The sequence below is a fragment of the Polyangiaceae bacterium genome (genome assembly GCA_020633235.1).
Classification (GTDB): Bacteria; Myxococcota_A; Polyangia; order Polyangiales; family Polyangiaceae; genus JACKEA01.
Genome location: JACKEA010000001.1, coordinates 512,049 through 1,430,744 on the forward strand (window position 1 = coordinate 512,049; position 918,696 = coordinate 1,430,744).

At 67.5% G+C, this 918,696-nt stretch carries 788 protein-coding genes, 22 tRNA genes, 2 pseudogenes and 2 riboswitches (2 of these 814 running past the window's edge); of the genes and pseudogenes, 385 read left to right on the forward strand and 427 right to left on the reverse strand.

Annotated features, from left to right (window positions below):
- The 3 genes from H6717_02285 to H6717_02295 form a co-directional block, all read left to right on the forward strand.
- A protein-coding gene (locus H6717_02285; protein MCB9575843.1) for a ribbon-helix-helix protein, CopG family crosses the window boundary here: on the forward strand, positions 1-233 show its 3' portion. It extends 31 nt beyond the left edge of the window; the window shows 233 of its 264 coding nt (coding positions 32-264); its start codon lies beyond the left edge, outside the window; the stop codon is at positions 231-233.
- Positions 230-610 carry a PIN domain-containing protein gene (locus H6717_02290; protein ID MCB9575844.1) on the forward strand — a complete coding sequence of 127 codons (381 nt, stop codon included), beginning with the start codon at positions 230-232 and terminating at the stop codon, positions 608-610. Before H6717_02285 ends, H6717_02290 begins: the two co-directional genes overlap by 4 nt.
- 209 nt (positions 611-819) lie before the next feature.
- The gene (locus tag H6717_02295; GenBank protein MCB9575845.1) at positions 820-1,437 is read left to right on the forward strand and encodes a DUF4351 domain-containing protein; all 618 of its coding nucleotides are present in this window, start codon (positions 820-822) and stop codon (positions 1,435-1,437) included.
- 49 nt (positions 1,438-1,486) lie between these two features.
- On the opposite strand, the gene H6717_02300 is transcribed toward H6717_02295, so the two are convergent.
- Positions 1,487-3,076 carry a PAS domain S-box protein gene (locus H6717_02300; GenBank protein ID MCB9575846.1) on the reverse strand — a complete coding sequence of 530 codons (1,590 nt, stop codon included), beginning with the start codon at positions 3,074-3,076 and terminating at the stop codon, positions 1,487-1,489.
- Between the two features lie 97 nt (positions 3,077-3,173).
- On the opposite strand from H6717_02300, the gene H6717_02305 reads away from it, so the two are divergent.
- From H6717_02305 to H6717_02325, 5 genes are all read left to right on the forward strand, one after another.
- Positions 3,174-4,919, forward strand: coding sequence for a lysine--tRNA ligase (locus H6717_02305; GenBank protein ID MCB9575847.1), 1,746 nt, complete (start codon positions 3,174-3,176; stop codon positions 4,917-4,919).
- On the forward strand, positions 4,916-6,634 hold the full coding sequence (locus H6717_02310; protein ID MCB9575848.1) for an ABC transporter permease: 1,719 nt from the start codon (positions 4,916-4,918) through the stop codon (positions 6,632-6,634). Before H6717_02305 ends, H6717_02310 begins: the two co-directional genes overlap by 4 nt.
- Before the next feature lie 5 nt (positions 6,635-6,639).
- The gene (locus tag H6717_02315) at positions 6,640-7,401 is read left to right on the forward strand and encodes an ABC transporter ATP-binding protein (protein ID MCB9575849.1); all 762 of its coding nucleotides are present in this window, start codon (positions 6,640-6,642) and stop codon (positions 7,399-7,401) included.
- 70 nt (positions 7,402-7,471) lie between these two features.
- The gene (locus H6717_02320; protein ID MCB9575850.1) at positions 7,472-9,169 is read left to right on the forward strand and encodes an IgGFc-binding protein; all 1,698 of its coding nucleotides are present in this window, start codon (positions 7,472-7,474) and stop codon (positions 9,167-9,169) included.
- A 300-nt stretch (positions 9,170-9,469) separates the two neighbouring features.
- The gene (locus H6717_02325) at positions 9,470-11,218 is read left to right on the forward strand and encodes a hypothetical protein (GenBank protein ID MCB9575851.1); all 1,749 of its coding nucleotides are present in this window, start codon (positions 9,470-9,472) and stop codon (positions 11,216-11,218) included.
- Positions 11,219-11,496: 278 nt separating this feature from the next.
- Here H6717_02325 and H6717_02330 read toward each other — a convergent pair whose 3' ends face one another.
- Positions 11,497-12,705, reverse strand: coding sequence for an aminotransferase class I/II-fold pyridoxal phosphate-dependent enzyme (locus H6717_02330; GenBank protein ID MCB9575852.1), 1,209 nt, complete (start codon positions 12,703-12,705; stop codon positions 11,497-11,499).
- A gap of 43 nt (positions 12,706-12,748) precedes the next feature.
- Positions 12,749-13,597, reverse strand: a complete 849-nt coding sequence (locus H6717_02335; GenBank protein ID MCB9575853.1) for a MoxR family ATPase — start codon at positions 13,595-13,597, stop codon at positions 12,749-12,751.
- Between the two features lie 69 nt (positions 13,598-13,666).
- Between H6717_02335 and H6717_02340 the strand changes: the two genes are divergently transcribed.
- Positions 13,667-14,701 (forward strand): arginine N-succinyltransferase, encoded by a 1,035-nt coding sequence (locus tag H6717_02340; GenBank protein MCB9575854.1) that lies wholly within the window; start codon positions 13,667-13,669, stop codon positions 14,699-14,701.
- Positions 14,702-14,765: 64 nt separating this feature from the next.
- Here H6717_02340 and H6717_02345 read toward each other — a convergent pair whose 3' ends face one another.
- Both H6717_02345 and H6717_02350 read right to left on the reverse strand, forming a co-directional pair.
- The gene (locus H6717_02345) at positions 14,766-15,611 is read right to left on the reverse strand and encodes an EAL domain-containing protein (GenBank protein MCB9575855.1); all 846 of its coding nucleotides are present in this window, start codon (positions 15,609-15,611) and stop codon (positions 14,766-14,768) included.
- A gap of 38 nt (positions 15,612-15,649) precedes the next feature.
- Complete coding sequence (locus tag H6717_02350; GenBank protein MCB9575856.1) at positions 15,650-19,567, reverse strand: protein kinase; 3,918 nt, start codon at positions 19,565-19,567, stop codon at positions 15,650-15,652.
- Between the two features lie 54 nt (positions 19,568-19,621).
- Between H6717_02350 and H6717_02355 the strand changes: the two genes are divergently transcribed.
- On the forward strand, positions 19,622-20,368 hold the full coding sequence (locus tag H6717_02355; GenBank protein ID MCB9575857.1) for a hypothetical protein: 747 nt from the start codon (positions 19,622-19,624) through the stop codon (positions 20,366-20,368).
- A 39-nt stretch (positions 20,369-20,407) separates the two neighbouring features.
- Here H6717_02355 and H6717_02360 read toward each other — a convergent pair whose 3' ends face one another.
- Genes H6717_02360 through H6717_02370 form a run of 3 tightly spaced genes read right to left on the reverse strand, consistent with a single transcriptional unit; the run spans position 20,408 to position 23,198 of the window.
- A complete protein-coding gene (locus H6717_02360; GenBank protein MCB9575858.1) occupies positions 20,408-21,391 on the reverse strand; it encodes an aromatic ring-hydroxylating dioxygenase subunit alpha in 984 nt (327 codons plus the stop codon).
- The gene (locus tag H6717_02365) at positions 21,388-22,320 is read right to left on the reverse strand and encodes a radical SAM protein (protein ID MCB9575859.1); all 933 of its coding nucleotides are present in this window, start codon (positions 22,318-22,320) and stop codon (positions 21,388-21,390) included. Before H6717_02365 ends, H6717_02360 begins: the two co-directional genes overlap by 4 nt.
- Positions 22,320-23,198 (reverse strand): hypothetical protein, encoded by an 879-nt coding sequence (locus H6717_02370; GenBank protein MCB9575860.1) that lies wholly within the window; start codon positions 23,196-23,198, stop codon positions 22,320-22,322. Before H6717_02370 ends, H6717_02365 begins: the two co-directional genes overlap by 1 nt.
- A gap of 66 nt (positions 23,199-23,264) precedes the next feature.
- On the opposite strand from H6717_02370, the gene H6717_02375 reads away from it, so the two are divergent.
- Positions 23,265-24,047: a hypothetical protein gene (locus tag H6717_02375; GenBank protein MCB9575861.1), complete on the forward strand. Its 783-nt coding sequence runs from the start codon at positions 23,265-23,267 to the stop codon at positions 24,045-24,047.
- Positions 24,048-24,090: 43 nt separating this feature from the next.
- Here H6717_02375 and H6717_02380 read toward each other — a convergent pair whose 3' ends face one another.
- Positions 24,091-24,579 (reverse strand): hypothetical protein, encoded by a 489-nt coding sequence (locus H6717_02380; GenBank protein MCB9575862.1) that lies wholly within the window; start codon positions 24,577-24,579, stop codon positions 24,091-24,093.
- A 117-nt stretch (positions 24,580-24,696) separates the two neighbouring features.
- Here H6717_02380 and H6717_02385 point away from each other — a divergent pair, with 117 nt between their 5' ends.
- On the forward strand, positions 24,697-25,839 hold the full coding sequence (locus tag H6717_02385) for a hypothetical protein (protein MCB9575863.1): 1,143 nt from the start codon (positions 24,697-24,699) through the stop codon (positions 25,837-25,839).
- A 112-nt stretch (positions 25,840-25,951) separates the two neighbouring features.
- Here H6717_02385 and H6717_02390 read toward each other — a convergent pair whose 3' ends face one another.
- Positions 25,952-26,392, reverse strand: coding sequence for a PilZ domain-containing protein (locus tag H6717_02390; protein MCB9575864.1), 441 nt, complete (start codon positions 26,390-26,392; stop codon positions 25,952-25,954).
- A gap of 124 nt (positions 26,393-26,516) precedes the next feature.
- Between H6717_02390 and H6717_02395 the strand changes: the two genes are divergently transcribed.
- Both H6717_02395 and H6717_02400 read left to right on the forward strand, forming a co-directional pair.
- On the forward strand, positions 26,517-27,980 hold the full coding sequence (locus H6717_02395; GenBank protein ID MCB9575865.1) for a hypothetical protein: 1,464 nt from the start codon (positions 26,517-26,519) through the stop codon (positions 27,978-27,980).
- Entirely contained in the window at positions 27,977-28,843 is an 867-nt protein-coding gene (locus tag H6717_02400; protein MCB9575866.1) for a hypothetical protein, read from the forward strand. Before H6717_02395 ends, H6717_02400 begins: the two co-directional genes overlap by 4 nt.
- Here the strand turns inward: H6717_02400 and H6717_02405 are convergent.
- The 5 genes from H6717_02405 to H6717_02425 all read right to left on the reverse strand — a co-directional run bounded on the left by H6717_02405 (position 28,824) and on the right by H6717_02425 (position 37,539).
- On the reverse strand, positions 28,824-29,267 hold the full coding sequence (locus H6717_02405) for a hypothetical protein (protein ID MCB9575867.1): 444 nt from the start codon (positions 29,265-29,267) through the stop codon (positions 28,824-28,826). The two genes, H6717_02400 and H6717_02405, sit on opposite strands and share 20 nt — an antisense overlap.
- Position 29,268: 1 nt before the next feature.
- Positions 29,269-29,937, reverse strand: coding sequence for a hypothetical protein (locus H6717_02410; GenBank protein MCB9575868.1), 669 nt, complete (start codon positions 29,935-29,937; stop codon positions 29,269-29,271).
- On the reverse strand, positions 29,937-32,975 hold the full coding sequence (locus H6717_02415) for a tetratricopeptide repeat protein (protein ID MCB9575869.1): 3,039 nt from the start codon (positions 32,973-32,975) through the stop codon (positions 29,937-29,939). Before H6717_02415 ends, H6717_02410 begins: the two co-directional genes overlap by 1 nt.
- A gap of 1,142 nt (positions 32,976-34,117) precedes the next feature.
- On the reverse strand, positions 34,118-36,478 hold the full coding sequence (locus H6717_02420; protein MCB9575870.1) for a hypothetical protein: 2,361 nt from the start codon (positions 36,476-36,478) through the stop codon (positions 34,118-34,120).
- Between the two features lie 14 nt (positions 36,479-36,492).
- The gene (locus H6717_02425) at positions 36,493-37,539 is read right to left on the reverse strand and encodes a cupin domain-containing protein (GenBank protein MCB9575871.1); all 1,047 of its coding nucleotides are present in this window, start codon (positions 37,537-37,539) and stop codon (positions 36,493-36,495) included.
- A 226-nt stretch (positions 37,540-37,765) separates the two neighbouring features.
- Here H6717_02425 and H6717_02430 point away from each other — a divergent pair, with 226 nt between their 5' ends.
- Both H6717_02430 and H6717_02435 read left to right on the forward strand, forming a co-directional pair.
- Complete coding sequence (locus H6717_02430; protein MCB9575872.1) at positions 37,766-39,079, forward strand: PhoH family protein; 1,314 nt, start codon at positions 37,766-37,768, stop codon at positions 39,077-39,079.
- Complete coding sequence (locus H6717_02435; protein ID MCB9575873.1) at positions 39,076-40,176, forward strand: DUF1704 domain-containing protein; 1,101 nt, start codon at positions 39,076-39,078, stop codon at positions 40,174-40,176. The genes H6717_02430 and H6717_02435 overlap by 4 nt, the downstream gene beginning before the upstream one ends.
- Here H6717_02435 and H6717_02440 read toward each other — a convergent pair whose 3' ends face one another.
- Positions 40,177-40,788: a superoxide dismutase family protein gene (locus tag H6717_02440; protein MCB9575874.1), complete on the reverse strand. Its 612-nt coding sequence runs from the start codon at positions 40,786-40,788 to the stop codon at positions 40,177-40,179.
- 200 nt (positions 40,789-40,988) lie between these two features.
- Between H6717_02440 and H6717_02445 the strand changes: the two genes are divergently transcribed.
- Together H6717_02445 and H6717_02450 are read left to right on the forward strand one after the other, a co-directional pair.
- Positions 40,989-43,703 carry a TonB-dependent receptor gene (locus H6717_02445; protein ID MCB9575875.1) on the forward strand — a complete coding sequence of 905 codons (2,715 nt, stop codon included), beginning with the start codon at positions 40,989-40,991 and terminating at the stop codon, positions 43,701-43,703.
- On the forward strand, positions 43,703-44,749 hold the full coding sequence (locus tag H6717_02450; GenBank protein ID MCB9575876.1) for a hypothetical protein: 1,047 nt from the start codon (positions 43,703-43,705) through the stop codon (positions 44,747-44,749). Before H6717_02445 ends, H6717_02450 begins: the two co-directional genes overlap by 1 nt.
- A gap of 28 nt (positions 44,750-44,777) precedes the next feature.
- Here H6717_02450 and H6717_02455 read toward each other — a convergent pair whose 3' ends face one another.
- From H6717_02455 to H6717_02465, 3 genes are read right to left on the reverse strand one after another with little or no spacing between them, the layout of a single operon-like run.
- On the reverse strand, positions 44,778-46,247 hold the full coding sequence (locus H6717_02455) for a hypothetical protein (GenBank protein MCB9575877.1): 1,470 nt from the start codon (positions 46,245-46,247) through the stop codon (positions 44,778-44,780).
- Positions 46,247-47,197 (reverse strand): hypothetical protein, encoded by a 951-nt coding sequence (locus tag H6717_02460; GenBank protein ID MCB9575878.1) that lies wholly within the window; start codon positions 47,195-47,197, stop codon positions 46,247-46,249. Before H6717_02460 ends, H6717_02455 begins: the two co-directional genes overlap by 1 nt.
- A gap of 43 nt (positions 47,198-47,240) precedes the next feature.
- The gene (locus H6717_02465; protein ID MCB9575879.1) at positions 47,241-49,112 is read right to left on the reverse strand and encodes a protein kinase; all 1,872 of its coding nucleotides are present in this window, start codon (positions 49,110-49,112) and stop codon (positions 47,241-47,243) included.
- Between the two features lie 424 nt (positions 49,113-49,536).
- Here H6717_02465 and H6717_02470 point away from each other — a divergent pair, with 424 nt between their 5' ends.
- Genes H6717_02470 through sppA form a run of 3 tightly spaced genes read left to right on the forward strand, consistent with a single transcriptional unit; the run spans position 49,537 to position 52,830 of the window.
- Complete coding sequence (locus tag H6717_02470; GenBank protein ID MCB9575880.1) at positions 49,537-50,115, forward strand: thermonuclease family protein; 579 nt, start codon at positions 49,537-49,539, stop codon at positions 50,113-50,115.
- Entirely contained in the window at positions 50,112-51,158 is a 1,047-nt protein-coding gene (locus H6717_02475) for a potassium channel protein (GenBank protein MCB9575881.1), read from the forward strand. The genes H6717_02470 and H6717_02475 overlap by 4 nt, the downstream gene beginning before the upstream one ends.
- 10 nt (positions 51,159-51,168) lie before the next feature.
- Positions 51,169-52,830, forward strand: a complete 1,662-nt coding sequence (gene sppA, locus H6717_02480; protein MCB9575882.1) for a signal peptide peptidase SppA — start codon at positions 51,169-51,171, stop codon at positions 52,828-52,830.
- A 2-nt stretch (positions 52,831-52,832) separates the two neighbouring features.
- Here the strand turns inward: sppA and H6717_02485 are convergent, their stop codons facing one another.
- On the reverse strand, positions 52,833-54,128 hold the full coding sequence (locus H6717_02485; GenBank protein ID MCB9575883.1) for a hypothetical protein: 1,296 nt from the start codon (positions 54,126-54,128) through the stop codon (positions 52,833-52,835).
- Positions 54,129-54,271: 143 nt separating this feature from the next.
- Positions 54,272-54,394, reverse strand: a riboswitch (cobalamin riboswitch).
- Between the two features lie 168 nt (positions 54,395-54,562).
- On the opposite strand from H6717_02485, the gene H6717_02490 reads away from it, so the two are divergent.
- From H6717_02490 to H6717_02500, 3 genes are read left to right on the forward strand one after another with little or no spacing between them, the layout of a single operon-like run.
- On the forward strand, positions 54,563-56,257 hold the full coding sequence (locus H6717_02490) for a protein kinase (protein ID MCB9575884.1): 1,695 nt from the start codon (positions 54,563-54,565) through the stop codon (positions 56,255-56,257).
- Positions 56,258-56,297: 40 nt separating this feature from the next.
- Entirely contained in the window at positions 56,298-56,996 is a 699-nt protein-coding gene (locus H6717_02495) for a hypothetical protein (GenBank protein MCB9575885.1), read from the forward strand.
- A 2-nt stretch (positions 56,997-56,998) separates the two neighbouring features.
- Positions 56,999-58,093 (forward strand): alpha/beta fold hydrolase, encoded by a 1,095-nt coding sequence (locus H6717_02500; GenBank protein ID MCB9575886.1) that lies wholly within the window; start codon positions 56,999-57,001, stop codon positions 58,091-58,093.
- 35 nt (positions 58,094-58,128) lie between these two features.
- On the opposite strand, the gene H6717_02505 is transcribed toward H6717_02500, so the two are convergent.
- The 5 genes from H6717_02505 to H6717_02525 all read right to left on the reverse strand — a co-directional run bounded on the left by H6717_02505 (position 58,129) and on the right by H6717_02525 (position 62,401).
- Positions 58,129-58,578, reverse strand: a complete 450-nt coding sequence (locus tag H6717_02505; protein MCB9575887.1) for a hypothetical protein — start codon at positions 58,576-58,578, stop codon at positions 58,129-58,131.
- Positions 58,579-58,656: 78 nt separating this feature from the next.
- Entirely contained in the window at positions 58,657-59,247 is a 591-nt protein-coding gene (locus H6717_02510; GenBank protein MCB9575888.1) for a bifunctional precorrin-2 dehydrogenase/sirohydrochlorin ferrochelatase, read from the reverse strand.
- Positions 59,244-59,924 (reverse strand): hypothetical protein, encoded by a 681-nt coding sequence (locus tag H6717_02515; protein ID MCB9575889.1) that lies wholly within the window; start codon positions 59,922-59,924, stop codon positions 59,244-59,246. The genes H6717_02510 and H6717_02515 overlap by 4 nt, the downstream gene beginning before the upstream one ends.
- On the reverse strand, positions 59,924-61,570 hold the full coding sequence (locus tag H6717_02520) for a BamA/TamA family outer membrane protein (protein ID MCB9575890.1): 1,647 nt from the start codon (positions 61,568-61,570) through the stop codon (positions 59,924-59,926). Before H6717_02520 ends, H6717_02515 begins: the two co-directional genes overlap by 1 nt.
- Before the next feature lie 66 nt (positions 61,571-61,636).
- Positions 61,637-62,401 (reverse strand): SDR family NAD(P)-dependent oxidoreductase, encoded by a 765-nt coding sequence (locus H6717_02525; GenBank protein MCB9575891.1) that lies wholly within the window; start codon positions 62,399-62,401, stop codon positions 61,637-61,639.
- A gap of 119 nt (positions 62,402-62,520) precedes the next feature.
- Here H6717_02525 and H6717_02530 point away from each other — a divergent pair, with 119 nt between their 5' ends.
- Positions 62,521-63,564, forward strand: coding sequence for a serine/threonine protein kinase (locus tag H6717_02530; protein MCB9575892.1), 1,044 nt, complete (start codon positions 62,521-62,523; stop codon positions 63,562-63,564).
- Positions 63,565-64,291: 727 nt separating this feature from the next.
- On the opposite strand, the gene H6717_02535 is transcribed toward H6717_02530, so the two are convergent.
- From H6717_02535 to H6717_02555, 5 genes are all read right to left on the reverse strand, one after another.
- A complete protein-coding gene (locus H6717_02535) occupies positions 64,292-64,687 on the reverse strand; it encodes a hypothetical protein (GenBank protein ID MCB9575893.1) in 396 nt (131 codons plus the stop codon).
- A gap of 76 nt (positions 64,688-64,763) precedes the next feature.
- Positions 64,764-66,596, reverse strand: a complete 1,833-nt coding sequence (gene treZ / locus H6717_02540) for a malto-oligosyltrehalose trehalohydrolase (GenBank protein ID MCB9575894.1) — start codon at positions 66,594-66,596, stop codon at positions 64,764-64,766.
- Positions 66,593-68,140, reverse strand: coding sequence for a 4-alpha-glucanotransferase (gene malQ / locus H6717_02545; protein MCB9575895.1), 1,548 nt, complete (start codon positions 68,138-68,140; stop codon positions 66,593-66,595). Before malQ ends, treZ begins: the two co-directional genes overlap by 4 nt.
- 5 nt (positions 68,141-68,145) lie before the next feature.
- On the reverse strand, positions 68,146-70,755 hold the full coding sequence (treY, locus tag H6717_02550) for a malto-oligosyltrehalose synthase (GenBank protein ID MCB9575896.1): 2,610 nt from the start codon (positions 70,753-70,755) through the stop codon (positions 68,146-68,148).
- A gap of 19 nt (positions 70,756-70,774) precedes the next feature.
- Complete coding sequence (locus H6717_02555; GenBank protein ID MCB9575897.1) at positions 70,775-71,707, reverse strand: TerC family protein; 933 nt, start codon at positions 71,705-71,707, stop codon at positions 70,775-70,777.
- A 125-nt stretch (positions 71,708-71,832) separates the two neighbouring features.
- On the opposite strand from H6717_02555, the gene H6717_02560 reads away from it, so the two are divergent.
- The 3 genes from H6717_02560 to H6717_02570 are packed head-to-tail and all read left to right on the forward strand — an operon-like array spanning position 71,833 to position 76,498.
- Positions 71,833-74,931 (forward strand): AAA family ATPase, encoded by a 3,099-nt coding sequence (locus H6717_02560; GenBank protein ID MCB9575898.1) that lies wholly within the window; start codon positions 71,833-71,835, stop codon positions 74,929-74,931.
- Entirely contained in the window at positions 74,931-75,872 is a 942-nt protein-coding gene (locus tag H6717_02565) for a mechanosensitive ion channel family protein (GenBank protein MCB9575899.1), read from the forward strand. Before H6717_02560 ends, H6717_02565 begins: the two co-directional genes overlap by 1 nt.
- A gap of 41 nt (positions 75,873-75,913) precedes the next feature.
- The gene (locus H6717_02570) at positions 75,914-76,498 is read left to right on the forward strand and encodes a hypothetical protein (GenBank protein MCB9575900.1); all 585 of its coding nucleotides are present in this window, start codon (positions 75,914-75,916) and stop codon (positions 76,496-76,498) included.
- A 32-nt stretch (positions 76,499-76,530) separates the two neighbouring features.
- Here the strand turns inward: H6717_02570 and H6717_02575 are convergent, their stop codons facing one another.
- Positions 76,531-77,160: a lysoplasmalogenase gene (locus H6717_02575; GenBank protein MCB9575901.1), complete on the reverse strand. Its 630-nt coding sequence runs from the start codon at positions 77,158-77,160 to the stop codon at positions 76,531-76,533.
- Between the two features lie 150 nt (positions 77,161-77,310).
- Here H6717_02575 and H6717_02580 point away from each other — a divergent pair, with 150 nt between their 5' ends.
- A complete protein-coding gene (locus H6717_02580; GenBank protein MCB9575902.1) occupies positions 77,311-78,444 on the forward strand; it encodes a hypothetical protein in 1,134 nt (377 codons plus the stop codon).
- 62 nt (positions 78,445-78,506) lie between these two features.
- Positions 78,507-80,336, forward strand: a complete 1,830-nt coding sequence (locus H6717_02585; protein MCB9575903.1) for a PQQ-binding-like beta-propeller repeat protein — start codon at positions 78,507-78,509, stop codon at positions 80,334-80,336.
- A gap of 85 nt (positions 80,337-80,421) precedes the next feature.
- Here H6717_02585 and pgsW read toward each other — a convergent pair whose 3' ends face one another.
- The 3 genes from pgsW to pgsB are packed head-to-tail and all read right to left on the reverse strand — an operon-like array spanning position 80,422 to position 83,215.
- Positions 80,422-81,564 carry a poly-gamma-glutamate system protein gene (pgsW, locus tag H6717_02590; protein ID MCB9575904.1) on the reverse strand — a complete coding sequence of 381 codons (1,143 nt, stop codon included), beginning with the start codon at positions 81,562-81,564 and terminating at the stop codon, positions 80,422-80,424.
- Positions 81,561-82,016 carry a poly-gamma-glutamate biosynthesis protein PgsC gene (gene pgsC / locus H6717_02595; GenBank protein MCB9575905.1) on the reverse strand — a complete coding sequence of 152 codons (456 nt, stop codon included), beginning with the start codon at positions 82,014-82,016 and terminating at the stop codon, positions 81,561-81,563. Before pgsC ends, pgsW begins: the two co-directional genes overlap by 4 nt.
- Positions 82,016-83,215 (reverse strand): poly-gamma-glutamate synthase PgsB, encoded by a 1,200-nt coding sequence (gene pgsB / locus H6717_02600; protein MCB9575906.1) that lies wholly within the window; start codon positions 83,213-83,215, stop codon positions 82,016-82,018. The genes pgsC and pgsB overlap by 1 nt, the downstream gene beginning before the upstream one ends.
- A 168-nt stretch (positions 83,216-83,383) precedes the next feature.
- On the opposite strand from pgsB, the gene H6717_02605 reads away from it, so the two are divergent.
- A complete protein-coding gene (locus H6717_02605; GenBank protein ID MCB9575907.1) occupies positions 83,384-84,487 on the forward strand; it encodes a DUF2332 family protein in 1,104 nt (367 codons plus the stop codon).
- Positions 84,488-84,976: 489 nt separating this feature from the next.
- On the forward strand, positions 84,977-86,230 hold the full coding sequence (locus H6717_02610; protein ID MCB9575908.1) for a right-handed parallel beta-helix repeat-containing protein: 1,254 nt from the start codon (positions 84,977-84,979) through the stop codon (positions 86,228-86,230).
- Between the two features lie 120 nt (positions 86,231-86,350).
- On the opposite strand, the gene H6717_02615 is transcribed toward H6717_02610, so the two are convergent.
- From H6717_02615 to H6717_02625, 3 genes are read right to left on the reverse strand one after another with little or no spacing between them, the layout of a single operon-like run.
- Positions 86,351-87,739 carry a hypothetical protein gene (locus H6717_02615; GenBank protein MCB9575909.1) on the reverse strand — a complete coding sequence of 463 codons (1,389 nt, stop codon included), beginning with the start codon at positions 87,737-87,739 and terminating at the stop codon, positions 86,351-86,353.
- Positions 87,740-87,789: 50 nt separating this feature from the next.
- On the reverse strand, positions 87,790-92,094 hold the full coding sequence (locus tag H6717_02620; GenBank protein MCB9575910.1) for a FecR domain-containing protein: 4,305 nt from the start codon (positions 92,092-92,094) through the stop codon (positions 87,790-87,792).
- A gap of 4 nt (positions 92,095-92,098) precedes the next feature.
- Positions 92,099-92,680: an RNA polymerase sigma factor gene (locus tag H6717_02625; GenBank protein ID MCB9575911.1), complete on the reverse strand. Its 582-nt coding sequence runs from the start codon at positions 92,678-92,680 to the stop codon at positions 92,099-92,101.
- Positions 92,681-92,852: 172 nt separating this feature from the next.
- On the opposite strand from H6717_02625, the gene H6717_02630 reads away from it, so the two are divergent.
- The 4 genes from H6717_02630 to H6717_02645 all read left to right on the forward strand — a co-directional run bounded on the left by H6717_02630 (position 92,853) and on the right by H6717_02645 (position 96,943).
- On the forward strand, positions 92,853-94,055 hold the full coding sequence (locus H6717_02630; protein MCB9575912.1) for an aminoglycoside phosphotransferase family protein: 1,203 nt from the start codon (positions 92,853-92,855) through the stop codon (positions 94,053-94,055).
- The gene (locus H6717_02635) at positions 94,052-94,561 is read left to right on the forward strand and encodes an adenylyl-sulfate kinase (protein ID MCB9575913.1); all 510 of its coding nucleotides are present in this window, start codon (positions 94,052-94,054) and stop codon (positions 94,559-94,561) included. Before H6717_02630 ends, H6717_02635 begins: the two co-directional genes overlap by 4 nt.
- Positions 94,562-94,563: 2 nt before the next feature.
- Positions 94,564-95,478, forward strand: a complete 915-nt coding sequence (locus H6717_02640; protein ID MCB9575914.1) for a formamidopyrimidine-DNA glycosylase — start codon at positions 94,564-94,566, stop codon at positions 95,476-95,478.
- Between the two features lie 151 nt (positions 95,479-95,629).
- Positions 95,630-96,943 carry a hypothetical protein gene (locus tag H6717_02645; protein ID MCB9575915.1) on the forward strand — a complete coding sequence of 438 codons (1,314 nt, stop codon included), beginning with the start codon at positions 95,630-95,632 and terminating at the stop codon, positions 96,941-96,943.
- 58 nt (positions 96,944-97,001) lie between these two features.
- Here the strand turns inward: H6717_02645 and H6717_02650 are convergent, their stop codons facing one another.
- Positions 97,002-97,373, reverse strand: a complete 372-nt coding sequence (locus H6717_02650; protein MCB9575916.1) for a hypothetical protein — start codon at positions 97,371-97,373, stop codon at positions 97,002-97,004.
- A gap of 79 nt (positions 97,374-97,452) precedes the next feature.
- Here H6717_02650 and H6717_02655 point away from each other — a divergent pair, with 79 nt between their 5' ends.
- Both H6717_02655 and H6717_02660 read left to right on the forward strand, forming a co-directional pair.
- Positions 97,453-97,647: a hypothetical protein gene (locus H6717_02655; GenBank protein MCB9575917.1), complete on the forward strand. Its 195-nt coding sequence runs from the start codon at positions 97,453-97,455 to the stop codon at positions 97,645-97,647.
- A 93-nt stretch (positions 97,648-97,740) separates the two neighbouring features.
- Positions 97,741-98,694 (forward strand): hypothetical protein, encoded by a 954-nt coding sequence (locus H6717_02660; protein ID MCB9575918.1) that lies wholly within the window; start codon positions 97,741-97,743, stop codon positions 98,692-98,694.
- A gap of 3 nt (positions 98,695-98,697) precedes the next feature.
- Here the strand turns inward: H6717_02660 and H6717_02665 are convergent, their stop codons facing one another.
- Positions 98,698-98,931 (reverse strand): hypothetical protein, encoded by a 234-nt coding sequence (locus H6717_02665; GenBank protein MCB9575919.1) that lies wholly within the window; start codon positions 98,929-98,931, stop codon positions 98,698-98,700.
- Complete coding sequence (locus tag H6717_02670; GenBank protein MCB9575920.1) at positions 98,928-100,058, reverse strand: hypothetical protein; 1,131 nt, start codon at positions 100,056-100,058, stop codon at positions 98,928-98,930. Before H6717_02670 ends, H6717_02665 begins: the two co-directional genes overlap by 4 nt.
- A gap of 174 nt (positions 100,059-100,232) precedes the next feature.
- Between H6717_02670 and H6717_02675 the strand changes: the two genes are divergently transcribed.
- Entirely contained in the window at positions 100,233-101,297 is a 1,065-nt protein-coding gene (locus H6717_02675; GenBank protein ID MCB9575921.1) for a hypothetical protein, read from the forward strand.
- A gap of 15 nt (positions 101,298-101,312) precedes the next feature.
- Here the strand turns inward: H6717_02675 and H6717_02680 are convergent, their stop codons facing one another.
- Both H6717_02680 and H6717_02685 read right to left on the reverse strand, forming a co-directional pair.
- A complete protein-coding gene (locus H6717_02680) occupies positions 101,313-103,046 on the reverse strand; it encodes a histone deacetylase (protein MCB9575922.1) in 1,734 nt (577 codons plus the stop codon).
- A 5-nt stretch (positions 103,047-103,051) separates the two neighbouring features.
- Positions 103,052-103,513 carry a universal stress protein gene (locus H6717_02685; GenBank protein ID MCB9575923.1) on the reverse strand — a complete coding sequence of 154 codons (462 nt, stop codon included), beginning with the start codon at positions 103,511-103,513 and terminating at the stop codon, positions 103,052-103,054.
- A 156-nt stretch (positions 103,514-103,669) separates the two neighbouring features.
- Here H6717_02685 and H6717_02690 point away from each other — a divergent pair, with 156 nt between their 5' ends.
- Together H6717_02690 and H6717_02695 are read left to right on the forward strand one after the other, a co-directional pair.
- The gene (locus H6717_02690; GenBank protein MCB9575924.1) at positions 103,670-104,053 is read left to right on the forward strand and encodes an FHA domain-containing protein; all 384 of its coding nucleotides are present in this window, start codon (positions 103,670-103,672) and stop codon (positions 104,051-104,053) included.
- Positions 104,050-104,937, forward strand: coding sequence for an MBL fold metallo-hydrolase (locus H6717_02695; GenBank protein MCB9575925.1), 888 nt, complete (start codon positions 104,050-104,052; stop codon positions 104,935-104,937). The genes H6717_02690 and H6717_02695 overlap by 4 nt, the downstream gene beginning before the upstream one ends.
- Before the next feature lie 3 nt (positions 104,938-104,940).
- Here H6717_02695 and H6717_02700 read toward each other — a convergent pair whose 3' ends face one another.
- Complete coding sequence (locus tag H6717_02700; GenBank protein MCB9575926.1) at positions 104,941-105,432, reverse strand: universal stress protein; 492 nt, start codon at positions 105,430-105,432, stop codon at positions 104,941-104,943.
- Between the two features lie 65 nt (positions 105,433-105,497).
- On the opposite strand from H6717_02700, the gene H6717_02705 reads away from it, so the two are divergent.
- On the forward strand, positions 105,498-105,944 hold the full coding sequence (locus tag H6717_02705; protein MCB9575927.1) for an acyl-CoA thioesterase: 447 nt from the start codon (positions 105,498-105,500) through the stop codon (positions 105,942-105,944).
- Positions 105,945-107,375 (forward strand): MFS transporter, encoded by a 1,431-nt coding sequence (locus tag H6717_02710; GenBank protein ID MCB9575928.1) that lies wholly within the window; start codon positions 105,945-105,947, stop codon positions 107,373-107,375.
- A gap of 3 nt (positions 107,376-107,378) precedes the next feature.
- On the opposite strand, the gene H6717_02715 is transcribed toward H6717_02710, so the two are convergent.
- The gene (locus tag H6717_02715) at positions 107,379-108,377 is read right to left on the reverse strand and encodes a retinol dehydrogenase (GenBank protein MCB9575929.1); all 999 of its coding nucleotides are present in this window, start codon (positions 108,375-108,377) and stop codon (positions 107,379-107,381) included.
- A gap of 68 nt (positions 108,378-108,445) precedes the next feature.
- Between H6717_02715 and H6717_02720 the strand changes: the two genes are divergently transcribed.
- Positions 108,446-110,242 carry a hypothetical protein gene (locus H6717_02720; GenBank protein MCB9575930.1) on the forward strand — a complete coding sequence of 599 codons (1,797 nt, stop codon included), beginning with the start codon at positions 108,446-108,448 and terminating at the stop codon, positions 110,240-110,242.
- A gap of 36 nt (positions 110,243-110,278) precedes the next feature.
- Here H6717_02720 and H6717_02725 read toward each other — a convergent pair whose 3' ends face one another.
- Complete coding sequence (locus H6717_02725) at positions 110,279-110,701, reverse strand: SRPBCC domain-containing protein (GenBank protein MCB9575931.1); 423 nt, start codon at positions 110,699-110,701, stop codon at positions 110,279-110,281.
- 27 nt (positions 110,702-110,728) lie between these two features.
- On the opposite strand from H6717_02725, the gene H6717_02730 reads away from it, so the two are divergent.
- On the forward strand, positions 110,729-111,775 hold the full coding sequence (locus tag H6717_02730; protein ID MCB9575932.1) for a hypothetical protein: 1,047 nt from the start codon (positions 110,729-110,731) through the stop codon (positions 111,773-111,775).
- Position 111,776: 1 nt separating this feature from the next.
- Here H6717_02730 and H6717_02735 read toward each other — a convergent pair whose 3' ends face one another.
- The gene (locus H6717_02735) at positions 111,777-112,766 is read right to left on the reverse strand and encodes a lamin tail domain-containing protein (protein MCB9575933.1); all 990 of its coding nucleotides are present in this window, start codon (positions 112,764-112,766) and stop codon (positions 111,777-111,779) included.
- Between the two features lie 104 nt (positions 112,767-112,870).
- Here H6717_02735 and H6717_02740 point away from each other — a divergent pair, with 104 nt between their 5' ends.
- Positions 112,871-113,860, forward strand: coding sequence for a M28 family peptidase (locus H6717_02740; protein ID MCB9575934.1), 990 nt, complete (start codon positions 112,871-112,873; stop codon positions 113,858-113,860).
- Here H6717_02740 and H6717_02745 read toward each other — a convergent pair.
- Positions 113,817-114,794 (reverse strand): hypothetical protein, encoded by a 978-nt coding sequence (locus H6717_02745; GenBank protein ID MCB9575935.1) that lies wholly within the window; start codon positions 114,792-114,794, stop codon positions 113,817-113,819. The genes H6717_02740 and H6717_02745 overlap by 44 nt on opposite strands.
- 79 nt (positions 114,795-114,873) lie before the next feature.
- Between H6717_02745 and H6717_02750 the strand changes: the two genes are divergently transcribed.
- Both H6717_02750 and H6717_02755 read left to right on the forward strand, forming a co-directional pair.
- Positions 114,874-116,412 (forward strand): cobalamin B12-binding domain-containing protein, encoded by a 1,539-nt coding sequence (locus H6717_02750; GenBank protein MCB9575936.1) that lies wholly within the window; start codon positions 114,874-114,876, stop codon positions 116,410-116,412.
- A 49-nt stretch (positions 116,413-116,461) separates the two neighbouring features.
- Positions 116,462-117,523 carry a hypothetical protein gene (locus H6717_02755; protein MCB9575937.1) on the forward strand — a complete coding sequence of 354 codons (1,062 nt, stop codon included), beginning with the start codon at positions 116,462-116,464 and terminating at the stop codon, positions 117,521-117,523.
- On the opposite strand, the gene H6717_02760 is transcribed toward H6717_02755, so the two are convergent.
- Positions 117,517-118,014 (reverse strand): CYTH domain-containing protein, encoded by a 498-nt coding sequence (locus tag H6717_02760; protein ID MCB9575938.1) that lies wholly within the window; start codon positions 118,012-118,014, stop codon positions 117,517-117,519. The genes H6717_02755 and H6717_02760 overlap by 7 nt on opposite strands.
- Positions 118,015-118,113: 99 nt before the next feature.
- On the opposite strand from H6717_02760, the gene H6717_02765 reads away from it, so the two are divergent.
- Positions 118,114-119,955 carry an adenylate/guanylate cyclase domain-containing protein gene (locus H6717_02765; protein ID MCB9575939.1) on the forward strand — a complete coding sequence of 614 codons (1,842 nt, stop codon included), beginning with the start codon at positions 118,114-118,116 and terminating at the stop codon, positions 119,953-119,955.
- Positions 119,952-121,055, forward strand: coding sequence for a DUF4105 domain-containing protein (locus tag H6717_02770; GenBank protein MCB9575940.1), 1,104 nt, complete (start codon positions 119,952-119,954; stop codon positions 121,053-121,055). Before H6717_02765 ends, H6717_02770 begins: the two co-directional genes overlap by 4 nt.
- On the opposite strand, the gene H6717_02775 is transcribed toward H6717_02770, so the two are convergent.
- On the reverse strand, positions 121,013-122,209 hold the full coding sequence (locus H6717_02775; GenBank protein MCB9575941.1) for an SPFH domain-containing protein: 1,197 nt from the start codon (positions 122,207-122,209) through the stop codon (positions 121,013-121,015). The two genes, H6717_02770 and H6717_02775, sit on opposite strands and share 43 nt — an antisense overlap.
- A 162-nt stretch (positions 122,210-122,371) precedes the next feature.
- On the opposite strand from H6717_02775, the gene H6717_02780 reads away from it, so the two are divergent.
- The 3 genes from H6717_02780 to H6717_02790 are packed head-to-tail and all read left to right on the forward strand — an operon-like array spanning position 122,372 to position 125,897.
- Complete coding sequence (locus H6717_02780; GenBank protein MCB9575942.1) at positions 122,372-123,757, forward strand: insulinase family protein; 1,386 nt, start codon at positions 122,372-122,374, stop codon at positions 123,755-123,757.
- On the forward strand, positions 123,754-125,241 hold the full coding sequence (locus tag H6717_02785) for an insulinase family protein (GenBank protein ID MCB9575943.1): 1,488 nt from the start codon (positions 123,754-123,756) through the stop codon (positions 125,239-125,241). Before H6717_02780 ends, H6717_02785 begins: the two co-directional genes overlap by 4 nt.
- Positions 125,238-125,897 carry a hypothetical protein gene (locus H6717_02790; protein MCB9575944.1) on the forward strand — a complete coding sequence of 220 codons (660 nt, stop codon included), beginning with the start codon at positions 125,238-125,240 and terminating at the stop codon, positions 125,895-125,897. Before H6717_02785 ends, H6717_02790 begins: the two co-directional genes overlap by 4 nt.
- A 40-nt stretch (positions 125,898-125,937) precedes the next feature.
- On the opposite strand, the gene H6717_02795 is transcribed toward H6717_02790, so the two are convergent.
- Entirely contained in the window at positions 125,938-127,209 is a 1,272-nt protein-coding gene (locus H6717_02795) for a hypothetical protein (GenBank protein ID MCB9575945.1), read from the reverse strand.
- A gap of 103 nt (positions 127,210-127,312) precedes the next feature.
- Here H6717_02795 and H6717_02800 point away from each other — a divergent pair, with 103 nt between their 5' ends.
- Both H6717_02800 and H6717_02805 read left to right on the forward strand, forming a co-directional pair.
- On the forward strand, positions 127,313-128,401 hold the full coding sequence (locus H6717_02800; protein MCB9575946.1) for a ferritin-like domain-containing protein: 1,089 nt from the start codon (positions 127,313-127,315) through the stop codon (positions 128,399-128,401).
- A gap of 55 nt (positions 128,402-128,456) precedes the next feature.
- Complete coding sequence (locus tag H6717_02805; GenBank protein ID MCB9575947.1) at positions 128,457-130,259, forward strand: VCBS repeat-containing protein; 1,803 nt, start codon at positions 128,457-128,459, stop codon at positions 130,257-130,259.
- Positions 130,260-130,303: 44 nt separating this feature from the next.
- On the opposite strand, the gene H6717_02810 is transcribed toward H6717_02805, so the two are convergent.
- Entirely contained in the window at positions 130,304-131,344 is a 1,041-nt protein-coding gene (locus tag H6717_02810) for a hypothetical protein (GenBank protein ID MCB9575948.1), read from the reverse strand.
- Between the two features lie 73 nt (positions 131,345-131,417).
- Here H6717_02810 and H6717_02815 point away from each other — a divergent pair, with 73 nt between their 5' ends.
- Genes H6717_02815 through H6717_02825 form a run of 3 tightly spaced genes read left to right on the forward strand, consistent with a single transcriptional unit; the run spans position 131,418 to position 136,008 of the window.
- The gene (locus H6717_02815) at positions 131,418-133,544 is read left to right on the forward strand and encodes a hypothetical protein (GenBank protein ID MCB9575949.1); all 2,127 of its coding nucleotides are present in this window, start codon (positions 131,418-131,420) and stop codon (positions 133,542-133,544) included.
- A gap of 17 nt (positions 133,545-133,561) precedes the next feature.
- Complete coding sequence (locus H6717_02820) at positions 133,562-135,130, forward strand: serine/threonine protein kinase (GenBank protein ID MCB9575950.1); 1,569 nt, start codon at positions 133,562-133,564, stop codon at positions 135,128-135,130.
- Positions 135,131-135,132: 2 nt separating this feature from the next.
- Positions 135,133-136,008, forward strand: a complete 876-nt coding sequence (locus tag H6717_02825) for a hypothetical protein (protein MCB9575951.1) — start codon at positions 135,133-135,135, stop codon at positions 136,006-136,008.
- On the opposite strand, the gene H6717_02830 is transcribed toward H6717_02825, so the two are convergent.
- Positions 135,964-137,520, reverse strand: coding sequence for a hypothetical protein (locus tag H6717_02830; protein ID MCB9575952.1), 1,557 nt, complete (start codon positions 137,518-137,520; stop codon positions 135,964-135,966). The genes H6717_02825 and H6717_02830 overlap by 45 nt on opposite strands.
- 92 nt (positions 137,521-137,612) lie before the next feature.
- Here H6717_02830 and H6717_02835 point away from each other — a divergent pair, with 92 nt between their 5' ends.
- The gene (locus H6717_02835; protein MCB9575953.1) at positions 137,613-139,133 is read left to right on the forward strand and encodes a DUF4397 domain-containing protein; all 1,521 of its coding nucleotides are present in this window, start codon (positions 137,613-137,615) and stop codon (positions 139,131-139,133) included.
- A gap of 128 nt (positions 139,134-139,261) precedes the next feature.
- Here the strand turns inward: H6717_02835 and H6717_02840 are convergent, their stop codons facing one another.
- Positions 139,262-140,701 (reverse strand): thioredoxin family protein, encoded by a 1,440-nt coding sequence (locus H6717_02840; GenBank protein ID MCB9575954.1) that lies wholly within the window; start codon positions 140,699-140,701, stop codon positions 139,262-139,264.
- 63 nt (positions 140,702-140,764) lie between these two features.
- On the opposite strand from H6717_02840, the gene H6717_02845 reads away from it, so the two are divergent.
- Positions 140,765-141,211: a hypothetical protein gene (locus tag H6717_02845; GenBank protein ID MCB9575955.1), complete on the forward strand. Its 447-nt coding sequence runs from the start codon at positions 140,765-140,767 to the stop codon at positions 141,209-141,211.
- Here the strand turns inward: H6717_02845 and H6717_02850 are convergent, their stop codons facing one another.
- From H6717_02850 to H6717_02870, 5 genes are all read right to left on the reverse strand, one after another.
- The gene (locus H6717_02850) at positions 141,212-142,213 is read right to left on the reverse strand and encodes a magnesium transporter CorA family protein (GenBank protein ID MCB9575956.1); all 1,002 of its coding nucleotides are present in this window, start codon (positions 142,211-142,213) and stop codon (positions 141,212-141,214) included. It lies immediately after the preceding gene.
- A complete protein-coding gene (locus H6717_02855; protein ID MCB9575957.1) occupies positions 142,210-143,412 on the reverse strand; it encodes a US12 family protein in 1,203 nt (400 codons plus the stop codon). Before H6717_02855 ends, H6717_02850 begins: the two co-directional genes overlap by 4 nt.
- Positions 143,413-143,510: 98 nt before the next feature.
- A complete protein-coding gene (locus H6717_02860) occupies positions 143,511-144,425 on the reverse strand; it encodes a hypothetical protein (GenBank protein ID MCB9575958.1) in 915 nt (304 codons plus the stop codon).
- A 40-nt stretch (positions 144,426-144,465) separates the two neighbouring features.
- Complete coding sequence (locus H6717_02865; protein ID MCB9575959.1) at positions 144,466-145,527, reverse strand: branched-chain amino acid aminotransferase; 1,062 nt, start codon at positions 145,525-145,527, stop codon at positions 144,466-144,468.
- A 56-nt stretch (positions 145,528-145,583) separates the two neighbouring features.
- A complete protein-coding gene (locus tag H6717_02870; protein MCB9575960.1) occupies positions 145,584-146,054 on the reverse strand; it encodes a hypothetical protein in 471 nt (156 codons plus the stop codon).
- Positions 146,055-146,088: 34 nt separating this feature from the next.
- On the opposite strand from H6717_02870, the gene H6717_02875 reads away from it, so the two are divergent.
- The gene (locus H6717_02875) at positions 146,089-147,981 is read left to right on the forward strand and encodes an alpha-galactosidase (GenBank protein ID MCB9575961.1); all 1,893 of its coding nucleotides are present in this window, start codon (positions 146,089-146,091) and stop codon (positions 147,979-147,981) included.
- Here the strand turns inward: H6717_02875 and H6717_02880 are convergent.
- From H6717_02880 to H6717_02900, 5 genes are all read right to left on the reverse strand, one after another.
- Positions 147,973-150,702 (reverse strand): tetratricopeptide repeat protein, encoded by a 2,730-nt coding sequence (locus H6717_02880; protein ID MCB9575962.1) that lies wholly within the window; start codon positions 150,700-150,702, stop codon positions 147,973-147,975. The two genes, H6717_02875 and H6717_02880, sit on opposite strands and share 9 nt — an antisense overlap.
- A gap of 44 nt (positions 150,703-150,746) precedes the next feature.
- The gene (locus H6717_02885; GenBank protein MCB9575963.1) at positions 150,747-153,470 is read right to left on the reverse strand and encodes a tetratricopeptide repeat protein; all 2,724 of its coding nucleotides are present in this window, start codon (positions 153,468-153,470) and stop codon (positions 150,747-150,749) included.
- 73 nt (positions 153,471-153,543) lie between these two features.
- Complete coding sequence (locus tag H6717_02890; GenBank protein MCB9575964.1) at positions 153,544-154,032, reverse strand: DUF4352 domain-containing protein; 489 nt, start codon at positions 154,030-154,032, stop codon at positions 153,544-153,546.
- 63 nt (positions 154,033-154,095) lie between these two features.
- Positions 154,096-154,971, reverse strand: a complete 876-nt coding sequence (locus H6717_02895) for an amidohydrolase family protein (protein ID MCB9575965.1) — start codon at positions 154,969-154,971, stop codon at positions 154,096-154,098.
- Positions 154,972-155,031: 60 nt separating this feature from the next.
- A complete protein-coding gene (locus H6717_02900) occupies positions 155,032-156,186 on the reverse strand; it encodes a M20 family metallopeptidase (protein ID MCB9575966.1) in 1,155 nt (384 codons plus the stop codon).
- A gap of 59 nt (positions 156,187-156,245) precedes the next feature.
- Here H6717_02900 and H6717_02905 point away from each other — a divergent pair, with 59 nt between their 5' ends.
- Positions 156,246-157,067 (forward strand): hypothetical protein, encoded by an 822-nt coding sequence (locus H6717_02905; protein ID MCB9575967.1) that lies wholly within the window; start codon positions 156,246-156,248, stop codon positions 157,065-157,067.
- The gene (locus H6717_02910) at positions 157,064-158,956 is read left to right on the forward strand and encodes a hypothetical protein (protein MCB9575968.1); all 1,893 of its coding nucleotides are present in this window, start codon (positions 157,064-157,066) and stop codon (positions 158,954-158,956) included. Before H6717_02905 ends, H6717_02910 begins: the two co-directional genes overlap by 4 nt.
- A gap of 103 nt (positions 158,957-159,059) precedes the next feature.
- On the opposite strand, the gene H6717_02915 is transcribed toward H6717_02910, so the two are convergent.
- From H6717_02915 to H6717_02925, 3 genes are all read right to left on the reverse strand, one after another.
- The gene (locus H6717_02915; protein ID MCB9575969.1) at positions 159,060-160,277 is read right to left on the reverse strand and encodes an alpha/beta hydrolase; all 1,218 of its coding nucleotides are present in this window, start codon (positions 160,275-160,277) and stop codon (positions 159,060-159,062) included.
- A gap of 44 nt (positions 160,278-160,321) precedes the next feature.
- On the reverse strand, positions 160,322-160,723 hold the full coding sequence (locus tag H6717_02920; protein ID MCB9575970.1) for a hypothetical protein: 402 nt from the start codon (positions 160,721-160,723) through the stop codon (positions 160,322-160,324).
- A 70-nt stretch (positions 160,724-160,793) separates the two neighbouring features.
- On the reverse strand, positions 160,794-161,312 hold the full coding sequence (locus H6717_02925) for a hypothetical protein (protein ID MCB9575971.1): 519 nt from the start codon (positions 161,310-161,312) through the stop codon (positions 160,794-160,796).
- A gap of 218 nt (positions 161,313-161,530) precedes the next feature.
- Between H6717_02925 and H6717_02930 the strand changes: the two genes are divergently transcribed.
- Positions 161,531-161,938 carry a CBS domain-containing protein gene (locus H6717_02930; protein ID MCB9575972.1) on the forward strand — a complete coding sequence of 136 codons (408 nt, stop codon included), beginning with the start codon at positions 161,531-161,533 and terminating at the stop codon, positions 161,936-161,938.
- A gap of 1 nt (position 161,939) precedes the next feature.
- On the opposite strand, the gene H6717_02935 is transcribed toward H6717_02930, so the two are convergent.
- Positions 161,940-162,077, reverse strand: coding sequence for a hypothetical protein (locus tag H6717_02935; protein MCB9575973.1), 138 nt, complete (start codon positions 162,075-162,077; stop codon positions 161,940-161,942).
- A gap of 176 nt (positions 162,078-162,253) precedes the next feature.
- Here H6717_02935 and recN point away from each other — a divergent pair, with 176 nt between their 5' ends.
- Positions 162,254-163,996, forward strand: coding sequence for a DNA repair protein RecN (gene recN / locus H6717_02940; GenBank protein ID MCB9575974.1), 1,743 nt, complete (start codon positions 162,254-162,256; stop codon positions 163,994-163,996).
- 1 nt (position 163,997) lies between these two features.
- On the opposite strand, the gene H6717_02945 is transcribed toward recN, so the two are convergent.
- The 8 genes from H6717_02945 to H6717_02980 form a co-directional block, all read right to left on the reverse strand.
- On the reverse strand, positions 163,998-164,228 hold the full coding sequence (locus H6717_02945) for an RND transporter (protein ID MCB9575975.1): 231 nt from the start codon (positions 164,226-164,228) through the stop codon (positions 163,998-164,000).
- 15 nt (positions 164,229-164,243) lie between these two features.
- The gene (locus tag H6717_02950; GenBank protein MCB9575976.1) at positions 164,244-166,319 is read right to left on the reverse strand and encodes a hypothetical protein; all 2,076 of its coding nucleotides are present in this window, start codon (positions 166,317-166,319) and stop codon (positions 164,244-164,246) included.
- A 77-nt stretch (positions 166,320-166,396) separates the two neighbouring features.
- Complete coding sequence (locus H6717_02955; protein ID MCB9575977.1) at positions 166,397-167,413, reverse strand: sporulation protein; 1,017 nt, start codon at positions 167,411-167,413, stop codon at positions 166,397-166,399.
- Positions 167,400-168,014 (reverse strand): hypothetical protein, encoded by a 615-nt coding sequence (locus H6717_02960; protein MCB9575978.1) that lies wholly within the window; start codon positions 168,012-168,014, stop codon positions 167,400-167,402. The genes H6717_02955 and H6717_02960 overlap by 14 nt, the downstream gene beginning before the upstream one ends.
- 18 nt (positions 168,015-168,032) lie before the next feature.
- Positions 168,033-168,701, reverse strand: a complete 669-nt coding sequence (locus H6717_02965; GenBank protein ID MCB9575979.1) for a ferric reductase-like transmembrane domain-containing protein — start codon at positions 168,699-168,701, stop codon at positions 168,033-168,035.
- Positions 168,698-169,552: an FAD:protein FMN transferase gene (locus H6717_02970; protein MCB9575980.1), complete on the reverse strand. Its 855-nt coding sequence runs from the start codon at positions 169,550-169,552 to the stop codon at positions 168,698-168,700. Before H6717_02970 ends, H6717_02965 begins: the two co-directional genes overlap by 4 nt.
- 3 nt (positions 169,553-169,555) lie before the next feature.
- Positions 169,556-169,735: a hypothetical protein gene (locus H6717_02975; protein MCB9575981.1), complete on the reverse strand. Its 180-nt coding sequence runs from the start codon at positions 169,733-169,735 to the stop codon at positions 169,556-169,558.
- Positions 169,736-170,020 carry a hypothetical protein gene (locus H6717_02980; protein MCB9575982.1) on the reverse strand — a complete coding sequence of 95 codons (285 nt, stop codon included), beginning with the start codon at positions 170,018-170,020 and terminating at the stop codon, positions 169,736-169,738.
- Between the two features lie 150 nt (positions 170,021-170,170).
- On the opposite strand from H6717_02980, the gene H6717_02985 reads away from it, so the two are divergent.
- Positions 170,171-171,499 (forward strand): hypothetical protein, encoded by a 1,329-nt coding sequence (locus H6717_02985; protein MCB9575983.1) that lies wholly within the window; start codon positions 170,171-170,173, stop codon positions 171,497-171,499.
- A gap of 59 nt (positions 171,500-171,558) precedes the next feature.
- Here the strand turns inward: H6717_02985 and H6717_02990 are convergent, their stop codons facing one another.
- Positions 171,559-172,059 carry a TlpA family protein disulfide reductase gene (locus H6717_02990; GenBank protein ID MCB9575984.1) on the reverse strand — a complete coding sequence of 167 codons (501 nt, stop codon included), beginning with the start codon at positions 172,057-172,059 and terminating at the stop codon, positions 171,559-171,561.
- Positions 172,060-172,141: 82 nt separating this feature from the next.
- On the opposite strand from H6717_02990, the gene H6717_02995 reads away from it, so the two are divergent.
- Positions 172,142-173,404 (forward strand): hypothetical protein, encoded by a 1,263-nt coding sequence (locus tag H6717_02995; GenBank protein ID MCB9575985.1) that lies wholly within the window; start codon positions 172,142-172,144, stop codon positions 173,402-173,404.
- Here H6717_02995 and H6717_03000 read toward each other — a convergent pair.
- Both H6717_03000 and H6717_03005 read right to left on the reverse strand, forming a co-directional pair.
- On the reverse strand, positions 173,377-174,714 hold the full coding sequence (locus H6717_03000) for a cytochrome P450 (GenBank protein MCB9575986.1): 1,338 nt from the start codon (positions 174,712-174,714) through the stop codon (positions 173,377-173,379). The two genes, H6717_02995 and H6717_03000, sit on opposite strands and share 28 nt — an antisense overlap.
- Positions 174,715-174,726: 12 nt before the next feature.
- Complete coding sequence (locus H6717_03005; GenBank protein ID MCB9575987.1) at positions 174,727-175,248, reverse strand: hypothetical protein; 522 nt, start codon at positions 175,246-175,248, stop codon at positions 174,727-174,729.
- Positions 175,249-175,670: 422 nt separating this feature from the next.
- Between H6717_03005 and H6717_03010 the strand changes: the two genes are divergently transcribed.
- The gene (locus H6717_03010) at positions 175,671-175,886 is read left to right on the forward strand and encodes a hypothetical protein (GenBank protein ID MCB9575988.1); all 216 of its coding nucleotides are present in this window, start codon (positions 175,671-175,673) and stop codon (positions 175,884-175,886) included.
- 590 nt (positions 175,887-176,476) lie between these two features.
- On the opposite strand, the gene H6717_03015 is transcribed toward H6717_03010, so the two are convergent.
- From H6717_03015 to H6717_03025, 3 genes are read right to left on the reverse strand one after another with little or no spacing between them, the layout of a single operon-like run.
- Positions 176,477-177,697, reverse strand: coding sequence for a radical SAM protein (locus H6717_03015; protein ID MCB9575989.1), 1,221 nt, complete (start codon positions 177,695-177,697; stop codon positions 176,477-176,479).
- Positions 177,694-178,059, reverse strand: a complete 366-nt coding sequence (locus H6717_03020; GenBank protein MCB9575990.1) for a hypothetical protein — start codon at positions 178,057-178,059, stop codon at positions 177,694-177,696. The genes H6717_03015 and H6717_03020 overlap by 4 nt, the downstream gene beginning before the upstream one ends.
- Positions 178,060-178,105: 46 nt before the next feature.
- Positions 178,106-178,891, reverse strand: coding sequence for an SDR family oxidoreductase (locus H6717_03025; GenBank protein MCB9575991.1), 786 nt, complete (start codon positions 178,889-178,891; stop codon positions 178,106-178,108).
- A gap of 37 nt (positions 178,892-178,928) precedes the next feature.
- Between H6717_03025 and H6717_03030 the strand changes: the two genes are divergently transcribed.
- Positions 178,929-179,951 carry a hypothetical protein gene (locus H6717_03030; GenBank protein MCB9575992.1) on the forward strand — a complete coding sequence of 341 codons (1,023 nt, stop codon included), beginning with the start codon at positions 178,929-178,931 and terminating at the stop codon, positions 179,949-179,951.
- A gap of 2 nt (positions 179,952-179,953) precedes the next feature.
- Here H6717_03030 and H6717_03035 read toward each other — a convergent pair whose 3' ends face one another.
- The 10 genes from H6717_03035 to H6717_03080 form a co-directional block, all read right to left on the reverse strand.
- A complete protein-coding gene (locus H6717_03035; GenBank protein MCB9575993.1) occupies positions 179,954-180,559 on the reverse strand; it encodes a hypothetical protein in 606 nt (201 codons plus the stop codon).
- Between the two features lie 372 nt (positions 180,560-180,931).
- Positions 180,932-181,561: a hypothetical protein gene (locus H6717_03040; GenBank protein MCB9575994.1), complete on the reverse strand. Its 630-nt coding sequence runs from the start codon at positions 181,559-181,561 to the stop codon at positions 180,932-180,934.
- The gene (locus H6717_03045; GenBank protein ID MCB9575995.1) at positions 181,558-183,093 is read right to left on the reverse strand and encodes a hypothetical protein; all 1,536 of its coding nucleotides are present in this window, start codon (positions 183,091-183,093) and stop codon (positions 181,558-181,560) included. Before H6717_03045 ends, H6717_03040 begins: the two co-directional genes overlap by 4 nt.
- Before the next feature lie 87 nt (positions 183,094-183,180).
- Positions 183,181-184,353: a hypothetical protein gene (locus tag H6717_03050; GenBank protein ID MCB9575996.1), complete on the reverse strand. Its 1,173-nt coding sequence runs from the start codon at positions 184,351-184,353 to the stop codon at positions 183,181-183,183.
- On the reverse strand, positions 184,350-185,405 hold the full coding sequence (locus H6717_03055) for a hypothetical protein (GenBank protein MCB9575997.1): 1,056 nt from the start codon (positions 185,403-185,405) through the stop codon (positions 184,350-184,352). The genes H6717_03050 and H6717_03055 overlap by 4 nt, the downstream gene beginning before the upstream one ends.
- 81 nt (positions 185,406-185,486) lie before the next feature.
- Complete coding sequence (locus tag H6717_03060; protein MCB9575998.1) at positions 185,487-185,699, reverse strand: hypothetical protein; 213 nt, start codon at positions 185,697-185,699, stop codon at positions 185,487-185,489.
- Between the two features lie 823 nt (positions 185,700-186,522).
- A complete protein-coding gene (locus tag H6717_03065; GenBank protein ID MCB9575999.1) occupies positions 186,523-187,128 on the reverse strand; it encodes a DUF4291 domain-containing protein in 606 nt (201 codons plus the stop codon).
- 38 nt (positions 187,129-187,166) lie between these two features.
- The gene (locus tag H6717_03070; GenBank protein MCB9576000.1) at positions 187,167-187,838 is read right to left on the reverse strand and encodes a hypothetical protein; all 672 of its coding nucleotides are present in this window, start codon (positions 187,836-187,838) and stop codon (positions 187,167-187,169) included.
- A gap of 100 nt (positions 187,839-187,938) precedes the next feature.
- A complete protein-coding gene (locus H6717_03075; GenBank protein ID MCB9576001.1) occupies positions 187,939-188,400 on the reverse strand; it encodes a PIN domain-containing protein in 462 nt (153 codons plus the stop codon).
- Complete coding sequence (locus tag H6717_03080; protein ID MCB9576002.1) at positions 188,397-189,104, reverse strand: hypothetical protein; 708 nt, start codon at positions 189,102-189,104, stop codon at positions 188,397-188,399. The genes H6717_03075 and H6717_03080 overlap by 4 nt, the downstream gene beginning before the upstream one ends.
- 297 nt (positions 189,105-189,401) lie before the next feature.
- On the opposite strand from H6717_03080, the gene H6717_03085 reads away from it, so the two are divergent.
- The 5 genes from H6717_03085 (at position 189,402) to H6717_03105 (ending at position 192,289) form a co-directional block, all read left to right on the forward strand.
- Complete coding sequence (locus H6717_03085; protein MCB9576003.1) at positions 189,402-189,674, forward strand: tyrosine-type recombinase/integrase; 273 nt, start codon at positions 189,402-189,404, stop codon at positions 189,672-189,674.
- 92 nt (positions 189,675-189,766) lie between these two features.
- Entirely contained in the window at positions 189,767-189,904 is a 138-nt protein-coding gene (locus tag H6717_03090) for a hypothetical protein (protein MCB9576004.1), read from the forward strand.
- 366 nt (positions 189,905-190,270) lie between these two features.
- Positions 190,271-191,308 (forward strand): hypothetical protein, encoded by a 1,038-nt coding sequence (locus tag H6717_03095; GenBank protein MCB9576005.1) that lies wholly within the window; start codon positions 190,271-190,273, stop codon positions 191,306-191,308.
- A 16-nt stretch (positions 191,309-191,324) separates the two neighbouring features.
- Positions 191,325-191,483: a hypothetical protein gene (locus H6717_03100; GenBank protein MCB9576006.1), complete on the forward strand. Its 159-nt coding sequence runs from the start codon at positions 191,325-191,327 to the stop codon at positions 191,481-191,483.
- 317 nt (positions 191,484-191,800) lie between these two features.
- Positions 191,801-192,289 (forward strand): hypothetical protein, encoded by a 489-nt coding sequence (locus H6717_03105; GenBank protein MCB9576007.1) that lies wholly within the window; start codon positions 191,801-191,803, stop codon positions 192,287-192,289.
- Here the strand turns inward: H6717_03105 and H6717_03110 are convergent.
- A complete protein-coding gene (locus tag H6717_03110; protein MCB9576008.1) occupies positions 192,282-192,689 on the reverse strand; it encodes a helix-turn-helix domain-containing protein in 408 nt (135 codons plus the stop codon). The two genes, H6717_03105 and H6717_03110, sit on opposite strands and share 8 nt — an antisense overlap.
- Before the next feature lie 229 nt (positions 192,690-192,918).
- Here H6717_03110 and H6717_03115 point away from each other — a divergent pair, with 229 nt between their 5' ends.
- Entirely contained in the window at positions 192,919-193,539 is a 621-nt protein-coding gene (locus H6717_03115; GenBank protein ID MCB9576009.1) for a phage integrase family protein, read from the forward strand.
- Between the two features lie 12 nt (positions 193,540-193,551).
- Here the strand turns inward: H6717_03115 and H6717_03120 are convergent, their stop codons facing one another.
- Complete coding sequence (locus tag H6717_03120) at positions 193,552-194,466, reverse strand: hypothetical protein (protein ID MCB9576010.1); 915 nt, start codon at positions 194,464-194,466, stop codon at positions 193,552-193,554.
- Positions 194,467-194,758: 292 nt separating this feature from the next.
- Between H6717_03120 and H6717_03125 the strand changes: the two genes are divergently transcribed.
- Positions 194,759-195,484: a hypothetical protein gene (locus H6717_03125; GenBank protein MCB9576011.1), complete on the forward strand. Its 726-nt coding sequence runs from the start codon at positions 194,759-194,761 to the stop codon at positions 195,482-195,484.
- Between the two features lie 80 nt (positions 195,485-195,564).
- Positions 195,565-195,777 carry a hypothetical protein gene (locus H6717_03130; protein MCB9576012.1) on the forward strand — a complete coding sequence of 71 codons (213 nt, stop codon included), beginning with the start codon at positions 195,565-195,567 and terminating at the stop codon, positions 195,775-195,777.
- On the opposite strand, the gene H6717_03135 is transcribed toward H6717_03130, so the two are convergent.
- From H6717_03135 to H6717_03170, 8 genes are all read right to left on the reverse strand, one after another.
- Positions 195,778-196,038 (reverse strand): helix-turn-helix transcriptional regulator, encoded by a 261-nt coding sequence (locus H6717_03135; protein ID MCB9576013.1) that lies wholly within the window; start codon positions 196,036-196,038, stop codon positions 195,778-195,780. It abuts the gene before it with no gap.
- A gap of 289 nt (positions 196,039-196,327) precedes the next feature.
- The gene (locus tag H6717_03140) at positions 196,328-196,933 is read right to left on the reverse strand and encodes a hypothetical protein (GenBank protein ID MCB9576014.1); all 606 of its coding nucleotides are present in this window, start codon (positions 196,931-196,933) and stop codon (positions 196,328-196,330) included.
- Positions 196,934-197,053: 120 nt separating this feature from the next.
- On the reverse strand, positions 197,054-199,333 hold the full coding sequence (locus H6717_03145) for an AAA family ATPase (GenBank protein MCB9576015.1): 2,280 nt from the start codon (positions 199,331-199,333) through the stop codon (positions 197,054-197,056).
- An 18-nt stretch (positions 199,334-199,351) separates the two neighbouring features.
- Entirely contained in the window at positions 199,352-200,047 is a 696-nt protein-coding gene (locus H6717_03150; GenBank protein MCB9576016.1) for a M48 family metallopeptidase, read from the reverse strand.
- On the reverse strand, positions 200,047-203,295 hold the full coding sequence (locus H6717_03155; GenBank protein MCB9576017.1) for a type I restriction endonuclease subunit R: 3,249 nt from the start codon (positions 203,293-203,295) through the stop codon (positions 200,047-200,049). The genes H6717_03150 and H6717_03155 overlap by 1 nt, the downstream gene beginning before the upstream one ends.
- Entirely contained in the window at positions 203,292-204,407 is a 1,116-nt protein-coding gene (locus tag H6717_03160; protein MCB9576018.1) for a restriction endonuclease subunit S, read from the reverse strand. Before H6717_03160 ends, H6717_03155 begins: the two co-directional genes overlap by 4 nt.
- Before the next feature lie 187 nt (positions 204,408-204,594).
- A complete protein-coding gene (locus H6717_03165; GenBank protein MCB9576019.1) occupies positions 204,595-207,003 on the reverse strand; it encodes an SAM-dependent DNA methyltransferase in 2,409 nt (802 codons plus the stop codon).
- A gap of 492 nt (positions 207,004-207,495) precedes the next feature.
- Positions 207,496-208,242, reverse strand: a complete 747-nt coding sequence (locus H6717_03170) for a helix-turn-helix domain-containing protein (GenBank protein MCB9576020.1) — start codon at positions 208,240-208,242, stop codon at positions 207,496-207,498.
- Positions 208,243-208,545: 303 nt separating this feature from the next.
- On the opposite strand from H6717_03170, the gene H6717_03175 reads away from it, so the two are divergent.
- From H6717_03175 to H6717_03200, 6 genes are all read left to right on the forward strand, one after another.
- Positions 208,546-208,980, forward strand: a complete 435-nt coding sequence (locus tag H6717_03175) for a hypothetical protein (GenBank protein MCB9576021.1) — start codon at positions 208,546-208,548, stop codon at positions 208,978-208,980.
- Positions 208,981-208,989: 9 nt separating this feature from the next.
- On the forward strand, positions 208,990-210,075 hold the full coding sequence (locus tag H6717_03180; GenBank protein MCB9576022.1) for an XRE family transcriptional regulator: 1,086 nt from the start codon (positions 208,990-208,992) through the stop codon (positions 210,073-210,075).
- Between the two features lie 46 nt (positions 210,076-210,121).
- On the forward strand, positions 210,122-211,084 hold the full coding sequence (locus tag H6717_03185; GenBank protein MCB9576023.1) for a hypothetical protein: 963 nt from the start codon (positions 210,122-210,124) through the stop codon (positions 211,082-211,084).
- A gap of 128 nt (positions 211,085-211,212) precedes the next feature.
- Positions 211,213-212,001: a hypothetical protein gene (locus tag H6717_03190; GenBank protein MCB9576024.1), complete on the forward strand. Its 789-nt coding sequence runs from the start codon at positions 211,213-211,215 to the stop codon at positions 211,999-212,001.
- A gap of 118 nt (positions 212,002-212,119) precedes the next feature.
- The gene (locus H6717_03195; protein ID MCB9576025.1) at positions 212,120-212,629 is read left to right on the forward strand and encodes a DUF2934 domain-containing protein; all 510 of its coding nucleotides are present in this window, start codon (positions 212,120-212,122) and stop codon (positions 212,627-212,629) included.
- A 38-nt stretch (positions 212,630-212,667) separates the two neighbouring features.
- Positions 212,668-213,003, forward strand: a complete 336-nt coding sequence (locus tag H6717_03200) for a hypothetical protein (protein ID MCB9576026.1) — start codon at positions 212,668-212,670, stop codon at positions 213,001-213,003.
- Between the two features lie 144 nt (positions 213,004-213,147).
- Here the strand turns inward: H6717_03200 and H6717_03205 are convergent.
- A tRNA-Arg gene (locus H6717_03205) sits at positions 213,148-213,220 on the reverse strand.
- A 469-nt stretch (positions 213,221-213,689) separates the two neighbouring features.
- Here H6717_03205 and H6717_03210 point away from each other — a divergent pair.
- From H6717_03210 to H6717_03220, 3 genes are all read left to right on the forward strand, one after another.
- Positions 213,690-216,071, forward strand: coding sequence for a hypothetical protein (locus tag H6717_03210; protein MCB9576027.1), 2,382 nt, complete (start codon positions 213,690-213,692; stop codon positions 216,069-216,071).
- Positions 216,064-217,827: a serine/threonine protein kinase gene (locus H6717_03215; GenBank protein MCB9576028.1), complete on the forward strand. Its 1,764-nt coding sequence runs from the start codon at positions 216,064-216,066 to the stop codon at positions 217,825-217,827. Before H6717_03210 ends, H6717_03215 begins: the two co-directional genes overlap by 8 nt.
- Positions 217,828-217,969: 142 nt before the next feature.
- Positions 217,970-218,518, forward strand: coding sequence for a hypothetical protein (locus H6717_03220; protein ID MCB9576029.1), 549 nt, complete (start codon positions 217,970-217,972; stop codon positions 218,516-218,518).
- 157 nt (positions 218,519-218,675) lie between these two features.
- Here H6717_03220 and H6717_03225 read toward each other — a convergent pair whose 3' ends face one another.
- From H6717_03225 to H6717_03245, 5 genes are all read right to left on the reverse strand, one after another.
- A complete protein-coding gene (locus tag H6717_03225; protein MCB9576030.1) occupies positions 218,676-220,820 on the reverse strand; it encodes a cytochrome c3 family protein in 2,145 nt (714 codons plus the stop codon).
- A 15-nt stretch (positions 220,821-220,835) separates the two neighbouring features.
- The gene (locus tag H6717_03230) at positions 220,836-222,485 is read right to left on the reverse strand and encodes a NapC/NirT family cytochrome c (protein MCB9576031.1); all 1,650 of its coding nucleotides are present in this window, start codon (positions 222,483-222,485) and stop codon (positions 220,836-220,838) included.
- A 12-nt stretch (positions 222,486-222,497) separates the two neighbouring features.
- The gene (locus tag H6717_03235) at positions 222,498-224,687 is read right to left on the reverse strand and encodes a cytochrome c3 family protein (GenBank protein MCB9576032.1); all 2,190 of its coding nucleotides are present in this window, start codon (positions 224,685-224,687) and stop codon (positions 222,498-222,500) included.
- Between the two features lie 567 nt (positions 224,688-225,254).
- Positions 225,255-225,722: a hypothetical protein gene (locus tag H6717_03240; protein MCB9576033.1), complete on the reverse strand. Its 468-nt coding sequence runs from the start codon at positions 225,720-225,722 to the stop codon at positions 225,255-225,257.
- Between the two features lie 484 nt (positions 225,723-226,206).
- Complete coding sequence (locus H6717_03245; GenBank protein MCB9576034.1) at positions 226,207-226,575, reverse strand: PilZ domain-containing protein; 369 nt, start codon at positions 226,573-226,575, stop codon at positions 226,207-226,209.
- 453 nt (positions 226,576-227,028) lie between these two features.
- Here H6717_03245 and H6717_03250 point away from each other — a divergent pair, with 453 nt between their 5' ends.
- The 4 genes from H6717_03250 to H6717_03265 all read left to right on the forward strand — a co-directional run bounded on the left by H6717_03250 (position 227,029) and on the right by H6717_03265 (position 230,571).
- Entirely contained in the window at positions 227,029-229,035 is a 2,007-nt protein-coding gene (locus H6717_03250) for a hypothetical protein (GenBank protein MCB9576035.1), read from the forward strand.
- A gap of 20 nt (positions 229,036-229,055) precedes the next feature.
- Entirely contained in the window at positions 229,056-229,412 is a 357-nt protein-coding gene (locus H6717_03255; protein ID MCB9576036.1) for a PilZ domain-containing protein, read from the forward strand.
- The gene (locus tag H6717_03260) at positions 229,409-229,978 is read left to right on the forward strand and encodes a DUF3943 domain-containing protein (protein MCB9576037.1); all 570 of its coding nucleotides are present in this window, start codon (positions 229,409-229,411) and stop codon (positions 229,976-229,978) included. The genes H6717_03255 and H6717_03260 overlap by 4 nt, the downstream gene beginning before the upstream one ends.
- Before the next feature lie 71 nt (positions 229,979-230,049).
- The gene (locus H6717_03265) at positions 230,050-230,571 is read left to right on the forward strand and encodes a hypothetical protein (GenBank protein ID MCB9576038.1); all 522 of its coding nucleotides are present in this window, start codon (positions 230,050-230,052) and stop codon (positions 230,569-230,571) included.
- Between the two features lies 1 nt (position 230,572).
- Here H6717_03265 and H6717_03270 read toward each other — a convergent pair whose 3' ends face one another.
- Positions 230,573-233,185 (reverse strand): PAS domain S-box protein, encoded by a 2,613-nt coding sequence (locus H6717_03270; GenBank protein ID MCB9576039.1) that lies wholly within the window; start codon positions 233,183-233,185, stop codon positions 230,573-230,575.
- A 145-nt stretch (positions 233,186-233,330) separates the two neighbouring features.
- Between H6717_03270 and H6717_03275 the strand changes: the two genes are divergently transcribed.
- From H6717_03275 to H6717_03290, 4 genes are read left to right on the forward strand one after another with little or no spacing between them, the layout of a single operon-like run.
- Positions 233,331-235,265, forward strand: coding sequence for an ATP-dependent metallopeptidase FtsH/Yme1/Tma family protein (locus H6717_03275; GenBank protein ID MCB9576040.1), 1,935 nt, complete (start codon positions 233,331-233,333; stop codon positions 235,263-235,265).
- A 16-nt stretch (positions 235,266-235,281) separates the two neighbouring features.
- Positions 235,282-235,743 (forward strand): universal stress protein, encoded by a 462-nt coding sequence (locus tag H6717_03280; GenBank protein MCB9576041.1) that lies wholly within the window; start codon positions 235,282-235,284, stop codon positions 235,741-235,743.
- Positions 235,740-236,900, forward strand: a complete 1,161-nt coding sequence (locus tag H6717_03285; protein MCB9576042.1) for a hypothetical protein — start codon at positions 235,740-235,742, stop codon at positions 236,898-236,900. Before H6717_03280 ends, H6717_03285 begins: the two co-directional genes overlap by 4 nt.
- Positions 236,901-236,902: 2 nt before the next feature.
- Entirely contained in the window at positions 236,903-238,207 is a 1,305-nt protein-coding gene (locus H6717_03290; GenBank protein MCB9576043.1) for a hypothetical protein, read from the forward strand.
- Here H6717_03290 and H6717_03295 read toward each other — a convergent pair.
- Complete coding sequence (locus H6717_03295) at positions 238,192-239,397, reverse strand: hypothetical protein (protein MCB9576044.1); 1,206 nt, start codon at positions 239,395-239,397, stop codon at positions 238,192-238,194. The two genes, H6717_03290 and H6717_03295, sit on opposite strands and share 16 nt — an antisense overlap.
- Before the next feature lie 88 nt (positions 239,398-239,485).
- Between H6717_03295 and H6717_03300 the strand changes: the two genes are divergently transcribed.
- On the forward strand, positions 239,486-240,415 hold the full coding sequence (locus H6717_03300) for a hypothetical protein (protein MCB9576045.1): 930 nt from the start codon (positions 239,486-239,488) through the stop codon (positions 240,413-240,415).
- A gap of 67 nt (positions 240,416-240,482) precedes the next feature.
- Here the strand turns inward: H6717_03300 and H6717_03305 are convergent, their stop codons facing one another.
- Positions 240,483-242,585, reverse strand: a complete 2,103-nt coding sequence (locus H6717_03305; protein ID MCB9576046.1) for an enoyl-CoA hydratase/isomerase family protein — start codon at positions 242,583-242,585, stop codon at positions 240,483-240,485.
- Positions 242,586-242,614: 29 nt separating this feature from the next.
- On the opposite strand from H6717_03305, the gene H6717_03310 reads away from it, so the two are divergent.
- The 4 genes from H6717_03310 to H6717_03325 all read left to right on the forward strand — a co-directional run bounded on the left by H6717_03310 (position 242,615) and on the right by H6717_03325 (position 247,240).
- Entirely contained in the window at positions 242,615-243,712 is a 1,098-nt protein-coding gene (locus tag H6717_03310; protein MCB9576047.1) for a hypothetical protein, read from the forward strand.
- Positions 243,713-243,747: 35 nt separating this feature from the next.
- Entirely contained in the window at positions 243,748-245,058 is a 1,311-nt protein-coding gene (locus H6717_03315; GenBank protein MCB9576048.1) for a hypothetical protein, read from the forward strand.
- The gene (locus tag H6717_03320; GenBank protein ID MCB9576049.1) at positions 245,058-245,471 is read left to right on the forward strand and encodes an EVE domain-containing protein; all 414 of its coding nucleotides are present in this window, start codon (positions 245,058-245,060) and stop codon (positions 245,469-245,471) included. Before H6717_03315 ends, H6717_03320 begins: the two co-directional genes overlap by 1 nt.
- Positions 245,472-245,545: 74 nt before the next feature.
- Positions 245,546-247,240, forward strand: coding sequence for a mechanosensitive ion channel family protein (locus H6717_03325; protein ID MCB9576050.1), 1,695 nt, complete (start codon positions 245,546-245,548; stop codon positions 247,238-247,240).
- Position 247,241: 1 nt separating this feature from the next.
- Here H6717_03325 and H6717_03330 read toward each other — a convergent pair whose 3' ends face one another.
- From H6717_03330 to H6717_03340, 3 genes are read right to left on the reverse strand one after another with little or no spacing between them, the layout of a single operon-like run.
- Entirely contained in the window at positions 247,242-247,433 is a 192-nt protein-coding gene (locus H6717_03330) for a hypothetical protein (protein MCB9576051.1), read from the reverse strand.
- Between the two features lie 60 nt (positions 247,434-247,493).
- Positions 247,494-248,549 (reverse strand): GGDEF domain-containing protein, encoded by a 1,056-nt coding sequence (locus tag H6717_03335; GenBank protein ID MCB9576052.1) that lies wholly within the window; start codon positions 248,547-248,549, stop codon positions 247,494-247,496.
- A gap of 3 nt (positions 248,550-248,552) precedes the next feature.
- Positions 248,553-249,821 carry an EAL domain-containing response regulator gene (locus tag H6717_03340; GenBank protein ID MCB9576053.1) on the reverse strand — a complete coding sequence of 423 codons (1,269 nt, stop codon included), beginning with the start codon at positions 249,819-249,821 and terminating at the stop codon, positions 248,553-248,555.
- 2,355 nt (positions 249,822-252,176) lie between these two features.
- Between H6717_03340 and H6717_03345 the strand changes: the two genes are divergently transcribed.
- Positions 252,177-253,205, forward strand: coding sequence for a hypothetical protein (locus H6717_03345; GenBank protein MCB9576054.1), 1,029 nt, complete (start codon positions 252,177-252,179; stop codon positions 253,203-253,205).
- Between the two features lie 36 nt (positions 253,206-253,241).
- Here the strand turns inward: H6717_03345 and H6717_03350 are convergent, their stop codons facing one another.
- From H6717_03350 to H6717_03360, 3 genes are read right to left on the reverse strand one after another with little or no spacing between them, the layout of a single operon-like run.
- On the reverse strand, positions 253,242-253,598 hold the full coding sequence (locus H6717_03350; GenBank protein ID MCB9576055.1) for a hypothetical protein: 357 nt from the start codon (positions 253,596-253,598) through the stop codon (positions 253,242-253,244).
- Positions 253,595-254,761: a hypothetical protein gene (locus H6717_03355; GenBank protein MCB9576056.1), complete on the reverse strand. Its 1,167-nt coding sequence runs from the start codon at positions 254,759-254,761 to the stop codon at positions 253,595-253,597. The genes H6717_03350 and H6717_03355 overlap by 4 nt, the downstream gene beginning before the upstream one ends.
- A gap of 46 nt (positions 254,762-254,807) precedes the next feature.
- Entirely contained in the window at positions 254,808-255,266 is a 459-nt protein-coding gene (locus H6717_03360; protein MCB9576057.1) for an NUDIX hydrolase, read from the reverse strand.
- Positions 255,267-255,461: 195 nt separating this feature from the next.
- Here H6717_03360 and H6717_03365 point away from each other — a divergent pair, with 195 nt between their 5' ends.
- On the forward strand, positions 255,462-256,880 hold the full coding sequence (locus tag H6717_03365) for a L,D-transpeptidase (GenBank protein ID MCB9576058.1): 1,419 nt from the start codon (positions 255,462-255,464) through the stop codon (positions 256,878-256,880).
- Between the two features lie 69 nt (positions 256,881-256,949).
- Here H6717_03365 and H6717_03370 read toward each other — a convergent pair whose 3' ends face one another.
- Positions 256,950-258,698 (reverse strand): hypothetical protein, encoded by a 1,749-nt coding sequence (locus H6717_03370; protein ID MCB9576059.1) that lies wholly within the window; start codon positions 258,696-258,698, stop codon positions 256,950-256,952.
- A gap of 78 nt (positions 258,699-258,776) precedes the next feature.
- On the opposite strand from H6717_03370, the gene H6717_03375 reads away from it, so the two are divergent.
- Positions 258,777-259,352, forward strand: a complete 576-nt coding sequence (locus tag H6717_03375) for a hypothetical protein (GenBank protein MCB9576060.1) — start codon at positions 258,777-258,779, stop codon at positions 259,350-259,352.
- Here the strand turns inward: H6717_03375 and H6717_03380 are convergent.
- A complete protein-coding gene (locus tag H6717_03380; GenBank protein ID MCB9576061.1) occupies positions 259,307-261,115 on the reverse strand; it encodes a radical SAM protein in 1,809 nt (602 codons plus the stop codon). The two genes, H6717_03375 and H6717_03380, sit on opposite strands and share 46 nt — an antisense overlap.
- Before the next feature lie 63 nt (positions 261,116-261,178).
- On the opposite strand from H6717_03380, the gene H6717_03385 reads away from it, so the two are divergent.
- Both H6717_03385 and H6717_03390 read left to right on the forward strand, forming a co-directional pair.
- Positions 261,179-261,949 carry a hypothetical protein gene (locus H6717_03385; protein ID MCB9576062.1) on the forward strand — a complete coding sequence of 257 codons (771 nt, stop codon included), beginning with the start codon at positions 261,179-261,181 and terminating at the stop codon, positions 261,947-261,949.
- A 459-nt stretch (positions 261,950-262,408) separates the two neighbouring features.
- Positions 262,409-262,933, forward strand: coding sequence for a hypothetical protein (locus H6717_03390; protein ID MCB9576063.1), 525 nt, complete (start codon positions 262,409-262,411; stop codon positions 262,931-262,933).
- 117 nt (positions 262,934-263,050) lie between these two features.
- Here the strand turns inward: H6717_03390 and H6717_03395 are convergent, their stop codons facing one another.
- Positions 263,051-264,733 carry an acyl-CoA dehydrogenase family protein gene (locus H6717_03395; GenBank protein MCB9576064.1) on the reverse strand — a complete coding sequence of 561 codons (1,683 nt, stop codon included), beginning with the start codon at positions 264,731-264,733 and terminating at the stop codon, positions 263,051-263,053.
- A 140-nt stretch (positions 264,734-264,873) separates the two neighbouring features.
- Here H6717_03395 and H6717_03400 point away from each other — a divergent pair, with 140 nt between their 5' ends.
- Positions 264,874-266,556, forward strand: a complete 1,683-nt coding sequence (locus H6717_03400) for an ABC transporter substrate-binding protein (GenBank protein MCB9576065.1) — start codon at positions 264,874-264,876, stop codon at positions 266,554-266,556.
- A gap of 8 nt (positions 266,557-266,564) precedes the next feature.
- Here H6717_03400 and H6717_03405 read toward each other — a convergent pair whose 3' ends face one another.
- The 4 genes from H6717_03405 to H6717_03420 all read right to left on the reverse strand — a co-directional run bounded on the left by H6717_03405 (position 266,565) and on the right by H6717_03420 (position 271,983).
- Positions 266,565-267,542: a tetratricopeptide repeat protein gene (locus H6717_03405; protein ID MCB9576066.1), complete on the reverse strand. Its 978-nt coding sequence runs from the start codon at positions 267,540-267,542 to the stop codon at positions 266,565-266,567.
- Positions 267,539-269,122, reverse strand: coding sequence for a protein kinase (locus H6717_03410; GenBank protein MCB9576067.1), 1,584 nt, complete (start codon positions 269,120-269,122; stop codon positions 267,539-267,541). Before H6717_03410 ends, H6717_03405 begins: the two co-directional genes overlap by 4 nt.
- 162 nt (positions 269,123-269,284) lie before the next feature.
- Positions 269,285-270,721, reverse strand: a complete 1,437-nt coding sequence (locus tag H6717_03415; GenBank protein ID MCB9576068.1) for an ammonium transporter — start codon at positions 270,719-270,721, stop codon at positions 269,285-269,287.
- A gap of 98 nt (positions 270,722-270,819) precedes the next feature.
- Entirely contained in the window at positions 270,820-271,983 is a 1,164-nt protein-coding gene (locus H6717_03420) for a CAP domain-containing protein (GenBank protein ID MCB9576069.1), read from the reverse strand.
- Between the two features lie 78 nt (positions 271,984-272,061).
- Here H6717_03420 and H6717_03425 point away from each other — a divergent pair, with 78 nt between their 5' ends.
- A complete protein-coding gene (locus tag H6717_03425; GenBank protein MCB9576070.1) occupies positions 272,062-272,856 on the forward strand; it encodes a thioesterase family protein in 795 nt (264 codons plus the stop codon).
- On the opposite strand, the gene ruvB is transcribed toward H6717_03425, so the two are convergent.
- Entirely contained in the window at positions 272,838-273,881 is a 1,044-nt protein-coding gene (gene ruvB, locus H6717_03430; protein MCB9576071.1) for a Holliday junction branch migration DNA helicase RuvB, read from the reverse strand. The two genes, H6717_03425 and ruvB, sit on opposite strands and share 19 nt — an antisense overlap.
- 78 nt (positions 273,882-273,959) lie before the next feature.
- On the opposite strand from ruvB, the gene H6717_03435 reads away from it, so the two are divergent.
- The 4 genes from H6717_03435 to H6717_03450 all read left to right on the forward strand — a co-directional run bounded on the left by H6717_03435 (position 273,960) and on the right by H6717_03450 (position 276,751).
- Entirely contained in the window at positions 273,960-275,195 is a 1,236-nt protein-coding gene (locus H6717_03435; GenBank protein ID MCB9576072.1) for a HAMP domain-containing histidine kinase, read from the forward strand.
- 20 nt (positions 275,196-275,215) lie between these two features.
- Entirely contained in the window at positions 275,216-275,620 is a 405-nt protein-coding gene (locus H6717_03440) for a FixH family protein (protein ID MCB9576073.1), read from the forward strand.
- A gap of 4 nt (positions 275,621-275,624) precedes the next feature.
- A complete protein-coding gene (locus H6717_03445; protein MCB9576074.1) occupies positions 275,625-276,152 on the forward strand; it encodes a response regulator in 528 nt (175 codons plus the stop codon).
- Between the two features lie 95 nt (positions 276,153-276,247).
- Positions 276,248-276,751 (forward strand): FixH family protein, encoded by a 504-nt coding sequence (locus H6717_03450; GenBank protein MCB9576075.1) that lies wholly within the window; start codon positions 276,248-276,250, stop codon positions 276,749-276,751.
- 7 nt (positions 276,752-276,758) lie between these two features.
- On the opposite strand, the gene H6717_03455 is transcribed toward H6717_03450, so the two are convergent.
- Positions 276,759-278,213 carry a hypothetical protein gene (locus H6717_03455; protein MCB9576076.1) on the reverse strand — a complete coding sequence of 485 codons (1,455 nt, stop codon included), beginning with the start codon at positions 278,211-278,213 and terminating at the stop codon, positions 276,759-276,761.
- Entirely contained in the window at positions 278,210-278,635 is a 426-nt protein-coding gene (locus tag H6717_03460) for a hypothetical protein (GenBank protein MCB9576077.1), read from the reverse strand. Before H6717_03460 ends, H6717_03455 begins: the two co-directional genes overlap by 4 nt.
- A gap of 108 nt (positions 278,636-278,743) precedes the next feature.
- On the opposite strand from H6717_03460, the gene H6717_03465 reads away from it, so the two are divergent.
- Positions 278,744-280,183, forward strand: coding sequence for a L,D-transpeptidase (locus H6717_03465; GenBank protein MCB9576078.1), 1,440 nt, complete (start codon positions 278,744-278,746; stop codon positions 280,181-280,183).
- A gap of 99 nt (positions 280,184-280,282) precedes the next feature.
- Here the strand turns inward: H6717_03465 and H6717_03470 are convergent, their stop codons facing one another.
- The 12 genes from H6717_03470 to H6717_03525 form a co-directional block, all read right to left on the reverse strand.
- A complete protein-coding gene (locus H6717_03470) occupies positions 280,283-280,909 on the reverse strand; it encodes a glutathione S-transferase family protein (GenBank protein ID MCB9576079.1) in 627 nt (208 codons plus the stop codon).
- 95 nt (positions 280,910-281,004) lie between these two features.
- Positions 281,005-281,943: an amidohydrolase gene (locus H6717_03475; GenBank protein ID MCB9576080.1), complete on the reverse strand. Its 939-nt coding sequence runs from the start codon at positions 281,941-281,943 to the stop codon at positions 281,005-281,007.
- Positions 281,943-283,418, reverse strand: coding sequence for a hypothetical protein (locus tag H6717_03480; protein ID MCB9576081.1), 1,476 nt, complete (start codon positions 283,416-283,418; stop codon positions 281,943-281,945). Before H6717_03480 ends, H6717_03475 begins: the two co-directional genes overlap by 1 nt.
- 1 nt (position 283,419) lies before the next feature.
- Positions 283,420-284,718 (reverse strand): hypothetical protein, encoded by a 1,299-nt coding sequence (locus H6717_03485; GenBank protein ID MCB9576082.1) that lies wholly within the window; start codon positions 284,716-284,718, stop codon positions 283,420-283,422.
- On the reverse strand, positions 284,712-286,127 hold the full coding sequence (locus tag H6717_03490; GenBank protein MCB9576083.1) for an amidase: 1,416 nt from the start codon (positions 286,125-286,127) through the stop codon (positions 284,712-284,714). Before H6717_03490 ends, H6717_03485 begins: the two co-directional genes overlap by 7 nt.
- Before the next feature lie 39 nt (positions 286,128-286,166).
- Positions 286,167-288,008 (reverse strand): HAMP domain-containing histidine kinase, encoded by a 1,842-nt coding sequence (locus H6717_03495; protein MCB9576084.1) that lies wholly within the window; start codon positions 288,006-288,008, stop codon positions 286,167-286,169.
- Positions 288,005-289,432: a HAMP domain-containing histidine kinase gene (locus H6717_03500; protein MCB9576085.1), complete on the reverse strand. Its 1,428-nt coding sequence runs from the start codon at positions 289,430-289,432 to the stop codon at positions 288,005-288,007. Before H6717_03500 ends, H6717_03495 begins: the two co-directional genes overlap by 4 nt.
- A gap of 7 nt (positions 289,433-289,439) precedes the next feature.
- Positions 289,440-290,012, reverse strand: coding sequence for a GNAT family N-acetyltransferase (locus H6717_03505; GenBank protein ID MCB9576086.1), 573 nt, complete (start codon positions 290,010-290,012; stop codon positions 289,440-289,442).
- A 44-nt stretch (positions 290,013-290,056) separates the two neighbouring features.
- Entirely contained in the window at positions 290,057-292,600 is a 2,544-nt protein-coding gene (locus H6717_03510; GenBank protein ID MCB9576087.1) for a serine/threonine protein kinase, read from the reverse strand.
- Positions 292,601-292,820: 220 nt separating this feature from the next.
- Positions 292,821-293,843: a pyridoxal-phosphate dependent enzyme gene (locus tag H6717_03515; protein ID MCB9576088.1), complete on the reverse strand. Its 1,023-nt coding sequence runs from the start codon at positions 293,841-293,843 to the stop codon at positions 292,821-292,823.
- Positions 293,844-293,988: 145 nt separating this feature from the next.
- Positions 293,989-294,399, reverse strand: coding sequence for a DUF2752 domain-containing protein (locus H6717_03520; protein ID MCB9576089.1), 411 nt, complete (start codon positions 294,397-294,399; stop codon positions 293,989-293,991).
- Entirely contained in the window at positions 294,396-294,944 is a 549-nt protein-coding gene (locus tag H6717_03525) for a hypothetical protein (GenBank protein ID MCB9576090.1), read from the reverse strand. Before H6717_03525 ends, H6717_03520 begins: the two co-directional genes overlap by 4 nt.
- 107 nt (positions 294,945-295,051) lie before the next feature.
- Here H6717_03525 and H6717_03530 point away from each other — a divergent pair, with 107 nt between their 5' ends.
- From H6717_03530 to H6717_03540, 3 genes are all read left to right on the forward strand, one after another.
- Entirely contained in the window at positions 295,052-295,390 is a 339-nt protein-coding gene (locus H6717_03530; protein MCB9576091.1) for a P-II family nitrogen regulator, read from the forward strand.
- A 93-nt stretch (positions 295,391-295,483) separates the two neighbouring features.
- Positions 295,484-296,896: a type I glutamate--ammonia ligase gene (glnA, locus tag H6717_03535; GenBank protein MCB9576092.1), complete on the forward strand. Its 1,413-nt coding sequence runs from the start codon at positions 295,484-295,486 to the stop codon at positions 296,894-296,896.
- A gap of 151 nt (positions 296,897-297,047) precedes the next feature.
- Positions 297,048-297,941 (forward strand): GGDEF domain-containing protein, encoded by an 894-nt coding sequence (locus tag H6717_03540; GenBank protein MCB9576093.1) that lies wholly within the window; start codon positions 297,048-297,050, stop codon positions 297,939-297,941.
- Between the two features lie 59 nt (positions 297,942-298,000).
- Here the strand turns inward: H6717_03540 and H6717_03545 are convergent, their stop codons facing one another.
- From H6717_03545 to H6717_03560, 4 genes are all read right to left on the reverse strand, one after another.
- On the reverse strand, positions 298,001-299,272 hold the full coding sequence (locus H6717_03545; GenBank protein ID MCB9576094.1) for a putative metal-binding motif-containing protein: 1,272 nt from the start codon (positions 299,270-299,272) through the stop codon (positions 298,001-298,003).
- Positions 299,273-299,374: 102 nt separating this feature from the next.
- Positions 299,375-300,625 (reverse strand): choice-of-anchor L domain-containing protein, encoded by a 1,251-nt coding sequence (locus H6717_03550; GenBank protein ID MCB9576095.1) that lies wholly within the window; start codon positions 300,623-300,625, stop codon positions 299,375-299,377.
- A gap of 195 nt (positions 300,626-300,820) precedes the next feature.
- Entirely contained in the window at positions 300,821-302,101 is a 1,281-nt protein-coding gene (locus H6717_03555; protein ID MCB9576096.1) for a methionine adenosyltransferase, read from the reverse strand.
- 121 nt (positions 302,102-302,222) lie between these two features.
- Complete coding sequence (locus H6717_03560; protein ID MCB9576097.1) at positions 302,223-304,775, reverse strand: response regulator; 2,553 nt, start codon at positions 304,773-304,775, stop codon at positions 302,223-302,225.
- Between the two features lie 99 nt (positions 304,776-304,874).
- Between H6717_03560 and H6717_03565 the strand changes: the two genes are divergently transcribed.
- Entirely contained in the window at positions 304,875-305,708 is an 834-nt protein-coding gene (locus H6717_03565; protein ID MCB9576098.1) for an NYN domain-containing protein, read from the forward strand.
- Between the two features lie 10 nt (positions 305,709-305,718).
- The gene (locus tag H6717_03570) at positions 305,719-306,729 is read left to right on the forward strand and encodes an alpha/beta hydrolase family protein (GenBank protein MCB9576099.1); all 1,011 of its coding nucleotides are present in this window, start codon (positions 305,719-305,721) and stop codon (positions 306,727-306,729) included.
- Between the two features lie 57 nt (positions 306,730-306,786).
- Here H6717_03570 and H6717_03575 read toward each other — a convergent pair whose 3' ends face one another.
- The 5 genes from H6717_03575 to H6717_03595 form a co-directional block, all read right to left on the reverse strand.
- A complete protein-coding gene (locus tag H6717_03575; GenBank protein ID MCB9576100.1) occupies positions 306,787-307,095 on the reverse strand; it encodes a PDZ domain-containing protein in 309 nt (102 codons plus the stop codon).
- Positions 307,096-307,115: 20 nt separating this feature from the next.
- On the reverse strand, positions 307,116-308,345 hold the full coding sequence (gene argJ, locus H6717_03580) for a bifunctional glutamate N-acetyltransferase/amino-acid acetyltransferase ArgJ (protein MCB9576101.1): 1,230 nt from the start codon (positions 308,343-308,345) through the stop codon (positions 307,116-307,118).
- 644 nt (positions 308,346-308,989) lie between these two features.
- Positions 308,990-309,061, reverse strand: a tRNA-Thr gene (locus H6717_03585).
- Positions 309,062-309,266: 205 nt separating this feature from the next.
- Positions 309,267-309,983, reverse strand: a complete 717-nt coding sequence (locus H6717_03590; GenBank protein MCB9576102.1) for a transposase — start codon at positions 309,981-309,983, stop codon at positions 309,267-309,269.
- Between the two features lie 264 nt (positions 309,984-310,247).
- Positions 310,248-310,733 carry a hypothetical protein gene (locus H6717_03595; GenBank protein ID MCB9576103.1) on the reverse strand — a complete coding sequence of 162 codons (486 nt, stop codon included), beginning with the start codon at positions 310,731-310,733 and terminating at the stop codon, positions 310,248-310,250.
- A 255-nt stretch (positions 310,734-310,988) separates the two neighbouring features.
- Between H6717_03595 and H6717_03600 the strand changes: the two are divergent.
- Positions 310,989-311,813, forward strand: a pseudogene (locus H6717_03600) (serine/threonine protein kinase).
- A gap of 481 nt (positions 311,814-312,294) precedes the next feature.
- Positions 312,295-313,287: a hypothetical protein gene (locus tag H6717_03605; GenBank protein ID MCB9576104.1), complete on the forward strand. Its 993-nt coding sequence runs from the start codon at positions 312,295-312,297 to the stop codon at positions 313,285-313,287.
- Here the strand turns inward: H6717_03605 and H6717_03610 are convergent.
- The 3 genes from H6717_03610 to H6717_03620 are packed head-to-tail and all read right to left on the reverse strand — an operon-like array spanning position 313,270 to position 316,272.
- Entirely contained in the window at positions 313,270-314,148 is an 879-nt protein-coding gene (locus H6717_03610; protein MCB9576105.1) for a DMT family transporter, read from the reverse strand. The two genes, H6717_03605 and H6717_03610, sit on opposite strands and share 18 nt — an antisense overlap.
- Position 314,149: 1 nt before the next feature.
- Positions 314,150-315,799: a hypothetical protein gene (locus H6717_03615; protein MCB9576106.1), complete on the reverse strand. Its 1,650-nt coding sequence runs from the start codon at positions 315,797-315,799 to the stop codon at positions 314,150-314,152.
- Positions 315,799-316,272 carry a hypothetical protein gene (locus H6717_03620; GenBank protein ID MCB9576107.1) on the reverse strand — a complete coding sequence of 158 codons (474 nt, stop codon included), beginning with the start codon at positions 316,270-316,272 and terminating at the stop codon, positions 315,799-315,801. The genes H6717_03615 and H6717_03620 overlap by 1 nt, the downstream gene beginning before the upstream one ends.
- A gap of 100 nt (positions 316,273-316,372) precedes the next feature.
- Between H6717_03620 and H6717_03625 the strand changes: the two genes are divergently transcribed.
- Both H6717_03625 and H6717_03630 read left to right on the forward strand, forming a co-directional pair.
- Positions 316,373-317,455 (forward strand): hypothetical protein, encoded by a 1,083-nt coding sequence (locus H6717_03625; protein MCB9576108.1) that lies wholly within the window; start codon positions 316,373-316,375, stop codon positions 317,453-317,455.
- Positions 317,456-317,539: 84 nt separating this feature from the next.
- Entirely contained in the window at positions 317,540-318,067 is a 528-nt protein-coding gene (locus tag H6717_03630) for a DUF420 domain-containing protein (GenBank protein ID MCB9576109.1), read from the forward strand.
- A gap of 105 nt (positions 318,068-318,172) precedes the next feature.
- Here the strand turns inward: H6717_03630 and H6717_03635 are convergent, their stop codons facing one another.
- The 3 genes from H6717_03635 to H6717_03645 are packed head-to-tail and all read right to left on the reverse strand — an operon-like array spanning position 318,173 to position 321,457.
- Positions 318,173-320,134, reverse strand: a complete 1,962-nt coding sequence (locus tag H6717_03635; protein ID MCB9576110.1) for a serine/threonine protein kinase — start codon at positions 320,132-320,134, stop codon at positions 318,173-318,175.
- Positions 320,135-320,178: 44 nt separating this feature from the next.
- Positions 320,179-321,078 (reverse strand): alpha/beta fold hydrolase, encoded by a 900-nt coding sequence (locus H6717_03640; GenBank protein ID MCB9576111.1) that lies wholly within the window; start codon positions 321,076-321,078, stop codon positions 320,179-320,181.
- A gap of 10 nt (positions 321,079-321,088) precedes the next feature.
- A complete protein-coding gene (locus H6717_03645) occupies positions 321,089-321,457 on the reverse strand; it encodes a (2Fe-2S)-binding protein (GenBank protein ID MCB9576112.1) in 369 nt (122 codons plus the stop codon).
- On the opposite strand from H6717_03645, the gene H6717_03650 reads away from it, so the two are divergent.
- Positions 321,425-322,372, forward strand: a complete 948-nt coding sequence (locus tag H6717_03650; GenBank protein ID MCB9576113.1) for an alcohol dehydrogenase catalytic domain-containing protein — start codon at positions 321,425-321,427, stop codon at positions 322,370-322,372. The genes H6717_03645 and H6717_03650 overlap by 33 nt on opposite strands.
- Before the next feature lie 2 nt (positions 322,373-322,374).
- On the forward strand, positions 322,375-322,806 hold the full coding sequence (gene arfB / locus H6717_03655; GenBank protein MCB9576114.1) for an aminoacyl-tRNA hydrolase: 432 nt from the start codon (positions 322,375-322,377) through the stop codon (positions 322,804-322,806).
- A gap of 33 nt (positions 322,807-322,839) precedes the next feature.
- Here the strand turns inward: arfB and H6717_03660 are convergent, their stop codons facing one another.
- Positions 322,840-323,580: a penicillin-insensitive murein endopeptidase gene (locus H6717_03660; GenBank protein ID MCB9576115.1), complete on the reverse strand. Its 741-nt coding sequence runs from the start codon at positions 323,578-323,580 to the stop codon at positions 322,840-322,842.
- Between the two features lie 118 nt (positions 323,581-323,698).
- Between H6717_03660 and H6717_03665 the strand changes: the two genes are divergently transcribed.
- The gene (locus H6717_03665) at positions 323,699-325,096 is read left to right on the forward strand and encodes an SLC13/DASS family transporter (GenBank protein MCB9576116.1); all 1,398 of its coding nucleotides are present in this window, start codon (positions 323,699-323,701) and stop codon (positions 325,094-325,096) included.
- An 8-nt stretch (positions 325,097-325,104) separates the two neighbouring features.
- On the opposite strand, the gene H6717_03670 is transcribed toward H6717_03665, so the two are convergent.
- Entirely contained in the window at positions 325,105-327,057 is a 1,953-nt protein-coding gene (locus H6717_03670; protein MCB9576117.1) for a TonB-dependent receptor, read from the reverse strand.
- Complete coding sequence (locus H6717_03675; GenBank protein MCB9576118.1) at positions 327,048-327,626, reverse strand: hypothetical protein; 579 nt, start codon at positions 327,624-327,626, stop codon at positions 327,048-327,050. The genes H6717_03670 and H6717_03675 overlap by 10 nt, the downstream gene beginning before the upstream one ends.
- A gap of 187 nt (positions 327,627-327,813) precedes the next feature.
- Positions 327,814-328,008: riboswitch (cobalamin riboswitch) on the reverse strand.
- Positions 328,009-328,224: 216 nt separating this feature from the next.
- On the opposite strand from H6717_03675, the gene H6717_03680 reads away from it, so the two are divergent.
- From H6717_03680 to H6717_03705, 6 genes are all read left to right on the forward strand, one after another.
- Positions 328,225-329,676, forward strand: coding sequence for a C39 family peptidase (locus H6717_03680; GenBank protein ID MCB9576119.1), 1,452 nt, complete (start codon positions 328,225-328,227; stop codon positions 329,674-329,676).
- Between the two features lie 134 nt (positions 329,677-329,810).
- Positions 329,811-330,644: a hypothetical protein gene (locus tag H6717_03685; GenBank protein MCB9576120.1), complete on the forward strand. Its 834-nt coding sequence runs from the start codon at positions 329,811-329,813 to the stop codon at positions 330,642-330,644.
- A gap of 47 nt (positions 330,645-330,691) precedes the next feature.
- Positions 330,692-331,141: a D-tyrosyl-tRNA(Tyr) deacylase gene (locus H6717_03690; GenBank protein MCB9576121.1), complete on the forward strand. Its 450-nt coding sequence runs from the start codon at positions 330,692-330,694 to the stop codon at positions 331,139-331,141.
- A 15-nt stretch (positions 331,142-331,156) separates the two neighbouring features.
- Positions 331,157-331,510, forward strand: coding sequence for a histidine triad nucleotide-binding protein (locus tag H6717_03695; GenBank protein MCB9576122.1), 354 nt, complete (start codon positions 331,157-331,159; stop codon positions 331,508-331,510).
- 44 nt (positions 331,511-331,554) lie between these two features.
- Positions 331,555-331,974: a GNAT family N-acetyltransferase gene (locus H6717_03700; protein MCB9576123.1), complete on the forward strand. Its 420-nt coding sequence runs from the start codon at positions 331,555-331,557 to the stop codon at positions 331,972-331,974.
- Complete coding sequence (locus H6717_03705) at positions 331,974-333,119, forward strand: dienelactone hydrolase family protein (GenBank protein MCB9576124.1); 1,146 nt, start codon at positions 331,974-331,976, stop codon at positions 333,117-333,119. Before H6717_03700 ends, H6717_03705 begins: the two co-directional genes overlap by 1 nt.
- A 66-nt stretch (positions 333,120-333,185) precedes the next feature.
- Here the strand turns inward: H6717_03705 and H6717_03710 are convergent, their stop codons facing one another.
- Positions 333,186-334,400 (reverse strand): pectinesterase, encoded by a 1,215-nt coding sequence (locus tag H6717_03710; GenBank protein MCB9576125.1) that lies wholly within the window; start codon positions 334,398-334,400, stop codon positions 333,186-333,188.
- A gap of 51 nt (positions 334,401-334,451) precedes the next feature.
- Between H6717_03710 and H6717_03715 the strand changes: the two genes are divergently transcribed.
- Genes H6717_03715 through H6717_03725 form a run of 3 tightly spaced genes read left to right on the forward strand, consistent with a single transcriptional unit; the run spans position 334,452 to position 336,669 of the window.
- Positions 334,452-334,976 (forward strand): TIGR00725 family protein, encoded by a 525-nt coding sequence (locus H6717_03715; protein MCB9576126.1) that lies wholly within the window; start codon positions 334,452-334,454, stop codon positions 334,974-334,976.
- Entirely contained in the window at positions 334,973-335,899 is a 927-nt protein-coding gene (locus H6717_03720) for an ATP-binding cassette domain-containing protein (GenBank protein ID MCB9576127.1), read from the forward strand. The genes H6717_03715 and H6717_03720 overlap by 4 nt, the downstream gene beginning before the upstream one ends.
- Positions 335,896-336,669 carry an ABC transporter permease gene (locus H6717_03725; GenBank protein ID MCB9576128.1) on the forward strand — a complete coding sequence of 258 codons (774 nt, stop codon included), beginning with the start codon at positions 335,896-335,898 and terminating at the stop codon, positions 336,667-336,669. The genes H6717_03720 and H6717_03725 overlap by 4 nt, the downstream gene beginning before the upstream one ends.
- On the opposite strand, the gene H6717_03730 is transcribed toward H6717_03725, so the two are convergent.
- The 3 genes from H6717_03730 to H6717_03740 all read right to left on the reverse strand — a co-directional run bounded on the left by H6717_03730 (position 336,658) and on the right by H6717_03740 (position 341,508).
- Positions 336,658-338,559: a hypothetical protein gene (locus tag H6717_03730; protein MCB9576129.1), complete on the reverse strand. Its 1,902-nt coding sequence runs from the start codon at positions 338,557-338,559 to the stop codon at positions 336,658-336,660. The genes H6717_03725 and H6717_03730 overlap by 12 nt on opposite strands.
- A 6-nt stretch (positions 338,560-338,565) precedes the next feature.
- Entirely contained in the window at positions 338,566-339,546 is a 981-nt protein-coding gene (locus H6717_03735) for an NAD(P)H-quinone oxidoreductase (protein MCB9576130.1), read from the reverse strand.
- 75 nt (positions 339,547-339,621) lie between these two features.
- Positions 339,622-341,508, reverse strand: coding sequence for a hypothetical protein (locus tag H6717_03740; GenBank protein ID MCB9576131.1), 1,887 nt, complete (start codon positions 341,506-341,508; stop codon positions 339,622-339,624).
- A 30-nt stretch (positions 341,509-341,538) separates the two neighbouring features.
- Between H6717_03740 and H6717_03745 the strand changes: the two genes are divergently transcribed.
- The gene (locus H6717_03745) at positions 341,539-343,854 is read left to right on the forward strand and encodes a hypothetical protein (protein ID MCB9576132.1); all 2,316 of its coding nucleotides are present in this window, start codon (positions 341,539-341,541) and stop codon (positions 343,852-343,854) included.
- On the opposite strand, the gene H6717_03750 is transcribed toward H6717_03745, so the two are convergent.
- The 7 genes from H6717_03750 to H6717_03780 all read right to left on the reverse strand — a co-directional run bounded on the left by H6717_03750 (position 343,832) and on the right by H6717_03780 (position 349,625).
- On the reverse strand, positions 343,832-344,248 hold the full coding sequence (locus H6717_03750) for a YjbQ family protein (protein MCB9576133.1): 417 nt from the start codon (positions 344,246-344,248) through the stop codon (positions 343,832-343,834). The genes H6717_03745 and H6717_03750 overlap by 23 nt on opposite strands.
- On the reverse strand, positions 344,245-345,123 hold the full coding sequence (locus H6717_03755) for an ROK family protein (GenBank protein MCB9576134.1): 879 nt from the start codon (positions 345,121-345,123) through the stop codon (positions 344,245-344,247). The genes H6717_03750 and H6717_03755 overlap by 4 nt, the downstream gene beginning before the upstream one ends.
- Before the next feature lie 16 nt (positions 345,124-345,139).
- Positions 345,140-346,747 (reverse strand): Ppx/GppA family phosphatase, encoded by a 1,608-nt coding sequence (locus H6717_03760; GenBank protein ID MCB9576135.1) that lies wholly within the window; start codon positions 346,745-346,747, stop codon positions 345,140-345,142.
- 80 nt (positions 346,748-346,827) lie between these two features.
- Positions 346,828-347,139 carry a hypothetical protein gene (locus tag H6717_03765; GenBank protein MCB9576136.1) on the reverse strand — a complete coding sequence of 104 codons (312 nt, stop codon included), beginning with the start codon at positions 347,137-347,139 and terminating at the stop codon, positions 346,828-346,830.
- Between the two features lie 54 nt (positions 347,140-347,193).
- Positions 347,194-348,330, reverse strand: a complete 1,137-nt coding sequence (locus H6717_03770; GenBank protein ID MCB9576137.1) for an acyl-CoA dehydrogenase family protein — start codon at positions 348,328-348,330, stop codon at positions 347,194-347,196.
- Positions 348,321-348,722, reverse strand: a complete 402-nt coding sequence (locus H6717_03775; protein ID MCB9576138.1) for a hypothetical protein — start codon at positions 348,720-348,722, stop codon at positions 348,321-348,323. The genes H6717_03770 and H6717_03775 overlap by 10 nt, the downstream gene beginning before the upstream one ends.
- Before the next feature lie 39 nt (positions 348,723-348,761).
- The gene (locus tag H6717_03780; GenBank protein ID MCB9576139.1) at positions 348,762-349,625 is read right to left on the reverse strand and encodes an alpha/beta fold hydrolase; all 864 of its coding nucleotides are present in this window, start codon (positions 349,623-349,625) and stop codon (positions 348,762-348,764) included.
- A 65-nt stretch (positions 349,626-349,690) separates the two neighbouring features.
- On the opposite strand from H6717_03780, the gene H6717_03785 reads away from it, so the two are divergent.
- Positions 349,691-350,803, forward strand: a complete 1,113-nt coding sequence (locus tag H6717_03785) for a hypothetical protein (protein ID MCB9576140.1) — start codon at positions 349,691-349,693, stop codon at positions 350,801-350,803.
- Between the two features lie 157 nt (positions 350,804-350,960).
- A complete protein-coding gene (locus H6717_03790) occupies positions 350,961-352,385 on the forward strand; it encodes an SUMF1/EgtB/PvdO family nonheme iron enzyme (GenBank protein ID MCB9576141.1) in 1,425 nt (474 codons plus the stop codon).
- A gap of 76 nt (positions 352,386-352,461) precedes the next feature.
- Here the strand turns inward: H6717_03790 and H6717_03795 are convergent, their stop codons facing one another.
- A complete protein-coding gene (locus H6717_03795; GenBank protein MCB9576142.1) occupies positions 352,462-354,789 on the reverse strand; it encodes a VCBS repeat-containing protein in 2,328 nt (775 codons plus the stop codon).
- Between the two features lie 389 nt (positions 354,790-355,178).
- On the opposite strand from H6717_03795, the gene H6717_03800 reads away from it, so the two are divergent.
- The 5 genes from H6717_03800 (at position 355,179) to H6717_03820 (ending at position 359,028) form a co-directional block, all read left to right on the forward strand.
- Positions 355,179-356,273, forward strand: coding sequence for a hypothetical protein (locus H6717_03800; GenBank protein ID MCB9576143.1), 1,095 nt, complete (start codon positions 355,179-355,181; stop codon positions 356,271-356,273).
- A 66-nt stretch (positions 356,274-356,339) separates the two neighbouring features.
- Positions 356,340-356,903: an HD family hydrolase gene (locus H6717_03805; protein ID MCB9576144.1), complete on the forward strand. Its 564-nt coding sequence runs from the start codon at positions 356,340-356,342 to the stop codon at positions 356,901-356,903.
- Positions 356,900-357,763 (forward strand): endonuclease/exonuclease/phosphatase family protein, encoded by an 864-nt coding sequence (locus H6717_03810; GenBank protein ID MCB9576145.1) that lies wholly within the window; start codon positions 356,900-356,902, stop codon positions 357,761-357,763. The genes H6717_03805 and H6717_03810 overlap by 4 nt, the downstream gene beginning before the upstream one ends.
- A gap of 2 nt (positions 357,764-357,765) precedes the next feature.
- Entirely contained in the window at positions 357,766-358,677 is a 912-nt protein-coding gene (locus tag H6717_03815) for an acyl-CoA dehydrogenase family protein (protein MCB9576146.1), read from the forward strand.
- Positions 358,678-358,716: 39 nt separating this feature from the next.
- Entirely contained in the window at positions 358,717-359,028 is a 312-nt protein-coding gene (locus H6717_03820; GenBank protein MCB9576147.1) for a polyhydroxyalkanoic acid system family protein, read from the forward strand.
- A 55-nt stretch (positions 359,029-359,083) separates the two neighbouring features.
- Here the strand turns inward: H6717_03820 and H6717_03825 are convergent, their stop codons facing one another.
- A complete protein-coding gene (locus H6717_03825) occupies positions 359,084-360,748 on the reverse strand; it encodes an amidase (GenBank protein MCB9576148.1) in 1,665 nt (554 codons plus the stop codon).
- 87 nt (positions 360,749-360,835) lie between these two features.
- Between H6717_03825 and H6717_03830 the strand changes: the two genes are divergently transcribed.
- Both H6717_03830 and H6717_03835 read left to right on the forward strand, forming a co-directional pair.
- Positions 360,836-361,426, forward strand: a complete 591-nt coding sequence (locus H6717_03830; protein ID MCB9576149.1) for a hypothetical protein — start codon at positions 360,836-360,838, stop codon at positions 361,424-361,426.
- Positions 361,427-361,500: 74 nt separating this feature from the next.
- Positions 361,501-363,030, forward strand: coding sequence for a serine/threonine protein kinase (locus tag H6717_03835; GenBank protein MCB9576150.1), 1,530 nt, complete (start codon positions 361,501-361,503; stop codon positions 363,028-363,030).
- A 45-nt stretch (positions 363,031-363,075) separates the two neighbouring features.
- Here the strand turns inward: H6717_03835 and H6717_03840 are convergent, their stop codons facing one another.
- The gene (locus tag H6717_03840; protein MCB9576151.1) at positions 363,076-365,253 is read right to left on the reverse strand and encodes a DUF4388 domain-containing protein; all 2,178 of its coding nucleotides are present in this window, start codon (positions 365,251-365,253) and stop codon (positions 363,076-363,078) included.
- Between the two features lie 289 nt (positions 365,254-365,542).
- On the opposite strand from H6717_03840, the gene H6717_03845 reads away from it, so the two are divergent.
- Positions 365,543-365,860, forward strand: a complete 318-nt coding sequence (locus H6717_03845; protein ID MCB9576152.1) for a hypothetical protein — start codon at positions 365,543-365,545, stop codon at positions 365,858-365,860.
- Between the two features lie 4 nt (positions 365,861-365,864).
- Here H6717_03845 and H6717_03850 read toward each other — a convergent pair whose 3' ends face one another.
- From H6717_03850 to H6717_03875, 6 genes are all read right to left on the reverse strand, one after another.
- Complete coding sequence (locus H6717_03850; GenBank protein MCB9576153.1) at positions 365,865-367,088, reverse strand: hypothetical protein; 1,224 nt, start codon at positions 367,086-367,088, stop codon at positions 365,865-365,867.
- Positions 367,082-368,077, reverse strand: coding sequence for a hypothetical protein (locus H6717_03855; protein ID MCB9576154.1), 996 nt, complete (start codon positions 368,075-368,077; stop codon positions 367,082-367,084). The genes H6717_03850 and H6717_03855 overlap by 7 nt, the downstream gene beginning before the upstream one ends.
- Entirely contained in the window at positions 368,049-369,404 is a 1,356-nt protein-coding gene (locus tag H6717_03860) for a serine/threonine protein kinase (GenBank protein ID MCB9576155.1), read from the reverse strand. The genes H6717_03855 and H6717_03860 overlap by 29 nt, the downstream gene beginning before the upstream one ends.
- A gap of 46 nt (positions 369,405-369,450) precedes the next feature.
- Complete coding sequence (locus H6717_03865; protein ID MCB9576156.1) at positions 369,451-370,662, reverse strand: thioredoxin family protein; 1,212 nt, start codon at positions 370,660-370,662, stop codon at positions 369,451-369,453.
- A gap of 4 nt (positions 370,663-370,666) precedes the next feature.
- Positions 370,667-371,023: a thioredoxin family protein gene (locus H6717_03870; GenBank protein ID MCB9576157.1), complete on the reverse strand. Its 357-nt coding sequence runs from the start codon at positions 371,021-371,023 to the stop codon at positions 370,667-370,669.
- Between the two features lie 105 nt (positions 371,024-371,128).
- Entirely contained in the window at positions 371,129-371,653 is a 525-nt protein-coding gene (locus tag H6717_03875) for a hypothetical protein (GenBank protein ID MCB9576158.1), read from the reverse strand.
- A gap of 439 nt (positions 371,654-372,092) precedes the next feature.
- Between H6717_03875 and H6717_03880 the strand changes: the two genes are divergently transcribed.
- A complete protein-coding gene (locus tag H6717_03880) occupies positions 372,093-374,558 on the forward strand; it encodes a glycogen/starch/alpha-glucan phosphorylase (GenBank protein MCB9576159.1) in 2,466 nt (821 codons plus the stop codon).
- Here H6717_03880 and H6717_03885 read toward each other — a convergent pair whose 3' ends face one another.
- A complete protein-coding gene (locus H6717_03885; GenBank protein ID MCB9576160.1) occupies positions 374,559-375,056 on the reverse strand; it encodes a hypothetical protein in 498 nt (165 codons plus the stop codon).
- On the reverse strand, positions 375,053-375,541 hold the full coding sequence (locus tag H6717_03890; GenBank protein ID MCB9576161.1) for a hypothetical protein: 489 nt from the start codon (positions 375,539-375,541) through the stop codon (positions 375,053-375,055). The genes H6717_03885 and H6717_03890 overlap by 4 nt, the downstream gene beginning before the upstream one ends.
- Before the next feature lie 110 nt (positions 375,542-375,651).
- On the opposite strand from H6717_03890, the gene H6717_03895 reads away from it, so the two are divergent.
- A complete protein-coding gene (locus H6717_03895) occupies positions 375,652-376,479 on the forward strand; it encodes a 1-acyl-sn-glycerol-3-phosphate acyltransferase (GenBank protein ID MCB9576162.1) in 828 nt (275 codons plus the stop codon).
- On the opposite strand, the gene H6717_03900 is transcribed toward H6717_03895, so the two are convergent.
- The 5 genes from H6717_03900 to rplS form a co-directional block, all read right to left on the reverse strand.
- Entirely contained in the window at positions 376,396-379,344 is a 2,949-nt protein-coding gene (locus tag H6717_03900; GenBank protein MCB9576163.1) for an FHA domain-containing protein, read from the reverse strand. The two genes, H6717_03895 and H6717_03900, sit on opposite strands and share 84 nt — an antisense overlap.
- Before the next feature lie 39 nt (positions 379,345-379,383).
- Positions 379,384-380,664 (reverse strand): serine/threonine-protein phosphatase, encoded by a 1,281-nt coding sequence (locus H6717_03905; GenBank protein MCB9576164.1) that lies wholly within the window; start codon positions 380,662-380,664, stop codon positions 379,384-379,386.
- 12 nt (positions 380,665-380,676) lie between these two features.
- Positions 380,677-381,678, reverse strand: coding sequence for an FHA domain-containing protein (locus H6717_03910; GenBank protein ID MCB9576165.1), 1,002 nt, complete (start codon positions 381,676-381,678; stop codon positions 380,677-380,679).
- Between the two features lie 1,426 nt (positions 381,679-383,104).
- Positions 383,105-384,265: an FHA domain-containing protein gene (locus tag H6717_03915; protein ID MCB9576166.1), complete on the reverse strand. Its 1,161-nt coding sequence runs from the start codon at positions 384,263-384,265 to the stop codon at positions 383,105-383,107.
- Between the two features lie 151 nt (positions 384,266-384,416).
- Positions 384,417-384,776, reverse strand: coding sequence for a 50S ribosomal protein L19 (gene rplS / locus H6717_03920; protein MCB9576167.1), 360 nt, complete (start codon positions 384,774-384,776; stop codon positions 384,417-384,419).
- A 171-nt stretch (positions 384,777-384,947) separates the two neighbouring features.
- Here rplS and rplC point away from each other — a divergent pair, with 171 nt between their 5' ends.
- Genes rplC through H6717_03940 form a run of 4 tightly spaced genes read left to right on the forward strand, consistent with a single transcriptional unit; the run spans position 384,948 to position 388,729 of the window.
- The gene (gene rplC / locus H6717_03925; GenBank protein MCB9576168.1) at positions 384,948-385,613 is read left to right on the forward strand and encodes a 50S ribosomal protein L3; all 666 of its coding nucleotides are present in this window, start codon (positions 384,948-384,950) and stop codon (positions 385,611-385,613) included.
- Between the two features lie 4 nt (positions 385,614-385,617).
- Positions 385,618-387,231 (forward strand): class I SAM-dependent methyltransferase, encoded by a 1,614-nt coding sequence (locus H6717_03930; protein ID MCB9576169.1) that lies wholly within the window; start codon positions 385,618-385,620, stop codon positions 387,229-387,231.
- A 19-nt stretch (positions 387,232-387,250) separates the two neighbouring features.
- Entirely contained in the window at positions 387,251-388,129 is an 879-nt protein-coding gene (locus tag H6717_03935) for a hypothetical protein (GenBank protein MCB9576170.1), read from the forward strand.
- Positions 388,130-388,729: an RlmE family RNA methyltransferase gene (locus H6717_03940; protein ID MCB9576171.1), complete on the forward strand. Its 600-nt coding sequence runs from the start codon at positions 388,130-388,132 to the stop codon at positions 388,727-388,729.
- Positions 388,730-388,735: 6 nt separating this feature from the next.
- Here H6717_03940 and H6717_03945 read toward each other — a convergent pair whose 3' ends face one another.
- Entirely contained in the window at positions 388,736-389,242 is a 507-nt protein-coding gene (locus tag H6717_03945) for a hypothetical protein (GenBank protein MCB9576172.1), read from the reverse strand.
- Positions 389,243-389,327: 85 nt separating this feature from the next.
- On the opposite strand from H6717_03945, the gene H6717_03950 reads away from it, so the two are divergent.
- The gene (locus H6717_03950) at positions 389,328-389,765 is read left to right on the forward strand and encodes a GNAT family N-acetyltransferase (GenBank protein MCB9576173.1); all 438 of its coding nucleotides are present in this window, start codon (positions 389,328-389,330) and stop codon (positions 389,763-389,765) included.
- A gap of 1 nt (position 389,766) precedes the next feature.
- Here the strand turns inward: H6717_03950 and H6717_03955 are convergent, their stop codons facing one another.
- From H6717_03955 to H6717_03975, 5 genes are all read right to left on the reverse strand, one after another.
- Positions 389,767-390,621, reverse strand: coding sequence for an EAL domain-containing protein (locus tag H6717_03955; protein ID MCB9576174.1), 855 nt, complete (start codon positions 390,619-390,621; stop codon positions 389,767-389,769).
- A 42-nt stretch (positions 390,622-390,663) separates the two neighbouring features.
- Complete coding sequence (locus H6717_03960) at positions 390,664-391,929, reverse strand: HlyD family secretion protein (protein ID MCB9576175.1); 1,266 nt, start codon at positions 391,927-391,929, stop codon at positions 390,664-390,666.
- Between the two features lie 3 nt (positions 391,930-391,932).
- Positions 391,933-393,510, reverse strand: coding sequence for a DHA2 family efflux MFS transporter permease subunit (locus H6717_03965; GenBank protein ID MCB9576176.1), 1,578 nt, complete (start codon positions 393,508-393,510; stop codon positions 391,933-391,935).
- Positions 393,511-393,542: 32 nt separating this feature from the next.
- The gene (locus H6717_03970; protein ID MCB9576177.1) at positions 393,543-394,193 is read right to left on the reverse strand and encodes a TetR/AcrR family transcriptional regulator; all 651 of its coding nucleotides are present in this window, start codon (positions 394,191-394,193) and stop codon (positions 393,543-393,545) included.
- Positions 394,194-394,394: 201 nt separating this feature from the next.
- Positions 394,395-395,513 carry an acyl-CoA dehydrogenase family protein gene (locus tag H6717_03975; GenBank protein ID MCB9576178.1) on the reverse strand — a complete coding sequence of 373 codons (1,119 nt, stop codon included), beginning with the start codon at positions 395,511-395,513 and terminating at the stop codon, positions 394,395-394,397.
- Positions 395,514-395,667: 154 nt separating this feature from the next.
- Here H6717_03975 and H6717_03980 point away from each other — a divergent pair, with 154 nt between their 5' ends.
- Positions 395,668-397,329 (forward strand): L,D-transpeptidase, encoded by a 1,662-nt coding sequence (locus tag H6717_03980; protein MCB9576179.1) that lies wholly within the window; start codon positions 395,668-395,670, stop codon positions 397,327-397,329.
- Between the two features lie 36 nt (positions 397,330-397,365).
- Here H6717_03980 and H6717_03985 read toward each other — a convergent pair whose 3' ends face one another.
- The 8 genes from H6717_03985 to H6717_04020 form a co-directional block, all read right to left on the reverse strand.
- A complete protein-coding gene (locus H6717_03985) occupies positions 397,366-399,948 on the reverse strand; it encodes a hypothetical protein (protein MCB9576180.1) in 2,583 nt (860 codons plus the stop codon).
- Between the two features lie 63 nt (positions 399,949-400,011).
- Positions 400,012-402,096 carry an SUMF1/EgtB/PvdO family nonheme iron enzyme gene (locus H6717_03990; protein MCB9576181.1) on the reverse strand — a complete coding sequence of 695 codons (2,085 nt, stop codon included), beginning with the start codon at positions 402,094-402,096 and terminating at the stop codon, positions 400,012-400,014.
- 52 nt (positions 402,097-402,148) lie between these two features.
- Positions 402,149-402,937, reverse strand: a complete 789-nt coding sequence (locus H6717_03995) for a putative DNA-binding domain-containing protein (GenBank protein ID MCB9576182.1) — start codon at positions 402,935-402,937, stop codon at positions 402,149-402,151.
- A 7-nt stretch (positions 402,938-402,944) separates the two neighbouring features.
- Complete coding sequence (locus H6717_04000; GenBank protein MCB9576183.1) at positions 402,945-403,817, reverse strand: DUF692 domain-containing protein; 873 nt, start codon at positions 403,815-403,817, stop codon at positions 402,945-402,947.
- 12 nt (positions 403,818-403,829) lie between these two features.
- A complete protein-coding gene (locus tag H6717_04005) occupies positions 403,830-404,270 on the reverse strand; it encodes a hypothetical protein (GenBank protein MCB9576184.1) in 441 nt (146 codons plus the stop codon).
- A gap of 121 nt (positions 404,271-404,391) precedes the next feature.
- Entirely contained in the window at positions 404,392-405,222 is an 831-nt protein-coding gene (locus H6717_04010) for a YceI family protein (protein ID MCB9576185.1), read from the reverse strand.
- A gap of 5 nt (positions 405,223-405,227) precedes the next feature.
- Positions 405,228-406,730 (reverse strand): hypothetical protein, encoded by a 1,503-nt coding sequence (locus H6717_04015; protein ID MCB9576186.1) that lies wholly within the window; start codon positions 406,728-406,730, stop codon positions 405,228-405,230.
- Complete coding sequence (locus tag H6717_04020) at positions 406,727-407,788, reverse strand: CDP-alcohol phosphatidyltransferase family protein (protein ID MCB9576187.1); 1,062 nt, start codon at positions 407,786-407,788, stop codon at positions 406,727-406,729. Before H6717_04020 ends, H6717_04015 begins: the two co-directional genes overlap by 4 nt.
- Positions 407,789-407,810: 22 nt before the next feature.
- Between H6717_04020 and H6717_04025 the strand changes: the two genes are divergently transcribed.
- Positions 407,811-409,832 (forward strand): hypothetical protein, encoded by a 2,022-nt coding sequence (locus tag H6717_04025; GenBank protein MCB9576188.1) that lies wholly within the window; start codon positions 407,811-407,813, stop codon positions 409,830-409,832.
- 1 nt (position 409,833) lies between these two features.
- Here the strand turns inward: H6717_04025 and H6717_04030 are convergent, their stop codons facing one another.
- Positions 409,834-410,976: an extensin family protein gene (locus H6717_04030; GenBank protein ID MCB9576189.1), complete on the reverse strand. Its 1,143-nt coding sequence runs from the start codon at positions 410,974-410,976 to the stop codon at positions 409,834-409,836.
- Positions 410,977-411,087: 111 nt separating this feature from the next.
- On the opposite strand from H6717_04030, the gene thrC reads away from it, so the two are divergent.
- Positions 411,088-412,413 carry a threonine synthase gene (thrC, locus tag H6717_04035; protein MCB9576190.1) on the forward strand — a complete coding sequence of 442 codons (1,326 nt, stop codon included), beginning with the start codon at positions 411,088-411,090 and terminating at the stop codon, positions 412,411-412,413.
- A gap of 149 nt (positions 412,414-412,562) precedes the next feature.
- On the opposite strand, the gene H6717_04040 is transcribed toward thrC, so the two are convergent.
- On the reverse strand, positions 412,563-413,615 hold the full coding sequence (locus H6717_04040; GenBank protein ID MCB9576191.1) for a PEGA domain-containing protein: 1,053 nt from the start codon (positions 413,613-413,615) through the stop codon (positions 412,563-412,565).
- A gap of 282 nt (positions 413,616-413,897) precedes the next feature.
- On the opposite strand from H6717_04040, the gene H6717_04045 reads away from it, so the two are divergent.
- The 6 genes from H6717_04045 (at position 413,898) to H6717_04070 (ending at position 423,969) form a co-directional block, all read left to right on the forward strand.
- Positions 413,898-416,417, forward strand: coding sequence for a hypothetical protein (locus H6717_04045; protein MCB9576192.1), 2,520 nt, complete (start codon positions 413,898-413,900; stop codon positions 416,415-416,417).
- Positions 416,414-420,865 carry a hypothetical protein gene (locus H6717_04050; GenBank protein ID MCB9576193.1) on the forward strand — a complete coding sequence of 1,484 codons (4,452 nt, stop codon included), beginning with the start codon at positions 416,414-416,416 and terminating at the stop codon, positions 420,863-420,865. The genes H6717_04045 and H6717_04050 overlap by 4 nt, the downstream gene beginning before the upstream one ends.
- Positions 420,866-420,962: 97 nt before the next feature.
- Complete coding sequence (locus H6717_04055; protein ID MCB9576194.1) at positions 420,963-421,451, forward strand: hypothetical protein; 489 nt, start codon at positions 420,963-420,965, stop codon at positions 421,449-421,451.
- Entirely contained in the window at positions 421,448-423,238 is a 1,791-nt protein-coding gene (locus H6717_04060) for a carboxypeptidase regulatory-like domain-containing protein (GenBank protein MCB9576195.1), read from the forward strand. The genes H6717_04055 and H6717_04060 overlap by 4 nt, the downstream gene beginning before the upstream one ends.
- An 81-nt stretch (positions 423,239-423,319) precedes the next feature.
- Entirely contained in the window at positions 423,320-423,571 is a 252-nt protein-coding gene (locus H6717_04065; protein MCB9576196.1) for an antitoxin, read from the forward strand.
- Positions 423,568-423,969, forward strand: coding sequence for a type II toxin-antitoxin system VapC family toxin (locus H6717_04070; GenBank protein MCB9576197.1), 402 nt, complete (start codon positions 423,568-423,570; stop codon positions 423,967-423,969). The genes H6717_04065 and H6717_04070 overlap by 4 nt, the downstream gene beginning before the upstream one ends.
- Positions 423,970-423,975: 6 nt before the next feature.
- Here H6717_04070 and H6717_04075 read toward each other — a convergent pair whose 3' ends face one another.
- Positions 423,976-424,983: a hypothetical protein gene (locus H6717_04075; protein MCB9576198.1), complete on the reverse strand. Its 1,008-nt coding sequence runs from the start codon at positions 424,981-424,983 to the stop codon at positions 423,976-423,978.
- A gap of 44 nt (positions 424,984-425,027) precedes the next feature.
- Entirely contained in the window at positions 425,028-425,939 is a 912-nt protein-coding gene (locus H6717_04080; protein ID MCB9576199.1) for an SUMF1/EgtB/PvdO family nonheme iron enzyme, read from the reverse strand.
- A gap of 165 nt (positions 425,940-426,104) precedes the next feature.
- Here H6717_04080 and H6717_04085 point away from each other — a divergent pair, with 165 nt between their 5' ends.
- Entirely contained in the window at positions 426,105-428,216 is a 2,112-nt protein-coding gene (locus tag H6717_04085; GenBank protein MCB9576200.1) for a hypothetical protein, read from the forward strand.
- On the opposite strand, the gene H6717_04090 is transcribed toward H6717_04085, so the two are convergent.
- The 7 genes from H6717_04090 to H6717_04120 form a co-directional block, all read right to left on the reverse strand.
- Complete coding sequence (locus tag H6717_04090; protein MCB9576201.1) at positions 428,217-428,579, reverse strand: cupin domain-containing protein; 363 nt, start codon at positions 428,577-428,579, stop codon at positions 428,217-428,219.
- Positions 428,580-429,617: 1,038 nt separating this feature from the next.
- Complete coding sequence (locus H6717_04095) at positions 429,618-430,784, reverse strand: hypothetical protein (protein ID MCB9576202.1); 1,167 nt, start codon at positions 430,782-430,784, stop codon at positions 429,618-429,620.
- A 396-nt stretch (positions 430,785-431,180) separates the two neighbouring features.
- A complete protein-coding gene (locus H6717_04100; GenBank protein MCB9576203.1) occupies positions 431,181-431,603 on the reverse strand; it encodes a transposase in 423 nt (140 codons plus the stop codon).
- 100 nt (positions 431,604-431,703) lie between these two features.
- Complete coding sequence (locus H6717_04105) at positions 431,704-432,114, reverse strand: hypothetical protein (GenBank protein ID MCB9576204.1); 411 nt, start codon at positions 432,112-432,114, stop codon at positions 431,704-431,706.
- A gap of 613 nt (positions 432,115-432,727) precedes the next feature.
- Positions 432,728-433,321, reverse strand: a complete 594-nt coding sequence (locus H6717_04110) for an IS630 family transposase (protein MCB9576205.1) — start codon at positions 433,319-433,321, stop codon at positions 432,728-432,730.
- Complete coding sequence (locus H6717_04115) at positions 433,249-433,659, reverse strand: hypothetical protein (protein ID MCB9576206.1); 411 nt, start codon at positions 433,657-433,659, stop codon at positions 433,249-433,251. Before H6717_04115 ends, H6717_04110 begins: the two co-directional genes overlap by 73 nt.
- A gap of 537 nt (positions 433,660-434,196) precedes the next feature.
- Positions 434,197-434,280, reverse strand: a tRNA-Leu gene (locus H6717_04120).
- A gap of 308 nt (positions 434,281-434,588) precedes the next feature.
- On the opposite strand from H6717_04120, the gene H6717_04125 reads away from it, so the two are divergent.
- Positions 434,589-435,041 carry a hypothetical protein gene (locus tag H6717_04125; GenBank protein ID MCB9576207.1) on the forward strand — a complete coding sequence of 151 codons (453 nt, stop codon included), beginning with the start codon at positions 434,589-434,591 and terminating at the stop codon, positions 435,039-435,041.
- On the opposite strand, the gene H6717_04130 is transcribed toward H6717_04125, so the two are convergent.
- The 4 genes from H6717_04130 to H6717_04145 all read right to left on the reverse strand — a co-directional run bounded on the left by H6717_04130 (position 435,042) and on the right by H6717_04145 (position 439,142).
- Positions 435,042-436,298, reverse strand: coding sequence for a hypothetical protein (locus H6717_04130; protein ID MCB9576208.1), 1,257 nt, complete (start codon positions 436,296-436,298; stop codon positions 435,042-435,044).
- A complete protein-coding gene (locus H6717_04135) occupies positions 436,295-437,248 on the reverse strand; it encodes a c-type cytochrome (GenBank protein ID MCB9576209.1) in 954 nt (317 codons plus the stop codon). Before H6717_04135 ends, H6717_04130 begins: the two co-directional genes overlap by 4 nt.
- Positions 437,245-437,907 (reverse strand): c-type cytochrome, encoded by a 663-nt coding sequence (locus tag H6717_04140; GenBank protein MCB9576210.1) that lies wholly within the window; start codon positions 437,905-437,907, stop codon positions 437,245-437,247. The genes H6717_04135 and H6717_04140 overlap by 4 nt, the downstream gene beginning before the upstream one ends.
- A 161-nt stretch (positions 437,908-438,068) precedes the next feature.
- Positions 438,069-439,142 (reverse strand): sensor histidine kinase, encoded by a 1,074-nt coding sequence (locus H6717_04145; GenBank protein MCB9576211.1) that lies wholly within the window; start codon positions 439,140-439,142, stop codon positions 438,069-438,071.
- Positions 439,143-439,489: 347 nt separating this feature from the next.
- Between H6717_04145 and H6717_04150 the strand changes: the two genes are divergently transcribed.
- The gene (locus tag H6717_04150; protein ID MCB9576212.1) at positions 439,490-441,016 is read left to right on the forward strand and encodes a response regulator; all 1,527 of its coding nucleotides are present in this window, start codon (positions 439,490-439,492) and stop codon (positions 441,014-441,016) included.
- Here the strand turns inward: H6717_04150 and H6717_04155 are convergent, their stop codons facing one another.
- The gene (locus H6717_04155; protein MCB9576213.1) at positions 441,017-441,883 is read right to left on the reverse strand and encodes a Spy/CpxP family protein refolding chaperone; all 867 of its coding nucleotides are present in this window, start codon (positions 441,881-441,883) and stop codon (positions 441,017-441,019) included. It lies immediately after the preceding gene.
- Positions 441,884-441,922: 39 nt separating this feature from the next.
- On the opposite strand from H6717_04155, the gene H6717_04160 reads away from it, so the two are divergent.
- Positions 441,923-442,861: an ABC transporter permease subunit gene (locus H6717_04160; protein ID MCB9576214.1), complete on the forward strand. Its 939-nt coding sequence runs from the start codon at positions 441,923-441,925 to the stop codon at positions 442,859-442,861.
- Positions 442,858-443,787 (forward strand): ABC transporter ATP-binding protein, encoded by a 930-nt coding sequence (locus tag H6717_04165; GenBank protein ID MCB9576215.1) that lies wholly within the window; start codon positions 442,858-442,860, stop codon positions 443,785-443,787. The genes H6717_04160 and H6717_04165 overlap by 4 nt, the downstream gene beginning before the upstream one ends.
- Before the next feature lies 1 nt (position 443,788).
- On the opposite strand, the gene H6717_04170 is transcribed toward H6717_04165, so the two are convergent.
- Positions 443,789-445,042, reverse strand: coding sequence for a hypothetical protein (locus H6717_04170; protein ID MCB9576216.1), 1,254 nt, complete (start codon positions 445,040-445,042; stop codon positions 443,789-443,791).
- A gap of 58 nt (positions 445,043-445,100) precedes the next feature.
- Here H6717_04170 and H6717_04175 point away from each other — a divergent pair, with 58 nt between their 5' ends.
- Entirely contained in the window at positions 445,101-445,469 is a 369-nt protein-coding gene (locus tag H6717_04175) for a VOC family protein (protein MCB9576217.1), read from the forward strand.
- 40 nt (positions 445,470-445,509) lie between these two features.
- Here H6717_04175 and H6717_04180 read toward each other — a convergent pair whose 3' ends face one another.
- Genes H6717_04180 through H6717_04195 form a run of 4 tightly spaced genes read right to left on the reverse strand, consistent with a single transcriptional unit; the run spans position 445,510 to position 449,515 of the window.
- A complete protein-coding gene (locus H6717_04180) occupies positions 445,510-446,652 on the reverse strand; it encodes a nucleotidyltransferase domain-containing protein (protein ID MCB9576218.1) in 1,143 nt (380 codons plus the stop codon).
- Positions 446,649-447,431: a nucleotidyltransferase domain-containing protein gene (locus H6717_04185; GenBank protein MCB9576219.1), complete on the reverse strand. Its 783-nt coding sequence runs from the start codon at positions 447,429-447,431 to the stop codon at positions 446,649-446,651. The genes H6717_04180 and H6717_04185 overlap by 4 nt, the downstream gene beginning before the upstream one ends.
- A complete protein-coding gene (locus H6717_04190; GenBank protein MCB9576220.1) occupies positions 447,428-448,366 on the reverse strand; it encodes a class I SAM-dependent methyltransferase in 939 nt (312 codons plus the stop codon). The genes H6717_04185 and H6717_04190 overlap by 4 nt, the downstream gene beginning before the upstream one ends.
- Before the next feature lie 42 nt (positions 448,367-448,408).
- A complete protein-coding gene (locus tag H6717_04195) occupies positions 448,409-449,515 on the reverse strand; it encodes a hypothetical protein (protein MCB9576221.1) in 1,107 nt (368 codons plus the stop codon).
- A 112-nt stretch (positions 449,516-449,627) separates the two neighbouring features.
- Between H6717_04195 and H6717_04200 the strand changes: the two genes are divergently transcribed.
- Positions 449,628-450,620 (forward strand): hypothetical protein, encoded by a 993-nt coding sequence (locus H6717_04200; GenBank protein MCB9576222.1) that lies wholly within the window; start codon positions 449,628-449,630, stop codon positions 450,618-450,620.
- A gap of 1 nt (position 450,621) precedes the next feature.
- Positions 450,622-451,434 (forward strand): hypothetical protein, encoded by an 813-nt coding sequence (locus H6717_04205; GenBank protein MCB9576223.1) that lies wholly within the window; start codon positions 450,622-450,624, stop codon positions 451,432-451,434.
- 4 nt (positions 451,435-451,438) lie between these two features.
- Here H6717_04205 and H6717_04210 read toward each other — a convergent pair whose 3' ends face one another.
- From H6717_04210 to H6717_04225, 4 genes are read right to left on the reverse strand one after another with little or no spacing between them, the layout of a single operon-like run.
- Positions 451,439-453,109: a DUF4038 domain-containing protein gene (locus H6717_04210; protein ID MCB9576224.1), complete on the reverse strand. Its 1,671-nt coding sequence runs from the start codon at positions 453,107-453,109 to the stop codon at positions 451,439-451,441.
- A gap of 20 nt (positions 453,110-453,129) precedes the next feature.
- Complete coding sequence (locus H6717_04215) at positions 453,130-453,483, reverse strand: hypothetical protein (protein MCB9576225.1); 354 nt, start codon at positions 453,481-453,483, stop codon at positions 453,130-453,132.
- 44 nt (positions 453,484-453,527) lie between these two features.
- Positions 453,528-454,025, reverse strand: coding sequence for a hypothetical protein (locus H6717_04220; GenBank protein MCB9576226.1), 498 nt, complete (start codon positions 454,023-454,025; stop codon positions 453,528-453,530).
- Between the two features lie 25 nt (positions 454,026-454,050).
- On the reverse strand, positions 454,051-455,115 hold the full coding sequence (locus tag H6717_04225; GenBank protein MCB9576227.1) for a hypothetical protein: 1,065 nt from the start codon (positions 455,113-455,115) through the stop codon (positions 454,051-454,053).
- Between the two features lie 187 nt (positions 455,116-455,302).
- Between H6717_04225 and H6717_04230 the strand changes: the two genes are divergently transcribed.
- The 7 genes from H6717_04230 to H6717_04260 all read left to right on the forward strand — a co-directional run bounded on the left by H6717_04230 (position 455,303) and on the right by H6717_04260 (position 461,513).
- Entirely contained in the window at positions 455,303-455,578 is a 276-nt protein-coding gene (locus H6717_04230) for a hypothetical protein (GenBank protein ID MCB9576228.1), read from the forward strand.
- 37 nt (positions 455,579-455,615) lie between these two features.
- Complete coding sequence (locus H6717_04235; GenBank protein MCB9576229.1) at positions 455,616-456,602, forward strand: hypothetical protein; 987 nt, start codon at positions 455,616-455,618, stop codon at positions 456,600-456,602.
- A 2-nt stretch (positions 456,603-456,604) separates the two neighbouring features.
- Positions 456,605-457,573: a VWA domain-containing protein gene (locus H6717_04240; GenBank protein ID MCB9576230.1), complete on the forward strand. Its 969-nt coding sequence runs from the start codon at positions 456,605-456,607 to the stop codon at positions 457,571-457,573.
- Positions 457,570-458,856, forward strand: coding sequence for an adenylosuccinate synthetase (locus H6717_04245; GenBank protein ID MCB9576231.1), 1,287 nt, complete (start codon positions 457,570-457,572; stop codon positions 458,854-458,856). The genes H6717_04240 and H6717_04245 overlap by 4 nt, the downstream gene beginning before the upstream one ends.
- A 38-nt stretch (positions 458,857-458,894) precedes the next feature.
- Positions 458,895-460,145 (forward strand): hypothetical protein, encoded by a 1,251-nt coding sequence (locus H6717_04250; protein MCB9576232.1) that lies wholly within the window; start codon positions 458,895-458,897, stop codon positions 460,143-460,145.
- An 84-nt stretch (positions 460,146-460,229) separates the two neighbouring features.
- Positions 460,230-460,961, forward strand: a complete 732-nt coding sequence (locus H6717_04255; protein MCB9576233.1) for a hypothetical protein — start codon at positions 460,230-460,232, stop codon at positions 460,959-460,961.
- A 12-nt stretch (positions 460,962-460,973) separates the two neighbouring features.
- Entirely contained in the window at positions 460,974-461,513 is a 540-nt protein-coding gene (locus H6717_04260; protein MCB9576234.1) for a hypothetical protein, read from the forward strand.
- Here the strand turns inward: H6717_04260 and H6717_04265 are convergent.
- Both H6717_04265 and H6717_04270 read right to left on the reverse strand, forming a co-directional pair.
- A complete protein-coding gene (locus H6717_04265) occupies positions 461,507-461,719 on the reverse strand; it encodes a hypothetical protein (GenBank protein MCB9576235.1) in 213 nt (70 codons plus the stop codon). The genes H6717_04260 and H6717_04265 overlap by 7 nt on opposite strands.
- Positions 461,719-465,009 carry a hypothetical protein gene (locus H6717_04270; protein MCB9576236.1) on the reverse strand — a complete coding sequence of 1,097 codons (3,291 nt, stop codon included), beginning with the start codon at positions 465,007-465,009 and terminating at the stop codon, positions 461,719-461,721. Before H6717_04270 ends, H6717_04265 begins: the two co-directional genes overlap by 1 nt.
- 79 nt (positions 465,010-465,088) lie before the next feature.
- Between H6717_04270 and H6717_04275 the strand changes: the two genes are divergently transcribed.
- Complete coding sequence (locus tag H6717_04275) at positions 465,089-465,904, forward strand: hypothetical protein (GenBank protein MCB9576237.1); 816 nt, start codon at positions 465,089-465,091, stop codon at positions 465,902-465,904.
- A 74-nt stretch (positions 465,905-465,978) separates the two neighbouring features.
- Positions 465,979-466,695 carry a hypothetical protein gene (locus H6717_04280; protein ID MCB9576238.1) on the forward strand — a complete coding sequence of 239 codons (717 nt, stop codon included), beginning with the start codon at positions 465,979-465,981 and terminating at the stop codon, positions 466,693-466,695.
- Here the strand turns inward: H6717_04280 and H6717_04285 are convergent.
- Positions 466,692-467,345 carry a CBS domain-containing protein gene (locus tag H6717_04285; protein MCB9576239.1) on the reverse strand — a complete coding sequence of 218 codons (654 nt, stop codon included), beginning with the start codon at positions 467,343-467,345 and terminating at the stop codon, positions 466,692-466,694. The two genes, H6717_04280 and H6717_04285, sit on opposite strands and share 4 nt — an antisense overlap.
- A 198-nt stretch (positions 467,346-467,543) precedes the next feature.
- On the opposite strand from H6717_04285, the gene H6717_04290 reads away from it, so the two are divergent.
- Genes H6717_04290 through H6717_04300 form a run of 3 tightly spaced genes read left to right on the forward strand, consistent with a single transcriptional unit; the run spans position 467,544 to position 471,247 of the window.
- Positions 467,544-469,157: a DUF1592 domain-containing protein gene (locus H6717_04290; GenBank protein MCB9576240.1), complete on the forward strand. Its 1,614-nt coding sequence runs from the start codon at positions 467,544-467,546 to the stop codon at positions 469,155-469,157.
- Positions 469,154-470,473 carry a DUF1552 domain-containing protein gene (locus H6717_04295; protein MCB9576241.1) on the forward strand — a complete coding sequence of 440 codons (1,320 nt, stop codon included), beginning with the start codon at positions 469,154-469,156 and terminating at the stop codon, positions 470,471-470,473. The genes H6717_04290 and H6717_04295 overlap by 4 nt, the downstream gene beginning before the upstream one ends.
- Positions 470,474-470,503: 30 nt before the next feature.
- Positions 470,504-471,247: a hypothetical protein gene (locus H6717_04300; GenBank protein ID MCB9576242.1), complete on the forward strand. Its 744-nt coding sequence runs from the start codon at positions 470,504-470,506 to the stop codon at positions 471,245-471,247.
- 3 nt (positions 471,248-471,250) lie between these two features.
- On the opposite strand, the gene H6717_04305 is transcribed toward H6717_04300, so the two are convergent.
- From H6717_04305 to H6717_04320, 4 genes are read right to left on the reverse strand one after another with little or no spacing between them, the layout of a single operon-like run.
- Complete coding sequence (locus H6717_04305) at positions 471,251-471,757, reverse strand: hypothetical protein (GenBank protein MCB9576243.1); 507 nt, start codon at positions 471,755-471,757, stop codon at positions 471,251-471,253.
- The gene (locus H6717_04310; GenBank protein ID MCB9576244.1) at positions 471,754-472,266 is read right to left on the reverse strand and encodes a hypothetical protein; all 513 of its coding nucleotides are present in this window, start codon (positions 472,264-472,266) and stop codon (positions 471,754-471,756) included. Before H6717_04310 ends, H6717_04305 begins: the two co-directional genes overlap by 4 nt.
- On the reverse strand, positions 472,266-473,444 hold the full coding sequence (locus H6717_04315) for a DUF3570 domain-containing protein (protein MCB9576245.1): 1,179 nt from the start codon (positions 473,442-473,444) through the stop codon (positions 472,266-472,268). Before H6717_04315 ends, H6717_04310 begins: the two co-directional genes overlap by 1 nt.
- Before the next feature lie 9 nt (positions 473,445-473,453).
- A complete protein-coding gene (locus tag H6717_04320; GenBank protein MCB9576246.1) occupies positions 473,454-473,744 on the reverse strand; it encodes a DUF4266 domain-containing protein in 291 nt (96 codons plus the stop codon).
- 4 nt (positions 473,745-473,748) lie between these two features.
- On the opposite strand from H6717_04320, the gene H6717_04325 reads away from it, so the two are divergent.
- The gene (locus tag H6717_04325; GenBank protein ID MCB9576247.1) at positions 473,749-474,459 is read left to right on the forward strand and encodes a DUF2271 domain-containing protein; all 711 of its coding nucleotides are present in this window, start codon (positions 473,749-473,751) and stop codon (positions 474,457-474,459) included.
- Between the two features lies 1 nt (position 474,460).
- Here the strand turns inward: H6717_04325 and H6717_04330 are convergent, their stop codons facing one another.
- Genes H6717_04330 through H6717_04350 form a run of 5 tightly spaced genes read right to left on the reverse strand, consistent with a single transcriptional unit; the run spans position 474,461 to position 479,702 of the window.
- Complete coding sequence (locus H6717_04330; protein ID MCB9576248.1) at positions 474,461-475,156, reverse strand: crotonase/enoyl-CoA hydratase family protein; 696 nt, start codon at positions 475,154-475,156, stop codon at positions 474,461-474,463.
- A complete protein-coding gene (locus tag H6717_04335; protein ID MCB9576249.1) occupies positions 475,149-476,681 on the reverse strand; it encodes a tetratricopeptide repeat protein in 1,533 nt (510 codons plus the stop codon). Before H6717_04335 ends, H6717_04330 begins: the two co-directional genes overlap by 8 nt.
- Before the next feature lie 12 nt (positions 476,682-476,693).
- A complete protein-coding gene (locus H6717_04340; protein MCB9576250.1) occupies positions 476,694-477,866 on the reverse strand; it encodes a metallophosphoesterase in 1,173 nt (390 codons plus the stop codon).
- A gap of 46 nt (positions 477,867-477,912) precedes the next feature.
- Positions 477,913-479,268 (reverse strand): hypothetical protein, encoded by a 1,356-nt coding sequence (locus tag H6717_04345; protein ID MCB9576251.1) that lies wholly within the window; start codon positions 479,266-479,268, stop codon positions 477,913-477,915.
- The gene (locus H6717_04350) at positions 479,265-479,702 is read right to left on the reverse strand and encodes a bacterioferritin (GenBank protein ID MCB9576252.1); all 438 of its coding nucleotides are present in this window, start codon (positions 479,700-479,702) and stop codon (positions 479,265-479,267) included. Before H6717_04350 ends, H6717_04345 begins: the two co-directional genes overlap by 4 nt.
- A 108-nt stretch (positions 479,703-479,810) precedes the next feature.
- On the opposite strand from H6717_04350, the gene H6717_04355 reads away from it, so the two are divergent.
- Both H6717_04355 and H6717_04360 read left to right on the forward strand, forming a co-directional pair.
- Entirely contained in the window at positions 479,811-480,614 is an 804-nt protein-coding gene (locus tag H6717_04355) for an alpha/beta hydrolase (GenBank protein MCB9576253.1), read from the forward strand.
- 83 nt (positions 480,615-480,697) lie between these two features.
- Entirely contained in the window at positions 480,698-482,167 is a 1,470-nt protein-coding gene (locus tag H6717_04360; protein ID MCB9576254.1) for a diguanylate cyclase, read from the forward strand.
- Between the two features lie 3 nt (positions 482,168-482,170).
- On the opposite strand, the gene H6717_04365 is transcribed toward H6717_04360, so the two are convergent.
- A complete protein-coding gene (locus H6717_04365) occupies positions 482,171-483,736 on the reverse strand; it encodes a hypothetical protein (protein ID MCB9576255.1) in 1,566 nt (521 codons plus the stop codon).
- Positions 483,737-483,848: 112 nt separating this feature from the next.
- On the opposite strand from H6717_04365, the gene H6717_04370 reads away from it, so the two are divergent.
- Both H6717_04370 and H6717_04375 read left to right on the forward strand, forming a co-directional pair.
- On the forward strand, positions 483,849-484,541 hold the full coding sequence (locus tag H6717_04370) for an extensin family protein (GenBank protein ID MCB9576256.1): 693 nt from the start codon (positions 483,849-483,851) through the stop codon (positions 484,539-484,541).
- Between the two features lie 41 nt (positions 484,542-484,582).
- Positions 484,583-485,335: a YebC/PmpR family DNA-binding transcriptional regulator gene (locus H6717_04375; GenBank protein ID MCB9576257.1), complete on the forward strand. Its 753-nt coding sequence runs from the start codon at positions 484,583-484,585 to the stop codon at positions 485,333-485,335.
- A 94-nt stretch (positions 485,336-485,429) separates the two neighbouring features.
- Here H6717_04375 and H6717_04380 read toward each other — a convergent pair whose 3' ends face one another.
- Genes H6717_04380 through H6717_04390 form a run of 3 tightly spaced genes read right to left on the reverse strand, consistent with a single transcriptional unit; the run spans position 485,430 to position 488,048 of the window.
- A complete protein-coding gene (locus H6717_04380; protein ID MCB9576258.1) occupies positions 485,430-486,098 on the reverse strand; it encodes a CPBP family intramembrane metalloprotease in 669 nt (222 codons plus the stop codon).
- A 1-nt stretch (position 486,099) separates the two neighbouring features.
- Positions 486,100-487,380 (reverse strand): bifunctional phosphopantothenoylcysteine decarboxylase/phosphopantothenate--cysteine ligase CoaBC, encoded by a 1,281-nt coding sequence (gene coaBC, locus H6717_04385; protein MCB9576259.1) that lies wholly within the window; start codon positions 487,378-487,380, stop codon positions 486,100-486,102.
- Positions 487,377-488,048 (reverse strand): DNA-3-methyladenine glycosylase, encoded by a 672-nt coding sequence (locus tag H6717_04390; protein ID MCB9576260.1) that lies wholly within the window; start codon positions 488,046-488,048, stop codon positions 487,377-487,379. The genes coaBC and H6717_04390 overlap by 4 nt, the downstream gene beginning before the upstream one ends.
- A 20-nt stretch (positions 488,049-488,068) precedes the next feature.
- On the opposite strand from H6717_04390, the gene H6717_04395 reads away from it, so the two are divergent.
- On the forward strand, positions 488,069-489,610 hold the full coding sequence (locus tag H6717_04395) for a protein kinase (protein MCB9576261.1): 1,542 nt from the start codon (positions 488,069-488,071) through the stop codon (positions 489,608-489,610).
- Positions 489,611-489,625: 15 nt separating this feature from the next.
- Complete coding sequence (locus tag H6717_04400; protein ID MCB9576262.1) at positions 489,626-490,471, forward strand: hypothetical protein; 846 nt, start codon at positions 489,626-489,628, stop codon at positions 490,469-490,471.
- On the opposite strand, the gene feoB is transcribed toward H6717_04400, so the two are convergent.
- From feoB to H6717_04425, 5 genes are all read right to left on the reverse strand, one after another.
- Complete coding sequence (gene feoB, locus H6717_04405) at positions 490,472-492,631, reverse strand: ferrous iron transport protein B (GenBank protein MCB9576263.1); 2,160 nt, start codon at positions 492,629-492,631, stop codon at positions 490,472-490,474.
- On the reverse strand, positions 492,628-492,936 hold the full coding sequence (locus H6717_04410) for a ferrous iron transport protein A (protein MCB9576264.1): 309 nt from the start codon (positions 492,934-492,936) through the stop codon (positions 492,628-492,630). The genes feoB and H6717_04410 overlap by 4 nt, the downstream gene beginning before the upstream one ends.
- 148 nt (positions 492,937-493,084) lie before the next feature.
- A complete protein-coding gene (locus H6717_04415; GenBank protein ID MCB9576265.1) occupies positions 493,085-494,053 on the reverse strand; it encodes a serine/threonine protein kinase in 969 nt (322 codons plus the stop codon).
- A 70-nt stretch (positions 494,054-494,123) separates the two neighbouring features.
- On the reverse strand, positions 494,124-494,483 hold the full coding sequence (locus H6717_04420) for a hypothetical protein (GenBank protein ID MCB9576266.1): 360 nt from the start codon (positions 494,481-494,483) through the stop codon (positions 494,124-494,126).
- Positions 494,477-495,403: a hypothetical protein gene (locus H6717_04425; GenBank protein MCB9576267.1), complete on the reverse strand. Its 927-nt coding sequence runs from the start codon at positions 495,401-495,403 to the stop codon at positions 494,477-494,479. The genes H6717_04420 and H6717_04425 overlap by 7 nt, the downstream gene beginning before the upstream one ends.
- 138 nt (positions 495,404-495,541) lie before the next feature.
- On the opposite strand from H6717_04425, the gene H6717_04430 reads away from it, so the two are divergent.
- On the forward strand, positions 495,542-496,084 hold the full coding sequence (locus tag H6717_04430) for a DUF4347 domain-containing protein (GenBank protein ID MCB9576268.1): 543 nt from the start codon (positions 495,542-495,544) through the stop codon (positions 496,082-496,084).
- On the opposite strand, the gene H6717_04435 is transcribed toward H6717_04430, so the two are convergent.
- A complete protein-coding gene (locus H6717_04435) occupies positions 496,072-497,451 on the reverse strand; it encodes a hypothetical protein (GenBank protein MCB9576269.1) in 1,380 nt (459 codons plus the stop codon). The genes H6717_04430 and H6717_04435 overlap by 13 nt on opposite strands.
- A 31-nt stretch (positions 497,452-497,482) precedes the next feature.
- A complete protein-coding gene (locus tag H6717_04440) occupies positions 497,483-498,574 on the reverse strand; it encodes an alkane 1-monooxygenase (protein ID MCB9576270.1) in 1,092 nt (363 codons plus the stop codon).
- 95 nt (positions 498,575-498,669) lie between these two features.
- On the opposite strand from H6717_04440, the gene H6717_04445 reads away from it, so the two are divergent.
- The gene (locus tag H6717_04445) at positions 498,670-499,272 is read left to right on the forward strand and encodes a TetR/AcrR family transcriptional regulator (protein ID MCB9576271.1); all 603 of its coding nucleotides are present in this window, start codon (positions 498,670-498,672) and stop codon (positions 499,270-499,272) included.
- A 3-nt stretch (positions 499,273-499,275) separates the two neighbouring features.
- Here the strand turns inward: H6717_04445 and H6717_04450 are convergent, their stop codons facing one another.
- The 5 genes from H6717_04450 to H6717_04470 form a co-directional block, all read right to left on the reverse strand.
- Entirely contained in the window at positions 499,276-499,911 is a 636-nt protein-coding gene (locus H6717_04450; protein ID MCB9576272.1) for a hypothetical protein, read from the reverse strand.
- A 14-nt stretch (positions 499,912-499,925) separates the two neighbouring features.
- Positions 499,926-501,086: a polysaccharide deacetylase family protein gene (locus H6717_04455; protein MCB9576273.1), complete on the reverse strand. Its 1,161-nt coding sequence runs from the start codon at positions 501,084-501,086 to the stop codon at positions 499,926-499,928.
- Positions 501,087-501,264: 178 nt separating this feature from the next.
- Entirely contained in the window at positions 501,265-502,179 is a 915-nt protein-coding gene (locus tag H6717_04460) for an SUMF1/EgtB/PvdO family nonheme iron enzyme (GenBank protein MCB9576274.1), read from the reverse strand.
- An 86-nt stretch (positions 502,180-502,265) separates the two neighbouring features.
- On the reverse strand, positions 502,266-503,033 hold the full coding sequence (locus H6717_04465; protein MCB9576275.1) for a hypothetical protein: 768 nt from the start codon (positions 503,031-503,033) through the stop codon (positions 502,266-502,268).
- Positions 503,030-503,686, reverse strand: coding sequence for a hypothetical protein (locus H6717_04470; protein ID MCB9576276.1), 657 nt, complete (start codon positions 503,684-503,686; stop codon positions 503,030-503,032). The genes H6717_04465 and H6717_04470 overlap by 4 nt, the downstream gene beginning before the upstream one ends.
- 78 nt (positions 503,687-503,764) lie before the next feature.
- On the opposite strand from H6717_04470, the gene H6717_04475 reads away from it, so the two are divergent.
- The 13 genes from H6717_04475 to H6717_04535 all read left to right on the forward strand — a co-directional run bounded on the left by H6717_04475 (position 503,765) and on the right by H6717_04535 (position 515,853).
- The gene (locus H6717_04475; GenBank protein MCB9576277.1) at positions 503,765-504,637 is read left to right on the forward strand and encodes an SUMF1/EgtB/PvdO family nonheme iron enzyme; all 873 of its coding nucleotides are present in this window, start codon (positions 503,765-503,767) and stop codon (positions 504,635-504,637) included.
- Between the two features lie 80 nt (positions 504,638-504,717).
- On the forward strand, positions 504,718-506,985 hold the full coding sequence (locus tag H6717_04480) for a M36 family metallopeptidase (GenBank protein MCB9576278.1): 2,268 nt from the start codon (positions 504,718-504,720) through the stop codon (positions 506,983-506,985).
- Positions 506,982-507,311: a DUF952 domain-containing protein gene (locus tag H6717_04485; protein MCB9576279.1), complete on the forward strand. Its 330-nt coding sequence runs from the start codon at positions 506,982-506,984 to the stop codon at positions 507,309-507,311. Before H6717_04480 ends, H6717_04485 begins: the two co-directional genes overlap by 4 nt.
- Before the next feature lie 793 nt (positions 507,312-508,104).
- Positions 508,105-508,178: transfer RNA gene (locus H6717_04490), tRNA-Lys, on the forward strand.
- Between the two features lie 188 nt (positions 508,179-508,366).
- Positions 508,367-508,438, forward strand: a tRNA-Asp gene (locus tag H6717_04495).
- 142 nt (positions 508,439-508,580) lie between these two features.
- Positions 508,581-508,663: transfer RNA gene (locus tag H6717_04500), tRNA-Tyr, on the forward strand.
- 90 nt (positions 508,664-508,753) lie between these two features.
- Positions 508,754-509,284: an HNH endonuclease gene (locus tag H6717_04505; GenBank protein MCB9576280.1), complete on the forward strand. Its 531-nt coding sequence runs from the start codon at positions 508,754-508,756 to the stop codon at positions 509,282-509,284.
- A gap of 721 nt (positions 509,285-510,005) precedes the next feature.
- On the forward strand, positions 510,006-511,757 hold the full coding sequence (locus tag H6717_04510; protein MCB9576281.1) for a VWA domain-containing protein: 1,752 nt from the start codon (positions 510,006-510,008) through the stop codon (positions 511,755-511,757).
- 1 nt (position 511,758) lies between these two features.
- A complete protein-coding gene (locus tag H6717_04515) occupies positions 511,759-512,694 on the forward strand; it encodes a hypothetical protein (GenBank protein ID MCB9576282.1) in 936 nt (311 codons plus the stop codon).
- Between the two features lies 1 nt (position 512,695).
- Positions 512,696-513,097, forward strand: coding sequence for a hypothetical protein (locus H6717_04520; GenBank protein ID MCB9576283.1), 402 nt, complete (start codon positions 512,696-512,698; stop codon positions 513,095-513,097).
- A 3-nt stretch (positions 513,098-513,100) separates the two neighbouring features.
- Complete coding sequence (locus tag H6717_04525) at positions 513,101-513,352, forward strand: hypothetical protein (GenBank protein ID MCB9576284.1); 252 nt, start codon at positions 513,101-513,103, stop codon at positions 513,350-513,352.
- Positions 513,353-513,364: 12 nt separating this feature from the next.
- Positions 513,365-513,937 carry a ThiF family adenylyltransferase gene (locus H6717_04530; protein ID MCB9576285.1) on the forward strand — a complete coding sequence of 191 codons (573 nt, stop codon included), beginning with the start codon at positions 513,365-513,367 and terminating at the stop codon, positions 513,935-513,937.
- 743 nt (positions 513,938-514,680) lie between these two features.
- Complete coding sequence (locus H6717_04535) at positions 514,681-515,853, forward strand: hypothetical protein (protein ID MCB9576286.1); 1,173 nt, start codon at positions 514,681-514,683, stop codon at positions 515,851-515,853.
- Between the two features lie 241 nt (positions 515,854-516,094).
- Here the strand turns inward: H6717_04535 and H6717_04540 are convergent, their stop codons facing one another.
- Together H6717_04540 and H6717_04545 are read right to left on the reverse strand one after the other, a co-directional pair.
- A complete protein-coding gene (locus tag H6717_04540) occupies positions 516,095-516,856 on the reverse strand; it encodes an ATP-binding protein (protein MCB9576287.1) in 762 nt (253 codons plus the stop codon).
- Positions 516,853-518,439, reverse strand: a complete 1,587-nt coding sequence (locus H6717_04545) for an IS21 family transposase (protein ID MCB9576288.1) — start codon at positions 518,437-518,439, stop codon at positions 516,853-516,855. The genes H6717_04540 and H6717_04545 overlap by 4 nt, the downstream gene beginning before the upstream one ends.
- A gap of 401 nt (positions 518,440-518,840) precedes the next feature.
- Between H6717_04545 and H6717_04550 the strand changes: the two genes are divergently transcribed.
- Both H6717_04550 and H6717_04555 read left to right on the forward strand, forming a co-directional pair.
- Positions 518,841-518,918, forward strand: a tRNA-Pro gene (locus tag H6717_04550).
- Position 518,919: 1 nt separating this feature from the next.
- Positions 518,920-518,991 (forward strand) — tRNA-Asn (locus H6717_04555).
- A 28-nt stretch (positions 518,992-519,019) separates the two neighbouring features.
- Here the strand turns inward: H6717_04555 and H6717_04560 are convergent.
- Positions 519,020-519,472 carry a hypothetical protein gene (locus H6717_04560; protein ID MCB9576289.1) on the reverse strand — a complete coding sequence of 151 codons (453 nt, stop codon included), beginning with the start codon at positions 519,470-519,472 and terminating at the stop codon, positions 519,020-519,022.
- A gap of 50 nt (positions 519,473-519,522) precedes the next feature.
- On the opposite strand from H6717_04560, the gene H6717_04565 reads away from it, so the two are divergent.
- The 3 genes from H6717_04565 (at position 519,523) to H6717_04575 (ending at position 519,746) form a co-directional block, all read left to right on the forward strand.
- Positions 519,523-519,592 (forward strand) — tRNA-Thr (locus tag H6717_04565).
- 6 nt (positions 519,593-519,598) lie between these two features.
- Positions 519,599-519,671 (forward strand) — tRNA-Phe (locus H6717_04570).
- A 2-nt stretch (positions 519,672-519,673) separates the two neighbouring features.
- A tRNA-His gene (locus tag H6717_04575) sits at positions 519,674-519,746 on the forward strand.
- A 61-nt stretch (positions 519,747-519,807) separates the two neighbouring features.
- On the opposite strand, the gene H6717_04580 is transcribed toward H6717_04575, so the two are convergent.
- Positions 519,808-520,593 (reverse strand): ATP-binding protein, encoded by a 786-nt coding sequence (locus H6717_04580; GenBank protein ID MCB9576290.1) that lies wholly within the window; start codon positions 520,591-520,593, stop codon positions 519,808-519,810.
- 50 nt (positions 520,594-520,643) lie between these two features.
- Entirely contained in the window at positions 520,644-522,170 is a 1,527-nt protein-coding gene (locus tag H6717_04585; GenBank protein ID MCB9576291.1) for an IS21 family transposase, read from the reverse strand.
- Positions 522,171-522,752: 582 nt separating this feature from the next.
- On the opposite strand from H6717_04585, the gene H6717_04590 reads away from it, so the two are divergent.
- The 3 genes from H6717_04590 (at position 522,753) to H6717_04600 (ending at position 523,422) form a co-directional block, all read left to right on the forward strand.
- Positions 522,753-522,826: transfer RNA gene (locus tag H6717_04590), tRNA-Ala, on the forward strand.
- A 10-nt stretch (positions 522,827-522,836) separates the two neighbouring features.
- Positions 522,837-522,908: transfer RNA gene (locus H6717_04595), tRNA-Arg, on the forward strand.
- A gap of 441 nt (positions 522,909-523,349) precedes the next feature.
- Positions 523,350-523,422 (forward strand) — tRNA-Glu (locus tag H6717_04600).
- A 2-nt stretch (positions 523,423-523,424) separates the two neighbouring features.
- Here H6717_04600 and H6717_04605 read toward each other — a convergent pair.
- On the reverse strand, positions 523,425-523,703 hold the full coding sequence (locus H6717_04605) for a hypothetical protein (protein MCB9576292.1): 279 nt from the start codon (positions 523,701-523,703) through the stop codon (positions 523,425-523,427).
- Between the two features lie 577 nt (positions 523,704-524,280).
- On the opposite strand from H6717_04605, the gene H6717_04610 reads away from it, so the two are divergent.
- Both H6717_04610 and H6717_04615 read left to right on the forward strand, forming a co-directional pair.
- Positions 524,281-524,352, forward strand: a tRNA-Glu gene (locus H6717_04610).
- Positions 524,353-524,358: 6 nt separating this feature from the next.
- Positions 524,359-524,430 (forward strand) — tRNA-Arg (locus H6717_04615).
- A gap of 238 nt (positions 524,431-524,668) precedes the next feature.
- Here the strand turns inward: H6717_04615 and H6717_04620 are convergent.
- Positions 524,669-526,699 carry a protein kinase gene (locus H6717_04620; GenBank protein ID MCB9576293.1) on the reverse strand — a complete coding sequence of 677 codons (2,031 nt, stop codon included), beginning with the start codon at positions 526,697-526,699 and terminating at the stop codon, positions 524,669-524,671.
- 16 nt (positions 526,700-526,715) lie between these two features.
- Between H6717_04620 and H6717_04625 the strand changes: the two genes are divergently transcribed.
- The 5 genes from H6717_04625 to H6717_04645 all read left to right on the forward strand — a co-directional run bounded on the left by H6717_04625 (position 526,716) and on the right by H6717_04645 (position 528,812).
- Positions 526,716-526,800, forward strand: a tRNA-Leu gene (locus H6717_04625).
- Between the two features lie 4 nt (positions 526,801-526,804).
- Positions 526,805-526,876, forward strand: a tRNA-Gln gene (locus H6717_04630).
- 213 nt (positions 526,877-527,089) lie between these two features.
- Positions 527,090-527,177 (forward strand) — tRNA-Leu (locus tag H6717_04635).
- Between the two features lies 1 nt (position 527,178).
- Positions 527,179-527,264, forward strand: a tRNA-Leu gene (locus H6717_04640).
- A gap of 207 nt (positions 527,265-527,471) precedes the next feature.
- Positions 527,472-528,812 carry an exo-alpha-sialidase gene (locus H6717_04645; protein ID MCB9576294.1) on the forward strand — a complete coding sequence of 447 codons (1,341 nt, stop codon included), beginning with the start codon at positions 527,472-527,474 and terminating at the stop codon, positions 528,810-528,812.
- A gap of 5 nt (positions 528,813-528,817) precedes the next feature.
- Here H6717_04645 and H6717_04650 read toward each other — a convergent pair whose 3' ends face one another.
- On the reverse strand, positions 528,818-529,276 hold the full coding sequence (locus H6717_04650) for a hypothetical protein (protein MCB9576295.1): 459 nt from the start codon (positions 529,274-529,276) through the stop codon (positions 528,818-528,820).
- A 482-nt stretch (positions 529,277-529,758) separates the two neighbouring features.
- Here H6717_04650 and H6717_04655 point away from each other — a divergent pair, with 482 nt between their 5' ends.
- The 3 genes from H6717_04655 to H6717_04665 all read left to right on the forward strand — a co-directional run bounded on the left by H6717_04655 (position 529,759) and on the right by H6717_04665 (position 532,309).
- Positions 529,759-530,562 (forward strand): helix-turn-helix transcriptional regulator, encoded by an 804-nt coding sequence (locus H6717_04655; protein MCB9576296.1) that lies wholly within the window; start codon positions 529,759-529,761, stop codon positions 530,560-530,562.
- A 13-nt stretch (positions 530,563-530,575) separates the two neighbouring features.
- A tRNA-Gly gene (locus H6717_04660) sits at positions 530,576-530,646 on the forward strand.
- A gap of 553 nt (positions 530,647-531,199) precedes the next feature.
- Entirely contained in the window at positions 531,200-532,309 is a 1,110-nt protein-coding gene (locus H6717_04665) for a slipin family protein (protein ID MCB9576297.1), read from the forward strand.
- Between the two features lie 264 nt (positions 532,310-532,573).
- On the opposite strand, the gene H6717_04670 is transcribed toward H6717_04665, so the two are convergent.
- From H6717_04670 to H6717_04685, 4 genes are all read right to left on the reverse strand, one after another.
- Positions 532,574-533,248 (reverse strand): nucleotidyl transferase AbiEii/AbiGii toxin family protein, encoded by a 675-nt coding sequence (locus tag H6717_04670; GenBank protein MCB9576298.1) that lies wholly within the window; start codon positions 533,246-533,248, stop codon positions 532,574-532,576.
- Positions 533,226-533,510, reverse strand: coding sequence for a hypothetical protein (locus H6717_04675; GenBank protein ID MCB9576299.1), 285 nt, complete (start codon positions 533,508-533,510; stop codon positions 533,226-533,228). Before H6717_04675 ends, H6717_04670 begins: the two co-directional genes overlap by 23 nt.
- A 403-nt stretch (positions 533,511-533,913) precedes the next feature.
- Positions 533,914-535,083 (reverse strand): hypothetical protein, encoded by a 1,170-nt coding sequence (locus H6717_04680; protein ID MCB9576300.1) that lies wholly within the window; start codon positions 535,081-535,083, stop codon positions 533,914-533,916.
- A 359-nt stretch (positions 535,084-535,442) separates the two neighbouring features.
- Complete coding sequence (locus H6717_04685) at positions 535,443-535,838, reverse strand: hypothetical protein (GenBank protein ID MCB9576301.1); 396 nt, start codon at positions 535,836-535,838, stop codon at positions 535,443-535,445.
- Between the two features lie 678 nt (positions 535,839-536,516).
- On the opposite strand from H6717_04685, the gene H6717_04690 reads away from it, so the two are divergent.
- On the forward strand, positions 536,517-536,723 hold the full coding sequence (locus H6717_04690; GenBank protein ID MCB9576302.1) for a hypothetical protein: 207 nt from the start codon (positions 536,517-536,519) through the stop codon (positions 536,721-536,723).
- 13 nt (positions 536,724-536,736) lie between these two features.
- Here the strand turns inward: H6717_04690 and H6717_04695 are convergent, their stop codons facing one another.
- On the reverse strand, positions 536,737-538,236 hold the full coding sequence (locus tag H6717_04695) for a cellulase family glycosylhydrolase (GenBank protein ID MCB9576303.1): 1,500 nt from the start codon (positions 538,234-538,236) through the stop codon (positions 536,737-536,739).
- The gene (locus H6717_04700) at positions 538,233-538,961 is read right to left on the reverse strand and encodes a FadR family transcriptional regulator (protein ID MCB9576304.1); all 729 of its coding nucleotides are present in this window, start codon (positions 538,959-538,961) and stop codon (positions 538,233-538,235) included. The genes H6717_04695 and H6717_04700 overlap by 4 nt, the downstream gene beginning before the upstream one ends.
- Before the next feature lie 29 nt (positions 538,962-538,990).
- Here H6717_04700 and H6717_04705 point away from each other — a divergent pair, with 29 nt between their 5' ends.
- Positions 538,991-539,506 (forward strand): hypothetical protein, encoded by a 516-nt coding sequence (locus H6717_04705; protein ID MCB9576305.1) that lies wholly within the window; start codon positions 538,991-538,993, stop codon positions 539,504-539,506.
- A gap of 204 nt (positions 539,507-539,710) precedes the next feature.
- Complete coding sequence (locus H6717_04710) at positions 539,711-540,292, forward strand: hypothetical protein (GenBank protein MCB9576306.1); 582 nt, start codon at positions 539,711-539,713, stop codon at positions 540,290-540,292.
- A gap of 129 nt (positions 540,293-540,421) precedes the next feature.
- On the opposite strand, the gene H6717_04715 is transcribed toward H6717_04710, so the two are convergent.
- Complete coding sequence (locus tag H6717_04715; protein MCB9576307.1) at positions 540,422-542,581, reverse strand: radical SAM protein; 2,160 nt, start codon at positions 542,579-542,581, stop codon at positions 540,422-540,424.
- A gap of 141 nt (positions 542,582-542,722) precedes the next feature.
- On the opposite strand from H6717_04715, the gene H6717_04720 reads away from it, so the two are divergent.
- Together H6717_04720 and H6717_04725 are read left to right on the forward strand one after the other, a co-directional pair.
- The gene (locus H6717_04720) at positions 542,723-543,484 is read left to right on the forward strand and encodes a hypothetical protein (protein MCB9576308.1); all 762 of its coding nucleotides are present in this window, start codon (positions 542,723-542,725) and stop codon (positions 543,482-543,484) included.
- Positions 543,485-543,649: 165 nt separating this feature from the next.
- Positions 543,650-544,573 (forward strand): hypothetical protein, encoded by a 924-nt coding sequence (locus tag H6717_04725; protein MCB9576309.1) that lies wholly within the window; start codon positions 543,650-543,652, stop codon positions 544,571-544,573.
- Here the strand turns inward: H6717_04725 and H6717_04730 are convergent, their stop codons facing one another.
- Entirely contained in the window at positions 544,574-545,545 is a 972-nt protein-coding gene (locus tag H6717_04730; GenBank protein MCB9576310.1) for a nitronate monooxygenase, read from the reverse strand. It abuts the gene before it with no gap.
- A gap of 40 nt (positions 545,546-545,585) precedes the next feature.
- A complete protein-coding gene (locus H6717_04735) occupies positions 545,586-546,011 on the reverse strand; it encodes a hemerythrin domain-containing protein (protein ID MCB9576311.1) in 426 nt (141 codons plus the stop codon).
- On the opposite strand from H6717_04735, the gene H6717_04740 reads away from it, so the two are divergent.
- The 3 genes from H6717_04740 to H6717_04750 all read left to right on the forward strand — a co-directional run bounded on the left by H6717_04740 (position 546,010) and on the right by H6717_04750 (position 549,374).
- On the forward strand, positions 546,010-547,110 hold the full coding sequence (locus H6717_04740; protein MCB9576312.1) for a DUF2249 domain-containing protein: 1,101 nt from the start codon (positions 546,010-546,012) through the stop codon (positions 547,108-547,110). The two genes, H6717_04735 and H6717_04740, sit on opposite strands and share 2 nt — an antisense overlap.
- Entirely contained in the window at positions 547,107-548,384 is a 1,278-nt protein-coding gene (locus tag H6717_04745) for a hypothetical protein (protein ID MCB9576313.1), read from the forward strand. Before H6717_04740 ends, H6717_04745 begins: the two co-directional genes overlap by 4 nt.
- A gap of 201 nt (positions 548,385-548,585) precedes the next feature.
- Positions 548,586-549,374, forward strand: coding sequence for a hypothetical protein (locus tag H6717_04750; protein MCB9576314.1), 789 nt, complete (start codon positions 548,586-548,588; stop codon positions 549,372-549,374).
- Here the strand turns inward: H6717_04750 and H6717_04755 are convergent.
- From H6717_04755 to H6717_04765, 3 genes are read right to left on the reverse strand one after another with little or no spacing between them, the layout of a single operon-like run.
- Complete coding sequence (locus tag H6717_04755) at positions 549,371-550,012, reverse strand: TetR/AcrR family transcriptional regulator (protein ID MCB9576315.1); 642 nt, start codon at positions 550,010-550,012, stop codon at positions 549,371-549,373. The genes H6717_04750 and H6717_04755 overlap by 4 nt on opposite strands.
- A gap of 10 nt (positions 550,013-550,022) precedes the next feature.
- Entirely contained in the window at positions 550,023-551,342 is a 1,320-nt protein-coding gene (locus tag H6717_04760; GenBank protein ID MCB9576316.1) for an NAD(P)-binding domain-containing protein, read from the reverse strand.
- 22 nt (positions 551,343-551,364) lie between these two features.
- Positions 551,365-552,696, reverse strand: a complete 1,332-nt coding sequence (locus tag H6717_04765) for a hypothetical protein (protein ID MCB9576317.1) — start codon at positions 552,694-552,696, stop codon at positions 551,365-551,367.
- Between the two features lie 85 nt (positions 552,697-552,781).
- Here H6717_04765 and H6717_04770 point away from each other — a divergent pair, with 85 nt between their 5' ends.
- From H6717_04770 to H6717_04790, 5 genes are all read left to right on the forward strand, one after another.
- On the forward strand, positions 552,782-553,666 hold the full coding sequence (locus tag H6717_04770; GenBank protein ID MCB9576318.1) for a hypothetical protein: 885 nt from the start codon (positions 552,782-552,784) through the stop codon (positions 553,664-553,666).
- A 13-nt stretch (positions 553,667-553,679) separates the two neighbouring features.
- Positions 553,680-555,431 (forward strand): hypothetical protein, encoded by a 1,752-nt coding sequence (locus H6717_04775; protein MCB9576319.1) that lies wholly within the window; start codon positions 553,680-553,682, stop codon positions 555,429-555,431.
- Positions 555,428-556,303 carry a hypothetical protein gene (locus H6717_04780; GenBank protein MCB9576320.1) on the forward strand — a complete coding sequence of 292 codons (876 nt, stop codon included), beginning with the start codon at positions 555,428-555,430 and terminating at the stop codon, positions 556,301-556,303. Before H6717_04775 ends, H6717_04780 begins: the two co-directional genes overlap by 4 nt.
- Positions 556,300-557,982 (forward strand): hypothetical protein, encoded by a 1,683-nt coding sequence (locus tag H6717_04785; protein ID MCB9576321.1) that lies wholly within the window; start codon positions 556,300-556,302, stop codon positions 557,980-557,982. The genes H6717_04780 and H6717_04785 overlap by 4 nt, the downstream gene beginning before the upstream one ends.
- A gap of 76 nt (positions 557,983-558,058) precedes the next feature.
- Positions 558,059-558,898 (forward strand): endonuclease/exonuclease/phosphatase family protein, encoded by an 840-nt coding sequence (locus H6717_04790; protein MCB9576322.1) that lies wholly within the window; start codon positions 558,059-558,061, stop codon positions 558,896-558,898.
- Between the two features lies 1 nt (position 558,899).
- Here the strand turns inward: H6717_04790 and H6717_04795 are convergent, their stop codons facing one another.
- The 7 genes from H6717_04795 to H6717_04825 all read right to left on the reverse strand — a co-directional run bounded on the left by H6717_04795 (position 558,900) and on the right by H6717_04825 (position 567,091).
- Positions 558,900-559,307 carry a hypothetical protein gene (locus tag H6717_04795; GenBank protein ID MCB9576323.1) on the reverse strand — a complete coding sequence of 136 codons (408 nt, stop codon included), beginning with the start codon at positions 559,305-559,307 and terminating at the stop codon, positions 558,900-558,902.
- A 3-nt stretch (positions 559,308-559,310) separates the two neighbouring features.
- Positions 559,311-560,612, reverse strand: coding sequence for a Glu/Leu/Phe/Val dehydrogenase (locus H6717_04800; protein MCB9576324.1), 1,302 nt, complete (start codon positions 560,610-560,612; stop codon positions 559,311-559,313).
- Between the two features lie 84 nt (positions 560,613-560,696).
- Positions 560,697-561,440 carry a hypothetical protein gene (locus H6717_04805; GenBank protein ID MCB9576325.1) on the reverse strand — a complete coding sequence of 248 codons (744 nt, stop codon included), beginning with the start codon at positions 561,438-561,440 and terminating at the stop codon, positions 560,697-560,699.
- A 523-nt stretch (positions 561,441-561,963) separates the two neighbouring features.
- Positions 561,964-562,046, reverse strand: a tRNA-Leu gene (locus H6717_04810).
- A gap of 1,404 nt (positions 562,047-563,450) precedes the next feature.
- On the reverse strand, positions 563,451-563,648 hold the full coding sequence (locus tag H6717_04815) for a hypothetical protein (GenBank protein MCB9576326.1): 198 nt from the start codon (positions 563,646-563,648) through the stop codon (positions 563,451-563,453).
- A 161-nt stretch (positions 563,649-563,809) separates the two neighbouring features.
- A complete protein-coding gene (locus H6717_04820; GenBank protein ID MCB9576327.1) occupies positions 563,810-565,759 on the reverse strand; it encodes a cobalamin B12-binding domain-containing protein in 1,950 nt (649 codons plus the stop codon).
- Between the two features lie 66 nt (positions 565,760-565,825).
- Entirely contained in the window at positions 565,826-567,091 is a 1,266-nt protein-coding gene (locus tag H6717_04825; protein MCB9576328.1) for an inner membrane CreD family protein, read from the reverse strand.
- A gap of 140 nt (positions 567,092-567,231) precedes the next feature.
- Here H6717_04825 and H6717_04830 point away from each other — a divergent pair, with 140 nt between their 5' ends.
- Genes H6717_04830 through H6717_04845 form a run of 4 tightly spaced genes read left to right on the forward strand, consistent with a single transcriptional unit; the run spans position 567,232 to position 570,921 of the window.
- The gene (locus H6717_04830; GenBank protein MCB9576329.1) at positions 567,232-567,780 is read left to right on the forward strand and encodes a hypothetical protein; all 549 of its coding nucleotides are present in this window, start codon (positions 567,232-567,234) and stop codon (positions 567,778-567,780) included.
- A 2-nt stretch (positions 567,781-567,782) separates the two neighbouring features.
- Complete coding sequence (locus H6717_04835) at positions 567,783-569,486, forward strand: hypothetical protein (protein MCB9576330.1); 1,704 nt, start codon at positions 567,783-567,785, stop codon at positions 569,484-569,486.
- Entirely contained in the window at positions 569,483-570,448 is a 966-nt protein-coding gene (locus H6717_04840; GenBank protein MCB9576331.1) for a flippase-like domain-containing protein, read from the forward strand. The genes H6717_04835 and H6717_04840 overlap by 4 nt, the downstream gene beginning before the upstream one ends.
- A gap of 2 nt (positions 570,449-570,450) precedes the next feature.
- Positions 570,451-570,921 carry a hypothetical protein gene (locus H6717_04845; GenBank protein ID MCB9576332.1) on the forward strand — a complete coding sequence of 157 codons (471 nt, stop codon included), beginning with the start codon at positions 570,451-570,453 and terminating at the stop codon, positions 570,919-570,921.
- Positions 570,922-571,001: 80 nt separating this feature from the next.
- On the opposite strand, the gene H6717_04850 is transcribed toward H6717_04845, so the two are convergent.
- The 6 genes from H6717_04850 to H6717_04875 form a co-directional block, all read right to left on the reverse strand.
- Entirely contained in the window at positions 571,002-572,093 is a 1,092-nt protein-coding gene (locus H6717_04850; GenBank protein MCB9576333.1) for a lamin tail domain-containing protein, read from the reverse strand.
- 148 nt (positions 572,094-572,241) lie between these two features.
- Positions 572,242-572,625 (reverse strand): hypothetical protein, encoded by a 384-nt coding sequence (locus tag H6717_04855; protein ID MCB9576334.1) that lies wholly within the window; start codon positions 572,623-572,625, stop codon positions 572,242-572,244.
- Between the two features lie 126 nt (positions 572,626-572,751).
- Entirely contained in the window at positions 572,752-573,795 is a 1,044-nt protein-coding gene (locus H6717_04860; GenBank protein MCB9576335.1) for a 3-deoxy-7-phosphoheptulonate synthase, read from the reverse strand.
- A gap of 74 nt (positions 573,796-573,869) precedes the next feature.
- Positions 573,870-574,526, reverse strand: coding sequence for a superoxide dismutase family protein (locus H6717_04865; GenBank protein MCB9576336.1), 657 nt, complete (start codon positions 574,524-574,526; stop codon positions 573,870-573,872).
- 120 nt (positions 574,527-574,646) lie between these two features.
- The gene (gene argS / locus H6717_04870) at positions 574,647-576,365 is read right to left on the reverse strand and encodes an arginine--tRNA ligase (GenBank protein ID MCB9576337.1); all 1,719 of its coding nucleotides are present in this window, start codon (positions 576,363-576,365) and stop codon (positions 574,647-574,649) included.
- A 45-nt stretch (positions 576,366-576,410) separates the two neighbouring features.
- Positions 576,411-577,196 (reverse strand): CBS domain-containing protein, encoded by a 786-nt coding sequence (locus H6717_04875; GenBank protein MCB9576338.1) that lies wholly within the window; start codon positions 577,194-577,196, stop codon positions 576,411-576,413.
- 98 nt (positions 577,197-577,294) lie between these two features.
- Here H6717_04875 and lepB point away from each other — a divergent pair, with 98 nt between their 5' ends.
- The gene (gene lepB / locus H6717_04880; protein ID MCB9576339.1) at positions 577,295-578,167 is read left to right on the forward strand and encodes a signal peptidase I; all 873 of its coding nucleotides are present in this window, start codon (positions 577,295-577,297) and stop codon (positions 578,165-578,167) included.
- Between the two features lie 56 nt (positions 578,168-578,223).
- Positions 578,224-578,844, forward strand: a complete 621-nt coding sequence (locus H6717_04885) for a YbhB/YbcL family Raf kinase inhibitor-like protein (protein ID MCB9576340.1) — start codon at positions 578,224-578,226, stop codon at positions 578,842-578,844.
- A 14-nt stretch (positions 578,845-578,858) separates the two neighbouring features.
- Here the strand turns inward: H6717_04885 and H6717_04890 are convergent, their stop codons facing one another.
- Together H6717_04890 and H6717_04895 are read right to left on the reverse strand one after the other, a co-directional pair.
- Positions 578,859-579,035, reverse strand: a complete 177-nt coding sequence (locus tag H6717_04890; GenBank protein ID MCB9576341.1) for a hypothetical protein — start codon at positions 579,033-579,035, stop codon at positions 578,859-578,861.
- 114 nt (positions 579,036-579,149) lie between these two features.
- A complete protein-coding gene (locus tag H6717_04895; protein ID MCB9576342.1) occupies positions 579,150-580,049 on the reverse strand; it encodes a zinc-dependent peptidase in 900 nt (299 codons plus the stop codon).
- A 127-nt stretch (positions 580,050-580,176) separates the two neighbouring features.
- Between H6717_04895 and H6717_04900 the strand changes: the two genes are divergently transcribed.
- Complete coding sequence (locus H6717_04900) at positions 580,177-581,805, forward strand: hypothetical protein (GenBank protein ID MCB9576343.1); 1,629 nt, start codon at positions 580,177-580,179, stop codon at positions 581,803-581,805.
- On the opposite strand, the gene H6717_04905 is transcribed toward H6717_04900, so the two are convergent.
- Entirely contained in the window at positions 581,795-583,261 is a 1,467-nt protein-coding gene (locus tag H6717_04905) for a serine/threonine-protein kinase (protein ID MCB9576344.1), read from the reverse strand. The genes H6717_04900 and H6717_04905 overlap by 11 nt on opposite strands.
- 60 nt (positions 583,262-583,321) lie before the next feature.
- On the opposite strand from H6717_04905, the gene H6717_04910 reads away from it, so the two are divergent.
- The 12 genes from H6717_04910 to H6717_04965 all read left to right on the forward strand — a co-directional run bounded on the left by H6717_04910 (position 583,322) and on the right by H6717_04965 (position 596,483).
- A complete protein-coding gene (locus H6717_04910; protein MCB9576345.1) occupies positions 583,322-585,028 on the forward strand; it encodes a hypothetical protein in 1,707 nt (568 codons plus the stop codon).
- Positions 585,029-585,072: 44 nt separating this feature from the next.
- Complete coding sequence (locus H6717_04915) at positions 585,073-585,636, forward strand: hypothetical protein (GenBank protein ID MCB9576346.1); 564 nt, start codon at positions 585,073-585,075, stop codon at positions 585,634-585,636.
- A complete protein-coding gene (locus H6717_04920; protein MCB9576347.1) occupies positions 585,636-587,147 on the forward strand; it encodes a serine/threonine protein kinase in 1,512 nt (503 codons plus the stop codon). Before H6717_04915 ends, H6717_04920 begins: the two co-directional genes overlap by 1 nt.
- A gap of 33 nt (positions 587,148-587,180) precedes the next feature.
- The gene (locus tag H6717_04925) at positions 587,181-588,194 is read left to right on the forward strand and encodes a tetratricopeptide repeat protein (protein ID MCB9576348.1); all 1,014 of its coding nucleotides are present in this window, start codon (positions 587,181-587,183) and stop codon (positions 588,192-588,194) included.
- Between the two features lie 8 nt (positions 588,195-588,202).
- On the forward strand, positions 588,203-588,970 hold the full coding sequence (locus H6717_04930; GenBank protein MCB9576349.1) for a hypothetical protein: 768 nt from the start codon (positions 588,203-588,205) through the stop codon (positions 588,968-588,970).
- A 107-nt stretch (positions 588,971-589,077) separates the two neighbouring features.
- Positions 589,078-590,310 carry a VWA domain-containing protein gene (locus H6717_04935; protein MCB9576350.1) on the forward strand — a complete coding sequence of 411 codons (1,233 nt, stop codon included), beginning with the start codon at positions 589,078-589,080 and terminating at the stop codon, positions 590,308-590,310.
- Between the two features lie 40 nt (positions 590,311-590,350).
- Positions 590,351-591,157, forward strand: coding sequence for a bifunctional hydroxymethylpyrimidine kinase/phosphomethylpyrimidine kinase (gene thiD, locus H6717_04940; protein MCB9576351.1), 807 nt, complete (start codon positions 590,351-590,353; stop codon positions 591,155-591,157).
- Positions 591,154-592,062: a hypothetical protein gene (locus tag H6717_04945; protein MCB9576352.1), complete on the forward strand. Its 909-nt coding sequence runs from the start codon at positions 591,154-591,156 to the stop codon at positions 592,060-592,062. Before thiD ends, H6717_04945 begins: the two co-directional genes overlap by 4 nt.
- 4 nt (positions 592,063-592,066) lie before the next feature.
- Positions 592,067-592,447 carry a hypothetical protein gene (locus tag H6717_04950; GenBank protein MCB9576353.1) on the forward strand — a complete coding sequence of 127 codons (381 nt, stop codon included), beginning with the start codon at positions 592,067-592,069 and terminating at the stop codon, positions 592,445-592,447.
- A gap of 33 nt (positions 592,448-592,480) precedes the next feature.
- On the forward strand, positions 592,481-593,410 hold the full coding sequence (locus H6717_04955) for an FKBP-type peptidyl-prolyl cis-trans isomerase (GenBank protein ID MCB9576354.1): 930 nt from the start codon (positions 592,481-592,483) through the stop codon (positions 593,408-593,410).
- A gap of 115 nt (positions 593,411-593,525) precedes the next feature.
- Positions 593,526-594,923, forward strand: coding sequence for an FAD-dependent oxidoreductase (locus tag H6717_04960; GenBank protein ID MCB9576355.1), 1,398 nt, complete (start codon positions 593,526-593,528; stop codon positions 594,921-594,923).
- Positions 594,924-594,932: 9 nt separating this feature from the next.
- On the forward strand, positions 594,933-596,483 hold the full coding sequence (locus tag H6717_04965; protein ID MCB9576356.1) for a 3,4-dehydroadipyl-CoA semialdehyde dehydrogenase: 1,551 nt from the start codon (positions 594,933-594,935) through the stop codon (positions 596,481-596,483).
- Here H6717_04965 and H6717_04970 read toward each other — a convergent pair.
- Both H6717_04970 and H6717_04975 read right to left on the reverse strand, forming a co-directional pair.
- A complete protein-coding gene (locus tag H6717_04970) occupies positions 596,467-597,303 on the reverse strand; it encodes an alpha/beta fold hydrolase (protein ID MCB9576357.1) in 837 nt (278 codons plus the stop codon). The two genes, H6717_04965 and H6717_04970, sit on opposite strands and share 17 nt — an antisense overlap.
- 9 nt (positions 597,304-597,312) lie before the next feature.
- Positions 597,313-598,236, reverse strand: coding sequence for a LysR family transcriptional regulator (locus tag H6717_04975; protein MCB9576358.1), 924 nt, complete (start codon positions 598,234-598,236; stop codon positions 597,313-597,315).
- 56 nt (positions 598,237-598,292) lie between these two features.
- Between H6717_04975 and H6717_04980 the strand changes: the two genes are divergently transcribed.
- On the forward strand, positions 598,293-598,889 hold the full coding sequence (locus H6717_04980) for a glutathione S-transferase C-terminal domain-containing protein (GenBank protein ID MCB9576359.1): 597 nt from the start codon (positions 598,293-598,295) through the stop codon (positions 598,887-598,889).
- 18 nt (positions 598,890-598,907) lie between these two features.
- Positions 598,908-599,849, forward strand: coding sequence for a hypothetical protein (locus tag H6717_04985; protein ID MCB9576360.1), 942 nt, complete (start codon positions 598,908-598,910; stop codon positions 599,847-599,849).
- A 3-nt stretch (positions 599,850-599,852) separates the two neighbouring features.
- On the opposite strand, the gene H6717_04990 is transcribed toward H6717_04985, so the two are convergent.
- On the reverse strand, positions 599,853-600,806 hold the full coding sequence (locus tag H6717_04990; protein ID MCB9576361.1) for a ferritin-like domain-containing protein: 954 nt from the start codon (positions 600,804-600,806) through the stop codon (positions 599,853-599,855).
- A complete protein-coding gene (locus H6717_04995; protein ID MCB9576362.1) occupies positions 600,803-601,486 on the reverse strand; it encodes a TetR/AcrR family transcriptional regulator in 684 nt (227 codons plus the stop codon). The genes H6717_04990 and H6717_04995 overlap by 4 nt, the downstream gene beginning before the upstream one ends.
- Positions 601,487-601,630: 144 nt before the next feature.
- Between H6717_04995 and H6717_05000 the strand changes: the two genes are divergently transcribed.
- Positions 601,631-602,785, forward strand: coding sequence for a hypothetical protein (locus H6717_05000; GenBank protein ID MCB9576363.1), 1,155 nt, complete (start codon positions 601,631-601,633; stop codon positions 602,783-602,785).
- Here the strand turns inward: H6717_05000 and H6717_05005 are convergent.
- Positions 602,779-603,633, reverse strand: coding sequence for a hypothetical protein (locus H6717_05005; protein MCB9576364.1), 855 nt, complete (start codon positions 603,631-603,633; stop codon positions 602,779-602,781). The two genes, H6717_05000 and H6717_05005, sit on opposite strands and share 7 nt — an antisense overlap.
- A 255-nt stretch (positions 603,634-603,888) precedes the next feature.
- Here H6717_05005 and efp point away from each other — a divergent pair, with 255 nt between their 5' ends.
- Positions 603,889-604,452 carry an elongation factor P gene (efp, locus tag H6717_05010; GenBank protein MCB9576365.1) on the forward strand — a complete coding sequence of 188 codons (564 nt, stop codon included), beginning with the start codon at positions 603,889-603,891 and terminating at the stop codon, positions 604,450-604,452.
- 49 nt (positions 604,453-604,501) lie between these two features.
- Here the strand turns inward: efp and H6717_05015 are convergent, their stop codons facing one another.
- Complete coding sequence (locus tag H6717_05015) at positions 604,502-606,298, reverse strand: hypothetical protein (GenBank protein ID MCB9576366.1); 1,797 nt, start codon at positions 606,296-606,298, stop codon at positions 604,502-604,504.
- A gap of 77 nt (positions 606,299-606,375) precedes the next feature.
- On the opposite strand from H6717_05015, the gene H6717_05020 reads away from it, so the two are divergent.
- Positions 606,376-606,987: a DUF2378 family protein gene (locus H6717_05020; GenBank protein ID MCB9576367.1), complete on the forward strand. Its 612-nt coding sequence runs from the start codon at positions 606,376-606,378 to the stop codon at positions 606,985-606,987.
- Between the two features lie 2 nt (positions 606,988-606,989).
- Here H6717_05020 and H6717_05025 read toward each other — a convergent pair whose 3' ends face one another.
- On the reverse strand, positions 606,990-607,766 hold the full coding sequence (locus tag H6717_05025) for an enoyl-CoA hydratase/isomerase family protein (GenBank protein MCB9576368.1): 777 nt from the start codon (positions 607,764-607,766) through the stop codon (positions 606,990-606,992).
- 3 nt (positions 607,767-607,769) lie between these two features.
- Entirely contained in the window at positions 607,770-608,666 is an 897-nt protein-coding gene (locus tag H6717_05030) for a 3-hydroxybutyryl-CoA dehydrogenase (protein ID MCB9576369.1), read from the reverse strand.
- Positions 608,667-608,758: 92 nt separating this feature from the next.
- Between H6717_05030 and H6717_05035 the strand changes: the two genes are divergently transcribed.
- From H6717_05035 to H6717_05055, 5 genes are all read left to right on the forward strand, one after another.
- Complete coding sequence (locus H6717_05035; GenBank protein MCB9576370.1) at positions 608,759-609,601, forward strand: tetratricopeptide repeat protein; 843 nt, start codon at positions 608,759-608,761, stop codon at positions 609,599-609,601.
- A gap of 97 nt (positions 609,602-609,698) precedes the next feature.
- On the forward strand, positions 609,699-621,047 hold the full coding sequence (locus H6717_05040; GenBank protein ID MCB9576371.1) for a tetratricopeptide repeat protein: 11,349 nt from the start codon (positions 609,699-609,701) through the stop codon (positions 621,045-621,047).
- A 21-nt stretch (positions 621,048-621,068) separates the two neighbouring features.
- Complete coding sequence (locus H6717_05045) at positions 621,069-621,701, forward strand: DUF374 domain-containing protein (protein ID MCB9576372.1); 633 nt, start codon at positions 621,069-621,071, stop codon at positions 621,699-621,701.
- Positions 621,689-622,573, forward strand: coding sequence for an aminotransferase class IV (locus tag H6717_05050; GenBank protein MCB9576373.1), 885 nt, complete (start codon positions 621,689-621,691; stop codon positions 622,571-622,573). The genes H6717_05045 and H6717_05050 overlap by 13 nt, the downstream gene beginning before the upstream one ends.
- 156 nt (positions 622,574-622,729) lie before the next feature.
- Complete coding sequence (locus H6717_05055; GenBank protein MCB9576374.1) at positions 622,730-623,695, forward strand: hypothetical protein; 966 nt, start codon at positions 622,730-622,732, stop codon at positions 623,693-623,695.
- A 134-nt stretch (positions 623,696-623,829) separates the two neighbouring features.
- Here H6717_05055 and bioA read toward each other — a convergent pair whose 3' ends face one another.
- Genes bioA through H6717_05070 form a run of 3 tightly spaced genes read right to left on the reverse strand, consistent with a single transcriptional unit; the run spans position 623,830 to position 627,480 of the window.
- Positions 623,830-625,125: an adenosylmethionine--8-amino-7-oxononanoate transaminase gene (gene bioA, locus H6717_05060; GenBank protein MCB9576375.1), complete on the reverse strand. Its 1,296-nt coding sequence runs from the start codon at positions 625,123-625,125 to the stop codon at positions 623,830-623,832.
- Complete coding sequence (locus H6717_05065; protein ID MCB9576376.1) at positions 625,125-626,621, reverse strand: hypothetical protein; 1,497 nt, start codon at positions 626,619-626,621, stop codon at positions 625,125-625,127. Before H6717_05065 ends, bioA begins: the two co-directional genes overlap by 1 nt.
- 4 nt (positions 626,622-626,625) lie before the next feature.
- The gene (locus H6717_05070; protein ID MCB9576377.1) at positions 626,626-627,480 is read right to left on the reverse strand and encodes a hypothetical protein; all 855 of its coding nucleotides are present in this window, start codon (positions 627,478-627,480) and stop codon (positions 626,626-626,628) included.
- Between the two features lie 115 nt (positions 627,481-627,595).
- Here H6717_05070 and dnaX point away from each other — a divergent pair, with 115 nt between their 5' ends.
- The 21 genes from dnaX to gspN all read left to right on the forward strand — a co-directional run bounded on the left by dnaX (position 627,596) and on the right by gspN (position 648,979).
- Positions 627,596-629,398: a DNA polymerase III subunit gamma/tau gene (gene dnaX, locus H6717_05075; protein MCB9576378.1), complete on the forward strand. Its 1,803-nt coding sequence runs from the start codon at positions 627,596-627,598 to the stop codon at positions 629,396-629,398.
- A 4-nt stretch (positions 629,399-629,402) separates the two neighbouring features.
- Complete coding sequence (gene recR / locus H6717_05080) at positions 629,403-630,011, forward strand: recombination protein RecR (GenBank protein ID MCB9576379.1); 609 nt, start codon at positions 629,403-629,405, stop codon at positions 630,009-630,011.
- A 48-nt stretch (positions 630,012-630,059) separates the two neighbouring features.
- A complete protein-coding gene (locus tag H6717_05085; protein ID MCB9576380.1) occupies positions 630,060-630,443 on the forward strand; it encodes a RidA family protein in 384 nt (127 codons plus the stop codon).
- A gap of 15 nt (positions 630,444-630,458) precedes the next feature.
- Positions 630,459-631,619 (forward strand): hypothetical protein, encoded by a 1,161-nt coding sequence (locus H6717_05090; protein ID MCB9576381.1) that lies wholly within the window; start codon positions 630,459-630,461, stop codon positions 631,617-631,619.
- 33 nt (positions 631,620-631,652) lie between these two features.
- Positions 631,653-632,009, forward strand: a complete 357-nt coding sequence (locus tag H6717_05095) for a (2Fe-2S) ferredoxin domain-containing protein (GenBank protein ID MCB9576382.1) — start codon at positions 631,653-631,655, stop codon at positions 632,007-632,009.
- The gene (locus H6717_05100; protein ID MCB9576383.1) at positions 632,006-632,434 is read left to right on the forward strand and encodes a hypothetical protein; all 429 of its coding nucleotides are present in this window, start codon (positions 632,006-632,008) and stop codon (positions 632,432-632,434) included. Before H6717_05095 ends, H6717_05100 begins: the two co-directional genes overlap by 4 nt.
- A gap of 32 nt (positions 632,435-632,466) precedes the next feature.
- Positions 632,467-633,024: an isochorismatase family protein gene (locus tag H6717_05105; GenBank protein ID MCB9576384.1), complete on the forward strand. Its 558-nt coding sequence runs from the start codon at positions 632,467-632,469 to the stop codon at positions 633,022-633,024.
- A gap of 109 nt (positions 633,025-633,133) precedes the next feature.
- Positions 633,134-634,561 carry a sigma-54-dependent Fis family transcriptional regulator gene (locus H6717_05110; GenBank protein ID MCB9576385.1) on the forward strand — a complete coding sequence of 476 codons (1,428 nt, stop codon included), beginning with the start codon at positions 633,134-633,136 and terminating at the stop codon, positions 634,559-634,561.
- Between the two features lie 300 nt (positions 634,562-634,861).
- Positions 634,862-635,854 carry a general secretion pathway protein GspC gene (locus tag H6717_05115; protein ID MCB9576386.1) on the forward strand — a complete coding sequence of 331 codons (993 nt, stop codon included), beginning with the start codon at positions 634,862-634,864 and terminating at the stop codon, positions 635,852-635,854.
- A 5-nt stretch (positions 635,855-635,859) separates the two neighbouring features.
- Positions 635,860-638,424: a type II secretion system secretin GspD gene (gene gspD / locus H6717_05120; protein MCB9576387.1), complete on the forward strand. Its 2,565-nt coding sequence runs from the start codon at positions 635,860-635,862 to the stop codon at positions 638,422-638,424.
- Positions 638,421-640,202, forward strand: a complete 1,782-nt coding sequence (gspE, locus tag H6717_05125) for a type II secretion system ATPase GspE (protein MCB9576388.1) — start codon at positions 638,421-638,423, stop codon at positions 640,200-640,202. Before gspD ends, gspE begins: the two co-directional genes overlap by 4 nt.
- Before the next feature lie 19 nt (positions 640,203-640,221).
- Positions 640,222-641,448 carry a type II secretion system inner membrane protein GspF gene (gene gspF / locus H6717_05130; protein ID MCB9576389.1) on the forward strand — a complete coding sequence of 409 codons (1,227 nt, stop codon included), beginning with the start codon at positions 640,222-640,224 and terminating at the stop codon, positions 641,446-641,448.
- Positions 641,448-641,861, forward strand: a complete 414-nt coding sequence (locus H6717_05135; GenBank protein MCB9576390.1) for a type II secretion system protein GspG — start codon at positions 641,448-641,450, stop codon at positions 641,859-641,861. Before gspF ends, H6717_05135 begins: the two co-directional genes overlap by 1 nt.
- Before the next feature lie 11 nt (positions 641,862-641,872).
- A complete protein-coding gene (locus H6717_05140; protein ID MCB9576391.1) occupies positions 641,873-642,295 on the forward strand; it encodes a type II secretion system protein in 423 nt (140 codons plus the stop codon).
- 1 nt (position 642,296) lies between these two features.
- Complete coding sequence (locus H6717_05145) at positions 642,297-643,022, forward strand: prepilin-type N-terminal cleavage/methylation domain-containing protein (GenBank protein MCB9576392.1); 726 nt, start codon at positions 642,297-642,299, stop codon at positions 643,020-643,022.
- Entirely contained in the window at positions 643,019-643,693 is a 675-nt protein-coding gene (locus tag H6717_05150; GenBank protein MCB9576393.1) for a prepilin-type N-terminal cleavage/methylation domain-containing protein, read from the forward strand. The genes H6717_05145 and H6717_05150 overlap by 4 nt, the downstream gene beginning before the upstream one ends.
- Positions 643,690-644,409 (forward strand): prepilin-type N-terminal cleavage/methylation domain-containing protein, encoded by a 720-nt coding sequence (locus H6717_05155; GenBank protein MCB9576394.1) that lies wholly within the window; start codon positions 643,690-643,692, stop codon positions 644,407-644,409. Before H6717_05150 ends, H6717_05155 begins: the two co-directional genes overlap by 4 nt.
- 56 nt (positions 644,410-644,465) lie before the next feature.
- The gene (locus H6717_05160; GenBank protein MCB9576395.1) at positions 644,466-645,848 is read left to right on the forward strand and encodes a general secretion pathway protein GspK; all 1,383 of its coding nucleotides are present in this window, start codon (positions 644,466-644,468) and stop codon (positions 645,846-645,848) included.
- Positions 645,849-645,850: 2 nt separating this feature from the next.
- A complete protein-coding gene (pilM, locus tag H6717_05165) occupies positions 645,851-647,350 on the forward strand; it encodes a pilus assembly protein PilM (GenBank protein ID MCB9576396.1) in 1,500 nt (499 codons plus the stop codon).
- A gap of 4 nt (positions 647,351-647,354) precedes the next feature.
- Positions 647,355-647,948 carry a hypothetical protein gene (locus H6717_05170; protein ID MCB9576397.1) on the forward strand — a complete coding sequence of 198 codons (594 nt, stop codon included), beginning with the start codon at positions 647,355-647,357 and terminating at the stop codon, positions 647,946-647,948.
- Complete coding sequence (gspN, locus tag H6717_05175; GenBank protein MCB9576398.1) at positions 647,945-648,979, forward strand: type II secretion system protein GspN; 1,035 nt, start codon at positions 647,945-647,947, stop codon at positions 648,977-648,979. The genes H6717_05170 and gspN overlap by 4 nt, the downstream gene beginning before the upstream one ends.
- Before the next feature lie 112 nt (positions 648,980-649,091).
- On the opposite strand, the gene H6717_05180 is transcribed toward gspN, so the two are convergent.
- Positions 649,092-654,416 carry a tetratricopeptide repeat protein gene (locus H6717_05180; protein MCB9576399.1) on the reverse strand — a complete coding sequence of 1,775 codons (5,325 nt, stop codon included), beginning with the start codon at positions 654,414-654,416 and terminating at the stop codon, positions 649,092-649,094.
- Between the two features lie 189 nt (positions 654,417-654,605).
- On the opposite strand from H6717_05180, the gene H6717_05185 reads away from it, so the two are divergent.
- The 4 genes from H6717_05185 to H6717_05200 are packed head-to-tail and all read left to right on the forward strand — an operon-like array spanning position 654,606 to position 660,588.
- Positions 654,606-654,899 carry a septum formation initiator family protein gene (locus H6717_05185; GenBank protein MCB9576400.1) on the forward strand — a complete coding sequence of 98 codons (294 nt, stop codon included), beginning with the start codon at positions 654,606-654,608 and terminating at the stop codon, positions 654,897-654,899.
- A gap of 43 nt (positions 654,900-654,942) precedes the next feature.
- The gene (locus H6717_05190; GenBank protein ID MCB9576401.1) at positions 654,943-656,190 is read left to right on the forward strand and encodes a hypothetical protein; all 1,248 of its coding nucleotides are present in this window, start codon (positions 654,943-654,945) and stop codon (positions 656,188-656,190) included.
- A gap of 49 nt (positions 656,191-656,239) precedes the next feature.
- Positions 656,240-658,687 (forward strand): DNA topoisomerase IV subunit A, encoded by a 2,448-nt coding sequence (locus tag H6717_05195; protein ID MCB9576402.1) that lies wholly within the window; start codon positions 656,240-656,242, stop codon positions 658,685-658,687.
- On the forward strand, positions 658,684-660,588 hold the full coding sequence (locus tag H6717_05200; protein ID MCB9576403.1) for a type IIA DNA topoisomerase subunit B: 1,905 nt from the start codon (positions 658,684-658,686) through the stop codon (positions 660,586-660,588). Before H6717_05195 ends, H6717_05200 begins: the two co-directional genes overlap by 4 nt.
- Before the next feature lie 42 nt (positions 660,589-660,630).
- Here H6717_05200 and H6717_05205 read toward each other — a convergent pair whose 3' ends face one another.
- Positions 660,631-661,167 (reverse strand): AhpC/TSA family protein, encoded by a 537-nt coding sequence (locus H6717_05205; GenBank protein MCB9576404.1) that lies wholly within the window; start codon positions 661,165-661,167, stop codon positions 660,631-660,633.
- A 237-nt stretch (positions 661,168-661,404) separates the two neighbouring features.
- Between H6717_05205 and H6717_05210 the strand changes: the two genes are divergently transcribed.
- Genes H6717_05210 through meaB (H6717_05220) form a run of 3 tightly spaced genes read left to right on the forward strand, consistent with a single transcriptional unit; the run spans position 661,405 to position 665,382 of the window.
- The gene (locus H6717_05210) at positions 661,405-662,226 is read left to right on the forward strand and encodes a BtpA/SgcQ family protein (protein ID MCB9576405.1); all 822 of its coding nucleotides are present in this window, start codon (positions 661,405-661,407) and stop codon (positions 662,224-662,226) included.
- 49 nt (positions 662,227-662,275) lie between these two features.
- Positions 662,276-664,417, forward strand: coding sequence for a methylmalonyl-CoA mutase (gene scpA / locus H6717_05215; GenBank protein MCB9576406.1), 2,142 nt, complete (start codon positions 662,276-662,278; stop codon positions 664,415-664,417).
- On the forward strand, positions 664,414-665,382 hold the full coding sequence (meaB, locus tag H6717_05220) for a methylmalonyl Co-A mutase-associated GTPase MeaB (GenBank protein ID MCB9576407.1): 969 nt from the start codon (positions 664,414-664,416) through the stop codon (positions 665,380-665,382). The genes scpA and meaB (H6717_05220) overlap by 4 nt, the downstream gene beginning before the upstream one ends.
- Here meaB (H6717_05220) and H6717_05225 read toward each other — a convergent pair.
- The gene (locus H6717_05225; protein MCB9576408.1) at positions 665,363-667,777 is read right to left on the reverse strand and encodes an SUMF1/EgtB/PvdO family nonheme iron enzyme; all 2,415 of its coding nucleotides are present in this window, start codon (positions 667,775-667,777) and stop codon (positions 665,363-665,365) included. The two genes, meaB (H6717_05220) and H6717_05225, sit on opposite strands and share 20 nt — an antisense overlap.
- 104 nt (positions 667,778-667,881) lie before the next feature.
- On the opposite strand from H6717_05225, the gene H6717_05230 reads away from it, so the two are divergent.
- Positions 667,882-668,127, forward strand: coding sequence for a hypothetical protein (locus H6717_05230; protein ID MCB9576409.1), 246 nt, complete (start codon positions 667,882-667,884; stop codon positions 668,125-668,127).
- A gap of 39 nt (positions 668,128-668,166) precedes the next feature.
- On the opposite strand, the gene H6717_05235 is transcribed toward H6717_05230, so the two are convergent.
- Genes H6717_05235 through H6717_05245 form a run of 3 tightly spaced genes read right to left on the reverse strand, consistent with a single transcriptional unit; the run spans position 668,167 to position 671,121 of the window.
- Positions 668,167-668,637: a VOC family protein gene (locus H6717_05235; GenBank protein ID MCB9576410.1), complete on the reverse strand. Its 471-nt coding sequence runs from the start codon at positions 668,635-668,637 to the stop codon at positions 668,167-668,169.
- A gap of 6 nt (positions 668,638-668,643) precedes the next feature.
- Positions 668,644-669,294, reverse strand: coding sequence for a hypothetical protein (locus H6717_05240; protein ID MCB9576411.1), 651 nt, complete (start codon positions 669,292-669,294; stop codon positions 668,644-668,646).
- A gap of 36 nt (positions 669,295-669,330) precedes the next feature.
- A complete protein-coding gene (locus tag H6717_05245) occupies positions 669,331-671,121 on the reverse strand; it encodes a 3-isopropylmalate dehydratase (GenBank protein ID MCB9576412.1) in 1,791 nt (596 codons plus the stop codon).
- 365 nt (positions 671,122-671,486) lie between these two features.
- Between H6717_05245 and H6717_05250 the strand changes: the two genes are divergently transcribed.
- The 5 genes from H6717_05250 to meaB (H6717_05270) all read left to right on the forward strand — a co-directional run bounded on the left by H6717_05250 (position 671,487) and on the right by meaB (H6717_05270) (position 675,379).
- Complete coding sequence (locus tag H6717_05250; protein ID MCB9576413.1) at positions 671,487-671,846, forward strand: hypothetical protein; 360 nt, start codon at positions 671,487-671,489, stop codon at positions 671,844-671,846.
- Positions 671,847-671,955: 109 nt separating this feature from the next.
- On the forward strand, positions 671,956-672,408 hold the full coding sequence (aroQ, locus tag H6717_05255; GenBank protein ID MCB9576414.1) for a type II 3-dehydroquinate dehydratase: 453 nt from the start codon (positions 671,956-671,958) through the stop codon (positions 672,406-672,408).
- Between the two features lie 90 nt (positions 672,409-672,498).
- Positions 672,499-672,954: an acetyl-CoA carboxylase biotin carboxyl carrier protein gene (accB, locus tag H6717_05260; protein ID MCB9576415.1), complete on the forward strand. Its 456-nt coding sequence runs from the start codon at positions 672,499-672,501 to the stop codon at positions 672,952-672,954.
- A 12-nt stretch (positions 672,955-672,966) separates the two neighbouring features.
- The gene (gene accC / locus H6717_05265; protein MCB9576416.1) at positions 672,967-674,334 is read left to right on the forward strand and encodes an acetyl-CoA carboxylase biotin carboxylase subunit; all 1,368 of its coding nucleotides are present in this window, start codon (positions 672,967-672,969) and stop codon (positions 674,332-674,334) included.
- 31 nt (positions 674,335-674,365) lie between these two features.
- Positions 674,366-675,379, forward strand: coding sequence for a methylmalonyl Co-A mutase-associated GTPase MeaB (meaB, locus tag H6717_05270; GenBank protein MCB9576417.1), 1,014 nt, complete (start codon positions 674,366-674,368; stop codon positions 675,377-675,379).
- A 3-nt stretch (positions 675,380-675,382) separates the two neighbouring features.
- Here meaB (H6717_05270) and H6717_05275 read toward each other — a convergent pair whose 3' ends face one another.
- The 6 genes from H6717_05275 to bamA all read right to left on the reverse strand — a co-directional run bounded on the left by H6717_05275 (position 675,383) and on the right by bamA (position 683,420).
- Positions 675,383-675,883 (reverse strand): peroxiredoxin, encoded by a 501-nt coding sequence (locus H6717_05275; GenBank protein MCB9576418.1) that lies wholly within the window; start codon positions 675,881-675,883, stop codon positions 675,383-675,385.
- Between the two features lie 54 nt (positions 675,884-675,937).
- Positions 675,938-676,672, reverse strand: coding sequence for an endonuclease III (gene nth / locus H6717_05280; GenBank protein MCB9576419.1), 735 nt, complete (start codon positions 676,670-676,672; stop codon positions 675,938-675,940).
- A gap of 1 nt (position 676,673) precedes the next feature.
- The gene (gyrA, locus tag H6717_05285) at positions 676,674-679,370 is read right to left on the reverse strand and encodes a DNA gyrase subunit A (GenBank protein MCB9576420.1); all 2,697 of its coding nucleotides are present in this window, start codon (positions 679,368-679,370) and stop codon (positions 676,674-676,676) included.
- A gap of 101 nt (positions 679,371-679,471) precedes the next feature.
- A complete protein-coding gene (locus H6717_05290) occupies positions 679,472-679,846 on the reverse strand; it encodes a hypothetical protein (protein MCB9576421.1) in 375 nt (124 codons plus the stop codon).
- Positions 679,843-680,811 carry a diguanylate cyclase gene (locus tag H6717_05295; GenBank protein ID MCB9576422.1) on the reverse strand — a complete coding sequence of 323 codons (969 nt, stop codon included), beginning with the start codon at positions 680,809-680,811 and terminating at the stop codon, positions 679,843-679,845. Before H6717_05295 ends, H6717_05290 begins: the two co-directional genes overlap by 4 nt.
- Positions 680,812-680,870: 59 nt before the next feature.
- Entirely contained in the window at positions 680,871-683,420 is a 2,550-nt protein-coding gene (bamA, locus tag H6717_05300) for an outer membrane protein assembly factor BamA (protein MCB9576423.1), read from the reverse strand.
- A gap of 316 nt (positions 683,421-683,736) precedes the next feature.
- Here bamA and H6717_05305 point away from each other — a divergent pair, with 316 nt between their 5' ends.
- Positions 683,737-684,345 carry a hypothetical protein gene (locus H6717_05305; protein MCB9576424.1) on the forward strand — a complete coding sequence of 203 codons (609 nt, stop codon included), beginning with the start codon at positions 683,737-683,739 and terminating at the stop codon, positions 684,343-684,345.
- On the opposite strand, the gene H6717_05310 is transcribed toward H6717_05305, so the two are convergent.
- Positions 684,333-685,742, reverse strand: coding sequence for a sigma 54-dependent Fis family transcriptional regulator (locus tag H6717_05310; GenBank protein MCB9576425.1), 1,410 nt, complete (start codon positions 685,740-685,742; stop codon positions 684,333-684,335). The genes H6717_05305 and H6717_05310 overlap by 13 nt on opposite strands.
- 128 nt (positions 685,743-685,870) lie before the next feature.
- Here H6717_05310 and H6717_05315 point away from each other — a divergent pair, with 128 nt between their 5' ends.
- Positions 685,871-686,695, forward strand: a complete 825-nt coding sequence (locus tag H6717_05315; GenBank protein MCB9576426.1) for a carbon-nitrogen hydrolase family protein — start codon at positions 685,871-685,873, stop codon at positions 686,693-686,695.
- A 2-nt stretch (positions 686,696-686,697) separates the two neighbouring features.
- Here H6717_05315 and H6717_05320 read toward each other — a convergent pair whose 3' ends face one another.
- Both H6717_05320 and H6717_05325 read right to left on the reverse strand, forming a co-directional pair.
- A complete protein-coding gene (locus H6717_05320) occupies positions 686,698-687,693 on the reverse strand; it encodes a tetratricopeptide repeat protein (protein ID MCB9576427.1) in 996 nt (331 codons plus the stop codon).
- Positions 687,694-687,870: 177 nt separating this feature from the next.
- Positions 687,871-688,323, reverse strand: coding sequence for a hypothetical protein (locus H6717_05325; protein ID MCB9576428.1), 453 nt, complete (start codon positions 688,321-688,323; stop codon positions 687,871-687,873).
- 148 nt (positions 688,324-688,471) lie between these two features.
- Between H6717_05325 and H6717_05330 the strand changes: the two genes are divergently transcribed.
- The 3 genes from H6717_05330 to tadA all read left to right on the forward strand — a co-directional run bounded on the left by H6717_05330 (position 688,472) and on the right by tadA (position 691,275).
- Positions 688,472-688,813: a hypothetical protein gene (locus H6717_05330; GenBank protein ID MCB9576429.1), complete on the forward strand. Its 342-nt coding sequence runs from the start codon at positions 688,472-688,474 to the stop codon at positions 688,811-688,813.
- Positions 688,814-689,039: 226 nt separating this feature from the next.
- A complete protein-coding gene (locus H6717_05335) occupies positions 689,040-689,240 on the forward strand; it encodes a hypothetical protein (protein ID MCB9576430.1) in 201 nt (66 codons plus the stop codon).
- 139 nt (positions 689,241-689,379) lie between these two features.
- On the forward strand, positions 689,380-691,275 hold the full coding sequence (gene tadA / locus H6717_05340; GenBank protein MCB9576431.1) for a Flp pilus assembly complex ATPase component TadA: 1,896 nt from the start codon (positions 689,380-689,382) through the stop codon (positions 691,273-691,275).
- A 323-nt stretch (positions 691,276-691,598) separates the two neighbouring features.
- Here tadA and def read toward each other — a convergent pair whose 3' ends face one another.
- From def to H6717_05390, 10 genes are all read right to left on the reverse strand, one after another.
- A complete protein-coding gene (def, locus tag H6717_05345) occupies positions 691,599-692,108 on the reverse strand; it encodes a peptide deformylase (protein ID MCB9576432.1) in 510 nt (169 codons plus the stop codon).
- 49 nt (positions 692,109-692,157) lie between these two features.
- The gene (ribD, locus tag H6717_05350; protein MCB9576433.1) at positions 692,158-693,261 is read right to left on the reverse strand and encodes a bifunctional diaminohydroxyphosphoribosylaminopyrimidine deaminase/5-amino-6-(5-phosphoribosylamino)uracil reductase RibD; all 1,104 of its coding nucleotides are present in this window, start codon (positions 693,259-693,261) and stop codon (positions 692,158-692,160) included.
- Positions 693,262-693,366: 105 nt separating this feature from the next.
- A complete protein-coding gene (nrdR, locus tag H6717_05355; protein ID MCB9576434.1) occupies positions 693,367-693,852 on the reverse strand; it encodes a transcriptional repressor NrdR in 486 nt (161 codons plus the stop codon).
- Between the two features lie 3 nt (positions 693,853-693,855).
- Positions 693,856-695,103: a beta-ketoacyl-ACP synthase II gene (gene fabF / locus H6717_05360; protein ID MCB9576435.1), complete on the reverse strand. Its 1,248-nt coding sequence runs from the start codon at positions 695,101-695,103 to the stop codon at positions 693,856-693,858.
- A gap of 95 nt (positions 695,104-695,198) precedes the next feature.
- Positions 695,199-695,444 carry an acyl carrier protein gene (gene acpP / locus H6717_05365; GenBank protein MCB9576436.1) on the reverse strand — a complete coding sequence of 82 codons (246 nt, stop codon included), beginning with the start codon at positions 695,442-695,444 and terminating at the stop codon, positions 695,199-695,201.
- Positions 695,445-695,515: 71 nt separating this feature from the next.
- Positions 695,516-696,262: a 3-oxoacyl-ACP reductase FabG gene (fabG, locus tag H6717_05370; protein ID MCB9576437.1), complete on the reverse strand. Its 747-nt coding sequence runs from the start codon at positions 696,260-696,262 to the stop codon at positions 695,516-695,518.
- 115 nt (positions 696,263-696,377) lie between these two features.
- The gene (gene fabD / locus H6717_05375) at positions 696,378-697,316 is read right to left on the reverse strand and encodes an ACP S-malonyltransferase (protein ID MCB9576438.1); all 939 of its coding nucleotides are present in this window, start codon (positions 697,314-697,316) and stop codon (positions 696,378-696,380) included.
- Between the two features lie 38 nt (positions 697,317-697,354).
- Positions 697,355-698,353: a ketoacyl-ACP synthase III gene (locus H6717_05380; protein ID MCB9576439.1), complete on the reverse strand. Its 999-nt coding sequence runs from the start codon at positions 698,351-698,353 to the stop codon at positions 697,355-697,357.
- A gap of 93 nt (positions 698,354-698,446) precedes the next feature.
- On the reverse strand, positions 698,447-698,638 hold the full coding sequence (gene rpmF, locus H6717_05385) for a 50S ribosomal protein L32 (GenBank protein ID MCB9576440.1): 192 nt from the start codon (positions 698,636-698,638) through the stop codon (positions 698,447-698,449).
- An 11-nt stretch (positions 698,639-698,649) separates the two neighbouring features.
- Entirely contained in the window at positions 698,650-699,294 is a 645-nt protein-coding gene (locus H6717_05390; protein MCB9576441.1) for a DUF177 domain-containing protein, read from the reverse strand.
- Between the two features lie 101 nt (positions 699,295-699,395).
- On the opposite strand from H6717_05390, the gene H6717_05395 reads away from it, so the two are divergent.
- Both H6717_05395 and H6717_05400 read left to right on the forward strand, forming a co-directional pair.
- Positions 699,396-700,715, forward strand: a complete 1,320-nt coding sequence (locus H6717_05395) for a hypothetical protein (GenBank protein ID MCB9576442.1) — start codon at positions 699,396-699,398, stop codon at positions 700,713-700,715.
- On the forward strand, positions 700,715-701,086 hold the full coding sequence (locus tag H6717_05400) for a hypothetical protein (GenBank protein MCB9576443.1): 372 nt from the start codon (positions 700,715-700,717) through the stop codon (positions 701,084-701,086). Before H6717_05395 ends, H6717_05400 begins: the two co-directional genes overlap by 1 nt.
- A gap of 1 nt (position 701,087) precedes the next feature.
- Here the strand turns inward: H6717_05400 and H6717_05405 are convergent, their stop codons facing one another.
- Genes H6717_05405 through H6717_05420 form a run of 4 tightly spaced genes read right to left on the reverse strand, consistent with a single transcriptional unit; the run spans position 701,088 to position 704,014 of the window.
- Positions 701,088-701,543 carry a serine/threonine protein kinase gene (locus H6717_05405; GenBank protein ID MCB9576444.1) on the reverse strand — a complete coding sequence of 152 codons (456 nt, stop codon included), beginning with the start codon at positions 701,541-701,543 and terminating at the stop codon, positions 701,088-701,090.
- A complete protein-coding gene (locus tag H6717_05410; GenBank protein ID MCB9576445.1) occupies positions 701,543-702,457 on the reverse strand; it encodes a DUF4349 domain-containing protein in 915 nt (304 codons plus the stop codon). Before H6717_05410 ends, H6717_05405 begins: the two co-directional genes overlap by 1 nt.
- Before the next feature lie 41 nt (positions 702,458-702,498).
- A complete protein-coding gene (locus H6717_05415) occupies positions 702,499-703,335 on the reverse strand; it encodes a peptidylprolyl isomerase (protein MCB9576446.1) in 837 nt (278 codons plus the stop codon).
- A gap of 34 nt (positions 703,336-703,369) precedes the next feature.
- Complete coding sequence (locus H6717_05420) at positions 703,370-704,014, reverse strand: DUF192 domain-containing protein (protein ID MCB9576447.1); 645 nt, start codon at positions 704,012-704,014, stop codon at positions 703,370-703,372.
- A gap of 283 nt (positions 704,015-704,297) precedes the next feature.
- Here H6717_05420 and H6717_05425 point away from each other — a divergent pair, with 283 nt between their 5' ends.
- Both H6717_05425 and H6717_05430 read left to right on the forward strand, forming a co-directional pair.
- On the forward strand, positions 704,298-704,882 hold the full coding sequence (locus H6717_05425) for a hypothetical protein (GenBank protein ID MCB9576448.1): 585 nt from the start codon (positions 704,298-704,300) through the stop codon (positions 704,880-704,882).
- A complete protein-coding gene (locus H6717_05430; GenBank protein MCB9576449.1) occupies positions 704,873-706,468 on the forward strand; it encodes a hypothetical protein in 1,596 nt (531 codons plus the stop codon). Before H6717_05425 ends, H6717_05430 begins: the two co-directional genes overlap by 10 nt.
- 3 nt (positions 706,469-706,471) lie before the next feature.
- Here the strand turns inward: H6717_05430 and H6717_05435 are convergent, their stop codons facing one another.
- Complete coding sequence (locus H6717_05435; GenBank protein ID MCB9576450.1) at positions 706,472-707,386, reverse strand: hydroxymethylglutaryl-CoA lyase; 915 nt, start codon at positions 707,384-707,386, stop codon at positions 706,472-706,474.
- 50 nt (positions 707,387-707,436) lie between these two features.
- The gene (locus tag H6717_05440) at positions 707,437-708,870 is read right to left on the reverse strand and encodes an amidophosphoribosyltransferase (GenBank protein ID MCB9576451.1); all 1,434 of its coding nucleotides are present in this window, start codon (positions 708,868-708,870) and stop codon (positions 707,437-707,439) included.
- 173 nt (positions 708,871-709,043) lie between these two features.
- Between H6717_05440 and H6717_05445 the strand changes: the two genes are divergently transcribed.
- The gene (locus H6717_05445) at positions 709,044-712,076 is read left to right on the forward strand and encodes a hypothetical protein (GenBank protein MCB9576452.1); all 3,033 of its coding nucleotides are present in this window, start codon (positions 709,044-709,046) and stop codon (positions 712,074-712,076) included.
- 84 nt (positions 712,077-712,160) lie between these two features.
- Here the strand turns inward: H6717_05445 and H6717_05450 are convergent, their stop codons facing one another.
- The 3 genes from H6717_05450 to pilB all read right to left on the reverse strand — a co-directional run bounded on the left by H6717_05450 (position 712,161) and on the right by pilB (position 716,380).
- Complete coding sequence (locus H6717_05450; GenBank protein MCB9576453.1) at positions 712,161-713,453, reverse strand: outer membrane beta-barrel protein; 1,293 nt, start codon at positions 713,451-713,453, stop codon at positions 712,161-712,163.
- Positions 713,454-713,538: 85 nt separating this feature from the next.
- Positions 713,539-714,639: a type IV pilus twitching motility protein PilT gene (locus H6717_05455; GenBank protein MCB9576454.1), complete on the reverse strand. Its 1,101-nt coding sequence runs from the start codon at positions 714,637-714,639 to the stop codon at positions 713,539-713,541.
- A 34-nt stretch (positions 714,640-714,673) separates the two neighbouring features.
- On the reverse strand, positions 714,674-716,380 hold the full coding sequence (gene pilB, locus H6717_05460) for a type IV-A pilus assembly ATPase PilB (protein MCB9576455.1): 1,707 nt from the start codon (positions 716,378-716,380) through the stop codon (positions 714,674-714,676).
- A gap of 135 nt (positions 716,381-716,515) precedes the next feature.
- Here pilB and H6717_05465 point away from each other — a divergent pair, with 135 nt between their 5' ends.
- From H6717_05465 to moeB, 3 genes are all read left to right on the forward strand, one after another.
- Positions 716,516-717,673, forward strand: a complete 1,158-nt coding sequence (locus H6717_05465) for an FHA domain-containing protein (GenBank protein ID MCB9576456.1) — start codon at positions 716,516-716,518, stop codon at positions 717,671-717,673.
- The gene (locus H6717_05470) at positions 717,670-718,893 is read left to right on the forward strand and encodes a protein kinase (protein MCB9576457.1); all 1,224 of its coding nucleotides are present in this window, start codon (positions 717,670-717,672) and stop codon (positions 718,891-718,893) included. Before H6717_05465 ends, H6717_05470 begins: the two co-directional genes overlap by 4 nt.
- Before the next feature lie 123 nt (positions 718,894-719,016).
- Positions 719,017-720,192, forward strand: coding sequence for a molybdopterin-synthase adenylyltransferase MoeB (gene moeB, locus H6717_05475; protein ID MCB9576458.1), 1,176 nt, complete (start codon positions 719,017-719,019; stop codon positions 720,190-720,192).
- 84 nt (positions 720,193-720,276) lie between these two features.
- Here moeB and H6717_05480 read toward each other — a convergent pair whose 3' ends face one another.
- On the reverse strand, positions 720,277-720,870 hold the full coding sequence (locus tag H6717_05480; protein MCB9576459.1) for a TetR/AcrR family transcriptional regulator: 594 nt from the start codon (positions 720,868-720,870) through the stop codon (positions 720,277-720,279).
- A gap of 59 nt (positions 720,871-720,929) precedes the next feature.
- Complete coding sequence (locus tag H6717_05485; protein MCB9576460.1) at positions 720,930-721,922, reverse strand: hypothetical protein; 993 nt, start codon at positions 721,920-721,922, stop codon at positions 720,930-720,932.
- A gap of 412 nt (positions 721,923-722,334) precedes the next feature.
- Between H6717_05485 and H6717_05490 the strand changes: the two genes are divergently transcribed.
- The gene (locus H6717_05490) at positions 722,335-722,982 is read left to right on the forward strand and encodes a hypothetical protein (GenBank protein ID MCB9576461.1); all 648 of its coding nucleotides are present in this window, start codon (positions 722,335-722,337) and stop codon (positions 722,980-722,982) included.
- Here H6717_05490 and H6717_05495 read toward each other — a convergent pair whose 3' ends face one another.
- Complete coding sequence (locus H6717_05495) at positions 722,983-724,020, reverse strand: phosphatase PAP2 family protein (GenBank protein ID MCB9576462.1); 1,038 nt, start codon at positions 724,018-724,020, stop codon at positions 722,983-722,985.
- Between the two features lie 176 nt (positions 724,021-724,196).
- A complete protein-coding gene (locus H6717_05500) occupies positions 724,197-724,961 on the reverse strand; it encodes a hypothetical protein (protein ID MCB9576463.1) in 765 nt (254 codons plus the stop codon).
- Between the two features lie 123 nt (positions 724,962-725,084).
- Between H6717_05500 and H6717_05505 the strand changes: the two genes are divergently transcribed.
- Positions 725,085-726,584, forward strand: coding sequence for a hypothetical protein (locus H6717_05505; GenBank protein MCB9576464.1), 1,500 nt, complete (start codon positions 725,085-725,087; stop codon positions 726,582-726,584).
- Here H6717_05505 and H6717_05510 read toward each other — a convergent pair.
- Entirely contained in the window at positions 726,544-727,170 is a 627-nt protein-coding gene (locus tag H6717_05510; GenBank protein ID MCB9576465.1) for a CoA pyrophosphatase, read from the reverse strand. The two genes, H6717_05505 and H6717_05510, sit on opposite strands and share 41 nt — an antisense overlap.
- On the reverse strand, positions 727,167-728,303 hold the full coding sequence (locus H6717_05515) for an acyl-CoA dehydrogenase family protein (protein MCB9576466.1): 1,137 nt from the start codon (positions 728,301-728,303) through the stop codon (positions 727,167-727,169). Before H6717_05515 ends, H6717_05510 begins: the two co-directional genes overlap by 4 nt.
- 81 nt (positions 728,304-728,384) lie before the next feature.
- On the opposite strand from H6717_05515, the gene H6717_05520 reads away from it, so the two are divergent.
- The 3 genes from H6717_05520 (at position 728,385) to H6717_05530 (ending at position 731,922) form a co-directional block, all read left to right on the forward strand.
- Positions 728,385-730,139 (forward strand): DUF2330 domain-containing protein, encoded by a 1,755-nt coding sequence (locus H6717_05520; GenBank protein MCB9576467.1) that lies wholly within the window; start codon positions 728,385-728,387, stop codon positions 730,137-730,139.
- Positions 730,140-730,236: 97 nt separating this feature from the next.
- On the forward strand, positions 730,237-731,274 hold the full coding sequence (locus H6717_05525; protein ID MCB9576468.1) for an MBL fold metallo-hydrolase: 1,038 nt from the start codon (positions 730,237-730,239) through the stop codon (positions 731,272-731,274).
- Between the two features lie 54 nt (positions 731,275-731,328).
- A complete protein-coding gene (locus H6717_05530; GenBank protein MCB9576469.1) occupies positions 731,329-731,922 on the forward strand; it encodes a family 16 glycosylhydrolase in 594 nt (197 codons plus the stop codon).
- Here the strand turns inward: H6717_05530 and H6717_05535 are convergent.
- Positions 731,877-733,061 (reverse strand): penicillin-binding protein, encoded by a 1,185-nt coding sequence (locus H6717_05535; protein ID MCB9576470.1) that lies wholly within the window; start codon positions 733,059-733,061, stop codon positions 731,877-731,879. The two genes, H6717_05530 and H6717_05535, sit on opposite strands and share 46 nt — an antisense overlap.
- A 180-nt stretch (positions 733,062-733,241) precedes the next feature.
- Here H6717_05535 and H6717_05540 point away from each other — a divergent pair, with 180 nt between their 5' ends.
- The gene (locus tag H6717_05540) at positions 733,242-733,574 is read left to right on the forward strand and encodes a hypothetical protein (GenBank protein MCB9576471.1); all 333 of its coding nucleotides are present in this window, start codon (positions 733,242-733,244) and stop codon (positions 733,572-733,574) included.
- A gap of 50 nt (positions 733,575-733,624) precedes the next feature.
- The gene (locus tag H6717_05545) at positions 733,625-734,452 is read left to right on the forward strand and encodes a hypothetical protein (protein ID MCB9576472.1); all 828 of its coding nucleotides are present in this window, start codon (positions 733,625-733,627) and stop codon (positions 734,450-734,452) included.
- Here the strand turns inward: H6717_05545 and H6717_05550 are convergent.
- From H6717_05550 to H6717_05580, 7 genes are read right to left on the reverse strand one after another with little or no spacing between them, the layout of a single operon-like run.
- Complete coding sequence (locus H6717_05550; protein MCB9576473.1) at positions 734,442-734,693, reverse strand: hypothetical protein; 252 nt, start codon at positions 734,691-734,693, stop codon at positions 734,442-734,444. The genes H6717_05545 and H6717_05550 overlap by 11 nt on opposite strands.
- Positions 734,694-734,734: 41 nt before the next feature.
- Positions 734,735-735,439 (reverse strand): SDR family oxidoreductase, encoded by a 705-nt coding sequence (locus H6717_05555; GenBank protein MCB9576474.1) that lies wholly within the window; start codon positions 735,437-735,439, stop codon positions 734,735-734,737.
- Entirely contained in the window at positions 735,430-736,140 is a 711-nt protein-coding gene (locus tag H6717_05560; GenBank protein ID MCB9576475.1) for an AgmX/PglI C-terminal domain-containing protein, read from the reverse strand. Before H6717_05560 ends, H6717_05555 begins: the two co-directional genes overlap by 10 nt.
- 50 nt (positions 736,141-736,190) lie before the next feature.
- Complete coding sequence (locus tag H6717_05565; GenBank protein MCB9576476.1) at positions 736,191-736,949, reverse strand: ABC transporter permease; 759 nt, start codon at positions 736,947-736,949, stop codon at positions 736,191-736,193.
- Positions 736,946-737,896, reverse strand: a complete 951-nt coding sequence (locus H6717_05570) for an ABC transporter substrate-binding protein (GenBank protein ID MCB9576477.1) — start codon at positions 737,894-737,896, stop codon at positions 736,946-736,948. Before H6717_05570 ends, H6717_05565 begins: the two co-directional genes overlap by 4 nt.
- A 51-nt stretch (positions 737,897-737,947) precedes the next feature.
- The gene (locus H6717_05575) at positions 737,948-738,712 is read right to left on the reverse strand and encodes a haloacid dehalogenase-like hydrolase (protein ID MCB9576478.1); all 765 of its coding nucleotides are present in this window, start codon (positions 738,710-738,712) and stop codon (positions 737,948-737,950) included.
- Positions 738,709-739,473: a phosphocholine cytidylyltransferase family protein gene (locus H6717_05580; GenBank protein ID MCB9576479.1), complete on the reverse strand. Its 765-nt coding sequence runs from the start codon at positions 739,471-739,473 to the stop codon at positions 738,709-738,711. Before H6717_05580 ends, H6717_05575 begins: the two co-directional genes overlap by 4 nt.
- 110 nt (positions 739,474-739,583) lie before the next feature.
- Between H6717_05580 and H6717_05585 the strand changes: the two genes are divergently transcribed.
- Positions 739,584-740,834 (forward strand): M20/M25/M40 family metallo-hydrolase, encoded by a 1,251-nt coding sequence (locus H6717_05585; GenBank protein MCB9576480.1) that lies wholly within the window; start codon positions 739,584-739,586, stop codon positions 740,832-740,834.
- A gap of 28 nt (positions 740,835-740,862) precedes the next feature.
- Here H6717_05585 and H6717_05590 read toward each other — a convergent pair whose 3' ends face one another.
- A complete protein-coding gene (locus tag H6717_05590) occupies positions 740,863-741,282 on the reverse strand; it encodes a hypothetical protein (protein MCB9576481.1) in 420 nt (139 codons plus the stop codon).
- A 98-nt stretch (positions 741,283-741,380) separates the two neighbouring features.
- On the opposite strand from H6717_05590, the gene H6717_05595 reads away from it, so the two are divergent.
- From H6717_05595 to H6717_05605, 3 genes are read left to right on the forward strand one after another with little or no spacing between them, the layout of a single operon-like run.
- A complete protein-coding gene (locus tag H6717_05595) occupies positions 741,381-742,178 on the forward strand; it encodes a hypothetical protein (GenBank protein ID MCB9576482.1) in 798 nt (265 codons plus the stop codon).
- Between the two features lie 55 nt (positions 742,179-742,233).
- Positions 742,234-743,094: a hypothetical protein gene (locus H6717_05600; GenBank protein ID MCB9576483.1), complete on the forward strand. Its 861-nt coding sequence runs from the start codon at positions 742,234-742,236 to the stop codon at positions 743,092-743,094.
- A gap of 14 nt (positions 743,095-743,108) precedes the next feature.
- A complete protein-coding gene (locus tag H6717_05605) occupies positions 743,109-743,702 on the forward strand; it encodes a hypothetical protein (protein ID MCB9576484.1) in 594 nt (197 codons plus the stop codon).
- Positions 743,703-743,705: 3 nt separating this feature from the next.
- Here the strand turns inward: H6717_05605 and acs are convergent, their stop codons facing one another.
- The 7 genes from acs to H6717_05640 all read right to left on the reverse strand — a co-directional run bounded on the left by acs (position 743,706) and on the right by H6717_05640 (position 751,267).
- Complete coding sequence (gene acs, locus H6717_05610; protein ID MCB9576485.1) at positions 743,706-745,667, reverse strand: acetate--CoA ligase; 1,962 nt, start codon at positions 745,665-745,667, stop codon at positions 743,706-743,708.
- 164 nt (positions 745,668-745,831) lie between these two features.
- A complete protein-coding gene (locus H6717_05615) occupies positions 745,832-747,367 on the reverse strand; it encodes a hypothetical protein (GenBank protein MCB9576486.1) in 1,536 nt (511 codons plus the stop codon).
- A 219-nt stretch (positions 747,368-747,586) separates the two neighbouring features.
- Positions 747,587-748,954 (reverse strand): protein kinase, encoded by a 1,368-nt coding sequence (locus H6717_05620; protein ID MCB9576487.1) that lies wholly within the window; start codon positions 748,952-748,954, stop codon positions 747,587-747,589.
- A 94-nt stretch (positions 748,955-749,048) separates the two neighbouring features.
- Positions 749,049-749,306 carry a 30S ribosomal protein S20 gene (rpsT, locus tag H6717_05625; protein ID MCB9576488.1) on the reverse strand — a complete coding sequence of 86 codons (258 nt, stop codon included), beginning with the start codon at positions 749,304-749,306 and terminating at the stop codon, positions 749,049-749,051.
- Positions 749,307-749,330: 24 nt separating this feature from the next.
- Positions 749,331-749,489: a hypothetical protein gene (locus H6717_05630; GenBank protein ID MCB9576489.1), complete on the reverse strand. Its 159-nt coding sequence runs from the start codon at positions 749,487-749,489 to the stop codon at positions 749,331-749,333.
- A 72-nt stretch (positions 749,490-749,561) separates the two neighbouring features.
- Positions 749,562-750,677, reverse strand: a complete 1,116-nt coding sequence (locus tag H6717_05635; GenBank protein ID MCB9576490.1) for a hypothetical protein — start codon at positions 750,675-750,677, stop codon at positions 749,562-749,564.
- The gene (locus H6717_05640; GenBank protein MCB9576491.1) at positions 750,674-751,267 is read right to left on the reverse strand and encodes a sigma-70 family RNA polymerase sigma factor; all 594 of its coding nucleotides are present in this window, start codon (positions 751,265-751,267) and stop codon (positions 750,674-750,676) included. Before H6717_05640 ends, H6717_05635 begins: the two co-directional genes overlap by 4 nt.
- Positions 751,268-751,562: 295 nt before the next feature.
- Here H6717_05640 and H6717_05645 point away from each other — a divergent pair, with 295 nt between their 5' ends.
- Genes H6717_05645 through H6717_05660 form a run of 4 tightly spaced genes read left to right on the forward strand, consistent with a single transcriptional unit; the run spans position 751,563 to position 756,046 of the window.
- Positions 751,563-752,858, forward strand: a complete 1,296-nt coding sequence (locus tag H6717_05645) for an efflux RND transporter periplasmic adaptor subunit (protein ID MCB9576492.1) — start codon at positions 751,563-751,565, stop codon at positions 752,856-752,858.
- 11 nt (positions 752,859-752,869) lie between these two features.
- The gene (locus H6717_05650) at positions 752,870-753,598 is read left to right on the forward strand and encodes an ABC transporter ATP-binding protein (protein ID MCB9576493.1); all 729 of its coding nucleotides are present in this window, start codon (positions 752,870-752,872) and stop codon (positions 753,596-753,598) included.
- On the forward strand, positions 753,595-754,818 hold the full coding sequence (locus tag H6717_05655) for an ABC transporter permease (GenBank protein ID MCB9576494.1): 1,224 nt from the start codon (positions 753,595-753,597) through the stop codon (positions 754,816-754,818). Before H6717_05650 ends, H6717_05655 begins: the two co-directional genes overlap by 4 nt.
- Entirely contained in the window at positions 754,811-756,046 is a 1,236-nt protein-coding gene (locus H6717_05660; protein MCB9576495.1) for an ABC transporter permease, read from the forward strand. The genes H6717_05655 and H6717_05660 overlap by 8 nt, the downstream gene beginning before the upstream one ends.
- 182 nt (positions 756,047-756,228) lie before the next feature.
- On the opposite strand, the gene H6717_05665 is transcribed toward H6717_05660, so the two are convergent.
- The 5 genes from H6717_05665 to H6717_05685 all read right to left on the reverse strand — a co-directional run bounded on the left by H6717_05665 (position 756,229) and on the right by H6717_05685 (position 763,534).
- A complete protein-coding gene (locus tag H6717_05665; protein ID MCB9576496.1) occupies positions 756,229-758,016 on the reverse strand; it encodes a 30S ribosomal protein S1 in 1,788 nt (595 codons plus the stop codon).
- A 73-nt stretch (positions 758,017-758,089) separates the two neighbouring features.
- On the reverse strand, positions 758,090-758,965 hold the full coding sequence (locus H6717_05670) for an Mrp/NBP35 family ATP-binding protein (protein ID MCB9576497.1): 876 nt from the start codon (positions 758,963-758,965) through the stop codon (positions 758,090-758,092).
- 37 nt (positions 758,966-759,002) lie between these two features.
- Positions 759,003-760,241 carry a serine/threonine protein kinase gene (locus H6717_05675; GenBank protein MCB9576498.1) on the reverse strand — a complete coding sequence of 413 codons (1,239 nt, stop codon included), beginning with the start codon at positions 760,239-760,241 and terminating at the stop codon, positions 759,003-759,005.
- A 204-nt stretch (positions 760,242-760,445) separates the two neighbouring features.
- Positions 760,446-761,759: a hypothetical protein gene (locus H6717_05680; GenBank protein ID MCB9576499.1), complete on the reverse strand. Its 1,314-nt coding sequence runs from the start codon at positions 761,757-761,759 to the stop codon at positions 760,446-760,448.
- 161 nt (positions 761,760-761,920) lie between these two features.
- Positions 761,921-763,534, reverse strand: coding sequence for a hypothetical protein (locus H6717_05685; protein MCB9576500.1), 1,614 nt, complete (start codon positions 763,532-763,534; stop codon positions 761,921-761,923).
- A gap of 207 nt (positions 763,535-763,741) precedes the next feature.
- On the opposite strand from H6717_05685, the gene H6717_05690 reads away from it, so the two are divergent.
- Together H6717_05690 and H6717_05695 are read left to right on the forward strand one after the other, a co-directional pair.
- The gene (locus H6717_05690) at positions 763,742-764,644 is read left to right on the forward strand and encodes a hypothetical protein (GenBank protein ID MCB9576501.1); all 903 of its coding nucleotides are present in this window, start codon (positions 763,742-763,744) and stop codon (positions 764,642-764,644) included.
- A gap of 79 nt (positions 764,645-764,723) precedes the next feature.
- Complete coding sequence (locus H6717_05695) at positions 764,724-765,302, forward strand: TlpA family protein disulfide reductase (protein ID MCB9576502.1); 579 nt, start codon at positions 764,724-764,726, stop codon at positions 765,300-765,302.
- Positions 765,303-765,311: 9 nt separating this feature from the next.
- Here H6717_05695 and H6717_05700 read toward each other — a convergent pair whose 3' ends face one another.
- The gene (locus H6717_05700) at positions 765,312-766,673 is read right to left on the reverse strand and encodes a hypothetical protein (GenBank protein MCB9576503.1); all 1,362 of its coding nucleotides are present in this window, start codon (positions 766,671-766,673) and stop codon (positions 765,312-765,314) included.
- A gap of 257 nt (positions 766,674-766,930) precedes the next feature.
- Between H6717_05700 and H6717_05705 the strand changes: the two genes are divergently transcribed.
- Both H6717_05705 and H6717_05710 read left to right on the forward strand, forming a co-directional pair.
- Positions 766,931-767,422, forward strand: coding sequence for a fibronectin type III domain-containing protein (locus tag H6717_05705; GenBank protein ID MCB9576504.1), 492 nt, complete (start codon positions 766,931-766,933; stop codon positions 767,420-767,422).
- A gap of 13 nt (positions 767,423-767,435) precedes the next feature.
- The gene (locus tag H6717_05710) at positions 767,436-768,521 is read left to right on the forward strand and encodes a hypothetical protein (GenBank protein ID MCB9576505.1); all 1,086 of its coding nucleotides are present in this window, start codon (positions 767,436-767,438) and stop codon (positions 768,519-768,521) included.
- Positions 768,522-768,524: 3 nt separating this feature from the next.
- On the opposite strand, the gene H6717_05715 is transcribed toward H6717_05710, so the two are convergent.
- The 3 genes from H6717_05715 to H6717_05725 form a co-directional block, all read right to left on the reverse strand.
- Complete coding sequence (locus tag H6717_05715) at positions 768,525-769,868, reverse strand: sigma-54-dependent Fis family transcriptional regulator (GenBank protein ID MCB9576506.1); 1,344 nt, start codon at positions 769,866-769,868, stop codon at positions 768,525-768,527.
- Positions 769,869-769,916: 48 nt separating this feature from the next.
- Positions 769,917-770,735, reverse strand: a complete 819-nt coding sequence (locus H6717_05720; GenBank protein ID MCB9576507.1) for a carboxypeptidase regulatory-like domain-containing protein — start codon at positions 770,733-770,735, stop codon at positions 769,917-769,919.
- Positions 770,736-770,797: 62 nt separating this feature from the next.
- Positions 770,798-772,252 carry a serine/threonine protein kinase gene (locus tag H6717_05725; GenBank protein MCB9576508.1) on the reverse strand — a complete coding sequence of 485 codons (1,455 nt, stop codon included), beginning with the start codon at positions 772,250-772,252 and terminating at the stop codon, positions 770,798-770,800.
- A gap of 96 nt (positions 772,253-772,348) precedes the next feature.
- Between H6717_05725 and H6717_05730 the strand changes: the two genes are divergently transcribed.
- Genes H6717_05730 through H6717_05740 form a run of 3 tightly spaced genes read left to right on the forward strand, consistent with a single transcriptional unit; the run spans position 772,349 to position 775,805 of the window.
- Positions 772,349-773,866 carry a hypothetical protein gene (locus H6717_05730; protein MCB9576509.1) on the forward strand — a complete coding sequence of 506 codons (1,518 nt, stop codon included), beginning with the start codon at positions 772,349-772,351 and terminating at the stop codon, positions 773,864-773,866.
- Between the two features lie 31 nt (positions 773,867-773,897).
- A complete protein-coding gene (locus tag H6717_05735) occupies positions 773,898-774,941 on the forward strand; it encodes a hypothetical protein (protein MCB9576510.1) in 1,044 nt (347 codons plus the stop codon).
- Between the two features lie 42 nt (positions 774,942-774,983).
- On the forward strand, positions 774,984-775,805 hold the full coding sequence (locus tag H6717_05740) for a hypothetical protein (GenBank protein MCB9576511.1): 822 nt from the start codon (positions 774,984-774,986) through the stop codon (positions 775,803-775,805).
- Positions 775,806-775,884: 79 nt separating this feature from the next.
- On the opposite strand, the gene H6717_05745 is transcribed toward H6717_05740, so the two are convergent.
- The 3 genes from H6717_05745 to H6717_05755 are packed head-to-tail and all read right to left on the reverse strand — an operon-like array spanning position 775,885 to position 779,405.
- Entirely contained in the window at positions 775,885-777,765 is a 1,881-nt protein-coding gene (locus H6717_05745) for a hypothetical protein (GenBank protein MCB9576512.1), read from the reverse strand.
- Between the two features lie 3 nt (positions 777,766-777,768).
- A complete protein-coding gene (locus H6717_05750; protein MCB9576513.1) occupies positions 777,769-778,437 on the reverse strand; it encodes a hypothetical protein in 669 nt (222 codons plus the stop codon).
- Positions 778,434-779,405, reverse strand: coding sequence for a hypothetical protein (locus H6717_05755; protein MCB9576514.1), 972 nt, complete (start codon positions 779,403-779,405; stop codon positions 778,434-778,436). The genes H6717_05750 and H6717_05755 overlap by 4 nt, the downstream gene beginning before the upstream one ends.
- 195 nt (positions 779,406-779,600) lie before the next feature.
- Here H6717_05755 and H6717_05760 point away from each other — a divergent pair, with 195 nt between their 5' ends.
- A complete protein-coding gene (locus H6717_05760) occupies positions 779,601-780,131 on the forward strand; it encodes a hypothetical protein (protein ID MCB9576515.1) in 531 nt (176 codons plus the stop codon).
- Between the two features lie 80 nt (positions 780,132-780,211).
- Here the strand turns inward: H6717_05760 and H6717_05765 are convergent, their stop codons facing one another.
- Positions 780,212-781,144: a hypothetical protein gene (locus H6717_05765; protein ID MCB9576516.1), complete on the reverse strand. Its 933-nt coding sequence runs from the start codon at positions 781,142-781,144 to the stop codon at positions 780,212-780,214.
- 296 nt (positions 781,145-781,440) lie between these two features.
- Here H6717_05765 and H6717_05770 point away from each other — a divergent pair, with 296 nt between their 5' ends.
- Positions 781,441-781,878: a helix-turn-helix transcriptional regulator gene (locus tag H6717_05770; protein ID MCB9576517.1), complete on the forward strand. Its 438-nt coding sequence runs from the start codon at positions 781,441-781,443 to the stop codon at positions 781,876-781,878.
- A gap of 3 nt (positions 781,879-781,881) precedes the next feature.
- Here the strand turns inward: H6717_05770 and H6717_05775 are convergent, their stop codons facing one another.
- Complete coding sequence (locus H6717_05775; GenBank protein MCB9576518.1) at positions 781,882-784,122, reverse strand: TIGR04551 family protein; 2,241 nt, start codon at positions 784,120-784,122, stop codon at positions 781,882-781,884.
- A gap of 92 nt (positions 784,123-784,214) precedes the next feature.
- A complete protein-coding gene (locus tag H6717_05780; GenBank protein MCB9576519.1) occupies positions 784,215-785,366 on the reverse strand; it encodes a protein kinase in 1,152 nt (383 codons plus the stop codon).
- A gap of 169 nt (positions 785,367-785,535) precedes the next feature.
- On the opposite strand from H6717_05780, the gene H6717_05785 reads away from it, so the two are divergent.
- The 5 genes from H6717_05785 to H6717_05805 all read left to right on the forward strand — a co-directional run bounded on the left by H6717_05785 (position 785,536) and on the right by H6717_05805 (position 790,379).
- Positions 785,536-787,026 carry a thrombospondin type 3 repeat-containing protein gene (locus H6717_05785; protein MCB9576520.1) on the forward strand — a complete coding sequence of 497 codons (1,491 nt, stop codon included), beginning with the start codon at positions 785,536-785,538 and terminating at the stop codon, positions 787,024-787,026.
- Positions 787,027-787,055: 29 nt separating this feature from the next.
- On the forward strand, positions 787,056-787,586 hold the full coding sequence (locus H6717_05790; GenBank protein MCB9576521.1) for a TlpA family protein disulfide reductase: 531 nt from the start codon (positions 787,056-787,058) through the stop codon (positions 787,584-787,586).
- A 121-nt stretch (positions 787,587-787,707) separates the two neighbouring features.
- Positions 787,708-788,457, forward strand: a complete 750-nt coding sequence (locus tag H6717_05795; GenBank protein MCB9576522.1) for a HEAT repeat domain-containing protein — start codon at positions 787,708-787,710, stop codon at positions 788,455-788,457.
- A 45-nt stretch (positions 788,458-788,502) separates the two neighbouring features.
- Positions 788,503-789,606, forward strand: a complete 1,104-nt coding sequence (locus H6717_05800; protein MCB9576523.1) for a glycosyltransferase family 4 protein — start codon at positions 788,503-788,505, stop codon at positions 789,604-789,606.
- A complete protein-coding gene (locus tag H6717_05805) occupies positions 789,603-790,379 on the forward strand; it encodes a crotonase/enoyl-CoA hydratase family protein (GenBank protein ID MCB9576524.1) in 777 nt (258 codons plus the stop codon). The genes H6717_05800 and H6717_05805 overlap by 4 nt, the downstream gene beginning before the upstream one ends.
- Here H6717_05805 and H6717_05810 read toward each other — a convergent pair.
- Positions 790,331-792,724, reverse strand: coding sequence for a hypothetical protein (locus H6717_05810; GenBank protein ID MCB9576525.1), 2,394 nt, complete (start codon positions 792,722-792,724; stop codon positions 790,331-790,333). The two genes, H6717_05805 and H6717_05810, sit on opposite strands and share 49 nt — an antisense overlap.
- 159 nt (positions 792,725-792,883) lie before the next feature.
- Between H6717_05810 and H6717_05815 the strand changes: the two genes are divergently transcribed.
- A complete protein-coding gene (locus H6717_05815) occupies positions 792,884-794,104 on the forward strand; it encodes a hypothetical protein (protein ID MCB9576526.1) in 1,221 nt (406 codons plus the stop codon).
- Position 794,105: 1 nt separating this feature from the next.
- Here H6717_05815 and H6717_05820 read toward each other — a convergent pair whose 3' ends face one another.
- Positions 794,106-794,900, reverse strand: a complete 795-nt coding sequence (locus tag H6717_05820; protein ID MCB9576527.1) for a mechanosensitive ion channel family protein — start codon at positions 794,898-794,900, stop codon at positions 794,106-794,108.
- A 10-nt stretch (positions 794,901-794,910) separates the two neighbouring features.
- Positions 794,911-795,717 (reverse strand): hypothetical protein, encoded by an 807-nt coding sequence (locus H6717_05825; protein ID MCB9576528.1) that lies wholly within the window; start codon positions 795,715-795,717, stop codon positions 794,911-794,913.
- Positions 795,718-795,795: 78 nt separating this feature from the next.
- On the opposite strand from H6717_05825, the gene alaS reads away from it, so the two are divergent.
- Both alaS and H6717_05835 read left to right on the forward strand, forming a co-directional pair.
- The gene (gene alaS / locus H6717_05830) at positions 795,796-798,456 is read left to right on the forward strand and encodes an alanine--tRNA ligase (protein ID MCB9576529.1); all 2,661 of its coding nucleotides are present in this window, start codon (positions 795,796-795,798) and stop codon (positions 798,454-798,456) included.
- A gap of 1,325 nt (positions 798,457-799,781) precedes the next feature.
- Positions 799,782-800,066 carry a four helix bundle protein gene (locus H6717_05835; protein ID MCB9576530.1) on the forward strand — a complete coding sequence of 95 codons (285 nt, stop codon included), beginning with the start codon at positions 799,782-799,784 and terminating at the stop codon, positions 800,064-800,066.
- A gap of 543 nt (positions 800,067-800,609) precedes the next feature.
- Here the strand turns inward: H6717_05835 and H6717_05840 are convergent.
- The 6 genes from H6717_05840 to H6717_05865 all read right to left on the reverse strand — a co-directional run bounded on the left by H6717_05840 (position 800,610) and on the right by H6717_05865 (position 803,908).
- On the reverse strand, positions 800,610-801,017 hold the full coding sequence (locus H6717_05840) for a helix-turn-helix domain-containing protein (protein MCB9576531.1): 408 nt from the start codon (positions 801,015-801,017) through the stop codon (positions 800,610-800,612).
- A complete protein-coding gene (locus tag H6717_05845; protein ID MCB9576532.1) occupies positions 801,014-801,802 on the reverse strand; it encodes an IS5 family transposase in 789 nt (262 codons plus the stop codon). The genes H6717_05840 and H6717_05845 overlap by 4 nt, the downstream gene beginning before the upstream one ends.
- A 30-nt stretch (positions 801,803-801,832) precedes the next feature.
- Positions 801,833-802,147, reverse strand: a complete 315-nt coding sequence (locus H6717_05850) for a hypothetical protein (GenBank protein MCB9576533.1) — start codon at positions 802,145-802,147, stop codon at positions 801,833-801,835.
- A complete protein-coding gene (locus tag H6717_05855; GenBank protein MCB9576534.1) occupies positions 802,138-802,344 on the reverse strand; it encodes a type II toxin-antitoxin system VapB family antitoxin in 207 nt (68 codons plus the stop codon). Before H6717_05855 ends, H6717_05850 begins: the two co-directional genes overlap by 10 nt.
- Before the next feature lie 85 nt (positions 802,345-802,429).
- A complete protein-coding gene (locus H6717_05860; GenBank protein MCB9576535.1) occupies positions 802,430-803,491 on the reverse strand; it encodes a UDP-N-acetylmuramate dehydrogenase in 1,062 nt (353 codons plus the stop codon).
- A 54-nt stretch (positions 803,492-803,545) separates the two neighbouring features.
- The gene (locus H6717_05865) at positions 803,546-803,908 is read right to left on the reverse strand and encodes a hypothetical protein (GenBank protein ID MCB9576536.1); all 363 of its coding nucleotides are present in this window, start codon (positions 803,906-803,908) and stop codon (positions 803,546-803,548) included.
- Between the two features lie 136 nt (positions 803,909-804,044).
- Here H6717_05865 and H6717_05870 point away from each other — a divergent pair, with 136 nt between their 5' ends.
- The 4 genes from H6717_05870 (at position 804,045) to H6717_05885 (ending at position 808,378) form a co-directional block, all read left to right on the forward strand.
- On the forward strand, positions 804,045-804,605 hold the full coding sequence (locus tag H6717_05870; protein ID MCB9576537.1) for an O-acetyl-ADP-ribose deacetylase: 561 nt from the start codon (positions 804,045-804,047) through the stop codon (positions 804,603-804,605).
- Between the two features lie 205 nt (positions 804,606-804,810).
- Positions 804,811-806,364: a restriction endonuclease gene (locus tag H6717_05875; protein ID MCB9576538.1), complete on the forward strand. Its 1,554-nt coding sequence runs from the start codon at positions 804,811-804,813 to the stop codon at positions 806,362-806,364.
- Positions 806,364-807,236, forward strand: a complete 873-nt coding sequence (locus H6717_05880; protein MCB9576539.1) for a hypothetical protein — start codon at positions 806,364-806,366, stop codon at positions 807,234-807,236. Before H6717_05875 ends, H6717_05880 begins: the two co-directional genes overlap by 1 nt.
- A 62-nt stretch (positions 807,237-807,298) precedes the next feature.
- Positions 807,299-808,378, forward strand: a complete 1,080-nt coding sequence (locus tag H6717_05885; protein ID MCB9576540.1) for an arginase family protein — start codon at positions 807,299-807,301, stop codon at positions 808,376-808,378.
- A 21-nt stretch (positions 808,379-808,399) separates the two neighbouring features.
- Here the strand turns inward: H6717_05885 and H6717_05890 are convergent, their stop codons facing one another.
- Positions 808,400-809,101, reverse strand: a complete 702-nt coding sequence (locus H6717_05890) for a glycerophosphodiester phosphodiesterase (GenBank protein ID MCB9576541.1) — start codon at positions 809,099-809,101, stop codon at positions 808,400-808,402.
- Positions 809,102-809,136: 35 nt separating this feature from the next.
- Positions 809,137-810,093 (reverse strand): hypothetical protein, encoded by a 957-nt coding sequence (locus H6717_05895; GenBank protein MCB9576542.1) that lies wholly within the window; start codon positions 810,091-810,093, stop codon positions 809,137-809,139.
- Positions 810,094-810,185: 92 nt separating this feature from the next.
- Between H6717_05895 and H6717_05900 the strand changes: the two genes are divergently transcribed.
- The 4 genes from H6717_05900 to trmFO all read left to right on the forward strand — a co-directional run bounded on the left by H6717_05900 (position 810,186) and on the right by trmFO (position 815,782).
- On the forward strand, positions 810,186-810,884 hold the full coding sequence (locus H6717_05900; protein MCB9576543.1) for a hypothetical protein: 699 nt from the start codon (positions 810,186-810,188) through the stop codon (positions 810,882-810,884).
- A 66-nt stretch (positions 810,885-810,950) separates the two neighbouring features.
- Positions 810,951-811,889 carry a DNA-processing protein DprA gene (locus tag H6717_05905; GenBank protein ID MCB9576544.1) on the forward strand — a complete coding sequence of 313 codons (939 nt, stop codon included), beginning with the start codon at positions 810,951-810,953 and terminating at the stop codon, positions 811,887-811,889.
- A 96-nt stretch (positions 811,890-811,985) separates the two neighbouring features.
- Positions 811,986-814,469, forward strand: coding sequence for a type I DNA topoisomerase (topA, locus tag H6717_05910; protein MCB9576545.1), 2,484 nt, complete (start codon positions 811,986-811,988; stop codon positions 814,467-814,469).
- Entirely contained in the window at positions 814,466-815,782 is a 1,317-nt protein-coding gene (gene trmFO / locus H6717_05915) for a methylenetetrahydrofolate--tRNA-(uracil(54)-C(5))-methyltransferase (FADH(2)-oxidizing) TrmFO (GenBank protein ID MCB9576546.1), read from the forward strand. The genes topA and trmFO overlap by 4 nt, the downstream gene beginning before the upstream one ends.
- 45 nt (positions 815,783-815,827) lie before the next feature.
- Here the strand turns inward: trmFO and H6717_05920 are convergent, their stop codons facing one another.
- Both H6717_05920 and hemW read right to left on the reverse strand, forming a co-directional pair.
- Positions 815,828-817,720 carry a hypothetical protein gene (locus H6717_05920; protein MCB9576547.1) on the reverse strand — a complete coding sequence of 631 codons (1,893 nt, stop codon included), beginning with the start codon at positions 817,718-817,720 and terminating at the stop codon, positions 815,828-815,830.
- Positions 817,721-819,083: 1,363 nt separating this feature from the next.
- Positions 819,084-820,283, reverse strand: coding sequence for a radical SAM family heme chaperone HemW (gene hemW, locus H6717_05925; GenBank protein ID MCB9576548.1), 1,200 nt, complete (start codon positions 820,281-820,283; stop codon positions 819,084-819,086).
- A 48-nt stretch (positions 820,284-820,331) separates the two neighbouring features.
- Between hemW and H6717_05930 the strand changes: the two genes are divergently transcribed.
- Positions 820,332-822,497, forward strand: coding sequence for a bifunctional (p)ppGpp synthetase/guanosine-3',5'-bis(diphosphate) 3'-pyrophosphohydrolase (locus H6717_05930; GenBank protein ID MCB9576549.1), 2,166 nt, complete (start codon positions 820,332-820,334; stop codon positions 822,495-822,497).
- Here H6717_05930 and H6717_05935 read toward each other — a convergent pair whose 3' ends face one another.
- Positions 822,498-823,022, reverse strand: a complete 525-nt coding sequence (locus tag H6717_05935; GenBank protein MCB9576550.1) for a hypothetical protein — start codon at positions 823,020-823,022, stop codon at positions 822,498-822,500.
- Positions 823,023-823,137: 115 nt separating this feature from the next.
- Between H6717_05935 and H6717_05940 the strand changes: the two genes are divergently transcribed.
- Together H6717_05940 and H6717_05945 are read left to right on the forward strand one after the other, a co-directional pair.
- Positions 823,138-829,191, forward strand: coding sequence for an Ig-like domain-containing protein (locus H6717_05940; protein MCB9576551.1), 6,054 nt, complete (start codon positions 823,138-823,140; stop codon positions 829,189-829,191).
- Between the two features lie 24 nt (positions 829,192-829,215).
- Positions 829,216-830,031, forward strand: coding sequence for a hypothetical protein (locus H6717_05945; GenBank protein MCB9576552.1), 816 nt, complete (start codon positions 829,216-829,218; stop codon positions 830,029-830,031).
- 102 nt (positions 830,032-830,133) lie between these two features.
- Here the strand turns inward: H6717_05945 and H6717_05950 are convergent, their stop codons facing one another.
- From H6717_05950 to H6717_05970, 5 genes are all read right to left on the reverse strand, one after another.
- Complete coding sequence (locus tag H6717_05950; GenBank protein ID MCB9576553.1) at positions 830,134-831,705, reverse strand: protein kinase; 1,572 nt, start codon at positions 831,703-831,705, stop codon at positions 830,134-830,136.
- A 586-nt stretch (positions 831,706-832,291) separates the two neighbouring features.
- Positions 832,292-834,013 carry an IgGFc-binding protein gene (locus tag H6717_05955; GenBank protein ID MCB9576554.1) on the reverse strand — a complete coding sequence of 574 codons (1,722 nt, stop codon included), beginning with the start codon at positions 834,011-834,013 and terminating at the stop codon, positions 832,292-832,294.
- Positions 833,961-835,355, reverse strand: a complete 1,395-nt coding sequence (locus H6717_05960) for a transposase (protein MCB9576555.1) — start codon at positions 835,353-835,355, stop codon at positions 833,961-833,963. The genes H6717_05955 and H6717_05960 overlap by 53 nt, the downstream gene beginning before the upstream one ends.
- Positions 835,352-835,708 carry a transposase gene (locus H6717_05965; protein ID MCB9576556.1) on the reverse strand — a complete coding sequence of 119 codons (357 nt, stop codon included), beginning with the start codon at positions 835,706-835,708 and terminating at the stop codon, positions 835,352-835,354. Before H6717_05965 ends, H6717_05960 begins: the two co-directional genes overlap by 4 nt.
- On the reverse strand, positions 835,669-836,073 hold the full coding sequence (locus H6717_05970) for a transposase (GenBank protein ID MCB9576557.1): 405 nt from the start codon (positions 836,071-836,073) through the stop codon (positions 835,669-835,671). The genes H6717_05965 and H6717_05970 overlap by 40 nt, the downstream gene beginning before the upstream one ends.
- 458 nt (positions 836,074-836,531) lie before the next feature.
- Between H6717_05970 and H6717_05975 the strand changes: the two genes are divergently transcribed.
- Positions 836,532-836,813, forward strand: a complete 282-nt coding sequence (locus tag H6717_05975; GenBank protein ID MCB9576558.1) for a hypothetical protein — start codon at positions 836,532-836,534, stop codon at positions 836,811-836,813.
- Between the two features lie 271 nt (positions 836,814-837,084).
- Here H6717_05975 and H6717_05980 read toward each other — a convergent pair whose 3' ends face one another.
- Positions 837,085-838,116, reverse strand: coding sequence for an ankyrin repeat domain-containing protein (locus H6717_05980; protein MCB9576559.1), 1,032 nt, complete (start codon positions 838,114-838,116; stop codon positions 837,085-837,087).
- 174 nt (positions 838,117-838,290) lie between these two features.
- On the opposite strand from H6717_05980, the gene H6717_05985 reads away from it, so the two are divergent.
- The 3 genes from H6717_05985 to H6717_05995 are packed head-to-tail and all read left to right on the forward strand — an operon-like array spanning position 838,291 to position 840,212.
- A complete protein-coding gene (locus H6717_05985) occupies positions 838,291-838,866 on the forward strand; it encodes a TetR/AcrR family transcriptional regulator (protein ID MCB9576560.1) in 576 nt (191 codons plus the stop codon).
- A gap of 9 nt (positions 838,867-838,875) precedes the next feature.
- A complete protein-coding gene (locus H6717_05990; GenBank protein MCB9576561.1) occupies positions 838,876-839,448 on the forward strand; it encodes a hypothetical protein in 573 nt (190 codons plus the stop codon).
- Positions 839,445-840,212, forward strand: a complete 768-nt coding sequence (locus H6717_05995; GenBank protein ID MCB9576562.1) for an SDR family NAD(P)-dependent oxidoreductase — start codon at positions 839,445-839,447, stop codon at positions 840,210-840,212. Before H6717_05990 ends, H6717_05995 begins: the two co-directional genes overlap by 4 nt.
- Here the strand turns inward: H6717_05995 and H6717_06000 are convergent.
- From H6717_06000 to H6717_06050, 11 genes are all read right to left on the reverse strand, one after another.
- Positions 840,209-841,588, reverse strand: a complete 1,380-nt coding sequence (locus H6717_06000) for a hypothetical protein (protein ID MCB9576563.1) — start codon at positions 841,586-841,588, stop codon at positions 840,209-840,211. The genes H6717_05995 and H6717_06000 overlap by 4 nt on opposite strands.
- The gene (locus H6717_06005) at positions 841,585-842,883 is read right to left on the reverse strand and encodes a hypothetical protein (GenBank protein ID MCB9576564.1); all 1,299 of its coding nucleotides are present in this window, start codon (positions 842,881-842,883) and stop codon (positions 841,585-841,587) included. Before H6717_06005 ends, H6717_06000 begins: the two co-directional genes overlap by 4 nt.
- Positions 842,880-845,567 carry a DUF2309 domain-containing protein gene (locus H6717_06010; protein MCB9576565.1) on the reverse strand — a complete coding sequence of 896 codons (2,688 nt, stop codon included), beginning with the start codon at positions 845,565-845,567 and terminating at the stop codon, positions 842,880-842,882. The genes H6717_06005 and H6717_06010 overlap by 4 nt, the downstream gene beginning before the upstream one ends.
- 238 nt (positions 845,568-845,805) lie before the next feature.
- Positions 845,806-846,447 carry an SUMF1/EgtB/PvdO family nonheme iron enzyme gene (locus tag H6717_06015; protein ID MCB9576566.1) on the reverse strand — a complete coding sequence of 214 codons (642 nt, stop codon included), beginning with the start codon at positions 846,445-846,447 and terminating at the stop codon, positions 845,806-845,808.
- Positions 846,448-847,470: 1,023 nt separating this feature from the next.
- Complete coding sequence (locus tag H6717_06020; GenBank protein MCB9576567.1) at positions 847,471-848,226, reverse strand: hypothetical protein; 756 nt, start codon at positions 848,224-848,226, stop codon at positions 847,471-847,473.
- A gap of 710 nt (positions 848,227-848,936) precedes the next feature.
- On the reverse strand, positions 848,937-849,440 hold the full coding sequence (locus tag H6717_06025) for an SMI1/KNR4 family protein (protein MCB9576568.1): 504 nt from the start codon (positions 849,438-849,440) through the stop codon (positions 848,937-848,939).
- A gap of 542 nt (positions 849,441-849,982) precedes the next feature.
- A complete protein-coding gene (locus H6717_06030; protein MCB9576569.1) occupies positions 849,983-850,456 on the reverse strand; it encodes a hypothetical protein in 474 nt (157 codons plus the stop codon).
- A 155-nt stretch (positions 850,457-850,611) separates the two neighbouring features.
- The gene (locus H6717_06035) at positions 850,612-851,133 is read right to left on the reverse strand and encodes a hypothetical protein (GenBank protein ID MCB9576570.1); all 522 of its coding nucleotides are present in this window, start codon (positions 851,131-851,133) and stop codon (positions 850,612-850,614) included.
- 164 nt (positions 851,134-851,297) lie between these two features.
- Complete coding sequence (locus tag H6717_06040; GenBank protein MCB9576571.1) at positions 851,298-852,656, reverse strand: IS66 family transposase; 1,359 nt, start codon at positions 852,654-852,656, stop codon at positions 851,298-851,300.
- Between the two features lie 96 nt (positions 852,657-852,752).
- Positions 852,753-853,133 (reverse strand): IS66 family insertion sequence element accessory protein TnpB, encoded by a 381-nt coding sequence (gene tnpB / locus H6717_06045; GenBank protein ID MCB9576572.1) that lies wholly within the window; start codon positions 853,131-853,133, stop codon positions 852,753-852,755.
- Positions 853,130-853,483: a hypothetical protein gene (locus tag H6717_06050; GenBank protein MCB9576573.1), complete on the reverse strand. Its 354-nt coding sequence runs from the start codon at positions 853,481-853,483 to the stop codon at positions 853,130-853,132. Before H6717_06050 ends, tnpB (H6717_06045) begins: the two co-directional genes overlap by 4 nt.
- 397 nt (positions 853,484-853,880) lie before the next feature.
- Between H6717_06050 and H6717_06055 the strand changes: the two genes are divergently transcribed.
- Positions 853,881-854,297, forward strand: coding sequence for a hypothetical protein (locus tag H6717_06055; protein MCB9576574.1), 417 nt, complete (start codon positions 853,881-853,883; stop codon positions 854,295-854,297).
- Between the two features lie 2 nt (positions 854,298-854,299).
- Here the strand turns inward: H6717_06055 and H6717_06060 are convergent, their stop codons facing one another.
- The 3 genes from H6717_06060 to H6717_06070 are packed head-to-tail and all read right to left on the reverse strand — an operon-like array spanning position 854,300 to position 856,827.
- Positions 854,300-856,024, reverse strand: coding sequence for an IS66 family transposase (locus H6717_06060; GenBank protein ID MCB9576575.1), 1,725 nt, complete (start codon positions 856,022-856,024; stop codon positions 854,300-854,302).
- A 45-nt stretch (positions 856,025-856,069) separates the two neighbouring features.
- Entirely contained in the window at positions 856,070-856,453 is a 384-nt protein-coding gene (tnpB, locus tag H6717_06065) for an IS66 family insertion sequence element accessory protein TnpB (protein MCB9576576.1), read from the reverse strand.
- Positions 856,450-856,827 (reverse strand): hypothetical protein, encoded by a 378-nt coding sequence (locus H6717_06070; GenBank protein MCB9576577.1) that lies wholly within the window; start codon positions 856,825-856,827, stop codon positions 856,450-856,452. The genes tnpB (H6717_06065) and H6717_06070 overlap by 4 nt, the downstream gene beginning before the upstream one ends.
- A 107-nt stretch (positions 856,828-856,934) precedes the next feature.
- Here H6717_06070 and H6717_06075 point away from each other — a divergent pair, with 107 nt between their 5' ends.
- Positions 856,935-857,330 carry a hypothetical protein gene (locus H6717_06075; GenBank protein ID MCB9576578.1) on the forward strand — a complete coding sequence of 132 codons (396 nt, stop codon included), beginning with the start codon at positions 856,935-856,937 and terminating at the stop codon, positions 857,328-857,330.
- Between the two features lie 9 nt (positions 857,331-857,339).
- On the opposite strand, the gene H6717_06080 is transcribed toward H6717_06075, so the two are convergent.
- The 8 genes from H6717_06080 to H6717_06115 all read right to left on the reverse strand — a co-directional run bounded on the left by H6717_06080 (position 857,340) and on the right by H6717_06115 (position 876,548).
- Entirely contained in the window at positions 857,340-858,767 is a 1,428-nt protein-coding gene (locus H6717_06080; protein MCB9576579.1) for an IS66 family transposase, read from the reverse strand.
- A 790-nt stretch (positions 858,768-859,557) separates the two neighbouring features.
- A complete protein-coding gene (locus H6717_06085; protein ID MCB9576580.1) occupies positions 859,558-859,899 on the reverse strand; it encodes a hypothetical protein in 342 nt (113 codons plus the stop codon).
- Between the two features lie 61 nt (positions 859,900-859,960).
- Positions 859,961-867,379, reverse strand: coding sequence for a DUF2380 domain-containing protein (locus H6717_06090; GenBank protein ID MCB9576581.1), 7,419 nt, complete (start codon positions 867,377-867,379; stop codon positions 859,961-859,963).
- A 233-nt stretch (positions 867,380-867,612) separates the two neighbouring features.
- Positions 867,613-869,262, reverse strand: coding sequence for a hypothetical protein (locus tag H6717_06095; protein ID MCB9576582.1), 1,650 nt, complete (start codon positions 869,260-869,262; stop codon positions 867,613-867,615).
- A gap of 12 nt (positions 869,263-869,274) precedes the next feature.
- Positions 869,275-873,918 (reverse strand): hypothetical protein, encoded by a 4,644-nt coding sequence (locus H6717_06100; GenBank protein MCB9576583.1) that lies wholly within the window; start codon positions 873,916-873,918, stop codon positions 869,275-869,277.
- Positions 873,911-874,561, reverse strand: coding sequence for an SUMF1/EgtB/PvdO family nonheme iron enzyme (locus tag H6717_06105; GenBank protein ID MCB9576584.1), 651 nt, complete (start codon positions 874,559-874,561; stop codon positions 873,911-873,913). Before H6717_06105 ends, H6717_06100 begins: the two co-directional genes overlap by 8 nt.
- Positions 874,562-874,821: 260 nt before the next feature.
- Positions 874,822-875,493, reverse strand: a complete 672-nt coding sequence (locus H6717_06110) for an SUMF1/EgtB/PvdO family nonheme iron enzyme (protein ID MCB9576585.1) — start codon at positions 875,491-875,493, stop codon at positions 874,822-874,824.
- A 371-nt stretch (positions 875,494-875,864) separates the two neighbouring features.
- Positions 875,865-876,548, reverse strand: a complete 684-nt coding sequence (locus tag H6717_06115; protein ID MCB9576586.1) for a response regulator transcription factor — start codon at positions 876,546-876,548, stop codon at positions 875,865-875,867.
- 740 nt (positions 876,549-877,288) lie between these two features.
- On the opposite strand from H6717_06115, the gene H6717_06120 reads away from it, so the two are divergent.
- Positions 877,289-879,298, forward strand: coding sequence for a hypothetical protein (locus tag H6717_06120; GenBank protein MCB9576587.1), 2,010 nt, complete (start codon positions 877,289-877,291; stop codon positions 879,296-879,298).
- 1,410 nt (positions 879,299-880,708) lie between these two features.
- Positions 880,709-881,326 (forward strand): annotated as a pseudogene (locus tag H6717_06125) (recombinase family protein).
- Positions 881,327-881,448: 122 nt separating this feature from the next.
- On the opposite strand, the gene H6717_06130 reads toward H6717_06125, so the two are convergent.
- On the reverse strand, positions 881,449-881,934 hold the full coding sequence (locus H6717_06130; GenBank protein MCB9576588.1) for a transposase: 486 nt from the start codon (positions 881,932-881,934) through the stop codon (positions 881,449-881,451).
- A gap of 27 nt (positions 881,935-881,961) precedes the next feature.
- Here H6717_06130 and H6717_06135 point away from each other — a divergent pair, with 27 nt between their 5' ends.
- The 3 genes from H6717_06135 to H6717_06145 all read left to right on the forward strand — a co-directional run bounded on the left by H6717_06135 (position 881,962) and on the right by H6717_06145 (position 883,304).
- Complete coding sequence (locus tag H6717_06135; GenBank protein ID MCB9576589.1) at positions 881,962-882,324, forward strand: hypothetical protein; 363 nt, start codon at positions 881,962-881,964, stop codon at positions 882,322-882,324.
- The gene (locus H6717_06140) at positions 882,215-882,595 is read left to right on the forward strand and encodes a protein kinase (GenBank protein ID MCB9576590.1); all 381 of its coding nucleotides are present in this window, start codon (positions 882,215-882,217) and stop codon (positions 882,593-882,595) included. Before H6717_06135 ends, H6717_06140 begins: the two co-directional genes overlap by 110 nt.
- Positions 882,596-882,860: 265 nt before the next feature.
- Entirely contained in the window at positions 882,861-883,304 is a 444-nt protein-coding gene (locus H6717_06145) for a hypothetical protein (protein MCB9576591.1), read from the forward strand.
- Positions 883,305-883,342: 38 nt separating this feature from the next.
- Here the strand turns inward: H6717_06145 and H6717_06150 are convergent, their stop codons facing one another.
- Positions 883,343-883,525 (reverse strand): hypothetical protein, encoded by a 183-nt coding sequence (locus H6717_06150; GenBank protein ID MCB9576592.1) that lies wholly within the window; start codon positions 883,523-883,525, stop codon positions 883,343-883,345.
- Between the two features lie 29 nt (positions 883,526-883,554).
- A complete protein-coding gene (locus tag H6717_06155; protein MCB9576593.1) occupies positions 883,555-883,764 on the reverse strand; it encodes a hypothetical protein in 210 nt (69 codons plus the stop codon).
- Between the two features lie 469 nt (positions 883,765-884,233).
- On the opposite strand from H6717_06155, the gene H6717_06160 reads away from it, so the two are divergent.
- The 3 genes from H6717_06160 (at position 884,234) to H6717_06170 (ending at position 887,369) form a co-directional block, all read left to right on the forward strand.
- Positions 884,234-884,740, forward strand: coding sequence for a winged helix-turn-helix transcriptional regulator (locus tag H6717_06160; GenBank protein MCB9576594.1), 507 nt, complete (start codon positions 884,234-884,236; stop codon positions 884,738-884,740).
- 49 nt (positions 884,741-884,789) lie between these two features.
- Positions 884,790-886,589 (forward strand): chloride channel protein, encoded by a 1,800-nt coding sequence (locus tag H6717_06165; protein MCB9576595.1) that lies wholly within the window; start codon positions 884,790-884,792, stop codon positions 886,587-886,589.
- 66 nt (positions 886,590-886,655) lie between these two features.
- Complete coding sequence (locus H6717_06170; protein MCB9576596.1) at positions 886,656-887,369, forward strand: MgtC/SapB family protein; 714 nt, start codon at positions 886,656-886,658, stop codon at positions 887,367-887,369.
- A gap of 99 nt (positions 887,370-887,468) precedes the next feature.
- On the opposite strand, the gene norR is transcribed toward H6717_06170, so the two are convergent.
- The gene (norR, locus tag H6717_06175) at positions 887,469-889,040 is read right to left on the reverse strand and encodes a nitric oxide reductase transcriptional regulator NorR (GenBank protein MCB9576597.1); all 1,572 of its coding nucleotides are present in this window, start codon (positions 889,038-889,040) and stop codon (positions 887,469-887,471) included.
- Between the two features lie 134 nt (positions 889,041-889,174).
- Here norR and ytfE point away from each other — a divergent pair, with 134 nt between their 5' ends.
- The 13 genes from ytfE to H6717_06240 all read left to right on the forward strand — a co-directional run bounded on the left by ytfE (position 889,175) and on the right by H6717_06240 (position 899,447).
- Entirely contained in the window at positions 889,175-889,837 is a 663-nt protein-coding gene (gene ytfE / locus H6717_06180; GenBank protein MCB9576598.1) for an iron-sulfur cluster repair protein YtfE, read from the forward strand.
- 19 nt (positions 889,838-889,856) lie between these two features.
- Positions 889,857-890,204: a hypothetical protein gene (locus H6717_06185; protein ID MCB9576599.1), complete on the forward strand. Its 348-nt coding sequence runs from the start codon at positions 889,857-889,859 to the stop codon at positions 890,202-890,204.
- A 5-nt stretch (positions 890,205-890,209) separates the two neighbouring features.
- The gene (locus H6717_06190; GenBank protein ID MCB9576600.1) at positions 890,210-891,139 is read left to right on the forward strand and encodes a hemerythrin domain-containing protein; all 930 of its coding nucleotides are present in this window, start codon (positions 890,210-890,212) and stop codon (positions 891,137-891,139) included.
- Positions 891,140-891,320: 181 nt separating this feature from the next.
- Positions 891,321-891,956 (forward strand): carboxymuconolactone decarboxylase family protein, encoded by a 636-nt coding sequence (locus tag H6717_06195; protein ID MCB9576601.1) that lies wholly within the window; start codon positions 891,321-891,323, stop codon positions 891,954-891,956.
- Complete coding sequence (locus H6717_06200; GenBank protein MCB9576602.1) at positions 891,940-892,314, forward strand: DUF488 domain-containing protein; 375 nt, start codon at positions 891,940-891,942, stop codon at positions 892,312-892,314. The genes H6717_06195 and H6717_06200 overlap by 17 nt, the downstream gene beginning before the upstream one ends.
- 8 nt (positions 892,315-892,322) lie before the next feature.
- The gene (locus H6717_06205; GenBank protein ID MCB9576603.1) at positions 892,323-892,832 is read left to right on the forward strand and encodes a DUF4149 domain-containing protein; all 510 of its coding nucleotides are present in this window, start codon (positions 892,323-892,325) and stop codon (positions 892,830-892,832) included.
- Positions 892,833-892,983: 151 nt separating this feature from the next.
- Complete coding sequence (locus tag H6717_06210) at positions 892,984-893,505, forward strand: cytochrome P450 (protein MCB9576604.1); 522 nt, start codon at positions 892,984-892,986, stop codon at positions 893,503-893,505.
- 11 nt (positions 893,506-893,516) lie between these two features.
- Positions 893,517-894,650: an MFS transporter gene (locus H6717_06215; GenBank protein ID MCB9576605.1), complete on the forward strand. Its 1,134-nt coding sequence runs from the start codon at positions 893,517-893,519 to the stop codon at positions 894,648-894,650.
- Entirely contained in the window at positions 894,647-896,941 is a 2,295-nt protein-coding gene (locus H6717_06220) for a molybdopterin oxidoreductase family protein (GenBank protein MCB9576606.1), read from the forward strand. The genes H6717_06215 and H6717_06220 overlap by 4 nt, the downstream gene beginning before the upstream one ends.
- Positions 896,942-896,959: 18 nt before the next feature.
- Positions 896,960-897,592 carry a 4Fe-4S ferredoxin gene (locus tag H6717_06225; protein ID MCB9576607.1) on the forward strand — a complete coding sequence of 211 codons (633 nt, stop codon included), beginning with the start codon at positions 896,960-896,962 and terminating at the stop codon, positions 897,590-897,592.
- A complete protein-coding gene (locus H6717_06230; GenBank protein ID MCB9576608.1) occupies positions 897,589-898,152 on the forward strand; it encodes a Rieske (2Fe-2S) protein in 564 nt (187 codons plus the stop codon). The genes H6717_06225 and H6717_06230 overlap by 4 nt, the downstream gene beginning before the upstream one ends.
- Complete coding sequence (locus H6717_06235) at positions 898,149-898,370, forward strand: hypothetical protein (GenBank protein ID MCB9576609.1); 222 nt, start codon at positions 898,149-898,151, stop codon at positions 898,368-898,370. Before H6717_06230 ends, H6717_06235 begins: the two co-directional genes overlap by 4 nt.
- Before the next feature lie 6 nt (positions 898,371-898,376).
- Positions 898,377-899,447, forward strand: a complete 1,071-nt coding sequence (locus H6717_06240) for a tellurite resistance/C4-dicarboxylate transporter family protein (GenBank protein MCB9576610.1) — start codon at positions 898,377-898,379, stop codon at positions 899,445-899,447.
- A 624-nt stretch (positions 899,448-900,071) separates the two neighbouring features.
- Here the strand turns inward: H6717_06240 and H6717_06245 are convergent.
- Positions 900,072-901,343 (reverse strand): sigma-54-dependent Fis family transcriptional regulator, encoded by a 1,272-nt coding sequence (locus H6717_06245; GenBank protein MCB9576611.1) that lies wholly within the window; start codon positions 901,341-901,343, stop codon positions 900,072-900,074.
- Positions 901,344-901,701: 358 nt separating this feature from the next.
- Positions 901,702-902,094 (reverse strand): sigma 54-interacting transcriptional regulator, encoded by a 393-nt coding sequence (locus tag H6717_06250; GenBank protein ID MCB9576612.1) that lies wholly within the window; start codon positions 902,092-902,094, stop codon positions 901,702-901,704.
- A 124-nt stretch (positions 902,095-902,218) separates the two neighbouring features.
- Between H6717_06250 and H6717_06255 the strand changes: the two genes are divergently transcribed.
- The 7 genes from H6717_06255 (at position 902,219) to H6717_06285 (ending at position 909,139) form a co-directional block, all read left to right on the forward strand.
- Positions 902,219-903,046, forward strand: coding sequence for a class I SAM-dependent methyltransferase (locus H6717_06255; GenBank protein ID MCB9576613.1), 828 nt, complete (start codon positions 902,219-902,221; stop codon positions 903,044-903,046).
- Complete coding sequence (locus H6717_06260) at positions 903,043-904,407, forward strand: FAD-binding oxidoreductase (protein ID MCB9576614.1); 1,365 nt, start codon at positions 903,043-903,045, stop codon at positions 904,405-904,407. Before H6717_06255 ends, H6717_06260 begins: the two co-directional genes overlap by 4 nt.
- A 29-nt stretch (positions 904,408-904,436) precedes the next feature.
- Complete coding sequence (locus H6717_06265) at positions 904,437-905,141, forward strand: SDR family NAD(P)-dependent oxidoreductase (GenBank protein MCB9576615.1); 705 nt, start codon at positions 904,437-904,439, stop codon at positions 905,139-905,141.
- A 797-nt stretch (positions 905,142-905,938) separates the two neighbouring features.
- The gene (locus H6717_06270) at positions 905,939-906,601 is read left to right on the forward strand and encodes a hypothetical protein (protein MCB9576616.1); all 663 of its coding nucleotides are present in this window, start codon (positions 905,939-905,941) and stop codon (positions 906,599-906,601) included.
- A 50-nt stretch (positions 906,602-906,651) separates the two neighbouring features.
- A complete protein-coding gene (locus H6717_06275) occupies positions 906,652-908,067 on the forward strand; it encodes a DDE-type integrase/transposase/recombinase (GenBank protein MCB9576617.1) in 1,416 nt (471 codons plus the stop codon).
- On the forward strand, positions 908,067-908,864 hold the full coding sequence (locus tag H6717_06280) for an AAA family ATPase (protein MCB9576618.1): 798 nt from the start codon (positions 908,067-908,069) through the stop codon (positions 908,862-908,864). The genes H6717_06275 and H6717_06280 overlap by 1 nt, the downstream gene beginning before the upstream one ends.
- On the forward strand, positions 908,864-909,139 hold the full coding sequence (locus tag H6717_06285) for a hypothetical protein (GenBank protein MCB9576619.1): 276 nt from the start codon (positions 908,864-908,866) through the stop codon (positions 909,137-909,139). The genes H6717_06280 and H6717_06285 overlap by 1 nt, the downstream gene beginning before the upstream one ends.
- 719 nt (positions 909,140-909,858) lie before the next feature.
- Here H6717_06285 and H6717_06290 read toward each other — a convergent pair.
- The 11 genes from H6717_06290 to H6717_06340 form a co-directional block, all read right to left on the reverse strand.
- Entirely contained in the window at positions 909,859-911,025 is a 1,167-nt protein-coding gene (locus tag H6717_06290) for a hemerythrin domain-containing protein (protein ID MCB9576620.1), read from the reverse strand.
- 290 nt (positions 911,026-911,315) lie between these two features.
- Positions 911,316-911,795, reverse strand: a complete 480-nt coding sequence (locus H6717_06295) for a cytochrome C (GenBank protein ID MCB9576621.1) — start codon at positions 911,793-911,795, stop codon at positions 911,316-911,318.
- A 3-nt stretch (positions 911,796-911,798) separates the two neighbouring features.
- Positions 911,799-912,017: a hypothetical protein gene (locus H6717_06300; protein MCB9576622.1), complete on the reverse strand. Its 219-nt coding sequence runs from the start codon at positions 912,015-912,017 to the stop codon at positions 911,799-911,801.
- On the reverse strand, positions 912,014-912,982 hold the full coding sequence (locus H6717_06305) for a cbb3-type cytochrome c oxidase subunit II (GenBank protein MCB9576623.1): 969 nt from the start codon (positions 912,980-912,982) through the stop codon (positions 912,014-912,016). Before H6717_06305 ends, H6717_06300 begins: the two co-directional genes overlap by 4 nt.
- On the reverse strand, positions 912,972-914,381 hold the full coding sequence (locus tag H6717_06310; GenBank protein MCB9576624.1) for a cbb3-type cytochrome c oxidase subunit I: 1,410 nt from the start codon (positions 914,379-914,381) through the stop codon (positions 912,972-912,974). Before H6717_06310 ends, H6717_06305 begins: the two co-directional genes overlap by 11 nt.
- 194 nt (positions 914,382-914,575) lie before the next feature.
- The gene (locus H6717_06315) at positions 914,576-915,484 is read right to left on the reverse strand and encodes a DUF2249 domain-containing protein (GenBank protein MCB9576625.1); all 909 of its coding nucleotides are present in this window, start codon (positions 915,482-915,484) and stop codon (positions 914,576-914,578) included.
- On the reverse strand, positions 915,481-915,714 hold the full coding sequence (locus tag H6717_06320) for a DUF2249 domain-containing protein (protein MCB9576626.1): 234 nt from the start codon (positions 915,712-915,714) through the stop codon (positions 915,481-915,483). The genes H6717_06315 and H6717_06320 overlap by 4 nt, the downstream gene beginning before the upstream one ends.
- A gap of 20 nt (positions 915,715-915,734) precedes the next feature.
- Positions 915,735-916,526, reverse strand: a complete 792-nt coding sequence (locus H6717_06325; protein ID MCB9576627.1) for a DUF2249 domain-containing protein — start codon at positions 916,524-916,526, stop codon at positions 915,735-915,737.
- Positions 916,523-916,819 (reverse strand): metal-sulfur cluster assembly factor, encoded by a 297-nt coding sequence (locus H6717_06330; GenBank protein MCB9576628.1) that lies wholly within the window; start codon positions 916,817-916,819, stop codon positions 916,523-916,525. The genes H6717_06325 and H6717_06330 overlap by 4 nt, the downstream gene beginning before the upstream one ends.
- On the reverse strand, positions 916,816-917,796 hold the full coding sequence (locus H6717_06335) for a hypothetical protein (protein ID MCB9576629.1): 981 nt from the start codon (positions 917,794-917,796) through the stop codon (positions 916,816-916,818). Before H6717_06335 ends, H6717_06330 begins: the two co-directional genes overlap by 4 nt.
- Positions 917,797-918,310: 514 nt before the next feature.
- A protein-coding gene (locus H6717_06340; protein MCB9576630.1) for a sigma 54-interacting transcriptional regulator crosses the window boundary here: on the reverse strand, positions 918,311-918,696 show its 3' portion. 22 nt of this gene lie beyond the right edge of the window; the window shows 386 of its 408 coding nt (coding positions 23-408); the start codon falls outside the window, past its right edge; the stop codon is at positions 918,311-918,313.

Here is a 918,696-nt window from a genome sequence, read left to right on the forward strand (position 1 = left end):
CGGAACGGCTCGGCCGCGAGCTCCGCGCGCTCGCCAAGGCGCGGGGTGCGAACGTCTCCAGCATCGTCACCCAGGCCATCGAGCGAGAAGTCCGCCTGGCCGCGCTCGATAGTGCACTTTCGGAGGCCGATGATCGTTTCGGGGCCGTCTCGGAAGAGCTCATAGAGCGAGCGCAGGACCAGCTGGGCAAGGCGAAGAAGCGGAGCTCCGTCCGACGACGGACCGGGCGGTGACCCGTTTGATTCTCGACGCGGGCGCCTTCGTTGCGTTCGAGCGTGGCGACAACACGGTTCGTGCGCATCTGGCGGCTGCGCGCAGGCTCAACGTGGACGTGATCACGAGCTCACCGGTCGTCGGGCAGGTGTGGCGCGACGGGCGGCGTCAAGCGCTGCTTGCTCGCCTGGTTTCTGGCGTGGAGATCCATGCACCAGATGCCGCCGCAGCACGTCGGGCGGGCGAGCTGCTGGCGAAGACGAAGAGCGATGACGTGGTCGATGCTTTGGTTGTCGTGCTGGCACGGGATGGGGACACCATCCTCACAAGTGATCCGAAGGACATTGGTGTGCTCGTGGCGGCCAAGAGGGCTCGCGTTTCCGTAACGAAAGTGTGAGTCGGGAGGCGCCACGACACCTCCCAGGCTCGAGGCGCCCATGTGCACGTTCTGGACTCCGGATGCGGAAGGGGCGCCGCGCAAGGGGGTGAGGTGCGCGGAAAATAGGATGTGTACGTCCCATTTTCTCGGCGGGAGAAAGGCGCAATTGGCGAAGGCGCGAGGTCGAGAGTTGTTCGCATCCCGAAGCGACGCGGCTGCCGGCCATCGTGCCGATGGTGGTGCACCACAGTGACACGGGATGGACGGCGCCAACGACATTCGAGGCGCTCATCGACCTGGACGCGGACACGTATCGGGAGGTCCAGCGTCAGATCCCGTCTTTCGAGCTGCTCTTGGACGACGTTTCCGGAGCGCGGGACGACGAGCTGCGCTCGCGAGTGATGTCGGAATTCGCGCAGCTGGCGCTGATGAGCCTGGCTCGCGCGCGGAGCGCGAGCGACATGCTGGCGGAGCTCCGGCGCTGGAGCGACGTGCTGGTACGGGTGGCGGCGCTGCCCAACGGCGTGGCTGCCTTGGCGGCGCTGGTCAGCTATATTCTGGGAGTCACTGGGCTGCCGCCGGACGACTTGAAGGAGTTCTTGAAGGCGCTTGGCCCACAGACACAAGAGGCATTCATGACTGGTGCAGATATTCTTCGCGAAGAAGGTCGCAAGGAAGGCGAAGCGAAGGGAGAGGCCAAGATCATCTTGCGCCTGCTTCGAGCGAAGTTTGGTGAGGTGCCGTCGGAGGCGGAGGAGCGGCTGCGCTCGGCGAGCGTGGAGCAGCTGGACACCTGGGCGGAGCGGCTGCTGACGGCCGAGAGCGTCGAGGAAGCGCTCGCGTAGCGACTTGTCGCCGTTCCGCGAGGTTCCGCGGCGAGGCGACATGAAAATGCTAAGAGCGGGGCTTCGCGATGGGCAGGGTGACCACGAAGGTGGCGCCGCTGCTTGCGCCGCCGCTTGCGCCGCTGCTTGCGCCGTCGCCGTCGCCAGCGCTGTCGGTGGTTGCTTCGGGGGCGAGGGCGACGGATCCGCCGAGGCTCGCGAGGATGCGACGCACGATGGCGAGGCCGAGTCCCGAGCCGGAGGGCAGCGTGGTGACGAAGGGCTCGAAGATGCGGGGGGCGAGCTTGGGATCGATGCGCGGACCTTCGTTGTGGATGGAGAGGCGCACGGTGGCGTCGGCGGGCTCGGCGCCGAGGGTGACGGCGCCCTTGGGCGTCACGTGCTGGAAGGCATTCACGAGCAAGTTCACGAGCACGCGGCGCGCGAGGTGGGTGTCCACTTCCACTTGCGGGAGGTCGGGCGGGAAGGCGACGTGAACGGAGGGGGCGCGCTGCTCGAAGGCGGGATCGTGCTTGGCGGCTTCCAGCGCGCCGGCGACGAGATCCGGCAGCGGCACGGCTTCCAGGCTGGGCGCGGAGGGGTTCGCGAAGTCGAGCAGGTCGTCCACCAGGCGGCGCAGGCGGCCGATCTCTTCGGCCAAGATGTCGAGCAGGGCGCCGGCGTTTTCGTCCTTGGCCACGCGGCGCAGGGTGGTGACGGCGTTGAGCATCACGCTCACGGGGTTGCGCACCTCGTGGGCGAGCACGGCGGACATTTCTCCCACGGCGGCCAGGCGCTCGGTGCGGACCAGCTCGTTCCGGAGCGCGCACAGGCGTTCGGCGGCGCCGAGCTGATCGGCGAACAGCTGGATGGCGACGAAGTCGTGCTCGCTCAAGTCCGGGCTGCTGACGCCCAGGATGTGCGTGACGCGGCCTTCGGATTTGATCGGGCACCACGCGCTGCGGGCGACGCGCGCGGCTTCCATGCTCGCCACCAGCGCCTTGGCGTCCGCCAGGGCGGCGGGGCGGCGCGGGAGATCGTCGAGGAACAGCGCGCTGCCGCTGTGGGCGACCTGGGCCACGATGGGCGTGCGCGCCAGGGGCAGCCGGCGACCGAGGAGGCTCTTGCCATAGTCGGCGAGGGGGTCGCCATCCTTGCCGATCACGCGGACGGTTTCTGTCGTGTCGGCATACACCTCGGTAAACGCGACGGTCCAACCCAAGGCCCGAAACACCGGCTCGGCCACTCCCAGAAGGGCGTCGGCCCCCGCCAAGATTTGACTGTCGCTCGCGAGCTCCGCGAGCTTCGCGATGAGACCTTCCGCGCGGGTCACGTCGGTGATGTCGCGGGCGCACAGCACCTTGCGATTTCCAACGTTGCTCACCCGCATGTCGGCCACGACCTCGCTGCCGTCGGCGCGCACGAAGCGCACGCGGCAGGTCTGGGGCAGCGGCCAGCCCGCGGTCCGGCGCTCCTGCAAGAGCTCGATGCGCTCCGGCTCGCCGGGGGCCATCAGCTCCTTCAGCGTTCGCCCGACGATCGCTGCCGAGCTCTGGCCCAAGAGCGCGCCGCAGGCGAGATTGCAGGATTGGACCGTGTCCCCGTCGAGGACGAGCACCGCGTCCGGCAGACCATCCCACAGCTCGGAATCGACCATCATCCCCGGTCCCACAGTATCCCCCCTGGGGCGTCCGCCGTGAGCCGAAATACCTGCTGTGGACGTCTCCTTCACACCGCGCTAGACCGGCGCGGCCCCCATGAGCGAATCCCGCGGAAACGAAGGCAGTTCAGGGCCGGCCACCGAGGCCGGCGGCGGTGAAGGCGCCCTCATCCAGGTGCGGCGGGAGAAGGCCGAGCACGTTCGCGCCCAAGGCCAAAACCCGTTCAGCAATCAAGTCCCGGCGGCCGAGCGCACCAAGATCGCCAAGCTCCGGGAGCGCTTCGCTCCGGCGCTGATCGATCCCGCGGAGATGCGTTACGACCCAGCCAAGGTCGAGGGCATTGCTGCCGGACAGCCCGCCACTGCGTTTGGGCGTCTGGTGGCGCGCCGCGGTTTCGGCAAGGCCTCCTTCTGGCGCCTGCGGGACGACTCCGGCGAGATCCAGGTGTTCGCCAAGAAGGACGTGATGGGGGACGCCTTCGCCGCGCTGGAGGACATCGACGTGGCGGACCACGTGATGGCCCGGGGCGTGCCGATGGTCACCAAGACCGGCGAGCTCAGCCTGCAGGTGACGGAGCTCCGGCTCTTGACCAAGGCCCTCCGGGCGCTGCCCGACAAGTGGCACGGCCTCACGGACACGGACCAGCGCTACCGGCGCCGCTACGTGGACCTGGTGGCCAATCCCGACGTGGCGCTGGTGCTCCGGGCGCGCAGCATCATCGTGCAGGGCATCCGCGACTTCTTGGACAGCGAGAGCTTCCTGGAGGTGGAGACGCCCACGCTGCACACCTTGATTGGCGGCGCCGCGGCGCGGCCCTTCGTGACGCACCACAACACGTTGGACATGGAGCTGTTCCTGCGCATCGCGCCGGAGCTGTACCTCAAGCGCCTGTTGGTGGGCGGCTACGAGCGCGTGTACGAGATCGGCCGCTGCTACCGCAACGAAGGCATCAGCACTCGGCACAACCCCGAGTTCACGATGCTCGAGTACTACCAGGCGTACGCCACCTACCAGACGCTGATGGACAACACCGAGCGCATGCTGCGCCACGTGGACGGCTACCTGGAGCGGCGCCTCACCAAGCGCGGCCACGGGGAGGTGTTTGCGCGCTGGAAGGCGGAGCGCGCCTTCACCCTGGACGAGCCCTTCGTGCGCATCCCCATGCGCGAGGCCATCGACCGCGGGCTTTCCACCGCGCAGCTCTCGGCGGACGTGATGGCGGAGCTTTCGAGCATTGCGCTGCCGGATCCCGAGGCGGCGGATGCGGCGGCGCTGCGCGCCGCGGGGGATCAGAAGGTGGCCGGCTACCGCGAGGCGAGCGAGCGCGCGCGGGCGGTGGACTGGCACAACCTGCGGCGGGCGCTTTCGGTGTGCGAGACCGAAGGAGACCGCGTGTTCGTGGCCTACGAGTACCTGGTGGAGCCGTTCCTCACGGCGGACTACAAGAACGCCGCCGGGGACAAGAGCCTGCCGGTGTTCATCATCGACTATCCCTTCGAGGTGTCGCCCCTCGCGCGCAAGAAGGACGCGGACCCCATGCTCACGGATCGCTTCGAGCTGTTCGTGGATGGACGGGAGCTGTGCAACGCCTTCAGCGAGCTGAACGATCCCGACGATCAGGCGGCGCGCTTCCGCGATCAGGTGGAGCGCAAGAGCCGCGGCGCGGAAGAGACCATGGACTACGACGAGGACTACATCCGCGCGCTGGAGCATGGCATGCCGCCGGCCGCGGGGTTCGGCCTCGGCGTGGATCGCCTGGTGATGATGCTCGCGGGTCAGGCGAGCATCCGTGACGTGATCGCGTTCCCGCTATTGCGCCCGGAGGCTCTGGGCAGCGAATGAAGCCCAACGCCGAGGCGCCGGTGAGCGCCATCGCTCGCGCTTGGTCCGCCATCGGGCTGCCCGGCCGGCTGGGTCTGATCCTGCTCGCCGCGGTCATCGTCATCTGGGCCGTCGTGTGGGGGCTCCGGCGGCTGGGCCGCCGCGGTCGCCGCAGCTTGCTCGTGGGCGGAACGCTGATTTCCTTCTTGGGCGTTTCCAGCCTGGGGTTTTGGGCGTCGCGGCTGCCGGAGCCGACCGGCAGCGCGTTCATCCTGTGGCATCAGCTGGTGCGCGTCGGTGCCGCGCTGTCGGGCACGTTCTTCATCATCGGCTTCATGTCCTTGGCGCTGCCCTGGACGCTGAACCGCATCGAGCGCCGCGGCTTCATCCCATTCGTGGCGGTGCGCCACGTGCGGGCGGGCAAGAGCGGCTTCCTCACGGTCATCTCCTTCTTGTCCATCGCCGGCGTGGCGGTGAGCGCCTTCGCGCTGTGCGCCGTGGTCAGCATCATGGGTGGCTTCGGCGCCGACTTGAAACGCAAGATCTTGGGCAACAACGCCCACATGAAGATCGAAGCCGCGAGCCACGGCGGCTTCTCCGACTGGCAGCCGCTGTTGGACGAGGTGCGGCTGGTCCCGGGCGTGCGCGCGGCGACACCGGTTGCCAGCGGGGAGGCGATGGCGTCGAGCTCCTCCAACAACGCCGGCACCATCATTCGCGGCGTGGATCCCGAGACCATCGGCACCGTGATCGACTTGCTGCAGAACATCGAGGTCGGCAAGTTCGACTACCTGCTCTCGCCGGAGAAGCTCACCCACCTGCCGCCGGACGAGGTCATCGGCATGGGCCGCGGTGGGGAGAAGTACCTGAAAGGGCCGGACATCCGGCCCTGGAACCGCAAGAACCTGGACCCTGACGTGGCGGACGCCACGGATCCCGTCTACCCCGGCATCATCATCGGCCGGGAGCTGGCCAAGACGCTGCACCTGTACGTGGGGGACGAGGTCACCCTGGTGTCGCCCTTGGGGGATCTGGGGCCCATGGGCGTGATGCCGCGTACGCGGCGCTTCCGGGTGGCCGCCATCTTCTACAGCGGCATGTACGAGTACGACTCCAGCCACGTGTACATGAAGCTCGACAAAGCGCAGGAGTTCCTCGACCTCAAGAGCAACATCACCGGCATCGAGGTCAAGGTGGACCGCCCCGAGCAGGTGGACGAGGTCACGCCGCGGGTGGTCGCGTTGGTGAAAGACCGGCAAGACTTGAAGGTTCGAGATTGGAAGGAGTCCAACAAGAACCTGTTCTCCGCCTTGAAGCTGGAGAAGATCGCCACCTTCATCATTCTCAGCATCGCCATCGCCGTGGCCAGCTTCTGCATCATCTGCACGCTGCTCTTGATGGTGACGGAGAAGAGCAAGGAGATCGCCATCATGAAGGCGGTGGGGGCCAGCGACCACGCCATCCTCCGGGTGTTCATGATGGAGGGCGTGATCATCGGCGCCATCGGGACCATCTTCGGAGTGGTCACCGGCTTGGTCACGGTGCTTGGTCTCTTGTGGTTCGGCGTGCGGCTGGATCCCGACGTGTACTACGTGGACCGCCTCCCCATTTCCGTCGACCCGGTGGACTACACCGTGGTCGCCTTCAGCGCGATGGTAATAACCACGCTGGCGACGGTGTATCCGGCCATCGCCGCGAGCAAGCTCCGCCCCGTGGATGGCATCCGCTACGAGTGAGACCCATGGCAGACGAACAAAACAGAGAGCCCTTGGTGTTGGTGGAAGGTCTGCACAAGAGCTTCCAGCACATGGGTCGCACCCTGAACGTGCTCAAGGGCATCGACTTGAACATCTACCCGGGGCAAATCTTGAGCATCGTGGGGCCCTCCGGCGCCGGCAAGAGCACGCTGCTGCACTGCATTGGCACGTTGGATCTGCCCACCAGCGGGCGCATCCGCCTGGCGGGAGAAGAGCTCACCACCATGAGCCACTCGCGCCTGGCCGCCGTGCGCAACCGCGAGATCGGCTTCGTGTTCCAGTTCCACCACCTGCTGCCGGAGTTCAACGCGCTCGAGAACATCATGCTGCCCGGGCTCATCCAGGGGCGTTCGCGCAAAGAGATGGAGAAGCGCGCCCGCTCCCTGTTGGAGGAGGTGGGGCTCTTGGATCGCGCGACGCACCGCCCCGGCGAGCTTTCCGGTGGTGAGCAGCAGCGCGTGGCCGTGGCCCGCGCCCTGGCCCTCGGACCCAAGCTGGTGCTGGCGGACGAGCCGACGGGCAACCTCGACAGCGCCACGAGCGACGCCATCCACGATCTGTTCTTTCAGATCAACCGCGAGCACGGCACCACCATCGTGGTCGTCACCCACAACCCGAACTTCGCGGAGAGCATGCCTCGCGTGGTGCGGATGATGGACGGCAAGGTGGTGAAGGACGAGCGAGGCTATCGGAGCGCGGAGCGCGAGTCCGGTGCGGCCCTCGCCGCCGAGCCCGTGGCCGGCTGAGCGGGAATTCTTCGGCAAAATTCCCGCGTCGCTGGCGATCCGGCGGGTTCGTCGGTCATACTTCCCGGCCATGGGGACTTTGCTTCGTATCCAGGCTGCGGCCTGGCTCACAGTGGGAACGTTGATCGTTGGCTTCGGTTGCTCCGGCGCGAGCGGTGGCGGAAATAACGGTGGCGCAGGGGGAACCGGCGCCCAGGGCGGCTTCGCCGGCACCGGTGGCGGTGGCGGCATCAACATCGGCGGCACCGGCGGTGGCACCGGTGGCAACGGCGGCTTCGTCGGGGATCCGAAGACCTGTCAGGAAGCCGAACAGGCCAAGACGTACATCGGTTGCGACTTCTGGCCCACGGTGGTCGCCAACAACGTGTGGTCCACCTTCGACTACGCCGTGGTTGTCGCCAACTACGGCGACACCCCCGCGGACGTGCTCATCGAGCGCAACGGCCAAGGCGTGAACGGCGGACAGGTTCCGCCCAACGGCTTGCAGAAGTTCTACCTGCCGTGGGTACCGGAGCTGAAGGGACCGGATGCCGACAACTGCGGCGCAGCCGTTCCGGTGTCCGCCACGGTGCGCGCTCCGGGCGGCGCCTATCACCTCACGAGCAGCGTGCCCGTCACCGTGTATCAGTTCAACGCGCTGGAGTACAAAGGCGCGGGCGGCCCGCAAGGCAAGAGCTGGGCGGGGTGCCCGGGGGACTCGGTTTGCCCCACCTATCTCCAGGCCATCGGCTGCTTCTCGTTCTCCAACGACGCATCGCTGCTGCTGCCGTCCACGGCCCTCACAGGCAACTACCGAGTGACCGGCCAGTCCGGTTGGTACAACACCAACCCACCAATAAGCATGCCGGCATATTTCGCCGTTACCGGCACTCAAGATGGCACGACCGTCACCGTGAAAGTGAGCGGGACTGGTCAGGTGGCCGGTGGCGGTGGGCTCCAGGCCGCAGGGCCCGGTCAGGTCATCTCTTTCCCCATCGCTCGTGGCGAGGTCGTTCAGGTCGTGGGTACCGCGCAAACGGATCTGGCGGGGACCCTCGTGCAATCGGACAAGCCCGTGCAGGTCATCGCCGGGGTGCCTTGCATCAACCAGCCCTTCAGCCAGTCCGCCTGTGATCACATCGAAGAGAGCGTGTTTCCGGCGGAGACCTTCGGTCAGCACTACTTCGTGACCGTACCCACGGGTCCCAACGGCAACGCCGTCGGTCACATCGTGCGCATCTTCGGCAACGTGGATGGCACGCAGCTCAGCTATCCTGGGGGTGCCCCCGCCGGCGCGCCGCCGGTCATCAACGCTGGGCAGGTGTTCGACCTCGGCGTGGTGAACAAGGACTTCGAGGTGTCCGGAGATCACGAGTTCGCCGTCGGCTCCTTCATGCTCGGGGCGAGCGTGGTGGATCCGCAGCCCGTCGCCGGTGGTGAAAAGGGCGACCCGGCGCAGAGCTTGATGACCGCCGTCGAGCAATTCCGCACCAAGTACGTGTTCCTCGCCCCCGACGACTACGACGTCTCCTACGTGGACATCGTGTTGCCCGACGGCGCGCAGGTCACGCTGGACGGCTCGCCGCTCAACGCCGCGGCCGTACCCATCAGCAGCGGCTTCTCCGTCGCCCGCGCCAAGCTCGGACCGGGGACCAGTGGCGCCCACGTGCTCAACTCCGACAAGCCCGTCGGCATCCAGGTGATGGGCTACGGCAGCTACACGAGCTACCAGTATCCGGGCGGCTTGAATTTGACGGCGATCGCGCCGCCCCCGCCGCCCATCCGCTGACGCGACGTTGCTGCGCCGGGCCTTGCGCCCCGCTGTTACCGCGCCGAGCCGACATCCAAATGCAAAGGGTGTTGGCCCGGCGCGATGCGTTTGTCAGCGCGAAGCGTGAGCACACGACGTGCGCTCGGCGTGAGCAGCCGCATCCGAGAGCAGATGATGTTGGCGCGGCGCGAACCCCGTCGCGGTGCGCCTGCCAACCGCGGGGTGCCGGGTGCCAACCCCTGTTTGGCACTTGGCGGCCCTTGAGCGCGCGAAACCACCGCAATTTACGCTGGCTTGGAAGTTGCTGTGCGTCTGGGCATGGCGCAGCGGGTTTCGTTTGGGTGGCTTCGGCTGGCGGCGCTGGCGAGCGTGGCGTTGGGGCTCGGCTCTGCGTGTAGCGCGGACGTCGGCGAAGGGGAGCCCATCGGGCAGGCGAGCGAGCCGGTCACGGCTCCGACGCAGGCGTATTGCTCCATCCCCGTGACCGGCAAAGGCACGAAGAGCATGGAGGACGACTACCTGCCGCACGTGATCCAGTGCGAGAACGGCGGCGCCAACCTGCAAGCGCTCAAGGCGCAGGCGATCGCCGCGCGCTCCGTGGCCTACTACAACATGGCGACGTCGGGCTCCATCTGCGATGGCCAGGGGTGCCAGGTGTACTCCTGCGGTGCGACGCCCAAGGCCATCCACTACCAGGCGGTGAAGGAGACGGCGGGCATCTATCTTTCCTACGCCAACACGCTCACCTACGGCTTCTACGTGGCGGGAGATTCCGGCGCCACGGCGCCGAGCTGCCACGACTACTCCGGCTCCACCAGCAAGTACGTCACGTACAACGAGGGCAAGACCGGCACCAGCGTGACGCAGACGTCCCTGGGTTACATCGGGCCGCCGGGCTTTGGTCAGAACCGCGGTTGCATGAGCCAGTGGGGCGCGCGCTGCCTGGAGAACGGCAAGAGCTACGACTACACGAAGATCCTGCAGTTCTACTACGGCTCCGACATCCAGCTGAAGAAGGCGGCGGGCTCGTGCACCAACACGTGCACGCCCACCACCGAGGTGTGCAACGGCAAGGACGACAACTGCGACGGCAAGGTGGACGAGGGCAACGTGTGCAACACGGCGCCCAAGGGCTACCTGGACGCAGCGGACTGCGACGGCCTGCGCGGTTGGGCGCAAGATCCGGATGCGCCGGACACCGCCATCGACGTGCACCTGTACTTCGACGGGCCAGCGGGCAGCGGCGCCAAGGCCGGCGTGGTGACGGCCAACGTCTCGCGCCAAGATCTGTGCACTGCCATCGGCTCCTGCGAGCACGGTTTCGACGTGCCGCCGCCGCTCTCGCTGTTCGACGGCAAGGCGCACGAGGTGCACGCCTACGGCATCGACACCCAAGGCGGAACGAACCCGGAGCTTTCGAACAGCCCCAAGTCCTTCACCTGCACCGCGACGCTGCCGCAGGGCATTCGCCGTCACGTCGTCAATCCCGACAGCCTGGCCGCGTGGAAGTTCGATCTGTTCTGGCAGCTGCTCCCGCTGTCCGACGCGCAGATTGCCTCGCTGGACGAGGGCGCCGCGCTGCCGGCAGCGCCGGAGTTGGTGAAGGCGGATGACGGCACGCCGGAGGTTTGGCTGGTGGACGGCAGCTGGCGCCGCCACGTGCCGGATCCGACGGTCATGGCGGCGTGGGGCTTTGCCTTCGGTGACGTCGTGGAAAAGCCGGCCGCCGAGGTGTACGCCTTGACGGAAGGGCCGAAGGTCCGGTCCGAGCCCGTGCTCGTGAAGGATTCGAGCGGCAAGGTCGACATCATCGACGACCCGTTCCCCGGAACCGGTGGCAGTGGCACCGGCGGCGCTACCGGCGGCGGCGGCAGCGGCGGAACCGGCGGCACCGGCGGCGGCGCCAGCGGCGGCAAGAGTGGGACTCAACAGCACTCCAGCGTCGTCGCCGACGACGAGGGCAGCGGCTGCGGCTGTCGCCAGGCCGGCGGCTCCGGCGGCCAGCACGGCGCGCTCATGCTGCTCTTGGCAGTGCCCTGGATCCTCCGCCGTCGACGCAACGCCTGATGCCCTCGGACTCCCTTCGAACGACTGCGATGCAATCTCCTCCCAGCGTGCCCTGAGCCTCGGCGCTTCCCGACGGGCATCGCGCCGCATCAACATGAGAAAAACGCGGGCGATCAAGGGGGGAGGGCGCCCGGAAATCGGTTGCTATGCAAAGCAGCTTCCGCGGCGAGAGGGCGGTCTCGAGTCGTTGCGTCGTGGCGAATGGTGAGACCGGCGCGGCTGCTCTGAAGCTCGCGCCAGCCATGAGCACTTTGGCGGTGCGGTCAGGAGCGCGTGCGTCAGGCTTTGAGCATCTTGCCGATGCGAGCGCATGCTTCGGCGATGCGCGGCGGATCCTCGATCAGCGCGAAGCGCACGAAGCCCTCGCCGCCCTCGCCGAAGCCGGTGCCCGGCGCGACGGCCACGTGCGCCTCCTCGATCAAACGATGCGTGGCCTCCACCGAAGTGAGGCCGGTGAGCGCCTTCGGCAGCTTGGTCCAAACGAACATGGTGCCACTGGGCTCCGGCACGTCCCCCCAGCCGCACTCCGACAGGCCCTTCACCAGCGCCGTGGCGCGGCCCTTGTACAGCTCGCGGATCTCCTCCACCAGGCCGTCGCCGTTGTCGAGCGCCCACGCCGCGGCGTGCTGCAGCGGCATGAAGGTGCCGTAGTCCATGTACGTCTTGAGGTGCGCGAGAGCGCCGATCATGCGCTCGTTGCCCACCATGAAGGCGATGCGCCAGCCGGGCATGTTGTAGCTCTTCGACATCGAGAACACCTCGACGGCGAATTTCCGGACCTCGCTCGCGTCGATGCCACAGTCGAAGATGCTGGGCGCGTAGCGCGACGAAAAGTCCAAGTCCGCGTACGCCAGATCATGGAGCAACAGCGCGCCGGAATCCCGCACCACCTCCACCAGGGCGCGGAGCTGCTCCTTCGTGACGACCTGGCCGGTGGGGTTTTGCGGGTAGTTCGCGATCACGAGCTTGGTGCTGCCGCCGGCGGCGTTCACCCGGGCCAGCGCGTCCGCCACGGCCTTGGCGGGCTCGAGATCCGCGCGCACCTCGAAGGGGGCCACGGTGGCGCCGGCGATCATCGGGGCGCCCTTGTGGATCGGGTAGCAGGGGTCGGGAACCACCGCGGTGTCCCCGCGATCCAAGATCGCCATGCACAGGTGGCTGATGCCTTCCTTGGCGCCCATGGTGACGACGACCTCGCGATCGACGTCGAAGCTCACGTGGTGCCGCCGGTGATACCAGCTGACGATCGCCTTGCGCAGCGCCGGCAATCCGCGACCCGGGTGGTAGCGGTGGTTCTTGCCCACGTCCGCCGCGGCATGGAGCTGATCCACGATGACCTGTGGCGTCGGACGATCCGGATTGCCGAGGCCCAGGTCGATGAGCTGGGCGCCCGCGGCAATGGCGCGGTTCTTCACCGCGTCCGTGGCCACGAAGGCGTAGGTAGGGAGGGCTTCGGCGCGGGGGAAAGACCAGTGTTTCGTCGTCACATCCGTTCGCTACCACCGTCGCCCGCTCGACGGAAGGGCGGGGTTACCAGCGGCGCGAGCGGCCGGAGCGCGCCTCCGCCACGGTGGTCTGATCCTGCTCCTTCTTGATCAACACACCGCCGAAGGGCAGCTCGCTCTTGATGCGATCCGAGCCGATGCCGGCTTTGGCCAGCACCGCGATCCAGTCGATGAGCTCCGAGGTGCTCGGCTTCTTGCGCAGCCGCGGCACTCCGCGCACGTCATAAAACGCGGAAATCGCCTGATCCACGAGCTCGTCGTCGATCTCCGGGTGGTGCACTCGCACGATGCGCTTCATCAGCTCCGGCTCCGGGAAGTCGATGAAGTGAAACACGCAGCGGCGCAAGAACGCGTCTGGCAGCTCTTTCTCGTTGTTGCTGGTGATGATCACCACGGGGCGATGCTTGGCGACGATTTCCTCGTTCGTCTCCGTGATGAAGAAGCGCATGCGATCGAGCTCGTGGAGCAGGTCGTTCGGGAACTCGAGGTCGGCCTTGTCGACCTCGTCGATGAGCAGCACCACGCGCTCGTCGGAGCCCAGGGCTCGCCCTAGCGGCCCGCGCTTGATGTAGCGCCGGATGTCCTTCACGCCGTCCGGGCCTGCGTCCCCGAAGCGCGCGTCGTACAGCCGCTGCACGGTGTCGTACACGTACAGGCCGTCTTGCGCGCGCGTGGTGGATTTGACCGGCCAATGGATCAGCGGGTGGCCCATGGCCTCCGCCACGGCGGCCGCGAGTAGGGTCTTTCCGGTACCGGGCTCGCCCTTCACCAAGAGCGGCCGTTCCAGCGCCACGGCGGCGTTGACGGCAGCTTCCAAAGCCGGATCGGTGATGTAGCTCTTGGTCCCGACGAAGGCGCGAAAAGACTCGGTCACGGGCCCGATCTAGCACGGCTTTCGCTTCGCCGCTCGCGCTCCCTGGGGGCGTGGTAAGACCGACGGTCCATGGTTCGCTACGAGATCCGCGGCGCTTCGCCGGATGACGAAGAACAGCTGCTTCGGCTCGCGGAGCACCTGGACTCGGTGAACCTGCCCCACGATCGCGACCACGTGCGGAGGCTCCTGGATCACACGGATCGCAGCTACAGCGGCAAGCTCAAGAGCCTGCCGCACCGGAAGTACGTGTTCGTGCTGTGGGACCTGGAGAAGGACGTTGCGGTGGGCACGTCCATGCTGGTGGCGCAGCTCGGCCGGCGGGATGCGCCGTACATCTACTTCGACGTCATCGAAGAAGAGAAGTACTCGAGCTTGCTCGACAAGCACTTCCACCACACGGCGCTCAAGATCGGATTTTCCTACAAGGGGCCGACGGAAATCGGCGGGTTGGTGGTGGCGCCGGAGTACCGCGCGGCGCGGGAGAAGCTCGGGCTGCAGATCTCGTACGTGCGCTTCTTGTACGTCGCCACCCATCGCGAGCTGTTCCAGAACGAGCTGCTCGCGGAGCTCCTGCCGCCGCTCGAGAGCGATGGCACCAGCCACCTGTGGGAGGCCCTCGGACGGCAGTTCACGGACATGAGCTACGCCGAGGCGGATCTGCTCTCCAGCGAGAACAAGGAGTTCATCCGGGATCTGTTCCCGGCGGGGCTCATCTACGCCAGCCTGCTCAGCAAGGACGCCCAAGACGTCATCGGCAAGGTGGGGGCGCAGACCAAGGGCGTGGAGCGCATGCTGCGGCGCATCGGGTTCCGCTACGCGGAACGGGTGGATCCCTTCGACGGCGGCCCGCATTTCACCGCACCCCTGGAAGAGATCACGCTCGTGCAAGAGTCGCGGCGGAGCCGCGTCGTCGGCTTCGTCGAGGGTGACACCAAGACGAAGAAGTCCGGGCTCATCGGTCGGGACTTGGCGGAGCGGCCGTACTTCCGCGCGGTGTACTCCGCCCTCGACATCGTGAGGGATGGGGAAGTGCGCATCGGCAGGGAAGCCGGAGAGCACCTGGGCCTCGCCGAAGGCGACGAGGTTCTGTGCCTGCCGATCTGAGTCGCGACGCGACGCCGCAGTGGCGTGACGTTGCCCGTATCGACGCGTTCGGCTCGGAGGGGCGTCAGGGCGGCGTGGTCGGGTGTGCCCGCGGCGGACCGACAAAAGAATCGACGGGATCTTCGCGGTCGGGACGGCTGTCTCGCGGGCGTATGGAATCGTCCTTGGCCGGCCAACCCACGTCCGGGATGGGAAAGGCGGGACGCGCGAGGACGTAGCCTTGGCCGTAGTGAGCGCCGGTGTCCTGGATGGCGCGGAGCTCGTCGCGGGTTTCGATGCCTTCGGCGACGACCTCGGCGCCCATCTGAACGCACAGATCCACGACGGCGCGCACCAGCCCGAGCTTGCGCGGGAAGCGATGGAGATCGGTGATCAACGCGCGATCGAGCTTCACGATCGCGGGCTCGAGCTCCACGATGCGCAGGATGTTGGAGTAGCCCGCGCCAAAGTCGTCGATCACCAGGCGCGCACCGGTGCGGCCGCGGACCTCCGCCAATATGCTGAGGCACAGCTCGTGGTGCTCGAAGGCGGCGGCTTCGGTGATCTCGAGGAACACGTCGTGGTCGTGGAAGCCGATGGGATCGTCCGGGCGCACCAGCCAGCGCGCCTCGAGCTCGGCCGGGTGGAGATTCAAGAACAGGCGACGAGTCGGGCAGTTCTCGACGGCGATCTCGCGGATCATGCGACCGAGACGCCCGGCGGCCTGTTCCTTCACGGCCTGGTCGAACAGGCGCGACGGGTTCTCGAACACGTCGTTCTTGCAGCGAACCAGCGCCTCTTCTGCGAAGACGGTGCCGCGGTTGAGATCCACGATGGGCTGGTAGACGACGTGGATGTCGTCGCGCCTCAGGGCCCGGACGGACGGGCCGCTCAGAGCCTGCAGTCCGGAGATGGTCCAGTGTTTCTCCACGCCCTCGGAAAACGGTCGGAACGGCAGCCGCTTGAGGACTATGTGCTGCTTTCGAGCAGGCGATGGATGCGGTCTGGAACCACGCCGTATTCCTCGGCGCGCGCCAGGAGCTGCGCGTTGTTCGGCAGCTCCGTGAGGTATAGCCGGGCATAGGCGGTGCCCATGAGGCCATCGATGCGGTGCTGCAGCGGGAACAGGCCGCGGGTGATGGCTTCTTTGGCTTCTTCTTCTTGGCCCTGATCCATGTAGGCGTCATGTAGGGCGAGGTAGACGGCGGACTCGTTCAGCAAGCTGGGGGCGCCGCTCTCCAGGAGCTCGGCGGCTTCCTTCGCGAGCTCCACGGCGCGCTCGAGGCTGCCGCAGCGGCGCTCTGCTTCGGCCCAGGTGCCCAGCGCCACCGGCAGCACGTCGCGATTGCCGGTGGAGCGATACCCCTCGGCGGAGATGCCGAGCAGGGAGCGGGCGCGCTGGCAGGTGGTCTCGGACTTGGCGCGCAAGAGCTCCATGCCGCGATAGAACAGCACGCCGAGGTTCGCGCGATCCGGCGAGGCCCAGAAGCCCGTGGCCGCGGCGTCGGCATCCGCGCGGGTCTCCGCCAGGTTCGCTTCCAGCTGCTTGTCGTTGCCGAAGGTGGCGGCCCATCCGAGCAGGTTCATCTGCGCGTGGCGCACGGCGCCGGAGCTGCCGATGGCGTCCGCCAGGGACAGGCCCGTCTCCAAGGCGCCGCGCGCTTCTTGGCGCGCGCCGATGGTGGTGAGGGCGAAGCCGAGGTTCGTCATCAGCATGGCCTCGCGCTCCTTGAGGCCGGCCTTGCGAGCGGCGCCGACGGCGGCGCGGCGGGCGTCCAGCGCCGCGGTGAGCTCGCCGCGGGTCTGCCGCACGATGGCCAGCGTTTGCCAGCCGTCCACGGCCGCGGCGGCGATGCCGCGATCTTCCGCCAGCATCAGGAGCCGGGCGGCTTCCGTCTCGGCCTCGGCGAAGCGCCCGGCGAAAGCGAGGCGCGCCGCCAGGGCCGCGGAGCAGCGCGCTTCTTCGTCGTGGATGCCGAGACCTGCGGCTTCCGTGCGCGTCTCCGTGAGGCGCGCCGTGATGTCCACGCCGGTGCCGCGGGCGTCGTCGTAGCGGGCGCGAGCGCCACGGGCGCGGACGGCGCTGGCTTCGTCGAACACGTTCTCTTCCAGCGCCGAGACCGCGGTCTCGCGATCCGCCGCACGGGGATCCAATCGGCTCCAGGCTTCGTCCAGGTACAGGGCGCGCTGAAAGCCGGTGGGCTTGTCACCGGCGAAGGACAGCGAGCGCTCCGCCATCTTCAGCGCGTCGGTGAGCGCGTTGGCGGCCAGGGCGCGCTGCGCGGCACGCGCCCAGTGCTCCGCGGCGGCTTCGTGCTGGCCGCCCAGGTCGTAGTGGCCGGCGACGGTGGCCGAGTCTTCCCCCATGGACGCGAGCCAGGCGGCGGCCAGGGCGTGGAGCTCGCGCCGCTCGCGCTCGCCCAAGGAGCTGTACGCCACCTCGCGCACCAGGGCGTGCTTGAACATCCACTCCCGGGTGCCCGGAAAGCGCGAGACGTTCTGCTCCATCAGCACCTCGCCCGCGGCCAGCGCTTTCATCACGCTTTCGGCTTCGTGCATGCCGAGGGCTTCCAAGCCGCCGTCCCAGGCGGTGAGGCCGAACACGCTCAGGCGCCCGATGGCGTCGCGACACTCTTCGTCCAAGGAGTCCAGGCTGGCCTGGATCACCGACTCGATGGTGGGGGCGTGGATGGTGGTGCGGCCCGACGCCGTGAGGCGGGCCAGCTCTTCCGCGAACAGCGGCAAGCCGGCTGCTTGGCTCGCGATGCGATCCAGCATCTCGTCGGAGAACTCTTCGCCCAGGAGCGCGCGGGCGATGGCGCGGGTGGCGCGCTTGGAGATGGGCCGGAGCTCGAGGCGCACGTGATCGCGCCCGGCGAAGCGCTCCGGGTGCTCCTGCCAAAAGCCGGGGCGCACCAGCGCCATCACCATCAGCGGGCGGCTCTGGGTGCGTCCCAACATGTGATCGAGCCAACCGATGCTCTCGGCGTCCGCCCACTGCAGGTCTTCCGCCACGATCACGGTGGGCTGCCCGGCGGTGACCTGGATCACCAGGTCTGTCATCGCCAACCAGAGCACGTCGCGGGAGCCGCGGGGGTCGAGGCCTTCCGGCAGCGGCTCGTTGGCGAGCAAGCGTGCGAGGATTTCTCGGCTGGCGCTGGTGAGCTCGCTGCGGGTGGCGGGACCCAGGCGCGCCACGATGGCGCTCTCCGCCTCGGCGGCGGTGGCGCCCTTGGGCAAGCCGATGATCGCGCGCAACACGTCGGCGGCGGCACCGAGAGCATGGCCGCGGCCGTAGGCTTCACTGCGCTGGAGTATGACGAAGGGGTTGTCGGCCTGCGCCGTGATGCGCGCGAGCACCTCGCGCCGGAGGCGGCTCTTGCCGATGCCCGGCGGCCCCGTGATGCTGACCAAGATCGGAGTGGTGTCCGCGCAGGCGCGCTCGAAGGCGCTCACCACCTGCGCCAGCTCCGGCTCGCGCCCCACGAAGGGTGCGCCGCCGGCGCGCTCGCCCCGGGCGCCGCGCACTTGCTCGCCGACCACCGAGGAGCCGTCGTCCCGCGCGCGGAACTCGTAGCGGCCGCGTCCGAGCTCGCTGGTGGTGGCGTCCGCCAAGACCACGCCGGCGTCCGCGTCCCGGGCCAGCGCCGACGCGCGATCGACGACCTCGCCGACGGGTTGTACCTCGCCGGCGGGGGAGGTGAGGTTCACTCGCGCCCGCCCGCTGGCGATGCCCACGCGAGCGCCGGCGCGCGCCAAGCGGCGACCGAGATCCAGCGCCGCCGTGGCTTCCGTGCCCACGGCGCGCCGCGCGCCGAGGTGCGCGACGATGGCATCTTGACCGAGGGGCACCGCGTCCGCCCCGCGCTGCCGCAGGTGCTCGAGGGCGCGCTCCCGCGCCGAGCCCTTGGCGAAGCGAATGGCCACGATGCTCGTCACCAGCCGTGAAGCGCTGGAGCCGAGCCGCGACGAAAGCACCGGCTCGCTGGGCGTGCCCCCGGACGGCCAGGTCATGCGCCCCGCCTCCTGCAGCACGTCGCGCAGCACCTGCGTCACTTCACGCATGTCGTGGGGGCGGTACTCCGGCTCCGTACTCAGCATGCGGTGCACCAGGTTGTCGAGCAGCACCGGCGTGTCCCGCCGGAGCTCCGAAAGGCGCGGCGCTGGCGTCGTCACCAAGCGCGCGAGGGTGGCGATGGCCGTCGGCCCCACGTGCGGCGGCCGCCCGCTCACCAGCTCGAACAGCGTGGCGCCCAGGGAGTACACGTCCGAGCGCGCGTCGATGGGCGCATCTCCGCGGGCTTGCTCCGGCGCCATGTACGCCGGTGTCCCCACCACGTCCCCCGTGCGCGTGATGCGAATGTCTTCGTTGGCCGCCACACCGAAGTCCACCAGCTTGGGCGTGACGTCGATCTCTTCGGCGTCGCCCGGCCGCCCGTTGCAGAGGAAGATGTTGCCCGGCTTGATGTCGCGGTGGATGACGCCCACGTCGTGCGCGGCGCACAGCGCCTCGCTCACCAGCGCCGCCATCTCCACTGCGGCCCGCAAGGACAGCGGCTCGCGCCGCTGGCGGTGGGCGACGTCCTCGCCGTCCAGCCACTCCATGGCGATGAACGGCTGCCCGGTGTCGTCCAACGTGCCGTAGGCCACCGTCTTCACGATTCCGGGATGGTGCAAGTGACTCAGGAGCTCGCCTTCCCGAGCGAAGCGCACTTCTTCCTCGGGGGCCACGCCCGCCTCCGCTGCCAGCACCTTGAGCGCCACGGTCTGCTGCGTGACGCGATCGAAGCAGCGGTAGACCACGCCCGCGCCGCCGCGCCCCACCTCTTGCTCGATGGCGAAGCGACCGTCCACCAGGCGGCCCTGCTCGAAGCCAATGGTCACGATGCCAACCTACCGTGGATCCGTCAGCGCGTCATTCGCGTGCGCTATCATGGGCGCGTGCTCGAGTCGTTTCTGCAGGGCGCAGTGGCGCTGCTTACTGAAGTCTCCGGTACCGAGCCCGCACCCGGCGCGTTCGATCCCTGGATCGAGCTTGCCGCGCTGGCCGGTCCCGTGCCGCGCCGGGGACCCCTCAGCCACGACATCTTGTTGGCTCGCCGCGGAACCAAGAGCTTCGGCCTGAACGTCTTTGCCCACGACCCGGGGCTGCCCTTCGCCCGCGTGGCGCACAGCTGGGCTCGCGATTTCCTCGGCGCGTCCCCGGATCCGGTGCTCGACGTCCCGGGCGTACGCGTTCACGGTGGCGTCGCGGTGCGCGCCTCGGAGCTGGTGCTCAAGCTGTACGCCACGGACGGCCTGCCGGAGCTTGCAGGCCGGCTCGGCGTGGAGCTCGCGGATGCCGTCGCCATCGGCGTGGACGTCACTCGTCGCGGTCTCGAGCGCGCGCGCACGTACCATCCCGCGCCGCCCGGCGCGTTGCCTGCGAGTGGCAGTCACCGCCTCGTCACGCTGCTCCGCGGAACCGGCGCGAAGCGCACGGACAACGTCATCTTCCGTCCCGAAGCGCCCGTCGCGGATCTCCTCGCCCTGGGCGACCCGGCAGTGGACGTCGAGCTCGTCGCCGCGCTGACGGACCTCGCGCGCGGCCACGGCTTGTCGCTGCGCGCCGTGGCGCACGAGACGGATCACTTCGACGACGGCCGCGTGGAGACCGACGCCCTGGTCGCCGCCGGCGCGCCGGGCTGATTCCGCGGCGGACCGACATCTTCAGGCAAGGAAGAGCGATCAGCGCTGTGCCAGGGCTTCGTCCAGCGCCTCACGGAACCAGGCGATGGGGCTCTCCGCCGCGGTGAGGGTGCGCGCCGGCAAGAGGCCGGTGCCGAGACCCCGCTGCAGTCGTTCCGCCATGCGCAGATCCGCCGTGGTGACGGCGCCGATGGCGGGATCTTCGTGCGCCACGGTGCGCGGCTCTGCGCCGCTGCCCTTGGGCGACAGCGCGATCTGATCGAACCACGCCCGCGTTGGGTCCGTGGTGTGCGGCCGATGGCGGAACACCAGCGCCTGCTTCGGGTGCAGGTTCAGCTGCACGTTGGGGAACACCGAGAGGAGCACGTTGTGCCCCACTTCGTCGATGCGCGGCCGAACGTCGATGCGCGCGTGGCGACCGAGGCGCGTGAGCTCTGCGCCCTGCCAGTCCACGGCGTGGGAGATGTCCGAGTGCAGCACCGGGACGTGCAGCGCCTCGATGTGTACCTCGCTCGAGAGCTTCCAGTTGCAGGCGACGTCGACCCGGACTTCGCTCTCGATGCCCCAATCGCCGAGCTGTCGCGCGGAGAGCTCGCCTGCCAGAGGGGCCAGGAAGTGGTCGATGGGCTCGGCGTCGGGGGAGAACGCGATCCACACGAAGCCGAAGCGTGCGCTGGCGGACAGCGGCACCAGGGAAAGCTCCGGCGGCTCCTGCACGTTGGGCGCGCCGAGCAGCTTGCCGTCGAGGCCGAAGCGGAACGCGTGGTAGGGGCAGGTGACCGAGCGCGCGGAGCCCGTGCCGTCGCACAGCCGCGCGCCGCGGTGCGGGCACACGTTGGCGAAGGCGCGCACGCCGCCGGCGGCGTCCCGCAGCACCAGCGCCGAGAGCGGCCCCACGTCGAGCGCGGCGAAGTCCCCGGGGTCTTGCAGGCGGCTTTCGTGACAGGCGAGCAGCCAGCACTTCTTCCACACGCGTGCGAGCTCGAGCTCCAGAGTCTTCGGATCGTAGAAGGAGCGGGTCATGGGCCTTCGAAGGGGGTGAGCAGCTCGCGCTCGTCGCCGCACAGCTCCACGTGGCGCTCGTGCAGACCAATGCACGTCTTGCCGAAGTGGGTGCAGCGCTCCTGGTGCGGGCAAGAGAAGCCGCCGTGGTTCTTGGCCCGGCTCGAGAACTCGTCGTGGATCAGCGTGTCGTCGCGGTGGTCCACGAGGCGGTCGCGCACGTCTCCCAGCGCGCACTCGGGGAACCAGCTGAGCACCACCTCGTGGCCGGCGGCGAGCAGGCGGCGGGCGGCGGCTTGCACGTGGGGGATCGCTTCGGCGTGGGGCACGTGTTGGTCGCTCTGGCCGATGTCCCCGAACTCGATGAAGGCCCAGAAGTGGCTCTCCGGCACGCCGACCTCGAGCAAGAAGTCCGAAAGCTCCCCCAGGTGCTCGTAGTTGTCGCGGGAGACGCAGGTGTTGCTGATGGTGCGCGCGCCGGAGCGCACCAGGTTCTCGAGCCCCGCGCGCATCTCGCGAAAGCTCAGCGGATTGCGGGTGAGGTGCGCGTCCAGCTCCGCCGTGCCCGCGTGCACGGACACGAAGTACTCCTGGACGCCGGCGTCGATCAGCTGCGCCAAGTAGCTCGCCTTGGCCAGCCGGCGACCGTTGGTCTGCAGCCGGATCACCTCGAAGCCGCCTTCCTCCAGGGCGCGGCGCGCAATGTCCGGCAGGTCCGCCCGTAAGGTGGCCTCTGCCCCCGCCAGGATCAGCCGCCGGTAGCGTTTGCGCTCTCGGTTCTCCCGGAACACGCGCTCGAGGTACTCGTCCGAGGTGTCCGGCAGCTTCATGTCCAGCTCTCGCTCGATGAAGCAGAAGCGGCAGCGGCTGTTGCACAGGTAGTTGAGGGCGATGGTCACCGTGGTGATGTTCGGATCGTCCTTCAGGATGGGCAGGTGGGTTTCGTTCATCACACCACCTGATGCACCGCGAGCTTGTCGATGGACAGCTCCGGGGCCCCCGGCGCGGCGTTGAAGTCGAAGCCGAGATCCCAGGACACGTGCGCAAAGTCGCTGTCGTGCTCCGTGAGCAGCTCCGCCAGCCGCGGGTGCTCGTGGCGTGCGAGGAAGGGCGCCAGCTGCACGCTCGAGATGCGCGAGTAGTACAGGCCGTCGGCGTGCGGCTTGACGGCGTAGCAAACCGTGAAGCAATCCCGAAGTCCCGGGGGCACCAGCACGCTCCAACACTTCTTGCCGCCGCTCCGGGGCGAGGAGCGCACGCGGCGCACGGCGTCCTCCAGCTCTTCGGGCTTCTTGGCGAAGTAGAACCAGTAGTGATTCTCGAGCACCAAGTGGTCGCGCGCTTCGGCGCGGTAGGAAAAGCCGCACTCCCGCCGATGCCGGTCTCCGCTGCGCAGGTACAGGCGGAAGGGCTCGCAGGTCTTTTGGGCAAGGCTCTTGGCCGAGATCTCGAAGCTGCACATGAAGTAGGGCAGAGACTCGTCCACCGCGCCGGCGACCGTGACCCAGGGGGCCACCACCCGCGCCAGATCCGTGGCCCGGGCGCGGTTGCCTTCGGCGTTCTCCGTGAAGTTGTAGAAGTAGAGCTCCAGACTGAAACCCTTTGGACCCCACTTGGCGCCCCACACCGTTTCGTCCGGACCCAGATGAGCGCGGAGGGCCTCGATCAACGGCCAGGCGTCGAGCTCTTCCACGCGCAGCAGGTGCTTGAGCAGGGAGCCCGCGTGCAGCCGCCCTTTGGGATCGCAACGTGGCTCGTAGGCCGTGAGGATGTAGTCCCGGTGCTGGGTGTCGGGCAGCTCGGGCAGGCGATCCTCGGCGGCGATCATCGGCCGAGCCAGTGTAGCCCGAATGCGAGCTGCACGCGCCCTTCGCGCGGGCTATCGTGGCGGAGGATGCAGCGGCTCATCGAGATCTCGGCGAGCGAAGTGGCGGCCCACGGCCGCCTGGTGGACGACATCTACGAAGAGCGCGCGCTGGGGGCGATCGTGCGCGGCGTGCTCGCGCCGGAGCTCTTGCGCCGCGCCGTCGAGCGCGTCGCAGCGATGGAACCCGACGCGCCCCGAGTGGACACCGCCGAGGGCGGCTACGCCCTGGGCGTGATGCTGGCGCCCACGGCCAGCGCTCCCCGCGGGCCGAGCTTTGACGACTACCTGGCGGCGACCGAGCGCTGGTCTGCGGCGGAGCTCCTGGACGCGGACGCGCGGGCCGCGGTGGACGCGGCGCGCTCGGCCCTCGCCGGTGGCCGCGCAGTGCGCACGCCCGTGGCGCCGGATGGGCGGAGCTACGCCGCGGCGACGCTGCACGTGTTCCCCGACGGCAGCGGCGCGCCGCTCCATTGCGACAGCTACGACGCGCTGCCCTGCCACGAGCAGCTGAACCAGCTGGTGGATCGTCGCACTCAGCTGTCGTGGTACGTACCGCTGTCCCTGCCGGAGCGCGGCGGAGCGCTCAGCGTGTTCCAGCTCCGCCACGGCGATGCCGCGGCGGCTGCCGCGCCGCACCAACAAGACCTGCCCCATGACAGCTACCGAGTGGGCCCCGGGGATCTGATCGTGTTCGACGGCGGACGCTGGTTTCATCGCGTGGATACCTGCTACGGAGCCACGCCACGCCGCACTTGGGCCGGCTTCGGTGGCCTCGCGGCAGACGGCCAGAGCGTCTTTTTCTGGGGCTGAGGGCGGCGGCGAGACGCGCGAGGCCTCGCCGCCGCATCCGTGCTCAGTTTCCGGTGCAAGTCGCGAAGGCGGTGCCCTCGGTGTCGCACACGCCGGCCTTGAGATCCGGGCCGTCGGCGGTGCACTCCCAATCGGTGTTGGCCTTGGTTGCGGCGCAGCCGAGGAACGTCTCGAACTCCGTCACGCAAGTGTTGGTGGCGTAGAGCTGTTCGCACATCGCTTGGATGTTCGTCGACGTGTCGGTGCAGCTCAGGGCGTCTGCCAGACTCTTGACCTTCGCTGCGGCGTCCGTGCAGGTCTGATGCGTCCCGGTGCTGCCGGCCGCGCCCGCCATGCCACCCGTGCCCGTGCCCGCCATACCACCGGTACCCGAGCCGGAAGCGCCACCCGTGCCGGAGCCGGAAGCGCCGCCGGTGTTCGCGCCGCCGGTGCCCGAGCCGCCGGAGCCGCTGCTGTCGTCGCTGCCACACGCCGGTGCCGTGAGAAGTAGCGCGGCGGAGCCAAGTACCATGAGCCAAGAAATGTTCTTCATCGATGTACTCCTGATGTCCCCTCGCGGCGGAGGATGCCACGAGGTTGGACGCATGGGGTGCCATCAGGCAAGCTTTGCCGGCGGGAACGAGGGGCTTGCTTTCGGGAGCGTGGAGCGATGCGGACGATTGTGCTGGGCGGAATTCTGGGTGCGTTGGCGGTGTTCGGCTGCTCGGCCGCCAATAGCGAGGACGGCAGCGGCGGTGGCGCGGGCTCGGGCAGCGGCGGTGCTTCTGCGAGCGGCGGTACCGGCGGGAGCATCATTGGTACCGGGGGCGCTGCGGCCAGCGGCGGCGGTGGCTTCGGTGGCGAGTGCGCCGCGGTGAAGCAGACCGCGAGCGCGGTGGCGCTGCCCGCCGACATCGTGTGGGCCATCGACACCTCGTGCAGCATGGATCAGGAGTCCACCTGGGTTCACGACAACATGAACCAGTTCTCGCAGCAGATTGCGGCGTCCGGTGTGGACACGCACATCATCCTGATCGCGGACTATCCCATCGAGATCTGCTTGCCGGGCTTTCCCTGCATCAAGACCGGCGTGTGCATCGATCCACCCTTGGGCAGTGGCTTGTGCCCGCAGCAAGACACCAACCCCGCGGCCAACTACTGGCACATGAATCAGGGTGTGGCGAGCAACGACGCCCTGGACGTGCTCATCAACACCTACTCCACGTACAGCTACTTGCTGCGCCCCGACGCCAGCAAGACCTTCGTGGTCATCACCGACGACAACGCCACCGAGCCGCCAATGAATTCCGCGGACGCCTTCATCAACGCGGTGAACAACCTCGACCCGGTGCTGTTCAAGGAGTGGTCGTTCTTCAGCATCCACTGCTACAGCCAGTGCGCTTCGGCCGCCGCCACCGGCAGCGTGTACACGGACCTGGTGCAGAAGAAGGCCGGCGTCAGCGGAGATCTGTGCTTGCAGGACTTCAAGCCCGTGTTCGACAAGCTGGCGCAGGGCGTGATTGGCAAATCGAAGCTCGAATGCACCTGGAGCATTCCCGATCCCGGCAACGGCGAGACCATCAACCCGAAGAAGGTGAACGTGCGCTTCACGCCCTCCGCCGGTGCGCCCGTCGACATCTATCACGTGAACAGCGCTACGGACTGCACTCCCGCGGGCGGCTGGTACTACGACAACGACCAGAACCCGACGCAAGTGATCGCGTGCCCCGCCACCTGCAGCACCATCCAAGCCGACGACCAGGGTTCCATCGACGTGCTCTTCGGCTGCGACACGGTTCAAGTTCCGAGATAGCCTCGGCGATTCGCGTCGGGATCCGCGCCGGACCAACAAAATCAGGCAATGCCCGAGGAGCCGTGGCGTGAAGCCTGTAGCGCAGGCTCGGATGGAATGGTCGCGGGGCCTATCAGGTTGGAGCGGTGCTGAGGAAATCTCCGAGATTCAGCGAGGTGAAGCTCAGTATGCGCTCGCTCTTGGGACGGAAGGTGGGCGGCGCGGGGGGCAGGCGACGCACGTAGGCGTCGAGCAGGCGGCGCGATGCGCTGTCCACGTGGGTGAGGGCGAGGCCCAGGGAGCGACGGCATTCGCCGGGGCGGCGGCCGTGGATCACGCGGGCGACGACGGCCTCGGCGTCGAACCAGTCCGAGAAGCCCGGGAGCTGGAAGGAGACGACGACCTCCTCGCCGGTGAGCACTGGATCTGCGGGGCCGACCAAGAGGCCGCCGTGAGAGATGTTTTCCACGCGATCCGCCACCAGCGTGAAGTCGCGGAGGCGAACCACCTGGCACTCGATGCGGGCGGTGCGTCGCATCGTACGGGGGCCGAAGAGCAGCGAAGAGAAGTCCATGATGCTGGGGTCCTTGCGGGGAAGCGCGCCGCAGCGAAATGGTAACGGGGCGGGCTTCGGCTGGGCCAAATTGCCGGCAGGAAAAGCGTCCCCGGCGCTCCCTCGGGTCGCTTATGATGCCGCCGTGCTCGAGCGCATTGCGGTACACCAGACCCGACTCCGGGTTCCGGGGGTGGGACTCGACGCCCGCGGAGTGGCCCTTGGCTCCCGCGGGTTGGTGCTGCTGCCGTCGCTGGATCGGTTGATCGCGTTCTTGGCGGTGTACACCGAGCAGCAGACCCTGGGCGGGCTCGCGGAGTCCCTGCGCATCGAGATCGTTCGCTCCAAGCTGGGCACTCGCGAGGTGGCGCTGTCCTTCGATGCCGGGGGTAGCGATCGCATGGATCGCATCGGAGAGGTGGCGCGGCTCACCGGCGGGTTCACCTTCACCGGCACCAGTCGGCACTTCGTGCAGTATCGCGATGCGGGCGCACCCTTTGGCTACGATGCCACGGAGATCACCGCCACGGATCAGCCCTTGGCGCTGTACCACACCACCTTCTCGCAGGTGTACGACGTGGAGCGCACGGTGGAGCTCGAGAGCTTGCTCCTGCGCCTGATGCCGCACGCGGATCCCGGCGCGGAGCTCGGCTCGGAGCCGGTGTGGATCCTGGCGGAATCCGGCCTCGGCCCCAGCGTGCTGTCGTACTTCGCGCGCTCGAACGTCGACGCCGAGGTGGGCGTCGCAGAGTGGCCCCCGGAAACGAGCTTCGACGACCAACCCGTGCGGCGCTTCTTGTTTCGCGTGGAGCAGCTCCCGCCCCGCATGCGTCCGCTACTGAAGGGCACGCCGGGTCTCACGGCCTTCGTGCCGGTGACACCGGGGGCCGCGGTGGAGCACGGCTACCATCACCCGATCGCGCTGGAAGCGTGCCCGGTGTTCGATGCCGAGGGGCTGGTGATGTTCCGCGGACGGGGCGAGCCGGCGCTGCGCCTCGGCCAGCTGCCGGTGCTGGCCGACATCCGGAGCTTGCAGCGCGCCGACGTGGTGGCCGACGAAGCCGCGCTCACCGGCAAGAACGAGGCATCGCCTACGGTGCGCATCCCGGTGCGGCTGCTGCCCGATCCGGCGTCGCCCAGCAGCGTGACGGCGGTGCTGGTCCCGCCCGACGAGCTGCAGCTGCTACGGCGCTTGGCCTACGCGCTGAGCACCGAGACCATCCGCGACACGCGCATCGCCATCACCAACGCGGGGGCTTTCGTGATGGGTACGGCCGGCGTGGCCACGGTGCCCCTCGGCTTTTTGTATTGGAGCTTGCACTCTCGGGTGCTGGTGCCCTGCGGCGCGCGGCTGGTTCCCGCCGTCGGCGCGGAGGTGCTGTTCGAGGCTCTGGGCGCCCCCGGAGATCGCATCATCTTCTTCCGCACGGACGGCAGCGCCGTGGCGGTGCCGGACAAGGCCTTCGTACCGCTGGAGAGCGCGTTGCTCGAAGCGCAGAAGTGGGCACCCATCCAGGTGACGGAGCTCGAGGAAGTATTCGAGACGGACTTGCCCACGGTGTGGCTGGACGAGCTCGGGCTGTCGGCGCTTCGAGGGGTGAACGGTTGATCGACTACGCCGGGGCGGTGGCGGAGCACGTGCTGTTGCCGCTCCTGGCCGGCGGTGAGGTTCGTCCGGTGGGGCCCGTGGGCTCCGAGCGCGCGCTCGCCCTGGCCGGGGAGCAGGGCGTGGTGGTGACCGGCGGCGCCCTGGACGAGATCCGCGCACGGCGCCTGCGGGTGGCCCGCGGCGTGCTGCCGGCGGACGCGCTGGGTGACCTGGGCGCGGGGGACTGGCTTCTGACCTTCGCTCTCAACGATCTGCTGCAGGTGACGAACCCGACCATCACGGACTGGTTCGGCTCGGATCGCCCCAAGCACCTGCTCGACATGATTCGCGACGTCGTGCGGCAAGTGGGGCCGCCGCGGCGGCTGCGCGAGGTCGTGGCGCGGCACGCGAGCTTCAGCCGCGTGCTCGAGCTGCGGCGTATCGACACGCGCGTCTCCTGGTGGGTGGGCAGCGCCACGTTCCACGGCGCCAAGCCGCCGCCGCGCCTCTTGATGTGGAAGAGCGTGCGTCGCGTCCACGAGGTGGAGGAGGAAGTGCGCGTGGCGGACATGGCACCGGACACGGCACCCTGGGCGCCCGCGTGGCAGGCGGCCTTTGCCGAGTGGCTGTCGGCCACGCCGCTCACGGACATCGCCAACGCCGGCCGCAGTGCGCCGGCGTTTCGCTGGACCGGCGCGACGCTGGCGCTGATCGAGAGCCCCATGGGGCGGAACCTCGCCCGCCGCGCGCTGTCCCGGGTGGCGGATCGTCAACGTGCGTTCCAGGCGCTGGCGCAGGCCACCGCGCACATTGGCGGCACGCCGGCGGAAGAGCTCGCGAACGCCTTTCTCGCGGAGCTTCAGATCACAAGCGCTGGCCAGTGACGGACGCCGGGACGGTGCAGCCGTTGTCCAAGCAGCGAATGGTGGTGGTGCCGCTGAAGCTCTGTCCCGCGCCATCGAGGGTCACGCTGTAGCTGCCGGTCATGCTGGAACATCCCAGAACCGGGTAGCGCTCGCCCGAGTAGCTGATGGTGTGACCGCTCACGGTGCCCGTGACGGCGCTCGAGGCGCCGCTGCGCTCGTCGTAGAAGGTGATCGAGTTGCCGGACTGGGAGACGACGTACAAGGTCCAGTCGTCGGACGTGCCCGCGGCCACGCCGCAGCTGTTGCTGCCGGACGCGCTTTCGTGGACCGACCAGCTGCTGCCTGCCAGATCGGTGAATGCCGGCGCTTCCAGCGAGCCGCCGCCGCTGCTGCCGCTGCTGCTGCAGCCAACGAGAAGGAGGGAGATGAGTAGCGCGCGCATGTCAGTTCGTGCAGGTGACGGTCGCGGGACCAAAGCTGTCGCTCACGACGCTGCCGGCGTCGTCGTCCAGCGTCCATTGCACCACCAAGGTGCCGGTGCCGCCGCAGAACTGACACGGGTCTCCAGTGCCCGCGCCGCTGCCGGCGGAGTTGATGTGCTGAACCGTTTGCGTACCGCCGGCCGCGATGGGGCCGGAGGCGCCGGGAGACGGCTTGAAGGTCCAGGACATGTTGGTGGCGGCCTGGGTCATGTCGATCTGAGCGGAGCTCAGGGTGCCGTTCACCGGAGCGCTGCCGGGATTGTCGTACTTCACGCCGAACTTCGTGTTCACCTGATCCGGGCCGCCGTCGATGGTGCAGTCCACGGTGATCGTCAGATCCTGGATCTGGGCAAAGCTCGGCCCCGCGTCGGCTCCCGCAGCGCCGGCCGAGCCAGAAGCGCCGGCCGAGCCAGAAGCGCCGGCCGAGCCCGCGCTGCCGCCGCCGGTGCCACCACTGCCACTCACGCCTCCGCCGGATCCACCGCTGCCACCGGTGCTGGCGTCGGCCGCGCCGCCGCTGCCGGAACCCCCGCCGCTGCCGTCGTCGACCTCGTCGTCGCTACACGCGGCAGCGCCGAGAAAGCTCACCGTGAAGAAAATGCTCAGCCCAATTCGTAGCCACCCTCGCATCAGCCCAGGGTACCACGAACGCGCGAGGCCTCCTGCAGGAGCTCCGCGTGGCGATCGTGGGCGCCGAGGCGTGCTTCGTGGGCGGCCCAGGCCTCATAGGTGGCGATCTGCTCGGCCTTCCGGCCGAGGCGCACGAACAGGCTGAGGGCGCGGGCGAAGCAGGCCTCCGCCTCCGGGTGCTCGCCGAGGGCGCCTGCGAGGGCGCGCAAGGCGAGGGCGCGATCGGCGTCGTCCCCGCCGGCGTGCTCGAGGGCGCGCCGCGCGCGCGTGACGGCGCCCTCGCGATCTCCCAGAGCCAGGGCGGCTTCGCTCGACGTGCGCCAGGACTCCGACAGTGAAAATCCGTCCGCCATGTTCAGGGCCTCGTCGGCGGTGGCCAACGCGCCGGCGGCGTCCCCCTGGGCCAGCCGCACTCGCGCGAGATTTCCGAGCAGCACCACTTCTTGTCCGCGATGGCCGATCTGACGAATCTCGTCCAAGCCCGCTTGGAGCAACGTGAGGGCTGCGCTCGGGTTGCCGCGCTCGAGCTCCAGATCGCCGAGGTTATTGAGCTGGCAAGCGATGCCCCAGCGATCGCCGATGCGGCGATACAGCGCGAGGGCGGCTTCCTGATGTCGCGCGCCTTCGTCGAAGCGCCCGAGGAGATGGTAGTGCGCGACGCCGATGAGATTCAGCGCCAGCGCGCGAGCGCGCGGTGTTGCGCCGCCCTCGGCCACCGCCAGGGCTTCGCGGCCGAGGGTGAGGGCACCGTCGCCGTCGCCCAGCAGGGTGCGCGCCCAGCCACGGTTGTGCAGCGCTTCGGCGAGCTGGGTGGTGAGCGCGGCGGCGTCCTCCGGGCTGGGGCCGGCGAGCGCCGAGCGCGCGATGGCTTCGGCGCGGCTCGCGATGCTCTCGGCGCGCGTGTGATCGCCCCGTTGGCTCGCGACCCAGGCCGCGGCGTTCTCGGTCTTGGCCTGCGCCAGGGCGTCCCCCGCGAGCCGCGCGGCCGCCAGGGCTTGCTCCAGCTTGTCGGCGGCCTCGTCGTAGCGCGCCTTTCCTTCGAGCATCTGCCCCAGGCCGAGGAGGCAGCGGTTTCGAAGCGCGTGGCCGCGTTGGGGCGACGCTGGGGGCGCTTCTTCGAGCAGCGTCAGGGCGCGGGAAAAGGCCGTTTCCGCCTCCTCGAAGGCGTCCGCCCGGCGCGCCCGCTCGGCGGCGACCAGGTACCAGTCCGTAGCTTCACTGCTGGCGCCGGCGCGATCGAAATGCCGTGCCACCGTCGCCGGATCGCTGCCATCGGTCACCGCGAGGCGCCGCGCCAGGCGCTCGTGCCACACCTTGCGCTCGCGCAGCAGCGAGAACTCGTACGCCACGGTGGAGAGCAGCTCACTCGTGAGGCTCAGACCCTCGCCGCGGTCGAGCAGACCTTGCAGCGCCAAGAGCTCGAGATCCGCTTCGCTCGGTGCGGCGTCGAGACAGGTGGCCACCGCGCTCGGCTCCGCCCTGGGACCGGTCACGGAAAGCACGCCGAGCACGGCGCGCGCCGAAGGCGGGAGTCGAGCAATGCGCTCGTGCAGGAGCTGCTCGATGCGCGGCGGCACCAGCGTCTCGAGCTCGTCCAAGGGACGCTCCGCGGCGAAGCGCGCGAGCTCCCGCAAGAACGCCGGGTTGCCGTCGCTCCTGCGGATCAGGAAGCGCAGGTGCTCCGGCGTCGGCGCGCCCAGCTTGTGCGCCAGCCGTGAAAGGCTCTCGGTGTCGAGAGGGCCGAGCTCGACGGCCTGGGCGCTGCTGCGCCGCTCCGACGGCCGCTCCGTGGTGAGCAGCAAGCAACGCGGAAGGCCGACCTGGGCGAGCCGCGTGAGAAAGCCGAAAGAGCCGCTGTCCGCCCAGTGCAGGTCGTCGATGGACAGCACCAACATGCGATCCGCCGACAGCGACGCGAGGTACTCCGTGAGCAACACCTCGGCACGACCACGGATCTGCTCCGGCCGGTGCGACAGCGGTTCGAGCTCGTTGGAGATGCCCACGAGCTGCCCCAGGTACGCGGCCGCTTCCTTGCCGCGGCTCTCGCCCAGGGCGGCGACGAGGGCTGGCGCAAACGGCGAGCCCGCGAGCTCCCGCAGCAGATCCGCGATCAGGCCGAAGGCCGCCATTTCGCGGGTAGCGGCCAGCATCACGATGCGCGGGCGGCCGCCGCCGCGAGCGATGTCGAGCAGCGCCTGATCCACGAGGCGGCTCTTGCCCATGCCCGGCGCGCCGCGCACCGTGAGCCACGCGAGACCGCCGCCGGCGGCCCGCCGATAGGCTTCGCCGATCGCCAAAAGCTCCGCGGCGCGCCCCAGGAGCGGCAGCGTGATGCCGGTGAGCGCGGTCTCGCCGCGGACGATCTCGCGCTCCACCACCGACGCGCTCACCGGCTCGCGTTTGCCCTTCACCGCGAAGGGCGGCACGTCCAACAGCCGAAAGCGTCCGCGCACGTGCTCGCGCGTGGTGCTGCCGATGAGCACGCTGCCCACTTCCGCCGCGTGCTCGAGGCGCGACGCCAGGTTCACGGTGTCGCCGATCACGTTCCACTCGCCGGTGGACTCCACGCGCGACACCGAGCACAGCCCGGTATTGATGCCCACGCGCATGGACAGATCGACGTTCTCCGCGCTACGGAAGGCGATCAGCTCGCGCTGCATGGACAGCGCCGCTCGCACCGCCAGCGTCGCGTCTTCCGCGCTGCTCCCGGAAAGTCCCCACACGCACATCACGGCATCGCCGATGTGTTTGTCGATGTGACCGCGGTGCGCCACCAGCACGCGGTCCAGCCGGCGCCAGAGGCGCGTGAGCAGCGCCTGCACCTCTTCGGGATCCAGTCGTTCGCTCAGTGCCGTGAAGCCGGACACGTCGGCGAACAGCACCGTGACCAGCTGGCGGTGGTCGCTGGTGAGCGTGCGCAGCTCGGCGAGCTTCTCGCGAAGCTCCGCGGTGGCGGTGTCCACCACGGAATCACCGAGGGCGGAGCGTTGCGCTTCGAGAGCGCGGATGGCGCGCTCCAACTTGTCGTCACCAGCCATCCCAACGTCAGTTTGCCCCAACGCCCACACCCTTGGCTGCCCTTGTTTGTCGGCCCGCCGCGGAACCTCGCGTTTCGCCGCCACGACCGGCAATCCCCCGGCACTTCACGCCCGCGATGGACGTCGCGAGCCCGCGATGGACGTCGCGAGCCCGCGATGGACGTCGCGAGCCCGCGATGGACGTCGCGAGCCCGCGATGGACGTCGCGAGCCCGCGATGGACGTCGCGAGCCCGCGATGGACGTCGCGAGCCCGCACACGGACACGCGCCGCGCGGGGGGCGCGGGCACGGAGACGAACATCGCGGCGCACGGGCAGGTGCACGGACGGTCACAGGCAGGCGCACGGCGCATTGGCACGGGCAGGCAGAACCGCGTGGGCGTGGGCAGGCAGAAGTGCACGGGCACACGCGCGGAAGTGCGGGGGGTGTCGGGCGCGGCGAGAACCGTTCGGATCCGAACGAATTTCGCGGGGCGCGCCCCCCCCTCGAACCAGCCGAAAGACGACGACAGCGCGGGACAGGCACGCGGAAGAGCACGCGGAAGAGCACAAGAACGGGCAGGCAGAGGTGCATCGGCACGGCCAGGCAGAAGTGCATGGGCACGGGCACGAACGACGCACGCGCACCCACACGCGCGGAAGTTCGCGGGGTCTGGGCGCGACAAGAACCGTTCGGATCCGAACGAATTTCGCGGGGTGCGCCCCCCCTCGAACCAGCCGAACGACGACGACAGCGCGGGACGGGCAGGATCGACGCACACGCGCGGAAGTTCGCGGGGTCTGGGCGCGACGTGAACCGTTCGGATTCGAACGAAATTCGCGAGGCGCGCCCCCCCTCGAACCGCTGGACAACGAGTTTGGAGGCGTGGCGGGTCGAGCAAGGAGTCGGAGGCGAAGCTCAGGGCGACGGTCCGCGTGGGGACGGGCAGAGGCGGAACGCGACGGGGATCGCGCCGCACCAACAAACCCTCGAAGCGGATGGGTTGGGCGGTCCCCAGTGGGCGACGGTTATTGTCGCTGAGGGGAGCGGCAGGGGCGGATGCCGGGCGGTCGGTCCCCTGGTGGGCGACGGTTATTGTCGTCGGTGGGAGCGAGCGGGAGCGGGCTGGGACGGAGGTCGGGTGGTCCCGAGGTGGGCGACGGTTATTGTCGTCGAGGGGAGCGGCGGGGGCGGATACGACGGCGGGTGGCGACGGGTACGGGTGTCGCGGTCGCGCTGGCGGAGGGCTCGGGGGCGGGCACGAAGCCGGCGCGAGCGAGGTGCGCGGCGCTGACCACGTTCGCGTCGGTGACGACGGCGGCGGCGCGGTCGAGCACGTCGCGGAGCTCGAGCTCGTTGCCCGGCCACACGTGCTCCGTCAGCACGCGGAGCGCCGATACGTCCACGCCGAGGGGCTCGCCCCGCAGACGGAGCCCCGCGCGGGCGAGCTGGTCGAGCACCAAGCTGCGGATGTCTTCGGCGCGATCGCAGAGCGGCGGGATGGAGACCTCCGCACCACCCAGCCAGCGGGCGAGGGACGCGCTCAGGCGGCCGCTGCCCACGACCTCGTTGACCGGCTGTCGCACGGTGGCCACCAGGCCCGGCGGCAGCACGCTGGAGCGCGCCGGCGTGGACGCCTGGCGCGACAGCACGCGGGCGATGTGGCTCTGAATCGCCTCCGGCAGAGCGGCGACGTCGAGCAGCACCAAGGTGCCGCCGTCGGCCAGGGCCAGCGGTGACGATTCGGGATCGTCCCAACGCGACATCTCGTGCTCGGCACCGCTGGAGCCATCCACCACCACGAAGGGACCGCCGCGCCGTGAGCTCGCGAGGTGCGCGATGGCGGCCCAACCCGTCGCGTCGCTGCCCGGCGGCACCACCAGGGTGAGGGGAGCGTCGAGGCGACCGAGGCGATCGATTGCGTCGATGGCGAGACGCGCCGCGGGGCTGAAGGCGGCGCTGCGGATTTCCCGCGCCAGGCGCCCGGCGGCGGCTTCGTTCCTACCGGCACCGAGCTCGAGGATGTGCTCGAGGCGATGCACTTCGTCGTCGGCGCGGTCGGCGCGATCCGTGGCCGATAGCTCTCTCGCGCGCGAGCGCGCCAGCGCGGAAGAAACGCTGATCAGCGCGCTGATGCGATCGCACAGCACGCGCACGGCGCGCGCCTCTTCCAGCGTCATCACGCTGGAGCGCCCGACACCGGGCAAGAGCACGAAGCCCAAGGGGCCGTCGTCGTCGAGGATCACCGTGGCGCTGAAGGCGTGGCGGCTCTGAAACCAGCCGAGCAGTGGTCGCACTTCCGGGCGTCGCACCTCGAGGGCGGCGAGCACCTCTGCGCGCAGCGTGCGCTCCGGCTCTTGTAGGGCCAGCTCGAACAGACGCTCCGGCGCTTCGCCCTTCTGCACGTGGAGGTAGCCGGCGATGTCCACGGACAGCACTTCGTCGGGGGAAAGGCGCCACAGCTCGGGCTTTTCCCCGGGGCTGCCGGTGGCTTGCGTCAGCGCCATGAGCGCCGCGCGGATGGCGGCATCAGGCTCCGGCTGCAGCGCGCCACGGCTGGCGGCTTCGATGGCGTCGAGCCAGCGCGATTGCTCCGGTCCGAGAGGGCGCGCCACGCTGCGGGCCAAGAGCCCGACGACGACCGAAGCCACGCAGGCACCGAGCACGATGGCGCCGGCGTGGTCGCTGGCGTGGCGCGCGAAGAAGCCGGTGACGAGCGCCACCGGCGTGCCCAAGATCAGGAGCGCCAAGATGCCGCGCAGCGCGCTCGACACGGTGGTGGGCTCGCGGGTGGTGGCGGCCCAGGTGCACGCGGCCGCCGCGATCAACACCGCGACCGGCAGCACGCGATCCGGCGGCGCCACGTCCAAGAGCGAAGCCGGCACCGCCACGGCGATGGCGGTGATGGCCAGCGACAGCGCACCGGCGGCGCGATCGCTCGCGCCCAGCTCCAGCTTACGCAACACCCGCAGTCGCCAGCTGGCGGCGAGCAGCACCAGCAAGCTGCCGGCGCCCGCAGTGGTCGTCGCGTAGTCGATGGCCAGCGGATCGAGGCGCACGGACTCCGGCGGCAAGAGCGCCCGAGTGGCGGGCAGGGCGGTGGCGATGCCCCACAAGAATCCGGCGAAGCCCGCGGCGTCGAGCGAGGTCGCGGCGCGCGGCACCGCGAGCAGCCCGCCCCGGGAGGAAATTCGGCTCAGCGCCACCAGCGCGGCCACGATGGCCACGCCCGTTCCCAGGTTCGCCACGGCGTCCAGGCCCGGCCGTCCGGGGTTGCCGGTGCGTGCCGCCAGCCACAACGCGGCGCCGAAGGCCACGGCGCGGATCGAGAGCCGCGCGCTCTTCTCCGTGCGGTCCTCGCCCTCTCGCGGCTCTTCCGTGCGGCGCCAGATCAACGCCAGCGCGATGGGCAACCCGAGCAGCGCGAGCCAGGGCCAGGGGCCGCGATGGTCGCTCAACGCTGCAAAGCAGACGTAGACGACGGCCGCCGCCGGCGGCACGAAGGAGCGGAACCTGGAGGCCACCGCGGGAGGCTAGATCACTTTTTGTCTGCCGGCACTTTGCCGGCTTCCGCCAGCTTCACGAAACGGCGTTCGGCACCACTCGGCGTGTACAGCTGCACCGCCAGGAGCCGGCTCTTCCCCGACGGCGTGAAGGAGTGCTTCACGCCCTTGGGCATGTCGAACACCGCGCCGGCGGTCACCGGATGGTTCTTGCCGGCCACCTTCATGGTGCCGGCGCCTTCCAGGATCGCGATGTGCTCCCAGTCGTCGTGGGCATGCTCCGGAATCGCCGCGTCGGCCGAGGTGAGCAGGCTCTCGAGGCTCGCCGGTAGCTTTTGCTCCGTGCCGCCGAAGGCGAAGCGCACGTGGAAGGCGTCGCCGCCCCACGCATGGTCCTTGGCCTCCTTGATGCTGGTGGATGCGATCGCGCTCGAGCGCTTCTTCCAGCGCACTTCCCAGGGCTTTGCCTTGGCGTGCTCCAGCGCCTGAGCCAAGCTGTCCTTGCTGGTCACCACCGCCATCAAGACCGTGGCCGCTTCGCCCTGAGCGCGCAGGCTCACGCCGGCTCCCGGCGCGCGCATCGCGCCCCACACGCCGAGCTCCTTGGGCGCGCCGCCGTCGTCACCAGTGACCAGCAGCTTGCCGCCGAGCACCACCGCGAGCACTTCCAGCTCGTGGTTGCGAGGCAGCACCACGCTGCTGTTCACCGCGATCTGCTCGCCCCACAACGCAGCGTTGGAGTCCTCGCCGCCGGGCGCCGCCTTGGCGAACGTCGGATCCGGAAGCCAGCTCTTCAACACGCACTGCTTGTCCTTGCACTCGGCCTTGCGGCTCAGCGCCGTGGGCGGCGCGTCCGGCAGCGCCGCGTCGATGGCGCTCGCTCCCTGCTTCGCGGGAGCCGCGCTCGGTTCCTCCGCCTCCTCCTCCAGACCGAAGATGTCCTCGTCCTTCGAAGGCAGCGGAATGTACGGCAAGCCCGCCTTGGGGCCCGGGGGAGGCCACTGGGATTCGGGGGCCGTTCGCGAGCACGCGACGCTGGCGAGCACCAACGCCCCGGCGAGCACAGGGGTTTTGCGAAGCATCGGCCCGAAGACAAGCCCGAGCCACGCCCTCGGGTCAAGCCACGCCGCCCCGTGCATACCGCAGAGTGTCGGTATTTCTTGATGTTTTTTGGTCCGCCGCGGACACGCCGCGAGACGGACGTCACGGCCCCTCGTTCTGCCGTTGCGGCAAGGCCCACCCGAGGGCCACACTCCGCCGGCTGGCGCAGGCCGCACCCCGCGCCGAGGGGGAAACCCAAGGAATCTCATGAAGAAGAGCTACGTCCTCGACACGAACGTCCTGCTGCACGATCCGCACGCCATCTTCAAGTTCGAGGACAACGACCTCATCCTCCCGATCTACGTCATCGAGGAGATCGACCAGTTCAAGCGCGACAACACCGAGCGTGGTCGCAATGCCCGCACCGTGTCGCGTGTGCTCGACGCTGTTCGAGAGCAAGGCGGCTCCCTGTCCGCCGGTGTGAAGATCGGCGACGGAGGCTCGCTGCGCGTGTACGTGCCGGAACGGCGTCCGGAGCTCAGCATCGCGCTGCAGCCCACCTCGGGGGACCACGCGATCATGCAATGCGCGATCGATCTGCGCGACGCCGAGCCGGAGAAGCCGACCATCTTCGTCACCATGGACGTGAACCTCCGCATTCGCGCCGATGCGCTCGGTCTGCGTACGGAGGCGTACGAGAACCAGGCCGTGGACGTCGACCACCTGGACACCGGCGTGGTGGAGCTTCCGGTGACGGCGGCGGAGCTCGACGGGTTTTTCGAGGCCGGCTTCGTGGCGCGCAAGGATCCGCACCTGTACGCCAACGTGTGCATCGTGCTCCGGGACGACAGCCCCCGGGCCCGCACCGCCCTCGGCCGCTATCACGCGGAAAAGGGCGAGATCCGCGCGCTGCGCACCCCGCGGGAAGGGCTGGCGGGCATTCGCCCCCGGAACAAGGAGCAGAGCTTCGCCCTGGACCTGTTGTTGGACGACTCCGTGCGCCTGGTCACGATGGTGGGCAAGGCGGGCACTGGCAAGACGCTCTTGGCGCTGGCAGCGGGGCTTCACCGCACGGTGGACAACGGCAATTACGCCCGACTCTTGGTGAGCCGCCCGGTGATGCCCATGGGCCGAGATCTCGGCTTCCTCCCAGGAGACGTGGAAGAGAAGCTGAACCCTTGGATGCAGCCCATCTTCGACAACCTCGAGTTCCTGCTGGTGGCGGGCGGCAAGCGTCGTGGCATTCGCGGGTTCGACGAGCTGTTCGAGAGCGGACAGCTGCAGGTGGAGCCGCTGACCTACATCCGTGGCCGGAGCCTGCCCCAGCAGTACGTGATCGTGGACGAGGCGCAGAACCTCACGCCCCACGAAGTGAAGACCGTGATTACCCGCTGCGGCGAAGGCACCAAGATCGTGCTCACCGGCGATCCTTTCCAGATCGACAACCCCTACGTGGACAGCGCCACGAACGGACTTTCGGTGGCGGTGGACCGCTTGCGGGGCGAGCCGCTCATCGGACACATGCTGCTCTCCAAGGGCGAGCGCAGCGAGCTGGCGAACATCGCCGCCAACAAACTATGAAGGACCAGGGCGTCCCGCGGCGCGACCTGGAACGGGTGCTGGGGCAAGCGGAGAACGCCATCGCCCTGCTCGCACGCTGCCGCCCGGTCAACGCTGTGGCGGAGCGAGAACGACTGCTGGCGACCTTTCGTCGGGGCGCGCCCACCAACCCGAACTGGCGCTACGGCTTTGCGGACGGCGTGGCCACGCTGCGTTCCGCTTTGATGTCGGTTGCGGAACAGGGCGAGGCGGCGGAGGGCTGGGACCGGCTCTTCGCCGACCGCGCCCGCGAGCTCGCGCGGGAGGCGGCCATCGTGGAAGCGCTCGGCACGCCGCGAGCGCATGTCGCGGCCCAAGCGCGCTTCCCGGTGGACCCGGGCGAGCACGGCCGGGTTGCCCAGCAGTGGGCGGAGCGCTGGGTCCGGGAAGCTTCGGAGGCGCCCGCCGCCGAGACCTTCGTCAGCGACGACGAGGCGGACCCGGAGAGCTTGGTCTGCCAAATGCGCCGCGCCGTGGGTGAAGCGCGTCTGCCGTTCCGCGTGGTCACCAACCCGCGCTTGCCCTGCGCGGCCGCAACGGGGGACGGCGTGATCGTGGTGCGGGCCGGTGCCCGCTACGATCGCGGCGAGGTCCGCCGCGTGGTCCTGCACGAGATCGAAGGCCACGCCTTGCCGCGGCTCGCGGCGCGGAACGAAGAGCACGGGCTGTTTCGCGTGGGCACCGCCCAGGGCCCGGACGACGAAGAAGGCCGGGCCTTGCTGCTGGAGGAGCGGGCGGGGCTCTTGGACGCGCGTCGCAAGGCACAGCTCGGCCGCCGTCACCTGGCGGCGCTGTCCGTGCGGCAGGGCGCGACCTGGGTGGATACCGCGCGCTACCTGCGAGAGCTCGGGGCGGAGCTCGAAGAGGCGGTGGACATCGCGTCTCGGGTCCACCGCGGTGGAGGTCTGGGCCGCGAGCTCGTGTACCTGGTCGCGCTCTGCCGCGTGCGTCAGGCCTTCGAAGCGGATCCTTCGCTGGAGCGCTGGCTCGAGCGCGGCCGCATCGCCGTCGGGGCAGTGGCCGAGCTGCGCGAGCTCGGCCCTGCACCCGACGTCGTGTTTCGTCTGCGCGCCGCCTGATCAGCCGCCGATCACGCCGCAGCCGATGCGACCGCCGGCGTTGCCCGTGGGCTGGCCGCCGTCGTCCTTCTTCTCGTGGATGATGATGGCGCGGCCGAGGTAAGAGTGCGGATCGTCCTTCTTGAGGTTGGCACCCGGGATCGTGATCTCCGTGTGCCCCTTGCCATCCTTGCCCACCTCGAGGTTGCCGAGGTCACCGAGGTGCCGCGCGTCGGCAGTGGGCAAGCCGTGGTCGTGCTTGTCTGGGTTGAAGTGACCGCCCGCGCTCTTGCCGTCCGGCGCGCTGCAGTCCCCGTTCTCGTGTACGTGCCACGCGTGCATGCCGGGCTTGGCGTTCTCCACGTCGATGGTGATCTTCACGCCGTCGGCGGTCTGCTCCAGCGTGGCGGTGCCCTTCAGCTTGGACTTGCTCTTGGGCTCGATGGTCACGGTGACGGGCGCCGGGGGCGGCTCGGCTTCCGGCTCCGCGGTGGCTTCCGGCTCGGGCGGAGGCTCGGGGGCCGCGGTCTCGGCCGGCGGCGGTGGCGGGGTCTCCGGCGGGGGGGCCGCTGGGGCCGAGCCGCCACAAGCACTGAGGACGAGGGACAATCCGATCAGACCGACGTATTTCATGGCCAGGCCATAGCGACCCCCAGCCAGCGTCGCAAGGGGGCTCCAGCGCTGCATGTTACAGGGTGCTTTGTCCGAACTCCCGTCGAAGGTGTTGTCACGGCCGACGCTTCGCACTAGTTCTCGGGACGCTTCAACGGTCAGCCGATCCCATGAGTATCCCCTGCCGTCCTGTTGCTGGTCTCCTCGCAGTCGGCCTTCTGTTGGGCTCGGCATCCGCCGCCGCGCAAGAGGAGCCGGAGGACCGTGGAGCGGGGGCGGTGCCGCGGGGTGGCGCGGGCGCGGTCGCCCGACCCGGCAAGCCCGACCCGGCGAAGAAGCCGGTCGTGGTGATGCCCAAGCTGGTGAAGTTCGTCGACGCGCCCTACCCCACGGCTGCCGAGGCGCAGGGCGTGGAGGGCAACGTCGTCCTCGAGCTCACCATCGATGCGACGGGCAAGGTGACCGACGCCAAGGTCGCCGAGCCCGCGGGTCACGGCTTCGATGAAGCCGCGCAGCAGGCGGCGCTCCAGTTCGAGTTCGCGCCGGCCACGCGCGACGGCAAGCCGGTCGCCGCGCGGATCCTGTACCGCTACTCCTTCACCCTGAAGGCACCGCCACCGTCCAAGGAGCCACCGCCACCACCGCCCACCACGGGCAACCTGGGAGGCGCGCTGCAAATTGCGGGCACGACCGTGCCGCTGGCGGGGGCAGAGGTGGTCGTGACGGGACCAGACGGCCAAGAGCGCCGATTGGTAACGGACGGTCAGGGGCGCTGGTCTCTCGAGAAGCTCCCCCCAGGGGTGTACCGCGTGCGCGTCGCTGCGGAGGGGTTCCAGAGCACCGAAGCGAAGGAAGAGGTCGCCGTGGGGGAAGCCACGGACGTCACCTATCGCCTTGCGCCCAAGGCGGAAGAAGGCGTGCTCGAGGTCACGGTTCAGGGCGAGCGCCCGCCGCGGGAGGTTACCCGCCGCACGCTGGAACGCCGGGAAATCAACCGAATCCCCGGCACCAGCGGCGATGCCCTGCGATCTCTGCAGAGCTTGCCCGGCGTCGCGCGGCCGCCTGGCTTGGCCGGCCTCCTGATCGTCCGCGGCTCCGCCCCGGAGGACACCGAGACCTTCGTGGACGGCACCGGCGTGCCGCTCATCTATCACTTCGGCGGCCTGTCCAGCGTGGTGCCGACGGAGCTCTTGGATCGCATCGATTTTTATCCGGGCAACTTCAGCGCGCGCTACGGCCGGGTGATGGGCGGCATCGTGGATGTCGGCCTGCGCGAGCCGGACACCAGTTGCACGGGCCCCTACGGCAAACCTTCGGAAGAGAAGGGCTGCTATCACGGCATGGGGCAGGTGGATCTGATCGACGCCCGCGTGCTGGTGCAGGGCCCCATCGCCGGCTCCAAGGATTGGTCCTTCGCGGTAGCGGGTCGCCGCAGCTGGATTGACGCTTGGATCACACCAGTGCTGGAGGAGGCCGGCGCCGGCGTCACCAGTGCGCCGGTCTACTACGACTACCAGGTCATCGCCGACAACAAGCCGACGCCCGACTCGCGGCTCTCGCTGCGCGCCTTCGGCTCCGATGATCGCCTCGAGATCCTGATCAACGATCCGTCGGCGAGCGATCCCGCCTTTGGCGGCAACCTGCGGTTTCGCACTGCCTCTCATCGCGCTCAGGTGGTGTACACGGGTCAGCTCAACAAGAGCGTGGACCTCACCGCGATGGCATCCGCGGGCCGGGATCAGATCCAGTTCTCGCTCGGCAACTTCCTGTTCGACCTCGACATCTATCCCATCACCACCCGCAGCGAGCTCGGGTTCAAGGTCACCAAGGGCTTCAAGCTCAACGCGGGCATGGATTTCCAGCTGGCGCCCGTGAAGTTCACCGTGCGCGCACCCCAGCCGCCCCGGCCGGGTGAGCCGGATCCAGGGCCTTTTGCCACCCGTCCGCCGTTGGAGCAGTCCGGAACCATCACGGCGTTTCGCCCTGCCTGGTACATGGAAGGGGAGGTCACGCCCACTCGCCGCTTGCGCTTGGTGCCGGGCGTTCGCCTCGACTACGCGCGGGACTCCGGGCACGCCGACTTCTCGCCTCGCTTCAACGCTCGCTACGACCTGGTGTCCCCCACGGAGGGGCAGGACGAAGCGTCTTTCGCCGGCAAGCGGAAGCTCCGCACCACCCTCAAGGGCGGCGTGGGCGTGTTCCACCAACCGCCTCAGTTCCAGGAGACGGACGAGATCTTCGGCACGCCCGGCATCGAGTCCAACCGGGCGATCCACTACTCGCTCGGCGTGGAGCAGGAGCTGACGCGGCAGATCGAGGTGAGCGTGGAGGGCTTCTACAAGGATCTCTCCAACCTGGTGGCGCGCGCACCTTCCGCTTCCGGCGGCTTCGACTACAACAACCAGGGGCAGGGCTACGTGGTCGGCATGGAGACGCTGATCAAATACAAGCCCGACAAGCGCTTCTTCGGCTGGCTCGCGTACACGCTCTCCCGAAGCGTACGGCAGGAATCGCCGGACGATCCCGAGTACCTGTTCCAGTACGACCAGACGCACAACCTGATCGTGCTCGGCAGCTATCGCCTGGGCCGCGGCTGGGAGTTCGGCGCGCGCTTCCGCATCGTCTCGGGACCTTTGACCACCCCGCTCATCTCGAAGCCGGCGCTCCCGGCGCTGTACGCGGCGGACGCCGGTGCCTACACGCCGCTGCAGGGCGAGCCCTTCAGCCGCCGCCTGCCGCTGTTCCACCAGCTGGACGTGCGCGTGGACAAGCGCTGGCAGTTCAAGGACTGGCGCTTCTCCGCCTACCTGGACGTGCAAAACGTCTACAACAACCAGGCTGTCGAAGCCCTCGTCTACAACTACAATTTCAGTCAGGAGTCCTACCAAACGGGCCTGCCCATCATTCCGAGCGTCGGCCTGAGAGGTGAGTTCTGATGCGTCGCGAAATCCTGGTCAGCTCGCTCTTCGCCATCGCCCTCGCGGGCTGCGGTGTGGAGTTCGATCCGCCCAGCGAGGTCAAGTCGCTGCGGGTGCTGGGCATCCACAAGACGGCGCCCTACGCGACCCCTGGGGAAGACGTCACCCTCAGCATGCTGTGGCACGACGGCTCGCCGAAGGCGCCGAGGGCCGTGCAGGTCGCGTGGCTGTCGGGGTGCTTCAACCCGCCCGGGGACCTGTACGCGGGCTGTGCGGAGAGCTTCGCCGCCGGCGCGGGCGGCAGCGGCGGATCGAGCGGCGGCATTCCCGGACTGCCCCCCGGCATCACCGTGGGCACCGGGGACACCTTCACGTTCACGATGCCGGCGGACGTCATCAGCAGCCGACCTCCGCCGGACGATCCCAAGGTGCCGCCCTACGGCCTCGCCTACGTCTTCTTCGCGGTGTGTGCGGGAGAGCTCGGCCCCGCAGCCACGGGCGCTCAGGCCGCCACGTTTCCCATCGGCTGCTTCGACGCAGACGGCGATCCCCTCGGCGCGGACGACTTCGTCGCCGGTTACACCGCCGTCTACGGCTACGACTCCATCCGCAACGAGAACCCCATCATCACCGGGTTCAAGTTCAACGGCGTGAGCGTCACGCCGTCCTGTCAGAACGAGGAATGCCTCACGGTCCCGCAGCAAACACCGGACTGCGCCGGGGGCGATCCCTGCATCGACCCCTGCTCCAAGGACGGCGATCCCGACTGCCCCGCCTATGACATCACCGCCATCGTGGATCCGGCGAGCGCCGAGAGCGACGAAGTGTCCAAGCTCGCCTACGACCGTTCGGTGTCGGAGCAGCTGTGGGTCGACTACTACGTGGACCGCGGTGGCGTGAAGAGCCCCGTGAAGCTGGTAAACGACGCCCAAAAAGGCTTCAACGACGACTACTCCACGGAGTTCTACGCGCCCAAGAAGAGCGGCACCCTCAGCATCTGGGCCGTGGTGCACGACAACCGTGGCGGCATGAGCTGGGTGCGTACCGAGGTGGGCGTCCGCTGAGCAGTCGGCACTGCTGCGTGCAGTAGAGTCAGCAGCCCGGCGCGAACACGTGCAGGGCGGCTTTCAGTGTCGGATTCTGACTCGAGGGGGTGAGCACGAAGCCGAAACGCCGGCTCGCGCTGACGCCGATCTGGCTGATGGGGAAGGTGAGCACGCTGGCCTTGCTACCAACGGTGAGGGTGCTGCCGCTACGCGTGACGGAGCGCACCCGCGTCTGGCTGGTATCCGCGGGATAGGCTGCCGTGACGATGGCGGTCGAGCCGTCGATCAGGGCGCTCGGGCCGGCGAGGGCGGCGTTCTGCCCCGTGGGCGTGTAGCCCTCCTCCACCTTCACCTCGATCGAAGTGTCCACCGTGGTGGAGGTGCCGGTGATGGGCCAGCGCAGCATCACGGCGTCGGCCTCCAAGCCGCCGCCATCCGCCGCTACCAGGTTGTTGGTGCTCCACAGCACGGAGCCGTCGTAGGCGCTGGTGAAGTTGTGGGCACTCAGACTGGTGGGAACCGTGAGCGCGGCATCGGCCTGCTCCCCGTTGAACTGAGCGTTGCTGGTGCCGGCGCTGGTCTCCAAGCTGAAGGTGGGCACCTGCGCCGTCGTGGTGTCGGTGCGATAGAACACCAGCGTGGAGCCGCTGGCCGCGACCACGTTGTTGCCCGTGCCCAGGCCGGACGCGGGGTACAGCGTCACGTCCTGGTTGTTCGTCAGCGGTAGGTCCAGGTGCGCCGCCGGGAAGGGTGCGTTGGGATCGTTCAACACCAGGAAGAACGACGACTCGCCGCCCGGGTAAGCGTAGCTGTAGCTGTCGGAAAGGCTCACCTGCGCGGTTTGGATTGGCAGCTGCGTCGCCAGCGGATCCGCGGGCAGGTTGACCCACGCCACCGAGAGCTTGCCGCTGCTCAGCGGGCCGATGAACACGACGGCCTTCTCGGTGGCCACCACGCGGTTGATGGCCACGCCGAAGGCGGGCTGCTGCACCGTGATGGGCTCGGGATTGGCCGGGCTCAGCACGCGCCAGGCGAGGATGCCCGCGTCCGTTCCCACGAACACGTAGTCGTCCATGCCCGCGACGCAGCGGCTGGCTTGCCCCGAGCAGCCCACGTCCGAATCCAGATCGATGGACGTCGCCTTGAAGCCGTAGGACTGCGGCGCGCTGCACACGCCGGTTGCGGTATCGCAGCTACGTGCCTCGCAGCTGTTCTCCACCGGGCAGATCTCGTACACGCAGGTGTTCGACGCGCAGCGGCCCTCGATGCAGCCGCCGTCGATCGTGCACTGCGGGTCTGCGTCGCAGGCGGGTCCGGAGTCGACGATCTTGCCGCCGGTTCCGCCGCTGCCGCCGCTGCCTGCGGCCCCGCCGCTGCCGCTCGCGCCCCCCGTGGAGACGTCCGATCCGGCGTCCGAGCCCGCGATCAGGCTTTCGTCCAGGTCCAGGCTGCAGGCCGCGAACACGAAGCCAATGCCCGCGCCGATACCGCCCAAGAGCAATGCGGTGCGTTTCATCAGAACCGTCCTTTCGCCCACACCGCCTGCGGGCCGAGCTCGAGACTGACCTCGCTGCCGGGCGCCTTCTCTCCGCCCTTGGTGGCCTGCCAGATCAGGACGCCGACGCCCGCCGCGGTGAGCACGCCGCCCGTGATGAACATGATGTTCGTCTTGGATTCCAGGCCCTTGGCGTGGTCGTAGGTTTCGCGAGTGGGGGCTGCCTTGTAGGTGTCTTCCGCGTCCTTTGCCGAGATGCCCAGCAGCGCACCTCCGCCCAACGCCGCGACACCAGCCCCGGTCGCGACCCAGCCGATGGTCTGCCACGGGCCGGCGCTCTTCGTTTCCACCTGCACGGGCTGTTTGCGCGGCTCCGAAAGTGGAACCTCTTTCTTTTTTTGTTGGCTCGGCGCGGGCTCGTCCGTGGTCGCCTCGGAGTCGATCTCCGTCGTGGCGCCGGCAGAGAGCTCCACGGTCCGCTCCTCGGATACGCCACCTTCAGGCGTGATCGTGAGCGTGTGGGATCCCGGTGTGCCGTGCAGGCGCGCTGGCAGCGTGACTTCGATGTGATCGTCGAGTCTCACCTGCGTCGATTCCGGTCCGGTCACGACCACCACGCCGAGGTCCTTCTCCAGCGCGTCCAAGCGCTCGCGGGAGCGCTGCGCTTGGCTGTCGCTGAGCTTCGGCGTTGACAGGGAGCGCGCGTAGGCATCCGCGGCACGCCCCGGTTCGCCCGCGAGCTCCCAGGCCTGCGCCGCCGTGTACAACGCCACCGCGTGCGGATGCAGCTTGCTCGCCGCCTCGAAGCCCAGCGCGGCCTCCTTGTATCGCTTGTCGCCCATGGCCTTCTTGGCCTCGCCGTAGAGCCGGCGTGCCTCGGCGACGTTGTCGTCGTCGGCTAGGGCGGGGGGCGAGGATAGCCAGCATGCGGCGGCCAGCGCCGCTGCCCAGAAGGAAGCTCTTCGGATCATCTCCCTTTGATCTATACCGCCTCGGGGCGGCGACAGCCAAAGCTCAGAAGGGGTTATCCGGGATGTCCGGCTTGGGCGGCTTCTTCGGCTTCGTCTCTTTGGGCGCCTCCACCTTGGTGGGCGCCTCACTGAGCTTGCCCGGGGGAGCTTCGGCGACCTTGGCTTCGGTCTTGGGCTCCGGCTTGGGTTCGTCCGCCTTGGCCAACAGCACGTCGAGCTGGTCGGGGGTGAACTCGTCGAGCCGCAAGACCTCGTCGTGATAGCCCTCGGCGCTTGCCTTGAGCAGCTTCACCTCGCCGCTCTTGGGACGCGGTACCTCGAGGCCCGCCAGCGGCTTGCCATCCAGCAGGAAGGTAATGCCTGCCTTCGGCATCATCGTCACCAGCTTGATGACGGGGCTTTGGTTCTCGACGTTGGCGCCCGTGGCCGTGGGCGGCGGGGCTTCCGGCGACTTGGCGGTCGTCGTGGCCACGGTGGGGACGGTCGGCGCTGGCGCGGCTTCGGCGGCCTGGCCCCGGAGGTAGAAGGAGGCTCCCGTCGCCAACAGCGCGAACACGCCCACGCCGATGCCAATGCCGATCAACGCACCGCGCGCGGTGGTGTCGGGTTGGGGCATCGGGGCCGGTGCGTACAGGCCGCTGGGAGCGCTGGGGTAGGACACGGCGCTCGGCTGGGAAACCTGCGACACGACGCTCGGTTGCGAGGTGACGCTGGGCTGCGAGACACCCGCGCTGCTGATCTGCGAGATGCCCGCGGCGCTGACCTGAGAGATGGAGCCCTCCGACTCCGGCGTCACGCTGCGGATGGCGCTGGCGCTCGGGTTGGAGATCTTGGAGCTGGAGCCTTCCCGTTGGGGCTCGAAGCTCTGCTGCGGCTCGGGGCTGGCGCCGGCGTCCCGCATGCGGTCTCGCAGGACCACGTTGCGTTTGTCCACCAGGGCGCCCAGGCGGTCCCGCAGGGTCTGGGCGACCTGGGTTTCCGTCACGATGGGGCCGGAGCGCGCCAGCCATTCCTCGATGGCCACCCGCATGCGATCCGCGCTCGGATAGCGCTGCATCGGATCCTTGGCCATGGCTCGGAGCACGATGGCTTCCAGGTCCCGGGGATAGCCGGGCACCAAGTCGCTCGGCTTCTCGAACTCGCAGTCGAGCACGGCCTTGAGCACGGCGACCTGACCCTCGCCGGTGAACGGCCGAACGCCCGTCGTGATCTCGTACAGGCAAATGCCCAGCGCGAAGATGTCGCTGCGCCGGTCGATGCGACCACCGGACGCTTGCTCCGGCGACATGTAGGCGGTCTTGCCCTTGATCTGACCCGCCATGGTCGCTTCTTGCGAGCCACCCAGGGCCTTGGCCACGCCGAAGTCCGTTACCTTCACGTTGCCGTTGACGCTGACCAGGATGTTCTGCGGGGAGACGTCGCGGTGCACGACGTTTCGGCGTTCGCCGAATTCGTCCGTCAGCTCGTGCGCGGCGTGCAGGCCCGCGGCGGCGTCGGCGATGATACGGGCAGCGACGCGGGGATTGAGCCGCTCCGGCGTGGGCTTCTGACCGTCGCTGCGTGGTGGCTTGAGCAGGCGCGCGACGCTCTCGCCGTTCACCCACTCCATCGCGAGGTAGAGCACGCCGCTCTCTTCACCCAGGTCGAAGATCTCGCAGACGTTGGGGTGATGGATGCAGGCCGCGAGCCGCGCCTCGTCCAGGAACATCGCTTCGAACGAGTCGTCACTGGCCAGGGCCGGCAAGATGGTCTTGATGGCCACTACTTTGCTGAAGCCGCGCTGACCGTGCTGCTTGGCCGCCCACACGCGTGCCATGCCGCCTTCAGCGACGCCCATCAACACTTCGTAACGACCGAGTCGTGCACCCGGGCGGATGTCTGCCGGGTCCGAAAGGCTGGCGTGAAGTGCGGTCATGAAGCCCCGTGAGTCCCCTCAGTATACCCATACCGGCGCCCGGTACTCGAATGCCGAAACGTCATGCGACAGCCGCCCACATGAGTTTCAGCAGGAGCGGTTTCGGGGGATCAGAGCTTTGGCGACACTGCGGGTCCGGCGGCCATCACCACGCGATTTCCATAGGCTGGAGGGGGTGCGATGAGCTTCGGGGCTTGTTCCGAGCCTCGATCCGGTGCTGCCCGGGTGCTGGGCTGCACCGCCCGAGGCGGCGGTTGGGCAGGCTCCACGACATTCTGATGACTGCATGCAGATGCCGAGAGGACCAGCAGAGCCGCTGCCAGTAGTGTAAAAAAACGGCTCATATCCTCAATATAACACCGGATCCACGAGATGCACGGGCCCCCCTCCCAAGCGGCCACGTCGATGATCTAGGGTGAGCGCGGTGGATCGCGGCACCCAGGTGTTTTGGGCACTCATCATCGCGCTCTTGGGCGCATCGACGTACTTCGGTTTCGGAGTGCAGGAGCAGATGCGCTCCATGCAAACGCCGGAGGCGTCCTTGGAGACGGGGGCTCTGGTTCACTTGGATCGTGTGATCGACGGGGACACGGTCGTGGTGAAGACGAACGCTGGCGACAGCGTCGTGGTTCGTATTCTGGGTATCAAGTCATTCGAGAGCTCACCGCCGAAGGCAGCGAGCGCACGGTTCGGCGCGCAAGCCGTCGACGCTCTGCGTCAGTTGGGCGGGAGCGGTCCGATCCGGGTGTTGCTCGCATCTCCTGCGAAGGACCGCCACGGTCGCACGCTGGCGACGCTGGTCGTGGGCGGTGAGGACTTGGGTCTCTCGCTGGTGAAGCGGGGCTTGTCGTTGGTGTACACGCCCTACCCGTTTCCCGCGATGTCGCTGTACCTCGAAGCCCAAGCGGCTGCGCGGTCCGACAAGCGCGGGCTGTGGGGTGACGCCGGCGTGGCCGAGCGCGCCGAAGCACTCTCCCGGGAGTGGCAAGGGCAAGCGGAATGATGGCGGTCCTTTTCCGTTTCCTCGCCCGGCGCGTGATCAAGAATCCCGCGGCCGCCATACGCGTGGTGGTCGCCCTGGTGGCGGTGCTCGCCTACGGCACCACTGGGTTCTTGTACTTCGAGCTGTCGCAGAACCCGGATCTCTCCTGGGCCGATGGCGTTTGGTACGCGGTGGTGACGGTCACCACCGTGGGCTACGGCGACTACTTTCCAACCACGTTCGGGGGGCGCTTCTTGGTGGCCGTTCCCCTCATGCTCTTCGGCATCGGGCTGCTCGGCTACGTGCTGAGCATCGCGGCCAGCCTGCTGGTCGAAGCCAAGACCAAGGAGTTGCACGGCATGAGCGCGCACAAGCTTTCCGGACATCTGGTCGTCATGAACTTCCCGAGCCTCGGCAAGGTGGAACGTCTGCTGGACGAGCTGGTGGAGGACTCGAGCTTCGGCCAGCGGGACGTGGTCCTCATCGACGAGGACCTGGGGGAGCTCCCGCCGGAGCTGGTGCGGCGCAACGTGCTGTTCGTGCGCGGCAACCCCACCCGAGACGAGACACTGACTCGAGCCAGCCTCGACGACGCGGCCTACGCCGTCGTGCTGGGCAAGAAGCCGGGCGACCCGCACTCCGACGACTTGAACGTGGCCATCACCCTGGCCATCGAAGCGCGCTCCGAGAGCGTGTACTCCGTCGTGGAGTGCAGTGACCCGGGTACTCAGGAGCTGCTGCGAAAGGCCGGTTGCGATCGGATCGTGTGCACATCGCGTTTCGAGTCCCACTTCCTGAGCCACGAGCTGCTCAATCCCGGAGTCCAGGACGTCCTGGAAGAGCTCACGACGAACCTCAAGGGACAGCAGATCTACATCACCCGCTACGAATCCAAGAAGAAGGCACGCTTCGCCGATGTGTCCAAGACGTGTCACGATCGAGGCCACATGCTGATAGGCGTCCGTCGCGGCGAGCAGTCCCATTTGAATCCGGAGCCGGATCTCGCCATCGAGGCAGGAGACGCCGTCATCACCATAGGCGCCAAGCGCCTGGGTGCTCTGTGAGCTGACCTCCGTGCTGCGCCTCTTCTGGGTCCTGGTTGCGAATGCCACGCTGCTGCTGATCCACCCCTGGCGCTGGTGGCGGAGCCGCCACGCCGCGCCAAAGGGAGCGTGGCTGCAGCTGACCATCGACGGCGCCGTGGTGGAGATCGGCCGCAAAGCGCGGCTGTTCGAGCGCCGCTCGCCACCGCTGTCGTTGGTGTCCCTCCGCAACCACTTGGAGCTCGCCTTGGGCGACGCCCGGGTTGCCGGGTTGGTGGTCGTGATCGAGAGCCTCAGCGCGGGCAGCGCGACGGCAGCGTCACTGAGGGACGCCCTCGGCCGGTTTCGTGCGGGCGGCAAACCCCTGGCCGTGCATCTGCCCTATGGCGGCGGCAGCAAGGAGCTGTGGGTCGCGAGCGTCGCCGAGCGCATCTACGTAGGGCCCGACGCCTTGGTCGAGCCACTGGGCTTCGCGGCGGGCATGCCCTACTTCAAGGACGCCCTCGACCAGGTCGGCGTACGGCCGGAGGTGATGGCGCGCGGTCGCTACAAGACGGCCGGCGAGCCCTTCGCGGCAAGTCAGATGAGCGAAGCGCAGCGCGAGCAGCTGGGTGCGTACCTGGACACCCTGTTCGATGCGTTGGTCGACGGCCTCGCCAGCGGGCGAGGCATGGACCGCCCGCGCGTGGAGGCGTTCGTCGACGGCGGTCCCTGGTGTGCGGCGGACGCGGTGGAGCACGGCGTTTGCGACCGGGTCGTGTATCCCGACGAGCTCTCCGACGTGCTGGGAGAGGGGGTCGAGCTACTGTCCCTGGGGGACTACGTTCGCCGTCGCCGTGTGCGCTTCGTGCCGTTGCTCCGCGCGCCCACGCTGGCCGTGGTGGCGGTCCAAGGGCCGATCGTCAGCAAGGCGGGGCCGGCCCTGGCACCGATGGCGGTGGAGGAAGAGCTGGTCGCCGCCCTGCGGCACGTGTGGGACGACCGCCGGGCTGTGGGCGCGCTGGTCGTGATCAACTCCCAGGGCGGAGGTGCCATCGCTTCGGACCGCATTCGGCGGGCGGTGGAGCGCCTGGCGCAGAAGAAGCCAGTGGTCGCCTACATGGCGAACGTCGCGGCCAGCGGAGGCTACATGATTGCCGTGGGGGCTCCCCACATCGTGGCTCAGCCGACCACCCTCACCGGATCCATCGGCGTCATCGCCGCGCGGTTCGGGGCGGAGGAGCTGCTCGACAAGCTCGGGATCCGCGTGCAGGTCGTCAAGCGCGGGGAGCGCGCGGACATCGGCTCGCCGGCGCGGGCCCTCACGGAGGGCGAGCGCGCGCAGCTCGACCGCCATCTGGACGAAACCTATCGCGCGTTCCTCGAGGCCGTGGCGAAGGGACGCCATCGAGGCGTGGACGCCATCGAGCCATTGGCGGGCGGTCGCGTGTGGAGCGGCCGTGACGCTCACGCCAACGGCCTGGTGGACGCCCTCGGCGGATTCGACACGGCCGAGGCGGAGCTCCGAGCTCGCGTCGGAGCTCGCGCCGCGCGGGCACAGGTGCGCTTGGTCACGGCGCGCCGCTTGCGGCTGCCGTCGCTGCTGGGGCGTTTGCCGTCGGCAATGTCGCCCGCGGTGGAGCTCGCGCAGCTCTCCGCGTCCACGCGCGACCGCGCTTGGGCGTGGTGCGAGGTGCGCGAGCTCGATGGCTGAGCTCAGCGCACCAAGGCGGTGCCCGCGGCGCTTCCGAGGCTGGACGTCCAGCTCACCACGGGGGTGGCCGTCTCGGTCGTGAGGTCGTAGCGCACCGCGGTGGGCGTCGTGCCTCCGTCGTCGGTAGTGAAGCCGACGCCCCACAAGCTGCCCTGCTGGTCGGCCACCGGCGTATTCGGCACGTCGGACAGGTCCGTCCCCAGGCTGGTGGAGCCGATGCTCCAGCGCGACCAATGCTCGGCGTAGGTCGCGTCGAAGCGGTCGATCAGGGCGTCGCTGCCGCCCAGATGCAGGAGACGGCTCAAGAAATCGGGATCGCTCGGGGACAGCGCCACCGCGGTCGCGCCCGTCGAGGGCGTCACTTCCTCGATGCCGAACCCCGTCCGCTGGCTGCCCCCGTCCGCTGCGGCGAAGCAGCCCGCGGAAAGCACGAGGAGTTTGTCGCCGTCGAGCACCATGTCGACGGGATTCACGAGAGACAGCTCGATGCCTTCCCCGGAGGCGCTGCCGTTCAGGTCGGCGAGCTGATCGGTGGTGGTGTCGATGGCGAGAAGCAGTGCCTTCTCCGTCGGACAGGCGAGCTCGTAGGCAGGCGCAGCGATCGTCGTGCGATCGACGCGTTCCAGAACGAAGTACACGCGTTGGGTCGCGCTGTCGTAGACGGCGGCGGTGGCGTCCACCGCGCCGTCCCCGTCGCCCGAGCCGAGGTACGACGCGAGGTCGATGTTCGATGCCACCGCCGCCGTCCCGAGGTCCAGCACGGCGACGCGATTGGCGTCGTACAGCGTGACGTAGGCCTTGCTCGCGCTGACGGCCGCCAAGCTCGACGGATTCGTCGGGCTCGTGCCGGCAAGGCCTACGGCCGTCCGGCCCACATCGATGGTGTCGGCAATGGCGCCGTTGGCGCCCAGGGTCAGCACCTGGGAGAGCGTGCGCGCCAGCACGAAGCCGGTGCCCGCTCCGGCGGCAGGCACTGCGTCGCCGTCCGCCACCATGGCGCTGCCGAGCACGGTGTGGGTCGCCAGATCGATGCTCGTGACCTCGGTGTTGGAGGTGAAGTCCGTCAGCGCGGCGAGCAGCACGCCAGGAGCCATCCCGGCGTCGGAGCCGGCGCTTCCGCCGCTCCCCGCAGCGCCTCCCGCGACCCCGCCGCTCCCCGCCTGGCCGCCATCCATCCCGCCGCTGCCACCGCCGCCGCTGCCGCCGGTCGATTGACTGACGTCCACCACCTTTTCGTCACTGCACGCTGCCGTCACCGCCAACGCCAGTGCGCATGCGATCGTCCACTCTGCTTTCATTTTTCGGCTCCCGCTTGCCCTGCGTCCCCGCAGGGTGGGTGGCTTCGTGGGGCGGGAGCGCGTCGGGCGACCGCTCCGAGACCCCGCGGAGCATGTTCAGGGGCTCGCTCCTCCACCAGCGGAGGCGCGAGAGCGCCGAAGTCAGGTCTCCTGGCTCCCGGATCGTCCTTCGGTGCGCCCTTCCCAGGCATTTGCCCAGTGGTTTGCGCACTGTCGTCCCCGGTTACAGTGGCGGGGGCCGCGCCGGCATCTCACCGGCTTCCCTTGGCTGTGGCGCACCGCCGAGCCTGCGCCCGGACGGCGCTGCCTGATACCACGGCCTCGGGGCCCGGATCCATGCCGGCCCGGGGGGCGGTCATCTGGGTGCGACGCCGATTGCAGGATGGCCGCAAATCGACGACGCTAGCCCAGCGAATCCGCCCGCCTGACCCGAGATGGCTCACTCCCCTCGCAACGTTGCTCCCCTCGGCCAGGGATCGGTCGTCAACGACCGCTATGAAATCCGCCAGAGCCTTGGCAAAGGCGGCATGGGTGAAGTGTTTCTGGCCTACGACCGCAGCACACAACAGCCGGTCGCGTTGAAGGTCGTGCGCGAGGAGTCGCGCATGCCCGGGGACGACGAGGCCCTGCGACAGGAACTGCTGCTGGCCCGTTCCGTCAGCCACCCCAACGTGTGTCGCGTTCACGACTTGGCGCCCAGCCCCTGGGGGCCGATCCTGGTGATGGAGCACATCGCCGGGCAGACGCTCCATACCCACATCCGTCGTCGCAAGGCCCAAGGCGGCTACACCGCTGACGAATTTCGCAAGATCGCGAGCGAGACCTGCGCCGGTCTCGCCGCCATTCACGCCCAGGGACTGGTCCACGGTGACTTGAAGCCGGGCAACGTGATGGTCACCAACGATCGCGCCATCATCTTGGACTTCGGCTTCGCGCAGGAGCGTGCGCGCCTGAGCGCTCGCCGCCCGGGCGCACCGCCAGATGGCGGTACCCCGAACTACATGGCGCCGGAGCGACTGCGTTCCGGCGGCGCGAGCCCCGAGGACGACATCTACGCGCTCGGGCTCACGCTGTGGGAGATGTGGACCTGTCGCGTGCCCGAGCCGGGCTACCGGCCGCGGGCCAAGCCCATGCGCTCGCAGATCATGTTCGACGTGCCTGCCGGGCTCAGTGTGGACGAGGTGAAGCAGGTGTTCCGCTGTCTCAGTGAGGACGCCAGCCTGCGCCCCACGGCGCGCCACATGCGCTTTTTCAACCCCACGGCGCTGACCACCAGCCAGGTGCAAATCCCACGGGAAAGGCTGTCTCCCGGCGCCCCCCTCGGGCGTGGCGTGGCGGAGTCCTTCGTGCCCGGCGCCCAGGCCCTGCTCCTCAGCTTTGCCAGCAATGCCCCGGACGCCCCGGGTCGGCTGTTCTCCCTGGACAAGCCCGTGATGACCGTCGGCCGACGCTCGAATCAGGACATCGAGCTGCCCGAGGCCACCGTGAGCGGCGGCCACGCCGTGCTCCGCTGGCAGTCCGGCTCCTGGATCGTCGAGGACGTGGGCAGCACCAACGGCACCTACGCGGATCACTCTTACGAGCGGAAGAAGTCCGTGGCGCTGCTCCACGGCGGCGAGGTCCAGCTGGGTGAATGCCGGGTCAAGCTCGTCAGCTTCCACGACGGCTCCCCGCACCATCAGCGGGCCAAGAGCTACCTGGAAAAGAGGGACGGGCTCACGGGGCTGCTCAGCAAGGAGCATTTCGTGAGAGCCATCAAGGACGATATCGGCTTTGCGGAGTGGGACGGCGTGCCGCTGTCGGTGGCCCGCTACCACGTGCGCGGCCCCAACCGCCACGTGAGCGACCGCCCCACCATCCTGGAGATGCTGGCGCTCCGAAGAGCCGCGCAGCGGGTCATCGAGCTCACGGAAATGCTGCTCCTCAGCATCGTCCCGGTCACCGCCGGCCGCATCGCGCCTTTGAAGTTTGCAGTGGCCATGACCGGCCCCAGCGTTGACGAAGCCCGCCATGTGGTCGAGCAGGTGGTCTCCCAGGTGCAGGGGCTGATGCCGGAATCCTTGGATTTGGCTGCGACGTTGGTAAAAGCAGAGCCGGGCCAGCCTGCAGAGTCGTTGCTCGAGGGTTGACCCGCCTGTCGCGCTCGAGGGCGAGCGCGCGAAGCGAATCATGGCCGGATCTCCCCGACCCTCATTTCCAGCACCCAGTGAGCCGAGCCTCCGAAGGCTCGGCGTGGGCGGTGGTGGGAGCGGAGGGGGCGGCGGCGATCGTCCGCTGCGCGCGCAGCTCGTGGTCGCACTGGTAGTGGGGCTCGTGCTCCTGGCGGTGCCGCTCTACCTGTGGCGCCGCCCCAGCGGAACGGAGAACGCGCCGACGGACGGAGGCAACGGTGACGCCGCGTCCGGGCCGTCGGCGGCGCCGACCATTCAGCGCCTGCCGGTCCCGGATGCGGGTGCGCTGGTGGACGAGCTCGTGCGCCTGGATACGCCGCAGCGCGTGAAGTGCGCCGCCTCGTCCCGCTCCCGCGGTCAGGAGGGCACCCTCTGTGATCGCCTGGAGGTGTTCGAGAAAGCGCTCTCCAAGGCCATCCGCGAGAACGTGGACTGCGCACCGAAGACCGGCAAAGAGGGCAACCTCAACTACGTGCTCAGCGTGGACTTCAACGCCAAGCGGCTGCACGTGTTCCCAGGTGCGAGCGGCATGTGGAAGGGTCCGCAAGCACGCAAAGCGGCGGCCTGCGTCACCAAGTCCCTACCGAAGCCGGAGTGGGACAAGATCAAGCACCAGTATCGCTTCTACATGATCGCGATCTCGGCGACGTACCCGGCTCCCACTTCGACGGGCAATCCGTCGCAGCTCTTCGAGTAGCCATGCGACTCAGGCATCTCGTCGATCGCGCGGTGCTCTCGACGGTGAACGGCGTCGTGTACCTCACGGAGGGCGCCGCGCGCCCGGGCAGGAACGCGGCCCAGGCGGACGTGGTGCTTTCTCGGGGAAAATTGACGGTTTCCCGCGTGCGGCCCCTGTCCGACGTGGAGTTCGAGCTGGGGCCCGACGTGCACCGCGTGCGCTTCGAGCGCTTGCCGGTGCCCATCGTTCTGATCCCGCCGCTGATGGTGCGCCCCTACGTCTACGATCTCCGTCCCGAGCACTCCATGGTGCGCACCTTGCGCAACGCCGGCTTCGACGTGTTCGTCGTCGACTTCGGCGTGCCGGATCGCGATGACGAGAACGTGCGCCTCGACGACTACGTCATCGACTACGTGCCCGCAGCCGTGGACGCCGCGCTCGAGGCCAGCGGCCGCCGGCAAGTCACTCTTGCCGGCTATTGCATGGGCGGCATCTTCGCCTTGCTGCACGCCGGCACCCACCGTGACGATCGCGTGCGTAACATCGTGACCATCGGCGCGCCCATCAACTTCAAGAAGATGCGCGCCGCCTACGTCGCCTCGCGCATCGGCGCCTTCGGTCTCGGTCCGTTGATGGACGTGATCGGCAACGTGCCGGGCAAGATGAGCTCCCTCGGCTTCAAGTTGATGAGCGGGCCCCGGGCCGTCACCAAGTGGGGCGACCTCATAGCGAACTTGGACGACGAGAGCTTCGTCCGGGGCTTCGACGCCGTGAACAGCTGGGTCAACGATCTCATCCCGTACCCGAAGGAAGCCTTCAAGCAGATGGTCCGCGACGTCGTGCGCGGCAATCGCCTGGTGCGCGGTGGGCTCACCTTTGCGGGGCAGCCGTTCGACTTGAACGCCGTGACGCAGCCGCTCTTGGCCTTCGCGGGCAAGACCGACAACATCGCGACGCCGGAAGCCACCCACGCCATCGTGGACCACGTTTCCTCCACGGATCGCGAGCTCTTGGCCGTCCCCGGCGGCCACGTCGGCGTGATCGCCGGCAGCGCCGCGCCGGAAGCGGTGTGGAAGCCGATGATGCACTGGCTTCGCCCCCGGTCCGCCAGCTGACGGGGAATGTTGGCGCGGCGCGATGCCTGGCGCGCTCAGGCCGCCCGGCACGGCGCGACCGCTCGCGGCAGCCGCTCTTCGAGAAGCGCCGCCCAGGCCAGCAGGTACTCCACCACGTGCTCGCGGTCGCGGTACGACAGCTCGATACGTCGTGGAACCGGAATCGTCGCCAGCACCTCCGGGCAGCTCAGCCGCTCCAGGTGGCCGATGTCCTCCTGCGTCAGCCCCACGTCGAGCATGGTGCCGATCACGTGGTCGATGGGGTAGCCGCTGCCCGGGCAGTACTCGAGCGCTTGGTCGGCCCACTCGCCCGCGCGCTCCATCGCCAGCTTGCGGAGCTCCTCCTTGGAGCGGGAGGTGAGGGTCTGCGCCAGGTGGCCACAGTTGCAGGCGCCCAGGTGCGTCCAGGCGTAGGGCGCGCCAGCGCCGATGCGCGCGGCAGTGGTGCGAAGGGCGGTGACGAGCTCACGAGACGGGCGGGCCATACGGCGAAGTATAGCGCGCGGCGTCAGTCGTCGAGGGGCGGAAGCACCTTGGCGTCGAAGTGCGGCTCGCGCGTGGCGTCAGTCGTCGAGGGGCGGAACCACGAGCTTGCCGTCGAAGTGCAGGTCCCGCACGGCGTGGGAGAGCACGGCGCGACGTTCGTCCCGCGGCGTGCGATCGCGGAGGGCGGCCACGCGCGCCGCCCATGCGCCGAAGTCGCTCGCGGCGAGCATGCGTGACAGCTCCTCGGCGAGCTTTCGGATGAGCGCCGGGGCGCGGCCGGAGCTGGAGATCCCGACGCTGATGGGGCCCGAATGCACGACGGCCACGTGGGCGAACGTGTTGTGCTCGGGCTGGTCCACGGCGCAGTAGAAGATGCGCGCCTGCTCGCAGGCCGCGCCCACGCGCCGCGCGAGCTCCGCGTCGCGCTCCGCGAGCACCACGAGCCAACGTCCGTCCGTGTCGCCGTCGTGATAGGGACGGCGCTCGACGTGGACGCTGCCCGACGCGGCGAGGGTGGATAGCTCCGCCCCGGGCGTGGGTGCAAGCACCGTTACCTGGGCGCCCACGTCCGCGAGAGTGCGGGCGCGGCGCGCCGCTTCCGCGCCCGAGCCAACAATCAAGACCGAGCGACCCTGAAGCAAGAGCCCGACAAGAAACGTGGAGCTCACTTCTTGTCTTTCTTGGGTGGCGGTGGAACGGAGGGAACCGCCGTCTTGGTAGTGAACTTGAGCTCGCGCTCGGCGTCGCCGATGCGCTGCAGAAAGAGGCCGGTGAAGGTGCTGAACAGCGCGTCCCCCGGGGCGGCGGTTCCGGTGCCGGTGGGGCGGCTCACCCAGCGCTTGATCTTCTGCAGCACCTCCGGGCTCACGGGGTTCACCTGCACCTTGGCGTGGATGTACACGGCGGAGCCGAAGGGGATCTGATCCCGCGTGCCGATCACCAGGCGCCGGGCTTCGGCGCAGCGGCGGAGCACGCCGTCGACCGTGATGGCGGCGCTGGAGCGACTGCCACCGGGGCGCGTGATCTCCACCAGATACACTTCGTCCCACACGTGCCAGGTGATCTTGCAGGTTTGGGCGGTGGTGCTGACGGGATCCGGCGAGTCTGCCCGGTACACGGTGCCGGTGAACACGATGGTGGTGGGCAGCCCGCGGCTCAGCTTCTTGCGGATGCTGGCGTCCACCACGTCGCGATAGGACACGCTGACGTACACCAGGGAGCGCGCGGGGTTCCAGGTGTAGCGCGCGTCGCGAGGCGGCGGCTCTTTCTTCTCTTGGCCGAAAGCGGAGCCGGCGAGCAAGAGCACGACGAGGGCGGCGACGAAGGCGAGCAGCCGCCGGCGCATCAGGGGCCTCCCTCCCGCCGCACGGGAATGAAGCCCAGCACGTTGGAGAACGCGAAGGTGAAGCCGCCGGCGCTGGTGTCCATGCGGAAGCCGACGTTGGCTGTCAGATCCACCGGGATCAGCTGCAGCTTGGAGTAGCCGCGCGGTGGGTGCTCGATGTCCCGGCGGTTGGCCACGGCGTAGAGGCCGGCGCTGCCGAACAAGTCGATGCCGTACACCGAGCGGTGGCCGCGGTAGAGCGGGATGCGGTACTCGCCGCCGACCTTGCCGGCGTAGTGGCCGTAGCGGACTTCCTGGATGGAGGTGTCGAGGAAGTTCGGGGGCGGGCGGCGATCGAAGTTCAGACCCAGCACGCGGCCCGGCAAGAAGTCGCTGAAGTCGCCGACGTAGTACTGCTCGAAGAAGGGCGCGTCCCCGGTGATGGCGCCGCCGAAGAGCTCCAGCCGCACGACGTGATCCCAGGGCAGCGCCCACCAGCGCGAGGCGTGCACGTCCATGCGCTGAAAGCCGTAGTCGCTGCCGAAGGGCGCCAGCGCGACCTCCCCGGTTACGGACGCGAACCAGCCGCGGGTGGGCAAGAACGGCGAGTCGCGCGTGTCGTGCTGCAGCGTGCCGCGGACGGTGGACAGGATGCTGCGGCCGCCGAGGATGTCGAACAGGATGGGCCCGGTGTCGATGCCCCGCAGGTGATTGGCGGCGCGGGGCAGCTCCGCGTCGATGGACTCCAGGCGGTAGTGGAGCCAGAGCTGCGTGGTGACGCTGAGGTCCTTGCCGACGCCCAGGTTGCCGCCGAAGCGCTTGTAGCTGACGACGGCGTAGTCGGGCACGCTCTTGAGCTGGCTGGGATCCTCGTAGTTGACGTCAGCGTTGCCGAAGTAGTCCTTCGCGTCGTTGAACAGCAGCTGGCCGCTGGTCATCCAGTTGCTGCCCAGGAACGCGGGATCCAAGAAGCGCACCCGGAGCGCCAGCTGGTCTTGGGCTAGCCCCACGGCGGAGCCGAGGGTGATGCCGGTGCCCGCCAGGTTGGTCTCCGCCACGTCCAGGCCCGCGTAGGCGGTGAGCGGGCGCGCGTTGCCTTGCGTGTCGGCGTCCGCCGACAAGCCCATCCAAAGATCGTTGATGACGATGGTGTTGCGCTCGACCACGTCGATCACGAGCACGACCTGTCCGCGGCTCGAGCCCTTGCGCAGGGAGAACTGCACGTCCCGGAAGAAGCCGGTGCCCAGCAAGCGGTAGCGCGTGAGCTCGACCTCGGGGTCGTCCACCTCGATGACGTCGCCGGGCTTGAAGGGCACGTAGCGCAACACCACGCGGGAGCGGGTGCGGCGGTTGCCCCGCACCTCGATGGCTTCCAGCGTGTAGCGGACCACCGGCTCGGTGCGGGACAGCGGCCGGCCGGCGCCGGACACGTCCGCGCTGGCGGCGACCTCGTCCGGAGGCGGTACCCGCGGTGGTGCCGGAGGAGGAGACGTGGGCGCGCCGGTTCCCCAGGTATCCGGCGCGCCGTCCGGCGGAGGCGGCGGCGGTGCGTCGTCGACCGTGTCGTCCGGGGGTGGGGGTGGCGGCTCGGGCGCGGGTTGCGCCCAGGCGGGCGTTGCGTGGAGCGCGAGCACGAGCACGCCGGCCGTGCGCAGCAGGCGCCGCATCACGGGTTCGACGGGGGGCTCAGGGCGACGATTCAACGGGCGGCTCCGGGACCCGAAACTCGGGGACTATCCACGAAAGGGGAGGCGACTGGCGACGGCCTGCCACACGCGATCCGGCAGCGACTCCGCCAGGGTCATCGCAGCCGAGATCTGCCACGGGAACGTGACGACGGCTTCACCCCGCTCGAGCCCCTCCACGGAGCGCTTGGCCGCGGACGCTACGTCCATCATGAACGGCATCTGAAACTTGTTCTTCTGCGTGAGCGGCGTGTCGACGAAGCCCGGACGGATGTCGACGACGGCGATGGAGTGCTTCGCGAGATCCAACCGCAGCGATTCCAGGAACACGCTGACGGCAGCCTTGCTCGCGGAGTACGTGGCGCTGGCCGGCAAGCCGCGCATTCCGGCCAGGCTGGTCACGGCGGCGAGGGTGCCCCGGCTGCGGGCCACCATCGGCTTGATGGCGGGCACCAACGTGGCGAGGGCGCCGGTGACGTTGACGGCCAGCATGCGCTCCACCTTGTCCCAAGAGAGCTTCTCCGCGGGGCCGGTGCCACCCACGCCGGCGTTGGCCAGCACGAGATCCAGGCCGGAAAGCTCGCGATCCCAGTGGCTGATGGCTTCTAGGGCGGCGGTCGGGTCCGCGACGTCGAGCACGCACACCTCCGCACGTCCGCCGTTCGCGGAGATTTCGTCCCTCAGGGTGCACAGCTCCTGCTCTCGGCGAGCCGCCAGCACCACGCGCGTGCCCCGCTCTGCCAGCCGGAGAGCGATGGCGCGACCGATGCCGCTGGATGCTCCCGTAACGAACGCATTTTCGAAGCGTGCCACGCCGCGACTCTACAACAATGGCCGCGCGCTTGCTCGCCTCCCTGGTGCCCGGCAGAAGACTCATCTACATTTCCCCAGGGGGACACCAACGCTGCTTTTCACCGAGGGTTCTTGGGCACGTGACAGGAAGAGTCGGAGCCACCGTCGGCGGGCGCTACCGCCTCACACGACTGCTCGGCGAAGGCGCGGCGGGAACGGTGTGGCGCGCGGAAGGTCAGCTGTTCGGAACCGTGGCGCTCAAGATCCTGCGCGCGGAGCTGGCTCAGGATCCCGTCGTGGTGGAGCGCTTCGTGGCGGAGGCCCGCGCGGCGAGCACCATCGCGCACCCGAACGTGGTGAAGGTGTTCGATCTGGGGCGCGACGCGGGCGTGCCCTTCATGGTGATGGAGCTGTGCGATGGCGAGACGCTGGCCGGGGTCGTGTCTCATCGCGGCGCCGTGGGGGTGGCCTACGCTTGTGAGCTCGTGGGCCAGGTGCTGAGCGCTCTGGAGGTCGCCCACGGTCTGGGCATCGTGCATCGCGACTTGAAGCCGGGCAACGTGATGGTAGTGCACCCAGAGCCGGACCGGCCGCTGATCAAGGTGCTCGATTTCGGCATCGCCAAGAGCGTTCACGAGAGCGAAGAAGAAGACGAGCGCGGCGTGTTCGGCACGCCGAGCTATATGGCGCCGGAGCAGATCGCCGGTGGCGTGGTGGACGCGCGCAGCGATCTCTACTCCGTGGGCGCCTTGTTGTACGAGCTGCTCACCGGGCGCCCGCCGTTCCGCGGCGCCACGCCGGCGGAGGTGATGACGGCGGTGGTGAGCCGCCCGCCGAAGCCGCTCCGCGCCTACGACCGCTCGATGCCCAAGGCATTGGACGCCCTGGTTCGGCGCTGTCTGTCCAAGAACCCGGACCGGCGTCCGGCAACGGCGCGCGCCCTGGCGCAGGAGCTCGCCGCCTTCTCCGACACGCCGCCCGGCAGCGTGCCACCGGATCGCATCAGCCACGCGCCGGTGCCCCTCGTGGGCCGCGCGAGCGCGCTCCCTCCCGAGCCCGTCGTCGAGCCCGAACCCGCGCTGCCGCTGGTTCCCAAATCCAAGAAGCGCCCCGTGGCGCCGTCGCCGGAGCGTCCCCGCCTCGAGCTGGTGGGGGACGAGCTCGACGAGCCCGCCGAGGGCTAACTAACCCCAGTGCTCACCTGAGTCGGTCCTCCCTCGCAAAGCGGCGGCTCAACGACGATCTCTTTATCGGGTGGCTTGTCGATTCGGCGCGGAATCAGCCCGCCTATCGCGGAACAAGCAGCGCCAGGGCGCGCCGAAGCACTCGCGGCCGAAGGTCTTCTTGGCCGCGTTCAAATTGTGGCCTCTGCAATAGATCCGACCATTGGAGGATCCATCGCCACAGATCCTGGGCGTGCTCGAGCTTCGCTTTCAGGCCCTCTCTCCGGCCCAGCTCGAGCTCGCCGATCAGGGGGATCGGTCGCCCCCAAAGCGGTTGCTATGTAAACTGATTTTCCTACGCCAAAGACCCCCGCGCGTCCCCCTTCTGCCCTTCTCGAGCCTGCCGAACCCTGTCGAATGCAACGATCAGGGGCTTCGGACGCGCCTAGATCAGTTGCTATGTAAACCGATTTCCGTGCACCCCAGACCCCATCAATTCCGCGGGTCCACCCCGGCAAAGCCCACGCCCTTGGTCCAGCGCGCAGACGTCACGACAAGCCGCGCGCCATCCGGCACTGAACGAATTCTGTCGTCAGTTCGCGCTCGTCTCGTGTTGTGCTCTTCCGGTCGCTTGGCTCAGAAGGCAGCGCGCGCCCGCCCGCGAAGGACGCGCGGCAACGGCAGCGCGACCGTCAGTCGTTCTCTTCAGAGTGGCGTCTGTTGTGGTCAACCCAGGCGAATAGTGGGTCTAACGCTTCTTGCCGGCGAAGTAGCGCGTCGCGCGCTTCTGGCCCTGAGTGGAGAGCTCGCCGCGCGAGAGCAGCTTCTTGATGGGCAGCGCCAAGTCCTTGGTGGGCACGCCCATCTCTCGCGCGATCTGATCCGCGCGGGCGCCGGGGTGCTTGGCCACGAACGTGGCGATGGCCCCCTCGGAGCGCGCCAGCTCCTCGGCGGAGCGCTTGCCGCCGCTTCGCTTCTTGCCGACCACGCGACCCGTGCGCTTTTGCTTCGCGCGCGGCGGTGGGCTCTCGGCGCTGCCCAGCGCTTCTTTCACGCTCTCGAGCGCCGCCTGGCGGATCAGGTCCGTGAGCTCCTCCACGAAGGCGTCCACGCGGTCCCGGATGCGGCGTTCGAGGTCGTTCATGCCGCGGATAGTAGAGCAAAGCGAGATTCAGCCCAAACCCACGGCCATGAGTTTGTCGGGGCGCCGCGGTAACGCCTCAGAGCCAAATGGCGGCGGAGAGCGGCGGGAGGGTCACGCTTTCCGCGCCCGGTTCGACGACGCCGAGGGGCGGCACCGCCGCGTCGTGGCCAAAGCGCGCGTCGCGGGAATAGAGCTCGAGGCTCAGCGCCTGCGCTCGTTCGGGCAGCGGACACGCGGCGGCTCGCTCCGAAAAGTTCAAGGCGAAAAGCGCCGGAGTGGCGGTCACGTCGCGCCGCAGGATGCCGAGGGTCTTCGCCTCGTCGTCGTGGCGCACCGTGAGCAGATCGCGTCGCGCGTTACCCAGGGCCGGCACCTCGCGGCGCAACGCGAGCAACGCCTGGGTGAGGCGCAGCACGCCGGCGTGGGGCGCGAGCCCGGGCGTTTCTGGATCGAGCACGCAGGCGGCGAAGGTCTCCGGGGCTTGCGGATCGTGATAGCGCTCCGCGGCGCCGAAGGCGCTCACTTCCGCGAGGCGACCGCTTTGCACGGCGCGCACCAGATCCGCGTCGCCGTGACTCGTGAAGTAGAAGAACGGTCGCGTCTCGCCGTACTCCTGTCCCTGGAACAGGAGCAGCGGACAGGGCGCCGCCGCCAGCGCCACCAGGGCGAGCTTCTCCCGCGGTCCGCCCAGCAACGTGGCGTGCCGTTCGCCCAGACACGCGTTGGCGATCTGATCGTGGTTCTGGCCGAACACCACGTGCTCCGCTCCCGGCCGGCCCTGGGAGCTCATGCCGTGGCGCCGCTCGCGGAACGTGCTCGGGCAGCCGTCGATCACGAAGCCGTCGGAGTAGGCCTTGGCCAGTGCCGCGGCGCTGCCGAAGTCCTGGAAGTAGCCTCGGCGGTCGTCGCTGGTCAGGGCGAAAAGGGCGTGGTGGAAGTCGTCGCTCCACTGGGCGTCGAGGCCCCAGCCGCCACGCTCCGGCAGCGCCGTCACCCGCACGTCGTTCAGGTCGCTCTCCGCGACGATCGTCACTTTGCGGCCGAGCGATTTCGCATGGGCGTGCACCTCGCGAGACAGCTGGGCGAGCACGTGGTCCGCGCCGAAGTCGTAGATGGCGTGGACGGCATCCAGCCGCAGGCCGTCCACGTGGAACTCTTCGACCCAGTACTTGGCGTTGTCGACGAAGTGTCGGCGCACCGGATCGGAGCCCGGCCCGTCGAAGTTGAGAGCATCACCCCAGGGCGTGCGGTAGCGATCCGTGAAGTAGGGCCCGAACTCCCCGAGGTAGTTCCCCTCCGGCCCGAGGTGGTTGTAGACGACGTCGAGAAAGACGGCGATGCCGGCGCGGTGGCTAGCGTTCACCAGACGACGGAGGGCTTCCGGGCCGCCGTAGCTGCTTTCCGGTGCGAACAGGTGCACGCCGTCGTAGCCCCAGTTGCGGGTGCCGGGGAACTCCGCCACCGGCATCAGCTCGATGGCGTTGATGCCCACGCTCTCGAGGTACGGCAGGCGCTCGATGACGGCGTCGAAAGTGCCTTTGGGGGTGAAGGTACCGACGTGGAGCTCGTACAGCACGAGACGTTCCCGCGGCGGACCGACAAAATCGGAATCGGACCAGACAAAGGCGTTGGGATCGACGATGCGGGAAGGGCCGTGCACGCCTTCGGGTTGGTGGCGCGATGCGGGATCCGGCCGCTTGCGATCTCCCAGGACGTAGAAGTAGTCGCTGCCCACCGGGGCGCCGTCGACCTCGCCTTCGAACACGCCGTCCACGCGCTTTTCCAGCGGCACGCGCGTCTTGGAAGCCACGAGCTCCACGCTCAGGGAGTCGAGCGCCGGGGCCCACACGCGAAACCGCGCGCGACCTCCTTCGAGCGGCGTGGCGCCGAGGGTGAGCGCGCGGCTCACCGGCGCCGGCTCCTGACGAACGCTTCGGCATCTCCGCGGGCGGGGCCGAAGGCGCGGCCGTAGGTCCGGGTGATGCCATCGAGGGCCTGTGCGACGCGGGGCGTGAGCGCGCTCTCGCGCACGCGCCATTGCCAGTTGCCCTTGGAGGTGCCGGGCACGTTCATGCGTGCCTCGGAGCCGAGGCCGAGCACGTCTTGCAACGGAAACAAGGACAGGTTGGCGACCGACATGGACGCCAGGCGAATCAGATCCCAGTGGATGTGCTTGCCGGGATTGCCCAGATAGGCCTTCACGCGCTGCCTTTCCTTGCCGATGCCGCGATACCAGCCTTGAATGGTGTCGTTGTCGTGGGTGCCGGTGTACACCACGGCCTCGCGCGGGTGGCGGTGGGGCAGGTAGTCGTTGTTGGCGTCGGAGCCGAAGGCGAACTGCAGCACCCGCATGCCGGGGAGCTGGAAGCGATCTCGCAGCGCACACACTTCGTCGGTGACGATGCCGAGATCTTCCGCCACGAAGGGGAGCCCTCCGAGGTGCTTCTCGGCGGCTTCGAAGAAGGCCTCTCCTGGAACGCGGACGAACTTGCCGTCTTGTGCGGTCTTGGCGTCCGCGGGGACTTGCCAGTAGCGGTGAAACCCGATGAAGTGATCGAGGCGGACGGCGTCGAAGCGCGACAGCGTGACCGAGAGCCGGCGCAGCCACCACTCGAAGCCTCGAGCCTGCATGCGCTTCCAGCGAAACAGGGGGTTGCCCCACAGCTGTCCGGTCTTGCTGAACACGTCCGGCGGCACGCCGGCCACGGCGGTCTTCTCGCCATCGCGGTTCAGGAAGAACAGCTCCGGATGACTCCAGACGTCCGCGCCATCGTGGGCCACGAACATGGGTACATCGCCCAAGAGCGCGATGCCCAGGCTCTTGCAGTGCTCGCGCAGCGCTTGCCACTGGCGATCGAAGGCGAGCTGCACGAACTCGAAGAAGCGCACGCGCTCTCGGAGCTCTCTCTCGGCGCGCTCGAGGGCCGCGGCCTCACGGCGGCGAAGGCCGCGCTCCCAGGTGTTCCAGTGCGCCCCGCCGTGGGCCTCCTTGAGGGCGGAGAACAGGCAGTAGTCCCGGAGCCAGCCGGCGTGATCGGCGCGGAAGCGCGCGAGGTCCCGGCGCGCGGTTCCATCCTTCTGTTGCTCGAAACGCGCGTGGGCGCGCTGCAAGCGTTCCCAGCGAAAGCGCGCCGCGGCGTCGTGCTGCGCGTGCTTCGCTCGGGCCAAGGTGCTGGGCGCGGACAGCTCGGTGTCTTCCAGCAGGCCTTCTTTGGCCAGCTCCTCCAAGCTCACGAGCCAGGGGCTGCCGGCGAAGGCGCTCGGGCTGTCGTAGGGTGAGCCGCCCCAGCCGGGGGGACCCACGGGGAGCATCTGCCACCAGGTCTGGCCCGCGGCGGCCAGCCACTCGGCGAAGCAATGGGCGTGCGGCCCGAGGTCACCGCCGCCGTGCGCTCCGGGGAGCGAAGTGGGATGCAGCAGCACGCCGCTCCGGCGCGCCGAGAGGTTGGCGATGGGGCTCACGACAGGCGTTCCAAGAGCGCGACGGGAAGACGCGCGAGCAGCTGCGCGAGGGGCAGCGGGTTTCCGTCGATGGTGTGTTCGGTCCAAGTGAAGACGTCTCGGTAAGTGCCGACGGGCAGGGCTCGGGGTGGGATCAGGTTCGACTTCTCCCACGGAGACGCGGCCGGCGTCGAGCGCAGATGATGCCGGCTGGCGACGGCGATCACGGCTTCGTCACCGAGCACTCGCGCAAAGCTCACGATGCGATCGTGCGCCGGCCCGCGAGCAAGCGCGGGCACGTAGCGACCGTCGCGGAACAAGCCCGACCGCCGGCGCCGGAGCGAGAGCCCGCGCCAGGTGAGGAGCAACTTGATCCGTCCGTCTTCGGCACTCGAAAGGAGCTCTTCGGGCGCGGGTGGCTGGCTGCGGAGCTCGGACAAGAGGCGGCGGCGAAGCTCGAAGTCCACCGGGCGGCGATTGTCGGGATCCACCAGATCCAGCGCCCAGAGCTCGGTTCCCTGGTAGAAGTCGGGCACGCCGGGTATGGCCAGCTTCAGGGTCAGGAGCGAGAGGGAGGAGAGCATTCCGGCCTGCCGGACCGACGCGAACAGCTCCGCGAAGGCGTCCAGGAAGCGCGGGCTTTCGAGCAGCGACCGCAGCATGTGCGTGAGCGCGCTTTCGTACTCCGCGTTGCCGTCGACCCAGGCCGTGTGGCGCTTTGCCTCGCGAGCGCTCTTGATCAGCGCGCCGCCAACGCGTTCGAAGAACGTCACGTCCGGGGCGCCCGCCATGGGCCAGGCGGCGAGCAGCAGTTGATACAGCAGGTACTCGTCGTTGGCGTCGGGCGCCAGCGTGCCGTTTACCAGTGTCTTGTGCTCCCGGGCGAGCTCGCGAAAGGTGCTCACGGCGCTCGCCCAGCGCTCGGGGATCTCGCTCAAGGCGAGCAACCGGGTGCGGGCGTCCTCGCTGCGCTTGGTGTCGTGGGTGCTGGTGGAGGTGAGGGACAGCGGCCAGCTCGCTTGCCGTTCGGCCATCGCGTTGTGGAAACCGCGGAGCGTGGTTCCGACCGTGCCGGGATGGGCGCCCACCTCGCACAGGGCCAGCAGCGGGAACCAGCGGTAGAACGTGGTGTCCTCCACGCCCTTGGCGGCAGCGGGGCCGGTGAGCTGCTGGAAGCGCAGGAGCACGGCCCGGCACGCCGGAAGCTCGTCGGCGCTCACCGAAAGGAGCAACACCCGGCCGATGGCGTCCAGCACGGCGGGGGACGTGTGCTCCTTGGCGCGGCGGAGCGCGTCCTCGATGCGGCGGCGATCCTCGCCGTCCACGACCGTGGCGTCCGGCCGCACGTAGCTCCGGTACACGTCGAAGGCCGCCACCAGCTCGAGCAGGGCCCGGCGCACGGTCTCGCGATCGCCCGCCTCCACCAGGGGCAGCAGCCGGTCCGTCAGTTGTTCCACTTCCGGAGCGAGGGAGCCTTCGAGCACCGTGAGCTTGGCGTCCCGGACGATCGCTTCCACCGGACGCGCTTCCCCCACCAGCTCGCGGTAGCTCGCCGTGACCTGCTCGGCGCCGGGGGTGTACGCCAGTACTCCGTCCAGCCACGCGAGGGCGTCGTAGCCCGTGGTGCCATCTACCGGAAAAGGCCGCAGCCGCTCGCCGGGCGCCAGGATCTTCTCCACCACCACGTAGCGGGGCGGATCCCCAAGGGCGCGACCCAGGCGGCGCAGGTAGGCTTCCGGATCCAGCAGTCCGTCCACGTGGTCGATGCGCAAGCCACTGATGGCGCCGCGGCGCCCGAGCTCGATGATGACGGCGTGTCGGGCGTCGAAGGCTTCGGTGTCCTCCACTCGCACCGCGACCAGCTCGCTGACGTCGAAGAAGCGCCGATAGCTGAGCGACGCGGGATCCTTGAAGTGGCCGAGGCGGTAGTGCTGCGCTGCCAAGACGGCGTTCAGGTCCACGGTCTTGGCCGCGGCGTCGATGGCTTCTCCCACGCCGGGGCGGTAGCGGATCAGATCGCCGAGCTCTTGATGCTGCCGTGCGCGGCGGAGCAAGGCGGCACCCTCGGCGTCGAGGCGTTCCGCCGCGGGCTCCAAGATCAGCGGCCAGCTCTCGACGGCCAGCGGAAAGCGCCGTTCCCAGTAGCGGAGCCACAGGTCCGCGCCGTGGCGTTCCACGGAAAGCTCACCGCGGCCGACGACCGCCTCGAGATCGTCCCCGAGCACCGGAAGCCGCAGCTTGCCCTCGGGAAAATCCACGTCGAAGTAGCGGGCGAAGGGCGAGCCTTCTCCCGCCTCCAGCACGTCCCGCCACCAGGGGTTGGAGGGATAGGCGCCCATGTGATTCGCCACCACGTCGATGAGCAGCCCCATGTCGCGCACGCGCAGCCGCTCCGTGAGCTCGTTCAGCGCATCTCGCGAGCCGAGCTCCGAGTCGATGCGCGAGGGATCGACGATGTCGTAGCCGTGGAGGCTTCCGGCGCGGCTGGTGAGCAGCGGCGAGGTGTACACCCAGTGCACCCCGAGGTCGGCGAGGTAATCCACCAGCGCCGTCGCTGCCGACAGATCTTGCTCCAGATGGAGCTGCAGCCGATAGCTGGACGAGGGCGCCGCGGGCGTCCGCTTCATGACCATTCCCCCGAGCGCGCTACTCGCCCGGCGCTTCTTCCTGTGGCCTGCGCAAGGATGCGACGATGGCGATGGTGAGCACCACGGCGATGAACCCCAGGCTCACCAAGTTCGGCACCTTCACGAAGTCCGTGAGCAGCATCTTGCCGCCGATGAACGCCAAGATGACAGCCAGGCCCACGTCCAAGTAGTGGAAGCGGCTCATCATGCCGGCGAGCATGAAATACAGCGAGCGCAGGCCGAGGATGGCGAAGATGTTCGAGGTGTAGACGATGAACAGGTTCTTGGAGATGGCCAGCACCGCGGGCACGGAATCCACGGCGAACAGCAGATCCGAGAGCTCGATCACCACCAGCACCAGGAGCAGCGGCGTGGCGTACAGCACGCCGTCGATCCGAGTCACGAACCTGTCGCCATCGTGACGGTCCGTGGTGCGCAGGAAGCGCCGCGCAACCCGCAGCGCTAGATTGCTCTCGGGATCGACGGTCTCTTCCTTCTTGAACGCCAGCTTCGCGCCGGTGAACACCAAGAAGCCCCCGAACACGTACATCATCCAATGGAAGCGGTTCAGCAGCGCGGTGCCGGCGAGAATGAAGATGGCGCGCATCACCACCGCACCGCCCACGCCCCAGAACAGCACGCGCTGCTGATGCTTCTCCCGCACTCGGAAGTACGTGAAGATCACCAGGAAGACGAACAGGTTGTCGACGGATAGGGATTTTTCGACCAGGTAGGCGACGACGTAGGTGACGGAGTGCTCCGGCCCCATCCGCGCGTAGATGAAACCGGAGAAGAGCAACGCGACGAAGATCCAGATCGCGCTGCGGATGGTGGCTTCTCGGAAGCTGACGCGATGCGCCTTGCGACCGAAGATGGCGAGGTCCATCGCCATCGTGCCGAGCACGGCACCCGCGAACACCGCCCAATCCAGCGCCGCCGCGCCGCCCAGCATGACCGCTGGTGCTAACACGCGCCGGGGGCTACGGCTACCGGTCTCAGGCCCGCGGGCCGAACGGCTTCGAAATTTCTCGTCGGCTCCTCGGGTGCGCGAGGATTATGGGCTAAGGAACTCCACCGATGCTTTTTTCGCGCGTCCGCCGGCTCCTCGCCCTGGTCGTGACCGCTTGCGCGCTCTGGGCGCGCCTCGCGGTCGCGGATGGGGGTGTGGATGGGGGCGCGGCGGAAGCCGGCATTCCCGCCGACGGCCTGGCCGAGTCGCTTCGCGACAAGGCCGAACAGATTCTTGCGCTCCTCGACGAGAAGCTCGACGTCGCCGTCGAGCCGAAGTCCCTGTTCGACATCGACATCTCGGACGAGGCGGTGGTGGAGGTGGAGCGACGACGACTCCAGGCCGTGCTCGCCTCCGACGACAAGCCCGACGCTTCCGTGGCGGTGAAGAAGCCTCGCAAAGAGAAGGATGCGGGGGTGGCGGACGCCGCCGTGGTCGCGCCACCGCAAACGCTGTGGGAGGCACGCCTCGCGCTCGACCGCGCGCGCCTCGACTTTCTCTCGTTGCCCCCACAGAAGCGGAAGGGGCTCTTGGCGGCCCACGCCGCACGCCAGGCAAAGAGCGTCGTGGGGGAGGACAAGACCAGTCAGGCCCAGAAGAAGGTGGAGGCTGCGGCCGAGGAGCGCAAGAAGGCGCTGGAAGACGCGCGTCGGGCGCGCTCCGAGGCTCAGCGGCTGGTGGCCGAGGAGCGAGTGCGGCTCCTTGGTGTCAAAGAGGAACAGGCCAAGTTCGAGGCGGGCCTCGCGAAAACCCAAGAGCAGATCGCCAAGCGCGCGGAGACCACGCTCGGCTTTCGTCGACGGGTCACCGGTTTGGTGGCGGAGCGCAAGAGCGGCGATGCCAGCGCGGACGAGGCGGATCGCGCCTACGACGAGCTCGTCAAATACCTGCGGCAATCCCGCACGGATCTATCGACCGCGCTGACCAAGATCACGAGCGGCGACAGCGGCGTGCCGCGCGCCGGCCCGGATCGTCTGGACACCGCCGGGGCCAGCGTCGATCGCAGCGAGGTCGACAAGCTGCGGTCGCTGATCGAGACCCAGGCCGAGAAGCTCCAGAAGCAAGAGGACAAGCTCAGCTGGAGCACGGCAAGCGCGCTGCTGGAGCAGGTCGAGGCGCTCAATCGAGATCGTTTGACGCTGTACCCGTACCTGACCGGCGACAAGCGCGCCTCCCTCACCAGCTTCAGCGCTCCCGGCATCGACCAGGCGCGGGCCGAGGGCCGTCAGGTCACCTTGGTGACTCGCTATCACGTGATGACGTCGGCGAGCTGGATCGCCAAACTTCGAGATCCCGGCACCGCGGGCCTGCGGGAGGTGCTCGCGACCTTCAGTCTGCTGAAGATCCTGGTTCTGATCGGCGTCTTCGTGTGGTGGCGGCGTCGGGCGAAGGGTGTGCTGGCGCTGCTCTCGGAGCGCGTTCAGCAGACGGTGGTGGAGTCGCGCTCCGCGCGAGTGCCGGTCTACGCCGAGCGAACCCTCGCGCTTCTCGAACGCGTGGAGCGTCCGGCGAGCTGGCTTCTGTTCGTGTGGCTCGTGATGTGGCTTGCCGGCCCGCCCATCTCGGAGCTGTACGAGACCCGCATCCTGTGGCTGGTGCTGGGCTGGACCCTGGGCGGGGTCATCGTGGTGCACACGATAGACGCCTTCTTTGCCAGCCGTGCCTCGCTGGTGGGACGCCAGAGCACGGACGAGCTCCGGCTCCGTTCGCTGAAGCTCATGGGCCGTGTCATCGTGGCAGTGGGCCTCACGCTGGCGCTCACCAGCGAGCTCGTCGGCCAGGGCACCATCTACAGCTGGGTGCTGTCCACCTGCTGGTTCGCGGCGCTGCCCATTGGTCTCGTGATCGTGCGCTGGTGGAAGCCCGTGGTGTTCGAGCGTGTCGCAGGCACGCGGCGCAAGAACGCATTCGTGGCGTGGGTGGAGCGGAACGAGTCGGGTTGGGTGAGCTTTCCCGCGGCTACCTCCGGCGGCGTGTATCTCATCGCCGTGGGCGTCGGTCGCGTGGTGCGGGCTTACGTGAGCGGTTTCAACCTGACGCGGCGCTTGCTCGCGTATCTGTTCCGCCGCGAGGTCGCCAAGCAAGCTCGGGATCGGGAGTCGGGCGCCACCCATCCGTTGGACGAAGAGCAGATGGCAGCGCTCGACCCGGAAGCCGGCGCGTCGTTCCTGCTGCCCACCGTGGGCGACGAAGAAATCCAGGCGGTGACGCAAGCCATCGATGCGCCCGGGGGCGGGGTGTTCGCCGTGGTGGGCGAGCGCGGCATGGGCAAGAGCATGCTGCTCGGGCGCATGTTGGCGGCCAAGCCCGACTCGCTCTTGGTGGAGTGCCCCGTGGGCGGGATGGGACCGTTCCGCCAAGCGCTGTATGCAACGCTGGACCTGCCGCCCGACGCCAGTGACGAAGACGTGAAGCGGGTGCTCAACGAGAAGCAGCACGACAACGCCTTGCTCGTCGACGACGCCCACCGCCTGGTGCGGCCCACCATCGGCGGTCTGGACGACTTCGACTGGGTGCTGGCCCTGGCGCGGGAATCGAGCGTGACCACGACCTGGGTGTTTTGCATGGGCAGTATCATCTGGCAGTACGTGGAGCGCGCGCGCGGGGCGCGGCCGTTGTTCGACGAGGTGATCGCGATCCGACCCTGGTCCGAGGAGAACATCGCGGAGCTGCTTCGGCGGCGCTCTTCCGGTGCGGGCATCGAGCCCAGCTTCGAAGGACTGATCGCCGAGCCGGAAGAAGACGAGGAGCTGAAGCAGGAGCAGCTGGCTCGCACCCAGGCCAGCTACTACCGCCTCTTGTGGGACTACGCCGGGGGGAACCCCGCGGTTGCGGTGCACTTCTGGAGGGAGTCCCTGTCCGTGTCTCCGGACGGCGACGTGTCCGTACAGCTGTTCTCGGCGCCGGACACCAGCGACCTCGAACGGCTGCCGGATCCGGCGGTGTTCGTGCTGCGTGCCGTGGTGCAGCTCGAGCTCGCTGCCGTGGACGACATCGTGGAGGCCACCATGTTGAGCCGCCGGCAGGTGCTCGACGCGCTACGCTACGCGAGCTTTCGAGGCTACTTGGAGCAAGCGGACGGACGCTACCGCGTGGCTTGGAACTGGTTTCGCGCGATCACGCGATTTTTACAGCGGCGCCACCTGCTGGCGCGAGGGAGCGGTTGATGAATCGCACGCTACGGGTCTCGGGGCCGATTCTGCTCGCGCTGCTCACGGTGACGAGCGTGGCGGCAGCGCAGGATCTCTCCGATCCGCCGGACGTCTCCAAGATCGTCAGCTTCGTTCGTTGGAGCGGGGTGTTCATCTCGGCCTTCGTGGTGGCCGGCGCCGTGATCGCGCTCCGCTTCTTGGGCGGCATCGTCACTCGGCTCTCGGCGCGCTTCGCGCACCGGCGGCTGTTGTTCAGCAAGATCGAGTCGTTCACGCGGTTCTTCGTGTACTTCGCCACGGGCATCGTGGTGGTGGGGCTGTCGTTCCAGATCAACCAGACGGTGCTCACGCTCATCGGCGGCACCTTCGCCGTGGCCGTGGGCTTCGCGATGCGCGATCTGGTTGCTGCGATGATCGCCGGCGTGACCATCATGTTCGATCGCCCGTTCCAAGTTGGAGATCGCGTGCAGTACGCCGGCGAGTATGGCGACATCACCGCCATCGGCCTCCGCTCGGTGCGCATGCAGACGCTGGACGACAACACCGTGACCATCCCCAACAACAAGATCCTCACGGACGTGTCCAGCTGTGGCAACTACGGCGCCCTCGACATGCAGGTGCAGATCGACTTCTTCGTCGGGGTCGATCAGGACATCGAGCTGGCGGAGCGACTCATCACCGAGGGCATCTTGAGCAGCCGCTACGTGTTCTTGGACAAGCCCGTCGTGGTGATCATGAAAGAAGAGATCAAAGAGGATTACGTGGCGCTCCACTTGCGCGGCAAGGCGTACGTCCTCGACACCAAGTACGAAAAGGCCTTCGAGACGGACGTGACCAAGCGCGTGCTGCTTGCATTCCGCAAGAACGGCGTGCACCCGCCCGCGGTGCTGCACCGCACGGTGGATACCGGCCCTCGCCAAGCGGAGCAGCCGAGCGCGCGAGCGTTGCCGAGCTGAGGGGTTGCATCAAGTCCGGGGCTTCGCCACCATCCGGGGCCGTGAAGACGCCCCTCGCTCTGTGCCTGGTACTCGCCACGCTGGTCGGTTGTAGCAAGGAGACCAAACCGTCTCCGGAGCCCGCGGGCCCCGCAGCCGCCGAGCCGTCCGGCGGAGTGGGAACCCAAAAGGCCGACATCACCTGGACCGATGCCAAGGGCTTCGAGCGCTTGCCCTCCGCGAGCGCCATGCGGGTCGCCAGCTACAAGTACGCTGCGGTGAAGGGCGACAAGGAGCCCGCGGAGCTGGCGGTGTTCTACTTCGGCCCCAGCATGGGGGGCAGCGTGGAGAGCAACGTCGAGCGCTGGCTGGGTCAGTTTCCGGACGTGGACAAGAGCACCGTCAAGCGCAGCGACCGCAGCATCCACGGGATGACGCAACACATCGTCGAGATCGACGACGCCACGTATCAGAGCGGCATGCCCGGGGGGGCCAAGACGGCGAAGGAGCACTTCGGCTTCGTGGGCGTGATCGTGGAAGCGCCCACCGGCAATCACTTCTTCAAGCTCACGGGTCCCAAGGCCACGGTGGCGGCGGCGCGAGCCGGCTTCTTCCAGATGATGGATTCCGTCCGAACCAAGAGCTGACGTCTGCTTTTGTTGGGGCGGCGCGATGCCCGTCAGCGGCCCGCCTGGGAGGCGAGCAGCAGCTGAGCAAAGAAGTACAGCGGCAAGCCCCAGACGCGATTGGCGAAGCCCGGAGCCACGAAGCGATCGCGCGCCACGGATAGGTCCGAGAGGTAGAACGCGACGGCACCGACGAGGAGCGCCCAGCTCCGGTGCTCGGAGGCGGCGCCCGCCGCGAGCGCGACCATGGTGGTGATGACCAGCACGTAGGCGACCACGGGAACGCGCATTGGGCGCTCCACGTGGGGCCAGAGCCAGCGCAGCACGAACGTTGCGGCGACAGTCCCGGCCACGGCGGTGATGGCCGCCGCGCTCGCCCGCATGCCGGCGAGGGCGAAGGCGACGGCATAGGCGACGTGCCCCAAGAGGAACGCGACCAGCCCACCCAGGAACGCGGCCTTGCTCTTCGGGATCAAGAGCACGTCCCCCGCGGCCGCGAGCACCAGCCCCAACACGAGGACGCGGCCGAAGGTCGAGGACAGGCCGCCCGCGGCGATGCCGGCAGCGACGAAGGTCAAGGCGGCGGCGGGCTTGAGCAGCCACTCGAGGCGCGGCCGGTTCGCGTGGTGGGCGCCCAAGAGCGCGGCGACGAGGACCGCCATCAGCACCCACAACGGAAGCATTGCCCATCGGATAGCACGAAGGTGTGGCGCCCACGCCTCAGGATCGTCCGTCGCTGCGGCGGTCGCGCCCCGCGCCCCGGGGGCGGCGTCGCGGGATCGAGTTGGCCCGTGGATTGCACTTGGCGGCGCATCCTTGTGAAGGACTCGAACATGTTGCGACGGACTTGGGTGATCTTGGCGGCCTGCGCGCTGCTCGTCGCGTGCGGCAGTGACGACAGCAACGGCATTGGCGGCGCGAGCGGCGCGAGCGGCACTGGCGGCGCGAGCGGCACTGGCGGCGCGGGCGGCGCGCCGACGTGCGCCGGCGCGATCCAGCCGAGTCACATCACGACCGTCACGAAGAGCCCCAACTACGGCCCTCCGCAGCTCTTCCGCGTCGGTTCCACGGTCTACATCACGAACCACGTCTCCAAGACCTGGCTCCACTGGACCGGTTCAGCCTGGAACGAAGCGCCGATCCCGTGGCCCAGCGCGATCGCCGGCGCCGCCGTCGACACGCTCTACGGCAAGGCACCGGTTCCCCTGGCCAGCGGCGGCGAGCTGTTCATCGCCACCCTCTCGAACAAGCGCTACCTGACGGCCTTCGACGGCCAGAGCTTCAGCGCGCCGCTCGAGATGCCGACCCTGAGCAACGTGTACGGCATCACCCGCACGTCCGATGGGCAGTACCACGTGCTGGCCGGCCAGAAGCTCTACTCCGGCGACGCCCAGAGCGGCTGGGGCCCGGGAACACCGGCGCCGCTGCCGTCGCTGCCCACCATTTCCTACGCGGTGATGACGGCGACGGCGAGCGATCGCATCGTGATCGCCTACGCCTCCGGCAGCCCGCGGCACCTGTTCGTGTACAGCAAGGCTCCTGGCGGCGCCTGGACGGCGCCCCAAGATCTCACGCCGCAGTGGGCGGTGACGGCTCAAGATCCGAAGATCGTCGCTCCGGTGGGGGGTGGCGTGGTGGTCGCCGTGAACGGCGCCAGCACCAACTACGTGGTGCCCGCGGTGTGGAACAGCGCGGACGGGCTGAGCTTCACGGACATGGATCCCCAGAGCACGCTGCTCGGCCCGGTGGAGGAGCTGAGCGCGGATTGCTTGGACTCTCCGCTCCTGATCTTGGGCAGTTTGGTCCAACACAACCTGTACGCTCGCAGCGGCAACGGCTTCTTCAAGCTCGACACCAAGAGCTGGAGCTACATCGACGGCTCGAGCGCGCGTCAGCTGCCCGACGGCAAGACGTTCTGGGCCATCGGCTCTAGCGGCGCGCTGCACGAGTACCGCGCCACACCGTGACATCACCAAGGCTCCACGAGGCGTGCACGGTTTCTCCCCGGGACGCCTGACAGCATCAGGGCATGCAAGAGTGGCAGCCGCCCCCATCCTCGCCCTTGCCCGTTGCCCTGGCGCTGATGGGTACCTTCGCGCCGCTCCTGATCCTCGGGTCCGACCCCGCGATCCAGGCCGAACGCTTGGCGTGGGCGCTGGCGGCCTCGCTGCTCGCGGGCCTGGTCTCCGCGAGCGTGGGCGTCGCGCTCAGGTCCTCCAACCTTTGGCTTTCGTTCTGGGTGATGGGGGCGTCGCTGGGCACGGCCTTCGGCACGCTCGTGGCGTGTGCGACCTTCTCCGCGGCGGGCTCGCTGCTCGTCTTGGTCGTGCCCATCGCCTTCGGCTGTGGCGTCGCGCTCACCTTCGCCTCCGCGGGAGTGTTCGCCGCGCACCGCCGAGCGCTGGCGACGCGTGCGGGATCCATGCTCCAGGAGCTGGATCGTTCGTGGGTGCTCACGGCTGCCTTTCTCTCCCTGGTGTTGCTGGCGTTCGTCGTGTCCGTGGTGTTCCATCCGACGCACGTCGTGCTACTCGTCTCGACGGGCGCCAGCGCCGGCGTCGTGCTCGGCGTCTTGCTCCGGCGGCGCCGCTTCGAGGCGCTCTCGGCCGTGGTGCGTCGAGCCGGAGCGATGCTCGACGAGCGAGACGCCGGCGTGGAGCGGGTCGATCTCGGCGTGGGGGACGAGCGCTACCTGCTCCGTGACGCCGGCGATGCCTACCGCAGCCCTGGCGTCCGGCCCGAGGTCGTCCTCGGGTCCCTGGCCCAGGCCCATCGTCGTGCGCGCCGTCTCCGCCGGCTGGACGCCGTCGCCGCCGCTGCCGCGGTCTCCCTGTCGCTGTTCGTCGGTCTCTCCGCTTTCCTCGAGCCGCCGTCGCGCGCGCTCGAGGTCGCGACTCGGCCGCCCGCGGTAGCGCTGCCATCGCCGCCGCTCGCCACGGGCTCCTGGTATCCCGGCCAAGCGCCGCTGCTCATCGACGTGAATCACGACAGTCGGGACGACGTCGTGAGCTTGCGCTGGCAATCGTCGAGACCCGAGAGCGCGCTATCCATCGCCGCCCACGACGGCGCATCGCTCGAGCCGCTGTGGGTCAGCGACCCCGTTCCCAGCCAGTGGATGAGCGCGGACACCCGTCTGGTGCAGAGCGGCAGCGCCTTGTTCCTGACCACCTCCGAGCACCGCGTGTATTTCTACGACGTGCGCACGGGGCATCCGCTCCGGGAGCCCAAGAGCGTCGACTCGGTGGCCTCGCTGTGCGTGCCGCCCAACGATGAGGCTGAGGTGTGGCTCCTGGACGCGGGCGCTTGGTCGAAGAAGCGCCCCGGGCTGCTCCTTGCTGCCCACGGAGGCGACGTCGTCGCGTCGCGTCCCCCAGACTGCCGCCCCGCGGCACGCGCGCTCGGTTCTCTCCGGCAGTGGGATGGCCGCTGCCAGAAGAAGCTACAGTCCAGAGAGGGGCTGTCGGGCAGTGCGTTCTTCAAGCAGGACACGATCGGTCTCGCAGTGGACGGCACCGGCCCGGTTCCCCTCGCGGTCGGCTACGATCCCGCGACGTGCTCTCAGCGGTGGCGCTCCTCGCTGCTGCTCTCGGAGGAGGAGCCGCACCAAAGCCCCCGCTTGTCTTATCGCCTCGACGGCAGCGAGCTCTTCGTGATGTACCAACTGGCCAGCGGTGCATGGACCGTCGGCGCGCGCGACGCGCAAAGCGGACGCATCTCGTGGCAGCAGTCCCTGCCCCAGGCGGAGCGTGGCACCAACGTGGAAGCGCTGTTTCCGGCGGGGGATCGCGTCTACGTCGCTCGCGACTGGCGCCTCGACGTGCTCGACGCCGGCGATGGACGCTACCTCGGCCGCATCTGACGTCCGCAACGGGCCGGGGCTCGCGCCGGACCAACACCCAAATGCCCAAGGGGCAGCAGCATGTCGGTGCGCCGCGGAAACGCCCTCACACCATCTGTTGCGGCTGCTTGCCCTTGTCCTTCCGGCGCACGCGCAAGATGCGCAAGCCCACGTCCAAGCGGATGAACGCGAGCATCACGAACAGCACCAGCAGCACGCCGCCGCCCGCGAGCCAGCGGTTGTACTCCGCCTTGGAGTAGACGGCGCCTTCGCCGATCTTGGGGCTGGCGTCCGAGTCCGCGCGGATGCCGTATTGTTTGGCGATGTGCGCGATGGACGAGAGGTGGATCACCGGCACGCCGCGCTCGGAGTAGCGCAGCATCACGGAATCGACGATGCCCTCGCCGCGGGGCGGTTCCAGGTTGAGGCCGGGGTGGAACTGCTTCTTGCCGACGTGGGTGCCCACGGAGGCGGAGCCGCCGCCCACGTTGATGTAGGCCTTGATCGGGTGGTTGCCCGCCTTGGAATCGTAGATCTGCATGCGCCGCTCGATGGCGTCCACCAGCGACGACGAGTCCACGCGCTCGAGGCCGTTGCGATCGATGGCGGCGTCGATCAAGCCGCGGCCCTCTTTCGACAAGCCGAAGCCGCGGTCGTCGATGCCGCCGCGGGAGGCGGCCACGGAGCGGAACGAGAAGAAGCCCTTGTCGTACAGCAGGTGCTCCATGTCGATCCAGGTGAGCGATGGATCGTTGGCGCCCCACTCGGAGCCCGACACGCTGGCCACCACGATGGGGTGCAGCTCCAACGTCTGCATGGCGGCGAACGCCGAGATGCACAGCGCGGGGAAGGAGCCGCTGACGCCCACGGCCACCGTGTCCCCGCTCTCCACTCCGGCGCGCTTGAGCATGTGCACCAGCACGGCGGCAAAGTTCGGGTTGGTGCTGGCGCGCTTGGCGTCCAGGTAGCCCGTGTTGCTGGTGATGGGCGTGATGGGGAAGCCGAGGAGACCCGTCTGATGAGGGTCGGCCTCGGGATCGATGACGTAGCCGCGCTTGAGCCGCTCCGTCTTGATGGCCTTCATGGCGTCCAGCGACAGCCGCGAAGCCGCGAGCTTCTCTCCGTACCAGCGCTGGCGGCGCACCACCGGAAAGCGCTCCACGGCGAGCAGGGAGATGACCGCGACCAGCGCGATCATCACCAACGCCGGACGCGACACGCCCGGCGGCCGCCAGTAGACGCGCTTCATCCGCGGAGCTCCGGCCCCACGATGATCACCAGGATCAGCCGCACCACCACCGAGGCGGTGACCAGCGCGGCCAGGGTTTCCACGATGCCCTGGCGATCCAGCCAGATGGCGATGAGGCCAGGGATGATGAAGCCGATCACCGTGAGCTCGTTGCCATCCACGTGGCCGATGCTGCCAGCGGAGAAGCGCACCGCCATGCCCACCAGGTAGCCGACCAGGATCATGAGCACCGTGCGGCGGCGGCCGTACACGATGGTGAAGGACGACAGCGTGTGGACGATGGCGAAGGTCGCGAAGCCCGCGCCGATGGTGAGGGCCACGTCTATCGGGCGCGTGAGGTTCAGCGCCAGGTAGCCCGGCACGATCATACCGCCGGCGGCGATGCCGAACATTTCGGTGAAGAACAGGCTGATGGCGAGGCCGATGCCCACGCTCAGCGGCAAGAGCTCGATCATGATCGGAGTTCCGAGGGGTGCGAACGATTGCGGAAGTAGCGCGTCAAAGGCAAGCCTTCCCCGCCGATGTTGCCCATGCCCATGACCAGGGCGGTGCCGTTTACCAGACCGACGATCTGCTCGAACAGCTCTTCCACGCCCAGATCTTCGGCGAACACCAGCCGCCCGGAATCGATTCCCTTCTTCATGGCCGCGCGGGCGAAGAGATAGGTGCCAGTGCCCATCAACACCACGTGATCGGCGGGCTGCCAGCTGGAGTAGTCCTCGCCGAGCTGCATGCTGCGGTCGGGGCGATCCGCGCGGCAGTTGAACACCGCGATGCGAGTGGAGACCTCGGGGTGGCGCGCGAGGGCTTGGTTCCAGAGCTGCTGGGTGCTGACCGGGTCATTGGCGGCGAATCCGTTGACGAAGATGATGTGGCGACCGAAGAAGTCCAGCTTGAACTCCGTGAGGGCGCCGGGATCCGGCGGCGTCTTCCACATGCCGCGCAACGCGGCTTCGCGGTCCAGCCCGAGGTCTTCACACACCTTCAGCGCGACGGCGACGTTGTCCGGGTGCTCGTTGTAGGCGAAGGGCTCGAGCTCCTCCGCGGTGACCTCGGCGACGTCGTCCGGGCCCACCGCCACCAGTGTGGTGTTGCGATCCTCGGCGGCCAGTCGCAAGGGCTCGAGCTCCTTTTGCTCCGCGGTGTACAGCTTGCCGTCCACCGGCGTCATGCCCGCCAGCGCCCGCGCCACGTCCGTGTCCGAAGGGCCCATCACGTCCAGGTGATCCGGGCGCGCGTTGGTGATCACCGCGTGCGTCGCGCGGATCATCTTCATCTCGCACAGGGCCTGGAGCTCCGGCTGCAGCGCCATGCACTCCACGATCAAGGCTTCGGCGTCGTGCGCCGCGGCCGTCGCCACGATGCGCTTCTGCTCGATGACGTTGGCCCCCGCCGGGCGGAAGATGGGCAGCTCGCGGCCGTCCGGCAGGATGAAGCGCGCCAGCGTGCCCGTGGTCTTGGCGCAGGTGCGGATGCCGTTCTCCCGCAGCGCCGACGCGATCAGCCGCGTGACGCTGGACTTGCCCCGCGTCCCGTTCACGTGCACGCGAATGCGGATCTTCGCGAGGTTTCGCTTGTGGAACGTCAGCTCGAGGACGCCGGCGACGATGAGCGCTACCGTAATGAGCACGAGGAGCTGAACGCCGGTCATGTGGGGTCGAGCGCGGAGGCTACCACAGGGCCGGATCGCCGCTAGAGGGAGCAGAAGGGGGTTGGTCCGCCGCGGAACCTCGCGGCCCCGCCGGCGCGGCGGTGGCCCCGAGCGCTTCCGACGAACCCCGTCTGGCCAGGTTTCGGAGAGATCGAGTACGGTCCACATTTGAACGAAGAGATTCGAGGTTCGGAGGGCGTCGAGCGCGATCTCCAGCTGCAGATCAAGCTGCTGGGCACCCGCGTCCCCGCCTACACGCGGCTGTTGCGAGTCGTCTTGCAGCGCATCAGCGGGCCCAAGAGGGACAACGCCTTCCACCAGCGACTGGAGTCCGCCTGGCACAAGCGCAGCTTCGAGGCGTACTACTCGCGCCCGCTCCTTTTGCTGGCGTCCGTGCGTGCCGACGTGTTGACGGACGGCGCCACGCACCCGCTTTGGCCGGCGCTCGGCGAGGGAGCCTCGGACCCCGCTGCAGTCACACCAGAGGCGGTGATGGATGCGCTCAGCCCGCGCCGACTCGGGGTATGGATGTCGCTGCGCACCCGCTTCGTGCAGACCAACGAGGTCAGCCGCGCCATCACCTGGAGACTCCCGGCCGCGCTCGCAGGCGCCGACGGCGGGGCACGGCGCGTGACGCTGCTGGACGTGGGGGCCAGCGCCGGGCTCAACCTCGTGGCGGACCGGCTCGATCTGTCGTGGATCGATCAGCATGGGCGGCCCGTCCCCGCAGCGCGTCGCGTCGACGCCCCCCTGCGGCTCGGCCTCGACCGGTCACCGATCGACGTCGCCGACCCCCGCGAAGCCGCGTGGCTCCGCGCGTGCGTGTGGCCGGGCGAGGACGTGCGGTTGTCCCGACTCCAAGCCGCCATCGAGGCGTTTCGCTCCGCGCCCGAACCCCGCCCCCGGCTCGAACGCGCCAACATCGCCAGCCTCCGTCGCATCCTCGCCGAGGTCGGACCCCCCAAGGACGACGGCCTGATGATCATCTATCAGACCCTGGTTGGGGGCTACCTCTCGCCCGAGGAGCGAAGCGACCACGAGGCCGCAATGCGGCACTTCATGGAGTCGGGACCCCAAGGGCAGATCTTGTGGGCCGAGCTCGAGGTGCACGGTGACCCCGACGGGTCCGCCGAGCCGGCACGACTGCGCGTCTACGCGTCCGCGAACGGCAGCCTTCAGGCGTTCGACCTGGCCACCACCGGCTACCACCCCGAGCGCCTCGTGCTCGATGCCCGCGCCGTGACCGCCTTGTCGTCGGTCGTGGCTACGTGATGGATGCGTGACCGCTGCCGTTGCTGCGGCGCCTTGTCCAACGGAGTGATACGCTCGCGACCGTCGGGTGCTCTGTGGCTTCAACAGCTACTTGTTGGGGTTGGGGTGGCGCGCTCGCGCACTCTGAGAAGGGCGTTACCGATGAAAAATCAAAGAAGAGCGCTTTGGACCGCGTGCATCGGTATCGGCGTGCTGCTCATGTCCGCCGGCTGCGGCGACAGTACGGAAGGTGGCGGGGCCGGTTCCAACTCAGGGGGCGCCGCAGGTGTGACCGGCGGGGTGGGAGGCACGAGCACGAGTGGTGGAAGTAGCGGAGTCGGCGGAGGAGGCGGCGGCGGAACACCCGGCGGAGGAGGCATCGGCGGAGCAGCCGGTGCCACAGGTGGCGCCGGAGGAACCAGGGCTGGAGAGTGCAGCGTCCAATTCGCCGATCCGTTGGGCTACCCCAAGCCGCGCTGCCTGAGCCTACTGCTGCCTGATGCCGCCGGCGTGTCCAACACCTACTACGTCGACATGACGAACGGATCGGGTTCGAGTTGCACGCAAGCAGCGCCCTGCAAGTCGCTGAGCGACGTTACGGGGAAGCCAGGGACGAACGGCGGGCCGGCCATCATCCATTTGAAAGGCGATGGGTATTTGCAGCTGACGAACAGCCAGCTGGCTGGCGCACCCGGCAAGGAAATCGTCGTGCGACCCTGGCCGAACGACACGACACTTGCGACGATGAAGGCCCAGTCCGGCTGCAACGTGTCAGACGCGAATACGATCGCGGGCGCTAGCACCCACCATGTCGTGTTCGACGGCGGACCGGACATGCTGTTCCGCTTCGTGGGAAGTGGCTGCTCCGGCAGTCAAAACGGCTACACCCTCGTGGTCAAGAGCGACGACATCACGCTCTGGCGCGTGCGAATCGACGCCAATCAATCTGCCGGTCCGGCGCTGGGCCCCGGAGCGGGCAGCGGCACCCACATCCACAACTTCCGCTTCATCAATTCGGAAATCTACAACGCCGGCAGCTACTACGGCGTTTATGCAGGCGGGGGTACGGGTTGTTCGGCAAAGGACACGTGGCTTACGGACATGGAGTTTCGCAATAGCGTGTTTCGTGAAATTGACGGGCGCGGAATCCAGATCGAGCCGCGGGCAGACTCGAGCGGTCTGATTGTCGACGGCAACGCGTTTCACCACATCGGCTACGCCAGTTCCGGCAACCAGAGCATTTCGATGGCTGTGCAACCGGCCGGCGCTTGCGGCGGCGTCACCGACAACGTGGAGATCTCGAACAACATCGCCTGGGATCTGGGCGGCGGATTTGCCCTCGTGGACTATGGCCTCGCCGACGCGTCCCACTTCAAGATCATCAACAACACGGTTTGGGACTACGCCAACGCGTCTCCAGTCACGTTGAACAGCCACGCCATCACCGCGAGTGTCGATGGCTACAAGGCCGAAGTGCGAAATAACATCCTGCTGGCTCCCGCCAACGGTGGCGTCAATCCGCTGAACCGCGCGAGTGGCTTCACGTCGAACGACAACCTGTGTGAACAAGGGTCTGCTTGCGGCTCCGGCGGCTTGACTGGTAGCGCGGATGCGATCTACGTCGCCGTCGACCCCAACTCCGCGACCTTTCTCTTCCCGAAGGGCAACGCACTGGGCAACGCCGTGCTTCAGCCGGGGTTCGAGCTCGACTACTTCGGCGTGATGCGCAGCGACGCAATCGACGTGGGAGCGATCGAGCAGTAGGGCCACAGAAGCCTGCGCGCTCGACGCCGTCGCGCTTCGCCGGCTCGCCCCGTATCCAAGCGCAAGGCCCGCTGGCTCGAAACCCAGCGGGCCTTGCGTGTCACAGTCGCTCGGCGAGGCTCACCAAGGAAACCACTCGCGAGGCATGCGCTGCCACTCCGTGGGGCGGCGCGGGTCGCCTTCCGGCAGCACCAGACTGCCCACGAAGTCGGCGTGCTCGTACACGCCACCGATGCTCTTGGCGATGCCGTCCAGGTCCTTCTCGTCCACCACGCCGTTGCTGGTGGCCTTGTAGAACTGCACCGTGATCCGGATCGGGAAGCGATCGTCGCGCTCGAGCCGGAGGCCGCCACCCTCTTCGAAGGGGCCGCGGTTCTTTCCGTGGCCGAGCACGGCCTGCTCCACGTCGCTCTTCTCCATCTTCATCGAGCCGCCAGCAGCCATCTTGGGCGCAGGAGCCGCGGCGGGCGCGGCCATCTCTTCATCAGCCATCGCGGCGCCGTCCGTGGGCAGGCCGCCCAGGTAGCCGCGGTTCTTGTGCTTGAGCGGAACCTGGATCAAGAACAGCGCGTCGGAGCCGCGCGAGAGGGCGCTCTTGTCGTCGGCGGACTTGGGGCCGCCTTGGGCCTGGATGCGCTGCTTGACGTCGCTCCGGCGTTCCGCGGTGAAGGCGGCGCGCATGCCCTCGTTGTTGAAGTACAGCTCCTGGCCCCAGCCGCGAGTGCCGCTCTCCTCCGGACGATTCTCCACGATGCTCATGCTGGTGCCCTGGCGGGTGACCAAGATGGCGAGCACGGCGGGAGAGCCCGGAGCGGACTGGTAGTTGAAGACCACCGGGTTGAACTCCGCCTTGCCCTTCTTGGGGATGGGCAGGAACACGGCCTGGGCGCTGACCAGGAAGTGCGTGTCGCGTTTGGCCAGCAGGTTGCCGCTGCCCTCGATGCTCCAGGGCTTGGAGGCGAACTTCTTGATGTTCTTGAGCACGTCCGTCAGCGGCACGCTCTTCAGGTGACGCTTGTCGCGGTGGTTGCCGACGCGCACGAAGAACTTGTCGGCACGGACGTCCCCGGTACGATCCGAGAAGTTGGGGAAACGAATCACCGGCATCAAAGCAGTGGTGTCGCGCGCGTCTTCCGACTCCCGGTAGCGCACCTGCAGCGTGAGGTCGGAGATGTTGGGGCCCAGAGACGAGCCCTGGGCGCGGCCCGTGTCCTCCCACATCACGTTCAGGACATCGAGACCACGTCGCTGAGCCCCCGCGCGCACGTCGCTGTCGTTGACCATGCCGACGACCTTGGAGACGACGCGTGGGTAGCTCGGATCGCCGATGATGCCCCAATCCCCGTCGTCGTCTCCGCTCTCGGGATCGTCACCAGTGGCGATCACATTGCCGTCGCCCTTGGCGACCTGGTTCTGCCCACCCGTCGCCACCGCCTGGTTCTCGCGGGTGGCGGAGCAGGCCGCCGCCAGCGCCAACAGAGTCATCCCGAGTGCCGTGATTCGCTTCATCTTTCGTCCTTCCTGAGGTGACAACGGGGTGAGGCGCCGGGTCTTACAGGTCACCGGCGCCAGCCGATGAAACCGCCGTTCACAGGCACCAGGCGGGACTGCATGGAGACCTTGGCGATACCCACGGTTTCCCGGTTGCCCTCCAGGTCGAAGGGCAGCGTCCGGCGGGTGCCCGCCACGGTGATGGTCACGTCACCACGGATGGGGCCGTTGCCCGAGGCGCGCACCACCTCCACCACGTACTCACCGGGCTTGGCGCCGCGCAGGGCGAGGCCCTCGTGGCGAGTGCTGGTGACGTCCGTCGCCGAGATCACCGAGCGGGTGGGAGCGCCGAGCCAGGACACGCGGTGTCCGTCCGGGTGCAGCAGCGCCAAGTCCACGTCGCCGCCGCCGTTCCAGTTGGCCTCCACCCGGAGGTCACCCGACAGGTCGTCCTTGCGGGCGTCGACCTTGGTCACCAGCCGCTCCGCGATGGTGCGCTCACTGTCGCTCACCGCCGCCAACATGTCGTCGGCCATGCGGCTCTCACCGGTCTGGCGAGCGCAGCTGACGGCCTCTGCCAGGAGCTTCGGATCCTTCGAGCGGATCTGAGCGATGGCCAAGGAGTGACGACAGCCCATCTCCGGACGGCCGGCCCAGCGGTGCAGCCGTGCCAGTCGCTCCTGCGAGGCCACGTCGTCCGGACGTACGTCCACCACGCTGCCCAGGATGCGGATCGCGAGATCGCGATCGCCGGAGCGCGCCGCCAGATCCGCTCGCGCCGTCAGGGCCTCGGGGTCCAGGGGCTCCTTCTCGCTCCAGCGCTCCGCCGTCGTGAACGCGCGCTCCACGTCGCCGGCCAGGGCATACAGCGTGTACACCTTCTTCACGGCTTCGCGCCGGTTCGGGTTCTGGTCGAGATCGCGCTCCGCCGCGGCGATGGCCGACGGCGTCGCCGCCTTGGGAGTCACGCGCCCGGCCTCGATGGTGCCCTTGCGCTCCCAGATACGGCGCATCGGGATCATGCGCCGCGGCTGGCGCCACATCGGGGGCTCCTCGTCCACGGCGATTTGAGGCGGCGCCTTCGCAGCTTCGCTCGCGGCGAAGTCGCCCGAGGTTGCCGCCGGCTTCGGCGCGGGGCGCGCCATCGGAGCCGAGGCGTGGCCGCGGCTCAGGCCTCCAGCGCCGGACGCGGTAGCGCCGCCAATCGCCATCGGACCGTTCGCGCTCTTGGACTTCTTGTACCCACTGTCGTCCTTGGCCGAAAGGCCGTCGAAGGCGTCGGCTTCTTCGTCGTCCACGTCGATGGCGCCCGCCGCGACGGACGACTCCGCCGCCTCTTCGCCGGTCCACTGATGCGAGGTGCGCGTGTTGTCGAGGCCGAAGGCGCGGAACATGGCTTCGCTCTCCAGCACCAAGAGCGAGGTGAAGCGGCTGGCCACGTCGAAGGCGCTCGACAGGCGGATCGCTTCCTTCTTCGACTCAGCGTCCGTCTCCCGCTCCAGATCCTGGATGCGGGTGGCAGCGAACAGTCGTGGCACGAAGGCGTTGCCCTTGGATTCGCTGGCGGCGAGCTTCAGCGGGTAGCGCTGCTCGAAGCTCTCCTTGCCGAGCTTGCCGCGCACCACCACCGTGCCGTCCAGCTGGCTCTTGTCCATGCGGGCGACGACCAGCTCTTCACTTCCCGCCAAAATGCTACCCACGCGCTTGGGCGCCACCTCCGTGAGGCCCGGCGGCAGCTCCACGACCACGTCGCGCAGCGTGGTGCCGTAGGTCGCCCCCAGCACTGCGTAGGCCGCTTCCGCCGTGGTCTGACCCGGCACGAAGGGCAGCACCACACCACCGCCGCCGCGCGCGACGGCGTCCAGCGTGTCCAAGTCGGAGTCGGCGCCCACCGCCACGGTGGTCACCGTGCCGCTCCCGGGAGGCACCGCACGCTCCACGGCGCGCGTCACGTAGGCCGGACGGATCTCGCCCACGGTGGGCGTCCCATCACCGATGTACACGATGCGGAGCTCACCGTTCGCGCCCGAGACCGCCTTGCGGGCCGCCGCGATGGATTGGGTCACGTCCGAGGCACCCTCCGGCGCGATGCCTTCCAAGAATCGCTTGGCGTCCACCGCCGCTTGAGCGCTCGGCGTCTGCACGCCGCCGGGCAGCACCTGGCACTCCGTGTCGCAAGCGAGCAGCGTGAAGTGGTCGCGCCGATCCAGCTCGCGGATGGTCTTGGAAGCGACGGCCGTCGCGCGCCGGTAGCTCTCGCCGTACATCGAACGACTGGAGTCGACCACCACCGCCACGGTGCGCTCCACGGCTTCGCGGGCGCGGGGCAGCTTGGGCCGCAGCGCCAGCGCCACGTAGGCGTCGTCCTGGTGGGCGTCCGCTTCCTCGCCGGCCTTCTTTGCGATCTTGTCCTTTTCGCTCGCCGGCGGCTGGTAGGCCCAGGCCGTGAGCTCGGCGTCGCGATTCGCCAGCGCATACTCCACGGTGAGGTCGCCGCTCGGCGAAAACCCGTTTTGGTGCATGCTGAGCTCGTCCGCGTCGCCACTCTTGGCCCTGGACAGCTCGTAGCCGCGGCTCTTCACGCCGAAGGTCGGGTCGTTTCCGCGCACCTGGATGTCCACGTCGAACTTGTCGACGCGGGTGGAGCCGCTCGGGTCGTGCGCCAGCGGATAGCTGTAGCGCCGCACGCCGCCGGTCGGGTGGATCACCTGGGTGTAGGCGAGCACCACGCGCCGCGAGCCCTTCTTCGGGATGGGATAGATGCGCAGCTCGAAGCGCCCGCCGCGCTGCCACTCGAGCAGCGCAGGATCGCGCCAGGGCCCCGGCACCCACACGATCTCGTCCTTGATCTCGCGACGGATTTGCGGAGCCGCGTTCACGATGGCGCCGCGCCAGATGGCCGCTGCGCGTTCGCGATCCACGAAGGCGCCCTCTTCCATCTTGCCGTCCACCTCCAGCGCCAAGCGCTCGATCTTGGCGTCCGGCGGGATCGGGAAGCGGTAGATGCCTTCCAGCACGTCGTTCGTGGTGTTGGTGAAGGTCTCGTCCACCTCGGTGCGGGCCATGGCGCCCGCGATGCGTACCTTCACGGAATGCGCCGTGAGGGTGACCGCGCCGGCGCGCTCCTGCTTCTCCCCGGGCTTCTTGGCGGAGAGCTGGCCCAGGCCGCGGGAGGTCGCCTCTTCACTCGGATCTTCCGCCAGGGTGGATTCGCTCCAGGCCAGGGCTTCACCCAAGGCGGGCGCGGAGCTCACGAAGGGCGGAGCCCCGGCCACCACGCGGCCTTCTTCGCCGGCGCGCACCTCCACGGAGCGGTCATTTTCGTCGGTGAGCTTCACCACGCCGCGGCTCACGTCCACGGTGGCGCTGTCGTCCACCACCGAAAGCGCGAGCTTGGTGCCGAGCACCTCCACGTGCCCCTTTGGCAGATCGAAGCGCGCCGTCTGTCCTTCCACGTGCGCCACGTCTGCCACCAACGCGCCGGACTCGAGCTTGGCGCGCCGTGACTCGTCGCCCGTGAGAGACAGCCGCGTGGCGCGGTCCAGCACTACCTGGGTGCCGTCCGCGAGCTCCACGTGCGCGCGGGTGCTGCCATCCGTGACCAGCACGGAGCCCGCGCCGATCTCGCCGTCCTTCGAAAGCGGCGTGCAGCTGGCGCCTTCGGGGTCGCACACCTTGAGGCCCCCCGCCGGTCCGCTCACGGCCTGCACGGCGCCGCGCCAAGCGCTCTTGGACTCGCCCAGCCCCACGCCGCCGCCGGAACGCATCACCACGATCGCCGCCGCCGCCGCCGCCACCAGAGCGCCCGCGCCACCGGCGATCAGCCAGCGTCGACGCTTGGAGAACGACAGCACCCGCGGTCGCGCGTCCACCGGCTCACGCACCGGCGGCGGCGCTTCTTCACGCGCCGGATGGTCCTCCGTGCGGGCCGGGACGTCTTCCGTGCGCGCGGGCACGTCCTCCGTGCGCGCCGGCGTGCTCCCGGTCTGCGCCGGCATCTCTTCCGTGGCCGTCGGCGCGGGGAGCTCCTCACTGCTCGCGGGCTCTTCCGGCGCCGGCACGCTGGGCAGCGTGTCGCCGCTCTTGGCCTCCGCGGCAGGCTCCGGAGCGCGCTCCACCGGCCCCGACTGCGTGTGAGGGAAGCGTCGGTCGAGCTCCGCCAGCACGCGCGTTTCGAGATCCGCCGGGGCTTCGTAGTCCAGCGCCGCGTCCGCCACCATCGCCGGCAGCGCTTCGGCATCGTGCCGCGCATCGCGGCAGCGATCGCAATCGGCCACGTGATCGTAGAGGCGATCCGCCGCCGAGCCGTCGAGGATCTCTGCCATGTGCTCCTCCACCTCGGCGCACAGGACGTCCTGGTTCGTGTCGGTCATCGTCTCACTCCTTGCTTCCCACTGCATCCCTGAGCTTCGCCAGGGCTCGTGACACGCGCTTGCGTGCCGTAGCTTCTTCCACCCCACATGCGATCCCCACCTCTCGGAACGAGAGCTCGCTGGCGTAGCGGAGCACCAGCGCTTCTCGTTCGCTCGGGCGGATCGTCGACAGCGCCGCACGCGCCCGTTCCGCGCGCCGACGCCGTTCGATCATCTCCTCGGCGCCGTCGCCGCGCTCCGAGTCGTGCACCAAACGCAGCCGCGAGGTACGTCGCGCCGTGCGCTCGAGGTGCCGCGCGCATTTGCGCCGCGCGATGGCCAAGAGCCACGCGCGAATCGACCCTTCGCCGCGAAACCCCGCGAAGCCCGCGTGGGCGTCGATCAGTGTCTCTTGCACCAGGTCATCGGCTTCCGAGCTCGAACCCACCATCGCCATGCACAGCCGGCCGATGGCCGTGCCGTGGTGGCGTGCGCACAAGGAAAGTGCCGTACGGTGATCGCCACTCGAAATGGCGTCGCCGATGGCGCGATCCTCCGCTGATGTCTCGAGGTTCGTCTTTGGGACTGTCGCTTCTGTTTCCGCCATGTGCCCGCCCATGCTCCGCTCCTCGCTCGTCTAGGAAGTGGATTCGAGTCGTCGGTTCGTGACCGAAAAAGACAACGGAAGAGCCGGGCCGAGCTTGCACGAGCGGGGCGTTACCGCGTTGGACCAACAAGCGGCCCCGGACCCAAGCAGTGGAATTTGTTGGTTTTTGTTGATGGCGGCGCGATCCCCGGCGGGTCCCGGATCGCCCTTTTGCTACGGTCGTCGGCACGGCGCCGGCGGTTCGGCGTCGAACACCCGTGGAGGACCCGTGGCCGAGAGCATCGAGAAAAGCCTCGAGCCCGCGCTCGCCGCCGCTGTGGCGCGGCTGATGCCGGGGGCGGAGCTGATCTCCGTGCGGCCCTTCGGCGTGGACGAGGGCGAAGAGGATCTTGGGACGCACAAAGGCATCGGCTACGGATCGCCGCTGCGGCTCACGGTCCGCCGCGCGGACGGTCGGCAGGAGACTTTGGTGTTCCACACCGCGAAGGCGGACCAGTTCGGTCACGACCGGCGCGCGGATCGCGCGGCGGAGATGCTCCTCGGCTTCGATCGCTTCGGCGGCATTCCGGCGCACGTCGCGGCGTTGGACGTGGGCGCCGTGTCGAAGGACGGCGAGCGGCTCATCTCCTTGGCGGAGGCGGGCGAGTTCTATCTGCTCACCAGCTACGCGGAGGGTCACCTGTACGCGGACGAGCTCCGGGAGATCGCGCGCCGCGGTTCGCTCACGCCGCGGGATGGTGAGCACGCGGAGGCGCTCGCGCGCTACCTGGTGGCGCTTCATTCCGAGCGCATCGATGACCCACGTCGCTACCAGCGGGCGATCCGAGACCTGGTGGGTAGCGGTGAAGGCGTGTTCGGCCTGGTCGACGCCTACGCGGACGACGTGCCGGCGGCATCGCCGGAACGCATCGCCGCCATCGAGACCCGCTGCGTGGAGCACCGGCGCCGCTTGAAGAAGCAGAGCGAACGCCTGCGACGGACCCACGGCGACTTCCACCCCTTCAACGTCGTGTTCCAGAACGGCGAGCCGGCGGTGCTGGACGCCTCCCGCGGCTGCATGGGAGACGCCGCGGACGACGTCACCTGCATGGCCATCAACTACGTGTTCTTCGCGGTGGAGCACCCTGACACCTGGCGGGGCGTGTTCTCCGAGCTGTGGCACCGTTTTTGGCGCGTGTACCTGCAGGCGAGCGGAGACCGGGAGGTCTTGCGGGTGTGCGCGCCGTTCCTGGCCTGGCGCGGCCTGGTGGTGGCCAACCCGCTCTGGTACCCCCAGGTCAGCGAGGGCGCCCGGGACCGGGTTCTCCGGCTGATCGAGAAAACGCTGGACGCCGAGGCCTTCGATCCCGCATTTGCGGACGAGGTGCTGGCATGAGCGGAGTGGTGGTCTGGCTCACCGGGAAGCCGTCGTCGGGCAAGACGACGATGGCTCAGCACGTTGCGAGCGTTCTGCAACGGCAGGGCACGCCGGTGTGTGTGCTCGACGGCGACGAAGTGCGCACCGCGATGGTGCCCAAGCCCGGCTACGATCCGAAGACGCGGGACGAGTTCTACGCCACGCTGGCGAACGTCGCGGCGTTGCTCGCGCGGCAGGGCCTGGTGGTGCTGGTGAGCGCCACGGCCTACCTGCGCGGCTTTCGCGACCGAGCGCGGAGCGTGGCGCCGTCTTTCGTGGAAGTGTACGTGCACGCCAGCCAGGAAGAGGTCGAGCGGCGCGACTCGAAGGGGCTGTACAAGGCCGTCCACGCCGGACGCATCTCCGGCGTCCCGGGCGCCGACATCGTATTCGAGGAGCCCCTCGCCCCGGAGGTGCGCGCCGACGGCGGTAAGGACGAAGCCGCGGTCGAGAAGCTCTTGGCGGTGATCGCCGAACGGACCTGAGCGTGCCGGAGCTGCCCGACGTCGCGGTGTACCTCGAGCGCATCGACGCGCTGTTTCGTGGCCAGCGGCTCGAACGGGTGCGGGTGGCGTCCCCCTTCTTGGTGCGGAGCTTCGACCCGCCCATGAAAGAGGCGGAGGGTCAGCGGCTGCTGGGCACCCGCCGCATGGGCAAGCGCCTGGTGCTCGAGCTCTCTTCGGATCTGTTCTTGGTGCTGCACCTGATGATCGCCGGGCGCCTGCGCCTGCGCGACGTGGGCGCGGCCGTCCCCAAGAAGCTCGGCCTGGCGGCCTTCGATTTCGAGACCGGCGCGCTGCTCTTGACCGAGGCCAGCAGCAAGAAGCGCGCGAGCCTGCACCTGGTGCGCGGCTCGGCGGCCCTCGAGCCCTTTCGTCGCTCCGGGGTGGAGCCTCTGGAGGCGAGCGCCGATGCGTTCGCGGAGGCCCTACGCCGGGAGAATCGCACGCTGAAGCGCGCGCTCACGGATCCGAACATCGTAAGCGGCGTGGGCAACGCCTACTCCGACGAGATCTTGTTCACCGCGAAGCTGTCACCGGGCAAGCGCACCGGCCAGCTCGGGGACGACGAGATGGAGCGATTGTGGCGCGCCACGGTGGACACCCTCACGCAGTGGACCTGTCGCTTGCGAGAAGAAGTGGGCGACGGGTTTCCGGAAAAGGTGACGGCGTTCCGCGAGGGCATGGCGGTGCACGGTCGCTACAAGCAGCCGTGCCCGGTGTGTGGCACCCTGGTGCAGCGCATCCGCTACGCCGACAACGAGCTCGACTACTGCCCGCGCTGCCAGACGGACGGACGCTTGCTCGCGGATCGCGGGCTGTCACGACTCTTGGGCCAAGACTTCCCGAAGCGGATCGAAGAGCTGGAAGAACGGCAGGCCGAGACGAAGCGCCGGAGCTGAGGCGAGCCGCAGCCGTGCTGTGCACTCGAGTCCGTTTCGGCGGCTCTGGTCGATGTCCCTCTGTGCCAACGTGGCTTGAGACAGCCTCCCTCTGGAAACCTGTGTAGCAAAGGGCGGAGAATGGTCGTGAATCGTGCCCAAGCCAAACCCCATGCGTACGTCGCACTACGAGACCCCGAACAACGGAAGTGGAGTCGCCAACGAAACCGTTCCGCGCAAGAAGCGCCGAAGGTTCACCGCGGCGGAGAAGCTTCGCATCGTTCGTGAGGCTACAGCCTGTGCATTGATGGTCTGCGTCGTTCCTGCTGGTGGGTGTGGCAGCACGAGCGCCGACCCCAGCAAGGACGGAGGTGCCGGCGGTACACACGATGGCGGCGTAGGGGTGCAGTGTGACGACGGCGCGTGGCGCACCATTGCGCCCCCGAGCGACGCGGCTCGGTCGTATCACGCGGCGCGCCGGTTCAATGACGAGGTCATCGTATGGGGCGGGCTGGACGCCCGGCTCGGTGCAGGACCGAAGCAGCGACTGAGCTCCGGCTGGCGCCTGAACGTGCTGACCGGACACGTAAGCCCTTTGGCCCTCGAAGGCGCTCCGACGCAGCGCAAGGAGTACCCGGCTGTCGCGCTGATGGGGCACTCGCTCTATGTCTGGGGTAACAACCTGGAGCTGACTGAAGCTCAAGGACGCCGGTATGATCTGGATACGGACCAGTGGCTGGAAATGAGCTCGCAGGGCGAGCCGTCGCGGCGCGAGTATATGCACGCCCCCCAACCCCGCGGGATGTCCTGGGTGATCTGGGGGGGCGATATCGCAACTGGACCGGTTGCGAACGGAGCACGCTACGACGCGGAGACAGACTCATGGCAGGCCATCCCAGACGCGCCGTTCGTCAACTCATATGCTGGCGACGTGAGCCTGAGCGACGGCCGCACGCTGTCTTGGGGAGGACAGACAGATGGCAACACGATTGCTGCGGGGGTAACGTTGAACGCGGCTGCGACTGAATGGACTACCCTACCCTCCGGGAACGCGCCACCAGTACTGTATTCACCGCTGGTCGAGTACGCCCCGCTGAACAACTCACTGCTGGTCTGGGGCAATGAACCACTCAATGATGGCAGGCGCTTCGACATTCCATCATCTAGCTGGCAGGCTATGTCGACGGACGGATCGCCCTTCGCTCATTCGGGAGCTGCGGCAGTTGCCGGAGTCACGGCGGACCGAGAACGCCTCGTCGTATTCGGCGGCGTTTCCCTCGAAGGGAAGCTGAGCGACGGCGGCATCTACGACGTGACTACTGATTCCTGGTCCGCTCTGCCAAGCGGGGCGTGCGCTCCGCCAGGACTTCAAGGCGCGAGTATGACCGCGGTCGACACCGCCGAGGGGAGCTTCATCGTCATCTGGGGCGGCGTGGACGACGCGAAGGATCCGGAACGTGGCTACATCCTGAAGCTCCCGGAGTGAGCCGGCGTAGCGCGAGGGTTCCGCGCCGGACCAGCCCCCTCTGGTGTCGACCTCGGGCTCAGCAGCCGTGCATCCAGTCGCCCATCCCGTCTTCGAGGGGCTTGCTCGAGCCGTTGTCGAAGCGGACGGCGAGCTGGGCTTCACACGCCTTTGGCAGCTTCTCCTTGGGCAGCCAGATGTCGAAGACCCCGTCCTTGTGGTTGGACGAAGCGACGACGATGGAGCCCTTGTGCTTTTGGGTGAAGGTCGCCTGGTAAGCGATGGCCTTGCCCTCCGGAACCACGCGCCGGCCGTCGGCGTCGAGCAGCACGACGCGCACCAGGGCCTTGGGTCCGCCGAGGTCGATCTCCACGATGTGCACCGCGACGACCGTCCGAAAGCTTTCGGCGGAGCTCTTGGCGAGCTCGCAGCCGGCGCTCTCCGCGTGCACCCAGTGAGTTGGCGAGGACGGCGCGTCCGCCGGCTTCCAGGCGCACTTCGGTGCAGCGAGAGCTGGTTCGGGTGGAGACGTGGAGGGGGTCGGAAGCGTGGAAGGCGCCGGGGCAGTGACGGACGTGGTCGACGGCACGGACGGCGCTGCAGTGCGCGGGGTCGACGACGTATCCGGACAGCCCACCAGCAGGGGGACGCAAACCGTTGGAACCCAGAGCCGAGTCACCGCGCCAGGCTACTGCGCCGAGCACCCGGGTCAACTCCAGGGGTGAGGCTGTTCGCACCGCGAGCTTCCGCGGCGGACCAACCCCCTGCTGGAAACGGTGGCCGAAGCGCCGGAGCCGAGGCCGGGGTATGCTTCGGCCATGGTGCGCGCGTTCGGATTGAGTCTGGTGGTGTTGGCGCTCTCGGTGGGATGCGGCTCGGAGGACGACGGCAGCACCCTCCCGAACGGAGGAAACGGCGGCGGCAGCGCGGCCGGAGGGGGCTCCGGTGCGTCGGGCAGCGGCGGGCTCATCGGCATCGGCGGCGCGAGCGGCAGCGGCGCGGGCGCGGGTACCGGCTCCGGCGGCAGCGGCGGCTCGGCGGAGGTGTGCGACGGCGTCGACAACGACAACAACGGCATCATCGACGACGTGGACGTGGGCAACGACGGCATCTGCGACTGCCTGCTGATCGCCACCCTGGGTCTCAAAGGCGAGTGGGGCGCAGGCAACATCTTCGCCACGTGGCTCTCTCAGCGCAGCGACAACGGCGCCACGGACCTGAACGACGCCGTGCTCACCGACGCCCTGCTCGAGAAGTACCAGGTGATCGTGGTGCAGGACGTGAGCAAGATGAACCGCACGTACTCGGCCTCGGAAGTGGCGGCCCTCGAGAAGTGGGTGAAGGGCGGCGGCGGCGTCATGACCCTCATCGGTTATGCGGATCCGAGCGAGATCGCCAACGTGAACCTGCTGCTCGCGCCCTTTGGGCTGAGCTACGGCTCCCAACAGATCTTGCAGAAGCAGGGGGGCAACACCGTGCCCGTCACCAACTGGGTCACGCACCCCGTCACCGCGGGCGTGCAGAAGGTGGGCGTGGACAACGGCTACCCGGTGCAGGGTGGCACGGTGCTGGCGAGCGAGGGCGGCTTCGACGTGCTCGCAGCCGCCACGCAGAGCGAAGGCCACGTGTTGGTGTGGGGCGACGAATGGATCACCTACGACAGCGAGTGGAGCGGTCACCCGGACTACCAGGTGGAACACTTCTGGCTCAACGCCATCAAGTGGCTGACACCGGCGAAGGAATGTCAGGTGGCGGTGCCGCCGGTGCGCTGACGCTCAGCGACGCCGGCTCCACAACGCGAGCCCCACGCGCCAGAGCAGCCATGGCGGCAGCACGAAGGTGACGAGCAGTCGCAGCGCGAGGAGCGCGCCCAGAGGCGCGAGCCAAGCGAGGCTTCCGCCGTTCAAAATGCTGGCCAAGACGTCGCGGCTCGCCAGTGTGCGCGCGAGGATCCACTCGATGATCACTGCCGCGACGAGCACGCTGGCCGGCAAGCGCAATCGTTTCATCGCGGCCTCGCGGTGAGCATGGCCAGGAGCAGCGCGTCGCCCAGGGCGCCGCCCACGGCGAAGCGCTCGCCATCGCCGGAGCTCGTGGGGATGCCGAACAAAAGCGCCGTGCGCGTGAGGGCGATGTAGCCGTCGCGATCGCCGTGAGCGCGCGCGGCGCCGATGCCAAAACCCGTCGCGCCCACGGACACGCCCAGCAGGATGGGGCCCGCGTTGACGTCGCCCGAGCCCGAAAACCCCGGGGCGTACTCGCGCACGCCGCCAAAGCCCAGGAACGTGGAGCGCTGGCGTTCCACCGCCTGGTACAGGTCGCGCGAGAGGGAGGGCACCGCGAAGCTGATGAAGTAGGCGGCGACGGCGGTGCCCGAGCCTCGGGGCCCGTCCTTCGCTCGGCACGACCCGCTCACCAAGCGTTGTACCAGGTAGCCGTCGCCCTCCTTGCTCACCGCGCAGGTACGGAAGCGCTCTGCCCAGGCAGACAGCTCCTTCGGTGGCGGGCGTCCGGTGGCTTCGGCGTGCAGGCCGATGGAGCCCGCCACTGCGGCGACGTCCGGCGGCCAGGTCTCCCCCGGATAGGTCTCGATCATGCCGGTGGGGGAGGCGAACAGCCGCTGGGCGAGGCGCGCCGTGATGCGATCGTGGAGTGCGGCCAGGTCGGTGCCGGGGTCGTGCTTGCGCAGCATGCCGAGGCCCAGGTTGACGTAGCCGAGGTAGGCGTGCCCCGCGCCGGGGGCCATGGCGATCACGCCGTTCTGCCCGTATACGCTGCGCGCGTAGTCCAGGGTCTTCGGGTCCGCGAGGTGATGCGCGGCGATGCGCATCGCCGGCAGATAACGCTCGGCCAGCGCCGGTTGCTCTTCGACCAGCTGCCCCAGTCCCAGCAGCGTCATCTGGTAGATGGCGACGGCGCTCTGTCCGTCGAAGCGCGATCGCCCGCTGTGATAGAAGAGCAGGCCGCGCTGCTGCTCCACGGTCTCGCGCACGCGCTCCGCCAGGGCCGCCCGCGCCCCCGGAGTGCCGTCGTACCAGCGGGCCGCGCTCAGGCCGAACCAGGCTCGGGGCGCGAGCTCCACCCAGGCCGCGAGGCACAGGAGCGCCACGGCCATGCGTTTCTGCAGCGAGGGCATCCGCGCGGGAGCGTACCCCGAGTCGTTTCCCTGGGGATGTCGCTTCGGCGCGGAACCTCGCGGCCACGCGCCGCGCCGCGGACCACGACGGGGCTCGCGCCGGCCCGACAAAGGAATCCGTCACTTGTCATTCGGGGCCGGCTCTGCTGGGGTGAAGCGCGAAGGAGGATCCGCATGTGGACGATCATCCTCGACCGTCGAACGAGCCTGCTCTGCGTCGCGCTGGCGGTCGGAGCTTGCGACAAGAAAGAGCAGGCGACGCCAGAGCCGGCGCCCAGCACCACCCAGAGCGCGGAGCCGCCGGCGGAACCCGAAGCGGGACCGTGTAGTGCCGGGAGCGACCCGGTGGTGCTCGATACCACGGACGGCTACGTCTACGACCTGGCCCAGGACGCGGGCTACGTCTACTACGGCCGCTGGCAGCTGTACGGCAACCGCGGCGACTTGCGGCGCGCGCGCAAGGACGGCAAAGGCGGCATGAACCTCTCGTCCCTGTCGCTGGAGCCCCGCGGCGTGGTGGTGGACGACAAGAACGTGTACTTCACCGCCGGCATTCGCTTGATGCAGATGCCCAAGGCCGGAGGGGATTCGAAAGTGCTCGCGCCGAAGTTTTCGTCTTTGAGCATCACGGCGCACGACAAGTACATCTACGGTGTGCCCGGAGACTACGGGCCCTACGATCGGCTCATCCGCGCGGACACCACGGACGGAAAGACCTACGAGCTGGACGTGTCCGAGCGACCCGACACCAAGGAACAGCCCCGGGGTTTCAGCGACATCGCTGCGGACGACGAGAGCATTTTCGTCACGGACTCGAGCGGTGATCGCGTGCTGAAGTTCACACACGAACGCGCCAAGCCGAAAGTGCTCGCTAACAAGCAGCCGAAGCCCTTTGCACTGGGTATCGACGCGGACACCGTGTACTTCACCCTGGCGCAGAAGGGCGATCTGATGAAGATCGCCAAGTCCGGCGGCAAGGCGGAGAAGATCGCCTTCGGCCTGGTGCAAAACTCCCCCCTCGCGGTGGACGACAAGGGGCTGGTGATGGTGGCCAAGGGCAAGGACGACGACTCGCCGACCTTCTTGGTGATGATCGACAAGGCCGGGGGCGCACCGAAGCCACTGTCCAAGGTGCCGGACGGAAACTACGTCGAGGTCGTCGGCCTGGACGCGAAGTGCGTGTACTGGGTGCAGCGCGAGGCCGGCGCGAAGACCACGGTGTTTGCGCGCGCGCGTTAGGGCCCGTCCGGGCGCTCAGGGTAGAAGCTCGAACTTGGCGGCGTCCCGCGCTTCGGCGATGGCGCCGGCGTCGGCGTCGTGGGGCGCGAGCCAGTACACCATTTCGTCGGCTTCCCAGGTGTAGGGCTCGCCGTTCAGGCGCACGCGTCCTTCGGCGACGGCGAGCGTCGCTTCCTTCAGAGGGACGCTTGCGAGATCTCGCAGCAGGGCCTCGAAACGCCCTTGGCGTCCGGGGTCCACGAAGCGCATGGCGTAGCGCGCGGCGTAGGCGGTGTGGAGCCACGCCGGCCGGAAGGCGATGCCCGCGAGACCGAGGCGCTCCGCCGTGCGTGCCAAGAGCTGCCCCGCTTCCCGCGCCAGGCCGAGGCCCGGCTCTTCTTGCCCCGGAAGCCGTGGGCGTTGGTCACTGAAGCGACCGCGGGGATGGCGCAAGGTGAGCCAATGCACGTAGAGCACGTCTTCTTCGGCGACCCGTCGCTTTTCCAGCACCACCTCGATGAGCAGGTGCTCCTTGCCCTCGGCCTTGGCGAACACGCGCATGCGATCGCCCTGGTCGCTGCGATCCACCGCCACGCGGAAGGCGCCGTAGCCGAGGCGCCGGAGCTGCTCGAGCACGCCGTAGCGCGACAGCGCGTACTCCAGCCCCTCCGAGGTGTAGAAGTCGAGCAGCCGTGGTGTGAAGTGACCCCGGCGCTCGAGGCTGCTCATGAGATCCGCCTCGGTGATGACCAACGCGCCTTCCAGCTCGTCGCGACGGATTTCCCGCGCGATGGCCGAGAACTCCGTGCTCAGGGGGTCCGCGTCCTCCGGGATCGGTTCCGTGGACTCGAGGCAGATGGCCAGGGCCGTGCCTGCCAGCACGCGCCACGCTTGCGAGCTGTAGCCACCTCCGGGGAGCCACACGCTGGGGACGTCGACGATGGCGCGGTACACGGCCAGGTCGCGGCGGCGGGCGCCCATCAGCGACAGTGACAGCCCGCCCAGGCGATCTCCGGCGAGCACGTCGCCGCCGGCGATCACGAACACCAGTCCCGCGGGCGGCATGCGGCCGAGCAGCGCGGACAGCGCCGCCATGTAGCTGTCGTCGTCGCAGTCTGGGGGCAACGCGGTTTCGTCAACGCTGGGCATCGGTCCCCAGCTGGTGCCCGAGAGCGATCCGACCCACACGCTGGGGTCGCCTTCGAAGCACTCCGCGAGCCCGTCCGGCGGATGCGCGTCCAGGTCCACCACCACCACGCGCTTCTTGAAGCCTTCTGCGCGCAGCGCGGCGACCGCCACGGCGATGTCGTTCAGGGCGCAAAAGCCGCCGCCGCGGGAGGGTCCGGCGTGATGAAAGCCGCCCAGGAGGTTCATGGTGGGACCGCGCCGGCCGAGGCTGGCGCGGGCGGCGTTCAGGGTGCCGCCGCAAGCCAAGCGCACGGTGGACAGCACCTCGTCCACCACCACGTCGGAAGGATCCACCGCGAACACGTTGCCCAAGACCTGTGGATCGTTGAGCTGCTCGAGCCACTCCTGCGTGTGGACCCGCGCGAGATCTTCGTAGCGGACGCGGACCGGCCGCCTCAGATCTCGATCGCTGATGGCGCCAACGGACAAGAGATGGAACGCGACCAGATCCGAACGCCGCGGCTCGAAGCCGGTCTGCGCCTCGATGCTGGCGAAGGGCAGGCGATACGCGGGATCGAGCCAGATGGGCACGGCGTGCCCACTCGCCCAGCGCCGCACGCGGTTGGCGATCCGCTTGAGCATGCGGATCAGGGTTCGGCTTTGGGCGGTACCGTGAGCACTGGAGTGGAGCACATGCGGACGAGCTTCTCCGCGATGCTTCCGAGGAGCAGATAGCGAACGCCGGTGCGCCCGTGCGTTCCGATCACCACCAGGTCCGCCCCCGTGCGCTGGGCCGTGGTGAGGATCGCGCTGGCGGGCTCTCCGGACTCCAGGTGGTGCGTGAGGGTGACGCCCGGCGGCACCTTCACCTTGGCCAGGAAGTCGGTCATCTCCGCCTCGGCGTTGTCTCGGATCATGTCGACCAGGGAGCGGGACGGTGATCCATCTTTGCCCAGCACCGTCATGTCCGGCACGTACTCCGGGCGATCCCAGATGTGGACGATGTCCACGTTGGCCCCCAGCTGTCCGGCCAAGAACAGCGCGTAGTCCAGGGCGGAGCGACAGTGGTCGGAGTAGTCGACCGGGACGAGTATGCGAGAAAAGCTCATGGCGGTTTCTGTCCTCCCGTGAGGGGGCGACGCGGCCGGCTATTTACCAAGAAAGGGGGCGATGGGCTCGCCGTCGAGATTCGAGGGGGAAAACCCCGCCCGAAATGCGTAGGCGCGTGAGTGGGACGAGGGACACATGGTAGATTGGAGCCCATCGTGACGCGACCGGAGGACCGCACCCCCGATCCCGAGGAGACCGTTTCTCTGGAGAGCGCCCCCATCCCGGCGGCGCTCCGCCGGTCGGGCAAGCCGTTCCTGCTCGAGCAGGTCCAGGGGCCGGGTGCGCCCCGGCAGTTCGTGCTGGAGCTGTCGGAGATCGTCATCGGTCGTTCGCTCCAGGCGCACATCTCCGTGGACTCCAGCCTCATTTCCCGCAGGCACGTGGCGCTCCGGCGCTCGGGGCCGGAGTACAGCTGCGTGGATCTCGGGAGCAAGAACGGCTTCTACGTGAACGGCGTGCGCGCGCATTCCGTCGTGCTCCAAGACGGGGACACCGTGCAGCTCGGAGACATCATCATGATCTACCGGGAGGGCGGATGAGCGCCTTCGTGCGCTTCTGGGGCACGCGGGGGTCGATCCCCACGCCGGGGCACAAGACGCGGCGCTATGGCGGCAATACGTCCTGCGTCGCGGTTCGCTTCGACGACTTGCTGTTCGTGTGCGATGGCGGCACGGGGCTCCGGGAGCTGGGTCAGACGCTGATGGAGCAGCACGGCGACGAGCCTCTGGAGGCGCACCTCTTTTTCAGCCACACGCACTGGGATCACATCCAGGGCTTTCCGTTCTTCATGCCGGCGTACTCCGAGAAGAACCGCATGTTCGTGTACGACGCCACCCACGAGGACGATCGCATACACCGACTACTGCTCGGCCAGATGCGCTCGGAGTACTTCCCGGTCACGTTCTCGGACCTCGGCTCGAAGATCATCTCGCGCAATCTGGATAGCGGCGCCACCGTCATCGAAGGCGTCACCGTGCGGCACATGGAGCAGACCCACCCCGGCCGTAGCTTCGCCTACTCTTTCGAGAAAGATGGCGTGAAGGTGGTGTATGCCACGGACAGCGAGCTCGACCTGGACCTGGTGAACAAGGCGGAGGCGGAGCGGAATCGCGACGCCCTGCGGGTGTTGCCCCCGGAGCTGGTTCGCTTCGCCGAGGGAGCGAACCTCCTGATCGCGGACGGTCAGTACACCGACGACGAATACCCGGAGAAGGTGGGCTGGGGACACGCCCGCGCCACCACCGTAGCGGACTTCGCCCACCAGGCCGGCGTGCGGCAGGTCGCTTTGTTTCACCACGACCCGATGCACTCGGACGACGACGTGGAAGCGACGGTGGCCGTGTGCCAGGACCGCGCCCGTCGCGCGCACAGTCCCAGCAAGGTGTTCGCCGCGCGAGAAGGCCTGGAGCTGCGCTTGGACTGAGCCTCAGGGCTTGTCGCGTAGAACCAGCACGGGGCAGTGGGCTCCCTTGAGCACTTCTTCTGCCACGGAACCGACCAATAGCCGCTCCAATCCCCTCTTGCCGTGGGTGCCGACCACGATCAGGTCCGCCTCCACCTCACGGGCCAGCTCCAAGATCGCGTCCGCCGGCTTGCCGAAGTCGACGGCTGCGCCCACGCGCTTGCGATTGATCTTGAAGCCGGATTTTTCGTACTCCGCGATCTGTTCGGAGAGGTAACGCTCGAGGGTGGCCTGAGCCTCTTCCAGGAACTTCTTGTGCAGCTCTTCGCTGAGCTCCTCTGGACGGCTCGGCATGTCGCCCTCTGCGACGGTGATGGCATACACCTGACCATCCCGGTACAGGGCGGTGGACAAAGCCGTGGACAGCGCCAGCTCCGAGGGCTTCTCGTAGTCGATGCCCACCACGATCTTGTAGGTGTCGGGGACGGGCGGCGACGGGGGCGGCTTTTCGACCATCGACCGCTACATGCCCCCTGCGCGGCGCCGCGGCAAGTCCCGAGGAGTGATAGTCTCCGCGCGCCGTGAACGACCCGCTACCCGAACACTGCATGAGCCGCTACTCGGTCCGCGTCCGCTTTGGCGAGACGGACTTGATGGGCATCGTGCACCACGCCACCTACCTCTCCTATTTCGAGGCGGGGCGGGTGGAATATCTGCGGCGCCGCGGCATCGAGTACCTCGAGTGGGCGACGCGCGGCATTCATCTACCGGTGGTGGAGGCCCGGCTGCGCTACAAGAAGACAGCGCGTTTCGACGAGCTCTTGTTGGTGGAGAGTCGGCTCTCGAAGCTCACGCGGGTCACCGTGGAGTTCTCCTATCGCATCTTGCGGGAGGCCGAGCTGGTGACGGAGGGTCACACCCTGCTCGCCTGCGTGGACGACGCCCACGTGCCCAAGCGCATCCCGCCGGACGTAGCCGCCGTGCTGCGCGGCCCCGAGCTCTCTCCGCGCGAAGAAGACCGCGTGTAGATGACCAGCGTTCGCACCACTCGCCGGCCGCTGACGGTGGTCGCGTTGATGCTCTCGGTGTTCATGGCGGCGCTGGAGGTCACCGTGGTGTCCACCGCGATGCCCACGGTGGTCGGGGATCTGGGTGGCGTGGAGCTGTACGCCTGGGTGTTCACCGCCTACGTGCTGTCGTCCACCGTGGGCGTGCCCATCTTCGGCAAGCTCGCGGACGTGTACGGCCGAAAGCGCATCCTGATCGGTGGCATCTTCGTGTTCTTGCTGGCGTCCGTGGCCTGCGGCCGTTCCACCGGCATGGCGTGGCTCATCGGCTTCCGTACGATCCAGGGCATCGGTGGTGGTGCGATGCAGTCGATGGCGCTCACGCTGGTGGGAGACATCTTCACGTTGCACGAGCGCGCGCGAATGCAGGGTGTGATTGGCGGCGTGTGGGGCGTGGCCGGCCTTGTGGGGCCCATCGTGGGCGGCACCATCGTCAACACCATCGGCTGGCAGTGGGTGTTCTACGTCAACGTTCCCTTTGGGCTGGGCGCGGTGCTGCTCCTCTGGCGCAATCTTCACGAGAACGTCGAACGCGTCGAACGACCACTGGATTGGGGCGGAGCCCTGTTGCTGGGCACCGCCGTGACGCTGGTGTTGGTCGGAGCGCGCGGCTCGCGAGCGGTGTGGGCGTTGCCGGCCGCTGTCGTCTTTGCGGGCCTGTTCGTCGTGGTGGAGCGCCGCGCCCCCGACCCGATCTTGCCCCTGACGCTGTTTTCCAAGCGGGTCATCGCCGTGGCCAGCGCTGCCGGAACGCTCATCGGCGGGGCCTTGCTCGCCACGCTCACCTTCGTACCGCTCTTCGTGCAGGGTGTTCTGGGCGGCACGCCCACCCAGGCGGGAGCCACCATCGCGCCCATGGCCGTGGCCTGGCCCATCGCCAGCGCCCTCGGCGGCCGCATGATCCCGCGGCTGGGGTTCCGTCCGCTGGTGCGCGTGGGCCTCGCCGTCAACACCGTCGCGGCGCTGTCGATGGCCTGGGTGTTGGTCCCGGGAGTGGGACTCACCCTGCCGCGCGTCACCACCGCGGCGTTCGGCTTCGGCCTCGGGTTCGCCAACACGGCGCTGCTCATCGCGGTGCAGACCAGCGTGGGCTGGGCGGAGCGCGGCGTTGCCACGGCGAGCACGCTCCTGTTCCGAACGTTGGGCGGAGCTCTCGCGGTGGGCGTGCTCGGCGAGGTGCTCGGCGCGCGGCTCCGCGAGCGCCCGGAGCTGGCACACGAAGCGGCGGCCTTGTTGGCTGGCGCTCCCCACGGTGACGCCACGAACTCGGCGGCGCTTTCGGAGGCGCTCTCCGGCGGGCTCTCGTCCGTGTTCTGGGCGGTCGCGGGGCTCAGCCTCGGCGCCTTCGTCTTGGGCTGGGCGTTTCCCCGCGAGGTCCAGGAAGCGAGCTGAGCGTCAGGCCTCGATGCGCGCGATCCGGATCCGGGGGCCGGGCCGCACGGTGAGCGTGCGCAGGTTCTCGAAGCTCTCGCCATCCAGGATGGGCGCCAAGGGTTCCTCGCCGGTGGCCTCGATGCGCATCTCTTGTCCGGCCTTTTCCACCAGGTAGTCGCTCGGGATCTTGTCGCCGCGGGCCAGGCTGGGCAGCGCGCGGATCATTTCCATCGGCACGATGGCCCCGGCCTGGAAATGGATGACGCCGGCGGCGCTGGCCAGGGGGAACACGCGGAACACGCCCCCCAGGGAAACGTCGAAGGCGCCCGCGTGGATGGCGCCCTGCTCGTCGCTTCGGAGCTCCTCGCCGTCGATCCACACGCGAGCCCGCGTTGGTCGAAACACATCGCGTCCGTAGTCGAGCCAGCGCTGGGGAACCGGAGCACGCACGCGAGCGGCGGCGAAGGACGCCACCGCTCGACTCACCACCGACACGATCGCCGGCGCGCCCAAGCGCGGCTCGGAGTAGTACTTGGAGAAGAAGCGCTGTCCGATGCCGCCGGCGGCCAAGGCGAAGCCCAGGCGATGAAAGGCCTCGCCGCTTCCCAGGGCACCGGTGAGCTCGAGGCTGTCCACGCTGCGGGTCTCGATGCTGCGATCCATGCGCAGGCGCGCCACGACCTCCGACAAGATGCCGATGGCGTCGCCGCGCACGCCGACCTTGCGGGCGACGAAGTCGATGGTGCCGCCGTTGGTCGGTAGGAACGCCGGCAGAGCCTCAGGGTCCTTCACGATGGCGAGGGCCTCGTTCAAGACCCAATTCAACGTTCCATCTCCGCCGCTGATGGCGATGACCTCCACGCCGTCGTCGAGCAGCTCCCGCACCACGCGGTTGAGCTCCGACAGGTTCTCCGTCTCGGCGACGTGCCCGACCGATCCCACCACCTCGCGCACGCGCACAGAATCGACCGGGCGGCGCCCGGCGTTGGGGTTCAGGACCACGGCGAGGCGATGTTTCAAGCCGATGGGCACCTACCACCGGGTATGTCCCTTGTAAATGTCGACAAATGCTAAAGTTCAGGCCGCTCATGAGCGGAAAACAGCCGCCTCGCCGCCCCTCCATCCGGCCCTCGCTGGTGGACTCGGGCTGGGAAGAAGTTCCTTCCGTCGTCCCTGAGGACACGGTGCTCGATCCCACCGTGGACTCGAAGGAGCTGACGGCGCCGCTTCCATCCCAGCGTTTCGACGATCTGAACGTGCCCATCAAACGCAACAAGACCGTCGTCGGATTGGCGCCGCCCGGCGCTGGTGCGCCGGCTCCCGATCCCGCGGCACCGCCGCCGCCGATCCCGCCACCGCCACCGCCGCCGGTGTCGGTGCGCAGCGGCCAGCACCCGCCGCCCCCACCGCCGTCGCGCCCGCCGCCGCCATCGCATCGGCCGCCGCCCCCCTCGCGCCGTCCGCCACCGCGTTCGGTACCGCCGCCGGCGTCGGCGCACGGCTCGCAGCCGCCACCGCCGCCGCCCCCTTCGCGACGGCCACGCTCGGCTCCGCCTCCGGCGCCCAGCAGCGGACCCTTTGCTCCTCCGCCACCGCCGCCGCCCAGCGGTGGAGGTTTCGCGCCGCCGCCGCCCCCGCCGCCCTCGAGTGGTGGCGGCTTTCCTGCGCCGCCGCCGCCGAGCCCCGGCGAGTACGTGCCGCCGCCGCTGGAGGCTTCGCGGAACGTGCCGAGCCTCGGTCCGGCTCGCAAGCCGTACGACAGCCTGGAGTCGATCCACTCGTTGCTCGAGATCAGCTCCACACCGACCACCCTCTCCGACAGCTTGCTGGAGACGTCCGAGATGTCCGGCGAAGCGCCGCCGGCCGAGCCGCCGCCCGACGACAACACCGGTACCCGGCCGTTGGGAGAGGTCGCTTCGCCGCCCATGATGCCGGATCTCTCACCGGCGTCCGATGCCACCGCCAGCGCCGCGCCAGCGCCGCCGCCGTCGTCCAAGGGCCTCGCTCCCGCCGACGACGTACCGCTGCTGCAGCACGTGCTCAAGCAGAAAGCGCGCCTCGGCTCCACGGCCGCGCCGGTGGGTGTGTGGGCGGGCGCCGCCGCGCTGGTGTTCGCCGTGGGCGCGATGTGCGTCGCTGCGCTGTTCACCGCGCTGGTCACACGCAGCTCCGCTCCGCCGGCCGCTTCCGCGAGCGCCACCGCGAGCGCGCCGGAACCCCCGCCGCCGAGCGAGCCCGCCCCGGAAGCTTCCGCGCCGCCGCTACCAAAATCTCAGCTGGAGAAGGCCAGGGCAGGGGACGTCCAGGCCATCGCCGAGATCGAGAAGAAGCCCGCGGCGGAGCGCAGCGTGGAGGAGTCCGTCGCGTTGATGATGGGCAACGTCGCCGCCGAGCGCAAAGAGCTCGCGGAGATGGGCAAGGCCCTCGCCGGCAAGGAGCCCGACAAGGAACAGATCGATCGCCTGCAGAAGGCTTCGCGCGACAGCGCTCTCGCCGCCGACGCCATCCACGTGATGGCGACCATGGCGGGACCGACGGGCCCCGACCTCCTGTACGAAGTGTGGACCGGCACTCCCCGGCGCACTTCGGCGACGGAGCTCGCTGAGGCGCTGTTGTCCAACCCGAAGATCCGCGAGAAAGCCTCCCCGGCGCTGCTCGTGGCCCTCGATCTGCGCGCTGCCGAGACCTGCGAGGACTCGGCCAAGGTGCTGCCCCGAGCGGAAGAGAATGGAGATCGTCGCAGCTTGATGTTGGTGGGCAAGATGCTCCGCAAGAACGGCTGCGGCGACACCAAGCGCGAGGACTGCTACCCCTGCTTGCGCAAGGGCGACGCCATCAAGGACGCCCTCAAGGCCGTGCGGGCCAAAGCAGCTCCCCGCTACTGAATCTTTTGTTGTCGGGGCGGCGCGAGCCCCGTCGCGTCACCCTTCCACGCGCTTCTTGAGCGCCTGGTTCATGCCCACGAAGCCGCGAGCACGCTCGGTGACGGTGCGGCTCATGGCGCCCAGTAGTAGCCCCGTGAAGGTCTCCGCCTGTACCAGCAGGGTGCCGCCGTTCTTCTCGGCCAACGTGAAGTAGTGCTCACCGTCGAACAGGCCGCGGAAGAACATCCGTGTTTGCCAGCGGAGCTCCGCGTTCTGCACCACCCGCAGCAGGCGCGGTCGCACGGTCCATTCGCTGCCGTCCGCAGTGGTGAGCACCACGCGTAGCCGCTCGCCCTCCCCCAGGGCGCCCTCCACGCTGTTCATGAACGGATTCCAGTCGCCGTAGCGCGAAAAATCCGTGAGCACGTCCCACACGCGATCGATGGGCGCGGCGATCTCCACCTCCGTCCGGATCTCCACGCGCCGAGTGTGCCACAATGCCCAGCCATGCGTCTCGTCGCGGCACGATTGATCGGCGTCGGACCCTTCGAAGACGTGGAGCTTCCCTTCGCGGACGAAGCCGGAGCGCCCCGCAGCGTGACGGTGATCCACGGCGGCGGCGGCGTGGGCAAGACGACGATGCTCACGGCCTTGGCGTCCACGCGGCCGGGCTACGCGGTGCTGCCGCAGGTGCCGTCGGGGGACGAGCCGCCGGCGGTGATCTGCGAGTGGATGCTGGGAGCGGACGATCCGTCGCGCCCGCACTCGCTCACGGTGGCCACGCCCACGCCCACGTTCCGCGTGGAGGCCACGGACGCCGTGGAAGCCGTGCGGCGCAAGGAGCAGGCGCTGTTCGATCGGCGCGCGCGCCAAGGCGGCTTCGCGTTCCTGGCCATCGGCGCCACCCGCTGGTTCTCGCGGCAGCCGATGAGCATGAACGCGCCCCTACGATCCATTGCGCGCTACGACGTGCGCACGCCGGCGGCACCGGACGACGCAGCTCGGACGGATCTCGCGCGGGAGACGAAGCAGGCGATCTGCTACGCCGACATCGCCGCGGCGCTCTCCGAGGCGGGCGGAGATCGCGGGCGCCACCTCCACCGCCTGGGCGCTGCGATGCGCGCTGCGCTGAGCGAAGTTTCGGGGCTCGCGGGGTTTCGCTATCGCGGGCTCGACGCCGCGTCCTTCGAGCCGACCTTCGTGGACGCCGACGGACGTTCCCTGAGCTTCGACGAGCTACCCACGCGGGTGCGCCATCTGGTGAGCTTCGCCGCGCTGCCCGTGCGCACGCTGTGGGGCGCCTATCCCGGCGTGGATCCGCGGCAGGCCGAAGGTGTCGTGTGCATCGACGAGGTCGACCTGCACCAGGAGCCGGCGGTGATCTCGCGACTGCTCGCGACCCTGTGTCAGGCCCTGCCCGGCGTGCAGTGGATCGTCACCAGCTCGTCCGCGGAGCTCGCCGCCAGCCGCGACGCGCGCGAGGTGATCGCGCTGCGTCGCGAAAGCGGCGAGCGGGTGGAGCTCTGCACGGGCAGGGCCGCGCTCACCCACTGACTCAGGGCAGGCAGCTGTTCTTGGTGCCGGGCGAGGGCGTGGCAGCGCTCTTGAAGGAAGCGCTCATGTCCTCGCTGGTCTCGTCGTGCCCGGTGATGCCATTGCCGCCGGTGGTCTTCTCGCCGGTTTCCATGGCGCAGCGCTCGATGGCCAGCGGTGCTCCGGCGCTCGCCGGCACGCCCTGATCGGCGGGCTTCTGCTGGTCCGCCTGGGTGTCCGGCTGATAGCCGGTCTTGCCGGTCTTGTCGATGCGAGTGTTGACATCGAAGGTGGTGCCCCAAGTGACGTAGTCCACGTCCTTCACGGTGGACGAGGAGCCGTCCCAGGTGAAGAGCACGATCATCTCGCGGTCGTTGCTGATCAGGAAGCCGGGCGAGCTGCCGACGCTGCCGTTGGCGGGGATCTTCATGGCGGGCACCGAGCCGCCGCCGCAGGAGAGCGCGGTCCCGGTGCTGTTGAGGGTGAAGTCCGGGCACTTGCCGAACAGGGTCTCGAAGCCGTCGTTGCCGGAGGCAGCCTCGCCGGCGATCACCAGCACGGCGCCGGGCTGCAACATGGTGCCGCTGGGGAACTGCGCCAGGAAGTCGCTGCCGGGCGTACCGCTGAAGGTCCACGGACCGCTGGTGAGCGTGTAGTAGCCGGAGTTATCGGACACGTAGTAGTCGCTGAGGTCCACCGCGGCGCTGGTGGGGTTCATGATCTCGATGTACTCGGAGCCGCCGGGCTGGATACCGACCTCCGTGATGAGCAGGTGATCGGGACCGGGGCCGGCGTCCGCTCCACCGCCGGTGCCGCCGCTGCCGGCCTGGCCGCCGCTGCCGGCTTGGCCGCCGGTGGCGCCGCTGCCGCCGGTGGCGCCGAAGCCGCCGAAGTTACCGCCGCCGCCGGAGCCGCCGCCGCCGTTGCTGTCGTCGGATGAGCACGCCGCCATCGAGAGGGCGGAAATGCAGGTGAAAGCCAGGGTCCAAGTGATGAAGCGTTTGCTCGACATGCGGGAACGCTGAACGCGACCGGGCCCGGCGTCAATGCGGGGACTACGCCGAATGCGCTGAGCGTTTCACCCAAGCTGAACATCCCGGAGGTGATCCAACGCAAATGAACGCAAGACGACGGCTCGGGGTGCTGCTGGGCGGCGTGCTCGTGGTGAGCGTCGCTTTCTGGGCGGTGTGTCTGCGCATGCCCGGCGCCAGCCGCGGCGCGGCGGGGGAGGGCGATGCGGAGCTCGAGGGCGAGCTTCGCGCTCACGTGATCGCGTTGGCCGGCACCCGGGCCCAACGCAACGTGGGCAATCCGTCGCGCTATGCCGAGGCCCGCGGCTATGTGGAGGACGCGCTTCAGAAGGCCGGCTACGAGCCCGAGCGCCAGGACTATCGCGTGGGAGAGGTCGGCTGCAGCAACCTGGTGGCCACCTTGCGGGGTGCCACGCACGAGACCGTCGTGATCGGCGCGCACTACGACGCCGCGTCGGGCACGCCGGGAGCCGACGACAACGCCAGCGGCACGGCGGCGCTGCTCGCCCTCGCTCGCCGCCTCGCTTCAGACCGCCCCGAGCGCACGCTGCACTTCGTCGCCTTCGCCAACGAGGAGCCGCCGCACTTCCAGACGGGGGACATGGGCAGCGTGGTGTACGCCCATTCCCTGGCCGAACGCGGGGAGACGGTGGTCGCGATGCTCAGCTTGGAGAGCATCGGCTACTACTCCGACGCCGAGGGCAGTCAGCGCTACCCTCCGCCGCTGTCGGCGTTCTATCCCTCCCGCGGCGATTTCGTCGCCTTCGTGGGCAACGTCCAAAGCCGCGCGCTGGTGCGCGAGGCGCTGTCCGCTTTTAGAGAAGCGGAGGCGTTTCCCTCCCAAGGCGCCGCGCTGCCCGCGCTGCTCCCCGGCGTGGGTTGGTCCGATCAGTGGGCCTTCTGGCAAGCGGGCTACCCGGGGGTGATGGTCACGGACACCGCACCCTTCCGCAACCCGCACTACCACGCGAGCTCGGACACGCCGGAGACCCTGGACTACGATCGCCTGGCGCGGGTGACCCGCGGTCTCGTCAGCGTGGTCCGGCGGTTGGCGCGGTCGTCCCCTGGATCCTGACGCTGCAGTAGGGGCAGGCGTAGTCGGTGCTGCCGGCGGGCACGGAGGAGGGCGCGCCGCAGCCGGGGCACGGGAACTCGTGGGCGCTCACGTCGATCTTTTTACCGCACCGAAAGCAGATCACGCGCCGCGCGCCGGTGACCACGTCCAGCTGGCTGCCGCAGCCGCCGCACCGGCGGAGCTGCAGCGGCGGCGGCTGGATGTCGATGTACTGATCCGTGAGCCCCGCGTCCCGGATCAGGTGCCCGCGCATGTTCTCGGACAGGTACGGCAACCAGCCCTGCACGAAGGCGGAAACGCCGACGCGCTCCACCAAGGTGCGGGTGACCTCGTCGGGATACTTGGCGAGGGAGCCCGCCTCTTCCACGGCGTGCATCTGCGTGGCCAGCTGATTGCGGAACGCCTGGTACACCGCCCAAAAGGGTTGATCCGGAAACTGCAGCGCTTGCGGCTGAGCGCCCAGCGCCACGGCGAAGATCCCGAAGGACATCACGGCCCCCTGCATCATCTGGGTCTGCCGTAGCTCGGCGATCCGCTGATTCATGTACTGGGTCCACGCTGCCACGCGCGGATCCATGTCGTGAATCATCATCGTGTCCGTGTAGTAGTCGAGGTAGCGCACGCGGTAGTCGCCATCCACGATGCGCGGCGAGTAGGACGACGGGCACAGGCGGATGTGCTCGGTGAAGAGCTGCGTGTAGAGCGCCTTCACCGTGGCGCGATCCCCCTGCCACTCGGCCTGCTTGATGGCCGGGGCCAACCGGCGATGCAGCGCTTCGTAGGCCGGTCCGGGCAGGGCGTTGCCCTGCGAGCAGGCCATCGCAAAGTCCCAGTCCGAGAGCGCTCCGCAGAAATCGCAATAGACGTACGCCGTTTGGGACGGCAACTGCTTGTGGCCGCCACATGCATGGCATTTCACGACCCGAACGCGCACGACCCGAGCATAAAGCATGGCCGGGCGCGCTGCACTCGCGCTTGACCGCCGCCCAGCGCCCGCGCACCCTGCCTCGACGATGAGGGTGCTGTTGGTGAATCCCAACCGGGAGCACATGCCCTGGCCGACGATTCCGGTCGGCCTGTGCACCGTGGCCAGCGCGGCGGAAGCCGGCGGGCACGAGGTGCGGGTGCTCGACCTCTCGTTCGCCAAGGATCTGGCCGCCGAGGTCGACCAGGCTCTTTCGTGGGGTCCGGAGGTGGTGGGCATCACGATTCGCAACCTCGACAACTGCAACTTCGAGATGCCGGAATTCTTCCTCACGGAAGTTCGGGATCAGATCGTGAAGACCCTTCGGCGCCGCGCGCCCGAGGCCGTCGTCGTGGTTGGCGGTAGCGCCGTCAACGTGTCGCCGGGGGACGTCTTTTCCTACCTCGAGGCGGACTACGCCCTGGTCGGTGAGGGCGAAGAAGCCTTCGTTGCGTTCCTATCCGCCTTGTCTCGAGGCCAGGACGTCGGCCGCGTCCCGGGCGTGCTGTCCGCCGAGACCAAGAGCCCCGAGCGCTTGCCGGTGCTCGACACCGGGCGGTTGCTTCCGGGAGAGCCCCGCGCCGGACGCGCCGTGGTGAAGGACCTCGAACGCGCGGTTCGGAGCCGCGCTTTCCGCTGGGTGGACATCCCCCGCTACCGCGAGGCGGGCACGCCCTATCCCATCCAGACGAAACGCGGCTGCGCGCTCAAGTGCGTGTACTGCGTGTACAACAACATCGAAGGGCACGCCTACCGCTTGAGGGATCCGGCGGACGTGGTCGACGAGATCGAAGAGGCCGCGGCACACGGTGTCACAAGCTTCGATTTCGTGGATTCCACGTTCAACCTGCCGCTCTCCCACGCGCGGGCGCTGTGCGACGAGCTCGAAAAGCGAAAGCTCGGCGTAGATCTCTCCACCATGGGCCTGAACCCCGCGGGCGTGACGCCGGAGCTCGTCGCCAGCATGAAGCGCGCGGGGTTCTCCTCCGTGATGTGCACGCCGGAGAGCGCGTCGGAGACCACCCTCAGGACCTTGGGCAAGGGCTTCTCCAAGAAGATCGTGGAGCGCGCAGCCCGCGCGTTGCGCCAGGCAGAGCTGCCCACCTATTGGTTCTTCATGCTCGGCGCGCCGGAGGAGACCATCGAGACCGTGCGGGAGACCCTGGCGTTCTGCGAGGAGCACATCCCCGCGGAGCACATGGTGCTGTTCTCCACGGGCATCCGCGTGTACGCGGGCACGCCGCTGGAGCGCCTGTGCAAGGAGACGGGCTGGTTCGACGCGGACGACCCGCTGTTCTTCCCGTCTTGGTACTTTTCGCCGGAGCTCGACATCGACGAGCTGTACGACACCCTGGCTCAGGCCTCGGATCGCCATCCCAATTGGATGACCAACGCGGAAACCGTGCTCTCGCTCCGGGCAGCCACGTTCATGAAGCGGGCCTTCCGTTTCGTGGGCTGGGAAGGGCCGTTCTGGCTGCACCTGCCCAAGGTGTTCCGGGTCAGTGGCCTCTTGGGCGCGCGCTCCAAGGGCCTCAGGCAAATCGCCGAGCGCCTGCGCGCCGTGCCCGACGTCGCCCACCACCAGTGACGCCGCTGCCTGTTCCATCCCCGAGCAATTTGTTCTACGGGGGCGCCCCATGACCAAGCTCGCCTCGATCCTGTGTGGAGCGTTCATCCTCGCGGCCTGTGCCAGCGGCGGCGCTGACAAAGCACCCGGCGGTGGCGGCGGCAGCGGCGGGTTCACCGGCGGCAGCGGCGGGCAGAACTGGGGTGGCAACGGCAACACGGGCACCGGTGCGGTGGGCGCTGGCGGCAGCGGCGGGGCCACCGGCGGCAGCGGTGGTCAGGCGGGCAGCGGCGGCCAAGCGGGCAGCGGCGGTGTGGCCGGTAGCGCGGGTCAAGCGGGCAGCGGTGGCAGCGGCGGCGCCATCGTCGATGCCGGGCCCGATGCCGGCTGGCCGACGTGCGATGCAAAGCCCGCGAGCGCCACGCAGAAGACGATCCCCGAGATCTGGACCGACAACCCCGCGACCGAGACCGAGGTGTGGATCCCGAGCGCGATCGTCACCGGGATTTCGTTCGGTGCCTGTTCTGCGGGCTTCGCGTGTCAGGTGTTCCTGCAGGCGGACGCGACCTACGCGAGCTTCACCGCCGGCGCGAAGCACGCCATCAAGCTCCGCATTTCGTCCAGCGCCGCGAGCTACTTCTCTTCCCTGGCGGTGGGCGATCGCGTGGACGTGCTCGGTTGGGCCTGGCGCTACAACCTCGGAGGCGAGAACGAGCTCGTGGTGCAGGTGAACAACCTGCTACCCGGATGCGCCAAGAAGGTCGGCAGCGCCACGCCTACGCCGATCACCGGCGTCACGCTCTCGGACCTCACCGTTACCGCGTATGAACAAACCCATGGCCCGCTCTTGGTGCAGGTCGCGGGGGTCACCGGCAAGCCCCAAGCGGCCTCGGAGATCTTCGGCATCTGGGAGACCGGCGTGGGCATCGGCGACGCAGGCCCGGGTGAAATCGTGTCCCTGAGCCCGTACCTGTTGAGCGGCGGCAAGTTCAGCGGCCTCACCTCCGGCGCCAACGTCGACTTCCAGACCGTGGCCGGGGTGTTCAGCCTGTACGTGCCCTTCACCGAGGGCGGCGCCACGTCCAAGTACAAGGTGCTCTACCCGCGCACCATGAGCGAGCTGGTTCAGTAGAGCGCGTCTTGCTCTTCCGCGGGCCAGGTCGACAGCGGCCGGTCCGCCAGCGCCGCGTTGGCGAAGCGCCCGTCCGCCGTGACCTCTCGCCCCACCCAGGCGGGTTTGTCGGCGACGGCCCGGTCGAGCTCCTCGGGATCGTCGATCTCGATCTCGGCCACGGTGAGCCCGGTGTTGGCGCCGAAGAACACGTCCACCTCCCACACCGCGCCCGAGTGCCGCACTCGGTAGCGGCGCTTTTCGATCGCCGTTCCCACGCACAGGCCGAGGAGCACATCGGCATCTTCCACCGGGATCGGGTACTCGAGCTCCAGACGAGCGGCTCCTTCGGACTTGCCCTTGATGGTCAGGAACGCTTCCTCGTCCTGGCGGCGCACGCGCACCACCCGCGCCGGGTCCGTGCTCAAGAAGCCCTGACGGATCTCCGAGACGTCATCGCTCTCGGGGAACGTGCCGGGGACCAGGAACTTCCGCTCGCGTTCGATCTTCATGGCCACCGAAGGTAGCTCTCTTCGCCTGCTTTGGCTGGGTTTGCTGGTTCGCCGCGGAACCTCGCGGCAAAGCGTCGGGTGGAGTACATTGCGCCGCCGATGGAGCCGGACACCGCGCTCGCGGAGCTGCTTCAACGGCACCCCTGGCCGGAAGAGCTGCTCGCTCACGGCAAACCCGTGGAGGCCGCTCGCCGCTTCGCCCTCGAAGCGTCCCCCGCGGAGCTGTGGCCGTTCTTGAGCGACACCTCGCGCTTCAACCGCGCTCTTGGCCTTTCGCGCATGCACTTCGAGGAGCGCGATGGCGTGATGTACGGGCGCAGTCGCAACGCCGGCATCCTCCACAGCTGGGTGGAGGTGCCCTGGACCTGGGTGGCGGAACGCACTCTCACGTCCATTCGTCTGTACGATCGGGGCGCGCCGCGGGTGGCTCGGGGCATCTACCAGCTCGACCCGCGGGACGACGGCGGAACCGACTTCACGGTGTACTTCGGCTTCATCCCGCGGGGCTTCTGGCAGCGGTGGCTCTTGCGCATCGCCGTCGGCAGCATCCTGTCGGGGTACGCCAAGGTGATCCCGCAGGTGGACGCGGCCGCCAGGGAAGCCGCGTCGTCGCCCTATCTATTGCCGCCCCCACCGCTGCCGCCGGAGAGCGCCGAGCGCGCCGTCGCCTTGTGTCGTTCGATCGTGGAGCAGGGGGTGGAAAAGTCTGCCGCGGACCGCCTGCTCGAGCTGGTGCAGACGGGCGACCCGATGGACCTCGCGCGCATTCGCGTGCTGCCCCTGGCAAGGCAGTGGGGTCTCCAAGAAGAAGAGGTGCTGTCGGCGTTCTTGCACGCCACCCGGGCCGGTCTCCTGGCGCTGTCCTGGGACGTCGTGTGCCCGCATTGCCGCGGCGTGCGCGCGGAAGTGCACACCCTGGGCGAGGTGCCACGGCGGGGGAGCTGCGAGGTGTGCGCCATCGATTTCGATACCGACAGCGAGAGCGCCATCGAGGTCGCCTTCCACGTGCACCCCTCCATTCGCGAGGTGCCTCAGCTCTTCTTCTGCAGCGCGGAGCCCGCGCGCCGCAGCCACATCAAGCTGCAGCAGAGCCTGAAGGCGGGGGAGAAGCGCAGCGTTCGGACCAGCCTGCACCCAGGGCGCTATCGCCTGCGCCTTGGCGGGAGTGACGCACACCGCGTGCTGGACGTGAGCGAAGGCGCCGCGGCGAGCACTCTCGAGTGGTCTCCGGCGCAGGACACGGACGGGCCCGTGGCCCTGGCCCCCAATCCGGAGCTCGTGCTGGAAGCGCCGGAGGACACCACCTTCGTGGTGGAAGATGCCCACTGGTCGGACGACGCGCTCAGGCCGGCGCGCCTCTTCAGCTTCCAGGAGTTCCGCGATCTGTTCGCGGAGGAGTTCGTGGCCTCCGACGTGCAGCTGTCGGTGGGCAAGCAGACGATCCTGTTCACGGACGTGGTCGGCTCCACGGCGCTGTACGCCGAGCGTGGCGACCCGGCGGCCTTCGTCGACGTGAAGCGGCACTTCACGGAGATCTTCGACGAGGTGAAGAAGCACCACGGCGCGGTGGTGAAGACCATCGGCGACGCGGCAATGGCGGCCTTCGTCGATCCGGTGGACGCCATCCGGGCGGCGGAAGGCATTCAGCGTCGCCTCGGCAAAGAGCGCGAAAGCATCGGCATTCGAGTGCGCGCCAGCCTCAACACCGGACCCTGCATCGCGGTGCGGCTGAACACCAACATCGACTATTTCGGCAGCACGGTGAACGCTGCCGCCAAGCTCCAGGCGTGCGCCGGGGCGGAGGAAGTCGCGTTTCCCGCGGCGCTCTTGCAGCTCCCCGGCGTTGCCGCTTTGCTCGAGGGTGCGGCGCTCGAAGAGACGGAGCTCGACTCTCCGGCCCTCGGCGGAAGTGTGCGCGTGGTGCGCTGGCGGATCGAATGACCCTCGGGCCGGCGCTGCTCGCCGCCGCCCTGGGCTCGGCTCCCACGGTGGACGTCTACACCATGGGGCAGGGCAGCGACCTGTTCGAACGCTTCGGCCACGCCGCCATCTGCGTCACGCGGGCGGAGGGCACGCGCTGCTACAACTACGGCACCACGGATTTCGCCTCGCCGCCGGAGGAGCTCGGCTGGCGCTTCTTGCGGGGCGACGCGAAGTTCTGGGTCAGCGTGTGGCCGCTCCCGCGCATGCTCGAGGTGTACCGCCAGCACGACCGCACCGTGTGGCGCCAGCGCTTGCCGCTCTCCGCCGCAGAGGCGCGCGCCGTGGCGGCGCGTTTGGAGCACGACGCGCTGCCCGCGAATCGCTACTACCGCTACCATCACTTCGACGACAACTGCTCCACCCGCGTGCGGGACGTGATCGACGAGGGCACCGCGGGGCGGCTCTCCGCCGACGGCCGGCGCTCGCTCGCCGCGTCGTTCCGAACGCTCGGCAAGGAGCGCCTCGCCGGGGAACGCGTGCCGCTGTTGTTCGGCGACCTGCTCGTGGGACGCCGCGCCGATCAGGTCGTCGACGTCCACGACGGCATGTTCCTGCCCGACGTGCTGCGCGCGGAGATCACGCGGCGCTTCGGCGTGGCGCCGCGCGTGGTCTACCAACGCCAGGGGCCGGCTTTCCCGAAGGACCTTGGGTCGAACGTGCCCTACTTCGTGGTGCCCGGCCTGGCGCTGGGAGCGCTCGCGGCGGCGCTCGGCCAGCGGCGCTGGGCGCGAGCGCTGGTGGGCATCGCCCTCGGCCTCCTGGCCCTCACCGTGTGGGGCGTTGCGCTGGTGAGCAGCGTTCGGGAGTTGCGCTTCAACGAGCTCGCCCTCGTGCTCTGGCCCACGGACTTCGCCCTCGCCTTCTTGGGGCTCGAGCGCGCTCGGCGCTACGCACGGCTGCGCCTGATCGCCCTTTCGCTGTGTGCGTTGCTGTCCGCCGTTGGCGCGCTCCTGCAACCCGTGTTGCCGATCATCGTCCTCGCCGGCCTTCCGCTCTTCTTCGTGGCCTTCGCCGGCTACCCCTGGCGCGCCAGCTCCAGGACCGACGCGACGGCCTGAGCGATGGACCCGAACGGGCTCTGTCCGTCGCTGCCGATGTGCGTGACCTTCACCTCGCCGAAACGCTGACCCACCGCGGCGGCGAGCTCCGGCAAGCGCTCCGCGGTGCGGAGCTTGGCGCGGGCTTCGGCCTGCTCGCGCTCCACCTTGGCGAGCGCCATCTGCACCTCGCTCCGGGCGCGCCCTTCGAGCAGCGCCACTTCGGCCTCGGCGCGCCGCTGCTCCAGCTCGCCGGTGAGCCGCGCCCGTTCCAGGGCCAGCTTCTGCTCTTGTGCCCGAGCCAAGATGTCGTGCACTTCCAGCTCCGCGCGGGCGACCTCCCGGGAGCGGGCATGCCGTTCGACCGCGGCTCGGGCGGCGATCTCCTCCGCGCGGCGGGCGAGCTCCGCCCGCTCCTGCTCGAGCGCCAGCTGGGCGCGGATGGTGGTCTCTTCCACGGTCTTCTTGCACTCCGCCTCCCGCGTCTGGATGTCCCGCTCGGCGTCCGCCCGCGCCTCGCGGGCGGCGCGCTCCAAGGCGGCGCGATACGGCGCTTGCATCGCGTCGAAGACCGCCGCGCTCTGCACGCGAACCTCCTGGATCTCGATGGTGTCGATCACCACGCCCCAGCCTTGGTCCGTCACGTCCTCCGGGCGTCCCTCACCGCCCACCACGGGAGCGACCTCCCGCAGCAGGTGCTCGGCGAGAGCCTCCTTGCGCTTCTGCAAGCACTCTTCCACCGTGAGGTTTGCCACCAGGCGTCGCGTCGCGCCGACGAACATGGCAGTGAGGGTTTGCTCGAGCTTCTCTTGCGCCCGTTCGGGGTAGCTGAAGTTCAACACCCGATAGGCGACGAGCGGTTCGGCGATGCGATAGACGGCGAGGCCGACCACCTCGACGCCCGCCTTCTCGCGCGTGACCTGGTCCGCGCTGAACGACAGGCGCTGGAAGCTGGTGGGGACCACCGCCACCGCATCCCAGGGCCACTTGAAGCACGTGGCCCCTTGACCGGAGCTGGGCCGTACACGACCGCGACGAACGTGAACGAGATACTCGCTGGGCTTGGCAGCGACGAAGCCCCAGCTCTTGGTTTTTGCAGGATCCTCCACCGGTCTACCTTGCCGCCAGCCGGTGGCTTCCGTGGCGCGTTCGGAAAGCTCCAATTTCGTGCTCATGGCCCCACGCTTCGCACGACGCGTGCCACGCGAATTCTGCGGAGATCCACTGCTGGCCCTGCACCGCTTTGGCGCGCTGCGCGAAGCTGGTGCGTTTCATCGGCTTGACGTCGCCTCACGGAGCCGCCATCCAAGGCACCGCACAATCCTGAAGGAGATCCGATGCGTCGAATCGCAATGAGTCTGGCCCTGGCCCTCACGGCGGGAGCCCTGGCCTTCGCGCCGAAAGCCGCAGACGCGGACGCGGCTCCGGCCAACGGTGGCGCCTCTACCGCCATTTCCCTGCCCGTGGACCAGTATCAGCTCGACAACGGGCTCACCGTGGTGCTCAGCCGCGACACCCGGCTGCCGGTGGTGGCCGTCGAGGTGCGCTACCTGGTGGGCTCCGCCAACGAGCGCCCCGGCCGCAGCGGCTTCGCGCACCTGTTCGAGCACTTGATGTTCCAGGGCTCGCAGCACTTCGACAACGAGTACTTCACGCCCTTCGAGCCCGTCGGTGGCGTCGTGAACGGCACCACCAACCAAGACCGGACGAACTTCTTCGAGCGCGTGCCGTCCAACTACCTGGAGCTGGCGCTGTGGATGGAATCCGATCGGATGTTCCATCTGCTCCCGGCGCTCACGCAGGCCAAGCTCGACAACCAGCGCGACGTGGTGAAGAACGAGCGCCGGCAGCGCTACGAGAACGTGCCCTACGGCATGGCCTGGGTGTACCTGTACCAGACGCTGTATCCGAAGGGGCATCCGTATCACGAGCCCGTGATCGGCTCTCACGCGGATCTGTCGGCGGCAACGCTCAGCGACGTGAAGGCCTTCTTCCACGAGTACTACGTGCCGGCCAACGCGGTCGTGACCGTCGTCGGCGACTTCGAGCCCGAGAGCGCCAAGGCGTTGGTGAAGAAGTACTTCGGCGTGGAGCCGGGCGGAAAGCGCGCGGACGTGCCCAAGGCGGCGCTGCCCAAGCTCGACAAGATCGTGTCCGTCTCGCACACGGACGACGTGAAATTGCCGCGCATCATGCTCGCGTGGCACACGCCGGCGCTGTTCGCGCCGGGGGACGCTGAGCTGGATCTGCTCTCCAGCGTGCTCACGAACGGCAAGACGAGCCGTCTGTACAAGCCGTTGGTGTACGAGCAAAAGGTCGCCAAGGACGTGTCGGCCTTCCAGGTCTCCCAGCGGATGTCGAGCTTCTACGTGGTGCAAGCCACGGCGGCGCCTGGCGTCAGCGTGGACAAGCTCGAGAAGGCGCTGATGGCCGCTCTCGGCACGGCGCTGTCCACGCCTCCATCGGAAGACGAGATGATGCGCGCGAAGAACGGCTACAAGAAAGGGTTCTACGAGCGCATCGAGAGTGTGGTGTCCCGCGCCTCCACGCTCGCAACGTACTACCAGAACACCGGCTCCGCCGATTACATCGGCAAAGATCTAGCTCGCTACACCGGAGCCTCGGCGAAAGACGTGGCAGGCGCTGCTCAGCGCTATCTGGATCTCAAGCGCTACGCACGCATCGAGATCGTCCCGGGCCCCAAGGCAGGAGGTAAGCCGTGAAGCGCTATCTACTCGTGTCCGCCGCCTTCGCCGCTGCGTGCGGTGGAGCCCAATCCGCGGGCCCCGTTCCCCCGGCGACGACGGCAACCGGGCCGGCAGCGAGCGCCCAAGCCCCCGCCGGTCCGGACTACGCGAAGCTCCCGAAGCCGGCCGCCGCGCCGAACTGGACCCTGGAGGCAGCGAAGACCTGGAAGCTCGAAAATGGCATGAAGGTCTACTACCTGCGGCAGGGCTCCACGCCGCTGGTGTCCCTGCTCTTGGTGCTGCCGCGGGGTGCGGCCACGGATCCCAAGGGCAAGGAGGGGCTGACCGCACTGACCACGGACATGCTGGACGAGGGTGCGGGTGGCAAGACGGCGCTCGAGCTGTCGGAAGAGCTGCAGCGTCTGGGCACGGACTACTACGGCAGCACGGACGTCGACGGCGTCACTTTGGGTATGAACCTGTTGGCGGAGAACTTCGGACCTTCCGCCAAGCTTCTGTCGGACATCGTGCGCCGTCCCGCGCTCTCCCCCAAGGAGCTCGTTCGCCGGCGGGATCAGCGAGTGGCGGAGGAGCTCTCGCAGCAGTCGGAGCCCGGTCACGGCCGCGCCATCGTGCTGCGCCACGCGCTGTTTGGCGAAGGCTACGGCAGCTGGCTGCCGACCGGCACGGAGAGCTCGCTCAAGAAGCTCTCCTTGGCGGACGTCAAGCGCCAGTACCTCGCGACCTTCGTGCCGGACGGTGCCGCCCTCGTCGTGGTGGGCGGCATCGAAGAAGCACCCGTGAAGCAGGCCCTTGCCGAGAGCTTCGGCGATTGGAGCGGCAAGGCCACGAGCACCGAGGCCGCGGTGAGCGACGCGCCTGTCAAGAACGGCGTGTACTTCGTCGACTACAAGGGCACCACCCAGTCCGCCATCGCTTTCGCGCACCGCGCGGGGGCGGAGACGTCCCCCGAGTATTTCCCGGCGAAGGTGTTCAGCCGTGCCTTCGGTGAGGCGTTCACGAGTCGGGTGAACCTGAACCTGCGAGAAGACAAGGGCTACACCTACGGTGCTCGGAGCGCGTTCAGCCGTTGGACCAAGACCGGGTTCTTCGCCATCGCAGCCAACGTGAAGCGCGAGACCACGCGCGCGTCCATCGACGAGGTGGTGAAGGAGCTGAACGGGATCTGCGGACCGCGGCCCCTGAGCCAGACGGAACGTGACGACGCCGTGAACGGCTTGCTCCTGGGGTTTCCCGGACGCTTCGAGCAGAACGGCGACGTGGCGGCGCAGCTCTCGATGCTGCCGGTGTACGGACGGCCGAACGATTGGTACTCCCGCTGGCCCGGCAACGTGAGATCCGTCACCGCGGAAGCCGCCAACGCGGTGGCCAAGAGCTACTGTGATGCCAAGGATTACGTGGTGGTGGTCGCCGGCGACCGCTCCGTGGTGGAGCCGACGTTGGCAGGGCTCGAGATGCCGCTGCAGTTCTTCGACGCAAAGGGTAAGCTCGTGAAATGAACCTCCGTGCCGCCGGCGTGGTCGCCATCGCCCTGATCGGCTGCGCCGTCGACTCGGAAGGTAGCTCACCGCCCGGCGGCGGGGCGGATGCGTCGGCGGGGTTCGCGGGCGTGTCCGGCGTGGGCGGCGGGATCATCGAGGGCGGCGGTTTCGCCGGCACGAGCGGCGTCGCCGGCGGAGGCAGCGGCGGCGACAGCGGCGGTCCCAGTGGTGGCGGCGGTCCCAGCGGCGGTGGAACCTCCGGAAGCGGGGGCACCTCCGGCGGGGCCGGCGCGCCGGGAGGCGGGGGCGCGCCCAGCGGCGGCGGAGCTCCGGGCGGCGGCGGAGCTCCCCCCGCGGGGGGATGCAGCTTCCCGTCCTGCGACTGCCCCGCGACTGGGGATTGCGACCTCCAGTGTGCTGCCTTCTGCAGCCTGGTCTGTCACACGCCGTCCACCTGCAAGCTGGGCTGCATCGGCAGCTGCGACACCTATTGTCAGAGCAACTCCAACTGCACCGTTTCGTGCCCGGCGGGCGGCTGCAAGCTGACGTGTGATCCGGGCTCGACCTGCAGCGTGGCGTGCCTCGGCGGCGGCTGTGTCATCGATTGCAAGTCCGGAGCGAACTGCGCCATCCAGCAGTGCTTCGGCGGAAACTGCAGCTGCAACGGGTGCTGAGCGGAAGCCGACGCGAGCGGCCGGCTTCCGCTCGCTCGGTTCAGTTCGCGGGACAGGTCGTGGCGTCCGCAACCTGACACGTGCCGTTGATGCACTCTGCGACGGCGGAGCAGTCGGGACCCGTGTCAGTGTTGCAGGCGCCGCCGACCGGTGCGACGGCCATGCACGTTCCAGCGTTGGAGCCGCTGGGCGTGACGCAGCTGGCGCCTCCGGAGCAGAACAGCACGAACGTGTTTCCGATTAGGCCGCAGGGCTCACCGGGGCCGGGTACCTGATGGGTCACACACTTGTTGGTGGCGTCGTCACAACTGAACCCGAGGTACGAGTTGCAGCTGTAGCTCTCCTTCGGATCGCACGTCGCGCCCGCGGTGCCCAACGCGGCGGCCTTGCACTTGCCGGAGGCGCCGCACACCAGGGGCTGCTTGCACTCGTCGTCGCCCCCGCAGTCGGCGCCCACGTCACCCACGGCCACGCAGGTATCGTTCGCGTCGCAGAAGGCGCCGCTCTCACACTTGGCGAAGCCGGCGCAAGACTCCCCGAGCTTCTTCTCTGCGGCGCAGGTGTCGTTGAAGTCGCAATACAGACCCTTGGCGCAGTCGCTGTCGAAGGTGCAGCTCGCGCCGGCAGCGGCGTCTTCCACGCACTGACCGCAAAGCGCGCCGTCGGGCACGTCGCAGTTGGTGGACGCGCACTGGGAGTCCACGTAGCAGGCCTTGCCCGTGGCGACGGTGCCGTCGACGCCACAGCTCGGGTCTCCGAAATCGAAGCTCTGGATGGCACCGGCGTACAGCTGGTCGCAGGTCGTCTTGCTCAGCGCGTCGCCGATGGCGGCCATGCCCGCCGGCTTGATTCCGGACCCTGGCGCTGCGGAAAACTGGTTGCACAGCGTCTCCCAGGTCGCCTTGCAGTCTGCTTCGTCCTTCACCCGGAACAGGCTGAAGAACGCGGGGGCACACGTCGCGTACAGCTTGCAGTAGCCCTCCGCGTAGCTCTTGCATGCAGCGTCTTGCGTAACCGAAGCGAATTGCGAGCAGTCGCCGCCGCCGCTCCCAGCTACGCCGCCGCTCCCAGCTACGCCGCCGCTCCCAGCTACGCCGCCGCTCCCAGCTACGCCGCCACCGCCGCTCGCGCCACCGCTGCCGCTCACGCCACCGCTGCCAGCAGCGCCACCGCCCGTGCCAGCGCCGCCATCCGTGGCGCCGGCCCCGCCCGTATTCGGGCTTCCTCCTCCGCCATCGTCCCCACCGCACGCCACGGCCAAGATCCCCGTCGCCGCCAGCGCGAGCACAGCGGCAAAGCCCCGATAAGTCATGTCATCTTCCTCCGTTGGTCGCCAACGACACACACCACGATACGTTCACCCACCTCGCGGTCTTCCTGACAGTTTCGGACACGCTGGGCCATACTGAGGCCCCATGGACTATCCCCAGAAGAACCCCGTTCCGCTCCCCGCCTCCGGCGCGTCGCAGGCCATCCAAGCGACCATCGACACGGTGTTCGACTGGCAGTACGCGCTGAAGGAGAAAAAGCTCCTCGCCTTGTACGAGAAGGGCAAGAGCCTGAGCTGGAACGCGACGGACTTGGATTGGTCCACGGACGTGGACGTGGAGCGCTTGGCGCGGGAGGCGCAGATCGACGTGTTCATGAACACGCTGATGGACCCGCCGAAGAAGTTCACGTTGGACACCGCCGTTCAGTTCCGGCTGCACATGAACGCCTTCATGCTCTCGCAGTTCCTGCACGGAGAGCAGGGCGCGCTCATCGCCACGGCAAAGATCGTGCAAACGGCGCCCACGGAGGAAGCCAAGTTCTACGCCGCCAATCAGGTGGCGGACGAGGCGCGGCACGTGGAGGTGTACCACCGCTACCTCACGGAGAAGCTCGGCCTGTCCTACGAGGTGCACCCGAGCTTGGCGGGTCTGCTGAAGGACATCGTCGAAGATAGCCGCTGGGACGTGACCTATCTCGGCATGCAGATCATGGTGGAAGGCTTGGCCCTGGCGGCGTTCGGCATGATGCGCCTGGTGATGCAGAGCGAGCCGCTGATCCAGGACATCACCGGTCGCATCATGCAGGACGAATCGCGCCACGTGGCTTTCGGCGTGCTGTCCCTGGCAGATCTGTACACTGGGCAGCTGTCCGCCACGGAGCTCCGAGAGCGCGAAGACTTCGTGATCGAGTCGACGGCGCTCTTGCGCGAGCGCCTCTTGATGCAGCCGGTGTTCGAGCGCCTGGGCTGGGACTCGAGCATCTGGGTGCCGTGGATGACGAACACGCCCTTCCAGCGTGGTTTCCGCCAGATGATGTTCTCCAAGATCGTGCCCAATTTGCGGCGCCTGGGCTTGCTCACGCCGCGCGTGCGACAAGCCTTCGACAAGCTCGACATCTTGCGCTTCGAAAACGAGAAGGACTCGGTGGAAGAGCCGGAAGTGGCGCCACCCGCGGAGCTGGTGCAGATGCTCATGTCGTACATGGCAGGGCAAGGTACGACACCCGCGGGTTGATCCCTGACGCTTCGCGTTCCGATTGGCTCTGCTACTCTGAGGCTGGAGGCTTGGGATGCGAACGGTTTCGATCTTCTCTTCGCTGGTGTTTCTCGGTGGCGTGCTGCTCGCGGCGTGTGGCGGCGGCGATGACTCCGGCGGCAACACGGGTGGCACTTCCGGCGGCGGCGGCAGTGCCGCGGGGGGTGGCAGCGGCGGCGGTGGCGGCATCAGCGGTGGCAGCACCACCGGCGGCACGCGAAACCCCACCTGCGACAAGGGCACCAGCGGCGGAGAAGTGCAGGCGCCAACCTACTGGAAGCACCTGCAAGGGCAGACCAGCTGGTACGCCTCGCCCGTCATTCAAGACCTGGACGGCGATGGAAAGCGGGAGCTGATCGCCGCCTACTACTCGGTGTTCGTGTTCGATTCCGAGGGCAACCTGCTCGACAAGGCCGAAGACGGCGATGGTCGCGTGTACGCCCCACACGTGGTGGTGGATCTCGAGGGCGACGGCACCACGGAGGTCGTCTTCGGCAACTCCGAGAAGGTGTACACCTACGAGTGGAAGGGCGGGAAGCTCGCGCTCAAGGCCGGGTGGCCCGCGGATACCACCACCGCCGGCAACTCCCCCGAGGTTCGAGGCATGGCGGCCGCGGATCTGGATGGAGACGGCAACATCGAGGTGGTGGTGACCACCACGCAGACGGCGAGCACCGAAGATGGCGGCGCTCAGGTCTTCGTGTACTCACCGAACGGCCAGCTGTTCCAGCCGCCGGGCATCTCCTGGCAGGCGTGGCCGCGGTACAACAACAAGACCGGGCAGGGGAACGACGCAGATCGCAATGGTGCCGGCCACCACGGCTTCGGCTGCTACGGCCTGAACGTGGGCATCGGTAACATCGACGACGACCCCGAGCTCGAGATCCTGGCCACCTACGACAACCATCACATCCAGGCCTTCGACTTCGACGGCGTCGCCATCGATTCGTCGGACTACTTCACGAATCGCGCGAACGAGTTCGACGGGCAACGCCTGACCTGGGGCCAGTTCATTCGCTGGGCGGATCCCCAAGTGGAAGAAGACCACTACCACCTGCACACCGGGGAGTGGCCAAGCCCCACCACCGCGGAGTGGCTGCAGTGGACGGCGTCTCCGCCCAACGTGGTGGACTTGGATCTCGACGGCAAGAACGAGGTTCTCGGGGTTCCCAACGTGGAGAAGAACGAGCCCTACGAGACGCAGGCGTACGCCATCATGGCGCTCGAAGGCGCTTACGGAGACGGCAGCCGTTCGGCCATGCGCAAGGCGGGCTGGGAAACGCTGCCCCGCGGCGGCGCGCCCATCCAGGTGAAGGGCGACTACCCCCCGGGCGGCGTGCCGGCTCCCACCACCGTGAACATCCAAGGCGGCGACGAGCCGGAAGTGGTGGTCAGCCTGAATGACGGCTTCGTGCACGCCTTCGATCACACCGGCAAGGAGCTCTGGAAGTTCAACTACACCTTCGGCAAGAGCATCATGTACTCGTCCGAGGTCACCGTCGCGGATCTGAACCAGGACGGCTCACCGGAGCTCGTGTTCTCCACCTACGGCGATCCCGATAGCAAGGATTGTGGACACCTCGTGATCCTGGGAGCGGACGGCAGCCTGCTGCACGACGTGACGCTTCCCGACGCTGGTCACAACGGCAACGGCAACGGCGCGCCCGCTGCTCCGGCGATCGGCGATCTCGATGGCGACGGCGCCGTCGAGATCTTCGTCCAGACCTTCGATCACGGCATGGATGTGTTCACCGTGCCGGGCTCCGCGGAGAACTGCCTGCTCTGGTCCACCGCCCGCGGCGGGCCGTTGCGCATGGGGCAACCGAACGGCAGCTGACGTTTCCGCGGCGGACCGACAAAAAAGAAATGGCCTGAAAGGGCTCAATCCGGCTGCTTTTGTTGGTCCGGCGCGAGCCCCTGGGGAAGCGCGTTCGAAGGAGGGGAAGCTCGCGCTCCGGAGCGGAGCTCTTCGGCGAGCTTCGACGCGGGACCGTCGAGGCTCGCCGCACGTTCGAGTCCTTGGGGCGAGTGCTTGGACAGCTCTTCGAGGCAGGCTCGCGCGTCGTCCAGCTTGCCCACGCCAGCCAGCGCGTGAGCACGCGCAATGAGGTACGCGCGCTGCACCCTGGGAGTCTGCGGCCTGCCGATGGCATCCAGCCGCGTGAGCGCTTCTTCGCAGTGGCCATCGACGGCGGTCACCAGCGCATCGGTGATGCTCAAGGTACGGATGAGATTCGGATCCTTGGCGTAGGCGAACGCATCCTTGAGCGCCGCCCAAGCGCGGTTCTTGTCGTGCAGGTACAGGGAGACCGTGGCACGGGAGGCAGACAGCGCCGCGCGGCGTACGCCCTTCAGCTGTTGCAGGGGAACGACGTCCAGCACCCGCGCGGCGCGGGACCAGTGCTGAGCGTCGGCGAGCACGCCAACGGCCGCTAGGGCGCGGCCCGCCGCCCGGCGAAGGCCGATGCCGCGGGCGGGAATGCTCTCGGCTTCGAAGCTCCGAGCCAGCTCTTCCGCGGCAAGCGCGGCGCGTTCGGGATCCGCCAGGGCCCGCCGCAGCGCGAAGATCGGGCGCAACGGAAACAGCCACAGCGACGCGGACATGACGAAGGTGAGCAGCGCGACGGCGGCGCCCATGGCCAAGGGCGCCCACCACGGCTCGCCGCGGGTGAAGATCAACCCGATGGTGCCGCACAAGAGCACCAACGCCGCGAACAAGCTCGACCACGGCACCAGGGAACGTATCGGCACGTCCCGGAGATCCGCGCCGGAAGCGTGCGCGGCGCCAAAGGCAGCCAGCGGGACTACGACGAGGGCGGCGAAGAGCACGGCGAGGGGCGCGCGACCGTCGACGGACGAGGGCACGGCCAGCACGAACGCGCCGAACGCCAAGAACACGATCGCGGGGGCGAGGAGCTTCACGCGGCCATGGTGACATCGGTCGCTCGAGTTTCGGAAGGGGGGAGACCCCTGTGCTAGACTCGAAGGCCGTCTCATGGCTTACCGAAAGCAAGGGCTCCAGCGGGGGCTTTGCGGGGTGGCTGCGATGTTGCTCCTCGCCTTCACCACCGCGTGCTCGGTGCTGGGATCTTCCCTCGACGAGTTCACCGAGGGAGGCGACGCGGGCACCAGCGCCGGCTGCGACACGGGCCAGGTGGAGTGCGACGGCCAGTGCGTCGATACCACCAGCAGCCCCGATCACTGCGGCAGCTGCGGCAACTCCTGCGCCGTAGAGCAGGCTTGCCAAGGCGGGAGCTGCACCGCGGACTGCCAAACCGGCCAGACCCAGTGCGGCGATCTGTGCGTGGACACGCAGTCCAACGCGCAGCACTGCGGCGGCTGCGACAAGAGCTGCAACAGCGGGGAGTCCTGCGTCTCCGGTCAGTGCCAGATCACCTGCCCCGGCGGACAGGTGGCGTGCAGCGGCCTCTGCTACGACCTCCAGAACGACGTCAACAACTGCGGTTCTTGCGGCAACAAGTGCTCCACGGGGGAGGTGTGCGGCAATGGTCAGTGCGCCCTCACCTGTCCCGCGGGTCAGACGGCATGCGGCGGAACCTGCGCGGATCTGCAGACGGACTCGCAGCACTGCGGCGCCTGCGGCACCGCTTGCGGTGCGAACGAAGAGTGTTCCGGCGGCAGCTGCGTCATCGCCTGCAAGACGCTCTTGAATCAGCAGATCACCGACCCCTGGGGCGAGGCGTGGGACGGGCTCGAGCGCGCGGCGGCGGACTACACCACCGCCGAGACCACCTGCCAGGGCATTGGCGGACGCTTGCCCACGGCCACGGAGCTGTATCGGGTGAGCGCCACGCAGTCGGCCACCGTGGGGCAGACGATCAACACGAACTGGCTGTGGTCCATGGTGCCGGTGAACGCCACGAGTCGCGCTCGAGTACGCCTGAGCGACGCGAACGTCGCGAACCAGAGCACCAGCTCGGCGCTGAACTATCGCTGCGTGTGCCCGCCGCCGCTGCCCAAGGCCTTCGTCGGCAACAATTGCTACGGACCTCCGGGACAGGCCTGCTTCGGGCTGGATTCCGAGGGCAAACGCTACAACGTGGACACGGCGGATCGCGCTCCGCTGCCGGTGGCCAGCGCCATCTGGGAGTGCACCTTCAATCGCGGCCACCTGCCGACCTTCGTCACCCTGATGGAGGCCGTGCAGCAGGGCCTGGACGGCGGCAGCACCAACAGCTGGCTCCACACCGCGGATGGCGTCCGCTACGACTTGAACGCGATCATTCGTTGGCAAGGCGTGGTGGCCGCTCCGTTGGTGATCGGCAACGGTGGTTACACCACGAACACCAACAACCGCGCGTTCCGCTGCGCTGGATTGAACTACGAGGCAGGTACGCATCCTGCCAGCATCACGGACGAGTTCGTCGGCGCGCTGTCCACGTACAAGGGGGAAGCGGTGGACTCCACCGCCACCCAGACCTGGACCGAAGCGCACGACACCTGCTGGGGGCGTGGCGGGCACGTGCCGCGCGACGACGAGCTGACCGAGCTCATCCAGCAGGGCTTGCCCGCGGGGTCTGGCTCTTGGGTGTGGACGTCGGACCAGGCGGGCTACAACGGCACGGATTTCCTGACGAAGCTCGTGCGTTGGACCGGCACGGCGCCGGAGTTCTCCCTCAGCTACAGCGGGGAGTCGAGCGCGGGCTACAAGACGACGAGCCGCCTCACACGCTGCATCTACTACCCGGTGGATACCGGCTACGCAGGACCGCAGGCCGCGGACTGCGCGGGCGGCTGCACGGAGCTCGCGATGCCCGGCAGCAGCGGCGCCAAGATGTGGCTGGACAGCTTCGACCGCGCGCCGTCGGCGACTTTCGAGGATGCCTTGGACGACTGTCGCAAGGCCGGCGGGCACTTGGCTTCGGAGCGAGACCTCACGGAGGCCATCCGCGCGAGCTTGCCCAACGGAACCAACAATCACCTGTGGACGAGCGACATGTCCAAGGGCAGCAACACGACCAACAGCAACCTATACATACAGATCGTGCGCTGGCAGGGCACGGATCCGGCGTTCACGGATCTCTACAACACGTACTCCACTTGGAGCCAGTCGACCACCACGCGGCCGTATCGCTGCATGTGGACCAACGAGCTCAGGTGACCGCGCGGATGCAGGCCATGCAGCAAGCGGAGAGGGTGCTCGGGCGCTACGCGCTGTTCGACGAGATCGCTGCCGGCGGCATGGCCACGGTGCACCTCGGACGGCTGCTCGGCCCCGTCGGCTTCTCCAAGACCGTGGCGGTCAAGCGGCTGCATCCTCATCTGGCGAGGGATCCCGAGTTCGTGTCCATGTTCTTGGACGAGGCGCGGCTCGCGGCGCGCATCCACCATCCCAACGTTGTGAGCACGCTCGACGTCGTCGCCATCGAGGGCGAGGTGTTCCTCGTGCTCGACTACGTTCAGGGCGAGAGCTTCTCGCGGCTGCTCAAGGCGACCCGGGCCAAGCGCCTGCGGGTGGAGCCGCGCATCGTCGCCGGAGTGATCGTCAACGCGCTGCACGGGCTGCACGCCGCCCACGAGGCGACGGACGAGCACGGGCATCCCCTGGGCATCGTTCACCGCGACGTCTCGCCGCAAAACGTGCTGGTCGGTACGGATGGCGTGGCCCGAGTGCTCGACTTCGGCGTGGCCAAGGCCGCCGGCCGCCTGCAGTCCACGCGGGACGGCCAGCTCAAGGGCAAGCTGGCGTACATGGCGCCGGAGCAGATCCGTGGGGATGCGGTGGACCGCCGAACGGACGTGTACTCCGCGGGCGTGGTGCTCTGGGAAGGCCTGGTCGGGCGTCGTCTGGTGCAGGGGCAGAACGAGGGACAGGTGCTCGGTGCCGTGCTCGCTGGCGGCTTCCCCACGCCCAGCTCCCTGGTGCGGGACGTGCCGGGCGAGGTGGACGCGATCGTGATGCGCGCACTCTCGCCGAGTCCCTCCGATCGCTTCGCTACGGCTCGGGAGATGGCGATCGAGCTCGAGCGAGCCCTGGGCGTTGCCTCGCCGTTTCAGGTGGGGGAGTGGGTGCAGGCCGTCGCAGTGGAGGCGCTGGCCCTGCGAGCCGCCCGCGTGCGCGAGATGGAGAGCACCTCGGCGGTGCACATGGTGCCGGGCAATCCCGGGCGCCCGCCGCCGCTGCCGAACCCGCACGAGTACTCGAGCTCGGGGATCTCGATGGTCACGAGCCCCTCGCATCCGTCGCAGGTGACCTACCCGTCGCAGCCCTCACAGGTGTCCCAGCCTTCGCAGGTCAGCTATCCATCGCAACCTTCGCAGCTCAGCTATCCATCGGCAGTGGCTGCGCCGCCGCCGGCGCAGTCCCGGCTCAAGCTCGTCGTTGCGGTCGTGACGGTCATCGCAGCCCTCGGTTTGATGGCGATCACGGCGCTCTTGCTGTGGCGCCGGGGCGCCAGCGCTCCGGCCGCGCCCACGGCCAGCGCCACGCTCACGGCGCCGCCGCCGCCGGCAACCACGCTCGCGCCCGCTCTTCCGGCTCTCCCCGCGACGGTCGCTGTCAGTGCGGAGCCCGAGCCGAGCGCGGAGCCCGAGCCGAGCGCGGAGCCCAAGGCGGCCGCCAAGCCGACGGCGGCCGCCAAGCCCGTCGAGCACAAGCCCGCCGCGGAGAAGAAGCCGAAGGGTTGCGACACGCCCTTCTTCGTGGATTCCGACGGCATCAAGCACGTCAAGCCGGAGTGCATGTGAACATGAGGTTGGCTCGTATCGGTCTCGTCGTGATGCTCTTCGCGTTCGGCACGCAAGCCGCTCCGAAGAAATCCGAGATCAAGAAGCAGTGCGCGGACGCCTACGTACAGGCCCAGAAGCTCAAGCGTGGGGGCGAGCTCACCAAGGCGCGTGAGCAGCTGATCGTGTGTGCCAAGAGCGAGTGCATGGCCGCGGTGAAGAAGGACTGCCTCACCTGGCTCGACGAAGTGAACGAAGCCATTCCTTCCGTGGTGGTGGTGGCGGAAGACCCTCAGGGCAACGAGACCCTGCAGGTGAAGGTCACGGTGGATGGCGAGGTCGTCGCGGAGTCCCTCGGCACGGAAGGGATCGAGCTCAATCCGGGCACGCATCAGTTCCGCTTCGAGCTCGAAGGGCAGGACCCCGTCGAGCAAGAGGTGATCCTGCGGGCGGGGGAGCGGAACAAGAAGGTCACGGTCCATTTCGGCGAGCCGGAAGCGGACAAGCCGGCGGAAATCGAGACGGAGCCCGCCGTGGCGCCGGAGATCGATCAACCAGCGGAAAAGAAAGGGCCTCCGGTGGCGAGCTACGTCCTCGGCGGTGTCGGCGTCGTGGCCCTCGCTGGAGCAGGTTTTTTTTGGCTCGGCGCGGAATCCAAGAAGAGCGACCTCGAGGACTCCGGTTGCAAGCCCAACTGCGACAGCTCGGACGTCGACTCCATCAAGCAGAAGCGGCTCTTCGGCGATATCGCCCTGGGCGTTGGGGTGGTGTCCCTGGGCGTGGCCACCTATCTGTGGCTCTCGCCCTCCCAGCCGGAGAAGCCGACGGCGGACAGCGCACGCGTGGACGTGCAGCTACTTCCCGGCGGCGCTCTGGGTGGCGTCAGCGGCCGCTTCTGAGCTGAGCGCGTTCGCAGTGTCCGTCGCGGCCTTGGCTGCGGCCGTGGCGTCTTTCGCCTGCGGCAGTTTGGCGGCTTCGAGCTGTTTCGCCGCGCGCTCGTAACGCTTGGCGACGTCGCGCCAGAAGTCGGCGGCGGCGTTCGCCGGGTGGGCGACCTCGAGGATACGGGCCGCGTCATACGTCGCGAACGGCTGCGCCGCGAGCTTGTCCAGCGGCGCGACGTCCAACTTCGGGAGCGTCGGGCCGCGAAGCATCATCGCGGCAGCGTTGTCCGGTCCCTTGGAGAGCACTTGCCCAAGCGCTGCCAGGAGCTTGTCCTTCTTGGCAACGGTCGTCGTCTCCTGGAACGCCTTCGCGAGCCAATAGCGGCGGCCGAGCTCGAACAACCCGCGGGCGAAGAGCCCAGCGGACGCTTTCGGTCCCTGCTCGAGGCGCGTTCGGGCGAAGGGCGGCAGACCCCGGTCGAGCAACGGACGCAGGTTCTCCGGGTCGCGAGGGTCGAGCTCCGAGAGCAGGATCTCCGCGTAGAACGTGGGCAGCTCGTGGGCCAGACGTTGCTCTACCGTCTTTGGTGACGACGGCGGCAAGGGCGGCAGCAGCAGGTTGTCGAGGGCGTCGATGCGTCGCCCGGCGTACAGCTTCGAGAGCAGCGAGCGGGCTCGATTCACGCGAGGATCTTCCAAGACGCCGACGGACGAGAGGGCCCCGAGCCCGACCAACGCGGCGTCGCGCCCGCGGGTCTTGCGCGGTTCCAGGGCCTCGTCCAGCGAGCCGTAGTAGGCCTCCGACAGCTCCTGGTCCTTCGCCATCTCGTCGGGAATCGGCGCACCGCGCGCGACGTCCACGAAGCGGAGATCCGCGAGCCCGGCTTCCACCGCGACGACGCCCTTGCCGTAGCCGGAGAGGGCGGCGCCCTTCACGCCGATGGCGTGGACTGCGTGCGCCTGATCCGTGATCCACTCGAACAGGGTCGTCTTCACGAACTCTTGCACGCGCTCCTTGTCGTGGGGCGGAGCGAGCTGCGGCGGCGTGCGCACCAGGCGATGGGCACGGGCTGCGAGGGACAGTCCCGTGAGAGCATCCCGCACGTCCGCCCGGAGCCCGGTGGGCGGTGCTGCCAGCAGCGGCTCCACCAGGACGTCGCCGCACTCCGGCGGTGCCAGCTCGGCGCGCAGCGCGCGGACCACGCCGCCCGGGAGCCCTGCGCAGGCCTCGAGGGTGACGAGGCTTTGGTCCCGGGCGCTCGCGTCCGCCGTGGTCAGCGCTGCGAGCAGCTTGCTTCGGGCCGCAGCGGGCTCGGCGCACTCCGGTGCGACGCCCGGCTTCCGATCGCCAAAGACGCGACACCGCTCCGGGGCTGGCGGCACGCCGCGCGGCGGCGGCGCCGGCGGCGCCTGCGCGGATGGCGGCGGTGCTGGCGGTGGCGTCAGGGGCGCGGCGGCCGGGGTCTGGGGAGTAGTTGCGCAGCCGACCAGGGCGAGGGCGAGCAATGAGCCGCGAAACGGGAGCATCGCGGCAGCTTGCCTGATCCACCACTGCGACACGACGATCATGCTTGACGTATATGTGTCCTAGACACAAGTGGTACGCCATGGAGGGACCCATGATCCGAGTACACAGTGGAAATCTTTTCAATTTCATTAGGTTGGCTGCGGTAGGCGGCGCGATCGCGTTGGCGACTGCGGCCTGTGGCAGCGATGACGACGGAAGCTCGCCGGCCGCGGGCGGCTCGTCGGGAACTGGAGGCGCGGGAGGTAGTGGCGGCATGGCGGGCAGCGGCGGCGCGGGCAGCGTTGCCAAGCTCCGCGTGGTTCATGCGGCGCCGGGCGCTCCGGCAGTCGACCTGTACGCGGCGGGCACCACGACCACCTTGGCGGAGAACCTCGCGTACGGTTCCTCGACGCCGTACCTGGAGCTGCCTCCCGGGACCTACAAGATCGACGTACGGGCCGCTGGCAGCCCAGCGACGGATGCGCCGGTCTACACCACACCGGATGTGACGGTCGCTGCGGACAAGCAGTACACCGCGATCGCGGCGGGAGACATCGGCTCCACCAGCGCAGACGATCAGTTCCGCGTCATACCTCTGGAAGAGGACTTCGGGACGGCGGGTTCCGGGACCGCGCGTGTGCGCGTCGTTCATGCCGGATTCGACGCGCCGACAGTGGGCATCGACGTTGGCAACGACGATCCTTCGGCGCCCGAAGTGGCCGCCCTCGACCGCTTCGCCGATACGGGTGCGGCTGGCGTGGAGCTTCCGGCCGGAGCCGCACTTCAAGTCGGCGTCGTGGCGGCGGGCGCGTCGGTCACCGCCTTCACGACGCCGACCTTGCCCGATGGCGCCGACCTGTTCGTGGTGGCGACGGGGGAGCTCGGCAAGCTGTCCCGTGAAGATACGGGCTTCGCGCTCCTGGCCGTCCTCCCCGACTCTTCCACGGCTTGGATCCGACAGAATCCCCGCGTGTTCGCCCTTCACGCCTCTCCCGACGCCGGTCCCGTGGACATCTACGCCGGCGATCAGGAGCTCGTGGACAACGCCTCCTTCGGCGACATGGCCGAGGCTCGCGTGCCACCGGGAAGCTACACCCTCGACTTCTTCCCGGGACAAGCGGGCGCTACGCCAAAGCCTTCCGGAGCTCCGGCGGCAACCGCCACGACGCCAGCGCTCGAGGCAGGCAAGGACTACCTGGCCATCGCTGCGGGTGAGCTGACCCAAAGTCCGTCGACGTTTCAGCTGATCGCTCTCGAGGAAGGCTTCGCTCTCGATGACACGAGTAACTCGCGGGTCCGTGTGGTGCACGCTTCCGGCAATGCGCCTGCGGTGGACGTCGGCACCGTGAGCACCGCCGGCACGTTGGACACGCCAGCGCTGCTCAGCAACGTGAAGTTTGGCGACGCCTCGCCAGCGGAGGGTCTGTCGATTCCACCCGGCAGCCTGACGATCGGAGCTGCCGCCACCGGGACCACGACGACGGCTGCGGAGTTCGACGTCACCACGATAGCCGGCCTGCGTGCCTTCGCGGTCGCTGCCGGTGATCTGGGCGGGACGTCGAATCCGTTCCAGCTCTTGATCGTCAACACCACTGCCTCGCAATGGGCAGTGGTTCCCATCGCCGCCAAGTGAAGAAACGCGAGGCGACGCCGCGGCCGGATGCCGCGGCGTCGCCCGCGAGGGCGAGGTCGAGCGCTGGGGAAAGGGGGTTCTGGCTCGACTCGATCGGCGGCGGGAGGCCGCCCTCCATCGGTTCGAGCCTAAGGCTTTGGCTTTGGGTTCGCGGCGCGAGCTTTTTCCAGCCGGGCTTTGACCTCGCTCAACTCCTTCGGAGTGGATTTCAAGCGCCCCGCTTGCTCCTGCCAGCCCGCGAGCTGCTGTTCGAGCACCTCCACCAGCGCGGTCCCATTCCCCTGGGCGCGCAGGATCCGCTCCTTCAGCTCGAGGTAGTCGAGCTTGCGGGGACCATAGGCGTGGGCGAGCGCGCGGTTCACCGCACCCAGGGCCGCGTCCCAACGCTTCATGTGCACCAGCACCGAAGCCAGGCGAGCCGGAGGCTCGTAGGAATCCGGGATCTCGCGCTCGCGTTGCTCGAGCATGGCGATGGCCTTGTCGCCTTGCCCGAGGGCCATGTAGGAGACCGCGCGACCGTAGTCGTAGGTCGCGGCGGCCGCGGGATCCGGAGCCTTGGCTGCCGCCGCTTCGAGAAGCGCGATGCGCTTCTCGTGCGCCTCCCGCGCACCCTTCTTGTCCCCCAGATCGACGCGCGCGTTGGCCAGGATCTGCCACGCGTCGGCGATGTCGTCGGCGGACGCGTCGGCGGGGGGCGACGCGACGATTTCCTCCAGCCGCTCGGTGGCGGCGCGGCGCACGGCTTTCTTTTCGGCTTCCGTGGACAGCCCCTTGGCGCACGAGAGCCACAGCGCGCAGAAGTCCGCCGGCTGCGCCGCGCCCGTCACCTCTCGGGCGTGTTTTTCGCCCACGGCGACGCACTCCTTGGCGCGGCGAGCGCGATGCAGGCTCTGGATCCACCCCACCAGCGCTTCGCTGCGCCGCGGCCAGCTCGCGGGCGCCCCGCGCACCGCTTGCTCGTAGGCCTGGGCCGCCTCCGCGTACTTCTGGTGGGCCTGGGCTCGCTTACCAGCGAGCAATCGAGCCAGCGGCGTGCCGGGCGCAACGCTGCTCTGCTCTTCCGCCACGGCGAGCGCGTCGCTCAGCAGCTTTTCCACCTCGCGGAGCGAGGCGCTGCCGGGCCAATAGCCGAGCACCTCGCCCTTCTTCGCTTCGAGCACGAAGAGCGTGGGCCACACGTCGATGGCGTACTTCTGCACGAAGTCCGCGTTCTCGTCGCGGTCCGTGTCCACGGACGCGAACACCACTTGGTCGGAGAAACGTGACAGCGCGGGATCCGAAAATACGAAGTGCTTCATGCTCAGGCAGGTGTGGCACCACGGTGCCCACGCATCCACGAACACGAGCTTGCCGTCGGCCTTCGCCCGGGTCAGCGCGGCGTTCACGTCGTCTTCGATGAACCCGACGGGCGCCGCGGGCGTTTCCTTGGAGGCCGGTACGCTCGCCACGGGAGCTGCAGCCGAGGTGGTCGCTACCGGCGGCGCCGTCGTCGGCGGCGGCGCTGGCGGCGCAACCGCGGGGCTGCAGCCAGCGAAAAGCATCAGCCCGGCCCAGAGCATCCTCTGCATGCGAGGACGATAGCCGGATTCGGCCGAGACGCACCCCCGCTCGCGTGCCACGATGAGCCCGCCATGAGAGCCGTGCCGCTTTTGCTGTTGTCCTTTCTCGCCGCATGCGTGGTGGACCCCAAGCCCGACGAGAGCGCGGAGAACTGCCAGCGCATCTGCGCCCGCCGGACCGAGTGCCCGGGCCACACCAGCGAGACTGAGTGCCAGGAGTCCTGCGTCGCGGCGCACTATCCTTCCGGCTGCGCCGACGCTTTCGAGGCCGCGACGTGCAGCGAGATCGACGGCACGTCGACCAGCGCCAGCTTCACCGACGCCTGCTACCCGGCGTGCTCTCCGGACGGGCGCATTTGCCAAGGAGACACTCTCGCTGCCTGTACCAACAGTCGCTTGGTCCAGCAGGATTGCGACTACCGCTGCAAGACCCAGGGCTTCAGCTACAGCGGAGTGTGTGCGGCCACCAAGAACGGGCAGTACACGCAGAGCGGGCTGCCCGAATGCTGGTGCGAGTGATCACAAGAGCTTGGCGCGCCGCGAGATGATCGCGATCGTCACCACGATCGCCAACACCACCAGCCAGAACGCTAGGTAGCCGTAGTTCCACTCGAGCTCCGGCAGCACCTTGAAGTTCATACCGTACACGCCGCACAAGAACGTGAGCGGCAAGAAGATCACGCTCACCACGGTGAGCTTCTTCATGACCTCGTTGGTGCGGTGGCCGACGAGCGACATGTACAGGTTCAGGGAGTTGCTCAAGATGTCCCGGTCTACGAGCAGGTCTTGAAGCACGCGTTCGATGGTGCCCACCATGTTGGCCAGATACGGCTGCGTGGCTTCGCTGATGAATCGGGACTTGCGGGTGGAAAGGTCCGTGAGCACCGCCCGGGCGGGCAGCACCACCTTGCGAAAGTGCAAGAGATCCGCCCCCAGCTCGCTCACGCGGCCGAACACGCGATCGTCCACCTCCCCGATCAGGTCCCGCTGCAGCTCCTCCACTCGTTCCTCGAAGCGCTTCTGGACGTCCAGGTAGTTGTCGATCAGGTGCTCCCACAGCTCGTACAGGAGGAAGCTCGGGCTCTGGGCGAACTGCTGGAAGTCGTCCTTGTAGTCCTTCTCCAGCGCCGACAAGAACAGCACGTTGCCCTGATGGATGGTCAACAAGAAGCGCTCCCCGAGCACCGCATCTACCCGGTCCAGATCGAAGTGACGTCCGACCAGGCGGCAGCCCGAGACCACCATGTGCAGGTACTCCGAGTAGCGGGCCTGCTGCGTGGCCGGCTCGCGGGTGAGGGCGTCCTCGATGATCTCGTCGTCCACCAGGCCGAGGCCTTCCAGAGCCTCCCGCGCTCCATCGGCGTTGCCGAGGTCGACGTCCAGCCACACGAACTTGCCGGAGGCCATCGCGTCCCGCGCCTCATTCGCGTCGATCTCGACCTCGTCCTTGGTGGCGAAATCGAGGGCCCGCGCCCGCACGCCGACGCCGCGCGGGCGGATTTCACGACTGCCTTCCTTCAACGGCGCGACATCAAGATGCGGAGGATGAACATGAACAGGTTGCGGAGCTGCACCAGGATCGCCAGGGCATCTCCCACCGGGTCGTCCATGTCGCTGTTACGGAAGATGTAGCTGGTCACGTACAGCAAGAAGCCGATGGACAGCACCGCGCCGCCGCTCGCCACGGCCAGGGCGAAGGGCTCACTGTCCAGGAAGAAGGTGAGCACGCAGCCCGTGAGGATGACGAAGAAGCCCATGCTCAAGATGGAGCCGAGCCAGGAGAAGTCTTTGCGCGCGACGAAGATGTAGGCGGTGATGGCGAAGAACACCGCGAACACCATCATGAAAGTGTCGCGCACCGGGTTGGCGGACATTGTTTCGCCGAACCCGGCGTAGAACTGGGCGACGAACACCATGGGGGCGAGCTCGATGCCCATCAGCGCGGCGACGCCGAACAGCGCCGCCACGTTCACGTAGCGCACCTTGCTCACCCAGCTGGCGACGAAGGTGGCCAGCACCAAGGCGCCAAAGGCTCCATAGAGCAGGGCGCTGTTCCCCAGCATCAAGCCGACCAGGAACGGAACCTCCGCCGGACGTCCCTCGGGTGAGGTCATGGAGATGGTCGGCCCCAAGCTGACCGCCGCCCAGCCGAACAGCACGGCGATGAACGCCGATGCGCCCAGCAGGCCATACACCTTGCGCAGGTATCTGAGGCGGTCCGCGGCGATGGGCGGCGCCACCTGGCCCAGCACGCCGGGCATGGCGACCGCGCCCGCGGCCATGCCGCCTCCCGCCATCGCGTAGGCCGGGTGTCCGCCCGCGCCGTACTGTTGCTGCTGCTGCGGAGCCGCGTACTGCTGCTGCGGAGCTGCGTACTGCTGCTGCGGAGCTGCGTATTGCTGCTGCGGAGCTGCGTATTGCTGCTGCGGAGCCGGGTATTGCTGCTGCGGCGCCTGTTGCTGCGGAGGCGGAGCGCCGTAGCCGGGCACGGGGGCCGGCCCCTGCGGCTCCGGCGCTTGTTGCATCAGCATGGTCCCGCCGCCGGCGAAGCCCGCCGCGGGTGCCGCTGGCCGGACGCGAACCAAGAAGCCACCCGCGGGCATCGGCTCCGCGGAGACGCTCATGCCCTGGGCTCGGTACTGCTGCTCGTACCCCGCGATCGCTTGGCGATCCGCCTCTGGGTTCCCGCTATTGACCTGAAACTCCCATCCGTCGCTCATCGAACGCTCCCTCGCTTCAGCCGCGGCGCATCATACGCCGGCGCCGCGGAAGCGAGATAGCAAGATCGCTGAGTCCTGCAGATGCCAGGACTTGGGGCTCAGGGAGCGTAGATACGACCGGGAGCGCCGCTCTTGCCGTCTTGGGTATGGCAGCTGTTGCAGTCGCCGCTGGGGACGGACTGCTTCATGACGCGCTCCTTGCCTCCGGCGATAACCTTCGCGCTGTAGGGGGCGACGAAGCTGCCCTGGTTGGTCTCGTAGAAGAAGTTGCCCGCCGCGTTGGTGGTGAGCGTGATGGTCTTGTTCTGGGCGTCCGTCACTTCCACGGTGATGTTCGGCGCGCCGTTGCAGTCATCCGGCTCCCGCACGGAGGGGTACACCGTGCCAGCGATGTGGAACGCGGGACCTTCATTGCTGGTCGTGTGACAGTTGATGCACTCCCCGCCGGGATGCATCAGGGGCGACTCGTGATTGCCCTGCGTCCAGTTCGTACCGCTGCTGCATAGCAAGGGCGCCAGGGGCGGCGGGCCTGCGTCTTGTGGCGCGCCGCAGGTACCCTGGGGCATTCCCGCGGAAATCCAGGCCTGAAACGCTGCGATATCCGACGCCGGCAAGAGCCCCGTGGGCGGCATGGGTGACTGCGCATCCTGCATGCGCGCCAGCGACGCTTCCGCGAAGGAGATGCTCGGATTGCTCTTGGAAGGTGCCGTCAGATCCGCGTAGCTGGTGAGCGGCATGGGCACCCCCGCCAGCGGCGGGTTCGAGTGACACGCGGTGCAGCTGTCACCAAGAATGGTCGCGACGTCGCAGGGCAGGTCCCCGGACACGGCCGTGCCCGCGGCGGACCCACCCGATCCCCCAACCCCAGTCTGACCTCCCAGTCCTGGGCCTGCAGCGGCCCCGCTCGAGCCACCAGTGCCGGTGTTGCCGGCATCCACCAGCTGCCCTTGGCAGCCAACCGCAGCGGCGAGACCGGAAACCACGACCAATGGGAGGAACTGAAGCGCTCGCATGCGGGTTCAGTACCCACACCGGAGCCTCGGCAGGCAGCTTCTATCCGACTGGAAACATCCAGCCAAAGCGATCTTCCGCTTGACCGCGCTGAATGGCGACAATCTGGTCGAACAGCGAGCGCGCCAGCGGTCCCACGTCCCCCTTGCCAATGGTCCACACCTCGTCGTCCACGCCAAGGGCAGACACGGGGGAGACCACGGCGGCGGTGCCGGTGCCAAAAATCTCGTGGAGCTGTCCCTTGTCGTGAGCCGCGCGGATCTCGTCCAAGGCGAGCCGTCGCTCCACCACCGGTAGGCCCTTCGCCTTCAGCAGCTGAATCACGCTGTCTCGGGTAACGCCCGCGAGAATCGCGCCATCCAGGGCGGGCGTGACGATCTCGTCGCCCAGATGCACGAACAAGTTCATGGTGCCGACCTCTTCCACGTAGCGATGCTCCGCGGCGTCCGTCCACAGCACCTGGGAGAACCCTTTCTTCTTCGCCGCCTGTGCCGCATGCAGACTGGCGGCGTAGTTCGCCGGAGTCTTGCACGAGCCGAGGCCGCCATGAGCCGCCCGCACCTCACGACGCTCGACCACGATGCGCACGGGAGCGAAGCCTTCGGCGTAGTAGGCGCCGACGGGCGAGGTCATCACCAAGTACGTGTACGACAGCGAGGGGCGTACGCCGAGGAACGGCTCCGTAGCGAACGCCAGCGGACGAATGTAGAGGGCGGCGCCATCCGCCGTCGGCACCCAGTCGCGATCCACTTCCACCAGCTTGCGGCACGTCTCCACGAACACGTCTTCCGGGACCGGCGGAATGCACACGCGCTCGGCGCTCTTGGCAAAGCGCGCGGCATGGCGATCCGGGCGGAACATCCGCACCTGGCCGTCCTTGCCTCGGAACGCCTTCAGCCCTTCGAAGATCGCTTGCGCGTAGTGGAGCACGGCCGCAGTGGGATCCAGCTGTATCGGGGCGTACGGCTCCACGCGGGGACTGTGCCACCCGCGCTCCGGCGCGTAGTCCATGCGAACCATGTGATCGGCGAAGATTCGGCCGAATCCGAGTTCGCTTTCCGGGCGGGGACGGGGCGCGTTGGTGCGCCGAACCTCGATCTGCATGGCCACCTCGCCGGGGAGGTACCAACGAGAAGAGGGGGGGTCAACACGTGCACCGATCATCCGTCAGGTGCGCGGCGTCGGTAGAGCACCGTCAAGCTCCGATCGGGGCTCACGACCACGAAGTTTCGCTCATTTCTGCTGGTGATCGTCCGCTCCAAGGTGGAGCCGATGCTCTCCACCGAGCAGGAGCTGTGCGCCACCTGCAAGTGCAGCGTGTCGCCGTCGACGCTGAAGCGTCCCGATAGCTCGCAGCCCGCCTGCCGTGAGCTGTCCTCGGAGGTGACGCGGTAGTGGCCGTCGGCGCTGACTTCGAGCAGCGTGTCGATGGTGCCGTTCACGCGCCCGGACCAGCTGCCCACGAAGTAGTCGAGGGGATCCACCAGCGGCTCCTGCCGCACGGCGGGGGGTGGCGTTGCCGGATCCACTTCGCCCTTCGCTTCCGGGATCCGAACCGCCGTCGACGGCGGCGGCGAAGTCGTCGATGTGCATCCGGCCATCAGCACGAGGAGGAGCAGCGCTCGGGTCATGGACGCCGTCGAGCTTAGCGCTTACGCTCGCGTCGTGCTCGTCGTCCGTGTCGCACTGTTCGGATTCGTCGCGCTCTCCTTGGCCGGCTGTGGGGGCGACGACGCGCCCGCGCAGAAAAGCTGTCACACATCGCTCCGCGCGAGCGATGTCGGCCTGAGCGCCAGCGATGGCTGCAGCACGACGCTGTCGCTCTTGCCGCGGGTGCGGATGGACGGAACCTGGCATTCCGCCAGCGGCTGCGTGCCCGCCGCCGCGGGGGTCGATTGCGCCGTGGGGCCCGTCGGCTCCGTTCACCTCGAGGTCGACGCCACGCGGGTGTCGCTGCGCTTCGACGCTGCCGCCGGTGGAGCACTGCAGGCCATCTCGCTGGACGGTTCCGCACGCGTGCCCGGCGCCCGCGGCTTCTTGTCGAACGGTTTCCAGTCCTGGTCCCAGAGCGGCGTGGTGGCCCTCGCTCCCGCCCCCAGCGAGAGCGATCTCGAGGCGGCCCTCGCCCTTCGCGGAGACGGCGAGGTCACCCGCGAAGGATCGGAGCTCTCCAACGCCTTCACCTTCGTGGGCGGGTCGGGCAGCGGCCTCGTCCTGGGAGCGCTCGCCGAGCAGCGCTTTCGCGTTTGGATGTCGGTACACCGCGAGCACGACGGTGACGACCTGACGGTGCGCGTCGGCGAAGGCAACACCGGCGAGTCGATCGCCGTCGCCGCCGGGGACGTCGTTGAAGGCGAGCCCTTGCACGTCGAGCTGGGCCCGCTCGAGGCGTCTCTCGAGCACTACGCCGCGGCGCTCCCATCACGCCGGCAGACCACGCCGCGCGACGCGCAGATCGGCTGGAACTCCTGGTACGAGCTGTGGGACACGGTGGACGCCGGCGCCATGGACGAAAATGCCGCGCTCGCCTCCGGCATTCTCGGAAGCTACGCGGACGGACGAAAGCTTCGCATCGTGGTGGACGACGGTTGGCAGCAGGCGTGGGGCGACTGGCAACCGAACGACAAGTTCCCGAACGGACTCTCCGGCCTGGCCACGACGCTCCACGCCCAAGGCTACGAGGTCGGCGTGTGGTTGGCGCCGCTGTTGGTCGCCGAGAGCAGCGCCGTGGCCCAGGCGCACCCGGATTGGCTCGTCGGCGGCGCGAGCTACAATCACCCCAAGCACGGCGCCATGCGTGTGCTCGACGTCACTCAGCCCCAGGCCGCGGCCCACCTGGCGCAGGTGATCTCCAGCATCGTGGGTTGGGGCTACGATCTACTGAAGATCGACTTCCTGTTCGCCGGCACTTGGGAGGGCACGCGGGCGGAGGCCGTGACCGGCATGCAAGCGTACGCGCGGGCGCTCGAGATCATCCGCAAGGCTGCGGGCGAAAGCACGGTGCTGGTGGCGGTGGGGGCGCCCGGCGTGGCCAGTCTGCCGTGGGTGGACGGTTGGCGTCTGGGGGGCGACATCGCGCTGGAGAACACCGGCGTGCGCTGGGCTTATCTGCCGAGCCAAGGTCGAAGCCTCGCCGCCCGCTGGCCGCTGTGCCGCGCCACCCTGTGCGACGCCGACCCGGTGATGCTGCGCGACCTGACCCAGGACGAAGTGGACACCGGCGCGAGCATCGTGGCCTTTGCCGGCGGCGCGCTGTTCTTGTCGGATGACCTCCGGGTGCTTCCGGACGAGCGCAAGGGCTGGGGCTTGAACGCCGAAAGGGCCCAGCTTGCGCTTTCGGCCGCTCCCGCCGTGCCGGAGGATCTGGTGCCGGACGCGCCTCCGGAGATCCTCTCCAACGTGTTCATCGACCTGGTCAGGCAGTCCACGACCCACGTGGTTCCCGAGCGCTGGCGCACGGCGGATGGACGCCGCTACGCCATCAACTGGTCCGAGGAAGCGACGACCATTGCCGGGCACACGGTCTTGCCGCACGCCACGATCGCGCTGTCACCCTGACGGATCGCTGAGCAGCGGAATGCCGTCGTCGAGGTAGTAGCCGTCGTCGCCTCGGAGCAACACGCCCTGCAGCCCCAGGCGCCGCAGGGTTCCGAGACCCACGTACACCCGCGCCGCTGCGCCCTTCGCCGCGAAGGAAGCGTCGGGCCACGCGGCCTCGAACAGCTCGTTCACGCTGGCGCCCCGTCCCGGCGAGCTCACGCGACGCTCCGCCAGCAGCGCCAGCATGCGCCGCAGGGCTCCGCGCCGGGAGATGTCCACCCGGCTGCCGCGCGGCGGGGCGAACCAACGCGCCCCCGGACCGATGGTGAGATGGTCTCGCGCCGGCTCGAGCGTCGGCTGAATCGCGGTCGGCGACGCCCGCAGGCGTGCCGCCACGCGCAGGGCAAAGCGTTCTTCGTCGGGCACGATGCCGTCGCCGCCGGCGGCCGCCATCGTGCGCTCGGTCTTCTCCAGCTCGGCGTACAGCGCGCTTACCTCGGAGGCACCGGCGCCTTCTGCGCGGGCCAAGAGCCACGCCACCGTTGCGCCGAAGATGGCGAGGGCCGCGCGGTCCCCCGGCGTCCCCACGCTTTCGAGGATTTCCGCGGCCTCGGCCACGGCGGTGCGCGCGTCCGCTCCGTGGCCGAGCTGCGCCTCCGCCACTGCCAGCGCCGCCCAACCGAGGCCGGCGTTGCGGCGATAGCTGCTGCCGCTCAGGGTGGCGACGCTCTTCTGGTAGCGCGCCACGGCCGCGCTCGCGTTGCCCAGCTCGAGCTCCAGGTTGCCGAGCAAGGAGAGCACGATGCCCTCCCACGCGCGGTCGCCCACCTCGCGCTGCGTGGCCAGGGCTTCCTCGAGCTTCTGGCGCCCCGCGGCGTGATCCCCGAGCTCCACGTCCGCTTGCCCCAGGTGCGCGAGGAGCACCGCCGCCGAGCGGCGATCCCCCACTTCCTGCAACACGGCGCGGCCGCGGTCGTAGCAATCCCGCGCTTCTTCGAGCAGCCCTCGTTCGAAGTAGCGACCGCCGATGTTGCCCAGGGCCACGCCTTCGTCCCGGCGATTGCCCGTCCGCTGGTGGAGCTCCAGGGCCTTTTCCAGGTTTGTTTGTGCGTCGCGAGTCCGTCCCTGCTGGGTGAGCACGAGCCCCAGGTCGTTGTAGTACGTGCGCTGCACGCGCAGGCTGCTGTGGTCCAAGTGCTCGCCGGCGCGCGCGAGCCACTCCTCGCTCTCTCGAGCGTGACCCGCGAGACCCCGACACAGGCCGATCTTCACCTTACAGGTCGTGGACAGCTCGCCGTCGTCCGCGCGCTCCGCCGCGGCCAGCGCCCGCACGTAGTCGTCCGCGGCGTCGTCGAGCCGTCCGGACAAGATGGCGAGCAGTCCCCGGGACGAACAAGCCCTCGATTCCAAAGCGGGGGGAATGCCGCCGGGGGCCTGCGCTGCCCGCGCCAGGGCGGCGTCGAGCAGCTCCGCATAGCGACCGAACGGTCCCCGCGTGGCGAACACGCCTTCCAACGACAACACCGCTTCCAACGCCCGACCCGCATGGCTCGGCGAAGGGTGCGACAGCTCGCGATCGTAGATCGACAGCAGATTGTCGGCTTCTCGAGCCAAGCGTCGACGAAGCTCGACGCCGCCCGGGCCGTCGATGCGATCCGCCCAGGAGCGCGAGGCTTCCAGATAGTAACGCGTGTGACGATCCGTGGTTTGAGCCGCGGCGCCGCTCGAAAGCAGCTGTTCTTCCGCGAACTGGCGCACGCTGTCGAACAGCCGGTAGCGCATCTCGCCGCCGCCGGCCGCAGCCGCCGAGCGCACCAGGCAAGCCTGCTCCAGCGCGCTCAGTACGTCGTGCGCCCACAGACCCCCACGCGGGGCGTCGGAGTGGCGGCTCAAGTCCACGATGTTCTCTACGGCCTCCAGCGAGAAGCCGCCGTGAAAGACGGAGCATTGGGCAAGCGCGGAGCTCTGCCACGGCTTGAGCAGATCCACGGAGCGGGCGATGGCGGTGCGTAGCGCCGAGTGCTTCTCGGGGTGGCCCGTCGCGGACACCAGGACGTCGAGCTGTTGCTCGAGCAGATCCAGGATCTGACGCTCGCCGAGCAGTCCCATGCGCGCCGCACACAGCTCGATGCCGAGCGGTACGCCCTCCAGCTTTCGCACGATGGCCGCGACCAGCGGCGCGTTGGCTCGAGTGAGCTGGTAGTCCGCGCGGGTGGCGCGGGCGCGAAGCACGAACAGCTCCACTGCGGGGCTCTGCTCCAGCGTCGCCACGTCTTCGTTCGCGGGCGGCGGGAGCGGCAGAATCTCCACGACCTGTTCGTCGGCGAGCGATAGCGCACGCTGGGTCGTCACCAGGAACATGGCCTGCGGCGCGTCGGACAGCCATTTCTCCACGACCCCGCGGGCGGCTTCCTCGAGCTGCTCGAAGTTGTCGAGGACCAACAGCAGCGGGCCGCGCCGTTCCAAGGCGTAGCCCACCCGCTCCACGGCGTCGTCGGGGTCGCCGCTGAGCAGGGGGACCGAGAGCAACGCGGCGACGGCGGCGCACAGCCCGCCGGCGCTGCGCGCTTCGGTCAGATCGCAGAACCACACGCCTCCTGACAGGGCGTCCCTTTCCGCTCCGGCGTAGCGCAGCGCCAGTCGTGTCTTTCCCACCCCTGCCGGGCCCACCAAGCTGACCAGGGGCGCGCCGTCCTCGAAGGCCGCGTCGATGGCGGCCAGCTCCTCTTTCCGTCCCACGAAGGCCCCCCGCTCCCGGGGCACCATGCCGTGTCGGTGCGGGCTCAAGATGCCAAGACCACCGGGATGGCGGGGTCGAGCAAATAGCCGTCGTCCTGTCGCAGCAACATGGTCGCCAGTCCCAGCTTGCGCAGGGTTCCGATGGCCACGTACACCCGTGCCGCCTGGGAGTCGGGACGGATCGCGACGCCGGGCCAGGCGGCGTCGAACAGACCTTCCAGCGACACGCCGGCACCGGGTCGGTTCTGCTGCGCGTCCACCAGCTTCGCCAGCAGCCGCCGGGGCGCGTTGCGGCGTGAAAGGTCCACTCGCTCGCCATCGCTGGTGGCGAACCACTCCGCGTCCGGTCCCACCTTCAGGGTTTCGCGGAAGGGGCTGGACGGGACACGGGAGTCTCCCACGGACAGCGCGCTCGCGAGCAGACGGAGCGGAAACCGAACTTCGTCGGTGAGCGGCTCACGCCGAGCTTGGCGGTCGAGCTCGCCCATCAGACTCTCGGCGGCGGTGTGCGCCTGAATCGAGGCCTCGGGATCGGGATTGCGCCGCGCTCGGGCCAGCGTCACCAGTCGCTCGTGCACCTCCCAGGTGACGAGATCGCTCGGGGCGCCCACGGCTTCCAGCGTCTGTCGGGCCACCGCCAGGTGCGTCTTGGCGGCTTCCAGCTCGCCCACCTCGGCCTCGGCGGTGGCTTGCGCCGCGGCGAACAGCCCCGCCCAGCGGCGGTAGTTGCCCGGGAGCCGAGCGGCGGCCTCGCGATAGGCGCTGGCGGCTTCGCGGAAGCGCCGGCGGCGGAGCCGAACGTTTCCGAGCAGTCCGTACACGATGCCTTCCCAGGCGACGTCGCCGATTTCATGGTGCACCGTCAGCGCGCGTTCGAGACGCTGTTCGGCGCCGGAGAGGTCGCCCGCCTCCTCGTCCATGTTCGCGAGGTGGGCCTCGAACACGGCGGCTGCGCGGCGGTCGCCGACCTCGTTCAAGATCTCCAGCGCCTCCTGGTAACGCGTGCGCGCCTCGGAGATGCGTCCCAGCTCGTTCAGGCGAGCGCCGATGTTACCGAGGGTCGCGCCCTCTTCTCGGCGATTGCCGAGCCGCCGTGCCAGCGCGAGCGCCTTTTCGGACAGCTCCAACGCCTCCCGCGTGCGGCCCTGCTGCGCCCGTACCAGCGAGACGTCGGCGAAGAATTGACGCTCGAGGCGCGGGCTGTCGAGCGTTTGCAGCACGGCGCGAGCGCGCTCGAAGCGGACCTCGGCCTGCTTGCTCCGGCCTTCCATGGCCAGCGCCTGCCCGGCCTTGAGGGCGCTCAGCACCGTCAGCTCGCGGTCGTCGCTGCGTTCGGCGTAGGTGAGGGCGCGCTCGAAGTCGTTGATGCCGTCGCCAAAGCGCCCTTGAACCACCCGCACCCGACCCCGGGCCAGCTCTGCCTGGGCGATCGTTCGCGGAGCGAGTGAGCCTTCCGGCGCCAGCACCAGCGCGGAGTCCAGCAGATCCACGAATCGAGCGATGGGCCCGTGGGTGGAGAACTCGACCTCCAGCGACACGATCGCAGAGACCGCGGCGGGCACGTTGCCGTCACGCAGCGCGCGGTCGTAAACGGCCAAGAGGTTCTCCCGCTCGAGCTCGAGGCGGCGGCGCATCTGGGCGCCGAGGGGTCCGTCCAGCTCCGCCAACCACACGCTGGCGGCATCGATGTAATGCTCCGCGTGGCGTTCTTCGGTCTGTTCCCGCAGCGAGAGCTGTTCCAGCTTCTCGCGGGCGTACACGCGAATGCTCTCGAACAGGCCGAAGCGACTCTCCCCCACGATGCCGGGGGTGGGAGAGGCCACCACGAAGGATTTGTCGTGCAGGGTCTGCAGCACTCGCAACGCCGAGAGCTCATCGGGGTCGTCGCCTTCCCGTGTGACCTCCGCGAAGGCGGCCAGCGTGAACCCGCCTCGAAACACCGAGCTCCGCGACAGCGCGCGCTGCGCCTCGCTGGAGAGCATGGCCCAAGACCAGTCGATGGCGCTGCGCAGGGTGCGATGACGCTCTACCGCGCCCGGCTCGGCCAACACGTCCAGACGTTGCCCCAGGGCCGAGCGCAATCCGTCGAGACCCAGCTCGTTCACGCGCGCCGCTGCCAGCTCGATGGCGAGGGGGAGTCCGTCCAGCTCACGGACGATGGCCGCCACCTGCAGCGCTTCCTGCGCGCTCAGGGAGCCTCGCCCTGCGCGATCGAGAAACAGGCGCACGGCGTCGAAGCGCGCGATCTCTTCCGCCTGCCGCTCGTCTTCCGGGGGCAGCGGCAGCGGCGCCAGGGCGACGCAATGCTCCTCCGGCAGACGCAGTCTTTGCTGCGAGGTGATGAGCAGCTCCACCTCGGGGGCCTCGTCGGCGAGCTGAGCCACCAGCGGGCCGCCCTCTTCCACCAGCTGCTCGAAGTTGTCCAACACGAGGAGCGCGGGGCTCCGGCGGGCGAGAGCGCCTCCGATGGTCTCGACGGCATCTGCGGGGTCACTGGGCCCCACCCTGAGGCCGATGGCTGCGGCCAGGGCCGCGCACAACTCCGTGGAGCTCTCCACCTGGCTCAGATCACAGAACCAAACCGGACCCAGCGTTGCCCGGCGTGCCGCGAACTCCCGCGCGACGCGCGTCTTGCCGGTCCCGGAGGAGCCGGTGACGGTGACGACGTGAGCGCCCGCGTCGAAGGCACGCTCGATGTGCTCGAGCTCTGCCTTTCGGCCGACGAAGCTCCGCGGCGAGAGTTCGATGCGGTGCGCGGTTTGAGTCACGGGGCCGACGCACAGTGTTTTCCAATCCCTACACCGCGGCAACCCCCGGTAACTCTGGCCGAATAATGCAGCGTCAGATGCCGAGCGCGACCTTTTGCTTCTTGCCGAAGGCGGCCAGCTCCCGCGCCTCGAAGCGCAGGCCCTTGGCGTCGGCGGGAAGCTCGTAGATCGCCGAGAATCGCTTCATGATCGAGGGCGGGAGGCTCTCCAGAGTCAGCGTTTGTTCGGGCTGAGGGATGTACAACGATTGGTCATCCATCGGTCGGAACTCCCGGTCTTGGTCGTCGATCACCTTGGGATGGTCGAGGATGCTCTCGTCCTTTTTTCCAGTGTTGGTGATCTTGAACTCGACCTTGACGAACTTCCCAGCGGTCTTCTTGTTGCCGGTGATTCCGGTCAGCTCGCCGCCGATGTTGGTGGCGCTCACCACCACCCAGGTGCTGTCGTCGAAAGTGACCGTCTCGCCGATCTTCGCCTCCTTGGGCGGAGCCGCCTTGCAGGCGAGCAGGGCGAGAACGACGGTGACCAGCGCGACCACCAGGGAACGACGGGTATTGTTCATGGAAAACGAACCTCCACGGCGGGGTGCTCCTGTTACGCACCCCCGCGCCGTGGCCTTCCCTGCTCAGTCCACTGGGGCCGGCGGCCGCAGGGCCAAGCGCAGCTCTCGGCCCTTCCGCAGCGTGGTCTCGTCCACCTTGAACAGGCGCGATGCGGTCCGCCAGCACACGCTTTCCAGCTTCTCTTCGCTGATCTCCAGGTCGTCGAGAAACGCGAGGTACGGCTTCATCTTCACCAGCGGCCAATCCGTGCCGTACAGGAGCTGGCGGCCGGGGTCGCCCATGTAGGTGATCATCTCTTTCACCCTCAAGCTGACGTACCGCTCGAACTGATACGAGAACTCTCCGAGGGTGAGGCCGGAGATGTCGGCGAAGACGTTGTCGTTCTTGTACAGCACCTCCGCCGCGTCCTGAAACCAGGGATTGCCGAGGTGGCACATCACGAACTTGGTGTCCGGGAAGTCCACCGCCACGTCGTCCACGAGCAGCGGGTGGGCTTGGCGCACCTTGGCTTCTTTCGAGTAGGTGTCTCCGGTGTGGATCAGGATCGGGACGTCGTGCTTCGCGGCGATACGAAACACCTGCTCCAAGCTCGGGTCGTTGATCGCATACTTGTCGTAGCCTGGGTACAGCTTGATGCCCTTCACCCTCCCGTCGCGGATGCGCTCTTCCATCGTGAACAGGTCGGTGCGGGCGTCTCCGCGCCAGCGCAAGCCCTCCACCACGGTGGTTCGCGGATCACTGGCCAAGACGTCGAGCAGCTCCTCCACGCTCGGGCGATCGAGATCGACGCGGTAGGACGTGATCACCACGGAGTGGTCCACGCCGCACTCCGCCATCTTGTCGAACAAGTCGTGGACGTTCTCCACCGTGGGGCGCCGAGTGGCCTCGTGATAGTTGTTCAGGTGTACGTGGGCGTCGACGAGATACTCGGTCGGCATGAGCGCGAGGTAGCATGGCTTTTTCCGCGGCGGTCCGACATGAGGAAATCTGCCTCGCTGTCAGGCACCGAGCTCTGCCAGCAAGAAGCGGGTGAGGGCCTGGGCCTTGAGGGGCAGCGTGGACGCCTCGATGACCTCGTCGTGGGTGTGGAAGCCTTTGCCCCGAGGTCCGAGGCCGTCGATGGCGGGCACGCCCAGCGCGGCGATGTTGTTCGCGTCGGAGCCGCCGCCCAGCAGCGGATGCTCACCGTGGCCGAGGCCCGCTGCCCGCGCCTGCTCCGCGTAGCGCTGGCACAGCGCCGCGGACGCTTCCGTGCGCTCCAGCGGTGGCCGCCGCACGCCACCGTCGAGCTCGAAGCGCACGCCGCTGTCCGCGCCCAGCTCCTCGGCGATGGTCTGCAAGCGCGCGAGCACGCGCGGACCGTCGTCCACGCGTTCGAAGCGGAAGTCCACGGCGCACTCGGCGCGCTCCGGCACCGTGTTCTTGCTGGTGCCTCCGGAGATGGTCCCCACGTTCAACGTCACGCCCGCTGCGTAGTCCGTGAGCCCTTGGGCCTGGTCCACGAAGCGCGCGAGCGCCCAGATCGCGTTGACGCCATCGGCGTGGTGGTTGCCCGCGTGCGCCGCCTTGCCGTGGGCCACGACCTTCACCGCGGCGGTGCCCTTGCGCTGCGTGATGATGGCGTCGGCTGCGCGCCCGGCTTCGAACACCAACGCGGCGTGGCAGCCGCGCGCGTGCTCGGCGGTGAAGCTCCGAGAGTCCGGCGAGCCGATCTCCTCGTCGCCCACGCAAACCAGGGCGACCGGTAGCTCGGCCAGGCGGCCCGCATCGGACAAAGCCGCCAAGCTGGCCCACACCACCGCCAGCCCACCTTTCATGTCGAGCACCCCGGGGCCCCTGCGCAGATCGCCGTCCGCGCGAAAACCCTCGAAGGTGCCCGGCGGGAACACGGTGTCGTGGTGGCCGACGAGCAGCACCCCGCGCTCGCGATGGGCCTGCCAAGCCGGCGTGGAAAACAGGAGATGGTCTCCGACGCCCTTGCCCGGCTGCACCGAGAGCTCGAGCCCTGGCAGCCGAAACGCCGCCTTCAGCAGCTCGCCCATGGCGTTGACGTTGTCCACCGCGCCGGTGAAGGAATTCTGCTCGACCCAGCGCTCCAGCATGGGCCATACGCTCTGTGCCCGGCCGGCGAGCGCTTCCAGTACGTCCGACATCCCGGGCACTCTACCAGTCCGGGAACAGGAGCCCGCGCCGCCGGCGTTTTCCATCGCAGATGTCCTGGTCGTCGCGCTTTTCCTGGCTGCTCTTGCCGCTCCTGCTCTCGGGAGAGCCGGCGCCCGTGGCGGCGCCGGGCGCTGGAGCGCGGGTGGTGGGGGAGTGGATCTGGACGCGCGCCGACGCCCGGGGGTTCGTCGAGCTGTCGCGCGGGACACCATCGCTCGTGCCCGCGGTTCACGTGGCGACCGTGCAGCGGGACCTGGTGGCGCACCGCGCGCTGTCGCCCGCGCTGGTCGGCGAGCGGCCGGTAGCGCTCGTGGTGCGCTTCGACGACTCCTTCCACGGTGCGTGGGACGACGGCACTGCGCTCGACGTCGCGCCCAAGCTCCAGACCGAGCTCCGCCGCGTGGTCGACGAAGCGCGGGCCACCGGCGTGACGCCCACCGAGCTGCAGCTCGACTACGACGCTCCGGTCCGTCGCCTGTCCGAGTGGTCCGAGGTCGTTCAGCGCGTCGCGCCGGCGCTCGACGTCCCGGTGTGGGTGACGAGCATTCCCGCGCACCTCAGCGACCCGCGCTATGGAGAGCGGCTGCGCGGCGCCGTCGCCGGCCACATCCTGCAGCTGTTCGACACCGGATGGCCGTGCAGCGCGACCAACGTCGCGCGCCTCGCAAGTCGCCTCGGCCGGGCCGGCCTGCCGTATCGCATCGGCGTGGGCGCCTTCGAGCGTCGCCGCCAGGGTCGAGTGACCACGGACCACGGCTGCTGGGCCCGCGCTGCTGACCGCTTCGACGGCGCGTCCCGCGGTCGCTTCGTGTTTCCCGCGTCGGTCGCGCCCGCGGCCGTCGCTCGTTTGTTGAAAGAGGACGATTCGTGAAACGTTGGCTCTTGCTCCTGCCTGTGCTGCTGTTCGCGGCGCTCGACACCCCCCGGGACGCCACGGCGTGTGGCGGTCCCGACTACGGCGACTTCGGCGCCTTGGCGCCGCTGAATGCGACGCTCTCGGAGCTGGTGATGCCCGAGGCGGAGTGGGCGAGCTGGGGCAACGCTCGCATGCCGGAGCTGCGCTTCTTGTACCCGTTCGAGAAAGCCGAGCCGAAGAAGGCGGAGCTGGCCTGGAAGCTCGCCCACGAAGATCTGACGAAGGCGGCGCCGCCGGCCATGGCGCCGCTGGACGACGCCATGACGCGGGACGACCTTCCCGCCATCGACCGCGAAGCGCGCCGCATCGTCAGCGAGCTGCTCGACATGCCCGCCGCTCTCGCGTCCGAGCACGCCACGCTGTTCTGGCGCGCGGTGGAGCTCGCGGAGCTCCGGCCGGTGCTCGCCAAGGTGAGCCCGACGGCGCGCCGCGACTACCTGCGCGGCGCCACGGGCGCGCCGCTGCCGCCCATCTTGGACAAGGCGCTCGACGCCCGGCGAGCGGAGCCCGGCAAGAATAGTCAGCCCGTGCCCATTACCAAGGGCCACCCGCGGGCGGCGTCCCTCGAGCTGTGGGCGGTGTTTCGCGAGCTGCGCGACAAGGTCCCGAACGGCTATCGCGAGAGCATCAAGAAGCACGTCGCGCCGTCGACGTTCCAGCACATCCGCCAGGGCTTCGAGAAGTGGCGCAAGGCCCACCCGACGCATCCCCTCGTCGACTACGCGCGGCTCGCGGAGCTGCGCGTCGCCTATCTGTCCGGGGACGACGCCGCGGCGTGGCAGATCCTGCTCGACATGTATCCGCGCCACTATGGCCGCGTGATCTCGGAAATGCGGTTTCTGCGCGTGCAAGGGGTCGAGCCCACGGCGGCCCAGGTGGATGCCCTCGCCGACCCGGTGCTGATTGCGGCGGTCGCCAATGACGACACCGTCACGCCGCCGCGGTTCAGCCGTTGGTGGCGCCTGGCCGGTACCGCGCCGAACCAACAAAATCTGAAGGAACGGCTCCTGGCCTGGGTGGCAACCCAGAAGGGCCCGCTGCCCAAGGAGTTTCCGAAACAGCCGGCCAGCATCAGTCCCCTGGCGGGGAAGCTCGGGGCCATCGCCCTGCTCGCTGCCGGGCGGCCGCGGCAAGCCGAGAAGACGCTGGCGAAGACCGCCGCGGATCCGCTGCAGGCGCGGCTCCTGGTCAAGACGCGCCTCGACCTGGGACAGGCCGAGCAGGCGGCGAAGACGCCGGGTCTGTCGCCGGACGTGCGGCGCTACATCGTGAGCGTGCTGCTCCCGACGGTGGCGCTGGTCCGTCTCCAGAAGTCCAAGAACCTGGAGCTCGCGTCGGACGCGCGGCTGGAGCATGCGGCACGCTTGGCTCGCAGCGGGCGCTGGAAGGACGCCGCGAAGCTGATGGATCGCGTGGACCCCGGGCGCGCGGCCCTGTACCGCCACGCCGCCGAGCTGACGAGGCAGGGCGCGTGGCTCGAGCTCGCGCGCTTCTTCGAAGATCAGCGTGGGCGCCTGTTCTTCGGTGACAATACCGCGTTCTATCGTGGCGTCTCCAGCCGCTGGGAGTCGCTCTCGGGATCCAAAGAAGCGAAGCAGATCCAGGGCGCGCTGGTGCGCAGCACGGAGCGCTGGCTCGCTCTCGAGGCCTACACCCGCTGGCTCGTGGCCCATCCGAACGATCCGGACGCGCGCGACGTGCTGGGGGAAGCGGATGGCGTGTACTCGCGGCTCACGAACTTTGGCGGGGGCGAGTGGTTCTTCTGGAGTAAGTACCAGAAGCAGAGCCCCACCATCGCGCGGCTCCGCAAGGTGGGCAAGGCGATCCGCGCCCACTCGCTGTGAGCCTGAATTTCACGGCTCCTCGTCCCGAGCGCTCGATTCCTTGCGTCTTCGAAGGCATCTCCAACTTTGTCCACTCGGTCCGTCGTCGGCGCGAAATTCAGGCTCAAAACTCGATCGCGTCCAGGAACAAGCGCATCTGTCGAAAGTACGAGCCGCGATCCAGGTGGATCAGATGGCTGCCCGGGAACCAGTGGATGCGACAGCGGTTCCAGTGATCCCAGAGCAAGCGAGCGTGCGTGGGCGGCGCCAAGCGATCTCCCACTCCGCCGATGATCATCAGCCGCTCCTTGGGCAGCCGCGGGCGATAACTGAGGGGACAGCTCACGGCCAGCAAGTGGCGAGCGTCGCGCACGTCGCGATGGCTGAGCTTGAGCGCCGCGCGCAACAGCGTGCCGATGGGCTCCCACTCCAGCACCAGATCCGCAATGCTGGTGACGGGCACGTTGGGGATCGCGAACGAGAGCCGCGGCTCCACCGCGGCCAGCAGCGCGGAGGTGAAGCCGCCGAGGCTCACGCCGGTGATGCCCACCCGCGGCACGCCCAGGTCTTCGAGCAGGTGATCCATGAAGATACGCAGGTCGAACACCGCCTGGGCCAGCGCTTCGTTGATGCGCGAGGCGCCGCCCGCGAAGAAGCCATGACCGGAAAACGGCGAGAGCCGCGTCTGCCGCTTGCCGTGAAAGGGCAGCGTGACGAGCATCACGTCGTACCCCTCGCGGTACAGCCAGGGGATCGCGAAGAACCACTCGTTCAAATGGTAGAGATCCGCGCTGAAGCCATGCACCGCGATCACCGTCGGTCGCGCGGGGCCGTCGTGGCGCCAGTGCCGCGCGAAGGCGTAGCGGTTGCCCCGATGCGCGCGGTAGCGACGGCGCTCTCGGGGATTGACGGGAATGAACGGGCTCTCGAAGCGCACGTCCTCGCAGGCGCCGCTGCCGGGGCGAAACAGCGGCAGCCGGGCGCGCCGCCGCGACACCAGCACGCGCCGCGGCGGCCGCTCGAAGAAGCGATCGGGATCGCCGCTCTCGGCAATACGGCCGTACAGCTCTTCGTCCACCAGGGCGCGGCGCAGGGCCAGCGGGTGATAGCCGACGGGCAGCGCCAGGGATGCCACCAAAGACGCGCCCAGCGTGCGTAGCACCACGTCCGATGCCGCCGTCGCATGAACCTTGATGCGATCCGCGGCGCCGAGCTCGAAGCGCTCGCTGCTGCTCGCGAAGCCGGTGGGCAGCTCCTGCCACCAGGCGTGCCCATCGGAGACGGCGGGCTCGCGCGGACCCGCTTCATGGGTGATGCGCGAGACGACGGAGGCGTGGCTCACCCTGCTAGTCTGGACGAAATCGACAGCGGGCGCGACTTTCGCGCTCAGCGCACCGGCAGCATCACGATATCCGGCGCGCGGTTGTCGTTGCCGGAGAAGAGCCCGCGGTCCCGCGCCACGAAGGGCGCCGGGCCCATGTCGCCGACGAAGTCCCCCGGGTCGCGCTTGCCGTTGCCGTTGTCGTCGTACCAAGCGCGCAGCCGCACGTGCTGCTCGGGTCCAATGGCGGTGCCCAGGTGCAGGTCGAAACCGTCGCTCGTCTTCTTGCCCTGATAGGAAATCGCATCCCAGCGCGGCGTGCTGCCGCCCATGAGGTCCATCTCGAGGGACAGCTTCTTGTCGTCGAGCGCAGTGCCGGCGGGGAGCTTCAAGCGCACGTCCAGGTACGGATAGGCCTCGCCGCAGGCGAGCAGCGCCAGGAACACGACGATGACCGGACCACGCATATCCGTAGGTTACCGGATCTTCCGCATCCGCTGGTTGGTTCGGCGCGATGCCCGGCGCGGACGCTGTCCGTCACTTCCACGCGTTGCCGCCGAGATCGTTCACGCGGGCGGCTCCGTGCTTCTCCACGCGGCCGGACCAACTGCTGCCCTTGGTGTCGATGATACTGCTGCCGTGGGCCTCCAGGGCTGCGACGCTGCCGGAGATGGTGCTGCCATCGAGCACGACGCGGCTCGCGCCGTGGGCCTGCACGGCCACGCCGCCGGCGCTCACGTTGCAGTGGACGAGCGTGATGGTGCACGCGCCGTGGGCGGCAATGGCGTCTCCCGGTGTGTGGATGGTGCGATCCCGAAGCGTGACGTTCTGCGTACCGTGGCACTCCACCGCGCCGTCGGAGGACGTGACGCCCGAGCCGCCCGCGTTGACGACGCCGACGTTCGCGCCGGCGGACGCCTCCACGGTGGCGTCGGCGCTACCCGTCGTCGAGACCTGGTTGCGCGCTGGAGTGCGGGAGGGCGCGGGGCCGGTGCGCACCACGCAGCCGCTGACGAGAACCGAAGCAAGAGCCGTGAGACGAAAGAGGGTGTTCATGCGAGGAGGGATCAGCAACTGACGTGCCACGCAAGAAACCACGCTGCGGTCGGGCTTGTCGGATCTCCGCTGGAGGGGGCCAGCCCACCGGCTGGTGGGGGCCGGCCGACCCGGCAAACTGCGGCGTTTTGTCCCCGGATCGGGAGCGCCGGGAGATCGGGTCGATGGAGGTACTCCCGCGGGACCATCCGTGCCACATTTCCGGGCGAGGCAGTTCCATGCGCGTCGAAACCGTCATGACCGAGGACCCCATTTGGGTCGATGTCTCCGCCAGCATCGGCGAGGTGATCGAGAAGCTGCTCGAAGCCGACGTGCGGCACTTGCCGGTTCTCGAGAGCGGCGTGCTGGTCGGCATCGTGAGCGATCGCGATCTGCGCAGCATCGCCGCGTCGGTGTTGACGAATCCCGAAGGCGCCGGTTCGGGCCTCGCGGATCCGATCAGCACCATCATGACCATGGACGTGCTGACCACCACGCCGGACTCGGATCTGAAAGACGTGGCGGACATGTTGATCGAGCATCGCATCGGAGCCGTGCCCGTCGTGGATCCCGAGAGCATGAAGCTTGCCGGGATCGTGAGCTACATCGACGTGCTGCGCGCAGCGCGCGCGTCGCTGTGGGGCTGAGTCAGCTGCTCAGCACGAAGGCGATCACCAGCGTCGCGAGCACCGCGAGGCTGAAGGCGAGACCGATCAAGGCCTTGCCGGTTTCAGTGATGCGCAGCTCGGAATCCGGACCGGACTCGTCGAAATGAAGGCGGGACATGGGACGACCTCCTGGGCGCGCCGCGCTCGGTGGGGAGACGCGACGCTCTCAGGGACGAAACCCGCGACCGCGGCCGGTTGTGCCCGCGGCGGACCAACAAAAATACATTAGTAATCTCAGCTATTTATAAAATTTAGCTCGACGGATGAGCAGTGCCTCTCTAGAGTACTGAACAGATGCTCTCCTACCTCCGAATCCGTGGCTTGGCGCTGCTCGACGACGTGGCTCTGGAGCTCGGCGGCGGGCTCAATGTGCTCACCGGCGAAACTGGAGCGGGCAAGTCGATCATCATCGACGCGCTCACGTTGTTGCGCGGCGTCAGGTCACGGGCGGAGCTCGTGCGCGCGGGGGAGAGCGCGGCCACGGTAGATGCGGCGTTCGAGCTTCAGGGTTCCACGCTCCATCACGTGCGCGGTGTGCTCTCCGGGCACGGCCTGCCGGCGGAAGAAGCGGCAGGCCTCGTGCTCAGCCGCGTGGCGCCCCGCAGTGGGCGTGGGCGCGTGATGGTGCAGGGAGAGCTCACCACGCAAAGCGTGCTCGGCGAGATCGGGGAAGAGCTCTTGGATGTGTGCAGTCAGCACGAGCATCATTCCCTCACGCGGCCGGCGCGGCACCTGGAGCTGCTCGACGCCTACGGCCGGCTGGAAGCGGACGTCGCGGAGTACGGCGAGGCGTACCGCGCTTGGCGGGAGGCCGTGGACGAGCTGTCGGCACTGCGAGAGCGCGCGCGGGATGGCGGACAGCGAGCGGACTTTCTGCGCTTCCAGATCGAGGAGCTCACGCGCGTGGCGCCGGAATCCGGGGAATACGCCGAGCTTTCGTCGCGCCTCGAGCTGGTGCGGGACGCGCACCAGTGGGCGGCCTTCGCGGCGTCCGCGCTGGATGTACTGAACGAGGCGGACGACAGCGTGGTGGCGCGGCTTTCGGTGCTTGCGGAGCAAGCGCGGCGCGGCGCTCAGGCCTCGGCACGTCTGTCGGAAATGGCCGGTCAGCTCGAGGCCGCGCGCATCGCCTGCGGTGAGGCCGTGCACCTGGCGGAGCGGCTGGCGGACTCGGTGGAGATCGAGCCCGGGGAGCTGGATCGCATCGAGGCGCGGATGAGCGAGCTGGAATCGCTGCGGCGCAAGCACGGCGTGGAGGTGGACCAGCTCGGGGAGCGCCTGGATGAAATGCGCGCGGAGCTCGCGGGCATCGACGGCGCGGAGGACGCCATCGCGGCGCTCGAAGAGCAGGTGTCGAAGCGGCACGCTGCCGCTCGCAAGCTCGCGCTGATGCTCTCGGAGCGCCGCCGTGCTTCTGCCAAGCGCTTGGCCAAGGCGCTGTGCGTGGAGCTCTCGGAGCTGAGCCTCCCCGGCGCCCGTCTCGAGGCGGTCGTGGAAACGCTGTCGGAGCTGTCGCCCCGCGGGTTGGATGCAGTGGAGCTGTCGTTCTCGGCCAACGTCGGGGAGCCGCTGGCACCGCTCACGCGCGTGGCGTCCGGCGGCGAGCTCAGTCGCGTGCTCTTGGCCATCAAGGGCGTGCTCTCCACGGGGGACAGCGTGGCGACCTACGTGTTCGACGAAGTGGACGCTGGCGTGGGCGGCGCCGTCGCGGAAGCGATTGGGCGGCGCCTCACCAAGGCGGCAGATGGCCACCAGGTGCTGTGCATCACGCACCTCCCGCAGATCGCCGCCTTCGCGGATCGGCATTTCCGCGTGGAAAAGACCACGGAGAACGGCCGCACGCTCACGCGCGTTCGGCGCCTGAGCGAAGAAGAGTCGGTGGAGGAGATCGCGCGCATGCTCGGCGGCGCCACCATCACGGATAGCGCGCGGCGCCACGCGCGGGCGCTCCGGGAGCAGGCGCGCGGTCGCGCCCCGGCGAAGGTCGTGCCGCTGCGGCGCCGCGCGGCAGCGCCGCGCCGGCGTATGAGCGTCTGATTCAGCTGGCGAGGGCCATGCGCACGAGCTTGATGCCCAGCAGCACCAGGCCGGCGGAGTGCATGATCAAATCGAAGATGTCGATGGGGCGCTTCAGTGTGCCCGCCGCCAGCATCTTCAATTTCTCCCACAGGTGGGGCTCCGGGAAGAACGGCGCGAGCCCGAGCACGATGGCACCAAAGATCAGCGCGCCCAGCGGCATGCCGTCGATCCAACGCCAGAAACCGGCCATGCCGGCTATGTAGAGCTACTTGGCGACGAGCACCATGCTGGATCGTGCGGGAACGCTCACCGATGGGCCGCTCACCGCGCCGCCGCCCAAGAGATCCGTGAAACTGCCCGCGGGCAGGTTGCCCACGTTGGCAGGTCCGTCCCCGCGGTTGATGACGACGATCAGGTCGTCCCCGTTGTACTGCATGCGGTACGCGATGGTGTCCGTGCCGGAGGACAGCGGCGTGCGCGTGCCGCGGCGCAGGGCCGGGTGGTCCGCGCGGATCTTGGTCAGCGCCTTGATGTGGGAAAGCACCAAGTTCTGTCCGGCGGATAGGCCGCTCCACTGCATTTGCCGGCGGTTGTCCGGATCCCCGGCGCCGGCCATGGCGATCTCGTCCCCGTAGTAGAGCAGCGGCACGCCCTTCAACGTGAAGATGAGGGTGTAGGCGTCGTTCAGCCGCTCGAAGGGCGCGAGGTTCCCCGGCAGGGCGGGCTGGTTCTGCCACGCGCGGTCCTTGCCGTCGGCCCATTCGTTGCCCCACATCGGGGAGTCCTCGGCAAAGTGAATGGAGCGCGGTACGTCGTGGTTGCCCACGAAGGTGCTCATCACGCCGGCGCCGTAGAAGTTGTCGTTGGTGGCGAGGAACTTCTCGAGCTCCGTCAGCGGTGAGCTGCGGATCAACAGAGTCGCTACGATCTGCGCCCTCAGCGGGAAGTCGAACTGCCCGTCGAGCTTGTTCACCGGATCGACGTAGTACTTGATGTCATCCCGGTTGCCGGTGAACGTCTCACCCACCATGTAGAAGTGCTCACCGCTGGTGGGCTCGATTTCCGCTTTCACGCGAGCCCGCAGATCCGTGACCCAGGCGTCTTCGATGTGCTTCACGGCGTCCAGGCGGAAGCCGTCGATGCCGGTGTCCTTGATCCACTGCACCGCGTTGTTCACGGAGAAGTCGCGCGCCTCCTTGATCGTGAAGTTGAAGTCCGGCAGGTAGTCGCGGAACCAGCAGCGCTTGCCGTCGGCGCCTTCCCAGCCGCAGCCTTCGCCGCACACGCAGTGCTTGCCGTTCTCGTCCAACAGCCAGAACCAGCCCTTGTGGTTCTGGTACACCGGCGAGCTGATGTAGACGTGGTTCATAGCGTAATCGAGGATCACGCGCAGGCCTGCCGCGTGCGCTTCGGTGACCAACGCCTGAAGCTCTGCCAACGTGCCGAAGCGGCTCTCGGGCTGGTCCAGGTTCTCGGGCCAATACCCGTGGTAGGCGCTGTAGTACTTGCCGTCCGTGCCGATGCCGGCAGCGTCGGGGTTGTCCATCGGCGCCGTGAGCCACAGCGTGTTCACGCCCAGATCGGTGAAGTAGCCTTCCGAGATCTTCTGGCGCACGCCGGCCCAGTCCCCGCCCTTGTAGGCCGCGGCGGCCTCCACCTGGGAGATGGGAGCGCCGTCGTTCTTGGTGTCGCCGTTCAAGAAGCGATCCACGAACACGAAGTACAAGATGCTGTCGCGCCAGTCGAAGTTGCCCGTCACCGGCGGCACGCAGCTCCAGCTGGCGCAGCTCACGGGGGCGAGCACGGAGTTCAGCCCGCCCTGGCCGTCGTTGACGGTGTTGGGATTCTGCGGATCCGTGACCCAGCTCGCGCCGTCGAGCACGAACTTGTACTGGATCTCCTGGGCGTACGGGATCTCCACCGTGGCGCTCCAGGTGGAGCCGTTCTTGGTCAGCGGCACGCCCACGTCCCAGCCGTTCGCCGCGAAGGAGCCGCGGAGCTCGACGCTCGTCTCGCCGCTGTCCGGGTAGCTGAACTCCTGCTGACAGCGCTTGAGGCTGTCGTCGCACTGGGGCGGGCCGGCGTCCGCTTCTCCGCCGCTGCCGCCGCTGCCCGTGGCGCCGCAGCCGCTGCTGGCACCGGAGCCGCTGCTCGCGCCGGAGCCGCTGCTCGCACCCGAGCCCGGATCACAACCGCCGCCGCCTTCCGGCAAGCCGCCACCGTCGGTGGCCGCCACGCCGCCCGTGCCGTTCAGGTTCGGCCGATTCGCGGGATCTTCCGTGCTGGCGCACGCCATCGCCACCGCCGCCGCCGCCGGTACCCACCACCAGACCCTCTTCATGCGCCGCAGATAGCGCCGGACCGGAGCCGCCGCAACGCGCTCCGTGCCGTTCATCAGGGTGTTGGTCCGCCGCGGAATCAGCTCGGAAAGACCGTCAGCACTTGCTCGTCCTCGAGATCCGGCCAGCCCTCGATGTCGAGCTCCGTCGTCACGGTCCAGCGCACCTTGTTGTCGGGCGCTTCGAAGGAGGGCGGCGCGTCCTCCGGCACCGTGATGCTCCCTTCCAGGGCCACGGTTTCGCCCGCGGACACCCGCCGCCGCTTCGACAGCTCCAGGACTTGGCTGCTCACCGTGTGGCTGTGGGTCGTCTTCCGAGTCCCGCTGCCACTGACCGCGATCTCCTGGCACAGGAGCCGGGCGCGCACCGCGTTCAGCGTCAGCGCTCGCGGAGGGCGCAGCCGCACCTCCACCTGGAGGCGGCCTCCGGCGCGGGTTTCGTTCGGGTGGACGCCGATCTCGACCTCGCCCGTTCTCGCCCTCGCCACCTTGGGCTTCAGCGCGCGCCAGCCGAACACCAATGCGACCGTCAGGGCGAACAGCACGCCCAGGGTGGAACCGCCCCCCTGCAGGCTGCTCACCAGGAAGATCGCGCACACCATGAACATGAAGCCGGCGATGGCCACGTTCTGTTGGCCAGACTTCTGCGGAACGCCAGTGCCGAGCACGTGGCGTTGGGCGCGGAGGGTGGGCGGCGTGCGATAGCCGTCGCCGGGCACTTCCTCCAGGGGCGCGGGCAAGAGCACGAGCTCGGTCGCCGTCTTGGGATCGAGGGCCCAGGGAACGTCGGCCCGTGCCGTGAGGTACCAATCCACGTTCACCAGCGTGCCGCGATAGCTCACCGGCCCGTTGGGCGCCGACAGACGAATTGGCGTCCGGTGCTCGGTGCCCGCCGTCAGCTCCACGGGGCCGAGCTCCACCGTTTCCGCGCTGTCGCTGTCGCGGTTGCCCTTGCCGTGGGTGCGCCAGCCCAACACCACGCTCACGGCGTCGGCTCGTACGTCGCGGTCGGCGCGCATCACCAGCGTGGCGTCGATCGCCTCGCCCGGGCGGAGCTCGCGCCGCTTCACCTCCAGGCTGAGGTTACAGGCGGACATCGCCGGGCCCTTCGAGGCGTTGGAAGACGTCGTACAGGTGGCTCTCGGCGCTGCGCAGGTCGTCGCCGAAGCGCGCGACGATGGCGCGCAAGGTCTCCACCGGGAAGCGTGGCACCGGGCCGGTGCTCCGGCGTGCCGCCTCCACTCGCCGCGTGAGAATGCGACCCAGGCGCTCCTCGCTCATGCCGGTGAGCATCCGCGTGCGCACCGGCCGCCGCGTGAAGCCGGACAGGTCCGCGTGGCTCGCGAGCACCAAGCGCGCCGCGTCGGAGAACAGCCGTCGAAGCTCGACGCGGCTGAGGCGCTGGGCCTCGTCCACGAAGCAAAGCTCGGGCAACGCCCGCGCCCGGAGCGTGCACGCGCCTTCGGGAACGTACTCGTACAGCGAGCCCGGGTTTCGGGCGTGCCACGCCCACAGGTGGGTGCTCTTGCCGCGCCCGGCGTCGCCCAACAGCTGGACCACGCTGCCGCGCGGGCAGCTGAGCTCCCCCACCTCGGCGACGCGCGCGCGTTCGTCGGTGGGCAGCTCCCCGAAGGGATTGTGGCGCAGATTCAGGTGCGCAAAGGGGAGATCGCGGGGTTGCCACGCGGGCCGTGTCATCGAGCCCTGAGCGGTAGCTCAGTGGGCGGCACGCGTCGATGTGGAGGGGGCCGCCACGCGCAGCACGGTCAGGAAGGTCACGCTGCCGGCTGCCGCCAGGTACAGGCCCAAGAGGGCGTCGCTGCCCGCCAAGAGGCCATGGGCGAGGGCGACCGCGAACACCAAGAAGGTCGCGCGGTGGATCAGCTTCCAGGCGCGCTGACCGATGTCGCGCTTGAGCCAGAAGGAGACGGAAATCACGATGAACGCGTAGAACGCCAGCTGCCCTAGCCCCACGGCGACGTCGGGGGAGGCGAAGGGCAGGGCGATGTCTACGAGGCCAAAGAGCACGGTGCGGTCGCCCAAGAGCAGCAACGCGTGCACCGCGGAGAACGCCAAGCCAACCAGGGAAAAGTGTTGGTGCAGATCGAAGGCGCGGCGAGCCCCCGGCCACTCCCGGGCCAGCCGCGTGCTCATGCCCAGGCCCGCGAGCATGCTGGCCCAGAGCAGCACGAAGGCCACCACGCCGCTCGCCCGCGACAGGTACCAAAACGCCTTGGGCTCGGGACCGCTCAACGTCGCGCGCAAGCTCGGTACCCAAGAGGGAATGACGGCGGCCGCCAGCAAAACCCCGAGCCCAGTGCCAAGGGCGATGGACACCGCGGTTTCGGCGGACATGCGCGTTGCTTCTTCTCGCGTGGGGGTCATGCTGAGCTCCTCGGGAAATGTGAGCTTTTGGACGTGCCCTGCTCGCCGACGACCAGGGCGGCGAGCTCGGGCCGGCTCTCGATCCAAGAGAGCCCCGCGCGGGTACCGAGCAGCAGCACGCGCTTGGCGGCGTGCTCGGCGTCCCAGGCGCTCGGCGCGATCACCGTGGCGCTCAGCACGTCCGTGTCCGCCGGCAGTCCGCGGCGTGGATCGATCAGGTGATGGGCCGCGCCGCCGCGCCAGGTGCGGTGGTCGCGTCCCGACGTGGCAATGCCTCCCGCCGCCAGCTCGAGCTCGCTGATCGTGCTGCCGTCGGGGTGGTCCACGGCGATGCGAAACGGCGCGCCGCTGACGGCGATGTCGCCGCCCACGTCCACCAGCACTGGGCCGGAGCGGCCGAGAACGCGAGCCGCGCGGTCCGCCGCCCAGCCCTTGACGAAGCCCGAGAGATCCACCGCCGCGCCGAGCTTCACGACGCGGCGCTCGACGTCGAGCTCCACGCTGGACACGTCGGCGACGGCCACGCGCCGCTCTTCGCCCTCGTCGCTCAGTAGCTCGAAGCTCTTGGTGTAGCCAGCCGCGAGCAGCGCCGGGAGCACCATGGGCGTGACCAGCCCGTCGCTCTCTCGGGCGACGGCAACGGCGCGGGACAGCACCTCGAACAGCTCTTCACTCACCCGCGCCGTACCGCGGGCGTTCAGGCGGCTGAGCTCACTGTCCGGTCGAAAGCGGCTGAAGATCTGCTCCCACCGCTCGAACCATCGGACCACCCGCGAAAGCACGCCGAGCGGGTCGGACTCCAAGAGCACGCGCACCGTGCTGCCCATGGCGTGGGTCTCGAGCTCCAACATGGCTCAGCGCGACGAGCGCGTGCGGGCGTGTACGCGGGGGGACACGGTTCGGACGGACGCCCGTCCGGCTGTCGGTACCAGCACCGGCAGCGGGCGAGGCGGTGGCGGTTGGCGCGCCAGCAGCGCCCAGCCGACCAGCGTGGCCGCGACGGAGGTAGCGACCACCAGGAGCTTCTCGGTCATCTAGTCGTCGTCCTCGTCGTGCTCGCGGTGGCGCCGCCGCTCGTGGTGCTCGTCGTCGTCTCCTTGCTCGAAGAACGCCGGCTGGGTCGGCGGCGGGTCGGCCGCCGTCGTTGGCGGTTCGGCCAGGCGGCGGTTCGCTTCTTCGAGGAGCTTTTGGTACTCGGCCTCGCGCGCTTGCCAGTCTGCGGGGGGCTCTGCGGAGCCGCGCGCGACGAGGCCGCCGAGCAGCATCAACACGAACGCGGAGGCGGTGGCAGATAGGATGAGGGCACCTTTGCGGGTCATGGCAGTTCCTTTCGTCTCCCCACGTTGTGCTCCCGCAGGGCCCGAAAGCTCCATCCAACATCCGTGACACGCGCCGAAATCGTTGGGTTTTGTGCGAGCCAATGCGTCGCATGGCGGATACAGCCGTGATAGCCTGAGGGTAAGGTCTTGATGCGGATCACTTCCGGTTGGCTTCTGATCGCCTGCGCGCCGTGGGCCGTGGGCTGTGGGGGACTGCTCGGCAACAGCGAACCGCCCACTCCGGCGCCCATCGCCGGCGGCGCGGATCCGACGCCGCTGTCCAAGTGCAAGATCGCCGCCAGCTCCGACAGCCCACTGGTCACGGAATGGCCCGCGTCCGAGAAAGCGCACCTGCAGAGCCTGGCCTCGAGCCGCACGGTGGCCGTCGAGTTCACCGGTTGCGAGCTGCGCATCATCGATGGCTGCCGGCTTCCGGGCCAGTACACCTGGCAGCACACCACGCTCGCGACGGACACCGTCGAGATCACCAATGCCGACGAGCTCTACGCCAAGCTGCCCATCGGCGCCGTGGGGCTCGAGGGCGAGCTCCAACGCTCCGGACAGCTGGCGGTGCGCACCACGGTGGCCGGTCAGCTCCGCGCCGACGGCCTGCCCGAGCCGCTGCCGGCGGCCGGTGGCGCGTGCGCTCGTGCCACGCACTATGTGAGCGCGATCTCCGTCGGCGCGTTCAAGCTACTCTCGGGCGCCTCGGCCCGCGCCGGCGGCGGCGCCACGGTCGTGGGTTTGGGCGCCGGCGCCAGCCACCAGTCGTCCCAGGGCGTGCTGCGGGAAGCGGGCACGGCCGAGAGCTGCGGCGAGTCCACGGACGACGCTCCGAGCAGCCAGTGCGCATCACCCATCCAGGTGTTCCTCTCCCCGTTGCAGCCGGAGGGCGCCCCCGCGGCGCGCTCTCCGTCCCAAGAGCTCGACGCCGCCGCCATCGCCATTCAGTTTCCGAAAGAGGACGACGAAGCCTGGACGCTCCGCAATCACCGCTCGGAGATCTTGTGCACGCTGCCCTGCGAGAAGATGGTGCCGCCCGTCAGCGGCTTCTATCTCCAGCGCGAGAGTGACTCCGCGCGCCTGCGCTTGCCGGAGTCCTTTCCCCATCGGCCCGGGAGTCACGTCACCGCGGAGTACCAAGTTGGGCGCGGCAGTCCGTTCCTGTCCAAGCTCACGTTCTACGGCGCCGGCATCCCGATGGCGGCGTTGGGCGTGGGCATGACGACCTGGGGCATCGTGCAAGCCACCAGCGACTGCGACAACAGCGATCCCCAGAACGACTGCTTCCCCTCGGCGGGCTTCCTGTTCCTCAGCGGCGGCATGTTCCTGGCGTTTGCCGGGGCCAGCACCTGGTGGTTCCTCTGGAGCCAAGAAGAGAAGGTCGTCACCCATGAGCAGCTGCCCGCTGCCGGCGCCCGCAAGGACCCGGGCGTGCAAGTGATGTTCGGCCCCAGCGGCCTCGCCGGGACGTTCTGAACGCGACGGGGCTCGCGCCGGACCAACATCATTCGATTTCTTGTCGGTCCGCCGCGGAATCAGCGCGCTGAGCTGACGGCACCGACGGCTTGCTCGAAGTCCGCCTCGGTCTGATCCGCGCTGCCCACCCAGCGCACGAAGCCGCGGCGATCCACCACGAAGGTGACGGGCATCTCGCTCACCCGGAAGCGGCCGGCGAGCACGTTGCCGCGATCGAGCACGACGGGGAACGTGAGCCCATGCTTTTGCACCACACCGCGCGCGGTGCTCTCGCGTTCGTCCTCGGAGACGCCGATGAACGCCACGTCGGGGTGCTCTCGATGCAGACGCTCGGCGGCCGGCAATGTGCGCTGACACGGCTTGCAGTACTCGGCGAAGAACTTCACCACCACGGGTCGGCCGGCGTAGCTCTGGGTGGCGACGCGCTCACCACCGAGGGTAGGGCGCTCGAAGGCCGGCAGCGGCTTCTCGAGCAGCGGGCTCGGCGCCGTCGGCGGCAGCTTGGGCGGGGCGGAGCTGCATGCTGCAAGGAGCGGGAGCAAAGCGAAGAGGCGACGCATCTCGCTGTGGGTATTCCGACGCTCCCGCGGTTGCAACCATGCGCGTGCGCTCCGGAGTAGACCGTGGGATAAGCAGCGCGCCATGGCGGAAGAAGCTCCCCAAAGCACCGGCGCCATCGCGCGCATCGTGCTGCTGTTCATGTTGCTGCCGGCGACCTTCGCCTTCGAGCGCATGGCCTACTACGGCATGCGGGCCATGCTGTTCTTGCACATGAGCAGCGAGCTGGGCATGCCCACTGCGGACGCGGGCCGCGTGTATACCGTCACCGCCGGCGTGGGCATCGTCACGGTGCTGGTGGGCGGCGCCTTGTGCATCGTCCTTCGACCCAGCCTGGTGATGGCCGCGGGCGCGCTGCTCGGCATCGTCGCCTACGTGCTCTTGGCCGCGAGCGGCAGCACCGCGAGCTTGTGGTTCGCGCTCTTGATCCTGAGCCTGGGCCAGGGCCTGTTCAAGCCTGCCGTGCTGGCCCACGCCGCTCGGGAGCTCCCGCATCCGCGCTTCCACCTGCGCGCGGCGCTGTTCGTCTCGCTCTACTCGGCCATCAACTCGGCCGCGCTGATGGGCTCGTCGTCCAGCGGCGCTCTCGCCGCCGTGCGCGGCACCGGCGTGAGCTTCGTGCTCTCCATCGTGCTCGCCAGCATCGGCCTGGTGGTCGCGTTGGGCGCTGGCGGCGTGGATCTGTTCGTGAAGCCGAACACGCCGCCAAGCTCACCGCTCCGAGCCGGCAAGGTCGCCATCGGTGCGGCGGTGTTGGTGGTGGCGCTGCTTCCGTATCACATGGCCATGAGCGCTGAGAGCGCGATGGAGTTCAGCGTGCTGCGCACGGCCGGCGCATCCAGCTATGGAATGCTCCAGACGCTGAACCCTGTCGTCGTCATGGGAACTTGCTTCCTGCTGTTCGCCACCTTCTTGGCGCTGCACTTTACCAAGGTGCGAGACCTCACGCTGTACGGCGTGGGCATCGGCGTGACCATCCTCGCCCTGGCCGCGGCGCCGACGATGATCGCAGCCGTGAGCGGTAGTTCGTTGGGCGACCTCAGCTGGCTGGTGGGCCTCAGCATCGTGGGCATGGCGGTCGGAGAAGCCATCGCCGGTCCGCTGGCCATGAGTCGCGTGGTGGGCGATTTGCCGCCGCGCTTCACCGGCCTCGCCGCGGGCGTGTGGCTGGCGACGTCCGCGGGAGCAGGCTGGCTGAGCTCCCTGGTCGGCAGCGTCGCTCCCGCCGCCAACAAGATCGTGCTCGCTCTGAGCGTGGTGGCCTGCTTGGTGGTCGGCATCGCGCTGGTGGCGCTCACCGGCTACCTGAAACGGAACCTCTACGAGCCGGCGAGCGGCGCCGAGTAGACCCGGAGCGGGATGCCGCCGCGGGGCCGCAGCGTGACCGACGGCATGAAGCGCAGCGTGCGCGTGACGGCCGGAGCTACCTCGAAGTGCGAGAGCAACGTGGCGAGCACGAGTACGGCTTCCGTCATCGCGAAGTGATTGCCGATGCACACTCGCGGGCCGCCGCCGAAGGGAAAGAACGCAAAGCGCGGGCGCTCCGTCTCCGAAAGCCAGCGCTCCGGCACGAAGGCCTCCGGTCGCTCGAACCAACGCGGGTCCCGGTGCGCCGACCACTGACACAGCGCCACTTCTGCGCCCTTCGGCACGCGGTAGTTGCCGATCTGGGTATCTACGGTGGCCTCCCGCCCAATCGCCCATGCCGGTGGGTAGAGCCGCATGGACTCCTTCACCACCGCGTCCGTGAAGCGGAGCGCCGCGAGATCCGCATAGCGCGCGCTGCGGCCGCCCAGAACCTCCCGAAGCTCCTGCCGCAGCCGTTTCATGTGCTGCGGGTGCTCCGCCAGCAAGAGCAGCGAGTAGGAAAGCGCCAGCGCGGTAGTCTCGTGGCCGGCGACGAACAGCGTCACGCACTCGTCGCGGAGCTGCTGATCGCTCATGCCCTTGCCGTCTTCGTCGTGGGCGGAGAGCAGGAGCGAGAGCAGATCGAAGGTGGGCTCTTCACTCCGGCGTCGCTGCTCGATGAACGAGCGCACCAGGTCGTCCAGCCGCGAAAGCGCGCGGCGAAAGCGCAAGTTGGTGGGCGTCGGAATGCCGGCGGGTAGTGGAATGCCGGTGCCGAACAGCCCGAGGTAGCGGCGCATCACGTGTTCCACGCCCTGGGACAGCTCCGCCCCGGCGTCTCCCATGTGGGCGCCGAACATGGTGATGGCCGCGATCTCGCTGGTGGTGTGCATCATGTCCACGTGCACGTCTCGCTGCTCGCCGTCTCTCCAACTCGCGAGCGTACGCTCCGCCTCCGCCACCATGGTGTCGGCGTAGGCCTCGATGCGCTGCTTGTGAAACGCCGGCTGCATCAAGCGCCGCTGGCGCTTCCACAGATCTCCCTCGCTGAGCAACAGGCCGTTGCCCAGGGAATCGGAGAGCGCGCGCGTGAACTTGTCCTTGATGAAATCGTGATGCCGCTTGATGAGCACCTCTTCCATCAGCTCTGGGTCGTGAACCACGAACAGATCTCGGCCGGGAAACGGCAGCCACACGACCTTTCCCAGAGTGCGGGACTCCGACAAGAACGTGAGCGGATCCTTCGCGAAGCGAATCGTCGTCAGCAGGCTGTTGCCGGGCATCTTGGTGGGCAGCACCGGTGCGTTCACGTCACCCTCCGTTCAATCGAGCGTGCGCGGCGCCGGCCGGTGCCGCTCGACGATGAAGAATGTGGGAGCGATCTGGGCGCCCGCAAGGGCGGAGTAGGCCTTTCCGAGATAAAGATCGTCGTTGTTTGCGTCCACCTGCCGCAGGTAGTCCCGCAAGAAGCTGCCCTCCCACAGGCGGTTATGCCCTTCACTGTAGTCGAGCAACAGCGCGCCCGGCTCCTTGTCGCCGCTCTCGGCCCGCCGCACACGATAGAAACCGAAGCGCTTCGGCGCGTCGTCTTCGGGCAAGCACTTCCAGGGCTCGGTCACTTTGCCCTGCACCACCGGGATGTTGTAGCCCCACACCTCGCCGCTCTTCAGGTAGAAGCCCTTCTTGAACTTCTGAAAGCCGCCGAGCTTGGTCACGAAGGGCTTGTTGAAGCCGCGCAGCTCCCAACCCACGAGCTTGTCCGTGTCCGGCGTGGTCCCCGCATCGAACAACCTCGAAAGCTCCTTGTTCGACAGCTTCGCCAGGTCCTCCAGGGTGCGCTTCATGACACCGGGACTACCACGTCTATTCATTCTTGTCGGGCCGCCGCGGAAACAGCGCGCAGAGAGGGCGCGGCGTTCGGCGCCGTTTCCGCGGCGCACCAACAAAATTCACGACTTCTCGCGCGACCGCAGAGCGCCTGGCCGAAGAGGATTGTCGAGCTCCGCAAGGTTGGGTGTGCTGCGAGTGGTTCGTTTCCAGGTTTCGGCCATCGGGAAGGAGGCCAAGAGCGGCGTCCGGTAGCGGACTGCCGAGCTTGCCATCGAGCAAGGGTCGAGTCGCGGCTAGGCGATGGGAAGTTGGAGCGAGGGCGTCGCGATTTGGCTGCGCGACCTCGTCATCGCGCGACTTCTGGTGCATCTCGCGCTCATCGAGAAACGACGGCTGCAGCTGGTGCGCGGGCTACTCGTCGCTCTACGATCTGTGCGTGCGCTGCCTCGGGATGAGCGAGGGCCAAGCGCATCACAGCGTTTCCAAAGCGCACCCGGCGAAGAGCATCCCGTCGCGCTGGAGATGGTCGCCGATGGCCGGCAAGTCCGACATCTTGATCGTACTCGCGCGCTGGTTTCCGAAGCCGGATGTTCCGGACCAGGTGAAGCCGCTGCGCACTGGCGGAAAGGGTCCGGCGCCCGGCTCGTCGTGACGTCATCGCGCTGGACCAAGGGCGTGGGCCTTGCCGGGGTGGACCCGCGGAATTGATGGGGTCTGGGGTGCACGGAAATCGGTTTACATAGCAACTGATCTAGGCGCGTCCGAAGCCCCTGATCGTTGCATTCGACAGGGTTCGGCAGGCTCGAGAAGGGCAGAAGGGGGACGCGCGGGGGTCTTTGGCGTAGGAAAATCAGTTTACATAGCAACCGATTTGGGGGCGACCGATCCCCCCTGATCGGCGAGCTCGAGCTGGGCCGGAGAGAGAGCCTGAAAGCGAAGCTCGAGCACGCCCAGGATCTGATGCGCCACGTGAGCCGGGAGCTGGAGGTCGTGGTCGAGCGGGCGCTCGACGCGCTGATCCGCGAGCTTTCGAAGAAGCGCTGGAGCGTTACGGACAAGCCGCGCCGCTCCCGCGGAACGAAGCCGGGCGAGCCCGGCCGTGCAGTCCGGCGCGAGGTGTACGAGCGCGACGGTGCCCAGTGCTGCTTCGTGTCGGAGTCCGGGGTGCGCTGCGTCGTGCGCTGGCGCTGCTCGTCCCGCGATAGGCGGGCTGCGCGGCTGATTCCGCGCCGAACCGACAAGCTACTTGCGCGTGACGCGCACGAGATCGTCGCCGCGGGGCGGCTCTGGCGCGGAGAGCGGCTCTTCCACCAGCTCGAAGCGGCCGTTGTCGAAGGGCTCGCCGGGGGCGGCGTCGCGGGGCACCAGGCGCTCGCGCAGGCCGCGCTTGGCCAGGGTGCGCGCCCGGTAGTGGCAGTAGGGGTTGTTGCCCGGGCGGCCGAGCAGCGCGTGGGCGGTGAAGGTGCAGCCACCACGGCAAGGCTCGGCGAAGGCGCAGCTCCGGCAAAAGCCCCACAGGTCGTCCAGCGTGCGGCGGCGGGTGAAGGCGAGGGCAGGGGCCTCGTCCCAGATCTGTCGGAGGGGCGCGCGACGGATATTGTCGCCCACGTAGTGGGCGCTCTGGAGCGACGGGCAGCCCTTCACGTCTCCGTGGCTCTCGATGCCCATCACGAAGCGCCCGGCCTGGCAGCCCCCGAAGTGATCGGCGCCGCCCGGCTCGAGGGACCGCAGCAGCGCTTCCTCCGGGCCGAAGTAGCCGAGGTTATTGCCGGGCATCAGGCTGATGCCGTCTTCGAAGGCGCGCTCTTTGAGGCGCGCGATGCGCGGCACCAGGTCCAGCAGCTCCCAGGGCTGCAGCAATAGATCCGTGCGGTCCGCGGCGCGGCCCAAGGGCGCGGTGAGCTGGATCTGCCAGGCGGAGATGCCGACCGCGCGAAGCCGTTCGTACAGCGCTTCGAGGTCGCCGCGGTTCAGTCGGTTCAGGTTGATGTTGGAGCCGATGCGTACCCCGGCGTCGCGCAGGGACCGGAGCGCCGCCATCGCCGAACGGAAGCTGCCGTTCGCGTTGCGCATGCGGTCGTGCGTTTGCTCCAGGCCGTCGATGCTCACGGACGCGCTCTCGAGCCCCGCTGCGGCCATTGCGCCCGAAAGCTCCGGCGTCACTCCGCGGCCGCCGGTAGTGAGCTGGCGATGGATGCCGCGCTCCCGAAGGGCGCGGAGCACGTCGAGGAATCCGGGGTGCAGGTACGCCTCGCCGCCGATGAGCACGACCTCGCGGGCGCCCAGCTCGGCGAGCTGCTCCACCACGGAAAGGGCCTCCGCGGTGGACAGCTCGCTTTCGCGTTTCACCCCGGCGCGAGATCCGCAGTGGTGGCAGGCGTGGTCGCACGCCAGGGTGAGCTCCCACACCACGTACGCGGGATGCGGCGCGTCGCTCGTCACGCGCAGGCGGCGATGGCTCACGACCCGGGGGGCGGCGCGGGTGTTTCGTCGGGGCTGCCGGTGGCGATGGTGTTCACCGGCGCTTGTCCCTCGGAACAGTTGCGGTCGGGATCGGTGGGTGAGCTCGGCTCGCTGCCCTGGCCGGGCTCGCTCTTCTGGCAAGGACCGCTGGGCCGCGGCTCGATGGGACCATAGGCGTGGGGCGGGCCGCCGTAGCAAGCCATCAGCGTCATGGCTACGGCGCCGCCCAGGGCGACCTTGGCGCTCGCCCGCGCAGCGCGCGCCAGACGCGAGCGCTTGTGCGGTGCATCACAGTGGGGACAGGCGCGGGCGCCCGCAGGTACGAAACCCTCGCAGCTCGAACAAACGGAAAGCGTGCTCATCGATTCCTCCCAACGCCCGCGGCGCGCCCCATCTTACACGCCAGGCTCAGGGCTTGGGCACCGCGAAGTTGAAGGGCGGCAGTTGCTCCGCCTGGCCCATGTCCTCGTGAGCGAAGTAGCTCGCTACCATCTGCTGAGCGCCGGGCCGCGTGTACACGTCGGCGCGGCGAGTCTCGATGGTGTCGGCGATCACCGCCGCCACTTCTTCGGCGCTCTGGGCGCCCGGCAGCGTCCGGGAGTCGAAGCCACCGTGGCGGGCGGAGAGGCCGAACTCCGTGGCTACCACGCCGGGGTGCACCGACGACACCTGGATTTCCGGAAACTCCGCTCGGAGCTCCATGCGCAAGTTCGCCGTGAGCGCATTGAGCGCATGCTTGGCGGCGGCGTAGGCAGAGCGAATGGGCGCGAAGGGCACGCGCCCGAGCATGGATGAGACGTTGATGATGTGGCCGCGGCCGCGCTCTTTGAAGTGTGGCAGCACGGCTTGCATGCCGTACACGGCGCTCTTCACGTTCACCAGGTACATCTCGTCCAGATCCTCATCCGTGAGCTCGGAAACGGCACGCGAGATGCCGCGGCCGGCGTTGTTCACCCACACGTCGATGCGACCGAAGCGATCGAGAGCGCTCGCTACCGTGCGCTGCACGTCCGCGCGGCGCGTGACGTCCCCCACGACGACGAGACTTTCGCCCAGACGGGAAGCGACTTCCGTCAGCTCCTTTTCGCGGCGAGCCAACAATACTGGCTTCATGCCCTTGTCGGAAACCAGCTTGGCGAGGGCTGCGCCAATGCCGGCACTGGCGCCGGTGATGACGATCACTTGGTCTTGCATGGCGCGGAGCTTAGGGCGTTTCTGCTACGGTGCGAGGGTGATTCGCCGTCTCGGGGTGATGGCAGTGCTCGCGGGAACCGGTTGCGCGGTTCCGGTGATGCACCCGTATCGCACCCACGAAGGGCCGGGTGCGCGAGCGGCGATGGTAGTGCACGTCGGCGCCGAAAAGCGTGGCAGCTGCGACAACGAGACCGGGTGCAAACCGGGGAGCGCCGGCGGCTTCTCGCCGCTGAACTTGGACGGACGCTGGGGGCATCGCTTCTCCGAGCACGTCGGGCTGATGGGCGGCGTGACCTTCCCTGGATTCCGCAACTCGAAGACGAGCAAGGTGGATGCGGCCCTGGTGAGCTACGGCGTGCTCACCTTGGAGACGCCCATCGTGTCTGTGGGGCTCGGGCCGGAGCTCGGTACCCGCGTGGCCGGCGGCTCGGTGGGGCTGGATCTACAGCCGCTCGGCAACGAGCTTTCTCTCCCGCACCTCTTGGGGCTGTCGCCCTACTTTCGCTACCTCACGCCGTACCGCATTCACGAAGCGGACGAGAATGGTCAGGTGCCGAGCTGGGACACGGGGGTGCGCCTGCGCGTCGGCCCCGCGGTGCTGGGTTACACGTTCTACCGCCAGACCCAGGGTGTGATCGACTACGTGATCTACGAGAGCTCCGTGCGCGCGCAGAGCTGGCACATGCTCACCTTCGGCGTGGAGCTCAATCGAGACAGCTTGGACTTTGGCGGCTCCTTCCATCGAGAGCTGGAGCCGCCGCGCTGCCAGGGTGCGGAGTGCTTCGCCCCGCACGGCGTGCCGCACCGGAGCGTGTGGCGGGGGTGCGCAGCGTTGTGCGGGGCACAAGCGGAGCTCTCGTGCGGCCTAACGGAAAGCGAGTGTGAGTCCGCCTGCGAGAAGCGGACCGTCGCCGAAGAATGCTGGGCCGCGGACGACGCGCTCTTGACGTGCCAGGCGAGGGGCGTCGCCTGCAAAGGCGACAGGGTCTGGTTCCCGAGCTGTACGCCAGAGCAAGACGCCTTCGACCGTTGCGTGGTGCGCGCCACCCTCGCGCGCTGAGCTCAGAACGTGATGCCCAGCACCGGGCTGATGCTCAGCACCGTGGCGGTTTGGCCGGCGCGGAACAGGCCCTTTTCCCAACGGCCTTCCGCGCGCAAGTTCACGCGGCCGAAGTCCACGCCGACGCCAGCCAGCGCGCCGAACAGGTATCCGCCTTCGCTGGCAAAGTCGCCGATGGGCAGCGCGGCCCCGAAGGTGCCGCCGGCGTAGCCCATGAAGGCCGGCGTGCGAAAGCCGTAGGCAAAGCTCGCGGCCATGGTGCCCAGCGTTCCGCCCTCCACCGGGTACGCCTCGAAGCCGGCGTTCAAAAGCCACATTGGGCTCACGCCATCCTGAAGCGGAATGAAGAAGTCGAAGAACACGCCGCCGCCCCAGCTCGGCTCGTCCGTGCGCGGGAGCTTCACGCTCGCGCGCCGGAGCGCGAGCGACAGGCCCAGCTTGTTGCGCCGGTAGTTCGCCTCCAGCTCTCGCCGGTACGCCTCGCGATCGTCGCGCTCTTGCTCCGCCTCGCGAAACCACGCCGAGTCCGCGGCGGGCTCGGACGCGGGCTCCGGCTGAGCCGCGGCAGGCGCGCTCGCGAGCAGCACAGCCACGGCCACGGTTCGCATGCCTCCGAGCGTAGTGGCTGCCCGCGGGTCTCGCCAGCGATGGCGATCAGCTCGTCAGTGCGCCAGGGCGCTGGCTTCGCTCAGCGCAGCGTCTTCAGCTTGTTGGTCCGCCGCGGAACCACGCGGACGTCGGCCCCGACAGTATCCCCGCGCTTGGAGCCGCCGGCAGGTGTCCTACGTGGGGGCGGTAGTGCGGCACATTCACGAGGGGATCCCTTCGTCATCGAGCCTCGGACCGCCACCCCAAGGAGATCAAGGGGGGCGCCCGCCCCAAAACCAGTTTACATATCAACCGTTTTCCGCGCCCCCAACCCCCCTTGCGAAGGAGCAGCCCGCACCCGGTTCGAGCTGCGACCGCCGAAGGCCCGCGACTCAGTCGAAGCTCGCATCCCACTCGAACGACAGCTCCTCCGCCAGCGACTGCACGGCGCGCGCGTTACCGCCCGCCACGAAGATCCGCGGCCCGTCGTCCCAGGGGACGAAGCACAGCGCCACGTGGTCTCGCGAGTACGCCGTGAGCTCGTTGATGGCGCCCGCGCGCCGGAAGCCTTGAAGGCGCGCCGGAAACTCCGCGTCCACCAGCGCCGAGCGCATGAACTCCGCGCCACCCATTACGGCCTGCCAGTGGAGCATCACTTCCAGGAACTCCGAGCAGTGGTCGTGCTCCAAAAACCACTCGCCGCCCGCGCGCTGGTGCACCGGAGGGTCGTCCGCGCCGGTCACGGCGACGCCCCACTGGACGACGCTCTGGTTCTCGTCGAGGAACACCAAATGCCCGTCGTCCACGGACCAATCCCGGGGCGAGAGCAGCCGGTTGTGCGCGCCGTTCAGGATCGCTTCGCGCCCGGCGAGCAGGGTGTACTGCCTCAGCGCTTCCGGCACCCGGACGTCCAGACGATGCTCGGCGATGGTCAGCTCCATCTCGAGCACGGCGTCGCCGCTTTGGAGCGAGACGCCCAGCGCTTCGTACGCCGCGCGGTAGCGTGCCGCGAAGTCCGTCAACGCCGGCGCCGGCGCAGCGCGGACAGCGCCGCTCCCGCGGCCAAGAGCAACCCGGCGAGCGAGGTCGCGGGGGAAGGCGCCGTGCGGCAGCCGCAGCCGCCGTCGTCGCTGCTGTCGGCGGCGCCATTGCTCATGCCGCCGCTGCTCGTGCCGCCGGAGCTAGCGCCTCCCGACGCGCTGCCGCCCGCGCCGGTGCCGGCACCGCCCCCGGAGCTGGCCCCCGCGCCGCCGCCGCTGCCCCCGGCGCCGCACACGGTGCTCGCCGGCGAGCCCGGCGGCAGGTCGTTGCGGTACTGCGTCCACATGCCCTCGATGAAGGCGCTCGATGCACTGCCGCCGCCGTCCACGTCACCGGTCATCCAGCGATCGACGTAGTCGAAATACGGCTGGTGATTCCAGATCGTCTCCGCATGGAGCATCAGCGTGGAGAGCATCTGGCCGACCCAGTAACCGCTGGTGCAGCAGTTGCGGTAGTCCGGGCAGCCATCCACCATGCCGGCGGGATCCCGGCAGTCCTTCGCGCCGCCGCCGGAGCAGCCGCTCTCGAAGTAGCTCCCCTGGCCGCCGCCGCAATCCCAGCCGAAGAGCGCCTTGCCGCTGTTCCCCGCGTAGGTTTGGCCGTCTTCGCCGAAGTGACTGTCGTCGAACTTCTCGCCCACTTTCAACAGATCGCAGTCGTCGAGCAGGCGGCCCGCGAACACGATGGGCCACTTGCGTCCGCTGTGGTGCCCGCCGTTGGGCGACCATCCGCCCCCCGCTTCCAGCACGCCGTAGTTGTCGATGCCCAGCTGGATCATCGACACCACCAGCTCGTCCCGATCCGGTTCGTCGAGCATGGTGTACATCGCGGCGTTGCTGATGAACGTGGAGTACTCCCGTCCGTAGCAGTTGTGGGCGCCGGCGCCGTTGTACCAGTTGTCTTCGGCGCAGCTATTCTGGATCGTCCAGGAGTTCATGTGGTCGATGCGCGGGCGCTCGGCCATCTTGCGCAGGTCCGCGCCATCCGGCGCATTGCTGGGAGGCGGTAGCTTGGGCAGCAGGTCCCAGTGGATGTTGCCCGTATCCAGATACTGCTTGAACGTCCCCGCGTAAGAAGGCCGCAGCGCCGTGGCCGGCAACGCCGCCGACACCGCAGTCAGCACCGCTTGCGACTGCAAGCACCCCACGTTCTTGATCTCGGCGCCCTCCGTCTTGCTCACGCTCGACACCAGAGATTCGTCCACCTTCAGCGTGTACGGAAAGCTCACGTTCTCGGCGGTGTCGAACTCACCGCCGCGGTCGTCGTAGCCCTGGTGCCCGCCCTTCGGGTTCACCGCGGAGCCATTGCGCGTGCCCGTGGGCGCCGGCGACACGGACGTGATCTCGCACGGCCCCACCACCCAGTAGTCGCCGCTCGCGAACTGCCCCGACTCGCACGGCTGTGCGAAGGTCCACGTCACACCGTACTGGCTGACGCTGGAGACCGGATCCGCAAATGCAGGCGCCGCGAGAAGCCACACGCCCGCGCCCAGAGCCACGATGGAGGCGCGCATGCACCCAGGGTACCGCGCCCCTTGTCACCGCGAAATGCCCCTCTTCCCCGCAAGCTTGTTGGTTCGGCGCGATACCCGTCCCGGACGCTACGGCGCGAGCATCGCGTAACCCTCGACCACGTAGATCCGAACGTCGGGGTGCACCGTCACGACAAAGCCACGCCCGCCGTGAAAGAACGCCGCCACCGGCAGATCGCGCCGGCTCGGCTTGGGGCTCTCTGGATTGAAGAAGCCCGTCTCGAGCTTCACGGTCTGGCCAAACGGACCGCTGGGTCCCGGCGCCAGCATTCCGTCAGATGTGAGCACGGCGTCACTCTCCGGATCGATCGCTAGTCGGGACCACTCGTGCGGTTCCGGAATCTGCGGCAAGCGTCGGCGAGGTCGGAGGCCGGGATCGAGCTCGAGGGCATCGTTCTCCAGGGTCACGATGACGCCATCGTGCGCTGGCAGCAGAGTGGCAGCCGCAAACTGGGGAGGAATGTCGTCAAGATTGCGAGTGAAGAGGTGCTCCTTGTACGCGGCAACCGGGCGTAGGGTGCGCGGCTCGAGAGAAGCCATATGCAGCTCCTCGCCGGGCGTTGCCATGTAGAGACGATCCAAGTGGAACAAGATCTGGGCTTGGCCCTGATACTGGTTGAGCAGGTTTCCTTCGATGGTGTGGTGAGCGAGCACGGTGGCGGTGTCCGGATCGATGGCCATTGCCGTGGTGGTCTCCCGGCCCCAGTCCACAAAGGCCACGAAGGCCAGCCCCGCACCCGTGGTGACGCTCGGGAAGTACCCCTCGCGCAGCGGAAGCTCCTGAGTCATCCGCAAGCGCGCGTCGAACACGCGAAGGAGGACGGTCCGCATGAGGCCGCCGGTGGCCAGCAACACGTGCGTGCCGTCGAAGGCGACGCTCCTCTGGTAGTTCTCGTCGGCCGGCGGCGTGACTCGCTGCAGAACGGCTCCGCTCTTCAGATCGATCTCCACCAGCTCTCGCTCGGTGTGCGCGAACATCGTTCCGAACGGATGAACCGCGTCGGGAGCCCGCCCGGCGCATACGGTCTGCACGTAATCGGGATCTTGGATCTGGATGCGGCGCACTGACAGCGTCCGGCGCGGAGGAGCTTTCGCCACCTTGCCGGTCGCCGCCCTGTCCACGACGGCCACGCGGACGCTGGGCGCGGTGCGCAACACCGGCGACGGTCCCGACGACGCACTACAGGCGGACACGACGAGCGCTAGAGCGAACGTGATGAGCCGAGAAAGTTGCGAAATCATGGCTCGCTCTTGGGGCGGAAGATCCCGTCGAGGGGATGGGCGTAGGGGCCGGCGCCGGCGCGAAAGCTCCCTCCTTCATCCCAGTCCGCCCACTGCTGGGTCTTCTCGTTGTAGAGCCAGGTGCGCCGTTCCACGCCACCGATGTCGCCTGTTCGGCCACCGCCCCAGGAGGAGTCGACCTGAAAGACGCGGACGCTGGGTGTTGCCCCAGCGGGCCAGCCGGCGCGAACGAAGCTTGCCGGAACTCGTCGTCCGCCAACGGTGAATTGGCTTGGGTCCGAAACTCTGACGGCGGTGTTGGAGCGAAGGATCAAGTTGTGGTCACGCGTCTCGCCGCGGGGTGGCATCAGGTGGATGACATCCCCGGGTCTTGCTTGCGCGACGGGCACACGTGCCAGGGCATCGTTGGGAAACACGGCGTCTGCCACCCGTCGGATCCCGTAGCGCGCCCCCGCCGCCTCGCGATTTCCCTGCCCCCGCGAGTACAAGAGCGCCCGCGCCACGTAGCCCCGACAGTCGAAGCCGAGCTTCATGTCCCACATCAAGCGGCGGATGGCCTTGTCCGGTGCAACGCCGGGATACTTGTCGAGGGCACCCGCGTCGATCAGCGCTTGTGTGACCACCTGCACGTCCTCGGGTTGGCCGCGGGAGCTCACGGCGCGTGCAGCGTTCATGGCAATGGGTCGAAAGGCATCCGGACCCACGGCGCGCTGGATGCTCAGCAGGTACTTCTGCTGAGCCTTGCCCGCCTGGTCATCGAAGTAGCGCGAGCGAAAATGCGGCGTGACGCGCACCGTCTGGCCCCCAACGCGGTAGCTGGCGTTCATCCGCGCCATGAACTGGTCGAGCCGGCGTCCGATGCGGTCCGGCGGCGTGCGCTGGGTCAGCGCCTGAACGGCCTGAGCACTGGCGCCGCGCGGCAACCGCGCCGTGGCCTGAGTCGCGGCGCGTCGGGCCGCGGGAGCCGCGCGCTGGAGCTCGGGGGTGTCGGTGTCGGTCGGATCGGCAGGGGCGGAGCGAAATCGACGAAGCGCGGACGCAGGTTCAGTCATTGCGCGCCCCATCGGCAAGCCGCCAGCCAGGTTGCCCGGAAACTACGCCCGGATCCGTGTGCTCAGCGTTGCGTTGGGAGACTACGCCGCAACCCGAACGTCCGCGGCAGGCAGCTCGAACTCCAGGGGCTCGCTACCGTCCCGCAGATCGAGGCGCACCCTCACGAGGCGTCGGCCTTGGTGCCCCACTGGGCCGCGGTCTTCGATCACGGTGGCGAGAACCTCGATGCCACCGAAGGTCAGCCGCACCTTCGAGCCGACTGCGGGAACGCCGCTTTTGGGAGCGCGCTTCATCACTGGAAACCTATCACCAAGGCGTCCTGCCCACCACAGACAGAAGGTAGGCATGAACAGCCCGGTCAAATGTGCGCGCCAACGCGCTGCACGTGCTTCGCCACCGACGAACGGTTGCGATCCTCAGGGAGGGGTTTCCGCCGACCTTGTCCCAGTCTTGGTGCGCGATGGCGTTTCTCCAGTCGTTCAGTTCCTCGAGGCGCCTCTGTCTGGCTTCTGCGCGCTTGTCGCCTCGTCGGATGTGCTCCCAAAACGGCATGCCGATTCGAGAGAAGTCAGCTCCAAGATTGCCAGGATTCGGGTTCCCGTAGTCGAGCTTCCGTCCACGAGTCATGAGAACTCGGAGCATCCCACCTGGCCACGCCTCTGCTGGGGCGGTTGCTAGAAAGTCGACGGCTTCCGAGTGCAGGCTTCGACTGAAAGCCTGAAACTGGGACGAAAGCAAGACGGCGTATGCATGGTTTACCTGCAATGTTGCGAATTGGCGACCACGCCCTCGCCCGACAATCGCCCGGTGCGCTACTTCGATTTCGTTCAGCGCCGTACCGGCCGTCTTTTCCCACTGTTGCAGTGCGCGTGAGGACAAGGTTCGATCCCTGGAGCTGGCGGACCAGAACCTCAACGGTCCGCACAGCCTGCGCCCCATCGGCGAGCTGTCAGCGAGGTTGCGCGGAGACTACCGTCGCGTGCGGCTCTCCGGCCCCATCGCGCCTGCGCGAGAAGTACTTGATATGATAGCCGGTTTCGGCGCGCCACCACCCCCTGGATCACGCGGGTGCACCCCCGGAGCTCGAGAGGTTTCGGCGCGCCGCCACCCCCGGGATCACGCGGGCGCCGGATACACGTCCTCCCGCGGCGTGACGAGCTCGGCGTAGCGCGACGGCGTGGCGTGCGCGCGTTCGCGCGCCACGAGCTCCGTCACGTCTTCGATGCCCAGCACCCACTCGCGGGCAAAGCGCCGCGCGCTGTCCCCGCGCAGGCCCAGCTGGATCGCGCGCCGCTCCACCTTGGCGCCGGTGGGATCGTGATCCGGGTCCCACTGCAGTCGCACCGAAGAGCCATGCACGGCCGTTTGCCACGCCTCGCGACTCTCGTACATGGACGGATCGAAGGTCGACACCACCGCGCGCCGAAGGATCTCGTCGAACGCCTCCCGCCGCAGCCAGATAGCGAGCACCACCTCTTGCCCTTCCTTCTGCGCCCAGCCAGAGCGGAACATCATCCACAGGAAATTGGGCTTGATCCACGTCATGCGGCTCTCGCTCCACTCGCCCCCGAAGTAGCCGTGCTCCGCCGCAAAGCGACCGATGCTCGGCTTGTACGCCTGGTACACGACCACGGCGTCGTCCGAGTACTGCGCGAGGATGTGCCGACCCGACTGTGGCCAGCGCGCGCGTTGCTCCAGGTAGGGCTCGAGAATCAGAGGCACGACGGAAGGCTAGCGCCCAACTGCGCCGCGCGTCGACCTCAGTTGCTCAGCGCTTCCAGGTACGAGCCGGCCAGCGGCTGGAGCGGCTGGCCGTTCATGAATACTCGCGGCCGAATGCGCTCCGCGGTTCCATCCACGAACACCTGGCTGCCCGGAGGCAACGCCAAGAACTGGGTCACGAAGGGCAGCCGCTCCACCAGTTGGATGAGCGCGGGAGCCAGCAGCGCCTCGGGTCGTTCGTGGTTGTGCGCGGGCTCCTTGAAGCAGCCGATGAACCAGCCGGAGTCTCCGTCGTCCTGCGGCTGATCCCGCGTCAAGAGCCAGCGGTCCGCGAGGTGCGCCTCGTCGCAGGCGATGGCCATCTGATCTTGCCGCGGAAACGACATCTCTTCGGCGAGCCCGAGGCTCTGACACACTTCCTTCTGCACCCAGGTCTGCATCAGTGAGCGGTCGCAGCTCTCGACCCAGTCCGCGCCCTCGCGTTCTTCCACCCCGATGGTCCCGTCCGACCGCTCGCACAGCCGCAGCGTCGCCCAGCCCAGCTGCACGGTCTGCCCCGGCAGGAATCGTCGCCCCGCCGCCACGCCGTTCTCGAAATAGCCCAGCAGCATGCGTTCCACCGGCACGGGCTGCTGGTCGCGGAACTGGAGCGTGATCTCCGGATGGTTCGCCGCACCGCAGCGCGTCGTCACGAACTGAAGCGTCGTCATGTTGGCCGGCATTATATGCCGCTGCCTCCCCCCATCTTCCCCCCTTCCAGATTTTGTCGTTCCGCCGCGGAACCTCGCGAACGCACCCGTATTCGAAGCGCTAGGTGACCCGGAGCAGATCGATTGCCGGTCCCTGACCGACCGCCTCCAGATTCTCAGCTAGTCGCGCATCGGACGTCACGAGAGTGCGACCGTAGTGCTTGGCTGTGGCGGCGATGAGCAGATCGGCGTCATCGATCACGATGCTCGGCCTCTTGACGCTAGCCTGAGCGAACAACTCCGCTGCAACCATCCAGGCACCGAATGCGGGCACGTCGAGCCCGAGCACATCCGCCGTTCGAATGAGCCGTTCGATCCGAACTTCCTTGCGACGGCCCCTGTCACGTAGCCGAAGCACTCGCACGCCACGGCGCAGCTCATAAGCCGTCACGACGGAGATCACCAGACCGCCCTGCTGCCGGACACGGGCCTCGACCTCGGCGACCATCTGCGGGGACCGCTTCGCCACGCGAGGGTCGATGAGCGCCTGCGCGACGTTGGTGTCGAACAGAAAGTCGGTCATCGCAGGGTTCGAAGCCGCCCAGCGTCCAGTGTTTCGGCGTCGTCCTCGGACAGCGCTTCTCGTGCCTGACGCGCATACCGAAGGGTACGCTCGGCTCGCTCATCTGGAGACTCACCCACGAAGGGATTCAACCACAATCCATCCTGACGCAAACGGTCTTGTAGCTCGCATAGGAACATGAATGCCGCCTCGAGGAGCTCAGCAGCGCGGCCCGGGTCGCCGTGATTACGCGCGACTTGAAGCGCACCGAGCAGAGCGGCTTGTCCCTTCATCAGGAGCACGAACTGAGGCTGTTGAACAACAGAAGCCAGCTCCTCTTCGTGCAAGCGTTCCAGCACGTCCATGTTCACGATGCTGGTCAACCCGACCAGACTGCGCACAATCCCCAGACACCACGCCAATGTCTCACGTGCGTCGGTGTCCGCCAGGAATTGGTTCATGAGCGCCGTATCCTGACGAAGAGCAGACTCCAACTCCGACTGCCAGGCGTCGCGGCTTGCGAGTGCTTTCCAGAGCGCGCTGGTCACGGCGACGAGCGGCCTACCGAGCGCCATGCCAACGTCTTCGAGCAAGTGATCCGTGAGCGGTTCGCTTTCCAGGCGGGCGAGCGCTGCCAGCGCCGGGGCTTTCGTCCAGGCGACCGTGGCGCGCAATTCTGCCGGAAGGCGCCGAAGGGCGGCTTCAAAGTCCCAGAGCGGAAGCACGCTAGGCCGAACAGTTGGCGGAAAAGCGGTTTGGGCCACGAATGCCAATCTCCAGGGCTGAACGTAGCACTGGGTTGGCGCCTGCGACAGCGCGACAGCGCAACCCTCTGCACCGGCGGAGCACATTGTCGCTTGGAGCACAGGGGGCAGCATCCTCGCGCCCGCTTTTCGCGGGGGACCTGCAACGCTTGGGCGCGCTGGATAGAAGCGTTCCGTCGTGCTGATGGTCACTCCGGACAAATTCCTCAGCGGCAAGCAGGTCGCTGGTCTCCGGAACACCTCGAACGCAAGCGGTAGGTGGGGCTCGACACCGAGGACAAGAAGGCTGTCAGGAACGCGGTCGTCGTCGAGACCCTTCTCGGGACCGACCTCCGGGTTTCCGAGGTCTGCGATCTCGTCGTTGGCGACGTCTTCCTCGATGCGGCAAACGTCCTTGTGAGGCGCGGGAAGGGGAACAAGGCCGGGCTCGTCGCGATCTCGAAGAAGCTCGCCCGGCATAGTGCCGGGTTCATCGCCTGGAAAGTGTGCTCGTCGAGGAAGAGACCGGCACCAGCGCCCCGCTCTTTGTGAGTCAACACGGCTATCACCCTCTCGCTCAGGCATTCACCGCATTTGGAAGGCGGCTCTCGAAGCCGCTGGACTGCCAACTACCTGGGAAGTGCATGCCGCGAGGCATTGCTACGCTACCGACTCAGCGGCAGCTCGGGCACAGCACGCCGGTGGTGACACAGGTGTATGCGAGCCTGGTCGACGAGGACGTGAGGCGGGGTGTCGAGATGGTGTGGTCGGCGCCCGGATGACGAGGCCGGGAGGTCTCGATCGTCATCGAGGTGGTTCCAAGCGGTGTCCAGGAAGCCCGCTGACGATCGAAGTCGCCGATCCCGCAGGCGCCGGCCTCACGGCCATCTCGCTGCGGCGGCTCTCCCCAGCGCGGAAGCGAGCGGCGACACGAGGCGGTTCTGGATCGGCACGGTCAGCGTGGCCCGCATCCGCGACGAGCAGGCTACACCGTCGCCGCCGTTCCAGCGAGCGTATCGATGCACTAGACCTCCCGGTGAATGTCCCGCAGGTCCAAGTCGGCGTCCCCCAACATCTACGGCCCTGAGCTTTGGACGACGATCCGCGGCGAGGCCCTGTCCCACTGGGATCTCTGGTTCGTCGTCGTGATGCACGAGCTGCCCCACGGCAAGTGGGAGTTGGTCGATCTGCTGAAGCGCCAAGCAGGCAAGAACCGCGGTTCGAACAAGCGGGATGTAGAGAGCAAGCTCAACCACCTTCTCGATCTGGAAACGCGCCTACTGTCCGCGGGCCTCACGCACGACGACGTGCTTGCCGACGTTACCATCGACTACCGCTTGCGACATCGAGCGGACGAAAAGGTATTAAAACGCCATGTGGGCGCCTACCCCTCGCCCTCGATGATCAATACCCCCAGGAAGATCCTGCGGGAGCGGGCCATGCGAGGGCACTGGGAGAAGTTCGCGAGCAACCCCAAGACCCACGAGGCCGTGTTGGGCCACAAGCTCGTGCATCCCGGCGGCTACTACGACTACCGAGCCACGCCGCTCGTAGCCGAGTTGCTGGAGTCAACCTGGGAGCGCCAGCGGTCGATGGCAGCTTCAAAGGCAGCGAAGATTGCGCTCGACCGTCTGGCGATGACCGTCATTGTCGAGCTGATGGAACATGTCGACGATGACGGCGACATGGGTCCGATCTTCGATGCTGTGGTCGCAAGCTACAGCGCCGACGTGTGGCACGCCGGGATCGACCCCGAGGTCGTGCTTCGAGACGGTATCGAGTTTGGGTGCTGGGAGGACTACGGGCTGTCGAAAGAAATGGAGGCGTTCTTCGAGGCAGTGCCTCGTGAGCACGGTGATCTCGCCGTCCAGATCCTGGCCGAGACCCGAGCTGAGCTGATCATCAACGGCCGCGAGTACGAACACCAGAAGGTGCTCTCCATGTGGGCCACGCTCCTCGTTGCCCACGAGCGGTTCGACGCCTTCGAGCACCTTGCCTTCCGTCTTGGGTCGGATGCGTGGCTCCCCATCGTCATGATGGTCGACAAGGCCGTGGCCGCCGGTCGCGACGAGGTCGCACGCGCTGTCCTTTCCGCAGCGGATCAGCCGGGCCGCCATCGGGACGCGCTACGCCGGAAGGCGGAGCAGCTCTCCCAGAGGGCCCCAGCATCAGCCGCCAGCCGCTAGCCGCGGGTTTGAACGGATGCCCGCAACAGAGGAGACGGTGCGGCCGACGGTAGTCGAGCTGCTGCCAGAATGGCTCAAAGGGCGCCAAAGCGATCCGGACGTGTCCGGCGCCGCTTTCGACGCCAACGAGTCGAACGTGAAGATCCACAGTGGTCGGGGGCGTCGAGTGCCCTAGCGGTGGGACGATCTGCGTTTCCGGCCACGCCCGCCTCCAGAACCATGCGAAGCAGCCCGTCTTGCACAGGTACAGATCCAAGCCTGAATGAGCTTGGCGCCCCCGGGAGGAGTCGAACCTCCGACCAACGGTTTAGGAATTGGCCAACCACCTGTGCAGCTTCGAGCACCAGCGTTCAAACCACCTGGAATTGCAGGCTCCCGCACGTCCTGCCATCGGTAACGAAAGACCTGTGCAGATGGCCGGTCCACCTGTGCAGATTGGGCGTCGTCGAACATCAGATAACTGCCGTCCTCCGGCTCCGATAGAGTCGCGGTGTGGCACATCGGAAGTCGCAGAAGAAGACCACCAAGAGGGCTGAGGCGGCGAAGCCCGAAGAGCCGGAGCCGTGGTTCATCGAGTTCTTCCGCCGGCACGAGGACGACGATGCCGACCAGTCCGTGCCTGGCAAGACCTTCCTTGAAGGCTGCCCCGACAAGGTGCGGCAGACGATGCTCGCGGTACTCAAAGCCGTCGCCGAGGCGCCGCCCCCGAGCTTCTCCGGCGGTGGCTACTGGGAGGCGATGCACGACGAGATGAAGGGCTACTACGAGATCCGCGTGAACGGCCCCAAGCGCGAGCACTTCCGCCTGTTCTGTCTACTCGAACGCGGTGGTGTGGACGTGGGGCTGAAGGGCCCGAGCATCGTGATCATCACGGGGATGTCGAAGAAGTTCCGGACCACGTTCCGCAACCGCGACTACGAGGCCGTCCGGGAGCTAGCCGACGAGTACAAGAAGCGCACGCCCCGCAGCGTGCTCAGCTAGCCACCGCCTCGTCGGCATCGGCCTTGGAAGCGGACCGCCTCTTGCCACCACCTTGCTTGGTCGCCTTCTTCTTTGCGGCGCTCCGCGGTGTGGGTGCCTTCCGCGCCAACTGGACTTCGTACCCCAGGGTATCGGCGAGCTTCGCGAAGGTTGCAAGCGTCGGGTTGGCTCGTTCGGCGGTGAACAGCCGCCGGACCGCCGCGGGCTCGGCAGAAATCTGCCTTGCAAGCGCCGCCTTCGAGACGCCGGCATCGACTCGGGCAGCGTCCAGCGCACGGACCAACGCATCGACCATGTCGATCTCGTTTCGGATCTTCTCGTAGCCCTCGCGGAACTTGGCGTCCCGCATCTGCTCGTCGAAGAACTTGTCGAAGCCGGTCTTCTTGCGTTTGCTGGCCATCAGAAAACTCCACTAATGAGCGTAACACAAATGTTACGACCGGCAAGTGAGTTTTGCCTGGTTGTCCGAGGGCAGGGGCGGGCGTAGGTTCTTCCTACCACCCCCGTTCGCTTCGGCGGCGGGGTCGAGGCCGCCGGCGAGGCGGCTTCTGTCTTTTGTGGTGCTTCGTCGGTGGCCGGCGGGGCACGAGGAGCTGGGCCGAGGCCGTCGGCACCATGATCATCGGTGGATGACACACCGCAAGACGTGGCTCGTGACGCCAGACAAATTCCTCACCGCTGACCACGTGCAACGCCTGCGGGAGCACCTCGAACTACGGCGACGACGCGGGCGGGGCAGTGGCGACAGAAAGGCGGTGCGGGACGCCGCGATCATCGAGGTGCTCTTGAGCACCGGGCTCCGGGTATCTGAGGTCTGCGACCTGGTGGTTGGTGACATCTTCTTGGACACCGGGCATGTCCTGGTCCGACGCGGCAAGGGCAACAGAGCCCGCCTCGTTGCGATCCCCAAGACGCTCGCCGAGTACCTCGACGAGTTCGTCCTGTGGACGAGCAAGGTCAGAAAGGAGGTCGACGCTGACGGTCCGCTATTCGTCAGCCAACGTGGTGCTGGCCTCAGCAGATCCGGCGTCCACCGGATCTGGAAGGCGGCTCTCGAAGCCGCCGGCCTTCCTACGACTTGGGGCGTTCACGCCACGCGGCACAGCTACGCAACGGAGCTGTATCGGCGGACCAGGGATCTGCGGCTCACACAGCGGCAGCTTGGGCACTCGTCGCCAATCGTAACCCAGGTTTACGCGAGCTTGGTGGACGAGGATGTTCGTCGAGGCGTGGAGAAGGTGTGGTCGTAGACGAGCTTTCCGCTATCCCACCTCTGCCGTGAACTCGGCCGTGCCAATGACCCTCGCGGCAATTGGCAGTGAGAGGCCCTTGCTCTTGACGGACCGTTTCAAGGCGTCGATCGACGACACCAGCGCACCACGAGTTCCTTCGTCACCGGTCACCAACGTCCGATTCCCGAACAGGTTGACGTGAAAGGTGATGGCGCCATCCTCGAAGTCGTTCGCGTCGACGCTCATGGCATCCGCCGTCCCCGCGGCAACTAGACTCATCTTGGCCCGCTGGTGCTTGTAGGCCAGGTGGAGGAACGCCGATGCGACCACGTTCCCGAAGAGCATCGGATCGTCGATACCTTCGCCGGCATACCCGGCCGCCAGATTTCGGCAGGGTGCGAGCACTGATTCTACAAGGTCATCGTCGGCGGTCTCGCCCCTCAAGCGGTCCACACCAACGTGTTCCTCCAGCAGGCGACCAATCTGGCGAATGTGCGCCACGTAGCGCGTCTCTTCCACCTGGAGTTCACGGCGAATGTTGGCAGCTACGTCGGTCAGTCGAGCTGGCGTGCCGTCCGGGTACTCTATCGTGGACGAGAAGAAGTCGTCAGCACGTTGTGCGCCTCCGAGAGCGGTCAGAAATTCGTTCGCGACATGGCGATCGTCGAACCGCGTTGGGTTTACGACGCTCCGGGCTCCTACCTCGTCGGCGTGCTCCGCGAAGGGCTCATCCAGCAGCGTGAGCAGCCGACACTTGAGAACCTGCCCACGCTGCCGCATGAAGCTCTCACTGGCGTCGCTTTGCCCAACCGCCTCGTCGAGGTGGCTCGCTAGTTCCCATAGGGACCAAGGCGAGAGCAGCAGGTCGTGGCTCTCCGCTGCTTGTTCCAGTTGCGTACGACCGACAGCACGCACGGCAGACGTATCAAGGAGGTATGTGCTCACGACCGACCATGTTGGAACGGTCAGCGGGTCGCTCGCAACACTTCTGCTGATCTGTTGCGAGTCCATAAGGGCCGGGCTCCTCCGTCAGCCGTGCTGAGGTGAGGATGGCAGAGCTGAAGCTCGCCTCCGTAGAGCACTGGTCGAGCACCCGGCCGTCAGCTAGATCCTTCACACCGCGGCTTCGAGGTGCTTGATGACAACTACGATCATCTCAGGAGACCAACAGAGCGTCGTTCAGGATGGCCCCCTCCGCTACCACGCCGCCGCCGACACCACAGTGTACGCCGTCACCTTGAAGGGTCGCTACAAGCTGTTCCGGATCCTCTTCGGCAAGGATGGCAGCATCTACATTCCGTTCCCGTACTTGGATACGAAGCGCGGCGTCCTTTCCGCAGTCGACCCGGCGATCCAGCCCAACCCGAAGAAGCTCGACCTCAAGCGTGATGGCGTCGTCGTTACCGAGGACGTGAAGTTCTCGCACCACACGTCCGGCATCGTGCAGTTCTCCAAGTCGGGCGGGCAAGACCTGCTTCCGCGGCGAAGGTCGTTTCGCCTCGACGGCCCCATCGGTCGGATATTCGACCTGCACGTCTACTGGATCGACGGCTTCAAGCAGCTCGCTCTGAAGAAGAACAAGAGGACGCTGCTGCTCCCCTTCGATCTACGTGACAAGGAACGTACCAGCCTCCGCATCTCTGGCGAGTGGCGGCGAAAACGGGACATCGTCGACAACCTTGAGCCAGGTGGGCGGTGGCTCGGACCAAGGGTTTCGGCAGTCGAGCGCAAGACGGGCCGCGAGCGGCACTTCCTGCTCCTGGGCCAGCCGTCGAGCCGCCCTTTGATCGATCATGTGCTCATGCTTTCTGCTGAAGACGTGCAGCACGCGGACGGCGCGGTTTCGCCGACGATGATCTTCATGGGGGGCTGGGACCACCACGAGGGCACCCCGCCTGCGACGCCGAAGATGCTCTCCTTTATGTACCCCGTCCGCGCTGAGGCGTCGTCGGACAGCGCCTAGGTTCACTTCCAGATCGGCAGCGGCGTAGAACCCCCATGCCCCGACGCCGCCGCCCCCCAAACCCGTTCCTCGACTCCCCGATGGCAGTCACGACCGACGGCACCATCGTCGCCAACGTCACCCACGTCCTTGGCGAAGTCGGTGACGATCCCAAGGAACTGCTCGCCGAGGCTCTCGCAGCCGGCCGGCAGGTCTTCCTGGGTGTTGCTCTCACCGCGTCCGAGGTCCATCACGCCAAGGGGCGTCTCGACGACGCCGCGGCTGAGATCGTGGCGACGGTGACGCGGTGGTGATCAGTGCCTCGGCTTCTTGGGCTTCCTGCCTCTCGGCGGCGGCTGCGCTTTGCGTGCCGAGAGCGGCGGATCGCTCGGTCGGGCGCCGGGGACGCTGGCGAGATCGGCGACGGTGACCCCGAGGATGTCCGCCAGCTCCAGAAGAAGCCGAAGAGTCGGGTTGCGCTCGCCTCTCTCCATCTCCTGGTAATAGCGGAGCGTCACCCCCTGAGCGGCCACATCCTCCTGCGTCCACCCCTTCAGCCAACGAGCCTTCCGCAGGTTGGCTCCGAGCTTCTTGGCGAAGGAGGTGTGGTCCACCTCGATGGTGTCGCAAAGCTACCCACGTTATTGGAGCCCACTACAGTGGGTATTTGTTCGTTGACCGGAGTGGCCGGGCTCACAAACCTGCGCCAAGCGAAGGTGCCGACGGGCACGCACCACCATGGGGGATGCCATGACGAAGCAAGCTCTACCTGCGACCACCTGGCGACTTGTCCTTGCCCTTGGAACCCTCGTTGTAGGGGCCTGCAACAGCGGGCCCTCCGATGGCGAGATCACCGCCGCGGTTTCAGAGGTCGCCGTCAAGAGCAGGGGCCTCAACCCCCTGACCGGCAAGGACTCTTCGGACTGTGGGGTCATGCACGGCAAGATCACCGAGGTGACCAAGGTCGAGGTGACCGAACGTGGGGCCCACAACGAGAAGGATGGCTACTGGCCGGCGAAGCTCAGGTTGTCCGGAAAGTGCGAGGCCCAGAAGCCCAACTGCGGCAGCAGTAAGAACCAGCCATGCCCGCCCGAGCCGGCGACCTTCGAGGGGGTCGAGCTGGAGGTACGCCTCAAGAAGAGTGACTCCGGGAAGTGGAGCGTTGCAGAGGTCGTTGGCGGAGACGCCGCGCCGGTGGCCCCAAACGCTCGTGTGGCGGCCTCCAGCGTCGAGCCGCCGAGCCTCAGCATCGACCCGAAAGCCGTCACAGAGGTCGTGCTCACGGTGAAGGGTGCCGCGCCTGTGACGCTGAAGAAGGACGGCAGCACCTGGAAGGCCAACGACGCTGAGGCCAACCAGGCGAACGTCGCCACGCTCATCGACCACCTGGGTAAGCTCAAGACAGCCGATGTGATCGCTGGCGAGGCTGGTGACGACGAACTGGCGAAGTACGAACTCGATGACGAGCACGCGGCTCACGTGGTCGTGCGTCCACTATGCGATGGACGAGGCCAAGCTGAGGCTGGGGGATATGCCGTAGGACAGGTAGTGGCGTCGGTCGCCGCCGTGCATGTGATGGCACACGAGCGGTCAGGCGCCTTGTACCAGGTCAATGGCCCGCTTCACGTAGGTCGTCAGCTCGGACTCAGACGGCGGTGCAGGAACCGACCCACCGCCGTGCATGAACCGCCGCCCGAACTCGTTGATGTCTTCAAGGTCCTGGACCCTGGACTTGAACGCTCCGGGCCCATCGCTTCCCGGCGCATCCTTGATCTTCCGAATGCAGTCACCAAGGGTCATCAAGCCCTGGAAGTCGCCGGGGTACTTGTGGCGCACGTAGTCCTCGACATAGGGCCTCACCCTGGAGGCCACGCCGGTGAGGTCGCTCTTGGTCGGCACGCCTTCGGCAAGGAACGACTTGAGCAAGAAGTAGTCGCGGTACGCTTGGGAGGCGCAGTGTTCCTCGATGTCCCATGCCTTCATGTGGTGTGAATCGGCCCGGCCGACAATGTGCAGCGTCTTCGCTCCACGCTCGTCGTCGTACATGCTCTTCAGAAAGAAGGCGTCGTGCGAGAGAACGATGACCTGCGCCGCCTTGCTTGCCGTTCGTCGGATCTCTTGCTGTGTGCAACTTGAGCGGAAGCAATCCAAGCTCGACAACGGGTCGTCGAAGACCACCAGCTTCTTGTCGAGATCGGTGTCTCGGTCGAGTCGTGCGAGGAAGAAGGCGAGGGCGAGCGTGCTCCGGTCACCGCTGCTGAGCGCGGTCCGGAAACACGTGCCCTGCTTGGTGCGAGAGTCGCCCAGATCAACGGCCACGTCGCGGATGGCGATTTGATAGGTGGAAGACGCCTTGCCCCCTGGAAACGATGGTTTCGTGCCCGTCATCCGAAACGATGCCCCAAAGCGTTCGAGGAAGCCGTTGATCGTCGCCTCGTACTGCTGAAGCACGCTCCCGGACTGGGCCTCTAGCTCGTTCTTGGCTTCGTCCTTGTCGGCGGCGAGTCGCACCTTCTTCGCTCGAAGCGCAACGAGTTCATCGCAGAGCCCTTGGACTTTGGGGTCATGCCGGATCTCGATGTTGCGGAGCCGGCGAAGCTCTTGCTCGACCGCCGTGTCGTCAGTAGACGCTGCGTCCCGCTTGAGCTGGGAGATGGTGTCATTGGCCACCTGCACCTTGTCGTTGGCTTTGCGAACGTCGGTCGCCGCATCCTCGTAGTCCCGCAGAGCGGCCTCCACGTCGGTCAGGTCACCCGAACTCTGGGTCGGGTTCGCTAACTTCTCCTTGAGCTTCTCTCCGACGACGGCCACGAGATGCCGCCACGATTTCTCAAGCCGACCGAGTGACAGCTTGGCGGCGCTGAGATCCGACAGGTCAGCCCAGGCTTCCACCGTGGCATCGTTCTCCAACGCGACTTGTTGGACATGTGCCCAAGCCCGATCCCCGAACTCCTGTTCGAGCCGATTCTTGGCCTGCTGGAGCTGGACGACCTTCTCGTTGTACGTGTCCGAGAAGTAGGCTGAGAAGCCCTGGACCAGTTCCACATCACTCGTGTCTTGCCCGCAGAAGGGGCAGTCTCCTTCCCCGCCGTAGCTTAGCCCTTGGCGTATCCAGCCCTCGGCACCGGCGCCGAGACGGTTTTGGAGATGGGCCTTCACCGCCGCGAAGGCTTCGACGGCTACTTGCTGCACCTCCGTCTTCAATAGGTCGAGCACACCCCGTGGTGACTGCGGAACCGACAGCGCGTCGAGCCCCTTGCGGCCGACAATCTTCTTCGAGTTCCTACTCGCGTTGAGCTTCGTCGTGGCGGCGCTGATCTTGTTCGCGACATCCGGATCCTGCTGAAGCTCAAGGAACCGATCTCTGGTGAACGGTCCCTGCATGTAGTCGTCAATCGCCTGCTCCGCGGCACGTATGTCGCGGGCAACGCCTCGCCCCTCCGAGTCGATGTCGTCGATCTTGTTCCTGAGAGCCACTCCCGCGGCTCCGACGACCACTTCGTACAGGTTCCTACGGTGCTCGCTGTCCACCGCGTCACCGGCGAAGACGTTCTCTCTCACGAACGTGGCGTCGAAAATCTCGATGTTCCCGTTGGTCTCACTCCACGCCCCGTCGCGGAACTTCGCAACCGAGCCCGATCCAAGGAGCAGGTCGACGCCTTGCTTGCCAGTGGCACCAAGCGTGGCCCGCTCCGAGAGATAGGCGGCCTCTCCTGTCTTCAGGGAGCGGATGAGTCCCGCGATCGTCGTCTTTCCGTAGCCATTCTCGGCGTAGATGAGGGTGATCTCCTTCAGCTCAACGTCGCCGTCTGGAGACAGCTTGGAGAACCTTCCGACGTTGGCGATCCTGACGAACTTCTTGATGATCAACTTTGCTTCCCCCTCAACCTACACCCCCATCGCCTCCTGGGCGTTCTCTGCGAGCCACTGCTTCCTTGCTGCGAAGTCGGGCATCGCCCGCTCCACTCGAAGCCAGAACTCGGGCGTGTGGTGCGGCTCGTGCAGGTGGGCCAGCTCGTGGACGACGATGTACTCGATGATCCGCGGCGGCAGCAGGATGGTCCGCCAGTGGAAGTTGAGGGTCGCGTCCTTCCCGCACGACCCCCAGCGGAAGCCTAGGTCCTTCACCACGACCTTGCCGGGCTCTACGCCGACACGGCCTGCAAGGCGTCCCACTCGTTGCGGCAGCCAGGCGAGGGCGTGCTCCGCGTACCAGGCGACCATCGCCGCTCGGCCGGTTGCCGCAACCCCCCGACGCATCTTGAATCGCCCTCGGTCGAGCTTCACCGGAACGTCCTGGCGGTCGACGAGGAGGAGTCGGTAGCCGCGGCCTAGGTAGGGAAACCCCTCGCCGCTGACGTACTCCTTCGTGGGGGCGTCCTTGAGCAACGCCTCCTTCTCCGCGAGCTTCGTGTAGATCCAGAACCGCTTCTCCCGGACGAAGCCTTCCATCTTCTTGAGCGGGCACGTCTCGGGCGCGGAGAGGACCAGCTCTCCGCCGCGGTCGACGGTGATCTGGACCGTCTGCCGACGCGGGCTGCGGCGGACCTCAAAGTGCAGGTCATCGACGACCAGGGAGTCCATCACGTCACCAGCTTGTTGTGGTTCGCCTTCGCCAGCTCCAAGAGCCGGTCGGCCACGGTGTCGGCGTTGTCGAAGTCGACGATCTCGTGGTCGGTTAGGAACACGAAGAGCTGGCCGTGCAGCTCCTCCTGGCGGACCGAGTTCTTGAGGAAGCCGACGACGTTGACGCTTTGGCGGATGTTCTCGACCAGCTCCTTGGTCTTGTCGGCGAGCCACTTGATGTCGGCGCCCGATACGGGGGCCTCCTTCTCTCGCTCCTCCTTCAGCACGTCGAAGAACGGGGCTTCGACTTGGGGGTCGAGTCCGAGCCCAACGTCCTTCTTCCTGCCGCCAACGACCTCTTGGACGAACGGCTTGAGGGCAAGGGCTAGCTGCTCCCAGTCCTCGCCGAACTTGGCGATGATCTCATCGAGGCGTTCGGAGAGCTTCGTGTAGTGGACGGGATCTTCGTCGAGCTTCTTCTTGATGTGGTGCCTGGCTGCGTGCTCCATCTCCGACGCCTTGGCCCTGGGGGAGACTTGTTTGTCGACGTGGCCATCAAACGAAGCGTCGGTGATCGCGATCGGCGGGATCTTGGGGTCGATGCCGAGCGAGATGACGTGCTCGTCGATGAGGCGCTGGACCTTGCGGCCGACGGCCTTTCCTAGGGGTGGGAGTCCGTCGCGGTAGAGCTTCTGGGCTCGCGTGTAGATTTCGCCGAAGAGGGCGGCGTCGTTCACGAACGGGAGTGCCTCCGGTCGAGGGAGGACGAGGTCGAGCGTCGCCAGGAACTGCTTCAGCTTCACCGCGAAGACGGCTCGGAGCTTCTCGTCCTTGAGCAGGTGGATGCACTCCTCGATGTCGTCGTGGGGGTCGACATCGCGGCTGGTGAAGATGGCGAGCACCCGTTGGTGTCGGTCGCGGAGCTTGGGGATCTCGTCGTTGAGACTGTGGAGGGCCCCCTCGATGTCCTCGTCGGTGTAGGCACTCAGCGCATCCTTGAGGTGGCGGGCGACCCCAAAGTAGTCGACGACGATGCCAGCGGTCTTGCCATGCCCAGTCCTGTTCACACGGGCGATGGCCTGGAGAAGCTCGGCCTCGCGTATCGAGCGGTCGAGGTACATGACCCCCTCGATGGGGGCGTCGAAACCGGTGAGTAGCATCGACTTCACGATCAAGAACGCGAGCGGGTGGCACTTGGTCGGATCATCGTGGAAGAGGGGTCGCTTGAACTCGCCGTTGGGGCCGGTGCGGAGGGCTATCTTGGTGCCGTCCGTCCACTCCTTCCACTCCGGCGGATCGTTGTTCTCTGGGGAGATGACCGCGGCGAACTCAAGGGTCTTGAGGACATCTAGGTTTCGCCACGCTCGCACGGCCGCTCGGAGCTTCCGCGGCTTGTCGGCTAGCTCCAGATCGTCGAGAGCCCTGGTGGCTTCGTCGAGTTCGAGGGCCACTTGCACCAGCTCGTCGCGGGCTTCCTCGAACGCCCCTTGGTAGAGCACGGCGGCTCGCCGGCTGTAGGCCACGACTTGGGCCTTGAGGCCGTTCGGCAGGATGTGCTCGACGTAGTGCCGGAGCATGTCCCTCGCCTTGGCGTTCACCAACTTCGGTGCTTCGAGGATGGCGGCCTTGGTGGCGTACTTCCGCTTGATCGCTTCTAGCTCTTCTTCGGGCCGGTCATCGAACATGTCCTCGAAGAGCTGGTCGAGATCGCGACCGTCGGACACGGCCCCCTCGGCGGTGCGACCTTCGTAGAGGATCGGCACGGTCGACCCGTCGGCTTCGGCCTCTTTGATGGTGTACCGATCGATGAACTCTCCAAAGATGTCGTGGGTCCGCTTCTTGGCTCCCATGATGATGGGGGTGCCGGTGAAGCCGATGCGGGCGCAGTTGGGCAGAGCCTGCATGAGCTTGGCGTGCAGGGCGCTCGTGTGAGAGCGGTGGGCCTCGTCAACCATCACGAGGATCGCCTCGTCGTCGTTGAGCTGGCCGAGGTCGCCCACGTCGTCGTCGGCCGAGAGCGAGTCGAGATCCCGGTCGAGGTACTTCTGGATCATGGCGAACACGAGGCCCGGTCCCTTGGCGGTTAGGAGCTTCTTGACGTGCCCGATGTTGCGGCCGACCTGCACCGTCTCCCCGGTCAGTGTCGCGGTGTCCGAGAGCTGACTTTGCAGATCCTTACGGTCGGTGATGATCACGACCTTAAAGCGACGCAGTTCGGCGAGCGACCGCATCTTCTTCACCAGGAACACCATCGTGAGGCTCTTGCCCGACCCTTGGGTGTGCCAAACGATCCCGCCGCGGCGATCGTGCTCGCCATCTTGCTTCCTGGTCTTGCCCGATGTGAGCCGCTTGACCGCAGCCTGCACGGCTCGAAACTGCTGATACCGGCACACCACCTTGAAGGTCTTGCCGGTGTCCTGCTTGAAGATCGTGAAGTGTCGGATGATGTCGAGCAGGTGGGCGGGGCGAAGCATCCCCGCGATGAGCCGGTTCTGGCTTGAGAGCTGCTCCTTGTTCAGCTCTGCCTTCACCTGGTCAAGGGGGACGGGCGCGGTGTCCTTCCATTCCAGGTAGTGCTGGGTGTCGGCTCGGATGGTGCCGACGACCGCCTCGTCGTAGCTCGTCGCGACGAGGAACTGGTTGGTGAAGAAGAGCTTCTCGTTGCCCTCGTTGTCCTCGACCTCGCCCGCGGCCTTTCGAGCGTTGTGGTAGCGGCGAAGCTGATCGATGGCGCTCGGGATGGGCTCCGAGACGGTGGGGCTCTTGCACTCGACCACCACCACCGGGATGCCGTTGATGAAGAGCGTGATGTCGGGGCGGATCGATCCCTTGGATTGGCCGCCGGGACAGTCGACCTTGAACTGATTGATGGCGGTGAAGACGTTGTTGTCGGGGTTGTCCCAGTCGATGAAGTGAACCGTCTGCGGTCTGCCTTGATCCCAGTCGTGCAGGCCCTCCACGGACGTACCTTTGAGCAGCAGCTCGGTCGCTTCCTGGTTGGCTTCCATGAGCCGCTTGCTCGTGATGCGTTCAAGGGCGGCGGCGGCTTGGGAGGCTCGGGCGTCGTCGAGCCACGGCTTGCCGTCACGAAGGTTGATGCGCTTGAGGGCCTTCTTGAGGTCGTCGAGGATGAAGACCTCGCGGAAGGTCTCGCGGCCGGTCACGGACGGGTGGTCGAGGCTCCCAGTGATGAGCTTCCAGCCCATCATGGCGAGCTGGTCCATGAAGGGCTGCTCGACCTCCAGGAACTCGGGGCCACCGCTCATTCCGCAGCTTCCTCCAGCAGCGGAGTGACGCGAACTCGGCCAGTGAGCAGATCTTCCATCAGGCCACTCTTGAGCAGGCGGAGTTTAGATGCCTCGGTCTCCTCTCGTCTCTCACGTTCTGCGATCCCAAAAAGGACATTGGAGACGGCCTCCTGCTCCGCTCGCGGCGGCATCGGGATGCGGAACGCTCGGAGGAGATCCGTGTTGAGGTTTGGTTGGTCCACGCCTCTTGCTACTCGTGTCCGGAGATTCAGGATCTGCGAGAACAAGAAGTAGTAGAGGAAGAGTGGAACCACACCGTCGGAGAGATCCAAGAACGCTGCGATGCCATCATTGGCGCAGCCGCTGAGCTGAAGGATCTTGGGCACGCCGCACCCGTAACCACTGTTCGACAACACCACCGTACCGGCGTGGAGATGTCGGCTGAAGCGTGCGCCAAGCTCGGTCAACCTTGTTGCCGTGCTCGTGAGGTACGGCCAGTCATCACGACTCAATTCACCGACCGTGATCCACGGCGTGTGTGTACCGCCGAAGTATCGTGGGTCCTTTGCCGGTCGTGGGGTCGAGCCGCGGACAACGTTCGAGAGTTCACCGAGTGGCAGCACCTCCCACCCCTTCGGAATCCGGCCCAGCGGAGAGTCCTTGAACTGCTCGGGGTGGCGGTCTGGGTCGCGTAGCTCGCCGTTGTCGTCGATGCCTTGGGTGAGCAGATCGTGGAGCAAGCCGTGCTTCACCTGCTTGAGCTTGGCGATGATCTGCTCGGTGCGGCGGACCGCCTCGTCCACCGTGTCGAGCACCTCGGCGATCTGGCGTTGCTCGGGCAGGGGTGGAAGCGGAACCATCGCGTTTGCCAACCGTGTGCGAGACAGCTCCACCTGGTTCGTCGAACCGGAGTAGCACTCCGTTTCGAGGAAGGTCTGGCCCCAAGGAGTGCGAAGAACGGCGTTCAACCAGCGGCCCTCGGTTGTCTCTCGACGAGGGCGCAGGACCGTCACATGGCCGTCGACGACGAAGCCTTCCATGCCTGGAAACACGGATGACCGCCCGATGGTGCCCGTCCCCGTTGAATTGAGCAGTACGTCGTCCGCTTTCGCCACCAACGCGCCGCTCATGGCTCGCTGCGAGTGGGGGCGTGCCACGGAAGGGTCGAAATCGGTCGCCGTTATGCACCGTTGACCGATGGCTTTGATCGGGGAGCTGCTCACGTAGCTGGGCGCCCGCCCTCGCGAGATCAGAGTGCAGACCTCGGCCAAGGGCTCGTGCGACCAGCCAGCTTCGTTTGGAAGCGGAACCAGCGGCTTACGCATACCCAAGCTGCCCCAAGAACCCTCGCAGCTTCTCCGCCGCGTCGTCTCGTTCCTGCTCGATACCGGTAAGCGTGACCCGGTACTTGTCCCACCAGCCCTTGAAGGCGGCGACGACGTGCTGACGATGCTCGGCGACGTAGCGCCCGAGGATGGCGTCGAGGTCGGCTCGCAGGATGCCGAGCACCAGCTCGCATGCCGCTTCTTCATCGAGAGCTGATCGAGCCTCGGTGAGGCGCTTGGTGAAGTTGCCCTCCCTGGTCTTGAGCTGCTTCTTCACTTCGGAGAGCTGCTTCTTGAGCGCCTTCAGCTCGTCCTCGGAGAGCGCTGCCTCGTCGTCCTGCTCACCGTCTTCGTGGTCCTCGTCCCCCGAAGCCATAGCTCCCTTGACGGTCGCGTCCAGCTCGGCCTTCGTGGCCTCCAGCTCAGCGATGGCGTCGAGGTACTCAGGAAGCAGTCGCTTCACGAGCCGGTGGTCGAACGGGTTGTCCTTGGACTTTTTGTCGTCCATCGCGGTGAGAATGCTCGTCTCCCACGCCTCGACGAGGCCGACGAACCCGCGGGCGGTGACCGTCTTGAGGTCGTTCTGGATGTCATGCCACCACGTGGCGACGACGCCAGACACTCGGAAGCGATCGAGGAGGCCCACGGGTCGAAGGGCCTCCTCGAAGCTCGTGAGCATGTCGGCTCGGAGCTTCATCAGTTCCTTGGACTCGGGCAGGTCCGCGATCCCCTGCTGGACGTTGTCCCACCAGCCCGACACTGCATCGGAGAGTGCCTTCTCCTTCTTCGTGACGCCCTTGTCTGCGTCGATACGCTTCTTGAGGTCTGCCTTGTCCGTGAGGTCTTCCTTGAAGTCGAGGTAACGCTCGTCTCGCTCAACAAGGAGGTGCCGCGGATCGAATCCATGGGCCTCGAAAGTCGAGCGCTTCTCCACCACCTCGCTCTTGGGGATGCCGCCGTAGAGATGGGCACGGACATCGTGCGGCTCGGGTGGTGGAGCGTTGTCGGCGTAGCGGCGAATGTTGAGGTTATCGTCGTTGTGGAGAAGCTCCTCGCGGGTGACGACGCGGGCGAACCCCTCGATGTCCTCGAACGCCTTCCACGCCGAGACGACCTTCTCGATGTGCTCTGGGTACAGGTAGTTCTGCGCCCGGCCCTCGTAGAACTCACGGTCGGCGTTGATGAAGAGCACCTTGCCTTGCCGCTCCTTGGGCTTCGCTCCGGGGGCACGCAGCACCAAGATGCAGGCGGGGATGCCCGTGCCGTAGAAGAGGTTCGGGGCGAGGCCGATCACCGCGTCGAGGATGTCCTCGTTGAGGAAGCCCGAGCGGATCTCCCTCTCGGCTCCACCACGGAAGAGCACGCCGTGGGGCATGACCGTCGCCACCATCCCGCCGGGACGCAGCACGCTGACCATGTGCTGCACGAACATCAGGTCGGCCTTCTTGCCGCTCTCGGGGCAGAAGCCGAAGCGGAACCGCTCGGGGAACGGGAGGCCTTCCTTGGTGTAGTTCTGGCTGAACGGCGGATTTGTGATCACCCGATCGAAGCGCATCAGCTCGCCGCCCTCGGTGTGTTGGGGGTCGGCGAGGGTGTCCTCGTGGCGGATGTCGGCGTCGGGGATGCCGTGCAGCAGCATGTTCATCTTCGAGATCGCCCAGACGCCGCCGTTCGACTCCTGACCGTACAGGCCGAGGTTCTTGGAGTTCAGCCGGTGCTCGTCGAGGTACTCCTTCGACAACACCAACATGCCGCCCGAGCCCGAGCACGGGTCGTAGATCCGCATCCCCTCTTGAGGTTCGGCGAGGCGGACCATCATTCTGACGACCGAACGCGGCGTGTAGAACTCCCCGCCCTTCTTTCCGGCCGAGTCGGCGAAGTCGCGGATCAGGTACTCGTAGGCGGCGCCTAGGAGATCGGGGTACTCGAAGTCTTCGTTGCGAAGCCGGTGCTCCGAGAAGTGGACGATCAGGTCACGCAGCTTCTTGTCCGGGAGGAGCCGCTTGTTGCCGACCTGGGCGATGAAGTTGATGTGCGTGACGACGCCGCCGAGGGCGGTGTTCTCCTCCTCCAAGGCGGCGAGGGCCTTGTTCAGCCCGCTGCCCACGTCCTTGTGCAGCTCGTCGCGGAGGTACGCCCAGCGGGCCTGCTCGGGAACGTAGAACGTGTCCGCGTAGAAGCTCGGATGGTTGGCCCGCTTCTCCGCGTCGGCCTGGGACCGCCCCTTCTTGGTTTCCCGCTCGACGATCTCCTCGAACCTGGCGTCGAACACGTCGGAGCACCGCTTCAGGAAGAGGACCCCAAAGATGTACTCCTTGAACTCCGAGGCATCCATCTTGCCACGGAGCAGGTCGGCGGCAGCGAAGAGGTGGCGTTCGAGCTGGGGCAGCGTCAGGGGCATGATCGTCGTTCTCGGGCAACCTGGGGGTCACCCGGCGGAGCCCCCAAGGGACGCCACCGTAAGGGATCTCGCCTGCGTCGGGAACGGTTCCACCGCCGACAGGGTGCGTTCACGTGCCGATAGGTTCAAAAACCGGGTTGTTCGTCTCGGCACAGCAAAGCTGGACGCCAGTGTGGGCCTCGCGCCGTCGGATTCTCGAACGCATCTTGAACGGCCTTCTCATGCGATCTGGTGGTGACACTCCCCGCACACAAGTCGCTGAACTGGATGAGTGAGGCCGCGGACGGCAGCTCCGACCAACAGTCCTACGACCGAACCGATCATCGCTCCGCGTGAGCCATCGTTGGCAGCTCCAATCGCTCCGCCGCCAATCGCACAGGCGATCGGGGCCACCAGCGCACCTCCCGCTTCCTCAACGGCTACGGCAACTACCCGGTTGCAGATCCGACACCACACACTGCTCTTGCTCATGAGAGTTCTCCTTCTGTTCGGTTACTCATCGACCTCGTCGTCGAAGTCGTCGTCGCTCGATCCGAGGTAGCTCGCGACGGACACCACAGCCGCCACACCCGCGAGAATTGCCCCAACCCTTCCCGTGGCCCGGCTTGCCTCGACAGCGGATCCCAGCCTCGAAACCTCGGCCTGTAGCTGGGCGAGATCGGCCACCGCCTTTTCGAGGGCGCTTCGGTAGCGAAATGCGTCGTGCTCGAAGCGTCGAGCCTCTCGCAGGGCTTCGTCGCGAGCTTGCTCCGCTGCGATGAGGTTGCGCTTCGCCTCCCGTTCTCGTTCACGGACGTTGTCGCGTTCTTCGGTGAGGTCCCGGAGCTGCGCCCGCAGGTCGTGAGCCTGGCGCTCGAACTCGATGACGTGCTTCACGGCGGCCTCGTAGTCGGCTCGGGCAACGAGCTGCTCGGCGGCGGTCACACGCTCAGCCGCGTCAGTGCCGGCGACGAGCTGACCAAGCTCGACCCCAAGAACGGGTGCGATCTCTTTCAACGTCTCGGGGGTCGGGTTGCGCTGAGCCTTGAGGATCCGCGAGATGGTGGACCGAGAAACACCAGCGCGGTCCGCAAGCCAAGAAGGGTTCTGGCCGATCTGGTCAAGAAGAGTCCCGATGCGGTCTCCGATCGGTGTGGTAGGGTCCCCTGTGCCTTGCATTTGTTCAGCATGCGGTTCCGGCGGCAACAGCGCAAGCTGATGTGTGTTGCCAGTTGTGTTGCCACGGGCAACGCTCTGCAAGTTCTTGATACCTTGTTCTAGGCGGCAGCGCGTCTTCTTGTTTTTCTCCCTCGAACGAGGTAGAAAATCATGAAGTCACCGCGGCAGCAGCCTGGAGAACACATGAACAGCGAGTCCAAAGTCATCGACGAGCCCCGAACCGTCGCCCTTCGCCTTCGAGAGCTTGGTGTCGAGCCGAAGGTCCTGCGTGACGCCATCCTCGACGGTGAAGCGGCGCGTGAGTCCTGCACAGCCCACGATCCGGTGCAGATGCCTGGCTTTCTCGCTTGGGGCCGCGTTGTTCGAGGGCTCCGAGATCGACTCGTGCCGGACAACTGGAAGGCAAGGGATCATCGAGGGTACGCAACGGTCGTCTCGCCTGACGAGAGCATCGCCATCGCCGTGGCAACCGGAAACGAGGTGACTGGCACAGCGGGGGCCGGAGCAAGCACGAAGTACCCCAAGGGGGCGGCGACGGTGACGGCGGTCGAGTGCAACCAGCTTGAGCTGTTCGCTCCCGACCAGCCGAGCGTCGAGAAGCCAACTACTGTGACGTGGCTCTTGCTGATCCGCCGAGAGGGCGATGGAATTCACGCTGAGCTGTCGCGGCCCGAGCTGCTGGATACCAAGGGGTTCGTCGCTCGCTGGAGCGAGCGCATCCTGCTTGAGCTGATCGACGTGGAGCCCGAGCCGACGGTAGAACCCCACCACGACGTGGACGAAATCGAGATCGAAGTGACCCGGCGAACCACAGCGTAGTCGGTCTCGATGACATTCACTCCATCACGGCTGACCGTCGCGAGGAACCGGCGTGGTCTCTCGAAGACCGCGCTCGCGAAGCTCGTCGGGCTGACGGCTCGAAGCATCAGCGCCTACGAGAGCGGAGATACCGTGCCCACAGCCGACACGCTCGCGAGCTTGGCGGACGCCTTGGCGTTTCCGTCTGCGTTCTTTTCAATGCCCGACATCGACGAGCCGGTCCCCGCAGGGGCGAGCTTCCGAGCGCTCACCCGAATGACTGCTGGGCAGCGTGACTCCGCGCTTGCGGCAGGGGCGATCGCGATACAGTTGTCGGGGTGGATCGACCAGCGCTTCGATCTCCCCGACGTGCGTGTGCCGGATCTACGGGGCTACGAGCCCGAGGCCGCCGCGGAAGCACTACGAGCCCACTGGGACCTAGGGCAGCGGTCGATCCGCAACATGGTTCACGTGCTCGAAGCACATGGCGTCCGTGTGTTCTCACTCGCCGAGGAATGCGCCGAGGTGGACGCCTTCTCCTTTTGGCGTAACGACCGGCCTTTCGTCTTCTTGAACACGATGAAGTCGGCTGAACGCAGTCGGTTCGACGCTGCACATGAGCTTGGTCACCTCACGCTGCATCGACATGGAGGCCCACGCGGGCGAGCGGCTGAGCACGAAGCTGATCAGTTCGCGTCCGGTTTCCTCATGCCGAGAGGCACTGTCCTCGCCACAGCGCCGCGAGTGCCGAGCTTGCGACGCCTCGTGGAGCTGAAGAAGAACTGGAACGTGTCTGTCGCAGCTCTGGCACATCGCCTACATGCCGTCGGTGTGCTCAGCGAATGGCACTACCGCCAGCTCTGCATTGACATGAACCAGCGCGGCTACCGGAAGCGTGAACCGGAGGGGACGCAACGAGAGACCTCGCAGGTGCTCAGCAAGGTACTCAAGGCGCTTAGAGCGGAGGGGATCACCAAGCAGGCGATCGCGAAGGAACTGGGCCTCCCGGCGGAGGAAGTGGAAACGCTGGTGTTTGGGCTCGCGCTCGTTTCCGTCGAAGGTGGGCATGACAACGCAGACGCCAAGACGAGCGCACCCAACTTGAGGCTGGTGTAGCGGTGATGATTCGGAACCTCGACGCGACGGTTCTTGGGCGAACGCTGTGGCTCTCTCGCTGAAGCAGTCTGCCGGCGTTCAGGCGCTGGCGCAGGCAATTCGTGACTTCCTACCCGGCAGCGGTGCTCGGCAGTGGAAGGGGCACGTGACGTTCGGAACGGTGGCCCGTGACTTGGGAGTCGACGACTACTGGGCCCCCAGTGGAAGCAAGGTGCCAAGATTGGTACGGCTCTTCGAGGGGACACTTCAGCACCGACCTCAGCAATTCGAGAAGCTCGTCCTGCGGATCGTCAGGGAGGGCCTGCGGTACCGAAGCGGAAAGGGCGACCCTGTTACCCCCGACGAGATCAAGACGATCAACGGCCACCTCATCGACGTGGGCTTCAAGTTTCCCGACCTGTGGGACGAGAGCTTTCTCAACGCCCTGGCATCGGATGATCGAAGTCGGGCCCAGCAGAACGTGGAGGCAGCCGAGCGGGACCGTGAGTCGAGAGCCTCCACATCCCAACAGCGGCAACATACGCTTCTCGAAATGAGGGGGCAGTTGGAGCAGCTCTTCATCGAGACCAACCGCCAGAAGGCCGGGCTGGATCTGGAGAAGCTCCTCAACGCGCTCTTTTCGACGTTCGACCTCGCGCCGAGAGAGCCGTTCCGCGTCGTGGGCGAGCAGATCGACGGCTCGTTCGAGCTTGACCACGACGTGTACCTGCTTGAAGCCAAGTGGGAGTCTGCTCCGCTCGCCGAGAAGGAGCTGCTGGTTTTCCGCGGCAAGATCGAGGGGAAGTCGTCGTTCACGAGAGGCGTCTTCCTGGCGATGAACGGGATCTCCGCCGACGCAAACACGGCCATCCGGTCGGGGAAGCAGCCGACGTTCTTCGTCATCACCGGGCACGATCTCATGATGGTGCTCCAAGGGGCACTGCCCCTCGATGACTTCATGAGGCGTCGCCGTCGTCTTCTCGCGGAGGAGGGGGCCGTCACGGCGACGTTCGACAGGGTGTCTGGTTGAGCGCCGAACGTGGGGCGAGAGGACGCGCCAGCCCGTTGTGCCGGGAGGTTGCTCTTCCACGCCGCCCGTTGTCGGATTTCTTTCGGTCCCGTGCAAGATCGGCCTTTTGGTCTTGAGAGAGTGGGGACATGAATATCCCTGACCAATTCGCAGCGAAACTCCTGGACGACCTACGGCCCCGCGAACGTGAAGCGCTCGGCTTGCGCTACCTGGACCAGTTCGCGATCCCTGATGTGGCCGAGCTTCTGGCCATCAAGCCCGACTCCGCATCCGGCCACATCACCAAAGGACTGAAAGCGGTGGCGAAGATCATCGGCGCCACGCGGAATGACGCGGAGGCGCTCCTCGACGCGATCGGTGAGACTCATGCCCGCCGCAACGCCAAGCGCACTGTACGACTGGAGCATCGGGGTGATGGGGCTACCGTCGGCATCCTGCCGCACCGGCAGATCATGGGTGGCGCTATTCGAGGGGATCACGAAACCGCCGAAATTTCCGCTTTCTTTCTGATGGACGTAGACGGCCAGTCGTTGTCGGTCGCAGCGGCACGTCGGTGGTATCTCGACGCGCCGTTGGCCCTTGGGCTGGCGCTCCGCAGACAAGTGCTTGCCGCAAAAGGGATCAAGGAGGCATCGGTCTTCGACCAGGAGGCCACAACGTACTTCTTTCCTGTCGGCTACGGCGCCGCGGAGCTGTACTACGAGACCAACTTCCTCCACCAACCGCTGACCTTGCCCCTGCCGCCGGGTCGAACCTTGATGGAGCATCTCCCGCCACGGCCCGAGATCGACCGCGACCAGCGCTCGACCCTCGTTCCCGATACGTGGCCGCTTCGCGTTCTGGATCTTGGTGAGTACCGCCCCAAGTACGACGAAGACCTCGCACTCGACGCCGAGGAGAGCCTTCGCAAGCGATGAACCCATGGAGCGCGAGGGGTGTGGCGCCGGCTCGGACTGGACGGACTGAGGGGGCTGCCTTGGCCCGCGGACGGGCATCCATGAGGACGGTCAGCCAATACAAGGGTACGGTCCTCGTATGAACGACGGTGTGCACGAGAGGCTTGGAACAGTGAAGGCGGTCCTTCACGAGCTGATGACACCGGGGACGGGGTTGGACCTGGTGCTTACGGAGTATCACCGCATCCAGGACGACCCCGAACGTTTGGGGCTCTGCCACGACATCGCCACCGCCATCATCGCCGACTTGTGTGAGCGCGGTCGCGCCCAGGGGTGGACCTGGTGTCAGGCGCTCGTAGACGGTGGCGTCGACCACTCCTGGGTGGAGTTCCAAGGTCTTCGCGTGGATATGGGTGACAATCACAAGCTCCGCGTTTCGTCAGCAGAGAACCCCGTGTTCACGGTCGAGAGTAGAGTTGTGCGACGAGACCCGGATGAGACGCTCTCCTGGATTCGGCAGCAGGACCAACGCAGAACTGCGGAGGCCGCGTACTTTCGTTGGCTGAGTAGGGGCTGTGGCCATGGTGCTGACCTTGAAGATTGGTTCGCCGCGGAGGTTGATCTTGGGCTTCGCCCTCCTGCCGGTTGAGGGTTCAGCTCTTAGGCGGCATCGGCGTACAAGAGCTGATGACCACCCGCTACCAGACCGACATCCGCGATCCCTCTCTCGCCCGATCTGCTCTCGCAGCAGCCGGTGCCGACTTCGCTGACCCCAACCAACTCCGGGCCACGATGAACGGCGTCGAGCTGACGTTCGACTTCACGGCGGGCGTGATCCACACCACGGCGGAAGCGGGGGACGTTGTTGCCCAACTTCGGCAGCTCTACGCGGAAGCGCAGTTCATGGGTGAGCTGACACGACAGCGGGGCGAGGTGTTGGCCCGCGAGGTGCGGCCCAACGGGGACATCGTTCTCACGTGCTCGATGGTGTTCGAGGACGGCGATGCGAAGCGATGTCGCTGATGGCGAGACGGCGCTGGAAACGGATCTGGTTTCCACGTAGTTTCCAGGCCGAACGTGTTTTCGTGTCCTGTCCTGTCCCGTGGTGTCCGATCGGGTGTTCTGCAAGTCACCGGCTTTCATGCTGAAAACCGTGTGATTTCTGGGCGCCCCCGGCACGACTTGAACGTGCGACCTTCGGTTTAGGAAACCGCTGCTCTATCCTCTGAGCTACGGGGGCGGAAAGAGGCGAAAGAGGGCGGAACGCTGGCGCGGTTTGGCGGCCTGGTCAAGTGCGGAGCGCAGGACGGGCGGCGCTGGCTGGGACGCGAGCACTGCCGGAGTCCCGCAGCGCTGGCTGCTGGTGCCGACACCGAGCGCGCGATCGGGAGCTGCAAGGTAACGCCGGCAGGCTCCACGCTGAACCTCCCTGCCCAGGAGGCGCCGCGGTTCAGCGCAGCACGATCGCGGTGCGGGACTCCGCCAGGGCGCAGCGGGACAGCCGGCGTCCCCGGCCGGAGCGACGGCGGCGAGCGCAGAGCGACAGCGGGGACGGCCGGAGCGACAGCGGCGAGCGCAGAGCGACGGCGACGAGCGACGGCGATGACTGCGGGGAGACGGCGGTTGTCACGTGGGAAGCGCCGCGAGCCGCGCGAAGGGCGAGCGAGAGGCGACACGAGGAGCGTGAGGCAAGTAAGCTTCTGCGCGGAATGACGGACACGGGCGGCACACTGCTGGGGCGCGACGCGGAGCGGCGCGAGATCGGCGCGCTGCTCGCGGCGGGCGTGCGCTGGGTGACCCTCGTGGGGCCGGTGGGTGTCGGCAAGTCTGCGCTGGCGCGCGCGGTGGCGGAGGACGTGCGGAGCGCGGGGGTGTTCGACGCGGTCGTGACGGCAGTTCCGGAGAGCGACGGCCGTGAGAGGCCGGGTGCGAGTGCGGCGGCGAGTGCGGGTGCGGGTGCGGGTGCGGGTGCGGGTGCGGGTGCGGGTGCGACGGCGAGGGCGGGTGCGGGTGCGACGCCGAGGGCGGGTGCGGGTGCGGGTGCGACTGCGGGTGCGACTGCGGGGGCGGGGCCGGTGTTGGTGCTGACGGACGAGACGGACGGTGTGGCGGCGTTGCTCGAGGAGCGGCCCGAGGTGTCCGTGCTCGCGACGGCGCGCCAGGCCGCGGGGGCAGGGGAGGAACGCGTGGTGGAGCTCGCGCCGCTGTCGGCGGACGTCGGGCTCGAGCTGTTCCTGGAGCACGCGCGGCGCGCGCGGCCCGGGTATCAGCCGTCGGAGGCCGAGCTGGGGGTGCTGCGGGAGCTCGTGGGAGAGCTCGACGCATTGCCATTGGCGATCGAGCTGTGCGCGCCGCGGCTGTCCGTCATGGGGCCGGCCGCGCTGCTGCATCGCGTGCGGCAGACGCGTGCGGGGCCGGGCGGCGCGAAGGGCGGCTGGGCGGGGGACGGGCCGGGTGGCGTGAAAGGTGGCGGCGGGGGTACGGGGGTGGGGCGCGCGTTGGATCGGGCGCTGGAGAGCGCGTGGCAAGCGCTGTCGTCGGAGGAGCAGAGCACGCTCGCCGCGCTGTCGGTGTTTCCCGCGAGCTTCGATCTGGACGCGGCGGAGGCCGTGCTATTGCCGGCGGAAGACGCCGTGGAGCGCGTGGCGGCGCTGCGCGCGCGGTCGTGGGTGGCGAGCGAAGCGCGGGACGACGGCGAGGTGCGCCTCGCGCTGCTCGCCTGTGTGCGGCGCTTCGTGCGCGATCGCGCGGACGCGGCGGAGCTGTCCGCCGCGGAGCGCGCGCACGCCGCGCACTTCGCGTCCGTCGCGGCCTCCGCCGATGCGCGTCGCATCGCCCTGGAGCGCGCGAACCTGGACGCCGTGATCACCTCCGTGCTCGGAGATCGGCCCGTCACCCGGCGCGAGGCGGAGCCCGCCCTGCGCGTCCTGGTGGCCCTCTATTTCGGCCGCGGCGAGGCGGCACCCATCGGCCATCTCGCGCTGCTCGATCCGGTGTTGGAACGGACGCGCGATTCCGGCGCGGACCCCGTGCTCGTCGCGCAGGCGCTGATCGCCGCGGGCGCGGCCCGCGGGCATGCGGGGGACGCCGCGCGGGCCCTGCGTGATCTCGCGCGGGGTGCGGAGCTCGGGCGCGTGCTCGCGCGGGACGACCTCGTCGCGGCGGCCCAGATCGATCTGGCGGAAGTGCTGCTCGGGGAGCGGGAGCGGGCGGCCGCCGAGGAAGCTGCACGGGCGGCCCTGGCCGTTGCGACGCAAAGAGGGGACGTCCACGCCGAGGCCCGCGCGCTCTTCGCCCTGGGACGTGCGACCCGCGCGCCGGAAGTGCTGGCCCGCGCCGCGGCCCTCCTGGACTCCGTGGGTGGCGACGCCACCCGCGTGCGCCACGCGCTCGCACGCGTTCACATCGACGCAGCCGACCACGCCGCAGCCGAAGAGGTCCTTGCCCGGGCGCCGTCGGCAGTGCTGTCCGCCATGGTGGAGCACGATCGCGGTCACGCGCTGACGGCGGACGAGTGCCGCGCGCTGGGGGGCGATCTCGCGCTGGCCCTCGGGGCCGCATGCGCAGCGGAAGCCGGCCAGCTCGCGGACGCGCACGCGCTCTTGCGCGCGGCGCTCGGCGCTCTACCCGCCGAAGATCGCGCGGAGCTCCGCCCGCTGTCGCAGTGGCTCGACGCGAAAGTGCTCGGAGGCGAGGCGCCGGCCATCGATGCCTCCACGTTCTGGGGCCGTTGCCTCGCGCGGGCCGCTGATCCGGGGCGCCCCCAGCCGCCGGAGGGTGCGCTGGCCGTGGGCGCCGAGGGCCGTTGGTTCCGAGTGCCGGGCGGAGAGATCGTGAGCCTCGAACGGCGGCGGCCGCTGAGCGCCATGCTCCACGCCCTCGCTCGCGCTGACGCCGCGCTGGGTTGGCAGGACTTGCAGCAAGCGGCGTGGCCCGGGGAGAAGCTGGTGCGCGACGCCGGAGCGCACCGCGTGCGGGTGGCGATCTCCACGCTGCGCAAGCTCGGTCTTGGATCGCTGCTGGTGACGCGGGACGATGGCTACGTGCTGTCCAGGGACGTTCCGCTGTTCGTCGAGGGCGCCCATGACTAGCGACGTCGCCTTCGAGCTGCGCTCGCAAGATCTCCTGCAGCTCGCGCGCCGCCGCGGTCGCCGCGGGGCGTGGCTGTTCGGCTTCTCGATCTTCGGGTTGCTGTTCGGAACTTTCTGGATGTTCTGGGGCGTGATCGTGTTCTTGACCGGCGTCGGGCTGGTCAACGGCGTGATCGTGTTCCTGTTCGGCGGTGTGGGGCCAACGCTCGGGGCGTCGCTGGTGGCCTGGGCGGGGGTGCGCCGGCGGCGGGACGCGGAGGAGCTCGAGCAGCTCGCGATCTTGGCGGAAACCCGGGGGGATGTGACCCTGGGGGAAGCCGCGCACCTGCTTTCGGAGAGCGAGGCGCACGCGGCGAAGCTCCTGAACGTGGCCAGCAGCGCCGGTGCCGCTCGCATGGTGCAGAGCTCGGCGCTCCGGGCGCCGCTGCCGCTGGGACCGGAGCGACAAAATCTGTCGGCGTTCCGCAAGGCGCGTCGCCGCCGCGCGCTGCTGCTCGGTGTGGCCGCTCTCGGGGTGCTGGGCTTCGCCACCTTGTGGCTGGTGGTGGGCATCGCCGGCATCGCCACCGGGGAGTGGGTGGTGGGCCTGATCTTGCTGATCCCCGGCGGTCTGTTTCCGTTGGCCGGTTCCTTGGTGTTGGCCCGCCGCGCCCTCGGCAATTGGCGCCGCGCCGCGCGCGCCGGACGGCTGTCCACGTTGGTGACGTCGTCCAGCGTGCGCACCCTGGACGACCTCGCGGCGCGCCTCGCCCTGTCGCCGCGGGACGCCGAGAGCGTCGCCGTGGAGGCCCTCGAGCTGGGCATCGTTCCGCAAGCCGCGCTGGCGCGCATCCTGTCGCCTGCGGCGGCCGCGCCCGCTCCGCCTGCTCTGGCGCAGCCGCTCTCGGTGGAGGGCTTCGTGGGGCAGGTGCTGGGCGGCAGCTACCGCCTGGATGCGCTGGTGGCTCAGGGCGGCATGGGCGCCGTGTTCCGCGCGACGCATCTGCCGAGTGGTAGCGTGTACGCCGTCAAGCTCATGCTGCCGGAGGTCGCGGCCACGGCGGATGGCCTCGCGCGTTTCGAGCGCGAGGCGCTGGCGGCGGGAAAGCTCGGTCATCCGGGCATCGTGCGGGTGCACGAGCTCGGTCGCGTGGACGCGCGCACGGCGTACCTGGTGATGGATCTGCTGGAGGGCGAGACGCTGGAGGCGCGCCTGCAGCGCGTGGGCACTTTGGGTTGGCGTGACGCCCTCGCCATCAGCGCGCAGATTGGCGACGCCCTGTCTGCAGCGCACAGCGCGGGTCTCTTGCATCGCGATCTCAAGCCCGCCAACGTGTTCCTCGCGCGCACGCCGACCGGGGAGCGGGCCATGCTCCTCGACTTCGGTCTCGCCAAGGCCCTGGATGCGACGGAAGCCTCGCGCCGGACCGTGAGCGGCATCGTCGCCGGCACGCCGCTGTACATGTCGCCGGAGCAAGCCCGGGGCGAGCCGCTCGACGTGCGATCGGATCTCTACGGGCTCGCCGTGGTCACCTACGAGATGATCGCCGGAGTGCCGCCCTTCTTCGACAAGACCTTGGCGGAGGTGTACGCGCGCCTCTTGCGTGAAGCCGCGCCCGCCCTCGGTTCCGTGTGTCCCGGCGCTTCGCCCCCCGCTCTCGAGCAGGTGCTCGCCCGCGCGCTGTCGTCCTCCCGCGCGGACCGCCCCGCGGCCGTGTCCGCGTTCCTGGAAGAGCTGTCCCAGGTCGCTCACGCCGCCGCCGCCCAAGCCGGCTGAGCTCCCCCGCCAGGCTTCCCATCACAGGGAATTCCCCGGGGATTTGACCTCCATTTGACGGGATTTGACCTGCCCGGGCCGCGTACGTCGTGGGCATAGGACAGAGCGCACTCAGGCGGCGCTCGGGAAAAGGAGAACGACGATGCGTCATAGGATCTGGTTTCCGGTTTTGGTTTTGGCCACGGCGTGCAACCTCGGCAAGAAGGGAGACAGCGAGCAGAAAGCCGCGGGCAGCGCGAACGAGACGACGGCAGCGGCGGCGCCCGCCGCGGGCGAAGGGCAAGGGGACCTCGCCAAGGTCGACCTCAAACCGCTCCCCCTCGAGATCCAGGTGAAGCCCGGTGGCATGGGCGCGATGGACATGTCCGCTGCGGGCAAGCAGAGCGTGACCGTGGACATCGGCGATGGTGCCTCCCTGAACATCCAGCCCAGCACCGAGAAGTTCGCCGAGGTGAAGAAGGGCTACGAGAAGGACACCATCTTGTTCCCCTTCAAGAAGTGGGAAAAGGACGGCGACAGCCTGGCAGTGATGCAGTTCGATGCCGACGGCAAGAAGGGCTACATCGGCATGACGCTGGTGGACGTGGGCGGCAAATCCTACGTGTGCAAGACCACCGGCATGAACGGCGTGCCCTCCGTGGAGGTCGCCGAGAAGAACCTGGAGGCGTGCAAGCGGCTCTCCGCCAAGTAACGCCCCTCCTCGCTCTTCCGGGCACAGCTCGTACCACTCGCAGGCAGCTTGGGAGCTGCGCTCGAGAGTCTTCTTTTGTTGGTCCGGCGCGGAACCACTTTCACGGAGGTTCCGCGCCGGTCCGACATTCTCTCGGAAATGCCGACGTTCGCGAGGTTCAGAACACCAGGGCGTAGAAGATCGCGGCGGACAGCGTCAGCCCCAGCGCGATAGCCGCTGCACCGAAGATGTTCACGATGAGCTTCCACTGCTTCCACTCGCCGAGCTGGGTGTAGTTCTCGAGCTCGCCGGCTTCCTTCATGCGCTCGTACTGGGCCGGGCGCTCGTGGCGCAGCTCTTCTTCGGTCACCTTGCCGGAGAACATGACCGCGTCGTACGGGAACTTCTCCGGGCGGAAGTGGCTGTTGAAGAAGTGGAACGTGAAGATGAAGCCGGCCGCGAGCAGGGCCTCGTCGCTGTGGATGATGTGGGCAACGTTGATGGACCACCCGGGCATCACGTGGGTGGCGAGCTCCGGGAACCACAGCACCAAGCCCGAGAGGCCGATGACCGTGACGCCCCAGAACACCGCCATGTAGTCGAACTTCTCCCAGTAGGTGAAGCGATCGAACTTGGGCTTGGGGCCGCGGCCCATGAAGTACTTCATGTGACCGAGCACGTCCTTCACGTCCTGCCAGCGCGGCATCGGGGAATCGGGCCCGAACATGGCGCCCAGAAGGCCACGCACGCTGAAGCTGCCGTCCTGCTTGCGGTACAGGTGCCGGTTTCGGCGCAGCAGCACGATCATGCTGCCGATGTGCAGCATGAAGTACGTCATCGTGACGATGGCCGCGAAGCGGTGGACGCTGGCCGCGACGGCGGCGCCGCCGATCAAGTCGAACACCTTGTGCGCCCAGGGCGCGGTGTGGAACTTGATGGGCATGCCGGTCATCACCAGCAGCATGAAGCTCACGATCACCAGCAGGTGGACGAAGCGATCGATGGGCCGGAAGCGGCGGTAGAGCTTGGCGCCTTCTTCTTTGCGGGCTCGGGCCTTGGCTTCCTTGAAGGCCTTCGGATCGCGGAAGCGCTCGACCAAGGTGCGCATCAGCCACAAGAGCGTGTGGATGCCAAAGAACCCGAAGGTACCGACGAGCAAGCCGGTCATGCTCAGGTACGCCCAGTACAGGTTCGGGTAGTTCTTCTTGTCGGCGTGATTGGCGTGCGCCAAAAAGCCAGCGAACTTGGGCGGTGCGTTCACGTGGCACTGCTGGCAGGTGGCCAGACGGTGCTCGCTCGAGAGCGTGGACTTGGGGTTTGACGACGGCCAGATGTCGTGTGCTCCGTGGCAGTCGTGGCACGCGGCCACGTCCGGATCGCCCAGGTCGTGGGCGCGGCCGTGGTACGTCTCCAGGTAGCGCTCGAGGCGATCCTCATGGCACTTGCCGCACACGCGGTCGTTGGCCAGCTGGAAGCGCGGGCCGGGCTCGATGATGGAATGCGCGGAGTGACAGGTGGGGCAGGTGGGCGCTTTCTGATCCGCGGCTTCCTTGCCGGTGTCCGTGAGCAGGATCTTCTCGCCGTTCTTGGCGTGCCCGTTCTTGGCCTTCTCTTCGGCCAAAGCCTTGGCGTGGATGCCCTCCAGGTACTTCTTCTTCTCTCCGGAGTGGCAACGGCCGCAGGTGCTGGCCACGTTGTACTTGTTGACCGTGGAGCGCGGGTCCTCTGCCTTGAAGATGTGATGGGCCTTGCCGTGGCAGTCCGCACAGGAGGGGGCGACCAATAAGCCGTTGATGACCAGCGCCTTGCCGTGGATGCTCTCGATGTAGCGCTGCACCGCGAGGGGCTCTTTGATGCCGAGCTTCTTCGCGACCTCGGGGTTTTCGTGGCACTGGCCGCAGGTGGCCGGAGTGTTGCGCGGAGAGACGCGCGACTCCGGATCGTCCACGGCCTTGGTGTCGTGCATGCCGTGACAGTCCTGGCACGTGGCCGCGCCCTTCTTGCCTTCCTTGATCACCGTCGCGTGAATCGTTTCCGCGTAGGCCTTGGCCTCTTTTTCGTGGCAAGACGTGCACTGCCCCTTGCCCACCTTGTCCGGCTGGCTCTCGTGCGGCGCGTGACAATCCGAGCAGTCGAGCTTGGCGTGCACCGACGTCTTGAGGTTGGCGAGCACCTTTTCGGGCTCGGTGTCGAGCGGTTTCAGTTCCGGCGCGGCCGGGAGCTCGACCCTTTTCGGCGGTTGCCGAGTGCGATCACCCCGGCCGCAACCGGCGAGCGCCAGGACGGTACCGAGGCCTAGGAGGTAGAGGAGCTTGGATGTCATCGCTTCGGCTCCATGTCACTTCTCGTGGCAGTCCTTGCACTCACGGCTCGGGCGCTGCCCCGCTTTGTGGCACTGGTTGCACATGACCATGTCGTGGCCGTCGATATCGAGGTGTTCCTTCGGCATCCGCCAGGGGTGCCAGTCGTCCATGGCTTCCGGATCCACGCCGCCCAGCGCCATCACGCGGCCACGCTCGGGCTTGGAGTGGCAGGTGCCGTTGCAGTCGTGGGGCAACACCTTCCCGCTCTCGGTAACGTGCTTGCCGTCGTGGCAGCGGAAGCACCCCGCCCAGTAGCGGTGGCCGATGTTCATCGGGTAGGTCTCCCAATCCACGTTCATCTTGGGAAACACGCCGCGGTCGAAGATCTCGATCATGACCTTCACGGCGTTGTCGATGTCGGTTTTGCGCTTCTGGAAAATGTCCGGATAGTTCTTCTGGTAGTAGTCGTTGATGTACTTCTTGATCAGATCGTGAGCCATCTCGGAGTCCTTGCGCTCTTTGAACACGGACTCGACGGCGATCTTCTTGATGTACGGCAGGTCGGACGCGATGCGACCACGCAGCAGGGCCTGATCCACCGCGGCGTCCGGCGGTGGGAAGGAGTGCGCCGGCCGGTTGTGGCAGTCCATGCAGTCCATGGTGTGCCGCGGCAGCTTCTCGATCTCCGACGGTGAGAGCTTGGTCTTGGTGGACTTGTAGACGACCTCTGAGCCGTCGGCGTGCTTGACCTTGACCCAGGGAATGATCTGGAGCTTGTGGTCCGCCGCCGCGAAGGTGACGGTGTTGTTGACCACCATGTGCCAGTGGATGCCCTGGCTCTTGCCGTGGGCCGGGCTGCCGCCGCCGGTCTTGAGCGTGAGGGAGATCTGCTCGGCGTCGTTGGTCTCGTTGTACCGGTAGTGCGGGAGCTGGAGCAGCTTGGCGCCGAAGAACTTCTGCGGCCAATGGCACTGCTCGCAGGTTTCCCGGGCCGGGCGCAGGTGCTCGATGGGCGTGGGGATCGGTCGCTGATAGTTGTTGGTGATCACGGCCAGAACCTGGCGCGCACCGGAGAGCTTGGAACGAACGTACCAGCCGGCGCCCTCACCCACGTGGCAGGCGACGCAAGGCACGCGCGCGTGTGCCGAGTCCTGATAGGCCGTGAACTCCGGCTGCATCGGGACGTGGCAAACCTGGCCGCAGAAGTACACGGACTCCGTGAAGTGGAACCCCTGGTAGGACGCCCACACCACGAGGGTGGCCACCACCACGCCACCGACGGTGGAGTACGCGAACACCTTGCGCTGGTGCTTGTCGTTCAGGTCGATGCGCGGATATGGCAAGTCCTGGAGGGACTCGGCCCGCCGGCGCCGCCCGGCCTCCCAGCGCATGCCGAGCAGGAACATGACGATGCCCGCGAACATGAGCGCGGGGAACACCATGAACGTGAAGATGCCCATGTACGGGTTGATGCCCCCGGAGCTCGTCACGTGCGCCAGCAGGGAAATCGCGATCAACACCGCGCCCAGCACGACGACCAAGCCGCCCAGGTGGCTGACGATGTTGTAGTAGAGCGGACGCGCCTTACCCTTGGCTTTTTCGTCGCCCTTTTCCGCCGAGCCCTTGGCTTCCTTCTCTTCGGGCTCGGGGGTGGGTTCGTCTTGGGTTTCGTCCTGCTCCGACATCTCGGGCGCTCCTCACTTGGCCTTGCGGAATAGGTGGCACGCAGCGCAGTTCTGCGCGTTCGGGAAGTGGTTCTGCTTGTCCTGGTGGCAGGTCAGGCACTCCTTGCGCGCCGGCATCTTCTTGGCGTGCGTGTCATGGCAGCTGGTGCAGCGATCGTGTCCCTTCACGTTGTGCGCTGCCTGCAGCGTGGTGTGACACGACGCGCACTTGGGCGGGTCGAAGGCGTGGGGCTTGTGGCACGAGTTACACGTGGAGTGCTTCGGCCCGCGGCCCTTCACCGCGCTCACCTGCTGGGAGTGGCACTTGTTGCATCCACCCCACAGGTTCTTCGGTGGAACGTGCGCGTCATGGCACGACGAGCATTGGTGCCGAGTCGTGGCGACCTGCTTGGCCTCCGACGCATGGCATTGGTTGCACTGCTTCGGCTTCGTCGGGTTGTGTGTCTGGTGACACTGATTGCAGCTGATGTGCGACTTAGCCGGCCATGCCGAGACGTTCTTGGCCTTGTCGTCGTGACACTGGGTGCACGGGTTGGACTTGAGCTGATCTCCGTGTGCGGCCTTGTGGCAGGTCTGGCACTGGGAGTGCTTGCCCCCGGGCTGAGAGATCTCGGTGTGACAGTTGCGGCAAGAGGCGGCCTTGCCCAGGGGCGGTCCATGCTGCTGGTGGCAGGTGCTGCACTTGCCCGTGTGGGGTCCGCTCGTCGGGTTCTTGTGACAGCTGGTGCAGGCGTCGAAGGTGGCGCGGAAGACGTGCGTCTGGTGGCAGCTCGCGCAGCGCTGGTGCTTGTCGATCTTGGCGGCGGAGACCAGCTGGTTTTCCTGCTTGTGGCAGGTAGGGCAGGCCTTGGGCGCCAGGTTGGGGGCGTGGGGCGAGTGGCAGGTGGCGCAGGAGGCTTTTTTGTGCGGGGCAACGGACCGCGCCAGCTGGTTGGCTTGCGGCTTGTGGCAGGTGGCGCACAGCTTGGTGTCCTGCTTGGACTGGTGCGGGTTGTGGCAGGTGGTGCACTCCTTGTGCTTGTGCCCGCCGTTCTTGCGATGGCACGTCAAGCACACCGTCTGCTCGTTGCGTGTGACGTGGGGCTTGTGGCAGTTGACGCAGTCCGAGTGCTTTCCCGACTCCCACGACGCCAGCATGTTTGTCTGGTCCTCGTGGCACTTCTTGCAGCCGTCCATGTTCGCCTTGAACTCGTGCGGCTTGTGGCATTGCGCGCAGCGGTCGTGGGCGACGGCGAGGGTCTTCTTCTGCTCCGCCTGCTTCTCGTGGCACTTGCTGCACACGGTCATCAGCTTCGCGCGCGGGCTGTGCGCGGTGTGGCAAGTGTCGCAGGTGAACTCCTTCGGACGCTGAGAGGCGTGGAACTCACTCGGGATCTTGACGTGGCAGCGCGTGCACTCGGTGCCGGGAGTGCGCCCCGCTTCCGTCTTCTTGTGGGGCGTGTGGCACAGGCTGCAGGTCTTGAGGCTGCCGTGGATCATGGTGGCCGGCACCGCCTCCGCCTTGATCACGGTGGCGAAGCGATTGCTGCGGTCCGCGCTCTTCTCCCCACCGTGGCAACGGCGGCAGTCGTTGGACGGCGTCTGCGCGCCGCCCCCGACCTTGGCCAGGTAGTTGTGGCAAGACAGGCAGCTGATCTTCTGCGGCTTGCCCTCCATCTTGTGCGGGCCGTAGACCGCAATCTCCGTATGGCACTTGGCGCAAGCGTCCGGCTTGGGCTCCGTCTTGTGCGCCTTCCACGTGTGGCACTCGCTGCATTCCAGCGGTTTCTCCGCCTTCAACACGTGGTCTCGGTGGCCGTTCGTGCGGGTGATGTGCCACGCCTCGGTGCTGCCCTTGGTGTGGCAGTTCTTGCAGCTCTTCGGCTCGAACTTTCCGTGGGGCGTGCCCTTGGACGAATACAAGCTGGTGGCCCATTGCCGCACGTTCTGGTCGTAGCGACTCTGGTGGCAGTCCGTGCACGCTTGGTCCTTGTGGGCGCCGCCGTGCATCTCGGTGAGCGCGGGCGTGTGACAGGACTCGCACAGCTTCGGGTCCTTGGCGATCCGGTCCACCTTGTAGGCGCCCACGGCGCCCGCCACGGTGATGACGGCCAACAGCCCAAACAGCCAGTAGGCGAGACGGGTCCACCACGGACGCTTCGTCGCGTCCGTCTTGGTGTCACCCGGTTCGGGTTCGGGAGGATCGGAGGTTCGTTCGCTCAAGGTTCAGCCTTCACCACCGGATGGATCGGCAGGTGTGGGATCCCCCTGGAGGGCTGCGTCGACGAGCTGAGCCACGTGATCGCAAACCGCAGGGCGATGCCCTTGTCGTCGTGGATCGTCGTGGCTACCATTTGCGTCCGTCCTCGGTGTCGCGGCGGCTGCAAGTCGCGTGCCTCGGGCGCGGCTTATGGCATGGAGCCAGCGCTGTCGTCGAGCGCGCATACGAGCGTTCGTGCTCTGCCGAGGCAGGCGCACTGATTGATGTCGGTTGGACTCGCTGATCGAGTGCGCAACGCTTGCACATGGGTCCCTCTGCGCGGCAGAAGCTGCGGCGCGCGTTGACAAAGGAATAGCAAACGCTCCGGGTATCTGAGAATCCCCGCCCGCCTCGTGCTCGCAGGCACTGCTCGATGCCGCGTACACGCGGGCAAGAACCCGGTGCATCCAGGGTGACCGCGCAAGGTCTTCGGATTCTCGAACCTCACGCTTCGTCACGTGTGCGCAAATGCTGCGCTGTTCAGGGCCGTCCGGGCAGGACTTTCGTACCTGCCCGTGGCCCTGACTGGTTCACTTCGCGTGGGGAGAGGCGGCCTGCTGCTGCTGCAGGGTGCCGAAATAGATGCTGTCGAAAGTCCGCTTGAGCGTGGGACTCGTGAAGTTCTTCATCTCCATAGCGCCTACGACCTTGGCTTGGTCTCCGGCCTTCATCTCGGCCGTTGGCACCGCCGCCCAGACCTCGCCGGAATCTGTCTGAATGCGCAGATAGGTGTAGCTGGAGACGTTGATGGCCTCCTTTACCTCACCCGCCAGATCCGCCTTCGCCGAGGGCGCCTGCTGCATGCTTCCCGGGTCGTCCGGGATGGGGGGATGATTCGGCGGCAACGTTTGCTCCGTTCCCGTGAGGGGTGGAGCCTGCGTGGCGTTCGCGGGGGTTGCCGCTTGGGTTTCCGGCGTGACGGAGGGCTGCTGGCGAACGGTGGCGCCGATGACGGCGGCAAGCACGACAGCACCCGCAAGAACGTATCCAACCTTCATGATTCAGACTCCCTTTCGCGCCGGCCCAAATGCACGATTGGTGCCACTGGCCGCCGCGCCTCGGCTCCGGGATCTCTAGCGCCGATTGCCCTCGAGCCAAAACGTGAATTGCACGACGAGCTGCCGTGGGGTCCGCCTGAAGCCTCGATTTCGCCGACTTGCCCTCCAATTTCGTCGTGCTGCCGCCCCAATGCTCCCCCACCGTCTGCTCGCTGCGCGGACCTCTCCGCCGTGAGCCCACGGCCGAAACACGACCTCGCCGGGCTCCTCCACGCGCACGGACTGCGTGGCCAGGCGCCGTGGCTAGCCGAGGCGGCGGGCCGCGACGTAGCTGTCGACCCCCGCAGCTGACGGCGCGCGCAGCGGAGGCGAGCAGCTCGAGGTAGCCCGCGACCTCCAGGTACGATGGACGCTCTCGGCTGCCGAGGGTCAGTGGGCTGCGTCGGACGTCAACGTGCGTCCGCGCGGGAAGAAGCACGACCGGTCAGCGGGACGCTGGCGCCGCGTTCTCGAGCCGATGCAGGCCGCTGATGCGGCAGTAGGAACGCAGGGCCACCACGGCTTCCTTGTCCAGATCCAGAAAGCGCAGCGCGGTGGTGCCGTCCTCCGTACGGATGACCTCGGCGCGTGCCTCCACTGCGAAGCCGATGGGAAGCTCGAAATAGACCTCGACGATGTTGCCGATGGTGAGCGACAGCTCGGAGCTGACCGAGATGCCCCCGCCGGAAACGTCTCGCGCGCGGGCCGGCTGCGACGCGCTGGCGGCGTCGATCAGCACGGGGCGATCCAGCGGCGCGCGCCGGTAGGCGCGCCGTTCGAGACGGGTGCCGGGTTCGCTGCTGGAGGTGGCCATCGTGCAGTTCTCATTCATCGGGCGTACCAAAGGCGCTTCATCAACGATTCCGCGGCGCTGGACATTCCCGAAGCGAATCGAGCTATGAAATCTTTGCGAGGGGCCATGCCTCACCGCGGCGGCTGTCATGTGGGTCGAGGTGCGCCGGAAGCCCGCGCTATTCATGCTCTGGACAACGGCGCGGGGCGCTGGCGCTTACACTCGCGGCCGTGACGCCGAGGCCTACAGAGCAGCGCGGCATCGTCGCGCTGGCGATCGTTGCTTCTGGTGGCGCCATCGCGCAGCTGGTGGCGTCCAAGGCTGCGCGCGATGCGCTGTTCCTGGCGGGCTTCGAGGTCACGCTCCTGCCGCGGATGATGCTGCTCGCGGCAGCCGTCTCTCTGCTCGCAGCGTGGGCTGCGTCTCGACTCTTTGCCGCTGCGTCCCCCGCGCGCGCTCCCGATCACGTTCGTGGTGAGCGGGGTGCTCTACGCTTTGGAGTGGTCGACCTTCGCTTCGTCCCCACGACTCGTCGTCGTGCTGCTCTACCTCCACGTTGCCGCGTTCAGCTCGACATTGATTGCGGGCTTGTGGAGCCTGGTGAACGAATGCTTGGATCCCCACAGCGCGAAGCGGCACTTCGCCCGCATCTCCATGGGCGGGACGGTCGGAGGTGCAGCCGCGGGCCTGGCGGGCTGGCAGCTCGGCGGCCGGCTCGGCGCGACGGCGCTCTTGCCGCTCCTGGCGCTGACGTGCTTTGGCTGCGCCCTGGCCGTGACGCTGCTGGCGCGACGTAGCCGGGGCTCCCGAAAGCGAGCGCGGCGTGCCCGCGCCGACCCGACAAAAGGCACGCTGGTCATGGCCCGCAGCCCCTACCTGCGGCACATCGCGGTGCTGGTGCTGCTCTCCTCCTTGGGCGCCGCGCTGCTCGACTACGTGCTCTCCTCCCGCGCCAAGGGCACGCTGACCGGGGCCGAACAACTGGTGACGTTCTTCGCGCTGTTTCACATGGGCGTCGGCGTCGGATCCTTTCTGCTGCAAGCCGCGGCCAGTCGCGTGGCCCTGGAGCGGGCCGGCATCGCGGGTACCGTGAGCCTGTTGCCGCTGTCGGTGCTGCTGGGCGGCGGTGTGGGGCTTCTGTCCAGCGCGCTGTGGGCGGTGGTGGTGCTTCGAGGACTCGAAGCGCTGGTGGCGAGCTCGCTGTATCGTGCTGCCTACGAGCTGCTCTACACGCCGGTGCCGAAGGCGGAGAAGCGCCAAGCCAAGATGCTGATCGACGTGGGCGTCAATCGCATTGGAGCGGTGCTGGGCAGCGGCGCCGTGATGGCGCTTTTGGTGGTGCTGCCTCGCGGCGTGGAGCCCGCGCTCATCGTGCTGGCCATGCTGGTGGCGGCGGCGTGTGCCGTCACGGCGATCCGGCTTCACGGTGGCTATGTCCGCGCGCTGGAGACGAGCTTGAAGTCCGGTGCCGTTGCCCTGTCTTCGGCCCGTGTCATCGATCCAGCGACGCGGCGTACGCTGGCGGAGACCGCCGCCCTCGATCGCCAGGAGCTGCTGCGCGCGATCGAAGAACGCCGCAGTGTGCGACCGTCCGAGGACCCGTTCGGCAGCGCCCGGAACAGCGAGCCACCGGAGGGTGGCCAGGAGTTTTCGCCGCAGGGTGAGGGGGCCGGATTCGTCGTGGCGCCCTCGGGCGTGGGCTGGGAGCTCGCCGGCGACGAGATCGACGACGTGAGTCGCGCGCTTGCGGATCTGCGTAGCGAGGACGAGGCCCGGGTCCGCTTCGCGCTGGCGCGCTACCAGCCGCTGCCAGCGGCCTTGGTGCCCGCCGCGATCGATCTGCTGGCACGGGACGACGTGTGTCGCGCGGCGCTGGCGAGCCTGCGAGAGGTGGCGCCGAAGTGCCCGGGGCAGCTGGTGGACGCGCTGCTCGATCGGGATCGCGACGAAGTCCTGCGTCACCGCATCCCCCGTACCCTGGAGGCCTGTACCGACGAGCGCACGGTGCACGGTCTGCTGGCAGCGCTGTTCGAGCCCGAGCTCGACGTGCGCTATCAAGCGGCGCTCGCGCTCTTGCGCATCACGGAGAAGAGCCCGGAGCTGCGGCTGCCGCGAGAACGGATCATCGCGGCGGCCGGCCGAGAGATCGAGCTCGGCCAAAAGGCGTGGTCGGATCGAGCTCTGGCCTGGAACGCGGAACGCGCGGACGAGCGCCTCAGGAACAGGACCGACCGCGGCATGGAGTACGCGATCTGCGTGCTGAGCCTGATCCTCGACCGCGAGCCCCTGCAGATTGCCTATCGCGCGCTGTTCAGCGAAGACGAGCTCTTGCGCGGCACCGCCATCGAGTATCTCGACAACGTGTTGCCGGAAGAGATCAAAGAGGCCGGCATGGCTTTCATCGGCATTGCTCGGCCGGTGGGACGACCTCGGAGAAAACTCGGGGATCTGGAGAGAGAGCTGCTCCACAGTCGCGCGTGAGCTTGGTATCGTCCGCGCTGATGACTCGTCGAACGAACGAACGCTATCAGGTTTGGCTGCCCGTCAAGGTGGACTCTCTGCGTGAAGGCATCGCGATCACGCACGATGCAAGCGCGTCGGGCGCGTTGGTGATGACGGCGAGTACGGTGGACGAAGGGGCGACCATCGAGCTTGCGGTGCGCATGCCGGACAGCGAAGTGCCCAAGCGCATCACGGGGCGCGTCGTGCGCGTGGAGTCGAACCCGGACGATCCCAACGGGCTTTGGCCGCACCGCATGGCGATCGCCTTCGACGAGCCCGTCCCCGAGCTGGAGTGGGTGGTGGGGTCCGAACCGGTCGCGGAACGCCGCCAGGATCCGGAGCGCACGGACGAGTGATTGTCCGGGCGGCAGCCGTCGTCGTCACGCTGCTGGTCGCGCGAAGCGCGGCGGCCGAGCCGCCCCGTTGGGACGTGCCCACCACTCACGCAGTGGGGCTGATGACCACGATGCGTACGGCGGAGATCTTCATCTGGCCGGAGCCTTTCGCGCGTTTCGACCCCGGCGGCTACGAACGCGCCTTCTCCCAGCCGCCGAAGTGGGACACCTCCCAGCCCGCCTTCGAGTGGGACGGCGATCCTTGGGCGGTGAACGTGCTGGGCCACGGCTTGTTCGGCAGCGAGCTCTACCTCCGCGTCCGAAGCTGTCGGCACGGCGTGGTGCCGGCCCTGGCGTTCACCACTTTGGGCAGCGCCGTTTGGGAGTATGGGTTCGAGGCCAACGGAGCGCGGCCCAGCGGTTTGGACCTCGTCTACACACCCGCGGCGGGCCTCGTCCTCGGGGAAGCGCGGCTGCTCGGCTGGCGCGCGGCGAAGGGCATCTCCGATCCCACCTGGCGGGGCATCCTCAGTACGCTGTTCGATCCTTTTGGCGAGCTGGAGCGTGGTCTCGGCGCGCGTTGCTGAGGTGTGCTCCGATGTGCGCGAGTGTTCCCTTCGGCGACACGCTGGGCGATTCACGCTAAGCTCCCGCTCGAATGAAGGCTCGACTCAGCGTGCTGCGACTGGCGATGGTGGTGTTTCCCTTCTCCCTGGCCGCGGCCTGCGGACCTGGAGAAATTAGCGGAAATAACCCCGGGCAGGGCGGCGTGGGCACCGGCGGCTTGGGCTTCGGCGGTTACGGAAACGTGGGTGGGGTGGAGAGCTGCCTCAGCCTGCTCTGCAAGAACTGCGACACCGGCGAGGTCGTCGATCCGGTGTGCGCCGGCGGCAAGCTGTGCCCGGATGGCTACGTGCCGGACTGCAACAACCCGAACTACGGCGGCAGCGGCGGCACCGCGGGGACGGGTGGAAGCGGGGGCAACACCGGCGGTACGGGCGGTGGCACGGGCGGGACGGCAGGCGCGGCCGGCAGCGGCGGCGGTTCTGCCGGCATGGATGCGGGCACCGACGCCAGCAGCGGCGGTAGCGGCGGCGGCGCCGGGGCTGGCGGGACCGGCGGTGGCTCGGCGGGCAGCGCGGGCAGCGGCGGCGGATCCACGGACGCGTCCGCGGACTGAATCAGCGCCCGAGCGCCGTCTGCAGCTTGGCGATGAGCTCGGACGTTGTGAACGGCTTCTGCAGGAACGCGTTGGCCAAGCTGCCGCCCGTTCGGTCGCTCACCTCCGCTTCGCTGTAGCCGCTGCAGAGCACCACCGGCAGATCTGGGCGCACGGCGCGCAAGGCGGCCAGCGCTTCCACTCCGTTCATGTCCGGCATGGTCATGTCCAGGATCACGACGTCGACGTCGGCGGGATCCGCCCGCAGGCGCCGGATGGCCTCGGACCCCGACGCTGCGAGCTGGCAGCGGTATCCGAGCTCTACCAGCATCGCGCCGGTCACCTCGCGGACCATCGGTTCGTCGTCGACGACCAGGACCGACGCGTCCCCGACGGTGGTCTCCGCCGCGGGCTCCGCGACGATTTGGCTCAGGCCGTCGCTCGTTGGCAGATGCACCGAGAACCGCGTGCCCTCGCCGACCTTGGAGTGGACTTCCACGGCGCCACGATGCGCGCGGATGATCCCGAGGGTGGCCGCCAGCCCCAGGCCGCGGCCGGTGGACTTGGTGGTGAAGAACGGGTCGAACACCTTGGCCACGGTGTTGGCGTCCATGCCGCGGCCGGTGTCGGACACCTCCAGGGTGAGGTAGTTGCCCGCAGCCAAGCCGTCGTCCAGGTAGCTTTCGGCGAGCTGGCGGCGCTCGAGCTGCGACAAGCGCGTGCGGATCACGATGCGTCCCGGATGGTCGTCGAGCGCGTCCGAGGCGTTCAAGAGCAGGTTCATCGCCACCTGACGCAGTTGGGAGACGTCTCCCAGGACCAGGGCGCCAGGGGCGTCGAAGCGCGTCTCGACGACGGCCTTCTTGGACACCACGCTGGTCAGCAGCTCGATCATCTCCGCGACCATCGCCGACACGTCCACGGGTTCCGACCTGAGACGTCCGCGGCCCGAGTAGGCCAACATCTGCCCCGTGAGGTCCGCCGCCTGCTGGGCGGCCTTCTCGATGGCCGCCACGTGGCGCACGGAGCGGGAGTCGTCAGGCAAGTGGAGCTTTGCCAAGCTCGCGTTGCCCAAGATGGCGGACAGCAGGTTGTTGAAGTCGTGGGCGATACCGCCGGCGAGAATGCCCAGGCTCTCGAGCTTTTGCGTGTGCTGGAACTTCTCCTGGAGGCGCGATAGCTCGTCCTCCGCGCGACGCCGCGCGCGGATGTCTCGCGCCACCACCAGCGTGGCGCGTTTACCCTGGTACACCAGCGGAGCCGCGCTCAGCTCGACGGCCACGCGACCTCCGTCCCGGCGGACCAGATCTGCTTGGACCGTCCCGACGCGCTTGCCCTCGAGAGCAGCATCCACGTACGCGCGCACCTCCGGCACGCGTTCCTTGGGCACGAGGTCCATGGCGCTGGTGCCCACCAGATCTCCCCGAGCCATCAGGTCTACGCCGGCGGCGTTGACGAACAGCAGGCGATCCTGCGACACGATGGCCATCGGATCCGGCGAATGCTCGACCAAGCGCCGGTAGCGTTCTTCGCTCTCGGCGAGCGCTTCTTGCGCGGCACGATGCTCGGTGATGTCCACGAAGGTGACGACGGCGCCCGACGTCTCCCCAGTGTCCGGGTCCTTGACGGGTACGGCGGTGAACACCGCCCAAGAGACGCCTCCGCCCGGCCGCCGCACGCCGATCAGCGTCCGCGGCTGGGGCTCCCCCGTGGCCAACGCGCGACTGACGGGGTAGTCCTCCGCCGAGCACGGAGAGCCGTCCCCCAGAAGCGTTTCGGGCTCGAAGTCCAGGACGTATTTCTGCGTCAGCTCGTCGAGCCGCAGCCCGAGGATGCGTTGGGCCTCGCCGTTGGCGCGGAGCACGGCGCCGTCCTTGCGCACGTGCACCACGCCGCCGGGCATGGCTTCCAGGATCCGCCGCGTGAGCTCCTCGCTCCGCCGCAGTTGCTCCACCACGCGGTGGGTTTCCGAGACGTCGACGGCCAGGCCGTAGACCACGTCGTGGTGCAGCACCGTGGAGAGCATCAAATGTCGAACGCCGCCGTCGCGCGTGCGCAGCCGGACGGGGTAGGAGGTGGCCGAGTGCCGCAGCGCCAAGTGCCCGAGGAGACGGTGGCGCTCACCGGGATCGGCGTACAGCTCCACGACGGGGCGCCCGCAAAGGTCGCTGGCGGATTCGTATCCGGCGAGGCGCGCGAGCGAGTCGCTGCAGTGCAAGATGGTGCCGTCGGCCTCGACCTCGAAGTAGCCCATCGGGGCTTCGTCGAGAGCGTCGAGGTGCTCCGCCAGCGTGGCCATCGGTTCCCGCGTCTTGCGCACCGCGATGCGATGCTCGGCGACGGCCAGCCGCGCCTCGAGGTCCCTGCCGTCCGGGAGCAGGGCATCGTCTGCGCCCAGGGACAGCGCTCGCGCCAGCGCGTCCCCACTGCCTGCGAACAGCACGTAGGGCACACCGTGGCGCCGCGCACCGTCCAGCCGAGAAAGTGGCTCCGCGGGGTCGGCGGCGGACACGATCACGATGTCCGCCTCGGCCAGCGGCGCCGAGTTGGCGTCCTCGAAGTAGCCCAGCGAATGGCCGGAGCCATCCATGCGCGCGCGCAGCGCCGAGTCGATTCCGATGCCGAAAACCCGCATGCTCCTGCTCGCCACGCCTGAGCGGCCGCCCGAACCAAGGCGAATACTCGTGTAATTCCCGAGATTTGTCCATGCGTAACGACCTGGTCAGACGTTCCGTGGCGGCGTCGACATCGAACCTCGCCGTCGTTAAGTTGCCAGCGCCATGCCCGAAGCCGCACCTCCTCCGCGCCCTGGCCTCCGCAGCGGGACGCCCGACGCCCAACGCCCATGGCGAGGCTGGGTGATGCTCGCGGTGCTGTTGGGCTCGCTGATGGCGTGGCAGTACTTCGGTGCTCGGGAGCAGGCGCGTCCGCCCATCGCCTACACCTCCTTCTACGATCTGGTGAAGAAGGACCAGGTCGAGTCCGTCACGCTCCGCGGGCAGCAGGTCAGCGGCAAGCTGAAGAGCAAGCAGAAGATCGAAGATCACGAGATCGAGAACTTCGACACCATGCTGCCGCAGCAGGAGGACAAGGACCTCATGCCCTTGCTGCGCGAGAAGGGCGTGAAGGTCGAGGTCAAGAGCGAAGAGCAACCCGTCGCCATCCAGCTGCTCCTCACCGTCTTGCCGTGGGTGCTCATCATTGGTGTGTGGGTTTGGCTCTCGCGACGTGCTCAGCGCATGATGGGCGGCGCCGGCGGTCCGCTGTCGGGAATGCTCAAAGGCAAGTCCCATCGCTTCGAGCAGGAGTCCCAAGTCGCCGTCAATTTCGAGGACGTGGCCGGGCTCAAGTCCGCCAAGCAGGATCTGGAGGAGATCGTCGAGTTCTTGAAGCACCCGGAGCGCTTCCGGCGCTTGGGCGGCAAGGTCCCCCGCGGGGTGCTCCTGGTGGGCCCGCCCGGTACCGGCAAGACGCTGCTGGCGCGGGCCGTGGCCGGAGAATCCGGGGTGCCCTTCTTCTCCATCAATGGCTCGGAGTTCATCGAGCTTTTCGTGGGTGTTGGTGCGTCGCGGGTCCGCGAGCTGTTCGAAGAAGCGAAGCGCGTCGCGCCGGCCATCATCTTCATCGACGAGATCGACGCCGTGGGTCGTTCGCGTGGTGCCGGTCTGGGCGGCGGCCACGACGAGCGAGAGCAGACGCTGAACCAGCTGCTCTCGGAGATGGACGGCTTCTCGCGCAACGACCTCACCATCGTGCTGGCCGCCACCAATCGTCCGGACGTGCTCGACCCCGCGCTGCTGCGCCCGGGGCGCTTCGACCGTCGCGTGGTCATCGATCGGCCCGAGCTCGCGGCGCGCCAGGCCATCCTCGCGGTCCACACCAAAGACAAGCCCGTCTCCAGCGACGTTCGTCTGGACGACCTCGCCCGCAACACCCCGGGCTTCTCGGGTGCAGATCTGGCAAACCTCGTGAACGAGGCGGCGCTGAACGCCACGCGGCGCGGCGCGGATGCCCTGGAGCCCGCGGACTTCCGCGCCGCCTACGACAAGATCGTGCTGGGCGACCCGCGGGAGACCAAGCTCGATCCGGAGGAGAAGCATCGCGTGGCCGTCCACGAAGCGGGGCACGCGGTGGTGGCACACTTCTCCGCGCACGCGGAGCCGCTGCATCGCGTGTCCATCATTCCCCGCGGCATGGCACTGGGCGTGACGCAACAAACGCCACAAGCGGACCGCCACATCATGACGCAGGCGGAGCTCGAGTCTCGTTTGCGAGTGCTCATGGGCGGCTACGCGGCGGAAAGCGTGATCCTCGACGGCATCTCTTCCGGCGCCGCGAACGACTTGCAGAAAGCGTCGGACATCGCCTTCAAGATGGTGGCGCACTTCGGCATGAGCGACCGCGTGGGGCCCGTGTACCACGAGCACAAGACGGAGCACCCGTTCCTGGGACAGGTGCTGGCCACGGAGGGCGGAACCAGCGACGCCACGGTGCACATCATCGAAGAGGAGACGCGTCGCTTCCTGACCGATGCGGTGGAGGGCGCCAAGCGCGTGGTGGGCGAGCGGCGGGCGGAGCTCGACCGGCTGGTGGCCGTGCTGCTGGAGAAGGAAACCGTGGAGCAGAAGGACTTGGAGCAGCTGCTCGGACCTTCCATCACAGCGGAAGGGGCAGTGCCGGTTCCGCTGCATTTCGACGGTACGAGTAGCGGCTGATGGTAGGATGGCAGCCATGGTTCCGTCCGCGCAGGGAGCTATCGTGGTGGGCTTGGACGAGTCGCCCCACGGTGAGCTCGCCCTGCTCGAGGGCCTGAGGCGGGCGGCGACGCGGGGCTCCGTGTTGCACGTCGTCTCCGTGCTCGACGGCTACGATCCGATGAAGAAGCTCGAGTACGCCAGCGCGCGCATCAACCTGGACGCCGACAAGAAGCAGCTTTCGGAGCGGGTGGCGGAGCTCGTCGCGCGCCACGAGGCGTCCGGCGGCGGGAGCGTGGAGGTGCACCGCCACGTGCTCGTGGGTCCGGCGGCGCACGAGCTGGCTCGGGCGGCCCGCAGCGTTCGGGCGGATTTGTTGATCGTGGGGACCCACGGGCGGAAGGGAATGGGCCGAATGGTGCTGGGTTCCGTGGCCGAGGAGCTCTTGCGTCAGGCTCCGTGCTCCGTGCTGGTGGTCCGCGACAAGAGCTGGCAATGAACCGTACGTGGCTGCTGTTGCCTGTCGTGCTTGCCGGCTGTGGCGTCCTGCGCTCGCTGGCGGGGCGCAACACCGTGGATCTGGAAGGCGCCGACGTGCGCGCCATGAGCGTGGACATCCGCAAGCAAGACAAGACCATTTGTCCGCGGGAACGGGTGCAGATGGCGATATTTGCGGACGTGGTGCTGGCCGGGGACAAGCAGCCGAAGAAGCTCGAGACCTGGTACGGCCCCGGCAGCCGAAATGGGAAGATGGACTTCGACGCCTTCGCGTTCCACAGCGAGCAAGGGCAGTTCGATGCCGAGGGGTGGTTCACTCCGAACTCCGACGTGCTCGCCACCGCCGGCCGGGAGTTCCAGCTCACGACGGTGTACCGCCGGAGGCCGGACAAGTTCAGCTTCGACACGAGCTACAAGCCCGACTACCGCTGCATCGATCACGCGGGCTCTGCCGGCGCGTCGGGAAACCCTGGCTCCGCCGGGGCCGACGGCACGCCAGGGCAAGAAGGGCGCGGCGGTTCGACGGACTCTCCGGGCACGGAGGGTGGGGACGGACGCAGCGGCGGCAGTGGTGGCGATGGCGGTGACGGCGGCGCCGGCCCGAGCTTGGTGGCCTACGCGACCTACGTGAAGACGCCGTTCTACGACCGCTTGATCGCGATCCGCATCGAGGGAAACGACGCCGACTTCGTGCTGGTGCATCCCGAAGCGGGCGTGACCCTGGTGGCCACCGGCGGGGATGGCGGCCCGGGCGGCGCCGGGGGGCGCGGCGGCGACGGCGGCCGCGGAGGGAGCGGCAACCCGGCCGGCAACGGCGGGCGAGGCGCCGCGGGAGGCAACGGCGGCAACGGCGGCCGCGGCGGAGCGGGCGGCACCATCGAGGTGGTGTTGGACGAGCGCTTCTCCGACTTGTCGTCCGCCATCCACACCGACACCAGCGGCGGGCGCGGAGGGTTGCCCGGACCCGCGGGCCCCGCAGGGCGTGCGGGGCGTGGCGGCAGCGGCATGAACAACGCACCGTCCGGGGCAGACGGCGGCGAGGGCAACGAAGGGCAGAGCGGGTCCCGCGGCAGCGACGGCCCGAACGGCAGCGCTCGTGTGAGCTCCGGTTCCGTGGCGGAGCGCTTTCAAGGGCTTTCGGGTATCACACCGCTGTGACCTTGCGTCGTCGTGAGTTCCTCGCTGCGGGCGCCGTGCTCGCCTTCGGCGGCTGTGAGCGGCGTCGCCCCGAGACACCCCTCGCTCACTTGTACGGACAAAAGTGGGTGACCGGTGCCTACACCCACTACGCCCAGGCCTACGCGGAGGTGGAAGACCAGTCTGAACGGGACAGCACCGAGGCCTACAGGGTGTTGGTTCAGCGCGGTGTCACCGCCCTCGAAGGACTCCAGCAGCGGGAAGTGCCGTTCTACGTCCGAGTCGATCCCGGCGGGGCCGCGTTCCACATCGAGCGGGACGTTCCCGAGCGCCTCACCTTCACCGCCGACATGACGCCGGCTCAGCGAGAAGCGGCCACTGTCGCGTGGAAGCGCGCACGCGATCACATCCAGCGGGACTACGACGAGGTTCGGCGCTTGGACTGGGCGCTCACGCGGCTGCTCTCGTCCACGGGTCACGTGCGCCACGCGATCGACGAAGGGCAGCTCGAGCAGTTTCGGCTGTGCCGTCAGCTCGATCAGCTCGAGGCCGGCGGCGCGCTCCCCTTCGAGCTGCCCTATCAGGTGAGCCGCGCGGACTACCAAAATGTGCTCGCGCTCCTGCTCGATCGTCTGGAGACGGATCGCACGCGGCTGTCGCAGGTCGAGTCCTCCATGGTGGCCACGGGTCTCGTCGCCCGGGCCACGGACGCGGGCTCGTCCAGCTTGGCGGTGAACCTGAAGAAAGTGCTGCTCGCGGTGGCGGAAGATGCCGAAGCCTTGGGGCGCGCCCGCTCCACGGACTATCCGTCGGAGGACGACCGCGCGGCGGCCCTGCTCCGGGCCCAAGCGCTCAGGAAGCGCATCACGGCGAGTCCCGAGTATCAGCGCTTCCTGCAGGCGCAGCGGGAGCGGGAGGACGTGATCGGCCAGCTCTTGGTGGTGCTCGATCAAATGACGGGACTGCCGACCTCGGCCATCTATCGCCAGGTGCTCCGCATCTGGCGCGGCGAAGGGGACTACCTGAGCTATCTGCAGATGGCGGTCAGCATGGTGCCGGGGACCGCGGGTCTGAGCTCCACGCTGCGCACCGCCGTGGAACGCACCGAGCAGGCGAGAAAGATCGTTTCCGACGGCGTGCGCGTGGCCGAGCTCCTGCGCGAAGGCGGCGCAGAGCAGATGATCGTGGCCGAGGGTGGCGGCCTCTTGAACGCCGCAACGCCCCGCGCCAAGGAGCAGCTGGCACGCCAGCTCGTGTTCCTGGAGAACGCCGACGAGCTCCGGGCGGTGAGCGAGGCGCTGGCCGGCACGCCCTACGGCGCGCCCTGACCGGGCCCGGCGTCGCCGATTCCGTCGGTCGCCACCTGCCAGAAGCTGCCGTACCCGCGGACGCGCTGGCGCCACTTGAAGTGGTCGAAGCTGGTCATCACCGTGGCGGTGCGGTGCCCGGGCATCTGCAGGGGATGGCGCCGACCCTGGTCCAAGTAGGCGCGGATGAAGAAGCTGTGCTCGTTGCTCGGCAGAGCATCCACGTTCTTCACCCACGCTTTCCACTGCGGCGGCTCCATCACGTACTGCTCCACGTTGGAGACGTAGAAGGCGAGCACCGGCAGGTCCCGCTTGGCGAGCTCCTGGCCGATGGCCTGCAGCGCGTGCTCTCCGGCAAAGTCGCCCACCACCGGGATGATCCGGTTTTCCTTCTGCAGCGTCTGTACGCTGCGAAACGCGCTCTCCGAGGCCAGAAAGCCGAGGGCCTTGCCCGCGGGAGACTTCTCCGAGAGGAGCTCCGCCAACGTCGGATACGTGCGGCCGTTCTTTTCCTTGAGCTCGAAGCGAATGTCCACGCCACCGTCGAAGAACGCACGATGGATGCGCTCCAAGGACTTCTCGTCCTTGCCGCTCAAGGCGACGCCGAAGGTGCGCAGCCGTCGCTTCACGCCGTCGTGGGCGGCGTCGAGATCCTGCGCGTCGTGAGGCATGCCGCGCACCGTCTTCAGGATCTCGTCGAGGGGAGCGCTGGCTCCGGGGTCCGCCTTGGCTTCGTAGCGACGCCCTGTGAGCAGCGCGAGAAACTCCGTGCGGGACGAAGCCATCTCGAACAGCGCCTTGTACAGCAGCTGCTCGATGGCGTTGTCGCGCCGGATGTCCACGATGAACGAAAGCTCGGGCCGGAGCAGCGCAATGTAGGTGAAGTTCTGCTCGGGCCCTACGCCGAGGTAGGCGCCGCGGCGGTGGGGCAGCTTCGCCATCGCGTCCGCCACTTGCAGGTAGCTGGTCTCGTTCGAGATCAGGTTGTCACTGAAGAACTCCCGGTCGGGCTCCGAGAGCTGGCGGAACAGCTGGGACAGCTCGCTGCGCGAGAGCCCCACGGGCGGCGTCGCGCTGGCCTTTGGTGCGGGAGCCGCCGGGGCCGGGCTGGGGGCCGGGGTCGCGCTCGCAGCGGGCCCTTTGGGGGCATCGCGATCGCAGCCGGAGACCAGCAGCAGAGCGCCGAGACTGAAAACGTGGAAGGATTTCACGGTTCTGGGAGACAAACGCCCCCTCAGCCTAGCCGATTCCGGCGCTCGGAACTCCGTCCTCTCGGCTGGTGTCGCAGTCCATGCGCCCATGAATCACCGCAAGTTGCGTCTGGCCCTGGTGGCTTCCTTGCTGCTCCACGCCGCAGCCCTGGGCGCCATGGCCCTGCGCCCCGCCTCCAGCGCTCGGGTGCAGCGAGCGGTGGAGCTGCCGGAGAGCTGGGGCGGGGACACCTTCGAGGTGGACGAGGTGACCCGACGCGGCGCTGCTTCCAAGCGTGTGGAGCCGACCCCACCCGAGCCGGAGCCGAAGGCGGAGCCCCAACCGAAAACCGAGCCCCAACCCAAAGTGGAGCCATCGGTGAAGCCGAAGCTGGCGCCCACGACGAAGCCGAAGCCGCCAGCGGAGCCGGCACCCAACGCGGAGCCGGACGTGAAGCCCAGCACCCGCGCGTCCAAGCCGAAGCCGATGGCGTCCGCCGGAGCCGATGCAGGCAGCACGCAGCCATCCACCGCGGCGACGGGCTCCGGGGATGGCGGCGCGCGCTACGGTGCCGAAGGCTTGCCGCCCGGCGTGCGCCGTCTGGCCAAGGCGTTCACCCGCGCCGTCACTGCGGCCACCAATCGCGATCCGTTCTGGGACGAGCAGCCCATTGGACTCGTGGGCAGCGCGCGGCTCGAGATCGAGCTCGACGCCGACGGACGGATCCGCGCCACCAACACGGGCAAGGACGAGCTCGCGCCGGCGCTCCGGCACCTCGTGGATCGCACCGTGCTCTTGCTGCGCACCGGGCGCTTCGCTCTGGCGTCGGGCCTGTCCGCCGGCAAGGAGGTGTTCCGCATCGAGGTCCGCCTCAGTCGTGGCGCCGAAGCCGAGGACTACGACAATCCGCGAGACACGGTGAGCCTCGGCTTCGATCCGCCGGGGCCGTCCACGCCGGGGCGGGCCTATTTCGTCCACGCCTCCGGCTTGCGTTTCGAGGCCAAGGTCGTGCTCGAGTCCTCTTCCGCCGAGGGCTGAGCGTCCGGGCTTTTTCCGCGGCGGACCGACATCCTGCTGCGGCTGCTTGTTGGTTCGCCGCGGAACCTCAGGACAAGACGCTGCCCGTCTCGGCCCGTCGCGAGAGCCCCTCGCTCGGCGCGAACAGTCCCAGCCCGAAGCGCTGGGCGTAGCTCGCGAGGGACTCGCGCACGTACGCCGCGCCCAGACCCTCGGCCCACTGCATCGGCCCCCCGCGGTACGCCGGAAAACCCATGCCCAAGATGGAAGCGACATCCACGTCTCCGGCGCGGAGCACCACGCCTTCGTCGAGAGCGCGGCACGCTTCGTCCACCACGCCAAACAGCGTCAGCTCCACGATCTCTTCGTCCGTCACGTCGATGGGCTCGGGGTTTCCGGCAGCTTCCCGCGCGCGCTGCACGAAGCTCGCGAGCTCCGGATCCCGTTCGGCCTTGCCGGCGACGTAGCGATAGTGTCCGGCGCCCGTCTTTTCACCGAGGCGGCCGGCCTCGGCCAGGAGCTTGCGGAGGGCGGAGCGGTAGCTGCGATCCGGGTGCGCGGCGTCGAGGATGGCACCGGCCGCGATACCCACGTCGATGCCGGCCAGATCGCTCATGCGGCACGGGCCCATGGGCATGCCGAAGGCGAACAGTGCGTCGTCGATGCGATAGGGATCGACGCCGTGATCCACCAGGAACCCCGCGGCGCGGGAGTAGCGGGAAAACACGCGATTGACCAGGAAACCCGGACCGCTCGTCACCACCACGGGCGTCTTTCGGAGCCTCTTCACCAGGCCCAGGGCGTCGACCACGGCCGCGCTCGAGGTCTCGCTCGTGCGCACCACCTCCACCAATTTCATCACGTGCGCAGGGCTGAAGAAGTGCAAGCCGACGACGCGATCGGCGTGCTGCGTGGCGCCGGCCAACTCGCGGATGTCGATCGTGGACGTGTTGCTGCACAACAGCGCCGTCGGCGAGAGCAGCGGGTCGAGGCGAGAGAAGAGCGTCTTCTTGAGCTCCGGGTCCTCGCTCGCAGCCTCGATGACGATCTGACTAGAAGCCAGCGCCTCGAGCTCCGTATGCGTGGTCAGCTGACTCAGCTGCTTTCGTGCGGCGCTCTCGTCGAGACGCCCGCGTTCGACCTGCCGCTGCAGGTTCTGGGTGACGCGTTCGCGCGCGGCCTCCCCGCGGGCGGCGTCCACCTCCAGCAGGCTCACGGAGACGCCGGCGGCGAGCAGCGCCGTCGCGATGCCGGAGCCCATGGTGCCGCCACCGATCACGCCCACGTGCTCCGCCCGGCGCGGCGACGACGCGCGATCGGTGACGCCAGGGACCTTGGCGACCTGCCGCTCGGCGAAGAACACGTGGATCAGACCGCGCGCGGCTGGGGAGCCGAGGAGCTCTCGGAACAGCTCGCGCTCACGGACGAGGCCCCGTGCGGCGCCCTGCTCGATGCCGACCCGCACGGCTTCGAGACAGGCGTCGGGGTAGCTCACGTTGCGGGTCTTGAGGCCGCTCTTGGCCTTGGCAAGGGCGCTGTGGGCGGCGGCGACGTCGGCCACGAGCTCGGCCCGCTGGAGCGTGCGGCGCCAGGGGGTCCTGCCGCTGGCGATCGCGTGAGCGAGGCTCCGTGCCCGCTGGAGAAGCTCCGTCGCGTTGGCGACTTCGTCGATCAGCCCGGGCGCGCTGCCGCCGGAGAGCTCCTTGCTCGACAGCATCATGGTGAGCGCGCGCTCCACGCCCACCAAGCGCGGCAGCCGCTGAGTACCTCCGGCGCCGGGGATCAAGCCGAGGCGGAGCTCCGGCAGACCCAAGCGCGCGCTGGGCGTGGCGACGCGCGCCGCGCAGGCCATGGCCAGCTCCAGGCCGCCGCCCAGGGCGTAGCCGTCGATGGCGGCGACGACGGGCTTTGGCGATTGCTCGATGGCGTCCAGTACGTCACCCAAGATCGGCGAGGCGGCGATGGGCGCTTCGCCGCGGGCGATGCGCTCGAGGCGAGTGATGTCGGCTCCCGCCACGAACGTGCTCCCGGCGCCGCGCACCACGACCGCGGCGACCGAGGGGTCGGCTTCGGCTTCCTGGAGTCGTGCCAGGAGCTCGGCGACGACGCTCTGAGCGAGGGCGTTCACCGGCGGGTTCTCGATCGTCATCGTGGCGATGCCGTCGGCGTGCGCGAGGTCGACTCCGGTCATGGCCTTGGCTTGCCATTTTCGCTTCGATCGTGACAAGACTCGCCCACGTGCGCTGGCGCCTTCTTCTCCTTTTCGTGGTGTTGGTCGCGGCGGCCTGCCGCGACCGCGCCTCGCGGGCGGCCCCCAGCGAAGACGCGCCGCCGCGAGCGGCACCCAGCCGGGCCCGGTCGCCCTCGGCGCTGGCCGCGGTGGGGTCCGTGTTCGCTTCCCGAGGGGAGTGCTTGCGCCGTGTCGAGGCGGGCGAGCGCCTGCGCCGAGCGCGGCCCGGCACCCGGCTGGCGACCTGGAACGTGGAGTGGTTTCCGGATGGGCGTCCCGGGAAGCGGCCGAAAGGCCCCGGCACGGACGTCGAGTGGCTCGCCTGTGCCATCACGTGGCTCGACGCGGACGCGGTCGCAGTGCAGGAGATCAAGCGCACGAAGCGCGCCCAGGAGGCGAGCGCGGCCCTGCTGCGGGAGCTCTCCCGCCTGAGCGGCGGCGAGTGGAAGCTCGCGCTGGACGAGTGCGAGATCACTTCCGCGCAGCACGTGGGGTTTCTTTGGAACGCGAAGCGGGTCCGGGCGGGGCCGCTGGTGATGCTGCCGTCGATCAATCCGCACGGCGAGCCCTGCAAGGACATGCTCCGGCCGGGCGTCGGCCTCCACCTACGGGTGTCCCCGGACTTCGATTTTCAGTTCGTGTCGTTGCACCTGAAGAGCGGGACGAAGAGCCGGGATCTCGAGCTCCGCAAGAGGTCCTGGGACGGCCTCGGCGCAGCGCTCGCGACGCTGGAGCAAAGCGACCAGGACGTGGTGATTGCCGGGGACTTCAACACCATGGGCTGTCGCCGCTGCTCTCCGTCGGTGTCGTCGCCAGAGGAGCTTTCGGCCCTGGACGCGGCGCTGACGACGCTGACGCGCGTGCCGGCGGATGCTCCGTGCTCGGAAGCCTACGGTTCGCGCGGAACCCTCCTCGACCACTTCCTGCTGAGCCGGAGCCTGCGGTTTTCCGGCGCCAAGAGCCGAGTCAGTGGCTTTTGCGCGGATTCGAGCTGTCGCTTCGAGTCTCGCGAGCGGCCCGCCGCCGAGAACGCGCTGTCCGACCATTGCCCCGTGGTCCTCGACCTGCCCATGAAAGCGGGGGATTGAATCCCACGGCTCGATTTGCGCTATCCTCCTGGACGATGAGCCGACGTGCTTGGGGACTCTTGCTCGCCGCTGCCGCGGGCGTGGTGGTGAGCGCTCACGCCTGCAAGGTGTACGACGAGTCGCTGCTCGAGAAGCAGGCTGCGGGCGACGTTCCCAAGGATCTGTGGGGCAGCGGCGTGGGTTGGTGGTCTTCCAAGAAGGCGAACGGGTGCATCAGCGCGGGCGTTCCCACCGCGGATCAGCGCCCGAAGAACACCGGCAGCGACAAGATCGATCCGCTCTATTTCGCCGTCCGCTCGATGGCCCTTGGCTCCCTGGATCGCAACCAAGAGAAGACCCCGGGCGCGTGGATGGATCTCGGCTTCGATCTGGACGGCCTGTGTACCGGGTCGGAGACCTGTCCGGAGGATCCCGGCCTCAATTTCGCCTGCAAGACCCAGGGTGCGGTGCCTCCCGACGGCCGCTACTGTCGCGACAACAGCTTTGGCAAGCTCGAGGGGGAGGCCGTGGGTCTCGGCGGGGGCAAGGACTTCGGCCTCAGCAATGACGGCTTCAACTGTGCCCTGTGTCGCGGCGACTACAACTTTCTGATCAAGATCTCCGACTACAACGGCCAGGCGAACGACTCGAACGTTCGCATCGACCTGTATCCCTCGCCCGGCATCGAGACCAAGCCGGGCTGGGCCTGCAACCTGAACACCGCCGAGGGCGCCTGGAAGGCCAACGAGTGCTGGACCGCCGACAGCAAGTGGACCATCCAAACGAAGTCCTTCGAAGGCAGCATTCCGGCCACCGGGGACCTCCCCGCGGCGGTCCTGAACGACCCCAGCGCCTACGTGCGTGACGGCTACGTCGTCGGCCAGCTGCCGGCGGACGCGCTGTTCTGGTTCCCGGGAGAGTCGGCCGCGCGCGCGTTCCCACTGAAGATCCAGGCCGGCGTGTTCACGGGTCGTATCGAACAGCAAGACGGTGCCTGGGCGATCGAGGACGGCACCATCGCGGGGCGGTCGAAGGTGACCGACATGGTCGACAGCTTCCAGCAGATCGGCGTTTGCGACGGCCACCCGCTGTTCAGCGGTATCAACCTGTTCCTGACCACCGGCGCGGACGTGCTGGCCAACGGCTCCGTCAGTCCGGAAGCGAACTGCGACGCCCTCAGCATTGGCATCGGCTTTCGCGCGGAGCAAGCGAGCTTCAGCCGCACGCCGGTGGACGTCACCCCGCTGCCGGGTTGCCCGCCGGATGGCGGGACCGGTGGCAGCGCCGGAACCGGTGGCAGCGGTGGCACGGGCGGTACCGGTGGCAGCGCCGGAGATGCCGGACCTGAGGACGCCAGCGCGGAGTGATGGCCCACTTCCTGGTGAAGAGCGAGCCCTACAAGTACGCCTTCGCGGACTTGGTGCGGGACAGGAAGACCGTGTGGGACGGCGTGCGGAACTTCGAGGCCCGCAACAACCTGCGCGCCATGAAAAAGGGCGATCTGGTTCTCTACTACCACTCGAACGAGGGCAAGGAGATCGTGGGCGTGGCAAAGGTGGTGCGCACCGCGTATCCCGATGCCACGGCCACGGACGGGGACTGGAGCGTCGTCGACCTGGCTCCGGTCAAGGCGCTGGCCGAGCCCGTCACCCTGGCGCAGCTCAAGGCGGACCCCGCATTCGCGGAGATGGCCCTCATCAAGCGCTCGCGCATCTCCGTCGTGCCGGTGAGCGCGGTGCACTTCAAGCGCGTCCTGAAGCTCTCCGGCACCAAGCTGTGAGGGTTTCGATCGTCCGAGCTTCCTGTTAACAGGGTCCGCGCCCCTCGCGGGTCCGCGACGACGGGAGGTACGACGTGAACGTCCGCAGACTCTACATGTTCTTGTGCTGGGCCGTGGTGTGGCTCTCGGCGACCAGCGCCTTCGCGGCGCCCCCGGAGGATTGCTCCACGCCCCGGAGGGCGACGGACTCGGTGTTCGCGTGGCAACAGCCCGAGAGCCACGATCTGGCCAAGGCGACGATGTGCCTGGATCCGGCGGGGCGCACGCCGCATGCGCTCAAGGAATCGGCCAAGCACCTGAAGGCGGTTTACGACGGCCGCGCCCTGTACGTGAACATGGAGGACATCAGCGACGAGGCCGGCTACCGCGATCCGGTCAGCGGCAAGGCCGTCGTCGTTCCTCACTCGGGCCTACCGGACGTGGCCCTCGAGCTGCACGGCAAGAAGTGGGTGTGGACTCGCGCTTCGCTGGATCGCATCGACGAGCTGTTCGAGGATTCGTCGTCCCTGCTGGGCGACAGCACCATAGAGAAGCTACCGGACTGGCTGCGCGGCTCGGTGCTGGGGGTGCAGACCTGGCAGTACCTGGCGCTCCTGATGGTGCTGCTCGTGGGATTGGTGCTGCGGCGCACGATCCAGTTCGTGGTGCAGCGCCGCGTGAAGGATCTGGTGGAGAAGCACGGCCAGCTCTGGGCGTCGCGCTTGGTGGACGTGTTCGCGTCTCCCGGCGCCACGCTCTTGATGGCGCTGCTCTTGCGGGTGACCTATCCGGAGCTCAGGCTGCCGCTGACGGCGGCCCTGGCGATGAGCGTGGCCGTGCGCGTGCTGGTGGCGGTGTCCATCGTGTGGGCCGCCTATCGCCTGGTGGACGTGTTCGCGGAGCGCATGGCGCAAAAGGCGGCGGCCACGGAATCCAAGCTGGACGACCAGCTGGTGCCGCTGATCCGCAAGTTCCTGAAGGTCTTCACCGTGGTCGCGGGCGTGTTGTTCGTTCTGCAGAACCTGAACGTCAACGTCGCGTCACTCCTGGCGGGCCTGGGCATCGGCGGCTTGGCCGTAGCCCTGGCCGCCAAGGACACCATCGCGAACTTCTTCGGCAGCGTGATGATCTTCGTCGACCGGCCGTTCCAGATCGGGGATTGGGTGGTGGTCGACGGCGCCGAGGGCATCATCGAGGAAGTCGGCTTCCGCTCGACGCGCATCCGCACCTTCTACAATTCCGTGATCACGCTGCCGAACGCGCGCTTCATGGAGGCCAAGATCGACAACTACGGTGCGCGTCAGTACCGCCGCACCTTCGTCACCCTGAACCTGACCTACGACACCACGCCGGAGCAGATGCAGGCCTTCGTGGAGGGCGTACGCGCCATCATCGTGGCCAATCCGCACACTCGCAAAGACTACTACGAGGTGCACATGTCCGGCTTCGGAGCGCACTCTCTGGACGTGATGCTGTACTTCTTCTTTGCGGTGGACTCGTGGTCCATGGAGCTCCGGGAGCGCCACAACGTGTATCTCGAGATCATGCGCCTGGCGAAGGACCTGGGCGTGGAGTTTGCGTTCCCCACACAGACGTTGTTCGTGGACCAGGTGGCCGCCCCCGGAGCGGCGCGCAAGCTGCCCGAGCCGCAGCCCACGGAGAGCATGGCGCGAGTGGTCGACGGCTACGGTCCGGAGGGGGACCGCGCGCGCCCGAGCGGCCCGCGCATCACGGACGGCTACCTGGCGGCCACGGCGCCGGCCGCGCAGAGCGCCGACGACGCGGGCTGAGTCAGTCCTTCTTGGGAGCGTCGTGGATGTCGATGAGCGTCGACAACGCTTCGATCTCGCGTTTCGTCTGGATCTCGCGTTGACGTAGGAGCTTCAGATCCGCTTCCAGCTTGCGCTGATCGGCTTCCAGCTCCCGGAGCGAGTCCTTCAGCGTGTCCCGTTCCTTCTTCAGCGATTCGATGTCCAGCGCCACGGCAGTCTCCTCGGCGAAACGATGTACCAGAGATCCGGGCCGTGGGACCAGGGCCGTCGTTCAGTCGAAGGCCACGATGCGGTTTCGACCGCCCTCTTTCGCACGATATAGGCGGTCGTCGGCGCGGCCCATCAGCTCTTCTCCGGTCCTCGGGTCGCACTCCGCCAAGGTGGCGCAGCCACCGCTGAGGGTCACGCCGATGGGCTGCCGGCCGTACACCGCCGGGATCACCTGAACGGTCGCCCGGATGCGCTCCGCGGCCCGCGCAGCGCCGGCTCGGTCGATTCCGCGCAGGAGCACCGCGAACTCCTCGCCACCGTAGCGCGCGAACACGTCCTCGGTGCGCAGCTGCCCCATTGCCGTCTTGGCGACGTGGCGCAGCACGGCATCCCCGGCGGGGTGGCCGAAGCTGTCGTTCACCTTCTTGAAGAAGTCGATGTCGAACAGGATCACGCTGACCGCGCTCTGGTGCCGCAGCGCATAGGCGATCTCCGCCTGCAGGCGCTCGTCGAAGTGACGCCGGTTGTAGGCCATGGTGAGGGCGTCTCGAGTGCTCGATCGATAGAGCTGTCGGAGCAGATCTTCGTGCTCCGCCGTCACGACCGCGAAGCGAAAGCCCACCCGAGGCCCCACGTGCACCGTGTCGCCGTCGTGCAGCATGTGACGCTCCACGCGTTTGGCTCGAACGAAGACGCCGTTTCGCGACCCCAGATCCTCGAGCAGGTAGCCAGCTGCCGTGGGCAAAATGCGGGCGTGGTGTCGGCTCACTCCGGCGTCGTGAACGCACACCTCGCTGTCAGCGTGGCGCCCGATGGTGGCGCCGCCGCGGCCGATGCTGAACACCTCCCCCGCGTGGGCGCCATCCGTGCGCACCAGAACCGCGTGATCCTCCGCCGACCCCTCGTCCAGCGGAACACCCAGCGTGGACAGCCGTTGAACGTCGGTGTCTTCGTCCCAGTCGTCCACCACCGGTCGGAGCGACGGCCGGGTGGGCGGCCGCACCGCCGGCATTTCCGGTCGAGTGATGGCGGGCTGTTGGCCACTCGCTTCCCGCTTGGGGAGCGTAGCTACCCGGTAGTAGCCGGGCGGCAGCGAGCGAGTGGGTTCATTGGCCACGGTTCACCAAGCGACGAGCGGGAAGGCGGGGCCGGGTTTGGCGAACAGATAGCCTTGGAACAGGTCGCAGCCGAGCTCCACCAGGGCGTCGCGCTCCTCCCGCGTTTCAACGCCTTCTGCCACCACCAGCATGTCCATGTCGCGGCATAGCGAGGTCATCGAACGAATGACCTTTTGCTTGGTGCTACTGATGTGAACGTCCCGCACCAAGCTCATGTCGAGCTTCACGACCTCGGGCTCGAGCTGCGCGAAGCTGGTCAAGCCGGCGTAGCCGGCACCCAGATCGTCGACGGCGATGCGAAATCCCATCTCTCTGAGGGCCGCGACGCGGCTTCGGACGTCGCGCACCTCTTCCAAGCTGGAGCGCTCGGTGATCTCGAGAATCACACGGCTCGCGAGCTTGGACAGGGGCGCGTCCGGCAAGAACAACGCCGGGTCGAGCAGGTCATGGACGTGGAGGTTCACGAACAGATTGCCGGACTCCGGAGCGCTCGCCACGGTGCTTGCGGCGCGGTCGCGAATGGTCCGCCCGAGCTCCGGCAAGCGCTCCAGGCGCTGTGCCGCATCGATCACGGCGCCGGGGTGCGGCAGGCTGGGCTCCTTGCTGCGCAGCAGGGCCTCGTGTCCGAAGACGCGACGCGAGGACAGCGAGAGGATGGGCTGGAACGCGATCCACAGCGTGGACAGGGCGCGGTCGTAGCTAGCCTCGAGCCCCGCGCGATCCGCGGCCCGAGCGCCATCCAGGCCGAGCAGATCCGCCGCCTGTTGCTTGACGCGCGCCATGCGATGTAGGCGCACCCCGCGTTCCACGATGCGATCCACTTCGTCCGGCGCGGCGGGCTTGGTGAGGTAGTGGAAGGCGCCGTACTGCAGCGCCGCCACCGCGGTAGATACCGCCGGCTCGCCGGTGATGAGCACCACCGGGACCAATAGGTCGTGCTCTCGCACCTCGCGCAGCAGCTGGATGCCGTCCATCCCGGGCATCGCGATGTCGCTGACGATGACGTCGACCGGCTCCTTCGAGATCTGCAGAATGGCGTCGGCGCCATCCGGGGCGGTTGTCACGTCGTAGCCTCGCTGCGCCAGGAGCCGCGCCATGCTGCGACGGACCATGGCGTCGTCATCCACCACCAGCACGGAGCCGCGGGAGCCCTCGGCGAGCCGTTCCGAGCGCGGATCCGGGGGCAAAGTGGCGGGGGCCAAACCCGAGTGGGACGATGTGCTCTGAGGTGCGGGATCCGCAGCAATCAGATTGAGGGCCGAGGGGGTCATGCCTCGATGGACGGTTCTCCCGTCCGGCCCTTGAGGATTTCCGCGCTGTGGCGAGCTGCCTCGGGGAAAAATCAGGGACGTTCGTGTGACAGTCTTCTCAAGCAATAGATATAATCAAACAACATTTATCGGATCTATCAAATGCCATTTTCAAAGATAAATGGTGCGATTCGGAGCCTACGAAAGGTCGCTATGGCGGAGCCCGTCTACAAGAATTAAGTTAATGATATCAAAATGTTAGATATCATGTCGGTTCGCCGCGGAACCTCGCGCCCCGCGCTCCGGAGCCGAACCTGCGAACAACCTGTGGATAAGTAAATCGCATCTGAAAAGCACTTTTGTGTTGCGACGAAGGGGGGAGTGGAGGCATATATGTCCTCGGAAGTTCGCGGCACATCCGCCAGCGAGCACCTGGTTCGTTGACAACCTCAGAGGCGCCGTGGCGCGCTGGTTTTTCGGTCTGGCCGCAAGCCAACCGGACAAACGGCAGCCACCGCCGGACAGAGCTGGGCAGGCTCGAAAACCCGTTTTTCGAGCGGCTCACCAAAGCCACCCAAGCTCACCGTGCGTAAAAAGGCGTGCGGATCGTCCTCCCCACCACAAAAACAGCGCGTGAGCGCGGGTGGGGGCAACAGGACATCCCGACTCCGCGGAGATTGCGCCTCCGTCGGGGTTCTCTGGAGTCGTCAGACACCTCGGCTCTCGTCACTGTCGCTCCTTTCGCGAGGACGGCAGGATCGGGGGCCTTGGCCGGAAATCTGGCTGCTGGGCATCCAATCTTCAGGCTCGGTACAGCAGAATTTCGGCGACAGGGAGGTGTTCGGAGACGGTACGAGTCGGCCTCTGCGTCGCAGCACGCAAGCTGTCTCGGCTTTCTCCGGCCGGTGCGGTCGGCCCTTCGGGGGTCAGCCAGGGGTAACTCTGGTACCGCGCCGCCCACAGCTCACGGGGCTTCGGTCCTGGTGGGCAAGCGGGAAGCGTGAAAGCGCGGTCTCGCGTGGGGAGCAGTTGTTCGTGGTTGTGCCCGCACTTGGTGTTTGGAAGCAAAAGTCGGTAAGCGGTGTCCGGTTCGGACACGATCCTCGGTTGCGGCTGAGGGGAGTGGCAGGACCTAGAAACCGGAGGGCTTCGGCCCACCGGGATCGAAACGGCATCGAGCGCTGAATCGTCCGTGGGATCCCACACGAGATCAGCAAAGGGGCCGAGGAGGTCTCCTTACCGATGGCAGGCGTCTCGGGTCGTGAAATCCCGGAGTCCTTCACGGGGCTTTGGGTGGCAGCGGTCTTGGTCGTCGGTCGACTTTCGAGGGGAGAGCCCTCGGGAGGAGCCGACGATGACGGAGACGTCAGGGGCTGGCTCTCACGCCGCTCATCTCGGTCGAATACACCGAGGTGGGGTTCGGCGGAGTAAACAAAGCCGGCTGAAGCGAGTGCTCGTAGCCGTGAACTCGAGCGCTCCCCAGACGGGTCACCGCCTGGGACCACGCCAAGTGAAGGGTGCTCATCTTTGAAATGTGAGTTGCACAGATCGACCGGACGCATCTTTGGTCGCGGGACGCATGGCGCCGAAAGGCACGTGCAAACGCGGTCTAGCCCGATGGGAGCCGAGGCAGCTTTGGTGAGCTGTCGCGGACCAAGTCGAGCGAACGGGTGTGCGAAGCTCGTCCCTTGCGTGAATCACCAAGTGGCGAGCGTCGACCTACGATGAGAGACTCGTAGGGTTCCGTGAGTACGGTCGAAGGCGTTCTGGATCACGAGCGGCGTTGCTCTTAAACCGTTCAGCGCAAGCGTGGTCCTGGCCAACCGGGTCAACGTGAAGTCCGAAACGAATCGCGCAAGCGGTCACGTCGGGGTTCTCCAGCCGGTGGCGTCGATTGAAGCGGCGTCAACGGTGCCCGAGGGGCGACACAGAACGTCAGAGGCTGGGCGCTTCGACGGTCAAGGCTCCTCCAGTCGAGTAGACGCGGGGGGTCAGAAGCCCGCGGCTGCGGAAACGCAGTCTCGCCAGGGCTCGCCGCCGACGTTCTTCGCCGAAGCTGGCACGAGCTAACGACTCTGCCATCCGAACCGGGTCAAGCCAGCGCGAACTGCGCGGGTCCGGATTTCGGGAGCTCACATTGAGATGACGATGCCACCTCGGGCGTTTGCAAACGTCGAGTGTGGAGGTCGGTGAATAGCAAAGCAGAAATGCTCGGGGCAGACGCCCACCACCGACAACAGTGACCTTCCTCCGGGGCGATTCGGGTGACCGAATCGCCCCGGATTTTTTTTGTCCATCGCCTGGCGCGGTTGCGCGGCCGCGGCCCCTCACGTACCCTCGTTCTGCAAATACAGAATGCAGAGAACGAGAGGGGTCATGTCGAGTCGCACCATCACAATCCTGTTCGCCCTGCTGGTGCTGGCCGGCTGTGGGGAGAGCGCCGCACCAAAGAGCAACGGTGCGGGGGCTGCCGGTGCGGGCGGCAAGCTCCCGGAGCAGAGCGCGCCAGAGAACGCCGTGGGCGGATTTTCGATCCAGCTGCCGGAAACCACGCTGGCGCCCGGGGAGGAGCTCGAGCCCTGTTGGATTTTCCCCCTCGAGGTCCAGGGCCCCAGCCACTTCGTGGCCGCCGCTCAGCTGATCACGGGGGAAGGCCTGCACCACGGCAACATCACCACCCGCAAGAAGACCGGAGAGGGCATTCGCGATTGCACGAACGACCCCAACGGCAGCATCGCCGGGGGCGAGGCGGACGACATCTTGAGCGGCGGCGCGGTCTTGTTCGGCTCCTCCACGCAGCTAGTGGGTAGCGAGTGGCATCGCTTTCCCGACGGCAAGGCGTACCGCGTGAAGGACGGCTACGAGATCGTGGCCCGCATGCACTACCTGAACACCACGAGCCAGCCGGTCACCGTATCTCCCCAGTACCACTGGTACACGATTCCCGAGGCGGACGTGGTGGATGAGCTGGCGCCCTTCGCCTGGGCTCTGACGGATTTCGAGATCCCGCCCAAGAGCGAGCACACCATCAGCACCGAGTGCTGGCTCTACGAGCAGATGAAGATCGTGGACGCCATGCCCCACATGCACGCCCTGGGGGATCGCTTCACCGTGAGCTACGTGGGCGGCAGCCGAGACGGCGAGGCGTTCCTGGACGACCGCGGCTTCGACGAGGCCAGCGACATCTACAGCTTCGATCCGGCCGTGGATCTGGGCCAGGGGGACGGCGTCCGCTTCGGCTGCACCTGGAAGAACACCTACGACAAGTTCATCCACGAGGGCATCGGGGACAACGAGATGTGCATCCTGTTCGGCTACGCCTACCCCGCGACGCAAGCCTTCAGCGCCGTGGCCACCGAGCAGAAATGCATCCCCGTGCTCCCGCCGCCCCCAGACGCACCATAGGGGCCGCGTGGTTCCGCGTTGCCCCGACAAGAATCGTCAGGGGCGGTCGATGCGTTCCAAGCGACCGCGGGCGGTGACGCGATAGCGGGCGCGAGAGACGCGGCGGCCGCTGCCGCGCGTGTCCTTCTCGAGGTAGTCGAGAGCGCTCTGGCGCCGCGGGGGGATGGGACGCGAGACGGTACGCTCGAGCTCCGTTCCGAGCTCGAGGCGCATCTCGATGCGGCGCTCCCACACCGTTCCGGGGCCGGCGTCCAGCGTTTCCACCACGGCGCCGGGCGTGTCGCTGACGGAGATCCAGACCCGCTCCTTCAAGAGCTTCCAGGTGATCTTCTGCGTGCCGCCGGCGACGATGGTCTCGGACTCGAGCACCTCCACCAGGGGGCGCTCGCTCACTTCTTGGGCTCGGAAAGGGGCGCGAAGCCGGGCTTGTCGGGCGGAGGCACGATGGAGTCGTCGTCCTCCTTGGGCTCCGGCTTGGTCGTGCCCGTGTCGGGTTTGTGTTGGTCCGGCGCGGGCTGCGAGGTGTCCGCCGGTGTGGCGGGCTTCGTCTCCGTAGCCGTCTGCTCCACGAAACGGGGCGGCCGCGTCGGGTCACATCCGGGACCGAAGCCCGTCGCGTCGAAGTCGACCTCGGCGCTGCCCTTCTGCTCGTCGCCCTCGAGCGTGGTGCGCTGCACCTCCACGCGCAGGCGGCGCTTGCCGGCGCGCGCCGGCGAGCAATACGACACCAGGTAGTAGCGGCCGTAGAGCGCGTTGACCTTCGCGGCAGCTTCGTCGAGACCGATGCCGGCCATGGCCACGGAGGGCGAATGCGCGACTCCATTGCGTCCGATCACGGCGAGGTTGTCCTGAGTGGTCTCGTCCCCGATGGCCACCGCCACCACCTGGTGATGGGTGTTGTCGAGGGCTTGGGACAGCGCTTCTCCACTGGTCCGGCCGGCGAGATCCGGCCCGGTGGCGAACACCACCAGAGTCCCCACCCGCACCGGCTTCTTCTCGGTCATCAACCGGGCGTCGAGCTCCGAGAGTCCTTTCAAGATGGCGCCGTTGAGGTTCCGCGAAGGGTCCTTGCTCTGGTAGCTCGACAGCGCCGTGAGCTCCTCCGGCGTGGTCGCGTTGCCCTTGGGGTACTCGCCGATGAGCTTCAGCTCCGGGCTGCCGTCGAAGGCGAACACGGTGACGGCTTGATGCTCGCGCACGGCGGCGACGAAACCGGCGGCACCGCGGGCCAGCTGGCGGCGGGAGTTATCGTCCTTGGCGGTGCTGACGTCGACCAAGAGCACCACGCGGTGGAGCACGGCGACGTCGCGATCCAGGAGCGTGAGCTTCACTTCGTCGCCGTCGAGCGGCTGCTCGTTTTCGTACAGGTGAAAGCTCTGCTCCGTGAGGTCCGTCACCGGCTCCTTGCCATCCGAGACGGCGAGATACACCGCTACGTTGCTCGGAGGAGCGGCGGAGCTGGCCACGCTCTCGACGTCCAAGCCTCCGAACAGGATCGAGCAGCCGGAGACGAGCCAAGCGGTCAGCGCCAAGAAGAGATGGAACCTGCGGGTCATCGAACCTCGTTTTGTGCGCCCAAGGCCCCGGGCACAAGGGCCCGCGTCACTCCCAGAAGGGGCGGCCGGCGCGCGCGTTGTCCAGCATGGGCCCCATGCCGTGGGCCAGTCGGGTGGGCAGCTCGGACTCCTCGAAGAGGCGTACCTCTGCAATTTCCACGGGATTTTCCGGGGGCTGGGAGGGCTCGTCCACGGTGGCGAGGATGACCACGGTCACCGCGTGGAAGCGCGCGTCCCGCTCAGGCGCGGAGTAGACCCCGGAGACCTCGCCGAGCTCCGCCGAGAGCACCCCGGCTTCTTCCCGGAGCTCCCGGCGGATGCCATCGCGCAGCGTTTCGCCCCACTCCAGCGTGCCGCCGGGCAGCGCCCACTCGCCCGTGTCGGTGCGGCGGATGAGCAGCCAACGCCCATCCCGGGTGCGCGCCGCGGCTGCAATGCCGACCACCGGCCGCCGCAAGAGATGGCGGGCGACTTCCTTGACGATGGCCCAGGCACCACGCGGGATCCTCACGCCCCGGACCATAGCGGATTTCGCGGTCGGGTTGTGGTAGGCCCGGCCCTTCGAAACGCCATGCGTGTCCGCGTTCTTTGCCTCGCCGTCCTCACCCTCTCTGGGTGTGTGGACCGAAAGGAACCGCCGGGCGCTCGGCCGGAGGCGTCGAGCGAGCCCGCGGTCGTTTCGGCGACGGGCGAGCCGCTGGTGGAGCCGGCGGCGTCCACCACGCCGAAGGGGGCGTCGCCCGTCAAGAGCGTGATCGGCACCGAGCGGGACAACCTGCCGTTCGAGCCGGACGGCACCAAGATCGCGTCCATCGCGTGGCGCAACTGGGTGTACACGGACACCGGGCCCAAACGCACCCGCTACGGCTACCTGCGCGCGGGAGCCATCCTCGACGCTCGCGGTCCCGCGATCGTGAACGACGGCTGCGCCGGCGGTTGGTATCGCATCAACCCCCGCGGCTTCGTGTGCGTCGGGAAGGGCGCGACGCTGGACGTCGACAACCCCGTCGTGGTCGCTTCCAGCGTCCGGCCCGTGCGCGGGCAGGGCTTGCCCTACCTCTATGCGCGCGCCGGGGACGTGCCGCCGCTCCGCTATTTCCGCCTGCCCACCAAGGCCGAGATGAAGATGGTGGAAGGCGAAGGTTGGGACGGTCACGCCCTGGCCTTCAAACAACGGCTCGGCCCCTTGGGGCTCACGGATCTACTGGGAGAGATCGGCCCACCGCCGGACTTCGTGCCGCAGAAGGGCGAGATCGCCAAGCCCTACGGCGTGCCGCAGCACCTGCACTTCTCCGTGCACGCTGGGCGCGCCGCACCGGACAGCGGCTTCGCCATCCAGCGCGTGTTCGAGTGGGAGGGCCGCATCTTCGGGCTCACGACGGAGCTCGACATCATCGCGCTGGATCGCACCCACGTGGTGAAGCCGTCGGAGTTCCACGGCGTGGAGCTGAAGGACGGCGAGAGCCTGCCCCTGGCCTTCGTGATGCAGCACTTCTCGCAGCGCTACGAGATCAGTGAGGCCGGCCCCATGGTGCCCCGAGGGAGCTACCGCTGGCGCGAGGGCGTGCTGCTTACGGGCAAGAGCAACGGCGGCGGCTTCTTGGAGACCACCGACGGTCACCTGCTCGCGGGCGACGGCACCCGCGTGATCAAGGCCCGGGACAGCTTTCCGAGCTTCGCCACCGGTACTCGCAAGTGGATCGACATTTCCATCAACGACCAATCACTGGTCGCCTACGTGGGTACCAAACCGGTGTACGTCACGCTCGTGAGCACCGGCCGTGGCGGCCTCGGGGATCCGGAAAAGACCTTCAGCACCGCCCGCGGCACCTTCATGGTCCACTCCAAGCACGTGTCCGCCACCATGGACGGCAACGAGGACAAGTCCGACTCCTACAATCTCTTGGACGTGCCCTTCGTGCAGTACTTCCACAAGGGCTTCGCCCTGCACGGCACCTACTGGCACGACGAGTTCGGCAAGGTCAGAAGCCACGGCTGCGTGAACCTCTCTCCCATCGACGCCGCTTGGCTCTTCGAGTGGACGGATCCCGTCGTGCCCCCCGGCTGGCACTCGGTGCTGAACAAGGATCGCGGAACCGTCGTGTTCATCCACGCCTGACGCCTCCTTCTGTTGGTCCGCCGCGGAACCGTCGCGCCGAGCGCGAGGCGAGCGGCGAGAAACGTCGAGCTACGGTAGGAGGTCTTCGCGATCGGCGAACACCTCGAACATGGCGGGCTCGCCGATGCTGGCCGGAAGCGAGAGCTTGGCGCGGGTGCGCACGCCGGCCTGAGGCTCGAGCTTGCCCGGGACTTTCCAGGTGGCTTCGGCGATGACCTTGGGCGGTACGGCCGTGGGCTCGCTGTGGCTGACCTTGCCGTCCAAGGCGCGCACTTTGATGCCGAGGTGATCCCGCGGCTCCTTGCCGGCGTTGAACACGCAGGCCTCCACGTCGCGCTGGGGACCGCTGCCGGTGACGCGGAACTCGCAGGCCCGCACGTCGCCCAGGGCGCGGAGCAGGCGATCGAGATAGGGCGCCTCGTCGTCGCGCAGCGCTTCCTTGAGCTTGACCACCGCATCGCGCGCGCGCGGGTCCCCCAGGTACGCGAGCATCATGGCGCCGTGCAGGCGCACCGGGCGGTGGTTCGCGTTCAAGAGATCGGCGATCAGGTTGGTGGGCGCCGCGCCATCTCCCCCCGGCCCGATGTCGCCTTCGATGGGCACATCCACCTCGAAGTCGCTGCCGCGGGCTTCCACGTTCCATTTGATGGCCTGGCCGGGGCTGAGGGGGCCTTCGTAGAACACGGCGCGGTGGGAGACGGCCGTGCGGCGATTGCTGGGCGGCGGATCCTGCTCGATGAAGCTGACCATCATGCTCAGCTCCCGCAGGTCCTTGTCGCCGTTGTTGACGGCAGCGATGTTCAGCTCGAGGCGCTTCTTCTCGGGACCGCTGACGAGCTTCTTGTCGAGCACCAGCACCGAGAGCTTCGGGATCGGATCACGCCACAGCACGGAATCCGCGCGCGGACAGCTGCAGTGTCCGCTGGCGGAGGCCTGAGGTCCGGCGGGCTCCGCAGGTTCTTCCGGCTCGCTCTTCTTGTCTGCGGACGCCGGGGGCGGCGGCGCGGGCGCCGACGCCGGCTCGGTCTCCACCGGCGCCTGCGGCTCGAGCATGGGGCCGTCGTCGCGCACGGGCTCGCTCACCTGAGCCACGCGGCGTCCGTCGCCGCTGGTGGACAAGAGCCAGCGCGCCGTGAGCACCACGCCGAGGAGCCCGGCGGTGAGGGTGATGGCGATGGCCGCGGTGGTGCGCGGCAAGAAGCCGGCGAGATCCGGCAGCGCCAAGGGCTTTGGCTTTGGCTCCGGGGCGCGCGCGAGGCGCACGAGGGTGGGGAGGTAGTGGGAGAGATCCGCGGCCAGCGCTTCGCGGGCTGCGTCTCCTGCCAGCGTGGGCGCGCCCACGCGGCGATCCGCGAGGAAACCCACGGCCAAGATCGCCAGCGCCGACAGGCCGCCGATGGTGAGCGCCGCGCTGGCGCCGGCGTGGGGCGCCACCCGGGGCACGGTGAGGGCGCTCACCAGCGTGGCCACGGAAGCGGCACCCACGGCGCCGATCCAGATCATCAGCCGCTGGCGTGTGTCTTCCTTGGGGTGCGTGCTGTCCCCCGTGGAGAAGTTCACCAGGGTGAGCAGGTGGTGTGGGGTGCGTGCGGGCTCCAAGGAGAGGAACAGCTGGTCGCCCTCCACGCGGGCTTCGTACACCTCGCTCCAGGGCACGGTGACGCGGGTGCCCATGGTGAGCGCGCCGGGAGCGTAGCCTTCGCTGAAGGCGCCGACGCCGAGGTACACGATCACCAGGCCGTGGGGCGTGCACTGAAGCTCCACGGTTCCGATCGCATTGCTGCGATCGGTGGCGATGGCCGTCGCTCGAACCAGCATCGGGGTGCGGATCCTAGCTGGGACTCGGGCTTTTGGCGAAATGCCCAGAACCACTGGAAATTTGGGTAGACTCGCGGCGTGTCGACCAAGAGAAAGCTGAAGCGGACGGAGCAGAAGAAGAAGGGTTCGGGGCCCCAGAGCTCCGCGCAGCGGTTCGCGAAGCCGGGGAGCGAGAAGCTCTGGGTCGCGCTGCTCGGTTGGAGCGGCGAGCGCCTGGTGCGGGCGCAGCTGCTCGACGCCATCTCCGATGCGGTGCTCACCGGAGCGGACGCGCGCTCCGTGTTCGCGGGCAAGCGTCCGGATCTCGCGGAGCGTCTCTCGGCGGAGGATGTGGAGACCGCCGTGGGGCACTGGCGCGATGGCAGCTCGCAGTTCCACTACCTGGCGGCGCTGTGCAGCCGCATGGGGCTCGGAGAGGCGTCCGCGGAGGAGCTCGAGCGCGACTGGGGCATCTGGACCAGTCTTTCTCGCGCGTCCACGCCACACAAGATGCTGCTGGGCTCTCTGGCGCAGACGGAAGCGGCGGCCATGGCGCTCGGCGAGGTGACTCAGAACGAGGACATTGTCGCCATCGCCCAGGCGATGCGCGTGCTCTGGTCGGCCCTCGCCTACGGTGACGAGAGCACCTTGAGGCGCGTGCGATCCTGGTCCTGAGCGCGCCGCGGCGGGGGCTCGGGGGGCGCGGGCCACTCTTGCCAGCCCTCCGGTAGCGGTCCCGGGAGCATCGGCTGCAGGTTCTTCTCGAACAGCCGGAAGCCGTGGCTCGCGTCCAGCGCCAGGGGCACACCGCGCTCGGGGCCCTGGGCGGCGAACCAGGCGCGGGTGCGCTGCACGTTGTCGATCAGCACCCAGTGCTGCGGGTCCGTCTTCGCCGCGGTCATGAAGTGGTCTTTCATCGCTTCCAGGTTGCCGCGGGCGTGGGCGATGCACGCGCGCAGATTGAGGACGAGGCCGGGCAGCGGGTGGCCGAGCTCCTGGGCACGTAGGGCGGTTCGCTCCGCGTCGTCGAGCTGTCCCGCGTCGTACAGCGCCTTGGCCAGATCCAGGAGCGCCGGCGGGTGATCCCCGAGACGGCCGACCACCGCGCGGCAGTCCTCCACGCTCGGGGTGTACATCTCGCGCACGCCGGAGTGCTCCGCGAACCAGTCGTTCATCAGCGCGGCGTCGGCCTCCGGTGCGTCGAAGGGCACCTTGAACTCCTGGAAATCCCCTGAGAAGTACACCTCCCGGGCGAGCCAGCCGGCCTTCTCGGCGTCGTGGAAGTCGGTGGTGCCGGGGTAGATCGACAGGCACGAGAAGATGTACTGGTGGGGCTTGGCCCGCTCGAGAAAATCCAGCGTCTCGCGGAACGTCTCGGCGGTGTCGCCGCGGTTTCCCAGCATCATGTAGAAGCGCACCTGGACGCCGTACTTCTTGGCCATCTCCGTGGCCTCCACGATGTCGTTCACCGTGATCTTCTTCTGGATGGCGTCCAAGATACGCTGCGAGCCGCTCTCCACGCCCAGGGACAGGCGCTCGCAGCCGGCGAGGCGCATCTCCCGCAAGAGCTCCTCGTTCAGCACGTCCACTCGCGTGTCGCAGCTCCAGGCGAAGCGGAGGCCCCGGGCGCGCATGCCGCGGCACAGATCGATGACGCGCTTCTTGTTGGTGGTGAAGGTGTCGTCCTTGATCTGAATCATGCGCACCGGGAGCTTGTCGAGGGCACGCTCCAAGTCGTCGAGCACGTACTCGATGGAGTGCGCGCGAAAGCCGCGGCCCCAGCTGGTCTCGGCGCCGCAGAAGGTGCACTGCCAAGGGCAGCCGCGGGACGTCATCACGATGTGGGTGGGGAAGTAGTCGTGCGGAGAGGCCAGCTCGTCCAAGTTCTGGATCGAGGCGCGCTCCGGGCCTTCCACGATGGAGCCGTCGGCATGACGGGTGAGGGCGCCGGCGAGGCCCGTGACGGGCTGCTCCTGTCCGAGCCGGGAGACGAGCTCGAGGAACGTCGCCTCGCTTTCGCCCTGCGCCACGCTGTCGATCGCCGCGTGGTGCTCGAGCATCTCGCGGGCCAGGGGCGTGGCGTGGGGTCCGCCGACGATCACGTGAGCGCCCGGGTGAAGCTCCTTGATCAGCTCCGCCACGAGCGCGACGCCGCGGCGGTTCGCCGTCCAACACGACATGCCGAACACGTTCGCGTCCAGCGCGGCGATCACCTCGCGCACGCGGCTCCAGGCGAAGCCGGAGAGGTTCATCACCTGCACGCGGTGGCCGGCGCGCATGGACTCGGCGCCGAGGGTCAAGAGGCCGTACGGGATCTGATGAAAGTCGGGGTCCAAGTCCCCGGGCTGATAGTCCCCGGGCGGGCCGTGCTCCGGATCCGGAGCCTCCCCGGGCATCGGGATCTTCCAGGGCGGCGGATACAGGAGCGCGATCTTCACGGCGGTCGATCTTACGCACAATTCTTGGCCCATGCGGCGCCCAGCTGTTTGACCTCGGAAATCATGAAGTGTCCGGCCGTGTTGGCCCTGTGCGCTCTGGCTGTGAGCGCGTGCGATCCGCCCCACAAGGCCCCCGCGCCGCCACGCGAGGAGCCGCACCCCGCTGCGGCGGACCGCGCCGCGAAGGTGGCGGCGGCCCGCAGCAAGACGCGCGCGCACCTCGGGCGCCACGCGACGCGGCCGCGGAAGATCGCCGAAAAGACCTGTGACGACAGTGAGCTCAAGCGCCGCGCGCCGGACAGCGCGGCGCGCGTGCTGACTCTCGCGACGGAAGACGCCCGCTACGAGGCGAAGTCGCTATTGCCGCTCCGCATCACGAATCAGCTCACGGTGCCGCGCTGGACCGACTTCGAAGACGTGCTCGCGGGAGTGGGCGACCGCGGGCAGACCCCCGAGGTCATCGACGAAGCCGTGCGCGGCGTGGAGCGCGAGAGCGCGCGGCGGTTTCTGGGCGTGTATCACGTGCTCTACTACTCCGTGCCCAAGCGCATTCACAAGTTGGGCAAGCGCCATGCCGAGTGGGTGGCGGGCGTGCTCGACGCCTGGTTCGTGATCCACGATGCCCAAAGCCTCACGCCGTTGTGTCAGGCGCACATCACCGTGCGGAACGACGTGAAAGACGCGCCCCTCGCCGTGCGGCTCAAGTCCGACACGCGCGATGCGCTGGTGACCACGCTCGGGGGCGAGCTCCGCTCCGCGTCCAAAGAAGCGCTCTCGCGCATGACCGGCGTGCTCACGATGCCCGACGACGACCAGCGCGTCGCCCACCGCTGACTACAGCCACTCGGACCAAGGCTTCGGCGAAGTTGGCGGGCTGCCTGACGAGTTGGACAACTACTCCTTCCTGCACTACGGCTTCGCTCAGGGGGATCTCGACCGCTTGTAAGGGGGGACTTTGCGGCTCTCGCTGAACGGACGACCTTGGTCGCTGGTGGGATCGGCTGCGATCGCGCTCTCCGCGTCCTTGCCAGGTTCCGGTTGTGGTGGAAGCTTGTCGGAGGATTGCCGGGCGGAGCAGCGGCGTCGGACGTCTCTCGTGTGGTGTAAGAACGGCGACGTCGAGCTCTCGGAGTCCTCCGTCTGCCAGTCCAAGGACCAGGCGCTGGTTGAGTGCTATTGTCGGGCGGGAGTCGTGCAGTGTCTGTAGCTCGCCGGCTTGCGACTGCAGTGGCACCCGCAACTGTCGCAAGTACGCATGTCGCCGCTGCCGATGGGGCATGGATCGCGCCGAGCGTGCGCGCAGGCTCAGCGGCGCTTGGTGCTTCGGGAGACGACGGGCACTACGTTCCTCCCGATCATCTGGCCGTGCTCGGAGGGGGTATGGAGGCAGGATACGCCTGGCAGAGCGTCACGCTGAGCGGCGCTGTCGAATACGAGAACACCATCGACACGGCGCCGGCTCGCTCAGAACCGACAGTTCCGTTGACGGACATCGTCGTGCCCTTTCGGGTGAGGTTCCTCGGTCTGGGCAGCCCCGGCCGTTTCTACGTTCTCGCGGGCGTGGGGTATTCGGTCCTGTGGGACCGTACGCGGCAGGCCGGAGCCACCAGTGATGGATCCGCTCTGCGTAGTGCGGGGAGCGTGCTCGAGCTCGGCGCCTGCTATCGATTCCCCATCGCGGAGCGCCTGTCCTTGGAGCTCGGAATCGCGCCACGAGCAATCGTCACTCGGGCAGCGAACGGCATTGGCTACTTCGCCGAAGCTGGCTTTCAGCACTACTCGTTGCCCATCTACGTATCGGTACCGTACTCCCTCTGATGGCGTGGTGCTCCCGCGGACGCCGACGCTTGTGCAGCATTCGGACTGGGAGGTTGTCGGTCCGGCGCGGAAGCGGATGGTCGCGAGCTTCCGCGCCGTACCAACATCCACCCGAAGCTACGAGAGCAGGGCGGCGGGGATGGCCGCTGGCAGCGGTACCTCGTCGAGCAGGAAGCGCTGGGACACGAGCTCGATGGCGGCGCGCTTGACGGTGTCCTCCGGGGTGGCGGCGAGCTCTTCGAGCATGGCCACGACCTCGAGACAGACGGCGGCTTGGTCGACGAGGGCGCGTCCGAAGCGCTGATCCCCCTGGCCGCCGGCGAGCTTCTCGAAGCCGCGCTCGAGGGCGGACAGGCCGCTGCCGGCGCGCTCGAGGAGCGGAGCGTGCTCGGCCGGCAGCGAGAGCTTCTTCAATGACTCCCGCAGCTCGGCGATGAACGCGGTGTGGGCAGCGTAGCGGGAGGCGTCCTTCAGGACCTGCTGCACGAGCACGTTGTGGGTGCCCTCCCAGCTCTCGAGCACCAGGGCGTCGCGGTACAGCTGCACCAGGGGTGTGAAGGTCTCGATCACGCCGTTGCCGCCCAACACCTCGATGGCGGTGCGCACGCTCTGGGTGTTGCGGATGGCGGTCCAGTACTTGTTGACGTTCACGCCCACGCGCCAGGCGAGCTTCTCTTCTTCCGTGGAACTGTGGGTGGCGAAGCGATCCGCCATCGCCGCGAGGCGCAGGGAGCTGGCCGTCGCCGCGTAGGCCTCCGCCCGCAGCGTGGCGAGGGCGTCTTGTACCAACGGGTAGTTGTCGATGGTCTGGCCGAAGGCGCGACGGTAGCGCGCATAAGAGGCGGCCTCCCGGTAGGCGCCGATCATGCTGCCGGCGCAGCACACCGCGTTGAACACGCGCGAGGTGTTGAGCACGATCTCGACTACGTTCTTGAAGCCGCGATCGAGTGGGCCCACGGCCTCGGCGTGGGCGCCGAGGAAATCCGTTTCGCCGGAGGCCATGGCGCGGGTGCCGAGCTTGCGCTTGAGGCGGCGGACGTTGAACTCGTTCACGCTGCCGTTCACCATCCGCGGGGTCACGAACAGGCCCAGGCCGCGCGTGCCCGCGGGGGCGCCCTCGGGGCGGGCGGTCATCAAGAAGAGCTGCGCGTCGATCACGCTGCAGAACCACTTTTCGCCGGAGAGGCGCCAGTGGTCGCCGTCCTTCCTGGCCACCACGGCGTTGGCGCCCACGTCGGACCCGCCCTGCACCTCGGTGAGGAACTGCGAGGCGTGAATGCGCTTGTCGTAGTCCCGCGTGAGCAGGCCGGGGAGCCACTTCTTCTTCTGTGCTTCCGTGCCCAGGCGCTGCACCACCTTGATCAAGCCGGCGGTGCACGCCAGCGGACACTGGTGGCCGTACTCGCCGTGGGCGCCGAGCATGTACAGGATGCCCATCTGCAGGGTCTCCTTGCCCGGGGTCGCGTAGTCCGCGAGCACGCCGGTGTCCCACACCAGGCGGCCGGCCTCGTGGTAGCTCGGGTGAAACACGATTTCTTCCGTGCGCTCGCCGACGCCGTTGAAGCGCTCGAGTCGCGGCAGATAGTCGTCGTGGTTGGTGTCTTCGGTGAGCGGACGAAGGCGGGTGGCGACCATCGCGCCGGTGCGCTCGAGGCGGGCGCGCTCTTCGCCGAAGCGCTCGGCGCCCAGGCGGAGCGAGAGGATCTTCCCGAGGTTCTCGTCCCAGGTGAAGACGTTGTCGGGTTTGCCGCCTTCCCAGGCGATGAGATCGTTGCGGCCGCGCTCGATGTCGTCAGTCATGAACCGGGCCTAGCACCGCCCCCCGGGAGTGCCTAGGGATCGCGATCAAGCGGCGCATTAGCCGCGATTTGGCTAGCATGATACGTTTGCTCAAACGGTGCTCGGGCGCCGGATTGGGGTATTTGCACATGCTTTCCAGGATGCGGTCGTACGGGGTGGCGCTGGTGCTCGCGGGTGGCGTCCTCATTGCGGCCTGCAATGCGTTGGTCGACACCAGCGCCGACCAATGCGAGACGGACTCGGACTGTCAGAAGCTCGGGGGAGCCCTGGCGAACAGCGTGTGCACGCCCGACAAGGTCTGCTCCCACGGCGGGGACTGCACCACGAACCAGCAGTGCCTCGATCGCTTCGGCGGCAATCCCGCCATCTGTCGTCAACCCGATGGCACTTGCGTGAAGCTTCTGACCGACGACTGTCAGGAGGTCTACCCAACGGACGTGCTTGCGGACGACGACACCATCGTGCTCGGCTTCATGGGCCCGCTGAAGGACGAGTTCGCGAGCAACGGCGTTCCCCAGTGGGAAGGCATTCAGCTGGCAGTCAACGAATTCGAGACCTTCGCCAAGGGTCTGCCGGTGGCGGGCAGCACGGAGCGGCGGCACGTGGCCGTGCTCGCCTGTCACGACATCGACAATCCCATCGGCGTAGCCGAGCACTTGGTGAACACGGTGCGGGTTCCCGCCATCTTTGGCCCGGCCTTCAGCGGCATCACGCTGGACGTGGCCACGCAGGTGACGGTGCCCAAGGGCACGCTGATCATGTCGTCTTCGGCGACCAGCCCGGCGATTACGGATCTGGACGACAATGGTCTGGTGTGGCGCACCTGCCCGTCCGACGCGCTACAAGCGGTTCCATTGAACTTCCTGGTAGCCGATGAAGAGAACACGATCCGCAGCGATCTGGGGCTGACGTCCTCCGATCCCATTCGCTTGGCCATGGCCGTGAAGGGCGACGCGTACGGCAAGGGCCTGGCAGACGCCGTCCTCGCGAACCTGAAGTTCAACGGCAAGAACGCCGCCGCCAACGGCAACGACTTCCTACGCCAGGACTACCCGGATCCCGCCGAGCAGCCCGGCTACGACTTTGCCCCGTTGGTCAACGAGATCGTCAGCCAAAAGCCCCACATCGTGCTGCCCCTCGGCACCACGGAGGCGATCACCAAGGTGATTCAGGGCGTGGAAGCGAATTGGCCCACGTCCAATCCCGTGCCGCCGAAGCCCCACTACATCGTGCCGGATGGCGGCCGCCTGGATGAGCTCCTGGCCATCACCGGCCAGGGTAACGACGACCTTCGAAGTCGCGTCCTGGGGACGATTCCGGGGCGAACCACGGCGCTGTTTTCTTCGTTCAAGATCAACTTCAAAGCGTTCCACCAGAACAAGGACCCCGGCGCCTACGCCGACACGGCCTACGATTCGTTCTACCTGATGAGCTACGCGATCGTGGCGCAGGGCGGAAAGAACCTGTCCGGCGCGGCGATGAACGAGGGGCTGAAGAAGATGGTCGGCGGCACCACCATCACCGCCGGCACCAACGACATCAACGCAGCGTTCAAGGCCCTGAGCGCCGGGCCCATCGACTACGAAGGCGTGTCCGGGCATCTGAACTTCGACGTGAGCACGGGTGAGGCGCCTTCCGACATCGACATCTGGTGCATCGTGCTCGATTCGAAGAACCAGGCCGTCTACACCTCTTCGGGTCAGTACTACGACTCCCAGGGCGGCAAGGTCACCGGGACTCGAACGGCGTGCGGGAGCACGGGCGGGACGGGGGGAACGGGCGGAACCGGTGGCGCCGCCGGCGCGGGCGGCGCTCCGAACTAACGCGCGCTTTAGAACCGGCCGCGGAGCTGGACGTTGCCGGGTCCCACCCCCACGGCGACGCCCTTGTCCTTCTCCGGCGAGCCGTCCAGCGTGAGGTACAGCGAGTAGCCGCCGACGGCCACGGTGCCGACGAGCAGGACGTCCGTCACGATGGCCAGAGTGCGCGTCTTCTTGGAGGCGTCGTCGAGCTCTTGGCGCGAGGTGGGGGAGCTCTTCTCGTCGTCCAGATCGCTCTGCGCACCGAGCGTCAGCACCCCCGCCACGGTGGTACCGGCGGCCAGTGCTCCGGTGACGGCCCACCATCCCCAGGGCACCGAAGACGAGCTCTCCGCCGTGGTGTCGCTCTTCCGCGTGTCTTTCTTGGGCTCGGTCTTGGGCGTGCTGGGCGTGGAGGGGCTCGAGTGTCCAGCGCTCTGGGAGCCGAGCTCCAGAGTGAGGTCGCGTTCCTCTCCGCCTCCGATCGAGATCACGCGCGCCACCGGTGGCATGCCCTGCTTGGAGACACTGATCTTGCGCTTGCCGGAGTTCACCAGGAGGGGCCCGGAAAGCGGCGTGTGGGCCACCAGCGCGTCGTCCACGAACACGTCGGCGCCTTCCACGTTGACGGTGAGATTGACGCGCGCGATGCGACCTTCCAGTTTCTTCAGCTCGCGCTCCACCTCCGCGCGACGTTTCGCGTCGAGCTTCTTGCCGCCGTCCTCCAGATACTTGCTGAAGGCGCGGCTCGCCCCCGCGTAGTCGTTCAGCTGCAGCTGAACCAGCGCAATGTTGTAGAGGATCTTGTAGCTGGGAGCCGTGTCGTAGGCCTTCTGCAGCTCGACCAAGGCCGCGTCGAAGGCGCCGTCCTGGTAGAGGTCCATCCCGCGCTTGTAGCGCGCGCGAGCGTCGGCGATGTCGTCGGCGCTCGGCCCTTCGGCGAGAGCGAGGCTTGGGAAGGCACTGAGCGCACAGCAGAACGAGAGGGACGCGAGCCAGCGACGTTTCATTGGTTCCAGGGATCCGCGGTATCCAGCGGAGCGGCGGAGGTCTTCTTTTTGGTGGGGGGCGCGAGATCGGGGAAGTCTTCCGGCTTTTCCGGCTCTTCCTTCTTGGTGTTCGGCTTGGCGCGTACGACGGCGGCCGTTTTCGGGGCGCGACGCAGCTGGATCTCCAAGTTCTGATTCTCGTCGAAGCGAAGTGAGCGCTTTTCCGTCTCGTAGCCGTCCGCTTCGATGGTGAGCAGGTGGTCCTCGGGGCCGGCGGGCATTTCCGTGACCCAGGGGTTGTCCGAAAGGGGCTTGCCGTCGAGGCTGAGCGTCGCGCTCTTGGGGCTGACCGCGACGCGCACCCGCACCCGCGACGCAGCAGGCTGCGGCGAGGTGGGCGCGGGCGTGGTGACGGTTTCGACCGCCGGTGCGGCTTCCACGGTCGGGGTCGGAGTGACGGTGCGCGAGCGAGCGAGCACCACGACGATGGCAATCACCAGGAAGGCGACCACGGCCAAGAGCGCCCCGATGACCGCGGCGAGGGTCCGGTTACGGCGCGGGGGCGGCGCCTTGACCTCGACCGACGGAATGGTGAGGGACGGCGGCTGGGTCGCGGGTGGGCGCTGGACGGAGCGCGAAGGGCTCGAATCCCCCATTGGCACGCGCGGGGGATCGAGTGCCGGCGGGCTGCTGTTGGAACCCGCGAGCTGGTCCTGCACCACGGCCTGGAGGTTCGCGCGCTCCTTCTGGAACAGACCAGACACCCATTCCCCGATGGCTCGGGGCTTGATGCGAGCAGTGCGTCCGAACAGGAACGCCTCGAGCGCTTGGCGGAACTCCGACGCCGTCCCAAAGCGGTCTTCCGGGCGCGGTGCCAGGGCGCGGTCGATCACCGCCGCGAGCTCGGGGTCGATGCTTGGATTCGCTTCCACTGCGGCGGGAACGTGGCCCTGGCTCAGGGTCTGCATGATCTGCAGATCCGACTGGTCTTTCCACATTCGGACGCCAGTGGCGGCCTCCCAGAGCATCACGCCCACGGCGAACAGATCGGCGCGGCGGTCGATCTGAGAGCTGAGCACTTGCTCCGGCGCCATGTAGCTGACCTTGCCCTTGAGCACGCCTGCGCGCGTCTCGACGGACGAGCTCATGGTCTTGGCGATGCCGAAGTCGCAGAGCTTCACTTGCCCGGTGTAGGTGACGAACACGTTGTGCGGGGTGACGTCGCGATGAACCATCCTGAGCGGCGTGCCGTCGTAGTCCTCCACCGCGTGGGCGTACTCGAGGGCGTGCAGTACCTCTGCCAAGATGTAGAGGTGCCAGTTGAGGGGCATCCCGTCGCTCTTGCGGGCGCGCCGCAAGATGCGATGGAGCGGCTGACCGTCGAGGAACTCCATCGCGATGAAGTGCGACTCACCCTCGATGCCGACCTCGTTGGTCTGAACGATGTTCGGATGGTTGAGGCGCGCTGCGAGGCGCCCCTCATCCAGGAACATGGCGCGACTGTCGGGCTCTTCCAGCAGCTCCGACTTCATCACCTTCACGACGAAGAGCTTGGAGAAGCCGCCGGGACCGGCCACGACGGACAGGAACACTTCCGCCATCCCGCCTTGTCCAAGGCGCGCGAGGAGCCGGTACTTTCCCAGCGTTCGTCCAGTGTTGCTCGGGTTCGAGGTGCCCTCTCTTCGCGCCGGGGCGCGGGACAAAAGGTACCCTGGTCAGAAAACCCGGTGCAAGCAACCGTCCGGCCCCAGGGCCGAGCGAAGTCAGCCCGCTTCGTGGGCCTCTTTCAGCTTGCTGGCGGTCGAGGGGGGCGCTTCTTCGGCCCCTTCGAGGCGGAAGCCCCGGACCATTTCGTCCGGATAGGCCTCCATGCCCATCTCCGTGATGTCGAGGCCGACGTGCTCGTCCTCCTCGCTCACGCGGATCCCCATCGTCGCCTTGAGCGCGCCCCACACCACGACGGATGACACCAGGGTGAAGAGCGCGACGGCGCCCACCCCTTCGAGCTGAGCGACGAGCTGTGCGGCGCCGCCGCCCAGCAGGAGGCCGGCGGACTGCAGGTCGGCACCGGCGATCTCCTTGGCGATCTTGGGATCCGCGAAGAGGCCCAAGGCGATGGTTCCGAACACGCCACACAAGAGGTGCACGCTGGTGGCACCGACGGGATCGTCGAGCTTGACGCGATCGAAGAACATCACGCCTTCCACCACCAGCACGCTCGCCAGCGCACCGATGGCGATCGACGCCGGGCCACCGACGAAGGCACACGGCGCCGTAATCGCGACCAGGCCCGCCAGCGCGCCGTTCAGTGTCAGGCCGAGATCCGGCTTACCCGTCCGCAGCCAGGTGTAGCCGGTGGTGACCAGCGCACCGGTCGCCGCCGCGAGGTTCGTGGTGAGCACGATGTGTCCGATGGCTTGCGGATTGGCGGCCATGGTGGAGCCGGGATTGAAGCCGAACCAGCCCAGCCACAGGATGAAGGTGCCGAGCGCGGCGCTGGTCATGTTGTGCCCGGGAATGGGCTTGATGTGGCCGTGCTTGTCGTACTTGCCGCGGCGCGGCCCCAGCATCCAGACACCCACCAGTGCGGCCCAGCCGCCTACGGAGTGCACCACCGTGGAGCCGGCGAAATCCAAGAATCCCGCCTTGGCCAGGAAGCCGCCACCCCACACCCAATGCCCGGCGATGGGATAGATGACGGCGCCCATGACGAGGGAGAAGATGATGAACGCGACGTAGTGAATGCGCTCAGCGACCGCACCGGACACGATGGTGGCCGCCGTCGCGGCGAACACCATCTGGAAGAAGAACTTCACGGTGACGGGGACGTTGGTCCAACTCAGCGCGTCGAACAGGCTGGCGTCGTTGGGCACGAAGAACCCCGTCGTACCCACGATTGAGCCGCCGTTGCCGAACATGAACGCGAAGCCGACGGCGTAGAAGACGAGGGACGACGCGGCGACGACGATGAAGTTCTTCGCCAGCACGTTCACCACGTTCTTCTTGCGGACCAGACCGCTCTCCAACAGCGAGAAACCGGCGTGCATGAAGAACACCAGGAAGGCGCAGAACAGCACCCACACGGTGTCCGTCGTGATCGCGAGATCCTTCGTGCTCGGTCCTTCGCCTTCGGCTGCGAAGGCCAACGCGGGCTGAGCCAGCGTCAACAGGGCCAGGGACCAGGCGGCGAGTTTTTTCATGCGGGGGGTTCCTCCGCCCGAGACCCTCGCCGAGGCCATGTTTCAGACAGATTTCGTCCGTCTTTCGATTAGATGTGGGTGGGTGGATGTAGGTGCGGTCAGTTGCAGGCCACGACGTGTACGTCGTAGCTGATGGGCTGGCTGATTCCGCTCACGCTCACCGAGTAGGTGTGGCCGGCTTGGGTGGTCCAACCCTGCGGTTTCATGGCGATGGCGTACTTGCTGCCGTAGCCGCTCTGCAGGGTGGTGAGGGCTACGGGGCGGTTGGTCCCACCATCCGTGACGGTCACCTGAGCCCCGGCCAGGTTGATGCTGTCGCTCTGGATGGTCCAGCCCGTGGAGTCGACGGAGCTCCAGGACACGTTGAAGAGCTCGAGCGGCACGGGGCCGGGGGGCGGAAACGCCGTCCAGGTCTTGTTGCCGTTGCCCGACCCACCGATGACCCACATGCACGAATAGCTGCTGGTCGAACCCAGTCCGATGGGGCCCAGGGAGTTCGATAGGATCCAACGCCGATGTCCAAAAGTGGTCGCGTTGCCCGGATCCACCATGTAGAGGTCCACGGCTTGGACCCCGGGAGTGGTCGCGATGTTGCTCTTGCCCGCCGCGCCCGCGCCGGCAGCGTTGTAGCAGGTCCAGCTGGAGGGAGGCGTGTGCGACAGCTGGTTGTTGGCGTCCATCATCAACGCGCACTGTTGCGCGTCGGCGTTGCGGGCCGCGTCGTGGGTGACGGCCGGGAGCCCTTCCAGCCAGCGATACAGATTCACGAGCTTGAGTGCGTTGGCACGACCCGGGCTGGCCACGTCGCCAGCGTTACAGCCCGACACGCTCCCGCTCCAGGCGCCTTCTGCGAGGCTCTGGCGGTCGGAGGTCCAACGATTGCAGACGTCTGCGGCGGTGGTTCCGCCAGTGTTGCCGGTGCCCCCGGTGTTGCCGACGTTGCCCGTGCCGCCGGTGTTGCCCGTGTTGCCGGTGCCGCCGGTGTTGCCGGTGCCGCCGGTGTTGCCGGTGCCGCCGGTGTTGCCGGTGCCGCCGGTGTTGCCGACATTGCCGGTGCCCCCAGTGTTGCCTGTGTTGCCGGTGCCGCCGGCGTTGCCCGTGTTGCCGGTGCCGCCGGTGTTGCCGCCATCGAAAGCGAAGCCGCCGCTTCCGCCCCCGCTCTCGGCGCCGCCGTCCGGTGAAAAGCTCAGATCGTCGTAGCCGAGGACGTTGCTGCATCCGGCTACGACCAGCGCGAGCCCCCCAATCACCCAACGCCGCATGCCTTCATACTGAGGTGACCGCGGCGCCCCAGCAAGAGCAACGATGACCGGCTGGAAAAGTCGCGCTACACGGTAGAGGTGTTCGCGTTCGATGAAGACACGGAGCTGCATGAAGTCAGGGCGGGATCCTTCACGGGACGTGTGACGGAACGCTGGAGCATCGGCCCGGTTCCAAACGGTGGATACGTGATGGCAATGGCTCTCCAAGCGGTGCGCCGGACCGTGGTGGAGGCCGAGCCGGTGACCGTCACCGCCCACTTCTTGCGCCCCACGCCTCCAGGGGCAGTCGACATCGACGTCGACGTGGTCAAAGCGGGGCGGCAGTTCACTGCGTCCGAGGCGCGGCTTCGGGCCGGGGATCGCGAGTGCCTGCGGATGCTCGTCACCTCCGGCCGGCTGCCGGCACAACCCTCGATCCTGCGTCTCGACAGGGAGCCGCCGGCGCACGGTCCCCAGGCCTTCGCTCCGCTGGAGGTCGTCGACGCTCTTCCGGAGATCACTCGGCGTTTCGAGCAGCGGCCCGATCCGACGTGCCTCGGCTGGATGCGCGGAGAGCAGAGCGAGCACGCCCGGATGCGAGCCTGGCTCCGCTTTGCGGACGGTCGCGCGCCGGACGTGCCCTCCCTCGTCCTGTTCGCAGATGCCATGCCGCCGCCGGTGTTCCACTGGGTGAGCCCTGGCTGGGTCCCCACGCTGGAGCTCACCGTTCACGTCCGAGCGCGTCCGCGATCGACGTGGCTCTGGTGCGACTTCCGCACGCACCTGGTCGCGAACGGCCTCTTGGAAGAAGACGGGGAGATCTGGGACGAGACAGGGACGCTGGTGGCTATGTCGCGGCAGCTCGCGGCGCTGCCTCAGAACAGCTTGCGCTGAGCTTCGCGGCTGGCGGGCGCGATGCCCAGGTGCTCGTAGGCCTTCTTGGTGGCCACCCGTCCGCGCGGGGTGCGACCCAAGAAACCCTGCTGCAAGAGGTAGGGCTCGTAGACGTCCTCGATGGTGTCCCGCGGTTCCGCCATGGCGGCGGCGATCGTCTCCACGCCCACGGGGCCTCCGTCGTAGTGCTCGATCACGATGCTGAGCAGCCGACGGTCCATTTCGTCCAAACCACCGGCGTCCACTTCCAGGCGCTCACACGCTGTCTTCACGATCGAGAAGTCGATGACGCCGCTGCCTTCCACCTCGGCAAAGTCCCGAGCGCGTCGGAGCAGCCGGTTCGCGACGCGCGGCGTGCCACGAGACCTGCTGGCGAGCTCGAGGGCACCTTCAGGGTCGCAGGGAACCCCCAAGAGCGCCGCGCTGCGCAGGATGATCTTCTGCAGATCCTCCACCGGGTAGAAATCCAGGCGGATGGTGACGCCAAAGCGTTCGTGAAGGGGTTTGGTCAGAAGGCCCGTGCGGGTCGTCGCGCCCACCAGCGTGAACGGCTTCAGGTCCAGCGGGATGCTCTCCGCGTAGGCGCCGTCGCCCATCATCACGTCGATGCGAAAATCCTCGATAGCGGGGTAGAGCGCCTCTTCCACCACCGCGCTCATGCGGTGGATTTCGTCGATGAACAGCACGTCCCCCCGCTCCAGCCGCGTCAGCAGGCCGTTCAGCGTGCCCTTGTGCTCCACCGCGGGGCCGCTGGTGAGCGCCAGGTTCACGCCCATTTCGTTGGCCAGAATGTACGCCAGCGTGGTCTTGCCCAGGCCCGGAGGTCCGCACAAGAGGATGTGATCCAGGGGCTCTTTGCGCTTGCGAGCAGCCTGGACGTAAACGCGGAGGTTGTCCTTGTGCTTCGCCTGACCCACGAAGTCTTCCAGGGTCTTGGGCCGAAACAGCCGGTCGAAGCGCTCGTCGTCCTCGCCGGCAGCTGCCGCCACGACGCGCTCGTCGCTGGTTTCGCTGCCTTTCGCCATCGGAAGCCCTGTATAGCCGCGTCCACGGCATGCGGCGAGGGACTTGTCCGCTCCGGGGAAAACCGCTCCACTCCGGCCGTGGCCACCACGGAGTCCGACGCCGCCCGCATCAATTTCGCGTGGTTGGTGCGCGTGCGCTGGGGCGCCATCTTCGCGCAAGCCGCGGTGATCGCTGCCGCCCTGGTTGCTCTCGGCGTGCACCTGCCCATGACGGCCGTCGTCGTGGTGCTGCTGGCGGAGGTCACGTCCAACGCTCTTGCTCAGGTGTGGGGCACGAAGACCAAACGTGTGTTGCCGCGGCACGTGGCGACCTTGGTGGCGACCGACATCGTGCTGTTCACGCTGCTTTTGTACTTCACCGGCGGCGCGGCCAACCCCTTCAGCTTTCTCTACCTCGTGCCCATCGCGCTGGCGGCGCACATCCTGGAGCCGAGGTGGACCTGGGCGCTTTTAGCCCTCACCGTGGTGTGCTCCGGGGCGCTGTTCGGTCGCGTGGAGCATGCTCACCACGACCACGCCGCCTTCGGCCTCCACCTGCAGGGGATGTGGCTGGCGTTGATCGTCGCCGCCGTGTTCATCGTGTACTTCATGCATCGCATCGCCGCTTCTCTCCGGGAGCGCGAGGACCAGCTGGCGCAAGCACGAGAGTCGGCGGAGCGCGGCGCGCGGCTGGCGTCGCTGGCGACTCTGGCGGCGGGGGCGGCGCACGAGCTCGCGACGCCGCTGGGCACCATCGCGGTGGTCAGCAAGGAGCTCACGCGACGCCTGCAGGGCGGAGACCCGGAGCTCTTGGAAGACGCCGGCGTGATCCGCTCGGAGGTCGACCGCTGTCGGCGCATCCTCGATCGCATGGCGACGGACGTGGGCCAACCCACCGGCGAAGCGCCCGCACCGGTCACCACCCAGGAGCTGATCGAAGGAGCGCTGGCGGAGGTGTCGGAGCGGGCGCGCGTGGCGGTCTCGGGGCCGGTAGTGGACCTGTGTGTTCCCAGACATCCGGTGCAACAGGCGCTGCACAACCTGGTCGACAACGCCCTGCGCGCCACCGACGGCGAAGTGCGCATCGTGGTGGACGGTAGCCGCATCAGCGTGATCGACGAAGGCGCCGGGATGAGCGCGGAGGTGCTGGCCCGCGCCACGGAGCCGTTCTTCACCTCGAAGGACGGAGGCATGGGCCTCGGCTTGTTCCTGGTCGACACCGTGGCCGAACAGATCGGCGGGAAGCTCGAGCTCGAGTCCAAGCCCGGTGCCGGGACTCGCGCCACGTTGATCCTGCCGCCATGCGACAATTTGCCGCCTCCCTCGGCGGCCTGACGAACGCTAGATCAAGCGCCATGCACAGGATGGCGTTTGGCGCGCTTGCAGTGGCGCTGCTGGTCGGCTGCGGCGCTTCGGACGAAACTGCGGAAGGCACCCAAGCGCTTGCATCCGAAGGCGGGCACTTCCGCGGAAGCTTCACGCCGGAGCCCGACCCGCCCACCACCGGCGAGAACGCCCTCGCGCTCGGCCTGACGGACGCGTCCGGCGTGGCGATTGACGGCGCCACCTTGGCTGCGGACCCCTGGATGCCGAGCATGGGCCACGGCAGTCCGGTCGCGCCGACCTCCGTGGAGCTCGGCGGGGGCGACTACCGAATCGAGCACCTGAGCTACACCATGCCAGGAGACTGGGAAGTCCGGGTAGACGTCAGCGCGGGAGGCGTCACGGATCGATTTGTCGTACCGCTCGGCGTACAGTGAGCGCATGAGCGAAGACACTCCGAGCTACCTCGTCGTGGACGACGACGACGTGCTCCGGCGCCAGCTCGTGCGTGCCCTCGAGAGCCGCGGCTACGAGGTGCGCGGTGCCGCGAGCTTCGCCGAAGCGGTGGCGCTGGCGGAGGTAGATCCCCCGGAGCACGCGGTAGTCGATCTTCGGCTGGCGGAGCGCTCGGGCCTGGAGTTGGTCAAGAAGCTCCTGGAGCTGGACCCGGCGACTCGAATCGTGATGCTCACCGGCTACGGCAGCATCGCGACCGCCGTGGAGGCGACCAAGATCGGCGCCGTGAACTACCTGTCGAAACCTGCGGATGCCGACGAGATCATCGCCGCCTTCGACCCCGGCACTCCGGCCGATGGCGCTCCCGAGGCACCGTCCCTGGCTCGCGCAGAATGGGAGCACATTCATAGGGTGCTCAGCGACTGTGGCGGAAATATCTCCGAAGCGGCGCGGCGCCTGAAGATCCACCGCCGCTCGCTGCAGCGAAAGCTCAACAAACACGCGCCCGGGTGACTGCGATGTGCAGGGCGTGAGCCCCGCGCTTCCACCTGCTACTGTAACCAAGTGCGCCTGCCGACCGTAGGCGGTGCGTGGATAGAAGGGAGTCGGTGATGCGTGGGATTGCGCTGGCGGTCGTGTTGTCTTTGCCCCTGTCGGTGGGCTGCTCCAGCAGCAGCGACGCGAGCGGCAGCGGGGGCAGCGGCGCCAGCACCGGCGGTGCCGGGGGCAGCGGCGGCATGATGGCCAGCTGCAGCGGCACGGAGCAGTTCAGCGCCGGCGTCGAGAAGGCCGGGGACCAAGGTCTGGTGAAGGTCACCATCGAAAGCGGCGACCCGGCTCCCCCTCAGGTCGGCAACAACACCTGGATGCTCACCATCACGGATGCGAGCGGCACGCCCATCCCCGACGCTACGGTGAGCGTGACTCCATTCATGCCGGTTCACGGGCACGGCACGCCGGTGACCTCCGTGATCACTCCCAAGGGCAGTGGTAGCTACGAGGCGGACAAGGTCAACTTCGTGATGCCCGGCCCCTGGGAAATCACGATCGACGTCACCCTGTCCGGCGGCGGCTCGGACAGCGTCATGTTCCCGTTCTGCGTCGAGGGCTGATACCGCGTCACTTCTGCGAGACGGCGGCCGCGCCGGTCACGCACTCCGCCAGCACGCCGTCGATCAGCTTGGTGAAGCCGAGCTTCGGGTCCTTCGTCTTTTCCGGGGTCCACTCCAGCGTCACGTCGCCGTCGTTGGGCAAGAGGTCGAAGGTGGGAATGGCGTCCGCGACGCTCGCGGAGAGATGCCCGCTTTTCACCAGGGAGTCGAGCACGTCGAGCCCCACGGGGCGCAGGCGCACGCGCGCCGTGACTCGATCCGGCGAGCCAGTGATCGACCCCTGCTGGGGGTAGCGTCGTGTCACGTGAGTGATGAAGTAGTCCGGGTCCGACTTGTCGAACGTGACGGGACCCGGGATGGTGTTGCTGTCGTAGCTGGCGACCTCCCAGAACATGTGAGCGTCGGTCCCGTCGCTCTTCTTGGTGCGGTCCCGGAGCAGCCACAGGTCCGGATCCGACAGCTCCGTCACGGGCGCGCCTTCGGCCACCACTCCGCTCTCGTACGACACGGAGCCTTGCTCGAAGGCGCGAAGCTCCACCCACGCGCGGCGATCCTGCGCCGCTCCGGAGGGCCAGCGGTGCCCAGCGCTCACGTTCTCGAGCAGCAGCTCCACCCGGGCGGTGCCCGGCAGCTGCTGCACGCAGATCTGAAGTCGAAGGGTGGTGTCGAGCAGCGTCTGGATCGCCGTCTTCTGCGCTTCCGCTTCCGGAAAAGGGTCCAAAGCCACGTCCACGCCCGGAAAGCCGTGGCCGTGCACCTTGCGCGCGAACACACCCGGCGCGTCCGCCGCCACGCCGTCCCGCCCCGGCATGTGACAGCCGCCGCAGGTCAAGCCGCCTCGAGCCGGCTCCTTCGCGAACAGCGTGGACTGCCACTCCGCGTAGGTGCGCTCGAGATGCACCGCGGCGGGGGCCGGCGGGCTCGGCAGCACGATGTCGTGACAGGAGCCGCATAGCTTGGCGCTGTCCGTGTGGTTGCGATCCAGGAGCGTCGAGTATCCCGAACGGTGCGCGGAGCTCTTCACTGGGTCCGAAATGGCCGCGCGCATCGTGACGCCGCCGGCAAGCTCGATGGGATTGTTGTGGTCGTCCGTCACGCTCTTCGCGTCATGACAGAAGTAGCAGGTGACGCCGCTCAAGGCGTCGGGCAGCTCGTCCAGATTGAGCCCGTCCGTCGTGGCGCCTTCCGCCACCGCCATGGGCGCGTGGCAGCGCACGCAGAAGTCGCCGAGCTCGCCTTTCGTCTCTTCCTGCCCTCGACGGTTCATGGCGATGAACACCGGGTCCTTCGCGGCGTAGGCGTGCATGCTTCCGGACCACTCGCGGTAGTGGTCTTCGTGGCACTGTTTGCACGTCGTTGGATCCATGAGCTCCGCGCGGCTCAGGGTAGAAGCCTCGGGGGCAGCGTCGTCGCCGCCGCAGCCCGTCAGCCCCAACAGCAACACGTACAGCCAGCGTCTCATCGCTGGGCTCCGGCGTAGATCCACCGCTCCACGGCGCAGCGCTCGCCTTCGCCCAGCTGCGCGCCGGGGGGCATGCTCCAGGACTCTCCAGCCGACTCCAAGCGCACCACGAGCTTGCTGCAGGCCGGATCCCCGGCGACGACGCGGGAGCTGGTCAAGAGCGAGTAGCTCGTGTCCGCGTCTGCGAAGGTGAGCCCGCCGTTCCCCCCCGAAGGGCCGTGGCACGAGCCGCCGCCGGAAGCGCAGGTCTTGCTCAGCGTGTTCTGGAACACGTTGTCGAAGGTCGGTGGATACAGGGGAGCGCAGCTTTCGGGCAGGGGCTGCACGCACTTGGGCGCGCTCTTGTCCTCTGCCGAGCTGTCGCCGCAGGACGCCAGGGGCAGCGCGGCGAGGGCGACGGCCGCCCATTCCAAAGCACGCACGCCGCCCGTTTTAGCACTACTGGGCCATTTCGGCAGTAAGCACGCCCGTGGAACTTCGTCTCGGGTCGTCCCATTCCGGTTACACGGCAGATGCTCTAAGGTGTCCCCGTGCGCCGCGCCGTGTCGTTCGCCATCGTAGTGATCGCCGCCTCCGCCCACGCGGAACCGGTGAAGCCGAGCCACGTGTACTCTCGCGGCGTCACCACGTGGATCTACGAAACGCCTCGGAAATCGACGCACGATCGTCTCGGCTACATCCGTCTGGGGGAGGGCGTGCGCGTGCGGTCGGCGGAGCCCACGCCGGGGCCGGGCTGTAGCGAGGGGTTCTATCCCGTGGAGCCCTTCGGCTGGGTGTGTGCGGATCGCCTGGCGTCACTCAGAATGCAGGGCCGCTACCTGAACGGCATGCAGCTCGCACACTCGAGCACGGCGCTGATGCCGTTTCAGTACGCGCTCTCCAATGGCGCGCCCATGTATCGACGCCTTCCCACCCGCGCGGAATGGGAAAAGGAAGAGCGCTTCTTGGGCAAGCCCGGAACATTTCGCCCGCAGTCCTGGGGCAACCGCGGCCACGAGAAGCTGGCGGAGGTCCGCGCCATCCCCGCGACGGATTCGGTCCCCTGGTTCCTTGCCGACGGCGGCTCCGTCGGGCGGGAAAAGCCCCACGGCCTGGTGCGCCGGACCATCCCCCACGGCTCCATGCTGTCGTTCACCCGCGCCTTCAGCTACGAAGGACGCACTTGGCTGCTCAGTGCGGATGGCACCGTGGTCCCCGCGGATCGCGTGCGCCCGTTTCGCGTGAGCCAGTTCCACGGCACGCCGTTGGGCAAGGGCGTCGAGCTTCCCATCGCGTTCTTCCGCGAGAAGGCGCGACCGAAGTACGTGAAGACCGGCGAAGGCTTCGCCCCCGCTAACGGGGAGTGGGCGGTGCGTAGCTTCGTTTCATTGGACCCGCGCACCGCCGCGGTCGAGGTCGGCAAGAAACGCTACCTCGCCACACGCGAGAAGGACGAAAAGGGCCGCGTGCTGTGGACCGACGAAGCCGACGCCACCGTGGTCCGCCGCCGGGAGCAACGCCCCATCGGTGTGGCGGAAGGTGAGAAGTGGCTGCTCATCAGCATCACCTCGGGCACGCTGGTGGCCTATGACGCCGACAAGCCAGTGTACGCCACGCTGGTCTCGCCGGGCGTCGGCGGCGTGCCCATGCCCGGCAAGGACCCCGTGAAGATGAGCACCACGCCGATGGGCGTGTATCGCGTCACGTTCAAGCACCGCGCAGCGACCATGAGCCCGGAGCAGGGGGAGAACCGCAGCTTCTGGATCGCCGACGTGCCCTACACGCAGTACTTCAACGCGCCCTTCGCCCTGCACACCGCCTACTGGCACGAGAGCTTCGGCGAGCCCATGAGCGCCGGCTGCGTGAACTTGTCGCCCATCGACGGCCGCTACCTGTTCGAGTTCACCGATCCCAAGGTGCCGGCGGGGTGGAATGGGGCTGCACCGGGGGGCCCGCTGGGCAAGGGGACCTACGTCGTCGTCTCCCGCTGACGATCTTCGACGTCCGGGGCGCGACGGGCATCGCGCCGAACCAACAGCAAGACCATCCAATGAATGGAAATCATGTTGGCTCGGCGCGGAACCTCGCGATCAGCCGTCGAACTTCGGCGTGGTGGCCTGCCAGGCCGGCAGCTCGCTGATACGCCCCATCCAGCTCTTCAAGTTCGGATAGGGATCGAGGGAGACGCCGCAAGGGCCGGCGTAGGTCAACGACGCGGCCACGGTGAAATCCGCCACCGTGATGCAATCTCCCACGAGCCAATCTCGACCTTGCAGGTGGCCGTCGAGCACCTTGGCGAACTGCGCGAAGCTCGCCTCGGCGTCGCGGATCTTGCCTTCGTTCGGATCTCCGCCGCCCACCATGGGCTTGATCAGCTTCTCGAAGGCGATGGTGCCGAGCGCGGGAGAAAAGTGGGATGCGTCCCACATCGCCCAACGGTTCACGTCGAAGCGATCTCGACCTTCCTTCGGCCACAGACCGGACTCCGGCTTCTTGGAGGCGAGGTACTGCTCGATGACCCGGGACTCCGTGAGCACGAAGTCTCCATCCACGAGCACCGGCACCTTGCCGTTGGGGTTCAGCTTCAAGAACTCGGGCTTGCGGGTCTCGCCCTCCGACAGCTTCACGACGTGCTCTTCGACGTCGAGACCCAGGTGAGCGATGACCAACAAGGCGCGGCGGGCGTTGGGGGACAGGGGATGGTGATAGAGCTTCATGGTGTCTTGCCTCCTCGGGTTTCACTGGGGATAGGGCAGCGGGCCGCTGCTGAGACATTCGCCCGTCCGGGTCCGATTGCCGACAGTCCGGATCCTCACAAGCGGAAGAAGGCGGTCGCGGCTCCGCCGAGCACCTGGGCGAGGGCCGGCGCTGACAGCCCTGCGTCCGCGAGACGTCGGAGCTCCCGGTCCCAAGCAAAGGGAATGTTGGGGAAATCCGTGCCGTACATCACTCGCTCCGGCCGCAGGCGCACGAGGTCCCAGGGCACCTGGTCCGGGAAATAGCCGGCCAGCGCCATGGTCGTGTCGAGCCACAGGTTGTCTCGGGACTCGAGCAGCCGGGCGTAGGCCTCGAACTCATCCGCACCCAAGTGGGGGATGCACAGCCGCAGATCGGGGTAGGCGTCGAGCACGGCTTTCACGCGATCGGCGGAGCAGAGCAAGTGGGGATCGCAGCGGTAGCCCGGGCTCTTGGGCTCGCGCCCGGCGTGAATGACGACGGGTTGGTCGTGGGCCACGGCGGTGCGGTACACCGCCTCGAGCGCGGGATCGTCGGGTGCCATGCACTGGACGTGGCAGTGGAGCTTCACTCCCTTGAGGCCCATGGCGAAGGCCTCCCTCAAGATCGCTTCCGTATCCGGTTCGCCCGGAAACACGGTGGCCACACCGCTGGAGGACGAGTGCTCGCTCACCAGCTCCGCCACGAAACGATTGAGGCCCCGGGCGATGCCCGGCTTGTGCGCGTAGTGCAACAGCACCGTGTGGTCGACGCCCCGGGAGCGGAGGTAGTCGATGACGGCGGGCGCGAGGATCTTGTAGCGGATGGGCCAACCCCAAGTGTCGAACCACTTCCAGATCGCGCGGAACAGTCTCTCCGGGAACACGTGAACGTGGGCGTCGACGATTCTGGGTAGACCTTCAGGAACTCTCGCGCCCTCGGAATCGTCGACGGCCGGCAGAGGAGAGGCGAGATAGCCGGGGGTGCTCGCCTGGGCCAGGCACGGGACGAGCCTGTCGTCTTCGTGATGGGTCATCAGCGCCGAATCCCGATCACCCGCAAAACGCCGGTCGCGCGAGAAAGGTGGACCTCCACCGGCGGAAGCCTACCGTGTTCGGGATACTCGGCGTGGAGCCGGGCGATCACGTAGCTCCGGACGCGGGCGGCGCGGGGCAGCGACAGCTCGATCTCGCCCAAGCTGGCGTTCAAGCGTCGGGCTGGACCCAGGGGGCGGCCGCGCTCGTCGAACAGCTCGGCGAGATAGTGAGCGCCGGCTCCGCTCACGACGCCTTCGGCGACCGCGCGGTCCTCGAACACCAACAGCCGTTCCGTCGTGGCCGTGACGGCGCAGGGCGTGGCTGCGAGCAAATGCCGTGACACCAGCGCCGCGCGTCTCGCCTCGAGGGCTCGCCGCAGGTGCCGAGCCACTCCAGCGTCCGCGATGGACCCAGCGCGCACGGCCGCGGCGAGGAGCTTCGTGGAGACATGCGTCAGAAGCTCGGCGATCCAATATTCGTCGCCCGGTAGCAGGTGATCGATGGGATCGAAGGGCATGCCCAGGTCGAAGCCTTCGGCGGAGAGCGGGAAGGCTCGCAAGCTGTGCTCGTCCTCGATCTGCGTGGCGGGTCGATGCAGGCCGAGCGTGACGAGATTGACCAACGGGCTGCCGCGCACCGTTCCTGCGGCGGTCTCCACGCCATCGCCGTGTATCAGATGGCGGACTCCGAGGGCCGTCCTCAGGCCCACCACGTAGTGCTCGACGTGTCCCTTCCCCGGCGGCCCCCGGTAGACGTCGCGCAGATGTGCCGGACCGAGATCGCCGATGTCGAGCCACGCGGCCACGATGCCGAGCACTCGAAGTGTGCGGCGCTCCGTGGGCTCGATGCGGTCGTTGGGATCGTCGGAGCGCCGCTCGGATGCCGGTGTGGGCCCGAGATCGATGCCGACGGGCCAGCGCGTGGCGCTCCAAGCCGGGGCGCGACCGAGCTCGGGTAGGCTCGCCGTGGGCGTGACGACCCAGACCTCCGGAGAGCGGTAGCCCAATGCGCGCAGCAGGCGGCTCGAGATCGCGGCTGCCGCGCTCCGGGTGTTGGGCTCGGCGTCGGGATCCGCTTCGAGCAGATAGCGGTAGCCGCGGCCATCTTCGATTTCGAGGGTTCTGCCGCGATCCTTCTTCAGAACGAGGGGAGACCGCGGCGGTCCCGCCACGGCGTACGCGCTGGCGAGGCGCTCGGGCTCCGTCACGGCGCCCAGCCAGTAGCTGGAGCGCGGCACCTCGTCCAAGGCGTTCACGTCTCGTGCTCGGGGCGTGCGCGAGGCGTCGAGAGCGTCGACGATCGGTCGCCGCACGTAGGCCTCGGTGAACGCGACCGGCTCGATGAAGGAGGTCGAGCGCGGGAGCGGAATGGGCGCATTGTCGGCGACCGCCGTCACCACGGGTGCGTCGGCATAGCGTGCCGGGTGCGGCGTGCACGCCGCCAGGGCCAGACCGAGCCAGGCTGCGCGCGTCACGTCAGCTCCGGTGTTGGCGATCGCCGAAGCCGGACGACACGCCGAAGCTGAAGGTGAAACGGAAGCCGTCGCTGCTACCAATGAAGGCGAGGCTACCGAGCTGCGTCGAACGGCTGAAGACGTCGAAGCCGAAACCCGCTGCGAAGCGCGCGTCTTCCGGTGCCAGCTCGCTCAGCTGCGGCGCCACGGTGGCGGCGTCCACCAGCAAGCGTGCCGCCAGATAGCGCATCACAGTCCAACGATAGTCGAGGGACGCCACCGCGGACACGTAGTCGCGCCGATTGTCGAAGCCGCGAAAATCCGGCTGCCGGGGCAGCTCGTTGAACGGAACTGCGCCGTCGATGGGCGCGAGACCGTCCAGCGACAGACGGGGCGACAGCACGTTCGATTTCTCGACCACCGACACGAACGCCCCGGCGCGGCCGCCGACCCGGGCGAAGGCCGCGTCCGTGTCGTCCACGCCGTCGGCGTGGCCGGCGTAGCCCTCCAGCAGCACGCCCGTCGAGGGACCGCCGCGGGTCTTTCTCGTATCCAGGCGCAGCGCAGCCTCCTGGTACAGGAAGTGCGTTTCACTCCCGGTGCCGGGTACCGACCCCGGTACGAACACGCGCTCGAGGGTGTCGGTGGAGTCCGGCGGATCGAGCACGTGGCGTCGCGTGAAGCTGGTGGAGAGCAACAGCTCCACGTCTGGATGGACGCGAGTACCCGCAGAGACGATGTAGCGACCGCGGCGCTCCCGGTAGACTGCGCCGCGAGCTTCGCCCGTGAATCGATTGCGCGGATCCGTGGCGGGGTCCTGTCCGAGGCCCAGGTAGCCGATGGCGGACCGCTCGTCGTGCAAGGACTCGAGGGAGAGCGCGAAGGGTAGGGGTTTGGGCAGACTGAGACCGACGCGAGACTCGGCGACGAAGTCGTGGGCTCCGCCAACGCCGCCTCGCACGGTCGCAGCGTAGTGGTCCGCGCGGGCGAGGGCCCGGGCGCCCACGTTGAAGCTGCTGCCGGTCTCCACGAACAGCGTAGGAAAGGCTCGGATCTCTCCGGCCGGAGGGTGCAGCATGTCCTCCACCCGAGGCACGACCTGCTCTTCTTCGACGACTACCGCCGCTGCACCCGTCGCCGTGAAGAGCAGCTCCACGGTGGAGCGCGGCACGAATAGGAGCACGTTGATGGCGTCCCGACCGGGGTCCGAGCGACGCCGTTCCTCTTGCACCACTCCGGTGACCTCTTTCGGGTCCTGGGCGCGCTTTTGTGCCCACGCCGGCGTGGAAACGAAGGCGAGGACGAGGAGCGCTCTCAGCAATGGACGGCGGGACGTCGGTCCTTCCACGGGCGCGCGCGCTCCAGCTGTGCAGCCAGCCGAAACAGCGTGGCCTCGTCGCCGTAGTTTGCGGAGAACTGCACGCCGATGGGGAGGCCGTCGGCGTTCCAGAACAGCGGAACCGTCATGGCAGGCTCGCCGGTCACGTTCTGCAGCGGGGTGAAGGGAGAGAACAGCGCCGCGCGACGCAGCGGATCCAGCGGATTGTCCGGCGGTGCGTCGAAGCTCCCGAGGGGAACGGGGGGCTCCGCCAGGGTGGGGCACAGCCAGGCATCGTAACGCTGCATCACCCGTGCGACCTCCCGGGAGAGCCGCTGCAACAGCGTGTTCGCGATGACGTAAGCGGGGGCGGTGTGCGAACGGCCCGTCTCCGCCAGCGCCCAGCTCAGCGGCTCGACGTCTTCCTTGCGCACGGTGCGTCCGGTCATCATCGAGACGCCCTCCAGCGTGACGGCTGCGCCGGCCGTCCACAGCACGATGAACGCGTGCGTGAACAGGTCGCCCGAGATGGGCGACTCCTGCTCTTCCACCACGTGACCCAGCTCTTCGCAGAGCTTGGCGGCGTCCTCCACGGCGGCCAGGCAATCGGCGTGCACCGGGACACCGGTGGTGCTCTTCTTGCTGACGGCGATCTTGAGCTTGCCGGGCTGCCGCGACACTTCTTGCAGATACGGCGTGGTCGGTGGCGCTGCGAAGTACGGATCCCCCGGCGCAGGGCCGAGTGTCGCGTCCAGGATCGCTGCGCTGTCCCGGACGCTGCGCGTGACCGCGTGCTCGACCACGAGGCCGCTCATGATGTCGCCGAGATCCGGGCCCAGGCTGGTGCGACCGCGGGTCGGCTTGAGGCCGAACAGTCCGCAGCACGAGGCGGGGATCCGGATGGAGCCGCCGCCGTCGTTGGCGTGGGCTGCCGGAACGATGCCGGCGGCGACGGCTGCTGCGGACCCGCCGCTCGAGCCTCCGGTGGTGCGGCCGGTATCCCAAGGGTTCTTGCTGGCGCCGAACAGCGCGGGCTCGGTAGTGGGCAAGAAGCCGAACTCCGGGGTATTCGTCTTGGCCACGAACACGAACCCGGCCTTGCGCAGGCGCTCCACCAACACGCTGTCGCCGTCGGCGACGTAGTCCTGCAAGAAGCGAGAACCAGAGGTGAAGCGGACCCCCTCGCACTTGGCGAGGATGTCCTTCAGAAGGTAGGGCACGCCGGCGAAGGGCCCGTCCCCCGGGGGCTCCGCCGCGCGGGCCCGTGCCTGCTCGTACATCGGCGTGACGATGGCGTTCAGCTCGGGGTTCACGCGCTCGATGCGCGCGATGACCTCGTCCACCAGCTCCCTCGAGCTCACCTTCTTGTTTCGAATCAGCTCCGCGAGAGCCAGGGCGTCGACGTCGTCCATGGCGCGTTTGACCACGGCGGCGGCAAGGCGGCAAGCGCGTCAACCCGCGGGCAAGCGCACGGACAGCACGCTGCCCTTGTCCCCGCGATCCGCAACCGAGATGGACCCACCGTGTTGATCCACCACGGCACGCGCGAGCCCCAACCCCAAGACCAGGCCGCGGTGTTCGCCCCGCGATGGAGTGTAGGAAGGCTCCAACAGCGCTTCCAGCTGCCGCGCACTGAGCTTGGCGCTGGGGACCTCGATGTCGATGCGTGCGCCTCCGGTGCGCGAAGGCGTGGCGCGCATGCGCACGAAGCTGCGATCCGCGCTCCGTAGTGCGTGACCAATCAGCGCCGCAATGGCGCGAGCCACGCGCACGCGGTCGAGCTCGAGGGTCGGAATGCCTTCCGATATTTCCGTCACCAGCTCCACCGCGCGGTCGCCGCCCAGGTCCTTGCCCTTGGCGACGGCGTCGGACAAAAGCTCGCTGATCCGCACGGGCTCGCGCACCAGATTCAGCTGCTTGGCCTCCACGCGTGCCGCGTCCAAGATGGTCTCGATCAGCGCCAACAGCTCGCGGCCGCGCCGCTCGATGAGGTCGAGACTCTGGGCCTGCTCCGCGGTGACGGGCTCCAACTGCCGCACCAGCTCCGTAAAGCCCAAGATCGCGTTCAGCGGACTCTTCAGGTCGTGACTCACGCTGGCGAAGAACAGCCCGCGCATGCGCGCGGCGCGCTCGCGGGCCGCGATTGCCCGTTCTTGCGCCCGCGCGAAGACCCGGAAGCGGTCTGCCAGGCGCTCGATGGCGCGTCCGAGCGCCTCGACATCCCGGTAGCGCGCCGGACGCATCACGCGGGTGCCGCCGCTGATCACGGCCTCGGTGCCCAACAGCCGGATGCCGCGGGTGGCGATGGCCAGATCGTTCTGCAGCGAGCGCCCGAGGCGCGTACCCAGGAGCCCCGCCAATACGATCGCGAACAGCGCTGCCAGAGCCGAGCCCAGGGACAGCACGCCGACGGTGGAGCCGCTGAAGCGGACCCTCGCGGAGCCCTCGTCCAGCGGCGTGGTGAGCTCCACGACGCCGTTTTCGTCGCGCTCCACCCGGTAGCGCGCGACGGCTTCGAACACGCGGGCGTCGAAGCCCAAATCGTGCGCCTGATCCAGCGCGTCGCCCAGGCCCGCGTCCGGAAGCACGCCGAAGACTTCGTCGAGCCCCACCCGAGCGAGCACTCGCGCGGTCTCTTCGCGCTGGCGCTCGTCCGCGCGCCGTACGTGTGCATTGGCGATCAACGCGGAGCCGATGGCCACGAATGCGACGGGCAGCATCACCGCAACCAGGAGCCGCCTCACCGTCCGCCGGCGCGGTAGGCCGTCGCGTTCCATGGGCTCGACCACCTCACCCAGCACGTCCGGCGGCGCCAGCTCGATGGCGCGCAGAATCCGCGAGCGGATGACCACGTGCAGCGACAGGGCGGCAGCCGCCACGAAGACGCTCCCGACCAGCGCCACGCTGATACCGGTGGTCAGATCCAGCAGCACCGGTCGAAACACCGTGGCCAGCGCCGCCAGGGCGACGAGCGGCGGGATCAACCAGCCGGCGGTCACGCGCCCTGCGTCCTGATTGAGCTCCTGGAGCTCGTAGCCCTCGACCGCCCGCGAGCCGAGCGCCAGGGCACGCAGCACGAAACGGTGGCGGCGGAGCACGATGGCGTTGCGAATCACCGCCACCACGCCCCCGAAGGCCACCGCCGCGAGCAGCCCGCGCGTCGCGTCGTTGGCGACGTCGCCCCGGAGCAACAAGAAACGGGGCACCAAGCTGACCACCGCGGCGGTGCCCAAAGTGAACGTGACTTGCCAGCCCAGCGCCCGCGAGCCGAGTTTCGCCGCCGTCGCGCTCATGGCTCTGGCTCCACCGGCAGCCAGACGGTGAACGACGAGCCCACGCCCACCGAGCTTTCGAGCTCGATGCTGCCATGGTGCATGTTGACCAGGCGCCGGGTGATGGCGAGCCCGAGTCCGGTGCCGATGCTACGAGCGCCGGTGTCACCGGCTTGGCGATACTCGTCGAAGATTGCGCCCTGATCCTCGCGTGCAATGCCCGGCCCAGTATCCGTCACGCGGAATACCGCCCACCCCGGCTCCGTGCTCACTCGGATCCGGACCTCGCCCACGTTGGTGAACTTCACGGCGTTGCCCAGCACGTTGCTCAAGATCTGTCGCACGCGGCGAGCGTCCGCCCAGGCCACGGCGTGCTCGCCGCTGAGCTCGAGGCCCACACCCTTGGCGCGGGCCGTGACCAACAGTTCGCGGACGACTTCTTCGGCGATGGGAAATATGTCGACGGGGCGAGGCGACAGCTCGAGCTCGCCCGACTCCAGGGCGGAGAGATCCAAGATGTCGTCGATGAGCGCTCGGAGGTGCTCGCCGCTGTTGCGAACGACGCTCAAGTTTTCTTGGGCATCCGCGCTGAGGGGACCGTCCACCTCGCTCAGGAGCACCTCCGTGAAACCCAAGATCGCGTTCAGCGGCGTGCGCAGCTCGTGGCTCAGGGCGGCCAGGAACGCGGCTCGGTTCTGGTCGTAAGAGAGCGCGCCGGCCAGATCCTGCCGATAAGCGAGCTCCGCCGCGGTGAAGCGGTCCACCAGGGCGTTGAACGCGCTGGTCAAGAGGCCGATCTGGTCCATCGAGCGAACGGCGATGGGTTTTCCCGCGGGTGCCGCGCCCTCGGCGGCCATGCCCACGATCCGTTCCCGCACGTAGTCCACGTCCGCTCGGACGTCCCGGGCGATGGCGAACGCCACCAGCGCTGCCACGCCGATCAGGATCGCGGTCAGCGCCGCCACGCTGGTGAGCAGCGAGCTGGTGGCGAACGGCGCTTCCGGAGCGCGCACGAAGGTGACCACCGAGAGATGCTGGAACGGCGGCCCGAGGGGCGTGACGTGGTAGCGCGTGCGACCGAGCTCCGTCTGCGCTTCCCCCTCCACCTCCACCAAGATGTCGTGCAGCGTTTCGTGTGGCGGGGCACCCAGGCTGCTGTCGACGATGATGCTGGCGTCTTGTCGCACCAGTAGGATTTCTGCGCCGGAGCGCCGCGCCGCGCGATCCACGACGGCCGCGCGATCCTCCGCCTGCGTCGCGCGCAATCGCGCCGACAGCGTGTGGCTGACGATCTTGGCGCGCATCGCGGCGGCGTCGTCGCTCTGGGAGCGCAGTTGCGCGATGCCGATGGCGAGCATGGCGGCAGCGGTGAGCACGCCCAGCGCAACGACCGCCGCCGGGGCCAGCGGAAGGAAGGGGAGCCGGCGCCGGAGAGGTCGCCGCACGCTCGCCTCAGGGATCGCTGCTCAGGCGGGCGAAGACGGCGTGGTCCAGCCAGCGCGATCCGACGAACTCCGCCTGGCGGGCGATTCCCTCGAAGCGGAAGCCCAAGCGCGAGATGACACGCAGGCTGGGGTGGTTGTCGGTGGCCGCTGCGCAGCGCACGCGGTGAACGCCCATGCGCTGGAACGCGAAGTCGACGCAGGCGCGGGCAGCTTCGGTCATCAGGCCGCGGCCCGTGGCTTCCCTCCGGAGCCAGTAGCCGAGCTCGCAAGAGCGGTGCAGATGAATGCAGGAGTCGAGGCCCACCACCCCGAGCAGGTCACGCGTCTGGCGATCGCGGATCGCGAAGCGCACCGCGCGCCCGGCATCCCAGTCGGAGGCGCACGCTTCCGCATAGCGCTGACTGGCCTCGGGCGTGTTGCTGAAGGGAACCCAGGGTAGCCAGCGCTCGAGGTGCCAGCGCGACCCGTCCACGGCGTCCCAGAGCTCCGGGCCGTCTACTGGCTCTATGGGCAACAGCAAGAGCCGCTGCGACTCCACCGGGTTTCGTCGCACCGTGGCCCGGGACGGGATCGCCAGCATGTGCGGGGGCGGTGTGGGCGGCACCTTCGGTTGGGCGCTGCGAGTCACGGGCACTCCGTCCGCACCACGAAGGCCTCGAGGTGTCCCGCCTCGTAGTCCCTCCAGGAGATGTACCATTCGCCCGGCTCGCGACCGGCCACGATGGCGGGGTAGGGCTGGTAGCCGCCCACGCGCGCCAGGGTGGTGGGGGCTTCCACGCCGTCTCGAGTGAGCTTGGCGATCTTCACCCGGGAGCCTTCGTACCAGGTCGTCGCCACGCTCGTGGGCGACGACGCGATTCCGGGGCGGGAACCCTTGCGCGCGAACTCTCGATGCCAAAGGGCCTCGCCCTTCTTGCGATCGATGAACGCTGCCAGCGCGCCCGCGCTCTCGTCGTCCCACACCACGAAGCAGCCGTCGCCGCCACACGCGATGCGTGGCTGCGCGTTCTTGCCGTGGCTGGCGCTCACGGGGGTCATCTCCCCGAGGTGACGATGGTCGTCCTTCCGCCGTTTCTTCTTTTTCTTCTCGTCCTCCACGATGCCCGTCGTCAGTCCGGGATCGGAGAGCGCGATGCGCAGCAGCATCACCTGCTGCTTCTTCTTCTTTTCCGCCGTGAACACGATGTTCAAGTGATCGGCGTCGATGGCCACGTCGGGCTTGGTGGCGTCGGTGTCCGAAGCGAAAGCCGTCAGGCGCACCGCGTCCCCCAGGGGTTCCGATTCGGCGTTCAGGTGTCGCGCCACGAGGTCCGAGCTCTTGCCCAGCTTCTCTTCCCACACGGCCCAGAAGCTTCCATCCGCGGCGCGGCTGAGGGCGGGATAGAACTCGTGGCGCTGCACACCAGAGAGACGATGGGCCGGGCTCGCGATGCGCCCATCCGCTGCCAGCATGCGTACGTAGACGCCCGGGTCGTTGCCCGCGCCGTCCCAATAAATCAATGCCAGCTTGTCGTTGGCGCTGACCAGCTGCGGGTGCCGCACGCTTTCCGCTTCCGGCGTCACCAATCTCTCCGGCGAGACCCGGCGTAGCGCCTTGTCCAGCACCGCGGAGAACGCCTGCCGGCGGGCGGGGTCCTGGTGGTTGTCGACCCACACGGCGATGGGCCCCAGCGGGGACAGGGCGATGCTCGGTCGCGACGACATCACCACGACGTCGAAGGGGCGCGGGCGGGAGAGCCCCGTGACACGGCAGGGCCCGTCGCTCTTCGGCAGGCCGACCGTCGCGTGGCTCAAGAGGGATCGTGCCGCGCCGTTGCCGCCGTTGTTGAAGGCCTCCTTGAACATCGCCAGCGAGTTTTCCAGGCGCCCTTCGGACAAGAGCTTCTGGGCGCTGCCGATCTGCAGCGCATAAGGCTCCTGCTCCACGGGCTCGAGCTTCTCCGCTCGGGCGGCGTCCGGGGCTCCCGCATCCGCGGCGGTGGCGCTCGGGGCCGGGGGCGTCTGCGTCGCGACCCGTGGCGGGTGCAGCACGTAGAACCACAACAGGTAGCCACCGATGGCCATCGCCGCGACGGCTACCAGGGCCGCGATGGCGCGGCCGGCGCCGCCGCCCTTCGGGGGGGGGCGTACCGTGAGCACTTCGTCCGGGGAGAGGTCGAAGGTCTGCTGAGGGATCGACGAGGGCGCCGGGATCGCCGCGTGGCTCTGTCCGACGAGCTCGTCGACCACGGCGCCCTCTTCGTCGCTGGGGGCGGGGCTTCGGTGAAGTGAGGGAACGCTGCCCTTCTGGAATGCCACCGCCAGCGCGTCGGCGAACTCCTTGGGATCCTGGAAGCGCTTGTTGGGGTCCCGGTCCAGCGCCTTGGCGAACCAAGCGTCGAAGCTGGGTGGCAGATCGGGGCGCAGCTTGCTGGGTTTGGGAATGGGGGCGCCGGCGATCTGGGCCAGGATCATGGCCACCCCCTGGTCCACGTTCCACACCGTTTGGCCCGTGAGGCACTCGTACACGATGCAGCCCAGAGCCCACAGATCGGCGCGATGGTCGACGTCGCCCTTGCCCTTGGCCTGCTCCGGGCTCATGTACGCTGGCGTTCCGAACAGCGCGCCTTCCCGCGTGAGCCGCACCTGATCCGGATCCGCAGTGGTGGGCTCGTAGAACTTGGCGAGACCGAAGTCGAGGACCTTGGCGACCAGCTCGCCGTCCTCCGCCTTGGTCAGGAAGATGTTCTCCGGCTTGAGGTCCCGGTGAATGACGCTGGCTTCGTGCGCTTTGGCGAGGCCGCGACAGGTGTGGGTGGCCACCCGAATGGTGAGATCGACGTCCAGCCGGCGGACGCGGATCATCATGTCGTACAGGCTCTCCCCCTCCAGCAGCTCCATCACCAGGAAGGGGCGCCCGTCGTAAACGCCGGAGTCGTACACGTCGCAGATGTATGGGCTGCGAATGGCCGCTGCGGCTCGAGCCTCGCGCAGGAACCGCTCCCGAACGATGCGTGAGGTCACGAGCTCGGCGTTGAGCACCTTGACCGCGACGCGCTTGCCGATGTGGATGTTCTCCGCCTCGTACACCGCCGCCATGCCGCCGCGACCGATTTCGCGTGTGACGCGGAACTTGTCCCCGACGACAGTGCCGGGGGGAACGTGGGACTTGGGCTGAGGGGAGGCCATCTACGACGCAGTCTCCTGGGCCGACTGCACGCCCGGGACAGCGAGGGCTAGCTCGCGCTGGTAGCACCGCTGTCGGGGCAGGCGCGGCTCACAGCATCGGTTGGAGGAGACCACCATGAACGAGTCGGGAAAAGCCTGAACGCCGCCAGAGTATGCCAGGACGGCTACGGAAACACCTTTCGGATCCAATCAACTACACGATTTTCCCCGGCTTTGCGCGTCAGGATCTGGGGGCCGGGAGCAACTCCTGGAGCCCCGCGGGTAGGGCTTCGAAGGCGGGCGCGGCGGCCAGGCGCGGCGCAAGCGATGCGCTGCTCAGGGTGTGCCAGTACAGGACCCGCAGCGGACGCCCACCGAGGCGTGGCGTGTCCGCCAGCTCTAGCACCCGTGCGAAGGTCTTGGCGGTGTAGGTGGGGTCGAGGCCGAGGCCCAGGTTTCGGCCGACCTCCATCGCTTTTTCCCCCGCTGAAGTGGGCGCGCCGTAGCCTCGTCCCAGGAAGCGACCGTCCACCTCGAGCTGTCGGCGAAGCCGGCCCAGGCCCGCGCTGCCGCCATCACGTCGGAGCGCCGCAGCGGAGAGCGCCAGCACCATCGCGCTGCCGAGGGCGGGCAGGGTGGCCACCTCCACGCCCACGACCCGAGCCCGCAGCCCTTCTCGTAGCACTCCGGCCAGCAGGCCCGCGACGGTCCCGCCAGATCCGAGGGGCGCCACCAACACGTCGGGCTCGGGCGCCTCGCCGCTGCGGATCTGCCCCACGAGCTCGGCGACCGCCCGCAGGTAGCCGAGGGTGCCCAGCACGTTGGAGCCGCCGGGGGGGATCAGGTAGTCGCCGCGGCGCAGCACCCGGAGCGTTCCCAGAGGAACGCCCGCCATCGAGCCCACGGCATGCAGCTCGGCGCCCGTGCCCACCGTGGCCCGCAGCATGCTGATGGCGTGCGGCGTGCGCGGCTGCGGGCAGATGACGGCCGCAACGGCAATGCCCGCCCGCTCGGCGAACAGCGTGGTCGCCAGCACGTGGTGACTGCCGGCCGCGCCCGAGGTCACGATGCGCCGCGCGCCGCGGCGCTCCGCTTCGGACAGCAGCCACTCGAGCTTTCGGATCTTGTTCCCGCCATAGTCCGGATGGCTGACGCCATCGTCCTTGACCCAAATCTCCACGCCGGCTTGGCAGAGCGCATCGAGCCGGCGCACCGGCGTGGGTGCGTGCACGAGCTTGTGCGGGGTGGGCAACGATCGGGACACGAAGACCAAGCCGGAGCTTCTGATCGGCTTCGGGCGAGGACATGTAGCATCGAACGGCGACGATCAGAAGGATGGCGGTCAGTTGCCAATGCCGAGCCGTCGAGCCGCGACGGGGTTCGCGCCGGACCAGAAAAAATCTGGGAAGTCAGCTCCCAGCTGATGTTGGTGTCAGCGCGGAACCTCGCGTGTTCCCCAGAGCGGCGAGGCGCCGCACCACCACGGCAGCGCTCGTCGCGCTGGCGCCGGCCAGGAGCCAGAAGCCGAGGTAGAGCCAGGGCGCACCCGCATTGTAACGGCGCGCATCCGCGATCCGGCCGTGGCTCATCGCGGAAAAGCCGCGCGTGAGCCCGCAGCTCGCGCACTCGCGTCCGTGGCTCGCCTTGTACGGGCACGGGGGCGAGAGCTGCACGCGGCCCGACTCGATGTCCTCCGGAGTCACGGCGAAGGACACCGCCAAGGGAACGAACGAGACGGCCAGGACGAACGCCGCGAGCGTCAGAAGTCCGCCGAGCTCGGCGCGATCCAATCGCGCGAGGAAGCGAGCAGCGCGGTTCATGGCCCGGTGGATCCCGCGGCGGCGAAGCAGGCGATGCCCAGCCAGGGCAGCACGATCTCCGCGAGCCCGAGGAGCGCGGCGATGATGCCGATGACCAGAGCGGCGACGGCCATTCCCTTGCCGCCGAACTGCTCCGGCGTCTTGTTGATGCGCGACACGCTGAGTCCGCCCATCACGATGCCCGCGATGGCGGGCACCAGCACCAGCACGCCGATCACCGTGGAGCCGAGGGTGCACAGGAAGCAGCAGGTGCCGAACAAGCCGCTCAGCATGTTCAAGATCGCCCCGAGCAGAGCCACGATGGACAGCACCAGACCGGCGACGGCCAAGGTGTCGGTGCGCGGGCCCGGCGGCGGTCCATAGCCGGGCGGTCCACCGTAGCTGCCGGCGGGCGGAGCGCCGTAGCCGCCGCCCGGTGGACCAAAGCCTCCCGGCGGTCCATAGCCCGCGCCGCCGGGTGGCGGACCGTAGCCGCCGGGTGGCGGACCGTAGCCGCCGGGTGGCGGCCCCCCGCCGCCGGCCATGGGATTGTGTGCTCGCTGCATCGATTGCCCTCGTGTGTGGGGAGAATGCGTCTTTTTCTTCGCGACGTCCCGGCGAAACATTCCCGAAACACGGCGCCCGCTACTCAGGCCCCGAAAGCAGAGGACGCATGAAGAAAGTCGAGGCGATCATCAAGCCGTTCAAGCTCGACGAGGTCAAGGACGCGCTCTCCGAAGTCGGAATTCAGGGCATGACCGTGACCGAGGTGAAGGGCTTCGGACGGACCGGCGGGAAGAAAGAGGTTTATCGCGGGTCGGCCTACGTCGTCGACTTCGTGCCCAAGGTGAAGCTGGAGATCGTGGTGCCCGACGAGCTGGTGCTCCAGGTCATCGACGCCATCGAGAAGAGTGCCAAGACCGGTCGCATCGGTGACGGCAAGATCTTCGTGCTCCCGCTCGACGAAGCAGTGCGCATTCGCACCGGCGAGCGCGGGGACAACGCGATCTGAGGCAACGAGGGGCGGGATAGAGGGCGCTTCGAGGCGCCCGTTTCGAGATTGTCGCAGTTGGCGCCCGGCGGGCGCAAAAGGGAGACGAACAGGATGAAAGCGAAAGAAGCGATCGAGCTAGGCAAGAAGAACGGCGCAGTGATGGTGGACTTGAAGTTCATCGATCTGCCGGGCAAGTGGCAGCACACCAGCGTTCCCTTCGAGCGTCTCGAAGTGGAGAGCTTCGAGGAAGGCTTCGGTTTCGATGGCTCCTCCATCCGCGGCTTCCAGCCCATCAATCAGAGCGACATGCTGCTGATTCCGGATCCCGAGACGGCCGTCATGGATCCCTTCACCAAGCACCCCACGCTCAGCCTGCAGTGCACCATCCAGGACACCATCACGCGGCAGAACTACTCGCGGGATCCGCGGCACATCGCGCGCAAGGCCGAGGCCTACCTCAAGAGCACGGGCATCGCGGATACCGTGTATTTCGGGCCGGAAGCCGAGTTCTTCATCTTCGACGACGTGCGCTTCGACGCCAGCAGCAACGAAGCCTACTACCACATCGATTCCGTGGAGGCGGACTGGAACACGGGTCGTGACGAGAAGCCGAACCTGGGCCACAAGATCCGTCACAAGGAAGGCTACTTCCCCGTTGCTCCGCAGGACTCGCAGATGGATCTGCGAACCGAGATCTGCCTGGAGATGAAGCAGGTCGGCATCGAGGTGGAGGTCAGCCACCACGAAGTAGCGACGGCCGGCCAGGGCGAAATCGACATGCGCTACGACAGCATGGTCCGCTGCGCGGACAAGCTGATGTGGTTCAAGCACATCGTGAAGAACGTCGCCCACCGCTACAACAAGACGGCGACCTTCATGCCCAAGCCCATCTACGGCGACAACGGCAACGGCATGCACTGCCACCAGTCCCTGTGGGCGGACGGCAAGCCGCTGTTCGCCGGCGACGGCTACGCGGGCCTGTCCGACATCGCCCTCTGGTACATCGGCGGCATCCTCAAGCACGCGCGGGCGCTCACGGCCATCACGAACCCCACGACCAACAGCTATCGCCGCTTGGTTCCAGGCTTCGAGGCCCCGGTGAACCTGGCGTACTCCAGCCGAAATCGCTCGGCGGCCATCCGCATCTCGACCTACTCGCCGTCGCCCAAGGCGCGGCGCCTCGAGCTGCGCTTCCCGGATCCGACCTGCAATCCGTACATCGCCTTCCCGGCCATGATGATGGCGGGGCTGGACGGCATCCAGAACAAGATCGACCCCGGAGATCCGCTGGACAAGGACATCTACTCCCTGTCCCCGGAGGAGCTGAAGGACGTGGCGCGGGTGCCGGCTTCGCTGGAAGACGCGCTGAACGCGCTGGAAGCGGACCACGAGTTCTTGCTCAAGGGCGACGTCTTCACGCGGGACGCCATCGAGATGTGGCTGGACTACAAGCGCGAGCGCGAGCTGCAGTTCACTCGCCTCCACCCCACGCCGGTGGAGTTCTTCCTGTACTACGACATCTGACGGCCACTCGGCCGGCAGTCGCGGCGACGAAGCTCTCGGGCTTCGTCGCCGTGCTGCATTTGGGCCGCGAAAATCCCGGCTTCCATGGGGGCGCACATCGGCGCACACGCCGCTCCGGAAGAGGGTGTGGTAACTTCCGTGGATCCCAAAGGTGCCGGACGACCTTTTCGAGACCACCGTAGAAGTCACCGTTACGCGGGACTTCACTCGTTCCTGGCGGCGTAGTGTGCCCGGGCAGGCGTTCCTCGTCGTCATCGCGGGGCCCCGGCTGGGACATCGGGTGATCCTGGGCGAACAGACCATCGACATCGGTCGCGGCTCCGCCTGCGGACTGCAGCTGGATGCCGACAGCGTCAGCCGCCTCCACGCGCGCATCACCTGGGACGGTCACCACCACCACGCGGTGGATCTGCGCTCGACCAACGGCACCTACGTGAACGAGGCGCGCATCACGGATCATGTCCTGAGCGATGGTGATCGCCTCCAGATCGGGAAGGTGTTGCTCAAGTACATCTCCAGCGCCAACGTGGAGAGCGCGTACCACGAGGAGATCCAGCGCTTGATGCGCTACGACGGTCTCACCGGCATCAACAACAAGAGCCACTTCGACGAGACCTTCCACAACGTGGTGTGGCGAGCTCGGATGGATCCCAAGCCGCTCAGCTTGATCGTGTTCGACCTGGACCACTTCAAGAACATCAACGACACCCACGGCCACACGGCGGGGGACGCCGTGCTGCGCCAGGTGGCGGGAGTGGTGGCGCAGCAAGTGCCGCAGCACTTCCTCCTGGCTCGGGTCGGGGGAGAAGAGTTCGCGATCCTGTGCCCCGGCGCTCAGCTGGAAGCGGCCCGGCAACTGGCGGAGCGGGTGCGCGCGGCGGTGGAGGGCACGCGCTTCGAGTTCGACGGCACGCACATTCCGGTGACGGTGAGCTTGGGCGTGGCCGAGCGGCTGACCACGGACACCGCTCCAGAAACGCTGTACGAGCGCGCGGACGCGCAGCTCTACGCCGCCAAGGGCGGCGGTCGCAACCGCGTGTGCTGAAATCAAGAGCGCCCGCGCCGGAGATCCGACGCGGGCGCGAAACCGAACCTTGACGCTGCTCAGCGAGGCACGGGCACCGGCTTGGTGGTGGAGCCGGTGGCCTCCTCGGTGCTGAACTCGAACTTGTCGATCAACACCGTGGAATCGAGGATGTGGTCGCCGACGTCGTAGGCCATGAAGCGGAGCGTGACCTCCGAGCCGGGATCCACCGGAGACTGAGTCTCCAGCCAGCCGGTGGCGGCGTGGTTCTCGAAGCCGGTGCCGGTGAGCTCGCCGGGGCCCAGGTTGCAGGGAAAGGTCTTGCCGCCCGCGGTCTGCGGCGTGCACACCTCCAAGAGCCCGTTGTTGACGCTGACCGGGTTGTTCTGGCTGTCGAAGGAGATGTTGCCCTGGATCGCGTTCGGCGGCGGTGGGTTCTGGAGCGCGACGAAGAAGTCGTTGTACGACGAGCAGATAAACGACGGAAATTCGTAGGTGTAGAAGTCGAACACGAACTTGAAGCTCTTGGCGTTGGTGGGAACGCGGATCTTCACCTCGAAGCCACCCGGATCGTTGGCGTTGCCGCCGGTGGTGACGCCGGGACAGGCCGGTGTGTCGATGGGGAAGCCGGGGGGCTGGGGGCTGGTAGTGCCCGCACTGAAACCGCCAACGGATTGGTAGCCCGGGTCCGTCGGCTGCCGCGCGGTGCCGCTGGACAGGCCCAGCATGCGCTTGCCCTCCTGCGTGTTGACGTTGGGGCCGAAGGCCTCGAGCAGGCCCGCGCTCAGCGGGTTCATGCCCGGGGAGCCGTCCGCCAGCACGTACTTGGCCTCGAGCACGCCCCACTTCTTGTCGCCGGCGGTGGCCACGTGGCACAGGCCGATGGCCGCGGCGGCGGCCATGGGGTCCGTGTAGCCGACGTCGGGGATGGTCTCGTCGCAGTGCTCCACGGTGTTGTCCGGCGTGCCGTCGCAGTCCTCGTCTACGCCGTTGCCCATCACGTCGAAGGCGCCGGGGTTGGCGTTGGGCTCGCAGTCGTTGCAGTCGCCATCTTGGATGGTGAAGCCGTCCTTGTCGTAGTCTTCCGTGGGGCCGGCGTTGCAGGTGCTGGTGCCGCCGCCGGTGCCCGCGCCGCCGCCGGCGTCAATCAAAGGACCGCCACCGCCCGTGGCGCCGAAGTTGCCGAAGCCACCGGTGTTGCCGGCGTTGCCCACGTTGCCAGAGCCGCCGGTGTTGCCGCCGCCGGTGCCCAAGCCCGCGTTGCTGCTGTTGTTGTTGCTGGAGCAGCCGGCTGCAAGAGCCAGCGCGCTGACCAAGGTCAAGCCACCTACTGCGAAATACGCTCGTTTCATCTTCAACCTGCCGCCGCAAATCGGAGCGGGCCGCCCGCTCCGGGTCATTGAATCAAGTCCCTCGCGAAGCACCGCGCTGGACAAAGAGAGGGGGCGCCACCATCAGCGCGGAACCGGTTTCGTGACGGGCGTCTCCCCCTCGCCCAGATCCCAGGTGAAATTGTCGATCAGCACCGTCGAATCCAGGATGTGGTCACCCATGTCCCAGATCGCGAAGCGAATGGTGACCTCCGCGCCCGCGGGCACGGGCGCTTGCGTGTTGAGCCAGCCCGTCGCTGCGTGGGGGCCCGTCCAGGACAGCTCGTCAAAGCCCGTGTTCTGGAGCATTCCGGTGCCGAGAGAGCAGGGGAAGCTCTTGCCGCCGGCGGTCTGCTGCTGGCACGCCTCGACGAAACCGTTGTTCACGCTCACGGGGTTGCCCTGGCTGTCGAAGGAGACGTTGCCGGACTGGGCGTTCGCCGGCTCCGGGCTGACCAGCGCAACGAAGAAGTCGTTGTACTGGGTGCACACGTACTCGGGGAACTCGAACGTGTAGAAGTTGAAGTCGAACGCCATCTCGTTGGCGTTCGTCGGCGTCCGCACCACGATTTCCAGCGCCGCCGTGTCATTGGCGGTGGTGTCCGACGCCGTTTGCACGTTGCACGCGGGGGAGTCTTTGGGGAAGCCGGGAGGCGTATTGCCGGTGGTGCCCATGTCGGCACCGCTCGGGCTTTGGAAGCCGGGATCCCCCGGGCGCCGTGCGGTCCCGCTCGAGAGCGCCAGGATGTTGGTGCCCTCCCGAGGGTTCACGCCCGGACCGAAGTTCGGCAGCAAGCCGTGGCTGATGTCGTTCATGCCCGGCGAGCCGTCCGCCTTCACGTACTTGGCGCTGACCAGACCCCAGCTCGACCCTTGAGCCATGCGGCAGATGCCGATGGCATGGGCGGCGACCACCGGATCGCCGTAGCCGATGTCCACGGTCTGGTTGTCGCAGCCGACGGGCTCGTCGTCCGGCACGCCGTTGCAGTCTTCGTCCACGCCGTTGCCCGGGTAGTCGAAGGCGCCAGGGTTCATCTGATTGGTGCAGTCGTTGCAATCCCCGGCGGCGGGCGTGAAGCCGTCGCCGTCGCCATCGGAGTTGGGGTCGAGGTTGGTGCAGGGCGGCGCTTGGTTGAGCTTGCCGCCGGTGCCGTTACCGCCGTTGCCGCCCACGTTGATGATGTTGCCAGTGCCGCCGTTGCCCCCGCCCCCGCTGGCAGCGGCGCCGCCACCACCGCCGTTGTTGTTGCCGCTGTTGGTGCTGGAGCAGGCCGCGCCAGCAGCGGCCAGGGAAAGGAGAACGATGGAAGAAAGGAGGGAGGCCGTCGTGCGCATGGTTTTGTCCCGCGCTCGGATGCATTGGAGCCGCCCGTCCGCCGATTACGGTGGCTTTCCGAGCACCCGAGGCAAGGTACAGTAGCTTCGGGGTCGGCCCCTGTCACGCGAGCGCCCCGCCGTTTGTCAGCTTTGTCCCCAAAGGCTACAGCGCTCACGAAAAATTTCGCGAGCGCTGTAGACGGCTCGAGGGGATCAGGCCTGGGCTGAGCGGCCCGAGCTCTTGCGCGCGCGCTTCGCGGCCTTCTTCTTGGGCGCGCCGTTGGTCGCCTTCTTGCCGTTGGCGGTCTTCTTGGCGCCGTTGGCGGACGCGCGCTTGCCACCCAGCAGGTCGGAAGCCATCTGCTTGGCGCGGTTCACCTTCTCCCACGAGAAGCCACGCCGACCGAAGTGACCGTAGGCCGCGGTGGCCTGGTAGATCGGCCGTAGCAGGTCCAGCTCGTCGATCAGCGCCTTGGGGCGGAAGTCGAAGTGCTGCGCCACGTACTTCTGCAGCGTCTCGTCATCCACCTTGCCGGTGCCGAAGGTCTGAACGTACACGCCCACCGGCTTGGCCACGCCAATGGCGTAGGCGACCTGGACCTCGGCCTTGCGGGCGAGCCCCGAGGCGACGATGTTCTTCGCCACGTAACGCGCGTAGTAGCAAGCCGAGCGGTCCACCTTGGACGGGTCCTTGCCGCTGAAGGCACCGCCGCCGTGGCGGCCCATGCCGCCGTAGGTGTCCACGATGATCTTGCGGCCGGTGAGGCCTGCGTCGCCATGGGGGCCGCCGATCACGAAGCGACCGGTGGGGTTGATGAAGAACTTGGTCTTCGAATCCAGCATGTCCTTGGGCAGCGCCTTCTTCACGCACAGCTCCATGACCGCTTCGCGTAGCGCCTTGTACTTCACGTCCGGCGAGTGCTGCGTGGACACGACCACGGTTTCGATGCGCTTCGGCCGGTCGTCCTCGTACTCGATGGTGACCTGGCTCTTGCTGTCCGGGCGTAGGAACTTCACCTTGTTGCTCTTGCGCACGGCTGCCAGCTGTTGCATCAGCGCGTGGGAGTACATGATGGGCGCGGGCATCAGCTCCGGGGTCTCGTCGCACGCGTAGCCGAACATCAGCCCCTGATCGCCGGCGCCTTGCTCCTTGTACATGCCGGAGCCCTCGGTGACGCCCTGGGAAATGTCCGGAGACTGAGGCTCCACGGCGGTGAGAATGCCGCAGGTTTCCCAGTCGAAACCCATCTCCGAGCTGGTGTATCCGATGTCCTTGATCACGCCGCGGGCGATGGACCCGAAATCGACGGTCGACTTGGTGGTGATCTCTCCGGCGACGACCACGAATCCGGTCTTGCACAAGGTTTCGCAGGCGACCCGGCTGCGCGGATCACCCTTGAGCGCAGCGTCCAGCACCGCGTCCGAGATCTGATCGCAGATCTTGTCGGGATGACCTTCGCTGACGGATTCGGACGTGAAGAGATATCGACTCATATTGACTCCATTTCGGTCGTATACGTAGGGAAGCGCGGGCTTTCGCGCGGCGCCGTTCCCGGAAGGCGGGCGGGGACCCTAGCACGGACCCTCTCGAATGTAAGGGGGCGGAGAATCCGCCTCAATTTCCGCGTCGGGCCAGTAGGGCGTCCAGCGTGCGGATCAACTCGGCGGCGTCGGCAGGCTTGGTGATGTACGCGTCCGCACCGGCGTCGTAACCGCGCAGCGTGTCGATGCGCGCGTCCTTGCTGGTGACCATCACGATGGGCACGCCCTGGAAGCGCGGCTCCTTGCGCAGCGCGCGGGTGAGCTCGTAGCCGTCCATCTTGGGCATCATCACGTCCGTGCTCACGGCGTCGAAGTCTTGCTCGCGGGCAATTTGCAGCGCTTCTGCTCCGTCCGCGGCGGCGACCACCTCGAAGCCGGCCCGGGTGAGCTCGCGGCGAATGGCTTCGCGGATCACGTCGCTGTCTTCCGCCACGAGGATGCGGCCGCGCTCGGCGACGGCGCGCCGCTCGGCGAGCACCGGAGCTTCGGGCAGCGTCCGACCCTTGGCGTGGACCAGCACTTCGGCCAGGTCCACGACCAACAAGATGCGGTCTCCGATCAGCGTGGCCCCGGCGGCGCAGGGCGCCCGGGACAGAAGCGGCCCGAGCGATTTGATCACGACCTCATGGCGGCCCAGCACCTGCTGCACCAAGAGGCCCAGGCGCTCGCTACCCACTTCCACGATCACCACGCTGGCCTCGCCCTGGTCGCTCAAGGAGGCCTCGCGCTCGAGGCCCAGGACTCGCGCCAGGTCCACCACCGGCACCAGCTCGCTGCCGACCCGCAGGCACACGCCGTCCGCCACGGTCTCGAGCTCCCCGCTGGAGACGTTTTGCGCGCTCACCACGGCGTCCAGCGGCACCGCCACCAGCTCACCGCCGACCCGCGCTGCGAGGACCTGGGTGATGGCCAACGTCAGCGGCAGGCGCAGCTCCATGCGGCTGCCGCGACCGAGCTCGGAGTCGATGCCGATGCTGCCCTTCAGCTTGGCGATGGTGTCGCGCACCACGTCCATGCCCACGCCGCGTCCGGAGACGTCGCTCACCTGCTCCGCGGTGGAGAACCCCGCCCGGAAGATCAGCTCGAAGGCGCTGCGGTCATCGAGCTGCGCGGCTTCGTCGGCCGTCAACAGACCCTTGTCCACGGCCTTGTGCTTGAGCTTGCCGGGATCCATGCCGCCGCCGTCGTCCTCGATGGTGACCACGATCTGTCCGCCGCGCTGGCTCGCCGACAGCCGCACGAGCCCTGCTTCGTTCTTGCCCGCCGCGCGGCGCCGGTCCGGCGTCTCCACGCCGTGGTCCACGGCGTTCCGCACCAGGTGCAACAGCGGATCTTCCAGGCGCTCGACCAGTACCTTGTCGAGCTCCGTTTCCTGTCCCGAGAGCTCCACCGCCACTTGCTTGCCGAGCTTGCCGGCGAGCTCCCGCACCGTGCGCTGGTACTTGGTGAAGAGTCGCGCGATGGGCACCATGCGGAGCTTCATCACGGTGTCGCGGAGCTGCCCCACGGCGAGGCCCAAGGAGCCGAGCCCGGCGTCGAGGTCCGCATAGGTTTCGCTCAGCACGCGCTCCGTGCGCTGCAGCTCGTCCACCAGCGGGCTCGCCGCGCCGACGCTTGCGGCGAGCTTCTTGCGGAGACCTGCGACCTCGCGCAGGAGTGCGCCTTGTACCTCGGCGGCGGCGGCCAGGCGCCCGCGGGAAAGCACGATTTCCCCGACGAGGTTCAAGAGCTGGTCCACCTTCGCGAAGTCGATGCGGAGCGTGGCCTGGGCGGCCGCCGCCGCCCGTGGCTTGGGGGCCGCGCCCCGCAGCGGCGCCACCGGTGCCGCCGCCACCACCCGCGGCCGGCCGGGATCCTCGAGCCGCGCGAGCACGCCGCTCACGTCCACGTCGATGGGCTCCCGCGCTCGGGCGCGATCCACGATGGCCTTGAGCACGTCCAGCGTCTCGAGCAACAGGTCCACCAGGTTCTTGTCGACCTGACGCTTTCCGTCGCGTAGCTCGCCGATGCGATCTTCCGCCAGGTGCGCGACGCGGTTCATCTTCTTGAGCCCGGCGAACGCGCTCGAGCCCTTCAGCGTGTGCAAGTCGCGGAAGATCTCGCCCACGAGCTCCTTGTCGCCGCCGCTCTCCTCCAGCACCAGCAGGCGCTCCGACAGGCCCTCGAGGCGTTCCACGCATTCGTCCAGGAACGCGGCGATCATGTCCTCGGCGAGGGTCGGCTCCCACACGCTGTCGTCGCTGGGGTCCGTCGTCGCAGGCGCCGCGACCGGCGCTTCGGCGACCCCGACGCCGAGGGAACGCGCCTGCTCGATGAGCTCCGTCTCGTTCACGCGCGCGCCGGACTCGTCGCCGTGGCCGAGCGCCTCGGCGGAGGACTCCAAGGTGTCGAGCGCCGCATCGAGCTCCCCGCGCTCGACGTCCACCGCATAGGCCGCCGCGCGCGCCAATGCGCTCACGCCTTCCGCGCCGAGCAAGGCGGCATCCACGGCGAAGGGCACCAGCGCCGCCGCGAGCTCAGCGGCGCGGTCCGCACCGTCGAGATCGAGCGCCGCCCGCGCCGCCTCGATACGAGCCGGGGCCAGGGCGAGGAACAGCTCGTAAAGCTCCGCCGAGTCGCTGCTCACAACGGGACGGTAGAACATCCGTGGGCGGAGCGGGAGGTCCCGCGCCGGACCGACAAACCTGGGCACACGGCGCCCCCGATTCCGTGGTACGCCCGGAACGTGAGTGAAAGCGACAGAGCCCCGAATATCGCCATCTTTTGTGACTACGAGAACGTGGCCATCGGCGCGCGGGATGCCAAGTACGACGCCTTCGACATCTCCCTCGTGCTCGAGCGTCTGCTCGACAAGGGCAAGATCGTCGTCAAGAAGGCGTACTCCGACTGGGAACGCTACAAGACCGCGCGGCGGCCGCTGCACGAGGCGGGCTTCGAGCTGATCGAGATCCCCCACGTGTCCTACTCCGGGAAGAACTCCGCGGACATTCGTCTCGTCGTGGACGCCCTGGACCTCTGTTACACCAAGGGCCACGTGGACATGTTCGCGGTGGTCAGCGGTGACAGCGATTTTTCGCCGCTCGTGAACAAGCTTCGCGAGAACGACAAGATGGTGATCGGCGTGGGAGTGAAGAACTCCAGCAGCGACCTCTTGATCGAGAACTGCGACGAGTTCATCTACTACGACGACTTGGTGCGGGAGAAGCCCAAGGCCGGGGACAAGCAGAGCCGCTCCCGCGGTGGCGGTCGCAAGAAGGCCAGCAAGGCCAGCAAGAAGGCCTCGCCGGAGGACGCTCAAGAGGAGAAGCGATCGCAGGAAGGGCTCGAGCTGGTGCTCGACACGGTGGACGCGCTGTTTCGCGAGCGCGACGACACGCTGTGGGGCTCGATGGTGAAGCAGACGCTGAAGCGCAAGAAGCCGACCTTCAGCGAGACCTTCCACGGTTACCGAAACTTCAATGAGCTCCTGGAGGACGCCCAAGAAAAGGGCCTCTTGGAGCTGCAGAAGGACGAAAAATCAGGGGGCTACCTGATCTTGGGCTTCGGCCCCAAAGCGTAGGAGTCGGCGCATGGGCTACGGGCGCAGCGCGGATCGATTCGCAGGCGCGATGTCACGCCTGCTGCACCTCCGGGGAGCCAAGGAAAACACCATCGGCTACCTGCATCAGTACCTGGACCTGGCTCCGGACCAGCTGTTCCCGGTACCGAAGCCGATCACGGATCTGCGAATCCAGCGCACGCTGCTCGATCGCGCGATGCGCACCTCCACGCTCACCTGGACCAGCACGCACGAAGTGGTGTGCTCGCGCTACCGGCGGCGCCACGAGAGCGAGTACAAGAAGAACCTCGTGGCGCACGCGCGCTGGATCCGCCCCGCTGGGGAGCAACGCAAGACGGCGCTCATCTACGTGCACGGTTGGCTCGAGCCCGGCTCTTGGGCGGAAGAGTCCACGCTGTTTCGCAAGTGGTCCCGGGAGCTCAGCGTGGACATCTTGCACGTGGCGCTGCCCTTCCACGGCTCCCGCAAGCCGAAGGAAGCGCTGTTCTCCGGCGAGTTCTTCTGGACGGCGGATCTGGTGCGCTCCATGGAGGGCGTGCGTCAGGCCGCCTGCGATACTCGCGCGCTGATGGCGTGGCTTCGGAATCACGGCTACGAGCGCGTGGGCGTCACGGGCATCAGCCTGGGCGGCGCCATCACCATGCTGCTCGCCTGTCTGACCCCCACGCCAGATTTCGTCGTCCCCATCATCTCGCACTTGGAGCTCGAAGCCGCCGTGGAAGAAGCGCCCATCTTATGGCGCATGAAGGCGGACCTCGAGCGCTGGGGTATCGACGCCGAGCAGCGCCGGGACTTGTTTCGGCGCCTGGGGCTCTCCAGCGCCCTGCCCAAGCTGGCGCCCGAGCGGCAGCTGTGGATCCAGGCGCGGGAGGACGTCTACATCGACGCTGCCCTGGCCGAGGCGCAGTGGACGCAGTGGGGCGAGCCCAACATCTTGTGGATCGAGGGCGGCCACATGACCTTCCCGCTGCACATCGATCGCATCACCCAGCGCATCGACGACTTCTTGGCGTCGTTCTAACCCGCGGCGATCATTTCTTGTCGGTCCGCCGCGGAACCACGCGGTTCGCAGGCAGCGCTATGGGGCGGCTTTGATGCGTTTGGCGGGGGTGCGCTTGATGGTGACGCGGATCACCTCTTCGCCCCGCAGCACCGTGAGCTTCACGGGCTCGTCCACGGCGCCGGAGAGCACCTGGTGGACGCGCTTCTGATCGAGCATGCGCACGTCCATGCCGTCGATGGTCAGGATCTGATCGCCTGCTTCGAGCCCCTGCTTTTCCGCCCCGAGACCCTTGGGCGCGTCGTGCACCACCAGGTGGCCGCGGGGGTCCTGCGCCAGCACGGCGCCGATGGTGCCCTTCTCGGGACCGCAGGCGCCGAGGGCCAGCGCGAGCAGCAGCGCGCGCCTCACGAGCGATAGCCCGCGTTCACGTCCACGTAGCCGTGACCGAGGTCACTGGTGAGATAGCGACCGCGGCCGGGACCGTCGCCCAGCGAAAGATCGATGGTGTAGCTCCGAGCTTTGAGCACCACGGCGGCGCGCTGCTCCGCTTCGACGCCCAGGGCGAGGCCGCCCTTGACGATGTCGATGCCGCCGATGGCGATCGCGGCGCGCGTCGGGTCGAAATGCACGCCCGAGCGGCCCGCCGCAGCGAGCAGTCGACCCCAGTTGGCGTCCTCGCCGAACAGGGCCGTCTTGACGAGCAGGGATGTCGCGACGGTGCGGGCGATAGCGCGGGCGTCCGCGTCGTTCGCGAGGCCCGCGACGCGGATTTCCGCGACGTGGCTCGCGCCCTCGCCGTCCGCCACCATGGACCGCGCGAGCGCGTCGCAGACGGAAAACAGGGCCGGCTCGAGCTGTGCCCGGGTGGCGTGCCGGCCCGTGGCGCCGGTGGCGAGAGCGATGACGCAATCGTTCGTACTGGTGTCGCCGTCCACGGTGCAGGCGTTGAAGGTGACGTCCACGGCGCCCGCGAGGGCCGACGCCAGCGTGGGTTGGTCCACGACGGCGTCGGTGAAGACGAAGCCGAGCATGGTGGCGTGCGGCGGCCCCATGTCGGGGTGGATCATGCCGGCCCCCTTGGCGATGGCGAGCAGGGTGATGGGGCCTTCCGCGGTGGACACCGTCTCGGCGGCGACCTTGGGCCAGCGGTCCGTCGTCATGATGGCGCGCGCGAAGGCTTCCCAGCCGTCGGGGCGTAGACCGTCCACGAGGTCGCCGGCGCGCGACGCGATCTTGTCCGCGGGCAACAGCGCGCCGATCACTCCGGTGGATGCCGGCAGCACCGCTTCGGGCTCCACGCGCAGCACTCGCGCCACCGCTTCCGTCGATGCATGGGCCGCCGCGACGCCCGGCTCCCCGGTGCAGGCGTTGGCGCACCCACTGTTCACCACGATCGCCCGCGCGCTGCCCGCCCGAACGCGCGCCTCGGTGACGAGCACGGGCGCCGCGCGCACGAGATTCCGCGTGAGCACCGCCGCCACCGTGGCCGGCCGATCCGCAACGGCCAGGGCCACGTCCGCGCGGCCGTCCTTGCGAATCCCGGCGGAGAGCGCCGAAAACGACAGGCCGCCCACCGTGACGCCCGACGGCAAGTGGCCGTAGCCCGACGACGCGCCTGAGGATGCTTCCGTCATGGCTCTGCGCCATACCTCGTCGCGCCGCCGGCCGCACGCGGCCCGAGCTCCAAGCCACCACGCCTCTCGACCCAAGCTGCGAAACTGGCTTTCGAAGAAAGCAGACGGAGCCAGCTTGGGGATTTGAGCCGATCGACCCAGGGTCTCGAGCTAGCGGTTCGAAGTGCCGGTCACCGGGTTATCGCACCGAACAGAGGCCGAAGACCCAAGCTACACTTTGGTTCTCGGAAGAGAACAGACGGAGCCAGCTTGGGGATTTGAGCCGGCCGAGCAAGAGTCTCGAGCTAGTGTCGGAAGGTACCGACGAGGGGGTTATCGCACCGGACAGAGGCCGAAGACCCAAGCTACGAAACTGGCTTTCGAAGAAAGCAGACGGAGCCAGCTTGGGGATTTGAGCCGGCCGAGCAAGAGTCTCGAGCTAGTGTCGGAAGGTACCGACGAGGGGGTTATCGCACCGGACAGAGGCCGAAGACCCAAGCTACGAAACTGGCTTTCGAAGAAGGCAGACGGAGCCAGCTTGGGGATTTGAGCCGGCCGAGCAAGAGTCTCGAGCTAGTGTCGGAAGGTACCGACGAGGGGGTTATCGCACCGGACAGAGGCCGAAGACCCAAGCTACACTTTGGTTCTCGAGAGAGAACAGTCGGAGCCAGCTTGGGGATTTGAACCCCAGACCTGCGGTTTACGAAACCGCTGCTCTACCACTGAGCTAAGCTGGCCGGAATTTGGGGCGGCGAGCATACGCGCGCGGTCAGTCGAGTCAAGAGGCGAAGTTTCCGGCCTTGGCGTGGCGTTTCTCGAGGTTCCGCGGCGGACCGACAGCCCCAAGCGTCGGGAGCTCGGCGTAGCGTTTCTCGAGGTTCCGCGGCGGACCAACAGCCCCAAGCGTCGGGAGCTCGACACCCGCTTCAGCCAAGCGGACGCTCAACGAGCGGAGGGGTGCTCCTGCATGAGGCCCGGACCGGGCACGAAGCTCGGCGAGATGAGACCGCCGGCGTACTTCCAGTTCTGCATGATCAAGCTCAGAGCAGGGGCGACGGGGGGCGGAGCTTGGGCGCGGCTTTCGATCGGGACCGTCCAACCATCGAAGGCGTGGGCGCTGGAAAACTCGTCGACCCAGTTCTTCTTCACGGAGCCCGCGATGCAGTGGCGCCGGGCGTTGTTGAGCACGTAGGCAAGGACGTTGCGCATGTCTCGTGCGTCGTGGACCACTCGGCTGAAGAAGCGATCCGCGAACACCTTGCCACGACGCTGCATGACGGCGTTCAACCCCTTGGCGATGCGGATGGAGATGCCCTGAAGCGCGCGCGAGAGCGCTTGCCGACTTTCCGCCTCTGCCACCAGATGCACGTGGTTGCTCATCACGGCGAAGTGCACGAGCCGAAACCCGTTGCGCTGTTGCCAAGCGGCGAACGCCTTCTGGATCACGCGGAAGCAGCGCTTGGACCGGAGCTTGTACACGTGCTTCTGCACGCGCAGGGTGACGTGGACGGCAACGTCCGCGCTGGTGTCCCCTCGTTGGAGATGCGCGACGCCGCTCTCACGCCGCCGTGGACGCCCTGCGCCCGCGCGCCGCCCGCCCCAGCCGCGCTTTCTATCGCTGGGGAGCTGATGACGGGGGGCTGACGGATGCGCGCGCATCTTGAATCTGGCATATATTGACACGCGGTGGGCGATGCGCAAGTGCGTTGTCCGCACCTTTGTTTTTTTGTGTTGGTGCGGCGCGGAAGCGACGGGGTGCGCGGCGCGGGAGCGACGGGGAGCGACGGGGTGCGCGGCGCGGAAGCGACGGGGTGCGCGGCGCGGAAGCGACGGGGTGCGCGGCGCGGAAGCGACGGGGTGGGCGGCGCGGGAACGACGGGGTGGGCGGCGCGGAAGCGACGGGGTGGGCGGCGCGGGAGCGCGTCAGGCGGCGTCGCGCATCAGCTCGACGCCGTCGAGCTCCGTGCAGATGCGACGCGCTTGGCGGACGTCGCTCTCGTCGTCGAGCCGCACGGTGACGATGGTGGACGGCGGCAGGTCGCGCGTCGCGTCTTCGGTCTTCTTCTGCTGCGCGTCGAGCCGTGCCATCGCGCCCACGAAGAAGCCGATGATGGCGCCCATGCCGCCGGCGGCGAGGGCGATGCCGATCTTCAGCGGTCCATTGCCCACGGCTTCCAAGAACAAAACGGTGACGAGCCCCACGCCGAAGCCTGCGGCAATGCCTAGGACCATCGACAGCGGGACCTTCTTCGTGCGCATCACGGTGTCGGACGGCTTGGTCGTCTTCTCCACGATCAATGGTTCTTCCACCTCGGGTAGATGGTCGCGGAGTCGAGCGAGGGCGTCGTCGGCGTGTGCGCGGTCTGGGAATCCGAATACGACGTTCATGCCGTCGAATTCACGCAGCATCCGTGCCACTCATGCGGACGGCCAAAGGCCGGGGAAGGTGCGCGATGCGCGCTGCGTGACCGAGCGGATCCGCCCGCTGCGGCGGATCGTGACACGCGGCAATCCGCCATGGAATTCGGCGGGGCCGGACATTTGTAGTCGAATCGCGTAGATTCTCTCTCGAGCTTCGACGTGACTCTCGCTACGCCATCCATCGCTCCGGGAACCGTGCTTGCTGGCAAGTACGAGGTGGTCCGGCTTCTCGGACAGGGCGGCATGGGCGTGGTGGTGGAGGCGAAGCACCTGCAGCTGCACGAGCGGGTGGCGCTGAAGTTCCTGCTGCCGGAGTACGCGGGGAGCGGGGAGGCGGCGGAGCGCTTTCTCCGCGAGGCGCGGGCCGCGGCGAAGATCAAGAGCAGCCACGTGGCCCGCGTGGTGGATGTCGGCACGCTGGACGGCGACTTGCCGTACATGGTGATGGAGTTCCTGGACGGCACCGACGCCGCGGTGCGTCTCGAGCGCGGCGTGCTGTCCGTGGAGGATGCCGTGGACTACGTGGTGCAGGCCTGCGACGCCATCGCAGACGCGCATGCGCAGGGCATCGTGCATCGCGACCTCAAGCCCGCCAACCTGTTCGTGAGCCAGCACTCGGATGGCTCGCCCATGGTGAAAGTGCTCGACTTCGGCATTTCCAAGGTGGTGGGGGACGACAAGGTCGACAGCCTCACGCGCACGACGGCGACGGTCGGATCGGCGCTGTACATGTCGCCGGAGCAGATCAAGCAATCCCGCTCCGTGGATCACCGCACGGACATCTACGCCCTCGGCGTCACGCTGTATGAGCTGTTGGCCGGGCGGCAGCCGTTCATCGCGGACAACTTCCCCGCGTTGTGCGTGGAGATCGCGACCGGAGCCCCGACGCCGCTCCGCGAGCTGCGCCCGGATGTCTCCCCCGAGCTCGCTCAGGTCCTCGAGCGCGCCTACGAACGCGACCGCGAGCGGCGCTTCCAGAGCGTGGCGGAGCTGGTCGTGGCGCTCGCTCCTTGGGCGCCCGCCCGCTCGCACACCATCATCCAGCGCTTGGCGCGCGCCGGAGGAATGCAGCCCGCGGCAGCGACCGGCATGCTGCCGCACCCCGCGGGAGTGACGGCGGCGTACGACCCTTCCACCAACGCGTCGTTCGCCCAATCAGCCACCAACGCGCCGATGACGGCGCCCCGCAAGACCACGTCGGTGTGGCTGCCGGTCGCCATCGGCGGCGGTCTGCTGGTGGTGTTGTCCGCTGCCGCCATCGGCGTGATGGGTGTGGTTCGCGGCTCGACGGCTGCCCAGGCGCCCGCTTCGGCGGAGCCCCTGGAGTCCGCGCTGCCCGCGCAGGTCGAGCCGCTGGCGTCCGCGGCGCCCGTCGAGTTCGCGCCCAGCGCCGACCCCGCGCCCAGCGCCGAGGCACCGCCCAAGGCTGCCGCACCGCCCAAGCCTCAGGCCGTCACACCGAAAGCCGCCCCCAAGGCGGAGCCCCCGGCGCCCAAGCCGGCCGCGACCCCCGCCCCTGCTCCCACGCCAAAGAAGTACGATGCATACGATGTTCGCTAATCGCCTGCTCGCCGCCGCCTGTCTGTGTCTCGCCCTGGCCGCTATCACGACCTCGGCGCACGCCGGCGACAAGGCCCTGGCGGAGTCGCTGTTTCGCGCCGGTCGTCAGCTGATGGAAGCAGGCAAGACGGAAGAGGCCTGCAAGAAGTTCGCTGCGAGCAACGCCCAAGATCCGTCGCCGGGCACCCTGCTGAACCTGGCAGCCTGCAACGAGAAGCTCGGGCGCACCGCCACCGCCTGGGCCAATTTCAAAGAGGCGGCCACCATGGCCCACGATCGCGGCCGCAGCGAACAGCAGACGGCGGCGGAAGAAGGCGCCGCGCGCCTGGAGCCGGGCCTGTCCAAGCTGCAGATCAACGCCCCCGACGAGCGGCCGGAAGGCTTCAAGGTGACGCGCGGGGAGACGGAGCTGTCGGAAGGATCCTTTGGCGTGCCGCTGGCGGTGGACCCCGGAGATCACGAGATCGAAGCGAGCGCACCGGGCCATGCGCCGTGGAAGACCACGGTCTCGATCGGCCGGTCCAAGGACCAGCGCACGGTCACGATACCGGCCCTCCGGAAGCTTCCGGAAGCAGCGGCGCCGCCCCCCGGCGCGGAGGGAGGGGACGCCCGCATGGACACCGCCACTTCCGGCACCGACAACAAGACCCTCGGCTACGTGCTCGCGGGAGTGGGCGGAGCCGCGCTGATCGGCGGGGGTATCTTCGGGATCCTGGCGCAGAAACAAGCCAGCGATGCCCAGGACGATCCCAGCCTGTGCCCTGACAAGAAGTGCACGCCGGCGGGGCGCGACGAGATCGACGCTGCCGAATCCAAAGCGCTCATCTCCACCATCGGCGTCGGCGTCGGGGTAGCCGCCATCGGCGCCGGAGTGGTTCTGATCCTCACCAGCGGTGACGCGAACAAGGCGTCGAAGGGGCCGCAGGTGGCGCCGCTCGTCGCGCGGCGGGGCGGCGGGCTCAGCCTATCCGGCAGCTTCTGAGCGGACCCAGCGGGTTCTCACGGCGGTTGCACCGAGGATGATGGCGCCCCCGGCGATGGCCCAGCCGCCCGGGGTCTCGCCGTGCCACACGAAGGCCCAGATCGGATTGAGCACGGGCTCGACCAGCAGCAAGAGCGACGCCTCCAGCGCCGGCACGTCGCGAAGGCCGCGGGACAGGAGCCAGTACGACATGCCGATCTGAACCACGCCCAAGTAGCCGATGGCAGCGAAGTCCGTCGGCGTGGCGTGAGCGATGGGCAGCGCGAAGGGCAGCGTGACGACGAAGGCGATGACGTTGCCCGCCAGCACCCCGGTCATGTTGTCCGGGGCGTATCCGCGGGCGTCAGGGCGCGAGAGCCAGCGGAGCCCGAGCACGGTGAATGCCCACGCCACTCCCGCTCCGGCGGCCACGATGTTTCCGAGCAGTGGGTTCGGGGCCAGTCGATCCGGCGGGCGCACGCCAACGAAGAACAGCGAAAGACCGAACGCCAGCACCAGGAGGTAGGGAACGTCCCTGCGCTGCATCCGCTCCTGGAGCAACCAGGGCGATGCCAGCAGCACGTACAGCGGTGCGGTGGACTGCAGGAAGATGGTGTTGGCGGCGGTGGTGAGCTTGTTGGCCAACACGAAGGACACCATCGTCGCGCCGTAGGCGACGCCGACGATCAACGAGCGGCGGGACATGCCCCGGCGGGCTGCCGGCAACAGCAACAGCAGCACCACTGCGGCCACCGCGGAGCGCAGGCAGGCCACCTGCCAGGCGCTCAGGGTGGTCGCCTTGATGGCGGCCCCGCCGGTGGAGAAAGTGGCGGCGGCCGCGATCACGAGCGCGCGCGCTCGCGGCGCGCTCCGCTCGGTCACGTCATTCCGCGGCCGCGGCGTCGGGGATGCGATACATCAGGCCGCCCCATCCGGAGAGGTACTCGTCCAGCGCCCCGCCGGCGACACGGGCCGCCCCGGCGTCCGGCTTCAGGCTGAAGAAGTAGCGGCGGAAATCAAAGCCCGCCACGATGGACAGGCCGCTCACGACCTCGTAGCCGCCCATCAACCCGGCATCCACGCCACCGCCCGTGGCGTTGGGGAACCAGGCGTCGGATTCGAGGTCTCCGGTCCCGAGCAGGTAGCGGTATCCGAAGTGCGCGCCCAGCGTCACCTTGGAGACGCGCACTCGACCGTCCAGGCCGAGGCGCACGTACTGGTAGTCGACGTCGGGGACCAAGGGGTTTTGCGGATCGTCGTCGACCGTGAAGCTGTGCCGGCCGTAGCTCGCCTGCACGCCGAGCTCGTTCAGCTCGAACGGGACGCGCACGCGCAGTCCGCCGTACCAGGAGCGCATGCTCGAGGTCAGGTCCTTTCCACCGGACACCTTGCTCTTCAGCGCGAACCCCTGCTCGAAGCCACCGGCCAGGCCGATGTTGGCGGCGAAGCTGTCGGTGAAGTGCGCCGCGGGATACCAGCGGAGCCATACGAACGCGGCCGGCGCGGCGCTCAGCTTGTAGGAGCGGAGCGAGTCGAAGAGATCGTCGGTGTAGCGGAAGTTCCGGGAGAACGCGCGCATGCCCGCGCCGATCTCCAGCGGCGACGGGCGCCCGCCCGCCGCGGCCGGCTCCTCGTCTTCCTCTTCCTCATCGGCGGGCTTCTCTTCTTCGTCGGCCGCCGTGTCGGACGCCCCTTCTTCCCCCGGGATGGTCTCCGCCGGGGGCTCCGGCGCCTTGGCCCGCGAGAGCGACGCGGCGACCTTCTTGCGCAGGTCCCGCGCGATCACGCGGCGGAGCGCGCCTTTTGAGCCCGCCTTCAACGTGAACTCGCTGAGGGTCTCGCCGTCGGCGCCGTTCTTCACGGCGATCTTCACTTCGTTCGCCTTCTTGCTCGTCACCGTGCCGGCGACGAACGCCTTGGCGCCTACGGCCTTCAGCGCATCCGGACCCGACTCGGAGTCCACGCCCTCGGCGTCGGTCAGATCGACCTTCTTGTCGCGCTTCAGCGCCGACACCACGTAGCCCCGGATGGCCTTGCCCTGCGGCCCGCTGAACTCGAGCACCACGACGCCGCCGCCTCCACCGGGGGACTTCGCGTCCTTCAGGCTGTTGCCGATCTCCTTGAAGACGACCTTCTCCACCTTCTCGGTGAGGGCGTCCTGGCTGTCGGCGCGGAACTTGTGGCTCTCGCCGACCTCGCCGTCCTTGCCGCTCCGAAGCCGGAGGGTGACCTCCCAGGACTTACCGCCGCCCTTGACGCTGCCCTCGACCACCATCGCCACGCCGAGCTTCTGCCCCGCGGCCTTCACGCCGTCGGCACTGCTCACGTCCCCTGCGGCATCCGCGCTCACCAGGTACAGCTCCGAGTGGCCGTCGAGGCCGCGCAGCACGGCGGCGCGCACGGCGTCGCCACCATCGCCGGAGATTTCACCCACCACCACGCGGGTGCCACCCTCGGCCCAAGCAGTGGCCGGCGACAACAACGCCAGTACGCACGCCAAAGCTGCGCACAGTGCGATCGTGAAGCGCTGCATCAGTCGGTCCCCGCGTCCTGGGGCTGTCCGCTCCCGGTCAGTCCGTTCACATACTCGGTGATGCACGCTTTCTCCTGAGCGGTGAGGGAACCGGTGAGGGGCATGGGGTCGCCGCAGGGGGCGGGGGTCGCGAGCTTCTCGAGCAGCAGGCTCTGGCTGGGGTTGGCCGAGTCCACCAGCACGTGGCCGCTGCAGTCGGTGGAGGTGGACGTCTGATCCAACAGCCGACTCGCCAGGCCCGGAGAGGCGAGGTCGAGGTTGCCCGCGGGATCCTGCGCGTCGTGGCAGATCTTGGTGGCGCATCCGCTACCAGTCGCCTTGCCGAGGATGTCGGTCTCGACGTTGGTGCCGGGGGGGCAGCTGCCCCCACCGCCGCTACTGCCGCCTTCGCGGAAGTCTTCGGGATTGTCCAGGGTACCGGGGCAGCCGGAGAGCGCGACCGCGGCGAGAAGCAGGAGGATTCGACTCTTCACGGTTCGCGATTCTAGCTGGACTGTACGCCCTGACTGGAGAGGAATTTCATAACGCGACCCTTGAGTCACCACCCACCCCTGCCAGCAGGCTGGAGGAATGATGCGTTTCCGTCATATCGCGGGTGTTCTTTTCGTTGCTGTGGTCGCGTTCGCGGGATGTGGAGGCTCCGACGAATCTGCCAATAGCCCCGACGGTTCCGCGGGCAGCGGCGCCTCTGCGGGGAGCGGTGGAGGCTCGGCCGGCTCGTCGACCGGTGGCGGCTCCGGCACTGGCACGGGCGGCGCGGGTCAGGACGGCGGCGGCGGCACCAGTGGCACCGGAACCGGCGGCGCTGGGACTGGGGGCACCGGCACCGGCGGAACCGGCGCCTGCGTGCCCGCGAAGTGCCAGGGCAAGCTCTACGCTTGCGGCGACTGCATCGACAACGACAACGACGGCAAGGTCGACATGGAGGATCCGGATTGTCTCGGACCCTGTCACAACGCCGAGAATACCTATTACGGATCAATCCCTGGTCAGGCGGGTCCCGCCTGCACCGTCGATTGCTACTTCGATCAGGACTCGGGCTCGGGCAACGACGACTGCCACTGGAACCACGAGTGCGATCCCCTTTCGGTAGCGCCGAACTACCCGCCGGAGGGTCCCGGTTCCACTTGCGCGTACGACCCGAACGCGAACACCCCTGGCACCAGTCAGAGCTGTACGCAGCTCATGGACAAGCAGTCAAATGCCTGTCTGAGCTTCTGCGGCGACCTCACGCCCAACGGCTGCGACTGCTTCGGCTGTTGCAATCTGCCCGCCGGCGGCAACCAGTGGGTCTGGCTCGGCTCCGAGAAGAGCGGCGTCGGCTCCTGCACGTTGAAGGACGTGAACGACCCCACCAAGTGCCAGCCCTGCACTCCGGTCAAGGGCTGTCTCAACACGTGCGAGAAGTGCGAGCTGTGTCTGGGGAAGACGGAGCTCCCGCCGGAGTGCTCGCCGCCGCCCCCGGATGCCGGCACGGGCGGTAGCGGCACGGGCGGCACGGGCGGCTCCGGCACCGGTGGTACCGCCGGCAGCGGCGGCTCTTGCGGTGGTCAGATCTGCCCGGTGGGCAAGCAGCCCTGCGGCCTGTCCTGCCAGCCCGCGTGTCCTTCGGGTCAGTTCTGCCTGACGGGCTGCTGCACCGCCGTTCCGACCTGATCACGGCGCGCAGGCGCGGGGCCATCGGTCCCGCGCCGCGGGCGAGTTACGAAGCGCGCTTCGATGCGCTAAGAAGCTCGCGCCATGGAAGCCACCGCTCCCGAGTCCGCGGCCACCCGGCGCGTCGTCCACGCGCTCTCGGTCTTCGTGTTCGTCGCCGTCGCCGTCGTGCTGTACGCGTTCCCGGGCCGCACCGCCCCGCACTCCCCCGGCGTGCTGCCCACCATCAACGCCCTGCTCAACGGCAGTGCCGGCGTGTTCCTGGTGCTGGGCTTCGTGTTCATCAAGAAGCGGCAGATGCGCGCGCACCGGGCCTGCATGCTCGTGGCCTTCGGGCTCTCGTCGGCGTTCTTGGTGACGTACCTGCTGCACCACGCCCAGGTCGGCTCGGTGAAGTACCAAGGCGTGGGCGCCATTCGCACGCTGTACTTCGCGATGCTCATTCCCCACGTGATCCTGGCCGGCGTGGTCGTGCCGCTGGCGCTGTTCACCATCTACCGCGGGTGGACCGGGCGCTTCCCCGCGCACAAGAAGATCGCGAAGATCACGCTGCCGCTCTGGCTCTATGTTTCCGTGAGCGGCGTGATCTTGTACTTCATGCTGTATTCCTGAGCCGTGCCGGCGCAGCGCGACGGGGATCGCGCCGCACCAACAAAGGCAGACGGATCCAGCTCCTGATTTTCGTTTGGGTGTTGGTCCGGCGCGATGCCCGTCGAGTCACGCCGGCCGCGTCGGGTCGAACACGGTGGCCCGGGACTCGAGCACTCCGCCATCCACCGTGACGGCCACCACCATGCCCGTCTCTGCCAAGAGGCTGATGAACGGTGCTTGCCAGGTGGAGTTTTCCCACAGTCGCTTCCACGGGCGCCGCGAACGGCAACCCCACACGGAACCGGCGCCGGCGGCCCACTCGTTGCCAAGGACGTCGATGGCCACGGAGGCGAGATCGGGATCGCCCTCCAGGTTCTGCACTTCCACGCGATCTCGCTCCACTCGCAAGAGCGCGCCCTTGGTGCCCACGGCGATGGCGATGCGCCGCTCCGGGCGGCTGGTCGCGGCCAAGAGCGCGCGCCCCTCGGGGACCTCCAGCGGCTCGAGGGTCCACTGCAAGGGTCGGTAGATGGCCGCGTAGGCCTTGCCCTGCACGGCGCGGCCGACCACCAGCCAGCGTTCGTCGTCGATGCGCGCGATGTCGGAGATGCTGGCGGCGTCTTCCACCACGGTGGGTCGAAGCCAACGCTTGGCGACGATGCCGTGGAGCAGGGGAGGGCCCTCCGCCTGCTCGCCGACCACCACACACATGTCCTTCGGATCCCCGTGGGCGTCGGTGAAGCGCACGGACTCGTGCTGACTCAGGCTCGAGTCCAGGCTGTCGTCGCCGTACTCGCCGAGCAACCCGCGATCGCCGCCCACCAGCCAACGCGTCGCGCTCAGGCGGCGCACGAAGCGGATCTGGGATGGATCCGTGAGGCCGGTAGTGGACGCCGGCGCCCAGCGCACGCCGTCCCAATACACCAGGCCACGGGTGCTGGCCGCCAGGCAGTGCCCGCTGGCGTTCCAGGCCACGCTGGTGAGCAGCCGATCGTCGCCCGGTGGGTGGCGCATGGTCCAGGCCGACTTCACGGACGGATCGCCGCTGGCGAACAGCTCCATGCTGGTGATCCAGCGGCGGCTCGGCTTGCTGGAGCGCGACTCGTCCTCGATCCAGGGCAGCAGGCTTTCGGCGAACAGCTTGGCGCTGCGGGGGCGCTGGGCGGGATCCGGTGCGGTGGCCCGCGCGAGCGCCAGATCGATGGCCTGACAAGCGGCTTCCCGCGAGCGGAGCTCCGGGCACAGAGTGGCGGCGTCGAGCAGTGAGCGGCGCTCCGGCGTGCCCGCGGCGACCAAGGCCTGGGTCGGCGTGCTGACCTCGAAGTAGCGCTGGCCGGTGAGCACGAAGTACACGATGCCGGCGAGGGAGAACACGTCACTCTGCGGCCCGACGGGAGCGTTGCCGCCGATCTGCTCGGGTGCGATGTAACCCGGCGTGCCGACGATGGCGTCGCCGAAGGTGGCGGCCAGCCCCATGGGCCGGGCGATGCCGAAGTCGCTGATCTTGAACATCTCGCTGTCCCCGGAGCCGCAGCACAGGACGTTGCCCGGGGTGAGATCGCGATGCACCACGCCCACGGCGTGAATTTCCGTGAGCCCTCGCGACAAGCTGTCGAGCAGGTGGCGCGCGCGCGTGGGGTCGAAGGCATAGCGTGTGGCGCTCACGGAGTGGCCGACGCGATCTTCCAGCGTGGTGCCCTCCACGCCGCCGTTGACGTACTCGAGGGCGATCCACGGCAGCTGCAGGCTGCGCCCGAAGTAGGCGAAGCTCACGCTGCCGGTGTCCATCAGCCGCACCACGAAGGGCGTTGGCGGCACCCGCTCGTTGAGGCGGCCGAGGGCCACCGCTTCCTTCTTGACGATGGTCTGCGCGTGATCCCCGCTCTCCATCACGAGTCGCGGCAGGATGACCTTGACCACCACCGGCGACTGTCCGTCCGGCGCTTGGCGGGTCGCGAAATAGGCGACGGCGGTTCCGCCTTGCCCCAGCACGCGTTCAATCTGATAGCGCACGCCGCCGTGCACCTCGGAAGGAAGCTCCGTGCCCACGAAGGGGAGACCGGGGCTGCTGCCGGCGCTGGGCTGCATGGCTCCAGCATACCGCGTCGGCCAGCGCCACAATGTAGTGAAATTCAGCCGAGCCGCCGGGCGACGTCGCGGATCGCGGCGGCGATCTCTCCAGGCACTTCTTCCTGCAGGAAGTGGCCGGCGTTGGTGACCGTAACGCGAGCGTCGGGCAGCAGGCGTTGGACGTGGCGTCGAACGCGTCCGAGCACCGGATCGCGGTCGCCCCACACGATGGCCGTTGGTCCGTCGAAGGTCTCCACCAAGTTCTGACAGCGGGACAGCGCGGGGATGGAAGGGTGCTCGGGACCGTTCGGGACCATGCGTGCCAGCGCCAGGGGCGCCACGCGATCTCGCAGGTGTCGGAGGGGATAGCGGTACGCTTTGGCGATCTCTCCACCGATGCTCGAGCGATCCCCCTGGGCGGCCCACAGTGCGATCTGCGGAAAACCGAGGACGCGAAACGCCAAGTCGCTGGCGACGGGCGCGCGGGCGAAGCGATGAAACGCCGTCGGTCGGAATCCCGGACGCGGAGGGCCCACCACGGTGTTCAAGATCACGAGGCCCGCGAGGCGCTCGCGTCGATCCGCGAAGGCGCGCAACCCGATGGGACCGCCCCAGTCCTGACCCACGAAGATGACGTCGCCCAGGTCCAGCGCGTCGATCAGGTCGCGCAGCCAGGCGCCATGGGCGTCGAGCTGGTGCGCGTCGGCGCGACGGGGCTTGTCGGAGAAGCCGAGGCCGACCAGGTCCGGCATGATCAGCCGGAGCGGCTCGTCGGCGAGGGCCGCGGCCACCCTGCGATACAGAAACCCCCAGGTGGGGTTGCCGTGTAGGAGCAGTACGGGGCGGCCGCTGCCGACCTCCATCACGTGCAGCGCCATGCCCGCGACGCGAACTCGGTAGCGCTCGAAGGGCAGCATGCGCTCGAGCCAAGGTGGCAGTGACGGCGCGCTGAGGCGTTGCATGGTGGGGACTCTACAAGCCCACGGGTTTGAGGCGAATGACGCCCGCTCCGGGGCGCACCCGGGCCTGGCACGCGAGGCGATTTTGCGGCGGACCATCGAGCAGCTCGAGCAGCTCGCGCTCGGCATCGCCTGGAGGCTCGAGCAGCTCCGCGCCTTCGAGCACCTCCACCTGGCAGGTGGCGCAGCTCGCGGAGCGACAGGAGAACGGGATCGGCGCGAGCACTTCGTCGGCGGCGTCCACCAGATCCCCTCCGTCCGGCAGGTCCACCTGCTTCTCACGACCCAGCGTGTTGGCGACGAATACGATGACGGGCACTTTTCGGCCGGGATGATACCCTGCCGCGCCATGCTTGCCCTGTCGAACGACGGCGGTCCGCATCTGACGCGGGATCAGCCCCGCCCGGAGCGTCCTCCGGGAGAGGTGCGTCTGCGGCTTCGGCTGGCGGGCGTGTGCGACACGGATCTGCAGCTCGCACGGGGCTACATGGGTTTTTCCGGCGTGCTCGGCCACGAGCTCGTGGGTAGCGTTGTGGAAGCCGACGACCCGGCGCTCCTGGGACGCCGCATGGTGACGGACATCAATGCGGCCTGCGGCGAGTGTGACGACTGCCGCGAGCGCGACGGTCACCACTGCGAGCGCCGCACGGTGCTCGGGATCCTGGGGCGAGATGGCGCCTTCGCCGAAGAGCTGGTGATGCCGTCGCGCTGTCTGGTGCCGGTGCCGGATTCCGTGCCGGACGACCACGCGGTGTTCGCCGAGCCCCTGGCGGCGGCGCTGCACGTGCTCGACGAGGTCGAAGCCGGCGCGCCGGTCACGGTGCTGGGTGACGGCAAGCTCGGACTGCTCATCGCCCTGGCGCTCGCCGGCGCCGGGGTGGCGACCACTCTCGTGGGGCACCACCGAGACAAGCTCGCCATCGCCGCTCGCGCAGGCGTGACGACGCTGCTCGAGGCGGAGCTCGGAGCTCGCCGAGCCCAGGTGGTGGTGGAGGCGACCGGAAGCCCCGGGGGTCTGTCTCTTGCCACCAGGATGTTGGTGCCGCGCGGAACCTTGATTTTGAAGACCACGGTGGCCGACGCGGTGCCCTTTGACGCGGCGCCCATCGTCGTGAACGAGCTCCGCGTCGTGGGCTCGCGCTGCGGCGATCTCCGCCGCGCCATCGCGGCGCTGGCGGAAGGGCGCATCGATCCCACGCCGCTGATCGTCGCGCGCTACCCGCTTTCGCGCGCGGACGAAGCGCTGGCCCACGCCGGCCGGCGGGGCACTCTCAAGGTGCTGGTGGAAGGAGTCTGACGGTGGCCGACGACCTCACCGTGGCGCCCGGGCTCGTGATCCCCGAGGCGGACCTGAGCTGGACCGCGGTGCGTGCCAGCGGGCCCGGCGGGCAGAACGTGAACAAGGTCGCCACCAAGGTGGAGCTGGTGTTCGACCTGCCGAACAGCGCGGCACTCACGCCGTCCGTTGCCGCACGCCTGCGCCGGGCCGCCGCCTCGCGCCTGGACGCCGAGGGTCGCATCGTGATCACGAGCCAGGTGACGCGCAGCCAATCGCGGAACTTGGAGGACGCGCGGGAAAAGCTCGCCGAGATGGTGCGCGCCGCGCTGGTGGTGCCGAAGAAGCGACGCCCCACGCGGCCGAGCCGCGCCGCCAAGGCGCGTCGCCTGGATACCAAGCGCAAGGACTCGGAAAAGAAACGTGCGCGCCGCCCCGTGCGCCGCGACGATTGACGTTACCGCGGCGCCCCGACAAGACCTCGTCAATCAGCGGGATTCGGCGTGACAGATCTCGTCCTGCCGCTTGGGGCACGAGATGCGCACGTGGAAATGATCGTCGTGGGGGCTCGAGTCCTCGGGCTGCTTGAGGAGCTTGGCCGCTTCCGTCACGTACTTCTTGTAGCGGTGGTGCTTGGCGGCGTAGCGCAGCAGGCGCGCCCGCAGCGGCATGTACACGAAGATGTGCGACAGGCCGGCGCGCTTGTCGCGCACCCAGGACTGCACCAAGAGCCAGTTGCGCCGCTCGTCGAACTCCATGCCGCTACCGTCCGTCGCCTTGCCGTTGGCGTCGAAGTGCACGAAGTGATCGAGGGTGACGGGCTTGCCGTTCTTGTCCACGGCGTAGAAGGCGACGTCCGCGTCGCGGCCGCTCTGATGGGAGCGGTGGCCGGCCAGCGGCCCGCCGTCCTTGTCCGAGAGATCTCCCACCAGCATCACCGAGCCGTGCGCGCCGCGCGCGACTTCCTTGGCGCTGCGGTAGAGCATCAGCACCAGCGCCGGGTGTCCGTAGGGGTGCGAGCCTTCCTTCAGGTGCAGGTACTGCCGCTTGCGGAGCTTCTTCGCCCGCACCTGCCAGCCGTGGTTCGGGTAGCCCACGGACAGGCTCATCAGGGTGAAGGGAGAGCGCTGGAATCGCTTGGGGAGCTCCCGTTCGGGCCCGGCCTGGGCGGGCAGCGACGCGACGAGGAGCGCCCCGAGCGCGAGGAATACGACGAGGGAGCGAGACACGACGGCCCCAGCGCTAGCAAGCGAAGTCGGGGTTCAGCAAGTCCTCGGCCGAAAAAAGTCGCCACAAGATCCGTGCCGGATCGCCCGAAATGCGGCCGAAAGTGTAGCATCCGGGGCCATGGCCGCTGCTTCAGCGCCTGCGACCACCCTGCGCCTCGCGGCCTTCGCCGGCGGGCCTGCCGCCGCGGCGGTCGCCGGCGTGGCCTGTCACTCCGCGGGTCTCCCGGCGCCGGCGTGTTGGACCGCCGTCGTCACGGCGTGGTGTGCGGTGTGGTGGGTGCTGGAGCCGATCCCGATCCCTGCGACCTCCCTGATCCCGTTCGTGGCCTTCCCCCTGCTCGGCGTCCTGGATCACAAGAAGGTGGCGACGGCCTACGGCCACACGTTGATCCTGCTCTTGCTCGGCGGCTTCTTGGTGAGCACCGCTTTGGAGAAGAGCGGAGCGCATCGGCGCCTGGCTCTGGGCATGGTGCGTCTCGTCGGCGGTCACAGCCACAAACGCCTGGTGCTCGGATTCATGCTGGCCACCACGCTGGCCAGCATGTGGATCAGCAACACGGCGGCGACGCTGATGATGCTGCCGGTAGCGATGGCGTTGATCGAAGGCGACGAGAGCGAGGGGCTCGGGGCGCCGCTGCTCTTGGGCATCGCCTACGCCGCGAGCATCGGCGGGCTGGGCACCCCCATTGGTACGCCCCCCAACGTGATCTTCATGGGTGTGTACCGGGAGACGACCCACCAAGACGTTTCGTTCTTGGACTGGATGCGCATCGGCGTACCCGCCACCTTCGTGCTGATGCCGATCGCCTGGTGGGTCGTGACCCGCAAGCTGCACGCGAAGTCGGAGCTGGTGCTGCCGCGGGTGGGGCCTTGGCGCAGCGCCGAGCGGCGGGTGCTGGTGGTGTTCGCCCTCACGGCCTTGGCCTGGATCACGCGCACCGAGCCCTTCGGTGGTTGGAGCGGGCTCTTGTCCACGCCCGGCGCCAGCGACAGCACCGTGGCTCTGGGCGCCGCGCTGCTGTTGTTCCTGGTGCCGGACGGTGAAGGGGGCGCGCTCTTGGATTGGCCCACGGCGAAGAAGATCCCCTGGGGCCTCTTGTTGCTGTTCGCCGGGGGCATCGCCATCGCCCGCGCCTTCGAGGAATCCGGGTTGTCGAAGGCGTTGGGGAACACGCTGTCGGGGCTCGCGGGGCTTCCGCTGCCCATCACCGTGCTGGGCGTGTGTCTCGCGGTCACCTTTCTCACGGAGGTGACCAGCAACACCGCGACGGCCACGCTGCTCATGCCCGTGCTGTCAGCGGCGGCGCTGGGCGCCCGCATGGATCCCAAGCAGCTGATGATCCCCGCGGCGCTCAGTGCCAGCTGCGCCTTCATGCTGCCGGTGGCGACGGCGCCCAACGCCATCGTGTTCGGGACGGAGCGCGTGACGACGCGTCAGATGGCGCGCCACGGCTTCGCCATCAACTTGATGGGCGCCGTGGCGATCACCGTGGTGTGCGTCGTGATGTTGCGCTGACTCGCGATTCACCACCAGAGCTCTCCGGACGCGTGCAGGCTCCGCCCCGGGAGCGGCAAGCCGACGGCGTCGAAGTGCCGTGCATCGAAGGCGTTGTTCACGGCGAGGGCGACCCCGATGCGCTCTTGCCAGAAGCGTGCCGTCACGTCGGCGTCCAGCACGTGTTGCTCGGCGATGATGATGAGCCCCGCGGGATCCGCCACGCGCGACGAGCGGTAGCGGCTGGTGGCGCCCAGCGCGAGGCGGTCGACGAAGCCGAGCGCGGTGTACAGCTCGGCGCGCGACGCCACCACCAGCCGCGATTGATACGGCACCAAGTCGCGGGGCGTGGAGCGACCCGGGGTGGTGTCACGTGGATCGAGCGCGGTGAGGGCGCTCGACAGCCGCAGGTGGGAGAAGAGATCCGCGCCGGCCGTGAGCTCCAAGCCGACGAAGCGCGCGCGCCCCACGTTGTACGGGCGCACCACGCCCAGACCCGAGCGGCGATAGGCGATGAGCTCGCGAGCGACGCGGACGAAGCCGAAGGCGTCGGCGAAGAGCAGGCTGGTTTCGCCCGGGCGGAGCTCGGCGCGCACGCCCACGTCGGCGAACTCCCCCCGCTCGGGCGAGAGCGCCGGATTGCCGAGCACCACCGCCGACACGCCGAACAGCTCCCCCAGGGTGGGCACCCGCTCGCCGTGCCCCACGTTTCCCAAGAGCGCGAGGCCGCGGAGCAGCTCGACGCGAGCTCCGGCGCGACCGGTGGGGGTGAGCACGCCGCAGCTATCGCTCTGGTCCGGTCCCCGAGTGCCGTGACAGGCGAGGGCGCCCGTTGCGGTGAGCCGCAGCGAGCGGACGGGCGCGACCGACAGGGTGGTCGCTGCCCGCGACACGTTGCGTCGCGCAGAGAGTGAGCGGCGCTCGACGATACGCAAGCGCTCGAGCTCCTGTCCCACGCCGACGCGGAGCGCCACGACGGGCGACAGTTGCTGGGTGAGGGCGACGTCTTGGCTCACGCGCTCGCCGCGGCTCACCACCTCCGGCGCGCCGATGGCGAGCTCGCGGGCGGGGTCCCGCACCGCGTGGGAGGCGACGATTGCCGTGGTGGACAGCGACAGCACACAGGGCTCTCCCGGCTGGGTGCTGCACGGGACGCGCGTGGAGACGCCTGCGAGCACTCGCCGTACCCGCGCCCGGGCGTGCTGCGCGGGGATCACGCCGAGGCCCGTCACCCCTTGCTCGCGATCGAAGGCGTTGAGCACGGTCGTCACGCGGGCGCCGGGGCCGAGCTCCGTGCGGCCCAGGGCCCAGGCGTCGTAGGCGGAGAAGTCCGCGTTGGGGCGGCGCACCTCGCGGTCGTCGCTCGACACCGCGGCGGTGCCACCGTCGTCCAGGTACTCGTAGTCGTTTCGCGCCCCGAAGCTCCGCAGCGCGACGGCGGCGCGAGCCCCCGGCGCCACCACCCCCCCGCCGAGCCACGCCGAGCGCTCGCCAAAGCTGCCGACGCCGGCGCCGGCGCCGACCCGCGTCTTCCGCGGCAGGCGCGGCTCGAAGAAGACGGCGCCGCCAATGCCCGCGCGATCGGCGTCCACCGGCGCCGCGCCGCGGAACACCTCCACGCGATCCAGCATCCACAGCGGTACCGTCGACAGATCCGCGGTGCCCGTCAGGTCGTCGTTGATGCGAATGCCGGCCAGGTACACCGGCGTCTCTGCGCTGGTGGCGCCCCGCAAGCTCGCGGTGCTCAGATCCGAGCTGGAGCCGGTGCGCGCGACCTGCACGCCGGCCACCTCCGAAAGCACCGCTGCCGAGTCGGTCCCCGGCCGCTCGAGGCGCGCCTTCGGGATCACCGTGGATGCCACCGTGGCGTCGCGCCGCGAAGCCGAGGGCTGCGGGCGCTTGCCGTGCACCACGACCTCTTCCGCGAGCGCGGCCCGCGGCGCGAGCGCCACCACGAGCGCCAGGGCACGCGTCAGGGACACAGGGGATTGACGATGCCCACGGCGTCCAGATCGAACACGCCGTTCTGGCCGACCTGATCTTCGCGGTCCGTGATGCGCACGTAGCGCGCACGCTCCACGCCGACGTCGGCAAGGTCGAAGGCGTCGCCACCCGCTGCGGTGGGATCCAGCGGATCGATCTCCGGCGCGTCGGGCCCGGCGTACACCGGCGCTTGGCCCGCGCAGCTGCCGTAGGGCGCTTCCGTGGCGGTGCAGGGAAACTCCGTCCAGCTGCTGCCGTCCTCGCTCACGGCCACGGTGGCGAGCTCGGCGAACACCACGCTTTCGTCTCCGTTCACGTAGAACGCGTTCTCGAACACGATGAAATCCGGCCCCGGCCCATCGACGATGGCGTTGTGAGCGAACTCCACCGTCACGCTGCCGCCGTTGCCCAGGGAGACGACGTCCAGCGAGCCTTCGCAGCAGCCGGCACCCTTCGGGGGGCCGAGGATGGGCTTCGGGAACAGGTTCTGCCCCACGCTCTGCCCCGGGCCGAAGCTGTGGGCGATGGTGCCGGTCGCGAAGCGCGCTCCGGCACCGTTGCAGGTGATGGGCTGCCCCAAGCTGCCGCCGCTCTCGTCCGCGGGATCCTCCGCACCACAACCGACCAGCGACGCAAGGACGATGACGAGCCCGATGGCTCGCACGATGGGATGGCTCACTGTCTCGACTCCCTCCGGGCGAGGCGCGCGCCCGCGTTGGGACCACCCGCGGCCTCACGCCGCCCTCATGGCGACGCTTTCCGCGAGATCGTCGAGCAGGTCTTCTGACTTCCCGAGGATCCGGTCGCCTTCCCAGCGTTCGCCAGTGGCTTCGTGACCGGACCCGTTTCGGGTCACAGCGGCGGCTCCGTGCCGGACTCTCACCGGCTTCCCGCTGACGGAGCGTGCTGCTCCGCCACCCCGTGAGGGGACTCGAACGATGCGCCTCGATACCACGGCATTCAGATGAACGCGAGCCGCCCCGAGCGTCACTCACCGGCCATGGAACACAGGTATCAAGACCCCTGGCTGGTGGGAGATCCCGAGCTCGACGCCCCCTGGTTCAACAAGCATCGGCCGTTGAGCAGCCACCCTCCCGCCATGTGGGCGCCGGCCACATCGCACGTCGTCACAAAGGCGGACCCTGGCGCGATGGTCTCACATGACGATGCGCCGAGCCCTCCTCGCCCTCTTGTGCCTGGGACTGTCCGCCTGCCCCAGCCCGACGAAACAAGCCGGTAGCGAGCCCGAGCCCGCGCCGACCTCGACGGCCACGCCCAAGCCCGCCCTCGAGAGCGTGGTGATCACCGGCGTGCCGCACGTGGCGCAAAAGCCCGACTTCTGCGGCGAGGCGGCGGTGGCCAGCTGGGCCCAGGCCACGGGGGTGCCCCTCAGCCAGGACGACGTCTTCGACGCTTCCGGCATGGACCCGGCGCGCGGCATGGGTGTCACCACTCGGGAGCTTCGCGCGGCCCTCGCGCGCTTGGGCTATGCGCCGGGGCCCGTGTGGCACCAGGTGGCCGCGAACGATCCCGCCGCCCTCGACGCGCTGTTCGGCGAGCTACACGCGGACTTGAAGCGCAACGTGCCGTCCATCGTGTGCATGCACTACGACGACCGCCCGAACACCACCGAGCACTTCCGCCTGATCCTCGGCTACGACGAAAAGGACGACGCCGTGCTGTACGAAGAGCCGGCAGCCGAGACCGGCGGCTACCGGCGCATGAGCCGCGCAGAGTTCTTGAAGCTCTGGCCGCTGCACTACGATCGCAGCCGCTGGACCGTGATTCGCCTGCGCCTCGACGGCAAGGCCGAGCGCCCGCCGCCGCGCGCGGGCTTTGGACCCGCGGATTTCGCCCAGCACGTGATGACGCAAAGGGCGCGCGTTCCCCGGGGCTACACCGTGTTGGTAGAGCCGCCCTTCGTCGTGGTCGGGGACGGCCCCCCGGACGCCGTTCGCCAGCGCGCCGCGGGCACCGTGCGCTGGACGGTGCGAAAGCTCGAGCAAGATTTCTTCGACCAGCGCCCCAAGCGCATCTTGGACGTGTGGCTACTGTCCAGCAAGGCCAGCTACGAAGCACAGAACCGCCGCCTGTTCGGCGGGCCCCCCTCCACGCCCTACGGCTACTACTCCGCGCGCTACGGCGCCTTGGTGATGAACATCGCCACCGGCGGCGGCACCCTGGTGCACGAGATCGTGCACCCGTACATGGAGGCGAACTTCCCCGCCTGCCCCGCTTGGTTCAACGAAGGCCTGGGCTCGCTGTTCGAGCAGTCCGCCGAGCGCGACGGTCACATCGTGGGTTTGACGAACTGGCGCCTCGCGGGCCTCCAGCGCGCCATTCGTCGAGGCGAGATACCCAGCATCGAAACGCTCACTCACACGACGGACGACCAGTTCTACGCCGACGACTCCGGCGTGCACTACGCCGAAGCGCGCTATCTGCTCTACTACTTGCAGGAACGCGGGCTCTTGCGCGAGTACTACCGGCGCTTTCATCGCAACCAGAAGAAGGACCCGAGCGGCTACGACACCCTCGTCGCGCTCCTCGGGGAGCGGGACATGCCGGCCTTCCAGCGCCGTTTCGAGCGTTACGTCCTGGGCCTGTCCTTCCCCTGACAGATGATGTCGGGGCGCCGCGGTAACCTCTCGTCGCCCGCGCCGTCCGAGGCGCGACGGGCATCGCGCCGAGCCAACAAAAGGAACGACCGGCGGGTCACACTCCTGGGGCCCTGGGCGATGAGGACTTCGTGATGCGCTGGATCTGCTGGTTTTTCGCGGTGGCGTGGCTGCTCTGGGGACGGAGCGCGACGGCGGATGAAAGTTGGAATGGCGGAGACCTCCGGCGGGACGTGGCGGCGGGCAAGCCGCTCGTGGTGCACGTGACGGTGGCGCTGTGCTCCAACGATCAGGTGGATTGCGGCAGCGGTGTCGCGGGGCGGCCGGGGGACTTGGCGCACAATCTGTACTGGGGCGCGATCTTCGGAGCGCGACGCTTCTTGGAGCGCAAACGAAGTCCCTTCACGCGGGTGTCCCTCGAGAAGGTGGACGACGTGGTGCTCGAGCGGGCGGTGTACCGGCGCTGGGTCCCGGGCAAGGCCTGGGGCGTGGCCCGGCGGGTGGAGCAGCTGGTGGTGCTCGACGCGGTGCACGGCGCGTCCATCGATCGCGCAGTGAGCGGGTTCTGGTCCAAGGCCACGCAGAAAGCGACCGTGAGCTTCGAGGACGGTGGCAAGCGTCGCAGCGTGGCGGTGCAGGTCGCGGGCTACGTGGGGCACAACCGTCTGATGGACGGGTTGGCGTTGCCCGGCGCGCCGGCGACGCCGGATCCGGTGCCGTCCTTCGTGCTGGCCTGCTACTCCAAGAACTACTTCTCCTCGGCCCTGGAACACAGCGGCTCCCGCCCCCTGGTGATGACCCGGGCGCTGATGGCGCCCGAGGGCTACGTGCTCGAGGCGGTGCTCACGGGCATCGGCGACGGCCTCCCGCAGCAGCAGATCCGCGCGCGGGCCGTGGCGGCCTACGCTCGCTGGCAGCGTCTGCGCCCCGGCGTCGCTTCGGCGATCTTCGCGCCCGTCGCGAAATAGCGACGGCTACGACCGCCGGCGCAAAGGCGAGTGCTATACCCGCTGCCATGCGAGCGGTGGTGCAGCGGGTCGCACACGCACAGGTCACGGTAGACGACGAAGTCGTGGGCCGCATCGAGCAGGGCTTGTGCGTGCTGGTGGGCGTCGGCAAAGACGACGTGGACGCGGACGCGCGCACGCTGGCGGAGAAGGTGGTGGGCCTGCGCATCTTCGAGGATGCCGAAGGCAAGATGAACGAGAGCGTGGCGGACCACGGCGCCGCGGTGCTCGCCATTTCGCAGTTCACGCTCTACGGTGACGTGCGCAAGGGCAAGCGGCCGAGCTTCGGGGATGCCATGGAGCCCGGGCGCGCGAACGAGCTGTTCGAAGCGTTTTGCGACCGCTGCCGAGAGCTGGGGGTCATCGTGGCCACTGGGCGTTTTCGGGCTCACATGCGCGTGGCGCTCGAGAACGTGGGCCCCGTGACGATACTGATGGACAGCAAGAAGACCTTTTGACGACGAGGTAAGGCGATGAGCGATTGTCTGTTCTGCAAGATCGTGAGCCAGGAGATCCCGGCCAAGATCGTGTTCCAGGACGACCAGGCGGTGGCTTTCCGGGACATCAACCCCACGGCACCCACCCACGTGCTGGTGGTGCCCAAGAAGCACATCGCCACGATCGACGACGTGGCCGAAGGCGACGAAGCGCTGATGGGGCACCTGTTCCGCGTGGCCTCCCAGGTGGCGGCGGCGGAGGGCCTGTCGGAGCAGGGCTATCGCACGGTGATGAACTGCAAGGCGGGCGCCGGACAGTCGGTGTTCCACGTTCACCTGCACGTGGTGGGCGGAAAGCCCTTGGGTTGGCCGCCGTTTCCGCCGGGATGACGCCCGTCTGGTGGATTTCCGCCCGCTGATCTAAAAAAGCCCTCATGGAAATCCGTCGCATGAAGGACGACGACGTCGGAGCGGTGGCGCAGCTACACCTCGACGCCTACGAGGTCGAGTGGCAGGTCGACAAGGCTCGCGCTTACATCGAGAAGTTCTACCGTTTCGAGCCCACGGCCTGCTTCGTGGCGGAGGACGGCGGGCGATTGGTGGGCGCAACCCTTGGCTACTCCTTCGAGCGTGAGACGGGCCTGGTGCTGTTCATCCAGGAGCTGACCGTGCATCCCGACTTCCGCCACAAGGGCGTCGCCAAACAGCTCGTGAGCAAGCTGCGGGAGTCCGTGGGCGGTCGTCACACGGTGAAGGTGAAGCCCATCGTCAAGGCGGACACCGGCGTCTTGAACTTCTACAACAGCCTCGGCTTCGAGAAGGACAAGGCCATCAGCTTCTCCTTCGACGAGTGATGGTGCGACGCGGCCTGTGGGTGCTCGCCCTGTGCTCCGTCGCGCTCGGCGGCTGTGGCGGCGGCGACGACAGCGAGCGGCCGGCGCCGAGCCCGCCGCGCTGGGAGCACGACGGCTCCTATCCCGTGGGCACCAGCATCTTCGAGCTGGTGGACACGGCGCGCGCCCGCACGTTGCGCGTCGAGGTCTGGTACCCCGCGGTGGAAGCCGCGCGGGCGGACGCAAAGAGCGGCGAGCCCATCGAGCAGTTGGTGCCGGAGGGGGCGGATCGCGACGCCTACGCCGGGCTCTTGGCCGCCGCGCCGGCGGAGTGCCCTACGCGGCGCACCGCCTCCGCGCGAGACCCAGAGCCCGCGGACCTCGATACCTTCCCGCTGGTCGTGTTCTCGCATTGTCACGATTGCCTGCGCTTCTCGGGCCTGTCCATCGCGCAGCGCCTGGCGAGCCATGGCATCGCCGTGGCGGCGCCGGATCACACCGACAACACGCTGTTCGACGAGCTCAACGGGACCGCGGTTCCGCTGAGCAAGGAGTTCTTGCAGACCCGCGCCCTCGACGTGCGCTTCGTCCTCGACGTGCTGCTCGCCGGCACGGATGCCAACATCCCGGATGCGCTGCGGGGTCGCTTCGACACCTCGCGCGTGGGCGTCTTGGGCCATAGCTTCGGGGGCGTGACCACCGGCCTGGTGCTGGAGGACGACCCGCGGCCGGTGGCCGGCATGTCCATCGCGGCCCCCGTGCAAAACCCGCTGTTGCCCGGCGTGACCTTGGCGAACGTGCAAAAGCCGCTCTTGTTCCTGGTGGCCAAGGAAGACAACAGCATCACCGAGATCGGCAACAACCTCATCCGCGACAACTTCGCCGACGCCAACCCTCCGGTGTGGAAGCTCGAGGTGGACGACGCCGGACACTGGTCCTTCTCCGACGTGTGCGGGCTGACGGACGGCTTTTCTCCGGGCTGCGGCGAAGGCACGCGCCAGACCGTGCCGGGAGAAACGTTCCAGTACCTACCGGTGAAGAGCGGCCTGCAGATCGCGTCGAGCACTGCCGCGGCGTTCTTCAGCGCGGAGCTCTTCGGCGATCCGCAGGCTCTGAGCTACTTGGCGAAGCCACAAGACGGCGTCAGCGTCGAAGTCCGCGAGTGACCCGCGAGGTATTGCGGCAAGGACCCAGCTTCGAGTCTGCTTTTGTCGGTCCGCCGCGGAAACGCCTCAGGGCGTCCACCCTTCGCACCACTTGCACGCCGGATCGGTGCTGGTGTTCGCGAGGCACGCATTACAGAACGCGTCGTCCTTGCAGGCGGCGCCTTCGCACTTGGCGGTGGCCGGCGCGTCGGCGCCGTCGACCAGCTCTCCCAGCCAGCTGGTGAGCTTCACGCCGCCGGTCTCGCGTTCGTAGAAGAGATCATACGGGGTGACGCAGTGCACGGGGCCCGGCGCCATGTAGTAGCGGAAGTTCCCCGCTGCCGCGCTGATGTCCGTGAGGGACTGCATCATCTTCGGTGACCAGTCGGCCTCGTTGCCGCCCATGGCGGAGTAGTAGAAGGTCTGGTCCTTGTCGAAGGCCGTGTCGTACTGAGCCACCCGCATGTTGGGGAACTCGTTGGCGATGGCGGTGTAGAGATCCACGATGGTCAGCGTCTGGATGTCCTTGCCCTTCAGGCCGGCCACGAAGGTGGGCAGCTGGGCATTCCAGTTCGGGAAGCTGTCCTTGAAGAAGTTGTCGGTCACGATGCCGGCGCCGGAATCCGCCAGCACGCTGATCTTGGCGTTCGAGTAGTGCTGAGCGATCCAGGCGGAGTGGCCGATGGCGCCGTAGGCCCCGGCGCTGCAACCAGTGACCAGGATTTGCTCCGGGTCGTAGTGCTCGTACACCCACTGGAGCACCGTCTGCGCGTTGACGAAGCCCTTGTGCTGAATGGTGAGCTCCGGCGAATACTGCTTCTCGGCGTCGCCCCAGTGGATGTCCCCGGTGCAGTAGGGGATGTGCACCAGCGTCCAGCCATTGAGCGGGTTCTCGCTCTTGTCGAGGCGGTACATGCCGCCCAGGGACTTGTTGTCGACCATGGTCTGGATCTCCGCCGCCGATGGCGCTTCGGCTTGGAAGATGGAGTCCTTGATCGAGCAGGTGACGGAGTTCCAGCAAGCGCCGCCGCCTTCGAAGTCGATCACGACCTTCTTCGGGTCGCCGCCCATCACGAAGTAGCGGAAGGGTGTGCCGCGAGAGCAGACGGTGGGCGCGCCGGGCTCGATCACCTTCAGCTCCCCCGGAGCGGGGATGTCCCCCTGACCCGCGCTGCCGCCGGCACCCGCCGTACCGCCGCTGCCGCCGCTACCGCCCGGGCTCCCGCCGGAGTCGTCACTGCCGCAGGCGGCGAAGGAAGCGATGGAGGCGAGGGCGACGAACACGAGGGCTAGCGAGCGCATTTGAAAAGTGTACGACAGCTCGCTTGAAACCGCAGCGTCGGCGAGGGAATGATGCGCCTCGTGCACAGCGGGCGGCGCAAAGTGGTGGCGGTGATTGGCAACAACGTGGCGCCCGCCGAGGTGGCTCGCGCCGCGGAAGCACTGGGAAAGGGCCTGGTCGAGGCGGGCTATCGCGTCGTGAGCGGAGGCCTCGGGGGCGTGATGGAAGCCGCCAGCCGCGGGGCGCATGCCGCGGCGCGCTATCGCGAAGGGGACGTGATCGGGCTCTTGCCGGGACGCGAGGGGAAGGACGCCAACGCCTGGGTGGACGTGGTCGTCCCCACCGGGCTCGGCTACGCCCGCAACGTGCTGGTGGTGAGCATGGCGGATGCGGTCGTGGCCGTGGCGGGCGGCGCGGGAACGCTGACCGAGATCGCGATGGCGTGGCAGCTCGACAAGCCCATCGTCGCGCTCACCGTGGGCGGATGGAGCGCGCGTCTCGCCGGCGAGCGCATCGACGAACGGGCGAGAGCCGCCATCGTTGCGGCGGATACGCCGGAGGCGGCGGTGGCCGCCGTGCAGCGAGCGCTGTCATGAGCGCCGTGGTGGAGGCCGTGGGCCTCGAGAAGAGCTACGGCGAGATGCGAGCAGTGCGCGGCGTGGACTTCTCCGTGAAGCGCGGTGAGTGCTTCGGCTTCCTGGGGCCCAACGGCGCGGGCAAGACCACCACCATGCGCATGGTGCAAGCAGTGGCGGCGCCCACGGCAGGGCGGCTTTCCGTGTTGGGCATGGACCCGGTGTCCGACGGCAAGCGCGTGCGCGCCGCCATCGGCGTGTGTCCGCAGACCGACAACTTGGATCCGGATCTGACGGTGATCGAGAACCTGCACGTATACGGGCGCTATTTTCCGCAGCCCAAGACCACGACCCAGGCGCGCAGCGAGGAGCTGCTTACCTTCGTGGCGCTCTCGGAGAAGCGCGACCGTCGCATCGCGGAGCTTTCCGGTGGCATGAAGCGCCGCCTGGCGATCGCGCGGGCTCTGATCAACGAGCCCGAGCTGTTGATCCTGGACGAGCCCACGACCGGCCTGGATCCGCAGGCGCGGCACCTGGTGTGGCAGAAGCTTCGGGAGCTGTCGGACCGCGGGGTGACCATGCTGCTCACCACCCACTACATGGACGAGGCGGAGCGCCTGTGCGACCGACTGGTCGTGATGGACGAAGGGCGCATCTTGGACGAGGGCGCGCCCCGGGCGTTGATCGACCAGCACGTGGGCCACGAGGTGCTCGAGCTCCGCCTTTCCCTGGAGCGGGAACGCGAGGTGTTCGGCGATCTGGCGCTGGACGACCAGGCGGGCGAGCGCGCGGGGGACGTCCGTGTGCTGTTCTTCGAGCGAGCCAGCGCCCTCGCGGAGCAGATCGTGGCGCGGGCTCGCGAGAGCGATGTGCCCTACCTGATGCGCAACGCGACGCTGGAAGACGTGTTCTTGAGGCTCACCGGCCGGGAGCTGTCGGAATGAGCGTGCCGCCCGGCTTCTTTCGTGGCGTGTGGAACGTCGCCATGCGCAACATCATCGTCTGGCGCCACTACGCAGCGCCGAGCGCCCTCGGCAACTTCGGCGAGCCGCTCCTGTACCTGGTGGCGCTGGGCTTCGGGCTCGGCAGCGTGGTGAAGTCGATCGACGGCATGAGCTATGCGGAGTTCTTGGCTCCTGGGCTGGTGGTCTCCACGGTGATGTACACGGCAACCTTCGAAGGCACCTTCGGGAGCTACACGCGGCTCGTGACCCAGGGCACCTTCGAGGCCATGCTGGCCACGCCCATCACGGTGGGCGAGCTCGTGGCCGGCGAGATCTTGTGGGGCGGCATCAAGGCGACTTTCGGCGCGGTGGCGGTGCTCACCATCATTTCCCTGTTCGGTCTGGTGCCGTCCTTGTGGGCCCTCGGCGCGCTGCCGCTGGCGTTCCTCACCGGGCTTTTGTTCACGGCCACGGCCATGTGCGTGACCAGCGTGTCGAAGAGCTACGAGTCCTTCAACTACTACTTCACGTTGGCCATCGCTCCGATGTTCCTGTTCTCGGGCATCTTCTTCCCCTTGGACCGTGCGCCGGGATGGGCGCAACACCTCGCGGCGGTGATGCCCCTCACGCACGTGGTGTACGTATCGCGGGCGCTGATCCGCGGCACGCCGTCGTGGGCCATGCTGGGGCACCTGGCAGTGGTGGTCGGCTTCCTGGTGGCGGGCAGCTTCGCGTGCAGCGCACTGATGCGCCGCCGGCTACGGGTTTGAGGGCGTGAGCACGAGCTGGCGCACGCGCGCCGTACTGCCCCAGGCCATCGTCGTCGTGATGACCACGCGCGTGTGCTCGGGCACCGAGAAGTCCGCGCTGCCCACGGCGCGGCCCACGATGTTCCGCGTGCGCTCGTCCAACACGGCGACCGTTATCGAGCCGCGACCCTCGACCGCGATGCGATAGCTTCCGGCGGCGAGCTCCACGTCGCGAATCACCGCTGGGGTCAGGGCGTCGAGGTCCGCGCCCACCCAGCCGTCGGCGTCCATTCGCGCGCGCGTCCGCGGATCCCAGCTCAAGAGGTACCCGGGAATGATGATGCGGTCCGATCCGCGCTGGATGCCGAGGGGACCGTCCTCCCGCCGAATCCAGGCGTGCAGCGTCTGCACGTCGTCCGGCGGCGTCTCGAAGGCGACCAGCTGGTACAGCTTTCCGAAAGAGCGGTCCGCCTGCATTTCCCGGCCGCCGCGCCACAGCGCGCGATCCATCCCGGTGGGCAGATGGAACACGATGATGTCGGGCTTTCGACGCAGGAAATACTGACCGTTGCCGAGCTCGTGGGCCAGGGGCCCCTTGCCGAAGCCTGGGGGCAGGTGCCGAGGCAGCCAGGGATCGTTCAGCCCCAGCATGTCCAGCGTGCGCAGTTTGGCGAAGTAGGGCAGGGCGCCCGCGGCATCCACCGCCAACAGCGGGTCCTTGTCCGCGAAGGCACGATGCAAGAACATGCCGATGGGGCGGCCGGGCCAGTGCCAAGCGTCCGCCAGCGCGCGGGCGCGCTCCGGGTCGTCCTGCTGCGCCTGGATGGACAGACCCAGCACGCAGTTGCCGACCACGAAGGCGACAGGAGCTCCAAAGCGACCCCGCTCCGTGAGCCAGCCGAGGCCTTCCACGGAGAGCAGCGCGGTCAGGACGATCATCACGGCCACGTGACGACGCTCCGGCATGATGTCGCCGCCGATCGCGATCACGTAGCTGGTCCACACCACGAGGGGCACGAAGGCGATCAGCGCGCGGCGACGCCTGCGGCGATCCGCGACGGCGGCCACGAGCGTCAAGAGCAGCGGCAAGAGCAGCGGGAGCAGCGGATCGGCGCGGTCCTTCAAGTAGTGCCAGCCGAGATCCACGCGGCTCCAGGCGAAGGCGACCTTGGCGTGGAACGTGTTGGGAACCCACTCGTGGTAGTACGCCTGGCGAAACGCGACGTGGGCCGCCACCAGGCCGAGGGGCAGCACCGCGAGCTTCAGGGCGCGGAGCCACGCCGCGGGACGGAATCCGCCGAGCAACACCCAGGTGCCGCAAACGGACGCCGCGAACAGGATGCCGTCGGGGCGGGTGAGGGCGGCCAGGCCGAAGCACAGCCCCGCCGGCCACATCCTCGAGAAGCGCGCCTCGTCCCGCTCCACCAGAGGGTAGCTGAGCACTACGCCGGCAGCGACCAAGAAGCACAACAGCGACTGCTCGAGGCCGCCGATGCTCCAGGCTGCGAAGGTGCCCGCCGTCGCCAGCGCCAGGGCGGCGTAGAGACCCGGGAGCAGAGCGCGATAGCGCTTGGGTCGCTCCGCCAGCACCACGGTCGCCAGCGTGCCGATGCTGCAGAGGATCCCCACCGTGCGCGCTACGTTGATGAGGGCGTTCTTCTGGAACAGCCCGCCGAAGGCCACCAGCACGACCCACAGGAAGTTGGTGTAGCCCTCGACCTTGTCGCCGTCGCTCCAGGTGAGCCCCTTGCCGGCCAGGAGCCGCGCGGAGTAGCGCAGGCTGATGAAGGCGTCGTCCACGAAGAAGGGCAGAAAGCTCCGCGCGTGCAGCACCAGCACGACGGAGGCGATGGTGATCACCAGCGCCGCCGCCAGCCACAGCCGCCAGTTCTCGCGAAGGTGACGGATCATCCGAGCTCAGCGCACGCGGAGCACGATCTTGCCGACGTTCGCGTTGTCTTCCATCTGTTCGTGGGCCGCGCGGGCTTCCGCCAGAGGCAGCGCGCGATCCACCACCGGCCGGAGCCGCCCCTTGGCCAAGGCGTCGAGGTTTTCGCGGCTGAAGGCCCGAGTGATGGCGACCTTGTCCGCCACCGGCCGGGAGCGCATCACCAAGCCGAGGATCTGATAGCGACGCATCAGGAGCTGCGCGAGGTTCACCTTGGCGCTCGCACCGCCGAGCAGGCCGATGACCACCACGCGCCCGCCCACCGCGAGGCAGTCCGCGTGCTTGTCCCAGTAGGAACCGCCCACGAAGTCGAGCACCACGTCAGCGCCCTTGCCGTCGGTCGCGGTCTTCACTTCGGCGACGAAATCCTGCTCCTTGTAGTTGACCAGCACGTCGGCCCCGAGCTCCTTCACTCGAGCGAGCTTGTCCGCGCTGCCGGCGGTGGCCACCACCTTGGCGCCGAGCTTCTTCGCCAGCTGAACCGCTGCGGAGCCCACGCCGCCGGCGGCGGCGTGGACCAACACGGTCTCTCCGGGCTGCGTATGCGCGGTGCGCACCAGCGCTTCGTAGGAAGTCAGAAACGCCTCGGGAATGGCGGCGGCGTCCTCGAAGCTCATGCTCTCCGGGATCGGGATCGCCATGCCTTCGGGAATGGTGACGCGCTCCGCGTAGCCGCCGCCGGGCAAGAGCGCCATCACCCGTGTGCCGACCGCTGGTCCCGTCGCGTCGGGGCCGAGCGCCCGCACCACGCCGGAGCACTCCAGGCCCAAGATGTCCGTGGCGCCCGGCGGCGGCGGGTACAAGCCGCGCCGTTGGAGCAAGTCCGCGCGATTGAGGGCGGTGGCGTGCACGTCCAGCAGCAGCTCACCGGCGGCGGGTACCGGGTCCGGCACCTCGGCGAGCTCGAGCTGTTCAGGGCCCCCCGGCTCGCGAACGACGATTGCCTTCATGGCGACTCGGCTACTCCCGCCGGAGCCGTGCCGCAACCGCCGAGCGGTGTGGCCGCGGCGGACCAACAAGAAAATTCAGGGGCGCTCGGGCGTCAACACCAGGCGGTAGAGGTGTGCCGGGCGATCGCTCATCGTGCGAGCGCCCAGGTGTACCCCGCCCCGCGAGGTGAGCTGACGGAGCTCGACGCCGCCCACGCCTTCGGCGCTCCACACTCGAGCGCCGGCCTCACCCACGGACACGAGCAAGGGCTCGCTGGACTCCGCGGTGACGCGCCAGCGGCCCCGCGGGATGCTCACGTCGTCGATGTCGGCGGGGATGTCGCTGCGAACGATGGCCGCCATGCGGCCGCTGTCGTCGAGCTCGGCGTAGCTCCCGGAGCGGCCCGTCATCAAGAGCCCGGGTATCTCGATGCGTCCTTGCGAGCGCTGGATGCCAATGCGGCCGTCCACACGAACGTAGGACTGATTGCCCTGCTCGAAGGGGTCGTGGGCGAGGAAGTGCACCAGCCGATACTCGCGGGAGAACTCCGGGGACTTCTGCATCTCGATGCCGCCGCGCCACAGCGCCAAGAGGCGCCCGGCAGGCATGTGGAACACCACGATGTCGGGCTTTCGCTCCAGCAAGTAGCGGCCATTTCCGAGCTCGTGGCCGATCACGCCGTGGCCGAAGGTCTTGGGTCGGTGGTGGGCGAGGTAGCGGTCGTTCAGTCCCAGCATGTCCACGGTGCGGAGACGCGAGAAGAAAGGCAGCGCCCCGGCGGCGTCCACGGCGAGAAGGGGATCGGCGTCGGCGAAGGCGCGGCGGAACATGAGACCAATGGGCTTGCCGGCCCAGTGAGACTGGTCGTAGAGCGCGCGCTCGCGTTCCCAGGCGCCCTTCTGTACCCATGTCACGTGGACCAAGGCGGCGACGCACAGCGGGAGCGCCGCGACCAAGCCCCAGCGGCGACCTCGTTCGGCGAGCCACGCCACGCCGTCGATGCCGACCAGCACTGCGAGAAAGAGCAGGGGGATGAAGTGGCGGCGGTAGGGGATCGCGTCGCCGCCCATGAACACGAGGTAGAGCATCCAGCTGCCGAGCACCGAGAGCGCCAGCAGCACGCGGGGGCGCCGAGCGCGGTCGAAGATGGCGGCGGGGACGCCGAGCAGCGCGGGGAGCACTACTCCGAGGGAGAAACCGAGGCCGTAGTGCAGCCAGACGACGCCGGCCCACAGCCGCTCTTTGCCGAAGGCCACCTTGGCGTAATACGTGTTGGGAACCCAGGCGTCGTAGTACAGCTTGCGAAACGCCATCTGCGCGAGCGCCATGCCGAGGGCGATGGCGCCGACACGGATTGCCACCCACAGGCCACGCCGGCGTGGCGTGGACGCGAGCAGGAGACCGAGACAGGTGGCGGCACCGAACACGATGCCATCGGGTCGCGTCAGGCTCGCGAGGCCCAAGAGTAGACCCACGACGGCGACGCGCCGCGGGTCCGTCGCTTGGAGCAAGGGGCGCGCGAGCACCACGGCCCACAGCACCAGCGCCGTGAGCAGCGGTTGCTCCAGCCCACCGATGGTCCAGGCCGCGACCGGACCGCTGAGGGTGAGGGCCATGAGACCCCAGCCCAGAGCCAAGAGCTGACGGAGGTTCTTGGGTACGGCTGCCCATACGATGGCGAGCAGCGCCAAGGACATGCACGCGAATCCCAGCCAGCGCGCGATGACGATCAGATGATCCGGCGAGAGAGCACCGAAGCCGGCGATGAGCAACACCCACAGCAAGTTGGAGTAGCCCTCGACGCGCTCGCCGGGGTTCCAGGTCAACCCCTGGCCTTCGATCAAGTGCTGCGCGTAGCGCAGGGAGATGAACGAGTCGTCCGCGAAGTGGGGCATGAAGCGGAGGGCGTGGACCGACAGCACGGTGATGGCCAAGACGGCCGCAGAAACGGCCGTGATCCATGAGAATCGCCGGGTCGACATCGTCCCTCCCTCATCTACACTAGCCGGCCCGTGCTGGCCGCGTCTCCTTCGCTTTTCTGGCTGCCCGTCATTCCCTGGGCGGAGCTCGTCGCTCGCTATCGCGCGGGTCTCGCGGAGGTCACTCCTTGGGCCATCGGCGCCGGCGTGTTCGTGGCGCTGGTGAGCTTGCCCCTGCTCCTGCCGCGGCCGGTGGCGCCGCGTGCGCTGCGCGTGGTGCTGCTCGCGGCGGTTGTTGCCTTCGGCGTGACCTGGGGCTTTCACTTGCTGTGGCTCGGGGACGACGCCTTCATCTCCTTTCGCTACGCGGAGAACTTCGCCCACGGCCACGGCCTGGTGTTCAACGTCGGCGAGCGGGTCGAGGGTTACACCAACTTCTTGTGGACCTTCATCATAGGCGTGGGCATGCGGCTGGGGCTGAGCCCGATTCACGTGTCCGTGGCGCTGACGCTGGCTTCCTTCGCTGCGGTGATCCTACAAGTGGATCATCTGGCGAAGAAGCTCGCGCCCTGGCGTGCGCCGGTGACGGTTTCCTTCGCTGCAGGTCTCACGGCGGCCAACTACGTGATGGCGAACTTCGCCACCAGCGGGCTGGAGACGATGTTCGGCGCGGCGTTGATGCTCGCGGCGCTGATCAGCGCGCTGCATCAGCGTCCGCTTGCGGCCGGGGTGTTCGGGATCCTGGCCACCATGACCCACCCGGATCACGCGATCTTCTACGCGAGCCTGGCGGTGGCGCTGCTCTTCGATCGCGCGCGCTGGCGCGGCATCCTGTGGTACGCGGCGCCCTTTGTCTTCTTGTTCGTGCCCTACTTTGCCTGGCGTTGGCACTACTACGGCGATTTCTTCCCCAACACCTATTACACCAAGAGCGGCGGCAGCCTCTACTTCGAGCAGGGCTGGGTGTACGTCGCGGTCACCGTGTTCGGCGCCGGTCTGTTCGCGGCGATCCCGATGGCCGCGTTTGGCGTGGTGCGACGCTTTCGGCACTTTCTGAGTCGGTACTTCTTGCTGTCGACGCTGCTGTACACGCTGTACGTGGCCAAGATCGGCGGGGATTTCATGCTGGGGCGGCTGTTCGTTCCGGTGCTGCCGCTATTGTTCCTCTTCGCCGAGCTCGGCGCGCGGGAGCTGTTCGCTGCGCGGCGGCGCTGGCTGGCGCCGGCGGGGCTCGTCGCCATCTTGCCGGTGTTCCTGGCGGCGCTACCCGTTCACGTGATCAAGCCCATCGAGAAGAAGTGGCACATCGCGGACGAGCGCAGCTTCTACCTGGTGGGCAAGGAGGGAGATCTGGTGCCGCGCTCGCTGTACGTGCAGTGGGCGCGGGATCTGCTCACCTACGTGGTCTCGCACGACGTGCACCCGCTGGTGGCCTTCGGCTCCTGCGGCATGGTCGCGTACTACACCAAGCTCCCGCTGGTGGACATCTTCGGCCTGGCGGACAAGACCGTGGCTCGAAAGCCCATCGAACGACGCGGTCGGCCCGGGCACGAGAAGATCGCTTCGCCGGGCTACATCGTGTCGCGCGGCGTGCGCATCTCCGAGCTGAGCATCTATCCCGAGCCGTACTCGCGGATTTCGGAGGTCGTCATCGAGGGGAACAAGTTCTACTTCCCCGTGTTCGACAATCACCTCGCGGATAGTCTGCGCGCCGCCCCGGCGCCCTTCTTCACGGACGCTCGCGGGTGGATCGATCGCTACAAGGCGCCTTCGGACTTTCTGGAGGGCATGTCTTGCGACGCGTGGTTCATGGAGGAGTACTACTTCTCTCACAATGCGGACCCGGCGCGGCTGCGGCAGACCCGGGACAAGATCGTCCGCGCCAACCCCGCACTCCGGGGGCTCGAGCACTTCTTGCTGGTGAAGCCCGAGCAGGGCGCGGGCTTTTCTCGAGTGCGCGCTCTGCATCTGGATGACCCGAAGGAAGGCTGGCACGCCGACGGCGAGGCCTTCGCCGAGTGGCCTTCTCCCGAGCGCATCGCGGTGCAAGACTTGGTGATCCATCACGACGGACCGTTCGCCAACTCCATGGTGCCCCACGCGGGGGACGTCGGCACCGGGCGACTGACGTCACGCCCCTTCGTGCTCACGGGAGATGCCATCACCTTCGTGATTGGTGGCGGGCGCAATCGCGAGACCCTCAGGGTGAGCCTGGTGGTGGACGGCCAGCGGGTGCGCGACGCCACCGGGTGCATGAGTGAGATCATGGGGCACCGCGTGTGGCGGACGTCGGAGCTTCGCGGCAAGACCGCCCACATCGAGATCGTGGACGAGGCCAACGGCGGTTGGGGCCACGTCATGGCGGACGAGATCGAGGAGTGGAAGCTCAGCCGACCAGCTTCACCGTGACGCGGCGGCTGCGGGGGCGGTTGTCGAAATCGCACAGCACGATGTGCTGCCAGGTGCCGAGCGTGGGCTGGCCTTCGCTGATTGGGAACGAGAGGGACGGGCCGATCAGCGCCGCCCGCAGGTGGCTGTGGCCGTTTCCGTCGTGCCACGCGCGCTCGTGGGCGTAGTCCCGGCCGGGGGGCGCCAGCTGATCGAGGAGGCGCCGGAGGTCCTCGATGCAACCGGGCTCGTACTCGATGGTGGTGATGCCGGCGGTGGCTCCGGGAACGAACACGCAGCCGATGCCGTCACCGATGCCGCTCTTCGCCACCGCGGCCCGCACCCGATCGGTGATGTCCACGATGTCCGCGTCGCCCCGCGTGGTCAGCTCGATCTCCGCGCTGTGCACCCTCACTTCGGGAGCTCCGCCGCGCCGATGATGCCGGCGTGCTCGCCGAGCTCGCTGACCAACAGCGGCACCTCGGCGGTGGGCGGCCCGAAGGCGTGGTCCCGAAGCGCGTCGCGCAGCGCGGTCTGCACCAGGTCGAAGGACTTGCTGACGCCGCCGCTGAACACCAGGGCGTCGAGATCCGCGAGCTTTTGAGCCTGTGCCAAGCCGGTTCCGAGGGCGCGGCCCATGGCGCGGAAGGTCTCGATACCGGCGCTTTCCCCGCGCCGCGCGCTCTCGGCGATGGAGCGGACGTCGTGCACCTCCGGCCCGCCGAGCTCCTTGAAGCGCCGGAGCAGCCCCTCGGTGCCCGCGATGGACTCCATGCAGCCGCGGCGCCCGCAGCCGCAGGGCCAGGCGTCCGCCGAGCTGTCGACCAACAAGTGACCGATCTCGGCCGCGAAGCCATGCGCCCCACGACGGACCTTGCCGTCGATCACGATGCCGCCGCCCACACCCGTGCCCAGCGTGGCCAGCAAGAAGGAGCGGTACGCCCGACCGTGACCGTAGACCAGCTCGCCCAGGGCGGCGGTCGTGGCGTCGTTCTCCACCACCACCTGGGCGCCGATGCGCCGCTCCAGCTCGTCGGCGATGCGAACGCCCTCGAAGCCGGGCACGTTCGGCAGCCGGTAGCAGATGCCGGCGCCGTCCACCTCGCCGGGGATGGCGACGCCCACCGGCTGGGCCTTGGGGGACAGCCGCCGCACCAGCCGTGCGACGGCGTCCAGCACCGCCTGGGGGCCGGCGTCCGCGGGTGTGTCCACCACGTCGTGCTCGAGCACGCTGCCGTGCTCGACGCGACCCGCCTTGATACGCGTTCCCCCGAAGTCGACGCCAATCATCGCGCCGGATGATACGTCACGCGATCTGGCGGAGTGAAGCGACGGCCTCGACTTCCAGCTCGATCTTGCGTTTGAGCGCTCGTTCCAGAAGCCGCGATTTGCGACGAGCGCCCCAGATCTCGAGCTCGGCGTCGCCGACGGCTTCGGAGATGATGCGGACGCGGTCGTCGGAGAGCTTCACCCGCACGTCGCTGATCAGCTGGTGGTGGCTGCGATCCAGGCCGTCGGCGAGGCGCACGATGCCCGCCAAGACGGTCAACGCCTTGCGCCGCTTCGCGCTCAGGGCCGCAAAGTCTTGATCCTTGCGCTTGGGCCGGGATTTCCGGTGGTAGCGGGCGATCAGCGCCAGCATGTTTCGCTCTTCGTCGGAAAAGCCTCTGAGGTCGCCGTTCTTGATGATGTAGGCGGCGTGATGCTCGTGGCGCTCGTAGCCGATGTGCTGGCCGATGTCGTGGAGGATGGCGCCGTACTCGAGCAGACGCCGGTCGTCGTCCGACAGACCATGGATCTGCGCCAGCTGGTCGAAGAGCTGCAGCGAGAGGTGCGCCACCCGCTCGGGATGGGGACCGGACTGCCCGCAGCGCGCGGCGAGCTCCGCCACGCTGTGACGCCGAATGTCGCTCACCACCTCGTAGGCGCGAATGGCTTCCGCGCGGCTCTCCAGGTAGTCGAGCACCAGACCTTCGCGCAGGGCGGCGTCGCACAACGTGATGCGATCCACCCCGGCCAGCTCCAAGAGCGTGACCAGCAGCACGGCTCCGACGTGGATGGTGTCGGCGCGCATGGCGTCGATGCCGCCGATGGCGCTGCGCTCGTGTGCGGGCAAGCTCAGCAGACGGTCCGTGAGGGCGCGCAGGTCCGAGAGGGAGACCACGTGTCCCGTAGCGCTGGTCCAGGGCTCACCCCCCGCCAGCCGGTGGGCGGCCTGGCCCAGCGCCAGGATGGTCCCGGAGCTCCCCACCACCATCTTGAAGCGGGCCCGTTTGGCGTCCCCCAGGGCCTGGGCAGCGACCTGGCGCACCCGCTCCTCCAGCTGCTTCTTCTCGCGCTTGCCCAGCGGTGCGCCCTTGCCGAACTCCGCGCGCAGGCGCTGAACGCCGAGCTTGAGGCTGCGTCCGAGGCGCATGGCTCGGGCATCGCCTACGACGGCCTCCACGCTGCCGCCGCCGATGTCCAAGATCAGGGCCGCCTTGTCCGACAGATCGATGGCGTTCCGGACGCTGAGATAGATGTAGCGGGCCTCCTCGGCGCCGCTGATCACCTGTGGCGCGATGCCGGTGCTCTCCGCGACGGCATACAGGAACTCGCCGCCGTTCTCTGCTTCGCGGGTGGCGGAGGTGGCGACCGCGCGGATGTCCGTGACCCCGTGGCGCTGGGCCAGCTTGTGAAACTTCTGGATCGCACCGAGCCCGTTGTGCACCGCCTCGTCCGTCAACCGACCGTGCTCGAACACGCTGCGGCCGAGGAACACCATCTCCTTCTCTCTATCGATGACCTCGAAGGAGTGACCGCCGGTCACCTCCGCGATGATCATGTGAATGGAGTTGGATCCGATGTCTATGGCGGCGAGCTTCAACGGATTCCTCGGGGCCGTGAGGGGACGGAGCCACGATATTTGGGCCATGCGAGCGGCGAGAGCCTGGGCCCGGGACGTGGCGATTCGGTGACGCGGAGGTTACCAAATCGAAGCTCTTCGCGCCCGGCTCATGCCGCGGGCGGCGGATCTTGGGCCAGTGCGCCCCGGGGCAGGGCGTCGACCAGCTCCATGACCCGATCTTGGATTTCCAGCCGGCGGCCGGGCCGGATGGGGGCGCCATCGAATTCGACGATCCACAGTTGCTCGATGCGCCGCGGCGGCTGGAGCCTGGAGCGCAAGCGCACGATCTGCACGCGCAGGTCGAACAGCGCCCGGGTGAGCCTTCCCACCAGCGGCGGAACGTGGCTCCCCGTTTCCACCTCCAACAGCGCCAGCAGGCTCTGCTGCTCTTCCACGAATCGAACTCGCGTCGCGTCCATGCCCCCCGATGTACGCGCCCAGCGTGGCGACGGCGTTACCCTCCGGTAAATTCCTCAGAGGCCGAGGCTCTTGGCGATGATCTCGTTCATCACCTCACTGGTGCCTCCGCCGATGGGCAGCAGGCGCGCGTCGCGGCTCAAGCGTTCCACCCGCGTCTCGCGCATGTAACCCATGCCGCCGAAGATCTGCACCGCTTCGTAACAGACCTCCTGCGCGATCTGCGCCGAGAAGTTCTTGGCCATGCTCACCTCGCCCACCAAGTACTCCCCCTGTGCCACGCGCTGAGCGGTGGAGTAGTTGAATGCCTTGGCGGCAGCCACCTTGGTGGCCATTGCGGCGAGCTTGTGCCGCGTGACCTGAAAGCCGACGATGGGCCGCCCGAACGCCTGGCGCTCCCGGGCGTATTCCAGCGCGTCCCCCAAGACTATCTCCGCGGTGGCGTGACCATAGAACGCGAGGCCCAGGCGCTCGTTCTGGAAGTTCTGCATCAGGGCGACGAAGCCGGAGCCCTCTTCACCGATGCGATTTGCCTCCGGGACCCGCACCTCGTCGAAGGCCAACTCCGCCGTGTCGCTCGCCCACCAGCCGGTCTTTTTCAAGGCCCGGGAGACCGAGAACCCCTTCATGCCCCGCTCCACCACGAAGAAGGTGAGCCCGCCATGCTTGTCGGGACCGGTGCGTGCCAGCACGCTGACCAGGTCGGCACGCACGCCACTGGTGATGAACATCTTGGAGCCGGAGAGCAGGTAGTCCGAGCCGCTCTTCACGGCCTTGGTGGCGATGCCCGCGACGTCGCTCCCGGTGCCGGGTTCGGTGATGGCCAGCGCAGCGATCTGCTCTCCCGCGAGCACCGGCGGGACGAAGCGGCGCTTCTGCTCCTCGCTGCCCAGGTTCAAGACCGGTGGCAGCGCGATCCCGAGGGAGCCTAGGCCGGCGACCACGCCAGTGGAACCACCGGTGAGCAGCGCCTCGGCGCCCACCAGACCGAACAGCATGTCCCCGCCGCCGCCGCCGAGCTCTTCTGGAAAGCCGGCGCCGAGCAGCCCCACAGCGGCCGCTTCCTGGTACAGCTCCCGAGGGAACTCACCCGCCTCCTCCCACTTCACCGCGTGAGGAGCGATCTTTTCCTTCGCGAAGCGGAGGCAGCTCTGTCGAAAGAGCTCGTGAGCCTCGCTGAGCTTCAATGACAGCCTTCGAAGGTCGCGGTGGCCACGATCACGTGCCCGGCCCCCGTGCAGTTCGCGGACACGCTGCCCTTCACGTTGGTGACGTTGTTGATGGTGCTGTTCTGCCGCGTGACCGAGAGGGTGCCGCAGTTCTCGCCCACCAGCTCTCCTTGCGTCGCGTTCGGGGCGAAGAAGAACGTGCGGATCTGCCCGGTGCTCTGCAGCAAGAAGCGGACGCGCCGACCGGATTCGTCCAGGAAGTCCACTCCGTCGAACTTCGGGATGTTGGCTTCGCCGGAACGGCAGGTCTTGATGGTGAAAGGCGCGCCGTCAACCGTGACGGTACCGGTAGACTTGCTCTTGCACGCGAGCAGCGCAGCCAGGACGATGGTCAGACAAACGATGGTTCCCCGCATGGTCGAGGAACTATCATTCGCCCCGAGGGGCCGCAACGGTCAGCGACCCAGCGCGGAAAGCAGCAGCGGGTTCACGGCCTCCGGCCGCTCCTGGTGAACGAAGTGTCCCGCGTCCGCGATGCGGTGCACGCTCAAGTCCTCGGCGTAGCGCTCACTGCCATCGATCAGCTCGAGCCCCAGGCAGCTGTCGGCCTCGCCCCAGAGCAGCGTCACGGGCCTTTCGATCAGCGGATACGCAGCGTCCGTTCCGGTGACCAGCCGTCGGGCGTTGTCCCGGAATGCGGTGCGGTAGTACGAGAGCGCCGCCGTCAGTGCCCCCGGAGAGAGCAGCGCGCGCCGCTCGGCATCCACGATCTCCGGCGGGGCGTCGCTCGCCCGCGGCGAGCCTTCGCGGAACATGCGGGTGAGGTTGTCGCCGCCGCGGCGTGCCAGCCACAGCTCCGGAAGGCGCGGCAGCTGGAAGAAGAACATGTACCAACTGCGTCGGATCTGCTCCGGGTTCTTGCGCAGGGCACGCGCCATCAGCACGGGGTGCGGGCAGTCGAGGATCACCGCCCGCGTGATGGCGTTGGGAAAGTGCGACGCGACGTGCCAGGTGATGGCGCCGCCCCAGTCGTGACCTACGAGCGAAACGGGGCCTTCGGCCACGGCGCCGGCCAGCGCCACCACGTCTCGCGCGAGGGTGTCGAGGTCGTACCCCGTCTCCGGGCGGTCGCTCGCGCCGTAGCCTCTGAGGTCCGGCACAATCACGCGGTAGCCGTGCTCCACCAGCACCGGAACCTGCAAATCCCAGGAGCGATGCGTCTCTGGGAATCCGTGCAGCAGCATCACCGGCGGCCCCGTGCCGCTGATGGCCGCATGTAGGTGAATGCCGTTCACGCTCACGGTGCGGTGCTCGCGCATGTCCAGAGCCTAGCGGAATTTTCCAGGCGTTTCGTGGTTGCCGCGCGCGCGCTACTCTTACGCGTGTGGATGGACGACGTTTCGCGTGGTGCCTTCTCGTCGCGCTCGGACTGGTAGGTTGCGGTAGCGACGAGGCTTATGAAAATGCCGAGCGGGTTGGCTTCGACGCGACCGCCCGGGCGGAGCTCTCGGCCGTCGGCGTGGACAAGTACATGGGGCAGTTCTCTCCCGAGACGGTCGAGGATGAGAACGGCATCACGGTGTACACCTTCGCGCCGGACGACGACGGCCCGACGTGTCTGTACGGAGATCCGTTTCGGGTCACGGTGCGGGACACCGACTCGAAAGATCTGATGATCTACCTACAGGGCGGCGGCGCCTGCTGGAGCCAGAAGTGCGCCGCCAACAAGACCGCCGGCGCCGGCATCCAACCCATCGGGTGGACCAACGCAGACCCCGATTTCAATCCCGTGTTCTTCGACTACGACGTGGTGTTCGTCGCCTACTGCGACGGCTCCGTCTTCAGCGGGGACAACGTGGTCAAGAAGCCCGACGGCAGCATCGAGCGCCGCCATCGCGGGCTCGCCAATCTCTCGGCCGCACTCGACATCGCCCTCGAGCGCTTCCCGGATCCCGAGCGCATCGTGCTGGCCGGCTCCAGCGCCGGCGGCTACGGCACCATCCTGGGCACCGCCGCCACCCGCATGGCGTACCCGAAGACGCCGCTGTTCGTGATCAACGATGCCGGCATCGGCCTCACCAACCCTGCGGATCCCAGCATCGTGGAGGCGGCCACCACGGAGTGGAAGTTCACTCAGTTCGTACCGCCGTCCTGCGAGGGTTGCGTGGAGAGCGGGCAGTTCACGAGCTTCATCGGCTGGGGGCTCGAGCACGATCCGAGCCTCAGGGTGAGCGCCTTCTCGTCCTATCAAGACGGCATCATTGGGGGCGTGTTTCTGAACATGGACGGTCCGGATTTCCAGAGCTTGCTCTTGAGCGAGACGGACTCCATCCATCAGCGCTTCCCCGAGCGCTTCGAGCGCTTCTTCATCGATGGCGGCGCCCACACGGCGATCCTCGCTGGGTATTCCGGCCTCAGCGTCAACGGCGAGAACCTGATGGACTGGTCCCGGGCCATGATCGAAAAGACGCCGGAGTGGCGGGATCAGCTCCAGTAGCCCGGCTTCTGGGGTTTGCTGCGCCGCGGAACCTCACGAAACGGACGTCACCTCCCGTCGCAGCCTCGCCTCGAAAGCCGTGCCGACGGGTTGAAAGATGCTCTAAGCTACGCCTGGGGGGTGGAAAGTCCGCCCCGCTTGCGTCAAAAGGACCGTCATGTCTCGTCAGCGCGCTTTGTTTGGCTCTCTGCTTGGCTCCGCCTTCGCTGCGTTCCTGCTCGCCTCCGCGTGCAGCTCGAACGACGGGCATCCTCCCATCGCCCCGCCGGGCTCGGGCGGCAGCGGTAATAGCTCCGGCACCGGAGCCACCGGCGGCACCGGCGGCACGGGCGGAACCGAAGACTCGGGGGCGGACGCGGACGCATCGGAGACTGGAGGCACGGCCGGCACCGGCGGCGCGGCGGGGACCGGCGGTACGGCCGGCACCGGCGGCAGCGCAGGCATGGACGCGGGGCCCGATGGCGGCGACGCCGCCGTGGACGCTGCCCACTGCAGCAACGGCGTGAAGGACGACGACGAGACCGACAAGGACTGCGGCGGCAGCACGTGCCCCGGCTGCGACACCGGAGAGAACTGCGCCGGCAACTCGGACTGCGCCAGCAAGAAGTGCAACACGCAGTTTCTCACCTGCAACGCGCCCGTGTGCACGGATCTGGTCCAGAACGGAAACGAGACCGACGTGGACTGTGGCGGCGCGAACTGCAGCGCGTGCGCCGACGGCAAGAAGTGCGACCAACCGACGGACTGCAAGAGCGGCGTGTGCTCGGGGGCCGTGGTCAAGACGTGCCAGGTGCCGATCTGCACGGACGGCGTGACCAACGGCACCGAGACGGACGTGGACTGCGGCGGAACCGCTTGCCCGAAGTGCGGGCTCGGACAGGCGTGCAAGAACAACGTCGACTGCGCCACTGCCAACTGCCTGGGCGGGCAGTGCAAGTGTCCCAAGAACATGGTGATCGCGCCGGCGGCCGGCGGCGGCGCCTACTGCATCGACGACCACGAGATCACCTACGAGGAATACACCTTGTTCTGGGGCGGCAATCCCGGTGCGCAGATCGGCGCCTGCAGCTGGAACACCACCTACACGCCGCCCAAGAACTGGCCGGTGCCGCCGGGGAAGACCAACCAGTATCCGATCACGAACGTGGATTGGTGCGACGCCTATGCCTACTGCGCGTGGGCCGGCAAGCGACTGTGCGGCAAGGTCGGCGGTGGCGCTGCGCCCTACGCCAGCTTCACGGATCACACCCAAGACCAGTGGTACAACGGCTGCTCCGCCGGGGCGAACACCTACCCCTACGGTTCTGGCTGGGACGAGACCTTGTGCGTCAACAACAGCAACGCAACGGGCACCCAGCTCGAGACGAGCACCTGCCAAGGAGCGTCCCCGGGGCTCTATGACATGAGCGGCAACGTGGCGGAGTGGGAAGACTCCTGCGCCGGCAGCGGCGCTTCGGACGACTGCCGCATTCGTGGCGGGTCGTTCACCGGCGGTGCCGCGGAGCTCGCCTGCGGTGCGGATCGCGCCGGCGCGCGCAACGCGACGTTCGACGACGTCGGCTTCCGCTGCTGCTATCCGTAGTCGCGCCGGCGCGCGCGCCCGGACGGGGCTCGCGCCGACCCGACAAAAGAAGCACTGGCCCGACGCGAGCCGGCCTTCAGCGCGGGCCGCCTTGGCATTGACCGTTGCCGGCGGCGCTCGTGTTGTTGTCCGTGCGGCACTCGTGCCAGGCGTGGGCCGGGCTGCCGTCGTCCGCCACGGCGTAGATGGGGCTCGCGCCGCTTTGCACGCCGCTCGGGGGTGATGCCAGAGGCAGCTTCACGTCTTCGGCTTCCGCCGGATACAAGGCCTTGCTGGTGGTGCCCTGACCCAGGAGCGTGCCGCCGCTGGCCGGGTCGTTCTCGTAGAAGCCGACCACCACGCCGGGAGGCACGCTGGCGGTGCCGATGTTGCGCACGCGTGCCACCAGCGCGTAGTCCGTGCCCTGGCACTGGGGGAAGATGCTCACGATCAGATCCGGCGCCGAGAACTCCCCCAGGGGCTGCACGTTCTGACGGAAGTTGTTGAGCCGGGGCTGGGTCCAGTTGGGCGTTTCGCTCACGGGGATGGTGCCGTCTTCTTCCACGTTGGTCACGTGGTACGGATGCTGGTTCCACACCCGCCGGGTGCGAACCCAGTTGCCGTCCGGATCGCCGAACACGCGGAGACCGTGCTGCTTCGTGCCTCCGCAGTTGATGCCGGAGTAGCTGTTGCTCACCACGATGATGTCGGCGCCGCCGTCATTGTCCACGTCGGCCACCAGCGGGTACTCGAACAGCGTTCCGGTCGTGTTGCAGGTGGAAAACAGCACCGTGCCGTCGCTGCCCTTGTACACCCGGAAGTACTGCTCGTCGGAGTACACGACCTCCGCCTGGCCATCGCCCTCGAAGTCGAACACGCTCGAGCCGGTGGCGGCGCTCGAGCAGTCCGTGGTCTGCTTCAGCCACAGGTTGGTCTGGTTCGGCGCCACGTTGAGATCGAGGATCTTGCTGCCGTCGATCACTGCGTAACCGATGCCGCCGGCCACGGCCACGTCCGGCGTGGTGTCGCCATTGAAGTCCGCGACGGTGGGCGGGCCACCGCCGGTGGTAGCGCCGCTCGAGTTCGGGGGACAGGTGTTGGGGAAGGTGCCGTTGATGTCGATGCCGGTGCGCAGCACCTTGAACTTGCCGGGCTCGGCGGCGTCGTAGTGCCACACGCTCAAGGTGTGAGCCGGCTTGTTGATGCTGGCGGCCTCGGGCACGCCGTCTTTGTCGAAGTCGCCGATGGCCACGTAGGTGCCGGCGAGGCCGGTATCCGCGATCAGCGTGCCGTCGGCCTTGTACAGGGCCGTGGGCGTCACGATGTCCAAGAAGCCGTCGCCGTCCATGTCGGAGAGCACGAAGTTCGATGAAGACGGCGGGTTCAACGAGGCCTTCACGGCTCCCGTCGCGCCATCGAGCACGCGACCTTCCACCACCACCTCGGGTTTTCCGTCCTGGTCCAGATCCCCGATGCTGGGCATGGCGCAGCCGCCCGCGGGGCTGGTCCACAGCGGTGAGCCGTCCGCCTTGAAGGCGCGCGCCTTGCCGTTGTCCGTACAGCTCACGATTTCATTTCCGGGCACTCCGTCGATGTTGCCCGCCGCCAGGGAGCGGCCCGGGTGCACCGCGTCCGTGGTGGGGTGCGCGCTCCATTTCTCGACGACCTTGCCGTCGACCAGGGAGATCGCCCACAGCGTGCCGTTGTGGTTGTAGTCACCACTGGCAAAGGTCGAAAAAACGATCTCCGGGATGTCGCGCTCGTCCACCACGCCGTCGCAGTTGTCGTCGTCGAGCTGGATCACGACGGGCGCCATCATGATGTCGCCCCCTTGCCAGTGCGCCTTCAGCGTGGGGTTGAAGGCCGCGGTGGGCGGCTTGTACTCGCAGGCCGGCAGGCAGGTGAGGGGATCTCCCGGCTCCTGCCCGGTGGGGCACTCCGGCGGCTTGGGCAAGCAGCGACCGGTGGCCAGCGCGGCGCCGCCCTGGCAGCTGCCGCCGTCCGGTGTTCCGGCGTCCCCCGCGGGATCGCCGAGGGAGTATTCGCAGTACTCGTCCTTTTGGCAGTCCGTCGCGTCCACGCACACGGCGCCGGGGGTCTCGCACTTCTGGAACGAGCACACGTCCCCGGCGCTGCAGCAAGAGGAGCCGCAGGCGAGGTCCGTCGGACAGCACGCGCCGTTGATGCACGTGCCGCCGTCGCAGCCGCCGGGACAGCCTGGGCCGCCCTCGGTGCTGATGCCGCCCCCGGTGGCTCCCGCGCCGTCGCCCGAGGCGTCCGGGCCGCTGCCGCCGACAGCGCCGCTGCCACCGAAGCCGCCCCCCGCGACGCCGCCGTCGTTCGAGCCGCAGGCGGCGAACAAGGTCGTCGACAGCGCCAGGAGGGAAGCCAGGACGAGGATGGAGCCGAGCCGATTACGCCGCATGCCAAGAGAATAGCGCCGATGGCGCCCTCGCGGCGTGGCTGCGCCGGACAAACCCAGATATTCTCCAGAAGTGGTGCGTCGTGAAGCTTCCGAGAAAGAAGGCGCGAGTGCGCCGACGGACTCGGCGGCACGCTGCACATCTCCAGCGGGTGAGAGTCCCGCCCCGGTAAGCGCCGGAGCGCCGGGTAGCAGGCCCCAGGCGTCCGGGAGAGATCCCGGCGTCCGAGCGGGGCGTCAAAAGCCCGGAGCAACCCTTCTGGAGAGCCGCGTAATGCTGCAGCACGAGAGGCCACCGGTAAGCCGTGTGCGGGAAATCCACACGCACGGTTTGAAAGGGGGTCTTGACTTTGGATGCCGCGAACGAGCGGCGAAGGAGTAAGCATCTACCAATGAAACGGAGGTTTTCCCTGGCGCTGGTCGTGCTGTGGGCCGGCGGCCTCGGGCTGGCCGTCAGCTGCGGCTCGAGCGACGAAGCGTCACCGGGGTTTTCCGGCGGCAAGGACGGCGGAGCCGACGTGCTCGCGGCGAGCGACGCCGGCACCGACGCGGTGCTGTGGCCCGACGCGGATCCCAACCCCGACGCCGGTCCGGGACCGAGCCCGGGCTTCGACGCGGGCGACGCCGCGCCTCCGCCCGTCACCTGCAGCGGCAAGACCGGCGAAAAGGGCAGCTCCACCCTCAGCGTGAAGAGCGGTGGGCTCACCCGCACCGCCATCCTGCACGTTCCCGAGAAGTACGATCCCGACAAGGGCACCCTGCTGGTGCTGAACTTCCACGGCTTCAGCTCCGCCGGTTGGCAGCAGGCGTTGCTCACTCGCATGAGCCAGGCCAGCGACGAGCGCGGCTTCATCGTGGCCTACCCGGAGGGCATCGCCACCAGCTGGAACGCCGGGGATTGCTGCGGCACCGCCTGGACCGACAGCGTGGACGACGTCGGCTTCGTGCGCGCGCTGCTCGACGAAATCGAGAGCCGCTACTGCATCGACGAAAAGCGCGTGTTCGCCACCGGCATGAGCAACGGCGGCTTCTTCTCCCATCGCCTCGCGTGCGAGGTGAGCGACCGCATCGCCGCCGTCGCTCCGGTGGCCGGCGTGCTCGGCATCGACCTGTGCTCGCCCAAGCGCCCGGTCCCCATCTTGGACTTCCACGGCACCAGCGATCCTCTCGTGCCCTACGGCGGCGGCACGCCTCTCATTCCGCAGCTGGGCGTGGGCCTGGTGTTCACCTCCGTGGCGGACACCATGGAGAGCTGGCGTCAGAAGAACGGCTGCAGCGCGTTCTCCGACACCATCTATCAAAAGGGTGACGCCACCTGCGTGGAGTGGAAGGACTGCGATCAGGGCGCGGCCACGGTGCTGTGCACGATCGACGGCGGCGGTCACACTTGGCCCGGGGGCGTGCCCATCCCCGCGGGTAAGACCAGCACGGACATCAGCGCCACCACCACGATGCTGGACTTCTTCGAAGCCCACCCCATGCCCTGAAGGTTTTTGTTGGTCCGGCGCGATGCCCGTCGTGGACGTCCGCCCTGCCGCACCCTGGAGGCCCCGTTGACGACCCCCGAAGATCGCATCATCGACACCGTGCTCGCCCTCGATCCCCTGGCGGACCTTCCGCGCACGGGGTGGCTCTTGCGTGGGGTGCGTCCGTGCGAATCGATCGCCGATCACAGCTACGGCGTGGCGCTCGTAGCGCTGCTGCTCACCGACGCCCTGCGCGCCGAGGGCCACGAGGTCGACGGCGAGCGCGTGCTCAGGATGGCGCTGGTGCACGACGCACCGGAAGCGCGCACGGGGGACATCCCGATGCCGTCGAAGACCCGCGAAGCGGCCCGGGCCATCGATGAGCTCGAAGCACGGCTGGCCAAGGACCTGCTGCCGGAAGCGCTGTACGGCGACTGGCGCCAGGCGGAGCTCAGCGAATCCCTGGAGGCCAAGATCGTGCGCTCTGCCGACAAGATCCAGATGATGATCAAGGTGCTTTCGTACGAACGCCAGCACCGCGGCCGGCTGGACGAGTTCTGGGAGAACCCGAAGAACTTCCGCGACATGGGTCTGCCGCTGGCCAAGCGCGTGTTCGCGCGCATCGTGGAGCGGGCGGGGAGGACGGCGTGACGAGCCCCGACACCCTGCGCATCGCCACGTTGAACGTGTGGAACAAGTCTGGACCCTGGGCAGAGCGTCTACGGCTCATCCGAACCCAGCTCAGGGAGCTGTCGCCGGACGTGATCGGGCTGCAAGAAGTGCTGCGCCTCGTCGTCGACGGCACGCCGAACCAAGCACCGGAGCACGATCAAGCCACGGAGATCGCCCAGGGGTTTCGCTATCACATCGCTTACGCTGCGGCGGCGGACTACGGCGGCGGCTTGATGTTCGGCAACGCGCTCCTCTCGAAGCATCCCATCGTCGAACAGCGCGTGCTGCCGCTTCCCGGGGCGGAGACCGGCGAGAGCCGCAGCATGCTGTACGCACTGGTGGAAACCCCGGCGGGCCTCTTGCCCGTGTTCGTGACGCACCTGAACTGGAAGCTCCATCACGGCAGCGTGCGCGTCCAACAGGTGCGCGCCATCGTGGAGAAGGTGTTCGAGCTCGCACCGGTGGACGAGACGCGGTTGCCTCCGGTGCTGATGGGGGACTTCAACGCCGAGCCGCATTCCGACGAGATCCGGCACCTCACGGGGCACGCCACGCTGGAGGGCGAGAGCGTGTACTTTGCGGACGCCTGGGTCTACGCCGGGGACGGCGGGCCGGGCTACACCTTCGACCGCGAAAACCGCTTCGCCGCCCTCGCTCACGAGCCGCCGCGGCGCATCGATTACATCTTCGTGCGTGGACCGGACCGCAAGTTTCGAGGCGAGCCCCTGAGCACGCGCCTCGCCTTCGCGACCTCGGAGCCGAGCGCTCACGGTCTGCTGTGGCCGTCGGATCACTTCGGCTTGGTCACGAACATCGCGGTGAGCGCCCGGGAGCGGTAGCCATGGAGCGATTGCTCAGTGCGCTCCTCGCTGCTCCGGACCCGATCGCCCGGGCGTGCTTCGAGGACTTCTGGTCCCTGCTCCAGGAGCGCCTGGCGGGCAGCACCGAGCCGGCGGATCGCGCCGTGCTCGGGGGCTTCTTCGCCGATCGGCTCGGGTTCGGCTTCGCCGCGGGCTACCAGGCGGCCCTCTCGCGGCTGCTACCGGAGGTGGAGCCGGGCCGTTGCCTGTCACTGGCCGCCACGGAAGTGGGCGGCGCCCATCCGCGAGCCATCGAGACCCGGCTGACGGAAGGCGGGCAGCTGTTCGGGGACAAGCGCTTCGCCACCCTGGCAGTGCACGCGGAGCAGCTCGTGGTGCTGGCCAGCTCGGGAGGGGAGCCGGACGCCCGTCAGTTGGTGGCGGTGCTGGTGGACCGCGCCGCGCCGAACGTCACTCTGGAAGGCTTGCCGCCCACGCCCTTCGCTCCGGAGATCCCTCACGCACGCGTGCGCTTCGACGGCACGCCCATCCTGCGGCGCGTCGACGGCGACGGCTGGCAGGACGTCGTCAAGCCGTTCCGCACCGTCGAAGATCTTCACGTGCAACTTTCGCTGCTCGGCTATCTGCTCTCCGTCGCTCGCCGCGGTGGAGCGACGGAGAGCACCATCGAGCGCCTGATGGCACTGTGCGTGAGCGGACACCAGCTGGCTCGCCTACCTGTGGCGTCCGCTGCGGTACACCTCGCGCTTGCGGGATTGGTGGCGGAAACCGCAGAGCTTACGGAGCTCGCAGTGAGCGAAAGCACGAGCCTGCCACAGGCGGAACGAGCGCGATTTCAGCGTGACCAGCCGCTGCTCTCGGTCGCCAAAGCCGCCCGCGAAGCGCGCCGGAAGCGGGCCTGGGAGCTAGCGCTTCAGGGTGCGCCGCGCTAGGTTCTGCCCGAACTCCCAAACGCGAGAAAGGAATCTTCGATGAAGCATGTCGTTCCCCATGGCCTCGGCAAAGACAAGGCAACAGAGGTGGCGAAGGCCGCGTTCAACTCCTACCGCGAGCGTTTCGCGAACTACGAGCCGACCGCCAATTGGGTGCGTGACGACAAGGCGGAGATTTCCTTTTCCGTGAAGGGCATATCGCTGAACGGCAGCATGCAGGTGAACGACAAGGACATCGAGATGGACCTCGACGTTCCGTTCGTGCTGCGGCCGTTCAAGGGCAAGGCCATGGGCGTGATCGAGGAAGAGATCAAGAAGTGGATCGCCAAGGCCAAGGCCGGCGAGCTCTGACGATCTCGGACGGGGCTCGCGCCGAACCGACAAGCCCTCGCTGGAACGACGGCACTCAAGGGAGGAGCACGTCCACGTAGCTCCGGGGGCGGCGGCTGACCGCGGCGCCGGTGCGCTCGAGGTGGGCGAGGACCTGCAGCACCGCGGCTTCGTCCCAGGCGTCGCCCAGGATCTGCAGCCCCACCGGGAGCCCGTCGCCGTCGGTCCCGATCGGTGCGGTGCCGGCCGGTAGCCCGGTGAGGTTCGCCAGGAAGGCGAAGCGACACATGGCGTCGAGGGCCGGGGGATCGACGAAGCCGCGCTTTTCGTCGCTGTCGCTGACGGGTGGCGCGGCGGAAGCGGTGGTGGGGAGCGCCAGCACGTCCACGTCTGCGAGGACCTTGGCCGTCTGCTCACGAATGGCGCTGCGGACGCGCTGGGCGTCGAGGTAGTCGTCCGGCCCGAAGGTGGAGAGGTTCGCGATCAGCATCTGCATGTCGAGCCCGAGCTCGTCCATGTGATCGCGTCGGGCATCCGCCACGCCTGCGTAGGTCTCGAGGCCGATGGTGAGGTAGCCGACGGGCGCCGCGTGATGCGCGTTCGGGAGCGCGACCGGTACCAGGATTGCGCCTTCGCATTCGAGCAACGCCAACGCTTGCTCCGCCGGGGCGGCCACGTCGCGCGGCGCGTGCTTCCACTCGCTCTCCACGATGCCGATCCGAAGGCCCCGCACACCGCGACCGAGGGCATGAATCACGTCGGGCAGCGGCGTTTGCCAGTGACTGGCGGGATCCCCCGCGTCGGCGCCGGCGGCTGCCTGAAGGAACAGCGCCAGATCGTGGCTGGTGGCCGCGATGGGTCCCAGGTGTCCCACGGTGCTGCCGCCGTCGAGGCCATGTCCCGTCGCCGGGATGCGGCCGAAGCTGGGCTTCAAACCGAACACGCCGTTGAGGCACGCGGGGATGCGGATGGAGCCGCCGCCGTCCACGCCCAGCGCCATGGGCACGATGCCCGTGGCCACGGCGACTCCGGAACCGCTGGAGGAGCCCCCAGGGAGGCGATCTGGATCGTGCGCGTTGCGTGGCATCACGCGATGCACGTTTCCGCCGAGGGGGCTCATGCCGTACTCGGTCATGGGCGTGGTGCCCAGCACCACCGCGCCTTGGGCGCGGAGGCGCGCCACGGCCACGCAGTCTGCGGCGGAGGGTCGCCTCGGCATCCAGCTGGTGCCCACGCGGGCGGGCAGACCCTCGACCTGGACTTCTTCCTTGATGGCCACGGGGATGCCCTCGAGGGGCCGCGCAGTGCCGGACGCGATGCGCTCGGCGCTCTCGCGCGCCGCCGCCAGCGCCCGGGCGTCGTCGAAGTCGAGGAGCGGTCCGCGACTGGGGACCTGAGCTGCCAGAAAGCGCGCTCCGGCCAGGGCCGCTTCCACGACCGCGGGAGGCGAGGCCGAGCCGGCGCGATACGCAGCCAGCAGGGCCGCGCTGCTCCGGGGCCAGTCACCGGCGGCGGGCAGCGGCAAGCTCTGGCTCTCCCGTTCGTGGTTCGTGCGCGCCGCGAGGGGTGCGTTGGACTGGGGCACGGGCCGCCGGGGGACGCTCGCGTCGCCGAGGCCCGCGATGCCGAGCTCGGCACGCAGGACGTGAGCGACGGCATGCTTCGCCGGGGTCCTGCGGACGGCGGCGACGAGGGCGGAAAGGGCGGCACCGGAGATGCGACCACGAGGGAGCTCGAGCATGGCGGCATGCTACTGCCAAACGCCGGCGTCCGGGGCCCGTTGCGTTCTCGATGTCGGCCGAGTAGCCGTCGATGTTCGGAGGCTCGGATGACCGGACGATGGACGCGGTACGCGGGTTTGCTGTTCCTCGTGGTGACCCTTCTCGCCTGCAAGATGCTGAAGGGGCAGAAATCCTACGAGGGCAATGTCGCGGGGCTGACCCAGCTGGCGACGGACTTGAGCAACGCCAAGAAGAGCGACGCCCAGGACATGGGCAAGGCGTTGGCGCTGCCGGACCCCACGGCCTACTTCAGCGCGACGTTCGGTCCCGACCTCGGCGGCCAGCTGGCCACCGAGTACGCCAGCGAAGCCGCGAAGCTGCCTTCGGTGCAGGCGTTCTTCATCCTGAACAAGCTCAAGGGACGTACGCAAATCTTGGTGGAAGAGCACACCACCGCGGACGACCCGAACGCCAACGGGCTGCAGGACGCCGCCATGCGCAAGATGACGAAGCCCACGGTGCTCTACACCGTCAACGTGGTGGAGCCGGGCAAGACCATCGGCGCCAGTTTGTGGTCCTTCGCCTACGTGGATGGACACTTCCGCTACCTGGGCAAGCTGAAGGCCACCAAGCCCGGCGCGAGCCCGCTGGACGAGCTGTCGAAGAAGGACCTGCAAGACGCGCTCGAGGGCAAGTGAACGGACGCTGATTTTCTCTCGCGGCGGCTCCGCGCTGGCGCGAAATCCAAGGTAGGATCCCGGATCGAGCGCTCATGGCCAACGACGTCTTTCGCATCGTAGGCACCACGCAAGCCGGCGCCTACCAGGTGGAGGACGTGGTGGGGGAGGGCGGTTTCGCCGTGGTGTACCGTGCGCACCACAGCGGTTTTCGGGCCAAGGTCGCCCTCAAATGTCTGAAGGTGCCCCACGGCCTCGGCGCCGAGGACCAGCAGCGCTTCCTGGAGCGGTTTCGCGAGGAGGGCGAGCTTCTGTTCCGGCTCTCCGCGGGCGTGCCCTCCGTGGTGCGTCCGCTGCATGTCGGAACACTGGACACGCCGACGGGAATGTTCGTGCCCTTCATCGCGCTGGAGTGGCTGGACGGCGAGGGCTTCGACCAAGTGCTCGCCAAACGGCGCCAGGGTGGCCTTTCGCCGCTCCCGCTCAAGCGTGTGCTGCGCATGCTCGCGCCCGTCGCCAAGGCTCTGGAGCGAGCGCACCGTTTTCCCTCGCCGCAAGGCGAGATGTGCATCCTGCATCGTGACCTGAAGCCGGAGAACATCTTCGTGGCCAAGGTGCACGGCCAGGAGACCTGCAAGATCCTCGACTTCGGCATCGGCAAGGTGAAGAGCGTGGCGACGCAGATCGTCGGGCAGCAGTCGCGACACGACAGCGGTATCGCGGCCTTCACGCCCTCCTATGGCGCGCCGGAACAGTGGCTGCCCAAGCGCTTCGGCCAGACGGGGCCTTGGACCGACGTGTGGGGCTTCGCCCTCACGCTGGTCGAGGCGATCTCCGGACACTGTCCGCTGGAAGGCGATCAAGCGGCGATTTTCGGCGGCGCCATCGATCCCGCGCGGCGCCCCACGCCGCGGAACGAGGGGGCCGACGTCTCCGACGCCGTGGAAGCGATCTTCGCCCGGGCCTTGGCCGTAGATCCGCGGGAGCGCTATCGCGACATTGGGGAGTTCTGGAAGGACCTGTGCACGGCCGCGGGCCTGTCGGAGGACTTGGCGACGATCCCGCCCCCGGGCCACGACCCGCGGATGGAGGGCAACGTGAAGCCGGCGACGGAATGGTTCGGGACCGCTCCGGCGCCGCCGCTGCCCCACGCGAGCACCGAGCCCGCGCCGCCGGGCTCTGCACCCGGGTTCGCCGCGCCGGAGCTGGATCTCGCGCCGCTCGAGGCACGGCGAGACCCTCGCCCGCGACCCGCCGCGCCGCGCACTCCGCACATCACCGTTGGTACCGGTATCGACGACTTCGTCCACGAGCCCTCCGCGTCCATCGGGCTCTCGGAGCTCGACGGCGTTGGTCTCAGCCCGCGGCCGCCCCCGCCGCGCATGCGTCCGGTGCGAGCCGTGGAACCGCTCACCAGCGAGCGGAGCGGTTCCGAGCTCCGCGCGCGCCTGCGGGGTCCGGTGATCTGGGTGCTGCTCGGTGTCGCGGTGATGGCCTTCGACTTCGGCTACTCGAGTCTCAACGGCGAGCTCTTCGCCGTCGGCGGCGTGCGCCCGCTGTGGGTGGCGGGCCCCATCGTGCTGCTCGGTATCGCCGCGGCGTTCTACCGACTGCTGTTCGAGTGACGAACGCGCCGGGGCTCGCGCCGAACCGACAAAAGTAGCCGAAAATCAGCGATTTCGTTCGTCCAGGCGCCGCAGACCCTCGAGCACGAGCATGTCCGGGCTCATCTGGATGGTGGTCTCCTTGGGCTGGAACCCCGGCTCCAGAGCGAAGGTGCCTTCCGACAGAGCGAGCAGCTCGAAGAAGGCCTCCTGTCCGGTGATGTCGCCGATGATGGAATGGACAATCTGTCCTTCCTGGAAGTGCACTTCGCCTTCGCGGCCGCCGGACTTCACCTTCAGACGGCCGCCCTTGCGGCTCTGATGCAGGATCTGCACGAGGTCCGGCAGCGCCATGTCGGAGAGCGAGCCCGCCACGCCGGAGGAGACGTCGTTCTTGGGGGCGGCCATCTGCAGCCGCCGGAGCTTGCCCGCGAGCACGTCACCGCTGGTGGGCTTGACCACGAAGTCCTGCGCGCCCAGAGCAAAGCTCTTGTCCACGGCGGCGGCGTCCGACTGCCGGGCGACGAACAAGAACGGGATGTCGCGTGTTTCGTCGTTCTTGCGGATGCGAGACAAGAGCTCGAAGCCGTCGAAGGGCGAAAGCTCGATCTCGCTCAAAATGTAGCGCACGTTGCCGGCCTGGGTGATGCGCAGGGCTTGATCCGCAGAGCGCGCGACTTTCACCTCGAAGCCTTGGGCCACGAGGCGCAGCTCCAAGATGGTGGCTTCCTCGGCGTCCGGCTCGGCGATGAGCACCAGGGGCTTGTCGTCCGTGAGCTTGCGCCGAAGATCCTCACCGACGACCAACTGGCTCAGGAGCTCCAGCAAATCGGGATCGAAGATGGTGCCCGCGTGCTGGCTCAGCACCTCGTGGGCTTCTTCGTGACTGAGCTCCTTGCGGAACGGATTGCGCGGATTGAGCGTCAAGTCCGAATAGCTGTCGCACAACGCCAAGATGCGTCCGCCCAGCGGAATGGACTTGCCCGCGAGGCGTCCGGGGAATCCCTTGCCATCGAAGCGCTCGTACATGGCGCCGGCGGCGGTGATCGCGTCCGGCGGTAGCCCCACGCCCTCCACCAGCCGCGACGGCGTGTACACCAGCTTCTGCGCGGCGTTTCGATGCGGCGCGTACTGAGCGACGTTCAGCACGGTGAGGTGGTAGGAGACGGGCTTGCCCAGATCGTGAAGGTTCGCCGCGATGGCCGCGTGCGTGGCGGCGATCTCGTCGAGCCCCATGCGCTGAATCATCAGCCGCGAGAAGCGCGCGACGGACGACGAGTGCCCTCGGAACTCGTCGCGCGAGTTTTCGTTCAGGGAGACCAGCACGTTGAGGAGCTCCGCGAGATCTCGGACGCGGCGATCCACCGTGGTGCTGGCGGGGATTTCCGACACGGGCGCGGGCGTCACGGAACGACGCGGCAAGGGCAGGCTGGGCGCGGGGCGCGCGGGTGCTGCCGTCTTCGGCTTGGGCTTGGGGGCGGGCGCGGTGGCGATGTCCGAGTTGATCACCCCGGCCAGAAGCTCGTCGCCGTCGGGCCCCGTGCGCCGCAGGCGAGGGGAGGTGGAGCGTGGATTGGGCGCCGGCGGCGGGGGTTCGGCGGGCAGCGGCGGCGCGGGCGGCGGCGGCGCCGCGACGGCAGGGAGCGGCGTGCGGAAGTACTCCGCCTTCGGGGGCGAGAGCGGCGCCGGGTTCTCGCGTCGAGGCTGCATGCCGGTGTCGAGGGGACGCTCTTGGATCTCGCTCGCCTGGATCTGAGTGAAGGTGTCCGTCGCGATCTCGGCGAACGCCTGGATCTCGCCGCGATACCATTTGCGGATGGCCGCCCGCACGGCCGCGGGACGCGCCACGTACGCCTTCAGGTGGCGAACGCCGGTGGCGAGGGCGAGCTGCTTCACGTACTCGGGATCCCCCGCGTCGGGGGACACCACGGAGAGCGTCTCGCTGTCGGGCTCCCAGCGCACGGGAAACGCCAAGAGCTTCTCCGCAACGCGTTCGGGGATCCAGCGCAGCACGTCTCGCGGGATCTCGATGCGCGAGAGCTTGGCGGTGGACACGAAGTGGGTGCGGCAGCGCTCCGCGACGAAACGCAGCAAGCGATTCTCGTCGATGGCTCCCGTGCGCAGCAGCGCCTCCTCCATGCGCTCGTTGTAGAGCTGCATGCTCTGGATGGCGGCGCGGAGCTGCTTGTCCGTTATGACGGCTTCAGCGTGAAGCCGCTCGCCGACCCAGGTGGGAGTCCACATGAACGATCCATTTTTTCAAACCGCAGCGTGTTACGTCAATTGTGCACGAAATTTCGCAGCCTTGCGGCCCTGCATGTCGGGAAAGTCAGGGGTCCGGCGCACCCCACGGGGGGCCTCGGGTGACACGGACACTGTCGAAAATTTGACCCTTCGTCGCTCGATCTGTCATCGACAAGGCGCCGGAACTGGGCTTTCCGACGGCGACACGGCCGCTCGGCGAGGGACCCAGAGCAACTCGGGGCGTTGGCCCGGGCGTTGCACTGTACAGGTGCAAGCTGGAGTTTTCACCATGACGATCGACACCGAAGAGCGCGAACGACCCTCCGAGTGGCTCCGGCGTCTGCGCGAGGAGCGGCACCTCTACCGCCGTCTTTTGGCGGATGCCGGCAGCATTTCCCTGGCCGCCCACCGGCTGGCGCAGGCGCGGTGTCGCGTCCAGCCCGTGTCCTTCGCCATCCCAACGGTGGCGGAGCTTCGGGTGGCCGCGGACGAGATTGCGCTCAATGTGGGAGCAAAGCTCACACCGGTGACCGAGCAGTTGCTCCAGGATTGCGAAGCGGCGGGGCTCGCGGTGATCCTGCCGCTCTCGGCGCCGCACGCCGCCTGACGCTTCAGTTGCAGAGCGAGGCGTCGGGCACCGCCACGGCGACGGTGGGCTCGACGATGAGCTCCCAATCGAAGGCGAAGCCGATGGCCAGAGCGTCGCACTGAGCGGCCGGCTTCTCGAAGCTGGGCGGGGCGTTGGCGAGATCCATTGCCGGCAGCAAGAACTGGTTCATGAACAGCGACGCGAGTGTGTCGTTGCAGCTCACCAGCTCCTTGGCGAGCGGCAAGAACTCGGTTTCCAGCGTCGCTTTGCCGGCCACGGCGCTGAGCATGGAGCGCACGGCCCCGTCGTGCAGGGGCGACAGCTCCACGGCCAGCGTGATGGTGGCCGTGTTCACGATGGTGATGCCGTTCAAGACGTACATGGGCATCGGTCCGGGGGAGTCTCCCAGATCCCCGCTGACCCACACGTTGCCCTTGAGGTAGCCCTTCGGGAACGTGTAGCGGGGCACGACGGGCTCGGGAGGCGGAGTGTCTGCCTCCCCCGCGTCGACCCCGGCTTCCGGCGTACCGGCGTCCGGCGCTCCGGCCTCACTGCCGAGCACGGTCTTGGAGTCGATCCAGAAGTCGTCCGATCCGTTCCACTTCGGATTCTGGCCCGGGTTGACGGCGGTGACGAGCAGCGCGCCGGGCACGTAAGGATCGTCGCTGCCGGGATCCAGATCGCTCAGCATGAGCACCATGGTGGGCTTGTCGCCGCTCTCCAGATCCGCGTGCAGGCCCAGCTCGAAGTCCTTCGACAAGAACTGCGACCCGTATGCGAGCACTCGCCCCGCGCCGTTGTCGCGGCCGTCCTCACCATCGGTCAGCGACTCGTCCGCCGCGCTCGGCGGCCGCTTGCAGACCTTGGAAGCGTTGGCAATGCTGATGGCTTGGGTGGTGTTCTCGCTGTCGATGGCGTGACCGATTCGCTGCCACGCCGTGTCGTCCTTCGTGCCCGTGGTGGGGTCGACGGTGCCGAGGAAGATGCGTCGTGCGGCGAACCAACGAGTCACGCCCTTGCCCGATGGCACGGCCGGACCGGCGGGCCGCTCCGGAGGAATGGCCGAAGCTCCGTTGGGCCCCGTCGTCGCGTCCCAGCCCGCTTCGGCCGCGCCGTCGATGACCACGGCGGCCGCGTCCAGGTACTTGGGATCGAGCTCCTTGTCCTCGATGCCGGCGAGGGTCTGGCAGGCCACGGCGACGGCGCACGTGGCGAGCAGAGCCCCTCGGACGCGCCGGCTCACCATGAGCCCGAGAGTAGGACACTGCCGTTGTGGGCGCCAATCGCGGCGTCCACCCGGAGCGCGTCCGCCTGCTCTTTCTTCTTCGGGGCCGTCAAGTAGAGCCAGGTTCCCACGCCCACGGCCACGACGCCCACGGCGAAGGCGACGTTCGCGACGTTGGCGGAACGCTGGGATTGGTCGTTCAGCTCCACGCCGCGCGGGTCGCACAGCGTGCCGTCGCAGTGCTCCTCGCTCTGGCTGTTCTGATTCACCGCCCGCACGCCGAAGTAGGAGCCCACGCCCAACGCGATGACGCCCGCGCCGCCGACGGCCAGGCCGATGAGACGCTCTTTGGAGCCGTCCTCGCCCGTGTCCTTGGGTGGCGGCGGCTTGGGGGCGGGCTGGGGCGCCGGCTTCTCGATCTTCTGCAGGGGCTCCACGGTGACGGTCTTGTCGTCCTTTTCCTCGAGCGTCACACTCGTGCTCCACGCTTCGTGGTCCGGCGCCGTGGCGGAGATCTCGACGCGTCCGGGATCGACGGGCACGGGGGTGCCCCACGCCGCAGCGGCGACCTCGACGTTTCCGCGGCGTATCGACAAGCCCTCGACCCTGGCGGTTTCGGGGACTTGGATGGTGAGGCGGCTGAGGCGGGGCTCGAGCTTGACGATCTCTCGCTCCGCCAGGTGGATGCGATCTCGACGTTTGGCTTCCTTCGCGAGCGCCAGCGCTTCCTGAAACTCAACCCATGCCGACGCCGTCAGTCCTTGGCGTGCGTGGCATACGGCCAGGTTGAGGAGCGTGCCACCTTGGGGATCGAGGCGCTGGCTCTCCGCCAGCTTGGGACAGGCTTCGTCGTACGCCTTCTTCTTCATCAAGCGTTTGGCATCGCGAAACAGCGCGTCGGCCGTGGCGCGCTCGCCGGCGGTGGGCTCCGCGTGCAGGGCGGTGGGCGCCAAGAGCAGCGTCAGGAGCAACGCTTTGAGGCTAGTAGCGATCGTCCAACGGATCCGCATGGTGCCTTTTCGTGGGCGGGGCCTTGGGCGTTGGCGGCGCGTCGGCGGTGTCTTCGCTGGACGCGGTGGGCTGGGCGCCGGCTTCCGCCAGCGCGGGGACGGCCGTGGTGGGCGTCGGTGCCGCCGCCACCGCCACCGGCTGGGTGGGCGGGGTGTCCACGGCTTCCACCTGCGCCGTGGGGGGCGCCGCGGAGCGGGCCCGCAGGGCGAGCGCGACGATCACCCCCAAGAAGACCAATAGGCCCACGGACGCGCCCAACAAGATGCCTCGCGAGGTCGAGCGGCGGCGCTGGTGGGTGGTACCCCAGGCCTGGGCGGTGTCCACGGCGATGGCGCTGGACGACACCCGCGGCCAGGGACGGCTGGCCTCGAGGGGATCGGCGGCGGCCAGATCGCGGATGCGACCGAGGTGCGAGAGGGAGCCTGGTCCGGCCCAAGGGCGGAGCTTCTCCGCGAGCTGTGCCACGCTCTGGGGGCGAGCCTCGGGGCGCTTTTCCAGGCAGCTCAAGACCACGTCTCCCAGGGGCCGGGGCAGGTCGCGTCGACGCTCGCTCGGGTGCACGGGCGCGTCACTCACGATGGCGGCGGAGAGGGCCGGCAGCGTCTCCGCCATGAACGGCGGCGCTGCGGTCAGCACCTCGTACAGGATCACGCCCAAGGCCCAGACGTCGGTTCTGAGGTCGACGCTCTTGCTGCTGCGCACTTGCTCCGGTGACATGTGCGTTGGAGTGCCGAACACATCGGTGGTGTGTGTGAGATTCGGCGTGAACTCCGGCGCCGTGGAAAACCAGTCGCTCTTGGAGATGCCGAAGTCGAGCAGCTTGACGAAGCCGAGCTGGCCCGGGCGCTGCAGCACCATGATGTTGTCGGGTTTCAGGTCGCGGTGGACGATGCCGATGCCGTGACACTCGGCGAGGGCGATACAGGCCTGCAGCACGTAGTCGATCGTCTCGGCGACGGGGAGCGGGCCCCGCTGTGCGGTCAGCGCGCCCAGCGTCACGCCGGGCAGATACTCCATCACCATGTACGGGACGCCGCTATCGAGACGACCCACGTCGTAGATGCGAACGACGTGGTCGTTGGAGATGGCGCTCGCCGCGCGGGCCTCGCGCAAGAAGCGCTCCACGGCGGTGCCGATCTGGGCGGCTTGGGGTGGCAACAGCTTGATGGCGACGCGGCGCTCGAGCTCCAGCTGGACCGCGGTGATCACCGCGCCCATGCCGCCGGCCCCCACGAGCCCCTCCACCCGATACTTGCCGGCAAGCAGCTGTCCCGGCGCCGGGATCCAGCCGAGGTCGTTCGGGTTTTGGCCGACGGGCCCCATCATCTTGGATTATCCGCGACGGGCCGGCGGCGGACAAGCGAGCGCCGGTTCAGGTCAGCAGGCCGGGGGCGACGATGAACAACAGGCCAAAACCGACGAGCAACACGCCGCTCACTCCCTTGAGGACCTTGGCGCCCCGCTCGCTGAGCGTCATGCGGTGTAGGGTCAAGGCATAGACCGTGACGATCAGCGCGAGCGGCACGACGTAGGCCACGTTGTAGAGCGCCAGGTAGGCCGTGCGGGTCAGGGGCGAGAGCTCCTCCCGCAGTGTGAGGATTCGCGTGTAGACCGCCGGCAGGCCCAGGGTGCAGCCGAGCTCCACGAGGTTCACCAGAAAGGCCAGGACAGCGATGCCGACGAACGCGGCGGGCAAGCTCGCCGCGCTCGCGATGCGACGCATTCGCCGATACAGCCCGGGCTTCATCTTGTCGGGGATGGTCAGGGATAGGCCCTTCTTGAACCAGACCAGCTCCTTGAGATTCACGAGCCCCAAGCCCAGCACCACCACACCCAGGGCGAGGGTGATGGTGCGCGACAGACCGATCAAGGATAACAGCCCCGCCCAAGCCGTCATGAACACGAAGTAGACGACGCCGGAGGCGACCACGAAGGTGCCCCCGAAGAGCGCCAGGCGTTTCCTCGATTTGACGTGGACCAGGATGCTGAGCAGCACCAAGAGCACCCACATGGCGCAGGGGTTGATGCCGTCCACCAGGCCGATCAGCAACGTGAACGTCGGCAGCGAAATGCTGCTCGGGTCGACGCGTCCGATCATGGGCACGTCGATGAAGCGCTCGGCCTTGGGTCGCTTGCCGCGTGCGAGATCGATGACGCGGGCCTCGGTCGTGGCGCCGTCGTAGCCGACGATCCACTCTTTGCCGATCACGAAGCTCGGGACACCGACGGCCTTGGCGCCCAGCCGTTGCATGACGCCGATGAAGCGGCGCCGACCTTCGGGATCGCTGCGCACCTCGATGCTCTCCACGCGTACTCCCGGGATCTCCTCGGGCAGGCGCGCCACGAAGGGCTTGGCCTGCTCGCAGTGCGGGCAGCCGGTACCCCAGAAGAACAGCACGACCAGCCCCTCCTGGGCACCGGCGTCTTCTTCTTCTGCGAGCTCGAGATCGATGTCCACGGGGCAGGCTCCGGGATCGACGATGCAGTCTCCATCCGGACCCGCATCCAGCGGATCTGCCGCGGCCGTCGCCGCCAGCAACGCACAGAGGAGCCAGACCAAGAGGACGAGGGCGCGGCGGAGCACGGCCTCACTCCCTCCTGCAGCGCTCCACCAGCTCGCGAAGGCAGCGCTCGCTCTGCCCCTTGGTGAAGCCCTGCACGAAGCCGTTCCCGCACACGAAGGTCGGAACCACGGCCTTCTCGATCTTCAGCCGCCGCACCTCCCGAGCGAAGCGCCGTCGTCCTTCCTTGTCGCGGCGCACCTCCCACGCCTCCACGACGAGCTTTGGGAACTCCTGCTGCAACTTCTTCAAGAACGGCCGAGCGGCGGCGCAGTGCGGACAACCCTCCGCCCAGAAGAACGAGAGCACGCGTCGCGGGGTCGCCACCGCGCTCGGTGACACGACGCTAATGGCGAGCAGCGCCAGGAGCTGGCGGCGACGCATGGTCCTCGAACGCCATGCAGCATCCCTCGTGCCACGGAGAAATGCGCGGGAACGCGGCGGCGTGCTCCGCAAGCCTTGCGTTGGGCTCGGGTGCCAGCGCAGCCGTTACATTGGGCGATGCGTGAAGTGCGCCTCGCCGCCGGGCGCGTCGCCGGTCAAGTCGAGGTCCACCGTCAACTTGGTGCGCTCCGGTCGGCACGCGGCTTCGTTCCCCTCGGTGCACCAGTAGTACGTGAGGCTCACCTCCGCGGGGCCCGTGGCACCGTCCGCCACGACGATGGGAAGCCGAATGGGGAGCGAGCTCTTGTCGAGCTTGGTCTTGATGCGCTTCGGGAACTTCAAGTGCTCGCCGTGAGCGACGACGGAGAGGGGAGCTCCTTCGGTGAGCTTGGCCTTTGCTGGCGGCTCGATGGAGATCACCAGTGTTCCGGCGCCGGGACCGAGCTGCCCCGCGGCCTTCACCCGGCGGTGCGATGCCTTCATGTGCGTCGGCTCGGCGGCCGTGACCAAGGCGGCGGGGGCCTGACGCGCGGCTTCTCCAGGTGGAGCCGGGTTCTTGGTGCAACCCGAGACCGCGATGCCCGTGATCAAGGCGAGCGTCCCCGCGGTTTTGGGGGTGACAAGCTGCATCTTTCGCCAGATACGTAAAGTCATGGTCGCCGGTTTCTGTTCCTGTTCCCGGCCGGAGCAGTGTACCGGGCTCCCGTAGGAGCCGGTGAGCGGGAAAATGGGTGCGTGGTGAGTGGTTCCGAGCCGCCCCGACAAAAAAATACAGCGCTGCGCTTGGTGGTCGTCGCCGTCGTCCTGGGCTTCTTGATCATCTTTGCGGCGGCTCTTTCCCGCGAAACCGGCAAAACTCGAGAGGACGGCGCCTGCAAGCGAGGCGATCTGGCCGCGTGCATCCACCTGTGCGCCGCGGGCGCCGAGGCTGCATGCAACGTCCTCGACGAGCGTTGCCATGCGGGGAGCCAGGCCGCCTGCAAGGGAGCCGAGGGGGCGCGGGGGGCAGCTCGATCTGCGAAGTGAGGGCTCGGAAACGCGCGCCCGGTGTTCTAGGGTTTTCTGGTTCATGCCAGCACCCGTGAAACCCATCGCCGGTGACGAACAGCTCCCGTTGGACGTGGATGCGTTCCGCAAGAGCTTCGTGCGTCACGTGCGCCACACCCAAGGCAAGGACCCCCGCATCAGCACCCAGCTGGATCACTTCGTCGCGGCGGTTCACAGCGTTCGCGATCGCCTGACGGACCGCTGGACGCGAACCATCGAGCGTTTCGTTCGGGAACAGCCCAAGCGGGTCTACTACCTGTCGATGGAGTTCCTGCTCGGGCGCCTGCTGGAGGACGCCTTGGTGAACCTGGGCGTGATGGACGAGCTCCGCGAAGCACTGGCACAAGTGGGGGTGGACCTCTCCGACGTGCTCGAGCAAGAGCACGATGCCGGCCTCGGCAACGGAGGATTGGGTCGGCTGGCGGCGTGCTTCCTGGATTCCATGGCCACCTTGGGCATCCCGGGAATGGGCTACGGCATCCGCTACGAGTACGGCATCTTCCAGCAAGACATCGTGCGCGGCGAGCAGATCGAGCGGCCCGACAACTGGCTTCGCTACGGCAACCCGTGGGAGTTCGAGCGTCCCGAGCGCCGTTACGCGGTGCATTTTGGTGGTCGCGTGATTCAGTACAGCGGCCCCCACGGTCGCATGCAGCACGAGTGGGTGGACACGCACCAGGTGTTGGCGGTGGCGTACGACACGCCGGTTCCAGGTTTCCAGAACAACGTGGTGAACACGCTGCGGCTGTGGTCCGCCAAGAGCACCCGTGCGTTCGACATCGAGTACTTCAACCGCGGCGACTACATCAAGGCCGTGGAGCTGAAGGCGCAGACCGAGAGCATCTCCCGCGTGCTGTACCCGAACGACGCTCAGCTCGCCGGCAAGGAGCTGCGCCTGAAGCAGGAGTATTTCCTGGTTTCGGCCACGCTGCAGGACGCCCTGGCGCGACACCTCGCGCGCCACGAGACACCAGTGAATCTCCACGACTTCGCCATCTTCCAGCTCAACGACACCCATCCGGCGCTGGCCGTGGCGGAGCTGATGCGGCTGTTGGTCGATCGCCACCACCTGGATTGGGATCTGGCTTGGACGGTCACCAGCCGTTGCTTCGCCTACACCAACCACACCATCTTGCCGGAGGCGCTCGAGCGCTGGCCGGTGTGGATGCTGGAGCGGCTGTTGCCACGGCACCTGCAGATCATCTACGAGATCAACGACCGCTTCTTGCGGGAGGTGCGGCTGCGCTACCCCGGGGACGTGGGCAGGCTGCAGCGCATGAGCCTGGTGGAGGAGGGCCCCGAGAAGCAGGTCCGGATGGCCAACCTGGCGATCGTGGCGAGCTCGCGCGTGAACGGCGTTTCGGAGCTCCATTCGCGCCTGATCCGAGAGCAACTGTTTCGGGATTTTTCGGACTTCTTCTCCGGCAAGTTCATCAACCAGACCAACGGCGTCACGCCCCGGCGTTGGCTCCAGAAGTGCAACCCGGAGCTCGCCACGCTGATCTCCCGGCGCATCGGCGAAGGCTGGCAAAAGGACCTGGCGGAGCTCGAGAAGCTCGAGGGCTTCGCCGCCGATCCCGAGACCCAGGCGGAGTGGGTTGCCATCAAGCGGCGGAACAAGGAGCGGCTGGCGCGCTGGCTGCGCCACACCCACGGCCTCGATCTGGATCCCACGCAGCTCTTGGATTCCCAGGTGAAGCGCATTCACGAGTACAAGCGCCAGCTGCTGAATCTGCTGCACGTGGTGGCGCTGTACCTGGAGCTTCGCGCGGACCGGACGCTCGACCGAGTGCCACGGACGTTTCTGTTCGCGGGCAAGGCCGCGCCCGGCTACGCGATGGCGAAGAAGATCGTGTACTTGATCAACGCCGTGGCGGAGCGCGTCAATGCGGATCCGTTGACGCGGGATCGGCTGCGCGTGTTGTTCGTGCCGAACTACGGAGTGACCTCGGCGGAGCACATCATTCCGGCCAGCGACGTCTCGGAGCAGATTTCCACCGCGGGGATGGAAGCGTCCGGTACCGGGAACATGAAGTTCGCGCTGAACGGTGCCTTGACCATCGGGACGTTGGACGGCGCCAACATCGAGATCAAGGACAACGTCGGGCAGGAGAACGTGTTCATCTTCGGGCTCACGGCGGAAGAAGTGGAGGGCACCCACCGCGCTGGCTACGATCCCTGGCGCCTGTACCACTCGGATCCGGCGATTCGAACGGCCCTCGACGCGATCGAGAGCGGCATGTTCTCGCCGGACGACCCCCATCGCTTCCGGGACGTGGTGGAGTCGCTCTTGGGAGGTGGGGACCGCTACCTGGTGCTCGCGGACTTTCGTTCCTACGTGCGCACGCACGAAGCGCTGGAGCAGGTGTATCGCGACTCCGGCGAGTGGGCGCGGCGATCCATTCTCAACGTGGCTCGCATGGGTTGGTTCTCCAGCGACCGAACCATCGCGGGGTACGCCCGCGAGATCTGGAACGTCCCGGTCTGATCACATCTCGCAGGTGGGGTCGTCGAGGATCCAGTCGCCGACCTCGCCCGCGTAGCGGGACGAGAGCTTTGCTCCGTCAGGCATGGCAGCGACACAGCTCTTGCCGGGGCCGGAGCTCTTCTCGAGCAGGCGATGCTCCGGCGCCGTGTCGAACAGCTTCTCGAGTTGCTCGTCGGAAGCGTGGACGATGATGCGATCGCCATCGGCGACGGCGTCGAAGCCGTCTTTGCTCATGCGGGAAGCCACGTGCCGCGCCCGAAACGGATTGGGGGGCGCCGTCGCAATCCAGAGACAGTGATCGGGATGTTCGGGTTTTGGGCAGGGCGGCGCGGAAGCTTCCGGTTCGGCCGGCGCGGTCCGTTCGGGAGCCGGCACGCTGGCCGTGGGCGGCGGGGGCGCAGGAGCTGGCGGCGCGGACGCCGCGGGCACGGGGGCTCTGGGCGGCGTGCCAGCGCACGCCGTGAGCAACAGCAGCACGGCAGGACGAAGGCGCATCATGCGGGAAAGAACCGTTCGGCGTGGACGATGGCTCGGTAGTGCACCGAGCGGTACGGTGTGCTCTTCGGATCCTGGTCGACGACTCGGCCGACGACGACCACGCGCTCCCCGGGCTCTATGGTCGCCACGGCAACGCGCAGGGCGAGGCCGTGCTCGGCGGTCAGATGCGCGTGGACTCGCGCCACGTCGTCCTGCTCGCGTGGGACCTTCACCAGCACGCGGCAGTCCCCATCGGTCAGCACGAAGTCCACGGCCTGGTGCGCGGTGATGGTGTAGGCCCGGGTAGAGTGGGGAACCCCGGTGACGCTGAGGGCGCTCGGCGGCGCGGCTTCGTACTCCAAGGCGACACAGACCCGTCCGCTCACGGGATCCGGTAGCGTGGCCAAGGCCTCCACCTCTCCCTCGATCTCGACGCGGCCCGAGGAGACCCGGGCCATCGGCAGGCGCCGAGGACGGCGCCAGGGCAGCCAGTCCAGAGCGGCCATGGCGCCAGCCTACGAGGCCTGGGCCGGCCCCGCAAATGTGGTCTGACCTGACGGAATCGTGACGGTTTCCTGGCCCTGTGCCGAATGCCCTGCGGGCTAGGAAAAAGACCATGGCCCAAGTCCTGCTCGGCACCTACACCTATGCCGAGTTCCTCGCTTGCGCGGTGACCTTCGTTCCCATCATGGGGGTGTCGCACTTTCGGCACCGCAAGGACCCGACCCAGCGCATGCCGGGTCGCTGGATGCGGCGCTTTGGTCGCTTCACGTCGTCCCTCACGCCAGTGTGGCGTTTCTCCGTCGACGGCACCCCACCCGCGGACATCTTGGAGCGCCCCTACGTGGTGGTCAGCAACCACGAGTCCACCGCGGATCCGTTCCTGCTCTCGTTTCTGCCGTGGGACATGCGCTGGGTGGCCAAGGAAGAGCTGTTCAAGATCCCGCTCATCGGTCAGATGATGCACTTCGGCGGCGACATTCCCCTCAAGCGCGGCGCCCGCGACAGTGTCGAGCGCATGATGGACGAGTGCAAGAAGACCCTCGCCGGCGGTCTCCCAGTGATGTTGTTTCCCGAAGGCACGCGCTCTCCCAACGGCGAGCTGCTGCCTTTCAAGAACGGAGCGTTCCAGCTGGCGATCGAGGCCGGCGTGCCGGTGTTGCCCGTCGCTCTCGCGGGTACGCGCAACTGCCGACCGAAGGGCTCCAAGTGGTTCGGGCGCGCGCGTGCCTTGGCGCGGGTGCTCGAGCCCGTGGACACTCGCGGGATGACCGGAGCGGACGTGGAACGACTGCGGGACTCGGTGCGGGATCGCATCCGAGGCGCTTTGCCCGCGGTTCGCGCCGCGGTGGGCGTTCCTTCAGATGGAGTCGCGCCGCTTGAGAAGGATGAGAATGACGATCAGCATCGTCACCATCATCGCGAACAGCACGACTGGCGGTAGCCAGACGTCCTTGTACTGGGAGAAGCCCCAGGCTCCGTGAAAGTCGGTGCTGGCGATCTGCGCCTGGGCGCACTTGAACTTGCCCTGAAACACGAAGTTCTCGGGGCTCACCAGGTCTGGCCGTTTGAGGTCCATCACCCAGGCGGCGTCGTCCGCGATGGCCATGCGCTCCTGTGCCACCACGCCCTGGAAGCCCCAGCGCGCCGGCACGACGTACATCGGGTACTCGAGCCAGGGGTTGGTGGTCATCGGCACCATGATTCCGCCGAGCACCACCTGGGGCAGCAGGGCGATGGGGGTGAGGGCCATGGCCGCTTCGCTGCTGGTGACCATGGTGCTGAGCAGGAGGCCGATGGCCACGGAGTTCATCGCCGTGATGATCATCGTCCCCAGGTCGATCACGAACGCTTCGGGGCCACCGTTGAAGCCCAGCGCGAAGAAAACGATACCGAGCAGCACCGTGCACTGGATGACGCAGAAGAACGATAGCAGGAAGAACTTGGAGAAGACGTAGTTGAAGAGCTTGAGGTTCACCATCCGCTCGCGCAGATAGATGGCTCTCTCACTGACGATCTCTCGGGCGGCGTTGCTGGTTCCGAACCAGACGGCCGCCACCACCAGGAAGAACGCCGCGCCGGAATGGTCCGGCGTGGTTTGCATCTTGGTGAGCAGGTCGTTGGTGTTGCCCAGACCGCCGCTGCGGCGGCCGAGCTCCTGCAGCGCGCCCAGGCACCAGTACGGAATGGCGTCCTTCTGACCGCCGAACACCAGCGCCAGCAAGAAGCCGATGATCGGCGCCTGGAGCAGCATGATCGCCGTCCCGCTCACGTCGCGCACCTTCACCTTGAAGTAGCGACTGAGGAGCAGTCCGAACTGTCCGCGTGTCTTGGGGCGGGTGCGGGGCACCCCTTGCTGATTCGAGCCGGTGCCCACCGAGCGTGGGCCGGAGAACATCTTCTGGAAGACGGGGTTTTGTGGGTTGAAGAACTCCGCGTTCCACTCGCGAGCGGCGGCCTGCCGCGCCATGGCCCTGGGCGCGTAGGGATTCTGGGCCCGCATGGAGTCCCAGATCGGGCGCTCCCGCTGGTTCAACATGTCGAACATGTCGCGGGGATTGTCGATGTCGTTCGGCTTGCCTTGCCGCTCCAAGTAGGAACCGAAGAAGCGGTAGCCATCCCGCGTGGGGCCGTAATAGATGGGAATGCCACCCTGTCCCAGGATCAGAGCGAGGTTGAACTTCTCGTACTCGTCCTTGGCCGGCTGGTGGATGGTGCAGATGATCGTCTTGCCCGTGGTGCGAGCGAGGTCCGCGAGCAGCTGAACCAATGCGGTGGTGTCATCCGCGGCCAAACCGCTCGTCGGCTCGTCGAGGAACATGATGACGGGGTCCGTCACCAGCTCCATGGCGATGTTCACGCGCTTGCGCTGACCACCGGACAGGATCTTCTTCTCGGGCTTGCCGATCTGCAGGTGCGCCACGCTTTCCAGGCCCAGCTGGGCCAGCGTGGCGTGCACACGGCGGTCGATTTCCTCGTCGGAATAGTCCGGCGGCAAGCGGAACAACGCGCTGTAGCGCACGGCCTCGTACACCGTGAGCTCGGGGTGCACGATGTCGTCCTGCGGCACGTAGCCGATGGACCCACGTAGCGCATCGTAGATGGCGTACAGATCTTCGCCGTTGATGCGTACTTGCCCCGCCGTGGGCGGCAAGTATCCGTTCAACGTGAGCAGCAGCGTGGTCTTGCCGGCGCCGGAGGGACCCATCAGCGCGATGAGGTCGCCGGGCATCGCCTTGAAGCTGATGTGGTCCAGCAGGGTCTTCATCTGGCTCGGGTTGTCGCGGTCCCGAACCTGCATCACCAGGTCCCACGCCTCGATCTCGTACAGGGGACGGCCGGCCCATTGCGCCGCGTCCTCCACGATCATCGCGACCTCTTCCGCCTCCACCTGGATCAGGAGAGGCATCGGTCCGATGAAGACCTTTTCGCCGTTTTGTACGGCAACCTTCTGTCCCGGCGGGATGCGCTGGCCACGGACGTAGGTGCCGTTGGAGCTACCGCGGTCCTCCAGGTACAGCTGTCCGCCCATCTTGTGCAGGAGGGCGTGCTTGCTGGACACCTGCGGATGCTCGATCTTGATGTCGTTGTCCGGGGTGCGGCCGATGGTCTTGTAGCTGGGCTGCCCAGGGCCTCCGAGGGCGACCTGCCCGATGACGGTCTTGTGCTTCTTCCGCGGTTGGGCTGCGCCTCCGCCATCTTGGGCTGGAGCTGGCGCGGGTCCGGGCGCGGCGGCAGCTTGACCACCGCCGGCCAACGACTGCGCCAGCTGGAACACCAGGTGCATGGGCAGAGGCACGGGACCGAGCGTAAGGAGTGCGTTGGCGTCGATCGGTTGCGCCTGCTGCGGCGTGAGTCGCCGCCCCGCGAGCCAGGTTCCGCTGGTGGAACCGTGATCGGTGACGGTCAATGGATTCAGCGTGACCGTCGCGTGGTGCCCTGACACGTTCGGGTGCTGCACCACGACGTGGGCCTTCTCTGCCTCGCGCCCGAAGGTGATCTGCCCGGGGACCGGCGAGAGCCCGCCCGGGTGCATCAGCATCATCACGATGGCGGGGTGCGAGATGGGCACCGCCGCCTGACCGACGACGAACTGGGTACGGAAGTCGAAGGGGACGGGAGTGTTGGGTTGGAGCTGGGCGCCGTTCGCCAACGAAGGCCCCGCGCCTGCGTCGATGAACACGAGCTGCCCGCCGCCCTGATGAACGATCCGAGCGTGCTCCGGCGCGACGCCGGGACCGCCGAGGCGGATGTCGCAGCTCTCGGCAGTGCCGATGGTGATGGTTTGCTTGCCGAGGCCAGGGATCATCGGTTTTTACGCTCGCACGCTTCTAACAAAGGGACCCGCTCAAGGGAATGCCGCTCCGTCCGGGGCTCCCGCATCCAGCTTCGCGTCCGGGGTCGCGTCGGGTTTTTCGGGCGGAACCGTGGTGGCGTCCACGCCGGAGTCGTCCTCCGGTGTCGGCAGCGGCTGGAGCGTCCGCTCCGACGCCGTCGTCGGCGGGGGAGGGGGCGGCGGAACCTCTTCGTCGTTGCCGTGGCGTCGAAGTGCGCCATGCAGCCACCATACGAACACTCCGCCCACGATGACCAACGTGACGACCGCCGCGAACAGCACCAACACACGGGCCACGCTGCGCGGCTGAGCGCCGCCTTCGGCGACCTCCGGATCGCGACGGAAGGGCCGAGCGGGCATGGGCGCGTCCCCGGGGAGCGTGGTCCGCTCCGTTCTGGGCTCGTCCAAGATCGTCGGCGACGGGCCGTCGCCACCGGGGACCGTGGCGCCGGGCGGGAGCTCCTCGTCCAACACCGTGGTCTTGCTGCCCCGTCCGTCCGGAAGCACCACGGTGGCGGCCGTTGGCACTGTGGCAACGTGAGCGAGCTGCACCGTGATGTTGTCGTGGCCGCCGCGCTCGTTGGCGAGCGCCACGAGCTCGCTGCACGCCGGGGCGGGGTCCGTGCGCGAGTGGCGGTTGACGATGTCCTTGATCTCCGCGTCACCGACCAGGTCCGTCAGACCGTCGGTGCACAGCAGCAGGCGATCACCGCTCATCAGTGCCAGCGGCTCGGGGCGCAGCTCCACCTCGACGGTGGGGGCCATGCCCAGGGCCCGCGTGATCTTGTTGGCCTCCGGATGGGTGGCGGCGTCGCTCTCGCTGAGCACGCCGGCATCCACCATCTGCTGTACCATCGAGTGATCCCGGGTGAGTCGAGCGATGGACTCCCCCCGCAGCAGATAGGCTCGCGAATCGCCCACGTGGGCCACCTCCGCGCCGCCGGGGTGGAGCAGCAGCGCGACGCAGGTGGAACCCGGGCGCAGCTCCTGCGGTGCGTCGCCTCCGACCGCGTAGACCGCTCGCCCGGCGCTGTCGACGGCCGACCACAGCGCATCGCGCGGCGGATCAGCCGCGCTTCGCGCGGTCACGGCTTCGACGATGGTGCGGACGCCGACGGTGCTGGCTTCGCGCCCCGCGGAGTGTCCGCCCATGCCGTCGCACACCACCAGCAGCAAGCCGATGGTCGTGTCGGCGAAACCGGCGGCGTCCTCGTTGATCTGCTTCGAGGGATCGCGGCCAGCGTCGGACAGCTCGGCGAAGTCGACGACGACGCCCCGTACGGCGCGGCGCACCCGCTACCTCCGCTACTCCAGCCGAACGCTGAACTCGACCGGGCCGAAGCGCAGGAGCGAACCGTCTTGCACCGGCGTCCAAGTGCCGGGGGCGATGCGGTTGCCGTTCACCAGGGTCCCGTTGTTGCTGTTCTCGTCACGAATCAGGAGCTGGCCGTTGTCGAGCTTGACCGACGCGTGCAGTCCGGAAACGCGAGGCTCCGTGAGCAAGATCCCGCACTGGGATCCGTCGCGCCCGGCCTTCATCTCGATGCCGGGCACGACCGTGAACACCCCTGCCGAACCTTGAAGGGTGGCGCGGGACACGCTGGGTCCCGTGCTGGCGTAGGGGTTGGGTGGGGCAGCGGGCTGTTGAGCTGGCGCGTCGTTGGTCACGCCGTATTGCGGGGAACCGCCGCCGTACAGGAATTCCGGACTTACGCCCCCACCCGCGGGGGCTGCCGGCGAAGGAGGGGACACCTCCGGTGGTGACGCTCCGTGTCCTGGTGGAGGTCCACCGACTGGGGGTGATGCGCCGTAGCCACCGCCCCCGCCGTAGCCGCCGCCTTGGGGCGGACCGCCGTAGCCGCCGCCTTGGGGCGGACCGCCGTAGCCGCCGCCTTGGGGCGGACCGCCGTAGCCACCGCCTTGGGGCGGACCGCCGTAGCCGCCGCCTTGGGGCGGACCGCCGTAGCCACCGTAGGGCGGCGCTCCGCCAGCGACGACGGGCGGCGGCGGTGCGCCTCCGCCGCCCTTCTTTCCGCCGCTACGCACGATCACCACGATGAGCAGCGCCACGACGACCAGGCCAAAGGCTCCGCCCAGAACCCACAGCAACGGGAACGGCTGCGTGGTCCCCTTCAGCTGGATGATGCTGTCGGCGGTGACGCCGCTCGTGCGGAGGGCCTTGTTATCGTACAGCACCACGCGCACGACGGCTTGGTCCCCCGAACCGTGGAGGATCTTGTCCTTGTCGGGCGCTTCGAACTCCACGAACGTGTCGCTCGCCTCCTTCGCCGTGCCCTTCATGCCCATCGCGATCAGCTGCTGCTGCGTGCGCTTCGCTTTCTCCACGTCGGCGCCCGCAAGGGCCGCCGGGACCTGCTGACCCGCAGGCAGGAAGTAGACTTCCGCCCGGCTCTTGTCGCCGCCCCAGCAGAAGTCACCGTAGACCTTGAAGCTGCCACCCGGAAACACGCCTCCCTGGCGGGTGGCCATTTGCTGGGTGTACTCGATGTTCACGTCCAAGGGCCACGTCGACGGATCGATGCCAACGGGGACGTCTTTGAAGGTGTTGTCACCCAGAATGGGTGGCTTCACGTTGTTGAACACCAGCCCGAAGGTCTGCGTCACGGACGGTGAGATGCAGGCCACTCTCCATTTGACGATGTACATCTTCGCGAAGCGCGAGCGCACGGCGTTGACGATGGCGCCGGCGCGCCCGCCCTGGCCGTCCCGCATGATCGTGAAGAAGCCGCCGATCTCCGGGTTCGCCAGGTTCTGCATGAACTCCATGGAGTTCTGCTTGAACTCGTCGTACGTGCTCGCCGGGTACCACACGCTGATGACGGGCACGGGGAGCTTCGGCAGGGCGGTGTTGTCCTCGGGGAAACGGCCGCCGGTCATGTAGCTCTGCAGCTGCAGCGCTCCGGGGCCGGTGGTGGCCGGGTCCGTTCCACCGAACCCAGTCGAGAGCACCACCATGGCTTGGTGCAGCGGCACCTTGACGTCTTCGCCCACGTTGCCGAGGGACTTGAAGCCGTCCGTCGCCGCCGTCTTGATGATGGTGAGCAGGGACCGGTTCCGACCCTGGGCGCGGTAGGTGTCGCCCACGGAGTTGATGAAGGCCGACGCCGAGCCCTTCTTGGCGGAGCTCATCCACTTGGAGTCCTTCACCACCTGACGGTCGTTGAAGAACACCACGTTGACGATGTCGCTCGGCCCCATGCTGGAGACGAACTGGTTGGCCACCGCCTTCGCGTCGTCGAAGGAGCCCTTCATTCGCGAGTCGGCGTCGATGAGGATCAGCCATGCGGTGCCCACGCCGGGCTGCTGTTGGCTGTCGCCCCACTTCTCGTCCTTGACGTACTTCGCCGGGTGGTCCGTGCCCTCGACCTTCACGCTGAAGATGGCGTTCTGCGCCGGGAACGGAAACGGGGTGTAGAGGGAGTACGGCTTCTCGAGCGCCGCGCTCATGCAGTCCCACAGAGCAGTCCCGCGTGCAGAGGCGCAGTGCTGCGTGGCTTCGCTCACGCGCTTGGTCTGCACCACCTCGATGACGGTGGTGAGGATCGGCGAGCCGTTGTCCTGCGCCGCGCGCGGGTCAATGCGCATGATGTGGGCTTCGGGGGCTGCCCAGGCGCTCCTCGGAACGAAGAGCACTGTGAGCACCAGAAGCGATACGGCGAGCGAGGAGATGAAAGAGCGGAGCGTTTCGCGTGCGATATGCATGATCAGTTGCTCAGACGATTTTGACCGTGACGGCGTAGCCGCCGAAGCGGAGTTGGTCGCCATCTACGAGCTCCTTGGCAGCATTCGGCGCCAGCTTCTCGTCGTTGACGAAGGTCCCGTTCGTGCTGCCTTGGTCCTCCACCTTGAAGCGGCCCGGGCGCGCCGACGCGTGCACGATGGCGTGCCGCGACGACGTCGTCGGGTGATCCACCTCGATGTCGAGGCCATCGGCGGCGGCCTTGCGACCGACGACGTTCTTGCCTTGGTACACGGGCCAGAAGATCCCGAGCTCGGCGCCCTCGTAGCCAACCAAGAAGCCCGCCAGAGCTCTGGGCGCGTCGGGGGCGACCTGCATCGGGTCCTTCGCCCCGCTCTCCGACGCCGGCTTGGGACTGGCTTCGGCGGCAGGAGCGGGAACGGGCTCGGGAGCGGGCGGCGGCGGAGCGACGGGGGCCGGAGCGGGGGAGGCCTGATGCTGTTGCTGCTGCGCCTGCGCCTGCTGCGCCTTGTCGTGCTCGTCCGTGGTTGGCGGCGGCGCCGTGGCTGCGAAGGCCGCGGGATCGTTCCAGCCGGGAGGGCCGCCCGGTGCTACCGCGCCAGCGGGTCCCGGATTGGTGGGGCCCACGCCCGGCGGCGCTCCAGGTGCCGGCGGTCCTGGCGGAGTTGCCATCGGGCTGCCCGGGAGGTCCGGTGTCATGGTGGCGCCGAACGGATTGAGGCCTTCCGGAGAGCCCACCCTGAACGGTGCCGCGCCTGGCCCGGCGGGCACTTGGCCAGGGGGACCCCAGGCTCCAGGCGGCGGGCCGGGAGGGGGACCACCAGGAGGCGGATACGCCTGAGGCGGAGCTCCGTAGCCGGGGGGCGCTCCGGGAGGCGGTCCGGGGGGAGCGCCCCAACCCGGAGGGCCGGCTGGGGGTGGCGCACCCGGAGGTGGTCCCGGTGGAGGGCCATACCCCGGCGGCGGTCCCTGGGGTGGAGGTGCGCCTTGCCCCGGTGGCGGTCCCCAGCCAGGCGGTCCAGCCTGTGGTGGCGGTCCTCCGGGGGGCGGTCCTGGCGGCGGCCCATAGGGTGAGCCGGGAGCGGCGCCCGAAGCGGGCAGCGGGGCGCCGCAGGACGCGCAGAACTTGCTAGTGGGTTGATTCGAGATGCCGCACCGCGGGCACGCGACCATCGGGACCTCCGAAACCAAGTTAAACCGCGCAAACACGCGGTCGGGTGCGCGCCAGCATACCCGTTCCGCTGAGGATGGGTAGCCTATCGGCCTCGGAACCTTGCGAAATCGTGTCGAACGCCGACCGTCCGGCCAGCGTTCGGGACGCGGCTCAGATGTCCTTCTCGTCCTTGATGCGAGCGGCCTTGCCGGACAGCCCACGCAGGTATTGCAGGCGGGCCTGCCGCACCACACCGCGGCTCACGACCTCGATCTGCTCGATCCGGGGAGAATGCTGGAGGAACACGCGCTCCACGCCCACGTTGAAGCTGGTCTTTCGAACAGTGAAGGTGCTGCGAGCCCCCGCTCGATGGCGCTTGATCACGGTACCCCGGAAGACCTGGGTGCGGAGCTTGTCGCCCTCGACGATGCGGTAGTGCACGGCGATGGTGTCGCCAACGCGAAACGCCGGCAGGTCATTGCGGAGCGCGCTCTTTTCGAGCGCTTCGATCTTGGAGTGAGTGGTCGACATGGCGTCCTCGGAGGCCTGAAAAGTTCGGGGTGCGGGATTATGCACCTCTGAAGGCTTTGGTCAATGCCTAGCTTGACGGCAATCCCGTCGAGGGCTATCTCCGCCGCCCACTTCAAAAAGACCTCGGCCCGGCTCCGGCTCCGACCGGCCCCGGCAACCAGGAGAACCACGATGAATCAACACCCCGGCGTCATCGGGCGCAAGCTCGGAATGACTCAGATCTTTACCGAGGACGGCAGCGTCATCCCCTGCACCGTGATCGAGGCCAAGGCTACGGTCGTTGGCAAGCGCACTCAGGAGAAGGACGGCTACGACGCCCTCATCGTGGGCCTCGGAGAGCGCACCTCCAAGCACACCAACAAGCCCCTCGGCGGTGCCTACAAGAAGTCGGGAGTGGCTCCCAAGCAGACGCTGCGCGAGCTGCGCTGCGACGCGGAGTTCGCCGCGGGCTTCGAGGTCGGGCAAGATCTGAAGCTCGACGGGTTGTTCGAGGAAGGCCAGTTCGTGGACGTGCAGGGCACCTCCCGCGGGCGTGGCTTCTCCGGCGTCATGCGTCGCCACAACTTCAAGGGCGCGGTGTCGACCCACGGCAGCCATGAGTACAAGCGCCACGGCGGCTCCATCGGTACCAACATGACGCCCGGTCGCGTGCTCCCCGGCGTGAAGATGCCCGGCCAGCACGGCAACGCGACCGTGAGCGTGCTGAACCAGCGCGTCGCCAAGGTTCTCCCCGAAGAGGGGCTGCTTCTCATCCGCGGCGGCGTTCCCGGTTCCAAGAATGGGCTGGTCGTCGTGCACGGTGCCATCAAGCGGCGCGGCGGCAAGCCCGCGAAGTGATCGCATGAACATCGCTCCGTGGCGTACGGAGCGGATCCTGTGGAACGACGAGCTGTTGGTGGTGGACAAGCCACCAGGGCTCGTCGTGCATGGTGGCGACGCCACCGCCGCGGACGACGTCGTCTCGCGCCTCGCGAGCTGGCTCGAAGGCGACGCCTACCTCGGCGTCCACCAACGGCTGGACAAGGGAGCCTCGGGGGTGCTGGCCTTCACCCGTCGAAGGGAGCTGAACGCCCGCGTCGCCGCCGACTTCGAGCGGCACGAGGTCGGGCGGCGTTATGTCGCCTTGGTGGCCTCGCACGCGCTCCGGCCCGCGGGGCAGCTCGAACATCGCCTGCTGCCGGTGAAAGGCGGCAAGACGCGCGTCGTGCGTCAAGGTGGCCAGATCGCTCGAGCGAGCTATCGCGTGCTCCAGCGGGTGGGAGGACGCGCGCTGGTGGAGCTCACTCCGCGCACTGGCCGTACGCATCAGCTGCGCGTGCAGCTGGCAGCCATTGGCGCCCCCATCGCGGGCGACAAGCTCTACGGCGGCCCGCCAGCGCCGCGCTTGATGCTGCACGCGGAGCATTTGGCGCTGCCCTCCGTCGGTCTGAGCTTCGACGCGCCGGTGCCTGCCGCCTTCGATGATTGGCTGCACGAACGAGAGCAGCTCGGCAGCAGCGATCGGGTTCGCGCTGCGCTTTCGGATGCGCTCTGTCTGCGCCATTCGTTGGCGGGCGCGGCGAGCGCTTTTCGGTGGGCCAACGGCAGCGCCGACGACGTGCCCGGCGTAGTGGTCGACGTCTACGACGAGTGGGCGACGCTGTCGCTTTCCACGGACGACGCGGCGGCCCGGGAAGACGAGCTCGCCCGCGCTCTCTTGGAGCTCGGCGCGCGTGGCGTGTACGCGAAGCGCAGGCCTCGCGCCGATCTACGCCGTCAAGAGCGCGACGCGCTCGCCCCGACGGAACCGGTGGCGGGGATCGTGGCGCCCAATCCGCTGACGGTGCGGGAGCGGGACCTGTCCTTCGCCGTGGAGCTCGGAGACGGTCTGTCCACCGGCTTGTTCGTGGATCAGCGGGACGGGCGGGCACGGCTCCGGGAGCTGTCTGTCGGCGGTCGCGTGTTGAACCTGTTCTGTTACACGGGCTCGTTCTCCGTCGCCGCGGCGGCGGGAGGTGCCCGGCAGGTGACGAACGTGGATCTGTCCGCCCGCGCCCTGTCCCGCGCACGCGAGAACTTGGCGCTGAACGGCTTGGAGGCCGAGCGCCACCGTTTCGTCAAGGCGGACGCTTTCGATTGGCTGGCTCGCGCCGCGAAGAAGGGTGAAGCGTTCGAGATCGTGGTCTTGGATCCCCCGAGCTTCGGCACGCGCAAGAAGGGGAGCTTCAGCGTGCAGCGCGACTATCCGCGCTTGGTGGAAGGGGCGGTGCGAGTGCTCGCGGCGGGCGGACGGTTGATCGCCATCACCAACCACCGAAAGACGTCGCGGGATCAGTTGCGGCGCATCGTCCGGGATGCCGCCGCGCGCGCGGGCAGGCAGGTCGTCCAGCTCAAGGACCTGCCCTCGGGTCTCGATTGTCCCGACGGCCCGAGCGGCCCCACGCCGTCGAAGAGCGTTCTGCTCACCGTACGCTGACGGATGGTAAGCTGGGAGCATGGGTCGCGCTTTCGCCGCCGCGCTGCTGCTCGCCCTGGTGGGTTGTGCGGGCAGCACCGAAGACGACGTGGGCCGGCCGCCGGGTAGCGGCGGTGCGAGCAGCGGGGGCGCAGGCAGTGGGGGGAGCAAGGGCACCGCTGACGGCGGACCCTGGCCCGATGGCGGAAACAGCGGCGGCGGCGCCGGGCTCGGGGGAGCCGCCGCGGGTGGCAGCGGGGGAACCGGCGGTGGTGCGGGCGGCTCCGGCGGCGGTTGCGTGGCGTCCGCGGAGACGTGCAACAACCTGGACGACGACTGCAACGGCCAAGTCGACGACAACCTCAGCCAAAGCTGCTCGACCGCGTGCGGAACGGGCACCCAAACCTGCTCTGCGGGGCAGTGGCAAGCGTGCAGCGCGCCCCAGCCCGCCACGGAGTCGTGCAACCTCGCGGACGACGACTGCAACGGGAAGTGCGACGACGGCGCAGGCTGCCGTCACGGCGTGTATCGCTCCGTGAGCGCCGCCACCGGCGAGCATTTCTACACCACGAGCGCCAGCGAGGCGGTGTGCTGTGGCTTCACCCTCGAGGCCTCCAACTTCTACTACCTGTACTCCGCTTCCCAGAGCGGCTTGTCGGCGTTCTACCGATGCCTCTCGAGCAACGGGAAGCACTTCTACACCAAGAGCGCCAGCTGTGAGGGGGCCGGAACCCAAGAGGGCATCTTGGGCTACGCGGCGGATCAGGCGACCTGCGGCGCCGTGCCGCTCTATCGCCTGAACAAGTCGTCCATTGGCGATCACTTCTACACCACGAGTGCGACCGAAAGAGACAGTGCCGTGGCACAGTCCGGCTACCAGTACGAAGGCATTGCGGCCTACGTCTGGAAGGACGGTTGAGTGAGCCGCGGTCGGAGCTCGTACCGCGGTGCCGACGCGCGCACGCGGCAAGCCAAGGCGCAGGGCTACCCCGCGCGCAGTGTGTTCAAGCTGGAAGAGATCGATCGCCGCCTGCGACTCCTCAAACCGGGGCAGCGGGTGCTGGATCTCGGCGCCGCGCCTGGCTCGTGGAGCTTGTATGCGAGCCAGCGGGTGGGTCCGACGGGGCACGTGTTCGCGGTGGACCTGTCGGAGATCACCCAAGCCTTCGGCAAGAACGTGACCGTGCTCCAGGGCGATGCCCTGGACCTGGACAACGATGCGCTGGCGTCCGAAGGCCCTTACGACCTCGTGCTCAGCGACATGGCGCCGAGGACGAGCGGCTCCAAGATCCAGGATCAGGCGCGGTCCGCGGAGCTGTTCATGCGGGCCCTCGCCGTCGCCGTTGCTCTGGGCGCGCCGGGCAGCCACTTCGTGGGCAAGCTGTTCATGAGCGCCGAATTCACGGCTGCCCGGCAGGCCGTGCGCGACCACTTCGAGAGCGAAAAGACCATCCGCCCGAGTGGAACGCGGCAGCAGAGCTCGGAGGTGTTCCTGGTGGGGGTCGGCCTCAGGCGTTGAGGCGAGTCACTTGCACACGGTCGAGCAGTTGGTGCCGATGCACCCGCTCAAGGTGTCGAACTTCGCTTTGCCGTTGGGGTTGGAGGTGACGCAGGCGTCCTCGCAGCCCGCGGACGGATTGGTCTGACACCCCTGGATGCAGGTGATGATCGCGGCGCAGTCCGTGTCCCCGTTGCAGGCCGCGAACTCCGTGGCGCAGTGCTGACCGATACAGCTCTCGCAGTCGTTCGGGCCCGAGCCCGCCGAGCCCGCAGCTCCCGCCGCCCCGCCGGTGCCGCCGCCTGCGCTGCCGCCGCTGCCCGCCATGCCACCGGTGCCGCCCCCGCCACTGCCCCCGGTCCCGCCGCCCGCGCTGCCTCCGGTGCCGGAGTTGCCGCCGGTGCTGCCCCCCGCCGCGCCGCCGCTCCCTCCGGTGTTGCTGCTGCCGCCGCTGCCTCCTTCGCTGTCGTCGCTGCCGCACGCCGACGTCAGCACCATCACCGAGACAACACCCCAAAAAATGCTTCGATGCATCGTTCGCCTCCCACGCGGACCCCGCCCGCGGGCAGCACTCTATCACGGGTTGTGAGCTGCCCGCGCGAATCCCACACTCTCGTACATGGCTGCCCTGCGAACGCGCCGCCCCACGGACGATGCGGCGATCGTTCGGCTGGCCGTCGAAGCGTTCGCCGAGTACTCGGCGACTGCCGCTGCCCATGCCGAGAAGATGGTTTGTCGGTCCGGCGCGGAAACGCTGGTGGCGAGCGTGACGGATCGGGTCGTCGGGTTCGCCGTGGTAGTGCACGGTCCGACGGCGCGCCTCGACGCGATCGCCGTCACCGCGGAGCATCGCGGGACCGGCGTCGGTCGGCAGCTCCTCGCCGGCGCGGAACGCGTGGCCAAGAGAAACGGCGCGGCGCGCATGACGCTGGCCACCGCGGAGACCAACTTGGCGGCCCTCGATCTGTTCCTTCGGTCGGGCTATCGCATCACCCGGCGCCTGCCCCGCTACTACTCTCGTGGGCAAGACGCGCTGGAGATGTCGAAGAAGCTGTGACTCAGCCGCGGATCTTGCGCACGGACGTCGTTTCCGCGGCCGGAGGGAAGCTCACTTCTGGCGGCGGGAAGCTCGGCCGCGCGAACAAGAAGCCCTGGCCGTATTCGGTGCCCGTATCCAGGACAGCGGAGTACTCGTCGTGGGTCTCGATGCCCTCGGCGACCACCGTGGCCCCCAGGCGCCGGCACAAGTCCACGACGGCGGTGACCAGCTCCTGCTGTCGGCGGCTGCGATCCAGGCCCATGATCAAGTCCCGGTCGAGCTTCACGACCTTGGGCTCGAGGTCCGAGATGCGCTTGAGGTTCGAGTAGCCGGCGCCGAGATCGTCCACCACCAGGTGAACCCCGACGTGGCTCACGACCTCCTTCAGCACGCTCATGCACAGCTCGTAGTGACTGAGGGGCACCGACTCCGTCACCTCCAGATACACGTCGTCGTCGTGACTCAGGATCGGATCGTCGGGTCGCACCAGCCAGCCTTCGCTCAGCTCTTTCGGATGGATGTTCACGAACAGCGGCTTGCCGCTACCGTGGGGCACGCCAATCTCGCGGATCATGCGGCCCAGGCGTCCGGCACAGCCGAGCTCGACGGCTTTCTCGAAGAGGCGGATCGGATTTTTGTACTCGACTACCCGGCAGCGAACCAGCGCTTCATACGCGAAGGTCCGGCCGGACGTGATGTCGATGATGGGCTGGAACACCACCGACAAATCTTCTGGCGCCACGAAGCTACGGAGGGCCGTCAGGGAGTCGTGGGCGTCCTCGTCGAAGGCAGCGTTCACCGCGGACGGCGCGTCCGACAAGCGGTTGGTGCGGGGCGTGCCTGCGGGAACGGTCTGGCGTTGGCTGCGCTTCATTGCTGCTGCCCCAAAACCCGAACCGTACCATGGCGGCCCGCGTCACTTCACGTGGACCGTCACTTCGGCGGAAAGCCCCGCGCGCATGATGTCGCCGGGATCGCCCTTCCAGTGCACGCGGACCGGCACCCGCTGAACGACCTTGACGAAGTTGCCCGACGCGTTGTCTGGAGGAATCAGCGAGAAGCGCGCGCCGGTGGCGGCGCTCAGGCTCTCCACGGTGCCTTCGAACTCCCTGCCGGGAAAGGCGTCGAGCTCGACCACTGCGCGGTCCCCGGCCTTGATGCGGGCGATTTGTGTTTCCTTGAAGTTGGCGACGACGTAGGTGGCGGTGGGTACGAACTCCGCGATGGGCTGCCCGGGTTGAACCAGCTGTCCCACGTGCACCGAGAGCCGCGAGACGATGCCGTCTGCGGGAGCCTCGATGCGGGTGTAGGAGAGCTGTAGCTTCGCGAGCTCGAGGGCCGCCGTCGCGCTCTTCACGCGTGCGTGGGCCAACGTGGCCTGGGCCTTGGCCACGGCGATGCGAGAGTCGATGGGCGTGCTCTGATCCAGCCGTCCCCGTGCCTCGGAGACTTGGCTCTTGGCCATGCGCTCGTTCTGCTTGGCCGCCTCGAGCTCCGCTTGTGCCAGATCCACCCCAGCCTTCGCGGCGTCGTCGGCCGCGATGGCGTTGTCGAGCTCCTGCTGCGACACCGCCGAGCGTGAGAACAACTCCTGGGTGCGGGCGCGCGACAGGGCGGTGCGCCGTGCCTCCGCTTCGGCGCGCTTTTTCGCTGCTTCGGCCGCCTTGACCCGTGCGTGAGCCGTGGTCACCGCTTCGGCGGAGGTGCTCACACTGGCTCGGGCGCTGGTGAGCCCGCCCTTGGCGGACGCCACGCTCACGGTGGACGAGGCGTCCGCCGCGTCGGCGTTGGCCTTGGCCGTCTCGAGCTCCGCTTCCGCCTGGGTGACCTTGGCTTGCGGCGTTTCTCGGTCCAGCTCCACCAACAACTCCCCCTTCTTCACGTGCTGGTTGTCCGTGACCAGGACCTTCTGGACCTGACCTCCGGTGCGCGCGCCGACGGGCACGATGTCCGCCTCCACCTGGGCGTCGTCGGTGGTCTCCTGGTTGGCGGTCATGAGCGAATACACGCCGATGCCGCCCACGACCACCACGAACAGCACGCCCAAGATGATGAGGGGTCTCTTGGGACTTCGCTTCTTGGTCTGGACCGGTGCCTCGCGCACCTCGGGCTTCCTCTCCTTGGAGCTGATCGGCGCGGGCGTGTCGAGCTTTTCGGCGGCGGATGACTTCGGAGGGCTCATCAATCACTCCATCTCGAGATGAGGCCGGGGTCCGGCGACCCGCTTGGCCTTCAGAAAGATCAGAATCGGCAGCACGCCGAGGAACAGGATTCCGCTCAGTAGAAACAGCTTCTCGAAGGAGAGGAGCATGGCCTGGCGCGCTACGGAGCCGGCCAACATCCCGTGAGCGGTTCGAGTCGCAGACGCGGCGTCCATCCCGTGGCTCTGCAAAGCACTCGTTGCCATCGCGACGCGTTCGGCGACCTCAGGTCGCGCGGGATCGAGGTGGGCGGCGATGCTCGCCTTTGCTTCGACCGCGTAGCGTGTGAGGAAAGTGGCGAATACGGCCAATCCCACCGACCCACCCACCTGACGCAAGAGAGAGTTCAGGCCCGTGGCGTCGGTGAGGCGTTTGCGCTCGATGCTGCTCAGGGCGGCCGTGGTCAGCGGCACGAACAGGCAGCTGAAGCCCACGCCCTGGATCAAGATGGCGCTGACGATGCCGCTGGCGGTGGTTTCCAGCGTGAAATGGCTCATCTGGTAGGCGCCGATGGAGAACAGCAGCACGCCCACGCCCACGATTAGCCGCGGCGAGACGGAGTTGTACATGCGGCCGACGAAAGGCGTGACCAGCATCATGATCAACACCCGCGGCATCATCGCCAAGCCGCTTTGAGTGGCGGTGAAGCCGAGCAACTCCTGCATGAACAGCGGCAGCAGGAACATGTTGGCCATCAGCATGGCGAACATCAGCGCGCCGATCAGCGTGCCGGACAAAAATACGCGATCGCGAAACAAGGAAAGATCGACGGCGGGTACCGGCGCCGTGAGCTCGCGAATGGTGAACGCTGCCAGGGAGAAGAACGCGATCACCGCCATGGTGACGATCACGCGGGATTGGAACCAGTCGTCCCCTTGGCCCTCTTCCAACATGTACTGCAGCGAGGCGAGCCCGACGCACAAAAGGGAGATGCCGATCCAGTCCAAGTTCTTGCGCTGGCGATCTGCCATCTCACGATTGGCCGCGCGGATGTCGTCCGGCTCCTGCACGAAGCGCGACACCATGAAGAGCCCCAGGGCGCCGACCGGAAGGTTGATGTAGAAGATCCACTCCCAGCTGTAGTTGTCGACGATCCAGCCGCCCAGCGTGGGGCCGACGGCGGGCCCTATCATCACCGCCATTCCGAACAAGGCCATGGCCATGCCTTGCTCCTCCGGCGGAAAGGTCTGGCGCAAGATGGCCTGTTCCGTGGGCTGCAGCGCGCCGGCGCCCAGCCCCTGTATGGCCCGGAAGGCCACCAGGGCCTCCAGGCTGCGGGCGGTGCCGCACAGGGCGGAGCCCACCAGGAACAGGATCAGGCTGAACATGTAGAAGTTCTTCTGCCCGAAGAAGCGCCCGAGAAATGCCGTCAGCGGCATCACGATCACGGTGGCGATCACGAAGCCCGTGCTCACCCAGGTGATCTCCGTGATGCTCGCCCCCACCGCCCCGCGCAGATGCGGGATGGCCACGTTCACGATGGACGAATCGATGGTGCCCATCAGCGTGCCGAAGGTCACGGAAATGGTGACGAGCCATTTGTTGGTGGGCGCGCGGGCCATCGTCCCGGCGCCGGCGGTGAGGCTGGCGGTGGTCATCGCTGGGTGGCGGCGCCGTGGAGGAAGAAGGCAGCGAGCTCCGGCGCTCGCTCGGTGACGGGGCTGGTCGCCTCCGTCTCGTACAGCGTGCGAATGAGCAGGCTGCGGATCATGCCCATCAAGAGAGCGGCGTAGAGATCGGCGGACTTCGCCCGCAGCTCGCCGCTCTGCACGCCGCGCTCCGACAGCTCCGCGAGCCGGAGATATACGGCGCGCATGGTCTCCCGCGGACGCCGTGACGCGGGGAACACCGACGAGTCCTGGGCGTGCTCGCCCTGCATCACGATCGAGAGGAACTGCCGGTGCGCCTCGAAGTGCGCCAGGAGCACGTGCAGCACCGTCTCGAGCTGCTCGGCGAAGGGCCGTTCGTCCACTTCGCTCAGGGCGCCGTCGAGCTTCTTCACCAGGCCGGCGCGCCGCTCTTCGAGCAGCGCGTCCACGAGGCCGGCGCGGTCGTGGAAGTAGTTGTACAGCGTGCCCACGCTCACCCCGGCGCTCTGGGCCACGTCTTCCATCCGTGCGGCGTGAAGCCCGTCCTTGCCGAACACTTGTTCGGCCGACACCAGGATGGCGTCCCGCGTGGCTTCTTTCAGCCGCTGACGGAGGTTCTTGTGGGCTCCGGCATCACTTTCTGAATCTGGATTCATGGAGTGAATGGGGAGTTTAGAGCCCGCGCCAACGGGTGCAAGGGGGGTGAGCGCCGCGGCGACGAAAATGTGGTGGATCGCGCAGATCCGGACCCTGCACTGCGCAGGATTCAGAGCCGACCCGAGCGGGCGCGACGGGCCTCGGGCGGACCCGAATGGGCGCGACGGGGCTCGCGCCGCCCCGACAAAATCAAGCCGCGATCAGAACGCGTTCAAGCCGGTGAAGGCCTGGCCCAGCACCAGGGTGTGAACCTCGTGGGTGCCCTCGTAGGTGACGACGCTCTCGAGGTTCAGCATGTGTCGGATGGCGGGGTACTCGAGCAAGATGCCGTTGCCGCCCAGGATGCCGCGGCAGGCGCGGGCGATCTCGAGGGAGGCGGCCACGTTGTTGCGCTTGCACAGGCTGACCTGGGCGGGGAGCAGCTTGCCGCCTTGGGCGTCCTTCATGCGGCCGTAGTGGAGCACGAGCAGATCCCCCTTGATGATCTCGCTGGCCATGTCGGCGAACTTCGCCTGGATCAGCTGCTTGGACGCGATCGGCACGCCGAACTGCACGCGGTTTCTCGCGTAGTCCACGGTGGACTCGAAGCAGGCCTTGGCAGCGCCCAGGGCGCCCCAGGAGATCCCGAAGCGCGCTTGCGTGAGACAGCCGAGAGGCGCCTTGAGACCCGAGCCGCTCGGCAGCATGTTTTCTGCGGGAACGCGACAGTCGTCCAGCACGATCTCGCCGGTCTCGCTGGAGCGCAGGCTCATCTTGCCGTGGATGCGGGGCGTGTCGAAGCCTTGGGTTCCGCGCTCCACGATGAAGCCGCGGATGGACTCCACGTCGCCGTCGTCCACCTTGGCCCACACCACGGCCAGGTGCGAGATGGGCGAGTTGGTGATCCACATCTTGGTGCCATTGAGCACGTAGCTGTCGCCGTCCTTGCGCGCGCGGGTGGTCATCGAGCCGGGATCGGATCCACTGTCCGGCTCGGTGAGGCCGAAGCAGCCGATGATCTTGCCTTGCGCCATCTCCGGCAGGTACTTCTGCTTCTGCTCCTCGGAGCCGTAGGCGTAGATCGAGTACATCGCCAGCGAGCCCTGCACGCTCACGAAGCTCCGAAGGCCGCTGTCCCCGTACTCGAGCTCTTGCAGGATGAGGCCGTACTGCACCGCGCTCATACCGGCGCAGCCGTAGCCCGACAGCCCCGCGCCGAGCAGACCCATCTCGGCCATCTCACCGATCAGGTCCATGGGGAACTGCTCCTTCTCGTACAGCTCCCCGGCTCGCGGCAGGTAACGCTCTCGGACCAGCCGCCGCACGGTGTCGCGGATCATGCGCTCCTCTTCGGAGAGGTGGGCGTCGAGGGCGGAGAGGGCGTCGAGGGTGAGGGGATCGCGGGCCATGGCAGGCGAATACCACGGGATCGGGCGGGGGCGTCGCCGGAAACTGGGCCAGCACCCAGGCCCTTCGCTAAGCGATCCCGGGACCATGCCCATCGCCCGCCAGCTGGCGGTAGCGAGCCTCGGGCTCGCCGCTCTCGCCACCACGAGCTGCCCTGCGACCCGCGCGCAGAGCGGAGCGGAGCATGCGTCGACGATGACGGCCGTCACCAGGGCGGGCGCGGAGGCCGCTAGCCGCCTCGTGAGTCGGCGGGGTCTGTTCGAGCCCGACATCGGTGCACTGGGCAAGGATGCGCGCGGGGACTGGCCGGCGCCCACGCCGGATCAGGTCGCGGAGCTCGAGCGCGAGGTGGTGCCCGCCGCCATGACCGAGCCGCTGTCCGTGGATCCGGCGGCTCAGCCCAAGCCACCCCCCGCGTTCTCGCTCGCCCGCATCGATCCGGATCGCGCCTTGGCGTCCATCGCGCGGGAGACCTACGTGATGCTGCGGCCGAGCTGGCAGTCGAAGAAGATCGGCTACCTGCGTGCCGGAGCCGTGGTGTCTCGCAGCGCGAAGCCCGTCGGCAATCGCGGGTGCGAGGGCGGATGGTACGAGATCTCCCCGGAGGGCTACGTGTGCGTGGGCAAGACCGCCACCCTCGATCTCTCGCATCCCATTGCGGTGGCGGCGCGCCGAGGTCCGGATCGCAGCGCGCCCATGCCCTACGAGTACGGCATGGCGCGCTTCCCCACGCCGCCCTTCTACACCAAGGTTCCGACCGAGCGCGAACAGCGCCAGGTGGAACAAGAGCTCGCCAAACACCTGTCCCTGTCGCAGACCAAGGAGTGGGACGGAGTCGTCCTCGGCCCCATTCCCGAGATGCTCGAGGACGGCGCTCCGGCCTTCACTTGGGGTGGTGTGCGCCACTCGCCGGGTTCGGTGTACACCGGACGCGCGATGGTGAAGAGCGGCTTCGCCTTCTTGAGCTTCTTCGAGTCCCAGGGCCGCGCCTTCGGGCTCAGCGTGGATCTGGACGTGATGCCGCTGGATCGCATGAAGCGCGTCACTCCCAGCGAGTTCGAGGGTCTGGCGCTCTCGGGGGACGCCAGCCTGCCGGTGGTGTTCGTGCGCGCTCGCGGGGCGCGCCTGTACCAGGGGGATCCGCGCTCGAAGATCAGCGTGGGGCGCGAGCTCGGCTACCGCGAGGCGATCGCCGTGAAGAGCAAGCGCTTGCGCGTTGGCGGCGTCACCTGGCTCGAGACCCAGGGTGGCGACTGGATCCGCGACGAGAACCTGGTGCGCGTGGACCCGATGAAGAAGAAGCCGGGCTGGGCCACGCCCGGGCGCACCTGGATCGAGGTGAGCATCCTGCACCAGACGCTGGTGGCCTACGAGGGCGACAAGGCCGTGTACGTGACGCTGGTGAGCACCGGCGCCGACGGCCTGGGGGATCCGAAGGAAACGCACTCCACCGTGCGCGGGCAGTTCTTGATCCACACCAAGCACGTGACCGCCACCATGAGCGGCGACGAAGTGGGCGACGAATTCGATCTGCGTGACGTTCCCTACGTGCAGTACTTCACCGAAGGCTATGCCCTGCACGCCGCCTATTGGCACGACTCCTTCGGCAAGCCCCGGAGCCACGGCTGCATCAACCTTTCGCCGCGCGACGCGCGCTGGCTGTTCTCCTGGACGGATCCGCCGGTGCCGGAAGGTTGGCATGGCGCGATGAGCCTGCGGGACGGCACCCTCGTCTACATCCACCCCTGAGATTCGTCTGCCTTTGTTGGTGCGGCGCGAGCCCCGTCACGCGCCGCGCGCTGCCCGTTCGGCATAGTCGGCGAGCGGTCCGACCTGGTTCTGCAGTCGGAGCCACACACGCTCGAGCGGCTTGAGCTCCGCTTCACCGAGGCGCAGCACGATACCGGCTGGGCCGGAGGTCGCACTCTCCAGCGCCCACTCGGCGCCCGCGCTCGCGCGTAGAGTCTCTCCGAGATAGGCGCCAATGCTCACGGCCGCGCGCACGGCCCACGCCGGCTCCTCGCTGCGCGGCGCTCGCGGGGGAGCGAGCAGGGCCAGGTACGTGTCGGCGGCGGCCAGGCTGGCGAGGCTGCGGTCGAGCGGCCCTTCCGCGTGGCGCTGGCACCAGGCGGCGATGGGCGACCGCGACACCGCTCGTCCGATGAACGGAATGGCGGACGGGTCCGGCCACTCGCCCTGCCACGGGCAGGGCGGCTCCACCGGTACCCGCGTGCGGTGCGCCCAAGGTTCCGCTCCGGGGTGCGCCCGCTCGAGCCCGAGGATGCCCTCGCTCTCGAGCGCGGTGCCCCGTCGCATCCGCGCCTCCACCATGGCGAAGGGCGACAGCTCGTGGTCGCCGTGGATCAGCCGAGCGGTCTCGGGATGGTCCAGGTTGCCCTGCCACGCGATGCCATACGGCTGCCGAAGGGCTTCTCCCAGGTAGGCTCCGAGCAACAGCAGCAGCGGCCGCTCGTCGGACGGCGCGCTGGTGCTGCGCCCCTCGCCGTAGAGCAACGCAAGCGCCGCGTCCAAACGCGCGATGCTCCACAAGGAGAAATCCCAGGGCGCGAAATCGCGAAACGCGGGCGCGGTGGTGAAGAAGCTCGCTGCTACCGCGCCGAAGATCGTCAGCTCGCCGCCTCCGCGCTTGGTCACGTGGGCGACGGCGTCCTTTGCCAGTTGCTCGATGGCGGCCGCGGCTTCTTCGAAGTGCCCGTCGGCAATCGTCAGCTCCACGGGCTCCCACACGCTCTGCTCCGCCGGCAAGCTGTGGCCGAAGGCGGTGGGCTCGGCTTCCGTCAAGGACACACCCGCGGCTTCCACCCGCGTTCGGATCAGCTGTGCCGTGCTCTCGTCCACGCTCGACAGACGCACCCACGCCTGGCGCGCGTCATGCTGCCGCCCGAGCATCGCCGACCCCAGCGCCAGCGCCGCGAGGGCGTCCGCGGAGTGGCCGTCACCGTGCAGCGCGCGCCCCGCGGCGGCCACGGCGCGATCCGCGGCGCCGCTCTCCACCAGCAGCCACGCGCGCACCGCCGAGAGCAGCGCCGGCAGCGGGACGCTCCGCGGCTTGACGTTCGAGATGGCCTTCTCGGCCTCGTCACACAGCTCCGCCGCGTCGCGCTCCCGCGCCACGCGAATGGCCGCCCACGCCAGCGACAGGCGCACGATGGCGGAGTCCGCGTCGTCGCGAAACGCGCTGCGGGCTTGCTCCAAGCCGAGCTCGGGCTTGCCCAGCTCCACGAGCAGGCGCGCCGCACCAGCTCGCACTTCCGGATCGAGGAGCGGTGCCTTGGCCAGGCGCAAGAGCACGCTCAGGGCGTCGCCCCGCCGTTCGGCGCGTTCGAGCAGCCGCGCGTGCAGCAACGCGCCGTCGGCGCCCAGCTCCGCGGCGTTCTGCTCCAGCGCTTGCAGCGCCTCGGGGAGCCTTGCTTCGTCGGCCAGGGCGGCGATTTCGAACAAGCTCTTGGGTGCCAGCGCCGCCTCCACGGGAGGGACGCCGGATCGGATCCGAAGCTCGGGGACCGTCGCCTGCCCGGGGGGCGGTCGAGGCCTTCGCGTGTCGTCCGGTGTGGTCGGCGGCTCGTCGCCAAACGCGCTCGGGGGACGCGTGCCCGGGCGGATGGCGATCACTTCCGCGACGGGGACCTTGGAGTACCCGCTGCCCTTGGCGTCTACGTCCGTGTCGCGCTCGTCGTCGAGCGTGTCGCGCTCATCGTCGAGCGTGTCGTGGCCGTCGTCGAGCGTGTCGCGCTCGTCGTCGAGCGTGTCGCGCTCGCCCTCGAGGTCGACGCCGGGCGGCTCCAGGCTCGGGATCTCGGGAGCCTTCTCCGGTGCATAGCTGGGGCTCGGATCCGGTGGTGGCGAGAACCGAGGCACGCGTCCGGCTCGGGGTATGTCCGGCTCTCGCAACACTTCCGCTTCGTCGATGATGAGCGCACCGTCGTCGTCCGCGCCGTCGTCCGGAGCGTCGCTGATGGTGGGCTCCATCGTGAGCATGCCCACGCCCACCTCTACCGCCGGAGCGGATTGGCCTTCCCCGGGCAACTTGGACCGGGGTCTGAGGCTCGCGCTCTTGAAGGGCTGATCCGGTGACAAGGTGCCAGCGCTCGCGGCGGACAGCATCGCCGCCGCCTCGGGGAAGTACTCCACGCGGGAGAGCAGCTCGCTCAGCCGTTCGGCGACCGCGTCGGGGCTCAGCCGACCACGGAGGAACAGCACGCGGGTCGCCAGGTAAGTGGTCGCGTCCCGGAAGAACGCTACGTCTCCGAGCTGCGCCAGCATGTGCTGGGCCTCGTCGACCTCGCCGGCATCGAGCTTGCGCTCGATGGCGAGGAGCCGCGGGTGGTCCAGGGGGCCTCTGCCCATCAGGGGGCAGTCTAGAGCATCTTTCGTCCGCGAAGGGGCCCGCGCCGGACCAACAAAAGTAATTCAGTCCAGGGACTTGGCGCAGCGGAAGCCGATCGCCGGGCTTCGCACCTTGGGATCGTTGGCGTAGCGGAACGAGGGCCGAAGCCAGGTGTTGTAGCCGCCGTTCCAAGCGCCACCGCGGATCACGCGCTTGTCCCCGGACTTTGGGCCGGTGGGGTTCTTGAGCTCGTCCGGGCCGTAGGGACCGTAGTAATCGGCGACCCACTCCCACACGTTGCCCACCACGTCGAAGGGACCGAAGCGAGAGCGTCCCTTGGGGAAGCTTCCGACCGGCGCCGTCGCGGCGAAGCCGTCGTCGTCCTCGAACAGGACGTCCACGTGGACCCCGGCCTTCTTGGCCCACGCCGCGCATTCCTTGTCGCAGGCGTTGAGGTGGTCGTGCGTCGGCGCTTCGTCGCCCCAGGGGTACACGCGACCGTCCGGGCCCCGAGTGGCGTACTCCCACTCCGCCTCGGTGGGCAGACGCTTACCGTTCTTGCGGCAGAAGGCTTCGGCATCCCGCCAGGTCACGCAGTTGATGGGGTGATTGCCGCGGCTCTCGGCCTCCCCGTTGCAGAGCGGCGAATAGGCATCGCGCTCCTTGTCCGTGATGTTGGGCCAGCTCGCTTCACGACCGGCCCGGGGACAAGCTCCGCTCTGCGAACAGGTGAGGTACTGGTCCCGCGTCACCTCGAAATTGTCCATGCAGAACGCGGCGAGCATCACGTTGTGCGCGGGCTTCTCGTTGTCCAACGCGTCGGACTGATCCGAGCCCATGTAGAACTGACCCGCGGGGATCTTCACCATGTTGTCGGGGCAGGTCTTCGGAGCGGGCGCAGCAGACGCGCTGGGCGCCGGTGCGGAAGCGACCTCTGCACTGGCCGCGGGCTTTGCGTCGCTCTTCGACGAGGCCACGACGAAGGCTCCGATGCCGCCGATGGCCAAGACGCCCAGCGCAGCGGCGGCGATGAGCGGTGCTTTGCTGCGCGGCGCTACGGGCTGGGGCGTGCTGGTGACCAGCATCGCGGGAGTGTTGGTGGTGACGTTGCCGCCGGTGGTGCCCAGGCCGGACAGCGCGGGATCCGTCGCCGCGACGGTGCGCGCGAGGCCGAAGCCCTCGCCCGGCAGCGCGCCCCCCGACAGCACGCCTTCCCGGAGGCTCGGCGCGGCGCCGCCGATGGCGGCTTCCAGCGCCTGGAGGAACTCCCCGGCGCGGGCGAAACGCTGCGTGGTCGCCATCGCCAGGGCGCGCTGGAACACGGCCTCGACCTCGTCGGGCACCGAGAGCCCGAGCCCGCGCGGCGTGGGGCGCGCGGCGGGGTTGCTCGCGGCGTAGGCGAGCTGGATGAGGTCGTCGCCTTCCAGGGCGGGCTTGCCCCGCAGCATCTCGATGGCCACCAGTGCCAGCGCGAACACGTCCGTCCATGGACCGGTGGCGCCGTAGCTGCGGCTGAACTGCTCCGGCGCTCCGTACTGCGGCGTGAAGGAGGTGATGTTGGTGCCCGTCTTCGCCAACGCCGCTTTCATCTGCGTGTTGTCGGTGATCATCTTCGCGACGCCGAAGTCGAGGATCTTCACCGTGACGTCCGGAGCACGTGCGTCCTCACCGAGCACGAAGATGTTGGCGGGCTTCACGTCGCGGTGGGCGATCCCGCGACCGTGGGCGACGTCCAGCGCGTGCGCTGCGGGGCGGATCACCCGCAGCACTTCCGAGAGGGACCACGCGGGTCTGCCCGCGGAGTGCTCGGCTTCGAGCACTTCTTCCAGCGAGCGACCTTCGAGCCACTCCAGCACCATGTAAGGCATCCAGCGGCCTTCCGGCGTGGTGTACGTTCCCACGTCCCGGGCCTGGACGATGCTGGCGGTTTGGCTGGACAGCTCCGTGAGCAGCGCACCCTCCTGCACGAAGGACTCCATCAGCTCTTCGCGCTGGTCCACGGGAGCGGACGACAGCTCGCTGAAGAACTTGATGGCGACGGGCTTGTTCCAGATGTTGTGGTTGGCGCGGTAGACGACGGCGAAGCCGCCCTCGCCCACGAGCTTTTCCACCACGTATTTCTCGGCGACGGTCTGGCCGACGATGTTCAGCGGATCGCGTCCCGTCATGACCGCGCTCCCTTCGAGCACATGGCCGGGGAGCATAGCGCCTCCCGCTGTTTCATGCGTCCTTTCCTGGTCTTGCACCCAACAGGGCGCCGCGCTGGGCCAGATCGCTCAGGAGCTTGGCCGTGCCGGAGAGGACGGCGTCGTCCAGCGCGACACCTTGGGTCTGGCAGGCCGAGGTGATGGCGTGCCCCAGCGCTTCGCCAGCGAGGGCCCGTTCGAGGATGGCGGCGGCCAGGGGCGTCAGCTCCAGGTAACGAACCTCGTGCTCGGGATTGCGATACACGAACAAGGCGGTGGGCCGCTCCACCGGGATCGTCTCGTCGTTCGGGTCTTCCGGTAGCTCGTGCAGCGCCCAGTCGTAGCGCATGAGCCGGACGGCCTCGACGAAGGCGAGGGGAGCTTCGAGGTCGAGCTCCGCCGGTTCCTGATCCGGCGACCCGGCCTGCATCGCGCCGACCTCGATCTGCACGTACTCGTGACGAGCGAGCTGCATCATGTAGGCCGGAACACGCGGATCGTCCTTCCACAGGGGCTCGCAGAAATCGAGCAGCTCCGGTGTGGCGTCCCGCAGGTAGTGCGTGCGGGTCCCACGCTCGAGCAAGAAGCGGTCGAAGTACTCCTCGAAGACGTCTCCCAGGCGGGCGACCACCCGCGGCATCGAGACGTCCATCGCCTCCCACAGGGTGCCGCGGATCAGGTCTCGGTACACGAACAGGCGCGTGAGGTCGCTCTCGAGGATCGCGGCGCTGTCCTCCCGAGTGACGCCCGAGCGCTCGAGCCAGCGCAGCACGCCGTCGTGATCCGCCGGGTCGAGCGCGGGGCCGAAGACGAGCTCCGCCATGGCCCGCTCAAGCGCTTCTTGCATGACCTTCCCTGCGACGCTGGAGCGCGCGGTCGTACACCTCGCGGAGCGCGCGGATCTCCTGCATCAAAGTTTCGAGGGGCGGGATGTCGTTGTCCCGTTCGAGGAGCACCGGCACCGGCCCCAGCTTCTCCACCGTGAAAGCGAGAAGATCCATCACCGGCTCGATCACGTCGCGGCCGTGGGTGTCGATGATGAGCCCGGACTCGGTCTTGGTGTGGCCGGCCACGTGCAGCTGCACCACGCGTTGGAGGGGCAAGCACTCGATGAACTTTCGAGCGTCGAAGCCGTGGTTTTGGGCGTTCACCCACACGTTGTTCACGTCCAGGAGCAGGCCCGTGTCGCTCTGCTCCAAGATCTCCGAGATGAACTCGGCTTCCGGCAGCTCCCGCCGGCCCGGGTGCGCGTACCAGGAGATGTTCTCGATCGCCATCGGCACCGCCAGCTGATCCTGGATCTGGCGCAGGCGATCCGAGACCCGACGCACGTTCTCGCGGCTCTGCTGCAGCGGCAGTAGATCGTGCAGCACGCGCGGCCCCGAGGTGCTGAAGCACAGATGATCCGAGTGCCACGGGGAGCCGACCCGTTCGATCTCTCGCCGGAGCTCCTGCACGTAGTCCTTGGGCGGCGGTTCGATGGCGCCCAAGGACAGGGTGAGGCCGTGGGTGACCACGGCATAGCGGTCCCGGATCCGTTCCAGCGCCGCGGGGTACCACCCGCCGCGGCGCATGTAGTTTTCAGGCGAGACCTCGAAGAAGGCGACGTCCAGCTCGGGACCGTCGAGCACTTCCTCGAGGAAATCCCAACGGAGCCCGAGGCCGACACCGCTGAGGGTCTGCTCCGGGCTCCGCCGCGTCATGACGTGGTTTCCTCAGCCGCAGGTGCCGGCGCCGCAAGCGGCCTTGGCTCCGCCGGCCTTCTTCTTGGGGGCGGGCGCGGCCTTCTTGGCTGCCGGCTTCTTCTTGCTCGCCCCGCAGCTGCCTGCACCGCAGGAGGCCTTGGCGCCCGCGGCCTTCTTGGGATCCTTGGTCTCCGCCGTTTCCTTCTTGGCGTCGGCCTCGGGGGTCTCGGCCTCGCCGCTGGGGGCGGCTTCTTCCGCCGACGGAGCTTCCGTCGCCGCTTCGGCGGTCTCCGCCGTCGCGCCTTCCTCGGAAGCCGCCATGTCCGCTGGCGCCGATTCGGCGCTGGCTGCCGGCACCTCTTGCGCGCCTACCGGGCTCTCGGCGGGGGGAGCTGAGCCGCCACAGGCCACGGTGGCGCCGAGAGCGGCAAGGGTAGCGGCAATGGTTGAGAACGACAGTTTGTGCGACATGAACCCACTCCTTGAAGGCCTTGATTTTGGCCCCGTTGTCACTACGAAGGATCGGCCGTTTCCGATCGATTTTCGGGGGCCGGATCTGCTTACGCGAAGCGTGCAGGTCGGTTTCAAGAATTCACTTCCCAGCCAGATGGGCCGATAGAGACAGCTCTACCCGGGCCTCCCGTCCCACGCGTACACCGATCAGCTTGGCATCTTCCGCGAGGGGTGTGCCAGCGGCGTTTCGCGCCGTGATGTCGTGGGCCCGCAGCGCAACACGGAAAGGTCGCCGGGTCTCCAGGGTCATGCGCTTGGGGGACGCATCGGTTTCCGTGGGCTTGTCCCAGAAGAACACCGCTCTCAGCGGAATTTCACATTCTACTCGGAAGCCGTGCAGGGTGAGGCGGCCCCGTGCCTTCAGCGTGATGGCGCGTCCCTCCTCCGAGACCACGGCCGCGTCTCCAGCGTCTGCGCCGGCATCCGGCGGCTCGATGTGAACCCGCTTGCCCATCGACGGCGTGTCACTGCTCAGCTCCTCGATGGACGTGATCTCGAAGCTCGCCCAACGCAATCGTTCCCGCTCCGCCTCGGGCCGACTGGAGCCGACGTCGAGCCAGTTTCGCGCCTTCTGCGATAGCTGTTCGCTGCCGTCCTCCTCCGAAGCGTCCATCACGATGGACGCGACGTCCATGCTCACCGTACCGCGGGAACGCGAGAGATCAGCCAGGTCGACGTCCAGCTCGCCGCGGGCAACCCGCAGGCGCCCCTTGGGCGTGGCTTCTTTCGCCTTGAGCGAGAGCCGGGCCTCGCCGTTCGTGTCCACCACGTACTTCACCCGCTGCGCGGCGACTTCTTGGCGCGTGCTCGACTGCGTGGCGGGCCACGGCGCCGTGCGTTCGGGTGGTGGCGGCTCCTTCTTGGAGCAGGCCACCAGCAACAGCAGCGGGAGGGCTTCGACGAAACGCATGCTCCTCAATGCCATACTCCGAGGCTCGCACCCCAACCGAAGTAGCGTTTTGCGCCATCGAGCGCGCCGGAGATGCGCCATTCGGTGCCGTCGTCGAACAGCCCGAAGACCGTCCAAGGGAACAGCTTGAGTTCGAAACCCATGGTGCCATGCAGGCGGGCCGCGCCGGCGGCGAAGCGAGAGGGCTCGCCGTAAGTGCCCGCACGCAGCTTGAGCCATGCGGGGACGATCTCGCTCTCCACGCCGAGCCGCGGCGAGAGCGTGACGTGCTCGCCGGAGCGGTCCACGCGCCGCTGCAGGAACGACTCCACGCCCACGCTGTCCTTCGCAGGTCCGGTGACGAGCAGTGACGTGCTGACCAGCACGTAGAACCGACGCAGCTCGTGATAGCGCCGCTCGAGACGGTCCCGCAGGGAGCGAGCAGCGCGCTGGTAGTGCAGCTCCTCGAGGGCCGTTTCCTGTTCGAAGCGAGCGCGGGCGGCGGCTTCTGCCGCTGCGGGATCCTTGCCCTCGGCCCGCGCCTTCTTCACCAGGGCGCGGAGTCGCCGCTCGCGCTCCGCCTCTCGGAAGCGATCGTAGCGGGTGAGGGCATCGAGAGCGCGATCGGGGTCCACCCAGCGCGGGTTCATCGGTCGCGGTCCGAGCTGAAAGGCGAAGCCGAGGTTCACGTCCCAGGGGAGCTTCACGTCGTTCGGCAGCCACAGGGAGTTCGGATCGCCGGCACCTGCGCCAACCACGCGATCTCCGTTTGCATCCTTGGGCACGGCGGTCTGGGGGTCGGTGGTGACCACCTCGGAGCGCACCGCGACACCCACGCGTAGCGGCAGGTCGATGGGCTTCCACAAGATGCCGCTCTCGAGGGCTGCGCCGGTGGCGTCGAACAGCTGCGCGGGCTGCCCGGGGGCCGGGTTTTCGTTACGGACGGTGAGGCCGGTGCCCCGGCTGCCCACCCCGATGATGAGCTGGTTCTTGTCGAAGGAGCGCGCCAGTTGCAGCCGACCCCCGCCGAACTGAGCCACCAGTTGGTCCAGCTGAACGCCCGCCTGGGCGTCGTCCACGCGGTCGAGCCGGTAGCGCTGGAAGTCGAAGCTGATGCCCAAACCCCAGTTGCCGAATTGGAGGTTGGCCGCGGCGTTGAGGAACACGAAGCCGTTGGGATCCGAGCGCAGCTGGGTTCGCCGCCCGCTGTTGAAGAAGTCGTTGCCCGCGATGGACGCCGGAAACGTCAGGCCGAACCCGAGGTCGTAGTCGAAGTGATCGAAAGAGTAGGGGAGGCGCACCGCTGGGGCCGCGGGGTTCTGCGAGTCGCCGTCCACGCCCTCCGCGATGGCGACGTAGGCGCCGGCCAGGCCCAGCACCCGCGTTCCGGCCAACACCACGCCCTGGGACAGATCCACACTGTAGCGGCTGGTGGTGATGGGGCTGCCTTCCGGCCCGAGCGGTCCAGCCGCGCGCGCCGATGCCGACAGCGCCAGCAGTGCTGCGGCGACGCGGAGCGCACGCCTCACGAGCGGCGCTCCCGAGCCATGCGGAGCTCGGCGCCGATCACGCTCGCCAGGATGCCCACGCCGCCAGCGGAGAAGATCAGCAACATCGGTCCCAGGAGATTGGCCAGGGCCGCAAGAAACGTCAAAAACACGAAGGTATCCCGCTTGAACAGCGGGCGAATGGCGGCGAACAGGCCGCCGTCGTCCGCTTCGCCGCCAGCGCTCAGCGGGTACTTCAAGAGGTCCCCAGAGCCGATGCGCCACAAGTAGCGGTACTCGATGCCGCTCGCGATCAAGCCGCAGAGCACGGTGACGGCCCCCGCCACCAGGTAGATCCCGTGGCCCGTGGCCGAATACAGACCCCAGCCGGTGGCCGCGAAGAAGCCATAGTTGGTGAGGTCGTCGCCCACCGTGTCGAGCCACTCACCGAGCAGCGAGCCGCGATGGGTGACGCGGCTCATCTCGCCGTCGCAGCCGTCCAGCACGCTCTGCGCCTGGAACAGCGCGGCGCCCGCCACCAAGCTCCAGTACGTGCCATGCAGCGCGAGCCAGGCGCCGAACAAGCCGATGGCCAGGATGGCGATGGAGACCTGGTTGGGCCGCAGCGGAAGCTTCACCAGCCAGCGCGAGATCGACAGCGAGATGTAGCGATTGAGCCAGCGGCTGGTCCAGCCGTCCTGCGGTTTGCGCAAGGAACGAAACAGCGCGCGCTCCGCCCGCCGCGCCGTGGCCCGATCCACCACGTCCACCGCCTCGAAGCCGTAGGGGACGTCGATGGCGAGCGGCTGGCGGGAGAGGTCGCGGCTGCCCGCCGGAAGCTTTTGGAACAACTGACGTGGCGTCAGCATGCTGGCGCCGATTCGTATCTCGTCGTGATCCGTCGGCACTGTATCTTGCACGGGGATCCGCAAACGCGAGTCGCCGAGGACGCTGCGGGTGGGCTCGTCCTTCACCACGACGGCGGCGGCTCCTGCGTTCTGCGCATCGAGCGCCAAGCGCAGCGCCAGCGGCAGACCCCCGACCTTGCGCGTGGGATCTCCGGTGGGCGGATCGAGCACGAGCACCCAGCGTCGGGTCATGGGATGGGGTAGAAGATAGGACATGCGGGCTCGGCTTTGGGGAATGCTCTTCGTTCTGGCCTCGCTTTCCGGGTGTGGCAGCACCGACGACGAGGCGCCGTCGGCCCACGGGATCTACGTGGTCCCCGCGTCTCTCGACGCGCTTTCGGAGGAGACGTTCTTCGATCACCCCTGGCCCAGCGACTTCCGCCACGAGGCCGACGGCTCGGTGCGCTTCATCGGCTTCCCGAACCCGCGGGAGAAACCGATCCTCGCCGAGTACGTCGACTCCATGGCCGGAGTGCTCACGGCGTTCTCACCCGCGGCGGCGGGTTACCTCCGCTTCACCGAGGCGCTCGATCCCGACTCTCTGCCCGCCACACCACTGGACGCCCTGGAGGCCGACAGCAGCGTGCAGCTGATCGACGTCACGCCCGGCGCGCCGGAGGCGGGCGAGCGTCAGCGCATCGCGCTGAAGTTCGTCCCGGGTCCCGCGGTCTACTATCCGCCGAACACGCTCGCGTTCATGCCGGCGTTCGGTTACCCGCTGGCGCCGTCGCACCGCTTCACGCTGGTCGTCACCAAGCGCGCACGCACGCTGAGCGGCAAACCCCTCGCGCCTTCGTCGGACCTGGCCCAGGTCCTGGGCCTCACGTCCGCGAGCGGACCCCGCGCCACGCTGAAGAGCGAGCTGGCCGACGCCGTGAGCACCGTCGTTGCTGCCGGCGTTGCGAAGAAGAGCATCGTGAACATGACGGTGTTCACCACCGACGACCCGGTGGCCGACACCGAGACCATTCGCGACTGGATGCTCGACAATTTCCCTGCGCCCACCGTGGATGCGTCCACCTGGAAGGCCCTCGATGCCGACCGCAAAGCGGGCCTGATGGACGTGTACGAGGGCGTGTATGGCCCATCGCCGGACTTTCAGGAGGGGAACATCCCCTTCGTGAACTACGGCGACGGCGGAGCGCTCGCCTTCGACGCCAGCGGCACGCCCGTGGTGCAGCGCCAGTTCGACCTGCGCTTCACGCTGGCCGTTCCCGACGCGGCGAAGTGCCCGATGCCTGCCGCCGGCTATCCCATCGTGCTCTACGCCCACGGCACCGGCGGCAATTACCGCAGCTTGCTGGGCGCGGGGGACGAAGCCGAGTCTTTGGCCAAGCGCTGCATCGCCACCATGGGCATCGATCAGATCTTCCACGGCAACCGTCCGGGCTCGGGCCAAGGCAACGTGGAGCTCTTGTTCTTCAACGTGCAAAACCCGGTCGCCGCCCGGGCGAACGGTCCGGAGTCCGCCATCGACGTAGTGCAGCAGGCGCGTCTCTTCACCGAGTCGAAGGCCATCGTGCCCGCGTCCGTTTCCTACACCGGTGCGGACATCGAGTTCGATGGCTCGCGCGTCGGCTTCTTCGGCCACTCCCAGGGCGGCCTCAACGGTCCGATGTACATGGCGGTGGACGACTCCGCGCGGGGTGGTGTGCTGAGCGGCTCGGGTAGCATGATCACCATCGCGCTCTTGGAGAAGACCGAGCCCGTGAACGTCGCCGGTCTGGTCAAGAACGTGTTCTTGGGCCTGGGTACCACCGAGGAAGCAGAGCTCGACGAGTTCCACCCTGCCATGAGCCTGGCTCAGACCATCGTGGACCCGACGGATCCCATCCACTACGTCGGCAAGATCGCGCAGCATCCGCGTCCGGGGTTTTCACCGAAGAGCGTGCTCATGACCGAAGGCATCAACGCCGACGGCACGGGCGACAGCTACGCCCCGCCTCACGGCATCGAGGTGCAGGCCGTGGCCTTGGGCTTGCCGCTCCAAAACCCGGTCATCCACCCCATCGTGGAAGCCGCCTGGAGCGATCTCGCTCCCGTGACCATCCCCAGCGAGGGTCTGTCCGGCAACCTCGCCGGAGGAAAGGCCAGCGGCGTCCTCGCCCAGTGGGAAGCCGCCAAGGCGTCCGACGGTCACTTCGTCATCTATTACATCCCCCAGGCCATGAGTCAGTGCACCGGCTTCGTCCGTAACTTCATGGACGATCCCGTCGGGCGCGTGCCTGCGCCGTGAATCACTCGTCGCCGTGCTCGGCGATGTCCACCAGCGGCATCGGGCTCGACAGCACCTTGCTCCCACTCGGCGTGCCGCTCTGACCGATGTCGCAGTGGAAGTGGTTGCGGTGGGCGGAGTTGTAGTTCGGCGTCAGGCAGATGCCGAACACGCCCTTGTCCGCTTCGTCGCACAAGAGTGAGTAGAGCTCCTGGCTCACCCCCGTCTGCGCCGCCAGCGCCGTGGTGCAGGTCTCGCTCGAATTGCTCCACTTCACGAAGTCCGCAGGGTCGTTCACGTCGTAGACCTCGCCGGTGGTCTTGTACAGCCAGCGAATGTCCATGGCGCGGCCCCAGGAGTGGTTCGAGTAGCCGTTCTGACTGCAGTCCGGCTCGGGGTCATTCGGGCCGCGGCAGTAGTTGGTCTGTGACCAGGCGCAGCAGCAGCGGTAGCAATACGAGCCCAGCGTCCCGACCTTGTTGAAGCCGTGGGCCTTGAGCACGTCGGCGAACTTCCACAGCGTGAGCACGAACTCGCAGGCCATCGGATCCGCCGACGGCTGGTCCGTGTCGGTCTTGGCGAAAAGCACGCCGTTGAGCGGGCCCGCGAGCTTCACGCCGTCCACCACGCCCTTGGCCACCGTGGTGGTGTAGGCCACGCCCAGCTGATCGAGCTGGGCCAAGCAGGTGGTGGCGGCCGGCGCCTTCACCACGAAGTTCACGATGTCGGTCGCCACCTGAGCGCCGCTGTGATCGAAGCCCCGCGCTTCGGCCCAGCGATCTCCGGGATACTCGTAGGGGTAGCTGAGGGGAAAGCTCGGCGCTTGGGTCGATTCCCCCAAGGAGAAGTCCGTTTCGATCACGTACTCCACCTTGGCGATGCCGGGTCCCGCCAGCACCTCGAAGGAGACGCTTGCCGTGGGCGGCACGCCGCTCTGCACGTGCACCTGGCCCTCCGTGGGCTTCACCACGTCCAGGTAGAAGTCCGGCAGCGCCGTGCTGCCGCTCGCGCCACCGCTGCTGCCCGCGCTGCCGCCGACCCCGGCGTCCACGCCACCGCTACCGCCGGACGGGCTCGCGCCGCCGTCGTCGCTGCTGCCGCAGGCCACCAAACCCAACACCACCACCGACCCCGCGAGTGTCCCCGCGATCCTGAGCGCGCCCATGTGGAGCCAAGGCTCGCTCGGAGCGCAGGCCTCGTCAATGAATGAGGGTATTGTTGGTTCGGCGCGGAACCAACCTCGACGCGCGCCGCGCCGCGCAGTAAGCCCCGGGCCGTGACGTACTCCGCCGAATTCCGTTGCCTGGCCGGCTGTGCCGGCAGCTTCCCCGTCACTCAGTCGATCTACCGCTGCCCTTCATGCGGCGGACTGCTCGAGGTCGTGCACGACGTCGAGGCGCTTCGCGAGCGCGGGCCGGAGGAATGGAAGGCCCTGTTCGACCAGCGTTGGATGAAGACGAGCTGGCCCTACGGCTCCGGCGTGTGGGGCAAGCGCGAGTGGGTGCTACCCATGGTGCCCGACGAGTTGATCGTCAGCATGTACGAGGGGGGCACCAACCTGTTCTGGGCGGAGCGCTACGGTAAGCAGCTGGGGCTCGACGACCTGTGGGTGAAGCTCTGCGGCAACAGCCACAGCGGCTCGTTCAAGGATTTGGGCATGACCGTGCTGGTGAGCGCGGTGCGCCTGGCCATCAGCCAGGGATCGAAGATCCAGGCAGTGGCCTGCGCCTCCACCGGCGACACCAGCGCCGCTCTGGCCGCCTACGGCGCGGCGGCGGGCTTGCCCGTGGTGGTGCTCCTGCCGCGCGGCAAGATCTCCACCGGTCAGCTGGTGCAACCCTTGGCCCACGGCGCGTTGGTGCTGGGTCTGGATACGGACTTCGACGGCTGCATGGAAATCGTGCAGCGCCTCGCGGAAGAGGGCCTCGTCTATCTCGCCAACTCCATGAACGCGCTCCGGCTCGAGGGGCAGAAGACCGTCGCCGTCGAGATCGTGCAGCAGTTCGACTGGCAGGTGCCGGACTGGGTCATCTTGCCGAGCGGCAACCTCGGCAACGCCTCCGCGCTGCACGCCGGCTTCAAGATGATGCGCGATCTCGGCATCATCTCGCGCTACCCGCGGCTGGTGATGGCGCAGGCAGAGAACGCGAACCCGCTGTACCGCGCCGTCTCCGCAGGTAAGGACCACGTGGATCCGATCAAGGCCCAGCCCACGCAGGCGACGGCCATTCAGATCGGCAATCCCGTGAGCGCCCCGCGAGCGCTGCGCGCGCTCTCCGCGCTGAACGGCCTGGTGGAGCAGGCCAGCGAGCAGGAGCTGGCGGACGCCGCGGCCCGCGCCGACCGCACCGGGCTGTACACCTGTCCGCACACGGCAGTGGCCCTGGCGTCGTTGGAAAAGCTCGTTTCCCGCGGCGTGATCGCCAAGGGCGATCGCGTGGTGGTCGTCTCCACCGCGAACGGCCTCAAGTTCACCGAGTTCAAGGTGCGCTACCACGAGGGCACGATCGACGGCGTGACGAGCAACCTGGCGAACCCGCCGGTGATGCTACCCGCAGACTACGGCCAAGTGGTGGACGCCATCCGCGCTCGGCTGTCGTAGCCTGCTGCTTCCGCGATTACTTTTGTCGGTCCAGCGCGGGCACGGCTGGGACGGTACCGCGGCGCACCAACATCCAAATGCAAAGGGAGTGAAATGCGAAAAGGCTCCGAGAAACCTCGGAGCCTCTTCGAGCCGTAGGCTCGCTTGGATCAGAAGATCAGGCGAGCCGCGGCGCCGCCGCCCTTGGGCGACACGTAGGGAGCGAAGTTCAGCTTGGCGGCGGGCGCCTTCTTGATCTTGGCTTCCTTGGCGGGCTCGGCGGAGTCCGAGCTGGTGAGCAGCACTACGCCGGTGACACCCAGGGTGATGGCCACGCCGAAGGCCATGTCCGCGATCAACGCGTTGCGCTCGACGTCGTCGGCCTTGTCGCTGGTGGGGTTGTCGTTGAAGTCGCTCTTGGCGCTGAGGGCCTTGATGCCGAAGAAGGTACCCACGCCGGCACCGGCGGCGGCGATGCCGAGGGTGACGTAGGCGGGGACCTTGCTGCGCGGCTCCGCCTTGGGCGGTGCTTCCGTGGGCGGCGGCATGGGCGTTTCTTCGACCGGAGGCGGTGCGGCCACGGGCGTGGCATCTTCCGTCGCCTTCAGCTCCAGGTTCTGGTCGCTGCGCTGGCCCGCGGTCACGTCCACGTCCACGTCCATGTTCTCGTAGCCGGCGGAGCTGATCGAGATCTTGTGCGCGCCGGGAGGCAGCTTCACGATCATCGGCGTCTCGCCCGGTTGCGCCTCGCCATCCACGGACACGGAGGCGCCCGGCGGCGTGGTGACGATGTTCACCTCACCGACCTGCTTGGCCTTGAGCTCGCCCAAGCGCTTCTTTGCGGTGGAGAGCTTGTCGTCGCCGATCTTGGCCACGCCCGGGTTGGCCATGAGCTTGTCGAAGGCCTCGGTGGCTTCCTTTTCCTTGCCCTGCTTGTCGAGGGCCATCGCCATCCAGTACTCGGCGTGGGGAGAAGGGATGAGCTCGTTCGCCTTCTGGAAGCTGTCGTAGGCCTCCTCGTACTTCCCCGCGTCGTAGGCCTTCTCGCCGGCGCCATACGCCTTGCGGGCCGCGTCGCGGGTCTTCTTGTCCGGCTTGGCCGCCGCTGCCGCCGGCTTGCCTTGAGCCTGGGCCGCGGGCATCGCTCCCATGCTCACGAGGGCACCGGCCACGAGGGCCGCGCCGAAGCTGGGAAACCGAGCAAATACCGAAACCTTTCGCATGGGGAGCCTCCTCCGCGTGCGCCGGGGCCGCGGCAGCAAGGAGGCTATCCCCAACGGTTGGCTGGGGACAAGCCCGGTTTGGATATAGTGTCCCCGTGCGCGGTGTTTTCGGCTCCCCGGGGCCGGCGCGCACGTGGCTTCGAGATGGCTCCGCCTCCAGTAACCGACGACGACAAAAGAGGGTCCGCAGAGGACGGAGGAGCGGGCGATTCCGCCCTCCGCCACCGCACTTTGCCCCCGCCCGAATGGACGGGACGGGAAGGACCCCGATCCGCCGTCACGTTGCAGCTGGAACGCATCACCTCGGACCCGCCCATCTCTCGTCACACGGGACCCCGGGCGGAGCTCGCGCACCTGCGTGCTCGGGTGGAGTCCTGTGCGCGAGCCGGGGATGCGGAGGGAGAGCGCGACGCCGCCGCGGCGCTTTCGCGCGCGCTGGCGGCCCGCGGTGCCGAGCTCGATACGGCGACCAAGCTCGCCCGGCGCGCGTTGCTGCTCGGCGACGACGCGGTGCTCCGAGAAGAGCTCGCGCAGTGGTTCTCGATGTTGGGCGAGCCGGCCTTGGCGGCGCGCACGCTTCGTCCGTTGCTGGCCACGGTGCAGGGGTCGACCAAGGCACGCATGCTGACGCGCATCGGCGTGCTGCTCGGTCGCGGAGGAGACGCAGCAGCGGCGGCGGACGCGTTGTTCGAAGCCGCCCGGGAAGATCCGTCGGATCCCGTCGCGCCGGAGCTGCTCGGAGGGATCGGCGCGTGGGCGCCGACGGCGGTGTCCCGCGAGCGCGCGGCGGAAGCGTATCTCGAAGGCGCCCGGCGTCGTGAAGGGCAGGGGGATCGCGCGTCCGCTTTCGAGAATCTGCTCCGTAGCTTCGAGCTTGCCCCCTCCGAGCCGGAACCCGCGGAAAAGCTCGCCAAGACCCTGTCGGGGCGCGGTCGGGCGGGCGCGGCGGACGAAGTGATCCGCGAGCACGCCCGCGCCAGCGCGGACCGTGGCCGGCAGATCCACCTGCAGCGTCTGGCGCAGGCGTTGGAGAACGGCGACGTGCCCCGGGCCCTCGGCGCGGCGCTCGACGCCAAGCTCGATGCGGACATCGGGGTGGAGCGCTTCACTGACGCCTCGGGGGCGAAGGACACGCGGTTTCACGAGCTGCTCGAGCGCGCCGGGCTCTTCGAGCTGCTCGCGGCGCACCTCGAGCTGGGAGCGGAGTCGCTCACGGGTCGAGACCGGGCGCGGGCGTTGGTGGAGCTGGGTCGCATCTACGAAGGCCCGTTGGTGAGCCCGGACCGCGCCTCGAGGGCGTGGACCGACGCGCTGGTCGCCGCGCCCAACGAAGGGCGAGCGTTGAGCGCGCTGATGGAGCACGCCGGCGCCGCCCGCGACTTCGGCACTCTCGCCGACGCGTTGCTCGAGGTCGCGCTGGCGCATGAGCTCGCGCCGGGGCTCGACGTAGTGTTGCGCGAGCTTGCGGAGATCGCCGAGCGGCGGCTGGACGCGCCGGTGCTCGCCGTGTGGGCACTGGACCGACTGGAAGCGTTGGGCGACGCCGCCGCGGCGGCGGATCGCCAGCGCCTCGAGCCCCGCGCGAAGGAACGGCGCACGATGGTGGCGGAGCTTCGCGCGCGCCTGGATCGCGCGACGGGCGAGCATCGGCACATGCTGTCGGCGGAGCTCGCGGCGCTGATTGGCCCCTGGCCGAGCGCGGTGGACGAAGAGATAGCCACGCTGCGCGAGGTGATCGCCTCCGCGTCGGAGGCGGCTGAGACCCGGCTCAGGCTGGAGCGCGTGCTCGAGCGGTCGGGGCGCCTCGACGAGCTGGACGCCGAGTACCGCGCGGCGCTCGGCAGCGGTGAGCCGGAGCGGCTGCGGCTGGGCTTGGCTCGGCTCCGACGTCGCCGCGGGGATCTCGACGGCGCTCTCGAAGAGCTGGTGCCGCTGCTCGACGATCCCGGCGCGCGCCCCCTGGTGTGGAGTATGGCGGCGGTGATCGCCGCGCGCATCGACAGCCCGGGTGTTCGCGCGCGTGCCCTGCTCCGAATTTCCGCGCCGCTGGGACCCACGCTGCGCGCGGTGATCGCGGCAGTGGCGGCGGAGTCCCTGTTGGACGCTGGCGACGTCGACGCCGCGCGCTCCGCCGCCGAGGCCGCGCGCCACGCCGATCCGTCACTGGCGCGCCCGGTGGGCGTGCTCGCGGCGGTGGCGCTGCGGCTGGGCCCGGATCGCGCAGCCGCCGAGGCGTTGGAACGCGCCATGGGCGTGATCGTACCGCGGGCCGCCCTGTGCGAGGCGCTGGCGGAAGCCCACGAAGCCCTGGGCGAACCCGCGCTGTGCCTGGCCTGGACGCAGCGCTGGCTCGCACTTCGGCCGGGGGATCCGCGCGCCGCGCGGACGCTGCTCGGGCGGGTGACGGAAACCGGAGACGCCACGCGCCTCGCGGACGCGCTGAGCTGGCTCCTCTCGCAGCCGCAGCCGCTGCGGGACATGGCGTCGGCGATCGGCGCTGCGCTCTTGCGCCTCGCCGAGCTCGACGCGCCCCGCGCCGCCGGCATCGCGCGTCGCGCCCTGGACGTCCTCGGGCCGCGGGCGCCGGAGATCCCGGACATCGTGCTGGCCGTCGCCGACGTTGCCGAAGAGGGCGGCCTGGCCATCGCCGTGCTGGAGCGCGCCTTGGCGGTGGGGGGCGACGACGACCGCCCGGCGCGCCTGCTGGAGCTCGCGCGCCGCCGCCGCGCCTCGGGGACGCCGACGGCGCGGCGCGCGCTCTGGCCCGCGCCGCACTGGAAGGCGCGCCGGCAGAGCAAGTGATCGAAGCGCTGTCCGACGCGCTGCCCGCCCGCAGCAGCGACGGCGAGCTGTCGCTGCTCGAGGCCCGCGCCGAGACGCTCTCGGGGCTCGACGGCAGAGCCGTCTCGGCGTCGGCCCACGCCTTCCGCGAGCTGGGGGCGGCGCGCTGGGATCTGGCCGGCGATCACGACGGCGCCGTGCGCGCCTGGGCGCGCGCGGCGCGGCGGGATCCGGATCGCGGCGTTGCTCGGCTGGCCCGCGACCTGGTTTCTTTCGCGGGCTACGCTGACGCCGTGGTGCGGCTCACGACCTTCGCGGTCGAGGAGCGCGATCCGAAAGACGCGTCGCGCGCCTTCGCCATCACCTCGATGATCGCGCTGTCCGCCGGGGAGCCGGAAGCGGCGCTGCAGCTCGCCTCCCGTGCGCTGGAGCTCGATCCGACCCGCGCCGACGTGCTCGCCATCGCCGAGCGCGCCGCGGCGCGGGACGAGGACCTGGACGTCCTCGAACGGATCTACGAGACGCTCTCGAACGCGTCCCTCGGCTGCTACGGCGAACGTGCGGTGCACTATCGCGCGGCGCGCAACCTCGAGCGTCGAGGTCAGCTGGATCGCGCTCTCCGGCACGCGGTGCGCGCCTTCGAGGCGGTGCCCAGCGAGGGCATCACCTTCGTGGTGATGAGCCGGCTGGGCGAGCGAGTGGCGGACTCGTCGGAGATCGTGCGGGCCATCTCGCGGGTGGCGTCGCGCGAGAAGGAGCCCTCCGCCCGCGCGGAGTGGCTACGCCGCGCCGCCGCCATCGGCGGCAGCGGGGAGGAAGGCGCCCGGCAGCGCGTCGAGGTCCTGCTCCGCGCCCTCGCGGTGCAGCCCGCCGTCAGCACCGTCGTCTCGTTGGGCGCGGCGTTCCGTCAGCTGATGGGCATCGCGCCGGAGTCCCGCGACATCTCCGAAATGCGCTTCACGCGGGCGCTGCACGCGCTGGAGTCACGGTTGGAGGGGCCGGAGGGCGCGCGCGTGGGCATCGCCGCGGCGGGCGTGGCTCTGGATACGTTCCAGTCGGCGACCTTGGCCGCGGCGGTGCTGATCCGCGCGATCGACGCCGACGCCAGCGTGGACGAGTACGCGGAGATCGCTCCGCGGGAGGTGGCGGACGCGGCGGCGGAGCTGTTGGCGCGCATCGTCGCCGCCGCGGAAGACCGCTACGGCAACGCCGGCGCGACGCTCTTGGTGCTCGGCGCAGGTTTGGCTGCCCAGCGCGGCGACGCCGACACCGAGGCCAAGCTCTTGGTCGCCGCGGCGCAGCGCGAGCCCGAAGACTCGGATCTCGTGCGCCGCGCCACGGTCGCCGCCCAACGCGCCGGGGAGAGCGAGCTGGTGGCGAGCGTGATCGAGCTTTCGCCCTCGGCGGCGCGGCTGGCGGAGCTCTTGGATTTGGCCCGTGACGCGGAGCAACGGCAGGACCTCGCGAGCGCCATCGACGCGCTCGAAGAGGTGCTGAACGACGACGCGGCGGATGCCGACGCTCGCCGTGTTGCCCGGGACAAGCTCCGGGAGCTGTACGGTCGCGCGGGCCGGCGCGACGAGCTCGAGCGGCTCTTGATTGGCGATCTCGAGCGCGCAGACATCGACCCCCACACCCGCGGCCGCATCACCCGGGAGCTCGCGGCGCTGGTGGCCGCGCGGGGCGATCCTGAGCGGGCGCTCACGATCCTGTCGCGCATGGCCACCACGCTGCCGGACGACATCGGCGTCCTGGAAGACACGGTCACCCTGGCGCGGCAGGCGGGGGACAAGCGTCGCCGAGCCGACGCCCTCGGGCGCCTCGTGGATCTGGTCGCTGAGGAAGAGAAGCTGCCGCTGCTCCGGGAGCTGGCACCCCTGCTCGAGGAGCTGCGCGACGAAGATACGGCCCTGGCCCGCTACAACGAGGTGCTGGCTCGCGCGCCGCGGGATCTCGACGCGCTGGCGGCGCTCGAGCGCGACGCCGAGCGGCGCGGTGACTGGGAGCGGCTGGTCGAGCTCTTTGGACGCCGCGCGAGCATCGCCAGCCGCGTGGACGACGTGCGTCACATCCGCCTGCGCCGCGCCACGGTGCTGGAGCAGCGCTTGGGGCGCGCCGACGACGCCCTCGCGGAGCTCGAAGCGCTGGTGGCCGCCACCGGGGATCACCTGTCCGTGCTGCGTGTGCTCGCGGATCTGAACGAGCGGCGGGGGGCGCCGCTGCGCGCCGCCCAGCTGTGGATGCGCGCGAGCGCCGTCACCACGGATCGCCGGGAAGCGGCCGAGCTCGGGCTCCGCGCCGCGGCCGCCCACCTCGAGGGTGGGGACGTCGGCTCCGCGCGTCGCGTGCTCGAGGGCCTGGAGGCGTGGGCCGAGCCCACGGCGCGGTTCCTCGAGCTGCGCGTGGAGGTGGAGAAGAAGAGCGAGGACCCGCGCGCGCTGGCGGTGGCCCTGGACGAGCTGGCGTCGCTGTCGCCCGGGACGGCGCAAGAGAAGGCCGCCTTGCTGGTGGAGTCGGCCCGCGCCTTCGAGCGCGCGGGCGATCTGGACGAAGCCTGCGCCCGCGCCGAGCGCGCCGCGGTGCTCGCTCCGCAGGACGTCGACGCGCAGCTCGTCGCGCGTTTGCTCGAGTACAAGAGCCGTGGCCCCGGCTCGCTGGAAGAGGCGCGCATCACCATCACGGAGCTTCGCAGCATCGAAGACGCGGAGATGACGTCGGAGCAGGCAGCGCTGCGGGCGTTCCTGCTGGCCGAGGCGCTGGACGTGGGCGTGGGCCCCGGCTCCGGCATGCGCGAGGTGTCGCGCGCCGAAGCGGAGGCGGGCCGCACCCCCGTGATCGCTCTGGCCATCGCCGAGCGGCTGGTGGCGGGCGGCGAGCCGGCGCCCTCCCTCGAGCTGTTCGACGCAGCCCTGGGCGGGGATCTGTACGGGCTGCGTGCTCGTGGACGGGTCGCGCTCACCGCCGCGCGGGCGGCCCACGAGGCCGGCGATACCGAGCGCGCTCAACGCTACGTGGAGATCGCCGGTGAAGACGGCGAGCTGCGCGACGACGCGCAAGCGCTGTCCGCCGAGATCCGCTCCCAGCACCGTCCCATCGCCGAGCCGGCGAGCCTGGCCGAGCGCGCGCCGCCCAAGCCGTCGCCGCCGCGAGGTTCCGCGCCGGACCAACCCCCAGAGACCAAAGCTTCGCGCAGCGAGCCCCCTCCGCGAGCGATCAGCGAGATCCCCCCGCCGCTCAATCGCGATCCGCGCGCGGAGCCGGATCCCCTGCCGTCGTCGCGGCCGCCGCCGGCGGTGGACATGCCGAGCGGCGAAGTGCTCAGGCCGAGCCGGGTGTTCCCGGCGGTGAACGTGGCGGAGCAGAACCTGCTCGAGCAGCTCAACGCCGGGGACGTGAACGCCGGCATCGAGCTGATGAACCAGCTCGAGAATCGCTCGTCTCGGACTCACGATCTGGTGAACGTGGCGCGCCGGGTGGTGGCGCTGGTGCCGGGCGACACCTCGCTGCTGCGGCGGCTGTACGAAGCGTCGCTGTCCGACAAGAACACGGTGTACGGCCGCGCGCTCGAGCACGCGTTGGCGATCTTCGATCGCAGCGTGGCCCCGGTGCCGCCGCCGCCCCTCGGCGAGCAGCCCGAGGATCCCGAACCGGTGCGGACGCTGTTGTTCCGAGACGTATCGGGCTCCGCGGCGGAAGCGCTGGCGCTGGTGTGGGAAGGCGCGGCCCACGTGTTCCGGCGGGATCCCAGCACCTACGGCGTGACCGGTCTCGAGCGCGTGCCGCTGGGCGCGCCCACGCCGCTGGGGCGCATCTACTCCGCGGCGGCGCGCTCCCTGGGCGTGGGGCGCACGCCGCTGTTTCAACGGCGCACGGCGGGGCCCGTCACGCTTTCCGTGGCGCTGCTCTCGCCGCCCGCGGTGATCGTGTCGGGCGAGGTCACGCGCGAGTCGCCGGCTCTCGCGTTTCATCTGGGCGCCATGCTCGCGGCGGCGCTTCCGGAGCACGTGCTCATGTTCGGCTCGCCGGAGTCGCAGACCCGCGGCGTGCTCAAGGGTCTCGGTCTCGCCTTCGGTCGGCCGACGGAAGACCGGAGCGGGCTCACGGCCATCGCCAACCTCGCGGAGGTGCTGTGGGAGAGCATTCCGCCGCGGGCCCAGCGTCGCCTCCGGGAGCTGTGCGACGATTCGCTGGTGCTCGACTACGACGCGGCCCTCGGGAGCGCGCGGCGCTCGGTGCGGCGCGCCGGCTTGTTCGCTTGCGGGGACCTGGCCACGGCGCTCCGAGAGACCATCGCCGACGAAGAGCTGGACGAGAGCCTGCTGGACGCGCCCGACGGCCCCACGCGGCTGTGCCGGCACGAGGCGGTGGCGGATCTGGTGCGGCTGGCCACCAGCATCGAGTACGCTCAGGTGCGCTGGCACCCGGGGCGCCGGAACCGGCAGCCCAGCGGCACTTGGGCTACATTCTGAGATGTCCGTGACACCGCTGTCACACCCAGGAGCGGTCCGAAGCTCGCGATTCGGCAGGTTTTTCCGCCTGGCACGGCTGTCGCTTATGGGGAGCGTGATGCTCTCTGGTTGCCTGGCCTCCGACCCCCCCACCTACGGGAAGGCGGAGCAGACACCCCCCTACCTGGACCTGACCGCCGCGGACCCGGACGTGTACCACGTGCTGGTGGAGTCCTCGCAGAGCTCCAGGGAGATCAATGTCCCGTTCCGGAGCGAGGACGCTGGCGAGGAGATCTTCGCGGTCCTGATCCTCAACTACGACCCCAACGTGGCTCCGGGCGGCCAGCTGCAGACCTTCCGCCTGGTGCCCCCCGGGACCTTCGATCAGGACCGCAAGATCTCGCTGACCTGGGTGGTGCCGGAGATCGTCTCCCAGGACACCTGCCAGCAGCTCACCCTGCTCGTGGATCACCGTTCCGCGTTCGACGAAAACACCAATCGCCCCAAGCCCTCCAGCGAGCCGGCCGTGGCCACCTGGTGGGTGAACATCGACGGCACCGCGCCGGGGGAGCTCAGCGGCTGTCCCAACAGCACGGAGACACCGTGATGCGCGCCCTCGTCGTCGCCGTCGGTCTGCTGTTCGCCAGCGGCTGCTCCGTCGCCTCGCTGAAGGAAGACGGCTACTCACCCACCAAGAACCAGTGCAAGTCGGACGACGACTGCGGCGGCGGCACCTGCGATCAATCCCACAGCGTGTGCGTTGCCTCCGAGGGTCAGTTCGCCACGGTGCTGTTCGAGATCACGCCGCCCTCGAGCTCGGCGCAGTTCTCCGGCGTGCGCTTTCTGCAAACGCTGGATGGCATCTCCACCGCCGGCGGCGGGTTGGATCTGAAACTCCCCGCGGTGGCCACGGTGCAAGGTCAAGTGACGCCCACCCGCGCCAAGCACCAGCCGGACTGCGCGCTCAGCTACGGCGGCAGCGCCACGGTGCCAGTGAAGATCAGCTTCACGCCCACGGAGCGGCTGCTCGGTCTCTCGTCGGAGAGCTACACCGCGTCCACCGTGAAGGAGCAGGACTACGGCTTCGAGCTGTCCGTTCCGCCGGGCACGTACGACATCTACATCGAGCCGGATCTCGAGGAGATCTCGGGTGACTCCTGCAGCGTGGTGCCGCAGCTGATCAAGAACGAGGAAATCCCAGCAGCCGTGTTCACGCTGCCCCTCGTGGCGCAGCCCGCCACGCTGCTCAAGGTGGAGGTCAGCTGGCCCAAGGCGTTGCTCGCCGGCAAGCCCGCGACGGAGAACTTCCTCGAGGGTCTGGATGGCTGGCAGATCGACATCATCGATCCCACCTCGGGCCGCGTGCTCTCGTCGCCCGCCACGCTGTCCCTCACGCAAGAGGGAGACATCGAGACGTTCTCCACCGACGTGGAGTACGCTCCCGTGCTGGGGGACGACAGCGCCGTCGGCACCGAGCTCGTGCGGCTCAAGCCGCCGGAGGGCGTGGTGGCTCCCACGCTCGTGTTCGAGCGCGGCACCTTGGACGCGTTCCAGGTGGGCAAGGCCAAGATCAATCAGCTGGAGGGCGTGCCCCACGCCATCGACGTGAGCGGTGACGTGCTGGAAGGGGGCGATCAGCGCGACGAAACGCTCACCGGCACCGTGAAGTTCGTGGCCAAGAAGCTCGCCTTCTTGCCCGAGGGCACGCTGTTCGCGTTCGTGAAGACGGTGCCCATCGACGGTGGCAAGTACACCGCAGCGCTGCTCCCCGGCGAGTACGACGTGTACGTGGCGCCGGAAGCCGGCAAGGGCCTCGCCACCACGAAGTCCACGCTCACCGTAGCGGGTTCGCCGGGCGTTCAGAGCGGCAAGGGTGTGTCGGTGCTGGCCGCCTCGCAGGTGGCGGGTGTGGTGCTCGGTCCTGCGGGTCAGCCCGTGGTTGGCGCTTCCGTCCACGTGAACGCCGCGCCCATGGCCACGGATCCGCTGCTCGTCGCCGCCGGCACCGCCGCCGTGAAGCCCCAGGGCACCACCGCCATCGTGGGCGCCGACGGCAGCTTCATCGCCCGCGCCGACCCCGGGACCTACGACCTTTCGATCCGCCCCGAAGACGACACCAACTTCGCCTGGATGGTGCGACCGAACATCACGGTATCGGATCCCATCCACGATCTCGGGGAGCTGTCCCTGCCGCTGCCCGTTGCCTACGACGGCCACGTTCAGGTCCCGGGCGACGTCGTCGTGCCCGACGCGCTCATCCGCGCCTACGTTTATCTCTCGGACTCCGGCTACACGCCGAAGCCCGCGGACGCCAAGTCGGTGCTGCAGATCGCCGAGACCCGCGCCCAGAGCGACGGCAGCTTCACCCTGCTACTGCCCTCGCACCTCAATTGACATTTGGGTGTCGGTCCGCCGCGGAACCCCGCGCCGCATCCGCATTTGACGACGCGAGATTGCAGTCATAGACTGCAAATAGTGAAAGCACTAACCATTCGAGGCGTTGATGCTCACCTGGCGCGGGCTCTCGAGAAGGAGCAGGCGCGTCGGGGGACGTCATTGAATCAGGCAGTGCTGGATCTGCTGCGCCAAGCCCTGGGCGTTTCTGGCGAGGGGCCGCGTTCCAATGGGCTGGGCAAGCTCGCCGGTACCTGGTCCGCGGAAGAGCTCGAGGAGTTCGAGGTCCACACCGAGTCCTTCGAACAGGTCGACGAGGATCTCTGGCGTTGAGTCGGATCTGTCTCGACACGTCGGCCTACAGCAACTTCAAGCGCGGCGACGGGTCGGCAACCGCAATCATCGACGCAGCGGACTGGGTGGGCGTTCCGGCGATCGTGCTCGGAGAGCTCCGTGCTGGATTCGCGTTGGGACGCCGGCCGCGCGCGCACGAGAGCGAGCTCGGTCGATTCCTGGCAAACCCCGCGGTGCAAGTGCTCGACGTCGACGACGAAGCCTCGCGGATCTACTCGGACATCGTGGTGCTGCTCCGCAAGTCCGGCACGCCGGTGCCGACCAACGACATCTGGATCGCCGCGGTTGCCGCCCGCGAAGGTGCGGTCGTGCTCACCTTCGACGACCATTTTCGCGCCATCACGCGGGTTGGCAGCCAGGTCCTGACACGGAATTGACGGACCTCATTTCGCGCTCACGTAGATCTCGCCCCAGCGCATGTAGTCGTCTTGAGTCTTGCTGTCGCCCGAACCGCCCCAGTAGGTGCCGAGCTGCAACGCGCCGAAGCGCGCGCCGTCGTGCCACGACCACTGCGGGTCGTACGGCTGTCCCTGCTTCTGACCCGTGGTCAGGTTGTTCCAGCTGTCGACCAGCTCCATGCCGTCGAGCCACATCCGCATGTAGCCGTCGTTCGAGCCTTTCGACAGCTCCATCACGTGGTGGATCTCGAGGGTGTAGTACTTGCCCGGAGGAAAGAACGTCGGGTGCTGAAAGACGCCATCGTCGTCGACGCCCGACTGATCGCGCCAGCGCATCTGCCAACCCGCGCCGTTGCCCTGCGGATAGAAGGCGTTCGTGGTCCCAATGACGCCGTAATAGAACAGCTTGGTGGTGCCCGACGAGTGTTGCTGCCAACCCGAGCTCCACATGGCAACGACGCGGACGTAGATCTCGCGGTATGGCGCGCCCAGGTCATTGATGAACGCCGCCCCCGAGAAGCCCGCGCCCGACCCCGCCGGGTAGTCGACCTGAACGGCCTTGCCGTTCGGAGCCGCCGGATCCGTCACCACGCTCACGTTTCCGGTGAAGGGTCCGGTCGAACCTTCGCTGGGATCGCCCCACTTGGCGCCGTAGTTGGCGATCAGGGATCCCCAGTCCTTGGTCGTGCCGTCCATGACGAAAACGGTCGTCATGCCCGCCGGCTCGTTGCTGCTTGCCGCGCCCCCGCCGCCAGCCGCACCCCCGCCGCCAGCGGCGCCCCCGCCGCCGGCAATGCCACCGGTGCCCGCAGTGCCACCACTCGCGCCGCCGGCCCCACCGGTACTGCCGCCACCGCCACCGCTACCGGCCGCCGCGCCGCCGTTTCCCCCGGATCCCCCATTTCCCCCCGACCCACTGCTGTCGTCGCCGCCACAGGCGGTGAGCAGAACGACCAACGCCAAGATCGACCATCGCCCCACTCCGCTCGCCATGGATCAACGGTAGCAGAGTCCGCGGGCGCGCCCCATCGTGGCCGCTACCGCTCGACGTCCGCACAACAACGGAAGCCCACCTCGTGGTGCGTTTCCGAAAAGAGCCAGACGCCGGCCTGACACGACGGTGGCGGCGAGGTTGGGCTGTCCATCGACGCCACTCCGTGCGTCGGGCAATTGAAGTAACCGCCCATGGCCTCGCATTCGTCCGTCCATTCGCTGACGCTGCCTACCAGGTCGTACACGTCCGAAAATCCGTCCGTGCTCCCGGAGCACTGCCCCAAGGCGAGATCCGTGACGTCCTTGGCCGCTTCTCCGTAGCTCTGAAGAGCCGTGAAGTCGACGCACGTTCCCGGGGTATACACATCTCCAAATGGGTACTTCGTCGTGCCGCCCTGCGTGCACGCGTTGGCCCACTCGCTCCGCGCCGGATCCTCGATGCCGGACAGAGTGGCTCCGCCCCCGCCCACGGGGCCGCACAGGCGCTTGCCCGCCCAGGCGCAGAAGCCCGCCGCATCGCAGAAGTCCACACACGCGACGGCGTGGTCGGGATGACCCGACGGATCGTAGCCCGACGGATCGCATCCCGACGGAAAGTCACCGCCGTCCACCGGGGTGCTCAGCGCGGGCTCCCAGTGATTGCCCGTGCACTCCGAGCTCTGTCCACTCGTGTCCCCGTTCTTGGCGGCCACGAAGGCGGCGTACTCGCCCGCCGTCACCTCGCGTTGATCCATGCAATAGCGATGTCCCCCAGGCGCTTCGAGTTGGATGAGCTTCGCGCCGAAGAACCCGACGGGACACGCCGCCCCGCCCTCCGCCGCAGCGTCACCTGGACCGTCAGCGCCGCCGTCGACGGCGTTGACGTCCGAGGCAACGCCGCCGCACGCGCTCAGCGACAGCCCCAGACTGATGATGAGCCCCGCGCAGGTCATCTCTGAGCTAGCGCCAAGGAACATCGTTCGAGGGTGCCACGCTCCTCGACACGCGACGAGTGGACGAGGTGGGCCGGGGCGCGACGGGCGTCGCGCCGGACCAACATACTCATGGAAAATCGGGTGGCGGAGCTGCTTTTCGTCAAGGGGCGGAGGTAGATCGGGGCGCTTGGCGGAGTACACTGCGCCATGCGCGTTTCCCCCCTTTTCCTGGCGGGTCTTGTCGTTGCTTGCGCGGGGGCACCGCCGCCCGCACCGAAGCCGGCCGCGCCGAAGGTGGCGGTTGCTCCGCCCAAGGCGGAGCCCGAGCCGCCGGCGCCCCCGGAGCCGCTATCGGAGGAGTCGGTGGACGTGGCCGTGAAGGATGGGTTCCTGACGCTGGGCCTCGACAACGTGCGACCCAAGCTCTTGAGCGAGGACGAGCTGGTCCAACGCCTGCCGTATGCCGCCAAGCGCGAGGTGGATGCGATCTTCCGCGCGCGCAAGGCGCTGCGCGACGCGCAACGCAAGTACTCGAAGGCGTCCGGCGCCTACTACCGCTGCGACGACTGCCCGCAGCGCGCACAGCTCGATCGCAATCGCAAGGCAGCGATGAAGGTCTCGTCCAACGCGCGCAAGGCGCAGTACAAGGCCATCGCCCACGCGGAGAAGGCGCTCGACAAGATGCTCGCCGCGCCCAAGGCCAAGCCGGAGGTCGGTATCGCCCTGGCTCGTATTCGTGCGCGGCGCTCGGATCTGAACGGCAACGACGTGCATTGGGTTCGCTACGGGGAGCCCACGATGGGATCCCTGGGGACGAGCGCGCTGAAGCGCGCGGCGGAGCTCGCGGGGCCGGACGTCGAGATCGGGCGCGAGGTGCGGCACGAGCTCTTGAACGGACTTTGGGCCAAGGGCCAGTCGCAGCTGGCGCGCTCGGTCATCGCGGAGCTGGAGCCCGTGGCGCCTCCGGAGTGGCGCGCGGAGCTGGCGTTCCGTTCGGCCCTGTTGGACGCCCTCGAGGGCGACCACGCCAAGGCCGCCGACGGTTTCGAGAAGGCCCTTGCAGCGCACGTGCCCGGTAGCAGCGTCACGCGGAGGATGCTGGCGAAGGCCGTGCTCGCGGCGCGCTATCGCGCCCTCGACTTCGAACGGGCCTTGCCCGCGGCGTTTCAGGCGCTGGACGAAAGCGCGCGACCGGAGCCGGCGCCGCCCGCGCCGCCCCCACCGCCTGCGCCCAAGAAGCCCGCCAAGCCCACGAAGGCGACGGTCAAGGCAATCGCCAAGACCTCAGCGCTCTCGCAAGCGGCGGAGTTCGGGATGCTGGGCCTCCTGAGCACGTCGGGCTCGGCCGATCTCGACGAAGACGGCATCGCACGCTTGGCGGCGGATTGCGTGGAGCGGCTGGGCAAGGATCCGATGAAGCTCTCCGCGTCCGCCGAGGCTCGCACTCGCGTTCTGAGCGTGCTCGCGACGCGGGCGCTCTACCGCAACGACGACAAGGGCGCGCGAGAGCTGGCAGAGGCCGCGCGGGCCCTGGGTACCTTCGCGGCCACCCGCGGCGCCATCGACGTGCTCGAGGCCCTCGCGATCAAGAGCGGCGACGCCGCGCTCACGAACGAGCTCCAGCGCGAGAAGGGCGGGCTTCCGTGGGGTCGCTCCGGGACGTGGACCAACAGCTACTCCGAGCCGGACGCCCGCGGTCTGGCCCGCGTGCTGCGCCAAAGCGCCGCTTCGGAGCAGGAGCCGGAAGAAGACCGCGAGCCGCTCGTGGCTCGCAACGTTCGGTCCGTCGTGCGCGCGTGCGTCGAGCCGGTGCGCACGTCTCTTCCAAGGGCTACCGGCAACGGCAAGGACCGCAAGATCGCCACCATCACGCTCCACGCCAAGGTGTTCGATGACGCACACGTCGAGCTCAGCACCAGCTCCGACAGCGATGAAGGCAGCGTGCGCCAGGTGCTGGACTGCTTGAACAGCATGGGTCCCAAGGTGCTCGCCCACGCACCCTCGAGCGTCACGGCTCGCGTCACCTTGGACGATGCCGTCCGGCGTCCTGGCGGCTGGGGCAGCGGCCTCGGCGGTCTCGTGGGCGACCAAGTGGGCGAAGCCTTCGGCTACGGCGGCCTCGGTCTCTCCGGCGTGGGTCGTGGCGGCGGCGGCACTGGCACCGGCACCATCGGCCTCGGCAGCGTTGGCGTCATCGGCCACGGCAGCGGCACCGGCGTGGGCTACGGCTCGGGCAAGGGGCGCTTGGGCGGCAAGAAACCCACGCCCAAGACGACGCCCGCGCCCAAGATGACGCCCGCGCCGCAGAAGGCCCCGTAGCTACGGGTAGCTCACGCGGTCGTGCTCCCTTTGGGATGCGATGACCAAGATCTCCGCCGGCTCTGCCGACGCATTCTCCACGTAGTGGCTCACGCCCGGCGGAAACGCCGCGACGCCACCCGCCGAAATCACCTCCGGAGCGCCGTCGGACCACGCCGTGACGGTGCCCGAAAGGACCACCACCAGCTCTTCCCGTTCTGAATGTCGGTGCGCCGCGGAAGCTCGCGTCCCCGGCGGCACTACATCGTGATGGACGAACAGGGACCGCAAGCCGAGTCCCTCGCTCAGCACGGCACTCCGCGCGTACGTCTCCCCGGTTGTCGCAGAGGAAAGCTGGCGGTGCTCGATCGCGTTGGGATCCATGCCCCCATCGTTGTCGGTTCCGCGGCGGCGTCGAGGGCGGATCCGCAGCACGGAAAATAGGATGTACACATCCCATTTTCCGGGGACGGGAGGGGGCACGACGGCCTGCGCGCCGGTGTCCCCCTCTGCGGCGGCCTCGCTCGAGGCCCACCGCGATGTAGGGTCACAATTTGCTCAGAATCGTGATCATCCGGACGGGGATGGTCGACCATGTGCCCCGAATGATCATCCAGGCGAGCATTTTTCGGGGCCCGTGAGCGAACCGTCCGTGTGCGATACACTCCGTGCAGGGCATTGATCGTATGCCCGACACGGCGGCTGCCTGCCCCAAGTGCGGGTGGGCGCGTGCGGCTGGACGCGAGCTCGTGGTAACGGCACATTCCAACATGATCGAACATGTTCGGCGGGGATTCCGCGGCAGCTTTTGCTTCCTGATCTGTGCATGCGCCGCTACCGTTCTCTCGGCGTGCGTGTCCGAACATCAGGATCCTGGCCGGTCATCTTCGTCAGTCGGAGGGGATGCGTCCCCCGACGCGCACGCTGACAGCACGGTTGATGCGAACGAAGACGGGACGAGCGCGCCCTGCGAGGACGCGCCCGGCGTAGTGGCGGACGACCCTGCTTCTTCCTGCCAGCAGTTGCCGGACGATCCTACGCTCGAGTGTCCTGCCTATTACCCCCGCCTTTTCGAGTGCGCCGACGCGACCTCACTGAAGTGCTGCATCTCGCCGGGCATTGCAGGGCTAGCTGATGGTCCCTACATCAGGTGCTGCAAATAGGGCGGAAACGCCCTCGGACGGGGTGATCTTCGGAACCCACGACTACCGCGATGCCCTCAAGAAGGCCGTCGTTGCGTGCTCTCGCCGAATGCCAAGACGCTGGCGAGCCACGACTTCCGCCACAGGAGCTTTCGCAACTAGCTAGAACTGCGGCTCCTAACCCCAGCGGTCACCTGAGTCGATCCTCTCTCGCAAAGCGGCGGCCCAACGACGATTTTCCGATCGGGTGGCCTGTCGATTCGGCGCGGAATCAACCCGCCTATCGCGGAACGAGCAGCGCCAGGGCACGCCGAAGCAGCTCTTCTAGCGAGAGGGTGCGAGCTTCTCGGGCGAGCTTTTCCGTCGCCTGCTTGGCTTCGGCCTTTTTGAAGCCTTGGCTCGTGAGGGCCAACAGGAGCTTGTCTTGCTTCTCCCGCGCCTCTGCATCCGCAGCGTCCCCGGGGTCTGAACGCCTTCGCTGACGAAGGCGCTTCTTCTCTTCGACGTACTCCTTGCCGAAGGTCTTCTTGGCCGCGTTCAAGTTGTGGCTGGCGCAGAACACCCGACCATTGGCGGCATCGTCGCCACCACCGATGCCGGTGGCTTCGATGTGGTCATACTGGAGAAACGCCCTTGCCGTGCAGCGCACGCCGGACTCCGACACGAAGCAGCACTGGGCGCCGTCCCGCTCGTACACCTCGCGTCGGGCCGCACGGCCGGGCTCGCCCGGCTTCGTTCCGCGGGAGCGGCGCGGCTTGTCCGTCTTGCCCCAGCGCTTGTTCTCCAGCTCGCGAATCAGCGCATCCAGCGCCCGTTCGACCACGACCTCCAGCTCCCGGCTCACGTGGCTCATCAGATTCTGGGCGTGCTCGAGCTTCGCTTTCAGGCTCTCGCTGGCGCTGAAATGCACCTCGAAGCGCCCTTCCGAGAGCGGCTCCACGCCGGCCCGCGACCCTTTCCCGGCACTGGGTTTGACCCGATCCGGGACGTCGGGCTTCGGGAACCAGCGCGCGAGCACCACGCGAATCCCCGCGCTCGTCTTGCCGGCGGCTTCTTCCAGGAGCGCAGCGTGATTCTCCCGAGTGAGCCGCGGAGCCAAGAGCGAAAGCCCAGAAAGGTGCAAGTTTCCGTCTGCGAGCAGCGAGAGCACCACCGGAAACGAGAGCGCAGCCCGCGCCCCGGCGATGCTCCGATACGCCGTGCCCTCGCTCATCCCGAGGCCGCGCACGCAGAAGTCGTACATGGAGGAGTATCCCTCGTCGTACACGAGCTCGCGCCGGTCGATTTCAGCGAGATGCGCGACCAAGTGCGCGATCGCTTTGCGACGACCGGCGTTGGCCACGACCGCGCTGGACCAGAGGTCGCGATTGGAGAGGTCTTGAAGTGCGGAGAGCGCAGTGCGCTCGGTGGCAGACAGTTCTACGGAAATGGCTTTGGACGATGACATGGCAAACCCCCGTGGTTTCCTCCGGCATACCATGGGAAATTTCGCCTTCTTCAGCGCACCGTGGCTGCGCCTTCGAGCCCGCGGGCACTTCGAGGATCGATTTCGTTTCGAACGCGCCTCCATTGGGCGCACGTGCGCTGCGCGGGCGCTGTGCGAACGAGATCGGCGAAATGGGAGCGCGGAGCGGCCGCAAGCTCGTCAACTGAAATCGCATTCGCGGTGTCGAATTCTGTCGTCCGCTTCGCAGTCGCCTCGCGTCGCCATGGTTGCAGATCTTCCGGCCGCTTGGCCCGCCCTCGAACGACGCTCGCAACGGCGGCGAACCCGTCCGTCGCACTCGCCGAGGTGGCATCCGTGGTGGTCAACCCAGGTGAACAGTGGGTCTAACCCCAGAGATCACCTGGGTTGAACCGAGTATCCGGCATGAGCGAACCACTGTCGACAATGGCGCGGGGTAACGCGATGGCGTGCCCGGCGTGCGATCCGGCGCAGCGCGTGGGCGTCTCGGGGGGCGTGGCGGCGAACGTGCTGTTTTTGGAGCGCCCAGGCGGGCTCGATGGGGTTGAAGTCGGGCGAATAGGGCGGGAGGTAGAGCACGCGCACGCCACGGAGCGCACAGAGCGGAGTGACTCGAGCGTCGTGGTGTGCCTTGAGGTTGTCCAGGACCAGCACGTCGCCACGCCGAAGCCGTGGAAGGAGGTGCTTGTCCAGCCATTCGACGAAGCGGTCGGCGTTGGTCGTCGCGAACATCGTATTGAGCACGACCCAGCCAGTGACCCGGATCGCACCGAGCAAGGTGAGGTTTGGGCCCCAGTTCATCGGCGTACGCTCGATGTGTACTCGGTTCCCTTCTTGACCCAGGCACAGCTCCTGGCCATGGCAACGTTGAGCCCGGATTCGTCGATGAAGACCAGCCGCTCTACCGGGATCCGCCGGACCTCCCGCTGGAACGCCTTTCGCTTGGCAACGACGTCCGGCCGCAGCTGCTCCAGCGGCCGGAAGCGTTTTTTTTAACGACGTACCCAGCGCGGTACAGCGCCCGCTTGATGCTCGAAACGTGGCGACGGGCGCTGCCTCGCCGGCCTCGGTTGTACTCGGCCGTGATCTCTCCGGCGGTTGCGTCACCCAGGCGCGCGACCACGGCTTCCAGCTCTGCCAGCGAGATGTCCGAGCGGGTACCCCCACGCTTCTTGCGCGGCGTGACCTCACCTTCGTCCCGGTACTGCCACATCCAGCGCTTCACCGTGGCCTCCCCCACGGAGAAGCGGCGGGCCAGCGTCACGTACCCCCCTTCGCCAGCCTCGTACGCGGCGACAACCCTCTGCCTCAACTCGATAGGATGCGCTTCAGCCATGCCCCCTTCAGATCAAACCGAGATCCGTCAGTCAAGCATGATCGACTCAACCGAGCACTGGGGTTAAACGCCTGCGCCTGAACACTTTTCTTTCAGTACCCACCACCAGGTGAATAGAGCCGTTGTGAGATCCGGTGCGAAGGAGAGGACGCTGACCCGGCGGGAGCACGGCGGAGCGCGATGGACAGCCCATATGAAGAACGTCACACGCCGAACATGAGGGCTAAGTCCGGCGTTGCCAGGAAGCACCGCGGGTAGAATTCTGACGTGTTGTGAGATCCGGTGCGAAGGAGAGGACGCTGACCCGGCGGGAGCGCGGCGGAGCGCGATGGACAGCCCATATGAAGAACGTCACACGCCGAGCATGAGGGCTAAGTCCGGCGTTGCCAGGAAGCACCACGGGTAGAATTCTGACGGCCAGGAGTGATCTAGTGCGAAGGAGAGGACGCTGACCCGGCGGGAGCGCGGCGGAGCGCGATGGACAGCCCATATGAAGAACGTCACACGCCGAACATGAGGGCTAAGTCCGGCGTTGCCAGGAAGCGCCGCGGGCAGAACATCTACTCAAAGCGTGATCTAACCCCAGAGATCACCTGGGTTGAACCGAGTATCCGGCATGAGCGAACCACTGTCGACAATGGCGCGGGGTAACGCGATGGCGTGCCCGGCGTGCGATCCGGCGCAGCGCGTGGGCGTCTCGGGGGGCGTGGCGGCGAACGTGCTGTTTTTGGAGCGCCCAGGCGGGCTCGATGGGGTTGAAGTCGGGCGAATAGGGCGGGAGGTAGAGCACGCGCACGCCACGGAGCGCACAGAGCGGAGTGACTCGAGCGTCGTGGTGTGCCTTGAGGTTGTCCAGGACCAGCACGTCGCCACGCCGAAGCCGTGGAAGGAGGTGCTTGTCCAGCCATTCGACGAAGCGGTCGGCGTTGGTCGTCGCGAACATCGTATTGAGCACGACCCAGCCAGTGACCCGGATCGCACCGAGCAAGGTGAGGTTTGGGCCCCAGTTCATCGGCGTACGCTCGATGTACTCGGTTCCCTTCTTGACCCAGGCACAGCTCCTGGCCATGGCAACGTTGAGCCCGGATTCGTCGATGAAGACCAGCCGCTCTACCGGGATCCGCCGGACCTCCCGCTGGAACGCCTTTCGCTTGGCAACGACGTCCGGCCGCAGCTGCTCCAGCGGCCGGAAGCGTTTTTTTTAACGACGTACCCAGCGCGGTACAGCGCCCGCTTGATGCTCGAAACGTGGCGACGGGCGCTGCCTCGCCGGCCTCGGTTGTACTCGGCCGTGATCTCTCCGGCGGTTGCGTCACCCAGGCGCGCGACCACGGCTTCCAGCTCTGCCAGCGAGATGTCCGAGCGGGTACCCCCACGCTTCTTGCGCGGCGTGACCTCACCTTCGTCCCGGTACTGCCACATCCAGCGCTTCACCGTGGCCTCCCCCACGGAGAAGCGGCGGGCCAGCGTCACGTACCCCCCTTCGCCAGCCTCGTACGCGGCGACAACCCTCTGCCTCAACTCGATAGGATGCGCTTCAGCCATGCCCCCTTCAGATCAAACCGAGATCCGTCAGTCAAGCATGATCGACTCAACCGAGCACTGGGGTTAGTGCGAAGGAGAGGACGCTGACCCGGCGGGAGCGCGGCGGAGCGCGATGGACAGCCCATATGAAGAACGTCACACGCCGAGCATGAGGGCTAAGTCCGGCGTTGCCAGGAAGCACCGCGGGTAGAACACCGACGGCCAAGAGTGATCTAGTGCGAAGGAGAGGACGCTGACCCGGCGGGAGCGCGGCGGAGCGCGATGGACCGGACATATGAAGAACGTCACACGCCGAGCATGAGGGCTAAGTCCGGCGTTGCCAGGAAGCACCGCGGGTAGAACACCGACGGCCAAGAGTGATCTAGTGCGAAGGAGAGGACGCTGACCCGGCGGGAGCGCGGCGGAGCGCGATGCACAGCCCAGATGAAGAACGTCACACGCCGAGCATGAGGGCTAAGTCCGGCGTTGCCAGGAAGCGCCACGGGCAGAATTCTGACGTGTTGTGAGATCCGGTGCGAAGGAGAGGACTTGAACCTCCACGGGAGTTACCCCACTAGCACCTCAAGCTAGCGCGTCTGCCAGTTCCGCCACCTTCGCGGGTGGTCCGCAGGGGCAATCCCAGGGCTTTCATGGCCCCAAGACGACCTCGACGGGGGCCGGGTATCTACCGCAGGGCCGGAGGGGCGTGCAAGCCTTCTGTCGCGCGCCGGCGCAGGCATCAGGTCTGCGCTGAGGCCGGGCTCCGGGAGGGCGGGTTTAGGGCGGGTTTTGCCCGAGTTTGGGCCGTGGCGTGGGCCTGGCAGGGATGGCTGGGCGGGCGGCCGGAGGGCGTTCGCGGCTCAACCTCACGGCGGCAACGCGGGCGTGCCCCCGGCGCCTTGCGGCGGCAAGATGGTGGGCGTCACATGGCTTCGAGCAAGGCGTCGGGACTCGTCGTGCGCCGCGGGCGGGAACTCGTCGTGTACTCGCACCCGCTCGGCGTGCCCTTCGCCATCGCCCTCGGCTTCGGCGGGATGCTGACGTTTCTCGTCGCACAGCACGAAGCGGCGGCGCGGGCGGTGCTGAGAGGAGCGCTGGCGGCCCTCGGCGCGGGCGGCACGTCCGCGCTGCTCCGCTACGGCCTTCGCACGCGCATCGACGTTGGCGACCGAGAACGCGTGCGCGTCTCGAGGCGAAGGTCCGAAGCCGTGGCTCGCCGTGAGGACGTGTCCGTTGTGCTGCGACGCTCGTGGCCGCTGTCGTGGCAGCGCGACGTCGCCATCCTGTCGGGGGACGAGGCGCTCGCGACCATCCGCGGGCTCTCGGCGCGCGCCGCGGCGCGCCTGCGCGACGAGCTCGCGGTCGAGCTCGCGCGCTGATCAGTAGCGGACCGTCGCTTGCACGCCGGCCTTGGGGGCGATGGTGCCGACGATGCGCCGCGCGTCCGCGCCGGCGTCCGGCGCTTCAATCTTGCGCAGGGCGAGGTTCACGGCGACCTTGGCCCGCGGGTTGAAGAACCACTGCGCGCCGAAGACGCTCTCCCAGAAGATCCGGCGAGTGGGGCCGCCGTCGGGTTCCTGATCGAGACGGTGCAGGGCGACGTCCGTCTCGAGCTTGGGTGTGATGCGGGTGCCGATCAGGGCCGTGACGCCCCACGCGTCGCCGGTGGCGGAGACGGCCACGGGCTGTCCTGCGAACGGCGGGGATGCGCCGGTGGGCAAGACGCCCTTGGCGTAGACGCCTTCGACGCGCACGCGCAGCGGGCCGGTCCGGAGCTGCGCGCCGCCGCCGGCCCGGAGCCTGCGCTCGCGCTGCCCCGGCGTCACCTCGCGGCGGCCGGACAGCGCCCAGCCGAACAGCGCGGCCTCGTCGCGCTCGGGCTTGTATTCCTGCTTCGGTTTCGGCAGCCACGCGAGCTGAAGGCGAGCGCCGACATCCTTGTCGTCGTCGCCGTCCAGCGTGCGGGGCGCGCCGTTGGTGAGCGTCGCGGCGTAGCTGAGGCGCATGGGGCCGAAGCCGATCGTGTCGAACAGCATCAGCCCGGTGTCGCGAAAGGCATACGCGGCGCCCACCTGCTGACCATTTTCGACCCGGCGTTCCTGGAGTAGCCGCGCCGCCACGACAGAAAAATCAATGAGATCTGCAGTGACATGCACGGCTTCGAGGGTTTCGTCCATCATCGCCAGCTTGAACTGACCAGCGCGCAGGCGCGGCCCCCAAGGCGAATTGAAGGTCGCCGAGGCGTCGATCAGGATCGGCCCGTCAGTGGTCGAAGCGTTGTCACCGAGCTCTGCCGCTACGAAGTAGTTGATGGCCTGCTCGGTGTCGGGCACCGATCCCTTCAAGCCCAGCCGCACGCGCCGCAGGCTGAAGGAGCTCTGGGCGTCGTCGCCGGAGAGCACGTTGAAGCCGGCGTGCTGTCCGTTGTACGGCGCGAGCTTGGCGCTGGTGAGGCCGCTCACGCGGTCCGGAAACAGCACCGCTTGGGCCAGCGGCTGCACGAACACCAGCGGCCGGAGGGGCTCGTCCGGCGCGCCGGACTCCGTGCCCAGCAGCAAGAGCCAATCCGCGGCCTTCGCCGGAGCGCCGAGCAGCAGCACCGCGATCAGGGCCAACGCCCAATGCAGGAGCTTCACTTGGCGCTTGCCTGCTTCTCGGGGCGAACGCCTTCACCCAGGGTGCGGCCGTCGCGCTCTTCGCCGAACGCGCATTCCTCCTGGTGAAATTCTTCGTCTGCCGCGGCTACGCCCTTCTTCATGCGTGGATCCGCGGGGCGCGGCTTGCTGTCGACGTACGCCGCCACGTCCCAGGCTTCTTGGTCCGTGAGCGAGCTCGGCTTGGATAGCGGCATGTTGGCCTTGATGAACGCCGCGGCGGTGTTGATGCGATGCATGCCGGCGCCCCAGTTGAAGGAGTCCGCTCCCCACAGCGGCGGGAACGCGTAGGCGCCGCTCGCGAGCTTGGTGCCTTGGCCGTCGTCGCCGTGGCACAGCGCACACTGTTCGGCATACACCTTCGCGCCCCGTTCGGCGCTGAAGCCGCCGCTCGGCTTCTTCACTTCGGGGTAGCCGCGACCGGGGACCTTCTCGCCGACGGGCACGCCCTTCGCGAGCCAGAACATGTACGCCTGCAGATCCACCAAGATCGGATCGTTGGGCGGCGGTGCGGAGCGGGCTTCGCTCGCCGGCGCATTCATGGAGAACGTGAAGCAACCGCGCAGGCGCTCGTCGAGCGTGTTCACGTGGCCGTTCTTCTTGCGGAACTGCGGGTACATCGCCCACGCGGCCCACATGGGCGTGGAGTTTTCCTTGCGGCCGTCGTCCAGGTGGCAGTTCTTGCAGGAGAGGCCGTTGCCCGCGTAGCGAGCGGCATTCGTGGGCGTGTCGTGGAAGATGGCGTAGCCGCGCTTCACGGACTCGCCGAAGGGTCCCTCCGGGATGGCGTCGCGCTCGGGAGGCGCGAAGGGCTTGGGCGCTGCCGCGGCGGGGGCTGCCGCGGCGGAAGGCGCGGGCTCCGAGGGCGGAGGTGGCGTGGGTTTGCTGCACGCCGCCGCTGCGAACGCGACCAAGAGCAGGGCGCGCTTCATGGCTTCTTCTCCTCGGCGGGGGCTGCGGGGAGCGACGCGAAGTAGGCGGCAACGGCCTTCACGTCGTCGTCGGACATGCGCTTGGCGATGCCCTGCATCAGCGCCAGGGCATCGTTCTTGCGGGTGCCGTCCTTGAAGGCCTTGAACTGCGCTTCCACGTAGCCGGGGTGCTGCGCCGCCAGCGGGGGAAAGTGGGTGCCGATGCCGCGGCCTTCGGGACCGTGACAGCTCTCGCACGCCGGCACGTCGCGTCCCCACAGACCGAAGCGCGCGATCTTTTCACCGCGGGCGACGAGCTTGGGTTCCGCCTTCGCGGTGCTCGGACCCGACAGCGAAGCAAAGTAGGCGGCCGCCGCGCTCCGTTCGCTGGGGCTCAAGGCGGCGACGATCGGCTTCATCAGGGCGTTGTCGCGCTTGCCGGACGCGAAGTCCGACAGCTGCCGCTCGAGGTAGTCCGCACGCTGTCCGGCCACTCGTGGAAAGACTCCGCCGGGCGTGCCGGCCCCATCGGCGGCGTGGCACGTCATGCACGGGGTCGCGCCCTTGGCGTTGCCCTTCTCCATGAGCGTCTTGCCGATCGCCATCGGATCGCCTTCGGCGCTGGCGGTGGCCGCCACCAAGGCGGCGGCGACGATCACGGCGAGGCGTATCGCTTGCATTGCACAGCGCCAGATGCGCGTTCCGTGCCACGCCGTTCGTCGGGATTTTCACGCCTTCCGTGACGAAACGAAACGATGACTGAAACGCGCGTTGCACCCCGTCGGGCATCGCGCCGGACCAACAACAATTGGCATTTGGATGTCGGGGCGCCGCGGAACCGTCACGGCGCCATGAGCGTGCACAAGGTGTCGATCACCTCCCGCATCTCGAACGGCTTGCGCACCCAGGCGTGCACCTGGTCGCGGACGGACTCCGGCACGCCGGTGGGGGAGCCGCTGATCACGACGATGGGGCCCGTCGGGTTCGCGCGGCGCACGACGTCGAGGGCGGCGCGGGGATCCTCCGCGATGGGCGACAGGTCCACGAGCGCGGCGCCGAAGGGCTCACCGCCCAGGGCCAGGAGCTCTGCCACCGTCGTGGCGCACACCACGGTGGCGCCCCGGGCTTCCAGCCCCAGCTCGATGAGCGTGCGCACGGCGAAGTCGTCCTCCACCACCAGCACTCGGGTTCCACCCAGGATGCTGGTGGAGACGTTCGGGTGACGCGCGCCGCTGCGCTCTTCCGTCGCAGGCCAGCACAGCTCGAAGCGAGCACCGGGGCCTGCGGAGGTGAGCTCGAGGCGCCCGCCGCAGACTTCGGCGAGGCTCCGGGAATGCGGCAAGCCGATGCCCGTGCCACCGCGGCGCGTGGACTCCGGCGCGGTGAGGATGGTGTCGGCGCGTTCGGGATCCACACCTGGGCCGTCGTCCGTCACGGCGAACACGATCTGCTCGGTGTCCGGCTGCTCGAGGGACAGTGTCACGGCGGCGCCCTCGGGCGTGTAGGCGATCGCGTTGAGCAACAGGTTCAAGAGGATCTGTGACACCGCGGACGGGTCCACGATCAACGCTTCTCGTGCGCAGCGGTTCACGAGGCGTACGCCAACGCCGCGGCGTCGCGCTTCCGGCGTGACGCCCAGCACTGCTTCTTGCGCAACGGCCAGGGCCGCGCGCTCTGTTTCTTCGTCGACGACGCTACCGCCGATGGCGGTACGGGCGAGACGATGACCGAGGCGCGCGTGGGAGCGCGCGACGTCTATCGCTTCGAGCAGTGCGGGATCTTCGGAACGGGAGCGCGCCACGTCCAGCCACCCGAGCACGACGGTGAGGGCGTTGGACACCTCGTGAAGCGCACCGGCCAGCTCGACGCTGTCCGACGCCAGTTGCCCCCCGCTCCGGGCACCGCGTGCTTTCACGATGACAAGAATATTACAGCCCGTGGGCAGCGACCAGCCCGCGCTGCTCGAGGGCTGGAAATGCCGGGCGGTCAGGTTGCCGGCCGTTCCACCCGGGGCGCAACCGATTCGGGGCGGCGCGGCCAAAGTGGGGGGCCTTTCTGGGCACGTACCTTGCTGTGGCACTGGTCGGGAGGGTCGAACATGCGCCGATTGCAGTGCTCGATGCTCGCGTCGACGCCCGATGGCGATGCATCGACGCGGGCAGGGCGGAACCAAAACTACGATTACTACGATTCCTATGAATCGTCCGCGGATGTGGTCCCTCGGCATTTCGCGGTGCAATACTCGCTGCCTAGGTGGGAGCAGTGACGGCAGTGGGAGAGCGCGCGAGCGAGATCGCGCTCGACGTGGTGGAGAGTCTTCTCGAAGGCTGTCAGGTGATCGGGTTCGACTTCCGCTACCTGTACATCAACGAGGCAGCGTGCGCGCAAGCGCGCAAGGCGCCGGAAGAGCTCCTCGGCCGCACGATGATGGAGTGCTACCCGGGCATCGACGAGACGGCGATGTTCGCGGAGCTGCGCGAGTGCATGGCGGAGCGCACGCACAGCCGAATGGAAAATGAGTTCGTGTATCCCGACGGCTCGGTGGCGACGTTCGAGCTGCGCTTCGTTCCGGTGCCGGAAGGCGTCTGCGTGCTGTCCTTGGACATTTCCGAGCAGAAGCGGTCGGCGCGGGAGCTGGCGAAGCTGGAGCAGCAACTACGCCAGGCTCAGAAGTTGGAGGCGGTGGGGCGCCTGGCCGGGGGCGTGGCCCACGATTTCAACAATCTGCTGTCCGTGATTTTGAGCTACTCCGGTCTCCTTCTCGACGATCTCTCCGAGGGGCAAACCATGCACGCGGAGATCGAGGAGATCGATCGCGCAGGGCAGCGGGCACGGCAGCTCACCCGTCAGCTGTTGGCCTTCAGCCGCCAGCGCGTTGCGGAGCCGCGCGTGATCGATCCGGCGCAGGTCATCTCCGGCATGCACGGGATGTTGACGCGCCTCTTGGGGGCTGGGGTGGAGCTCGCGGTGCTCTCGCGGGCTCCGGTCGGCACCATTCGCGTGGACCCCGGCAGCGTGGAGCAGGTGCTGTTGAACCTGGTGGTGAACGCGCGGGACGCCATGCCGGAGGGCGGGAAGCTCACGGTGGAAACCCGCAACGTGGACCTGGACGCGGGCTACGCCGACACCCATTTCGACGTGAAGCCCGGGCGCTACGTGATGATCGCCGTGACTGACGCCGGCGAAGGGATGGACGCCGAGACCCAGTCCCGGATGTTCGAGCCCTTCTTCACCACCAAAGACGTGAGCAAGGGCACCGGGCTCGGGCTTTCCACGGTGTACGGCCTCGTGAAGCAGAACGGCGGGCACATCTGGGTGTACAGCGAGGTGGGCTCGGGCACGACGTTCAAGATCTACTTTCCCCGAGTCGACGCCGGGGTGCACCACGAGTCTTCTCAGCCGCCCGCTTCCACGCGCAATGGCAACGAGACCATCTTGCTGGTGGAGGACGACGACCAGGTGCGCGGGGCGGCCTGCGCCATCCTGCGCCGGAGCGGGTACCGCGTGCTGGAAGCCGCAAACGGTGGGGAAGCGCTGCTCGCCAGCGAGACCCACGCCGCGAACATTCACTTGCTGCTGACGGACGTGGTGTTACCGCGGATGAACGGACGAGATCTGGCCACGCGCCTCGCCGTCGTCCGCCCCGAGATGAAGGTTTTGTACATGTCGGGCTACTCGGAAGACGCCGTGATGCAACACGGCATCTTGGAGTCCGACGTGGCGTATCTGCAGAAACCCCTCACGCCGGACGGGATCCTGTGTCGAGTACGCGAGGTCCTCGACAGCTGATCAGTCGGCTGTCCGCTGCTGCTGCTCGCCCAAGAGCACCTTCCGCGGCCCTTCCAGGATCAGGTCGGCCAAGAGCTCCCGCTGCTCGGGAGTGAAGATGGCGAGCACCGAGTCGGTGCGCTTTCCCGCGTCCTTCACCCGGTCCCGCAGTATGCCGCGCTTCTTTGCGCGGAAGGCGTTCAGCGCTTCGCGGAAGCTCTCCCCTTCGAACGCGTCCACCAGGCCCAGCAGCTCCTCCCGAGACGGTCTGAGTTGCTTGTTCTCTCCACGGAGCTCCTTGTGGATCCGCTTCAGCGCGTCGACCTGAGCCGTGGACAGCATCAGCTCCGACGCGAACTGCTGGAATCGACCTTGGTGGCGCTGGTCCTTCCGCCCCATCTTCTCCTCGATCCGGGCGCGGAGTCCCGCGGCGACGGCGGCGCGCTGAGCGGGGCGCAGCGTGCCGTGGATCTCCTCCAAGGCGTCGGCCGTCCGATCCATGCGCTCTTCAATCGCCTTGACCGCGGTCGCGACGGAGTCGTCGAACTGTTTCGAGTCCGCGCTTCCGGAGCGAACGATGGCCACCGCGGACTTCCGGAGCTTGTCTCGGAGCTGCTTTCGACCTGCTCGATCTCGACCGAGCTCGTCCTGAATCGTCGTCAGCGTGGCGGCCTGCTCTGCCGTGAGGTCGGCGCGGGCGCGCGCCTCCTGGATGATGACGTTCACCGGGCCGTGCATGTGGCGGTGGTGGGTGCCGAGCTCCTGGGTGCTCACCTTCTGCTGCTCGGCGGGCGGGTCCACCTTGGCGGCGCAGGCGACGGCCCCCAGCAAAACCGCGCCGGATGCGATGGCGACCAACCGAATGCGACCCTTTGCTTGGCTCCTCATGGCTTTCAGCTTAGACCGTCCCGGCCACAAAGCACGTTCATGAACACTTCTTCACAATCCAAAAAGGCCGGGAAAAAGCGGCGGCCCCGCATCAGCCGAGCCAGCAGCATCCGGCTGGTCGCGGCCTTCGACCTGCTGGAATCCCTGCGCTCCCGCAAGGCGGTGGTGCTCTTGGCGCTCTACGGACTGGGGTCCATCGGAGCCAGCGCCATCTTCATCCGCATCTTGTCCGCCGTTCGCGAGCGCCTCGAAGAGCAGGTCGGGCAAGCCGTGGACATGAAGATGATGATGGAGAGCCCGGGCATGGCTCGCATCATGGGGGCGCTCTCGGGGGATGCGGACGTGGCCAAGGCCATCGTGGCGATCCCGCCGCTGGCGTTGTTCTACGGCTGGCTGGCGATTCACTTCGTGCCGCTGCTGGTGCTGTTCACGTCGGCCGACGCCATCAGTGGAGACGTGTCCAGCGGCGCCGTACGTTACTCGTTGTTTCGCACGGATCGCGTGAGCTGGGCCGTTGGCAAGCTGGTCGGGCAGACCTGCTTGATGGCCGTCGGCGTGCTCGTCGGTGCGGTAGCCTGCTACGCGATGGGCCTGGTGTGGCTCGACGAGATGCCCGCGGGCGCCACGGCGTACTGGCTGCTCCGCATCTCGGGGCGGGCCATCGTGTACAGCTTTGCCTATCTCGGCATGGTGCTCGGCGCCTCCCAGCTGACGCGCACCAACGCGCGCGCGGCGGGCCTCGCGTTGCTCATCATGTTCGTCTGCTGGCTGGGCGGGAACATCGTGCAGGCCGAGCCCATCCGCGAGCAGGCCCCCGGCTTCTTCGACGCCGTTTCCAAGCTGTTCCCCAGTGGCCATCACCTGGCCCTGTGGCATCCCGGCCTCAGCCACGCACTGCCCGCGTGGATGGGCCTGATCGTGATTGGCTTGGCCTTCTTCGGTCTGGGCTTTCTCCGCTTCTCCCGGAGGGACGCATGACCGCCGCTCTGGAAATCCGAGGCCTGCGCAAGGCCTACGGGCGGACGCAAGCGCTGGCCGGTCTCGACCTCACCGTACCCAAGGGCGTCATCTGCGCCTTCATCGGTCCCAACGGTGCGGGGAAGACGACCACCTTCGGCATCGTGGGTGGGCTCATCCGACCGGACGCCGGCGAGGTGAGCATCCTCGGTCGCGGGCCGCTTTCGCCTCACGAGCACCCGGGCTCCCTCACCATGCTGCCGCAGGATTGCGAGCTCAGCCCGCATGTCACCTTGCGCCAGCTCCTGGTTCACTATGCCCGGCTTCAGGGTTTGTCCGCCGCGGAAGCAGAGCGGGACGTGGATGCACGTCTGGACGAAGTGGCGCTCGCGGAGCGCGCGGAAGCCCGCATCAAGACGCTGTCCCACGGCATGCGTCGCCGCGTGGCCATCGCGCAGGCTCTGCTCGGCGACCCGGATCTGGTGCTGCTGGACGAGCCCACCAGCGGACTCGATCCGGAGCTGGTCGTGCGCATGCGTGACGTCTTCGCCTCACACCGCAAGAAGCGCACGTTGGTCGTCAGCTCCCACAACCTGCTCGAGCTCGAGGCGCTGTGCGATCACGTTGCCTTCATCGAGCGCGGTCGCTGCACCCAGAGCGGCTCCATGGCGGACGTCACGGAGCAGGGCCTCATCATGCGCTATTCGGTGGAAGCCGCAGTGGACGTGGCGGCCTTGGAGCAATCGCATCCAGAGCTGGAGATGACGTGGGAGGGCAAGGTGCTCATCGCGCGGGGATCCGGTAGCTGGACGCCCGCCGCTCTCAACGCGACGATCTTGCCGTACCTCCTGCACCTGAACGCCGGCGTCCTCGAGATTCGCCGTGGCAAATCGCTCGAGGACGCCTACATGGCCGGTAAGGCCGAAGCCGAAGAAGACGAGGACTGAGTCAGAGCGAGCCCATCTGCGTGCCGGACTCGTCGAAGCCCATGTTCAGAATCGGGCTCCACTCGAGGACGCCGTCTTCCGCGTGGTTCAAGAGGCCGATCTGCAGACCGCGGAGCTTCTTGGCGTGGTTGAACACGCCGATCTGCACGCCGTTGGCTTCGTCGGTGATGTTGGCGATGCCGAGCTGCACGCCGTTCATCTCTTCGGCGTAGTTGCCGCCGCCGATCTGCGCGCCCACGTGCTTCTCGAAGGCCAGGTTGGCCCCGCCGATCTGACCGCCGTAGGACTTCTCCGACAGGTTCGCGGCGCCGATCTGGGCCAGGCCGCGAAAGGTCTTGGCACCGGAGAAGGCGCCGGCCTGCACCACGCCGCTGAAGTCCATCGTGGCGCTGATGAAGCCCACCTGTGCGATTCCGCGGAAAGCGTTGGCGTAGTTGTGAAGGCCGAGCTGAGCCAGGGTCCAAACGGCGCTGTCGTCGCTGTTGTGCTCCTCGTACAGCTCCTTGCCCTGGGCGTTGAACACGCCGATTTGCGCTAACGTCACCATGTCGCCCTCGGCGCGGTTGAAGCCGCCTACTTGCAGCGCTCCGACGAACGAGTCGTCCGTCAGGTTGTAGCCACCGAGCTGCATCAGGCCCGTGAAGCTCTCCGCTCGGTTGTAGCCCGCGAACTGGAGCGCGCCGTAGAACTCCTGGCTTCGGTTGTGGCCCAGGGTGATCTGGCCAACGCCGTAGAAGTAACGGGCGCGATTCTCTCCCAGGCTCACCTGGGCGACGCCGCCGAGCTCGTCGGAGAGGTTTCGACCGAGGGCCAGCTGAGCCACGCCGAAGTGGCTACCGGCGTCGTTGCGGATCAGCGCCAGGGACGCCGCTCCGTAGAAGCGCTCCGTCCGGCTCTGCGCCGCCGACAGCGTCGCCACGCCGATGAACGTGTCGCGATGGGTGCGGAGCCCCGCGTCGAGCACGTACCAGTTCTTCGGTGGATCCTCCGCCACGACCAGATCGCGATCCACGGGCTGAGGGTTCTGCGCGCGGCAGTCGGGGGTGCCGCAGGCATCCTGCGCGCGGTCCGGCACGATTTGCTGCCGCTGCACTTGCTGCTGGTTGGTGTCGCCTTGGAGCGCCCCCTCGACCATCACCGGGGCACCCGCCGGGCGGGTTCCGATGTCGTCGTCCTTCGGCTTTTCAGCCGCGGCAGGCGCCGCCAGCGCCAGGAGACCCACTACATTCAGGACCAAGAAAGCCGTTTTTCTCATGACGTCACGAAAACGGCCCGAGCCCGGTACGCTTACACTCCTTTCGAGGAGAAGCGGGATGACGGAGCTACCGGACGGATTTCACAGCATCACGCCCCGAATCGTCGCAGCCGGAGCTACGGACCTCGTCCACTTTCTGCAGCAGGCCTTCGGGGCCGAGGGAGAGCTCTCGGGAGACGCCCCGGCCATCCTGCGCATCGGTGATTCGACGTTGATGGTGAGCGAGGCGGGCGAGCGCGCTCCCGCCACCGCGTTTCTCTACCTCTACGTGGCGGACGCCGACGCCTGCTACGGACGCGCCGTGGAGCTGGGAGCCACACCGCTCGAGGCTCCCGCGGACATGCCCTACGGCGATCGCCGCGCGATGGTCGAGGATGCCTGGGGCAACGTCTGGCAGATCGCTACGTACCGCGCCGCCGCCGATTGATCGAGAGCATGTCGGTCCGCCGCGAGCCCCTGCGCGGCGCTCACTTCCGCGCCGCAGTCATCGACGACAGCGCCAGTCGATCCACGGCGGCGTGGTCCGCCTCCGCGGGTAGCCGCGAGGCCTGCGCGGCCCGCCGCATCTCGGCCGAGAGCTCCGCCGCCATCCGTCCCAGCTCGTCGAAGCTCAACGCTCCGTCGCGGATCGCATTCAGCTCGTCGGCGTCCGGGCGCCGCACCCGGAGCTCGCCGTCGCGGAGCACTTCGAGTCCCATCCGCATCAATCGCACCAGGTGCATCGCGTGCTTGGTATCGTAGCCGTGCCGCGCTTCGAGGTCGGCCCGCGCGCGGTTACGCTGCGCGGCCCAGCTCTGATACGCGTCCCAGTGCTTCTTCGCCGCGCGATACCGCTTCTCCGCGTTCAGCGCGGTGACCACGTCCCGGGGCAAGCTCAGCGCGTGGCTCGCGATGGCACGCAGACGCTCTTCGATCTCGGAGTCGGGCGCACGGACCACGTCCGCCACTAGCTCCCGCAGACGTCCCTGAATCTCGATGCGCGTCGCCTTGGGCATCTCGATGTCGTCTACACCGTAGGCCCGGAGCTTTTCGGCGAGCGCCTGCTCGATGCGATTGTCGTCGTCCCGCGAGAGGGTGCCCTCGCTCTGCGGCAATCCGAAATCCGCGCGGTTCGGCTTGGCGGCGGGTGGGTGCAGCAGCCACGCTCGGTGCGTCTCGATACGCTTGAGCTGCGCCAGCGCGTAGCCCGAGAACGTCTGCTCCACTTTGCGGGTCAGAAACAGGTGGCGTTCGGCGTGGATCCGTCGCCACTCGGGGCTGTCCACGAGCCAATCTTCCTCGTCGGCGAACAAGATCTCGAGCGCGTTCGGGTTGGCCGCCGCACACAGCCGCAGCAACTTCGCGACGTCGAAGATCAAGCACTCCGTCCGTACCCGCGCGGCCTCGCGGGCGGCGGGCCGCGCGGCGAGTCGCTCCAGAACGACGCGCGATAGCTCCCGCGTGAGCGTCCCTTCGTACTGTTCGAAATCCTCGAACAAGGACAGGCGCGTTCCGAGCGGCGCGATGCCCACGCCCCGCAAGTCGAGATCCGAGCCCTCCCGGGCGGTGCCGTGGGCCTGGCTTCCGGCCAGCGTGAGGAAAATCGTGTCGCGATCGGGGTCGAAGCTCATCGGGCTCGATCCAGGCGCAGGCGAACCACGAAGTCCGACAGCGCGTCGGTGGTGGTGGCTTCGCGCGGCAGGGTGCTCGCGTCGCGAGCACGCTCGAGCTCGTTCTTCAGACGCGACAAGACGGCAGTGTGAGCGGAGATGTCCGCCGCCGAGAGCGGCATTCTCTCGGTTCCTTCGCGCTTGCGGGTCACGAGCTCGTCGAGCTGGCCGAGGCGAAAGTGCTCGTTCAAGACGCATACGTTGGCCACCACTTCGCCGGTTTGCATCATGTGGATGCCGGTGAGGAGCACCCGATAGGCGTACAGCAAGTGCTTCACGGTCGGGTCGGGCTCGGACAAACGTGCGAGGCGGCCACGAAAGAAGCCGAGGTAGTGCCGCGCCGTCGGTCGCGTGATGCAGCCCTTGCCGAGCTGCATCAGCTCTTCGTGGGCCGGCGTGGTCACCACGACCAACGGAGAGTACAGCTGCTCGAGCACGTAGCCGTTGTGCTCGGTCATCATGCGCGCGAACTTGCGAACGTCGTGCGCGACCCAATCGAGATCCACGCTGCTCTCGTCGTCGATGGTGATGGTCTCGGCGGGCGGCGAAAGGCCGAGGAGCTCCCGGGCCGGAAGCAGGAATGCACCGCGCAGATCCACGTCGCTGTCTGCGCTCGCGAAGCCATAGAGGTGCGCGCCGCTGATGGTGGCGAACACCGGTTCGGGACCTTGACGTGTGATCTTGGCCAGCTGCTCGCGGTCGAGCCAGCTCCAGACTTCGTCGAGCTGGGCCGGCGTCATCGCGGCCGCCGGCCGTGGGCCAGGTAGTGCAAGAAGCCGCGGGCAGCGGAGATGGCTCCCGCGTCGATCGCCGTCTTCATTTCGTGCTGCAAGCGCAGCGTGTGGGTCCAAAGCCCCTCGAACTCCGCCTCGGCGCCTCCGCCCGCGAGGAATCGCCTGCGTGCCTCGTCCTTGGGCCCTCCCGTGAGGGAAACCCCAGCATCGAAGAACTGAAACAGCTGCGCGAGCTCGGTGCGCATGCGTGGCTGCTCGTAGGGCGGGTGAAGCCAGGGACACTGGTCGTTCACGCGCACGGCGACTTCCTCCAGCCCGGCGGCGGACAAGAGCTCGGGCAAATGCTCACCGACGGCGCCATCGCCTTCTCCGAGGGCCTGCTTGCCTTCGCGACAAACGTGGAAGAACCGCAGGTACGGCTCCAGATCGCTCCAGGGCATGCGCGGATATGCGGCGAGGTAGGAAAGCGAGTTGACGAAGTTGTTCGGCTCGGCAACCACCACCAGGCCGCCCGGGCGGCACACCCGTGCCATCTCGCGCACCGCCGCCGCCGGATCGCCCAGGTGCATGAGGACCGTCTGGCACGTCACCATGTCGAAGCCGTCGTCGTCGAAGGGTAGAGCCATGGCGCTCCCTTCCCGGAGCTCGAAGCGTCCCTTCAAGCCGAGGCGGTCGGCGCGCGCCAGAGCCTTTTCGCGAAAGCCCACCTCGATGTCGACGCCAACGATCTGCGCGTCCCTCGGCAGGAATCGGCTGAGGCGCTGGGACCAGTGGCCCACGCCACAACCAACGTCGAGCAGACGGTGGACCTCGGACAGCCGCCAGCGCTCGGCCATCAATCCGAGATAGCCGTCGTCCCACCAGGAGTCGCGCCAGTCCCCGTCGAAAGCCGCGAGCTTGCCGTACTCGTCCGCGTCCCAGCGGTTCTTTCCCGGTGCCATGACTCGCGCAACGTCCCCGCGCGCGGCGCCGCCGTCAACGTGTCACTTGGGGCGGGCCAGGATCTCCATGAAGCGCGAGCTGTCGTGCGCCAGGTACACGCACTGCTCGTCGACGGTAAGGTCCACGCGCCCGCCACCTGCGGTGACGTCTGCCACACGGAAGTGCTCGAGCTCTTCACGCTTGCCGCCGGCGCGCGGGAGCCGCACCACCATGTCACGCTCGGAGTAGGCGGGAGTGTTCAGGATGTAGAGGTCGCTTTCGTCCCAGGCCAGGGCCTCGAAGGGCATCGCGCCGTCCCCGGTGAGCGTCTTCACCGCTCCGCCGGCGTCGGATACTTGCTGTACCCCGGTGGACGATTGAAACAGCACGACGCCGCCGCCGGGCACGATGCGCCCGGGGAATGCTTGCTTTTCCGCGAGCACGGTCAGCGCGCCACCCGTGAGCGCCAGCTTCAAGATGCGCCGCTTGCTCCAGTCGCTCACGTAGGCGGCGGCGTCGGTCACGGTGAGCGCGCTGTACTCGCACTTCGTGCTCTTGGACGCGCGCGGGATGCTGGCCACGACGGTCGTCGTTCCGCTCTCGCCTTCGACGCTGACCAGCTCGTCGGCTTCCTGGTCCGCCGGGCATCGGAGCGCGTAGAGCTTGCCGCCTCCCAACGCGAGAGGCTTTCCCACCTTGGGTGCGAGCTCCCGAGCCTCCCCGCCGGATAGAGGCAGCGCCATCAGCTTGCGGCCGACGGTGAAGTAGGCCGCGCCCTCGTCGACCACCAGGGCGTCGGGCGCCTTCGTCGAAGTGACGTGGCCGATCTCTGCGGCCTTGTCGCCGTTGCGCGGCATGGCCAGCAGCGTCGCGCGGGCGCGGGCCTCCTCGTGGGCGAATACGTACACGTGTCCGTTCGCCGTGACGGGCAGCGCCGCTCGGCCGCCGTGGGCGCCAATGGCCACCAGCTTCTTCTTCGCGAGGGCCTTGCACTGGATCGGGGAGGGGACGGGCTTTGGCGTGCGCGCGACGGGCGCGGGCGCCGACGCCGCCACGGGAGCTCTGACCGACGAGACCGCCGTGCTGGGCGCCGTGGCCTCGGCCGGTGCGGGCTCTTCCTTGCATCCCAGAGCGAGCGGGGCAGCGAGCAGGGCGACGAACAAGCGCATGCGAGGCTTAGACTCGCCGACCCGCGCCGCGTCAAGCGGTCGCCATCAGTGGTTCCGCGGCGGACCGACATCCTGAGGCAACCGGTGGTGCCGGGAGTCCGAGGGGGGCGCCATGAGCGTCTCCCCGGTCCAGGCCCGTCGTCCCGAACACCCCCGACTCCCGGAAGCTCCACCGCCCGAGCGCCCGGAGCGCCCGGCTCGAGCCGAAGCAGCGCTGCGCCCTGCGGTGCATTCCCTCGTCACGCAGCGTGGCGCGTCCGCGAGCACGGAGCAGATCAAGGCGCGGCTCCAGAGCTTCATGGAAGCGGCTTCTGGGCCCTATCGCGTGGGCGGCAAGGAGCTCGTGGTACCGCCGGCGTTCCGCATGGTCGGCGGCATGAACCAAGAGTCGCCCGGAGTGTACGTCACGCGCATCCGTCGAGAGCTGTCGCCAAAGGCGTATCGCGCGGTCGCTCGCGATCTCGGGCTGGTCACTTCCGGCAAGGGCACGCCGGAACAGATCCGCCGCGTCACGCAAGCGGTGATCGACTCGCCGGCGGGCGCGCGCTACCCGGCTACGGAAGCCGGCGTGCGACAGTTGATGTGGGACCATGGCATCGGAATGGACTGCTCGGGCTACGTGCACCACGCTTTCCTGGCCGCGCGCGGGGCGCCGGCGGCGCGCTATGGGCTCGGAGACGTGCTGGCGTCGGGGCTGCAAGCGCCGTCACCGCGCACGTTTCGTCGCGTCGACCCGGCGGACGCCAAGGCGGGGGACGTGATGGTGCTCACGGGCGGGTCGGACGGCACCGGGCACAAGGTCATCGTGTTCGATCGCCACGCGGTGCCGCAGAAAACGGCGATGCACCAGCGCATCGCGCGGGCCCTGGGGGATTCGCCCAACTCGCGCTTCGTGATCCTCGAATGCGATTCGGCCTGGGGCGCCGGCGGTGAGGCCAGCCGCGGCGGAGTGGAGCGCCACGCTTGGGCGTACGATGCGGGCAGTGGGCGCTGGGCGTCGTTGGTGAAGGACGATCGCGGGCAGTGGCAGGCCTTTGCCTCCCGAAAACCCGGCCCCTACGACCACGACTTGATGGGCGTGTTCCGCCCGCGAACGGAGAGCTGAGGTGCGCCGAGCTGCCATCGTGCTGCTCGTGCTCCTGAGCTGCGACCAGACACCGCCGAGGGAGCGGATGGCGGCTCGGGATGCGTCTGCGGCGGCCGACAGCGAGTGCGGGGACGCTGGGGCGTGCTTGCGCGCGGCGGCCGCGCGTCTGGGATCCGATCCGGACGTCGTGGAGCGGCTCTCGGCGCGCGGCTGTCGCCTCGATCCGCATGCCTCCTACCGCGGGCTGTCGTGCCAGTTCTTCGACCGCGCGACGTTCGAGCGTGCAGCGCGGCTCACCCGCGAATGTCGCGCAATGCAGGCGGGCGCATGCCGCGGCCTCGGAGACGTGCTCAGTCCCTTCGACCAAGAGCGGGCGCACGCCGCGTACACCAAGGAGTGCGCGCTCGGGGGGCTCGGCGCGACCTGTGCTCGCTTTCTCGCGTTCTTGGCGACGCCGCCGCGCTGTCCGCCGCCGCGCCCGGCGCTGAGCTATGGACGCTGTCCGAGTGAGGCCAAGTCGCTGCCTCGGCAACAGGGCCAGGTTGCCTTCGAGGACCGAGCGTCGCCGGTCGCTCGGGCGCTCGAAGCGTCGCAGGGTTTCCGCCGGTGCTACACCGCCGCGCTGGTGACGCGGCCGAAGCTCGGGGGGCGCGTGGAGCTGCACCTGACCGTGGACCGCCTGGGGCGCTTCATGAACGTCGACACGACGGGCAGCGAGCTCGACGACCCGCTCGCGCTCGAGTGCTTCGTGCGGGAAGCCGCCGAGCTTTCCATCGACGGTCGCCTCAGGGAGCCGTCGCCCGAGGAGCTACGTTTCGTCGTTCGACCTTGAAGCGTCAGCTGCCGTCCAGCCGCAGCACGTGCCAAGGTCCCGGTGGCGCGACGCTCACGCTGCTGCCGGCCTGAAGCGTGACGTTGCCGTTGGGCTTGCCCGTCGCCATGTCGAACCACTCCCCGGAGAGGGTGCCGCTGGCGTCCGACAGGTCCACGTCGAATGCGGCGCTGCTGCTCTCCGTGGCGATGGCGTACTGAACGCCGGGCTTGGCGGACAAGAACCGCCCGTTGCCCAGTGACTCGAAGCGCGTCCAGGTCCACCAGGAAAGGCCCGGCTCTCGGAACCAAGCGGCCACCTTCTTCATCTCTTCGGCGGACGCATCCGTGAGGTCGGCGAGGTCGTATGCGGTCGGATGGCTGCTTCCGGTGGGCACCGCGATGCCCATGTGACCATAAGTGTAGCCGGCGGCGCCACCGAGCAGGATGCGCCACGTCATGCGTCGGATGCTGACCGGATCGTCCATGCCGCTCTTGCCGTTGTCGAAGTAGTAGGTCTCCGCGGTGACGAAGGGTTTGCCGTACTTTCGTGAAGCGCCTTCGCTCTCGTCGAAGGAAATTTGGCTCGTGTAGTACTGGATCAACAGGAAATCGACGGCGTTGGGCACGAGCTTCACGCCGGTGTCGGCGGCGTGGAGGCCGACCATGCGGCGGTACGGATCGAGCGCGTGGAGCGCGTCGATCATGTGCTGGTACTTCGCGTCGGTGCCGAAGCCGTTGCGGTCCACTTCCTCGCCTCCGCCGAACCCCACGTTGTAGGCGGCGTAGCGCGCGACGATGTTTCGGTACAGTCGTTCCCTCTGCTCCACGGGCCACTGGAAGTGCTTCCCGTTGGAGCTCGTCATCAGGTAGACGAAGAGTCCTTTCTTGACGGCGTATTGAACGCGCGCGTCCACTCGCTGCCAGGAGACGGGGTTCAACACGTCGTGGTCGTCGCCTTGGGTGCCGCCGAAGGGATACTCGCCGTCTTCCCAGTGCTCGGAGTCGTTGTACACGACGGACTGCAGTACGGAAAATCCGAAGTCCTTGCGCGCGTCCGCGAGCTTCTGCCACATGGCGTCGGAAAACAGGGGCTGGTCCCAGGCGCGCTCGTACAAGTTGATCCAGTTGGTGTCGCCAACCCACAGGAACGGCGTGCCGTCGTCCGTGGCGAAGTAGTACTTCGTTGCCGGATCCACGTTCACGAAGCCGTGCGGCGCCCAGCTCGAATACGCGCTCCCCACCGTGAACGAGAAGGTCTTGCCGTCCAGCCCCGGGTCGGCCGGCGTGGACGCCGTGGTCAGCGAATAGGTGCCGGCGTTTCGTGGAGCAAAGCGCACGCGGAACGTGTCGCCGCCGTCCCAGAAGCCGGGGACCGTGTAGGGCGCCTCTCCGCTGCCGCTCGGTGGCGTGACCTGAGCCGCAAGCTCCACGCCCGTGTAGGGATTCGACGGTGTGCTCTCGGCCGTGAGCTCGATCTCGATGGGCTCGTAGCGGTCATGGTCGGCCGTCGGAGCGTCCGGCCCCGCGTCGGAGCTCTGCCCCGCCGCACCTCCCGCTGCGGCGGCGCCGGTTCCTGCGGACGCCCCCGTGCCCTGGCCCGCGGCGCCCCCCGAACCACCCGCCGCGTCGTCTTCCCCTTGGCAGGAGCTGGCGACGAGGGTCAGCGCCAACAGTGCCGTCGAGGCCCATCGCATGGCCGCAGTCTACGCGAGTCTCAGCGATACGCGATACGCACCAAGACGCCGAGCACGACCTGAACCACGATGCCGGCAATGGCGGCGTTCTTCATCTTGGAGCTCTGGCTGGTGATCCACACCACGAGCAGGCCGAGGACCCCGCACAGGAAACCTGCGAGGAAGCCGAGCAGCACGCCGTCGCTCGAAGCGGGGGCGGATGTGGGACTCTGGCCCGCCCCAGCCATGGCCATCGCCGCGCCCCGGTGCTGTCGTCGTTCGTAGTCGCGCTTGAAGACGCACTCTGCGCACATCGTGCCCTGCGACGTCTGGCGCACCGACATTTCGTCCATCGGCTGCCCGCACACCGGACACGCCCCCACCATTTTGATCATGGGCGCTGTCTTTCACGCCCGCGGCGCCGCGACAAGCTCTTCCGTCAGCGTGACTTCGGCTTGCAGAACCCGAAGCTGCCGCCCGGCGTCACCGTGCACTCTTCCTGCTGGGGACAGTCCGAGCTCACGCAACACACCTTGCGGCAGATGATGTCGTCCTGGTCGCAGATGCCGCCGGGTGCGCAGAAGTTCGCCGGGTCCGAGCAGGTGCTCCCGACCTCAGGTGCCGACGCTTGGAGCGGCTTGCAGTTGAATAGACTGCCGTCGAAGTCGCATTGCTGCTCGCTCGTGCACCCGGTTCCGGCCACGGGATCGCAACCGCCGAGCTTGCTCCCGCAGTCTGTGGGCAAGCCGGTTTCGCCCGCTTGGCCCGCGCTGCCGCCGGCCTGCCCACCGCTGCCCGCTTGGCCCGCGCTGCCGCCGGCCTGCCCACCGCTGCCCGCCTGGCCGCCCGTCCCAGCCTCCACCGTGGTCTGCGTGTGAGTGGCGGAGCTGCTGCAGCCCGCGACGAGGACCGTGAACAGAACGCGAAGTAAGCTCATCTTTCGGAAAGTAGCACGCCCCGCGTCAAGGCACCGGTCTCGGATCCGGCGCTTCCTTCATCCATCCGCAATGGGTGAGCAGGGTGCTCTCCATGTGGTGCCGAACCGCCGCGTCCCGCTGTTCGAGGCTCACGCTGAGGAGCATCTGGCAGGCGCCGCCGCCGGGGGCATAGGCCATGACCAAGGGCAGGGTCCCGTCCCCCAGGGCCAGCAACAGGTTCTGTCGAAGCGTTTCCTTGGCAAGGGTCGCCAGGCGTCGCCGCTCGGGCCCGAGATAGGAGCCGCCGAGCGCCGCGGTGGCGAGCTCGAGCTGTCGCCCGGCGGGCCCGAGGGCGCCCATGGACTGCTCCACCTGCGCCAAACGCACGCGGGCGTAGCCCGCGAGGGGCGAGCCGATGGGCGCGCGGATGGACGCCGCGACGAGGTAGTGGCCATGAGCCACGCGAAGCTCCGCTTCGTCACAGAAGGAGGCGCGCAGCGCGGCGTCTCCGAGCGCGGCGTGCGCGCCCGCGAAGCCGGCGCCAAAGGGCTCCCCACGGGCGAGCTGTCGATACTCCGAGAGCGCCTCCGTTCGCCAACCCAGAAGCTCGAGCTCCAGCGCCCGGGTATATTGGATGTCGCTGCGGCGCGATGGCCTCGCGCCCGGCGCGGGCTCGTCTGCCAGCAAGCCCAGGTAGTGCACCAGGCAGTGTCCGGTGTCGCTCGGGTCGGTGCTCTCGACCCGCCGCAGCCGGTCGAGGGCAATGGACAGCCACTCCAGGATCGTGCGCCGCGCTCGCGTGCGCGGTCGCGATCGCACCAGGCCATCTTCGAGCTTGCGCACGGTGCTTCGGTAGTAGTCGGCGCTTCCGAGATCTCCGAAGCTGCGCTCCCGCCGCGCGTCCCGGAGCAGCGGATCCGCGAGCCAGTGTTCCGGAGGCGCCGAGCACTGGCTCGCGGCGGCGCTCGCTGCTCGGTACCCGCGCCCGCTCGGCGCGCACAGGGCTTCTGGGGCAATCGCTCGATCGGAGAGGGAGAGCTTGGCCAGGGCTCGCGTCACCGCGTCGCGGCCCTCGTCCCCAGGAAACTCCGCGGGCGCCCTGGGGCGCATGCAGGCCGTCGCGAGCAGCAAGCTCGCGCAAATGACATGGCCGCCGCGCATCGAGTCCCTTGGACCAAACAGGCGGCGTGGAGCTTGGGTTCCGCGGCGGCGTGTTTGGACGCGGCGGGCAATCCCTGACGCTCCTCTCTTGCATCCTCGCTCGGCATTGGGTTTTGTCGAACCTGGAGGTGCGGGGATGAACAAGCCTTTGAGAGTGGCCGTCGCGTCCATCGCCGCCTATGTGGTGGTGCTGACCTGGGCGGTGCTGTATCTCGCCGACTACGCCATCTGGCTCCACTTCGCCGGACCCGGTGAACGAGTGGGGCTGATGTCAACCAGCCCCGGGCAGACGGTCGTGTACGTGCTGGCGGCGGTGGGCGCGGCCCTCGTGGTGATCAACGGGATCAGCGTGGCTACCCGGGTCAAGCCCGTGGAAGATGCCGCGTGGTCCCGACCGCGGGACGAAGACTGAGTATCCGCCGGCCCGGACCACGAGTATCGTCGAGGCGATGCGCGTCACGTTCTGCGATCGCTGCGGCGCGCCGCTGGACGCGGCCTGGACCGAGATCGTCGTGGTGTGTCAGCACTGCGGCGCGCACAACGCTCCGGGGAAGGTCGGCGAGCCGGTCCCCGCGACGATGCCGGACGACGGCCGCCCGCGGCTGAACGTGGGCGGCAGAACCTACGTGCTCGAAGGGCGCATCGGGGCGGGGGACGCCTGCGACGTGTACCGCGGTCGTTGGGTCAAGCGGCTCGGGGAGCTGTGCGTGATCAAGGTGCAGCGCGCGCTGTCGGACTCCGACCTGCTGCGCCGCGAGTGGGCGATGCTCGAGCGCCTGCACGCGAGCTCCACACCGGGCGCCGAGCACTTCACGCAGCGGCTGCCGCGCATGATCGCGATGGGCCAACTGCACCTGGAAGGGCACGATCGTCTGATCCTGGTCTACGGCTGGCGCAGCGGTTTCGTCCACACGCTGGAGGACGTGGACCGAGTGCATCCCGACGGCGTGGACGCGCGCATCGCTACCTGGATCTTCAAGCGTCAGCTCGAGCTCTTGGGCTGGGTGCACACGACGGACGTGATGCACGGCGCCATCGTCCCGCCGCACGTGCTGATTCATCCGCGGGACCATGGCGCTACCCTGGTGGGCTGGAGCGCCGCCACCACGCGCCCGGAACGGCTGCCCGCCATCAGCCGCAAATGGAAAGCGTTCTATCCGGAGCCGGTGCTCAAGCATCACCAGGTGGTGCCCCGAGCGGACATCGCGATGGCCGCTCGGGTGACGCTTGCGGTGACCGGCGCCAAGCGTTTCGACGAGTCCGGGAAGTTCCCCGGGGCCCTCGGGCGGCTGATGATCGCCGCCGCTGCCGGGCGCTTCGACAGCGCCTGGAGTCTCCGGGACGACTTGGATCAGGAGGCGCTTTCTGCGTTCGGGCCTCCCACCTATAGTCCGCTGCAGATGCCGGGATGGCCGGCCACCGCCCAAGGAGCATGAGCATGGGACACGGCATGTACAGCTACCAGGCCCACGTCGCGATGACTCAGAAGCGCGCGAGCGCCAGCCAAGCGGAGCTGTTCACGCAGCGGCAGTGCCACGATCTGATGAACCCCTTCGGCGTGAAGCTGCGGGAGAGCCGTGACTCGGAGTCTCACCCGCATTCCCTGGCGGTGATCTTCGCGTTGGACGTGAGCGGTTCCATGGGAGAGATCCCCGCCAAGCTCGCGACCGACACGCTCCCCGTGTTCATGAAGGCGCTGCTCGACGCCAAGGTCACCGATCCACAGGTGATGTTCATGGGCGTCGGTTGTGCGCGGGGAGATCGCGCTCCATTGCAGGTCGGACAGTTCGAATCGACCGAGAGCCTGATGGACCAGTGGCTGACCTGGCTGTACCTGGAAGGCGGCGGCGGCGGGGGCAACGAGAGCTACGAGCTGGCCATGTACTTCGCGGCGCGCCACACGGAGACGGACTGCGTGAAGAAGCGCGGGCGCCGCGGCTATTTGTTCATCACCGGGGACGAGCCGCCGAACCCCGCGGTTTCCCGCACGCAGGTGAAACAGCTGATCGGAGACGAGCTGGACGCCGACATTCCCATTGCGCAGATCATCGAGGAGACTCAGCGCTCCTATGAACCGTTCTATCTGATCCCGGATCCGGGACGCGCACGCGCCGTGGAGCGGGCCTGGCGGGATCTGCTGGGAGATCGCGTGATCGTGATGGAGCAGCCGGATCACACCAGCTACGTCGCCGCCGGCCTCGTTTCCTTGCTGGAAGGTTCCTCGGCCTCGCTCGGCGAGCTGATGCAGCGCTTCGCCGAAGCCGGGCTGGCGCCCGAGGTGGGCGCTGCGGTGGCGCGCGCGCTGACGCCGTTCGCCGCCAGCATCGTGCGGGATGGCGCGGCCGAGCCGCCCCTCGGAAGCGCAGCCTTGCCGGGAGGCACCGGGCCGAGCGGCTACCAGCGGTGAGCCTCGAAGCCTGGATCGTCGTCGACCTGGGGTTCGGCGACGCGGGCAAGGGGACGATCACGGACTTCCTCGTGCGCGAGCGCGGGGCCGAGTGGGTCGTGCGCTTCAACGGCGGCGCGCAGGCGGGACACAACGTGGTGACCGACGACGGTCGCCATCACACGTTCTCGCAGCTCGGTGCGGGCAGCTTCGTGCCCGGCGTGCGGAGCTACCTGGGGCCGGATTTCGTGCTGCACCCGGGGGCCCTGCTGGAAGAGGCGCGCGCCCTCGCGCGGGTGGGCATCCCAGACGCCTTCGAGCGCCTGTACGTCGATGACGGCGCGCTCTTGGTGAGCCCGTTTCAAGGTGCCGCGACGCGGCTCCGGGAGCTCGGCCGGGGCGATGGGCGTCACGGAACCACGGGCGTCGGCATCGGGGAGGCCGTCATGGACGCCCGCGCGGGGCGCGGGCTTCGCGCCGCAGACATCCATCGGCCCCGCGTGCTGGCCGACGCGCTCCGGGCCCAGCTCCAGCACGTGCGGACCGAGCTCGCGTTCACGCGTGCGCTCGGCGATCCGCGGGCGGCGGAAGAGTGGCGCCTGCTGGACGACTCCGACGCGGTGGAACGCACCGTGCTGCTCTGGCGCGAAGTGGCGGCGCGCCTTCGCGTGCTACCCCGCGACGCGGCGCGACGGCTGTGGTCCGACGCGCGCTCCGTGGTGTTCGAAGGCGCCCAGGGCGTGCTGCTGGACCAAGACGCCGGCTTTCACCCGCACACCACCTGGGGAGACTGCACGACGCGGGGCGCAAGAGCGCTGTTGCAAGGGACGGGGGCTTCGGTCACGAGCGTCGGCGTCACCCGCGCCTACGCCACTCGTCACGGCGAAGGTCCGCTGCCCACCGAGGACGAGGTCGAACGGCCGGAGCCCCACAACGAAAGCGACGGCTGGCAGGGTGCCTTCCGTAGCGGGCCCCTCGATCTCGTGTTGCTCCGGACCGCGCTGCGCGACGCGGGAGGGGTGGACGCGCTCGCGCTGACGCACTTGGACGCCGTGCCGGAGGAAGTGCCGCTCTGCGATCGGTACCGCGGGGGCCTGACGGCGCTCGACGCGTCGTTCCGCACGCGGCTCGCGCGGGAGGGCGTCGTGCCGGAGCTGGAAATGGTGCCGCGGGACGAGCTGATTCCGCAGCTCGAGGCGCGGGTCCGACTGCCCGTCGTCATTTCCGGCCACGGGCCGGCTGCGTCGCACAAGCGTTGGTCGCGTGGTTCCGCGGCGGACCAACAGAAGCTGCCCATCGGCTAGCCTTGCGCGCCTCTGCCGGGCCTGCGATCTTGCGAGGCATGAAGGTGCGTCGGCTCTTGGGTTCCTTGGTGCTCGTGGCGCTCGGCGCCGCGGTGGGCTGCAGCAGCGATGGCGGCGGAGGTGGAAGCACGCCGGCAGAGACGCCCGGACAGAAGCTGTGTCAGTCCATCAATTCTTACGTGAACAGCTGCAGCTCCGCGAGCACTTGCGACCAGGCGCTGGTGGCGGATTGCGCTGCCGTGGTGGATCTCTTGAGCGAGCCGTACTTGAACGCCGTCCGGGCCTGCATCGACGGCGGCGGTTCGCCGGCGAGCTGCATGGCCAGCGCCTTCTCGGGCCTCACGCCTTCGGCGGCGCAGCAGAGCTTCGCCAGCTCCTTCTGCAACGACTGCGCGGGCGGCTTGATCCCGGGTTGCGAGGGCGTGTTCTTCGATTCGTCGAGCTCGGTTCCGGACGAGCTCAAGGTTGCCGGCGCGCTGGTCTTGCCGATGAGTGACAGCCTGGTGAGCGAGCTCGAGACGCAGTGCGCGAAGGCGAACCCGCTGACGTGCACCGCGCAGTTCTCGAGCTGCGTGCAGCAGGTGATCGCCAGCCGTGCGGTCCCCACGGAAACCGCGAAGTGTCTGATCGACAGTCTGATCAACGGCGACACGAGCGGCGGGGGATGCGGCACGGGCGGCAGTGGTGGCGGCGCGGGGACCGGCGGCGGCGCGGGGACCGGGGGCTTCGCCGGAACGGGGGGAACCGCGGGCACCGGCGGCTTTGCCGGAACCGGCGGCGGCGCGGGGACCGGGGGCACTGCCGGAACTGGCGGCACGGCGGGCACCGGGGGCACCGCCGGTACCGGGGGAACTGGGGGCAGCACTGGCTGCTTCGACGCCGGCTACGAGCCAAACGAGGACGTCGCCAACGCGTCCTATCTCGGCAGCATGACCGATTGCGACGGCACCGGTCAGTCCATCAGCGCGGGTATCGACGGCGCTGCCGACGTGGACTGGTACAAGTTCACCGGCACCGACACCTTCGGCTGCGTCGTGGATCCCACCGCAACGGCCACCGGCTCGGTGAACGTGTGCATGTACGCCGAGTGCAACGGGCTCAGCCTGAGCTGCGATTCCGGCTCACCCTCCACGGAGGGTGGTCTTCAGGGCTGTTGCGACACCGCGACCGGAACGGCAAAGCTATCCATCAACTGCTCGGGCTCCAGCGACAACGCGACCGTGTACGTGAAGGTCACGGCTCCCAACGTGACGCAGTGCACCCCCTACAGCGTGAGCACGCATTACTGATCACGGTGTGTGCCGCGAAAGTGGCACGCTACCGAGAAAAGCCCTGAAAAAGCGGCTGGCATGCCAGGTGCACAGGCGTTGGGCATGACTTTCCGGACGCTTGGGCCCATCGCGCTGGTTTCCTTCTTCGCCGTCGCTTGCGGCGGCGTCACCGACGCCGGTCTGCATGGCGGCAGCGGAGGCGCTGCGGGCCAGGGCACGGGAGGCGGGGCAGGGCAGGGCACGGGAGGCGGCGGGACCGGGGCGACGGCGGGCACGGGCGGGGCCACGGGTGGAACCGGCGGCGGAACCTCTGCCTGTCCAGCGGCGCTTCCCGTGAATGGCTCGGCGTGCTCGGCGGAAGGGCTGTCCTGCAGCTACGGCGAATGCTGCCCGACCTTCGCCCAGTGCCAGCAGGGCAAGTGGCAGGTCGCCGCGGCACCCTGCGCGGCACCCATCTGTCCCGATCAGCCGCCCCAGGCGGGCGAGGCTTGCAGCTGCATGGGCGGTCTCTCCTGCGACTACGAGGTGTGCGAGAACGGCGTGCAGACGAAGAAGCACTTCGACTGCGATGGCAAGAGCTGGCAAGGCTCCGCGGCCTCCAACGGCCAGCCCTGCGCGGGCACCGCCTGCGGCGAAAAGGTGTGCGCCAGCGGTCAGGTGTGCGTGCAGACGTTTCAGGGCTTCGGCGTGACCTTCGCCTGCGAGGACAACCCCTGCCAGGGACAGCCGCTGTCGTGCAGCTGCGCCGCCAGCTTGTGCAAGGGCAACGAGCTGGTGTGCGACGGCGTTTTCGCGCCGAACGTCCTCAGCTGTAGCTGTCCCGTGTGCGCCTGATACCCTCGCGCGATGACGAGTTTGGAGGTGGGCCTCGCTGGGGCCTTTGCCGACGGCACGCCTGGAAGCTTCTGCCGTGACGACGTGTTGTTCCACGTGGTGAATGCAGTGGCGGACGGGCTCGGCCTGGACGACTACGAGGTGCACGAGCCGATGCGGGCGGAGTGGCCGCTCTCCTACCCTTTGGAGCAGGAGAGCGGTGAGCTGGTGATGATGGCGCGCTCCGACGACGTCGGCGGACCGCTGCCGGAGGCGGACGCGACGCGGATCCTCGCGAGGGTGGCGGAGCTCGGCCCGAGCGCGGAGCTCTCGGGCCCCGTGTCGCTGCTCTTGCCCATGTCTCGCGCGGTCATCGTTCCGGCACCGGCCCTCGCCGGGCACTTCGATTTTTCGCCCGACCATCCGCTTCAGGGCGCGGCCTATTTCAGCGTGATCGACGTGCTGGAGCTCTTGGAAAAGCTCGTTGCCGCGGACCCCGCGGGGGCGGGGCGCGTGCTTCCGTTCCTGGAGCTGTGTCGAGAGGAGCGCGTGGCCCTGAGCTTTCGTCAGTAGCCGAAGCGCACGGCGGCGACGAGCACGCCCACGAGCACCGCGAAGATCCCCAGGCTCAAGAGCGCGCTGGACACGAAGTAGGGGTACACCAGCATCAGCGCGCCGGCGGCCAGGTGGGGGACCCGGGCCATGCGTTTCCCGTACACCACGAGCACGCACCCCACGCACCCGATGAACAGGGCGGACAGCATCAATCTGCGTAGCACTAGCGGAGTGTCACGTCGATGCGGCTCACTTCACCATTGCGAACTGCACGGGCATGCCGCGCCGGCACCGACTTGCCGTTCACCTTGAAGCTCCGCCCGTTGCGGTAGCTCAGCGTGAAGCCCTTGGGCTTGGCGCCCGTACGACCGAAGGTGTTCTTGCGCTTCTCGTTCTCGTAGACGACCAGCGTGCGGCCCAAGAATTTGAAAGCGAAGCTGTTCTCCGGAATGGTGAGCTCCGTCCAGCCGTCTCTGGGATCGAAGTACTCGCGTCGGGTTTCTTCCGTGGTGAAGAGCCAACCTGGTAGGCGCGGCTCCAGGGCCAGCTCCAGCTTGCCTTGGCGATCCAGCGTGAACGGGGCTTCTCCGGCCACCGCCAGCACCCACATGTGCAGGTACTCGCAGGTGATGCCGGACAGGCGCGGTTGGAAGGCGCGGCCGTGGAGCCGCGGATCCGCGTAGGCACTGGATACGATGAACGACGCGCCTTCCAGCGTGCTGCGGCCGTACACCGCGGGATCCATGAACGGGATCAGCGCCCGCTCGGCGTCCTTCCAGAACTCGTCGCACAAGCCGGCGCGCAGCACCTCCAAGAGGTACTTGTATTCCATGTGCAGGTAGATCGATTCGTTCTCGATCCAGCCGCGGGGGTAGGCTCCCACCGCACGGCCGAGCTCCGGGGATTCCCCGCGCATGTTCTCGCAGCTCTTGTACATCTTCAGCTTGCGATCGTAGAGCGGCGAGCGAATCACGGCGTCGTACACGCTCTTGGCCTCGTCTCTGCGGTGCTTCATCCAGTGCACCGCTCCTTCCAGGAACAGCTTGACGGGGCGCTGCTGGAAGTAGTGCGGTACCACCGTGGGGTGCCCCAGGTGGTTCTTGTCGCCGGTGGGCTCGTAGTCCGTCACGTCGTTCACGAAATAGGTGTATGGAACGCCGTTCTTGGCCACCACCTTCGCCTTGTTCTTGCCGGTAAAGATGCGGTCCAGCATGTCCCGGGCGGTGCTCAGAAAGGTGCACAGCTCGCGTATGGGAACGCGCACCTCGTTGCCGCTCACGCCCAGGCGCGTCCGCTCGCGATATGCCTCCTTGATGCGGTTCGCTTCGTCGTAGTAGCCGAGGCTCGCGTGCTTGGAGCGCGCGCCGAGGCGGGTCTTCAGCACCGGCTCCAGATCCCGCATGAAGTCCACCAGCTCTTCGAACAGCGGCAGCGCGCGGGTGCGGGCGTTCTTGACCTTGCCGAGCCATCCGAGCAAGAGGTGCACGGTGCGCGCGAGCTCCAGAGTCTCGCTCAACCCGGAGCCGAACAGCCCCGGAAGGCCGTTCATGGAGTCGTTCCAGCCGGGCTTGCCGGCTTCCATCTCGATGCCGGTGCCCTCAGGGTCCAGCGTGGCCAGGCGATTGACCACGATGGTGAGCAGCTTGCCGAGCAGCGAGGTCCGGTAGATCTCTCCCTGCCCGTAGCCGGCGCGCACGGCGTAGCGGTGCTCCGCGCGGGCCGCGATGATGGCCGCCTTCTCCGCGTCGCGCTTCACGGCTCCGTAGCTCCGGATCTTGCCGCCCACGTTCACCGCGCGCTGGCTGCGCGGCACGATCACGTCCGGATCATCGAAGAACCCGTAGCGTGAGGCGCCGCACAGGAGGTCGTCGAGGCGGTCTGGATAGACCATCAGCAGCACCTCGAGCAGATCCACGTTGTAGTGCCAGTGGTCCACCCAGAAACCCTCGTGCAACCCGCCCACCTCGTTCTCTTCGGAGAACGCCAGCACTTCGTCGAGCGTCGCGGTGCGCCGCTCCGGCTCGAGACCCGTCAAGTCCTCGAGGCGCATCACCAGCTCTCCCGGCGAATAGCCCTCCTGCATCCAGGAAAGCAGCTCGCTCCGCGCTCGCGCGTCATCCACGCGTTTGTCCGCCCATGCCTCTGCCGCCGCGTGGTCCGTGATGCGATAGGACAGGCCCAAGACCTCCAGCGGGTTGTAGCCGTCGAGCTGAATCAACCCCAAGAAGGTGCGCAGGTTCACGTCCTCCGTTTCCGGAAAGAACCACGCGTCGGTGCGTCGGTTCTGGAGCACGCTGCGGTAGTGTCCCGTCCCCTGCGACAGGTAAGTCGGTTCCAACACGAAGAAGTGGTAGTCGCGTTCGAGGTCACCGTTCTGGCGGGAGTAGACGTACACGGAGCTCTTGCCGCTCTGACACTCGAACGTCTCCGGCATTCCGCCGCGGATGACGTTGTCCAAGAAGTCCTGCCGGGAGTACGCATCCAGCTCCGGCGAGGACGAGACGGTAAACGCGTGGTCCGCTATCTCCTCGATGATCCGCCGGTTCTCCTCCCGCTTCTTGTCCAAGAAGCTCGGGTGGCGAGCCTTGGCGATCAGCGCATCCAGGTCCATGTCCCGAGCCGCGTAGCCGAAGACGCTGGCCAGCGTGATTTCTCCGCCCGGTTCCAGCGTGCGGGTCTCGGCGTGCATCGCCGCTGGCGTCTTGTTCTCCCAGTACTGCGGCTGTGAGAGCACGCCGCGCGCGCCCCCTTGGGCGAAGCGGGCGGGGTGCTCCACGTTGAAGGGCTCACCGAACAGCACCTCGGGGTCCACGATCAGGCCCTTGGAATCGTCGTGCCCCACGCGCAGGTAGAAGTGTCCGGCCTCGAGCAGACCCACCTGCTCGCTGTCGTCGGCGGTTTGCTTGAGGCGGTAGATGGCGGCGCCGCCGCGCTCGACGACGCCCATCATTCCTTCGATGTGCCGCGGGATGCCCTTGATGCGCGCGCGGTCCAGACCGAACGGCAAGATGCGCACGAGGCCGTCCACGTAGTCCAGACGAACGGACTTCTTCTTGGTGTTCTTGATGCGAAGCACGCGCACCAGACCGGCGACGCGCAGGTTCGGCAAGCCGAAGTAGCTCACCTCCACGTCCAGCCCGGTGGTCGGGTCGTGCTCGAACAGGGTGAGCTCTCCGGGCGCGATGTCCATCGTCTGCTGTACGCGGGCGGAGGCGTCGCGCGAGAACGGCTCGTGTACGCTCTTGTCGCCGACGCGAAGGAAGGTACGAAACCCTTCGCGGTCGATGCGCATGCACGCTTGGTTGAAGGACTGGAATTCCAGGATCTGCCCGTCTTTGTCGCGCACGCCGAAGGACGCGATGGCCTGCCCCCGATTCACGTAGAAGCACCACGTGGGGATGCCCCACTTGCCGGCGATGCCTGGGAGGAAGCTCGAGAACGGCTCCGCGTGGTTGTAGCCTTCCACGCGGAAGTGGCTCGTGTTCGGATCGAGGTGGAGCTTCGGTGCGGCCATCCCCCTGGTTCTAACGTGCCTATCCAGCAAATGGGTAGGTCGTTCGACGAGGAAACCTCGGTGGCTCTATCATCGCCGGATGTCGGAGTTCGAAGACTTCGTGCCCCAGGTGGACGACCTCTTGCCGCTGTTGGCATCCTTCGATCTCGAGCGTCCGAGTCGAGAAGAGCGCGTCATCGCGCTTCTGGTGGTGGGCAAGGGCGTCGCCCGCAAGTCCTGGGTCGATGACGTGGAGGTGAGTGAGCGGCTGTTTCGCCGCTTGATGAAGAACCAGATGCCCGATGGCGATCTCGCGGCGACGGAAACAAAGACCTTTGCGCTCTTGCACGAGTCCTCCCGCTCCGCCTCGGTCGGGCGTTGCAGCGAGTGTTGGTACGATCGCGGCCGCGTGCTGTGCCCGGTGTGTGGTGGCAGCGGCCTGATCCCAGTCGGAGACGGTACGATTTCGTGCAACTGCGACCGCGGCAAGCTCACCTGCGGCCACTGTGACGGCACCGGCAAGGCGCTGAAGGTGAAGGTCGTGTACTACGAGGACGCGGTCCAGACGTTCGGTCACGTGTTCGCGCCCGAGCTGGAGGCCCAGTTCCGCGAGCGCGTGCAGAAGTTCCTTCGCGCCCGCGCGTTCTTGCCGGAAGTGTTGCAGTTCTCTCTCGACGAAGAACTGGACCCTGGGGACGCCTATCGCGGTCGCGTCACCGCCGGCTACCATCGCGGGCACCGCGTGGGGCGCGGCGTCGAGCTCGCGAAGCAGTACCTCGGTCGCCTCGAGCGCTTGCCGTCGGTTGCTGCGATCTCGCACCGCGCTTGGACCTGGCCCATGCTCAGCATGCGCTGGACTTCGGGCTACGTCGCCGTCGCCGTGTGCGACGAGGACGGCAAGCCACAGCTTTTGTGACGCGAGGGCATGTGGGTGTCGGTCCGCCGCGGACACACCCCGGTGAGCCGGTGCGATTTTGCTAAGCTCGGGGTATGGCGAGGCGAATCGTCGCGGCGCTCGCGCTGGTCGTCGCGATCACGGCGTGCAGCAACTCCGGCTCGGACGACGCGGGCGGGAGTCATAGCGTCACGGCCAAGAGCTGCAACGGCGAGGCGACCCACACGGGAGACGCGACCTACTACGACTTCGCTGACGGCTCCGGGAACTGCGGCTTCGATCCTACCCCCAACGACCTGATGGTCGGCGCCATGAACCAGACCGACTACGCGGGCTCGAACGCCTGCGGTTCCTGCGCGCATCTGGTCGGCCCCGAGGGCGAGATCACGATTCGCATCGTGGATCGCTGTCCCGAGTGCAAGCCCGGTGACATCGACTTGAGCCCCGACGCCTTCGCCAAGATCGCGGCGATCGAAAAGGGTCGCGTGGACATCTCCTGGCGCTACGTTCCGTGCAGCGTCTCCGGGCCGATTCGCTATCGCTTCAAGGAAGGCAGCAACCAGTGGTGGACCGCGCTCCAGATCCGGAACCACCGCGCCGCCATCGCAAGCCTCGAGGTGGACAAGGGCAACGGCTTCCAACAGGTGCCGCGAGAGACTTACAATTACTTCGTGGACGCCTCCGGCATGGGCCCCGGCCCCTACACCTTCCGCGTCACCGACGTGTACGGACACCAGCTGGTGGACACGCAGATCCCCCACAAAGAAGCGCAAGAAGTCCCGGGCGCCGCTCAGTTTCCTGCGTGTGACTAACCGGCCAGACGTCGCAGTACGTCGTGCGCCCGCACCAGGCCGAGCACTCGTCCGTCGTCGCCGCGCACCACGACGTTCGTGGCTCCTTCTTCGCAGAACAGGCTTACCAACGCCGAGAGCGGTGCGTCGCCGCGCACGGTGAAGATCCCGGAGCGCGCCACGTGGCGCGCGGACAGGGCGGTCATGCGCTCGCCGAAGCGCTGGGCGGTGCGGAGCACGTCGCAGGCCGAGCACAGCGCGAAAGGTTGTGCATCCCTGTCCACGAGGATGGCGAGGTCGGCGCCTCGGTCCGCGAGCACGTTCGCCAGCTCGGCCAAGGGCACGTCGCCCGACACGACGGGCACGTCCGGGTCCGCCAGTACGGCGGCCACGGTGTCCCCTTGGACGACCGGCGCCCGACGAGGGACCACCGCTGGTTCAGGCCGAAATCCCCGCGGCCGTCCCAGCGCAAGCAGCGACGACAGCGCGCGATCCTCGGCCTGACCCAGGATCAGCTCGGTGTCGCAGGTGGGGCAGTGAAACGCCACCTCGACGTCGTCCACGCCGCGGGCATCGATGCCGACGTGGGCGATGCGGATCCGGGGGTGGCGCGCTTCCACCACGCGCTCGGCGCTTTGCCCCCATGTTGCGGAGCTCGTCATTTGCGCCATGAGGCTCTCCTTCTCGGGGAGAACCCGCCGACCGAGCGCGGCATTCCGCCCGCGACCGCGGGAGTCGGGTGCGACCCCGCGCGTCGCACCCACCATCTTGATATTCGGCAACTATTGCGCCTTCCAGCGACGCTGCACCTGGCCCAATGTGTGCAGAGGTATCGCCTCGTGCGACAACCTCGGTCCTCCCCCCACTCCCTGGTCCTGCTCGCCGCCGCCTGTCTGCTCGCAGCCTGTACCGGCACCATCAGTGACCCTGGTGGCAGCGACAACGGCGGCAGCGGTGTTCCGGGCGGCTCCGTCGGTCAGAGCTCTCAGGCGGTTGGCGTCTCGTCCCCCATCCGTCGTCTGACGCGGGTCGAGTACGACAACACCGTGAGGGATCTGCTCGGCGACGACACTCATCCGGCGCAAGCATTTCCCGCCGACGAGAAGGCGCTGGGCATCGCCATGGGCGGGACCGTCTCGGCGCTGCTCGCGGAGCGCTACCAAGAGGCGGCGGAGGGCGTCGCTGGTCGCGCCGTGAAGGACCTGAGCACGCTCTTGCCGTGCGATCCCGCGACCCTCGGCGAGGACGCGTGCGCAAAGAAGTTCATCGACGGGTTCGCCAGTCGGGCCTACCGGCGCCCCCTGGACAGTGACGAGAGCGCGCGCCTGGTCGCGGTGTACGATAACATCAAGAAGGACTTCGACTTCAAGACGGCCATCGAAGTCGTCATACGCGCGGTCCTGCAGTCTCCGAACTTCCTCTACGTCGTGGAGTTCGGCGACGGTGACGCCACCAGCACCAAGGTTCCGCTCACCACCTGGGAGTTGGCGTCGCGCCTGAGCTATTTCTTGTGGGGCTCGATGCCGGACGAGACGCTCTTCACTGCGGCAGAGACGGGTGAGCTGTCGGACCCGGGGGCGCTGGAAGCTCAGGCGCGGCGCATGCTGAAGGATCCGCGAGCAGCCGACGCCGTTCGCGAGTTCCACGAGCAGTGGCTGGAGCTGGAGAGCTTGGACACCGTCAGCAAGGACTCGTCCTACTATCCGAGCTTCGACGATTCCCTCCGCCAGTCGATGAAGACCGAGGCGGAGACGTTCTTCGAGCGGGTGGTGTTGGACGATGGCCACCTCGACACGCTGCTCACGGCGCCCTTCAGCTACGTGAACCAGCAAATGGCGGACTTTTATGGGGTGTCGGCGCCCGCCAAGGCCTGGTCCAAGGTCACCCTCGACTCCACCCACCGGGCGGGCCTCCTGACCCTGCCAGCGCTACTGGCGACGCACGCGAAGCCGAACCAGAGCTCGCCGGTGTATCGCGGCAAGTTCGTGCGCGAGGCGCTCCTGTGCCAGCCCCTGCCACCGCCCCCTCCCAACGTTGCCATCGTGCCACCGGACCCCGACCCCAACGCGACGACCAAACAACAATTCGAACAACACTCCAAGGATCCGTCCTGCGCATCGTGCCACCAGTTGATGGATCCCATCGGCTTCGGCTTCGAGCACTACGACGGTATCGGTCGCTACCGCGAGAAGGACGGCAAGTTCATCGTAGATGCGAAGGGCGAGTTGTTCCAGACCCAGGACGTGGACGGGCCCTTCGACGGTGCCGTGGAGCTGGCGGAGCGCCTGTCCCAGAGCGAACAGGTTCGCGACTGCGTGGCCCGTCACTGGCTGCGCTTCGCGCTGAAGCGGGGTGAGTCCGGCGACGAGAGCTCGCTTTCTCTCGCCGAGAAGAAGTTCAAGGCTTCCGACTACGACATCCGGGAGCTGTTGGTCTCCATCGTGCTGACGCACGGTTTCCGCTACCGAAGGAGCGCGCCATGAGGCACAGCCGACGTAACTTCCTGCGCGGTGCTGCGGCTGGGGCCGCGGTTCTCACGCTGCCGTTCCTGCGGTCGATGAAAGCGCGAGGCGCCACCGGCGAATTCCCCAAGCGGTTGATCGTGATGTTCTCCGCCAACGGCACCATTCACGAGAACTGGGCGCCGACAGGCACCGAGACGGACTTTCAGCTCAGCACGATCCTTTCCCCGCTGGCCGACTTCAAGGACAAGCTCCTGATCCTGGACGGTGTGGACATGGCCAGCACCGCCAGCGGACCGGGCGATGGCCATCAAAAGGGCATGGGCCACATGCTCACCGCCACCGACCTCATGCCGGGCCCCTTCGAGGGCGGCGGCAACAGCGGCACGGCAGGCTGGGCGGGGGGCATCAGCATCGACCAGAAGATCGCCCAACATCTGGGGGTGGAGTCCCTGGACCTCGGGGTGCAGGTGAACGGCAAGAACGTATGGACGCGCATGAGCTACGACGGCGCCGACAAGCCGCGGGACCCGCGTGTCGACCCTTACGGTGTGTATGACGACATCTTCGGCAACCTGACGGCGGACCCTGCGGAGCTCGCCAAGCAGCGGGCCCTCCGCAAGAGCGCGATCGACTTCGTGAAGGACGACATCGCCAAGCTCGAGGCGCGCATGCCCGCCGCCGACAAACCGAAGCTCGAGGCCCACCTGGACGCAGTTCGCAGCGTGGAGAAGAAGCTCGACCCGAAGGGCCAGCTCGGCGGCTACTGCGCTCCGGTCACGCTGGGCGACAAGATCGATCCCACTGCGGCCAAGAACTACCCCATGGTGGGCGAGCTGATGATGGACTTGCTGGTGATGGCGATGGCCTGCGACACCACGCGGGTGGCCGGCCTGCAGTGGTCCAAGAGCGTGAGCGGCGTGCTCATGGATTGGCTGGGGGTCGACGTGGGCCACCATGAGCTGTCTCACAAGGGCGACAGCGACAGCGACGCCATCAGCAAGATCACCAAGATCAACACCTGGTACGCCAAGCAGCTCGCCTACCTGCTCGGCAAGCTCGACGCCATCCCCGAAGGCGAGGGGACGCTGCTCGACAACACCGTGGTGCTGTGGTGCAACGAGCTCGGCCGCGGCAACTCCCACACCCGCAAGAAGATCCCCTGGGTCCTGGCAGGCAGCGCGGGCGGCCACTTCAAGACCGGCCGCTACCTGCAGTTCGAGGACGGAACGCCGCACAACAAGCTGCACGTCTCGCTCCAGAACGCTTTCGGCATCGACAGCGACAGCTTCGGGAACACCCAGTTCGGCACGGGCCCGCTCCCCGGTCTCGTCTGACGGCGCGGGTCCATGGTAGAAGCGGCGGGCTTGTCGCTTCGATTTTCAGGGCTCGTCGCCTTCGCGCTCGCTCTCGTCTCCGGCCCCGTGAGAGCCGAAGAAGGGCACCACCACCCCGTGGTGTGGGTCGGGCTCCATCTCGAGCAGGACCTCGCGTTCGCCTCCGGCACGGACGTGTGCACCAAGGACAGTCAGCTGAACGAGGGCTTCGCCTGCTTCAGATCTTCGGGGTCGCAGTATCACGGCACCCCTAGAGTCGGCGTGCGGGACAACGTGGACTCGGGCTTGCTGGTTGCCACCACACGCATGCTCCTCTCCGGGGACTACGCCCTCTCGGATTCGGTCACGCTGGGGGCACGGGCCGGCTACGTCCTGCGCGGCGGAGGACCCACGCCGGATGGCGGCAAGCCCTTCATTCCCTACCATCTGGAGGGCAGGGCATCGCTCTGGCTCCTGGGGCAGTCCTACGGGGACGCGGGCATCCAGCCGTTCCTGTTCGCCGGCGGTGGCTTGGCTCAGGTGGATGGCTCCCTCGAAGTGGTGGTGGCGGAAGATGCGAACGCGCCCCCGCCGCCGAACCAACCGGACAATCCTCCGACCCAAACCCTGGACGTGTACAAGAAGGCGGGCTCTGGTTTCGCCAAGGTGGGCGTGGGCGCCTACACCGCCATCGGAGAGCATCACGGCGCGGTGCTGGAGCTGGGAGCCATGCAGCTGTTTCCCTCCTCCGGAACCGCCATCGCGCTCTCCTTGGGATACGTGCTCGGCGTCTGACGGCTACTGAGTATCGGGGCGCGGGACCTCGGCCGCGGCGGCACAAGCGTCGGCGTCCACGGCGTTTCTGAGCCAGCTCACGATGCAGCGGTCGCCGTCCGAGCCGGCCGGCAGGCGCGTGCCGCCCTTGTGGTGCTCCGCTCCGCGGCCCTTGCGGATCAGAGACAAGCGCTCCGGCTCGCGACCGCCGGACAGCACCACCTGGGCCATCTTCTCCGGCTCCAACATCACCACCGCTTGATACGTGGCTTCGTACTCTTCCGCGGTCGTGGCACCGGTGCCGCTCACTTCGTTGATGCGGAGCCCGTTGTACCCGTAGATGCGTAGATTGCGGCTCGAGTCCCCGTGGCAGTCGAGCGAGCCGCAGTGCGCATGCAGCACGTCGGCCACCTGTGGAAACGAGTCCCGCGGCGGGGCCGCGATGGGGTAGGTCTCGTCTGCGGGTGGGCCGGAGCAGGCCACCGGTACCACGGCCAGAGCCAGCAGCGCGACGAAGGCGACGCGCGTCATGGGCAGCCGCTCCCGGGGAGGTCCAGGCCCATGGGGGCGAAATAGATGTGACCGGTGGATTCCGCTCCGGCCGGGTCCGAGTGGCACGCCGCACAGGAGCCGTCGCGGTAGATCGGTGTGCTCATGTCCAGCGGCACGCCGCCGAATTCCACCGTGGTCCACACCGGAAACGTCGGGTCGTAGTCCGTGTCTTGCACGTAGAAGTTCCCTGCGCAGTTGGTTCCGGTGAAGGTCTTCTTCCCCTTCGCGTCCACGAAGCGAACGATGGCGTTGGCCATCGGCTCTTTGGTTTCCGCGTAGCGGTACACCGTCCCTGCCAAGCTGAACACCATGTTTCCCGGGCCGTTTCCGTCGTGACACAGCACGCACGGCTGCCCCGGGCGGTGCAGCGGGCCCGCTGGCACGCCGCCTTGCTCGGGGCCGAGCGCGTCGATAGCGTCGTCCCGTGCTGGATCTCCGCAGCCGGCGAGCATGGCGAGCGCGAGCAGCAAGAAGCGACGAGGCGGCATCAGAACGTCGCCTCCAGCTGCAGGGCGCTGAACAAGGACAGCCGTTGGTCGATGAACAGCGCCTGGTGGTACTGCGTGATGGTGGCGTCCGTGATGAGAATGAGCGCCAGGTTGGACGGATCCGCGCCGCCGCCGATGTTCCAGTGGCCACCGGCGCCGAAGGAGCCCGCGGAGAGCGGGCCGAGCTCTCGGTCCCCCGTTCTCAGCGCAGGGACTCTCAGGGTGCCATCGGCATCCATGCTGCCCTCGTATGCGAGCTTCCAGAACGAGACGCCGTTCTGGAAGTGTGCGCGAAACTCAGGCCAGATCCACAAGCGGCGGGAGAGATCGAACACCAGCTTGAGGTCCGTGGTGCTGGCGCGCATTCCCCAGCTGTCACCGTACAAGCGCTCGAAGAGGATGAAGGTCGTGTCCGCCAGGCGTTGCGCCAGCCGTCCGGAGACGGCGTAGCGCTGGCGGTCCGTGGGCAAGCGCTCCGCGACTCTGCCGGGCAGCCGGAGCGCATTGACGGTCGCGATGGATGCGCCAACCGGCACGCGATCCACCACGTCTGGAGCGAACAGCGGCACGTAGCGGTAGGGCTTCTCCTGGTTGCCGACCTCGAAGATGGCGTCCACATCCCCCGTGATCACGGTCTCGCGGTCCAACAGCAGCAGCACTTCGCCGGTGACGGTGTGCCGGTCGAGCTCCAGGGAGTAGACGGAAAACGGCGTGTCGCTGCGTCCGGCGGTGTCGTGGGAGTAGCTGTAGCCGAGCTTCGGCGTGACCGTTTTGCCCGCCAGATCTGCAGTGATCGCGCCGCCGCCGGAGAGCGAGAGGTAGTCCGGCTCGCGGGAGACTCCCCCGGACACGGAAGCTCCCCAGGTGCTGGGCTTGTACTGCGCGTGGAGCGTGCCGGCGTGGCGAACCTCGTGCCACTTGCCGCTGGCGGTGGAGACGATGTCGACGCTGGCCGCCGACACGATGTCGACGAGGTAGCTGCCGCCGGCGGACCAACCATCGAGGGGAGAGCGAATCGTCGCCGCCACGGACGGCGAGACCACGCTCACGGAGTCCGTGTCTGCGTAGGTCGCGACCTCGCCCTTGACGTCCGTCGAAACGTTCGACTGCTGGGCGGAGCCGGGCGTGGCGACGGCCAGCAGCGCCGAGAGCACGACGAAGAAAGGGAGCCGTTGCATCGAAGCGCGTCAGTTACACCCGCAACCGGATGCCACGCCGATCTGTCCGCCCGTTGCACCCTCTTGCACGGCCCGCACGTGATCCAGTCCGGCACTGGTGCCGTCTTCCGGGTTCATCGTCGGATGAGCCAGACGACCGCGCTCATAGGCGGCCACGTGGGAGCAGGCGGAGCTGCCCAGCGCGAGCAGCGTTATGGCGACGAGGCGTTGGACGTTGACCGGCACGGTGATCCGGCGCAGTCTACACCGCCAACGGGGATTTGCTTTCGTGCGAGTTGCAGGGTTTTTCACGGCGCTCATCTTGATGGGCTGCGGGTCCGTTTCAGACGGTGATCCCGCGTTCTGGGCTCCGAGTCAGGACCTCGGCGGCCCCTCCCTCGGCCAAGGCGGCGAACCCGGCACCGGAGGAGTGGCAGGGGACCCCGGTCTCGGCGGGGCGCCCGGTGGTGGCGGCAGCAGCGCGGCCGGCGGTGCTCCCTCCGGAGGCGGTGCGCCTTCCGGCGGCGGCGCTCCGAGCGGTGGTGGTGCTCCTGGGGGTGGCGGCGCTCCGGGGGGTGGCGGCTCCACCAGCACGACCGGCTGCCAACTCCACTTCGACGTCACCACGGTGACCTACCACGGCAAGTACTCGCCGAAGAACATCGGCGCGATCTGGATCCAGACGCCCCAGGGCAAGTTCATCAAGTCCCTCAACGTGTGGGGCAAGACCCGGCGGCTCCACCTCGTCAAGTGGAACGGCCTTTCGGGCGGCAACACCGTGGACGCGATCACCGCGGCGACGGCGACCAGCCACGGACCGCACGGCGCGGACTGGGACTGCACCGACGTGAACCACCAGCTGGTCCCCGATGGTACGTATCAAGTCGGTCTCGAGATCACCGAAGAGGACTCCGCGTTCCTGATCTGGCCCGCAGGTCCCACGATCACCGTCGACTTCGTGAAGGGCTCGGGCCCCGTTTCGCTGTCGCCGCCCAACGCGCCGAACTTCGTCGGCATGTCGTTGACGGTCAACTGACTCAGGCGCCGAACTCGCGCAGGTTCTGCTCCAGCGTGTCGCGGATGTACTGAATCGAACGGCCCCGGAGTGCGCGCTTGCTGGCGGCAAAGGCCGCGCCCCCGAGGGCGGAGAGCCGTCGCGCCTGCTCCAGCGCCGCGGGTACCACCACCTCCGGTGCCACCACCTCGTCCAAGTAGCCCGCCGATACGGCGTCCATCGGGGAATACTGCTGCGCCGTGAGGGTGGCCTCCGTGAGCTTGGCGGGTGCCAGTCGGTCTCGCGCCATCTCGAGCGCCAGGATGGGCAATGGCATGCCAATCGCCACTTCGTTCAGGCCGATCTTGAAGTCTCCCATCGCACCGATGCGCAGGTCACCGGTGAGCACGAGCAGCGCTCCTCCCGCCAGGGCGTGCCCCGTGCACGCGATGACCAGCGGGTTTGCGTGTGCGTACGCCGCGAGCAGCACGTCCGCGCCGCGAGTGACGAGCTCCCGAGCCTGTGCCGGTCCCGCCATCATGTGCTTGAGATCGAACCCCGCGCAGAACCGTCCCGCGCGGCCGATGAGCACCGTGCTCTTCGCCTCGGCGGCGCTCCGTGCGAGCCCCTCGGTGAGCGCGTCCAGCATGGTGAAGCTCAAGGCGTTCGCCTTGCCGTCGTCCATGCGAAGCACCGCCACGTCGTCCTGAAGCTCGAAGCTGACCGGGCTGTCACTCATGCGCTGGAGCTACCAGATCGGCGCCGTCGCGAACAGCCTGCCGGGCGTCGTCGTACAGCCGCCGCGTCGCTGGAGGGACCCCGCCGCCGGCCACCACGGGCTCGAGCAAGCGCACGGCTTCGGCAGGGTGGCCTCCTTTCAGTCGAGCCAGTGCCAAGTCATGGGTGAGCTCCATCTTGATGTCGGGGCGGCGCGAAACCTCGAGGGCCGCCTCGAAGGCGTCCGCCGCGCGGTCCCACTCGGAAAGCTCCAATCGCGACACACCCAGGTTCTGGAGCGCCGCATTTAGATCGACGTAGGCGAGCACGCCCGGCCGCGGCGTGATGGCGGCCTCGTACTCCCGCGCCGCGGAGGAGAAGTCGCGGGCCTCACGGGCGCTCTCGCCCAGGTAGAAGTGAGCCTCACGGCAGGCCGGCTCTGCCTCCACTTCCGGTCGCCACAGGGCCACGTCGTTCTGGTAGCGCCGGCCATCGCGCCAGGACATGGCCGCGAGCGCGACCACGACCACCAGCACGACCTTGGCGTGGCGTGCGAGGGCTCGCGCAACGAGCATGCAAGCGAAGGCGCAAGCGACGTACAAGTAGTGTGGCGACCACCAGCGCAAGGTCGGAACCAGTTGTAGTGACGGCAACAGCGCGAGGGTCATCAGCAACGCCACGAGCCCCTTCTGCGCGACGAGCCACACCAAGCCCACGGCGATCAGCAGGCCGAAGAGCGCCATCGGTGCCCAAACGCTGGTCACGGGAAACGCGTCGCAGATGTCGTTGCTCACGGGCGCGACGAACGCCAGCGCGCTTTTCGGCAGGGTGGCGAGGCGCGTGCCCACGGCTTCGGACGGCGTGAGCTGAGGAAAAGTCGCCAACCACGTAGGCGCATACAGGAGTCGCAGCACCCCCGCGGCGCTCAGCGCCGCCGCTTCGGCTCCGAGCAAGGCCTTGTCGAGCCTCTTGTAGCGGAGCTCCAGCGCGATGACGAAGAGGGGAGCGAGCGCGAACGCCGTCTCCTTGGTCAGCGCTCCCAAAAGTACGGCGGCGGCGGCCCAGACCGGACGCCCGCGGCGGTGGGCGACGACGAGGCCGAGCAAGGCGACGGTGATCATCGCTTCCGAACGGAAGGCGATGGCGCTGGCCACGAGGGAGCCGAGGGGATGCACCGCAAACAGGAGTGCTGCCACGGTGGCGCTCCCGCGCGAGAGCCCGAGGGCGCGCGCGGCGGCCAGCGTCGCCACTGCGGCGGCGGCGTGCCACAGCAAATTCTCGGCGTGAAACCAGGCCGTCGATCCGAGCAGCGCGTCGAGCGACAGGGACAGGGCGGTGATGGGGCGATAGAAACCCGTCCGCGCGAACGGTTCGGTGAACAACCGCCACCACTCGGCCGGCGGGCGAACGGCATAGCCGGTACTCAGGTGGGCGTGGTCGAGCCAAACCAAGCCTCCGCGGAGCGCGCTCATGTGCGCCGCCAGCGCAGCCACGGCGACCCACGCCACGCGCACCGGGCGCTTCGCCGTCGCGAGGGGTCCGTTCACGGAGCCGGAAGCTCAGTCTTTGACGATGTCGAACTCGTCGACGGTCTGATTGTCCACCGTCTTGAAGTAGCCGTGGGCCTTCTTGGCGTCGCCCCCAACGTTGAAGTCGACGAACAAGGCGCCGTACTTCGCGTTTTGATTGGAGGTGTAGATGAAGCCCCATTCCTGCTTGCAGCCGTAGGGGTAGCTGGCGGGCAGACACAGGAGCTGCGGCCGGATGCTCTGTCCGCCCAGGCCAGACACGAAGGCGAACGTCCGTCCGGGTCCGACGCACAAGGCCTTGGGATCCGAGCAGCTCGAATCCACCGTCTGATTCTGCATGTTGCTCAGGGTCTTGGTGCGCTCGTAGGAATGCTCGTGGCCGGTAGCAATGATGCCGCCCAACTTGCGACAGTTCTCGTAAACGTCCCACCCCATCTCGTCGCCCTTGCCGCCCACCTGCATCTGCTTCTGGTTCTTGTGCCAGCTGCAGATCTTCCAGATGTGATCGTCACCGGTGAGCTGATCGTTGAGGTAGTTTGCGTACTGCGTGTTCTTGCCGTCCTCGCCGACGAACACCACCTTCAGCCCGCGATACTCGATGGCGTACTTCTGATCTGACAGATCCGGGTCGTCCGGGGTGACGTTGTTGTCCGCCATGCGCTGCTTGATGTGCGTGACGTAGCCCGACCACGAGCCGGCGTCGTGATTGCCCACGGAAGCGAAATACGGGTACTTGGCGCCCAGGGTGTCGGTGATGGCCTGGAAGAAACCGTCGGGGTCGTTGCTGTAGTCGAAGTCGCCCTGGTGCAGGACGAAGTCGGCCTTCTCCGCCTTGATGAGCGCGAGCACGGACTTGAAATTCGCGCCCTCGCCGCTGTCGCCGATGAACGCGACGCGCAGGTTCGGATCCGTGGCAATGCCGGAGGCCCCACCGTTGCCCGCGCTGCCGCCGCCGCCTCCGGCGCCGCTCGCTCCGCCCGTGGCGGAGCTGCCGCCGCTGCCGGCACTGGCTCCCGCGCCCGCGGTGCCGCCCGTTCCGCCGCTGCTGCCTCCGCTGCTGCCGCCGCTTCCGGACGTTCCAGCGGTGGCGCCGGAGCCGGCCGACCCGCCGGAGCCGGCGTCGTCGTCGGAGCCGCAGGCCGCGGTCATGAACAAGGAAAGTCCCAAGGCCGCCACCGGGGCGAGCCACTCCAGCCGAACCATGACGGAAGTTTCGCCGCGTGTAGGGGGGAGCGCCAGTGCAAACGGGTCAGGGCAAGCGAAACACCGCAAAGTCGAGCCAACTCTCGACGAAATCCGGAGGACGCTTCTTGCCTTTGCCGAGCTCCTGTCGCGTGGCACTCCCCCAAACCACGTATTTCGCGTCCAGCCGAGAGAAGCTCCCGGGTTCCACCTCGACGCTACTGCCCGCGTGCTCGAAGCGAACGCGATAGTCGTGCCGGACGCGGTCGCCTTCGGGCTGCGCCATGCGTTCCGCGCCGCGCGTGACGCTGAAGTCCTTCGCCTTCGAGCTGCTACTGCCGACCTCGAACACCAGCTCCCCCTCGGGGCTGCGCGCCACCACGTGATGACGCCGGTTCGGGCCGCCCCCATGGGCCAGTATCTCGAGTACCAGCGCGTCCCCCGCAGCCACCGGCGACGGCAGCTCCGGAGGGGTGGAGAGCTGCAGTACGCGACCGCCGTCCAGCTGGAAGGTCAGCCGCTCCGCTTCGCGCGAGACTCCCTTCACGGTGACCTGGATGCTCTTGCCGGCGGAGGGCGCGCGGGTCACCCGCACGTTGCCGCCCATCGCAGCGAAGTCCGGGCCCGGAGTCGGCTTCGCCTCGACGGCGGGCTCCGTGAGCGACGCCGTTTCCGGCTCGGGTCCGAGCACCGGCAAGAAGACGTTGCCCTGGAGCTCCAGCACCGACCGCTCCCGGGCGCTTGTAAACACGAACAGCCAGCGCTGTCCCGCGTGCACGGCGCCTTCCAGCTCTGCGCGATACGCGGCCAGCACCTTTCCGTTCTCCCGCACGCGGGTCACTGCTGCGTCGCGCTCTGGAGCCAGCCAATGACGCTCGAACTCGAGGTTCAGCCCCGGCACGCGAGCGCTCCAGCGCATGTCCTGGCCGCGGGAGCCGCCCTCGAAGAACTCCGAGGTCGGTACCGGCTTGCCGTCGGCAGTGAGCTCGACGTTGGGCGCAACCCAGCGGGCGTCGCCGATTGCGCCGACGAGGGCCAAGCGTTGCCGCGCCGGGTCCCCGCGGCAGCCATCGAGCTCGAAGGCAGACAGCCAGCCACCGTCGCCGCCCAGCTTCACGCCGTGTCCCGCGGTCGTGATGCAAGCGCCCGTCGTGTCGATGACCGTGAGCTCCGGAGCGGGTGAAAGCTCCTCGCGATCGGCGACCTCCAGGGATTTTCCGGGCCCTACGAGCTCGGGCCTTCCGCGTTGGGTCGGCGCGGAGGCCGCGGGCCCCAGCACCACGAAGGTGCGGCCCACGGCGTCCACCACCCGGTACACCGAACCCGACGGCGGCAGCGGCGGTGGCGCGGCCACGCGCTTCGCCGGGCCGGCGCCGCACGACAGCATGACGCAGGCGCCCAGGATGGCGAGCGTTCGAGTCATGTGCCGTAGTCGCGGAGCATCTTCTTGAGCTCGATCTGGTGTCGCTCCTCTTGCCCGATCATGGTGCGAGCGAACTCCTCCAGGTAGATGCTGGAGCTTTCCACGGTGGCCAAGAGCTCCTTGTAGCGATGCACGGCCTCGAGCTCGTGGTTCAGGCTCTCCGTCAAGATGGCTCGGATGCTGTGCTCGTTGCTCTCCGCAATGGGACCGATGTGCATCGAGGGGTGACCCTCGAGTCCGGTCAGCAGCTCTCCCGCTTGTTGCGCGTGCAGCAGCGATTCCTGAGCCTGCAGTTTGAGGAAGTCCACGATTGGAATGCGGTTGGGACCGCTGACCATCAGCGCATAGTGCGTGTAGCGCACCACGCCGGCGAGCTCGTGCTCCAGAATGGTATTCAGGATTGCAATGGTCTTCTCGACGTCCAGATCACGCAGGGGCATGCGCAGAGTTAGAGGCCCCGCGGTCGGGGGGTCAAGCGTCGGGGCTCGCTTGGTCCGCCACAAAGCCGTACTCTCCCAGGGGTGAAGAGGGCCCGGCGAGTCATGGCCATCGTGACCACTCTGGCGGGGCTGTACGCTGCGCTGTGCGCGGCGGCCTATTTCGGTCAGCGGAAGATCTTGTTCCCTGCACCGGTCACCGGGGACAGCCCGGTGATGGACGGCGCCCGCATGACCGAGACCACGAGCTCCGCCGGCCGGACGGTCTACATCTTCCACTCCCCGGCCCCCAAGGGCGGCCCCACGGTGGTGCACTTCCACGGCAATGGCGAGGAGCTCGCGGATCTCGTGCCGCTGGCCTGGGCATTTCGACGCGCCGGGATTGGCTTCTTCGCAGCCGAGTACCCCGGCTATGGCCGCGCCAAGGCCTACGAGGCGACCGAAGACAACCTCTACACCGACGCCGAGGCAGCGCTCTGGCACCTCCACAACACGTTGGGGGTGTCTCCGGAGGACGTGGTGCTGGAGGGGCAGTCGCTGGGGTCGGGGGTGGCCACGGAAATGGCCCGGCGCGGCCACGGGGTGCGCCTGGTCTTGATCTCGCCGTTCACCTCGGTGGTCGACATGGCGTCACGGATGATGCCAATCTTGCCCGTGGGCTTCTTGGTACGGGATCGCTTCGAGAACGCAGAAAAGGCGCCCGGCGTGACGATTCCGGTACTGATCGTTCATGGTAGCGCAGATGAGGTCGTTCCCGTGAGCATGGGAAACCGTCTGGGCCAGCTCTTCCCCAACGCCACCACCTACGTCGTGGAGGGGGGGCACCACAACGACCTGTTCGTCAAGGACGGCCGGCTCATCGTCGACCACATTGCGACCTTCGTGAAAGGCGAATACGTCACTGGTTGACGCTCGGAGCTCCACCCTTGAGACTCACGCTCCCGCCCCCTTCTGCAGTTTTATCGCGGGTTCACGCTTCGGCGGATCCCGCGGTGCAACGCGCCGTGCGCGCGATCTTGGACTCCAGTCGCAGTCTGGAGCCTGCGGATCCGTTCGCTGGGGCGCATCTCAACATCGCCAACGCCCTGGGGGAGGAGCGGGACGCGAGCGAGCTGCTCGAGTATTGGCGTTCGCGTGCGCCCGGCAATCCCCGTGGCGACATGCGCTACCGTTGGGAGCTCAGTCATCGGCGCGGGGTGCGCATGCCGCCCTACGCCGAGGCCGAGAGCGAGTGGATCGCGTGGCGGGCGGCGGAACGTCCGCTGCTCGAGCGTGAACCCTTCGAGTTCGAGCAACGCTTGGCGACGCCCATCGTGCTGACCGAGAACGCGGAGCTTCTGGCGGCAGTCGCGGAAGGGGGCAGCGATCTGGCACGAGATCTGCTGGCTGAAGCGGCTCCCGTGCTACGGCGAGACTTTGCCGGATTCGTCCAGGCCCTCGACCCCTGGCAAGACACGTTCGCGTTGTGGTGCGTGACCCGCCGGCTGCGTTCCCTGGCCCTGTTGCATCCGCTGGCGGTGGCGATCGCCACCTGCTACTCGGCGACGCTGAGCGAAGCCCCGGGGCCGGTGCTCGGCATCCGTTTCCCGTTCCACCGCTTGCCGTTGGTGTCCGCCAGCGCGCAGCTCGCGTCGTCCCTGCTCTCCCTCGGCATGGAGCTCGATCTCGTCGCTGACCTGGTCGACTTCGTGGCGGCGGCGCGTCTCGAGTCCGGTGGCTGGGGAGACGCCAGCCAGGATGCCGACGTGCTCACCACGTTGGTTGCCGCGGACCTCATGGTCCGAATCGATCCATCGTTCGACTTCGAGCCCAGCCGCAAGCTCTTGGAGCGAATGCTGGGCGGTGACGACTTGTGGCGAGCGGTGGGCCCCGAGGCGCCGTGGCTCTCCGCGGAGGTGGTCACGCTGCTGGTCGCCGCTCGGCAGCCCTTCGCCCTGCGCTTTCGCTGGCCCTACCTGCCGCCGGCGAACCGGGATCACAAGACTCGCCTGCCGTTCTTCGCCTATTTCGCGGAGCTCGCGCGTCTGTTCTCGGCACTACCCGGCCTCCAGGACGCCCCCGTCGATCTCGGCTTCATCGATTTGGTCGGCTTCCGCGCCTTCAACAACGCCTACGGTCAGGATCGCGGCGACGAAGTGCTGCGCGCCTTCGCCGAGGAGCTGGAAGGTATCGATGCCGTACGCGCCATCCGCGATGGCGGCGACGAGTTCATCCTGGTCGCAGCGCCGGAGCGTCGGGGGCTCAAAGCCGAGCTGGAGGCGTTTCGCCGGGACTGGCCGGCCCGCTTCCGGGAGCGCTTCGGTGAGGACGTGCCGCCCGTGGCGCCGCGCATCCTGATCGGTCGCGCCCACGGCGCCGGCCTGGTGAGCGCCCGGGAAGAGCTCGGGCGGCGCATCACCACCCTCAAGCACGCGGAGACCGGACCCGAGGGCATCCTGGTGGACGCCGGCGACGTGGGCTGAGACTCAGTTCACCGCCAACAGCGGCGGGACGTCCGGCTCGCCGGACCGTTCTCCCGTCACCCGCACCAGCCAGTCGATGTGGGCGCGAATCACTTGCTCGATCTTCCGTCCGGGCGTGCGCGCCATCACCGGCTCCCAGCTCGACAGCCGCGGCTTGCCGGCGTTGCCGACCAGCAGCGTGGGCATCCCGCTCACGGGGTCCGTCTCGTACACGAAGAAGGTGTGATAGTGCGGGACGTTGTAGTGGTCCCAGGGGGCGAAGCCGTGGATCACGACGATGGAACCCGCTGGGTAGTCGTCGGCGTCGCGCACCAGCGCGTCGTAGAAGCGGCGCTTGAACAGATACGGAATCCGGCGGCGCTCGGGCACCGTGTGCACCTCGAACATGTCCGGGTGCTCCTGGGCGAACCTCAGGAAAACCGGGACTTGTCGGCGATTTCCCGAGATCAGCAGGTCGAAGTCCAACCGCCCCACGTGCCGGCCCGGGGGCTCGCCGCGGGGTCGGAAGTAGGTTCCGGCGGCGCGCTCCAACGTTTCTGTGACGAAGTCGATGCAAACCTGCGGTGGCCGCGCAGCCCCGACATCATCGAAAACCGGATAGCGATCGAAATTGAAGCTGTAGGAATCGTCCCCCCGTAGATAGGCGGACAACCACGTTCCGCGCAGGTGCCCATCTTGCTGGCCCCATTCGTTCTTGGGCTCGTCGAAGGGGACCTCGGCGCGCACCTGCGCCAGCATTTCGGCGCGCAACGCACCGAGGGCTCGCTCACGTGCAAGCGCTCGCCGTTTGCTTTGCGAGAGGCCGGGCGGGGCGGCAAGCTCGCAGCTCAGAGTGAGCTTCGCGCCGTCGCTCTCGAGCACGCTGTCGACCCACACGCCATCGTAACGAAGTGTCGCCAGCAGTCCTTCGCTCGTACGCCTTTGGATGCGGGCGCGATCGAAGCCGAGCCGATGCGCGAGGCTCCGCAAGTCTCGATGCAGGGGAGGCGGCGGCGTCGAGTCTGCGACGCCCACGCGGTCGAACAACAGAAGGCGGGCGGGCTTTCCGCGATCGGGCCCGTCCAGGTAGCGGTACCCGCTACCGACTCGCTTCGCGTGCAGCAGCGCGCCGCCGCGCTCGATCCAGAGCCCTGCGTCGCGGAACAAGAGGCCGAGCTCCACCCTGTCCCACAGCGCCCAGGCCACGTCGGCGCGATCGGCGTACAGGTAGCCCTCGGTGAGCAGCACGCTTCGTGCGAGCTCTGGGCTGGCGGCGAAGCGCGGCTTCCAGTGGTCGAGCAAATCCCAGGGGAACCGGCTTCCGTTCAGGCGCCTTCGGTAGGCGCGCACGATCGGATCCGTGCCGGCGTAGCGCGGCGCACGCACGAACACGACGGGCTCCCCCTTGGCGCGCGCCAGGGCCCGCATGCGATCGAGCGCCGGCGTGCCGCCCAGATCCGGAAGCGCCAGCAGACGGTCGCGCTTCGTGGTGCAGCTCACCGGCGGCGTGATCGTGGGCAGTGTCACGTGTTTGGCCGCGCGCAGGGTGGGAGCAGCCTCCGGACCGGCACAGCCGGTCACCAGCAGCATCGCAGCGAGCGTTCGTAACAGCACGGAGTCCATATTGAAATTGACACGTGCTCGCGCGCCCCGCAAAGCGACGGACTTCCTTCGTGGGCGATCGAGTGCCACCCTCGGGGTCATGCGTTGGCTCTTCACCATCGCAGCGCTCGTCGTGACGACGGCGGCTCACGCGACCAATCCGCTGGTCGTGTTCCCCGAGCGGCCGGAACGGCTGAGGGCCGTGCACTACGCGAAGCTCGACAAGAAAGCGTGCCTCGCCGAGCTCGAGGCGCGGGGTATCGACGCGATTCCGGGTCCGCCGGTACCGACCATCGATGCCCCAGTGCGGCTGCCCGCAAAGGTGCTGGGCATGCGCTACGAGTTCGCGCACCCCACCGCGCACGTGGAGAAGAAGGGGCCGGTGCTCGATTGCCGGCTGCTCCTCGCTCTCGGAGATCTGGCCATCATCGCGAAGGATCGGGGTTTCGTCGCCATTCGCTACAACAGCATTCATCGCGGGCGCTGGGCGCGATCGCCGGGACAGCGGCATGCGGCGGGAGTGGCCATCGACATCGTCTCGCTCCAGAAGCGCGATGGCAGCGAGCTCGTCATCAAGCGGGATTTCCACGGACATGGAATCGGCTCCAAGACCTGCGGTAAGGACGCACCCAAGCCCCAGGAGCCGGAGGCCAAGGAGCTTCGGCAGCTGGTCTGCGCCGTGGACCGCGCGAAGAGCTTCAACCTGCTTTTGACGCCGCACTACAATCGTGACCACGACAATCACTTCCACTTCGAGGTTCGTCGGCACATTCGCTGGTTTTTGACCCAGTAATCCCGTGGACGGCGGCCGGCTTTCGAGCTAAAGCGGCCCCCATGAGCGGGCATTCCAAGTGGGCGACGATCAAGCGCAAGAAGGGCGCCCTCGACGCCAAGCGCGGCAAGCTGTTCACCAAGCTGATCCGCGAGATCGTGACGGCGGCGCGCATCGCCGGCGGTGACGTGGACGGCAACCCCCGTCTGCGCAAGGCCGTGAACGAAGCCAAGGGGCAGCAGATGCCCGCCGACACCATCAAGCGTGCAATTCAGCGCGGAACGGGCGAGATCGACGGCGCCAACTACGACGAGGTCCTGTACGAAGGTACGGGCCCCTCCGGCACGTTGTTCCTGGTGGAGGGCATGACCGACAACCGGAACCGCACCGTGGCGGAGCTCCGCAAGATCTTCGAGAAGCACAACGGTACCCTGGGCACCTCCGGGACCGCGGGCTGGGCTTTCGATCACCTCGGCACCATCACGCTCGAGAAGACCGTGAGCGAGGAAAAGCTGATGGAAGCCGCTCTCGAAGCCGGCGCGGAGGACTACCGGGACGAGGAAGACGTGTGGGTCGTGTACACGCCCATGGAGCAGCTCTACGAGGTGACCAGCGGCCTGGAGAAAGCCGGCATTCCCATCACCGAGAGCAAGGTCGCCTACGTGCCCAAGAACAAGAAGCAGGTCGAAGGGCGGGACGCGGAAGTGTGCATGAACATGGTGGAAGCGCTGGACGACCACGATGACGTGCAGGGCGTGTATGCGGACTTCGAGCTGTCCGACGAAGAGCTCGCGCGTATTTCGGGCGACGAGTAGTTTCCGCGGCGGACCGACAACGGAAGCCGGCAGCCTCTTTCACGTATCGACCACGCAGTCTTGTTGTTGGCTCGGCGCGATGCCCGTCGCGGCATCACATGCCCGGCCAGTGGAACTGCACGGCCGAGAAATACGTGAAGGCCATGTGGCTCAGGGCCACCGGGGCGAGACGCTTGAGGAGCGACGCTTCGAAGCTCCACACCATGCCGGCGCCCAGCGCGGCCACGGGCAACAGGGGATTGAGGCCCGCGACGGGATCCCGCAACGTGTAGGCGGTGGGCAGCAGGGTGACCGCGTAGAGCAGCGTGGCCAGCATCCAACCGCGGCGGTTGCCCACGCGCCGCTCGAGCTCCCCGAGGACGTAGCCGCGCCACACCAGCTCTTCGAGCACCGGAATGCCGAGGAGCAACGCCGTCAGCGCGCTCGACTTCTGCAGCGCGTCCGTGTTGCCCACTTGTAGGTAGATGCGGAACAGCCACGCCTGCTGGGGCGTGCCGGCGGGCGCCATCGCCGAGCGCGCGACCCAGGACGCGACCAGCAACGCGCCCACGGTGATGACGCCGATGGAAATGTCGCCCCAGCGGGGAGTGATGCGCTCGGTGAGCGTGCCCTCTTCCCACATGCGGTACATGCCGAAGCCGGCTGCCAGCACGTAGGGCACCGCGAGGAACGCCCAAAACTGCCAACTGCCCGCGATCCCGGGGCGGAAAGCCAGGGCGTTGGCTGCGGAGAGCAGCACGACGACGAGTGCGACGGGGGCCATGTCAGGAGTTTTCGAAGCGATCGAGCACCCAATCCAGGATGCGATCCGCGAGCTCGATCTTGGAAAGGCGCGGCAACGGCTCGACGCTCTTCTTGGTGACGAGGGTGATGCGATTGTCGTCGCGCCCGAAGGAGTCGTCCGCGTGGTTGGCCACCACTACGTCCGCGCGCTTCTGGGCGAGCTTGCCGCGGGCGTACTCCACGACCTTCGCGTCCGAGTCCGTCTCCACGGCGAAGCCCACCAAGATGGGCCGCGCTGATTGCTTCCGCGCCAGACCGACCTCCGACAGGATGTCGGGGTTTTGCACCAGCTCGAGCTGCGCTTCCTTGGCCGTTCTCTTGATTTTCGCGGCGCGAGTCTCCGCGGGACGGTAATCGCCGACGGCCGCCGCCATGATCAGCGCGTCGGCGTGCGAGAGGTCGGGGCCCAGCGCCTGCCACACGGCGCCGCGCATCGCGATGGCGCTGCGCACGTCCACGCGCTGGGCGCCATAGGGCGTGGGTAGGTTCACGGGGCCGGCGACGAGCGTCACTCGCGCGCCCCGGGCGGCGGCTCGCTCTGCGATGGCGAAGCCCATCTTTCCGCTGGAGCGATTGGACAAGAACCGCACGGGATCCAGATCCTCCACCGTGGGACCGGCGGTGACGACGAGGTGCCGGCCCGACAGGTCTCGGGGGGAGAGCTTGAGCACTGCGGCTGCAGCGATTTCCTCCGGCTCCGCCATGCGGCCCACGCCACTGTCGCCGGAGGCCACTTCACCGTGGACGGGGCCCACCCGCTCGATGCGACCATCCGCCTCGAGCACCGCGACGTTGCGCTGCGTCGCGGGGTGACTCCACATGGCGGGATGCATCGCGGGAGCCACCAACACGGGGCACGTCGCGCACAGCACCGTCGCGGTCAGCAAATCGTCGGCGCGGCCGCGGGCGAAGCGCGCGAGCACGTCCGCCGTGGCCGGCGCGATCACCACGAGATCCGCCTCGGCCGCCAGCTCCACGTGACGCTCGCCCACCATGCTCGGGGAGAACATCTCGCTCTCCACGGGGTTCTCGGTGAGGCCGGCGAAGGTCGCCGCACCTACGAACTCTGCCCCGCTGCGGGTGAGGATCACCCGCACGTGTGCGCCCTGCTTGATCAGCAGGCGCGCGAGGAGCACGGCCTTGTACGCCGCGACGCTGCCGGTGACGCCCAGCACCACCCGCTTGCCCGTGAGCCCCCCGCGGTGAGAGCCGTCCGGGGGTCGGGTCGGCGGATGGGAGCGCGGAGCTTGGCTCTCGGTCATCGAGGGGCGAGCCTAGCGTGGGCCGGGCCCGAGACGTAGCGGTTTCCGGGCTCGAAGAAGCGCCAAGGCTTCAGCTTCCAGTCCTCTGCGTAGTCGATGCCGATCCGCGGCGAGCGCGCCACCCGGATCTTCGGAGCATCGAGCAAATACAGGGGACCTTGCGTCAGATCCTCGCCGTATGCGCTGGCGTCGATCCCGAGGGCGCGACACAGCTTTCCCGGGCCGTTGCACAGCTCGACGCGATCGGCCGACATGTTGCGACGCTTCGCCATCAGCTCGAGGCCCCCGATGGGCTCGAGGGCACGGACGAGCACGGCGTGCGGCTGCCCCACCTTGCCGGTGACCACGTTGAAATTCCAATGCATGCCGTACACGAAGAACACGTAGACGTGGCCTGCAGGTCCGAACATCGCTTCCGTGCGTCGGGTCCTGCGTCCGCCGTAGCTGTGGGCGGCCCGGTCCTCGGGGCCGCGGTAGGCCTCGGCCTCGACGATCCTGCCCGCCGTGACGCCTTCGGGGGTCTCGTGCACCAGGATCTTCCCCATCAGCTGGCGGGCGACGGTGAGCACCGGCCGAGCGAAGAAATCTCGGTCCAATCGGGCTCCCTGAGGCGATTTAGGCCACTTCTTGGGCATCCTCACCAGGCGATTACCAGAGCCCAAGCTCATCTGATAGGCTTTGGGTTCGCATGCACGCGGCCGAGGCAGCCCAGCAGGCTCCCCGCATCGTCGGGCGCTACGCCATCTATGGGGAAGTTGCCGCAGGAGGCATGGCCACCGTCCACTTTGGCCGCCTCGTGGGTCAGGTGGGCTTCAGCCGCACGGTGGCGATCAAGCGCCTCCACCCGCAGTTCGCCAAGGACCCGGACTTCGTCACCATGTTCATCGACGAAGCGCGGCTGGCCGCCCGCATCCAGCACCCCAACGTGGTGCCCACGCTGGACGTGGTGGCCCTGGAAGACGAGCTGTTCCTGGTCATGGAGTACGTCCAGGGCGAGGCTCTTTCCAAGCTGATCCGGGCGGCGCGGCGTCGCCAGGAGACGATGCCGCCCCCCGTCGCCCTCAGCATCATGGCGGGCGCCTTGCACGGCCTGCACGCCGCCCACGAGGCCAAGAGCGAGCGCGGAACGCCGCTCAACATCGTGCATCGCGATATCAGCCCGCAGAACATCCTGGTGGGGACCGACGGCGTGGCGCGGGTGCTGGACTTCGGCGTGGCCAAGGCCGCCATGCGCGCGACGTCGACCCGCGATGGCCAGATGAAGGGCAAGGTCAGCTACATGGCGCCGGAGCAGATGCGCGGGCGCGGCGTGGACCGCCGCACCGACATCTTCGCCGCTGGCATCGTGCTGTGGGAGGCGCTGACCGGTCGTCGTCTGTTCGACGGCAACGACCCGGGGGAGGTCCTCGCCAAGCTGCTCGAAGATCCGATCCCGTTGCCCTCCAGCGTGGAACCGAGCTTGCCGCAGAAGCTCGACGCAGTGGTCATGAAGGCGTTGGAGCGGGACGTGAGCCTCCGCTACGCCACCGCTCGCGATTTCGCGACCGCGCTCGAGGAAGTGTCTCGCCCCGCGTTTCCCCGGGAGGTCGGGGAGTGGGTGGAAACCGTCGGAGGCGACGCGCTTTCTCGACGCGCGGAGCAGGTCGCGGAAATCGAGAGCGTTTCCAGCCACGTCGGGCCGCAGGTGCACTCGCCGCCGGACTCACTCCCGGTGGCTGAGGTCACGAGCCAGGTGACGTCGCCGTCCGAGGTGCGCCACTCGATGGTGAGCCAACCGTCCCACGCCAGCGTCCCTTCGGCGGTGGCGCCGGCTCCGAAGCGCGGGCCGTTGATCGCGGTGCTCTTGGGGGTCGCGGCGGCGCTTGGGATCGCCTTCGTGGTGCTGCTGGTGGCGTTGGTGGGACGCCAGCGTTCGCCCAGCGTCGAGGCGGTGAGCACCGGAGCTGCGCCGTCGCCCCCGCCAGTTCAGACCATGGCCCCAGCCGTTCCGCCCCAACCCGCGGTGTCGGAGGTCGCGAGCGCACCGGAGCCGGTGGCCGCACCCAGCGCCAGTGCGCCCGTGGCCAAGCCAAAGCTCGGCACCACCGCCAAGGTGGTCCCCAGAGCCACCAGCAAGCCGGCGACCAAGCCTACGACGGCGCCCACGCCGCCAAAACCCGCGAGCAACTGCAATCCGCCGTACACCGTCGACAAGAACGGTATCAAGCGGCCCAAGCCCGAGTGCCTGTGAGCTATGCTCTGCTCGATGGTGCGTCGTCTTTCCGTATCCGCAGCTATTGGCGTCCTTCTGTTCTCGTCCGTGGCACTGGCCGACCAGAAGGAAGAGTGCGTTACGGCCTACACCAAGGCGCAGGAGCTCCGTAGCGACGCGAAGCTGCGCGAAGCTCGGGAGCAGCTCCTCACCTGTGCTCAGTCGGCCTGCCCGGACTTCATCAAGCGAGACTGCAGCAAGTGGCTCGGCGAGGTGGAGGCCACGCTGCCGACGGTGGTCTTCAGCGCCAAGCTCGATGGCAAGGACCTCACGGACGTGCGGGTCCGGTCCGGCGACAAGGTGATCAGCGAATCCATCGACGGCCGTGCCGTCCCCTGGGATCCGGGCTCCGCCACCTTCGTGTTCGAGAACGACGAGCTGGGCGAGAAGGAAGTCACCCTGATCGTCAAAGAAGGCCAGAAGGCGCAGTCCGTGGAGGCGGTGTTCGAGAGCAAGACCAGCGGCGGGTCCGCGGGTGGAAGCGCCAAGCTCGATACCGGCAGCGCGGACGACAAGACCCTGGCCTACGTCCTCGGCGGCGTGGGGCTCGTGGGTCTCGGTGGCTTCGCCTACTTCGGGCTCAGTGGCAACAGCGACAAGAGCTCGCTGGCCTGCGCGGACACCAAGACCTGCACCGACGAAGACCTGGATCCCATCAAGAAGAAGTATCTGTTCGCCGACATCTCGCTGGGCGTCGGCGTGGTGTCCCTCGGCGTGGCGACCTATCTGCTGCTCTCGCCGTCGAGCAAGACCGAGCCCGCGAAGGACGACACGGCCGTCCGTTTCGACGTGGTGCCCTCGTCGCGCGGCGGCTTCGCCACCGTCAGCGGCGCCTTCTGATCAGAAACCCAGCAGGCGTCCTACCTGGAACACCAGCAGGCTCGCCCCGTAGGCGAGGGCGGTCATGTAGGTGAACAGGAACGCGGGCCAGCGCCAGCTACGCGTCTCTCGGCGCACCACGGCAAGGGTGCTCATGCACTGGCTGGCGAGGGCGAAGAACACCATCAACGAGAGCCCCACCAGGGGGGTGTAGACGGGCTTGCCATCCGCCCGGGTGTCGTGGCGGATGCGCTCCCGAAGCGGCGTGACCGCTTCGTCGCCGTCGCCCACCCCGTACACCAGACCCATGGTGCTCACGAACACCTCACGCGCCGCGAACGCTCCGATCAGCCCCACACCGATCTTCCAGTCGAAACCCAGAGGTTCGAGCGCGGGCTCGATGGCATGGCCGATGCGGCCGGCGTAGCTGTTCTTGAGCTGCTCCGAGGCTTGCGCCTTGGTCCCTTGCACCGCGGCGACGGCGGGCCTGTTCACGTTGGTGTCCGGCTCGTGCTTCGGGAAGTACAACAGCGCCCACAGCACCACGGTGCACGCCAAGATCACCGTGCCCGCTTCCCGCAAGAACACCGTTGAGCGCTCCCACATCATGCGCACCACGCTGCGCATGTTTGGAACGCGGTACGGAGGTAGCTCCAGGATCAGGGGTACCCGGCGGCCCTTGACCACGGTGCGGCCGAGCACGCCCGCCGCTATCAACGCGATGATGGTGGAGAACACGTACATGGCCACCATCAACAGGCCTTGTATGGGGATCCAGCCCATCACCCGGGTGGGTGGAAACAGCGCCCCGATGATCAGCGTGTACACCGGCAGCCGGGCGGAGCAGGTCATCAGCGGGATGACCAGCATGGTGAGCAGGCGATCTCGTCGCCGTTCCATGGTGCGCGTGGCGAGGATCGCCGGCACCGCGCAGGCAAAGCCCGAGAGCATCGGCACGAAGGCGCGCCCGTGTAGCCCGAGGGACCGCATGATGCGATCCATCAGAAAAGCTACGCGCGACATGTACCCGGAGTCTTCCAGGATGCCGATGAACAGGAACAAGAGCAGGATCTGCGGCAAGAACACCAACACGTTGCCCACGCCGCCAATGACCCCGTCCACCAAGAGGTCCCGCACGATGCCGTCGGGCAGCGTGGCCTTGGTGAGCTCCGCCAGCCACTCGAAGCCGCCTTCGATCCATCCAATCGCAGGATCCGCCCAGGAGAACAGTGCCTGGAACAGCACGAGCATGAGCAGGATGAAGAACGCGAAGCCCCACACCGGGTGCAGCAGCACTTTGTCGACCCGATCGGAAGACGCGCGCTTCTTCGGGTGACGGTCGGTCCGGCCGTAGAGGCGATCTGCGTGCGCATCCAAGAATGCGTAGCGCGACGCAATCACCTCGCGATCCAGGTCTCGGTCACCTGCGGCCTGCTGCACCTCCAGGCAACGGTCCCGAAGCTCCTCGGGCATATCGGTGAGCTCGTCGTCCGGCTCGATGCTGGTCAACGCCCACATCGCCAGCGCGCGGTCGCGCTCCACGCTGCCGCGCCACTCCTTGGGCAGCGCGTCCGCCACGCGATCCGCGTCCCGCCGCAGGGCCTCCGGATAGCGCAGGTCCACCCGGCCCCGGGGCGGGTCGGCCAGGGCCTCGAAGATCACCTCTGCGAGGGCCTTCATGCCCTTCCCGTGGCGTGCGTCCGTGCTCACGCAGGGCACCCCCAAAAGTGCGCTCAACGCTGCCGGATCCGGCGGATTGTCCGTGACCTCGTCGATCATGTTCAATGCGATGACGACCGGAACGGACAGCTCCAGGAGTTGGAGCACGAGGTACAGATTGCGGATCAACTGTCCGGCGTCCACGACCACCACCGCGAGCCGGGGCTTGGGCTCGCTACCGAAACCCAGGACGGAGTTGATGGCGATCTGCTCTTCGACGGAGCGAGCGCTCAGGGAGTATGCGCCGGGAACGTCGACCAGCTCGATCACGTCCCCCGCGCTGGAACGCAAGGTGCCGACCCGCCGCTCGACCGTGATCCCGGGGTAGTTGCCGACGCGGGCGTTTTGCCCCGTGAGTCGATTGAACAGTGTCGTCTTGCCGACGTTCGGGTTGCCGACGACGACGACCAGAGGCCGCGACGCGCGGGCGTCCGGCTCGATGACGCGGGCGGCTGCGGTCACGGTGAGCTGCTGGCGCAGTCGGTCGCGAGCTCGACGCCGCTACGGGATGCGACGTCGACCAGGTCGGATAGGGGCGCGGCGTCCACGGCGACCACACGCACACAGGCGGCCTCGGCACGCCGGATGGAAAGACTCGCGCCGCGCACCAGGAGCTCCACGGGATCCCCCAGAGGCGCGACGCTGACCAGCTCCACTCGCGTTCCCGGCACCAGCCCGAGCTCCATCAACCGGCGACGAAAGGCACGCTCACCCCCGACGTGCTGCACGGTCATGACGTCTCCGATTCGGGCTTGGGCGAGCTGCATTACGAGGGCTTCCGACTGGTAATGAAAACGACTTTCAATTTCAACTATAGTATCGGCGAGAGCGATTAGCCAGTGCTCATTTCTTAGCGCGTGCTCGGAGGCTCGGGGATCACAAACCGGCGGCGAAAGCCCGCACAAATGACCCCCGTCAACGTCGCCCCAGGCGAGCGAGGGCCGCGCTGATGCTGTCGGCCAGCACCGGGCCCGAGGTGGGCTCCGGGATCACCCGCAGCACGCTGCGCAACGCGTCCAGCATTTCCTGGGCGGAGCGGAAGCGCCGCTTCGGATCCCGCTCGAGGGCGCGGTGCACTGCCGTCGTGAGGCCCATCGGCAGCTCCGGACAGCGCGTGCTCAAGAGCGGAACGCGTCCCTCTCGCACTCGATTCAAGACCTCGACGTCCGTCGCACCGTCGTACAGCCGCCCGCCGGTGTACGCCTCCCACAGCACCACCCCCAAACTGAAGAGGTCGGACTGCGGCGTGGGGTCGTACCCCTGCGCCATCTCTGGCGCCATGTAGGACAGCTTGCCCTTTACGATGTCGGGCTGCGTGATGCGACCGCGGTCCATCGCCCGCGCCATGCCGAAATCGGCGAGCTTGGTCACGCCCACCACGTCGAGCAAGATGTTGGGTGGTGAAACGTCCCGGTGCAGCACCGGTGTGACGCGTCCGTCCGAAGTGCGCAACGTGTGTGCCGCTTCCAGCCCACGCAGCACCTCTAGCCCCATCGCTGTCACGAGCTGCCAGGGAGCTCGCTTTCCGATCTTGGCAAAGCTCCGCAGGTAGTCACCGAAATGCAGGCCTTCCACCCACTCCGTGATCAGGTAGTAGCGGCCGCCCTCGTCCAGCCCGAAGTCGTGGATTTGTACGATGTGCGGATGCCGAAGCAGCGCGCCCACCCGCGCCTCTTCGATGAACATCGCGATCACGTCGGGCAAGTCGTTCAATTGCTCGTGGACGCGCTTGAGCGCCACGGTGCTGCGCACTCCGTGCACTCCGTAGGTGAGCGCCCGCCACACCGACGCCATACCGCCTTCTCCCACCAGCTCCACCAGCGCGTACTTGCCGTCGACGATGGTTCCGGGTTGGTCCGGTAGAGACACGTGGGACGCAGGCACTTGACCGAGCTTAGCCTGGATGGCCCGCCTGCTGTTGTTGGTTCGGCGCGGTCACGCCGCGGAGAGCCGGTCAGTCGCTGCTGACGTCGGCGCTGGCGTCATCGGCCCCGTCCGTCGCGGCGTCATCGGCCCCGTCCGTCGCGGCGTCATCGGCCCCGTCCGTCGCGGCGTCATCGGCCCCGTCCGTCGCGGCGTCGACGGCCCCGTCCGTCGCGGCGTCCTTGGGCGTGATGCCCGCGTCGAGCACGGTACAGGCGCACGCCCCAAAGCCCGTGCCGTCCTGCGCGCACTGCTGCACCCCACGGCAGGCGTCGGTCTCACACGCGCGGAATTGAAGCGGCTGGCAGGCCAAGGGCTGCTCTGTGGGCGTCTCCGAAGAGCACGCCCCCACCACCGCCAGCAGGGCAAAAAGCCCCCAACGCTTCAGCACTCGGTTGCGCAGTTCGTGGAGATGCAGGTCACGTAGTTGAGCATCGTGGTCTTGCTCGCGGCGTACTGCGGGCAATACGTATCGATGCAGCTGCTGAGCTCGGAGACGGTCGTCGCCGTCGCGCAGGCCGTGCCTGCGCAGTTGAGCAGCGCCGAGCAGTTGGTGTCGTTGACGCAGGCCTCCGCCGAAGAGCAGCAGTAGCTCTGCATGCAGGCGTCACAGGTGGGATCCTGAAGCGCCACGCTGCAGGTCCCGCCGGAACCACCGGTGCCCGTGCTGCCGCAGCTGCCGCAGTTGAAGGTCGTGACCTCGTCCACGCAGTAGGTGTCCCACTCCGTGGTGCAGCAGTAAGAGTCGTTTCCGCAAACGCAGTTCATGATCGTGGAGTTGCTGCAGCCGGGGTTCAGGCTGGCCGTGCAGCAGGTTCCGCTGGAGGTACCGCCTCCCGTGCCGCCAAGACCGCCCGTGCCACCGGTGGCCCCGAAGCCCCCCGTGCCGCCCGTGGCTCCGAAGCCGCCGATTGCACCCGAACCGCCGGTTCCGGCCGTTGCGCCGGTGCCGCCGCTGCCCCCGGCTCCAAAGCCGCCGGCGTTGCCGAACCCGCCGGCGTTGCCGAAGCCTCCGGCGTTGCCGAATCCGCCGGTGTTGCCGCCGCCCGTACCCGTCGAGCAATGCGCGGAGCAGGTGTTGGCGTCACTGCCGGCGCAGGTGCAGGCCTCGTAGCAAGTCTTGCACGAGCCACAGTCGGGGTTGTGCGTACAGCCCGGCGTGCCGATGACTCCGCCGACCCCGCCGCCGCCCGACTGAGCACCCGCGCCGCCGGTGCCCAGGCCCGTGTCGTCACTGGTCGCGCAACCGCCCACCGCCGCGAGCAGCGCTATACTTCCCGAAACCAACACCAAAGCACCGAAGCGACCCATCCCGAATCCTTCCTTTCCCCCGCGGCCGACGGTATCTGCCTCCATTCCGCTGCGGCCGCAAATCCAAGCGCCATGTCCCAGCCTCTGCGTATCGTCGTCTTCGACCGAACTCAGCGAGGTCGCAGGCTTTTTCCGGGCTTGAGCAGGATCTGGAGCGCGGGTGCCCGGCTGTACCAGAGCCTCGATCGCGTGGACGAGCGCATCGCGGCCGGCAGCTGGCAGGAGGCCCTGGTTCGGGTCTTGAACCTCGAACGGCCGATCGCTGAGCTGCAGGTCTGGGCGCACGGCAAGTGGGGCGACGTGAGGCTCGGCCCGCAGGCCCTCGAGCTCGACTCCTTCCAGCGCCCGAGCTCGGAGCTTCGGCAGCTTCGCGAGCGCCTCGCCCCCGGCGCCCTGGTTTGGTTTCGCACCTGCGAGACCTTTGGCGCCCACCGCGGGCAGGCGTTCGCGTCCGTCGCCGCCGACTGGCTGGGCTGCACCGTTGCCGGGCACACGCACGTCATTGGCTACTGGCAGAGCGGCTTGCACGTGCTCGCGCCCGGAGCGAAGCCGACGTGGTCCGCCGACGAGGGACTGCTGCGCGGCACGCCGGAGCATCCGCTGCAGGCGCTACCGTCCACGCCCTTCGCGCCCAACACCGTGACCTGCCTGGAGGGCAGCATCCCGGCTCACTTCACGTAGATCGGATTCGAATAGATCCAAACGAAGGATTTCTCCGCGAGCTCGGCGTAGCTCGACAACTGCGCGAGCAAGTGACGGGGGCGGATGCGAACCTCGGCGCGGTAGGCCCCCGGCTCCGTGGTCTGGAACGCGAGGCTCTTGGAGCCCTCGTCCATCAGCTCCCAGCCCGACTCCACCGCGCGGAGCAGCCGCACGACGATCTCGGGTTTGTCCGCCTTGGGATCGAGACCCTGCACGCGCGGTGCGGTGATCCGCAGCTCGCTCCCGACCGGCACCTCGCTCCCCATCTCGCTGGTCTCGCCCGAGCTCAGTGCCACGTAGTCGAAGCCCACCGGGTACCCCAACACTTCGAAGGCTCCGTACGCCCGTCCCGCCGAAAGGCCCGCCTTCAAGTCCCGATCGTCCCAGCTGCCGTCGGCCTGGGGCTTCACCAGTACGTGATTCGAAAACCACTGCATCATCCTGCGGTAGCTGTCGATACGCTCTCCGTCAGGCAGCTCGTCCTGGAACACGTTCTGGTGACAATCCGTGCCCACGGTGGTGATGCGGTGAACGCCACGGGACAGCACCGTGCCCCACTTGTCCACGTAGCGCGCGTCTTCACTGATGATGGGCAGCAAGATCAGATCCGGATGCGGCAGCTCCTCCGGGGTCTTGAGCTTGGCGACCAGACCGATGGCGGCGCCCGCGCCGATGATCAGATTCGCGTGCAGGTTGTACATCTCGAAGCCGTCGAAAGGCAGATCGGCGAGCTGATCCACCGTCCAGTCTTCGGTGTGCTGTGCGAGGACCAGGCCCCCCGCCGCCTTGAGCTTCTGCATGGACTCCTGCGAAACGTCGCCGTAAACCGCTTCGCGTTCAGTGACGTCCGTGGACACGTGGTGCTCGAGGCCGACGGGCATGGTCGCGGTCTCGGTGCCCGCCATGATCAGCGGGGTGCGCCCATCTGGACACGCCATGCGATTCGCCGTGGGAAGTCCATCGTGCTCCACCAGGGCGTCGCCGGCGGAGGCGTCGTAGAGCAACACGTCCGGATACTCGGTCCGGGCGTAGGACTCCTTGTGATCCGAGAGCATCACGAAATCGTGCTCCGTGGTGCACACGCCGTGACGGAAGTCCGCGAGGCATGGGGCGTTGACGGCGTCGTTGGCGTCGCGGGGCTCACCATCGCAGGCGTCGTGGGAGTAGACGGAGTGCGCGTGCACCAGGCCTCTGCGATCCAGATAGCCCCGGGCGCCCGGCGCGCTCGCGGTGGGAAACACGACGCCCGATTTCCAGATCGGACCCGAGCTTGGTTCGGGCTCGTCCGACGAGCCCGAACACCCCAAGAGCAGCAAACACGAAAGGACGACGCCCGATGCCTTCACCCGCCCATCTTCCCACTTCCGGCCATCCCCGTCAGCCGATGGCAAAGGGGCCGAGGCGCCGAACTTCCATGCGTCGAGTCATGAGCTCGATGAAGCGCCGATTCCGAAACAGCACCATCACGACCATCCCGAAGTAACCCCGCGGCAGCTTCGGACTTTCTTCGAAGTGGCGGAGCTTCTCGTAGGGGCGAGTGGCGTGGGCGTGGTGATCCGCGTGCCGAGAAAGTCCCACCAGGGAATACAGGGTGAACCAGGACTCGGCGTCCCAAGAATCCAGGGGTGTCACCTTGCGTCCCGCGCGCGAGAGGCCCCAGTGCTCGAAGTAGTTCACCGCCTCCAGCAGGCGAATCGCCCCGAGTGCTTGCAGCAGAAACACGACCATCGCGGCGGGACCGAACACGGCCAGCAGCGCCGCGGCCAGGGTCAGCTCGGCGACGAGCCCGTGCACGACGCGGTTCTTCAGCATGCGGCGGTCCCAAAGCCTCATGTCGGCATCTCCCAGACGCTTCTTCTCCAGAGCCAAGGCGCTGCGGAACTGCGCGGGAACGGTTCGCCGCCAGAACTGGTGGAAGGTCTCGCCGAACCGTGCGGTGGCGGGATCGTCCAACGTCCCCACGCGAACGTGGTGTCCTCGGACGTGCTCCGTGAAGAAGTGCTCGTAGCAGACCGTCACCAGCAGCAGTCGACCCAAGACCTGGAGATGTCGCTCGCGTCGATGGATGAGCTCGTGGGCGACGACGATGGCAGAGTAGCCGGAGTTCACCGAAAGGAGCACTGCGGCCACCAGAGTGTCGACGCGCAGCAGTCCCCCAAGCGCGAACATCCGCGCCATGAGCAGCAGGTTCACGACTTGAAGCGCGACCAAGAGATACAAGATGGCGTCGAAGGGCCACGCCGAAACCTGCTCCGCGGGCTGCTGCCGCGCCGGCCCGGCGCGGTTGTCGATCAAGACGGACGCGACCACGACGAGCAGCCACAGGACGGAAAGACTTGCCGGGTGAGGTCCCGTGGCGACGAAGCTCAGGGTCGATAGCGGCATGCTCAAGCACAGGAGATGACGAGCCCAGATCCGGGGCACCGACGCCGAGCCCTCGTCGCTCTTCAAGTCTATGGAAATACTCATTTTATGGACCACTCTGGCTCGCACATACGAAACCGTATGCGTAATGTCATCTTCCACATACGAGTTCGTATGTCAAGGCGTGATAAGCGAGCGCCGTGACGTCCGAAGAGCGAGCGCCCCTGAGTCGGGAGGCGGCCAAGGCCCAAACCCGCGAGGCCTTGGTCGACGCCGCCATGGCAGCGTTCGCGGAAGAAGGGCTCGACACTCCGAGTCTGGACGCCATCTGCGCTCGAGCGGGCTACACCCGAGGGGCCTTCTACGTTCACTTCAAGGATCGCGACGACTTGGTCGCGGCCGTGATGGAGCGCGTCATCGGTCAGCTGATAGAAGCCTTCGTTGCTTCCGGTGCCGCGCTCGATCTGCGCAAGACGATTCGAGGCTTCGCTGCATCCGTCGCTCAGGGAGCATTCCCCACCCCGAGCGCCGTGCTCAGCCACCAGCTGATGCAGGCGTGTGCGCGATCGTCCTACCTGCGTGAGCGCTACGCTTCGCTCCTGCGCGGTGCCATGAACCGCGTCGCGGAGGTTGCTCGTCAGGGTCAAGCCGAGGGTTCGCTTCGGAAGGACGTCGATCCCGAGCGCCTCGGTGAGCTGCTGGTCGCCATTGTCTTGGGCGTGCAGACGCTCACGGAGCTCGAGCTGCGGGTGGACGCGAGCGGCGCCGGTGCATCGCTGATTCGAATGCTCGAGACGGAGTAGCGCTCAGTCCCAGCTCGCGCGAAAGCGGACCCGCTCGACTCTCACGTCCCAGCTGTCGCCGTCGGACTCTGGCTGTTGCCACTCCAGGCGCACGCCTTTCGCGCCGGCGAGCTCCAGCGCGCGGCTCACGAAGCCGTTCGTGCTGTGTACGTACAGGCCGCTCATGGCAACGGGAATGTTCGACAGCTCCCCGTCGAATCCGCTCGGGCCGATGCGGCTCACGCTGGCCTGGCAGGGCTCGAAATACCGGTTGAAAGCCACAGGGAGCCGCGCTGCCATCAGCTCCGGGCTCGCGGTGCGCAGCATGTGGCGCGAGGTGGTTTCCGCATCGATGCGAGCGCTGGCTCTGGAGCGCGCCTCGATGAAACGCCCCACCGGAACGTGTTCCAGGTCCGCGGCCACGACGAACAGCGCCAACAGCGGCGCAGCGTCGTAGTCCCCGGCCGCCAAGAACAGCTGATCGAAGTAACTCCGGAACGGGCCGTTCCCGAGGCGCGCGAAGCACGCAGCTCTCCCTCCCGGGGTCTTGCGCTGCACGTAGTCGAGAGCGTTCGTGTACGAGAGCCCGCGGGCGCGAAATGGACTCTCGCCCACCGGAAACAGCTCGGAGCCAAGCGGCTCGAACCGCCAGATGGGCATACCGATCGCCTGACTCAGTTCGGCAGGCAGGCCATGGTCGAGCTGGGAGATGCCGAGCTCGAGCCAATGAAGCGATCCGCGGTCTGCGCGCTCGTGCCCGGGATCTTGGAGCACTCACCGTTCAGCGAGCTCTGCTTGGAGACGCAGTTCCCGCTCTGCCCGCCGTCAAGGCTGGTGCAGAAGGTGGGTGCCTTGCCGTAGCTGTCGGGGCAGACGCCTTCGCAGGCGAGGGTGCAGAAGCCTGCTTGCTGACTGCCGCCGGTGGGCGTGAACAAGTAGCAGGAGCCTTGCTGGCTGCCTTCCGAGAAGTTGCAGTCAGCGTCCGAGGCGCAGGGGTCGCCGACGAACGGCTTGGGCGGCGGCGTGATGCCATTGAGCAACGGGAAGGTGCTCGTGTCGTCCACCCGCACGAAGGTGAAGCCGTCGGCCTCCAGCTTGGAAATGATGGAGTCGAGGTGATTCACGGTGTTTTGGTGAATGTCGTGGAACAGCATGATGCCGCCGTTCTTCCGTTTCACCTCGGAGATCGCGTAGCCCTCCAGATCCCCACGGTACTGGTCGGGAACGTATTGGAAGGTGCTGGGGGCGCAGTATCCGACGCCGCCGGCGGAGGACGCGTAGCACCAGTCGCCGGTGTCGATGTGCCACCCGGTCACCGTGTAGCCGTAGTTGTGGACGAGATCGATCCCTCCGCAGCTGGCGGAGCCGAACGGGAAGCGGAAGTACTTCGGCGTGTCACCTGCGGCCAGCAAGATGTCATGGGTGTTCTTCACCTCTTGATCCACCTTCGAGATGGATTGCGTCTTGAGGTTCAGGTGGTGCTGGGAGTGATTGCCGAGGATGTGTCCTTCGGCGAGGATGCGCTGGAGCACCGCCCGCGCGGCGTCGGAGCTCACCCGCATTCCGTTCACGAAGAACGTCGCCTTGATGCCGTGCTGGGCGAGGATGTCGAGCACCGTCGGCGTAGTCTCGGGGTTGGGCCCGTCGTCGAAGGTGAGCGCGACGTGCTTTTCGAAGCCACTCTTGTCCGGAACGACCACGCCAGAGCATCCCGTGGAGTCCGCCTTGCCCATCTCCACCTGCTCGTAGGCGTCCTCCCAGGCTGCCTTGGTGTCGTCGCTCACCGTCGCGTGATCGTCGTCCGCGGGAGCACTGCATCCTGCGAGAGCCACCATCGCGACGGACAGTCCTACGGGAAGAATTCGAACAGGCTTCATAACGATTGCTCCAATGATGGCGCGGAGGCGCTGGGCCCCGGCCGGGCGCCCAGCCGCTGGGCGCACACCGCCGAGTGTATCGGAAGATTGCCCGGCCGCGTCAATCTGCCCCGATCATCCCCCGACAATGCCGCCTTTAGCGGGCGTTGGCGCAGCAGCGAACCCCGGTCTGAGGGCCGTGATAGTACTCGTCGTGGCCGGTGGTGGCGGCGATGCAGTTGTTGCGGCCGGCGAGCCACCAGCCGCCCCGGAGCGATGCTCGGTAGGGCGCGATGAACTCGTCGCGGTAGGTCCATTCGTCGACGTTGCCCACCATGTTGCGGACCCCGAACGGGCTCACGCATTCCGGCCGCGCGTCCGAGGCTACGCGAAGGTCGCGTAGCTTCCCTCGGCGCGTGAGATCCGTCAGGTCGTGGTTGCAGCGTTTCGCGTCGCGCTCGAAGCCGTACGGGTAGGGAAGCATGGCTTCCCCTTCGCAGGCGAACTGCCACTCGCTCTCGAAGCACAGGCGCTTGCCTTGGCTCTCGCAGAGCTCGCGGCTCATGGTCCACGACTGATCCACGAGCGGGAGCTTCTCCCCTTCGGGTGTGTACTCGTCGCGGTCGATGCAGAAGCGTCGATGCTCGCGCTCGCCGGCACAAATCGCCGGACGCTCGAAGACGGCGCAGCGATGATGACTCAAGAAACCGCCCGGTCCCTGGTCATCGAGGTACTTCAAGCACTTCTGCTTCACCTTTGGGCAGTACTCACCCTCCACCAGCACCATCTCCGGCGGGCAGGGAGGCTCTTCTTCCGCGCCGGCCTCCGCGGCGTCGACGCCCGCGTCTTCCGCGCCACCCTCGGCAATGTACTGAGTCCACCAGGGAACCGTTTCTCCCGACGAGTAGCAGAGCTGGGCGCCACTCTTGGCGCCACCGTTGCCAGGCTGGCTGACCGGCTCGAAGCGACACTCCATGGGCGGCGGCGCCGGCGCCAGCACCACCACGCTGGATGTAGGGCGCGCCACCGGTTTTTCCGGCTCTTCGCAGCCTGAGCCCAGGAGCGCGAGCATCGTCGCGCTCAAGCATCGTCGCCGTGTGATCATCGCCCTCGAGCCGAACCGCGGGATGGTACATCGCGCGGCGACGAGCGGGCTACTCAATGCCAGAGCAGGGACAGCTCCAAGGAGAGCGTGCGCGCGACCAGAGTTTCGCTCCGCCCCACGCCGAACGCCGCGCCCCCGGTCAAGAGAGCGCCCAGGGACCAATCGTCGGCCACGAACCCGTCCCATCCAACGAAGGCGCTGGCGCCCGCACCGGGTCGAGCGCCGCTGTCTCCCGCGGAAGTGATGGCCGGGGCGAAGCGCCCGCCGAGGTGCAGCCCCGCCTCTGGATTCGGGAAGTAGTCGAAGAACGGGCCGCCCAGGAACGAGGTGGCGGTCACTGTTTCGTCACCCGGGGTGGTCGACGCCACCGGAGAGTGCACGAGCGCCAGGCCGATACCGGTCGCGAGTCCCGGAAAGACCGTGGGCCCGAAATCCAGGGACAACGACAGGGCCGGTCCACGATGATCCACGCCGCCGCCCTTCACGCCCAAGAAGCCGCCGCCGGCAGCGAGCCGAAGGTAGAAACCGTCGTGGCGGAGCGGGCGATCCGCGGTGTCGTCGATCACGGACAGACAGATCTGGGGCCGAGGCGCCGGCGCCGACTGGGGTTCGGCTTTCGCTTTGGGAGGCGTGAGCTCGCCTTCGATCACGTCGTCCGACAGGCAAACGGATGGCCGGCACGCCTCCGGATCCACTTCGCAGTCGGGCGTCTCGTCCGGCTGACCGCGCGCTGCGCCAGGGGTGAGCGTGGCCAGCGCCGCAGCCACGAAGCGTGCACGCCGCGCGAGGATCCGAGCTCGGTCATCCGTGGGTCCGCTCATGTTGGTCCGCCGCGAGCAACACCACTTTGCGCTCGCAGGGTGGCGATGGCAATCGCCGTCGTGAACGCGATCAGCACCAGCGTGGCCACGCGCTGAAGCGCTGGCGAGAGCACGACGATCTCGCCGCCCAGGAACTGATCCCAGACGTAGAGCACGAAGTCCGCGCCTGACGAAAGCAGCAGCAGCAGCCCAATCCCGAACAGCACGCGCCGGGCCGACAGCGCCCTGAGCGCCAGCACCATTCCGCCGAAGGCCGGCACGCCGGTGGCCACTACCGCCACGCCATGGACGAACGGAAAGCGATCCGATGGCAGCAGCGGCACGATCAAGATGCCGAGCGCCGCGGGCGCACCGATCCGTCGCGTCCAGCGCGCCGCCGTCCGTGCGCTTACCTCCGGCAGCGAGAAGAACGCCAGGGCCAGCGACAGGATCCCTGCGATCATGCCGATGAGGGCGAGCGTCGCGCCGGGGTTGGGCCGTCCGTCGAGGCCGTGGGAATGCAGCAGGTCGCACAGATAGTTGCGCCAGAAGTCGTGCCCGGTCGCCCGAGGATCGAACCAGGTGCCGCCGGGGTAGCGGGCCATCGCGACGCCCACCAACGCCACGAATGCAGCGTTGGCCGCGAGGGTGGCGAGACCCAGGGTGCGTCGCATCGGGGCTCCACCGTAGCAAACACGCAGCGAGGAGCGATGTTGGCCCAGCGGGCCGGGGCCCGCGAAAATGCCCGCGACGTGCCCCGCGGACGCCTACTACTGCTGCTGGCCCTGGCTGGCTGTGACGACTCCGCTCCGCTCCGAGCGGAGCTGCCGCTGCAGGTTGCCCATGCGAGCACGGTGGGGCGCGCTCCCCCTCCAGCAGCGCGCCGCTGTCCGAGCGACATGGTGGACGTGGCGGGCCGTTTCTGTGTCGACAGGTTCGAGACGTCACTGACGGGTATCGCGGCGGGCCGACAGCTTTCTCCTTATTACAACCCGACCCCGCTGCTCGCGGAGCGGGACCATCACTTGTGGGAGTATCAAGCGCCGCGCATGGGCTCCACGGCGGCACGGGAGACTCCGTTGCCGGAGCTGCCCGCGTGGCAGCTGGCGCCCGGGGTGAAGTACCGCGCGGAGTCGAAGCGAGGGCGCATTCCCAACGCCTACCTGGATCTCGACAACGCGCGCGAAGCGTGTGCGAACGCGGGCAAGCGGCTATGCACTCACGAGGAGTGGCTCATGGCATGCCGAGGACAAGCGGGCACGCGTCATCCGTATGGGGAGCACTACGAGCCCGGTCGCTGCAACGTCGCGCGGCCGCTGCACCCGGGGGGCGTGCTGCACGGCAAGACCGCGGGCGGGTACCTCGATCCGCGGCTCAGCCAGGTGAAGCTCCACGGCAAGCCGCTGCTCGAGCGCAGCGGTGAGCGTGTGGCATGCAAGAGCGTGTGGGGCGACGACGCCGTGTACGACATGGTGGGCAACCTGGACGAATGGATCGACGACCCAGGCGGCACGTTCCTGGGCGGCTTCTACGCCCGAGACACCGCCTACGGCTGCGACATGCGCGTCACCGTGCACTCGGCGGACTACTACGACTACAGCATCGGCGCGCGCTGCTGCCGTTGAAAAGCTTCAATCCAAGCGCATCACGTTGTGTGGGCTTCCGGCCGCGCGTACGGTGACGCCGCCCGTTCCGAGGAGGCTTCATGCGCGCGTACACCCTGGCTTCGATCGTCCCGTTGCTCTTGCTCTCGTCCACGGCCCTCGCGGCGCCGTCGAAGATCCTGACGGGGCCGTTTGCGGCGACTCCGAGCAAGGACGTGGTTTCCACGGCGCGTGCCGCGGTGACGCCATCGGCCCACGGTGCCACGCTCGAATATCGCAGCGTGACGGCGGACGTCGGGACCAGCCGTGTCGTGCGCTTCGCGCAGACCCATCAAGGAGTGCCCGTGCTGTTCCGCGGCGCCGGCGTCGTACTCCGCAAGGACGGCACTCCAGCCTTCGCCGTGGTGCGCACGGAAGACCAGCTGCCGAGCACGTCGCCGGCTATCTCGGAAGCTCAGGCTCTCGCGGATGCCACCTCGCTCGCCAAGCTCACGGCCAAGCCGGGCGACGCGCGCCTCACCATTTATCCAACGGCTAGCGGGCCGCGGCTTTCGTGGGTGGTCGTGCCCAGCGCGCGCCTGTCGGGCGTGCCCTGGGTGCCCGTCGTGATCATCGATGCGCAGAGCGGCGAGCGCATTGCGGCCTGGAATGCAGCGCGCTTCGCCGGCGCCGCCAAGGTGTATGCGTCCAATCCCGTCGCTTCGCCCAGCCTCATGGACGTCACGCTGCCCGTAGGAACGGGCGAAACCACCCTCACGAACGCCACGGTTCAGTCGCTGAACTGCGTGGACACCAAGCAAGCGAAGGACATCAGCATCAGCGGGTTCAACCTGAAGGTGCACGTGTGCGAGCTGAAGCAGTTGGCCGCCGCCGACAGCAACGGCGACTTTCTCGATGCGCCCGGGGCGGACAAGGAGCCCGAGGATTCGTTCAGCGAGATCAGCATGTTCTACCACGTGAACGTCGCCTACGACTTCTTCACGGCGATGGGCATGACGGAGCTATCCACCAAACCGTTGCCCACGGTCTCGAACCTCATGCTGCCGGACGGCGTGCAGACCTTCGACACCACCAAGATGGCGGATCCCAACCTGCCCTTCGTGCCATTCCAGAACGCGTTCTTCGCGCCCGCCAATCCGCTGTTCTCCGGCATCTTCGGACTCACCGGCGCGGCCATGTGGTTCGGTCAAGGTCCGGCGCGGGACTACTCCTACGACGGTGACGTCGTCTATCACGAGTTCACCCACGCGGTGGTGGATCACACCCTGAAGCTGGTGGGCACCTACCACGCGGACGAACAAGGCTTGTCGTCGTCGCCCGGTGCCATGAACGAGGGGCTCGCGGACTACTTCTCGTCGGCAATCACCGGTGATCCGAAGGTGGGGGAGTACGCATCGCAAGATCTGGCGCCCGGCCTGCCCGCGATTCGCGATCTGTCCAACAAGAACACGTGCCCCGCGAACATCACAGGCGAGGTGCACTCGGACTCGCAGTTCTGGTCGGCCGCGCTGTGGGCGGCGCGCAGCGGGCTCTCGGCAGCGGATCAACCCAAGTTCGACAAGGCCATCTTCGACGTGATGGCGGCCTCCCCAGGCGGAGATCTCGGCTTCGACGAGCTGGCCCAGCTGTTCATCACCTCCGTGAAGACGGCCATCGATCAGACTGCCGCCGACGCGCTCCAGAAAGAGATGACGGATCGCGGCGTGTTGCCCGGCTGCCAGCGTGTGCTCGAGTACGCCGACAAGCCAATCAACGGCGCCGACCCGTTCCTCGGCGGTGCGTTCTGGGCGCCGGGCACGCAAGACGCTGCCATCAGCGGCGCGCCGTACGCGCCCGGCGTGCTCCAGTTCCACGCGTCCTTTCCGGGCGCTACGCAGATGACCGTCAGCTTCAACGAGGTACAGACCGGAGGCGGCGGGAGCTCGCCCTTCGGCGGCGGTACTCCTTTCACTCCGCAGATCGTCGTGCGCTTCGGCAACGATCCGATCACCTTCGATTACTCGTCGGGGTTGTCCGCCACCGCGGACGCCACGACGGACGCGCCCATCGCCGGGGGCAAGGGCTCCGCCACCTTCGAGGTTCCGGAAGGCGCCACCAGCGCGTACGTGATGATCGTGAATGGCGGTCAATCCTCCGGCGGCTACAAGAACGTCGACTTCGCCTTCGAGGGCGCGCCGCAAGCAGACGCCGGGGTGGGGGATGGCGGAGTGCCGGAAGGCGGCGCCGACGCGGGCGCGAGCCCCACGCCCAAGGCCAGCGAGGACGACAGCGGCTGTGGCTGTCGCGTTGCGGGACAAAGCCAGCGAAGCTCGGCCTTTGCGCTGCTTCTCGCCGCGTTGGGCCTGGCGTTCGCACGGCGCCGGCGCTGAGGGTGGAGCTGTTCCACATCACGACGCGCGCGGAGTGGGACGCCGCGCGCGCATCCGGTGCGTACCGCGCGCCGAGCCTCGAGACGGAGGGCTTCATTCACTTGTCCACCGCGGAGCAGTGGCGCCGCGTCGCCCGCGAGCGCTTCGCTGATCGCCGCGACTTGGTCCTGCTGCGCATCGATGCCGCGCGCCTGTCACATCCCGTGCACTTCGAAGCCGCCGACGGCGATCACTTTCCGCACCTGTACGGTGAGCTGGAGGCGAGCGCCGTGTTGGATGCGCGCTTGTTGTCCGTGTCCATCGACGGTGACGCCGCGCTTCAGTGACACGAAGCGTTCGTGCGCTTTTCATTTTGATGTTGGTCCGGCGCGCACCCATCGCGCCGCGACGACAATCATCGTCGCAAACAAAATTTGAACATTCGAAGTTGACAAGCTACTAACCAGGGCGTATCAACTCACACGTTCACATGTTGCTTTTCAAAACCATCCATCGCACTTCGCTACCCGGCTCTCTGCCCGTGTGCGCCAGTGCGCTCGTCGCCAATCGGGAGGCGAGGTAGGCGGGTCTGCTACTCCACTCAGTGGTGTGGGCAGGCCGCCGCGGGAAACCCGGCGGCTTTTTGCATTTCAGCTGTTTTTCCGGGCGATTAGCGACAAATCGAAGAAAAGAGAACGAGCCTTCAAACGAATCCGACGGTCATCCGTCGAACCCAAAACGAACCATGATCCATTCACCCAAATCACTCCTGCAATGCGCGTATGGCGATTGCGTCGGTCTGCCTGCGGGCACGCCGACCGCGTGGCTATTCGTGCGCATTGGCAACAGGGAAGAGGAGGGCGCCTAGGCGGCTCGTCGTAGCGTAAGCACAACGCGCGCCTAGCCGCCTCTGGTCCCGAACCAAAGGCGGCTTTTTTGCATTTGGTTTCCGTGATCGCGACGGATTGCGGAAGCGACGGGGAGAGTGTGTGCCGCGACGTTCGCGGCGCGACGGGAGAGGTGTGTCCAGCGATGACCGCGTGAGCGACGTCAGAGGTGTTACCGCGGCGAACCAACAAGAGAACGAAGAAGGAAGTCCACGCGGGGACGAGAACCCCGCGGGCAAGGGACTGAAAGCTCGGGGTACTAGCTCAAGGGCAGAGCAGTCGGTTCTTAACCGATCGATCGGGGTTCGACTCCCTGGTGCCTCACCAAGCCTGGCGTTCGCCAGGCCCACCTTGGCCATTTCTGGTCGGCGCACACGTGCGCCTTGGTGTTTGACAACTCATGCGACGAGAAGAGGCACGCCCGACGCGGGCGTGCCGCCTTCTCGACCTTTGGCTGCAGCGCTTTGGCGAGGTGGCTGGAGGTCACGGGTAGCCAAGCCACGGCTACCCACGCTGCCCGCGTACGCATCTGGTGAAGCGACCGGATTGTCGATCCGGCGAGGAGGGTTCGATCCCCTTCGCGGGCGCAACGCGCGATCTCCCTGTCCTGCCGGAAGCAGGCACCGGTCTACGAAGCCGGTCGAGCTTGGTTCGACTCCAAGCAGGGAGGCCGTACTGCCGGCGTGCAAGCTCCGTTTTGGTCCCTGGTCAGGAGTTTCGCGCGCCTCTGGGGTGTGTGCTGCGCTGGGACGCAGGTCCGGCCGTAAACCGGGCGCCACTTGGCTAGCGGGGTTCGATTCCCTAACGCCCCACCGCGACCACCGGCATTGGTGTCGGTGGTCACCCTTACCCACTACGGGAGAACGACGATGAAGAAGAAGAGACGAAGGTAGGTGAGCATCATGACCGCGAGAACCCTGGTCCTGACTTCCTGGTACTTTCCGCACAAGATCGTGTGTTGGCAGGACGCCATCACGCTGATGTACCTGGGCAAGGTGGACGTGGTCGCCTCGTACGACGAGGAGATCCGGTCCCCCTCCACGACCCTGCGGACGCCGGCTGTCGTGCGCCTGAAGCGCATGACCCGCGCGCAGAAGCACGGCGTGAAGTTCTCGCGGATGAACGTCTACCTGCGTGACGACTTCACGTGTGCCTACTGCGGCAAGCGTTTCGCAATGTCGCAGCTGACCTACGACCACGTGCTGCCGCGCTGCCGCGGTGGCAAGACGGCGTGGGACAACATCGTGACCGCTTGCCGTCCGTGCAACTCGCGGAAGGCAGACAAGACGCCCGATCAGGCAGGCATGTGGCCGCGAACGCGGCCAATCCGGCCGAAGTCGCTGCCCTTCGCTCCGCCGCTCTTCGACCCGAAGACGGCGCCGCCGGAGTGGCAGGACTACTGCGCGGTGATCCCGCGCATGGGCGTCGCTTGAGTGAAGGCGCCGGCCGCTCTTCGCCGGGCGGTTGGCGCCGCGCTCTCTCCAAAGATTTTCCGCGTCCGTCCGACGAGGCCCTACACGCACCCTCATGGCGGTTCGAATCCGCCCGTGCACGCTAGAGCGCGTAGCCTAACGGTAAGGCATCGGTTATCGGCACCGACGAAAGTCCATGGCTTCGTCACTCGGACGCGGACTTTTCTCCTCGGTGTGCTCCGCTTCGGCGTCGAGCCCCACACAGGTTTTCCGTGCCCGCCCGATGAGGACGCAACGAACGTGGTTCGAGTCCACCTCGGCTCATGGAGAGCAATCGACTGCAACTCGATAAGGTTCATGGCTTCCTCACTCGGACACGGACATCCCTTTCGAGTCGCGCTCCGCCTCGGCGTCGAGCTCCCACAGTATTTCCGCGCCCGCCCGAAGAGGCCCTACACGCAAGCTAGCTCAAGTAGAGCAATCGACTTCTAATCGATAGGTTTTCGCGGCTTCTTCACTCGGGCGCGGACAAGTGTTCCCGAGAGCCGCGCTCTCGCCCAGATTTCCCCGCGCCCGCTCGACGAGGCCCTACACGCAACACAGTGTGGTTCGAATCCACCGAAGCTCACGTAAATGAGCACCAACATCATTGGAACTGATACGCGGCTTCTTCACTCGGGCGCGGGGCAAAGCTCTGTCGTGACACCACGACGCCACTGAACACAGTACTCTCGGAGGACCCATGACGACCCAGCACCCGCTTCCGGAATCTCAGATGGGGCCGGCGGAGAAGTTGCTCGATCTCGTGCTCTCCTCCTCGGCACACTTGTGGCACAACCGTCCGGGCTTGGACGTCGGCGGCACATGGCAGCCGCGCCGGCGTGCTCAGCGGGGCGCGGCGCGCCAGGGCGTGCCGGTGCGTCCCGGCTTGTTCGTGCCGGCCGCCGCCACGCTCTACTCCAAGCTGCTCGAGATCTACGATCTGAACGTGGATCTCATGGCCCACTTCGCCAGCTACGCCCTGAAGGAAACGGACTGGCGTGACTTGAAGGTGGCTACCGCGGCGCTGATGCTGGTGCAGCAGCGCTCGGGCCAGCCGGTGCATGACGACGACGGCACGGTGGCCTTCTACGACGACGACTTCCGTCGCATCGGCGAGGCCATGGTGCTCTTCTACGAGAAGAAGTCGCCGCGCATGATGACGCCAAAGGGCGTGCTTCGCATTGCGGAGCTGCTCGAGGCGCCGGAGATCGTCGAGCTGAACCGCTTGGCGGGTTTCGGCGACCCGGCGGCCAAGAAGGCTCCGCTCGGTCGTTGGAAGCGCGCGGCGGACAAGTGGCTTCGTGTGCGCGAGGCCAACCGTCCGCTGCTCGAAGGCCTGGTATCTGCCGGCTACAAGGAGACCATCAAGAAGATCGCCCGCAAGGTCGGCTACAAGCCGGATAGCCAGGCGTTCTTCGAGATCCTCGGCTGGAAGCAGAAGCAGTCGGCTGGCGGCCACCGCAGCGTGGGCCTCGAAAACCTCGTGCTCGAGAAGCGCGAGCGCTTCGATGGCCTCAGCGAGGCGGAAATCTGCGAGACCATCGAGTCTCAGCGCCTCGAGTACAAGGACGTGGTGGGCCGCCTGCCGAAGGACATCGGTCTCACCCCGGCCATCATGGTGGCGCTGCTCTCCACGCTGTCGGATCGCGACCTGCGCATCCTGACTCCCACGCTGGAGGAGCTCGGGCTCTTGACGGAGCCGGAGATCCGCGAGCGCTGGGAAAAGGCCATCGAGAGCAGCACGGATCAGCGTTCGCTCAACATCGCGAAGAACGTTCGCGACCAGAGCGTACGCGAGAAGCTGGAGGAGGCCGCCGACAACGCTGCCAAGAAGGCGGTGGAGGAGGCGACCCGCGAGGTGGACGTTCGCGTCATGTTCCTGATCGACAAGTCGGGCAGCATGCAGGGCGCGATCGAGCAGTCCAAGGAGGCGCTGTCCCGCATTTTGGCCGGTTTCCCGGAAGGCAAAGTCCACATCGCGAGCTTCGACACCATGGGTACGGTGCTTCGGCCCAAGGCTCCGAGCCGCGCCGCCGTGCAGCACATGCTGAGCGGCATCCGCGCGGAAGGTGGCACCCTGCACTCGGCGGGCGTGTACGCGCTGAGCCGGCAGGGTGTCCGCATTCCGCCGGACGCGAAGCTGGTGGTCATCGTGGTCGGTGACGAAGCGGGAGAGAGCGGCGGAAACTTCGCCGAGAGCTTCCAGCGTGCCGGCTACGAGCCGAGCGCCATGGCGCTGATGGTCAACGTGGCAGTTTCGCGCGGCAGTACCGTGCGGAGCGCTGCGGAGGCTCTGAGCATTCCGTTCAGCCAGGTCACGATCGAGCAGTTCGACGATCCATACCAGGTGCCACGGGTGCTCAAGGCCTTGCTGGACGCGCCGCGCTCGGCGCCGAAGCAGCAGTTCGGCTGGGTGGAACGCGTGATGGCGACGCCCCTGTTGGAGCTGTGAGATGGATTACCGGAAGTTTCTGGGAAAAACGTCGGCGGAGGTGCTGCCGTACCTCGGCGGTGCCTTCGTCGACGCGCCATCTCGCCGCCTGCGCGTGAGCGTGGAAGAGCGGCCGGGTTGGATCCGCTTTTCGATCTCCGGGCGGGTCGCCACTCCGGTGGACCGAGCCGACCCTCCAGACCTTTCGGGTTTGTCGGTTCGCCGCGGTCACTTCGCGGACGGATGGCTCTTTGCCGGCGGTCGCAACGCAGAGCGCGTCGAGCTCTTGCCGGCGGAGGTGCCGGCAGTGCTCAGCCCCATCACCACGCGGCGCTGGCACAGCGGCGCGCTGCTCTTCGACAGCGTCGATTTCGAAGGCGAGGCGGAGGACGCCGCGCGTCAGGCGCTGGAAGAAGAGCGCGGTATCGCCGAGCTCAAGGGTGTCGGTGCTTCGCTGCGCGCGGCCTTCGGCGTCGCGTTGGTGCTGCGCGTCGCGCGGCGCCTGGACGTGGACGTCTCGCCCCGGGAGGCAATTGGAGCTGCGGCTCCGATTTCCGAGCGTGGCGCTGCCGCCGCCGAAGCCTTGCTCACGGATCTGGTGGAGCGCCGGCGGCTGGAGCGCGTTCGCGTGGATGCCTGGCTGGCCCAGGCGGGCATCGTGCCCGTGCAGCTCGCCGCGCGACCGGCGGCGCAGAGCTTCCGGGATCGCGCGGATCGAGCGCTCACCGCTGCGGGGGCCGAGCTCTCGGATTGCCGTAGCCTCGGCAACGGCCTTTCCGAGGTCACCTATCGCTTCATGGGGGAGCGCTTCATCACGGTGGTGAACGAAGACTCGCTCCAGGTGGTGGATGCCGGTATCTGCCTCAGCGGTTCCGACCGTATGGTGACGCTGGAGAGCCTGCCGTCGGTGATCCGCGAGGGCTACGACACGGATCAGCTCAACATCACGAGGCGGTGACATGTCCGGACGCGAAGTGTTCTTCTTGATCGGCAAAGGCGGTGCGGTCCTGTGGAGCGACGCCTCCACTAGCCCGAGCCGCCTGCCGGACTCCCGCAGCCGCTGGCAGGCGATCTGGGCGCACCGCGAGGAGCTCGAGGAGCTTTCGCACAGCCATCCGAACGGCCCGCTGGCGTTCTCCGCGGAGGACGAGACCACGATGGCCGCGTTGAACAGCGCGCTCGGCAAGGAGCTTCGCTTCAGCGTGGTGGCGCCCAGCGGCGTCCTCGCGAAGAGCGGGGAAACGATCGGGCAAGTGGAGAGCGAGCCCTGGTGGGCGGAGCTCTTGCGCCTGGCTTCCGGGATGCAGACGACAACCGTGGCTCCCGCCACGGGCGGAGAGCCCAAAGCAGGGGAGGAGTGAACCATGGCAATCCTGAACATCACGTACAACGGCCTGAGCGCGGACTACCCGCGTGAGATCGAGGACCGCGTGACGGACGCAGACGTGCGGCGCATCGCCGTGGAGATCGTCCGTACGGGCGGCCTGCGCGGCCTGCACATCGCGAGCCTGCCGGACAACGCGTTCGACTACTACGTGGTCGACCGCTTCGACGGCCGTCGCGGTGCGCTCCGCATCTACCTGCGGCCGAAGGTGCCGTTCGGCGCCGAGAGCTGAGCCGAGGACGTCATGCGCATCGTATTCTGCGGCGTAGGCGCCCTCGGCTCGCTCACCGCTCTATTGTGCCGGAACCTGGATGCCGCCCTGGCGTTCGTGGACTTCGATCGCGTGGAGTCCAAGAACCTCCTGTCGCAAGCCTTCGTGAAGCAGTCCGTTGGCAAGAACAAGGCGGAAGCGCTGAAGCTCCAGCTGTGGAACTTCCACGGTATCAAGGCCGAGGCCTTCGGCGTGCGTCTTTCCGAGGACAACGCGGACGCGCTCTTGAGCTCGGCGGATCTCATCGTAGACGGTTTCGACAACGCGAAGAGCCGCCGACTGCTCAGCGACTACGCGCGGAAGCACGAGAAAGCCTTGGTTCACGGGGCCATTTCCGCGGACGGAACTTTCGGAATCGTGCGCTGGGACGAGCGCTTCACGGCGGACGAAGAGGACGAAGAGGGGCAAGCCACCTGCGAGGGCGGTGAGCACCTGCCGCTCATCGGTCTCGTCACGGCCACGCTGGCCCGCTCGGTCCAGGACTTCGTGCGCACTGGGGATCGCCACGACTACATGGTGAGCCTCAGCGGCGTGCAGCAAACCTGAGCTTCAATCACGTTCCAATGCGCTTCGCCATCGAGGCAAGCGCACGCGAGCTCAACCTTCACCCTGACCGGTGACTTCTGCGCGGTGATCCTCCCGAGCCGCCGGCCGAGCATCTGCTCGGCCAGCCGCGCACTGTCGAGTCGCCGGAAGCGTCTGGCCCGGACGGAAAACGGGCGACTTTACTCCGCGCTTCGGCGCGGGTCTCGAGCGGCCGCGCATCGACGCGCTGCTCTTGCGCCTGGCCCAGGCAGAAAACGGGCATCCCTTTCAACGCCGCCGGCTCGAATCCTGCCGCAACGGCGTGGACGCGGTGCACGGAGGGCACGCCGGCGCAGAAATGAACTCACTGAGCGTAGCTTAGACCCACTGTTCACCTGGGTTGACCACCATCGGTGCCACTCCGGCGAGAGCGACGGACAGGTGCCGCCGCTGCCGCGCGTCGTTCGAGGGCGGACCAAGCGGCCGGAATGTCTGCAACGATGGCGATCCGAGACGAGTGCGAAGCGGACGACAGAATTCGACACCGCGAAGACGATTTCAGTTGACGAGATTTCGGACGCTCCGCGCTCTCATTTCGTCGCTCTCGTTCGCACAGTGCCTGCGCAGCACACGTGCGCCCACTGGGCGCGCGTTCGAAAGCAAATCGCTCTTCGAGCTGTCCCCGTCTGCGAAAGCGTCTCGAGAGGGCGCTGAAGAAGGCGAAATTTCCCATGGTATGCCCGGGGAAACCACGGGGGTTTGTCATGTCATCGTCCAAAGCCATTTCCGTAGAACCGTCTGCCACCGAGCGCACTGCGCTCTCCGCACTTCAAGACCTCTCCAATCGCGATCTCTGGTCCAGCGCGGTCGTGGCCAACGCCGGTCGGCGCAAAGCCACCGCGCACTTGGTCGCCCACCTCGCCGAAATCGACCGGCGCGAGCTCGTGTTCGACGAGGGATACTCGTCCATGTTCGACTTCTGCGTGCGTGGCCTCGGGATGAGCGAGGGCACGGCGTATCGGAGCATCGCCGGGGCGCGGGCAGCGCGCTCGTTTCCGGTCGTGCTCACGCTGCTCGCGAGCGGAGATCTGCACCTTTCCGGGCTTTCGCTCTTGGCTCCGCGGCTCACTCAGGAGAATCACACTGCGCTCCTGGAAGAAGCCGCCGGCAAGACCAGCGCGGGGATTCGCGTCGTGCTCGCGCGCTGGTTCCCCAAGCCGGACGTTCCGGACCAGGTGAAGCCGCTGCGCACTGGCGGAAAGGGTCCAGCGCCGGGCGTGGAGCCGCTCTCGGAAGGGCGCTTCGAGGTACATTTCAGCGCCGGAGAGTGCCTGAAAGCGAAGCTAGAGCACGCCCAGAACCTGATGAGCCACGTGAGCCGAGAGCTCGAGGTCGTGGTCGAACGTGCGCTCGACGCGCTGATTCGCGAGCTTTCGAACAAGCGCTGGGGCGCTACGGACAAGCCGCGCCGCTCCCGCGGAACGAAGCCGGGCGAGCCCGGCCGTGCGGCCCGGCGCGAGGTGTACGAACGCGACGGCGCTCAGTGCTGCTTCGTGTCGGAGTCCGGTGTGCGCTGCACGGCGACGGCGTATCTCCAGTACGACCACATCGAAGCCACCGGCGTTGGTGGTGGCGATGGCGCTTCCAATGGTCGGGTGTTCTGCGCCAGCCACAATTTGAATGCGGCCAAGAAGACCTTCGGCCGCGAGTACGTCGAAGAGAAGATTCGCCTTCGTCAGCGAAGGCGTTCAGACCCCGAGGACGCTGCGGATGCGGAGGCGCGGGAGAAGCAAGACAAGCTCCTCTTGGCGCTGACGAGCCAAGGCTTCAAGAAGGCCGAAGCCACGAAGGCGACGGAGAAGCTCGCTGCCGAAGCCCGCAGCCTCTCGCTGGAAGAGCTGCTCCGTCGTGCACTGGCATTGCTCGTTCCGCGGTAAGCGCGATGCGCGCGGGCTGATTCCGCGCCGAACGGACGCCGGGCCGCAGCTTGTGAGAGAGGACCGACTCAGGGTTAGGCTGGCGAAAGCGCCGGTTTCGCGGAACCGGAGACCTCCGGTTCGGCTCCCTTCGGTCGCCAGGCTGCGTATTCCGCTCAACTTGGGCACGCGTTCCGACGACTTGGGCATCCGTTCCGGAGCACTTGGGCGCCGAATCGGAGCGAAGCGACGACCGCAGTGGTCAGGTGGTAGTGGATGGCGGGGTGTCGGTGGGAGCGAGCCCTTTCTTCCTCCGCATGGACTGTCCGCGCAGCGTGAGGACGTGAGCGTTGTGTACGAGGCGATCGCAGATCGCGTCGGCAATGGTCGGATCGGAAAGCATCTCGTGCCAAGTTTTCGTCGGCACTTGCGAAGTGATGACAGTGGATGAGTGGTCGTAGCGATCTTCCAGGACCTCGAGAAGATCCCGTCGCTCCGTGTCCTTCATGGGCGCGATCAGAAAGTCATCGAGCACGAGCACATCGAAGCGTGAGAGCCGCCCGAGCTCTGAAGCGTAGCTGCCATCGGCACGCGCCATCGAGAGCTGGTGAACGAGCCGAGGAACGCGGACGTACAGCGCACGGAAGCCCTGGCGGCACGCTGCATTGGCGAGAGCGCAGCCAAGGAAGCTCTTGCCAACACCGGTAGCCCCCAGGACGATCACGTTTTGCTTGGCTCTGATCCACCCGCATGTCGAGAGCGAGCGGAGAACGGCCTTGTCGAGGCCGCGGCCGGCGTCGGCGACGACCTCTTCGAGCACACCGTTGACGGGGAGCTTGGCTTCCTTCACGCGGCGTCCGGTCCTGCGGTTGTCGCGCTCGAGCCACTCGCGGTCGACCATGATGCCGACCTTCTCGGCGAAGGTCAGGCTCTTGTCGGGCTTGTCGAGTAGCTCGCGGAACACCTGCGCCATCGTGCGCAGCCGCAGCGCGAGCAGCTTGTCATGAGTTTCTTGGTCCATCATTCGTTTGTCTCCTTGTCGAAGTATTCGCCGCCACGAATGTGCTCGTGGCGCACGAAGTCGGTGGGCTCGGGGTCGTTTGTCGGTAACGGTTTTGACTCCAGTCCCCGTGCGAGGATGGCGTTGATGCTTCTGCGTGTTGGGCCACCGGGGCCAGAGATTGCGAGGGCGCGTGCGCAGGCGGCGTCGAGCCGGTCGTTGCCCACACGCTGAGCGTCGCGGGCCAGGGCTTGCACAGCCCGGTAGCCGAACTCTGGGTTACGGTAGCGGCCCAAGATGGCTTCAACGACCTTGCCGACGTTGGGTCCCATACTCCTGCCCCACGATCGCATCCGCTGGGGAGGCCACTTGCCGTACTCGCGGTGGGACTTCGGCATGTGCTCACGACACGTCACGTACGTGCCCTTCGGAGCGCGACTTCGAACGTGCGAAGCGACGCGCTGGCGGCCATTAAACACCTCGACGACTGCACGGGTTGCCCGCACCTCGACGGCTGCGCCGATGAGCGCGCACGGCGCGCTGTAGTACCGGTCGTCAAATGCAACGTGGTAGTCGACGTTGACCTTTGCCCGCTTCCACTCGCCCCGCTCGAAACGTAGGCTGGGCAGCGGTCGCATTGCGGGACGGTCGATGCCTTCGAACGCAGAGCGACGACAGCCCTCCAGTTTCTGGAACGGCCGAGAGTTGAGCCGCTCGAGCAACTCCCAGATCGCCTCGTTGAGTGCCGCCAGGCTGAAGAAGGTCCGGTTGCGGAGCGCGGCGAGGATCCAACGCTGTGCGATCAACACGCCACCCTCGACCTTGGCTTTGTCCTTTGGTTTTCCGGGCCGGGCGGGAACTACGGCGACGCCGTAGTGCTGAGCCATCTCCAGGTAGGCGGGATTGATGTCCGGATCGTAGCGGTCCGGTCCCGTGACCGCGGCACGGAGCTGATCCGGAACGAGGATCTCCGGTACGCAGCCGAAGTACTCGAAGCCGCGCACGGTGGCGTCGATGAAGTCCGCTGCGCTCTGTGTGGCGGTCGCCTCGGCGTACGTGTAGCTGCTCGCACCGAGCAGCATGACGAACAGCTCGACGTCCTTCACTTCGCCCGTGCTGGCGTCGATCAGCCTCGGCTTCTTGCCGGAGAAGTCCACGAATGACTTCTCGCCCGCACGGTGCGTTTGCCGCATCGTGATCGCCAGCTTCGATTTCCACGCAGAGTAGACGTCGCAAAACTGGCTGTACTGGTAGGGCCGCAGCGCATCGCCACGGAGCCTGGTCGTTTCCTGGTATTCGACCCACAGCGTCTGGAGCGTCACACCAGTCTTGCGCATCTCCCGATGCACCCACTCGAAGTCGATCGCTGCTCGACCTGCTGGCTCCAGTCGGCCGATGGCTTTGAATAGACGCGCCTCGAGCTCTGCGTCGCTCATCTCGCGTGCAACTTCCCAGCCCACTCCGGCGTCGCGGGCTCGCTTGAGGTAGCCGCCCACCGAGCCCTTCGAGAGACCGGTCGAGGCTTGGATCTGCCGCTGCGTGCATCCGCACTCGTGGCGTAGTCGGAGAACTTCTCGAATCTTGCGCATGGTGTGTCGCGTCGACATCGGCTCGTGCGTCCCGGAGGAACGAGGAGCCAGCTTTGCGACCACCACGGTCGTCGCCGGGCCCAAGGGGCCAGGGCGGCCTAGCCGGAGCGCAGCGCGGGCATTGCCCGCGCCGCCGGCTGGCGCCCAGGTGCACCGGAATCAGCGCCCAAGTGCGCCGGAATCAGTGCCCAAGTGTCCGGAACGGGTGCCCAAGTGCCACCGGAATGGCTGCCCAAGTGTTTCCGGAATCGGTGCCCAAGTGCGGCCGGAATACGCAGCCAGGCCTCATGGGAGTTGCGACAACTCCCGAGACGGAGGTCGAGCAGCATTGGCGCGAGCCTCTCGAGCGCCGGCTCGAATCCTGCTGCAACGACGTGGACGCGGTGCACGGAGGCCGCGCCGGCGCAGAAATGATCTCACTGAGCGTAGCTTAGGCTGGCGAAAGCGCCGGTTTCGGGAACCGGAGACCGCAGGTTCGAATCCTGCCGCTCAGACCATTGCACGGTAGCCAAGTGGAAAGGCCCGCGGCCGTTAACCGCGTCATCGCAAGTTCGAATCTTGCCCGTGCAGCCCTACCCGGCGCAGCTTGGCCGGCGCTTCACTGCGTCGGAAGGATGACGCGAACGGTGTCGAACTTGTAGGTCGCGGTCACGGCGTTGCAGTACACGTAGACTGATCCGTCTTTCACGCCGGCCGAAGCTACTTGCGCCCAGTCGTAGCCCGCCGGAGAAGTCCCGGCGTAGTGCATGATGATGGACGCTCGCGCGAGCTCGTTGACGGTGCGTCCTGGGAACGGAACCTCTGCGACGAAGGCCCCTGCGCCATTGTCCGTGCACTGGGCCTCCTTGATCTCGGGCGGCGCCGCCTTGGCGTCGGAAACGGGATCCGTGAGCGCGTCGACCAAGAATCCTCCGCTCCCGCCTCCACCAAGCGCGTCCGTCATCGCATCGGCCAAAGCGCCGCCACCCCCGCCGCCCCCGCTGCACGCAACCACCAAGACGTAGACCGCGCTTCCGGAGGCCGCCGCCCCCAAGATCCTGGACAACCGCATTTCTGAACCTCCCGTGCTCGAGCCTACTACGTCGCTCGAGCACGTTTTCTGCCGCTATCCCGATGGACGGGTCCCTCTTTCGTAATGAGGTCTTCGTGAGTTCGATTCTCACTGGCGGCTCTGCGCGCGTCGGAAGCTGACCTGGTGGTAGCGCTGGTCCGAAAAACCAGAGGTGTTGGTTCGATTCCAACCCGGCGCACTGTGGCCGCGGTGTGTTCGGTACGCACGGCAGGTTGTGTCCCTGCAGGAGCGGGTTCGATTCCCGCCGGCCACCCAAGTTCCAAGCCGTCGGCGCCAGGCTACCGTTCCAGCCGCCAGCGTCTTGCTGGCGGGAATCAGGCTGTGCGTTCCGGAAATTCTGCGGCGCCGATTCCGGAAATTCTGCGGCTTCCCGGGTCGTGTTCGTCGCCGGCGAGCTCGTCGGCGGGAATGTGCTTGGTGCGCACCGAGGGACCATCGAGGCGTAGGAGGCGGCCCCGCTCGAGGATGCGGTCGACGATGGCGTCGGCGAGGTCGTCGTCGTGGAGCACACCGCCCCAGCGCTTCGGATGCTTGTTGGTGGTAAACACCATGGCGCGGCGCCTGATGTGTCGCTCGTTGACCACGTGGTACAGGACGTTGGCAGCGTCGGCGCCGTAGCTCAGGTAGCCGACCTCGTCGACGACGAGCACATGGGGACGCACGTACGATGCGAGAGCCTCACGCATGCGGCCCTCGCGGCTTGCCAGGGAGAGCTCGTCAATGAGCTCCACGGCGGTAGTGAACAGTGCGTCGAATCCGTTTTGCAGGGCCCTGTATGCGATGGCGATCGCAAGGTGCGTTTTACCGCGACCGGGCCTACCGAGAAAGATGACGGACCGCCCCTCGGTCACGAAGTCCGGCGCGAGCAGCGAGCCGATGGTCGTGAGGCGTAGCGTCGACTGGTAGGTGAAATCGAACTCCTCGACGGTGCGCAGGAAGGGGAACGCCGCGGCATTGACGGCGCGCCTGAGGCGCGTGCCGCGACGGTGCGCGACCTCTTCCTCGAAGAGTGTCTGCAGGAGCTGACCGTGGGACCACTGCTCCTTCTCAGCACGTTGCACGAGGTCACGCCATACGCGACGCGCGTTGGCGAGGTGCAAGCGCTTGAGCAGTGAATCGAGGTCGGTCGTGGAGTCGAGCACGGACGCGGTCACGAGACACCTCCTCGCGCAGTCGGAAAGGCGATTTTCATCTGACCATCTTGCGCGGCTCTCGAGGAGAGCGCGCGACGCACACCGCTGATGGAGAGTTGTCCGTGCTCGACGGCATCAGCAAACGCGGCGCGCATGACGTCGTCGCCGTGCGTGTCGAGCAGAGTGTAGAGCTCCTCGACACGGCGACTCGCCAGCTTCGGCTCGCGGTGCGTGATCTCTGTGATGACCTCGAGGGCGTGTCGCCCGAGGTTGAGCAGGTGCTGCCGCTTCTCGTAGAGCTTGGCGCGGGTGCCGTGCACCGCAGCGATCTTCTCGGCACGATGCTCGGGCAGCGGCGCTGGCGGCTCGTCCTTCGTGCGCCTGCGGTGCCGCGCCTCGAATCGTCCCGCGACGATGTGCACCTCATGCTCGTACAGGAATAGGGTGCCGGCGACGTGGGCGGCCTTGGGCGGCATCGAGTACGGTGCGCCCTCGAACATCACTTCCGCAGTGGGGCCGACAAACACGGGGATCCGCAGTGCGAGGGTTTCCGGAAACACCTTCGCCGGACGGAGCCGTGTGAGCTCCTCCTGGCGCCGGATTTCCGGAATCACGCCTGTCGCCCGCGACGCAGTCTGCGTGTTGACTTCGATATGCCAGGTGGCGAGCTGCGCACGCAGATCCTCCTCGTCCTGGAACTTGCGGTGCTTGAAGAACGAGCTCTTCACCCATCCGACCAGGCGCTCAACGGAGCCTTTCTGGTTTCCGCTGCGTGGGGCGCACATCTCGACGCCGACGCCGATGTCGACAATCGCCTGCGCGAAGATCTGGTTGAACTCCTGGACCTCGCGCCCCTTGCCACTCTTTTTCACGATGGTCTTCGGGCGATCGAACACCGCCATGAGAGGCAGTCCGCCAAAGGCGACGAAGTCGCGCGCAAGGCAACGCAGGATGGTTTCTACGCGCTCGTTTTCGACGAGCGTGACTTGCGCGAACCGCGAGTACTTCAATCGCGACGCGAAGAAGTGCACGCGCTTCTTCCGGCCATCCACGAAACGGACATCTACATGGCCGAAATCGTGCTGCGAGAACTCACCTGGGAGACCCTCGAAGCGAACAACCGGTGCGGCGCGTGGCTCTCGGAGACCAGCGACGAGCGTGTAGAACGCGGTCTTCTTACCCGCGTATCCGGACTCCTTCGCGCGACGCAGCAACTCCTGCGTGGGCAGGTCCGGGTCCTCGGCGAGCCACTCCTTGATGCGATCGGTGAACCACGCCGCCTTCGATGGACGCCCGATGCGCCGCTGCGCGCGCACCGCCGCGTCGTCCGTGTGCTCGACGGCGTCCTCCTTCTGGATGCGTCGCACGCTGTCGTCCGAAACCTGCGCCCGCTTCGCCACGTCGGAGGGCGCAAATCCCGCACGTAGCAAGACCTGGACTTCGTGCCGCTTCAGCTGGGAGAGCATCTCCCCCTGATCGCGCGGCCTGCTTCCGGTAGGCATCAGCAACCCCATGATCGCGAGAATCAATGTCCAAATCATCATGCCTGCTCCTTTCGGCCAGGAGCCGCAGATTTTCCGGAACGGGTTGCCGCAGATTTTCCGGAACCATCACAGGCCTCATGAGCGATGCGACAACTCAGACGACGGAAGTCGTGCTGGGCTGGCGCGAGTCCCTTTCATCGCCGGTTCGATTCCCGCCGGCCACCCAAGTTCCAAGCCGTCGGCGCCAGGCTACCGTTCCAGCCGCCAGCGTCTTGCTGGCGGGAATCAGGCCTCATGAGCGATGCGACAACTCAGACGACGGAAGTCGTGCTGGGCTGGCGCGAGTCCCTTTCATCGCCGGTTCGATTCCCGCCGGCCACCCAAGTTCCAAGCCGTCGGCGCCAGGCTACCGTTCCAGCCGCCAGCGTCTTGCTGGCGGGAATCAGGCCTCATGAGCGATGCGACAACTCAGACGACGGAAGTCGTGCTGGGCTGGCGCGAGTCCCTTTCATCGCCGGTTCGATTCCCGCCGGCCACCCAAATCACATGTCTCAACAGGCTCGTGGTCGTGGCGACCATCCGGTTTCCAAGTCCGGACGTCGAGGTTCGATTCCTCGCGGGCCTGCAACGTTTCTCCCTTCAGGGGTTGTCCGAGAGGTTCGGTCCGATGCCTTGCAAGCATCCGGGTGAGGGTGCGACTCCCTCCAGCTCCACCAGCAAGCACTTGCCCCCGTGGCCTAATGGAAAGGCGCTGGTCTTCTAAACCAGGAGATACGGGTTCGAATCCTGTTGGGGGCGCTAGGCGTCGCGACTTCCACTGATGGCGCCAGAGTCCGGCGCAGGTACGCCGGATTCGGAGCTCATGTACCCACGCGAGGAGTCGAACCACGTCGTACGCCGTGCGTGGTGCGTCCCGAACAAGCCGCTGGCGAGTCCTGTCGGGGGCGCTTTGCGTCCTGGATCCAGCCGCTGGGGCCCGCACCGCCAGCGGCACCTGTCCCTGTCGTCCAAAGGCTCAGGATTCGAGATTCTCAATCTCGAGATCGGGGTTCGAATCGGTGTTTTTCATGGACGCACCTCCTGGCCGACGGCGCCCTGCGGCTCACGCGGGCTTTGTCGAGCCGGCGCTCGGCCTCGCCGAGCAATCTCCCTCCGGTCTCAGATCCGATCGTGATCTGATCGTGCCAAAGACGGAGGGAGTGGATCCAGCCGCTGGGGCCCGCACCCCCAGCGGCCCCTGTCCTCATCGTCTAAGGGCTCAGGATTCGAGATTCTCAATCTCGAGATCGGGGTTCGAATCCCCGTGGGGACGCTTTAGGTCCAGTGGCCGCGCACGGTCATGAAGGTGTCGTGCGGTCCACCGCCGGCCAGAACGTGCAGTCTCACGTTGCGCGCACCGCAGAGCTCGAGGCCCGCTTCGCCGTGCCCGACAACGTCCGACCACAAGTGCTCGTCGAACCCGAAGCAGTCGGTCCACTTTGCCGTCGCACCTCCTGGCCCGTGGTGCTCGACCGCCATCTTGCCGAAACGAAAGTACTGCCCGAAGAAGCGCGGGACGACGCTCATGAACGCGGCCGGGGAAAGCGTGCGCACGAAGACACGGTAGACTCCACTTAGGTCGTGTCGACACGCAAGGCCCCCGAGGGTACGGGCGGTGGGCGTACCCTTGGCGACATGCTGTATCGCGCGATGTAGCTCGAGGTACGTGGAGACATCGTACCAACTGGACGCCACCGTCCGCTGTTCGCAGAGCTCGTGTTGCGGTCCGAGGTGGCCCAGCACCTCCGCCCACCCGTGGCTGCCAACGGCTTGCTTCGCGACTTCCTGCAAGGAGACGAGCGCCGTTCCCTTTATCTGGTTCCTAGGCATCCCACATTCGGTAACGGCAGGGGTCGGCGTGACTTGAGCTTGCGCGGGCGGCTGCGTGCGCTCGTCTCCATCGTCTAAGGGTCAGGACTCGAGATTCTCAATCTCGCGATCGGGGTTCGAATCGGTTCATTCTCACCGCTCCGGGCCGTCGGCGCCGGACGACCCTCGCGGGCTTTGTCGAGCCGGCGCTCGGCCTCGCCGAGCAATCTCCCTCCGGTCTCAGATCCGATCGTGATCTGATCGTGCCAAAGACGGAGGGAGTGGATCCAGCCGCCGGGGCCCACACCCCCAGCGGCATCGTGTCCCTGTCGTCTAAGGGTCAGGATTCGAGATTTTCAATCTCGCGATCGGGGTTCGAATCCCCGTGGGGACGCAAGCACTCCTCGAGGCTCAACGGATGAGCGCTGGTTTCCGAAACCAGAAGCTGTGGGTTCGACTCCCACCGGGGAGACTGACCGCTCGAAGGCTAGTGGCCTCGATCTGTCTGATACGCAGATCTTCCAGGTGCGATCCCTGGCGAGCGGACCGCGCGGAGCGAGTGAGCTGGTGAACACACCAGCGCCGTTCTGGAACTGAGACGGCGCGGGGTTGGGGTCCCCGCCTTGATTCGGGTTGGAAAGGTCGCTTGGTGCCGCGGGTTGGAACGGTGGAAACCAATCCGTTCGATCCCCGAGCTCCGCACCGCCGCGCTACCGTCGCGCCATCGACGGCGGGGGCGCCGTGGGGCGCGCCGCTTCGGGGAAGATCTGGCGGAGCTGCCAAGCTTGGGCGAACTGGCGGCGTTCCGCCCGCGTCAGGTTGTCCATGGTGCGGCCGATGACCGCGATCGAAAGCAGCAGAATGAGCGTTGCCGCAGCCCACAGCATCAGCAACGCTGACACTTCGGCGAAGTGCGCGGCCCAGGGTTGGATCTTCATCACCCCGTCGGAAAAAGCGTAGGACCGAGGCAACACGCCCAAAAGCTCGAGCCCCATGGGCAGCGTGAGCGCCGCGAGGCCGGTCAACAGGATGTACTCCCGGGTTCGGCGGTCGGCGCGGGAGTTGACGATGATGGTGGCGGCGCAGGCCAGCACCAACGCCGGCACGACCACGAAGGGCCCGAAGATCACGCCGGTGGAAGCTGCGGTTGCTTCGGCGAACACCGCCGTCATCACCGTGTGGGCGCGGGAGGTACGCCCGGTCTTGCTGCTGTGCCACACGGACAGCATCACCGCCGTGACGGAAACGAAGAACGGGATCGCCAGCCACCAGTTCTTCACCCCCATGAAGACCGTGAGGGGCAGCAAGACCCAGGCGCCCATCAGCGCGATGAGGCTTCTCTGCGCGGCGCGCTGCCGGACGGCGGCACGCTGCGCGGCGAGCTCTTCTTCGGCTTCCGGTGGCAGCTCCTCCACGGGCTCCGTCACGACCCGGGCCATCGCACGCAACGCCTCGGCGTTCGTGGGATCGAGGGCCAGGGCGGAATTGAGCTCCCGCAGCGCCTCGACCCGCGCTGGGCTGCCGACGCCGGTGCTCAGGAGCGTACGCGCCGCTTCGGTATGCTCCAGCACCAGCTGCCGGCGTCGCTCCACGTCGCGATCGCCATCCAGGAACTTTTCCACCGCTTCCGATAGCTCCCGCGCCGAGGCGAACCGTTCGGAAGGCTCAACCGCCGTGGCCCGCTCGCAGATGGCGTCGAGCTCCGGCGGGACGTCGAGATCCGGTCGGCGCGCACTGGGACGTGGATCACTCGCGCCGGTGACGGTCGCCACCAGCGCGCGCTCCGCCGGGGAGCGCGGATGCAGCGACTCGAGCGCGAGGATCTCGAACAAGATCGCCCCCAGCGCATAGACGTCCGTGCGCGGGTCGATGCCCGACGAATCGCCCCGCACCTGCTCCGGTGCCATGTAGCCGGGGGTGCCCACCACCGCACCGATTGCGGTGCCGGAGACTTGAACCTCCGGTGACAACGTGCCGGAGCTCACCCGATCTCCGGGGACGCTCACCGGTCCGTCGCCCGGATCACCCACCGGCTTGGCCACACCCCAGTCCAAGATGTTCACCTCGCCGAACTCCCCCAGGATCACGTTGCCGGGCTTCAGATCGCGGTGCACCACACCGCGGCTGTGACCATACGCTACCGCCAGGCACAAGCTGCTGAAGGCCGTGAGCAGCCGACGGCGAGAGTACTTCTTCGAGATGTCTTCGCCGCCGATGGAGAGCCGCGCGACGATCTGCTCCAGGGTGAGGCCGTGCACGCGTTTCATGGTGAAGTACACCGCGCCGTCCTCGCGCACGCCGATGTCGTACACCGGCACCACGCCGGGGTGCTCGAGCCGCGCCTGGATCTTCGCTTCGAGCTCGAAGCGCAGGCTGAGCTCGTCGAGCTCCGCGTAGCGATCTTGCAAGAGCTTGAGCGCCACGTCGCGCCCGACGCGGCGGTCATGGCAGTCGAGCACCTGCCCCATGCCGCCGACGCCCAGGGGCTCGCGCAGGAGGTACCTTTCGCCGTAGGTGGTGGGACTCAGCCGTGACTTTTGCTCTTCACGCGGCGAGGCGTCCCCCGACTCCGAGCGCAGTGTCGTCGGGGACGAGGCAACGCCGGAGCGGCCGGGCCCGGGAGCTTCCGCGTCAGGAGAAACAATCAAGACGGTGCTCGAGATGGAGCTCGCGTCACTGGGCTTTCGCTGAGTGGGCGCCTCGCTCGAATCAACGGGCTTCGAAGGGTCGCGCGACTTCATCGCGCAAGATGTTAGCGCTCGAGTGGCGGAATGGCAGACGCTCCAGATTCAAATCCTGGCGCTCCTTGGCGAGCTTGTGAGTTCGACTCTCACCTCGAGCACTTTACGGGGATGGTCCAATGGGAGGACGCGGGCCTCTGAAGCCCTGAAGTCCAGGTTCGAGTCCTGGTCCCCGTTCCGCGGGACGTGTCGTCTGGGGACGACTCCATTCTCACAAAGTGGCTCAGCGGAGTTCGATTCTCCGGTCCCGCACCCCTGGGGGGTGAACTGGTCGAGGACCAGGACTGTCTCGAAAACAGATCGGACCGCAAGGTCTGGGGAGCGTGACCTCCGCCCTCCTCCCAAACACTGGAGCTGATGACCAGGAAGTGGAATGTCAGCTTTCCCTCCGCTCGAGTGGCGAAATGGCAAACGCAGCAGGCTCAGAACCTGTGGCTTCAAAGAGAGCTTGTGAGTTCGACTCTCACCTCGAGCACCACGCCATCGTGGTGAAACCGGCAAACACACCAGTCTGAGAGGCTGGCGCGCCGAAGAGCGCATCTGGGTTCGACTCCCAGCGATGGCACGACTGGAAGCAGAATCGTCCGCAGGGACGGGCCCCGGTGCTAGCGGGTGCGCACCGCGAGGTGTGGGGTGCGAGTCCTCCTGCTTCCGCCGCCGAAAGGTCGTACGCCCGGGCGCGTTCGAGCCTGTTCGGCCCAAGCGCACGATTCGCAGAAGGGACCGCACGCATCGCGTAGCGGGCTTTTCACGCGACTTCTACAGATCGGGCATGTCCCTCCGATACCTCATCGCGATGTCCTTGGTGCTCGTGGGCTGCGGCTCCTCCAGCGACGGCAGCCCCGCAGCGAGCGGTGGCGCCGCCGGCATGGGCGGCATGGCGGGATTGGGCGGCGCCGCGGGCGCTCCGGAGCCACCCGTTGATGTCATCGTGTCCACGCCCTCCGGTGCAGTGAACGAAGACGAACCCTCCATCGTGGTCACCGCCGGTGGTCGCATCGTGATGGCGTGGGACAATCGCCTCTCGGGTGCCTTTCAGGTTGCCGCGCGGGTGAGCGACGACGGCGGCAAGACATGGGGCGAGATCCAGACGCTGCCGCTGAAGCCCGAGCAGAACGTAGCTGCCAACACCTCCCTCACGGCGACGGAAGATGGCACGGTGTTTCTCAGCTGGGGCGCCGAGAAGGTGACGCAAACCGGGCAGCGTTCCGAGCTCGGGGTGTACGTCGCCAAGCTCCCACCGGATGCACCGGCGTTCGGTGCGCCGATGGAGGTCACGGATCCCGCGGCCGAGGTGGGCGTCTACGATCAGCCCTTCATCGCGGCGACGAGCCAGGGCCTGTTCTTGGCATACTCGCAGTTTTCCACAAGCCTGATGAGCGCGAAGATGGTCACGCGCTTCAGTCAAGATGGCGGGGCGACGTGGTCGACCTCGGAGCTGCCCTCCACGGGTCTTCAAGGCTTCATGAACGGCGTGCAGCTGTGCCGTGCGGAAGGCGATCGCGCCTACCTCACGATGGTGGACGCCAACTTGGGCATCGCCCTGTGGCGTAGCGACGACGGGGGACAGAGCTTTGGCGATGCCATCAGCATCCCGCTGCCCGAGGAATTCGGTCAGCTCACTTTCATGCGCGACGGCAACTGCGTGGCCCATGGTGAAGACGTCTGGATCCTGTACGGCCTGTCCGACGACGTGGCGACGTCCAACCACGAGAAGATCGCGCATCTTTCGAGCTTGCGCTTGGCGCACTCCGGCGACGGCGGGCAGAGCATCGAATCCCGCGTGGATGTGGGCGACCCCTCGGCGGGCAAGTACTTCCTGCTATCGCGCTTGGCGCGGGAAGACTCGGGCGCCCTGGACATCACGTACTACGCCGGCAGCGGCGACGGCGACGATCAGGCGAGCTATCGCTGGGGCCGCTCCACGGACGGAGGCAAGACCTTTCCCACCACGGTGCTTCGCAGCCCCGTGGTGTTCGAGCAATCGCGCGTGACGAGCAAGTTCTTGGGCGACTACATGGGCCTGGTGTGGCAAGGCGGACGGTTGTATTCCGCATTTGTCGACAACAGCGCCGCATCGCACATCGTGCTGCACGCGGAGGACACGCCGTAGGGCTCTCAGTCCCAGCGCTCGCAGGTGGTTACGCCGGTCACCCCCGGATCGAAGTCGGGCATGTCCGCCAGGAGCTTGCTCTGCTCCTCGCACTCTCCGGGGCTATCGAAGCAGACGGTCTTGTTCTCCTGTCCCTTGCGCTCGACGTAACAGTGAGCCGCGGGCGCTTCCTTGCACTGTGTCACATCGCGATACCCTTGAGACTGGGCACCCGCCACCTTGCTCCTGCGGTCACTGCACGCATCAAGGGTTCGCATGCACTCACTGCCCGGTTTCGAGCGGATGCGCGGCTCGCGCGAGGAGCCTTCCTCGATGTCATGAACCCAGGTCACGCAGTACCACCCGTTTCCGTCGGGGCGGTCGGCCGGCGTTGCAGCCGTGCGGGTTAATGGAGTGCCACCCATGGGAAAGCAGGCGGCGAACAGGAACACGAAAGGAACGGACAAGGCGCTGAGTCGATGCATGAGGCGGCGCACAGCAAAGGGTGTACCCAAGTGATTCCCGCTGTGTTTCCTGGCTCGGAGGTGGGCTGGTCGTGGCGTCGGCGCCACAGTTATCGGGTGGGGTTGGGGGTGGAGCCATGCCGGAGGCGGAGCCGTCAGCATCTGCACGGTGACTAAAGCGTGTTGACAGTTTCTGCCGACACCGCCCTTCTCGGGCGTCGGGCATAAGCCCTTCCTGCTTCGACGAGGGTAGTTTCGCGGACCACCACGAGCGACGGTTCGCCAGAGCTTCCCTCTCCACAAGCGTTTTGCGTCTCCGCGTGCTTCGCGGCGACGGGAGGCCAAACCTCCAACTCATGCAGCCTACCAGGACCTGAACACATGTCAAGCATTATCCTCAACGAGGCAGGATTTCGTCGGCAATCCCAAATCCAGAAACTGTCAACAGACTCTAGCGAAACCTCGCTGCTTTTCCTGGCATGCTTGCTGCTAGCCCGCGGGGCATGACGCTCGAGGGCATCGCCGTGGTCGACACACCGGTGACGGATCGCGTTCGCGTGCGGAGCTGGCACCATCGTTTCGGCGCCACCCAGTTCCCGGAGGGGAGCCACGCGGAAGTGGAGGTGGGGTGGGTGATTGTTGGTGAGGCGCGGTACCTCATTGACGGCAGCGAGCTCGTCGTCCCGGCCGGGAGCGGTATCGTCGTGCCGGCGCGGACGGCACACGCCACGCACGTGAGCGACGGCATCGTCGCCCAGAGCGCGTGGATCGCGGCGAGCCTCGTCTCGAACGTAGCGGCGAGCCTCGCCCTGCGTCCCCCGAGCGCCGCGCGGCTCATAGCCGACGCGACGGAAATCTCGCGGCTCGGAAGCCTGCTGGAGACGGAAGCCCGAACGCCGCGGCCGGGTCAGTCCTTGATGGTCGAGTCCCTGGCGCAGGCGCTGGTCGTCGCGGTGCTGCGCGCCGCCTCCAACACGGGCGTCGCGCCGCGGGATCCGCGCATCGCCCAGGCCGTCGCGCTGCTCGAAACTCACTTCGCGGACGCCCTCGGCGTGGACGACCTGGCGCGCGCCGCCGGCATCAGCCGCTTTCACTTCAGCCGTCTCTTCCGCGAAGAGACCGGCGAGAGCCCGTACCAGTACCTCCGGCGTCTGCGCATCGAGCGCGCGCGGGAGCTCTTGGCCCTGGGCTACACCGTGACGGACGCCGCCCTGTCCGTCGGTTTCAAAGACTTGAGTCGCTTCGCCCGCGCGTTTCGTGAGCAAACCGGAGTCGCTCCCAGCGCCTTCGGCCGCCGCGCGGTGTAGCGCCTCACGACCTGCGACGGTCGTCCAATAGCAAGATGCGAGAATGCCGATCTCGAGATGTGGGTGCGATTCCCGCCCGTCGCTCCGGTGTCCCCATGCTGGCACACCTCCCTGCCGGGCGAGTTCGCACGCGGTATCGGGTAGGTGAGTCCCAGCGGACTCCGACCTGGGAACGCGGGTTCGAATCCCGTCACGTGCTCCAAAGCTCGCGCGTGTAGCGTAGTGGTAACGCAACAGACTTTTAATCTGTCACCCACACAGGCAAATAACGCCTCATCCCAGGTTCGGCGGGCGGCCGAGCCCTTTTCCCTCGTTCGCGCTTCGGCGCTTCGGGAGAAGCCCGGCGCGTGCCCGAAGCGCGTGCGCTCCCTGACACGGACGACGGCCATCGTCGCGGCGACCGTCGTCGTCCAGCTCACCGAGCCCACTCGCTTCGCGCCGCGCCGGGTCCGTGACGTTTCGCCCGGTGGCGTGACGCGGCGGCTTCGCGAAGCCGCTGTCGAAGGTCATCGCGCGGGCGTCGGGTGAAGCCGTTCGCCGAACCGCTCTTTGGAGCGCCCTTCGAGGCGCATCCCTGATCTTCCTGAAGACGTTCGTCTTCCCGCATGCCGGCGGTTCCGGCTGGAGGCCTAGAGCCATGCTGAGAGTATTCGATGTTCGACTCAATGAGCGCGTGGTGGTCCTGAAGGACGGCGTGCCCGTCCGGGCCCTCGGCCCCGGCCGCCACCGCGTGTGGGGTACGCGCCTCACGGATCTGCGCTGGAACACGGACGAGATCCTGTTTCAGTCGCAGCCCGAGGCCCGCGCCGTGCTGCCCGCCGACTGGTTCGCCGAGGCGCACCTTTCGGTGCTGGAGCGCGGTGTGATCTTCCAGGACGGCGTGCCGCGGGCGTTTCTGCGCCCGGGTGTGCATCGCTTCTGGACCGTGGACCCGTCGGTGCGCCTCGAGGTGTACCGCGTGGACGAGCCGATGCCGGAGCTGACGGACGAGCTCGTGCGCGTGCTCCCGAAGAAGGAGTACGTGCTCACCACGGTGATCGCGCACCAGCGCGGCCTCCTGTTCGTGCGCGGTGAGCTTCGGAGCACCCTGGCTCCGGGCCGCTACGCGGTCTGGTCGCATCCGGGTGCCGAGGTCGCCGTCCAGACCGTGGACATGCGCAGCGAGCAGGTGTCCATCGTCGGTCAGGAGCTGATGACCCGTGACAAGGTCACCCTGCGACTGACGCTGACGGTGGAGTTCGCCATCGAGGACCCGGCCCGCGCCGTGACCTCGGTTGCGAACGTGCGCGATGCGGTTTACCTCATCGTGCAGCTGGCCGCGCGGCAGTTCGTCTCGGGCGTGACCCTGGACGAGCTGCTGGAGGGCCGTGACGCCATGACCCGCTACCTCGAAGAGGACGCGGTGCCCAAGGCCTCGCGGTTCGGCGTGCGCGTGGAGCGAGTGGGCCTCAAGGACGTGGTGCTGCCGGGCGAGATGAAGACCCTGCTGAACCGCGTGATCGAGGCCGAGAAGGAGGCGGCTGCCAACGTGATCCTCCGCCGGGAGGAGACGGCCGCTACCCGCTCGCTGGCCAACACCGCTCGGGTGATGGCAGACCAGCCGATGCTGCTGCGTCTGAAGGAGCTCGAGAACATGAAGGAGATCGCAGAGCGCATCCAGGAGCTGCGCCTCGTGGTCGGTGCCGATTCGCTCAAGGCGCTGCTCCCCGCCGACGTGTTCGGTGTGAAGAGCTCCAACGTGAGCTGAGCGCTCGAGAGCCACCCCGCGCGGTCACGCGTGGGGTGGCGCCTCGATGTCTTCTCGTCGCATGGGGTTGTCGTCTTCTTTTGTTGGTCCGGCGCGATCCCCGTCGCGACGCCGACCGGCATTCCGCGCTGTTTCCGCGGCGAACCAACACCCTTTCCTCAATTGGAGCCCGTGGCGTCCGCTCCGGCGTCGCTCCACTTGTTGCGGCGACTCCACACAAGAGTGCGCCGAGTCTTCGGTGTCTTCTCGTCGCGAGGGCTCGGCTCAGTCTCGCGTCCGCCCGGTACGCTCGTAGGCCAGCACTTGGAGTCGCTCCACCAGCTCGGTACGGAAGCGGTCGAGCTCGATGGGGTCGGCGTTGCCCGGGAGCAAGGCGTCGGGCCCGATTTTGATCTGCGACACCACCCACGCGATCGTCGCCGGGTCGGCTCCGGCGTCCTTCTTCTCGGCGTCCAGCACCGCCGCACCGAGCTCGATGCCATGAGTCAGCAACACCTGCAGGTCGACGAGGTCCTTGATCTCCGCTCGCCCGATGACCGCGCACAGCTTGTTCGCGGCGATCTCCCTCAGAGAGTCGACGCGCACGCCGTCACGGACTGGCTTGTCGTCGTCGATGATTGGAGCGCGATCGATGACCAGATCGACGATGCACGTCTCGTCGCCGCGGCGCGCGAGCAGGCGCCGAAACTCCGGGAAGGTTCGCTGCGGTTCCAGCGTTGCGCCGGCTTCTGACGCAGCTTCCTGCAACACCTGGCTGGCCTCCTCCAGTGTGGGGCCGGGAGGGGTGAAAAGGTCGATGTCTTCCGTGGTTCGGTGTCCGAAGTAGTACCCAGCCAGTGCACCGCCTCCCGTCAGGAAGAAGCGCCGCTCCCGAGCGAAGAACCCGCTGAGCAACGCCTGCTGCAAGGGGGTGAGACTACTCTGCGGGGAGGAAGCCATGAGCGCGCCATCCGTCCAGCAAGAACTCCCAGAATGTGCGGGAACGGCCGAGATGTCGCCGGATACGCGGCCAATCTCGGACGACCTCGTCCAACGTCACGTACTTCCAGACCTCGTTGAAGCGCGCCTCGCGGAGGACGCGACCCTGCCACTGCGCGCGGATGTCGGGATCCGCGGTCGCCAGATGCGCGCGCAACTCCGCTTCCGTGACGGTGACGTCCCACAGAAAGGCGGGACGTGTGTGCGCGGAATCGCTGACCATGACGTTTCGATGCTACGCCACGCCCGCCACCCGAGCAAACCAATGGCCTGAGAAGCTCCGCGTCAGGCCAAGCTCTGTCGAGCGAGTGCCCGCGCGCCCCGCATGGGGTGGCGCCTCGATGCCTTCTCGTCGCATGGGGCTGTCGAAGCCCCGCCCATCATCGGCGTCTTCCAACCGGACTCGACTCCGGTGTAAGAGCGTCGGTCATGGCGTGAACGCGTGGGGCCGACTGGTTGCGAGCGCGCCTATGGTAGGCGAAATGCGCTCCCGCGACGGTTCCGAAGTGCCAAGCGGCGTTGTCCACGGGGGAGCTACTAACCCCAGTGCTCACCTGAGTCGGTCCTCTCTCACAAGCTGCGGCCCGGCGTCCGTTCGGCGCGGAATCAGCCCGCGCGCATCGCGCTTACCGCGGAACGAGCAATGCCAGTGCACGACGGAGCAGCTCTTCCAGCGAGAGGCTCCGGGCTTCGGCAGCGAGCTTCTCCGTCGCCTTCGTGGCTTCGGCCTTCTTGAAGCCTTGGCTCGTCAGCGCCAAGAGGAGCTTGTCTTGCTTCTCCCGCGCCTCCGCATCCGCAGCGTCCTCGGTGTCTGAACGCCTTCGCTGACGAAGGCGGATCTTCTCTTCGACGTACTCGCGGCCGAAGATCTTCTTGGCCGCATTCAAATTATGGCTTCGACAGAACACCCGACCATTGGAGGCGTCATCGCCACCACCGATGCCGGTGGCTTCGATGTGGTCGTACTGGAGATACGCCTTCGCCGTGCAGCGCACGCCGGACTCCGACACGAAGCAGCACTGGGCGCCGTCCCGCGCGTACACCTCGCGCCGGGTGGCACGCCCGGGATCGCCTCGCTTCGTTCCGCGGGAGCGGCGCGGCTTGTCCGTCTTGCCCCAGCGCTTGTTCGAAAGCTCGCGAATCAGCGCATCCAGCGCCCGTTCGATCACGACCTCCAGCTCCCGGCTCACATGGCTCATCAGATTCTGGGCGTGCTCGAGCTTCGCTTTCAGGCTCTCGCCGGCACTGAAATGCACCTCGAAGCGCCCCTCCGAAAGCGGCTCCACCCCCGGGCGCGGCCCCTTTCCGCCCTGCGGCAGTCGTTCCACCCGGTCCGGAACGTCCGGCTTCGGGAACCAGCGCGCGAGCACGACGCGAATGCCCGCGCTCGTCTTGCCGGCGGCTTCTTCCAGCAGCGCAGTGTGGTTCTCCTCCGTGAGCCGCGGAGCCAAGAGCGAAAGCCCGGAAAGGTGCAGGTTCCCGTCGGCGAGCAGCGAAAGCACCACCGGAAACGAGCGCGCCGCCCGAGCCCCGGCGATGCTGCGGTACGCCGTGCCCTCGCTCATCCCGAGGCCACGCACGCAAAAGTCGTACATGGACGAGTAGCCCTCGTCGTACACGAGCTCGCGTCGGTCGATTTCGGCCAGGTGTGCGACCAAGCGCGCGGTGGCTTTCCGCCGACCGGCGTTGGCGACGACCGCGCTGGACCAGAGGTCGCGATTGGAAAGGTCTTGAAGTGCGGAGAGTGAATGCTTGGTGGTCGATAGTTCTACGGAAATGGCTTTGGATGATGACATGACAAACCCCCGTGGTTTCCCCCGGCATACCACGGGAAATTTCGCCTTCTTCAGCGCCCTCTCGAGGCGCTTTCGAGCACGCGGACACTTCGAAGGTCGATTTCGTTTCGAACGCGCCGCCACCGGGCGCAAGTGCGCTGCGCAGGCGCTGTGCGAACCAGAGCGGCGAAATGAGAGCGCGGAGCGTCCGCAAGCTCGTCAACTGAAATCGCATTCGCGATGTCGAAGTCTGTCGTCAGTTCGCGCTCGTCTCGGATCGCCATCGTTGCAGACATTCCGGCCGCTTGGTCCGCCATCGAGCGACGCGCGGCAGCGGCGGCACCTGTCCGTCGCTCTCGCCGGAGTGGCACCGATGGTGGTCAACCCAGGTGAACAGTGGGTCTAAGACGATCTCGAAAGACGCGGCGCATGTCGGCGCTCGTGAACACGCCCCAGTCGCGGCGCAACACCAGTGCGGCATCGCGCGATCGCCCGGTTGCCCGCGGGCCGAGCCCGAACAGCCCGGCGTCTCCCTGCCACAGGGCACGAACCACGGGCTGCGCGAGCACGCGGCGCTGCGCCCGCGCGATCTCGTCGAAGGGACCGAAGACGGCGGCGTCGAGAGCGATGATCGACTGCGCCCACTCGGCAAGACTGCCTTCGGCGACCGCACGCCCTCGGACCTCGGGGGGCACCTCCGCCGTGTAGAACAGCTTGCCGCCTTCACGTCCGCCCACCTGGTAGACGACGAATGCGTCTTCGTCGAAAGTCCTCACGACCAGGGCAACGTTTGCTCGAACAGTTCGGCGTCCTCGCGCTCCCGCAAACGATCGCGAGCGGCCAATGCCTCGCTCAGGGACAGCAAGCGCGGCCCAATCCTGCGCGCTCGGTGCACTCCCTCAGGCCTTGTCCGCCCACGGATTCACACGAGAAAGAGTCGCATCGACGCGCCCGAGGAGGTCCCCCAACCTGCCAAGACCTCTACCAATCGCGGGGAGCGACGTCGACGGCGGAGCCCGTGGTTGGTGTCAGCGCGGGAAACTCCGGCGCCAAGCTCGTAGCGCGTGCAGACTCTCCCCATGTGGCGGCAGCTAGCGGGAGCGATCACGGCGTTCGTCCTGGTCGGAGCCAGTATCTCTTGCGCGTGCTCCAAGCTGAAAGCCAACGAGCCGCCACCGACGAAGACCGTGGCGTCGTCCGCCTCGGCGTCGTCTGCCGTCAGGCCGCCGGCCAGCGCGGCGTCTGCGGCAGCGGTCCAGCGCGATGCGGGCCAAGCCTCGGAGGCCGGCGTCGTGGCGGCGGCTCCGTCAGCTGACGCAGGGTGTGTACGCGAAGGCTTCCAGGTGGAAAACCAAAGCATGGAGCTCGTCGGCCGACTCCGATCGGAGCGGTACAGTCCTTGGCCGGACACGCCGGAGGTTGGGTACGTGCTCGACTTGGACCGACCCGTGCCCATGTGTCGAAAACGTGAGGACCCGCTGCGTTCGGTCCAGGTATTCGTGGGGCCGAGCTCCGGGAAGCAGCCCGCCGAGCTACTGGGACCCCTGGCAGGAAAGCGGGTGCGCGTGCTCGGGCGCCCGAAGGATGCCGGCAGCGGCGCAGGGCATTTTCTGAAGCGATATCACGCGTACGCGGAGCAGATCGAGGCTGCCGAGCATTGAGCCTCCCGCTCCCTCACAGCCCTTGGGCGAACGTCTGATAGGTCTTGTAGAGACCGTCCCAGTCGTCCTTGTGCCATTGGTGATCCATACCCCACTGGGTGTCGCCGTCGCCGTTGTCGCCCGCGCTGGCCATGAACCCCCACTGCAGGTAGCCCCGGCAGCCCTTGCCGAACCACTTGGCTAGGTCCTGAGCGACCTTCGCAGGCCGTCCGCCGCCGTCGAATCCTGCCTCTTCCACGATGATCGGTTTGTTCACGCTCTTGGCGATGCCGGTGTCGTCACTGTTCCCGCCGTTGTAGCTCCGTGTCGTCAGGAACGAGATGTCGGGGTTCGAGAACAGCGTCTGCTGCTCATTCGAGCTCAGGCCCGTGATGGTTGCCCCAATCTCGCCGACTGAGATCATGTGGTTCGTGTCGATGGCCCGGATCGCCGAAGCCATGTTCGTGCAGAAGCTCACGAACGTCGCGCCCGACGACTGGCCCTGAAACGTCGCGTCGCGGATCTCGTTGCCGAGCTCCCAGGAGAAGATTGCCGGGTGGTCCTTGAAGCGCGTGACCAGCGCTTGGACCTGGGGCTCGTAGTTGTTCTTGTACCCGTTGGCGAAAAAGTCGTGGTCGAGCACCACGTAGCCGTTGCTGTCGGTCGCGTAGTAACCGTCGTCTCCCTGCGGGTTGAAGCCGGTTTGGTAGAAGTCGGTCAGCACGACGATCACCGTGAGCCCGTGCTGATCGGCTGCGTTCAGGACCTTCTCCAGTCGGTTGCCGGTCTCCTGGGCGTCGATGCCGTGGTAGGCGACGAAGGAGCGCACCACGCGACCGCCCATGCCTTGAACGGAAGAGAGGTTCAGCTCGATCTGACTTGCGTCCGCGTACGGAAGCGCTTCGTGACCGTAGTGGGGAAGGCCACGCAGGTTGACGCCCACGAACTGGTATTCCGCGCCGTCGCGCTGAAAGTGGGTGCCGCTCTGCGTGACGAACCCGCTGCCCGAACCCCCACTGCTTCCGCTGGCGCCGCCGCTCCCCGGCAGCGATTCCACCTGACACGAAGCCAGCACGTTGCCGGCCTTTCCGCCGGTCTTGCCCTCGACGAAGTCGAACGAGAGCACTCCCGTGCCATGACCCGAGACCGTGTACGCCCAGGTGTAGGGGCCGTCTCCGGTGATCGGCAGGGCGGACGTGACGGGGTAACCCGGCCCGGACACGTTCATGTCGATGTAGGTGTAGCCAATCGCGTTGGTGTAGCTGATCTCGAACTGTACTCCCTCGTGCACGGGTGCACCGGTCACGACGAACCCGTCGTCGCACGGAAGAGGGACGCCACCGCTGCCGCCGCTACCGCCGGTGGCGCCGCCGCCGCTACCGCCGGTGGCGCCGCCGCCGCTGCCGCCGGTGGCGCCGCCTCCCGCGCCGCCGTTCGTGGCGACGCCGTCGTTGGACGAGCACGCAGTCGCGCCGACGAGCAGTACCAGCGTCAGGAGCCCTCGCCAGCTTCGTCGATTCGCCGCCCGGCTCACGGCTGCTCCAGTGGGATGCCCAATGAGGCGCACAACGCCCCATCCAGGCGCAGCAAGTAGTCGCCGAAGATGGAGCAGGCCTCTGCCGCGTCTCCGTTCTCGATGGCATCGAAGTACGCGTGGTGAACGGCCAGGTAGTCGTCCGGCACGGGCGGGACCGGCCAGGTGTCGACCACGAGCTCGAGGTAGCTCCGGGTCATGTCGTTGATCAGCCAGAGCTGCGGCCAGAGCTCGGCGGAGGTCAGGACGTTGCGCATGATCTCGAGATCTGCCGCGACGAATCCCTCCAGCGAGCGCTCCTCGTTGGCACGACCGACCACCGCGCGCGCTGCTTGCAGGGAACCCTTCTTCACGCGCCCGGCGGCGAGCTGAGTTCCGTGCAACACCAGTGCGCGACGCAGCGCCAACAGATCGCGGACCACACGCTGCAGAGCGGTAGGGTCGTCGATGGCGCGAACCGCGAGCGGAAGCGCAGAGAACGACCAGGTACTGCGGGGCCGCACGACCATTCCCGATCCGCGACGCACCTGGAGCAGGCCCCACTCGACGAGCTTCGCGATGCTCTCGCGGATGGTGACGCGGCTGGTCTGGTGGACATCAGCGAGCTCCCGCTCAGTCGGCAGATGGGCCGTTGCAGGGATGTCGCTGCGGACTATCTCGCCGCCGATGACCTCCGCGAGCCCCTGGGATTTCGCCTTCGAGGCTTGACGATTCGTGAGGATCATGATTGGTTAGTCCAACTGGACTAGCCAAAATGAAGACGGGCGTCAAGGGCTTCCTCGCTGTCGCGACACTCCTCGCGGGCTGTGCAAACGGACTGGTAGATGTCGAGGATCCTCAGCCCGCGCCCGGCGACACCGTTCTTCCTGGTGAGGGGGATGCGGGCGCCGTGGAAGCGAGCGACTGGAAGGCGGGAAGCGCTGGTGCACCGTCCAATGATGCAGGGGAGGAGGCCGCAGTCGACGCCTCGAACACACCGCTCGAGTGCGACTCGCGCTTCAACCTCACACCCAAAGCTCCCAGCGCTTCCGCATCGTTCAACGCGAAGTTCACCGATACGCCCGGCTATCCCTGGGTCGATCTCGAGCTCGCGGGTTCCGGCACGCCCGTCGCCAGCTGGCAAGGCGTGAACGGTTCCAGCCCCTTCACGTGGGTCTACAAGGTGACGGGACACCAGCCCGGCGTTCTTACGCTGACGTTCGTCAAGGACAAGGAGCCGGGAACGAATGGCACGAAGGTCGCGAGCTGCAAGATCGAGATCGTGCCCTGAAGCGTGCGCGACGCGCGTAGCGCCATCGTTCAGCGCGGCTGACGCGCTCGCGGCGCGACGTAGCTGCGGCGGCGCGAGGCACAGTCGCCGGTGAGTGGGTCACTCTGTGCCAGAAACGCGGCCTGCCAGACTGCGAGGCTGGCAGAGCCCCCCCGGGAACCTGCATTTCGGTCGCAGGCGCGTTTCGTGCATCAGGAGGCGAGCATGCTCCGTTCGACGAGGGCGACGATTCTTGCGCTGCTCGCAATCTCGGCTTGCGCTGGCCAGGACCCGGCAACCGTTGCGGACTCGGGCGCTACGGGAGGGGCGGACGCTGGGGTCGGCGCGAACGGCGGATTTGGGGGCGTCGCTGTGGGCGGCAGTGGGGCGACCGACGCGAATCCATATCAGGACGGTCCCGCTGGTTGTGACGCTGACCTCTGGTGGGGGGCGGTGCTCCTCGTCATCGACGACGTGTCGTGTCAACCCATTGCTGGACTGGAGGCGACTCTGATTGGCGAGCAAGATGGAGGCAATGTTTTCACCATTGTGTTGAAGCCAGGTAGCGTCCTTCTGGGAGCGCTCGGGGAGATGGGCTGCTACGCCGTCGAGCTCTCAGCGCCAGGATATGTGACTCGCCAAGTGGAGGTGTTCGCGTACGATTCCCTGAGCTGCGCGAAGATCACCAACCACGTCACGCTACTGCTTCACGCTGTGGAAGGAGGCATTGGGCCGGAAGCGGGGCCGAGCGATGCGGCGGTCCGACCTCCCGCCTGTTCGGAGTCGAACGACACGGGCAAATGTTGAAGCGCTCCATCGGACGACCCCTCTTGCGGTTCCGCGCGAGCGGTAGCTGCACAAGGCGGTGGAGGTGTGGGTTCAGCGCGGCTGACGCGCTCGCGCCGCGACGTGGCCGCGGCGGACCAACAAGCCCTGTCAGATGCCGGATCCGGAGTTGCCTCCGGGCTTGGGCGGGCGCGGCGCCATCTCGGGACGCGGTGGCGGCGGGCGCGGCGCCATCTCGGGGCGCGGAACGCGCTCCTTCATGTGGGTCGTGGGCACTGGCACGGGCTTGGACGTGGGGGACGCATCCGGCTTCGAGGGGGCGATGTCGCTGTGGGAGAAGTGCACGACGAAGCGCTGACCGCGCACGTCGGGATCCCGATCCGAGAGCTCGAGCTCCCGCGCTGCATCCAAGATCTTCTTCTCGGCGTCGGCGTCGAGTTTTGGCGAGTGAAGGACGGCTTTGGAGACCTTGCGGTTGTCGTCGAACCACAGCTCGAGCTCGACACTGTCGGTCGGGGCGACGGCGTCGCGCAGGACCGGGAGCAGCTTTTCGCCGAGCGCTGGCTTGACCAGCCCTTCCGGACCCAGCGGCGGAATCACCTGCGCGTCCACCGGCTTCGGGGGCGGACCGGAAGCCGTGGCCGTGGGGATTGCCACCATCTCGGTGGGATGGCTCTTCTCCTTGCAGCCCGCGCTGGCCAGCGTGACCGACGCCACCAAGCCCGCGCTGGCCGCCGCTTGCACCCAGCCACTGGCCTTTTTGCCGCGAGTGGGTTGGAACGGAGCGGTGCGGATCTCGTCGAGCAGAGCCTTCACCTCGCGGCCGAGGCGCTCGTTGTCTCGCACCACCCCAGCCTTGATCTCCTCCAGCAAAAGAGCCGCATCCGAAGGATCCGCGAGGGCGTCGACACCGGCGATCAGCCGATCCAGATGATCGCAGGTGTTCAAGTTTACCTTCACGATCTGCTGCTTGACCCTGCGGCGGAGCGCTTCATGTGGACCGAAGAAGCGCTGGAGCAATTGCTGCTCGTAGTCGATCTGCATCGTCAGGTGATGCAAGCCCTCGTCGCCGTAGTTCCGTGCTTCGAAGGCCGGATACATGATCTCGAACGCCGTCTGCGCGCGCGGGTCGCTGATCTGGTAGTCGTAGCCCCAATAGTCACCGAGCAGGCGATCCTGCCGGCGGAGCCAGCGCTCGAGCGGCGTGCCGGAGTACACCTCGGTGCGGCAGAAGTTCATCGCGTGGTGCGGGTGCTGGCGCAAGAAGGCAACGTTGTCTGCCATGTCCTCCAGCGTGGAATCGGGATTGAGCAGCAGCAGGTTGAAGCAGGTGTGGATGTCGAGCTGGCTCACGATCTGGAGGGCGCGCACGTTATCTTCGACGGTTTGACCGCGCCCCAGCCGCCGGAGGGACTCGGGCGTTCCGGCCTCCACGCCCAAGAAGATGCGAAACATGCCCATGGCTCGGAGGCGCTCGAACAGCTCCACGTCCACGGTATCGGGCCGGCACTTGATCGCGAAGGCGATGGGGCTGGTCACGCCGCGGGCGCGCAGCGCGGCGTCCAGCTCGTCGAGGCGGCGATGCATCGCGGCCTTGTCGTCGAGCACGAAATTGTCGTCGTGGAAGTTGAACACGCGCACGCCGCGGCGATGGAGCTCTGCCATCTCCTCCGCCACCTGCTCGGGGCTGCGCAGCCGGAGGCGCTCGCCGCCGCACAGCTTGTGCCAGGCCGCGATGGAGCAAAACGCGCAGCTTCGCGAGCACCCGCGCGAAGACAAGATGTTCGTGATCGGGATCCCGAGGTAGTCGTCGAAGGGTTGCTTGCGCGGCGGGAACGGCAGCACGTCCAGGTCCGGGGGCTTCACCGCGTCGGCGTTCTGCTGGATGTGTTCACCGTTGCGCCAGACGAGCCCGCTGACGTGTGACGGGTCGGCGAGGGATTCGGCCAACTGGCAGAGGATCAGCTCGCCTTCGCCAATCGCCACGGAGTCGAGGGCGGGCACGTCGGAAAGCAGCTCTGCCGCGTGCATGGCGGCGAAGTGGCCGCCGGCGATCACGTGCCCGGAGAAACCGAGCTCCCGCGTGCGCTCGGCGAGGCGAGCAAACTCCCGCGCGCGATAGGTGAACACCATCGACAGCCCCGCCAGCGGCGCGCCGGATTCGGCGATCTCCCGCGCCGCCCGCTCGCTATCCGCGGGCTCGTTGAAGACGACGGTGGTGACTCGGTGCCCCGCGTGCTCCAGCGCTCCGCGCAGGTAGCGCACCGCCAGGTTCTCCTCGAACTCCGCTCCCACGAGCACGACGTGCATGAGCGCCACCCTTTCCCGCCGGGGACCACCGCGGCTCCTGCGAGTGTTCGGCCGCGCGGCTCTTCGCGAAATGATGGACGACACTGCGCTGGCCATGAACGCGCCGTTGGCAGGTGGCTCGCGTCGGCCTACGCTCTGCGGGTGGAGCTCGGTTTCGGGTGTACGTCGACACGCCGCCTGGATTCCGGAGGCAGCGTCGAGTTTCATCGCTGCGATCACGCCACTTACGGTCAGGTCTGCGCCGTGATTGCTCCCCCGCTCACGTGGCCGCCGTGGGCCGACCCGGCACTCTTCGCGCGTCTGCCCGCGGAGGCGACCGTGGTGCGAACGTTCGAGACGCAGCTGACGGACGCGCGAGACGTCGTCCTCCTGGAGTGGGTGGAGGGCGAGAGCCTGATGGATCGGGTGCGAAGGACGGGCCCGCTCACACGAGGGGAAGCTCTCGCGGTGATGGGCGAAGTCTGGCGCGCGCTTTCGAGATTGAAGCGAGGGATCCCGCTCGAGGGCGACAAGCTCTTGCCGTGTGCCCACGGCCACGTCCACCCGCGTTGGGTCCAGCTGGGTCCGCGGCAGGTGAAGCTCGGCGGTTGGCTCTTGGGCACGCTGAAACCGGAGACTGAAATGCGCGTCGCGGATGCGCTGCTGGCCGCCGCGCCAGAACGCCTGCGGGCGGATGATGCCGATCTACATGCGGCAGACGTGTATGGGCTCGGCGCGCTGCTCCACTTCGCGCTCACCGCGCGGGGCCCCAGCGGCACGGAGCCGTCGTCGATGAGCACGCGAAGTGTCGACCCTTCGCTTTCGCCGGAGCTCCGGAATTTCGTCCTGGAGCTGACGGAGCCCGTGCCGCAGCGCCGGCCATCGCTGGAACACGTGGGCGAGGCGCTCGCCCGGCTGCGCTAGAGCGGCGTGACGGGGCTCGCGCCGCACCAACATCCAAACGAAACAGCTGGGACCACTGGCGGTTGCCCCGGGGCAGTCCCACGCGCGGAGCCGGCGAACGTCGAGAGCAACCGCGAGGAATCTCGGGACCGACGTGCTGGCGCGGGGCTTGCTGAAGTGGGCGGCATGAGACGAGCCTGGGCCATCTTGCTGTTCGGATTGAGCGCGTGCGGCAGTGGGGCGACGGACGTGGCGCCTGGACGAGGTGGCGGCACAGAGCCGATGGACGCACGCGTCGAGGTCGATGCCGCGGCAGAGAGTGGCATCGACGCCGGGAGCGACGCTCAGCAAGCGAGCCCGTGCCCGAAGCTGCCGGAGGAGATCGTGGGCAACGACGTCGACGACGATTGCGACGGACTGGTCGACGAGTGGCCTGCGGACATTTCCGCCGCTCTGCACATGCGCCCGGCGCTCTGGGAAGAGTGCGGCGCGGCCAGCACGGACTACGGTCTGAACCGCCCCATCGTGATGGCAACGCATGGCGCTGTCGCCGGCGCCATCAACCTGCGCGCGCTGCATCCCGCCTGTCCCATCCATTCGCTGCCCATGTCGCTCGACCAGGTGCGCGCCTGGGCCAAGTCCGCCTTGGAGGATCCGATGGTGGACGGCATCGCACTGGATCACGAAGGGTGGACGCTTTCTCTCGGCGAGCCGATGCTGAAGGTGCTGTTCAGTGAGGCCGAGAAGGCAGGGAAGATCTTCTGCGACGTTCCGTCGATGTACCTGAACCACTTGATGAACGGGATGACGAGCTTCTCGGACATGATCTCGTCGTTGCAGAAGCACACCCACTGCGCTTCTCCGTGGCGGTATCACCTGAAGGGGCCGGAGTACCTGGCGCTCGGAAAGGCGTGGATCGATGGCGGCTACGCTCATCCCATCATTCCCATGGGGGACGCCGGCATGCGGCCCGACTACGGCGGCATCACCCAGGCGGACGCCGTGGCCACCGTGAACACGTTGGCGGACCACGGCGTGTCCTTCGCGCTGTTCCAGCCAAAATATGATGACGGAACCGTGCTTTCGGTGATGGCGAAGCGGTATCCGTAGTTACAGCAGATCCGTGAGCCGCCCGCGGATCATCGCTTCGGCATCGCGCATGATGCGGTCGATGAGCTCTTTGCAGGTGGGAATGTCGTGGATGAGGCCCGCGACCATTCCGCACGACCAAGCGCCCGCGTCCATTTCGCCCTCGCGCATGATGCTCGGGTACACGCCAGCCACCTCTTGCAGGATGTCCTGGATCTGGAGCTTGTCCCCGAGGGTGCGCTCTTTCTCGAGGATGCGCTCCACCGCTTGGTTGTTCATCACGCGTTCGGTGTTGCGCAGCGGACGCATGACCAAGCGCGTGTCGAGCTCCGACGCTGCCAAGATGGCCTGCTTCACGTTGTCGTGCACCGGCGCTTCCTGGGTGGCGATGAAGCGCGTGCCCATGTTCATGCCCTCGGCGCCGAGGGCGAGGGAAGCGACCAGGGAACGCGCGTCCGCCATGCCGCCGGAGGCCACGAACGGGATCGAAAGCTCTTCCGCGGCGCGTGGCAGCAAGATCATGTTCGGGATGTCGTCCTCCCCGGGGTGTCCACCGCACTCGAAGCCATCCACGGACACGGCGTCGCAGCCAATCTTCTCGGCCTTCAGCGCGTGGCGTACGCTCGTGCATTTGTGAATGACGCGAACGCCGGCCGCCTTCAGCTTTGGTAGGTGCTCCTGGGGGTTTCGGCCCGCGGTCTCGACGATGGTGATGCCGCCGGAGATGATCGCGTCGATGTAGCCCGGGTAGTCCGGCGCCGCGAAGGCGGGCAGGAACGTCAAGTTCACGCCGAAGGGCTTGTTCGTCATCTTCTTGCAGCGCTCGATCTCGGCGGACAGCGCTTCCGGGCTCGGCTGCGTGAGCCCCGTGATGATTCCGAGACCGCCGGCGTTCGACACCGCCGCGGCGAGCTCGGCGAAACCCACGTAGTGCATGCCCCCTTGAATGATCGGATGGTCGATGCCGAACAGCTCGGTGATCTTGGTCTTCATGGGAGGTCCTCATACACGCATTTGGCGACCTTCGGGCGACTCAACCAAACGCCCTGAGCTTTCCTCGGAGCTCCGTCCACAGGCTAGCGGTAGCCCGGTCCGCCAAGGGGTAGAGCACCCCTTCCTCTTTGGCGTTGTGCTGCTGCGTGAGCATCAAGAGCGTGTCGCCATGGTCCAGCGCTTCGTCGAGGTTGCCGCTTTCGGCGGCGCGTCCCATTTGCTCGAGCACCGCCCGCATTTGCGAGTGCTCGGTTCTCATCACCGTAGTCGGCCCGGCACCGTGCATGCCCATCGCCGCCTCGATGGCGGGGAACAGCACGTCCTCCTCCATGGCGAAGTGACGACGCAAGGCTCGGTCGAAGGAGCGCCAAGCTTCCAAGGTCGGATGCTCTTCGAGCTGGGCCCAGAGTTCGTCGCAGTGTCGATGGTCTTCGGTGAAAAAGCTGCTGGGATGCGTCGCTTCCATGTTATCGATCGATAACATGGTGCATCCCGCCGAGCGAGAGAAAAGCGAGCACCGCCGCGAGCAGATCGTGCGGGCAGCGCTGGCTCTGCTGGCAGAGGCGCCGCTTTCGGAGCTCAGCACTCGGCGGATCGCCGGGGCCGTCGGCATTTCGCAGCCCGCGCTGTTCCGCCATTTCAGGTCGCGAGAAGCGATCTTGGTGGAGGTGATAGCGACCGCGCGGGCAGACCTCGGCCACGTCGTCACTCGGATCGTGAGCACACCCTCTGCGCCGCACGCTCGGCTCGGAGCCCTGGCCGACGCGCTGGTGGGCTACGTGACGGAAAACCCCGGACTGCCGCGCTTGCTGTTTGCCAACGTCGCTGCCGGCGACAGTCCACTGCTGAGCGCGCTGCGACAGCTTCACTCCATGCAGCTGTCGCTGGTCGCCGAGCTGGTTCGCGAGGGGCAGCGCGACGGCACCTTCGATCCGACGGTAGAGCCGCGCGATGCAGCGACGCTCTTTGTCGGGTTCCTGCAGGCGCTCACCTCCAGCCGTCGCCTCGAAGAACGCGACGAGCCCCTCGTCGAGCAAGGACGTCGACTGTTTGCGTTGTGGCTCAAGAGCGTCATGGCGGCTCATCCGTCGAAGCCGGCGAACGTGCACGCGGAGGTGCGGCGCGAAGGCCTCCAGAGCGTGGATGCACGCCCACTCTTGGCTCGCGGCGTTGATCCGCTGGATTCCGTGCTCGCCGCCGTCCAAGCAGTGGGTCCAGGTGGCGTGGTGAAGTTGCAGGTGCCGTTCCGGCCGACGCCACTCCTCTCGCTGCTCGGCTCCCGCGGTCACGCTGTCAGCGCGGAGCAGGTGAACGGGAAGCTGTGGGTGGTTGAGATCGTTCATGGCGGCGCGCCCGCACCCGAAGATCTGAGGGAACTGGAAGCGCCCGAGCCACTGGAGCGCGTACTGTTGGCGTGCGCGCGTTTGCCCCGCGGCCGGGTGTACTTGGCGCGCGTGCCCCGCGTGCCCCGGCTTCTGTTCCCACACCTCGAAGAACGCGGCCTCCAGTACGCCGTTTACGAGGAGCAGGATGGCACGGCGCTCCTCCGGGTGTTCAAGCCGTGACGACCGACACCGAAGGCCTGAGCCTCGAGCAAGCGCCACCGCTGCTGATCCCCGTGAGCTTCTTCCTGGTGGCGCCGGTCGCGCTCATCGCAGCAGGAGTCGTGCTCATCTACGGTGGGGAACAGTTGCTCTGGACACGCTTTGGCGCACATGCGCCAGCGATGCTCCACTTGGGCACCATCGGATTCCTCGCCGCAGTCATGCTCGGCGCGCTGTACCAGATGATTCCGGTCGTGGCCGGTGCTCGGGTCGCATTGGTGAGACTCGCCCACGCGGTCCACGCTTGCCTGGTCGGAGGTGGCGCAGCGCTCGTCTATGGACTGCTCGAGAGCTCGCGCGTCGCGGTTCTACTGGGTGCTGTCGGTCTCGCGTCGAGCCTCATCGGATTCATCGTGCCGGTGGGCGTCGCCCTCGCGTGTGCGCCGACGCGGACTGCCACAGTGACCGGTATGCGCGTGGCGGTGCTGGGGCTCGTCACGCTAGTCGTGCTGGGCGTGACGATGGCCATCCTGCGAGGCTCGGAGGCAGCGAGCTCCCACTACCCGCAGTGGATGGCCATTCACGTCGCCGTTGGCTTCACCGTGTGGCTGGGCGGATTGATCACCGCCGTGAGCTTCCAAGTCGTCCCCATGTTCTACCTGGCGCCGGCGCCGCCCCGCTGGGCGGAACGACTCATCGTTGCGGCCATCGGATCGAGCCTGCTCGCTCTCGTTGCCGCCGCGCTGTCCAGCGCGAGCACGGTCGTCGTCGCGTTGGCCGCGGCGCCCGGGGCCATCGCCGTGTGGGGGCTCCATCCGCTGCTCACGCTGCGGGCCATCCGGCGGAGGAAGCGCCGGCGCGTCGATCCGAGCGTACGTTTCTGGCAAGCGGGTCTGCTCGTCGGCCTCTCCCTGCTGCCTGCCGCGGCGCTGGCCACGCTCTCGGACGATTCGCGTTGCCCCGTCGCGTTCGGCTGGCTGGTGGTGTGGGGATGGGCCGGGCTCATCGTGCACGGGATGCTCTCCCGCATCGTGCCTTTCCTGGTTTGGTTCCACCGCTTTTCACGTCTGGTCGGCCACGCTCCGGTGCCCCCGATGAAGCAGCTGTGGCCGCCTCGCTCCGCCAAGCTGGGCCTGGCCGTGCATTCGACCACAGTGCTGCTCGGTCTCGCGGCCCTCGCCTTCGCGTCGGACGCTCTCGCCCGCGCCGCCGGCGGCGGCCTGGTGTTGACGGGCATTTCACTCGGCGCGTCGCTCATGCGCGTGCTGCGGCCGCGCTTGGCGCCCTTGGGGTGACACCTCCGCACCTTGGGGTGGAGAAGCGCGTGGGCACCGCGGGCTGCGTGCCCGCCACGTGGCGCGAGCAGGCCACTCAGCGCGTGGCCACCGTCATCGGACTCAGCCCTCCGCCTGAGCACCGACGCTTCTATCTTTTTTGTCGGTCCGCCGCGGGAACGTCCGTATCCTGCGTCAATGAGGCAATCGGGAAGGGCGCTCGTGCCCGCATTCGTGGTGCTCGGCGTTCTGCTCTCGAGCCGCTCGGCAAGCGCGGACGTCGTGCCACCGCCACCCAAGCACTGCCCCAAGGGGCAGGTGGGCGTCACGAGCCACGGCGGGCCGGAGTGCGTATTGGAAGCGCCCAAGAACTGTCCGCCTGGGTACCGCGGCCAGCTGCGCGGACAGTGCGTGCTCGCGCGCTGCTCCTCGGACGACAACTGCGACGGCGGTCGCAAGTGTCTTCAGGTGGACGTGTGCCAGGAGTTTCGCGAGCTGCACTGGACCGGGTGGGGTTGGGGCGCGCAAAGGACCGTCACGCGCGACAACCTCTTGGCCGAGCCACCGTCGCCGCCACCCGACGGTCCGCCGAAGAAGGATTGGGTGCTGATCAACATCTGTGGCCAGGACGGCGCGTGCAAGGCGCCGGCGCAGTGTCGGCCCACCGGCTTGTGCTACCCGCCGAGCGCCGTCGGCAAGACGAAGGCGAAGGTGTCCTCGGGCGTGATGCCCGATCCCCCGCCGGCTTCGAGCGGGAGCGCGGGCGCTGGGGGCGCTCCGAGCACGGAGTTCGCGACGCCTCCGGACGAAACGACCGCTACCGGTGGCGGGGCAAGCGGGGGAGCGCCGGGAACGACGGGGCCAACGGTGAACCCCGAGCCGCTCGGTGGCGAGAACGGCGGCGGCTGCCGCAAGGGGTGCTCCACTACGCTCGGCCCTTCGGCGCTGGGCTGGCTCGGGCTGCCCTTGCTGGCGGCGGCTGCTCTCTTGCTGCGTCGACGCCGCGGCTAAAGCGGTGGCTCGGGCGGGAGCATCGCGACGGCGGTGCTCACGAGCAAAGAAACGATGCGCTCCGGCGAGCGGGGCGAGGCGCGGTACAGCTCCGCGGTGATGATACCCATGGCGGCATCGGACACGGCGCGCATGCGCGCCGCCAGCACCTCTTCCGGCCAGCGCGGACGGAACGGCAGCGCGGCGCGCGCCAGCTCGTCGGAGAAGCGATCGCGCTCCGCGGTGATCACCTCGATGAGGCCGAGGCGCGCGATGCCAGCGATCACGATGCGCGTGCGGGCCGGATGCTCGAGGTACGTGTGCGTGGTGGCGTCTGCGACCTTTTCCACCACGGCCTCCAAGGACGCCCCGTTCTGGGGCACGCCGTGCAGGAGCTTCGCGAAGTTCTCGCGCGTGATCTGCCCGATCAGCGTCCCGAGCAGGGCGTCCTTACCGGCGAAGTACTCGTAGAACGAACCGACGCCGACGCCGGCACGTTTGGCCAAGCGGTCCACCGGGAGCGTGGAAGGGTCTTCCCCCTGGCGCAGACGCTCGTCCAACGCTTCCACCAGAGCTCGGACCACGGCCCGCGAGCGCGACTGCAGCGGAATGCGACGGAAGAAGCGCTTGAACGCCGAGTCCGTGCTCTCCTTCATCACCGCTAGCGACTCATCGCTCCCCGTACTTCGTCACCAGCTCCACACCGAAGCTCTTGAGCAGGTCCGCGGGAGCGGTGCCGCCGATCTGGACGATCAGGGCGTCGTTCGGAACGTCTTTTTCGCCCGCGCCGTTCTTGAGCCGAACGCGGTCTTCCCCAATGGCGGTGATGTTGGTCGGCATCAGCGCGCGGACCTTGCCTTCTTGAATGGCGGCGTCGATCTTGCGGCGGTTGTCGCCGCGGCAGCGGGCGAAGGCGTCCCGCCGATAGCTGATGGAGACCGAGGCACAGCGGCCGAAATCCGCCAGGGCAATGGCGGACTCCACCGCGCTGTTGCCACCGCCCACCACCATCACGTGCTTGCCCTCGAAGGGTTCCGGCTCGAGGAGCCTGTAGGCCACCTTCTGGAGCTCTTCACCGGGTACGCCGAGCTTGCGCGGTGAACCGCGCACGCCCAGCGCGAGCACCACGTTGGCCGCCAGCCAGCGCTCGGATTCCGTCGCCACTTCCCACAGACCATTCGCGGCTTGCGTGATCTTCTGGACCACCTGGCCTGTGACCAGCGGTGGATTGCACTTCTGGGCGATGTCCTGCCACAGGTCGATGAGCCGCTCCTTGCTCATCGTCTTCTTGTGCACCTTGCCATAGAGGGGCAGATCGAGGTCGCCCGTCATCACCACCTTCTTGCGAGGGTAGTGTGTGATGGTTCCGCCCAAGGCTTCGCGCTCCACCAACAGCGTGTTGAGCTTGGCGTCCATCAGGCCCAGAGTGGCGGCGATTCCCGCGGGTCCGGCGCCGACCACGATGGCGTCGTAGCCTTGACCGTTGGCCCGCCGCGGCGTCGGGCTCTTCGCGATGTGCTCCGCAGCTTGCGTTCCCTGCGACACGGCGTTGCGAATCAGTCCCATGCCGCCGAGCTCTCCGACGATGTAGATGCCCGGCTGGTTCGTCTGGAAGTGTTTGTCGATGCGCGGCAGCTCCACGCCGCGGCTCTTGCTGCCGTACACCAGTCGAATGGCGTCCACCGGGCAGGCGACCTCGCAGGCACCGTGACCCACGCAGCCCAGCGGATTGACGAGCACGGCACGATTGCCGATGAGCGCCAGCGGTCCGTGCTCGGGACAGATCGCGACGCAGGTGCCCGACCCCATGCACAGATCCGTATCGATGACGGGGTGCAGCGACGTGGGCAGCACGTCGCCGAGGGCGGCGGCGTCCTCCGCCTCCGCGCGCGCTCTCTTCTCCTTGTGGGAGTCCAGTCGCTCCCACAGAAGCCACAGCAGCACGGCGACGGTGATGATGCCGCCGAGCAGAAGCGTCGTGGTGCTCACGACGCGTCCTCGCGTTCGAACCCTAGTGCTTGCCCTTGGGATGGCAGTCCAAGCAGTAGTTCACGGACGAGGTGTTCGCCGGGTAGTTCTTCACGTCCTTGTGCTTGCTGTCCATCTTGGACTTGGTGTGGGCGTTGGTGTGGCAACCGATGCAGTTGGTGTTGCCCTTGCCCGTGGAGCCCAAGCTCGCGTCGTGGCAGTCCGCGCAGGCGAACTTGCTGTGCTTGCCGCTCTTGATGGGGAACTTGTCTTCCGGGTGTCCGGTGCCCGAAGCGGGGACCCAGCCGTTGGTGGTGTGGCAGTCCGTGCACGTGTGCGAGAAGGTCTGGTGGTCGGGGTAGGGGCTCGAGTTGTAGTCGTTCTGGTGGCAGCTCCAGCAATCGCTGGGCGTGCCTTTGTACACCGGCGGATTGCCCACGTGGCAGTTGTTGCAGGCCGTGGTGGCGTGCTTGCCGTCGAGCGGGAACGGGTGATTCAAGGGTGAGGCGGGCTTCCATGCGACCAGGTTGTGACAAGTATCACAGGTGTGGGGGAAGCCCTGATGCCCGGGGTAGGGGCTCGATGCGTAGTCCGCCGCGTGGCACCCATAACACTCCGTGGGAGTGCCCTTGTACACGGGCGGATTGCCGACGTGGCACGACAGGCACGGCGTATTCGCGTGTGCTCCCGTGAACGGGAAGGGGTGGTCCACCGGGGAGGCAGGCTTCCAGGCGATGGTGTTGTGGCAGTCCTGGCAGCTGGTGGGGAAATCTTGGTGGCCCGGGAACGGGCTCGAGTTGTAGTCGTCGATGTGGCACGCCGAGCAGATCTTGGGCGTGCCCTTGTACACGGGCGGATTGCCGACGTGGCAGCCGCTGCAGGGCGCGCTCGAGTGGGCGCCGAGGAGCGGCCAGGGGTGCTCTACCGGGGAGGCTGGCTTCCAGGCCACTTGGCTGTGGCAGTTCTCACAGGTGGTGGGGAACGTCTGATGGCCGGGGTAGGGACTGCCCTCGTAGTCTTTCTGGTGGCAGCCGTAACAGAGGCGAGAGGTGCCGACGTACTTCGGCGGATCCCCGACGTGGCAGTTCTGGCAGACCAGCGTCGCGTGGACCCCGACCAGCGGCCAGCTGTGGACAAAGGTGGCCGGCGACCACGCCTTCTCCGTGTGGCACTTGGCGCAGTCTGTGGGTAGGGCGTCCACGTGGGGTGGCGCCTTGGCGTTCTGGTAATCCGGAAGGTGGCAGGTGACGCATTTCTGCGCCTCCACCTTCACGTGATCCGAGGAGTCCGAAGTTACGTCTCCGCACGCACCGGCCCCGAGGCCAAGCGCAATTCCGGCGACGAGCACACCATTCCACAGCCGCCTCTTGCCCATCACTGTGAAGTAGTAACCGCACGTCAAAAAACCATGCCTGGAATTCGTGCAATGTGCGACTACTGCTCTGGGTTTGCGGAATCCAGTGGCAGACACGACTAGTGAGCGCCGCCCCAGCGTCTTGCCGTGGGTAGGCTTGGTCTTTTTGTTGGGTGCCGGCGCTGGTGGTCTGTGGGCCCACGGCCGCGGCTTCTACTCCCTGAGCGTGGCGGAGCGGGTGGATCACCCAGCGTTTCGCCTGCTGAGCCCGGGGGAGCTGGTTGGCCACGGCTACGGAATCGTGGGCACCGCCTTGATCCTCACGAATCTCCTGTACTTGGTGCGTCGCAAGTTCCCCCGCCTACCCGTGGGGTCGCTGCGGGCGTGGCTGAACCTGCACACCACCACGGGGCTTTTCGGCGGAATTCTGGTCCTGTTTCACTCGGCCTTCCAGCTGCGCACCCCCATCGCGACTTTCACCATGTGGGCGCTCGTGATCGTGATCCTCACGGGCATCGTCGGGCGCTTCATCCACGCGTTTACGTCGGAGCCGGATCTTTCCAGGCTCACTGACCACTATCGTACCCTCGATAGCGTTCGAGCAGGCATGGGCACCGAGCTCCGGCGCCGCCTCGAGGGCATCGAGCGCGTGGAGGCCAAGGGGCGGTCCCTCGTCAGCGTGCTGATCGCCATGCCGCGCTGGCGTCGAGAGGCCCGGCTCAAGAAGCAAACCATCGCGAGCACGTTGGCCGAGCTCGGCGTTGACCATCAGTCGGAGATCCGCTTGCTCGAAGGACGCATCTCCGACCTCCGCTCTTCGCTGGTCGGCGAGGTTCGGGCGCGAGCGGCCGGCAACTTGGTGCGCGGCTGGCGCTCGATACATCGACTGGCCGCACTGCTGATGGTGCTGTTGGTCTGCGTTCACATCGTCGTTGCCTGGCAATACGGCTACCGCTGGATCTTCTCGGAAAATGCGAGCCTCGCTACGTAGTCTCCTCCTGCTAGTGGCTCTACTGCTCGTGGGCCGCGCCGCAACGGCGCAGCTCCTGAGCCCTGGACCGCTCGCCGCTCCCCACGCCAGCCTGGAGGGCGACGAAAACTGCGGCCGCTGCCACACCTCCGGTCGCGGCACGTCCAACGGCTTGTGCAACGGATGCCACGGGAGCGTCACCAAACAGGGCCTGCACGCTCGGGCCTTCGGTGGTCCCTGCGCCAAGTGTCACTCGGACCATCGTGGCCGGGGCTTCGCGCTGGTGCGGTTCAGCCCCAACGGTTTTGACCACGGTCAAACTGGTTGGCCGCTGCAGGGCAAGCACGGCAGCACCAAGTGCGCGAAGTGCCACAAGCCCGGCACCTGGCAGAACGTGTCGCGCGCCTGCAAGTCCTGCCACAAGGATCCGCACGACAACCGCTTTGGCGCCAACTGCCTCGGCTGCCACAACGAATCCAACTGGAAGACGGTCAGCCTGAAGAGCTTCAACCACGATCTGTCGCGCTTCCCGCTGAAAGGCGCCCACCGCTCTGCGCCCTGCGGCAACTGTCACGGATCACCCGCGCGCTATCGCGGATTGGACTTCGGAAACTGCACGGCGTGCCACCAAGATCCCCACCGCGGGCGCTTCTCTTCCACGTGCACCAATTGCCACAACGAGAGCAACTGGCACCAGGTGGTCATGAAGCCGGGGGCGCATCCGGGCTTGTCCTTGGCCAACGGTCACGCGCGCGTCGTCTGCGGGAAGTGTCACGACCGCGGTCAGTTCGTCTCGCCCTCCAAGGGACGCGCTTGCGTGGGCTGCCACAAGCCCGTGCACGAAGCGGACTTCGGCAAGGGCTGCCAGAAGTGTCACGCCAGCATTCGCTGGCTCGGGCTCCCGCGCCGAACGGGCCTTCGAGCCCACAAGAAGACCGCATACCAGCTCGAGGGCGAGCACGAGAAGGTGAAGTGCGACGGCTGCCACACGCCGTCCAAGCCCGCCCAGCAGCGCTTTCGCGAGCTCACCTTCGACCGCTGCAACGGCTGCCACGAAGACAAGCACAAGGGCGAGTTCAAGAGCCGCTCCGGCGGTGAGTGCGGCGCGTGCCACACGGTGAGCGGATTCGCTCCCGCACTGTTCGGCATCCAGGCGCACAGCACCACCAAGTTCCCTCTGGTCGGGCACCACACCGCGGTGCCCTGTGCCTCGTGTCACGACAAGCACCCCAAGAAGGGGCCCCGAATGGATTGGCGTGGTGCGAAGGAGAGCTGCGAATCCTGTCACGAAAATCCCCACGGGAGTCAGTTCTCGAAGGAGATGAAGAAGGGCGGCTGCGCCGAGTGCCATTCTCCCCTCGACTGGCACTCGCCCAAGATCGACCACAGCAGCTGGCCGCTCACCGGCGCCCATGCCTCCGCACCCTGCGCTCGCTGTCACACGCCTACGGAAGCGGATCGCAAGACGGGTCGCGGCGCGAGCTATCGTGGCACTGCCCGCAAGTGTGAGGGCTGTCACGCGGACGTACACCTGGGACAGTTCCGCCTCTCCAAGCCGGCAAAGGCGTGCAACTTCTGCCACGACACCAGTCACTTCAAGATCCGGAAGTTCCCCCACGAGAAACGCACCGGTTACCCGCTGGAGGGGCGCCACGCGCAGCTCGCGTGCGACAAGTGCCACAAGAGCGTAGCCAGCAAGAGCGGCAAGAAGGCCACGCGCTATCGGTTGGGCTACTCCGGTTGCAAGGACTGCCACGCCGACCCGCACGCGGAGGCCGACAAGTGAACCGTGCGCATGCCGTCGTGGTGGCACTCGCCGTGCTCGCGTGGTGCGTGCTCACGCAAGCGGATCCCAAGCCGCCGAAGAGCCCGCACTCGGCATCCATCACCTCTGGGCTCGACTGCTCGGCGTGTCACACGCCCAAGGGCTGGCGCTTGACGCCAGGGCGGAGCTCCTCCGGCGGGTTCGACCATTCCGTCACCGGCTTTCCGCTCACAGGGCGGCACCGTGACACGGCGTGCACCTCGTGCCACAAGCAGAACCGGAAGATCACGCGCGCGTGCGTGGGCTGCCACGAGGACAGCCACCGGCATCGGCTGGGTCAAGCCTGCGATCGCTGTCACTCGGCGCGGAACTTCCGGGACGTGCGCGCCATCGAGAAGCATCGCCTCACGCGCCTTCCGCTGCGCGGCATGCACGCGCTGGCGGATTGCACGGAGTGCCACCAGCGCGCCAACCAGGGCGTGTTCTCGGGGGCGCCTGCGGACTGCTACTCCTGCCACGCGAACGACTACCGCCGCACGGACGTGCACCCGCAGCACATCGGCGTTCCGGGCCAGGCTCCATTTCCGCGGGACTGTACCCAGTGTCACCGCCCCACGGCGTGGGCGCCGGCCTTCATTCCTGCGACGTTCCAGTTCCGCCTGAGCCAGAGCCCGCTGGCACCCAAGAGCCATGAGCTCCGGTTTCCGATCCGCACCGGGCGTCACCGCGGCTTCGCCTGCAACGATTGCCACGTCGCCCTCGCCGCGCCGCGACTGGTGCGCTGCACGGGCTGCCACGCGCACTCGCCGACGCGCATCGCGCGACAGCACCAGAGAGTGGGTCCGGTGCGCGAGCGCTGTTTGCACTGCCACCGCGGAGGGCGAGCCCGATGAAGCGCGCGCTCCTGGGGCTGATTGCGGTGCTGGCGCTCGCGCCGAGTGTTTCCGCGGCGCCCAAACAAAAGAAGCCGGACAAGGCCAGTGAGAAGGGCAAGCAGGTGCGGCTCAAGATCCTGGTCGTGGACGTGGCGGATGGTCGCGCCTACATCACGCCCGGGGCGAAGGAGGGTTTGCGCGTCGGAGATCAGATCGACTTCGGCAAGCTCAAGTACGGCGTCGTGGCGGTCGCGGATTCGTCCGCGGTGCTGGTGATGGACGACCAGCATCCGCTCGCGGTGGGCGACAAGGGGCGCATCACCGTGGAGCTCGGTCGGGAAGAGAAGAAGGTCGAACGGCTCCAAGCGCCGCCGCCGCTGTCCACCTTCAAGGGCAGCTGGACCGAAGCGAAGAAGCCGAGCCTCGATCAACATCCGAAGCCGGTGCCCCTCGGGCTCATCGAGGACAACCGCAGGAACCGCGCCGCCATTTCTCTCTCCGGCTACGGCGTGAGCGGAGGTGGCGAGAGCTTCGGCCGGGCGGAGCTGCGCGCGCAGCTGCACTACGAGCCGTTCGTGTCGGCGCCCTTCGCCATGGACGTGGACGTGAGCGGCCAGACCTGGTTCATGGGTGACCGTCGCGCCAGCGATGCGCGCCCGGCGGTTCGCGTGCGGCAGCTCGAGCTGTCCTACGGCCAGCAGCGTTCCTGGTTCGGGGCGCTGGGGCGACTGCGCTACGCCTCCAGCTTCCTCGGGCAGCTCGACGGCGTGCGCGTCCGTGCGCCGATTGCGGGTGGCCTTTCGCTCACTGCCTTTGGCGGCGCCGTGCCGGAGCCCTTGAGTGGCGTGCCGTCGAGCACGGCGCGCTTCGGTGGCGAGCTCGGCTGGGAAGAGCTCGACTGGGCTTGGCGCCCCCGCGTGATCGTCGGCGGCCACGCCTCACGCTTCGACGGAAAGATCGACGAGCGCCGGCTGAACGCCAGCATCGACTTGATGCCGCAGTTCGGTCACTTCGGAACCTTCGCCGAGGTTTCCTTCTTTGACGCGGACAACCCCTGGGGTGCGTCCACCACGGAGCTCTCCGCGGCCGGCATCGACGCCGACGGCCGCGCCGGCGTAGTGGAGCTTTCGGCGTGGGGACGGATGCAGCAGCCGGAGCGCTCGAACTGGCTCGCCGCATTCCTGCCGCCGGAGTTCCTGTGCATCGCGGGCACCAGCGCCACTTCACCGAGCCCCTGCCTCGGCAGTGGCGCCGTGTACACCGGCGGTGGCGAGGCGGGCCTGCGTTTCGACAAGGCTTCGGTGAGCGTGGGCGGCAACGCATCCGTGACCCAGAACACCACCTCGACCATGGCCGGGGGCTACGCCAACACTCGTCTGATCGATCTCGTCGGCACCATGCGCATCGACGCCGGCGTGGCCGTTTCTCGCGGCACCTTCCTCAACACGGTGGCCGGTACGCTCTCCCCCGGCGTGGAGCTCCTCGATCGCCGTCTGGATCTGTCGGCGCGCTATCGCCCTGCATTGGTTCGCTATCGAGCGGACGAGAGCGCGTTCCTCGAGCACCTCGTCGGGGCCGCGGTGTGGGTGGCCCCGAGCCGGAGCTTCGACTTGAGCCTGGATGCGGACAAGGCGTTTGGCTCCGACGTGGATGTGTTCGTGGTCCAGGGCCTGGCCACCTGGCGTCCCGAGATCTGATTTTCGTCTGCTTCTGTCGGTCCGCCGCGGAACCTCGGGGAATGCCGGCTCGGCGCGCGCCGTAAGAGGAGGCGTCGTGTCCCCCGACCTTTCACCCTCACACGTCGCGCTCGCCCTCTTGCTCGCCGCCGCGGGCTGTCACGGGGGCCGCACGGCCCGCGCCCCACAGGCCGGCGCGAAGACCCTCTCCGTGATGACCTACAACGTCAATTACGGCATCCCGGGGGACTCCGCCGCGCTCTCCGCCATCGCGAAGCAGGACTCCGACTTGGTGCTGCTCCAGGAGACGACGCCCGAGTGGGAGGCGAGCATCCGAGCACAGCTCGCGGAGCGCTTTCCGCACATGGCGTTTCGGCACTGCTGTGGTGCTGGCGGCATGGCGGTGCTGTCCAAGCATCCCTTCGAGGACGAGGGCACGCTGCCGCCGCCGGAGGGCGGTTGGTTCCCGGCGTGGCACGTCACGGTGCACGGTCCCCTGGGTGACGTGCAGATCTTGAACGTGCATCTTCGTCCGCAGCTCAGCCAAGGCGGTAGCTTCGTGTCCGGATACTTCGCGACGCCCGGTGTGCGCGAGCGCGAGATCGAGCGCTACGTGTCCGAGCTCTCGCCGGATGTCCCCACCATCATCGCCGGGGACTTCAACGAGAACCGCACGGGGCTCGCGATTCGCTACCTCGAGCGTCGCGGCTTTCGCTCGGCGCTGCAGGACTTCGAAGGATCGAGCGCCACGTGGCGTTGGAACACGAGCATCGGCCCGGTCACCTCGGAGCTCGATCACGTGGTGTACGACCCGCACCTCGAGCCCCTGAGCGTGCGCGTGGTGCAGGCCGGGAATTCCGACCACTTGCCGGTGGTGGCCGTGTTCGAGCTTACCGACGGGCAGCTCACGCCGAGCTGCTCGGGCTCCGCCTGCTGAGCTACGGCTCGCAGGCCGGGAAAGGGCCAAGCTGGCACACGCTCGTGAGGCGTGCGCGGGTTGCGGCGATCCACTCGGCGTGGGTGCGGGCGTGGGGTGCGAGCACTTCGAGGGCCTTTTTGTACGACTGCGCGGCCCAGCCGCGTTGGCCCACGGCGTAACGCATGTCACCCAGCTGCACGAACGAGTACGCGACCTCCGGGCAGTCGTAGCCGCAGGCAGCCAGGCGCACGACCAATGCGAAGGTCGCGCGCTGGAGCCCGCGAGCACGGTCCCCCGCGGCGAACGCTTCGGCGCCTTCTCGCGCGTAGGTCTCCGCGCGAGTGCGGTCGGGCTCGGGAACGTGCGCCGGCGGAGTGGAGGAGCTGGCGCAGGCGGTCACTGCCGCGGCGAGGAAGAACGCGCGCACGGCTCAGCGGCGCTCGTGCCAGCGCGCGGCGAGGAGGCCGTCGATGATCTGTCGCGAGCGACCCGGCCAAATCGGGTGCGGCTGGCGTGCGAGCTCGTCCGCCAAACGGTTGGCGGCGATCGCCGGAGTGATCTCCTCTGCGGCGGCGCGAGCCAGCACCCGCTGCGTGATCACGAACAGGGCGTTGTCCCAGTCGCTGCCGAAGTGGCGCTCGATGGCGGGGTCGTGAGGCATGGCGCCGTATTGCTCGTTGGCGCAGGTGACGATGCCCATGCGGTTACACAAGAAGTCCGGGACGTAGGTGATGCCCCGCGCGGCCAGGCTGGCGTCGTCCCGCTCGGCGTCCAAGAGTTGGTTGTTCGCGGCGCCACACACCACCTTGGCTCGCAGGCGCGAGATGGAGTCCGGGTCGAGGGTGCCGCCGAGGGCGTTGGGCGCGAACACGTCGCACGGCTCGTCGAAGATGCTCGTGTCTCCGGCTTCCACGAGTCGAACCTCGAGGCGCGGGTCCTTCGGGATCTGCTCCAGGCGCGCGGGCGAGATCTCGCTGGCGACGATGCGGGCCACGCCACGGGCGAGCAGCTCGGAGATCATGAACCCTGAGACGTTGCCGGCGCCCTGCATGGCAATCGTTTTGCCCTCCAGTGTGCCAAGACCCAGGAACGCGAGGGCGCCCTCCATGGCGCGCACCACGCCCTTGGCCGTGGGCTCGGAGGGGTTGCCGGAGCCGCCGAGCTCCCGCGGGATACAGGTGGTGTGGCGCGTGCGAGCGAACACCTCGCTCATGTCCGTTGGCGTGGTGCCGGCGTCCTCTGCGGTGACGTAGCAGCCGCACAGGGAGCTGATGAAGTCGCCGTACTCGCGATACAGCATGCGGCGGTAGCTCGGGTCCTTGAAGCGATCACCGGGCTGACGCGCGATGACGCCCTTGGCTCCGCCCCACCACAGGCCGGCCAGGGCATTCTTGCGAGTCATGCCTACGGACAGGCGCAGGCCGTCCCTCAGCAAATCTTCGAGCCGCGGGTAGGGCCAGTGCCGCACGCCGCCGGCGCCTTGGCCGCGATCGGTCCAGTGTACGAAGGCCGCGTGCAGCGCGCCCGTCTCGCGCCCGACCTCGAAGAACATGCCTTCGTGCGCGTGGTGGTCCCGGCGATCCATGCGTAGCAGCTCGACGACGTCCGAAAGCCATGGATGCGACGCGCGGGGCGCGCCGGTCTCGCGATCGGCGACGATCCACGCGCGTCCTCCATCTTGTGCCAATCGCTCCGCGAATGCCGAAGGCGACCCGTCGACGATGCCTGCCATGGCTCGGACGATAGGCCGCTCCGGGCGTCGGGGGCAGCACTCTTTTGGGCGTGCTGCCTCACGCTGGGGAAGCTTCTCGGCGGGTCAAATCGTGGAGAAGCCGACGGACAGCTCACCGCCCCAGATCACGTCGCTGGCCAGCCCCACCTCGCCGGACACCTGGGCGAAGAACCAGCGCCGCACCTGCAGGCGAACGCCGCCCCGCGCGGAGAAGCCGAAGCTCGTGGCGTCGAAGTCGTAGCTCTTGTCGTCGGCCACGAGCGTGGTGTTCAGGAAGTTCACGGTCCCCATGATGTCCACGAAGGGCGTGATGGGCGTTCCGGTGGGCAGCTCGCCGCCGATGCCGAAGCGCAGGCCCTTCATGCCCAGGCTGCGGGAGGTCACCTCGCGCTGTTGTCCGCCGATGTCGTACAGCCGCGTGGTGTCGCCGCTCGAGTAGGTGGCGAAGGGCATGTCGAACCCCGCCGTCATCCGCACGTAGCTCACCACCAGCCGCGCATCGTAGCGAAGGCCAAGCGCCGTCACGCGGTCGTAGGGCGCGCTCGCGAGGGGTTGATCCAAGTTCAGTCGATCTCCGCCGCCCGCCTGGCTGAAGTTCGTGTTCGAGAACGAGCGCTGGCCGCCGATGAAGCCCATGGTGAGCTCGCCGTGATCCCAGGGACTGAAGTCCTCTTTGTCGAGGGATCCGGGGCCGTCGTCGACGCGACCTTCGTCAACGCCGGGATCGCCGTAGCGGTAGGACTGCGCGGCCGCGTCCGAGGCGAATGCGAGCATCCCGAACCCCGTGAGCGTTGCAACGAGAGCACCCAAGACAGAACGTGTCGTCATGTCCGAGGTCTCTGCAATGCCTGGGCCCCAGCGCGGAACTCGCGGTAACTCCACGCTTGCCGCGGCGCGCCACGCGCGTCATCGGCGCCCACACGTCGCCCTACCGTGACCTGCCAGTCAGCAGGTGTGCGCGAGGGTCACGCGACGCGCTGCGAAGCGACGTCAACGCACCGCGAAGCGGCGTCCACGCCGTGAGCCTCCGCGACGCACCGCGCCGCGACGCACGATCCAGCGCGGCCCCTCCCGGACTCGAGCCGGCGGTAACGGCTCCGTCAGAGCCGCGCATGGAGAATGAGGAACGGACCAGCCGCTCATGAGGCCTGAGTCCGGCTTTCAAGGAAGCCCCGAGGGCTGAGTGACGCCCAGTGAGATCTAGAGTGGCCCCTCCCGGACTCGAGCCGGCGGTAACGATTCCGTCAGAGTCGTGAATCGAGAATGAGGAACGGACCAGGCCGCTCATGAGGCCTGAGTCCGGCTTTCAAGGAAGCCCCGAGGGCTGAGTGACGCCCAGTGGGATCTAGGGTGGCCCCTCCCGGACTCGAACCGGGACGTCCTTTCGGACAAAGGATTTTAAATCCCCTGCGTCTGCCGTTCCGCCAAGGGGCCTGGGTGTGTTCGCGGGCAATCGATGGGCAATCGCCAGCTCCGGGATAGCTTCGTCCATCGGGGTCAGGCCGCCAAGTCCAAGCTCTCGGAACGTCCGGGCGGAGCGACGATATCCGTCCCCCGTCAGCCGAAGAACGCGGTCCGCCGAACGGGTACGCGCATCACGGAGTTGAACCCAGCGCCGAGCGCTTTTTTCGTCAGATGCGGCAGCTGACTAGAAGCGCGCGGTCGTGGTGACGAGCAGACCAAGGGCAGGCCCGTGAGCGTACCTCCCTGCGCAACTGTCCTCCTCGCCGGGCAGCGTAACCACACCGTCGAAGCCCACAGCGCCCCACGGCGCGACTACCCACGCGGCCCCCGCAGACATTTCAGCGTAGAAGTGCGCTTCAAGGCAGGGACGGAACTGGTAGCGATATGCGCCACCACCGATCCCCAAGTACGCCTCGGCCACATCCCACTCAGCACGGACTTGGGCAACCGGACCAATCCGATACCCGGTTCGCGCTTGCGAATCGGTAGTGCGACGCTCCATCGTTCCGCCAAGGCCCAACCCGAAAACCTCCGTGGGCGTCCATACGAACGTGCCACGCCCCAGCAACTCAGCTCCATCGTAGCCCGGTCCGACTTGGCCCCCAGCGCCCATTCCGAACCGAAACGCGGGGCGAGTTGGCACTTGGGCGGCTGCCACCCCAGTGGTAGCGAAGAACACCCCTACCAGTCCTGTCAGCGCTTGCATTGCGTGCATGGGCCCCACTTCCCGCTGGCATCGCAGAACGACACGCCGAAACCAGGCGGCTCGCAATCACACGACTGCGCCTCACCGGGCTCACACGGCGGTGGTCCGGCATCGAAATTCACGGGGCAATCCTTTGCACTCGAGAGCAAATCGGCGCATGTGTCGGCGCCTACCGTCGTCGCCAGGCAATACGGCTGGTCAGCGCCCAGCACGCAAGTGAGGTAGAGAGACATATCGGGGCAACCGGCCGAGCGTGCGTAGCACTCTTCGAAACAGGGACCGCCGCCATGCCACCAATCACACTGAAGCTGAAGTCCAGCCAACGCGCACGCGTCCTCGCACACCGACGCGGGTTCTACGTCCGTATCGCCATCGACCGTCCCGGAATCCGGCGTGCCGAGTGATGTCCCAGCGTCGGCGTCTGAGTGCGCTGGGCTGGCGGTGTTCCCTCCACATCCTGCGAGCACCGCGGGCATCCCGAGCAGTTTGCTGGGTCTGGACAAGCTCAGTGCCATGATCCATCCGAGTATGTGTGCCAGATGGCGTTCAAAGCGCGACCGCATTCGTGCCGAGCGGCCAAGCGTCAGTTCGACGCGTTGGCTCCGGCGACCGCCAACGTGTGAGCAGCTGCGAATCGCCCGTGTCAGATGGCACCCGGCGCCGCGGGCTCAGTCGCAGCCGCAGCTGGGGCTGAGCTGGCCATCGCAGCACTGAGCCCGCCCACCGCTGCAGCCACACACGCCGCCGTGGTGCGAGCAGCAACCGCGACGCGCGACCTCCGCTGACGGTGCCGAGACGGGCGCGAAGCTCGGAACGATGAGCGCGACGAGAGCGAAGGCGGCGAAAGCCGCAAGAGCGTGACGCATGAAAAACCTCCCAACCTCCCAGAGTACCGCGCGCACTGCCGCCGTGACAGTGGCGTGCTGCGCGCAGGTTGGGCGCGGATGTGGGCGTGGTTCCGCGCCGGACCAACAAACCCATGATTCGGTTGGATGTTGGGGCGGCGCGGGAGCGACGTGGACGGACGCTATTTCTTGTTCACGGGGGCCGGCAGGGGATCCTGCGGCGGGACGATCTTCGGCTTCGGCTTCGGCTTCGTCGTGGTGGGCGGCGGCAAGGGATCCGGCGGGGGCGGCGGCTTCGGTTTCGTCGTGGGCGGGGGCGGCGGATCCGGCGGGGGCAAGGCGATGACGCCGGCGTCGCGCTCACCGTCGTCCGGCGGCGGCTGCGCGAAGTCCGTCCCGTCGTCCTTGGGCTCCATTTCCAGGGGCTGCCCGCCGTCGCGGTTTTCGCGCAGGTTCGGCGGCGGCAAGGGATCCGGCGGGGGCGGCGGGGCGAGGGGATCGCAGGCCAAGGGCGACAGCGCGATGGCAGCCGCAGCGGCGGCACCCCAGCGCACGTGGGGACGCGCGCGCGTGGTGCCGCGGGCAGCGGCCAGGATCGCCTCGCTCGCTTCCGCCACCTGCGGCTCGAGCTTCTGGTTCGCGCGCTCGACCTCTTCGGTGGTTTGGGCCACGAACTCGGTGAACGCCGCTTCGTTCAGGGACTCCTCGGACTCGGCGAAATCCAAGATGTCGTTCATGCGATCCACGCAGTCGAGGTTCACGCGTCGAATGGTGGTGAGCGCGAGATTCTGGAGCTGGCGTGTGACCGCTCGCGGGTAGAACTGCTTGAGCAGGTGCAGGTAGTAGCCGAGGGACAGGTTCGAGTTCATCAGGCCGTCGCAACGGAAGTTGCGGTCGAGGAACGCCTCGGCGAACACCCGGAACGCGCGCTCGGCGGTCGGGTCGGAGATCTCGTAGTCCCAACCGAACACGTCGCCGATGAGACGCCCTTCGCGGGACAGCTTCCGCATCAGCGGCGTGCCCGGGTAGATCTCCGTGCGGCAGAAGTTCATCGGAATGTCCGCGTTCTCGCGCAGGAAGCCGAGGCTCTGGCGCAGTGACGGCGCGCTGGTCTCGGGATCGAAGATCAGCATGTTGAAGCAGGCGTAGATGTCCCGTGCCCGCAGGAAGCTCAGCGCCCGCTGGTTGGCGCCGATGTCCACGCCACGGCCCAGGGTCTTGAGCCCCTGGGAGCTGCCCGCCTCGATGCCGATGTAGATCCGGAGCAGGCCAATGTCCGACAGCACGCGGAACACCGCGTCGTCCAGGTCGTCCGGTCGCGCCTTCAGCACCAGCGCCACGTCGTCCACTCCGCGCTTCTTCAGGGCGTCGCGAAGAGCCGTCACGCGCGACAGATCTCGAGCTGCGTCGCGGGTGAAGAAGTCGTCGTCGTGGAACACCAGCATGCGCGCGCCGCGCTCGCGCCGTACCGACATGATCTCGTCGGCGACGTTGTCGGCGCTGCGCATGCGGTACTTGTCGCCGCCGGCGTCCTTGATGTAGGCGTTGATGCAACAGAACGTGCAGTTGCCGTAGCAGCCGCGGCTGCCCACCATGAACGCCGCCGGGATGCCCATGTGGAGCTGCGGCTCGCCCACGCGTTTCGGGAAGCGGATCGCATCGAGATCGCTGGCTAGCGGGCGCGTAGGGGCGACGTGAAGCTCGCCGCCGCTTCGGTGCACCAGGCCCGCCACGTCGTTCAGCGGTTGGCGCTCTCGAAGTCGATCGCAGAGCTCCACGAGGGTGACCTCGCCCTCGTGGCGCACGACGCTATCGAGGGCCGGGTAGCGCTCGAGCACCTCGCGATAGGCGAAGGTGGGAAAGTGACCGCCGGCGGTGATGTGTCCGGCAAACCCGCGCTGCCGGAGCTCGGTCGCGAGATCGCCGAACTCCTCCGCGCGGCGCTGGAACGTCATGCTCAGGCCGATGACGTCCGGTGACGTGCGGCGCATGGCGTGCACCACCTCCGCCGTGTCGTCCACCCCGGAGAAGGCGGCGAGCTCCGCTTGATGTCCCGCGGCCTCCAGCGCCGACGCGAGATAACGAATGGCGAGATTCTCTTCGAGCTCCGAACCCACGAGCAGCACGCGCATGACAGCCTCCCGTTCTCGAAGACGAGTGTGGGAGGCTGCCCTTGGCGTTGAAAGTGACGAGGATCATCAACCTTCGGTTGCCGTTGGCGCGCAGCGGTAGGGCGAAGCGCAGCCCGCTGGAGCCTCGAGACGGTTTTCTTCCCCTGCCCAGTTCTTGCGTCCGGTGAGCTGCATCATCACGAACAATGTGAGGATCGCTCCTACCGTGATCGAAAGTCCGGTGAAGCCCGGCCAGAAGAACGTGAGGGAGAACAGCACCAGGTACAGCGCCTGGCTGACGCCGAGCTCCCGCAGCGCGAACTTCCAGCCGACGAAGAGCCGCGCGTAGGTCACCGACAGCAGCAAGCTGACCCCGGAGGCGATGGCGAAGGAGGGGACGATCTCGAGGTGATCCACGAGGTAGGCGAACAGCAGGTGGAAGGCGAAGAACGCGGTGCCCAAGAAGAAGAAGTGCATGGGATGCAGCCGCTTCTCGCGGGCGGACGAGAGCACCGCCACCACGAAGAAGAAGAACAAGAGACCCACCGGCGCGAAGAACGTGATGCGCGCGGCCAAGGGCCCCGGGTTGATCTTCTGGGGCAGCTCCACGCCGATGGGGGAGCTTGCCACCAGCGTCTTGAATTTCCACTCGCCGCTGAACTTGCCCGCGCTCAGTTCTTTGCTGCTGGGGGACAAGGTGCCGGCGGGGAAGTCGACCTTGTCGAAATCCGTGGTTAGCGCCAAACGGAAGTCCTTTACCTGGCCGGTGCCGGAAGAGACCGCGTAGGTGAACCGTTCGGTGCCCCGCGATCGATACTTCACCCTGTAGGTTTTATGTTGGTGCGGCGCGAGCACGCCACGCCACGTCGCAACGCCGCTCGCGACCGTCGCGTCCTCACCGTGGCCATCGGCTGCGAGCACCTCGAATCCGTCGTACAAGGCGTTGTCGCGCTCCAAGGGGAATCGGAAGTCGACCGTCTGCTTTTCGTTCGTCGGGTTCTGGAAGGTGTAGCGGGCGTCGAAGCTCACGCTGTAGGTCGGAAACCAGACCAGCCCCTTCTTGCGATGCTCGAGGGAGAGGCCCACGGCGATGTCCGATCCCACGAGCGGGATCGCGACGGCCTTTCCGGTATCTTGCTCGCTGCGTTCTTCCGGCGCGGGCGTGGCTGGCGCTTGCGCGGTCACCTCGGCGCTCGGGGGCTGCTGCGCCATGGGCGGTCCCCACAGCTGGTGCACCTCCGACGAGAGCCGCCCGGTGGCGTCACCGGAGCGGACGATGACGGCGGATCCCAAGACGATCCACGCCAGCGCGCAGCCTATCCAAATCAACCCGATCGCGAAGAATCGACGCATGCTCACCTCCAAAAGTCGGCACCCGTGGCCGAAACGCGAGTTGGACGCTGGAGCATTCCGCGGAATTTGAGCATTGGCAGCGGATCCACGCTCACTTCACCCGCTCTGCACACGGCCTGCACGGGCTATCCTCCGAGGCGATGAAGCGTGCAGTCGTGGCAATCGCCCTGAGCCTTGGCGCCTGTGCCTCGGCACCCGCGCGGCCGCCCCCGGCCTCGCCGCCGCCCGCCCCGCCGCCCGCTCCCATGGACGAAGTGACGTGCTCTGCCAAGGTGGACGCCTTCAGCGCTCCCTATGTAGGCGAGGCCAAGGGCGGCAAGGACGACGACGTCACGGAAATGGCCCAGGCCCAGGCCTGTGAGGCTTTGAAGAAGGACCACGCGGTCGAGTGCGACGATCCGGAGAAGGTCGTGCGCTCGACGTCATCTACCTTTTCCATGACGAACGGGGAGGTGAGTAAGAGCGCACGCATCGAGCTGAGGGCGGTGGTTGCCACCGTTGCCGGGGAAGCGAAGAGCGACGGCTACGCCGAAGCCTGCCGGGCCGCTGCCGCTGCCGCGTGCAAGAAGGCACCCGCGGGCTCGACCTGCGAAGCGGCGTGGCTTTCGTGCAAGCAGGAGACGCCGCGCACCTACACCTGCGAGCGCCGCTGGCGCATCGCGTCCGAGCCGTCTTTGTTCGGGAGCTGATCGTGTGGGTCGACGGTTGGGTCGAGCGGACGCTGCTGGCGCGCAGCGTGGTGTCGAAGGAGGCGATCGCGCACGCGCGGGCGGTACAAGAACGCGGCTACGAGGGATCGCGGCTGGAAGAGCTGCTGGTGGAGCTCGGGTACGTGAGCAGCGAAGCGCTGGCGCAGGTGTTCGCGGAAGCGCTGGGTACGCAGGTGTGGAAGGGCGAAGATCTGGATACGGACGTCTCCAAGACTCTCGGATCGCGGCGTGCCGTGGTGGTCCGCCGCGAAGGGCGCTCGGTGGTCTATGCCACGACGGCGCCGTATGACGAGGGACTTCGGGACCAGGCGCGCTTCGCCGTGGATGCCGCCCACGCTGCCGCCTGGGTCACGACGGAGACGACCATCGACGACGTTCGCTGGCGCTGTCGGAGCGACGCGGACGCCTACGAGCCCCACGCCGGGTCCGAGCCCGATGCCCTGGAGCGGCTCGCGAACCTGCTGCTCCTGGAACACGTGATCGGCGTTCCCGGTCACTGTGTCCGCGTTCGCGCGTTCGAGGAGGGATTCTTGGATCGCGGGCGCTTCGGCATCTTCGAAGGACCGATCTTGGGCGGCTGGGAAACGCTGCCCGATCCACTGTTGGAGCGCCTGTGCGATCGCTTTCGCTTCATGACCCTCGGCGAGCTGGGGCCCGCCGGAGATCTGGACGGCTGGATCATGCTGGTGACGGGCGCCCAGGGTCGCAGCTACGGCGTGCGCGTCTACGACCGAACCACGACCTTGGGCCGCGCCACGGTGCTGGTTCGGCAAGCGCGCTTTTGGGGCTACCGGCCGAACGGAGCAGAGTGGGAGCCGTGGCGGCAACGCGTGGCCGAGCTCGGCCGGACCACCGGAGACGAACGCCTCCGGGCCGCGCAGGCGGTCGTCGCCGCCGCGGACGAGCTCGGTGAAGAGGCACGTCTCGAGCAGGTGGCGTGCCGCCAAGATCAGGCCGCCTTTCTGCTGCAGAGCGAACGCTACTCGGAGGCCCGCAGCGTGGTGCGCGAAGCGCGCGCGCTGGCTCGCTTCGGACCGCACGTGGACGCGCAGCTCTTGGCGCTCGAGGGTGAGACGACGGTAGACGATCTCGCTGGTCGCATCCGGTTGCTCGAGCAAGCCGCGAGCTTGTCGTCCGCCGTGGGTGTGGGGCGAGAGCCGGCGGCCCACGTGCTGCGCGCCCTCGGCTACACGCACGGGGTGGCGGGCAACGCTCGCGAAGGAGTGCGGCTGTCGCGCGCTGCGGTGGCAGACGACGAAGCATGGTTCGGCGCCATCACCGAGATCGGGATGCACGCCCTGATCGACGAAGCCCTGGCGCAGTGCTCGCTCGAGGACTTCGACGCCGCGCGCCGATGCGCCGAGCGCGCCGCTGCCGCGGCCAGCGCCATCGGGCTCTCGCTGCTGCCGTCGGCCTGGGTTCGGGCGCGCATCGCGCGCCTGACGGGGGACGCGCCGCGAGCCCGGGCGGAGCTCGAGCAGGCGCTCTCGAACGCCGCGGAGGGCGAGGACGTCGCCATGGCTCGCGCTGAGCTGGCCCTCGCCCACGACGCCGCGGGCGACCTCGCCGAGGCTCGGCGCTTGGCGAGCGAGAGCCTCGCGATGCTCTCTTCCGCGGGCGCACTGGCGCCGCCGCTTCTGCGCGAGCTGGAAGCCGTGCTTCACCGCGCGGGTCCCTATCGATGAGCATTGTCGACGACGACGAAACCGTTGCTCCATCTCGTGGCAGACGCGTTGCCAGCACCTTGGCGAAGCTCGCGCTGTCGGTGGCGCTCTTGGCTTGGGTGCTCTCCCGCGTGGATCTCGCGAGCGCCCTCGCGCGCCTTGCGCATCCCCACATCCTGCCGCTGCTCGTCGCCGTCGCGCTCACCTTCGTGCAGTGGCCCATCACGGCAGTGCGCTGGTATCTGCTCCTGCGCTCGCTGGATGCGCCCCTGTCGTTCCGGCGTTGCCTGTCCGCCCAGCTCGTGAGCTTGCTCATGAGCCAAGCGCTGCCAACGGTGGGCGGCGATGCCTGGCGCGTCGTCGCCGTCCGCCGCTCCGGCGGCAGCTTCCGTGTGGGTCTCCTTTCGGTGCTGCTCGATCGCCTGATCGCGCTCTTGGCCTTGGCGGTCGTGGTCGCGGCGACCCAGCCGTGGTTCTACGCGCACGTCGCCCCTGGGCCCCTGCGCACGCTCACGAGCGTGGGTCTGGCGCTCACCAGCGCCGGCCTCGGCGTCGCCCTGCTGGCCGACCGCGTGCTGGTACCGCTCACGCGCGTGCGTTTCATTGGTCGCGCGGTGGAGCTCGTCACCTCCACCGCCGCGGCGGCGCGCACGGTGCTCTCCTCGCGCCGCTCGCCACCCATCCTCGCGCTGTCGCTGACGGCCCACGTGCTCACCGGCGTGGCCGTCTATTTCCTGGCGCTGTCCTTCGACGTACGAGTTTCGCTGACGGAATGCGTCGTGCTGATGCCACCCGTCGTCCTGCTCGCCGTGCTGCCCATTTCGCTCGCCGGCTGGGGCGTGCGTGAAGGCAGCATGGTCGCTTTCTTCGCGCTGGTCGGCGTCCCGAGCGAGTCCGCCCTCACGCTGTCCATCGCCCTGGGCATCGCCCTGCTCATCTCCAGCATCCCCGGCGCCATCGCCTTCGCTACGGGCAGGGGATAGCCATGCCGCGCGACCGCTTCGAACCGCGCACTCTCGATATTACCCGTGCCTCCCCCGACGGCCGTGTGCTGGTCGTGCTCGAGTGGCTGGACGAGATCCACTTCGGCCCCCCGTACTACTCCCTCTGGATGCGTCCGGCCGGAAGTACCGACCTGCTCGGACCGGGTCGAGGTCGATACCACGGTGGTTTCGCCAGGTTCTCACCGGACAGCCGCTACTTGGTAATCGAGCGGTGGAAGAGCCTGCGCACGCCCGACAACGAGGTGGTCCTCTGTGATCTGGAGTTGGCGCGGGAAACCGTGCTTCTCGCAAGTGGACCGCGCTTTCTTCGCGAGGCGACGCGCGTTGGCAACGACTGGCGGCTCAGCCTGGAGGGCTTCGACGGCAGCGCATGGTCCCGAAGCTTGGAGTCGGTGGGAACGGAGGACGCCTGGAAACCGCTCGGGTGGTGGGAGCCGGTTGACGAACGATAGGATGTGCACGTCCTGTCTTTCGTACTCCTCTGATGTTGGTCCGGCGCGAGCCCCGTCGGGGCTCGCGCGCGGTGTGCGGCTCAGCGACGGCGGCGTCGTAGAGCGACCAGGCCGAGAGCCAGGGCGGCGAGCGCGCTGCCACCCCGCGGCGCGGAGCCCGGCGTCGCGCAGCCGCAGCCGCTGTCGTCTTCCGACTTCGTGCCGCTGCTGCCACCGGAGTTGAAGCCACCCGCGCCGAAGCCGCCGGTGTTGGTGCCACCGGTGCCGGTTCCGCCCGTGCCCGTGCCGCCCGTGCCGGTGCCACCGGTGCCCGTGCCGCCCGTGCCGGTGCCACCGGTGCCCGTGCCGCCCGTGCCGGTACCGCCCGTGCCGGTACCGCCCGTGCCACCGGTGCCCGCGCCGGCTGCGCCCGCGGCGCCGGCTGCTCCCGCGGCGCCGGCTGCGCCGCCGGTTCCTCCGTCGGCGGCCGCGCAGGGCGCGAGGGGCGTCGCGCTGTTCTTGGGCGCCGGGGTGGCCACGTCGAAGTCGGCGGCGTTGTCGTCGGTCTCGACGCAGCCGCCACCCTTGCGGATGGCCGCCTCGGTGTTGCTCAAGCCGCCCGCCGCCGCGCTGCCCTCGAACTGCTGCGCGCTGCCGTAGCCGACGAAATCGATGACGTCCGAGCCCAGGGTGCACTGTGCGCCGTTGTCGCCGCAGTCCGCCAGGGCTGGGCCTTCACCGACCGTCTTGGTCAGAGCCACCTTGCCGTTGGAGCTGCTGAGACCGATGTCCGACGTCGCGTCTGGAGTCGGCAGCGCGGCGCCGTTGGCGCCGTTGGAGTTGAGCGAGATGAGGTAGTAGCCACCCGCGGGGACGCTGGCGTTGGGCAGAGCGAGGTTATCGGCGTCCGACGGGTTGCCGCTGAACTTGCCACCGGACGACGCGTACTGCAGCCACAGGCCGCTGAGGGACACCGCGGATGTGCCGCGGTTGAACAGCACGACGTAGTCGTGGTCGAGGACTGCGGTGCTGTTGCCACCGCCGCCGTACACCTCGGCGATGACGAGGCCGCTCGAGAGCGCTTCGCTGTTTTGCGCTACGGGCTCCGGCGCCGCCGCCTGCGAAGAGCAGGCCTGAGCTACGAACAAGGCGCCGAGAGCGACGCCGAAAGAAAGGATGCTGAGCTTTTTCATGGGTCCACCTCTCGCGGATGAAGGGAACGAGGCTACGGGCGGCCCGCGAGGGCACCGTGACGTGGATGTGAAGTTTTCGCGACGTCCAGAACGCGCGGTTTCCGCGGCGGACCGACAAACCCATCAGAAACTGCGAGAGACTCGAGGATCAGCGGCGGGTGGCGTCCCGCGCGTTCTTGATGCCGAGCGCCAAGAGCACTGCGGAGGGTGCGAGCCAAAGCAGGGCGTACGCGGGATAAGTGGAGAAGCGAGCATGCTCCACGACGCGCATCAGCGCCTGCAGCAGCCGATAGGCGCCGAATAGCGTACCGATGCCGCCGTAGGCGACCGCCACCACGGCCCAGGGCAGGTTCGGTGTGCCGCGCAGCAGATGCACCGCGTTGACACTCACCAGCACCAGCCACAGCGCCGTCATCACGGACACCACGATGATGATCACCATCAACAGCTGCGCGAACGCGTTCGCCATGGCTTCGCAACCGGTGAGGGTGAGGGCCAACGACAACGTCAGGAAGCGGAATCTTCTCGGCACGGCGGGATCCAATCGCAAGAAGTGTGACCACGTCGGAACGGCGTGCGATCGGAGTCCCGTAAATTCGAGAGTGCGACAGGAGCGTCGCGTCCGCGAAGACGGCTGCGCGCTCGGCGTGCCACCTTTTCACACGTGGGCCAGCGCTCGACAGAGCTCGAGCAGCAGGCTCTCCGTTTCCGCCCAGCCCATGCACGGGTCGGTGACGCTCACACCGTAGCGGAGCTCCGACGAGATCGGCTGGTTGCCGGCGAACAGGTGGCTCTCCAGCATCAGGCCTACGATGGAGCGCGTGCCGCCGACGACCTGCCGCACGCACTCCCGGGCCACCAGCGGTTGGCGCGCGGGGTCCTTTTCGGAATTGCCGTGGCTACAGTCGACCACGATCTTTTCCGGCAAGCCGGCCGCCCGGAGAGATGCTTCGCACACGCGAACGCTCGCGGCGTCGTAGTTCGTTGCGCCGCCGCCGCCGCGCAGCACCACGTGGGCGTGGCGGTTGCCGCGCGTGCGGAACACGGCGGAGCGGCCATCTTGCGTGATGCCGAGGAAGTGATGCGGGCTGCGCACCGACTCCAGCGCGTTGATGGCCACCGACAGCGAGCCGTCGGTTCCGTTCTTGAAGCCCACGGGGGACGAAAGCCCCGACGCCATTTCGCGATGGGTCTGCGACTCCGTGGTGCGCGCGCCGATGGCAGTCCAGGTGATGAGCTCTGACAGGTACTGCGGCATGATCGGGTCGAGGGCTTCCGTCGCCGCCGGCAGTCCCAGCTCCGCGAGCTCGATCAGAAGGCCGCGGGCCAAGCGGATCCCCTTTTCGATGTGGAAGGAGTCGTCCATGTCGGGGTCGTTGATGAGCCCCTTCCAGCCGACGGTGGTGCGCGGCTTCTCGAAGTACACCCGCATGATCAGGTACAGCCGTTGGCCCACGCGATCCGCCAGGGCCTTCAGCCGCGCGGCGTACTCCCGAGCTGCGGTGAGGTCGTGGATGGAACATGGCCCCACCACCACGAAGAGGCGTGGATCCCGGCCTTCCAGGATGTTTTCCACCACTTGCCGGGCGCCGAACACCAGCGCCTCCGCCCGCTGAGAGAGGGGAAGCTCACGCTTGATCTCCTCCGGCGTGGGCAAGAGCTCGCTCTCGGCGACGTTGACGTTGAAGAGACGATCGCTCATCGGCCAGGCCCGCCAAGATAGCAGCAGGCCTGACCGTGTCCGGGTTTTTCTGGTCCGGCGCGAGCCCCGTCGCGTCAGCCCTCGGCGATGCCAATCACGCCGCAGGCCAGGCGCGATCCGGCCGCACCGATGGGCGGCGACTTCGGGTCATTGCCCTTCTCGTGCACGATGATGGCGCGGCCCAGCACGGAGAAGCGTCCCTGCAGCGAGGCCTTCGCGATGGTCACCTCTGCGTCGGCGACGCCGTCCTTGTTTGCTTCCAGCTCTCCGAGATTACCGGTGATCCGTTTGATGTCGTCCGGGGGCTTCTCCGAGCTGCCTTCGAAGTTGAAATGCGTCCCCGCCGTCTTGCCGTCTTCGCCGGAGCAGTCGCCAAACAGGTGGATGTGAAAGCCGTGCTTGCCGGGCGGGAGGCCAGTGACGTGCGCCTTCAGGTGCAGGCCGTCGTCCTTCTGTTCCAGCTCGATCGTGCCGTGGACGTCGTTCTTGGCCGTGGGCTCGAGCACGGCCACCGCGTGGCTCACGGCTTTGGGATCATCTGCGCCAGGATCCACGTACACCTGCACCGGCATCTGGCCCTCCGTCTTGACGGTCGTGGGTTTGGGCGGTGTTGGCGTCTTTTGGGCCGGAGCGGCGGTCGCAGGTGCTTCCGGTTTTACCGGCTCGGGTTCCTTCTTTTCGCAGGCGCCGAGGGCTACTCCGAGCAGTCCGAGGGCGATGAGTCGTCGCATTCGTGCGCTCCTTTCATGAAGCGCCGCCCACGTGCATCCACCATGCCCGGGAAAATGCTGAACGATTCCAGCACGGCAAGGAATCGGCACTGCGTCGGGATGTCCCAGCGGGGCGGATCGCTACATGCGTTCCGGCGCAGTGATGCCGAGCAGCCCGAGCCCGGTGGACAGCACTCGCGCGCTGTACTGGCACAGCGCGAGGCGGGATGCGCGAAGCTCCGGCGTGTCCGCCTTGAGCACCGGACAGGTCTCGAAGAACTTCGAGAAGGCCGTCGCCAAGTCGTACAGGTAGCCGCACAGCCGATGGGGCGCCAGGGTGTCGGACACCGCGCCCACCACCGTGGGGAACGCCAAGAGCGCGAGGCCCAGGCTCTTCTCCGCGGGCGCCTCGATGAGGATCGCGCTCGCCGGCGGCGGCTCCTCTTCCGCCTTGCGCAAGATGGAGCAGATGCGGGCGTGCGCATACTGCAGGTACGGAGCGCTGTTTCCCTGTAGAGACAGCATGCGGTCCCAGTCGAACACGTAGTCCTTGATGCGATCGCTGGACAGATCCGCGTATTTCACCGCGCCGATGCCCACGGCCCGGGCGATCTGATTGCGCTCGTCGGCGCTCAGCTCGGGGTTCTTCTCCTTGACCACGGCTTCGGCGCGGACGACGGCTTCCTGCAGCAGATCGATGAGGCGTACCGTTTCGCCTTCGCGCGTCTTGAACATCTTGCCGTCGGCTCCCAGGATGGAGCCGAAGCCCACGTGCTCTGCCCGTGCCGGCGGCTCGAGCCAGCCCGCCATCTTGGCCACCGCGAACACCATGCTCAGATGCTGCGCTTGGGGCGAGCCGACGACGTACAGCACCCGGGTGGCGCCGAGCGTTCCTACGCGGTAGCGCACCGCCGCCAGATCCGTCGCGGCGTAGCCGTAGCCGCCGTCCTTCTTGCGCACGATGAGGGGCAGGGGTTCGCCCTCGCGGTTGCTGAAGCCTTCGGGGAACACGCACACGGCGCCATCGCTCTCTCGAGCCAGCCCCTTTTCCTCCAGCGCTTGGACGACGCCGGCGAGCATCGGGTTGTACAGGCTTTCGGCGGCCACGTCGGCGTCGGTGAGCGTGATGCCGAGCAGCTCGTAGACCGAAGCGAAGTAGCGCTTGGACGCGTCCACCAGCTTGGTCCAAAGAGCCAAGGTGCTCGCGTCCCCGCTCTGCAGCAGCACCACGCGCTGGCGCGACCGCTCGGCGAAGGCGGGATCCGAATCGAACTTCGCGCGCGCCGCCTTGTAGAACGCGTTCAAATCCGAGATGGAGTGCTCGCTTTCGCCGGCGCCGCCGTCGAGCAGGTGCTCGATGAGCATGCCGAAGGGCGTGCCCCAGTCCCCCAAGTGATTCTGGCGGATCACGCGGTGGCCGGCGGCCCCGAGCGTGCGGGCCAGGGCGTCGCCGATGATGGTGGAGCGCAGGTGCCCCACGTGCATCTCCTTGGCAACGTTGGGCGACGAGTAGTCGACGACCACGGTCTCCGGAGCTTCCGCGCCGCTCAGGCCCAGATCCGGCGCGGAGCGCGCGAGCTCCTTGGCCACGTGCGCCGTGGACAGCCACACGTTGATGAACCCGGGCCCCGCGATCTCGGTGCGCTCGATGGCGTCGCTGTCGAGCTTGTCCACGATCGCCGTCGCGACGTCCCGGGGAGCCTTCTTCAAGCGCTTGGCCAAACCCAACGCCGCGTTGGCCTGCACGTCCGCGTGGCTCGAGGGGCGCAGCAGCGGATCTGCGTCAGCGGCGTCGTCGCCGAAGGCGGCGTGGATTGCCTTCCGAAAAGCGGGGTCGAGGGCGGTGGTCGGATCGGCCATGGCAGCCGCGAGGAATGTCCCCTGCAGCCGTCCGAGTCAAGCCGCTCAGCTGGCGGCGGCGCGGCAGAGGTCGATGCCGGTGAGGATGCCGACCAGCTTTTTGTCCTGCACCGCGATGATCCTGCGCACGTCCATGGCGGCGGCGTGGGCCGCCGCGCGGTGGATCGGCGTCTTCGCGTTCAGACACAGCATGGCGGGGCTCAGCACCTCTTCCACGGGCGTGTCCGTGGGCATGTCCCGCGACTCGAGGGCCTCTTCTTGCGTGAACACGCCGATGGGCCACTCGTCCTCCACGACCACCAGTCCCGAGACGTGCGCCTGCTCCAGCTTCTCCGCGGCCAGGGACGCCGGGTCGTCGTATTCCACGGTGAGCACGGACTGGGTCATCAGCTCGGAGATGGGGTGCGTGAGGCGCTCGTCGGAGATCGCCACCATCACGTCCTTGGTGGAGAGCACGCCGGAGAGCTTGCGATCTTCCGTCACGAACAGCCGGTGCACGTGATGCTCCACCATCAATCGGGCGGCCTCCCGCACGCTGCTCTCGGCGTGCACCGTGAGCACGTTCTTCTGCATCACGTCTTCCACGGGAATGTCCGGCAGCGACAGCAGCGTGGCGCTCTTGCGCTCGCCGGCAGAAGAACGCCCCACCCGCAAGAGATCCGTCCGCGTCACCACGCCCAAGAGCTCTTGCTCGGCCTCGTCGGTGACCGCCAGCGCGCTGATGCCGAAGGCGGCCAAGAGCTCCCGGGCTCGCTCTAAGTTGTCCCCGGGCAGCACACTCTTCACGGGGCGGGAGAGGTAGAGGCCCACGGGCATAGAGAAAACGGTCATGGCGGGCGACAACCTTGCACGCTCGGCCGGCAATCACCACCCCACCCGAAGGGTGAGCCATGGGCGAAGTCATGCTCCTGGCGTAGTCTCGGTGACCCATGTCAGCCCCCGTGGACGATCACGCTCCTCCGAAAGCCCGAGGATCCAAGCTCGGGCTGGTCGTGTCGCTACTGGCCCCCGGCTTCGGACACGGCGCCGTGGGGCGCGGACGCCGAGGCGCGATATGGCTGGCTGGGCTCTTTGGCCTGTGGCTGGTCGGTTGTTTGATCTCTGCCTACTGGATGGGCGCCTTGCTGGTGACCGGCGCGCTCACGGCACTGTGGTACGCGGGCTGCGCTTGGGACGCGTACCGTGCAGAGCCCGCGAAGCAAGCGCTCCGCCCGTGGCTCGAGCTCGCGGGGGCCACGGTGGTGGTGGGGATGATCGCCCCGGTGCTCATCGCGGCGCTGATTCGAGGCCTCACGCTGGAAGCCTTCAAGGTGGCTGGCGAGTCCATGTGTCCCACGCTCGAGACCAACGATCAGCTGTTCGTCGACAAGACGGCGTACCGCACCGGAGCGCCGTCCCGCGGGGACGTGGTGGTGTACTCCAACACGCTGGCGGGCGGCGCCAAGGCGGACTTCGTGCATCGCGTCGTCGCGCTCGAAGGCGACGAGATCGCGGTTGAGGGTGGCCGCGTCACGCTGAACGGCGAGGCCGTCGCCACCACCAGCACTCCGGACGCAGCTTGCGGCGGCTCCGTGTTCGACGAGAAGCTCGGAGCGCCGCATCACGTCGCAATCGGCACGAATCCGAGCGCGAAGGTCACGCGCTTGCGGGTTCCGGAAGGGCACGTCTTCTTGCTGGGCGACAACCGCGACAACGCGGCGGATAGTCGCAGCACGGGGACCGTGCCGGTCAGCGCCATTCGCGGGCGCGCATGGAAGTTGATCTCGCGCGGGGACGCCGTGCGCTGGACGACCATCGAGTGACGATTGCAATCCGCCCGCCGGGGCGCGATGGTGTGCGCCGAACCAGGAGGTGGACGATGAAGCTCACGAGCAAGGACCTGACGGACGGACAGCGAGTTCCTGCCGACCACGCTGCCGGCGTGCCGGGGAGCGACGGCCCGGTGCCGGGACCGAACCGCAGCCCGCATCTCGCCTGGAGCGAGTTCCCGGCGGAGACGAAGTCCTTTGCCGTTTTCTGTCACGATCCCGACGTGCCCTCGAAGCCGGACGACGTGAACCAGAAGGATCGCACGGTGCCCTACGACCTGCCCCGCGTGGACTTCTACCACTGGGTTCTGGTGGACGTGCCCAAGTCCGTCACGGAGCTGTCGACCGGCCAAGACGGCGACGGCTTCACGCCGCGTGGCAAGAAGCCGGGCAAGACGGACCATGGTGTGCGCGGTATCAACAGCTACACCGACTGGTTCGCGGGTGACGCGGACATGAGCGGAGACTACGGCGGGTACGACGGACCCTGGCCGCCGTTCAACGACGAGCGGCTGCACCACTACGTGTTCACGGTGTACGCCTTGGACACCGAGAGCCTGGGACTGTCCGGAAGTTTCACGGGCACGGACGCTTCGCAGAAGATGAAGGGACACGTGCTCGCGGAAGCCAAGCTCACCGCGACGTACTCACTATATCCGAACCCGCGTTAGCCGCGTCGTTCTCGTCAGTGTCCGTGGCGACGCAACGTCGGCCGGAGGCCGCCACCGAGCAGGTGAACGCCGCCGATCACGGCGGAGAGCAGCAGGAACGCCACTGCGCCCCAGTACCAGCGCGTGGATAGCGCGATGACCAGCCCCGTGCCGGCCCCGGCGATCAGCCATGTCAGAGGTTTCGAGCTCATGAGACCCTCCGTCCAACGAGAGGGCAAACGTCGTGCCGCGTTCAGCGTAGGCACTTCTCGCGAGTGTCGCGCAGCCCTTGCGTGTCGGGCTGACACGACGGCACCCGCTGCGAGTCAATGTGCCGCGGCCGGATCCTGGCCGAAGTAGTCCCGGAGCAGCTCGTACAGCTCGGGGTCCTTCTCGTGCAGTCGCTTTGGCTGCTCGAAGAACGCCTCCACGGCGACTGCGAACAGCTCCGCCTCGTTCTCGGACGCGTAGCGCCGAAGCGCATCGTACCCCTTTCGCTTCTTCAGCTTGGCCAAGCGATTGCTCACCAGCTCGATCCACGGAGCCGTCGCCACCCAGTCGACGTCCCCGGGCACGCCATCGGCTCTACCGTCGGCAAAGTCCATCACGTGGGCCAGCTCGTGGAGGCCCACGTTGTGGCCGTCGAGCTTGGAGAAGCCGAGGCGCAGGTCGCGCTGCGAAAACAGGATCGGTCCCTGGTGTTGGACCATGCCGGCGATGAACGCTTGCTCCGTCTGCTGGTAGTCCTCGTCGAAGGCCCCCGGGTACACGACGATGTCCCTCAAGTTGGACCACTCCCAATCCGGAATGCCGAAGCCGAGCATGGCGGCGGAGGCCGCAATCAATACCCGCGTGTCGTCGTCCAGCTTCGCGCCGCGCTCGGCGAAGATACGTTGCTCCGACAGGAAGATCCGCACGTCGTTCTCGAAACGGTCTCGGCCGTCCGCGTCCAGCCATCGATAGAACGGTACGCGACGTTCGAGCACCGTGCGCCAGGCCGGCGGAAAGGGCTCCCGCGCCGCCCGGGCCCGCCGCACGTAGCGACGGATCGAGATGCCGAACACGACGAGCCCGACGACAGGGGCGACGACGGCCGCCGCGAGCGGCGTGGCCATCACCGCCAGAGCGCCCGCGACGACGAGGCTCAAGAGCAGGGCGATGACGCCATTGAGCCGCACGACGCGCACCGGCCAGATCCGCACCGGGCCATCGTCCAGCGGCGCCATCGAGACGGCAAGCGGGTTCGGACCCGGGCGTGGCCGCGGCGGACCGACAAGACCCTGCTGCATTTGCTTGTTGGTCCGGCGCGGTACCACTGGGCACGGACGTCGTTTCGCGGTAGCCAACGTCGCGATGATGAACCGGCGGCAATCTCTCGGCGCGTTGGCCACCCTCGCCCTCGGCGCCTGCGCGGAGCGAGGACCCGACCCGATGATGGCCGACGTAGGGGCGGAGCCCACGGAGCCGCGGCAGGCGCGCGCTCGCCTGGAAGCGTTGGCGGAGCGCTATGCCGAGCTCATGCAGCAGCACGGCGAGCACGAGTGGGCGCGCTACGCCGGCAAGCTCGCCGAAGGGCCGGCGGCGCAGGCCGCCATGGAGAAGCTCCGGGCAGACGAGACGCTGGCGTTCTCCGAAGCCAAGAGCCTGCTCATGAGCTTCAGTGAAACGTTGCTGCCGCCGCGGCAGGCGGGGCTGTGGCGCGCTGGTGCCCTCGGACTCGAGCTTCTGGGCGACGCGGAGGCCGCGCGCCTCGCGGACGAGCTGGAGGCAACCATCAACGATCATCGCTTCGAGCTCGACGGCAAGATCGTCACCCGAGGCGACATCGCGAAGATGCGGCGCTCGGAGGATCCGACGGTGCGCCGAAAGACGCGCACCCTCGAGCACCAGCTGCACGTGAAGGCGGCGCCCATCGCCAAGCGCTTGCTCGTGCGGCGGAGGGAGCTCGCTCGGGAGCTCGGCAAGCCGAGCTTCTACGAGACGCTCCTGGGTTTGAGGGGCGTAGGGCCGAGCGAAAAGGAAGCGCTCGCGGCGCTCGAGCGGGGCACGCGCACGGCGCAGCGACGGCTTCGGATGCAGCTGATCACGGCTGCGGGAGACAAGCCCGCGGCGCCCTGGGACTTGGACTACGCGCTCGATCGCATCGCGCCCGCACCGCCGGATGAGCGCTTTCCGAAGGGCCGCGCGATGGACACCGCCTTCGCGGTGTATCGCGCGCTGGGCATCGATCTCGGGCAGCCCAAGCTCGACGTCACCCTGCGAGATTTCGCCTTCGGCGGCCAGACCATCGCCGTGAAGATCCCGGACGACGTGCGCTTGGTGGTGCGGCCGACGCCGGGGATCCGCTTCTACGCGACGCTGATTCACGAGCTTGGACACGCCTACAGCGCGACGCGAACGAAGAGCACGAGCTCGTTGACGGCGGGGTACGAGTGGATCCCGGGGATGCTGGAGCCGGCGTTCGCCGAAGGCATCGCCGAGGTGTTCTCGCGGCTGTTGGACGAGCCCTCGGTGCTCCGCGACCACTTGGGCATGGACGCCGCCGAGGCACGGCAGATCGTCGCGTCACGTCGCATCGAGCTGGTCGCCCGCGTGCGCCGCACGCTGGCCTGGGTGGAGCTCGAGCGCTTGGCCCACGAAAACCCGGACGCCGATCTGGACACGCTGTCGCTCCGGCTCGAGCGGCGCATGGGCGCCACGGACGTGCCTCGGGACACGGAACCGGTATGGGCCACGTCGCCGTTCCTGGCGACGTACCCCGCCTACACGCAGAGCTACTTGCTCGCTGCCATGGTGGCGTTCCAGGTGCGGGAGGCGCTCCGGGCGCGCTTCGGCAAGGCCTGGCTGTCGCCTACGGCGGGCGCCTTCCTCACGGAGCGCTTCGTCGCCGACGGGAGCCGCTGGACGCTGCGGGAGAAGCTGGTGCGCGTGTCCGGCAAGCCGCTCAGCGTCGGCCCCATGATGCGCTTCATCAACGGCTGAGCTTGGTGGGCGCGTCGACGCTGGCGCCGTCCTCGTCGATGCGCGCGGAGGCGTGGGGCAGGCCGAAGTCCACCGCACCTTCGTCGCCGATCAACGCCGACTCCAGGACTTCGCCGAACACGCGGCGGCTCGCGTCGTCGAGCAAGGCGAAGGTGAGCTCGGTCAGGCGCGAGCCGCCGAGCGCCAGGTGCCAACGCAACGCGGAGCCCATGGCCGCGGCGCACGCCTCCAGGCTCACGTGCGCGGCGCCGGTCCCCAGCGCCGGAAGCGCCAGACTGCGAAGGCCGAGGCGTTCTGCGCTGAGCAGCGCCCGCTGGGTCGCGCGTCCGACGCAAGAGGCTTGCTCCCAGGCGCTCACCGCGTGGAGCACGGACTTGCAGCGCAGGCTGCCGGGACCGGTGATCACGCACGCCCCCAGCGGCTGATCGCCGTGGGCCCGCGCTTCCTCCTCCAGCGTGTCGCCGCCGGCGCGGCGCAGCGCATCGCCCACACCGGTGCGCATTCGCATCTCCCAGTTGGCGCTGTTCACGATGCCGTCGGCGGAGAGCTCCGAGATGTCGCGGGCTTCCACCGAAATGCGGGTGACGCCGCTGGCGATGCTCTCGCCATCACGGGTGGGCACCGGTGGCCGGGCGATTTCCCGCGCCAAGGTGGCGAGCAAGTGTCCGGGCTCCGCCAGCGTGCGGTAACGATGGTCCGGCTCGTAGGCGAGCATGCGCCGGAGCACGTGTTGGAAATACGCTTCTTGCGCGCTCACGGCAGTGGGGAAGGGGACGGCGGGGGCGGAGCGGAGCAAGACGTCGGGGTCCGGAAACGGCGGCGTGCCGTAGCGCAGGTCGAAGGCCGTTGCGCCCAGCTCGAACACGTCGGCACGGCGATCGAGCGCGTCCCCCCGCAATGCCTCCGGCGGCATGAAGCGCAGCGTCCCGCTCTGCTCGCACAGGGCGCGCTCGCCGAGTTGTTTGGCCACGGCAATGCCGAAGTCCCCGAGCTTGACGCCCAGCTCCGGCGACCCGAACAAGTTCGAGGGCTTCACGTCGCGGTGCAGCACTCCGTGCTGGTGGGCGGCGTGCAACGCGAACGCGATTTGCGACACCGCTTCGCATACGAACCACAGCGGCAGGCCGTGCCCCAGGGCGTCACGGCGCGCGTGATCGAGCTCGTTGAGGTCGACGCCGTCCACGTACTCCTGCGCCATGTAGGGCGTGTCCCGAGCCGTGCCCACGTGATACACGCGCACCACGTGGGGGCTCGGGATGCGCGCCATCAGACGCGCCTCCGTGAGCATCCGCTCCGCGCTCTCCCTAGGCTCCACTCCGAGCTCGGGCTTCAGCGTCTTGATGATCACGGGCACCGTGAGATCCACGTGGCGCGCCAGCCACACGTCGCTCATGCCCCCGCCGCCGATGCGCCCCCAGACCTGGTACTCCGACACTCGGGCGCCAGGTTCCAACATGAAGTGACGCTATCGACGGCGCGTCGGGAGATCAATGGGCGAGCCTGCTAAGCTCGATCCATGGCGCTTCGGTACTGGGCGGCGTTGTGTGCGAGCTTGCTGTTCTTTTCTTGCGGTGGCAGCGACGAAGCGGCAGCGCCTGCGGCGGAGTGCCAAGACGGACCACCCAGCTGCAGCGCCGACGGTCTGACCCTGGAGCAGTGCACGGGGGGCAAGCTGACGGTCACGAGCTGCATGCAAACGGCAGGGCAGCTGTGCGAGGCCGGCGCCTGCGTGGACCCGTGGCGCTACGGCTCTCCGAGCTTCGACCAATGCACGAACGACCCGCAGGCGACGTCGGAGTCCTTGGCGGACAAGGCCGCCTACTTCGAGGAAGCGTCTCGGCGCCTTCACATTCACCCCAAGCTCGGCTGGATGAGCGACGTGGAGCTCCCCGCCGGCGCCTCCGAGAGCAGCGCGACCTGGCAAGACGTCGCCACCTGGAAGACCGGCGAGAACGACGGCCTGTGGAGCGCCCTGTACATGGGCGCCGAGGCCTACCGCTGGGCGGTCACGCAGGATCCCGTCGCCCTCGACACCCTGAAGCTCCTGCTCGACTCGGAAGAAAAGCGCATGCGCATCACGGGCGTCCCCGGGATCTTCACGCGCCAGATGATACCGCCGAACGTTCCCGGAATTTCCTGTCCCACGGATCTCACTCGCTACGTCCCGGACGTGGAGAAAGACGACAACAAGTGGGTCAAGATCGGCTCGGACGGCTGCATCCAGTACGTGGATGGCAGCACCATGCAATGGACGTCGTCGAACGTGTGCGGGCTCGACGAGTTCGTGGATTGGTGCTGGCTCGACAACGTGAGTGAGGACGAATACGCCGGCCACATGTTCGCCCTCGGCGCGGTGGCGAAGCTGGTGGACGACCCCGACGTGCAGTCCAGCGTGAAAGGCCTGCTGTCCCAGATCGGCGATCACCTGATCGACAATCAGCTCGAATTCAAGGACTGGGACGGCCGCACCACCGAGCACGGCCGCATCTGGGCGTGGTTGGTCGTGGGTGGGTACAACGCCACCATGTCCTTGTCGTTCCTGAAGACCATTGCCGAGGCCACCGGGGACGACAAGTACGAGAGTTACTACCAGGACTGTCTGCTGCAGCGAAGTGGGCCCAAGGACTGCTTCGACGACACCAGCGCCGCGTACCAGCCCTACGACGAGATCCTCACGCCCACGGGGCTGTACTTGGGCTGCAAGGCGAACTGGAACAACTTCAGCATGCACATGCTCTCGCTCCATGGCTTGATCTGGAGTGAGCACGAGCCGGAGCTGCGCAAGAAGGTGCAGCAGGCGCTCGCTACGGACATGTGGCAGCCGCCGGACGAACAGCGCCCGCTCTCCGAGCAGAACAACGCCTTCTTCGACTTCATCTACGCCGCAGACAAGGCGCTGGGACCCGGCACGGATGGACCGGCGACGAGCGCGGTCGAAAATGGCCTCTGCATGTTGCGGCAGTTCCCGGCTCACAAGGTCCAGAACGACCTCGGCTGTCCGGGGACACAGTGCGTGGAGGTGTGCAAGGACCGCTTTGGAGATCCGATGACGGACTATCCGCGTCCCATCGCCGAGCGCTGCCTCAGACGCTTCGTGTGGTGGGCGTCGCCCTATGGAACGGAGGGCTGCGTCGCGGCGCCCACGCTGGTGTATTCGCCGGCGGATTACCTGCTCGCCTACTGGATGGGCCGCTACTACCAGTTCATCGCGCCCGAGAGCTGACGGCGCTGGCGGGTTTCGCGGGATCAAGCTACTTTCAGGCTCTCGTGGGTCGTCGATTCGCCGTCGCGCTGTTCGCATTCGTGGTGGGGTGCACCGCCAAAGCCACCGTGGTTCCCGCGGACGATGCGGGCGCCAGCGGGGGCGCCGCCGGTGCGGCGACCGGGGGCGCCGCCGGTGCGGTCACGGGCGGTGCAGCCGGCATGAGCGGCGCGGCGGGCATGGGTGGCGCCGGGGGAGCGAGCGGGACCGGCGGAGGCGCGGGCGCGCCTCCGCAGTGCACGACGACGGTTCAGCAGGGCACCACCCAATGCGACGCGTGCATGGCCAACAAGTGTGGCTCCGAGCTCATGGCCTGCAACACGAACAAGTCGGACCCCTGCGCCTGCGGGATGCACGGCGGCTTCACCGGGCAGGCCAACTGCTTCTTGAGCTGCACCAAGGACAAGAACGCGAGTCCCAGCAACTTGAACCAGTGCGCCCTGCAGTGCGGCGCCCCGGCTGCGGACTTCACCAAGCTGAGCCCGGTGACGTTCGCGTTGATGAAGTGTCTCGTGGGCAGTCCTCCGAGTCCACCCACCTGCGCGTGCTTTGGCGCGCCCGCCAACTGATGTTCGAGCCGGGCACGATCCTCGCCGACAAGTACCGCGTCGAACGCGTGCTCGGCGAAGGCGGCATGGGCGTGGTGTTGGAAGCGGTGCAGGTGGATCTGGAGCGCCACGTCGCCATCAAGCTGATGCACACGAGTGATCGGCACGAGCGCGAGGAGAGCCTCGCGCGCTTCCGCCGCGAGGCGAAGGCCGCCGCGAAGCTCCGCGGAGATCACGTGGTTCGCGTGTTGGACGTGGGCAAGCTCGACGCCGACACCCCCTACATGGTGATGGAGCTCCTGGAGGGCGCGGACCTGCGCTCCACCCTGGACGACCGGGGTCCGTTGCCCGTGCAAGAGGCCGTCGCCTACCTACTGCAAGCGTGCGAAGCCATGGCCGAGGCGCACGCCAAGGGCATCGTGCACCGCGACTTGAAGCCCGGGAATCTGTTCGTGGCGAAGCGGCCGGACGGGCGCCCCGTGATCAAGGTCCTGGACTTCGGCATCTCCAAGCTCACCACGGACGGTGACAGCTCCATGACCCGCACTCGGGGCGGCATGGGCTCGCCGCTGTACATCTCGCCGGAGCAGTTCGAGTCCGCCAAGAACGTCACCCACGCCACGGACATCTGGGCTCTCGGCGCCGTGCTGTACGAGCTCTTGAGCGGCGTCGCGGCCTTCGCCGCAAGCTCCATCCCGGAGGTGTACGCCCGCATCATGGCGGACCCGCCGCCGCGCATCACGCCGCTGCGGAGCGACGTCCCTCCCGGCCTCGAGCGCGTGGTGCAGAAGTGCCTCGAGCACTCGCCCAAGGACCGCTATCTCACGGTCGCGGATCTGGCCATGGCCCTCGAGCCCTATGCGCCGGCCAGTGCCGTCGGTTTCGCGGCCTCCGCGGTGCGTCTGATCCAAGCGTCGCCCCTCGCGCACGCGGGTCTCCCGGAGGTGAAGGCATCGATGCCGCCGCCGGGGATCAGCTCGAATCCGCCGCGGGACGCGCCCACGGTGCCAGATCGCGCGGCGGAGCTCTCCGCCCTCGACACCCATCTGGGACCCGCCCGCGCCCGTTTCGTTTCTGGTCACGCGGACACCGTGGCCGCGAGCACACCGGGCAGCGCCACCGCCAGCACCTGGACGGCCGCGACGTTGGCGGCTCACCAAAAGCGGCGGCGCATCCGCACCTTTGCCGTTGGCGGCGGGCTGCTGCTCATCGCCGGCATCGCGACGGCGCTGTTCGCCTTCTCTCGGCCGGACGCCGAGGTGGCAGCGGACCGCGAGCCCGCCCGGGCGCCGTCCCAGGCGCCCCCCTTGGCGGTGGCTGCCACGCTACCCGTCGTTGGCGTGGCCAGCGCCAAGCCGAGCGCGAGCGCGGCACCCAGCGTCAGCGCGGCGCGCAGTGCTTCGCCCCCACCCGTGCACACCACCCACGTCGCGGCGCCCGCCGCCACTGCTAAGCCGGAAAAGCCGCACAAGCCGCCGCCGGCAAAGCCCGCCTCGACCTCGGGCGACGATCTGCTCCAGTACCGTCGTTGAGGAGCACCGTCCGTAGCTGGTAGCGTTGCCGTCATGCTGCGCGCCGTGCTCCACCACCTGCTCCTCGTGTTGGTGGTCTCCTGCTGGGCGATGTCTGCGCGCGCGCAAGCCACCGGCGCCGACGTGCTGTTCGATCAGGGCCGGAAGCTCTACACCGCCGGCAAGTACGAAGAAGCCGCCGAGAAGTTCCGGGAGAGCCAGCGCCTCGACCCCGCGCCCGGTACGCTGTTGAACCTGGCCGAGTGCTACGTGAAGCTGGGCAAGACCGCGAGTGGCTGGAGCACGTTTCGTGAAGCCGCGGCTCTGGCGGCCACGCGCCAGCAACCCAAGCGCGAGAAGTATGCGCGCGACAAGGCGACGGCCCTGGAGCCGACGCTGTCGCGCCTCACGATCGTGGTCCCGGATGCCGCGCGGGTGGACGGCCTCCAGATCCAGCGCGGTGATCGACAAGTGGATCCCGCGCTGTGGGGCGTAGCCGTGCCGGTGGATCCGGGGACTGTCGAGGTGGTGGCGTCGGCCCCGGGCCACGTTGCGTGGCGCAAGCAGATCCAGGTGGATCCCGGCGGCGCGAAGCTGGAGCTCGCCATTCCCCCCCTCGAAGGCGCTGCACCGGTGCCGTCCCCCGCTCCCACGCCGGCGCCGCCCGCCGAGCCGCCCGTCTCCCCCCCGCCGGCCCAGCCTGCGCCGTCCCCCGTCGAGGAAGATCCCGGTGCTTCGCGGCGTCTAGCCGGTTTGGTGCTGGGCGGCGTCGGGCTCGCGGGTCTCGGCATCGGAACGGGTCTCTACATCGCGTCGCAGTCGACCATCGACGACGCCAACTGTCCCGATAGCGTGTGCGTGGAAGGCGTCGGCGATCCCGATCAGCACGAGGAAGGCCGCAGCCAAGAGAAGCGAAGCTTCATCGTGCTCGGCCTGGGTGGGGCGCTGGCGGTCACCGGCGTGGTGTTGGTGCTCACCGCGCCGAGCAAGAGCTCCGAGACCAGCGCGCGGCTGCGTTTCACGCCCACGCCGGGCGGCGCTCACGTCGGGCTCAGCGGCAGATTTTGACGCGCGCCATGAAGCTCGCGCCCGTTCTCTTGGCATTTGTATGTTGGCTCGGCGCGGCTTCCTGCTCTGACGAGAGCGCGGTCGCGTCCAATGGCGGCGGGAGCACGGCCCTGGGCGGCAGCAGCGGCGCGGACGCCGGAGGCACGGGCGGCACGTCGGGCAGCGGCGGCAGCGCGGGCGCCGGCGACGCCGCCGGCAGCGCGGGCGCTGCCGGCAGCGACGCCGCCACCCCGGACCTGTGCGTCGCGCCGGCTGGAAACATCCTTGCCCACGGCGATTTCGAGGAGGGCATGAGCGGCAATGCGCCCAGCGGCTGGGAGGTGCGGGATCCCGCCGCGCCCGGCAACTGCGCCGGTTCCGGCGCAGCCGCCGAGCACGTCTTCTTGGCCCCGCCGGCCCCCGGCTGCAGCGGCAACGCGCTCGCGGTGGACGCTCGCGGGCAGTGGGATTGCTACGCGATCCAGCGCGTCACGGACTACGACAGCATCCAGGGGGGCGCGACGTATCGCGTCAGCGCGACGGTGCGCTCCACGGGCAACGCGGTGAACCCCGCGGCGTGGTTCGTGATGGGCGCGCAGTGGCTGGACGGGAGCGACGTGTTCTTTGGCGACGTGAAGAACGAAAAGACGACCTCGGCTGCCGACAACGACTACGACTGGAAGCTCCTCTCCTTCGACGTCGTCGCGCCGCAGAACGCAAAGCGCATGCTGATCTGGCTCTCCGCACACTACCCGGGACGCGTCGATTTCGACGACGTCAGCGTCGTGAAGCTCTGAGGGACGGTACCGCGGCGAACCGACATCAGAAGTCGGAACGTGAAGCGCACCCTGTCCTACATCGTCCGCGCATTGTGGCGGCATCGCTGCCATGGCACTCTTGGGACATGCGGCGGCTTATGATGGGGGCGTTGGTGCTGGGGTCGGCAACCGTACTGTGGGTGGGCTGCGGCTCGTCGGGCAGCGGCGGTACGGCCGGTCCCGATTCCGGAATCGGTGGCAGCTCCGCGAGCGGCGGCAGCGGCAATTCCACGAGCGGCGGCGCTTCCGGAGCGGGCGCGTCCGGCGGCACGGACGGCGGCGGGGCAACCGGCGGAACGGGAGGCGGGAGCGCGAGCGGTGGCACTGGCGGTGCATTCCCCGATGGCTCCATTCCCGACGTGCAGTTCACTTATGACGCGCCCAACGTGGAGCAAGACGCATGCGCGGCGGTGACGGTGGGCGCGGAGCTGGTCCCGCTCGACTTGTACGTGGTGTTGGATCGTTCGGGGTCGATGGTGAACCCATCGCTCGGACCGCTGCGGTGGCCGCCCGTGCGAGACGCGTTGAACGCGTTCTTCCAGAGCCCGCAAGCGAACGGCATCGGCATTGCGCTGACCATGTTCGCGCACCCCACGGCGAGCCAATGCGTGGCTACGAGCTACCAAACGCCGCTGGTGGCCATGGCGCCGCTGCCGGGTGGCGCCAGCGGTCATGCCATCACGCTGCAGAACACCATGAACGCCAACGCGCCGGTGCTGGGCGTGGGCACGCCGACGGAATCCGCGATGACCGGCGCCGTCACCTACGCAAAGAACTACAAGAACGCGAATCCGGGACGCACCGTCGCCATCGTGCTGGCCACGGACGGGATTCCGGGCGCGGCCGGCTGCTCGGGTGAAACGGCCGCGGGTGTGCAGTCCGCGATCACCGCGGGCTTCACGGGCACGCCCTCCATACGCACCTTCGTGATCGGCATCGATCAATCCGCGAACATCACCAATTGGGCCAACGCGGGCGGCGGAAAGGCGTTCAACGTGGCCACGGCGGGTGGCTCGGCGCAGTTCCTCCAAGCCATGAAGGACATCCAAGGCTCGCTGCTCGGGTGCACCTTCACGGTGCCCAAGCCGGATTCCGGAATCATCGAGCCGAGCAAGGTGAAGGTGAAGTACACGCCGGGCTCCGGCAGCCCGGGAGAGCTGACCCGTTTCAACGACCAGGCCTCCTGCAACGGCGCCGGCTGGTACTACGACAACAACACCAATCCGACCACCATCGAGCTGTGCCCCAGCAGCTGCACCACGGTGCAAGCGGATCCCAACGGCAAGATCGACATCGAGCTCGGCTGCTTGGGTTCCTGAACGATTGCGGAGCGCGCCGGGCTCTGGCAAGTCAGGGCCCATGATCGGACGCGTGCTCATCGTCGCCGGCTCGGACTCGGGCGGCGGAGCCGGCATTCAGGCGGACATCAAGACCGTGACGCTGCTTGGCGGCTACGCGGCTACCGCCATCACCGCGCTCACGGCGCAAAACACCCGTGGCGTCGCTGACGTGCTGCCCATTCCGCCCGCCTTCGTCGCGCGGCAGATGGAGGTGGTGCTCGAGGACATCGGCGCCGACTGCATCAAGACCGGCATGCTGCACTCGGCGGAGGTGATCGAAGCCGTGGTTCGGACGCTGGAGCGAAAGGGGCGCGGCATTCCCGTGGTCGTCGACCCGGTGATGGTCGCCAAGGGCGGCGCGCCGTTGCTGTCGCCGGAGGCCGTGAGCGCCGTGAAGCTGCGGCTGATCCCGTCGGCGGCGCTCCTCACTCCGAATGCGCCGGAGGCCGCCGTCCTCACCGGTGTGGCGGTGGAGAGCGTGGACGACCTCGGCCGCGCGGCGGACGTGTTGCTCGCGCTGGGCGCGAGCGCGGTGCTCTTGAAGGGCGGACACCTGGCGGGGGACACGGTGGTGGATCTGCTGCGCACCGCGGACGGTGACGAGTGGCGCTTCGAGAGCGAGCGCATCCAATCGCGCAGCACTCACGGGACCGGCTGCACGCTGGCCTCCGCCATCGCCGCCGGAATTGCCGAAGGGCTGCGGCTCTCGGACGCGGTGGAACGTGCCCGAAGCTACGTGCTGGAAGCCATTCGCACGGCGCCGGGGCTCGGCACCGGTCATGGGCCGCTCAATCACGGTCACGTTCTCGCGCCGGGTGAAGCATGAGTGCCCCCCTCGAGATCCCCACGCCGCCCGAGGGTGCGGAGTGTGGCTCCGGCAGCTCCACGTTGCGCTTCGAGGACATCGCGCAGGATGGACGGCTGCGTCTGGAGGGCGTGTGGCCACCCATCGGACCCATCCTCTGGAATCGCATGGCCTTCGCCAAGACCCTGGCTCGCCTCGGGCAGCACGGCGTTCGCGCGGTGCTCACCCGCGTGGTCATGGAAGGCGGCGACGAGCCCATCAGTGTGCGCAATCGCTGCGAGCACGAGGTGCGTTACCGCCTGGCCCACACCGTGGACGAGAGCGGCGCGCCGAATCGACTGATCTTCGATACCTGGCTCGACTCCTTCGCGCCCCGCGGTCACGAGAACAATCCCGGCGCCCCCGCTGACGGCCCTCGCGTGCGGGTGGCCCGAGCCTACGGCCAGCACGTGTTCACACGCCCCGCGGCGCCGGCGGGCAAGCATCGGGTCACGGCCTTCGAGGATCCGGAGCTTCCAGCCGTGCCCCCGGAGCGCACGGAATGGCTCTCGCCGGCAGAGCTGCTCGCGCTGCCCGCGGACGCCGAGGCGCTGGAGCCGAAGCTCCGCCCCGATACCACCACGGTGGTGTTCGGCCTCGCCCACACCGACGGCAACCAGCACGTGAATTTTCTCGCCTATCCACGCCTCGCGGAAGAAGCCGCCCTGCGGCGGCTCCGGGAGCTCGGCCTGGACACGCGTCTCCTCGCCCGCCGCACCGACGTCGGCTACCGCAAGCCGAGCTTCGCGGGAGATGCCATGCGCTTCGTGCTGCGCGCTTACCGCCGCGCCGGCCGCGTCGGCATCGTGGGGGCGTTCGTACCGGACGGACGCGAGCTCAGCGTGGAGCGCCCGCACGCGGTCGTACGCCTCGAGCTTTCGGAGTGACCCAATGCGGCGCGTCCGCAGCGTGTTTCATGACGTGTTCCGCGTGCTCTCGCTGACGCTGTTCGTGCTTTTGGTGTTTCCCGCGGCCTGCGTCGCGCCGCCGCCGCCCGCGCTGGCCACGCATCCGAAGCCGCCCCCGAAGCCCGGCACCAGCATCACGCATTCGCGCATGTGCGAGTGCACCGTGTGCACCGTGGCTGCATGCTGCAAAGGCGACACCGAGGACGACGCGCCTCAGGACTGCCACGCCGACGAAACCACTGGGGAAATGCGCTGCGGCTTGGCGATGACCAGCTGCGTGGGGCGCTGCAGCCGCGAGGTGTGGCGAGTGCCCCTTTCGAAGGAATGCGACGAGCACCGCCCCGCGGGCTGTTGCGCCGGTTGAGCAGGGCCAAAAGGTCGGGCATGCTCGCCCGCCATGAAGCTCCGACCGCTCTTCTTCGGCGTACTCCTGTTCTCCCTGGCCGCGTGCGACAAGGAGGAGCAACCGAAGCCCGAGCCCACGGTGGGCACGGTGGATCTGGCCGCGAGCCAGCGGCCCGCTCGGCCTCACCCGCCGCGCCGCGCGGCGCGGCCGATGCCACCCAAGCCCAAGGACATTCCCGCGCCGGAGGACGTTGCGGAGCCGCCCAAGACGGCGAAGAAGACCAAGACCGGCCTCTACACGCTGGTGCTCGAGAAGGGCAAAGGCAAGACGCACCCCAAGCCCGAAGACAAGGTGAAGGTGCACTACACGGGCTGGACCAAAGACGGAAAGATGTTCGACAGCTCCGTCGCGCGGGACCAACCCGCGGAGTTTTCCGTGGGGCAGGTGATCAAGGGCTGGACCGAAGCGCTGCAGCTGATGGTCGAAGGCGAAAAGCGTCGCTTGTGGATCCCCGCGGACCTGGCCTACGGCGAGCACCCTCAGTTCGGTCCCGCGGGGCAGCTGACCTTCGACGTGGAGCTCTTGGAGATCGTCCAGCCGCCGAAGCCGATCCCCGCGCCTTCGGACGTGAAGGCGGCGCCCAAGACGGCGACGAAGACGGACAGCGGGCTCGCGTATCGCGTGCTGAAGAAGGGCACCGGCACGAAGCACCCCGCCGCCACGGATCGCGTGACCGTCGTCTACACGGGCTGGACTCCGGACGGGAAGATGTTCGACAGCTCCACGCTGCATGACGGGCCCGCGACGTTCCCCCTGAACCACGTCATCAAGGGCTGGACCGAGGGCGTTCAGCTGATGGTGGAAGGGGAGAAGATGCGCTTCTGGATCCCGAGTGATCTGGCCTACGGCGACAAGCCGCGGCGCCCCGGCGCGCCGGCCGGTCCTCTCGTCTTCGACGTCGAGCTGGTGACGATCCACTGAACGCAGCTTCTGCGGCGCTCTCGGGAACCGCTGCAAGCGGTGCGGACCTGCAATTTGTCAGGCGTCGGCATTCCCCGCACTGAATCGCGGCATGGGCCATGCTAGACGCGGCACCATGGACGCCCGTTTGGGAACCGAAGAGCGCCCCGTGCGCGTCGCCGTCGTGGGTGCCGGTCCGGCCGGCTTCTTCACCGCGGACGCGCTCTTGCGTCGAGACGCCCCCGTCTTCGACGTCGACGTCTTCGAGCGACTGCCGACGCCGTTTGGCCTCGTGCGCGCCGGTGTCGCGCCGGACCACCAAAAAATAAAGAACGTCACCAAGACCTTCGACCGTACGGCGAAGGAGAGTCGCTTCCGCTTCATGGGCAACGTGAGGGTGGGGCGCGACATCAGCGCGGAAGAGCTTGCCGAGCACTATGACCAGGTGGTGTACGCCGTGGGCAGCTCCAGCGACCGTCGCCTCGGCATCCCCGGGGAAGAGCTGCGGGATTGTCACGCCGCTACGGCCTTCGTCGGCTGGTACAACGCGCACCCGGACTTTCGGGACTTTCCCTTCGACCTTCAAACCGGGCGCGCCGTGGTGGTGGGCGTGGGCAATGTGGCCCTCGACATCAGCCGCGTGCTGCTCCGGAGCCCCGCAGAGCTCGCCAAGACGGACATCGCGGGGCATGCCCTGGACGTGCTCGAGCACAGCAAGATCCGCGAGGTGGTGCTGCTCGCGCGACGCGGGCCCGCGGAGGCGGCCTTCGAGCAGAAAGAGCTCGCGGACATCGCGGCGCTCGAGGGCGTCAGCGTGCACATCGACCCGGAGGTCCTGGAGCGAGATGCGGCGCGCGTCGGCGAGCTCGATGCGAAAGCGCGCCGCAACGTGGAGTACATGCTGGAGCTCACGCGGGCGCAGAAGCAGAAGACCGAGCGCGCGCTGACCATTCGTTTCCTGACCTCTCCCTTGGAGGTGCTCGAGGGGGAGCCGGATCGGGTGCGCGGCGTGCTGGTGGAGAAGAACGAGCTGGTGGAGGGAGAGCGCGGGCCAACGGCGCGGGGCACCGGCGAGACCTTCGAGATCGACGCCGGCATCGTGTTTCGTTCGGTGGGCTACTACGGCCTGCCGTTGCCGGACGTGCCGTACGATCAGAAGCGGGGCATCATTCCGAACGAAGAGGGTCGCGTGCTCGATGCTCCCGGCGGCTCGATCCTTCCCGGGGTGTATGCCGTCGGCTGGATCCGCCGTGGCCCCGTCGGTGTGATCGGGACCAACAAGGCGGACGCCCAGGCCGTGGCCGAGCTCATGGCGGAGGATCTACCGAAGCTCTCGGGGCGGAGCGACGCGGCCGTGACTCACGCGGCGGTGGATGCGCTCTTGGCTCGCCGGGGCGTGCGGGTCGCGAGCTACGCGGACTGGGGCGTGATCGACCAGCTCGAGGTGTCCCAGGGCAAAGAGCGAGGAAAGATCCGCGAAAAGCTGACCACCGTGGAGCAAATGTTGGACTCGCTCCCGCCGCGGCGACGCTAAGATGCTTGTGTGAAGACCCTGAGAAGCTACGTCGAAGGCAAGTGGATGGCGGGCAGCGGGCCCGGCGCGAAGCTCGAGAACCCCGCGACGGAAGAGGTGCTGGCGGAGACGTCCACGACCGGCATCGACATGCACCAGGCGCTCGCCTTCGCTCGCGACACGGGCGGTCCGGCGCTTCGTGAGCTCGGCTTCGCCCAGCGGGGCGAGCTGCTCGAGGGCATGACCCGCGCCATCCATGGCGCCCGTGAAGAGCTCATCGAGCTGGCCATCCAGAACGGCGGCAACACGCGGAGCGACGCCAAGTTCGACATCGACGGCGCCACCGCCACGTTGCAGGCCTACGCGGAGCTCGGCAAGTCCCTGGGCGACGCGAAGCTCTTGGTCGATGGCGAGCCGACGGACATCGCGGGCTCACGGCTGCAGGGCTGGCACGTGCTTTCGCCGCGCCATGGTGTCGCGGTGCACATCAACGCATTCAACTTTCCCGCCTGGGGTTGGGCCGAAAAGGCCGCCTGCGCGATGTTGGCGGGTATGCCCGTGGTCACGAAGCCGGCGACGGCGTCGGCGCTGGTGGCGTGGCGCAGCGCCGAGCTGGTGGTGGAGGCGGGGGTGCTTCCTCCGGGGGCGTTCAGCCTGGTGTGCGGCTCGGCGGGAGATCTGCTCGACCATCTCTCGTGGCAGGACGTGGTGGCCTTCACCGGCGGCAGCGAGACGGGGCAGAAGATCCGCCGTGGGGAGCGCGTGCTGGCCGCGGGCGTGCGCGTGAACGTCGAAGCCGACAGCCTGAACGCCGCCATCTTGGTGCCCGGAGCGGACGACGCGACCTTCCACGCGTTCATTCGCGACGTGCACCGCGACATGACGCAGAAGGCCGGCCAGAAGTGCACGGCCATCCGCCGCGTGATCGTGCCGGAGGCGGAGCTCGAGCGCGTGCGCGACGCGCTCTCGGCGGAGCTCGACAGCACCAAGATCGGAAACCCCGCGCTGGACGACGTGCGCATGGGACCCGTCGCCACGCGGACGCAGCAGAAGGACGTGGCCGCGGGGGTCGAGCGGCTCCTGACCCAGACGAAGGTGGCCTGGGGAGATCCCAAGAGCGTCGCTCCCATCGGGGTGCCCGCGGGCAAGGGCTACTTCGCGCCGCTGCTCCTGCTGGAAGCGACGGACTCCCTGGCCGCCACCGCGGTGCACGCTCACGAGGTGTTCGGTCCGGTGGCCACGCTGTTGCCGTACGACGGCAGCGCGGAGCATGCCGCGCGCATCGTGCGCGAAGGGCAGGGCGGTCTGGTCAGCTCCGTGTACGGAGACGATCGCAAGGTGCTCGCCGCGCTGGTGCACGCGCTCGCGCCGTGGCTCGGTCGGCTGGTGGTTGTGGACGCGAAGATCGCCGACAAGTCCGTGGCGCCGGGCACGGTGCTGCCGCAGCTGGTGCACGGTGGGCCCGGTCGTGCCGGCGGTGGGGAAGAGCTCGGGGGTCTACGTGGAATGGCGCTCTACCAGCAGCGCACCGCGGTTCAGGGCAACGGCCCGCTGATCGCCCGCTTCATCGGGAAGAATTGACTGTCGGCTCGGCGCGAGGCCTCGCGCCGAGGAAATCCACGAGCAGCTCGGCGACGGTCGTCGGGGCTTCCGTCGGAAAATCGTGGCCGGCTCCCGGGATCAGCGACAGCGTAGCCTGAGGGATCAGCCGCGCCAGCCGGCGCGAGTTCTCTGCGTCAATCAGCCGATCGGCGTCACCGGTGACGACCAACGTCCGCGCGCGGATGTGACGCAGACGGTCGCCGGTGTCGTGCAGCGCTCCGGCGACGAGCTGTGCCAGCACGCCGTGCAGCACCGGCGGCTCCTCACGGACCAGCTCCACCCAATGCTCGATGACGTCCGGTCGCTCGCGCACGAACTTCTCGGAAAGCACCAGCGGCGCGGTCTGCCGAACGGCTTGCTCTGGGCCCAAGCGCATGGGGCCCACCAGCTCGCGGATGACGGACACGGGCATGCGCGTGGAGTGGCGAAAGCCGCCGGCGCGGGTGCAGCCGAGCACCAGGCCGTCCACGCGTGCGGGGTGACCGATGGCGAGCTCTTGCGCGATCATTCCTCCGAGCGACACACCGAACACGTGGGCGCGCCGAACCCCGGCAGCGTCCAACACCCGGGCCGCGTCGTCGGCCATGTTGCGGGTGGTGTAGGGCGGGGGCGGCGCGCTGCTACGACCCACGCCGCGGTTGTCGAACACGATCACGCGGAAGCGCTCAGCCAGGCGCGGGACGACCTCGCCCCAATGGCGGGCCGTGCGCGCCAGGCCGCGGATCATGAGCAGCGGTGGCGCGGCGCCGTTGCCGTGGACTTCGTAATACAGGCGTGCCGGACCGCTCTCGGTGTACACCCGGGGAGCTTACCGCGGATACATGCGGGGCGCGGCCGGGGCCAAGGCCGCGGCCAGCAGGGTGGCGGCCTTTTCCAGCTCCGGCGCGAAGGCCATGCGCCAGGGTCGGCGCAGTGGAGGGGCCGAAAGTCGCAACACCTTGACCCCGCCCTCTCCCACGTAGGGCTGGGCAACCCACTCCGACAGCACGGCGATGCCCAACTTGGCCCGGGCCGCGTCGATGATGGCCTCGGTGAGCGGTAGCCGAAGGACGTCGAGGCGTGGCCTTCGGCGGCCGAACACGCGGCGCATGAACCAGCGCGCTTCGGCGTCGGGGGTCTGACTCGAGGTGATGATGGGATGCTCGCGTAGATCGCGCGGGGCCAAGCTGTCGCGCTTGGAGAGCGGATGATCCGCCGCCACCAGGAACACCATCTCGTCCTCGAACAACGGTAGCTCGAGAAATGGCGAGCTCACCCGCGACGTCGTGAGCAAGGCGATGTCCACTTCGCCGGCAGCGAGGGCGGACGCGGGCGTGCGGGTGTGCTCCATGGCGAGAGTGACCTGCACGTTCGGCAGGCTGCTCTTGAGCTTGGCCAGGGTGGACGGCAGCCAGCGGTAAGCCATGTAGCATTCACACACCAGCCGCACGCGGCGCGGCGGGGCGTCCGGGGACACGGTGCTGCGCTCCAGGTCCACCAGCTGAGCCAGCAGGGCGCTGGCCCCCGCGAGCAGCCGAGCACCCGCCGGTGTGGGCGACAGCCCTCGCGTCGTGCGGTCGAACAACTTGAGGCCGAGCTTGTCTTCCGCGAGCAGGAGCCCGCGGCTCACCGCGGATTGAGTGACGTGCAGCACCGAGGCCGCCTTCACCGTGGAGCCGGCGGTGGCGACCGCCAGCACCAGCTCCAGATCCCGAACTTCGAGCCGCGGGCTAGGTATGCGCTCCACGCATATGGTCTAGCAAAAGAATGCGTTGGACGCACGCGCGGCTTCGCCCCAGAAAAAAAGCCATGAAGCTGTACTTCTCACCCCTCGCCTGTTCCCTCGCCACGCGCATCTCGCTGTACGAAGCGGGCATCGACGCTACCTTCGTGAACGCCAAGAGCGCCGGCGACGAGTTTCGCGCCGTGAGCCCCCTGGGCCTGGTCCCGGTGCTGGTCACTGACGACGGCCAGATCGTCAGCGAGAACGTCGCAGTTCTCCAGCGCGTCGCTCGTTTGCGTCCCGAAGCAGGGCTGGCGCCCTCGGACCCAGCGCAGCTCTCACGCCTGCAGCAGTGGCTGTCGTTCATCGCGACGGAGCTCCACCAAGGCGTGTTCTCCCCCCAGTTCGACAAGTCCGCGCCCGAGAGCGTCAAGAGCTACGCCGTGGCAAAGGCGGACAAGCGCCTGGACTGGGTGGAGCACGAGCTCGACAGCCGTGAGCTCTTGTTCGATCGTTTCAGCGTGGCCGACGCGTTCCTCTACACCGTGCTCAACTGGACGCTGGTGACCCCGATCGAGCTCAGTCGTTGGCCGCGGGTCGCGGCGTTCCACGCCCGTGTGGCGGAGCGCCCCAACGTCAAACGGGCGTTCCAGGAGGAGATGACGCTGTATCAAGCTGCCTGAGCCCGCTATGCTCGGAGAATGCTGAGGAGCGTGGCCTTGGCCTGCGTGCTGCTGTCCGGTTGCGGCGGCGGCGACGAAGCACCGGTAACGAGTCGGGATTCCGGTGCGTCTGCCTCGGACGCCGGGGTGGATGCTCCGGCCGAGGCGTCAGAAGATGCCGCCATCACCGTGGACGCATCGGACGCGGAGGTCGAAGCCGGACCGACCTTCCGCAGCGCCGGGTGCCAGACCGGCGCGGGGCTCCCCGAGGGCGAGAACACCTTCATGCTCGAGGGGCTCTCGCGCCGCTACGTGCTCCGGCTCCCGCAGGGCTACCCCGGCGCTCGCGCCTGGCCCGTGGTCTTGGCGTTGCACGGCAACGGCGGCAGCACGGACTACTGGGACGTGACCAGCGGCTCGCGCGACATCCGCAAAGTCTTGGAGAACGACGCCATCCTCGTCATCGCCGAGGCCATCGAGGGCAACTGGCGCGACTACAACCAGCCGGAGAGCACCTGGCCGCCCCGCATGGAGACCGAGCTCCACTACTTCGACACCGTCCTTTCCCAGGTGCGGCAAGAGCTCTGCGTCGACGACCGGGCCATCTTCTCCATGGGGTTCAGCGGGGGCGGATCGTTCTCCGGCGTGCTGGCTTGCCGCCGCACGGACATCCGAGCCATCGCCGTCGGCGGTTCGGTCATCTACTTCGACCCTAAGGACTGCGTGGGGAGCTCCGCGGCGTGGGTCACCATCGGCCAGCAGGAGATGAGCACCGCTCGCACGGACTTCCGCGACTTCTTCCGTGATCGCGCCGGCTGCGACACGACCAGCCAAGACGTTCCGCCTCCGCCGTGCGTGGCCTACGACGCCTGCGACCCGAACACTCCGGTGCACTACTGTGAGCACACCGGCGGGCACGTGTGGCCCGACTTCGGCAGTCAGGCGATGTGGGACTTCTTCTCGCAGTTCGTGGAGAAGTAGCGCTCAGGAGAAGGCGCGGTCCACTCGCGTCAGGGCCCGGGTCAGGCCCTGGTGGACGCCACGGTGCCATGGCGTCACCGAGTCCAGGCCGCCTTCGGGATGGATCCAGTCCACGATCTTGGGGCCGAATCCCGCCCGCGGGTTCATCAGCGCTCGCAGCACGCCCTTGCCGTGGGCGTCCACCATCTGACGCACGACTTCGTCCTGCATCTTGGTGACCCGCTCGGCCATCTGGCGTGGCTCGAGGTCGAGGCGCGTGAAGTCTTCTCGGAAGGTGAAGCCGCTGGCCATCAACAGCAGGATGCACTCCACCTGAAAGCGCGCTGTGCGTCGGGCTTCGGCAGAGCTCATGCGCTCGATGAGCTTGGGTACGTAGAGCACGCCGAGGCCCACGTGGCGTGACTCGTCGCGCTCGAAGTAGGGGAGCAACTCCGTCAAGATGGGACACATCCCGCTCTCACCGACCCGGCGAAAGATGACCACGGCGTTCGTTTCGAACAAGAGCTGCATGCCGATGAGCTTGGTGGCGAGCGTGGGCGCCCCCAGCACCTTGCGCAACAGCTGCCGCGGGATGGCGCCGATGGTGGGTGCGCGGCCCAAGTGCTCCAGATACTCCGCCAGCACGGTGAAGTGCCGCGCCTCGTCGAACACCTGCGCCGTGGCGGCCATCTTGGCGTCGACGTCCTCGATTTCCAGCGCCAAGTCCGCCGAGATGTTCCAGGCCGCGAGCTCTCCCCACAAGAGCACGGTCATCACCCGAGACAGGGACGCGCGCAGCTCGGGATCCATGCCGCTACCGGGTGGCCCGTGCTTTTCGATCAGCTCGTGCAGCACCGCCTTTCCGTCCCAAGCGCGCTCGCGCGTCATGTCGTACAGGCGCTCGAGGCGACGTGTCTTGTCGGCGGCGTCCTCCACGGCGCGGGCATCGAGGAGGGCATACGGCGGGAATGCGTTCATGAATCGCTCCTATGACTACCGGCACGTGGGGCCGGGCTCGCTTCGTCTCGGGGGAGGATGCCGCACAGCTCCAGCAGAGCGGCTTCCCGCGCGATGGTTTCGACGTCGATGGGGCGATCGTCGTCCAGGTAGGACAGGACGATCTTCTCGAAGCCACCGAGGAAGAACCGTGCGACGAAGTGCTCGTCCAACGGACGAATCACTCCGGCTTCCTTCGCGACTCGGAGCTGCGCCTCCAGCGTCTCCAGCACGGCGTCGTCGATGCGCTTGAGCAGACCATCCACCACGCCGTCCGCGCCGCGGCCCGCGCGCAGCACGAGCTGCGCCGTCGCGCGATCTTCGAACAACACCTGGAGGATCGCCGTCATCCGCTTCTGCATGAACGCCGCCATCTGGTCCGGCGTCGGCCGTGCCCCTTGGGGGATGCGCACCGGCGTGAGCTCGTCGTGGGCCTTCAACACGCGCTCGGCGATCTGATCCGCCAGGGCCACCAGCAGGTCTCGCTTGTCCGCGAAGTATTGGTAGAGCGTGGCGCGGCCGATGCGGGCGCGGCCGCACACTTCCGCGATGCTGGTCGCGTGGTAGCCGTGCTCGGCGAAGGCGGAGAGGGCGCAGTGGAGGATCTGCGCCTTGCGCTGGGCAGCGGGCTTGTAGGTCCGTTTTGATTTGGAAACTGACATGTCAGTTCTGAGGCGCTCAGGATGGTTTCGGTACTGCGTCTTGTCAACGGCGCTCCGTTCGCCAGTTTCGCAACATACTGATTTCAATGACGAAAATTGAATGCGGCCTCGCCACCTTGGCGCTGGGGTGGCATAAAGCCTGTCATGCGCTGGTCGCGGCTGCTTCCCCTCGTGGCACTGGGCGCCCTGGGCTGGGCGTGCACCAGCGACCACGACGTCCTGGCCAAGCAGAAGCCAGGGACGGGTGGCAGCGGCGGCGCGGCCGGGGCCGCCGGCGCCGCGGGCAGCGGGGCCGGTCCGGGCGACGCCGGACAGGACGTGGACGTGGAGCCGCCCGGGCCCAGCGTGCTGACCCTGATGCACGGTGTGGTGGACGCCGAACGCGTCGGCTTCTGCTTCGCGAAGGTGGTGAACGGCGTTGCCGCGCCTCTCACGGGTTCCCCCGTTCCGAGCGGGGGCCTGCACTATGGAGGCGCGCTGTCCCTCGCTGCTATCTCCGGCATCGATCTCGTGGCGGACGATCTACAGCCCGTGGTGATCGCCGCCAGCCAGGGGGATCTGACGACCAAGGGCTGTCAAGCCTTGGCGGACGAAGCCGCGGCCCTCTCCGTTGCGGACGCCGGCGTGGACGCTGCCGTGGATGGCGGCATCGCCGATGCGAGCGCGGATGCGGAAGTGGAGGCTGGCCCTCCGCCGGAGCCCCCCGCCGTACGTGCCGGCGGGCTGCCCGCGCTGCCCGCCGGCACGCTCGCGTCGGACAAGAGCATCTTGCTGGTTGCCGCCGGCTGCTTCGGCGCGCCGGGCTTCGTCGACCCATTGGACAACGTCGTGTGCGGTCAGGGCTACGCGCCCGACCAGCCGACGCTCGCACCCGTGCTGGTGCAGATGTCCCGCATCAAGAAGAGCGATCGCCTGGGGTTGGCGGTCGTCAACGCGTCCGTCGCGGGCAGCGCCATCACCGTGCGCAGCGTGGGGCCGGAGGTCGCGGCGCTCCCTGACGTGACCATCGCCGTGAACGTCGGCGTCGGAGCCATCTCGCCCAAGCCGCCGAATTTCGGCGCCACCACGGCGGCCCTTGGCTTCTCCCAGGGCGACCCCAGCCTCGACGTCTCGGCTTCGAACAACGTCACGGCGTCGGTCTCCGTGCCCTGGAAGAACGCCGTAGCCCCCGCGGGTACGGGCGAGCCGAAAGACGGCGAAACCTACGCCATCGTGATGCTCGGCCCCCAGGTGAACGTGGCCGTCACCAAGTGGTGGAACCCCGTCGGCATCAGCGTGGTCACGACCGACCCTCAGTGAGTGAGGGAGATCTCCGCGAGCTTCATCTTCGCGTCGTTGATGTGCGGGCTCGACGGGAAGCGCCGCACGAAGGCGCGTAACGTGTTCTTGGCGTCGTTCCACGCTTGAATGTCGATTTGACATTCCGCGAGCAGCAGCGTCGCCTCGTCCATCACTTCCTTGTCCGCGCTCGCTTCCGAAAGTTGCAACAGCATCGGGATCGCTTCGCGCTGGCGCCCGAGGGACGATAGCGCCCGCGCGAGCTGGTAGCGCGCCTGGGGCGAGTGCGCGGCGTCCGACTTGAAACGCAAAGACTCCTGTAGCGCTTGCGTCGCTTCGTGCCAGCGCCCGGTGCGGGCGTAGTCGAGGCCGTTCTGATAGGCGATGAGCGATAGCTCGTTGCGAGCTCGATCCGCGGCGTGCTCGAACACGGCGCGCTCCGTTCGGGTCAGCGGCAAGCGCGCGATTTCGTCGTACTTTTGCACGAGCTCCCGGCGCTTGTTGTTCACGATCAGGTCGTAATACTCGGCAGCCTGCCGGCTCGCTCGGGCCGTGGACTCTTCGCGTGCTTGTGCCGCCTTGAGCTCCTTGTCGAGCTGCTCCAGGCGCTCGCGCGTCCCTTTGGTTTCGGCGCGCACGGCATCCACCCGCGCGTCCCAGGCGAGCTTGAGCGTGATGAACACCACGGCGATGGTCACCACGTACGCCGTGGCACTGGTGAACCACATCCTGCGCTCGTAGCCCTGCTGACGCTTGGCGATGCTCTTCAGGTCCGCGCTCAGGGCGTTGACGAGGTTGTTCGTCTTGATCGTGAGCGAACGGCTCTCCACGATCTCGCGCTTGATCTCTTCGAGGTCGTACTCGTCCATGACGCGCGGGATGGGAGTATCGCCCTCCGCGCCCTCGGGCAACACGCATCTTCGCGAGCAGCGGGCCGTTCCCCGGCGATCGCCAGGGTCGAAAGGCTCCGGGCGGATTTTGTGGAATTCTGGGATTTTGTCGGTATCTGCGCGGAAAAGTCGCGGTTTGACTTGAACGGAGCCGAAACCCTAGCTAGACGGCGTAGCCCCGAGCCCGCGTATGGGCGGCTCGAGCGAAAACTTCTCACGGCGAGCAGCAAGCACATGGATACGAGCGACATCCGCAAAGGCCTCAAGATCATGCAGGACGGGCAACCGTACATCGTGGTCGATTTCCAGTTCGTGAAGCCCGGCAAGGGCCAGGCCTTCACTCGGACCAAGATGAAGAACCTGCTCACCGGCGGCACCATCGAGCGCAACATTCGCTCGGGTGAAAAGCTCGAGCCCGCGGACGTGGAAGATCGGACGCTGCAGTACATCTACCCGGAGGGAGACATGTTCAACTTCATGAACTCCAATACCGGTGAGCAGCTGGCGGTCCACAAGGACGCGGTGGGCGACGCAGCGAACTTCATGATCGACGGTATCGACGTCACCATCACCGTGTACAAGGGCAACCCCGTGAGCGTCTCGCTGCCCCCGCACATCATCGTGCAGGTGGTGGAGACCGAGCCCGGCGTGAAGGGCGATACCGCGACGAACGTCACCAAGCCCGCGAAGATCTCGAGCGGAGCCACCGTGGCGGTGCCTCTGTTCATCAACGAGGGCGAGTGGATCAAGGTGGACACGCGCAGCGCGAGCTACCTGGAACGCAGCAAGGCGCCGTGAAGGGGCGTCCGGGGCGACACTCGCGCCGGACCAACAAAAGAAATAGGGATCAGGGCCGGCGCCAGACCCGGGCGCGGCCGCCCACCACGCAAGCGACGGCCTTGCCGTCGTTGGCGGCGACGCAGTGCTCGAGGACGCCGGGGATCGTCCACAGCTCGTCCTTGTCCGTGGAGTGCAGCAACACGCCTCCGGGTGCGGCGAGCGCCAGCCAGCGTCCATCCGGGGAGCGCGCGGTGCCGTGGGGTTGGGGTCTCAGGGCCGCCTCGGCGGGGCTGGTCTTGGGTCCCACGATCTTTCCCGCGACGATGGCTTCCAAGCCGGCGGGCTTCTCGGAGAGCGGGGACAGCGGCGGAAGCTTCGGCAGCTTGCCACCGGCACAAGCACCCGGTCGCGGAGACAAAAGCCCCAGCACGACCGGCGCTGCGAAGGACTTGTCGGGTTTCTGGTACGAGAGCAGCGCCTCGCTCCGATCGCAGGCGTACACCACGTTGGCCAGGGTGTTGCCGTTGGCCAAGACGATGGCAAGGGGCCACGGCGCTACGCCCGCTTCGGCGTCGAGGGCCTGCTCCTCCCCGTTCGGAAGTACACGCACCACGCTGCTCTGGCTGCGGATCAGGAGCGCGCCGTTTGCTTCGAAGGCGAGGGGGCTAAAGCTCGGCGCGGAGCTCGACGCGGGGCGGGCGCCGATGTCCGGACCGCTCACGGGCTCGACGCGGGGCGCCAGCTTGTCGGCGAGCTTTTCGCAGGCGCTCCGCTGCTTGTCGCTCATGTGGCCGAAGTACAGACCGTCGCGGGTGAGGGCGCCGAAGGCGTCCAGCGCATCCTTGCGCGTCACGGCGGCGGTGACCTCGGCCACTCCCAGGCGGTCGACGACGATGCCGAGATTGCCGCAGGACAGTGGCGCGCCCTCGGCGTCGAACAGCCGCGCGGTGCCGCTCGCTCCGCACAAGGAGGACAGCAAGCGACGGATGTTGTCGACGCCGGATTGCACGCTCGCGGCGAGGTTTTTGCGCTTGGCGCGCCAGAGCTCACCCGCGGCGACGCGTCCGAGAGAGCCAATGGGTTGGCTCGCGTCGCGCGAGGCGCCGGCGGCGCGGTCCAGCCACACGAGCTCCGCGCTCGCAGGGCGTTCGCTGCCCTTCGCGCGGACGGTCACGGCCAATCGCACGTCGTCGCGGCCGTCGCCGTCGCGATCCGTCGTGGTCACGCCCAGGGACAGGTCCTCGTCGGGGGCCGGGCGCGCCACGCGCAAGCTCACCACCACGGGGTGCTCGGAGGCGGGCGCCACCACCAGCAGCGCGCGCTCCGGGGTGCGCGCCAAAAAGTCTGCGCCGCAGTCCGCGCGCACGTCGAGGGTGACGCTCTTCGGACCCGTGAGGGTCAGCTCGGGGATCAGCTTGCAGGTAGGACCGGAAGGGACGAAGCCGGGCAGGGTGGCGAGCTTCTTCTCGCTGCCGTTCCCGGAGTGGAGCCAGAGCTCGCCGCGCTCGCCGTCGCCGGAAACGGGCACCGTCCAGCTGACCACGTCGATCGCGTCGTCGCCGTCGAAGTCGGCGCTGACGGCGCGCTCGAAGGCGCGGCCCTTGGGCGCCGTCAGGGCGCGGCCGCCGAGGGTCCAGCGCGTGGCGTTCGGCGGCGCTTTTTGCGCCGGGCGGGCTGCGAAACCCGCCTCGGCGTCCGTGGCGCCCGCGTCCGGCGCGTCGTCGCTGGCGGAGGGCGCCGGCCCGGCGCTACCCAGGGTCGAGGCCACTCCGAAGGGCGTGTAGGGCTTGTCCTTTTCGCAGCCGTGGCAGCCAGCGAGAGTCACTGTGCCCAATGCGAGCAGGGTCGCGAAGGTCTTGGCCATGTGGGAAGTCCCGCCGAGCGACACCTTCGCACCGAAGCTCCGTTTGTCGCAACTCGCGTTATGGTGGGTGCCTCGTCATGGTCGAACGGCTGCCCAGCGTCGATCGATATCTGGAACGTCTGCCTCGGGGGCTTTCTTCCCATCCCGAGTGTCAGGTGAAGGCGTCGGTGTATCGCGACGCGCTCGCTTCTCACGGGTTGGAGAGCGTGATCTCCGAGCTCCCCCGCGAGCTTCGCGAGCTGGTGCTGGAGCCACCCCCGGTGAGCAGCTGGGTGCCGGAGGTCTACGCCAACTCCATCATGATGGCGATTCGCGACGTGCACTTCGAGCCCGGCACTGTCGGCGTCACTGCGTATTCGGAGTGGACGCGCCAGCGCAACTTGCTGCTGCTCACCCGTCCGCTCTACCGCGCGCTGTTCCTGTTGCTCTCTCCAGAACGATTGCTCAAGGGCCTCCAGCGGCGCTGGGGCGCATTCCGAAAGGGCACTACCATCGAGCTCGTTCATCAAGGCGTGGGCGCCGTGGAGCTTCGCGTTCGCTACCCGGAGAACCTGTACGAGGAGACGACGCTCTCCGGCCTGCGCGGCGCGTTGGTGGCAGCGCTGGAGGCTGCTGGCGCTGGCCACGTGAAGGTGGAGCTGATCGAGTTCGACGACCGTCAGGCCAGCTACCGCGGTAGCTGGAGCTGACGCTACTTGCCTTGGAACTTGGCTGCCCGCTTCTCGACGAAGGCGCGGGTCCCTTCGCGCATGTCCTCGCTGTCGAAGAGCGCGCCGAAGGCGGTGGCCTCCAGCTCGTTGGCGAGGGGCAGATCCGCGTCGGCGGCGCGCACCATCACCCGCTTGCTCGACGCCACGGCGATGGGAGCCTTGGACGCGATCTTCTCGGCCACGGCGCGCACCTTCTCGAGCAGCTCCGCGGCGGGCACCACGGCGTTGACCAAGCCCATGGCCAGGGCGGCGTCCGCCTTGACCATGTCTGCGGTGTACACCAGCTCCCGTGCTCGGGCGGGGCCCACGCGACGGCTGAGCCGCTGCGTGCCTCCGAACCCGGGCATCAGCCCCAGGTTCACCTCGGGCTGACCGAAGCGCGCGGTGTCCGCCGCGTAGATGAAGTCACACGCCAGCGCGAGCTCGCAGCCGCCTCCCAGGGCAAAGCCGTTGACCGCGGCGATGACCGGGAAGGGTGCGTTCTCGATGGCGTAGCCGAGCTTGTGCCCGGCATCGGCGAACGCCTTGGCTTGCACGGCGCTGAGGGCGCTCATCTCCGCGATGTCGGCTCCGGCGACGAACGCCTTTTGGCCGGCACCGGTGAGGATCGCCACCCGTGCGGACTTCGCGGCGAGGTCCTCGAACGCGTGCGTCAGCTCGTCGACGACCTGCTTGTTGAGGGCGTTCAGCTTGTCGGGGCGATTGACGGTGACGGTGAAGATGCCGTCGCCGCCCTCTACCAAGATCGTCTCAGCCATGGCTCACCTCTCGAAGGCGCGACCGACCTTCTGGCCCTTTTCGTCGTACACGTAGAACCCGCGACCGACCTTTCGACCGTACCAGCCGGCAGCGACCAGATTGCGGAGCAGCGTGGCGGGGCGGTACTTGTCGTCGCCGAACTCGCGGTGGAGCACCTCCGCGATGAACAGCAGCGTATCCAGACCGATGAGATCTGCGAGCTCGAGGGGGCCCATCGGGTGGTTCAGCCCCAGCTTGGCGCCCATGTCGATGTCCTCCGGCGTGCCGAGCCCTTCCTGCAGCGCGAAGCACGCTTCGTTCAAGAACGGAATCAGCATGCGGTTGACCACGAAGCCGGGCTGGTCCTTGCTCGTGATCACGGTCTTGCCCAGCTTCTCCGCCAGGGCACTGATGGTCTGAAGGGTCTCCGCGCTGGTCTGCACACCGCGCACGATCTCCACCAGCTTCATGAGGGGGACCGGGTTCATGAAGTGCATTCCAATCACGCGATCCGCTCGCGACGTCTGCCCGGCGAGGCGGGTAATGGAGATGCTGGAGGTGTTCGAGGCCAGGATCGCGTCGGGCCGCATCTTCGCGTCCGCCGCCTTGAAGATCCCGATCTTGACGTCGGCCTGCTCGGTGGCTGCTTCCACCACCAGGTCCGCCGACTCCAGACCCCCACCGGTGGCCGAGGTGCGAATGCGCTCCAGCAGCGCCTCGCGGTCTTCGGCCTTCATCTTTCCCTTGGCCACCTGCTTTTCCAGGATCTTGCCGATCTTGGCCTTGCCCTTGTCGGCCAGTTCCACGGAGGCGTCGCTGAGCAGCACCTGATAGCCCGCCTGAGCGGCCACCTGTGCGATGCCGCCTCCCATTTGCCCGGCGCCGATGACGGCGATGGTCTTGATGTCGCTGGAGTTCATGGTGAGGGCCGAGTAGCTCCGCGTCCCCTGGCGCGCAAGGGATCAGCGCTCTCGTCATGACAATCGCGAGGCTTGAGGTAGGCTGCGCTTCGATGCGACGAACGGTGCTGCTCATCGCTGCCCTTCTCGTAGCGTGCGCCGGCACCCAGCCCACGCCCGAGCAGCGCGCCGTCATGCTGGTGGACAAGGGACAGAACGGCGAAGCCATTCGCGTGCTCTCGGACTACCTGAAGCAGCATCCGGACGCGCTGAAGGAGCGGCGGCTGTTGATCCGAATCATCGCCTTGACGGGGGACTTGGGTCGGGCCGCCGCGGAAGCGGAGCAGCTCGCCAAGTACTTGCCGTCGGGAGACCCGAGCCCCTGGATCGAGATGGGGCACGCCTACGAGCTCGCCCATCGCTACGACGAGGCGCTGTCGATGTACGACCGCGCCGCACAGGTGGCGCCCAAGGATGCGGCGGGGCCGAAGGAGGGGGGGCTGCGCGCGGCGCGCTGGGGCGAGGTCGAGCTGGCCGAGCCCCGGCTCGAGGAAGCAGCGCGTCGTGCCCCCTCCGACGCCGAGGTGTGGCACGCGCTGGGTGTGGTGCGGCTCAAGCTGCGGGACCTCCCCGGCGCCGTCGTGGCCTACCGCTCCGGACTTCGGGCCGACCCGAGGGCGCTCGAGAACCGGATCGGCCTCGCGACGGTGGCGGTGATGCGGGACGACGCCCCGGCCGCTTTGCAGCAGTACGACGCCATCATTGCGGCTCGCCCGCGGGTGGCGGACGCCCATCTGGGGCGCTCCTGGGCGCTGCTCCGGATGGGTCGGCTCGACGCCGCCGCCGAGGCCCTGCGAGATGCCGAGCGGTTGGGCGCCAGTCCCCGCGCCGTGCGGGCCCAGAAGCGACTCCTCGCCCGCCTCCGGAGCGCGTCGGAAGAGCAAAGGAATCGCTGATTTGCAAGGCTTGTAACCCCCCGGCGCGCGGCGTACTGTCGGGCCCTTCGCGCGGCGTGGGCGTGCGAAAACAACGGCTCTTTCGACGGGTTGGAGAATGCACTCGCAGACCATCCGAACGGCTCTCGGACAGCTTCAGGACGACCCCGATTCCCAGGATGCCTGGGACTCCCTACAAAGCTCCACTGAGGCCGAGGATCGGGACCTCGAGGCAGACGAGCTTCTCAAGCTGCTCTCCCGGGCGCGGGCGATGCACGCCGAGCGCGGCGAGGTGGACGCGGTGGCGGGATTGCTCGCCATCGAGGTCGCGGTCGCCAAGGGCAGCGGCGGCGAGGTGGAGCTCCTGCGCGAGCGGGCGCGCGTACTCTCGGAGCTGCTCTTGGATCAGGAGAGCGCCTTGGCGGCGCTGCGGCGCTTGCTCGAGCTCGCCCCGGGAGACGTAGCTGCCACGGAGATCGTCGCCGAGGCCGAGGGCAAGCGCGAGAAGTGGAAAGATCTCGTCGAGACCTACTCCCAGGAGGCGGAGCAGGCGCCGGACGACGTCTACAAGAGCTCGATGCTCATGCGCGCAGCCGAGATGGAGCTGCGCTTCGGTGGAGCGGACGCCGACGACGCCGCGATCATCGAGCGCTTGGAGCAGGCGGTGCGCCTGGACCCGACCAACGTCCGGGCGGGGCGCATGCTGGAGCGCATCTACGGACAGCAGGGGCGCTGGGAAGAAGTGACGCGGGTGCTCGAGCGCCTGGCGGATCGCGCCGAGATCGCGGCGGACCGCGTCGCGTGTGGCGTGCGTTTGGCGCGGCTCCATCGTCGCAAGCTGAACGACGCGGAGCGGGCCGCGAAGGCCTACGAGCGCGTGCTCAAGGATCGCTCGGATCACGCCGAGGCGATGTCGTTCCTCAGCGAATACTACGAGGGCGCCGAGCGCTGGGACGAGCTGGTGGCGCTGTACGAGCGCGACCTGAAGGCCAAGGATCTGACCAACCCCGAGCGGCTCGGGGACATGCTGCAGATCGCGATGCTGTACTGGAAGCGCGCCGCGCGGCCGAAGGACGCCGAGGCCTGGTTCGAGCGCATTGCCAAGCTCGAGCCGGCTCACCCCGGCATGCTCGACTTCTACCGGGAGTACGCCGCCGAGCTGAGTGACGACGGTCGTTTGATGGACGTGCTGTCCAACGCTCAGCGGGCAATGAAAGACGGGCCCGACAAGACCGCCCTGGCATCGGAGATCGCGCGGCTGGCGGAAGGTCAGGCCAACGCTCAGAAGGCCATCGAGCAGTACAAGGGCGTGCTGCGCCAGGACCCGGACAACACCGAGGCGCGAGACGCGCTGAAGCGCCTGTACAAGCAGACACAGGGCTACAATGCGCTGGTCGAGCTCCTGCGGCAGCAGCTCGAGCGAGTGGACGCCAACGACTACGAGGTCCGCATCGGCATCCTGCGCGAGGTCGCCACGGTGTATCGCCAATACATCAAGAGCGATACGGCGCTGGTGAGCGTTCTCAACCAGATCGTGCAGCTCGACGAGAAGCTCGACGAAAAGGACGTGGACGAGGTCCGCGAGCTGGTGGCGCTGTACGAGAAGCTCGGGCGCTGGCGCGACCTCCTCACCAATCAGCTTCGCCTTGCGGAGATCACTTCCGACGTCGAGGAGAAGAAGGAGCTGTTTCGCTCCGCTGCGCGGCGCTGGCTGGAGCAGTTCTCCAACGTCCAGAACGCCATCGAGGCCTACGAAGCCCTGCTCACCACGGACGCCACGGACACCGAGGCGCGAGAGCGGCTGCACGAGCTCTACCGCAAGCGCCGCGCGTGGCCCGCGCTGTACGAGCTGTACGAAAAGGAGCTGGCCGACGCCCAGGGGGAGCGCGCCATCCCGGTGCTCAAGGAGATGGCCCAGCTGGCGGCGGAGCGTCTGAACCGCAGCGCCGACGCGGTCACGCTGTACAAGCGCATTTTGGAGCTGGACCCCGGTCGCAAGGAGGCGCTGGACGCCTTGGAGCGCCATGCCGAGCGCGCCAAGGATTGGGCCACCCTGGCGGACGTCCTCGAGCGCCGCGTGGCCGCCACGGAAGACGACGCCGAGCGTCTCAACGTGCTTTCGCGTCTGGGCGGCGTGTACGCCGATCACCTGGACGACGCGGAGCGCGCTGCCAGCGCTTGGCGCCGCGTGCTCGAGCTGTCGCCGGGACACCACCGCGCCCTGCGCGTTCTTCGCGAGTCGTATCTCGCGGGCGGCGACTATGACGGCCTGTCCGAGTTGTACGGGTCGCAGAACGACTGGGAAGGGCTGGTCGAGGTCCTGAGCAACGCTGCCGATCGCGCCAAGGACGACGAGTCAAAGGTGGAGCTGTCGTATCGCGCCGCGTCGGTTTACGAAGACAAGCTCGGCCAGCCGGATCGAGCCTTCCGTTCCTACGAGCGCATTCTCGCGACCCGTCCTTCGGACGTGCGCGCCGCGCGAGCCCTCATCCCGCTGTACGAAGAGGACGAGAAGTGGGCGCGGCTGCCCGCCCTGTACGAGCTACTGCTGACTCAGGCGGAGCGTGACGAGCAGCTGGCGCTGCTCGAGAAGATCATCGACATCACGGGCCATCGGCTGTCGGATCGCAAGGCGGCCGCGGCCTACGCCGCCAAGGCCTACGAGATCGCGCCGGAGCGCGACGACGTCCTGGTGCGATTCGAAGAGGCGTCCCGCGTCGCGGGTGCCTTCGAGCCCTTCGCTCAGGCGTTGGAAACGCGTCTGGCCGGCGCCGCCGGCGATCCCCCGGCGGAGCCCGCGGTCAGCGAGCGGAGCGGTCGCAAGAAGAAGAAGAAGAAGGGCGGCGAGCGGGCTCCTGCGCCCAGCGGCGGAGGCCTGCAGGAGGACGAGCGTCGTCGCCTCGAGCTGAAGCTCGCTCGGGTTTACTCCGACGACTTGGGGCGGACGGAAGAGGCCGTGGCGACCTACAAACGGATCCTCGAGCGGGATCCGTCGGACGACGAAGCCGCCGCCGCGCTCGAGGTGTTGCTGCGCCGTGATGATCGGCGGGACGACTTGCGCTGGTTGCTCGAGCTGAGAGTGACCAACGCCCCCTCGAACACCGCTCGGGCTCAGATCCTCGGAGAGTGGGCGACGCTGGAAGAAGAGGTGTTCGAGTCGGCGGAGCGTGCGGTGGCGCTGCATCGCCGCGTGCTCGAGGCGGACCCTGCGGACCTCGCTTCGTTGCGGGCGCTTCCGCGCCTGCTGATGGACGCCGGCGATGCCGCGGGTGCGGCACGCGTCATCGAGCAACATCGCGATCAGCTGGCGGGGGAAGAGCGGGCTCAGCGCGAAGTGGAGCTCTCCGAAATCCACCTGAACAAGCTCGACGCGCACCTCCCCGCCTTGGAGGCCGCGGTTCGTGCTCTGGAGCTGGATCCCGGCAATGCCCGGGCCATGTCCGTGCTCGAGAAGCTGATGGACCGCGAGGACACGCGTGCCCGAGCCGCAGAGGTGCTGGCTCAGCAGTACGCCACCGGCGGAGAGGCTCGGCGCGAGGTTCAGGCGTTGGTCGTGATGCTGGAGCAGGTCACGGACGACGAAGAGAAGAAGACCCTGTACACGCGCCTGGCGGACGTTCACGAAGAGAAGCTCGGCGCCTACGGCAACGCCCTCGATGCCATCTTGGCGGCAGTGCGCGCCTATCCCACGGAGCTCGGGTTCTGGGATCGCGCGGAGTCTCTTGCCGTGCTCGCGGGGCGGCCTACGGATCTAGGCGAAGCGTTTCGCGAGGTGTTGCGCGGCGAGCTCGAGTCGGACGTGGAAATCGAGCTGTGCGAGCGCGCGGCGGGGCTGCACGAAGATCGCTTGGGCGATCCCATCGGTGCCACGCCCTATCTCGAGAAGGTGCTCGCGCTCCAGCCCGGAAACGAGCGCGCTTTCTCGCGGCTGAAGGACATCCTCACGGCCGCCGAGCGCTGGGGCGAGCTGGAGTCCCTCTACGACCGCGCGTCGCAGGCCACGGACGATCCGATCCGAAAGACCGAGATGCTCGTGGAGGTCGCGCTGATCTGCGAGGAGATCATCGAGGACGCTCCCAAGGCGACCAGCTACTACGAACGCATCCTGGAAGCGGAGCCTACGCACGACGTGGCCATTCGTGCGCTCGATCGCCTGTACGCGAAGCAGGAGCGTCATTCGGATTTGGCGCGCCTCTTGGAGCGGCGACTGGAAACCGCGGCGGGTGACGAGCTGCTCGAGCTGAAGCTCCGGCTGAGTCGCCTGCAGCTCGATAAGCTCCACGAGCCCGACAAGGCCGTCTTCCACGTCGAGGACGTGCTTCAGGAGCGCCCCAACGACTACGACGGTCGTGAGCTGGCCGAGAAGCTCCTCGAGATCGGCAGCATGCGCGGTCGTGCCGCTCGGATGCTGGAATCCGTGTACGAGGCCCGGGACGAGATCCGCGACCTGGTACGGGTGCTCGGCATCCGGCTGGAGGAGTTGGACGCGGCCATCGAGAAGGAGCCGGACGACACCGCGCTGGCCGACGAGCGGCGCGACTTGCTTCGCCGCGTGGCCACGCTCCGGGACGAGCGCATGCACGACGACGACGGCGCGCTCGACGCCCTCGCGCGTCTGGTGCCGATGGATCCGCTGGATTCCGATGCGCGCGAACGGCTGCTGGAGATCGGTCGTCGCGTGGGCGCCCACGCCCGGGTGGCAGAAGTGCTCACCAAGGCCGCCGACGCAGCGGACACGCCCGGCCTCAAGGGTGAGATCCTGATGAAGGTCGCGATGATCTACGAGGAGCTGCTCTCGGATCGCGACCAGGCCGAGGTGACCTATCGGCGCGTGCTCACCCTCGACGACAGCGACGCCGAGCTGGTGCTGCCCGCCGCGCGCGCGCTGGAGCGCATCTACGTCGCCGGAGAGCAGCACGAGAAGCTCGCGGAGGTGCTCCGCACGCAAGTCAAGATGGAGCAGGACGGCGACGTGCGAAAGCAGCTCTTCGGCCGTCTCGGCGAGCTGTGCCAGGAAGTGCTCGGCGATCATCCGGGCGCCATCGACGCTTGGCGCTCTCGGGTGGAGGAGAACCCCGCGGACGAGCTCGGGCTGGCGGCGCTCGACCGTCTGTACGAAGAGGCCGAGCGCTGGCGTGATCTGGTCGACGTCATGGCTCGCCGTCGTGACGTGAGCGAGGAGACGGGCCTCCGCCGGAAGCTCTTGGTCCGCTCGGCGGACGTGCTGGCCAGCAAGCTCGACAGCCCCGCCGAGGCCATCGACGCCTGGGTCGCGGTGTTGGACGAGTACGGGCCGGACTCCGAGGTGCTGTCTTCGCTCGAGAAGCTGTACCGAACCACGGAGCAGTGGGACGAGCTGGCGGACACCTACGAGCGGCATCTGGACCTGGTGGAGGCGGACGCCGATCGCCTCGACATCCTGGCCAAGCTCGGCGACCTGCGGCGCGAGCATCTGAGTGACATCGAAGGTGCGCTGGAGGTGTACCGCCGTGCGCTGACGCTGGACGCCGGCCACGAGGCCAGCCGCGCGGCTCTCAAGTCGCTGCTGTCTTCCGACGATTCCCGCTGGCGTCGTGAAGCAGCGGAGATCCTGCATCCCATCTACGAGACGGACGGCGAGCATGCGGCCCTGTTGGACGTGCTCGAGATCGAGGTCAGCACCAGCGAGGACTTGTTCCACAAGCTGGAGGGCCTCGAAAAGTGCATCCAGATTTCGGAGACGTCCCTCCAAGATCCCGGCAAGGCGTTCGGCTACGCGGAGCGCGCCGTTCGCGATGCCGCGGGGCACACGGAGCTCGCTCCGTGGCTCGAGCACATCGAGCGGCTTGCAGCTGCGACCAATCGTCAAGCGGATTACGTGAAGATCCTCACGGAGGTCGTCGCGGACATTTTCGACGGCGAGGTGCAGCTGGAGGTCACGCTCAAGATCGCGGACCTCGCACGCCATCAGCTCGCCGACCGGGAGCTGGCCAAGGAGTACTACCAGAAGGCGCTGGATCTCCGTTCCGACGAGCGGCGAGCTCTCGCTGCCCTGGAATCCCTGTACGAGGAGGCCGGGGACGCGCAGAACCTGCTGGAGATCCTGGAGCGTCGCGCGGACGTCGTCGAGACCGACGACGAGCGCAAGACGCTGATGTTCCGCCGTGCGCGCTTGCTCGCCGACGTGCTGGACGACAACGCGCGCGCCATCGAGGTCTACGAGGCTATCCTCGACGATGGCCTCGACCAAAACGCGATCGACGCATTGGAGTCGCTGTACACGCTCGAGGAGCGCTGGAGCGAGCTCACGGATCTGTATCAGCGGCAGCTGGATGCAGCGTCCGATCCGGAGCCCATGCTCCACGTCAAGATCGCGCGGGTGGCCTCGCAGCGTCAGAACGACGTTGGCCGTGCCTTCGACGAGCTGGAGCGCGCGCTCGAGATCGAGAAGCAGCACGACGCGGCGATCGAAGAGCTCGAGCGACTGCTCGCGAACGCCGCGGAGGCGGAGCATCGTGCGCGCGCGGCGTCGATCCTCGAACCCGTCTACCTCTCGAGAGCGGACTTCGAGAAGGTGATGTCCGCCATCAAGGCGCGGCTGGAGTACGAGCAGGATCCGGCGGAGCGGCGGGAGCTCTTGAGCCGGCTGGCGCAGCTCTACGAAGAGCAGAAGGAAGACTACTCCTCGGCTCTGGAGACCACGGCGAAGCTCCTCCACGAGGACCTCGCGGACGAGAGCACCGTTCAGGAGCTGGAGCGCCTCGCCAAGGTAGCGGGCGCGGAGAAGCGCTTGGCGGAGGTCTATGCCGCCGAGCTGGCCGAGCTGCCCGGGGACGACGACAACAGCGCGAAGCTCGCGCGTCGCACGGGCGAGCTCTTCACCGAGCTCGGCGATCTCGATCAGGGCCTCTCGTTCTACCGTCGGGCGCTGGCGTTCGATCCCGAGAGTCGTGAGCTGTTCGACGCCATCGACCGCATCTTGCGGCAGACGAACGCGCACGAAGAGCGCGTGGAGCTGTACCGCTCGGCGCTCGACCACCGCTTCGAGCCGGCGGAGCGCCTCGCGGCGCTACACACCATCGCGGAGTTGCTCGAGAAGGAGCTCGACCGCAAGGACGACGCCATCGATACCCATCGTTCCGCGCTGGACGTGGACGAGCAAGACGAGGTGTCGCTCGACGCATTGACCTCGCTGTACCGCGGCGCGGAGCGCTGGGACGACCTGGCCGAGCTGTACCTGCGGCGAGCGGAGCTCGCTTCCGACATGGAGCGAGCAGCGGTGCATCGCCTAGCCCTGGCGCAGCTCCTCAGAGGGAGCATTGGTGACACGGATCGTGCCATCGACCAGCTGGAGGAGATCGTCCGCACGGTCCCGTCCAACTCGGCAGCCGTCAAAGAGCTCGAGACCTTGCTCGACGACGACATCTACAAGGAGCGCGTGGTCGAAATCCTACGCCCGTTGTACGAGGGTACGGACGACTGGCGGCGGCTGATCAAGCTGAACGAGGAACGCTACGCGCTGGCGGAGAGCGCTCCCGAGCAGGTCGCCGTGCTGCGCGAGACGGCGGAGCTGTGGGAGAGCCGCGGTCAGGATCCGGATCGCGCCCGTCGCGCTCTGGGGGTGGCCTTCGAGCTGGACCCCGACGACGGGGACGTACGTTCCGAGTACGAGCGCTTGGTCGAGGTCACCGGCAATTGGGACAATCTGGCGAAGGCCTACGAATCTGCCGTCGAAAAGCACCCGGACATGCTGGCAAAACGCGAGGTGCTGGCCAAGCTCGCAGAGGTGCACGATCAGCGCCGCGATGACCCGCGCGCAGCCCTGGATGCCTACGAGCGCCTGCGGCAGACCGACGAGACGGACCCGGCGCCGCTCGCCAAGATGGAGCAGCTGGCCACGCTGCTGAGCGACTGGCAGGTCCTGGTCGGGGTGTTGAAGTCCAAGGCGGAGCTGTCGCTGGACGACGAAGAGCGCGCAAGCCTCTGGCGTCGCATCGGCGAGGCGAAGCGGGACATGCTCGAAGACCAGGAAGGCGCGATTGCCGCCTACGAGCGGGCCCTGGAGCTGGAACCGGACAGCGCCTTCACGGTCGATTGCCTGATCGAGCTGCGGGAGGCGAGCGGCGAGGCGGAGCCGTTGGTGGAGCTGTACGAGCGTCGGGTGGAGCTCACCGACGCGGACGACGCGGATCTTCGCTACGAGCTGCTCACCAGCGCGGCCCAAGTCCACGAAGAGAAGCTCGCGGACAAGCCCCGAGCCATAGAGATGCTGCGGCGAGCGTTGGATGCCAAGGCAGATGACTCACGAGTGATCACCGCGCTCGGGCGCCTGTACCGCGCCGAAGAGATGTGGCCCGAGTTGCTCGACAACCTGCGTTTGGAAGCCAGCCGTGCCGAGGACGCCGCCGAGCGCGCCCGGCTGCGGCGGGAGACGGGCGACATCCTGGCGGACAAGCTGAGCTCATGGGACGAGGCCCTCGACGCCTACCGCATGGTGCTGGACGACACGCCGGAGGACGAGGCGTCGGTTCGTGCGGTGCTCACCATCGGGCGTGAGCACGACGACCTCAGGGATACCGTAACGGGGATCTTGGTGCCGGTGCTGCGCAGCACGACTCGCTGGGCGCTGTTGCCGGAGGTGCTCGAAATGCGCCTCAGCGTCGAAACCGAGCCCACGGTGCGGGCGGAAACGCTGCGGGCCATCGCCGAGACCCACGAAACTCACCTTGGCCAGCCCGCGGAAGCCTTGTCCGCGCTGCTGCGTGCGCTGGGGGAGCGCCCCGACGCGGCGGATCTGCACGGCGACATCGAACGCTTGGCGGAAGCGAGCAGCGGCTGGCAGCGCTACGCCGATGCACTCGGCGAGCGTGCCCAGTCCACCTTCGACCCGGAGGTGGGCAAGGACCTCTACGCACGACTCGGTCGCATTGCAGAGGAGCGTTTGAAGGACTCCCCCCGCGCCATCGAGGCCTACGTGCGTGCGGTGGAGCAAGCAGGGGATCAGCCGGAGCTCCTCGCTGCGCTGGATCGCTTGTACACCCAGACCGAGGACTATCCCTCGCTGTCGGACATCCTGGAGCGTCGGGTCGTGGCGGAGGAATCCGACGCGGATCAGGCCGAGCTCTACCATCGCCTCGGCGTGGTGCAGGCGGAGCGCTTCGAAGAACCCGCCCGAGCACTGGGTTCGTTCCGAATGGCCCTCGAGCGCAAGCCGGATCACGAAGGCGCGGCCCGCGAGCTGGAGAAGCTCACGGACCAGCGCGACCTGTTCGAGGAAGCCGCGGAGGTGCTGGAGGGCGTGTACCGAGCCTCTGGGCGCACGGATCGCCTCGCTGCGCTGTACGAGAAGCGTGTCGGCTTTGCCGAGACGCCCGGCGAGCGCATCGACATGCGCCGTAGTCTGGCCAAGGTCTTGGAAGACGACTGCTCGGACGCCGCCGCGGCGCAGCGGGTGCTGTCCCAAGGCCTGAGCGACGATCCGTCCGATCCTGCGCTGCTCGACGAGCTCGAGCGGTTGGCGCCGGTGACGGGTGATTGGGAAAGCGCCAGCACGGCCTTGGCAAAGGCCATAGAAGACAAGCCGGACCTGTTGCCCGACAGTGCTCGCGATCTGTGCGTGCGGCTTGCCACTTGGCGGCGGGACCGGATGCAGGATCTCGAAGGCGCAGAGCAGGCCTTGCACAAGGCACTGGAGTTCGATGCTCAGAGCGACGAGGTGCTGGTGCTCATCGAGCAGCTGCAACGCTCGCCGGGACGTGAGCGGGATCTGGTCGCCACTCTGCGCCGTCGCGCCAAGCTGCAGCTCGACACTGAACGCAAGGAAGAGCTCTACCGGGAGGCCAAAGAGCTGGCGTCCGTGGCGGGGGACGGGGAGCTGTCGGAAGCGGTGTTGCGCGAGCTGTTGGAAGCCGACGACACGAACCTGTGGGCCCTCGGCGAGCTGACCGAGCTGTGCGAGGCGAAGGGCGACTGGAAGGAGACCTTCGACCTCCTCGTGCGTCGCAGTGAGCTGCGCGCCCAGGGCGACGTCGTGCGCGAGCTGCGTCACCGCGCAGCTTCCATCGCGCGGGACAAGCTGGAGAGCCCCGAGCAGGCAATCTCGATCTACGACCAGTTGTTCGAAGATGACCCGACGGACAAGGAAGCGTCGACGGCGCTGCGCGGCCTGTACACCGCCACGGGTCGTTTCGAGGACTCGGGCCGCTTGCTCGAGCGCTTGATCGACCTGGAAGAAAGCCCCGAAGAGCGCGGTACGTTGCGCCTCGAGCTGGCCAAGCTGAACGAGGAACAGTTCGAAGCGCCGGACCGCGCCATCGACATCTTGCGCGCCGTCCTCGACGAAGAACCGAGCCGCAGCGAGGCCGTCGTCGCGCTGAGCGAGCTCTACGAGAAGACCGAGCGCGACGAAGAGCTCGCAGACTTGCTCACCGCTCAGATCGCCGCGGCCGTGGAGCGGGGCGACGTGGACGCGGAGCTCACGTTCCGTGTTCGCCTCGGCGAGATCTACGATTCGCGGCTGTCGGATCGACCCAAGGCCATCGCCGCCTACCGCGAAGTACTCGAGCGCCAGGCCGACCATCGCGGCGCGCTGGAGGCTCTGGCTCGCTTGTACCAGGCCGACGAGAGCTACAAGGACGCGGCAGAGATCCTGGATCGCCTGCTGGCCATGAGCGAGGGCGAGGAGGCCGTTCGGCTGGCCCTCTCACTGGCGGACGCCCACGACAAGCTCGGCAATCCCGAAGCCACCGCCCGGGCGCTCGAGCGCGGCTTGGAGGTCGACGCCAAGAACGAAGCACTCCGCGACCGCCTTCGCGCGCTGTATCAGCAAACCTCCGCGTGGGAGAAGCTGGCGGAGCTGATAGCCCAAGATGCGGACTTTGCCGAGAGCGACGGCGACAAGATCGCGCTGTATCGTCGTGCGGCAGAGATCCACGAGGTCGAGCGAAAGGACCCCGCGAAGGCCGCGGAGCTGCTCGAGAAGGCGAGCGCCTTGGCTCCGGAGGATCGCGAGATCCTGCTGGCTCTGTGCGATGCCTACAGCGCTTCCGGGCGCGGCAAGGCCGCCGCGGAGGTGCTCGAGAAGATCGTCGAGAGCTACGGCGGCAAGCGCTCCAAGGAGCTGGGCGAGATCCATCGCCGGCTGGCGGACGCGTACCTCGCGGACGGCATGACGGAGAAGGCTCTCGAAGAGCTGGATCGCGCGTTCCGCATCGAGCCCGGCAACGTGCAGGTCCTGCGCAAGCTGGGCATGGTCGCCCTCGAGGCCGAGGACCTCAAGAAGGCCCAGCAAATGTTCCGCGCCCTGCTGCTGCAGAAGCTGGACGACTCGAGCCCCATCACCAAGGCCGAGGTATTCATGTACTTGGGCGACGTTCACGACAAGATGGGCGAGAAGTCCAAGGCCATCCAGATGCTCGAGCGCGCCGTGCAGAGCGACGACAAGCTCGAGCGCGCTGCCCAGCGTCTGGCTGAGCTCAAGGGCGGCTGAAGTCACCGAGGCGAGGTCGGCGTGCGGTTCTGCATCGGATTCGCCGTCGGCCTCCTGGTTCGCTTGTGGGGTTGGACCTGGCGAGTCCGCGTCCATGCGCCCGCTGCCCTGGGCGTGGAACCCATGGTGCTCGCGTTCTGGCACGGGACGCAGCTCGCGCTCACCCGGGCGAGGCCGCCGCGCACCACGGCGCTGGTGAGCTGGTCCCGGGATGGCGCCGTGTCGCACGGGGCCATGCGCGCGCTGGGCCTCGGGGTCGTGCGCGGATCGAGCTCTCGGGGGGGAGCGTCGGGCCTCCGCGCCATCATCCGGCGGCTACGTGCTGGCGGCTCCGCAGTGTTCGCCGTGGATGGGCCCCGCGGTCCGCTGCATCGGGCGAAGCCCGGAGCCGCGCAGGCTGCGCGCCTGGGCAAGGCGCGCCTGGTGCCCGTGGGCGCCTGGGCGTCGCGCCGGTGGCTCTTGTCTCGGGCCTGGGATCACTTCCAGCTGCCGTTGCCCTTCGCCCGCATCGTGGTCGTCGCTGGACCGGCGCTCGATCCCGCGCGAGCGCTCGCGCAACCCGAGCTGCTCGAGCAAGCCATCCACGCGGCCAACGACGAAGCCGAACGTCGAGCCATGCTGCCCGCGCTGCCGGAGGCGTCATGCCCACAGTAGTGTTCATAGACGGCGCGCCGTTTGCCCCGGAGCACGCGGTGGTCAGCGTCTTCGATCGCGGGTTCTTGTACGGCGACTCGGTGTTCGAGACCATTCGCACCTACTCTGGGCGCTGCTTCGCGCTCACGGAGCACGTCGCCCGGCTGGCCCGCAGCGCCCGCAGCGTGTTCATCGATCTGCCGCTCCCGGCCCAGGAGTTGGAAGCCGAAATCGAACGCGCCGTGGCTCACGCGGGCAATCCCGAGAGCTACGTCCGGGTCATGATCACGCGCGGCAGTGGCCCCATGGGCCTGGACACGAGCTTCGACGCCAAGCCGCGTCGCGTGATCATCGCGGGGCCGCTCGCGTCGCCGCCTCCGGAGAGCTACGAGCACGGCATCGACGTCATCACGTATCGCACGCTCAGGACCGCAGAGGCCACGGAGGCGTCGAGCGCCAAGATCGGCAACTATCTGGTCGCAGTGCTCGCGCTGCGGGAAGCCCGAGCCGCTGGGGCCGCGGAGGCGTTGATCGTGGATGGCAGCGGCAACGTGGTGGAAGGTGCAAGCTCCAACGTGTTCGCGGTGATCGACGGGCAGCTGTGTACGCCGCCGGAGACCGCCGGCATCCTTCCGGGCATCACTCGCGCAGTCATCCTCGAGCTGGCGGAGGTCTCGCTGCGTCCGCTGTCGGTGGACGACCTCGGCCGAGCCGAGGAGATCTTCATCACCTCGAGCATTCGGGAGCTCTTGCCCGTGGTGCACGTGGACGGCGCTGCCGTGGGGGACGGGAAGCCAGGCCCACGAGCCCGTGAGCTGCATCGCAGGTTCCTTGAAAAAGTAAGCAATATCATGGCGATGGGCTCCGGTGCCGGAAGCCTGAAGGGCCCCTGATTTCTGCGTCCAGTCGGGGATTCGCGTGAATTGTGCAGGGCCCAGGCAGGTCTAATCGTGCAAGGCTCGACCCACGGTGCCGCCACTGTGCACTGGGGGCTAGGGAAGACACCCCCGGGTCGGTCCGTAGATTCCTTCCGACGAGGTAAAGCCGAGATGAAAAGAGCTTTCTATTTCCTGGGTATCGTTCTCACTTCCGCCTTCGCGCTGAGCGCCGCAACGGGCTGCGAGGTCGCTTGCGCCGAGGACGAGCAGAACCAGGGCGGGACCTGCGTGGCCAAGTCGCTCACCCGCTTCAACGGGACGGACGTCTCCAAGTCGGCCACCTGGGCCTCCGGCGGCACCGTCACCATCGATGGCGTCTACGGCGACATCACCGTGGGCAAGTCCACCACGGACAAGGTGGAGGTCACCTTCTCGCCGTTCTCTCGCCGCGCGCACGACGCCAAGGACGCGGCTATCGAGGAAATGAACACCAACCTCGTCCTCGACATCAAGGATGGCGGCAACGTCACCGTGACCACCAGCCGCAACGGCGGCACCAACGGTCTGGGTGCGGACATCGTGGTCAATCTTCCGGAGACTTTCGACGGTCCCCTGGTCGTTCACAACCACGGCAGCGGCCCCATCAATCCGGGCAACGTGAAGGTCAACTTCGTGGGCACGTCCTCCACGGTCACCATCAACAACGACAAGCTGGGTGACTGCACGCTCAGCGGCGCCGCCACCGTCACCACCACCAACGTGACCTGCGACGGCAGCGTCAAGGTGATCAATGTCGCGGACAACGTGACCATCCACACCACGGGCCTCGAGACCGACAACGCCATCGAGCTCAGCATCGCCAGCATCTCGGATACCGCCACCGGCGGCACCATCGACTCCGAGGATGGCAACATCGTGCTCACGCTGCCCAGCACCGGGAACTACGCCGTGCAGGCGCAGTCTCCCACGCAAGGCACGGTGGATTTCGGCACCGCTCCCAGCGGCTGCAACGTGCAGACCGCGGGTGACGCCGGCAATTCCGCCACTCTCACCTGCAACTCGGGAACCGCCGTCTACAACGTGAAGGCCGGCTTCGACGGCCTCGGCGACAGCAACGTCGTCGCGTCCTACCAGTAAGCGGCGTTTTCGTTTCGTCTTTGCCGCTCGGCTCCTTCGGGAGTCGGGCGGCCTTTTTTTGTCGGTACGGCGCGAGCCCCGGCGTGGATTGGATGCGCGCCGCGACGGGGTTCGCGCCGAACCAACAATCTGCGTCAAGCAAGCACGGTGCGTACGGATTCAGCGAAGATCCCGAGCAGCTCGTCGAGATCTTCGTCGGGGATCGTGAGCGGCGGGGCCAGGTACACCACGTTGCCCAGAGGCCGGAGGTAGGCGCCGCGCCGCAGTCCCTCTTCGTACACGCGGCGGCCGGCGCGATCCAGGTAGCCGTCGCCGGGCAAGTCGAGGGCGCCGATCATCCCGAGGCTCCGGCTGCGGCTGACTCCCGGCACGCCTTCGAGCTCGGCGAACGTCCTTCGGATGCGCTCCGCCTTGGGCGCAGCGCGGCCGAGCACGTCTTCTTCGCGGTAGATCGCGAGCACCTCGCGCGCCACGGCGGCGCCCAACGGATTGCCGCAGTAGGTGTGGCCATAGAAGAACGCGCGACTCGGATCACCCAGAAAGCCGTCGAAGATGCGCTGCGTGGCGAGCGTTGCTGCCATCGGCAGCATGCCGCCGGAGAAGCCCTTCGCGGTGCACGAGATGTCGGGGATCACTCCGGCGTGGCTGCCCGCCCACATCGGCCCCGTGCGTCCGTAGCCGGTGAACACCTCGTCCAAGATCAGGAACACGTCGTGGCGCGTGGTCAGCTCGCGGGCACGGCGCAAGTACTCGGCATCGTAGATTTGCATGCCGGCGGCGCCCTGCACCATCGGCTCCAGCACCACCGCCGCGAGGGAGTCGGCGCCCTCTTGGAGCGCCTTCTCCAGCGCGGCGAAGGCCCGCTCGTGACCGTCGGTGGTGGTGGGCACGTGCACGCAGTCGAGCACCACCGAAGCAAAGGGGCGACGAAACACCTCCACGCCGCCGAGCGCCGTGACGCCCAGGGTCTCTCCATGGAACGCGCCATCCAAGGCCAAGAAGCGACGACGCTCGGGGCGACCGTTCTGGGCCCAGTACTGGAGCGCGAGCTTCATGGCGACCTCCACGGAGGTGGAGCCGTCGTCGCTGAAGAACACGCGATCGAGCCCTTCGGGAGCGACCTCCGCGAGCTCTTGGGCCAGCCGCGCCGCTGGTTCGTGAGTGATGCCGGCAAGGGACGTGTGCGCCAGCGTTCGCGCTTGGCGGCAGAGCGCCTCCACCAGGCGGGGGTGTCCGTGCCCCAAAAGCGCCGTCCACCACGACGAGTTGCCGTCGATGTAGGAGCGACCGTCGTGGTCGAACAGCCGCGCGCCGTCGGCGCGGGTGACGACCAGCGGCTCCACGCTCTCCAGATACTCCTGCATCGGCGTGTACGGGTGCCACAGGTAGCGCTTGTCGAGGGAAATGAGCTGCTTTTCGTCCACGGGCATCAGGCAACCTTGGGATCGATGTCGGGGGCCGAGGGCTCCGGTGAGCCGATCGGCAGCACGACGGTCACGGTGGTTCCGTGGCCTACCACGCTCTGCATCTTGAGCGTGCCTCCGTGGGCTTCGGTGATGCGCTGAACGATGGGGAGGCCGAGGCCGGTACCGCTGGGCCGTGTGGTGAAGAAGGGATCCCCGGCCCGCTCCAACACCGAGGCGCTCATGCCCGGACCGGAGTCCTTCACCTGGATGCTCGCCCGAGAACCGTCGTCGTCCGCCGGGCTCAGCACGATCTCCACCTTGCCGCCGTCGGGCATTGCTTGGCAGGCGTTCTCGACCAGGTTGTCGAACACCAAGCGCATCAAGCTCGCGTCCACCCAGATCTGTCTGGGGGCGCCATCGACGATGGTAATCGCAAGCTCGTGGTTCTCTCCGACGACGGCCCGAGTGCGCTCCGCGAGCTCTTCCAAGATGGACTGGGAGCGCTTCACGTTCACGGGCCGAGCGAAGCGGAGCAAGTCCGTGACCAGTCGATTGAGCCGCGCCGTTTCCTCGTCCACGATGTCCAGCAGTGTGGCGCGGTCCTGTTCCGTGACGCGCGAGCGGCGGAGCCCGGCCACCGCGTTCATGATGATGGCCAAGGGGTTTCGGACCTCGTGGGCGATGGCGGCGGCCAGCTCACCCACGGACGCGAGCTGCTCCTTCTTGACCAGCTCCACCTGGACTTCCTGGAGCTCGGCGTGGGAATGCCGAAGCTCTTCGGTCTTCTTTTGAAGATCCGTTTCGACCTGCTCCAGCGCCCCCGCGGTCATCCGATAGCGCACCAGCAGCGTGCTTCCCACGCCGAAGGCGTAGATCATGAAAGCGTGGGGCAGGACGTACACCGAGTGATCGTTGATCCCGACGGCCAGCAGCATGTCGTTGACGCCTGCAGCCAGCATCAAGAAGCCGCCGATGCAGGAGGTGAGGGCCTCTTTGCGGCCGGAGCGATAGGCGATCAGTAGGATGGACAAGCTAGCGCTCAGCTCCAGCGCCGTGACCACGTGGGCGGCGCTGGCGAACACCGTCGGATGGGCCAACACGTGGGGAATGGCGTGGCCGAAGACGACCACGTCGTGAACGCTGAAGGAGTCGGGGATCCACCAGTTTCCCGACAGCAGGGGGACCGACAAGAGCGCCGCCAGCGCATACAGCAGCGGCAGCGCGCGCCGCGGCCGTTCGAGCCGCGCGAAGCGGATCACGAAGTGCAGGTTCAGCGCACCTCCGAAGATCGCGCCCAGATGCGCGGTGCGAGCCGGTGCCTTCCACGCCTCGATCTCGTGCGTGGAGTAGCCCCAGGCGATGGCACCGGTGGTCACCGCCAAGTCCAGACACAAAAGCCCGAACAACAGGTAGTCGTCGTCGCGGCGCCCGAGGGTGAAGGCCAGCACGAAGAAGATGCCCATGGCCACCTGGGCGATGGCCCACGCCGTGAGCAGACCGACCAAGAACGGGGCGTCCATGTGCTCAGTCGCTCTTGACGGGCGCGTCGCGATTCACCGTTATGGTGGCCTGGTCCTGGGCGATGACCGCATCCCCCTTCACCAAGGCGCACTCCACGGTGAAATCCCCACTGGGCAGCTCTCGCAGCGCGAGCGGTTGCCAGCTCGACAGCACACGCTCACCCTTCCGGCCGGCGCCGCGGACGCGCACTCGCAGCTCGGCGTCCCTACCCACCGCCGCATAGAACGGCAGGCAATCGACGAACGCGCCATTGGCGCTGGCTTCGCCGTTGTAGGTGCCCTGTGGCTGGAGGACGATCACCTTGGGGCCCGGATCTTCGCGCTCTCCCCGGGCGCCGACCCAGAAGCGGATCAGCGCCCAAGGCGCGAGAGACGTGGGCTTGGGCGCGCGAGCTATGGTCCCGTCGCTGCGGATCGCGGCTGCGGACAGGAAATGAGCGCCGGGGGAGAGCTCCTGACCGGCGGTCACCAGGTCCCGGAGTGGAATGGTGCCGCCTGTCAGTCGTCGCGGTCTTCCGCCGTCGAGGCTGATCTCGACGCCCTCGCCATCGGTCCCCGTCTTCCAGTGCTCGATGGTGACGCGCACGACGTACTTGTCGACCTTCGCCGGGGAGAGCACCTGCTCTGCGATGGGAAACTTGATGTCGACGTGGGCGGAGGGCGTCGCGGGCGCCGGCTCCTTCATCGGCTCGAGCACGAGGGGCGGCGGCGCGGCTTTCTCGGGGACCGGCGGCGGCGTGGCCGTCGTGGAAGCCGTCGGTGGCGGTGATGGCGGCGGTGGCGAGACATCCGGCGGCCGCTGCGCCCGGGCGCAGGCGGCGAGGCCGAATGCCAGTACGACGACCGCTCTGTTTCGCACGGACCCAAGCTACCGCAGAGTGCGGTCATCCGAAACAAGGCTCGCGCTGCCTTTCCCTAGGCCCGCCGCCCAGGGCTTTTGGCGCGCGCGGCGATCTGGTAGCGACGGAACCGGCATGAGCTACGTAGTGTTGGCGCGCAAATGGCGGCCCATGGCGTTCGAGGATCTGGTCGGGCAGGACCACGTTGCTCGCACGCTGGAGAACGCCATCAAGAGCGGACGGGTCGCCCACGCGTTCCTGTTCACCGGTGTGCGGGGCGTGGGCAAGACGACCAGCGCACGCATCCTGGCCAAAGCCCTGAACTGCATGGGCAAGCCCGGGACCGTGGAGCCCGGAAAGGACCCTGGGCCAACGGTCACGCCTTGCCTCGAGTGCGCGGCCTGCAAGGAGATCGCCGCGGGCACCGACGTGGACGTGCGGGAGATCGACGGCGCCAGCTACAACGGCGTCGACGAAGTCCGGCGCCTCCAAGAGCAGCTGCCCTACCGGCCCGCGCGGGATCGCTTCAAGATCTTCATCGTGGACGAGGTCCACATGCTCAGCCAGAGCGCGTGGAACGCATTCCTGAAGACGCTCGAAGAGCCGCCGCCGCACGTGAAGTTCATCTTCGCCACCACGGAGGTGCACAAGGTCCCGGTCACCATCCTCTCCCGAGTACAGCGCTTCGACTTCAAGCTGATCCCCACCCAGCTGATCGCCGCTCGTCTGCGGCACGTGCTGGACTCGGAGAACGTCAAGGCGGACGACACCGCCATCGGCATCTTGGCCCGAGAAGCCGCCGGCAGCATGCGGGACGCGATGAGCCTGCTGGATCAGGTGATCGCCTGGGGCGGAGAAACGCTCAGTGGGCAGGACGTTGCTCGCGTGCTGGGGGTCGCCAGTCGTCAGGTCCTTCACGACGTCGCCAGCGGACTGGTCGTCGGCGAAGCAGAGCGCTGCCTGCACGTGTTGGCGGACCTTTCCGGCCAGGGCTTCGACATGGTGCACGTGGCGCGGGATCTGCTCGAGCTGTTGCGTGACTTGGTCGTCGCCAAGGTGTGCGCATCGCCGGGGGAGCTGTTGGATCTCGCCGACGAGGAGAAGCGCGACGTGACTGCGCTGGCCGAGCGCACGGACGCCGACGATCTACTGCGGCTGCATCAGGGCTTTTCCCAAGGCTTCGACGACGTCGTACGCAGCGGGCAGCCACGCGCTGCGCTCGAGATGCTCTTGGTACGGTTGTGTCGGCGGCCGCCGCTGATGCCCGTCGACGACCTCGTGGGTCGCCTTTCGTCCCTCGAACGCCGCCTCGCGGGAGGCGGCGGGAGTCGCGCGGCCGCGGCCGAGCCGCCGCGCACTGCGCCGCGCAGCGGGCCGGAGCGCAGCGGGGGTCGTCCCCGGGAGCAGCGTCCGGCGCCGCGTCCGCCGCCGAAGGAGGACCGACGCGACGAGCCTCCAGCGGTCGCCCCTCTGCGGGTGGTTCCGCCGCCGGATCCGGCCCCGGCTCCCGCGCCGCCCCCGCCGTCGGCGGACGAAGCGCTCCTTTCCCAGTGGGTCGCCTTGTTGAACCATCTGGCGGAAGCGCGGCCGGAGCTGGCCGCCATCTTGGAGCACGCGGCGCCACTGTCGCTCTCCGCGGACGAGATCGTGGTCGGCTACCCGCCGGACAGCGTGTTCTCCAAGCAGGCGAGCGAGAAGGAGACGCTCGAAGCGCTCAAGCGCGCCGCGCGCACGGTGCTCGGCAAGGAGCCCCACGTGGTGATCGAGCTCGACTCCGAGCGGGCGCGAGCCTTCGATACCGTCGCCGCGCGGGAAGTCCGCGCCCGAGAGCAGCGCGTGCGGAAGGCCATGCACGCTGCCAAGAACCACCCCAGCGTGCTGGGCGCCGTGGAGATTCTCGGCGCCCGCATCAAAGACGTGAAGCTCGCCAACGAGTGATGCCGTGTTACCCGAACAGCTTTCGAGAGTGATCCAGCTCCTGTCCCGCCTGCCTGGCGTGGGCGAGAAGACCGCACAGCGCTTTGCCCTGTACCTGTGCTCCGAGGGCGGTGAGCTCGCGGCGCGCCTGGGAGAGGAGCTCTCGAGCTTGCCCGATCGAGTACGGCCCTGCGAGCGCTGCGGAAACCTCGCCGCGGTGGACGAGGACGGTCACGCGGTATGTACCGTGTGCCGAGACTCACGGCGCGATCCCACGCTGCTGTGTGTCGTGGCCAAGGTCCAAGACCTGATTGCCATAGAGAAGAGCTCGGCCATGCGCGGCCGCTATTTCGTGCTCGACAAGCTGCTCTCCCCGCTGGACGGCGTGGGGCCCGAAGAGCTGCCGCTGGAGGCCCTTTCGGCGCGCATCCGCGAGGACGGCGTGTCGGAGGTGATCGTGGCCACGCCGCCCTCGGTGGACGGGGAAGCGACGGCCCTGCTCCTGGCGCGGGAGCTCGGCCGCGCGGGGGTGAAGGTGAGCCGCATCGCCAGCGGTGTGCCGCACGGCGGAGACCTGGAATTCGCCGATCAGATCACCCTCGGCCGCGCCATCGACGGGCGCCGAAACATCTGATCTCTGCCCGTTGATCCCGACCCCGGCTGGCGTCAAGATGCGCGCCCCATGCCGAAACGGATCATCAAGACGGACAAGGCCCCGGCCGCCATCGGACCCTACAGCCAGGCCGTGATCAGCGGCGACTTGGTCTTCACCAGCGGACAGATCCCCCTCGACCCGAGCAGCGGCGAGCTGTGCGAGGGTGACATCGAAGCGCAGACCCACCAGGTGATGAAGAATCTCAGCGTGGTGCTCGACGCAGCGGGAGTCGATTTCGGTGCGGTGGTGAAGACCACGATCTACCTCCAGGACATGGATGATTTTGCGCGAGTCAATGCCGCGTACGCGACGTACTTCCCGGCCGAGCCGCCGGCGCGCGCGACGGTACAGGTGGCTCGCTTGCCGAAGGGCGCCCGCGTCGAGATCGATGCCATCGCGCGCCGCGGCTGAAAGCGGAGACGACACATGGCCAAGACCGAAGAAAAGCTCGACGCGGCGCTGGTGAAGGCGAGCGCAGAGGACGCCCTCACGGCGCTGGATAGCGCCGGAAGCGCCGCCGTGGCGCTGGTAGACGCCTGGGTGCAGGCGAAAAACACCGCCGCCGTGATGGCAGCAGCGGAGGGGGCCAGCGGCCCGGTTCGCAAGGCGGCGCGCCGCGGCCTCAGCGTGCTCAAGTCCCGTGGCGTGGCCGTGGGGGAGCCGAAGAAGGAAAAGCCGGCGGCACCCAAGTCGGAAGAGATCGTCGAAGCGTACATGCTGGCCCCCGACACCGCCGGAAGCCTGCTGTTCGTGGTGGCCACCCGCTCGGTGGCGAAGCGGTCTCGCTCCGCGTTCGTGTTCCTCAACGACGAGGTCGGCATCCATCGCGTGGACGTGGGAGAGATGAGCCAGTCCGGCCTCAAGGACGCGATGGCGAAGGTGTTGCCCGGCGCCCAGTACAAGCCGGTGAAGGTCCCGGTGGAATGGGCCCGGTATCGCATCGCCGAGGCACGCAAGCACCACGCGGAGGGCGGCGCTCCGGAGCCCTTGGGGCTCACCAGCGCCCAGGCGTTGATCACGCCGGTGCCCGACAAGGCACCAGTGCATCCTTTCGACGATGAGGGCCTGGAGCTGTCGGACGAGGACGCTTCGGAAATGGGTGCCGGCTCCACCAAGCTCCATGGCTATCCGGAGTTCCGGGGCTGGTTCCCCACGCGGGCCGCCGTGGACGAGATGATGATGAAGCTGGGCGAGACCATCACCCCCGGCAAGGAGCCGGACCAGGAAGCGCTCAAGGAGCTGCTCGAGAAGGAGATCGACGCAGCGACGGATCGCTACTTCTCGCCACAACGCCGCGCCGGGCTCACGCGCGCCATGCGCGACAGCGCGCTGTCCATCCTGGCGCGTGAAGGCGAGCAAGCCGCGCTGGAGGTGGTGGCGGCGATCAAGTGCATCGACCGCTGTGGGCTGATCACCGATCCTCCCCACGAGGTCGGCTTTCTCCGGGGCTACTTCGAGAAGGCGGTGAGCTTGATGCTGACCCAGAACGCCGGGAGCCTGCGGATCCCGGTGATGCGGCCGCCGGCGGCGCCCGAAGCGACCGACGCCGAACCGGCTCCGGTGGTGGACGCCAGCGACTCCGCTTGACCCGAAGGCCATCGAGCTGAAAGCTCCCGGCGCATGGCTCGACGCAAGCGCTACCTGTTCGTGTGTGTGAACCGTCGTCCGGACGGTGCGCCCAAGGGATCCTGCGCCGCCCGCGGCTCCGTGGAGCTCCATGCCAAGCTGAAGACCATGCTCAAGGAGCGGGGCTTGGCGGCGGTGGAGGCGCGGGCGTGCACGTCCAGCTGCCTGGACACGTGCTGGGTCGGACCCAGCATCGCGGTGGAGCCCGATGGCTACTTCTACGGCCGAGTCACCGAAGCCGACCTTCCGGAAATCGTCGACGCGTTGGAGAAGGGCGAGCCCGTGCAGCGCTTGCTGCTCTCCGACGACGACTTCATCGAGCCGCGTGAGCTCAAGAAACTGAACGGTTGATGCTGGCGCCGTTCGGTCTTCGCCAGGAGCTGTTCGGTAGCTTGACGCTGGCTGAAGGGCGCGACCGCCCGCTGCCCATCGGCATCTGGCTCGCATCCACACGACGCTGGGTGCTGCCGCCCCGCTCCGCCGTGCGCGTCGAAGGCCGCTTGCACGCGCCGCCCCTCGCGACCCACGCGCAGGTCACCGGCCTTGTGGATCTCCGGGCGCTGTCCACCCACCCGGACGCGTATCGACTGGAGTTCCAGGCCGCCGACGGACGTCGGCTCACCCTGTCGGCGCGACGCCTGAGCGCCCGAACCACGCCGCTGATGGCCCTCAGCACCGTGGCGGGAACGCTGCGGAACGCGTCCGGCGCAGAGCTGGGGCAGGTGGAGCTGCGCCACGATTATCGCCAACGGCTGGCAGACTGGCTCGTGCACTAGCCGCGCGGACGCGGCCGCGATACTACGGCGCCATGGACCGTCTCGATCCGAAGCACACCGCCGTCATCGTCGTCGACATTCAGGACCGCCTCGCCGCGGTCATGCCCCAAGAGCAACGCGCCGAAGTGGTGCGGGCCGCGCGTATCCTGATCGAGTCCGCGCGCGTGCTCGGTGCGCCGGTGCTGGCCACGGAGCAATACCCGAAGGGCCTCGGGTCGACGGTGCCGGAGGTGAGCGAGCTGCTCTCGGCGGCAGAGGCGCCGCGTTTCGAGAAGACGGATTTCTCTGCTTGCGATGCCGCAGGCTTCTCGGACGCGCTGTCGGCGACCGGGGCCAAGGCGGTCGTGCTGCTGGGCATGGAGAGTCACGTGTGCGTGTTCCAGACGGCGCGGGATTTGGTGGCGCGGGGCTACGACGTGTACGTGCCCATCGACGGCGTGGCCTCCCGCCGCGACGATCACCGCGCGACGGGCATCGGGCTGTGCGAAAAGGCCGGCGCCGTGCGGACCACGAGCGAGAGCGTGGCCTTCGACTGGCTCGCGCGGGCGGGCTCGGACGCCTTCAAGCAGATATCCAAGCTGATCCGCTGACCGCGACGGGAATCGCGACGAACTGACAAAATATAAGAATTACAATTGTTTGTGAGCGTGTTTGCGCTTTGATCTTGTCGACTTGGCAGCCTGGTGACAATGTGTCTGGATGGTCGACACCATGGCAGCGGGACCGGACACATCGGCATCCAGTCGCGAGAGCGACGCGCCCCCCTCCGCGCCGACGGCAGCGAACGCGGACGTCACGGTGTTGGTGGTGGACGACGAAGCGTCGAACCTCACCAGCCTGCAGAAGATCTTCCAGCGGGAGGGCATGCGGGTGTTCGCAGCAGATGGCGCCAAGGCCGCTCTCGATGTCGCGCGCAAGCACCGCGTGCAAGTGGTGCTCACGGACCTGATGATGCCGGGGGTGAACGGCGTGGAGCTCTTGCGCGCGCTGAAAGAGATTTCTCCGGACACCGAGGTCGTGATGATGACGGCCTACGGTACGGTGGAGACCGCGGTACAGGCCATGCGCGAGGGCGCTTACGACTTCGTGGAGAAGCCACTCAAGCGCATGACGATCGTGAAGAGCGTGCGCAAGGCGGCCGAGCGGCACTCGTTGGTGGCGGAGAACCGTTCGCTGCGCGAGGAGCTGAAGCTCCTCACCACGCGGGAGATCGTGGGTCAGAGCCCGGCGCTGCGCCGCGTCCTCGACATCGCCACCCAAGCGGCGCCGTCCAGCGCCACGGTGCTGGTGCTGGGGGAGAGCGGAACCGGCAAGGAGCTCATCGCTCGCTACATTCACGAAAAGAGCGCGCGCGCCTCGGGTCCGTTCGTGGCCGTGAACTGCGCGGCGATCCCGGAAACCATCCTGGAAGCCGAGCTTTTCGGCCACGAGCGCGGGGCCTTCACCGGTGCCGTCAGCAAGCGGGAAGGGCGCTTCGCCAAGGCCCGAGGTGGGACCTTGTTCCTGGACGAGATCGGCGAGCTGACGCCGGCGGTGCAGGTGAAGATCTTGCGGGTGCTGCAGGAGGGTGAGTACGAGCCGGTGGGCGGCAACACGGTGAAGGCCGACGTGCGCATCGTCGCGGCGACCAATCGCGACCTGACGGCCGAGGTGGAGGCAGGGCGCTTCCGTGAAGATCTCTTCTATCGCCTCAACGTGATCGCGGTGACCGCGCCGCCACTTCGCAATCGCCGCGAGGACATCCCGCTGCTCGTGGACCATTTCTTGGGCGTGTACTGCAAGAAGAACGGCCGCACGCGTCTCGAGGTGTCGAAGGAAGCGCTCGGAAAGCTCATGGATTACTCCTGGCCGGGCAACGTGCGCGAGCTCGAGAACGTGGTGGAGCGCGCAGCGGTGTTGTGTCGCTCGGACGTGCTCGCCCTCGAGGATCTGCCGGAGGTGGTGGCGCAGGCCAGTGCGCCCACGCCGTCGGCGCTCACCTTTCCGATCGGTACGCCGCTGTCGGAGGTCGAGCACCGCATGATCCGCGAGACCTTGGGCTACACCAGCGGCGACAAGTCCCTGGCCGCCCAACTGCTCGGCATCTCCACCCGCACCATCTACCGAAAGCTCGGCGAGACCGAGTAGCCGGCCTGCGGGGGCCGATTTTTTGTTGGTCCGCCGCGGAACCACACTGTCGTCCCACTGGAATACGGCGCTATCGCTGCCGGAAGCGGCGGCGTCGCGGTCGGCCGTGACCCACCTCGATTTACGGGCCTTCGGCGGATCGGATTGACAGTTTGTCACCCTGGACGTGCGTCGAGGGGTTCCTTTGCCAGCTTGGCGCGAAGACACCCCCCATGCCCATCCATAACCCAAGGAATATCCGGGCCTTTTTGACCATTGACCGCTGGCACGGGTTTCGCTCTAACCCTGCCGGGACATCCCGTGGCAATCGACGCACTGCTCAAGAAGTATTTCACGCTCGTGATCCTGGGGCTGGTCGCCCTGATGGCGTACTTCCAGGCATCGGGGACCACCGAGCTCGTGGGTGCGTCCATCGGTGTAGACGCTTCCACTCTCGCCCAGGCGCCGCCGCCCTCCCGAGATCTGTCGGCGTTGCGCGCGGCCAGTGCCAACAAGCGGAGCAAGAGCGCCGAGCCGATCTTGTCGCGCAATCCCTTCGATCACGAGACCGGGCCGTTGAACGCGCAGAGCGTGGAGCTGCCCATGGCCCAGAGCCAGAAGCCGGATCTCTCGGACCCCTTGAGCGCGCAGCACTGCGGCGAAATCCGCGTGAGCATCGTGACCGAGTCCATGGACCCCACCTGGTCCATCGCAGCCATGCAGGGCCCAGGAGAAGCCCGGCCCACCATCCGTCGCGTGGGCGACAAGGTGGGCAGCGGTGAGGTCGCCTACATCGGATTCAATCCCGTGGAGCGCAGCCCCGCCGTGTGGGTGACCACTGGCGGCTCCCTGTGTCAGGCGTTGCTGTTCTCCGAGCAGCCGACGCCCAAGCCGCAAGCCGCGGCGCCCAGCCCCACGCCCACGCCTCAGCCCACCCGCGGTGGGCCGTCCCCGGTACCGTCCGACATCGCCAGCAAGATCCAGAAGGTGAGCGAGACGGAGTTCCAGGTGGACCGCTCCGTGGTGGACAAGATCCTGGAAAACCAGGCCGAGCTGATGCGCTCGGCGCGAATCGTTCCGGAGCAGCAGGCCGGCAAGGTGGTCGGCATTCGCTTGTTCGGCATTCGCCCGGACACCCTCCTCGGCACCCTGGGTTTCCAAAACGGCGACCGGCTCGAGTCCATCAACGGATTCAACATGGCCAGTCCCGAGAAGGCCCTCGAGGCGTACGCGCGCCTTCGGACCGCGAGCAACCTCAACGTGAAAGTGAACCGCCGCGGCAACCCGATGAGCATCGACTTTCGGATCAAGTGAACAGCATGTATCGAAGCTTTCGCACCTGGGCGATCACCTGGCTCCTGGGCTCCGCCGCTCTACTCACCGCGGCGCCGAGCATCGCTCAGGCTCCTCCCATTCGCTCCCGCCCCACCCCGAGACTCCCTACTCCCATTCGTCCTGGGGCGCCCAGGCCCGTGGGGGCGCCGAATCCGCCGCCGCCAACGACGGGCGGTGCAGCCGGAACCGCTACGCCCAAGACGGGGACCGCCACGCCCGAGCCGCCCGGCGCCAAGGGCCCGTTGCCGGACAGCATGGAGTCCATCGCCAAGGCGACGGACGTTCCATTTCGTCCCAAGCCCATGGGCGCGATGGTGAAGTTCAACCTCCAGGACGCGGACCTGGCGGAGCTGGTCAATCACATCAGTGGCATGACCGGCAAGCGCTTCATCTACGGACCCAAGGTGAGGCAGATCAAAGCCACCGTCGTTTCGCCGGCCCCCGTCACGCTGGCCGAGGCCTACGAGGCGTTCCTCTCGATCCTGGAAGCCAACGGCATGACGGTCATCCCCCACGGCCGCTTCCTGAAGATCGTGGATAGCGGCGGCATCGTCGCCCAGCCCACCCCGGTGTATTCGCGCGGCGCTCCCATACCCGACGCGGACCGCTTCATCACGCGGCTGTATCGCCTGAAGTACGTGTCGGCGGAAGAGGCCAGCCAGCTGCTCGCCAAGTTCAAGAGCAAAGAGGGAGACATCAGCATCTATGCGCCGGGGCAGTTGCTGATCATCACCGACACCGGCACCAACGTCCGCCGCATGATCCGCCTGGTCGAGGAGGTCGACGTCGGTGGTGCGGGCTCTCGGATGTGGATCGAGCCGGTGCACTACGGCTCCGCCGCGGACATGGCCAAGCGCATCAACGAGCTGTTCGACCTGCAAGGGCAGAACGGCCAGGGCGGGGGCAACAACGGCGGACTCGCCAAGGTCGTCGCGGACGAGCAGACCAACTCGCTCATCGTCGTCGGTACGGAAGATTCCTACATGAAGCTCCTCGAGCTCATGAAGCGCATCGACACGCAGCCGGCGGCGGAGGGCAAGGTCCACGTCCTGCCGCTGCAGAACGCCACCGCGGAAGATCTTGCCAACGTGCTGACGCAAATGCTGCAAGGGCAGCAGGGGCGGCAGCCGGGCCAACCCGGAACGCCGGGTGCCGCGGGCATGTTCGAAGGCGAGATCCACGTCATCGCGGACAAGTCCACCAACTCGCTGATCGTGACCTCGTCCGGACGCGACTACGCCTCCATGCGCCTGGTGGTCGACAAGCTCGACAAGCCGCGCCGGCAGGTGTTCATCGAGGCCGTGATCATGGACGTGTCCGTGGACCGTTCCATGCGGCTCGGCGTGTCGTTTCACGGCGGCACCACCACGAACCTGGGTGGAGGCAGTGACACGCTGCTCCTGGGTGGCTTCGAAGCGGGCAACTCGCTGACGTTCCCGGCGAACCCCGATCTGTTGCAGGGCGTGGCGCTGGGCGCTCGCGGACCCGAGCTCAGCGGCACCAGCAACTTGTTGGGCACCGGCCTCAGCATTCCCGCCTTCGGCGTGGTGTTGAACGCCCTGGCTCAGAGCGGCGATGCGAACGTGCTGTCCACTCCCCACATCTTGGCGACGGACAACACGCCCGCGGAGATCAGCGTGGGCGAGAACATCCCACTGCAAGAGAACATCGGTGGCAGTAGCGCCCTCTCGAACCTGGCGATCCCGGGACAGGCCGGCGCCAATCAGGCGCTTTCGTCGTTCTTGCCCAGCTTCGGCTTCAACACGCCGCGCCAGGACGTGGGCACCAAGATCAAGGTCACCCCGCACATCAACGAGTCCAATCAGATTCGCCTCGAGATCGAGCAAGAGATCAGCGAGCGTGGCGCCACCAGCGGCTCGCTGGGTGCGGTGTCCATCACCAAGCGCACGGCGAGCACCACCGCGGTGGTGGACGATCAGCAGACCATCGTGATTGGCGGCATGATGCGGGACGCCCTGGTGAAGAGCCGGAAGAAGGTGCCGGTTCTCGGCGACCTTCCGGTGCTGGGGTTCTTGTTCCGCCACTCCGAGTCGTCCACGCGGAAGACCAACCTGCTTTTGATCCTGACGCCGACGGTCATCAACAACCAGGAAGACCTGCGCAAGATCTTCGAGCGCAAGATGCAGGAGCGGCAAGAGTTCATCGACCGCTACTTCGTTTTCGCGAGCCAAGATTGGAAGCCGCCGCGGGACTACTCCCGCACCAACGGTCTGGTGGAAGACATCCGGCAGGCCTACCGCGAAGTGGAAGAGCGCCAGCGTCTCGAGGAAGAGAGCGCGCCGAAGGAGAAGCTCGAGCACAAGCCTACGGAGCCGATCGAGCTGCCGCAGTCGATCAAGCCCGGCAGCGGTGGGGGAGCCGCCCCGGCACCGACGCCAACGCCCACGACGCCGCGCCGCCGAACCCGGCCGCGCCGCACTCCGACGCCCCGGCCCACGCCCACGCCGACGCCGCCGCGTACGGAAAACGAGTCTCCCATCCGCATCAACCCCATCGCGCGCAGCGTGAACGTGGAGCGCGTGGAATGACGATGACGGAGCAGCGCGCCCTCGGGGACATCCTCGTTCGCCACGGCGTGGTCACGCCGGAGGTGCTCGAGCCCCTGTACACGCAGCAGCGTGAAAAGGGTGCGCAGCTCACCGAGCTCTTGGTTCAGGCCAAGGCCGCCAGCGAGGCCGACGTCGCGCGCGCTCTGGCCATCGAGTGCGGGCTCTCGTTTCAGGAGCGGGTCGACATCGAGGAGGTACCGACACACACCGCCACGCGCCTGCCCATCGGCTACGCCAAGAACCACAAGGTCCTGATCCTGGGGGAGTACGACGACCGCGTGGAGATCGTGTGCGGTGACCCGCTGGATACGGACGCCCTTGACGACGTGCGGGCCACCTTCGGCAAGCCCGTCGTGGCTCGCGTGGCGGCGCCGGACACGGTGGTGGACGCCATCAACCGGGTCTACGAGCGACAGGACACGCACAGCGAGCTGGAGTCGGACGAGGAGATCCGGGACGACAACGAGGTCGACATCCTCGAGTCGGACGAGGATGCGCCCATCATTCGCTGGGTCAACGGACTGTTCTTCTCCGCGGTGAAGGAGCGAGCGAGCGACATTCACATCGAGCCGGAGGAGAAAGAGGTCCTGGTTCGCTTCCGCATCGACGGACAGCTGTACGTCGCGCGGCGGGCCAGCCGGCAGTTCATGAGCAGCGTGGTGGCGCGCGTCAAGATCATGGCGGGGTTGAACATCGCGGAGAAGCGCCTGCCTCAGGACGGTCGCATCTCGCTCCGCATCGCCGGCCGCAGCATCGATGTGCGCGTGAGCACCATTCCCACCAGTCGGGATCACGAGCGCATCGTGATGCGTCTCCTGCACAAGACGAACGTGCTCCTGGAGCTCACGGATCTCGGCTTCGCCGAGCGCGACTTCCACCTGATGACCGGGCTCATTCAGCGCCCGAACGGCATCATCTTGGTGACGGGTCCGACGGGCAGCGGCAAGACCACGACGCTGTACGGCTGCTTGAACAAGATCAACCACCCGAAGATCAACATCCTCACGGCGGAAGATCCGGTGGAGTACGAGATCGGCGGGATCCACCAGGTGGCAGTGCAGCCCAAGATCGGCCTCACCTTCGCCAGCGCCTTGCGCGCCTTCTTGCGTCAGGACCCGGATGTCATCATGGTGGGCGAGATCCGCGACCGGGAGACGGCGGAAATCGCCATTCACGCGTCGATGACCGGTCACTTGGTGCTCAGCACCATCCACACGAACGACGCCGCCGGCGCGGTGACGCGCCTGGTGGAAATGGAAATCGAGCCGTTCTTGGTACGCTCGACCGTGATCGGGATCCTCGCGCAGCGCCTCGTGCGTCTGTTGTGCCAGTACTGCAAGGAGCCTTACCAGGCGAGCGAGTTCGAGCTCAGCCAGCTGGGCATCGACAGGGAACGGACCCGACGGCGAGACGAGCGGCGGGTGTCGCCGCGCTATCAGGCCCACGGCGTGGACTATCAGCCCGTGGGCTGGCGCGATCCCGACAACATGCCGACGTTCTTCCGTGCTCGCGGCTGCGACAAGTGTGAGCAAAAGGGGTTCACCGGCCGCATCGGGATCTACGAGCTGATGGTGGCGGACGACGCCGTTGGCTCGTTGGTGCTACAAAATGCCGACGCACAGACGATCAAGCGCGCCGCGCAGGGCCAGGGCATGGACAGCTTGAGAGACGATGGTGCTCGCAAGGTGCTCATGGGGCGCACCACGGTAGAAGAGGTGGTGGCGGCCACGCAGGAGGACGTCATCGTCGACGAGTGAGTCGGCGGGGCGATGAGCCATGGCGGTCTACGAGTACAAAGGCATCCAGATCGACACCGGCAAGCCGGTGAAGGGATACCGAGACGCGGACAACGCCAAGGCGCTCCGAGCGCTGCTGCGTCGCGACGGCATCTTGCTGACGCTGGCCACGGAGGAGAGCAAGCGCAAGGCGAAGGCCAAGAAGGACATCGATCTCTTCGCCTTCTTTCGCCGCCCGTCGGCCTCCGACATCGCGGTGATGACGCGCCAGTTGGCCACGCTGGTGCGCGCCGGCGTTCCGCTGGTGGACTCGATCGCCGCGCTCACCGAGCAGGTCGAAAAGGAACAGCTGCAGCGCATTCTCACCAGCGTGCGCGAGAACTTGAACGAAGGTACGGCCTTCGCCAAGTGCCTGGAGAAGCACCCCAAGGTGTTCCCGCCGCTGTACGTGAACATGGTGGCCGCGGGAGAGGCCTCCGGCACCCTGGAAGCCGTGCTCGAGCGTCTGGCGGACTTCATGGAGGGCCAGGCCCGGCTCAAGGGCAAGGTCGTGTCCGCGCTCGCGTACCCGGTGCTGATGGTGTTCATCGGCTCCGTGCTGGTCAGCTTCTTGATGATCGCCGTGGTGCCCAAGGTCACCAGCATCTTCGAGAACCTGGGGCAAGCGCTGCCCTGGTACACGAGCGTGCTGATCTTCGTGTCCAACGTGCTTGCGGGCTACTGGTGGTTGATCCTCATTCTGCTCGTCTCCGGCTTCTTCGGGTTCCGGCGCTGGAAGAAGAAGCCCGCCGGCAAGCTGAAGTGGGACAGCATGCAGCTGCGCTGGCCCATCTTCGGGCGTTTGAATCTGCTGGTGGCGGTGGCGCGCTTCTCGCGCACCTTGGCCACGCTGCTGGCCAGCGGCGTGCCGCTGCTCAAGGCCATGGAAATCGGCCGGAACGTGCTCGGAAACTCTCGCCTCGAGGGGGTCGTGTCCGAAGCCATCGGGTCCATCCGCGAGGGCGAGAGCATCGCCGAGCCGCTGAAACGGAGCGGTCAGTTCCCACCGATGGTCACCCACATGATCGCCGTGGGCGAGCGCACGGGACAGCTGGAGGCCATGCTGGAGAACGTGAGCCGCGCCTACGAAGCCGACGTGGAGACCCGCGTCACCGCGCTGACCAGCCTCTTGGAGCCGCTGATGATCATGATCCTCGGCGGCGTGGTCGGCTTCATCGCGATGGCGATTTTGATGCCCCTGATTCAGATGAACAACTTGGTGCAGTGATGCGACTCAGGCGAGGAACGGAGCAGCGCATCTTCTTTCCCTGGGAAAACCGGGATGGATTGCTGCGCCGTTTTCGCACCGGTCGCGTGCGCCCGTTTCTGATCGCGCTCTCGGTGGTCGGCTTCGTGGTGCTGGTAGGGGTGCGAGAGCGCCGGCGCGCTGGCGTGCGCCAGACTCGCGCTACGCTGCTCGATGCGCGCGTGGCGGTGGACTCCTACATGGCGGGCCACGACGGCGGCTGTCCCGAAACCCTGGCCGAGGTGGCGACCGCCACCGGATTCGAGCGCGGTTTCGCGGACGCTTGGGGGCGCCCCCTGCGTTTCACCTGTCCGAGCCACAGAGAAGGCTTGGCCTACGACCTCACGAGCGACGGACCCGACGGCAAGCCCGGGGGTCTCGACCGCATTCAATGAACGAGGAGATCATGATCGACAAGAAGCACTACCGTCTGGCCCGCGCCCTCGCTCGGAGGCGTGGCGTCACCCTCGTAGAGGTTCTCATCGTCGTTGCGATCATCGCCATGGTTGCTGGCGGCGTCGCCGTCTTCGCGCTGCCGAAGTACCGCGAGGCGCAGAAGACCAGCGCGGAGACCGGAGCGCGGGTGATCCGCCAGGCGGTGCAGAGCTGGCAGGCCGCGAACAACGAAGTCGCGTGCCCGACGGTGAGCCAGCTGGTGCAGGAGAAGAACCTCGATCCCGGCGCCAACACCAACGACCCCTGGGGCTCGGCCTACATCCTCAACTGCACCGAAGACGACGTGATCGTCACCTCCTCTGGACCCGACAAGAAGAAGGGCACCAAGGACGACATCCGCGTCCCGAAGGCAGTCAGCGCCGCCGACGAGTGACATGATCCACGCTCTGCACCTCCAAGCTCACTCCCACCGCCGCCGGCGGCGCGGGGTGACGCTCGTCGAGGTGCTGATCGTGGTGGCGCTCATCGCCTTGCTTTCGGGTGCAGTGGTGTTCGGCTCGGGAATGCTCTCGAGTAGCCGCCAACGCGCAGCGGCAACGTTGATCGTCGCTGGCGTGCGCATGGGCATCACCCGGGCCAACAGCACCGGGCGCCCGGTGCGGATGGTCTTCGACCTGAAAGAGCAGCGCGTGATGCTCGAGGAGAGCTCGAGCCGCGTCATGTTGCGGGAAAAGGAAGAAGCGAACACGGGCGGCGGCGCCGAACCGGCAACGGAAGCCGAAAAGGCCGCGAAGGCCGAGGCGGAGCGAGTTTTGGAAGGGCCGCACGCACCGCGGGCTCGTTTTGCGCCGGTGAAACAGTTCGGCTTCGATGGCGACGAAGGCCAAGGGCGCGAGCTCGGCAGCGGCATCGAGTTCAAGTCGGTGCAGACGGAGCACGACGAGGAGCCGCGGACCGAGGGGCGAGCCTATCTCTACTTCTTTCCGGGCGGCGGCACCGAGCGTGCGTCCATCCAGATCCGAAAGAAGGGTTCCACGGACGGCCTGACGGTGCTGGTGAGTCCGCTCACCGGACGGGCCAACATCAAGAAGGGTGACGTGGATCTCGAGGCTCCCCGCATCGACGAGGAGTTCGGCGAACGGGAGGAGGAGACTCCATGACCCAGCGCGGCTTCACCTTGCTCGAGGTGCTCGTGGCGATCGCCATTCTGGGCCTGGGGTTGACGGTGATCCTGTCCAGTCAGGTCGGGCTGTTCTCCAGCGCGCAGCGCGCGGAAACGCTGAGCGTTGCCACCAATCTCGCTCGCTGCAAGATGAGCGAAGAAGAGGTGGAGCTCCTCACCAAGGGATACCCGCTGGTGGAGTCCCACGACGAAGGCGAGTGTTGCGAGGACGAGGACAGCCGCGGCTTTCGATGTGAATGGAAGGTGGAGCGCGTGGAGCTCCCGCAGCCGCAGGAATTGTCCGGCGGCGATGGCGGACTTGGCGATCAAGGAGGTCTCGGCGCTCTGGGCGCATTGGCGACGGTGCAGCAGACCAACGGCGCGGCCCTGGGTACGGACGGGGGCATCGGCGGCCTCGCCAGCTTGCTCTCCGGCGCCGCCGCCGGGGGCGGCACTCAGGGCATGGCGCCCCTGGTGATGAGCCTGGTGTATCCGGATCTGAAGCCCATGCTGGAAGCCAGCATCCGCAAGGTCACGGTGAAGGTGCTGTGGAAGGAAGGCTCCAAGGAGCGGAGCTTCGACCTGGTGCAGTACGTCACCAACCCGCAGCAGGGCGGCCTGGATCCGAACGCTGCCAAGGGCCTCGACCAACTGCTGCCGGAGGAATGATGCGTCGAGCCCGCCGCCTCCCGCGCATTGCCGGCTTCACTCTCGTGGAGCTCTTGGTGGCCATCTCCATCTTGGCGATGATCAGCGTGCTGGTGTACTCGGCCTTCTCCGGTCTCAAGCGCAGCAAGGAAGGGATCCAGCGCGTCACGGATCGCTACCGCGAAGGGCGGCTGGCGATGGCGCGCATCTCACGAGAGCTGCAGGGCGCGTATCTCTCCACCCACATGCCCATCAACCAGGCCCTCGCCGTGGAGAAGACGGCGTTCACCGGGCGTCGGGGAACGCCAGCGGATCGCGTGGACTTCAACTCCTTCTGCCACCGCCGAATGGATCGAAACTCCCACGAGTCGGACCAGGCGGAAATCTCCTACTTTGGCTCGGCGGATCCCAAGAAGGATGGCACCACGGACCTGGTGCGGCGCGAGAGCGGGCACCCGGACATGTACCCCGAGCGCGGCGGTCGCGTGGACGTGCTGGCCACGGACATCGATCTGTTCGACCTCGAATACCTCGATCCCCTCACCGGGCAGTGGACGGAGACCTGGGATACCACCCAGGCCGTGGGGCAGGCGGCACGCCTGCCGCTTCAGGTCCGCGTGCTCCTCGTGCTGAACGGCGGGCAGCGCAGCTCTGCCGGGCGCGGGCGCAAGACCATCCGATTCGTTTCCAAGATCCCGATCCCCATCCAGAAACCTCTCACCTTCGCCACCCAGTGATGCACCCCCGAGCCCAAAGACTTCGTCGCCTTCGACGCCGCAGCAAGCGGCGGGGGGTGGCGCTCATCCTGGTGCTCAGCTCGCTGACGATCTTGGCGGTGATGCTGGCGGAGTTTCAGGACGAGACGGCGGCGGAGATGGGCAGCGCGCTCTCCACGCGGGATTCCCTCAAGGCGGAGTACGCCGCGCGCAGCGCCGTGAACCTGTCGCGCCTGCTCATCGCTTCGGAGCCCACCATCCGCAAGGCGCTGGCGCCCCTGTTCCTGCTCATGAAGCAGGGCCCGCCGCAGATCCCGGTGTGGGAGTTCGCCGATCAAGTCCTGGGTGCCTTCAACAGCGAGGAGGGCAACGAGTCCTTCAAGCTGCTGGCCGGCGTGGACATCGCCGACGGCAAGAACCTGGGCATGGAGGGCGCTGGCTTCGACGTGAAGGTCGTGGACGAGGATTCGAAGATCAACCTGAACGTCGCCGCGCGGGGCGATGCCTTCAGCCAAGCGCGGCTGGCCGAGCAGCTCATCGGCCTGATGGCGAACCCCACCTACGACAAGATGTTCGAGAACCGCGACGCGGACGGACAGTTCTCGGACCGGCAGACGATCTGCGCCGCAGTGGTGGACTGGGTCGACCCGGACCAGGATGCCTACGTGTGCGATCCCCACTCGGGAACCGCGCAGCAGGCAGGCGCCGAGGACTCCTTCTATCAACTGCTCAAGAAGCCATACTCCCGCAAGAACGCGGCCTTCGACAGTCTCGCGGAGCTGCACCTGATCCGCGGCGTGAGCGACGACTTCTGGTCCACCTTCGTGGATCCGGATCCCGACAGTCCCGACAAGCGCGTCGTCACCGTGTGGGGGCAAGGGAAGATCAACGTCAACACCGCCAACGGCCAGACCATCCTGGCCATCGTGTGTGGCGGCGCCACTCCGGGCACGCCGCTGTGCACCGACCCGACGATGCAGGCGACGTTCCTGAGCGCGATGACCATGGCCAAGGGTTTCACCATGGGCGCGCCGCTGTTCAGCTCGCCCAAGGCCTTTATCAATGCGGTGAAAGGCAAGGGCATGGTCGGCACCATGCTGGCGGCGCTGAACGTGAAGCCGGTGACGCTGCTCTCCGAGACGGAGACGATGAAAGCCGTCGCGACCCAGAGCAAGGTGTTCAGCGTGTATGCCACGGGCGTGGTGAAGGCCGGGAAGCGCGAGACCCGCGTGCGGGTGCACGCCGTGATCGACTTCCGCGGAGCGCCACCGCCGGGCGCGCCACCCGGCACTCCGGGCGTGGACGAGGCGCTCGAGAATCAGCCGACCACCGGGGGAACGGCCACCGGCGGGCAATCCCAGACTCCCAGCAACCTCCCAGACGGTGCCACCGAGGCCGCCATCGCGGCCGCATTCCAGCCGAGCCCCGGCGGGAACATCATCTACTATCGGATCGACTGACCATGGCACGTCTCGTAGGCATCGACATCCGCGCGACCCAAGTCCGCGCAGTGCTCTTGCGCACCAGCTACAAGAAGGTGGCGATCGAGCAAATGCTCGAGGTGGACCTGTCTCAGGTGGCCACGGTGGAAGACGCCATCCGCGCCGTCGCGATCCCGCTGGCCCAGCACAGCGAGAGCATGGCGGTCAGTGTAGAAGGCGAGAGCGCCTTCATCCATCGCATCACGCTGCCGAGCACCGCGTTGAAGCAAGTAGAAGAGGTGCTGCCTTTCGAGGTCGAGGCGCAGATCCCGGTGGACATGGACGAGCTGGTGTACGACTGGCGCATCCTGGCCCGGGCCGGCACCGGGCCCGTGACGGTGATGACCGCCGCCGCGCGCATCGAACAGGTGCGCAGCAAGATCCAGCAGCTGTCCTCCATCGTCGGGCGCGATCCAGAACGGGTGGGCGTGGGTCCGCTGCCGCTGGCGAATCTCAGCAGCCTGTCGCCGGAGCTGGCGGGGCCGGAGCCCGTGGCCATCGTGGACTTGGGCGGGAGCCGCACGGAAATCCTGATCCTGAAGAACGGCGAGCCGGTCTACGCGCGCACGCTGTCTCGAGGTATCGCCGGCATCTCTCGCGACGCTCCGGAGTCCGCAGCAGCGCTGGCGGGGGAGCTCCGGCAGTCGTTCATCTCCTGGGTGAATACCGGCGGCGCGCCGGTCTCCGTGGTGCATCTGGTGGGCGGTGGCGCGGCGGCGGCCGGTGCCGAGGCGTACCTGTCCAGCGAGCTCCGCATTCCAGTCCAGCAGCTGCCGAACCTGGGCTTTGCGGACGTCACGCCGGACCAGGCGGCCTCCATCCCGCGCTTCGCCAAGGCCATCGCGTTGGCCCTCAGCTTGGTCGGACGCGGCAAGGACCTGGATCTGCGCCGTGGCCCCCTCGCGTATCAGCGTGGCTACGGTTTCTTGAAGGACAAGATCCCGCTCCTGACGGGGCTCGCAGCGGGCATCTTGATCAGCTTCGGCTTCGCCACCTGGGCGGAGCTCCGCGTGCTGTCGGCGGACCAGGAAGTGCTCACCAAGGCCCTCGGCAACCTCACCAAGAGCGTGCTGGGTCAGGAGACGGAAGACCCCGAGGAGGCGATGAATCTCCTGCAGCTGGCCAAGTCCCGCGAAGAAGTGGACCCCATGCCGCAGCTGGACGCCTTCGACGTGCTGGTGGAGATCAGCCGCGCCGTGCCCATGAGCATGACTCACGACATTGAAGAGTTCGACATGCAGCGTGGTCACGTGAAGGTGAACGGCGTCGTGAACGACACGCAGGACGCGCAGCAGATCGCCACCACGCTGAAGGAAGTGAAGTGCTTCGAGGACGTGAAGATTTCGAAGATCACCCAGGTGATCAACGGGGATCGCCAGAAGTACGTACTGGAGCTGGACGTGAAGTGCCCAGAGGAGAAGAAGAAGACGAAGAAAGAGAAGGAAAAGACCACGGACGACAGCGCGGAGCCGTCGGAGTAGCGCCATGAGCCTACGCGATCGCATCGACCGTCTGGAGCCTCGGGAGCGTCAGCTCCTCGGAGTGCTCGTCGCCGTGCTCGGGGTCTTCCTTCTGTTGCTCGTCCCGTTGGGCATCGCGGCCCTGGTGGGCTCCAAGCGCTCCAACGTGGAAGGCTTGCGCGAGGCGATCACCGCCATCCAGGACGGCCGCGCCAAGGTCGCTCGACAAGACCAGGAGCGGGACGCCGTGCTGGCTCGCTACAAGGTTCCGGCGCCCGCGCTGGCGGGCTTCCTCGCGAAGCAGGCGGAAACCGCGGGCATCGAGATCCCGGAGAGTCAGGACCGCGCGGTCGTTCCCCACGGCAAGAAGTACGAGGAGCGCTCGACCAAGATCGTGCTCCGCAAGGTGGGCATGCTGTCTCTGGTGAAGTTCATGGAAGGCATCGAGCAGTCCGGCTATCCGGTGAGCTTGTCGCGGGTGGACATTCGCAAGCGCGGGACCGAGACGGACTCCTACGACGTGGAGATGGTCGTCAGTGCCTTCGATCGCAAGGCGGACGTGAAGAAAGAGAAGAAGAGCACCGGGGACGGGGACGAGCAGACGGGAGACGAGCCGTGAGTCCGCGCTTGAAGAAGATCCTGAAGGCTCTCGGCTACCCCGTCTTTTACCTCGCGGTGTTCTCCATCTTCCTGATCGTGACCTTCCCGTACGATCGCCTGAAGGAACGCGTGATCGTGGAGTTCAACGCGCGCCAGCCCGCTGGCAACGGCGCCCGACTCAGCATCGACGACATGAGCGGGTATTGGCTCAGCGGCGTCGAAGCGGAAGGCATCAAACTCACTCCGGCGCCCGAGCCACCGGACGAGGACGGCAAGGTGAAGGAGCCGAAGCCGCTCACCATCGACGAGGCCCACGCCCGGGTATCGATCCTCCGGCTCTTGGTGGGGACGCTCCACGTTTCCTTCGCGGCGGACGCCTTCGGTGGCGAGATCTCCGGCTACACGTCCGACGCCAACGAGACCCGCACCATCGAGGTCGAGCTCGATGGCGTGAACGTGGGTGACGTTCCGCTGCTCACCAACGCCGTGGGTCTACCCATGACCGGCGCGCTGTCGGGCACCATCGACCTCAAGCTGCCGGAGTCGAAGCTTTCGAAGGCGGAGGGCAAGATAGACCTGAAGATCACCGACCTCTCGGTGGGCGATGGCAAGGCGAAGATCCGCAACACCATCGCGCTGCCGAAGCTGGACGCGGGCGAGATGACGTTCACGGCGGAGGCGACGGACGGGCGCCTCAAGATCGAGAAGTTCTCCGCCAAGGGCAAGGACATCGAGGTGGTCGCCGACGGCAGCGTGCGTCTCCGGGATCCGATGGATCAAAGCCTCGCGGAGCTGTCGCTCCGTTTCGCCTTCAGCGATGCCTACAAGAACAAGAACGACATCACGCGTGGCTTGTTCGGCGCGCCGGGTTCCAGCATGCCGGGTCTGTTCGACCTGGATCCCAAGACCAAGCGCGCCAAGCGCCCCGACGGTTTCTACGCCTGGCGGCTGGTCGGTCCTCTGGGCAGGATGGAGCCGCAGCCGGCCCCAATGGGCGCCAGTGGTTCCGCCGCGCCGAGCCGCTCCATGCGGGGATTCTCGCCGCGCTGAGCTGCAGCGGGCGCCGCAGCGACGATGCGCGCCGGGCATCGCGCCGCACCAACATCAAGCGTCCCGAGCTGCTCTGGACTGATGATGTTGGTTCGGCGCGGAACCTCGCGACTCAGGAGTCGACGGAGATACGGAGCTTCTTGCGGAGGTGGAAGTACGGCGCGCTCACGCTGTACAGCACCAGCTCCTTCATGCGCTCCTGGCCGACAACGGTGGTGGAGCTCTCGTCGCTGGCCTTGATGATTTCGACGGCCGTCTCCAGATCGTGAGCCAGGAGGAAGCCGGCGCGATCCGCAGTCAGATCCACGCCGCCCACCCAGCGCTTCAAGTCCAGCGCGGCGCCGGACTGCAGCAGCTTGGAGACGATGCGCGCCAGCTGATCCCGAGCCTGACCCTGCAGATTCGCTTCCAACGCGGCGAGGGCCTCGTTCACCGGACCTTCGAGCTCCGCGGCGACGGGGAATTGCGGCGCGATCATCTTGATGGCGGCGAACAGCCAGGACTTGAGACCGGTGCCGGAGGGCACCAGCTGACGGACGTACATGCCCGGCCGGTAGTAGGTGAGGTGGCGCCCGACGATGTAGGCAGCGGCTTGCGGCGGCACGTCCGCGCTGAGGGCCGCCACGCCCAAGACGATGCCGGGGCTGTAGGCGTGCAAGAACGAGAGGCCGCCCGGATCGTTGGTGTTCTGGAAGGTGGGCGGCGGCTCCATACCCAGCACCCCAGCCGCGTAGTAGAGCGTCTGGCTCATGGGGTAGGGATGCCGCGCGAGATCCAGCGCGTAGCGGGAATCGAAGCCCAGGGCCTCGAGGGCCTGCCCGCGAGCGGCGATGACCGCAGGCTCGATCAGGGCGAACACGCTGGTGAGCAGCGGGTCCGCGTCCGAGTGGAGCACGGAAGCCAGCCAGTCTTCGTCGTTCAGGGCTTCGGCGGCGGGTGCGGCGGTATCCGCGCGCATGCGCTTGAAGAAGCGTTCCTCGTCCGGCTCCGCCAGGTTCATCACGTACAGCGCCTGACACAAGCACCAGGCCGCGTCCGCGTCCTTCACGTCCGTGTACAGCTTGCGCAGGAGCTTGTAGCTCTCCGGACGATAGGGGTTTTGCCGTAGGATCACCTGCTGAGCGTTGACCGCCTTGTCCAGGTACTTTTCCGGATCGCTGGCGTACAGCTCGGAGAGGTGCTCCTGGCGTGAACGGTTGTCGGGATCCAGAGTCTGTGCGGCCTCCAAGGCATCGATGGCGCGATCGGTCCAGCCCAGGTTCTTCTCGTACAGCTCGGCGAGCTGCGTGAAGGTGTCGAGCATGCCCTTCTTGTCCTTGTCCGCCGTCGCCATCTCCAGCTTCTTCTGGAGCAGGCGTTCCACGCCGCGATAGTCGCCCTTCTCGCGGCGAAGGTCCGTGGCTTCCGCCAGGGCCTTGTCCATCTTGGGATCGAGCTCGAGCACGCGTTGGTAGAATTCCAGGGCGCGATCGACGTCGCCCATCTGGCGGGAGCACACGATGGCGGCGGTGTGCAGGTACTTGGCGCGCTGCGCGGGATCTTCCACGAAGTCCGCCAGCCGCAACACCACGTCCACCAGCTTGCCCCAGTCTTTCTCCTCGCTGTAGAGCTGCATCAGCTTGGTGAGGAGACGACGGTCGTCGGGCTTCTCCTCCAACGCCGCGACGTAGCTCTTGGTGGCGCGGGTGCGATCCTCCAGCCTGGCGGAGGCGATGTCGCCCATTTCCATGAGGAGCTGAACCCGCTCGTCGCCGCTCGCCATGTCGAGGGCGCGCGTCTTGATCTTGATGGCCTCTTCCCACTGCTCCTTGTCCTCGTGAACCTTGGACAGGCTGGAGAGCGGCAGCGCGTTCGAAGGATCGAGATCCGCGGCTTCTTCCAGGGCCTTGGTGGCGCCCTCCAGATCGCCGGCTTTGCGCAGGGACTCACCGTAGCGATAGAGCGCGAGAGCGCGGTCCTTGCCCTTGATCTGCTTGTCGAAGCGATCGAGGTAGTCCTTGTACAGCTCGGCGGCGCGAGCCGGGGAGCCATTCTCGAAGGTGACCTGGGCGACGCGAGCGAAGGCTTCCACGTCGTCGGGTGCCAAGCGGAGCAAGGTGTCCATGGGGGCCAGCGCTTGTTCCGTGGAGCCGGATTGCGTGAGCGCGTCCACGTAGCGCACCAAGAGCCGAGTGGCGTCCTTCTTCTCGAGGGTGTCCGCTCGGCCTACGGCGGCGCCGTAGTGCTTGGTGGCTTCCAAGTGACGCTTGGCCTCGAAGGCCAGATCACCCATCACCAGCAGCGCCTGCAAGTTGGTCGGGTCGAACGACAGCGCCTTCTTGGCGCTCTCTTCGGCGCGTTTGTCGTCCTTGAGGCGCTCGCGAGCGAGCATCGCCATCTCGCCGGCGAGCTTCGCCTTTGCGCGATCTCCCTCCGTGCGCTCGAGCTCCCGCTCGAGGAGCTGCACGGCCGCGTTCACCTCGCCACGACCCAGATACGCGGAGCGCAGGGAGGCGGAGACACTGGCGTCCGTCGGATTGGCATCGAGCGCCTGCTTGTAGCGGTCGATGGCGCCGTCGCGATCGCCGCGGGTTTCGAGCAGTTTGGCGGCACGCAGGTACTGCTCCGCTTTCGCCTCGGGAGTGCTGGCCTTTTCGGCCAGGGCCTCGATGGCGGACAGCGCGGCGTCGGCGTCGCCCGCGGTCTCGCGTAGGCGGGCCAGGGCTTCCAGGGCACCGGCGTGCTCCGGGTTGATGTCCAACGCCTTCTCGTAGGCCTTGGTGGCGCGCTCCGGCGAGCCGATCTGCTCCATGAGCACGCGACCGAGGGCCAGGGTCAGCTCGAGCTGATGGTCCGGCTCGGACGCGAGCTTCAGCAGGCGCTCGTACAAGGACGCCACGTCCTCCCAGCGATCGAGCGCGCGGTAGTGCCGGATGAGGGCGTTGAGCGCGGTGTCGTGGGCGGGATCGATCTCGAGGATGGCTTCCCACGAGGCGGCGGCCTTCTCGTGATCGAGGAACTCCTCGTCGTAGATGCCCGCGATGCGCTCCCAGAGCGTGATCTTCTGCCGAGGAGTGGCGGCCAGCTGGATCTGCCGCTCCAGGTTCTCGATCAGATCCTGGAAACGGCCGAGCTTGCTGTACACCCGGTCCAGACCGCGGAGGGCGTCGAGGTTCTTGTCGTCCTGGGTCAAGACGGCGTCGAACCGGCGCAGCGCTTCTTGGTCGTCTTTGAGGTGGATCTCGTAGACCTCCGCGAGGCGGCACATGACCTTCAGGCGCTCTTCGCCCCGCAGCGCTTCGGCGCGGCGCTCGAGGAGCTTCACGTACTCACTGAAGTCGTTGCCCTTCTCGTAGATCTTCGCCAGCGCGTCGCTAGCGTGCTCGTGACCGGGATCTTCGGCCAACACCTGCTCGTACAGATCTCGGGCGCGGCCCACGTCGCCCATCTGGATCTCCAGGATCTCGGCGGCGTCGGTGCGCAGGTCGCGAGCGTGGGCCGGCGTGGGTGCGGCGTCAGCGCGGCGGGTGAGCACCATCACCAGCTCCGGCCACTGCTGCGCCTTGCGATAGATCTGGGTCATCCCCTCCAGCGCGGCGTCGTTCGCCGGATCGCTGGCGATCACCGCCTGATAGCAGGGCAGGGCCAAGTCCGGACGGGAGATCTCGTCGGTGTACCAGCGGCCCAGACGGTTCAGCAGGCTGATCTTGCTCTCCGTCGGCAGCTCGGGATTGGTCGCCGCCTCCGCGCAGGTGGAGAGCACCTCCGCCCAGGCTTCGGTCCCTTCCGCCAGCCGCTCGATCTCGTCCGCCAGCTGTCCCTGGCTCGGGTCCTCGCAGAACGCCTGAGCGTAGGCAACGAGAGCCTGTTCCTTGTCGTCGAGCTCCGTGACGTACAGCCGACCGATCTCGGCGAGAGCGCGCGCACGCTCGGAGTGGCTCTCGGCCTTCTCGCTGCGGCTCAGGAGCATCTCGATCAGCTCTTCGTACTTGCCGAGCTGCTTGCGGGCGTCCTCCAGGGCAGTGGCGGCAATTTCGTCCGTGGGGTCGAGCTCGACCAGCCAGGAGTACATCTGCTCCGCCTTTTCCAGGTCGGAGGCCGCGTGCTCGAACAGGCGGGCGGCGCGGAAGAGCAGGCTCTTCTTGGACTCGCGCTTGTCCTTGTCGTCGCCCACGTCGATGGTATCCGCCGCCATGCTGAAGGCATCAGCGACGCGCGCGGCATCCGCGCCTTCCTCCACCGCGGCTTCCAGCGCCACGGCGGCTTCCTCGTCTTCCGGATCCGCGACCAGCGCTTCGATGCGCCCGTCCAGATCCGCGTCCGTGATCTTCTTCTCGCGCTTCTGCACCGTCGCGCGGCCCATGATTTCGAGGGCCTCGAGCAGGGACCGGGCGCTCTGAGGGCGCTTGTCCGGTTCCTTCTCCAGCATGGACAGCACCCAGTCGTCGATCTCCTTGGTGACCCAGCCGCGGGGGGCGACGGTGCTGGGGGACGGCGGCGTTTCTCCCAGGTGCGCGGCGGCCGCGCTGGTCGCGGGTCCCTCGCCGAACAGGGCCTTGCCGGTCAGCACCTCGAACAGCAGCGCGCCGAAGGAGTAGACGTCGCTGCGCTGGTCCGAAGAGAGACCACGGATTTGCTCGGGAGCCACCGTCTTGGGGGAGCCGACGGTGGAAAACAGCTCCTTTTGGCCTTCTTTCGTGACGCGCGCCCGCGCCCGCAGGCGATCCGAGCCGGCGTCCAGCAGCACCAGGCTCTGGGAGCCGTCCGCAGTGCGGAACACGATGATGTTGTCGAGGCGTAGATCGCCATGGGACAGGCGCTTGTCGTGGATGGCGGTCAGCGCCTCGAGCATGGCCTTCAGCAGCGGCCGGGCCTCGTTGATGTGCATCGGGCCTGTCCGCGCGATGCGAACGCTGAGCGGTTGGCCTTCGACGTAGTCGTGGCGCACCACGTAGCGATCGTCGATCACGCCGGCGCTGAGATTCTTGGGCAAGCCCGGATGATCGATGGCGCCCACCAGGCGGCTCACGGTCAGGAAGCGGTGCAGGCCGCGGCGATCGCGCGTGGCTTCCCGGCGTAGCACCTTCAGGCGCACGTCCTTGCCCTCTTCCCGACCCAGGTAGCAGAGGCCCAGGCGACCTTCGCCCAGCTTGCGAACGATGGTGGCTTCGCCCAGCTTGGAGCCGCTCTTGAGCTCTTCGTCGAAGGGCAGTCCGTTGACGCGGATCTGTGCGACCTTCGGGTTGACCTCGGCTTTGGACGCAAGCATCGCGTCGCAAAGCGCCTCCACGGCATCGACCTCCACGCAGTGTTCGGTGAGGGCGTTGACGAAGGAACCCTTCGCCGCCGCGCCTCCCAACTCGTCCGGGTCGAAACCCAGAACGGTGCGGCTCATTGTCAGCAGTTCCTCGAGCTCGAACAGCCGTTCGAGCTCGGCACGCAAGATGTCGATCGCCATGATGCTCCTTCAAACGCTGGGCGGGAGTCCGCCCGGCCCCCTGGCGAGAGGGCGCCGCATGATAGCGAAACCGCGTGCATTTCCATACCGCTTCGGCCGTCCCGGAGCGCGCCGGGATCTTTGGCTTTTTTGTCCCGATCCGGGGTCGATTTCTGGGCCCGCCAAGGGCCTCCGTGGCAGGGTCCCGCCATGCCTGCCCGTCGGGTCCTCGCCCAGCGAGCGTTGCCCCTCGCCATCCTGGTGGTGGCGGTGGTGGCGGTGCCGGTGATGATCCTCTCGCCCACCGGCGTCCAGCGGCTCGAATCCCTGCGTCAGGAGCGGGAGCGGGCGGACGACGAGATCAGCCGGCTCAGCAAGGAGATCGAGCAGCTCCGGGCCGAGGTCAAACGCATCAAGCGCGATCCCTCGGCGGTCGAGCGGGTGGCTCGGGACGAGCTGGGTCTGGTGCGTCAGACCGAGGTCGTGTTCCAGTTCCGGCAATAGCAGCGTTGCTCGGCGCTCCGGGCCGGGCGAGGCTAGGGCACCCTTGACCGTCGAGCTCGCCCGTCGGCTCCTGGCTTCCCGATCCATCGTGGCTCGGGAGCTCGAGAGCGCTTTGCTCGAGTCCGTCCGGACTCGGACGGCGTTGGTTCGAGTGTTGATGTCTCGGGGCGCGCGCGTCGCCAAGGCCGTCGAGCGGGAGCTCACTCGCACGTTGGTTCCCTTCGTGGCGCGGCCGGAGGTCGATCGCAACTTGGTGCAGAAGCTACCGCCCGGGTTCGTCGAGCGCATGCTCGCAATCCCGCTGGGGCGGGATCGACGCACCGGGGTGGTGGATGTCGCCTGCGTGGATCCTTCGGATCGCCACCTCGGTCGTGAGCTCGCACATCAGCTCGAATCTCCCGTGCGGCTCTATCGCACGTCTTTGAGCGAGCTGTTGCTCGCTGTGGACCGCTGGCTCGACGAACGAGACGCCACCGTCCCGTCCACGGGACGGACGCCGGCGTTCGGAACCCGCGTGGCGCGGCACCGCTCGGTGCCGCCGGCGCGGCTGTCGCTGCCGCCGCCGGTGGAGCGGGTCGAACCACCGCCGGAAGAAGAGCCGGCTCCGGCGTCGTCGCCGATACCCCTCGTTCGACGACCGCCGGTGGCCGACCGAACGCGCCGCCGCACCAATCCGGGCGTGGGAACCAAGGACCGAGCCGAGCTGCCCTTCGAGCACGACGAGCAGGGCGAGCCGGTGATCGAGCTATTTCGCTCGAAGCCGCCCCCGGCGCCGGCGCCCTCGCAGCCAGTACGGATCGTGGGCGCCCCGGAGGCGACCTTCGAGCAGGCGCTGGAGGCGCTGTCCGCTGCGCCGGGCCCCGAGTCCGTCGCGGAGCTCTTGGCGGAGGGCGCGACCAGCGCGGCCAGTCTCGCCATCGTGCTGGCGGTGCGCCCCGCAGTGTACGAGGGACGTGCCGCCAGTCGTGGCGTGCCCCGCTCCGGAGCGATTCGTTCGTTGCGGGTCCCCGCCGGCCTCGCGTCGGCCTTCGATACCGCAGCCCATTCCGGGCGCTACCTCGGTGCACTGCCGGACGACGCGGTGCATGGCCCGGTGAGATCGCTCTTGGGCAGCGATGAGGTGTACCTGTGTCCTGTCGTCGTCAGCGGGCGCCCGGTGTTGCTCCTGGCCCTCTCCGGCATGCCCACGAGCTTCGAGGCCACGCGTCGCGCCGATGCGCTGGCCGCCGGGGCGGGGGAGCGGCTCGAGGCGATCTTGCGGTCCAAGAAGAAGAACCGCCGAAATAATTGACTAGTCTGGGGAAAAGGAGCTAGTCCGCCATCGACCCCAGGTCGGCCCGGTGGCGACGCGAAAGAGCTCGAAGAAACCCAGCAAGTCCGGCGGATCGCGATCGCGAAAGTCCGCAGGCGGAGGCTCGGGTCGCGGACGCGGTGACGACGCTTCGCTCGATCTATTCGAGCCGAAAGACGACGCGCAGCCGCTCCACGAGATCGCCCAGAGCAAGTACCTGAACTACGCGCTCAGCGTGATCACCAGCCGCGCCCTGCCCGACGTGCGGGACGGCCTCAAGCCGGTGCAGCGCCGCATCCTGTTCACGATGTGGCAGCAGCGGATCACCGCCGACGCCAAGCACCGCAAGTGCGCCAAGGTCGTCGGCGACGTGATGGGCAGCTATCACCCCCACGGCGACAGCGCGATCTACGACGCCCTCGTGCGGCTGGCGCAGCCCTTCAGCCTGAGGGTACCGCTGGTGGACGGCTCCGGGAACTTCGGCTCGCTGGACGGCGACCCCGCCGCCGCCATGCGCTACACCGAGTGCCGTCTGGCTGCCGTGTCCGGCGAAATGCTGGCGGAGCTCGGGCAGAACACCGTCTTTCACCGCCCCAACTACGACGGCACCAAGACCGAGCCGGTGGTGCTGCCGTCCAAGCTCCCCAATCTGCTCATCAATGGTGCCACGGGCATCGCCGTGGGCATGGCGACCAACATCCCGCCGCACAATCCCGAAGAGGTGTGCAGCGCAGCGATCCGCCTGCTCGACGCCTTGGTGGAGAAGAAGACGCTCAGCAACCGGGACCTGTGCCGCACCATCAAGGGCCCGGACTTCCCCACCGGCGGCCAGATCGTGTCCACCGCGGAAGAGATCAAGCAGATCTACGAGACGGGACAGGGCGCCATCAAGCTGCGAGGCACCTGGGAGAAGGGGCCCGGCAGTCGCGCCGCCAAGACCATCGTCATCACCAGCATTCCTTACACCGTCAACAAGGCGCAGCTGGTGGAGCGCATCGCCGAGGTCGTCACCTCGCGCAAGATGCCGCTGCTTTTGGACGTGCGCGACGTGTCCGCGGAGGACGTTCGCATCGAGCTGTCGCTGAAGAAGGACGCCGACGAGCAGAAGGTGCTCGCGTACCTGTTCCGGCAGACGCCCCTGCAGACGAATTTCAACGCGAACCTCACCTGCCTGGTGCCCACGGAGAACCCCGAGGTGGGCCGTCCGGAGCGCCTGGATCTGGCCAGTATCCTTTGGCATTTCCTGCACTTCCGGCTGGAGGTGGTCACCCGCCGGCTGCAGCACGAGCTCGATGCCCTCGAGCGGCGGATGCACATTCTCGACGGCTTCGCGACCGTCTTCGATGCCCTGGACCAGATCTTGAAGATCATCCGCGCATCCGAAGGCAAAGCGGACGCGGCCAAGAAGATCATGGCGAAGTTCAAGCTCGACGCCGAGCAGACCGACGCCATCTTGGAGCTCAAGCTGTACCGTCTGGCTCGCCTCGAGATCCTCGTGATCCAGAAGGAGCTAGCCGAGAAGAAGAAGCGCGCGCGGGAGATCAGGAAGCTCCTGAACGAAGCCGAGTCCTTGGGCCGCTGGGGTATCGTGCGGCAAGAGCTGCAAGAGGTGCTGGCCGCCTACGCCAAGAAGGACAAGCGCCGCACCATCATCGAAGAAGCGGGGGCCGAACCCGAGCTCACCGCGGAGGACTTGATCGTCGCGGAGGACAACCACGTCCTGCTGACGCGAGACGGCTGGGTCAAGCGCCAGAAGGAGATCAAGGATCCGAGCGCCACGCGCTTGCGAGAGGGCGACGCAGTGCTCGCCTGCGAGGCCGGCTCCACGCGGGCCACGATGGTGTTCTTCTCGAACTTCGGCACCGCCTACACCGCTCGCATCGCCGACATCATCGCGACCACCGGCTATGGCGAGCCCATTCAGCGCCTGTTCAAGCTGAAGGACGGCGAGACGATCGTCCGGGCCTTCTCCCTGGACCCCCGCATCGTCGGAGATTTGAGCGAAAAGCCCGGATATTTCCCGGAAACCTACGCGGTTGCGGCCACCAGTGACGGCTACGCCTTGTGCTTCGGCCTGTCACCCTTCCTGGAGCCGAGCACCCGGGCCGGGCGCCGCTTCGCGCGCCCCACCGGCGGCGCCGTGGTGGTGGGCGTGGAGCTCTTGGAAGGCGACGAAACGCTGATCGCCGCGTCTGCGGGTCGCCGAGCGCTGCTGTGCAGCGCGCAGGAGGTGAACTACCTCTCCGGTCCTGGCAAGGGCGTCGTGCTGGTCAAGCTGGCCAAGGACGACCGCCTGATCGGCTTCCGTGCGGCGAAGGGCGATCGCGCCGCCCTCACGGTGCGGACCAGCCTCGGCGGCGAGCAACGCATCAGCTCCGCGAAGTACGAGCTGTCCTCGCGCGGCGGCAAGGGGCGAGAGATCATCAAGCGGGGCGCGCTCATCGAGGTGGTGCCCGAGCCCGTGGCAGCGCCGGCACCGTTCGAGGAGAACCAATGACGAGCTACTCCGCCAAGGACATCACGGTCCTCGAAGGGCTGGACCCGGTTCGCAAACGGCCGGGCATGTACATCGGCGGCGTGGGCAGCGCCGGGCTGCACCACCTGGTTTGGGAGATTGTCGACAACTCCGTGGACGAGGCCATGAACGGCCACGCCAGCGAGGTGAGCGTCACGCTGCACAAGGACGGTCAGTCCGTCACCGTGAGCGACAACGGTCGCGGCATCCCGGTGGACATCCATCCCAAGCACAAAAAGCCAGCGATCGAGATCATCTACAGTACCCTGCACGCCGGCGGAAAATTCGAGCAAGGGCTGTACAAGACCGCGGGCGGCCTGCACGGCGTGGGCGCTTCGGTGGTCAATGCGCTGTCCGCCAAGCTGCTCGCCACGGTCAAGCGCGACGGCTCCGAGTGGTCGATGGAGTTTCGCTCCGGCAAGGTCGTCGGCAAGCTCAAGAAGCTTGGCAAGGCGCGCGGCAGCGGCACCACGGTGTTCTTCCGTCCGGATCCGGAGATCTTCCCAAAGACGGAGTTCTCCGCCGACGTGATCCGCGAGCGGTTGGAAGTCGCCAGCTACATCCACAAGGGGCTCAAGGTCAGCTTCACCGACGAGACCACCGGGGACAAGACCACCTTTCAACATCCGGAAGGGGTGGTGGACTACGTCAAGCGCATCGTGGAGGAGCGCAAGGCGCGACCGGTGCACGAAGCGCCGTTCTCCTTGTTCCGGGAGAACGGCATGCGCGTCGAGGTGGTGTTCTTGTGGACGGAGAGCACCGACGAGCACGTGCGGAGCTACGTGAACGGCATCCCCACTGGATCGGGGGGCACACACGAGAACGGGTTCCGCGCCGGCATGGTCAAGGCCGTTCGCAACTACATCGAGACCCACAACCTCTCTCCCCGCGGCGTGACGCTCACCGCGGAGGACATCCGCGAGGGCTTGGTCGGCGTGCTCAGCGTGTTCCTGGGAGAGCCGCAATTTCAGGGACAAACCAAGGATCGGCTCAACAATCCCGAAGCCCAGGCAGCGGTGGACGGCGCCGTGCGGCCGGTGCTCGAGCAGTGGCTCAATCAGAATCGCACCGCCGCCGAGCAGATCGTTCATCGCATCATTTTGGCGGCCCGCGCCCGCGAGGCGTCGCGCGCCGCGAGCGCTTCCATCACTCGCCGCAGCGCTACCAGCGGGCGCCTCACGCTGCCCGGGAAGCTCAGCGATTGCACCGTGACGGACCGCCGGGACACGGAGCTGTTCATCGTGGAAGGCGACTCCGCCGGTGGCTCCGCCAAGCAGGGCCGCGACCGCTCGCGGCAGGCCGTGCTCCCTCTGCGCGGCAAGGTGCTGAACACCGAGAACGTGACGCTGGCCAAGGTGCTCGAGAACAAGGAGCTCGCGGATCTGGTCACCGCGCTGGGTTGCGGCATCGGTCCGAGCTTCGAGCCCGACAAGCTCCGTTACGACCGCGTCGTGCTGCTCGCCGACGCGGACTCCGACGGCAATCACATCACCACGCTGCTCTTGACCTTCTTCTACCGCCATCTGCCGGAGCTCATCCGCCGCGGTAAGCTGTTCGTGGCGGTGCCGCCGCTCTATCGCATCGATGCCGGCAGCGACACCTTCTGGGCGTCGGACGACGCCGACCGCGATCGCATCTTGAAGAGCAAGGTGAAGGGCAACGCCAAGCCGGAAATCACGCGCTTCAAGGGTCTCGGGGAGATGATGCCCAAGGTGCTGTGGGAGACCACGCTCAACCCCGCCAGCCGCCGTCTGGTGAAGGTCGCCATCGCGGACGCGCTGGAAACCGATCGCATCGTGAGCGATCTGATGGGCCGCGACCCGTCCGCGCGCTTTCACTTCATCATGGATCGCGCGGACGAAGCCGACGAGCTCGACGTCTGAGCCATCGTCTGCCTTTGTTGGTCCGGCGCGAGCCCCGTCGCGTCACGCGCGCCGCATTCGATCGAGCACGGTGAGGATCTCGCGCACGGTGGGGTGATCCCCCGCGGTGCGGCTGATGTAGGCGTACTCCAGCGTTCCGTCCGGCCGCACCACGATGGCGCCGCCCTGCTGCCACGGGTCCCCCTGCACGCGCTGCTGCCGGTGCCCATTCCTGTACGCCCTGAGCGCGTTCGAAAACAGCTCGAAGCGCAGCGAGTTGACGACCCCGCCGCGCATGCCGAGAGCACGATACGTCGCGCGGCTTGGGTCCGTGAACACCTTGCCGTGCATGTTCGTTCGCTCGGCGAAGCCCTGGGCGTGCTCTGGCCGGCCGTTGCCCACGATCACCAGACGCGCGCCCCGCTCCTCGATCTCACTCTCCCGCTCGCGGAGCTCCGTGACCTGTTCGTGGCAGAACAAGCAGCCGAAGTGACGCACGAAGCCGAGCACCGCGGGGCGCTCGCGCCACAAGCTGGCCATCACCACGGGCTTGCCGTTGGGGTCGAGCACTTCGTAGTCGCCGATGGGAGCCTTGGCCATGGCACGAGCGTAGAGCAGCGACCGGTTCGACTCCAGTCGGTCTTCCGCGGCTTTGGAGCGCATCGCCGCGTTGCGCTTCCTCCTCGCTGCGCCCCGGAGCCCAGGCGACGTCCGACGAGAAGTGAGCACTTGGTGACGCGAGGTGGGTGGCGAAACTGGACGGGATCGCGCCGGACCGACAAAAAAGAAGTGGCGGGCTTTGCGCCTCGCAGAGGTCGTCGTAGTCGGTGCGGCCTCATGGCTCGCATTGCCGAACGTTTCGCTCGTGGGGAAAAGACACTCTTGGGAGTCGTGCATTTGTTGGCGCTGCGCGGAAGCCCGCGGTCCGGAAGGCCCGAGCAGGTGCTGTCGGCGGCCCTGTTCGACGCCGAGGCCCTCGTGGCGGGCGGCCTGGACGGCTTCGTCGTGGAGAATTTCGGTGACGCACCGTTCTTCGGCGACCAGGTGCCGCCCAGCACCATTGCGGAGATGACGGCGCTGGTGGAGCGGCTCCGCGGCGCGGTGGGGGCGGACGTGATCGTCGGAGTGAACGTGCTGCGCAACGATGCGCGCGCGGCCTTGGCGATCGCAGCGGCCACGGGGGCGGACTTCATTCGAGTGAACGTGCACAGCGGCGTGATGCACACGGACCAGGGCACGCTCGCGGGACGGGCGGCGGAGACGATGCGAGAACGGCGGCAGCTGGGCGCGGACGTGGACGTGGTGGCCGACGTGGGCGTGAAGCACGCGCTGCCGCCGTCGGGGTTCGAGCTGCGGCAGGCGGCCAAGGACACCGCCTACCGCGGGCTGGCGGACGCGCTGATCGTGACCGGCACGGGAACCGGCAGCGCCGCGGACGAGCGCGATCTCCGGGCCGTGAAGGCGGCGGTGCCGGACCGACCTCTGCTCGTGGGCAGCGGCGTGACGGCGGACAGCGCGGGGGCGGCGGGCGCGCTGTCCGACGGCGTGATCGTCGGCACCTGGGTCAAGCGGGGCGGCAACGTGTCTGCCCCGGTGGACGCCGAGCGCGTGAAGCGTCTGGTGGCGGCGGCCCGCGGTGGCGTCAAAACCGCTGGCTGACGGGCATCCGGCCCAATTTCTCCGCGGCGGTGCTAAGCAAACGGGAGCCATGACCGCCGACAAATCCCCCGCCGACGTCGCCCAGTGGACCGAGATCGCCAAGAAGGAGCTCAAGGGCAAGAGCCCGGCCGACATCACTTGGCACACGCCGGAGGGGATCGACGTCAAGCCGCTCTATACCCGCGCGGACGTCGCGGATCTCGACTTCACGGACACGGTGAGCGGAGCGTTTCCCTTCCTGCGCGGTCCGAAGGCCACCATGTACGCCGGGCGGCCCTGGACGATCCGGCAATACGCGGGCTTTTCCACCGCGGAAGAGTCGAACGCGTTCTACCGCAAGGCGCTCGAAATGGGTCAGAAGGGCCTGAGCGTGGCTTTCGACTTGGCGACCCATCGCGGCTACGACAGCGATCACCCGCGCGTGGTCGGTGACGTGGGCAAGGCCGGCGTGGCCATCGACAGCGTGGAGGACATGAAGATCCTGTTCGACGGGATCCCGCTCGGAGAGATGAGCGTGTCGATGACGATGAACGGCGCCGTGTTGCCGGTGATGGCGATGTTCATCGTGGCTGGAGAGGAACAGGGGATCGAGCAGAAGGCGCTGACGGGCACCATTCAGAACGACATCCTCAAAGAGTTCATGGTGCGCAACACGTACATCTATCCGCCGGCGCCCTCCATGCGCATCGTGTCGGACATCATCGAGCACACCAGTCGGCACATGCCGCGCTTCAACTCGATTTCGATCTCCGGCTACCACATGCAAGAGGCCGGAGCGACCTGCGACCTGGAGCTCGCGTTCACCATTGCGGATGGCCTCGAGTACGTGCGCGCGGCGCTCGGCAAGGGCCTCGCCATCGACGACTTTGCTCCACGGCTGTCGTTCTTCTTCGCCATAGGCATGAACTTCTTCATGGAGGTCGCGAAGCTTCGGGCGGCGCGCCTGTTGTGGGCCACGCTGCTGAAGAAGCATTTCTCGCCGACCAAGGCCGAATCCATGATGCTCCGAACCCATTGCCAGACGAGTGGCGTGTCGCTCACGGAGCAGGATCCCTACAACAACGTGGTGCGCACGGCGGTCGAGGCGATGGCCGCGACGCTAGGCGGAACCCAGAGCCTGCACACCAACTCCTTCGACGAAGCCATCGCCCTGCCCAGCGACTTCGCGGCGCGCATCGCTCGCAACACCCAGCTCATTCTGTCCAACGAGACCGGCATCACTCGCGTGGTGGATCCCTTCGGCGGCTCTTACTTCATGGAGTCCCTGACCCACGCTCTGGCGCAGAAGGCCCTCGGCGTGATCGACGAGGTGGAGGAAATGGGCGGCATGACGCGAGCGGTGGAGGCCGGAATGCCCAAGCTTCGCATCGAGGAAGCGGCGGCGCGGCGGCAAGCACGTGTCGACCGCGGGCTGGACGTGGTGGTGGGCGTTAACAAGTTCCAGCTCGAGAGCGAAGAAGCCGTGGACGTGCGCTACGTGGACAACACCGCGGTGCTGAGCGCGCAGATCGCGAGGCTCACCGAGCTGAAAGCCCGGCGGGACGCGACCAAGGTGGAACAGGCACTGGCGGCGCTCACCCGCTCGGCGGAGAGCGGGCAGGGCAACCTGCTCGAGCTCAGCGTGGCGGCGGCGCGGGCACGGGCCACGGTGGGGGAGATCTCCCTGGCGCTCGAGAAAGTGTTCGGGCGGCATCAGGCGGAGGCGCGTACCATCAGCGGCGTGTTCGGCGGCTACTACGCAGAGGACCCGGAGTGGGCCGCGCTGCGAGAGCGCATCGAGAGCTTCGCCCGAAAGCATGGACGGCGGCCGCGCATCTTGGTGGCCAAGATGGGACAGGACGGACACGACCGCGGCGCCAAGGTGATTGCCACGGCTTTTGCGGACGCGGGCTTCGACGTGGACGTCGGGCCGTTGTTCCAGACGCCGGAGGAGGCCGCGCGAGAGGCGATCGAGAACGACGTTCACGCCATTGGCGTGTCGTCTCAGGCGGCGGGGCACACCACGTTGGTGCCGGCGCTGATCGCCGAGCTCGCGAAACAAGGCGCCAAGGACATCGCCGTGGTGTGCGGTGGGGTGATCCCCCCGGGCGACTACGCGGGCCTCGAGAAGGCTGGGGTCTCGGCCATTTTCGGGCCTGGAACGCTGATCGTGCGCGCTGCGGCCAAGGTGCTGGACGTGATCGGCGGATGAGCGATCTCGACGCTCGCGCTCGCAGCGTAGTGGCCGGAGACCGCCGCGCCCTGGCCAAGGCCATCACCCTGGTGGAGAGCGCTCGGCGCGATCATCAGGAGCAGGCTCAGCGTCTGCTGGAGCTTTTGTTGCCGCACACCGGGGCGGCGGCGCGGGTGGGCATCAGCGGCGTGCCGGGGGTTGGCAAGAGCACGTTCATCGAAGCGTTGGGGCTGTACCTGCTGTCGGCGGGCCACCGCGTCGCGGTGCTGGCGGTCGATCCTTCGAGTGGGATCTCCGGGGGGAGCATCTTGGGGGACAAGACTCGGATGCCGCGACTGGCGTCCGCGGACGGCGCGTTCATTCGACCGAGCCCCGCGGGCGGCTCCCTGGGCGGCGTGGCGCGGCGCACGCGGGAGGTCATGCTCGTGTGCGAGGCGGCGGGCTTCGACGTGGTCCTGGTGGAGACCGTGGGCGTGGGGCAGAGCGAGCACGCGGTGGCCAGCATGGTGGACAGCTTCCTGATGCTGGCGCTCGCCGGGGCCGGGGACGAGCTGCAGGGGATCAAGCGCGGGATCCTGGAGCTCGTGGACGTGGTGTGCGTGAACAAGGCCGATGGCGACAACCGCGAGCGAGCTCGGCGCGCGGCGGCCGAGCTTCGGAGCGCCTTGCGGCTGTTGCGCGGGGGCGCTCGTTGGTCCCCCCCGGTGCTGACGGCCAGTGCGCTCGCGGGGGAGGGGATCGCGGAGGTGTGGCAGGCGCTGGAAGAGCACCGCGAGCAGCTCCCGCTCCATGAAAAGCGCGCACAGCAGCGCCGCGCTTGGCTTTCGAGCCTGGTGCACGACGGGCTCGAGGCCGAGTTCTTCGCGCGCGACGACGTGCAGGCCCTGCGAGCGGAGATCGAGGATCTGGTGCAGCGTCAGGCCATCACGCCGACGGAGGGCGCTCGGCGCCTGCTCGCGCTCGTCAGCACTGACGCGTCATAGGCGTCCGCACGAGCTCGCTCTTCTCGTCGGGCAAGCTGAGCGCCAGACGGAAGCCGATGTACGCGACACGCCAGCGAATGGCTTGGCTGTAGCGCATGCCCGGCCCGGGTCGCGCGCTCGACCAGGTGCCACCGCGCCAGATCATCTGCGTGTCCTCCGTGCCGTCTGCGTCCGGATCCGGAGTGGGGGAGCCATCCGCAGTGGACTCGGTCCAGTCGCCCACGCCGCCGCCCAGATCGCGCACGCCGAAGGGTGACTCGTCCAGTGCGAAGGCACCGACGGGCTCGCGTTGCGCCGGCTCTTCCCGGGAGTCCCGGGTCTTGGCGAAGGCGGGATCGAAGGAGACGGCCATGGGATACGGTCGCCCATCCGCGCCGCGCATGGCTTTCTCCCACTCGAGATCCCTGGGTAGCCGCAGCTCGAAGCCCGTCACCCGGCTCTTCCAGCGGGCGTAGGCAACGGCGTCGAACCAGCGGATGCCGGTGACCGGCAAATCGAGATGGTGTTCTGGCGGCACGCGCCGTCCGCCGGCGCCTTCGAGGACGTGCTCGGCGAGCCTCCAACCCTCTAAGCCACGGAGCACTTCGGGCTCTCCGCGTTCGCTGGGGGTGCGCCGGGCGCGCTCGGCCTGGTCCTCGATGGAATCGAGGAACTGAACGTACTCCGCGATGGTGACCGGGAAGCGCCCGATGGCGAAGCCCGGGAGCTCCTGCTCGGCGAGCCGCCCCGCGCGATCGGCTGCCAGAAACGGGCCTCCAGGGATCACCACGAAGCCGTCCGGTATCGCGGGCGCGTCGGCCAGCACCAGCTCGTGGCGCACGGCGCGTTTCACCAACAACGGGTAGCGCACGCCAGTTTCGGCCACGACGACGTAGGAGCCGGCTTCCAGCAACGTCGGTTCGGGCCCGACGTCGATTGGCGCCTCGGTCGCGAGCAGTGGACCGCGTGGCTCGTAGCGGGCGACGCGAACGCGACCCGAGGCCCGCACGCAGAGCTCACCCCGGTTCGCGAGCTCGAGAACGAGGGCGCCGTCGTCGTAGCTCCGCGCCAGATCGAGGAGCTGCGCCATCTGCTCTTCGTCGCCATCGACCTCTGCGACGCGGAACTGCCGGAAGTAGAGATCCGCGAGGGCTTGCCGCGCGGGCGCGTAGTCGCCAACGTGACTCAGGGCGCGGGTCAGCTCGGTTTCGGCCCGGGCCAGGGCGCGGGCCGCGTTGGACGATAGCGAGCGAGCGCGCGCCGCACGGCTCCAGGCGCCGGCCTTCTCCTCCGCCCCCTTCCACGGGGGCAGCTCCGCCAGCTCCTCGTCCGCGGCTTGCCGCTCTTGTCTCGCTTCGCGATCCAGCGCTTCGAAGTCGGCCAGCGCGGACAGTGCGCGCTCGGTGCAGCTCGCGGCCTCGCGTTCGCTCTCCTGTCGCGCCCGCTCTCCGTCCAGGAACTCGTCCACCGCCGCGGCGATGACGCGCGCACGGCCGGGGCGATAGCGAGCTTCCGGCGACAGGCAGGCGAGCACCAGTGCATCGAAGGCCGTGGGCGCGCCTGCGCCCCGCCGGCTGGGAGGAACTTCCACGTTCTGCCGTCGTCGCGCGAACACCGAGCGCACGTCCTTGCCCGGAAATGGCCGGCTGCCTGCCAAGATCTCGTACAGCATGACACCCAAGGAAAAGACGTCGGCGCGACCGTCGACGTCGTTGCCCAGCGCCTGCTCCGGAGCCATGTAGCAGGGCGTGCCGGCCACTCGCGGGGCTTCCGCGCTGCGGCTCACGCTGCTGCCCTCCAGCACCGTCGCGATACCCCAATCCACGACGTACACCTCGCCGAACTCTCCCAGCACCACGTTCTCGGGCTTCAGGTCGCGATGCACCACGCCGCGGTTGTGGGCGTAGTCCACGGCCAGACAAACCTGGCGGAAGATGGCCAGCGTCTGCGCCAGGGGCAGGCGCGCGTCGCTCGCTTCGAGGGCGTCGCGCAGCGTGCGGCCGTGGACCACGCGCATGGTGTAGTAGGGTCGGCCGTCTCCGTCGGCGTCCAAGTCGTAGAGCGGCACGATGGCAGGGTGCTCGAGCTGCGCGCAGATCTGCGCTTCGGCGATGAGCAAGGCCGCGCGGTGGTCGTCGGCGTCCAAGAGCAGCGCCTTCTTGGCGACGCTGCGGCCCAAGACGCAGTCGAACACCTCGTCGACTTGGCCCATGCCGCCCTCGCCGAGCACGCCAACGCGCCGGTAGCGACGCTTTGGGGTCGAGGGTGTCGATTCGGCGTCGTCGCTGCGTTCGCGGATGCCGCTGACCGTGGGCACCGAGTCGCGCACGTCGATGGTGGGCGCGTCGCGCACGCGCAGCGTGTGCGCGACCTCCGCGGGGGAGTATGCCCGCTTCGGATCCTTGCCCTCTCCCATCGATGCGATGTTAGATCCGAGAGCAAACGGGTGGGCAGAAAGAGGGTGTGGCCGGGTATTGGATCCCGACGTCTCGGACTGCCTGCGCGGAAAAGGAGAAGGAAATGCCGGACGAACGTGACATCTTGGACGAGCGAGACGACGACGCCAGGGACGATGCGGGCCTCTCCAGGCGGCTTCAACGAGTGCTGGTCATCCAGCAGAAGGTCACCCGCCGGCTCAACGCCATCGCTTCCGTGTGGAATGCCCCGGGACCCCCGGATGCTCCTCGGCTGCTGGCGGACCTCATCAGCGAAGCGCAGGCCGCCATCGCGGTAGCGGAGGACCTGCAGCGGCAGACCCGTTCGTGATCGTTTCCGTCGGGATCCGCTTCGGCGGATCCCGACGGCTCATGTGCGTTCGAAGGCTTCGATCACGTCGGGCGGTGCCTGCACCAGCTCGATGAGGACGCCTTCCCCGCCGATGGGGCTCTGCTCGTTGCCCTTCGGATGAATGAAGCACACCTCGTGACCGGCGGCCCCGGCTCGGATGCCGCCGGGGGTGAAGCGAACGCCCTGCTCTTCGAGCCACGCGACGGCGGCCCTGAGGTCGTCGACCCAGAGTCCGACGTGGTTCAGGGGCGGCTCGTGCACGCGCGGCTTCTTGCTGGCATCGATCGGTTGCATCAGGTCGACTTCCACGCGAAACGCGCCGCGTCCCGCTACCGTGATGTCCTCGTCCACGTTCTCTTTTTCGCTCTGGTAGCTGCCCGTTGGGGTGAGCCCGAGGGTATCCACCCACAGCTTCCGCAAGCGCTGCTTATCGCTGCTTCCCACGGCAATTTGCTGCAGGCCCAGCACACGAAACGGTCTCTGTCCCATCTGTCCTCAGGGCGCGCGAACCTGCACGCCGAGCTCGGCCTCCAGGTTCGAATGGATCGAACGCAGGATGCCCGTGGTGATTCCCGCGTGGGCGTAGATGCCCAGCGCCTTGGCGACGTCGAACTGGGGTCCGGCCGCTAGGTGAAAGACGACGTCCTTCTTGTACTCGGGATCGTTCGTTTGCCAGAGCGGATTGCCGGAGCCTCCTTCGAGCTCGGCGCCGATGGCCGGCTCGATGAACACTTTGAACGCGCTGTCGCTCATGGTGTACACGCGCGTTCCGGCACCCACGATGATCACCTGGTTGGTATTGGTCTCCGACTCCTTCGCCAGACCGAAGCGTCCCCAGAGGTAGGGCTCCAAGCTCCCCAGCGGCGCGAAGGAAAGCGCCGTGTCCAAGGCGAACGGTGCGGCGTGGCCGCAGAACTTCTGCTGGTCGTTCGGCGCCTTCGCGAGATCCGGTTCGCTACAGTACGGCGACTGATCGTATCGAAAGATCATTCGGTAGCCGCCCACCACCCCGACCCTCAGCCCGAACTGACCGCCGTGGCCGAAGGAACGATCCTCGGGTCCGGGCTCGTCGCTCTTGTGGGCGGGCTCGGCTCGGGCCCAGCCGGTGGACAGCATCAGGGCGGCGGCGATGATCCAGGCACGCATGGCGTGGACCAGGATAGAACACCCCCGCCGGTCGCGTCAGCTCTTCGCCTTGCCGGGTGCCGCCGGGGATTTGGCGGTGCCCTGGGCGGTCCACTGCCGTTCGGCGTCCACGGCCTGCCAAGCGAGAGGCACGCTGGTCTTGCCGGCGGAAGCGGTGAACGGCTCCTTGCCGTCCCACTTCTCCGCCGCCGGCAGCTCCAGAGTCTTCTCGCCCCCCAGCTTGGTCAGGCTCTCGGCGTCCGTGGTGGCAGCCAAAATGCCGAGCCCCGCGAACAGCGGCACCAGGCCGCTCGGGATGTATTCAGCGATCACCGCACGCAGGTTCTCACCCAGGGAGGCGGCGTGACGCGCGGCCCAGCGCACTGAGTCGAGCGTGGGCAGTACCATGGCGCTGGGCTCCGAGGGCGTCGTGCGGGCGTCGACGACCGCAAGCTTGGCGGACTTCTTCCAGCCCTCGGGCTTGGGCTGCTTGGCTGGCGGCGCCTTGGTGCCTTCCAGCTCCCCCTTGGCCTTGCCCTTCCCCTTACGCAGGATGAGCACGTCGTCCGTGGGCAGGGTGCGGGGCACGGTGATGCGTACGGGGCGCTTGAATGAGCGCGGGTCCCCGAGCTGACCGGAGGCGACGGCGTAGGCGATCGTTTCGGCGGAGGCGACGACGAAGCGTCGGTCGCTCGGCGAGCCGGGCTCGGGATCGAAGGTGCGGAGCGACAGCCCGCCGGCCGTGGGGGGGTACAGCTCACCGGTCACCAACCGATGGTCGGGTTCGATCAGCCGCGCGCCCGTCGCTATCAAGTCCACCAGGGCGCCGGAGTTCGCCAGCACCTCGAGGGCCTGGCGCGAAGGCGGTGCGAGCAAGAAGTCCAGCCGAGGCGGCACCCGTTTGCTCTTGAGCAGCGCGGCGGCGGCCAGCAAGTCCCGGAGGGACGCGCCGGAGTCCCCGCCGAGCACGACCTGATAGACGGGCTTGCCCGCGAGCTCGCGGACCTGACGCACCTCGCCGTCCTCGTCCATGACCAGGGGATCCACCGCGGACAGATCCACGCTGATGACGTCGTCGCAGGGAGCGCCGGCGTCCGGCAGCAAGCTGCGGTGTGCCTTCGAGCGCCGCTGATCCCGCAGGTAGACCTCGGTCTTTTCGTCGCTGACGAAGACGGCCGCAGCGGCGCCCAGCTGCGGCGCCAGGGCGCACAGCACGGCGCGGTCGGGAACCGAGAGCAATCGCGCGCTGGGCCCTGCGAACTCGATGACAACCGGCGCTTGGTGCTCGCGGTCCACCTTCTGGATGATGTCGCCGAGGCCTCGCCGAATCAGCTCCAACGCTACGTCGCGCACGCAGACGAAAGGTCGAACACGTCCCGAGAGGAGCACCTGGACGCTGCGCGCGGGTCGCACCCATAGGGTACCGTGCAAGAGCGCGTCCGCGAGCTGCGACGGCGATGCCAGCAGAGTGAGCATGCCGGAGCCGCCCACCGAGGCGAGGCGGGGCTCGTCCGTGACGGCCAAGCGCGCCGGGCTCGCGAAGCGTTCCAGATGGACCGCGGCGGGAAAGCCGATGCCCGGCCGTGCGATGAGCACGTTGTTCTGCAACACGGCTCTCGACACGCGTTCGGGAGCGCTGAGGCCGGGTTCGGCACCGTCAGAGGTGACACAACGCGTGTCGTAGGCGACCGCCACCTCCACGGCGGACTTCTTCAGTCCATGGTCCAGCGCCTCCGCCAGTACACGGTTGGGTTCCCTCGCAAGGATCACCTGATCGACCTTCACCCGAACGAGCTCGCCTTTGAGCTCCGGATCGTCGGCACGACCAGCAAGAACCTTTTGTGTCATTGTGCGGGGCGGGTCCCCCGCTCGCGCACGCATCGGGCTTTCGCTGCCTACCTGAAGCGGTTGTGAAAGAAACTCCCGAGACCGCGCGCCCCGGGAGGAACGCGAAGGTAGCCGCTCGGCATCCGGAGGGTCAAGGACGTCAGAGGGCAGATCTCCTTGGAGCAAATCCCCCAACCGGCTCCAGGGCGCAACCCCAAGAGGAAGAAAAACCCGGCCAGGCGACCTCTTGGCCGGTGTTTCGTTCGTAACTTGCCGTTATGTATGGAAGTTTCGGTCTGCTCGGAATCCCTGCGGCGACCCCCGCGGTGCAGCCGACGCCGCAGAAACGTTCACCCGCCGGACCAAAGCAGATACGCTACCGCATCATGTTCAAGGAGGCGCTCCAGGGCGTAGTCGAGGGTACGGATGGCGGCGTCGCCGGCCTGCTGATGGATTTCGAGGGCATCCCCCTGGAGAGCTTTTCGCGCGAAGAATCCGTGTTCGACATCGAGGCCGTGGGTGCCGAGGTCAGCGTGGTGGTCAAGGCGATCCAACGCGCGACGGAAATGTTGGAAGCGGGCGACACGAAAGAGGTCGCGTTCAAGAGCGCGAAGATGATCACGTTGATTCGCGTGATCAACGAGAATTACTTCATCGCGCTCACGCTCTCGCCCGAAGGTAACCTCGGCAAAGGGCGTTTCATGCTCCGAGTCGCGGCACCGCGGCTCGCCGAAGAGCTCGGCTGAGACCCGAACCGTGGCGCGAGCTCGACCGCGACGCGGTGCAGCCGCCACTGCGCCTAGAAGCCGCTCTCCGCGTGCCGCGGGGTCGCGTCGGCGGCCCGCCGTCGTGGCGCTGACGCGCGTCTTGGTGCTGAGTGGTCCCAACCTCGACCGGCTCGGGCGGCGAGAGCCGGAGATCTACGGGACCACCACGCTGGCGGAGATCCATGACAAGCTCGCGACGCTCGCTAAGGAGGTCGAAGCCGAAGTGGTGTGCCGCCAGAGCAACCACGAGGGGCTCCTGATCGACTGGATCAACGCCGCCGCAGACGAGGGTTTTGGGGGGCTGCTGCTGAACCCGGGCGCGCTGACGCACACTTCGTACGCGCTGTACGACTCGATTCGCGGAGCCGGGCTGCCGGTGGTGGAGGTCCACGTCTCGAACCCCGACGCACGGGAGCCGTTCCGACGGCGATCGCGCGTGGCGCCCGCGTGTCTCGGACGAGTGGCTGGTTTCGGGGCCGAGTCCTATCTGCTCGCGCTGCGCGCACTTCTGGGCGCCATCGCCGCTGCGAAAAAAGGGTGATCTGCGAAGGCGATTTCGCGTTGTGGCCCGTCATCGCGCTCTGTTAGCTTGGCGCCCCTCGTCGGGGGTGGACGGATGGCCGCGATGGAAATCTCGCTCAAGCAGCTCAAGAGCCTGCTCAACACTCTGGAAGACGGAAACGTCTCGGAGTTCGAATACCAAGACGACAAGTTCCGGCTGAAGCTCACGCTCGGCGCTGGGGCTCCTACCGTGATCGCGGCTCCGGCTGCGGCCGCGCCGGCGCGGGCCGTGGCCGCGGCGGCGCCTGCGGCCTCGGCACAGGACGCGGAGGAGGCGGATCCCAGCGTGGTGTTCGTCAGCTCGCCCTTCGTGGGGACTTTCTATCGTGCTCCCTCGCCGGAAGCGGACGCGTTCGTCGAGGTCGGCGGCCAGGTGCGCAAGGGACAGACCCTGTGCATCGTGGAAGCCATGAAGCTGATGAACGAGATCGAGGCCGAGTACCCGGGGACCATCTTGGAGGTCTTGGTGGAGAACGGCGAGAGCGTGGAGTTCGGTCAGAAGCTCTTCAAGATGAAGAAGAGCTGAGCCCGGGCGGCAATGTTCGAGAAGATCCTCATCGCCAACCGTGGCGAGATCGCGATGCGCATCATTCGCGCGTGTCGCGAGCTCGGCATCAAGACGGTGGCCGTGCACTCCGAGGCGGACACGGGAGCGCTGCACGTGCGCTTCGCGGACGAGGCCATCTGCATCGGACCCGCCGCCGCGGCCAAGAGCTATCTCAACGTGCCGGCCATCATCAGCGCCGCGGAGATCACCGCGGCGGACGCCGTACACCCCGGCTACGGCTTCCTGAGCGAGAACTCGCACTTCGCCCAGGTGGTGGAGCGCTGTGGGCTGGCCTTCATCGGTCCCCGCTCCGACGCCATGCAGAAGTGGGGCGACAAGATCAGCGCGCGGGAAATGGCCCGCAAATTCGGCCTGCCCCTGTTGCCCGGCAGCGAAGCCCTCGAGAGCGTGGCGCACGCCGAGGCAGAGGCGACCCGGGTGGGTTTTCCGGTCATGATCAAGGCCCGCGGCGGCGGCGGCGGGCGGGGCATGCGCATCGTGCGCAACGCCGGGGAAATCCGTCGCGCCTTCGAGTCGGCGACGGCCGAAGCGATGGCCAGCTTCAAGAACCCGGAGCTGTACCTGGAGCGGTTCGTGGAGCGGCCGCGGCACGTGGAGTTCCAGGCTCTGGCCGACGAGCACGGTCAGGTGTGGACCCTGGGAGAGCGGGAGTGCTCGCTGCAGCGGCGCCACCAGAAGATCATCGAAGAGGCTCCCTGCCTCGTGATGACGGAAGAACGCCGGGCGGAGCTCGGGGCTCGCATCAGAAAGGCCATCACCGAGAGCGGCTACACCTCTCTCGGAACGCTCGAGTTCCTGATGGACGAGGACGGTTCGCTCTACTTCATGGAGATGAACACGCGGGTCCAGGTCGAGCATCCCGTCACGGAGATGGTCACCGGCGTGGATCTGGTCGTGGAGCAGATCCGCGCTGCGGCAGGGGAGAAGCTCGACTTGCCCGACACGCGCCCTTGGAAGTTCCGCGGGCACGCCATCGAGTGCCGCATCATGGCCGAGGATCCCGTTCGTTTCGCGCCTTGGCCGGGCCTCATCACCGAGTATCACCCGCCGGGCGGCGCGGGTGTGCGGGTGGATTCCGGCGTGTTCGGTGGCTGGAACGTGCCCGCCCACTACGACTCCCTGCTCGCGAAGGTGATCGCCCACGGGCCCAGCCGGGAGGTTGCCCTGCAGCGCATGGAGTGTGCGCTCGACGAGTTCATCATCGGGGGCATTCGGACCAACATCGACTTCCACAAGCGCCTGCTGCAGGACTCCGAGGTCCGCGCTGCGAGGATGACCACCCGCACGGTGGAGCGGGTGATGGACGAGATGCGCGCCGAGCTCGGCGCTTCGGGTTGACGCGGCGAGAAGAAGCGGAAACCGTTCCCTCGTGAGCGTCGCCGAGCGGGTACTTTCAGGGGATGTGCGGGCCGTGGCCCGCGCCTGCCGCGCCGTGGACGATCGACTGGAGGGCTATCGGGACGTGCTCAAGGCGCTGTTCCCTCACACCGGGCGCGCCTGGGTCATCGGCATCACAGGCACTCCCGGCGCCGGCAAGAGCACCCTCACCGACCGCTTGATTCAACGCTTCCGCGCCGAGCAGCGCCGCGTGGGAGTAGTGGCGGTGGATCCCACGAGCCCATTTTCCGGCGGCGCCATTCTCGGGGATCGCATCCGGATGCAGCGCCACTTCGAGGACCCCGAGGTCTTCATTCGCTCGCTGGCCACCCGCGGGGCCCTGGGCGGCCTGAGCCGGTCCGCTTTCGACGTGGTCCGCGTGCTCGACGCCTGGGGCGCAGACGTGGTGCTGGTCGAGACCGTGGGGGTGGGTCAGGACGAGCTGGAGGTCACGCGCTCGGCCCACACCACGCTGGTGGTCATGGCGCCGGGCTTGGGGGACGACATCCAGGCCATCAAGGCGGGCATCTTGGAATGCGCCGACGTGTTCGCCGTGAACAAGGCGGACCGCGACGGCGCCGACGCCACGCTCCGGGATCTGGAAGTGATGTTGGCTCTGGGCTCCGACATCTTCTCGGCGGCGGCGCAGAAGTCCCGCTCCCACAGCGCCGCCACCGTCAATCCGCGAAAGGTGCAGGGGAGCACCGGCGAGCGCTGGGTCCCGCCCATCGTGCGGACCGTCGCGACCAAGAATCAGGGAACCGACGAGCTCGGGCAGCGCCTCTCGGAGCACCGCGCCTGGCTCAGCGACACCGACGCCGGCAAGGCGCGCCACGCGGAGCGTGCTCGCCTGGCGCTGCTGGCATTTTTGCGGGACACGCTCACGGAAGCTGCACTCGCGTCGCTCGGCACTCTGGTGGACGAGATCGCAGCTCGCGTGGAAGCACGCGAGCTGGATCCCTACACCGCTTGCGACCGTTTGATCGACCGCTTCAAGGCTCGCTGACGCTCACAGCTGAGCGAGCATCTTCTCGGCGCTGCTGACCTCGAACGCCTTCGGTGCTTCCACGTTGAGCTGCTTCACGACGCCGTCGTCCACCAGCATGCTGAAGCGCTGCATGCGGAGGCCCAGGCCACCGGCCGTGAGGTCCAGCTCCAGCCCGAGCTTCTTGGTGAGCTCCGCGCTGCCGTCCCCCAACATGCGGACCTTGCCGATGGCGCCCTGATCGCGGCCCCACGCCGCCATCACGAAGCCGTCGTTGACGGCCACGCACCACACCTCGTCCACGCCCTTGGCCTTCAGGGCGTCCAGGTTCTTCACGTAGCCCGGCACGTGCTGCGCGGAGCAGGTCGGCGTGTAGGCTCCGGGCACGCCGAAGATCACGATCTTCTTTCCCTTGGTGGCCTCCGCCACGGACACGTTCTTGGGCGCCAGCGGGCAGGCTTCGCCGAACTCGGTGGTCTCGCTGAGGTTTGCGTCGGGGATGCGGTCACCAATCTTGATCGTCATGCTTTCTCCTGTTCCGTCTTCTTTTGTTGGTTCGTCGCGGAAAAGCCGCGCGGGTCACGCCTTTTTTGCGGCGCGCTTCTTCACGGTACGTTTCTTCGTCGGAGCTTTCGCGGCGCGCGGGCGCGGCGCTTTACGCCCCACATTTTCCGCCGAGAAGGCGCTGGGGCACACGTCGCTCACGGAGCACGCGGCACACGCCGGCGCGCGCGCAGTGCACACCCTCCGTCCGTGGAAGATGAGCGTGTGAGACAGCGGATCCCACTGCTCCCGGGGGAACAGCTTCATCAGATCCTGCTCGATCTTGTCGGGGGTGTCGTTCTTGGACCAACCCAGCCGCTGAGAGATGCGTTGGACGTGCGTGTCGACCACCACGCCCTCTGGCGCGCCGAAGGCCACCCCCAACACCACGTTCGCCGTCTTGCGGCCGACCCCGGGTAGAGCCACCAAGGCGTCTAGCTCTTTGGGTACCGCCCCGCCGTGCTCCTCCACGAGCTTCTTGGCGAGCCCGACCACGTTCTTGGACTTCTGCCGGAACATGCCGATGCGGTTGATGGTGCCTTCCACGGCCTCCGGCTTCGCCTTTGCGAGTCGCTCCGCCGTGGGCCACTTGGCGAACAGCTTGGGAGTGACCTGGTTGACCGCCACGTCGGTCGTCTGTGCGCTGAGGACGGTGGCGACCAGAAGCTGGAAGGGGGAGCTATGGTCGAGCTCACAGTGGGCGTCCGGGTGCGCCTGGATCAGGCGCGCGAAGGTCTCGGGCGCTCGCCGCTGAGCTTGGGATTTCGCCATCTCAGGCGTCGCCCTGGTCGCCGTCTTCCGGCTCGGGCGCCCCCTCAGAGTCGCCCGCTTCGGCCGCGCCTTCGCCCTCGGCCGCGCCTTCGCCCTCGGCCGCGCCTTCGCCCTCGGGCGCGCCTTCGCCTTCGGCCGCGCCTTCGCCGCTATCGTCGTCGATCTCGTCGTCGTTGCTCTCGCCGACGGGTTCCACGGCGACCACGCGCTCGTCCTCGACCACGGTCATGACCTTCACGCCCTGAGCGTTGCGGCCCGTCTCCCGGATCTCGGCGACCGGACAGCGGATGGTCTGGCCTCGGTCGGTGATGAGCATCACTTCGTCTTCGGCCTTCACCAGCGCCAGCCCCACCACCGGGCCGTTTCGGTCGCTGGCGTCGATCAGGATGATGCCCTTGCCACCGCGCCGCTGCAGTCGGAACTCCGCGAGCTCCGTGCGCTTGCCGTAGCCACGTTCGCACACCGCGAGCACCTGAGTGCGCTCCGGGTCGGTTGCGGCGAAGCCGACGAGCTCGTCGTCCTCGTCGATCTCCATGCCCTTCACGCCGGCAGCGTTGCGACCCATGGCGCGCACTTGCTGCTCGTCGAAACGGATGCTCTTTCCCTTGCGCGTCGCGATCAAGAACTCCCGGCTTCCGTCCGTCACCAGCGCGGAGAGGAGCTTGTCGTCATCGGCGATCTTGACGCCGATGATGCCCTTTTCTCGGTAGTTCTGGTAACCGATGATGCTCGTCTTCTTGATCTGTCCGCGGCGGGTGAGGGTCGTGACGAACAGGCCTTCCTCGAAGCCGGGAACCGGGGTGATGGCGGCGACACGCTCGCCCTCCTCCAGCCCGATGAAGTTGACGATGGCGCGCCCCTTGCCGGAACGCGCGGCCACGGGGACTTCGTACACCTTCTTGACGAACACCTTGCCGCGATCGCTGAAGAAGAACACGAAGCTGTGGGTGGAGGCGATGAACAGCTGGTTGACGAAGTCGTCGTCCCGAGCCTCCATGCCGCGGTTGCCCTTGCCGCCGCGCTTCTGAGCCTTGTACGTCGAGAGGGCGGTGCGCTTGATGTATCCGTGGTGGGAGATGGTCACCACCATCGGCTCTTCTTGAATCAGATCCTCGATCTGAATCTCCGCCTCGTCCTCCACGATTTCCGTGCGTCGGGGCCCGGCGTGCTTGTCCTTGACCTCCTCCAGCTCCTTGACGATGACGTCCATGAGCACGGATTCGTCCGCCAAGATGGCGCGCAAACGCACGATCTCGTCACACAGCTTGCCGTACTCTTCGGCCAGCTTTTCGTACTCGAGGCCGGTGAGCCGAGCGAGGCGCATCTCCAAGATGGCCTTGGCTTGACGCTCGCTCAGGCGGTACTCCGGTCGCTCGGACGCGGCCTGGATCTCCTCCTCGGGCCGGCCCGCCCGGCGCACGAACTCCTCCAGCCCTCGCAGCGGCAGCTGCATCAACGCGATGCGTGCGGCATCTGGATCGCGCGAGGCGCGAATGGTCTTGATCACCAGGTCGACCTCGGTGACCGCCATGCCCAGACCTTCGACGATTTCCCGCTGCGCTTCCGCCTGCGCCAGCTCGTACCGGGACCGGCGGCTCACCACCTCCCGCCGGTGCTCGATGAACAGCACCAGCGTCTCTTTCAGGTCCAGAACGGCGGGGCGGCCGTTGACGATGGCCAGATTGATGATGCCGAACGAGGATTGAAGATCGGTCAACCGGTACAGGTGGTTCAGCACCACTTCCGGAAACACGTCCTTCTTCAGCTCGATGACGAGGCGCATTCCGTCGCGGTCGCTCTCGTCCCGGGCTTCCTTGATGCCCTCGATTCGCTTGTCTCGGATCAGCTCGCCGATCTTGGCGTGGAGCCGCGCCTTGTTGACCTGGTAGGGCAGCTCCGTGACGACGATCTGCTCGCGATCGGTGCTGCCGTGGGCCTTTTCCACCGTGGTGCGGGCCCGCATCACGACGCTGCCGCGGCCGGTCTTGTAGGCCTGATAGATGCCAGCGCGGCCGTAGATGGTGGCGCCGGTCGGGAAGTCCGGTCCCGGCACGGTGGCCAGCAGATCCTCGATGGTGAGGTTCGGATCATTGATCAGCAAGATGGTGGCGTCGATCACCTCGCCCAGGTTGTGGGGAGGGATGTTGGTGGCCATGCCCACCGCGATGCCGCCGGACCCGTTGACGAGCAGGTTGGGAAAGCGCGCGGGCAACACCCGCGGCTCGTTGTTCGTCTCGTCGAAGGTGGGGATGAAATCGACGGTCTCCTTGTCGATGTCGGTGAGGAGCTCCATCGCGATCCGCGACATCCGGCACTCGGTGTACCGGTAGGCCGCGGGAGGATCGCCATCTACGGATCCGAAGTTTCCCTGACCGTCCACCAACTCGTGGCGCATGGAGAAGTCCTGCGCCATGCGAACCAACGCGTCGTACACGGCGGCGTCGCCGTGCGGGTGGTACTTGCCGATGACCTCGCCGACCACCAGTGCGCATTTGCGATATCCGGAAGAGGGCGTGAGGTTCAGATCACGCATCGCGTACAAGATGCGGCGATGCACGGGCTTGAGACCGTCGCGCACGTCCGGGATCGCGCGGCCGATGATCACGCTCATCGCGTAGTCGAGATACGAAGTACGCATCTCGTCTTGGATGCTGATCGGCTGCTCCTGCGACGGAGCGGAGGGCGGAGGGTTCTGCATTTTCGAACCCTTGAGCTAGCGCGGCGCTGCCCCGGCCGCAAGGTTCGGGGACCAAATATTAGTCTTTGATTTCAAGCACTTGGGAGCGTGCTGGGGCGCTGTCAGGGGAGCCCGCGGGCGACCAGCCAAACCACCGCCAGGGCCAGCAAAAAGGCGACCCAGTAGAGCCACTGGGGCGCGATTCCGGCGCCGCCGGAGCGCCCCAGCTCCAGTACCTTGATACGTGCTTCCAGCTGCTCCACGCGTCGCTCGAGCTCCTCCAGCCAGCGCCGCGCAACGCCATCGTCGGCATCGGAGCCGGGGGCCGGTGCGGACAGCAGGGTGTCGGTGGCGCCGCCGGGCTTGCTCCGTCGCGTCGTTTCGAGCTCACCCGAGTCAGGCGGAGGTTCCCGCAGCCGCACGTCGCGCTCGGTGTCCTCACTCGAGATCCTCCCCGTGCGCTGAGTGGTCGAAATGTCCTCTTCCGGCTCGCTCATGGTGCATCCCCCTCGAGCTCGATCCGGTTACGCCCCGCGTGCTTCGCTCGGTACAGAGCCTTGTCCGCGCGGTCGAAAAGCCCTTCCGCTCGGAACTCGTTGTCCTCTTCCATGCTGGCGATGCCCGCGCTGAAGGTCACGCGGCGATGCTCGCCCCCGCCCAAGTCCAGCGGGGCGTCCGCCATCACGGACTTGAGGCGTCGGATGGCGCTCTTGGCGTCCTCGCGGTGGGTGTGTCGAAGAATCAACGCGAACTCTTCACCACCAATGCGGAATGCTTCGTCGGAGCAGCGCAGGCTCTCCCGGATCTCGTTGGCGAAGTGGGTCAGCACCCGATCGCCCTGGGAGTGGCCGAACAGGTCGTTGATCGACTTGAAGTAGTCGAGATCCATCAGCACCAAACACAGCGGCTCGCTGTGGCGTGCCGCGTGGGCCACCTCGCGAGCCAGGGAGGCGTCGAAGTGCCGGCGGTTGCCCAGCCGGGTCAGGCCGTCCTCCCGCGCTTGAGACTCGATGTCGTCGAGTTGGTTCCTGATGCTCAGCGCGGCCTGGCGCTGTTTCTTGAGAGCTCGTACCCGGGCCTTGAGCAGGGGGCCACGGAAGGGCTTCTCCACGTGGTCGAAGGCGCCCTGCTCGATGCCGCGAAGCACGTCGGCTTCGGTGGTGGCGTGTGCCGTCAACAGCACCACGGGGATCTGCGCGGTGTCGGGGGACGCCTGCAGCCGGCTCAACACCTCGAAGCCGTCGAGCTCCGGCATCATGACGTCCAGGACCACCACTGCGACACGCTCGGGCTCCGCCCGAATCAGCTCCAGGGCTTCGACGCCGCTGCCCACCTCGATGACGGTGGAATCGTCCTCGCGCAGCCAGTGGGCCGCCAACCTCCGAATGGTGTCGTCGTCGTCCACGACCAATATGACGTTGGCAGTGGATTCCCCCGTCGTGACGCACTCTCGCTGGGACACGTGGAAGCAGCTAGCATCGCGCGATCACGCGGGAATTGGTAGCCCGCGGGCGCGCCGGGTCAGAAGAAATTCCCGATTGTGAACTCGAACACGCTCGATTCCTCGTACGGGAGCGGCTTGAAGGGGAAGCCCCACTCGAAGCGCAGCGGGCCGAGGGGCGAAAACCAGCGGATACCGAAGCCGTAGGACGTGCGGAGGGCGGCGAGACTACTGAGGCCGTCGAAGCACGGGCTGGTGACGGCGTAGTCGGCCTGGCTACCCGTGGCCTGGCAGTAGTTGTCTTCCAGGTTCCAGGCGTTGCCGGCGTCCGTGAACAGCACGCCACGGATCCCGACCTTGTCGATGATCGGAAACTCGAGCTCCAGATTCTGGAAGTACATCAAGTTACCGCCGATGTTGGCGCCGTTCAGGATCGGAGCGCTGTTCGGGTCGGTGCTGCGCGTGAGGCGGATCCGTGGGCCGATGGTGCGGAAGCGGAAGCCTCGGACGTCGAGAATGCCGCCCAGGAAGAAGCGCGCGAAGATCGGCACGCCCTCGCTCGAGGGGCTCGTGACGTGGCCGGCCTCGGTGTTCAGCTTCAACACGAAGCCCGCGCCGATGGGGTAGTAGAACCGCCCCTGGAAGCGATGGCGGATGAACTCGTTGTCGCTGGCCAGGATGGGAGTCGCCAGCTCCGTCGAGCCGCGCAGGTAGATGCCGGCGGTGGGGAACAGGCGGTTGTCCCGCGTGTCGTAGGTGAGCGCCGGGCGAATGCTCGAGGTGAGCCCGTCGTTGAACAGATTGGCCAAGGGCAGGCGGGTGAAGACGCTGACCGCGCTCGATGTGCCCAAGAAGGTGGATTGCGTCTGCGTCGAGACTCGATCCAACTCCGCGGTGTAGGTGACGGAGGCCGTGAGCTCGGGCTCCACCAACGGATAGCCGAAGGTGAGCGACCCACCGCGGCTCGACTGAGAGAAGTCGTTGAAGATCCGCAGCTGGTCGTAGAGGTCCACGCTTGCGGAGAAGGGACTGTCGAGGAAGTAGGGCTCGTAAAAGCGCAGGTTGACCAACTGGCGCAGGCCGCTCACTTGAGCCTGCAGGGAGAGGCTCTGGCCGTGGCCGAAGAGGTTCGCTTGTTGCACCTGCGCAGTGGCGATGAAGTTCTCGATGCTGGAGAAGCCCGCGCCTACCTGGAACGTGCCCGTGGGGCGTTCGGTGACCTCTACGTTCACCTGCATCTTGTCGGGCGCCGAGCCTTCCTCCGTGGAGACGTCGACGCGTTCGAAGAAGCCCAGCGCAGTGATGCGTTGGCGTGATTTCTCGAGCCGAGTCTCGTTGAACAGCTCGCCTTCGGTGACCTCCATTTCGCGGCGGATCACCTTGTCCCGAGTCTTGGAGTTGCCGCGTACCTCGATGCGCTCGAAATACACCAAAGGCCCACGGATCACCGGGACGACGATGTCCACCTCGGCCCGCTCGGGATCGAGGCGCGTTTGCGGATTGGCTTCCACGTTCGCGTAGCCGTGGTCGCGGTAGAGCGTGCGCACCGCCTGCAGGTCTTCGAGCAGCTCGGCGCGATTGAAGTAGTCACCCGGTTTGGCGCGCACCATGTTGCGTAGGTTGCGGCGGCCGTTGATGGGCTCGACCTCGGTGCCTTCCACGCCGCGCTCGTACACGCGCAGTTGGCGGATGCGGTAGCGAGGGCCTTCGTCGATGGTGAGGCTCACCTCGATGCCGCTCTTGTCCGGCGTGAGCATCACCCGGGGGGTGCTGATTTGAACGCTGAGGAATCCGCGGTCGTAGTACAGCGCGCTGATGACGGCGATATCGCGCTCGAACGCGTCTTGCCGGAACGGGCCGCCGGACCCAAACGCGAAGAAGCCCGCGTTGCCCGTGAACATCACCTCCCGCAGCTCGTCGTCGCTGATGCTGTGGTTGCCGATGAAGGTGATGCGTCGGACGCTGACTTGAGCCTCTTCCTTGATGTTGAAGCGGATCACCACCTCGTTGTTCTTCTGCGGGATGACCTCGCTCTTCACCTCCGCCAGAAAGAAGCCTTTTTCGGCGTACATGTCGCGGATCTTCTGAACGCTCCGCTGCACCGCCGGGTAGCTGAGAATGGTGCCGTCCTTGACCTCGATCGCCTCCAGCAGGTCGTCGCTGTCGATCTCGTCGTTGCCGGTGAAGACCACCTGCCCGATGCTGGGGCGCTCACGCACGACGAAACGCAACCCGACGCCGTCGTCTCCGCGGTCGAGCTCCACGACGATGTCGTCGAAGTAGCCGGAGTTCCAGAGCTCGCGGACATCTTGCGAAAGCGTCTCGGGAGCGAAGGCCGTTCCGACCCGTTCTCGGAGGTAGGTGAGGATGTCGCTCTTGGTAACCCGCTGGTTGCCCACCACGTCGATGCGCACGATGGTGGCGCCTCGCGCCTTGTCCGCGTCCGTCGCCGGGAGTGACGGCAGCGTGGCAGGCGTGGAGAGCGGAGCCTCGGCGGCGTCCTCCTTGGGCTCCGCCGCGGGGGCGGGCTGGGCCAACGCGCGGGCGGGAGCCAACACGACCAGCAGCAGTGCTGCGGCGCGCCACAGCCAGCCGAGGAAGCGGCATCCAATGGTGGGCGGGATTTGCATCGACGGCGGCCGCTTTCCCAAACGCATCATCGGGGCGCGGTCGTGCCCATGCGGCTGACCGTGTCGGTGGGGATCGAGTTGTCGGAAGTGACCGCCATGTGCCCGAAATCGCGGGGCTCCACGTAGCCCAGAGCCGCGGTCGTCTCAAGTCGTACGCTGAAAATCCAGCGAAAAGCGAAGAGCACGGGTCGACCGGGCGTCCGGTTTTCGTCCCGGGCGGTCGGGCCAGGCCGAGACGCCGCGGATTTGGCCGGATCCCCTGCAGGATTCAGACAAACTTCGGAGCCTGCGTCTCTCGCCATACATCTTGGCCGTCGTGGCTCTGCTGGGCGCTTGCCGGTCGTCCAGCCCCGCCGACCCCTGCGTCGCAGCGTGCGCTCGGCTGACGCAGGCAGGTTGCGGCCGCGCGGGCCTCGGGCCCGAAGACCACGAGCGCTGCGTGGTCGGTTGCCGGGGCCAAGAGCAGACCGCGCGCAAGGCGAGCTGCGAGACCGAGTGGCTGTCGGCGATGCGCTGCACCGCAGCTAGGGGATTGAGCTGTGAGTCCGCACACTGCTCGGCATCCGTCTGCCTCGAGACCGGACAGGGCGTGACCGGTTGCTCGCGACAGTACGCGCGGCTCGTTGCCTGCCGAGCGCCTTGCGAGAACGCGGGCTCGACGGAGCTCGTGTCGCGCTCGGTGAAGGGGCGTGCCGTGCGCGCCGAGGTCACCCGTGCCGGCTGTCAGGGCTGCGGGACGCTGGTGGCGGGCGCACCGCCCGGCGCGCCATGTCAGAGCGCGTCCGTGTGCGCGGAGCAGTGCTGTGCCTGTCCCCGTAGCAAGTCGGCGTTCAAGACGCGCCTGTGCGTCGATGGCAGCTGCGTGAAAAGTGCCTGCGAGCTGGCGCGGACGGCGGCCACCGACGACCCGTGTCAGCTGCGGTAGTCTTCGATCTGGATGTTGAAGCGCTTCATCCAGCGATGAACCTGCATGCGCGCCTTGCCCAGCTCGCGCCCGACGGCGGCGATGTTGCCCGCGTGCGCGGTGAGCAGCGCGCGGAGCTCCGCTTCGGTTGGCGCCGCGGAGGGTGCCGCCGCCGGAGCCTGGACGTTGGACGGCGGCGGGTGGCTGACCCGCGGAGCGGACGGGAGCGGCGCCCCGTAATCGGACATGGCCTGCCGCACAGGCTCCGGAACCATGTCTTGGTCGAGAACGGGCCCCTCGCTGAGCGCCACGCAGCGCTTGATGCAGGCTTCGAGCTCTCGCACGTTGTACGGCCAATCGTAGTGCAACAGCGCGATCATGAAGGCGAAGGTGGGCCGCAGGGCGGTGCCGCCGTGGCGCGCCAGAAACGTGCGCACCAGCATGTACACGTCTTCCTTGCGGTCCCTGAGCGGGGGGAGTCGGAGCTGATACTCGTTCAGCCGAGCGAACAGGTCCTCGCGGAACGAGCCACCCTTCTGCAGGCGCCACAGGTCTCGGTGCGTCGCGCACACGATACGCACGTCCACTTGCTCCGGCGCCGTGGCACCCAGGGGAAACACCTCCTTGGCTTGCAGCACGCGCAGGAGCTTCGCCTGGGCCTCCAGCGGCATGTCGCCGATCTCGTCCAAGAGCAGCGTGCCTCCATGCGCCAAGCGGATGAGCCCTGGCTTGTCTCGGTCGGCTCCGGAGAATGCTCCGCGCTTGTATCCGAACAGCTCGCTCTCCAGCAGCGGTCCCGGGATCGCTGCGCAGTTGACGGCGTAGAATCCGCCACGCCGCCCGCTCAGGCGGTGAAGCTCGCGCGCGACCACTTCCTTGCCCGTGCCGCTTTCGCCCAGGAGCATCACGCTGAGGGGCGTGGGGGCGATGCGCACGAGGTCGGAGCCGATGCGATCCATCTGATAGCCGCCGACCAGTGCGTCGGCGCTCTGACCCCGCCGCGTGCCCCCCGCGACCAGCGCGCCGTCGATGCGGAAGCTCGAGTACAGCTCGGCGTGTTTGTCGACGAACTTGAAGATGGCGTCGCCGATGCGAATTTCGTTGCCGGGCTCCAGCTCCACGGCCGAAACCGGGCGGCCGTCCACCAGGGTGCCGTTGCGGCTACCGAGATCGCGGATCACCCAGGAGCTTCGCTCCCACGAGAGCTCGGCGTGGATGCGGGACACGGCCCCCACGGGCAAGGGCAGGTCTGCCGTCTCGTCTCGGCCCACGACCAGCCGCGGTCGGTCCAGCATGAAGGCCGGGGGCAGCGCGGGGTACTCCTCGGTGTAGAGCAGCACCAGTCCGGCCATCGCCCCGCGGCCGGGTGCGACCGGGGTACCGAACTCTTGCATCGCGCCGGTCGTCTTTTCGACCATTGAGTACTGCTCGTCCCTCGGGCTGATGCCGGCACTGCCAGCGGCACCAATGTACCGACCCGCGTGGCGCGAAACCAGTCCCTCGCTTTTCGAGGCAGGATTGGCGCCTTATGCTCCCACCCATGGCCATGGATTCGAGCTCGCTCCAGGTTGCCGCCGTCCAGCTGTCGAGCGCCGAGGACGTTCCCGAAAACCTCGCGCGCGTGAACGAGCTGGTGCACGAAGCCGCGTCGCGTGGCGCACAGATGGTGGTGCTGCCCGAGAACTTCGCGTTTCTCGGTCCCGAACCGCTCAAGCGCAGTCACGCCGAGAAGCTCGGCGACTTCGACGCGCCGATCCAGGGGGCCGTGCGACGGCTCGCGAAGGAGCTGTCCATCACCATCGTGGCCGGTGGCTTTCCGGAAGCGAGCGGCGATCCCGAGCGCCCGTTCAACACCTGCGCCGTGCTGGGGCCCACCGGGGAGCTCCTGGCGAGCTACCGCAAGATCCACTTGTTCGACGTGGAGCTGTCGGACGGAACCGTCCTGGCCGAGTCGGAGGCGACCACGGGCGGAGAGGGCGCGGTGGTGGTGGAGGTGGGCGGTTTCCGCGTCGGGCTATCCATTTGCTACGACCTGCGCTTTCCGGAGCTGTATCGAGCGCTTTCTGACCAGGGCGCGGAGGTCCTCCTGGTTCCGGCGGCCTTCACCCTGCAAACGGGCAAGGACCACTGGCACGTGCTGCTCCGCGCACGAGCCATCGAGAGCCAGTCCTGGGTGGTAGCGGCAGGGCAGTGGGGCAAGCACACCCGCGGGCGCGCTTCTTATGGGCACTCGCTCGTCGCCGACCCCTGGGGTCTGGTGGTGGCGGAGTGCTCCGACGGCCTCGGTGTCGTCACCGCCGAGCTCACGCGGGAGCTTCTGGAACGCGTGCGCGGTTCAGTGCCGAGTCTTCGGCATCGCCGCATCCGTTGAGCTCACAGGTGGCGCTTGGCGATCTCGGTCCAAGTGCCCCGCGGCTCGAGTGCGATGTAGCTCTTCCAGTACGGCCGCGCCTTCTGCGTTTCGCCGACCTGCTCGTAGGCCATCGCCAGGTTGAAGTACGCGTCGGCGAACTTGGAGTCGCTCTCCAGTGCGCCGTGGAACAGCGGGATGGCCAGCTCCGGTCGGCCGCGCTCGAGCATCACGTAGCCGAGGTTGTATTGGGCCTCGGGCTGGCGCGGGTCCATCTCCAGCGCCTTCTTGTACAGCGCTTCGGCGCCGTCCGGATCGTGGCGTCGAAAGCGAATGTTGCCGAGGTTCGTGTAGGCGATGGCCAGCCACGGATCCAGCTCGACGGCCCTGCGATACAGGTCCTCGGCCTGGTCCATGGTGAGCGGATCCTCGTCCAGCTCGCTGGCCCTGAGGTACAGCTCGTAGGCGGTGCGCGCGCGCTCGCGCCCCGCGGAAGGCCTGAGCACGCGCACCACGTCGTCCCGTAGTGAGCGAACCTCGAAGTCGAGCACCATTTGTCCCGTGAGCGGCTCGTAGGAGCCGTCCTGGGTGCGCACCACCACGCGCTGGCCGTCGGAAACGATGCGCAACTCGGCGAGCGGGCGGGTTACCCGCGGCAAGCTGCGCTTGAGCACGTTCACCGCCCGCGTCACGTCCCGCAGGCGCACGGCGCGATCCAGAAGCGTCTGTGCGGCCCGCAGCGCGATCAGGTCTGCAAAGGTGTAGGCGCGCTTTCCGCGACGGCGGCCACTGGGAGACACGACCCCCGCGCGATCGAGCGTGCGAAGGCGCCCCGGCGTGATCCCGAGAAGCCGAGCGATCTCCCCCCGCGTGAACAGGTCCGTGAGGGGCTCCCGGCTGGACGTGGAGGTCTCTTGGCGACTCGGGTTGGGTCGTTGCTTTTCATTTTCCACGCGTCCGCCGCCAGGACCGAACACCACGTGGATGACTTTTTCGTCGCGCCGCTTCTTGCGCCCCATGACTGATCCGCAGGTACTGCTTATGTCACGAATTCTTCCGCGGCGCGCCAGGTGTCAAGGGCCGAGGCGATTGAAACGTGACGGCGGCCATTTGAAGCGCGATCTTCACGCGCATACCAGCGTGCGTTCGCATGTCGAGAAACGCCCTTGACGAGGGGAGTCGAATGCGCGGGCGAGTCAGGAGCGGCGACGCGTGCGCTCTTGACCTTGCTCGAAAACGCGCGCTTCGACGTCGACGTCGATGCGCACTCCGCGGGCGTCGCGTCGCACGAAGAGCTCGGCGTGGACGCGACCAATCGGTGCGCCGGCGCGGAGCTGTGCCTCCAGACACGCGATGCGCACGGCGCGCAGCCGAGCATGTGGATCGACCGCGATCACGCGCAGCACGCGTCCTGCATCCGCGTCCGGTACCCGTCCACCTCTGGATTCGAGCGGCAGGAGCACGCTGGTGGAGCCGTAGTAGGTGCGGCCGTCGCTTTCGTCGCGGGTCGCGCCCTCGCTCATCACGTCGGCGCTCTCGAACAGCTCGCGCCAGCGGTAGTCCGCACTGCGCCACATCTGCACGGTGCGCTGCTCGACGAGGACGAGGCCCTTCGTCTTGTGCAGTCCGGGACCGGGGCGCTGCTTCACTTCGTGATCGTACGGTGAGCGTCGCCCGGACCAGAAGTTCGCGGCGCTTCGTTAAGCGCTTACGGGGGCGCTCTCCGAAATCTTGGCTGGGCCGGCGGCTCCTCTCTACCCTCCGGCTTGGAGGAGAAACGCCGTGTCCAAGACGAGCATCGCCTACGCCGGTCCCGAACGCCGCCAGCACCGCATGTACGTGACCCGAAATACGGAATATCACTTCCGTTCGGGGGTATGCGTTGCCGTCCGTGACCGCCGTTCCGGCACTTGGCTGCCGGCCCATCTGGCCCTCACGCGCACCCTGGCGGGGCGTGTGCGCTTCCAGCCCAACGGCGTCGCGCTTCCCGCCGACGGCGAGCCGGAGGTGGGCGAAGCATTGTACTTCGGCGGGGAAGGCCGCGATTTGGTCACCAGCCTGCTGTGCGAGGTGGAACGTCCCGAGAAGCAGCTGGTGGCGGACTACCCCGAACCCTCGTCCTTCGTGTTCGAGGACTGAGCGCTGGGCCGAGTTGTTGAACCAGTAGCCGAGGCTGCTGCTGCGCCGATGACGCATGTGAGACCGGGTTCGCGGCGAGTGCGAAGCAGTGTTCGCGCGTGCGCGGACGCTCAGTGGAAAAACGTCGCTAGAATGGGTCGAGACACGGAGCCACTCGCGTCGGCATCATTCTTTCATGAAGGGCATGCACCGAGCGCGGATCAACCCCCCGTGCTGGTTCAGCCAGATGGCCCTTCCGTTCGAGACAGCTTCCAATCCTCGCGACCCTCGCGCCGTTCGCATCCTGGCCAAGACCATCTATCGAGAGCTCCGCGCCAGCGGTCTCACCGAGCGGGACGTGATGGAGCTCGCTGGAGAGCTCCTGAGCCACGTGGCGACGGACGTCCGAATGGCGTCCCCGGACGATGGAAGCGACGAAAGCGCCTGACGAAACCGACGTCGGCCCTGAGGCCGGCGAACGGGGCCGGGGGCGGTGCTCGGGAAAATCGAGCAGAAATCGTACTTTGTCCGCGCGCTAGCGTTGACAGGCGGTGGGCGTTATCGGCTAAATTTCGGGGACAATCGCTGTGATTTCCCCCAATCAGGCCAGCCGACCCGTGTTCGCCATCGTGATCAGCGAAAAAGGGGGAGCCGAGCGACGCGAAGTCTTCGAACGGACGGAAATCAGCGTCGGTCGGGTCCAGGGAAACGATTTGATGTTGCCGAAGGGCAACGTCTCGAAGCGTCACGCCCGGCTCATCTATCGTGACGGTCGCTTCATCGTCACCGATCTGAACAGCACCAACGGCACCTACGTGAATCGTCGGCGCATCTCCCAAGCGACGATCGTTCGCGAAGGCGATCGCATCTACATCGGTGACTTCGTGCTTCGCATCGAGGTGCCGGAAGGTCAGTCCCAAGCCGACGAGGTCGGGGACCAGACCGGGAGCGGACCCGTGCTCGCGCGCGAGAGCGCTGCCGCAGAGCCGGGCTCGGGCGCGACGAACTTTCCCGCGGAAGGGCACGAAGACGCGAGCGGCGCCAGCTATCCGAAAGTCCCCGGTCCGCCGCGTGTGCCCTCAGGCCCGCGTCCGTCCGGTCCCGATCGTGATTCGCATCCGTCGGAGCGCCAAGCCGGTAGCATGGTGGACGTTTCCCACGCGGACATCGACGCGCGGGCCGTGGCGCCTTCCAACGAAGATCGCATCGACCACCAGGTGAGCGCGCTGCGCCAAGCGGTCGCGCTGCTGGTGGACAAGACCCTCGAGGCCGTGGGCCCGAGTGCGGTGGAGGGCAACGTCACCGACGTGGGGCGCGGCGCCGTGGAACAAGCGCTTTCCGAGCAGTTGGAGCGGCTCCGGGCGTCCGGTGGGCTGGACGCTTCTCTGGACGGGGCGCGGGTACTGTCCGACGCCCGGGCGGAGCTGTTGGAGCTCGGCCCGTTGGGTCCCCTGCTGATGGACGTCAGCGTAGCGAGCATCGCCCTCACGCGTCACGACCACCTGGTGGCGGCTCGCGGGGATCGCTCGGTGCAGAGCGAGACGGCGTTCTCCTCCCCCGCGGCGGTGTTGCGCATCGTACGGCGGCTGTGCCATGCCGCCGGCGCCCCGCATCAAGATCAGGAGACGGTCGTGGAGCGACGCCTCCGAGACGGCTCGCGCTTGTGTGCCATCACCGGTGCAGCGTCGGCCACGGGTCCCCTGCTCGTGATCGAGAAGCCGCGCCGGGCAGGGGGTTCGGTGGAGGATCTCGTGCGGCGAGGCACGGTGTCCCGCGCCATGGCGACGTTCCTTCATCACTGCGTCGCTGCCCGCGTCAACGTGTTGGTCGTGGGCCCGCGCGACGAAGGCACCGCGTCCGTCGCCAGTGCGCTGGTGGGCGTGGCCGCGCCCGCGTGCCCGGTCGTGGCCCTGCTCGACTTCGACGATCTGGTGAGCGGCAACGCGCCGCATGCCGCTTGGCTGTCGGTGGCCGACGCACCGATGGACGCTGCCCGCATGCTCGCCACCGCGGCCCACGTGCCCGACGTGCGGGTGGTAGCGGAGCTCGCTCGCCGCGAGGTCACCGCAGCGCTGGTGGACGCGACCGGCGAGGGCCTGGACGGCATCATTGCCGTGGCCCATGCGCCCAACGTGCGCCGCGCCCTGGGCCGTCTCACCGCCGACGTGGTTGCCGGGCGCGGTGGCGCCTCCATGGCGGCGGCGCGGGAGTGGGTGGCCTCGGCCTTCGACGTGGTGGTGGAAGTGGGCCGGCTGCGCGATGGCCGGCACCGAGTGCTCCGCGTGGCCGAGCTCGCGGGCACCTCCCCGGAGGAGATCCGCATCGCCGACGTGTTCTCCTTCAACGTGGAGCGCACGGCGGCGGGCGGCGCCGTGGAAGGTACGTTCAACGCCTCCGGCTCCGTGCCGCGCATCGCCGACGAAGTGAGCTCACGCGGCTTCAGCTTGGAGAGCTCGCTGTTCACCCGGCCGCCGTCCCACTGACGCGCGGCGACGTTTGGGTGCTGCCCTCGGGCCGATCATGTCGGTTCGCCGCGGAACCGCGCGGTCCGGAGCGCGCGGTTCCGCGCTGCACCAACAAAGGCAGACGTGGAAGCACCAGGCCCGGCGTCTTCCTCGGCGAGCTGCGTCCAGCAGTGGCGCAGGTGAGCTGGCTGCGTCGGGCTGAGCTGGCTGCGTCGGGGTGAGCTGGCTGCGTCGGGGTGAGCTGGCTGCGTCAGGCGCAGGTGAGCTGGCTGCGTCAGGCTGCGCGGGTGCGCTGGCTGCGTCGCGCGCAGGTGAGCTCGCGTCGGGCTTTGGCGCTGGGCTCAGGCGTTGGCGCTGGGGCGCTTGGCGAGCTTGCGGCCCATGCGGCGCTTCTTCAGGGCGCTGAGCTTGTCGATCATCAAGACGCCGTTCAGATGATCGTTTTCGTGTTGGATCGCCACGGCGAGGAGGCCGTCTGCCTCCAGCTCGAAGGGCTTGCCTTTGGCATCCAAGGCGCGCACCACCACGCGCTCCGCGCGCTTGATCTCCTCGCTGACGCCCGGGAAGGAGAGGCAGCCCTCGTTCCACATTTGCGAGCCGTCCGTCTTGGTGATTTCCGGATTGATGAAGGTCCGGAGATCGCTCGGCTCGTCCTCGTCCGCGATGTCGATGACGAAGATGCGCAGACCCACGCCGACCTGCGGCGCGGCGAGCCCCACGCCGGGGGCCGCGTACATGGTCTCGGCCATGTCCTCCGCCAGCTGGCGGATTTCCGCCGTTACCTTTTCCACGGGCTTGGCTACCTCGCGCAGGCGCGGGTCCGGGTATTCGAGGATCTCGAGGACTGCCATCGGATGCAAAACGTAACACCCACCTGGGAGTCCCGCAATTGGCAGACCCTCAGCTCGCGGTGGTCGTGCGCGTGCTCTTCTTCGGATACACGAGGCGCCCGGAGACGTAGGCATCGTTGCCACACAGCTCCCAGCGGGGCGATTCGATACGGGGCGCGTCTGCGGGATTCTCGGGGCCGGCCCAGTCCACTGCGCCCGGCCGCCCGCGAGGACCGAGCAGCACCGGTGCCAAGAACACGTGCATCTCGTCGGGCAAACCGCCGGCGAGCAGGCTGCCCGCGAGCTCTGCGCCGCCTTCACACAAGACGCTCACGACCTCGCGCAGCGCCAGCTCGCGCAGGGTGACGCGCAAGTCGCAGCGGCCTTCTGCCGAAGCAGGCACTCGGATCACGCTGACACCGAGATCTTCCAGAGACTCGGCCACGGCGCGGGATGCATCTACCGTCGTCACCACGCAGGTGGGCACCTCTTTGGCCGTCTGCACCAGCTGGCAGCTGGTGGGGATGCGGAGCTTGCTGTCCATCACCACGCGGACGGGGCTGCGGCCCGGCACGTCCCGGACGGTGAGGCGCGGATCGTCCGCTATTACGGTGTTGATGCCCACCATCACCGCGTCGTGCCGAGTGCGGAGCAGGTGAACGCGCGCGCGGGAGTCCGCGCAGGTGATCCACTTGGAAGCGCCGGTGCGGGTGGCGATGCGGCCATCGAGGCTGACGGCCAGCTTGAGGGATAAGTACGACGCCTGCTCGGTGATGTACTTGCTCCACGGCTCGATGAGCTTCTTGGCTTCTTTCTCGAGCACGCCGACGACGACTTCCACCCCGGCGGCTTCGAGCCGCTCGATACCCCCACCCTCGACGCCGGGATTGGGATCCTTGCAGCCGACCACCACGCGGCCGATGCCCGCCGCCAGAATCGCGTCCACGCAGGGCGGGGTCCGGCCCTCGTGGTTGCAGGGCTCCAGCGTCACGTACAGGGTCTTGCCCCGCGCGGACTCCCCCGCTTCCCGGAGGGCGACGATCTCGGCGTGCTCCAGGCCGACTGCGGCGTGAAAGCCTTCGGCAAGGATGGTCTCGCCGTCCGCCACCACCGAACCCACGTGGGGATTCGGCGAGGGGTCGCCACCCTGGGCGATCTCGATGGCGCGGGCCATCAACTTGGCATCGACGTCAGCCACTTGGGTTCTCGGTGATCTGGAGCGACGGCTCCGAGGGGGACTTTAGCGGGCCACTCTCGGACCCACAAGGCGACCACTGCATCAGGAGCTCTTCCGGGGAGTGTCGTCCAACCCGCGCGCGTGAACGAGCGCGCTCATTTCGCGCATGAACTCGTCGATGTCGCGGAACGACTTGTAAACGCTCGCAAAGCGCACGTAGGCGACCTCGTCGAGCTTTTTCAGGCGCGCCATCACGCGTTCGCCGATTTCCATGGAGCTGACTTCGCGCTCACCGCTCTCCGACAGCTCGCGTTCCAGGCACTCCGCTTCTTCTTCCAGGGCGTCGGCGGATACCGGTCGCTTGTTGCAGGCGATGCGCAGGCTGGCGAGCACCTTGTTGCGGTCGAAGGGCTCGCGTTGGCCGTCCTTCTTGACCACCGTGGGCAGCGATAGCTCCACTCGCTCGTAAGTGGTGAAGCGGCGTTTGCAAGCGTCACACTCGCGGCGGCGCCAGGTTACCGTCCCACCGGTGACCAAGCGCGAGTCGACCACCCGACTCTCCATCTGACGGCACGACGGGCACTGCATGTCTCAGCCCTCGTAGGCGGACAGCACGAGCGTCGCGTTGGTGCCTCCGAAGCCGAAGGAGTTCGTCATCGCGTGCCGAACGCGGCGTTCCCGCGCGGTGTGGGCGATGAAGTCCAGAGGGCACTCGGGGTCCTGGTCGTCCAGGTTGATGGTGGGGGGCACACGCCCGGTCTCGATGGCCTTCACGCAGATGGCCGCTTCCACGGCCCCCGCGGCGCCGAGGAGATGTCCCATCATGCTCTTGGTGGAGCTGACCCACAGCTTCTTGTCGAGGGCGTGGGCTCCGAACAGCTGGGCGATGGCCCGCGCCTCTTCCACGTCCCCCGCCGGCGTGCTGGTGCCGTGGGCGTTGATGTAGTCGATGGCATCGGGCGCGAGCTTCGCGTCGGCCAGCGCTTGCTTCATGGCGCGCAGGCCTCCCGCGCCGCCGGGAGCGGGCTTGGTGATGTGATAGGCGTCGCTCGAGGCACCGAAGCCGGTGATCTCCGCCAAGATGCGCGCGCCGCGCTTCTTGGCGCGAGTGAGCGATTCCAGGATCAAGGTGCCGGCGCCCTCGCCGCACACGAAGCCGTCGCGGCCCGTGTCCCATGGGCGACTGGCCTTCTCGGGAGCGTCGTTGCGACGGCTGAGGGCGAACATGGCCGAGAAACCCGTGACGCCGATGGGCGAGATGGTCGCTTCCGCGCCACCGGCGACCATCACGCTGGCGCGTCCGTCGCGGATCCAGCGAGCGGCTTCTCCGAGGGCGTGGCCGCTGGAGGAGCAAGCGCTGGTGTGGCAGATGCTCGGGCCGCGGAGCCCGAAGGCGATGGACACCTGTCCGGCCGCCATGTTGGCGATGAGGGAGGGAATGAAATAGGGGCTGACCTTGGTCGGCCCTTTGTGCTCGAGAACCAACGTGCAGCGCTCGAGATTTTCGACGCCCCCGAGCCCCACGCCAATGAACGTTCCGGTGGTGTCGCGCTCTTCTTCCGTGAGCTCGAGCCCGGCGTCCTCGATCGCCATCTTGGTGGCGCCCATGGCGAAGGTGATGAAGCGCGTGGCTTCCTTGAGCTTCTTCCGCTCCATGTACTGAGCGGGGTCGTAGTTCTTCACCTCGCAGGCGAAGCGGGTGGGGTAGCGTTCGTCCAGCTCGAACAGCGTGATGGGGCCCGCCGAGCTCTGCCCAGCGAGCAGAGAATTCCAGGTGGGCTCCAGGCCCACTCCGTTGGGCGTGACCAAGCCCATGCCGGTGACAACGACGCGCTCCATGATGCTACCTCGTGGAAGGGGTGAGTCCGTGCACACGGCCCCCGTCCGCGTGGGTGCTCGCGCCGCTCGAAGCGGCGCGGCACCAGCGCCTGAGCTCAGGCGCTTGCGTTCTTGTTGATGTAGTCAATCGCATCCTGGACGGTCCGGATTTTCTCCGTGTCCTCGTCCGGAATGTCGATTTCGAAGGCCTCTTCGAAAGCGAGGACCAGCTCGACCAAACCCAACGAGTCAGCGCCGAGGTCGTCGATGAACGTCGACTCCGCCTTGATGTCTTTCTCGTCGACGTCGAGCTGTTCCTTGATGATCCGCTTGACTTCGGCCTCGATGTCCCGGCCTGCCATGGTGCCTCCAACTGGGGATACGCCTCTTTACGAGGTCGGCTTTGGTTGTTCGTTTCCGAAACCGGAAATTCTCACATGTACATGCCGCCGTTGATGCGCAGCGTCTGTCCTGTCACGTAGCTCGCCTCGTCCGAGGCCAAGTACACCACTGCCGCCGCCACGTCCTGCGAGGTACCCGCTCGCCCCAACGGGACTGCGTCGAGCATGGCCTTCTTGGCCTCCTCGGGCAGCGAGCTGGTCATGTCCGTTTCCACGTAGCCCGGGGCGATGGCGTTGACGGTGATGCCGCGGGAGGCGTACTCCCGCGCCAAGCTCTTGGTCACGCCCAAGAGCGCGGCCTTGGAGGCCGCATAGGCGGTTTGCCCGACGTTTCCCATCTCTCCGACCACGCTGGACAGGAACACGACGCGACCTGTGCGGGCCCGCATCATGCTCTTGATGGCCGCTCGGGCGGTGGCCACGGCGCCCTTCACGTTCACCGCGAAGATACGATCGAAGTCCTCTTCCTTGAGCCGCAAGAGCAGGCCGTCCACGCTGATGCCGGCGCTGGCCACCAGCACGTCGAGCCTTCCGAGGCGTTTGGCGATGGCAGCGACCGCGGCTTCCGCAGCGGCACTGTCTCCGACGTCGAACTGAGCGATCTCCGCCTTGCCGCCTGCGGCGGCGATGCCCTCTGCCACGCTCGCCGCGGCCTGTTCGCCGTTCACGTAGCCGATGACCACGTGGGCTCCGGCAGCCGCGAGCGCCTCCGCGCTGGCTCGGCCGATCCCGCGCGAGCCACCGGTGATGACGCAGACTTTGTTGCTCAGATCGAACATGACAAATGTGCCCGGGATGCCCCGCGGCGGGCCGTGTTTACCACGCCGGCGGCCAGGTCTTGGGCGAAAGATGCGTCGACCACGCCGAGCCCCCTGCGAAGCACCCTGCGCACCCTCAATTTTTCAACGATTCCAGCGCCTTGGTGACGCCTTCCGGGTCGCCGACAGCGACCACGGAGATGCGCTTGTCGATGCGCTTCACCAACCCCGCCAGGACCTTGCCCGGTCCGATCTCCAGGGCGAGGTCCACGCCGCCGTCGGCCATCGCGCGGACGCTCGCATCCCACAGCACCGGAGCGTCGATCTGACGCACGAGCAGCTCGGCGATGCGGTCGGCGTCCGAGTTGGGCTTGGCCTCCACGTTGGAGATCACCGGGAACTCTGGCGCCGAGAGTGACACGCTCTTCAGGGCTTCCTTCACCGCCTTGGCAGCGGGGGCCATCAGCGCACAGTGGAATGGCGCGCTCACCTTGAGAGGAATGGCCTTGAGCTTTCGCTCTTGGGCGAGCTTCATCGCGCGTTCCACTGCGTCCTTCTCGCCGGCGATCACCACCTGGCCCGGGGCATTGAAGTTGGCGGGCGCGACCACGCCACCTTCGGCGGCGTCCCCGCACAGGTTTCGAACCTGGTCCGCGTCGCCCCCCATGATCGCGGCCATCGCGCCGTTGCCCGGAGGCACCGCCTCTTGCATGGCCTTGCCGCGCAGGTGCACGAGGCGCACTGCATCTTCGAGCGCCAACGCCCCCGCCGCCACCAGTGCGCTGTACTCGCCCAAGGAATGGCCGGCGGCGAACGCAGGAGGAGCCAGCTCCGGGTGCGCCTCCCGCAGCGCCGCCAATGCGGCGATGCTGGCGGTCACGATCGCCGGCTGGGTGTTCTTGGTCAGGGTGAGGTCGGACTCCGGACCTTCGAAGCACAGGCTGGAGAGCTTCCAACCCAGCGCTTGGTCGGCCCGGTCGAAGACCTCGCGGGCCTGAGCCGACGCTTCGTACAGCGCCTTGCCCATGCCCACGACCTGTGTCCCCTGTCCGGGGAATAGCCATGCCACGCTCATGGGGCCCATTGACACCACGAGAGTGCTCGCGGTCAAGACTACATGCGCACCAGCGCGCTCGCCCAGGAGATGCCGGCGCCCAGCGCGCACATCAGCACCGTCTGACCGGGCTTGATGCGGCCGTCACGCACGGCCTCGTCGAGGGCGATGGGGATGCTGGCGCTGGAGGTGTTGCCGTAACGCTCGATGTTCAACACGAAGCGGGAGAGGGGGATCTCGAGCCGCACCGCGACTTGGCTGATGATGCGCATGTTCGCCTGGTGGGGCACGACCCAGTCCACGTGCTCGGCCTCGAGCCCGGCGTGGGCCAGCGCCTCCCGGGACGCGCTGGTGAGATTCTTGACGGCCACCTTGAAGATGTCGCCGCCGATCATGTGCACCTTGTCTCGAGCTTGCTCGATACCCTCGGCGGTGAGGGGCTCTTTGCTGCCTCCGGCGGGAATGCACAGGGACTCCGCCAGCGTGGCGTCGGTGTACAGCTTGGTGGAGAGCACGCCTCCGCCGTCGTCGCTCGCGGGGGTCAACACTGCCGCGCCGGCGCCGTCGCCGAACAGCACGCAAGTGGCGCGATCTTCCCAGTTCAACACGCGAGACAAGAGCTCCACGCCGATCACGAGCACGTTCTTCGCCATGCCGGTTCGGATGAACTGGTCGCCGATGGACGTTGCGTACAGGAAGCCCGCGCAGGCCGCCGCGACGTCGAAGGCCGGAATGCCGGGACAGCCAAGCTTCTGTTGCACGAACGCAGCGCACGCGGGCAGCGGCATGTCGGCGCTGATGGTGCCGACGACGATCATGTCGAGGTCCTTGGCCTCGAGTCCCGCCGCCTCGAGGGCACGCCGCGCGGCAGCGACGGCCATGTCGCTGGCGGCCTCGTCGCTGGCGGCCACGCGCCGCTCCTTGATGCCGGTGCGTTCCCGGATCCACTCGTCCGACGTGTCCACGACCTTCTCGAGGTCGAAGTTCGTCAGGATCTTCTCGGGAACGTATGCCCCCGTTCCGGCGATGCGGCTTGCCGGCGCTCCGTCCGTGACCATGGACGTTTCGTACAATCTCCCCGCCGCGCGGTCACGGGAAAATGGTTCAACCAGCTGTGAAGCCGGCTACGCAGGTTGCGTAGCTTCGTGCGCTCAGCTCTCGCTGGCGTCGCTCTTCAGGACCGCGCGGCCCTTGTAGTGCCCGCAGGACGGACACGCGCGATGCGAGACCATGGGCGCCGAGCAGTTGGGGCAGGGCACCACGTTGGGGGCCACGACCTTGTCGTGATTGGCGCGACGCATGTTGCGCTTGCTGCTGGACTTACGACGCTTGGGAACTGCCACGGCGAATGCTCCTACTTCTTGTGCTCCCGCAGCCGCTCGGCGATGGCCGCCAGGGGTGCGAGCCGCGGGTCGAGGGGGGCGCTCGGCTCCGAGCCCTCGGCGCTGGGAGCGGGCGGGATAGCGGCTTTGTCCTCGGAAGGCAAGTCGGAAACCGTGGGGGACATGGGCAAGTCGAGCAGGATGAACTCCCGCACGAAGGTGTCCAGTACGACCTTCTCACCGTCGTAGGTGTCCTGGGCCGCCCGCTCGTTCGACAGCTCCGGGTCGTCGTGCCAAGCGCGATGGGACTTCTTGGCGGGTTTTTCCGGCGTCTGCGCCTGAAGCCGACCTTTCTTGCGGCGCGGCTTGCGCTCCCGTCGGCGCGCCCCAAGGTCCGGCAAGGCTTCGGAAAGCATCAGGAATATGTCGGGCTTCAGCGGGACTTGGACGGGCGCCAAGGTGCGCACGCAGGTCATGGTCACGGCCAGCTCGGCGTGGCCGCGCACCATCACCTGGCTCCCGTTCTTCAACAGCTCCACTTCCACCTGGCCCGGACCGGCGGAGCTGGCCTCGCTGCCGGCGAGGGCGGCATCCACCCACGCCTCGCTGAGCTCGAAGCGAACCGAGCGGGGGCCGTCGTCCAGATCGGCGACGGAAATGACGAGAGAGGGCTCCACGGTGGGGCGGAGGCTAGCGCTCCCGGCGCCAAGTTCAAGCTTCGTGATAGCGTCCGCGCGCCATGTGGGCCTGGTTATCGCAAGACGGCAGGAAGCGTCGGGTGGCGATCGCCCTCGTGGTGTACGCCGTCACCACTGGCGTCTACTTCGCGTTTGCCGCGCCGGGCACGTTGCGCGCCCACACACCGTTCAACCACTTCGCCCTGCTCGCCGACTCCTGGCTGCACGGGCGACTGGACCTGGGTGGACCACCGCCGCCCTACGCGCAGAACAACGACTTCGCGAGCTTCGGCGGCAAGTGGTTCGTGACCTTCCCGCCCTTCCCGGCGGTGCTGTTGCTTCCGCTGGTGAAGCTCGCCGGCTCCGCCGAGAACGTCCAGGACGGGCAGTTCTTCATTTGGCTCGCCGGTCTTGGCCCGGCGGTTCTGTTCCTGGCCCTGGAAAAGCTCCGACGCATGGGGCTCGGCGAGCATGGCGTGTGGGGCAGCCTGGTGTTCACCTGGCTGTTCGCCTTTGGCAGTGTGTACTTCTTCACCGCCGAGCAGGGCACCGTCTGGTTCGCGGCACATGTCGTGGGGGTGGGCTTGGCCGCGCTCTACGTGCTGTTCGCGCTGGACGCGGAGCGACCGGTGCTGGCGGGGTTGATGCTCGGACTCGGTTTCCTCACGCGCTCGCCGCTGCTGTTCGCCGCTCCGCTGTTCGTGCTGGAGGCCGTGCGCGTAGCGACGAAGAGCGACGACGACGCCCCCACGTTCCGTACTCTCGGCTCCCTGGCCGCCCTCGCGAAGCTATGGCAGAGCCTCGACAAGCGACGGCTGTTCACTCGGCTCGCGTGGTTCGCCGTACCCATCGTCGGGATCCTGGCGCTGGCCGCTTGGCACAACCAAGCGCGCTTCGGCAGCCCCACGGAGTTCGGCTATCGCTTCCTCACGGTCGCGTGGCGCGGGCGCATGGAGAAGTGGGGGCTCTTCAACTACCACTTCTTCGGCAGGAACCTGGCAGTGATGCTGTCCAGCGTGCCGTGGATCCCACCGGCGCCGCGGCAGGTGCCGTTTCAGATCAGCCAGCACGGTCTCGCGTTGTGGGTGACGACGCCGCTGTACCTGTGGCTCTTGTGGCCCCGGCGCTGGACGCGCCTGCATCTGGCGTTGTGGCTCACGGTCTTGGCCGTGGCGGTGCCGACGTTGTTCTACCAGAACACCGGCTGGATCCAGTTCGGGTACCGCTTCTCCAACGACTACGCGATCTTCCTCTTCTGTCTGTTGGCCATCGGCGGCTACCGCATGAGAACGCTGTTCTGGTCCGCCGCGCTGTGGAGCGTCGTCGTCAACGGCTGGGGCGCTATGTCCTTCGGTCGCGGCAAGTTCGACCCCTACTACTACAACGACCCCAGCCAGCGCGTGCTACACCAGCCAGACTGATGTCCGATCGGATCCGGGAGCTCGTCAAATCCGTGGAGGCTCAGGGCGTGGACAGCCCGTACCTCGAACGCCTGCGCCGTCCGCGGGGGCAGGCCGAAGCCGCGATCGCGTCGCTGCAGCACGAGATCGTCGGCGAGATGGCCGCGTCCCTCGGGCGAGCGGAAGATCACATCAACGAAGCCTTGCTGCGCCTCGATCTCTTGGGTCGCGAGCTCGACCGAGGCGAGCGGCCGGAGCTGGTGGAGGAGTTCAACGCCCAGCGAAAGGTCGCCGAGCGCCGGGTGTGGGAGCTTCGCGTTCAGCGGGAGGCGCTGGGCATTCGCCGAAACGAGATGCTCGCTAAGTTGTATCCGATCCCGCCGCGGCGTTGACTCACTTCACCTGGAAGTTCTGCACCGCCCACTCGAGTTGTTCGGCGTTCTTCTCCATCAGAGCCTTGGTTCCACCGGATTCCAGGAGATAGATGGTGGAGTCCGTCAAGAACACCGTGACCGTATACAGGTGTGGTGAGCCGCCTTCGTCGTGGCCGAAACGGAGCTGCTTGCCCGCGAGCCCGGCCTTGGTCTTCACGTCGGCCTGACTCAAGAGCGCGTATCCGCCGCGCTGACGCATCCGGTTTTCGATGGCGCGAGTCCAGAAGTCCAGCGTGCCCTTGGGGTCGTTGTCGATCTCCCGTACGGCGATGACCAGACCGTCCGCGGTGGTCGCGCGGTAGTCGTAGCGTTCCTGATCGGGCAGCTCCACGAAGCCCGGCGGTGTGGCCGCCACGAAGGAGTTGCCGCAGCCGGTGGCGAGCAGCAAGAAGAGCAATCCGAACGTCGTCTTCATCACATCCTCAACAGCTCGCCCAGGCCGAGGGTATCCAGCCAGGGGAAGGGGAGTCGGACCTTCGAGTCCACGTGATCCGTGGGCCGTGCCGAGAAGGTGACCGTGATGGTGGAGAAGTGGACCAGCTCCGTCAGCAGCTTGAGCCGACCCTTCATGCGCTCCAGCTCGCCCGTCACTCTTTCGAGCTCTTTCTCGACGGCGATGGCGTCGGGCACCTTGTCGGCCTTCTCGAGCAGCTTCTCGAGGCGTTTGCGCACCACTTCCAGGTTGCGCATGCGGATCTGCAGATCGACATACTCGCTGGTGACGTCCTGCACGCTCACGTTCTTGTGAAGCACGTCGCCCAGCTTGGTGATGTCGGTCACCGAGCCGTCGAACTTGCCGGCTGGCACCCGCACGGTGATGGTGCGATCGTCGCGCTTCACCAGGTAGCCGCCCGCCTGCCGAGCGATCTTCTCGACCGCGTCCATCGCCTTCTTGGCCTCGAACACGGCCATGTTCACGTCGGCCGTGTAGATGAGCATCGGAGACGCAATGGTCGCCCCCTGGCCGCTCGTCGCCACGCCGGTGTCGGGCTCGGGCTGAGCGCCCGGAGCGGGCGTCGGAACGTCGGGCTTGGTCTCCGTCCGCTTTGGCGGTGGCGCGGGCGGGGGAGGCGGAGCGTTCTGCGGCGCCGGGGCGCCGCCCGCGAGAGGAGCATCCTCCGCGACGCGCGCGTCATCGGCTTCGTCCACGCCGGCGGTGGCGGTGCCCGGCGCATACATTTCCGGCTCTGCAGCCGCCGCCGTTTCCGTCATCGGCGCCTCGGCCGCGTAGTCGGCGCTCTTGCTCCCCGCGTAGGGCGCCGAGCCACCACACCCGACGACCAGGAACAGGGCTACGAGGAGCCCGACAAGGTGCGTGAGTCTCGCCATGGTCCGAACCTCTCCCGACAACGTCCTGGCCGCGGGCCGCCTTACAGCTTCGCGTCGGTTTTTCCGGCCGCAGCCGGCTTGCCACGCTTGATCGTGATTTTCTCGATCTTCGGTGGGTCGATGGCGCGGTCACCCCGTACCGAGGTGCTCGCCAGCTTCTCGATCACGTCCTCCGGCTGGCACTTGCCGAAAATCGTGTAGCCGCCATCCAGGTGCTTGGCCACGCCGTCCATGATGAAGAACTGCATGCCGTTCGTGTTCGGGCCGCGGTTCGCCATGCACAGCTGGCCCCGCTCGTCGTGGTGGGCGTCCTCCCAGATCTCGTCCGGGATCACGTAGCCCGGCTCTCCCGCACCCGTTCCCGCGGGGTCGCCGCCCTGAATCATGAAGCCTTTGATCACGCGGTGGAAGGTGGTGCCGTCGTAGGCCGGCTTCTTCACCCACTTGCCCTCCGGGGTCTTGAAGGGACGCTTGCCGCGAGCCAGGCCTACGAAGTTCGCCACCGTGATGGGGGCCTTGTCCTCGTACAGCTCGCAGCTCAGCTTGCCCATGCTGGTGGCGATGGTCGCTTCCAGCGGTCCCTTGCCGGGCAGCCCCTTCGTGGCGTCCGCCAGCGTGAACTTTCCCTTGACGGGATCGTCGGGGGACACCGGAACTTCCGCCACGGGCTTGGCGCTCACCTTGCGCTCCGGAGGCTTCACGGGTCGAGCGGGCTGCTTCGAGCCGGGGTCCCCGTTCGCGTGGCCGCTGACGAGCTGAGCCGTGGCCTTGGGCGCGGGCTCCGGCGAGCGCCGCGGCTCGGGCTCCGGCGCGGGCGAGTCACAGGCCGCGAGCAGTGTTCCGACGACGGAGGCGAAAAGAATGCGACGCAGGGTCATTACCGGCGGAAGGTTCCGCCGAAGCGGCGTCGAGTCAAGAGTCGATCACCACCTTCTGTCCCGCGCGCACCCCGTGGCTGCGGGTCCAGCCGGCGTTCAGCTCCAGCACGTAGGTCGCGGGGCAGGGGACGGTTCGGGGCTCGTCGTTGAGCGTCGGGACCTGCTCCAAGATGCCCGCGATGGTGCCGTCCTTGGCGATGAACAGCATGTCCAGGGGGATGCAGGTGTTGCGCATCCAGAAGGTACGCACGCTCTCGTACGGCCAGGAGAACAGCATCCCGCGATCCGCCGCCATGCTCGTGCGGTACATCAAGCCGCGCTCGCGGTGATCTTCCGCCGCGGCGATCTCCACGCTGACCTTCGGCGAGCTGGGCGCATCCACGAAGCGCACGCTGCCGCTCGGAAGGTCGTAGTTCTCCGCCGGGTCCTTGGGACAATGGGCCGCCTTCTTTGCCTTGTCCGGCGGCGTATCCGAGGTGGGGACCACGCAGCTCGGCTTGTCCGGCGCCGAGCTGGCAGTGGCCGCTGGCTCGGGGGAAGCGTGCTTCTCCGGGGCGGGATCGGTCTTGTGTTGGAGCGGCGCGGAAGCTCGCGGTTCGGGCCGCGGGGCCGGCTCTTCCACTCGCTCGCAGCTCGCGAAGGCGACGGCCGCCGCAATCAACAACGGAACACCACGCATGCTCCGCCTCTTAGCGTGGATCGCTCGGCGTGTCGTCGGAGCAGGTGAGCCAGCGTGCGTGGTCTCGTGGCACACCCTGTGACCGTGCACGGTGCAACACGGGGCGTGCATTTGCTGTCGTTTTGCCGTCTTTCCCGCATTTGTCGGCTTCCGTCGGGTGGCACGTTGGTTGCTTTTTGGCGACGGACAAATGGGGCACTTCAGGGTGACGCGGGACGGGCTCGGGAGCCGGAGTGGACAACCAGCTGTAGCGGCCATCGCGCCCTCGGCTATGCTCGCCGCGATGCGGGTTGGCCTATTGGGTGGTGCATTGGTGCTGGTCACGGCCTGCGGCGGCAGCGTGGGGGGCGACGGCAGCGGCGGCGGCACGTCCTTCGGTGGTAGCGCTGGCACGGGCGCCACCAGCAGCGGTGGCTTCGGCGGCAGCACCGGCGGTTTCGGTGGCAGTACCGGTGGCTTCGGTGGCAGTACCGGTGGCTTCGGCGGCAGCACCGGCGGCACCGGTGGCACCGGCGGCTACGTCGACCCCGGCTGTCCCGACGCGGGGCCGCCACCGCCTCCACTGAACCAGTGCGATCCCTTCGGCTCGCCCACCGGCTGCGACCTGGGTGAGGGGTGCTACCCCTACGTGCAGTATCCGTCCGGCAAATGCGACAAGGAGCAGTACGGCACGTACTGTGCGCCCGCCGGCAGCGGCAAGCAGGGTGATCCGTGCGGCGGCGAGCTGTGCGCGGCCAATCACGTGTGTGTCATCACCGGCGTGGGCACCCAATGCGTCCAGCTCTGCCCGCTGGTCGGCGCGGACAACTGCCCGTCGGGTCTGTTTTGCGTTCCCATCGACGTGGAAGGCTACGGCGGATGCTTCTGAAAAGAGTGTTTGCGACCGGGCTCTGCTCGCTCGGTCTCGCGGCACTGATCCTCCCCGGCTGCGGCGCGAAGTCGGGCCTGCGCGAAGGCCTCTCCGACGCGGGTGCGGACGGTGCGGACGGAAGTGACGGCGGAGACGGCGCGGTCGGTCCCGAGTGTGTCGACGTGTCGGACTGCAACACGGAAGATCTGTGTCAGCCCGAGCGCTGCCTGGATGGACACTGCGTGGCGTCGGAGCCCAAGAACTGCGACGACGGTGACGAGTGCACCGGGGACAGCTGCAATCCCGCGACGGGCGAGTGCGAGAGCACGCCGCTGACCTTGGACCAGGACGGCGACGGCTTCCGCGGTCCGCGCCCGGGCTTCGCGGCCGGGGCTCCGGGGTCGTGCGGAGACGACTGCGACGACACCAGCGCCAAGGCCTTTCCGGGCAATCCAGAGGTGTGCGACGGCGTCGACAACGACTGCGACGGCATCATCGACAACGACATGAAATACGTGCCGTTCGGTCCGGAATCCATCCGCGTCTCGGCGACGGACTTGCTGCAGGCGGGGCATGGCGGCATCGCCTTCAACGGCGAGCTCTACGCCGCGGCGTACGCCGGGCAGAAGAGCGCGTGGCGCAGCTACGTGAAGGGGCTCAACCCCGACGGCAGTACCGCCTTCGGGACCGAGCCGATCACCAACATCCCCAGCGACACCTTCACCGGACCCATCGTGTGGACGGGGGCCGAGTTCGGCACCGCCTGGGAAGACCGGCGGGACAACGACTACGAGATCTACTTCAACCGTGTCGACGCGTTGGGCAAGAAGCTCGGTCCCGATCTACGGATCACGAATGCTCCGGGGTTCTCGTTGCACCCCGCGGTGGTGTGGAACGGCACCGAGTTCATGTTGGCCTGGGACGATCGGCGGAACGGGCCGAGCGACTATCGAATCTACGGGCAGCGCGTCAGCGTGAAAGGAGACCTGATCGGAGAGAACGTCGAGCTCACCGGCAAGTTCAGCGGCGCCGAATCTCCCAGCATGGCAGAGGGCGAGAAGACCATCGCCATCGCCTTCAACATGGGGGACTCCATCGGCAAGAAGATCGGTTTCCGCGCCTTCGGCCCGGACTTCGGCTCACCTCAGGACTTGGTCGTGCTCTCGACCGACAACGGCGTGAATCCGTCCATCGTCTGGAACAAGGACCGCTACGTCGTGGTGTACGGCAAGCGGGACGCGGTACCGGGTCCCGCAATCTGGGGCGTGGTGGTGGACGAGTCCGGCAAGGTCCTGGTCCAGGAAAAGCAGATCACGTTTGGCGCCAGCTTCGCGCGCACGCAGGCGATCCTGCCGCTCGGGGATCGATTGCTGCTGGTGTGGGCGGACGACAAGGACGGCAACTACGAGCTCTACAGCAAGATGCTGTCGCCCTCGCTTCAGGAGCTCACGCCCCGCCAGCGCATCACCAAGGATCCCAGCGACTCGGTCTACCCGTCGATCGCGTTCGGTCCCGACGGCGACGTGGGCGTGCTGTTCGACGATCGGCGCACGGGCAACTGGCAGGTGTACTTCTCCCGCCTGGTGTGCTCCGCCGGAAACTGACGCTCACTCGCGACGCCGGGGCAGGCCGGCCTGGTGCACCTTCCCAGGTAGCCGGCGTCCGAGCACGTTCTCGGCGACACGGCCGGCCTCGATGAGCTTCGCGAGATCGATGCCCGTCTCGATGCCCATGCCGTGAAGCATGTAGACGAGATCCTCCGTAGCCAGGTTGCCGGCGGCCCCCGGTGCATAGGGGCAGCCGCCCAGCCCGGCCACGGACGCATCGAAGTCGCGAATGCCGGCATCCACGCCCATGAGCGCGTTAGCCAGGGCAGTGCCCCGGGTGTCGTGGAAATGCAGAGCCAGCTTCTCCCGCGACACGTGATCGAGGAACAGCTTCAAGATGTTGCGGGTCTGAACCGGCGTGCCGACGCCAATCGTGTCGCCCAGAGAGACCTGATAGCAACCCAGAGCGAGCAGCTTCTCGGTGATCTCCAGCGCCTTCTTGGGGTCCACTTCGCCTTCGTAGGGGCAACCCCAGACGGTGGACACGTAGGCCCGCACGCGCATGCCGGCTTCCAGCGCCGGTGGGACGACCTCCGAAAAGGTGTCGAGAGACTGCTCCACGGACTTGTTGGTGTTCTTCTTGTTGTGCGTCTCGCTCGCGCTCATGAACACCGCGATCTCGCGGAGCCCGGCGGCCTTCGCTCGCTCGAAGCCCTTGGCGTTGGGGCACAAGGCGCTGAGGGTGACGCCCGCCGGCGCGGTCACCTCGGTGCACAGCTCGTCCGCGTCCGCCAGCTGCGGAACCCAACGCGGAGACACGAAGCTGGTCAGCTCGATGCGCCGGAGCCCCGAGGCGAACAGCGCTTCGAGCAGGTGCTTCTTGGCCTCGAGGGGGATCGGGGCCGGCTCGTTCTGCAGGCCGTCGCGAGGCGATACCTCGTAGACGGAGACGCGATCGGGGACCTGGGACAGCATCGAAAACCTACCGCAGGTTTACCGCATTTTGGCGGCGGGTGGGCTGCTCGTCAGCTCTCGAGCAGCCGCATTTGGCGTTGGCGGGGGTGGCGAGAAAACTCGATGGGGTATTCGCCGCTCCAGCAGGCATGACAAAAGGAATCTTCGTTCAGCACCGGGAGTGACCGGGCGCTGCCATTTTGGGCCGGCCGTGCCGCTCGGACTGCGTCCACCATGGCGTCCAAGGACAGGTAGGCGAGCGAATCACTGGTGATGTACTGGTTGATTTCGTCGATGCCGTGGCTGGACGCGATCAGCTCTCCCCGGGTGGGGGTATCGATGCCGTAGAAGCACGGCCAACGCGTGGGTGGGCTGGAGATGCGCATGTGCACCTCTCGGGCGCCGGCGTCGCGCAGCATCTTGACGATCTTTCGGCTGGTGGTCCCGCGTACGATGCTGTCGTCCACCACCACCACCCGCTTGCCGCGCAAGGTCTCGCTGATGGGGTTGAGCTTCAGACGGACGCCGAAGTGGCGAATGCTCTGCTGCGGCTCGATGAACGTCCGTCCGACGTAGTGGCTCCGCACCAGACCCATCTCGAAGGGCAGCCCGGAAGCCTCGGAGTAACCGATGGTCGCCGGGACTCCGGAGTCGGGAACCGGGATCACCACGTCGGCCTCGACCCCGTGCTCCTTGGACAGCGCCCGGCCCAGGTTCTTGCGGGCTTCGTAGACGTTGATGCCGTCCACGGTGGAGTCTGGGCGAGCGAAGTACACGTACTCGAAAATGCAGCCCTTGCGAGGAGCGGGCGCGAAGGGGCGCATGCTGCGCATGCCCCGGCGATCGAACACGACCATCTCGCCCGGCTCCACGTCCCGCACGAATTCGGCGTCGATGAGATCGAAGCTGGTGCGCTCGCTGGCCACGACGTGGGTGTTCTGCTTGCCCGGCATGATGCCGATGCAGAGTGGGCGAATGCCCATCGGATCTCGCGCCGCCACCAACGACCGATCCGTCAGGCACAGGAGTGAGTACGCGCCCTGCACCTGGGTCAGGGCGTCCGCGATGCGATCTTCCACCGCGCGCTGAGTGCTCATCGCCGTGAGGTGGACGATGACTTCCGTGTCGCTGCCGCTCTGGAAGATGGAACCGCGTTCTTCGAGCTTCTCGCGCAGGGCTTCGGCGTTGGTCAGATTGCCGTTGTGCCCCAGGGCCAGGGAGCCGCGGGCGTAGTCCACCGCGATGGGCTGGGCGTTCTTGAGCAGGCTCGCCCCGGCCGTCGAGTAACGCACGTGGCCGATGGCGTTGCTTCCCTTGAGGCGCTCGAGTTGATCGGGTGGAAACACGTCGATGACGTGCCCCATGCCTCGATGCAAGAACAGCTGCTCACCATCGCTGGTGGCGATGCCGGCGCTCTCTTGTCCTCGATGTTGGAGCGCGTGAAGCCCGAGGTAGGCCAGATTTGCCGCCTCGGGATGGCCGTAGATACCGAACACTCCGCACATGGGTTCTTCGCCCCCAGCCGAGGTGGGTGGCCGGGCGCCGCGAACTTTGCCTGCTCGGCGGCCCGAGTGCCAGCCCGACCCACCGGGCGAAGCTCCCGAGCTTTTGTGAATTCCGGCCAGCGGCGCAGGGAATCGTTCAGCTTTTCCGCGTTAGTAGCTATCCTGTCGCCCCAATGGGTGCCTTTGAACAGCTGCTCGAGACGTGGCGGTCGAATCCAGCCGCGGACTCCACGCTCGCGCTCTGCTCGTATTTGAGCCAGTACCCCCGAGAAGATCTGGTCCGTGAGGTCGGAGCTCGTGCCGAGCAGTGGCATTCCTCCGACGCCAGCGTGATGCTCGCCGTGGGTCGGATGTACCTGGACGCCACTCTGCACGCGGAAGCGCAGGCGGCACTGGTGCTCGCGGGTAAAGCAAACCCTCGCGATCCTCAGCCTTTTCGCTACCTGGGGGAGGTGCTGCTGCGGCGTGGCGATGCCATCCGGGGCGAGAAGGTGTTGGCGCGAGCGATCGAGCTCGGTTCCGCCGACCAGGAGACGCGCCTGTGGCACGATCGGGCGCTGGTCTATGTCGCGCTGCAGAAGAGGGTAGGCGCCCCTGCCGTCGCCGCCGAGGTTGCCCGTACGCTGCCACAAAAGACCAGCATTCCGGCGCCGGCCATGGCCGAGCCCAAGCCCGAGCAGCCCAAGTGGACCGGTGAGGAACCCCCGACCCTGCCCAAGGCGACGCCTCCGAACCGTGTGCCCACCGGTGCTCGACCACCGGCGGGAGGCGCTCCGGGGGTTCGGCCGCGCTCGGTTCCACCCCCGCTGCCGCCCACGGCGCCGGGTCCGCGACAACCTCCGCCCCGCTCGGCGCCGCCCCCGCCGCGCCTCCCCAACGTGGGTGCCTCGCCGTACACCGGCGGAGCCGCCGCGCCGGCGATGGCCCCCATAGCCCCCGCTCCAGTGCGACCGCCCCCGCCCGTCGCCGTCGCGTCCCCCGCGACCTTCGAGGAAGACAGCGCACAGACCACGGTACAGAACAAGCCGCCGGAGCCGCCGCTCCCCTCCTTCGAGGCGCCCATGAGCTCGCCGGCGATGCCCCTCGTCGGCTCCACCGACGTCGCGCCCGCTCTCCCGTCTCCGCCCCTGCCCGCCTTCGGCTCCGCCGACGCTGCGCCCGCCCCTCCGCCCCCGCCGGCCTTCGGCTCCACGGAGGGTTCGCCCGCCGCGTCCTCGTCGACCGCGCTGCCGGCGTTCGGAACGGGCGCTGCGTCGTCCGTTTCCACGCCGGGTTACCGCCCGCCGGTAGTGAGCACCGCGGACGAGTTCGTCGACATCGCCAACCCCTCGGCAGAGATCGTCCTCGAGCACCTGGCCCGCGTCGGCGTGTACGAGCCCGGCGGTGGTGCGCCGCCGGCTTGGGAGAAAGCGACGCCGGTCAAGACCCGTGGCAGCTGGGTGCTGATCCTGGCCACGGTGTTGTTCCTCGGCGCGGGGGGCGGCGCCTACGCTTACGCCCGCCACGTGACGCAGCAGCGCATGGCGCAGGCGCAGCGCATGAACGACGAGGTGGCGACGCTGCTCCACAGCGGCAGCGTGGACGACCTGCGATCCACGGACGACAAGCTCGCCAAGATCTTCGACCTCGATTCCCGCAACAAGCGCGCGGCGCGACTGTGGCTGGAAAACCGGGTGCTCGGCGCGCTGATGCTGCCGGACGAGCCTCGCGGCATCGACGCCGCCGTGCACCGGGCCAGCGTCGCAGAGGTTCCCGAGGTCGAGACGGCCTTCGGTCGCATCGCGTCGTTCTTGGTCGAGGGAGATCTCGCGGGTGCCGCTGCGCTCTTGCCCAAGTGGGACAAGACCGCGGGCAACGACGCCTACTACCAGCTGACGGCGGCCGCTGCTCTCGAGCGTGCCGGCGACATCCGCGCGGTGGAGCGCTATCAGGCGGCGCGGGAGCGGGACGACAAGCTCGTGCTCGCCGACATCCTTCTCGCGCGACTGGTGCTCTTGGAAGTGGGCGTGGACAAGGGCAAGCCCCTGGTGGAGGCCGCGCGCAAGAAGGCCGGTGACACGCCCAACACCAAGGCCCTCTCGGCGCTCGAGTGGGCGGTGGATCCGGCGCGCAGCAAGGAGCCGCCGAAAGAGGCGCAAATCTCCGCGGACGACGAGAAGCACCTGATACTGCCGCTTCGTCCGGTGCCCTACGTGGTGGAAGCGCTCACTGCCATCAACGCCGGGCAGACGGACAAGGCCAAGAAGGCGATCGACGGCGCCATCGCGCTCACCGTGAGCCCCGCCATGGCCACGCGCCTCGGCTTCCTCGCGATCCAAGCCGGCGACGAAAAGCTCGCGCGCAAGGCCGCCCTTCGCGCGCTGCAGTTCTCCGCCTTGTATCCGCAGGCGCGCGTGCTCGCTTCCCGCGTCGCGCTGCTCGGTGGGCGTCTGGACGAAGCCAAGAAGGCCATCGAGGAGCTCGACCCGCGTTCTCCCGACGTGGCCGTGGTGCGAGCGGCGCTCGCCTACGAGACCCTCGACGCCGGCGAGATGCAGTCCGCGGTCGAAGCCTTGGGGGACGCCAAGAAGCAGCCGGACTTGGCGGCTCTCGTGGCCGGCCCCGGAGTGTTGCTCGGCGCCCAGTACCCCGACGCCGAGGCGCTCGAGAAGATGGCTCGCCCGCAGGTCCCTTGGGGCGATCTGGTCGCGATGGACGCCGCGCTCGACACCGGCAACCTCGAGCTCGCGGAGAAGTTCGTGTCGGCCTGGGGCGGCGGCGCCTCCCGCCCGGTCTACGCCCTGCGCGTGGCACGCCTCCGGCGCTATCAGAACAAGCCGGAGGAAGCCGCCAAGGCCGGCAACGTCGCTTTCGAGAAGGGCACCGTCACCATCAGCGTCGTCATCGAGCACATCTACGATCTGGTCAAGCAGGACGACTTCAAGTCCGCTCGCGACGTGATCGCCAAGTATCCCGCTCTCCTCGGGCCCCTCGGCAACTGGCTCCGGATGTTCGTCGATGGCTCGAGCGGCCACGCCGCCGAGGCGAAGGTCAAGGCGGGACAGATGGAGCTGCCGCCGGATCTCTCGCCGCTGGTGATTCGGGTGCTCGCGGGTCGCGGCCTGGCGGTGGCCAAGGACAAACGCGCCAAGGCCTACGTGCAAGCGCTGGCCAAACGCTACCCGAAGAACGGGGACGTGCTCGAGGCGCTCGAAGCCGTGAAGTGAGCGCCGTGCCTGGGCGTTTCCCCGACTGAATTTGTCGGGCCGGCGCGAGCCCCGTCGTGGCCGCGGCGGCCCGACATGATCTCGTCAGTTGGTAGTGACCACCACGCCCAACGTCGTGGTCAGGAGGTTCTTCGCGGAGTCGCGCTCGGCCTTCTGGAAGATTTCTTTGTTCGGCGACGCATCCAGCACGAAGTCCCCGCGGTTCTCGAGCCGCAGGATCAGATTCTCCGTGGGCCGCGCTTCGAGCGTGAGCGTGGCGGTGGCCAGGGTGAGATCCGTGACCGGCTCCTCGTTCACGGTGAGGCTCGGCATGTAGCCGTCCGGTGCCTTGTAGTACTCGCCGCGGGCAGCGATGGCGTAGGTCTCGTCCAGCTGCAGGCGCGCGCCCAGCATGGCGCCGTACCACTTCTTGGTGGTGGTCGTCGTCTCGCCGTCCGCGCCCAGGGAGCGCACGCCCTCCACGCCGTAGTCCGCGTTCACCACCACGGACACGGTTTCCAGCGGATTGGCGCTGACCACCAGATCCACCAGGTGGCGCCAGGCCTCGAATTTGTTGGCGCCGCCGCGATCCACGACCTCTTCCGAAGCGGGAGCTCCGGGGGCGGGGGCGCAGCCCTTGGCCGCGGGATCGTACTCGGTGCCGGCGGCGCAGTTGGTGGTGATGGAGTCGTCCTGCTCCGGCCCACCGAGCCACCCGAGGGAGGCGCTCAGCGCGTCACTCGGCTTCACGTTCGCCTGCAGGCCGAAGGTCTTGCCGGTGTTGTTGTCCTGGGAGTTGTTCCAACCGTTCACCGCCAGTGCGGTGAGGCTCATCTCCGGGATCAGCTGCGCTTCGGCGCGAAGGCCCGTGTGGAACACCGGCTGCGCGAACTGGTACAACACGCCGCGCGTGTAGTTCATGTTCTTCTGACTCTCCGCGACCTCGGCACCATAGATGGTGTCGAACTTGCCGAAGTCGAGGCGCACCGGACCGTCCACCCCGCCCGGACGCCAGGAGGCGAAGGCCTGCCCCACGTACTGCAAGTCGATGTTGGCGTCGCCGTGGGCGTGCTCCGTGGCCGTGGGCCCGAAGCGCAGGCTGAGCATCCCGCCCACCGGATCCGGCTCGTAGCTCGCATCGACGCCTACCCAAGCAAGGGCGAAGCCATCCTGGCGATCGAATGAGCGCGTCACACGCCGCTCGCCGCCGTGAGGCTTGGGGAAGTTCCAATCCACACTGGCGTAGGCGTCCGCGAAGGCCTCGAACTCGATGGCCTCGTACCAAGGCGCGACGGGTGGCGGCGGCTCCGGTGCCATCGGCTCTGCCTTGGCTGCGGTGGCTCCGAGCAGGGTGACCGCCATCGCCGTACCCGCGCCCCAGTTCCTCGAGAACGTCATCTTCTTCGCTCCTCGCTCGCGTGAGCCGCGAGCATCACTCTCGAGCGACGTTTCCTACCAGTTTTCGGAGCGTGGCACTACGGAATCACGTGCGATAAGCGCCGCCCGCCTGGGCTACCTGGGGCACGCGGCCTTCGATCATGTTGCGGAGCTCGTCCGGATCGCTGGAGCGGCCCATGGCCTCTTCCAGGCCGATCAGACGGCGTGACAAGAGACCGTAGAGCGATTGATTGAGCGTCTGCATGCCGTGCTTGAGCTGCCCGACCTGCATCTGCGAGTAGATTTGGTGAACCTTGTCCTCGCGGATGAGGTTTCGAATCGCGGCGTTGGGCACCATCACTTCCAAGGCCAGCACGCGCCCCGGCCCTCCGGCCCGCGGAATCAAGAGCTGGCTGACCACGCCTTCGAGCACGAACGACAGCTGCGCGCGGACCTGCGACTGCTGATGGGGCGGAAACACGTCGATGATGCGGTTGATGCTCTGAATGGCGGAGTTGGTGTGCAGCGTGGCGAACACCAAGTGACCGGTCTCCGCGATGGTGAGGGCGGCTTCGATGGTCTCCAGATCACGCATCTCGCCTACCAGCACCACGTCCGGATCCTGGCGCAGCACGTACTTCAGGGCGTCGCGGAAGCGCTGCGTATCCGTGCCCACCTCACGCTGGTTGATGATGGAGCGCTTGTGCGGGTGCAGGTACTCGATCGGATCTTCGATGGTGATGATGTGCTGTCGCGTCTCGCTGTTGATCTTGTCGATGATGGACGCGAGCGTGGTGCTCTTGCCGGAGCCCGTAGGGCCGGTCACCAAGATCAAGCCGCGGGGTTTGGCGGACAGCTCCTCCACCACCGGGGGCAGCCCCAGCTCGTCGAAGGACAGGATCTTGAAAGGAATGGAGCGGAAGGCGCCGCTCACCGCGCCGCGCTGCATGAAGATGTTGGCGCGGAAGCGGGACAGGTTCTTCACGCCGAAGGAGAGGTCGAGCTCCTTGTTCTTCTCGAAGGCGATCTTCTGGTCCTCCGTGAGCACGGAGTAGCAGAGCTGCTTGGTTTCCACCGGGGAGAGGGGGGGCAGCTTCAGCGGCACGATGGCGCCGTCGATGCGCAAGAGCGGCGGAGAGCCGGTGGTCACGTGCATGTCGCTGGCGCCCTTTTCGATCATGGCGCGCAACAGTTGGTGGAGATTGATCTTGATGCCGTCTTCGCCGCCGTAGCTCATTGAACTAGTCCGCCATCGTGACGCGGAGGATTTCCTCCGTCGTGGTCATGCCGTCCAACACCTTGCGGATGCCGCTCATGCGCAACGAGCTCATTCCGCCGCGAATCGCCGCGGCCTTGAGCTCCGCGGTGGATGCACCCTGCAGCACCATCTCCTTGAGGTCGTCGGTGAAGCGCATGACCTCGTACAGCGCCACGCGGCCCTTGTAGCCGGTGTTGTTGCAGGTGTTGCAGCCGGCGCCCTTGAAGATCTGCGCGCCCTGGAGCTGCTCTTCCGTGAGGCCCATGTCTCGGAGCGCCTGCACGTCGAGCTCCGCGGGGCGCTTGCAGTCTATGCACACGCGGCGCGCGAGACGTTGGGCCAGCACCAAGTTCACGCTGGCCGTGATCAGGAACGGCTCCACGCCCATGTTCAGCAGACGGGAGATGGTGGCCGGGGCGTCGTTGGTGTGCAGCGTGGAGAGCACCAAGTGGCCCGTGAGCGCCGCCTTGACGGAGATTTCCGCGGTCTCGAAGTCGCGGATCTCGCCCACCATGATGATGTCCGGGTCTTGGCGCAGGAACGAGCGCAGGGCCATCGCGAAGTTCAGGCCGATGTCGTCGTGCATCTGCACCTGGTTGATGCCATGCAGGTTGTACTCGACCGGATCTTCCGCGGTGGAGATGTTCACCCCGGGCTCGTTCAGCTCCGACAGGGCCGAGTACAGCGTGGTGGTCTTTCCGGAGCCGGTGGGGCCCGTCACCAGCACCATTCCCCAGGGCTGGTGGATGGCCCAGGAGAAGTCTTCCAAGGGTTCGACGTCGAACCCCAGCTTGGTCATGTCCAGCTGGAGGTTGCCCTTGTCCAGCAGGCGCATGACGACCTTCTCGCCCCACATCGTGGGCATCACCGAGACGCGGAAGTCCATCTCGCGCCCCTTGCCCAGCTTCAGCTTGATGCGGCCGTCCTGCGGCAGGCGCCGCTCGGCGATGTCCAGCTGGCTCATGATCTTGATACGGCTGACGATCGCGTTCTTGAGCTTCAGCGGAGGGCTCATCTCCTCGTGGAGCACGCCGTCGATGCGGTAGCGCACGCGCAGCCGCTTTTCGTACGGCTCCACGTGGATGTCGCTGGCGCCCTTTCGGATGGCGTTGAGCAAAAGCACGTTCACCAGACGCACCACGGGAGCGTCTTCGCTCGCCTTCTCCAGCTCGAGGGCGTTGATTTCTTCTTCGTCGGCGGAAAAGTCGATGTCCTCGTCACCGAGGTCGAAGTCCTCCAGCACTTCTTCGTACGAGGGCCCCACGTTGTAGTAGCGCTCGATGGCGGCGTGGATGGCCGTCTCGCTGGAGACGACGGGCTCGACGTTGTACCCGGTGAGGAACTTGATGTCGTCGATGGCGTGCAGGTTCGTGGGATCTGCCATCGCCACGATCAGCGACGAGCCCGAGCGTGAGACCGGAATGATCTTGTGCTTCTCGCACACGTCCCGGCCCACCAGCTTGATGATGTCCGAGTCGATCTCGTACTCGTCCAGGTTGATCGCCGGCAGCCGGTACTGGGCGCTGAGGAAGTTGGTGATCTCGCCGTCGGAGATGTAACCGAGCTTGGCCAACGTGTAGCCGAGGTTCTGTCCCGACCGTTTTTGCTCGTCTTGGGCCCTGCGGAGCTGTTGCAGGCTGATCAGCTTCTCGCGGACGAGCAGCTCTCCGAGTCGGTTGGTTGTCGACATTCTTCCTCTCGGGTGAATCGAAGTGGTCGAGTCTACCAAGCGTTCGGCCGTTTCAAAACGCCGGCCAGCCCCCGCCGGTTTTCTCTGCGATGGCGCCTTGTGGCCGGGGCCGGGCTGGAGCAAGAAGGGCAGGCAGTGGGAGTCCTGTCGAAAGCCCTCGGGCTGTTTCGCGGTCGCGGTGGCGGTGGTCCGGAGCGCCGCGCCCGACGTGCGGAAGCGCGCGGGGAGCTAGCGGAGGCAGCAGCGGCGTACCTCGAGGCCGGCCTCGGCTCCGAGGCGGCCCGCGTATTCGCTGCGCGGGCGGACGCCGCTGCGGAGCCCCGGGAGCGCTATCAGCTCCTGGGTCAGGCCCTGAGCCTCGCCTCGGCGGAGCAGAAGGCGGAGCTGTCGAAGCGACGCGGGGAGCTGGCGCTGGATCTGCTCAAGGCCGGCACCCTGCAGCTCACCCCGCGGGAACTGTCACTGCTCGGCCGCGAGCTCGAGCGCGCGGGCTCCAGCGCCGCGGCGGCGGAGGCCTACGGCCTCGCCGGGGACGTGGACGATCAAGCCCGCATGTTGGTGGACGCCGGCGCCATCGAGCGTTTGGAGCAAGTGCTGGGGGACGAGCAGAAGCGCGAACGAAAGCTCCGCGAGCGTGCCGAGGTCGGCCGCAAGGCGAAGGACCTGTTCTCCTGCGGGCGCCGCCGCGAGGCCCTGGCGCTGGCGCGGGCGCCGCGGGCCGAGCCCGACGACATGCTCCTGGCGCTCGCGGTCGAGATCGAAGAACGGCGGGCGCAGGGCCCCAGCGCTCGCTTCGAGCTCGACGGACGTCCACTGGAGGTCGCCTTCGGGGACAGCGTGGTGATCGGACGGGCCGACGCCGACATCACGGTGCCGAGCCCGGGGATCAGCCGCCAACACCTCGTGCTGCGGCGCACGCCGAGCGGACCCGAGGCCGCGGATCTGGGCTCCAGCAACGGCACCCTGCTGCGCGGCGTTCGCCTCGACGTTCCCGTCGCCATCGGCGAGGGCATCGAGCTGACTCTGGGCGGCGACGTGAGCGCCAAGCTCACGCCCCTCGATGGCGGCGGGGTGCGCGTCGAAATCGGCGCCCGCGTGGTGCTCGCGCCGCTCGGCCCCTGGCATCTGGACGACTGGCGCGTTCAGCCCGCTGACGACGGCTGGCTCGAGCTCAGCGCGCACACGCCCGGCTATCTCGAAGGGCTGCAGGTGGATCAGCGCATCCAGCTGTGCCGGGGCGACGCGCTGTCGAACGCTGCCGGCGCTCCGCCGCGGCTCCGGGTCGTGCCGTGAGCCTGTGGTCGAAGCTCAAGGAGCGCTTCGCGAAAGACGAGCCGGCTCCCGTGGCTCCACCACCGCCGAAGCCTGCGCCGAAGCCGAAGGTCGAGACCTCCGAGGACGACCTCGCCGCCCTCGGCTTGCTCGCCGCGGGCGAAGAGGTGCCCACGGATCTGGCCTTGGCGGAGCTGTCGCGGGCTCGCGGCACCTCGAACGAGCGCGCCGCTCTCGATCGCCTGCTGCGCGCCCGAGCCGCGCGGCCGCTCGACGAGCGGCTCGCCATCGCCGCAGCGGATCTCTTCGTCCAGCGCGGTCAGATCGCGGCGGCCCTGGAGCTGCTCGACGGCGCGTCCAGCACCGACGCCCTGATGATGGCCGCAGATCTTCGCGCCGAGCGCGGCGAGGTGGCCGCGGCCATCACGCTGGTGGAGCGCGTCCTGGTCCGCGATATCGATGCCCCCGGCGCGCGCGAGCGCCACGAGCGCTGGCGGCGCTGGCTGGGCGGCGCCGCGCCCAAGGACAACCCGCTGAACGAAGCCACGGTGCTCCGAGCCGACGCGCCGGAGACCACGCTCCGCATCGTGGGGGAGGCGGGCCGCGGTGGTGCCGGCACGGTGTACGAGGCCGTGGACGACGTGCTCGGCCGCCGCGTCGCGCTCAAGGTCTACCACCGGCCGGAAGACGAGCACGACAAGCTCGAACGCGAGGCGCGCTTGGCCGTCACCCTCGCCGGTCGCGGCGTGGTGCGGGTGTTCGACGTGGATCCCGTGCGCGGTTGGATCGTGATGGAGTGGCTGCCGGCGGGGGCACTCAAGCGCTGGCTCGTGCAGAAGGACGCGGACTTCTTGTGGCCCATCGAGCGCTGGCTCGCGCCGCTGGCGCTGGCGGTGGCGCGGGTCCACGAGCGCGGCTTCGTGCACGCGGATCTCAAGCCCGCCAACGTGCTGTTCCGACACGTGGACGAGCCGGTGATCAGCGACTTCGGTCTGGCGCATCCGGTGGGGCAGGTGGTGGCGGGGGGCAGCCGCGGCTACCTGAGCCCGGAGCGGCTGTCGGGGGAGCCCATCACCCCCGCGGACGACGTGTACGCCCTGGGTCGCATCCTGGAAGACGCCCTCAACGCCCTTGGCGAGCGCGATCTCGGCTCCTGGCGGCATGGCGTCGCCCTGGCCTTGGCTTCAGCGGAAGAGCGCCCTCGGGACGCCCGCGCCCTGCTCCGAGCCTGGGGCCTGTGAGCGGCTGCGCCCGCCGCCATCTTCCAGTACCCTTTCGGGCCCGGCTTGACGCCGCGGCGAATTCACCAATATTAGAGCCGATAATTGTCGCATCGGAAAATGCGACTTTCCCCGGAGCCAGGGATGCCCAAGACCTACAGTGATCTGTTCGCCGAGGTTCGCGCGGACGTGAAGACCGTCAGCCTCGAGGAGCTGAAAGATCGTCTCGAGGGGGACAAGCCCCCGGTGCTGGTGGACGTCCGGGAGAAAGACGAGTTTCGCGCCGGCTACATCCCGGGTGCCATCCATCTACCCCGCGGCCATCTCGAGATGCAGGCGGAGCAAAAGCTCCCCGACAAGAACGCGGAGATCGTCGTGTACTGCGCGGGCGGCATCCGCAGCGTGTTCGCGGCGCGCTCGCTTTCGGACCTCGGCTACACCAACGTGGTGAGCGCCAATCCCGGGTTCGTGCGCTGGAAAGACATGCGCTACCCGATGGAAGAGCCGCCGCACTTCACCGACGCGCAGCTCGATCGCTATTCGCGTCACATCCTCTTGCCGGAGGTGGGCGAGCTCGGTCAACAGAAGCTGCTCAAGGGTCGCGCGCTGCTGCTCGGTGCCGGCGGCCTCGGATCCCCCGCGGCGCTGTACCTCGCCGCCGCCGGCGTCGGCACCATCGGTCTGGTGGACGCCGATGTGGTCGACGCCTCCAACCTGCAGCGTCAGATCCTGCACGCCACCTCCCGCGTCGGCATCCCCAAGGTAGAGAGCGCGGAGAAGGCGCTCAAGGATCTCAATCCCGACGTGAGGGTGGTGAAGTACCAAGAGCGCCTGATGAGCGACAACGTCGACCGCATCTTCGGCGACGGTTGGGACGTGATCGTGGATGGTTGCGACAACTTCCCCACGCGCTACCTGGTGAACGACGCCTCGCTGTTCCACAAGGTGCCCGTCGTCCACGGCTCCATCTTCCGCTTCGACGGTCAGGTGACCACCTTCATGCCCTTCGAGGGGCCCTGCTACCGCTGCCTGTACCCGGAGCCGCCCCCCGCCCATCTGGCGCCTTCCTGCGCGGAAGCCGGCGTCCTCGGCATCCTCCCCGGCATGATTGGCACGCTGCAGGCCACCGAGGCCATCAAGATCATCTTGGGCCTCGGGGACACGCTCGTCGGCCGCCTGCTCACCTACGACTCCCTGCGCATGAGCTTCCGCACCTTGAAGCTCCGCCGCGACAAGACCTGTCCGGCCTGCGGCGAGCACCCTACGATCAAGGAATACGTGGACTACGAAGGATTCTGCGCCGGCGTCGCCGCCCAGTAGCGCGTATCCGCTCCAAGACCAGGAGCCGCCCAGCCCTCGAAGAATTCTTTTGTTGGTCCGGCGCGATCCCCGTCGCGCCGCACCTCAGCGCTTCAGCAGCGGGAGCATCGCGGTGGCCACGCGGTGGAGGGCGGGCGCGAGCTCGTCCGTGGAGAGTTGCTCGTACACGGCCCAGCGCGTGATCTGCAGATTGAGCGCGCCCACCAGGCTCCAGGCGACGGCCTCGGGATCGTCCGCCGTCGCGTCGCCTCGCCGGGCCAGGGCGGCGAGCTTTTCGCCGAGCAGGGCGGCGAGGGCCGCGTACAGCTGGCTCAGAGTTTCGCGCACCGCGGGGCTCGCCGCGCCTTCCGTCAGGGCGATGCGCACGATGCGCTGCTTCGGCGCCATCACGCTCACCAGCACGTCCACGCCGCGGCGAAAGCCGTCTTCCACGCTCTCGGCGGCGGACAGCTCCGCGCGCGCGCGCTCGTCCAGGTCCGACAACAGGCCCAGCACCAGCTGGCGCAGCACGTCCTCCTTGGTGGCGAAGCGCGCGTAGAACGCCGTGGTGCTGACCTTTGCCGCGCTCATCAGCTGGCGCAGGCTCGTCTCGCCGTAGCCGCGCCTCGCAAACTCGCGTTCGGCGGCCGCCAAGATGCGGTCGCTGCTCGGGCGCGGACGTTTGGCGCGCGGCTCCACGGCGCCACGCTGGGGGCGCGCCAGGGTGCGGTCAACACGATTTGCCGAGTGTGGGGTCGTCACTGGGGCAACCACAGGGCGTTGCCGCTGCCGCCCCAGCGCGCGACGAAGTCCTTGAGCTGGGCTCGCGTGAGCGTGACCATGCCCACCTCGGAGATGGGATCCCCGATGACGTAGTCCCCCGAGCTCGTGCGGCCGAGGACGAAGATGGAGTGGTGGCCGCTGTACGTGTAGCTGCCGCTCACGCCCCCGGCCTTGTACGCCTGGGTCATCGCCTTCTGGTACACGGTGGGGCCGCCACCGGGATTGCCCGGCTCACCCGCGAGCTGCAGCACGTGCTTCTTGTCGAGCTGCGCATCGATGACGTCCATCTTGGCGGACGTCTGCGAGAGGTAGGGGAGTGCTTTCACCTTCAGCCCCAGCGCCGTCGCCCCCTGGGTGATCTGGGAGTTGGTGGTGCTGCCGGTATCGCTGCCGTCGCCGTAGCTCTTGCGGGCGCGATGGATGCTCTGCTCGACGCTGAGCTTTGGCTTTTCAAGGCCGAACACGGCCAGCGCCATGGCCAAGGACGTGGGCGCACAGTTGCCCGAGTACGATGGGCCGTCCTTGTTCCAGCGACCGCGGTGCAGCTGGTTCTTGTAGAAGGCGTTCTGCACCGCCGGCTGCATCGCGAACTTCACCGGGTGCATGGACGAGTCGAGGGCGTGGAGCTTCTGCGCGATGATCCAGCCGCTCTTGCCGTCGTACCTCACGTTGTAGTGGCCGTTCTTCTTCTGCTCCGCGAGCAGCACGACGTGCTGCCCGGGGGGAATGACACCCGCGGGTTGTCCGCCGTAGTGGAAGGAGTCGTTGACGCCGGTACCGGGCGCGACGGCCGTGATGGTGGCGGCGCTCTTGTCCGCGCTCTTGCGGAACGACGCGTACTTGGTGACGAGCAGGGTGTCGCCCTCGGCCCAACCGGGCTTTGGCTCCGACGTGGTCGTGCCGGCGTCGTCCAGCAGCCGGCGCGCGTTGGCGTCCGCGCCGCCGGCGTCCGCGCCGCCGCCGTCCACGGCGGCGCTGCCCCCTGCGCCCGCGGCCCGGGAACGTTTCGCACTCGTCCAGATCGACGCACGGATCGAGTCCCGGATCCGGCTCCGGGACGTCCGCGACGGTGCCGGTCGCGTCGTCCGGCGCCGGCGCCGCGGGATCCCCGGCGTCCCCGCAGCCCGCGACGAGCATCAACGTCAGCACGACGATCGCACCCCTTCGAACCATGTCGACCTCCACCGACGAGTGTCGTCCCGAGCCCCGCGAGGTTCAACTAAAAAAACGAACGTGTGTTTTGCATCGGAACGAGAGTGGGCGCGGCGGACCAACAAAATCAAAGAAATACAGAGAGTTATCCCGCGGTATGTAAGGCCGTGCAGGGATCGCCGTTTGTGTAGCTGTGACCGCCAGACGGCGGCGGAAAGGACGTGGCTCGTGAATCTGCGCTTCTTGGCTTTGGGCAGCTTGATGGCAGTGGTGAGTGGCTGTGGCGGGAGCAACGAGCGAAATCCCAATGTCGGACCCGGGCCCGTGACCTGTCCGGCGGGGCAGAGCTTTGATGGACAGCAGTGCGTCGCCTCGGTGAGCCCTCCGCCGAGCGGCAATCCCACGACGCCGACCACCACCACGACCCCGCCCGAGCCGCCGGTGCCCACCGCGACGCCGGGGCCGAGCGCAACGCCCGTGGATCCCTCCTTGGCTGCCGCGGCAGCGCCCGCCGTGGACGCTCTGGCCAAGCAGCATTTGCCGGCGGGTGCCAAGCCCATCGCAACTTTGGCGGGACAGTTCGCCACCGGGCAGATGCTCGAGAGCCAGATCCAGATGCAGTCCGGGCGCTGCTACACCGTGGTCGGCGCGGGCTTGCCCGGCGTGGAGAACCTCGATCTGCAGCTGGCCCCGGTGAGCCCGATGCCGAACGTCTCGCCCATCCTGGCGCAGGACTCGACGGTAGCTCCCGACGCCGTGATTGGCCAAAAGCCGAATTGCTTCAAATGGGCCGCGCCCTTTGCGGCACCCATGCGCGTCATCGTGCGCGTGTCCGCAGGACAGGGCCTGGCCCTGGTGCGGGTGTACGAGTCCTGATCAGGAGCGAGCCAGCTCGGCCGTGCGGGTCGAGCGGCGTGGGCTCTTGAAGAAGGTCGGCCAGTTCTCGGTGGCGAGGCGGAAGCGCCGCCCTGCCTCGATGCGGGTGAGGCGGGTGGACAAGAGCACCGCCAAGGTGGCCAACGTGAGGCCGGCGACCACGTCGATGATGTAGTGCCAGCGCAGGAACATGGTCGCGATGATGATGTTCACCGCGAAGAACACGACCACCGGCCAAGTGTACTTGAACGGCAGCTTGTTGCGATGCCGGAACGAGAACATGGCGATGAAGGTGGGCGTGGCCGTGTGCAGCGAGGGGAAGATGTCCATCTGCGCGCCGCCCGTGGCCACCGTGGAGAGCACCATGTCCATCCACATTCCGTGCGGTAGCTCGTGCTGGAAGTGGCCGGCCATTGCCTTGTAGGGACCGAAGCCCGGCACCAGCATGTAGACCGTGTGGCCGATGCAGAACACGAGCAGCATCCCCAGCGCGAACTCACCCAAGAGCCGCGCGTTCTTGCTGAGCATCAGGATCGGGATCACGTGGATGGCCAGCAGGAAGAAGTAGCTGAAGTAGAAGAACGCGAACCACTCCGTGGTGATGGGCGTGACCACGGAGTCCAGCGCGATGGCCGGCTCGAAACCGAACAGCAGCGTGTCCAGATGGTAGAGCTCGCCGTCGAGGGTGGTGGTGTTCACCAGGGGCAAGAGCTCGCCCAAGAAGAAGTAGCTCAGCTGTACCGTGCCGTAGATCGCCAGCCGGTAGAGCAGTGGGGCAAAAAAGCCATGCTTGAGCAAACCGCCCCGCACGACCACCAGCGTGGCAGTGAGGAACACCAACAGCGAGAACACGCGGTGTAGCGACTGCGTGCGCTCGGGGCTCTCCGGCGTGGAGTAGGCGGCCAGGTTCAAGATCACGAGGAAGCCGAAAACCAGCCAATCCTGAAACGCGAGCTCGCGGAAAAATCCGCGGATCGGTCCCACGGATTCGAGCTCCGTGGATCGACTCGAGTACAGCTCGCGGTGATCGATGGCCATGACGCTAGCGCCGGAGGAAATACCTCCGATTGCGGGAATGCGAAAGCTCAGTGCCAATCTCGTGCCAGCAGCGCGAGCAGACGGCATCGCGGAAATCACTGGTTCTACCAGCGCGTCCGTCCGTTCGCAGCGCGAAGCGCGCTACGCAGCGGGTAGTTCCGTTCGCGACCGTTAGGTCACTTTTGTTCACGCGTTTCGCGCACTTCGGCAAGCCCTTCTTCGGACTCCTCGACGGCGGCGGCTTCTTCTTCGACCTCGGCGTCGCTCGCCACGCGCGCCTTGGGTGCGTCGTCTTCCTGCACGCGCACGCGCACCAGATCTTCCACGCTGAGCTCCGCCAAGAGCAGCTCTGCGCGAGCTTCGTCCACCTTCATGAGCGCCGCGAGCTTCTTGGCGTTCAACGGTTCGACGGCCGCAGCGACGTCCGCCGCGACGAAGCGCCGCGCGCGATCCATTTCGCTCACGGCGTTCTTGTCGGAGCTGCGAGCGCGGGCGAGCCCCACTGCTGCAAGCGCGATGGGAGCCACGGCCATGAGCAACGTTGCGATGGTGCCGAGAGCGCCAGCGCTCACCACCGCCAGCACACCGAGGGCGACCAACAAGGCCAGCGCTCCGAAACCCCCGAGCACCGCCGACCCCATGCGCCACGCGATGGCGCGAGCTCGTAGACGTCGTGCTTCGGTGAGCGCGGGCAGCTCGCGTCCGGTGCGGGGGATGGTCACGTCATCCAGCTGAATTCGTGGACCGCCGCACACCTTGCAGCGCTCCCCCAACACCCGATCCGGCTCCACGTCGGCGACGGTGCGGCAGTGTGGGCAACGGTAGGTCTTGCCGTGAACCGCACCGCAGTCTTGGCAGCGGCCGGTGCGCTCGTCCACGGGGCCGCTGCACACGCGGCACTTGCCTGCTCGGGCTTCTTCGGATTTGCCGGACTGCGTCACGAGGGTCTCGTATCGCGCTCGTCGAAGGCTGTCACTAGCTTCGTCGAACTCGTCGAATTCCTTCGCGTAGCGCGCACTCCGCAGTTTGACCCGTTTTGCCCCCCAGCGTATCCTCGGAAGACGTTGGCAGCGCGTCGCCTTACCTTTGCACTCCTCTTGGGAGCGCTCGTCACGTGTCTGTTCGTGGCCTGCGCGAAGGACGCCGGCATCGAAGACGTGGGCAAGGGCAAACCCGACGCCAGCACCGACGGCTCCGGTGGAGCCTCGGGTGGGGGCGGCAGCGGCGCCGTGGGCGGCATCGGCGCCAGCGACGGCGGCTGGCCCATCGGCAAGTTCGGCTCGCCCTGTCAGCTCGACGACCACTGCGAAGGCGATCTGATCTGCGTGAACATCGGCCAAGGCGCCCCGGCGCTCACCTGTGTCACGCCGTGCGACGAGTCCAAGGCCTGCCCCAACGGCGCCTACTGCGCCTTCCACCCGGACAAGGGCTATCTGTGCGTTCCGGACAAGGGCAACCAGTGCGACAAGTGCATCACCAACGCGGACTGCCAGAACGTCGGTGACGTGTGCACTCCGTCGCCCAACGTCGACCGCTTCTGCGCGCGGGACTGCTCCTTCGATGGACAGTGCCCCTCGGGCATGACCTGCGTGACGGCGGACGGCTACCCGCCGGGATTGCCGGGCACGGGCGGCTCCGGCGCTGCGGACGCGGGGGTCGGAGAGGCCGGCCCCCCGAGCAAGACGCCCCGCATCTGCGTGCCGCAGAACGACGAGAGCTGTCCCTGCAATTCCGACCGCGACGGCGTCAAGCGGCGCTGCACGCAGACGTCGGGCACACTGGTGTGCGAAGGCACCGAGGCCTGCAATGGCTCCTCCGGAAAGTGGGAAGGCTGCACCGCGGGCACTCCGCAACCGGAGACCTGCGACGGCGCGGACAACGACTGCAACGGCACTCCGGACGACGGCACCCCGGCCGAGCTGTGCGCTTCCCAGGGCAATCCGGTTCACGCGACCTGGGCCTGTAACGTGGGCGTGTGCGAAATCGCTTCCTGCGACTCCGGCTGGGTGAACTATCCGCCCACCCTCCCGCCCTCCGCCGGCTGCCCCTGCGAGATCGGCGCGGACGAGCCCAACAACAGCTGCGGCAACGCCACCGCCGCGGGCAGCGTGACGGACGCCAACACGACCGCGCTGAACATCACCGGCCGCCTCACCAGCGACGCCGACGAGGACTGGTACAGCTTCGACACGGTGGACAGCGACGAGGGCTCCACCAACTCGTACCACATCAAGATCGGCTTCTCGGCGCCGGCCAACAACAGCGAGTTCGTCTTCGACGTGGTGCGCGGCGCGTGCAAGGTGCCCGACGCCAAGCACTCCAACCTCACGGACTACGACTGGTGCGTGGACGGCTCCAAGGGCACCGACCTGGGCGAGAAGTCCTGCGGCCCCACCGCACCGATCCACTGCGGCCCCCATGGCAAGAAGTACCACGTGCGCGTGAAGCGAGCGATCGGCGTGGCCGGGACCTGCGCGCAGTACACGCTGACGGTCACCGCCAAGGGCGGCGGCACCTGCGACTTCAGCCAGACGTGCGATCCGCAGGTAGACGAGAACCTGTGAGACCCAGGCGCTCGAACAGCGTCTGCAGCATCCGGTAGGTGAGCCCCCAAACGATGCGGCCCCCCACGTCCCAACCGGGCAGGTCGAGGTCCGTGCCTTCCATGCGGTAGCGGACCGTGGTCGCGGTTTCCCCGCTGGCCAGCGAATCCAGCGGGACCCACAGCGCCTCTTCCACTTCGTGATTGGGCGAAAGGGGCGGATCTTCGCTCACGGTGAAGACGAACGGCGCGATGGTGATGCCGGCGCGGCGGCCGCGGGCGATGGCCGGCAAGTCGTCGAGCCGTCCCACCAGGGTGCCCACGCGCGCGAGGTCCACGCCGACCTCCTCCAGCGTTTCGCGAGTGGCGGTGTGGAGCAGGTCGACGTCGCTTTCGTCGTGGCGCCCGCCGGGGAAGGCCATGTGCCCGCTCCACGGATCGCGGTCGTTCTTCGCGCGAAGGATCAGCAGCACCTCGACGCCGCTGTCCGCGGCGCGCAGCACTATGGCGACCGCCGCGTAGCGCTCGCCTTCGGGAGGAACGGACGGTCCTCGGCCCGTGCCCTGGGCGAGGGCGCGGACCACGCCGTGGATGTCGAGTGGGGTCACTGGGTCAGGTCGCGAGCGATCACCAGCCGTTGGATCTCGCTCGTGCCCTCGTAGATGGTGGTCACGCGCACGTCCCGCAAGTAGCGCTCCACCGGAAACTCCCGCGTGTAGCCGTAGCCACCGTGCACCTGCATGGCGCGATTGCAGATGCGCTGTGCCGCCTCACTGGCGAACAGCTTGGCCATCGAGGCCTGCCGCGTGAAGGGCGCCTTGGCTTGCTTGAGGCTGGCCGCCCGCAGCACCAAGAGGCGCGCCGCCTCGAGCTCCGTTTGGCTGTCCGCGAGCATCCACTGGATGGCCTGGAAGGCCGCGATGGGCTTGCCGAAGGCGTGTCGATCCTTGGCGTACTCCGTGGCCGCTTCCAGCGCTGCGGTGCCGATCCCCACGGCTTGCGAGCCGATGCCGATGCGACCGCCGTCGAGCGCCATCATCGCGATGCGGAAGCCCATGCCCTCCTCACCCAGGAGCGCGCTCTCGGGCACGCGGCAGTCCTCGAAGGTGAGGGGCACGGTGTTCGAGCCGCGCAGGCCGAGCTTGTCTTCGGGCTTGCCGATGCCGAGGCCGGGTGTGTCCTTGTCCACCAAGAAGCACGAAATGCCCTTGGGCCCCGGTCCTCCGGTGCGCGCCCACACGACCGTGACGCCTGCGTAGGCGCCGTTGGTGATCCACTGCTTCTCGCCGTTCAGCACCCAGCCGTCCCCGCTGCGTTCGGCGCGGGTGGTCATGGCGCCGGGATCGCTGCCCACCGCGGGCTCCGACAGCGCGAAGGCGCCGGTCACGTGCTGTCCGCTGGTGATGGCGGGGAGATGACGATCGCGCTGCGCGTCGTTGCCGAAGGCTTGGATCACCTCGGCGACCATGTTGGTGACCGCCATGGCCACCGCCGTGGACGCGCAGGCGCGTGCCACTTCCATCATGGCCACGGCGTAGGCCACGACTCCCGCCTCGGCACCGCCGTACTCGCTCCGGACGTTGACGCCCAGGAGCCCCAGCTCCGCCAGCCCCTGCAAGAGGTCCGTGGGGAACGCTTCGGTGCGGTCCAACTCTGCCGCTCGGGGTGCAATCTTCGCCGTGGCAAAATCGCGAGCGGTCTTCTGGACCATCCGTTCGCTGTCCGAGAGCTCGAAGTCCATGGCGATGGTCTACTTGTGGGGCCGGCTCGGGGGCAAGTGAAGGTTTGCGACTTGATTCGCTCAGCACTAGCCTGGCGCGCGATGAAGCGACTGTCCCGCCTGCTCTTTCCGTTGCTGACCGTGGCCGCCCTGGGCGCTGCCCGCCCTGCATCCGCCTTGCCGGGCTTCTACGCCGGGAAGAAGGAAGCCAAGCGCCATTCCTACGCCACCCACGTCGTGCTGATGACGAAAGGGAACTACAGCGTCGTCACCGTGGCTCCGGACTACGACGGACCCCTGGATGCCTTCGCTCTGGTGATGCCGGTCCCCGCGGACGTGACCACCGAGCACGTGCAGACGCTCAAGCGAGAGTTCGTCGATCGCGTGGAGAACATCACCGCGCCCCGCTTTCACGAGTTCTGGGAGATGGATCCCTGCGAGCCGGGGCCGCCGGAGCAGATCTGGGAGCAGAGCATGAAGGCCAAGGCCGGTACCGCCTTCTTGGGCGGCGGCCCGGTGATCGGCGACCCGACCAAGAAGGTGGCCAAGGAGCTGTTCATCGACGTCAAGCCCAGCTTCAAAGAAGCCGAGGCGGAGTACGGCTACACCGTGCTCACCCCGGAGCAGAGCGGCAACGTCGCCGGCTGGCTCGAGGGCAAGGGTTACATCGCTCCGGCGGGCGCCAACGAAGCGGTGAAGCCGTACCTGGACAAGGGCATGACGCTGCTCGTCGCCGAGGTCGATCCGAAGCGCGTGGAGCTGGTGGGTGGCGACCGCGCGCAGCTGTCGCCCATTCGCTACTGGAGCGAAAAACCCATCACCACCATTCCCGCAAAGCTCGGCCTGTTGAACCTGGACGACAAGCAGGAGCTCTTCGTCTACGTGCTCGCGCCGGACAAGCGCTACGAGGCGAAGAACTACGACAACGTGTTCCCGCCCACGAACCTGTCGGTGGATTTCGTGGCGAAGGAGCGCATGGGCGAGCTGTACGCGGCCATCCACGACAAGCTGCTGGCCAAGAACCCAAAGGGCGTGCTGGACGAGTTCGCCTGGACCACCAAGGGTTGCGGTCGTCCCTGCGCCACGGAGCCGCTGATGCCGCACGAGCTCATGAGCCTGGGCGGAGACGTCCTCGAGCAAGGCGTTGCCGACGAGGAGAAGAATCCCGAGCCGCCCGAGCTCACGGAGAAAGAGCAGAAGGAATACGACGCCAAGGTCAAAGAGCTGAAGGGCAAGGAGAAGACCGAGTACAAGAAGACCTTCGAGGAAGAGCGCAAGGAGGTCGCACGGCGAAAGGCGCTGATCGCCCGCAACGTGTACGTGCTCTCGCGGCTGCACCACCGCTACGACGCCTCGAACCTGCCGACGGACATCGAGGTCGGCCCTGCGGAGCCGGTCGGTGGCGGCACCGGCATCCCCAAGGGTGAGGCGCACGAGCTGTCCACCGAGGTGAAACCCGCGAAGCGCAACGAGCTCCAGGTTCGCTTCAACTTCTTCCATCCTTGGAACGGCATGGTGAAGTGCGAAAAGCCGGAGCACTGGCGCTGGGGCAAGCCGCCGCGCACCTACCGCGGCCTGCGCAAGACCTGGGTGGCTACGGATCTCACGCGCAAGAACCGCAAGCAGATCGATCCGGACAAGGTCGTGTTCACCCCCGTACCCTCGATTGGCATCGCTGGCGCCACGCCGGATGGTGGCACCGCCGCAGATGGCGGAGACGCCGGCACGGAGGGCGCCGGCGACAAGAAGAAGAGCTGTGGTTGCTCGGTGCCCGGCGCGCCGGAGGCGCCCGGCCCGTCCGTGGTGCTGCTCTTGGCTGCGGGCGCCGTGGCTCTGTCTCGGCGTCGCCGTCGCTGAGCATTTGGGTGTCGGTCCGGCGCGAGCACGGCGTGCCCGCGCCGCCCCGACAAAATCAGCTTCGGAGGGCCAGGGTCCGGTGGCATCCTGATCCGCCATGGCCATCGCGGTCGAAGAGCTGAACGGGACGAACTGCAAGACCTACTTGCTGACGGCGGGGGACAGCGCCGCTTTGGTGGATCCGGTGCGCGAGCGCGTGCCGACCTACCTGGCGGAGCTCGAGCGGCGAGGGCTTTCCCTGGGGTACGTGCTGGAAACACACACCCATGCCGACCACTTGATGCTCAATCGGCACTCGAAGAACGCGCTGTCGGCAGAAGTCGTGATGCACCGGGCGAGCCCGAGCCCGCTGGTGGACCGCCACGTGGACGAGGGCGACGTGATCGAGCTCGGGGGCGAGCGCATCGAGGTGTGGCACACGCCGGGGCACACGCCGGACAGCGTTTGCTACGTGTTCGAAGGTGGCGTGCTCACGGGGGACACGCTGCTCATCAGCGGCTCGGGTCGCACGGACTTTCCGGGAGGCGACGCCGGCGCCCAGTGGGACGCGGTGACCACCCGGGTGTTCGAGCTGCCCAGCGACACCGTGGTGTATCCGGGGCACGACTATCGCGGCAACACCACGTCCACGGTGGGGCAAGAGAAGCGCGACAACCCTCGCTTCGTGGGCAAGAGCCGACAAGAGTACGCGGCGCAGATGGCGTCCCTCGGCTTGCCGCTGCCGGAGCGGATACAGCAAGCGCTGCAGGTGAACCAATCCGGCTTCGAGGCGGACGAAGTGCGCTTCCCGCTGGTCACGGACGTGGCGCGGGTGACGGAGCTGTCCGCTTCGGAGCTCTCCACGCGGCTTTCGTCGGCGACTCCGCCGCTGGTGCTCGACGTGCGGGAGCCCGAGGAATTCGTGGGCGAGCTGGGCCATGTCCGCGGTGCACTGCTGGTGCCGATGGACTCCCTCGAGCGGCGCTTGCCGAAGCTCGCGGGCTACGTGGAGCGGCCCATCGTGGTCGTTTGCCGAGCTGGCGCGCGGAGCGCGAGCGCTTGCGCGATGCTGGGCAAGGCGGGCTTTCCCTTCGTGGCGAACCTGGCCGGCGGCATGCTCGCCTGGAACGACGAAAAGCTCCCGGTGGAGCGCTGAGGGCGATGGCGAGCTGGGCTTGCAGCTCCGAGGGGGAGACGACGAACGGCAGTGGTGGGGCGGACGCAGGAGACGGTGGCGGCGCGGCGGGAGCCAGCGGGAGACGACTTTGCACAGGACGTGGCGCTCGGCAGCTTCCCGGACGCCGTGTCGGATCGCTGGGGCGCCTATCCATCACCGTGGAAGGACACGAGCAAGAACGGCGAGTACGACCCGCACGGCGTGATCAGCGTCGCTGGCGGCATGATGAAGCTGCACCTCCACAGCGACGCCGGCACGGGTGGCGGCGCGGCTGACGGAGAGATCGATTTTCCGGAGGGCGACCTGAACGGGGAAATCTCCGCCTTCATGCATTGGCAGAACGGAGCCACGGGGGGCGATCAGGATTCCTTTCCGACGACTGCTACCTACGCCAATTGGCACACGGCGGTGACGGAATGGACCCCGACCGCGACGCGATTCTTGTTGGATGGCAAGGTCATCGGCACGTCCACACAGAAGATCCCCAACACGCCGATGCACCACGTGATCCAGACCGAGACGCGCCTCGGCGGTGGGCCGTCATCGACTGGATCGTGGTGTACCGCTTTCTGCCCTGAAGATCAGAACGGCGCAGTGACGCCGGGGGTGTTCTTGGTGGCGAAGTAGGCGCGCAGCATGTCGCGGGCGACCTCGTTGGCCTTGCGGCGCCAGACCTTGCCGTTGTCGAGCTGCACGCTGACCACGACGTCCGGCGCGCGGCTGGGGGCGAAGCCCACGAAGCGACTGGTGGTGGGGGAGTCGTCGCTGAGCTGCAGCGTGCCGGTCTTGCCCGCGAGGCGCATGGCACCGAAGTAGCTGTGCTTGTCCTTGTCGCTGAAGGCTTCCAGCGAGGTGCCGGCGTGGACGGTCACTTCCATCATGCGGCGGAGCTCGTAGGCGGTGCCGTCGTGCATCACGCGACGCACCAGCGTGCGTCCCGCGGGCGCGTGCCAATCTCCGACGGAGCGCACGATGCGCACGCGGGGCAGGGAACCGTGGGCCGCCACGGTGTAGGCCAGCTCCAGCGCGCCCAGGGGCGAGAGCGTGCTGCCCACGAAGCCCGCGGAAGCGCGGGCGAACTCCAGGTCGTTGTAAGGGACTTCCAGGTGGCCGGTGGGCACCGGTACGTCGAAGGGCACCGGGTGGTTCAGCCCGAAGCGATCCGCGACCTCGACCAGGTCGTTGCGCGTCAGAAAATGCGTGGCGAGCTGCGCATAGACGGCGTTCTTGCTGTGCCCCAGGGCGGAGAAGAAGCGCGCGCAGTGCACGTCCGGCGTGCCGGGGCGCGGTGCATCCAGGTGCTTTCGCTCGATGCGGCGGAGCCCGCCGGAGGTGCACACGCGGTGCTTGGAGCTGACTTTGCCGCGCTCGAGCAAGGCGGTCGTCGTGATCACCTTGAACACGCTGGCCGAGGGCGCCAGGGCGTGGAGCATCACGGCGCCATCGCCTTCGCCGTTGGCGGTGCGCTCCGCCCACACCAGCACGCGTCCGTCGTGGGCATCGACCAGGATGATGGCGCCGCGCACCGGCGCAGCACGCGCCAGTAGCCGTACGGCGGTGTGCTGCAGGTGCGCGTCCAGGGTCAGCTCCGCGGTGGCGCCGTCCGCCGCCGGAGCATGCGCCACGCCGTCACTGATGCTGATGTGAGCGAGATCCACCGTGGGCGGCTCGGACTCCGAGGCCCGGCCGAGGGACGGCATGAGCGCGAGGCTGGCGAGGGCCGCGAGGGGGCTCGCCGTCAGGAGCTGGCGAAACCAACGCTGCACGCGGTGTGAGTTACGCGCCAGCGGGGCATTGGCCAAACAATCCGTGCTCGCGGCGGACCAACAAAAGCAGCCGTCTTATCGAAGTGCTCATCGAAGTGGCGTGGCATGTAGGTAAAGGTAGGTTACAAGTTGGCCCGGCTCGCTTCCGGCCTCTTACGATCGCGGGGTCAGGAGGTGCGCATGGTACGGCGAGTAGGACTTCGAGGACGGACGGACTTCCGTGTGGTGGCGCGGGACGGGAGCCGCAGGTCGATCTGCCGGGGTATCGAGATCTCCTCCAGCGGCATCGTGGTGGACCGCGGACGGCCGATCGGATCGTGGGATCAACGCCTGCTGCAGAAGCTCGAGCTGCGATTGCCGGAGCGCTTCAACGCGCTGATCGCCATCGCGCGACCCGTGTGGTCGCGGGGTTCCCAGCAGGCCTTTCGCTTCGTGAAGATGAGCGACGCGGACCGCCTGACCCTGGCCGAGCACCTCGACCTCTTGCAGCTCCGGGGCGTGGCCCTGGTGTGAGTCGGTTTGTTGGTGATGCCCCGCGCCTAGTGAGAGAAAGACGCTCCAGAATGTCGAAACATCGTCTCGTTTGGCTATTCCGTTTGCTGCTCCTGACCCCCGCGACGGCGGGCTGCGTGGTTCCGGCGGCGCGCTATGAAGAAGCGCGCTCGGCGGTCTCGGTGGAACAGGAAGCGAACCGGCGCATGCTGGCGCAGCTCCGGGACATCGATACCAAGCTCGAGCAGGCCAACGCGGGGCTCAGAGAGCGGGAGCAGCAGCTCGAGAAGAAAGACCAGCGCATCGCCGAGCTGTCGCTCCAGAGCAGCGTGGCGGAGCAGGAAAAGACCGACGCCAGCGACCTGGTGGAACAGCTCAGGGGCGAGCTCGGGCGCGTGGGCGACCACCTGAAGGCCTTCGCGGAGGACAAGAAGCGCCTTTCCGAGGCCCTTTCTGCGGCGGAGCAGCGGGAAAAGCGCCTGAGCGAGGCGGAGCAGCTCTCCAGCGAGACCGGCGCGCTGATCCGTGACATGTCGCTCTTGCTGCACGACGCCGTGGGGACCGGAGACGTGGAGCTCGAGGTCGACAATGGCCGCGTGGTGCTGCGCATCCCGCGCGACGGCCTGACCGGCGAGAAGCTCTCGGCGACGGCGGACAAGAGCCTCACGGCGCTGGGGCGCATCGCCAGCCTGCATCCGAAGGCGCGCTTCGAGATCAACGACGCGCTGGGGCAGAGCGAGCCTGCGTCTCCCAAGCTGCCCGCCACGCGAGTGAAGTCGGAGCTATCGGCGCGCGGCGTGCCGGCGGAGCGCGTCGGCGTGCGGACGCCGAGCGGCGATGGCATCGATCCGGCGGAGGCCGGCGAGGCCGGCATGGTCGAGATCTACGTCAGCGTGTAGGCCGAAGCTCCACGTCGAGGTCGAGGGCGTCACCGGGGTGGCGGCCGCGGGGCGCGGCGACGACGTTGGCCCCCGGCTGCGCGCGCAGCACGTCGAACACGGCGGCCACCAAGGCGGGGCGCACGCTCTCTTGAAAGCGCTGGTGCCAGACGAAGCCGTCGTCGTCGCCCTCGTAGTCTTCGGCGAACACCGCCGACAGGTGGATGGAGATCGTGAAATCCCGCTCTTCTCGGTGCTCCATGGGCAGCGAGCATGCGGACCCGCGGGGCGAGCCGCAACCCCTCAGCCGAGGCTGCGACCGCCGTCCACGACGATTTCCTGACCCGTGACGAAGCTCGCGTTCGCGAGATACGCGACGGCGCGGGCCACGTCCTCGGCGCTGCCGCCGTTGCCCAGCGGGATGCGCTTCGTGATGCGGGCGAGCACTTCGGGAGCCATGCCGTCCGGCGGTAGCACGGTGCCCGGAGCCACGGCGTTGACCCGCACCTCCGGCGCCAGCTCCAGCGCGAGTGCGCGCATCAGCTGGCGCACCGCGCCCTTGCTCACCACGTAGGGGAGGTAGTTGCGATACGGGGTGACGGTGCTCGAACAGGTGATGAACACCATCGAGCCGCGGCTCTGGCGCAAGGGCTCGGCCGCGGCTTGGGCCACGGCGTAGCTGCCGTCCAGGTTCAAGTGCAAGGCGCGATCCCAGGCGTCGTCGTCGAGCTCGTCGAAGGGCACGCGCTCGAAGTTCGCGGCGGAGAGCACGACCAGATCGAGGCCGCCCAGCGCGCTCGCGGCATCCGCCACCAGCTGTCGCGCCGCCGCCCTGTTCGCGAGATCCGCGCGCAGCGCGACACACCCTTCGCGCTCGAGCTCCCGCGCGGCGGCCTCGCTCCGGTGGTAGTGCACCGCCACCTGCATACCTTCGGCGAGCAGCGCGCGGGTGATGGCGAGCCCGACGCGTACCGCGCCACCGGTGACCAGCGCGCGCTTCAGAGCGATAGCGACACCTTGGCCGGCCAGCTGCCGGGCGACGGGTAAGTGACGCCTTTCAAGAGCTCCACCAGGCAGTCCGCCGCGCTTTCGCCTCGGGCGCTGGGCGGCGCCACGCCCACTGAAAGCGCCTGCCCCGAGGTGCCCACGTACAGTGTCACCTGATACGAGCCCTGCGCCGAGCTCTTGCACGCGGAGATGTCGGAAGCCTTGTCGTCCAGGGCTTCGCGTACTCGGTCTTCGGACCATTGTTCCGGCGCGCGCACGTCGTTCGGTGGATCGAAGTCGAAGGACTTCTTGGCCAGACCCTTTTGGCCACCCACCGGCGCGGGCCAGCTCTTACCCTGGAGCACGCCCAGCATGCACTTCTCCGTGGCACGATCACCGAGCGTGCTCTCCGCCACGTAGCCGCTCGCGAGGTGTCCGCTCTGATCCACCTCCAGAGAGAAGGCGACCGAGCCCCCGATGAACTCCACGCGCTTGGCGCCAGCATTGAGGCACGCCTGCAGTCCGGACACGGAGTCCTGGAACACGCGGGTGACCTTCTCTTCGTCGAGGGCGCCGACCTCGGCACTCACGGCGATGGGGCTCGAGCTCCCGTCGCCGTCGTCGTCCGTGGTTTCGTGGGTCGGTGCCTTGGCCGGCGGCTCGCTGCCGCCGCATGCGGTTACGGTGAAGGCGGCCGCGAAGACGGCCAGAAGTCGGGTCATCATCGAGCGTTTACGGTTACAGCGTCTGCTCGTGGCAGGGAAGGGGCTCGTCAGCGGACCAGCCCCCACCGCTGGCGCATGCGCTTTTCCACGCTGCCGAGCAGCAGATTGTCGAAGGCGAGGCCGAGGATCACGATGCTCACCATCGCCGCCATCACCCGCGGCATGTCCCCCAGCTCGCGCCCCACGTGCATGACCTGGCCGAGGCCGCCGGCGACGAACAAGAGCTCCCCCGCCATCAGGGCGCGCCAAGCGTAGCTCCAACCGATGCGAAGCCCGGTGATGGTACCGGGCAGCGCGGCGGGGAGCAGCACGCGACGCCACAGTCGATAGCCGGAGAGGCCCATGTTGCGCGCGGCGCGAACCCACAGCCGCGGGATGGCGAGCACGGCGTCGCGCACGGCGAGGGAGACGGTGCCCAAGGTGGCGAGCACGACCACGAACAGGATGGCGCTCTCGTTGAGCCCGAACCACAAGAGAGCGAGCGGCATCCAGCAGATGCTCGGCAGCGGCTGCAGCCCCGCGATCAGCGTGCCGAGCATGCGGTCGATCGTGGCGCTCTGACCCATGGCGATGCCGAGCGCGATGCCTGCGATGCTCGACAGCCCATAGCCCAAGGCCAAGCGCCTCAGGCTCACCCCCACGCCGCTCACGATGCTGCCGTCCCGGATGCCGTCGAACAACGAGGCCACCACCCGCAAGGGCCCGGGCAGCACGTGGGGCGGCCACGGACCGAGGCTCGCGGCGAGCTGCCAAGCGAGCACCAAGCCGAGCAGCGCCAGCGCCCGCGTCGTGGTGGTCCGGCTCATGGCGCGCGCTCGAGGGGACCCGGCTCCACCAGGCCGCCGAGGGCGGACTGCGGCAGAAAGCCCGCGCCACGGGCGTCGCGAGCCAACCGTGGCAGCGCGCCCGGGGGCAGCTCGGTCGAGAAATGGATGCGCGCCCAGGCGGCTTTCGCGATGGCGGGATCGAGCTGCCGTCCAGCGATGGCGCGCATCGCCGTCACGCTCGCGTCCAGCCCTGCCGCCCGGTGCCGTTCGATGAAGCGCACCTCATGGGCGTGCGCTCGAACGAAGCGATCGACGACCTCGGGAGCTGCCTTCAGATAATCGCGGCGCACGGCCACGACGGTGGTGGGGTAGCGCCCCTCGGGCCACAGGCTCGCTTCGTCGAGCAACAGCCGGGCGCCGTCGAGGGCGAGCAGTTGGCTGGCGAGAGGCTCGCTGACCCAGGCGCCGTCGATCTCTCCACGACTGAACGCGGTGAGCAGGATGGGCGTGGCCAGCGGCAGGATCGTCACGTCCTTCGCCAGATCGTGCGCGCGCAGGTAGCTCCTGAGCGCGATGTCCTGGGTGCTGGCGATCTGCGGCGTGGCGATGCGCTTGCCGCGGAGCTCTTCCGTCGACGCAATGCCCCGCACCACGAAGGCGGAGCCGCCCTCGGCGGCGCCCGCGAGGATCACGACGTCGTTGCCGCCGGAGCGCACGAAGCCGTTGATGGCGGGGTTCGGACCCAGGTAGGCGATGTCCACCTCCCGCGCGAACATCGCTTCCACCACCGCATTGCCGACCTCGAAGGCGTGGGGCTCGAGGTGCACGCCGGCGAGCGCGTCCGCGAAGCGACCGCTGTCGAGCCCGGTGAGGGCGGGGGCGTGGGTGAGCCGCGCCATGGTCGCCACCGAAAGTCGTGACGGGTCCTCCCGCGGGGGAGAGCAGGCCGCGAGCATTCCCCCCAAGACGCCTGCTAAAAGACGCATCGGATAAGTCGTATATAGACCCTATCTAGCTAGAGTCAATCGACTTTCCGGCTATTCGCTGAGCACGTATCCTGACCGGAGCCGCTCGATCTTCTCTCTGAGCTCGGGCTTCGGCCGCACCGCCACGCCCAGCCGCGCCGCCTTCAGCAGCTCCAGGTCGAACAGGCTGTCCCCGAAGCTCGCCAGCCACTGGGCCCCGTCTCGAAAGAAGCGCTCCGCCGCCCGCAGCTTGTCCGCCCCGTAGGGAATGGGGGACGCCATCTTGGGCAGGATGGTCGCGCCGTCGAGCTCGGGCATGCCCGCGGACACGTTCTCCGCGGCGATGCCGCGCAAGTGAGCGGCTTGCTCCACGATCGACTGGGGCGACGCGGACACGATCACCACGCGCACCTCGGCCTCGTGGGCCCAGGCGAGCACGCCATCGAGGCTCGGGTTGAAGCGCTCCGCCAGGCGGAGCTCCGTCAGGGCTTCGCGCGCGAAGCGCTCGAGCTCGGCGACACTCCAGCCAGCGAAGCACCAGGTCATCACCTCGCACACTTCGCGTTCGGGGAAGCGACCCTCTTGGTACGCGCGGAAGATACGCCCGGCGAGCTCCGACGGCGTTCCCCTCGCGTCCACGCCGTGCGCTCGCGCCGACGCCAAGAGCTCGGCGTGGGCGTCCTCGCGGATCAGGCCGCGCTCGACCGCGACATCGAAGACGTCCTCGGCGACGTCCCCGCTCCACAGCGTGCCGTCTCCGTCGAAGGCCATCACCGCCGCGCCGCGGCGCTCCTCGTTCAAGAGCTCCAACAGCCGAGTCGTGGAAATCGTGCTCACGGTCGCTCCTTCCACCAGCGCTCGGCGAGCGCCAAGTCTTCCAGCGTGTCGATCTCCATGTAGCCCCCCGCCGTGTCTTCTCGTTGCATCACGCTGCCGCCCTCCAGCATGTGTTGCAGCAGGTCGATGAGATACGCCTTCTGGAAGCTCCGCCCCTCGCGCCACACGCCCGGGGGCGGGTCGGCGGCGATGGCGTCGAAAGCGGCGACCAGCTCTGCGGCTCCCGCGGCGGTCAGCTTCGCGACGCCGATGAACTCTCCGGCGGCGGTCTCGCTGGCGATGCGGCGGCTGATCTCGACCACGCGGGAGCCGTCCGCCCGCAGCTTTTCGGCGTCCGTTTCCGGGTGCTGGGAGCGCGAGACGTAGCGCCGCCGCCAAGCCGTGTCGCAGCCCAGGGCAATGTCGTGGGGGCTTCGCACGAGCTTGTCCACGATGGCGGGCTCGTACACGATGTCCGCGTAGGTCGAGACGAACCCCTGTGTCAAAAACTCCCGAGCGCAGAGCAAGGATTGGAGAATGTTGTTGTTCTCCCAGTCCTCGTTTCGCACGAAGGTGAACTCGGGGTAGCGCTCCCGCACGACGTGCTCTGCGTAGCCGCAGATGAACACCACGTCCCGCTTCTGAAAGCCGCCGGCGGCGAGGGCGTCGAGCACCCACTCGAGCATGGGTCGACCCATGACCTCCACCATGGTCTTGGGTATCTCGCGGGTTTCGGGTCCCAGGCGGCTGCCCCGGCCCGCACCGATGATCACGGCTCGCATCGCGGGCAGCATAGCGCCTCGTGGCGGAATTTTCGTTGACGGCGCGGCAGCTGTGGACGATTGCTTGTGCCACCGTGGACATCCGTCTCGACGAAAAGCGCTTTTTGGACCTGCTTGGCCGCGTGATCGCCTTCACCCCCAAGCTTCAGAACTCACCCGATGCCGGATTGGTGCCGGAGGAACGCTTGCCCGCGGAAGTGGTCCTCGAGACGCTGCGTCCATACATCGACTCCGGCTTCATCGAAGCTCAGAGCCTTGCGGCGCCCGGCCATGAAGCGCGCCCCAGCTTGGTGCTCACCATCCGGGGTGAGGAGCCGGGCGCCATCGGCTTCGTGGGAGCCCACTTCGACGTGGTGCCCGCGGACAAGGACGCCGAGGGTTGGGAGCGAGATCCCTTCACCTTGTGGGTGGGGGACGACGGAACCCTGTACGCCCGCGGCGTCACGGATTGCCTCGGTCACGTCGCGCTGCTCACGGATTTCCTGGCGCAGCTCGGAGAGAAGAACCTACGGCCGAAGCGCACCCTCAAGGTGGTGCTGATCGCCAACGAGGAAGAAGCGCCCCTTCCGGAGATCGGTCTCGACTACGTGGTCGCTCAGGGTCAGCTGGACGATCTCAAGGACGGCACCATCTACTGGCTGGACAGCGCCGACTTCGGACCCACCGTCGGCACCGGCGGCGTGGCGATGTGGGCTCTGCACGTCACCGGCGTCACGGGCCACTCGGGCATGACTCAGAACTGCGTCAACGCCCTGGAGCTGTCGATGGCCACCTCGCGGGCGCTGGTGGAGTGGTTCGAGAGAGAGTTCCCCCCGCACCCCGACGAAGAGCGCTGGGGGTTCTTGTCGCCGTCCACGCTGAAGGCCACCGTGATCGAGGTGAACAACAACAAGATCACCAAGATCCCGGGCGCCGCGCGGGTGGAAGGCGACATCCGCCTCACTCCCTTCTACGACATGGAGAAAGCCATCTCCGGCGCCGTGAAGTTCGTGGCAGAGCTCGACGCCCGCATCGACAAAGACGACCCGCCGCCCGGCTTCCCGCGCACCCGCGCATCGGACGGCCGCCGCGGCACCGTCAAGCTCACGCGCAAGGGCCGGTTCATGGAGGGCATCGCCTGCACCTTGGACTCCCCGGGTCTCGAGGCGCTCACCCAGGCCATCAGCGCCGCTCGCGGCGAGGCCGCCAAGCCTTTCAGCATGACGGGCTCCCTGCCGTTGGTGCGCGACCTACAGCGCAAGGGCTTCGACGTGCAGATCACCGGCTTCGGCCGCAGCAGCTACTATCACGCACCCAACGAGCAAGCGAACCTGGAGCATTTCCGCCAGGGCTTCCGCATCCTCGCCGAGCTCCTCGGCTGACGCTGGTTGTCGGGGCGCCGCGGTAACGTCACGCCGCGCGCGGCGGCGCGCTCGATCGCGGTTGCGCTCGGAAGCGCACGCTCACCGTCGAGGCGCTCGACTCCAGCGCGTCGGAAAGCTCCAGCACCAAGCGGGCCAGCTCCTGGCGTGCGCCATAATCGCCGTCGGAGACCACCACCAACCGACCCTCGGGGATGGAGAAGTCGACGGCGGCGGCCACTGCGCGCAAGAGTAGGTCTCGGTCGAGGCGTCGGCCCGTTCCGGAATCGGGGCCGCAGACGACCACCACGCTTGCGAGCTCGGCGCCCCGGCGGCGTATGCGGTCCAGGGCGAGAGTCAGCGCATCGGCGCCAAATACGGCTTCCGTCACGACTTCCGTCACTTCTTCTCCGAGCCAGCTCGGCCAGGCTGCGCCCGCTTCCAGGATGACGAGGGTTTCTGAATGCATGATCCTGTCCAACTGGCCAGAGGGTCGGTCATGTGTTCGGATCTGGCCCAGTTTCCTGGGGCCCCCGGCCAGCCAGGTGAGGTAGCGTACGCGTTCCGATGGCAGCGAATCCGAGCGCCAATGGCGAACCTGACCGGGGGTTTTCCTCGCAACTCGAGACGGGGCGGGGGCGCTTTCTCGCCCACGCCATCGAGCACGCCCTGGAGGTGGGCCTCCGCTCTCCGGAGGACTTCATTCGCCACTTTCCGCCGAGCGCGATCATGGAGGGGCTGGCGGAGGTCCCCGAGATCCGGGCCTCCATCCTGGTGCTGACCACCGGCCTCCGGCAGAAGATCGCAGCCCGCAAGTCCTGGCAGTCGGCGGCGGAGGACCTGCAGATCGCCCTCGACGAGCGGGAGACGGACCCGGAGTCCGTCGTCACGGTCTTCGCACCCGACGACCGCGTCCGATACCTGGACGCGGTGAAGCTCTGGCAGTTCCTGATCGAGAGCGAATTTTGGAGCGTGGAGGCCAAGGACAAGGAGCGCTACGCCCGCGCCAAGGAGCACAGCGCCTTCCTCCTGGAACGCGCTCTGGTAGACGGTTTGGTGTCCCACGCCGACATCGTGGAAGGCATCTCGGTTTCCGAGATGGCCACGTGTCTGCCGAATGCGGAGCTCGGGAAGCTCATCGAAGCGGCATTGCACAAGTCGGAGTCGAAGAAGCCATTCACGGAAGCGGACCTCCTCGGCGAGATGCCGCCCTTCGTGCTGGTGGAGTACATCCCGCTGCCCCACGTCTACGAGGGGGTCATCGTCGAGAAGATCGCAGCCGCGCACGGCTACCTGCCCCCGCCGGTGGAGCCCGAGGAGGGGGCGGAGGAAGCGGCCGCGACGGAGAGCGCGGACACAGCATGAGCAGCCATCGGGTTCGTCGCTTCCCCGCGGCGACGGACATGAAGGGAGAGATTCGATGACAGACAGTGGACCCTCCGAAGAAGCCGCCAAGCCCGAGTTCAGCTCGAAGCTCCAGCGCGGTAGAGATCGCTATCTGGCTCATGCCATCGAGCACGCGTTCGAGGTCGGCCGCCGCACGCCGGAAGACTTCATTCGTCACTTCCCGCCGGAAGTCATCATGGAAGGCCTGGCCCACCAGCCGCGGATCCGGGCCAGCATCCTGGTCGTCACCACCGGCCTGAAGCAGAAGATCGCGACCCGCAAGTCCTGGCAGTCATCCGCCGAAGACCTCCAAATCGCCCTCGACGAGGCCGAGACCGACGCCGGCGTGGTGGTCGACGTGTTCAAGCCCGACGATCGCGTGCGCTACCTGGACTCGAAGCGCATCTGGCAGTTTCTGATCGAAGGCGAGTTCTGGACCGCCCAGAGCTCGGACTTCGAGCAGCATCGTCTGGCCAAGGAGCACGTCGCATTCCTGCTGGAACGCGCGCTCACCGACGAGCTGGTCACCCATCGCGACGTCGTGGAAGGCATCACCGTGGCGGAAATGGCCAAGTGGCTGCCCAAGCAGGAGCTCGGCAAGCTGATCGAAGGCGCGCTCGGCAAGGCGAAGTCGAACGCTCCCTTCACGGAAGTGGATCTGCTGGTGGAGATGCCGCCCTTCGTGCTGGTGGAGTACATCCCGTTGCCCCACATCTGGAGCTCCGTCATCGAGCCGAAGGTCGCGGTGCGCCACGAGTACGCGGAGCCCCCGCCGCCGGAGGAGGTCGAGGAGCCTGCCGCGTCGGAGTCGCCGGAGAGCTTGCCACCCCGCGACAGCGACTGGGTGGAGCTGGGAGGGGAGGACGCCGACGAGAGTGACGTCGACACACCCTGACCCTCGGTGAGCGAATGACGCAGCCGAAGCGCATCGTCCACCAGCGACCCTACGGCTCGCTGGAGGAGCTGATCGAGGCGGAAGCCTGGAGCATCACGAGGGAACGACTCGTCCTCGTGGGGCACCCGGCCATCCCCGACGGCTCGCCGTTGCGCGTCGATCTCGTGCTCGCCAGCGGCGAGCGCGTGCTGCGGGCAGAGGGCAAGGTGGTGGACCAGTTCCCCTCCGAGGGCGACCGAACCGGAGGACCGCGGTTGGCCCTGCGGCGGGTGACGCGGGACTCTCAGAAGCTCATCAATCTGGCGTCCGCGCACAATGGCGCGCCCCCGCCGCGGGGGAAACAGTTCTCCCTCTTGGACATGGACATCGACCTCGAGCAGAGCCTCCCTCCGCCCGTGGCCGAGGTTCCCGTCGTCATCCATCCGCCAGAGCCCGAGCTGGAGCCGCCACCTCCGCCGGAGCCCGAGCCCGAACCGCCACCCGAGGTCGCAGCTTTGGAGCCCAGCGCCGACGAGCAGGCCCGAGCGGCTCCCGTGGAGCCCCCGGAGGAGCGCGAGACGCTCCTCGAACGCTTGCGACAGCGTTGGTCGCGGCGAAATTCCGACTGAGGACTACTCGTCGGCCTGGAGCTTGGCGAGGACGTTGAGATCTTCCAGCGTGGAGATGTCGCCCTGCGCCTCGCGGCCGGCAGCGATGTCCTTCAGCAGCCGGCGCATGATCTTGCCGCTGCGAGTCTTGGGCAGGCTCTCGGCGAAGCGCACGGTATCCGGCGCAGCGAACTTGCCGATCTCCTGACCCACGTGGGCGCGGAGCTCGTTCGCCAACTCGGGGCTCGCGGCGAAACCGGGCTTGAGGGTGACGAACACCACCAGCGCTTGGCCCTTGATGTCGTCCGGGCGACCGACGGCTGCGGCTTCTGCCACGGACTTGTGTGCGACCAAAGCGCTCTCGATCTCCGCGGTGCCGATGCGATGACCCGCGACGTTCAACACGTCGTCGATGCGACCCACCACGTGGAAATAGCCGTCTTCGTCGCGCCGGGCGCCGTCTCCGGTGAAGTAGTTCCCGCGGATCTCGCTGAAGTACTGCTTCACGAAGCGATCGTCGTCGCCATAGATGGTGCGCAACATGCTGGGCCACGAACGGCGCACCACGAGCAGGCCGCCCTCGTTGTCGCCCACGCTCTTGCCGTCTCCCGTCACCACGGCCGGCTCCACGCCGAAGAACGGCAGCCCCGTGGACCCCGGCTTCGCGAAGGCCGCGCCGGGCAGCGTCGTCAGCATGATGGCGCCCGTTTCCGTTTGCCACCAGGTGTCCACGATCGGACAGCGCTCCTTGCCGACGTTTTCGTGGTACCAGATCCAGGCTTCCGGGTTGATGGGCTCGCCCACGGTGCCGAGCAGCCGCAAGCTGGAGAGGTCGCTCTTGTCCACCCAGTCCGTGCCGGCGCGGATGAACGCGCGGATGGCGGTGGGGGCGGTGTACAGGATGGTGACCTGGTGCTTGTCGATCAGCTGCCAGAAGCGCCCCCAGTCCGGGAAGTTCGGCGCGCCTTCGTACATCACGCAGGTGGCGCCGTTGGAGAGGGGTCCGTACACGATGTAGCTGTGGCCGGTGATCCAGCCGACGTCCGCGGTGCACCAGTAGACGTCGTCCTCCCGCAGATCGAACACGTACTTGCTGGTCACGTGAGTGCCCGCCAGATACCCCGCCGTGGTGTGCAGCACGCCCTTGGGCTTGCCCGTGGAGCCGGAGGTGTAGAGGATGAACAGGGGGTGCTCGGCGTCGACGATTTCCGCCTGCCCCTGGGCCGGATCCGCGGCTTTTTCCGCCTCGTACCAGTCTACGTCGCGGCCCTTCCGCATCTCGATCTTGGCGTGCTCGTCGCCCAGGCGGCGGAACACCACGACCTTCTCCACGCTGGGCGCCGACTCGAGGGCCTTGTCCACGGTGGCCTTGAGCGGCACCACGTGACCCCGGCGCCAGGCGCCGTCTTGCGTGAGCACCACCTTCGCGCCGCAGTCGTTGATGCGGTCACGCAGCGACTCCGCCGCAAAGCCACCGAACACCACGCTGTGCGCCGCGCCGATGCGGGCGCAGGCCAGCATGCCGACCACGACCTCGGGCACCATGCCCATGTAGATGGCGACGCGATCGCCCTTCTTCACGCCCAGGTTGCGGAGCGCCGCGGAGAAGCGCACGACCTTGTCGTGCAGCTCGGCGTAGGTGAGCGTCTCTGTCTCGCCGGGCTCGCTCTCCCACACGATCGCGCGCTTGTCCTTCACCGGCGTGGACAGATGCCGATCCAGGCAGCTCTTCGTCACGTTGAGCTCGGCGCCGAGGAACCACTTCACGTGGGGCAGCGCGCCCTCCGTCAGCGTGGTCCAAGGCTTGTCGAAGACGAGCTCCGCCGTCTCGCGCTTCCAGAACGTCTCCGGTGACTCGAGGCTCTCGCGGTACAGCGTGTCATACTGCTCGCGGCTCGAGATACGCGCCTGTTTGCGGAACGCGTCGCTCGGCTCGAAGCGGCGATTCTCTGCGGAAAACGTTCCAATCGACGTGTCGTCTGCCATGGGACCCCTGTCACGCTAGGGCGGGGCGCGAGCGCCGCTCACCGGTGTGACTTCGGTGTAACACGCCGCCCTGCGTTCGTCTCGCCCCGAGCTTTGTCGCTGTCATGTCGGTCCGGCGCGGAAGCGCGCGCCGCGGTGTTTCCGCGGCGGACCGACAAACCCCATCAACGTTTGGGGGCGGCGTCAGGCGTCCACTCGCTCCAACCGGCGCGCAGGCCGATGCCGGCCATGAACAGGCCGCCGGTGTCGCTGTACGGTGCCCAGGAATCGCCCAGGTCGTCGCTGCCCTTCACGTTGCTGGCGCCGTCGATGAACGTCAGGCCGTCGAGCTCGAGCAGCACGTGGCCCCAGTTGTACTGGATGCCGACCTCGAGCAGAAAGTACGGATCCCAACCCTTGGCCTTGCCGCCGGGAACGGCGGAGCTGCGATCGACGTCGCTGTCGCTCACGGCATCGAGCTCGAGCTGGTGACGCACTGCGCCCACGCCCAGGGTGCTGGTGAAACGGATGGTCTCGCCGCCGCTCATGATGCGCAGGTTCGGGCCGAGACGAATGCTCTCCAGCGTCAGGCTGCGATCCAGCTGGGCGTCGGTGCCGCACTTGCGGTTGGCGGCCTTCTCCACGCGCTGGTCGCACGCTCCGGTGATGTCGTGGCGACCACCTTCGAGGAGCAGCTCCACCGCCACCGGAGTCCACAGCCGGTAGCCCGCGCGCACGCCGAAGGAACCGCCGGACGCTTTGGACGAGTCGATGGAAATGTCCTGCGGGTCGTTGCGCAGGCCGAGGCCCGAGACGCTGCCGAGGGCGTACCAGCCGCGGAGCTGGCGGGGGCCGCTGGGGGTTCCAGGAGTGGCGGGTTTTTCCGGCTCGTCTCCCGGATCGGCGGGTTCGAGGGCGGGCGCTTCGACCGTCGTGGTGCGGCCGAGCTCGACGCTCACCCGCTTCTCGAAGGGCTTCTGGCCCTCGCGGTAGACCTGCACGTAGTGCCAGCCGGGGGTCAGGGGACCGCGCCAGGAACCGAAGCGAAGCGGCTTGCCGTCCACCGCCACGGCGTCGTCGGGGTTTTGGGCGGTCACGCTCACGAAGCCCGCCGTGGCCGTGAGCGTCACCTCTTCGACCACGTCTTTCTGTCCGCCGGCGACCCGGAGCACGCGGCTCACGCGACCGTAGCCGGGGGCCTCGGCCACCAACGTGTGCTCCCCCACGTTCAAGCGTAGCGGGCGGGCGAGGGCGGCCTTGTCGAGCACGCGGCCGTCCACGCTGACCTTCGCTTCATCCACGTTGGTCTTGATGCGCACCGAGCCCACCAAAGAAGCGAGCTCGTCGATGGCGCCGCGGATGGCCTTCTCCTCGCCTTCGCCGAGCTCGGCCTTGTGACGGGAGAGCACCTGCTCCAGGGTGTCGGCGGCTTCGGCGTAGCGGAACAGCGCCTTTTGGCTGAGGGCGACGTTCTTGAGGGAGCTCGGCCCGGGCTTCAGCCGATAGGCCGCCTCGAATTCCGCCAGGGCGCCGGCGAAGTTACCGTCGTTGTAGAGCTTCACGCCGTTCTTGAAGTGTCGGCGCGCCTGCTCCGTCATGGCGTCGACGCTCTCGGCCTTCTTGTCGTCGGCCTTGGGTTGCGCGAACAGCGGCGGCGCCGCCGTGAGCAGCACGGCAGCGAGCCCCAGCCGGATGATGCGCGCGCGCTCCACGGATCCCACGGTCGACGGTCCTCGAAACCGCCTCGGGTTTACAGCGGTTTTCCGAAGCATGGAACAGTGGCGGCGCGGGGTTGGGGCCGAGCGCAGCGAGGAAGCGGGGTGTGGGGCGTAGCCCCACGGGGAAATGCCGGCGAGGCCGGCGCTGGCTGCCTACCGTTCACCTGAGTCGCCTGGCGCCGACGTGTTCAATGAAAAATGTTTAACACGAACGCTGCGGATCTACGGCCCGGAAGTGTCCAGCGTGAGGCCGCTCGCCACGCCGGCGGGTTTGGCCGTGGCTTTGGGCGTGGGCTTGATGGGGTGCGTCTTGACCGTGGGAGGCGCGGGAGCGGACGCCGAGGGCGCCGCGGCGGCGTCGGGCCGAGACGTGGCCGGCGCGACTTCTGGCTGCGGGGCCGAGGCGCTGGGCGAAGCCGTGGCCGGCGCGCCACGGGCGCCGAGGATCGGCTCCCCGCTGGCGTCCGGCGCTGGGCTCTTCTTGCCCGGCATCAGCCACACGGTGGCGGCGAAGGCGCCGAGGGCGACCACGATCACGAGCACCGCCGTGCGCAGCGTTTGGATGCGCCGCGGGGGCGTGGTGTGCACGGCAGTGCCGCTGGCGGTGGCGGTGCTCGCGGGGGTGAGCGCGGGAAGACTGGGGCCGCCGCTTGGCCGCTCCGGGAAGCTCGCCAGGGGGCCGCGGCCGTCCGCAGGGCCTCCGGTGCGCAGCAGCCCGGGTGCGGCTAGGGCCAGCGCTTCGTACATCTCGGCGGCGGTCTGAAAGCGATCCGCGCGATCGCGGGCGAGGGCCTTCTTGACTACCTCGGCGACGGCTTGCGGCACGTCCGGCGCATGCACGCGGATGTCTTCCGCGTCCTTCGTGCAGATGTCGATCAGCACGGCCTCGTACACCGTGCCCACGTGGGGCGGTCGTCCGCTGAGGGCTTCGTACAGGATCGTGCCCAAGCTGTAGAGGTCGGTCCTGCCGTCGATGTCGCGGAACGCCTGCGCCTGCTCCGGCGACATGTAGAACGCCGTTCCGAGCACGGTGCCGCGCTGGGTCAGGGTGTTGGCCGTCGCCGTGCGCGAGGCGACCTTGGAGATGCCGAAGTCGACGATCTTCACGAACATGGGATCGTCGTCGCGCTGGCACAGGAAGACGTTGTCCGGCTTGAGGTCGCGGTGAACGATGCCCGCCGCGTGGGCTCGGCCCAGGGCGCGCAACACCTGGCCGGCGATGTGCACCACTTCCGCCAGCGGCACGCGGCCCTCGCGGCGGAGGCGAGCGCGCAGGTCCTCGCCGTTCAGGAGCTCCATCACCAAGTAGGGGCGCCCTCCCGGACCCGTGCCGGAGTCGAAGATCTGGACGATGTGGGCGCTCTCTACCGCGCTGGCGGCCTCGGCCTCGCGCTGGAAGCGCGTGACCGAGTCACTGTCCCGAGCGGCGTTGTGATCGAGGAACTTCAGCGCGACGCGCTTGCCGATGGCGGTGTGGGTGGCGCGGTACACCGCCCCCATGCCGCCGCGCCCGATGACGGCGTCGACGCGATACTTGTCGGCGATGGTGCTGCCGACCAGTGCATCGTCTTCAGCGTCCGCGCCGCCCATTGCCAAGTCCAAAAGCGCGAGCGACTCGCGGCCGCCCTAGCCGCCGCATCCTAGCACGCCGCTTGTCGACCGCTCGACAAGGGGCAAAATGCGCTTACTTGCCGAGGGCGTGACGCATCCGTGACGACGTGCGCGCCGCGGCGTTCTTGTGCAGCACGCCCTTCTGGGCGGCGCGAGCGAGCTTCTTTTCGGCAACCGCCACGGCCTCTTCGGCGGCCTTCTTGTCGCCGGCTTCCACGGCCTCGCGGGCCTTGCGCACGGCGGTACGGACGCTGCTGCGCACCGCACGGTTCTTGTCCGTGCGCTTGGTGCGTTGACGGTTGCGCTTCTCTGCCGAGGGATGATTCGCCATCGTGTCGTGTTCCTGTGCTCCGCCTCAGCCCTGCTTGGCGTCCGGCGCTTTCGGGTCGTAGCCCTGGGGATGGACGGGGAAAGCGGGCGTGCTGTGCTGGGAGCGGACGCGCTTCTTGCGGCGACCGGCCTTGGAAGCGCGCATCGAGCGGCGCTTTTCGGTCTGTTGAGTCGACGAAACCATGGTCTTTCCTCGGGGCCTCTTTGAGGGGCCGGGACTATGGAAGAAGGATCGCGGCTTGTCAATCGCCGAGGTTCACGGCCGGACGGTGACGCCCACGCTGAACGTGGAGCGCGCGAAAGGCTGGACCCGCGCCTTGCTGAGAGCGGCCCGAATGCAGCTTTCCGCCGGGGTTCCCGCAGCGGGGCCGCTCACGCCCACGCTCTGCACCCGGCCGTCGGAGCCGAAGGTGACGGTGGCCCGGGAGGGGGCGTCTTGTCCCGCCACGCAGGCCCGGGCGCCGCCGAGGGGCGCCGAGATGGCCGCCTGGACGGCGCCGGAAGAGGGCTTCTCCGGCAAGTCCCCGGTCTGGGCGGCGGGCTTGCTCTTCAGCGCGAACTCCTTGTCCTCCTCGGACTCGGGATCCGGCTTGGTCTCGGGCTTGGCCGGCTCTTCCTTGGCTGCGGCTTTCTTGTCTTCTTCCGCGGGAGCGCTGCCCGCCGCCTTGCCACCACCGCTCGTGGCCGGCGCTTGCTTGGCGAGGGGACCGCTGGGCAGGTCCTCGAGGGGCACGATGTCGTCTTCTGGTTTTGTTTGTTGGCTCGTCGCGGCAGGCGTCGGGGCCTGAGCGAGCTCGGCGGCACTGGCCCCCGGCGCGGTCGCTTCCCACGGCGCGGGCTCGTCACTCTTCTGTCGGACGACGATGACGAGCGCCGCCGCGAGGCCCACCAGCGCTACGACGCCGGCGATCCACGGCCCCGCCGACGACTTCTTCTGCGCTGGCGGCGGCGCGGGCGCCACGGGGGCGGGCGGCGGCTCTGCCGCTTGCACCGCGATGCGGGCGGCGCCTTGGCGCACCGAGTCCGGGATCGAGGGCACGCTGGTGCGCGAGCGCTTGGCGAGCGAGAGGCTCTCCTTGGCGATGTCGTCGAGCTCGTCCGCTTCGGGTTCGCTGGCCTCCAGGCTGGCGCGTGCCAGCTCTGCGAGGCTCACGGGAGGGCGCTCGTCCTGTCCCTCTTCCCCGGGCTCCGCTGGCAGCGGAGCGGCCAACAGCGCATCACTGGTGCGATCCACCTTGCCGTCGGCGACGGCATCCACCACTGCATCGGCGGATTCGTCCCATGCCATGGGATCCCGCTCGGGAGCGGGCCAATCCCGGAGCATCGCCTCGGCGGCATCCGGGAGTCGCGTGTCGTCATCCATGACGCTCATCCCTTGCCTGTACTTTCCCTTGAGTAGCCCCGCTCCGCCAGGTGCGCGCGAAGCTTCTTCCGAGCCTCGTGCACGCGCCAGGCGACGGTTCCTTCGGGGCAGCCGAGCACCTCGGCGGCTTCCGCGTGGGAGAGGCCGTCGATGCTCACCAAGATCAGGGTGGTGCGGAGCGTGTCGCTCAACGCGTCGATGCCTTCGACCAATAGGCCTGCGAGCTCTCGGTCCTGCGCATGGCCGGCGGGATTGCCCGTGGTCGCGCTGCGGTCCACCGTCACGGCTTCGATGCGCGGGTCATCGGGGGTGGTGGCCTTGCGGCTCGTCTTGCGCGAGCGGATGGCATTCAAGGAAAGGTTCACGGCGATCCGATACATCCAAGTGAACGGCTCGCTCCGGCCGTCGAAGCGATCCAGCGCGCCGTAGGCGCGGACGAAGGTGTCTTGAGTGACGTCTTCCGCTTCCGCTGCGTCCCGGAGCATGTGGACGGCGAGGCGGAAGATGCGCTTCTGGTGACGGCGGACCAAAACGCCAAAAGCTTCCGCATCGCCCTGCCGGGCCGCATCCACCAGCTCACGGTCACTCTTCTGGGGCATGCCGGTCCACGCGCACGTTCGCGGCCGTGTCCAATGACCGACAGGAATGCGTGCGGAAAGTCACAGTAGCTCAACACCGAAGCATTGGACAATCGAGCGGCAGCAGCCCTTGGAGGCGCCCGTCTTTCTGTGTAACTACTTGAATTTCTGGAATAAAATGATGAGTCCCAGCGCTTGGGCAGGGGCGCCGGGGGAGTCTCCAGGGCACTGCCGGCGCCAGTTTTCTGCGGGATTTGCCCGCTGCCCCCACGCCAGCCAAGCACTCCGGTATTAGGCTACGCCCTCGCCGAACAGCATGACCGACGACATCCAAAACGGAACCCAGCCGGGGCTGGTGGCCGACGCGGTTCGAGAGCTCGAGGGGGACCTGAAGAGCGAGAGCGGAGGGCGGCGTTGGCTCCGCCGCTTGCTCGTGGTCGGCGTGGTGGTGGGCCTCTTGGTCGCCTTCGTGGCGTGGCGCCGGGCCACCCGGCCGCCGCCGGAGCCGCGCTTCAAGACCGAGAAGATCGAGAAGCGTGACGTGGTGGAGCAAGTGCAGTCCACCGGCAGCGTGAAGCCGCTCACGGAGGTGCAGGTCGGCGCCCAGGTCTCGGGTCGCGTGGTGCGCGTGCTGGTCGACTTCAACAGCGTGGTGAAGAAGGGCGATCTGCTCGCGGAGATCGATCCCAGCCTGTTCGGCGCGCAGGTGAGCCAGGCCGGTGCCCAGCTGCGAGCCTCCAAGGCCAGCGAGAAGCGCGCGGAGGCGCGCCTCGCCACCGCCAAGATCAACTTGAACCGCCTCAAGGGTCTTCAGAAAGAAGGCATCGCTTCCAGCGCGGACGTGGACTCCGCCCAGGGCGAGTTCGACGTAGCGGAAGCGGACGTTTCGGCGGCCAAGGCGCAGATCTCGCAGATCCAGGCGCAGCTCCGCTCTGCCCGGACCACCCTGGCGTACTCGCGCATCTACTCGCCCATCGACGGCGTGGTGATCAACCGCACGGTGGAGCCAGGGCAGACCGTGGCGGCGAGCTTTGCCGCGCCGGTGCTGTTCGTCATTGCTCAAGACTTGTCGAAGATGCAGGTGCTCGCGGACATCGACGAGGCCGACGTCGGCAAGGTGGAAAAGGGCATGAAGGCCGACGTCGTGGTGGACGCGTTCCCGGGCGAGAAGTTCGCCGGCGAGGTGACGCAGATCCGCTACGCGCCCAACAACGTTCAGGGCGTGGTCACCTACTCCGCGGTGATCGACGTCGCCAATCCGGACTTGAAGCTGCGCCCGGGCATGACGGCCACGGTCACGATCAAGACCCACGAGGCCAAGCAAGTGCTGGCCGTGCGCAACGCCGCGCTCCGCTTTCGCCCGCTGCCGGAGAAGGACGAAGACGGCAAGCCGAAGCCGGAGAAACCGCCCGCGCCGCTGGAGCACGGCCAAGGGCGCCTGTATCAGATCACCGGCGGCGCCCAGGGCAGCGAGACGATCGCTCCCAAGGTCGTACCCATCGGTATCACCGACGGCGTGTGGACGGCGCTCAAAGCCTCCGATCTCTCCGCCGGCGCGGAGGTCGTCGTCGAGCAACGCGAGGAAGACAAGAAGGCGTTCGGACTGTTCTGACCATGGCGGCGTTGATCGAGCTCAGCCACGTCAGCAAGGACTACGTCACGGGTCCCGAGGTGGTGCACGCGCTCCGGGACGTGAGCTTGTCGGTGGGGGAAGGGGAGCTGGTCGCCGTCGTGGGGCAGAGCGGCTCGGGCAAGAGCACGCTGATGAACATCTTGGGCTGCTTGGACCGGCCCACCCGCGGCCGCTACAGCCTGGGCGGCGTGGACGTGACCAAGCGCTCCGGAGATCAGCGCGCCCTGGTGCGTAATCGTCTCATCGGCTTCGTGTTCCAGGGCTTCAACCTACTGCCGCGCACCACCGCCCTCGAGAACGTGGAGCTTCCGCTGGTGTACCGCGGCGTGAGCGCGCGGGAGCGCCGCCGCCGGGCCAAGGCGGCCCTCGCGCAGGTGGGCCTCGCGGACCGCGCGGGACACACACCGGCGCAGCTCTCCGGCGGGCAGCAGCAACGCGTCGCCATCGCGCGGGCCCTGGTGACCGATCCGCCGCTGCTGTTGGCGGACGAGCCCACCGGCAACCTCGACACGCGCACCAGCGATGAAGTGCTCGCGCTGCTTCAGGTGCTCAGCCGCGAGCGCGGCATCACGGTGCTGATCGTCACCCACGAGCCGGAGATCGCCGCCTGCTCGTCCCGCGTGGTCACCGTGCGCGACGGTCGCATCGAGAGCGACGAGCTGAACGCCGCCCCGCGCGACGCCGCGGAGGCGCTCGCCGCTCGGGGCAGCGCCGCATGAGGCAGATCCTCACCAGCATCCGTCTGGCGCTCTCCGCCCTGCTCCGCTCCAAGATCCGCTCAGCGCTCACGTCCCTGGGCATCCTGATCGGCATCGCCGCGGTGGTGGTGGTCACGGCGCTGGGCACCGGCGCGCGCAAGATCGTGAGCGACCAGATCGAGAGCCTGGGCTCGAACCTCTTGTTCGTGTTCTACAAGCCGGTGACCAAGAGCGGCGCCCGCGGTCGCCTCGGGACGGGGGGCGGCCTCTCGGATCGCGACGCCGAGACCATCCGCCGCGAGGCCAGCGCCATCGACGACGTCACCGTGTACTCCGACGTGAACGCCCAGGTGGTGAGCGAGTACGGTAACGGGAAGATCACCGTCGTCGGCGCGGATGGCAGCTATTTTCGCGTGCGTAGCTTCGAGATCGATCGCGGTCGAGCCTTCACGGACTCCGAGGAGCAGACCAAGGCCAAGGTCGTGGTCATCGGGCCCACGGCCATCGAGAAGCTGTTCGGCAATCTGGATCCCATCGGTCACTGGATCCGCGTGGGCAAGCACCCGTTTCGCATCGTCGGCACCCTCAAGACCAAGGGGCAGTCGCCCTTCGAGGACCAAGACGATCGCATCATCATGCCCATCGGCACCTGGCGCTCGCGCGTCGTGCCCACCAACGGGGATCGCATCCAGCTGATCATGGCTACGGCCAAGAGCGCCGGGGCCAACAAGCAAGCCGTCCGCCAAGTGGACGCGATCTTGCGCCAGCGGCGCGGCTTCCTCCAAGACGAAGAGCCGGATTTTCGCATCCGCACCCAAGAGGAATTCCAGAAGAGCCAGGAGGCCATCTTCGGGATCCTCACGGCGCTGTTGCTCTCGGTCGCGGCCATCTCGCTGTTCGTCGGCGGCGTGGGTGTGATGAACATCATGCTGGTGAACGTGACGGAGCGGACGCGGGAGATCGGCATCCGCATGGCCATCGGCGCCAAGCCCGGCGACATCCGCCTGCAGTTCCTGCTGGAGTCGATCGTGCTCACGCTGTTCGGCGGCTTCGCCGGCGTGGCCCTCGCGGCGGGGCTCATCGCGCTGCTCCGCGCGAAGCTCGGCTGGGCCATGAGCGTCAGCCCCACGGCCGTGGCGGTGGCCGTGGCCACCAGCGTGGTGGTCGGCTTGGTGTTCGGCTTCTGGCCCGCGCGGCGCGCCGCGCGGCTCGATCCCATCGAGGCCCTGCGTCATGAGTAGGATGCTGCGCTTCGCCTGGACGGTGCTGCTCTTGGCGCTCGGCGCGCTTCGCCGCAACAAGCTGCGCGCGGCGCTCACGGCCTTCGGCATCCTGGTCGGCGTGGCAGCGGTCACCATCGTCGTCGCCCTGGGCGAGGGCGCCAGCGCCGCCGTCGGCGGCCGCATCGACAGCCTGGGCGAAAACGCCCTCATCGTCATCCCGCAGGAAACGCTGGCCAGCGGAGTGAAGGACGACAGCGCGCTGCCGGAGCTCACCGAGGGGGATGCCGAGGCCTTGGCGCGGGAGGCCGACGACGTGGAGCGCGCCGCGCCGATGCTCGCGGGGTTTTCCCAGCTGGTGTGGCGTGATCAGAACGTCGCCACCCAGACCATCGGCACCACGCTCGACTTCTTCGCCATCCGCCGCTGGAAGGCGTCCGCGGGCTCGCTGTGGGCGCCGAGCGCGGAGACGGTGGGCGACAAGGTGTGCGTCATCGGCGCCACCGTGCGCCGCGAGCTGTTCGGTACCGAGGATCCCATCGGCCAAGTCATTCGCATCGGCCAGCACCCGTTTCGCGTCATCGGTCTGTTGGAAGAGAAAGGGCAGGGGCCCTTCGGCAACGATCAGGACGACGCCGTCATCATGCCGGTGCTCACCATGCGCGCGAAGCTCTCGCCCACGCGTCCCGGTGTGGTGCATCGCATCTTGCTCCAGGGCAAGACGCCGGAGAGCGCCGCAGCCGCCGAGCGTCAGGTCACCGCCATCCTGCGGCAGCGTCACCACCTGGCAGAGGGCGCGGAGAACGACTTCCGCCTGCGCAGCCAAGAGGAGTTCCGTCGCACGCAGGAGAAGATCCTCGGCGTGCTGCGCATGCTGCTGCTCGCCATCGCCGCCGTCAGTCTCGTGGTCGGCGGCATCGGCGTCATGAACATCATGCTCGTGAGCGTCGCCGAGCGGACGCGGGAAATCGGCATCCGCATGGCCATCGGCGCGCGGGAGGCGGACATCCGCGTGCAGTTCCTCACGGAAGCGGTGATGCTCGCCCTGGTGGGCGGCGCCGCCGGCACCGTGCTCGCCTATCTCGCCGTCAGCGCCCTCGCCCACGCCCTCAAGTGGGAGATGGGCGTCTCCATCGACGCACTGCTCGTCGCGCTCGGCACCAGCACCTGCGTCGGCGTGGTGTTCGGCTTCGTGCCCGCGCACCGCGCCGCACGCATGGATCCGATCCAGGCCCTCGGTCGCGAATAGCGCCGCTTTTCATTTCTTGCCGGTCCGCCGCGGAAACGCCGCGCATCGCCGCCCGCGGCGCGGAGGTTCCGCGGCGGACCAACATCATCATGGACACGATGCGGCGTGGACGGGAGGCGGAGCTACGTGGAGGGCGCGAGCGATTCCCCGACGAGCCTCGCGTCGGACGGAGCTGGCGGTCGTCAGTCCCCGGCGTTGGGGAACTTCTTCTTGAGCAGATCCCCCAAGGTGCCGAAGCCGCCCTCGCGCTGTAGCGCTTGACGGTACTCGCGGTGCGCCTTGCGCTCCTCGTCGTCCTTCATGGCGCGGATGCTGAGCTTGGGCTCGCCCCGGCGCGGATCCACGTCGATGATCTTGGCGTCCAGCTGGCTGCCGATCTTGAAGGCCTTGCGCAGATCGGTGCCGCGCTGGGTGCCCGTCTGGCCGGCGGGGATGAAGCCGCGGGCGGCGCGACCGGTGACACCGAGAACACGCACCACCAGGCCGGAGCCTTCGGGCTTGGCGACCTCCACCTTGACGATCTGATTGCGCGCGACCTTTTGGGGAGCTTCTTCCGCTTGCTCCGCTGGCGGCGCGGGGTGCAGGGCGATGCGCTTGTTGCGCGTGTCGAAGTGGTGGACCACCACCTCGATGTCCTGGCCCTCCGTCGCGATCTCCTTCGGATGCTCCACGCGGTTGAAGGAGAGATCCGAAACGTGGATGAGGCCGTCCACGCCGCTGTCGAGCTGGACGAACACGCCGAAGTCCTCCACCCGCACGACCTTGCCGGTGTGGCGCGAGCCCGGCGCGTACTTCTGCTTGGCCTCCGCCCAGGGATCCTCGATGAGGGCCTTGCGGCTGAGCCAGATCTTCCCCTTCTCGTCGATCTTGGTGATCTTCACCTCGATCTGATCGCCGGGCTTGAACAGCTCCGCCATCCGAGCGCGGGCGTCGTGGCTGGCCTCCGACACGTGGACCAGGCCTTCGAGGTTCTCGGCCTCGGGCAGGGCCACGAAGGCGCCCCACTCCACCACGGTACGGACCACGCCCTTCATGTCCTGCCCCTCTTGGAGCAGGCCCAGGGCGTGCTTGCGGCGCTCGTGGGCCTCCGCCTCCAGCATCGGGCGACGGGTGACCACGATGTCCCGCCCTCCGCTCTTGAAGTGTACGACCTTGAAGTCGAGCACCTGGCCGAGGAGCGCGGCGAAGTTCGCCTGGTTCGGATGCAGATCCATGCCCGAAGCGGGGGCGAAGGCACGCAGGCCGCGGATGTCGACCTCCACGCCGCCCTTGATGACGCCGGTGATGAGACCCGGGATCAGCGTGCCGTCCTTCGCGGACATCTCCACGAAGGGCTTGGCTTCTTCTTCTCGCAGCGGCTTGCGCGTGAGCACCACGAGCCCGCCGCGGGCGCCGTCGTTGTGCACGCGGGCCACGAAGCGATCGCCGACGGAGGGGATCAGATCGTCCGGCTCCATCTCCGTGCGATCGAAGATGGCCAGGGCCTTGCCGCCGAGATCCACCATCACGGCGGTGTCCAACACGGCGGTGACCTTGCCGAACACTTCTTCGCCAACGTGGAACGGCGCGCGCTCGTTGGCGGGGCGCTGGGCAGGGTGCTCACCGCCCGGCTTCTTCTTGCGCTTCTTGCGCTTCTTCTTCTTCTTGCCGCCTTCACCCGCCGCGGCTTCCGCAGCCGCCGCGGGCGCGGTGCTCTGCTCGACCGGCGCGCCGGCTTCTGCCGCCGCTTCCGCGGGCGTGCTCGCTTCCGCGGGCGCGCTCGCTTCCGCGGGCGCGCTCGCTTCCGCGGGCGCGCTCGCTTCTGCGGGCGTGCCGGCCTCCGCGGGCGCGCTCGCCTCCGCGGGCGTGCTCGCTTCGCTCGGCGTGGTCGATGTGGAAGGGGCGTCGGCCGCGCGAGGCTCTTCCGGCGGCGTGGCTTCGGTCGCCTCGCCGGGGGCAGCGTTGTCGGGGCCGTGTTCTCCAGAGGTCATGACGGGTCCGCTATGGGGGTTCGCCGTATAACGCGCCTGCTCTCGGGTGCCAATCGCGACGCGCACTCGGGGTTCAGCGAGTGATGGGCAGATGTTTGTTGACGCCCCCGGTGCGATCGATGCTGAGGCCCTGGGCCTGGGTGTTCTGCCGCTCGATTTCCTCCACCAGGCGGTCCGCGACCTCGATGAACGCCTTGGCGATTTCCGAGCCGGGTGAGGCCTGGACCACGGGCGTGCCCGCGTCCCCCCACTTTCGGACGTCCGGGTGCAGCGGGATCTGGCCGAGGAGCGGTGCCCCCGCGAGCTCCGCGACCTTTTGCCCGCCGCCGCTGCCGAACAGCTCGTGGCGTTTGTCGCAGCCGTCACACACGAAGTAGCTCTCGTTCTCGACGATGCCGGTGATCGGGATGCCGACCTTCTGGCACATGCTGACGGCCTTGTAGACGTCCATCAGCGCCACCTCCTGCGGCGTGGTCACCATCACGGCGCCGTTGGTGCGCACCTGCTGAGAGAGGGTGAGGGCGATGTCGCCGGTGCCCGGCGGCAAGTCGAGCACGAGAAAATCGAGCTCGCCCCAGGCGACGTCCTTCAAGAATTGCATCAAGGCGCCCTGCAGCATGGGGCCGCGCCACACCACGGCGCTCTTGGGATCTTCCAGCAAGAAGCCGATGCTCATCAGCGAAAGGCCGAAGCGGCTGAGCGGCTTGATCTGGGTGCCGTCGCTCATCGGCTGGCCGGTGATGCCGAGCATGGTGGGCACGCTGGGCCCGTACATGTCCGCGTCCAGGAGCCCGGTGCGGTAGCCACGGCGCACCAGCGCCAGTGCCAGGTTCGCGGCGACGGTGCTCTTGCCGACGCCACCCTTGCCGCTCATCACCAGGATGATGTTCTTGACGCTGGGGACGGGATCGCCGTCGGCGATGGGGCGACCGGAAACGGGCTCGGACATGCCGGTTCGTTAGGACCAGTCGCGGGGGCTGTCAACGTCACAGCACGCCGCTGAGCCACGCCAGCGCGATCCCCACACCAAAGCCGCCCAGCAGGGCGAGCCACGGCGCCAGGCGACCCTTCTCCGATGGCTCGTGCTCGGAGGCTCGCGTGGGAGGCGCCGTCGAGGCGTGGCGTTCTTCCACCTCCGGGCCCACCGGAAGGGGAGTCCCCGGGGCCAGCCCGAAGGACTCCGCATCCAAGTGGGGCGCGGAAGGCGCTCGGGGGATCTTGGGCTCGAACAACAGATCTTCCGACAGGGTCATCGCGGAAGCATCGAAATGCAGCGTGTCTTCGCTCGGGAAGCTGTCGAAGCGCGGCGCCCGCTTCACGTCCACCAGCGGGATCGGCTCCGCGCTGACCTCGGAGCGCATGCTGGGCAGGTACTCCCAGCTCACGAAGGGCACCAGCCGCGCCCCGAGGGCGCTCGCGCTCTGGGGGCGATCGTCCGGGTCGACGGCGAGGGCATCCTCCACCACTTCCGTGAGCGCTTCGGGCAGGTCCGGCCGGAGCTCCGCGAGCGGCGTGTGGCGCCCGCGCACCACTGCCGTCAACAGCTCCATGGGCGACGCGCCGCTGGCAGGGCGCACCCCGCTCAAGAGCTCGTACAAGAGCACGCCGGCAGCGTAGACGTCCGCCCGGGCATCGACTTCGCGGCCGAGCACCTGTTCCGGCGCCATGTACACCGGGGTGCCCAATAGCGCGCCGTCCGCCAGCGCGTCCTCGCTCCGATCCAGGATGCCCTTGGCGATCCCGAAGTCGAGCACCTTCACCCGCGGCCGGTCCGGCTCCGGATGCGTCACCATCACGTTCGTCGGCTTCAGGTCGCGGTGGACGATGCCGGCCACGTGCGCCGCGCTCAAGGCGCTCAGCACCTGCAGCATCAGCTCGCAGGCGTAGGGGTAGGGGAGCGGCCCGCGGCTCTCGAGCAGCTCCGCGAGCGTTTCACCGCTGAGCAGCTCCATCACCATGTAGGCAACGTCGTGCTCGTCGATGCCCACGTCGTAGATGTCGACGACGTTCTTGTGGCGCACCGTCGCCGCGGCGCGCGCCTCCGCCAAGAAGCGCGCCTGGATCTGCGGATGACGCCCGAGCTCTCGGTGCAGGATCTTGAGGGCGACGCGCCGCCCCGTCAGGGCGTGCTCGGCCTCGTACACGGTGGCCGACCCTCCCACCCCGAGCTCTCCGCACAGCGCGTACTTACCAGCGACCAGGTCTAGCTCTCGAGCGTGGGTCATGGCTTTGCACCATGTGGAGAGAACGACCCGAGCCGTCAGCCCTTGAGCAAAAAGAGCCTACCGAGCTTTCGAGAGCATGTCGGTCCGCCGCGGAACCTCGCGAATCGCCAGCGCGACGGGGCTCGCGCCGGACCGACAAACCCACAAAAACAAACCGGCGCGCCCCGAAGGACGCGCCGGCTCGTTCTGACGGGGCTATCGGGCTCAGCCCGCGGAGCCCTCGCCCTTCACGCTGGCGCTGGCGTTGACCGAGACGTTGATCGACGCGGAGGCCTGGCCTGCCACATCGAAGGCGCCCGCGAAGCACACCGCGCCGGCCGCAGATAGGTCTGCTGCCGCCTGAAGCGACGCGCCCACCTGGGAAGCGAGGTTCAGGATCGGGTCCTTGAGCGTAAGGGTCATGTTGAGCGCGGCCGCGATGTCGCCGCCGTGCGCCTTGAGCGCCGCGTACAGCTCTGCGTCGCCGTTCACCTTGATGATGGCCTCGCCGCCGCAGTCCACGCTGGCCGAAGCCTGAGCGTCACAGGAGCCCTGACACTCCGCGTCGACCTCGCAGTTCAGCTTTCCTTCACAGTGCGGCTCGGTGTAGTCCACCGAGCAGCCACCAGTGCAGGTGCCTTCGCACGTGGCGGGAGTCACTGCGCAGGTGCCGCTGCAGGTACCCTGGCAGTTCACACCGGCGTCCGCCGTGCACTTGCCAGTGCACTGACCGGTGCAGCCACCTTCGAAGTTCCCGCTGCACTGCGCCGAACAGCTGCCCGAAGCCGCGCCACCGGTGCAGCTGCCTTCGCACTTGCCCTTGCAGTTGCCCGCAGCGCTGCCGCTGGTGGCGGTGCCGTCGCAAGTGCCTTCGCAGGTGCCTTCGCAAGTGCCGCTGAAGCTCGCGCTGCAGCCAGCGTCGCAGGTGCCTTCCCAGGTCGGTGCGTCGCAGGTGCCGGTGCACGAGCCCGAGCAACTGATCGCGGCGGTTGCTTCGCAGGTGCCCTTGCACTCGCCCTCACACGCGACCGACGGGGCCGTGCAGGAGCCGCTGCACTCCGCGGAGCACTTGCCCGAGAGCTCCCCAGGCGTACACGACGCCGCGATGTCGCAGTTGGCGGCCGCGGCGCACTTCGCTTGGCAGTTGGCCTGTACCGAAGCGTTCACCTTGCACGAGTAGGTGGCCGAGACGCTGACGGTGACGCCCGCGTCGAGGGCGCTCTTCACGCGGGCATTGAGCACGCCGCAGGCGCCCGCAGCGTCCGTCTTGCTCGTGTCCAGCCCGAGGTCAGCGTTGATCGCGTTGCACGTGGTTGCCCACTTGGCTTCCAGCTTCAGAGCAGCCGCTTTGAGGTCGGCCGCCGCATCGGCGAACGCCTTGATTTTGGCGTCCGCCTTGGCGGACACATCCAACCCGTCGCAGCCCTTGGCTGCGTTGGCCGCGTCCTCGGCGCTGCTACAGCCGCCCGCGAGCGGAACGACCAGGGCCGCCACCAGGGCGGGACCAGCCAAGAACCGGAAAGAGTTCGTCTTCTTCATAACTCAAGCACTCCTTGTTCCCCTGAATCACCCGAGCGGGCCGAGCCCGCAGGGAAGTTGGACGACCCGGCGCCCAACCCGATGCAAGGCTAACCCGGCGCGGCCGACTGTCCAAACCCCAGCGGACTTTTCGAATGAGGTCGTACGGATAGCGCCCCGCGTCAGAGGGGCGGCCAGCACCCCGTCTGGGGGGACGCGTTGGGGGCGGCAATATTGGCGCCCACGCACTTTTGGTACAGCGGGCTGCCCCCGGCCTGGACCTGCGGCCCGCCGTAGCACTGCATGGCAGCGCCGCCTGGCGTCTGCGGGCAGCCGCCACCGGTGCAGATGGCTTGCTGGACCAGCGGCAAACCGGTGCAGTCACAGCTGGGGGTCAGATCCACGCAGTAGCGCTCGCCGCTGAAGTCGCTCGACAGGCACAGGCCGGTCGGGCAGTCGCCGTCGTCCAAACACGGCTCGCAGCTCTTGCCGGTGCCCTTGCAGCTGCCGAAGCGATGGGCGCAGGTGGCCACGCCCAGGTCCTGGTCCCACACGTCGCAGATGCTGGCGGAGCCCCAGGGGCAGGCGTTGGGTAGGTTCGGGTCGCACTCCACGGTGCAGATCTTGTTGCCCTTGGTGTCCTTGGCGCACACCTGACCCTGGACCGCGAGGCAGTCCGCGTCGGTCTCGCACTCGTTGCAGTACTCGCGCTTGAGGCAGATGTTGCGGAGCAGGGTCAACGGACCGCAGCTGTACTCCTTGCCGTCGCCGATCTTGGCCGCCTCTATGCATTCGGTTCCGGGCGGCGCGCATTTCTTCTTCTCTGCACCACACGCCATAGAAGTGTCCTGACACCCCAAACAGGTATTGGTATTCGTGTCGCACGTCTGTTTCGGGTTCTTGCAGGTACCGTCAGCTTCGCAGGGAAGGTTGGTGGCCACACAGTCCTTGGCGGCCGGAAGAAACCCGCACGCCGCCTCACACGTCACTCGACCTGTTCGCGTCGTAGAGCAGAAGTAACCGGTGGCACAGTCGCTGTCGGCGAGGCACTCGTCCTTCGTGCAGTAAGCGTCCACGTCGCCCGGGCCCGATCCGACGCACAAGAAGCCGTTGGGCTTGTCACAGTCGTCGCACTTGTTCGTCTTCGGATCGCAGAACTGGCTGGGGTTGTCGCACTTGCCCTCGGCGTTGCAGTCCGGCGTGTTGAGCTCGGGGCAGGCGGTGCCGAACTGCCCATCGGGGTAGGCGTCGCCCTGCACGCAATAGTTCACCGTCTGGCCGGGATCCGCAGCGCCCGGCTCGTCCGGATAGAGCTTGCCGCCCGGGGTGCAGTGGCCCACGCCCTTGCAGTCCGCGTGGGTACGGCAGCCCGCGATGGTGCAGGTTCCGTCGACGCACTTGAAGCCGCGCGCGACGTCGCACTCCGCGCTCGTTTCACACGGCTCGAACTGGCCGATGCCGCCGTCGTGATCGGTGAAGGGCGGCTTGTAACAGAAGTATCCATCGGTTGCGGGGTTGGCGACGGTCTGCGCGATGGCGTGCACACAGTTCTTGCCCGCGGCGCAGTCGTCGTTCGTCTGACACGGCTCTGCGCAGTAGTTGTAGAGGCACGCGCTTCCGGGCACCGCGCAGTCCGCCGGGTTGCACTTCTTCTCGCAGCGTCCGTCGGGTGTCTCGTAGCCGTCGCACACCGCGTCCTTGCTGGAGCAGGCGACGGGCACCAGGGAGCCGAGCACCAGCACCGCCGCAATGGCCGCTCGTGCAGGAGTGAGAAGGGATTTCCAGAAACTGCGCATGACCTAGACCTCGAACGGGAGGGCCCGCGGGCCCCGGATCCCCGGTGGATTCAGAAGAAGCATGACCGACCAGCCGCGCTCGGGCCGGCGGGAGGCCCATAACCGGGCCGAGACCGCGAGAAAAGGGGGCACGGCGCCGACTTGACGGGGGCACCCTGCCGGCTAAGCTCTCGAAGGCGCTCTAGCACAGCCAGGGGAAGTGTACCCATGCGAAACATCGTTGCTCTATCCGTGTCCGCCCTCGTCTCCGTGTTCGCCCTCGGAGCCTGCTCGTCGGACGCGGGCTCCAAAGACCAAGTTGCCTTCGATCATGGGGACAACACCGGCGGCAACGCCGTGTCCGCGCCGAGCTTCGAAGCCAAGCCGTATCCCGCTGCTCCCTATGGGACGCAGATCGGTTCGGTAGTCGCACCCTTGGAGTGGCTGGGTTGGAACGATGGCGCACTTTCAGCCTACGACGTGAATTCCTTCGAAAACATCGGGATGGCTGACTTCCACGATCCCACTGGGGAGAAGGGCGTCCAGCTCCTTTTTGTGAACGCGTCGGCTGTCTGGTGCACGGTGTGTCGCGCGGAGTACAAGTACCTCAAGGATGCAAAGATCTACGAGAAGTACAGCGGCGGAATGAAGCGCTGCGATCCCAATGGCGATGTGGACAAGGAGTGCGGCGGGAACACCTGTCATGCCAACGTCTTCGAGGAAGACGGCCAGGGTCCGACCGGCGGATGTGCGTACCTGGGCCAGCGATGCATTGCCACGGCGCCAGATTGCGGTGGTCTCAAGTGCGTGGACGGCATCCATCCAGACGATGAGACCGGTCGTCATGGAGTGTGTACAGGTATGCAGTTCGTTGGTGCCATCTTCGAGGATGGTGCCAGCCCGCCCAATCCCGCCAAGCCCGACAACTTGGTGTGGTGGGGGACGAACTACAACGTGAAGTTCCCCCTGGTGCTGGATCCCGGCTTCAAGACGGGCGCCTTCTTCACCGCGGACGCGACGCCGATGAACTTGCTGGTTGATGCGAAGACCATGCAGATCGTCGGAAAGGTTCTCGGCGGCGACACTACAGCGCTATTCGCGCAGGCCGACAAGCTCCTCGCCGGCGGCTGAGAGCCCGGTATCTTGCAGTGACGCCGCGGGCTCGTAACCGAGTCGGCGGCGTCACCGTTTTTGTGGCATGTCACAGGCCATGAAGACCCTCCCCGTCCTCGTCCTCCCCCTCGCCCTATTCGCTTCCGCCTGCGGTGGCCCAGCGGCTTCCGGCGGCGGTCCCACCACCGGTGGCACCGAACCGGAGACGGCTTCGACCGACGGCGCCGCGAGCGAGCCGAAGGGCGCGCGCCCGCCGGACTTCGAGCTCCCCACGCTCACGGGGGACACCGTTCGCTTGAGCGATCACCTGGGCAAGGACGTGGTGCTGCTCGACTTCTGGGCGACGTTCTGTGACCCGTGCCTCACCGCCATGCCGCACCTGGACGAGGTGTACAAGAAGCACAAGGACGAAGGCTTCGTCGTGCTGGGCATCTCGATCGACGGGCCCGACTCCATTGCCGAGGTGAAGACCACCGTCGCCAAGCTCGGCGTTTCCTTCCCGATCTTGCTCGACCAGGAAACGAGCGTGGTCGCGCTCTACAACCCCAAGACCAGCGCGCCCTACTCCGTGCTCATCGGCCGCGACGGCTCGATCATCACGAAGAAGGAAGGCTACACCACGGGCGACTCCGGGGCCGTCGAGCGGGACGTCGAAGCGGCGCTGGCAAAGAAGTAGCCGCGCCCTCTACATTTTCATGTCGCCGCGCCGCGGAACCTCGCGGCCCGCGGCACGGCGCCGTAGCGTCAGTCCGAGCAGCGCGAGCACGCCGGCACTCCACGGAAACGGCGGCGACGTCGGGGCCGGCGACGGCACGCGGCAGCCGCAGCTGCCGCTGTCGTCGCCGTTGGGCGTCGCGGCGGGCACGCCGGCTCCACCATCGTTCGCTTGGCCGCCGGAGCCCGCGCCGCCAGCGCTCCCGCCGCCCGCGCCGCCCGCGCTCCCGCCGCCTGCGCCGGCTCCGCCTCCCGTCCCGGCCGTACCCGCACTCAAGGTGATTGGATAGCCGCTTCCGTTCGCGCTGCCCGCGGCGTCGACCACATAGACGTAGGCCGTCTGCCCCTCGCTCAGCGCGCCTTGATTGAGCGTGACGGTGATGGACGAGGGCGTCCAGGCCGTCGGGGGTTGGATCTCGCAATCCGTGCGCGATTCCCACGTGGCTCCATCACACAGCTCCACGCGCGCCCAGGTGTCGTCCATGTAGATGTCGTCCCAGGTGGTGTCGACCTGGTGCCCGGCGCCTTCGTTCACCAGCAAGTATCCGAAGTGAGGCGTCGAGAGGGTCACGCCGTCGCTGCCCATCGTCGTTCCGGACTTGGTGACGGAAACCACGCTCTCGCCGGGGTGGTAGGCGGAGAATCTCGCCATGCCGTCGCTCGCGCTGGCGCTGGTGGAGTCTTTCCACTCGACCTCGAAGCGCAGCCACTCTCCGGCTCGCGCCCAGTCGTTCCATGAGCTCGGCCACGCGCCGCCGGTGTACTGGAACTCGAAGTAGTTGCCGTTGTTGCCGACGTCTCCGCCTTCGGTCCACCACGATTGCAGCGCCAGCACCGGCCAGTCGGCGTGCTCCGGGCCGGACAGCACGTGGATGAGCTTGGCCTGCCAGTCCCCGGACGTGCTCAACTTGGGAAACTCGATGTACAGGTAGCCCGTCAGGTACTTCCGTCCGGCGTTGGGCCACGCCTTCAAGTGATAGAAGTTCCCGTTCGGCGTGGTCGACGGCCACGTGTAGGTCATCTTGTCGGTCACGCTCCGCTTCGAGAACGGGTGGCGGAGGTGCTCGTCGCTGAACTTGATGTCGCCGTTGCCGTGGTTTTCCCAATAGCCGGTGGTCGAGACGTCGTTGCCGAGCGCCCCGTCCTCGAAGTCGTCCCACTTCAACGGTTCGGCGGTGGTCTTGGTGCCGAAGCCATCCCCCGTGATGGTCACGGACGAACCATGCTGCGCGGCGCCGGAAACGGTCGAGATGCTCGGAGCCGCCAGCGAGCTGCTCGCCAACGTGCACGCCGCCGCCACGACGCGCGGGACTGGACGCAAACGGAAGGGCATGCCCCACGCTTAGCAACCGCCGTGCCCGACGTCCGTTCGGTCCTTGGCCGGCTGCAACTCGAAGGACTGAAAGCCCGGGGACTCCCGGTGTCCGATCGAGTGGATCGCCCACCCGATCACCGCGATCGGGTGCGAGCGCGTCCCCGCAATCGCGCTTCTCTCGGCCCTTCGACGCCGCTCTCGATCGAACCGATCGGGGTCACATCGAAGAATCCACGAAGATGCGGCCGGCACATGGATTGCTTTTCCGCTGCCCCATGCGAACGAGCATCGTGGTGTGTTGTGTGTTTCTCGCTACCGCATGCGGTAGCTCATCGGACGACAACAATCCCGCCGGCGGCGGCGGGACGAGCGCCGGTGGATCATCGGGGGCCAGCACCGGTGGCACGTCGGGAGCCGCCACGGGCGGCAATGCCGGCACGGCTGGGACGTCGGGAGCCGGCAGCGGCGGCGCGTCGGGAGCCGGCAGCGGCGGCGCGGCGGGAGCGGCCGGCAACTCCGCGTTCTTGAGCTGGGACGCCGCCCCGGCCGACGCGAGTCACGGCGCTCCCACCGGCTATCGCATCTACCACGCAGACTCTCCGAGTGGTGCGTACAGCGTGCTCGCCGAAGTGGGCAACGTCACGAGCTTTACCGCCAAGGATCTCTCCTCCGGCACGCATTGCTTCAGCGTCAAGGCATTCAACCCCGCCGGCGAAAGCGCCACGGCCGGCTGCGGCAACGGCGATTGCTGCAAGACCATTCCCTGAATCGGAGCGACAGATGAAACGAACACCCCTCGCATTCCTGCCGCTCGCCCTGGTCGGGCTGCTCACGACCCCGGCGTCGGCCAAGCCCACCATCACCTCTGCCAACGGCACGTTCAGCGACGGATCCACGGTCGTCGTGGGCGGCTCGGAGTTCGGCAGCAACGCCTTGAAGTTCGAATGGACCGGCGACCTGATCGAGTCGACGGCCAGCGGCCAGGTGCCCCAGAAGGCAGGCTGGACGTTCTCCAGCTCTTGGGCGGACAACGTCGCGGCGACCGATCAAGCTCACAGCGGCAAGAAGAGCGTGAAGAACGAGCTGGACGACAGCAGCAAGTACGCGGCGCCCATTCGCTTCGACTCCGGTGCGGACATTCCGGAGCACACCTGGATCTTCGTGAGCTGGTGGGTCCGCCGAACGCATGCCGGCAACGGCCAGTGGAAGATGTTTCGCATCAACTGGCAGAGCGACATCCAGGACGACTACCCGCAGATCGTGATGTTCAACTGGTACAACAGCAATCAGCACTTCATCCGCCCGGGACCGGGAACGGAGGGCAACGCCACCGCGGACTGGAGCCCGCCGTTTCCGAGCAAGGACGACCGCTGGTACCGCATGGACTACACGGTGCACACCTCCGCCTTGGCGACGTCCGACGGCTCCTACACGACGACGCTGTTCGACCCAGACGGAGGCAGCAAGCTCCAGGAGAAGGCGGTTGACAGCGCCATGTCCTACTTCTCGGGCAGTCGGCGCTACCGCTGGTTCTTGTGGCAGAACTACATCGGCAACGGGGAGACGTCGCAAACCACCTGGACCGACGACCTCTTCGTTCAGGTGGGGACGCGGGCTCGCGTGGAGATTGGCGATGCGAGCAAGTGGTCCGCCTGTACGTCGCGCGAGATCCAGATCCCGAGCGCCTGGAGTGGCTCGACCATCACCATCTCCGTCAATCAAGGCGCGTTCGGTTCCTCGGACACGGCGTATCTCTATGTCGTGGCCGACGACGGCAGCGTGAACGAGGACGGTTTTCCCATCACCTTCGGCGGCGGGACGCCGATTCAGCCTCCCAACGCGCCGAGCAATCTGATCGTGAACTGACCGCTACGCCTTCTTCTGGCGGGCGCGGATGACCTCGAAGTAGCGTCGGGCGATGCCCGACGCAGCGGCCGCCTTGCCGACGTGGCCGTCGTGCTTGTCGAGGACGTGAGCTACGTAGCGACGCTCGAGCTCGGCGACCACGCGGCGCCGGGCTTCCGGCAATGGCAGCCCGAGGACGGCCGCGATCGGATCGCGACCGTCCGCAATGCCGTCGCCCGCCGCCGCCGCGCTGAAATCTTCGCCGTCGCCCAGGGCAACGTGCCGAGCGATCAGGTTCGACAGCTCGCGCACGTTCCCAGGCCAGTGGTAACCCTCGTGGCGCACCAAGAGCCGCTCCGGAAAGGGGGCGTCGGGTCTGTCGTGCTGCCGCCAGAAGTGTCGGGCCAAGAGCTCGACGTCGCCGCGCCGGCGGCGCAGCGGGGGCAGCTCGATGCGGCCGACGGCGAGGCGAAAGAACAGGTCCTCGCGAAACTCGCCGTCTTGTACCGCGCGGTCCAGGTCCCGACGCGTGGCGGCGATGATGCGGGTGTTCACCTTGCGCCAAGTGCTACCGCCGACCCGCTGCACCTCGGAGCGCTCGACGGCGCGCAAGAGCTTCGACTGCAGTGGAAGCTCGAGGTCGCCGATCTCGTCGATCAGCAGGGTGCCGCCGTCGGCCAGCTCGAACACGCCGGCGCGCGCGTTGGTCGCGCCCGTGAACGCTCCTCGCTCGTGACCGAACAGCGCCGAGTCCATCAAGCTGGCCGGAACCGCCGTGCAGTCGAACACGACGAAGGGCGCTGCCGCCCGCGGCCCGAGCTCGTGCAGCGCTTCGGCCAAGAGCTCCTTGCCGGTGCCGGTTTCGCCCTCGATCACGACCGGGATGGCAGACGCCGCGAGCTTCTCGCACAAGGGGTACAGCCGCCGCATCTCCGGGCTGGCGCCCACGACGCGGCCGAAGGCGGTGGCGTCGGAGTCGGGGTCCGCCGGGGTGACCGCGGCGCTCACCCGATCCACGCGCAGGGTGGTGGCGCCCAAGCGCAGGTACTCTCCGCCGGCCAACACGGCATCTTGGATCACGATCCCGCCCGCCACGGTTCCGTTGGTGGAGCCGAGGTCTCTCACCGAGAGGCCGGCCGCGGACAGCTCGAGTGCGGCATGACGCCGGGAGATCTGCGGGTCCGTCAGCCGAACGGCGCAGCTCGGGCTCGTGCCGCACAGCACGTGAGCGCCGTCCTCGCCGAGCGTCCAGGTCTTGCCCGCGTCGGGGCCATCCACGACGGAGATCTCGAAGGCCGTCGTCAAGGGCTCGACCGCAACGCGAGGGCGGACGCGCGTTCCCTCGTCTTCGTCAGGCACCCGACTCATCTCCGTGAGGGTAGAGCGTACTGCATCCGGATGGAACCAGTGCCTCGGTCAGAACACGATCGCCGTAGTCGGCGCTCGCGCGTGGCGCTCGTCGCCGCCCGAGTCGAGGGCGAGGAACGTGGCGACGCCCAACGCGATGATGCCGGTGCCGAGCAAGACGTCTGCGACGCGGATCTTGGTGCGTGCGCGATCCACGTCCGACTCCTGGCAGCCCGGCGCGCAGCTGTCCCGCAAGTGGGAAACGTCGCTCTTGCCGTCGAAGAAGAAATAGCCGCCGGCCCCGATGGCCACGACGCCCACCCCGCCGACGACGGCGGCCATCACGGGAAAGTTGGACCGCGCCGGCTCCGGAGGTGTAGAGGCAAGACGCTTCGTGAGCGGCTTCATCTCCACGCGCAGGAGGCGCCCTTGCTCGCTCTCTCGCACCATGAAGCTCCGCTTGCTGGCTGCGAAGCCGGGCGCTTCGAAGCGGAACGTGTGCATGCCCGGATCGAGCGGCACGCTGCGGCCGTCGAGGCGCGAGAGGAGCGGCGTGCCGTCGAGCGTGACCCGGACGTTGGCCAAGTCTCGGCCGTTCGCGTCTCGCACCGCGAGGACCACCGTGGGGATCCTCGACTCGATGTCAGCGAGCCACGGAACGCACTGCTGCTTCACGATGTCCGGGCAGGTTTGCGCCGCGCAGTGAACGAACTGCTCTTTCGCCTCCAACAGCTTTCCGTCGCGGCGCGCTTTCTGTCCGCTGGTGTGCGCCGTCAGGCAGGCCTCCACGTTCGCGTCATCGGCGCGCGCCGGAGGGCACGCCAAGCACAGGAATGCTGCGGCGAGCAGCGCGATACGAAAGCGGCGCACCATGCCGATGGATAGCATGCACTCGCGTGCTCCCGTTTTGAAGATCGCCGGCGGGACCGCGTGATAGTCGGGCAACCGGGCTACAGGCACTCGCGCTTGATGTGTTGAATCCCGTCCGAATCGACGTAGTAGGGCGGGTTGCAGTTCGTCCGCTTCTTGACCGTGGGCGCCGGAGGGCGATTCCGGGGCGTTGCTCGGGGCTTGGTGGGCGCGGCGCTGGCGGACGCCGGGGCGGACGCGGAGGCGGCCGCCGCGGTGGACGCGCTCGGCGCGGGTTTCTCCTCGGGGAGTGCGACCGGCGGCGCCGCAGGCGCGCCGGTGGCGCCTTCAGAGGCGGAGGGAGCCGTTCCCCGGCGTGTCGTGCTCAGGGTGAGCCCCGTGGCGATGACGATGATGGCGAGCACGGCCGCCAACGCCACGAGCCGGCCTCGCCGCCGCACCGGCTCCGCGTCCTCGTGCCGTACCTCGCCCACGGCCGTGGTGACCGTCGCATCGTCGTGCCCGACGGTTCGCGGCTTGGCCTCGGGAAGCGCGGGCGCCGATGCGGGGACGGTCTCCGGCGCTTCGAGTGGGGCCGACTCGATCTCGACGAAGCGCCGCTCCCGTCGGCTCAGCTCTTCGCCGGCGACGGCGGCCACCCAGCGGCGAACCTCGGAGGTGCTGGCCAGCGCTGCACAGGACTCGATGCGCCCGGCCATCTCGCTGGCCAGAGCGAAGCGCTGCCGCGGATCACGCATCAGCGCGCGCGCGACGAGCTCGTCGAGCTCCCGCGGCACGTCGGCCAGCGTGCTCGGCGCGGGGACCTTGCTGCCCAGCGCCAGGGCCAGCGTCTGAGCGTCGGTTTCGCCGCTGAACAGCCGCCGGCCGGTCAGAAGCTCCCAGGTGAGGACGCCCACGGCGTAGATGTCGGACTGGCGCGTGATGGCCGCCCCGGACATCTGCTCCGGAGCCATGTAGGCGAGCTTGCCTTTTACCTGGCCGCTCGGGGTCGTGCGCATGCGTCCGCGGGCCTTGGCGATCCCGAAATCGATCAGCCGGCCCAGACCGTCCGCGCCCACCAGCAGGTTCTGCGGCGACACGTCCCGGTGAACGATGCCGAGGGGCGTGCCCGCCTCGCTCTTCGCCGAGTGAGCCGCTTCCAGGCCGCTCAGCACGTCGAGGACGAGGCGCAGACTGACGCCCAAGGACGGCTTGGGAGCGTTCGACGCTCGCGCGCGTCGAAGCAGCCGGGAGAGGGATTCCCCGTGGACGTACTCCATGACGATCAGGAGCTCGTCCCCAGCGCGAACGACGTCGAGGGTCTGCACCACGTTGGGATGCAAGATGCGGGCGCTGAGTCGAGCTTCGTCCAGGAACATGGCCAGGAAGTCCGGGTCCTTGGCGAACTGGGGGAACATGCGCTTGATGGCCACGCGGCGCGTGAAGCCTTCTCCGCCGATGAGCCGCCCGAAGTGCACGGTCGCCATGCCGCCGGCGGCGATCTCGTCGAAGATCGCGTAGCGGCCGACCCTGCGCGGGAACTCGGGTGCAGGCATGCTCCCTTCGAACATACCACCCCGATCGGGTCGATCGGGGGACGTCCGCGGGCGGGCGGGAAAACCACTGGCCTGGCGTTTGCAAACGCCGTGCGCATGACGAATCGAAGACGCGTACCCGTGGTGCTGGCGCTGGGTCTGACCTGGAGCGTCGCTGCCCAGGCCGAGCCCGTGGTGAGCGGAGTCCAGGGCTCGGTGAGCCACGGCGTCAGCGTCACCATCGAAGGCAGCGGCTTCGGTCAAAAGAGCCCTGCCTCGCCGGTGGTTTGGGACGACTGCTCTGGAACGGATCCCGGCGAGAAGTGGGACTTCGTCTATCCCTACAGCAACGATCCGGAGTTTCGCCTGACGTACCGCACGCCCGGCGAGGTGCAGAAGGCGGGCGGCAAGACGGGTGGCGTGGCGCTGCCGCACGAGCACGTCACGCGCTACTTCGCGGGCGCGCACTACAACTCCGGACCGACGGACGCCCACGCCGGCTACAACGTGTGCGCGGGCAAGAACGGACAAGAGGGAGCGACGTACACGTACATCAGCTTCTACTCGGCGATCGATCCCGATTGGCACTTCGTGTTCGACAATCCCGACCCTGCCGAAAACGATCACAACTTCAAGGAGTACGACTGGGCCGCGGGGACCGGCTACATGGGCTCGGGGCCCAACCTGTACTTCGGTCGGCCGCAGGTCGCGGAGTCGAGCTCGACCTGGGGCGCGAACTACTACGAGGGCATGAACGCGAAGGTCTTCGGCGTGGATCCCGCCGTGATGAACTACTATCCGTCGACGGGCGGGATCTTCGGCACCGTGTCCGTCCCCACGCCGCAAACGGGCTGGCACAAGGTGGAGCTGGTGCTGAAACACGGCAGCGACGACGGCTTTCATCGCGTGTACCAGGACAACGTTCGGGTCTGGGACGCCGACGTGAACGACGATCAACTGGGATCCCCGGCGGCGCGCGCCGAGACGGTGTTCGGCGGCTACGCGCGGGAAGCGGGCTCCACCGACGAGTACAAGAACAACTGGCGCTACTACGCGGACGTCTACTACGACCACTCATTGGCGCGCGTCGTGCTCGCGGATGCCGCAACGTACGCGGACGCCACCGTGGTGGAGCCGCAGATCCCTTCGGCGTGGTCCGACGGCAGCATCAGCATCGACATCAACCAGGGCAGGCTCGCCGACGGAGCGGAAGCGTGGGTGTACGTGTTCGACGCGACCGGCACGCCGTCGACGGGCTACGCGGTGACGCTCGGGCAGGGCGCTCCCGCCGGCGGCGGCGGAGCGCCGAGCGCGGGCGGCGCGGCCGGGAGCGGCGCGGCGGCGGGAGGTCCCGCCAGCGGCAGGGCCTCCGGCAGCGGCGGCGCGGCGGGGGAGCGCGGCGGCGGCGGGAGCGTCAGGGGGCGACGCGAGCGGCGACGGCGGCGGCTGCGTCGTGGGGCGCGCCGGAAGCTCCGAAGCGCGGTGGCCGTGGATCGCTCTGTTCGGGATGCTGGCCATGGGCGCGTGGAGGCGACGCACCCGATCGAAGTGATCGCAGCCCCGATCGCGTGGATCGGGGAGGGCGCGAGGTTCCGCGGCGGACCGACAAAAATGATCGAGTGGATGCTGCCGTAGTGGGCGGCATGCGGCTTGCTGAAGCCGGGGCATGACGACGCTGCGAACGACGCTCTTGGTGCTGGCAGTGACACTGGCGGGCTGCTCTTCGTCCGGCGAGGACGCCAAGGCGAGCGGCGGCGCGTCCGGAGCGGCGGCGGGAGGAACGACGTCGGGGGGCAGCGGCGGCGGGTCGGGCGGCGTGCCTTCGGGGGGTGCGAGCGGGAATGGTGCTGGCGGCACCACCACGGGCGGCCAGGGCGGCGGTGGCGCACAGAGCGCCGACGAGTGCGCGAGCCCAAACCCGGACTGGATCTTCTGCGAGGACTTCCAGAGCGGAACGAAAGACGTGTGGGACGACTACGACGGCAACCCGGACTCCACCAACCTGATCGTGGACGATCCGGGGCCGGCAGGCGCCTCCGACAACCTCGCGATGCGGCTGCGCGTGCCCCCGGGACGCGGCGGAGCGGACTTGGTCAAGGTGCTGCCGGACACGTACGACAAGCTCTATGCGCGCTGGTACATCAAGTACGAGCCCGGCTTCGATTTCAGCGCGGCGAACCACGGCGGCGGCTTGCACGCCGGCGATCGGGATTGGCTCGGGCACTCCGGGCAGCAGCCCAACGGCTCCGACTGGTTCGGGGCGTGGATCGACTACTTGAACGGCGATCCGCACATCTTCGACATCTACGCCTACTACCCGGGCATGTACCAGGATTGCGTCGACCCCAATGGCCAGTGTTGGGGCGATCACCTACCGTGCATCTTCGACGAGGGCTCGACCTACTGCGAGAAGCCGCAACACCGAGAAACGGTGATGCCGCCGACGTTGACTCAGGACAAGTGGTACTGCGTGGAGCTGATGGTGGACGGCGGTACTCCCAGCAGCGGAGACAACGGCGCCAGCGGTAGCATCGACTACTGGGTCGACGGGCAGGAGATCGGACCGTGGACGGACCTCTGGCTCCGCAGCACGCCCAATCTCAAGCTCGGCATCCTGTGGCTCAATCTGTTCCATCACGCGGAGCACAGCGTGGAGGGCGTGATGTACGACAACGTCGTGGTTTCGAAGAGCCGCGTCGGTTGCCTGTAGTCAGCGAGCGTTGTAGGCTGCTCCGCGGTCGGAGAGCTTGTCATGGCGCCTGTTTCCCTTCGTCGCGCCAGCGTGGTCGCGCTCCCACTCTTGCTTCTCGGTTGTGAGTCGCTGGTCGATTTCGACGGCTTGACGGGTGGCACCCCCAAGACGGGCGCGTGTCCGACGGGCGCGGTCTTCTGCAGTGGATTCGAGGAGGGCAGCAAGAACGTCTGGTCCGACGCGGACGGCAATCCCGACTCCACGAACCCCATCTTGGTGGATCCGGGCCCGTTCGACCGAACGGGCAACCACGTCATGAAGCTGACCTCCAACGCGGATCTGCTGAAGCTCCTTCCTCAGAGCTACGATAAGCTGTACGTGCGCTGGTACGTGCGCTGGGAAGGGGGCATTGCCCTCCGGGGTGGTTTGTACGGCGGCGGTCGCGACGTAGTGGGGATCGACAACAGCCGTCCCAAGGGTGACGACTGGTTTGCGGTGCTGGTGCGGGGGCGAGTGTCCGGGGACGCCATCGAGCTGGGCGCGCAGTACCCCGGCATGACCCAGAACTGCCCCAATCCCGCGAGCGACTGCACCGCCGACATCTTCGCGCCGGACCCGAAGCCCGTGGTCGAGAGCAACCGCTGGTACTGCCTGGCTATGGAGCTGGATGCCGGCACGCCGACGCCCTCCGCGAGCGGCGCTTCGGGGGCCGCGGACTATTGGGTCGACGGCGTGGAGGCCGGGCCCTTCGGCGGGCTCTGGTTGCGCAGCAGCGAGAGCCTCGGCATCGACACGTTCTGGCTCGCGAGCAGCAGCAGCAACGGACCGGGGATCCTGCTGGACGACATCGCGGTCTCGGAGTCGCCCATCGGCTGTCCCTGAGCTCAGGGCGTCGAGGTGAGCGTCGCTTCGCCCGCGTCCGGCGCGCGACGGGATTCGCGCCGCACCAACAATCAAACGATCAGAAACGAGCCACGGCGTCGAGGCGGGCGCCTTCGAAGGGCGGAAACACGCGGCAGACACCGCCCACGCAACGCAGCGAGCCGCGGCGCTGGCCGACGAACAGCGCCACGCTGGTGTCGGTCGTGAACTTCCAGGTGACCTGACCGTTGAAGTAGGTGTCCGCCGTCTGCGGCTGGGTGTCGTATTCCACACCGAACGCCACCGAGAGGTGCGGCGCCCAGTCGAAGCCCGTGAGATGTTGGCCTTCCCACCAGGGCTCCTCGGGGCCGCCCTGATTTTCCGTGCGACGCCGATGCCAGCCTTGGAGCTGCAAGGAGAAGGGACCCGTGAGGTAGCGGATGATGTCGTAGCGGAGGTAGCTCTCTTGGTAGAACACGTGAGTGCTACCGAACCCCGTCACGAACTCGCGATCGGTTTCGTCCACTCGAGCGCCCACGGTAACGTTGGCGCGACTCTTGCGCTGTTGGCTTGCTATCTCGAAGCCGGTTGCCACGTCCCACACGCGGTTCAGGTTCTGGTCGGAGATGTCGCAGTTCTCGTTGGTGACGCTCTCGGCCCAGGTGTGATACCGGCCAACCCAGGCGAACACCGACTCGGTCTTGCCGACGTGGGCGTCCGCCTTGGCGCGCCCTCCGGTGACGCAGGTGTTGAAGCCGTTCACTTCGGTGTCTACCCAGAACGCCTCCGTCGTGGGAGGAGCGCTGTATTGTACCAGCGAGAACTCGCGCGCCCTGGAGACGTTCACGTTGGCACTCAGCGGGAAGAAGCGCCGATAGTGCTTGGCTTCGATCAGTAGCGAAAAGGGCAGCTGGATCAGGCTGACACTGGCGTACACGGCGTAGCCCGGGTCCACGACCTTCGAGCTCTGGCCGGGATGCTCGGGGTTGGTGTTCTTCAGGCTCTGGTAGGCGACCTCGAGGTAGCCATCGCCGTGGCCATCGAAGTCCGCGACATTGATGGATTGGCTGCCCGTGAGGATGGTGTCTGCTTGGCGCGTCACGTCCGCGTCGAGTGGATCCTGCCGCTTGAGAAAGGAGGTTTGGGTCCCGAAGCGCACGCCCTTGGGCGCGATCTCGATCTGGCCGGCCACGATCCGGTCCGGCGCGTAGGTGGGGGTCGCATCCAAGAAGTCCGTATCCACCGCGCGGGGCATGCCGGCTTCGGCGATGGCAAGCTCGTTGGATGCGACGTCGCTGGTCACGCCCAGATAGCGACCGCTGGCTTCGTCGATGCGCAGCGGGTTCATCGCGCCGCCGAGGCCGGTGAGGCGCAGCTTGACGTCGCTCGCGTCCACGCGACCGGTGACGCGGGCGCCGCGCACGGTGGTGTCGCTCGAGAGCTCGTCCTGCTTGCGGACGGAGAGCACGAAGCCGCGGCCGAGCTGGGCGTAGAAGTCGCCAGCGGTGATCTCGACGTCTCGCGTCGAGTACCCGACGTAGTACTTCGCCGGGTACAGCCAGTTGATGTAGCGGTTGGAGAGCTCCTCGCCGGCTTCCTGGAATTTCTGCCGGAAGTAGACGGGGGCGGACAGGGCGCCGGGGCTCGCGGGCCGCTCGTTCACCAGATCGAGGGCGATCTGCTCCGGGTACGGCGAGCGATAGAACCAGGCGTTATCCAGCCTCAAGCCCGCGTTCCACTTGCCCCAGCTGCCTTGGATGTTCAGCCGGTTGTACCACAGGCCCCAGTCGTCGTTGGCGCGGGTGGAGACCTGGTTCGGCTTGGAGTCGCGGTTGTCGACGTTGTAGATGACGCTGCTCGCGTCGGTGATGTCGACGCGCACCGGCTCGTCACCAATGCTGCCGGGTTCGAGAGCAGCCGCCGGAGCCGCGGGGAGTAGAGCTCCGCCGATGCTGAGCAAGAGGAGGGCACGAGCGCGCATGGGTTACTGGGCGGCGCGCTTGTCGAGCTCGTTCTCGATGTACGGCCAGATTACGGCACTCTTGTCGCCGATGTACTTCTTCAGGATCTTCATGGTGCGAGCGTCCACCACCATGTTGAGGGGCGCCGTCTCCGCGGAGGCGTAGCGGCCCATCTGGAACTCGGGATCCAGCGCCATCGGGAAGTGCGTCTCGAAGGACGTAGTCCAGGCCACCAGGTGATCCGCGGTCGGTGGCTGGCTCTGCGCGTCTTGGAACAGCAGGCTCAAGATGCGGAAGCCCTTCGGGGAGAGCTCGTTGAAGTGGTCGTTCAGATTCTTCGTGGACCCGCTGCCACCGTGCTCCGCCTTGCAGGCGCTGCACCACACGGCGGCGGTGTTGATCAGCAGGATCTCGATGCCCTTCGTCCCGTCGGGATCGTAGAAGTCGCTGAGCTGGATGGGCGCGAGCTTCGCGGGGTCGTAGCCGGCCGCCTCGGGGTCCATCCAGCCCTGGGTGAACAGGAAGTTCTCGACGGTGGCGCCTTCCGCGCTGCCGTAGGGCCCGGCCGGGTATCCGCTGGCGCCCGCGTCTCCCACCGGTTGCAGCAGCTCTTTGGGGATGTCCGGGCGGTTCGTGCCGCAGCCCGCCGCGAGGGCGGCCAGCAGCAGCAGGGCAGGGCGGATCCGCGTCACTGCTTCTTCCGAATGCCGAAGACACTGAGCAGCGGGATGCCCTCGCCGTCGGCCGTCTCGATGCTGTTGCCGTCGCTGGAGACGGTGCCGGCGCTGACCTTGCCCCAGCCACCGTAGGGCGCCCAGTCCTCCTCGGTGTTCACTCCGTGCACCCAGAACTCCACCTCCGTGCCGGCGACCCAGCCCGGGCTGTTCGGCACCGTGAGCTTGGCGTTGGGACAGAAGTGGGTGTCCACCGGAGTGGTGGCCACCAGCATCTCGAAGCCGAGGGTCGCGTCCACGGCTTCCGGTGCCTTGGCCGTCGGGATCTCGACGGCGCGGAACTGCTTCTCTTCCGCCGTGATGTAGTCCGGCTCGAGCTTGATCTTGGCGCCCGCGGGGATGCTCACGGTCACGCCGCTGTTCGAAGCATCGGAACCGGCGCTGAGGTCGGCGCCGCTGCCCATGGCCGGGAACTTCGCGGTGGTTTGCGTGCCGACATCGAAGACCGATTGGCCCGAGGGCAAGAGCAGCGCGAACTTGGCGTAGTTGAGGCCGAGGCCGTACTTGAACGCCGGCTTGTCGATCGCCTGCCCCGGCAGGATGCCGGGGGTGCAAATGCTCGTGGCCTTGTCGCAAGTGACCACGGTGCCCTGCGTGTCCGTGCTGCCGAAGATGCAGATGTCGGTGCCGCACACGGTGGTGACGGTGTCCCCGGCGGGATTGCCATCCAGGTCCGTGACCTTGCCGTTGAGCGAGTCCACCTGCATCGGCGCGGGGGTCTCTTTGTAGCCGGGGCCCGTGGCGCACTGGGGCGTGGCGCCGCCGGCGCCGCCGCCGGCCTGGCCGCCGGAGCCCGCGGCCCCACCGGTTCCTCCGCTGCCGCCCGTGGCGCCGCCGCCACCGCTGCCGCCAGCGCCGTCGTCCCCACCGCCGCAACCAGCGAGTGCCAGCGCGAAAACCAAAGATGTCGTACGAAGCCAGGCCATCGTCGTCTCCCGTCCTTTGGGGATACTTACCCGCCAAGGGCGGCGTATTCCAGCTACGGTGAGGCGAGCAAGCGGTTTCAGCCTATTTTCGCCGAGTGGCCGCGGGGGTGGTCGGGGCGTACCCTGTACTGTGCACGGTGGGCCGCGATGAGTGGGGTTTCCGGTAAAGCCCGGGTTCAGGCGAAGACGGTGCGGATGCGAGACGCGTTCGTGGAAGAGCGCTTTGGGATTGCGGCGCGCCAGCGCTATCGCTCCCAGGCGACGTCAGCGCTCCGGGAGCTGTTGTCGTCGACTGCAGAGCCGCCCGGTGGCTGGGTGGACTTCGACCTCTTCATCGAGGCCAACGTGCTCGCGGATCGCTTGTTCGGGCAGGGGGACCTGCGGCTCGTGTGGGACATGGGCCGCTTCGCTGCGACGCACAACATGGGCGTGTGGCGTGGCCTGGTGATGCGTCACATGCGGCCGTCCACGTTCCTGGGCATCGCTTCCGGGCTGTGGGGCTCGCACTACGACGGCGGCAAGCTCCGCACGCGAACCGTCGGCGACGGTATCCTCATCAACATCGCCGACTTCCCATCGCCGCACCGCGCCCACTGTCTGGCCATCGCCGGCTGGGTGCAGGGCTCCTTGGAGGTCGGCCCGCGGACGAACGTCGTGGTGGAGGAGCAATCCTGCCGCGCGCTGGGAGCGCCCGAGTGCGCGTTCCGAATCGCGTGGCAGGACTGATCAGAACATCACGCCACCTGTTGTCCGAACCTGGCACTAGCAGTTGATAGGCACTCCGGGTGCCGACCAACCCATCCACACTATTGACTCTGATTGTAGTAGTAGCACTCTGCCGTGGCCTTCGGTGCCGTGTAGCTGGGGTCTGTCGATGTGGTGCGCAGGTGCCAGTAGTAGTCGCCTTGAGGGGCATCGTACTCTGGGGAGATCCACACTTTCCGTTCTGCGCTGCTCTGCTCACGGTCAATCAACGGGCCAAGCGAGTGGAAGTAGCAGATGCCGTCAGTGGTACGGATCATCTGTCTGTTGTACGAGCCCTCATAGACGCTGAAGAATCCCGACACCTTTCGAACGTGTCCACCGCCAGGAATACCGACGAAGAACGAATATGCTTGGGTCTTTGTGCCGGCCGATGCCCAAACCCGCGTCGGCGTCGTCCGAGTCAAGTACTGAGCAAAGACATCCTTGTTGGCGTTGAAGTCGGTGGCGGCAGTGAACCCTTGTACGATCGTTGCGGCATCACCCCACCATGCGTTGGTGTAGATCGACGTTCCACTGTTGGTGGCGTCTGTGACGAAGGCAGTGGACAGCCAGTTCACGTCGCTAGCGCCGCCGTTGCTTGAAAAGCAGCAGCGCTTCACGCAGGACATGGATCCCTTCCCTATCAAGAACCAGTACTTCAGGGTGAAGTTGATCCAGCCAACTTCAGTGTGGGGGCCTCGCTCAGGGCTGTCCCTCGAGGCCACCGTCGATGCCCAACAAAGATAGTCGTCCGGGTTGGGCCCGATGATGAATCCGTCGTTGTTTGAGCTACTGTACGTCAGAACGTGCGAGTAGTCGCAGTTCGTGGCCGGAGAGCATGTGGTCAACTCCGCCTGCGATTTCGAAAGCACCTCGCCCGCGGTTGCCCCGCCGTTCCCCTCATCTGGTTCACGCGGTTCCGCCCCCCCGCAACCGGCAATGAACCAAGTAGCGGTCGTCATGCACGCAATGAGAGCCATCGCCTTTTGCACCATTCATCTACCTCCTTCGCTGCGGATGGTAGCGGATCGGCAAATTGTGTCGCGTCGGCGTGTTGCGTACGCCTCTGCGATCAAGTTGCGCGGCTTCTGCACAAACTGTTGCGCTTGCCTCCGTGCGCAACTCGCGTACAGTTCGGGCACGTGGGTGACTCGGGGTGGCCGACTCTATGAAGGTGCGACGTGTCCTCTGGGTCGGGGAGGTAGCGCCGCTTGCTTTGACGCGCGCTGCCATCGTCGAGAGGACAGGCGCCGAGTGCGATCCCCCAAGGGTAGCGGAGTTCGACTTCCTGATGGTCTACGTCAACAACGAGACGACTGCGGCAGTTGCACCATGGGTTCGCGCAGCACGCGAGGGCGGAATTCCGGCAGTGGTCTGCGCGCCGGGTGTGCAGGACACGCCCATCCTGCTGGACGCATCCACCCATGTCGTCGTCGTGGATCCTCATGCTTTCCTTGGGGTAACCGAAGAGCTCCCTGCTGAGTTTCTGCGCGAGTTGGCTCTCAGCGAGCGGGAGGAGCAGGTGCTGCGCCTAGCCTTGGTTGACCTCGGCGATCGCGCTATTGCTGCGAAACTCGGCTGCGCCCACGGCACCGTGCGCACGTATTGGTCGCGGATTCAGCGCAAAGCGCATCAGAACTCTCGCAGTGGTGTACTGGCTCTGATCGCACGAATGGCGCTACGACGCCTGGTTGTTCGACCTGACGTTGCCCGGATTGAGCGAACTTGAGCGTCAGAACATCACGCCGAGGTACCAGCGGAGGATCTGGGCGGTGCTCAGGTCCGAAGTGCCCGCACCAAAGTCGTTGTCCAGCCGGTCGGCTTGAGTCGACTGATAACCCAGGCCGCCCAAGGGGAACAGCACACCCCACTGCAGCATGGTGTAGAAACCGCCCATCTTGTCCGGATCGTCGTTGAGGGCGCCGTCCTTGGACTGGAAATAGAGCGAGAGGTCCAGCTCCACGCCCAGGTCACGCTTGTGGCCCGGGGTCTGCACGAACTGACTGGCGCGGGTCCAGATGGCCGCGAAGCCGCCACCGAAACGCTGGCCATTCGGATTGCGCACGAAGTCGTACTCCACGCTGGGGCGGAAATAGTACGTGCCCTGGATCCGCGTGAGCAGGTTGCGGTTCAGGATCAGGTCGACCTTGTAGTTCGGATTGAACCGGAAGGTGGAGAAGGTGTTGTCACCTGCCTGCGGTTGTAGCGCGTTGCCTGGGCTCAGGTTGTTGGTCGTTCCGCCGGTGACGGCCTCCGCATCACCCGAGGCCCAGCCGTGCATGAACTCCAAGCGGAGGCGGTCTTCCACCAGCTTTTGCTCGAGCTCGAGGGCGTAGCCGTACTGGCGAAGTTTCCAGCCGTTCTCGCCTTCGATGGTGTTCACGTAGTTCGACCCTATCGCCAGCGTGTTTTCGATCGAGCCTTGAATGGTGACGAACTCCGCCTCGAAGCGGAACTTCTTGTACAGTAGCTGGAGCCACAAGTCTGGGATCCATGCCTGGGCGCCGCGGCGGACGTATCCCTGCTGCACGTCTGCCGTCGTACAACCCAGAGTTGCCGCTCCGGCCTTGCATGCCCCACTGAGGTCGTTGGCCAACAGCTGTTTGCGATACACGACGTATGCACCGCCATTGAGCACGACGTTGCCCTTGGCCAGGCTCAGCTTGGTGAGCTCGGGGTCCTTGCGGCGCACGACGACGAACACGTACTGGTTCACGTCGTCGAGCTGCGACAAGTCGTACGGTTGCCCTTGCGGCTGCGTGCGGCTCTGGCTGGTCGCTCCCTCGTTGGCAAAGTCCCAGGCACCGGCAAAGTACAAGTCCAAGGACTTGATGCCGGTGACGAACATGATGCGATCTGCGGTGGTCTGGTAGTCGTCGTCGTAGCCGTCCCCCGCGTTGGCCAAGATGCCGAGACCCCAGTGGCTGGGCATACGACCAAAGCGCAGTTGGCCGACCGGCGTCAGGTACTCCGCCCACACGCGCTTGACGCGGATGCTGTCGCGGAAGCTGTTGCTTCCGTTGCTGGGAGGTTCTTGAGTGGTGTCGAATGCCCCCAGCGGCGTGTAGCCCGCGCGCTTCACTACTTGGTAGCCGCCGTCCTGATCGGGCGTGTTGGCGTACCCTTCTGGCGTGGAGCCCAAGACCAGATTGTCCAGAAGATCGATCTGGCTCATGACGCGCAGGTTGTCCGAGATGTGCAGCTCCGGGTTCAGCCGGAAGCGCATGTTGGCGCCGGCTTGCGTCTTGTCCTTGCAGGAGTACAGCCCTTCGGCGGGGTCGGTGCTGTCATTGACCCCGGACTGCTTCCCCGTACACAACGCGGGTCCGTACGTCCCGGTTGGCCCGATGTAGCGGTTGTCTGCAGGAATGGGCCAGATCGCGGTTCCCGGTGCGTCCACCCGCCCCAGCGAGAAATTGTGGAACAGCTCCGCGCGCAGGCGGTAGTAGCCGTGGATCTCGAAGATGGGGCGTGCGTGGGACCACCAGTCCTCGGCGTACACTCGATCCTTGTCGTCCTTCTTGGCTTCCTCGGGACGCTTCTCACCCTGCTCTTCCAGGGCCTGCGAATCGCTGCCGGGCTTGGGCCACGTGGGCAGCGGCTGGAAGCCGGGCATCGTGGGCGTACCCGTCGCCGTGGGCGCGGTGCCCGCACGGGGACGAGTGGGCGGCTCTTCCGGCGGCGGCTCCGTGGGCTCGTCCGTGGGCTCGGCGCCGGGCTCGTCCGTGGGCTCGTCCGTCGTGTCTTCTTCGTCGGGCTGCGCCGCAGGCGGCTTGGCCGCCGGAGGCTTGGCTGCCGGAGGCTTGGCTGCCGGAGGTTTCGCCGCCGGCGGCTTGGCCGCGGGCTTGTCCCCTGCCGGCTTCTCGGCGGGCGCTTTGGCAGCCGGCGGCTTGGCCGGTGCGGGTTGGGCCTGTGCAGTGGCCGCGAGCAGCACGACGCCCACAGCGACCACGATCGGAGATTTCGTTTTCATGCGCCCCGGGGCTCCGCAAATAAAGCTGGCCGCTTGTCTCGCATGCGGTGCGGAACACTGTCAACGACGGTGTTCCGCAGGCTTCCGGCCGGTCAGCCGCGGTAAGCCTGCATCACCGCTGTGCGCAGCTTTTCGGCCTTTTCTTCAGGCACGGCCTCTGCAGTGGCCGCCGCCGCAGAGGCGGGCAATCCGAGCTGAGAGATAGCCCGCGCGTTCTCCGCCAGCCGCTGCTGGGCGTCCCAGCCCTCGGTCTCGGGCAGGTTCAGCGCGTTGCGAAATGCCTCGCCCAGGTCGATGGCGGACGCGTAGCGGTGCATGGGGTCCTTGGCCAGCGCCCGGGCGAAGAGCAAATCGAGCACCGCCGGGGACTGAGGCACCACGCTGGTGATCGGCGCCGGCGTGTCCTCCACCTGGCTGGTGCGCACCATGATCTCGTTCTTGGTGGGGGAGTCGAAGGGCGTCACTCCGGTGAGCATCTCGTAGAGCACGATGGCTGCGCTGTAGAGGTCCGTGCGCGCATCCAGATGGCGGCCGAGCACCTGCTCCGGCGCCATGTACGCGCCGGTGCCGGGAGCCATGCCGCCGGTGTTCCGCGCTTCGTCGGCCGGCAGGCGCGCGATGCCGAAGTCCGTCAGCTTCACCACGCCGTCCGTGCGCACCAGCACGTTGCTGGGCTTCACGTCGCGATGGATGATCCCGAGCGAGTGGATTGCCGCCAGCGCGCCGAGCAGCTGTGAGAAGTAGTGCCATGCACGCATGAACGGCATGCAGGGCAGGCCGCCGGCGCGGGCCCTGGCAATGTGGCGCTCGATGATCTCGTTCAGCGGCTGTCCTTCCACGAGCTCGATGACGATGGCGAGATGCCCCGCCTCCTGCCACAGCGAGAAGAAGTGAACGATGTTGGGGTGGGACAGCCGCCCCAAGGCCGAGGCTTCTCCCATGAACAGCCGGCGCGCGCGCTCGCGGCTCTTGAGCAACGGGTGGAGTACCTTGACCGCTACGGGGTGCTCCGGCGTGCTCGCCTGGGGGCCGTCGGGGTTGTAGTACATCCACCCGCGGTACACGACGCCCATGCCCCCTTCGCCGATGCGGTCGCCCACGACCACTTTCGCCCAGGAGAGGTCGAGCTCGGAGCCCGGCTCGATGCGCGCCCCAGGCGTGGCCTTCGCCACGCGAGCGCCGCACATGGGGCAGAACTGAGCCACGTCTTCGATGACGTTCCGGCAGGACCCGCAGACGGCCACGGCGGCAGGATAGCCGATTCGCCGCACCGCCTGACAAACTCGGGCCGGACCTGCGGCCTGCTTGCAGAGGGCTTGCGGCCTGTGCGAGCCTTGGCTTTGCTCTGGTCGTGTAGCCCCAATCCGCGGAGAGCCGAGGATGAGTCACTCCAAGTTGCCAATGCTCCCTTCGATGTCCTCGCCGAAACGTCGCCGAATCACCATGGTTACGGCGCTTTCGGCCGGTCTCCTCGTCTGGGCCGCCAGCGCGGCGGCCCAGGACGCGATCGACAACGAATTCACCGTCCAGCGTTTCGATCCGGCGCCCGGCCCTCGCAACTACTTCACCACCCGCGGGGTCCGCACGGACGGCAACATGGCGTGGAGCGGTGGCTTGGTCATCAACTACGCCTACAAGCCCTTCGTGGTGCGCAGCTGTCGCTCGGAGACGGACTGCGACGACCCGAACGCCAGCAATCCGGAGGACGTGCCCGTCGTCGAGAACATGATCACGGGGGACTTCATGGGTTCGCTCACACCGATCCCCCGACTGCAGGTCAGCCTGCGCGTCCCGGTGACCTGGGTGAAAGGGCAGGGCCTCACGGACCGCGGCACCACGGACCCCAACGGCCTCAGCGCCGTCGGCATGGGGGACGCCCAGGTCGAGGGCAAGTATCGCCTGTACGGCAACTTGAGCGATCCCTTCGTCGTGGGTGCGGGGTTGTTCGCGACCGGACCGCTCGGCCACGCCACGGCCAAGGGCAACTTCATCGGTGACGCCACGCCGACGGTGGGCATCCGCGGAATCTTCGACGGCGACGCGGGGCCATTCTCCTTCGGCGGCAACCTGGCGGGCGTGTACCGCGGGGAGGGCCGCGTGGGCTCCACCACGCTGGGCCCGGAGTTCCGCTACGGCGTCGCCGCGGGCTTCCGCGTGAGCCCGGTGATCCGCATCGTGGCGGACGGCTTCGGCGCGACCAAGTTCAGCTCCAAGAACGGCACCAACACCTTGGAGGTCGACGGCGGCTTTCAGATCCTCCCGACGGACTCGTCGTTCGTGATCCTGGCGGGCGCGGGAACCGGCGTGATTCAGGGTGTGGGCGTGCCCGCGGTGCGCGGCTTCGCCGGGCTCATGTACGTTGCAGAACGCAGAGATCGCGATGGCGACGGCATCTACGATCAGGACGATCAGTGTCCGACGGAGGCGGAGGACAAGGACGGCGTCGAAGACAGCGACGGCTGTCCGGACCTCGACAACGACGGCGACACCATCCAAGACAGCGCCGACAAGTGCCCCACGGAGCCCGAAGATCCCGACGGTTTCGAGGACACCGACGGCTGTCCCGACTTGGACAACGACAAGGACGGCATCAACGACGACCGTGATCGGTGTCCGGACAAGCCCGAGACCAAGAACGGCTACAAGGACGACGACGGCTGCCCCGACGAGCCGGACAGCGACAACGACGGCGTGCCGGACTCCCGCGACAAGTGTCCGAACGAAGCCGAGGATACCGACGGCTACCAGGACACGGACGGCTGTCCGGATCCCGACAACGACGGCGATGGCATCTTGGACAACGACGACGAGTGCGTGGACCAGCCGGAGACCAAGAACGGTTTCGAGGACGAAGACGGCTGTCCCGACGAAGCTCCGGCGGACAAGAACAAGAAGAAGAAGTAAGCTCCCGGCCCCTCAGGAGAAGAAAGTCGATGCGTCGATTCGTCATGCTCGTCGCGCTCGCCGTCGCGAGCGCATCGCTCACGGGTTGTGGTGGCAGCATGGGGCCTGCGTCCTCTGCTGCAGAGGGCGGGGATCACCCACTGCTCGGTGCCAAGGCGCCGGACTTCGAGCTGGCCGCGCAATCCGGAGGCGACCACGTGTCCCTCGGCAGCGAAGCGGGCAAGGTCGTGATCGTGGATTTTTGGGCGACGTGGTGCGACCCCTGCAAGGAGTCGTTTCCGCACTACCAGGCCATGGTCGACAAGTTTGGGGGCAAGCTCGCCGTGATCGGTATCAGTGTGGACGACGAGCCGGATGGCATCAAAGACTTCGCGAAACAGACCGGTGCGAAGTTTCCATTGGCATGGGATGAAGGCCAAGCTCTGTCGCGCCAGTACGAGCCGAGCACGATGCCAACCAGCTTCATCATCGACAAGAGCGGTGTCGTTCGTTTCGTTCACTCGGGCTTCCACTCCGGTGAAGAGAAAGAGATCGAGCAGCAAGTAGAGTCGCTGCTGTAGGTCGCGCGCCCTACATGTGGGGGAAGTGCGCAGGTCGCAGGGCCAACGTGAACGCGTTAAGCTCCAAAGCGAGGTGCGCTCCACTGCTCGGATCCTGATCGCGGCTCTCGCATGCGCTGTCATGCTGCTCATTGGCTCAGCAGCGCCGGCGGCCAACGTCAGTCTGCTGATCGATCGCTTGGAGCACGGCGAGGACTTCCGCGTCCGCGTGCAGGCAGCACTGGAGCTGGGCAAGACCAAGAACAGCACCGTGCGCGCGCCTCTCGAGAAAGCGCTCGACGACGAGAACGCTGCGGTGCGCGCCGCGGCTGCCGCGGCGCTCAAGGCGCTCGGCGACAAGCGCGCGATCCCCGCGCTGGAGCGTCACAAGAAGGACAGCTCTCCCGCGGTTCGCTCGCAGGTGCAGCACAGCATCGCCGCGTTGCGCGCCGTGGTCCACGCGGAGAAGACGCGCGTGCTGGTGAAGCTCGGTAAGATGAAAGACGCGAAGGGCGTCCGCACCGGCAAGCTGCTCGGCGAAATGGAGCAGACCTCTCGCCAGAAGTTCGACGAGCTCCCCGGCGTCAAGGTGGTGGATGGCACTCCGGACGAGAAGATCCCGCTGGTGATGGTGACGGGGTCGGTGCGAAAGCTCCGGACCTCGCGCGAGGGCTCGGACGTCGTGTACTCCGCCAGCGTCGAGTACATCGTGCATCGGATGCCCGAGCAGGCCATCGCGGGCACCGTTTCCGGCTCCGCCAGCACCAAGGCCAGCCGGGCCGAGGCCCGGGACAAGCGGCGGTCTTTCGAGCTGAAACGCACGGTGTTGGCCGCCGCGGTGGAGAGCGCCGTCAAGCGCGCCCCGGAAGCGCTGTTCGCCGCCGCCAAGTGACGAGACGCTTGTAAGCCGTGCCCCCGCGATGGGAAAACGCCTGTCGTGTCGCCTCGCGTCCTGTTCGTCTCCAAGCCCATCGTGCCGCCCTATCACGACGGCACCAAGTGCTTGGTGCGTGACGTCGCGACGCACCTCACGCGCGTTTCTCCGGTGGTGATGAGCGCGCCCAACGTGGAGCCACTCGCTCCCGGCGTGGAGATGGTGGCCGCGTATCGCGGCGCCGGCAGCTTCGCGCCCGCGCTTTCGGACAACCTCCGCGCGGCGACCTGGCTCGCCGCGCGCTCCCGCGCGGCGGTGTGGCATTTCGTGTTCGCGCCCAACGCGCGTTCCAGCGGCGCCGGCCGCATGCTCAAGCGCCTGCGTCGGGTTCCGGTCCTGCAAACCGTCGCCTCGCCCCCTCGGGAGTTCCGCGCCATCGAGTCCCTGTTGTTCGGGGACGTCGTCGTGGCCCAGAGCCACTGGACCCGCGAGCGCATCTTGGAGGCTGCGGAAGAGGAAGGCACCGCGCCGCCGCGAGTGGAGGTGATCCCGCCCCCCGTCCCCGAGCTCGAGTCCCGGCCCCTCGCCGCGCGCCGCAAGCTCCGCCAGACGCTGGACATCCCCGCCAAGGCTCCGATTTTCGTCTATCCCGGCGATCTCGAGGTCAGCGGCGGCGCCGAGGCCGTGGCGCGCGCCGTCGAGCCGCTGTGCGCCCAAATCCCGGATGCCGTGGTGGTGTTCGCCTACCGCCCCAAGACGCCCAAGGCGCACGACGTCGCCCGGGATCTGAAGGCGCGCCTGTCGCCGAAGCAGGTGCGCGTCGAGAGTGAGCTCGCGGACGTGCTGGTGCTCATCGAGGAAGCGCGGGCGGTGTTGTTTCCGGTCGACGACCTGTGGGGCAAGGTGGACCTGCCCATCGTCCTGCTCGAGTCGATGAGCTTGGGCGTTCCGGTGCTCGCGCTCGATCAGGGACCGCTGCGGGACCTCGCCGGCGTGGTCAAGCTGAGAGATGCCGACGGCTTGGCGGGCGCCGCCGTGAACGTCCACCAAGACGCCGCATTTCGCGCCGGCGTCATCGAAGAACAGCGCGCCGGGATCGAAGCGCGGCATCGCGCGCCGGTGGTGGCGCGGGCCTACGAGGACTTGTACCTGGAGCTGGCGCAATGAGCGTACGCTACGAAACCGACGGCCCCGTCGCGGTGCTCACCATCGATCGCGCCGAACGGCGCAACGCCGTGGATCGCGCCACCGCCAACGCGCTGCTCGAGGGCTATCGCCGCTTCGAGGCCGACGACGCGCTCCGCGTATTGGTGGTCACCGGTGCGGGCGGGCAGTCCTTTTGCGCGGGAGCGGATCTGAAGGCGCTCGACAACGACGTCGTCGGGGACGCCGGTCCCATGGGCTTCACGCGCTTGCGATCAGCCAAGCCCACCCTCGCGGCCATCGAAGGCTACTGCGTGGCCGGCGGTCTCGAGATCGCGGTCTGGTGTGATCTGCGCGTCGTTGGCCGCAGCGCCCAGCTCGGCTGTCTCGAGCGGCGCTGGGGCGTACCCCTGATCGATGGCGGGACGCAGCGGCTGCCGCGCATCGTCGGCCTCGGGCGTGCGCTGGATCTGGTGCTCACCGGGCGCTTGCTTGGTGCCGCGGAGGCCGAGCGCATCGGCCTCGTCGACCGCGTCGTGGACGACGGCGCGGCGCTCACCGAGGCGGTGGCTCTCGCCAAGCAGATCGCCGAGTTTCCCTTCGCCTGTGTGCTCGCGGATCGCGCGTCGCTCTTGGATGGCCTGAGCCTCTCGCTCGAGGAGGGCCTGCGCGTGGAAGGCGAGCGCGGCCGCGAAGTGCTCGCCGAGGCCGCCCTGGGCGCCGCGCGCTTCGCCGGCGGCGCCGGCCGTCACGGCCGCGCGGCGTCGCGTAGCTCGACGAAGTCTTCCGACAAGTAGAAGGACATCAGCGCCGCCACCCGCACGGCGAGATCCTGATGCGCCATGCGCCCCTCGTCGTCCCGCTCCGCGAGCACGGCTTCGATGCCCTCCTGCTCCACGCGCTGGCACAGCGCCACCGTGTCCGGCCGCACCAGGAGCATCGCGCGCACCGCCGCGCAGGGGCTGTCGCACAAGAGCAACCCCGCGCGATCCGCCGTGAGCTGCATCACGCGGTGCGCCGCCACCAGCTGCTCGTTCAGCGCGCTCAGCGTCTCCGGCGGCGGCGCCGTGGTGTCGATGGGCTCGTGCTTGTCGAGCTCCCGGCGCAGGCTCTTCGCTCCACTGAAGGCACGCTTGATGGCGCCCGTCGGGATCTTGCCGGCGAAGCGGTTCACGCGCTCCACCATCTTCCAGCCCTTCAAGAGCGGCATCACGCCCAGCGCGAAGTCGAGGCCTTGCTTGCTCTTTTCCCAGGCGCCGGCCCACACCTCGCTGGAGGTCACCCGGCTGTGGCCGTAGCGCAGGTGTGCGACCTCCGCGCCCAGCGCAAACCGTAGCTCCGGCGTCGTGAGATAGGCGGCTTCGTCGGGATCGAAATGGCGCCCGCCGATGATCACGAACGGCGGCGGCCCTTCGTAGGAGCGCACGCCCAAGGCCTTGCGACCGCGGGATACGTAGCCCTCCACCGTCTTCATGCCCAAGAGCCGCGCCGCATCCGAAAGCGCGCGGGCGGCGTCGGCTTGGCGCTCGACCTTGAGCTGCTCCACGTAGTCGCGAAGCAGCCGCTGATCCGGCACCGGCACCGCGGCCAAGATCGCCTGCAAGCGCCCGAGCACCGGACTGCCTTCGCGCGCCACCGGGTGGCGCAGCACGCGCCGCACGCGCTCGTCCCCCAAAGACTCCGGCCGCGCGCCGTCACTCGGCTCCGCCGCCGCCTGCAGGCCGCCGGGCGCGAGCACGCGCAGCACCTCTCGCGCCCGCGCCGCGAGATCTTCCTCGCCCCGCTCCGCCAGGCGCTCCACGCGGGAGAGCACCAGCGGCTGCAAGCGTGCCAGCTCCGCGATGGCGCGAGGGTCGTCACTCTCGGGGCCGCCGCGCGCCCGCGCCAGGAGGTCGTAGCTCTTGATGCGCAGGACCTGACCGCCCGCGCCGCGAGTGAGATCCGCGTCGCTCGGCGGCAACAGCTCTTCGAGCACCTCGCTCGGCAGCTCGGCGATGCGCCGCTCGAGCAGCGTGGTCGCATTTCCGTCGTCGCCCACGGCGAGCAAGTGCTCGGCGAGATCCAGATCCGCCTGCGCCAGCCGCGCCGGATCCTCCCGAAGCTCGCGCAGCCGGGCGTGTACGCGGGCGTGCAGCCGCACGGACCACGGCTCCACGCCGCCTTCCGCGAGCGCGTCGGAGAGCGCGAGCCCGGCTTCCGGGCTCAGCTCGAAGCGCGTCCACAGCTCCGCGAGCGCTTCCGGATCGATGCCGTCGAGCGCCGTCGGCACTTCGCCAAGGGGATCCCCCGACTCCGCCGCGAGCATGGGAGCCAGCGCCGCGCTCGGCGCGTGTTCTCTTTCTCTCCCCCGCCGCGCCAGCCGCCGCGCCGCCGCCCGCGACTCCGGATCGCCCCCGTGCACCCACAAGAGCCGCGCAAGCTCGATGTCCCGCTCGCGATCCCTGAGCGCCAGGACCGGAGCGAGCTCGTTCCAGCGCTCTGCGTTGCTCAGCGTGCTCGTGAAGCGATGCGCTGCAGTGACGATCTCGCGCCGCCCCACGCTGCCTTCCACGCGCAGCGCCTTGTCGTCGATGGCGTCCTCGCGCACGTCGCCCCAAGCGGAGATGGCCACCAGCCGCGCCGCGTCCGACGTCAGCATGAACACCGCCGACGCCGAAGCCTCGCTCACCCATGGCGAATCCACCGGCAGCTCCGTGGAGGTGCGCAGCCAGGCGAGCAGCAGCTCGCCGACCTCGAGCTTGTTGGCCAGGTACGCCCGCTCGATCAACGTCGGCTCCGTCAGATAGCGATGCTCGAGGAAGCGCGGCAGCGCTTCCGTATCCCCGGCGCCCAGCCGCCCCAAGGCGATGGCGCGCAGGGCGGCATCCGCTTTGCCGGCCGGGATGCCGAGCGAAATCTCGCCGAGCAGGATGCGATCGCTGACGCGCCCCACCTCGTAACGAGCGTCGGGCCGCGCGTTCAGGTCGATGGCCACTCCGGTGTGCGCGTCGCGCGCGGCCGCCACGTACACGCCGCGCGTCGTGCGCATCAGCTCCGCCGCCGCGGACGCGTGCGCCGACAGGCTCAGCTTGCCCTTGAGCGCGATGCGGTCGTCCACGCGACCCAGTTCGTGCACATCGGCGTAGGCGAGCAGGGGATCCATCGCGCTGATCCTTTGCCGCTCGGCGCGAGATGTCGAGAGGGGTGTCCTGGACGTTTCCGCGTCGGACCAACAAACCCTCGATCCAAGCTGCTCGATTTTTTGTTGGTTTGCCGCGGAACCACCCTTACGGAAGGCGCGCGGCGGCGTAGGATTCGGAGCATGGCGGCACGGATCGTGGGATTGGTCGTCGCGCTCTCGCTGTGCGCGTGCGGCTCGGAATCGGATGCATCGGGGAGCGGCGGCGCGTCGGGGAGCGGCGGGGCGGCCGGCGCGTCGGGGAGCGGCGGGGCCTGCGTCCCGTCCACTCCAACGCCCCCCGCGGAGGCCAGCGGCTGCGACGGGGCGGGGCGCTTCGAAGTGCCCGTCGACGAGAGCGCCCGCGGACCTTGGCCGGTGGGCGCGCGGCTCGCCACCATTGCCGGCCTACCCGCGGAGGTTTGGTACCCGGCACAGCTCGGTAGCGAGCAGTGTCAGCCCAAGCTCGGCTACGACATTCGCGAGCAGCTGCCCGACAGCGAGGCGCAGAAGATCCCCGACGCGGACGCGCCCTTGCAAGAGTGCGACTGCTACCGCGATCTCCCGCTGGACGAAGCGCATGGTCCGTATCCCATCGTGGTGATGGTGCACGGTACGGCGTCCTTCCGAACGTTGAGCCTCAGCTTGCAGACGCACTGGGCGAGCCGGGGCTTCGTGGTGGTAGCGGCGGATCATCCCGGCATTCGCCTCAAGCATTTGCTCTCGCTGCTCATCGGTCAGCCCACCGGCGAGACGGCGGACCAGGTGGGCGACGTGAGCAAGATGCTGCCGGAGATCACCGCGGCCAGCGGGGACCTCGCGTTCCTGTCGGGCCACCTCGACACGGCGCGCATCGGGCTCGCGGGGCACAGCGCGGGCGGCGGCGCCATCAGCGGCTTCGGCGACAGCGCCCAGGTGCTGATCTCGATGAGCTCCGGCGGCACCAAGCCGGGCGCGGCGCTGGCGTCGTCGCTGCTGGTGAGCGGCATGGCCGACGGCATCGTGAAGTTCGCCGACACCGTGGTGCCCGCCTACGACGGCTCGCCCACGAAGAAGCGCCTGGTGGGCGTGACCGGAGCGGGGCACTCGCTGCCCACGGACTTGTGCACCCTCGGCGCGGATAAGGGCGGCATTTTGCAGATCGCCGTGGACCACGGTGTGGACGTACCCGCCACCATCGTGAAGTTGGCGCAAGACGGCTGCGCCGCCGAGAACTTGGCGCCGGAGGATGGCCTCGCCATCGTGCGTGGCGTGACCACCGCCGCGTTGGAAGAGACGCTGAGCTGCTCGGCGGGCGCCACCACGGCGCTCTCGGGGACGCAGAGCACGTACCCGGAGGTCGGCGACTTCCGCGAAGCGCTGTGACTCACGCCGCGGGCTGGTGCAGCACGCGGTGCGGGTAGGGCAAGCGCACGCCGGCCTGGTGCAGCGCCGCCTTGAGCTCCGGAGGGAAGGTCGACTTGAGCACGATGTACTCCGGCGTCTGGCACCACACGGAGATTTGCACCACCACCGCGGACTCTCCGAAATGGTCCACGAAAAACAGCGGCGCCGGCTCGCTCAGGCACACCGCGCTCTCTGCGGCGACGGCCATGGCGATGGTCCGCACGCGCTGCAGGTCTTCCTCGTAAGAGACCGGCAGCAACACGTCGAGCCGGCGCACCGGAAAGCGCGTCATGTTCGTGAGTTTGGTCTTGAACATGACCTCGTTGGGGATGCGCACGTAGTCGTTGGTGAAGGTGCGGAGCTTGGTGGAAAAGAGATCGATGGCCAGCACCACGCCGGTGGTGTTCTCCACCTCCACGATGTCTCCCACGCGGAAGGGCCGCTCGCCGAACAAGAAGAAGCCGCTGATCAGGTTCGAGAGCGACGTTTGGGAGGCGAAGCCGATGGCCACGGTGACCACGCCGGCGGCGCCCAGCAACACGCCCAGCTGGAAGCCGAGCTCCTGCATGGCCCAGGCGAGCGACATCAAGAACACGCCCCAGGCGGTGAGGCGGCGCACGAGCTGCACCGGCTGGCCGTCCCCGCGGCGGCTCACGAGGCCCGCCATGGCGCGACCGGCGAATCGCGCGAGCACCAACCCCACGACGACGATGCCCGCCGCGCGCAGCAGAGGGCCCAGGCGTTCGGGCGATATCAGCTTGTGAAGCTCGTCCATCATCGCTTTCTCACAACTTGAAGAACTTCCCGAAGGCGCGCACCAGCTCGTTCTTCTCGGCCTTCTCCCGGGCCTTGCTCACGCGCTGGGCGTTCGCTGCTTCCGGCCCCGGGTTCTTCTCGAGCGACAGCTCCGCGAACTCTTCCCCCTGCTTGCGGGACAGCGTGACGGCCTCGCTCCACAGGCGATCTTGGTCGTCGGAGTACACGCTCAGCACCCGCACCGGCAGATGCAGCCGCTCGATGAGCAAGGGAGTGGCTTCGTCGTTCTCGATGCGCACCGCCGTCAACACTCGATGTGGCGGCACCCGCGCGTCCGACAGCCGCAAGCGACCGTAGGTGCGGGTCGCGTAGCACAGCTCCCCCTCGCAGGTGTCCACGCCCCAGAAGGTCTGGATTGGTCGGACGGCGGGCAAATCCAGCAGCGTGCGGTCCTTCTTGGGCTCCCGAATGCGGATCCAGAGCGGCGCGCCCACGTACATCGTCGCGCTCTCCCGCGCGGGCACCGTCACCGGGTGCTCCGGCCGGGTGACGACCGCGCGATCCGGCATCACCGGAACCAGCTCGATCTCGTCGCCATCGTGGCTGACGCCGAAGCGAGCCACCTGCGTCCCTGCTTCGAGCTCTTCCGTTGGCTCGAGCTCGGGCTCCACCTGGACCTGGTCGTCGTGCCCGTTCTCCGTGGACCGGTGGGTGACGAGCCACTCGCGCTCCAGCCGCGTGACGTCCAGCGTCAGCGGGCCGATGCGCCAGCGCGCCCGGCGCCCCACCGGCACCCGGGCGCTGCCCCACCAGCCGCTCTTCTGCTTGCTTGCCACGTCGAAGGTCCCTAGCGACAGGCGGCCGCCGGCGCAAGACCTCCGGCGGTCACTCGTGCTAGACCCCCACTTCCGAAAATGTCCAACACTGCCAACGACCTTCGCTCGGCGTTTCTCGAGTTCTTTCGCACCCGCGGCCACGAGGTAGTGCAGAGCGGCCCCTTGGTTCCGCCCAACGATCCCAGCTTGATGTTCGCCAATGCGGGCATGGTGCAGTTCAAGGATCTGTTCACCGGGCGGGAGAAGCGGAGCTACAGCCGCGCCACCTCCAGCCAGAAGTGCATTCGCATCAGCGGCAAGCACAACGATCTGGAAGCCGTGGGGCCGTCGCCGCGGCATCACACCTTCTTCGAGATGCTGGGGAACTTCAGCTTCGGGGACTACTTCAAGGAAGAAGCCATCGTCTTCGCTTGGGACTTCCTGATCAAAGAGGTGGGGCTGGATCCCAATCGCTTCATCCTCACCTACTTCCGCGGGGAAGATGGCGTGCCGGCAGACGAGACGGCGCGGGATCTGTGGAAGAAGGTCACCGGCTTCGGCGAGGATCGCATCCTGGGCCTCGGCAAGGACGACAACTTCTGGCAGATGGGGGACACCGGCCCTTGTGGGCCGTGCAGCGAGCTGCACTACTACGTGGGCCCGGAGGTGAACCTCCACACTTTTGGAGAAGAGCAGACCGCCGAGGGCCACGGCTGGATGGAGATCTGGAACCTGGTCTTCATGCAGTTCGAGCGCGGGGGCGACGGCCAGCTCTCGCCGCTGCCGGCGCCCAGCATCGACACCGGTGCCGGGCTCGAGCGCTTGGCCTGCGTGGCCCAGGGCAAGAGCAGCAACTACGACGTGGATCTGTTGCGAGAGCTGGTGGAGGTCGCCGCGCAGGCATCCGGCAAGAGCTACGGCGCGACGATGGCGCCGGATGACGTGAGCATGCGCGTGATTGCGGATCACGCGCGCACCACGGCGTTCATGATGTCCGAGGGCATCTTGCCGGATCGCACCGGGCGTCCCTACGTGCTCCGCCGCGTGATGCGCCGGGCCATCCGCCACGGCCACCGGCTGGGCATCGCGGAGCTGTTCCTGCACCGCGTGGCGGACAAGGTCATCGACCTGATGAGTGAGCAGTACCCCGCGCTTCGCGAACGGCGGGATCTGATCCTGACCACCGCCCAAGGTGAAGAGGAACGCTTCCGTCAGACCATCGAGCGCGGCCTGGTGCTGCTGGACGAGCGCTTCGCCGCGCTGGACTCGGCCAGTGAGAAAGAGCTCGCCGGCGCGGACGCCTTCCAGCTGTACGACACCTACGGCTTCCCGCTGGATCTCACCGAGGTCATCTGCCGGGAGCGCGGCTACGCCGTCGATCAGAAGGGCTACGACGCCGCGCTGGAAGAGGCGCGCAAGAAGAGCGAGTTCAAGGGTCAAGAGCAAGCGGTGGAGCAGGTCTACCGCGAGGCGCTCGGCAAGGTGGACGGCGGCCAGGTGCGCTTCACCGGCTACGAGCGGGACGAGGGCGAAGGCCGCGTCGTCGCGCTGGTGAAGGATGGCGCGCTGGTGGACTCCGTCTCCAGCGGCGACAGCGTGGAGGTGATCACGGATCGCACGCCGTTCTACGGAGAAGCCGGCGGCCAGATCGGCGACCACGGCGTGATCCGGGCAGACGGCCTGGAAATCTCCGTGGAAGACACGCAGAAGCCCATCGCCGGTCTCGTTTCCCATCGCGGCACCGTGAAGAGCGGCGAGCTCCGGGTGGGCGCCCAGGTGCTGCTCGAGGTGGACGTGACACGCCGTGAGGCCATCCGGCGGAACCACTCCGCGACGCACTTGCTGCACCTCGCGCTGCGCGCGGTGGTGGGCGCCCACGCCCAGCAGAAGGGCTCTCTGGTGGGGCCAGACCGCTTGCGCTTCGACTTCACCCATCAGAAGCCGCTCACCCCCGAAGAGATCCAGAAGATCGAAGACATGGTGAACGAGCGCGTGCTCCAAAACTCCCCGGTGCGCACCGAGGTGCTCGACATGGAGCAGGCCAAGCAGCGCGGCGCCATGATGATCTTCGAAGAGAAGTACGGAGACACCGTGCGCATGCTCACCATGGCAGACTCGGTGGAGCTGTGCGGCGGCACCCACGCCCGCGCTACCGGGGACATCGGCCTGTTCAAGATCCTGAGCGAGCAGGGCATCGCCGCCGGCGTGCGGCGCATCTTTGCCACTACCGGGGAGGGCTCCCTCGCGTACCTGCGCGACGTCGAGCACAACCTTGGCCAGGCTGCGGCAGCGGCCAAGAGCAACGTGAGCCAGCTCGTCGACAAGATCGAAAAGCTCGTCGCTCACGAGCGCGCCCTGGAAAAACAGGTCGAAGATCTGCAAAAGAAGCTGCTCACGGGCGGCGGAGGCGGAGGCCTCGACGCCCTCGTCGGGCGCGCGCGGGACGTCTCCGGCGTCAAGGTGCTCGGCATCCGCACCGAGGTCAGCGACCGCGGCGCCCTGCGCGAGCTCGCCGAGCAGCTCCGCGACAAGCTCGGCGACAGCATCGTGCTCGTCGGCTCCGAAGCGGAGGGCAAGGCGCAGCTCGTGCTCACCGTCGCCAAGCCCCTCACGCAGCGCTTCAAGGCCGGCGATCTGATTCGTCCCATTGCCGCCATCGTCGGTGGCAGCGGCGGCGGTCGACCGGACATGGCGCAAGCTGGAGGCACCGAGGTCGACAAGCTCGACGAAGCGATCGAAGCCGTGTACCGATTCTCCTGACGTCTGCTTTTGTCGGGGCGGCGCGGAAGCACGCGTCGCCCTTGGCGGAAGCGGGAGCGGGAGCGGGGGCGGGGGCGGATGCGGCGGCGGATGCGGGAGCGGGGGCGGAAGCGGCGGCGGATGCGGGCGGGAGCGGAGCGGGAGCGGATGCGGATGCGGATGCGGGGGCGGATGCGGGGCGGGCGGGCGACGAAAATCTATCCCGCTGCCAGGTTCGTTCGGCGAACATCGGAGCGGGGATAGATTTCGGGCGAAGCGTGCGACCGTCGGCGTTCCCGCCTCTCGGCGTTATCCGCTTCATGCGAGCCAGATGTCTGCGGGTGACGGTGACCGTGCCGACTCGCGCTCCTGCGACTCGCCGGTGAGGGTGGGACACCCTCGCGCTTTGGGGCGCGGGCGGATGCGGTTGCGGGGTCGGTTGCGGTTGCGGGGTCGGTTGCGGTTGCGGGGGGCGGATGCGGGAGCGGGGGCGGGGGCGGATGCGGGGCGGATGCGGATGCGGGGCGGGGACGGGGGTGCCGACTCGCGCTCGCGCGATCGCTGGCGATCCAATGCGCATCGCCGGAGGAGGGCACTTCGGTGGCCGACAATTGCGGGGGCTTCGCTCGGGGGGCGGATCGGCGGGTCCAGGCCAAGCCGGCTTCGCCGGTGGCTGCTGACGCAGCCAGCCTGGACCCCGCCTGCGACTCGCCGGTGAGGGTGGGACCCGGGCGCGGTGCGCGGGCAAATGCGATGCGGGGCGGTGGCGGATGCGGGAGCGGATGCGGGAGCGGATCGCTGGCGATCCAATGCGCATCGCCGGAGGAGGGCACTTCGGTGCCGACAATTGGAGGGGCTTCGCTCGGGCTGTCGAGCCTACCGGCGTGCTCGGCGGCGTCAGGCAAAGCTGGCTTCGCCGGTGGCTGCTGACGCAGCCAGCCTGGACCCCGCCTGCGACTCGCCGGTGAGGGTGGGATACCCCTCGCGCGGTGGCGCGGGCGGATGCGGATGCGGGGGCGGTGGCGGATGCGGGAGCGGATGCGGGAGCGGATGCGGGGGCGTGCCGACTCGCGCTGGCGATCCAATGCGCATCGCCGGAGGAGGGCACTTCGGTGCCGACAATTGGAGGGGGGCTTCGCTCGGGCTGTCCGAGCCTACCGGCGTGCTCGGCGGCGTCCAGGCCAAGCCGGCTTCGCCGGTGGCTGCTGACGCAGCCAGCCTGGACCCCGCCTGCGACTCGCCGGTGAGGGTGGGACACCCCTCGCGCGGTGGGCGCGGGCGGATGAACGCGGAGAACTCGAATGCTCAGGATCTACTCGGACATGCTCGATTGGCTCGAAGATCTCGTGGAGCTCATCGCTCGAATCGAGAAGCATGACCCGGACTTGGCGCGCCAACTTCGGCGGGCATCGCGCTCGGTCGTGCTCAATACCGCTGAAGGTATGGATGCGCGGGGCCGCAACAAGAGCGCAAAGTACACTATTGCGCTCTGCGAAATGCGCGAGAGCTACGCCGCGCTCGAGGTCAGCGTGCGGCTCCGGTACATCCCGGCGCTCGATGCAACGCTCGAAGATCGGTCGCAGAAGATCATCGGCACGTTGTACCGCCTCGCGCATTCCACGGCGCGGTAGGCAGGTCGTGCGGGCGAGCCTGGAGCCGTCGCGTCCGGCTCGCCCGCGGATGTGGACGCGGACGCGGATGCGGGGGCGGATGCGGGAGCGGGGGTGGATGCGGATGCGGGAGCGCGGGCGGATGCGGACGCGGGAGCGGATGCGGTTGCGGTTGCGGGCTCGGATGCGGTTGCGGGGGCGGATGCGGCTGCGGGGGCGGATGCGGAGGCGGAGGCGGGAGCGGGGGGCGGGAGCGGAGGCGGGAGCGGGAGCGGAGGCGGAGGCGAGAAAATGTAGGGTCAGAATCTGCTCGCGAGAGTGATCACTTCGGGGGGCATGGTCGACCAAGTCGGGGAAATGATCACTCTGGTGAGCAAAATATCGAGGGAGTTCGCGCTCAGGGGACGCTGCCGGCGGGGACGACCCATTCCGTAGGCTGGCCGGTAACGTTGGCGACGAGGTCGAAGTCCTTGTCGTAGTGGATCACGGTCAGGCGGTTCCGCTCGGCGACGGCCGCGATCAGAAGATCGGGAATGCCCGCCGCGCGGTGGTGACCGGAGCGAGCTAAAGCGTGTTGACAGTTTTGGCCAACACCGCCCTTCTCGGGCGTTGGGCATAGGCCCTTCCTGCTTCGACGAGGGTAGTTTCACGGACCACCAAGAGCGGTGGTTCGCCAGAGCGTCCCTCTCCACAGGCGTTTTGCGTCTCCGCGTGCTTCGCGGCGACAGGAGGCGAGTCTCCTTGGCCGAGTACGCGAGGGTACTGAGCCAAGCACACGGCAGCGTTCTCGTCGCGGTCGGCCTCGTGACCACAATTGCTGCAGTGAAAGGTGCGCTCCCCGAGGAGGGCGTTGATGACGAAGCGCAGGCACTGATTGAAGCCGAAGCGCGCCGCTCCCACGTGACGCCGGAGCAGCTCTTCCTGCTCGCACGTTGGCTGGAGCGTAAAGCTGAAGGTGGTGTGCCGAGTCACCCGGGCCACCCCGTGAGAGCAACGCGAGCAGCCGCAAGAATCACGAATCTGGCGTAGCTCCGCGTGGTCTTCTCGTAGCGCGTGGCCACGCGGCGAAACGCCTTCACTCGCCCGAACCAGCGCTCCACCGTGTTGCGGAGCCGGTACTTGTCGCGGTCGAGCTCGCGCTGGACCTTGCGATTCCTGCGCGAGGGGATGACCGCCTCGAACCCTGACGCCTGGATATGCGCCAGTGCGGCATTGCTGTCGTAGGCCCGGTCAGCGATGACGGCCTGTCCCGTACCCCGCTCCACGACGAGTGCATTCACCTGCGTCAGCCGCCTCGCCTCCCGTGACGATGAAGCGCACCAGCGCGCCCTCGGCTGAAACGAGCGCATGAACCTTTGTGGAAAAGCCACCGCGAGAACGGCGGAGACCTTCTGATGATTGCCCGCCCCCTTCTGATGATTGCCCGCCCCCTTTTTCAGCGCGCCCGCCGCATGTGGATGCGCTTTCACGATGGTGCTGTCCATCAACAGGTCATCGTCAGAACGCACTTGCAGCACTTCGTGAAGCTGGTGCCAGCGACCCGCCAGCGCCCAGCGCCGAAAGCGCCGATACACACTGCCCCACTTCCCAAACACCTCCGGCAAGTCTCGCCAGGGTGCGCCCGTCCGTAGGATCCACAGCGTTGCTTCGATGAAGCGACGATTATCGTCGCCCTTTGGACCACGTGACGTGAGAGCGGAAACCAACGGCGCAATGCGTGCCCACTCGGCATCGGAAAGCGCGACTCGAACCCCCATTCGCGCAGCCTACCAATAACTGAACGCGTGTCAAGCTAAATTCTCATCGAGGCAGGATTTCAGCACCAATCCCATCCAGAAACTGTCAACAGACTCTAGCGCTTCGAGCACGTCCTCCGCGCGGTCGAAGTCGACTTGTGAGAGGTCGACCCGCGGCAAGCTCTTGCGGATGCGACGGGTCTTCGCCAAATCTGCGTGGGACCGCGCGCTGAACAGCACTTCCAGCTCCACGACGCTGCAGGTTGCCACGTCGCCGCCTAGGATCAGTGGCGCGAGCCGGGCGGAGACGCTCAGCTGCTTGAGCCGAGCGAGGGCGCTCTTGTCGGCAACGTACCTCAGCGCCATGCGTCGGCCGTCACCTCGGGATCATCCAGCTCGAGCCCGTCCATTTCCCGGAGCTGCTCCACGGCCTTCCTTCGTTGCTCGTAGGCGATCACCTCATCGAGGGCCCGCTCTATCGTGTCCTTGATCCCCTTGGTCCCCAGTAGCTTTCGAGCCCTGGCCAGCTTGCGCGGGTCGATGACCAATGTGGTTCGATGCATGTCGCAGTATGGCATGTCGCAGCGCGTAATGCATACTCATGGGCACGCCGGGCCATATTCAGGGGTGAGCGCCCGAGGGCTTGGATCACGCCAAGCGCTCGTCCGGGAGGCCGTCGTCGAGGCTGGCGAAGCCCCAGAAGCTCGGCTCCGGGACGAGCCGCACGCCGAAGCGCGCTTCCACGCCGCGGCGGACCTTGCGCGCGAAGGCGACGACGTCACTGGCGCGGGCGGCGCCGTGCGCCACCAGGGCGAGGGTGTGCTTCGTGGACAGGCCGACGGCTCCGTCGCGGGTGCCCTTGGCAAAGCCGGCGCGTTCGATGAGCCAGGCGGCGGGCAGCTTCACGCGCCCGTCCGGCTGCGGATAGCGCGGGAGCTCTGCCCCCGCGGCTGCGGCTTCGATGGCGCTCACGCGATCGGCGTCCACCACGGGATTGACGAAGAACGAACCGCAGCTCCGCGCGTTCTCGTCTGCGGCATCGAGCACCATGCTCTTTTCGCGCCGTACGGCCAGCACGGCGCTCCGCACTTCCGCGAGGCTCGGCGCGGCGCCCGTCACGCGGCGCGTGAGCTCGGGGTAACGCAGCGCCGGCGCGCCGCCCGCGGTCAGCCGATAGCTCACCCCTAGTACCAAATAGCGCCCCGGCGCTTCGCTCTTGAAATGGCTGTCGCGGTAGCGAAACGCGCACGCCTCGGCAGGGAGCTCCACCACGGCATCGCTGTGCCGGTCGAAGCAGCGCACCCGCGTGATGGTCTCCGCCACCTCTTGGCCGTAGGCGCCCACGTTTTGGATCGGCGTTGCGCCCACGCGCCCCGGAATTCCGCTCAAGCACTCGAGCCCGGCGAGCCCCTGCTTCACGCTCTCCGCCACGAAGGCGTCCCACGGTTCCCCCGCCGCCGCGGTCAGTCCGTCGTCCGTGCGCGTCACGCCGCGCATCGCGACATCCAGCACCAGGCCGCGCACGCCGGCGTCGCTCACCACGACGTTGCTGCCGCCGCCCAGCACGTGCACGGGCACGCCGTAGCGGTCCGCCCAGCGCACGGCTTCGATCGCCGTCGCGTCGTTGTCCGCCCGGACGTAGTATTCCGCCGCGCCGCCCACCCGCAGCGTAGTGCGTTCCGCGAGGGGGACGTGCTCTTCGGGTTCCACGACGCCGCGGGTCTTACCACGCGGCGCGGCGCGTGTGGGCGCGGCGGACCGACATCAAGAGGAACGACGGCGAGGGGCGCAGCGGCGAAGGCTCGGCTTGGGTCGGAGCAGCGTGTGCACCGTCGGCGGCGGCGTGGAGGGAGTGGCGGCGCCGGACGCGAGGCGCGCCTGCCGCGCGTGGGCGTTCTCGATCACCACGCGGGTGTCGTCGCTCATCTCGATGGCGGAAATGTCGAAACGCGCGAGGGCTTCCGCCAAGGCGCCGGCGCGATCGATCACGCTGGACTTCGAGTCGAGCAGCAGCACCTGGCGACCCTTCAGGCGACACAAGCCCCCGCTCGAGTGGGTAGGCAGACGCATGTGCTCGACACGGACCTCGATGCCGAGCTTCCGCGCGATGTGTGACAGTTCGTCCACCAGGCGCGCCGGATCCACCACCCTTAGAGTAGCCGACCCTCCCGGGTCGCGCCGGCGCGATGGACAAAGCCCAGCATTTTCGCGGGCTCCCGCGAGCGCGTTGGTGGCCGGCGCGCCGCTTTTGTATAGGGGGCGCATGCATCGCTACACCCTCGGCTCGGCGGTCATCGAGCTCGTGCAGGGCGACATCACGCGCTCCGACACCGAAGCCATCGCCAACGCCGCCAACTCCATGCTCATGGGCGGCGGTGGTGTGGATGGTGCCATCCATCGCGCCGCCGGCCCCGAGCTCATGGCCGCGTTGCGCGATCTCAAGCGCGAGCTTCCGGGCGGCACTCTCGCCACTGGCCGCGCGGTGATCACTCCCGGCTTCGAGCTCACGGCGAAGTGGGTGATCCACTGCGTCGGCCCCATTTACGATCGCGAAGGCGACGCCGCGCCGGAGCTGCTCGCCGGGGCCTACCGCTCCGCCCTCGAGCTGTGCCGTGAGCACCGCATTGGCTCGGTGTCCTTCCCGTCCATCTCCACCGGCGTGTACGGCTATCCCCTTTCGGAGGCGGCCCCCATCGCCCTCGGCGCCGTCCGGGAGAGCCTCGCCCCCTCGGGCGCGTCCCTGTGCCGCTTCATGCTCTTCGACGAACGAACGGTCGCCGCCTACCGGCAGGCCGCGGAAGCCATTTTCGGCTCCGAAACCTGATTTCCCCGCGCCTTCCCCGGCCCCTTCTTGTCGGTCCGCCGCGGTAACGCCCCGGCGCGCGATATTTGAGCCGCGGACGGAGCGTGGTATGTCGCGCTCCGTCGCGGACGCCTGGGCCGGCGGCGGGAGCGATACGCGCTTCCCCGGTAGGGTGGTCCTGTGACGAGGGAAAACGATTTTCCCCCAACAGAAAGACGACTCATAGATGACGTTCACGGAAGCGGCGGCGCAGGTGTTGCGCCTGGTCGGGAAACCTCTGCATTACAAGGAAATAACGGACGTAGCGATCGAGAAGAACCTGCTCAGCCACGTGGGCAAGAGCCCCGAGGTCACCATGGGCGCTCGCCTCGCGGCGTTGGTGAAGAAGGCCGAGAAGGACAACCCCCTCGTGCGCGTGAAGCCCGGGGTGTTCGCCCTGCGGGAGTGGGATCAGAAGACGATCGACAAGGGCCTGGCAGATCGCACGCCGGCCATCGAGCTCGCGAACCGCGCTGGCGAGACGACGGAAGAGGAGACGCCCGCCGAAGGCGCCGAGGAAGAGGAGGCGCCGCTGGCGTCGTCCCCCACGCACATCACCGGCGAGGAAATGGGCGAGGACGCTCCGCCGCCCGATGAAGACGAAAAGGTCCGCGCGGAGATCGCCGCGCAGGCGACGGCGCTGTTCGAAGCGGAAGAGGACGACGACGAGCCGATCCTGGGCGCGCCGGAAGAAGAAGAGAACGACGAGAGCGACCGCGACTCGGATCGCGATGGTGGCTCGCGCCGTCGTCGTCGTCGTCGTCGTCGCGGCGGACGCGACCGGGACGACTCGCGCGACTCGCGCGAGTCGCGCGGCGGCAACAGTGGCGGCGGGGACGACTTGCCGAGCTACACCGTCAGCGATGCGCCCGCGCTGTTGGACGACTTCAGCGGTCGCGACGGCGGTGGCGGCGGTGGCGGCGGTGGCGGCGACGACTTCGCCATCGACGAGCTCGCCGGCCGCTCCCTGGCCGACGCCCTGGCGCAGATCCTGGCCGGCTATGACAAGGGTACCAGCCTGGTCGGCGCCCAGCGCTTGGCGGAGACCGCGCAGCGCCGGGGCCGCGTCGCCGGTGATCTGAATCACGTGCAGAGCGCGCTCTTGGCGGCGGCCCGCGCGGACAACCTGCGCCGGAGCGGCGAAGGGCAGCGCCCGCGCTTCCGGCTGCAAGGGAATCGCATCGGGCTCACGGACTGGCTGCTGGACGGCGAGCTGTCGCGGCTCGAGCGCGAGATCACCACGCTGGTGGAGCGCTACCGCGAGACGGCGCGCCGGAGCTTCGCCAAGCGCGTGTCGGATCTCCCGCACCGCGCCATCGGCGAGCTGGTGCTGCTCGTGCTCGAGCGCATCGGCGTGTCGGAGCTTCGCCCCGTGCGGCGCGCCGGCGCGCCGGGCTCGGAGCTGCACCTGGCCGGCAAGATGAAGGGCGCCCTGGGCGACATCCGCACTGCCATCGTGGTGCGTCGCGACGGTCGCGAGATCGGGCGCGAGCGCGTGATGGAGCTTCGCGGCGCGCTACACCACTACGGCTCGGCCACCGCGGGTCTCATCGTCACCACCGGACAGGTGCTGAGCGGCGCACGCGAAGAAGCCGCCGCTGCGGGCGCCGCGCCGGTCACGCTCATCGACGGCACCGCCTTCGCGCGGCTGTGCGAGGACCATGGCATCGCCGTGGCGCCCACGCGCATCGCGCTGCCGCTGCCGGATCTGGAGCTGCTCGACTCGCTCAGGAACGGTTGATGCGACGCCTCGCTCTGGCGCTGCTCTTGCCCGCGTTCACGGGCTGCGTGCGGAGCCCGCCGCCCAGTCAGTTCCCGACGGCGGACAAGGCCCTCGAGCGCATGCACGAGACCTACGCCTGCAGCCGCGGCGTGCAGGGCGAGGCGAAAATAGACTACTTCAGCGACGAAGGGCGGGTGCGGGGCAGCGTGCTGTACAAGGCGGCGCTGCCCGAGAAGCTCCGCTTCGACGTGTTCTCGCCCTTCGGCGTGACGCTCTCCACCCTCACCAGCGACGGCACCCAGTTCGCTCTCTACGATCTGAAAGAGAAGGCGTTCCTCACCGGGCCTGCCAACGCCTGCAACGTGGCGCGCTTCACGCGGGTGCCGGTGCCGCCCTTCGCCATGGCGCAGCTCTTGCGGGGGGAAGCGCCGGTGCTGGTGCACACGCCCCAGACCGCGCAGATCGCCTGGGAGGGCGGGCGTTACGTGGTCCGGATCCAGAGCAAGCACGACGCACAGCAGGAGATCGAGCTCGAGCCCACGGATGCGGACTTCAATTTGCCGTGGGAGAAACAGCGCGTGCGCGTGCTGGGCGTCACCGTCACGCAGCAGGGCTACGACCTCTATCACGCGGAGCTCGCCGACCATGAGCCGGCGCAGACCTCCAAGCCCTGGGTGGATCCCGAGGGGCTCTCGCCCACGGTCATGCCCAGCGGCCCGCCGTGCAGCGCGGAAGTTCCGCGGCGCATGCGTTTGGAGGTGCCGGACACGGACCAGGACGTCATCTTCCGGGTGAAGGAGGTCGTCCACAATCCGCCCATCGACGCCGGCACCTTCCAGCAATCCCCGCGTCCCGGCGTGAAGACCCGCTACAGCGCCTGCGGGGGTTGAGCCGGCTCGCGGGCCCACTTCGGGCCGGTCCGAGGGCTTCGCCCCTGCGCTATGATGCCGGCGTGGCGAAGCGCGCGAAGAAGGCTCCGGTCCGAAAGAAGACGGTGAAGAAGCGCGTGACGCGCGGGGCTCCGAAGAAGAAGCCGCCGAGCTACCGCACTGTCTCGTCGGAGAAGATGCCGCGCTTTGCGGGCGTGCCGACCTTCCTGCGGCTTCCGATCCTGCAAGAGCTCGGGACCGTACCGGACGTGGACGTGCTCTTGTGTGGCGTGCCCTTCGACGGGGGCAGCAGCTTTCGTCCGGGTGCGCGCCTCGCGCCGCGCGCGGTGCGCGACGCTTCGAGCCTGGCGCGGAGCTTCTCCGCGGCCCTCGGCATCGACATCTACGAAGAGCTCCGCGTGGCCGACGGCGGCGACATCCCGGCGAGCCCCCACGACGTCGAGCACGCCGTGGCGATGGTCACGGAGCGGGCCGAAGCCATCGCCCGCTCCGGCGTGGTGGGCGGCTTCGTCGGTGGAGATCAGACCGTCACCCTGGGCGCGCTCCGCGGCATCCAACGCGCGAAGCTCAAGGGCGTGGGCATGATCCACATCGATTCCCACTGCAACACCGCGACCGCCGCCTGGGGACGCGAGCTCCACCACGGCAGCGTGATCCGTTGCGCCGTGGAAGAAGGCCTGATCGTGCCGCGAGCCACGCTGCAGCTCGGCATCCGGGGTCCGTACTCTTCGGAAGGGGAGACGGGCTACTCGCTGTCCCATGGGTTCGAGATCGTCGGCATCGACGAGGTGAAGTGGGACCTGCACGCCGCCGTGAGCCAGGTGCGGAAGATGGTGCGCAAAGGCCCGGTGTACGTCAGCGTGGACGTGAGCGCCGTGGATCCGGCGTACGCGCCGGGCACCGGCATTCCGAGCCCGGGCGGCATGAACACCTGGGACCTGCAGCAGATCCTGCGCGCCCTGGTGGGAGCGGAGATCGTCGGCTTCGACGTCGTCGAGATCTCGCCGCCCTACGATCCGACGGGCATCACGAGCATGCTCGGCGTGACGATCTTGCAGGAGATCCTGGCGTCCATCGCCGATACGCGACGGAGCGCGCGGCCCGCGCCGAGCACGCGCCGGGGCGGACGCGTCTCGGCGTGACGGCACCGCGGCGGATCAACATCAACCCGTAGAGAGAGCTTGCAGGATCTCTGCGGGCACGTCGGTGATGATGGCGTCGACGCCGGCGGCCGCGAGCTTTTGGGCGCGGGCTCCTTCGTTCACGGTCCACACGTTGACGAAGGCTCCGGCGCGGTGAAGGCGCGCTACGCGCTTCGGCGTGGCCAGCGGCGCTTCCGGGTGCACGCCCACGGCGCCCAGCAGGCGGTAGCCGGGCGCGAAGCGCAGCACGCGCTGCTTCGCGTGCACCAGCCAGGCGACGGGCAGGGCGGGCAGGCGCTGGGCGAGGGCGCGCACCAGCATGGGATCGAAGCTCGAGAGCACGATGCGCTCCGGCGGCTCGCGCTGGAGCAAACGCGCGACGGCGTTCACGAACACGCGGCGCTCGCGGACGTCGCGCTTGAGCTCGACGTTCACGCGCTGGTCGTGGCGGCGCGCCCAGTCGAGCACGTCGGCGAGGGTCGGAATGCGCTCGCCGACGAGCTCCACGCGGGCGCGCTCCGTCGCGCTCAGGCGCTCCACACTGCGCGCGTCGCGGCCCTCGGTCATGCGCTCGAGCGTGGCGTCGTGAAAGACCACCACGGCGTGCGCGGCGTCCAGCCGTACGTCGAGCTCCACGCCGTCGGCGCCCTCTTTGCGCGAGAGCTCGAAGGCCGCGAGGGTGTTCTCCGGAGCGCGGCGCCGCGCCCCACGATGGCCGAGCACCCAGGGGCGCGCGCCGGCGGGGCGATGCCACGCGCTCAGCCGGCCAGCTCCTCGGCGATCTCGCGGGCCACGCTGCGCGCGCGGTCGAGCTCCTTGGTGCGGAAGGAAATGCCGCCCACCACTGGGTGGCCGCCGCCGCCATGGCGCGCGCAAATGGCCGAGATGTCGGTGTCCAGCGGCGCACCGCTCCAGGGGTTGTAGCCGACGGAGATCTTCACGCCGTTTTTGAGCAGGCCGATGAGCACCGAGTACACCGAGTCCGGATACAAGGCGTAGGTCACGAACTTGCCGACGGTCTCGAGGACGTTCTCGGTGAGATCCACCAGCACCACTCGACCGAGGCGCTGTCCGTTCTGGCGCACCCGCTCGACGAAGCGCATGTGCTTCTCGCCGAGGGGCTTGTAGCGATCTTGGATTTCCGGCAGCGCGGCGACCTCGTCCAGCGGTTGCTCGAGCAGCCGCCCGACCATGCGCTGCAGGAAGGCGTCGTCGCCGTAGTGCTCGACCACGCTCACCAGACGCTTGACGGGGTTCTCGCGGCTGACGGCGTCTTCCGCGCTGTCGAAGCGTGCCGCGTCCACGATGTCCGCCCAATGAACCAGGGATGCGAGCAGCGGATCCTCCATCCCGAACTGCTCGCGCGCGATGTCGGCGATGAGCTTGGTGCAGGAGGAGTAGGCCGGGTCGAACCAGTAGCGCTCGGACTCCGCGCGCTCGTCGTACACCGCGCGGGCCTCGGCATCGGCGAAGGCCGTCCGATGATGGTCGAAGTACCAGGTGACCGCGGCTTCCGGAGCGAAGCGAAAATCCAGGATCGCGTTCTGATCGCCGGTCAGCATCTTGGGCGACGGGTGCGCTTGACCGATGCCATAACCGCAGGCGCGGTAGACGAATTCCGTCGGCCGCTCGACCGAGCGGAGCAGGCGTGTGAACACCGCCGCGCTGGCCAATCCGTCGAAACAGTGGCCGTGAGTTGCAACGACGACCTTCACCGTACGTCTAGTTAGCACAGGCCTGGTCTTGTGGGATGATGTAGGTGTAAGCTCGCCGGCGCCGGAGGGCAGCCCGGCCGGGAGAAGGAACCATGATGCGTAACTGGTTGTATTTTGGGCTTTTTGCGGCGGCCGTCGTGGGGTGCAAGAAGAAGGATCAGGACGCCCAGAACGCCCAGGGATTCCAGCAGGCCCAGCAGGGTCAGTACCAGCAGGGCCAGTATCCCCAGCAGGGAATGGGTGGAACCGCCGGAACCACGCAGACCACGCCCCCGCCCCAAGGCTCGGCGACGCAGCAGGGCACCCAGCCGCCCCTCGGCACCGTCAGCGGGGATCCCGCCTCGCTGCAGAACATCATCGCCGGGGCCCTCTCCGGTGGCGCCGCGACTTTGGGCGCTCTCACCGGTGGTGAGATGAACATCATCGAGCAGGGCATCAAGATGAAGGCCCAGAGCGACGCCAAGGGCATGAAGTCCGACGGCCAGCTGATGAGCGCCAAGCTGCAGCAAGACGGCCACGCCCAGGCCGACCTCATGCTGCAGCCGAACAAGTGCTACACCATCATCGGCTTCGGCAACCCCGGCGTGTTCCGTTATCAGATCAACCTGATCTCGTCGCCGCCGGCGCCGCCTCAGGTGTTGGCCCAAAGCGGCGCCGATAGCCCCGCTCCCACCGTCGGTCCCAACGAGACCTGCATCAAGAATCCGTACCCCGCACCGCTCCAGGTGAAGGTGGACATGCACGTGGTGCAGGGCACGGGGCTGGTCGGCGCGCAGGTCTACTCGAAGTAGTCCTTCAGGTTTGTTGGTCCGGCGCGGAACCGACAACTGTGCGCTGGTGCGGCCGAGGGGGGCCGCATGGGTTTCGTGCCTCGTCTGCTCGAAGGCGGTGAGCTGCCACATCGCTTGCGCGATCTGGAGTCTCCACCGTCGCGTATGTGGCTCGTGGGAGCGCTGCCGCGCCAGTCCGCGGTCGCCATCGTCGGCACGCGGCACCCCACGGCGGATGCCGTGGAGTACACGCGGCACCTCGCCGCCAAGCTCGGCGCCGCCGGCTGTGTGATCCTGAGCGGCGGCGCCGAGGGCATCGACACGGCGGCGCACGAAGGGGCGATCTCCGCTGGTGCACCGACGGTGGTGGTGGCGCCGTCCGCGTTTGACCGGCCGTTCCCCGAGAAGAACCGCGCGCTGTTCCAGCGCATCATTCGCGACGGCGGCGGGCACATCACGGCGGAGCCGCCCCACACGCCCGCGGCGAACCCCAAGTTCTTTCCGCGGAACTCGTACCTGGCGGCGCTGGCCCACGTGCTCGTCGTGGTGGAGTCTCCCATCCGCAGCGGCGCGCGGAACGCCGCCAAGTGGGCGCGCCGTCTCGGGCGTCCGCTGTTCGTGGTGCCCGCCGTGCCCTGGAATCCCCACGGGGTCGGCTGCATCGCCGAGCTCAAGCTGGGCGCGCGGCCCTTGGCCGGACCCAAGGACGTGCTCCGGGTGCTGAGTCAGTCCGCGTTTCATTGGCTGCCCATGGCCGACGGCGGGGTGCGCACCGCGGGCTGCCCTGCGCCCGCGCCGCCTGCCGCGCCGGACCAACAAACCCTGGGAACATTCATCACCTATCCGCCCGGCTCGCCGGCCGGAACGCTGCTGGCGGCGGTCTCGGCGGGGGCAGGAAACGTGGATGGCATTGCCCAACGGACGGGGCTGGCGCCCACGAAAGTTGAGGAACTCCTCTTGACGCTGGCCAAAGATGGGGTCTTAGTAGCCGACCCATCGGGAGCCGTGAAATTCGTAAACCGATGAATTTGTTACGTTTTAGGGGTGCGCCTCTGGGAACAGGGGTTGCGCAGGCGCTCCGACCATCGCACTAGGTGGTGGGAAAGGACACCGAGGAAGCTCATGAGCAAGACGCTCGTCGTCGTCGAGTCACCGGCCAAGGCCAAGACGATCAAGAAGTACCTTGGGCCGGGGTACGAGGTCCTCGCCAGCAAGGGCCACGTCAAGGATCTGCCCAAGAAGATGGGGATCGACGTCGAGCACGGCTTCAAGGAGACCTACGAGGTCATCGAGAGCAAGGCGAAGGTGCTCGCCGAGCTCAAGTCGTCGGCGAAGAAGGCAGAGCGCGTGCTGCTTGCCACCGACCCGGATCGCGAGGGAGAGGCCATCGCGTGGCACATCGCGGAGGAGCTCAAGCGGCCCAAGCTGGATCTGGCGCGGGTGGAGTTCCACGAGATCACCAAGAAGGGCGTGCAGAAGGGGCTCGATGCGCCGAGGGAGCTGGACGCACATCTCTATGATGCCCAGCGCGCCCGGCGGGTCCTCGACCGCATCGTGGGGTACGACGTCTCGGCGCTGGTGTGGAACAAGCTCGCCTTCGGCCTGAGCGCCGGGCGCGTGCAGTCCGTGGCGCTCCGGCTCATTGTGGAGCGCGAGCGCGAGATCGAGGCGTTCGTCCCCGAGGAGTACTGGAACATCGGCGTGGCCTTGATGGGCAAGGCGCGCCAGCCCGTGTCGGCGCGCCTGTCGCGGGTGGACGGCGAGAAGATCACGGTCCGGAGCGGCGAGCACGCCGGTGGCATCCGCGCGGATCTGGAGAGCGCGAAGTATCGCATCGCTTCTGTGACCAAGCGGGAGCAGAAGCGCAACGCGCCGGCTCCGTACACCACCAGCAAGCTGCAGCAGGACGCCACCAGCTACCTCCGCTTCACCACCAAGCGGACCATGAGCATCGCCCAGAAGCTGTACGAGGGCGTGGATCTCAAGAAAGACGGCGGCCCCGTCGGCCTCATCACCTACATGCGTACGGACAGCGTGCGGGTGAGCCAAGACGCGATCGACGCCGTGCGGCCGTTCATCTCGGAGACGTACGGGAAGGACTATCTGCCCGCCAAGCCGAACACCTTCAAGTCGAAGAAGAGCGCACAGGAAGCGCACGAGGCGATCCGCCCGACGAGCATGGAGCTGACGCCCGCGCTGGTGCGGCGCCATCTCTCGGACGAGCAGTACAAACTGTACAAGTTGATCTGGGATCGCTTCGTGGCGTCGCAGATGGCGCCGGCGGTGTACGACCAGACGGGCGTGGACATCGAGGCCAAGCCCACCCGCAGTGGTGGGCGCCACCAGGTGTACATGCTGCGCGTCAGCGGCAAGGTGCTCAAGTTCGCCGGCTGGCTCGCGCAGTACGGCAAGGGGGAAGACGGCTTCGACAGCACCACGGCGACGCTCGCGGGGGAGGACGAGACCACGCCGCGGGACCAGAGCGACAGCGTGTTGCCGCCCGAGCCCGGCGCGAACGGCAACGGCAACGGCAACGGCAAGGCCGTCGCGTTCACCTTCGACTCGGAGGACGGCAACCTGCCGGAGCTCGGCGAAGGGGAAGAGATGGTGATCGTGACCCCTCCGGGCGTGGTCACCGATCAGAAGTTCACGCAGCCGCCGCCGCGGTACAACGAAGGATCGCTGGTGCGCGAGCTCGAGAAGCGCGGCATCGGTCGGCCCAGCACCTACGCGGAGATCATCAGCAAGGTGCAGGCGCGGGACTACGTGGAGAAGCTGCCCGGCGGGCAGATGCAGGCCACGGAGCTCGGCAAGATCGTAGTGGACGGCCTGGTGAGCACGGATCTGGATTTCATGGACCCGAGCTTCACCGCCAAGATGGAAGAAGATCTGGACGAGGTCGAAGCCGGCAAGCTCGGCCGCGTGGCGCTGCTCGGCCGCTTCTACAAGCGCTTCAAGGAGGTGCTCGACACTGCCAAGAAGCAGAAGCGCTGGGCGCCGGAGCCTGAGCGCACGGAGTTCACTTGCGAAGAGTGCGGCGGCACCATGCTCAAGCGCTGGAGCAAGAACGGCTGGTTCCTGGGGTGCGAGAACTACCCGAAGTGCAAGTTCACCCAAGATCTGGGCAAGGACGGGGCGGCTCCGGCACAGCCGCGGGTTACGGACATCGCTTGCGAGAAGTGTGGCAAGCCGATGGTCATCAAGTCCGGGCGTTACGGTGAGTTCCTGGCGTGCAGCGGCTACCCGACGTGCAAGAGCTCGCGGCCGTTGCCCCTCGGAGTGCCGTGCCCCAAGTGTGGCGGCGACATCGTGGAAGTCCGCGCCAAGAAGCGGGGCGGACGCACCTTCTACGGTTGCATGAACTACCCCAAGTGCGACTTCAAGCTCTGGCAGAAGCCCCTGCCGGAGCCGTGCCCGCTGTGCAAGCACCCGTTCCTGGTGTACGGCGGCACCAAGAAGACGCCGAAGATCGTGTGCCCCCGTGGCAAAGAGTGTGGCTACTCCCGCGGCGTGGACGAGCCGTCGCCCACGGCGGAAGCCGGCAAGGCGAGCAAAGAGACGCGCAGCGTGGAGAGCGAAGCTCCCGCCACGGCCGCCAGCCCGTGACGAACGTGGTGACCGTGGTTGGAGCGGGCCTGGCGGGCTCGGAGGCCGCGCTCCAGCTCGCGGCCCGCGGCGTTCATGTCCGCTTGCTCGAGCAGAAGCCGCTGCGCCGGACCCCGGCGCAGTCGAGCGACAGCCTGTGCGAGCTGGTGTGCAGCAACTCGTTCCGCGGTGCGGCGCTGTCGAACGCCGTGGGCTTGCTCAAGGAGGAGATGCGCCGTCTCGGGTCGTTCGTGATGCGCGCGGCGGACAAGACGCGCGTGCCGGCGGGCGGCGCCCTGGCCGTGAATCGCGAGCTGTTCAGCGCGGAAATGACGCGCATGCTCGAAGAGGCGGAGCTCGTGGAGGTCGTGGCGGGCGAGGTGACGTCCGTCCCGGACCAGCGCCCATGCATCATCGCAACGGGGCCGCTCACCGGCGATGCCCTCGCGGCGGACATCGCAGCGCGTGTCGGCAGCGAAGCGCTCGCCTACTACGATGCCATCGCGCCCATCGTCGCAGCGGACAGCATCGACTGGGACAAGGTGTTTTGCGCCTCCCGCTGGGACAAGGGGGAGAGCGAAGAGGACAAGACTGCGTACGTGAACTGTCCGCTCACACGCGAGCAGTACGAAGCGTTCGTCCGTGACATCCGTGACGCGCGCAAGGTCGAGCCCAAGGCCTTCGAGGACGTCCGCTATTTCGAGGGCTGCTTGCCCATCGAGGTGATGGCCGAGCGCGGCGAACGCACCCTCGCGTTTGGCCCCATGAAGCCCGTCGGGCTCACGGATCCTCGCACCGGTCGGTGGCCCCACGCGGTCGTACAGCTGCGCAAGGAGGACGAGGCCGGCACGGCCTACAACCTGGTCGGGTTCCAGACGCGCATGGCATGGGGCGAACAAGCGCGAATTTTCCGGACGATTCCCGGCCTCGAACAGGCGGAGTTCTTGCGCTACGGTGCCGTGCATCGCAACACGTTCATTGCGGCGCCGCGGCTGCTCGACGAGACCATGCAGCTCCGCTCCGACCCGGGGCTCTACTTCGCCGGACAGATCGCGGGCACCGAAGGCTACGTCGAGAGCGCGGCCGGCGGCTGGCTCGCAGCGCATTTCGTTGCCGAGCGTCTCGCCGGACGCGAGCCCGTGCTCCCGCCCAAGACGACTGCCCATGGCGGCCTGCTGACGCACCTGGGCCGCAACGCGAACGACTATCAACCGTCGAACATCACGTTCTCGCACCTCGAACCCTGGAACGGGCAGCGCCTCAAGAAACGCGCGAAGTACGAGAAGATGGCCGAACGTGCCCTCGGCGATCTGCAGAGCTGGCAGCCGCGCTAAGGCGCCGAAGCGCGGTTTCCGCGGCGGACCGACATCAATATGGAACTAGCTGCTGTCGGGCGTGATCAGCTCCCTCCCTTCGACACGCAGGGGATGCTTGCGTCCGATGGTCCACGTCATGTCGTCGGCGGTGCCTGTCACGGTGATGCGACCGCCGTGGATGCCTTCGAGGTGGCACCAGAGGCAGTCGCCCGCCATGTTGAAGGGGTCGTCCGTGCCGCCTTTGCTGCGGAATAGCAGATGATGGGGCGTCATGTCGTGGCGTGAGCACACCGGGCTCGTGCATTCGTAGCGATCGCGGGCGTAGATGTGCGACCACTTCTCGCGGCGGTTGCACATGTGCTTCCACGCATCCCAGAACTTGTTGCACAAGAAGCGCATCGTGCTGCCGTCCAGGCGCGGACCCATCACGCGCTCGAAGCAACGCAGCGCGCGGGAGATGTCGCGGCTGACCCGTAGGTTCAAGCGGATCGGCGCCCCCGCGGACGTTTGGCCTTTGGGCTCCTCCATGGCCGAGTGGTCACCCTGAAGGATGCGCGTCTCGATGGCCTGCACCTGTCGCACCTGCTCGTCCGTCGGCGGCGTGCTCTGGTTCAGCATCCGCGCGGCGTTCACGTCCTCTCGAAGGTGCTTCACGGTGCGGCGGCGCGCGCGGTCCACCCATGCTTCGGCGCTGCCCGCGGTCGCGACCGTCGAGATGGCCATCGCCGCAGCGTGACCGACGCGCCCACTGCGCAGCGCCTCTTTCACCGGCGCGTGCAGCCGGCGCGCGAGCGTCAGCTTCGACTTGAGCGACGACGCGCTCATGCCCAGACGTTCGCGCGCGTACTGCGCGAGACTCGCGTAGCCGAGGCGGAGCCACCCGTCCATGCGCTGAAACGACTGCGCCGCTTCCCCCAGCGCGACCTCGCGCGCGGTCATCTTCTTGTTGAGGGCCACGATGCGCTCGTGGAGGTCGCCCTCCGAGACGTTCTCCGGGATCTCCAGCGCCTGACGAGCGGGGACGTTGTGCTCGCACAGGCGCTCCGACTCCTCGCGCCACGCGGCGAGCTGCTCGAGCCACGCGAGCCGCTTGGCGTCCAGACCCGCAGCGGCCTTCTCCATGGGAATGAGGCGGTCGATGTCCGTCGGCGTGAGCTCTTCCGCGGCCTCGGCGAGCATCGCCTCGAGAAAGAAGTCCGACCCCTGCCGCGAGCCCACGAGGTGCTCGAAGAAGCGATGCGTCCAGGCGAACAGCAGCGCGTCCTTCGTGCTCAGCGTCACCCTGAGCGTGCACTCCACGTCCGCCTCCGCGGCCGCCAGCAACCGCGCGGACATTTGGCCCACGATGTCGCTCGGCGCGGGCTCCACGCGGCCACCCGCGGACATCTGGCCTTGGTCGCTCTTTGGACCCGCGGACATTTGGCCTCCTGCACCCGCCTCCGCGTCAGCCTCGGAGGACGCCTGGCCGGCCGAGTCGTGACCCGCGGACATTTGGCCTGCTGCAACTACCTCCGAGTCCGCGGACGTTTGGCCCGCGTTCAACCCCGGCATCGGCACCTGTCCGCTCTCGGCCCGCGCGGACACCGCCGCAAACAGGCTTCGCAGCTGGCGCACCGTCGATCGCGAAGCCAACGCGGCGAGCGCAACATCTGTATCGGCCGACGCATGCCGGGCGACCAGCTCCGCCATCGACCAGCCCACGCGTCCGTCGAGCAACGCCCGGCGCAGCGCGGGCAACTCCGAAAGCCGCCGCGCCAACGTCCGCGTCTCGCTCACCCAGCGCGCGCTCCGCCCGCAATTCTGAAGCGCGTACGCCTCCAGCGACGAATACCCGAGCTCATGATGCCAGCTCTTTCGCGCAAACTCGTTCAGCAGCGTCCCGAGCTCCAACCGGTCGCGCCCGTTGCCCAGGGCCAGCTCGAACAGGCGCTCGTCCGCGGCTCGGATCCTTTCCAACGGGACTTCCGGGGTGACATCGCGCTCGGTGCGCCGCCGGATGCGCCCCGCAAGCCCGACGTGGTGGCGCGACGCCTGCCTCTGCCCGTCCGCGTCCACCCCAGGCGGCCCGCGTTCATCCAACCGCGACTCCTCGCGAACTTGCAGTAGCGCACGTCGCGAGCAAGCGCGCATCCTGTCGAGAAACCCAGATCGCCTCCCAGACTCGGCAGCACGAGGTGAAGACGCGATCAGAGCGGTGCGCGAGGACTCTGGCCGGTGAACTCCGCCGGCCCCTGGCCGAGAGCCGGAGTCGAAGCCCCATGGGTGGGGCCGACGGCGAAGCTTGCGTTGTTGTTGTTCCACCCCCGATTGCATGTCGCCATCCTAGCCACCCGAGCAGTATGCGCAAGGGGCAGGGTGGCGTTGTTTGGCATAGCTGAATGATTGGGTTGGTCTGCCGCGGAACCAACAGTAGAGCGGCTGCGACGAAGGTTGTCGCAGGCCTTGCGAGGCGGCGTTGCTCAGGCAGTAAGATGGTGTGAGCCCACCGTCTGCGGCGGCTGGGCCAAATGTCCGCGTGGAGCAAGGCTGGGGCTAGCAGGTCGGGTGTCCGGGTTGATGGGTCGGCGGCTCGCGGGGCCACATGTCCGCGTGGCGCGAGGTGGCGGTGTCGAGGTGCGGGCCAGATGTCCGCGTCGAGCGGGGTGGCGGCTCGCAAAGCCACATGTCCGCGTGGCGCGAGGTGGCGGTGTCAAGGCGCGGGCCAGATGCCCGCGTCGAGTGGGTGGCGGCGGAAGCGGGGCCAGATGTCCGCGTCGAGTAGGTGGCGGTGGAAGTGGGGCCAGATGTCCGCGTCGAGCGAGGTGGCGGTGTTGAGGTGCGGGCCAGATGTCCGCGTCGAGTGGGGGTCGCGATGGAGCTGGGTGAGATGCTCGTGTCGAGATGTCCGCGTCGAGTGGGGGGTCGCGGGGTCGGATGTGCGCGTCGTGCGGGGGCAACCTCGGGACGGGGCCAGATGTCCGCGTCGAGTGGGGTTGCGACGGAAGTGGGGCGTCAGATGTCCGCGTCGAGTGAGGGTTGCGACGTCGCGACGGAAGTGGGGCCAGATGTCCGCGTCCTCGGCAGCCCGCGACGCAAGGTGTTGACGGAAGTGGGGCCAGATGTCCGCGTCCTCGGCAGCCCGCGACGCAAGGTGTTGACGGAAGTGGGGCCAGATGTCCGCGTCCTCGGCAGCCCGCGACGCAAGGTGTTGACGGAAGTGGGGCCAGATGTCCGCGTCCTCGGCAGCCCGCGACGCAAGGTGTTGACGGAAGTGGGGCCAGATGTCCGCGTCCTCGGCAGCCCGCGTCGCAAGGTGTTGACGGAAGCGGAGCTTCTTCGCTTAGAAGAGCTCGGCGATGGTGCCGTCGGCGTAGAGCCAGGCAGACTTCGGGATGCGCAGGATGCCCCCGTCGCGGACGAGGCGGCCGTGGGCGACGAGCCGCTCGATGCTGCGGACCCGCTCTGGCGTGAACGGATCGACGTCGAGGTCCCGGCAGGCGGCGTCGAGATCGATGCCCTCGGCGAGACGCAGCGAGAGGAGCAGCCGCTCGCGAAGCGCGGTCTCGTCGTCAATCAGCTCGATGGCGCTGACGAGCGGACCGGTGACGTGCACGTCGGCGCGGTCCCAGTCCTCGGAGAGGTAGCGCTCCGGGATAGAAGTGTTCTTGTAGCGCTGGCGGCCCGCGCGCACGGTGCGCCAAGTGCCCCACGCACCGGTGCCGAGACCGAGGTACTCGTTGCCCACCCAGTAGCCGACGTTGTGGCGTGCGCGGGCGCCGCCGCGGCAATAGTTCGAGATCTCGTAGTGCTCGAAGCCTACGTCGGTGAGCGCGTCGTCGACGGCGAGGAAGCACTCGGCGACGCGGTCGTCCGTTGCTAGAGGCAGCTTGCCGCGGCGGGCAAGGGCACCGAACTGGGTACCGGGCTCGATGGTCAGGGCATACGCGGAGACGTGCTCGAGCCCGAGGTCGGCGAGGGCACGCGCTTCTTGTGCGGCTTCGTCCGGGGACTGCCCTGCGACACCGAAGATGAGATCCGCACTCACCCGCGGCACGCCCGCGCGAACCGCCGCTTCGACGGCTCGCAGACCCCCCGAGGCGTCGTGGAGCCGGCCCAGAAACTGGAGGCGCTCCTCGCTGAGACTCTGCACCCCGATGCTCACGCGATTGACCCCCACATCCATGAGGGCGCGGGCGCGCTCGGCGTCGAAGCTCGTCGGATTGCACTCCACCGTGACCTCGACGTCGGCTTCGGGCTCGAAGGCGAGAAGCACACCACGAAGGACGCGGCCGAGCTCGGCGGGCTCCCACAGCGACGGCGTGCCACCCCCGAAAAACACGCTCTCCAGGCGGCGGGAACCCAGCGCTTCACGGCGTCTCGAAAGCTCCGCAAGCACCGCCGAAGCGTACGCCTGGTGGGGCAGGGAGCCCCGTTCCCGGGCGATGCTCAGGAAGTCACAATAGGGGCACTTCTTGAGGCACCACGGGAAGTGGACATAGACGCCCAGCGGGGATTTCCCAGGGTCCTTTGCTGAAGACATGTAGCGGTGTTAACTTGTCACGCCCCGGCACATTTTGCCGGAGACACCATGCTCGGCGCCGACCAGCTCGTCCAAAAAGTCCAAAGCTACCAGCCCAGCGCGGACGCGGACTTGATTCGCCGAGCGTACCACTACTCGGAGTGGGCGCATCGCGAGCAGAGCCGCAAGAGTGGGGACCCCTACTTCATCCACCCGGTGAGCGTGGCGGAGATCATCACCGACCTGAAGCTGGACACGGCCAGCGTGGTCGCCGGCCTGCTCCACGACGTGGTGGAGGACACCCCGAGCACCCTGGTCGACATCACTCGGGACTTCGGCCAGGAGGTCGCCACCCTGGTGGATGGCGTCACCAAGCTCGGCAAGATCAACTTCACCAGCAAGGAAGACCGGCAGGCGGAGAGCTTCCGCAAGATGGTCGTGGCCATGGCGCAGGACATCCGGGTCCTGCTCGTGAAGCTGTGTGATCGGCTCGACAACATGCGCACGCTCCAGCACATGAAGCCGGAGTCCCAAGAGCGCATCGCCCGGGAAACGCTCGAGATCTACGCGCCGCTCGCCAACCGTCTCGGCATCCAGCGGCTGAAGAGCGAGCTCGAGGATCTGAGCTTCCAGTACCTGGACGCGGAGGGCTATCGCGCCATCGTCCAGAAGCTGAGCAAGACCAAGAAGGAGCGCGAGCGCTACATCGAAGGCGTGTGTCGCACCATCACCTCGCGCCTGGCGGAGGCAGGGTTCGCGGCGGACGTCACCGGCCGTGCGAAGCACGTGTACAGCATCTACCGCAAGATGCGCGCGCAGGATTGCGACTTCGAGCAGGTGTACGACACCATCGCGTTTCGGATCTGCGTGGAGTCCGTCAGCGACTGCTACGCGGTCCTCGGCGTGATCCACTCGAAGTGGACGCCGGTGCCGGGGCGCTTCAAGGACTACATCGCGCTGCCCAAGCCGAACATGTACCAGTCGCTGCACACGACGGTGATTGGTCCCGGTCGTCAGCGCATCGAGATCCAGATCCGCACCCATGAGATGCACCGCGTGGCGGAGCACGGTGTGGCCGCCCACTGGAAGTACAAGGAGCGCATTTCCGGTGGTGTAGACCCGCAGGACGCCGAGAAGTTCGGCTGGCTTCGGGAGCTCGCGGACTACCAGAAGTCCCTGAAGGACCCTGCGGAGTTCCTCGAGAGCGTGAAGATCGATCTGTTCCTGGACGAGATCTACGTGTTCACGCCCAAGGGCGACTTGCGCGTGTTTCCGCGGGGTTCCACCCCAATAGATTTTGCCTACTCCGTGCATACGGACGTGGGTCATCATTGCTCCGGCGCCCGCGCCAACGGCCAGATCGTCCCGCTTCGCTACAAGATGCGAAATGGTGACGTGCTGGAGGTGATGACCAATCCCAATCAGCATCCGAGCAAAGATTGGCTGGACTACGCGGTAACGACGCGAGCCCGAAACCGGATTCGCGGATTTCTACGCGGCGAGCAGCGAACCAAGAGCATCAACCTGGGCAAGGAGCTGCTCGAAGCGGAGATGCGCGGAGCGGGTCTCAGTTACGCGAAGCTGAGCAAGAACCACGACGAGATGCGTCGCGTATGGGAAGCGCATCGCTTTGGCACCTGGGAGGAGCTGTTGCTCGCCATCGGCTACGGCAAGTTGCCGGTGGACGACGTGCTCTCCACCTTGCGGAACAAGCACCCCGACGGCGGCGTGGAGCCGCCGAAGGAGCTCAAGACCGGGCGCATCGAGCAGATCGTGCGCAAGGTGACGGGCCGCGATCACAGCGGCATCCGGGTGAGCGGCATCGACGACGTGCTCGTGCGCTACGCGAAATGCTGCAATCCGCTCCCCGGGGACGCGATCATCGGTTTCATCACGCGCGGACGCGGCGTCACGGTGCACCGTCGGGAGTGCCCAAAGGCCTTCGATAGCTCGGATCCCGAGCGGCGCATCGACGTGAGCTGGGACACGCGGGCCAAGATCAACCGCCCGGTGCAGCTCAAGGTCACCACTGCGAACAAGCCCGGCATCCTTGCTACGGTGAGCCAGACCTTCAGCGCGCAGAAGATCAACATCAGCGAAGCGAACTGCCGCGCCAGTGACGACGGGCGCGCCTGTAACGTGTTCACGTTCCAGGTGAGCGATATCGGTCAGCTCAAGAACGTGATGAAGGCGCTGGGCAAGGTCAACGGCGTGGTCGCCGTCGAGCGCGTGTAGTTACTTCCACTGGCAGGTGCTGGTGGTCGCGTCGCACGCACCGGTGGTGCCGGCGAAGCACGCCTTGCCGCACTGAAATGGTCCACAGCCAGCGGTCGTCCAGGCCTTGTAGGCGTCCTGTGCGGCCTTCACCTTGTCCGGTGTCTTCTCGTTCAGGAGTACCGGACAGTCGCAGGTGTCCGGGCTGGTGGCACTGCCGTCGCACTGGATGCTGCTGATCGCCGGATTGCAGGCCACTGCTTCCGCCAGGGTGTCCTGCACGGCCTTCAACAGCGGCGCACAATTAGCGCCCGCCGCGCCACCTCCGCCGGCCGCGCCCGCGGCGCCGCCACTGCTGCCCGCTGCGCCGGCGCGCGCCGCTGCTGCTGCCAGCCGCGCCGCCGCTGCTGCCAGCCGCGCCGCCGCTGCTGCCGGCCGCGCCGCCGCTGCTGCCGGCCGCGCCTCCAGTAGCTCCGCCGGCTTGGCCTCCGCTACCCCCCGTGGCCCCGCCGCTGCCGCCGGTTCCGCCGTCGTCCGAAGAGCCACCACAGGCGACGCACAGAAGCGCCGCTGCCCCGAAATAAGCTAGTCGCGTCATGGCCCGAGCATAGCTCCCGCCAGCTTCGCTGCAATGTTACGGTCCCCGCGGAGGAATCGAGAGATGCGTCTTGGTAGAGCGCTGTTCCCCTTCGTGCTGCTTTTCATGGCCGCTTGCCCGGGCACGCCGCCGCCGGCCAAGGCTCCGGGCAAGCCGGTGGCCCACTCGAAACCAGAAGAGAAGGTGGTCTGGCGCGAGTCGAAGTCCGGTCTCGGATTCCGACTCAGCAATGCCGACCCCGAGAAGCCCGATCGCGCCAGCATCGTGAAGGCCACGCCGCTGGACGCGAAGGCAAAGGGCCGCGTCCTTTCGCGCATGCCGAAGTTCAAGGTGGAGGGACAGAAGAAGAGCTTCGCGATGCGCGCGAAGAGCATTCCTGCTCCGCGTCCTGGGGAGACGATCAAGAACGCATTCCCGCCGAAGGTGAGCGCAGGCGCTCCGCCCGCAGTCGCGCCGACGGGCGGAAAGCTCACCGTGCTGCGCCACGCGCCAGAGGGTGACGTGCCGGTGGCACCGAACCTCTCGGTGACCTTCTCGGAGCCGATGGTGGCGGTGACGTCGCACGACGAGCTCTCCAAGCAGCCGATTCCGGTTCGTCTCACGCCGGAGCCGGCGGGCAAGTGGCGCTGGGTCGGAACGCAGACGGTGTTCTTCGACCCCGAGGACGAACGCTTCCCGGCGAGCACGGACTACCGGGTGACGATCCCCGCGGCCACCCGCGCCGCCTCCGGTCGCACGCTGGCGGCGGAGGAGAGCTGGACGTTCTCCACGCCCACGTTGGCGATCAAGGACGCCTTCCCCGAACGTTGGGGCGACCCGGTGGATCTCGAGCCGGTGATGTTTCTGGAGCTGAATCAGCGCATCAATCCCGAGGCGCTGTTGCCGCACCTCAGCGTCCGCACCGGGACGGAGAAGCACGCCGTGCGGCTCGCCACCGCCGACGAGATCGCCAAGGACGATGACGTACGCGGCTTGGTGCAGCAGGCGGAGGAAGGACGCTTCGTCGCGCTCAAGCCGGAAGCGCCGTTGCCCAAGGGTTCCCACGCCGAAATCCTGATCTCCGCCGGCGCGCCATCGGCGGAAGGTCCAAAGGTCACGGACAAGGACCTCACGGCGGATTTCAACGTCCGCGGACCGCTGAAGCTCCGAAACATTCGTTGCGGCTGGTACGACGGCTGCCCGCCGCTGTCCCCGTGGAGCGTGGAGCTCTCCAACGCCGTGGACGCAGACACCTTCGACACCTCGATGGTGAAGGTCACGCCAGAGCTGCCGGGACTCAAGGTGGACGTGAGCGGGCGCTACCTCACCGTGCGTGGCCGCAGCAAAGGGCGCACGACGTACACGGTCTCGCTCTCCTCGGAAATCAAGGACGTCTTCGGTCAGACGCTGGACCAGCCGGCCACGGGTACGGTGAAGGTCGGTGAAGCGGAACCGATGCTGTTCCCCGAACAGGACGCGATGATGGTCCTGGATCCGGCGTTCGACCCGAAGCTCAGCGTGTACAGCGTCAATCGCAATGCGCTGAAGGTGCGGCTGTACAAGGTCTCGCCCAAGGACTGGGACGCCTACCTCAAGTTCCGGCAAGCCTGGGACTGGGACGGCCGAATCACCAACCCGCCAGGGCGTTTGATAAAGACCACCACGGTCCGCCCGAAGGGAGAGCGGGACGAGCTGACGGAAACGCAGATCGACCTCACCGCCGCCCTGACGGACGGCGTCGGCCAGGTGATCGCCATCGTGGAACCGCCAGTGCAGCCCAAGCCGCGCGACCGCTGGAGCTACCGCGAACGGGAGTGGGTGCGGGCCTGGCTGCAGGTGACCAAGCTGGGGCTGACCGCCTTCAAGGACGACGAGCACGCCTACGCTTGGGTCACGGATCTGGCGACCGGCTCGCCCATCGGCGACGCCGAGGTGCACGTGCTGCCGCTGCCGGGGGGCGCCAAGACCGGGAGCGACGGCATCGCCAAGCTGCCCCTCGGCCCCGATGGCGACCAGCTGACCGCGGCGCGCGGCAAGGATCTGGTCTTCGTTCCGGGCTCGCGCTTGTCCGGCACATTCACCGCGCGCACCCACCGCGATACGGTGCGTTGGTTCGTCTTCGACGATCGCCACCTGTACAAGCCGGGCGAGCGGGTGAACGTCAAGGGCTGGGTGCGCTTGCAGCAGTCGGGCAAGCACGGCGATCTCGGCCGCCTGTCCACCCACGGCCGCCAGGTCTCCTACACCGTGCGCGATCCGCGCGGCGCGGATCTGGCGAAGGGAACCACCACCCTGGACGAGAGCGACGGCTTCCACCTCTCTTTCGACCTGCCCAAGAACGCCAACACGGGCACGGCGTCGGTCCGATTCGCGGTGCCGACCAGCGCCTGGGGCGACGTCTACACCCACAGTTTCTCCATCGAAGAGTTTCGCCGGCCGGAGTTCGAGGTCGGCGCACAGGTTTCCGAAGGCCCACACTCCGTGGGCAAGCACGCGATCGCGACCGTGTCGGCGAGCTACTTCGCCGGCGGCGGCCTGGCCAACGCGGACGTGACCTGGAACGTGACGGCGCAGGACGCCTACTTCACGCCGCCGAATCAGAGCAGCTACCACTTTGGCAAGCCACACCGCTGGTCCTGGTGGTCCTCAGGAGACGCCGACGAACGCCGCGCTGAAGAAACCTGGAAGGCGAAGACGGACGCCGACGGCAGCCATCGCCTCCGGATCGACTTCGACGCTCTGTCCCCGGCGTTTCCGCGGAAGATCGACCTGGAGGCTCGAATCACGGATGTGAACCGCCAGTCGTGGTCGGCGCGCACGGACCTGTTGGTGCACCCGGCCTCCGTCACCGTCGGTCTTCGACAAGAGAGCCAGCTGCTGCGTGCGGGGCAGAACGCGCAGGTCAACGTGATCGTCTCCGATTTGGAGGGCGCGCTCGTGGAAGGGAGCGCCGTTCAGGTCCACATGGCGCGCGTGGACCGCACCTGGCGCGGACGCAAAGTGCAAGAGAAGCTCGTCGACGAGCAGACCTGCGACGTGAAGAGCGCTGCCGAGGCCGTGCGCTGCAGCCTGCCCACCAAAGACGGCGGACTCCACCGCATCTGGGCCATGGTCAAGGACAAGTGGGGGCGGCCGAGCCGCACGGAGATGGACTTCTACGTGCTGGGCCAAGACCCCGCGTTGAACCCCACGGTGCAGCAGGATCGGGTCGACATACTGCCGGACAAGAAGGAATACGCCGGCGGTGAGACGGCGAAGCTCCTGGTGATGGCGCCCTTCGCGCCGGCCGAGGGGGTGCTCACGTTGCGACGCGACGGCGTGGTCCAGCTGACGCGCTTTCACATCGACAAGCGAACCACCACCCTCGACGTCAAGCTCGATCCGGCGTGGCTGCCGAACGTGTACGCCCGCGTGGATCTCGTCGGGCAGCGGGTGAGGGAAGGGGAGAACGGTGAGCCGGACTCGTCGCTGCCCAAGCGGCCCGCGGCGGCGTCGGGTGAAGCGGAGCTCGAGATCCCGCCGACCGAACGCACCTTGGACATCGACGTGAAGCCGAAGCTCAAGGCGCTGTCCCCCGGTGGCTCGACGAGCATTTCCGTGGACGTGACGCACGAGAGCAAGCCCGTCGCCGGAGCCGCGGTCGCGTTGGTCGTCGTGGACGAGTCGGTGCTCGCGCTCGCGGGTTACGATCTCCCGAACCCCATTGCGGCGCTCTACCCGAAGCGGTCGGACGGCGTTTCGGACTTCGAGATGCGTTTGCGGATCGCGCTGATGCGTCCGGACACCGCGCGCTTCGAGATGAAGGCGAAGCGCAAGGACAGCGCCCCCGGGGCAAAGAAGGAGATGCTGAACGGCTACGGCGCTGGGAAGAGCGGTGCCGTCATGCGCGCCACCGCCAAGCCTGCACCCATGCCTTCCGCGGCGCCCTCCCCCAAGGTGCCGATGGCAGAGACCGCCGCGGACAAGAAGTCCGGCGAGGCCGAGCCCGAGATCCGCATGCGCTCGAACTTCAATCCCCTGGCGGCGTTCGTGCCCAAGCTCACGACGGACGCTCGCGGTCACGCCGTGGCGCGGGTGAAGCTGCCGGACAACCTGACGCGCTATCGCATCATGGCGGTCGCTGCCGAAGGGAAGAACCGCTTTGGCTCCGCCGAGAGCGACGTGACGGCGCGCTTACCGCTGATGGTGCGACCGTCTGCGCCGCGCTTCTTGAACTTCGGCGACACGTTCTCCTTGCCGGTGGTGTTGCAGAACCAGACCTCGCGACCGCTCACCGCGGACGTGGCGATCCGCGCCAGCAACGCCAAGCTGTTCGCGCCGGACGCCTTGCGCGTGCAGGTGCCCGCCAACGATCGCGTCGAGGTCCGTTTCCCGGCGGCGGCGGGAGAGCCGGGCACGGCGCGCTTCCAGATTGGCGCCGTCAGCAAAGCCGGTGTGGACGCAGCGGAGATCGAGCTTCCGACCTGGACGCCGGCCACCACGGAAGCCTTTGCCACCTACGGCGAGATCGACCAGGGCGCCATTGCCCAACCGGTGAAGATGCCGCGCGGCGTGTACACCGAGGTGGGCCAACTCGAGATCACGACCACCAGCACGGCGCTGCAGGGCCTGACGGACGCGGTCTTGTACCTGGTGCACTATCCCTTCGACTGCAACGAGCAGATCTCGAGCCGCGTCTTGAGCATCGCCGCCCTGAAGGACGTGCTCGGTGCGTTCGATGCAAAGGGTCTGCCGCCCAAGAAGGTGCTGATCGCCAGCGTGGCCCAGGACATGGAAAAGCTCGGTCAGCGCCAACACTGGAGCGGTGGCTGGGACTACTGGCGCCGCGATCGCACGCCGGATCCTTGGGTGAGCGTGCACGTGACGCACGCCCTGGTGCGCGCCAAGCAGAAGGGCTTCAAGGTGCCGCCCAATCTGCTCTCCGGTGGGATCCGATACCTGCGCAACATCAAGAGCCACTTCCCCCCGTGGTACTCCGAGTGGGCGCGGCGCACCGTGCGGGCGTACTCACTGCGGGTGCGCGCGCTCAACGGCGAGAACGTCGCCACCGAAGCGCGTCAGCTGTGGAGCGAGGCCAATGGGGACAAGGGCCTCGGCCTCGACGCCATCGGTTTCTTGCTGCCCATCTTGGACAAGGACCCTGCGAGCACGGAGACCGTTACCGGTATCCGAAAGCTCCTGAACAATCGCATCACGGAGACCGCGGGCAAGGCGCACTTCGTCACCCACTACGACGACGCAGCCCACGTCACCCTGGCTTCGAACCGCCGCACGGACGGCATCTTGCTCGAGGCCATGATCGAAGATCAGCCCAAGAGCGACGCCATTACCAAGATCGCGAAGGCGCTGCTCGCTCACCGCAAGCGAGGGCACTGGCTGAACACGCAGGAGAACGTGTTCGTGCTGCTTTCCCTCGATCGCTTCTTCAACGAGTACGAGAAGGTCACGCCGGACTTCGTGGCGCGCGCCTGGCTCGGCAATCAAACAGCGTTCGAGCACGCCTTCAAGGGCCGCAGCACGGAGCGCCAGCACGTCGAGATCCCGCTTTCTTACCTGGCCAAGGCCAAGGACGCCTCGCGGGTGGTGCTCCAGAAGGACGGTGCCGGCCGCCTCTACTACCGCATCGGCATGCAATACGTGCCGCGGGATCTGCGCCCGCCGCCGGCGGAACACGGCTTTTCCGTGAGCCGGGTGTACGAAGGCGCAGACGAGGCCAAGGACGTGACGCGTGGCAAGGACGGCACCTGGTACGTGAAGCTCGGTTCCCGCGTGCGCGTGCGCATCGCGATGGTAGCGCCGGCGCGGCGGTACCACGTGGCCCTCGTGGATCCGATCCCCGCCGGCTTCGAGCCACTCAATCCGGCGCTCGCCATGACGGAAACGGTGCCGCGGGATCCCAAGGCGGCCAGCTCCAAGACGCCGTGGTGGTGGTCGCGCGTCTGGTACGAGCACCAGAACCTCCGCGACGAGCGCGTCGAAGCCTTCGCCTCGCTGCTCTACGGCGGTGTCTACGACTACACCTACGTGGCGCGTGCCACCACGCCCGGCACCTTCGTGGTCCCTCCGCCAAAGGCCGAGGAGATGTACGATCCCGAGACCTTCGGCCGCGGCCCGGGGGATCGCGTGATCGTGCGCTGACGGAGCGCTAAGCTCGCCGCGAGCATGGGCGACGACGAAGAGCCGATGGTGCTCGGCCCCGAGCACGAAATCTCCGACGACGAGGTCGACGGAGAGCTTCCACACGCCCGCATCGTGGAGGTCGACATCGGCACCGACGACGAGGCATCGAAGAATCCCCGCCAGCTCTACGAGCTCGAGCTTCGTCCGCTCCCACGCGACGAACGGCTGGCCTTGGCGCACCAGCTCGAGGGCCCGCGCCTTCTCGCACTGTGCTTCGATCCCGAGCCTCAGGTCATCGACGCCCTGTTCGACAACGCCCGCGCCGGGCTCGATCACGCGCGTATGGTCGCGCGCCACCACGCCACCAGCGTCGGCCTCGAGATGGTCGCCAAGCGCGCGCAGTTCCTCCGTGATCCTCGAGTGCAGCGCGCGCTGCTGCAAAATCCCCTCGTCCCCGAGAGCGTGCTCCGCCGCTTGGTCGGGCAGAAGCCCCTGCGAGACGTGTACAAGCTCAGCATCGATCGCGAGCTCCCGGAGAAGAACCGCGTCTCTTGCCGCGCCCTGCTTCGCACCCGCTTCGCCCAGGCGCAGCCGGAGGAACGCGCAGATCTCGTGGTCTCCACCGAGGGTCGCTGCCTCACCCTGCTCATCGGTCAGACCTTCGATCAGCGCACCACCACCATTCTGTGCAGCCGGCAGTACAACTCCAGCCTTTTCATCCAGAATCTCGCGCGCTTTTCGGCCTGCCCGCCCCTGCTCCTCGCGCACCTGCTCAAGCAGCCCTTCGTGCGCCGCCAGCCCCAGCTCCGAAAGCTCCTCCTTCAACACCCCAACACGCCGAGCCAACTCAAGAAGTAGTCCTTCATTATTGTCGGGACGGCGCGGAACCTCGCAGATCGCCGCCCAGGCCGGCGAAGGACCTGCGTGCTCGGCCAAATGTCCGCGTGCCGCGCGCGTCGCCTACTTGCTGCGTGCGCTGCCGGTCCACGCGCGGAGGCGCGCGGTCGTCACCCACTCGTCCCAGGATGCGGCCCACCCGATGTAGTGCACGAGGTACTTGTCGTTCTTCACGGCGACGATTTGCCCCTGCCACCAACTGCCGCCCCACAGCACATCTACCTTTTGTCCGGCGGAGTAGGCGGACTTCTTCGTGGTGGACGTGGGGTCGGCGGCGGGCAGCGGAGCCGACGGTGTAGTGGGAGATGGGGGCGGGACCGCGGGGAGCGATGGCTGCGCGGGCGATGGATCCACGGGCGACGGCTCCGCGGGTGATGGATCCGCGCCGGCGGGAGCTCCGGGCGTTGGCGGGGATGCGGGGACGCCCATCGGCGGCGGCGCGGGAGCGGCGCTCGCGCGGAACCAGAGCATGCCGCCCACTCCGGCGAGCCCCACGAAACCGACGGCAAGAAGGAGCACGACGCCGCCGATGATCAGGGCGACCTTGCCGGCGCTGCCGCTTGGCGGCGGCGCGGCGACGGGCATTCCGGTGACGGTGCCGAACGACGGCGCGCGGGAGGGTGACGGCGCCGTGGGCGGGGAAAAGCCGCCTGCTGCGGACGGCGCCGTGGGCGGGGAGAAGCCGCCCGCTGCGGACGGCATCGTGACCATGGCGCTACCAGCAGGGAGGCCGGTGCTCACACCGAGCACGCTCTGGAACAGCTCCACGCCGGCGGCGCTCGCGTTCTGGTAGCGCTCGGCGGGCTCCCGGGCGGTGCAGCGCGCGAACCACTTGTCGAAGCCGCTGGGCAGCATCACGCCGAACGCCACTTCGCGAGCGCGCTCCGACGCAGGCACCATGCGTTCGAACAATACCTCGCGCATCAGCTGCGGCACCGAGCCGCCGCTGTGCTGCGCCGTGCGCCAGTAGTTCTTGCCGGTGAGCGCCCAGAACACCAACAGCGCGAGGGCCCATACGTCCGTCGCGGGGGACACGCGCGCTTGCTGCTCGGTCTGCTCCGGCGCCATCCACAGCGGCGTGCCCATGGCACTGGTGGCGGTGCCCAGCGCTTGCGCCGCCACCTTTGCGATGCCGAAGTCCAACACCTTCACCGTCATGGCGGCCGTCGAGCTGTGGGCCGTGGCCAGGAAGATGTTCTCCGGCTTGATGTCTCGATGGACGATTTGTTGTTGGTGCGCCGCGGAAAGGGCGTGGAACACCGGTCGCATCACCGTAACGAGCTCATCCGCCGAGAGCCGGCCGCGGCGCGCCACGTGCGCGGCGAGATCTTCCCCGTGCAGGAGCTCCATCGCGAGCCACGGCGCGCCCGTCGCCTGGTCCACGCCGGCACCGACGACCTCCACCACGTGGTCGCTCTGGATCATCGAGCCGATGCGCGCTTCCTGGACGAAGCGCTCGCGCATCTCCGCCGACGTGACGAGCGACGGATGCATCACCTTCACCGCGCGTGGCTTGCCCGTGGAGATCTGCTGCGCGCGGTACACGGACCCCATGCCGCCCATGCCCAGGGGCGCGTCCACGCGGAAATCGCCGCCCAGCACGGTGCCCGGGGCGATGGTGGGGTGCGCTTGCATCAGCGCTCAGGATAGCGGGAAACGGAAATTGCAGTAAGTCGGCCGCGGCGCGTCGTCGGATACGCGAGGTTCCGCGTTGGACCAACATCCAGCCGCAGATCGGCCTGCCACGTCGGCCGCAGATCGGGCTGCCACGTCGGCCGCAGATCGGGCTGCCACGTCAGCAGCAGGGGCTGCCACGTCAGCAGCAGGGGCTGCCAGGTCAGCAGCAGGGGCTGCCGATGCAATCGCCGGAGCAGAACGCGCCGCCGCAACACACCGAGCTGCCGTAGAGCTGACACTCCGAAGGACAGCCCCCGGGCGGCTGGTAGCCGCCGCAGGGCTCCACGCAGCCAGAGTCCGTGGAGTTTTCGATGCAGTACTTTCCCGTGGGGCACGGGTTGCCGTAGCTGCAGCTCTCCGCGCCGGGAGGGAGATCCCCGCCGACGAGGCACGCCTTTGCGTCGCCCGAGAGGGAATAGCAGGTTCCGACGGAACAGTCGGCGCCGGAGCCACCGGAGCCGCCCGTCGCGCCGCTGCCGCCGCTGCCGCCGCTGCCGCCCCCGCCCTGAATGCAGTCTTCCGCGGCGGCGCACGGCCGGAAACGCTACTTTATCGGCGGTGGGGGCGGCGCGATGCCTTGTAGCGCGAGGCCGCCGGGGTACTGATAGCTCGTGTTGCGTCCGTAGCCGACGACCTGAATGCCGAAGGGTTGGTCCGAGCCCACCAGGTGCACGCCGCCGGTGTTCTTGGGGAGCGGCGTGCGGGCGACGCCGATGGTCGAGCTGCCGATGGCGACGGGAGCGATGGGCAGCGCGGAGCCGTCGAGGATGACCTGCGCGCCGAGGGGCATCATCGCGTCCAGGTAGCTGACGTCGTAGTCGACGGGCGCGATGAAGATGTACTTCTGCCGCCACTGCTCCTGGGCGATGACCTGACTCTGCGACGGATCGCCCTTGCGCGTTCCGGGCAGTGCGCCGGGATCGACGATGCTGCCGCCTTGTTGGAAGGTGCCGATGGCGAACTCGTGGTCGCCCGTGATCTCGAAGTCGGTGCTCACGGCGCCCATGTCGAACACCTGGCCTGCGTTCACGAAAGCAGGGGCGCCCACCGGAGTGCCGGAGGGGTAGCTGAGCTTTGTATCGTCCACGTTGCCGTAGATGCGAACGACGTGCGCCACGGGCTGGCCGTACGGACCGGTGGGGCGGGTGACGAAGTAGTGTTTGCCCAGGGTTTCGGCGGGCAGCACGCTCTCTTCCAAGTGATCGCAGGCAGCGGCGGCGTTGGGGATCGCCATGCAGGACGAACCGGCGATGACCTGCACGGGCTTGTCGGCCTGCACCAAAGAGCCGCTGAGATCCGATGTGGACGTGGTGCCGCCCACCAGCTCGGCGACGTCCCCCGCGTCCATGCTCAGGGTGAGCACGCCGCCAGCGGACGTGGCGGTGACGCCCGTGCCCTGGGCGATGAGCCCGGTGCCGCTCACCTGCACCTTGACGCTGGTGCCGTCTTCCGTCGCGGTGATGCCGATGTAGCTCGGCACGCTCTCCGCGCCCCAACCGGGAAAGCTCGTCACCCGGTAGTTGCCGGTCATGGCCGTGCTCGGCAGCAGCAGCGATGCGTCGTTCGAGAACGAGAAGCAACCCACGGGCAAGCCGGCTTGCGCGGCGCACGGTTGGTTCCCAGGACACGACGACCAGTCCTTGCCGCTCGGGCCGCCGGTGCCTTGGTACTCGAGGGGATTGAACTGGTACACCGTCACGGGTTTGGTGGCCGTGAGGTGATAGGCGCCGCCCGCGCTCAGCGTGCTGGCCGTGGGCGGCGTGCCGCTGGCGCAGGTGTCGGAGTCCGGACCCTTGAGCGCATCGACCCATGGCAGGTACAGCGGCGTCAGGCCGTTGGGCGCCACCGTGGCGGTGGTGACCACGGCGCCGTCTTTCATCACGGAAACGTCGGCCGGATCCTTGCCGCCGTTGGCGACCACGACGGTGAAGTCGAACACGCTCCACACCGGGTTCGCCAGCACCGTGGGCCAGAAGTCGCACCCCACGTACGACTTCTGCGTGGCTGCTTCCGCGCAGGTCGTGGGATCGGGCTGTGGCGGCAAACCACCGCTGCCGCCGGTGCTGCCGTCTCCCGCATCCACCAAGCTGGTGCCACCCGTGCCGCCGGTGTTCCCCGCGCCGGCACTGCCGCCGGACGCATCCACCGACGCATCCCCCGCGCTGCCACCGCTGCTCGCCCCGCCGGTACCACTCGGCTTGCTGCCGCCATCACTAAAGCGTGTTGACAGTCTTGGCCAACACCGCCCTTCTCGGGCGTTGGGCATAGGCCCTTCCTGCTTCGACGAGGGTAGTTTCACGGACCACCAAGAGCGGTGGTTCGCCAGAGCTTCCCTCTCCACAGGCGTTTTGCGTCTCCGCGTGCTTCGCGGCGAGAGGAGGCGAGTCTCCTTGGCCTAGTACGCGAGGGTACTGAGCCAAGCACACGGCAGCGTTCTCGTCGCGGTCGGCCTCGTGACCACAACTGCTGCAGTGAAAGGTGCGCTCCCCGAGGTCGAGCCGCTCGCCGATGGCCCCGCACGCGCTGCAGCGGCGTGTGCTGGGGTAGAAGCGGTCAGCCACGGTGAGCGTTGCGCCGTACCACTTCGCTTTGTAGGCGAGCTGTGCTCCGAACAGCGCCCAGGCGCTGTCCGCGATGGCGCGGGCGAGTCGGGTTTTGATGAGCCCCGAGATACTCAGCTTCTCGATGACCAAGTGGCCGTGGGTCTGGGCCAGTCGGCTCGATTGGCGATGGGTGAAATCGTGTCGGATGTTGCGAATGCGTTGGTGCACGCGCGCGAGCGCCGCGCGCGCCTTGTACCGATTGCGCGAGCCCGGCTGCTTCCGGGACAGGCTGCGGCTCTTGCGCCGCAGCTTCGGTAGCGCGGCGCGGAGTGGACGTGGGCTTTCGATGTGCTCGACCTGCTCGCCGCTTTCGCTGGCAAGCACCGCGAAGGTCTTGAGCCCGCGGTCGATGCCGACCGGCGGAGCCTCCGCGCTGCTGTGGCGCCGCGCGGGATGCAGCTCGGCGGCCTCGACGTTCAAGGTCACGCGCCAGCGGCCGCCCTCGCGGGTGCTGACCGTGGCGAACAGCACCTTGGCGCGATCGCTCTTCAGCATGCGGCGCAGCCGGCGCGTGCATTCCCGCACGGCAATGCTGCCGAGCTTCGGCAGCCGCACGGAGCGCGGGTCGGCCTCGCCCACGCGGACGTCGTTCTTCTTGTTGCGGATGCGGAACGACTGCCGCGCTTCCGACCGCTTCTTGAACTGGGGAAAGCCTGGACGCTTGCCCGTGCGCTCTCCCTTGCGACCTGCCGAGAACGCTTGCAGCGCCCGCCCCAAGTCGACCGCCGCCTCTTCGAACACCTGCTGGACGACGTCGGTACGCCAGGAGAGCCCCACGCGCCCGTCCTCGTCCACCCCGGCTCGCTCCGACCGCTTCCATTCATTGAAGTCGTTGATGAGATCGAAGCCCGACCATGGCGGCTTCTCCTCGGCCTCGAGGGCGTTGATGACAAAGCGCAGGCACTGATTGAAGCCGAAGCGCGCCGCTCCCACGTGCCGCCGGAGCAGCTCCTCCTGCTCGCGCGTTGGCTGGAGCGTAAAGCTGAAGGTGGTGTGCCGAGTCACCCGGGCCACCCCGTGAGAGCAACGCGAGCAGCCGCAAGAATCACGAATCCGGCGTAGCTCCGCGTGGTCTTCTCGTAGCGCGTGGCCACGCGGCGAAACGCCTTCACTCGCCCGAACCAGCGCTCCACCGTGTTGCGGAGCCGGTACTTGTCGCGGTCGAGCTCGCGCTGGACCTTGCGATTCCTGCGCGAGGGGATGACCGCCTCGAACCCTGACGCCTGGATATGCGCCAGTGCGGCATTGCTGTCGTAGGCCCGGTCAGCGATGACAGCCTGTCCCGCACCCCGCTCCACGACGAGTGCATTCACCTGCGTCACGTCAGCCGCCTCGCCTCCCGTGACGATGAAGCGCACCAGCGCGCCCTCGGCTGAAACGAGCGCATGAACCTTTGTGGAAAAGCCACCGCGAGAACGGCCGAGACCTTCTGATGATTGCCCGCCCCCTTTTTCAGCGCGCCCGCCGCATGTGGATGCGCTTTCACGATGGTGCTGTCCATCAACAGGTCATCGGAAGGCCGCACTTGCAGCACTTCGTGAAGCTGGTGCCAGCGACCCGCCAGCGCCCAGCGCCGAAAGCGCCGATACACACTGCCCCACTTCCCAAACACCTCCGGCAAGTCTCGCCAGGGTGCGCCCGTCCGTAGGATCCACAGCGTTGCTTCGATGAAGCGACGATTATCGTTGCCCTTTGGACCGCGTGACGTGAGAGCGGAAACCAACGGCGCAATGCGTGCCCACTCGGCGTCGGAAAGCGCGACTCGAACCCCCATTCGCGCAGCCTATCAATAACTGAACGCATGTCAAGCTAAATTCTCATCGAGGCAGGATTTCAGCACCAATCCCATCCAGAAACTGTCAACAGACTCTAGCGCTGCACCCCATCGCCAGCAGCACCACCGCGATCGTCCCAATCCCTCTCATGTGCGTAGTGTCGCTCAGAGTCGTCCTCTTCCGCCACTGCTTCGGGCGCGAATCCATCCCGCTCCAAATGTTCCTGAGAAGAACATGGGGCCGGGGATGGACGCTCCTGGCGGACTCGAGGTTCGCGTGACGAGCATCTCGACGGGGATAGATTTGTTGTTGGTCCGCCGCGGAACCACACTGTCATGCTTCCGCGCCGAAGCGGAGCAGGCCGGCTGGCACGCTCCGGGGATCGGCGCGAGCGCTCTGGACGTCGATGCGTCGGGTTGCTGAGGGTGACCGCTTCGTCCATGATGAAGGCATGACGGCGCCCGCCAACGAGTCGAACGCTGCACGAATCGACGACCTCGATCTCGACGTTCCGGAGGATCGCGAAGAGTGGCGTCGGCGGCTGGAGGCTCTTGCGGCGGCCCGCCTCGCCATGGCACGCGCGCGTTTGCAACGACTTGGGGTGGTGGACGCACGCGGCGAACCCGTGTCCACCGAGTTGCCGCAGGACATGCTGTCCGACTCCGACACTACGCTAGAAACCGGGTGAGCCCCCGTGGCACGACCGCGAATGATCGTGGTGGCTGGGCCGCCCGGCAGCGGCAAGACGAGCTGCTTCACGACTCGACTGCGCGGTGGTGTCCGCCGCGGCTGGTGGCGGCTGCGCAGGACGGCCGCATCGCGGAATTGGATCGCACCGTGAGCTGGTTGGTGCGCGCGCTCGAGGAGCCAGGGTGAGAGGTTCGAGGACGGCGCGGCACTTGGTCACCGTCTACGGCTAGCGCTCGATTCGAGCTGTCGAGCGCGCGCGTCGGCGGCTATCACTCCCAGAACTTCTCGCCGCCCGCATCGAAGTACGCTCTGAGGAAGGGCGTGAGCCCAGCACCGACTCCGTACCAGTCTGCTCGCGGGTCCAAAGGCAGCGCAACGAGTAGGCGCCGCGCCCCGCGTTCGGCCGGAGCAAGCACGAGCAACTCCTGATCGCCGAGAAACTCGCCGATGACGACGTCTCCGGATTGCAGATCTTCCGGGCGCTCACGGAGCTCTGTAGCGGTTCGTCGCGCGCTCGCTTGGGGCGCCAGCAGTACCAGCCCCCACTGGCCGTAGTCTGCGTCCTCGAACAGCCGCGCCGTGCGCACAATGCGCCACAGGTCCATGAGTTCATGCGGCAGGTTCCCGGCTGGCCACGCCGCCGCGACTTCCGCTTCCGTTGCCGGATCCGACACCGAGCAGATCAGTCTGAAGGGGTTGTTGGTGCGCCGCGGAACCTCGAGGCCCGCGAATCTCGCGACCGCGGCGTGGAGTCGGGGGTTCACGGCTGGCCGCGTTCCAGCTCGATCAACGTGGGGATTGGTGAGGCCGAAAGCATCCAAGCCTGCCTCGCGGGCCCAGTCCTCCGGCGAGCGGCCGTGGGCATCCGCCCGGTTGGCGTCTGCGCCCAGCTCGAGCAACAAGCGAATCATGCTCAGGTCGGCGCTAGAGGCCGTTTGGCTTGCGGCGTCGGCGCACACATCCACCGCCAAGTGAAGCGGCGTCATCCCCGCGTCGGCTGGGGCGTTCACGTCAGCACCACCGGCGCACAGCGCTCGAACGCACTCGAGCTGGCCGTGCTCGACGGCCGTGTGGACGGGACGCCACGATGCTGGCGCGTCCGTCGCCTCCACGGACACTCCCGCTCGAATCAGCGCGGCCAGCATCGGCAGCCGGCCAAGGCGCGCTGCGGCGTGCATCGCCCGTGCGGCGCCGGCGTCCGACGGATCGTAGCTAGCCAGCGCTCCCGCGAGATCGGGCACAGTGCCGGTCTCCACCAGGGCGACGAGAACGCCGCCCACTCGGTGCTTCGAGGGAGGCAACGCATCAACGGTACCCGCGAGGCGCCGGGGAGCGAGGTTCCGCGGCGGACCGACACCCGAATTCAACCTGCGGGGCAGGGGAGACTTGCGCCACCGGTCCAGGTGTGGAATGAACATTCCGCAGTGACGGAGAGCGCGGTCCACTCGGAATCTACGCGGAAACAGGCGGCAATCATGCAGGCGGCGCTGGAGCTGTTTGCGGAGCGGGGCTTCCATGGAACGAGCGTTCCGATGGTCTTGGAGCGCGCCGGGGTGGGGGCGAGCAGTCTGTACCGGCGCTTCGGCTCGAAGGAGGCGCTGGTCAACGCCGTGTTTCGCGAGGCGAAGCAGCGGTTGGCCGCGGCGCTGGCGGGGCTGGATCTGCAGCAACCGCCGCGGGAGCTGTTCGCGGACTTCTGGCAGCGGCTGTCGGGCTTCGCGCGACAGGATCCGGTGGCGTTCCACTTTCTGGAGCTGCAGGACCACGCGCCCTACCTGGACAGCGAGAGCCGCGCGCTGGAGCTCGGCGTGCTGGCGCCCATCTACTTGGCGTGTCTCGATTTCCAGCGACAGGGCGTGTTCCGCAAGGACCTGCCGGCGGAGACGATCATCGCCTTGGTCTGGGGAGCGTTCGTCGGTCTGTTCAAGGCGGAGCGCACGCACTCGGTCGCGGTGACGAACGAGGCGCTGGAAGGCGCACGGGAGGCGTGCTGGCGCGCCTTCGCGATTTCTGCCGCGGGGAACGACTCCGCGGAGAGCAACCGGAAGTAGGGAGGAATCATGCAAACGCAACAATCCACGCAGACGGCAGAGCGCTCGGCTCCGCGGCGCATTCTCGATCTCGATGCACTGGCGCACAAGAGCTCGCGGGAGCTTGGCGCGCTGTTCGAGGGCGGGCGCGTGCCCAAGAGTCTCGCGGAGCTCGACGGCCACCCGCGCGGACGCATGCTCGCGGTGCGCGGGCTCGACCGCGGCGCCGCGTTCGGTGCGCTGCGCAGATTTGCGGCGGCGGCGCGCTTCCCCTGGGGCGGCAAGAGCTTCAGCGCCCTGACGGCGACGGCGGGGACCGGCGTGAATCGCGTGCACCTCGGCGGGCGTCACCAGCTGTTTCCCTTCGAGACGCTCGTGGGTCCGTCTGCGATGGACGGCGCGCCGGCGGTGATCTTGGACTACGACCTGCCGGACAATCCCGGAGTCATTCGGGCGATCCACGACGAGGTTCGTCTGGTGGACGAGGGCCTGTACCTGGGGCCGGCGATGTGGAAGACGGACACCGCGCGCACGCTGGTGCTGTGGTTCGCGCTGGACACGCGCGTGCAGGCGCGGCCCATCGGCGAGCGCACGCCGTCGTGACCCACGCGCTGATCACGGGAGCGGCGGGGGCCATCGGCGCCGCGCTGGCGGAAGCGTTCCGCGCGCGGCAGCCGGAGCTTCGGCTGTCGTTGGTGGACGTAAATGAGGCGGGTGCGCGGCACGCGGCGGAGCGACTCGGCGGTGACGCCGCCGCATTCGGATGGGACCTCGCCGAGCCGGACGCGCTCGAAGATCGGCTACGGGAGCTCGTGAGCGATCGCGGCGCGGTGGACCTGCTGGTGAACTGCGCCGGCTTCATGGAGGTGCGCTCCTTCGCGGCGACGGACTGGGCGCTGGGAGCGCGCCTCTTGCGGGTGGACATGGAGAGCCCGCTTCGGCTGATGTCGCTGGTGGTGCCGTCGATGACGGCGGCGAAGCGCGGCACCGTCGTGAACGTGGCCAGCATGGCGGGGGTGACGCCGCTCCGTGGCTGCGCCTACTACGGCGCCGCCAAGGCCGGATTCGCGATGGCGTCGGAGATCGCCCACCTCGAGCTCGCGCAGCGGGGCGTGCACGTGGTCACCGTGTACCCGGGCCCCGTGCGCTCCGCTCTCGAGAGCCGCGCCCGCGGCCAGTTTCGCCAGACCACGCTCGCGCGCTTCGCGCCGGCGGGGGACCCAGCGGCGCTGGCAGAGCGCGTGGTGGCGGCGTGCGAGCGCAAGCGCGCCCGCGTGGTGTACCCGCCGCTGTACGACCTCGCGAGTCGATTTCCGGGCATCGCCAGCGGCATCACGCGCGCGCTGAGCCCAATGCCGGCGCGCTAGGGATGGAGCTCCGCCGGCCGGGCGCGACTCAAGATGGTTTGGGCGGCGCGATCGCCGGCGTTGACCAGTGCCGTGGGGGATACGCCTTGCCACACGACCAACGCGAGGGGAACGAACAGGGCGACGCGCTCGCGCGGGAGGAGGTCGATCACGCGGCCGCGTTCTGGAGTGCCGTAGAAGACGCGGAAGAACGCCGTCAGGATGGTGATGCCGCTCAAGGCGGAGGCCACGAACATCAAGAGGCCCGATGACGGAAAGGCCCGCAGCACCGCGCGCAGCAAAAGATCGTTGCCGATGAAGCCGGCCATGCCCGGGAATCCGACCAGGCTCAGGCCCGAGAGTAGGAACACGAGGCCGAGTAGGGGGCTGCGCCGGTACAGGCCGTGGTGGCGTCGCAGTGAGAGCCGTCCGTAGCGCGCTTCGATGAGCCAGGCGGTGAGGCCGAGGCCCGTGAGCGCCATGCCCGCCGAGAGCCACGTGACGATGCCGCCGGTGAGGCCGTCGCCGTGGGGGCACTCGAGGCCCACCAGCACCAGGGCCGACTGGCTCATGGCCAGCCACGCGACGAGGCGGCGCAGATCCGTCTGCACCAGGGCGAGCCCGGCGGCGTACACCGCGGTGAGCAGCGACAGCGGACCGAGCAGGAACAGATGCTGCCCTAGCACGGCGGGCATCAACGGCAGCGCGATGCGCACCAGCGAGTAGGCGCCCAGCATGGGTGCGATCAAGAGCAGTGTGGGGCCGGTGGGCCGTGCGTCGAACACCGCCGGAAGCCAGGAGTGGAAGGGTAGCGTGGCCTTGCGGATCAGCACGGCCATGACGACCAGCGCGACGCCCAGGGCGTGGGGCCGCGCCACCGCCGACCACTCGAAGACGCTCCAATGCTCGCCGAGCGGGCGCGACGCGAGCAGTAGCGTGCCCGCCGTGAACGCCGCCGTGCTGGCCGCCGCGTAGAGCAGGAACGCGCGGAACACCGAGCGGTTGGCGTCGTCCGTGGCCAGCGCGTGAAGCACGGGCGCGTAGCTCAGCGCCCACAGCGCGACCAACAGCCGCACGTCGTTCACCGCGAAGGCGGCGAGCAAGAGGGACTCGTTCGCGAGCAGCCGCGCGAGCGCGGCGGGCCGCGCCCAGCGCTTGGGCGCGGCGAGCACGAGCATCCAGCACATGAGCGCGACGAACGGGAGGAGCAGCGCCGACACCGCGTCGAGCTCGAAAATGCCGAGACCCGCGCCGCCCAGCCGCGAAAGAGCCAGCGCGAGGACGACGATGGCGGACGTGACGGCCGTGGCGCCGGCTCGCGCGCGCTCGCTGCTTCGAGTGCGCCAGACGAACACCGACGCGAAGGCCGGCAAGAGCACGCACAGGGCGAGCATCATGATCGCTTCCCTCCGAGCAGCCGGACCCAGGCGCGCTCGCGGCGATCCAACCAAAAGAAGACTCCGAGCACGGGCTTCACGATCACCACGCGGAGGAAGCTGTCGTGGTAGCCGCGCTCCAGGGCCAGGCGGTACAGCCACCGCTGTGCGCCTTCGGGAAGCATCCGCTCGAGGTGCGTCCCGGTGCGCGCCAGATGACGGCCGACGGCGGCCTCCTGCTGATGGTGCTCGTGCAGGATCGATGGGGCTCGCAGAAACTGCAGCGTGCGCACCAGAGCGTGCCCGGAGAGATGGATCAGGGCGAAGTAGTGCCAGCCGAGACCGATCTCCACGAACACGAGGGCGACCTGCGTCATGGAGGCGTAGGCCAGGGCGCTCTTGACGTCGGTCTGCGCGCGGCCCACCAGCGTGGCGTGGATCGCGCTGCTGATGCCGACGACGAGCAGCGCTGCGCGGGCGACGGGGGCTTGCTCGAAGATGGGTGCGGCGCGCAGCAGCACGTAGGCACCCGCGTGCACCGAGAGGGCGCCGTAGAAGATGGCGCTGGAGGGGGTGGGGCCCTCCATGGCGCGGGGGAGCCAGCCGGAAAATGGGATCTGCGCCGACTTGCCCATGGCGGCGAACACCAAGAGCAGACCGACGGCGGTGGCCTGCGGAGCAGACAAAGCGGCGACGCCTCCGGGCCAGGCGGTGGCGCTGGAGTATTCGCCGGTGCCGGACCAGTGATGCACCAAGATCGCGGCGAGCAAGAGCCCGACGTCGCACACGCGGTACACGGCGAAGGTCCAGAGGCCGTGGGTGAGCGGTGCTTCGCGCTCGTAGAAGAACGCGACCAGCAGCGCAGAGGTGAGGCCCACCATCTCCCAACCGGCGTAGGCCACGTCGAAGCCGCCGGCGGTGCAGATCAGCAGCATGCCGCCGCCGAAAAGGCAGAGCAGCGTCATGAACCGCCGATGCCCTCGCTCGCGATGCAAGTAGCGCGTGGAGAACGCGCCGATGGTGCCGCACAAGAGGGTGGTGAGCAGCATGAACGGCGCCGACAGGCGATCGATCAAGAGCGTGATCTCGAAGGCGTAGTCGCCGGTCGAAAACCAAGTGCCGAGGTGCGCGACCACGACGTGGCGTCCGGTCGACGCCATCAGCGTGATGATCGCGAGGGTTGCGAGCACACCGGAGCCGAAAGCGGCGCCCACCACGAAGCCGGTCACGCGCTCGGAGGTGCGGCGCAACAGGCCCAGCAGCGCGAACGCCAAGAGGGGCGCGATGACGACCAGCATTGCGAGGCGCTCGATCATCGGGCCTCGATGCGCGCGGGGGCGAGGTGGTCCCTGCGTCCACGGAAGCGCTCTTCCGAGCTCGCGAAGACGGGGAGCTCTCTTCGATCGGAGGAGTATGGAACGAAGTGACCGCCGTCGAGCAGATGGAGCTCTCGGGACTTTGGATCGAGGGTGGCTATGGTGAGCCACTCGTTCTTGACCAGGCGCCACACCGCGGGCGTGGCCTGGGCCGCCTTCTGCACCGTCTCGCGCTCGGCTTCCACGATCGCCAGCAGACGCATGGGCTCGTGGATGTCCACCATTTGCCACGGCAGGCCGGTGCGGAGATCGCTGGCGTGGCCGTCCATCACTCCGACCAAGCCGGACACGTTGTGCGGGAGCTTGGTCCCGGCGCCGTACTTCTGCTGGTCGACGAAGGAGAAGTAGTACTCGAGGTTGATCCCTGCGCCGACCGGCACCACCGCGGCGAGCACCCGCTCGAGGATGGCGCCACTGGCGTCCTGCCCGGGATCGTAGGACATGAGGAACGCGCGGCGATCGAGGAACAGGCCGCGCACGGTCGCGCGGCGCCCGATGAAGCAGGTTGCGTTGGAAGCATGGCCGTACTCGGGACGCGGCTGCGCCAAGTCCTCCGCGCGGCCTTCCACGTGTCGGAGTGCCGCTTCCGGGCTCGAAGCGCTGGTCTCGAAGCGGCGGCTGCGCTCCAGGGCGTCGCGGCCTCGGGCCTCGTCCAGATCGCGGCGGGCTCTGGCTAGGCGGTCTCCAAGCGAAGCAGGCACGCAATCCAGGTCAAAGAGCTCGATGGCGTCGTCCGCGGTGTCGTGCACGCCCCCCACGAACCACGTCGATTCCGGAACGTGCACAGCGAGGCGGGCGCGCACGGAGGGATCGTTCGCCATCTGCGCGAAGGCGCGCGCGTTGGGCCCGCCGCGGCCTCCGCCACAGGCGCCACAGTCGTGCGCGGACTCGTGCGGATTGTTCAGACTGTGCGAGCCGTGGCCCAACACGATCACCAGCGGCGCCAGCTCGGTGAGGCCCATGTCCCGCAGCTGGTCCTCGACGATGGTCGCTTGCTCTTCCAGCGAAAAGGCGGAGAGGTCCAGTCGTGTGTCCACCTTTGCCAAGGACACCGTGGACACGTTCTTGCGAAGAGACGCCGTTGCGCGAGGAAAGAGCACCCGCGCCACGAGAGGCGCCGCCGACAAGAGCCCCAGTGCGCTGCTCCACAACGTGCCGCGAACGAAGGTGCGGGAACCGACGCTCGCCCCGCGCGCCAGACTGCCCAGTGCGCGGCGCTGCTTCATGCGCCGCTCCAAGCGGGTGGAGAGTCCCGGTAGGGGCAGCTCCTGAACGTGGTGGTCGGGGGTGATCGAAATCGGGCACAGCGGCCGCGCGTGAGCGTCGTCGATGCCCTGGTAGGCCATGGCCACGCCGAAGTATCCCGGCGCGCCGAAGGTCTCGACGTCCGGCGCGATTTCCTCCAGGTGGCGCCGCAGCGACTCCTCACGTTCGTCGATGCAGCAGACCACTTGGTAGTGGGGCTTCGGTGTGGGCGTGGGCTCGTGCGCCGCGAGCGCGTCCAAGATCTCTTCGCGGTAGTGTCGTTCGTAGGCGCGGTGGAAGAGCCTTCGGCGCGCTGTCTCGTCCAGCTGAGAGATCAGCCCGGCCAGCTGTTCGCGCTCCCGAGCGGAGAGGGATTGGAGCTTGGCGGCGCTCCAGCGCGCCGCTTTGGCCAAGCCGTAGAGTTGGTACGGACCCGACGCCAGCTCGCTCGGCGAAGCCTCGGCGGGCTCGCCGAAGCCGGCGCGCTCCACCTCGCGCTCGATGAGCAGCCGAACTGCGACGAAGTCGATCAATCGAGCTGGAGGCGCCTTCACCGGCGCGCGGTCGGGACGCAGCTCGAGCTGCCGAAACATTCCGCCCCACCCTGGCAGCGCCAGCAAGCGATCGGACAGGTAGTCGACCCAGTCCGCTTCGCGCACGCCGAGGTCGTCGAGGCAGTGGAGGACGACCTCCGCGGCGTCCGTGCCTTCGATCTCCGCGAAGCTCTTTCGGAGCGCTCGCATCCACGGCTCCGGCGGACCCCACGGCTGGCGGAGAAGGCGCGCCGTGGCCGTGAGAAATCCCTCGTTGAGGCTCGGCATGCGCCAGTACGCCACGCCTTGATCGAGGAACGCGGCGCACAGGCGAATCAGGAGCGGGTGCACCCACGGCCCCGTGGCGCCGCCCCTAGCCAGGGATGCCGTCGGCACCGGGGTCGGCGCCTGCCACGCATCCTGCGCTGCGGCCCACAGGTCCGCCAGCTCGCGGCCTTCCGCGAGGGACCACTCGAAGGCGCTCGCTCGCGGCTCCTCGTCCACGTCGAGGAGCAGGTGGAGCGCGATGGCGTGCCGCGTGAGCCCGCCAGCCACGATTTCGTCGGAGCCGAGCTCGCGCGTCACGTCGTCCCGTGTGATGCGCCCGCGCAGGAGCTCTGCGCGGAACGCTTCCAATGACCAGTACGGTTCCGCTCCGTAGCGCCGCGCCGCCTCCTCCACCCCCAGCTCGAAGGGCAGCCGCTCGTAGGCGTGCAGCGTGTTGTGATGGACGAAGATCCCGATCGGACCTTGCGCCGGCAGAACCTCCGCCGAGTGCTCGAGCGCCGATTCAAGCCGTTTCTGCCGCGCCCGCGCGTCCGAGTGAGAGAGAGAACGATCGGGCAAGGCCTTCTTGGCGCGGAAGCTAGCGCCCTGAGCCCTGCTGCTCAAGTCGATTGTTGCCGGGTCGTCGGTGGAGGGTCAACGGACGGCCCAAGACATTCCGTGCCGAGCGCGCTAGGCGCTCGCGAGCGCTAGTCTGTCCTCACCTGCTCCGCCTCGTGAACACCCACACTACGTCGCTTGGGTACGGCAAGATCGAGCGAGCGCTCCAGAATGATGCCTGAGCATCATCGGATCGGGGCTAGTCATGGCAACACCGAATTCCCGTCATGTAGGGTGGCTGGTCAGGGAGCTGCTGGTTGGGAGTGATCGAGAGATACCCGGCACAAGCTGGTTTCGAGAGGGGTAACGATGTAGGCGAGTCGATCGAACCGCCGACCGCCTTGCACGGATCACAGCTGTCTATCCAATCCCAGGCGCCCGTCGCCATGTCGAACAGGCCGGGGAGCGGGCCCGCACATTCAGGGTTGCCAACCGGGACCACGGTCAGGGACGTGGCGCATTTGTCGGAATAGACCTGACCGTAGGGGAACGCTAGTGTGCCTCCGAGGCTGCAGGCATTGAATCGTTCGCTCACGTTCGGATCGGCATACTCATTTCCCACGAGCGTGCCGCCGCCGATCCTGCCGCACAAACGCTTGCCAGCCCATTCGCAGTACGCTTTCGCGTCGCAGTAGTCGACGCAAAGCATCGGGTAGTCGGATGGAGTGGCATCGAAGCCGCCAGGCCAGCAGTCTTCGCGAATCCACTGTTTGTTTGCATCCTTGCATGAACCGGTTTGCGCGGCGGAGGGGTCCGGGTTCGCTGCCACGAACGCGGCGTAGTGCTCGCGAGTTGCCTCAGTTGCATCTATGCAGTAGGAGCCGCCGGCCGGGGCGCTCACCTCTACCATTGGCGGCCCCGGGAGATTAGTTGGGCACGCGGTGTTCGCTCCGGTGCCGCCGCCCCCGGATTGACCACCGGTACCAGAGCCTCCGCAGTTGCAGACTCCCCACGCGCGGTTTGCATCACACAGTTGGCCGCCTTTGCACGCTGCCGGTCCTACGCACTCTCTGGTCTGGCCGGGCTCGCATCCTTCGCTGGCACCACTGTCGGATTGGCCGCACGAGATGACCAAGAAGGCAGCGACAAGACCCCAACTTCCGCTCGGCTTCATTGAACGTCTCGCGCGCATCAGAACGACCATGCGCCTTCTTGGGCGTTTCCGCCGATTGCTGCCGCCGCGGGTAGCAGGGCATCGATGGACGCGCCGCGGAGTGAGGTCACCTTGCATCCGCCCTTGCCCGCGCATGCACGGACCGCGGCTCCCGAGTCAGAAGCGAGAAGCTCTGCGCTGGTCAACAAGACATCCTCCATTCCCGAGGGACCAGCACGCTCGAGCGGGTTCACCTTGCCCCTCGTGGACAGCTCGTCGTCATCCACGAAGAGCACGCCAACCCCATCTGATTCCCCGTGTCCCGTTTCCACTTTGCCGCTGACTAGCATACCCCATGTGGCGGCTCCGCGAGCTGGCATCCATCAAGGCTCATGACGGCTCGTAACCGGTGCCTGAGCCGCCGCTTGGCGGAGACGATGCTGCTGGCCGAACCCGTAGAGGAGTTACCTCACGCACCGGCACGTATTCCTGCGACCGCATCTGTCGCAGGGATGGTCGCATGTGCTTGGAATTGCAGAGATCGGATCTGGCCTCGCCGTTCCATTTCCTGCCGTCAACACCAGAATCTTTCCCAATCTTGGCACGTAGGGAACCACCAACCACTCCACCCGCCGAGCGCACACGAGACAGCTGGCGACGGATTCACCGAGGAGGGGACGGGGCCCGAAATGCTGGGGAGAGCCGCACTAGCCATCTACTCATCCCCGGGCGCTTCTTGTTTCTCTCATGCGCCACCGGTCTCCGATGCGCCTAGCGCGTGGCAATAGGTCCTCGCGGAAACAGCAAGGCCCGCGCTGCCTCGGTCGCCGGATTCTCGTCGTCAAACGGCCGGTCAGAAAGAGTCACCTTGGTCAACGCACCAACCTGCTCACACGTGAACTTGGCACACAGATCAGTCCGGCTTGCGCCTGTCGCGTCCCAAAACTCCGCGGGCAGCCACATGATGTGCCCAATCGCTTCCATGAGCCCCAACCCGGGCGCTCGCCGCCCGGGATTGGCGCTAACGTCCACACGGCGCACCTGGAAGTCGTCGTCCCAGACGAGCTTCATGCTATCCGTGCTTCGATTGTTCCTTTCGAAGGTGTCGGTGAAAGTTACGTTTTGCCAGTAGTCGTACTCACCGTCATACGCCCGCGCGTAGACCAGGCGTCCCGCCGTCTCCAGTTCGCCCACCCACACGTCCATTTCCTCCGCCCGAAGTGATTGCAGAAACTCAGTGGTGAAACAGTCCGCGCCTCCTGGCGCTGGGGCGTGATGGACTCGAACGCGCTCCCCGAACACGCGGTAGATGTCCTTGGACGCCAAGGCCTTGGCCACTCTATCTGCGGAAATAGGCCGACGTCCGTCCACGGAATAGTGGGGTTCTGCGACGCCGAGCCTGCGAAGAACCGCAAGTGCGCGGCACCAGATTTCGATCTCGTCGGTTGAACCGTCCACGAATACCAGATCGATGTTGATCGCTGTCACTCGCCAGGTTTGATGAGCGGTTTTTGGTTCAGGAATCACCTAGCACCATCGCCCTTCGTCGCAGCGTAGGTAACCTCGTGTCGTGAGTGCGTGTTGGATGGCGAGACGCCGCGCACGATGCGCGATGTCTCGGTGGTCGACGAGCTCCCGCTCGAGTCGAGCGGCGAGCGAGTCGACTTCGGCGCGCAGTGCAGCGCGATTTTCCTGAATTGTGGCTTCTGTCGCCATGCCTCCCCGGCCGTCGTGCCTCCCAGTGTACGCCGTTGCCAGAGGTCGTTCAACGCGTGCTTCATGGCGCCGAGGACGTCGTCATCGACGTCGTCGGGCCCTACTCCGACACCGTCGAGCCACTCTCGATGTTCGCGGTTCTGACGTTCGACGGCGGAGCGATGCTCAGCATCGTCTCGTGCGCAAGCCTTCGCGGATGCGCGGCAATGGATTGCCGCCGCTTCTTGGCGCGATGCTCTTGCTTGGAGTGCGGCTGTTGGCGCACACGCGCTGCCTCGCCGCTGCCTTCACCGCTGGCTCAAACCGCGATCGACACTCCGAACACCTCCGACTCATGCACGCCCAGGTGCAACGCCTCGCGCCACGCCTCAATCCCACCCCAGAACTTCCTGGAGGGCTCGGACGGACCGGGTGGATCACCAACGCGCCCTGACCCCAGTCCGGCAGCGCTTCACTTCGTGCCTGGCGCCTGGAGCACGAAGCGCCGACTCACGGATCACCCGTAGGGCGACGTTGACGTGTCACGGGTGACGCCGCTCCCAGAACTTCTCTCCTCCAGCGTCAAAGTAGCGCTCCAGGAAGCTCTCTAGATCGGTTGCGACCGCGTACCACTCCGCTCGAGGGTCGAGCGGCAGCGCGACGAGCACCCGGCACTCCGTGCCCTGCGATGGCGCGACTACCAGCAGATCTTGGTCGCCAAGGAATTCGCCAATAACTACATCACCCTCCCTCATGTCTTCCGGTCTTGACCTCCGTTCCTCCGCGGTGCGTCGCGCGCTGGCCAAGGGGGACAGGAGAACTAGGCCCCACTGGCCGTAGTCGGTATCTTCGAACAGCCGTGCCGATTTGCATTCTAACCATAGTGCAGCAACGTCCTGCGGAACGCTGACGCCGCTCCAAGCTGCTGCAACTTGTGCGTCACTCGCGGGTTGCGCAATGGTCGAGGTCGCGTTGAACGGGTTGTCGACGTACTTGTGATGCGGCATTTGCCGAAACCGCGTGATTGCCTTGGCCATTCTGGACACGCCCCGATCCTAGTGCGCATTCCGCTCAACTTGGGCACGCGTTCGGCCATGATGCCACCGCTGCCAAGACCAACGTTGACGAATCGATTGCCCGAGAAGACCAGCGCTGGACTGCAGAGGGCCACCGCACCGCGGAGCGGGCAGAGTCGGAGTGTGCTCGGACCGTCCGTGTCGCCATTCATTCCTTCCGCTACGACGAAGAACGGGCTTCGCTTGCGTTCTCCCGAAGGCGCGCTCGCCGGTGGCTGAGGGGCGCTCAGTATGGGTGTAGCCGTGGGAGCGGCTGGCCGCTCGCAAGAAGGCAACAGGGCTACCAACGTGGGTGCGAGCCTCGTCAGCCTCCGAAAAACGCGGCTGGTCTTTGCCTCGTACGGCGCCTCCCGCATGGCGCGCCCCTCGTCGTTCCAGACACGCAAGCGGTCCTCCCGTTGGTGTGTTGGACGATCCTAGCACCTGGGCTGTCATTGTGTGCGCTGCGCGCGCGAGCTTGATAGTTCCCAGAAGTGGGCTGAGCTGCGCCGGACGAACTACGGCCACCGGGGCTAGCAACGGCGATAGAGAAACGAACCGTAGACGTTCACCAAGACGTCGCCATCGTGCAACTCTAGCGCGTCCGAATGAGTCGTCACCCCGTCCCAACCCAACCAGCGCGCTGCGGCAGCGTCTCGCAGGTCGCCGAGCTCACGGGGGACTTGATCTCGAAAGCACTTGGCAACCAACGCGGAGCCGTTTGTCGATCCTGCATCCTCGACGGTTGCTGTCTCAGGGGTCCAGACGATGCGCCACTGCGCCCCCTCTATCACCCCTGCAAGCGCGTGCGGCTCGCGGACGTAGCCAGCAGCCGCCGAGCGGCCGATGAGATTCATGCCCTCGCGTATCGGGAGGACGACACCCGCCGCTCGACCGACGATAGCGATCAGCCACGCGCGTGGTGAGCGTCCCGGCGCGAACAGCCTCGCGTTGCGCGCGTAGGATTCTCGGATGTCTCCCAGCTGATCGAAAAGAGCATTCGTCACCTGGAGACACCTACCGCGGCGTACCTTGAGGCGCGAGCGCGAGGTTTCGCGGCGAGCCAACAATCCCCGAAAGAAGGGGACGCCGCGCAGACAAGAGCAAGACGCGCCGCGAGTGAGCGCGACGCGCGTTCCGAGCGGGAGAAAGGACTCGAACCTCAAGCCATGCGGGTACTGGAATCCAGACGCTTGATGCACCAATCCCGTGCTCGCAGATAGACTTCCGGAGGCACCGGCTCTCCCCAGCGTGGCTCTACGGGCGCGTCCGCTTGCTCCTCTCCGAGCACGTCGACAACTGGAGGTGGAGGAACGCCGGCCTGCTGGAGGAGGGCAACGGCCTGCTCCGCGTGTCGCAGTGGCGCTTCGGTGTTGGCGCCGTACATGTCAATCAGTCCGATCTCCGAGACGAGATCCACGAGCCTATCGCATGTTTGTGCTGCGGATTCGGGTAGCTCCGCAAGGAAAGCTTCGGGAAGTTCGTCGTCTAGCAGGGCCAGGTCGTGCGTGCCCCCTTCCCAATCGGGCAGATCTTCTGCCGTGAGGAGCAGCAGCAAATGCTCCACGAGCTCGCGTATTGCGTTCGACCTCAAGCCAAGCGCGGACGAGTACGTGGCAATGCACGCCGCGCCGTACGCCTGGAGCTCGCGGGTCGAGCGTCGAAGGCTAAGCCGCGTATTCATTGGGCTCCTTTCCGCGTGAGGATAGCAGCGGAGCGAACCCTCGACTGGCCTGCGCGAGCCGAGCTCCGACAAAAGCAAAACGCGCCGCGAGCAATCGCGACGCGTTTTCGGAGCGGGAGAAGGGTAAGTGCTCTTGGCGCCCCATCTTGACCTGAGCGCGGGCTTCAGCGGGGCATCTGCCAGGGCAGGAGCACTTGGCCGCGGTCGGCGGCTCTGACCGCCTCGAGCAGATACTCAGCCGGGTTGACCCCGTGGAGCTTGGCAGTCTCGATCAGCGAGTAGAAGGTCGCCGCTACCTGCGTGCCGCGCTCGGACTTCGAGCCGAAGTGGTTCCGGCGCCCGACAACCGGCCCGCGAATGCCCCGCTCGGTTGCGTTGTTGTCGAGCGGGATGCGCGCGTCGTCCACGAAGCGCGTCAGGCGCTCCCAGTTGGCGATCACGTACGCGGCGGCCTTTCCGATGCTCAGGGTCTTGAGCAGGGCCTGGCTCCAGAGCCACGTCCTTAGCTGGTCGAGCACCGCACGAGACTCCGTGCGACGCAGCTCGGTTTTCGCTGCCAGGTCATCGCCGGCGCGCTCGTCGATCTCGTAGAGCTGGCCGATCCACTTCATCGCCAGTTGCGCCTCGGGATGATCGGGTGCCGCCTCTTCGAATTTTCGGTAGGCGTGCGCCCAGCATCCGGCGAGATGGATGTGCTCGCTCTCTCTCGCGCCAGCTTCGTGTGTCTGTGCGGCGTCGCACACGATCACGCCGCGGTACGCACCGACGAGTTCGGTGAAGGTCTCCTTGCCTTTATCCTTTCGAATCCGATGCACGACGGCCCTGGGTGTCGTCACGCACCAAATCTGCCAGGGCTTCTTGTGCTTGTCGTCGAGTCGCTTCCAGCTCGTCTGGTCGAGTCCGATCACGGGCTCCGAGAGCGCGTCTTGGAACAGCGCGCCGTCCGCTGCCCGGAGCCGCCGCTCGACCACTTCGAGCAAGCCCCACAGCGTCTGCGTCGTCACGTCGACACCATGGCGACGTAGGATTCGCGACTGCCGCGCCAACGGGATGTGGTCGAGGTACTTGTCGATCGCGACCTTGATCGCGAATGCGAGCGAGTAGCGACTACCCGGAGTCGCGCGCTCCGGTCCCGGCGCGGTTTCGACGCAGCTTCCGCATCGACACACGTACTTCTGCTGCTGGACCTGGACGAGCCGGTAGCTCACCTCGATCACGTCGATCATCTCCGACGCCTCGAACTGCCCGGCCATCGCGCGCAGCTCGCCACCGCAGCTCGGGCAAACGCGATCGGCGTCGTCGAGCTCGAACAGCATCGGCTCGAACGGCAGAGCGGGCTGCGGCTTCGGCCCGAACTTACTGCGTGGCTTGTCCTTCGAGCGATCGCGACTGGGCTGGGCGTTGGGCGGAGGCGCAGCCTCCTGCGCTTTCTTCGTCAGCGTCTCGAGTAGCTCGAGTGTTCGCTGCAGCTCTTTCGGGTCGCCCTTGAGCGTTTCGAGCTCCTTGCACTTCGCGTTGAGCACGCGGAGAAGTTGCTCGATTTGCACTTGCTGCGCGAGCGCGATTCGTCGCAGTTGCTCGACATCGCTCTCGCGCCGCAGGTCCACATCAACGGTAGATCACGCCGTGCGATCGAGCGCAAGAACTTTCGGCTTCACGATCCCGGGCGACAGCACGCGACGACCGACGAGATCGCAGCCCTCGATGAAGAGCGCCAGCTCGGTCGACGTGAGCTCCACCGTGCGCCCGTCGTCGCTCCACAGCTTCGCGAAGCGACCGCGCTCGAGTCGCTTCTGGAAGATGCACAGCCCGGTGCCGTCCCACACGAGCACCTTGCAAGCGTGTCGCCGCTTGTTGGCGAACAAGAACAGGTCACCACTCAGCGGGTCGCGCCCGAGCCCGGTCTTCACGAGGCCGTACAGCCCGTCGTACCCCTTGCGGAGATCCACTGGCTCCGGGTACGCAAACACGCGCACAGCTCGGCTCGTGCCCAAGATCATCGGAGCGACCGCAACATCTCCGCGGCCTCCGCCACGGTCAGCCCGTCGATGCGCCAGCCCGACAGTGACACCAAGGTCGCCGGCTGCGGGGCAGCCGGCTCAGCCACCACGCGAACCGGAACCATCGCCCGGGACGGACTGGCGCTCTTCGCCGCTGCGAGGCACCAGCGGCGGACCGTGTCGAGCCCGAGCCCGAGCTCGTCAGCAATGGCTGCCCACGACGCGCCCTGCGCTCGCCACCGCTGCGCCCAGGCCACCACCTGTTGCTTCATTTCCGGCGGATATCGCTTGCCACGGCCGCGTTCATGCCGCGAAAGCTCCTTCTTCAGACCCCGTGAATCTCCTGCCATCTGGCACCGTCCTTTCGTGGACGACGCGAGCACGACCAACCCCGCCTGTCACGACGGGGTCCGGAGAGCACTTACGCTCGTTGGTGTCGGACCGCACACATATCTGCGCGCTGCGGCCGAAGCTGCGCTCCGCAACGGCGCCGTGCTCTTGCCGCACGAACTCGCGTAGCTCCGCGCGAGCCGCACCCAGCGATCAACCTCAGCCGTCAAGACGGGCCACGGGTAACCGTTCACGGGTGGGTACCCGTTCGGCGAACCGCGTTCTTGTGGGGCGGAGGCCGCGCTGGTGTGATCAGCGGGGGTAGCTGCGCGCTGTGGTGGCGCCGGGGGATCGCAGCCAGGTGAGGGCTACGGAAAGGGCATGGACACCTGCGTCCCGCGGGGCGAGGACGTGTGCATGGACGAAGACCTGCTGGTGAAGAAGCTACAGGAGGTGGAGCGCAGCTTCGGAGAGGCGGGCGCGGACGCTGCGCGCGCGTCGCTGGCGCGCTGGCGAGAGCGAGAAACGGACATCGAGTTTCGGGTTTCGGTGCCGTCTCCGACGGCGCAGCGGGTGCTGCTGGCGTGGTGCCTGCGTTACGGGCTGACGGCTTACCGGACGCCACGGCAGCGCAAGACGACGATGTGCGTACGCGTCCCGCGGGGTTTCATGCATGAGGTAATGTGGCCGCGAGTGGAATCGATGGCCGCGCTCATCGAACGAGAGACGACCGACGCGGTAACGCGGGTCATCGAGCGCTGGGGCGGCATGTCGTTAGGGCAGGATGAAGCCCCCACCGTGCAGGGCGCCTTGTTTGGTGCGGACGGGGAGTGAGCTCAACTGGCAGCAGCGAGCGGCTGGGGCAGGTCGCGCGAGATGTCCCAAGGGGGGAGCAGGATTTTGCGCTGGGATTCGTCGAGCTTCTTGCGGGTGGCTGCCCAGTACTTGGGAGCCAGCTCGAGGACGCGACGTGCTGACCAGTGGGGCGCGAGTCGCAGGATTTCTTCCAGATACTCTCGGGGATTGAGCTGGTGCAGGTAGCAGGAAGCGATTAGCGAGCGAAAGGTCGTGTACCAGCGCAGACCATTTTCGTTGGCGAAGAAGGTCCAGTTGTGGCGCCCCAAGCCGAGATTTCTGAGCTGTTGTTCCGCGAGGTTGTTGTGAATGGCGATGCGCGCGTCGGCCAGGAAGCGCCGGAGCGCGTCCCGTTGGTTTTCGTAGTAGCCGATCGCCGCCGCCAGCGGCCCGCGCGGATCCACTTGGTCTCGGTGAATTTCGACCCACTTGTCGAGCATGGCGAGGACAGGTGCAGCACGTTTGGCTCGAAGCTCGGTGCGGTCTGCGAGCGGGGCGAGCTTGCACTCATCATCGATCTTGAACAGCCTGGCGATCAGGGACAGCGGCCCCATCGCTCTGTCCTTGTCGGTTTCGAGAGCTCGGTAGAAGTAGCGGCGGCAATGAAACCAACAAGCGTGCTCGACGATGGAGCCGTCGGCGAACAGGGCATCGTAGATGGGAGCCGCGTCGGCGAGGAGGTGGCCGCGAAATCCCTGGAGCAACTTCGCGATGCTCTCGCTGGTGGCATGTTGTAGAACGTGGCGGAATACGACGTGGTCTCGGTCGGCGAGAAACACGAAGGTATCCCACGACTGGCATTTGTCCGGCGCGCGGATCGGGGCCCCTGTCGCATCAGTGGCAATGCAGAAGGCGTTTTGCTTTGCGTCCAGGAACATCGCATCCGTAATTCTGTAGGTCACCTCGTGGGCCTGGCGTAGCCAGCCGCACTGGGTGGAACGAGGCAGCACGAACCCGTCGCGTGCGCTGATGCGCTCTTGGCGATGAAGCGGCAGGATGTCGTCGTACTTCGAAAGGATCACGTGTGCGATGGCGCTCGGATCCGCCATCACGTTGGGCCACACACTGCCGGGCAGCGGCGCGACCAGAACGCGGGTCGCCTCGGGCGCAGCCGGGTCCAAACCGGGAGACTGCAAGCCCCCTTCATCGATGGGGAGGAATTTCAGGCGCCGAATGAGCAGGCGCACATAGCGCGCGGGTTGAAAAGCGATGCGGCTGGAGCACTCCTCCCCGACCTTTTTGAAACCTTTGCCCCCGGCGGCGCGGACCTCGTCGGGAATGAGCTCGACTTCTTCGGTGACGAGATTGCACTGCTCGAGGGGGCGCCGGCCGTGCGCATGGCGCTTCTTCTTGGGCGGTCCCGCGTCGTCTCCGCGCGCGGGTGCCGGAGACGCCGGCTCGGTATCGTTGGCGGGCGGCGTGTCGTCAGCGAGCATCGCGACCATTTCATCGAACGCGAGCTGGAGCTGCTCTCGGGGTACGCGTTCTGGATGGTTGGGCCGAGCCGACTCGTATGCTTTCTCGTAGCGGAGCAGATCTGCTCGCTGCAACTCGGCTTCTTTCAGAGCTTCGGCCAGTTGCTCGTGCAACTCGGCGCACTCCGCTTGCAGCTCAACGACGGTGCGCTCGAGGACAGCGATCTTCGCGCGCGCGGTGCGCAGTACACGCTTCGTGGACGCGCAACGATCGCATGCCCGCTTGCTCACGACTCTGCGATAAGTACGCGGCGATCTGGCGCAAGCCCAGGGCGATCATTTTTTGGAAGATCGGCCGACCGATCGAATTCGCGACGATCGTACTGACCGTCTTGCCGCTCGCAGTGTGCGCCGATCGATGCCTTCCAACAGCAACTCGAGCTCACGGCTGCTGACCGACACGCGCGTTGCACCGGCGGGGATGGCCAAGGGAATGCGATACATGCCCCGGTCCAATCGCTTGTAGAAGATGCAGTAGCCCGAGCCGTCGAACCACAGGATCTTCAGGTGCGTCCCGCGGCGGTTATGGAAGACGAATGCCGCTTCACCGCGGGGATCGCCGCGTAGCTCGGACCGAACGATCCCCGCCAGGCGGTCGAACGACAGGTGCAGATTCACCGGCTTCATCGCGACGTACACCGTCGCCGGCAGCCGCCTCATCGTCTGCGGTTGCCCGTAACCGATGACAACGCTGCCTTGAGCACGCGGAGGCCCGCGCGGTCGTAGACACGCAGTGCATGTCCGGTGGGCGCTACCAACTCCCACACCGGCGTGACCTCCGCTCCTTCTCCCTGCGGGCAGTCGCGCACGGGCGCCACCGAGATCAGCTTCACCCGCGCGTCGCGATTTGACCGCGCCGCCTTGGACTTCGACTTCGCAGCCTGCGGCTTCGTGCGCAGACGCCAGCACCACCACTTCAGCGTGTCCGGTCGGATGCCGCGCGCGCGCGCAAACGCAGGCAACGGTTTGCCGCTCGCCTCGAGCTCGCGAATTAGGATTGCCCACTCTGCTGCGTTGCGTCGCCGTCCAGCCATCCATCAGGCGCGTACACGCTCACCCACTTGCCGGGAAGAACGCGGTCCGCGGAACGGGTACACGGGTGGGGTTGAGGGTCTGACGCGGGGCGTGCGATTGCGTCGGCATGAGCAACACCCCGAGCGCCCAGGATTTGGGCCAGCGTATAGAGCAGATGATTGCGGAGCAGCTTGCGGCGATCCGCGCCAGCGCGCAGGAGGCGGTCGCGCGGGCGTTTACGACAACGACGAGCGCGAGCACGCGCGGTGCGGAGAAGCCGGCACGCCGGGTCCGGTCGTCGTCGGGCGTGAAGCGGCCTTCGGATGAAATAGCCGCGCTTGGCGAGCGTTTCTACCAAGCATTGTGTGAGAAACCGGGGGAGCCGATGACCGTGCTAGCGGCGGATGTGGGCGCATCGGCGCGGGAGCTTCACCGGTCGGTGACGCTACTCCGTCGCGCTGGCCGCGTGAGGACTGTCGGCAGCCGCCACCTCACACGCTACTTCCCGATAAGGGATTCTTGAGCGCGTTGCTCACGCGGTCGCAGCGCGGAACAGGGACGGTACGGCCTTCTTGTCGCGCTGCGCCTCACAGCACGCGGTGAGGAACTCGAGCACGTTCCTGTTCTGTTTGCGGGCGGTGTGGGCGACGGTCATCAGGTTTTCGGCGAAGACGTTGCCGCGCTCGCTCTGGGTCCCGAACGATCGCTTCCGCCACAGAACGAAGGCACGGATCTCGCGCTCGCCATGGTTATTCGTGGGCTCGACGCCCTCGGTCTCGACGAAGGTCCAGAGCGCGGCCTTGTGCGCCAAGATGTCGGCGCACGAGCCCGACAAGCCCGCGACTTTCGAGCCCGCCGCGCGCTCGATCAGTGCCTCCATCTGCTTGCGGACGGGAAGCATGCGCACCATGAACTTGTCGCGGTCGAGCTTGCCCGCCTTGAATTCACGCCAGTAGTCGAAGACGAGCCCCGTGTAGTCCAGCAGCTCCTTGCCGAACTTGCCTGTAGGTCCGTCGCGCTCGGAGAACGACACGAATTTGCGGAGTAGATGTGCCCAGCAAATCTGCCGCCGCTCCATCGCCCAGAACCCGAGCGCCTTCGCGCGGTCGCTGACCAGGATCCCGTGTAGCGCGCCATACAGCGGCTGGAGCGTCACCTTGGCGCTGTTGGCCACGATCTTGAACACCGTGACCGTTGCCGAGGCGATCACCCATAGCGCCATGGTGGCCCCGGCCTGCGACCAGCTCGTACCGTCGGTGTGCTTGATGTCGGCGTGCTCGACCAGCTGCCACGCCTCGTCCACAGCCGGCTGGACCGCGTCGCTCACACGCTCCTCGACAGCGCTCAACGCCCCGAGCGAGACCCGGACGCCGACAATGTCCGAGAGCAAGTCCGCCGCCTTGCGCCGGCTCAAGTGGTAGAAGCCCGTCAGTAGCGCCATCATCGCCATCACCCGGGGACCGAACGCCGACGTCGGGATCACGTCCCCGTCGAACGCGGCGCGCGTCCGGTAGCCACAACACGGGCAGGTCACCTCGTGCCGGCGCCACTCCGTTGTGTACGGCTCGATTGGCGGGATTTCGGTCTGCTGATAGCGCTTCGCCGACCGGTCGGGGACTTCCGGTAGCGCGCTCCAGCAATTCTCGCATTCCGACGGAAACAGGTCGACGAACTTGTTGACCTTGTCCGCAGGCACCAGCTCGCGGTGCGCACCAGCGTGGCCCTTCTGGGCACCGCGCTTGCGCTCTTTGCGCTTCGCCTTGTCCTTGTTGCGGCGCTTTCGCCGCTCATCGGGTGTATCGGTGGACGGTGGCTTGTGCGAGTTGCTCGAATTCTGCCCGAGTTTCGCGAGCAACTCTGCAACCTGCTTCTTCAGCAGCGCGACCTGTTGCTCAAGCTGAGCGATGCGCTCGTCCCTGACTCGGACATCGGCATCTCTGTCGCGAAGCTGGTTTTCCAGCTCCTCGATCCGATCGTCGCGCCAGTCCCGCTCCACGGGAAACGCAATGCCTGAAGCTGGGGCTCATGGAAAGCGAGAACTCGGGAATGGAGCGATATCGATCACTTACGCGTGCTCCGATTCGACGAGACCACCCCCGTGAACGGTTGCGGCCACGGCGAGGACGTACACGAGGACTCGTGACGCGCAGCGTGGTGATAGAGCGGGAGAAGGGATTCGAACCCTCGACGTCCACCTTGGCATAAGGGCAAAAAGCCGTTTCCCGCTGTTACGCGAAGACATTCGGCGGACACGGACCGCGTTCTTCAGGTCGACGGGGGAAGCTGGTAGGCGCGTGATGGATGGCAAGACGACGACGCAGCGCGAGTGAGTGGGCAGAGCTGATCCGGGAGCTGAAGCGAAGCGGTCCGCCGAACGGGTACGCGCCCGCGGCTCGAGCCGCGGGCAAGATACCCCGACTGCGCTCCCTGCGCAGCTCCGCTGGCGCCCACTCGGGGACGCCGTGGCGGACAGCTTCGACTGGTCCTCTGCCATCCCCCGGGTCTCCCTCATCTCCCCGTCATCTCGCTGCGCAACGTCGCTTGAACGCGACTCGCTCGGGTCCACTTCGCAGCCAGGCGCTCGTGCGCCCGCCGTCCTTCGTACTGCCGATCTGTGCAGCTCTGACTCGCTTGGATCCGCATCGAAAATCGTCCAATTCTGCCGTGATCATCTCCTTGAACCCCTTCACCCAAGATCGCGAATTGTCGGGAACACCCGGAGAGCCAGCAGAAAGCCCAAGCACCTTGAGCTAAAATCGTTCGACGTCGCAATCCAGCGCGCGTGCGCATCTACGTACCAGCTGAGAAGCCGCTCGCTCGTCTTCCTCCCCCTGGTAGCTGAACTGGATCGGATTCTCTGGCAAGAGAGTTAGCTTGCGGGCAGTCTCGGCAGTATCGCCAAACTCGATCACTAGGGCCTCGCCGCGATGGAGATTCTCAAGCATTATGGCCTGTCGCAGTGCTTCTTGCTCACGCCCCAGGAACGGCTTCGCCGACATTCTTCGGAGCCAAGCTGCCATCGCACGAGCGCGCGCCAAGCCCTCTTCCTCGTCGACTCGCACGTACTGAAACTCGGCGCCTAGTCTCTTCACGACTTCCTGAGCAGCGAGCGCTCCGCCGTGACGTGGGGTAAGTTCGTGTCCCATCCTGGCCTCAGAGTGGCGAATAGTACTTCAGCCCTACAGTCTCAACCATTTCCGAGAGTTTGGTGAACAGCCCTTGCTGAGTGATCGACCGGCCAGCGGCGCGTTCACCGGACAGATACTCCCGCCAACTGGCGTTCCAGTAGCCGCCAGGGCCGAATCTCGGATCCCCCTTCCAGTGCAGTTGAAGATGAGTGTTCTCACTCACTTGGACTCGGAATTGTTCAATGTCTATGCCTGCCTCGGCCCAGTACGGTGCGAACTCTTCGGCTTGTGGGAACAGGTGATGACCAAACCAATCACCCTTGGCGGCGAGCTCCCCGGGCCGAAGCGCAATCCCTTCTCCTGGCTGTGCTCTTGGCGCGCCGCCCCTCAGCCAGAAGATACCCGCAATCTGAAACCCGGTCTCTTCGATTCCGCGCTTGAGGTTGAGGGCTGCGCCTACGCCTGCGCCAACTGTGTTGGCATGCTGGAGGTTGTACACGCTGCCGCCCAGTTTTCCTCCCAGCGCCGCTAGCTGCCCGCCGAGTGGTGTGGCCTGAAAGCCATACGCCAGAGCTTCGCCAAGGTCCCCCCTCTGGGCTGCGCCAGCGGCTGTGCGCAGCGACTTCACCGCGTTGTCGATTTGACCAATTGGCTGAAGGAACGGAATGGCAGTTGATGCAGACTGCTCCAACTGGGCGGTCGTATGGCTGCTGTACGCCTTGAGTGCTTCTCCGGCTGCGCTTTGTTGCGGCGCCGGCTGCGGCTGCGACTTGGGCGCAGGCGCCGGAGGCGCAGCGGGTGCGGGTGGAGGAGGAGGGGAGGCGCCGCAGCCTCCACCCTCGCAGCCAGGGGCGTTTGTGGGTGGCGCGTTTTGTGGGACCCCGCTCGGCACGGCGCTGAGCCCAACCGGATCGACCGCCTGAAGCGGGCGTCCTGCTACGTACGCGTAGACGTTTGGATCGCCTCCGATAGCGTGAATGGCGAGGGGATCGGCGCTTGCCCAGCGATTGAGCGGGGCGCTCATGAATCGGGCTCCGAAGTACGTCAGGCCTACTTCTACGTCGTCCTCCTTCCCGGTGAACTTGTAGTCCTCGCGGAAGCTCTTCCAGCGATCGGGCCGGTAGTCGCTTTCCGTCGCACCGAATGCCTCGTAGGTGCTGCGCTCCACGAGCTCGCTCGTCGCCTTGTCGAGTACCACGCCCGTCGAGCCGAGGTGGTCGCCAAGCTCGAAGAAGACGTGGAGGTGCGCGGTGCCGATCGTGGGAACTCGCGGCAAGCCGTCGGTGTTGGGCGGCTCGTAGACCAAGCGCGCGAGTCGGACGCCGTTGGCCTGCAGATACGCGACCTCGGTCAGCGGTGTCCGCTCGTAGTCGATCGTATCCGAAGGGCCGCCGGACGCAGTCCACCGCGCTCGCCGTAGCTCGAGGGAATCGAAAATGTAGACGGTGTGGCGTTCGGCGCCGGCGCCGTCGGAAGCCGACTTCAGCACGCGCTGGTCCCCCGCGTCGTAGGCGTAGCGGAGCGCCACGTTGGGATCCTGCGTGGTCGGCAGTGGATCTCCGGGGGCGCCAACCTGGGCGGCGGATACGTCCCAGCGGCGCGCGCGGACCAGGCGCCCGACCTCGTCCCAGTCGTATCCGAAGATCTGCGAACAGGTGGCGCCACTCGGCAGACAAGGACCGGCGCGCTTCAGGCGAAGCTCCGTCAGGTTCCCAGCATCGTCATAGGCGGTGGCTAGCGATCCAGTGCGTGATCCTCCAGCAGCACCGCTGTCTGCACTCTCCAGTTGATACGGCTTTGCCGAGTTGTTGCTAACACTTCCAAGCGAGCGATCGTAGAATCCGTGTGCGTCGTCGTCGGAAGCAGACGTGTTGCCAAGCCAGTCAAAGCCGTAGGACTGCCACAGCACTCGCTTGTCGAAGGAGACGTGCGGGCTCGGTTGCGCGCGGCGGTCGTCTTGAAGATCCGGGTCGCCGGAGTTCTCTGCCTCGAACGGGGACTTCCATGTGTCATCGCCGGCGGTGTACTGGTAGTCGACACGGCGGACGCGATACAGATCGTCGTACTGGATCTTGCGCGTGACGGGCTTGGCGCCGGATGGCCACTCGTCCGGAATGCGCCAGTCGCGGATCTCGACGGGATTGTTGACGACGTCGTACGAAAGATCCTCGTCTTGGAGAAGGAGCTGGAACGTCGGAAGGTTGGTCGGTCCCGGGGCGGGCTGGGGTTGATAGTCGCTTGGGGGCGCAGACCAGGATCCGGGAGGACCGCGATAGGTCTGCACGCTCTTGAGACGTCGACGATTGTCGTATGAGAACCCCGTGGTCGTATGCGCGGCGTCGCCGTAGACGATTTCGTTCACTAGGCCGTCTGCAGCGCGCTGCACGCCGGTGACCAAGCTGCCATAGCTGCCAGAAACACTTCCGAGCGTTCCGCGTGCTGTGTACGCGACATCGACGTTGCTCGCGTTCCCCGCACCGAGGAGCTCCGGAACCGTAGCGCCGGTTGACGATGTCGTGGGACGATCGGCAGCGTCGAACTCGTGGCTGCGCGTGTACCAGCGAGGCGCATACCGATTCGCAAACCCGACGCCTGGCGAAGGCTGCGCCACCTGGGTGGCTTCGTCCGTGACACGTCCTCGAGCATCGTAGCTGTTCCAGGATGCGGACGCGCGGTCCCAAGCTGCGACGAGGCGGCCCTTGCCAGCGCCCGCCGAGAATCCCGGTGGAGGCTCGCGTCCTGCGGCCAGGGTCGTTGGCGTCTTGTCGTACAGGTACAGGGTCTCGTAGCCGTCGGGCGAGGTGGTCGGGGTGTACGCGTCGTGAGCGCTCGTGCACGGCGAGTAGTCCTCTGCGAGCAAACGACCGGCCGCGTCATAGTGGAAGTTCGCTCCGCAGCCCCGCGCGTCACTGGTCCCGACGAGATCTCCCTGGTCGTTGTAGGCGTACCGCCACGCCTTCAGCCCATTGGGCTGGGGCGTCGCATCCACCGTGGTGTCTGTGGTGAAGTTCTTGCTCGTGTTGGGCTCGACGTTGAGCACCATGCGGCCCAGGGAGTCGTATCGGATCCAGCGCGTAACCTTCGCCGTGGTTCCAACGCGCCGCCTTTCCAGGACTTCGGGCTCTCCGGTCGGGAGGTAGCTGATCCGCTCCTCGCGCTCCACAATCATGCCGTCTTCGCGGAAGCGCTCAACGCTGCTCACCGCGCGGCCGTGGCCATCGGTGATCGCAGTTGCGGGCGTTCCCTGGTGCGGTCCCGGCCCGAGGTCCGCCGCATCCTGCATCTCGCTGGACAGGGCGTGGTAGCTGGTGACCAACGTCACCGTGCCATCCAGATCGTACGTCGCGATAGCACGTCCGAAGGCGTCGTAGCGCTGGCGTCCGTAGGGCTCGCTTGGCGCGGAGGACAGAGGAAACTGCTGGAACGTTCCTGTGTAGAAGTGCTCGAGGTACTTCCGTTGTGCGGCGCCCTTGGCATCAAAGTCCACGAAGTCCGAGACGATCCAGTCGCCCCCGTCACCGGCAGTCGGGTCCGCCTCAGCTAGCTCTGCGCGTGCGCGTCCCATGCCGTCGATGAGAGAGACCGATTGGAGATACTGCGCCACCGTCGGGTCTGAGCCGTCCTGCGCTTCGGAGAGGATCGCGGAGTACGGCTTTCCTAAGTCGGGCGGGAGGTAGTACGAGATCTTGAGGCTCGGCACGGCCCCAGGGCCGCCTGCAGGATCCGGACGGAGCACGCGCGTCAACCGCGCGAACTCGTCGTATTCCATCGTGGTGGGCTCGGTGTTCATGTCGAGAGCCACCGCCATGACCTCGAAACCGCGGTCGTAGGACGCGCTGGTCATGAGTGGATTTGCGCTGTCGCAGCCTGCGACGTAGAGCGTTTCTTTCGTGGGAAGCTGCGCGTAGAGCGGATCGTAGTCCACGTCGCGGCATCGCTCGTCGCCCGCCATGCCCGTTGGCGCAGACTCGCGCGTGAGATTCCCTAGCGTGTCGTACTCGCGGTTCCCCACCACGATCGTACCGTCGGAGGAAGCGTCTGCGGGCGTCGGCGCCACTGCCAGGTTCGCTTCATGAAAGCGATCCAGCTGCTCCGTGCCCCAAAGCTGCGCAGTCACCTGCAGCGGATCGCCGTGAGTGTCGTACGTGGTGGACGTGTCATTGCGGTTCCCGGCGTGCTGGCTGCCCGTCACGTAGCTGCGAACGGTCCTCCAGAGCCACCCCGTGGGCTCGCCGGTTGGCCGCCCCGGTACCGTGTGGGTCTGGATGGTTTCGTCCGGTTGCGGGCAAGCGGCCCCGCCGATGCACCCCATTGCCATTGCAGCGGTGCGATTTCCGAACACGTCGACCTCGGCAGTGCTCGCGACGTCTGCGCGTCCCGACGTGCTTCGTACTGGAACCGGATAGTAGGTGTCGGGCGCAGCGGGTTCTGCGGTTCCTGTGGGATAGACGAGCTCACGCTCGACGGCGGGCTTCGACAGGTACGTCGGTGACGCGGAAACGGGCACGGCCGTGTCGTGCAGCATCGTTGTCCGTCCGGTCTCATACGCGTGTCGCACCGTTCGCCCGTCGAGCCCCACGTAGAGCCCTCGCAGGCGGTACTGCACGTAGGAAGTACTGAAGTAATGACCGTCCTCGTCGTACTGCTCGGTCAGCCGTGGCAGGCCCTTTAGCGCTTCCCTCGGGTTGTCACGCCAGCGCTGGCCGAGGGCGCAGGCATCCACCCCGTCCGAGGCGTCCTCGTCCAAGCACTCGCCCAGTAGAAACCTGGATTCTGAAAGGTCCGTTGGGCTATTGGCGTCGCCAATGCGTTTGGCGGTGGCCCTGGAGAACCCGCGGAACTCGCGCTGCTGGCCGTCGTAGGCGGGGTCGGCGTACGTGTACTCGGTCGTGTACACACCGCCGAGGCCGTCGGATTCGGTGACGGACTTCACGACGTGCGCCACCGTCGGCATGGTGGACGACCACGCTGCCCCCGTCTTCTCCGCCGCGATCATCTCAGCGGTGGACGTCGAGTACGCGATGGTCGTCTGCTTCCCGAGGCCGTTCTTCACGCCCGTCAGAAGCCACGGCCGCGTTCCGCCTTGGAGGTCGATGTACTTGTACTCGTAGCCGTCACCCCACAGCACGTCCCGCGTGCCGGAGCCGTCGATGTCCACGAGGCGCACGCGATCGATGGACGCCGGGTTTGGCGGCGTATTGAAGATGATGTGGCGATCGGTCCAGCCCGTGCCGTTGACGTTCAGGTAGATGTCGACGGCGTTGAAGCGCACCTCGACCAGGTCCGCAAGGCCGTCCCCATTCACGTCGTCGAGCAACAGCGAGTCGCCCTGAACCACCTGGTAGTTCGGGCTGGTGTCCATTGCGACGTGGCGATCTTGGCCGTAGCCGCTGGCAGGGCAGTCGTCGCGCTTGCCGGTTCCCCAGAAACCGTTGCCGCGGCCTGGCCAGTAGCGGATGTCGCCGGAGCGAACCCGAACGATGTCGGTGATGCCGTCGCCGTTCATGTCGGCGAGCTTGATGTCCGGGTCGCTGAACTGGACCGGCGTCGCGCTCCACGGGAGGCAGCTCGTCACCGGGTCGTTGGAGATGGTGGCGGTGCCAGGACCGGTCCACTCGGCGTGCCCAAACTGTCCATCGCCCCCCGGATACCGGCCGAGCGAGAAGAACGTCTCCACCTCGGTACCAGTGGTGACCACGACGTCCACCAGACCGTCGAAGTTCACATCCAGCACCCGGATCTTCGAGTTCTCGTTCGTGAAGTCGATCTTCACGTCCTGTTGCGATGCGGTGGCTATGGACCGGCCCTGCCACTCCCATCCGCCGTTGGTGAGCACGGGCGAGAAGACCTCGTACTTCTTCGCTATGGGCATGTGCACCAGGTTGGCGCGCCCGTCCCCATCGAGATCGAAGGGAGACACGTTCGTGTTGGTGAGCTTGAGGATGTTCTCATCGGTCCCGGGAGGCACGCCGTTCGGGTTCACGCCGATCGTCGACGCCGAAAACCCGAGCCCGAGCGGATTGCTGGCCCCTGCGGCGACGCCGTTCAGGAACAGTCCGTGTTTCCCGTTGAAGAAGGCCGGCGCCGTCACGATCACGTCCGGCAGCGCGTCCGAATTGACGTCGAACAGGTCGGTCAGCCCCTCGTTCAGCGAGTACTTGGGGCTATTCGCAAGCTGCTGGAGCGTCTCGTCGAAGGCTTCGTATCCCAAGGCGTCCGGCGACGGCTTCACGTGGGAGTAGTCGAACTCCATCGGCGGAAGCGTTCCGCAGCTGGTCGTGGTGCCCTCGAACGGCGCGTTCTGCTCATGCGGCGCGCAACGTCCTTCAACCTGCACGGACTTCAAAAGTGAAACGTGGAACGAGTCGTCGTACTGGAGCCAGTAGCGACGCACGCGCTTGAACTCCGTGAGGCTGCCGGCGAACTCTTTGCTCCCGACGTCCACGCGCTGCAGGCGCAAGCGCTGCTCCATCCGATACCCACTCCGGTACGACACCGTCGGATCGGGTCTCACCTGCCAGTAGAGGCGAGTGTGGTGTGCGTAGTCGGTGAGGGTCGCGCTGGCGGGACTGTTGGCCGGCGACGTGTCGTAGATATCGGTCAGGTACGCACGCGCGCCGTCCTGCACGTAGCGGTAGACGACAGCATTGCTGGGTGTTGGAACCCCACTCGAAGGGTTGGCGTTCCCGTGCGTGTCGTACTGTCGCACGAGCCACCAGCGGTAGATTTCGCTGGCGTCCTGCGGGTTAGCCTCGGTCGCGCCCGTGTAGCCAGTGTTGTCGAGCGGGACGCCCAGCTCCATCGTGACGCCGCCCTTGCTCTGAACGCGCCACGTCTTCTTGTTCGGGGCTAGGAAGAAGCGCAGAAAGGAGCCCTCGACGCGCGCCCGGTAGTACTCGGTCCCGGCCACCGCCCAGATCGGGAGCGCCTCGCCGGGCTGCAGCCTGCCCGTGCACCCGTAGGTCGGCGACCCGACTTGGCAGATCGGGACCAACTCCTGGCCGCCGTTGAACACGAATCGGTCGCGGTTCGGATGCCAGTCCGTTCCGTCGTCGTATCGGGGGATGCCGCGATCGGTCTGGCGAGAAATGAACGGTACAGGTACGTCCCAGCCCACACCGGCCAGCCCGAATCCGTGCGAGGAGCTGTACGCAAGCGAAAGCGCCGGTTGCGCTCCCCCGCGCGCGCTGGGCAGGGCGATGGGCACCGTAAGCGTTGCGATGCCCGTGGAGAGCTGAGCCGAGAAGCTCTCGTCCATTCCTTTGATGGTGCCGCTGCCCTTGGGAATCGAGATCGCCTGGCTCGTGACGCCGCTCTTGTCTTGGCCGGTGGGGAGTGATTGCCCCTCTGGCTGCGCTTCCGGCTTGGGAGCGCGAGATCCGGGGATCGGTGGCTCGGCCACCTGGGTTTGGTTCTGCTTCTCGGGGTCTGGCGCGGCCGCCATCTTGCTGTTTTCTGGCGCTGCCAACTTTGCCGAATCGGGGTTCGCGGCGGCAGTGTCTGCGGGCGCGTCGGACGCGGTTTCCGCCAGCTCGGCGTGCTCAGGTGATGCAACAGCGGTTGAGGATGCGGACGGCTCCGCGTGGGCCGCGTCCACGACGCTACCGGCAAGCGCGCTTGCGGCTCCGAGAATGGTCACCGCGCGAAGAAGGCGAGACCGTTCGCGTGCGGGCGGGCTCATGACCCACCGTCCTGCGCTGCCGTGCGAAGGATGGGGACGGGAATCAACTCGGACAGCACATCCGGCGCCCCTTCGATGCCGCCCAGTACGCGCCCGTAGTCATCCCACGCGGCGACGAGCGCGCCCTGAGGAGCGAGCGGAGAGCTCGCCAGGGCAGGGAACCGCTGGTCGTCCTGCCCGTGAGCGGGCCAGCGCGGTAGCGCGAGCGGCGTAGCGAGCGAAAGGGTCGCGCCATCCCAAGTCGCCTCCTGGAGCCACAGTTGCTCGGCGGTTGGATCGCCCGCCGTCGATGCGCTGCGCCAGGCAATGAACGTCCGTCCGCCGACGACGGTAGCAACGGGCTGGCTCTGTGAGCTCGGTGGGCTCGCTGGTTCGAGCACGAAGGATGCCGTGGCACCCGGCTGACCGGTGCGGAGCAACGCGCCGCGCAGCCGCGAACCGTTCGCAACGCCAGCGTCCGCGCTGTCAATCGACTCCGTGTAGACGAGCAGCAGGGTGGTCGAGTCCAGCTCGACGAGTGCCGGCTTGTCGGATGCGGGCCCCGGTAGGTGCGGACCGACGCTCCAAGCGAGTGCACCGGCCTTCGCTGCGACCGCCTCCGTCCCACCCGCCGCGCTCTGACGCCACGCCGCAGCCCAGGACCCGCTGAACGCGGCCAAGCACACAGCGGTCTCTGCTGCCGAAGTTGCCGCGAGCGTTTGTTCGGAGGTGCCTGATAGGTTCAATGATGTCGGTACAACGCGGAAACGCAGGTCCGGCCCTGTCCCCACTGCCGAGTCGTCTTCCCACGCGATCACGACGTCACCACCGACACGCAACACGTCGGGGTTCAGCTGCGAGAAGGCCGTCGTTGTGTTCGCGTACTGCGGTGCGCCATTCGGCGGAGCACCCGACGGATCGACAAGGCGCAGGGCGACGCCGACCTCGTCGCCATCGCCGCTGAAGTCGTTCCACGCAACCGCGTACCTCCCCGCCGGAAGCGCGGCGACGACGGGATTGCTCCAGAGCAGCGCCGGCCCACCAGGCGTGATGTTCAGCGCATCGCCGATGCGGACGCCCTGTGGGTCGAACGCCTGAAGACTCACACGCGGCGGGACTTGTTCGGCTTCGACGAAGGCGATCGCGTAGCCATCGGTTCCAGCAGCTACGGGGTGACGTCCCTCGCCCAGATACCGTCCAGGCGGAGGCACGCCGCCTTCCGCTAGTTGCGCCTGGCCAACGAGGTAGTCGGTGACAACACACGCGGAAGTGCATGCGTCATCGTCGAGGCTGTTCCCGTCGTCGCATTCCTCGTCGAGCCCACGGATCCCGTCACCGCAAGTGAGGGAGACGGCGTCCGGTGTGGCGTCGAGCGGGCCGCCGTCAGTTGTTCCCCCCGAACCCGCAGCCCCTCCGGCACCGGAGAATCCGCCTGTGCCGGAGGTCCCGTCGGGGCTGGCGTCCTCGGGCGCGCCGCCTTGGCCGGCAGCGCCCGAAGCGCCCGCTGCACCTGCGCTTCCACCACTGCCCCCACTGGCATCCGGCCCAGCGTCGCCAGCCGAGCCGCCACCGCCTCCACCGCCAGATGGTCCGCATGCAAGTGGGCTGGCAAGAGCGAAAACACCCACCACTGCTGCGGGCGCAAGGTCCAAGAGATGCCAACGCATCGTGCATCTCCGCTACTGTTGAGCGACCCAATAGGAGGAGCCAACCAAGATTTGGATGCGCTCGAGTCGCTCGAGCCTCACGTCCGGGCCCGCTTGGAGCTCGAGTTCGTACTTCCCTCCAAAGGGTCGCCAGTACAGTTCGCTCCTCGAGACGGCGCCCACGTAGGATGTGTTCCACCCGTCCTTCAGCGGATCGAGCCAGAGCTCAGCCGCGAGTGCCTTGCCGCTTTCGATCCGGCCAGGTGGGAACTTGAAGGTCCACCAGTCGCCGGTGAAGTCCGTCACAATGGGTGTGCCGAAGTGACGAAGGTTGAACGGGAGAAATGCTTGCGAGTAGCAGGTGGCCGGATCTGGTGCCTTCTGGCAGTCACGCAATCCGGTCCCAACTAGGTTCACAGCCATTCGGGTCCATCGTGCGTTGTATCTAACGCTGAACGGTTGGACTACGCTCGTGCTGTCGAGCCGTCCCCATGGGTCCATTTGGAACACTGTGCGGGCGGCCAGCGCGCGTGGGACGTCGCATGACGATTCGGTGATGCACTCGAAGTCCTCGGGCGGACAGCCGCAGCCAGCGAAATCGGCGCATGCGACCGTCACCCCGCCGAGTTCGGCCGCCGGGACGGCTCGCCACTCCGCGTCCGTGATCCCCTGCGGTGGGCACTGGACCTGCCAGACCCCGACATCCGGAAACAGGGAGATGGTCTCTGTCCCGGTGTCAAAGGGCACAGGATCGCCAGGCGCCAGGCCCTTGAGGGTGACGATGTCAACGTCCTCCCCGGCGACTGCGCTTGGACGTTGGACCGCAAATCCATCAACAAACGCCCGGAGATTGGAGACGTAGTCGCTCACCTTGTTCGCGAAGATGCCTCCGGGCACGTTGTCGCCTACGGTGGAGCCCACGGCTGCGGGAAGGCTGAGGTCATACTCGTACACGCCGTCCGCCCACGTCGCGGGGCTCGCGACGAACGGCTCGTTCTGGGACAGGCGCGAGAGGTCCGCGACGTAGTGGGATTCGATCCCTCGGCGTGCGGTCAGCGCATAGCGACGCGCGGAGTCCAGCAGAGCCTTCGCGCGCCATGCATCGTACGCGCGGTAGCGACGATAGAGCCCGAATGACGTTGTTTGCGTTTGTCCGAGCAGGTCGAGTTCCAGCGCGTATCGCTCTCGTTCGAGCCGCGAGGAGTTGACGAGCTGGTCCACTGCGACCCCACTTTGAATGATCCTGGCCTGGTCCTCCCCCAGTCCCGAAAGCACGGAAGTAACGTTGAGGAGGCTGGTCTTCACTGCCTGCATTTGCGAGGCTTCTGCGACGCCGATGTCAGCCGCCAGCTCTGAACACTTCTCCATGTGTTGCTCGTAGGCGTCGTTTGCTCCCCAAGCCGCTCCGACGGCAATCCCACCCGGTCCAAACACCGCGCCTTGTGCCGCTCCGGTCGCGGCCCCCTTCGCAATGTCCTTGACAAAGTCATCGACGCCGCAGTTGTGCGCTCGGAGCAGGTTGGCTTTGTACAGCACCTTTGATGCGGTCTTGATGGCGGCGAGCGATGCTGCGATCTGCTTCTTGAGCAAGTCGAAGCGGTCATCAGGCGCTCGAATGGCCTGCCACTGCTCGACAAAGGCCGACTGGAGTTGACCGCCCTTGTAGTCCGCAAAGGTTGGCGACGTCTCGAGCGTGAGCGTTGCATTGAGCGGCGAGGCCAACGCGAAACGTGTCGAGAGCAGTCGTTCGACCGATGCCCGTGCGATGCATCCGAGTAGCACTGCTGCTTGCGCCTCTGCCGCGCTGCCGCTGCTTGCCTGTGGCGCGTTCAGAGCAGCCTGACATTCGGCTTCTGTGGGCGCTGGGAAGTTTTTGAGCGCCGGATACCAAGCGCCGAGAACGTTCGTCTCCGTCGTGCTCACGCTGCACGACGGGTTATCGTACCCGCACAGTTCCTGGGACGCCTGCTTCATGAGAAGCGCTGACTTCTGCGACTCCGCCTGGAGTTGCGCCTCATCCAGCTGCTGCGCAAGCAAGCCTTCCACGGCCTTGTCGACCGCATCCGTCGCGTCCTTGGCAGCCGTGTCGGCGGCATCGAGGTAGTAGCGAAATGCTGGGACGCTTGCTTGACCGCCGAGGATCTCGGAGTTCGTGGGCGGAACCCACCTGTGCGGCAGGCCGAATCCGTCGTAGGCGGGTTCGGCAGGGTTGCCGTCGTCTGGAAGCATTTGTCGCGCAACCCACCCACCAGTTGCGCCGCCATGGGCAAAATACTCCGCTACACGTTCCGGCGTTCCGTCGTCGGTCCGAGTGCGGACCCCATTTGCCACGATCGCGAATCGGCCATCAACGTTTCCGTTGAACACGTTGATCAGCTGGGGACCGGTTCCGCGCCAGGCGTAGAACGTCCACCACTTCTCGCTCGACTTCAGTGGCATCGGTCCAGCCGAAACAAGGTGCACGACGCTGCTGTTGGTCGCGGGCGAAAGGACCGCGAAATGGCCAGCGAGTAGCGAAGCTAGGAACCGTTCGGCGGCGTTGCGACCGAATACGTGAGCGTTCTGAGCTTGCGCGAAGGTCGCAGCCCATCCGTCGTTAGGGGCCGCCAGGAGCACCAGCAACTCCCCATTGACAGGTTCGCTCCAGAAGTCGTCCTGTGAATCAACAATCACCGACGCGGACCAGCGCGGGCTGCCCTGACTGTCTCCGCTAACGACAAGAGTCTTGCTCGTGGCATCGAATGTGGTCACTGGGCGGAGCGTCACTGACGTGCCTACCGATGTGGAGACAATCTTGTCAATGGCAGCGGAATGCTGGAAGTAGTCATCTAGTCTCGCCCGCTGCGGATCCGCAGTACCAAGGCTTCCGAGGCGCTCCACCGCGATGACTACCAAGTCCCGTACCGCCGCCATGGCTGGGATGGCGCCCATCGTTCGCTCGGCTTCTGCGGCCAGGCCTCCAGGACGGCCGAGGAATGGGTTACAGATGCCGAATAGCTCAACGCACTCGTAGTCCGTCGAGAAGCCTTGCTGGTGTGAAGGTGCGAGCGGGTCGAGGTCTGTCGCTGTTGCGAGGCGAAGGTGCGAGTTCTTGCTGTACGTTCCAGACAGATCGGCTGGTGGGCGAGGGACAAGCCGCGCGGTAGGAGAGATGTGGATTCCGTTCGCGCCGAGGGTGAGGTCGCCATCAACGACGTGGCTGCCATAACGCTGGTATGGGCACGGGGAACCTGCAGCCGGGTCAAAGGGCGACAGGTCCAATTGCGGCCCGATTGCGTCGGCGAGCTGTTGGGCCACTGTGTCAACATGCTCGCGACGAACGCGCGCATAGCGCCAGAGCGCATGCTCGTCGGGATCAGCTGGTATCGCAACGCTAGAGCAGGACTCGGTTACGGGATCGAAGTCGAGGCACAGCGTTTCGCGTAATCTTCGCTCAAGGGCATCGTACATCTTGCTCGCGCTGGACGCGACGTCGATGCTTGGGCATTGCTGGAAGCGGCCGCTCGCTGTCAGGTCAAGTAGATCAAAATGCTGAAGCAGAGCGAGCGCTGTGCGCGAACGCGGGTCATCGCTGTCCACACCGACGTACGGGACCACCTTCTTGTCTGGCCAACCCGTTGCCGGAGTGCCGATGCCGGCGGGATGCCGCCATGGCGTGCCTCCGCGCGCTGCAAGCGGGTCACCTCCATAGGCCGCCAGCATCAGTCTTTGCTGCCAGGACGTTGCCCCCCAAGTCTCGTCTGCTCGAGTCTCTGGGGCGCCGCCGTGGGGCAACCGCGCACTTCGACTGCGCGCAAGGAGCCCGAGCACCTCTTCCGTCAGATCTGAGTGAAGCTGTACGGACGTTGCGAAGTCCCGGCCCATGTTCTCCAGGACGCCGGTCGGTGCGTTGTGGCCGAACCATTGAAGGTAGGGGACTCGGTACGGGACCAGGTCCGGAGCGCAAGGGCCCGTGTTGGGGGTGGGGGGGCAAATGGGCGCGGTGCCGTCTCCGTTCGAAGCGAACACACTTCCGAGTAGTGCATAGTGGAGCATGGCGATCTGAGCGCGCTCGCGTGTGGTTTCGAGTAGCTCAAGCTGCTCCGAGTTCGACATCAAGAGTGCTTCCGCGCCGGCTGTTCCCGGCGCCAGTGAGCGTAGGTGTTGCGCAATGCACAGATTGATTCCCGCCCAACGCAGATCGGTATTGGCGAGGTCGAACGAAGCGCCCCACGCGCCCGCATGCGCATCCACGAAAGACTCTTTCACCGGTGTGGGTTCTATTCCGACGCTCCGAGTCAGCTGCGGATTGTCCGGGTCGCAGTTGTTCGCCTTGGTTGCCCTGAACTCGACCCACTGGCTCAGCGGTTTGAGCCCGGTGGGCGGCATGACCTCGGAGATTCGGGTGATGACGTTCTGAAACACCCGATCGCTGTTGGAGAACTCGCCTGCAAAATCGATGTCATCGGAAACACAAGCGGCCGCAGCGTCAGCAAACAGCAGCTGAACCCTCGTGCCCCTCCACGATATCTTGTTGTTCGCGCACGGGACCGGCGTCAGTCCAGGCGCCGTCAACGAGTAGTGGCCTAGCTGCGTGTCTGACTGCCCGCTATCTACGGCGCAGGAACTGACGAACAGAACCAGTATGCAGGCGCAGACGCGGACGGTGCGCACGAGGGTGTTTGCACGACTAGTCATGGCAGCACCGAATTCCCGTCATGTAGGGTGGCTGGTCAGGGAGTTGCTGGTTGGGAGTGATCGAGAGATACCCGGCACAAGCTGGTTTCGAGAGGGGTAACGATGTAGGCGAGTCGATCGAACCGCCGACCGCCTTGCACGGATCACAGCTGTCTATCCAATCCCAGGCGCCCGTCGCCATGTCGAACAGGCCGGGGAGCGGGCCCGCACATTCAGGGTTGCCAACCGGGACCACGGTCAGGGACGTGGCGCATTTGTCGGAATAGACCTGACCGTAGGGGAACGCTAGTGTGCCTCCGAGGCTGCAGGCATTGAATCGTTCGCTTACGTTCGGATCGGCATACTCATTTCCCACGAGCGTGCCGCCACCGATCCTGCCGCACAAACGCTTGCCAGCCCATTCGCAGTACGCTTTCGCGTCGCAGTAGTCGACGCAAAGCATCGGGTAGTCGGATGGAGTGGCATCGAAGCCGCCAGGCCAGCAGTCTTCGCGAATCCACTGTTTGTTTGCATCCTTGCATGAACCGGTTTGCGCGGCGGAGGGGTCCGGGTTCGCTGCCACGAACGCGGCGTAGTGCTCGCGAGTTGCCTCAGTTGCATCTATGCAGTAGGAGCCGCCGGCCGGGGCGCTCACCTCCACCATTGGCGGCCCCGGGAGATTAGTTGGGCACGCGGTGTTCGCTCCGGTGCCGCCGCCCCCGGATTGACCACCGGTACCAGAGCCTCCGCAGTTGCAGACTCCCCACGCGCGGTTTGCATCACACAGTTGGCCGCCTTTGCACGCTGCCGGTCCTACGCACTCTCTGGTCTGGCCGGGCTCGCATCCTTCGCTGGCACCACTGTCGGATTGGCCGCACGAGATGACCAAGAAGGCAGCGACAAGACCCCAACTTCCGCTCGGCTTCATTGAACGTCTCGCGCGCATCGGAACGACCATGCGCCTTCTTGGGCGTTTCCGCCGATTGCTGCCGCCGCGGGTAGCAGGGCATCGATGGACGCGCCGCGGAGTGAGGTCACCTTGCATCCGCCCTTGCCCGCGCATGCACGGACCGCGGCTCCCGAGTCAGAAGCGAGAAGCTCTGCGCTGGTCAACAAGACATCCTCCATTCCTGACGGCGCGGCGCCGGCTGGATGCCTCCCCACACCGAGTAGTTGCTCAGCAGTGCACTGGCCGCGGCAACAGTTTGGGTCAGTGAGTGCCGCAACTGCGTTGGGGTGTTGTGCACACGATGGCTCGTCGTCGCCCCACGGGAACTCGTGGACGTCCGGCCCCCGAGCGGCAAGCAGCCATTCCTCGACCTTTGGAAGGCGCGCGCCGAGCCAGGCGCAGTAGCCAGCCGCCTGCGCTACGCTCACGCAGGTCACCGGCACGGTCTCCGCCTTCGCGGCGCGCGCGGTGTAGGTTTGAGCGGAACGCGGACCGGGGGCACACAGGGCCTTTCCCATTGCCGGACGCGCACAAGCCCCCGCGCTCACACAATCTCGGTACTCGGCAACTGTGATCGGCGATCGGGTGATGGCGAACGCGGATACAGACGCCTTGGTCATTAGCTGTGCGCTCCTGGTGCCCACCACGACTTGACCTCCAGGTACCTGCACTGTGTCCGGGTATCGTGTTGGCCCACGCTGCGGCTTGGTTCCGTCAGTGCTGCAGCCGAAGAGCGCGCTGCCTACTGCTAAGAAGAGAACACCTGAGGGCCGGGCCCGGTGCCGCGATAGCTTGAGAGGTTCGCCCTTGGCATTCAGATTCTCCGTGCTCGGCGCCGCGTTCGGCGGTCGAGCGACATCCAACCCATTCTGCCGCCTCATGTTGTTCTCCTGCCCGCTGTGAAGCGTGTCGCTTCGTGTTCCCGTACGCCGATCCCTCCGCCACCTGGCGCACGAAGTCCACTCACATGATTCTCACAAGCAAACGTGTGCGCAGGTGTGCGCGTGCGGCGTGCCAGCTAGCCCATCAACGAGTAGCCGACGCCCGGAATGTTGCAGACAAGCTTTGACGCAGGTCCGATCGCGTCGCAGATCCGCGATCTCACGGTGTGGCAAGCGTGTTTGCTGAGCTTCAGCGCAGTGTTGAGCCGCTCGTATGTGACGATCTCGTTGCGATGTTCGTCCAGGACGCGCAAGAAGGCATGCTCCTGCTGCCGGAGTCGGATCACTCGTCCACGCACCCGCACGGTTGTTTCGTCTCGGAGAACCTCCAAGAGCGGCAGCTGGAGCTGTGCTCCGCATCGCCGAGCAGCGGCCGCAACGGCCCCGAGCAGCACGTCCGGCCCGTCCCCCTTCATCACGAACTGGTCGGCGGCGCGGTGGAGCGCGGCGGCCTTCACCTCGGGGTCCGTGCTTCCGCTCAGCGCGATGATCTGGCCGTCGTAGCCGCGGTCGCGGAGCACTTGGCCCAGTTCTATGCCGCTCTGCCCTTGGTCCAGCGCAATGTCCAAGAGCACGATTTGATACGGATCTACCGCGTTTCGCTCCAGGAGCTCAGCGCCGGTGGTGAACCCCATGACGAAGTACCCGTGGCGGTTGAGCAGGCTCACTGTGCTCTTCATGGACAGCTCGTCGTCATCCACGACGAGCACGCCCACGACTTCTGATTCCCCGGGTCCCGCTCCCACCTTGCCGTTCATCATCTTACTCCTCCTGTGGGGAGGTCCGCGAGCTGGCATCCATGACAGGTCATGACGGGGCCATCGGGTCGCTCGCCCCGCAGTTGCGCGAAAAGACACCGATGGCGAACTGACGGAGCCGATACCTCACGCCCCGGCACCTTCTCCTGCGACCGCACCTGTCGCAGAAACGCCCGCATGTGCGGAGAATTGCTCAGGACCGAAGAGCGGATGGCGGTGGGCCGTGGGGGCTACCGCCGTCCGCCCCGCTTCTTGGTCCTCACCGTGCGTCGTCCCGCTTCGCCGGCCTGCTGCGCGTCCTTGGCGCTCGCGCCGCGGTCCTAGCGGCATCCGCCGAAGGCACATCAAGCTCCGCAGGGCTTGGGGTTGGTCGGTGAGGCGCGGGCACAAGTGGTTCGGGCGCGTTCAGTGGCACGGGCGCGTCCGGTGGCGCACGTGCGACACTTCGTTTCGACGCCCATGTCTCCGAGCGGACCGCCGCTTGGCTCGAGCTTGAACGCGACGTCAAAAGCGCTCTTGTTGCCCAGGAAGTTCCGGTCGGTCCGTCCGGGCGAATGCTCGAAGCAGATCCGCACTCGTCCGTGAGGCGCCTCGGACCACTATCAACGCACAGCTCGCTCTGCGAGGAGGAGCCGGCCCTACCGGGGAGGCATTCCCCCTCGCGCCAGCGTGTACACTCGGCGACCATGGTAGTCGCCCCAGGGCGTAGGCAATCGACAAGACGCACGCACTCGATCGAGTCCATGCGCGCCCTGGCGAAGAAGCGCGGCGGGGAGTGCCTGTCCCAGCGCTACCGGAGCGTGGACGACAAACTCCGGTGGCGCTGCGCCGAGGGGCACGAGTGGAAGACCATTCCATACCTGGTGCTCAACGGATCGTGGTGCCCAGAGTGCAGTCTGGGTCGCCGGCCCCCGGCCAAGATGCTCGCGTACATGCGCCGGGTTGCGCGGGAGCGCGGCGGGCGCTGTCTGGCGACCGCATACGCCAAGGCCAAGGACGACTACGTGTGGGAGTGTGCCCAAGGGCACCGCTGGAGTCGGAGCTGGGATCAGATCCAGGGCGGCAGCTGGTGCCCGAAGTGCGTGGGCCGGCTGCCCGCTGGCGAAGCGCTGGCGGAGCTCCGGCGCATCGCGCGCCAGCACGGCGGCAAGTGCTTGTCGCCGCGCTACCTCGGCTCGAACGTGAAGCTCGAATGGCAGTGCGCAGAGGGCCATCGCTGGCTGGCGCCGCCGGGTGGCATACGGGGCGGCCGCTGGTGCGCGCGCTGTGCCGGCAACGTTCCGCTCACGCTGACAGAGCTGCGCAAGGTGGCGGTGGCGCGCGGCGGAAAGTGCTTGGCGAAGACTGTCCACGGCGCACACACGCCTGTTCGTTGGCGCTGCGCCCAAGGCCACGAGTGGCTGGCGGGGCCGTCGCGGGTGAAGCACGGAAACTGGTGCCCGGAGTGTGCTCGCGCACCGCGCTACACGCTGGCGGACATGCAAGCTGTCGCTGCGGCACAGGGTGGCCAGTGCGTCTCGAAGCGCTTCGTCACCATGAACCACCACCTGCGCTGGCAGTGTGCCAAAGGGCACACCTGGACCGCGACGGGGGTGCAGGTCGCGACGACCGGGACGTGGTGTCCGGTGTGTTGGGGACGTCAGCTCGGCACTATCGCGCAGATGCGCGAACTGGCCCGGTCGCGCGGTGGCAAGTGCCTTTCGCGGAAGTACGTGAACGCTGCCGCCAAGCTGCGCTGGCGTTGCGCTGCCGGACACGAGTTCGAGATGGCGCCGGCGTCCGCGAAGCGCTCACACTGGTGCCCGTACTGCTTGCGGCGTGGCTCGAGAGGCATCGGCGACTTCCTGCTCGCCGAGCACCAACGCGTCGCCCGGGAGCGCGGCGGTACGTGCCTCTCCAAGCGTTACGTCGATGCGCTGACCCCGCTCCGCTGGCGCTGTCAGCTTGGCCACGAGTGGGAAGCGAGCCCGGGAGCCATCGTGAACGGCACCTGGTGTCCCGAGTGCGCCCACACGCGCCGTCCAAAGCTCGAGGAGGTGCAGCGCGCCGCTCGCGAGCAGGGTGGTCGCTGCCTTTCGAAGCGCTACATCAACAGCACGACGCCCCTCAGCTTCGAGTGCCGCTACGGTCACCGCTGGCGGACGCGGCCGCTCAACGTGCGCCGCGGCTGCTGGTGTCCGAAGTGCGCACGCCGGCGCGGCGGCGCGCGCGAGCCGCTGACGATCGAGGAGCTGCAGCTCCAGGCGGAAGAGCGCGGCGGCGCATGCCTGTCGAAGGAGTACCTGGGCCACAAGACGCCGCTGACCTGGCGCTGCGGGCTCGGTCACGAATGGGAAGCGCGGCCGCTCTCGATCCGGAATGGCTCGTGGTGCCCGGTGTGCTCGGGGCGCCAGCCGCTGACGTTGGAGGACATGCAGCGGTCGGCGGAGAACAGGGGTGGGCGCTGCCTATCCAAGGGGTACAAGGGCGTCCGCGACAAGCTCACATGGGAGTGCGCGCAGGGACATCGCTGGCGCGCGCAGCCGTTCGTGATCCGGAGCGGCTCGTGGTGTCCGAAGTGCATGGAAACGCCGCCGGATGTGGGCATTGCGCGCGTGAGCGCGCTGGCGCGTGAGCACGGCGGCGTTTGCCTGTCGTCCAAGCATCGCGACCCGAGCAAGCCGCTGCGCTGGCGTTGCGCGAGCGGCCACGTGTGGCGCGCGCCGGAGTCGACGGTCGTCGGGGGGCAGTGGTGCCCGCGGTGTGTCACTTGACGGGTGTGCGCAAATCCGTCCGGCGCGCGTGGTTCCGCGGCGGACCAACATCCCCCGAAAGAAAGGGCAGCCGCGCAGACAAAAGCAAAACGCGCCACGAGGACTCGTGACGCGCAGCGTGGTGATAGAGCGGGAGAAGGGATTCGAACCCTCGACGTCCACCTTGGCAAAAGGGCAAAAAGCCGTTTCCCGCTGTTACGCGAAAACATAAGTAGCTGAATTTGCACAACAGGCGTTACCCGGACGATCCAGCCGTTACGCCAAAGTGGTACTCGAGGTGGTACTCAGACGGTTTTGAGTACCACTTGACGCCGCACGCGCCGTTGGTGGCCCAGACGTGCGCGCACGCGAAACTCTGCTGCCCACTTGAACTGCTCTTGCGATGGACTTGCACTGCTCTAGAGCTGTGCATTTGCGTGTCTTTTTCCGATAATACCGGGGGAAACTCGGCGCTGTGCTTCCTCCTGGGCGGCGTGATTCCCCTGGACGGCGTGATTCTACTTCGCGGCCCCATCTGACCACCCCATTCGCAGGCGCGGACTAACGCCCAGTTCGCAAGTGATTAGCGACGTGCTTGCTCTAAGGATTATTCCAGAGGCGCTCCTTCGCGTGTTTGATGTTGTCGATTCGGCGCGTCTGGTGCGGGTACGCCCGCTCGTAGCAGCCGGAACTTCAGCAAGAAAGGAGCCCCAGTGGGCCCAAGGAAGCCCAAGGGCGGCCCTAACGGGGCCGTTGCAAGGGCACGTCCTCGCCGGCCCCGTCTTGAGGGACGAGCGCTGGTTGCGGCTCCCGCGGAGCTACGCGACCTCGTGCGGCAAGAGCACGGCGCCGTTGCGGCGCGAGGTTCGGCCGCAGCGCGCAGGTCCGACACCAACGAGCTTCGCGGATTTGATCAGGGTGTAGAAGAGGGCCGCGACTTCGGTGGCGCGGCGTGATCGGGACCCGTAGTGATTCTTTCGGCCGACGGCAGACCCCAGCTCATTCTGTCCATGTCGCGTTTCGCGCGCGCGTGGGGTACCGGTGGCATCCCCCCTTCGGCGGTGAGGTCGACGTTGCTTACGAGGAGGTCCGTCGACACGAAAGAGTGTACGTGTGCCTAGTACGGAACGACTCGAGCGTGATGATACCCGCTTGGATGTGCGATCCAATCGCGTGCACGAAGATGTAGCTGGGCAGACCGGAAGCTCGGTTTCCATGGGTGTTCAGCTGCCGGGAGATCGCGGCGGAGGAGAACGCCGATGCAAGACCGAACGCGTCCCGGGACCTCGAAGGTAGCGGCCCAGCTGAGGCTGCTGCTGAATCCGGAACAAGTAGCAACGCTCGACGCGAGGCGCCGCAGGACCGTCGTCGACTTGCTCGCGCGACTCGTGCTCGAGGTAGTGCGAAATCGAACGGAAGACGAGGGACGACATGACTCGACGTGACCTTCCTCCCGATGTGCTTGCTCCTCGCCCAATCGTATACGTAAGGCAGTCGACGCAAGTGCAGGTCGCTGAGAATCTCGAAAGCCAACGCCGGGAATACGAACTCGCGGACCTCGCGCGCGAATACGGGTTTCGCGACGTCGCCGTCATCGACGAGGATTTGGGCATCACCGCCAGCGGAACGACAGACCGACCAGGCATCAGAAACCTGGTCGGCCACATCTGTGAGGGGGCTATCGGGGCCGTGTTCTGCCTCAAGGCATCGCGGTTAGCCCGCAACGGTCGCGACTGGCACCACCTGCTCGAGCTGTGCGCGCTCGTCCACACGCGCGCCGTCGACACCGACGGCATCTACGATCCCAGTGCACCAAACGTCCGGCTACTGCTCGGGTTGAAGGGAACGATGAGCGAGTTCGAACTCACGGTACTGCGTCGACGACTTCTCGAAGCCGCGCAAGCCAAGGCTCGCCGTGGGGAACTACGCATGCCTGTTCCGGTGGGTTACGTGTGGCCTCGCGACACCGGGCTGATGCTGGATCCGGATCGTCGAGTGCAGGAGGCAATTCGGGGCGTGTTTCGCCTCTTCGACAGACTCGGGAGCGCAGCGGGCCCCAGAAGCGGCCGCGAAGGTCATCCGCGAGATGGCGGGTCGCTGGTCCGACGAGGACATCGCGGCCACGCTCAACCGAATGGCGTTGCCGACTGGACAAGGACAGGCCTGGAACGCTATCCGCGTCGGCCCGTACCGTCGAACAACGACGGTCGAGGCCGCGGCCAAAGCGGGCGTGTCGTGTCACGCGACCCGGAAGTTGCTCCAGTCAGGAATCTTGCCCGCGCGCCAGGTCGTCTTCGATGCTCCCTGGCAGATTTTCGCAGTCGATCTGGACCGCCCGGAAGTCCAGCAGGCCCTACGCCGATGCCGACATCGCTCAGACCGCCCGCAATTCGCGCGATGATCGAACACTCACGATTCCCGGCACTTGAAGAGGGAGCGCACAATGAAACCAACCTCACCACACCGCGAAGGCTTCTTTCCGTGGCGTTGTTGTCGATGGGCACCGCCGGGTCGTCGAGAAACCGCAGCAGGCCTGCTGCCACCGACCAGAATGGACCCCACCTTCGCCGACGACACCGGGACCCGGGTCTGAGCTGACGGGCTGAAATTCGGCCAGAGCGGTGCGCGCTGCGAGCACGGCCACCCGGTGGTCCCATGGGGCTGCAAAGTGGCACCACGTCGCCGTGAAATTTCTCAACCCGGCGCTGGTGGGTGACGTCGGCAGTATGGAGCGCTTCCTGCGCGAGGCCGAGGTAGCCTCGAAGATCGATTCCCGTCACGTGGTGCGCATCCTCGACACCGGCGTCGCGGATGGCACGACGTCCTTCTTGGTCATGGAGCTGCTCTCCGGAATGGATCTCGCCCAGAAGCTCCGGGAAAAGAAGCGCCTGGGCATGAGCGCCACCCTCGAGACTCGTCGGCCAGGTTGCGCAGGCGCTGGCAGCTGCCGACGAGGCGAATGTCGTGCACCGGGACCTGAAGCCCCAGAACCTGTTCCTGATCGGGCAAGGAGCCGAGCGTGCTGGACTTCGGGGGCTCCAAGATGATCGACACGCCAGCAACCTGGCGATGGGCGCGGTCGGCACGCCCGGTTACATGTCGCCGGAGCAGGCGCGCGGGGAAGAGGTCGACCACCGTGCGGATGTGTTCGCTTTGGGGGTCATCGCCTATCGCGTGCTCACGGGCCGGCCCGCCTTCGCGGCGCCGGATAGCGTCAGCACGCTGCACAACGTGGTCCACGTCCAGCCCGTCCGGCCGGGGGATCTGGTGGCCCTGGCTCTGGCCAAGGACAAAGCGGCCGCTTCTCGTCGGCGCTGATGTTCGCGACGGCCCTGAGGGAAGCGCCCCGCCAGCGGCTCGACGAACGGCTGCGCAAGGACGCCGACGACCTACTGCGCGAGCACCCCTGCGCGTGGACGCCTTGTCCGCGTCGCTTGAAACGAGGCGAGGAGGATTCTCTTCGGGAGATCCAGCAGACCGGGCCGTAGCCGGGGGGAGTTTGTCGGTCCGCCGGGGGACCGGAGCCCGACCCACTCCGTGCTATCCTCGCGTCATGTGGGGTGAGCGCTGCTTGGGTGTCGCATTGAGCGCAGTCTTGTTGAGCGTCGCTTGCAGCGGGGAAGACGCAGGAGGAGCTGTCGGAACGGGGGGTGCCGCGGGCATGGCGGGCCCCGCCGGAGCGGGTGGTGCGGACACGACGAGCTGTCCCGGCGCGGCGCTGTCCTGTCCCGCCGAGTGCCCGACCATCCACTTGGAGGCGCTGACGCCCGAAGGTTGCCTGGAGCCGCAAGTCGCCTCCTGCACCCTGCCGACGGGACCGCGTACGCTGGATGCGGGATGCGTCAAGCGAGAGCAGGACGATCAGCTCTTCTATGTTCCCCAGGGTGGCATGCAGACGGTCCCCGGATTTCTCGAGTGCACGTCAAAAGAATATGGCAGCGTGATCACCGCCGACGTGTGCTCCGGCGATGGCGATGCTCCCGGCGACGGACCCTCCGACGCCATCGGCGACGCCGATAAGGACTGAGTGCGGGCTCCCGTTCCGCGGCGGAGCGACAAACAAAGTCAGCGGCGGTCGACCGGCGGCACTCCGAGGACCACGAAGCCCATGCCGATCCACATGCAGTGGGTGATGACGTCGCCGAATACGCTGCGACTCAGTAGCGGCACGATCACGTAGACCAGGGCCACGAAGGGCGCGGCCACGGCCAAGGGCGTGCGCTTGAGCACACTCAGCCAGGTGAGCACGCTGATGCCGTATAGGGCCACGCCGCCCGTCAGCCAGGGGCTGCTTCACGCCCGGGAACGTGCACCTGCTCGAACTTCACGTCCTTGCCCGGGCCGTGCAGCGCTCGCCACTTTCGAATCCTCCGCTGCAGTGTCCGCAGCTGGCCCTGACCGTACCTGTCGCCGTGCCGCTCGCGCAGAACATCCAGAACCGTCGTCGCGTCGAGCGCGCCGCGCTCGTCAGCCTGCAACAGCGGCACGACCTCCGTTGCTCACACGGCCTCGAACGGATCCTCCCCTGGGCGGCTTCACGGCAACGGGCCCGTGTCCTTCCACTTATACGCGCTTGGCTCACTCATTCCGGCCGCAGCAGCGGCGGCCTCAACTGCTTTCCTTCGGCCACTTTCTTCCTCAGCTGCCTGACCTGATTGTCCGAAAGCACTCGCCTCCTGGAGCCCCGGCTACGTGGCCGGAATTTCCTAGGAAACGCACTCTCGCACGACCCGACAGGACGGCGGCCGACCCTGCAAAAGTAATTGTCGTCCATCACCCGCAGTCTCGGCGGTCGCGCCGATCACGTCACGATGGGGCACGGCGAGGACCTACGTTGTAGGGCTCATGAATGGCCATCATGCCGGCCGCTCACCTTCGACTTGAGCAACCTCCAGATCCCAGGCGGAGTGCCAATAGCTCTTGCTGAAAGCCTCTCTCCGAGATACATGGGATTCCATGCATTTGTCGAGAGACGAGGAGGCGGCCTCAGTGTTGAAAGGCCTCCGGCAACTCGTCCACGGTCTCCGTGCCACCTCGCACGCTGTCGAGGACGATGTCGGACTAACGGGCGCGCAGTTGTTCGTCTTGCGTGAACTCGCCGCGGAGCCCGACGTGTCGATTCGCCGCCTGTCCGAGCGGACCATGACCGATCCGAGCTCTGTGTCGGTGGTCGTCGCACGCCTCACCGAGCGTGGTTTGGTCAATCGGCGCCGCGACCCTGGGGATGGTCGTCGCAACGTACTCTCGGTGAGCATGCGCGGGAAGGCAGTCCTCGGGCGTTCCCCCGAGCCTTACCAGGCCAAGCTCTTCGCTGCCCTGCAGGCTCTTCCCCGTCAACGCCTGCGGCAGCTTCACCTCGGACTGTCGGCTCTGTTGGACGGCTCAAAGCAGAGCCATAGTACGGCGCCTCTATTCTTCGAAGACTCTGCGCCGTCGCGCAGCCGGAGAAAACGTCGTGGCTAGCGAGGTCGAACAGGCATCCCTCAACGCCGGACTTCCCATCGCGCCATCGATGGCACCGGTCGTCCAAGTTGTCGGAGGTGGGCCGGGCGAGTATGCCGTCGACCGCCGGGTTACAGGGATTGCTGCCATCGCTGCGCTGATTGGGATCGCGGCAGCGTTGATCGCGCAGCTCTTGTCGGCCGCCATCGCCCTGATCACGAATCTAGCCTTCTACGGAACCTTCTCCTTTGCAAACGCATCGCCGGCCGGAAATTCACTTTCCGGATGGGTGATCGTCGTTCCGGTGGCCGGTGCGTTGGTCGTGGGACTGATGGCTCGGTACGGGTCGGCTGCGATCCGCGGCCACGGTATCCCCGAAGCGATGGAGCAGGTGCTGTTCAACGAAAGCCGCATCCCGGCGCGTGTGCTCCTGCTCAAGCCTCTGTCGGCCGTGATCTCCATCGGTACGGGCGGACCGTTCGGGGCCGAAGGTCCCATCATCGCCACCGGGGGAGCGTTGGGTTCCCTCGTCGGTCAGTTCATCAAGATCTCAGCCGATGAGCGCAAGACCCTGCTCGCCGCCGGCGCGGCCGCCGGAATGGCCGCCACATTCGGATCCCCCGTGGCCGCTGTTCTCCTTGCGGTAGAGCTCCTCTTGTTCGAGTACCGACCTCGCTCTTTGATCCCGGTCATTCTCGCTTCTGTCGCTGCAACGGGCGTGCGTATTGGGTTTGATGGCATGGCGCCGGCCTTTTCGGTTCGAGACCTGCCAGCGCCTACACCCTATGGACTGATTGGTTATGTCGCCGTCGGAGCGATAGCAGGCATCGCGTCCGTTGCAGTGACCAAAGCCGTCTATGCGGTGGAGGACCTGTTCGAACGGTTTCCGATCCATTGGATGTGGTGGCCGGCGCTCGGCGCCATACCAGTGGGCATCATCGGCATGTTTGTCCCGCGCACGATGGGGGTTGGTTACGACAACATCGAGCAGATGATCTCCGGCGGGTTCACCGGCAAGGCTCTCGGAGTGCTCTGTGCGTGCAAGTTGGTGTCGTGGCTGTTCTCGCTCGGAAGTGGAACCTCTGGCGGAACGCTCGCGCCGCTCTTCACCGTCGGCGGCGGTGTCGGATACGCGGCAGCTGCGGGACTCGCGGCCATCGTACCATCGGCCGGAATCGATCTTCGTATCGGTACACTCGTGGGGATGGCCGCGCTCTTTGCTGGTGCCTCGCGCGCACCCCTAGCCTGCGTCGTGTTCGCGTTCGAAGCAACGCGCCAGCCTCTCGGACTGCTCCCGCTGCTCGGTGGGTGCGGGGCCGCCTACCTGTTGTCCTGCGTAATGATGAGGACATCCATCATGACGGAAAAGATCGCGCGTCGCGGCCGACCGATTCCCGCCGAGTACTCGGCAGATCAGCTCGAGCAGGTGCTGGTCAGCGACGTGGGCATACGCTCGGTCGTTACCCTGAAGAACGCAGACCAAATCACAACCGTGAAGGCGTGGCTTCGTTCTGGAGCGCCTGAGACAGCGCACCATGGGTTTCCCGTCGTTGACGATGACGGGCGAGTGCTTGGCGTGGTTACCCAACGTGACATCTATGCCTGCCGAGCCGTGGATCGACCTGTGAGTGCGCTGGTTACCAGGAGTCTGATCGGAATCGCTCGGTCCGCTTCTCTTCGAGAGGCTGCCGACACCATGCTTAGGGAAGGTGTCGGTCGCCTCCCCGTCATGGAGGGGCGACGTTTGCTGGGCATCATCACGAGAAGCGATCTTCTCGAAGCACATCAGCCTAGACTTATCGCCACAACCCGGGTCGAACGCACGAGGCGCGTTGGCTTCGCGAAGCGTGAGGAGCGGCGAGGAACTTGATCGTCGAAGACCCAATTACCGTCCGATTTGAACGTTGACTCTTCTGGGGCGGAGGATGGACGTTTGATGCCAGCAACGATTGCCTGGATTTCAAGTGCGATGCCTTGGAGGTTGTTTCTTCGAATTTTCGTCGGCACCTTGTTAGGAGGCGTCATTGGCTACGAGCGGGACGTGCACGGCAGACCAGCAGGCCTACGCACTCACATGATCGTCGGCCTCGCGTCGACGACGTTCATGGTGATATCGATAACCTTTGTCGACTATCAGCAGTTTCAGCACCAAACCTTAGTCGAGGTAGACGCATCGCGCATCGCAGCATCAATCGTCACAGGCATGGGGTTTTTGGCAGGAGGTGCCATCCTCCGCACCGGAATCTCCGTGCAGGGGCTCACGACTGCGGCGGCACTATGGCTCGTGGGCGCAATCGGGATGGCTTCTGGGTCGGGGATGTTTGCTGTAGCGACCCTTGTCACCCTGTTGGGCGTTCTAGCGCTGACGATTCTTAGGCGATTTGAGGACAAAGATGCTCGGACCACCCAGCGACACAAGATAGACCTCGTCCTTGGGCAGACCGGCTCGGCGAAGCACATTTCGGAGAAACTTCGAGGCATGGGGCTCACGGTCTCAACGCTGGTGCAGGAGCGAAAGCCAGAAGATGACACTCAATCGATGACGCTCGATATCCGCGTTCCGGTGGAATTCGACCTTGAGCAGATCATCGACACCCTGGAAGCAGAACGTGGTGTTCGGTATCTACGAATCGAGCATGTTGCGTGGTGAGCGCGTCTCGGGTGACTCTTCGCTGTCACGTCCTGTGCTGGTATGAGGAGCCCCCCACAACCGTTGAAATCACGTACGTGTACGCGCTCGACCTCAGAGTCACTTCCGCAGTCCCAGCCGCTCGGCCATGCGGTGCAGGTTGCTGCGCGCCATACCCAACGACCGTGCCGCCGCGGCCCAATTACCTGCGTTCTCTTCCACGGCGCGAAGGACCATGGCGCGTTTGGTCTCTTCGAGCGCCTCCCGCAGAGTCATACGCCCTATGGCGACGACGACAGGGCTCTCGCGAGGAGGTGGGCACGGGGCCTCCAACTTCCCTGGTTCGGGGCGGGGAGCCTCAAGCTGGAGGTGCTCAAGTCCGAGCAGAACCGGTGCATCGCGTGTGGCGTGGACACTGGCGCGCAGGACGGCCCGGCCAAGAAGGTGATCGAGCTCGCGCACGTTGCCCGGCCATTCAGCGGTTGTCAGTGCGTGCCGGGCCGGCTCGTTGAGCCGTACGGGTCCCAAGCCGAGCCGCCGTCGATACACATCCAGGAAAAGGCCGGCGAGCAAAGGAATGTCCGAACGCCGTTCGCGAAGCGGCGGCACGTGAATCGGATACATGTTCAAGCGATGAAACAGGTCCGCGCGGAACCGGCCGGCTTCCACCTCTCGTTCAAGGTCTCGATTCGTTGCGGCCACGACGCGCACATCCACGTGCAGGGGCTTGTCTGACCCAACACGCTGGATCTCGCCTTCTTGAAGTACCCGCAGGAGCTTGGGCTGGACGGACAGCGGGAGCTCACCGACCTCGTCGAGGAAAAGGGTACCACCATCGGCGATTTCGAACTTCCCCGCGCGGTCGGCGGTCGCTCCCGTGTAGGCGCCGCGGAGATGCCCGAAAAGCTCGCTTTCGACGATCATCTCTGGAAGAGCCGCACAGTTGACGCAGATGAGAGGCTGCTCGCTACGACGTGAATGTTGATGAACCGATCGCGCGACGAGCTCCTTGCCGACTCCCGTTTCCCCCGTGATCAGAGCCGCGAAATCAGAGGGAGCGACGAGTTCGATTTCCTCGCGGACGCGCTGAATGGCAGCGCTGGTCCCGATGATCTGGTTCCCGCCTTCCCGCTGCGCGGCGTCTCGTTGCAGCGCGTGCGCGATTTGCTGGTGGCGACGTGAAGCAACCTCGAGTGCGTGGATGATTCGCCCTGTGCGAAGGGCGGCACCAGCGAGTGCGCCGAGCATCCGAAGGAATCCCTCGTCGAGGTCGTCGAACGCTCCCGCCTCGAGCGCGTCGGCGGTGAGCACGCCGATGACGCGGTCTTCCTCCATGAGCGGACAGCCCAGACACGCGTGCACGTCACGTGTGGCATCCGGGTTGACGAGCAGCAGACCGTCGTAGGGATCGGGCAGCGGACTGTCCGAAGGAAAGCGAACCGGGGCCCTGCGCGCGACGACGACGTCCAGGCGGGGGTGTTCGCGACGCGCAAAACGCCGCCCGAGCACTTCCGGTGCCAGGCCATGCGCGGCGAGCGGGACGAGGTCGTCGCCAGCCAGTTCCAGTACCGCGGCGGCATCGCACGGGATGGAGCGCCTCGCTGCCTCAAGGAGGCGGGCAAGACGATCCTGCGAGGCGAGTGAAGCCGTCAGGTCCACCGCGATTGTCAGAAGCGCATCCTGGTCACTCATGGTTATTACTAGAGTAACGCTTCGTTATGGCGAAGATAACATGTGTAACATAACATGGCTACGTAACATTTTGATATTCTTTATAATTTTATATGGCATAAGCTTTGCTTGTTCCACAAGAACGAGGAGACGCCATGATTGACGCCAACGATACCCTGGGCGAGGTCGCGACCACCCATCCCGCATCGACGCTGGTCTTCCTTCGGCACCGGCTCGACTTCTGCTGTGGGGGTGGCCAGAAGCTTGGCGACGCGTGTCGAGCAGCCGGCCTCGATCCCGAGCTGGTCATCCAGGAGATTAGCGCTGAAGCCACCGCACGGACGCCCGAGCGTTGGGACACACGGCCGTTGCCAGAGCTCCTCGACTTCATCCTCACTCGCTACCACGAGCCGTTGCGGTCGGATCTCCCCACTTTGCTCGACGCGGCACGGAGAGTCGAGCGCGTCCATGCAAAGAAGGACAGCTGCCCTCATGGTTTGGCGTCGCTGTTGGAACAGTTGGATGCCGAGATCGGACAGCACCTCGCCAAGGAAGAACAGGTGCTCTTTCCGGCGCTTCGTTCCGGGACTGGGGGCACCAACGTCCATATGCCGATCCGGGTGATGATGCAGGAGCACGACGACCACGGGGCAAACCTCCATCGTCTTCGCGAGCTCGCAACGGACTTCAGCCCGCCACCGGAGGCGTGCGCAACATGGCGAGCCCTCTACATCGGGCTCGAGAAGCTGGAGTCGGAGCTGATGGAACACATCCACCTCGAGAACAACGTCCTGTTTCCGCGAGCGCTAAACGCGTGAACGAGAGAGGAGGCACGCTGTGGTCGGCGTCTCGAAGGCACTCAGCGTCAGCGCTCACTGCGTCCAGTGCGGCGAATTCAACATGGGCGCGGACGTGATCGCCGAGAGTCAGCGATTGCTCGCCGAAGGGTGCCGGGCGTCTCCCTACGAATGTCGACCAGAGTTGTTGGCCACGCTCCTGCCGCAGTTCGCTCTCGAGTCTCTTCAAACAGATTGGGACCGGCTAGAGAGCGCCACGCGAGAGCCGGGCCGGCATATCTCGCTCCACATTTGGCGGCCCGATGCGCCTCGCACGAACAACAAGCTGGATCCGCGCACCATCGCCCGGTGGTGGGACCACGGCGGCTACATTCCAGCCAAGGCGTGACGCGCGTGATGCTGACGCAGCTTTCCAGACATCGCGCGACTAGTGGCGAGAACTTAGTCGATCTCCTCGGCGACTGCCACGAGAGGATCCGCCGGTTCATCACCTTGGCCCATGAAGCCGGTTCGCGGCAGGATGTCCCCGTCGATCAGATCGCCCAGGCGTGTATCGATGTGGGGCGCTACTTCACCCAGGCGCTGCCGCTTCATGTCGCAGATAGGGAAGAGAGCATCGAGCCGCGACTGCGTGGACTGTCGCTGGCTGTGGACCAAGCTTTCGATGCTGTGACTCAGCAACACCGGCGGCACGAGCCCGAGCTGGAGGCCCTGCTTCGCGCGACGAGTGTGCTTCGACACAACCCGCATGACGGAATGGCCCGAGACGAGGTCGCGAACACCGCCCTGGCGTTGGAGGCGCAGTTCGAGAATCACTTGCGCCTCGAGGAAAGCTTCCCCGCCATTCGTGAGCTCCTGTCGTCAGGGACCCGAACAACGATCATCGATGAGCTTCGAAGGCGGGGACACAACAGTCGACCACAATCGGGGCCGATACCGACCCCCGCTGGAGGAGCAGTCATGAATAAACCTGCACCGCCGGACCACGGCGTGCGCTTTGACCTCGCGGTTGTCGCGCGCGAGCTACGTGCCGAGGAGCCGTACCTTCGCGAAGGGCAGACTGCGCGAACCCTGATTCGTACTCCGGACCTGCGCATCGTCGTCGTCGCGCTCAAGAACGGAAAGACAATCTCCGAGCACCACGCGAGCGTTACCGCATCGGTGCAGACCCTGTCTGGCCACATCCGCCTGCAGCTCCCGGAGCGGACCATAGACGTTCCGGAGGGCCAACTCCTGGTGATGGGAGCTGGTCTGCCGCATGACGTGTACGCAGAGACGGATAGCACATTCGTACTGACGCTGGGCTGGCCCGTAAGCAAGTAGGCGCAGGCCGCAAGGGACGGGAAGATGAAGCTGAGCGACCATCACCACCAGGCGCTGGTCCTTGCGCGGCGCGCGGACGTCGGCGGCCTCCGTGAAGCCCGAGGTGTTGGCTGCCCTATGAGGAGGTCACGCGCCGCTTCCACAGCGAGCTGCCCCCCATTTCTCAGTCGAGGAGCAGTACATGCAGCCCGCGTTGGAACGACCCGGAGGTGCTGCGCTTGCAAAGCGAACGCGAGACGAACACGTGGAGCTTCGCCGGACCGTGTCCGCAGACAGACACGACCGTGCGACCACACTGGATCGGTTCGGCACTCTGCTGCGAGATCAGGTCCGATTCGAGGAACGCATGGCCTTCGAGGCCGTGCAGGAGAGGTTGAGTGACGCCGAGTCTCGAAGCCGTATGCGAAGTATGCCGTGTGCAGGCGTCGGCGTCGGCGTCGTAGCCACGGGAAGGAAGCGACTAGATATGGGCGACGACACATTCCCAAGACCGACAGCCGATCTCGCGAAGCGCCGCAAGAGCCTGGCTCCTGACGTGGAGTCTGCTTTCCACGACTTCAGCAAGGCCGTGTTTCGCGAAGGTGCCCTGTCGCGCAAGCACAAGCAAATTATCGCGGTGGCCGTGGCGCATGTGACCCAGTGCCCCTACTGCATTCGTGGGCATACCACCGCTGCAACGCGCGAAGGCGCCACGCCCGAGGAGCTGATGGAGGCGATCTGGGTGGCCGCAGAGATGCGCGCGGGCGGCGCGTATGCTCATTCCCTGATTGCGCTCGATGTCCTTGGCGCGGAGCACGACCATGCCCCGCGCGAGTAGTCCAAGGCTTCAGGTTAAGCGCGTCTACGACCCACCGACTCGCTCAGATGGGCGTCGCGTGCTGGTGGATCGGATTTGGCCCCGTGGCCTCTCGAAAGATGGCGCCGAGCTCGATGCGTGGTTCAAGGGTATCGCCCCCAGTGCAGAGCTGCGCAAATGGTTTAGCCACGAGCCATCGAGGTGGGCGTCCTTCAAGTGGAGGTACTTTCGCGAACTCGACGAACGAGAAGAGGCGATCGAGCAGCTGTTGGACGGCTGTAATGCACGCACCCTTACCCTGCTGTTCGCCGCAAAGGACCCCGCGCACAACAACGCCGTGGCGTTGAAGGAGTACTTGGATGCGCGAGCGAAGCGATGACGGGGACGATGATGCACGTGCTCTACCTGCTTTCGGTGTGGGTCCACATCCTCGCGGCGACTGTCTGGATCGGGGGCATGCTGTTCCTGGTTCTGGTCGTCGTCCCCTGGCTGCGAACGGGTGGCCGAACGGATGCCGCCGTCTTTCTACGTGAGACCGGGGAGCGCTTCCGCAATGTCGGCTGGGTCTGCTTTGGACTGTTGCTAGTCACTGGGACCTTCAACTTATGGGTTCGGGGCGTCCGGCTAGGAGACTTTGCACGCGCCGAGTGGCTGGAATCGTCGTTCGGTAAGACTAGCCTCGTCAAGTTGAGCGCATTCGTGCTTGTGCTGATAGTGAGCGCCACCCACGACTTCGTCGTCGGCCCACGCGCAACCAGGGCGATCGCGGCAGACGCTCGCGCGGCACAGGCTCACCTTGAACGTCGGCGTGCATCGGTGCTTGGTCGGGTCAATGTGCTTCTCGCGCTGATCCTCGTGGCCGCCGGCGTGATGCTCGTCAGGGGGACGCCATGGTGAGTCAGAGCATCGTGAGCTACCTGGTGGCCGACCACGCGCGACTGCTCACGCTTCTGAACCGCGCCATGGAGAAACCGGAGATCGAGCCGGAAGCGTTTGCTGACTTTCGGCGTGGATTGCTGCGTCACATGGCGATCGAGCGGAAACTGCGATTGCCGGCGGTTCGGAAGGCGCGTGGGGGAACGCCACTCGCTCGAGCGCACGAGCTAATCGACCATGCGGCGCTCACCTCGCTGCTCGTGCCGACTCCCGACCTGGCGTTGTGCCAGGAGGTCGTGATCTGCGCCGACCAGATTGCCCGCTCACCCGAGCTCCACCGAACCCTGCGCGATGTGCCGGCCTGATACCAGAGGAGTGGTTGCGAGTCCCAGGCCCGCTGGTGTCCAACCGGCGACGGGTGACCCGCGACGTCACTCTGGGTGGACTCTGCATGGCGGCTGGCGAACGGGTGTCGCTGATGTGGATCAGCGCGAACCGCGACGAGACCGTGTTCGAGAGTCCCGACTCCGTGCGCAGCGATCGGGATCAACGCGCGAGCCTCCTCTGGGGAGCAGGCGTTGACGTTTGCGTGCCGGGGAACGCGCTCACCCAGGCGGCTTGCCTTCCCCGAAAATGGTTGGGCTTCGCTTCCTTTGAGGCTCGGATGACACTGTGCGAGGATGGGCCCCGATGAGACCTGAGGTCATGAAAGCCCTCGTGCGAGGACTGGTCGCGACGGTTCTGTTGGGAACCGCGATCCTCGTTGGTTCACGCAATTTGGCGCACTTCGACGCCGCGCTGGTCGCCTATACGTTCTCCATCCTCTTCGCAACCTTTGGCCTGACGTACCGCTACAGCATGTGGCTCTCGAGGCCGCCCACGGCGCTGTACTGGCGCCGTGGCTGGCAGGCCTTCTGGAAGCGTGGTTGGCGACTTCGCAACGCGCGATTCTGGCTGCTGCGTGTCGGTGAGGACTTGCTCGCCAACCGCTTCATCCTTCGGCGCGACCGGCTCCGCGGACTGACGCACCTCCTCATCATGTGGGGCTGCATCCTGGCGGTAGCCATCACGTTCCCACTCGTGTTCGGTTGGCTGCACTTCCGCCCCGTTCCCGGTGACCTCTCGCTCTACGAAGCCGTCGTGTTCGGATTTCCGGCGTTTCGCTTTCCACATGCGTCCGCGGCGGGGTTCTTTCTCTTTCATGGCTTGGTCTGGGCGTCGTTCCTCGTCATCGGCGGCGTGTTCTTGGCGGTGCGCCGGCGCATGCGCGACGAAGGGGCCGGAGCCGTACAGCGGTTTGCGGAAGACTTCATGCCGCTCATCCTCTTGTTCGCGGTCAGCCTGACCGGGTTGATGCTCACTGCGAGCTACACGTGGATGAAAGGCTACGGCTTTACCTTCATTTCTATCCTCCATGCCATCACCGTCATTGCGACCTTCGTTTGGCTGCCATTCGGCAAGTTCTTTCACATCTTCCAGCGTCCCGCGCAGATCGGCGTTGGATTCTATAAGGACATCGGCAGGGCTGAGGAACGGGCTCGGTGTCGGCGCTGTGGACACGAGTTCACCTCGCAGATGCACGCGATGGATCTGATCGAGGTCGAGCGCGCGCTCGGGTATCGCTACGAGATCCCGGGGAGCCCCGCCGAGCACTATCAGTGGATCTGTCCGCCCTGCCGTCGCACCTCGTTTGCCTTGGCGCAATCGCTGCTCTGGCGAGAAGCACGCGGTGGCGCGTCATTGCGTGAGCAAGAGGTCATCGCAATGCCCGTTCAAGTGAACGCGGGCATCGGTGAAGGGCCCTTGGGTATCGAGGACGAGGAGAACTTTCATCCATGAGCCGCCCGACCAGCACCCCCGACCTTCCTGTTCCTGGGCTCGACCTGGAAACCATCCGCGAGTTCGGACCATTCCGTGCGTATGCGACCGATATCCGCGTGGATACTGGGGTCGAGCCGGACAAGTACGTAAAGACCCACTGCTGTTTCTGCGGACAGCAATGCGGACTCCACCTCAAGGTCAAAGGTAACACCGTGATCGGCGTCGAGCCGTGGTACGAGTTCCCGTTCAATCGGGGCATGCTGTGCCCGAAGGGCGTCAAGCGGTACCTCCAGCAAGCTCATCCCGATCGTCTCCTCCACGCTTACGAACGTGCTCCCGACGCTGCGGCGGGGTTTAGACCCATGGGATACGATGAAGCGGTCCGCAAGGTCGCTGCTGCCATCGAGCGGGTTCAGCGAGACCACGGCCAAGACGCCTTCGCGGTACTCTCGGGCGCAAGTCTGACGACCGAGAAGACGTACCTGATGGGCAAGTTCGCTCACATGTGCTTGCGAACGGCCAACATCGACTACAACGGGCGGCTTTGCATGGTGAGCGCCGGCGCGGGGAACAAGAAGGCGTTTGGTATCGACCGAGCCGCCAACCCGTGGAGCGATATCCTGGGAGCCGAGGTCGTGCTCGTCTCCGGCGCGAACGTTGCCGAATGTGCGCCGATCACAACCAACTACATCTGGCAAGCGCGAGAGCACGGCGCGAAGGTCATCGTGGTCGACCCACGGATCACCCCCATCGCCCGCACGTGCGATCTCTTTCTACCAGTCAAGCCAGGCCGAGATACCGCCTTGTTCAGCGGCATTCTACACCTGATGATTGAGAACGACTGGCTTGACCACGACTTCATCGATCGCTGCACGGTTGGCTTCGATGCCGTGGCTGAAAGCGTGCGCGAATGGACCCCGCGCCGAACGGCCGAGGTCACGGGCATCGCAGAGAAGACGATTCGACAGGCCGCCGAATGGTGGGGGCAAGCAAAGACGAGCTTCCTGATGCACGCCCGGGGCATCGAACATCATAGCCATGGTGTCCAGAACGTGCTTAGCGCGATCAACATCGTGCTCGCGGCGGGACGCATCGGCCGACCCAGCTGCGGTTACGCGACGATTACGGGCCAGGCGAACGGTCAGGGCGGCCGGGAGCACGGACAGAAGTGCGACCAGCTTCCGGGTGGCCGTGATCTCGGCAACCCGGAACACCGGGCGTTCGTCGCAAAGGTCTGGGGGATGGACCCTGACGAGCTCCCGCAACCAGGTGTGGATGCCTACGAGATCATGCGCAAGGCGCACTCGGGTGAGATCAAGGGGCTTCTCTCGATCTGTTTCAATCCAGTGGTCTCGTTGCCCGACAACAACTTCGTGCGAGAGGCCCTCTCTAAGCTCGATTTCTTTGTCGCCATCGACTTCTTCATGAGCGAGACCGCGCGCTATGCCGACATCGTGCTTCCTGGGTCCTTGCAGGAGGAAGACGAGGGAACGGTGACCCAGGTCGAAGGGCGCATCGTCCGGATCAACAAAGCCGTCGAGCCGCCGGGCGATGCGAGAGCCGACTGGCAAATCATCCAGGATATAGCCAACGCACTCGGCCGCTCGGAAGGGCTCACATTTGCTGGCCCCGAGCAAATCTTCGAGGAGCTGCGCGCTGCATCTCGCGGAGGGGTCAACGACTACTCGGGCGTGACGTACGAACGCGTGGAGGAAAACTTTGGCGTCTTCTGGCCCTGCCCGGACGAGACGCCAGAGGGCGTGCCGTTACCAGGCCCGCAGGGCACCCCTCGACTGTTCGAGCCCGGCTCATGGAATCCCATCGCCCGGGGTACCGGCCCGTTCTACTTCCCTGACGGACGGGCTCGCTTCAACGTTACGCCCTATCAAGGGCCAGCGGAGGACGTGGACAGCGAGTACCCCATCATCCTCACCACGGGGCGCGTGGTGAGCCAATTCCTATCGGGCAATCAAACGCGGCGTATCGGACCACTCGTGGACCACTATCCGGAGCCGAAGTGCGAGCTCCATCCGCGCCTCGCATCACGGCTCGGCATCCGCGACGGAGATTGGGTCACCGTCGAGAGTCGCCGAGGTCGCTGTACGGTGCGGGCGACCGTCGTCAGCACGATTCGACCCGACACAGTGTTTCTTCCTTACCACTGGGGCGGGCGAAAGAGCGCGAACCAGCTCACCATCGCCGCGCAGGATCCCATCTCCAAGATCCCGGAGTACAAGGTCTGCGCCGTGAGAGTCAGAAAATCGGACGAGCCGCCGGAGTACGCAGGTGTGCTCGAGGCCCAGCAGTGAAAGGAATCCCCACCTACGATGCCCGTCCCTGACAAGCACGAGTTCTTCGTCGATCCCGGAAGGTGCATTGGCTGCCAGTCCTGCATTCAGGCGTGCACCGAGTGCGACACCCACAAGGGGCAGTCGATGATCCAGTTGGATTTCATCGACCGCGCCGGGTCGACCCAGACAGTTCCCGTCGTGTGCATGCATTGCGACTCTCCCACCTGCGCGGAGGTTTGCCCGGCCGACGCGATCAAGCGAAACGAGGACGGCATCGTGCAGACGGCACGGAAGCCCCGCTGCATCGCATGCAACAACTGCGTCCTTGCTTGTCCTTTCGGGGTTCCCAAGATGAACACCAAGATGAACCTCATGATGAAGTGCGACATGTGCTACGACCGAACATCGGTCGGTTTGAAGCCGATGTGCGCCTCCGTCTGTCCGAGCCAGGCCCTTGCGTTCGGCACCCGAGAAGAAATGGCTCGCCTGCGTCCCAACGCGAAGCCGGTCAACACCTTTCAGTTCGGTCAGCAGACCATCCGCACCAAGGTCAATGTGATGGTCCCGAAGGACGGGCCCGACGAACATGTCGACGTCACGGCAGCGATGTACGAGCCTGCAATCGGTCACGACGTCCTCGACGACGTGTTTGGCGAGGAACAGCCATGAGGCAAAAGGATCCGCCTTCGGCAATCATGGGTACGCCTTCTGTCCCGCCGGATCGCGGCGTGCCCGAAGAACAACCCCGCTGGCGGCGCGACTTTCCGATCGATTGGGCCGAAGACGACTACGTCTCTCGCCGCGAGCTGGTCAAGTTCATCGTTCTGACCAGCGGCGCGTTCGTAGTCGGTCAGGCGTGGATCGCGCTGAGGGGGTTCTTCGCGCGCCGCGAAGTAGCCACAGGCCGCGTCCCAATTGCGGGGATCGACGAAGTGGAGGTTGGGGATGCGAAGACCTTCGAGTACCCCAAGGGGAGTACGCCGCGCCTGCTCATCCGGACGGGTCCACAGGCTTTTGTCGCGTATGACCAGCAGTGCACGCACCTGCAATGCCCAGTCGTTCCCGCCGTTGCCGAGGGCAAGCTTCACTGCCCATGTCACAACGGATGGTTCGATCTGCAAAGCGGTCGGCCTCTCGCCGGACCTCCTCGACGATCGCTGCCTCGCGTGTCGCTCGATGTCGTGGATGGCACGGTGTACGCCACGGGCGTGGAGAACTCCGAGTCATGACCCACAATCGATTCGCTCGTTCTCAGCGCATGACGATCGTGAATGGTGCGCTCGTGCTCGCAGTGATTTTGGTTGTGCTCCAGCTCTGGCTGCTGACCGCCACCATGAACGCTTTCTTGGGCGGCGATAAGGCAGCGTCGGTGGCGGCAGCACTTGCCAGTCTCGCATGCCTGGGCGTCAACCTCTGGCTGCTGCGGTATCTGTATCGGTTGGACTGACAGAGGATGGAGGGTACGGACTCGGACACCGGTGACCACCGGTTGGCAAGCGGCATCAAGAACCTATTTCCTGGGTACTTTGCCTTTGTCATGGCCACAGGAATCGTGTCGGTTGCAGCTCATATCCTGGGCATGGCGACGATGGCGCTATGCCTCCTCGCCATCAACGTGATCGGATATGTCGTTCTGTCGCTGCTGTTCATCGCTCGACTTGTGATGTACCCCAGGCGGGTGATCCAGGACCTGTGTGATCACGAGCGCGGCCCCGGGTTTTTCACGGTGGTTGCCGGCACGTGCATCCTGGGAGCGCAACTGCTGCTCATAGGTACCAGCGACCAATTCGCTTTCGGTCTTTGGATGGTCGGGATCGTGCTTTGGGTTGTCGTCATGTACGGATTCTTCGCGGCCGTCGTGGTCCGCGAGGACAAGCCATCGCTCGAAGCCGGGATAAACGGTGCCTGGCTGATCGCCATCGTAGCCACTCAGTCGGTGTCCATACTCGGATCCCTGCTAGCACCCGGCATGTCGACGGCGCGCGAACCGGTCTTGTTCTTCACGCTCTGCATGTACTTACTCGGGGCGATGCTCTACCTCACGATCATCACGCTCATCTTCTATCGTTTCACCTTCGTACAGATGACGCTCGGGCGCCTGACGCCCCCGTATTGGATCAACATGGGGGCAGTGGCGATTACCACGTTGGCCGGGTCGACTCTGCTCCTAGTCGACAACTCCTGGACCTTCCTGAACGCCCTGCGTCCTTTCATTATTGGTTTCACCCTGTTCTTCTGGATCACGGCAACGTGGTGGATCCCATTGCTCACCATCCTGGGGATCTGGCGTCATCTCATCCGGTGTTTTCCCTTGCGGTATGATCCGCAGTATTGGGGCATGGTGTTTCCGCTCGCCATGTACACGGTGTGCACGGCCCGCCTGGCGAGCGCGACCCGTCTTGAGTTTCTGGCCGTCATTCCACAGTACTTCGTCTACCTCGCTCTCGCGGCTTGGATTGCGACCTTCGTCGGTATGCTATTGGCGCTATTGGCATCGATGCGCGGACGGGCGCCCGCACGCTGACTCTCGAAGGGCCACGAATCGTGGCGCTCGACAGTTCTCGTGGTCGAGGGCGCGCCAGAGGCGGAAGAACTCGCTCAGGTTCTGGGCATTGCGCGGCGAAATGAGGGGCACGCTTGGCCACTTGGCCAGGTACAAGGGCGTGCTCAGCGCCGCTCACCAGTAGCGTGAGCGCGGCATACCGCTGTACCGTCGCGGCGTGAGGCCGATGCGGGCAGCGACGTCTGCGAGCAAGTCAACGGTACCGGGAGATTTCAGTCGCGCCGCGCTGTCCCACTGTCAGACCTTCGTGACCGCCGCAGTCCAGACTTCCGGGCCTTCACCGGCCTTGCGGACTTCGAGTGCGTAGTACATACAGCTCGGATCGTGCTTGAGCGTGATGCGTGCAACGTTTTGCGCCCCGAGGATGGTCCCGAGTCGGTCCTTCGGCTCGATGCTCGCCGGACGGGGTAGCCCGAGCCGCGGAAGTGTCAGAAATTTCGTGGATGGACGGGCGGTGACTTAGACGCCGGCGGCGATCCGACACTTGAAAGAGACAACTTGCCAGACGGCACAGTTGGTCGCGCGAGGCCGACGATGGTCCGGAGCATGTTGCCGTCGCCCTTGCACGTCGGATGCCAACTCGAGTCAACCCGTGCGTCGCGCCTCGTCCAGCTTGCGGTACAGCGTCCGCTCCGACACCCCGAGAGCGCGCGCCAGGGTCACGCGATCGATCGCACGCGCCTCAGCCCAACGGAGGTACTCTGCTTCGAGCTTGGCGAGCGGAAGTATTTCATCCACGGAAAACCTGGCTTGGGTCGTCGCGTCAGTTTCATAGGGCTTCGCCGCGCCAATCGCGAGGTCCGACGGCAGGTGTTCAACCGAGAGCTCCTCGCCATCGGCGAGCAGCGCCATCCGATCGACCACGTTCTTCAGCTCTCGCACGTTTCCGGGAAAGTCGTGTTCGACGAGACGCGCCAATGCATCGGGCTGAAGTCGTTTGCCGGGATGCTTCTTCGCGAGGAATTCTTGGCACAGCACTGCGATGTCCCCGCGTCGCTCACGAAGCGGCGGGAGCGTCACCGGAAAAGCGTTGATGCGGTAGTAGAGGTCTTGACGGAAGGTTCCGTCGCGCACCATCGTGGCTAGATCACGGTGGGTTGCGCAGACGAGGCGGAAGTCGGCCCGGTGCGGCTGGGTGCCTCCCACCTTCCGGAAGGTTCCAGACTCGAGCAATCGGAGCAGCTTCACCTGAACGGGCGGCGGAACGTCGCCAATCTCGTCGAGGAACAGTGTCCCGCCCGCCGTCGCATCAACCAGTCCGCGCTTGGCCTTGTTCGCACCGGTGAAAGCGCCTTGCTCGTACCCGAAAAGTTCGGATTCGAAAAGCGATTCGGGTAACCCGCTGCACTCCACCGGCATGAACGGGCGCTGCCGGCGTACGCTCATCTGGTGGAGAGCGCGAGCTGCGAGCTCCTTTCCGGTACCCGACTCACCCAGGATCAGCACCGGGACTTCGCTCGGTGCTGCGCGCTGTAGCAGACCGAGCGCACGCAGAAAGCTTGCCGCGCGTCCGACCAACTCGCCCTGATCGCCGCGCGTTTCGTGGATCTCGTGGATGCGCTCCAAGAAGTAGGCGGCCCGACCGCGATCATCGAGGATCGGTTCGATCTCGACATCGACGTGTCGTGGACCCGCCGCCCCATGCTGGATGTGGAAGACGCGCTGCCGACGGCCGGATTCTAGCGTCGCACGCAGCGGGCACGGTTCTCCGTTGGCGTCGCACGGTGAGTCGAAGTCGCGCGAGGCGTAGCACGACTGTCCAACCTCGCCGTACCTGGCGCGATAGGCGGGATTGGCAGCCAGTATTTCGTGGTCGATGGAGAGCAGGATTGCGGGCTCGGGGACGCCGTCGAGCATCGCTCGCAGGCCGTCGTTCACTGGTGGTGGCTTCTTGCGAATCTGGAGCAACACCGAGCAGTTATGCCATATCTGGCAGGTCTGACACGCCAAATTTGGCACCTCCGAGCCTGTCCGCCGCCGACCTTCGCCCACGCGCCGCTGAGGCGGTACGTCCCGGGACACACCCCCTCGTTCGCGAGTTCGCGAAGACCTGAGATGTGGTTGGGGGCATCGACGCTTGGTCGACGATGGACCCGGACCCCTCGCGTTACTGATGGCACGGTGGCTGCTATGTAGGTGTGTGTGATCGACCCAAGATGGCTGAACCCCGCCCACCCCGAGCGGGTCTGCTGGGGCTGCGAAAAGCTATGCCCCGTCAGCGACCTGACTTGCGGCAACGGCACCGAGCGCACGCCGCACCCGGCCGAGCTTTTTGGCGAGGATTGGCAGACATGGCGCGACGGGAGGGACCAGCCCCCCGAGGACTAATCCGAGTTGCCCACATTCCCGCTGACGGTTGCTGCTCGAGCCTATTGGCGTGGAGCGACTGGGCCGACACCTCTTTGGGCGTTCCGCTCTCCCCCCGGATGACCACTGGCGCGTCGTTGAGCGCCACCGGGCTAACCTTGCCGAGAAGCGCGCGCATGTCGGGGCTGCGCGCGACGACGCGACAGCACGCCCGCGTGCCTTCCACTTCCGCGCGCAGTCCGTACACGTGATAAAGTTGTCCATCCTGGAAGGGCTCTTCGCACGCAGCCAGATGTTTCATCGTGTTTCGACACGGAATATCGGCCTTCTGGGAGCTTCCGTCAACGGCGACGCCTCACGCGCCCGGCTCGAGCCTCTCCCGGTGGCTCGCTAGTTGCACATGAAGTTCACATCAAGGAGGCGCCATGACCGCTCAGTCCGTCGGCGTCGAGGAGCAACTCTTCGTCGCGCACCTCGACATCCAGAAACTGCCCGCCCATTGGCTGATGGCACACCTCGGCAAGAGAGTTCTTCGCCCCGGCGGGCGCGAGACTACACGCTGGCTGCTCGACAAAGTGCGAATCCAGCCGTGTGACGACGTAGTCGAATTCGCACCTGGCGTGGGGTTGACCGCCTGCGAGATCCTCCGCCGGAAACCGAAGAGTTACGCCGGTGTCGAGCGAAATGTGCGGGCAGTTGCGTTGACCCGACGCTCGCTCGCGCGTGAAGGATTTCTCGCTATCCCGATGCTGAGGGGCGATGCGGCCGACGTTCCACTTCCGAACGGCGCAGCATCGCTCGTTTTTGGTGAAGCCATGTTGAGCATGCAATCTCATGAAAAGAAACTGCTCATCATGTCGGAAGCTCACCGGCTGCTGCGCCCGGGAGGACGGTACGCAGTGCACGAGCTAGCCGTCATCCCGGAAACGATCGACAAGGCGCTTCTTGCAGAGATCCAGAGGGCTCTGTCTGCGACGATACACGTCGGAGTTCGAATCGGAACGCCGTCACAGTGGGAAGGTTGGCTCGAGAGCGCAGGATTCAGAGTCGAAGCCACCGCGACCGCACCCATGCGTCTGCTGGAGTTAGATCGCCTGCTCGAAGACGAGGGCATCGCGGGCACGACACGCTTCGTGCTGAACGCCATCCGGACTCCAGGAGCGCTACAGCGCCTTCGCACGGTACGCGCATGCTTCCGTCGGTACCGAGCCCACCTCGGAGCGATAGCTGTCGTCGCCTCCACTGCAACATGAAGGTTCAGGCAGAGCCCACACCAACGGGATTCCGGGACCGGCCAATGTCTCAAATTTCGGGTTGGGGAGGTCGGGCAGTTCGGGCGTACGAGATCGTCGGAGAAGATCTGGAACACCTCACCCGCGATGTTCCGCTCTCCCGTGGACTGGGCCGATCCTACGGCGATTCATCCCTCCCACCGTCGTCGCACCCCGTCGTCGTCGGGACCACGCTTTCGGATCGCGTGCTCGGTTTCGACAACGACACGGGGGTGCTGAGGGCCGAAGCGGGCCTGTCGCTCAAACGCTTGTACCAGGTTCTGCTGCCTCGGGGTTGGTTCACGCCGGTTTCACCAGGCACATGGAACGTGACGCTGGGGGGGATGGTCGCCGCAGATGTTCACGGCAAGAACCACCACCGCGATGGGACGTTCGGGAATCATGTTCGCCTACTCCGCATGCGGTTGGCGAGCGGCGTGATCGTGGAGTGCTCGCCCCAATGCCTCCCCGATTTGTTTTACGCCAGCATTGGTGGAATGGGGCTGACCGGACACATCCTCGAAGTAGAAGTTCAGCTCATGAAGGTACCGTCGCCGTGGATCTACGCGGAGACCGTTCGCGTACCGAACCTGTCGACTTTCCTGGAGTCGTTGGAGAACTCGGCTCGGAGCTGGCCGTTCACCGTCGGGTGGCTCGATTGTCTCGCGCGCGGACGTCACCTCGGGCGCGGAATCCTGTTCCGGGGCCGGTGGGCTCGGCCCGAGGAAGCGCCCAATTCGTTTCCGTCGCCTTTCAAGCGGCCGTCCGTTCCCTTCTGTGCGCCAGCGTTCGTAATGTCCCGCCCCTTGGTCGCGATGTTCAACGGCTTCTACTACCACGCGCATTGCCGTCGACGCCCTGCGGCCATCGTGCATCCACAGGCATTCTTCTATCCGCTGGACGCCGTCGGTCATTGGAATCGACTGTACGGTCGAGCTGGAGTCACGCAGTACCAATGTGTCCTCCCCCGTGCATCAGGGGGAGACGCCGTCGCACGCGTACTCGAGGTACTGAGTGTTCAGGGCGGGGCTTCATTCCTTGGCGTCATCAAGGACTGCGGTGGACAAGACCCCGGTATGCTCTCGTTCCCGATGTACGGAACGTCGCTCGCGCTCGACCTGCCGCTACGCGACACGACTTCCGGTCTCGTCGACGCGTTGAACGAGCAGGTGATTGCAGAGGGCGGGCGGATCTATCTCGCGAAGGACGCTCTCAGTCGGCCCGCTCACTTCCGTCAGATGGAAAAGCGCCTGGACGACTGGCTGCTCGTTTGCGATCGATACGACCCGGAGCGCCGGCTACGCAGTGCACAATCCGTCCGCCTATTTGGAGATCTACGGTGAGAGTCGCCTTCCTCGGAGCAACTAAGGGCATGGGACGTGCGATGGCGCGCCGAATGGCTGCGCGGGGAGATGCGCTGGTGTTGCTCGGCCGGGATCAGCGGGAGCTAGAACGTAGCGCCGCCGACCTCGAGGCGCTCAATCCCCGCGTTGTGGTTGGGACGTCCCGGTGCGATCTGGAACAGTTCGACACGTTCGCGCCGGCGCTAGACTACGCTGAGCACGAGCTCGGAGCACTCGATGCGGTTGTGGTGACGGCGGGGATGTTTGCAGCGCAGCAGGAGCTTGCAGACAACCCGAAGCTCGCCGCGCAAGTGCTCGAGGTCGACTTTCGGGCAACAGTGCTGTTCTGCGAAGAAGCACGCCGGCGGCTGCTCGCCAACGGCGGAGGCACGCTTTGCGTCTTTGGCTCGGTTGCGGGCGACCGCGGACGACGATTCGTCGGATTGTACGGCGCGGCGAAAGCCGGTCTGGCGGCATATCTCGAGAGTCTCGATCACGCGTACCGGACGGCGGGTCTCCAGGTCGTCTGCGTGAAGCCCGGCTTCGTGAAGACCGCGATGACCGCCGGACTTGTTCCGCCACCGTTTGCCGGGAACCCTGAGCAGGTGGCAGCTGACGTCCTGAGAGCCATCGATCGTGGCACGCCTGTGGTCTACTCGCCGGCGGCGTGGCGCTGGATTCTAGCTGTCGTCCGCGTCATCCCGCGCTCCGTCATGCGACGAGTGAGTTTCTAGGACGCGAATCGGTCTCTACCGACGAGCGAGCGTACAACATCGACACCACAACCATCGGGGCCGTGGCACGGGCCGTGCACTCCCACCCGTTGATGCTCAGTCATGACCGACAGCAGGAAAGGAGCCCAGTGTGTCCGACCTACTCCGGAATCTCTACCTGGACGTGCACTGCGATCAGTGCGGCGACTTCGCTGTTCGCGCAGACGTGGTCGCTGAGAGCCAACGCTTGCTCGCCAACGGGTGCCCTGGCTCTCCGCACGAGTGTCCGCCCACGTTGCTCGCTACTCTTCTCGATCGACGCGCTATCGACTCGCTGGAGAGGGCCTGGCGCGGTCTGGAGGCCGCGGCTCGGAGTCCGGTCCGACAGGTTTCGGTGAGCGACTCCCTTCGTGTGGCAGTGCGCCTCGGCCAACACCTCGACGCGCGAGCGATATTCCGCTGGGAGGACGACGGAGGCTACATACCCACGACCTCCCAAAGTGCGCCCGGTTGATTGTCTTCTCCGCGGGCGTCAATGCTCGGGCGCCTGCGCCACGTTGTCGCGCGATGCGTGCCAGTCCTCGCCGAACAGCTCGATAGTGATGGGGCGTACGCTCGGTGCCGTTGCCCGCAAGTCAGGTCTCACGTACGGGACTGTAGGGTCTCACGTTCGGTCGTGATCCCCCGGCGTGTTCTTCCCGGCCGATGCGCTCGTTGGTCGTAGTGAGACGGGGTGGGATTCCGGAGAGGTTCGCCGTTCCTTTTTCCAGGGAGGCGGATCCGCGGGACGCTGATCGCCGAAAGGTTGGTCCGCTGCGTTGCCGCGCACGGACCCGGCCGGCAGGATCGTGCAGATTCGTTGGGATACGACCCTTACCAGCGAGCAGTACGTTACGCAGGAGGCGTGGCGCTGCGCAACTTTGGAGCAATGCCCGCTGCATCCCGAGGGCGATTGTGGCCTGGTTGGGCACGGGAGCTACACGCGCAAGAGCCCGACTGGCGTGCGGGTCGCGCGGTTGCTGTGTCCCAAGTCAGGGGTCACCATCAGCCTGCTGCCCGACTTTCTCGCTGCCCGGATGCCTGGGACGCTGGAGGAGATAGAGGGGGTTGTCGCCGCGGCGCAGGCAGCCAGGACGACGGAGGGAGCAGCCGCCCTGCTGCGCCCCGCCGAGTCCGGCGAAGTGGTCACGCTACCGTCGGTGCTGCGCTGGTTGCGCCGACGTATGATAGCCGTCGAGGCGGGGCTGCTGGCTGCGGTGACGTCACTGCCGGTGCTGTCCGGCTGCGCGCCGACGATCGTCGCCGTGCGTGAGCGGCTCGGCGTGGTGAGCGCGCTCGTCGCGCTGCGCAGACTCGCGTCCCACCTGCTGCGGACATTGCCCGCGCCGCTCGGATTCGGAGCCCGGGCGCGCAGGCGACCGGAGCGTGCTGTTGGGCACCCACACGACATGGGGCCGGACCCGCCGGAGCGGGGCCAGTAGCTCCTGGGGCGCACCCCGGAAGGACCGGGGCGCACACCCAGGAGCAGACCATGACAACAGAAAAGCCCCGACCGCCCAGGACCCATGGTGCGCCGCCGATCACCCTCAGCGAGCACGAGCAGGCCGATGCGGAGCGCCGCCAACAGATCGCTCTGTTCCGGTACGGCGTGATCGCCGACCTCATCCACCTCGAGCCCGGTCACCGCGGCTTGTACGCGCTCTTGCGCGACAAGGCCGCGCGGGAGTGGGACATCCCCGGCACGCTCCGGCGCCGCGTCGAGGCGGAGACGATCCGCGGCTGGCTGCGCGACTATCGGCGCGGCGGCTTCGACGCTCTGCTACCCAAGGCTCGCAAGGATCGAGGCTCGGCACGCGCCATTCCGCAGTGCGTCGCCGACGTGTTGTGCGAGACCAAGGACCAGCATCCCGACTTCAGCGTCGCGCTCGTGATCGAGCACGTTTCGAGGTTCGCTCGGATACCCGACGACGTCGTGCTCGCACCGTCCACCGTGCACCGCTTGTTAGCGCGTGCAGGCCTGATGCAGAAGAAGCCGGGGGAGCCGACCAGCAACGACCGCCGGCGCTTCTCGTTCGACCAGGCCGGCGAGCTGTGGATGAGCGACGTGATGCACGGCCCCTCCGTGCGCATCGAGGGGCGACAGCGCAAGAGCTATCTGCTCGCGATGATCGACGACGCCACGCGCATCGTCCCCTATGCTAGCTTCGCGCCGAGCGAGAGCGTCGCGGCGTTCCTGCCGGTGTTCGAGCAAGCCATCCGTCGCCGCGGTATCCCCAAGCGCCTGTACGTCGACAACGGCGCTGCCTTCCGCTCGCGCCACCTCGCCCTCGTCTGCGCCAAGCTGGGCGTCACCCTCATCCACGCCCGCCCCTATACGCCCCAGGGCAAGGGTAAGATGGAGCGCTGGTTCCGCACGGTACGCATGAGCCTGCTCGTGCAACTCGGCGCCGACGACACCAAGTCCATCGAGGCGCTCAATCGCCGCCTCTGGGCCTGGATCGAGGGCGAGTACCACCAGAGCCCCCACCGCGGTCTCGACGGCGAGGCGCCCGCCGACCGCTGGGCAGCCCGCTCCAGCGACGTGCGCCTCGCCGACCCAGGCGTCGCCGACCTGTTCCTGTTCGAGCAGAAACGCCGGGTGCAGTCCGACCGCACCGTCTCCCTCGATGGTGTCGTCTACGAGGTCGACGCCGTGCTCGTCGGCGACACCGTCGTGCTCCGTTACGACCCCTCCCGTCCCCGCGACCGTCGCAACGTCCAGGTGTGGCATCGCGGCAGCCAGATCCAGCTCGCCAAGCGCGTCGATGCCTACGCCAACTGCTTCGTCCGTCGCAACGGCGACCGCCGCATGCCCGTCGCCGACACCCCGCCCGACCCTCCCGCACAGGGTCTGCGCATGAGCGACTTCCAGTCCAACGCGGCCGACGACGACAAGGCGGTGAAGTGATGTACCGCAAGCATTTCGGCCTCACCCGCCACCCCTTCGGCAAGGCCATCGAGCCCGACGAGCTGTTCCCCTCCGGCTCCCTCCGCGAGTTGGAGGCGCGCCTCGCTCACCTGCTGGATCTACGCGGCATCGGCATCGTCACCGGCGAGAGCGGCAGCGGCAAGACCACCGCTTGTCGAAAGGTCGTCGCTGGACTGCACGCCGGTTTGCACCGCGTTCTGTACGTCTCGCTCTCCACGGGCAACGTCATGGACCTCTACAAGACCATCGCCTGGGAATTCGGCCTGCCCACCGAGCGCAACCGCGCCGCACTCTTCCGCCAGATCCGCGCCGAGGTGACGCGCCTCTCGGGCGAGGCGCGCCAGAAGCCCTTGCTCATCGTCGACGAGGCCCATCATCTGCGCAGCGACGTGCTCGAGGATCTGCGCTTGCTCACCAACTACTCGATGGACTCCGACAACCGCCTCTGCCTGCTCCTCGTCGGTCACCCCGAGCTCCGGCGCAGGCTCGGCATGGCCGTGCATGAGGCGCTCTCCCAGCGCGTCGTCGTCCGCGCACACATCGCCGGTCTCTCTCGCGACGAGCTCGGCCCCTACCTCGCACACCTCCTGCGCCTCGCCGGCACCGAGCTGCCGCTCTTCGAGCCCGCAGCCCAGGAGGCGCTCTACCAGGCAAGCAGCGGATTGCCCCGCAAGGTCAACCTCGTTGCCCACCACGCTCTCATGGCCGCCGCGCTCGCCAAGACCAAGGCTGTCGCCGCGGAACAGGTCCAGGCTGCCATGGCGGAGGTGTCGTGATGAATCCCAGGCTCATCCGCCATTGCCACATGATCGAGGACCCCATCTTCGGCGCAGCGGCGGTCACCTGCGCCGCACGGCAGACCCTCTCGGCGGCGCTCGAGAGCCGCCACCCGCGCCTTCCGCGCGACCCGTTGTCCCTCGCATCCGGCGACTCGATGTTGCGACAAGCGCAGTCCATCACCGCCTTGTCGACCGCGCTCCAGCTCGCCGTCACTGACTACCTCGGCTCGCTCCACGACATGATCGCTCACCGCGACGACATCCCCTTCTGACCGCCCTGTCGCTCCGCTACGACGGAAGCCCGGCGGCATTAGCCGCCGGGCTTCCTGCATTCAAACCATGCTCCCTTGCCTCTAACCCTGCCCCGCAATCCGGGAATCCACCGGTCGCCCGCGGGCGCTCTCCGCGACAATCAAGCGGTGGGACAGCGCGGGAAACAACAGGGACAAAGCTTTTCACTTCCCTACCAGACCCCTTCGGGATGCGGCGTTTGAGCCATCCTGGATCGATCACGAGTCCACGCTCCACAATGAAATCTGTCGCAACTCAGTAGCGCGAAACATCCGGGGCCATCGGCTCGGCGTGCACGCCTGAGGCCGTCTACGTCAATCAGGACGTGATCGTTGCGGAAGCTCGCGTCGATGGTCAGGCACTGTCCGCGTAGTCCTGCATTGGATGTGCCGGTGCTCGCCCGCTGGTTCCTGTGGCCGAGCCCGCGGTGATGGGGCACTCGTGAGCTCGCATTAGCCGCTGTCGGCAAGCTCGAATTGGTACTGTTGTTTCGTTGTTTCACCGTGCGTTGCCATTCCGATCTGTCGACAGCGAGGCGAGGGTGGTCTCGCCGCCCGGCTGGCGCGTGGCGAAGACGAAGCCTGACTGCGACAATGGGAGCCTTCTGCCCGATCCGGCGATCCGCTCGGCGGAGTGGGGGACTTATTGCGCAAGACCTGCGCTCCGCAGCGTCAGCGGTAACAGCCGACAGCCTCTGCGTTCAGTCAATCGACGGCTTCGCACCGAGCGGCAACGCACGAAAGCGAACACTCTCCACGGCTGTCGGGTCGCGCTTGAGCCAGGTCACGTCAAGCAGGCCGGAGGATGACACGATCCCAGCTTGCCGGTAGGCGACCTCAGCGAGGCAGAGGCTCCAGCCTTCAAGCCACAATGACAAGTCTTGCCGCTGCTGCGGTGTTCCTCTGAACAAGATGGCGAGATCGATATCACTGGCCGGTGCCGCTTCTCCTCGCTGGGTGCTACCCGTGAGGTACACTGCGCGTACGCCGAAGCGCTCCGGATCGAGTGCAAGTGCGAGTCGCTCCGCGAACGCCTGACGCCATTTCCACTGCGCTGCCGCCGCACCGATGGGCTCACCGATGAGCTCTTGCTGTTTCCACTCCAAGTAGTCGCCGAGTCGAACTGCGATGCTGTCAAGGAGGTCTTGCTCTTCTCGGAGAAACCCGTCCGTTTCAGACTCATCCAAAGCGCGGTCGACGACTGCGATTGAGCCGACGGCGCGTTCCCACGTCCGAATCGCCGCCCGCAATCGTGCGCCTCGGTCGCTGAAGCCGGGACCGAGATAGTGCCGTCCGAGGTACTCGATTCGCGCGGCCGTCGTCGCAGGTCGCTGCCAACCGCTCGGTATGGCTTCTAGCACGCCCCTGAACACCGTCGGTGGCACATGGGAACGGTCCAGCAAGGCGTCGTTGACACGATACAAACAAATTAGCTCCTTCGCGCGCTCGCGAAGCTGACCGACCTCCTCGTCGCTTTGATCGGGCGTAAGCGGACTCGCGAGCCTGTCAAGGACCGCCGCGCCCAACGCATTCTCGAGGCTGGGGAACCAGCTCTGTTCTTCGAACCGCACATGGGCATCTAGGAGCAGCGCGAACGCATCGAGCCGATCGGCGAGCGTCGGTCCTGGAGCCAGGTCGGCAAGCATTGTCCTGAGTTGGTGGTGCTCGCGCTCGATCCGGGCGGCCTGCGCGCCGAGGGGCCCTGGCTGATCGCGACAACGTGGCAACAGCTCGAGCTCTTCAATTTGGAAGTGGGGTGCGAGCTCCTGTTGGAAGCGCTGTCGCAGGGTGGCGATGAGGGCGTTGGGCTCAGTGGGGTAGGCCGCCCGCAGACGGTCGGGTGCGCCGTGCCGGAGAGCCTGAGACATGATCAGCGCGTGGTGATGATCGCGCGACAGAAGCGCGAGGTGGGGTGTCGCTTCATCCGGGTCCTCAACAGGCACTGGGCCGCGGGCCGCGGCAGCATATCAAGTTGTTCTACCACCGCCTCACGGTGGTCGCGTAGAGTTCCGGGCAATCTCGCGCGCCCCGTGCTGTTCCCGCACGAGAACGGCCCTTTCCGTGCGGCTTCGGGCGCGGCCGAGGATTGATGACTAGCGCGGAAGATGGCCACGGCTGGTCACGAAAGCTAGGTGGCGTCCGTTACCTGAAAATAACGCTAAGCCGGAGTGTCAACGAAGGTCTGGAGCTGCGCCCCGGATAGTCGGTAGGTCGGGGAATCGGCGACGCTCTTCTCAGGGTGCCAAAACGCAACCACGTAGTACATCGCCCATGCCACGATGCAGATGAGCACGACCCACGCCCAGGTCGGTACGGGAGCCGGCGTTTCCGCCTGCGCCGGCTCCCAGTTCTCTTCGCCGCCGCCGCCGAAAGCGTGAACGACCAGCGCTACCTGCCCTTCGACCACGTCGCCTGTGTCGAGCCCGTGCACAGTGATCGCCGGGCCGTTTCGCACGGTGAATCGCACTCGCTTGATGCCCTTCTGGCCGCGCTGGTCCCAGGCTTCGATCCTGAGCTCGTGCTCGCCGTCCTCGAGTTGGCGCGTGTCGAGGCTCAACCCGACTGGCGCCTGTCCGTTGAGCAACGGCGTCTTGGCATCGTCGAGATACGCGACAACACGATCGGCGTGGTCACTCATGTCTCATCCCTCTTGGGGCGGCACCGCGGTATCGTCGAGGATGGTCCGCTTGATGTGCTCCGGGGCCCGTTCACCAGGTCGAAGAAGTAGCTTCAACGCCGCCACGAGCGCGAGAGCGACCAGCACCAGTCCGACGGCGACAACCCCGAACTCCCAGGTGCCAGTCGGCGTCGCGGAGTGTGCGGTGGGATTCGCCACGGCGCAGTTCGGACACCGGCTCATGGTGATGCCTTCTCGTTACGGAGCTTGGCAACTTGTTTCGGCGTGACTGCGGGCCCGTTGTTGCCCCAGCTCGACCGCTCGTGGTTGATGATTGCCGCGATCTGATCATCGTCGAGGACCTCGGCGAATGCCGGCATCGCTACGGCATACGTCACTCCGCCGATCACGCGGCCATGCGCACCGTGGAGGACGGTAGAAATGTGCTCGCGTGGATCTTTGGCGTTGACGACGGGGTCGCCGACGAGCGGAGGAAACGTACCCGCCAGACCCAGCCCGGTGGCTTGATGGCAGCTCGCGCAGTTGGCAGCGTAGAGCTGCTCGCCCCGGCCGCCTGCGCTTGCGGGAGCCGCCGCTAGTGGCGTCGCTCCGTCCAGGGGCGTCTGCTGCAGGGAGAGAAGGTATTGGACGAGATCGAGCGCAGCTTTGGTTGCCACGACCTTGCCGTACTCCGGAGCGAACGCGGCGGGCACGGGCACCACGCTCGCATCGTGGGGTGGATCCAGGACGACCTCGAACAACCCGTGGAATCGCGGCATGATCGACCACGGCGCAACGGCACGTGGATTGTAGAGATGGATGAGTTGCCAGGTCTCGCTGGGTTGCCGTTTGCCGATGTTCGACAAATCGGGTCCGGTGCGCTCGGAGCCGAGTACACCCGGCGTCTGCTGCAACCAAGACATCGGCCCCAGCCGCGCGTAGTCGGCGGCCACCGTGGGTCGCCCCCACAATGCATCCATGGGAAGCGGTCGCACTTGTTGCGTGTGACACACCGGGCAGCCCTCGGCGACGTAAACGTGGAGCCCGCGTTGCTCTGCCGCGGAGAGCGGTTTCGAACCCGGAAGCGGCTGATACTTGGCCTGCACGTCGATGGCGGGACCCACTGCGACCACCATGCTGAGTGCGAGAAAGCCGAGAAACACCGTGCCGAATAGCAGAGCGGGTCGCTCGTAAAAATCATGCAGCATCGGGCACCTCCGGCGCGACTGGTGCTGCAGCGCGTGCGGGCAGCATGCGCCATACGTTGAACGCGAACAGCAGATGAGAGGTGAACATCAAGGTGCCGCCGATCGCCCGCCAGAGCCAGTACGGCGCCATCAACACCACCGAGCTCTCGAACGGCTCGTGATGTTTCCAGCTCAAGCCCTGGAGAGTCCCGCCGATGCTTAGCGAGACACCGTAGATGAGGAGTCCAAGGAACGCGAGCCAGAAGTGAATCCCGATCGCAAGCTGCGGGGCCTCTCGACCAGATAGCCGGGGCAAGAGGCCGTACGCCCCCCCCCAGATCAAGAACGACACGAATCCGTACATCGTGATGTGCGAGTGACCGACCGTGTAGTTGTTGAAGTGCCAGAGCAAATTTAGGGAGCGAAGCGCCTCGAAGCTGCCCTGTAGGGACCCAACGAGGTAGTAGACGACACCAACCAGTAGGAACGGCACCGCGTAGCTGCTGCGGAGCGCGTGACCGCTGCCGCGCATTGTGAGGAGGAAGTTCGCACTGCCGGCAACCACCGGCACCACCATGCCCACACTGAACAACACCGCGACCGTCTGCAGCCACCACGGCAATGGGCTGTACAGGAAGTGGTGTGAGCCGATCATCGTGTAGAACAGCATCTGCGTCCAAAACGCGAGCACACCGAGCGAGTACGAGTAGATGGGTTTGTTCAGCAGCTTCGGCAGGAAGTAGTAGGTGAGTCCGAGCACCATGGGCGTGAACCACATGCCGACGCCCTGGTGCATGTAGTAGCCTTGGATCGCCGTTTCCCCGAGCCCATGCTGGTAGAATGGCAAGTATGCGATGGTCACGAGCGTCAGCGTCCATATGAGCGCGGCCAGCACGTACCAGTTGGAGATGTAGATCTCGCGCGTGCTACGACGCGCGACGGTCATATAGAAGTTGTACAGCGTGAGCCCGAGACTGGCAGCGAACAATGCCATCGCTGGCCACACGTACTCGCGATATTCCTGAGCGCCATTGTTGAGCCCGGCGGCGAGGCACACATCACCGACCACGACCGACGCTGACATCAATCCCAGCGCGACCCAGCCCAGTCGATAGCTGAAGAGATGTCGCCGGCACGTGCGCGGCACAACGTACAACGCCAAGCCAACCATCCCATGTGACGCCCAGCCCCAGAACACCGTGTTGGTGTGAATCGGTCGCAGTCGGCCGAAACCGAGCCAGCTCACTGCGTCCATGTCGGGCCAGATGAACTTCAGGCTCAGATACAAACCGACGAGCGTTCCGAACACGAGCCAACCAGCGGCGCCTGCCATATGGGCGAAGACCAACCGTGTGAGCTGGCGGTCCGTGTCGATCACCTCGTCGATCGGTGTTTTCGCGACCGTCAGGGGGCGTCTCATGCCTTGTCCTCCCGATTTCCGTTCAAGGGCCGAGGCGGGGGCGTTGCTGCTTTCCGCGGCGAAAGAGAGAAAAATAGTTCGGGCACTTCGGGCGCCCTCCAGATGGAGGTCACGAGCGAGCGGTTCGATGGCTGCACAGCCGTATCCAGCCGACGTGACCCACCGGCCGTACGCCACGACGCGGCAGCGTTCGATCAGGTCTTCGTGACCTCGGCGCCCCACACCTCGGGGCCGTCGCCAATCTTTCGAAACGAAAAGGTCCCCGCGGGCTCGCTCTCTTCGAGCGCGTAGTACATGCAGCTCGGATCGTGATCGAGCGTGATTCGCATCGTCGCGCCGCGGGGAAGCGCACGAAATGCGCCGAGAATGGTGCCCAGTCGGTCCCTTGGCTCGACGTCGCGCACGTCGACCTCATGCTCGCCCGACGAATGCGCCGAGCCGCAGCCGGTACTCTGGCGCGAGGCGAGCCACTCGCGCCAACGCGGAAGCTCCGTGGGCGTGCTTGGCGTCAGAACGATTGGACCTCCGTATCCAGAGATGGCGAGATCCACGAACAGCGGGCCAATGCCGCGCCCGTCCTGCTGGTGCTGTTCCGGACCGCCGCCATACAGCCGCACCAGGCGGAGGTGCTCGCTTGCGGCGAGAAGTACTGCGCCGGACGCCCCGAGATCCTCTGAGCTTGGGCGCAACTCCCATGCGAGTCCAACGCAAGGTGGATTGCCTGCGCTCTCCAGCGCTGCCGTCACCGCGACAACCTGCTTAAGGTCCGTAGCGAAGCCTAGTAGGAGCGTGCCTCCGGCGTCAGCGAACACCTGCGCGAGGTTCGGCAGTACGCCACCGGTCACCGCGTCGAGCGGGATTGAAAGCGGTACACCGAGCTCGCCGGACAAATAGGCAAGGAGGCCCGCGCAATCCTCGACCCGCTCGGCTCGAAGCGCTACGACCCGGGCCCGAGCCGCACGGACTCGCGCGGCCAGGGACTGGATGTAGTCCGCAGTTTCAACGACGAGCTCGATTCCGTCAAGCCCTCGAGCTCGGCACGCGATGTCGAGTGCGTCGAGCTCGAGGGCAGGTGCTGCCGCAGCGCTCAGCGACAGCTTCATGCCTCGCTCTTCTCGATGAGGACCCGCCATACCGCTGGTCCCTGTTCGACATATGTCCAGTGGAATTTCCCGGGGCGAGTCGCCTCGAACTGCCGGCGAAGCGGGAAGGGGTCATGGTCGTTGACCAGCGTGAAAGCCTCGCCGACGCTGAGCGCGTCGAAAGTGCGGAAGATGGCGGGGTGCTTTTCGCGCGGAGGAACGATGCGAATATCGAGCTCGATGTTGGACATTTCGTTGGACTTCTCTCTTTTCAATCGGGTTTGTGTCGAATGAATAGCCGAATGAGGTCGGCCGATTGTTCACGGATTTCGTAGGCGAAGCCTCGCTCGTCGAGCTTGGGGAGTAAGAACTGCGGCACGCGGACGTTGAGCTGCAGAAGAGTTTTTCCGCGCGCCATCGTCGCAAGCACCTCGAGCGTGCGGACCATCGGTTCCGGTGGCTCGAGGTCACGCACGTCGAGGACAATCACGTCATCGTCCTCGCTCGGAGCGCTTACTTCCTTGGTCGGGCGGTCGAATTCGCCGCGGAAGAACCACACACGCCAGTCGGCGACCCCCAGCTGCTCTGTGAAGTGCGCAAGACCCTTCTTGGCGAACACGCCGTAGAGCGGTGCGGGCTCGAAGATGGCGCGGATGCGTAGCACCGACGCCGGGGACATTGTCCGCGCGGCGTTCATGATCCGTGCGAAGGGTTCGATGCCTGAACGCAAATCCTCGCGCACGTCGAGGTCGACCAGCAGCTCAGTCGGAATGGCCAGAAGCGCGTCCGGTACTGGTATCGGAGCACACGCTGACGTCGCCTGCGCGGGCGGCTCCGGCGCCAGCGGCTGCTCGTCGAGGGCGGCGTTCAAGCGATCGACCAGCACCGCCGCATCTAGTCCAGCGATCTGTGCCACTTGTTCGAGCGTGACTCGCGCCGCCATGTTCTTGCGCAATGAACGGTTTCGCAGGTTCTCCAGCGATGGCGCGGCAGCAACGAGCACGTCGAGGAGTCGTTCGTCGCGCGCGAACACCGAGGACAACCTGTCGTTGGCACGGATCACAGCGACCCTCTTTGAGCGAGGCCAGGGTGCCAGCGTGGGTCCCATATCAGGTTCGGGACCACCTCGCGAACGCCTGGAATGCCACCCACGGCGTTCACGATGCCGTCAGTGATGACCCGCTCCATTGGGCAGCCCGGCGTCGTAAGCGTGAAAGTCACGTCGATCGAGTCGCCGTGGATTTCGACGTCGTACACGAGCCCCAGGGTCACGATGTCGAGGCCAATCTCCGGATCGATGACCTCACGCAGCGCGGAGTAGATCGGTTCAGTCGTGGGAAAAATGCTGTCGTTCATGCGACCTTCCTTAGCGCGACGCGGAGAATGACGATGACCTGTAGCCAGGCACCCGCCGCGAACACGATCGCGGCGACGCGTGCGAGCGCCTCCGAACCAATGAACGTCGCGACCGCCACGCCGACCACGCCGGACACGAGGAGCGCGGCATCGATGAGTGCGACTCGCTCGGAGAAAAGCTCCGCGACCTTAGGGACCTTGCACTTGCCGAGCAGCGGTCCATATCGATGGTTCCAAACGAGGAATGGAACGATCTTGTAGTAGTGGCCAGCGATGAACAGCGTGACGGCACCGAGCAAAACGACGAAGTACGTCGTGAGCAAGTGAAGGTCGCTCATACCACGGAGGAGCGCGAACGGAGCGAGTAGGGCGCCGACGCCGAGTCCGATGAGGCCGGATGCGGCAAGGCGCATCCCCGGATCGATCGCTTTGCGCTTTCGGTGCGTGAAAAATGTTGCAGCCTGCACGATGAACGCCACGACTCCGGCGCAGCCGAACGTGCCCGCAAGTGTGAGCTGTGTCCCACCGCCCCAGGGCACGATGAGCAAGGTTGCGCTGCCGAACAGGAGGCAGATGCTGGCCCACGCAGCCCGCTCGCTTGCGCCATGGCTGAGCAAGAACATCGGCAAAAGCCGATGCGCGACGCCGACGACTACCATGAGCACGAAGCCGACGATTGCTACGTGAGCGTGCTGCCCGACGGTCTTGAACCGGTCGCTGAGTCCGCCATCGTGCAGGTCGAATGCGAGTACGACGCCGTAGACCGGCGTGGCGAGCAGGAAGACCACCGCCCCGGCGAGCGCCCAGTACGTGAGGTTCCGCTCACGGACTGGAATCAACGTAGCGGCCAGGTTCACGCCGAAGGCGGTGAAAGCGAGCGAGAGACTGAACGCGCCGAAGAGCAGGAGCGAGCGGTTCGAGACGACCAGCGCGATGATGAAGCTCGCGACGCCCAACGTTTGCGCCGCGAAAGACAAATGGACGAGCTTGGGGAATTGGATCGAGCGGCCAATAGCAACCGGCAGAAACTGGCAGAGCGCTCCAAAGATGGACAGCGCTATCCACCCGAGGGTGAAGAGGTGTGTCAGCGCGACGACCCGCGGTACGAAGAAGAGCCCCCGCGAAAGATCGGGCGCCGCGAGGACGAGCCCGATAGCCCCGACGGCGTAGCAGACGAGCGCAGCGACGAAATGCCGACCCGGGAGCCACGGCGGAACGAGCTTCGATGGGGTAAAGCCGGCGCCTGGCGCCGGAACGCGCGGAACTCTCCCCGTCAAGGCGCCAGCGGTAGTCGGGAGCATGCTGCCGCGCCGGATGCACGTGGGGTGCCAAACTCTGAATCAGCGCTTTCTGCTTCTGCGCGCGCTGTCGCGCTTGCGGTAGATCGTCCGCGCCGGGACCCCCAGTGCCCGCGCCAGGCTCGCGCGGTCATTCACGCGAGCCTCGGCCCACCGCAGGTAATCTGCCTCGACTTGCTCGAGTGGGAGCAGTTCAGAGACCGCGAAGCAGGTTTCGGGGGGTTGCTCGGGGTGAGAGCGCGGCAACTCGACGCCCGCAAGCTTCGGCGGCAGGTGCTCGATGCGCAACTCCTCGTCGTCCAGTAGCAGTGCCATGCGATCGACGACATCGGTTGCCGATCTCAACGACAAATAGCGTGCCGCCTACCGTCGCGTCTACGAGGTCTCGGTTCGCGCTGTTCGCGCCAGTGAAGGCGCAGTATTCGTAGCCGAAGAGTTCAGACTCGAAGAGTGTTTCGGGCAGGTGCTGCACTCTACGGGCATGAACGGGCGCTGCTTGCGCCCGCTCATCTGGCGGAGCGGACGTGCAAGCTAGCTCCTGTCCGCTTCCGGATTCGCCGAAGAGCAACACTGGTACCA

Excerpts from the sequence above, each read along its gene's own strand:
- H6717_02300 (MCB9575846.1), bottom strand. The coding sequence starts at position 3,076 with ATGATGGTCGATTCCGAGCTGTGGGATGGTCTGCCGGACGCGGTGCTC.
- H6717_02305 (MCB9575847.1), top strand. The coding sequence starts at position 3,174 with ATGAGCGAATCCCGCGGAAACGAAGGCAGTTCAGGGCCGGCCACCGAG.
- H6717_02310 (MCB9575848.1), top strand. The coding sequence starts at position 4,916 with ATGAAGCCCAACGCCGAGGCGCCGGTGAGCGCCATCGCTCGCGCTTGG.
- H6717_02315 (MCB9575849.1), top strand. The coding sequence starts at position 6,640 with ATGGCAGACGAACAAAACAGAGAGCCCTTGGTGTTGGTGGAAGGTCTG.
- H6717_02320 (MCB9575850.1), top strand. The coding sequence starts at position 7,472 with ATGGGGACTTTGCTTCGTATCCAGGCTGCGGCCTGGCTCACAGTGGGA.
- H6717_02325 (MCB9575851.1), top strand. The coding sequence starts at position 9,470 with ATGGCGCAGCGGGTTTCGTTTGGGTGGCTTCGGCTGGCGGCGCTGGCG.
- H6717_02340 (MCB9575854.1), top strand. The coding sequence starts at position 13,667 with ATGGTTCGCTACGAGATCCGCGGCGCTTCGCCGGATGACGAAGAACAG.
- H6717_02360 (MCB9575858.1), bottom strand. The coding sequence starts at position 21,391 with ATGACCCGCTCCTTCTACGATCCGAAGACTCTGGAGCTCGAGCTCGCA.
- H6717_02365 (MCB9575859.1), bottom strand. The coding sequence starts at position 22,320 with ATGAACGAAACCCACCTGCCCATCCTGAAGGACGATCCGAACATCACC.
- H6717_02370 (MCB9575860.1), bottom strand. The coding sequence starts at position 23,198 with ATGATCGCCGCCGAGGATCGCCTGCCCGAGCTGCCCGACACCCAGCAC.
- H6717_02375 (MCB9575861.1), top strand. The coding sequence starts at position 23,265 with ATGCAGCGGCTCATCGAGATCTCGGCGAGCGAAGTGGCGGCCCACGGC.
- H6717_02380 (MCB9575862.1), bottom strand. The coding sequence starts at position 24,579 with ATGAAGAACATTTCTTGGCTCATGGTACTTGGCTCCGCCGCGCTACTT.
- H6717_02385 (MCB9575863.1), top strand. The coding sequence starts at position 24,697 with ATGCGGACGATTGTGCTGGGCGGAATTCTGGGTGCGTTGGCGGTGTTC.
- H6717_02390 (MCB9575864.1), bottom strand. The coding sequence starts at position 26,392 with ATGGACTTCTCTTCGCTGCTCTTCGGCCCCCGTACGATGCGACGCACC.
- H6717_02405 (MCB9575867.1), bottom strand. The coding sequence starts at position 29,267 with ATGCGCGCGCTACTCATCTCCCTCCTTCTCGTTGGCTGCAGCAGCAGC.
- H6717_02410 (MCB9575868.1), bottom strand. The coding sequence starts at position 29,937 with ATGCGAGGGTGGCTACGAATTGGGCTGAGCATTTTCTTCACGGTGAGC.
- H6717_02415 (MCB9575869.1), bottom strand. The coding sequence starts at position 32,975 with ATGGCTGGTGACGACAAGTTGGAGCGCGCCATCCGCGCTCTCGAAGCG.
- H6717_02425 (MCB9575871.1), bottom strand. The coding sequence starts at position 37,539 with ATGCTTCGCAAAACCCCTGTGCTCGCCGGGGCGTTGGTGCTCGCCAGC.
- H6717_02430 (MCB9575872.1), top strand. The coding sequence starts at position 37,766 with ATGAAGAAGAGCTACGTCCTCGACACGAACGTCCTGCTGCACGATCCG.
- H6717_02435 (MCB9575873.1), top strand. The coding sequence starts at position 39,076 with ATGAAGGACCAGGGCGTCCCGCGGCGCGACCTGGAACGGGTGCTGGGG.
- H6717_02440 (MCB9575874.1), bottom strand. The coding sequence starts at position 40,788 with ATGAAATACGTCGGTCTGATCGGATTGTCCCTCGTCCTCAGTGCTTGT.
- H6717_02450 (MCB9575876.1), top strand. The coding sequence starts at position 43,703 with ATGCGTCGCGAAATCCTGGTCAGCTCGCTCTTCGCCATCGCCCTCGCG.
- H6717_02455 (MCB9575877.1), bottom strand. The coding sequence starts at position 46,247 with ATGAAACGCACCGCATTGCTCTTGGGCGGTATCGGCGCGGGCATTGGC.
- H6717_02460 (MCB9575878.1), bottom strand. The coding sequence starts at position 47,197 with ATGATCCGAAGAGCTTCCTTCTGGGCAGCGGCGCTGGCCGCCGCATGC.
- H6717_02465 (MCB9575879.1), bottom strand. The coding sequence starts at position 49,112 with ATGACCGCACTTCACGCCAGCCTTTCGGACCCGGCAGACATCCGCCCG.
- H6717_02475 (MCB9575881.1), top strand. The coding sequence starts at position 50,112 with ATGATGGCGGTCCTTTTCCGTTTCCTCGCCCGGCGCGTGATCAAGAAT.
- H6717_02485 (MCB9575883.1), bottom strand. The coding sequence starts at position 54,128 with ATGAAAGCAGAGTGGACGATCGCATGCGCACTGGCGTTGGCGGTGACG.
- H6717_02490 (MCB9575884.1), top strand. The coding sequence starts at position 54,563 with ATGGCTCACTCCCCTCGCAACGTTGCTCCCCTCGGCCAGGGATCGGTC.
- H6717_02495 (MCB9575885.1), top strand. The coding sequence starts at position 56,298 with ATGGCCGGATCTCCCCGACCCTCATTTCCAGCACCCAGTGAGCCGAGC.
- H6717_02500 (MCB9575886.1), top strand. The coding sequence starts at position 56,999 with ATGCGACTCAGGCATCTCGTCGATCGCGCGGTGCTCTCGACGGTGAAC.
- H6717_02505 (MCB9575887.1), bottom strand. The coding sequence starts at position 58,578 with ATGGCCCGCCCGTCTCGTGAGCTCGTCACCGCCCTTCGCACCACTGCC.
- H6717_02515 (MCB9575889.1), bottom strand. The coding sequence starts at position 59,924 with ATGCGCCGGCGGCTGCTCGCCTTCGTCGCCGCCCTCGTCGTGCTCTTG.
- H6717_02520 (MCB9575890.1), bottom strand. The coding sequence starts at position 61,570 with ATGCGGCGCCTGCTGCGCACGGCCGGCGTGCTCGTGCTCGCGCTCCAC.
- H6717_02535 (MCB9575893.1), bottom strand. The coding sequence starts at position 64,687 with ATGAACGACCTCGAACGCCGCATCCGGGACCGCGTGGACGCCTTCGTG.
- treY (MCB9575896.1), bottom strand. The coding sequence starts at position 70,755 with ATGAAGCGGACGCCCGCGGCGCCCTCGTCCAGCTATCGGCTGCAGCTC.
- H6717_02555 (MCB9575897.1), bottom strand. The coding sequence starts at position 71,707 with ATGCTGGGCGGCGCGGCGGCGCTGGATTGGGCGGTGTTCGCGGGTGCC.
- H6717_02560 (MCB9575898.1), top strand. The coding sequence starts at position 71,833 with ATGCTTTTTTCGCGCGTCCGCCGGCTCCTCGCCCTGGTCGTGACCGCT.
- H6717_02565 (MCB9575899.1), top strand. The coding sequence starts at position 74,931 with ATGAATCGCACGCTACGGGTCTCGGGGCCGATTCTGCTCGCGCTGCTC.
- H6717_02575 (MCB9575901.1), bottom strand. The coding sequence starts at position 77,160 with ATGCTTCCGTTGTGGGTGCTGATGGCGGTCCTCGTCGCCGCGCTCTTG.
- H6717_02580 (MCB9575902.1), top strand. The coding sequence starts at position 77,311 with ATGTTGCGACGGACTTGGGTGATCTTGGCGGCCTGCGCGCTGCTCGTC.
- H6717_02585 (MCB9575903.1), top strand. The coding sequence starts at position 78,507 with ATGCAAGAGTGGCAGCCGCCCCCATCCTCGCCCTTGCCCGTTGCCCTG.
- pgsW (MCB9575904.1), bottom strand. The coding sequence starts at position 81,564 with ATGAAGCGCGTCTACTGGCGGCCGCCGGGCGTGTCGCGTCCGGCGTTG.
- pgsB (MCB9575906.1), bottom strand. The coding sequence starts at position 83,215 with ATGACCGGCGTTCAGCTCCTCGTGCTCATTACGGTAGCGCTCATCGTC.
- H6717_02615 (MCB9575909.1), bottom strand. The coding sequence starts at position 87,739 with ATGAAGCGAATCACGGCACTCGGGATGACTCTGTTGGCGCTGGCGGCG.
- H6717_02620 (MCB9575910.1), bottom strand. The coding sequence starts at position 92,094 with ATGACCGACACGAACCAGGACGTCCTGTGCGCCGAGGTGGAGGAGCAC.
- H6717_02625 (MCB9575911.1), bottom strand. The coding sequence starts at position 92,680 with ATGGCGGAAACAGAAGCGACAGTCCCAAAGACGAACCTCGAGACATCA.
- H6717_02630 (MCB9575912.1), top strand. The coding sequence starts at position 92,853 with ATGGCGGCGCGATCCCCGGCGGGTCCCGGATCGCCCTTTTGCTACGGT.
- H6717_02635 (MCB9575913.1), top strand. The coding sequence starts at position 94,052 with ATGAGCGGAGTGGTGGTCTGGCTCACCGGGAAGCCGTCGTCGGGCAAG.
- H6717_02645 (MCB9575915.1), top strand. The coding sequence starts at position 95,630 with ATGCGTACGTCGCACTACGAGACCCCGAACAACGGAAGTGGAGTCGCC.
- H6717_02660 (MCB9575918.1), top strand. The coding sequence starts at position 97,741 with ATGGTGCGCGCGTTCGGATTGAGTCTGGTGGTGTTGGCGCTCTCGGTG.
- H6717_02665 (MCB9575919.1), bottom strand. The coding sequence starts at position 98,931 with ATGAAACGATTGCGCTTGCCGGCCAGCGTGCTCGTCGCGGCAGTGATC.
- H6717_02670 (MCB9575920.1), bottom strand. The coding sequence starts at position 100,058 with ATGCCCTCGCTGCAGAAACGCATGGCCGTGGCGCTCCTGTGCCTCGCG.
- H6717_02675 (MCB9575921.1), top strand. The coding sequence starts at position 100,233 with ATGTGGACGATCATCCTCGACCGTCGAACGAGCCTGCTCTGCGTCGCG.
- H6717_02680 (MCB9575922.1), bottom strand. The coding sequence starts at position 103,046 with ATGCTCAAGCGGATCGCCAACCGCGTGCGGCGCTGGGCGAGTGGGCAC.
- H6717_02685 (MCB9575923.1), bottom strand. The coding sequence starts at position 103,513 with ATGAGCTTTTCTCGCATACTCGTCCCGGTCGACTACTCCGACCACTGT.
- H6717_02695 (MCB9575925.1), top strand. The coding sequence starts at position 104,050 with ATGAGCGCCTTCGTGCGCTTCTGGGGCACGCGGGGGTCGATCCCCACG.
- H6717_02700 (MCB9575926.1), bottom strand. The coding sequence starts at position 105,432 with ATGGTCGAAAAGCCGCCCCCGTCGCCGCCCGTCCCCGACACCTACAAG.
- H6717_02710 (MCB9575928.1), top strand. The coding sequence starts at position 105,945 with ATGACCAGCGTTCGCACCACTCGCCGGCCGCTGACGGTGGTCGCGTTG.
- H6717_02720 (MCB9575930.1), top strand. The coding sequence starts at position 108,446 with ATGAGCGGAAAACAGCCGCCTCGCCGCCCCTCCATCCGGCCCTCGCTG.
- H6717_02730 (MCB9575932.1), top strand. The coding sequence starts at position 110,729 with ATGCGTCTCGTCGCGGCACGATTGATCGGCGTCGGACCCTTCGAAGAC.
- H6717_02735 (MCB9575933.1), bottom strand. The coding sequence starts at position 112,766 with ATGTCGAGCAAACGCTTCATCACTTGGACCCTGGCTTTCACCTGCATT.
- H6717_02740 (MCB9575934.1), top strand. The coding sequence starts at position 112,871 with ATGAACGCAAGACGACGGCTCGGGGTGCTGCTGGGCGGCGTGCTCGTG.
- H6717_02750 (MCB9575936.1), top strand. The coding sequence starts at position 114,874 with ATGAGGGTGCTGTTGGTGAATCCCAACCGGGAGCACATGCCCTGGCCG.
- H6717_02755 (MCB9575937.1), top strand. The coding sequence starts at position 116,462 with ATGACCAAGCTCGCCTCGATCCTGTGTGGAGCGTTCATCCTCGCGGCC.
- H6717_02760 (MCB9575938.1), bottom strand. The coding sequence starts at position 118,014 with ATGAAGATCGAACGCGAGCGGAAGTTCCTGGTCCCCGGCACGTTCCCC.
- H6717_02765 (MCB9575939.1), top strand. The coding sequence starts at position 118,114 with ATGGAGCCGGACACCGCGCTCGCGGAGCTGCTTCAACGGCACCCCTGG.
- H6717_02770 (MCB9575940.1), top strand. The coding sequence starts at position 119,952 with ATGACCCTCGGGCCGGCGCTGCTCGCCGCCGCCCTGGGCTCGGCTCCC.
- H6717_02775 (MCB9575941.1), bottom strand. The coding sequence starts at position 122,209 with ATGAGCACGAAATTGGAGCTTTCCGAACGCGCCACGGAAGCCACCGGC.
- H6717_02780 (MCB9575942.1), top strand. The coding sequence starts at position 122,372 with ATGCGTCGAATCGCAATGAGTCTGGCCCTGGCCCTCACGGCGGGAGCC.
- H6717_02790 (MCB9575944.1), top strand. The coding sequence starts at position 125,238 with ATGAACCTCCGTGCCGCCGGCGTGGTCGCCATCGCCCTGATCGGCTGC.
- H6717_02795 (MCB9575945.1), bottom strand. The coding sequence starts at position 127,209 with ATGACTTATCGGGGCTTTGCCGCTGTGCTCGCGCTGGCGGCGACGGGG.
- H6717_02800 (MCB9575946.1), top strand. The coding sequence starts at position 127,313 with ATGGACTATCCCCAGAAGAACCCCGTTCCGCTCCCCGCCTCCGGCGCG.
- H6717_02805 (MCB9575947.1), top strand. The coding sequence starts at position 128,457 with ATGCGAACGGTTTCGATCTTCTCTTCGCTGGTGTTTCTCGGTGGCGTG.
- H6717_02815 (MCB9575949.1), top strand. The coding sequence starts at position 131,418 with ATGGCTTACCGAAAGCAAGGGCTCCAGCGGGGGCTTTGCGGGGTGGCT.
- H6717_02820 (MCB9575950.1), top strand. The coding sequence starts at position 133,562 with ATGCAGCAAGCGGAGAGGGTGCTCGGGCGCTACGCGCTGTTCGACGAG.
- H6717_02825 (MCB9575951.1), top strand. The coding sequence starts at position 135,133 with ATGAGGTTGGCTCGTATCGGTCTCGTCGTGATGCTCTTCGCGTTCGGC.
- H6717_02830 (MCB9575952.1), bottom strand. The coding sequence starts at position 137,520 with ATGCTCCCGTTTCGCGGCTCATTGCTCGCCCTCGCCCTGGTCGGCTGC.
- H6717_02835 (MCB9575953.1), top strand. The coding sequence starts at position 137,613 with ATGATCCGAGTACACAGTGGAAATCTTTTCAATTTCATTAGGTTGGCT.
- H6717_02840 (MCB9575954.1), bottom strand. The coding sequence starts at position 140,701 with ATGCAGAGGATGCTCTGGGCCGGGCTGATGCTTTTCGCTGGCTGCAGC.
- H6717_02845 (MCB9575955.1), top strand. The coding sequence starts at position 140,765 with ATGAGAGCCGTGCCGCTTTTGCTGTTGTCCTTTCTCGCCGCATGCGTG.
- H6717_02855 (MCB9575957.1), bottom strand. The coding sequence starts at position 143,412 with ATGAGCGACGGATGGGAGTTTCAGGTCAATAGCGGGAACCCAGAGGCG.
- H6717_02860 (MCB9575958.1), bottom strand. The coding sequence starts at position 144,425 with ATGCGAGCGCTTCAGTTCCTCCCATTGGTCGTGGTTTCCGGTCTCGCC.
- H6717_02865 (MCB9575959.1), bottom strand. The coding sequence starts at position 145,527 with ATGCAGATCGAGGTTCGGCGCACCAACGCGCCCCGTCCCCGCCCGGAA.
- H6717_02870 (MCB9575960.1), bottom strand. The coding sequence starts at position 146,054 with ATGACCCGAGCGCTGCTCCTCCTCGTGCTGATGGCCGGATGCACATCG.
- H6717_02890 (MCB9575964.1), bottom strand. The coding sequence starts at position 154,032 with ATGAACAATACCCGTCGTTCCCTGGTGGTCGCGCTGGTCACCGTCGTT.
- H6717_02895 (MCB9575965.1), bottom strand. The coding sequence starts at position 154,971 with ATGCCGACCGAGTATCTCGTCGACGCCCACGTACACCTGAACAACTAT.
- H6717_02900 (MCB9575966.1), bottom strand. The coding sequence starts at position 156,186 with ATGTCGGACGTACTGGAAGCGCTCGCCGGCCGGGCACAGAGCGTATGG.
- H6717_02905 (MCB9575967.1), top strand. The coding sequence starts at position 156,246 with ATGTCCTGGTCGTCGCGCTTTTCCTGGCTGCTCTTGCCGCTCCTGCTC.
- H6717_02920 (MCB9575970.1), bottom strand. The coding sequence starts at position 160,723 with ATGCGTGGTCCGGTCATCGTCGTGTTCCTGGCGCTGCTCGCCTGCGGC.
- H6717_02925 (MCB9575971.1), bottom strand. The coding sequence starts at position 161,312 with ATGAACACCCTCTTTCGTCTCACGGCTCTTGCTTCGGTTCTCGTCAGC.
- H6717_02930 (MCB9575972.1), top strand. The coding sequence starts at position 161,531 with ATGCGCGTCGAAACCGTCATGACCGAGGACCCCATTTGGGTCGATGTC.
- H6717_02935 (MCB9575973.1), bottom strand. The coding sequence starts at position 162,077 with ATGTCCCGCCTTCATTTCGACGAGTCCGGTCCGGATTCCGAGCTGCGC.
- recN (MCB9575974.1), top strand. The coding sequence starts at position 162,254 with ATGCTCTCCTACCTCCGAATCCGTGGCTTGGCGCTGCTCGACGACGTG.
- H6717_02945 (MCB9575975.1), bottom strand. The coding sequence starts at position 164,228 with ATGGCCGGTTTCTGGCGTTGGATCGACGGCATGCCGCTGGGCGCGCTG.
- H6717_02950 (MCB9575976.1), bottom strand. The coding sequence starts at position 166,319 with ATGAAGAGGGTCTGGTGGTGGGTACCGGCGGCGGCGGCGGTGGCGATG.
- H6717_02955 (MCB9575977.1), bottom strand. The coding sequence starts at position 167,413 with ATGTCCGCCTGTAACCTCAGCCTGGAGGTGAAGCGGCGCGAGCTCCGC.
- H6717_02960 (MCB9575978.1), bottom strand. The coding sequence starts at position 168,014 with ATGACACGGCCCGCGTGGCAACCCCGCGATCTCCCCTTTGCGCACCTG.
- H6717_02965 (MCB9575979.1), bottom strand. The coding sequence starts at position 168,701 with ATGACCCCCACGCGAGAAGAAGCAACGCGCATGTCCGCCGAAACCGCG.
- H6717_02970 (MCB9575980.1), bottom strand. The coding sequence starts at position 169,552 with ATGTTGGAGCTCGAGACCCACGCCATGGGCAGCACGGTGCGCGTGCTC.
- H6717_02975 (MCB9575981.1), bottom strand. The coding sequence starts at position 169,735 with ATGACCGAGAAGCTCCTGGTGGTCGCTACCTCCGTCGCGGCCACGCTG.
- H6717_02980 (MCB9575982.1), bottom strand. The coding sequence starts at position 170,020 with ATGACCCGCAAAGGTGCCCTCATCCTATCTGCCACCGCCTCCGCGTTC.
- H6717_02985 (MCB9575983.1), top strand. The coding sequence starts at position 170,171 with ATGCGGATCACTTCCGGTTGGCTTCTGATCGCCTGCGCGCCGTGGGCC.
- H6717_02990 (MCB9575984.1), bottom strand. The coding sequence starts at position 172,059 with ATGCGTCGCCTCTTCGCTTTGCTCCCGCTCCTTGCAGCATGCAGCTCC.
- H6717_02995 (MCB9575985.1), top strand. The coding sequence starts at position 172,142 with ATGGCGGAAGAAGCTCCCCAAAGCACCGGCGCCATCGCGCGCATCGTG.
- H6717_03005 (MCB9575987.1), bottom strand. The coding sequence starts at position 175,248 with ATGAAGCGCACCCTGGAGGACCTGGCGAAGCTGTCGAACAAGGAGCTT.
- H6717_03020 (MCB9575990.1), bottom strand. The coding sequence starts at position 178,059 with ATGAGCACGCTTTCCGTTTGTTCGAGCTGCGAGGGTTTCGTACCTGCG.
- H6717_03025 (MCB9575991.1), bottom strand. The coding sequence starts at position 178,891 with ATGCAAGACCAAGTGATCGTCATCACCGGCGCCAGTGCCGGCATTGGC.
- H6717_03035 (MCB9575993.1), bottom strand. The coding sequence starts at position 180,559 with ATGCGAACCGTGGCCGTGGCTGTGCTGCTCGCGAGCGCGCCTGCCGCG.
- H6717_03045 (MCB9575995.1), bottom strand. The coding sequence starts at position 183,093 with ATGCGCGCCTCCATCGTGGCTCTGGGCGCGGGCGTGTGGCTTCTCGCG.
- H6717_03050 (MCB9575996.1), bottom strand. The coding sequence starts at position 184,353 with ATGATTTCGCAACTTTCTCGGCTCATCACGTTCGCTCTAGCGCTCGTC.
- H6717_03055 (MCB9575997.1), bottom strand. The coding sequence starts at position 185,405 with ATGACTGAACCTGCGTCCGCGCTTCGTCGATTTCGCTCCGCCCCTGCC.
- H6717_03060 (MCB9575998.1), bottom strand. The coding sequence starts at position 185,699 with ATGAAGCGCGCTCCCAAAAGCGGCGTTCCCGCAGTCGGCTCGAAGGTG.
- H6717_03070 (MCB9576000.1), bottom strand. The coding sequence starts at position 187,838 with ATGACGACGCTTCAGTTCGTGACGACGCGCTGCGGTGCGGCGAACCAT.
- H6717_03075 (MCB9576001.1), bottom strand. The coding sequence starts at position 188,400 with ATGACCGACTTTCTGTTCGACACCAACGTCGCGCAGGCGCTCATCGAC.
- H6717_03090 (MCB9576004.1), top strand. The coding sequence starts at position 189,767 with ATGCCGCGAGGCATTGCTACGCTACCGACTCAGCGGCAGCTCGGGCAC.
- H6717_03095 (MCB9576005.1), top strand. The coding sequence starts at position 190,271 with ATGCACGAGCTGCCCCACGGCAAGTGGGAGTTGGTCGATCTGCTGAAG.
- H6717_03100 (MCB9576006.1), top strand. The coding sequence starts at position 191,325 with ATGCCCGCAACAGAGGAGACGGTGCGGCCGACGGTAGTCGAGCTGCTG.
- H6717_03110 (MCB9576008.1), bottom strand. The coding sequence starts at position 192,689 with ATGGCCAGCAAACGCAAGAAGACCGGCTTCGACAAGTTCTTCGACGAG.
- H6717_03115 (MCB9576009.1), top strand. The coding sequence starts at position 192,919 with ATGACACACCGCAAGACGTGGCTCGTGACGCCAGACAAATTCCTCACC.
- H6717_03130 (MCB9576012.1), top strand. The coding sequence starts at position 195,565 with ATGGCAGTCACGACCGACGGCACCATCGTCGCCAACGTCACCCACGTC.
- H6717_03150 (MCB9576016.1), bottom strand. The coding sequence starts at position 200,047 with ATGGACTCCCTGGTCGTCGATGACCTGCACTTTGAGGTCCGCCGCAGC.
- H6717_03155 (MCB9576017.1), bottom strand. The coding sequence starts at position 203,295 with ATGAGCGGTGGCCCCGAGTTCCTGGAGGTCGAGCAGCCCTTCATGGAC.
- H6717_03160 (MCB9576018.1), bottom strand. The coding sequence starts at position 204,407 with ATGAGCGGCGCGTTGGTGGCGAAAGCGGACGACGTACTGCTCAATTCA.
- H6717_03165 (MCB9576019.1), bottom strand. The coding sequence starts at position 207,003 with ATGCCCCTGACGCTGCCCCAGCTCGAACGCCACCTCTTCGCTGCCGCC.
- H6717_03180 (MCB9576022.1), top strand. The coding sequence starts at position 208,990 with ATGACATTCACTCCATCACGGCTGACCGTCGCGAGGAACCGGCGTGGT.
- H6717_03190 (MCB9576024.1), top strand. The coding sequence starts at position 211,213 with ATGAATATCCCTGACCAATTCGCAGCGAAACTCCTGGACGACCTACGG.
- H6717_03195 (MCB9576025.1), top strand. The coding sequence starts at position 212,120 with ATGAACGACGGTGTGCACGAGAGGCTTGGAACAGTGAAGGCGGTCCTT.
- H6717_03200 (MCB9576026.1), top strand. The coding sequence starts at position 212,668 with ATGACCACCCGCTACCAGACCGACATCCGCGATCCCTCTCTCGCCCGA.
- H6717_03210 (MCB9576027.1), top strand. The coding sequence starts at position 213,690 with ATGACGGACACGGGCGGCACACTGCTGGGGCGCGACGCGGAGCGGCGC.
- H6717_03215 (MCB9576028.1), top strand. The coding sequence starts at position 216,064 with ATGACTAGCGACGTCGCCTTCGAGCTGCGCTCGCAAGATCTCCTGCAG.
- H6717_03220 (MCB9576029.1), top strand. The coding sequence starts at position 217,970 with ATGCGTCATAGGATCTGGTTTCCGGTTTTGGTTTTGGCCACGGCGTGC.
- H6717_03225 (MCB9576030.1), bottom strand. The coding sequence starts at position 220,820 with ATGACATCCAAGCTCCTCTACCTCCTAGGCCTCGGTACCGTCCTGGCG.
- H6717_03230 (MCB9576031.1), bottom strand. The coding sequence starts at position 222,485 with ATGTCGGAGCAGGACGAAACCCAAGACGAACCCACCCCCGAGCCCGAA.
- H6717_03240 (MCB9576033.1), bottom strand. The coding sequence starts at position 225,722 with ATGAAGGTTGGATACGTTCTTGCGGGTGCTGTCGTGCTTGCCGCCGTC.
- H6717_03245 (MCB9576034.1), bottom strand. The coding sequence starts at position 226,575 with ATGGCCACCTCCAGCAGCGAACCCGGCACCCGTCTCGAACGGCGCGCC.
- H6717_03255 (MCB9576036.1), top strand. The coding sequence starts at position 229,056 with ATGACTCGTCGAACGAACGAACGCTATCAGGTTTGGCTGCCCGTCAAG.
- H6717_03265 (MCB9576038.1), top strand. The coding sequence starts at position 230,050 with ATGAAGGCTCGACTCAGCGTGCTGCGACTGGCGATGGTGGTGTTTCCC.
- H6717_03270 (MCB9576039.1), bottom strand. The coding sequence starts at position 233,185 with ATGCGGGTTTTCGGCATCGGAATCGACTCGGCGCTGCGCGCGCGCATG.
- H6717_03275 (MCB9576040.1), top strand. The coding sequence starts at position 233,331 with ATGCCCGAAGCCGCACCTCCTCCGCGCCCTGGCCTCCGCAGCGGGACG.
- H6717_03280 (MCB9576041.1), top strand. The coding sequence starts at position 235,282 with ATGGTTCCGTCCGCGCAGGGAGCTATCGTGGTGGGCTTGGACGAGTCG.
- H6717_03285 (MCB9576042.1), top strand. The coding sequence starts at position 235,740 with ATGAACCGTACGTGGCTGCTGTTGCCTGTCGTGCTTGCCGGCTGTGGC.
- H6717_03300 (MCB9576045.1), top strand. The coding sequence starts at position 239,486 with ATGAATCACCGCAAGTTGCGTCTGGCCCTGGTGGCTTCCTTGCTGCTC.
- H6717_03305 (MCB9576046.1), bottom strand. The coding sequence starts at position 242,585 with ATGACCGGAGTCGACCTCGCGCACGCCGACGGCATCGCCACGATGACG.
- H6717_03315 (MCB9576048.1), top strand. The coding sequence starts at position 243,748 with ATGAGCCGACGTGCTTGGGGACTCTTGCTCGCCGCTGCCGCGGGCGTG.
- H6717_03320 (MCB9576049.1), top strand. The coding sequence starts at position 245,058 with ATGGCCCACTTCCTGGTGAAGAGCGAGCCCTACAAGTACGCCTTCGCG.
- H6717_03340 (MCB9576053.1), bottom strand. The coding sequence starts at position 249,821 with ATGACCCCCTCGGCCCTCAATCTGATTGCTGCGGATCCCGCACCTCAG.
- H6717_03345 (MCB9576054.1), top strand. The coding sequence starts at position 252,177 with ATGTCGAGTCGCACCATCACAATCCTGTTCGCCCTGCTGGTGCTGGCC.
- H6717_03355 (MCB9576056.1), bottom strand. The coding sequence starts at position 254,761 with ATGACCCGCAGGTTCCATCTCTTCTTGGCGCTGACCGCTTGGCTCGTC.
- H6717_03370 (MCB9576059.1), bottom strand. The coding sequence starts at position 258,698 with ATGCTGGTTCGAGCGACGGCCATCGCCACCGATCGCAGCAATGCGATC.
- H6717_03385 (MCB9576062.1), top strand. The coding sequence starts at position 261,179 with ATGAAGTGTCCGGCCGTGTTGGCCCTGTGCGCTCTGGCTGTGAGCGCG.
- H6717_03395 (MCB9576064.1), bottom strand. The coding sequence starts at position 264,733 with ATGACTGACGACATCGAGCGCGGCCGCAACGATCTCATCGCCTGGGAA.
- H6717_03400 (MCB9576065.1), top strand. The coding sequence starts at position 264,874 with ATGCGGTCGTACGGGGTGGCGCTGGTGCTCGCGGGTGGCGTCCTCATT.
- H6717_03405 (MCB9576066.1), bottom strand. The coding sequence starts at position 267,542 with ATGAAACGTCGCTGGCTCGCGTCCCTCTCGTTCTGCTGTGCGCTCAGT.
- H6717_03410 (MCB9576067.1), bottom strand. The coding sequence starts at position 269,122 with ATGGCGGAAGTGTTCCTGTCCGTCGTGGCCGGTCCCGGCGGCTTCTCC.
- H6717_03415 (MCB9576068.1), bottom strand. The coding sequence starts at position 270,721 with ATGAAAAAACTCGCCGCCTGGTCCCTGGCCCTGTTGACGCTGGCTCAG.
- H6717_03420 (MCB9576069.1), bottom strand. The coding sequence starts at position 271,983 with ATGCGGCGTTGGGTGATTGGGGGGCTCGCGCTGGTCGTAGCCGGATGC.
- ruvB (MCB9576071.1), bottom strand. The coding sequence starts at position 273,881 with ATGGCGAAAGGCAGCGAAACCAGCGACGAGCGCGTCGTGGCGGCAGCT.
- H6717_03440 (MCB9576073.1), top strand. The coding sequence starts at position 275,216 with ATGCACAGGATGGCGTTTGGCGCGCTTGCAGTGGCGCTGCTGGTCGGC.
- H6717_03445 (MCB9576074.1), top strand. The coding sequence starts at position 275,625 with ATGAGCGAAGACACTCCGAGCTACCTCGTCGTGGACGACGACGACGTG.
- H6717_03455 (MCB9576076.1), bottom strand. The coding sequence starts at position 278,213 with ATGAGACGCTGGCTGTACGTGTTGCTGTTGGGGCTGACGGGCTGCGGC.
- H6717_03470 (MCB9576079.1), bottom strand. The coding sequence starts at position 280,909 with ATGAAGCTCTATCACCATCCCCTGTCCCCCAACGCCCGCCGCGCCTTG.
- H6717_03475 (MCB9576080.1), bottom strand. The coding sequence starts at position 281,943 with ATGACCCATCACGAAGACGACAGGCTCGTCCCGTGCCTGGCCCAGGCG.
- H6717_03490 (MCB9576083.1), bottom strand. The coding sequence starts at position 286,127 with ATGGACGACGTCGACGCCCTGGCTCTCGCGGAGCTGATTCGAAACAAG.
- H6717_03495 (MCB9576084.1), bottom strand. The coding sequence starts at position 288,008 with ATGAGCGCGACGGCGGCGAAACTCGGCTCGCGGGCGCTGGGCTGGCAA.
- H6717_03505 (MCB9576086.1), bottom strand. The coding sequence starts at position 290,012 with ATGCTGGCGATCCCGTCCCGGGCCACGGTGCGACGAAACCCGGTGGAG.
- H6717_03510 (MCB9576087.1), bottom strand. The coding sequence starts at position 292,600 with ATGGCCTCCCCTCAGCCCAAGTCCCACGTTCCCCCCGGCACTGTCGTC.
- H6717_03520 (MCB9576089.1), bottom strand. The coding sequence starts at position 294,399 with ATGAACCGCGCTGCTCGCTTCCTCGCGCGATTGGATCGCGCCGAGCTC.
- H6717_03525 (MCB9576090.1), bottom strand. The coding sequence starts at position 294,944 with ATGCAGCGAGCACACAATCCCATGGCCGGCGGCGGGGGGCCGCCACCC.
- H6717_03530 (MCB9576091.1), top strand. The coding sequence starts at position 295,052 with ATGAAGAAAGTCGAGGCGATCATCAAGCCGTTCAAGCTCGACGAGGTC.
- glnA (MCB9576092.1), top strand. The coding sequence starts at position 295,484 with ATGAAAGCGAAAGAAGCGATCGAGCTAGGCAAGAAGAACGGCGCAGTG.
- H6717_03545 (MCB9576094.1), bottom strand. The coding sequence starts at position 299,272 with ATGAAACGAGCGTATTTCGCAGTAGGTGGCTTGACCTTGGTCAGCGCG.
- H6717_03550 (MCB9576095.1), bottom strand. The coding sequence starts at position 300,625 with ATGCGCACGACGGCCTCCCTCCTTTCTTCCATCGTTCTCCTTTCCCTG.
- H6717_03555 (MCB9576096.1), bottom strand. The coding sequence starts at position 302,101 with ATGAGTCGATATCTCTTCACGTCCGAATCCGTCAGCGAAGGTCATCCC.
- H6717_03570 (MCB9576099.1), top strand. The coding sequence starts at position 305,719 with ATGGGCTACGGGCGCAGCGCGGATCGATTCGCAGGCGCGATGTCACGC.
- argJ (MCB9576101.1), bottom strand. The coding sequence starts at position 308,345 with ATGACGGAAGCATCCTCAGGCGCGTCGTCGGGCTACGGCCACTTGCCG.
- H6717_03590 (MCB9576102.1), bottom strand. The coding sequence starts at position 309,983 with ATGCGCGCGCATCCGTCAGCCCCCCGTCATCAGCTCCCCAGCGATAGA.
- H6717_03595 (MCB9576103.1), bottom strand. The coding sequence starts at position 310,733 with ATGCTGCGTGAATTCGACGGCATGAACGTCGTATTCGGATTCCCAGAC.
- H6717_03605 (MCB9576104.1), top strand. The coding sequence starts at position 312,295 with ATGTTCGCTAATCGCCTGCTCGCCGCCGCCTGTCTGTGTCTCGCCCTG.
- H6717_03615 (MCB9576106.1), bottom strand. The coding sequence starts at position 315,799 with ATGCAGCGCTTCACGATCGCACTGTGCGCAGCTTTGGCGTGCGTACTG.
- H6717_03625 (MCB9576108.1), top strand. The coding sequence starts at position 316,373 with ATGCGTTTCCGTCATATCGCGGGTGTTCTTTTCGTTGCTGTGGTCGCG.
- H6717_03630 (MCB9576109.1), top strand. The coding sequence starts at position 317,540 with ATGGAAGCCACCGCTCCCGAGTCCGCGGCCACCCGGCGCGTCGTCCAC.
- H6717_03635 (MCB9576110.1), bottom strand. The coding sequence starts at position 320,134 with ATGCAGCCCAGCGCCGGCAGCAGCCCCGGTCTCCCCTTCGTGGGCACG.
- H6717_03640 (MCB9576111.1), bottom strand. The coding sequence starts at position 321,078 with ATGCAACGCCTCAGCGCGCCGTCACTGCCACCTTGGCTCGAGCGCATG.
- H6717_03650 (MCB9576113.1), top strand. The coding sequence starts at position 321,425 with ATGCTTGCCCTGTCGAACGACGGCGGTCCGCATCTGACGCGGGATCAG.
- H6717_03645 (MCB9576112.1), bottom strand. The coding sequence starts at position 321,457 with ATGCGGACCGCCGTCGTTCGACAGGGCAAGCATGGCGCGGCAGGGTAT.
- H6717_03665 (MCB9576116.1), top strand. The coding sequence starts at position 323,699 with ATGGCCGCTGCTTCAGCGCCTGCGACCACCCTGCGCCTCGCGGCCTTC.
- H6717_03680 (MCB9576119.1), top strand. The coding sequence starts at position 328,225 with ATGCGCCGAGCCCTCCTCGCCCTCTTGTGCCTGGGACTGTCCGCCTGC.
- H6717_03685 (MCB9576120.1), top strand. The coding sequence starts at position 329,811 with ATGCGCTGGATCTGCTGGTTTTTCGCGGTGGCGTGGCTGCTCTGGGGA.
- H6717_03690 (MCB9576121.1), top strand. The coding sequence starts at position 330,692 with ATGCGAGCGGTGGTGCAGCGGGTCGCACACGCACAGGTCACGGTAGAC.
- H6717_03695 (MCB9576122.1), top strand. The coding sequence starts at position 331,157 with ATGAGCGATTGTCTGTTCTGCAAGATCGTGAGCCAGGAGATCCCGGCC.
- H6717_03700 (MCB9576123.1), top strand. The coding sequence starts at position 331,555 with ATGGAAATCCGTCGCATGAAGGACGACGACGTCGGAGCGGTGGCGCAG.
- H6717_03705 (MCB9576124.1), top strand. The coding sequence starts at position 331,974 with ATGGTGCGACGCGGCCTGTGGGTGCTCGCCCTGTGCTCCGTCGCGCTC.
- H6717_03710 (MCB9576125.1), bottom strand. The coding sequence starts at position 334,400 with ATGCGCTCGCTAGCCCTCGTGTTCGTCGCCCTCGCCTCCATCGCTTCC.
- H6717_03715 (MCB9576126.1), top strand. The coding sequence starts at position 334,452 with ATGCGCCTCGTGCACAGCGGGCGGCGCAAAGTGGTGGCGGTGATTGGC.
- H6717_03720 (MCB9576127.1), top strand. The coding sequence starts at position 334,973 with ATGAGCGCCGTGGTGGAGGCCGTGGGCCTCGAGAAGAGCTACGGCGAG.
- H6717_03725 (MCB9576128.1), top strand. The coding sequence starts at position 335,896 with ATGAGCGTGCCGCCCGGCTTCTTTCGTGGCGTGTGGAACGTCGCCATG.
- H6717_03730 (MCB9576129.1), bottom strand. The coding sequence starts at position 338,559 with ATGATCCGTCACCTTCGCGAGAACTGGCGGCTGTGGCTGGCGGCGGCG.
- H6717_03735 (MCB9576130.1), bottom strand. The coding sequence starts at position 339,546 with ATGAAGGCAATCGTCGTTCGCGAGCCGGGGGGCCCTGAACAGCTCGAG.
- H6717_03740 (MCB9576131.1), bottom strand. The coding sequence starts at position 341,508 with ATGTCGACCCGGCGATTCTCATGGATCACGGCCGTTTCTGCGGCCGTC.
- H6717_03755 (MCB9576134.1), bottom strand. The coding sequence starts at position 345,123 with ATGATTGGCGTCGACTTCGGGGGAACGCGTATCAAGGCGGGTCGCGTC.
- H6717_03760 (MCB9576135.1), bottom strand. The coding sequence starts at position 346,747 with ATGGCCCAAATATCGTGGCTCCGTCCCCTCACGGCCCCGAGGAATCCG.
- H6717_03765 (MCB9576136.1), bottom strand. The coding sequence starts at position 347,139 with ATGGACGCGACGCGAGTTCGATTCGTGGAAGAGCAGCAGAGCCTGCTG.
- H6717_03775 (MCB9576138.1), bottom strand. The coding sequence starts at position 348,722 with ATGCGGGGAACCATCGTTTGTCTGACCATCGTCCTGGCTGCGCTGCTC.
- H6717_03780 (MCB9576139.1), bottom strand. The coding sequence starts at position 349,625 with ATGCGCGAGCACCGCACCGTGAGCGTGAACGGCATTCACCTACATGCG.
- H6717_03790 (MCB9576141.1), top strand. The coding sequence starts at position 350,961 with ATGTCTCGTCAGCGCGCTTTGTTTGGCTCTCTGCTTGGCTCCGCCTTC.
- H6717_03795 (MCB9576142.1), bottom strand. The coding sequence starts at position 354,789 with ATGCGGCGTAATCGGCTCGGCTCCATCCTCGTCCTGGCTTCCCTCCTG.
- H6717_03800 (MCB9576143.1), top strand. The coding sequence starts at position 355,179 with ATGAAACGGAGGTTTTCCCTGGCGCTGGTCGTGCTGTGGGCCGGCGGC.
- H6717_03815 (MCB9576146.1), top strand. The coding sequence starts at position 357,766 with ATGGAGCGATTGCTCAGTGCGCTCCTCGCTGCTCCGGACCCGATCGCC.
- H6717_03820 (MCB9576147.1), top strand. The coding sequence starts at position 358,717 with ATGAAGCATGTCGTTCCCCATGGCCTCGGCAAAGACAAGGCAACAGAG.
- H6717_03825 (MCB9576148.1), bottom strand. The coding sequence starts at position 360,748 with ATGCTCGAGCTCCCTCGTGGTCGCATCTCCGGTGCCGCCCTTTCCGCC.
- H6717_03830 (MCB9576149.1), top strand. The coding sequence starts at position 360,836 with ATGACCGGACGATGGACGCGGTACGCGGGTTTGCTGTTCCTCGTGGTG.
- H6717_03835 (MCB9576150.1), top strand. The coding sequence starts at position 361,501 with ATGGCCAACGACGTCTTTCGCATCGTAGGCACCACGCAAGCCGGCGCC.
- H6717_03840 (MCB9576151.1), bottom strand. The coding sequence starts at position 365,253 with ATGTGGACTCCCACCTGGGTCGGCGAGCGGCTTCACGCTGAAGCCGTC.
- H6717_03845 (MCB9576152.1), top strand. The coding sequence starts at position 365,543 with ATGACGATCGACACCGAAGAGCGCGAACGACCCTCCGAGTGGCTCCGG.
- H6717_03850 (MCB9576153.1), bottom strand. The coding sequence starts at position 367,088 with ATGGTGAGCCGGCGCGTCCGAGGGGCTCTGCTCGCCACGTGCGCCGTC.
- H6717_03855 (MCB9576154.1), bottom strand. The coding sequence starts at position 368,077 with ATGCGGATCCGTTGGACGATCGCTACTAGCCTCAAAGCGTTGCTCCTG.
- H6717_03860 (MCB9576155.1), bottom strand. The coding sequence starts at position 369,404 with ATGATGGGGCCCGTCGGCCAAAACCCGAACGACCTCGGCTGGATCCCG.
- H6717_03870 (MCB9576157.1), bottom strand. The coding sequence starts at position 371,023 with ATGCGTCGCCGCCAGCTCCTGGCGCTGCTCGCCATTAGCGTCGTGTCA.
- H6717_03875 (MCB9576158.1), bottom strand. The coding sequence starts at position 371,653 with ATGCAGCTTGTCACCCCCAAAACCGCGGGGACGCTCGCCTTGATCACG.
- H6717_03880 (MCB9576159.1), top strand. The coding sequence starts at position 372,093 with ATGCCAGCACCCGTGAAACCCATCGCCGGTGACGAACAGCTCCCGTTG.
- H6717_03885 (MCB9576160.1), bottom strand. The coding sequence starts at position 375,056 with ATGATGCGCCTTCGTCCTGCCGTGCTGCTGTTGCTCACGGCGTGCGCT.
- H6717_03890 (MCB9576161.1), bottom strand. The coding sequence starts at position 375,541 with ATGGCCGCTCTGGACTGGCTGCCCTGGCGCCGTCCTCGGCGCCTGCCG.
- H6717_03895 (MCB9576162.1), top strand. The coding sequence starts at position 375,652 with ATGGCCCAAGTCCTGCTCGGCACCTACACCTATGCCGAGTTCCTCGCT.
- H6717_03900 (MCB9576163.1), bottom strand. The coding sequence starts at position 379,344 with ATGATCCCTGGCCTCGGCAAGCAAACCATCACCATCGGCACTGCCGAG.
- H6717_03910 (MCB9576165.1), bottom strand. The coding sequence starts at position 381,678 with ATGGGCATGAAGGGCACGGCGAAGGAGGCGAGCGACACGTTCGTGGAG.
- H6717_03915 (MCB9576166.1), bottom strand. The coding sequence starts at position 384,265 with ATGGTCGCGTGCCCGCGGTGCGGCATCTCGAATCAACCCACTAGCAAG.
- rplS (MCB9576167.1), bottom strand. The coding sequence starts at position 384,776 with ATGTCGACCACTCACTCCAAGATCGAAGCGCTCGAAAAGAGCGCGCTC.
- rplC (MCB9576168.1), top strand. The coding sequence starts at position 384,948 with ATGAATCAACACCCCGGCGTCATCGGGCGCAAGCTCGGAATGACTCAG.
- H6717_03930 (MCB9576169.1), top strand. The coding sequence starts at position 385,618 with ATGAACATCGCTCCGTGGCGTACGGAGCGGATCCTGTGGAACGACGAG.
- H6717_03935 (MCB9576170.1), top strand. The coding sequence starts at position 387,251 with ATGGGTCGCGCTTTCGCCGCCGCGCTGCTGCTCGCCCTGGTGGGTTGT.
- H6717_03945 (MCB9576172.1), bottom strand. The coding sequence starts at position 389,242 with ATGCATCGAAGCATTTTTTGGGGTGTTGTCTCGGTGATGGTGCTGACG.
- H6717_03950 (MCB9576173.1), top strand. The coding sequence starts at position 389,328 with ATGGCTGCCCTGCGAACGCGCCGCCCCACGGACGATGCGGCGATCGTT.
- H6717_03955 (MCB9576174.1), bottom strand. The coding sequence starts at position 390,621 with ATGAAGCGCAGCCAACGCCAGACCGTTCCCGCAGGCACGCCCCGCACC.
- H6717_03960 (MCB9576175.1), bottom strand. The coding sequence starts at position 391,929 with ATGAGCCCTCCGAAGTCATCCGCCGCCGAAAAGCTCGACACGCCCGCG.
- H6717_03965 (MCB9576176.1), bottom strand. The coding sequence starts at position 393,510 with ATGGCCCGCGCGCCCACCAACAAATGGCTCGTCACCATTTCCGTGACC.
- H6717_03970 (MCB9576177.1), bottom strand. The coding sequence starts at position 394,193 with ATGAATCCAGATTCAGAAAGTGATGCCGGAGCCCACAAGAACCTCCGT.
- H6717_03975 (MCB9576178.1), bottom strand. The coding sequence starts at position 395,513 with ATGATCCGCGACACCGTGCGGCGGCTGGTCCGAGAGCGTTACCTGCCG.
- H6717_03980 (MCB9576179.1), top strand. The coding sequence starts at position 395,668 with ATGCCCATCGCCCGCCAGCTGGCGGTAGCGAGCCTCGGGCTCGCCGCT.
- H6717_03985 (MCB9576180.1), bottom strand. The coding sequence starts at position 399,948 with ATGGGCAGAGGCCCCCTGGACCACCCGCGGCTCCTCGCCATCGAGCGC.
- H6717_03990 (MCB9576181.1), bottom strand. The coding sequence starts at position 402,096 with ATGACGGGACGCGATCCGCTGAACATCGTCGGCCAGACCGTCGCCGAG.
- H6717_03995 (MCB9576182.1), bottom strand. The coding sequence starts at position 402,937 with ATGGCGGAGCTCGTCTTCGGCCCCGCGCTCGACCCGGCGGATCACGAC.
- H6717_04000 (MCB9576183.1), bottom strand. The coding sequence starts at position 403,817 with ATGACGCGGCGGAGCCCGGAGCAGACCCTCAGCGGTGTCGGCCTCGGG.
- H6717_04005 (MCB9576184.1), bottom strand. The coding sequence starts at position 404,270 with ATGTCGCACAAACTGTCGTTCTCAACCATTGCCGCTACCCTTGCCGCT.
- H6717_04010 (MCB9576185.1), bottom strand. The coding sequence starts at position 405,222 with ATGCGTTTCGTCGAAGCCCTCCCGCTGCTGTTGCTGGTGGCCTGCTCC.
- H6717_04020 (MCB9576187.1), bottom strand. The coding sequence starts at position 407,788 with ATGACCCGACGCTGGGTGCTCGTGCTCGATCCGCCCACCGGAGATCCC.
- H6717_04025 (MCB9576188.1), top strand. The coding sequence starts at position 407,811 with ATGCGGGCTCGGCTTTGGGGAATGCTCTTCGTTCTGGCCTCGCTTTCC.
- H6717_04030 (MCB9576189.1), bottom strand. The coding sequence starts at position 410,976 with ATGGGCGCGCTCAGGATCGCGGGGACACTCGCGGGGTCGGTGGTGGTG.
- H6717_04040 (MCB9576191.1), bottom strand. The coding sequence starts at position 413,615 with ATGCGAAAGGTTTCGGTATTTGCTCGGTTTCCCAGCTTCGGCGCGGCC.
- H6717_04055 (MCB9576194.1), top strand. The coding sequence starts at position 420,963 with ATGCTCTCTGGTTGCCTGGCCTCCGACCCCCCCACCTACGGGAAGGCG.
- H6717_04075 (MCB9576198.1), bottom strand. The coding sequence starts at position 424,983 with ATGGCGAGCGGAGTGGGGCGATGGTCGATCTTGGCGTTGGTCGTTCTG.
- H6717_04080 (MCB9576199.1), bottom strand. The coding sequence starts at position 425,939 with ATGTTCCTTGGCGCTAGCTCAGAGATGACCTGCGCGGGGCTCATCATC.
- H6717_04085 (MCB9576200.1), top strand. The coding sequence starts at position 426,105 with ATGCGCGTTTCCCCCCTTTTCCTGGCGGGTCTTGTCGTTGCTTGCGCG.
- H6717_04090 (MCB9576201.1), bottom strand. The coding sequence starts at position 428,579 with ATGGATCCCAACGCGATCGAGCACCGCCAGCTTTCCTCTGCGACAACC.
- H6717_04095 (MCB9576202.1), bottom strand. The coding sequence starts at position 430,784 with ATGTCATCGTCCAAAGCCATTTCCGTAGAACTGTCTGCCACCGAGCGC.
- H6717_04100 (MCB9576203.1), bottom strand. The coding sequence starts at position 431,603 with ATGAACTGGGGCCCAAACCTCACCTTGCTCGGTGCGATCCGGGTCACT.
- H6717_04125 (MCB9576207.1), top strand. The coding sequence starts at position 434,589 with ATGGCTTCGAGCAAGGCGTCGGGACTCGTCGTGCGCCGCGGGCGGGAA.
- H6717_04135 (MCB9576209.1), bottom strand. The coding sequence starts at position 437,248 with ATGAAGCGCGCCCTGCTCTTGGTCGCGTTCGCAGCGGCGGCGTGCAGC.
- H6717_04140 (MCB9576210.1), bottom strand. The coding sequence starts at position 437,907 with ATGCAAGCGATACGCCTCGCCGTGATCGTCGCCGCCGCCTTGGTGGCG.
- H6717_04155 (MCB9576213.1), bottom strand. The coding sequence starts at position 441,883 with ATGAGGAGCCAAGCAAAGGGTCGCATTCGGTTGGTCGCCATCGCATCC.
- H6717_04160 (MCB9576214.1), top strand. The coding sequence starts at position 441,923 with ATGAACACTTCTTCACAATCCAAAAAGGCCGGGAAAAAGCGGCGGCCC.
- H6717_04165 (MCB9576215.1), top strand. The coding sequence starts at position 442,858 with ATGACCGCCGCTCTGGAAATCCGAGGCCTGCGCAAGGCCTACGGGCGG.
- H6717_04170 (MCB9576216.1), bottom strand. The coding sequence starts at position 445,042 with ATGAGAAAAACGGCTTTCTTGGTCCTGAATGTAGTGGGTCTCCTGGCG.
- H6717_04175 (MCB9576217.1), top strand. The coding sequence starts at position 445,101 with ATGACGGAGCTACCGGACGGATTTCACAGCATCACGCCCCGAATCGTC.
- H6717_04180 (MCB9576218.1), bottom strand. The coding sequence starts at position 446,652 with ATGAGCTTCGACCCCGATCGCGACACGATTTTCCTCACGCTGGCCGGA.
- H6717_04185 (MCB9576219.1), bottom strand. The coding sequence starts at position 447,431 with ATGACGCCGGCCCAGCTCGACGAAGTCTGGAGCTGGCTCGACCGCGAG.
- H6717_04190 (MCB9576220.1), bottom strand. The coding sequence starts at position 448,366 with ATGGCACCGGGAAAGAACCGCTGGGACGCGGACGAGTACGGCAAGCTC.
- H6717_04195 (MCB9576221.1), bottom strand. The coding sequence starts at position 449,515 with ATGCGCTTGTTCGTCGCCCTGCTCGCTGCCCCGCTCGCTCTGGGATGC.
- H6717_04200 (MCB9576222.1), top strand. The coding sequence starts at position 449,628 with ATGAGCGTCTCCCCGGTCCAGGCCCGTCGTCCCGAACACCCCCGACTC.
- H6717_04210 (MCB9576224.1), bottom strand. The coding sequence starts at position 453,109 with ATGCGATGGGCCTCGACGGCACTGTTGGCGCTGACCCTCGTCGCCAGC.
- H6717_04215 (MCB9576225.1), bottom strand. The coding sequence starts at position 453,483 with ATGATCAAAATGGTGGGGGCGTGTCCGGTGTGCGGGCAGCCGATGGAC.
- H6717_04220 (MCB9576226.1), bottom strand. The coding sequence starts at position 454,025 with ATGAGCTTACTTCGCGTTCTGTTCACGGTCCTCGTCGCGGGCTGCAGC.
- H6717_04225 (MCB9576227.1), bottom strand. The coding sequence starts at position 455,115 with ATGCGCCCCAGGGCGCCCGCGGAGTTTCCTGGGGACGAGGGCCGCGAC.
- H6717_04230 (MCB9576228.1), top strand. The coding sequence starts at position 455,303 with ATGAACAAGCCTTTGAGAGTGGCCGTCGCGTCCATCGCCGCCTATGTG.
- H6717_04235 (MCB9576229.1), top strand. The coding sequence starts at position 455,616 with ATGCGCGTCACGTTCTGCGATCGCTGCGGCGCGCCGCTGGACGCGGCC.
- H6717_04240 (MCB9576230.1), top strand. The coding sequence starts at position 456,605 with ATGGGACACGGCATGTACAGCTACCAGGCCCACGTCGCGATGACTCAG.
- H6717_04250 (MCB9576232.1), top strand. The coding sequence starts at position 458,895 with ATGAAGGTGCGTCGGCTCTTGGGTTCCTTGGTGCTCGTGGCGCTCGGC.
- H6717_04255 (MCB9576233.1), top strand. The coding sequence starts at position 460,230 with ATGACTTTCCGGACGCTTGGGCCCATCGCGCTGGTTTCCTTCTTCGCC.
- H6717_04260 (MCB9576234.1), top strand. The coding sequence starts at position 460,974 with ATGACGAGTTTGGAGGTGGGCCTCGCTGGGGCCTTTGCCGACGGCACG.
- H6717_04270 (MCB9576236.1), bottom strand. The coding sequence starts at position 465,009 with ATGGCCGCACCGAAGCTCCACCTCGATCCGAACACGAGCCACTTCCGC.
- H6717_04275 (MCB9576237.1), top strand. The coding sequence starts at position 465,089 with ATGTCGGAGTTCGAAGACTTCGTGCCCCAGGTGGACGACCTCTTGCCG.
- H6717_04280 (MCB9576238.1), top strand. The coding sequence starts at position 465,979 with ATGGCGAGGCGAATCGTCGCGGCGCTCGCGCTGGTCGTCGCGATCACG.
- H6717_04285 (MCB9576239.1), bottom strand. The coding sequence starts at position 467,345 with ATGGCGCAAATGACGAGCTCCGCAACATGGGGGCAAAGCGCCGAGCGC.
- H6717_04295 (MCB9576241.1), top strand. The coding sequence starts at position 469,154 with ATGAGGCACAGCCGACGTAACTTCCTGCGCGGTGCTGCGGCTGGGGCC.
- H6717_04305 (MCB9576243.1), bottom strand. The coding sequence starts at position 471,757 with ATGACGCGCGTCGCCTTCGTCGCGCTGCTGGCTCTGGCCGTGGTACCG.
- H6717_04310 (MCB9576244.1), bottom strand. The coding sequence starts at position 472,266 with ATGCCGCCTCGTCGCTTCTTGCTGCTCGCGCTCGCCATGCTCGCCGGC.
- H6717_04315 (MCB9576245.1), bottom strand. The coding sequence starts at position 473,444 with ATGCAACGGCTCCCTTTCTTCGTCGTGCTCTCGGCGCTGCTGGCCGTC.
- H6717_04320 (MCB9576246.1), bottom strand. The coding sequence starts at position 473,744 with ATGAGCGCCGTGAAAAACCCTGCAACTCGCACGAAAGCAAATCCCCGT.
- H6717_04325 (MCB9576247.1), top strand. The coding sequence starts at position 473,749 with ATGGGCTGCGGGTCCGTTTCAGACGGTGATCCCGCGTTCTGGGCTCCG.
- H6717_04330 (MCB9576248.1), bottom strand. The coding sequence starts at position 475,156 with ATGAGTGACAGCCCGGTCAGCTTCGAGCTTCAGGACGACGTGGCGGTG.
- H6717_04340 (MCB9576250.1), bottom strand. The coding sequence starts at position 477,866 with ATGGTTCGGCTGGAGTGGCTCGCCCCGGTGGCGGCCTTGGGACTTTCC.
- H6717_04345 (MCB9576251.1), bottom strand. The coding sequence starts at position 479,268 with ATGACTCGAACGCTCGCCATCCTGGGCGCCTGCGTCATGCTGTCGTGC.
- H6717_04355 (MCB9576253.1), top strand. The coding sequence starts at position 479,811 with ATGGCCATCGTGACCACTCTGGCGGGGCTGTACGCTGCGCTGTGCGCG.
- H6717_04365 (MCB9576255.1), bottom strand. The coding sequence starts at position 483,736 with ATGCTGCTGGTGACCGGCTGTGCCGGTCCGGAGGCTGCTCCCACCCTG.
- H6717_04370 (MCB9576256.1), top strand. The coding sequence starts at position 483,849 with ATGCGTTGGCTCTTCACCATCGCAGCGCTCGTCGTGACGACGGCGGCT.
- H6717_04375 (MCB9576257.1), top strand. The coding sequence starts at position 484,583 with ATGAGCGGGCATTCCAAGTGGGCGACGATCAAGCGCAAGAAGGGCGCC.
- H6717_04380 (MCB9576258.1), bottom strand. The coding sequence starts at position 486,098 with ATGGCCCCCGTCGCACTCGTCGTCGTGCTGCTCTCCGCAGCCAACGCC.
- coaBC (MCB9576259.1), bottom strand. The coding sequence starts at position 487,380 with ATGACCGAGAGCCAAGCTCCGCGCTCCCATCCGCCGACCCGACCCCCG.
- H6717_04390 (MCB9576260.1), bottom strand. The coding sequence starts at position 488,048 with ATGAGCTTGGGCTCTGGTAATCGCCTGGTGAGGATGCCCAAGAAGTGG.
- H6717_04395 (MCB9576261.1), top strand. The coding sequence starts at position 488,069 with ATGCACGCGGCCGAGGCAGCCCAGCAGGCTCCCCGCATCGTCGGGCGC.
- H6717_04400 (MCB9576262.1), top strand. The coding sequence starts at position 489,626 with ATGGTGCGTCGTCTTTCCGTATCCGCAGCTATTGGCGTCCTTCTGTTC.
- H6717_04410 (MCB9576264.1), bottom strand. The coding sequence starts at position 492,936 with ATGCAGCTCGCCCAAGCCCGAATCGGAGACGTCATGACCGTGCAGCAC.
- H6717_04425 (MCB9576267.1), bottom strand. The coding sequence starts at position 495,403 with ATGGGTCGCTTCGGTGCTTTGGTGTTGGTTTCGGGAAGTATAGCGCTG.
- H6717_04440 (MCB9576270.1), bottom strand. The coding sequence starts at position 498,574 with ATGAGTATTTCCATAGACTTGAAGAGCGACGAGGGCTCGGCGTCGGTG.
- H6717_04450 (MCB9576272.1), bottom strand. The coding sequence starts at position 499,911 with ATGCCCATCTGGCGGTTCGAGCCGCTTGGCTCCGAGCTGTTTCCGGTG.
- H6717_04455 (MCB9576273.1), bottom strand. The coding sequence starts at position 501,086 with ATGGTGGCTCTCGCAGGATGCAGTGCTCCCGCGGACGACGATCACGCG.
- H6717_04460 (MCB9576274.1), bottom strand. The coding sequence starts at position 502,179 with ATGCTCGCGCTCCTGGGCTCAGGCTGCGAAGAGCCGGAAAAACCGGTG.
- H6717_04465 (MCB9576275.1), bottom strand. The coding sequence starts at position 503,033 with ATGAGCGGACCCACGGATGACCGAGCTCGGATCCTCGCGCGGCGTGCA.
- H6717_04470 (MCB9576276.1), bottom strand. The coding sequence starts at position 503,686 with ATGCGACGCACCCTGGGTCTCGCCACCCTCGCGGCCAACGCTGCATTC.
- H6717_04480 (MCB9576278.1), top strand. The coding sequence starts at position 504,718 with ATGCGCGCGTACACCCTGGCTTCGATCGTCCCGTTGCTCTTGCTCTCG.
- H6717_04505 (MCB9576280.1), top strand. The coding sequence starts at position 508,754 with ATGACCGCGAGAACCCTGGTCCTGACTTCCTGGTACTTTCCGCACAAG.
- H6717_04510 (MCB9576281.1), top strand. The coding sequence starts at position 510,006 with ATGACGACCCAGCACCCGCTTCCGGAATCTCAGATGGGGCCGGCGGAG.
- H6717_04515 (MCB9576282.1), top strand. The coding sequence starts at position 511,759 with ATGGATTACCGGAAGTTTCTGGGAAAAACGTCGGCGGAGGTGCTGCCG.
- H6717_04520 (MCB9576283.1), top strand. The coding sequence starts at position 512,696 with ATGTCCGGACGCGAAGTGTTCTTCTTGATCGGCAAAGGCGGTGCGGTC.
- H6717_04525 (MCB9576284.1), top strand. The coding sequence starts at position 513,101 with ATGGCAATCCTGAACATCACGTACAACGGCCTGAGCGCGGACTACCCG.
- H6717_04530 (MCB9576285.1), top strand. The coding sequence starts at position 513,365 with ATGCGCATCGTATTCTGCGGCGTAGGCGCCCTCGGCTCGCTCACCGCT.
- H6717_04535 (MCB9576286.1), top strand. The coding sequence starts at position 514,681 with ATGTCATCGTCCAAAGCCATTTCCGTAGAACCGTCTGCCACCGAGCGC.
- H6717_04540 (MCB9576287.1), bottom strand. The coding sequence starts at position 516,856 with ATGATGGACCAAGAAACTCATGACAAGCTGCTCGCGCTGCGGCTGCGC.
- H6717_04545 (MCB9576288.1), bottom strand. The coding sequence starts at position 518,439 with ATGTCGACGCGACACACCATGCGCAAGATTCGAGAAGTTCTCCGACTA.
- H6717_04560 (MCB9576289.1), bottom strand. The coding sequence starts at position 519,472 with ATGCGGTTGTCCAGGATCTTGGGGGCGGCGGCCTCCGGAAGCGCGGTC.
- H6717_04585 (MCB9576291.1), bottom strand. The coding sequence starts at position 522,170 with ATGATGATTTGGACATTGATTCTCGCGATCATGGGGTTGCTGATGCCT.
- H6717_04620 (MCB9576293.1), bottom strand. The coding sequence starts at position 526,699 with ATGAAGTCGCGCGACCCTTCGAAGCCCGTTGATTCGAGCGAGGCGCCC.
- H6717_04645 (MCB9576294.1), top strand. The coding sequence starts at position 527,472 with ATGTCCCTCCGATACCTCATCGCGATGTCCTTGGTGCTCGTGGGCTGC.
- H6717_04650 (MCB9576295.1), bottom strand. The coding sequence starts at position 529,276 with ATGCATCGACTCAGCGCCTTGTCCGTTCCTTTCGTGTTCCTGTTCGCC.
- H6717_04655 (MCB9576296.1), top strand. The coding sequence starts at position 529,759 with ATGACGCTCGAGGGCATCGCCGTGGTCGACACACCGGTGACGGATCGC.
- H6717_04665 (MCB9576297.1), top strand. The coding sequence starts at position 531,200 with ATGCTGAGAGTATTCGATGTTCGACTCAATGAGCGCGTGGTGGTCCTG.
- H6717_04670 (MCB9576298.1), bottom strand. The coding sequence starts at position 533,248 with ATGGCTTCCTCCCCGCAGAGTAGTCTCACCCCCTTGCAGCAGGCGTTG.
- H6717_04675 (MCB9576299.1), bottom strand. The coding sequence starts at position 533,510 with ATGGTCAGCGATTCCGCGCACACACGTCCCGCCTTTCTGTGGGACGTC.
- H6717_04680 (MCB9576300.1), bottom strand. The coding sequence starts at position 535,083 with ATGTCATCATCCAAAGCCATTTCCGTAGAACTATCGACCACCAAGCAT.
- H6717_04690 (MCB9576302.1), top strand. The coding sequence starts at position 536,517 with ATGTGTCGAAAACGTGAGGACCCGCTGCGTTCGGTCCAGGTATTCGTG.
- H6717_04700 (MCB9576304.1), bottom strand. The coding sequence starts at position 538,961 with ATGATCCTCACGAATCGTCAAGCCTCGAAGGCGAAATCCCAGGGGCTC.
- H6717_04705 (MCB9576305.1), top strand. The coding sequence starts at position 538,991 with ATGAAGACGGGCGTCAAGGGCTTCCTCGCTGTCGCGACACTCCTCGCG.
- H6717_04710 (MCB9576306.1), top strand. The coding sequence starts at position 539,711 with ATGCTCCGTTCGACGAGGGCGACGATTCTTGCGCTGCTCGCAATCTCG.
- H6717_04715 (MCB9576307.1), bottom strand. The coding sequence starts at position 542,581 with ATGCACGTCGTGCTCGTGGGAGCGGAGTTCGAGGAGAACCTGGCGGTG.
- H6717_04725 (MCB9576309.1), top strand. The coding sequence starts at position 543,650 with ATGAGACGAGCCTGGGCCATCTTGCTGTTCGGATTGAGCGCGTGCGGC.
- H6717_04730 (MCB9576310.1), bottom strand. The coding sequence starts at position 545,545 with ATGAAGACCAAGATCACCGAGCTGTTCGGCATCGACCATCCGATCATT.
- H6717_04740 (MCB9576312.1), top strand. The coding sequence starts at position 546,010 with ATGTTATCGATCGATAACATGGTGCATCCCGCCGAGCGAGAGAAAAGC.
- H6717_04735 (MCB9576311.1), bottom strand. The coding sequence starts at position 546,011 with ATGGAAGCGACGCATCCCAGCAGCTTTTTCACCGAAGACCATCGACAC.
- H6717_04765 (MCB9576317.1), bottom strand. The coding sequence starts at position 552,696 with ATGGGCAAGAGGCGGCTGTGGAATGGTGTGCTCGTCGCCGGAATTGCG.
- H6717_04785 (MCB9576321.1), top strand. The coding sequence starts at position 556,300 with ATGAAGCGCGCGCTCCTGGGGCTGATTGCGGTGCTGGCGCTCGCGCCG.
- H6717_04800 (MCB9576324.1), bottom strand. The coding sequence starts at position 560,612 with ATGGCAGGCATCGTCGACGGGTCGCCTTCGGCATTCGCGGAGCGATTG.
- H6717_04805 (MCB9576325.1), bottom strand. The coding sequence starts at position 561,440 with ATGACGACACGTTCTGTCTTGGGTGCTCTCGTTGCAACGCTCACGGGG.
- H6717_04815 (MCB9576326.1), bottom strand. The coding sequence starts at position 563,648 with ATGCGTCACGCTCTTGCGGCTTTCGCCGCCTTCGCTCTCGTCGCGCTC.
- H6717_04820 (MCB9576327.1), bottom strand. The coding sequence starts at position 565,759 with ATGCGCGTGCTGCTCGTGGGTTCGGAGCTCGAAGAGAATCTCGCCATT.
- H6717_04825 (MCB9576328.1), bottom strand. The coding sequence starts at position 567,091 with ATGCGTCGATTCTTCGCGATCGGGTTGATTTGGATAGGCTGCGCGCTG.
- H6717_04830 (MCB9576329.1), top strand. The coding sequence starts at position 567,232 with ATGAAGCGTGCAGTCGTGGCAATCGCCCTGAGCCTTGGCGCCTGTGCC.
- H6717_04840 (MCB9576331.1), top strand. The coding sequence starts at position 569,483 with ATGAGCATTGTCGACGACGACGAAACCGTTGCTCCATCTCGTGGCAGA.
- H6717_04845 (MCB9576332.1), top strand. The coding sequence starts at position 570,451 with ATGCCGCGCGACCGCTTCGAACCGCGCACTCTCGATATTACCCGTGCC.
- H6717_04850 (MCB9576333.1), bottom strand. The coding sequence starts at position 572,093 with ATGAAAAAGCTCAGCATCCTTTCTTTCGGCGTCGCTCTCGGCGCCTTG.
- H6717_04860 (MCB9576335.1), bottom strand. The coding sequence starts at position 573,795 with ATGAGCGATCGTCTCTTCAACGTCAACGTCGCCGAGAGCGAGCTCTTG.
- H6717_04865 (MCB9576336.1), bottom strand. The coding sequence starts at position 574,526 with ATGCGACGACTCATCGCCCTCGGACTGCTCGGAGTAGCCCTCGGCGCC.
- argS (MCB9576337.1), bottom strand. The coding sequence starts at position 576,365 with ATGGCCGATCCGACCACCGCCCTCGACCCCGCTTTTCGGAAGGCAATC.
- H6717_04875 (MCB9576338.1), bottom strand. The coding sequence starts at position 577,196 with ATGACCGTTTTCTCTATGCCCGTGGGCCTCTACCTCTCCCGCCCCGTG.
- lepB (MCB9576339.1), top strand. The coding sequence starts at position 577,295 with ATGTCAGCCCCCGTGGACGATCACGCTCCTCCGAAAGCCCGAGGATCC.
- H6717_04885 (MCB9576340.1), top strand. The coding sequence starts at position 578,224 with ATGAAGCTCACGAGCAAGGACCTGACGGACGGACAGCGAGTTCCTGCC.
- H6717_04890 (MCB9576341.1), bottom strand. The coding sequence starts at position 579,035 with ATGAGCTCGAAACCTCTGACATGGCTGATCGCCGGGGCCGGCACGGGG.
- H6717_04895 (MCB9576342.1), bottom strand. The coding sequence starts at position 580,049 with ATGGCGCCGCTGGACGATGGCCCGGTGCGGATCTGGCCGGTGCGCGTC.
- H6717_04900 (MCB9576343.1), top strand. The coding sequence starts at position 580,177 with ATGATGAACCGGCGGCAATCTCTCGGCGCGTTGGCCACCCTCGCCCTC.
- H6717_04905 (MCB9576344.1), bottom strand. The coding sequence starts at position 583,261 with ATGTTGGAACCTGGCGCCCGAGTGTCGGAGTACCAGGTCTGGGGGCGC.
- H6717_04910 (MCB9576345.1), top strand. The coding sequence starts at position 583,322 with ATGGCGCTTCGGTACTGGGCGGCGTTGTGTGCGAGCTTGCTGTTCTTT.
- H6717_04920 (MCB9576347.1), top strand. The coding sequence starts at position 585,636 with ATGTTCGAGCCGGGCACGATCCTCGCCGACAAGTACCGCGTCGAACGC.
- H6717_04925 (MCB9576348.1), top strand. The coding sequence starts at position 587,181 with ATGCTGCGCGCCGTGCTCCACCACCTGCTCCTCGTGTTGGTGGTCTCC.
- H6717_04930 (MCB9576349.1), top strand. The coding sequence starts at position 588,203 with ATGAAGCTCGCGCCCGTTCTCTTGGCATTTGTATGTTGGCTCGGCGCG.
- H6717_04935 (MCB9576350.1), top strand. The coding sequence starts at position 589,078 with ATGCGGCGGCTTATGATGGGGGCGTTGGTGCTGGGGTCGGCAACCGTA.
- thiD (MCB9576351.1), top strand. The coding sequence starts at position 590,351 with ATGATCGGACGCGTGCTCATCGTCGCCGGCTCGGACTCGGGCGGCGGA.
- H6717_04945 (MCB9576352.1), top strand. The coding sequence starts at position 591,154 with ATGAGTGCCCCCCTCGAGATCCCCACGCCGCCCGAGGGTGCGGAGTGT.
- H6717_04950 (MCB9576353.1), top strand. The coding sequence starts at position 592,067 with ATGCGGCGCGTCCGCAGCGTGTTTCATGACGTGTTCCGCGTGCTCTCG.
- H6717_04955 (MCB9576354.1), top strand. The coding sequence starts at position 592,481 with ATGAAGCTCCGACCGCTCTTCTTCGGCGTACTCCTGTTCTCCCTGGCC.
- H6717_04960 (MCB9576355.1), top strand. The coding sequence starts at position 593,526 with ATGGACGCCCGTTTGGGAACCGAAGAGCGCCCCGTGCGCGTCGCCGTC.
- H6717_04980 (MCB9576359.1), top strand. The coding sequence starts at position 598,293 with ATGAAGCTGTACTTCTCACCCCTCGCCTGTTCCCTCGCCACGCGCATC.
- H6717_04985 (MCB9576360.1), top strand. The coding sequence starts at position 598,908 with ATGCTGAGGAGCGTGGCCTTGGCCTGCGTGCTGCTGTCCGGTTGCGGC.
- H6717_04990 (MCB9576361.1), bottom strand. The coding sequence starts at position 600,806 with ATGAACGCATTCCCGCCGTATGCCCTCCTCGATGCCCGCGCCGTGGAG.
- H6717_04995 (MCB9576362.1), bottom strand. The coding sequence starts at position 601,486 with ATGTCAGTTTCCAAATCAAAACGGACCTACAAGCCCGCTGCCCAGCGC.
- H6717_05000 (MCB9576363.1), top strand. The coding sequence starts at position 601,631 with ATGCGCTGGTCGCGGCTGCTTCCCCTCGTGGCACTGGGCGCCCTGGGC.
- H6717_05005 (MCB9576364.1), bottom strand. The coding sequence starts at position 603,633 with ATGGACGAGTACGACCTCGAAGAGATCAAGCGCGAGATCGTGGAGAGC.
- efp (MCB9576365.1), top strand. The coding sequence starts at position 603,889 with ATGGATACGAGCGACATCCGCAAAGGCCTCAAGATCATGCAGGACGGG.
- H6717_05015 (MCB9576366.1), bottom strand. The coding sequence starts at position 606,298 with ATGGCCAAGACCTTCGCGACCCTGCTCGCATTGGGCACAGTGACTCTC.
- H6717_05020 (MCB9576367.1), top strand. The coding sequence starts at position 606,376 with ATGGTCGAACGGCTGCCCAGCGTCGATCGATATCTGGAACGTCTGCCT.
- H6717_05025 (MCB9576368.1), bottom strand. The coding sequence starts at position 607,766 with ATGGCTGAGACGATCTTGGTAGAGGGCGGCGACGGCATCTTCACCGTC.
- H6717_05030 (MCB9576369.1), bottom strand. The coding sequence starts at position 608,666 with ATGAACTCCAGCGACATCAAGACCATCGCCGTCATCGGCGCCGGGCAA.
- H6717_05035 (MCB9576370.1), top strand. The coding sequence starts at position 608,759 with ATGCGACGAACGGTGCTGCTCATCGCTGCCCTTCTCGTAGCGTGCGCC.
- H6717_05040 (MCB9576371.1), top strand. The coding sequence starts at position 609,699 with ATGCACTCGCAGACCATCCGAACGGCTCTCGGACAGCTTCAGGACGAC.
- H6717_05050 (MCB9576373.1), top strand. The coding sequence starts at position 621,689 with ATGCCCACAGTAGTGTTCATAGACGGCGCGCCGTTTGCCCCGGAGCAC.
- H6717_05055 (MCB9576374.1), top strand. The coding sequence starts at position 622,730 with ATGAAAAGAGCTTTCTATTTCCTGGGTATCGTTCTCACTTCCGCCTTC.
- bioA (MCB9576375.1), bottom strand. The coding sequence starts at position 625,125 with ATGCCCGTGGACGAAAAGCAGCTCATTTCCCTCGACAAGCGCTACCTG.
- H6717_05065 (MCB9576376.1), bottom strand. The coding sequence starts at position 626,621 with ATGGACGCCCCGTTCTTGGTCGGTCTGCTCACGGCGTGGGCCATCGCC.
- dnaX (MCB9576378.1), top strand. The coding sequence starts at position 627,596 with ATGAGCTACGTAGTGTTGGCGCGCAAATGGCGGCCCATGGCGTTCGAG.
- H6717_05085 (MCB9576380.1), top strand. The coding sequence starts at position 630,060 with ATGCCGAAACGGATCATCAAGACGGACAAGGCCCCGGCCGCCATCGGA.
- H6717_05090 (MCB9576381.1), top strand. The coding sequence starts at position 630,459 with ATGGCCAAGACCGAAGAAAAGCTCGACGCGGCGCTGGTGAAGGCGAGC.
- H6717_05095 (MCB9576382.1), top strand. The coding sequence starts at position 631,653 with ATGGCTCGACGCAAGCGCTACCTGTTCGTGTGTGTGAACCGTCGTCCG.
- H6717_05105 (MCB9576384.1), top strand. The coding sequence starts at position 632,467 with ATGGACCGTCTCGATCCGAAGCACACCGCCGTCATCGTCGTCGACATT.
- H6717_05110 (MCB9576385.1), top strand. The coding sequence starts at position 633,134 with ATGGTCGACACCATGGCAGCGGGACCGGACACATCGGCATCCAGTCGC.
- gspD (MCB9576387.1), top strand. The coding sequence starts at position 635,860 with ATGTATCGAAGCTTTCGCACCTGGGCGATCACCTGGCTCCTGGGCTCC.
- gspE (MCB9576388.1), top strand. The coding sequence starts at position 638,421 with ATGACGATGACGGAGCAGCGCGCCCTCGGGGACATCCTCGTTCGCCAC.
- gspF (MCB9576389.1), top strand. The coding sequence starts at position 640,222 with ATGGCGGTCTACGAGTACAAAGGCATCCAGATCGACACCGGCAAGCCG.
- H6717_05135 (MCB9576390.1), top strand. The coding sequence starts at position 641,448 with ATGCGACTCAGGCGAGGAACGGAGCAGCGCATCTTCTTTCCCTGGGAA.
- H6717_05140 (MCB9576391.1), top strand. The coding sequence starts at position 641,873 with ATGATCGACAAGAAGCACTACCGTCTGGCCCGCGCCCTCGCTCGGAGG.
- H6717_05145 (MCB9576392.1), top strand. The coding sequence starts at position 642,297 with ATGATCCACGCTCTGCACCTCCAAGCTCACTCCCACCGCCGCCGGCGG.
- H6717_05150 (MCB9576393.1), top strand. The coding sequence starts at position 643,019 with ATGACCCAGCGCGGCTTCACCTTGCTCGAGGTGCTCGTGGCGATCGCC.
- H6717_05155 (MCB9576394.1), top strand. The coding sequence starts at position 643,690 with ATGATGCGTCGAGCCCGCCGCCTCCCGCGCATTGCCGGCTTCACTCTC.
- pilM (MCB9576396.1), top strand. The coding sequence starts at position 645,851 with ATGGCACGTCTCGTAGGCATCGACATCCGCGCGACCCAAGTCCGCGCA.
- H6717_05170 (MCB9576397.1), top strand. The coding sequence starts at position 647,355 with ATGAGCCTACGCGATCGCATCGACCGTCTGGAGCCTCGGGAGCGTCAG.
- H6717_05180 (MCB9576399.1), bottom strand. The coding sequence starts at position 654,416 with ATGGCGATCGACATCTTGCGTGCCGAGCTCGAACGGCTGTTCGAGCTC.
- H6717_05185 (MCB9576400.1), top strand. The coding sequence starts at position 654,606 with ATGCCTGCCCGTCGGGTCCTCGCCCAGCGAGCGTTGCCCCTCGCCATC.
- H6717_05200 (MCB9576403.1), top strand. The coding sequence starts at position 658,684 with ATGACGAGCTACTCCGCCAAGGACATCACGGTCCTCGAAGGGCTGGAC.
- H6717_05205 (MCB9576404.1), bottom strand. The coding sequence starts at position 661,167 with ATGGCCAAGGCTCCCATCGGCGACTACGAAGTGCTCGACCCCAACGGC.
- H6717_05210 (MCB9576405.1), top strand. The coding sequence starts at position 661,405 with ATGGCTCGCATTGCCGAACGTTTCGCTCGTGGGGAAAAGACACTCTTG.
- scpA (MCB9576406.1), top strand. The coding sequence starts at position 662,276 with ATGACCGCCGACAAATCCCCCGCCGACGTCGCCCAGTGGACCGAGATC.
- meaB (MCB9576407.1), top strand. The coding sequence starts at position 664,414 with ATGAGCGATCTCGACGCTCGCGCTCGCAGCGTAGTGGCCGGAGACCGC.
- H6717_05225 (MCB9576408.1), bottom strand. The coding sequence starts at position 667,777 with ATGGGAGAGGGCAAGGATCCGAAGCGGGCATACTCCCCCGCGGAGGTC.
- H6717_05230 (MCB9576409.1), top strand. The coding sequence starts at position 667,882 with ATGCCGGACGAACGTGACATCTTGGACGAGCGAGACGACGACGCCAGG.
- H6717_05235 (MCB9576410.1), bottom strand. The coding sequence starts at position 668,637 with ATGGGACAGAGACCGTTTCGTGTGCTGGGCCTGCAGCAAATTGCCGTG.
- H6717_05240 (MCB9576411.1), bottom strand. The coding sequence starts at position 669,294 with ATGCGTGCCTGGATCATCGCCGCCGCCCTGATGCTGTCCACCGGCTGG.
- H6717_05245 (MCB9576412.1), bottom strand. The coding sequence starts at position 671,121 with ATGACACAAAAGGTTCTTGCTGGTCGTGCCGACGATCCGGAGCTCAAA.
- H6717_05250 (MCB9576413.1), top strand. The coding sequence starts at position 671,487 with ATGTTCAAGGAGGCGCTCCAGGGCGTAGTCGAGGGTACGGATGGCGGC.
- accC (MCB9576416.1), top strand. The coding sequence starts at position 672,967 with ATGTTCGAGAAGATCCTCATCGCCAACCGTGGCGAGATCGCGATGCGC.
- H6717_05275 (MCB9576418.1), bottom strand. The coding sequence starts at position 675,883 with ATGACGATCAAGATTGGTGACCGCATCCCCGACGCAAACCTCAGCGAG.
- nth (MCB9576419.1), bottom strand. The coding sequence starts at position 676,672 with ATGGCGAAATCCCAAGCTCAGCGGCGAGCGCCCGAGACCTTCGCGCGC.
- gyrA (MCB9576420.1), bottom strand. The coding sequence starts at position 679,370 with ATGCAGAACCCTCCGCCCTCCGCTCCGTCGCAGGAGCAGCCGATCAGC.
- H6717_05290 (MCB9576421.1), bottom strand. The coding sequence starts at position 679,846 with ATGAGCGAGCCGGAAGAGGACATTTCGACCACTCAGCGCACGGGGAGG.
- bamA (MCB9576423.1), bottom strand. The coding sequence starts at position 683,420 with ATGCAAATCCCGCCCACCATTGGATGCCGCTTCCTCGGCTGGCTGTGG.
- H6717_05310 (MCB9576425.1), bottom strand. The coding sequence starts at position 685,742 with ATGGTCGAAAAGACGACCGGCGCGATGCAAGAGTTCGGTACCCCGGTC.
- H6717_05315 (MCB9576426.1), top strand. The coding sequence starts at position 685,871 with ATGGATTCGAGCTCGCTCCAGGTTGCCGCCGTCCAGCTGTCGAGCGCC.
- H6717_05320 (MCB9576427.1), bottom strand. The coding sequence starts at position 687,693 with ATGGGGCGCAAGAAGCGGCGCGACGAAAAAGTCATCCACGTGGTGTTC.
- H6717_05335 (MCB9576430.1), top strand. The coding sequence starts at position 689,040 with ATGGCCCTTCCGTTCGAGACAGCTTCCAATCCTCGCGACCCTCGCGCC.
- def (MCB9576432.1), bottom strand. The coding sequence starts at position 692,108 with ATGGCAGTCCTCGAGATCCTCGAATACCCGGACCCGCGCCTGCGCGAG.
- ribD (MCB9576433.1), bottom strand. The coding sequence starts at position 693,261 with ATGGCCCGCGCCATCGAGATCGCCCAGGGTGGCGACCCCTCGCCGAAT.
- nrdR (MCB9576434.1), bottom strand. The coding sequence starts at position 693,852 with ATGCAGTGCCCGTCGTGCCGTCAGATGGAGAGTCGGGTGGTCGACTCG.
- fabF (MCB9576435.1), bottom strand. The coding sequence starts at position 695,103 with ATGGAGCGCGTCGTTGTCACCGGCATGGGCTTGGTCACGCCCAACGGA.
- acpP (MCB9576436.1), bottom strand. The coding sequence starts at position 695,444 with ATGGCAGGCCGGGACATCGAGGCCGAAGTCAAGCGGATCATCAAGGAA.
- fabG (MCB9576437.1), bottom strand. The coding sequence starts at position 696,262 with ATGTTCGATCTGAGCAACAAAGTCTGCGTCATCACCGGTGGCTCGCGC.
- fabD (MCB9576438.1), bottom strand. The coding sequence starts at position 697,316 with ATGAGCGTGGCATGGCTATTCCCCGGACAGGGGACACAGGTCGTGGGC.
- H6717_05380 (MCB9576439.1), bottom strand. The coding sequence starts at position 698,353 with ATGGTCACGGACGGAGCGCCGGCAAGCCGCATCGCCGGAACGGGGGCA.
- H6717_05400 (MCB9576443.1), top strand. The coding sequence starts at position 700,715 with ATGTCCGATCGGATCCGGGAGCTCGTCAAATCCGTGGAGGCTCAGGGC.
- H6717_05405 (MCB9576444.1), bottom strand. The coding sequence starts at position 701,543 with ATGAAGACGACGTTCGGATTGCTCTTCTTGCTGCTCGCCACCGGCTGC.
- H6717_05410 (MCB9576445.1), bottom strand. The coding sequence starts at position 702,457 with ATGGCGAGACTCACGCACCTTGTCGGGCTCCTCGTAGCCCTGTTCCTG.
- H6717_05415 (MCB9576446.1), bottom strand. The coding sequence starts at position 703,335 with ATGACCCTGCGTCGCATTCTTTTCGCCTCCGTCGTCGGAACACTGCTC.
- H6717_05420 (MCB9576447.1), bottom strand. The coding sequence starts at position 704,014 with ATGCGTGGTGTTCCGTTGTTGATTGCGGCGGCCGTCGCCTTCGCGAGC.
- H6717_05425 (MCB9576448.1), top strand. The coding sequence starts at position 704,298 with ATGCGGGTTGGCCTATTGGGTGGTGCATTGGTGCTGGTCACGGCCTGC.
- H6717_05430 (MCB9576449.1), top strand. The coding sequence starts at position 704,873 with ATGCTTCTGAAAAGAGTGTTTGCGACCGGGCTCTGCTCGCTCGGTCTC.
- H6717_05435 (MCB9576450.1), bottom strand. The coding sequence starts at position 707,386 with ATGCTGTCCCAGGTCCCCGATCGCGTCTCCGTCTACGAGGTATCGCCT.
- H6717_05440 (MCB9576451.1), bottom strand. The coding sequence starts at position 708,870 with ATGTGCGGAGTGTTCGGTATCTACGGCCATCCCGAGGCGGCAAATCTG.
- H6717_05445 (MCB9576452.1), top strand. The coding sequence starts at position 709,044 with ATGGGTGCCTTTGAACAGCTGCTCGAGACGTGGCGGTCGAATCCAGCC.
- H6717_05450 (MCB9576453.1), bottom strand. The coding sequence starts at position 713,453 with ATGACGTTCTCGAGGAACTGGGGCGCGGGTACGGCGATGGCGGTCACC.
- pilB (MCB9576455.1), bottom strand. The coding sequence starts at position 716,380 with ATGTCGACAACCAACCGACTCGGAGAGCTGCTCGTCCGCGAGAAGCTG.
- moeB (MCB9576458.1), top strand. The coding sequence starts at position 719,017 with ATGCCCAAGACCTACAGTGATCTGTTCGCCGAGGTTCGCGCGGACGTG.
- H6717_05495 (MCB9576462.1), bottom strand. The coding sequence starts at position 724,020 with ATGGCCATCGATCACCGCGAGCTGTACTCGAGTCGATCCACGGAGCTC.
- H6717_05515 (MCB9576466.1), bottom strand. The coding sequence starts at position 728,303 with ATGGACTTCGAGCTCTCGGACAGCGAACGGATGGTCCAGAAGACCGCT.
- H6717_05520 (MCB9576467.1), top strand. The coding sequence starts at position 728,385 with ATGAAGCGACTGTCCCGCCTGCTCTTTCCGTTGCTGACCGTGGCCGCC.
- H6717_05525 (MCB9576468.1), top strand. The coding sequence starts at position 730,237 with ATGGCCATCGCGGTCGAAGAGCTGAACGGGACGAACTGCAAGACCTAC.
- H6717_05540 (MCB9576471.1), top strand. The coding sequence starts at position 733,242 with ATGGTACGGCGAGTAGGACTTCGAGGACGGACGGACTTCCGTGTGGTG.
- H6717_05545 (MCB9576472.1), top strand. The coding sequence starts at position 733,625 with ATGTCGAAACATCGTCTCGTTTGGCTATTCCGTTTGCTGCTCCTGACC.
- H6717_05550 (MCB9576473.1), bottom strand. The coding sequence starts at position 734,693 with ATGGAGCACCGAGAAGAGCGGGATTTCACGATCTCCATCCACCTGTCG.
- H6717_05560 (MCB9576475.1), bottom strand. The coding sequence starts at position 736,140 with ATGACCCGACTTCTGGCCGTCTTCGCGGCCGCCTTCACCGTAACCGCA.
- H6717_05565 (MCB9576476.1), bottom strand. The coding sequence starts at position 736,949 with ATGAGCCGGACCACCACGACGCGGGCGCTGGCGCTGCTCGGCTTGGTG.
- H6717_05570 (MCB9576477.1), bottom strand. The coding sequence starts at position 737,896 with ATGCGTCTTTTAGCAGGCGTCTTGGGGGGAATGCTCGCGGCCTGCTCT.
- H6717_05580 (MCB9576479.1), bottom strand. The coding sequence starts at position 739,473 with ATGCGAGCCGTGATCATCGGTGCGGGCCGGGGCAGCCGCCTGGGACCC.
- H6717_05590 (MCB9576481.1), bottom strand. The coding sequence starts at position 741,282 with ATGCATTCAGAAACCCTCGTCATCCTGGAAGCGGGCGCAGCCTGGCCG.
- H6717_05595 (MCB9576482.1), top strand. The coding sequence starts at position 741,381 with ATGGCAGCGAATCCGAGCGCCAATGGCGAACCTGACCGGGGGTTTTCC.
- H6717_05600 (MCB9576483.1), top strand. The coding sequence starts at position 742,234 with ATGACAGACAGTGGACCCTCCGAAGAAGCCGCCAAGCCCGAGTTCAGC.
- H6717_05605 (MCB9576484.1), top strand. The coding sequence starts at position 743,109 with ATGACGCAGCCGAAGCGCATCGTCCACCAGCGACCCTACGGCTCGCTG.
- acs (MCB9576485.1), bottom strand. The coding sequence starts at position 745,667 with ATGGCAGACGACACGTCGATTGGAACGTTTTCCGCAGAGAATCGCCGC.
- H6717_05620 (MCB9576487.1), bottom strand. The coding sequence starts at position 748,954 with ATGGGCGGCGCGGACGCTGAAGACGATGCACTGGTCGGCAGCACCATC.
- rpsT (MCB9576488.1), bottom strand. The coding sequence starts at position 749,306 with ATGGCGAATCATCCCTCGGCAGAGAAGCGCAACCGTCAACGCACCAAG.
- H6717_05630 (MCB9576489.1), bottom strand. The coding sequence starts at position 749,489 with ATGGTTTCGTCGACTCAACAGACCGAAAAGCGCCGCTCGATGCGCGCT.
- H6717_05635 (MCB9576490.1), bottom strand. The coding sequence starts at position 750,677 with ATGAGCGTCATGGATGACGACACGCGACTCCCGGATGCCGCCGAGGCG.
- H6717_05640 (MCB9576491.1), bottom strand. The coding sequence starts at position 751,267 with ATGCCCCAGAAGAGTGACCGTGAGCTGGTGGATGCGGCCCGGCAGGGC.
- H6717_05645 (MCB9576492.1), top strand. The coding sequence starts at position 751,563 with ATGACCGACGACATCCAAAACGGAACCCAGCCGGGGCTGGTGGCCGAC.
- H6717_05655 (MCB9576494.1), top strand. The coding sequence starts at position 753,595 with ATGAGGCAGATCCTCACCAGCATCCGTCTGGCGCTCTCCGCCCTGCTC.
- H6717_05660 (MCB9576495.1), top strand. The coding sequence starts at position 754,811 with ATGAGTAGGATGCTGCGCTTCGCCTGGACGGTGCTGCTCTTGGCGCTC.
- H6717_05665 (MCB9576496.1), bottom strand. The coding sequence starts at position 758,016 with ATGACCTCTGGAGAACACGGCCCCGACAACGCTGCCCCCGGCGAGGCG.
- H6717_05670 (MCB9576497.1), bottom strand. The coding sequence starts at position 758,965 with ATGTCCGAGCCCGTTTCCGGTCGCCCCATCGCCGACGGCGATCCCGTC.
- H6717_05675 (MCB9576498.1), bottom strand. The coding sequence starts at position 760,241 with ATGACCCACGCTCGAGAGCTAGACCTGGTCGCTGGTAAGTACGCGCTG.
- H6717_05680 (MCB9576499.1), bottom strand. The coding sequence starts at position 761,759 with ATGAAGAAGACGAACTCTTTCCGGTTCTTGGCTGGTCCCGCCCTGGTG.
- H6717_05685 (MCB9576500.1), bottom strand. The coding sequence starts at position 763,534 with ATGCGCAGTTTCTGGAAATCCCTTCTCACTCCTGCACGAGCGGCCATT.
- H6717_05690 (MCB9576501.1), top strand. The coding sequence starts at position 763,742 with ATGCGAAACATCGTTGCTCTATCCGTGTCCGCCCTCGTCTCCGTGTTC.
- H6717_05695 (MCB9576502.1), top strand. The coding sequence starts at position 764,724 with ATGAAGACCCTCCCCGTCCTCGTCCTCCCCCTCGCCCTATTCGCTTCC.
- H6717_05700 (MCB9576503.1), bottom strand. The coding sequence starts at position 766,673 with ATGCCCTTCCGTTTGCGTCCAGTCCCGCGCGTCGTGGCGGCGGCGTGC.
- H6717_05705 (MCB9576504.1), top strand. The coding sequence starts at position 766,931 with ATGCGAACGAGCATCGTGGTGTGTTGTGTGTTTCTCGCTACCGCATGC.
- H6717_05710 (MCB9576505.1), top strand. The coding sequence starts at position 767,436 with ATGAAACGAACACCCCTCGCATTCCTGCCGCTCGCCCTGGTCGGGCTG.
- H6717_05715 (MCB9576506.1), bottom strand. The coding sequence starts at position 769,868 with ATGAGTCGGGTGCCTGACGAAGACGAGGGAACGCGCGTCCGCCCTCGC.
- H6717_05720 (MCB9576507.1), bottom strand. The coding sequence starts at position 770,735 with ATGCTATCCATCGGCATGGTGCGCCGCTTTCGTATCGCGCTGCTCGCC.
- H6717_05725 (MCB9576508.1), bottom strand. The coding sequence starts at position 772,252 with ATGCCTGCACCCGAGTTCCCGCGCAGGGTCGGCCGCTACGCGATCTTC.
- H6717_05730 (MCB9576509.1), top strand. The coding sequence starts at position 772,349 with ATGACGAATCGAAGACGCGTACCCGTGGTGCTGGCGCTGGGTCTGACC.
- H6717_05735 (MCB9576510.1), top strand. The coding sequence starts at position 773,898 with ATGACGACGCTGCGAACGACGCTCTTGGTGCTGGCAGTGACACTGGCG.
- H6717_05740 (MCB9576511.1), top strand. The coding sequence starts at position 774,984 with ATGGCGCCTGTTTCCCTTCGTCGCGCCAGCGTGGTCGCGCTCCCACTC.
- H6717_05745 (MCB9576512.1), bottom strand. The coding sequence starts at position 777,765 with ATGCGCGCTCGTGCCCTCCTCTTGCTCAGCATCGGCGGAGCTCTACTC.
- H6717_05755 (MCB9576514.1), bottom strand. The coding sequence starts at position 779,405 with ATGGCCTGGCTTCGTACGACATCTTTGGTTTTCGCGCTGGCACTCGCT.
- H6717_05760 (MCB9576515.1), top strand. The coding sequence starts at position 779,601 with ATGCGAGACGCGTTCGTGGAAGAGCGCTTTGGGATTGCGGCGCGCCAG.
- H6717_05765 (MCB9576516.1), bottom strand. The coding sequence starts at position 781,144 with ATGGTGCAAAAGGCGATGGCTCTCATTGCGTGCATGACGACCGCTACT.
- H6717_05770 (MCB9576517.1), top strand. The coding sequence starts at position 781,441 with ATGGTCTACGTCAACAACGAGACGACTGCGGCAGTTGCACCATGGGTT.
- H6717_05775 (MCB9576518.1), bottom strand. The coding sequence starts at position 784,122 with ATGAAAACGAAATCTCCGATCGTGGTCGCTGTGGGCGTCGTGCTGCTC.
- H6717_05785 (MCB9576520.1), top strand. The coding sequence starts at position 785,536 with ATGTCCTCGCCGAAACGTCGCCGAATCACCATGGTTACGGCGCTTTCG.
- H6717_05790 (MCB9576521.1), top strand. The coding sequence starts at position 787,056 with ATGCGTCGATTCGTCATGCTCGTCGCGCTCGCCGTCGCGAGCGCATCG.
- H6717_05795 (MCB9576522.1), top strand. The coding sequence starts at position 787,708 with ATGCTGCTCATTGGCTCAGCAGCGCCGGCGGCCAACGTCAGTCTGCTG.
- H6717_05805 (MCB9576524.1), top strand. The coding sequence starts at position 789,603 with ATGAGCGTACGCTACGAAACCGACGGCCCCGTCGCGGTGCTCACCATC.
- H6717_05810 (MCB9576525.1), bottom strand. The coding sequence starts at position 792,724 with ATGGATCCCCTGCTCGCCTACGCCGATGTGCACGAACTGGGTCGCGTG.
- H6717_05815 (MCB9576526.1), top strand. The coding sequence starts at position 792,884 with ATGGCGGCACGGATCGTGGGATTGGTCGTCGCGCTCTCGCTGTGCGCG.
- H6717_05820 (MCB9576527.1), bottom strand. The coding sequence starts at position 794,900 with ATGGACGAGCTTCACAAGCTGATATCGCCCGAACGCCTGGGCCCTCTG.
- alaS (MCB9576529.1), top strand. The coding sequence starts at position 795,796 with ATGTCCAACACTGCCAACGACCTTCGCTCGGCGTTTCTCGAGTTCTTT.
- H6717_05845 (MCB9576532.1), bottom strand. The coding sequence starts at position 801,802 with ATGGGGGTTCGAGTCGCGCTTTCCGATGCCGAGTGGGCACGCATTGCG.
- H6717_05850 (MCB9576533.1), bottom strand. The coding sequence starts at position 802,147 with ATGGCGCTGAGGTACGTTGCCGACAAGAGCGCCCTCGCTCGGCTCAAG.
- H6717_05855 (MCB9576534.1), bottom strand. The coding sequence starts at position 802,344 with ATGCATCGAACCACATTGGTCATCGACCCGCGCAAGCTGGCCAGGGCT.
- H6717_05870 (MCB9576537.1), top strand. The coding sequence starts at position 804,045 with ATGCATCGCTACACCCTCGGCTCGGCGGTCATCGAGCTCGTGCAGGGC.
- H6717_05875 (MCB9576538.1), top strand. The coding sequence starts at position 804,811 with ATGACGTTCACGGAAGCGGCGGCGCAGGTGTTGCGCCTGGTCGGGAAA.
- H6717_05880 (MCB9576539.1), top strand. The coding sequence starts at position 806,364 with ATGCGACGCCTCGCTCTGGCGCTGCTCTTGCCCGCGTTCACGGGCTGC.
- H6717_05900 (MCB9576543.1), top strand. The coding sequence starts at position 810,186 with ATGATGCGTAACTGGTTGTATTTTGGGCTTTTTGCGGCGGCCGTCGTG.
- H6717_05905 (MCB9576544.1), top strand. The coding sequence starts at position 810,951 with ATGGGTTTCGTGCCTCGTCTGCTCGAAGGCGGTGAGCTGCCACATCGC.
- topA (MCB9576545.1), top strand. The coding sequence starts at position 811,986 with ATGAGCAAGACGCTCGTCGTCGTCGAGTCACCGGCCAAGGCCAAGACG.
- hemW (MCB9576548.1), bottom strand. The coding sequence starts at position 820,283 with ATGTCTTCAGCAAAGGACCCTGGGAAATCCCCGCTGGGCGTCTATGTC.
- H6717_05930 (MCB9576549.1), top strand. The coding sequence starts at position 820,332 with ATGCTCGGCGCCGACCAGCTCGTCCAAAAAGTCCAAAGCTACCAGCCC.
- H6717_05940 (MCB9576551.1), top strand. The coding sequence starts at position 823,138 with ATGCGTCTTGGTAGAGCGCTGTTCCCCTTCGTGCTGCTTTTCATGGCC.
- H6717_05945 (MCB9576552.1), top strand. The coding sequence starts at position 829,216 with ATGGGCGACGACGAAGAGCCGATGGTGCTCGGCCCCGAGCACGAAATC.
- H6717_05950 (MCB9576553.1), bottom strand. The coding sequence starts at position 831,705 with ATGCAAGCGCACCCCACCATCGCCCCGGGCACCGTGCTGGGCGGCGAT.
- H6717_05955 (MCB9576554.1), bottom strand. The coding sequence starts at position 834,013 with ATGCCCAACGCCCGAGAAGGGCGGTGTTGGCCAAGACTGTCAACACGC.
- H6717_05975 (MCB9576558.1), top strand. The coding sequence starts at position 836,532 with ATGCGTCGGGTTGCTGAGGGTGACCGCTTCGTCCATGATGAAGGCATG.
- H6717_05985 (MCB9576560.1), top strand. The coding sequence starts at position 838,291 with ATGCAGGCGGCGCTGGAGCTGTTTGCGGAGCGGGGCTTCCATGGAACG.
- H6717_05990 (MCB9576561.1), top strand. The coding sequence starts at position 838,876 with ATGCAAACGCAACAATCCACGCAGACGGCAGAGCGCTCGGCTCCGCGG.
- H6717_06000 (MCB9576563.1), bottom strand. The coding sequence starts at position 841,588 with ATGATGCTCGCCCTGTGCGTGCTCTTGCCGGCCTTCGCGTCGGTGTTC.
- H6717_06005 (MCB9576564.1), bottom strand. The coding sequence starts at position 842,883 with ATGATCGAGCGCCTCGCAATGCTGGTCGTCATCGCGCCCCTCTTGGCG.
- H6717_06035 (MCB9576570.1), bottom strand. The coding sequence starts at position 851,133 with ATGAATACGCGGCTTAGCCTTCGACGCTCGACCCGCGAGCTCCAGGCG.
- tnpB (MCB9576572.1), bottom strand. The coding sequence starts at position 853,133 with ATGATCTTGGGCACGAGCCGAGCTGTGCGCGTGTTTGCGTACCCGGAG.
- H6717_06050 (MCB9576573.1), bottom strand. The coding sequence starts at position 853,483 with ATGGCAGGAGATTCACGGGGTCTGAAGAAGGAGCTTTCGCGGCATGAA.
- H6717_06055 (MCB9576574.1), top strand. The coding sequence starts at position 853,881 with ATGGACGAAGACCTGCTGGTGAAGAAGCTACAGGAGGTGGAGCGCAGC.
- tnpB (MCB9576576.1), bottom strand. The coding sequence starts at position 856,453 with ATGAGGCGGCTGCCGGCGACGGTGTACGTCGCGATGAAGCCGGTGAAT.
- H6717_06070 (MCB9576577.1), bottom strand. The coding sequence starts at position 856,827 with ATGGCTGGACGGCGACGCAACGCAGCAGAGTGGGCAATCCTAATTCGC.
- H6717_06075 (MCB9576578.1), top strand. The coding sequence starts at position 856,935 with ATGAGCAACACCCCGAGCGCCCAGGATTTGGGCCAGCGTATAGAGCAG.
- H6717_06090 (MCB9576581.1), bottom strand. The coding sequence starts at position 867,379 with ATGGCGGCCGCGCCAGACCCCGAGAAGCAGAACCAAACCCAGGTGGCC.
- H6717_06095 (MCB9576582.1), bottom strand. The coding sequence starts at position 869,262 with ATGCGTTGGCATCTCTTGGACCTTGCGCCCGCAGCAGTGGTGGGTGTT.
- H6717_06100 (MCB9576583.1), bottom strand. The coding sequence starts at position 873,918 with ATGACTAGTCGTGCAAACACCCTCGTGCGCACCGTCCGCGTCTGCGCC.
- H6717_06105 (MCB9576584.1), bottom strand. The coding sequence starts at position 874,561 with ATGGTGGAGGTGAGCGCCCCGGCCGGCGGCTCCTACTGCATAGATGCA.
- H6717_06115 (MCB9576586.1), bottom strand. The coding sequence starts at position 876,548 with ATGATGAACGGCAAGGTGGGAGCGGGACCCGGGGAATCAGAAGTCGTG.
- H6717_06120 (MCB9576587.1), top strand. The coding sequence starts at position 877,289 with ATGCGCGCCCTGGCGAAGAAGCGCGGCGGGGAGTGCCTGTCCCAGCGC.
- H6717_06130 (MCB9576588.1), bottom strand. The coding sequence starts at position 881,934 with ATGGGACCACCGGGTGGCCGTGCTCGCAGCGCGCACCGCTCTGGCCGA.
- H6717_06160 (MCB9576594.1), top strand. The coding sequence starts at position 884,234 with ATGCATTTGTCGAGAGACGAGGAGGCGGCCTCAGTGTTGAAAGGCCTC.
- H6717_06165 (MCB9576595.1), top strand. The coding sequence starts at position 884,790 with ATGGCACCGGTCGTCCAAGTTGTCGGAGGTGGGCCGGGCGAGTATGCC.
- H6717_06170 (MCB9576596.1), top strand. The coding sequence starts at position 886,656 with ATGCCAGCAACGATTGCCTGGATTTCAAGTGCGATGCCTTGGAGGTTG.
- norR (MCB9576597.1), bottom strand. The coding sequence starts at position 889,040 with ATGAGTGACCAGGATGCGCTTCTGACAATCGCGGTGGACCTGACGGCT.
- ytfE (MCB9576598.1), top strand. The coding sequence starts at position 889,175 with ATGATTGACGCCAACGATACCCTGGGCGAGGTCGCGACCACCCATCCC.
- H6717_06195 (MCB9576601.1), top strand. The coding sequence starts at position 891,321 with ATGCAGCCCGCGTTGGAACGACCCGGAGGTGCTGCGCTTGCAAAGCGA.
- H6717_06200 (MCB9576602.1), top strand. The coding sequence starts at position 891,940 with ATGCCCCGCGCGAGTAGTCCAAGGCTTCAGGTTAAGCGCGTCTACGAC.
- H6717_06205 (MCB9576603.1), top strand. The coding sequence starts at position 892,323 with ATGATGCACGTGCTCTACCTGCTTTCGGTGTGGGTCCACATCCTCGCG.
- H6717_06215 (MCB9576605.1), top strand. The coding sequence starts at position 893,517 with ATGAAAGCCCTCGTGCGAGGACTGGTCGCGACGGTTCTGTTGGGAACC.
- H6717_06220 (MCB9576606.1), top strand. The coding sequence starts at position 894,647 with ATGAGCCGCCCGACCAGCACCCCCGACCTTCCTGTTCCTGGGCTCGAC.
- H6717_06225 (MCB9576607.1), top strand. The coding sequence starts at position 896,960 with ATGCCCGTCCCTGACAAGCACGAGTTCTTCGTCGATCCCGGAAGGTGC.
- H6717_06230 (MCB9576608.1), top strand. The coding sequence starts at position 897,589 with ATGAGGCAAAAGGATCCGCCTTCGGCAATCATGGGTACGCCTTCTGTC.
- H6717_06235 (MCB9576609.1), top strand. The coding sequence starts at position 898,149 with ATGACCCACAATCGATTCGCTCGTTCTCAGCGCATGACGATCGTGAAT.
- H6717_06240 (MCB9576610.1), top strand. The coding sequence starts at position 898,377 with ATGGAGGGTACGGACTCGGACACCGGTGACCACCGGTTGGCAAGCGGC.
- H6717_06245 (MCB9576611.1), bottom strand. The coding sequence starts at position 901,343 with ATGCTCGACGGCGTCCCCGAGCCCGCAATCCTGCTCTCCATCGACCAC.
- H6717_06250 (MCB9576612.1), bottom strand. The coding sequence starts at position 902,094 with ATGAAACATCTGGCTGCGTGCGAAGAGCCCTTCCAGGATGGACAACTT.
- H6717_06255 (MCB9576613.1), top strand. The coding sequence starts at position 902,219 with ATGACCGCTCAGTCCGTCGGCGTCGAGGAGCAACTCTTCGTCGCGCAC.
- H6717_06260 (MCB9576614.1), top strand. The coding sequence starts at position 903,043 with ATGAAGGTTCAGGCAGAGCCCACACCAACGGGATTCCGGGACCGGCCA.
- H6717_06265 (MCB9576615.1), top strand. The coding sequence starts at position 904,437 with ATGGGACGTGCGATGGCGCGCCGAATGGCTGCGCGGGGAGATGCGCTG.
- H6717_06275 (MCB9576617.1), top strand. The coding sequence starts at position 906,652 with ATGACAACAGAAAAGCCCCGACCGCCCAGGACCCATGGTGCGCCGCCG.
- H6717_06280 (MCB9576618.1), top strand. The coding sequence starts at position 908,067 with ATGTACCGCAAGCATTTCGGCCTCACCCGCCACCCCTTCGGCAAGGCC.
- H6717_06285 (MCB9576619.1), top strand. The coding sequence starts at position 908,864 with ATGAATCCCAGGCTCATCCGCCATTGCCACATGATCGAGGACCCCATC.
- H6717_06290 (MCB9576620.1), bottom strand. The coding sequence starts at position 911,025 with ATGTCTCAGGCTCTCCGGCACGGCGCACCCGACCGTCTGCGGGCGGCC.
- H6717_06295 (MCB9576621.1), bottom strand. The coding sequence starts at position 911,795 with ATGAGTGACCACGCCGATCGTGTTGTCGCGTATCTCGACGATGCCAAG.
- H6717_06300 (MCB9576622.1), bottom strand. The coding sequence starts at position 912,017 with ATGAGCCGGTGTCCGAACTGCGCCGTGGCGAATCCCACCGCACACTCC.
- H6717_06305 (MCB9576623.1), bottom strand. The coding sequence starts at position 912,982 with ATGCTGCATGATTTTTACGAGCGACCCGCTCTGCTATTCGGCACGGTG.
- H6717_06310 (MCB9576624.1), bottom strand. The coding sequence starts at position 914,381 with ATGAGACGCCCCCTGACGGTCGCGAAAACACCGATCGACGAGGTGATC.
- H6717_06315 (MCB9576625.1), bottom strand. The coding sequence starts at position 915,484 with ATGAAGCTGTCGCTGAGCGCTGCGGCAGCACCTGCCCTCGAGCTCGAC.
- H6717_06320 (MCB9576626.1), bottom strand. The coding sequence starts at position 915,714 with ATGTCCAACATCGAGCTCGATATTCGCATCGTTCCTCCGCGCGAAAAG.
- H6717_06330 (MCB9576628.1), bottom strand. The coding sequence starts at position 916,819 with ATGAACGACAGCATTTTTCCCACGACTGAACCGATCTACTCCGCGCTG.